General features: G+C 66.6%; 644 protein-coding genes, 7 tRNA genes, 3 rRNA genes, 1 other RNA gene, 3 pseudogenes and 1 riboswitch (1 of these 659 cut by a window edge). Of the genes and pseudogenes, 383 read left to right on the forward strand and 275 right to left on the reverse strand.

Annotated features, from left to right (window positions below):
* Positions 1-841, reverse strand: partial view of a LacI family DNA-binding transcriptional regulator gene (locus tag ASE16_RS01890; RefSeq protein ID WP_055889974.1) — the 5' portion only. 263 nt of this gene lie to the left of the window's left edge; only the first 841 of its 1,104 coding nucleotides appear in the window; it begins with the start codon at positions 839-841; the stop codon falls past the left edge of the window.
* An 82-nt stretch (positions 842-923) separates the two neighbouring features.
* On the opposite strand from ASE16_RS01890, the gene ASE16_RS01895 reads away from it, so the two are divergent.
* Positions 924-1,631: a PhzF family phenazine biosynthesis protein gene (locus tag ASE16_RS01895; RefSeq protein WP_055889976.1), complete on the forward strand. Its 708-nt coding sequence runs from the start codon at positions 924-926 to the stop codon at positions 1,629-1,631.
* Positions 1,628-2,524 (forward strand): hypothetical protein, encoded by an 897-nt coding sequence (locus tag ASE16_RS01900; protein WP_055889978.1) that lies wholly within the window; start codon positions 1,628-1,630, stop codon positions 2,522-2,524. The genes ASE16_RS01895 and ASE16_RS01900 overlap by 4 nt, the downstream gene beginning before the upstream one ends.
* Before the next feature lie 59 nt (positions 2,525-2,583).
* Here ASE16_RS01900 and ASE16_RS01905 read toward each other — a convergent pair whose 3' ends face one another.
* The 4 genes from ASE16_RS01905 to ASE16_RS01920 are packed head-to-tail and all read right to left on the reverse strand — an operon-like array spanning position 2,584 to position 6,945.
* Positions 2,584-4,077: a catalase gene (locus ASE16_RS01905; RefSeq protein ID WP_055889980.1), complete on the reverse strand. Its 1,494-nt coding sequence runs from the start codon at positions 4,075-4,077 to the stop codon at positions 2,584-2,586.
* A 13-nt stretch (positions 4,078-4,090) separates the two neighbouring features.
* The gene (locus tag ASE16_RS01910; protein WP_055889982.1) at positions 4,091-4,537 is read right to left on the reverse strand and encodes a Fur family transcriptional regulator; all 447 of its coding nucleotides are present in this window, start codon (positions 4,535-4,537) and stop codon (positions 4,091-4,093) included.
* A gap of 45 nt (positions 4,538-4,582) precedes the next feature.
* Positions 4,583-6,322, reverse strand: coding sequence for a cation:proton antiporter (locus tag ASE16_RS01915; protein WP_055889984.1), 1,740 nt, complete (start codon positions 6,320-6,322; stop codon positions 4,583-4,585).
* A gap of 59 nt (positions 6,323-6,381) precedes the next feature.
* Positions 6,382-6,945: a TetR/AcrR family transcriptional regulator gene (locus ASE16_RS01920; RefSeq protein ID WP_055889986.1), complete on the reverse strand. Its 564-nt coding sequence runs from the start codon at positions 6,943-6,945 to the stop codon at positions 6,382-6,384.
* A 138-nt stretch (positions 6,946-7,083) separates the two neighbouring features.
* Between ASE16_RS01920 and ASE16_RS01925 the strand changes: the two genes are divergently transcribed.
* The 3 genes from ASE16_RS01925 (at position 7,084) to ASE16_RS01935 (ending at position 9,802) form a co-directional block, all read left to right on the forward strand.
* Positions 7,084-8,541 (forward strand): MFS transporter, encoded by a 1,458-nt coding sequence (locus tag ASE16_RS01925; RefSeq protein WP_055889988.1) that lies wholly within the window; start codon positions 7,084-7,086, stop codon positions 8,539-8,541.
* Positions 8,542-8,628: 87 nt separating this feature from the next.
* A complete protein-coding gene (locus tag ASE16_RS20045) occupies positions 8,629-9,243 on the forward strand; it encodes a hypothetical protein (RefSeq protein ID WP_055889991.1) in 615 nt (204 codons plus the stop codon).
* Positions 9,244-9,271: 28 nt separating this feature from the next.
* Positions 9,272-9,802 (forward strand): hypothetical protein, encoded by a 531-nt coding sequence (locus ASE16_RS01935; protein WP_055889992.1) that lies wholly within the window; start codon positions 9,272-9,274, stop codon positions 9,800-9,802.
* Between the two features lie 15 nt (positions 9,803-9,817).
* On the opposite strand, the gene ASE16_RS01940 is transcribed toward ASE16_RS01935, so the two are convergent.
* Positions 9,818-11,077 carry an alpha-hydroxy acid oxidase gene (locus ASE16_RS01940; protein ID WP_055889994.1) on the reverse strand — a complete coding sequence of 420 codons (1,260 nt, stop codon included), beginning with the start codon at positions 11,075-11,077 and terminating at the stop codon, positions 9,818-9,820.
* 10 nt (positions 11,078-11,087) lie between these two features.
* On the reverse strand, positions 11,088-11,816 hold the full coding sequence (locus ASE16_RS01945) for a FadR/GntR family transcriptional regulator (protein ID WP_055889995.1): 729 nt from the start codon (positions 11,814-11,816) through the stop codon (positions 11,088-11,090).
* Between the two features lie 160 nt (positions 11,817-11,976).
* On the opposite strand from ASE16_RS01945, the gene ASE16_RS01950 reads away from it, so the two are divergent.
* The 5 genes from ASE16_RS01950 to ASE16_RS01970 all read left to right on the forward strand — a co-directional run bounded on the left by ASE16_RS01950 (position 11,977) and on the right by ASE16_RS01970 (position 16,386).
* Positions 11,977-12,975, forward strand: a complete 999-nt coding sequence (locus ASE16_RS01950) for an alpha/beta hydrolase (protein WP_235500252.1) — start codon at positions 11,977-11,979, stop codon at positions 12,973-12,975.
* Positions 12,976-13,061: 86 nt separating this feature from the next.
* The gene (locus ASE16_RS01955; protein ID WP_055889999.1) at positions 13,062-14,009 is read left to right on the forward strand and encodes a GlxA family transcriptional regulator; all 948 of its coding nucleotides are present in this window, start codon (positions 13,062-13,064) and stop codon (positions 14,007-14,009) included.
* Positions 14,010-14,167: 158 nt separating this feature from the next.
* On the forward strand, positions 14,168-15,163 hold the full coding sequence (gene gap, locus ASE16_RS01960) for a type I glyceraldehyde-3-phosphate dehydrogenase (protein WP_055890001.1): 996 nt from the start codon (positions 14,168-14,170) through the stop codon (positions 15,161-15,163).
* A 93-nt stretch (positions 15,164-15,256) separates the two neighbouring features.
* The gene (locus ASE16_RS01965) at positions 15,257-15,862 is read left to right on the forward strand and encodes an RNA polymerase sigma factor (protein ID WP_055890003.1); all 606 of its coding nucleotides are present in this window, start codon (positions 15,257-15,259) and stop codon (positions 15,860-15,862) included.
* Positions 15,859-16,386, forward strand: coding sequence for a hypothetical protein (locus ASE16_RS01970; protein ID WP_157479976.1), 528 nt, complete (start codon positions 15,859-15,861; stop codon positions 16,384-16,386). The genes ASE16_RS01965 and ASE16_RS01970 overlap by 4 nt, the downstream gene beginning before the upstream one ends.
* Positions 16,387-16,710: 324 nt before the next feature.
* On the opposite strand, the gene ASE16_RS01975 is transcribed toward ASE16_RS01970, so the two are convergent.
* Positions 16,711-17,526: an alpha/beta fold hydrolase gene (locus tag ASE16_RS01975; protein WP_055890007.1), complete on the reverse strand. Its 816-nt coding sequence runs from the start codon at positions 17,524-17,526 to the stop codon at positions 16,711-16,713.
* Positions 17,527-17,593: 67 nt separating this feature from the next.
* Entirely contained in the window at positions 17,594-18,256 is a 663-nt protein-coding gene (locus ASE16_RS01980) for a DUF4097 family beta strand repeat-containing protein (protein WP_055890009.1), read from the reverse strand.
* A gap of 250 nt (positions 18,257-18,506) precedes the next feature.
* Here ASE16_RS01980 and ASE16_RS01985 point away from each other — a divergent pair, with 250 nt between their 5' ends.
* Positions 18,507-19,238, forward strand: a complete 732-nt coding sequence (locus ASE16_RS01985; protein ID WP_055890011.1) for a MarR family transcriptional regulator — start codon at positions 18,507-18,509, stop codon at positions 19,236-19,238.
* A gap of 59 nt (positions 19,239-19,297) precedes the next feature.
* On the opposite strand, the gene ASE16_RS01990 is transcribed toward ASE16_RS01985, so the two are convergent.
* The 8 genes from ASE16_RS01990 to ASE16_RS02025 form a co-directional block, all read right to left on the reverse strand.
* A complete protein-coding gene (locus ASE16_RS01990; RefSeq protein WP_055890013.1) occupies positions 19,298-20,095 on the reverse strand; it encodes a tyrosine-protein phosphatase in 798 nt (265 codons plus the stop codon).
* A 257-nt stretch (positions 20,096-20,352) separates the two neighbouring features.
* Complete coding sequence (locus ASE16_RS01995) at positions 20,353-21,411, reverse strand: ATP-binding protein (RefSeq protein WP_055890015.1); 1,059 nt, start codon at positions 21,409-21,411, stop codon at positions 20,353-20,355.
* A gap of 39 nt (positions 21,412-21,450) precedes the next feature.
* Positions 21,451-22,134 carry a helicase HerA domain-containing protein gene (locus ASE16_RS02000; protein WP_055890017.1) on the reverse strand — a complete coding sequence of 228 codons (684 nt, stop codon included), beginning with the start codon at positions 22,132-22,134 and terminating at the stop codon, positions 21,451-21,453.
* The gene (locus ASE16_RS02005) at positions 22,131-23,315 is read right to left on the reverse strand and encodes a DNA double-strand break repair nuclease NurA (protein ID WP_162255949.1); all 1,185 of its coding nucleotides are present in this window, start codon (positions 23,313-23,315) and stop codon (positions 22,131-22,133) included. Before ASE16_RS02005 ends, ASE16_RS02000 begins: the two co-directional genes overlap by 4 nt.
* The gene (locus ASE16_RS02010) at positions 23,254-24,420 is read right to left on the reverse strand and encodes a HigA family addiction module antitoxin (protein ID WP_082581138.1); all 1,167 of its coding nucleotides are present in this window, start codon (positions 24,418-24,420) and stop codon (positions 23,254-23,256) included. Before ASE16_RS02010 ends, ASE16_RS02005 begins: the two co-directional genes overlap by 62 nt.
* 12 nt (positions 24,421-24,432) lie before the next feature.
* Entirely contained in the window at positions 24,433-24,759 is a 327-nt protein-coding gene (locus tag ASE16_RS02015; protein ID WP_055890022.1) for a hypothetical protein, read from the reverse strand.
* A 49-nt stretch (positions 24,760-24,808) separates the two neighbouring features.
* Positions 24,809-26,068 (reverse strand): Druantia anti-phage system protein DruA, encoded by a 1,260-nt coding sequence (locus tag ASE16_RS19225; protein ID WP_162255950.1) that lies wholly within the window; start codon positions 26,066-26,068, stop codon positions 24,809-24,811.
* Positions 26,069-26,412: 344 nt separating this feature from the next.
* Positions 26,413-27,462 (reverse strand): DUF4917 family protein, encoded by a 1,050-nt coding sequence (locus tag ASE16_RS02025; RefSeq protein ID WP_162255951.1) that lies wholly within the window; start codon positions 27,460-27,462, stop codon positions 26,413-26,415.
* A gap of 368 nt (positions 27,463-27,830) precedes the next feature.
* Between ASE16_RS02025 and ASE16_RS19555 the strand changes: the two genes are divergently transcribed.
* The gene (locus ASE16_RS19555) at positions 27,831-28,139 is read left to right on the forward strand and encodes a hypothetical protein (RefSeq protein ID WP_157479980.1); all 309 of its coding nucleotides are present in this window, start codon (positions 27,831-27,833) and stop codon (positions 28,137-28,139) included.
* A 39-nt stretch (positions 28,140-28,178) separates the two neighbouring features.
* Positions 28,179-29,951, forward strand: coding sequence for a hypothetical protein (locus ASE16_RS02030; RefSeq protein ID WP_055890028.1), 1,773 nt, complete (start codon positions 28,179-28,181; stop codon positions 29,949-29,951).
* Between the two features lie 33 nt (positions 29,952-29,984).
* On the opposite strand, the gene ASE16_RS02035 is transcribed toward ASE16_RS02030, so the two are convergent.
* Positions 29,985-30,542: a hypothetical protein gene (locus ASE16_RS02035; RefSeq protein WP_055890030.1), complete on the reverse strand. Its 558-nt coding sequence runs from the start codon at positions 30,540-30,542 to the stop codon at positions 29,985-29,987.
* Between the two features lie 420 nt (positions 30,543-30,962).
* On the opposite strand from ASE16_RS02035, the gene ASE16_RS02040 reads away from it, so the two are divergent.
* From ASE16_RS02040 to ASE16_RS02050, 3 genes are read left to right on the forward strand one after another with little or no spacing between them, the layout of a single operon-like run.
* Complete coding sequence (locus ASE16_RS02040; RefSeq protein ID WP_055890032.1) at positions 30,963-33,473, forward strand: protein kinase; 2,511 nt, start codon at positions 30,963-30,965, stop codon at positions 33,471-33,473.
* Positions 33,460-34,665: a hypothetical protein gene (locus ASE16_RS02045; protein WP_055890034.1), complete on the forward strand. Its 1,206-nt coding sequence runs from the start codon at positions 33,460-33,462 to the stop codon at positions 34,663-34,665. Before ASE16_RS02040 ends, ASE16_RS02045 begins: the two co-directional genes overlap by 14 nt.
* Positions 34,666-34,668: 3 nt before the next feature.
* Positions 34,669-35,946: a hypothetical protein gene (locus ASE16_RS02050; protein ID WP_055890036.1), complete on the forward strand. Its 1,278-nt coding sequence runs from the start codon at positions 34,669-34,671 to the stop codon at positions 35,944-35,946.
* Positions 35,947-35,982: 36 nt separating this feature from the next.
* On the opposite strand, the gene ASE16_RS02055 is transcribed toward ASE16_RS02050, so the two are convergent.
* The 7 genes from ASE16_RS02055 to ASE16_RS02075 form a co-directional block, all read right to left on the reverse strand.
* Complete coding sequence (locus ASE16_RS02055) at positions 35,983-36,444, reverse strand: GNAT family N-acetyltransferase (protein ID WP_082581141.1); 462 nt, start codon at positions 36,442-36,444, stop codon at positions 35,983-35,985.
* A gap of 132 nt (positions 36,445-36,576) precedes the next feature.
* Positions 36,577-36,942 (reverse strand): hypothetical protein, encoded by a 366-nt coding sequence (locus ASE16_RS19560; protein ID WP_157479985.1) that lies wholly within the window; start codon positions 36,940-36,942, stop codon positions 36,577-36,579.
* 80 nt (positions 36,943-37,022) lie between these two features.
* Complete coding sequence (locus ASE16_RS02060; RefSeq protein WP_157479987.1) at positions 37,023-37,892, reverse strand: hypothetical protein; 870 nt, start codon at positions 37,890-37,892, stop codon at positions 37,023-37,025.
* Between the two features lie 44 nt (positions 37,893-37,936).
* Positions 37,937-40,027: a zinc-ribbon domain-containing protein gene (locus tag ASE16_RS19230; protein ID WP_082581142.1), complete on the reverse strand. Its 2,091-nt coding sequence runs from the start codon at positions 40,025-40,027 to the stop codon at positions 37,937-37,939.
* Positions 40,014-41,129: a TniB family NTP-binding protein gene (locus ASE16_RS02065; protein ID WP_055890042.1), complete on the reverse strand. Its 1,116-nt coding sequence runs from the start codon at positions 41,127-41,129 to the stop codon at positions 40,014-40,016. The genes ASE16_RS19230 and ASE16_RS02065 overlap by 14 nt, the downstream gene beginning before the upstream one ends.
* Positions 41,126-43,138, reverse strand: a complete 2,013-nt coding sequence (locus ASE16_RS02070; protein ID WP_055890044.1) for a Mu transposase C-terminal domain-containing protein — start codon at positions 43,136-43,138, stop codon at positions 41,126-41,128. Before ASE16_RS02070 ends, ASE16_RS02065 begins: the two co-directional genes overlap by 4 nt.
* Before the next feature lie 2 nt (positions 43,139-43,140).
* Positions 43,141-43,890, reverse strand: coding sequence for a TnsA-like heteromeric transposase endonuclease subunit (locus ASE16_RS02075; protein ID WP_055890047.1), 750 nt, complete (start codon positions 43,888-43,890; stop codon positions 43,141-43,143).
* A gap of 855 nt (positions 43,891-44,745) precedes the next feature.
* On the opposite strand from ASE16_RS02075, the gene ASE16_RS19565 reads away from it, so the two are divergent.
* Positions 44,746-45,129, forward strand: a complete 384-nt coding sequence (locus tag ASE16_RS19565; protein WP_162255952.1) for a hypothetical protein — start codon at positions 44,746-44,748, stop codon at positions 45,127-45,129.
* Between the two features lie 471 nt (positions 45,130-45,600).
* Here the strand turns inward: ASE16_RS19565 and ASE16_RS02085 are convergent, their stop codons facing one another.
* The 4 genes from ASE16_RS02085 to ASE16_RS02100 all read right to left on the reverse strand — a co-directional run bounded on the left by ASE16_RS02085 (position 45,601) and on the right by ASE16_RS02100 (position 48,253).
* Positions 45,601-45,840, reverse strand: a complete 240-nt coding sequence (locus ASE16_RS02085; protein ID WP_055890051.1) for a hypothetical protein — start codon at positions 45,838-45,840, stop codon at positions 45,601-45,603.
* 102 nt (positions 45,841-45,942) lie between these two features.
* A complete protein-coding gene (locus ASE16_RS02090) occupies positions 45,943-46,935 on the reverse strand; it encodes an acetylxylan esterase (protein ID WP_055890054.1) in 993 nt (330 codons plus the stop codon).
* Positions 46,935-47,909, reverse strand: coding sequence for an aldo/keto reductase (locus ASE16_RS02095; protein WP_055890056.1), 975 nt, complete (start codon positions 47,907-47,909; stop codon positions 46,935-46,937). Before ASE16_RS02095 ends, ASE16_RS02090 begins: the two co-directional genes overlap by 1 nt.
* Positions 47,906-48,253, reverse strand: coding sequence for an L-rhamnose mutarotase (locus tag ASE16_RS02100; RefSeq protein ID WP_157479991.1), 348 nt, complete (start codon positions 48,251-48,253; stop codon positions 47,906-47,908). The genes ASE16_RS02095 and ASE16_RS02100 overlap by 4 nt, the downstream gene beginning before the upstream one ends.
* Positions 48,254-48,428: 175 nt before the next feature.
* On the opposite strand from ASE16_RS02100, the gene ASE16_RS02105 reads away from it, so the two are divergent.
* The 15 genes from ASE16_RS02105 to ASE16_RS19930 all read left to right on the forward strand — a co-directional run bounded on the left by ASE16_RS02105 (position 48,429) and on the right by ASE16_RS19930 (position 65,714).
* Positions 48,429-49,199, forward strand: a complete 771-nt coding sequence (locus tag ASE16_RS02105; protein ID WP_055890060.1) for a FadR/GntR family transcriptional regulator — start codon at positions 48,429-48,431, stop codon at positions 49,197-49,199.
* Positions 49,200-49,299: 100 nt separating this feature from the next.
* Positions 49,300-52,536 (forward strand): discoidin domain-containing protein, encoded by a 3,237-nt coding sequence (locus ASE16_RS02110; protein ID WP_200949531.1) that lies wholly within the window; start codon positions 49,300-49,302, stop codon positions 52,534-52,536.
* A gap of 46 nt (positions 52,537-52,582) precedes the next feature.
* The gene (locus ASE16_RS02115; RefSeq protein ID WP_055890065.1) at positions 52,583-53,680 is read left to right on the forward strand and encodes an enolase C-terminal domain-like protein; all 1,098 of its coding nucleotides are present in this window, start codon (positions 52,583-52,585) and stop codon (positions 53,678-53,680) included.
* A 53-nt stretch (positions 53,681-53,733) separates the two neighbouring features.
* Positions 53,734-55,098, forward strand: coding sequence for an ABC transporter substrate-binding protein (locus ASE16_RS02120; RefSeq protein WP_055890067.1), 1,365 nt, complete (start codon positions 53,734-53,736; stop codon positions 55,096-55,098).
* Entirely contained in the window at positions 55,095-56,045 is a 951-nt protein-coding gene (locus ASE16_RS02125) for a carbohydrate ABC transporter permease (protein WP_055890069.1), read from the forward strand. The genes ASE16_RS02120 and ASE16_RS02125 overlap by 4 nt, the downstream gene beginning before the upstream one ends.
* Positions 56,042-56,956 carry a carbohydrate ABC transporter permease gene (locus ASE16_RS02130; protein WP_055890071.1) on the forward strand — a complete coding sequence of 305 codons (915 nt, stop codon included), beginning with the start codon at positions 56,042-56,044 and terminating at the stop codon, positions 56,954-56,956. Before ASE16_RS02125 ends, ASE16_RS02130 begins: the two co-directional genes overlap by 4 nt.
* Before the next feature lie 25 nt (positions 56,957-56,981).
* On the forward strand, positions 56,982-57,797 hold the full coding sequence (locus ASE16_RS02135; RefSeq protein WP_055890073.1) for an amidohydrolase family protein: 816 nt from the start codon (positions 56,982-56,984) through the stop codon (positions 57,795-57,797).
* Complete coding sequence (locus ASE16_RS02140) at positions 57,794-58,648, forward strand: fumarylacetoacetate hydrolase family protein (RefSeq protein WP_055890075.1); 855 nt, start codon at positions 57,794-57,796, stop codon at positions 58,646-58,648. The genes ASE16_RS02135 and ASE16_RS02140 overlap by 4 nt, the downstream gene beginning before the upstream one ends.
* Positions 58,645-59,415, forward strand: coding sequence for an SDR family NAD(P)-dependent oxidoreductase (locus ASE16_RS02145; RefSeq protein WP_235500253.1), 771 nt, complete (start codon positions 58,645-58,647; stop codon positions 59,413-59,415). Before ASE16_RS02140 ends, ASE16_RS02145 begins: the two co-directional genes overlap by 4 nt.
* A 1,021-nt stretch (positions 59,416-60,436) precedes the next feature.
* The gene (locus tag ASE16_RS02150; protein WP_082581144.1) at positions 60,437-61,819 is read left to right on the forward strand and encodes an ABC transporter substrate-binding protein; all 1,383 of its coding nucleotides are present in this window, start codon (positions 60,437-60,439) and stop codon (positions 61,817-61,819) included.
* A gap of 53 nt (positions 61,820-61,872) precedes the next feature.
* Entirely contained in the window at positions 61,873-62,853 is a 981-nt protein-coding gene (locus ASE16_RS02155) for a carbohydrate ABC transporter permease (RefSeq protein ID WP_055890082.1), read from the forward strand.
* Between the two features lie 100 nt (positions 62,854-62,953).
* Entirely contained in the window at positions 62,954-63,766 is an 813-nt protein-coding gene (locus ASE16_RS02160; RefSeq protein WP_055890084.1) for a carbohydrate ABC transporter permease, read from the forward strand.
* Positions 63,763-64,620, forward strand: a complete 858-nt coding sequence (locus ASE16_RS02165; RefSeq protein ID WP_055890086.1) for a TolB family protein — start codon at positions 63,763-63,765, stop codon at positions 64,618-64,620. Before ASE16_RS02160 ends, ASE16_RS02165 begins: the two co-directional genes overlap by 4 nt.
* 50 nt (positions 64,621-64,670) lie before the next feature.
* Positions 64,671-64,916 carry a hypothetical protein gene (locus ASE16_RS19925; RefSeq protein WP_200949532.1) on the forward strand — a complete coding sequence of 82 codons (246 nt, stop codon included), beginning with the start codon at positions 64,671-64,673 and terminating at the stop codon, positions 64,914-64,916.
* Between the two features lie 588 nt (positions 64,917-65,504).
* Entirely contained in the window at positions 65,505-65,714 is a 210-nt protein-coding gene (locus ASE16_RS19930; RefSeq protein WP_200949533.1) for a hypothetical protein, read from the forward strand.
* Positions 65,715-65,769: 55 nt separating this feature from the next.
* Here ASE16_RS19930 and ASE16_RS02175 read toward each other — a convergent pair whose 3' ends face one another.
* Entirely contained in the window at positions 65,770-67,491 is a 1,722-nt protein-coding gene (locus ASE16_RS02175; protein ID WP_235500255.1) for a GMC oxidoreductase, read from the reverse strand.
* Positions 67,492-67,634: 143 nt separating this feature from the next.
* Between ASE16_RS02175 and ASE16_RS02180 the strand changes: the two genes are divergently transcribed.
* From ASE16_RS02180 to ASE16_RS19245, 3 genes are read left to right on the forward strand one after another with little or no spacing between them, the layout of a single operon-like run.
* Complete coding sequence (locus tag ASE16_RS02180) at positions 67,635-68,576, forward strand: sugar phosphate isomerase/epimerase family protein (protein ID WP_055890091.1); 942 nt, start codon at positions 67,635-67,637, stop codon at positions 68,574-68,576.
* Between the two features lie 59 nt (positions 68,577-68,635).
* The gene (locus ASE16_RS02185; RefSeq protein ID WP_055890093.1) at positions 68,636-69,409 is read left to right on the forward strand and encodes a TetR/AcrR family transcriptional regulator; all 774 of its coding nucleotides are present in this window, start codon (positions 68,636-68,638) and stop codon (positions 69,407-69,409) included.
* Complete coding sequence (locus ASE16_RS19245) at positions 69,406-70,845, forward strand: FGGY-family carbohydrate kinase (RefSeq protein WP_235500265.1); 1,440 nt, start codon at positions 69,406-69,408, stop codon at positions 70,843-70,845. The genes ASE16_RS02185 and ASE16_RS19245 overlap by 4 nt, the downstream gene beginning before the upstream one ends.
* Positions 70,846-70,944: 99 nt before the next feature.
* Here ASE16_RS19245 and ASE16_RS02190 read toward each other — a convergent pair whose 3' ends face one another.
* Both ASE16_RS02190 and ASE16_RS02195 read right to left on the reverse strand, forming a co-directional pair.
* Positions 70,945-71,955, reverse strand: coding sequence for an NAD(P)-dependent alcohol dehydrogenase (locus tag ASE16_RS02190; RefSeq protein WP_082581147.1), 1,011 nt, complete (start codon positions 71,953-71,955; stop codon positions 70,945-70,947).
* Positions 71,952-72,674: an orotidine 5'-phosphate decarboxylase / HUMPS family protein gene (locus tag ASE16_RS02195; RefSeq protein ID WP_055890095.1), complete on the reverse strand. Its 723-nt coding sequence runs from the start codon at positions 72,672-72,674 to the stop codon at positions 71,952-71,954. The genes ASE16_RS02190 and ASE16_RS02195 overlap by 4 nt, the downstream gene beginning before the upstream one ends.
* Positions 72,675-72,787: 113 nt before the next feature.
* On the opposite strand from ASE16_RS02195, the gene ASE16_RS02200 reads away from it, so the two are divergent.
* The 4 genes from ASE16_RS02200 (at position 72,788) to ASE16_RS02210 (ending at position 77,438) form a co-directional block, all read left to right on the forward strand.
* Complete coding sequence (locus ASE16_RS02200; RefSeq protein WP_055890097.1) at positions 72,788-73,729, forward strand: sugar phosphate isomerase/epimerase family protein; 942 nt, start codon at positions 72,788-72,790, stop codon at positions 73,727-73,729.
* A gap of 45 nt (positions 73,730-73,774) precedes the next feature.
* Positions 73,775-74,854, forward strand: coding sequence for a lactonase family protein (locus tag ASE16_RS02205; protein ID WP_055890099.1), 1,080 nt, complete (start codon positions 73,775-73,777; stop codon positions 74,852-74,854).
* Positions 74,851-75,786: a carbohydrate kinase family protein gene (locus ASE16_RS19250; RefSeq protein ID WP_162255955.1), complete on the forward strand. Its 936-nt coding sequence runs from the start codon at positions 74,851-74,853 to the stop codon at positions 75,784-75,786. The genes ASE16_RS02205 and ASE16_RS19250 overlap by 4 nt, the downstream gene beginning before the upstream one ends.
* A 665-nt stretch (positions 75,787-76,451) precedes the next feature.
* Positions 76,452-77,438, forward strand: coding sequence for a hydroxyacid dehydrogenase (locus tag ASE16_RS02210; protein WP_055890101.1), 987 nt, complete (start codon positions 76,452-76,454; stop codon positions 77,436-77,438).
* Here ASE16_RS02210 and ASE16_RS02215 read toward each other — a convergent pair.
* A complete protein-coding gene (locus tag ASE16_RS02215; protein WP_157479993.1) occupies positions 77,420-78,010 on the reverse strand; it encodes a hypothetical protein in 591 nt (196 codons plus the stop codon). The genes ASE16_RS02210 and ASE16_RS02215 overlap by 19 nt on opposite strands.
* Positions 78,011-78,221: 211 nt before the next feature.
* Between ASE16_RS02215 and ASE16_RS02220 the strand changes: the two genes are divergently transcribed.
* The 5 genes from ASE16_RS02220 to ASE16_RS02240 all read left to right on the forward strand — a co-directional run bounded on the left by ASE16_RS02220 (position 78,222) and on the right by ASE16_RS02240 (position 84,312).
* Positions 78,222-79,502: an extracellular solute-binding protein gene (locus ASE16_RS02220; protein ID WP_055890104.1), complete on the forward strand. Its 1,281-nt coding sequence runs from the start codon at positions 78,222-78,224 to the stop codon at positions 79,500-79,502.
* 259 nt (positions 79,503-79,761) lie between these two features.
* Positions 79,762-80,535 carry a carbohydrate ABC transporter permease gene (locus tag ASE16_RS02225; RefSeq protein ID WP_200949534.1) on the forward strand — a complete coding sequence of 258 codons (774 nt, stop codon included), beginning with the start codon at positions 79,762-79,764 and terminating at the stop codon, positions 80,533-80,535.
* Positions 80,535-81,476: a carbohydrate ABC transporter permease gene (locus ASE16_RS02230; RefSeq protein ID WP_082581150.1), complete on the forward strand. Its 942-nt coding sequence runs from the start codon at positions 80,535-80,537 to the stop codon at positions 81,474-81,476. Before ASE16_RS02225 ends, ASE16_RS02230 begins: the two co-directional genes overlap by 1 nt.
* Complete coding sequence (locus tag ASE16_RS02235) at positions 81,473-82,288, forward strand: sugar phosphate isomerase/epimerase family protein (RefSeq protein ID WP_055890108.1); 816 nt, start codon at positions 81,473-81,475, stop codon at positions 82,286-82,288. The genes ASE16_RS02230 and ASE16_RS02235 overlap by 4 nt, the downstream gene beginning before the upstream one ends.
* Positions 82,192-84,312, forward strand: a complete 2,121-nt coding sequence (locus ASE16_RS02240) for a DUF2264 domain-containing protein (protein WP_082581151.1) — start codon at positions 82,192-82,194, stop codon at positions 84,310-84,312. The genes ASE16_RS02235 and ASE16_RS02240 overlap by 97 nt, the downstream gene beginning before the upstream one ends.
* Here ASE16_RS02240 and ASE16_RS02245 read toward each other — a convergent pair.
* Positions 84,309-85,661 carry a mannitol dehydrogenase family protein gene (locus tag ASE16_RS02245; protein WP_055890113.1) on the reverse strand — a complete coding sequence of 451 codons (1,353 nt, stop codon included), beginning with the start codon at positions 85,659-85,661 and terminating at the stop codon, positions 84,309-84,311. The two genes, ASE16_RS02240 and ASE16_RS02245, sit on opposite strands and share 4 nt — an antisense overlap.
* Before the next feature lie 131 nt (positions 85,662-85,792).
* Positions 85,793-86,605 carry a DeoR/GlpR family DNA-binding transcription regulator gene (locus ASE16_RS02250; protein ID WP_055890115.1) on the reverse strand — a complete coding sequence of 271 codons (813 nt, stop codon included), beginning with the start codon at positions 86,603-86,605 and terminating at the stop codon, positions 85,793-85,795.
* A 65-nt stretch (positions 86,606-86,670) separates the two neighbouring features.
* Between ASE16_RS02250 and ASE16_RS02255 the strand changes: the two genes are divergently transcribed.
* Positions 86,671-87,714 carry a LacI family DNA-binding transcriptional regulator gene (locus ASE16_RS02255; RefSeq protein WP_055891455.1) on the forward strand — a complete coding sequence of 348 codons (1,044 nt, stop codon included), beginning with the start codon at positions 86,671-86,673 and terminating at the stop codon, positions 87,712-87,714.
* A gap of 85 nt (positions 87,715-87,799) precedes the next feature.
* Positions 87,800-90,259, forward strand: coding sequence for a glycoside hydrolase family 2 protein (locus ASE16_RS02260; RefSeq protein WP_055890117.1), 2,460 nt, complete (start codon positions 87,800-87,802; stop codon positions 90,257-90,259).
* A gap of 1,117 nt (positions 90,260-91,376) precedes the next feature.
* On the opposite strand, the gene ASE16_RS02265 is transcribed toward ASE16_RS02260, so the two are convergent.
* From ASE16_RS02265 to ASE16_RS02290, 6 genes are read right to left on the reverse strand one after another with little or no spacing between them, the layout of a single operon-like run.
* A complete protein-coding gene (locus ASE16_RS02265) occupies positions 91,377-92,162 on the reverse strand; it encodes a triose-phosphate isomerase family protein (protein WP_055890119.1) in 786 nt (261 codons plus the stop codon).
* Complete coding sequence (locus tag ASE16_RS02270) at positions 92,162-92,638, reverse strand: ribose-5-phosphate isomerase (protein ID WP_055890121.1); 477 nt, start codon at positions 92,636-92,638, stop codon at positions 92,162-92,164. The genes ASE16_RS02265 and ASE16_RS02270 overlap by 1 nt, the downstream gene beginning before the upstream one ends.
* Entirely contained in the window at positions 92,631-93,596 is a 966-nt protein-coding gene (locus ASE16_RS02275) for a ribose-phosphate diphosphokinase (RefSeq protein WP_157479997.1), read from the reverse strand. The genes ASE16_RS02270 and ASE16_RS02275 overlap by 8 nt, the downstream gene beginning before the upstream one ends.
* A 2-nt stretch (positions 93,597-93,598) precedes the next feature.
* A complete protein-coding gene (locus ASE16_RS02280) occupies positions 93,599-94,528 on the reverse strand; it encodes a 6-phosphogluconolactonase (protein WP_055890126.1) in 930 nt (309 codons plus the stop codon).
* Positions 94,529-94,542: 14 nt separating this feature from the next.
* On the reverse strand, positions 94,543-95,544 hold the full coding sequence (locus ASE16_RS02285; RefSeq protein ID WP_055890129.1) for a Gfo/Idh/MocA family protein: 1,002 nt from the start codon (positions 95,542-95,544) through the stop codon (positions 94,543-94,545).
* Positions 95,541-96,395 carry a PIG-L deacetylase family protein gene (locus ASE16_RS02290; RefSeq protein ID WP_055890130.1) on the reverse strand — a complete coding sequence of 285 codons (855 nt, stop codon included), beginning with the start codon at positions 96,393-96,395 and terminating at the stop codon, positions 95,541-95,543. The genes ASE16_RS02285 and ASE16_RS02290 overlap by 4 nt, the downstream gene beginning before the upstream one ends.
* Positions 96,396-96,707: 312 nt before the next feature.
* Here ASE16_RS02290 and ASE16_RS02295 point away from each other — a divergent pair, with 312 nt between their 5' ends.
* From ASE16_RS02295 to ASE16_RS02325, 7 genes are read left to right on the forward strand one after another with little or no spacing between them, the layout of a single operon-like run.
* A complete protein-coding gene (locus ASE16_RS02295; protein WP_200949535.1) occupies positions 96,708-97,757 on the forward strand; it encodes an ABC transporter permease in 1,050 nt (349 codons plus the stop codon).
* The gene (locus tag ASE16_RS02300) at positions 97,754-98,743 is read left to right on the forward strand and encodes a sugar ABC transporter substrate-binding protein (RefSeq protein ID WP_082581153.1); all 990 of its coding nucleotides are present in this window, start codon (positions 97,754-97,756) and stop codon (positions 98,741-98,743) included. Before ASE16_RS02295 ends, ASE16_RS02300 begins: the two co-directional genes overlap by 4 nt.
* Positions 98,740-99,516: an ATP-binding cassette domain-containing protein gene (locus ASE16_RS02305; protein ID WP_235500268.1), complete on the forward strand. Its 777-nt coding sequence runs from the start codon at positions 98,740-98,742 to the stop codon at positions 99,514-99,516. Before ASE16_RS02300 ends, ASE16_RS02305 begins: the two co-directional genes overlap by 4 nt.
* Before the next feature lie 47 nt (positions 99,517-99,563).
* Positions 99,564-101,081 (forward strand): xylulokinase, encoded by a 1,518-nt coding sequence (locus ASE16_RS02310; RefSeq protein WP_055890134.1) that lies wholly within the window; start codon positions 99,564-99,566, stop codon positions 101,079-101,081.
* Positions 101,081-102,538 (forward strand): NAD(P)/FAD-dependent oxidoreductase, encoded by a 1,458-nt coding sequence (locus ASE16_RS02315; RefSeq protein WP_055890136.1) that lies wholly within the window; start codon positions 101,081-101,083, stop codon positions 102,536-102,538. The genes ASE16_RS02310 and ASE16_RS02315 overlap by 1 nt, the downstream gene beginning before the upstream one ends.
* On the forward strand, positions 102,531-103,334 hold the full coding sequence (locus ASE16_RS02320; protein WP_162255957.1) for an FAD-dependent oxidoreductase: 804 nt from the start codon (positions 102,531-102,533) through the stop codon (positions 103,332-103,334). Before ASE16_RS02315 ends, ASE16_RS02320 begins: the two co-directional genes overlap by 8 nt.
* Positions 103,331-103,567: a hypothetical protein gene (locus ASE16_RS02325; RefSeq protein ID WP_055890139.1), complete on the forward strand. Its 237-nt coding sequence runs from the start codon at positions 103,331-103,333 to the stop codon at positions 103,565-103,567. Before ASE16_RS02320 ends, ASE16_RS02325 begins: the two co-directional genes overlap by 4 nt.
* Before the next feature lie 8 nt (positions 103,568-103,575).
* On the opposite strand, the gene ASE16_RS02330 is transcribed toward ASE16_RS02325, so the two are convergent.
* Positions 103,576-104,361 (reverse strand): DeoR/GlpR family DNA-binding transcription regulator, encoded by a 786-nt coding sequence (locus tag ASE16_RS02330; protein WP_157480002.1) that lies wholly within the window; start codon positions 104,359-104,361, stop codon positions 103,576-103,578.
* Positions 104,362-104,473: 112 nt separating this feature from the next.
* Between ASE16_RS02330 and ASE16_RS02335 the strand changes: the two genes are divergently transcribed.
* A complete protein-coding gene (locus ASE16_RS02335) occupies positions 104,474-104,839 on the forward strand; it encodes an ArsR/SmtB family transcription factor (protein WP_055890144.1) in 366 nt (121 codons plus the stop codon).
* The gene (locus ASE16_RS02340; RefSeq protein WP_055890146.1) at positions 104,836-106,488 is read left to right on the forward strand and encodes a SulP family inorganic anion transporter; all 1,653 of its coding nucleotides are present in this window, start codon (positions 104,836-104,838) and stop codon (positions 106,486-106,488) included. The genes ASE16_RS02335 and ASE16_RS02340 overlap by 4 nt, the downstream gene beginning before the upstream one ends.
* A 613-nt stretch (positions 106,489-107,101) precedes the next feature.
* Here ASE16_RS02340 and ASE16_RS02345 read toward each other — a convergent pair.
* Positions 107,102-107,434 (reverse strand): hypothetical protein, encoded by a 333-nt coding sequence (locus ASE16_RS02345; protein WP_055890148.1) that lies wholly within the window; start codon positions 107,432-107,434, stop codon positions 107,102-107,104.
* Positions 107,435-107,552: 118 nt separating this feature from the next.
* On the opposite strand from ASE16_RS02345, the gene ASE16_RS02350 reads away from it, so the two are divergent.
* The 3 genes from ASE16_RS02350 (at position 107,553) to ASE16_RS02360 (ending at position 110,168) form a co-directional block, all read left to right on the forward strand.
* The gene (locus ASE16_RS02350) at positions 107,553-108,509 is read left to right on the forward strand and encodes a lactate/malate family dehydrogenase (RefSeq protein ID WP_055890149.1); all 957 of its coding nucleotides are present in this window, start codon (positions 107,553-107,555) and stop codon (positions 108,507-108,509) included.
* A 98-nt stretch (positions 108,510-108,607) separates the two neighbouring features.
* The gene (locus tag ASE16_RS02355; protein ID WP_082581155.1) at positions 108,608-109,252 is read left to right on the forward strand and encodes a GntR family transcriptional regulator; all 645 of its coding nucleotides are present in this window, start codon (positions 108,608-108,610) and stop codon (positions 109,250-109,252) included.
* Positions 109,253-109,502: 250 nt separating this feature from the next.
* Positions 109,503-110,168, forward strand: coding sequence for an MFS transporter (locus ASE16_RS02360; protein ID WP_055890154.1), 666 nt, complete (start codon positions 109,503-109,505; stop codon positions 110,166-110,168).
* A 172-nt stretch (positions 110,169-110,340) separates the two neighbouring features.
* On the opposite strand, the gene ASE16_RS02365 is transcribed toward ASE16_RS02360, so the two are convergent.
* Complete coding sequence (locus tag ASE16_RS02365) at positions 110,341-110,952, reverse strand: TetR/AcrR family transcriptional regulator (protein ID WP_082581157.1); 612 nt, start codon at positions 110,950-110,952, stop codon at positions 110,341-110,343.
* A gap of 88 nt (positions 110,953-111,040) precedes the next feature.
* Here ASE16_RS02365 and ASE16_RS02370 point away from each other — a divergent pair, with 88 nt between their 5' ends.
* The 3 genes from ASE16_RS02370 (at position 111,041) to ASE16_RS02380 (ending at position 113,542) form a co-directional block, all read left to right on the forward strand.
* A complete protein-coding gene (locus tag ASE16_RS02370; RefSeq protein WP_055890157.1) occupies positions 111,041-111,856 on the forward strand; it encodes an SDR family NAD(P)-dependent oxidoreductase in 816 nt (271 codons plus the stop codon).
* Positions 111,857-111,886: 30 nt separating this feature from the next.
* On the forward strand, positions 111,887-112,720 hold the full coding sequence (locus tag ASE16_RS02375; RefSeq protein ID WP_055890159.1) for an SDR family NAD(P)-dependent oxidoreductase: 834 nt from the start codon (positions 111,887-111,889) through the stop codon (positions 112,718-112,720).
* A gap of 69 nt (positions 112,721-112,789) precedes the next feature.
* The gene (locus ASE16_RS02380; protein ID WP_055890160.1) at positions 112,790-113,542 is read left to right on the forward strand and encodes an SDR family NAD(P)-dependent oxidoreductase; all 753 of its coding nucleotides are present in this window, start codon (positions 112,790-112,792) and stop codon (positions 113,540-113,542) included.
* A gap of 58 nt (positions 113,543-113,600) precedes the next feature.
* On the opposite strand, the gene ASE16_RS02385 is transcribed toward ASE16_RS02380, so the two are convergent.
* The 11 genes from ASE16_RS02385 to ASE16_RS02440 all read right to left on the reverse strand — a co-directional run bounded on the left by ASE16_RS02385 (position 113,601) and on the right by ASE16_RS02440 (position 124,562).
* Positions 113,601-114,533, reverse strand: coding sequence for an HAD-IIB family hydrolase (locus ASE16_RS02385; protein ID WP_082581158.1), 933 nt, complete (start codon positions 114,531-114,533; stop codon positions 113,601-113,603).
* 49 nt (positions 114,534-114,582) lie between these two features.
* Positions 114,583-116,046 carry an amino acid permease gene (locus tag ASE16_RS02390; RefSeq protein WP_055890163.1) on the reverse strand — a complete coding sequence of 488 codons (1,464 nt, stop codon included), beginning with the start codon at positions 116,044-116,046 and terminating at the stop codon, positions 114,583-114,585.
* A gap of 399 nt (positions 116,047-116,445) precedes the next feature.
* Positions 116,446-117,147 carry a hypothetical protein gene (locus ASE16_RS02395; protein ID WP_055890166.1) on the reverse strand — a complete coding sequence of 234 codons (702 nt, stop codon included), beginning with the start codon at positions 117,145-117,147 and terminating at the stop codon, positions 116,446-116,448.
* Between the two features lie 47 nt (positions 117,148-117,194).
* Complete coding sequence (locus tag ASE16_RS19255) at positions 117,195-118,151, reverse strand: threonine/serine dehydratase (protein WP_082581160.1); 957 nt, start codon at positions 118,149-118,151, stop codon at positions 117,195-117,197.
* Complete coding sequence (locus tag ASE16_RS02410; RefSeq protein WP_055890172.1) at positions 118,148-118,960, reverse strand: cyclase family protein; 813 nt, start codon at positions 118,958-118,960, stop codon at positions 118,148-118,150. Before ASE16_RS02410 ends, ASE16_RS19255 begins: the two co-directional genes overlap by 4 nt.
* Positions 118,961-119,027: 67 nt before the next feature.
* Positions 119,028-120,521: an APC family permease gene (locus ASE16_RS02415; RefSeq protein WP_162255958.1), complete on the reverse strand. Its 1,494-nt coding sequence runs from the start codon at positions 120,519-120,521 to the stop codon at positions 119,028-119,030.
* Between the two features lie 97 nt (positions 120,522-120,618).
* Positions 120,619-121,299 carry a hypothetical protein gene (locus tag ASE16_RS02420; RefSeq protein WP_055890175.1) on the reverse strand — a complete coding sequence of 227 codons (681 nt, stop codon included), beginning with the start codon at positions 121,297-121,299 and terminating at the stop codon, positions 120,619-120,621.
* A 13-nt stretch (positions 121,300-121,312) separates the two neighbouring features.
* Positions 121,313-122,053, reverse strand: coding sequence for a cyclase family protein (locus tag ASE16_RS02425; protein ID WP_055890177.1), 741 nt, complete (start codon positions 122,051-122,053; stop codon positions 121,313-121,315).
* A gap of 3 nt (positions 122,054-122,056) precedes the next feature.
* Positions 122,057-123,052: a 4-hydroxythreonine-4-phosphate dehydrogenase PdxA gene (pdxA, locus tag ASE16_RS02430; protein ID WP_055890179.1), complete on the reverse strand. Its 996-nt coding sequence runs from the start codon at positions 123,050-123,052 to the stop codon at positions 122,057-122,059.
* On the reverse strand, positions 123,049-124,191 hold the full coding sequence (locus tag ASE16_RS02435) for a four-carbon acid sugar kinase family protein (RefSeq protein WP_055890182.1): 1,143 nt from the start codon (positions 124,189-124,191) through the stop codon (positions 123,049-123,051). The genes pdxA and ASE16_RS02435 overlap by 4 nt, the downstream gene beginning before the upstream one ends.
* Complete coding sequence (locus tag ASE16_RS02440) at positions 124,188-124,562, reverse strand: cupin domain-containing protein (RefSeq protein WP_200949536.1); 375 nt, start codon at positions 124,560-124,562, stop codon at positions 124,188-124,190. Before ASE16_RS02440 ends, ASE16_RS02435 begins: the two co-directional genes overlap by 4 nt.
* A 120-nt stretch (positions 124,563-124,682) precedes the next feature.
* Between ASE16_RS02440 and ASE16_RS02445 the strand changes: the two genes are divergently transcribed.
* From ASE16_RS02445 to ASE16_RS02450, 3 genes are all read left to right on the forward strand, one after another.
* Positions 124,683-125,564, forward strand: coding sequence for a LysR family transcriptional regulator (locus ASE16_RS02445; RefSeq protein ID WP_055890184.1), 882 nt, complete (start codon positions 124,683-124,685; stop codon positions 125,562-125,564).
* Positions 125,565-126,246: 682 nt separating this feature from the next.
* The gene (locus tag ASE16_RS19260; RefSeq protein ID WP_200949537.1) at positions 126,247-126,591 is read left to right on the forward strand and encodes an ArsR/SmtB family transcription factor; all 345 of its coding nucleotides are present in this window, start codon (positions 126,247-126,249) and stop codon (positions 126,589-126,591) included.
* A 266-nt stretch (positions 126,592-126,857) separates the two neighbouring features.
* A complete protein-coding gene (locus ASE16_RS02450; protein ID WP_157480004.1) occupies positions 126,858-127,217 on the forward strand; it encodes a hypothetical protein in 360 nt (119 codons plus the stop codon).
* 1,086 nt (positions 127,218-128,303) lie between these two features.
* Here the strand turns inward: ASE16_RS02450 and ASE16_RS02455 are convergent.
* Positions 128,304-128,651, reverse strand: coding sequence for a hypothetical protein (locus ASE16_RS02455; protein WP_055890189.1), 348 nt, complete (start codon positions 128,649-128,651; stop codon positions 128,304-128,306).
* 278 nt (positions 128,652-128,929) lie between these two features.
* On the opposite strand from ASE16_RS02455, the gene ASE16_RS02460 reads away from it, so the two are divergent.
* The 3 genes from ASE16_RS02460 to ASE16_RS02470 are packed head-to-tail and all read left to right on the forward strand — an operon-like array spanning position 128,930 to position 130,601.
* The gene (locus tag ASE16_RS02460) at positions 128,930-129,622 is read left to right on the forward strand and encodes a hypothetical protein (protein ID WP_055890192.1); all 693 of its coding nucleotides are present in this window, start codon (positions 128,930-128,932) and stop codon (positions 129,620-129,622) included.
* Positions 129,619-130,035 carry a phage holin family protein gene (locus ASE16_RS02465; protein ID WP_055890194.1) on the forward strand — a complete coding sequence of 139 codons (417 nt, stop codon included), beginning with the start codon at positions 129,619-129,621 and terminating at the stop codon, positions 130,033-130,035. The genes ASE16_RS02460 and ASE16_RS02465 overlap by 4 nt, the downstream gene beginning before the upstream one ends.
* Positions 130,032-130,601, forward strand: coding sequence for a DUF3618 domain-containing protein (locus tag ASE16_RS02470; protein WP_055890197.1), 570 nt, complete (start codon positions 130,032-130,034; stop codon positions 130,599-130,601). Before ASE16_RS02465 ends, ASE16_RS02470 begins: the two co-directional genes overlap by 4 nt.
* A 373-nt stretch (positions 130,602-130,974) precedes the next feature.
* Here the strand turns inward: ASE16_RS02470 and ASE16_RS02475 are convergent, their stop codons facing one another.
* Positions 130,975-131,700 (reverse strand): helix-turn-helix domain-containing protein, encoded by a 726-nt coding sequence (locus tag ASE16_RS02475; RefSeq protein ID WP_055890199.1) that lies wholly within the window; start codon positions 131,698-131,700, stop codon positions 130,975-130,977.
* A 138-nt stretch (positions 131,701-131,838) separates the two neighbouring features.
* On the opposite strand from ASE16_RS02475, the gene ASE16_RS02480 reads away from it, so the two are divergent.
* The 8 genes from ASE16_RS02480 (at position 131,839) to ASE16_RS02515 (ending at position 141,395) form a co-directional block, all read left to right on the forward strand.
* Positions 131,839-133,560: an ABC transporter transmembrane domain-containing protein gene (locus tag ASE16_RS02480; protein ID WP_055890201.1), complete on the forward strand. Its 1,722-nt coding sequence runs from the start codon at positions 131,839-131,841 to the stop codon at positions 133,558-133,560.
* Positions 133,557-135,356 (forward strand): ABC transporter ATP-binding protein, encoded by a 1,800-nt coding sequence (locus tag ASE16_RS02485; protein WP_055890204.1) that lies wholly within the window; start codon positions 133,557-133,559, stop codon positions 135,354-135,356. The genes ASE16_RS02480 and ASE16_RS02485 overlap by 4 nt, the downstream gene beginning before the upstream one ends.
* 119 nt (positions 135,357-135,475) lie before the next feature.
* Positions 135,476-136,540, forward strand: coding sequence for a FecCD family ABC transporter permease (locus tag ASE16_RS19935; RefSeq protein WP_055890206.1), 1,065 nt, complete (start codon positions 135,476-135,478; stop codon positions 136,538-136,540).
* The gene (locus ASE16_RS19940) at positions 136,537-137,649 is read left to right on the forward strand and encodes a FecCD family ABC transporter permease (RefSeq protein WP_235500269.1); all 1,113 of its coding nucleotides are present in this window, start codon (positions 136,537-136,539) and stop codon (positions 137,647-137,649) included. The genes ASE16_RS19935 and ASE16_RS19940 overlap by 4 nt, the downstream gene beginning before the upstream one ends.
* Positions 137,646-138,506: an ABC transporter ATP-binding protein gene (locus ASE16_RS02500; protein ID WP_082581164.1), complete on the forward strand. Its 861-nt coding sequence runs from the start codon at positions 137,646-137,648 to the stop codon at positions 138,504-138,506. Before ASE16_RS19940 ends, ASE16_RS02500 begins: the two co-directional genes overlap by 4 nt.
* The gene (locus ASE16_RS02505; RefSeq protein ID WP_055890209.1) at positions 138,503-139,513 is read left to right on the forward strand and encodes an ABC transporter substrate-binding protein; all 1,011 of its coding nucleotides are present in this window, start codon (positions 138,503-138,505) and stop codon (positions 139,511-139,513) included. Before ASE16_RS02500 ends, ASE16_RS02505 begins: the two co-directional genes overlap by 4 nt.
* An 82-nt stretch (positions 139,514-139,595) precedes the next feature.
* The gene (locus tag ASE16_RS02510) at positions 139,596-140,570 is read left to right on the forward strand and encodes an ABC transporter substrate-binding protein (RefSeq protein WP_055890211.1); all 975 of its coding nucleotides are present in this window, start codon (positions 139,596-139,598) and stop codon (positions 140,568-140,570) included.
* Between the two features lie 9 nt (positions 140,571-140,579).
* The gene (locus ASE16_RS02515) at positions 140,580-141,395 is read left to right on the forward strand and encodes a siderophore-interacting protein (RefSeq protein ID WP_055890213.1); all 816 of its coding nucleotides are present in this window, start codon (positions 140,580-140,582) and stop codon (positions 141,393-141,395) included.
* 628 nt (positions 141,396-142,023) lie between these two features.
* Here ASE16_RS02515 and ASE16_RS02520 read toward each other — a convergent pair.
* From ASE16_RS02520 to ASE16_RS02530, 3 genes are read right to left on the reverse strand one after another with little or no spacing between them, the layout of a single operon-like run.
* The gene (locus ASE16_RS02520) at positions 142,024-143,064 is read right to left on the reverse strand and encodes a class I mannose-6-phosphate isomerase (RefSeq protein ID WP_055890218.1); all 1,041 of its coding nucleotides are present in this window, start codon (positions 143,062-143,064) and stop codon (positions 142,024-142,026) included.
* A 17-nt stretch (positions 143,065-143,081) separates the two neighbouring features.
* The gene (locus tag ASE16_RS02525; protein WP_157480006.1) at positions 143,082-145,172 is read right to left on the reverse strand and encodes an alpha-amylase family protein; all 2,091 of its coding nucleotides are present in this window, start codon (positions 145,170-145,172) and stop codon (positions 143,082-143,084) included.
* 26 nt (positions 145,173-145,198) lie between these two features.
* Complete coding sequence (locus ASE16_RS02530; protein WP_055890223.1) at positions 145,199-146,212, reverse strand: LacI family DNA-binding transcriptional regulator; 1,014 nt, start codon at positions 146,210-146,212, stop codon at positions 145,199-145,201.
* A 381-nt stretch (positions 146,213-146,593) separates the two neighbouring features.
* Here ASE16_RS02530 and ASE16_RS02535 point away from each other — a divergent pair, with 381 nt between their 5' ends.
* From ASE16_RS02535 to ASE16_RS02565, 7 genes are all read left to right on the forward strand, one after another.
* A complete protein-coding gene (locus ASE16_RS02535; RefSeq protein WP_055890225.1) occupies positions 146,594-147,631 on the forward strand; it encodes an NAD(P)-dependent alcohol dehydrogenase in 1,038 nt (345 codons plus the stop codon).
* Between the two features lie 395 nt (positions 147,632-148,026).
* On the forward strand, positions 148,027-149,352 hold the full coding sequence (locus ASE16_RS02540) for an ABC transporter substrate-binding protein (RefSeq protein WP_082581166.1): 1,326 nt from the start codon (positions 148,027-148,029) through the stop codon (positions 149,350-149,352).
* Complete coding sequence (locus tag ASE16_RS02545; protein WP_055890227.1) at positions 149,353-150,255, forward strand: carbohydrate ABC transporter permease; 903 nt, start codon at positions 149,353-149,355, stop codon at positions 150,253-150,255. It begins immediately after the preceding gene.
* Complete coding sequence (locus tag ASE16_RS02550) at positions 150,255-151,157, forward strand: carbohydrate ABC transporter permease (RefSeq protein ID WP_414843022.1); 903 nt, start codon at positions 150,255-150,257, stop codon at positions 151,155-151,157. The genes ASE16_RS02545 and ASE16_RS02550 overlap by 1 nt, the downstream gene beginning before the upstream one ends.
* Positions 151,158-151,352: 195 nt before the next feature.
* Positions 151,353-152,039: a TetR/AcrR family transcriptional regulator gene (locus ASE16_RS02555; RefSeq protein WP_055890229.1), complete on the forward strand. Its 687-nt coding sequence runs from the start codon at positions 151,353-151,355 to the stop codon at positions 152,037-152,039.
* A gap of 96 nt (positions 152,040-152,135) precedes the next feature.
* On the forward strand, positions 152,136-152,876 hold the full coding sequence (locus tag ASE16_RS02560; RefSeq protein WP_055890232.1) for an SDR family oxidoreductase: 741 nt from the start codon (positions 152,136-152,138) through the stop codon (positions 152,874-152,876).
* Between the two features lie 2 nt (positions 152,877-152,878).
* Positions 152,879-153,775, forward strand: a complete 897-nt coding sequence (locus ASE16_RS02565) for an SDR family oxidoreductase (protein ID WP_055890235.1) — start codon at positions 152,879-152,881, stop codon at positions 153,773-153,775.
* 412 nt (positions 153,776-154,187) lie between these two features.
* On the opposite strand, the gene ASE16_RS02570 is transcribed toward ASE16_RS02565, so the two are convergent.
* Genes ASE16_RS02570 through ASE16_RS02595 form a run of 6 tightly spaced genes read right to left on the reverse strand, consistent with a single transcriptional unit; the run spans position 154,188 to position 160,809 of the window.
* Positions 154,188-154,931 (reverse strand): GolD/DthD family dehydrogenase, encoded by a 744-nt coding sequence (locus ASE16_RS02570; RefSeq protein ID WP_055890237.1) that lies wholly within the window; start codon positions 154,929-154,931, stop codon positions 154,188-154,190.
* A 2-nt stretch (positions 154,932-154,933) separates the two neighbouring features.
* Positions 154,934-155,395, reverse strand: a complete 462-nt coding sequence (locus tag ASE16_RS02575; protein WP_055890239.1) for a ribose-5-phosphate isomerase — start codon at positions 155,393-155,395, stop codon at positions 154,934-154,936.
* Positions 155,396-155,413: 18 nt separating this feature from the next.
* Entirely contained in the window at positions 155,414-157,126 is a 1,713-nt protein-coding gene (locus ASE16_RS02580) for a dihydroxyacetone kinase family protein (RefSeq protein ID WP_055890241.1), read from the reverse strand.
* An 8-nt stretch (positions 157,127-157,134) separates the two neighbouring features.
* Positions 157,135-158,184, reverse strand: coding sequence for a substrate-binding domain-containing protein (locus tag ASE16_RS02585; RefSeq protein WP_055890243.1), 1,050 nt, complete (start codon positions 158,182-158,184; stop codon positions 157,135-157,137).
* A gap of 58 nt (positions 158,185-158,242) precedes the next feature.
* Entirely contained in the window at positions 158,243-159,232 is a 990-nt protein-coding gene (locus ASE16_RS02590; RefSeq protein WP_055890246.1) for an ABC transporter permease, read from the reverse strand.
* Positions 159,229-160,809 (reverse strand): sugar ABC transporter ATP-binding protein, encoded by a 1,581-nt coding sequence (locus ASE16_RS02595; protein ID WP_235500270.1) that lies wholly within the window; start codon positions 160,807-160,809, stop codon positions 159,229-159,231. Before ASE16_RS02595 ends, ASE16_RS02590 begins: the two co-directional genes overlap by 4 nt.
* Positions 160,810-160,958: 149 nt before the next feature.
* Between ASE16_RS02595 and ASE16_RS02600 the strand changes: the two genes are divergently transcribed.
* Entirely contained in the window at positions 160,959-161,900 is a 942-nt protein-coding gene (locus ASE16_RS02600) for a sugar-binding transcriptional regulator (protein WP_055890249.1), read from the forward strand.
* A gap of 3 nt (positions 161,901-161,903) precedes the next feature.
* Positions 161,904-163,310, forward strand: a complete 1,407-nt coding sequence (locus ASE16_RS19270) for an FGGY family carbohydrate kinase (protein WP_082581168.1) — start codon at positions 161,904-161,906, stop codon at positions 163,308-163,310.
* Between the two features lie 118 nt (positions 163,311-163,428).
* Here the strand turns inward: ASE16_RS19270 and ASE16_RS19275 are convergent, their stop codons facing one another.
* A complete protein-coding gene (locus tag ASE16_RS19275) occupies positions 163,429-164,148 on the reverse strand; it encodes a GNAT family N-acetyltransferase (protein ID WP_200949538.1) in 720 nt (239 codons plus the stop codon).
* Between the two features lie 428 nt (positions 164,149-164,576).
* Here ASE16_RS19275 and ASE16_RS02605 point away from each other — a divergent pair, with 428 nt between their 5' ends.
* The 9 genes from ASE16_RS02605 (at position 164,577) to ASE16_RS02645 (ending at position 175,054) form a co-directional block, all read left to right on the forward strand.
* Positions 164,577-165,953: an ABC transporter substrate-binding protein gene (locus ASE16_RS02605; protein ID WP_082581170.1), complete on the forward strand. Its 1,377-nt coding sequence runs from the start codon at positions 164,577-164,579 to the stop codon at positions 165,951-165,953.
* Between the two features lie 75 nt (positions 165,954-166,028).
* Complete coding sequence (locus tag ASE16_RS02610) at positions 166,029-166,988, forward strand: carbohydrate ABC transporter permease (protein ID WP_082581171.1); 960 nt, start codon at positions 166,029-166,031, stop codon at positions 166,986-166,988.
* 1 nt (position 166,989) lies between these two features.
* On the forward strand, positions 166,990-167,817 hold the full coding sequence (locus tag ASE16_RS02615) for a carbohydrate ABC transporter permease (RefSeq protein WP_055890257.1): 828 nt from the start codon (positions 166,990-166,992) through the stop codon (positions 167,815-167,817).
* 84 nt (positions 167,818-167,901) lie between these two features.
* Positions 167,902-168,921, forward strand: coding sequence for an FAS1-like dehydratase domain-containing protein (locus ASE16_RS02620; RefSeq protein ID WP_055890260.1), 1,020 nt, complete (start codon positions 167,902-167,904; stop codon positions 168,919-168,921).
* A 28-nt stretch (positions 168,922-168,949) separates the two neighbouring features.
* A complete protein-coding gene (locus ASE16_RS02625; protein ID WP_055890263.1) occupies positions 168,950-170,653 on the forward strand; it encodes a thiamine pyrophosphate-binding protein in 1,704 nt (567 codons plus the stop codon).
* A gap of 6 nt (positions 170,654-170,659) precedes the next feature.
* On the forward strand, positions 170,660-171,853 hold the full coding sequence (locus ASE16_RS02630; protein ID WP_055890265.1) for a CaiB/BaiF CoA transferase family protein: 1,194 nt from the start codon (positions 170,660-170,662) through the stop codon (positions 171,851-171,853).
* Complete coding sequence (locus tag ASE16_RS19570) at positions 171,853-173,304, forward strand: xylulokinase (RefSeq protein ID WP_157480008.1); 1,452 nt, start codon at positions 171,853-171,855, stop codon at positions 173,302-173,304. The genes ASE16_RS02630 and ASE16_RS19570 overlap by 1 nt, the downstream gene beginning before the upstream one ends.
* Positions 173,305-173,330: 26 nt before the next feature.
* Positions 173,331-174,050, forward strand: a complete 720-nt coding sequence (locus tag ASE16_RS02640) for a GntR family transcriptional regulator (protein WP_055890270.1) — start codon at positions 173,331-173,333, stop codon at positions 174,048-174,050.
* Between the two features lie 11 nt (positions 174,051-174,061).
* Positions 174,062-175,054 (forward strand): MaoC/PaaZ C-terminal domain-containing protein, encoded by a 993-nt coding sequence (locus ASE16_RS02645; RefSeq protein WP_055890272.1) that lies wholly within the window; start codon positions 174,062-174,064, stop codon positions 175,052-175,054.
* 22 nt (positions 175,055-175,076) lie between these two features.
* On the opposite strand, the gene ASE16_RS02650 is transcribed toward ASE16_RS02645, so the two are convergent.
* Together ASE16_RS02650 and ASE16_RS02655 are read right to left on the reverse strand one after the other, a co-directional pair.
* Positions 175,077-175,874: an SDR family oxidoreductase gene (locus ASE16_RS02650; protein WP_162255959.1), complete on the reverse strand. Its 798-nt coding sequence runs from the start codon at positions 175,872-175,874 to the stop codon at positions 175,077-175,079.
* A 42-nt stretch (positions 175,875-175,916) separates the two neighbouring features.
* A complete protein-coding gene (locus tag ASE16_RS02655) occupies positions 175,917-176,744 on the reverse strand; it encodes a shikimate dehydrogenase family protein (RefSeq protein WP_055890277.1) in 828 nt (275 codons plus the stop codon).
* Between the two features lie 122 nt (positions 176,745-176,866).
* On the opposite strand from ASE16_RS02655, the gene ASE16_RS02660 reads away from it, so the two are divergent.
* The 9 genes from ASE16_RS02660 (at position 176,867) to ASE16_RS02700 (ending at position 183,707) form a co-directional block, all read left to right on the forward strand.
* Positions 176,867-177,928, forward strand: coding sequence for a Gfo/Idh/MocA family protein (locus ASE16_RS02660; RefSeq protein ID WP_055890280.1), 1,062 nt, complete (start codon positions 176,867-176,869; stop codon positions 177,926-177,928).
* A 26-nt stretch (positions 177,929-177,954) separates the two neighbouring features.
* On the forward strand, positions 177,955-178,695 hold the full coding sequence (locus ASE16_RS02665) for an SDR family NAD(P)-dependent oxidoreductase (RefSeq protein WP_162255960.1): 741 nt from the start codon (positions 177,955-177,957) through the stop codon (positions 178,693-178,695).
* Entirely contained in the window at positions 178,692-179,621 is a 930-nt protein-coding gene (locus ASE16_RS02670; protein ID WP_055890284.1) for a CoA transferase subunit A, read from the forward strand. Before ASE16_RS02665 ends, ASE16_RS02670 begins: the two co-directional genes overlap by 4 nt.
* Positions 179,615-180,397, forward strand: coding sequence for a CoA-transferase subunit beta (locus ASE16_RS02675; RefSeq protein ID WP_055890286.1), 783 nt, complete (start codon positions 179,615-179,617; stop codon positions 180,395-180,397). The genes ASE16_RS02670 and ASE16_RS02675 overlap by 7 nt, the downstream gene beginning before the upstream one ends.
* Entirely contained in the window at positions 180,394-181,032 is a 639-nt protein-coding gene (locus ASE16_RS02680) for a CoA transferase (protein ID WP_055890289.1), read from the forward strand. The genes ASE16_RS02675 and ASE16_RS02680 overlap by 4 nt, the downstream gene beginning before the upstream one ends.
* The gene (locus ASE16_RS02685) at positions 181,029-181,817 is read left to right on the forward strand and encodes an SDR family NAD(P)-dependent oxidoreductase (protein WP_055890291.1); all 789 of its coding nucleotides are present in this window, start codon (positions 181,029-181,031) and stop codon (positions 181,815-181,817) included. Before ASE16_RS02680 ends, ASE16_RS02685 begins: the two co-directional genes overlap by 4 nt.
* A complete protein-coding gene (locus tag ASE16_RS02690; RefSeq protein WP_055890294.1) occupies positions 181,801-182,274 on the forward strand; it encodes a MaoC family dehydratase in 474 nt (157 codons plus the stop codon). The genes ASE16_RS02685 and ASE16_RS02690 overlap by 17 nt, the downstream gene beginning before the upstream one ends.
* Entirely contained in the window at positions 182,271-182,993 is a 723-nt protein-coding gene (locus ASE16_RS02695) for an SDR family NAD(P)-dependent oxidoreductase (RefSeq protein ID WP_162255961.1), read from the forward strand. Before ASE16_RS02690 ends, ASE16_RS02695 begins: the two co-directional genes overlap by 4 nt.
* Positions 182,994-183,239: 246 nt before the next feature.
* Positions 183,240-183,707: a hypothetical protein gene (locus tag ASE16_RS02700; RefSeq protein WP_157480013.1), complete on the forward strand. Its 468-nt coding sequence runs from the start codon at positions 183,240-183,242 to the stop codon at positions 183,705-183,707.
* A 714-nt stretch (positions 183,708-184,421) separates the two neighbouring features.
* Here ASE16_RS02700 and ASE16_RS19575 read toward each other — a convergent pair.
* The 3 genes from ASE16_RS19575 to ASE16_RS20050 form a co-directional block, all read right to left on the reverse strand.
* Positions 184,422-185,021 carry a hypothetical protein gene (locus ASE16_RS19575; RefSeq protein ID WP_157480015.1) on the reverse strand — a complete coding sequence of 200 codons (600 nt, stop codon included), beginning with the start codon at positions 185,019-185,021 and terminating at the stop codon, positions 184,422-184,424.
* Between the two features lie 77 nt (positions 185,022-185,098).
* Complete coding sequence (locus tag ASE16_RS19580) at positions 185,099-185,440, reverse strand: hypothetical protein (protein WP_157480017.1); 342 nt, start codon at positions 185,438-185,440, stop codon at positions 185,099-185,101.
* A 281-nt stretch (positions 185,441-185,721) separates the two neighbouring features.
* Positions 185,722-186,375 carry a hypothetical protein gene (locus ASE16_RS20050; protein ID WP_157480019.1) on the reverse strand — a complete coding sequence of 218 codons (654 nt, stop codon included), beginning with the start codon at positions 186,373-186,375 and terminating at the stop codon, positions 185,722-185,724.
* 241 nt (positions 186,376-186,616) lie between these two features.
* On the opposite strand from ASE16_RS20050, the gene ASE16_RS02715 reads away from it, so the two are divergent.
* From ASE16_RS02715 to ASE16_RS02745, 6 genes are all read left to right on the forward strand, one after another.
* Positions 186,617-186,823 carry a helix-turn-helix transcriptional regulator gene (locus ASE16_RS02715; RefSeq protein ID WP_055890307.1) on the forward strand — a complete coding sequence of 69 codons (207 nt, stop codon included), beginning with the start codon at positions 186,617-186,619 and terminating at the stop codon, positions 186,821-186,823.
* Positions 186,824-187,270: 447 nt separating this feature from the next.
* Complete coding sequence (locus ASE16_RS19590) at positions 187,271-187,438, forward strand: hypothetical protein (protein WP_157480021.1); 168 nt, start codon at positions 187,271-187,273, stop codon at positions 187,436-187,438.
* Positions 187,439-187,658: 220 nt separating this feature from the next.
* Positions 187,659-188,477 carry a hypothetical protein gene (locus ASE16_RS19595; protein ID WP_157480023.1) on the forward strand — a complete coding sequence of 273 codons (819 nt, stop codon included), beginning with the start codon at positions 187,659-187,661 and terminating at the stop codon, positions 188,475-188,477.
* Positions 188,478-189,077: 600 nt separating this feature from the next.
* A complete protein-coding gene (locus ASE16_RS02735) occupies positions 189,078-189,524 on the forward strand; it encodes a MaoC family dehydratase N-terminal domain-containing protein (RefSeq protein WP_082581176.1) in 447 nt (148 codons plus the stop codon).
* Complete coding sequence (locus tag ASE16_RS02740) at positions 189,524-189,943, forward strand: MaoC family dehydratase (protein ID WP_055890317.1); 420 nt, start codon at positions 189,524-189,526, stop codon at positions 189,941-189,943. Before ASE16_RS02735 ends, ASE16_RS02740 begins: the two co-directional genes overlap by 1 nt.
* Entirely contained in the window at positions 189,943-191,133 is a 1,191-nt protein-coding gene (locus ASE16_RS02745; protein ID WP_082581177.1) for a UDP-N-acetylmuramate dehydrogenase, read from the forward strand. Before ASE16_RS02740 ends, ASE16_RS02745 begins: the two co-directional genes overlap by 1 nt.
* Positions 191,134-191,299: 166 nt before the next feature.
* On the opposite strand, the gene ASE16_RS02750 is transcribed toward ASE16_RS02745, so the two are convergent.
* The 5 genes from ASE16_RS02750 to ASE16_RS02770 all read right to left on the reverse strand — a co-directional run bounded on the left by ASE16_RS02750 (position 191,300) and on the right by ASE16_RS02770 (position 197,355).
* Positions 191,300-193,402 (reverse strand): RecQ family ATP-dependent DNA helicase, encoded by a 2,103-nt coding sequence (locus ASE16_RS02750; RefSeq protein ID WP_055890319.1) that lies wholly within the window; start codon positions 193,400-193,402, stop codon positions 191,300-191,302.
* A 111-nt stretch (positions 193,403-193,513) separates the two neighbouring features.
* Complete coding sequence (locus ASE16_RS02755) at positions 193,514-194,329, reverse strand: ABC transporter permease (RefSeq protein WP_055890322.1); 816 nt, start codon at positions 194,327-194,329, stop codon at positions 193,514-193,516.
* A complete protein-coding gene (locus tag ASE16_RS02760) occupies positions 194,326-195,246 on the reverse strand; it encodes an ABC transporter ATP-binding protein (RefSeq protein WP_055890325.1) in 921 nt (306 codons plus the stop codon). Before ASE16_RS02760 ends, ASE16_RS02755 begins: the two co-directional genes overlap by 4 nt.
* A gap of 7 nt (positions 195,247-195,253) precedes the next feature.
* Positions 195,254-195,583, reverse strand: a complete 330-nt coding sequence (locus tag ASE16_RS02765) for a hypothetical protein (RefSeq protein WP_055890327.1) — start codon at positions 195,581-195,583, stop codon at positions 195,254-195,256.
* A complete protein-coding gene (locus tag ASE16_RS02770; RefSeq protein ID WP_055890329.1) occupies positions 195,580-197,355 on the reverse strand; it encodes a PspC domain-containing protein in 1,776 nt (591 codons plus the stop codon). Before ASE16_RS02770 ends, ASE16_RS02765 begins: the two co-directional genes overlap by 4 nt.
* 114 nt (positions 197,356-197,469) lie before the next feature.
* Here ASE16_RS02770 and ASE16_RS02775 point away from each other — a divergent pair, with 114 nt between their 5' ends.
* A complete protein-coding gene (locus ASE16_RS02775) occupies positions 197,470-198,687 on the forward strand; it encodes an ATP-binding protein (RefSeq protein WP_235500271.1) in 1,218 nt (405 codons plus the stop codon).
* Positions 198,684-199,433: a LuxR C-terminal-related transcriptional regulator gene (locus ASE16_RS02780; RefSeq protein ID WP_235500272.1), complete on the forward strand. Its 750-nt coding sequence runs from the start codon at positions 198,684-198,686 to the stop codon at positions 199,431-199,433. The genes ASE16_RS02775 and ASE16_RS02780 overlap by 4 nt, the downstream gene beginning before the upstream one ends.
* Here the strand turns inward: ASE16_RS02780 and ASE16_RS02785 are convergent.
* Positions 199,430-200,644 carry a pyridoxal phosphate-dependent aminotransferase gene (locus tag ASE16_RS02785; protein ID WP_055890334.1) on the reverse strand — a complete coding sequence of 405 codons (1,215 nt, stop codon included), beginning with the start codon at positions 200,642-200,644 and terminating at the stop codon, positions 199,430-199,432. The two genes, ASE16_RS02780 and ASE16_RS02785, sit on opposite strands and share 4 nt — an antisense overlap.
* 194 nt (positions 200,645-200,838) lie before the next feature.
* Between ASE16_RS02785 and ASE16_RS02790 the strand changes: the two genes are divergently transcribed.
* From ASE16_RS02790 to ASE16_RS02820, 7 genes are all read left to right on the forward strand, one after another.
* A tRNA-Trp gene (locus ASE16_RS02790) sits at positions 200,839-200,911 on the forward strand.
* Positions 200,912-200,954: 43 nt separating this feature from the next.
* Complete coding sequence (gene secE, locus ASE16_RS02795) at positions 200,955-201,227, forward strand: preprotein translocase subunit SecE (RefSeq protein WP_055890336.1); 273 nt, start codon at positions 200,955-200,957, stop codon at positions 201,225-201,227.
* Positions 201,228-201,296: 69 nt separating this feature from the next.
* The gene (gene nusG / locus ASE16_RS02800; protein ID WP_055890338.1) at positions 201,297-202,217 is read left to right on the forward strand and encodes a transcription termination/antitermination protein NusG; all 921 of its coding nucleotides are present in this window, start codon (positions 201,297-201,299) and stop codon (positions 202,215-202,217) included.
* Between the two features lie 119 nt (positions 202,218-202,336).
* On the forward strand, positions 202,337-202,768 hold the full coding sequence (rplK, locus tag ASE16_RS02805) for a 50S ribosomal protein L11 (protein WP_055890341.1): 432 nt from the start codon (positions 202,337-202,339) through the stop codon (positions 202,766-202,768).
* A 74-nt stretch (positions 202,769-202,842) separates the two neighbouring features.
* Positions 202,843-203,532 carry a 50S ribosomal protein L1 gene (gene rplA / locus ASE16_RS02810; protein WP_055890344.1) on the forward strand — a complete coding sequence of 230 codons (690 nt, stop codon included), beginning with the start codon at positions 202,843-202,845 and terminating at the stop codon, positions 203,530-203,532.
* 208 nt (positions 203,533-203,740) lie between these two features.
* The gene (locus ASE16_RS02815) at positions 203,741-205,738 is read left to right on the forward strand and encodes a protease pro-enzyme activation domain-containing protein (protein WP_235500279.1); all 1,998 of its coding nucleotides are present in this window, start codon (positions 203,741-203,743) and stop codon (positions 205,736-205,738) included.
* A gap of 67 nt (positions 205,739-205,805) precedes the next feature.
* Positions 205,806-206,339 carry a GNAT family N-acetyltransferase gene (locus ASE16_RS02820; RefSeq protein WP_055890346.1) on the forward strand — a complete coding sequence of 178 codons (534 nt, stop codon included), beginning with the start codon at positions 205,806-205,808 and terminating at the stop codon, positions 206,337-206,339.
* Here ASE16_RS02820 and ASE16_RS02825 read toward each other — a convergent pair.
* A complete protein-coding gene (locus ASE16_RS02825) occupies positions 206,336-207,304 on the reverse strand; it encodes an NADP-dependent oxidoreductase (RefSeq protein ID WP_055890348.1) in 969 nt (322 codons plus the stop codon). The genes ASE16_RS02820 and ASE16_RS02825 overlap by 4 nt on opposite strands.
* 139 nt (positions 207,305-207,443) lie before the next feature.
* Between ASE16_RS02825 and ASE16_RS02830 the strand changes: the two genes are divergently transcribed.
* The gene (locus ASE16_RS02830; RefSeq protein WP_162255963.1) at positions 207,444-208,136 is read left to right on the forward strand and encodes a DUF998 domain-containing protein; all 693 of its coding nucleotides are present in this window, start codon (positions 207,444-207,446) and stop codon (positions 208,134-208,136) included.
* Between the two features lie 13 nt (positions 208,137-208,149).
* On the opposite strand, the gene ASE16_RS02835 is transcribed toward ASE16_RS02830, so the two are convergent.
* Positions 208,150-208,791 (reverse strand): YqaJ viral recombinase family protein, encoded by a 642-nt coding sequence (locus tag ASE16_RS02835; protein WP_055891500.1) that lies wholly within the window; start codon positions 208,789-208,791, stop codon positions 208,150-208,152.
* A gap of 94 nt (positions 208,792-208,885) precedes the next feature.
* Entirely contained in the window at positions 208,886-209,941 is a 1,056-nt protein-coding gene (locus ASE16_RS02840; RefSeq protein WP_055890353.1) for a Gfo/Idh/MocA family protein, read from the reverse strand.
* A gap of 116 nt (positions 209,942-210,057) precedes the next feature.
* Between ASE16_RS02840 and ASE16_RS02845 the strand changes: the two genes are divergently transcribed.
* Together ASE16_RS02845 and ASE16_RS02850 are read left to right on the forward strand one after the other, a co-directional pair.
* Positions 210,058-212,052, forward strand: coding sequence for a cell wall-binding repeat-containing protein (locus ASE16_RS02845; RefSeq protein WP_157480027.1), 1,995 nt, complete (start codon positions 210,058-210,060; stop codon positions 212,050-212,052).
* Positions 212,053-212,095: 43 nt separating this feature from the next.
* The gene (locus ASE16_RS02850) at positions 212,096-213,115 is read left to right on the forward strand and encodes a cell wall-binding repeat-containing protein (RefSeq protein WP_162255964.1); all 1,020 of its coding nucleotides are present in this window, start codon (positions 212,096-212,098) and stop codon (positions 213,113-213,115) included.
* A 62-nt stretch (positions 213,116-213,177) separates the two neighbouring features.
* Here the strand turns inward: ASE16_RS02850 and ASE16_RS02855 are convergent, their stop codons facing one another.
* The 3 genes from ASE16_RS02855 to ASE16_RS02865 all read right to left on the reverse strand — a co-directional run bounded on the left by ASE16_RS02855 (position 213,178) and on the right by ASE16_RS02865 (position 216,354).
* Positions 213,178-213,927 (reverse strand): ThuA domain-containing protein, encoded by a 750-nt coding sequence (locus ASE16_RS02855; protein ID WP_055890358.1) that lies wholly within the window; start codon positions 213,925-213,927, stop codon positions 213,178-213,180.
* Positions 213,924-215,033, reverse strand: coding sequence for a Gfo/Idh/MocA family protein (locus ASE16_RS02860; RefSeq protein WP_055890360.1), 1,110 nt, complete (start codon positions 215,031-215,033; stop codon positions 213,924-213,926). The genes ASE16_RS02855 and ASE16_RS02860 overlap by 4 nt, the downstream gene beginning before the upstream one ends.
* A 121-nt stretch (positions 215,034-215,154) precedes the next feature.
* Positions 215,155-216,354, reverse strand: coding sequence for an ROK family transcriptional regulator (locus ASE16_RS02865; RefSeq protein WP_055890363.1), 1,200 nt, complete (start codon positions 216,352-216,354; stop codon positions 215,155-215,157).
* Positions 216,355-216,495: 141 nt separating this feature from the next.
* On the opposite strand from ASE16_RS02865, the gene ASE16_RS02870 reads away from it, so the two are divergent.
* From ASE16_RS02870 to ASE16_RS02890, 5 genes are all read left to right on the forward strand, one after another.
* Complete coding sequence (locus ASE16_RS02870) at positions 216,496-217,239, forward strand: sugar phosphate isomerase/epimerase family protein (protein WP_235500287.1); 744 nt, start codon at positions 216,496-216,498, stop codon at positions 217,237-217,239.
* Complete coding sequence (locus ASE16_RS02875) at positions 217,236-218,342, forward strand: Gfo/Idh/MocA family protein (RefSeq protein WP_055890365.1); 1,107 nt, start codon at positions 217,236-217,238, stop codon at positions 218,340-218,342. Before ASE16_RS02870 ends, ASE16_RS02875 begins: the two co-directional genes overlap by 4 nt.
* On the forward strand, positions 218,343-219,443 hold the full coding sequence (locus ASE16_RS02880; RefSeq protein ID WP_055890367.1) for a Gfo/Idh/MocA family protein: 1,101 nt from the start codon (positions 218,343-218,345) through the stop codon (positions 219,441-219,443).
* Entirely contained in the window at positions 219,440-220,483 is a 1,044-nt protein-coding gene (locus tag ASE16_RS02885) for a sugar phosphate isomerase/epimerase family protein (RefSeq protein ID WP_055890369.1), read from the forward strand. Before ASE16_RS02880 ends, ASE16_RS02885 begins: the two co-directional genes overlap by 4 nt.
* Positions 220,484-220,551: 68 nt before the next feature.
* Entirely contained in the window at positions 220,552-221,172 is a 621-nt protein-coding gene (locus ASE16_RS02890) for a pentapeptide repeat-containing protein (RefSeq protein WP_055890371.1), read from the forward strand.
* A 1-nt stretch (position 221,173) separates the two neighbouring features.
* On the opposite strand, the gene ASE16_RS02895 is transcribed toward ASE16_RS02890, so the two are convergent.
* Together ASE16_RS02895 and ASE16_RS02900 are read right to left on the reverse strand one after the other, a co-directional pair.
* The gene (locus tag ASE16_RS02895; protein ID WP_055890373.1) at positions 221,174-221,845 is read right to left on the reverse strand and encodes an ABC transporter ATP-binding protein; all 672 of its coding nucleotides are present in this window, start codon (positions 221,843-221,845) and stop codon (positions 221,174-221,176) included.
* An 18-nt stretch (positions 221,846-221,863) separates the two neighbouring features.
* Positions 221,864-223,432: an ABC transporter permease gene (locus ASE16_RS02900; protein WP_055890375.1), complete on the reverse strand. Its 1,569-nt coding sequence runs from the start codon at positions 223,430-223,432 to the stop codon at positions 221,864-221,866.
* 176 nt (positions 223,433-223,608) lie between these two features.
* On the opposite strand from ASE16_RS02900, the gene ASE16_RS02905 reads away from it, so the two are divergent.
* From ASE16_RS02905 to ASE16_RS02940, 9 genes are all read left to right on the forward strand, one after another.
* Entirely contained in the window at positions 223,609-224,364 is a 756-nt protein-coding gene (locus ASE16_RS02905) for a response regulator transcription factor (RefSeq protein WP_235500366.1), read from the forward strand.
* Positions 224,361-225,941: a sensor histidine kinase gene (locus ASE16_RS02910; RefSeq protein ID WP_055890378.1), complete on the forward strand. Its 1,581-nt coding sequence runs from the start codon at positions 224,361-224,363 to the stop codon at positions 225,939-225,941. The genes ASE16_RS02905 and ASE16_RS02910 overlap by 4 nt, the downstream gene beginning before the upstream one ends.
* Complete coding sequence (locus ASE16_RS02915; protein ID WP_055890381.1) at positions 225,938-226,714, forward strand: alpha/beta fold hydrolase; 777 nt, start codon at positions 225,938-225,940, stop codon at positions 226,712-226,714. Before ASE16_RS02910 ends, ASE16_RS02915 begins: the two co-directional genes overlap by 4 nt.
* A gap of 234 nt (positions 226,715-226,948) precedes the next feature.
* Entirely contained in the window at positions 226,949-227,464 is a 516-nt protein-coding gene (rplJ, locus tag ASE16_RS02920) for a 50S ribosomal protein L10 (protein WP_055890383.1), read from the forward strand.
* Between the two features lie 61 nt (positions 227,465-227,525).
* On the forward strand, positions 227,526-227,912 hold the full coding sequence (gene rplL, locus ASE16_RS02925; protein WP_055890386.1) for a 50S ribosomal protein L7/L12: 387 nt from the start codon (positions 227,526-227,528) through the stop codon (positions 227,910-227,912).
* A 232-nt stretch (positions 227,913-228,144) separates the two neighbouring features.
* Positions 228,145-228,288: a hypothetical protein gene (locus tag ASE16_RS19600; protein ID WP_157480029.1), complete on the forward strand. Its 144-nt coding sequence runs from the start codon at positions 228,145-228,147 to the stop codon at positions 228,286-228,288.
* 67 nt (positions 228,289-228,355) lie between these two features.
* Entirely contained in the window at positions 228,356-228,997 is a 642-nt protein-coding gene (locus ASE16_RS02930) for a class I SAM-dependent DNA methyltransferase (RefSeq protein ID WP_055890387.1), read from the forward strand.
* A gap of 32 nt (positions 228,998-229,029) precedes the next feature.
* The gene (locus ASE16_RS02935) at positions 229,030-229,494 is read left to right on the forward strand and encodes a MarR family winged helix-turn-helix transcriptional regulator (protein ID WP_055890389.1); all 465 of its coding nucleotides are present in this window, start codon (positions 229,030-229,032) and stop codon (positions 229,492-229,494) included.
* Between the two features lie 44 nt (positions 229,495-229,538).
* Positions 229,539-230,777 carry an MFS transporter gene (locus ASE16_RS02940; protein WP_055890391.1) on the forward strand — a complete coding sequence of 413 codons (1,239 nt, stop codon included), beginning with the start codon at positions 229,539-229,541 and terminating at the stop codon, positions 230,775-230,777.
* 245 nt (positions 230,778-231,022) lie between these two features.
* Here ASE16_RS02940 and ASE16_RS02945 read toward each other — a convergent pair whose 3' ends face one another.
* From ASE16_RS02945 to ASE16_RS02965, 5 genes are all read right to left on the reverse strand, one after another.
* Positions 231,023-232,030: a LacI family DNA-binding transcriptional regulator gene (locus ASE16_RS02945; protein WP_055890393.1), complete on the reverse strand. Its 1,008-nt coding sequence runs from the start codon at positions 232,028-232,030 to the stop codon at positions 231,023-231,025.
* Between the two features lie 15 nt (positions 232,031-232,045).
* Positions 232,046-232,294 (reverse strand): hypothetical protein, encoded by a 249-nt coding sequence (locus ASE16_RS02950; protein WP_055890395.1) that lies wholly within the window; start codon positions 232,292-232,294, stop codon positions 232,046-232,048.
* A gap of 2 nt (positions 232,295-232,296) precedes the next feature.
* A complete protein-coding gene (locus tag ASE16_RS02955; RefSeq protein ID WP_055890397.1) occupies positions 232,297-233,211 on the reverse strand; it encodes a carbohydrate ABC transporter permease in 915 nt (304 codons plus the stop codon).
* Positions 233,211-234,245 (reverse strand): carbohydrate ABC transporter permease, encoded by a 1,035-nt coding sequence (locus ASE16_RS02960; protein WP_055890399.1) that lies wholly within the window; start codon positions 234,243-234,245, stop codon positions 233,211-233,213. Before ASE16_RS02960 ends, ASE16_RS02955 begins: the two co-directional genes overlap by 1 nt.
* An 83-nt stretch (positions 234,246-234,328) precedes the next feature.
* Positions 234,329-235,612: an ABC transporter substrate-binding protein gene (locus ASE16_RS02965; protein WP_055890401.1), complete on the reverse strand. Its 1,284-nt coding sequence runs from the start codon at positions 235,610-235,612 to the stop codon at positions 234,329-234,331.
* A 136-nt stretch (positions 235,613-235,748) separates the two neighbouring features.
* Between ASE16_RS02965 and ASE16_RS02970 the strand changes: the two genes are divergently transcribed.
* Both ASE16_RS02970 and ASE16_RS02975 read left to right on the forward strand, forming a co-directional pair.
* On the forward strand, positions 235,749-237,635 hold the full coding sequence (locus ASE16_RS02970; protein WP_055890403.1) for an ABC transporter ATP-binding protein: 1,887 nt from the start codon (positions 235,749-235,751) through the stop codon (positions 237,633-237,635).
* Positions 237,636-237,685: 50 nt separating this feature from the next.
* A complete protein-coding gene (locus tag ASE16_RS02975; protein WP_055890405.1) occupies positions 237,686-238,939 on the forward strand; it encodes an Nramp family divalent metal transporter in 1,254 nt (417 codons plus the stop codon).
* A 5-nt stretch (positions 238,940-238,944) separates the two neighbouring features.
* On the opposite strand, the gene ASE16_RS02980 is transcribed toward ASE16_RS02975, so the two are convergent.
* The gene (locus tag ASE16_RS02980; RefSeq protein ID WP_055890407.1) at positions 238,945-239,613 is read right to left on the reverse strand and encodes a metal-dependent transcriptional regulator; all 669 of its coding nucleotides are present in this window, start codon (positions 239,611-239,613) and stop codon (positions 238,945-238,947) included.
* Between the two features lie 49 nt (positions 239,614-239,662).
* Here ASE16_RS02980 and ASE16_RS02985 point away from each other — a divergent pair, with 49 nt between their 5' ends.
* The 11 genes from ASE16_RS02985 to ASE16_RS03035 all read left to right on the forward strand — a co-directional run bounded on the left by ASE16_RS02985 (position 239,663) and on the right by ASE16_RS03035 (position 252,514).
* On the forward strand, positions 239,663-241,027 hold the full coding sequence (locus ASE16_RS02985) for a cystathionine beta-synthase (RefSeq protein WP_055890408.1): 1,365 nt from the start codon (positions 239,663-239,665) through the stop codon (positions 241,025-241,027).
* Between the two features lie 20 nt (positions 241,028-241,047).
* Positions 241,048-242,187: a cystathionine gamma-synthase gene (locus tag ASE16_RS02990; protein WP_055890410.1), complete on the forward strand. Its 1,140-nt coding sequence runs from the start codon at positions 241,048-241,050 to the stop codon at positions 242,185-242,187.
* Between the two features lie 34 nt (positions 242,188-242,221).
* A complete protein-coding gene (locus ASE16_RS02995) occupies positions 242,222-242,908 on the forward strand; it encodes an alpha/beta fold hydrolase (protein ID WP_055890412.1) in 687 nt (228 codons plus the stop codon).
* Positions 242,909-243,202: 294 nt separating this feature from the next.
* The gene (locus tag ASE16_RS03000; protein WP_235500289.1) at positions 243,203-244,519 is read left to right on the forward strand and encodes a sodium:proton exchanger; all 1,317 of its coding nucleotides are present in this window, start codon (positions 243,203-243,205) and stop codon (positions 244,517-244,519) included.
* 7 nt (positions 244,520-244,526) lie between these two features.
* Positions 244,527-245,039, forward strand: a complete 513-nt coding sequence (locus tag ASE16_RS03005) for a GNAT family N-acetyltransferase (RefSeq protein ID WP_055890413.1) — start codon at positions 244,527-244,529, stop codon at positions 245,037-245,039.
* Positions 245,036-246,178, forward strand: coding sequence for a glutamate--cysteine ligase (locus ASE16_RS03010; RefSeq protein WP_055890415.1), 1,143 nt, complete (start codon positions 245,036-245,038; stop codon positions 246,176-246,178). The genes ASE16_RS03005 and ASE16_RS03010 overlap by 4 nt, the downstream gene beginning before the upstream one ends.
* 69 nt (positions 246,179-246,247) lie before the next feature.
* Positions 246,248-246,526 (forward strand): hypothetical protein, encoded by a 279-nt coding sequence (locus ASE16_RS03015; protein ID WP_055890417.1) that lies wholly within the window; start codon positions 246,248-246,250, stop codon positions 246,524-246,526.
* A gap of 92 nt (positions 246,527-246,618) precedes the next feature.
* Positions 246,619-247,920 carry a bifunctional glycosyltransferase family 2/GtrA family protein gene (locus ASE16_RS03020; RefSeq protein ID WP_055890419.1) on the forward strand — a complete coding sequence of 434 codons (1,302 nt, stop codon included), beginning with the start codon at positions 246,619-246,621 and terminating at the stop codon, positions 247,918-247,920.
* A complete protein-coding gene (locus tag ASE16_RS03025) occupies positions 247,917-250,022 on the forward strand; it encodes a glycosyltransferase family 39 protein (RefSeq protein WP_055890422.1) in 2,106 nt (701 codons plus the stop codon). The genes ASE16_RS03020 and ASE16_RS03025 overlap by 4 nt, the downstream gene beginning before the upstream one ends.
* A 49-nt stretch (positions 250,023-250,071) precedes the next feature.
* Positions 250,072-251,409, forward strand: a complete 1,338-nt coding sequence (locus ASE16_RS03030; protein WP_055890424.1) for an APC family permease — start codon at positions 250,072-250,074, stop codon at positions 251,407-251,409.
* Positions 251,410-251,533: 124 nt separating this feature from the next.
* Positions 251,534-252,514 (forward strand): LacI family DNA-binding transcriptional regulator, encoded by a 981-nt coding sequence (locus ASE16_RS03035; RefSeq protein ID WP_055890426.1) that lies wholly within the window; start codon positions 251,534-251,536, stop codon positions 252,512-252,514.
* Between the two features lie 4 nt (positions 252,515-252,518).
* On the opposite strand, the gene soxR is transcribed toward ASE16_RS03035, so the two are convergent.
* The gene (gene soxR, locus ASE16_RS03040; protein WP_055890428.1) at positions 252,519-252,968 is read right to left on the reverse strand and encodes a redox-sensitive transcriptional activator SoxR; all 450 of its coding nucleotides are present in this window, start codon (positions 252,966-252,968) and stop codon (positions 252,519-252,521) included.
* A gap of 36 nt (positions 252,969-253,004) precedes the next feature.
* On the opposite strand from soxR, the gene ASE16_RS03045 reads away from it, so the two are divergent.
* Both ASE16_RS03045 and ASE16_RS03050 read left to right on the forward strand, forming a co-directional pair.
* Complete coding sequence (locus ASE16_RS03045) at positions 253,005-254,474, forward strand: MFS transporter (protein ID WP_082581182.1); 1,470 nt, start codon at positions 253,005-253,007, stop codon at positions 254,472-254,474.
* Positions 254,475-254,658: 184 nt separating this feature from the next.
* Positions 254,659-255,078, forward strand: a complete 420-nt coding sequence (locus ASE16_RS03050; RefSeq protein ID WP_235500292.1) for a DUF5684 domain-containing protein — start codon at positions 254,659-254,661, stop codon at positions 255,076-255,078.
* Positions 255,079-255,157: 79 nt separating this feature from the next.
* On the opposite strand, the gene xylB is transcribed toward ASE16_RS03050, so the two are convergent.
* From xylB to ASE16_RS03070, 4 genes are all read right to left on the reverse strand, one after another.
* A complete protein-coding gene (gene xylB / locus ASE16_RS03055; RefSeq protein ID WP_055890430.1) occupies positions 255,158-256,597 on the reverse strand; it encodes a xylulokinase in 1,440 nt (479 codons plus the stop codon).
* A gap of 66 nt (positions 256,598-256,663) precedes the next feature.
* Positions 256,664-257,854, reverse strand: coding sequence for a xylose isomerase (gene xylA, locus ASE16_RS03060; RefSeq protein WP_055890432.1), 1,191 nt, complete (start codon positions 257,852-257,854; stop codon positions 256,664-256,666).
* 11 nt (positions 257,855-257,865) lie between these two features.
* Complete coding sequence (locus ASE16_RS03065) at positions 257,866-259,125, reverse strand: endo-1,4-beta-xylanase (protein WP_055890434.1); 1,260 nt, start codon at positions 259,123-259,125, stop codon at positions 257,866-257,868.
* A 76-nt stretch (positions 259,126-259,201) separates the two neighbouring features.
* Positions 259,202-260,230 carry a LacI family DNA-binding transcriptional regulator gene (locus tag ASE16_RS03070; RefSeq protein WP_055890436.1) on the reverse strand — a complete coding sequence of 343 codons (1,029 nt, stop codon included), beginning with the start codon at positions 260,228-260,230 and terminating at the stop codon, positions 259,202-259,204.
* Between the two features lie 167 nt (positions 260,231-260,397).
* Between ASE16_RS03070 and ASE16_RS03075 the strand changes: the two genes are divergently transcribed.
* From ASE16_RS03075 to ASE16_RS03090, 4 genes are all read left to right on the forward strand, one after another.
* A complete protein-coding gene (locus ASE16_RS03075; RefSeq protein WP_055890438.1) occupies positions 260,398-261,693 on the forward strand; it encodes an ABC transporter substrate-binding protein in 1,296 nt (431 codons plus the stop codon).
* Between the two features lie 8 nt (positions 261,694-261,701).
* On the forward strand, positions 261,702-262,724 hold the full coding sequence (locus tag ASE16_RS03080) for a carbohydrate ABC transporter permease (RefSeq protein WP_082581183.1): 1,023 nt from the start codon (positions 261,702-261,704) through the stop codon (positions 262,722-262,724).
* Between the two features lie 38 nt (positions 262,725-262,762).
* Positions 262,763-263,596 carry a carbohydrate ABC transporter permease gene (locus ASE16_RS03085; RefSeq protein ID WP_235500368.1) on the forward strand — a complete coding sequence of 278 codons (834 nt, stop codon included), beginning with the start codon at positions 262,763-262,765 and terminating at the stop codon, positions 263,594-263,596.
* Positions 263,597-263,697: 101 nt separating this feature from the next.
* Positions 263,698-266,109 (forward strand): glycoside hydrolase family 3 N-terminal domain-containing protein, encoded by a 2,412-nt coding sequence (locus ASE16_RS03090; protein WP_055890442.1) that lies wholly within the window; start codon positions 263,698-263,700, stop codon positions 266,107-266,109.
* Between the two features lie 4 nt (positions 266,110-266,113).
* On the opposite strand, the gene ASE16_RS03095 is transcribed toward ASE16_RS03090, so the two are convergent.
* Complete coding sequence (locus ASE16_RS03095) at positions 266,114-267,082, reverse strand: acetylxylan esterase (protein WP_055890444.1); 969 nt, start codon at positions 267,080-267,082, stop codon at positions 266,114-266,116.
* Positions 267,083-267,158: 76 nt separating this feature from the next.
* Here ASE16_RS03095 and ASE16_RS03100 point away from each other — a divergent pair, with 76 nt between their 5' ends.
* The 9 genes from ASE16_RS03100 to ASE16_RS03140 all read left to right on the forward strand — a co-directional run bounded on the left by ASE16_RS03100 (position 267,159) and on the right by ASE16_RS03140 (position 278,198).
* Entirely contained in the window at positions 267,159-268,166 is a 1,008-nt protein-coding gene (locus ASE16_RS03100) for a LacI family DNA-binding transcriptional regulator (protein WP_055890446.1), read from the forward strand.
* A gap of 106 nt (positions 268,167-268,272) precedes the next feature.
* Positions 268,273-269,487, forward strand: a complete 1,215-nt coding sequence (locus ASE16_RS03105) for a Gfo/Idh/MocA family protein (RefSeq protein WP_055890448.1) — start codon at positions 268,273-268,275, stop codon at positions 269,485-269,487.
* Complete coding sequence (locus ASE16_RS03110; protein ID WP_055890450.1) at positions 269,484-270,176, forward strand: ThuA domain-containing protein; 693 nt, start codon at positions 269,484-269,486, stop codon at positions 270,174-270,176. The genes ASE16_RS03105 and ASE16_RS03110 overlap by 4 nt, the downstream gene beginning before the upstream one ends.
* The gene (locus ASE16_RS03115; RefSeq protein WP_055890453.1) at positions 270,161-271,258 is read left to right on the forward strand and encodes a Gfo/Idh/MocA family protein; all 1,098 of its coding nucleotides are present in this window, start codon (positions 270,161-270,163) and stop codon (positions 271,256-271,258) included. The genes ASE16_RS03110 and ASE16_RS03115 overlap by 16 nt, the downstream gene beginning before the upstream one ends.
* 85 nt (positions 271,259-271,343) lie before the next feature.
* Positions 271,344-272,516 (forward strand): ROK family protein, encoded by a 1,173-nt coding sequence (locus ASE16_RS03120; protein ID WP_055890455.1) that lies wholly within the window; start codon positions 271,344-271,346, stop codon positions 272,514-272,516.
* 205 nt (positions 272,517-272,721) lie between these two features.
* Positions 272,722-273,951: a multidrug effflux MFS transporter gene (locus ASE16_RS03125; protein ID WP_055891522.1), complete on the forward strand. Its 1,230-nt coding sequence runs from the start codon at positions 272,722-272,724 to the stop codon at positions 273,949-273,951.
* Positions 273,952-274,087: 136 nt separating this feature from the next.
* The gene (locus tag ASE16_RS03130; protein WP_055890457.1) at positions 274,088-274,780 is read left to right on the forward strand and encodes a phosphatase PAP2 family protein; all 693 of its coding nucleotides are present in this window, start codon (positions 274,088-274,090) and stop codon (positions 274,778-274,780) included.
* A gap of 53 nt (positions 274,781-274,833) precedes the next feature.
* Positions 274,834-276,102, forward strand: coding sequence for a saccharopine dehydrogenase family protein (locus tag ASE16_RS03135; protein ID WP_055890459.1), 1,269 nt, complete (start codon positions 274,834-274,836; stop codon positions 276,100-276,102).
* Between the two features lie 119 nt (positions 276,103-276,221).
* On the forward strand, positions 276,222-278,198 hold the full coding sequence (locus tag ASE16_RS03140) for a helicase HerA-like domain-containing protein (protein ID WP_055890461.1): 1,977 nt from the start codon (positions 276,222-276,224) through the stop codon (positions 278,196-278,198).
* A 46-nt stretch (positions 278,199-278,244) separates the two neighbouring features.
* Here the strand turns inward: ASE16_RS03140 and ASE16_RS03145 are convergent, their stop codons facing one another.
* Both ASE16_RS03145 and ASE16_RS03150 read right to left on the reverse strand, forming a co-directional pair.
* Positions 278,245-279,108, reverse strand: coding sequence for an aminoglycoside phosphotransferase family protein (locus tag ASE16_RS03145; RefSeq protein WP_055890463.1), 864 nt, complete (start codon positions 279,106-279,108; stop codon positions 278,245-278,247).
* Positions 279,108-280,073: a helix-turn-helix domain-containing protein gene (locus tag ASE16_RS03150; protein ID WP_082581184.1), complete on the reverse strand. Its 966-nt coding sequence runs from the start codon at positions 280,071-280,073 to the stop codon at positions 279,108-279,110. The genes ASE16_RS03145 and ASE16_RS03150 overlap by 1 nt, the downstream gene beginning before the upstream one ends.
* Positions 280,074-280,090: 17 nt before the next feature.
* Between ASE16_RS03150 and ASE16_RS03155 the strand changes: the two genes are divergently transcribed.
* Positions 280,091-280,699 (forward strand): GNAT family N-acetyltransferase, encoded by a 609-nt coding sequence (locus ASE16_RS03155; RefSeq protein ID WP_055890466.1) that lies wholly within the window; start codon positions 280,091-280,093, stop codon positions 280,697-280,699.
* A 47-nt stretch (positions 280,700-280,746) separates the two neighbouring features.
* On the opposite strand, the gene ASE16_RS03160 is transcribed toward ASE16_RS03155, so the two are convergent.
* Both ASE16_RS03160 and ASE16_RS03165 read right to left on the reverse strand, forming a co-directional pair.
* The gene (locus tag ASE16_RS03160; RefSeq protein ID WP_235500294.1) at positions 280,747-281,283 is read right to left on the reverse strand and encodes a hypothetical protein; all 537 of its coding nucleotides are present in this window, start codon (positions 281,281-281,283) and stop codon (positions 280,747-280,749) included.
* Between the two features lie 50 nt (positions 281,284-281,333).
* On the reverse strand, positions 281,334-281,570 hold the full coding sequence (locus tag ASE16_RS03165) for a hypothetical protein (RefSeq protein ID WP_157480031.1): 237 nt from the start codon (positions 281,568-281,570) through the stop codon (positions 281,334-281,336).
* A 515-nt stretch (positions 281,571-282,085) separates the two neighbouring features.
* On the opposite strand from ASE16_RS03165, the gene ASE16_RS03170 reads away from it, so the two are divergent.
* A complete protein-coding gene (locus ASE16_RS03170; protein WP_055890471.1) occupies positions 282,086-282,592 on the forward strand; it encodes an FBP domain-containing protein in 507 nt (168 codons plus the stop codon).
* A 131-nt stretch (positions 282,593-282,723) separates the two neighbouring features.
* Here ASE16_RS03170 and ASE16_RS03175 read toward each other — a convergent pair whose 3' ends face one another.
* Positions 282,724-283,209 carry a carboxymuconolactone decarboxylase family protein gene (locus ASE16_RS03175; protein WP_235500296.1) on the reverse strand — a complete coding sequence of 162 codons (486 nt, stop codon included), beginning with the start codon at positions 283,207-283,209 and terminating at the stop codon, positions 282,724-282,726.
* Positions 283,210-283,313: 104 nt separating this feature from the next.
* The gene (locus tag ASE16_RS03180) at positions 283,314-284,237 is read right to left on the reverse strand and encodes a DUF5996 family protein (protein WP_055890473.1); all 924 of its coding nucleotides are present in this window, start codon (positions 284,235-284,237) and stop codon (positions 283,314-283,316) included.
* 560 nt (positions 284,238-284,797) lie between these two features.
* Here ASE16_RS03180 and ASE16_RS03185 point away from each other — a divergent pair.
* The 4 genes from ASE16_RS03185 to ASE16_RS03195 all read left to right on the forward strand — a co-directional run bounded on the left by ASE16_RS03185 (position 284,798) and on the right by ASE16_RS03195 (position 287,158).
* A complete protein-coding gene (locus ASE16_RS03185; RefSeq protein WP_055890476.1) occupies positions 284,798-285,232 on the forward strand; it encodes a hypothetical protein in 435 nt (144 codons plus the stop codon).
* Entirely contained in the window at positions 285,229-285,729 is a 501-nt protein-coding gene (locus ASE16_RS19605) for a hypothetical protein (RefSeq protein ID WP_157480035.1), read from the forward strand. Before ASE16_RS03185 ends, ASE16_RS19605 begins: the two co-directional genes overlap by 4 nt.
* A gap of 50 nt (positions 285,730-285,779) precedes the next feature.
* Positions 285,780-285,950: a hypothetical protein gene (locus ASE16_RS03190; protein ID WP_157480037.1), complete on the forward strand. Its 171-nt coding sequence runs from the start codon at positions 285,780-285,782 to the stop codon at positions 285,948-285,950.
* A 365-nt stretch (positions 285,951-286,315) separates the two neighbouring features.
* Positions 286,316-287,158: a hypothetical protein gene (locus tag ASE16_RS03195; protein WP_157480039.1), complete on the forward strand. Its 843-nt coding sequence runs from the start codon at positions 286,316-286,318 to the stop codon at positions 287,156-287,158.
* Between the two features lie 206 nt (positions 287,159-287,364).
* Here ASE16_RS03195 and ASE16_RS03200 read toward each other — a convergent pair whose 3' ends face one another.
* Together ASE16_RS03200 and ASE16_RS19610 are read right to left on the reverse strand one after the other, a co-directional pair.
* Positions 287,365-288,399 (reverse strand): PIN domain-containing protein, encoded by a 1,035-nt coding sequence (locus ASE16_RS03200; RefSeq protein ID WP_055890484.1) that lies wholly within the window; start codon positions 288,397-288,399, stop codon positions 287,365-287,367.
* A gap of 8 nt (positions 288,400-288,407) precedes the next feature.
* Positions 288,408-288,920 carry a hypothetical protein gene (locus ASE16_RS19610; protein WP_157480042.1) on the reverse strand — a complete coding sequence of 171 codons (513 nt, stop codon included), beginning with the start codon at positions 288,918-288,920 and terminating at the stop codon, positions 288,408-288,410.
* 295 nt (positions 288,921-289,215) lie between these two features.
* On the opposite strand from ASE16_RS19610, the gene ASE16_RS03210 reads away from it, so the two are divergent.
* Complete coding sequence (locus ASE16_RS03210) at positions 289,216-290,403, forward strand: site-specific integrase (RefSeq protein WP_055890489.1); 1,188 nt, start codon at positions 289,216-289,218, stop codon at positions 290,401-290,403.
* Between the two features lie 68 nt (positions 290,404-290,471).
* Here the strand turns inward: ASE16_RS03210 and ASE16_RS03215 are convergent.
* Positions 290,472-290,559, reverse strand: a tRNA-Ser gene (locus ASE16_RS03215).
* Positions 290,560-290,663: 104 nt separating this feature from the next.
* Here ASE16_RS03215 and ffs point away from each other — a divergent pair.
* From ffs to msuE, 28 genes are all read left to right on the forward strand, one after another.
* An RNA gene (gene ffs / locus ASE16_RS19285) (signal recognition particle sRNA small type) lies at positions 290,664-290,760 on the forward strand.
* A gap of 106 nt (positions 290,761-290,866) precedes the next feature.
* Positions 290,867-292,201, forward strand: coding sequence for a DUF1254 domain-containing protein (locus tag ASE16_RS03220; protein WP_055890491.1), 1,335 nt, complete (start codon positions 290,867-290,869; stop codon positions 292,199-292,201).
* Between the two features lie 3 nt (positions 292,202-292,204).
* The gene (gene pta / locus ASE16_RS03225) at positions 292,205-294,328 is read left to right on the forward strand and encodes a phosphate acetyltransferase (protein ID WP_055890494.1); all 2,124 of its coding nucleotides are present in this window, start codon (positions 292,205-292,207) and stop codon (positions 294,326-294,328) included.
* On the forward strand, positions 294,325-295,539 hold the full coding sequence (locus tag ASE16_RS03230; RefSeq protein WP_055890496.1) for an acetate/propionate family kinase: 1,215 nt from the start codon (positions 294,325-294,327) through the stop codon (positions 295,537-295,539). The genes pta and ASE16_RS03230 overlap by 4 nt, the downstream gene beginning before the upstream one ends.
* 24 nt (positions 295,540-295,563) lie before the next feature.
* On the forward strand, positions 295,564-296,928 hold the full coding sequence (locus ASE16_RS03235) for an acyl-CoA thioesterase/BAAT N-terminal domain-containing protein (protein WP_082581185.1): 1,365 nt from the start codon (positions 295,564-295,566) through the stop codon (positions 296,926-296,928).
* Positions 296,928-298,229, forward strand: coding sequence for an alpha/beta hydrolase family protein (locus ASE16_RS03240; protein WP_055890498.1), 1,302 nt, complete (start codon positions 296,928-296,930; stop codon positions 298,227-298,229). Before ASE16_RS03235 ends, ASE16_RS03240 begins: the two co-directional genes overlap by 1 nt.
* Positions 298,230-298,237: 8 nt before the next feature.
* Entirely contained in the window at positions 298,238-299,482 is a 1,245-nt protein-coding gene (locus tag ASE16_RS03245; RefSeq protein ID WP_235500304.1) for an acyl-CoA thioesterase/BAAT N-terminal domain-containing protein, read from the forward strand.
* A 70-nt stretch (positions 299,483-299,552) separates the two neighbouring features.
* Complete coding sequence (locus ASE16_RS03250) at positions 299,553-302,057, forward strand: DNA polymerase III subunit gamma and tau (protein WP_055890502.1); 2,505 nt, start codon at positions 299,553-299,555, stop codon at positions 302,055-302,057.
* A 3-nt stretch (positions 302,058-302,060) separates the two neighbouring features.
* Positions 302,061-302,657 (forward strand): recombination mediator RecR, encoded by a 597-nt coding sequence (recR, locus tag ASE16_RS03255; protein ID WP_055890505.1) that lies wholly within the window; start codon positions 302,061-302,063, stop codon positions 302,655-302,657.
* Between the two features lie 107 nt (positions 302,658-302,764).
* Entirely contained in the window at positions 302,765-304,051 is a 1,287-nt protein-coding gene (locus tag ASE16_RS03260) for an aspartate kinase (RefSeq protein WP_055890507.1), read from the forward strand.
* A 94-nt stretch (positions 304,052-304,145) separates the two neighbouring features.
* On the forward strand, positions 304,146-305,216 hold the full coding sequence (locus ASE16_RS03265) for an aspartate-semialdehyde dehydrogenase (RefSeq protein WP_055890508.1): 1,071 nt from the start codon (positions 304,146-304,148) through the stop codon (positions 305,214-305,216).
* 84 nt (positions 305,217-305,300) lie between these two features.
* Positions 305,301-306,776, forward strand: coding sequence for a malate:quinone oxidoreductase (locus ASE16_RS03270; protein ID WP_055890510.1), 1,476 nt, complete (start codon positions 305,301-305,303; stop codon positions 306,774-306,776).
* Between the two features lie 291 nt (positions 306,777-307,067).
* Complete coding sequence (locus ASE16_RS03275) at positions 307,068-308,780, forward strand: ABC-F family ATP-binding cassette domain-containing protein (protein ID WP_082581186.1); 1,713 nt, start codon at positions 307,068-307,070, stop codon at positions 308,778-308,780.
* A gap of 62 nt (positions 308,781-308,842) precedes the next feature.
* Positions 308,843-309,979, forward strand: a complete 1,137-nt coding sequence (locus ASE16_RS03280) for an Rv2578c family radical SAM protein (protein ID WP_055890512.1) — start codon at positions 308,843-308,845, stop codon at positions 309,977-309,979.
* A 109-nt stretch (positions 309,980-310,088) separates the two neighbouring features.
* Positions 310,089-311,453 (forward strand): sensor histidine kinase, encoded by a 1,365-nt coding sequence (locus ASE16_RS03285; protein WP_055890514.1) that lies wholly within the window; start codon positions 310,089-310,091, stop codon positions 311,451-311,453.
* On the forward strand, positions 311,450-312,664 hold the full coding sequence (locus ASE16_RS03290; protein WP_055890516.1) for a hypothetical protein: 1,215 nt from the start codon (positions 311,450-311,452) through the stop codon (positions 312,662-312,664). Before ASE16_RS03285 ends, ASE16_RS03290 begins: the two co-directional genes overlap by 4 nt.
* A complete protein-coding gene (locus ASE16_RS03295; protein WP_055890518.1) occupies positions 312,661-313,335 on the forward strand; it encodes a helix-turn-helix transcriptional regulator in 675 nt (224 codons plus the stop codon). Before ASE16_RS03290 ends, ASE16_RS03295 begins: the two co-directional genes overlap by 4 nt.
* A gap of 30 nt (positions 313,336-313,365) precedes the next feature.
* On the forward strand, positions 313,366-314,037 hold the full coding sequence (locus ASE16_RS03300; protein WP_055890520.1) for a thymidine kinase: 672 nt from the start codon (positions 313,366-313,368) through the stop codon (positions 314,035-314,037).
* Positions 314,038-314,079: 42 nt separating this feature from the next.
* Entirely contained in the window at positions 314,080-315,387 is a 1,308-nt protein-coding gene (locus ASE16_RS03305) for a UDP-glucose dehydrogenase family protein (RefSeq protein ID WP_055891539.1), read from the forward strand.
* Between the two features lie 77 nt (positions 315,388-315,464).
* Positions 315,465-317,321 (forward strand): DUF4012 domain-containing protein, encoded by a 1,857-nt coding sequence (locus ASE16_RS03310; RefSeq protein WP_055890522.1) that lies wholly within the window; start codon positions 315,465-315,467, stop codon positions 317,319-317,321.
* A 56-nt stretch (positions 317,322-317,377) separates the two neighbouring features.
* On the forward strand, positions 317,378-317,914 hold the full coding sequence (locus ASE16_RS03315; RefSeq protein WP_055890524.1) for a hypothetical protein: 537 nt from the start codon (positions 317,378-317,380) through the stop codon (positions 317,912-317,914).
* A 116-nt stretch (positions 317,915-318,030) separates the two neighbouring features.
* The gene (locus tag ASE16_RS03320) at positions 318,031-319,056 is read left to right on the forward strand and encodes an LLM class flavin-dependent oxidoreductase (protein WP_055890527.1); all 1,026 of its coding nucleotides are present in this window, start codon (positions 318,031-318,033) and stop codon (positions 319,054-319,056) included.
* A 143-nt stretch (positions 319,057-319,199) separates the two neighbouring features.
* Positions 319,200-320,837, forward strand: coding sequence for an ABC transporter substrate-binding protein (locus tag ASE16_RS03325; RefSeq protein ID WP_055890529.1), 1,638 nt, complete (start codon positions 319,200-319,202; stop codon positions 320,835-320,837).
* On the forward strand, positions 320,815-321,855 hold the full coding sequence (locus ASE16_RS03330; protein ID WP_055890531.1) for an ABC transporter permease: 1,041 nt from the start codon (positions 320,815-320,817) through the stop codon (positions 321,853-321,855). The genes ASE16_RS03325 and ASE16_RS03330 overlap by 23 nt, the downstream gene beginning before the upstream one ends.
* On the forward strand, positions 321,852-322,733 hold the full coding sequence (locus tag ASE16_RS03335) for an ABC transporter permease (protein ID WP_055890533.1): 882 nt from the start codon (positions 321,852-321,854) through the stop codon (positions 322,731-322,733). The genes ASE16_RS03330 and ASE16_RS03335 overlap by 4 nt, the downstream gene beginning before the upstream one ends.
* Positions 322,733-324,496, forward strand: a complete 1,764-nt coding sequence (locus tag ASE16_RS20305; protein ID WP_082581188.1) for a dipeptide ABC transporter ATP-binding protein — start codon at positions 322,733-322,735, stop codon at positions 324,494-324,496. The genes ASE16_RS03335 and ASE16_RS20305 overlap by 1 nt, the downstream gene beginning before the upstream one ends.
* Positions 324,497-324,500: 4 nt before the next feature.
* On the forward strand, positions 324,501-325,925 hold the full coding sequence (locus tag ASE16_RS03345) for an NtaA/DmoA family FMN-dependent monooxygenase (RefSeq protein ID WP_055890535.1): 1,425 nt from the start codon (positions 324,501-324,503) through the stop codon (positions 325,923-325,925).
* Positions 325,925-326,524, forward strand: a complete 600-nt coding sequence (msuE, locus tag ASE16_RS03350; protein WP_055890538.1) for an FMN reductase — start codon at positions 325,925-325,927, stop codon at positions 326,522-326,524. Before ASE16_RS03345 ends, msuE begins: the two co-directional genes overlap by 1 nt.
* 72 nt (positions 326,525-326,596) lie before the next feature.
* Here the strand turns inward: msuE and ASE16_RS03355 are convergent, their stop codons facing one another.
* Positions 326,597-327,289 carry an IclR family transcriptional regulator gene (locus ASE16_RS03355; protein ID WP_055890540.1) on the reverse strand — a complete coding sequence of 231 codons (693 nt, stop codon included), beginning with the start codon at positions 327,287-327,289 and terminating at the stop codon, positions 326,597-326,599.
* A gap of 178 nt (positions 327,290-327,467) precedes the next feature.
* Between ASE16_RS03355 and ASE16_RS03360 the strand changes: the two genes are divergently transcribed.
* Positions 327,468-329,366 (forward strand): FAD-dependent monooxygenase, encoded by a 1,899-nt coding sequence (locus ASE16_RS03360; RefSeq protein ID WP_055890542.1) that lies wholly within the window; start codon positions 327,468-327,470, stop codon positions 329,364-329,366.
* Positions 329,367-329,433: 67 nt separating this feature from the next.
* On the opposite strand, the gene ASE16_RS03365 is transcribed toward ASE16_RS03360, so the two are convergent.
* The 3 genes from ASE16_RS03365 to ASE16_RS03375 all read right to left on the reverse strand — a co-directional run bounded on the left by ASE16_RS03365 (position 329,434) and on the right by ASE16_RS03375 (position 333,092).
* A tRNA-Pro gene (locus ASE16_RS03365) sits at positions 329,434-329,507 on the reverse strand.
* Positions 329,508-329,562: 55 nt separating this feature from the next.
* Positions 329,563-330,546 (reverse strand): metallophosphoesterase, encoded by a 984-nt coding sequence (locus ASE16_RS03370; protein WP_082581189.1) that lies wholly within the window; start codon positions 330,544-330,546, stop codon positions 329,563-329,565.
* Positions 330,546-333,092: a transglycosylase domain-containing protein gene (locus tag ASE16_RS03375; protein ID WP_235500317.1), complete on the reverse strand. Its 2,547-nt coding sequence runs from the start codon at positions 333,090-333,092 to the stop codon at positions 330,546-330,548. Before ASE16_RS03375 ends, ASE16_RS03370 begins: the two co-directional genes overlap by 1 nt.
* 52 nt (positions 333,093-333,144) lie before the next feature.
* Here ASE16_RS03375 and ASE16_RS19945 point away from each other — a divergent pair, with 52 nt between their 5' ends.
* Positions 333,145-333,312, forward strand: coding sequence for a hypothetical protein (locus ASE16_RS19945; RefSeq protein WP_200949540.1), 168 nt, complete (start codon positions 333,145-333,147; stop codon positions 333,310-333,312).
* Positions 333,312-333,782: a RidA family protein gene (locus tag ASE16_RS03380; protein ID WP_055890547.1), complete on the forward strand. Its 471-nt coding sequence runs from the start codon at positions 333,312-333,314 to the stop codon at positions 333,780-333,782. Before ASE16_RS19945 ends, ASE16_RS03380 begins: the two co-directional genes overlap by 1 nt.
* Positions 333,783-333,852: 70 nt before the next feature.
* Here ASE16_RS03380 and acs read toward each other — a convergent pair whose 3' ends face one another.
* Positions 333,853-335,802 (reverse strand): acetate--CoA ligase, encoded by a 1,950-nt coding sequence (gene acs / locus ASE16_RS03385; RefSeq protein WP_055890549.1) that lies wholly within the window; start codon positions 335,800-335,802, stop codon positions 333,853-333,855.
* A gap of 353 nt (positions 335,803-336,155) precedes the next feature.
* On the opposite strand from acs, the gene ASE16_RS03390 reads away from it, so the two are divergent.
* The 5 genes from ASE16_RS03390 (at position 336,156) to ASE16_RS03410 (ending at position 339,283) form a co-directional block, all read left to right on the forward strand.
* On the forward strand, positions 336,156-337,166 hold the full coding sequence (locus ASE16_RS03390) for a TadA family conjugal transfer-associated ATPase (RefSeq protein WP_082581190.1): 1,011 nt from the start codon (positions 336,156-336,158) through the stop codon (positions 337,164-337,166).
* The gene (locus ASE16_RS03395; RefSeq protein ID WP_235500319.1) at positions 337,163-338,179 is read left to right on the forward strand and encodes a type II secretion system F family protein; all 1,017 of its coding nucleotides are present in this window, start codon (positions 337,163-337,165) and stop codon (positions 338,177-338,179) included. Before ASE16_RS03390 ends, ASE16_RS03395 begins: the two co-directional genes overlap by 4 nt.
* A 132-nt stretch (positions 338,180-338,311) precedes the next feature.
* Entirely contained in the window at positions 338,312-338,506 is a 195-nt protein-coding gene (locus ASE16_RS03400; RefSeq protein ID WP_055890550.1) for a DUF4244 domain-containing protein, read from the forward strand.
* A 16-nt stretch (positions 338,507-338,522) separates the two neighbouring features.
* Entirely contained in the window at positions 338,523-338,834 is a 312-nt protein-coding gene (locus ASE16_RS03405; protein WP_235500321.1) for a TadE family type IV pilus minor pilin, read from the forward strand.
* A 98-nt stretch (positions 338,835-338,932) separates the two neighbouring features.
* Positions 338,933-339,283 carry an Rv3654c family TadE-like protein gene (locus ASE16_RS03410; RefSeq protein WP_055890553.1) on the forward strand — a complete coding sequence of 117 codons (351 nt, stop codon included), beginning with the start codon at positions 338,933-338,935 and terminating at the stop codon, positions 339,281-339,283.
* Here the strand turns inward: ASE16_RS03410 and ASE16_RS03415 are convergent, their stop codons facing one another.
* Positions 339,284-339,529, reverse strand: coding sequence for a hypothetical protein (locus tag ASE16_RS03415; RefSeq protein ID WP_200949541.1), 246 nt, complete (start codon positions 339,527-339,529; stop codon positions 339,284-339,286).
* A 210-nt stretch (positions 339,530-339,739) separates the two neighbouring features.
* Here ASE16_RS03415 and topA point away from each other — a divergent pair, with 210 nt between their 5' ends.
* From topA to ASE16_RS03450, 7 genes are all read left to right on the forward strand, one after another.
* Complete coding sequence (gene topA, locus ASE16_RS03420; protein WP_055890555.1) at positions 339,740-342,592, forward strand: type I DNA topoisomerase; 2,853 nt, start codon at positions 339,740-339,742, stop codon at positions 342,590-342,592.
* Complete coding sequence (tmk, locus tag ASE16_RS03425; RefSeq protein ID WP_055890557.1) at positions 342,589-343,233, forward strand: dTMP kinase; 645 nt, start codon at positions 342,589-342,591, stop codon at positions 343,231-343,233. The genes topA and tmk overlap by 4 nt, the downstream gene beginning before the upstream one ends.
* Before the next feature lie 74 nt (positions 343,234-343,307).
* Positions 343,308-344,534, forward strand: coding sequence for a DNA polymerase III subunit delta' (locus ASE16_RS03430; RefSeq protein WP_055890560.1), 1,227 nt, complete (start codon positions 343,308-343,310; stop codon positions 344,532-344,534).
* Entirely contained in the window at positions 344,531-346,132 is a 1,602-nt protein-coding gene (locus ASE16_RS03435; RefSeq protein ID WP_082581192.1) for an alpha/beta hydrolase, read from the forward strand. Before ASE16_RS03430 ends, ASE16_RS03435 begins: the two co-directional genes overlap by 4 nt.
* 65 nt (positions 346,133-346,197) lie before the next feature.
* Positions 346,198-346,878: a TetR family transcriptional regulator gene (locus ASE16_RS03440; protein WP_055890563.1), complete on the forward strand. Its 681-nt coding sequence runs from the start codon at positions 346,198-346,200 to the stop codon at positions 346,876-346,878.
* 83 nt (positions 346,879-346,961) lie between these two features.
* Positions 346,962-347,037: transfer RNA gene (locus ASE16_RS03445), tRNA-Thr, on the forward strand.
* Between the two features lie 314 nt (positions 347,038-347,351).
* Entirely contained in the window at positions 347,352-348,578 is a 1,227-nt protein-coding gene (locus tag ASE16_RS03450; RefSeq protein WP_082581193.1) for an acyltransferase family protein, read from the forward strand.
* Positions 348,579-349,009: 431 nt separating this feature from the next.
* On the opposite strand, the gene ASE16_RS19615 is transcribed toward ASE16_RS03450, so the two are convergent.
* From ASE16_RS19615 to ASE16_RS03500, 12 genes are all read right to left on the reverse strand, one after another.
* The gene (locus tag ASE16_RS19615; protein ID WP_157480044.1) at positions 349,010-350,353 is read right to left on the reverse strand and encodes a PKD domain-containing protein; all 1,344 of its coding nucleotides are present in this window, start codon (positions 350,351-350,353) and stop codon (positions 349,010-349,012) included.
* A complete protein-coding gene (locus ASE16_RS19290; protein ID WP_082581194.1) occupies positions 350,341-352,173 on the reverse strand; it encodes a right-handed parallel beta-helix repeat-containing protein in 1,833 nt (610 codons plus the stop codon). Before ASE16_RS19290 ends, ASE16_RS19615 begins: the two co-directional genes overlap by 13 nt.
* A complete protein-coding gene (locus tag ASE16_RS19950; protein ID WP_200949542.1) occupies positions 352,170-352,973 on the reverse strand; it encodes a hypothetical protein in 804 nt (267 codons plus the stop codon). The genes ASE16_RS19290 and ASE16_RS19950 overlap by 4 nt, the downstream gene beginning before the upstream one ends.
* Positions 352,970-353,545 (reverse strand): hypothetical protein, encoded by a 576-nt coding sequence (locus tag ASE16_RS03465; RefSeq protein WP_055890573.1) that lies wholly within the window; start codon positions 353,543-353,545, stop codon positions 352,970-352,972. Before ASE16_RS03465 ends, ASE16_RS19950 begins: the two co-directional genes overlap by 4 nt.
* A gap of 168 nt (positions 353,546-353,713) precedes the next feature.
* On the reverse strand, positions 353,714-354,001 hold the full coding sequence (locus ASE16_RS03470) for a hypothetical protein (protein WP_055890575.1): 288 nt from the start codon (positions 353,999-354,001) through the stop codon (positions 353,714-353,716).
* Positions 353,998-354,387, reverse strand: coding sequence for a hypothetical protein (locus ASE16_RS03475; RefSeq protein WP_055890577.1), 390 nt, complete (start codon positions 354,385-354,387; stop codon positions 353,998-354,000). Before ASE16_RS03475 ends, ASE16_RS03470 begins: the two co-directional genes overlap by 4 nt.
* 4 nt (positions 354,388-354,391) lie before the next feature.
* Entirely contained in the window at positions 354,392-355,258 is an 867-nt protein-coding gene (locus ASE16_RS03480; RefSeq protein WP_055890580.1) for an N-acetylmuramoyl-L-alanine amidase, read from the reverse strand.
* A gap of 9 nt (positions 355,259-355,267) precedes the next feature.
* Positions 355,268-355,828 carry a hypothetical protein gene (locus tag ASE16_RS03485; protein WP_157480046.1) on the reverse strand — a complete coding sequence of 187 codons (561 nt, stop codon included), beginning with the start codon at positions 355,826-355,828 and terminating at the stop codon, positions 355,268-355,270.
* A gap of 18 nt (positions 355,829-355,846) precedes the next feature.
* Positions 355,847-356,701 carry a hypothetical protein gene (locus tag ASE16_RS19620; protein ID WP_157480048.1) on the reverse strand — a complete coding sequence of 285 codons (855 nt, stop codon included), beginning with the start codon at positions 356,699-356,701 and terminating at the stop codon, positions 355,847-355,849.
* Positions 356,701-357,810, reverse strand: coding sequence for a hypothetical protein (locus ASE16_RS03490; RefSeq protein ID WP_055890585.1), 1,110 nt, complete (start codon positions 357,808-357,810; stop codon positions 356,701-356,703). The genes ASE16_RS19620 and ASE16_RS03490 overlap by 1 nt, the downstream gene beginning before the upstream one ends.
* A 1-nt stretch (position 357,811) precedes the next feature.
* The gene (locus ASE16_RS03495; RefSeq protein ID WP_157480050.1) at positions 357,812-358,633 is read right to left on the reverse strand and encodes a hypothetical protein; all 822 of its coding nucleotides are present in this window, start codon (positions 358,631-358,633) and stop codon (positions 357,812-357,814) included.
* A gap of 607 nt (positions 358,634-359,240) precedes the next feature.
* On the reverse strand, positions 359,241-361,802 hold the full coding sequence (locus ASE16_RS03500; RefSeq protein WP_055890591.1) for a phage tail tape measure protein: 2,562 nt from the start codon (positions 361,800-361,802) through the stop codon (positions 359,241-359,243).
* A gap of 48 nt (positions 361,803-361,850) precedes the next feature.
* Between ASE16_RS03500 and ASE16_RS03505 the strand changes: the two genes are divergently transcribed.
* Positions 361,851-362,069 (forward strand): hypothetical protein, encoded by a 219-nt coding sequence (locus ASE16_RS03505; protein ID WP_055890593.1) that lies wholly within the window; start codon positions 361,851-361,853, stop codon positions 362,067-362,069.
* On the opposite strand, the gene ASE16_RS03510 is transcribed toward ASE16_RS03505, so the two are convergent.
* The 49 genes from ASE16_RS03510 to ASE16_RS19700 form a co-directional block, all read right to left on the reverse strand.
* Complete coding sequence (locus tag ASE16_RS03510; RefSeq protein WP_157480052.1) at positions 362,060-362,338, reverse strand: hypothetical protein; 279 nt, start codon at positions 362,336-362,338, stop codon at positions 362,060-362,062. The two genes, ASE16_RS03505 and ASE16_RS03510, sit on opposite strands and share 10 nt — an antisense overlap.
* A 92-nt stretch (positions 362,339-362,430) precedes the next feature.
* Positions 362,431-362,844, reverse strand: coding sequence for a hypothetical protein (locus tag ASE16_RS03515; protein WP_055890598.1), 414 nt, complete (start codon positions 362,842-362,844; stop codon positions 362,431-362,433).
* Positions 362,845-362,920: 76 nt separating this feature from the next.
* Positions 362,921-363,412: a hypothetical protein gene (locus ASE16_RS03520; RefSeq protein ID WP_157480054.1), complete on the reverse strand. Its 492-nt coding sequence runs from the start codon at positions 363,410-363,412 to the stop codon at positions 362,921-362,923.
* Positions 363,413-363,523: 111 nt separating this feature from the next.
* Entirely contained in the window at positions 363,524-363,961 is a 438-nt protein-coding gene (locus ASE16_RS19625) for a hypothetical protein (RefSeq protein WP_157480056.1), read from the reverse strand.
* Complete coding sequence (locus ASE16_RS03525) at positions 363,958-364,413, reverse strand: hypothetical protein (RefSeq protein ID WP_055890601.1); 456 nt, start codon at positions 364,411-364,413, stop codon at positions 363,958-363,960. The genes ASE16_RS19625 and ASE16_RS03525 overlap by 4 nt, the downstream gene beginning before the upstream one ends.
* Positions 364,410-364,826 carry a DUF6093 family protein gene (locus tag ASE16_RS20345; RefSeq protein WP_414843020.1) on the reverse strand — a complete coding sequence of 139 codons (417 nt, stop codon included), beginning with the start codon at positions 364,824-364,826 and terminating at the stop codon, positions 364,410-364,412. Before ASE16_RS20345 ends, ASE16_RS03525 begins: the two co-directional genes overlap by 4 nt.
* On the reverse strand, positions 364,802-365,227 hold the full coding sequence (locus ASE16_RS03535) for a Gp19/Gp15/Gp42 family protein (protein WP_055890605.1): 426 nt from the start codon (positions 365,225-365,227) through the stop codon (positions 364,802-364,804). The genes ASE16_RS20345 and ASE16_RS03535 overlap by 25 nt, the downstream gene beginning before the upstream one ends.
* A 24-nt stretch (positions 365,228-365,251) precedes the next feature.
* Positions 365,252-366,511 carry a phage major capsid protein gene (locus tag ASE16_RS03540; protein WP_082581195.1) on the reverse strand — a complete coding sequence of 420 codons (1,260 nt, stop codon included), beginning with the start codon at positions 366,509-366,511 and terminating at the stop codon, positions 365,252-365,254.
* A gap of 19 nt (positions 366,512-366,530) precedes the next feature.
* Entirely contained in the window at positions 366,531-367,007 is a 477-nt protein-coding gene (locus tag ASE16_RS19630; RefSeq protein WP_157480058.1) for a hypothetical protein, read from the reverse strand.
* 145 nt (positions 367,008-367,152) lie between these two features.
* Complete coding sequence (locus tag ASE16_RS19635; RefSeq protein WP_157480060.1) at positions 367,153-368,226, reverse strand: hypothetical protein; 1,074 nt, start codon at positions 368,224-368,226, stop codon at positions 367,153-367,155.
* Positions 368,186-369,607 carry a phage portal protein gene (locus ASE16_RS03555; RefSeq protein WP_055890613.1) on the reverse strand — a complete coding sequence of 474 codons (1,422 nt, stop codon included), beginning with the start codon at positions 369,605-369,607 and terminating at the stop codon, positions 368,186-368,188. Before ASE16_RS03555 ends, ASE16_RS19635 begins: the two co-directional genes overlap by 41 nt.
* 8 nt (positions 369,608-369,615) lie before the next feature.
* Positions 369,616-371,244 carry a terminase large subunit domain-containing protein gene (locus ASE16_RS03560; RefSeq protein WP_055890615.1) on the reverse strand — a complete coding sequence of 543 codons (1,629 nt, stop codon included), beginning with the start codon at positions 371,242-371,244 and terminating at the stop codon, positions 369,616-369,618.
* Entirely contained in the window at positions 371,241-371,657 is a 417-nt protein-coding gene (locus ASE16_RS19300) for a hypothetical protein (RefSeq protein ID WP_082581197.1), read from the reverse strand. Before ASE16_RS19300 ends, ASE16_RS03560 begins: the two co-directional genes overlap by 4 nt.
* Positions 371,658-371,791: 134 nt before the next feature.
* Complete coding sequence (locus ASE16_RS20350; RefSeq protein ID WP_082581198.1) at positions 371,792-372,532, reverse strand: HNH endonuclease; 741 nt, start codon at positions 372,530-372,532, stop codon at positions 371,792-371,794.
* Positions 372,533-373,040: 508 nt separating this feature from the next.
* Entirely contained in the window at positions 373,041-373,211 is a 171-nt protein-coding gene (locus ASE16_RS19640) for a hypothetical protein (RefSeq protein WP_157480062.1), read from the reverse strand.
* Entirely contained in the window at positions 373,208-373,699 is a 492-nt protein-coding gene (locus tag ASE16_RS19645) for a hypothetical protein (protein WP_157480064.1), read from the reverse strand. Before ASE16_RS19645 ends, ASE16_RS19640 begins: the two co-directional genes overlap by 4 nt.
* Before the next feature lie 535 nt (positions 373,700-374,234).
* Positions 374,235-374,507, reverse strand: a complete 273-nt coding sequence (locus tag ASE16_RS03565; protein WP_055890618.1) for a hypothetical protein — start codon at positions 374,505-374,507, stop codon at positions 374,235-374,237.
* A 215-nt stretch (positions 374,508-374,722) separates the two neighbouring features.
* Positions 374,723-374,971 (reverse strand): hypothetical protein, encoded by a 249-nt coding sequence (locus ASE16_RS19650; protein ID WP_157480066.1) that lies wholly within the window; start codon positions 374,969-374,971, stop codon positions 374,723-374,725.
* A gap of 346 nt (positions 374,972-375,317) precedes the next feature.
* Positions 375,318-375,443, reverse strand: coding sequence for a hypothetical protein (locus tag ASE16_RS20230; protein WP_268765778.1), 126 nt, complete (start codon positions 375,441-375,443; stop codon positions 375,318-375,320).
* A gap of 216 nt (positions 375,444-375,659) precedes the next feature.
* Entirely contained in the window at positions 375,660-375,869 is a 210-nt protein-coding gene (locus ASE16_RS19315; protein WP_082581199.1) for a hypothetical protein, read from the reverse strand.
* A gap of 270 nt (positions 375,870-376,139) precedes the next feature.
* Positions 376,140-376,400 (reverse strand): hypothetical protein, encoded by a 261-nt coding sequence (locus tag ASE16_RS19655; RefSeq protein ID WP_157480067.1) that lies wholly within the window; start codon positions 376,398-376,400, stop codon positions 376,140-376,142.
* Entirely contained in the window at positions 376,397-376,666 is a 270-nt protein-coding gene (locus tag ASE16_RS19660; protein ID WP_157480069.1) for a hypothetical protein, read from the reverse strand. Before ASE16_RS19660 ends, ASE16_RS19655 begins: the two co-directional genes overlap by 4 nt.
* A 549-nt stretch (positions 376,667-377,215) precedes the next feature.
* Entirely contained in the window at positions 377,216-377,341 is a 126-nt protein-coding gene (locus ASE16_RS20235) for a hypothetical protein (RefSeq protein WP_268765779.1), read from the reverse strand.
* 250 nt (positions 377,342-377,591) lie between these two features.
* Positions 377,592-377,837 carry a hypothetical protein gene (locus ASE16_RS19665; protein ID WP_157480071.1) on the reverse strand — a complete coding sequence of 82 codons (246 nt, stop codon included), beginning with the start codon at positions 377,835-377,837 and terminating at the stop codon, positions 377,592-377,594.
* 190 nt (positions 377,838-378,027) lie between these two features.
* The gene (locus ASE16_RS19320; RefSeq protein ID WP_200949543.1) at positions 378,028-378,294 is read right to left on the reverse strand and encodes a hypothetical protein; all 267 of its coding nucleotides are present in this window, start codon (positions 378,292-378,294) and stop codon (positions 378,028-378,030) included.
* 361 nt (positions 378,295-378,655) lie between these two features.
* On the reverse strand, positions 378,656-379,801 hold the full coding sequence (locus tag ASE16_RS03570; RefSeq protein WP_055890620.1) for a hypothetical protein: 1,146 nt from the start codon (positions 379,799-379,801) through the stop codon (positions 378,656-378,658).
* Complete coding sequence (locus ASE16_RS19670; RefSeq protein ID WP_157480072.1) at positions 379,788-380,018, reverse strand: hypothetical protein; 231 nt, start codon at positions 380,016-380,018, stop codon at positions 379,788-379,790. The genes ASE16_RS03570 and ASE16_RS19670 overlap by 14 nt, the downstream gene beginning before the upstream one ends.
* Positions 380,019-380,375: 357 nt before the next feature.
* Positions 380,376-380,525, reverse strand: a complete 150-nt coding sequence (locus ASE16_RS19675) for a hypothetical protein (protein WP_157480074.1) — start codon at positions 380,523-380,525, stop codon at positions 380,376-380,378.
* A 168-nt stretch (positions 380,526-380,693) separates the two neighbouring features.
* Positions 380,694-381,290 carry a hypothetical protein gene (locus tag ASE16_RS03575; RefSeq protein WP_055890622.1) on the reverse strand — a complete coding sequence of 199 codons (597 nt, stop codon included), beginning with the start codon at positions 381,288-381,290 and terminating at the stop codon, positions 380,694-380,696.
* Positions 381,287-381,979 carry a DNA cytosine methyltransferase gene (locus tag ASE16_RS19325; RefSeq protein WP_082581200.1) on the reverse strand — a complete coding sequence of 231 codons (693 nt, stop codon included), beginning with the start codon at positions 381,977-381,979 and terminating at the stop codon, positions 381,287-381,289. The genes ASE16_RS03575 and ASE16_RS19325 overlap by 4 nt, the downstream gene beginning before the upstream one ends.
* Positions 381,980-382,100: 121 nt before the next feature.
* A complete protein-coding gene (locus ASE16_RS03580) occupies positions 382,101-382,436 on the reverse strand; it encodes a hypothetical protein (RefSeq protein ID WP_055890623.1) in 336 nt (111 codons plus the stop codon).
* A 108-nt stretch (positions 382,437-382,544) separates the two neighbouring features.
* Complete coding sequence (locus ASE16_RS03585) at positions 382,545-382,922, reverse strand: hypothetical protein (protein WP_055890625.1); 378 nt, start codon at positions 382,920-382,922, stop codon at positions 382,545-382,547.
* Complete coding sequence (locus ASE16_RS19680; protein ID WP_157480076.1) at positions 382,919-383,659, reverse strand: hypothetical protein; 741 nt, start codon at positions 383,657-383,659, stop codon at positions 382,919-382,921. The genes ASE16_RS03585 and ASE16_RS19680 overlap by 4 nt, the downstream gene beginning before the upstream one ends.
* 128 nt (positions 383,660-383,787) lie before the next feature.
* Positions 383,788-384,147, reverse strand: coding sequence for a hypothetical protein (locus ASE16_RS03595; RefSeq protein ID WP_055890628.1), 360 nt, complete (start codon positions 384,145-384,147; stop codon positions 383,788-383,790).
* Positions 384,144-384,407: a WhiB family transcriptional regulator gene (locus tag ASE16_RS19330; RefSeq protein ID WP_082581201.1), complete on the reverse strand. Its 264-nt coding sequence runs from the start codon at positions 384,405-384,407 to the stop codon at positions 384,144-384,146. The genes ASE16_RS03595 and ASE16_RS19330 overlap by 4 nt, the downstream gene beginning before the upstream one ends.
* Complete coding sequence (locus tag ASE16_RS03600) at positions 384,404-384,955, reverse strand: hypothetical protein (protein WP_157480078.1); 552 nt, start codon at positions 384,953-384,955, stop codon at positions 384,404-384,406. Before ASE16_RS03600 ends, ASE16_RS19330 begins: the two co-directional genes overlap by 4 nt.
* A 259-nt stretch (positions 384,956-385,214) precedes the next feature.
* Positions 385,215-386,072, reverse strand: coding sequence for a PD-(D/E)XK nuclease-like domain-containing protein (locus ASE16_RS19335; RefSeq protein ID WP_082581202.1), 858 nt, complete (start codon positions 386,070-386,072; stop codon positions 385,215-385,217).
* Positions 386,056-386,532 (reverse strand): hypothetical protein, encoded by a 477-nt coding sequence (locus ASE16_RS03610; RefSeq protein ID WP_082581203.1) that lies wholly within the window; start codon positions 386,530-386,532, stop codon positions 386,056-386,058. Before ASE16_RS03610 ends, ASE16_RS19335 begins: the two co-directional genes overlap by 17 nt.
* Positions 386,533-386,602: 70 nt before the next feature.
* On the reverse strand, positions 386,603-386,767 hold the full coding sequence (locus tag ASE16_RS19685; protein ID WP_157480080.1) for a hypothetical protein: 165 nt from the start codon (positions 386,765-386,767) through the stop codon (positions 386,603-386,605).
* Entirely contained in the window at positions 386,760-386,960 is a 201-nt protein-coding gene (locus tag ASE16_RS19690) for a hypothetical protein (RefSeq protein WP_157480082.1), read from the reverse strand. The genes ASE16_RS19685 and ASE16_RS19690 overlap by 8 nt, the downstream gene beginning before the upstream one ends.
* Positions 386,957-387,472, reverse strand: a complete 516-nt coding sequence (locus ASE16_RS19340; RefSeq protein ID WP_082581204.1) for an NUMOD4 motif-containing HNH endonuclease — start codon at positions 387,470-387,472, stop codon at positions 386,957-386,959. The genes ASE16_RS19690 and ASE16_RS19340 overlap by 4 nt, the downstream gene beginning before the upstream one ends.
* Positions 387,469-387,870, reverse strand: a complete 402-nt coding sequence (locus ASE16_RS19345) for a RusA family crossover junction endodeoxyribonuclease (protein ID WP_082581205.1) — start codon at positions 387,868-387,870, stop codon at positions 387,469-387,471. Before ASE16_RS19345 ends, ASE16_RS19340 begins: the two co-directional genes overlap by 4 nt.
* Positions 387,867-388,058, reverse strand: coding sequence for a hypothetical protein (locus ASE16_RS19695; protein WP_157480084.1), 192 nt, complete (start codon positions 388,056-388,058; stop codon positions 387,867-387,869). The genes ASE16_RS19345 and ASE16_RS19695 overlap by 4 nt, the downstream gene beginning before the upstream one ends.
* Positions 388,059-388,530: 472 nt before the next feature.
* The gene (locus ASE16_RS20240; protein WP_268765780.1) at positions 388,531-388,653 is read right to left on the reverse strand and encodes a hypothetical protein; all 123 of its coding nucleotides are present in this window, start codon (positions 388,651-388,653) and stop codon (positions 388,531-388,533) included.
* A gap of 365 nt (positions 388,654-389,018) precedes the next feature.
* Positions 389,019-389,549: a hypothetical protein gene (locus ASE16_RS03615; RefSeq protein WP_055890636.1), complete on the reverse strand. Its 531-nt coding sequence runs from the start codon at positions 389,547-389,549 to the stop codon at positions 389,019-389,021.
* Between the two features lie 705 nt (positions 389,550-390,254).
* Positions 390,255-390,336, reverse strand: a tRNA-Leu gene (locus tag ASE16_RS03620).
* Positions 390,337-390,343: 7 nt separating this feature from the next.
* Positions 390,344-390,437: transfer RNA gene (locus ASE16_RS03625), tRNA-OTHER, on the reverse strand.
* A gap of 349 nt (positions 390,438-390,786) precedes the next feature.
* Positions 390,787-390,996, reverse strand: a complete 210-nt coding sequence (locus ASE16_RS03630; protein WP_055890638.1) for a hypothetical protein — start codon at positions 390,994-390,996, stop codon at positions 390,787-390,789.
* The gene (locus ASE16_RS19700; protein WP_157480086.1) at positions 390,993-391,226 is read right to left on the reverse strand and encodes a helix-turn-helix domain-containing protein; all 234 of its coding nucleotides are present in this window, start codon (positions 391,224-391,226) and stop codon (positions 390,993-390,995) included. The genes ASE16_RS03630 and ASE16_RS19700 overlap by 4 nt, the downstream gene beginning before the upstream one ends.
* A gap of 77 nt (positions 391,227-391,303) precedes the next feature.
* Here ASE16_RS19700 and ASE16_RS19350 point away from each other — a divergent pair, with 77 nt between their 5' ends.
* Positions 391,304-391,570, forward strand: a complete 267-nt coding sequence (locus ASE16_RS19350; protein WP_162255965.1) for a helix-turn-helix domain-containing protein — start codon at positions 391,304-391,306, stop codon at positions 391,568-391,570.
* A 404-nt stretch (positions 391,571-391,974) separates the two neighbouring features.
* On the opposite strand, the gene ASE16_RS19355 is transcribed toward ASE16_RS19350, so the two are convergent.
* Both ASE16_RS19355 and ASE16_RS19705 read right to left on the reverse strand, forming a co-directional pair.
* A complete protein-coding gene (locus ASE16_RS19355; RefSeq protein ID WP_082581207.1) occupies positions 391,975-393,222 on the reverse strand; it encodes a tyrosine-type recombinase/integrase in 1,248 nt (415 codons plus the stop codon).
* Entirely contained in the window at positions 393,215-393,430 is a 216-nt protein-coding gene (locus tag ASE16_RS19705) for a hypothetical protein (protein WP_157480090.1), read from the reverse strand. Before ASE16_RS19705 ends, ASE16_RS19355 begins: the two co-directional genes overlap by 8 nt.
* Before the next feature lie 838 nt (positions 393,431-394,268).
* Here ASE16_RS19705 and ASE16_RS03650 point away from each other — a divergent pair.
* From ASE16_RS03650 to ASE16_RS03710, 13 genes are all read left to right on the forward strand, one after another.
* Positions 394,269-396,824, forward strand: coding sequence for a PKD domain-containing protein (locus tag ASE16_RS03650; protein ID WP_055890644.1), 2,556 nt, complete (start codon positions 394,269-394,271; stop codon positions 396,822-396,824).
* 111 nt (positions 396,825-396,935) lie between these two features.
* Positions 396,936-398,210 (forward strand): acyltransferase family protein, encoded by a 1,275-nt coding sequence (locus ASE16_RS03655; RefSeq protein WP_268765785.1) that lies wholly within the window; start codon positions 396,936-396,938, stop codon positions 398,208-398,210.
* 9 nt (positions 398,211-398,219) lie between these two features.
* The gene (gene dacB / locus ASE16_RS03660) at positions 398,220-399,845 is read left to right on the forward strand and encodes a D-alanyl-D-alanine carboxypeptidase/D-alanyl-D-alanine-endopeptidase (protein ID WP_055890647.1); all 1,626 of its coding nucleotides are present in this window, start codon (positions 398,220-398,222) and stop codon (positions 399,843-399,845) included.
* An 11-nt stretch (positions 399,846-399,856) separates the two neighbouring features.
* The gene (locus ASE16_RS03665; RefSeq protein ID WP_055890649.1) at positions 399,857-400,438 is read left to right on the forward strand and encodes an isochorismatase family protein; all 582 of its coding nucleotides are present in this window, start codon (positions 399,857-399,859) and stop codon (positions 400,436-400,438) included.
* 132 nt (positions 400,439-400,570) lie between these two features.
* Positions 400,571-402,817: an MMPL family transporter gene (locus ASE16_RS03670; RefSeq protein WP_055890650.1), complete on the forward strand. Its 2,247-nt coding sequence runs from the start codon at positions 400,571-400,573 to the stop codon at positions 402,815-402,817.
* Positions 402,818-402,957: 140 nt separating this feature from the next.
* Positions 402,958-403,989 carry a thiamine pyrophosphate-dependent enzyme gene (locus ASE16_RS03675; protein WP_055890652.1) on the forward strand — a complete coding sequence of 344 codons (1,032 nt, stop codon included), beginning with the start codon at positions 402,958-402,960 and terminating at the stop codon, positions 403,987-403,989.
* Positions 403,982-404,986, forward strand: a complete 1,005-nt coding sequence (locus tag ASE16_RS03680; protein WP_055890654.1) for an alpha-ketoacid dehydrogenase subunit beta — start codon at positions 403,982-403,984, stop codon at positions 404,984-404,986. The genes ASE16_RS03675 and ASE16_RS03680 overlap by 8 nt, the downstream gene beginning before the upstream one ends.
* Positions 404,979-405,302 carry a biotin/lipoyl-containing protein gene (locus ASE16_RS03685; RefSeq protein ID WP_055890657.1) on the forward strand — a complete coding sequence of 108 codons (324 nt, stop codon included), beginning with the start codon at positions 404,979-404,981 and terminating at the stop codon, positions 405,300-405,302. The genes ASE16_RS03680 and ASE16_RS03685 overlap by 8 nt, the downstream gene beginning before the upstream one ends.
* A 4-nt stretch (positions 405,303-405,306) precedes the next feature.
* Complete coding sequence (locus tag ASE16_RS03690) at positions 405,307-406,068, forward strand: alpha/beta fold hydrolase (protein WP_235500327.1); 762 nt, start codon at positions 405,307-405,309, stop codon at positions 406,066-406,068.
* A gap of 49 nt (positions 406,069-406,117) precedes the next feature.
* Positions 406,118-406,606 (forward strand): Lrp/AsnC family transcriptional regulator, encoded by a 489-nt coding sequence (locus ASE16_RS03695; RefSeq protein WP_055890659.1) that lies wholly within the window; start codon positions 406,118-406,120, stop codon positions 406,604-406,606.
* A gap of 45 nt (positions 406,607-406,651) precedes the next feature.
* Entirely contained in the window at positions 406,652-408,118 is a 1,467-nt protein-coding gene (locus ASE16_RS03700) for an NAD-dependent succinate-semialdehyde dehydrogenase (protein ID WP_055891570.1), read from the forward strand.
* A 1-nt stretch (position 408,119) separates the two neighbouring features.
* Positions 408,120-409,307, forward strand: coding sequence for a thiolase family protein (locus ASE16_RS03705; RefSeq protein ID WP_055890661.1), 1,188 nt, complete (start codon positions 408,120-408,122; stop codon positions 409,305-409,307).
* Between the two features lie 26 nt (positions 409,308-409,333).
* A complete protein-coding gene (locus ASE16_RS03710) occupies positions 409,334-410,095 on the forward strand; it encodes a 3-hydroxyacyl-CoA dehydrogenase (RefSeq protein WP_055890663.1) in 762 nt (253 codons plus the stop codon).
* Positions 410,096-410,132: 37 nt separating this feature from the next.
* Here ASE16_RS03710 and ASE16_RS03715 read toward each other — a convergent pair whose 3' ends face one another.
* Complete coding sequence (locus tag ASE16_RS03715) at positions 410,133-411,575, reverse strand: helix-turn-helix transcriptional regulator (protein WP_055890665.1); 1,443 nt, start codon at positions 411,573-411,575, stop codon at positions 410,133-410,135.
* Positions 411,576-411,689: 114 nt separating this feature from the next.
* Between ASE16_RS03715 and ASE16_RS03720 the strand changes: the two genes are divergently transcribed.
* On the forward strand, positions 411,690-413,525 hold the full coding sequence (locus tag ASE16_RS03720; RefSeq protein WP_055890667.1) for a phosphoenolpyruvate carboxykinase (GTP): 1,836 nt from the start codon (positions 411,690-411,692) through the stop codon (positions 413,523-413,525).
* A gap of 112 nt (positions 413,526-413,637) precedes the next feature.
* Here ASE16_RS03720 and ASE16_RS03725 read toward each other — a convergent pair whose 3' ends face one another.
* Positions 413,638-415,608, reverse strand: coding sequence for an ABC transporter ATP-binding protein (locus ASE16_RS03725; protein ID WP_055890668.1), 1,971 nt, complete (start codon positions 415,606-415,608; stop codon positions 413,638-413,640).
* A gap of 249 nt (positions 415,609-415,857) precedes the next feature.
* On the opposite strand from ASE16_RS03725, the gene ASE16_RS03730 reads away from it, so the two are divergent.
* Genes ASE16_RS03730 through ASE16_RS03740 form a run of 3 tightly spaced genes read left to right on the forward strand, consistent with a single transcriptional unit; the run spans position 415,858 to position 418,471 of the window.
* A complete protein-coding gene (locus ASE16_RS03730) occupies positions 415,858-416,784 on the forward strand; it encodes an ABC transporter ATP-binding protein (protein ID WP_055890669.1) in 927 nt (308 codons plus the stop codon).
* On the forward strand, positions 416,781-417,623 hold the full coding sequence (locus ASE16_RS03735) for an ABC transporter permease (protein WP_055890671.1): 843 nt from the start codon (positions 416,781-416,783) through the stop codon (positions 417,621-417,623). Before ASE16_RS03730 ends, ASE16_RS03735 begins: the two co-directional genes overlap by 4 nt.
* A gap of 41 nt (positions 417,624-417,664) precedes the next feature.
* The gene (locus ASE16_RS03740) at positions 417,665-418,471 is read left to right on the forward strand and encodes an ABC transporter permease (protein ID WP_055891573.1); all 807 of its coding nucleotides are present in this window, start codon (positions 417,665-417,667) and stop codon (positions 418,469-418,471) included.
* Positions 418,472-418,543: 72 nt separating this feature from the next.
* On the opposite strand, the gene ASE16_RS03745 is transcribed toward ASE16_RS03740, so the two are convergent.
* Positions 418,544-419,941: an MFS transporter gene (locus tag ASE16_RS03745; RefSeq protein ID WP_055890673.1), complete on the reverse strand. Its 1,398-nt coding sequence runs from the start codon at positions 419,939-419,941 to the stop codon at positions 418,544-418,546.
* A 190-nt stretch (positions 419,942-420,131) separates the two neighbouring features.
* On the opposite strand from ASE16_RS03745, the gene ASE16_RS03750 reads away from it, so the two are divergent.
* Both ASE16_RS03750 and ASE16_RS03755 read left to right on the forward strand, forming a co-directional pair.
* A complete protein-coding gene (locus ASE16_RS03750) occupies positions 420,132-420,626 on the forward strand; it encodes a DUF2269 family protein (protein ID WP_055890674.1) in 495 nt (164 codons plus the stop codon).
* Positions 420,627-420,695: 69 nt separating this feature from the next.
* The gene (locus ASE16_RS03755) at positions 420,696-422,657 is read left to right on the forward strand and encodes a lectin-like domain-containing protein (protein WP_157480092.1); all 1,962 of its coding nucleotides are present in this window, start codon (positions 420,696-420,698) and stop codon (positions 422,655-422,657) included.
* Positions 422,658-422,679: 22 nt separating this feature from the next.
* Here the strand turns inward: ASE16_RS03755 and ribH are convergent, their stop codons facing one another.
* The 6 genes from ribH to ASE16_RS03785 form a co-directional block, all read right to left on the reverse strand.
* Entirely contained in the window at positions 422,680-423,156 is a 477-nt protein-coding gene (gene ribH, locus ASE16_RS03760; protein ID WP_055890677.1) for a 6,7-dimethyl-8-ribityllumazine synthase, read from the reverse strand.
* Positions 423,153-424,421 carry a GTP cyclohydrolase II gene (gene ribA / locus ASE16_RS03765; RefSeq protein ID WP_055890679.1) on the reverse strand — a complete coding sequence of 423 codons (1,269 nt, stop codon included), beginning with the start codon at positions 424,419-424,421 and terminating at the stop codon, positions 423,153-423,155. The genes ribH and ribA overlap by 4 nt, the downstream gene beginning before the upstream one ends.
* Positions 424,418-425,095 carry a riboflavin synthase gene (locus ASE16_RS03770; protein WP_055890681.1) on the reverse strand — a complete coding sequence of 226 codons (678 nt, stop codon included), beginning with the start codon at positions 425,093-425,095 and terminating at the stop codon, positions 424,418-424,420. The genes ribA and ASE16_RS03770 overlap by 4 nt, the downstream gene beginning before the upstream one ends.
* A gap of 2 nt (positions 425,096-425,097) precedes the next feature.
* The gene (gene ribD, locus ASE16_RS03775; protein ID WP_055890684.1) at positions 425,098-426,162 is read right to left on the reverse strand and encodes a bifunctional diaminohydroxyphosphoribosylaminopyrimidine deaminase/5-amino-6-(5-phosphoribosylamino)uracil reductase RibD; all 1,065 of its coding nucleotides are present in this window, start codon (positions 426,160-426,162) and stop codon (positions 425,098-425,100) included.
* A gap of 73 nt (positions 426,163-426,235) precedes the next feature.
* Positions 426,236-426,396: riboswitch (FMN riboswitch) on the reverse strand.
* Between the two features lie 52 nt (positions 426,397-426,448).
* On the reverse strand, positions 426,449-427,318 hold the full coding sequence (locus ASE16_RS03780; protein ID WP_055890685.1) for an SDR family NAD(P)-dependent oxidoreductase: 870 nt from the start codon (positions 427,316-427,318) through the stop codon (positions 426,449-426,451).
* A gap of 4 nt (positions 427,319-427,322) precedes the next feature.
* Positions 427,323-428,300 (reverse strand): sugar-binding transcriptional regulator, encoded by a 978-nt coding sequence (locus ASE16_RS03785; RefSeq protein ID WP_055890687.1) that lies wholly within the window; start codon positions 428,298-428,300, stop codon positions 427,323-427,325.
* 124 nt (positions 428,301-428,424) lie between these two features.
* On the opposite strand from ASE16_RS03785, the gene ASE16_RS03790 reads away from it, so the two are divergent.
* The 3 genes from ASE16_RS03790 (at position 428,425) to glpK (ending at position 432,665) form a co-directional block, all read left to right on the forward strand.
* Complete coding sequence (locus ASE16_RS03790) at positions 428,425-430,167, forward strand: glycerol-3-phosphate dehydrogenase/oxidase (RefSeq protein ID WP_055890689.1); 1,743 nt, start codon at positions 428,425-428,427, stop codon at positions 430,165-430,167.
* Positions 430,168-430,346: 179 nt separating this feature from the next.
* Positions 430,347-431,075, forward strand: coding sequence for an MIP/aquaporin family protein (locus tag ASE16_RS03795; protein ID WP_055891577.1), 729 nt, complete (start codon positions 430,347-430,349; stop codon positions 431,073-431,075).
* Positions 431,076-431,144: 69 nt separating this feature from the next.
* A complete protein-coding gene (glpK, locus tag ASE16_RS03800) occupies positions 431,145-432,665 on the forward strand; it encodes a glycerol kinase GlpK (RefSeq protein WP_055890691.1) in 1,521 nt (506 codons plus the stop codon).
* 60 nt (positions 432,666-432,725) lie between these two features.
* Here glpK and ASE16_RS03805 read toward each other — a convergent pair whose 3' ends face one another.
* The 11 genes from ASE16_RS03805 to ASE16_RS03855 form a co-directional block, all read right to left on the reverse strand.
* The gene (locus ASE16_RS03805; protein WP_055890694.1) at positions 432,726-433,457 is read right to left on the reverse strand and encodes an HAD family hydrolase; all 732 of its coding nucleotides are present in this window, start codon (positions 433,455-433,457) and stop codon (positions 432,726-432,728) included.
* Positions 433,454-434,068, reverse strand: a complete 615-nt coding sequence (locus ASE16_RS03810; protein WP_055890696.1) for a GNAT family N-acetyltransferase — start codon at positions 434,066-434,068, stop codon at positions 433,454-433,456. The genes ASE16_RS03805 and ASE16_RS03810 overlap by 4 nt, the downstream gene beginning before the upstream one ends.
* 9 nt (positions 434,069-434,077) lie before the next feature.
* Positions 434,078-435,088, reverse strand: coding sequence for a tryptophan--tRNA ligase (gene trpS / locus ASE16_RS03815; protein ID WP_082581211.1), 1,011 nt, complete (start codon positions 435,086-435,088; stop codon positions 434,078-434,080).
* A 37-nt stretch (positions 435,089-435,125) separates the two neighbouring features.
* A complete protein-coding gene (locus ASE16_RS03820) occupies positions 435,126-435,962 on the reverse strand; it encodes an exodeoxyribonuclease III (protein WP_055890697.1) in 837 nt (278 codons plus the stop codon).
* A gap of 9 nt (positions 435,963-435,971) precedes the next feature.
* Entirely contained in the window at positions 435,972-437,210 is a 1,239-nt protein-coding gene (locus ASE16_RS03825; RefSeq protein WP_055890700.1) for a YihY/virulence factor BrkB family protein, read from the reverse strand.
* 89 nt (positions 437,211-437,299) lie between these two features.
* Positions 437,300-438,061: a succinate dehydrogenase iron-sulfur subunit gene (locus tag ASE16_RS03830; protein WP_055890702.1), complete on the reverse strand. Its 762-nt coding sequence runs from the start codon at positions 438,059-438,061 to the stop codon at positions 437,300-437,302.
* A complete protein-coding gene (gene sdhA / locus ASE16_RS03835; protein ID WP_055890704.1) occupies positions 438,061-439,863 on the reverse strand; it encodes a succinate dehydrogenase flavoprotein subunit in 1,803 nt (600 codons plus the stop codon). The genes ASE16_RS03830 and sdhA overlap by 1 nt, the downstream gene beginning before the upstream one ends.
* Before the next feature lie 32 nt (positions 439,864-439,895).
* The gene (locus ASE16_RS03840; RefSeq protein WP_055890706.1) at positions 439,896-440,339 is read right to left on the reverse strand and encodes a succinate dehydrogenase hydrophobic membrane anchor subunit; all 444 of its coding nucleotides are present in this window, start codon (positions 440,337-440,339) and stop codon (positions 439,896-439,898) included.
* 2 nt (positions 440,340-440,341) lie between these two features.
* Entirely contained in the window at positions 440,342-440,680 is a 339-nt protein-coding gene (gene sdhC, locus ASE16_RS03845; RefSeq protein WP_055890708.1) for a succinate dehydrogenase, cytochrome b556 subunit, read from the reverse strand.
* Positions 440,681-440,887: 207 nt separating this feature from the next.
* A complete protein-coding gene (locus ASE16_RS03850) occupies positions 440,888-442,180 on the reverse strand; it encodes an alpha/beta hydrolase (RefSeq protein ID WP_055890710.1) in 1,293 nt (430 codons plus the stop codon).
* An 89-nt stretch (positions 442,181-442,269) separates the two neighbouring features.
* Complete coding sequence (locus ASE16_RS03855) at positions 442,270-443,394, reverse strand: mannose-1-phosphate guanylyltransferase (RefSeq protein ID WP_055890712.1); 1,125 nt, start codon at positions 443,392-443,394, stop codon at positions 442,270-442,272.
* Positions 443,395-443,468: 74 nt separating this feature from the next.
* Between ASE16_RS03855 and ASE16_RS03860 the strand changes: the two genes are divergently transcribed.
* From ASE16_RS03860 to ASE16_RS03910, 11 genes are all read left to right on the forward strand, one after another.
* Complete coding sequence (locus ASE16_RS03860) at positions 443,469-444,623, forward strand: glycosyltransferase family 4 protein (protein WP_055890714.1); 1,155 nt, start codon at positions 443,469-443,471, stop codon at positions 444,621-444,623.
* A gap of 54 nt (positions 444,624-444,677) precedes the next feature.
* Positions 444,678-445,814 carry a magnesium and cobalt transport protein CorA gene (locus tag ASE16_RS03865; RefSeq protein ID WP_082581212.1) on the forward strand — a complete coding sequence of 379 codons (1,137 nt, stop codon included), beginning with the start codon at positions 444,678-444,680 and terminating at the stop codon, positions 445,812-445,814.
* 175 nt (positions 445,815-445,989) lie between these two features.
* A complete protein-coding gene (locus ASE16_RS03870; protein WP_055891590.1) occupies positions 445,990-447,072 on the forward strand; it encodes a BMP family lipoprotein in 1,083 nt (360 codons plus the stop codon).
* 193 nt (positions 447,073-447,265) lie between these two features.
* Complete coding sequence (locus ASE16_RS03875; protein ID WP_055890715.1) at positions 447,266-448,786, forward strand: ABC transporter ATP-binding protein; 1,521 nt, start codon at positions 447,266-447,268, stop codon at positions 448,784-448,786.
* Positions 448,783-450,066 carry an ABC transporter permease gene (locus ASE16_RS03880; RefSeq protein WP_055890718.1) on the forward strand — a complete coding sequence of 428 codons (1,284 nt, stop codon included), beginning with the start codon at positions 448,783-448,785 and terminating at the stop codon, positions 450,064-450,066. Before ASE16_RS03875 ends, ASE16_RS03880 begins: the two co-directional genes overlap by 4 nt.
* On the forward strand, positions 450,063-451,385 hold the full coding sequence (locus tag ASE16_RS03885) for an ABC transporter permease (protein ID WP_082581213.1): 1,323 nt from the start codon (positions 450,063-450,065) through the stop codon (positions 451,383-451,385). Before ASE16_RS03880 ends, ASE16_RS03885 begins: the two co-directional genes overlap by 4 nt.
* Entirely contained in the window at positions 451,382-451,813 is a 432-nt protein-coding gene (locus ASE16_RS03890) for a cytidine deaminase (RefSeq protein WP_055890720.1), read from the forward strand. Before ASE16_RS03885 ends, ASE16_RS03890 begins: the two co-directional genes overlap by 4 nt.
* A gap of 38 nt (positions 451,814-451,851) precedes the next feature.
* Positions 451,852-453,162 carry a thymidine phosphorylase gene (locus tag ASE16_RS03895; protein WP_055890722.1) on the forward strand — a complete coding sequence of 437 codons (1,311 nt, stop codon included), beginning with the start codon at positions 451,852-451,854 and terminating at the stop codon, positions 453,160-453,162.
* Positions 453,163-453,263: 101 nt separating this feature from the next.
* Positions 453,264-454,385 (forward strand): adenosine deaminase, encoded by a 1,122-nt coding sequence (locus tag ASE16_RS03900; RefSeq protein WP_055890724.1) that lies wholly within the window; start codon positions 453,264-453,266, stop codon positions 454,383-454,385.
* 24 nt (positions 454,386-454,409) lie between these two features.
* The gene (locus ASE16_RS03905) at positions 454,410-454,868 is read left to right on the forward strand and encodes a PTS sugar transporter subunit IIA (RefSeq protein WP_055890727.1); all 459 of its coding nucleotides are present in this window, start codon (positions 454,410-454,412) and stop codon (positions 454,866-454,868) included.
* Positions 454,868-455,140 carry a PTS sugar transporter subunit IIB gene (locus tag ASE16_RS03910; RefSeq protein WP_055890728.1) on the forward strand — a complete coding sequence of 91 codons (273 nt, stop codon included), beginning with the start codon at positions 454,868-454,870 and terminating at the stop codon, positions 455,138-455,140. Before ASE16_RS03905 ends, ASE16_RS03910 begins: the two co-directional genes overlap by 1 nt.
* Here the strand turns inward: ASE16_RS03910 and ASE16_RS03915 are convergent.
* Complete coding sequence (locus tag ASE16_RS03915; RefSeq protein ID WP_235500331.1) at positions 455,137-455,502, reverse strand: ArsR/SmtB family transcription factor; 366 nt, start codon at positions 455,500-455,502, stop codon at positions 455,137-455,139. The genes ASE16_RS03910 and ASE16_RS03915 overlap by 4 nt on opposite strands.
* 58 nt (positions 455,503-455,560) lie before the next feature.
* Here ASE16_RS03915 and ASE16_RS03920 point away from each other — a divergent pair, with 58 nt between their 5' ends.
* Positions 455,561-456,790, forward strand: coding sequence for an MFS transporter (locus ASE16_RS03920; RefSeq protein ID WP_082581215.1), 1,230 nt, complete (start codon positions 455,561-455,563; stop codon positions 456,788-456,790).
* 21 nt (positions 456,791-456,811) lie between these two features.
* Here ASE16_RS03920 and ASE16_RS03925 read toward each other — a convergent pair whose 3' ends face one another.
* Both ASE16_RS03925 and ASE16_RS03930 read right to left on the reverse strand, forming a co-directional pair.
* Complete coding sequence (locus ASE16_RS03925) at positions 456,812-458,521, reverse strand: phospho-sugar mutase (protein ID WP_055890730.1); 1,710 nt, start codon at positions 458,519-458,521, stop codon at positions 456,812-456,814.
* Positions 458,518-459,351 (reverse strand): purine-nucleoside phosphorylase, encoded by an 834-nt coding sequence (locus ASE16_RS03930; protein ID WP_055890733.1) that lies wholly within the window; start codon positions 459,349-459,351, stop codon positions 458,518-458,520. Before ASE16_RS03930 ends, ASE16_RS03925 begins: the two co-directional genes overlap by 4 nt.
* 85 nt (positions 459,352-459,436) lie before the next feature.
* Between ASE16_RS03930 and ASE16_RS03935 the strand changes: the two genes are divergently transcribed.
* The 4 genes and pseudogenes from ASE16_RS03935 (at position 459,437) to ASE16_RS20055 (ending at position 463,739) form a co-directional block, all read left to right on the forward strand.
* The gene (locus tag ASE16_RS03935) at positions 459,437-460,873 is read left to right on the forward strand and encodes an NAD(P)H-quinone dehydrogenase (RefSeq protein ID WP_055890734.1); all 1,437 of its coding nucleotides are present in this window, start codon (positions 459,437-459,439) and stop codon (positions 460,871-460,873) included.
* A gap of 25 nt (positions 460,874-460,898) precedes the next feature.
* A complete protein-coding gene (locus ASE16_RS03940) occupies positions 460,899-462,560 on the forward strand; it encodes a cation:proton antiporter (RefSeq protein ID WP_055890736.1) in 1,662 nt (553 codons plus the stop codon).
* 216 nt (positions 462,561-462,776) lie between these two features.
* A pseudogene (locus ASE16_RS20355) lies at positions 462,777-462,908 on the forward strand (type IV toxin-antitoxin system AbiEi family antitoxin domain-containing protein); the annotation flags it as partial.
* A 399-nt stretch (positions 462,909-463,307) separates the two neighbouring features.
* A complete protein-coding gene (locus ASE16_RS20055) occupies positions 463,308-463,739 on the forward strand; it encodes an endonuclease domain-containing protein (RefSeq protein ID WP_235500333.1) in 432 nt (143 codons plus the stop codon).
* Positions 463,740-463,756: 17 nt separating this feature from the next.
* Here the strand turns inward: ASE16_RS20055 and ASE16_RS03950 are convergent, their stop codons facing one another.
* Both ASE16_RS03950 and ASE16_RS03955 read right to left on the reverse strand, forming a co-directional pair.
* Complete coding sequence (locus ASE16_RS03950) at positions 463,757-465,520, reverse strand: acetyl/propionyl/methylcrotonyl-CoA carboxylase subunit alpha (protein ID WP_055890740.1); 1,764 nt, start codon at positions 465,518-465,520, stop codon at positions 463,757-463,759.
* Between the two features lie 79 nt (positions 465,521-465,599).
* Entirely contained in the window at positions 465,600-466,238 is a 639-nt protein-coding gene (locus ASE16_RS03955; RefSeq protein WP_055890742.1) for a Maf family protein, read from the reverse strand.
* A 24-nt stretch (positions 466,239-466,262) separates the two neighbouring features.
* Between ASE16_RS03955 and ASE16_RS03960 the strand changes: the two genes are divergently transcribed.
* From ASE16_RS03960 to ASE16_RS03975, 4 genes are read left to right on the forward strand one after another with little or no spacing between them, the layout of a single operon-like run.
* Positions 466,263-467,522 carry a class I SAM-dependent RNA methyltransferase gene (locus tag ASE16_RS03960; RefSeq protein ID WP_055890743.1) on the forward strand — a complete coding sequence of 420 codons (1,260 nt, stop codon included), beginning with the start codon at positions 466,263-466,265 and terminating at the stop codon, positions 467,520-467,522.
* Between the two features lie 38 nt (positions 467,523-467,560).
* Positions 467,561-468,220, forward strand: coding sequence for a response regulator transcription factor (locus tag ASE16_RS03965; RefSeq protein WP_055890744.1), 660 nt, complete (start codon positions 467,561-467,563; stop codon positions 468,218-468,220).
* A complete protein-coding gene (locus tag ASE16_RS03970) occupies positions 468,207-469,457 on the forward strand; it encodes a sensor histidine kinase (RefSeq protein ID WP_055890746.1) in 1,251 nt (416 codons plus the stop codon). Before ASE16_RS03965 ends, ASE16_RS03970 begins: the two co-directional genes overlap by 14 nt.
* A complete protein-coding gene (locus tag ASE16_RS03975) occupies positions 469,454-470,482 on the forward strand; it encodes a hypothetical protein (protein WP_055890748.1) in 1,029 nt (342 codons plus the stop codon). The genes ASE16_RS03970 and ASE16_RS03975 overlap by 4 nt, the downstream gene beginning before the upstream one ends.
* Positions 470,483-470,854: 372 nt before the next feature.
* Here ASE16_RS03975 and ASE16_RS03980 read toward each other — a convergent pair whose 3' ends face one another.
* Both ASE16_RS03980 and ASE16_RS03985 read right to left on the reverse strand, forming a co-directional pair.
* Entirely contained in the window at positions 470,855-471,076 is a 222-nt protein-coding gene (locus ASE16_RS03980) for an acyl-CoA carboxylase epsilon subunit (protein ID WP_055890749.1), read from the reverse strand.
* The gene (locus ASE16_RS03985; RefSeq protein ID WP_402854281.1) at positions 471,073-472,686 is read right to left on the reverse strand and encodes an acyl-CoA carboxylase subunit beta; all 1,614 of its coding nucleotides are present in this window, start codon (positions 472,684-472,686) and stop codon (positions 471,073-471,075) included. Before ASE16_RS03985 ends, ASE16_RS03980 begins: the two co-directional genes overlap by 4 nt.
* A 76-nt stretch (positions 472,687-472,762) precedes the next feature.
* On the opposite strand from ASE16_RS03985, the gene ASE16_RS03990 reads away from it, so the two are divergent.
* Both ASE16_RS03990 and ASE16_RS03995 read left to right on the forward strand, forming a co-directional pair.
* The gene (locus tag ASE16_RS03990) at positions 472,763-473,524 is read left to right on the forward strand and encodes a biotin--[acetyl-CoA-carboxylase] ligase (RefSeq protein WP_055890750.1); all 762 of its coding nucleotides are present in this window, start codon (positions 472,763-472,765) and stop codon (positions 473,522-473,524) included.
* A gap of 6 nt (positions 473,525-473,530) precedes the next feature.
* Complete coding sequence (locus ASE16_RS03995; protein WP_235500335.1) at positions 473,531-474,085, forward strand: PH domain-containing protein; 555 nt, start codon at positions 473,531-473,533, stop codon at positions 474,083-474,085.
* Here the strand turns inward: ASE16_RS03995 and ASE16_RS04000 are convergent.
* Positions 474,047-474,604: a GtrA family protein gene (locus ASE16_RS04000; RefSeq protein ID WP_082581217.1), complete on the reverse strand. Its 558-nt coding sequence runs from the start codon at positions 474,602-474,604 to the stop codon at positions 474,047-474,049. The two genes, ASE16_RS03995 and ASE16_RS04000, sit on opposite strands and share 39 nt — an antisense overlap.
* Before the next feature lie 118 nt (positions 474,605-474,722).
* Between ASE16_RS04000 and ASE16_RS04005 the strand changes: the two genes are divergently transcribed.
* From ASE16_RS04005 to ASE16_RS04020, 4 genes are all read left to right on the forward strand, one after another.
* A complete protein-coding gene (locus ASE16_RS04005) occupies positions 474,723-475,862 on the forward strand; it encodes a 5-(carboxyamino)imidazole ribonucleotide synthase (RefSeq protein WP_055890753.1) in 1,140 nt (379 codons plus the stop codon).
* Positions 475,863-475,910: 48 nt separating this feature from the next.
* A complete protein-coding gene (gene purE, locus ASE16_RS04010; protein WP_402854291.1) occupies positions 475,911-476,426 on the forward strand; it encodes a 5-(carboxyamino)imidazole ribonucleotide mutase in 516 nt (171 codons plus the stop codon).
* On the forward strand, positions 476,423-477,781 hold the full coding sequence (locus ASE16_RS04015) for an LCP family protein (protein WP_055890755.1): 1,359 nt from the start codon (positions 476,423-476,425) through the stop codon (positions 477,779-477,781). The genes purE and ASE16_RS04015 overlap by 4 nt, the downstream gene beginning before the upstream one ends.
* A gap of 91 nt (positions 477,782-477,872) precedes the next feature.
* Positions 477,873-479,156, forward strand: a complete 1,284-nt coding sequence (locus tag ASE16_RS04020; RefSeq protein WP_235500336.1) for an acyltransferase family protein — start codon at positions 477,873-477,875, stop codon at positions 479,154-479,156.
* On the opposite strand, the gene ASE16_RS04025 is transcribed toward ASE16_RS04020, so the two are convergent.
* The 4 genes from ASE16_RS04025 to rfbB form a co-directional block, all read right to left on the reverse strand.
* Entirely contained in the window at positions 479,133-480,341 is a 1,209-nt protein-coding gene (locus tag ASE16_RS04025) for an acyltransferase family protein (protein ID WP_055890759.1), read from the reverse strand. The two genes, ASE16_RS04020 and ASE16_RS04025, sit on opposite strands and share 24 nt — an antisense overlap.
* Positions 480,342-480,413: 72 nt before the next feature.
* Complete coding sequence (locus ASE16_RS04030; RefSeq protein ID WP_055890763.1) at positions 480,414-481,559, reverse strand: glycosyltransferase family 4 protein; 1,146 nt, start codon at positions 481,557-481,559, stop codon at positions 480,414-480,416.
* Entirely contained in the window at positions 481,534-482,409 is an 876-nt protein-coding gene (rfbD, locus tag ASE16_RS04035) for a dTDP-4-dehydrorhamnose reductase (protein WP_055890768.1), read from the reverse strand. Before rfbD ends, ASE16_RS04030 begins: the two co-directional genes overlap by 26 nt.
* The gene (rfbB, locus tag ASE16_RS04040) at positions 482,409-483,398 is read right to left on the reverse strand and encodes a dTDP-glucose 4,6-dehydratase (RefSeq protein WP_055890771.1); all 990 of its coding nucleotides are present in this window, start codon (positions 483,396-483,398) and stop codon (positions 482,409-482,411) included. The genes rfbD and rfbB overlap by 1 nt, the downstream gene beginning before the upstream one ends.
* A gap of 161 nt (positions 483,399-483,559) precedes the next feature.
* Between rfbB and ASE16_RS04045 the strand changes: the two genes are divergently transcribed.
* From ASE16_RS04045 to ASE16_RS04065, 5 genes are all read left to right on the forward strand, one after another.
* Positions 483,560-485,413, forward strand: coding sequence for a cell wall-binding repeat-containing protein (locus tag ASE16_RS04045; RefSeq protein WP_055890774.1), 1,854 nt, complete (start codon positions 483,560-483,562; stop codon positions 485,411-485,413).
* A gap of 9 nt (positions 485,414-485,422) precedes the next feature.
* Entirely contained in the window at positions 485,423-486,034 is a 612-nt protein-coding gene (locus ASE16_RS04050) for a dTDP-4-dehydrorhamnose 3,5-epimerase family protein (protein ID WP_055890777.1), read from the forward strand.
* A 3-nt stretch (positions 486,035-486,037) separates the two neighbouring features.
* Positions 486,038-486,907, forward strand: coding sequence for a glucose-1-phosphate thymidylyltransferase RfbA (gene rfbA, locus ASE16_RS04055; protein ID WP_055890781.1), 870 nt, complete (start codon positions 486,038-486,040; stop codon positions 486,905-486,907).
* A gap of 172 nt (positions 486,908-487,079) precedes the next feature.
* A complete protein-coding gene (locus tag ASE16_RS04060) occupies positions 487,080-489,449 on the forward strand; it encodes a cell wall-binding repeat-containing protein (protein ID WP_082581218.1) in 2,370 nt (789 codons plus the stop codon).
* A 195-nt stretch (positions 489,450-489,644) separates the two neighbouring features.
* Positions 489,645-491,756: a cell wall-binding repeat-containing protein gene (locus ASE16_RS04065; RefSeq protein ID WP_162255966.1), complete on the forward strand. Its 2,112-nt coding sequence runs from the start codon at positions 489,645-489,647 to the stop codon at positions 491,754-491,756.
* A 19-nt stretch (positions 491,757-491,775) separates the two neighbouring features.
* Here the strand turns inward: ASE16_RS04065 and ASE16_RS04070 are convergent, their stop codons facing one another.
* The 6 genes from ASE16_RS04070 to ASE16_RS04095 form a co-directional block, all read right to left on the reverse strand.
* The gene (locus ASE16_RS04070; RefSeq protein WP_157480096.1) at positions 491,776-492,588 is read right to left on the reverse strand and encodes a hypothetical protein; all 813 of its coding nucleotides are present in this window, start codon (positions 492,586-492,588) and stop codon (positions 491,776-491,778) included.
* Entirely contained in the window at positions 492,573-493,415 is an 843-nt protein-coding gene (locus ASE16_RS04075; RefSeq protein ID WP_055890795.1) for a glycosyltransferase family 2 protein, read from the reverse strand. The genes ASE16_RS04070 and ASE16_RS04075 overlap by 16 nt, the downstream gene beginning before the upstream one ends.
* A 34-nt stretch (positions 493,416-493,449) precedes the next feature.
* A complete protein-coding gene (locus ASE16_RS04080) occupies positions 493,450-494,709 on the reverse strand; it encodes an ABC transporter ATP-binding protein (protein WP_055890798.1) in 1,260 nt (419 codons plus the stop codon).
* 2 nt (positions 494,710-494,711) lie between these two features.
* Positions 494,712-495,608, reverse strand: a complete 897-nt coding sequence (locus tag ASE16_RS04085) for an ABC transporter permease (RefSeq protein WP_055890801.1) — start codon at positions 495,606-495,608, stop codon at positions 494,712-494,714.
* Positions 495,609-495,655: 47 nt separating this feature from the next.
* Positions 495,656-497,062, reverse strand: coding sequence for a glycosyltransferase (locus ASE16_RS04090; RefSeq protein WP_082581219.1), 1,407 nt, complete (start codon positions 497,060-497,062; stop codon positions 495,656-495,658).
* A 162-nt stretch (positions 497,063-497,224) separates the two neighbouring features.
* Positions 497,225-498,310, reverse strand: a complete 1,086-nt coding sequence (locus tag ASE16_RS04095) for a glycosyltransferase family 2 protein (protein ID WP_235500339.1) — start codon at positions 498,308-498,310, stop codon at positions 497,225-497,227.
* 66 nt (positions 498,311-498,376) lie between these two features.
* Between ASE16_RS04095 and ASE16_RS04100 the strand changes: the two genes are divergently transcribed.
* Entirely contained in the window at positions 498,377-501,319 is a 2,943-nt protein-coding gene (locus ASE16_RS04100) for a glycosyltransferase (RefSeq protein WP_055890808.1), read from the forward strand.
* 86 nt (positions 501,320-501,405) lie between these two features.
* On the opposite strand, the gene ASE16_RS04105 is transcribed toward ASE16_RS04100, so the two are convergent.
* Both ASE16_RS04105 and ASE16_RS04110 read right to left on the reverse strand, forming a co-directional pair.
* The gene (locus ASE16_RS04105; protein WP_055890811.1) at positions 501,406-502,866 is read right to left on the reverse strand and encodes a DUF2142 domain-containing protein; all 1,461 of its coding nucleotides are present in this window, start codon (positions 502,864-502,866) and stop codon (positions 501,406-501,408) included.
* Positions 502,867-502,871: 5 nt separating this feature from the next.
* On the reverse strand, positions 502,872-504,155 hold the full coding sequence (locus ASE16_RS04110; RefSeq protein WP_055890815.1) for a hypothetical protein: 1,284 nt from the start codon (positions 504,153-504,155) through the stop codon (positions 502,872-502,874).
* A gap of 242 nt (positions 504,156-504,397) precedes the next feature.
* On the opposite strand from ASE16_RS04110, the gene ASE16_RS04115 reads away from it, so the two are divergent.
* Positions 504,398-506,875: a glycosyltransferase gene (locus ASE16_RS04115; protein WP_055890818.1), complete on the forward strand. Its 2,478-nt coding sequence runs from the start codon at positions 504,398-504,400 to the stop codon at positions 506,873-506,875.
* A gap of 2 nt (positions 506,876-506,877) precedes the next feature.
* Positions 506,878-507,867 (forward strand): glycosyltransferase family 2 protein, encoded by a 990-nt coding sequence (locus ASE16_RS04120; protein ID WP_055890821.1) that lies wholly within the window; start codon positions 506,878-506,880, stop codon positions 507,865-507,867.
* Here ASE16_RS04120 and ASE16_RS04125 read toward each other — a convergent pair.
* Genes ASE16_RS04125 through ASE16_RS04145 form a run of 5 tightly spaced genes read right to left on the reverse strand, consistent with a single transcriptional unit; the run spans position 507,842 to position 513,875 of the window.
* Positions 507,842-509,533, reverse strand: a complete 1,692-nt coding sequence (locus ASE16_RS04125; protein WP_055890824.1) for a DUF2142 domain-containing protein — start codon at positions 509,531-509,533, stop codon at positions 507,842-507,844. The genes ASE16_RS04120 and ASE16_RS04125 overlap by 26 nt on opposite strands.
* 25 nt (positions 509,534-509,558) lie before the next feature.
* Entirely contained in the window at positions 509,559-511,163 is a 1,605-nt protein-coding gene (locus ASE16_RS04130; RefSeq protein ID WP_055890827.1) for a DUF2142 domain-containing protein, read from the reverse strand.
* A 6-nt stretch (positions 511,164-511,169) separates the two neighbouring features.
* A complete protein-coding gene (locus ASE16_RS04135) occupies positions 511,170-511,547 on the reverse strand; it encodes a DUF2304 domain-containing protein (protein ID WP_055890832.1) in 378 nt (125 codons plus the stop codon).
* A gap of 2 nt (positions 511,548-511,549) precedes the next feature.
* A complete protein-coding gene (locus tag ASE16_RS04140) occupies positions 511,550-512,284 on the reverse strand; it encodes a glycosyltransferase family 2 protein (RefSeq protein ID WP_055890836.1) in 735 nt (244 codons plus the stop codon).
* A gap of 13 nt (positions 512,285-512,297) precedes the next feature.
* Complete coding sequence (locus ASE16_RS04145; protein WP_055890840.1) at positions 512,298-513,875, reverse strand: DUF2142 domain-containing protein; 1,578 nt, start codon at positions 513,873-513,875, stop codon at positions 512,298-512,300.
* A gap of 91 nt (positions 513,876-513,966) precedes the next feature.
* On the opposite strand from ASE16_RS04145, the gene ASE16_RS19710 reads away from it, so the two are divergent.
* Positions 513,967-515,838, forward strand: coding sequence for a hypothetical protein (locus tag ASE16_RS19710; RefSeq protein ID WP_162255967.1), 1,872 nt, complete (start codon positions 513,967-513,969; stop codon positions 515,836-515,838).
* Between the two features lie 15 nt (positions 515,839-515,853).
* On the opposite strand, the gene ASE16_RS04155 is transcribed toward ASE16_RS19710, so the two are convergent.
* The gene (locus tag ASE16_RS04155; RefSeq protein ID WP_055890850.1) at positions 515,854-516,741 is read right to left on the reverse strand and encodes a glycosyltransferase family 2 protein; all 888 of its coding nucleotides are present in this window, start codon (positions 516,739-516,741) and stop codon (positions 515,854-515,856) included.
* 79 nt (positions 516,742-516,820) lie between these two features.
* Here ASE16_RS04155 and ASE16_RS04160 point away from each other — a divergent pair, with 79 nt between their 5' ends.
* The gene (locus ASE16_RS04160) at positions 516,821-518,209 is read left to right on the forward strand and encodes a lipopolysaccharide biosynthesis protein (protein WP_235500341.1); all 1,389 of its coding nucleotides are present in this window, start codon (positions 516,821-516,823) and stop codon (positions 518,207-518,209) included.
* On the opposite strand, the gene ASE16_RS04165 is transcribed toward ASE16_RS04160, so the two are convergent.
* The 3 genes from ASE16_RS04165 to manA are packed head-to-tail and all read right to left on the reverse strand — an operon-like array spanning position 518,151 to position 522,022.
* Entirely contained in the window at positions 518,151-519,440 is a 1,290-nt protein-coding gene (locus tag ASE16_RS04165) for an exopolysaccharide production protein (protein ID WP_055890853.1), read from the reverse strand. The genes ASE16_RS04160 and ASE16_RS04165 overlap by 59 nt on opposite strands.
* A gap of 10 nt (positions 519,441-519,450) precedes the next feature.
* A complete protein-coding gene (locus tag ASE16_RS04170; protein WP_055890856.1) occupies positions 519,451-520,776 on the reverse strand; it encodes an O-antigen ligase family protein in 1,326 nt (441 codons plus the stop codon).
* A gap of 25 nt (positions 520,777-520,801) precedes the next feature.
* Positions 520,802-522,022, reverse strand: a complete 1,221-nt coding sequence (manA, locus tag ASE16_RS04175) for a mannose-6-phosphate isomerase, class I (RefSeq protein ID WP_055890859.1) — start codon at positions 522,020-522,022, stop codon at positions 520,802-520,804.
* Between the two features lie 139 nt (positions 522,023-522,161).
* Between manA and ASE16_RS04180 the strand changes: the two genes are divergently transcribed.
* The 5 genes from ASE16_RS04180 to ASE16_RS04200 all read left to right on the forward strand — a co-directional run bounded on the left by ASE16_RS04180 (position 522,162) and on the right by ASE16_RS04200 (position 529,780).
* Positions 522,162-523,340 carry an acyl-CoA dehydrogenase family protein gene (locus tag ASE16_RS04180; RefSeq protein ID WP_055890862.1) on the forward strand — a complete coding sequence of 393 codons (1,179 nt, stop codon included), beginning with the start codon at positions 522,162-522,164 and terminating at the stop codon, positions 523,338-523,340.
* A gap of 61 nt (positions 523,341-523,401) precedes the next feature.
* Entirely contained in the window at positions 523,402-524,364 is a 963-nt protein-coding gene (gene galE / locus ASE16_RS04185) for a UDP-glucose 4-epimerase GalE (RefSeq protein WP_055890867.1), read from the forward strand.
* A 194-nt stretch (positions 524,365-524,558) separates the two neighbouring features.
* A complete protein-coding gene (locus tag ASE16_RS04190; protein WP_082581223.1) occupies positions 524,559-524,879 on the forward strand; it encodes a WhiB family transcriptional regulator in 321 nt (106 codons plus the stop codon).
* Between the two features lie 151 nt (positions 524,880-525,030).
* On the forward strand, positions 525,031-528,357 hold the full coding sequence (locus tag ASE16_RS04195) for a glycosyltransferase family 2 protein (protein ID WP_055890871.1): 3,327 nt from the start codon (positions 525,031-525,033) through the stop codon (positions 528,355-528,357).
* Positions 528,350-529,780: a DUF5719 family protein gene (locus ASE16_RS04200; RefSeq protein ID WP_055890876.1), complete on the forward strand. Its 1,431-nt coding sequence runs from the start codon at positions 528,350-528,352 to the stop codon at positions 529,778-529,780. Before ASE16_RS04195 ends, ASE16_RS04200 begins: the two co-directional genes overlap by 8 nt.
* 32 nt (positions 529,781-529,812) lie before the next feature.
* Here ASE16_RS04200 and ASE16_RS04205 read toward each other — a convergent pair whose 3' ends face one another.
* Entirely contained in the window at positions 529,813-530,256 is a 444-nt protein-coding gene (locus ASE16_RS04205; RefSeq protein WP_055890879.1) for a metallopeptidase family protein, read from the reverse strand.
* Between the two features lie 42 nt (positions 530,257-530,298).
* Between ASE16_RS04205 and ASE16_RS04210 the strand changes: the two are divergent.
* From ASE16_RS04210 to ASE16_RS04225, 4 genes and pseudogenes are all read left to right on the forward strand, one after another.
* Positions 530,299-530,484, forward strand: a pseudogene (locus ASE16_RS04210) (DUF3499 family protein); the annotation flags it as partial.
* Positions 530,485-530,516: 32 nt separating this feature from the next.
* Positions 530,517-531,953, forward strand: coding sequence for a phosphomannomutase/phosphoglucomutase (locus tag ASE16_RS04215; protein ID WP_055890887.1), 1,437 nt, complete (start codon positions 530,517-530,519; stop codon positions 531,951-531,953).
* Between the two features lie 70 nt (positions 531,954-532,023).
* A complete protein-coding gene (gene ahcY / locus ASE16_RS04220) occupies positions 532,024-533,514 on the forward strand; it encodes an adenosylhomocysteinase (protein WP_055890889.1) in 1,491 nt (496 codons plus the stop codon).
* A complete protein-coding gene (locus tag ASE16_RS04225) occupies positions 533,514-534,065 on the forward strand; it encodes a GNAT family N-acetyltransferase (protein WP_055890893.1) in 552 nt (183 codons plus the stop codon). Before ahcY ends, ASE16_RS04225 begins: the two co-directional genes overlap by 1 nt.
* Before the next feature lie 31 nt (positions 534,066-534,096).
* On the opposite strand, the gene ASE16_RS04230 is transcribed toward ASE16_RS04225, so the two are convergent.
* The gene (locus tag ASE16_RS04230) at positions 534,097-535,008 is read right to left on the reverse strand and encodes a cyclase family protein (RefSeq protein ID WP_055890896.1); all 912 of its coding nucleotides are present in this window, start codon (positions 535,006-535,008) and stop codon (positions 534,097-534,099) included.
* A gap of 7 nt (positions 535,009-535,015) precedes the next feature.
* Positions 535,016-535,867, reverse strand: coding sequence for an RDD family protein (locus ASE16_RS04235; protein WP_055890900.1), 852 nt, complete (start codon positions 535,865-535,867; stop codon positions 535,016-535,018).
* 17 nt (positions 535,868-535,884) lie between these two features.
* On the opposite strand from ASE16_RS04235, the gene ASE16_RS04240 reads away from it, so the two are divergent.
* Positions 535,885-536,880 carry a stage II sporulation protein M gene (locus tag ASE16_RS04240; protein WP_055890904.1) on the forward strand — a complete coding sequence of 332 codons (996 nt, stop codon included), beginning with the start codon at positions 535,885-535,887 and terminating at the stop codon, positions 536,878-536,880.
* 56 nt (positions 536,881-536,936) lie between these two features.
* Here ASE16_RS04240 and ASE16_RS04245 read toward each other — a convergent pair whose 3' ends face one another.
* Genes ASE16_RS04245 through ASE16_RS04265 form a run of 5 tightly spaced genes read right to left on the reverse strand, consistent with a single transcriptional unit; the run spans position 536,937 to position 542,662 of the window.
* A complete protein-coding gene (locus ASE16_RS04245; protein ID WP_055890907.1) occupies positions 536,937-538,268 on the reverse strand; it encodes a DUF58 domain-containing protein in 1,332 nt (443 codons plus the stop codon).
* A gap of 8 nt (positions 538,269-538,276) precedes the next feature.
* A complete protein-coding gene (locus tag ASE16_RS04250; RefSeq protein WP_235500343.1) occupies positions 538,277-539,350 on the reverse strand; it encodes an AAA family ATPase in 1,074 nt (357 codons plus the stop codon).
* Entirely contained in the window at positions 539,347-540,639 is a 1,293-nt protein-coding gene (locus ASE16_RS04255; protein ID WP_200949544.1) for a DUF4350 domain-containing protein, read from the reverse strand. Before ASE16_RS04255 ends, ASE16_RS04250 begins: the two co-directional genes overlap by 4 nt.
* Entirely contained in the window at positions 540,636-541,319 is a 684-nt protein-coding gene (locus ASE16_RS04260; RefSeq protein WP_055890910.1) for a DUF4129 domain-containing protein, read from the reverse strand. The genes ASE16_RS04255 and ASE16_RS04260 overlap by 4 nt, the downstream gene beginning before the upstream one ends.
* Positions 541,316-542,662, reverse strand: coding sequence for a hypothetical protein (locus tag ASE16_RS04265; RefSeq protein ID WP_055890913.1), 1,347 nt, complete (start codon positions 542,660-542,662; stop codon positions 541,316-541,318). The genes ASE16_RS04260 and ASE16_RS04265 overlap by 4 nt, the downstream gene beginning before the upstream one ends.
* A gap of 202 nt (positions 542,663-542,864) precedes the next feature.
* Between ASE16_RS04265 and mtrA the strand changes: the two genes are divergently transcribed.
* The 6 genes from mtrA to secA all read left to right on the forward strand — a co-directional run bounded on the left by mtrA (position 542,865) and on the right by secA (position 551,734).
* Positions 542,865-543,548: an MtrAB system response regulator MtrA gene (mtrA, locus tag ASE16_RS04270; RefSeq protein ID WP_055890916.1), complete on the forward strand. Its 684-nt coding sequence runs from the start codon at positions 542,865-542,867 to the stop codon at positions 543,546-543,548.
* A gap of 36 nt (positions 543,549-543,584) precedes the next feature.
* Entirely contained in the window at positions 543,585-545,273 is a 1,689-nt protein-coding gene (gene mtrB, locus ASE16_RS04275; protein ID WP_235500349.1) for an MtrAB system histidine kinase MtrB, read from the forward strand.
* Complete coding sequence (locus tag ASE16_RS04280; protein ID WP_235500350.1) at positions 545,270-546,970, forward strand: GerMN domain-containing protein; 1,701 nt, start codon at positions 545,270-545,272, stop codon at positions 546,968-546,970. Before mtrB ends, ASE16_RS04280 begins: the two co-directional genes overlap by 4 nt.
* 113 nt (positions 546,971-547,083) lie before the next feature.
* On the forward strand, positions 547,084-547,848 hold the full coding sequence (locus ASE16_RS04285; protein ID WP_055890923.1) for a ComF family protein: 765 nt from the start codon (positions 547,084-547,086) through the stop codon (positions 547,846-547,848).
* Between the two features lie 149 nt (positions 547,849-547,997).
* A complete protein-coding gene (gene hpf / locus ASE16_RS04290) occupies positions 547,998-548,702 on the forward strand; it encodes a ribosome hibernation-promoting factor, HPF/YfiA family (RefSeq protein ID WP_055890928.1) in 705 nt (234 codons plus the stop codon).
* Between the two features lie 224 nt (positions 548,703-548,926).
* Complete coding sequence (gene secA / locus ASE16_RS04295) at positions 548,927-551,734, forward strand: preprotein translocase subunit SecA (protein ID WP_055890931.1); 2,808 nt, start codon at positions 548,927-548,929, stop codon at positions 551,732-551,734.
* 93 nt (positions 551,735-551,827) lie between these two features.
* Here the strand turns inward: secA and ASE16_RS04300 are convergent, their stop codons facing one another.
* A complete protein-coding gene (locus tag ASE16_RS04300) occupies positions 551,828-552,328 on the reverse strand; it encodes an Rv3235 family protein (protein WP_157480100.1) in 501 nt (166 codons plus the stop codon).
* Positions 552,329-552,516: 188 nt separating this feature from the next.
* On the opposite strand from ASE16_RS04300, the gene ASE16_RS04305 reads away from it, so the two are divergent.
* Positions 552,517-554,010 (forward strand): sensor histidine kinase, encoded by a 1,494-nt coding sequence (locus tag ASE16_RS04305; protein ID WP_055890937.1) that lies wholly within the window; start codon positions 552,517-552,519, stop codon positions 554,008-554,010.
* A 108-nt stretch (positions 554,011-554,118) separates the two neighbouring features.
* On the opposite strand, the gene ASE16_RS04310 is transcribed toward ASE16_RS04305, so the two are convergent.
* Positions 554,119-554,367, reverse strand: a complete 249-nt coding sequence (locus tag ASE16_RS04310) for a WhiB family transcriptional regulator (protein ID WP_055890939.1) — start codon at positions 554,365-554,367, stop codon at positions 554,119-554,121.
* A gap of 337 nt (positions 554,368-554,704) precedes the next feature.
* Between ASE16_RS04310 and ASE16_RS04315 the strand changes: the two genes are divergently transcribed.
* From ASE16_RS04315 to ASE16_RS04345, 7 genes are all read left to right on the forward strand, one after another.
* On the forward strand, positions 554,705-555,085 hold the full coding sequence (locus ASE16_RS04315; RefSeq protein ID WP_055890943.1) for a hypothetical protein: 381 nt from the start codon (positions 554,705-554,707) through the stop codon (positions 555,083-555,085).
* Between the two features lie 48 nt (positions 555,086-555,133).
* The gene (locus ASE16_RS04320) at positions 555,134-555,877 is read left to right on the forward strand and encodes a DUF1684 domain-containing protein (protein ID WP_321164216.1); all 744 of its coding nucleotides are present in this window, start codon (positions 555,134-555,136) and stop codon (positions 555,875-555,877) included.
* Between the two features lie 71 nt (positions 555,878-555,948).
* On the forward strand, positions 555,949-557,445 hold the full coding sequence (locus ASE16_RS04325; RefSeq protein ID WP_055890948.1) for an ABC transporter substrate-binding protein: 1,497 nt from the start codon (positions 555,949-555,951) through the stop codon (positions 557,443-557,445).
* Positions 557,446-557,519: 74 nt separating this feature from the next.
* Positions 557,520-558,482: an ABC transporter permease gene (locus ASE16_RS04330; RefSeq protein WP_055890951.1), complete on the forward strand. Its 963-nt coding sequence runs from the start codon at positions 557,520-557,522 to the stop codon at positions 558,480-558,482.
* A complete protein-coding gene (locus ASE16_RS04335) occupies positions 558,479-559,369 on the forward strand; it encodes an ABC transporter permease (protein WP_055890954.1) in 891 nt (296 codons plus the stop codon). Before ASE16_RS04330 ends, ASE16_RS04335 begins: the two co-directional genes overlap by 4 nt.
* A complete protein-coding gene (locus tag ASE16_RS04340) occupies positions 559,366-560,178 on the forward strand; it encodes an ATP-binding cassette domain-containing protein (RefSeq protein WP_055890956.1) in 813 nt (270 codons plus the stop codon). Before ASE16_RS04335 ends, ASE16_RS04340 begins: the two co-directional genes overlap by 4 nt.
* Positions 560,175-560,939 (forward strand): ABC transporter ATP-binding protein, encoded by a 765-nt coding sequence (locus tag ASE16_RS04345; RefSeq protein ID WP_055890959.1) that lies wholly within the window; start codon positions 560,175-560,177, stop codon positions 560,937-560,939. The genes ASE16_RS04340 and ASE16_RS04345 overlap by 4 nt, the downstream gene beginning before the upstream one ends.
* A gap of 13 nt (positions 560,940-560,952) precedes the next feature.
* Here the strand turns inward: ASE16_RS04345 and bcp are convergent, their stop codons facing one another.
* From bcp to aroA, 3 genes are read right to left on the reverse strand one after another with little or no spacing between them, the layout of a single operon-like run.
* The gene (gene bcp, locus ASE16_RS04350; RefSeq protein ID WP_055890962.1) at positions 560,953-561,426 is read right to left on the reverse strand and encodes a thioredoxin-dependent thiol peroxidase; all 474 of its coding nucleotides are present in this window, start codon (positions 561,424-561,426) and stop codon (positions 560,953-560,955) included.
* 33 nt (positions 561,427-561,459) lie between these two features.
* Positions 561,460-562,518 (reverse strand): ribosome small subunit-dependent GTPase A, encoded by a 1,059-nt coding sequence (rsgA, locus tag ASE16_RS04355; protein ID WP_055890966.1) that lies wholly within the window; start codon positions 562,516-562,518, stop codon positions 561,460-561,462.
* Positions 562,519-562,531: 13 nt separating this feature from the next.
* Complete coding sequence (gene aroA / locus ASE16_RS04360) at positions 562,532-563,899, reverse strand: 3-phosphoshikimate 1-carboxyvinyltransferase (RefSeq protein ID WP_055890969.1); 1,368 nt, start codon at positions 563,897-563,899, stop codon at positions 562,532-562,534.
* A 114-nt stretch (positions 563,900-564,013) separates the two neighbouring features.
* Here aroA and ASE16_RS04365 point away from each other — a divergent pair, with 114 nt between their 5' ends.
* Positions 564,014-564,607, forward strand: coding sequence for a sigma-70 family RNA polymerase sigma factor (locus ASE16_RS04365; protein ID WP_157480102.1), 594 nt, complete (start codon positions 564,014-564,016; stop codon positions 564,605-564,607).
* The gene (locus ASE16_RS04370; RefSeq protein WP_055890975.1) at positions 564,604-564,846 is read left to right on the forward strand and encodes a zf-HC2 domain-containing protein; all 243 of its coding nucleotides are present in this window, start codon (positions 564,604-564,606) and stop codon (positions 564,844-564,846) included. The genes ASE16_RS04365 and ASE16_RS04370 overlap by 4 nt, the downstream gene beginning before the upstream one ends.
* Positions 564,847-564,870: 24 nt before the next feature.
* Here the strand turns inward: ASE16_RS04370 and ASE16_RS04375 are convergent, their stop codons facing one another.
* Both ASE16_RS04375 and ASE16_RS04380 read right to left on the reverse strand, forming a co-directional pair.
* Positions 564,871-565,644 (reverse strand): VOC family protein, encoded by a 774-nt coding sequence (locus tag ASE16_RS04375; RefSeq protein ID WP_055890978.1) that lies wholly within the window; start codon positions 565,642-565,644, stop codon positions 564,871-564,873.
* Between the two features lie 84 nt (positions 565,645-565,728).
* The gene (locus ASE16_RS04380; protein ID WP_200949545.1) at positions 565,729-569,616 is read right to left on the reverse strand and encodes a multifunctional oxoglutarate decarboxylase/oxoglutarate dehydrogenase thiamine pyrophosphate-binding subunit/dihydrolipoyllysine-residue succinyltransferase subunit; all 3,888 of its coding nucleotides are present in this window, start codon (positions 569,614-569,616) and stop codon (positions 565,729-565,731) included.
* 136 nt (positions 569,617-569,752) lie between these two features.
* On the opposite strand from ASE16_RS04380, the gene ASE16_RS04385 reads away from it, so the two are divergent.
* Positions 569,753-571,192, forward strand: coding sequence for a GuaB1 family IMP dehydrogenase-related protein (locus ASE16_RS04385; RefSeq protein ID WP_055890984.1), 1,440 nt, complete (start codon positions 569,753-569,755; stop codon positions 571,190-571,192).
* A 19-nt stretch (positions 571,193-571,211) separates the two neighbouring features.
* Here ASE16_RS04385 and ASE16_RS04390 read toward each other — a convergent pair whose 3' ends face one another.
* Complete coding sequence (locus tag ASE16_RS04390; protein ID WP_055890986.1) at positions 571,212-571,652, reverse strand: hypothetical protein; 441 nt, start codon at positions 571,650-571,652, stop codon at positions 571,212-571,214.
* Between the two features lie 269 nt (positions 571,653-571,921).
* On the opposite strand from ASE16_RS04390, the gene ASE16_RS04395 reads away from it, so the two are divergent.
* The 4 genes from ASE16_RS04395 (at position 571,922) to ASE16_RS04410 (ending at position 575,992) form a co-directional block, all read left to right on the forward strand.
* Positions 571,922-573,232: a hemolysin family protein gene (locus ASE16_RS04395; RefSeq protein ID WP_055891629.1), complete on the forward strand. Its 1,311-nt coding sequence runs from the start codon at positions 571,922-571,924 to the stop codon at positions 573,230-573,232.
* The gene (locus tag ASE16_RS04400; RefSeq protein WP_055890989.1) at positions 573,225-574,262 is read left to right on the forward strand and encodes a hemolysin family protein; all 1,038 of its coding nucleotides are present in this window, start codon (positions 573,225-573,227) and stop codon (positions 574,260-574,262) included. Before ASE16_RS04395 ends, ASE16_RS04400 begins: the two co-directional genes overlap by 8 nt.
* Positions 574,259-575,065: a hypothetical protein gene (locus ASE16_RS04405; protein ID WP_235500351.1), complete on the forward strand. Its 807-nt coding sequence runs from the start codon at positions 574,259-574,261 to the stop codon at positions 575,063-575,065. The genes ASE16_RS04400 and ASE16_RS04405 overlap by 4 nt, the downstream gene beginning before the upstream one ends.
* 153 nt (positions 575,066-575,218) lie before the next feature.
* Positions 575,219-575,992, forward strand: coding sequence for a hypothetical protein (locus tag ASE16_RS04410; protein WP_055890992.1), 774 nt, complete (start codon positions 575,219-575,221; stop codon positions 575,990-575,992).
* Between the two features lie 49 nt (positions 575,993-576,041).
* On the opposite strand, the gene ASE16_RS04415 is transcribed toward ASE16_RS04410, so the two are convergent.
* The gene (locus ASE16_RS04415; RefSeq protein ID WP_055890995.1) at positions 576,042-577,127 is read right to left on the reverse strand and encodes an NADH:flavin oxidoreductase/NADH oxidase; all 1,086 of its coding nucleotides are present in this window, start codon (positions 577,125-577,127) and stop codon (positions 576,042-576,044) included.
* A 7-nt stretch (positions 577,128-577,134) separates the two neighbouring features.
* A complete protein-coding gene (locus tag ASE16_RS04420; RefSeq protein ID WP_055890998.1) occupies positions 577,135-577,752 on the reverse strand; it encodes an HAD family hydrolase in 618 nt (205 codons plus the stop codon).
* Positions 577,753-577,824: 72 nt separating this feature from the next.
* Here ASE16_RS04420 and ASE16_RS04425 point away from each other — a divergent pair, with 72 nt between their 5' ends.
* A complete protein-coding gene (locus ASE16_RS04425) occupies positions 577,825-578,697 on the forward strand; it encodes an NAD(P)H-hydrate dehydratase (protein WP_055891636.1) in 873 nt (290 codons plus the stop codon).
* A 4-nt stretch (positions 578,698-578,701) separates the two neighbouring features.
* On the opposite strand, the gene ASE16_RS04430 is transcribed toward ASE16_RS04425, so the two are convergent.
* Entirely contained in the window at positions 578,702-579,400 is a 699-nt protein-coding gene (locus tag ASE16_RS04430) for a YceI family protein (protein ID WP_055891639.1), read from the reverse strand.
* A 130-nt stretch (positions 579,401-579,530) separates the two neighbouring features.
* Here ASE16_RS04430 and ASE16_RS04435 point away from each other — a divergent pair, with 130 nt between their 5' ends.
* Genes ASE16_RS04435 through ASE16_RS04450 form a run of 4 tightly spaced genes read left to right on the forward strand, consistent with a single transcriptional unit; the run spans position 579,531 to position 582,785 of the window.
* Positions 579,531-580,859, forward strand: a complete 1,329-nt coding sequence (locus ASE16_RS04435) for a glycosyltransferase 87 family protein (RefSeq protein ID WP_055891001.1) — start codon at positions 579,531-579,533, stop codon at positions 580,857-580,859.
* 39 nt (positions 580,860-580,898) lie between these two features.
* Complete coding sequence (locus tag ASE16_RS04440; RefSeq protein ID WP_055891641.1) at positions 580,899-581,207, forward strand: MTH1187 family thiamine-binding protein; 309 nt, start codon at positions 580,899-580,901, stop codon at positions 581,205-581,207.
* Between the two features lie 4 nt (positions 581,208-581,211).
* On the forward strand, positions 581,212-581,457 hold the full coding sequence (locus ASE16_RS04445; protein WP_055891004.1) for a hypothetical protein: 246 nt from the start codon (positions 581,212-581,214) through the stop codon (positions 581,455-581,457).
* Between the two features lie 38 nt (positions 581,458-581,495).
* On the forward strand, positions 581,496-582,785 hold the full coding sequence (locus ASE16_RS04450) for an MFS transporter (RefSeq protein WP_055891006.1): 1,290 nt from the start codon (positions 581,496-581,498) through the stop codon (positions 582,783-582,785).
* Positions 582,786-582,900: 115 nt separating this feature from the next.
* On the opposite strand, the gene ASE16_RS04455 is transcribed toward ASE16_RS04450, so the two are convergent.
* The 6 genes from ASE16_RS04455 to ASE16_RS04480 are packed head-to-tail and all read right to left on the reverse strand — an operon-like array spanning position 582,901 to position 588,721.
* Positions 582,901-583,554 carry a response regulator gene (locus ASE16_RS04455; RefSeq protein WP_055891010.1) on the reverse strand — a complete coding sequence of 218 codons (654 nt, stop codon included), beginning with the start codon at positions 583,552-583,554 and terminating at the stop codon, positions 582,901-582,903.
* A gap of 43 nt (positions 583,555-583,597) precedes the next feature.
* Positions 583,598-584,803, reverse strand: coding sequence for a hypothetical protein (locus ASE16_RS04460; protein WP_055891013.1), 1,206 nt, complete (start codon positions 584,801-584,803; stop codon positions 583,598-583,600).
* The gene (locus ASE16_RS04465) at positions 584,800-585,966 is read right to left on the reverse strand and encodes a sensor histidine kinase (RefSeq protein ID WP_055891016.1); all 1,167 of its coding nucleotides are present in this window, start codon (positions 585,964-585,966) and stop codon (positions 584,800-584,802) included. The genes ASE16_RS04460 and ASE16_RS04465 overlap by 4 nt, the downstream gene beginning before the upstream one ends.
* A gap of 15 nt (positions 585,967-585,981) precedes the next feature.
* On the reverse strand, positions 585,982-587,187 hold the full coding sequence (metX, locus tag ASE16_RS04470) for a homoserine O-acetyltransferase MetX (RefSeq protein ID WP_055891019.1): 1,206 nt from the start codon (positions 587,185-587,187) through the stop codon (positions 585,982-585,984).
* Positions 587,188-587,235: 48 nt separating this feature from the next.
* On the reverse strand, positions 587,236-587,940 hold the full coding sequence (locus tag ASE16_RS04475) for a potassium channel family protein (RefSeq protein WP_055891022.1): 705 nt from the start codon (positions 587,938-587,940) through the stop codon (positions 587,236-587,238).
* Between the two features lies 1 nt (position 587,941).
* Positions 587,942-588,721 carry an SDR family oxidoreductase gene (locus tag ASE16_RS04480; RefSeq protein ID WP_055891024.1) on the reverse strand — a complete coding sequence of 260 codons (780 nt, stop codon included), beginning with the start codon at positions 588,719-588,721 and terminating at the stop codon, positions 587,942-587,944.
* 123 nt (positions 588,722-588,844) lie between these two features.
* Between ASE16_RS04480 and ASE16_RS04485 the strand changes: the two genes are divergently transcribed.
* Positions 588,845-590,167, forward strand: coding sequence for a bifunctional o-acetylhomoserine/o-acetylserine sulfhydrylase (locus tag ASE16_RS04485; protein WP_055891026.1), 1,323 nt, complete (start codon positions 588,845-588,847; stop codon positions 590,165-590,167).
* An 88-nt stretch (positions 590,168-590,255) separates the two neighbouring features.
* On the opposite strand, the gene ASE16_RS04490 is transcribed toward ASE16_RS04485, so the two are convergent.
* Together ASE16_RS04490 and ASE16_RS04495 are read right to left on the reverse strand one after the other, a co-directional pair.
* Positions 590,256-591,047, reverse strand: a complete 792-nt coding sequence (locus ASE16_RS04490) for an aminoglycoside adenylyltransferase domain-containing protein (RefSeq protein ID WP_055891029.1) — start codon at positions 591,045-591,047, stop codon at positions 590,256-590,258.
* A 1-nt stretch (position 591,048) separates the two neighbouring features.
* A complete protein-coding gene (locus tag ASE16_RS04495; protein WP_055891032.1) occupies positions 591,049-592,530 on the reverse strand; it encodes an MFS transporter in 1,482 nt (493 codons plus the stop codon).
* 114 nt (positions 592,531-592,644) lie between these two features.
* Between ASE16_RS04495 and ASE16_RS04500 the strand changes: the two genes are divergently transcribed.
* The 5 genes from ASE16_RS04500 to ASE16_RS04520 all read left to right on the forward strand — a co-directional run bounded on the left by ASE16_RS04500 (position 592,645) and on the right by ASE16_RS04520 (position 596,275).
* A complete protein-coding gene (locus ASE16_RS04500; RefSeq protein ID WP_055891645.1) occupies positions 592,645-593,163 on the forward strand; it encodes a phosphoribosyltransferase in 519 nt (172 codons plus the stop codon).
* Positions 593,164-593,186: 23 nt separating this feature from the next.
* Positions 593,187-593,879 (forward strand): uracil-DNA glycosylase, encoded by a 693-nt coding sequence (locus ASE16_RS04505; protein WP_200949546.1) that lies wholly within the window; start codon positions 593,187-593,189, stop codon positions 593,877-593,879.
* A gap of 34 nt (positions 593,880-593,913) precedes the next feature.
* A complete protein-coding gene (locus tag ASE16_RS04510) occupies positions 593,914-594,492 on the forward strand; it encodes a GNAT family N-acetyltransferase (protein WP_055891039.1) in 579 nt (192 codons plus the stop codon).
* Positions 594,493-594,582: 90 nt separating this feature from the next.
* Complete coding sequence (locus tag ASE16_RS04515; protein WP_055891043.1) at positions 594,583-595,662, forward strand: hypothetical protein; 1,080 nt, start codon at positions 594,583-594,585, stop codon at positions 595,660-595,662.
* 64 nt (positions 595,663-595,726) lie between these two features.
* Complete coding sequence (locus ASE16_RS04520; RefSeq protein WP_055891647.1) at positions 595,727-596,275, forward strand: DUF2781 domain-containing protein; 549 nt, start codon at positions 595,727-595,729, stop codon at positions 596,273-596,275.
* Here the strand turns inward: ASE16_RS04520 and ASE16_RS04525 are convergent.
* Positions 596,259-596,597 (reverse strand): DMT family transporter, encoded by a 339-nt coding sequence (locus tag ASE16_RS04525; protein WP_055891045.1) that lies wholly within the window; start codon positions 596,595-596,597, stop codon positions 596,259-596,261. The two genes, ASE16_RS04520 and ASE16_RS04525, sit on opposite strands and share 17 nt — an antisense overlap.
* A 64-nt stretch (positions 596,598-596,661) precedes the next feature.
* Between ASE16_RS04525 and ASE16_RS04530 the strand changes: the two genes are divergently transcribed.
* Complete coding sequence (locus ASE16_RS04530; protein ID WP_055891048.1) at positions 596,662-597,117, forward strand: VOC family protein; 456 nt, start codon at positions 596,662-596,664, stop codon at positions 597,115-597,117.
* A 35-nt stretch (positions 597,118-597,152) separates the two neighbouring features.
* Here ASE16_RS04530 and ASE16_RS04535 read toward each other — a convergent pair whose 3' ends face one another.
* Genes ASE16_RS04535 through ASE16_RS04545 form a run of 3 tightly spaced genes read right to left on the reverse strand, consistent with a single transcriptional unit; the run spans position 597,153 to position 599,202 of the window.
* Entirely contained in the window at positions 597,153-597,929 is a 777-nt protein-coding gene (locus ASE16_RS04535; RefSeq protein ID WP_055891051.1) for a hypothetical protein, read from the reverse strand.
* Positions 597,926-598,843, reverse strand: a complete 918-nt coding sequence (locus ASE16_RS04540; protein ID WP_055891054.1) for an ABC transporter ATP-binding protein — start codon at positions 598,841-598,843, stop codon at positions 597,926-597,928. The genes ASE16_RS04535 and ASE16_RS04540 overlap by 4 nt, the downstream gene beginning before the upstream one ends.
* Positions 598,840-599,202 (reverse strand): GntR family transcriptional regulator, encoded by a 363-nt coding sequence (locus ASE16_RS04545; RefSeq protein ID WP_055891057.1) that lies wholly within the window; start codon positions 599,200-599,202, stop codon positions 598,840-598,842. The genes ASE16_RS04540 and ASE16_RS04545 overlap by 4 nt, the downstream gene beginning before the upstream one ends.
* A 117-nt stretch (positions 599,203-599,319) precedes the next feature.
* Here ASE16_RS04545 and ASE16_RS04550 point away from each other — a divergent pair, with 117 nt between their 5' ends.
* Positions 599,320-600,747 (forward strand): amidase, encoded by a 1,428-nt coding sequence (locus ASE16_RS04550; RefSeq protein WP_055891061.1) that lies wholly within the window; start codon positions 599,320-599,322, stop codon positions 600,745-600,747.
* A 10-nt stretch (positions 600,748-600,757) separates the two neighbouring features.
* Complete coding sequence (locus ASE16_RS04555) at positions 600,758-602,146, forward strand: pyridoxal phosphate-dependent decarboxylase family protein (protein WP_055891065.1); 1,389 nt, start codon at positions 600,758-600,760, stop codon at positions 602,144-602,146.
* 71 nt (positions 602,147-602,217) lie between these two features.
* Here the strand turns inward: ASE16_RS04555 and ASE16_RS04560 are convergent, their stop codons facing one another.
* The gene (locus ASE16_RS04560) at positions 602,218-602,580 is read right to left on the reverse strand and encodes a DUF1844 domain-containing protein (RefSeq protein WP_055891069.1); all 363 of its coding nucleotides are present in this window, start codon (positions 602,578-602,580) and stop codon (positions 602,218-602,220) included.
* A 268-nt stretch (positions 602,581-602,848) separates the two neighbouring features.
* On the opposite strand from ASE16_RS04560, the gene infC reads away from it, so the two are divergent.
* The 4 genes from infC (at position 602,849) to ASE16_RS04580 (ending at position 605,092) form a co-directional block, all read left to right on the forward strand.
* Positions 602,849-603,505, forward strand: a complete 657-nt coding sequence (infC, locus tag ASE16_RS04565) for a translation initiation factor IF-3 (protein ID WP_082581227.1) — start codon at positions 602,849-602,851, stop codon at positions 603,503-603,505.
* On the forward strand, positions 603,505-603,699 hold the full coding sequence (rpmI, locus tag ASE16_RS04570; RefSeq protein WP_055891076.1) for a 50S ribosomal protein L35: 195 nt from the start codon (positions 603,505-603,507) through the stop codon (positions 603,697-603,699). The genes infC and rpmI overlap by 1 nt, the downstream gene beginning before the upstream one ends.
* 34 nt (positions 603,700-603,733) lie before the next feature.
* Positions 603,734-604,120 carry a 50S ribosomal protein L20 gene (rplT, locus tag ASE16_RS04575; RefSeq protein ID WP_055891081.1) on the forward strand — a complete coding sequence of 129 codons (387 nt, stop codon included), beginning with the start codon at positions 603,734-603,736 and terminating at the stop codon, positions 604,118-604,120.
* A 156-nt stretch (positions 604,121-604,276) separates the two neighbouring features.
* The gene (locus tag ASE16_RS04580) at positions 604,277-605,092 is read left to right on the forward strand and encodes a TrmH family RNA methyltransferase (protein WP_055891085.1); all 816 of its coding nucleotides are present in this window, start codon (positions 604,277-604,279) and stop codon (positions 605,090-605,092) included.
* Positions 605,093-605,175: 83 nt separating this feature from the next.
* On the opposite strand, the gene ASE16_RS04585 is transcribed toward ASE16_RS04580, so the two are convergent.
* Positions 605,176-606,684, reverse strand: a complete 1,509-nt coding sequence (locus ASE16_RS04585; RefSeq protein ID WP_235500353.1) for an MFS transporter — start codon at positions 606,682-606,684, stop codon at positions 605,176-605,178.
* Positions 606,685-606,756: 72 nt separating this feature from the next.
* On the opposite strand from ASE16_RS04585, the gene ASE16_RS04590 reads away from it, so the two are divergent.
* The 14 genes from ASE16_RS04590 to ASE16_RS04650 all read left to right on the forward strand — a co-directional run bounded on the left by ASE16_RS04590 (position 606,757) and on the right by ASE16_RS04650 (position 622,199).
* The gene (locus ASE16_RS04590; RefSeq protein ID WP_235500354.1) at positions 606,757-607,434 is read left to right on the forward strand and encodes a TetR/AcrR family transcriptional regulator; all 678 of its coding nucleotides are present in this window, start codon (positions 606,757-606,759) and stop codon (positions 607,432-607,434) included.
* A 365-nt stretch (positions 607,435-607,799) separates the two neighbouring features.
* Positions 607,800-608,177: a hypothetical protein gene (locus ASE16_RS04595; protein WP_157480104.1), complete on the forward strand. Its 378-nt coding sequence runs from the start codon at positions 607,800-607,802 to the stop codon at positions 608,175-608,177.
* Positions 608,174-609,406 (forward strand): hypothetical protein, encoded by a 1,233-nt coding sequence (locus tag ASE16_RS04600; protein WP_055891098.1) that lies wholly within the window; start codon positions 608,174-608,176, stop codon positions 609,404-609,406. The genes ASE16_RS04595 and ASE16_RS04600 overlap by 4 nt, the downstream gene beginning before the upstream one ends.
* Before the next feature lie 57 nt (positions 609,407-609,463).
* Positions 609,464-610,504: a phenylalanine--tRNA ligase subunit alpha gene (gene pheS / locus ASE16_RS04605; protein WP_055891102.1), complete on the forward strand. Its 1,041-nt coding sequence runs from the start codon at positions 609,464-609,466 to the stop codon at positions 610,502-610,504.
* Positions 610,504-613,047, forward strand: coding sequence for a phenylalanine--tRNA ligase subunit beta (pheT, locus tag ASE16_RS04610; protein ID WP_055891106.1), 2,544 nt, complete (start codon positions 610,504-610,506; stop codon positions 613,045-613,047). Before pheS ends, pheT begins: the two co-directional genes overlap by 1 nt.
* Before the next feature lie 330 nt (positions 613,048-613,377).
* Complete coding sequence (argC, locus tag ASE16_RS04615) at positions 613,378-614,436, forward strand: N-acetyl-gamma-glutamyl-phosphate reductase (protein WP_055891108.1); 1,059 nt, start codon at positions 613,378-613,380, stop codon at positions 614,434-614,436.
* Positions 614,433-615,602 carry a bifunctional glutamate N-acetyltransferase/amino-acid acetyltransferase ArgJ gene (argJ, locus tag ASE16_RS04620; protein WP_055891115.1) on the forward strand — a complete coding sequence of 390 codons (1,170 nt, stop codon included), beginning with the start codon at positions 614,433-614,435 and terminating at the stop codon, positions 615,600-615,602. Before argC ends, argJ begins: the two co-directional genes overlap by 4 nt.
* A 1-nt stretch (position 615,603) precedes the next feature.
* Positions 615,604-616,539: an acetylglutamate kinase gene (argB, locus tag ASE16_RS04625; RefSeq protein ID WP_055891118.1), complete on the forward strand. Its 936-nt coding sequence runs from the start codon at positions 615,604-615,606 to the stop codon at positions 616,537-616,539.
* Positions 616,536-617,750, forward strand: a complete 1,215-nt coding sequence (locus tag ASE16_RS04630; protein WP_082581229.1) for an acetylornithine transaminase — start codon at positions 616,536-616,538, stop codon at positions 617,748-617,750. Before argB ends, ASE16_RS04630 begins: the two co-directional genes overlap by 4 nt.
* Complete coding sequence (gene argF / locus ASE16_RS04635) at positions 617,747-618,676, forward strand: ornithine carbamoyltransferase (protein WP_055891123.1); 930 nt, start codon at positions 617,747-617,749, stop codon at positions 618,674-618,676. Before ASE16_RS04630 ends, argF begins: the two co-directional genes overlap by 4 nt.
* A gap of 46 nt (positions 618,677-618,722) precedes the next feature.
* Complete coding sequence (locus tag ASE16_RS04640) at positions 618,723-619,919, forward strand: argininosuccinate synthase (RefSeq protein WP_055891126.1); 1,197 nt, start codon at positions 618,723-618,725, stop codon at positions 619,917-619,919.
* 8 nt (positions 619,920-619,927) lie between these two features.
* The gene (argH, locus tag ASE16_RS04645) at positions 619,928-621,394 is read left to right on the forward strand and encodes an argininosuccinate lyase (RefSeq protein ID WP_055891129.1); all 1,467 of its coding nucleotides are present in this window, start codon (positions 619,928-619,930) and stop codon (positions 621,392-621,394) included.
* Entirely contained in the window at positions 621,394-621,525 is a 132-nt protein-coding gene (locus tag ASE16_RS20245; protein ID WP_268765781.1) for a hypothetical protein, read from the forward strand. Before argH ends, ASE16_RS20245 begins: the two co-directional genes overlap by 1 nt.
* Positions 621,526-621,539: 14 nt before the next feature.
* A complete protein-coding gene (locus ASE16_RS04650) occupies positions 621,540-622,199 on the forward strand; it encodes a DNA-3-methyladenine glycosylase (RefSeq protein WP_055891131.1) in 660 nt (219 codons plus the stop codon).
* Between the two features lie 30 nt (positions 622,200-622,229).
* Here ASE16_RS04650 and ASE16_RS04655 read toward each other — a convergent pair whose 3' ends face one another.
* Together ASE16_RS04655 and ASE16_RS04660 are read right to left on the reverse strand one after the other, a co-directional pair.
* Positions 622,230-622,826 (reverse strand): hypothetical protein, encoded by a 597-nt coding sequence (locus tag ASE16_RS04655; protein ID WP_235500355.1) that lies wholly within the window; start codon positions 622,824-622,826, stop codon positions 622,230-622,232.
* Complete coding sequence (locus ASE16_RS04660) at positions 622,823-623,458, reverse strand: hypothetical protein (protein ID WP_055891133.1); 636 nt, start codon at positions 623,456-623,458, stop codon at positions 622,823-622,825. The genes ASE16_RS04655 and ASE16_RS04660 overlap by 4 nt, the downstream gene beginning before the upstream one ends.
* Positions 623,459-623,596: 138 nt before the next feature.
* Here ASE16_RS04660 and tyrS point away from each other — a divergent pair, with 138 nt between their 5' ends.
* The gene (tyrS, locus tag ASE16_RS04665) at positions 623,597-624,898 is read left to right on the forward strand and encodes a tyrosine--tRNA ligase (RefSeq protein WP_055891137.1); all 1,302 of its coding nucleotides are present in this window, start codon (positions 623,597-623,599) and stop codon (positions 624,896-624,898) included.
* Here the strand turns inward: tyrS and ASE16_RS04670 are convergent, their stop codons facing one another.
* Positions 624,899-626,155: an acyl-CoA dehydrogenase family protein gene (locus ASE16_RS04670; protein ID WP_055891140.1), complete on the reverse strand. Its 1,257-nt coding sequence runs from the start codon at positions 626,153-626,155 to the stop codon at positions 624,899-624,901.
* A gap of 148 nt (positions 626,156-626,303) precedes the next feature.
* Between ASE16_RS04670 and ASE16_RS04675 the strand changes: the two genes are divergently transcribed.
* The 18 genes from ASE16_RS04675 (at position 626,304) to der (ending at position 645,217) form a co-directional block, all read left to right on the forward strand.
* Complete coding sequence (locus ASE16_RS04675) at positions 626,304-627,968, forward strand: ABC transporter substrate-binding protein (RefSeq protein WP_055891144.1); 1,665 nt, start codon at positions 626,304-626,306, stop codon at positions 627,966-627,968.
* Between the two features lie 2 nt (positions 627,969-627,970).
* On the forward strand, positions 627,971-628,984 hold the full coding sequence (locus tag ASE16_RS04680; RefSeq protein ID WP_082581231.1) for an ABC transporter permease: 1,014 nt from the start codon (positions 627,971-627,973) through the stop codon (positions 628,982-628,984).
* Complete coding sequence (locus tag ASE16_RS04685; RefSeq protein WP_082581232.1) at positions 628,981-629,898, forward strand: ABC transporter permease; 918 nt, start codon at positions 628,981-628,983, stop codon at positions 629,896-629,898. Before ASE16_RS04680 ends, ASE16_RS04685 begins: the two co-directional genes overlap by 4 nt.
* Entirely contained in the window at positions 629,891-631,549 is a 1,659-nt protein-coding gene (locus tag ASE16_RS04690) for an ATP-binding cassette domain-containing protein (protein WP_055891149.1), read from the forward strand. The genes ASE16_RS04685 and ASE16_RS04690 overlap by 8 nt, the downstream gene beginning before the upstream one ends.
* Before the next feature lie 4 nt (positions 631,550-631,553).
* Complete coding sequence (locus ASE16_RS19955; protein WP_200949547.1) at positions 631,554-631,703, forward strand: hypothetical protein; 150 nt, start codon at positions 631,554-631,556, stop codon at positions 631,701-631,703.
* Complete coding sequence (locus tag ASE16_RS04695; protein ID WP_055891155.1) at positions 631,696-632,493, forward strand: TlyA family RNA methyltransferase; 798 nt, start codon at positions 631,696-631,698, stop codon at positions 632,491-632,493. The genes ASE16_RS19955 and ASE16_RS04695 overlap by 8 nt, the downstream gene beginning before the upstream one ends.
* A gap of 133 nt (positions 632,494-632,626) precedes the next feature.
* Complete coding sequence (locus ASE16_RS20060; RefSeq protein ID WP_055891158.1) at positions 632,627-633,544, forward strand: NAD kinase; 918 nt, start codon at positions 632,627-632,629, stop codon at positions 633,542-633,544.
* Positions 633,537-635,261: a DNA repair protein RecN gene (gene recN, locus ASE16_RS04705; RefSeq protein ID WP_055891161.1), complete on the forward strand. Its 1,725-nt coding sequence runs from the start codon at positions 633,537-633,539 to the stop codon at positions 635,259-635,261. The genes ASE16_RS20060 and recN overlap by 8 nt, the downstream gene beginning before the upstream one ends.
* A 14-nt stretch (positions 635,262-635,275) precedes the next feature.
* Positions 635,276-636,982, forward strand: coding sequence for a CTP synthase (locus tag ASE16_RS04710; RefSeq protein ID WP_082581233.1), 1,707 nt, complete (start codon positions 635,276-635,278; stop codon positions 636,980-636,982).
* Positions 636,982-637,641: an NUDIX domain-containing protein gene (locus ASE16_RS04715; protein ID WP_055891164.1), complete on the forward strand. Its 660-nt coding sequence runs from the start codon at positions 636,982-636,984 to the stop codon at positions 637,639-637,641. The genes ASE16_RS04710 and ASE16_RS04715 overlap by 1 nt, the downstream gene beginning before the upstream one ends.
* A complete protein-coding gene (gene xerD / locus ASE16_RS04720) occupies positions 637,638-638,543 on the forward strand; it encodes a site-specific tyrosine recombinase XerD (RefSeq protein ID WP_055891167.1) in 906 nt (301 codons plus the stop codon). The genes ASE16_RS04715 and xerD overlap by 4 nt, the downstream gene beginning before the upstream one ends.
* Before the next feature lie 203 nt (positions 638,544-638,746).
* A complete protein-coding gene (locus ASE16_RS04725; RefSeq protein WP_200949573.1) occupies positions 638,747-639,607 on the forward strand; it encodes a ParA family protein in 861 nt (286 codons plus the stop codon).
* The gene (locus tag ASE16_RS04730; RefSeq protein WP_055891175.1) at positions 639,591-640,451 is read left to right on the forward strand and encodes a segregation and condensation protein A; all 861 of its coding nucleotides are present in this window, start codon (positions 639,591-639,593) and stop codon (positions 640,449-640,451) included. The genes ASE16_RS04725 and ASE16_RS04730 overlap by 17 nt, the downstream gene beginning before the upstream one ends.
* A 61-nt stretch (positions 640,452-640,512) precedes the next feature.
* A complete protein-coding gene (gene scpB / locus ASE16_RS04735; RefSeq protein ID WP_235500370.1) occupies positions 640,513-641,121 on the forward strand; it encodes an SMC-Scp complex subunit ScpB in 609 nt (202 codons plus the stop codon).
* Positions 641,111-641,905 (forward strand): pseudouridine synthase, encoded by a 795-nt coding sequence (locus tag ASE16_RS04740; RefSeq protein ID WP_055891179.1) that lies wholly within the window; start codon positions 641,111-641,113, stop codon positions 641,903-641,905. The genes scpB and ASE16_RS04740 overlap by 11 nt, the downstream gene beginning before the upstream one ends.
* Positions 641,902-642,990, forward strand: a complete 1,089-nt coding sequence (locus ASE16_RS04745; RefSeq protein WP_055891182.1) for a prephenate dehydrogenase — start codon at positions 641,902-641,904, stop codon at positions 642,988-642,990. Before ASE16_RS04740 ends, ASE16_RS04745 begins: the two co-directional genes overlap by 4 nt.
* Positions 642,987-643,703: a (d)CMP kinase gene (gene cmk / locus ASE16_RS04750; protein ID WP_055891192.1), complete on the forward strand. Its 717-nt coding sequence runs from the start codon at positions 642,987-642,989 to the stop codon at positions 643,701-643,703. Before ASE16_RS04745 ends, cmk begins: the two co-directional genes overlap by 4 nt.
* A gap of 5 nt (positions 643,704-643,708) precedes the next feature.
* Positions 643,709-645,217: a ribosome biogenesis GTPase Der gene (gene der, locus ASE16_RS04755; RefSeq protein ID WP_055891196.1), complete on the forward strand. Its 1,509-nt coding sequence runs from the start codon at positions 643,709-643,711 to the stop codon at positions 645,215-645,217.
* On the opposite strand, the gene ASE16_RS04760 is transcribed toward der, so the two are convergent.
* The gene (locus ASE16_RS04760) at positions 645,214-646,617 is read right to left on the reverse strand and encodes a DUF2252 domain-containing protein (protein ID WP_055891198.1); all 1,404 of its coding nucleotides are present in this window, start codon (positions 646,615-646,617) and stop codon (positions 645,214-645,216) included. The two genes, der and ASE16_RS04760, sit on opposite strands and share 4 nt — an antisense overlap.
* 164 nt (positions 646,618-646,781) lie before the next feature.
* Here ASE16_RS04760 and ASE16_RS04765 point away from each other — a divergent pair, with 164 nt between their 5' ends.
* The 9 genes from ASE16_RS04765 to ASE16_RS04805 all read left to right on the forward strand — a co-directional run bounded on the left by ASE16_RS04765 (position 646,782) and on the right by ASE16_RS04805 (position 658,370).
* Positions 646,782-649,088 carry a glycosyltransferase family 2 protein gene (locus ASE16_RS04765; RefSeq protein ID WP_082581234.1) on the forward strand — a complete coding sequence of 769 codons (2,307 nt, stop codon included), beginning with the start codon at positions 646,782-646,784 and terminating at the stop codon, positions 649,086-649,088.
* The gene (locus tag ASE16_RS04770; RefSeq protein ID WP_055891203.1) at positions 649,088-650,719 is read left to right on the forward strand and encodes a chitinase; all 1,632 of its coding nucleotides are present in this window, start codon (positions 649,088-649,090) and stop codon (positions 650,717-650,719) included. The genes ASE16_RS04765 and ASE16_RS04770 overlap by 1 nt, the downstream gene beginning before the upstream one ends.
* Before the next feature lie 258 nt (positions 650,720-650,977).
* Positions 650,978-651,982, forward strand: coding sequence for a LacI family DNA-binding transcriptional regulator (locus ASE16_RS04775; protein WP_055891206.1), 1,005 nt, complete (start codon positions 650,978-650,980; stop codon positions 651,980-651,982).
* A gap of 125 nt (positions 651,983-652,107) precedes the next feature.
* Positions 652,108-653,412, forward strand: a complete 1,305-nt coding sequence (locus ASE16_RS04780) for an ABC transporter substrate-binding protein (protein ID WP_055891208.1) — start codon at positions 652,108-652,110, stop codon at positions 653,410-653,412.
* Between the two features lie 105 nt (positions 653,413-653,517).
* Positions 653,518-654,516 (forward strand): carbohydrate ABC transporter permease, encoded by a 999-nt coding sequence (locus ASE16_RS04785; RefSeq protein ID WP_055891210.1) that lies wholly within the window; start codon positions 653,518-653,520, stop codon positions 654,514-654,516.
* Positions 654,509-655,348: a carbohydrate ABC transporter permease gene (locus ASE16_RS04790; RefSeq protein WP_055891215.1), complete on the forward strand. Its 840-nt coding sequence runs from the start codon at positions 654,509-654,511 to the stop codon at positions 655,346-655,348. Before ASE16_RS04785 ends, ASE16_RS04790 begins: the two co-directional genes overlap by 8 nt.
* 81 nt (positions 655,349-655,429) lie before the next feature.
* Positions 655,430-657,358: a cellulase family glycosylhydrolase gene (locus ASE16_RS04795; RefSeq protein WP_055891219.1), complete on the forward strand. Its 1,929-nt coding sequence runs from the start codon at positions 655,430-655,432 to the stop codon at positions 657,356-657,358.
* Between the two features lie 71 nt (positions 657,359-657,429).
* Positions 657,430-657,503: transfer RNA gene (locus ASE16_RS04800), tRNA-Pro, on the forward strand.
* Positions 657,504-657,656: 153 nt separating this feature from the next.
* The gene (locus tag ASE16_RS04805; RefSeq protein WP_055891223.1) at positions 657,657-658,370 is read left to right on the forward strand and encodes a hypothetical protein; all 714 of its coding nucleotides are present in this window, start codon (positions 657,657-657,659) and stop codon (positions 658,368-658,370) included.
* Here ASE16_RS04805 and ASE16_RS04810 read toward each other — a convergent pair.
* Positions 658,367-658,882 carry a hypothetical protein gene (locus ASE16_RS04810; RefSeq protein ID WP_055891227.1) on the reverse strand — a complete coding sequence of 172 codons (516 nt, stop codon included), beginning with the start codon at positions 658,880-658,882 and terminating at the stop codon, positions 658,367-658,369. The two genes, ASE16_RS04805 and ASE16_RS04810, sit on opposite strands and share 4 nt — an antisense overlap.
* Before the next feature lie 299 nt (positions 658,883-659,181).
* On the opposite strand from ASE16_RS04810, the gene ASE16_RS04815 reads away from it, so the two are divergent.
* Genes ASE16_RS04815 through ASE16_RS04825 form a run of 3 tightly spaced genes read left to right on the forward strand, consistent with a single transcriptional unit; the run spans position 659,182 to position 662,041 of the window.
* Positions 659,182-660,069: a sce7726 family protein gene (locus ASE16_RS04815; RefSeq protein WP_055891231.1), complete on the forward strand. Its 888-nt coding sequence runs from the start codon at positions 659,182-659,184 to the stop codon at positions 660,067-660,069.
* Between the two features lie 3 nt (positions 660,070-660,072).
* A complete protein-coding gene (locus ASE16_RS04820; RefSeq protein WP_055891234.1) occupies positions 660,073-661,020 on the forward strand; it encodes a sce7725 family protein in 948 nt (315 codons plus the stop codon).
* Positions 661,013-662,041 carry an RES family NAD+ phosphorylase gene (locus ASE16_RS04825; RefSeq protein ID WP_055891239.1) on the forward strand — a complete coding sequence of 343 codons (1,029 nt, stop codon included), beginning with the start codon at positions 661,013-661,015 and terminating at the stop codon, positions 662,039-662,041. The genes ASE16_RS04820 and ASE16_RS04825 overlap by 8 nt, the downstream gene beginning before the upstream one ends.
* Positions 662,042-662,305: 264 nt before the next feature.
* Here ASE16_RS04825 and ASE16_RS19960 read toward each other — a convergent pair whose 3' ends face one another.
* Positions 662,306-662,473 carry a hypothetical protein gene (locus ASE16_RS19960; protein WP_200949549.1) on the reverse strand — a complete coding sequence of 56 codons (168 nt, stop codon included), beginning with the start codon at positions 662,471-662,473 and terminating at the stop codon, positions 662,306-662,308.
* A gap of 36 nt (positions 662,474-662,509) precedes the next feature.
* Positions 662,510-663,079, reverse strand: a complete 570-nt coding sequence (locus ASE16_RS04830; RefSeq protein ID WP_055891243.1) for a dihydrofolate reductase family protein — start codon at positions 663,077-663,079, stop codon at positions 662,510-662,512.
* Between the two features lie 110 nt (positions 663,080-663,189).
* On the opposite strand from ASE16_RS04830, the gene ASE16_RS04835 reads away from it, so the two are divergent.
* Together ASE16_RS04835 and ASE16_RS04840 are read left to right on the forward strand one after the other, a co-directional pair.
* The gene (locus tag ASE16_RS04835) at positions 663,190-663,537 is read left to right on the forward strand and encodes a nuclear transport factor 2 family protein (protein WP_055891246.1); all 348 of its coding nucleotides are present in this window, start codon (positions 663,190-663,192) and stop codon (positions 663,535-663,537) included.
* Between the two features lie 88 nt (positions 663,538-663,625).
* A complete protein-coding gene (locus ASE16_RS04840; RefSeq protein WP_157480112.1) occupies positions 663,626-663,859 on the forward strand; it encodes a hypothetical protein in 234 nt (77 codons plus the stop codon).
* Positions 663,860-663,889: 30 nt separating this feature from the next.
* Here ASE16_RS04840 and ASE16_RS04845 read toward each other — a convergent pair whose 3' ends face one another.
* The 3 genes from ASE16_RS04845 to ASE16_RS04855 all read right to left on the reverse strand — a co-directional run bounded on the left by ASE16_RS04845 (position 663,890) and on the right by ASE16_RS04855 (position 667,387).
* Complete coding sequence (locus tag ASE16_RS04845; protein WP_235500356.1) at positions 663,890-664,933, reverse strand: diacylglycerol/lipid kinase family protein; 1,044 nt, start codon at positions 664,931-664,933, stop codon at positions 663,890-663,892.
* 66 nt (positions 664,934-664,999) lie between these two features.
* Positions 665,000-666,145, reverse strand: coding sequence for an ROK family protein (locus ASE16_RS04850; protein WP_055891254.1), 1,146 nt, complete (start codon positions 666,143-666,145; stop codon positions 665,000-665,002).
* A gap of 54 nt (positions 666,146-666,199) precedes the next feature.
* On the reverse strand, positions 666,200-667,387 hold the full coding sequence (locus ASE16_RS04855) for an ROK family protein (protein WP_235500357.1): 1,188 nt from the start codon (positions 667,385-667,387) through the stop codon (positions 666,200-666,202).
* A 115-nt stretch (positions 667,388-667,502) separates the two neighbouring features.
* On the opposite strand from ASE16_RS04855, the gene ASE16_RS04860 reads away from it, so the two are divergent.
* The 7 genes from ASE16_RS04860 to ASE16_RS04890 all read left to right on the forward strand — a co-directional run bounded on the left by ASE16_RS04860 (position 667,503) and on the right by ASE16_RS04890 (position 675,663).
* The gene (locus ASE16_RS04860) at positions 667,503-668,627 is read left to right on the forward strand and encodes a Gfo/Idh/MocA family protein (RefSeq protein WP_055891260.1); all 1,125 of its coding nucleotides are present in this window, start codon (positions 667,503-667,505) and stop codon (positions 668,625-668,627) included.
* A 116-nt stretch (positions 668,628-668,743) separates the two neighbouring features.
* On the forward strand, positions 668,744-670,240 hold the full coding sequence (locus ASE16_RS04865; protein ID WP_055891264.1) for a GMC oxidoreductase: 1,497 nt from the start codon (positions 668,744-668,746) through the stop codon (positions 670,238-670,240).
* Positions 670,241-670,301: 61 nt separating this feature from the next.
* Positions 670,302-671,609, forward strand: coding sequence for an extracellular solute-binding protein (locus ASE16_RS04870; protein WP_055891267.1), 1,308 nt, complete (start codon positions 670,302-670,304; stop codon positions 671,607-671,609).
* A gap of 5 nt (positions 671,610-671,614) precedes the next feature.
* On the forward strand, positions 671,615-672,565 hold the full coding sequence (locus tag ASE16_RS04875) for a carbohydrate ABC transporter permease (RefSeq protein ID WP_055891271.1): 951 nt from the start codon (positions 671,615-671,617) through the stop codon (positions 672,563-672,565).
* A complete protein-coding gene (locus ASE16_RS04880) occupies positions 672,562-673,392 on the forward strand; it encodes a carbohydrate ABC transporter permease (RefSeq protein ID WP_235500358.1) in 831 nt (276 codons plus the stop codon). The genes ASE16_RS04875 and ASE16_RS04880 overlap by 4 nt, the downstream gene beginning before the upstream one ends.
* A gap of 34 nt (positions 673,393-673,426) precedes the next feature.
* Positions 673,427-674,395: a sugar phosphate isomerase/epimerase family protein gene (locus ASE16_RS04885; RefSeq protein ID WP_055891274.1), complete on the forward strand. Its 969-nt coding sequence runs from the start codon at positions 673,427-673,429 to the stop codon at positions 674,393-674,395.
* Complete coding sequence (locus ASE16_RS04890) at positions 674,392-675,663, forward strand: MFS transporter (RefSeq protein ID WP_055891277.1); 1,272 nt, start codon at positions 674,392-674,394, stop codon at positions 675,661-675,663. Before ASE16_RS04885 ends, ASE16_RS04890 begins: the two co-directional genes overlap by 4 nt.
* A 12-nt stretch (positions 675,664-675,675) precedes the next feature.
* Here the strand turns inward: ASE16_RS04890 and ASE16_RS04895 are convergent.
* Positions 675,676-675,852: pseudogene (locus tag ASE16_RS04895) on the reverse strand (YegP family protein); the annotation flags it as partial.
* A 197-nt stretch (positions 675,853-676,049) separates the two neighbouring features.
* On the opposite strand from ASE16_RS04895, the gene ASE16_RS04900 reads away from it, so the two are divergent.
* Both ASE16_RS04900 and ASE16_RS04905 read left to right on the forward strand, forming a co-directional pair.
* Complete coding sequence (locus tag ASE16_RS04900) at positions 676,050-676,613, forward strand: PadR family transcriptional regulator (RefSeq protein WP_055891285.1); 564 nt, start codon at positions 676,050-676,052, stop codon at positions 676,611-676,613.
* A 5-nt stretch (positions 676,614-676,618) separates the two neighbouring features.
* Positions 676,619-678,343, forward strand: coding sequence for an ABC1 kinase family protein (locus ASE16_RS04905; RefSeq protein WP_055891288.1), 1,725 nt, complete (start codon positions 676,619-676,621; stop codon positions 678,341-678,343).
* Positions 678,344-678,416: 73 nt separating this feature from the next.
* Here ASE16_RS04905 and ASE16_RS04910 read toward each other — a convergent pair whose 3' ends face one another.
* The 4 genes from ASE16_RS04910 to ASE16_RS04925 all read right to left on the reverse strand — a co-directional run bounded on the left by ASE16_RS04910 (position 678,417) and on the right by ASE16_RS04925 (position 681,317).
* The gene (locus ASE16_RS04910; protein ID WP_235500359.1) at positions 678,417-679,334 is read right to left on the reverse strand and encodes a LysM domain-containing protein; all 918 of its coding nucleotides are present in this window, start codon (positions 679,332-679,334) and stop codon (positions 678,417-678,419) included.
* A gap of 80 nt (positions 679,335-679,414) precedes the next feature.
* A complete protein-coding gene (locus ASE16_RS04915; protein WP_157480154.1) occupies positions 679,415-680,392 on the reverse strand; it encodes a zinc-binding dehydrogenase in 978 nt (325 codons plus the stop codon).
* Between the two features lie 29 nt (positions 680,393-680,421).
* Entirely contained in the window at positions 680,422-680,844 is a 423-nt protein-coding gene (locus ASE16_RS04920; protein ID WP_055891293.1) for an organic hydroperoxide resistance protein, read from the reverse strand.
* A gap of 20 nt (positions 680,845-680,864) precedes the next feature.
* Positions 680,865-681,317: a MarR family winged helix-turn-helix transcriptional regulator gene (locus ASE16_RS04925; protein ID WP_200949550.1), complete on the reverse strand. Its 453-nt coding sequence runs from the start codon at positions 681,315-681,317 to the stop codon at positions 680,865-680,867.
* Positions 681,318-681,388: 71 nt separating this feature from the next.
* Here ASE16_RS04925 and ASE16_RS04930 point away from each other — a divergent pair, with 71 nt between their 5' ends.
* Positions 681,389-681,973 (forward strand): GNAT family N-acetyltransferase, encoded by a 585-nt coding sequence (locus tag ASE16_RS04930; RefSeq protein ID WP_235500360.1) that lies wholly within the window; start codon positions 681,389-681,391, stop codon positions 681,971-681,973.
* Positions 681,974-682,091: 118 nt separating this feature from the next.
* Positions 682,092-682,556, forward strand: coding sequence for a hypothetical protein (locus ASE16_RS04935; RefSeq protein WP_055891294.1), 465 nt, complete (start codon positions 682,092-682,094; stop codon positions 682,554-682,556).
* A 29-nt stretch (positions 682,557-682,585) separates the two neighbouring features.
* Here the strand turns inward: ASE16_RS04935 and ASE16_RS04940 are convergent, their stop codons facing one another.
* Positions 682,586-683,161, reverse strand: a complete 576-nt coding sequence (locus ASE16_RS04940) for a mismatch-specific DNA-glycosylase (RefSeq protein WP_055891296.1) — start codon at positions 683,159-683,161, stop codon at positions 682,586-682,588.
* The gene (locus ASE16_RS04945) at positions 683,158-683,538 is read right to left on the reverse strand and encodes a DUF488 domain-containing protein (protein ID WP_055891298.1); all 381 of its coding nucleotides are present in this window, start codon (positions 683,536-683,538) and stop codon (positions 683,158-683,160) included. The genes ASE16_RS04940 and ASE16_RS04945 overlap by 4 nt, the downstream gene beginning before the upstream one ends.
* A 204-nt stretch (positions 683,539-683,742) precedes the next feature.
* On the opposite strand from ASE16_RS04945, the gene ASE16_RS04950 reads away from it, so the two are divergent.
* The 4 genes from ASE16_RS04950 (at position 683,743) to rrf (ending at position 691,220) form a co-directional block, all read left to right on the forward strand.
* Entirely contained in the window at positions 683,743-685,170 is a 1,428-nt protein-coding gene (locus ASE16_RS04950) for an MFS transporter (RefSeq protein ID WP_055891302.1), read from the forward strand.
* Between the two features lie 708 nt (positions 685,171-685,878).
* Positions 685,879-687,402: ribosomal RNA gene (locus tag ASE16_RS04955) — 16S ribosomal RNA — on the forward strand.
* A gap of 448 nt (positions 687,403-687,850) precedes the next feature.
* Positions 687,851-690,967, forward strand: a 23S ribosomal RNA gene (locus ASE16_RS04960).
* Positions 690,968-691,103: 136 nt separating this feature from the next.
* Positions 691,104-691,220: ribosomal RNA gene (rrf, locus tag ASE16_RS04965) — 5S ribosomal RNA — on the forward strand.
* The 16S, 23S and 5S rRNA genes sit together here, the layout of an rRNA operon.
* The last annotated feature ends 92 nt before the right edge of the window (positions 691,221-691,312 follow it).

The raw sequence follows: 691,312 nt of genomic DNA on the forward strand, positions 1-691,312 counted from the left end.
CGTTCGCGCACACCACCGCGCGCGGCAGCACACCGCCTGCGAGCAGCTCACGGCCCACCCTGCGGCCGCCGTCGCGGGTGAAGTCGCCCCTGTGCTCCGGCGCGTCCGGCACGGGCAGCCCGCGCTCGGCGAGTGCGGCGCGGAAACCGGCCCAGCGCTCTGCGTCGTCGGGGGAGTCCAGGCTTCCTGCGACGTAGACGAGGTCGCGCACCCCGAGGTCGTCGACGAGGTGCCCGGCGAGGGTGCGCATCCCCTCGTCGTTGCTGACAGAGACGTGGTCGAGTTCGTCTCCGCTCCTGGCGCCGGCCATCACGACCACGGGGATGCGGCGGGCGAGCTGCGAGAGTTCCTCGTCGCTCGCGCTCCCCGCCAGCACCACCAGGCCGTCGACGCGCCCCGCCATCTCCCGCACGGTCTCCGTCGACGTGGCGCCCCTGCCCACTCCGACGAGCAGCACGAAGCCGTTGCGCCAGGCCTCCAGCTCGCTGCCGCGCAGCACCTCGTCGAAATAGAGATTCAGCTGGCGCGTGTCCGCTGCGCCGCCGACGTCGCGGATGATCGTGGTGCGACTGGCGGCGTCGTCCGGGGCGTCGAGCGGCACGTCGGAGATATCGTCCATCGCGTCGAGGCCGGGAAAGAACAGGCCGAGCACGCCGGTCTTGCGGGCGGCGAGGCCGCGGGCTGCTCCGCTCGGGACGTACCCGAGCGCATCCACCGATGCCTGCACGCGTTCGCGCGTCGCCTCTTTGACGGTCTCCGGGCGGCTGAACACGCGGGAGACCGTCGCAATCGACACACCGGCGTGTGTCGCGACGTCGTAGACGGTCGGATTCCGGCCCATGTATGCGCTTCCTTACTGCTTCGAGCATCCCCACTATACGCAGGCGCCTCCGCGGACGCCGGGTTCGTGGGAGGCTGGCAGCATGGACGAAACGATCGAAGTAGTGGTGGTCCGCGTCTTCACGGACGACCGTGGCGCGAACGGCAACGAGCTGGGCATCGTGCGCAGCTCCACGGCGACGGCCGGGCGGGAGCAGGCGATCGCCTCGGCGCTCGGATTCAGCGAGACGGTCTTCCTCGACGCGCTCAGCGAGGACGGCGAACTCGGGCGCGTCGCGACCATCCGCATCTTCACCCCCGCAGCAGAGCTGCCGTTCGCCGGGCACCCCAGCGTCGGCACGGCGTGGTGGCTGGCCGAGCAGGGCACACCGATCACGATGCTGCGCGAGAAGGCCGGCGTCGTCGACGTGACGTACGGCTCCGAGGACGAGCCGACCTGGATCACCGCGGAGGCCGAGTGGGCGCCGACGTTCCAGTGGCTGCCGCTCGAGTCTCCCGCCGACGTGGATGCGCTCGACCCGTTCGCGTTCACCGAGGGGCAGCACTACGCATACGCCTGGATCGACGAGTCGGTCGCCCACCTGCGCTCGCGCATGTTCGCCCCGGCGATGGGCATCGTCGAGGACGAGGCGACAGGGGCAGCGGCGATCGCCCTGACCGCGCGCCTCGGCCGCGACCTGCGGATCAGCCAGGGAGAGGGCTCCGAGCTGCTGACGGCCATCGAGGGCGACGACCGCATCGGGGTCGGCGGCCGCACGGTGTACGACCGCACGATCAGCGCGACCCTGTGACGGCGGCCGTGCGGATCGTCGAGCATCCCGTCGGGGAGCCGGGCGAAGGCCCGTACGGGGTCGCGGTCACCAGGGACGGCGGGGTGTGGTTCACCCTCGTGCACGGCGGTCGCGTCGGCAGGCTGTCGCCCGATGGCACCGTGGCATACCTGTCGCTCGGCGACGGCTCGCAGCCGTCGCTGCTCGCCGCCGCGACCGAGTCGACGGTGTGGGTGACCGACAGCACAGGCAACCGCCTCGTGCACCTCGGGCTGCGGGATGCGGCGATCGACCTGATCGGAGAGGTCGCCGTCCCGACGCCTGACGCCCAGCCGTTCGGGGTCGTCGCGCTCGACGACGGCACCGCCTGGTTCACCGAGCTCAACGCAGACGCGCTCGGCCGCATCGACATCCTCGGCAGGGTGGAGGAGTACCCGGTCGGCCGCGCCGGTTCGTTCGTTTCCATGATCGCGACCACCGGAGACAGCCTCTGGTTCACCCTCAACGCGGCCGGCCTGGTCGGTCACGTGCGCGGAGGGGATGCCGCCATCGCGTTCACCGAGCTGCCAGGCGACCCGTCCGGCCCCGTCGGCATCGCCGTCGCAGCGGACGGCGGCGTGTGGGTGGCGCAGATCCTCGGCGACGCGCTCGCGCACATCCACAGGGGGGTTGTCTCCGAGGTGCCGCTCGTGCAGGGCGCGAAGCCGCACGCGGTCGCCGCCGACAGCGACGGCGGCGTGTGGGCGACCCTCTGGGGGGCGAACCAGCTCGCGCACGCGACCGCCGATGGCGAGCTGACCCTGCACGATCTGCCGACGGCGGAGTCGGAGCCGCACGGCCTCGCGGTCGCGGCGGACGGCACGGTGTGGGTGGCACTGGAGTCCGGCGCGCTCGCCGAGGTCGCTCCGAGCTGACCGGCTTAACCAGGTGTGGTCCCCGGCCGAAGCCGGGGACCACACGATGGATGCTGGGACTAGCCGGCGACGCCGACGTACTCCGCCGACTCGTCCGGGGTGGACGTGCCGTCTGCGAGGTTGGCGCGGAGGGCGGCGCCGAGCGTCGCATCCACGCTGGTCCAGTACTGGATGGCGCGCTCGCGGATCTCGGCGTTCTTCACGCCGCCGACGGCTCCAGTGATCGTCTCGAGGAAGCGCTCCTTGGCCTCGGCGTCGTAGACGTCGCGGTAGAGCGTTCCGGCCTGGCCGAAGTCGGAGTCCTCTGCGTGCAGGGTCGCTGCCGAGCGCACGAGGGCGCCGTCCGACTCCCACGAGCCCTCGCCGGCGCGGGCGGCGTCTGCGACGGGCCCGCCCTTCGAGTTGGGCGCGTAGACAGGGGCCGAGGCCGGCTTGAAGCCGTGGCGGCCCGCGCCGTCCTGCGAGTAGTTGTGCACCGGAGCGTTCGGCGCGTTGACCGGCAGCTCGTTGTAGTTGGTGCCGACGCGGTACCGCTGGGCGTCCGGGTAGGAGAACACGCGGGCCATCAGCATCTTGTCCGGGCTGATGTCGATGCCGGGGACGGTGTTGGCGGGGGAGAACGCCGCCTGCTCGATCTGCGCGAAGAAGTTCTCCGGGTTCTTGTTCAGCGTGTGCACTCCGACCTCGATCAGCGGGTAGTCGCTGTGCGGCCAGACCTTGGTGAGGTCGAACGGGTTGAAGCGGTACGTCTTCGCATCCTCGTACGGCATGACCTGCACGGAGACCTTCCACGCCGGGAACTCGCCGCGCTCGATCGCCTCGTAGAGGTCGCGGCGGTAGTAGTCGGCGTCGGCGCCTGCGATGGCCTCCGCCTCCGCGCCGTGCATCTCCTCGTTGCCCTGGAAGGCGTGGAAATGGTACTTGACCCAGAACTTCTCACCTGCGCCGTTGATCCACTGGTAGGTGTGCGAGCCGTAGCCGGGCATGTGCCGCCACGATCGTGGGATACCGCGGTCGCCCATCAGGTAGGTGACCTGGTGTGCAGACTCCGGCGAGAGGGTCCAGAAGTCCCACTGCATGTCCGCATCCCGCAGGCCGGAGCCGGGGAGGCGCTTCTGCGAGTGGATGAAGTCCGGGAACTTGATGCCGTCGCGGATGAAGAACACCGGGGTGTTGTTGCCGACGATGTCGTAGTTGCCCTCGGAGGTGTAGAACTTCACCGAGAAGCCGCGGACGTCGCGCCAGGTGTCGGGGGAGCCCTGCTCGCCGGCGACCGACGAGAAGCGCTGCAGGGTCTCGGTGGTGGTGCCTGGCTGGAACATCGCGGCCTTCGTGTACTGCGACACGTTGCCGGTGACGACGAACGTGCCGAACGCGCCGCCGCCCTTGGCGTGGACGATCCGCTCCGGGATGCGCTCGCGGTTGAACTGCGCGAGCTTCTCCACCAGGTAGCGGTCGTGCAGCGCGGTGACGCCGTCCTCTCCTGCGGTCAGCGAGTGGGCGTCGCTGCCGACCGGGGTACCGGTCTGTGTGGTCGTGTAGTTCTCCGACATTCAGTCTCCTTCGTCACTCGACGCGCGACGGGGCTTTCGCCGCGCGCTCCTGGCAGGACGGGCACAGTCCCCAGAACGTCACCTCGGCCGTGTTCACCGAGAAGCCGGACGCGTCCGACGGGGTGATGCACGGCGCGTGGCCGACGACGCAGTCCACATCCGCCACGGCGCCGCACGAGGTGCAGACGACGTGGTGGTGGTTGTCGCCGATGCGCCGCTCGTACAGAGCGGGCGAGCCTGCCGGCTCGATGCGCCGCACGAGGCCGGCGCCGGTCAGATCGCCCAGGACGTTGTGCACGTTCTGGATCGAGGTGCCCGGCAGGGCTTCGAGCACGCTGCGGAAGACAGCGTCGGCGTTCGCGTGGGGATGCGTGGCAAGGGTCTCGAGCACCGCGACGCGGCCCGCCGTGACCCTGAGCCCTGCGGCGCGCAGTGCGCTTTCGAGCTGTGCCGTGTCCATGTCACGAGCCTAGTCTGTTTTGAATGATTCAAAAAATGCGGACGATCAGTGCCGCACATTGCGCGACTGCAGCCTGGTCTCCTCCAGGTCGAGCATCGACTCCGCTTCCTCCAGGATGCGCGATGGGTACGCTCCGCGCGTGCGCTCCTCCAGCAGGCGGTCGCGCTCCGCGTTGACCACCGCGAGGCGCAGCGTCCGGTAGAGCTGATGCGGCCTGCTGTCGGCCGGCACGTCGTTGAGCAGGATGCGCTCCCAGGCGGACTCCGCGCGCAGATAGGACGACTGGCGCACCCGCTCGACCACCTCGGGGTCGATGGGGTCGGAGACGCCGGCGGCGCCCTCCGGGTCGTCGAGCACGGCGAGGCCGTCGTTGCTGAGGTCGTCGAGCAGGTGGGCGAGCTGCTGCCTGTCCGACTTGGTGTCGATGCCCTCGATCTTGAGCACGCGGATCAGCCAGGGCAGCGTGCCGCCCTGCACCACGAGGCTGACCACCGCGACCGTGAAGGCGATGAGGATGAGCTGCGGACGGTACGGGATGCTGCCGTCGTCCGGCAGGGACTGGGCCGCGGCGAGCGTGACGACGCCGCGCATCCCCGACCAGCCGAGGACGACGCCGCCTCGCCAGTCGATGTCCTCCTGGCGGAGCTGCTCGAGGTCGGCGCGACGCCGCGCATACCTGGTCTCGAGGCGCTGCTTGCGGAACGCCTCGCGCCTGGTGCGGACCGGATGGTCGCGGAAGTAGCTGATCATCAGCCACTCCCGGAAGGTGGCGTTCTCCGCCAGCCGCGCGCGTTGCCGGAGGGCGAGCACGAGAGGGCCGATGAGGACGAACCGGATGATGACGAGCGCGAGCGTCGCCAGCAAGCCGATGCCCACCGCATCCCAGACGCTGAGGATCTCGGGGTGCTCGACGTCGGCGACGAGCGTGCGGATCTCCAGGCCGATCAGGAGGAAGACGCCGTTCTCGAGCAGGAACTGGATGGTGCGCCAGTTGATGCGGTCGGTGATCCTCGCCTGGGCGGTGAAGTGCTTCGGGGCGGCGTGCCCGGTGTAGAGGCCGGCGATCACGACGGCGAGCACGCCGGAACCGTGCGCCGCCTCTGTCGGCATGAACGCGGCGAACGGCACGGCGATCGACAGAGCCGTGTCGAGCACGGGGTCGTTCAGCTTCGAGCGCACCCAGACGGAGACGATGCCGGCCGCCAGTCCGATCCCGAGGGCGATCACCACTGCGTAGAAGAAGTCGAACACGCCTGCCCACGGCGTCGCGAGTGCCCCGACCGCCGCAGCGATGGCCGTGCGCAGCAGAACCAGGGCGGTCGCGTCGTTGACCAGGCCCTCTCCTTCGAGCACGGTCAGCAGGCGCGGAGGGAGTCCGAGCTTGCGGCCGATCGAGGTCGCGGCCACCGCATCCGGAGGGCTGATGATCGCGCCGAGGGCGACGGCTGCCGCCAGGTTGAGGTCCGGCAGGATCGTGAAGAGCAGGAAGCCGGAGGCGAACGCGGTGATGATCACGAGGATGACCGAGAGGCCGGCGATCGGGGCCAGGTTGCGACGGAAATCGGTGAGCGGGACGCTGATGGCCGCCGCGTAGAGGATGGGCGGCAGGAGGCCGTCGAGGATGATCTCGTGCGGGACCTCGATCTCCGGGACGCCGGGGAGATAGGAGAGACCGACCCCGACGAGGACCAGGATGATCGGCGCCGCGACACCGAGCTTTCGTGAGAACGCGGCCACGGCGACGATCACCGAGATGGCGATCACCGCGTAAAAACCGAGTTCCATATATCCAATCCTAGAGGGCTACGTGGTGGCGCGCGGTCGTGGGATGTCGCTCGACGGGGTCAGTGGGCGCGGAGTCCGTCCATCGCGATGGCGATCACGCGGTCCCGCTGGTCGTCGTCGTCGAACGCGACGCTGGCGATGCCGGAGAGCATGCGGACCACGTCCTGGATCTCCGCGTCCTCGCGCATCTCGCCGGCGGCCTTCGCCCTGTCGAGCAGCGGTTCGCCGGCGTCGTAGAGCGACGTGCGGCAGGTGAGGAGGACGGGAGAGTCCTTGTTGAGGCCGTCGACCAGCGCCTTCTTGGTGCCGATGTAGCTGACGAACCTGCGCACCCAGGTCTCGAATCCCGCCCACGGTTCGAGGGACTCGGCCGCCTCGGCCGCCCTGACCACCGCATCCACCTCGTCGACATATACCGCTTCGACGAGGGCGTCGCGGGTGGGGAAGTTGCGGTAGAGCGTGCCGATTCCCACTCCGGCACGGCGTGCGATGTCCTCCAGGGATGCACTGGTGCCGTTGGCCGCGAACGCCTCCCGCGCCGCGGCGAGCAGCGCGTCGAAGTTCCGTCTCGCGTCCGCCCTGTGCGGGCGGGTCGAGACGGCGGTCGGGGTGGTGCTGGCCAATTTCTCCTCCGGAAGGGGTTGCAAAGTGGAGGCACCCTCCGCTACTGTGGTGGAAGCGGAGGCAACCTCCGATCGGAGCCAGCCTCCATTCTAGCCGATATCTGCATCGGCCACACCCCTCGAGAACGGAAGAACTCAATGTCTCGAACCCGTCCGGGCCTCACCTTCGCCGTCCTGGCGCTGAGCGCAGGCTCCTTCGCCACTCTGCAATCCCTCGTCGTCCCCGTCCTCCCCGTCATCCAGACCGATCTCGGCACCACGACGGCCGGTGTCACCTGGACCATGACCGCGTGGCTCATCTCCGCCGCCGTCGCCACCCCGCTGCTCGGCCGCGTCGGCGACATGGTCGGCAAGCGACGCATCCTGGTGCTCGCCCTCCTCGCCGTCGCGCTCGGCAGTGTGGTCGCCGCCGTCGCGCCCACCATCGGCGTGCTGATCGGCGCCCGCATCATCCAGGGTCTCGGCGGCGCCATGTTCCCGCTCGCGTTCGGTATCATCCGAGACGAGTTCCCCGCGCACCGCCTGCCGTCCGCGATCGGCGCCATCGCGTCCATCATCGCCATCGGCAGCGGACTCGGCACGGTCCTCGCCGGGCCGCTCGCCGACGTGCTCAGCTGGCGCGGGCTGTTCCTCGTCCCCGCCGTGTTCACGGTCGCAGGCGCGGTGCTCGCACTGCTCTTCATCCCCGAATCGCCGACGCGCGCCGTCGGCGGGGTCAACCCGTGGTCGGCCGTGCTCCTCTCCGGCTGGCTCGTCGCCCTCCTGCTCCCGCTCAGCACGGGTGCGCAGTGGGGCTGGGGGTCGCCGGCCGTCGTCGGGCTGCTCGCGCTCTCCGCACTGCTGCTCGCCGCCTGGATCATCGTGGAGCTGCGCTCCCGCGCGCCGCTGGTCGACATGCGGCTGATGCGCGAGCCTGGTGTGTGGTCGATGAACGCGGCGGCGGTGTTCGTCGGAGCGTCGATGTTCGCGGTGTTCGCGTTCTTCCCGCGCTTCGTGCAGACGCCGGTCTCCACCGGGTACGGGCTCGGCGCATCCGTCGCCGAATCCGGGATGCTGATGCTCCCGATGCTCGTCACGATGGCCGTCACCGGCTTCCTCAGCGGACCACTCGCCCGCTGGATCAGCTTCCGCAGCCAGATCGTGCTCGCCGCAGCGCTGATGGCGCTCGCCGCGATCTCGCTCGGGCTGCTGCACGGCAGCCTCGTGGAGGTGGCCACCGCATCCGGAGTGTTCGGGATCGGCCTCGGCCTGGTCTACGCGGCCATCACCAGCGTGGTGGTGCAGAGCGTCCCTGCAACGCGGACCGGGGTGGCCAGCGGGATGAATGCCAACCTGCGCACGGTCGGCTCGGCGATCGGGGCGGCCGTGATGACGGCGCTCGTCACCGGCTCCACGGCCGCGGACGGGCTGCCGACGGAGGCGGGCTACAGCGAGGGCTTCGTGGTGGCAGGGCTGCTGTCGGCTGGAGCGCTCGTGGTGACGGTGGCGGCGATGGTGCTGATGCGGGCGCCGCGCGAGGCGGCGGTGGCCGAGGTGGCGGCGCTCACCCCCGAGGCGGAGGCGGAGACGGTCACGGAACTCGCACCGGTCGCCTGAGCTCGCCCGGCGTCGCCTGAGCTCGCCGGCGTCGCCCGGCCGACGGCCGCACGGTGCGAAACTGGATGCGGTGAGAGAGGGGCCAGGATGGGGATCTTCGGCCGCGGGCGTCGGTCGCGCAGGGCGGACATGCGCCCGTTCGACGGCGGCGCGCTTGACTCCCCGAAGCCGACCACGCTCGCGCACGCGCTCGACGAAGGCCTGCTGATCGCCGACTACGCCGTGCGCATGGCGGTGCGCAACCGGATGATGACCGAACTGCTCACCACGGACAGCGCCTTCGACGCCTCCCACTTCGCCGGGGTCGCGGCCGAGGTCGTGCTGCGACTGGCCGACGAGGCGGACGCGTCGGAGGCGCGTATCGTGCGCGAGCAGGCCTGGGCGGAAGTCCAGGACGGTCGCGCGGAGCACACCCACGACTACCGCACGGCGGACACGCTCAATCTCCGCCGTCGCGAGGCCCTCGCCAAGGCGACGGCGGCAGCCCTCCGGGAACGCGCGGCCGACACCGAGTACCTCGCCGGCATCGTCGAGGAGTCCAGGCTGGATGCCTGGCGGGAGCTGTCCGGCGTGGTGGAGGAGACGGTGCGCATCCAGTCGGTGGGGGTGGACGACACGGGCAAGCCGCAACGACTCGATGCGCTCCGTCGCGACCTCGCCGCCCTCCGCCGCGCCCGCACCGTGCGCAAGCGGCGCCGGTGACGGCGCTCGCCTGCCGGAGAATGGACGCATGACCTTCCACGCCTCCGACCGGCTCGTGCCTGTGACGGTGAACCGGATCGAGATCGAGGCCCACGTGCCGTTTGAGACGCTGCGGCGCGCGTTCGAGGCGGAGGTGCCGCTAGTGGATGCCGCCCGGTTCGAGAAGCTCGTCGCCGACGGGGCGGAATGGAAGCGGTTCGCGCAGGAGGCGGAGGGCAACGGCATCCACCGGTTCGTCGCATTCTGGCGGCACTACCCGACGCCGATCATGCGGGTGGGCGGGGCGGACATCCCCAGCGCGAGCTATCTGATCGGCGACTACGTGACCGCGTCCAGGGTGTTCCGGCACGATCCGGCGGCGATGCTCTACATGCCGACCAGGATCGAACTGCACGCGGGGCGCAACGGCGGCACCATCGTCACCGTCGACCAGCCGAGCTCCCAGCTCGTGAGCCTCGGGAACAACAAGATCACGCAGGCGGGCTACGAACTCGACCGGATGCTCGGCGACCTGCTCGAAGAGCTCGGCCTGCCGCGTCCGGCGGCGCTGCGGCGGTAGCCGCCTCGCAGCTCCTCAGACTGTGCGCGACGGCGCCTCCGCCTGGGCGACCGGCACCAGCCGCTGCAACTGCGTCACGTGCTTCGGGCTCAGCTCGTCCAGGCTCGCGACCTCCAGGAGTTGCATGGTGCGCACGATCTGGTCGCGCAGGATCTCGATCGTGCGGTCGACGCCCGCCCTGCCGCCCGCCATCAGGCCGTACAGGTATGCGCGTCCGATCAGCGTGAACTTCGCCCCGAGCGCGTACGCGGCCACGATGTCCGCGCCGTTCATGATGCCGGTGTCGATCGCGATCTCGGTGTCTGCACCGACCTCGCGCACCACCTGGGGGAGGAGGTGGAACGGGATCGGGGCGCGGTCGAGCTGGCGGCCGCCGTGGTTGGAGAGGACGATGCCGTCGACGCCGAGGTCGACCAGGCGGCGGGAGTCCTCGACGTTCTGGACGCCCTTCACCACGATCTTGCCGGGGAACAGGTCGCGGATGATGGCCAGGTCGTCGAAGCTGATCGACGGGTCCATCGCCGCGTTGAGAAGGTCGCCGACCGTGCCCCCTGTCGCGGAGAGCGACGCGAACTCGAGCTTCGGGGTGGTGAGGAAGTCGTACCACCACCACGGGCGGGGGATCGCGTTCACGATCGTGCCGAGCGTGAGCTGCGGCGGGATGGAGAAGCCGTTGCGCTTGTCGCGGAGCCTGGCTCCGGCGACCGGGGTGTCGACGGTGAAGAACAGTGTGTCGAAGCCGTTGGCCGCAGCGCGGCGGACCAGTTCGTACGAGATCTCGCGGTCGCGCATCACGTAAAGCTGGAACCAGTTGCGGCCGGTGGGGTTGGCGGCTTTCACATCCTCGATGGATGTGGTCCCCAGCGTCGACAGCGTGAACGGGATGCCCGCAGCCGCCGCAGCGCCGGCGCCGGCGGTCTCGCCCTCGGTCTGCATCAGCCGGGTGAACCCGGTCGGCGCGATGCCGAACGGCAGCGCCGACGGCCCGCCCCAGATCGAGCACGAGGTGTCGACGGTCGACACGTCGCGGAGGATCGACGGGTGGAACTCGATGTCCTCGAACGCCTGCCTGGCGCGGGCCAGCGAGAGCTCGCCCTCCGCCGCCCCCTCCGTGTAGTCGAACGCCGCTTTCGGGGTGCGGCGCTTGGCGATCCTGCGCAGATCGTCGATGGTGAGCGCGCCCTGGAGCCTGCGCTTCTTGGCGTCGAGCTCCGGCTTCTTGAACTTCATGAGCTCCAGGAGCTCGGCGGGCTTGGGAACCTGGCGAGTGACCATACTGTGATGCCTAACGCGTCTCGTGGTGAATGGTGGACGCCGCGGGGGAGGCGTCCCGGTAGTACCCGCTGATGTGGTCGTGGACGAGGGCCTGCGATCCTGCCGGGTCGCCTGCGCCGATCGCGGTGAGGATTCCGCGGTGCTCCTGCCGCAGCCGGTCCGCCATCGCCGGCCAGTCCGGGATGCGTTCCGCTCCGCCGATCACGTAGCTCTCGATCGAGCTGCGCAGCCCGGCCATCATCGCCGCCACAACGGTGTTGCCTGAGGCTTCGGCCAGCGCCAGGTGGAAGCGGGCGTCGAGCGCCAGGAACTCCTGCGGGGTGAGGCTCCGCGCATCCATCGCGTCGAGGAGCTGGGCCGCCTCCGCGAGGTCGACGTCGTCCGGCCGCTCTGCGAGGTCGACGGCCACGGAGGTCTCCAGCAGCAGGCGGGTGCGCACCACGTCGGCGACAGGGAACCCGCTGGCCGCGACCTGCAGCCGCATGAGGGCCTGCATCCCGCCGACCGGCCTGGCGACGATGATCGCGCCGGAGCTCGGCCCGGACCCGGTCTGCGTGCGGACGAGGCCCATCGCTTCGAGGACGCGGATCGCCTCGCGAACACTGGAGCGGGCGACGCCGAGGTCGGCCGCGAGCGCCCGCTCAGGCGGGAGGTGGTCGCCGAGCCGCAAGTCACCGTCGACGAGGCGGCCCTCGATCGACGCGAGCACACCCTCCCAGGCGCGGGGTTCGGTCGGCATCTCACTCCCTCGTGTGTGGTCTGACCATGTGGTCAGTCCACAGTAACCGTCTGACGCCGCGCTGTCCAGGCTCCCCGGGCAGACGGATGGTCCCACGGTCTGACACCCGTGGGACCGCCGCGCGATCCGCCCGCGCCATCGCCGCCCATAGCGTCGAAGCATGAGCAACAGCCCGACCGCATCCACGCCAGCAGCCGACAGCACGCCCCCACCCGGACGACGCATGAGGAAAGGGCTGAAAGTCACCCTGCTGTCCATCGCCGGCGTACTCGCCGTCGTGGTGGTCGGCCTGATCGGCACCACGACCGTCAATGCCATCGCCAGCGCCTCCGAGGCCGACGACATCGAACGGTACGGCCGGCTGGTCGACGTCGACGGCAAGAAGATGAACGTGGCTGTGCAGGGCGCAGGCGACCAGACGGTCGTGCTCCTGCCCGGGTTCGGTACCGCATCCCCCGTGCTCGACTTCGCCCCGCTGGTCGACGAGCTGAAGTCGCACTACCGGGTGGTCGTGGTCGAGCCGTTCGGCTACGGCCTGAGCGACGAGACCGAGAAGCCGCGGACGAGCGCGAACATCGCCGGGGAGGTGCACGAGGCGCTGCAGCAGCTGTCGATCGACAGGTATGCGCTGATGGGCCACTCGATCGCCGGCATCTACGGCCTGAAGTACGTGAACCTGTTCCGCGACGAGGTCACGGCGTTCGTCGGCATCGACAGCAGCGTTCCCACCCAGCCGGGAATGGATGCGGAGTTCCCGATCGACGCACTCCGCACGGCGAAGTCGCTCGGACTGGTCAGGGTGCTCAGCGCTGCGGCGGGCGATCCGTACGCCGGTCTCCCGTTCAGCGACGAGCAGAAGAAGCAGATGGGCATCCTGTCGTTGCGCAACGGCTTCACGGCGACGTATGCCGACGAGATGGAGCACTTCGCCTCTAACTTCCGGGATGCGCAGAGGCTGTCCTTCCCGAAGGAACTGCCGCTCCTGCTGTTCGTCCAGGACGACAACACGGACGTGCCTGGCTGGCTGGCCCTGCACGAGGAGCAGGCCGCCGCCTCCGACCGGAGCGAGCTCGTGCGGCTGAAGGCCGGGCACTACCTGCACCACACGAAGTCTCCGGAGATCGCAGCGGCCGCCGAGGCGTTCCTGGCTGCGGGATAGTGTCGTCCGTGGCAGGATGCTTGCGATAGGGCATCCTGCCGCCACGCATCCGATTGCCACGCATCCGATCGCTACAGGAGGTCGACGTGACCGACCGCAACCACCGCGTCGCCGTGCTCGTGCTCGACGGCGCTAAGCCGCTCGACGTCGGCATCCCTGCGCAAGTGTTCTCGCACCGCCCGAGCATGCCGTACGAGGTGCGGGTCTGCGGTGCGGCGCCCGGGCTCGTCACCGGAGGCGACGGCCTGTCGTACCACGTCGCCGGGGGGCTCCGCGCCCTCGAAGACGCGGACACCGTGTTCGTTCCCGGCTACCGGGAGCCGGCGACCACCGAACCCCCGGATGCGGTGGTCGCCGCCCTGCGCGCAGCCCACCAGCGCGGCGCACGGCTCGCCGCCATCTCCACCGGGGCGTTCGCGCTCGCCGCGGCCGGGCTCCTCGACGGGAAGAGGGCGACGACGCACTGGCACTACACCAGGGCGCTCGCGCGGCGTCATCCCCTGGTGCGGGTGGATGAGAACGTGCTGTTCGTCGACGAGGGAGACGTGCTGACCTCGGCCGGGGCCGCATCCGGGATCGACCTGTGCCTGCACCTGGTGCGCCGTGATCACGGCGTCGCACTCTCCAATCGCGTCGCCAGGCGGCTGGTCGCTGCGCCGTACCGCAGCGGAGGGCAGGCGCAGTATGTTCCGCGCAGCGTGCCGGAGCCGCTTGGCGACCTGTTCGCCGGGACGCGCGCGTGGGCGCTGGAACACCTCGCCGAACCGCTCACGCTGGAGCAGCTGGCGCGCAACGCCAACGTCTCGGCGCGGACGTTCTCTCGGCGCTTCGTGGAGGACACGGGGTACACGCCGATGCAGTGGGTGCTGCGCGCCAGGGTCGACCTGGCGCGCGAGCTGCTGGAACGCAGCGACCTCGGCGTCGAGCAGATCGCCGCGCGTGTCGGGCTGGGCAGCGGAGCGAACCTGCGGCTGCACTTCCAGCGCATCCTTGGCACGTCGCCGACCGAGTACCGGCACACGTTCTCGGCCTGACGCGGGCCGGGCGGCTGCGCGGGGATGCGCGTGGCGCGATCCTTGCGACCGGTGGCATTCAACGCGGCGAGATCCTTGCGCACCGTGTCCTCCACGCCACTGTTACTCGCCTCGTGGCGCTCGCAGCATGGGATGCGGAACGAAAGGAATCCCTCTCCATGACCCGCATCGCCATCAACGGCTTCGGCCGCATCGGACGCAACACCCTCCGCGCTCTCCTCGAGCGGGGAAGCGACCTGGAGGTCGTCGCCGTCAACGACCTCACCGCACCGGAGACGCTCGCGCACCTGCTGAAGTACGACAGCACCCTCGGCCGTCTCGGCCGCACCGTCGAGGTGGACGGGACCGATCTCGTGGTCGACGGCCGCCGCATCCGGGTGCTGGCCGAGCGTGAGCCTGCCGACCTGCCGTGGGCGGAGCTCGGCGTGGACATCGTGCTCGAATCCACGGGGCGCTTCACCTCGGCGGACGCCGCACGAGCGCACCTCCGCGCCGGTGCGAAGCGCGTGCTCGTCAGCGCGCCCTCCGACGGTGCCGACGTCACCCTGGCGTACGGGGTCAACACCGACGCGTACGACCCGGCGACCCATCTCATCGTCTCCAACGCCTCGTGCACCACCAACGCCCTCGCTCCGCTCGCCTCCGTGCTGGACGACCTGGCCGGAATCGAGCACGGCTTCATGACGACGGTGCACGCATACACGCAGGAGCAGAACCTGCAGGACGGCCCGCACCGCGACCTCCGCCGCGCCCGCGCCGCCGGCGTCAACATCGTGCCGACCACCACCGGCGCGGCCAAGGCGATCGGCCTGGTGCTTCCGAACCTCGACGGCAAACTCTCCGGCGATTCCATCCGCGTGCCTGTGCCTGTCGGCTCGATCGTCGAGCTGAACACGACGGTGTCGCGCGAGGTCACCCTCGACGAGGTGCTCTCCGCATACCGGGACGCGGCGGCCGGACCGCTGAACGGCGTTCTGCAGTACGCGGACGAGCCGCTGGTGTCCTCCGACATCACCGGCCAGCCGGCATCATCGATCTTCGACGCCGCCCTCACCAGGGTGAGCGGGAAGCACGTCAAGGTCGTCGCCTGGTACGACAACGAGTGGGGCTTCTCGAACCGCGTCGTCGACACGCTGGAGCTGCTCGCCTCCTGAGGCAGCAGCAGCGCTTCCAGCCGCAGCGCGCCCGCAGTGGCACGCCCTGTCTACCGCCCGTGTTAGTCTCGGCAGGTTCGAGAACGGAGCGGTATGGGGGACAGAGAGAGCGTCTCCGACTCTGTTCTGTGGCTGGAAGCGACCTCCGGAATGGAACGGTCGTTCGCCGCCCTGTTCGACCGGCATCGCGTGAGGATCTTCCGCAAGGCGTATGCGCAGGTGCGCTCCGTCGCCGACGCGGAGGACGTCGTGGCGCTCGTCTTCCTCGAGGCGTGGCGGAGCAGGCAGAAGGTCCGCATCGTCGACGGCTCGATCCTGCCGTGGCTGCTCACGGTCACCTCGTATGTGATCCTCAACCAGTCGCGCACCGCCCGTCGCTACACGCGTCTCCTCGCGGCGATGCCCGAGCCGGAGCGAGAGCCCGACCACGCGGAGGACGTGCTGGAGCGACTGGATCGCGACGCGCGCCTCGTCGCCGTCCGGGATGCGATGGCGCAGTTGAGCGCACACGAGCGGCAGATCATCGACCTGTGCATCATCGAAGAGCTGCCGATTGCAACCGTCGCGTCGGTGCTGGACATCCCCCTAGGAACGGTGAAGTCGAAACTGCACCGTGCAAAAGAGAAGATGCGCAAGCGGATGCCAGACGCCGACGCCGCCGTAGACCTCGCCGGCCGGCTGGACGGAGTGCAATCGTGACCCCCTTGTACGACGCGGACGACTTCCCCGCCATGACCGAGCGGCGCACCGATGCCATCCGGGATGCGCTCCTCACCCAGCTCAGGACCGAGAAGGAGCGGAAGCGCCGCACGCTCCGCCGTCGATTGGCGATCTGGGGCGGCATCGGCTGTCTCGTGGTCGGCGGCGCTGCTGTCGCCGGCACTGCCGTCGTGTCGTCGCGGCAGGTCACCAACCACGACAGCGTGTACTGCTTCGCCTCCGCCGAGCGCGGTGTGAACGGCGAGTACGACATGTCGGGCGCGACGATGTACAACCCGGACGGCGGAGGTGGCCGGGTCGAGAACGCCCTCGAACTGTGCACCACGATGTGGCGCCAGGGTGTTTTCAACCCGGACCACGACCCGCTCGCCGCCACAGCGGGAACCGGCACCGTGCCCGACCACCTGCAGGTGTGCGTGATGGACGACGGCGCGGCGGCGGTGGTGCCCGGACGGCCCGGCGTCTGCCAGGCCGTCGGGCTCTCCCCGGAGAAGACCGGCTGAGCGCTCTGCCCCGTCTGCACGGCTGAGGGGTGTGCGCGGCTGAGGAGTCGGCGGCTGGGCGCCGGTGGGAGCGATTGCGTCGGGAATCGGGAACCCGATCGCCCGGTCCGGACATTCCCCTGTAGTGACCAGCCTCAGGTGGTCCGCATCACGAACCTCGTAGCCCGAATCGACAGGGGGTCGACCGGTTACGAACGACGTGCACGGGAAGTTCCAGGGGGGAACGCTTCGCTTCGGCCATGTGCACGGCGAAGGCCGCACCCCGCGTCCGACACGACGCGGGGTGTGGCCTTTCTTCTTGGTGGTTTCGCTGTCGGTCCCTGGTCACTCCGCGCCGCCGAGTGCCGCAACCTCGAGCACTGCCGCCGCGACCGCTGCGTGGTCTTTCCGCAGGATCGCGCCGTGGTTGCTCGGCACCTTCGCGCTGATCGCGATGTGGGGGTTGCGGGCGACCACCTCGTCGAGACCGGCGCGGATGACCTCCTGCTCGTCGCCGCGGCTGCCGAGCGACGTGCCGGAGGCTACGACGTGCCTGGTCGGCACCACGATGCCGTCCAGCACAGGGCCGAGCTCGCTCGTGCTGCCGAGCCTGCCGAGCTCGATGTTGCTCTCCGCCTGCTGTGCTGCGCTCATCCGGGGCGTGAGCCCGGTCGGGCGCAGCAGCGGCGTGAACCAGCCCATCCGGCGGAACAGGGTGCGGATGCGCTCCTCCATCGCGTCGTCCAGCCAGTCGTACGGCTGGGCGCCGTCGACCAGGACGGCCCCGATCGTGCGGGAAGGGTTGCGGTTGGCCCAGTGCGCGGCGACATACGCGCCGTACGACCAGCCCACCACGAGCGCCCGGTCGACGCCGCGCGCCGCGAGCACCGCATCCACATCCCGTACGGCGGCCTCGAAGGAGTAGTCGGCGGAGGTGCCGGACTTCCTGCCGCGCGCACGCTCGTCGTAGGTGATGTGCCGCCAGGACGGCCCGAGGTCGGCGATCACCCTGCGCCAGTAACCCTGGGTGGCGAACTGCCCGTTGAGGTAGACGATGGGAGTGCCGGAGCCGCCGGTGTCGGTGACCGCGAGGGCGGTGTCATCGACCGGCACCATGCCGGTCCACGGTGCGCTGGTCGAGGTGGCGCTGCTGTTCGTCATGATCTTCTCCTGGTTCTGCTGGATCGTGGTGGGTTCTGGTGGGTTCTCGTGGGGGCAGCCGGTGCGGTCAGACGGTGTGTGCGTCGATGTCGCCGGATGCGGTGGTCGCGTGGATCTGCAGCACGGGTGCGCCGCCGCTGTTCGCGATCGTGTTGCTGATGCGGCCGAGCGGCGTCCCGGCGTCGAGTCCGGCTGTGATGCCGGATGGGACGCCGACCGACACGTCGCCGAGCTGCGTGCTGACGACCACGTCGCCACGGAGGGCCTCCGTGATCCGCACGTCGCCGCGAGCGGTGGTGATCTCGCCGGAACCGGTGAGCCGGCCGATGACGACGTCGCCGTCGATGGCGCTGATGCGAACGGTCGCCGCCTCGTCGAGCTTGATCGGCCCGAACGATCCGTCGACGGCCACGTCGCCGAGGCTGCCTGCCCCGCGCAGTTCCGCGCTGCCGTTCGCACGGATGCTCGACCCTGCCGGAAGCTGCACCGTCACCTCGACGGAGCCGCTCGGCCCGAAGGCCGCGTTCTTCTCCGGCGTCGCGATGCGAAGGACGCCGTCGGCGAATCCGACCGTCGTGCGTTCGGCTGCCTTGATGTCGCGCGCCTTGGAAGCGTCGAGGGGGTGGATCTCGACGCGGGTGTCCGTGCGTTCGGCTGCGATGAACCGAAGGTGACCGGCCGGAACGTCGATGACGGTGGTGACGGGGTTCGGGGTGTCGAAGGTCTGCATTGTGCTCAACTCCTGTGGTCGATGGGGCGATGGATGTTTCTGATAGTGGAAACGCTACGTTGCGTTCACATATAAAGCAACGACACAGTTGCGTTGTATAAGTAAAAAAGCTGGTCAAGCTGAACTAATCGTTGCACTGATTCAGAAACTAACGCAATCGCGAGGACTAAATGCGTTGCACTGACATGGCGCTGAACGCTACGCTCGTGCCGTTCACGACTCGTTCCATCCATCACGCGGAGGCCACCAGATGCCCGCAGGCAGGCTCACCAGGCAGGAGCGCCATCAGATCGCGCTCGGACTCGCCGACGACCTCGCGTACGCGGAGATCGCCCGCCGCCTCGACCGCCCGACGTCGACGGTCACCCGCGAGGTCATGCGCAACGGCGGCCCGGCCGGATACCGCGCCGATCTGGCTCAGAGGGCGACGGAGCAGCGCGCCCACCAGCGCCGCGCGACCGCCCCAGGTGCGCCCCGCGCCCAGCGCGCGGACGGGCGCGACTCACCGGCCGTGCGCGAATACGAGGAGACGTTCACCACCCTCTTCATGCAGTCCGGCCTTCCGCGCGTGGCGGCGGGCATCCTCACCAGCCTCTACACGACGGACGCCGGAAGTCTCACCGCGGCCGAGCTGGTCAGGCGGCTCGAGGTGAGCCCGGCATCCATCTCGAAGGCCATCGCGCTGCTGGAGGGCCAGGGCTTGGTCATCCGGGAGCGCGGCGACGGTCGCAGGGAGCGGTACATCGCCGACGCGGACGTCTGGTACCAGTCGATGATCGCCGCAGCAAGGTCCAACGCGCAGATCGCTGCGACGGCTCGCGACGGCGTGCGCCTCCTCGGCCAGGACAGCCCAGCGGGAGCCCGCCTCGAGAACATGGCCCGCTTCATGGACTTCGTCGGCGAGAGCATCGCCCGCGCCGCCGAGCAGGCGCGCGGGCTGCTGGGCAGCGGCGGAGAGGGGGACGCGCCGCGGGAGCGGTGACGGTCGACCGCCGCTTCGCCGCTGCCCGCAGGCCGCTCGCAGGCCGCTTGTCGGTCAGGTCAGGCGGCGAAGAGCTGCCGGAACCGTTCGATGTCGGATGCGGTCAGCCCGAGACCGTCCTGCGCGTACCGCTCGATCGTGCCGAACTGTTCGTTCAGCTGGGCGAAGGCCGCGTGCAGGTAGTTCTCCCTGACCCCGAGCACGGGCAGCAGCACGTCACGGCCGACACCGGCCGCCTCTGCCCTCTGGAGCACCGGTTCGAGCGCTGGCAACAGGTCGGTGTTGGTCTGCAGGTAGTCCTCGTAGACGGTCGTCTCGTCCACGCCGAGCAGGGTGAGGATGGACGCCGCCGCCCACCCGGTTCGATCTTTGCCGGTGGTGCAGTGGAAGAGCGCCGCGCCCTCACGGTTCTCGTCGAGGATCCCGAGGTACAGCTCGCGATACGACGCGAGCGCTGAGGGCAGCCGGACGATGTCGCGGTACGTCTCCTCGAACAACCGCTCCGCCTTGCCGTCGCCGAGCGTCGCGGCGAACCCCTGCGGGTCTGCTGAGAGGTCGCCAAGGCGGGCCGCGACGCTGAGCGAGCTGTCGGCCAGCACATCCAACTCGATGCTGCGCGTCCCCTCCGGCAGCCGGTCGGGAGAGGCGGCGACCTCGTCGGCGGTGCGCAGGTCGTACACCGTCTCGATGCCCAGCCCGGCGAACTGCGTGCGGTCGGCATCGCTCAGCGTGGCGAGGGTCGCGGAGCGGTAGACGAGACCGCGCCTGACCTGCCCGTTCCCCGCAGGAAGCCCACCGAGGTCGCGCAGGTTCGGAGCGGTCGGGATCGAGACCTTCCTGCCGTACTGGTCGCTCATTCGTTGCCTCTCTCGAACATCGTGGATGCGGGATGCGGTTCAGACGATCATGGCAGGTCGGGCGCGCCGCGCCGCGGGCCGAATTGACAGCCCTCACGCGAAATGAAACCAATCATGCATTTGACACCATGCAAATGCTGCGGCTCTCCAGCGGTCATCTCAGCTTCAGCTGCAGGAAAGGTGACACTAGTCCGGTCGCATCAGTTCACCGACTAATTTGGCCACCCGGAAATGATTTTACCGCAGCGGCGCTCCGCTTAACGTCCCGGGATTTGGTTCATCTGCCGGAACTCTTCCTCGTCCGTGTACACGTCGAGGAACACAGGCGCTGCGGTGAACGACAGTGGGCTGACAGGCCCGGAGATCATGAATGGGTAGCGCTTCTTTGATGTCGCTTGTGGGTTGGTGAACGACTTGTACAACTCCATTGCCGCGCCTGCGCCGATTTCATCCTTGAGCTTGTTCAAGTCGGTTCCTGAGATGAGCCCGTAGCCGAAGCATCGGATACCGAGTTGGGCGTAAATGCCGGGATGAAGCGAGCGGATCTCCTGAGTGATGAATGTCCACCCGAGTCCGGTCTTTCGTGTTTCGCGCACGTAATCGGACAGCTTCGATGCCAACGTCGCGACTTCGTCTGACTCTGGGTCTGGGTCTGGGTCTGCAGGAGCGTATCGGTGCGCCTCGTCGAAGATCACCGCGCAGTTGGCTAGATTCCCTCGTTCCTTCCATCGGAGTTCAGCAAGGCGGTTCAGCTCGCTTGAGATCTTCCGAATTAGGCGGGCTTTCATGTCTCGTCTGGCAAGCTCCGGAAGTCCGGTCGTATCGCTTAGGTTGATGACTACATAAGGCTTATCGTTGGACGTCGAGTCGATGACAGCGTCGATGATCGTGTGGAGCGGGTGTCTCTCCTTGCCTGATGGGGCGTTCGGCGCGAACAGGTTATGAATAGCCGCGAAAGCCGTTAGCGTTCGAGTGAACTCGGTGCCGTTGTCGAGTGCGCTGCGGATCGCGTCCTCGACCCGCTTGCGATTCGCCGGCGTGGAATAGACACGCTTGAGCGCCGACGAATTCGGGTCAACGAGTGCGTTGAGCACTGTTCGCAGGACTTCGGCTGCGTCCTGGTTGTACCAGCCCTTAGGAAGCAGCAGTTGAATCTCATCGGCCAGGAGCTCTGCGATGTTGCTCACTTTCACGGTGAGGCTCGTGAAGAATTTGGTTCGTTGGAGCAGTTCGGTTAGGAGCCCACCGTCTGCAGGTAGCCGGATCTGCTCTGAGATCGAGAGGTTCACGACCTTCCGGCCATACTGTGTCGCCATCCGCTTGAGGGAAAAAGGTAGCTTGTGTTCGTTGGTGAACTATCCCTGCGGATCGAAGACGAGGACTCCCATAGATCGGTGGCGAAGCTGCATGGCCACGAGGTGGCATGCGAATGCAGTCTTTCCGCTACCAGTGCGGCCGAAAACCCCTGTGTGGATGGCCCCGTCCGACCTCGGGTCGGTGAACTCCCGGACGTACATGGGGAGGTGGACGTCGTTACCGTGAATGTAGCCGAGGTAGACGACGTCTTCGCGGTTAGGTGCGATGAGAGCTTGGACTAGGCTGTCGCGGACTTGCTTGACAGGGCTTCCGGTAGTCGGGCTCATTCCGAGCGCGCCGCCTGATTCGATGGGCGCGGTGGTGAACGGAGGCTCACTGGAGTCGGTCTCGTAAACCGCCTGGATGCTGACTTCAGCCGATCGAACGTCGCCTTCGGCGGAAAGATGCGGCAGCGTGCCGTGCACACGGAGCACCCCTCGCATGTTGAGGTCCTCGTGCCAGCGGTTGCGGGTCTCGATCTCACCGATTGTCCCGAGAGCGAGGAGGTACTTGTGGTCACGCATTCGAACAGTCGAATAGACCAGAGTGCCGAGAAGGTTTTCGCCGCTGGCCTTCTCGACAATATCGATGGTTATTTGGGCGGTCGACGACGGAGAACCGATGATCCCAATTGTCTCGCCTTCGCTTGTGGGGGGAGCGAGGCGGTCTTGTTGGTCGGTCATAGCCCTTCCGTTCGGTAGGAGTGGATTAGCTGTGGCGCTAGGTCTGGTTGGGTGCGGGATAGGCGTAGGTGTGAGGCCGACTGCAGCGCGTCGAGTCCTAGTCCCACGCTTTTTGCCATGACGTCAGCGAGGTATTGCGGATACGGCTCACGGACGAACGGCGCGGCAATCTGCCTTTCGAGCGTTGCGATGAGTTCGCTGATGTCGCTGTCGCTGGCGGCAAGTTCAGGCTTCATCTCGATCCGGTAGGCGGACGAGCTCCCGGCCGGCTTCCAGTACATGTATGAAAGTTGGCATTGCCGTAGCGGCGTGAGGATCTCGTGGAGCCGTTGTACATACCGGTGCTCGCGCCGGGGTGCTTCGACGAATGCCTTGAGGTGCAATTGTGTCCATGCGCCGCCGGCGACGGCGACGGGTCGCGTGTGTTCGCCCTCTTCGAGGACGAGGGACATGACGAACTTGTCGTCGCCGGGGATCTCCTGTCCGATGCTCCGTGAAAGTCTTTTGGTCAGTTCGGTCGAGGAGTCGTACTTGGGCATCCCGATGATCTGCGGGACAGTCACGAATGCCTCAAGGGCGGTGTCGAGTTCGCACTCCCGCGACACCTCAAGAGCGAGGCGGCGCACTTGATCGCTTCTAGAGCTGTACGAGCTGTTGAGTTGAATCACGGCAGTCAGGTGGCTTCCGTCGAAGATTCGAACGTTGTGGGGCGCGTCGGCGATGACCGCCAGCTCGTTCGCCATCATTGCCGTGCGAGCGAGCCGTTCGTTGTCTACGTTGTGTAGCAGTACCTGGTTGAACGGGTGGTATTGGTTTTCCGACCAGGTCGGGCCGGACCCATCTTCGCTGAACCCTTCTACCCCTACGGCCAGCGCCATGACGATGTCGACGGCTACGGTCCGCTCGACGGCGAAGCCGCCATCAACAGCGCATAGAGTTGTCGGCCGGGCGTTGCTTGCTGTGGTGATGATGCCACCATCGAGGGCAGCTTGCCGAAGCTGCTCGCGTTGCTGCATCGCAGGTAGCAGCAGCGTTTCCACTTCGGCGCAGACCTGCTCCGCGTTATTCAGAATCTCGGCTAGCGCGTCGGCGGGGAGTCGAGCATAGCTTCGGTCTTCCTCAGCCATTGTCGTCGTCTCGCGTGCGTCGCTGAAGCCGGCCATTCTTGCGCGGTTGCTCACTCTCGTCCTCTTGAAGGAAGAGTGGACGTAGCAGCGTTGATCCTTGGGACCGGGTGAAAATCCCTTCGGCTTGCGCCCTGGAGATGACAATGTCGGCGCCCACACCGATCTCTTTGGAGAATTCGATCGCATCGTCAACTGTGCGAAGGCTCCAGAGGCGGTCCGTTGCTGTTGGCGGGATCAGTTGATCCTTCGAGAACGTTTCAGCCTGCTCCTCGGCGCCTACGGTGACATCGTCGTCTGTTTCTACGAACATGGCTTTACGCTCGTGAAGGAGAACGTGTCCAATCTCGTGAAACAGCGTTTCCCACATTCGATTTCGGGTCTTTCCACGGAGGCTCAATTGGATCACTGGTTCGGTGGCGCTCAACCATCGGGTGACCCCGTATGCTCGCGCCCCTTTGATCTCGGGAATGAAGACGATGCGCAATCCCGCTTCGGCGCCGAGCGCGGTGATGTCCGCGACGACGTCGGATGTTTCCTTTGCGGTTAGTCGTCGAAGACGTGGAAGTGACGCACGCAGTTTCCGCGCGGAGAACTCCGTCGCGGCAATCCTCTCGGCCTCGATCTCCCCGATCCGGAGCCACGCCGCGACTGCGTATCGGTCGATGTCGTATGCCCGCGATTGACGGAAAGCTGCGAGAGGCTGATCCCACATGCTTTCGAATGCGTTGACGGTCGCCACCCTGAAGAACGCAAGAAGCTGTAGGGCTCTTTCTCCGATGCTGTTTGCGGTTTCGGGTAGATGTCCTGAGCGGACTAGCTCTGCGACCGGGAGCGCGCGCACCCAGTCGGCAGCGTCGCTGAGGAAACCGATTTGAGCAAGCCGTGCTTGCTCAGATCGATAGTCCGCTTCCAGACGCGTCCACCAGGATGCGGACGTTCCAGTGACCAGCGCGAGCCGTTGCGCAACGTCCGCGCTGATGGACGCGGTTCCCTGCATCACTTGATTGATGTGCTTGGGTGTGAGGCCGGTGCGACGGGCAAGCTCCGCCTGGGACATCGCGAGCTCTTCGAGTTTGATTCGGAGTGATTCGCCTGGCGCGACCGAATAGTCAGGTGTGGCGGTGACCCGGTCGGGGTAGGCGCGTGATTTGGTCGTCATGGTGTTCACCTCCTAGTGATAGTCATCGATGGAGTCGACTACGACCGCGGTGACCTGTTCCCAGGCGAGGCTGCCGTCGGGGCGTTCCTGCCACGGGTCGGGAGCGATCAGCAGTCGGTATGGATGGTCAAGGTCGAGGGCGAGTAGACCGTCGAGGTCGCCGGTCAATTCGTGGCAGCGCCCGGCTTGTGTGCGGAGTTCGTGAAGGTTGTCCGCGATTTTCAGCTGCTGAAGCCGGGCTTGTAGACGTCGTGCGCGTTCGGCGCCGAGCTGACGTTGCATCTCACGGACCGACGTGCACAGCTTCGCCAACTTGGTGTTGGCATAGCTCACGTCCATGCATCTAGCCAATTATGAACCAAAATGGTTCATAATTGAGCGAGAACTATCAACCCTGTTCGGGGTACAGCCGCCAGCTTTCGCGATCAAACGACTGCCACCCGCTCCGCGACTCCGATCGCGGAATAGCCCACCGTTCTCGCCACCACTCACCGATAGCGGCGGCGGGCTCGGTCTGAAGGTGGAGTTCCGAGTCCTCCCCGCGAAGCCACGAGAATGTGTTCGTGGCGAGCGGAGCGAGGTAGATCTGGCGCTGTACTCCGTGAATGCGCATCGCTTTCGGATTGAGGTCAACCGCCTCGAGTGCGCGCTGGATCACTTCTCGACGATTTCGGAAGATCGTCGGTCCGCCCCACCGTGAGTGACGCTGAGTCTCTGCCGATCCAAGGTTCTTTCGCGCTAGTTCGACCATCAGGTCATAGATCGCTCCGGAGAAGTGGAAGTCGCCGGAGCCGTTGGTGAACCCGACTGGCCGCAGGACGAGCGAACCGTCCCTGCGGCGAACGCGATTGTAAATCGACGACCGCCCGAGCGCAGAGTTGGTCGTGATCATGGCCAATCGTGCGTCAGGGTCGCGCTGAGCGATGAGCGTCGTTCGATGCGCGTACTTTGCGTCGAACGCGTTTTGGACTTCGGCGGCGCTCAACAGCGACGCAATGAGCTTGCCGCCCAGAAGTTCGTTGTAGGGAGCCACTGCGCCGAGCACGAAAGCTTCCATCACATGGGACAACCGCTCGGCCCGCTGCTCGGATGTCCACCCAACCTCGCGGTCGCGGGCGCCAAGAGAAAAGACTGGGTCGGCCAGGCCGATCAATCCGATCACGGAGTCGTTGTGTGCTTCATCCACGACCAGGAACCGTAGTCGGCGCCCGTACCCGCTCGAAACGGGGATCGACCAATGCATCGAACACCAACGCCACAGCGCGCTGTTCGGCGAGCGGAAGTCCTCGATGTGGATCAGACGCGGCCGAATCCGTCGCGGTACGAGTTCGTCGCCGTTGGCCAATCGGAGCGTGAAAGCTCGATCATGCCGTTGTAGCGCCTTGCGTGCGCGTTCACGCTGGGAGACGACAGCCTCACCATGCAGAGACCGCCAAACGTCCTTATCGGATTCAACGGTCGATAAGACGCCGGCATCGGTCACCCGGAATCCCTGCGACTCGAGATGGGCAACGATCGCTTCGCGCCCGGCCGCGCGCTCGCTGTCGTTTAGTGCACTATTTGCAGGACGCTCTTCCTGTGTCGTCGAAGCCTCAGCCTGCGCAGGGCAAGCTCCCGCCTCAACTTGAGCGGCTGCTGTTGACGACACGTCTCTAGTATCTCCGAGACCGATGCGTCCACGTCCTCGATGTTCAGTGCTGGTTGCGTTCATGTGTTCCTCCCTCTGTTACCTATGCGCGGACACGGAGGGAAGCGCTGCAGCGGAGACCATGAACCTATGAGCCGCCCATCTGGCATCATAAGGCGACGGACGGTTCTCCCGTCGTCCCGCGCTCACCTAGGCAATTAGACTCTGCCGCTAATGGTGTGGGTGCTTAGCCGGCTATTGGGGGCTGGTAAGGGGGCGCTCATGCGCTCGCTCGCTGGCCGTGTTTAGCCGGCGAATACGATCCGACGGAGGTGGTTGACCCGTTCACGGTCGGCTCGTGGACGTTACCGCCAGACGTGTGCCGTGGCGGAATCGTAGAACCTCAGCCTCAGCGGGACGCCGTGTTCTCGGCGACGCCGTCTGATGTCGCGCGCTCGTTCGATGAGGAACTGGTTGTATCGCTTCTCCTGGTCGCCGTGGATTCCGACATAGAGAGATGAGATTTGGCTGTGCTTGTCGGAGATTGTGGAGAAGATGTGATCGTCGTTCGCTGACATCGAGACGCCGTGCACGAAAAGAGCACCTCGGAGGTTGGCGAAGGCGCTTAGAGCGAAGGTCAAATACCGACTTGTGGAAATCGTGTCTTCCTTCTCCTCGCGCGTGCCTTCGGTCACGATCAACGGGTACTCACCCTTAGCAAGAAGGGAACGGAGCTCCGGGATAAGCGGGCCATGATTCCAGTAGGAGAGCTTCTCGAGCCTTCTGCGCCGCCGAAAAAGGTGAAGTGCCCCGTGGAGAAAGTAGATTTGCTGGGATTGTCCCTGGCTCAATTTCCAGATGTGACGTGTCGTGTCAGTCGTGCTCGGCCATTGGAATCCGTCCCTTTGCGGAGTGCGCCAATCGGAGGCATCTGTGTGGTTGACAACCCAGTAGAGCAGCAGATCGTAGTTGAGCGTGAACACGTTCGCGAACTTCGACAGGAACGCCCGTGCGTGCTCAATCTCGTCGTCGCTTAGGTGTGAAGCTCGACTGGGATGGCGTTGCGCGAGGGCGTCGGCGAGCCCATTTCGAACGACATCCGCGTCGTCTCTCATCCTCCGAGCGAGTCGAGCCCCGGCAGGTCCGTGCCCCTGGCCGTACAATTTCGCGGCTCGCGCAGCGACACGAAGCTTCTCGACGATCACCTCAAAGTTGGAAGACTCAAACTCGTCAAACAAGACATCCTTGTCAACCGACAACGTGGCCAGCTTCGCTTCGGCCGCGAGAGAGGAGTACGCGAACCGTTCGTGGTCGTAGTCGATGCTGAACCCGTTGCCGAGCAGCAAATGTCGGCGCCCTCGGTGACGCGATTTCGCGTCCGCTATCGCGTCCTGGAACGAAAGCGGATTGATCACGGAAGCAGTGTGGCACATCGGACTTCTGGTCGCGTGGGGACGGGATTCTCAGAGGGGCCCGGACCTGGTTCGCAATGAGGCGATCCGGCCGCGCTGCTTGTCCCCTAAACAGGTGCCTTTTCCGGCAGCAATTGGGCCGCTTCCCACACTATGTCCCCGGATGGTGCCAATATGGGTGCGTGATCAGCACTTCGGTCGGCTGCTACGGGACTACCCGGTGACGCCGACGGTGACTCCTAGACGCCTCGAAGACGAGGTGTGTAAGCTGGCGAGTCCTTACAGTGCAGGTTATTCACGGCTGGTGCCTATTCTCATGTCGCGGGTGAGCTTCGTCCGCGACTGCCGCATTTAACCGAAGGGAGGCCGAAATGAAGAAGGACAAGACCGAAGCCGCAACACCAGGTGCGCGTTCGCGTGCTCGCATTGTTGTTCAGGCGGACGGAAAGCCGAGCCGAAGCGCGTTCACGACCTACCGCGTTATCCCGTCGGCGTCCTCGTCGGCGCAGCGGAAACGCAATGTGCGGCTAATCTTCGGCGCCGACGTGGTGGATGCTGTCGAGGCGTCGACGGCCGCATCGGAAGCTAAACGGCCAGAACGTGCCAAGCGGGGACGTCCCAAGAGCGAACAGCTGTCTAATGCTGCCCGCGTCTCCTCCGTTCGCCGGCGAACGGCATAAGCCCTACCACTCACGCAGTTCGCCGCTAGTCTGAACGGCGTGTGCGAATCGGTAACCATTGACGAGCAGGTCGGCGTCGCCGAAATCCTTGCGTTGTGCGACGACGCCGTCGATCATGTTCTCGACTATCTAGGCGATTCGCGCGAAGATTCGCTCGGGGGAGTAGGGCTTCTCGAAGCATTCTGCGCTACCGCGAAGACGCTGGTCATCGAACTGTTCTACTTCGACCTGGACATCAGGAGCGAACTTGCGTTGCAGCAGGAGACGGCGTTCACTCTGGTATCTCAGGATCCGAGCCGCCTTCACTTTTTCTCCGATGAGGCAACTCCCGGTGTGCGGGCGCGCGACTTTGTCGAACAAGCCAAGGACAGTTACCTCGGCTACTCGATAATCCGTCCAGAGCGGGTTGGCCGGTTCGGTCGCTCTATCGTCACCCCTCGGGTTACTCTTGGCGGCCGCGTACCCGTCGAAATCGGGGAGCGTCAAATTCGCACGGCGGTGACGGAAGTGGTCCAGCTGTTCGGGGTGCAGCTTCTCGCGGTCGGAGTGCCGTTCATGGAGCAGGACGGTGCTCTACTGAGATGCGCCCACGTGAGCGCGTGGATTTGCCACTACACGGCTGTCTTACGAGGAGCGGTTCCACGTCGAACCACCGGCTTCTTCCATTCGCGGTCTATTGGGCAGGGTTCTGTCGGACGTCCATATCCGTCAGACGGTTTGTCCACTCCGTCATTGAGCACAATGCTCAGCGAGGCCGACTTGCCGCCGCAGGTGGTCGACGAATACCTGCTCAGGCAGGACCGAGCATTGACGTGGGCGGATCGTCCGGAACTGATTAAGCAGGTAAGCAAGCCGAAGAAGTACTCCAAGGAATGGAAGCGCGCTTGGACGAGAGAGAACCTCGCGGACACGATCTGCCGATACCTCAACTCGGCGATCCCGGTAATCCTTACCCGAGATTCCATCAACCACACTCAGGTTGTCGTCGGTTACCTTCGTGAAGAAGACCTCGACAAGACATTGGGGGACAGCCGACAGAGCGACACGCACTCCGACATGGTCGCCTTCATCGTCGCGGACGACACCCGCGGACCATACGAAATCGTGTACCTCGACGACCTGGTCGCGGAAATCCTTAACGAATCCATCGCAGCCACCTCCATAGTCATTCCGCTCCCGCGTGCTCTCTGGATGACGGGCGACGCCGCCGAAAAGGTAGCGACCGAACGGTTCGCGGTGTACGCGCAGACCCGTCTGGAAGCGATCGACAAATGGCCCGCTGTAGCGGGAGACCACCAACTTGCGAAGAGCCTTCGCGTCGCGTTGACGCCGTTTGCGAAAGCGCTAGCGAAGCCAGGAAGCAATCAGTTCACGGTGCGGACATATGCAAGCCCCGGGACCGACTTCAAGTACAGCTTCGCAAAGCGAGTCGCCGATGAGGAACTCGTGCGGCAAGTCGGGTACACGTGGCTGCCAAAGTACGTTTGGGTCATTGAGATTCTGGACCGACATCTCCGAAGGCAAGGGCGTGAGGCGGTGGTTGCCACGATGGTGCTCGACAGTACAAAGGTTGTCTTCGAAGACGCCAACGAAACCTACCGGGACGTGTGGCCGTTGTTCATACATCTTCCCGGCCAAGCGCTCGCCGTTCCGCCATACTTCGGCTACTACGCGGAAACAGACCAGAACGAAGCCAGCTGGTTTGTCGCGCCCAGCGAGCCGTATTTCAGCGGCCGTTGGAGCCACAAAGTGCTCACTGACTATCCGTTGCAGAGGATCGCCGGGCTTGCCAAGACCGCGCTTGGATCGTAAACCAACCCGGGTGTCCGAGGGGTTCGGCGCTCTCTAGTGCGGGGCGGCGATCACGATCGCGGCGACGAACAGACCGACCGCAATGGACGTTGCCACGAACGCCAGCAGGATTGTCCCTGCCTTGAATGAGTTCGAGGAGTTGCCCCTGTCGAGCTGGTAGATGCGCGCCTGGAGAAGTTCGGTGTCAAGGTCGGGTGACGCGCCAGATTCGGCATCGTCGAGGAGAGCGGCGAGCCCTTGGTGTTCCGGTTCGGGTTGCCCACTTTTTTGACGGGGATAGCTGCGTTCGAACGTGGCATACCGAAGCGGTACTGCTGCGAGGACTGCCGCGACGACCGACACTGCCACGGCGATCAGTGCGATTACCAACACAGTTCTGACCGGTCCATCCGCGGTGTCCGCAGTGAATCCAAGCTGGGTTCGCAACGCGAAGTAGAGCGTCGCGATCGCAAGATTCGCGGTTATCAAGGAGAACGCGCGCGTCTCCAGGGACGTCTTGTGGGTGCCGACGGCAGTGAGTTCCGCTTCGACGATCATGGCCACCCGTGCGACCTCGCGAGCACGCTTCGCACGCTCGGCTGACTTAGCCACGGTCGGAGTCCTTCGTGGAAGTCTGGCGGTGACGCTCCCGGAACTTCTTCACGATGCGCTCCGTTGCGGTCTTGCGACGAAGATTGCCATCCTCGGCCGGGTCGGGCTCGCCTCGTCGTCGTTTTCGCGGACGAGGAGACTGCTCCTGCTTCGCCATCCGTTACCTCCGTTCCCGGCTGAGTGTAGCGACGATCGACCGTCCGCGCTCGGATCCGCATGACGAGCAGAACCACGCGAGACGGCGCTGTGCGCTAAAGAGCGTTCCAGACGTCGCCAAACCACTTGAGGCATGCTCATCAGTAGACATGGCTGTAGCCTTCCCTGATGGGGCGGCCAGCTACCCCCAAGACGAGGGGTTTTCGCGTTGAGGAGGTCAGAGGCGGACACAGCAGTCTTCGAACCCGGTTAGATAGAGAATCAATGGCTGAAGTCAACCGAAAACCGTCACCGCGCATCGACGACGACGTCCTGCGAATACTGAGCGACGCTCGCACGCTTGGCGACGCAATCCTCATCGGAAGGCGATACCAGCCCGTAAAGTTCGTAACCGCTGGCAGCCGCGGTGTGGTCTGGCAGGTGAAAGACGACTACGGCATTCTCTATGCCGCAAAGTTCACGAGAGCGGACGACTACACCGATCGCACGATCGACGCAGAGTTTCAGTTGCGAGCAGACCTTCGACCACCGCTGTTTACCCGTGCAACGGACTACGGGACGTGGACAACCCCGCTCCTCGACATCGAATTCCACGTGATGGTTGAGGAATGGGTGAAGGATTCCGAGACGCTCGACAGTTTTCTCAGTCGGCCCGAGCAGGTGTCGGTGCGGACGATCCTCGACTTCGTTGAGCAGATGGCGCTCGCTTTCGAAATGCTCGAGAACAAGGACCTCGCCCACGACGACCTCCACGCGAACAACATTCTCATCCGCCCGAGCGGTCCCGGCGATGCCGCTTATTCACGCAACGAGGACACCTACCAAGCTGTAATCGTTGACACTGGAAGCCTGAAACCGGTAAGCAAGACTGTCAAACACTGGGACGACGTACGTTACCTCGCACGCCACCTTGCCGTGATGCACAACATCGTCCACCAGCAACGTGACCTCACAATGGCGGACCGTCGGTTCCTCATCGAAATGCGGGAACTGCTCAAGCTCATGACCGACGACGACGCCAGCCGAGCGCTTCGGGGCGACGCGATCACAACACGGTTCCAGCAGGCGTACACCCGGGCCCAACGCGGGGGAACCGCCGACTCGAAGATGGGGCAACCGTTCGAGTTCATCAGCGCAGAACAGATCGGCAACGACGAACTCCTCCTGCAGTTGTTCGCCCGAACTGCATGGGTCGAAAGTGTTGTCAGCCCCGACCCGATGTTGATCACTGGGCCGCGGGGATGCGGAAAGAGCACGGTTCTCAGATGGATGAGCCTCCGGGCGCACGCGTCGCGGATTGACATGCCTGTTCCATTCGACCAGATCCCCGTCAGTGGAATCTACGTGTCCTGCACATCAGACTTTCAGAACCGGTTCTCCGAGTTCCGCGACGAAGCGTCGGTTGAGGCGCATCGCACCGAGATCGTCCACTACTTCAACCTCATCCATCTCCGGGAGCTGCTAGCAACGCTTATCGCGATCGCCGAACGGCCCGACCGCGAATCGGTTTTCGGGCTCGGGTTCGCCCAGGAAGGATCGATCGCCGATTTCGTGCGGAAATACGTTCCGCCAACCAACCACGCATACTTGTCCAACCATCCGCTGAACCGCGCCATTGACTCGGTCGATGGGGAGATATTCCGATCCCAGATGCGATTGCATGTCGGCGAACCGTCGGACAATCCCACCTCGTTGGCGTTCCTTGCCGATCTGACCGAGTTCCTAACTCGCACCATGCCGGTCTTTGAACAGCACCGTATCGCGTTCCTGCTCGACGACTTCAGCACCCACCGAATGTCAGAGGATGTGCAACGCGTGCTCCTCCCAATCATTTGGGAGCGTCGATCAAGCCACCTATTCAAGGTGAGCAGCGAAAAATATGGCATCGTCGACGACTACCAGGACGGCGAGCTCACGATCGACTTGGCGCGGGAACGTCTAGAGATCGATTGCGGGAAGGAGTTCCTCGATGAGCGGAACCGGGCGGCGAATGTCCGGTTCGCGACCGAACTGCTTGAAAACCGATTGCGAACGGCCGGATGGAGAGGGACGGCCGATCAGCTGATCGGGAAATCGATGGACCTGCGTCAGCTTGCCCGCACCCTACGCAAACCGGGCAGACCCGCTGCCGCCTATTACGGTATGGAAACCATCGCGAGTCTCTGTTCGGGGGACGTGTCGACACTCCTTCTCGTGTTCCGGAAGGTTCTCGCCGGCAGCGACGCGAATTCGACCAACATGGTTCCCCATCCCACCCAGGACCGCTCGATCACAGATGTGAGTCGCGCAATGCTCCGGGTCGTGATCCACCATCGCCCGCGAGGCAAAGACATGGCCCACATGGCGAATGCGTTCGGCAATTTTGTTAGCCGCATATTGCGTGCCGCACCGACCGGCCATTCCGACATCCCGGTGCAGATCCCGCGTATTGAAGTCGACGACGACGGGCAGGCGACTGCCATCCTCACGGAAAAGCAGCACGCGTTCGCCAGAGAGCTTCTCAGGAGGGCCGTTTTCATCGAACTGGACATTGGACGAAGCCGCCACGACCGGGTTTCCACCCTCCGATGGGACTTCCGCAGGATATATCTTCCAGCCTTCCGCGCTGGCCTCGGGAAAACCGAAGCTCTCAAACTGCGGCCTCTCCAGTTCCAGCAGCTCTTCGAAGAGCCGAAGACGTTTCTTGACGACCGTCTCGCTGCACGAATCCCGAATAACGAAGACGGCGACGCCACTCTCTTCGACGAGGTGGAGTTTCCATATGCAGATCACTGAAGTCACCGCCGCAGAGGTCATCGCGGAACTTCCACAACTTCAAGACGCCGAATGGACCACAACGTCCAGGATCGACATTCTGCTGTGCGCGAGCGGTTTTGAAGAGCGCTCGATCGCTGTACCTGAATGGCTTGTGGCGAACGCCGCGCGCATCCCCCACACGCTGGTGTTCTCCCACGCTACAAACGAGAACGACAACGCCGCACTCCGGCCCCGCCTGACCGAAGCCACCGCCGCCTTAGGCGGGCAGACGCACTGGCTTGAACCGGAGATTCATTCAGCGGAGGCTGCGGCCGCACTCCGGGCCGCTCTAACCGAGTTCAGCGACACCGGCCAAGTCCGAGTCGCAATCGACATCAGCGGCGCCAGCGGCCGCATGATCCTCCGGATGCTTCACGCTGTTTTTACCGCAGCGGAATCTCGGTCCATCCATCTCACCGTCTTCTACACCCAGGCAGAAACCTACGCGCCAACCCGAGAAGAAGCTGACGCGCGAATCAAACAGCAAGAGGATATCCAGGAAACCGGCACCGACGCCACACTCGGCCTGGACTTCGACGCAGGGGACGTGTTCTCCGTCATCGAGCGACCCGGGCAGCATACTGACCACGCACCGGATCGCGCGGTCGTAATCCTGGGCTTCAACGCCGACCGGATGCGCGCGTCACTCGACCGGATCGACACAGCGTTCAACATCGACACCCCGCACCGACGAGTCACCTACATTGCGGGTGTTCCGCCTCGCCCCGAAGACGCGTGGCGATTCAACGCGATGGTGAAAATCAACTCCACTATCGACGACCCGATCGACCCGAAAACAGCATCAACGCTCGACTACAAAGAGACTCTCAACCATCTTGAACGGATCTACGACGAGTCACGTGCGGCCTTCAAACTCACCGTCCTGCCTTTCGGTTCTAAAATGCAGACGATTGCCGTTGGGTTGTTCACCGAAACCCATCCCGACGTCCGTGTTCAGATGCTCGCGCCGTCTCACTACCGCGGACTCGAATACTCCACCGGTGTGCACAAGATTCACCAGCTCGAGCTCGGCGATGTCGACAAGCTCAACGGTCAGCTTCGGAGCATCGGCGCTCTCGTCCTCGCCGACGACGACACGCTGATTCCAAGAATGGCTGGGACCGACGTGTTGCGCCGGCCGCAACATCGGACGAACGACGGCGGGGAGTAGCGGATGTCGTTTTTCGCCGTACTAGACGGGGTGGAGCCCGATGATCGAACGGACTTCACCGTCACCCGACTGCATCTCAACCTGTGGTGCCTGGCCGCGATCGGCTTCCGTCGGCGTACGTTCGTCTTCGATGTGGGCGTCGAAGTCACGGCTGGCACGACGAAGGTAGACAAGCTCGTCGTTGCGTTGCCGTTCGACACCTACCGGGTGGAGAGCCTTTCCAAGAAGGTCCTCAACCTTACGACTGCCGCGGTCATCTTCGATACCGTCATCGACAGCATCAGTGAGAGCCAAAGCACGATCAGCTACGACGACCGGACGCTCCATGTCACTAGTGTGGCCACCAAGAAGGCGGAACGGGACGCGCAGTACTCGAAGCCAGGTCTGTTTACGTTGTTCCACCTGCCGCTGACTGAACCGATCGAGCCAGGCGAAACGTCGTATATTCGCGTCCGGTTTCCCATCGTAGGGACTGGCACGGCGTGGCAATGGACTCGCTCGCACCTGCGGAAGACTGCCGCCATCCTCGACTTCCGGATCTCCGATTTGCGCAGTTCGGAGCTGCTCGAAGGTGGATCCGAACTCATCCGACGAGTCAGACCGATTCAGTCGGTCGCCGCGTTCATCATGGCGCCTTCCTGGCTGCACGGACGCACGATCCATCCGGAACCGCGTTATATCCGTCTGCTCGAGGCACGCGTCTGGGCTCAATATCTCAACCGTGCACCTGAACGGTTGAGGCGATCCCGGCTGGTCGTCTATTACTGGAAGAACTCGGCAAAGAAACGCGTCGGTGATCCCGCTACTGATCCGACACCGGGCATCCCGGACGCGGCAAGCGCCGAAAGCACCGCCACGTCATCTGCGGCAGCGGCAACCGAAGCCAACACCAATGGCGAGGAGGCTGAACCACGTTCGCCGGAACGCCTCACCGACATCACCGTGCAAAACCCGATGCGAATCTACAGTGACCTCACCATCGACCAACGGCCGTCACGCGCAATCACAGCATTGATGAGTGCGGTCATCACCGCTGCCGTGTTCGCCCTTCTGTTCGACGTGCCCGATCGGCAATGGGTGAACGACTTCCTCACGTGGGTCGCGGACACTGCAAACACGTGGGCGGGAGCAATTACGGTCGTCGGTATCGTCGCGGTCCTTGGGGCGGTCTCACCGTTCGTGCCACCTCTGAGATGGTTGTGGTCCACGCTTCGACGCGGGCTTGTCCGCGCTGAGCAGTGGTTCTTCCAGGTGCTTCCCTGGCTTGGCTCAAGAGATTAGCCAGTTCGCGGAGAGTTGCGGATACTGTAGAGCGCGTTACGGGCGAACAAACACATCCTCGTCACGGCCTTCGCCGTATCGGTTCGGTTCGGTAGCGATGAGGCGGAATCCCGCGCGGCACAGAAGCGGGACAAGGTGTGCGCGCACCGTGGTCGCCCCGGTGATGTAAGTTTCCACGGCACCGTAGTTCTGTCCCGCGTCAAGCATCTCTATTAGCAGCTGGCTGCCCACGCCGCGCTTGCGGGCGTTGGGTGCGACGAACAAGGTCGAGATTTTGAAGCGCCCTGATGGTTTCATCACGCCAAGGCTGACACCCGCCAACTCGCCATCGACGCGGGCAATGCGGGCCACAGCCCGTCCCGTATTCACGTCGCGGGCACGACGGACAAGCCACTCGTCACCACCGGGGTAAAGCACGGGAAGAAAATCGAGAAGATCGCGAACTTCCTCGTAGCGAACATGTGTTTGTGGGACGGTTGCAGAAAGTGTGCTGGTCATGGTGCCTCGCTTCTGTCGGAACAGTCAAGCTGTCGTCATAGACACTGATGCGGCGGAAAGTTCGGACTTCGGTCACATGATGTTATCGGGTCTGGGCCCCGTATGGTACGCGCCGGCTGAGACATTTCGTCGTTAATATCCGTTTCCGATGGCAATCATCTTCTTTGCGATCTCTGTTGACAGGCGTGCCACGTTTTGTGGCGGATTGAATCCGAACATCGCTCGCATCATTGTCAACGGAATAGGTGTTGCCCACGTGACCGGATCTTCAACGTCTATTGCATGAAGCGTGGTCCGATCGCCGGCGTAGGAATCAAGTTCGGCGCGGCTGAGTAATGTGCGGTCTCCCCTGGAAGACCAGAGCGCGTCAGCCGTCATGCGTTGTACAGAACGCACGCGGACGTGCCCGACAACGGCGCGCTCCGGTGTCGACGAGTAGATCAGCATGATCGACCACGGTGCGGGAAGGAATCGGCGTCGAACCTCGGTCGTCTTCACCCCGGTGAGTAGACCTGCGGCGTAGCGTGGTTTGACCGATAGAAGCATCGTGCCGTCCAGTAGCGGACCCGTCTCACGTTTCAATCTTCTGCCGCCGCTGCTTCGAACACCACATTGAGCGCTCGGTCTCGTCTCCGCTTCCACTGTGCGCTAACGGTTGCAGGCGGCTCATAGTAGGTGACCAGTTCATCACCGAGAAGGATGCCTCCCGCGGCGACCATGAAGCTTGCTTGCGACACCAGAACTTTCGGTAGCGTGAAGCCTCCGTGGATCTCTGGGATGAACATTTGGACGCCGACTGACTCTCCGTGCGCTGCGGACGAGAGCTGTGAGTAACGCTGCCGTCCGCCGTTGCCCGGAGCGGCGTCCTCGATGAGTGTCGATGCCATTGAGGTTGCCGACGGGGCAGTAGCCGATTCGGCGCCAGCACTCCGCGCCATCGCCTCCAACCCTGCGATGTACCATTCCACGTCCAACTTCTTGCCGTCGCGTGTGGCGAACTCGGTGAGGCGAGCGAAACGGAATTCCGACTTCGTCAGCGCAACGTACCGCGACAGCAGGTCAGTGGGTTCGACGCTTCCGAGCAGGGAATATGCTCGCCCGAACGCTTCCAACGCTGCCCGTGCGAGGGTCCAGTTCGAAACCGTTGTCTGGCCGCCGAGGACATTCATGCCATACGCGCGTACGTGGTCGGCGCCGGCACGGGTTGCCGTGAACATCGCCGACTGCGCATCAGCCAAATGTGAGGTGCCTGTTGATGTTTCCATGTTGGCCGGCGAGCTCAGCGCCAACTGCGCTTTGGAGCCAGTTCCCGGCCTGGCTAACGACAGGTCACCGGTCAACCGTTCAAGCGCCGATGCGACAACCAGGACGCAACGACGGACTGTGTCCAACTCTGCGCTGCCGGCCGGAACCGAAAGCCACGACAGATCAAACGACGTTGCACTCATCTGAACCATTTTGGTGGCTTTTCATGGTCCGCGGAACGATTAGGTCACCACCAACCGGTTCCCTGCGAGTCGTCTTCGCGAATCGTTTTCGGCGTTTGAACGTATTGTTCGTCCGTGCCGTATGCGATGCGTTCGTCTTGTGGGCAGTCGGGGCAGCCATTGTTGTGTCTCCGTTGGTGAAGCGTCGATTGCCGGATGTGGCCCGCGCGAGCGCACCTGTACCAGTAGCGCGAGATGGCGTTCATCTGAATGCGCGCGATCGTGTTGCGGTCTTCGCAGAACTCGCTCGTAATGAGTGGGTACTTCTCGAGTAGCCCGTTGACCGATTCGGTCTTGATGACTCCACGGCACAGTCCGCATTCTTGACGGGACCGGTTGGCGGCGTCGCGTCTAGTGATGTGACCGCGCTCGCAGCGCCAGTTGTGGTCGACGTCCGTGCCGATAGCGTCATCGAAGCTGACCCCGCCGTTCAGATCTGGGTCCCACTGCGATCTGAGCTCTGGATACTTCGGGGCGATTGGCTCGCCGCGGCTGGCGCTAAGCGAGCACGACTTGCACCCGTGCCCCCTTCGACGGACGCTGATTTGCGATTGGACGGGCTTGTGCCCTGCCGCGCATTGAAACCAGATCTTCTCATTAGTGCGCAAGGTTAGCTGGAAAGGAGTCTTGTCATTCAGTGTGGGATGCCATTCCGCAGTCATAGCAGGATCAAGGTCGCCAACCGTGTTGAATCCGGCCAGCGGTTCCCGATGGTCGCAATACGGGCAAGGTGCGTCCCTTTCGCATTGACCCTTGATCTGATTCTTGTAGGAGTGACCAAGCGGACAGATCCACCAGAGGCTCCCTCGAGATCGAGCACTGACCTGCGTTGGAAGGAGGGGCGCGTTGCGTTCGAAGTCGAACATGAGCGCCCGTGCCGGGTGCGTCATCGTAATGTCGGTCTCGCCGGGATAAGCCCACCAACCGGAGCAGTAGGGGCAGATACTCGACTTGCGTTCTCCCACTTGTAGGACCGTCGTTATGTCGATACGGTGCCCGGCGGGGCACACGCCTGGACGTCGAGACTCCGCTCTCGCTGCCACGAAGGTTGCAGTGTGCCCCGCGCTTCGATGGGTCAAGAGCGACCGCCAATTGGCCGCAGTGATGTCGGAAGTCCCGGAAGCCTCCAAGTATCGCCGAAACGGCTCCAACGGCCCGACCGCGGGGCGGAGTTTGTGCGCAACATGTTCGGGAATCCGGAAGTCATGATCCCAGTGAGGCTTGTAACGGGTTGTCTCTTCGACCGCCTTTTCGATGAGCCATTCTCTGAGGTTGAGGGCCGTGAAGCGAAGATAGTGCCACACCCTCACCGCGAGCCCGTCGTCGCTGAATCCGATTCCGATCAGTTGAGCACGCAAGAATTCGAGTGCTTGAGCGTAGGTGAGCTGCGGATCAAAGAAGCTCAACATGAAATCCTCCGCCGCTAACAACGTCCACAGCCGGATTGTCGCTGGAAAAGGCTGGTGAGGGAGTCTCTGATGCTCCGCTTCATCCTGCAAGGTCGGGTCGATTACGTGGAGCAGTTCCCAGAGTGTATTCGCGTCCACGACGCCGCGTTCACGTAGCTTCTGGAACCCGATCTCTGCTTCGATGAACTCATCGCTGACTTCGAACTGCATGTCCGGTGCCACTCCGGAACCGACCCATGTTCGGTGCGCGACGCAGACCACGTATTCAAGGTGGGGCCGTAGACCAACGGGTTTCACCCCGGCGCACTGTTTGCACATCCATTGGTCGCCGGTGCCGACTCGGCAGGTTAGACAGGTCGTCCCGTCCCGGTGGCTGATTTCAGGACCATCATGGCCGACAAGCTCCTCGAGCGGCACCTGCCCTTTCGCTGCGATTACTTCCGCCCAGACCTGGTTCTTGTTCTTTTCGGGTCGAAGTCTCCGCGCAGCATCCCAGAGTCTCGTGCGATGGCTGGCGCTCTCACGGTTGGCGCCGAGAAGTCGTTCGGAGAAGGAGCCAATGGATTCCAGATGGCGCGGGAACACCCGGATAGCGTATGGACGGCAGACCTTGTCCCACGTCTCAAAGCCGGTGAGTGGTCGTCCACCCTTGTAGAGCCGTTTGACGGAGCTATCAGGCTGCGGCATCGGCCAGGTCCTTCGTTTGTTGACCTGACTTTCGTCTTCTCGAATTGCTGGCTTGGGCGATTACGGCTGCATCCGCAAGAAGCTCAGCCTCACGTGACGCAATGTCCGTCGCTGCGGAAGCGATCAGTTCGCCGGTGAGTCGCTCATTCTGCGGATCGTCCGCCCAGATGAGGTCGACGGTGATACGGGTCAGGAGTTTTCGCAGCGCACCGATACTGCCGTTGGTTCGTTTCATCAGCAGCGACCGGAATTGGAGGATCGAGTTGCGCTCCTGCGCCAGCAACGGGAGCTCGCGTTCGAAGCCGAGGAGGAGCTGCTGCCATTGCCTCTCTTGGTCCTGGTCGACCAGATTGAACGGTTCGATGGCGTGCTCGGTGAATCGGCTACGTAGTTGCCGGCCACGTGGGGTGTCGGTGAGGACTTTGCTTTTGGTCACTTCGATGCCCGAGATGACAAACGTAGCTTCAACTTCGTTGTGAAGGTTCTTGATGTAGTCGACGGTGTGACCGTTGCCGGTGTTGTTCGATGCGATGTTATGGAACTCGTCGATGCAGACCATGTGGGTTCCGGAGTCCTGCATGAGCCCGATGACACGGTCGATGATGTCGACGGTGGTTTCGTTACGCAGTGGAGTGGCACCGAAGAACGCCAGAAGAGATTTCGCGAGCGCCTTGCCGGAAGTGTCGGGTTTGGCGAGGACGTAAACGACCGGGACGTGGCCGCGATACTCCGGTAGGGGGAACTCGGCTTGGAATCGCCCGTAGAGCCATTCCATGAGAGCAGTGACGAGGGTCGTCTTTCCGAGGTGAGGTTCGGCGTTGACGATGAGGCCCTCACGGTTGGGTGCGTTGACGTTTGCTCGGAGCATGCTCTCGAACAACTTTTGGGCCCGGTCGGTGTTCTGGGTCGGGAGGCGAATCCCTCCCGAGACGTAACCGGCACGCGACGAGTTGTATGAGCGACGTTCGGTGGTGTCGAGGCGAACATATTCGTCGACCCCGAGAATCTCGGGTCGCTGCCAGGCGCGTTCGAGGACTGCTGCGAGCCCTTCCCAGGTGGTCATCCGCGGCTGTTTGCTGGTGCGAAAGAGTTCGCTGCTCATTTCCAGTTCCCTCCCTGGTACGGCTCGAGTTCGTCATCGACCTCGTCGAGGTCGTCGAGGTTGATCTGTGGTCTCCAGTCGCGTTCAAGTTCGAGCGTTCCTGGTTCGGGCAGGGGTGTCCCGCCGATGGCGGCCATCTTCTTGGCAGCCTTTTGTTGGCCGCGGATCTTATTGATGGTCACTGTCGCGTTCTCAGCGCCTTCGAGAATCTCGAGAGTGGTGAGACGTCGCTGCAGCGGAGTGAACTTGCTAGGGTATGCAGCGCGAATTCGGTTGGCTTCGTTCCACAACTTGGTCTGGTGCGGCTGATCAACGGAGGCGCGGTGTCGCCAAGGAACTTCGAGCCATTCGTTGTGTGGCGTGAGGACCCAGATTGCTCGGGGGTCATACGGGTTGGCGCGGAACTCCCAGCGATTGATGGGATTTCCTGAACCGTCCATTCGCGGGGCGACCGAACGGAGGGCCTGGAGCTCGACGGAGTCGTAGAACCGATTCTGGAACTGGATGCCCTGAGGCTGGATCATCCGGTGGTCCGCCGGCAACAGGGCGATGTAGTCGATGGTGTCCATCGGTACGGGTTGGGAAGGTGCTAAGGTCCATGTCGCCATATACATCTGGTTTGGGGTCATGGTCACGGACGGGCGGTATGGGTCGAAGAGGCCGTCGTGTGGCGAGTTCTGGTAGACGCGGGTGACCCACTCACCGAAGAGCTGGTCGAGCACGGCAAGGTCCAGTAGAGGTTCATCGTCCACGTCGCCGCGATGGCCTGGCGATCCGCCAGTGAAAGTCTTGAGGTGTTCGACGAACCCTTTGGCAGTGTTGAACGCTCGTTCGATGTGGTTCTTGTCTGTCGGCGTACCCGGAGCGGCGTAAAGAAGGTCGATTCCGTAGAGGTCGCAAGCTGCCTCGAACACGGTGCCGTGGTAATCGGTGCCCCAGTCGATGGTGATACTTCGTGGGCGGATGAACGGGAGTGTGTCGTCGAGGCTGTCGCGGTCATCCACATCAACGAGGTCAACCCACGGGAACCGCATCAGCACGTTCCGCCACGCTTTGTCGGAGTTCGGGCGCAGTCGACGCGGTGTGAGCGCCTGTGCGACCAGGAATGCGTGGTCAACGGCCTTTGCGGCGATGATCCGGAAGCTCCATGCGATGATGCTTCTGGTGCAAACGTCGATCATCATCGTGAGGATCGGTCGCCCGACATTACCGTCTTCGTCATAGACGAAGGCATCGAGGGTAGTCGAATCGATTTCGACGTACTGTCCCGGGAAGTACTTTCGAGTGTCACCGAATGAGCGCTTTGGTACGGCATCGAGCGACTTGCGGCTGTCCGCTGTGCCGGTAAGTCGTTTCCCGGTCGCGAGATAATTGAACCAGCGGTAAAGGGTTGCCTCGGACGGGATGGCCGTTCCCGGATGGTCGTCGAGAACTTCTTTGATTGCTTCGGCTATGTGGCCGAGCTTGGTCTTCGTCGACTTGCGTGCCGCGCCGTTCACCCGTTTCCGTAGGGCGTGGATGATACGTTCATCGGCTCCGTCGATCGGTGTTTCAGTGCGTAACTCTCGACCGTCGATGAGCGCAGTGACCCCACCCGCCGCGAACTTCTTCCGCTTCCTCAACACGGTGGATTTTGATGCAGGAACGCCAAGGGCGACGAGCTCATCAACCTTGTCTTTGATGCGCTCGTTGAGCGTTCGTTTCGGATCATAGGTCGGATTGAACGCAGAGTCGGCGGTCTTGTAGCCGGTGTCTAGCTCACGGAGGTGTTCAGCCCACAGCTTGGCATTGTCACTTTCACCTGCGTCGATGATGTCGAGCTGGCGGGGGTTCGCGGCGAATCGTGTGACAGGCTCCTTGAGCCGGCGGGGGATTTCCCACGCAGCGATGATGCGGTAATCGTCGGTGAGTGCGTTTCGGAGCCGATACAGCCCGCCTTGGATTTCGACGACGTAGTAGTCGCCGTCTGTCAGTGCCAGAAGCTCATTTATGTCGAAGGTGCGATCCATGATTAGTTGCTCCGAAGGATGGTGTAGTCCCCCAACGGGACGGTCAGGTCTGCGGTCAGATCTCCAACCCAGATCATGTGGTAGATCCGGCAAGTGGTGAGTGCCGTGGGTACGTCTTTGTCGACCTCGACGGCTTCACAGAAGGGCAACCGGTCGAACGCGCGCGCTAGCGCGTCGCGTTCGTTCTCAGGCGGTGCATACATTGGGTGGCGGTACATGGACAGGAGTTCCACGTTGCGCAGCACGATCGGATCGACCGTGCGAAACATCTCGTACGACCACCCGATGCGATGGCAGGCGTCCTGGGTGCGACGGAACTGGTTGAGCGTTGCTTCGTTGTCCAGCCCTGTGAAGTGCACATCGATGAGCGAGCGCCTGCCGTCCCCGTAGACGACGAAGTAGTCGGGGTAGTGGTGGGTGCCGTCGGTGTATTGGAGTAGGCAGGGTTGAGCGGTTACTGCGATGACGTCTGCGGTGAAGTCGAGGAACATCAGCGCCCACCGTTCCAGCATCGAGTCGTGCCAGATTGACTGTTCGATTTGGGAGACCCAGTACTTCCCGTTCCGGTGCTTCTGGCCCCTGTATGGCTTCTGCACGCGTGAACGCAGCGCCAGGTGAAGGGGCTCAGCGACAAGCGCCGGGCCGACAGGGGAACGGCGGATCTTGTTGGATTGGTCTTGCCAAAGCAGCAGATCGGTCGCGGATTTGATGGGTTTGATGGCTTTGGAGCTGAGTCCATTACGTCCGGGCATGCTTCTTCCTTTGTGATGGCATGTTCGAGTTCTCTATCTGGAGGAGTTGGCGGCGGCTGGGCGCTGCTTCGATTCGACGCAATAGCGCAAGAGTCGCTTTCGGGAGGGACACCCGAACGGAAGAGGCATGGAGACTTCTATCATCCCAATGGCGATTTGTATATACACCCATCGGATCGCGGGACTGAAATATCAATTTGCTTTGTCGCATTTGCTCGATTATGACCCGGGCGTCTCTGAGCTTCGACGTAGTTGGTGCCGGGATCGCAACACGGGAATTCGGCAGAACGGAATAGCAAGGTACTCATCCGACGTAGCTATCGGCAGGCAAGAATCCCGCGTTAGCCGACGCCAGATGAAACATCCGGGAGCCAATACAGTCGCCCCGGGCGAACGCAGCGCTATCGCTGGGCTCTCAAGGATCATGTCTCGGCGATGAGACCCATTCAGGAATGAGCTCCAGGCAGCGCCTCGAGTTGTCGGCTCCTAACACACATTGTGGGAGCCGATTTCAGGAAATGCGGCGGCCGCTGCGTCGCGTCCGCGCTTACCTGCAGTGACGTTGAAGTTCCTCGCGGCGAGAATGAACCGTGACCTACTCGGAAGACAATCCCCTTCTCGCTGAACTTTCGCCCGAACAGATAGAGATGCTTGACATTATCTGGCGGCCGATCGTCGAGGCGCGGCTGACCGAGCGCGAGCCTGAATGGCCGATCTGGGACCTTGTCGCAGGCTCTCTATCGGATTTCCCCGAAGCTTCAATCCGCCGAGAGAACGTACAGCAGCCTGCCGCGACTCTCCGCTGCCGCATGGACGGGCAAGGATTACGGTCTCGTCTGGGTAAGCGAAGTCACAATGTCCAGGGTAGAGCAGTGTGTCTTCGACTCGACCGGCGAACCGTGTTTTCGTCCCGGTCGACTGCAGACGCTCTTCCTTGATCGTTTTGATGATGGCGTCGATGAGACGAGAGTCAATGCCCTCGATTGGTTTTCGCTGTCTGGTCGTTCGTCCGTCGATGAGGCCGGCTTTGCCGTACTTTCCATAGCGTTCGATCCATCGTTCGAAGGTCCGGAAGGTGATTGGCTCCTTGTCGGAGGCTTTCGTTTGGTTGAGCTCCTCGGCCTTGCGTTGGATCTTGACGTTGAGGAACTGATCGGCACCCTATTCCGGCCGTGGGGTGCCGCCGCGGAGCGGTCGCCCGGTTGTCACCTCGAGGATGTGTGCTTCGCGTTCGAGTAGTGCCGGGTCGATGGCGTTCCGCTGGTGGTATGCGAGTTCGGCTGCACGTGTCGTGGAGCGGGGGACTGGTTCGTCGACGAGCGCGGCGAGTTCGGCCAGTTCAATGACGCGCGTTTCGGCGGTCGTCTCGTTGCGGAAGCGGTGTGCGCGCGGGCCGACTTCCACGAGTGCGTACATTTCGCCCCCCGAGGGAATAGGTCTTGCCCAGTTTTAGGCGGTTCATGGTCGGTTCCTTTCGAGGAGGGTGGAGTGGGTGAGCGGGCTACTGCCGTCGAAGAGAACTTCGCGTCGCCACATGAGGCGGTACAGGTGGTGGATGCGGGGGGTGTGCTCCCGAACGTTCAGAGAAGCGCTGCGGCTGCTTCAGCAGGGTGAGGATCTGCTGGCGTTCTTAGGCGGTGGGTAGGTACTGGGGGCACCGGTAGCTGGCGATCCATTCGAGGATGTGCCGTTGTGTTCTCGTCAGCTCGGTCAGCACTTCGTAGCCCCAACCGATGCGGTCGCACGCGGCGCGGGTGAGGTCGAACTTCTCGGCGACGGCACCCTGATCCGGTCGGAGGCTTTCAAGTCGTAGACGACGCGGCTGCCGTCGCCGTGCACGGCGAAGAAGTCTGGGGTGTGCTTGCTGCCGTCGTCGAAGCGGAGCTGGAATAGTTGAGAGCTGACGACTTCGAGGGCGTACTGATGGTCGAGGTTCATCAGTGCGGTCATTTCCTGCAGCGATTCGTACCAGTGGTGCTTGCGCGATCTCTCCCCCCCCCCCCCGAAAGTGATCCAGCGAGGCCAAAACTCCCTTCGGAGCGGTCCGCCCGTCTACAGCCCCGAACCTTTTCGCCATCGAGATATACGGCGCCACCGGCGCATTGCGGAGATCGCGAGGAGGTCGTCGTCAATCCCGCCGCCTTCGTGTCCGCTGTACCGCCACTTGTTGATTACCTTCTCTCCCGCGTATGCATTGAAGGCGGCGTAGACCGTCGACGGCGGGCAGACCTGGTCCATAAGTCCCACGCTGAACACGGCGGGCGCTGCGGCCCTTCGCGCGAACTGCACGCCGTCGAAGTAGCTCAGGGTGCGCAAAGTCGATTCCTCGCGATCGCGATAGACGGCGAGGTAGTCGGCCAATTCGCGATACGGATACGCGTCCGTGATCCGTATCGCGCGCGGTATATCACACAGGAACGGTACTCGAATGATAGCTCCGGATACGAGACCGGACAGCGCGGCGGCTGCCAGTGCGATCCCGCCCCCCTGGCTCGTTCCGAGCACGAAGACCTGATCGGTGTCGACGGAGGGGAGGTCGCGAAGGGACTCGATCGCGCGCACGGCGTCGGTGAACACTCGTCTGTAGTAGTAATCGTGGGGATCGGCGATGCCCTTCGTGAGCATTCCGGGCATATGAGCGTCTCCGCCGACTGGATCGGCTGTCGCACTACGCCATCCGGACCAGGACTGACCCCGCGTGTCCATCTCGAGGTGAGCGAATCCCGCACTGGCCCAGAGTAGATTCTGCTCCGACGTCCCTCGCCCGCGACCATAGCCGTCGTACTCGACCACGACCGGAAGCGGCCCACGTGCCCCCGCCGGGATGCGTAGCCAAGCAGCAATCGGCTGTCCCCCTGCTCCGTTGAATCGGACATCGAAAACGTCAACGGTTGTTAGCGCGGTCGCAGCGGGCGACCACTCGACGCCGAGCGGATGGATGCGCGCCTCCGCGAGCGTTCTCGTCCAGAAGTCGTCGAAGTCGGTGGGCTCTTGAAGCGTGGAGGTGTACGTGGCGAGTTCGGGCTCCGGCAGGTCTGCATGCATCAGCGGGCTTCCCCGAGCAGAGTGAGGAGGTGCCGACGTGGGATCAGGCCGAATGCCGCGACGTCCTGCCAGAAGGTCGGAGGTGGTGGTGCGAGAGCGAGTTCAGCGTCGAGCTGCACTTCCTCCGCGCTAGCGGCGCCGAGAGCGATCGCGTGGACGATCGGACTTCCTTGGGCGAATGCGATGGCTGCGGCCGGAAGCGTCGTGTTGTGGCGGTCGCAGAGATCAGCGAGACCGTGCGCGACAGCCAATAGGGAGGGGTCGGCTTGGCCGTACTCGAAGCGGGCGTCATCGTGCGGGCGCGGGGAAGCGAGAATGCCGCTGTTGAAGACTCCGACGTTGAGGACCGGCACACCCGCAGCGGTGCAGAGGGGGAACAGGACTCGATCGGCTTCCTGATCGAGGAGTGTGTAACGGCCGGCGGGCATGACGACGTCGAGTGTGCCTTCCTGCACTAGTCGAGCGAGCGCTTCGAGATCGCGAGTGCCTGCGCCGATCTTTCCGACGATGCCGTCTGAGCGCAGACGAGCCAGCGCGGGAGCTGCCTCCTGCACCGCCTCATTGAGATGCTCGCTGGGGTCGTGCAGCAGCACGATGTCGACGGTGTCGAGCCGGAGCCGCTCGAGGCTGTCCATCAGGGTCCGCTCGACACCGGCCGCGGAGAAGTCCCACACGCGTCTATGCGTCGCCGGTACGTCGAAGCCGTCGTCGTCCCGGCCGACCGCACCAGCCTGTTGTTCGAGTCGCCGTCCGACTTTCGTGCTGACGATGAATTCCGACCGTGGCTTGCGGGCCAGGAATGCTCCGAGTCGACTCTCCGAGAGTCCGAGACCGTAGTGGGGAGCGGTGTCGAACCAGCGAACGCCCGCCGTCCATGCGGCCTCGAGGATCGCCTCGGCTTCGTCGTCGGTGATCGCGTGGTAGAGGTTCCCCAGCGGAGCGCAGCCGAGGCCGAACGGAGCGGAGGAGCTCATCGCGTGGGCCAGGCGAAGTCCCAGATGAGGGCTCCCGCGTACTGAACAGCGGCCGGCTCCGCTCCGACCGCGAGGTAGGGCGCAACCTGTCGCTGCCATGAGACGTTGACGGGGTGAGGGTCGAGCTCGCGCGCGAGACGCGACGGCTGAAGTGTCTCGACGCGGTGTGTCAGGACGTCGCCGTTGCGATAGATCTGCCAGGCCAGGACGCCCGCTTCGCGCATCACGTCAGCGAGTTCGGTGTGGATCGCGCGATGGAACTCCTGATACGCCTCAGCCATACCGGGCTTTAGCCGGGTGCGGAACTCTAATTTCTCGGCGCCGACGCCGTCTTCCTGGGCCACCACGATCCTCCATCGATTCCATTGCGTTTCCGAAAGACTAGCAAGAACCAGATCTATTCTCGGCAATGCTGCAATATCGCGTGAATTGCGTCCAGTTCTCAAGAATAGATTGCATCTATTCGTCTATGTGTCATACTTATTCCCAACGCGGATCCATCGACTCGAGGAGGCATCAGTGGCGAGCATCGCCAAGAACGCCGTGAACGCTGCTGACAACTCGGAAGAGCGCTACCGTCCGGGCTACGAGCTCGTCGCGGAGCGACTCCTGCAGTACATCGCGCAGGAGAACCTGAAGCCGGGGGATCGGCTGCCGACCGAGCAGGGCTTGGCCGAGATTCTCGATGCGACGCGCAATGTCACTCGTGAGGCCGTGAAGGTCCTGGCCGCGATCGGGCGCCTCAGTGTCCGAAAAGGCGCAGGCATCTTCGTCGCGACGGCGTCCGCCGGGTTCGGGGAGAGCGAGCTCGCACACTTTCAGCCGACCGACATGGAGCAGGTGCTGATGCTGCTCGACTACCGTCGCCTGATCGAGACAGAGACAGCTCGGCGCGCCGCGACGCTTGCCAACCCGGTTCAAGTGCGCGCGATCCGGGATGCGGCTGCCGAGTCGGCACGGGCGGGCGCAGACAACTCCGTCGACGCGTTCGCGCACGCCGATGCCGTCTTCCACGACGCGGTCGCGATCGCCGCCCAGAACGTCTTCCTGCAGGCGAGCGTCTCGAACGTGCGCCGCTACGCCTCCCAGAGCGACGTGCTGCTCTTCCACGGAGACGTCCCTGGTTCGCTCGAGGTCGCTGGACAGCAGCACATCGGCATCGCGGACGCCATCGCCAACGGCGACATGGACCTCGCGACCACCCTCATGACCGACCACATCGACACGACTCAGCACCAATTCGAGCGCAAGATCCGCGACAGGATCTTCACTCTCAACAATCGCGCATAAACCCCCTCGCCTTTCGGACCGTAAAGGAAATTCAATGTCGAACATTCCGCGATACCCCCATCCCATTTTCCGGGCTGGAGCCATTGCCGCCGCGGCGATCGTGAGCGTAACAGCGCTGCTCATCCCTACCGCCGCGAACGCAGCGCCCGCCCCCGCCACGAGCATCAAGCTCCCCGCCGTCTCGATCTACGTCGCCCCCACTGGCAGCGGGGTGCAACTCGGCACGAAGGCACACCCCTTCCGATCGCTCACCGCCGCCCAGACCGCGGCGCGCGCGGTCAACCTGCTCGGCCTCACCGACGTGGATGTGGTCCTGGCCGACGGCACGTACACCATCGACAAGACGTTCTCGCTGACGAGCAGCGACTCTGGCCGCAACGGGCACATCATCAGTTACGAGGCCGCACCTGGCGCGCATCCGGTGATCAGCGGTGGTCAACCCGTGAAAGGATGGGCCGTCTCCGACGCCGCGCGCGGCATCTACAAGACGCACATCGGCAATGTGGACACCCGCCAGCTCTATGTGAACGGCGAGCTCGAGACGCGTGCACGCGGTGGGGAGAACCCCGGCGGCTTCAGCAAGACTGCCACCGGCTACACGATCACCGACACCAGCCTCGACGCGTACAAGAACCAGAAGAACATTGAGGTTGTCAGCCGCTGGGGCTGGATGATGTACCGCTGCCCAGTTGACTCGATCGTCGGAACAACAATGACGATGCAGCAGCCGTGCTGGCACAACGCGAACCTGCACGAAGGGCAGGAGATCCAGAACCCAACCTGGATCGAGAACGCATACGAACTGCTCGACACTCCGGGTGAGTGGTTTCTCGACAAGGCCGCCGGCGACCTCTACTACATGCCGAAGCCGGGGCAGAACCTCGCGACGGCGACCGTCATCGTGCCCAAGGTGCAAGACCTGGTCGACGTGAACGGCACCATCGACAAGCCCGTCAGCAACGTCTCCTTCGCGGGGATCACGTTCTCGTACTCGACCTGGCTGGCGCCCAGTTCGTCTGACGGAATGGTCGAAGGACAGGGCGGCTTCCGCATCACCGGGAGCGACTACCCGACATTCGACTCCTCGCGCCTCTACTGGCAGAAGACGCCAGGCGCGGTGAACGTCAGCTACGGGCACAACGTGTCGTTCAGCGGCAACACTTTCACGCACCTCGGCGCCGTCGGCCTCAATCTCAACACCGGAACTCAGGGCACGAAAATCGTCGGCAACATCTTCACGGATGTCGCCGCCACCGGCATCCAGATCGGAGGTACCGATGTCATCGACCATCACCCGACCGACAAGCGATCGGTGACCAAGGACACGCTCGTCAGCAACAACGTGGTGACCAAGGTCGCGAACGTCTACAACGGCTCGCTCGGCATCCTCGCCGGATACACCGACCACACCACCATCGAGCACAACCGGGTCTACGACCTCCCGTACAGCGGTATCTCCGTTGGCTGGGGCTGGGGCCTCACCGATAAGGGCGGTGACACGAACTATCCGGGCAACTCCGGCGTGCCGATCTACGACACCCCGACGACCAGCACGAACACGATCGTCCGCGACAACTGGATCAGCGACATCATGAAGCACCAGGCGGACGGCGGCGCCATCTACACGCTGAGCGCCAGCCCGAACAGCGAGGTCTCCGGCAACCTGATCACCGACGTTCCGGAACCCGCATACGGTGCGATCTACCAGGACGAAGGCAGCCGGTACTGGCACACCACGCAGAACGCGTTCTGCAACGTCGCCTACCAGTGGTTGCTGCTCAACCACGGGATGGACATCGTCGCGGACCGCAATTACACGACGAAGCCGCAGTACAGCGCACAGTTCAACAGCATCGGTGACACCATCGCGAACAACACGACCGTGCCCGACTGCGCCAGCCTTCCCGCCAGCATCGTGAAGAAGGCAGGCCTGGAGCCGAAGTACCAGTACCTCGACCCGACCCCGGCCCCGACGGACACGACCGCACCGACCGCGCCTGGCGCGGCGTCGGCGACGACGAGCTTCCCGACGGTCACCGAGCTGAGCTGGCCCGCCGCCACCGACAATGTCGGCGTCACCGGATACTCGGTGTACGCCAACGGCAGCCTGGTCAGCGCCAGCAAGGACCCGCACGTGCGCGTTACCGGTCTGACTGCCGCGACGAAGTACACGTTCACGATCACGGCACGCGACGCAGCCGGGAACGAGTCGAAAGCCGGCCCCGCCCTCGCAGTCACCACCGCATCCGGCAGCGACCTGGCCCTGAACAAGCCGGTCACCGCGTCGTCCGACTCCGAGACGAACTACCCGAAGAACGCCGTCGACGGCGACCTCTCCACCCGCTGGGCGCAGGGCCTCGGCCTACCCGATCCGTCGTGGATCCAGGTCGACCTCGGCAAGCCATACGCGATCACCGGAGCGATCACCACGTTCGAGAAGGCGTCCGGCTACAAATACAAGCTCGAAGCATCCAACGACGAACTGACTTGGGTGACAGTCGAAGACCACACCGGCGCGAACACCACCGAGGCAGCCAACTACTCGGTTCCGTCTGCTCCGGTCACCGGTCGGTATGTCCGACTTACGATTACCGGAACCAGCGGAAACGGCGGCAGCATCTACGAGTTGGAGGTCTACGGTCAGCCGGTCGCCCCAGGCGGAGACACCCAGGCTCCTTCAACTCCCGCTGCGCCGACGGCCACTGTGCAGCTACCAAGTCTGCTTGATCTGTCTTGGCCGGCTGCCACCGACAACGTGGCGGTCTCAGGGTATGCGGTCTACGACGGGACGAACCGAGTCGCCCTCACCGCATCGACTTCAGTCCGGCTCGGCGGCCTGACCCCCGGATCGGCGCACAGCTACACGGTTGTCGCCCGCGACGCAGCCGGCAACGAGTCGGCTCCGAGCGCTGCAACCGCGGTCACCCTCCCGGCGGATACCGACCTCGCGTTGGGTAAGCCGGTCACCGTCTCGTCGTACTCCGAACCGAATACCCCCGGGCTCGCTGTCGACGGCGACCTGTCCACCCGGTGGGCGCAGGGCCTCGGCCTGCCCGACCCGTCGTGGATCCAGGTCGACCTCGGTTCGGTGAAGAGCATCAAGAGCGCGGTGACGACGTTCGAGCTGCCAAGCGGGTACGAGTACCTCCTCGAATACTCCGCCGACGGCACGAACTGGTCGACGTTCGACGATCACACCGCCAGCCGCACGACCGACCGAGCAAACTACTCGTTCCTCGCCCAGCCCGTGGATTCCCGCTATGTACGCCTCACCGTCACCAACTCCAATTGGAACGGCGGCAGCATCTACGAGCTCCAGGTCTACGGCGGCTTCTAAGCCGCAGCAGACCACCGATCCGAATCACCGAACGAAGAAAGCAGTCATGAAGATCACGCACGTCGAATCCATCCGGGTTCATGTCCCCGCCGCCAACCCCCCGTTCAAATGGCGGGATGGCCTGGCCGGGAGTGCCCCCGCGGGCGACGGTGCTGTGCTGCGGATCGGGACGGACGAAGGCGCGGAAGGTATCGCGTTCTTCGCCCGCCCCGGCGCCGCGGTGACGCTCGATGACCTGGTTGAGCGGGTGTTCCGGCCGGAACTTGTCGGCCAGGACCCTCTGCAGCGGGAGTGGCTGTGGCATCGGATCTGGGAGTTGGACCGCATCCACGAGTTGCCGCTGCCGACGCTTGGTCTGGTCGACACCGCGCTGTGGGATCTGGCGGGCCGGATGCAGGGTCTGCCGACGTGGAAGGTGCTCGGCGGCTACCGAACGAGCCTGCCCGCGTACGCATCCACATCCACTTTTGCCAGCGTCGAAGAATTCCTCGACGTGGCCGACCAGTGTCTCGCCCTCGGCTACCAGGGCATCAAACTGCATGCCTGGGGGGATGCGCGTCGAGACGCGAAACTGGCCATCGCGCTCCGCGATCACGTCGGCGACGATGTCCCGCTGATGTACGACGGCTCGGCAGGGTTCGATCTGCCTGACGCGATCCACGTCGGGCGTGCGCTCGCCGACGCAGGCTACCTCTGGTACGAGGAACCGATGCGCGAGTTCAGCATCACCGCGTACGCCGGTCTCGCAAAGGCGGTCGACGTGCCCCTGCTTGTGGCAGAAACGTCCGACGGCGCGCACATGAACTCCGCCGACTTCATCGCCGCGGGCGCCGCCACCTTCGGGGTGCGGGCGAGCACGAACCTCCGCGGAGGCATCACCGGAGCCATGCGCACCGCCCACCTTGCAGACGCCTTCCGGCTCCGAGCGGAGGTCCACGGCTCGGACCTCCCGACCCACCATCTGTGCATGGCGATTCCCAACACGACCTACTACGAATCTCTCGTCACGGCGACAACGGTCGTCCGCGAGAAGTACGTCGATGAGAACGGCCTTCTCCACGCACCCACCGAGCCCGGCATCGCACTACCCGCCGGTCTCGACTACCCGGCGGCCCTCCACCCGTTCATCGGAACAGCCGCCTGAGTCCGCACCGCAATGAAGCCCAACCCAACCCCAGCATCAAGAAAGGCAAGACAATGAAGTCGCCACGACTTTATCGCCCCGGCCGCCGCGCCGTCGCGGCAACGCTCGCCATCGCCACAGCAGGCGTCCTCGCCGCCCTCACCGGATGTGCGAGCGCAGATCAATCCGACACCAGCGGCTCGGCCGCCTTCAAACCAGTGACGCAGGACAACTCGTCCCAGATAACCGTCTGGGCGGACTCGACCCGCCTGCCCGCGGTGCAGGCCTACCAGAAGTCGCACCCCGACGTGAAGATGGACATCGTCACCTACGACGGCAGCGCCGACGGGTCCACCTACCTCCAGACCAAGGTGCAGCTCTTCGACCGCACGAACAAGGGATGGCCGGATGTCGTGTTCGGTTCGCCCACGGACGTGACCTGGGCATCGCAGCCGACCGGTCCGAAGGCCGTTCCTTTCGCCGCGCCACTCGACGACGGACTGGTGAAGAAGGCAACGCTGGACAACTTCGCCAAGGGGTCGCTGACCCCCTGCGAGTTCGACGGTCACACGTACTGCCTCCGCAACGACATCGCCCAGGTGGTGCTTTGGTACAACAAGACGCTCATGGACCAGTGGGGCTACACCGTCCCCACTACGTGGGAGCAGTACGAAGCACTCGGCCTGAAGGTCGCGAAGGAGCACCCCGGATACATTGTCGGCGCCGTCGGCGACACAAACTCTCAGGAGAGCTACTTCTGGTCGAGCCAGTGCCCCGCCCAGCAGCTTCAGGATGACGGCAAGCTCCGCGTCGACCTGCAGGCCAAGGAGTGCACCAGGATGGCGTCGCTCCTCGATAACCTCATTCAGGCGAAGGCTGTGAGCACGCAGGGCTTCTTCAGCCAGGGCTTCGACGGCAGCAAGGTGCTGATGGCGAACGGCCCGTCCTGGTACGGCCAGTACCTCTTCAACTCGGCGTTCAAGACCCCAAAGGGTCAGATCGCCGCCGCGAATCCGATGAAGTGGGACGGCGAGTCGTCCGCATACACCGGTAACGTCGGAGGCGGCGTGTGGATGGTGTCGTCGCACTCGAAGAACCTGAAGGCGTCGACCGCTCTGACCGAGTGGCTCACCACCTCGGACGAGAACCTCAAATCGGCGCCTACCTACCCGGCCTACGTTCCTGGGGCGAAGACCTGGCTGGCGAACCCGGACAACGCGTCCTACTTCGCCGACGACATCGCCGGTCCGTTCCAGACGGCAGCCGATCAGGTGTGGAGCGGATGGTCGAACACGAAGTTCAGCGATGCGACCTCCTGGTCCAGCGTCGTGCTGCCGGCCCTCACAGCAGGTAAGACGCTGACCGAGACGCTCCCCGCGTGGCAGACCGCCATCGTCAACGAAGCCAAGTCGGTTGGATACACGGTCACCACAAAATGACAAGCATTGAAACCGAGCGCGTCCCCGCGCTCGTCAGCACCAAGCAGGCTCGCCGTCGCGGAGTTCCGCGGCGGCGGGCCGGCCGCTCCGGTGTATCCGGGTACCTTTTCGTCTCTGGATACACGCTCTTTCTGATCGCCTTCGGGATCATCCCAACCGGCTATGCGATCTACCTGGCGTTCACGAACGACCGGGGCCAGTTCACCGGTCTCGGCCAGTTCATCAAAGTGGTCCAGGACTACCGGTTCGGTCCGGCGTTCCTCAACATCGGCATCTACCTGGTCATGTGGCTCGTGCTCGTCATCGTGCTCACCACGGTCGTCGCTGTCATCCTCCGTGCCAGGATGCGCCCACGCACCGCCGCGGTCTTCCGCTTCCTCTACTACATCCCAGGCGCCCTCGCCGGGGTCGCGAGCGTTCTCGTCTGGCTGTTCATGCTCGACCCGGCGGTAAGCCCCGCATCAGGACTGCTGCGGGCGATGGGACTCGACTCGTTCGCCCAGGTCCTCGCGCCCGAGAACCTCCCGGTGATCCTCGTGCTCATCGCGTTCTGGACCGGCGCCGGCGGCTGGATCGTGGTGATGTACGGCGCGCTCAACAACATCCCCGACGAAGTGCTCGAAGCGGCACGGATGGACGGCGCCGGCCCCTGGCAGTCGGCCTGGCACATTCAGATTCCGATGATCCGCAAGTGGATCGTGTACCAGTCGATCCTCGCCTTCGCCGCCGGCACCCAGCTCTTCGTCGAGCCGCAGCTCCTGCAGACGGCGAGCCTCGGCCGGGTGAGTCCCACCTGGTCGCCCAACCAGCTCGCGTACGTGTATGCGTTCCAGCACGGCGACTTCAACGGCGCCGCCGCGATCTCCCTGTTCCTGCTCGCTCTCGGCCTGGTCGTCGCCGCCGTCCTGGTGACCCGCTCCGGCCTGTTCAAGGTAGACGACGAATGACCTCCACAACACTCGACCAGCGCACCGCGAACAGCGGTCGGCGCGTCTCCCGCTTCCTCTCCGTCGGGATCGTGGTGGTGATCCTCGCCCTGCTCGTCGTCTTCTTCGTGCTTCCGGTGATCTGGCTGCTGCTCGCGCCGACGAAGACCGCCGGCGACCTCATCCACCAGTTCCCGCTGTCGTTCGGATCGTTCGATCAGGTCGGCAAGGCCTGGCAGCATCTCGTTGCCTTCCAAGGTGGCGCGATCTTCGTCTGGCTGAAGAATTCCGCGATCTATTCGGTCGGTTCCCTCATCCTGACCCTCGCAACCAGCGTTCCCGCCGGCTACGCCTTGGCTCTGACCCGGTTCCGTGGCCGCAAGATCCTTCTGTCGATCACTCTCGTGGTGATGATCATGCCGTCCGCCGCCCTTGTGCTCCCGACTTTCCTCGAACTGAACCTGTTCGGGCTGATCGGCACCGTGTGGTCCATAATCCTGCCGTTCTCGTTCTACCCGTTCGGCGTGTACCTGGTGTACATCTACTTCGCCACGAGCCTTCCCCGCGATCTGCTCTCCGCGGCGCGCATCGACGGCTGCAACGAATGGCAGGTGTTCTGGCGGGTCGCGATGCCGCTGGCGAAACCGGTGGTCGGGCTAATCGCCTTCTTCAGCTTCGTGAACAACTGGAACAACTTCTTCCTGCCGTACCTTGTGCTGCCGAACAGTGACCAGTTCCCCATCCAGGTCGGCCTCAATCAGCTGCTGTCCTCGACGCCGTCGTTCAACCCGGTGGCGGGCAAGGGTCTCAACATCACGAGCCCCGAACTCGCGTTGGCGATCATCATCGCGATCCTCCCGGTGCTCGTTCTGTTCCTCTTCTCCCAACGCGCGCTCGTTTCGGGCATGCTCGCCGGCGCAACCAAGGAGTAGCTCGACGACGATGAACAGTCCACTTGTGGACACGCACGTGCACGTATGGGATCCGCGCCTGATGCGGTACCCGTGGCTCGATCGTGTCCCCACCCTTGATCGCACGGTGCTGCCCGGCTCGATCGACCGGGACGCGGCGGCGACGGCGATGATCTTCGTCCAAGCGGGCTGCCGTCCCGAACAGGCGGTCACAGAGGTTCGGTGGGTCGCTGGACTCGACTGGCCGGAGCTCTCGGGGATCGTCGCCGACGTCCGGCTCGATGCCGCCGACCTCCACGAACGAGTCGATGAACTTGTGCCTGAGCCCTTGGTAGTCGGAGTGCGACACACTTTCCAGGAGCTGCCGCCGAACGCGTTCACGACCACCGCGCACAGCGCAGGGTTGAACGTTGTCGCCGCCCACGGGCTCGTCTTCGATGCGACCGTTCGTGCCGATCAGCTGGCTGAGTTGGCGACCCTCCATGCCAGTGCGCCGTCCGCCGTACTTGTGGTCGATCACCTCGGTAATCCACCGGTGCACGCAGGGTGGCAGAGCGCGGATGCCGACGCGTGGCGTTCGGGCATGCGCGCCGTGGCCCATGAACCCAACGCCTACGTCAAGGTCTCCGGAGTGTCGTACAGCGAAAAGGCGAGGCCCTTCATTCACGAGGCACTCGATGCCTTCGGTTTCAGCCGAGCGATGCTCGGCAGTGACTTCCCGGTCACCGTTACCGGGGAGCGGCGGTGGGAGCAGGTGGCGGACACCTTCTCTCCCACCGCCGAATGCGTCGAGGCTCTGCGCTGGCGCACCGCCAACACCGTCTACGGGGTGCAACCCCGACCAGGAAGGAATCCCGAATGAAACTGCTCCGCGTAGGCGAGCCCGGCCGCGAAAAGCCGGCTGTCAGCGTCGACGGACTCACCCTGGACGTGTCGGAGATAGTTGCCGACTTCGATGCCTCGTTCTTCGAGTTCGGCGGTCTCGACGTGCTTCGCCGCCGACTGGCGGATGGGGCAGGCGGTCTTGCCGTCGTCGAATCGGGTACGCGCATCGGAGCTCCCATCGCGAGACCAGGACAGATCTGGTGCGTTGGCGTGAACTACGCAGACCACGCTGCGGAGTCGGATCTGACGGTGCCGGGTGAACCTCTCATCTTCGGGAAGGCGTCGCACACCGTCGTCGGTCCGAATGACGACGTGTATATCCCTCGGGAAAGCACGAAGACGGACTGGGAAGTCGAGCTCGGTGTCGTCATCGGGAAGACCGCTCGGTACCTCGGTGCGGACGAGAACCCGCTGGACTACGTCGCCGGGGTCACGATCTCACACGACGTATCCGAACGCGAATGGCAACTCGAACATGTCGGCCAATGGATCAAGGGCAAATCCTTCGAACGGTTCAACCCGCTGGGGCCGTGGCTTGTCACTCTTGATGAGGCAGGCGAACTGAACGCCCTCGGGCTGGAACTGGACATCAACGGAGTGCCACAGCAGCGCGGGAACACCAGCGCGATGGTCTTCGACGTCGCCGAGATCGTCCGCTACGTGAGCCAGTTCACCGTCCTGCACCCCGGAGATCTCATCAACACCGGCACCCCGGCGGGCGTGGGACTCGGCCAGCGACCCCCGCGCTATCTCTCCGCAGGCGACGAACTCGTCCTACGGATTGACGGTCTCGGCGAGCAGCGCCAGCGATTCATCCCCGCGCCATGAGCGTCGACGCGACCACACAGAACTCAGGAGAAACAATGAAACTCGATGGACTGTCAGCGCTCGTCACCGGAGCGGCAAGCGGTATCGGCGAGGAGGTCGTGCGGCGAATGCGCTCAGCGGGCGCGACCGTAGTCGGTCTCGACCGAACCCACCCCGCGGACGACGCCGACTTCCTCATCGCGGACGTGACGGACCGCAGCGCAGTCGAATCCGTCATCGCCGAAAGATTCAGCGGAGCAACGCTCGACATCGTGGTGAACTGCGCAGGGATCGGCGCATCGGGCACCATCGCGGACAACGGTGACGACGAATGGCGGAGAGTCCTCGACATCAACGTGACCGGCATCGCCCGCGTGACGGCAGCCGCGTTACCGCACCTCGAACGCTCCTCGAATGCGGCCATTGTCAACGTCAGTTCGATCGCCGCGTGGGCGGGACTGCCGCAGCGTGCGCTGTACAGCGCCAGCAAGGGGGCAGTGCACGCGCTCACCCTTGCCACCGCCGCCGACTTCGCCGGTCGAATCCGAGTGAATTGCGTCTGCCCTGGCACGGTCGACACGCCGTGGGTCGGTCGACTGTTGGACGCGTCTGACGATGCAGCCGCCGAAAAGGCACGACTCGAAGCCAGGCAGCCGATGGGCCGGCTCGCCACAGCAACCGAGGTCGCCCAGGCGATCATCTACCTGGCATCGCCTGAATCCTCGTTCACGACAGGCACCGCCCTCGCTGTTGACGGTGGAATGTTCGGGTTGCGTCTGGCTCGCTAGGCGACGCGGTCACTGGAGCACCAGTAACGAAGGCTGCACGTCCGAGTTAACAGCCGGTGTGTTCGGAGATGAAGATTCAAAGCACGAGGCCTTGCGCAGTGGCACGTCGCGCTCTGGGGTGCCCGATCGGCCGCGCAAAGAAGGCGATGACCTGCACCGTTTCGCTGCGCGATGTTGTCATGCTGCCCCGAAGGGATCGAGACCAATAGCGGAGAGAGTCTGGTCATGCATCGGGTCACTGTCGCTCACGAGGGCTCGCAGGGTCGACCTACAGCGCGCTAGGTGGATTGCCCGCTGTAACCTGCGCACAATGCGCATCGCGACAATATGGCGGACCCGGACCGGAGCCTTGCCGGTGCCTGGCAGACAAGATCCAAATACCGGCACTCCAGGCGAGTGCAGCCGACTCCGCAAGATCGACCCCAGCCTGGTTTGTTCGAACCGCGGTTGAATCTTCCAGCACGGGGGCTTCGGGTCGAAGACAACGTGCTTCCGCGCACATCAGCGGTCGTCACTGTGCCACGCAGTGTTGGGAGCGTCGGCGAATGCGCCGGTGCCGGCCTCGCGTCATGCGCCCGATCGCGACGCCTGCGTCACGCGGCCGCGGCGATAGTTAGCCGACTGAGCGCTAGTCCAGATTGAGCTGGCGCCGTGCCGTAATTCGATATGTTCTATCGCGGTTAGCGGGTGAGGCAAGTCCGACTGGATACGTACGCGACGCGCGCAATGCCAACGCCATGTCCTTCGAAGGCTCTCCGAGGGCATAACGATAACGAATAGTTATCGTGTATTGACTGTTGCCATGTGTGTACTTTACGCTGTGTCTTACCCGGCCGATCGTGATCGTTCGGGAGTGTCCTAGTAGAACCCGGCGACCTCAGTGAGGAGGGACATGACACACAAGAGCCGATTAGTGAGCGCAGGCACCGGTTCAAGTGGTCCCCGCCACCACGGGACGAACGTTCGCCGGTCAAAGCGACCGATGCTTTTCACATTCCATGTAGATCGGAGTTGATCATCCATGTCACATTCATCAAAGACGGTGCGGCATCTGTCCGCACTCACTGCGCTCGTCCTCGCCGGCGCGCTCGGCCTAGCAGGTTGTGCGTCTGACGAGCAGGCCGCGGGCAGCGGCAGCAGCGGCGGCGTCACATTCGACAAGAAGCTCGTCGACGCGGCCGTCGCCAAGGCCAAGTCGATCGTCGGCGACAAGAAGCTCTCGGGTTCGCTCTCTGTCATGGGCGATAACAGCGGCTCGGAAGGGGCGCTGCTGCAGGCCTTCTACAAGCCATTCACCGACGCCACCGGTGTCAAGGTGAACTACACCGGCTCGGGAGACAACCTCAACGTCGTCCAGTCGCGCGTCGCCGCGGGCAACCCGCCGGACCTCGTGACCACAGCTCCCGGGGTGATGCGTCAGTACAGCACTACGCACAAGCTACTGAACCTCTCGAGCTTCATGAGCGACGAGCTGAACGGGAGCTACACCAAGTCAGTGCTGGACACAGCCTCAATCGACGGCAAGGTTTACGGCGTCTACCAGGGGTTCAACAACATCGAGCTCTGGTACAACCCGGAGTCTTACACTGGACCCAAGGGCGACTCCGCCACCTGGCAGCAGGTGCAGGACTGGACCGAGAAGGAGGGGGCTGCGGGCAAGACCGCCTGGTGCAACGCGCAGGGCGGCGGAACCTCGAACGGCTACCCGGGCGAGCTCTTCATCGAGGCGTTGTTCGCCAAGAAGTACGGCGCACAGGCAACGGAAGACTGGGGAACCGGCAAGCTGTCGTGGACCTCACCCCAGGTCAAAGACGCCTTCCAGACGTTCGGCGCGATCGCCACGCACGACCAGTACGTGAATGGTGGGGTCAAGGGGTCGCTCTCGCAGGACACCGGCACCGGCTCGAACGGCCTCGTCGCCGAACCGCCGACCTGCCAGGCCGTGGTCTGGGGAAGCTGGACCGGCGGCCTGATCGCCGGCTCGGCCAAGGGTGTGGAACCCGGCAAGAACCTGGACTTCATGAAGATCCCGGCCTCCGAACCGCAGTACGCGAACACCGAGACATACTCTGCCGAGGTGACGTACGCGTTCAAGGACAGCCCCGAGACGCGTGCGTTCCTGCAGTACCTCGCCTCCGACCAGGCTCAGGCTCTTCTCGCGTCGGCCAACCACTGGCCCGTCTCGAACAAGAACGTCTCGCCGGACACGTACACCGACCCCATCCTGCAGAGCATCTCGAAGACTTACTTCGGCGCTGACACGCAGCTTGCCGCCGGCCCGGCTCTGCTCTCCAAGACCGCGGTAATCACCGGCGCGGCTAAGGGCGTCGTCCAGTACCTGCAGGATCCCTCCAGCCTGGACTCGGTGCTGCAGCAGATCCAAGACCTGGAAGACGGCAAGTAGCAGATGGGACAAGCGAGAGGGATGAGCATCCTCCCGACACGAAAGGACAACCGATGAACGCCGTCCTCACGAGCGTTCCCGCCCTGATCCTCATCGGGGCGATCGTGATACCCGTGCTGGTCTACCTCGTCCTCGGCGTCGGGGAGAAGATCCTCGGCGCCGTGGGCGGGCGCTTCGCCCGGCACGTCCGGCCGTGGTTCTGGTTGCTCGTCCCTCTCGCGCTCATGGGGGTGATCCTCGTGTACCCGATGGTGGAGACACTCATCTCCGCGTTCCAGAACGCCCAAGGCTCGTCGTGGGTCGGCCTCGACAACTTCGGCTGGGCCTTCACCGGAGAGATGGTGAACGTCCTCGGCAACAACCTGCTGTGGATCATCGTCTTCCCGATCGGGACGCTGCTGCTGGCGCTGATCGTCGCCGTGCTATTCGACCGTGTCAAATACGAGCGGTTCGCGATGACTCTGGTGGTGCTGCCGACGGCGATCTCGTTCGCTGCCGGCAGCATCATCTGGCGGCAGATCTATGAGTACCAGGCGCCGGGCGCACAGCAGACGGGCCTCCTCAATGCTCTGTGGACCCTCATCCCTGGCAACAAGCCCATCGCCTGGCTCCAGGCGGACGTGGTGAACAACTTCGCCCTGATATTCGTCGCTGTCTGGTCGGCGTTGGGGGTGGCCGCGCTGACCCTGTCCGCGGCGGTCAAGGCTGTGCCGCCGGAACTGGGCGAGGCCGCCCGGCTCGACGGCGCCGGAGAGTGGCGCATCTTCTTCTCGGTCACACTTCCGCAGATGCTTCCGTCGGTGCTCGTTGTCATCACGACCGAGGTGATCTTCGCCCTGAAGGTCTTCGACATTGTTTATGTGATGACCAACGGCAACTTCAACACGAACACCATCGCCAATCGGATGTACTTCGAGCTGTTCTCGAGCCAGAACCTCGGCCATGCCAGCGCCATCGCCGTGATCCTGCTGGTGGTCGCCGTTCCGATCGTGATCATCAACATCCGGCAGTTCCGCTCGGAAAGGACAAGCTGACATGACGCTGACGTCGAATCGGCGGCCGGAGGCCGCCGCCCCGGGCCGCGCAGGCGCGCCGGCACCCCGAATGAGGAGCAGGCGACGGTGGCCGCGACTGGTGCTCCACGCGATCGTGGTGCTCTTCATGGTCGTCTGGTTCACACCCGTTTTGGGATTGTTCGTGAACTCGTTCCGCACCCAGGGCGACATCGGCGACTCCGGCTGGTGGCACGCGATCGTCGCCCCCCTGTTCACCGGATACAACTACCAGCAGGCGCTGCAGGTCATCGGTCTCGGTCAAAGCCTCGGCACGTCGCTCGCGATCGCCGTTCCGACGACCGTGCTGACCACTGTCATTTCGGCGATCGGGGCTTTTGCCCTGACGCGGATGAACTTCGCCGGCCAGACGATCCTCTCCCTCGTGCTCGTTGCGCTCATGGTCACCCCGCCGCAGGTCACCCTGGTGCCGCTGCTCAAGCTCTTCTCCGTGACGGGCCTCTACGGGACGATCCCGGCGATGTGGGTCTACATGGTCGGATTCACGGTGCCGTTCGGCATCTTCCTGGTGCGCGGGTTCATCTCTTCGATCCCCGACGAACTGTTTGAGTCGGCGAGGCTCGACGGGGCTGCTGACCTGCGCATCTTCCGTTCACTAGTGCTGCCGCTCGCGGCGCCCGTTCTCGGGTCGCTGGCGATCATCCAGTTCCTCTGGGCGTGGAATGATCTGCTCACACCGCTCATCTTTCTCGGCGGGACGGCCGTCCCCCAGCCGCTGACGGTCAACGTGGCCGGCCTCGTGACGGCGACAGGCCAGGGCGAAGCCCAGCTCATGGCCGCGACCGTGATCTCGATCCTGCTGCCACTCATCGTTATCGTCTCGCTTCAGCGCTATTTCGTCCGGGGTGTTCTCGGCGGCGCCGTCAAGGGATGAGCAGCTCAGGCGAGTGGGTCAGCCAAGTCAGGATCCTCGATGTCGTCACCGGCCGCGACGAGGTCGTCCTGGAGAGCGGGCGGCAGTTGGAGGCGCCGAATTGGTCGATGGACGGCGAGAGCCTCATCCTGAACGCCGACGGCTCGCTTCTCCTGCTGCACATCGCCACCGGCATACTTGAGGACCTGCCACGTGCCGGAGTGCCGCGCGTGAACAACGACCACGTGATTGCGCCGGACGGGCGGACGCTTTACGTCTCGACGGAGGCCGGTAGCATCCACGCAATCGATCTGGCGCAGACGGGCTCCTCCCGGGCGGTGACGCAGGCGGCCGCACCGGATGCGCGCCGATATCTGCACGGAGTCTCACCCGACGGCCGCACCCTCGTCTACGTGCTCCTGGTCGAACGGGCCTCCCGCGTCTCGACCCGGATCGCGACGATGTCCGTCGACGGAGGGCCGGAGACGGTGCTCACCGGCGATGACGGGGGTCGGGACGACGGTCCGGAGTTCTCGCCGGACGGCCGGTGGATCCTCTTCAACTCCGAGCGCTCCACACCGGGCCAGGCGCAGCTGTATCGGATGCCCGCGGCCGGTGGCCCCGCCGAACAACTTACCTTCGACGACAGGGTCAACTGGTTCCCTCATCCCGCCCCCGACGGCAGCGGTGTGCTTTACCTGAGCTACCCACCGGGGACGGCTGGACACCCCGCGGATCGCGATGTCGCTCTGCGCCTGCTGAAAGCAGACGGGAGCGTGCGCGAGCTGCTCCGCCTTCGCGGGGGCCAGGGCACTATCAACGTGCCGAGCTGGCATCCAAACGGACACCGGTTCGCGTTCGTCGCCTTCGGCTAGGACGATTCTCCTTACGCGTCTGGCTGCGAGGACACGAGCATGATCTTTCCGTGGGTGTGTCGGCGGGCGTGTTGACGATCCGCGGCGAATTCGAGGCCCGCAGCATCGGCGGCGTCGCGTTGGTGACCCGACTGACCCCGATCACATTGGTCTCCACAACAGCCCGCACGGTCGCCGGACCGACCGTGGTCGGCGATCAGGCAGGCCGCCGCGGCCACGCTCGCGTCGTCGGTCAGTCGAGCGGCACACCGAACGCGTCGACCCCGCTCGCGCGCAGTCCCTCCACCGCTGCGTAGCGGCATTGCCGCTCGAGCGCGGCCACACCGATCCGCCGAACGGCGGCTCGGAGTCGTCCTGCTACACCGCACCACCCGCTTGATCGCCCTGACGGAGGCCGGGTCGGTTCTGCTGCTGGATGCCAGGCTCGCCCTCGACGCGGTCCAAGCCGCCGAGCGTCGCACCCGCCTGTCCTACGCTGGTGCTGGCTGCCAACGCCGGAGCATCCAAAGAACTGTTGTCGACGCTCCTGACCGCCTATGCCGCCGAGCCGCGCGCCACCGCCGTAGAGGTGGTCGTGTGCGGCCAGCCAGCCGGAGAACATGCTGCGCGACGGTCGTGCCGACGTCGTTCTGCCCCATCGGCCATACGACTCGGTCAGCGGATCCGACATCGAGGACCTCCGTACCGAGCCGCAGGCCGCTGTTCTGCCAGCGCTGCATCCCCTCACTGTGGCGCCCTCACCTGTCGATGTCCGAAATGAACTCGTTGACCGAGCTGCCCTGCTGCGCTGGCCTCGAATCGACCGGACCTATGCAGACTGCCCGGCAGATCCGCGACCACACCCGGCTGTTCCGCTGATCGCGGTCGGACGGGCTTGTGCGGTCGTGCCCGCGTCGCTTCAAGCCCAACTTCGCGACGACTACGCCGTCGTGCCCGTGTCGGACGCGCCGACCGTAGCGACAGTCGTCGCCTGGCCTCCGCACAGCCGCTCCGAAGCTGTGGCCGACCTCGTCCGCACGCCGACAGAACAGCTTCGCCAGGAGGGCCTCGGCGCTCCCGCCCCCGCCCCGAACACCGTGGCAAAGGCGGGTTGAGCGGAGAAGGCCCGGAACATGAGGTTCCGGGCCTCCTCCGCTCACTCACGGAGGCTCAGGCGGCAGCGGACTCCGACCGCGCGGCGAGGCGTCGGGCGATATCCCTGGCACCGACGACGGAGAGGGCAACGCTCGTGAGCGTTGGATTGCAGGCGGTCTCGGTCGGGATGACCCCGTTGCCAGCCACGTACAAACCAGAAACCCCCCAGACGCGGCAGGACGGGTCGCAGACCGAAGTGCCGTCGTCGACGGGTCCCATGCGCACGGTGCCCTGGTAGTGCAGCGAGCTGCCGGAGGGGAGGATCCACGGTTCCTCACCGTCGACAGGTTTGCCCAGCACAGCGCTCAGGCGCAGGAGCTCCGCCTTGCCGGTCTCGAGAGTCTCCCGATCGCGGTCGGAGAGGGTGTGATGGATGCGCATCGCGGGCATCCCAATCCAATCCTGCTCCCGATCGCTGAACTCGAGACGGTTCTCGGCGCGAACTTCCTGGGCGCCGAAGAAGTGCAGGGAGATCAACGGCTTGTTGCGGCTCTCGTCGACGGCCGACCGGGGGACGGTGTCCGGGTCAATCTGGGCGAGCATCCCGTGGAACGGGAAGGCGGTGCCCTCGTAGGGCACCCAGGTGACCCCGCTCGCCGCGACAGCCACGGCGGTCGAGTCCGACATGGCCGTTGCATTGCCCGTGGTCTCGGCGTGGTCTTCGTCGCGACCGATGCCGTCGACTTCGGCCATGATCGAGACCTGTGGGTGCTCGTTCAGATAGCGGCCCAAGGCGTTCGGGCGGATGCCGGAGGCGAAGAGCAGCTGTGGCGTGCGCAGGGCATCGCCCGCGGCCACGACGAAGTCGGCTCCGACGGTGTACACGGCGCCGGTCAGCCGGTTGCGCAGTTCGACACCGACGATCCGACCGTCGTCGACGAGCACGCGTTGGCACTGGGTGTTGGGGCGAAGTTCGAAGCCGTCGTCAGCGCCGTCGAGCAGGTCGCCGAGGATGACGTTTGGGCCCGCCCGATGCACGCCTTCCGGAGTGAGGCGTACCGCCATTGGCATGTACTGCACGACGCGGTCCGCCGCCCGGCCTGGGTTCAGCTCGGCACCGAGCACCCGCTGCACGTGGTCGGAGAAGTCAGACCCGGTGAACTGATCGGAGGCTACCCCGAGGAGCGCCTCGGCGACGTCGTACGCCTCGTCGAGAGCCTCCTCGGGCAGGTATGGCACGCGCTCCAACTCGCTTGGGCGCGGGCACGCCCCGAACCAGTGTGAACCCATCCCACCGACGTTGCTCGATTCCTGGGCGGCCGGGAAGCCGTCGCCGTGGATATCGCCAGTGCCGACCGAGAACAAGCCGGGTCGGGTGATGAGCGCGGTCTCCCTATCTACCCCGGCCGCGTTGTGGGCAGTCCCGGATGTCGCGGGGAGGGGGTACTCGTACTGGAACGGTCCCTGGGAGGCGATCTGCGCCGTCTTCCTGGCCTCCGGATCGTCGATGTTCGCCATGTGGAGCCCGGGCGGATCCGCGACGATCGGACCGGCTTCGACCAGCAGCACGCGTGTTCCTGGATGCTCTGAGCTGAGGACCCGCGCGTAGGTTGCGCCGGTTGGCCCGCTGCCTACGATCACGACGTCGGCTTGCTCGGTGAAGTCCTGCACTCTGTTCACTCCTCGGTGAGAGATCGAGCGGCCCGGGAGCGGGTTCCTGTAGGGTCCGACCGCGTCTCCGCCTAGCCGCAGCGGTTTGATGACTCGATCGTAAAGTAAACACGTGACAACAGTCAATAAATGACAACATTCTGAGCTTGACAGCTTCCGCGCGAGCTGGCTGTCTGCTAGCGTCTAATTGTTGACAGATAATTACTGTTTGTTGATATTCACTTTTGGCGCTCCGATGAGGGAGCGCAGTCTGATCGAAAGGTTCGCTCATGAGGTTTGGTGCTTCCGTCTGGCCGTGGCGCTGGGATGCGCCCTACGACAAGGCCATCGCCCGCATCGGCGACGCCGGCTTCCGCGCCACCGAGCTCATCGCGTGGAACAAGGACGTGCTGCGCGACTACTACACGCCGGAGACCATCCGCACCCTGACATCGGTGCTGGACGACAAGGGCATGGTCCTCTCCCAGTTCATCGTTGACAACCGTGGCATGGCCAGCGACGACCCAGCCGTGAAGGGCCCGGCGGTCGAGATGTTCAAGGCGGGCGTAGAGGTCGCGGCTGCACTAGGGTCGCCGATCATCAACACGGTCACCCATCTCCCGTTCGAGATCCACTTCCCCTTCATCACAGATCGCCCGCATGTACAGACGTTCTCGCACGAGATCCCGGCCGGACTCGATTGGAAGCGCAACTGGGAGGAGTACGTCGCCACTGTTCGAGAATGCGCCGATGTCGCTCAGGCTGCCGGGCTCAAGTACAGCCTCGAGCCGCACCCGTTCCGCTACGGCGCAAACATCGAGGGGCTGCTGCGGCTGATAGAGGCTGTCGACTCCCCGGCTCTCGGCGTCAACCTCGACCCGAGCCACCTGTTCCCCGTCGGCGATCTGCCGCACGTGGCGATCTACCGGCTCGCGCCGCACGTGCTGCACTGTCACTTCTCGGACAACGACGGAGAGACTAACGTCCACTGGCGTCCAGGCATGGGGAAGATCGACTGGAGGCACGTGCTTCGTGCGCTCAAGGAGACCGACTACACGGGCGTCATCTCACTCGAGTTCGAAGACGTCCCCGGAGTCTCGCGCGGAGTGGAAGACGTTCCCGGCGTCTACAAGGGAAACTCTGACGCGACGGAGGAATTCGTCGGGGAGTACAAGACCGCACTCGCTTACCTGACCGGACTTGCCACGGAAGTCGGGCTTGACGTCGAGTGAGCACACCCGTGCGGGCGGCTGCACTGCGCTGCGCCGTCCGCACGGCTCGATGCGAATCCGTGCACGAAAAGCTCTTAGGTGGTAACTTTTTGAAGGCGGCTGCCCACGCTGCCATCGAGGGGGAGGCGGAGATGATACCTACGAACATTGGGGAGACGCCCCGTGCACACGCAAATATCGCAGAAACGGTTGCCGGGGACGAGAAGATCGTACGCGGCCCATACAGGAACGGCATTCGCCGACGTCGGGAAATCATCGAGACGGCCACCCGAGTGTTCGCCACTCTCGGCTTCAACGGTGGGAGCCTGCGCCAGATCGCCGTTGAGGTGGGAGTAACCCCAGCCGCGCTCACGCGCCACTTCGACAGCAAGGAAGGGCTTCTCGCTGCGGTCCTGGAGAACTGGGACCAGGAGGCGGAAGCTCGAAATCCGGCCGACGTGCGCGGATTGGACTACTTCATCCTCCTCCGCGATGCCGTCAGCTATAACGCGAAGCACCGGGGCCTGATCGAGCTCTTCCTGACCTTGTCCGCTGAGGCATCCAACCCGTCCTACCCTGCCCGAGCTTTCATCCAGGAGCGCTATAGGCGGGTGGTTCACACCGGCGTCATCCACCTCTCGGAGGCACGCGACGGCGGCGACGTTTTGTGGATGGACGACCAAACGATCAGCCACGAGGTTCGAGCCCTCTACGCCATGATGGACGGCATCCAACTGCAGTGGTTGATCGATCCGTCACTCGATGTAGTCGCCATCTTCAGTGATGCGCTTGCTCGAGCACTCGAACGATGGACCGGTCGTGTCGATGCCCTCCCCCCGCTCACTGCCAAATGAGCGCCCCTCGCGTGGTGCTCGCGGTAGACATCAGCTCGAGCGGTGTTCGCGCCAGGGGTCATCGGGCAGATCTCACAGTCGCAAGCGAGGTCACAGTCGACCTGCCCCCGGTCCAGCGCGCTGATGGTGCATCTTTCCATGAGCTTGACGATGTGTACTCAGCCGTCGTCTCGGTAGTCCGTGAAGCATCCGCCGGTGCGGAGGTCGCCGCCATCGTGGCTTCCGGAACCGCATCCAGCCTCGTCGGCTACGAACTGCGCGACGGTGTCCCGGTGGCGCACACTGAGGCGATGCTCTGGTCGGACCTGCGCGCGCTTGCTTGGTTTGATTCCCTGCGCCCCAAGCTTGTCGAGGCCTATCCGCGAACTCTGTGTCCGCCGGATGTTAGCTATTGGCCCGCAAAGCTAGCCATGCTTGGAGCCAACGGTGTAGCAGCACCCTTGTATGGCGGTGTCAAGGACGCCATTTTTGCCGGCTTGACCGGACACACCTGGACAGATCCGATGAGCGCCGCCTCGTCCGGAGTCTTCGACTCAGCGGCATGGAGTTGGGACGAAGAACTCCTTGCTATCACAGCAGCCAACGAAGCTGCGCTGCCTGAGGTGCGCGCGGCGACCGCGTGGGCACCGCTTACTGCCGCTGCGTCGGAGCAGCTCGGACTCCCCGCAGGTACGCCCGTCGTCGTCGGCGGAATGGACGGTCCCCTCACCCAGCTCGGCGCGGCCGGAGGGGAGCACGACATTGCCTCCTGCACCGTTGGCACGAGCATTGCCTTCCGCACTTCCTCAGATGAGCGCAAGATCGACCCGACACTGCGCACCTGGTGCTATCCAGTCGAGCCCGATTTATGGGTCAGCGGCGGCGCAGGGAGCAACGGTGGGAATCTCCTCACCTGGCTTCAAGCGCAACTCGGTTTCGGATCGTCGGTCGGCGAGATCGTCAACGCCGCCTTCTCAGTCGAGCCCGACTCCGAACTTCTCTTTGTCCCATCGTTGTTCGGGGAGCGCGCGCCGCTGTGGCGAACCGAACTACGCGCGGCGCTCGTAGGTCTCGGACCACACCACGATAGAGCGAGCGTATCCCGCGCAGTGGTCGAGGGAGTGGCGGTATGTGCAATTGAGCTCGCCGAAGCTGTGCGAGCCGTTTCTGGCCCGCTGCGAACAGTTAGCTTCACCGGCGGGTTCCTACGTGAACCGCGCTGGGGGCAGCTCCTCACCGACGCCATCGGCACGCAGACGACAGTCCCAACCTCCGAGACAGCGACGTCTTCCGGAGCAGCGATGGTGGGTTGGGCAGCACTCGACAGCGGCAAGCTCAGCGCCCTGCCCGCCCCCAGGAGTGGCCCAAGCGCGCTCCCGCGACTCGTCGAGACTGTCCGCTTAGTTGCGTTGTCGAAGCGCACGGCGGCAATTCGCTCCACGCTCTGGCCAGAATAGTTGGGCTGATTGATTGGTCGGATGTGACGGAGGGTGGGGACGTTTCCCCCAAGCGGTTCCCACCCTCCCTCAGATCCGATGTCATCCGGGTTATGCCTCTCAGAGTTGGGGACGCACGATCGCTTTGAGAGTGGTTGCCTGCTCGGCTGACAGCAGCGCTTCACCGGCCTGCGCGAGTGAGTGCCGGGACGTAATGAGGGCGTCGAGGTCAACTGCTCCAGTTGCAACCAGCTCGATCGCGAGCGGCCAAGTGTTTGCATAGCGGAACACGCCCGTGACGACCAACTCGTTGTTCTGGATGCGCGAGACCGGCAGCATCGAATCATCTGCGCCCATGCCTACTAGGACGGCGCGTCCGGCCGGCCTCAGAGCCAAGATGCCAGCACGCACAGCTTGCGGAGCACCACTGGCATCGATGAACGCGTCTACCTCAGGTGATTCTTCACCGTCTAGAGGATTGAATGTGCGAGTGGCACCGAAACGTGCTGCGACAGCAAGCCGTTCGGGGGCGATATCGCTGACCACGATCTCGGTTGCCCCGAATGCCCGCGCGACCTGCGCAGCTACGATCCCAATCGGACCGGCGCCGCTAATTAGTACACGGGAGCCCGGACCCGTGCCGGCTTTCTGATTCGCCCAGATCCCGACCGAGAGCGGTTCGCATAATGCCGCTGCCTCGATTGACATAGCCTCCGGGATCGCGAATGCGAAATCGGACTGGATAACGGCGAACTCAGCGAATGCTCCATTGACCGGTGGAGTTGCGTAAAAACGAATCGCTGCGCACAGGTTATAGCGGCCGTGCTTACACTGATCGCACATGCGACACACGCGCTGCGGCTCAATCGATACACGTTCGCCGATGCGCGCGGGCGAGACGGTAGCGCCGACCTCGACGATCGTTCCCGCAGATTCATGGCCGAGGATGAGCGGCTCATTCACCACGTATGGTCCGATGCGACCTTCGCGGTAATAGTGCACGTCCGAACCGCACACCCCGACTGCTTCGATCTGTACGAGCACTTCGTCGGCCTGGGGTGTGGGGCGGGGGACGTTAGCGAGGACGATGTCGTTGGGGGCGTTCAGTAGTGCGGCGCGCATGACAGTCATTGGTGGTGGTCCTTTCCATTCGGGGTTGAGTTTGTGTGTTGGGCGAACGCGGCGAGGGCAGAGTCGGGATCGACTGCGTCGGCGATGGCCGAACCGACGACGAGCACGTCGAAGCCCGCGGCTAGGGCGGGGCCCTGATCGGCGGGAGACAATCGACCCGCGATGCCGACGGCGGCGAAGCCGGCGGCAGTTTCGCCGAGCTCAGCAATCAGATCAGCGAATGATGGCGAACCGGTCTTCGGCCGATGGATGCATAGTTCGGTCCGCACCGTCGGCGCTTCTGTTGCGGCCAATTCCGCGAAGTCTGCGAGCGACTTCGGATCGATCCGCGGTCCGATGGTGTCGAGGATTACGCCGGCAGAATATCCGTTGGATGCACGCTCGCGCGCGGCTCCCAGAATCCCGCGCCAGGTGGTGTGGTCGATCGCGGCGGCGACGGCTGTCACGATGTCGGCGCCTGCCGAGAATGCTGTGCGCGCGATCCGTTCTCCTGCGTCGCAGATTTTGACGTCGACGACGATCTCGGCTCCTGGAGCGATCGTGCGCAATTGACGCACGGCACTCAACCCGGCGGAGAGGACAAGGGGCGTGCCTATCTCGAGCCGACGCACGCGCTTGGCGACGAGTGTCGTTAGGACCGAGGCGTCTCCGAGGGAGACGAGGTCGAGCGCGAGCTGGATGTGATCCAGCGCGTCGCGCGGAGTCGGAGAGGATGTCATCGTTGGCTTTCCGTTCTTTTGCGGGCAGGGCTTGGGAGAATTGTAATCGCACTGCTACATTTAAACTGTAATAACCAAGTAACTATTTGTTCGCGACAGAGAGGTACGCGGAAATGCGATTCGGAGCATCGATCTGGCCCTGGAAATGGGACCCGCCCTACGCCGAGGCGATCAGGAGAATCGGCCGGGCAGGCTTCCGCGCAGTCGAGTTGATCGCCTGGGACGACGAAGCCTTCGATGAGTACTACACGCCGGGGGAAGTGCGCCGCCTACGCGGCGTCCTAGACGGAGAAGGGATGCAGCTTTCGCAGTTTGTTGTGAAGACAGCTGAACTAACGAGTCCCGAGTACGCCAAACGAGCTGAGGCCATCGAAACCTTCAAGCGTGGGGTCGAGACCGCGGTAGACCTCGGTACTGGAATCATCAACACCGTCGTGCATTACCCCTTCGCGATAGAAATGCCGGCGCTCACAGACCGACCGCATGTGCAGACATTCGGTAAGCGCCTCCCCGACGGCCTGGACTGGCAGCGCAACTGGGACGAATACATTGCCGGTCTTAGAGCCTGCGCTGCGATCGCCGAGGACGCAGGTATCAGATACAGCCTGGAGCCCCACCCGTTCCGATACGGCGCGACGACCGATGGTCTTCTACGGGTGCTGGATGCAGTTGACTCGCCAGCGCTTGGCGTAAACCTGGACCCGAGTCATCTATTTGCGGTCGGTGACCTGCCCAACATCGCTGTCCAGCGGCTCGGGAACAGGGTTTTCCACTGTCACTTCTCCGATAACGACGGTGAGACCAATGCTCACTGGCGACCGGGGATGGGCAAGATCGCCTGGCCTGACCTACTCACCGCTCTCGTTGAGGTCGGTTTCGACGGTGTCATCTCGCTCGAGTTCGAAGACGTCCCCGGAGTGTCGCGTGGCGTCGCGCACACTCAAGGCGCGTACAAGCCTCGTGTCGAGGCGGGCCCGGATTTCGAGGCGGAATACCGGATCGCGCTAGCGAATCTGACTGAACTCGCGATCAGCGCTGGTTTGGCCATCGATTAGCTCTGCAGATTTCACAGTCCACACAACAAGAAGGTAGCAAAACGCATGTCGGACCACTCCCAAAAACTCTTAATCGGCACCTACACCGAGAAGCTCGCACACGTTGACGGGCACGCCCGAGGAATCATGGCCTCGACGTTCACCAACGGTGAAGTGTCAAACCCACGCGCGGTAGCGGAAGTTCGGAACCCGTCATGGTTGACAACGACGGCGGATGGGCGATTTGTTTACGCAGTTGTTGAAACCGTTGAGTTCGACGGCGAGCCAGGCGGCGGCGCAGCGGCGTACGCGCGTGACACAGAATCCGGCGAGCTCACCCTCCTCAACGCTGTACCTTCACTAGGTGTCGAGCCGGCCCACATCGAGGTAGACCCTACGGAAAGATTCGTCCTCGTTGCCAACTATCGCACCGGCTCGGTCTCCGTCTTCGAGCGCGATCCTGACGGTAGCCTTGGCAGACTAACGGACCACGTGCAGCATGAAGGCTCAAGCGTGCACCCGATTCGCCAGACTGGCCCGCACGCACACCAGATCCTCTTCGACCCGCTAAACGGCGACGTATTCGTGCCCGACCTCGGGCTGGACACCGTGTTGGTCTACCGCCTTGATGAAGTAGGCAAACTCACGGAACGCCTAGACGCTCGCATCACGGTCGCGCCAGGAGCTGGCCCACGCCACTTGGCGTTTCACCGCGACTTAGTGCACCTCTTCTTGCTCAACGAACTCGACAGCACACTGGTCGTGCTCCGCCGCGAAGGCGGACGCTTCATCCACACGCACACCACTTCAACACTTCCGGCAGGGGTCACTGACCACAACCAGACAAGCGCAGTTCGCGTCTCTACGACGGGCCGCTCAGTCCTGGTTTCTAACCGTGGATACGACAGCATCGCGGTGTTCAGATTCGACCCGAGAAAGCACGCCGTGGAACTGCGCACCGTCGAGCCGACTCGCGGAAAAGAGCCGCGCGATTTCGTGCAGAGCCCGGACGGTGGCGCTATCGTCGTCGGCAACCAGGATTCCGACACGATCGTCACGTTTGAATTCGACGAGGAGGCCGCGCAGCTCACCTTCAGCGGACAAGTTGACGCGCCAACCCCAGTCTGCCTGCGATTCGTCTCGTGACCAGCCAGCGGGGAACCGCAGCCCGCGACGATCGTCTCCTCGTTGTCGGCGAAGCACTAGTCGACATAGTGCAGAGTGCCAGCGAAACGAGAAAGTCGCCAGGCGGTTCCCCCATGAACGTAGCCGTGGCAGCAGCACGACTTCGAATCGCAACCGACGCGTATCTGTCGGGTGTGGGCAGTGACGACGACGGGACACTGATCCGACAGCATCTGCAATCAGCGGGAGTCTCTCTCGTTGGCGCTTCAGAGACCATTTCGCCCACGTCATCGGCTCACGCCCGCATCCTGGCTGACGGATCTGCGAGCTACCAGTTCGATGTCTCCACGGAACTGCCACCGATGCGGTCGATTTCGCCGCCCGCGATACTCCATCTGGGCTCGATCGGCGCGTTCGTCGAGCCTGGTGCGAGCCAAGCGTTGTCGTTGTTGCGCGACCTGCCCGACGCTGTTGTGACGCTCGATCCGAATGTGCGCCCCGCCATAATGGGTGACCCCGAGAGAGCACGCCGGATCGTCAGCAACATTGTGGAGCGAGCGGACATCGTAAAACTGAGCGATGAAGATGCTTCCTGGCTTTACCCCGACATGACCCATGCGGCGCTAGCAAGCTTTCTGATCTCCGAAGGCGCTTCGTTGGTCGCAATCACCCGTGGGGCTCAGGGGTGTTCGCTCTACTCAACTCTGGGTCATCTCGATCTCAGGTCGCCTCGTGTAGCTGTGATTGACACCATAGGCGCTGGTGACACCTTCATGGCCGCTTTGCTCGCTCGGATAATTCACCGAGGGTGGATCGAGATCCTCCGATCGCGATCTCTTTCACTTGAAATGGTCAGGGATCTCGGAACTTTCGCAGCGCGTGGAGCCGCAATCACCGTGTCGCGGCAGGGATGCGATCCGCCAACCGCTGCCGAGATGGGTGAATGGTTCTGACTCTGCCGCAAGGCTGGCTGAACGTGTGCCTGGCCGCTCGGCACCGCTGTCAGTTCGGGTGCGTCCATTGTATTTAGAGGGTACAGATCCCGCTGCGTGCAATTGGGTGGGTATGGCTCCCAGCTGTCTGGGCTCCGTGGAACCCACCGGGCGCGGCCGCCTGACCTAGCTCGCGTCGGACGCGCAGTCGCCTCGACTGTCAGGTCGCTCTGCGGTAATGCGGCCGACGTCAAGGTAGCCCGAGCCTCGTCAACTGTCGCATCGAGTCGACACTGTGCCTTATGTCAATACGGGCGGCCTACGTTGGGCTCGAAGGTGCAATCGAGCCATCGAAACGAAGCTAAAGCCTCGGCGCTCGTGGACCAATTCCGCCGAGATGCGTTGCATATGAGCTGAGCCTCGCGCCGAAGGTACGGCCGATTCGTCTGGCGCGAACGCACCACACGGTCCGCTGCTTCAAGCGAATCGGACACGAAGCGTAGCCAAAGGTTGCAGGACTGTTTGCGTGATCAGTGAAGAATCGGCTCATGACCCCAGTTGATCGCCTTGCTCAATACGCTGCCGATTGCACGGGTCCGGACGCCTGCATACGCTAAGCGGGAATCGCTTTCCGAATACTGACCAGCTGTATTCGGGACGATGCCACTATGTGCGAAGGGGAACCAATGACGCGTCCGAGTCTGCTTCTCGATCTCAGTCCAGAGCTCGAGCACGATCTGTTCGATTCGGCCACGCTGGCCAGGCTCGATCGGGTGGCTGACGTCCAGCGGGCGTCGACCTCAAGGGTCCCTGAGCAGAAGCGTCTCGAGGCGGACATTCTGGTAACCGGTTGGGGGTCCGCGGCGCTGCCTGCAACGCTTGACAGAGGGGATCATCTCAAACTCGTTGCTCACAGTGCTGGTACGGTCAGGTGGTTGGTGCCGAAGACGCTCGTCGCCGACGGCGTGCGCGTCACGCAGGCCGCTGCCGGCATGGCCACGAGTGTCGCCGAGTTGGCCCTGTTCTTCACGCAATCACTGCTGCGCACGCTGTACGGGGTCGATCGAGCGATGGTGCGCGGCGATTGGGAAGGTGCGCTCGGATATGGCCTGGGGCGAACCGTTGCAGGCACCCGGATCGGTGTCATCGGAGCCAGCCGCGTCGGACGCTCATATATCGAACTCGTAACGGCCTTAGGCGCCGAGGTCGTCGTCTCCGATCCGTATTTGCATCCGTCTGAGGCGAGGGAGATGGGTGTGGAACTGATCGATCTCGATGATCTGCTTGCCACCTGCCCTGTCGTTGCGCTTCACGCTCCTGTCACCCATGAGACGCGGGGAATGCTCACCGCCGAGCGGTTCGCCCTCTTGTCCGATGGAGCAGTCTTCGTGAATACGGCGCGCTCAGCGATCATTGACTCGGCGGCGCTGGTGGCCGAGTTGCGCTCCGGGCGCATCAGCGCGGCGCTCGATGTGTTCGATGTCGAGCCGCTTCCTGCCGGTGATCCTTTGTGGTCTTTGCCCAACGTTATGTTGACGCCGCACATTGGCGCGGTTACGACCCATTCGCGGCGAACCCAGGGGGCCATTGTGGTCGAGGAGATCGAGCGGTTCGCTTCGGGGATTGGCCTGCGCTTCGAAGTGAACGAAGCGAACTATGACCGGTTGGCGTGATCCCCTGGAAGCGGCGAAACGCGGCGCTCGCACAGCGTCCACAAGACAATCGCGGCGGGTGCGAGCCCCGCTCCGATAATGAGCGCAGGTAGGAAGTAGGCAGCCAGAGCGAGCCAGGTCACGAACAGCACGAGGCCCCAGAGCACCCGACCTGATCTATGCAGGAGTGCCTCCGCCGCCATCCCCACCCATTTCCGCCACGCAGCGCGGTCGACAGTGCGTTCTGCGTCGGCCGCCCAGAGAAACGCCAGCCAGAAGGCAAGGCCCATCCCGGCCAGGCAGACAAGCATGATCATCGCGACCGTGCCGAGCCACGGGCCGGTCGAGTACCAGAACGGAATCCCGACCGCTAGACCCAGTGTGACCAGGGGGACCGCGAGTCCCACCGGCCACGCCGACCGCCATGCCGCAGCGAACTCGCGAGTGAACTGCCGCGCACCGGTCTTTCCGCCGCTGCGTAGGTCGCCGAGCTGACGCTGCAGCGCGATCGCAGCCGGCGCAGACGTTACGACGGGAATCGAATAGACAACGAAGAGCAGCTCGAGTATCAGTGCATTGCCGATGGTGTCCAACCAATTCAATACTCTCATCGGTCTCCGTTGATCGTCCGGACAGAAATATCCGTACCTACTCAACCATGACAAAAACAGCTTCGCTTCGAAACGGACTCCAACCGTGCATCCTCCGGATCCGAGTGTCCATTGCCGAACGCAATCAGTCCGGCTGGAATGTAGAAAGCGCTTACCCGCATGGGCGGGAAGGCTGACAAGGAGGTCACACAGCATGAAGAAGAGACTCGGCTTCACGGCTATCGCCGTAGCCGCCGCTCTCGCTCTGGCTGGATGCTCGGGAAATTCGAGTAACCCAGCTGCGACCGGCGACAAGAATCAGACCGGAACCATTCGTGTACTCGTCGCGAACTTCCCGGCGAACAATGTCGGTCAGTCGGTGTTCGGCAAGATCGTTGACATCTTTCACAAGTCGTACCCGAAGATCAAGGTTGAGTCGGACTTCGTGCCGTACGACAGCCTGAACCAGAAGATTTCCACATCACTCGCGTCTGGTCAGAACTACGACGTGATCAGCGCCGGCATCGGTTGGGTGCAACCGCTCGCCGATCTCGGCGCCATCCAGAGCCTCACCAAGCTCGGTGTCACCGAAGACACCCTGAAGAAGACGGTGTACCCCAGCTTCGTTGACCCGATGTTGTACGACAACGACGTTTACGCAGTGCCCGTCGTCGCCAATCCGCGCGTGCTCGCTTATAGCAAGAGCGCATTCGAGAAGGCGGGCCTTGATCCCAACAAGGCGCCGCAGACACTGGACGAATTGCGTTCCGATGCGAAGAAGCTCACCATCCGCGACGCTTCCGGTGCGATCACCCAGACCGGCTTCGACTTCTGGGCGCCGCCCAGCAACTACCGCCAGCAGTTCGTGGCCTTCATGGGTGCCTTGGGTGCTCAGGAGTTCACCAAAGGCAAGCCCACGTTCGCAGGAAGCGAGGGTCAGGATGCGCTCACGCTGATCCACGACATGGTGTCGGTCGACAAGTCCTCCACATACGGTTACCAGAACTCCGCGAAGACGGCGCTGGTTACGACGGGTGAGGCAGCGATGGGCTTCGCGGGCCCCTACGTGGACTGCGGCACCGGCGAGGGTGGCATCGGCGACAAGTGCAAGGACCTCGTCTACTTCAACCTCAAAGACAAGAAGGAGGTCGAATATGTGGGCGGTCGTATCGCGGCCATCGGCGAAGGATCGAAATACACGGATGCCGACCTCGCCATGCTGAAAGCGTTCCAGGACCCCACGATCCAGGAAGAGATCTCCAAGATCGATGTCGGTGTTCCCGTCAACAAGGATGCTGGGGACAGCGCCTTCGTGATGTCGAACCCCGCCTCATCGTTCGCGTTCGCGAACCTCGACAAGGGCGTCTTCGAATACGGTGGCCCAACGTTCCTCGACTTCCGAGCCAAGTTCGGACCTTCGCTCGACCAGGTCATCCTGGGCAAGGCTGATGCGAAGCCCACACTCGAAGCGCTCAAGAAGGTCGCTGAAGGCTAAGTCCCTACCCTAGTCGCGGGCGGCGCGGTTCTCCGGCCGCCCGCGGCACTGTTCTCATCGGACTCGAAGGAGAGATCACGTGACGACGACCATACCCACAGTGTCACTCACGGCGGGCAGCCGAGGGGGGCGCCCGCGATCACGAGCCCCGCACAAACTGTCCGGCGTCTCACGCGCGAAGGCCAGGGCCGGTTGGGTGCTCCTGATCCCCGCGCTCATCCACTCAGTAATCTTCATGGCCGTGCCGACCGTCATCGTCGTGGTGCTCGGGTTCACCGATGCGCGTGTCGTCGGCCGGGGCGACTGGGTGTGGCTCGGAAACTACATCAAGCTCTTCCAAGACGACACATTCCGAACAGCGCTCCTCAACACGTTCGCGTACACCCTCGTCGTCGTGCCCGTAGGCATGGCTGTAGCCCTGCTGATCGCGATCGGGCTGAATGTTCAGATCCGTGCGCGGGGTCTCTTCCGCACCCTGTTCTACATCCCCGTTGTGACCTCCGCTGTGGCCGTCTCCACGGTCTGGCTTTGGATCTACAACCCGTCCAGCGGCCTCGCGAACGAGGTGCTCGCATTCTTCGGCATCGGTCGCTCCGGCTGGCTCACCGACCCCGACATCGCCCTTCCCGCGCTGATGGTCATCGGAGTATGGCAAGGCCTAGGCGCAAAGATGATCATCTATCTTGCAGCGCTGCAAGGCGTCTCGCAGGAACTGATCGAAGCCGCCCGACTCGACGGCGCGAACAGGTGGCAGCTCTTCTGGAACGTGACATGGCCTGCGCTGCGGCCCGTGCAATTCTTCGTTCTCGTGACCTCGATCGCCGGTTCGTTTCAGGTGTTCGACCTCGTATATGTCATGACGCAGGGTGGCCCGGCCAATGCCACCAATGTCCTCACCTTCGACATCTTCACCAACGCATTCTCCCGTCTGCAGATCGGTTACGCCTCGGCGGAGACCGTCATCATGTTCGTCTTCGTCGGCATCATGATCTATCTCGGGCGTCTCACCCAGCGCGATCGCAAGGAGCTCTGATGACAACCGCCACGGCAACACCTGACCGCGTCACACCAACTACACCCCGGCGCGGCCCTGAACGCCACCGGACGAAGACACCGATCACGCCAGGACGGATCGTCCTCTACATAGTGTTGAGCATCGGCGGTCTGCTCATGGTCGTGCCGTTCTTCTGGATGATTCTGACGTCGTTGAAGTCACTCGACGAGGTGAACTCGTTCTCGTGGTTGCCGAAAGAGTTCCATTGGCAGAACTACCTCGACGCCTTCAACGCGGCACCGTTCCTGATGTACTTCCGCAACAGCCTGATCGTGGTGGTAGCGCAGACGATTCCGTTGCTGTTCATCTCCACGGCGGCCGGGTACGCTCTCGCTCAGCTTCCCATCCGTTTCAAGGGAGGCATACTCACCTACTTCATCCTGTTGCTCGGCGTGCCGTTCCAGGTTCTGATCGTGCCACTCTTCATCGTGGTGCGCTCCGTACCGTTCGCCGGGGGCAACGACTGGCTCGGCCACGGGGGTACCGGTTGGATCAACACCTGGTGGGCGCTCATCATCCCGTTCATCTCCGCGCCCCTGTACGTCTTCCTCGCACGTCAGTTCTTCGTGTCGCTGCCGGCAGACCTGGCGGACGCGGCCAGGATGGACGGACTTGGAGAGATCGCCATCTTCTTCCGGATCATGGCGCCCCTCGCCCGGCCTGCGTTCGTGACGATCGCGTTGTTCAACGTTGAGTCGGCGTGGAACGGCTTCATCTGGCCTCTCGTCGCCACCAGCTCCGAAGAGCTGAGACCGCTGCAGTTCGGCCTCGCCACGTTCGCCCAATCAACCTCCGGCCAGCCGCAATGGCCCTTCCTTATGGCCATCTCAACGCTCGCCGTCCTGCCGATGATCCTGTTGTTCATCTTCGGTCAGCGGTATTTCATCGCGGGCCTCGCCAACTCAGGGATCAAAGGATGACCCGCCGCCTTGGTTTCTCTACCCTCGGCAGCTCGGGTGCAGGAGTCGACCAGATCGTACGCATTGCTCTGGAGGGACGTGCCTTCGGCGTAGAGCTGCGCGCGGCCGACGATGAGGCGATCCACATTGACCTGGATGCGGCCGTCGCTGCTGAAATCGGCCGAGTGCTTGCCGATGCGGGGATCACCGTGCTCTGTGTCGCGTCGTATGTCTCCCTGTGTGCCCAAGGCGACAGTGACGTTCTCGAGCGTCATCTCGACCTCGCGCGCCAACTCGGCGCCGGAGGCGTCCGGGTCTTCATGAAAGACGACGATGCCGATCCCAGCGAGCAGCTCACCGCAGGGGAGGAGCGCGCCCTCAGCCGCCTCGACCGCGTCGTAGGGTCCGATGTATCTGTGCTGATCGAGACGCATGACTCGCATTCCTCCGCTCGCAGGCTTGCGCGCTTCCTTCGTGCCGCCGACAGTTCCGTGCCCGGGCACGCCGGGCGTGTGCTCTGGGACACCGCGCACAGCTGGTCGCATGGCGAAACGCTCGCAGAGTCGCTCGCTGAGTTGCGTCCGTGGCTCTCACACTTGCAAATCAAGGACGAACGCAGCATGGCCGATCCGGTACCGGTTGCACTCGGAGCCGGATCGTTCCCAGTCGCCGAACTCGCGGCGGCACTGGATGCCGAGTCCTGGTCGGGATGGCTTGCCTTGGAATGGGAACGAAAATGGCATCCGGCCCTCCCCTCCCTCAACGAGGCGCTCATGGCCGCGCACACCTGGGCTGCGCCGTTGCTCACCCCCGAAAGAGAAAGAACACAGTGACAGATCACGCCTTGGGCTCCATCGACCGATTCGCCGCCGCACTCACACGGGTCCATGTCCCAGACGAGGATCGCGAACGCAGTCCGTTCACTGGGCTCACCCGGGAACATTGGGTGGCAGCAGCCGACGATCTATTACTCTCCGCCGCGCGTTTTCGTTCGCCGCGCGGTTCCCGGCTCGACCTGCCAGGCAATCCATCGCAGCAGGGTATTCGCACCGACGGGATCGAGGGATTCGCTCGCACCTTCCTCCTCGCCGCGTTCCTTTACGTCGGCAATGAGGGACGGGACCCACATGGCCATCTCGCACGGTATGTTGCCGGCGTCGTGGAAGGAACGCGCACGGTGGGGGCCGACGACGAGGATTCCTGGCCCGTCATCGGGCACATCGGACGCGATGGACAACCCCACGTCGAGGCTGCGTCGATTGCGTTGAGCCTGCACCTCACCCGCGAAGCGTCCTGGGATGTGCTAGAGGAAGACGAGCAGGACCGCATCGCCGCGTGGCTCCGTCATGCCATCGATCAGGAGCCGTCGTCGAACAACTGGTACCTCTTCCCGTTCACCATTGCGAGCTTCCTCGAAGGCGTCGGCCGTGCCGACGACCAGACCGCATACGTGATCGAACGCGGCCTCGCTTTGATCGAAGGCTGGTATCGCGGAGAGGGCTGGTACAGCGACGGAGAAGGTGAGGCGTTCGACCATTACATCGGCTGGGCACTGCACTTCTACCCGGTCTGGCACGCACGACTTCGCGGTGACTCCGCACTGCTGGAACGACTCGGCCCACGCCTGGAGAAGTTCCTCGGATCGTTCTCCCGGACATTCGATCGCAACGGCGCCCCCACATACATGGGCCGATCCATGACGTACCGGATGGCAACGCTCGCCGCTGTGGCGGTGGGCGCGGTGACCGGCTACACCCCGTTGCGCCCCGGTCAGTCCCGCCGCATCCTGTCCGCCGACCTGCGGTATTTCCTCGAACGCGGCGCCACCTCCGACGGCATCCTCACCCTCGGCTGGCACGGACCACACGAACCGACCGTGCAGCGATACTCCGGTCCCGGATCGCCGTACTGGACCTCCAAGGGGTTCGCTGCCCTCCTGCTGCCGGCCGAGCATCCACTGTGGACGGCGACCGAGGAAGAGCTCGACGCCGACAGTGCTGACTATGTGCGCTCTCTCGTTCCCGCAGGTCAGCTCATCCAGGCCACCACGGCCGACGGATTGGTCCGCGTCCACAACCACGGTAGCGATCAGATCAAGCCGTTCGAGGCGGACGCGGGCGCACCCAATCCGCTCTACGCCCGATTCGGATATTCGACCCGCACCGGGCCGACCGCGCTGCACAACCCGAGCGACAACGACGTGCAGTTGCAGGTGCGCGGCGTCTGGAGCGTGCGTAGGCGCATTCACGCTGTCGGTGGCGGCGACGACTGGATCGCATCCTGGCATGCACCGCGATTCACAGTGTATTCGCCCTTCGACGCGAGCCCTGAAGCATCGAACGGGCCCGTACTCCCGTCGTGTCGCATCGAGAGCGTGACGGCCGCCCGCGGTGCCGTCGAGGTTCGCGTCCACCGGTTGGTCGGTGTGCCGCCACGAACTCCCGTACGGCTTGCAGGTTGGGCCGTCGCCGCCGAGACCCCCGAATCGCTCTCGATGCGCCTCGGATCGCGGCCCCCAACATCAATAGTGTCGGCGAACGCGGACAACTCAACGGGCGAGCCCCTCAGCTCGCAGCTGCGTGCAGTGACCGGGTGGACGGAGCCCCGTGCAGCCAGGGCCACCTACGGCACTGCCTTCGGACGGGTCGCCCTCGTGCCCGAGCTCTTCGGACAATCGGCAGACGGCGTGTTTCACGACACCGTGCTCGTTGCGCTCGCCTCCCTTGACGCCGGCGCTCCGCCGACCGACCTCAGCGCTGTGGTGGTGACGGTGGATGACGCCGTGGTCACGATCGGTTGGCCAACAGGCGAACCGACCTCGATCGACCTCGATGCGATCGACTGGCCCCGCCGCTAGTCCCGCGCAAGGAGAGCTCGGAGGGTGGCCTCCGCTCCGAGCTCTCTCATCGAGCGGACCGTCCGCGCCAACGCGTCCGTGACGCGCGCATCGTCGGCGAGGTCGCCGAGGACAGTCACGACATCGACAGAGTCCGGGCCCGTCGTCTGCTCTGTGTAGTACGACCAGCTCGCCACGACCGCAACGGCCAGGTCGATTGGGCCTCTGCCCTGCAGATTCGCGCGGATGACAGGAACGACAAATTTCTGAAGTCGATTCGACGCGTCCGTGGCAAGACGATCGAGTGTGTCCTGCACTTCGACACTCGCAAAACGATCGAGCAGACTGGACGCGTATTCATCCAGATCTACGCCGGGAACCGGCGGAACCGTCGGCATCGCCTCTCTGCACAGGTAGGCGAGCAGATAGTCCCGAACCAAAGGATCCGCTGCGGATTCGTGCGCATAGCGATAGCCGAGCAATAGGCCGAAGTACGCAATCGCTTGGTGGCCCGCGTTGAGCATCCGCAGTTTCATCAGCTCGTACGGTTCGACATCGTCCACGATCTGCACACCACTGTTCTCGAACGGCGGTCTGCCCGCGCTGAAGGAATCCTCGAGAACCCACTGGAAGAACGGTTCGCAACTGACTGGCCACGCGTCATCGATGCCAAGGCGTTCCTTCAGTGCGGCACGGTCCTCCGCTGTCGTCACCGGCGTGATCCGGTCGACCATCGAGTTCGGGAAGCGCACCTCGGTAGCGATCCAATCGGCGAGACTAGGATCTACCCGACGTGCGTAGTCGAGCACCACGGACCGAGCGACGTCGCCATTCTGGGGCACGTTGTCGCAGGACATCACCGTGAAGGGCGGAACACTGCGCTTTCGACGAAGGGCAAGAGCAGAGGTGATCAGCCGGAAAGCGGTAAGGGCGGACAGGTCGTTGGCATCGAAAACATAGCCGCCCTCAGTAATCGTCAGAGAGACAATGCGAATCGCCGGGTCGGCGAGCCTTTCGATGGTGGCGTCGGCATCGTCAGGTGCGAACACGTAGTCGACGATCGAGCCGATGACGCTCGTTTCGCGGATTCCGGCTGGCTGGCGAAGAGTAAGCGTGTACAGGTGGTCCTGAGCGGAAAGTGCGTCGCGCATCGCAACGTCCCCAGGCAACACGCCGATACCGAGGATTCCCCACCCGGTTGCCTCGCCCTGCCGCATCAGCGAGTCAAGGACGACCGCCTGGTGGGCGCGGTGGAAGTTCCCCACGCCAATGTGGGCAATTCCCGCCGAGCCAGGGCCGCGCCTGTACGGCGGAAGGCCCAATCCAGCTTGCGTCCACTGGGTGGCGACTGCGTCGCTACTACTAGACATCGTTAGCTTCCTCCAAAATGCTAGGCGCGGAACTCGCGCTCTGACAGGCTTGCATTGGGGGAGACGCGCGGCAATGCACGCTTCAGTCGATCGTCGCCACGGTTGAAGTGCGGTGTCGTCGGTCTTCGGGCTCAGACGCGCAACACCTTCGGGCCGAATTGGGCGAAGAGCTGGGCGCGGTGCGGGGATAGCTGCTCACCAGTCACAAGCTTTTCAAATTCGCCAATCTCCGCGAATCGGGAGAAACTCGCCACGCCGAACTTTGTGTGGGTGCCGATGAAAATACGGTGGCGCGACGCAGCGACCGCTGCTCGTTTGACGGCTGCCACAGCAGGATCGGGTGTGGTCAAACCGTGTTCGGTCGAGATCCCGTTCGCTCCGATGAAGGCCAGATCGATCACGAAGGAAGAGAGCATCGTGGTAGCCCAGTGGTCGACGGTGCCGAGCGTCGTTCCGCGGACCCGTCCTCCGAGAAGAAGCACTTCGAACTCCCGGCGCGCAGCGAGTTCATTGGCAACAGGTAGCGAAGCAGTCACGACGGTCAGAGCCTTCCCGTCGGGCAGCGCCCTTGCCACCAGCTGCGGAAGGAACCCCTCGTCGATGAAGATGGTCTGCGCGTGACCAAGCTGGGAGGCGGCAGCGTCCGCGATTCGCGATTTTTCCTCGCTGTTTGCGTTCTCTCGGAAGTCGAGTGGAGTTTCGAATCGACTGCTCTCCACCGGAAACGCTGCGCCATAACTGCGGCGGATCTGTCCGGCCCGTTCGAGTGCCCGCAGGTCGCGGCGAAGCGTTTCGGGTGTAATTCCGAGCCGAGCAGCTCCCGGTGCGACATCGATTCGGCCTTCCCGGCGCACGATTTCTAGGATTTCCGCGTGACGGATTTGAGCTGCGGCTGAGCGCGTTTCCGGGCGCTCAGCACCGCTGCCGGTGTCGGGTGCATCCATAGTGCTCACAGGCTACAGGTCCGTTTCGGCTCGGCCGTCCGGTCGACTGCCGGTACCCTGTGGTGATGCCCGCCAAGCGCAGCAGCCGTCCAACCATCGCCGACGTCGCGGCGCGCGCCGGTGTCTCGAAGATGGCTGTGTCCTTCGCCCTCAACGGGCGGCCAGGGGTATCCGAAGAGACCCGCAGCCGTGTCCAACGCGCGGCGGCCGACCTCGGTTGGCGGCCGAATTCGGCCGCGAGGTCGCTCTCTGGCAACCGGGCCGGTGCGATCGGTCTGGTGCTCGCCCGTTCGACGCAACAGCTGGCAATGGACACCTTTTACATGCAGTTGATCACCGGGATCGAGCAGCAGCTGGCGGCGAGCTCCACCGCGTTGCTGCTGCAGGTCGCCTCCAACGGCGACCATGAACTCTCCATCTACAGAACGCTCGCTGCGGAACGCCGCGTTGACGCTGTCGTGGTGACGGACCTTCTGGCGGACGATCCGCGCCTCCCTCTGCTGCGTCAGCTCGGCCTCCCCGCCGTTCTCCTCGGCGGTCCCGAACCTGGTTTCGCGTCGTTGCGCAGCGACGACGAGGGCAGCGTCGAACAGGTCGTCACGCACCTGCATGCTCTCGGACACAGGCGAATCGGCCGGGTCACCGGACCGATGAACCTGCGCTACACGGTCAACCGTGGTGAAGCGTTCACCGTCATGCTGGAGCGCAACGGAATGACGGGCATGGTCGAATCGACCGATGGGACTCTCGCGTCGGGCAGAGTTGCCGCTGAACACGCGCTTCGCTCGGCCGACCCGCCCACCGCGCTCGTTTTCGACACCGACCTGCTCGCCGTCGCGGGACTCGACGCGGCGCGAGAACTCGGCTTGAGGGTACCGGACAACGTCTCGCTTGTCGCGTGGGACGGCTCCATTCTGTGCGATATCGTTCGGCCTCGTCTCACATCCCTTCGACGGGATGTGGTAGCGCTCGGGCAAGCTGCGGCGCGTGCTGTGCTCGAAGGTGGGCTTGCGCCAGGCGTGACGGCAGAACCACTCATACTCGACGAACAGGACTCTTCGTCGCCGCGACTGGAACAGCGAGAGAGCTCGGGTTTCGCGCCCCGCTGATCGAGTCGGTGGACGGACAGTACGGCACATGTGCTTCACTTTACCGGTATAGTGACGAAGTCACCACTGCCGAAAGGGGTCATCGATGATCACTCGCACGCCACTCACCACCGGTTGGTCGCTCGACCTCGCCGCAACGACCCCCGACGTGCCGGTCCATATTCGCCAAGCGTTGCCGATCCCGGCGACCGTGCCCGGCACTGTTCACACCGATCTGCTTGCGGCCGGACTCATCCCTGATCCCTACATCGACCAGAACGAGCTCACGCTTGATTGGATCGGGCACGGTGAGTGGGTGTACCGCATGACGATCGAGCGGGAGCCCGTCTCAGGCGAGCAGCTCACCATCGCCTTCGACGGCCTGGACACGATTGCCACAGTGAGCATCAACGGCGCCGTTATCGCGCGCACCGAGAACATGCACCGCCGACACGAGGTGGACGTGACCGGAGCACTCTCCGGCAGTGACGTTCTGGAGGTTCGCTTCGCTTCCGCCTGGGACTTCGCAGAGGCTGAGCGTGAACGTATCGGAGCGTTGCCGAACGCGTACCCCGCACCCTTCAACCACCTGCGCAAAATGGCCTGCAACTTCGGCTGGGACTGGGGTCCGACGCTCGTAACGGCCGGAATCTGGCGTGACGTCACGCTCATCTCCGCCCAGTCCGCGCGGCTCGCATCGGTGAGTCCGCACGTGACAGTGGCGGGCCCAGTCGGAACTGCGCGTTTCGAGGTGAATCTCTCCGAGCCGGCCGAAAAGGGCTTCCAGGTGGTAGCGGAGGTCGGTGGGACGACTGCCGTGGTCGACGTCGAGGAGGGGGCGAGAAGCGTTCAGGTGGCAGCGATCGTCGACAACCCCGAGCTGTGGTGGCCGGTCGGATTGGGCAGTCAGCCTCTCTACACTGCCACCATTCAATTGCGTCACAACCAGCGGAGCCTCGATCTGTGGGAGTCGCGCGTCGGGTTCCGCAGCCTGCGGCTAGACACCTCCAACGACGAGATCGGGTCAGCATTCGTCTTCATCATCAATGAGGCGACCGTTCCGATCCGTGGCGCAAACTGGATTCCCGACGACTGTTTCCTGCCCCGAGTCACGGAAGCACGGCTTCGTGAGCGACTCACACAGGCCGTCGACGCAAACATCAATCTCTTGCGCGTATGGGGCGGCGGCGTTTACGAAAGCGAAACGTTCTACCGCATCTGTGACGAGCTCGGCATTCTCGTCTGGCAAGACTTCCTCTTCGCGTGCGCGGCATACCCCGAGGACGAGCGCCTGGCAGAGGAAGTAGTGGCAGAAGCCCGCGACAACGTCCAACGGCTGCTCCCGCATCCCAGTCTCGTTCTCTGGAATGGCAACAACGAGAACATCTGGGGTTGGTTCGATTGGGACTGGCAGCCGCAGATCGGCGACCGCAGCTGGGGTCTCGGCTACTACCTCGAATACCTTCCTGCAGTCGTCGCCGCCGAGGACCCGAATCGTCCGTACTGGGCGGGAAGCCCGTACTCGGGGACGATGGACGTCCATCCGAATGCCGACGAGCACGGCGTGAAACACGTCTGGGATGTCTGGAACGAGGCCGACTACACCGTCTACAAGGACTACGCGCCACGATTCGTGTCGGAATTCGGCTGGCAGGGCCCCGCAACGTACTCCACCATCGAGCGCGCAGTGAGTGACCGTCCGTTGACCTCGACTTCACCGGGGATGCTGCACCATCAGAAGGCGAACGACGGAAACGGGAAACTCGAGCGTGGACTGGCTCCGCACATTGTTGTGCCGCAGGAATTCGACGACTGGCACTTCGCGATGCAACTCAACCAAGCGCGTGCTGTCGCCTTCGGAATTGAGCACTACCGGTCCCTTCGCCCGCGCTGTTTCGGCACGATCGTCTGGCAGCTGAACGACTGCTGGCCGGTCACGTCGTGGGCGGCGATCGACGGTGACGGTCGAAAGAAGCCCCTCTGGTACGCGCTGAAATCGGCTTACGCGTCGCGGTTGTTGACCATCCAGCCCGGCAACGACGGGATTGATGTGGTCGGCGTCAATGATGGCGGAGACGCCTGGCGCGAACCGATCACTGTGCGACGAATGACGCTCGACGGACGAGTGCTCGCCACCTTCTCCGCCCGCCTCGTCGCAGACCGATTCGCAGCCGTTCGCCTACCATTGCCGCCGGAGGTCGTAGCAGTTGGGAACTCCACATCCGAGGTTCTGTTTGCCGAGACAGCCTCCGGAAGGACTGCGTGGCACTTTTTCGAGGAGGACAGAGACCTCGCCCTACCCGAACCGCGATATGACATCCGAATCGACCGGGACGGCGACGGAACGGACTTCTCAGTCATGGTGACGGCGCGGTCATTCGTGAGAAGCCTGTGCCTTTTTCCGGACCGAATCCACCCCGCCGCGGAAACCGACAGCGCAATGATCAACCTGCTACCCGAACAATCCCATACCTTCAAGGTCAGTTCTGTCGCGGACATCGATTCCAGGCTACTGAGAAGCGGACCAGTCCTCCGCTCGGCGAACGAACTTCTGCGCACGCACTAGCGCTTGAGGGTCCGACTCATTCGACGTGCTCGGGAAGAGTCTCGCTCGTTGCGCGTCCTACGCGTCGAAGGCTGTCCATCGCGAGCTGTTTCACATGGTTCATTGCTAAGGCCGTGGACGGAACGAGCTGCGCCGACGGCGCGACTCGCTGGTAGACAGGGATGGGCAAGCATGGCGACGGAGTGGCAGTTCGAGTGTCTCGGATGGCGGGCGTTCCAGGACCTGTGCGCAACTGTCCTTCGAACCGTATTCGGACAGTCAGTCCAGTAGTTTGAAGCTGGTGCGGACGCGGGACGTGATGGAGCTTTCCGAGGCCGGTGGCGAGATGGCCTAGAAGATGAAGGCCTAACCGGCAACTTCGTAATTCAGGCGAAGTTCACTTCTGTTCCTGGCGCGACGTTGAGCCTGTCCGATATTGCGTCGGAACTGGACAAAGTTGAGTCGCTGGTCAAACGAGGACTGTGCGACGTGTACATCCTGATGACAAACGCGAGAGTGACCGGGAGCGCCAACGAGAAAATCCGTGCAATTTGGACTGCGAAGAGCTGTGCTGCTAATCGATGCGCCGCGGCAAGATGGGACGCCGGGCCACTTTGCGCCAAACTGAGATCCCATTTGACTCCGCGCGGAAGATTCCGTGCCAAATGATGTCCCACGGCTTGGTTTCGTCATTGGCAATACAAAAGGGCGAACGTACGAGGTGAGTTCTTCCATCGGCAGCCAGTCGAGTAAGGACGTCGGACCTGAAATTGTGAAGTCAGGTCGAAATGTCTTCTGTCGATGCCGCGACGATAACTCAGCCTCATTCAGCGAAAGCCTGATCCGCAGCGGCGAGATCGCTGCGCGAGTCGGGTGGCCTCTCAGCACGTTGGGGAACGCGTTTGGGATAACCGCAGGGAGCGTTATGGCCAGACGAGTCGGAGCGGGGCGCGGAGGCGATGCCCTCGAACCACTATTCGGGGGCCTCTAACACCGTTCCCCACGAGTCCGATCGTTGTACAGATCCGCTGGGTGAGCAGTACTGTCTAATGAACTTCCGCTGCCAGCGGTGAATTGTCGGAATTGCCATGTCTGAGAGTCTGTAGCAATAAAGATTAGTTGAGTGTGGTCAGAACGGCTAAGTCGCGAGAGCGTCAATTTCGTTGAGTACAGACGTTAGCGTGCGAGGGTCGTGGGCGTAGCGACCGAGGAAGACGCCATCGACCGCGGAGGTCGTGTCGGCCAGTTCCGTGAGGGTTCCTGGACGGGCGCTTCCGCCGTACAGCAGTGTCGGGCGGTGTCCGGATTCCGCTCCCCAGAGCGCTAGGGCATCGAGAACCTGCGCGATATGCGCGGTAGAAGCTGGCTGCTGGCGCCCGATCGCCCAGTGCGGCTCGTAAGCCACGATCCACGGGCGCATCTCGCCCGGCGTGGCGCCGGCGAAAGCGGCGTCGATCTGCGTCACGACTTCCAGGGCGGCGAGGGGGGCTGATGTGTGCTCGGGCTCTCCAACGCACACGAGAGGTTGGAGCCCGTGACGTGCAGATGTCGCCGCTTTGGCGGCGACGATCTCATCGGTTTCCCCGAACAGTCGTCGCCGCTCGGCGTGACCGATCTCGACGACGGAGCAGCCGACCTCGACGAGCTGTCCGGCGCCGACCTCGCCGGTGAAGGCACCCGCGTCTTCCCAGAAGACATCCTGGGCGGCGAGTCGGATGCGGCTGCCCGTGAGAGCGCCCGCGACCGCGGGCAGTGCGGGGAAGGACGGCGCAACAAAAATATCGGTCGCCGCAGCGGCGGGGTGGTTCCGGGCGATTCGCGCCAGCGAAGCGGCCCACGATGCAGATTCTGCCACGCCCATGTAGAGCTTTAGGCTGATTCCGATCGTGAACTGCCTCTCGCCTCGTTCCGCCGCTGCGGACATCACAGGTCCGCCGTCGGGCGGTGCTCGAAGCGTTCGATGACCGCGACCTTTTCGGCGGAAGGGCTCTGCGGGTCGAATCGATAGTCTAGCCATTCGCGGACGAGGCGGCGCGCGAGCTCTAGGCCGACCACCCGTTCGCCGACGCAAAGAACCTGCGCATTGTTGGAAAGGACGGAGCGCTCAACGGAGAAAGAGTCGTGCGCTGTCACCGCGCGAATGCCCGGCACCTTGTTCGCCGAGATGGCGACGCCGAGGCCAGTGCCGCAGACCAGGAGGGCACGGTCAGCCTGACCGGAGGCGACGAGTTGGGCGGCTTCGATCGCGACGTCCGGGTACGGTGTGTGACCGTCGTGGCCCACACCGACGTCGGTGACCTCGGCCACCAGATCGCTGACGGCGAGGTCGGCTTTGAGGGCCTCCTTGTAGCGGAAGCCTGCGTCGTCGGAGCCGACGACGATTCGGAGTGGTTCAGGCATGGTCTCTCCTTTCCGAGAGGGAATCGTGGAACAGACTGCTGACGGATTCACCGCTGTGGATGCGGCGCACGGCCTCCGCGAAGGCGGGGGCGACGGAAATGACCGTCAGTCGGTCGTCTCCGTGCCGCGACGGAACGGTGTCCGTGGTCACCACCTCGCTCACCCTGCCGGTCGCCAGGATGCGCCCTAGCGCGTCGTTGGCGAACAGCCCGTGGGTGCAGGCCACCCTGATGCTCGCGGCGCCCCCGCGGTCGAGCAGGTCGATGACGGCGAGCACCGTGCTGCCGTTAGCGACCTCGTCGTCCAGAACGATCACGTCGCGTCCGTCCACTTCGCCGATCAGCGAGGTAATCTCCACTCGGTCGCCGTCGAGTCGCTGCTTGGCGCCTGCGGCGACCGGTGTGCCGAGCATGCGGGCGAACGTCGTCGCCGTCTTGGCATTGCCGAGGTCGGGCGAGACGACCGTCGTCGAACTCAGATCCCGCGTGTGGAAATGTTCGGCCAGCTCGCTGAGCGCGTGTAGCTGATCGGTCGGCACGCGGAAGAACGCGTGCACCTGGGGAGCGTGTAGGGACATTGTGAGCACCCTGTCGACGCCGGCGGTCGTCAGCAGGTCGGCGACCAGGCGACCCCCGATCGAGATCCTCGGGGCGTCCTTCTTATCGGACCTCGCATACGCGAAGTGCGGCATCACCGCTGTGACCCGCGCCGCGGAAGCGCCTTTGGCCGCGTCGACCATGAGGAGGAGCTCCATCAGGTTCTCCTGCACCGGCGCTACGAGCGGCTGCACGAGGTACACATCCCGCTCGCGGCAGTTCTCAAGGAGCTGAACCTGGAGACAATCGTTCGCGAACCGCGACAGGCGGCTCCGCCCGAGACGCACACCGAGTCGCTCGCACATCGCCTCGGCAAACCCCACACCGGCGCTACCTGCGAACACCTCTACCGAGCCGCGCACCTTCAGGCCATCGCGATCACGACATCGTCCGCGACGGAGCCGAGGAGCGTGTAGTCGGTGGGACGTAACTGCAGCAGTGTGCCAGGCACGAACTCGCTGACCGGGCCGAAGGCCACGAGCCTGGCGATGAAACGCTGCCACGATGCGCCGGCACCTAGGTCGCCGTCGAGCCAGAACGAGCGGTGCCGCGCGCCAAGAATCTCCCTGGGTCCGATGGTGTTAGCCTTCGGCGGCACCCACGACCAGTCGCTGGAAAAAGAGTGGAGCGCGTTCTGCATGATTGTCATCGGATGCAGTTCCACCAGGCGTGCGCCGGCCTGCTGGTAGGCATCCAGGTCGCCGGCGAACTCGTGTCCGAGCTGTGGCTCCCAGAACGCGATGTGACCGCCCCACCCGATGCCGCCGTAGCAGACGTCCGCTCCGCCGAGGCCGGCGATCGCGTCGCTGTAGCCGCCGATGGTGTCGGTGGTCGGGAAATGGATCTGCTCGATGGGCGGGCGCAGCTCGGGGTCGATCAGGTCGAAGAAGTTCGAGAACATCGCGGCCTGGAAGGATCCCGCCCAGGTGAGTGGTGCCGTGACGCCGTCCTCGTTCGCATACTCGTCCATGTTGAACGTGTGCACGTGGGTAAGCGAGATGCGTTCGCGGTTGATGCGCTCAGCGGCCATCGCGTAGTGGGGAACCGGTCCGCAGGGCAGGATGGCGACGTGGCGTCGGCCCTCGTCGCGGGCGGCGACGATCCTGTCGACGATGTCGTCGGCGAACCGGCGGTAGAAGGCAGTCCTGTCGTCTTCCACCGCGATCTGAAAGTCGGGGTTCGGGTGTGCGGTCAGGTCTTCGCGTCGGATGGCGCGGACGCGTTCGCACGCCTCGACGTCACGGAACTCGACGAAGGCGGCAGGGGAGTATTGGAATCCGGAATGGTCAGTCATGTCGATCCTGTCGATCAGCGCACCGCGAGGGCGGTGCTGTCGGCGGCTGAGCGGTGGGCGAGTTCCACCGCGCGCGTGATGAGGGCGCCGTGCCGGGCATCGGGCCCGACCGGCTTCCCGGAGAGGAGGCCCCGTGCCCAGGACCGAACCATCCAGGCTGCCATGCTCTGCTCCTCACCGTCGATCTCCTCGGGGAGGAGGCCGACGGTCGAGAAGCGCTTCGGCGAGGCCACGCGCACTCCCTGGTCGCTGTTGTCGATGCTGAACGAGCCGCGTGTGCCGGTGACGTCGACGCGGAAGTCGACGATCGACGGGCGTCCCTCCGGCAGCACCCACTCCGTGCGCAGATTCGCGATCGCCGACTCGCCGAGCTCGAACAGTGCGTGCACAGCATCCCAAGTGTCGACTCCACGCGAGGCGAGCTCGCCTCGGCGTCCGCGGGCCACGACCGACCGCGGCGCGGCGTCAGCGATCCACATCGCCAGATCCAGCACGTGCGGCATGAGGAACCATGCCGGTGAACTGGATGCGGCCCACGAGAGCATCTGCGTCGGCACGAAGTATGTGTTGGAGAGGACGGCCGTGACGGAGACGATGTCGCCGAGCTCGCCGGCCGCGACCGCGCGCCGGACCTTGCGGAAGACGGGATTCCAGCGGTTCTCGAACGCGACGAAACAGCTCACGCCGGCGGACTCGACCGCGGAGACGATCGCCGCCGCGTCCTCCGCAGAGGTGGCGATTGGCTTCTCGATCATGAGCTGGAGTCCGGCCGCCGCCGCGTCAACGGCGACGGCACGGTGCGCGAAGTCCGGAGTGGCGACGATCAGCGCATCCAGTCCGCTCGCGATGAGTTCGCCGTGACTCGACAGGATGGGCCCGTCGAAGACGGCCGCAGCGCGCTCGCGCGCTCCCGCAGAGGGGTCACACATTCCGACGAGCTCCACGCCGGGCTCGCCGGAGAGCGCCCTCGCGAAGAGTTGGCCGCGGATGCCGCAGCCTGCGATTCCGATCCTCATCGTCCGCTCCTGTCCTCACGTGTGTACGGGTGTGCCGTCAAGCCGCGTTCGTAGTCCTCGTCAATGAAGGAAACATCCGAAAGCGCCTCCGCCAGTGGGTCAGCGCCGGCTGTCCCGAATCCGATGTGCGAGTGCCTGCGCCAGCCTTCGGCAACGTCATATCGTCTTGACTGGCGGCCGACGGTGCGTGCGACCTCGTCCATTTCGGCCGTGAATGATCCGAAGCCCTGCGTATCGTCGAGCCACTGGGCCTGTGTGCGATGGCGGCTGAGCGCTTCGCGCTTGCGATCCTGGACGCTCGCGGTGTCCACGTAAAGACCGGGATAAACGAGGCGCCGCAGCATGTCGTGAAGGCCGTGCGGCTGCGCGTGATAGACGGTCACGTCGTCCAGGTACGCGGGAACCGGGGGCGTCGACTGGAAGTTGGGCATGTTGCGGTTGAACGCAGCGCTCGCAGTGACCCTGGACGTCTCGATGTGGTCGTCCATGTAGTCGTCGGGCGCCTGGGTCAGGATGACCGACGGGCGCACCTCGCGGAGTACCGCCGTGATCCGGCGCACCAGGTCGACCGAGTAGACAATCTCGATGTCGTTGACGACGCTCGGGTGCCAGACCGCGCCGAGCGACTCCGCTCCGGCACGCGCCTCGTCGGCGCGGAGCTGGACGATTTCCTCCATGCGGTGCGTCGTACTGCCAACGTAGCCGTTGGCGACGGTCATGTAATGGGTCTCCCAGCCGCGGTCGGCGAGGAGGGCGAGCGTGCCGCCCATCATGAACTCGATGTCGTCGGCGTGGGCGGCGATCGCGAACGCGACGGGCCGGACGTGCTGTTGGTTCAGGGGGTCTGCCATGCCAGTGTCCTCTCGGTCTTTGAAACAGAAGAGTACGTGAAAATCTCGAATCGCGTGTTAATTTCTGGTATCGGAAGTTAAAACCCAGATCAAGCGCCTAATTGCCGCCGATGAGCGAGAGAATTGTCTCGTGGAGCGGTGGGTGCACGCCCCAGAAAGGCGGGTCCCGATCCGCGTTCCAGGGGGAGACGAAACACAATCTTTACATTCGTCTTGTTGACTTATCAGCGCATTTGGTAGTTGTGTGTCCTTCAACCTCGCAAGCCTTCATCGCAGAAGGCTGGAGTTCCCCGCCCGAATCGAAGGATGGAAATGGCTACACACTCACCAGCGATGCGCGACCATCTCGCATCGGCAGCCGTTGGACAGGCCGCCGACCCGAGAAGGTTCCGCGCCTTCGTCTCGCGACATCGTCGCGACTTCGCCCTCCCCGCGGTCCTCCTGGCCGAGATCGTCCTCTGGTCGATCCTCGCGCCGTCGTTCCTCACGCAGGCGAATCTCATCAACATCATCCGAGCGTCGTCGACCGTCGGGATCATGGCGGTCGGCATGACGTTCGTCATCCTGACAGCGGGCATCGACCTCTCCGTCGGTAGCCTGGTCAGCTTCGTGGGGATGGCCTGCGCCACGACGCTCGCACTCGGGGGGAACGCGCTCGTCGTCATTCTGGTCGCTGTGGCCATCGGCGTGCTGTCGGGTCTCGTCAACGGCGTCTTCGTGGCGAAGTTCCACGTGCCTCCGCTGATCACGACACTCGGGATGATGTACGTGCTGATCGCGGCCGCCCAGCTGTGGAACAACGGCGGCCCGTTGCCGATGCACGATCCCTTCATCATCTGGCTCGGCTCCGGGTACCTGGGTCCCGTGCCGATCCCCGTCGTCGTTCTCGTCATCGTGCTCCTGATCGGGTACTGGATCCTCAACCAGACCCGCTTCGGTCGGCACGTGTACGCGGTCGGCGGCGGCCCGGAGGCCGCCAAGCTCTCCGGCATCCGGATCGATCGCGTGCTGATCGGCGTCTACGTGCTCTCCGGTGTGCTCGCCGCTGTCGCGTCCATCCTCTATACGGGTCGCCTCGCCACGGCCAGTCCGCTCACCGGTCAAGGCCTCGAGCTGCAGGTCATCGCCGCCGTCGTGGTCGGCGGAGCGAGTCTCTTCGGCGGCCGCGGCAATCTCCGCGACACGTTCCTCGGTGTGCTGATCCTCACCGTGCTCCAGACCGGTCTCAACTTGATCGGCATCTCCGGCTTCTGGCAGACGATGGCTCTCGGCATCGCCCTTCTCGTCGCCGTGCTCCTCTCCCCAGAAGCGTCATTCCAGAAGACGATCACATCCCTGTTCACCAGAAAGGTACCCCGATGAATACCCACAACACGTTCCACCGACCGCTCGCCGTGGCGAGCGTCGCCGTCGTCGCCGTCTTCGCTCTCTCCGCTTGTTCGGCGGGAGCAGGCTCATCCGGCGGCGGGGGCCTGACCATCGGCCACAGCTATCAGAATCTCGACAACCAGTTCTTCTCGGACGAACTGGCGGCTGAGAAGTCGCTCGGCAAGTCCCAGGGCGCGACGATCATCGACACGCAGGCGTCGGACAACCCGGCCACCCAACTCGACAACGTCAATACGCTCATCGCGCGCGGCGTCGACGTCCTCGCCATCGACGCTGTCGACCCTCAGGCGATCGTTCCGGCGCTCGACGCGGCGAAGGCGGCGAACATCCCCGTGATCAGCCTCATCGCGAAGCCTGCGTCCGGCGAGTACCGTTCGCTGGTCTACCTGGACAGCGTGAAGGACGGCTTCAACGCGTGCACCGCGCTGGGCAAGGCGCTGAACGGGAAGGGCAAGGTCATCAACCTGACCGGACCGCTGCAGATCCTCGCCGCCAAGCAGCGGGCCGAGGGATGTGGAGAAGCGCTCAAGAAGTTCCCCGGCATCACGGTGGTCGCGGAGGTCAACACCGACTACACGCTCCGCGACGCTGAGCAGAAGATGACGGACACCCTGCAGGCGAAGGGTGAAGTCGACGGCGTCTTCGGCGGCAATGACGATGTGGCGCTCGGAGCCATCCGGGCGATGGTCTCCGCGGGCCAGGACCCGACCAAGAAGGTCATCATCGGCGTGGACGGGACGGCTGCGGCGCTGCAGGCCATCTGCAAGGGCCAGATGTACCAGACGATGGCCACCTTCCCCAAGGCGGAGGCCGAAATCGTCCTCAAGACCGCCAAGGACATCAAAGCAGGCAAGGACGTGCCGAAGAACGTGCTGTTTCCCGCCGAGCCCGTCAACCGCGACAACCTCACGGACATGGCGAAGAAGGCCGGCGTCCCGCTGAGCGGCTGCGTCTCGTGAGCACCGCGACCGTGACCGGGAACGCACTCGAGGTCCGGGACGTCGTCAAGCGGTTCGGCGGCGTGGTGGCTCTGAACGGAGTCTCCATGACGGTGCCGCGTGGTCAGGTGACGGCGCTGGTCGGCGACAACGGCGCGGGGAAGTCGACGCTCGTTCGCTGCCTGTCCGGCGTGCACGAGCCGGACGAAGGAGAGATCCTCGTCAGCGGTGATCGTGCCGTCTTCGGCAGTCCCCTCGGTGCCAGGGCGTTCGGTATCGAGACGGTGTTCCAGGAACTCGCCCTCGCCGACAACCTCGACGTGTCCGCGAACATCTTCCTTGGAAGGGAACTGCGCCACGGCTGGGCCGGACTCTATCGGCTCAAGAAGAAGGAGATGGCGCGCCGATCGGAGGAGCTCCTGCAGCGGTATGCGATCAACATGCCGTCCGCCAACGCGCCCGTGCGACGCCTCTCCGGCGGTCAGCGTCAGGGGGTCGCGATCGCGCGGGCCGTGGGCACCGGCCACACTCACGCCGTGCTGATGGACGAGCCGACGGCCGCACTCGGTGTCCAGGAGACCGCGAAGGTTCTCGGGATCGTGCGCGCGCTTGCGGACTCCGGCCTCGGTGTGCTCCTGATCAGTCACAACATGCAGCAGGTCATCGACACCGCTGACCAGGTGTACGTGCTGAGGGGAGGCCGCATGGTGGCCGGCATGCGGACCGCCGACACCTCCACGCAGGAGCTCGTGCACTACATCACCACAGGTGTCGGCCTGCGCGAATCAAATTAACAAATAGTCTGTTACTCTCAACATACAAACTGTGAAAAGGAGTCGGGATGAGTGCATCCGGTGAAGCGGCGGTGATCGGGGTCGATCTCGGCACGAGCAGTACCAAGGGCGTGCTGATGACCGCGGATGGGCGTTCGCTCGGCGAAGCCCGCGCCGAGTACCGGATGCACTCGCCTCACTCCGGCTGGAACGAGAACGACCCCGACGACTGGCGCGCCGCGTTCAGGGAGGTCGTCTCCCGGCTCGCTGCAGAGGCGTCGGCACAGGGCCTGCGCGTGGCGGGCATCGGGCTCGTCGCCCAGCGCGACCCGTTCGTCCTGCTCGACGCGGACGGGCGGCCGCTGCGACGAGCCATCAGCTGGACGGACCAGCGCGCACGAGTGCAGACGCGCCGAATGAGAGAACGCCACGGCGACGCGCGCCTCCTGGAGATCACAGGCGCCAGGCCGATCGTCGGCCTCGGCCTCGGCAACCTCCTCTGGACCAAGGACGAGGAGCCGGACGTCTGGGCCGCGACCCGACGGGTCGTCTCGCCCAAGGACTACGTGCTCGGTGCGTTCGGATCGCGCACCGAGACCGATCTGACGACGCCGACAAGAGCACTCGCCTTCGACATCGCCGCAGGAGAGTGGAGCGACGAGCTCCTCGGCCCGGAGGGCGTCTCCGCCTCCCTCTTCGACAGCGCCACCCTCCGCCCCTGGGAGGAATGGGGGCAACTGAGCGCACGGGACGCCGAACTCCTCGGCGTGCCCACCGGCACAGTGCTGGCGGTGGGGGGCTCCGACGACCAGGCGGCGACTCTCGGCGGCGGCGCTGTCGCCCCCGGGGAGATCTGCCTCGGCACCGGCACCTGCAGCGACTGGCGGCTGGTTCTCCAGCAGTACACGCCGGACCTGAGCGGTATCGGCGACACGTCGCCCCACGTCGCGCCCGGCACGTTCGTGCGCGAGGTGACGATCGACAGCGCAGGTTCCGCTCTCCGCTGGTTCCGGAACACCATCGTCCCCGAACTCGGCTATCCCGAGATCGTCGACCTGGCCATGACCGCGCCGCGTGGAAGCGCCGGCGTGCGGTTCTACCCCTTCGTCGACGGAGGACAGCGCGCGCCGTACTACCTCGACGAAGCCTCGGGGGTGTTCTTCGGCATCACCAGCCACCACGGGCGCGAGCACCTCGCGCGTGCCGTGATCGAGGGCATCGCGTTCCTGTATCCGCGCACCTGGGAACTGCTGGTCGGTGGCCAGGACGTCGAGACGGCGGCGCCGCTCACGATCGTCGACGGCGAGGCGGGCAGTGCATCGTGGAACGCCGTCAAAGCGGACATCCTCGACCACCCGATCCGGGCGACCGAGGTGACCGAGGCTGCGGCCGTGGGCGGTGCCGTACTCGCAGCCGTCGCCATCGGTTGGTTTTCCACGCCCGCCGCGGCGGCGGCGAGCATGGTCCGCACGCTGCCAGCCGTGGAGCCGGATGCGGTTGCGGCGGCCGAATACGCGGGCATCCGCGAGGACTATCTCGCGACGTTCGACACGATCGCTGAAGCCTTCACGAAAGGAGAGCACTGATGAGCAGCAGGAGGGGCCGTGTCGAATACGCGGCAGTGGCGGGGGACACCTTCGACGTCGTCGTCGTCGGAGCGGGTGTCATCGGGACGGCGATCGCGTCCGCACTCGCCGCGACGAACGCGTCCGTGTGTGTGCTCGAGGCGGCGTCGGACGTCGCCGAGGGCGCGAGCAAGGCGAACGCCGGCATCACCAGCTCCTACTACTCGGCCAAGGGCACGCTCGACTGCGACCTGCTGAACGAGTCCAACGACGACTGGGAGGACCTGTGCGAGCGGCTGCGTGTGCCGTACGACCGGATCGGCGCCCTCACCGTCGCGCTGGATGAGGAGGGCTTCGCGGCCCTCGACGGCCTCGAGCGCGATGTGCGCGAGGCGGGAGTCAGGGTCGAGCGCCTCACCGGCGACCAGGCGCGAGAGCTCGAGCCCCTCCTCAGCGAGGCGTGCGTGGGTGCTGTGTTCTACCCGGACGAGGGGATCATCGACCCGATGCGGCTCACCTGGGCGTACGCCGAGCTGGCGGGCCTGAACGGCGCCGCCTTCGTCTTCGACGCGCCCGTGCTCGACTTCGAGAGGGACGCCGACGGCGCGCTCGCGGCCGCCGTCACCCCGCACGGCGCGGTCCGCGGCAGATACTTCGTCAACGCTGCGGGGATTCAGTCCGGCGCCATCAGTGAACTCGCAGGCGGTGAGAGCATCCGGATGTGGCCGAGGCGAGGGCAGTACTGGATCCTCGATCGCGACTTCGGCGAGACGGTTTCGCGCATCGTGCTGCCCATCCCGACGGCCACGACGCGCGGCATCGAGATCGCGCCGACGACCAACGGCAGCGTCCTGCTCGGCCCGGATGCGGTCGAGGGGGGAGCGCCAGGCGACACCGAGACGGACCGTCCTGGCCTGGCCACTGTCTTCGAGCTCACCAGGAAGCTCATCCCGACGGTCTCCCTCGACCGCGCGATCAAGTCGTACGCGGGGAACAGGCCGGCCTCCGACGAGCCCATCCGCGTGCGGCAGGACCGGCAGGTCCGCAACTTCGTCCACGCGGGAAACCGGTCAACAGGCGTCTCGACCTCTCCGGCGATCGCCCGGCGGATCACCGCCATCCTCGGGGCGCTCGGCCTCGATGTGCGGGAGCGATCGGATGCGCTCGACAGACTCGCGATACCGCCGCGGCTGCGCGAGCAACCGCATCCGGAGCTCCGGGAGCGGGACGACATCACCGAGGAGCTGGTCGTGTGCCTGTGCGAGCAGGTGACGGCGGCCGAGATCGATCACGCCGTGCACGCCTGCGTCCCCGCCGTCTCCGTCGAGGGAGTGCGCAAGCGCACTCGTGCGACGGGCGGCAGGTGCCAGGGCTCACTGTGCATGGCGGGGGTCATCTTCATGTGCGCCAATGCCAGGGATGTCGCTCCTGCGGCTGTCGGGATGGGCGCCGGTTCAGGGGTGGTCGGCGTTGAGTGAGCGTGTCGTGGTCGTCGGGGCCGGCCTCAGCGGGCTGATCGCCGCCGCATCCCGAGCTGCCCGCGGGGACTCGGTCATCCTCGTCGAACGTCTTCCCACTGTCGGCGGTGTGTGGGGATTCGACCACCCGGCCGTGATCGCGGCCGCGCAGGAGTGCAGGCGCCTCGGCGTGGAGTTCCTCCTCGGCAGCAGCGCGATCCGCTGGCGCGACCGACGACTCTTGGTGGTCGGGCCCGGCGCCGTGCGGTGGATCGAGGCGGACCGCCTCGTCTTCGCCGGCGGCAACCGTCCGCCCACGGCTGCCGAGCTCGGCATCGCAGGCGGCCGTCTGGCCGGGGTGTTCGCTTCCACAGTCGCCCACCACTTGCTGGACGCGGGTGTCGTCCTCGGGCACAGGCCCGTCGTGGTCGGCGGCACGGACGAAGCGGCGATCGTCCTTCCGCACCTGATGGAGCACGGACGAGTGACCGTCGTCGGAGGAACGCCTCCCGCCGGCGCGCTCGGTGAGCGCGTCGACTGGTGGCCCGGTTACAGCCCGCTGCGGCTGCACGGCACGGACAGGGTCGACCTGCTCGACATCGGGCATGGCTCGGCCACCGTCCAGCTCTACTGCGACGCGGTGATCCTCGCCGGCCCCCTGCTGCCGCTGCGCAACGTCGACGGCGCGGTTCGCGACCAGAGCGACGGCGTGGTCTTCGTGCAACCCCTCGACCCCGGTCTGGACGCGAGGGCACTCCGCCGCGTCGTCCAGGAAGCCGCTGCCCCAACCCGACCAGAAGGAGTTCTCGTCCCGTGATCATCAACTCGCCCGTCGGGCGCTTCCCATTCAGTGTCGACTCCGTGCGCATCCGTCGCCGCCGCATCCTGCTCCGAGGGAGCATGGGCACGTGGCCCGCGACCGTGGAGGCGACCGTGTCCGACATCCCGCCCGTGCTCGCCCGCATCTCCGGCGGGCTGACACTGCTGCTCGTGGGTGTTGCGCTGGTGCTGGTGGTCGTCGGAGTGGTGATCGGGGCTCTGCTCTTCTGAGGTGCCCGTCAGGGGACCGGTACCACCGTGACCTGTACCCCGCGGTCCATCACGTGAGTCAGCGCCTGGTCGTCCGCCCCGTCGTCGGTCAGCACCAGTTCGAAGTCCTCGACGGGTGCCAGCCGGTGCGTCGCGCGACGGCCGAGCTTGCTGTGGTCGGCCACCAGCACCCTCCGAGCGCTCGAGGTCATCATCGCACGCTTGGTCGCGACCATGTCCTCCTCCTGATGCAGGGCGAGACCGTCACTGATCGCGGAGGGGCAGAGGAAGAGCAGGTCTGCCCGGAGCTGACCGATCATGTCGGTCGCGAGGAGTCCGCCGAGGCTGTCGTAGTGGCGCCGGTAGCTCCCGCCGATCCCGACCAGATTGATGTCCCGCACTTGCGACAGCTCCGTGATCGCGGGAAGAAACGTCGTCATGACGGTCAGCGGTGCGCGCTCGTGGAGGCGCGAGATCAGGGGAAGGAGCGTCGTGCCATCGTCGATGATCAGCGACATCCCCGGTTCGACCATGCGCAGACAAGCATCGGAGAGAGCCGCCTTCTCCGCGCGGAAGACGTGGGAGCGGTATTCGAGGCTGCTCTCGAAGATCGAGGACGGTTGAGCGGTGATCCCGCCCCGAACACGGTGCACGATCCCGAGCTCCGCGAGCCGATCGGCATCGCGGTACGCCGTCATCTGACTCACCTTCAGCCGCTCGGCGAGCTCGGCGATGCTGAGCTGGCCCTCAGCGATGACGAGTTGCGCCATCTCCTGCTGACGGGTCGAAACGGACGTGCGGGGCGCATCAACCACGGCAAGCTCCTAACAGGCTGAATGGTGATTATATCGTCGAAAGTGGTGAACCGACGCGCGGATCTCGCATCATGCTGGTATTGTGAATTCATCAAATGATGGAAAGGCCACGATGGAGTTCACGGCTGAACGGCGACCGCTGTACGAGGTGAAGGCGAATCTGTTCAAGGGGTTGTCGCATCCGGTGCGGGTGCGGATTCTGGAGGTCGTGTCGGCGGCCCCCGAGGTGTCGGTGGCCGACCTTCTCGCCGATACCGGGATGGAGGCATCCCATCTGTCGCAGCATCTGGCCGTGTTGCGCCGTCACAATCTCGTCACCGCGGAACGACGTGGCTCGCTGGTGTTCTACCGGTTGGCGTATCCGCAGGTCGCGGATCTGCTCCGGGTCGCTCGGTCGTTGCTGGGGGAGATTCTGGCGACCACGCAGGAGCAGCTCGTGGAGACCGTGGGGCTGCCTGCCTTGACCGTCCAGCCATGACGGGGTGGGCCGCGGTTCGTGCGCTGTTGCCTGCGCGGGCGGACTACCGGGATCTTCGCCGCACCTGGCGGTCGGACCTTCTTGCCGGTCTCACGGTCGGGATCGTCGCGCTGCCGTTGGCGTTGGCCTTCGGAGTGAGTTCCGGCGCCGGAGCCGAGGCGGGTTTGGTGACGGCGATCATCGCGGGCGTCGTCGCCGCGGTCTTCGGCGGATCGAATGTCCAGGTGTCCGGGCCGACCGGGGCGATGGTCGTCGTGCTCGGCCCGATCATCGCGACCCACGGTGTCGGTATCCTCGGTGCGGTGTGCCTTCTGGCTGGACTCATCGTCGTCGTCGCCGGAGCCTTGCGATTGGGGCGGGCAGTGACGTTCATCCCGTGGCCGGTGATCGAGGGGTTCACCCTCGGGATCGCGGTGATCATCTTCCTCCAACAGGTGCCCGCTGCGCTCGGGACGAAGCCCGGACCGAGCAGCAATGCTTTCGTCGCCGCCGTCCAGTCGTTCGCCACGGCGGCGACCGGCGCCCTCTGGTGGTCGCTGGCGGTCGTGATCGTGGTCGCAGCGATCATGATCGGCGCGCCGTTGCTCCATAAGAGTCTGCCAGGGTCGATCATCGCCATCGTCGTCGTCAGTGCCGCCGCCGCTCTCGCGCACCTCCCCGTCGCCACGATCGGGGTCCTTCCCAGTACTCTGCCCGCCCCGCAGGTTCCGGCGCTCGACGGGGCGACCGTCGTCTCGCTGATCGGGCCCGCTTTCACCGTGGCGGCTCTGGCCGCGATCGAGTCCCTCCTCTCCGCCAGGGTCGCTGTGTCGATCTCCGACACCGGACCGTACGACGCGGACCGGGAACTCGTCGGCCAAGGCCTCGCTTCGGTCGCATCCGGGTTCTTCGGCGGAATGCCCGCGACCGGTGCGATCGCCCGCACGGCGGTCAATATCCGCTCCGGCGGGCGGACCAGGCTCGCCGCGATCATCCACGCGCTCGTCCTCCTGCTGGTGGTGTACGTGGCCAGTACGGTCGTCGCGGTCATCCCGCTGGCCGCACTCGCCGGCGTCCTGATGGTGACCGCAGCACGGATGATCTCGATCGGGACCGTGCGAACCGTCCTCCGCTCGACCAGATCCGACGCGCTCGTGTTCGTGATCACCGCTCTGATCACCGTCAGCTTCGACCTCATCTACGCGGTCGGGATCGGCATCGCGGTCGCGGCATTCTTCGCCCTCCGCGCGATCGCCGCCACCAGCGGGGTCCACAGGGAGGAACTCCCCGGTCCCGTACGACCAGGCGACGATCACATCGCCCTGTTCAGACTCGACGGAGCCCTCTTCTTCGGAGCAGCCGACCGGATCCTCGGGCGGGTGAGCGCGATCGAGAACGTCACCGTCGTTATCCTGCGGATGTCGCAACTGCAGATCCTCGACGCCACAGGCGCACAAGTCATCACCGAGCTGATCACCCGCCTCGAGCGACGCGGGATCACCGTGCTCATCAAGGGGATCCAGACGCGCCACGTGAGCGTCGCCACGCGCGTCGGCGTCATCTCCGCCCTCCGCCACCAGAACCACCTGTTCGACAGCCTCGACGCCGCTACCGCTCACGCACGCAGCCACATCATCCGGGCTGCGCCGGACACTGTTACGCCGGCCTGAGACAGTTCCCTGGATTGCGACTGACAGTGCGCCGGTGCGCGCAATCACGCGTCGACGTGACCACTTAGGACACCGGAGTTCCCGTGCTGGCCACTGGCTCGGAGCTTCCGGCCGCATCGCGCGCGGATTAGACGATGCGCAGAAGCGAGGCCCCAGGTCGTCGAGTCAAGTCTCGTTCGCGTCGACCTCGTCGAAACCTTTGGGCCGCCTACCGGATCGCCCAGCGCGGGCGAAGCGTCGGGCCTCTGCGTTGTCGATCTCACACTCGGTGCTGCCAACTACGGCCCACGTTTCGCCCCGTCACTTTTGCCAGTATCGTGTTCGACAGCTCCAGGCGGCTGGGCATGCGTCACCATCCCCGGCCCCCACAAGAACCCCGTCTTCGCTCTGTTCGACCGCGCAGAGCACACGGACTCGTCGTCGTCGGATCGCGGGGATCCGCTGAACGGCGACGTCCCCGTGCCCGACCTTGGACTGGCCGCCGTGCTCTTCTATCCCTTGGATGCCGAGGGCAAACGTACCGAGCGCCGTGGCGATGGGTGCTTACGACTTCGGCCCGCACGAATCGTGCGCGGGTCTGCGAACAGGATGCCCTATCCAGAGACGTTCCAGTTCAGTTCGGGCTGCTGACATAGCCGGTTGAAGAGGTGTCGGACTCGAGGAGGTAGCGGGCAGGCGTGTTTGAAGTGTTGACCCGGGACCAGGTGCGCTCGAAGCCCCGGCCGTTCGAGTCGTAGCGCATGATAATCCGGTCGTAAGGCTGACCGGCGTCAAGTCTTCCGACTAGCACGCGAGGGGAACCGAGGCCGGGCTGGGGGAGGGTGGCTACGAACTCATCTTCTGTCAGGTCTCGGGCTGGAAGAGCCGTCAGGAGCTGCTCGGCGGAGATTGTGGCCACGAGTTGCGGCTGGAACTCGGCGGTGACGCTTGCGGTGTGTGCGGTCATGGTGGTCTTCCTTTCGCTCGCGCCTCGAAATGGGGGCGATGAGCCTACTTTAGCGCATCTGGGATACAAGTGGTACTTTTGTCGTGTCCAAGTGGCGGGGATCGGAATGGAGAAGGAAATGAAGATCGGAGTCATCGGAGCCGGAACAGTAGGAGCCGCCACGGTAAGCGCGCTCGTGCGCAGAGGTGGCGTGGACCCGGACGTCGTCGTCGTTGACAAGGACGCGAAGAAGGCCGTCGGTCTCGCTGAGGATCTGTCTTATGCTGCCGCGCTGAGCTCGCTTTCGACGGTGAGCGCAGGGGAGTATGGCCGGCTAGCAGGTGCGGAACTGGTGATTATCACGGCTGGTGTAAATGAGAAGAAGGGTGGTGCGACGGATCGAAACGACCCGAAGGGGCGGCTTAATCTCATCCCGGTGAATGCGACGGCGTACCGCGAGATCATTCCCGCGGTTGTGGGTGCCGCGCCGGACGCGACCCTCCTGGTGGTCACCGACCCGCCGGAGCCGCTGGCTGACCTTACGCGAGCGCTCGCGCCCGCCAAGAATATTGTTTCCGCGGGCACAGTCATCGATTCGTTGCGCTTCCGGCACCAGATTGCGAAGGAGCTCGGCGTGCGTGCATGTGATGTGGATGCTTACGTCGTCGGCGAGCACGGCACGTCGAGTGTCTACCTGTGGTCTTCCGCTCGGGTCGGCGGCGAACGGGTTGTGGATCTCATCGCGCGCCGCGGGGACGACGTCGAGGAAGTAAAGTGGCGGATCCAAGCAGCGGTCACGTTCGGCAACCTTTCGATCATCGAGGGGATCGGTGCCAGCCAATACGGGATTGGCGCCGTTGTTGGCCGGCTCGCGGAGGCGATCGTCAGGGACGAGCGAGCGGTGTTCCCAGTTGCTTCCTTCCAGGAGAAGTACGGGGTGACGCTGGCGTCTCCATCGATCCTGGGAGCGACGGGCGTGATTCAGACACTCCTTCCCGCCCTAACGCCGGAAGAGAACGCTGGGCTCGAAGCCAGCGCAGCGGTGCTCCGTAGTGCAGCATCGATCGCTCTCGACTCGTACGCAGCGTCACGATGACAGCGCTCCGCGGTGGTCGGCGGTCCATGCTCGTCGCCAGCAGGACACAAGTTGCGTCCACGCGGTACATTAGCTGGCAAGAGTGAGGGGCGACGCGAGTGGGCGAGAAGGTAGCAAGCGCTTCTGAGCGCGCGCACACAGCCATCCGCGAAGCGATTGCGTCGGGTGAGTTCCGGCCGGGGACAATGCTCAGCGAGAACGAGCTGGCTAGCCGAATCGGTGTCAGCCGCACCCCGGTCCGCTCCGCCCTTCTCCGGCTGCAGGATGAGGGTTGGATCACTGTGTATCCGCAGCGTGGCGCCCTGGTGCGGGAGATTGGCGCGGATGAGGCGAACAATATTGCCGACGCCCGACACTTCTTAGAACTCACCGCGGTGAGGCGCGTGTCAGAAGGTGTTCGCGAGAGTTTGGCGTCGACGTTAGATGCCACGGTCGATGAGCAGGAGGCAAGGCTGGATGACGGGAGCCTCGATTCGTTCGTGGACCTCGACATCGACTTTCATCGTGAACTCGTCGCTGCAGCTGGCAACCCTGTCATCCTCGAGTTCTACGATCGGTTGCGGGACCGTCAGTCGCTCATGATTGCGCGGGGCCTGTCGACGACCGGTGATCGCGCCCGTCGAATCATCGACGAGCATCGTGGTCTGATACGACACATTCGTGATGGACAGTGGCGCGAGCTCGACGACGCTCTCCGCAGTCACCTTCTCGCCACCCACGGTGCGCTCTTCTCTGACCGTTGAGGCGTGCGCGGAAAAGATTGTCTATACGTAGGTTTAGACGCAACTTGCGGCTGCGGCCAGGGCTAAGGCTCCCGACCGCAGCCGCATTCGACGTCAGGGGTTATCGACTTCAATCCCGTCGAATGTTGTGTACGTCCCGTCGAGTTTGGTCAGGACGAGGGTATGCACGCCGGGTGTCAGAACGGTGCTGGAGAAATTGACAGGGTCGGCCTGACACGCACGGCACCAACTTGACGACATTCGAACGACTGTGGCCGGTGACGAGGGCCGGTCGGAAGTCAAAGAACTCCTCTCACCGGGGCTACGCAGAGCTCTCACCGTTGGGTTCTTCGTGTCCTTGTTCCAACAGGCCACAGGGATCAACGCTGTGTTCTATTACGCTCCCGAGATATTCAAGAGCGCTGGGCTACCAACGACTGACGCGCTCTCAAGCACCATGTTGATCGGAGTCGTGCTTGTCTTGGCGACGCTCGTTTCCATGTGGCTGATCGATCAGGTCGGGCGACGCACGTTGCTGATTGTCGGGGCGGCGGCAATGATGGTGCTGGAGGCTTCGATCGGGGCCGTGTTTCTCTCCGCGCATCCGAAGGGGGTAGCCCCTCTGGCCTTCGTTCTCGCCTATGTCGTCTTCTTCGCCGTCTCGTTCGGAACAGTCACCTACGTAGTCATCTCCGAGATCTTCCCCACACGTGTGCGCGGTGCTGCGGCATCGATTGCCGCGTTTGCGCTGTGGGGAGGAAACTACCTCATCTCGCAGTTCTTTCCGATTTTGGTCGCGGAGGTCGGTAGCGCCGTGACCTTCTTCGTCTTCGCCGGAGTCTGCGCCCTCGCCCTCATTTTCGTTCTGGTGATGGTGCCAGAGACGAAGGAGCGGACTTTGGAGGAGGACTGCATCGAACGATCGACAGCTAACTAACGAACCACGCCCATTCATGAGCCAGCTCCGGCGAACCGAATGCGAATGCCGACCGGGGCCCGCAGCAGGCGGCTGTTTTCGTGCCCAGACTCCTCAACCGACCGGGAGACGCGCTGACGCTCGGTGTCCACGTCCCGCTAGGTTTCTCAACTCGTTAGGAGTTGTGCACGCATCAGGTGGGTCCTACGACTGACATGGCGCGGTCAATGGAAGCGGCGAATCTTGTGGATTTTGGGGCAGCGAGCCAGGAATGCTGAGCCGCAATGAGGCATCCGAACGCGGCAGCAGCGATGGCGCGTGGTGCCGGGTCCTCGTCGGCGTATGGCTCGCCGGCGAGGACGGCTCGCTCACGGAGTGCCACAACGGCCGCGTCCTGCATCTTCTGGAGTTTCTCGAGGTATCGGGCCAGCAGATACGGCGTTTCGAAGACGATCCGCTGCATCGGCTCGGCAACTTCTGGCATTCCCGGCGCATCGACGTAAGGCACGAGCAAGTCGAAGCAGTGCCGGAGTGAGGTCCAGATCGGCTCGCCGCTCGGGCGTTCGCGGAGAAGGTTGAGCATCTTCTCGGCGACCAGGTCGAACTTTCCGACGACGATGTCTTCCTTCGTCGGAAAGTATCGAAAGACGCTCCGCGGCGAAATCCCGACAGCGTGGGCGATTTCGTCGATGGTCGTTTCCTCGTATCCGCGCTCCACGAAAAGTGCATTGGCTGCTTCCGTGATCTGCGTTCGCACAGCCTGTCGTGTGATCTCCCGAAGCCCAGGTGCCTGAGGTTGGCTCATAGAAACAGATTGTATCAATAACAGTCAAACTTGACAGCGACTGACAACTTAGGCATACACTGTCCAGTACTTAGTCGAAGGGATTCAGATGACAAGAACGTGGTTCATCACCGGTGCCGGTCGTGGCCTTGGCAACGAGTTCGCGAAGGCCGCCCTCGAACGTGGCGACAATGTCGCGGCGACCGCCCGCCAACTCGAATCGCTTACGGATCTCACCGACATCTACGGGCCCCGGCTCCTTCCTATCGGGCTCGACGTCACCCATCGCGATGCTGTCTTTGCGAGCGTCTCCCGCACCAAAGACGCCTTTGGTTCTATTGACGTCGTTGTCAACAACGCCGGTTACGGCTTGTTCGGTGCCGTCGAAGAACTGACGCCTGACGAACTCCAGGGGCAGCTCGAGGTCAACCTGTTCGGCCCCCTCCATGTCACACAGGCAGTCCTCCCGATCCTTCGAGAGCAAGGCGCCGGCCACATTATCCAGATCTCCACCGTGGGCGGTGTTGCCGCGTTCCCCATCCTCGGTGGCTATCACGCGTCGAAATGGGCACTGGAAGGGCTGACGGAATCTTTGGCGCAGGAGGTTGCCGGATTCGGGATCAAGGTGACCCTTGTCCAGCCTGCAGGCTACGCGACCGATTGGGGTGGGGCGAGCGCGAAGTGGGCGAAGCCCCTGCCTGAATACCAGGCGATCAAACAGACGGCTTTCGGACACGGTGGTGGGCTGAGCAACGACCCTTCTGCGGTGGGGTCAGCGATCCTTGCCGTCGCGGACGCGGCTGAGCCTCCGTTGCGGGTGTTCTTCGGAAGGCAGGGGCTGCAGATCGTCCAGCCGCTCTATGCACAGCGAATACGCACGTGGCAGAACAACCAAGACATCTCCATGCTCGCCGAAGGCAAGTAGCGAAGGTCATATCGATAAAGGAATCAAACCATGCCCAAAACCATCATTATTACCGGCGCGAGCGACGGTATCGGCGCAGCCGGTGCCCGCATTCTTCACAACCACGGTCACCGTGTCGTGATCGTGGGCCGCTCGCCGAAGAAGACGGAGTCTGTCGCCCGGCATTTGGGGGTCGACCACTTCGTCGCCGACTTCTCAAGGCTCGACGACGTCCGCAAACTCGCGGATGATCTTGACCACGCATATGCGCGAATTGACGTGCTCGCCAACAACGCCGGTGGGATCTTCGGGGACCGCACCAAGACGGCCGACGGTTTCGAGAAGACGTTTCAGATCAATCACCTCGCCCCGTTCCTGCTCAGCAGGCTGCTCATGGACAAGCTTGTCGCCAGCGAGGCAACAGTAATTCAGACTTCGAGTTCTGGTGCACGACTTTTCGGGAAGCTCGTGATCGACGACCTTGATCATGATCGCGACTTCACGCCTCAGTTGGCCTACGGCACGGTGAAGCTGGAGAACATTCTCTTCACCAAGGAGCTGCACCATCGTTACAACGCGCAGGGCATCTCGGCAGCGGCTTTCCACCCTGGCGCGGTTGCGACCAGCTTCGCCACCGACTCGGACAGTTTCATGAAGCGGATCTACAACAGCCGGATCGGTCGCGCGTTCATGCGCACGCCCGAGCAAGGTGCCGAACAGTTGGTCTGGTTGGCCGAAACACAACCCGGCAATGACTGGCAGTCGGGAACCTACTACGAGAAGCGACGTCCCGCCCGACGCAACAACCCACAGGCGCTCGACACGGATCTCGCCAGGCAGCTCTGGGATCGCTCAGAACAACTTCTCACCACAGCTGCCCGGTAGCAACAGCGCCGCTCCCGCCGTCAGGCGGACATAACCCAGTAACGAAGTACACGAGGTAAGGAGTATTCAATGAGCACCTTGGAAGGGAAAGTCGCCATCGTCACCGGCGCATCCAAAGGCATCGGCGCCGGCATCGCTAAGGAGCTTGCCGCGGCCGGCGCCGCTGTCGTTGTCGATTACAGTAGCGACATAGCAGGCGCCGAAGCAGTCGCCGGTCACATCAGGTCTCACGGCGGCCGCGCGATCGCCGTTCAAGCGGACGTTTCCAACCCGAAAGACGTCGAGCGGCTTTTCGATGCAGCGAAGGATGCATTCGGCCCCATCGACGTTCTGGTCAACAATGCTGCGACCTTCACGTTCGAGCCGGTCGAACAAGTCACGCCAGACCAGTTCCTCCGACATTATGCCGTCAATGTTCTCGGTGACTTGCTTACGATTCAGCAGGCCATTATCCATTTCGAGGGCAAGGGAGGCACCATTATCAACCTCACTTCGCAAGGCGCAACCAACCCGCCCTTGCATTCGGTCGCTTACTCTTCCACCAAGGGCGCCATCAACTCGCTCACGCTAGAACTTGCCCGTGAGTTGGGGCCGCGAGGTATCCGTGTGAACGCGCTCTCCTCCGGCGCCACGATCACCGAGGGGGCGGCCGGGCTTGGCGTTTACGAAGGTAGCCCGTACGCCGCCGAGTTTGAAGCGCTCACCCCACTTGGCAGGCTCGGAACGCCCAAGGATCTCGGGAAGGCGGCGGTCTTTCTCGCATCGGATGACTCCGGGTGGATCACGGGAGACATCATCAAAGCGTCGGGCGGGATGCTCTAGATCGGTCGGTGAGTCCGCGCCGTCTGAACACAGCGGAGCAGACTCACCACCGGCGGAGTCATTCCATCGAAGCTACTGCGGCGCGGTCTTGGGGCGCTTCCACCGCGCTGAACCGTTCCATGATCACGCGGGCAACGCCGTCATTGTCATTCGTATCGATGACGGTTGTGGCAGCTGCGACGGCCTCCGGCACCGCGTTGCAGGGGGCGAAACTAGTGTCGGCGGCAGCCATCATGCCCAGATCATTGTGGTTGTCGCCGAATGCGATCAACGCGTCGGCGCGCAGGGCCTTCCTCAGATACTCGGCACCGCTTGCCTTACCCGCGGCTGCACTCGCGATCTCCAAGCAGTTGCGATCTGTGTAGATGTTCCGGAACAGGAACGTCTGCACTGTGCCCAGTTCCGCAAGCGGCTTCTCGAGGGCGTCGAGCTGGGCGTCGCTGCCGATAACCGCAACATAAATGATGGTGCCCAGATCCGCCCAGCGTTCGGGGGATAGCCGGGTGAACTCGATTTGATGCGCCTGAGCCGCTTCGCTGTAGTACTGAGCGTGGTCGAGATCTTCATCACGAAGGTACGCCACGCTGAGCGTGCCAGCGCTCGTGATCGCGTACGCGAACGCGCCGGCGCTATTGGTGGTGATGAGGTCCGCCACCCGGCGTACGTCGTCCTCCGTGATCGGGTAATGGTGCGTGTAGGTGTTGGTCGTGAAGGAGTAGAGAGCTGCCCCATTCATCACGACACCAGGCAAGGTGAGGTTGACGGCGGCGAGCCGATCGATACAGCCATGCGCCATCCTCGCTGTTGCGATTGTGAACAGCCCGCCACCTTCAACGAAGCGGTTGATGGTTTCTGCGGTAAACGGAGTCACCTCCTTCTTGGCGTTGAAGAGTGTGCCGTCAAGATCGCTGATCAGTAGGGGCCGAAGTGCGGGCGCTGAATTGCTCGGCGCCACAGTACGGTCAGTATCTGGTTTGTGCGTGCTGGACATAGTTCTCCTTAGGTGAAAAGGTCAGAGACGGGGGTGCGGTGCGGCGCCGTTAGGGGATGGTGATCGAGTCCGTTCCTGTCGACTCCCTCTCGGCGGCGTTGCGAGCCACGTGCCGTCGCGCCACGAGCCAGCCGATGATGAGCGCAGGGATAAGCGCCAGCGACGACAGCACGGTTGTGCGGCCGATGCCGGTGGTATCGAAGAACATCAGCGCAATCACCACGGCGAAGAAGATGAGGGTTGCCCAGGCGGTCACGGGAGCCCCGGGCATCCGGAAAGGCGGCCGCGCGACCAGTCCGCGATTGGTCAAGGAGCGAAGCCGGATTTGGCAGACGATGATCGCGGTCCACGTGAGAAGCAGGATGATGGCGTCGACGTTCAAAGCAATCTCGAAGGCTTCGGAGGGGATCAGATAGTTCAGGAACGCGCCAGCAAGTCCTGCCCCAGCTGTCATCAACAGCCCACCCCAGGGCACGCCGGAGCGGGTCATCCGTACGGTGAATTTCGGGGCCGATCCTCTGGCAGCGAGCGAGCGCATGATCCGCCCAGTGGAGTACAGGCCGGCGTTGAGTGACGACAACGCGGCCGTGAGGACCACCATGTTCATGATCACGTCGGCGCCCTGGACGTTGATCGCGCCGAAGAACGACACAAACGCAGACGTGTGAGCCACATACGACTGATACGGCATAAGTAGCGACAGCAGAACGATGGAACCGATGTAGAAGACAGTGATCCGGACTACGACTGCGTTTACTGCTTTCGGCATGGTCTTTTCAGGGTTCTGAGCTTCTCCGGAGGCGGTACCGATGAGCTCAATCGATCCGAAGGCGAATACGACGCCTTGAATGAGGACGAGGGCTGGAACGATTCCCACGGGAAGGAATCCGCCGTTGTTCATCAGAAGACCGAAGCCAGGGGTATGCCCGTTGACCGGCACACCGAACACGATGACGAGGATTCCGACAACCATGAACGCAACCAGAGCGGCGACTTTGATCATGGAGAACCAGAACTCGAGTTCACCGAAAACCTTGACCGAGATGAGATTCAGCAGGACCACTACGGCGACGGTTCCGAGTGCGTAGAGCCATTGAGGTACGGTCGCCATCCACGGGATGTACTTCCCGAAGAACGTCAAGTAGAGAGCTACCGCCGTCGAATCAATGATGGTGACGACCACCCAGTTCAGCCAGTAGGTCCAACCGACTGTGAAGGCCCACTTCTCGCCGAAGAACTCCCGCGTGTAAGAGACGAAGGAGCCAGAAGAGGGCCGATGAGAAACGAGCTCCCCTAGAGCACGAAGAACGAAGAAGGCGAAGACGCCGCAAACCACGTATGAGATTGCCAGCGCCGGGCCGGCTTGGTGGAGGCGTCCACCGGATCCGAGGAAGAGCCCCGTTCCGATCGCGCCACCCATCCCGATCATGGCGATCTGGCGAGGCTTGAGGTGCCTCCGGTAGCCATGCTCATCGACTTTCGCCGCTTCCTGCACAACGTCGTGCTGAGACATCGTTTTCCTAACTGCGCGGTGTCGCGCGATGTGTTCCTGTTGATTGCTGCTCATCCCGGAACCGGACCGCCGACCCATGCGCGACTCCGCTTGCCGGTGCCTCTCGCGGGGAATCGATCGTGGCTGATGATGGCACCGATGCAATGGCTCTCCGCCTAGGAACTGTGAGTGTTTCTAACAGAATGCAGGTGCCTAAGTTGCGTCAACAAGCACAACTGGTTCAAGAATATATGAGTAAACCGCATAAACGAGTAGGGCAGGCTGCATGCCCAACCTGTCGGTCCCGCGGCGCGGGAACGCAACGATTCCTCAGGTCCGCGGGTCGTGTTCCGAACTGCTAGCGCAGTCGCTTGGCCAGTACACGCGGACCTGGAACGGTCGGTTGCCCGCGTTATGTTTCTAGCTCGCGTCGCGATGGTCGACGGTGTAGGAGGCTTTGATTCTGGACTTCTTGACGCGCAGGTCCGGGACGGCCATATTGTGCAGTTCGGCGAGGCTGGCGACGTGAGTGCCGCCGCACGGAACGGTGTGCAGGTTTCCGACTGAAACAGTTCGAGTACCATCGGCCATAAGGACGGCTGACGTTGGCAGGTCGGCGGCGATTGCGTCCCTGATGACCGTTCGCAGTTCCGCCGTGAGACGGGCGCGGCCGTCTTCCGTCACGAGGTTGCTGAAGTCGTCGGAGATGAATTCGACCCGCGACTGGCCAGGGAAGTGGTTGTTGCCAACTGTGCGCCATTGCCAAGGCTGCACGAGCGCCTCGATGAGGTGGCCGGCGGTGTGAAGTGCAGCGTTCCCGAGGCGTCGCGTTCGGTCGACGCTGGCGTGGGCGGAGGCACCGGGTTGGAGCGCCGGCAGTGGGTGGTCGGAATTTGCGGACACGATGACGAGCCCGCTTTCGTGGTCGCGTTTCGCGATGACCGGGACACCTTCGACGTAGCCGGTGTCGGCGGGTTGTCCGCCGCCTTGTGGGTGGAAGATGTTGCTCTTGAAGGCGATCCAAGCTCCATCCGGCGATGTCCCGCTGGCGACGACGTCGCTGTCGATCTCGAGCAGGTAGGTGTCTGTCAGATAGTAGTGATTCTGTACGGGGGCAGTCATCGGCGTTCTTTCAGCGAGGGCAAGGAGCGGGACGGTGGACTCGGTTGTCAGAAAATGGTGAGCGGATCGACGTTCCCACCGCTGAGGAGAATCAGAACTGGACCGTCTCCCGGGATACGGCAGGCGTGCAGAGCCGCGAGCGTGACCGCGGCCGAGGGTTCGATGAGTTGTTTCGTGCGCAGGACGGTATACCGGGCTGCGTCGAGGATCTCGTCGTCGCCCACAGTGGCCACCCCAGCGAGCCCGTATTGAAGGATGGCAAACGTCAATTCTCCCGGAGTGGGTGGGAGGAGTCCGTCGGCGATGCTGTGTGGTTCGTTAAGGACGATACGGTGTCGAGCTTCAAGGGAACGTCGTGTGTCATCCGCACCTATTGGTTCCACTCCGTAGACCAGGGGCGGAGAGTGTTGCGAACTGGCGGCGATCACCGCGCCTGATGCGAGGGCTCCGCCGCCGATCGGGACGACGATCGCCTCTACTGGCGGGGCATCTTCGAGCGCCTCGATCGTCGCTGTTGCTTGGCCGGCGACGATCAGCGGGTGATCGTAGGGCGGCACGTTGAGGAGTCCGTTCACCACGCTGAGCTCGCCGGCAAGGTCTTGAGTGCGTTCCGGTGCAGTGAGGATCGTTTCTGCGCCGTAACCCCGGATGGCAGCCAACTTGGCTTTGACGACGTTATCCGGCAGAACGATGATCGCCGAGATCCCCGCCCGTTGAGCGGCGCGGGCGACGCCAAGCCCGTGGTTGCCGCTGGAAGCGGCGATGACCCCGTTCTCCGGGATTAGTCCCCGTTCCGCGTGCGCACGAATGAAGTTGGTGCCGCCTCGGATTTTGTAAGCACCCGTTGTCTGAAGGTGTTCTGCCTTGAGGTAAACCCGTCGACCGCAATAGGTGTCGATGCTGGTGCTGGTGAGGATCGGCGTTCGCTTTACCGAGCCGGCAATACGTGAGGCGGCAAGTCGCACATCGTCGAGGGTCGGTGTTGCGTGCTCTAACGATGTCATTCCGGGGCTCCATTGGGATCGTTGAGAACGGCGAATGCGCGTCCCGGAGCTCCGGTTCCGCGGACAACGTTGAGCGGGGCGAATGTGAATGATGCCCCGAAAGGAGGCAACTGGTCGAGGTGAGTCAGCCCTTCGATGAACACAGCACCTCGGGAGAGGGCGGTGCGGTGAACGGGGGCGCCATCCTGGCAGGCGCCCATAGAGGGGGCGTCGATGCCGACGCATTTGACGCCGTGGTCTAGCAAGTAGGTCATCGTCTCAACGTCGGGCGCCGGCCAGCCGGCGTGCTTCTTCGTGACGAGCGGGTCATGGCTGTAACGAAGTCCAGCTTCACCGGGGAGGTAATGCCGATCCCAGCCGGTGTGGAAAAGGACGATGTCACCTTCGCAGAGGGGCCCGTATTGCGATTCGTGTTTTGTGAGGGTGTCGATGTCGATGATGGGGGAGGTTCCCGGGGCGCTCGTGTCGGTAAGGGCAGTTGCATCGATGACTATTGCCGGGCCGGTCAGCTGATCAAGCGGTACCTTTTCGACGGTAATGGAACCTGTGGGTGACTCGTTGTCCAGGCCACTTCCCTCCTGCGGCAGGAAATGGGCGGGTGCATCCAGGTGCGTTCCAGTGTGCTCATCGATCAGCATCCAGCGTGTCTGGTAGGCACCGACACCGGGGCGTGAAAGCAACGGCGCATCCTGGTCCGGGATATCGGCGAAGTAGTTGAAGGTTTTGTGCTGGAACGGCATGTGGGTGTTCCAGTAGCAAGGCAGTTCCTCAGCAATTTCGAGGGAGAGATCAATTGTACGAGTGGACATGTGTTGCCTCCAGGTGAGGCGGTGCCCGGAACCGCTAGCGGGGAGGTTCCGGGCACCGCGGTCCGTGCTACTCGGCGAGTGCAGGATCGCTGATGCGCGATCCGCTTTCGTCGCCGGGCAGTATGAGACCTTCGGATTCGGTCAAGCGTCGACCGGCGGCGCGGACTGCCTCCGGTCGGATGAGCACGCCGAGGATGGTCAGGACGACCGCACCGATGAAGATCCCTGGGCCCCACCATGCGGTTCCTTCGGGGAAGGGGTAGATGTTACGGAACATGGTGTAAATGAGGGTGATCATTGCCAGGGCGGGCACGATCAGTTCCCACTTGCGGATGGTCGAGCCCGGCGTGAAGAACAGGCGTGTGGAACCGGCGCAGGCGAGGAAATAGCACACGATGAGCATGAGCGTGCCGGCGGTTCCGGCGATCACGGCTTCATCGAACGGGCTGATGTTTGTCACTAGTCCGATCGCAAGGTAGATCAGGCTGAAGATGATGACAGCCGCTACCGCGCGGTGAGGCACGCCGTGCTTGCCGGACACCTTCGCAACCGATCGGGGGCCGGCCCCGTCACGGGACAACGCGAAGACGAGCCGGGAGGAACCGACTGTGCAGGCGAGCGCGCCGGAGAGGGCGCTGATTGCGGCTCCGAAGGTGATGACATGTCCGAGCCAGACGGACACGTACTGGTCGGACAGGTCGCCCAGCAGCGACGGTGACGCGACGAACGCGTCGATTTCCTTCGGACTTGTCCCGAATCCCATCACCTCAGCTGCGGTGACGATGACATAGAAGATTCCTCCGAAAAGGACGGTTCCCCAGATCGCACGAGGGACGTCCCGTCGCGGCGACTTTGTTTCCTCGCCGAGAGTCGCAGCGCCCTCGAACCCTCCGAAGGAGAGCAGACCGAAGACGACTCCGAGGAATACGCCGGAGATATCCGAGTTGGGTGCCGGGATGAAGACCGAGAGATCGAAGGTCTGTCCGTTCGGGGTGTCGCCCACGAGAAGTTTGGCGAAGATGATCGCCACAACGATGAGGATGAGGATGACGGTGAGGGCTTCTACGATCAGCATCAGCTGGGTTGCGCGACGGGCGGTTCGGGTCGCGAAGAACCAGACCACTCCGAGGGCGATGGCAGCGAACACATACCCAAGCCAATCCGGGGCGTGGGTCCAAACGCCGAGCGTGCGGACCTCACCGACGAGGAATTTGCCGGCAGCGACCGCGGTGAAGATGGCGTAGAACGCGTAAACGATGGCGAGAAGCCAGCCGCTGACGATGCCGGCGCGCGGTCCGAGTGTGGCTCCGACGAATCCGTAGACGGAGCCGGCGTGGCTGTAGCGCTGCGTGAGACGAACGAAGGAGTAGGCGATGAGGAACGCGCATACCGTCGCGATTGCGAACGAGAGTGGGACGGCACGGCCAACAACGCTGGCTGTTCCTTGCGGGTTGATGTTCGCCGCCATCGAAGGGGCCATGAGCGCAACGGAGAGGGCGATCGCTTCCCAGACGTTGAGGCTTCGACGGAGGGCAGGGTTTTCGGGGGTGGGGGTTTGCATCGGGTGGACCTTCCTTGTGACAGCGGTGTAACGAAGGTGGTGATAAGCCGGGGCCGCGAAGTGACGGCCCCGGCTTGTGCGCGGGGCGGTGGGGTTGTTACCGGTTGGCGGTTGCGGCTGCGTCGAGGATTTCGACGAGTTGGGATCGTAGGGATCCCTGCCGCGGGTCATACACGCCGGCGAATGCGGCCTGGCCGATCGTGAACCCGTCCGCACCCGCATCAGAGAGCGCGGCGATCTGTTCACGATTGACGATGCTTCCAGCGACGACGAGGTGACTCTCCGGTGCGGCGTTGCGGGCGGCGCGGACGAGGTCAAGCGGGTCGGCCTCGCTGGCGCGGTAGGCGAGCAGGTCGACCCCGGCGGCGCCAGCGCTGACGAACTGCCGGGTGTGGTCGGCGATGACTTCGGGACTGCCGCCGAGCACGGTGGGGTGGCCGACGGGGTTACCCGGGAACGGCAGGTACTGGGTGGCGGAGCCATCCAGTACCTGCAGAGTCTCTTCCACCCAGGTCCCACCCATCAGCCAATCGACGCCTAAGTCGCGGCCGACGCGTGCGGACTCGAGAGCTGCCTGCTTGGTGGTGCTCACGACCTCCAGGTAGGTGGTCGCATTCCGGGCTTTCAACTTGCGGTGGAGTGCTTGGAGGGTGGCGGTGTCCACCCCCACGTCTTTGAATCCGATGTGGGTGAGCGGGACCGATTCGATCTCGTCGGCGACCTGGAGTGCGTCAGCGACCGTCTGGTCGTCGCGGGTCAGCATGAAAATGAAATCCATTACAGCGTTCCTTCTAGTAGATGGCGAAAACCCGGGCGGGGAAGCCGGAGCCGTGGAGTGCTTTGGGCCAGGTGGCGACGATCAGTGCGCCGGTCGCTGGGACAAGCTCGAGGTTGGTGAGAAGTTCGATTTGGTAATGGTCGGTGCCCAGCACGTAACGTTCGAGTGACGAATCTCCTCGGCTGACCGCCGCGCCTGTGTCTGTGTCTGTGGTCTCGTGCCCGCAGGCGGTAATGCCGCGGTCCTCGAATAGGGTGCTCAGAACCTCTTGGCTCCAACCTGGGTAGTGGAATGCGCCGCTGGAGTCAGCGTTCATCATGCGCTGCTGGGACGGCCACCGCGTCGACCATCCTGTGCGAAGGGCGATGAACGATCCGGGCGGAATTCGTCCGTGTGTGCCTTCCCACGCCTCGAGGTCGGCGAGCGTGATGGCGTAGTCCGCATCCCCATCCACGTGGGACGTGATGTCCAAGACTGCGAGGGGCAGAATCATCTCGGTGACTGGGATCTCGTCCTGATGGCGCAGTCCCGGCACGAAATGCGAGGGCGGGTCGACATGTGTGCCCCACTGGCCGACGTGATGATACTCGTGGCTCAGGAAGCCGGTCGGGCGCCCATCCGGTCCACGTTCGATTGTCGACACCACGCTGCGAGATTCCGGTTGGAAGGCGGGGCTGTGCGGGATCCCTTCATGGAACGCGTGGGTGAGGTCCACCCAGGTGGCGGCATGAAGGGTAGCAAGAAGCTTTTCCATGAGCTATCCGTGAATACTCAGAGCTGGTTCGCCGATCATGGCGAGCGCCTGGTCGAGCGCGACGCGGAGACTGCGGTGGTCCGCGATGCCCTTCCCGACGATCTCGAATGCTGTTCCGTGGTCGACGCTGGTGCGCACGAACGGAAGACCGATCGTGACGTTGACGCCCTTCTCCAGCCCGAGGTACTTGAACGGGATCAGCCCCTGATCGTGGTATTGGGCGATGACCACGTCGAAGTCTCCCTTGCGTGCCCGCAGGAACACCGTGTCGGGAGGGAACGGTCCGTGTACGTCGATTCCCTCAGCGCGGGCCTTTTCTACGGCCGGGCCGATGATGTCGATCTCCTCCCGGCCGAGAAGGCCGTTTTCGCCAGCGTGCGGGTTGAGGCCGGCCACCCCGATCCGAGGAGACTTGTTCCCCGAACGGAGCAACGCATCGTTTGCGAGCCGAGTGACACGGAGGATCGACTCCTCGGTCACATTTTGGATGGCCTCGCGAAGCGGCTCATGGATGGTCACTAGGACCACACGCAGATCTTCGCTGGCCATCATCATGGTGAAGTCATCGGTCCCGCTGAGCTCCGCCAGGATTTCCGTGTGGCCGGGGTAGGGGAATCCAGCCAGACGCAGCGCCTCTTTGTTGAGCGGGGCGGTGACGATCGCGGCGACTTCGCCGCGCATGGCGTATTCGATCGCCGTGGCGACATAGTCGTATGCAGCCTGACCGGCGGCGGCGCTGACCTGGCCGACCGGGAGGTCGGTAGGAACCTTTCCGATCGTGAGCACTGGAAGTGACCCGACCGTGTTACGCGCTTCGACCGAGCCGGACACCTCCTGCACAGTGACAGGAATGTTGAGCGTCTCCGCAGTCTGGCGGAGGAGGTCCACGTCGCCGAATACGAGCAACGGTAAACGGTCACCGATTTCGGCGGCGACCTTGAGGACGATTTCCGGTCCGATTCCGGCGGGATCTCCCATCGTGATGGCGATTGGCTTCATGACAGCTCCTGAGGGTGTGATGTAGGGCGGAGGAGGGTGGCAAGTCGGGCGAGCGCATTGTTGTCGCCGAAGCCGCCCGCCTTGACGATCAGAGGGAACGGGGATCCGTCCGAGGTAACGAGCGCGACGATCCCGGGCTCGGGTTCATCGACAAGTTCAAGAGTTCGCGTGCGCAGGCTGTCAAGGATGGCTCGCGCCGTTGCGCCTCCCGTGGCGATCAGAGCGTCGAATCCCTCGCCGGCGTGAACCCCGTTGACGATGCTGGCAAGTCGTCGGCTCGCTTCTTCGGGGGTGATATCGGGGCTGCGATCGACCAGTCCCGCGATCCCGTCCGCGGCTAGCTGCCGCTGGATGGCGTCGATAGCGTGATCCGTCCCCACCCTTGCGTCGACGATCTGAGCGGGCTCCAGAAGACGGTCGAGTTGTGACCTGCTGGTTGGGTTTTGGCTACCTACTACTGTGAGGACCCGAGAGGCGGCAAGAGACACCGAGTGGGGTGTCGAGGGTGCCGTCACCGCGCGCGCGAGACCCGCCGCGATTCCCGGGGAGCCAACCCAAAGAACGTCGTCCATGAGGCCCACCTGGCTGACCAGAGTGTCAAGGTCGGCATCCGTCGACGCGTTCACCAGAACAATGCCGTCAGGGATCGGCTGCGCTCCCGGCTCCCAGACCACCGCAGTGGGAAAGATCACACGAAGGTCAGACTCTCGAGCTGGATGCGACACATCATTCGCGAATGACGTCTTGTCGACAGGCACGCCCCAGAGAAGCTGAACAGCCCCGACGGTTGTCCGGCCCTCGCTGGGGAAGGCGGGAGCGATCACCGCGGTGCGGCGTCCAGACGCGCTGAGAGCGGCGGTTACCTCGCTGTTGAGGTTGCCACGCAGCGTGGAGTCCACCGTCTTGTACAGGATCGGTGCGGAACGGACCGATCGGACCGCGACCGCCGTCCGAACGGCAGCAGCGGCGGCGACCATTCGTCGCGAATCGGTGTCGATCGAGACGACGCCTGGACGATCAGTGGTTTCCGCCACATCCAGTTCAATGCGGACGGGCAGACCCGCGTTGCGGAACGGCGCGGCGCCGTCTGCAGCGGAGGTGAGGTCGTCGGCGACAATGCCGACCGAGAGGTTGTTCACAGGTCTTCCAGGCGTTCCAGGTTGCGAACGGTTCGAGAGTCATCGCTGGCGGTGCCGGTGTTGACAGTGGTAGCTGATTCGAACAGCAGCACCTCGGCAGTGGGGAGCGCTACGGGTCGGTGCTCGACGCCCTTGGGAACGATGACGAATTCGCCAGGGTGCAACTCAACCTGGCCGTCTTCCAAGTCCACTCGCAGCCGGCCGGAGACCAGCAGGAACATCTCGTCCTCATTGGCGTGGTGATGCCAGGTGAATTCGCCTTCAAACTTGGCGACTTTCACTTGCATGTCGTTGATATCGCCGGCGACTTTGGGACTCCAGGTGTCAGTGAACCGGGAGAACGCATCGGCGAGGACGACTTTTTGCAACATCGGGGTCTACTCCATTCCGCTAGGTTTTCTAACCTTCCCTCGTCCAAACCCTTGCAACAAGGATCAAGGGCTCACCAACGTGTGAGAAAATCGCATATGGCTTGGAATGATTTGCCGCCGATGAACACGCTGATCCCTTTCGAGGCGACGATCCGGCTCGGCGGACTGATGCGTGCAGCGGAAGAGTTGCACGTCACTCACGGTGCTATCAGCCGGCAACTGCAAACCCTGGAAGGATCCCTCGGCGTAGAACTGTTTGAGCGGCAGGGTCGCAAACTCGTGCCGACGGACGCGGCACTCGTGCTCGGTAAGCAGGTGCAGGATGCTCTGGCGTTGATTGCCTCAGCTGTGCGGCAGACGCGACCGGTTGTTGCGCGGGGAGCGCTGGTGCTGTCCTGCGAACCGACACTGATGATGAAATGGCTTCTTCAGCGGCTACCGTCACTGAACGTTGCCCACCCTGAGCTTGAGTTGCATCTCTCGGCCGCCGGTGGTCCCGTTGATCTGCATCGAACAGGTATCGACGCTGCAATCAGGCGCACCGACTTCGACATTGCACCGTCTCTAGAGTCGACGGAGCTCTTCGCTGAGTGGGTCGGGCCGGTATGCAGCCCGGAGGTAGCCGCCGAGATTCACCAGCCGACCGATCTCGCCTATGCCCCACGACTTGTTTCAGCCACCCGCGCTGGCGCGTGGGCCACTTGGGCGAAACTCAGCGACGTCGAACTGCCCGAGGCGACGACGCAGCAGTTTGAACACTTCTATCTCAGTCTGGAAGCCGCCACCGCGGGCTTAGGTGTTGCGATCGGCCCGTACGCGCTCGTAAAGAACGACCTGGACGCTGGGCGTCTGGTTGCGCCGCTTGGTTTCATCCCGGATGGCACGTCATACGTGCTCCTCACATCCCGCGGCACAACTGACTCTCGGGTCGCCCAGCTGAGCGCTTGGCTATCTGCACAACGGGTTAGCTCGACGCCACCGCGGTCCTTTCGGCGAGCGTAACGCGGCAAGAATCCCAGCACGCGAGCTCCACCTTGTTGCCACCGGAACCCAATAGGAAGCGCGCCACCTGCCAGCTCGTGCGTGACAGTCGGCAGTCGCCCACTCGGCAGCAATGCAGTTCGTAAGCGACCGCGACTTGAATCGTTGCGCCTCGCGGCGAGGCTGAGGTAGGGCTGGCAGTCCGCGAAGTGTTGCGGAGGAGTCGAGGTCCGCAACGTGACGCAATCTTCGACTGTTGGCCGAGACGTAGATACTAGGTATCGCCACGTCGAACGAAGCGCAATTCACGTAGTGCCTAGCCCATCCAGGGAGCCCCCCAGTGTGAGCGCTCAAGCGCTTCCAAGCCATTGTCGGCTAGTAATCAGCCAGCGCAATCGGTTGCCTCCTTCCTGCGAGTGCACCGTTCGACAGGCGAGGTGGGCGCAGCTCGCGTTTCCCGGGTCCCTAAGGCTCATTTCTACAAGGGAATGTGCGCGCACGATTCCGGTGGACATGGTATTGCGTGTGAGGAGAGAGGCCGCGCGGTTGACATGAAACGTGTCGTATTTCGTCCCGCGTAGAGGCAGCCGCTCACGCCCCGAGCGTTAGCGCGGACGAATTCCGCGTTGCTGACCGATCCGTCGCGAGTCACGGGCGTCCCGCACGTGACTTTTAGTACAGCATGACCTGTACTATTCAAGGTATGATGTACGCTCCATCAACCGCCACGGTCACCCACACAGCAGCTCTGGCGCGATTCGGTCACGCGCTGTCAGATGCGACCCGCGTCGGCGTACTTCTCGCTTTACGTGAGGCGCCCGCATTCCCTTCCGATCTTGCCGAGGCGCTCGGAGTCTCCCGTCAGGTTATGTCGAATCAGCTCGCGTGCTTGCGGGGGTGCGGGCTCGTTGCGGCGGTCCCGGATGGCAGGCGGACTTGGTATCGGCTCGCCGACGGGCATATTGCGCCTGCGCTGGATGAACTGCTTCGTGTGACACTATTTGTCGAGCCGGGGTGCTGCGCCGGCGAGGAATGCCATTGCGCATGAACATGCGTGCTGCGCGACGATACCGTATCGATGCATCACCCCATTTGGTCCCTCCCATTTGATTGACGCCTTCACCCTCGCGAAAAACCTGATCTGAGCGGCCGTTGCGCAGGGACTTGAACGTAGCTTCCTCCGAGGGCTTGCGGTGGCAGGGACGATCGCCAGCGACTGATCGCGAGGTCCGGCCAGGGGACTATTGGCCCTGCGCGCGTGGTCTGGACGGGCGCTACGGGAACTCGTTTGCGCAATCGCCGCATGTTCTCAGTATGGACAAGTACACAAATGACAAAACCGGTTCGATCGAAACGCGACTTCGAGCGATTTCAGTAGCCGACTCGGAACTGCGCGAGCTGGTGTGGTCGACCGTGGTCTACTGGGTTCGGTCCAACGTCCCACACGCCCGCGCGCTCGTGATCCTCGAGAACGATCGCGGCTACGGATTGCATGCGGTCACTGACGAGAGAGCTCAGCCGGTGCCGATCGAGCTCCTGCCGGAATGGAGAAGCATCGACGACCTGGTCTACCGACACGGGCACAACCTGGTCGATCAAGACGACTACGAGTGGGACGACGAATTAGATAAGGTCTGGGACCTGCAGCTGGACGAACTCCCGCTTACCGACTGAAGGTCCCAGCAGCCGCTGGTGCTTGTCCCGCGGCTCGTCGCGCTGAGCGTATCGTTTCGGGCTGAAACCCAACGATCGGGACAGCGGGGTTTCCTCGTTTCCGCCTGGAGCGTCAGCAGGCTCATCGCATGCCCGAGACGGCCCCGCCCACGGGCGGGCGTCCATCCACTCAGCGACACCCCGCTCAGCTCTCGATGCGACCAGAATCAAAAATCAAAGAGATGCTCGACACCGTCCACTCGAACCGCAACGGCATTCAGATCCGCCACCCAGTTACCCCTATAAACAAGCTCAGCCACGAGGCGAGCATCCACAATCGGCGATGACGTTGCGTCAAACAAGTTCGACTCGATTGCGATGCGGCCATGTACCGGGTCGGTGGCACCGTCAGTGCTCGGACTGATCAAGATGACTGGTGAGCTTGACCGCCGGAACGTGTTTGCGCGGATCTCGACATCGTGGACCGGGCCGGATTCTAACCATTCGACCGCATCCGCGGAAATAAAACGCTGGGCATCGTGACCGCGTCGAAATCGTTGGATACGTGCCCTCGCCGAAGCGGTCGGCAGATACGAACTAACGGTCGCCGACGCTCGCGGAGAGGTCGTCGAGCGGCATGGTCGACCTGGCGGCGATTCACAAGCTCACAATACCGAGCGGTGGCCTTGCGACGCTCAGCCTAAACAATCGCAAACCAACCGCTGTTTCACGGCGCACAGTACATCGAAGGCAGGACACCGCACCGTGCATCACATGGCGTCGCGGCGGGTGGATGTTGGACACATGGCCGCCAAGTGGTTGTCGCCTGCCGACCTTTTGCGCTTCTACCGTACGAGTATTCGTGACGTGAGTTGATAACCGAGCCGGTTTATGGCTAGCCGAAGCTATCACCCGCAACGGGCAGGACCTTCAGCGGCGTCGAAAGCGCCCCGGCTCTCTGCCAGATAGCGAGGGTCGGGGCGCGGATTCGTCCGCGGGGCTGACCGGGGGATGGCAACTCCAGAGACTCCCGGTGGGGGACCGGTGCCAGCACTATATGCCTGGAGCTGGTGCGCTACTACCCTGCGAAGTGAGCGAGGGTTCGGCCTAGTTGACCTTCGTAAGCGCCCGCTTGGTAGCGTCCAGAGATTCGGCATCCGGTTCTGGACGAAGGTGCATCGTTCCCCGATCGGCGCTCATCATCAGAATTTCGGCCCACTCCCGGTTGATCTGAGGGGACTCGGACGTGGAATAGACGAATTCCAACTCCATTCCTGGGCTGATCCACGTGGTGCGCCGGCCTGCGGCTTCGCCGTCTTCTCCGCCGCTGATCCAAGACAACGCGAAAGGTTCTTGGCGACGCAGTTTTGAAAGGATCGCAATCTCGAGGTGCGCGAGCATCCGATCCTCGACGTCTATCGGTCGCCCATGCGTCCCGTACATCAACTTCCCCATGATGATCTCCTCCTCGACAGCATCACCCGAACGCGCGGCAGCGAGAAGGCTCGCCCCCGATGCGCGTCCCACTATTTCGCATTCAGGGACTGGGAATGCACTCCCATGCTCTCATCAACACCAATCGACGGCCAAGGGCCGAAAGGGAGTATCAGCCGAGCCTTCCTCCGCAACCGCTACATCCTCTCTTTCGGGTGGCGCGTCAATCGGCTACCGCAATCCGCTGCCGAGGGTTGAGTTGCGCCCACACGCCCCTCAACTCATTCAACGGAGAAGACATGTCTGACACAACGCATTACGGCGGGGAACCGCTCGACACTGGCACGCCTGACAATGGCAGCACCGCCGACGTGGCTCGCGAGCAGGCCGCGCATGTCGCAGACACCGCGGCCGACGAAGGTCAGCACGTCGTGGACGTCGTCAAGGAGGAAGCCGCCGGGGTCGCCGACGAGGCGAAGTCGCAGGCGAAGGACCTCTACCGGCAAGCGCAGACCGAGCTCAAGGAACAGGCGGCGGCGCAGCAGGAACGTGTCGCGACCGGTCTGCAGTCGATCAGCGACGAGCTGTCGCAGATGGCGGACGCCTCCGAGACGCACGGGGTCGCGAGCGAGCTCGCCAAGCAGGCCGCAGATCGGGCGAGCGGGATCGCGTCTTGGATCGGTCAGCGAGACCCAGGGTCGCTCCTGGGCGAGATCAAGTCGTACGCCAGGCGCAACCCCGGCACCTTCATTGCGGCGGCCGCCGTCGCCGGCGTGCTTGCCGGACGTCTGACCCGTTCGCTCACCAGCGGCGCTCCCGAGAGCGACACCACGAGCAGCACCAATGCGGAAGACGACAACTCCAACAGCGGAGCCACTCTTCCTGAGCAGCCGGTCACCCCGCGGGCCCCGATGCGCGCGCCAACGGCGACGATCATCCCGGCAGAGACAACTGACGTCGGCTACGATCCGCGGTTCGGGGGTCGGCCATGACAGACCAGCCCACGCCATCCGAGGCGAAGGCAGCATCAACCTCGCTCGGTGACCTCCTCGGTGAGGTGACGCGTGACCTGTCCACACTGATGCGGCAGGAACTCGACCTCGCCAAGGCCGAGCTGCGTCAATCCGCGACCCGGGCAGGCAAAGGGGCGGGGATGCTCGGCGGCGCCGGATACGCCGGGCTGATGGTCTTGTTCTTCCTGTCCGTCGCTCTGTGGTGGGGGCTCGGCTACCTGGTCGGCAACGCCTGGTCGGCGGTCATCGTCGCCGTGGTCTGGGCCGTCATCGGCCTGGTCCTGTTCCTCGTCGGGCGCCGTCAGTTGGCTGCTGTCAAGGGTGTGCCGCAGACCGTCGAGACGATCAAAGAAATGCCAGAGACTCTGAAACGAAATGGAGAGAACCGATGACTGACAACCCGGACGCGATCCGCGCCGACATCGAGAGCACTCGCCGAGAATTGAGCGGCAACGTGGACGCCCTGGCCGACAAGGTCACCCCGTCCAAGATCGCGCACCGCCAAACCGAAAAGGTGAAATCCGCCTTCCGCTCAGCCACCGAACGGGTGATGGGCTCCGCCGACTCAGCCGCGAACTCCGCCGGTTCGTCGATTGGCGACAACGTGACCGGCGCCGGACGGGCTGTCGCCGACAAGGCGGAGGGCAACCCACTCGCAGTCGGCCTGATCGCGTTCGGTGTCGGCTGGTTAGCCGCATCCCTCATCCCGGCGAGCACGAAGGAACGCGAGATCGCCGCAGGCGTCAAGGACGCAGCCCAGCCACTCCTGCACGAAGCGGCCGACGCGGCCAAGCAGGTCGCGAGCGACCTCAAAGAACCGGCCCAGGACGCGGCGAACGCAGTCGCCGACTCAGCCAAGGACGCCGTCGGTACCGTCAAGGACGAAGCGGCCGACTCGGCTCAGGTCGTCGCGGACGACGCGAGCGAAGCCCGCCACGTCCTCGGCGATAACGCCTAGCGATCGGCGACGCGAGGGGCGTAACCGCGCCAGTCAGCGCGGCTACGCCCCGAAGGCCGACGGCCCGTCAGCACGCGTCAAGCCGTCGCGGCGGTAAATAGAGACGCTTGACTATGGAGCCCCGGATGAGGATGTCACTGAGACCGTGTGCGACGTCCGTCGCATGCACCGATCTGGCTGGTGAACGGTCGAGGTCCGTGCGCACTGGGCGTCGAGGTACGGTAGCTGCTGATGCTGCCTCCGCCGAAAAACCGGTGGTTGCTATCGGGGCACTCACGGGGCAGACGGACAAATCGTTGGGTTCGTAGCCGGACATACCGGAGGACACAACTGGAGACTTCCGTCACGTCATTGCAATCTCTTCCAGATCACCTCATCGCCGAACGAATGCCCCTGGCGTCTGTCCCGTGGTGCGGCGGAACGCTGCGATGAACGCGCTCGGCGTGCTGTAGCCGACCTGGTATGCCGCCTGCGAGACCGTATGTCCTTCCGCGAGCATGCCGACAGCAGCCTGGAGTCTGGCGTGCGTCCGCCAGGTGCTGAACGGGAGACCAGTGTCGCTCAAGAATGTGCGGAGCAGCGTGCGGGAACTTGCGCCGACGTCACGGCCGTAGTCGGCGAGCGTTCGCTGGTCGGCGGGGTCGGTGAGAATGCGGCGGGCTACCGCCGCGGCCCGTTGGTCCGTCGGGAGGGGCACGATGATGGATGCGGTGCCCGCCGGCACGAGCACGTCCATAAGCACCGCTTCAGCGCGGTCGCGCTGAAGAGCTTCGAGGGGTTCGCGGAGATGGGCGATGAGCTGGCGGGCGAGTGGCGATATTCTCACCGCCGTCGGGTGGTCCCACCCGTTGGTCGCACTTCCAGCGTCGAGGTAGATGCCTTCCATCACAGAGTCGCGCAACGCGAGTGGGGAGTGGGGGACGCCGGCGGGCACCCAGAGCGCGAGTGTGGTCGGCAGCATCCAGTAACGGTTCTCGAGTTCTACGGCGAGGATCCCGTCGGGCGTCCAGATCAGCTGGTGGGCGTCGTGGGAGTGGGGATCGAACGCCTGGCCGCGCTGCATTGTGAACCGTTCGAGTTCGATCATCCGCGTGGACATCGGGGCTCCTTGTGGCTCGGCGGTTGGCGGATTCGCGCTATCCCTTGTCAGCCTAACGCTTAGCCGTCAAACGTATCCATCGCTAGCGTGAAAGCGATGGTCGAGAAGAGTCGCGTGCGCAGAGGGCGGAGTGGGTCCGTGATCCGTGCAGCGTTCAGCGCGCGTCGGGAGGACTTCGCGCTGGCCTGTCTGCTCTACACCACGCATCAGCTGGGGGAGTCAATGGTGCCCGTGCTCGTCGGAGCAACCATTGCCGGGGCTGTCGCGCAGGGGGCGGCCGTCTCCCTCGCGCTCTGGCTGCTGGTGCTCGCCGCCGACTTCGCTGTGCTGTCGTTGTCGTATCGTCTGGGCGCGCGGGCGAGCGCGCGGGCGAAGCAGCAGGCGGGGCATGTCGTCCGGCTCGCCGTCGTCGAGCGGGCGCTGCGGCAGGACGGCGGAGCGGATCTGGCACCCGGGGACCTGCTCTCGCGGGCATCCAGCGACGCGGATCGGGTCGGCGCACTCGTCGGAATCGTCGCATCCAGTGTGGCGGCCGTGGTCGCGCTGATCGCCGCGAGCACCTTCCTGATCGCCGCCTCCCCGCTGCTCGGCTGCATGATCGTGCTCGGGGCGCTTGTGGTCGTCATCGCCACGAGCGTCCTGTCGCGGCAAGTCGCCACGCGCGCCGGCGTCGAGCAAGTGGCCACGGCCGATGCGACCCTTGCGGCGGCCGACATCGTGCGAGGGCTGCGCACCCTCGCCGGGCTGGGCGCGGCAACGGCGTCGGCGGAACGTTACCGCTCGATCAGCCGTCGCGCGGTCCGATCGTCGGAGAGGGCGGTCTGGGCCGAGGCGGAGATCGGCGGCATCGCCGCACTGCTGAGCGGGGTGTACCTCACGCTCATCGCCGGCGCTGGCGGGTGGCTGGCACTCACCGGATCGCTCGGTCTTGGCAGCCTGGTGTCAGTGCTCGGTCTCGCAGTGTTCCTTACCGGGCCGTTGGGAACGCTGACCGGCCTGCCGGGGGTGGCGCAGCGGGCGATCGCGTCGGCTCGGCGGATCGGAGAGGTCCTCGAACGCCCGGGTGCCCTCGAGCGCGCCGGTGCGCTGGATGCGGGTGGCACGGCACCGCCGAGAGAACTCGCGCTCAGCATCACGGGTGACGGGATCGTCGTCGGCGCCGCAGAAGGCGAGCTGACCGGAGTCGTGTGCGTGCGACATGAGGACGCCGATAGGATCGCAGCCGCCGTCGCCCTCGAGAGCGTGACCTCCGGGCTGGTCGTCCGCGTCGGGGGAGCGGATGCGCGGACCGTCCGCATCGACGACTATGGTTCTCAGGTGCTGGTCGCGCCGCATGATTCCGCCGTGCTCGACGCGACGCTGCGGGAGAACCTGGACCCGCTCGCGGAGCCTGAGCTTGAGCCTCAGAAGGCGCAGGGCGCAGGCAACGCCCGGCTCGATGGCATCACGGACCGCGCCCGCCGTGGTGCATGGGCGGCGTTCGCCGACGAGATCGCGGAGTCGCTCCCCGACGGCTGGGACTCAGCCGCCGGCGAGTTCGGCCGGCGCCTGTCGGGAGGGCAGAGGCAGCGCCTCGCCCTGGCGCGCGCGCTCGCGGTCGACGCTCCCGTGCTGGTATTACAGGAGCCGACCACCGCCGTCGACCCGGCAACGGCGGAGGTCATCGCCGAACGCCTGCGCGACCTGCGCTCCGGTAGCACCACCGTCGTGATCACCACCTCCGCCGCGCTGCTCGCCCGGTGCGATACCGTCGTGCTGGTCGACGGCACGAGCGGCACGGACAGCGCGCGCTGCACCCGCGGCACCCATGACGAGCTGCTCGCCGGCGACACGGTCTACCGCGCGATGGTCGTCCGATGACCGGGGCCACCCCGCAGCGCCGACGCCTCCCCGTCGCCTCCGGTCGCAGGGTCGCCCGGCACACCAGGCACATGCTGCGGCGGCGGTGGCTGCCGCTCGCCGGGGCGAGCGTCGCCACGATCGTGCAGGCGGCGGCCGCACTCGGCGTGCCGGCGGTGATCGGCTGGATCACGCAGCTCGTGGTCGACCGTGCGGCGCCCGCGGCTCTGATCGCGCCCATCGTCGTGCTCGTCGTGTGCGCGGTGCTGAGTGCCGCATCCACCTGGCTGTCAGGGCGGCTACTGGCCAGCGCCGTGCTCCCGCCGCTCGGCGAACTGCGCGAGGAGGTGGTCTCCGCCGCCGTGCGGCTGCCGCTGGACACCGTCGAGGACGGCGGGGAGGGCGACCTCGTGTCGCGGGTCTCCGACGACGTCGAACAGGTGACGGAGGTGGCGCAGGGAACCCTGGGCAGCATGCTGTCGGCGGCGATCGCGATCGCCGTCACCTTGGTGGGGCTGGCAGGGCTCGACTGGCGTTTCGCGGTCGCAGGGCTGCTGGCCGTTCCCGTCCAGGGTTTCACGCTGCGCTGGTACCTGCGCGTCTCCGGTCCGCTCTACGCGGAGGGACGGGTCTCCGCCGGGCGACGAACCGCGCGGCTGCTCGAGTCGTTCAGTGCGTTGCCGACCATCCGGGCGTTCGGGCTGCGCGGCAGGCAGCAGCGGCTGGCCGCGGAGGCTTCGGCCGACACGGTCGCCTACGAGCTGAAGGCGACGCGCATGATGACGCGTTTCTACGGGCGCCTGAACCTCGCTGAGCTCATCGGCCTGAGCGCGATCCTGGTGGTCGCGTTCGCGCTCGTCGGCGCTGGCGAGGTGAGTGTGGGGGCGGCGACGGCCGCTGCGCTGTTCTTCGCAGGCCTCTTCAACCCCATCAACACGGTGCTCGGGGTCTTCGACGACCTGCAGCGTGCAGGGGCCGGTCTCGCGCGCCTCATCGGCGTGGTCGAGGCGGGTGCGGTCGCTGGTCAGGCGGTCGCCGCCGTGTCGCCCACGGACCGGCAGCCGGCACGGGAACAAGCGGCAGCACCCGCCCTCTCCGCCCGCGCCCTCACCTTCGGGTACACCGGCGGGGTCGACCTAATCCGGAACCTCGACCTCGCAGTGCGACCGGGCACCAGGGTCGCCGTCGTCGGCGCGAGCGGGAGTGGAAAGTCGACCCTCGCGAGCCTGCTGGCGGGAGTCCGCCATCCACGCGGGGGAGTCGTCGAGTACGGCGGGCTGCCGCTCGGAGGACTCGACGCCGACGCCCGCGGCCGCATCGTCGCCCTCGTCGCACAGGAGACCCACGTGTTTGCGGGGACGGTGGCCGACAACCTCCGGCTCGCCCGCCCGGCCGCGACCGATGACGAACTGCGGGATGCGCTCGCCGCCGTCGGTTCGCTGCCGTGGGTGGAGGCGCTCCCACACGGGATGGAGACACTGGTCGGCGCCGGAGGCCGCGCGCTGTCGCCGTTGCTCGGCCAGCACCTGGCGCTGGCTCGTGTGCATCTGCTCGATCCGGCGTTCGTGATCCTCGACGAAGCCACAGCCGACGCGGGAAGCGACGCTTCACGCTCCCTGGACGCGGCGGCCGAGGTGGTGCTCGCCGGACGGGGGGCGCTCGTGGTCGCGCACCGGCTGAGTCAGGCGGAGACCGCCGACCGCATCCTGGTGATGGATGCGGGCAACGTCGTGGAGAGCGGTAGGCACGACGAGCTGGTCGCGGCCGGCGGGCAGTATGCGCGGTTGTGGAACGCCTGGGCCACCGCCCAGGACTGACGCTTCGGCGACAGCATGTGTCCGATTCGCGATATGCACACGCGGGGTGCCTGACATACGCTGGTCGACGCAGCCGCTTTGGTTAGCCTTACCTAACTTCCTCCCCCAGAAGAGAATCCATGCCCGTCTCCGCCGTCGCGCCGCCCATCGGCGCGCAGACCGACGGACGCCGAGCGCCATCGACACGACCGGCGGCCATCCGGATCGGCGGCCTGATCGCAGCGCTCGCGCTTCTCGTCGCCTTGACGGCCGCCAGCATCGCTTTCGGCGCGAAGCCGATCCCGCCTGGAGACGTCATCCCCGCCCTCCTGCATCCGGACACCTCCGACGCCGATCTCGTGATCACGGGCCTCCGGGTTCCGCGCACCGTCCTCGGCCTGCTCGCAGGAGCGGCCCTGGGGGTGGCGGGCGCGCTCATTCAGGGGCTCACCCGCAATCCGCTGGCCGACCCGGGGATCCTCGGAGTGAACGCGGGAGCAGCGCTCGCCGTGACCGTCGGCATCGCGTTCCTCGGGATGAGGAGCATCTCCCAGTACCTCTGGCTCGCCTTTGCCGGCGCGATCATCGCGACCGGCGTCGTCGCCGTGATCGGGCGTTCGGGGAGGACGGGCGCTACCCCCGTGCGGATGACGCTCGCCGGTGTCGGCGTTGCGGCGGTGCTCGGCGGCATCGGGTCGGCGATCGTCCTGGCGCGTCCCGCCGCCTTCCAGAGCCTGCTGAGCTGGTCCACAGGCAGCCTGGTCGGGCCGCCGGTCGACACCTCCGCGCTGATCGCGCCGTTCATCGTCGTCGGGCTCCTGCTGGCGTTCGCGATCACCCGCGAGCTGAACGCTCTCGCTCTTGGCGACGACCTTGCCGCGTCGCTGGGCGGCCGCGCGGCGTTCACGCGCACCATCGCCGTGATCGCCGTCACCCTGCTCGCGGGTTCTGTGACCGCGGCGGCTGGGCCGATCGCGTTCGTCGGCCTGATGATCCCGCACGTCGCCCGCTGGATCACCGGCCCCGATCAGCGCTGGATCTTCGCGTACACCCTCGTCCTCGGACCGTGCCTGCTGCTCTGCGCCGACGTGCTCGGCCGCCTCGTCGCACAGCCCGCCGAACTGCCGGTGGGGCTCGTCACGGCGTTCGTCGGCGCGCCCGTGCTCATCCTGCTCGCGCGCCGGGCGAAGGCGACCGAGCTGTGAGCGCCGCCCCGGCAGGCAACGTGGATGCGGACACGCCCGCCACGCGCGACGGCGCCGGCCCTGACGACGAGATCGCGTTCGCCGACCCCCAGCTCGTCGTGCGCCGCCCCGGCTTCTCGTTCCGGCTCTCCCGCCGGTCGGTGGTCGTCATCGGAGCACTGGCCGTCATCGCCGTCTGCCTCGGCCTGCTCTCGCTCGCCACCGGCTCATACGCGCTCGACCTCGGTCAGGTGGTCGGAGCGCTCACCGGCCGCGAGTCCGGCATCGTGTCGACGATCGTGGTGGAGTGGCGGCTGCCGAGGGTGCTCGTCGCCGCGCTGTTCGGCCTCGCGCTCGGAGTCTCCGGTGCCATCTTCCAGTCGCTCACCCGCAACCCGCTCGGCAGCCCGGACATCATCGGCTTCGACACCGGCGCGTACACCGGAGCCCTCGTCGTGATGCTGGTCGTGCACGCGAGCGGTCCGTATGCGGTCACGATCGGAGCTCTGCTCGGCGGCCTGGCGACGGCCGCGGCGGTCTACCTCTTCGCATACCGGCGCGGGGTGCACGGCTTCCGGCTGATCATCGTCGGCATCGGCGTGACCGCGATGCTCACCTCCGTCAACACCTGGATGCTGCTCCACGCCCCGGAGCAGCAGGCCGTGAGCGCGGCGTTCTGGGGCGCGGGCTCGCTGGACAGCGCGGGATACCCGCAGCTTCTGGTCGCCGCTATCGCCTTCGCCGTGCTCTTCCCCTGCGTCGCACTGCTCTCGCGCGGTCTCCACCTGCTCGAACTCGGCGATGACGCGGGGCGGCAACTCGGAGTGCGCGCCGAGCGGGTCAGGCTCTCGGCGGTCATCGTCGGCGTCGCGCTGAGCGCTACCGTGACCGCGCTCGCCGGTCCGATCGCGTTCGTCGCGCTCTCCGCGCCGCAGATCGCCCGGCGGCTCACCCGGTCTCCCGGCATCGCGCTCGGCGCGGCGGCGGCGACGGGATGCGTCCTGCTGATGGCCTCGGACTGGATCGCCCAGCACGCGCTCCCGACCGTGGAGCCGGTCGGCTTGGTCACAGTGGTCCTCGGCGGAGGCTATTTCCTCTGGCTCCTCATCGTGGAAGGACGGCGCGCATGAGCGACCCCACCTCGCCCCTGCAGACGGCGGGAGCCACCCTCGGCTATGACGGCCGGGTCATCTCGGACGGCATCGACGTCGCCATCCCGGCCGGCTCCTTCACCGTCATCGTCGGACCGAACGCGGGCGGCAAGTCCACCCTGCTGCGCGGTCTCGCCCGGCTGCTCAAGCCGTCGTCCGGTCAGGTGCTGCTCGACGGCCGCGACATCCACGGGATGCGCACCAAGGAGGTGGCCCGCAGGCTCGGCCTCCTGCCGCAGACGTCGCTCGCGCCGGACGGCATCACCGTCGCCGACCTCGTCGCGCGGGGGAGGCATCCGCACCAGAGCACGTTCCAGCAGTGGACCCGCGCCGACCAGGACGCCGTCAGGGACGCCATGCTCGCCACCGGCATCACCGAGCTGTCCGCCCGGCGGGTAGACGAGCTCTCCGGCGGCCAGCGCCAGCGCGCCTGGGTGGCCCTCGCCCTGGCGCAGCAGACCGGGATCCTGCTGCTCGACGAGCCGACCACATTCCTCGACATCGCGCACCAGTTCGAGCTGCTCGAGCTGTTCCGCGGGCTCAACGAGGAGGGCAGGACGCTCGTCGCCGTGCTGCACGACCTCAATCAGGCCAGCCGGTACGCCAGCCACATCATCGCGATGAACGACGGGCGCGTGGTGGCCCAGGGCACGCCCGAGGAGGTCATCACGGCCGACCTGGTGCACGACGTCTTCGGACTTCCCGCCCACATCCTGCCCGACCCCGTAGCCGGGACGCCGCTCGTCGTCCCGCTCGGACCGCCCGGTCGCGTGTTCGAGCGGCGCCCGGCCACCCTCATCCCCGTCTCCCCCGAGAACCGACAGGAAACCGCATGATCACCGACCTCAGCACCCGCCGCCCCCTCATCGTCGACGACATCAGCCGCCGCACCATGCTCGGCGCACTCGGCATCGCAGGCGCGCTCATGCTCGCCGGCTGCACGCCGGCGCAGTCCGGAAGCGCGAAGGCCACCCGCACCGTGAAGACGCCCCAAGGCGAGTACGAGGTGCCCGCCGACCCGGAGCGCGTGGTCTGCATCGACTATTACTCCGGCATCTTCCTCACCGAGCTCGGGATGAAGCCGGTCGGCGGCATCGACTACTCCTGGGTGGACGCGTCGAGCATGTACGAGCCGTACGTGAAGCCTCTGAAGGCCATCCACTCGGTGGGCGAGATCACGTCGACGAACACCGAGAAGGTCGCGGCGTTGAACCCCGACCTTGTGCTCGGGCCGACCCCCGGCAGCTTGTACGACAACTCGCCGGGAGCCATGAAGAAGCTCGCTCAGGTCGCGGCCACCGCGACCATCGACTTCGGGAAGACCGGCGACTGGCGGCCGCCGTATGAGCAGGCGGCCGACGAAGTCAACCGGCTCGCCGAGCACGACGGACTGAAGAAGGAGTACGGCGACGCGGTCGCCACCCTGAAGGCGAAGCGCGCTGACGCCATCGCCGCGACGACGATCGCCTCCCTGAACTACTCCCAGGACGGCAACTTCAGCGTCGACCTCGCCCCGTCCAGCGCCGGCGTGGTCTACCAGGACCTCGGTCTCACGTTCGCCTCCGTCGCACGCGGCACTGACTCGAACGGCGTCTCGATCTCGACGGAGCGTCTCAGCGACCTGGCCGACGCGACGATGATCGTCTTCCGCGCTGACACGGCCGGTGCGCCGCAGAGCGGCCTGGCCGACGTCTTCGCCCTGCCCGCGTGGAAGGAGCTGCCGGCCGTCAAGGCGGGCAACGTCCTCCCGGTCACCTGGATCGACCTGTGCGGCTACCGCTGGGCCGGCCAGGCCGTGACCGAGCTGGATGCGCTGCTCGGCGCGCTCTCGCCCGTCGCCTGAGCGCATCCAGGACCGGGCTCGACCCCGCCGACCATCCCCATCCACCCATCCCGACCATCGCCCGAAAGGACCCGACGTCACCATGACACCGCCTCCCTCCTCCCGCCTGCGCCGCCTCGGCGCGCTCGCCGCCGCCGCGGCCGCCGCCGCGCTGCTGCTCGCAGGCTGCAGCGCCCCCGCCGCGGGGAACGACAGCTCCGCCGCCGCCACGCGCACGGTCTCGACCGCGGAAGGCTCGGTCACCGTGCCGACGCACCCGAAGCGCGTCGTCTCCATCCACTCGTGGACCACGGAGTCGCTCTACGACCTCGGCGTGAAGCCGGTCGCGGTCGAGGACAGTGGAGAGCAGTACGTGCCGACCCGCTACCTGGACGAGTGGAAACCGGCCGACAAGGTCGTGACAGGGGGAACCGTCGACTACGAGAAGATCGCAGCGCTCAAGCCGGACCTGATCGTCGGCGTCGACGTGCCGTACCTCAAGGACGCGTACAAGAAGCTCTCCGCCATCGCCCCGACCGCGTTCGCTCCGTTCAGCGAGACGGCGACCTGGCAGGACTACCCGAAGTACACCGCCGACTTCGTCGGCGCCGACGCGAAGCTGGCGACGCTGAAGAGCTCGTACGACTCCGCGATCGACGACACGAAGAAGGAGTACGCCGACCAGCTCGCTTCGGTGAAGTGGGACGTCATCCAGGGCGGCTTCGACGACGGCAACTACTGGATCTACAGCACGAGCTCGCCGGTGGGCGATGTGCTCACCCAGCTCGGCGCGCAGTTCGCGTCTGCGACCAAGGACACCAAGGCGGGCGGCAACACGTCGGTCTCGTACGAGCGCACCGACCTCCTGCAGGACGCTGACCAGCTCATCTACTACACGAACAACGACGGCAGCCCGGCCAACAACATCGACAAGCTGTTCGCGCTCGCCGGGTACAAGGACCTGCGGGCTGTGAAGGCCGGCCACGTTGTCGGAACCGCCGACTTCCTCCCCGGCTCGTACTCCGACGCGATGGGGCTGCTCGATGACATCCGCTCGGCCCTCAAGAAGCAGAGCTGAGGCGGGAGCATGGCGCGCACGAACGCCGAGCGGGTAAAGCCGGAGGTGTCCGAGCTGATCATCCTGCACGTGCTGCGGTCCGAGCGGATCTCTCCCACGTTCATCCGGATCACCCTCGGCGGCGGTGACATCGCGAAATTCCGTTCGCTCGGGTTCGATCAGTGGTTCCGTTTCTTCATCCCGACGACGGACGAGTTGGCGCTGACCAGGCTCCCGGCGAAGCTCGACACGTTCGCGTACGCCAGGTACCTGACAATGTCGAAGTCGTCCAGGCCCGTGCTACGCAACTACACGGTCAGCGCGTTCCGGCCGGAGGCGCAGGAGCTGGATGTCGACTTCGTCCTGCACGGCTCGGCGGACGACGGGACGAGCGGACCGGCGGCCACGTGGGCGCAGACCTGTGCGACAGGGGATGCGGTCGCGCTGCTCGACGAGGGCATCATGTTCGCGCCCGCCCCCGGGATCTTCGCGGTCCGGCTCGTCGCCGACGAGACGGGGCTCCCCGCCGTCGGCGGGATCCTCGCCTCCCTGGACGAGCGGATCAAAGGGACGGCGATTGTGGAGGTTCCGCATCCCGGCGACGTGCGCGACCTGCCGACGCGCTCTGGCGTCGAGCTCGTGTGGGTGGTGCGCGACGACCCGCACGCGGTGCCGGGCGCCGCTGCCGCACTGCGCGCCCGCGACCTCGGCGTCGGCGGCGTCCGCACCTACGGCTGGGTGGTCGGCGAATCTTCGATGGCGGTCAGTCTGCGCCGCCACTGGGTCGGCACCGGCCTGGCGAAAGGCGATGTGACCTTCTGTGGCTATTGGAAGAGGGCCCACTAGTTGCGCACAACTGATTAGAGCCGGCTGCGGAGGCGGGTCGCTATCCATCGGCTGCCTGTTCACCTGTCGAGCGAGCACCGGAGGCATACCGACCACGAGTAGACCATTGGCAGTACCGTTAGTTTCTTGAACGTCCATCTCCGGCGGCTCTGTCGACGGCCATCGGATCGTCTGACGAGTCGGGAGAGCCCGAATAGATTCAGCCCCAGCCGGAATCGTCCGCTCGGGTCTTCTTCGATGAACTTAGCCGCCGTGAGTGTCTGCATAGTTCGGTACGCGGTCGAGCGAGCAACCCCCAAGTTCTTTGGTGAGGTTGGCACCGGTGATTCGGAGCCGTCGCTCATCGAACATGTTGAGAATGTCGAGTGTTCGGTCTGCCGTTGTGCTTCTTCTCTCGATAGGAACTCCGGTTCCCGTATTCGCTTGAGCAGCGGCGGAGACTTTGCACGTTTTGGCTTCCACGGTGATATCGCGCTCGCTTGGTGTAGCTCAACGTGAGACCGAGGCGTTGCGTGCCGCCTTCGACTCTGCCCGGGCGAGCAACGTGAGGTTTGGTCGCAAGCTCTGCGACGCGCCCGACGCCGTCCGAAAGGTTGGGACGTACCGGCAGGCAGGGCGTCCGTTCGATCTAGGGCCGGGGCGGGCGGCATCGCAGAAGCGTGAAATCTCCGTGAGCGGTGAGTTCACCGACCCCGTGTGCGCTCAAAACGGTGGTTCCTCGAGAAACGGGGAGCCTACCGCCCGCGTATTCAATCGCTCCGCAACCGTCGAGCACAACGAGAATCGAGAAGCAGGCGTCTAATTCCTTGCGTCCAGCCACCTGAATTCGCTCGGCGGAGAAGAACGTGTCAGCTTCTCTAGGGAAAAGGGACTCATTTCCATCTGCACCGGCCGTCATCAATTGGCTGAGTGCGTCATGGTCGACTGCTGAGCGATTGAGCCCTTCAACGGCAGTCGATAGGTCGAGTCCAAGCAAAGCATCGTCGCTGGTCAGTCCGTTGTATCCGGAGTATTCGAGAAGTACGGATAGGTCTGTCGGCTGTTGGAGCTCCACGAGCGTCAGGCCCGGTCCGATTGCGTGGGGGAGTCCGGCAGGGACGAGGAGCGTGTCGCCGGCTGAGAGCTGAACGTGGTTCATGGCTCCGAGCATGTCGGGGGCGTCTTGTCCGTGAAACCAGTGTCGGACTTCCGTATTGGAGACGTTCCGGTTGAAGCCCAATGCCGCGTATCCGCTGCCAGGCTCGGCAACGTCAATTACGACCCACGCCTCCGTCTTGCCGAGGGGGCTGCCAAGGTGGAGCGCGGCGAACGCGTCGTCCGGGTGGTAGTGCACGAACAGCCGCTCTGCAGTGTCGAGGAGTTTGACCAGCAGCATCGTGCGGGCCCCGTAGCGGCGGACGTGGTCCTCGCCGAGGAAGCCGATCGGGTCGGCGATAACCGCATCTCTGAGGCTGCGGCCATCCGGGAGGATGGTGAGCCCGATGCCGCCGCCCGCGAAGATCTCGGTGGTGGAGGCGACGAAGTCTTCCGGGCTGTACGGGCTCGGCTGCGCGGTCCCGCGGAAGCGGGCGATGCCTGCTCCCCCGCGGTATGGGCGGTGGTCCGGCTGGTTTGGAGCGAGGATGAGCGGCGCATACGCCGAGCCTCGCGAGGTGTCGATGGTCGTCATGGTCTCACTCGCACCGTTCAGGAGAGGTGGACGATCGCGTACGTACCGATACGCGGGAGGACGACGCTCGCCACGCCGTCGACGACGTCCACCGGTATGACCGCGGGCTCGCCTCCCGGGGCGTGCAATACGGCCGTCGACACGGGATGCGTCACCCGCACCCCGACAGCTACGGCGAACCGCTCCCGAATGCTGTCGGTCACATCGTCGTAGTCGTAGTTGACCAGATGAAGAGCGGACGTGCCATCCGCGAGCGAGTGGATGCTCGCCGCCGCAAGCTCCCCGAGGTCGCCGATCACGTCCGCCGAGGTCAGCGTTGCCACCTGCTCGAGGGTTTTGGCCACCGAGGTGTTCGGGTGCTCCAGGAGTCGTGCGGCGTCATCGCTCTCGAGCTCTGTGCCGTATTCGCCGTTGACGATGATGTTTCCCCCTCGATCGACGAAGTCGACGAGTAACTCGTGCTGGCCGGCGCTCACGTTCCAGACGTCAGGCAAGACGACAGTGCTGTAGCGACCGAGGTCCGATGCGCCGACGTCGGTCGCGCGCAGCGCCTCATCGGGAAAGACGACCGTGTCGAACGTCCTGGTGCTGCGGCTGAGGAGTTCGATGGTCTCCCAGTAGGACGCTGGTCGCGCATCCCGGGCCTCGACGCGCTCGTACCAGCGGTTCTGGTCGAAGAATTGGTCGGAGTCGATGGTCGACCGCATGACGCTCGCCACCGAGTAGATCACCGCGGTGCTGTGCTCGGAGACGTTGGAGGTCACGGCGTCGATCGACTTCAGGAACCGGCCGACCTCGACCGCTAGCTTCCGCGGTACCCAGTACGAGTCCTTGACCTCCGTGCCGAGCCAGGAACCGTATGGAAGCGACATGTTCGCCCCCATCGCACTCGCCTCGAAGATCGTCAGACGGAACAGGTCGCGGGCGCGACCCTCCTGCAGCTTGGTGAGCAGTTCGTCCGTCACGCCGCCGTACGGATTCTCGACAGCGACGAGCGGCTTGCCACGGGAGAGACCGACCCCATGCCGGAAATACCAAGGCTGCTGGTACTTCGTCTCACGCATCTCAGTGACGAGCACATCCACGTCATCGACCATCGCGTCGTAGTAGGGCGCGCAGTCATAGAAGTTGCCGGCGATGCGGATCGGATGATTCTTCGAGGCGGCGTACTCGCGCACGTATGCGGTGATTTCACGGAAGGTTTCCGCGATCGAGAACTCCTGAAAGCGTGTGTAGTGCTCGTAGAGCGGGAAGGTCTGCGGTGCTACGCCTTTTTGGAAGCCCTGATCGCGCAGCCAGGTGCGGTAGTCGAATGTGGCGAGGTCGACCTCGGCGAGTTCGGCTGGCGTGTCGTCGAGGCCGAGGAGGTAGCGACGGAACCCCTTCATGCAGTCCTTGCAGAAGCAGCCACCGTAGCGGAGTGCCAGAAGTGGAACGTCCGTCTCATCGAGCTGAATACCAGGGGCCCCCGCGTCGATCTGGATGCGCACGATCGCTTTGAGGTACTCCCGCCAGACGGGGTTGTTGCGATCGGCCAAGTAGCAGACCTGGCCTTTGCCGTCGACCTCGACCCAGTGGGCGCGGAGCGGCTCGCCGTCGAGGTCGCGGGAGACCACCTCCTCCCAGAGGTCGGAGACTTGCTCCCCGTCGCTGTTCACGAGCCCGTCGGGGAAATAGTGACGGAACGGCTTCCAGGATGCGGGGCCCGTGTCGGCGGAGAAATCACGCAGACCGACGGTGCTGGCCGGGCCCGCACCGCGAAGCTGATTCTGAGCGAGGACCTCGCCGTCGACGACCTCTGCGGGAAACTCCCATGCCTGCGCCTCGAAGACGATGGCGAACAAATCGATGCCGCGGTCTTTCGCGTGGTGGATGAACTCCGAGTCGTTCACGTACCCGTGCTGGCGGAAACGGGCGGGCACCTGTCCGAACGCCTCCTCCTCAAGATAGGAGAGGCTGATGGAACCGCCGCCGAGACCGGCCCAGACGAGTATCGTTCCGCCCATGTCTTCCAGGTCGTCGATCATCGACAACCGGCGCGGCGGCATACTCGGGTGGTAGCAATGCTCGTTCGGATACCATCCGTCGAAGTAGATGCCACGTTCCATGATGTGTCGGAGCTCCATCTCCCCGGCTAGGCGGGGGTTCGTTGTTGTGCGGGGCGGGCGTGCCAAGGCCGAGCGCTCTTGCGGAGCATCAGCTCGGTGGCAAGTGTCAAGGACTGAATACTGGAGAAGTCGGGGGCGAGGACCATCCGGGTGGCCGCCTGACCCATCTGCCAGGCCGGCTGTGCGATGACCGTGACCGGCGGCTCGACCAGGTTCGCCCAGGGGACGTCGTCGAACATCACGACCGAGATATCGTCCGGCACCTTCAGGCCGCGGTCGCGGACGGCGTTCAGGGCTGCCTCGCCGAGGACGTTGTTACTGGCGACGAGAGCGGTCGGCGCTGCCGGTGCCTCGAGGAGGCGGAGTGCGCTGGCGTACGCAGTGTCACGGGTGAACCTTGTTCGCACCACAAGCTGTTCGTCGACCTCTAGGCCGATGTCGGCGTGGGCACGGCGGTAGCCCTCCTCGCGGAGGCGTCCGCTCGTCAGGTTGGATGGGCCGCCCAGATAGCCGACTCTGCGGTGGCCGAGCGCGAGAAGGTACTCGGTCAGAGCGCGCGAGCCGGCGAGGTTGTCGACGAGCACGGACGGCACGTCGATCTCGTCGACAGTGCGGTCGGCGAAGACCACGTTGATGCCGAGGGAGATGGCGCTGCGCCAGGCGTCGCGGTTCTCGCCCGTCGGGAAAGCAATGATTCCATCGACGCGCTGCTCGACCAGTAGGTCGATGTACTCGAGCTCCGTCTCCGGATCCTCACCGCTGGCGCAGAGGATGACATGCCGACCGAGGGTCTTGGCGGTCGCGAGCACCCCCTGGGCGAACTCGCCGTAGAAGTTGTTGGAGATATCGGTGACGATTAGGCCGATGTTGTTCGTGGTCATCCGCTTGAGTCCGCGGCCGAGCGCGCTGGGACGGTAATTCAGCTCCAGAGCGACCGCCTGGATGCGCTGCCGAGTGGCGTCGGCGACTTTGCCCTTGTTGGAAAAGACGCGCGAGACCGTGCCCAAGCCGACGCCGGCGGCCGCCGCGACGTCTTTCATCGTCGCCGGACGAGAGTTCCTATCGTCCGATCTGCTGTTCGGTGTTGTCACTAACGTCCTCCATCGCCTGGGCGCGACGCACTCACGCCGACTGATCCCGCTTGTCGCAGGATACTGACGAAGGCGCCCTGGTAAGCGTCGCTCATTGGGAAGTCACCTCATCGTGTCGATCGGCGGAGAAGAATCGTGGATACGTTTCCACTGTCGAGGCTAGTCACACGCGTCCTGATCTGTCAATGTCGCGTGTACCCCCGGAATAGCTGCCATTCCATCAACAACGGATACGCAGAGGTCTGCGTTGACAGACCTGATTCGATGAACAAGAGTGGAATCGGTTCCAAGTAGACAGACCGCATCGTTGCGGTTGGAAAGGAAACCCCAATGACAATGACCCCGCCGAGCACAATGAGGGCCAGCGTCCTCCACGCGGCAGGAGACGTCAGGACCGACACGGTCCCGGTCACGCCGTTGGGCGACGACCAGGTCCTCGTCCGCATCGCCGCCGTCGGCGTCTGCGGGTCGGACGTGCACTACTTCCACGAGGGCCGGATCGGTCCGTTCGTCGTCGAAGGTCCGCTCATCCTCGGCCATGAGTCGGCAGGGACGATCGTCGCCGTTGGTAGCTCCGTGTCCGCGTCCCGGGTCGGCGAACGCGTGTCCATCGAGCCGCAACGGGCATGCAGAACATGCGTGCAGTGCAAACGCGGTCGGTACAACCTGTGCTCACGGATGGAGTTCTACGCGACCCCACCCATCGATGGCGCGTTCGCCGAGTTCGCCGCGATCCAGGCCGACTACGCGTACCCCATCCCGGACACCATGAGCTTCGAGGCCGCCGCACTCTGTGAGCCGCTGTCGGTCGGCATCTGGAGCAACCAGAAGGCGGGGACGGCCCCGGGTTCGCGCATTCTGATCGCCGGCGCCGGTCCTATCGGCATTGTCGTCGCACAGGTGGCCAGAGCCTTCGGCGCCGCCGAGGTCATCGTCAGCGATCCCGTCGAGGAGCGGCGGGAGGTGGCTCTGAGGTTCGGCGCGACGCGCACCATCGATCCACTCGCGGACGACATCTCCGCCCTGAGCCTCGACGTGGACGCGTTTATCGACGCTTCCGGCGCCCAGCCGGCGATACGCTCCGGCATCCAGGCCGTTGCCCCCGCGGGGCGCGTGGTGCTGGTCGGGATGGGGGCGGACGACGTCGTGCTCCCGGTTTCGCGCATCCAGAGCCGGGAACTGATCGTGACCGGCGTGTTCCGCTACGCGAATACCTGGCCGCTCGCCATCGAGCTCGCGTCGTCGGGGAAGGTCGATCTGGACGCTCTCGTGACCGGCCACTACGGACTGGCCGACGTCGAGGCCGCTCTCAAGGCCGCCGGTCTGCCGTCCACCATGAAGGTCATTGTCACGCCGAACGCGGTGTGACGCCTGCTGCACCCGGCAGGATTCAACACTACCGGGTGCGCGGGTATGGAATCGCTTCCACTATTTCCACCCACGAAAGCCTCCGCGTCGAAGCTGCCTATTCGTCAATCTGGCCCAGATAATCCTTTGTTTGAAAGGGTAATGGCGAAATGTTGACACTCTCGAGATCGCGAGTTACTCTCGTGAGTGGAAACGTAACCACTGAGCTTCCGCTACGACACACAACGAGGTGAAGAACGTAATGAGCACTCGAACAGCGCCAGTCACGCGTTACCTCCCCGCCACGACGAACCCCCGTGGCGCCGTCGCATTCCGTCCGTCGCGACCCTCACCCTCCGTGCACCAGCACAGCGCTCACTTCGCGCCCGCAGCACACCGAGATTAGGAGAATCCGAATGAACCCCCTCACACGAGGCGCAAGCGGCACAGGCCGCAAACGCCGAGCCACACGCATCGTCGCCACGGTGGCCGCCGCCACAGCTCTCGCCCTCGGCCTCGCGGCCTGCGGCTCCGGCACCGGCACCGCAGCATCGGGCACCGTCACAGCCTGGGGCTCTACGGCCGACAGTGCCGTCATTACCCCATCGATCAAGGAGTTCAACGCCGCCAACCCGTCCTCCCAGATCAAGGTCAACCTGTTCGGCACCAACGACTACAAGGACAAGATCCGCACGGCTATCGGCTCCCCACAGGCACCCACCCTGGTCTACACCTGGGGCGGCGGCACGATGGCGCAGTACGTCAAGGCAGGTCTGATCAAAGACATCACCGGCGATCTGGACAGCTCGTACACCGACAAGCTCGTCCCCTCAGTGGCTGCGGGCGGCGTAAACGGTGGCAAGACCTACGCCGTCCCGATGACCGCGACCTCACCCGTCGTCTTCTACTACAACAACGACGTGCTCAAAAAAGCCGGAGTCGAGCAGCCCAAGACCTGGGATGAACTACTTGCCGCAGTCCCGAAGATCAAGGCAGCCGGGTTCGCGCCCATCGCCCTCGGCGGCGGAAGCAAATGGCCGTACCTGATGTGGATCGAGTACCTCGTCGACCGGATCGGCGGACCTCAGGTGTTCCAGAACATCCTGGACAACAAGCCGAACGCCTGGAGCGACCCCGCCGTCATCAAGGCGAACACCATGATCCAAGAGCTCGTGAAGGCCGGCGGCTTCGCCAGCGGCTTCGCCTCTGTCTCGGCGGACACCAATGCCGATCTCGCCCTGATGGTCACCGGCAAGGCCGCGATGCTGTTGCAGGGCGCATGGGCCTACTCCGGCATCTCGCAGATCGATCCAACCTTCGAGTCGAGTGGAAAACTCGGCTTCGGGCCATTCCCCGCAGTCACTGGAGGCAAGGGCGACCCGAAGAACATCGCGGGCAACCCGTCGTCATACTGGGCCATCTCGTCCAAAGCATCGGATGCGCAGACCAAGACCGCCCTCGACTACCTCACCAACACGGTGTGGAATGACAACTACACCAAGTCGATCATCGACGCGGGAAACATCCCACCCGTGAAAGGCGTCGGCGACCAGCTCAAGGGTGATTTCGCCAAGGGTCTCAACCAGATGATCGCGGATGCGCCGAACTTCCAGCAGTCCTGGGACCTGGCACTCTCCCCAGCTGCGTCCGCGGCGTTCTGGACACAGCTCGACCTCCTATTCAACGGCTCAGAGAACCCTCAGCAGTTTTCCGACAACATGAACAAGACCATCGGAAAGTAAATGAGTACGACACGGAACGGTGGGGCCGTCGCCCGCCTCTCGGCCCCGAGCGGATGGCTCGTTGTCCCTGCACTGGTCTTCTTCCTGGTGTTCGCGATCGCGCCCCTGCTCATAGCCCTCGGCCTGAGCTTCACGAGTTGGGACGGCCTCACCGCTCCGGTCTTCAACGGCATCGCCAACTGGGTCAACCAGCTCAGCGACCCAGTTACATACAACGCACTCTGGTTGAGCTTCCAGGTGATCGTGTTCTCCTGGATCGTGCAGACGCCGCTCAGTCTGCTGCTCGGCGTCTTCACGGCAGGCCGCCAGAAGTATCGGTCGGTACTGGCCGCGCTCTACTTCCTCCCCTTGATCCTCTCGTCGGCCGCAATCGCGATCGCCTACAAGGCACTGCTCGATCCCAACTACGGCATCGGTGCGGCCCTCGGCATTCCCTTCCTGTCGCAGGACTGGCTGGGGAACCCGGCGCTCGTCCTCTACGTAGTGATATTCGTGATCGCCTGGCAGTTCATCCCGTTCCACTCACTGCTCTACCAGGCGGGAGCGCGGCAGATCCCGGCGTCCCTATACGAGGCGGCGCAGATTGACGGCGCCGGGCGCGTGAAACAGTTCTTCTTCATCACGATCCCGCAGCTCAAGAACACGATAATCGCCTCCTCCACGCTGATGGTCGTCGGCTCACTCACCTACTTCGACATCGTCTACATCCTCACGCAGGGCGGCCCAGGCTACGCCACGCGGCTGCTGCCGCTCGACATGTACCTCACCGGGTTCTCAGCGAGCGACCTCGGCGGTGCGAGCGTCCTCGCCGTCATCCTGGTAGTGATCGGGCTGCTCCTCGCGGCCGGCCTCACCAAGTTCAGCGGGTTCAACCGCATGTCCAGCCAGCAGGACGGAGCCTGATCATGACGACGATGCAAGAACGCCCGGTGGACGCGCCAACCCAGGTGACGCCGCAGCAGAAGCCCCGCCGCGGCCGGTCCGCCGGGCGCCCCAAGCGCAATGTGATCGGCGGGCTGGCCGGCTACATCTGGCTGGCCGTCATCATCCTGCCGATCTACTACATCGTGATCGCGAGTATCAGCCAGCAGGGTGCCTTCTACACGCAGAACCCACTGCTCCCTCCCGCCCATCCGACCCTAGACAGCTATGCAACGGTGATCAACAGCGGCATCCTGTCATACTTCGCGAACAGCCTGATCGTCACTGTGGTGACAGTGGTCGTGGTCGCCGTGATTTGCTTGCTTGCCGCGTACACGATCGTGCGTTCCCGCGCCCGGTTCGTCCGCGCCACATACTCGCTGTTCCTCCTCGGACTCGCGATCCCGCTGCAGGCGACGATCGTGCCCCTGTTCTTCATGCTCGGGCAGGTCAAGCTGTACGACACCCTGTTCGCGATCATTCTCCCGTCGATCGCGTTCGCCATCCCGATCACCGTGCTGATCCTGGTGAACTTCCTCCGCGACATCCCCAACGAGCTGTTCGAATCGATGCGGGTCGAAGGAGCTGGTCAATGGACGATCCTCCGGCGCCTCGTCGTCCCGATGGCGAGACCGGCGATCGCCACCGTCGTCATCTATGACGCGCTGCAGGTATGGAACGGCTTCCTCCTTCCCCTGGTGTTGACGCAGAGCGAGAACATCCGCGTGCTCCCACTTGCGCTCTGGAACTTCCAAGGGCAGTTCAGCATCAACGTGCCTGCCACGCTCGCCGCGGTGGTGCTCTCTGCCCTTCCGATCCTCGTTCTCTACATCCTCGCCAGAAGGCAGCTCATCAGCGGCCTCACCGCCGGCGTCGGGAAGTAGAACCGACCGCGACTCCCTCGGTGTGAGCCCCCACCACCGAGGGAGTCGCACCTATTGCATCTCTTGACTTCCAACCAGGTCGGACTTATCCGGACCTGGTTGTTCAATTGCTTGGTGCCCACATGGAACTGCGATAGCTGGACAATCCCCAGATGGTGTTTGCGTTGATAACGGATTAGTGTTATCGTCGATTACATGAGCACGAGAACCACCATTATCGAAGCCACAGCTGCATTGCTGGCAGCGTCGCCGAGCGGCGACATTTCCACTCGCGCAATCTGTGACGCAGCTCATGTTCAACAACCCACTCTCTACCGCATCTTCGGAGACAAAGACGGCCTGCTCGCTGCGACAGCAGACTTTGGATTTGAGTCCTATTTGGCGGGCAAGCGTGCCGCGGTGCCGTCCGAGGATCCCGTCGCGGACCTGACCAGGGGATGGGACGCCCACACAGGCTTCGCATTGAGCCACCCAAACCTTTATCGACTCATTTTCGCGCCAGGATTGGGAACCGAGCCGAAGTCGGTCGCCGAAGCCCACGAGCTTCTCACCGAAATCCTTAAGAGGTGCGCGGAAGCGGGAAAGCTTGCCGTTCCCGTTAGCGCGGCGGCAAAGATGGTTCTGGCAGCCAACAGCGGCGTCGCGTTAGCGCTGATAACCAGACCCGAATTCTACGGGTCGGACGACGTTTCGGCTCGCGTTCGCGACGCAACAATCAAAGCGATCGTCGTAGACGGCTCTCTGCCGGCAGGCGAAGCCGCGACTTTGCAAACCGCAGCGGTGACCTTACGCGCGCTTCTCCGATCGGAAGAACCCGCGCCGTTGACGGAGGCTGAGCGGATGCTCCTCGCTGAATGGCTGGATCGCCTGGCGATTCGCTAGAAGTCCAACTCACATGATCTCGTGTCGGGCGATCGCCCGACACGCGCCCTGGCGCGCCCAAAAGCGCGCTGCTACCAACAAGGAAGGGACACTGTTGTGTCGCAAACAACTAACACTCGTGTCGCGCTAGTCACCGGCGCGTCCGGTGGAATCGGTCGAACTGTAGCCGAACGCCTCGCCGCCGATGGATTGGCAATCGCCGTTCACTACGCGGGAAACAAGGCGCGCGCCGAGGAGACGGTCAACGCGATCATGTCGAATGGCGGCCACGCATTCGCCGTTGGCGGCGACGTAGCTAACGAGAACGAGATGCAGGCAGCATTCGATACGGTCGAAGCCCAGTTCGGCGGAATTGACGTCGTCGTGAACACCGCAGGAATCATGCTCCTCGGCCCGCTTCAGCAGTTCGACCTTGACGCCCTTGACCGCATGCACCGCACCAACATTCGTGGAACGTTCGTTGTCGACCAGCAGGCAGCGCGACGGGTTCGCGCGGGTGGCGCCATCATCAACTTCTCCACCACAGTCACGAAGCTTGCAATCCCTGGCTACGCTGCGTACGCGGCAAGCAAGGGCGCTGTGGACGCGATCACCCTCATCCTCGCGAAGGAGCTTCGCGGGCGCGACGTTACAGTCAACGCAGTTGCACCCGGTCCGACCGCCACGCCCCTCTACTTTGAAGGCAAGGACGAGACAACGATCGCTGCCGCGTCCAAAGCCGCACCGCTGGAACGTCTTGGTCAGCCCTCCGACATTGCCGAGGCTGTTTCCTTCCTCGCCGGGCCCGCACGTTGGGTCAACGGACAGGTCATCTATGTCAACGGCGGGGTGATCTGAGCATGGCAAACATCATCGTCATCACGGGCGCCAGCAGCGGCTTCGGAGCACTGACGGCGCGCGCACTCGCAAGCGCAGGCGACACTGTTTACGCAGGAATGCGCGAGACCAAAGGGCGCAATGCGCCGCAGGTGGAAGCGGCCGCCCGGTTTGCAGCCGAGAACGGAGCCGACCTACGCGCGATCGAGCTCGATGTGAACAGCCAGGACTCCGTGGACGCAGCGCTTCGGAGTATCTTCGACACGCACGGCCGAGTTGATGTTGTCATCCACAACGCCGGACATATGGTCACCGGGCCAGCCGAGGCTTTCACGCCCGAGCAACTCGCTCAGCTGTTCGACGTCAATGTGCTCTCTACCCAGCGGGTGAACCGGGCCGCGCTTCCAATCCTTCGGAACCAGGGCCACGGCCTTGTGGTGTGGGTCTCGAGCAGTAGCGTGAAGGGAGGCACTCCGCCCTACCTCGCGCCGTACTTTGCCGCGAAGGCGGCGATGGACTCGCTGGCCGTCAGCTACGCTGCCGAGCTTGCACGATTCGGTGTCGAGACCAGCATCGTGGTTCCCGGCTCTTTCACCTCCGGAACGAACCACTTTGCCCACAGTGGGCGTCCGGCGGACACCGCCATCGAGACCGAATACGATGCGAAGTACCCGGGTCTCATGGAGCAAGTTGGTCAAAAACTGGCCGATCTCGCCCCGAAGGATGCGAACGCATCAATGGTCTCCGACGAGATCGCGCGGATCATCGCGCTGCCCGAAGGTACCCGCCCATACCGCGTTCACATCGATCCCGCGAACGACGGTTCAGAGGAAGTGAGTAACGTCGCAGACCGTATTCGGGGGGAGTTTCTCGAACGGGTAGGCCTCGGAGACCTTCTTCACGTGACGGAAAAGGCCTAACATGCCGCATCGTCGCCCGGCGACGCCTGAAAGCAATGATCACGCCCCGCTGACCAAACGTCAGCGGGGCGTGATCATTGGTATCGTCGCAATTCAGTTGGTAGTTGTTCTCGCTCTCGTCGTCGCAGTCGTTCGCGGCATGCCTGGGTGAGGCGCACTATGCACCGGGTTGAAGGGTTCCTTTGCCGCAGGAGCAGGCGGGAAGCCCGTAGGTCACGGACTCCCCGCCTTGGTTGAGAGCTACGTCCATTACTCTCCGTGGGGCGTCTACCAATCGCCCCGTTTCGGTCGCGCTACTTAGGTTTCGCGCGCCGAAGCTTTGCGGGAAGACGAGCGGGGGGAACAGCGCTCGTCTTCCCTCACCCGCGTGGGAAGGGCGTGGACTCCTTTTTTTCACACGGGTGGCTCGGCGTCAGACGGTTGTAAAACCGCCGTCGATTAGCACGTTCTCGCCGGTGATCATCGCGGCGTCCTTTCCGGCTAGGAATCCGATTAATGCCGCGACTTCTTCTGGCTGCGCAAACCGGCCAACCGGGATCGCAGCCTTCGCTTTTTCGCCCTTCTCCCCAGCCCATGCGGCTTTGCCGAGAGGGGTCTCGACGACGGTTGGGGACACGGCGTTGACCGTTACCCCACCGCGTGCCCATTCCAGCGAAAGGACGTGGGTCAGCCCAACAATTGCTGCCTTGCTGGCGCAGTACGCTGCGTGCTGATCAAGGCCGATGACCGCGGCTTGTGACGCGAGGTTGATGATCCTGCCATAGCCGGCTTCGAGCATCACGCGGCCTGCCGCCTGCGCCATGTAAAAGCTGCCACTCAAATTCACGTCGATGGTTGCTTGCCAACGGCTCGCGGGCACGTCGACAGCTGGGTCAAGCAGCGCAATCCCTGCAGAGTTGACCAGAATGGTGGGCGTGCCAACCACCGCGACAGCCTCAGCGATCGACTCGGATGCGGCCGCTGGGTCTGTGAGATTCTTGACGATTCCGTGATGCCCGCTTCCGGGCAGTTCGCTCATGAGCTCGATGACTCGCTCGCCCAGGTCAACCCCGACGACGCGAGCTCCTCGCTCCGCGAAGTGCCTGGCAACGGTGAGTCCGATCCCGCTGGCAGCGCCAGTCACGACGGCCACTGAATCTTTGAATGTCTGTTCCATTTCTATTCCTCATATTTCTTGATCGCGTCTACCTTTGCGGCTGACGGGCTCGAAGTGTCGAAGTGATATCCGAGCCATTCCTTGGCCAGACGTTTCGCGAGCTCGATGCCGACAACTCGCTGGCCCATGCACAGGACCTGCGCGTCGTTTGACAGGACACTGCGTTCGACGGAATACGAGTCATGTGCGGTCACAGCGCGGATGCCAGGCACCGTGTTGGCAGCGATCGCGACACCAAGACCTGTACCGCAGACGAGAAGGGCACGATCTGCATCGCCTGCGGCGACTTGGCGGGCGGCGGTGACAGCGATGTGCGGGTAGTCAGTGTGGCCGTCGGCCGTGACGCCTACGTCCACAACCGAAGCGACCCGCGGGTCCGATTCGAGCTCCTTCTTCAGAATCTCCTTGTAGGTGAATCCTGCGTCATCGCTACCGACGACGATTCGTAGTGGGGTGATAGTCATATTGAGGTTTCCTTCCAGCTAGCGGCCGGCACGGGACGGCGTGACGATGTGCGAGAGCGACTCGACGATCAGTGCCAGCGATGTTGCACCTGCGTCGGGCGTGCCAATGCTTTTCTCTGCGAGTGGTCGCGCCCTGCCCACCCGCGGTGTGAGCGCTGCAGTCGCTGCGGCGGCACGTGTCGCTTCGGTCGAAGCCAGCGCCCAGGCTTCGTCGAGCGGGCGCCCCTTCTCCACTTCGGTGCGCAGCACCGTGGCGAATGGTTCGAGGGCATCGACGAGGGTTTTGTCGCCTTTGCTTGCTCGTCCAAGGTCAACAATCGCGAGCGCGAACGCGTCGACGGCGTCGACGGCACTTTCGGCCGTGTAATGGTCGCGGGTGTCGGTCAGCGAGTCACCGGCTGCTTCCAGACCCGCTCCCCAGAGCACGCCTGAGGTTCCGCCTGCCTCGGCGGCCCAAGCGCGGCCAGCTCGTGCGAGTAACCACGCGGGCCCCCCGGAGCTTCCGGAAACAGCTCGGAGCGCGGCGTCGGCGCCTTTGACCATTCCACGGCCGTGGTCTCCATCCCCGGCAATGGCGTCGATGTGGCCGAGCTCGACTTCATGGGCGTGAATGGTTTCCGAGATGGTCTGCAGTGCGGCACGAATGAGAGCGCCGACCGCGGCGCCGGCCTCAGAGGTTGCAGGTGTCTGTTCGCTCTCGCCGGTCTCCGCTGCGACGTCTGCCCGGCGCAAGCGGCCGATTTTAGCGTTGTCTTTGCGGTATCCGGGTGCGTAAGCTTCCGCTCGCCACATGGTTTCGAGTTCGTCGCTCAACCACATCAGCGTGAGTGAGCAGCCACCCATATCCAGGCTGGTGACCAGTTCGCCGACTTCCACATCCACCGGCTCAAGACCAGCCTCGCGCAGAAGAGGGCCGATCGAGTTCCAGAGAAGGAACAGCTCCTCATACTTGGTGGTTCCCAGACCGTTCACGATCACGCCGACCCGTGAGGTGGGCGAGATAGGACCTGCGGCAAGTACTCCGTCGACCAGAATTCTGGCGAGGTCTTTTGCCGGCACGAGGGGCGCGTCGTGGATGCCGGGTTCTCCGTGAATCCCGAGCCCAACCCCCATGTGGCCTTCCGGCACCGTGAAGAGTGGCTCGTCGGATCCAGGCATCGTGCACCCGGAGAAGGCGACACCAAATGAACGCGTCGAGTTGTTTGCTTCACGTCCGACTCGTTCAACGTCGTCCAGAGTGTACCCAGCGGCCGCCGCAGCCCCCATCGCCTTGAATACGGTGAAGTCGCCGGCGATACCGCGCCTCTTTTCTTCCACCGGAGCAGACGCGACATCATCGGTCACTAGAACAATTCGGGTGTCGATTCCTTCGCGTCGGAGGCGTTCGGCGGCGATTCCGAAGTTCATGACGTCTCCGGCGTAGTTGCCGAAGGTTAGGATCACGCCACGTCCTTGATTGGCGGCCTTCGCGACTGAGTACACCTGAGCAGCGGACGGGGAAGTGAAGATGTTGCCGACGACAGCGCCGGAAGCGAAGCCGGGCCCGACCAGACCGCAAAATGCCGGGTAGTGGCCCGAACCGCCCCCTACAACGACCGCGACAATCGGCGTCGCTCCCCGGTGCGCCACTGCGCCGCCGGGCACGCCACGGAGTCGGTCCGAGTAGAGGTCGAGAAATCCAGCGAACTGGTCTTCAGCGAATTCGGCTGGGTCGTTGTAGAGGGTAGTCATTTTCTTTCCTATTTCTTCTGGCCCGGGAGGCCCTCGTACGCGATGCTTCCGGTTGTGAGGTTGTCGTTGACCAAAGCGGGAAGGTTCTTTAGGAACGCCTTCTGGTCGGTGACGACGTTCTTCAACGCGTCGTCGACGTTTGCTGATGTGATGGCGGGCATGACGTAGACGGGCTTGGTGTCGACCTTTTCTTTGCGGACGATTTTCGCCGCAACCGCGAGCCCAGTTGCGAGCTCGACGGTGCCGTGCTGCAAGGAAGTGCCGATCATGGTGCCGGACTTGACGGCATTCAGACCGTCTTCGATCCCATCGATGCCGACTACCTTGACGCCGCTCTGCCCGCCTTCGCGTAGGGCCTGGATGGCGCCTAGCGCCATGTCATCGTTCTGTGAGATGACTCCGTTGATTTGTCCGCCGAATGCGGATACCCAGTTGCTCATCTTGTTGACGGCTTCGTCGCGCTTCCAGTTGGCCGTGTCATGCGCGAGGACCTTGATGTCCGGGTGCTTTGCCAGGACGTTGGCGATTCCCTTTCCGCGGTTGATCTGCGGGGAGCTCCCGAGCGGTCCCTCGAGGATCACGACGTTTCCCTTACCACCAAGGGCATCGACCATTTGGTTCGCTTCCTGTTCGCCGGCAGCGACGTCGTCGGGCTGCACACTCGCGTCCAGAGCGGCGCCCGAGAGGGCTGTGTTCACATCGACGACAGGGATGTGCGCCGCCTTCGCGGCGGCAACCTGAGGCTGGAGTGAATCGGCTTGAACGGGGACGATGATGATGGCGTCGACGCCTCCGCTGACGTACTGATTCATCTGATTCGCCTGTGTTGCAACGTCGCCGCCGGCGGAGTTCCACTGCAGGTCGATGTCGTTGGCGGCGGCGTAGGCTTCCATGCCCTGTTTGCCCTGAGTAATGAACGACGACATGTCATACACCGTGACGCCGATGGTGATGCGTTTGCCGCCAGCGCTGGGATCTCCGGCGCCGCATCCGGTTAGGCCGAGTGCGACGGCGGTAATGATGGCAGCGCCTGCGACGCTGTGCTTGCGTTTGAACATATGCGTTCCTTCTCCTTTGAGGGATGTGATGCGTTGCGGACGTTGAGTGGGGAGTGATTTATCTGCGGCGGGAAGCCCAAACATCGACTCCGACGGCGGCGACGATGATCACGCCCTTGATGACGTTCTGCCAGTACGCAGGAACGAGGAGGAGGTCGAGGCCGTTATTGATCGTTTGGATGAGGAGGAGGCCGATGGCGGTGCCCCAAACTGTCCCTCGACCGCCCATCAGACTGGCCCCGCCAATCACGACAGCCGCGATTGCGTCCAGTTCGTATCCTTGACCAAGGTTTGGCGCGCCCGTGATTACTCGCGAGGAGAGCATCAGGCCGGAGATTCCAGCGAGCAGGCCGCTTATCGCGTAGACGCTGAAGAGCACTCCGCGTGAGCGGACGCCGGCGATTTCTGCCGCAAGGCGGTTGCCACCGAGTGCATAGATGCGGAGCCCGTAGCTAGTGCGCTTCATAATGAACGCGAACGCGAGGATTGCGACGATCATTAGAAGGACTGGGATAGTGACGCCGAGAACTTGCGTGTTGGCGAAGACCCCGAACGATGCAGGAAGCCCGTTGATGGGTGCGCCATTTCCGATTACGTAGGCGATTCCGGAGGCAAGAGTCAGCATTCCGAGTGTTGCAATGAACGGTGGCACGTTCAATCGGCTAACAACGAGGCCGTTGATGGCTCCGGCAACGATGCCGGTAACAAGTGCAGCAAGTAGCGGAATGACCGGATTGGAGCCGATGTTGGTGGCGGCCCACGCCGCCGCCATTGCGCTTGCGGCAATGACACTTCCCACCGACAGGTCAATACCGCCCGTCAGGATCACGAGGGTCTGACCAAGCGCGATCAGTGCGAACGGTGCGGCCGCGATGAGGATCGTTGTTAGGTTATCCGGGGTGGCGAATCGTGCGCTTCGGTAGGCGAAGAAGCCCACGATGACCAGCATGACTACGACCATGATGTGTCGGATCAAGAAGTTCCCGACCTTGGCGTTCCAGGGGCGCGCGGTCTGCGACGCTGCGGCGTCCGCGCTCATCGAGTTCATCGGTCAATCTCCTTGGTAATGGTGGTGGGGGTTGCTTGACTAGTCGCCCGGGTGTCTTGGCCCGACGCGAGGCGGAAGATGGTGTCCTGCACCGCCGCGTCCGACAGTTGATCGCGCGCGAGCTCTGCGACGACGGCGTGGTCTCGAAGAACTAGCGCCCTGTGCGAGAGGCTGAGAATTTCAGGCATGTCGCTAGAGGCCATGAGGACTGCCATGCCAGATGCGGACAGCTCGGTGATGATCCGATAGATCTCGCTTCGCGCTCCGATGTCGACTCCGCGGGTGGGTTCGTCGAGTAGCAGGGCGTCAACCTTGCCGGTAAGCCACCGCCCAAGCACGACCTTCTGTTGATTTCCGCCGGACAGGTTCTCAAGGTTTTGTCCGAGGCCATTGCTTTTGAGTCGCATCGAGCGCATTGCCGTTTCGATCGCTTGGCGACGAGATTTGCCGCGGAGGATTCCGAAGGCGGAGAACGCACCGATGCGGGGGAGGGTGGCATTGTCGAGCACACTCATGGAGAGGACAGCGCCAGCGCCCTTTCGATCTTCGGGAACAATTGCGATGTTGTTGTCGATCGAGGTACGTGGCCGACCATGTCTGAGCAGCCTGCCGTTGACGGTGACAGTCCCCGCAGCCGGCTTCCGGATGCCGTAAATGCATTCGATGAGTTCTGTGCGCCCTGCGCCGACTAGTCCAGCCAAGCCAACGATCTCTCCGCGACTAACCGTGAAACTGATGGGGGCGTCGCCGTGGGAGATGACGAGGTCCCTGACGGTTAGGACGATCGCATCGTCCGCTGGCGGCAGCTCCGGAAAGAGCATGTCAAGCTCGCGGCCGATCATCGCGGTAACGATGCCGTCGTCGGTGATCTCTGTCAGAGCCGCGTCGGCAACCAGAGTGCCGTCTCGAAGGATGACGACGCGATCCGCCATTGCGCGGATCTCCTCCATCTTGTGGGTAGTGAAGAGGATCGCGACGCCCTGGTCGCGCAATCGGCGTACGACTTCAATGAGTTGCGCCACTTCCCGCTCCGGAATGGCGCTTGTGGGCTCGTCCAGAAGCAGTACGCGTGCTCCGCGAGAGGTGGCCTTGACAATCTCGATGATCTGGCGGATACCGACCGGCAGCTTCCCCATGCGGACAGTCGGATCCAGATCGACCCCGAACTCCAGGAGGCTCTGACGCGCTTGACGAATCATCGCGCCTCTGTTCAATGTGCGCAGCGTGGTGCGTAGCTCCCGGCCGACAAAGAGATTTTCGTAGACAGTGAGTTCCGGGATCGATGCGAGCTCTTGCGGAACGATCGCGACACCGAGATCGCTCGCTGCCCGGATATTGCCTGCGGCGAGGGTTTCGCCTCGAACCTCGACGAGGCCCTCGTCCGGGCGGTACTGGCCTGAGGCGATCTTCATCAGGGTGGATTTGCCAGCGCCGTTCTCGCCTGCGAGCGCGGTGACGGTCCCCGGGAGCAGCGTCAGATCGACGCCTTTCAGAACGGGAACTCCGCCGAACGACATTCGGATGCTGGAGCAGGTGAGCATCGCGATTTCCGTATCGGCGTCGACTGCTGTGTGCAAGGCAAGCTCCTTTGCTTCAACCCGAGGCAAGGTGCGCGCTCGGTGGACACAGGTTACGACCCCATTTCTCAAAGATGCAAACAGTGTGCTCATGTGAGCAAAATTGACTTGTTGTTGAGGGTGTGCTCAAATGATCGACGGAGGATCCAATGGTGCAACCACCGGGCCCGACGAGGCAGGTGCAGATCGCGCATATCGCGACCGAGTACTACCTGCACGGTCGAACGCGAATCGAAATTGCCGAGTCGACCGGGTTAAGCCGATTTAAGGTGGGTCGACTGCTCGAAGAGGCAGTCGAGGTCGGGATCGTCCGATTCGAGATCGCGAGCCCGTCGGGCGTCCGACTTGACCTCTCTGTCCAGCTCCGAGAACGTTTCGGACTGGAACACGTGGTAGTCGTGGATGTGCCCATCGAGTCCCCGACGGCTATTCAAGAGTCGCTGGGTGGTGCCGCAGCCGAGCTCTTACAAGAAATTCTCGGTGAGGATGATGTTCTGGGCGTAACGTCGGGTCGCACGATTAACGCGATGGCACGTTCGCTTCAGTCGCTTCCGTGTCGGCGCGTCGTGCAGCTAGCGGGCGCAGCCGGTCCGATCTTGCAGAGCGGTTTAGAGGTCATGCGTCGGCTGAGCACGATCGGAGGGGTGCGACCGTCGCCGATCTATTCCTCACTTGTGATGAGCGACGCGCAGGCGGCGGAGGGAGTTCGTCGGCAACCCGATGTCCGTCAAACCTTCGATCAGTTCAGCCGAGTGACTGTGGCTATCGGAGCGATCGGATCATGGTTGCCCCGGAACTCACTCATGATTGAGAATCATGCTTTGACGGACACAGACCGCCAGTCGCTGCTCGACAAAGGCGTTGTCGCGGAGATCGCGGCGACCCTGGTCACCGATTCGGGAGATGTCATCAATGATCTGAATGATCGGTTCATCGCAATCACAGAGGAGCAGCTCCGTGCGATCCCGACGATCGTCGCAGTGGCTGGTGGCGCCTCGAAGACCCGCGCGATCCGCGCAGTGTTGAACGCAAAGCTCTTGACTGGGTTGGTCACGGACAGCGAGACTGCTGAGCGACTCATCGGAGGCTAGTCAATGGCGCGTCCCCTCCTGGTCGCCGGCGTGGATTCGTCGACCCAGAACAGCAAGTTGGTCGTCGTCGACGCGTCGGATGGCACTGTCGTCCGCACCTCAACTGCGCCCCACCCAGACGGCACCCAGATCCACCCGGAACATTGGTGGCGCGCCTTTATAGCCGCTGGCGCACCAACGGCTGACGTGGCAGCGCTGTCTGTGACCGCCCAGCAACATTCAGCGATCTTCCTCGATGAAGCGGGTGCGGCGGTTCGAGATGCCATCTTGTGGAACGATCTCACTTCTAGCGAATCCGGAAGAGCGCTCCAACGAGAGTGGGGTGTCGAGCGCTGGGTGGACGAGATAGGGCTGTTGCCCGCTGGTGCACACCCCGTTTCAAAGCTTCGCTGGATTCGCGACCATGAGCCCGAGAACGCAGCTCGCGTGAGTCGGGTCATGGTGCCGCATGACTGGCTCACATGGCGAATGCTCAGGTGCCCGGAAGAGGCGACCACAGATAGATCCGACGCGTCAGGTACTGGCTACCTGTCGATCGAAGCAGGCGCGTACCGAATGGATGTCATGAAGCTTGCGTTTGGGCGGACGCTGGAAGTGCCGCGCGTGCTTCACCCATCCGCTCGCGCGGGAATCACTGCTTCCGGAATCGTTCTTGGTGCCGGCTGCGGTGATAACCCAGCGACCGCGCTCGGGTTGATGGCTGTGCCAGGCGAGATCATCGTTTCAATTGGAACGAGCATGACCGCCACGACCGTGCTGGATGCGCCAGTTCGAGACCCGCTTGGGGTTGTCGACAGCATGGCCGACGCGACCGGACGCTTTCTGCCTATCGTTGCATCTCTGAATGGCGCGCGCGTTTTGCTTTCGACTGCTGCGTTGCTTGGTGTCGGTCTCGAAGAGTTGGATCATCTCGCGGCTAGCGGAACGCAAGATGCCGATGATTTAGTCTTTCTTCCCTTTCTAGACGGCGAACGCAACCCTCACTATTCCGATTCACAAGGGGCGCTCCTTGGACTGACCCGAACGTCAATGAAGCGCGAGAACATAGCGCGAGCTGCGGTGCTTGGGATCGCCGCCGCGGCTGCTACTTCCATCGGTCACCTGCAACGGATAGGAGTGCGGGCGGAGCGTATCGTCGTAGTCGGGGGCGGGGCGCGTTCTGATTCCCTGGCTCAAGCCCTCGCGGACCTCACGCAAATCATCGTCGATCGGCCGCCGCGGGGTGAGTATGCGGCTCTCGGTGCAGCCCGACAAGCGTTGTGGGCGCTGTCGGGCGACCTTCCAGCCTGGAATCGAGGACTCGCGTCCCGATCCGTTCCTCAGCCACACGCGCCGTGGATGACGCGCGTCCGCGAACGACACTATGAGTTGGGTGAGCGACTGTTCGCGCCACCTTTGACGGACGGATAGCACCCAAGGTGCTGCTCGGAATGGCTTCAGGCGTCGCACATCCAATGGGGATTTCGCCGGGAGTCGCTCGAAAGAGGTCCGCCCACCTCCGGCAGAGGCGCATCAATCGCGCAGGGCACTATACGGTTCCATCGATACTGGTTGCATCGCGGTGAAAGACTCGACGACAAGAGCCTGAAAGTACCATCACCACGCGGTTGTTCGACTCGCGCACCGTAAGAAAGCCCAGGCGCCTGGCCAACTTTATCGATCGAGTGTTCCCTGTGGCCATCTCCGCGCTGACGTACTGCACATCTAGTCGAGTGAAGGCGATCTCCAGCATGACGCTAGCGGCTTCTGTGGCGAACCCGTGGCCGCCGCAGGCCGGGCTGAGGACCCACCCGATTTCGGCATGCCGATCTCCCGACACGATACCGCGCAGGTGAAGCGATACGTCACCGATCAGCTCCCCATCACGCTCGATAGCCAGCACCAGAAAATCATCCTCCTGAGCCAACAGGGTGTGACGTGTCCGGTCGTGGAGATGGCGGCGTGACTGGCGGCGACTTCGCGTCGGCCACGAGAGATATTCCAGCACCGTTGGCTCGGATTGGAGCCTGTACCACGCTTCAGCGTCCGCTAGTCGGTGAGGCCGCAGTACCAGTCGATGAGTTTGGATTCTTCGCGCACGATACGGGGCTTTCAATCGTGGCCCCCGCATGAATCTAGGACGGCGAGGCCTCAACTGGGGGAGTCGTGAAAGCAGCCAGTCTCCGATGGGAGAAAGACCAGCATGGCGCTGACTGCGATCGCGACTCACGGTGCTCGCGACGAGCGGAGTTCTCGAGATGACTGCCATGCGGGGACACTATGCAACGCGTCGTTGCAATGGATTTGCCTTTTTATGAACCATCTGTGGAACGGCCAAGGAGTGGAGACGGCAGGATGCTAATTTGGCCGTCGGCTGGCGCGAGGGCGGTGCAACAGGGCTGCAGTACTCACAAGACGAGGTGTGTGTCTAAACCCGGAACGAGGGGCCGTTGTGTTTCAGTATCTCGAAGTCGAGCATGCGCACGATCTCGAGTGAGGTTGCGGCTGTGCGCCTATCCGTGACCTGGAAATTGCCCATTGGCATTTCTACGGGTTTATCGTACGATTTGTCTAGTCCTCTAGATGGGGATCAACCCGGCGCGACCGTAGCCTCCCACAAGAAGCGACGAGCGCAACACCGAGCACAGTCACACGGCAGTGGCTCTTGGGCAAGGACGCCACAAGAAAGGTGAAAGAGTGAACAAGCGCAATTTCCGGCGGGGAGGACTCGTTCTCGTCGCCGCAAGCGTCGTCGCCATGCTGGCGGCATGCAGTCCCGGGGCGGGAACCCCCAGCACGCCCCCCAAAGCAACAGATCTCCGAGGTCAGACCATCAAGGTGATGGTGAGTTCCGGGCATCAGCAATTCAACCCGGTGTGGGACACCGAGCTTCCCAAATGGGAAGCGAAGACCGGAATCAAGGTGGAGCTGGACAAGGTCAACACCACCGACATCTCAAGTACCTTCCTTCGGGACGTCACGGTCGGTGGGTGCACCATCGACAACGTCGAGATGCTCGATGGAGGAACAGCAGCCGCAGCATCGCACATGGCTGACCTTGGACAGTTCTTGAAGGCAGACGGTTCCAGCGCCGCCGAACTGCTGAAGGACCAGGTGCCCTTCGCGCAGAAGGCCTACTCATTCAACGGCAAGCTGGCCTTCTACCCCTTCTATTCGGGCGCGAAGGCCGTGGCCTACCGCAAGAGCTGGTTCGTCGACCCTGCGAACCAGTCCGCCTTCCAAGCCAAGTACGGCTACAAACTGCCCGACCCGCCGACCACAGCGCAGCAGGTCAAGGACGTAGCGGCGTTCTTCTCCACGCCCACCACAAAAGGGATCGTCTTCTCCGGCTCGGGCGACCCAGCGGAAACGACACTGGCCGACTTGATCTTCCGCAACGGCGTCGACGGGTACCAGGACGCGAAGGGCAACGCTCAATGGGGTCCCGCGCATCCGAACAATGAAAAGAAGGTTGTAGAGGCAGCGGACTACCTCTCCAGCTTCATCTCCGACGGTGACACCCCCGATTCGATCGGCGCCATGCAGTCGGCCGACACCACGTCAAACTTCCTCGCGGGCAACACCGCTATGGACTACGACCACGTCTATCTGTTCTGGAACCGGATGAAGGACGCGCAGTCGACCCTCGGCGACATCGGCACGTTCGAGTTCCCGAGCCTTGAAAAGGGCCAGGGCGGCATTTCCTTCTACTGGGGGCGCGGCATCCCGGAGTGCAGCAAGCACAAGGACGCGTCGTGGGAGTTCACAAAGTGGATCATGTCGCCAGAGATTCAGAAGCTCGCGCTCACCAAGGGTGTTGGTGTCTATGTCCCGACCGACAAGTCACTGCTGAGTTGGTCCGTCGACCAGGGAGTGATCCCGCAGGGAGTGGCGGACTCGGTGACTCACGCGAAGGCGTACAAGGTGACGCCGGTCACCAATCAACTCCGCCAATCCATTGACATTCCTCTCGTTGAGAAGCTCATCGGCAAGCAGCTCACTCCCCAGGAATACGCAGAAACATCGGGCACGCAGATGCAGGATGCCGCCAATGCGGCCGGTGTGGCCCACTGAGGCTGACCCCACTGCTCTGATACGTCGGGGTCGCGCCCATCGCGCGGCCCCGACGCGATCGAAAGGAGACGAGACGTGCCAAACGAAACGTTGACCAAGCGTCAAGACCGAGACGAGACCATCCCGATGCAGCACAAGCAATCGGCACAGAAACGGCAACGGAGTCGCCAAGGCTACTGGCCGTTTCTTGTCCCTGCCATGATCGGAGTGGTCGCACTTATCGCAGTGCCGATCGGCTTCACCTTCTATTACAGCCTCCGCAACTACAATCTGCAGATCGGTTCCGACCAGTTCAACGGAGTTGACAATTACATACGGCTCTTCACCGGTCAGAACGGCGACTTCATCGCCGCCACGCTGCGAACGTTCGGCTACGTGTTCGTGGTCATCGTTTTCGACTTTGTGCTCGCGATGGCGCAAGCGCTCCTCATCTTCAGCATGAAACAAGGCTGGGCGAAGTTTTGGCGGGCAGTCTTCATCCTGCCGATCCTGGTGATCCCCACCGCGAGCGCCGTCTTCTGGCGCAACGTCATGTACGCGCCGCATAACGGAGAGTTCCTAAAGGTGCTCGGCCTCGACGGAATCGTGAATCCGCCCCTCGGCGACCCGAAGCTTGCATTCTGGGCGATCATCGTTGTCGTGGTGTGGGCATGGTCACCGTGGGTGTTCATCCTGTTCTCGAGTGGGCTGGATCAGATCGACCGCAGTGTCATCGAAGCGTCAATGGTCGATGGTACGAGCTATTTTCAGCGACTCAGGACGATTATTTTCCCACTGATGCGACCCGTCATCTTTGTGACCCTTAGCTTCAAGGCCCTCGATTCGTTCTTATCGTTCCCCTTCGTCTGGGTGCTAACGCAGGGTGGACCGGGAGATTCCACGCACATTCTGAGCACGTTTATCTATCAACAGGCGTTCAACCTGCTGGATTACGGCAACGGCTCTGCGATGGCAATCGTGATGCTCGTGATCAGCGGAGTGATCTCGATTGCAGCGGTGCTGGGCTGGCAGCGGTTCTATGGAAAAGAGGCCTGAGATGAGAGCACTGAAGCTCGCAGCGCGAAAGGTTCCGCGCACCATCCTGCTGATTGTCATCCTTCTCTGGGTGCTCGTGCCGATCTATTTCCTTGTCGCCACTTCGCTCGTCCCCGAAGGTGTCACCCTGAACGGGCTCGAACTGCCGAAGGCAATCACGTTTTCCAACTACGCTGGCCTGTTCTCCGGGGCGAACTCAATCTGGATCCCCTTGATCAACTCCACAGTCGTAACCATCGCCTCCACGGGAATCGCGCTCCTGCTGGCAGTTCCCGCGGCCTATGCGCTGTCCCACTTGCGGCATCGACGAAGCGGGCGTGCTGCATACCTGTCGTTCTTCGTGCTTCGCGGCATCCCTCCGATCGCGCTCGTGATGCCCTTCTACCTGATCTTCGCGCGCGTCAACATGCTGAACTCGTTGCCAGGGATCATCATTGCGCTGGCGCCGCTCGCCCTTCCGTATTGCGTGTGGACGCTACGGGTCACGTTTGACCAGATCCCGCGCGAGGTCGAAGAGGCAGGAGCCGTGGATGGGGCGGGACGCCTGCGGATGTTCTTCTCTGTCGTCCTGCCGATAGCCGCGCCAGGTATTGCCGCGACAGGAGTGCTCTCTGCACTCTTTATTTACGTCGACTACATCATCGTGGCACCCCTTGCCGGCCCGCAGACGTACACGTTCCCCATCTACGTCACGAGCTTCTCGCAAGACTTCGTTCAGCTCGTCGGGCCGCTGTCCGCTGCGGCGATTGTCGGGGCGATCCCGATGGCGATCATGTTCATTGTCAGCCAGCGCTTTAGTCGACGACTCGCGAGCGCAGGAATCCACTGACTAATGACTTGACATGGCGGCGTATTCAATAGTTGTATAGACTACTAGATGACTACATATCCTGATGAAGGAGAACACACAGAAATGACCCAGGACTCAACGACGAGATCGTGGAGAGACCTCACGGACCCGCGCCGGATCGTCGACCTCGACGACATCGAGGACCGCGAAGCCGGGCGCAAGGAGCCCGAGTTCGAGAACCTCGACATTCCCGAGAACCTCGGCACCGTGCGCGAGCTGATTGACGACCACAAGATCAAGCGCTACGCGTTCACGCAGGACGAGTACGGGCCGTGGTACTTCGATAACAGTCCATTCGGTGGACGCATCGGCCAGGCCGCGCTCCTTTGCAATGATCTCGTGCAGATGTTCACCAACGTGTACGCCGCAAGTAAGGTCGTGGGCTTCCACACCGAGGAGCAGATGTGGTTCGACAGCCCGGCCAGGTTGGGCGAGGAAGTCACTCTGTCTGCGACATACACAGACTCCTACGTGCGGCGCGGCGAAGGCTACGTTGTCATGGACGCTCAGGTGACTGGCGAAGACGGTCGCAGCGTGATCCGTCATCGGGGCGTCGAGATCCTGAAAACCGTACCGGGCACCCTCGGCGGACGCGGAAGTGGGACGCCGGAGCGTCGGGTGACAGGGGACGTCCCTGACGACGCGCAGGTGGTGGCCGTCTTTGATGGGAATACCACGGTCGGCGATGTCCTCAAGCCAGTGACGAAAGAGGTCACCTTCGAGCAGGCGGCAGTGTTCTCTCGCATCGGTGAGTACGTGATCAACACGCACAACAATCTCCAGGCAGCGCGTGACGGCAAGCTGCGCCAGCCGATCGTGCAGGGTGCTCAGCAGTTCGGTCTGATCGCTGGCCGCCTGGTCGAAGCGTTCGGCCCTGCCTTCTTCACTACCGGCTGGATGCAGATCAAGTTCCTCGTCCCCGTGGAGGTGTTCGAGCCGATCACCATCACCGCTGTTGTCACCGACATCGTGCCCAGAGACGGCGGAGGATTCACCGCCGAACTCGACGTCTGGATCCGGCGGCCGGACGGCCGTCTGGTCACGGTCGGCTGGGCATCAGCCGCCCTCCCCACCAATAGCTGACCTCTACCCAACAAGAGAAAACGGACTCATGACTAATGCCAAGACCGGCGGCCAGATCGTCGTCGATATGCTCAAATCACTCGGAATCCGATACGTGTTCGGAGTCGTCGGCGGACAGACTCTTGCCATCACCGACGCGATTATCGACACGCCAGGAATCGAACTAATTCACACCCGCCACGAGAATGCCGCCGCTGTGATGATGGATGCATACGGCCGCCTCACCGGCGAACTCGCGGCGTGCATCTCCACCACCGGCCCAGGGGCGACCAACCTGCTGACCGGTGTTGGGGGCGCCTACCGCGACTCGAGCCCCGGCTTCGTCATTACATGCAACAACAATGGCGAGAACATCCACAAGGACGACGCGCAGAACGCCGATCATGTCGAGCTCTTCAAGCCGCTGACTAAATGGAGCCGGTTGGTCGCGCACTCTTCCTCGATCAAGCAGGCGATGGAGGAGGCGTACATCAATGCCATGTCGGGCAACCCCGGTCCCGTCCACCTCGATTTCGCTCGTGACACCATCGAAGGGACCGTCGCCGTCCCGCCGGAGATTCCGTCGGTGCACCCGTCACGCGGATGGGTTGCCCAGCGGCCGGCTCCGAACGCAATCGCGCTCGCCGAGGCGGTCGAGCGACTTCTCGCCGCCGAGCGCCCCGTGATCTGGCTCGGAAATGGCGGCAACCGAGGCCGGGCGTGCGATGCCGTCCTTGCTCTCGCTGAGGCGCTAAGCATCCCGGTCGTCACCACCTTCAACGGCATCGGCGCCATTCCCACCACGCACCCGCTCGCGTTCGGCGCCGTGAGCCGCATGGGAACGACCATCTCCACTAGGGTCATCGGCGATGCCGATCTGGTCTTGGCGCTCGGCAACAGCCTTAACGCGGTCTCCACCACGCGATGGAAGCGTCAGCTCCCTGCCGTCATTCAGGTGGATGTGGACCCCACCATGATCGGACGCTACTACTCCGACATCACCACTGGAATTGTGTCGGACATCAACTCGTTCATCGAGGCCGCGCTCGTGGCTGTGGGCGACAGGGCAGAGGCTGCTTCAGCGTCCAGGTCAGAGTGGATTGCGGACCTGCAGCAGGCTCGTGAGCTGTGGTGGACGAGTTCCGACGTGACCGCGGATGCTCACCCTGCACCGTTGTCGCCCGCGGACATCGTCCGTGAGCTGCGGAGGATCGCCCCCGATAACACGCTGCTGATCCCGGACGCTGGTAACCCTGGAGTCTGGTCCTTCCTATGGGAGGTCACGGAGCCAAACAGCTACATAAAGCCGGTGGGATTCGGGAACATGGGGTTCGCGTTGCCGTCGGCGATCGCAGCGGCCGCCATCGACCCGAACCGCCCAGTGCTGGCCCTCATCGGTGACGGCTCGCTCGGGATGAGCCTGGGTGAACTCGAAACGCTCGCTCGCGTTGGCGGTAGAGTCTGCATCGTGGTTCTCAACGACGCCAGCTACGGCAACATCCGCCAGGAGCAGGAGCTGCACTTCAACGGAAGAACGATCGGCGTCGATTTCGGCCCGGTGGACTTCGGCGAGGTCGCCAGGGGAATGGGTATCGACGGCGAGGTGGTCCACGACCTCGGGACCCTCTCACGCCGGGCCAAAGAAGCTCTGACGACCGGCATCGGCCCTGTGCTCCTCGACGTGCCGCTGGATCGCGAAGTCAATGCGTGGACCTACCACGCGTTTCTGCCGTTCGAGGCAAGCGAGGAGTAATGCTGTATGACGCGAGGTGACGGTCCGCTCAGCGGTATCAAGGTGCTGGATCTCTCGCGTTTCATCGCCGGGCCGCTGTGCGCTCAGGTACTCGGAGACTTCGGCGCCGAGGTCGTCAAGATCGAGCGGCCCGGCGGCGAAGACTCTCGGCATCACGGTCCGTATTATCGCGATGAGAGCGTCTACATGATGCTTTACCATCGCAACAAGTACGACGCGACGCTGGACACTCGACACAGTCGCGCGCTCGCGATTCTAGATCGTCTGATCACTTGGGCAGATGTTGTCATAGAGAACTTCCGCCCAGGGACGCTCGAGAAGATCGGAATCGGCTGGGCGCGTATGCAGCAGCTTAATCCCTCGGTGATCCTGGTCTCCATCTCAGGATTCGGGCAGACCGGTCCGGACTCGTCGAGGGCGCTATTCGACGCGATTTCGCAGGCCCAGTCAGGGCTCATGTACGCAACAGGAGACCCGGATGGCATGCCCACTCTTTCGGGAACGTACATCGCCGACTACACCACCGGGTATGTCGCAGCCATCGGCGCTCTCGGAGCGATCGTGCATCGAGAGAGAACAGGGGAAGGGCAGCTAGTCGACATAGCGTCTCTGGACTCCATGTTCGCGACGATGGGCATCCGACTTATCACTCAGTTGATGCTCGGTCAGGAGATACCTCGCAGCGGTTCGCGCGATCCCCTGACTGCGCCGGTAAACGTCTATCAGGCGGCGGACGGGCCGATCTACATTCAGGGCGGGACGCGGACGTTGTTCCGTGCATTGTTCACTGTGATCGGCCGTGACGATCTTGCCCAGGATGAGCGTTACCAGCACGCCGAGAACAGGATGACAGACCAGAGGATGTTGGAGGCCGCGGTGGGAGATTGGGCGCTGTCGCGCACTCGCGATGAGATCGCCGACGCGCTCCGAGGTGCAGGCGTGCCTTACGCTCCCGTCGCATCCATCGCGGAAGTGGCCGAGTCGCCGCAGATCGCCGCTAGAGGGATGGTGCAAGAAATTGACCATCCCACGCTCGGAACCCTGCGACTTCCTGGCTCCCCGATCAAGATGAGCGCGACACCACCCACAGTTAGGAAGGCCCCGCCGCTGGCGGGTGAGGACAATGACTACGTGTACGGCGCGATCCTTGGCTTGTCTGCCGACGAGATTGATCGACTCCGCCACGAAGGAGCAATCTGATGTCTCCGCCACGTGTTCTCGCTATTGACGTTGGCTCGTCGGGGGTGCGTGCCGCGGCCGTCGAGCCTGACGGTCGCGTCGTCGCGTCCGCGCGAGTGGATCGCCCCGATTCTCGTTCCGGAGTGGTGTTCAATCCCACGCTGCTGTGGGACCAAGTTGTCGAGGCTTGCCGGGAGCTCGACGCAACAGTCAGGGCGAGCATAGGCAGCCTCGCCGTCGCCGCTCACATCGGCACTGTCTTTTTGGACCGTGGGCTGGCTCCCATCGGCCCCGGGCGAGGATGGGCCGACGCGGACGGAGTCGACCTCATGCGCAATGTGCTCGGCACGCGAAATTCGGAACTGCTGCGTTCGGCGGGACGCCCTGCGGTCACGGGAGGGGCAGCCGCCGCCGCGCTCTGGCTCCGTTCTAAACATCCGGACGACTTTGCGCGAGTTGCTCACATCGTGTCTCCGAAGGATTATCTTGTGGCAGTCCTTGCCGGCGTCGTGGCGACAGACCACACGACTGCCGCGTACACAGGGCTTAGTCGAGTTGCAGCGCGGGAGTGGAATACAGACATCCTCGACATCCTCGAACTCGATGGGCGCGTCCTACCTCGCCAGATGTCCTCGACCGACGTCGTCGGTAACGTCGGTCGCGCTGCAGCGGAGTCCTTGGGTATACCTTCGGGAATACCGGTAGTCTCCGGCGGACCCGACGGCACTGTTGGTGCAGCCTTCGTAATCGGAGAGCGGTCCGGCCTCATCGCTGATGTGGCGGGGACGACAGATGTTGTCGTAGGTCTCGTTGGTGATCCGGAAGACGCTCCCGGAGAGGCTATGGTGAACCCTTACCCTCTCGGAGGGTTTAGTGCCGGCGGCGCGACCGGCATGACTGGTGGGGCGATGGCCCGTTGGGCGGACCTTCTCGGCTTCGCCGATTCACGAGAGGCGGTCGAGGCGCTCGGCCGAAACGACTCCGTCGAACCGGGCGCCGGCGGCCTAAGGATCATTCCAACCCTCTCGGGCGGAAGATTCCCGCGCTGGCGGCCAGACGAACGTGGCGCGGCGTGGGGACAGGGTGATGAGCATCGACGATTGCATTTCGTCCAGGCAGCCGCCGAGGGCGCAGCTTTCGTCGTCCGTGAGGGTATCGACCTTCTCGACGAGGGGTCAGGTCGGCGCTCGGTCATAGCCCTCGCCGGCGGCGCTGCGCGGTCGAAGTTCCTTGCGCAAATGCGAGCTGACGTCCTCAATCGAGAGGTGGTGCTGTGCGGAGAGGCTGACGTCAGCCTCCTCGGCGCGGCTCTATTGGCGTTGCGTGGGGCGAACATCACCCCAGCGGGAGGCTTCGACGTCGAAACTCGCGAATTCGAGAGAGTACTTCCCGACCCTGGTCGGGCTGAGGCATATGAAATCGTGTACCGCGAGTGGCAAAGTGGACTAGACGTCCAAACCACTATCCCATAGAATGTCAGCGAGGGCGAGGAGGCACCGTGGGCTCCGCTAATGGACCGATCTACCAGGTCATTGTGCGCGATATCACCGAGCAGATCAGCGGGGGATCGCTTCAGCCGGGCGACCGGTTGGAAAGTGAGCCCCGGCTGGCAGAGAAATACGGCGTCAGCCGCATGACGCTTCGACAGGCGCTCGGTGAACTCGAGTCCGGAGGACTCGTCGTGCGTCGACACGGGGCCGGCACCTTCGTCAGCCGTCCGCGGCCGATTCAGCGACATGGAAATCAGCTCGGCGCCTTTCATGAAGAGATGGGCCTCGACGCCGCAGAAATCGAAACCGAGCTACTTGTGCAAGACGTCGTGACCCCGCCGGGGGATGTGGCGGAAGACCTGCACCTGGGGCCGGGCCAGACCACATCGCATCTGATTCGACTGCGTAAACTGCACGGGGCGCCCATCGCGCTCCAGGAATCGTGGATCCCCTACCTCCTAGCGCCCGGCCTCGGCAGAGATGGGCTCATCGACGGCTCGCTCTATAAGACGATGAAAGAGCGTGGCGGTCTGGAAGTCCGCAGTGCCGAGCAAGCGGTTTCGGCGGCTGCGGCAGATCTCACGATTGCTTCGGCGCTCGCCGTCGCCGTCGGCGACCCGGTCATGAACATCCGGAGGGTGTCCTTGGACGTCTCGGGGAACCCGATCGAGGTCGCACAAAGTTTCACCAGCTCCGAACTTCCCCTTATTGTTCATCTCGAGCGCTGACGAAGGTTGCCATGACCCTGACTTCCCTCCCAACGGTCACGCACGCCGAGGCCCATGCGAACGGCAAGGACGCCGCATACGACGCAATCGTCATCCCCGAGCCGTTCCCGGGTGTGGATGTGACGCTCGACGCTGACCGGGTTCGCAGCTACGCCTTCGCCCAGGGGGACTACGGCTCGTGGTATTTCTACGATTCGCCGTTTGGTGGACCGATCGGGCACCCGCTGCAGCTCGCCAACGACCTGCTCTTCCTGTTCTATGAGACCTACAACGGGAACACGGCAGAGGGTCTTCAGACTCACGAACGCTTGCGCTGGCGCTCTCCATTGCGGCTGGGGGAGACGGTGCGAATCGAAGGCGGCTACGTCGAGCGGTACGAGAACAGAGGGCACGGCTACGTCGTCATGGAAGCCGATGCGCGAGCCGCTGATGGCCGTCAGATCCTCGAGCATCGGGGCACGGAGATTATGCGCACGCGCGCCGGAGAGGTGTCGGGGCGATCGAGGGCGACGCCGGCGAAGCGTCGAGTGGCCGCTGAGCCTGACCTATCGCTGCCCACATTGAGCTCGGCGAAGACGGGAGCGACAGTCGGCTCACCCGTTGCGGGGCTCTCCCGCCACTTCACCCAGGATCAGATGAACGTCTTCTCGTGGCTGTCCCGTGGATACCGAAACGTGCACACGGACATATCGCGCGCGAGGGACAGTGGTGTCGACCGCACGATAGTGCAGGCTCTGCAGCAGACCGGACTCATCGCCGAGGCGATGGTTGCCTATTTCGGGCCTACTTGGTTCACCAGTGGCGAGCTCGATCTTCGATACACACACCCGGCCTTCTGTGACGAACAGCTCAGCGTGAACGCGGTATTGGTCGGCGAGTCGGACGGCATCCAGGAACTGGAAGTCTGGATCGACTCCGACGGAGGGGCGCGGACGGCGCTCGGCTGGGCCAAGGCCCGGGTCACCGAGGATGTTCGACGACCCGAGCCCCTGATCCGGCTATAGCCGGATCAGGGTCCGATTGGCCTTAGTGGCGCGGTGGCTCCCGGTCGAGTGGCGGCTCAGCGCCTTCGGCAATTGCGAGGCGTTGCCGAGCGGCGTTGACCAGCCAAGCCTCGTCCGTGGTGATGACGTAACGGTCTTCCTTGATTCCCGCCAGCACGATCCGCGCCACCTCGTCGGGGCTGAGCCCGTGCTCGCGTGCGGCGAGCAGTCGCTCGCGGCCGACGTCGTCTGCGCTTCCCGCCTGCTCCAGGTGCGACACCAGCGAGGTTCGAACGGTCGTGGGGCAGATCATCGAAACACGAACAGGGCTTCCGATCTCGCGCAGCTCCCGCGACGCGGACTCTGTGAGTGCAAGCACAGCGTGCTTGGTGGATCCGTACGACCCCATGCGAGGCCCGGAGGACCACGAGGCAACGGACGCAGTATTGATGAGACGGCCGGAACCTCGGGCGATCATGTGCGGGAGAAAGGCGCGCATGCCGTGCAGCACGCCCCAATAGTTGATCCGCATTGCAAGTTCCCACTGGTCGAGGGAGCCCTCCCACACCGGTCCAACTGGTCCGATGATTCCCGCATTGTTGACGAGGATATCTGGCGATCCCCACGCGTCGACAACTGACGCTGCTAGAGCGTCGACGTCGCGAGCATCGGTAACGTCGGTGCGAATGGCCATCGGCTCGCTCCCCGACGTTTCGCGCGCGACCATGTCACGCGCGTCGGCGAGCGCTTCCTCGCGCACATCTGACATTGCCACTCGGTAGCCCGAGCCAGCGAATGCCTTAGAGAGGGCGAGACCGATGCCGCTGGCGGCGCCGGTCACGACAGCAGTCGGTCGCTGATCAGTCATATTGTCCTCGCTTTCCTATTGTATTGATCTGTCCTGAAGAAGCGTCTGTTGTGTGTCCTGAAGAAGCGCGAGCAAACGGTCCATCTGGGCTTTCTGCATACGCACACCGCTGTGGATGCGGTGACCGCGCCGCCGCGCACTCACGAGCAGTTCTGTCTCTTCAGGGTTGGCGATCACGTCGGCGACGACGGCGCCAGGCGCAATCAGTTCCGGACGCACGGGCAGCCCGGGATTTACCGCCGAGCCCACGCTCGTGGCGTTGATCACGAGGTCGGCGGTCCGGGCGTCATCAGTCGTCCCGGTCACGACCTCCACGTCGGCGAATTCGGCTGTGAGATCGCGAACCAGCGCGGATGCGCGGTCCTCCGAACGATTGACGATGCAGATCCTGGTGGGTGACTCTGCAGCAAGTGAGAACGCAATCGAGCGCGCGACACCGCCAGCGCCAAAGAGGGTGATGCGAGTCCCCGAGACGGCTAGTCCATCGCGGTGCAGGCTGGCGACGAATCCGTAGCCGTCGATCTGGTCGCCGATGAGTTTGCCGCTCTCCGTCCGGCGAACAACGTTGACCGCGCCGCTGGCCCGTGCTCGGTCGCTCAGTTCGTCCACCAAGTCGGCGATCGCAGCCTTGTGCGGCATCGTTACGACCAGGCCGGCGAGGTTGCTCCAGCCTCGCGCGGCGTATACGAACGACCCAAGTGCTTCTGGCGAGACACCGACGGGCACCGCGACAGCATCCAGTCCTATGGCACTGGCGGCGGCGTTGAGTGCCTGCGGCGCGCGAGCCGCGTCGATCGGATCGCCGATAACAGCCAGCACGCGCGTGCGCCCGGTGATCATCATTGCTCACTCTCTATCGCCGCTTCGATGCGACGCTTTCGTCCCGATGCTAGGCCGAGTTGGACTATATGTCTATACTGGTTTTGTCAGCCACGCAGTCGTGGTCGAAGAGCAAGGAGGCTCAAGTGACGCAGGACTCAACGGGAACGGTGCACTGGGGTGTGCTCGGTACCGCCAAGATCGTCGAGACGGGGCTTGGCCCGGCCATCGTCAGGGACCCGCGAAGCGAGCTCGTGGCCATCGCCAGTCGTTCCTCGGCGAAAGCGGGTGAGTTCGCTAGTCGTCTCGGCGCTGAGCGCGGGTACGGCGACTATCGCGAACTTCTCGCAGACGACAGCATCGATATTGTTTACGTTCCCCTCCCCAACGCGATGCATCGGGAGTGGGTAATCGCCGCTCTGGAAGCGGGAAAGCACGTGCTCGTCGAGAAACCTCTCGCTCTCACCGCGGCGGATGCGCGCGCTATGTTCGACGCGGCGAAGTCAGCGGATCGCCAGCTGATTGAGGGCTTCATGTGGCGCTATCACCCCCGGGTCGAGCGCGTCCAACAGCTCATCCGGGACGAGATCGGCCCGGTGCGCCTCGTCCGCATCGCGTATACCTATGACCTGACGGCAGGATATGGCGGCGACGCCTCCGCAGCCGCAATGGACATCCGCTATTCCGCTAGCAACGGGGGCGGAGCCTTGGGCGATGTCGGTTCGTACACTGTCAGCGGCCTCCGCACGTACGCGGGCGCGCATCCTGTCGAAGTCAGCGGTCGCCTGCTGGCGAGCGACCACGACGTTGACACGCGTTTCGCTGGCGAGATTCTCTTCGACTCGGGAGTCGTCGGACAGTTCTACGTCGGCATGGACCTCCCAGGCGGCGCTCTGCTCGACATTCAAGGTGACCGTGGCAGGTTGCGGATGGCGAACGCCTTCCGCACAGCCGAAGAATGGGGTGACCCGACCATCGAGGTACATCCGTACGCAGGAGAGTCCCGACGAGAGACCGTGCCGTTCGCCGATCAATTCGACCTGGAAGTCGCCGCAGTCGCATCAAGTCTGCTCGACGGAGTCGCGCCAGTGATCACGCCAGATGACTCGATTGAGAATGCCGAAACACTCGACGCAATTCGCCGCTCCTGGACCGAACATACTGTCAACATGCCCGCGCAAAGGGTGGAAAGGAACGCAATCCAATGATGAGCCTTGAAGGAAAACGCATCCTGGTGGTCGGCGCGGGAGGAGCGCAAGGGAGCGTTGGTGCGCAACTATTCGCCGCGCACGGTGCCAAGCTGATCGTCGCCGACGCGATGACCGAGTCGGCTGAGTCCGTCGCCGCGGACATCCGCGACGCAGGAGGGACAGCCGTAGCGGCGACGGGAGATGTGGCTGACGCGGCGTCCTGGGGTGAGATGGTACGACGCGCCGAAGACGCGTTCGGCGGTCTGGACGGCATGGTCAACTACGCAGCGATCCTCAGTCGTGCCGGCGCCGCAGACACCGAAATCGACGTGTGGGAAAAGACCATCCACGTGAATCTCACCGGGGCATGGTTCGGTGTGCGCGCTGTCATCCCCGCATTGCTCCGTGCCGGCGGCGGGTCGATCGTCACGATCGGGTCGGTCGACGGACTCGTCGGTCGGGGCGGCGGAGCCGCCTACCAGGCGTCAAAAGGCGGCGTTCGACTGCTAACTAAATCCGTCGCCACCGAGTTTGCCTCCCGCAATATTCGCGCGAACGCCGTACACCCCGGCCCGATGCAGACCCGCATGGCGATGGTCGTCGGACCGAAGGCCGACCCTGCGGGCGTTCACGCACTCGAGGAAAAGCTGCGCGCGCAAGTGCCGATGGCCAGGCTGGGACAGCCGATCGACATCGCGTACGCAGTTCGCTACCTGCTCTCCGATGAGTCGGCATTCGTCACTGGCGTCGACCTCCCGGTAGACGGGGGCCTGACAGCGCAATGAGCACGACAGTCACCAGCAAGGTCGTCGACCTTCAAACTGCTGTGTCGACGGTGCACCAGGGAGCGTCTCTGTCCTTCAGCGGATTCGGCCATTTCGGCCACCCATTGGCATTCGTACATGAGCTTCTCCGGGCGGGCACAGGCGACTTCACGCTTCACGCGATCGCCGAGTGCTGGCCCGCCGAATTGCTCACAGCAGCCGGACGCGTTCGACACATCAACCTGTCGAACCTCATGTTCGAAGGGCTCGGACGGGTTCGCGCGATCTGCCGAGCAGCCGAGAACGGCCAGATCACGACCGACGATCATAGCCACCTCGGCCTGAGCCTGCGGCTGCTCGCGGGAGGATGGGATGTACCGTTCCTGCCGATCAGGACGATGGCCGGTTCCGACCTCGAACACATACAGACAGGGCCCGAACGGAAATTCACCCGCATCCCGTCACCATTCTCCGACGAGAGTATCGGTGTCGTATCGGCGCTGAAACCGGATGTGGCGGTGATCCACGTTTCGGAAGCGGACGAGCAAGGCAACGGCATCCTCTACGGCCAGATCTCCGTTCTGGATGCCCAGGTCCGCGCCGCGCGCCACGTCATTCTCACCACGGAACGCCTGGTCTCCAGCGACGACATCGTGCGGAACAACCAATTGGTGTCTGTGCCTGGCATTCTCGTCGACCAGGTCGTGCATACCCCTTTCGGGGCATATCCCGGTGGAATGTACGGACTCTACGACGAGGACCTTGAGCTCATGGGGGAGTACTACGAGGCATCACGTGAGGTCGATTCGACTGCCGAGTATCTCGAGTCCTGGATATACGAAGTTCCGAACCACGACGCCTATCTCGATCGTATCGGCAGCAGACGCCTCAGCGAGGCGACGGTCGACCCCATACACAAACTTGCGAGAGGGCGAGGTGAATGGTGAGCGATTTCACGCGTGACGAGATGATGACCGTCGCAACAAGCCGGTTCATCCGTGACGGCTGGAACGCCTTCATCGGCACGGGCCTGCCGATGGTCGCGGCGTACCTGGCGAAGGCGACTCACGCGCCCAATGCGACTTTGATGTTCGAGTCTGGTGTGCTCGCCGCCGAACCACGCACCATCGCCAGAGCGGTCGGCGACCCGCGACTGCAGTCCACTGCGCGGAGGGTGAGTGGAATGCTCGACGCCCTGCTGCTGCTCCAGGGCGGCAATGTGGACTTCGGGGTGCTCGGCGGGGCGCAAGTCGACCGCTACGGCAACATCAACAGCACGACTATCGGCGGTGAGGGCTACAGTCGGCCCGCCACTCGGCTGGGTGGCAGTGGAGGGGCGAACGACATCGCGAGCGCCGCCGGTGAGTTCCTGATCGTGGTTCGTCACACTCGCCGCACATTCGTCGAACGCGTCGACCACCTCACGACTCCCGGATACATCACCGGACCCGGCGCCCGAGAGGCCGCGGGTCTGCGAGGACGGGGCCCGGTCGGTGTTGTGACGGATCTTGGCGTATTCGGCTTCGATGACGCGACCAAGACAATGACCACCGTCTCGCTGCATCCAGGAGTTGATTGGGACCAGGTCGCGGCCGCCACGGGTTTCGAGCTTGCCCGGCCGCAGTCCATTCCCGTTACCCCGGCACCAAGCGCGGAGGAGCTCCACCTGCTGCGCGACCGGATCGATCCAACCGGCGTCTATCTGAAAGCGGACCGACTATGAGCCACGACGAGCTGGAAACGGACGCGATCCGCGAGATCGCGGATGCGATCGAATCGATACCCGCTGGCGCTACCGTGGCCATCGCGGGACGGGAACGTGAACGTCGGCCGCTAGCGCTTCTCCGCGAGCTTGCTCGGCAAGGCCGGCGCCCCGCGCGACTGCTGGCGCGCACTCCGGGACCGGAGGGTGCGCTGCTCGACCTGCCGCTTGAGCTGGTGCCGCTCGCGAATCAGCTGATGGCCGACTTCGTGTTGCTCCACGCGGATGCTGCGAGCGTGCATGGCGATGTCCTGCTCGTAGACGATCCAGACAATTGGTATGCCGACCGTGAGCTGGCAGCAACAGGCAAGGTGATCGTCTCGGTCGAGCAGCTAGTCAGCCAGGACACGATCGTCGCGCGCCCCAGGGACAGGCTTGTGCCAGCTTCACGCGTCGAAGCGGTTGTGCACGCACCATTCGGGTCGCACCCGCTTGCCTTTCCCGGTCGATACCCCGCCGATCCGATGGCCGACCTCACTGGGCCACCGACAGAGGACCACTGGGCATATCTCGACGCCGTCGGGTTCGCCCGACTCAACAGGCGAGCGACCAACGAAGCGTATTCGGCGAATGAAGTGAAGGAGACAGAGCGATGACCGACTGGAACAACCCGACGCCTGCACTGGACCTGACGGGCAGAGTGATCGTAATCACCGGTGGCAGCCGAGGAATGGGGCTGTCGATGGTGAAGGCGGCGCAGTCCGCGGGCGCAGAGGTCGTCGTGGTGGCGCGCGATAAAGATCGGCTCGCCGGGGTCGTCGCCGATGCCTCCGCCGCTGGCGCGACCATCCGAGGCATTGCTGGTGATATCACGGACGACCGTGAACGGGACGCCCTATTTGAACAGATCGTCGCCCAGTACGGGAAGATCGACGGCCTCGTGAACAACGCAGGAATCACCAAGGTCGGTCCCAGCGTCGACTACGAACTCGCCGATCTGCGTCGAATTCTCGAGACCAACGTCACGGCGGTCTTCGCGTGCTCCCAAGCTGCTGCTCGAGTGATGCCCGACGGTGGATCCATCGTCAACACCGCATCACTCTCGTCGTTCATCGGCCAGCCCGAACGGGCCGCATACGTGGCCTCCAAGACCGCGGTGCTTGGGCTTACCCGCTCCCTTGCAGTGGAGTGGGGACCCATCGGCATTCGAGTCAATGCCATAGCCCCAGGCTATGTCGAGACTGATCTGACCGCCGACCTATTGCGCCGAGGCGTGCTCGACCGAAGCGTCATTGAGGGACGAACACCATTGCGACGATTCGGCGCGCCGAACGATGTCGTCGGGGCAACACTCTTCCTTCTCAGCGACCTTTCGTCATTTGTGACCGGGGCAACGCTGTCGATTGACGGAGGGTGGCTCGCGAATGGCTACATTCGCTGACGGACTCACGCTGGCGCAGTTGCCCGGTTTGGTCGGAGTGATGCTTGGGCCGACGGGGCCCGTGACGCTCACCCAAGAACGAATTGATCGCTTCGCGAAGGTAACGGACGACTTTCAATGGATACACACGGATCCTAACCGAGCAGCCACAGGTCCATTCGGTGGAACCGTCGCACACGGATTCCTCACCCTCTCCCTGCTTTCTAGGCTCCTCGGTGAGCTGATCGACGTTCGCGACGCGCCGACGGCGCTCAACTACGGGCTCAACCGGGTGCGCTTCCCCCGGCCGGCACGCGCGGGAAGTGTCGTACGCGCGACCGCTGAGATCCTTGATGCGCATCAGGACTCTCGCGGCTTGATGCTGGAGGCACGTGTAGTAATGACAGCCGATGACAACCCCAAGCCCGTGTGCGTGGCAGAGAGCGTGACCTTCTATCCGGCCGGAGAGCTGACTTGAACGCCCCCGTCGCTGTAGTCTTCGGTGGCAGCTCTGGCATCGGCCTCGGCATCGCCGATCGGTTCGCCGCGGAAGGGATGACCGTTCTGGTTAGCTCACGTCGCGGTGGCACGGTCCAACGCGCGGACGGATCCGAGCATCGAGTCGTACGTTGCGACGTCGGGGAGGAAACGGACGTTCGAGCGGTCGTCGACGAGATTAGAGACACGCATGGGCGATTGGACATTGTCGTGAACAGCGCCGGCGCGACGAAGTTCGTTGATTTCGCTGACCTGGACGGGATTGAGGTCGCGGATTGGCACCATATTCTCAACGTCAATGTGGTGGGAGCGTGGAACACGGTGAAGGCCGCCGCCGGCCTCCTGGAGAGCTCGCCCATCGGCGCCGTCGTCAACGTGGCATCGTCTGCCGGAGTGCGGGTGGCGGGAAGCTCCCTTCCGTACTCAGTGTCAAAGGCCGCCCTCATCCAACTGACCCGAACGCTGGCGAGAGGACTTGGACCGCGCGGCATCCGCGTCAATGCGGTCGCTCCCGGATTTATCGAATCGCCCTGGACTGCCGGCTACGGGGAGCGAGGACAAGAGGTTGCCCGGATAGCGCCCCTGAACCGTGTCGGCACGCCCGCTGACGTGGCGGAGGTCGCCCTCATGCTGATTCGTTCTAGCTACGTGACAGGGGAGGTTGTGCTCGTCGATGGTGGACTCGCGCTCGTTGACTGAAGCAAGCGATGTCCACATGGCGTCACGTACTAAAGCGGTCCGCACAACACAGCGACTATTCGAGCTCGGCAACCTCGGCGCGCTCTTTGTAGACGCCGCTGACGACCAGGAGGACCACCAGCTTTCGGCGACTAAAGCGACAAACACAAGGGATGAACCGATTCCTGCCGAGGCCGCTGGCAAGCCGAAGATCAGGACCATCTGCGCCACCCACCCAGTTTTTGTCAGCCCCGTTTGTCGCCGGGCGTGAAGATCACGGATGTGGTTGTCGCGAATTCGCGCATTGTGATGTCGGCAGTTGTGGTCCTCTCGGCAACCATGTCGATGACGGTTCTGTGGCGCCGCGACGTCATCGACGCGAAGCTGTTCGCATACAGGACTCTCGTCAACGTTGCACTCCCGGTGATCGGCATTTTCAACGCTGTCTGGGCTGTCAACCCTCTATGGCATGAAGACTTGCTTCGGGGAATGCAGTCGAAGCTCGCCGGCCAGCCTGTGGCAGGGTTCAATTCCCTTGAGGCGCTCCCGTTCCTCGCGCTGCAGCTTCTTGGGGAGATCGTAACGGTCGTGACGTTACTGACGGCGATCGCGTTCTCGATGGCTGCGGTGTCAGCGATCTACATCAAGCAGAACGCGGCCGGACCCTGGTTCTGGAAGTTCTGGTTCTGGACGTCGAAATGGTCGGTGAAGACGGTTGTTTCGTGCTCATTCTGATTTTCGGTGCCTTCTCGCTTACGCTCACCGGTGGTTTGGCATACGAGTGGATTCTTTCCACGAAGTTTTAGCAAGAACTCGTCACCGAACACGATGGCGACTGGAAGCAGGATCGCCAACGGCAGCCCGATGGCGATAGTGAGCGGATGCATAATTGCCCTTTCGAAGGTGTCGACGGGTAGATGCGGCAATATCCCGCTGACGAGCTGGAGTGGACGCTCATCTACCGACGGTTTCTACGGGTGCGGAGCAAACCGGCAGGCTTGGCGGGTATTTCCATGCTCAACTGGCGGATCCGAAGCACCAACGTCGTTGTCCGTCTGGTGCACCAATTGCCGGATTGTCGCAGTGTTCTTGGGTGTGCGCGATCAACACAACACGGGCGCGAGTGTCAGTCCGTTCAGCGAATGTCTCAACAGGCTGAGTAGCTCGTCGGCCTAGCTGCCACCCATCTTCAGCCCAGCCGAATAGAGTGAGCACCTGGTTGAAGTGCCGCGCATAAGGAAGGCAGGCGACCCGGCCACTATCCGGGTTTGGGGTGATCCCAAGCTCTCCGGACCTGCGATTTGACACGGCGGTCGCTGTAAACCCTTCAGGAGGCGACGAGCAGCCGATGGTTAGCGAAACGTGCAGGGGCGGCGCGCGCTCGCGCCACATGGTAGTCGCAGATCCGCCGAGGGTCCGCTGAACAACGTACGGTTCTGGCGTCCACCCTCAACCGATCGACTCTTCTTCGCTGAGCTGGCGGATCGACAGCACCCACGTCGTCGTCCTGCGAGTGAACAGCATCTCCGGCCCGCCTAGCGATTCAATGTCGAAGATCCCTGGCTTTCCCAGCTCGAGTTGAACGACGCGAAGCAGTCGTACCCAGCCTCGGTCGTGATCCCTAAGCTTTGACGGGAACGCGACCTCAGGGCCGGGTTTTAGCGTGCCCCTGATCCTGCGCAGAAGTTCGCGGTCGAGATCCAAGTAGTACTTGCTGGCCTCGGTAACGACTTCCCATCGTCCGCTCGTCGGTGCAGTGTCACTTGACTTTGGCTCTGTCAGCACCGCGAATACAGGGACCGGACGGATGTCGTCGTCGGCAGCACGGCCACCGAGCTCAGGCGGTAAGCCGGCGCTTCGGTGCTCATCGGTTGTTGTATCCGGCGCGCCATCGGCCCCCTGCTCGGGCTTGGATCTCTCCCGTTCGACGTGCTCGTTCTCCACCGCGGGGCTCAGCGGTTCAGCTCCCCAGGCGTTGAGACGTTCGCCGGCGTGGGCCGCAACCGACTTAGACCATCCTTCAACTGAGTTGCCGCTCCAGTTGATCATCTTCGTACTCCCTTCTATTGATTGCTACCGTCGCCATGCCCGGGCGGCCCCGCTAATGGAGTAGACGTGAAATCCATCTACTCAGATAACGGCCCTTTGCCGTCGCCTGCCGCGGTGCCTGCGTCCTGGCACCGCTTGATTCCGACCACCACCGACGACCACTGCCACACCTCGGACGCGTCGGTATAACCACCGCTGAGGTTCCGCATCCACCACCGACCAGGCTGCCCTACACGAACCGTGACAATGCTGCGCAGGGGCTGCAGGGTGTCTGCCGGTGCGGCGTGTAGTCGCGGTTCGCCTCCGACACGTTCGACGGTGCGCATGTCGAGGTCGAACCGATAGACGGATCCGCTGGAGGTAGTGACGAGCCAGATACCGGTGTCGTCAACGGTGAGCTCGTTTCGAGTGTCAGCCATCGCCCTGGCACCCCGAGGGCTCACCACGCCACTTCGCGCGGGCGCGAGCTTCCTCTTCATCCGCTTCTCGTTGGGTGAGCGAGTACCAAACGGGCTCGCACAGCTCGGCGTAAGTCCAAGTTTCGAAGTCCTCGGTGAGGAACCTGACCCAGGAGTACGTCCTCCTATACGTGTCCGGGCCGGTCTTGACCCAGGAGTCAGGCTGTAGCCCCGGGCTGGCGTGGGTGAATACCTCACCGACCGGCATCGACCGCAGGAATGCAGGCACATCCATCTGGCCGTCAGTAACCATCGGATCCGTCCTCAAACGCGCTTAGGACCTTGTAGTGCCTGGCTTGAACCGCGCGGCACCCGTCGCAGACGCCGTGGTGGGCCTCGTTGTTGGCGCTCCTGCCACAGTGTTTGCAGAGATGGCGCGTGGCGGCTCCGAGCACTACAGCTAGTGCCGGGACATGGCTGTCGTCCCCTTCGATGAAATCGAGGGCCATATGATCTTCGCGATCGGTGATCAGATAGTCAGCGGATGGGGAAGCGCCGCCGAGGTTCTGGATGGTGTCACGCACCGGGCGTGCCCAGCCTGCAGGCACCCGCAAGTCTGTCTCGTAGGCGAGGAGGGTCTCGGCTTCCGCCGCATCGTCAATGAGAGGAAGGCGGGGGTCGAACGCGATTTCGACGCTGACCAGAGTGCTTCCACGCAGGCTTTCGTAGACGTCACAGCGGGCGCCCGGTCGCTTATGGCGAGACTTCGCCGGTCTGGCGCAGAGTTCGCACGTCCGGGATGCAGTGGTGTTGACCCAACGACTGGTCGGGGATTCTGTCGGGTCGTGGCCGTCGAGAATTGTTCCGCCTGTTGCGTTGAACCGAAGCGTTCCGCCGCACCTTTCCATTCGGAGCGCGCAGACTGGTCGCCGCGCCATCACATACGTTGCGAGCATCAATCCGACAGGAGCCCACCCGAGCGGAAGTCGCGATTCGACACCGGGGAGACCGCGGAGCGCCATCCAAGCCACCACAGCTTCCGGGAGAGGGCGGAGTCTCGCCGCCCTCGGGTAGTCATTCATCTCTTCTCCGTGTTCTGAGCCGAACGATGTCAGGATAGTGTAGATATATATAGACAGTAAAGACTGTTTTACCTGGTTATTTTTGAAGGGATCTCGTCATGCACGGTTCGCCCGGGTGAGCGACGACAACATTCAGGATGTGACCGAACAGCTCATCCGAAATGTCAACAATGCGATCGGAGACGCCAGCCTTACCGAGATCTCAGAACGGGCTGGGCTAAGCGAAAGGAGGCTCGCAGCGATCCTCGAACGGAGGCAGACGCCTGACCTGGCGGACATCCGGGCGCTCGAGAATGCTCTAGACACAGATCTCTGGCCGTGAAGCGCCTCACAAGCAGCCGAGAGCCGACCCGCTAACCTCGACATATGCCTCGGGAGCGAACCGGACCGAACCCGGTCACTGGCGCTGGGCGCCCAGCCCGGCAACCCCCGAACCACGGCGCAGGCGCAGACTGGCTAGCTGAACCCATCGATGACCCGATTCAGGAAGCAGCGCGCCAGTTCGCACTGAACCTGCAACGCGGTATCACCAAGAAGTGGGGCAACGTCAGCGGACGCCGGTCAGCCGAGCTGCTCGGGGTCGATCACAACACACTCCGCAAAGTTCTCCTCGGAATGACCTACCCAGACCTCCCATTCATCGTGACAGTGGAGTCGCATCTAGGTCGACGACTCTGGCCAACCCGAATGCGTTGAACCCGCGTCCGATGTCTTCGATATTGTCGTAGACAAGTCGCAGGAAAACGCATCGACAAAGGGGGATCGCCAAATGGCGACGTTCAAGATCACGACGGGCACCAAATCACACATTGATGTAGACGCCAACGAATACCGAATCGGTGATCAGTTCATCAACTTCTACGACGACAGAGGAGCCCAGGTTTACACCATCGGCGCCCAGTACGTTTACTCCATCCGGCGGGAAGACTCGAAATAAGCCACGGTGAGCTCTCTTGCCAAATGGCGGACAAGCAAACGCATCTAAATTCGGAACCCGTCTGACCAGCGACAAGGCCGCCGGAGAACAAGACAACCGGCAGGAACCAACGAATAGACGCGCAAGGTTCCTCGTTGCCGCAGCCATCGGCGTACTAGGTTTTGCGCTTCTGTTCGTGTCGTGGGCTCTAAGAGAGCTAGACCCGTGGACAAGCTCGACGTTGAGTAACGTCGCAGTCGCTGTAATCCTTCTGAGCCCCGCCGAGCTAACCATCGCCTGGATACGCAACGGATTCCGCCGAATAGAATCGGCGGCGCAAGACGCACTTGCCACGGCCGACGAAGCTAAGCAGACCGCCAACGCCACCGCTCAGAGCCTGGCGGACGTTCGGAACTTACTAGTCCAACGCCAAGAAGACGACCTCGAAGAAATCAAAGACAAGTATCGGAAGCTCGCCGCCAACTCGTCACGGGACACCCTCATCGATGCACTCCGATCCGCCACCTCGGACAGATTGATCACCGCAGCAGGTGTACGTTCACCGATCTGGGAAACCAACCTCCACTACAGATACGTCATCGACGGAGACGGTGGCGAGCTTGAAGTGCGCATTGAAGAAGACGACGGGACGATTGTCTCCAAGCACGTATGGGACAGCGGTGAAGAAGCAGCAGAGTTCTACCAGCGCCTGGTTCTCGCAGTTCGAGACACGGGCGAAGATCGCGGAACCGGACTCAACCTCCCAACGCATTCAGTCGAAGAGCTGTCCAAAATCCTCGTCGACGTTGTGCACCTACGGTCACAGGAACCAATGGGACATCGGAGCTCCCTGCAAAAGATCATCGAGAGGGTCGACGGTTGGTACTTTACAGAACGCTACGTCATCGCAGCAGAGCAGCTCAGCTACACCATCCGCATAGAAGACCTGCATCGAATGGACTGGGAAGAGCACCTTCGAAACAGAGGGTGGTACGACGCGGCGATCGCGATCCCTTTCGCGCGACGGCTCTACGGAATAACGAAGCAGGGATCGCGGTGAGAAATGGGCGCCAGACGACGACACGCCGGCATGCGCGGCGACACGCCGAAGAGCCGTTCGCCCCCCATTGAACCAGGGCTCACACAAAGCTGGTCAAACGGCGGAGAAACCTAGTGTCACCAAGCTGATTGCCGCGCGTATGTGCCGGTCGGATGCGAGAAATGTCACCAAGGGTGATTGGAATGTCAGGGCCGATGCGAGCCGACACGAATGTCGGTGGTTCCGCATAAAATCCGGGTATCACCAAAAAAGTTTGAAAACACTACATGTAGTGGAATGACAATCGTGTCATTCGGGTTATATAGTGGGTGAACACCGCAAGACGCGGAGTGCAACGAGACTTCTAGGGGAGGCCATCATGGACTACGAAAGCGACAGTGTTGGCGGCTACTCGGTTCCCGTCGACCCCATGGACCTGCTGCAGTGCGACAGCTGCCAGTAGGCAGCAGCACCAGCACGAGAACCCCGGTGGCTTCGGCCGCCGGGGTTCTTCTTTGTGTGGGGGACGTCCCGCCGAGCAGGCGCGGCCGAACGGCTCTGTCGAGCTGCGCCGCGAAGCGGGCGACCGGCCGGTTCTGCGGGCATCCGTAGAATGGGCGGGTGGCAGTGAACCCAGAGTTGCAGGGGCGGACGTTCGCCCCGACCAGTCCCTATCTCGTCGGGCGGGAGAAGATCCGCGAATTCGCGCGGGCCGTTCTCGCCACCAACCCGATCAGTTTCGACGTCGAGGCTGCGCACGCGGCCGGACACGCCGACCTGGTCGCACCGCCGACGTTCCCGGTGGTGGTTCAGGAGCAGACACTCGCGCAACTGCTGGCCGAACCGGATGCGGGCATCGACTTCAGCCGTGTGGTGCACGGCGACCAGCGGTTCAGCTACACGCGCCCCGTCGTCGCGGGTGACGAGCTGACCGCGACCCTCACCGTCACCAGCGTCAAATCACTCGGCGCGCACGCGATGGTCACGGCCGAGTCCGTCATCGTCGACGCGGACGGCGAGCATGTCGTCACCGCCGTATCCACCCTGGTCGTTCGAGGAGACGAGTGATGCCCGAGTTCGACACCCTCGCCGTCGGTGACGTCGTCGCCGAGCAGAGCTACCACCTCACGCGCGACACCCTCGTGCGCTACGCCGGTGCATCCGGCGACTTCAACCCCATCCACTACCGCGACGACATCGCGACGTCCGTCGGTCTCCCCGGCGTCATCGCTCACGGGATGCTCACGATGGGTCTCGCTGTGCAGCCGGTCGTCGACTGGGCGGGCGACCCCGCACGCGTCGCCGACTATCAGGTGCGCTTCACCAGGCCGGTGGTCGTCGACCCCGCGAACGGCGCGGACGTCTCGGTCGTCGCCAAGGTCGGCCAGCTGGATGCGGATGCCCGCGCCGCCCGCATCGACCTCACCGTGACCTTCGCCGACGCGACGGTGCTCGGCAAGGCGCAGGTCCGCGTCACGTTCGCCTGATGCCCGACCACGCTCCCCAGAATCCAGCCCAGGCGGCGTCCGGCGCGCAGGCGCCAACGCCGACTCCGGCGCTGTCGACGCTGACCACGATGCAGGTGGGCGGCGTTCCGGAGCGCCTGCTCGAACCGCTCACGCTGGGCGACCTGGTCGAGACCGCGCGCGACGTGTGGGACGAGGGAGGGGAGTGGGCACTCCTCGGCGGAGGGTCGAACACTATCGCGAGCGACGACGGGTTCGACGGAACGATCATCCACGTCGTCACCCGAGGCATCGAACGCCTCGACGCGCCGGCCGGACGCATCCGGTTGCGCGTGCAGGCGGGAGAGCCGTGGGACGCGCTCGTCGCCCACACCGTCCGCAACGGCTGGTCGGGCATCGAGGCGCTGTCCGGCATCCCCGGCTCGACGGGCGCGGCCCCGGTGCAGAACATCGGCGCGTACGGGCAGGAGCTGGAGTCGGCGCTGCTCGGAGTCGAGTTCCTCGACGCTGCCGCGGGGGAGTTGCGCACAATGACGCGCGCCGACCTGCGCCTCGGCTATCGCACCTCCGTGCTCAAGCAGGGGATGCGCGGCGTCGTGCTGTCGGTGGACCTCGAACTCGTGGACGGCAACCAGCCCGGCGGTTTGGGGGCGCCGCTCAGCGCACCCATCGCCTACGCGCAGCTCGCTGACACGCTCGGCGTCGCCCTCGGATCCCGGGTTCCTGTCGCCGAACTGCGTCGCGCGGTGCTCGCCCTGCGTGCGTCGAAGGGAATGGTGCTCGACCCCAACGACCAGGACTCCGTGAGCGCCGGCTCGTTCTTCACCAACCCGATCGTCTCCGAGAACTTCGCCCGCTCACTCCCCGCCACCGCGCCGCGCTGGCCGGTGACCCCGCCTGAGCCCGACCGCGTGCTCGGCCTTGAGGCCGGTGGCGTGTGGCCCGGCGACATCCCGAGCCTGGCGGGAGGCCCGTACTCGGTGAAGCTCAGCGCCGCCTGGCTGATCGAGCAATCCGGCATCCGCCGCGGCTTCTCCCTGCCGGGTTCCCGCGCTGCGATCTCGGACAAGCACACCCTCGCGATCACGAACCGCGGCGGAGCGACGGCCGCCGATGTGACCCAGCTCGCCTCCTACGTTCAGGCCCGCGTCCAGTCCGAGTTCGGCGTCATCCTCCATCCGGAGCCGGTACTGCTCGGCGTCGCTCTCTGACGGCCTTCGGCAGGAGGCCCTGCGCGCCACGCCCGCGCGTTCTCCGTCCGAACGGAGAATAGCCGCGAACATGGCGCACCCTCCTGCGGTGCCACCGGGACGGTGAAAGGTCCTGCCGGGCTGTCCGGCCGCCGCGCCCGGACGCGCGCGCTGTTCGCCCGCCGCGTCACGCGCGCAGCGCCGCCGCGAACGGCAGCACTGCGGAGGCGCCGGCTTTGCGCAGCGTGCGCCCGGCGACCGTGATCGTCCAGCGACTGTCGACCAGGTCGTCCACGAGCAGCACCGGCACGCCCTGCGGGATGTCGAGCCCGTCGGCGGAGAAGCGGTTCCAGACGGAGGACAGCCGGAACGCGCTGTTCCCTCCCGCCTCGCCGGACGGTCCGCCGTCGAGCAGGTCGAGCGTGCCGATGAACGGGAGACGACCGGCGTCGGCGAACCCGCGGGCGAGCGTCTGGACGAACTGCGGGCGACGACGAGACGGCATCGCGACCACCGCGGCAGGGCGCTCAGCCCAGTTCCAGTCGGCGAGCACCCGGATGCACGCGGCCAGCAGCGCGGGAGGGCACGGCTGGTCATCCGCGCCGGTGCCGAGAAGCTCACGCAGTGGACCGCCCCAGCCGAGGTCGGTGAGCCGCGCGAGCGCTCGGCCGGGTTCGAGCTGCTCGTCCGGCCCGATCTTGCCCTTCACTGCGACGCCGAGCCGGTCGGCGCCTGTGGGCCACAGCTTGCGCGGCTCGATCTCGACGCCGACCCTGTCGAGGGCCGTCGCCACCGAGGAGCTGGCCGCCTCGGCGATCGCGGCCGGATACCAGGGGCCGGCGCAGTTGTCGCAGCGACCGCACGGCTGCGCATCCTGGTCATCGAGCGCGCGCTGGAGGAACATCATGCGGCACTGGTCCGTGGACTCGTAGTCGAGCATCGACTGCTGCTCTGCCGTGCGGGCGGCGGCGATTCGTTCGTAGCGTTCGCGGTCGTACGTCCACGGCGTGCCGGTGCTGATCCAGCCCTTGGCGACGCGCTTGACCGCGCCGTCGACATCGAGCACCTTCAGCAGCAGTTCGAGCGTCGATGGCTTGAGGTCCACCTGGCTCTCCAGGGCGCGCGTCGACTGCGGCTCGGAGTGCAGGGCGCCGAGCACCGCATCCGCCTTCACTTCGGACGGCATGGATGCGGTGGCGAAATAATCCCAGATCGCCCTGTCCTCCTGCCCTGGCAGCAGCAGAACGTCGGCGTTGTCGGTGGCGCGCCCCGCGCGCCCCACCTGCTGGTAGTAGGCCACCGGCGACGACGGCGCGCCCAGGTGCACGACGAATCCGAGGTCCGGCTTGTCGAAGCCCATCCCCAGCGCGCTCGTCGCCACCAGCGCCTTCACCTCGTTGCGTTTCAGCCGGCCCTCGAGGTCTTCGCGCTCCGCCGTGTCGGTCTGCCCCGTGTACGCATACGTCTCGTGCCCGGCCTGGCGCAGCAGCCGGGCGGTGTCCTCCGCCGCCGACACCGTGAGCGCGTAGACGATGCCGCTGCCGGGCAACTGCGCGAGGTTGCTGACCAGCCAGGCCAGTCGAGCGCCCGCGTCGGGCAGCGTGAGCACGCCGAGCCGGAGCGACCGCCTGGCGAGGGGCCCGCGGATGGTGAGCACCGCTTCGTGGCTGCCCGTGCCCATCTGCTCCGCGACGTCGGCGACCACCCGCTCGTTGGCGGTCGCCGTGGTCGCCAGCACAGGCACGCCGTCCGGCATCGTGGCGATCAAGTCGCGGAGCCTCCGGTAATCGGGGCGGAAATCGTGACCCCAGTCGGAGATGCAGTGAGCCTCGTCGATCACCAGCAGGCCGCTGCGCGCGATCAGGTCGGGCAGGAACTCGTCGCGGAACTGCGGGTTGTTGAGGCGCTCGGGGGAGACGAGCAATGCATCCACGGTGTCGTCGCGGAGGCGTTGCGAGACGTCGTCCCACTCGTGACGATTCGCGGAGTTGAGCGTGACCGCGCGCACGCCGGCGCGCTCCGCCGCCGCCACCTGGTCGCGCATGAGGGCGAGCAGCGGGGAGACCAGGATGGTCGGCCCCGCTCCGCGCGACCGCAGCACCATCGTGGCGACGAAGTACACCGCGGATTTGCCCCACCCCGTTCGTTGCACCACCAGCGCCCGCCTGCGGTCGTCGACGAGCGCGGAGATCGCCTCGAACTGCCCGTCGTGGAACTCGGCCTGGGGGTCGCCGACGAGAGCGCGGAGCGTGTCGACGGCCTGGTCTCGTGTGGTGCTGGTGGTGCTCATGGACTCATCGTTCCAGAGAGGACCGACGCCGACGGCCCTCCGGTCGAGATCAGTGGAGAACTCGCGGGTGTGGACAACGCCCGCACATCCAGCCGGCCGCGCACAGTGCGGTCAGGCTCCGTCCTTCCGAATCCACCGGAACGTCAGCCGGCACGCCACCAGCCCGGCCACCAGCCAGATCAGCAGCACAACGGCCATCCAGCCGAGCTGCCAGCTCCCGCTCGGCTCCTGCGACTCGAACCCGGCCGGCAGGAACACGCTCCGCATCCCCTGCGCGATCCACTTCAGCGGGAAGATGCTCGCAATGTTGCGCAGCCACTCCGGCAGCAGGTTGAACGCCAGATACACGCCGGAGATGAACTGCAGCACGAGCACGATCGGGATGATCACCGCCGTCGCGCTCTTGCCCGTCCGCGGCACGGCGGACAGAGCGATGCCCAGCACGGCCGACGTCACGATGCCGAGTGCATAGATCCACGCGAACCGCAGCCACAGCGCTGGGTCGGTCGGCAGGGCGACCCCGAACAGCAAGCGGGCCATCAGGAGCAGCAGTGCCACCTGCAGGATGCTCGTGACGATCACCTGCCCCATCTTCCCGATGAAATAGGACACGACCGGAAGGGGAGTGCCGCCGAGGCGCTTCAGGGTGCCGTCGCTCTTCTCCACCGCGATATCGACGGCGAGGTTCTGCACACCGCTCAGCAGGATGCCCGCCGCGATCATCCCCGGCAGGTAGTAGGCGGCCTGCGTGATGCCTCCCGAACCGTCCGGCGCAGCGCCGACCTTGCCGAGACCCTGGAACGCGACGGAGAAGATGCCGAGCATGACGACGGGGAAGAGGAAGGTGAAGAAGATCGTGTCCGCCTGCCGGAAATAGGTGAGCACCTCGTACCTGATGCGGACGAAGCCGAGCGGGAGAGTCCTCATGCTGCCGACTCCCCGGACGCAGCGCCGGCGCTCGCCGACTCCGATGCCGTTGCGGCCTCCGCCGCCTGCACCAGCCCCAGGTAGACGTCCTCCAGGCTCGGCCGGATCACCTCCAGGTCGCGCGGCTCGCCCCCGGCCTCCGCCGTCAGCCGTGCGACCACGGCGGCGGGCGTCTCTGTCCGCTCCTCGCGCACCTGCCCGCCGGCATCCCGCCAGCGGACGATCGGGATGCGCGCCGCCCTGTCGCCGATGGTGTCCACCGCCCCGATGTCGATCAGCTCTCCGCGCGCGATCACCGCGACCCTGTCGCTGAGCTGCGCGGCCTCGTCGAGGTAGTGCGTGGTGAGGAGGATCGTCGTCCCCTCGCGTTTCAGCTCGCGGATGAGCTGCCAGAACTCGCGCCGCGCCTCAGGGTCGAAGCCGGTCGTCGGCTCGTCGAGGAACAGCAGCTCCGGCCGTCCGATCACTCCGAGTGCCACATCCAGCCGTCTGCGCTGACCACCGGACAGGTTCCGGATGCGCACCTTCGCCTTCTCCGCCAGGCCCACCGCCGCGATCAGCTCGTCCACATCCCGCCGTTCGGGGTAGAAGCGGGCGAAGTGCGCCACCTGCTCCCGCACGGTCACGTCTGCCGCCTCGCTGCCGGACTGCAGCACGATCCCGAGCCGTGCCTTCCAGGCAGACCCTCCCCGGTGCGGGTCGATGCCGAGGACGGTGACGTCGCCTCCGCTGCGATCCCGATATCCCTCGAGGATCTCGATCGTGGTGCTCTTCCCTGCGCCGTTGGGGCCGAGCAGGGCGAAGGTCTCGCCATGCTCGATGTCGAAACTCACGCCGCGGACGGCCTCGAACGAGCCGTACGACTTCCGCAGGTCGCGCACGACGACGGCGGCGCCGCCGGAGGGGCTGGAGCTCATGCCCCCATCATGCCCGTCGGCGGCGCTGCGCGCTCCTCACTCCGCCGAGAACGGCGAGCACGACGATGATCCCGCCTGCCACCGCGAGACCGAGCGCCCAGGCGCTCGCCGGCGTCAGGGATGCGAACCACAGCTGCGCGGCGATCAGCCGGTCGCGGGCGGAGAGCACGGCGAGCGTGCCCGCGGCGAACGCAATGAGGATGACGCCCCACACCACGCCGCCCCAGCGGATCTGTGCGCTGCCGCGGGATGCGGACGGTCGCGGCTGCGCGCCGGCGCCCGTTCCCGTGTCGAAGACGAGGGTGGGCTGGTCGTCCTGGTTCCTGGTGTCGCTCATCGTCCGTCCTCCGTTGTGCTGTTCTGCTGAGCGCTGGTGTCGGAGACGACGCTCACCTGGCTGGATTGGTCGACCCGCACGATCGCATCCGCCGTGGTCGACGGGCCGACGACCGTGCTCACGGTGCAGCGGCCGTCGCTGCCAGGAGTGCAGGCGTGCGCGATCGTGTTGCCGTCCCGGCCCGTGACGTTGACGCCCGTGCCGTCCGTCACGGCCACGATTTTGACGGTCACATCGCCCACGAGGTTGACGTGCGTCTCTCCGCTGCCCTTCACCAGGTCGATCACCGGGGTGCCTCTGCCGGAGAGGACCGTGTCGTCGACGCTGATCGTCGTGTCGCCGTACGCCTGGGCGTACTGGCTGCTGCTGGTCGGCACCAGGAACGCCCCGTCGAAGACGAGCTGCCTGTCGCGCGGCACCCAGGCTGAAACGAGGGTGACGACGGCGAGCAGGATGCCGAGGAAGATGAAGAAGCCGCTCCTGCGACGCGCGAGCCCCGCGATGAGCACGGCGACGCCGAACACGAACGTCGCGGCGGCGAAGGCGGCGGTCACGCCGTAACCGGACAAGCCGGTCGTCGGCTCCCATACGGCGGAGACGATCGCGGCGGCCACGAGTGCGAGGCCGATCGTCGCCCAGCCGAACGCTGCGCCGATCCGCGGGTTCGCCGCGCGGTACGCCCTGCGCTGCGCTGCAGCCTCAGCGGTGGCGACGGAGGCCTGGGCGCGCAGCTCGGCCGCACGCTGCCGCTTGACGGCGCGCATGTCCTCGTCGAGCCTGGCCTTCCACTGCGCGTGCTCCGCCTGCCAGGCGGCGTGCCTGGCCCGCCAGTCTGCGACGTCCTGCGATGAGGCACCGAGCGTCGGCGCCGGCGGTTCGGACGGTTCGGCGGTGACGTCCAGGGTCGGTTTGGCCGCCGCGGGGTCGGCGCTCGCCGCCGGGTCGAGGGGGACGATGTCTGCCGCATCCGGCGCCGCGGCGGTGCTCGGCGTGGCGTTCGTGCTGTCTGTCGAACGCTCCTGCTGCGTGGATGCTCCCGTCGCGTCTGCCGTCCAGACGCCAGGGCCGGGGGCGCCTGCCGCAGCGCCGGCTCCCGTGGCTGCTCCTGCATCGGAGACCGTGGAGGCAGCGCCGTCTGAGACGGTCGTTGTGGAAGGGCCGGCGGCGGAGGTGGAGCCGGCGGAGGAGGAGGCGAAGGTGGATCCGTTCTGCCCGGTGCCCGCTCCACGGTTCGTCCCCCACGCATCCCGCCCCCAGTTGCCGCGCACGGCCCAGACGATCAGGCCGGCGATCAGGGCGAGCACGATCAGCGTCCAGATCACCCGCCCGATCACGTCGCCGAGCGACGGAGAGCCCCAGAAGCCGCCGTTCGCCCACCAGATCCCCGGCGCCCACGGCAGGAGCGCCAGAAGCGCGAGCACGCCGATGCCGACGATGGCGGGCTGGAAGTCGCCGTCGAACAGCCGCTGCAGGTGGATGCGGTTCTCCCTGTCCGGAAGGAGCGCCCACGCCGCGGCGTAGATGAGCAGCATCGGGGCGCCGAGGATCGCGGCGACGACCACGATGCCGCGGACGATCAGCGGGTCGATGCCGATGCGGTGGGCGACGCCGGCGCAGACGCCGCCGAGCCAGCCGTCTGAACGCGTGATGCCGAGGCCGCGCATCCAGGTGAAGAAGGTGGTGCCGCGTCCGGCGAGGCCGCTGGCAGGGCCGCCGTAAGGCGCGCCTGGCGTTCCTGGAGAGGGCGGGGTGGTCGAGTCGTGCTGTGACATGCTTCGATCCTGGCGCGGCCCGGATGGGCGCCGGTATCGGGTATCACCCTGAGTCGTCCCTGATTCGCGGCGCCCGGGGTGTCGGGGATGAGCGGAGTCTGCTTGGATTTCACCGTGACCGACACGTTCGCGCCTGGAAGCGCTCCAGCCGCCCGCCCTCCGCGGGTGCCGCTGGCGCGCCCGCGGATATGCGAGCTGAGCGGGGTGAGCGTCGCGCTCGCCGACCACCTGGGTTGGCCGGTCACGATGGTGCGCTGGCTGTTCGTGGCCCTCGGTCTCGTCGGCGGAGCGGGCGCGCTCCTCTATCTGTGGCTGTGGGCGCTCACCCCGCTGCGCCCTGCGACAGCGGCCGACCCGCAGGAGCAGGTGGTGCGTCGCATCCCCGTTTCCTGGCTGCTGCTCGGGGCCTCGGGGGTCGCCGGAGTCGCGGCGGTGGCGCTCGCCGCTGTCGGATCGTCTCCGTTCGGGCTGCTCGCGGCGATCGGTGCGAGCATCCTGTTCGCAGTGGCCTGCGTCGCCTGGGACCAGCTCGTCGACATCGGGGACGTCGCCCGCGGCCCTGCCACCTCGCGCACGCTGCGCATTGCGGCCGGCGCGTTCCTGGTGGTGATCGCCGTCGCGCTGAGCTCGCTTGTCGACAGGGCGGGCACCGGCTGGCTGTGGCTCGGGATCATCGCGTCCACATTCGCGGGAGCCGCCGTACTTGTCGGACCGTGGGCGCTCCGGCTGTGGCGTGAGCTGATCGCCGAACGAACGGCGCGCATCAAGGAGGAGCAGCGCGCGGAGATCGCGGCGCACCTCCACGACTCCGTGCTGCAGACGCTCGCGCTCATCCAGAACAGGGCAGGTGCGTCGAGCGAGGTCGCCCGCATCGCCCGCGCCCAGGAGCGCGAACTGCGCGAGTGGCTGTACGCGGACGCAGGCGACGACAGGGATGCGCAGGTCCGCGACCTCGCCTCCGACCTGCGGGCCGCGGCCGCTTCCCTCGAGATCGACCACGCCGTGCACTTCGACGTCGTCGCCGTCGGCGAGCCGGTCGAGCACGCGCCGTCCGAGCTCGCCGCCGCTGCCAGGGAGGCCATGCTGAACGCGGCTCGCCACGCAGGAGGCGAGGTCTCCGTCTACGTCGAGAGTCGCGCAGGCGGGGTGGACGTGTTCGTCAGAGACCGCGGCCACGGCTTCGACGTCGACGCGCTGCCGGAGGGCAGGCTTGGCGTTCGGGAGTCGATCATCGGCCGGATGCGCAGGGCGGGCGGACACGCGACCGTCACCTCGCGCGAGACAGGCACGGAAGTCCAGCTCAGCATCGAGTACGCGAACGAGGCACCATGACAGACCACCAGAACGACGCACAGGATGCCGCATCCACCGCACCCGCAGCGGATGCCGCGGCCGACCGATCGGACGCACCCACCGCATCCACCCCGGCCCCGATCACCGTCGTGATCGTCGACGATCACTCCATCTTTCGGTCCGGCCTGCGCGCCGACCTCGACCACAGACTCACCGTGGTCGGCGAGGCCGCCGACGTGGATGCGGCGGTCGCGGTCATCCTGGCCACCCGCCCCTCCGTCGTCCTCCTCGACGTTCACCTGCCTGGCGGCGCGGGCGGCGGGGGAGCCGAAGTGGTTCGGAAGACCATCGCCGAGTGCCAGGACACCCGTTTCCTCGCCCTGAGCGTCTCCGACGCTGCAGAGGACGTGGTCGGCGTCATCCGGGCCGGCGCCCGCGGTTACCTCACCAAGGGAAGCTCCGGCGGCCAGGTGAGCGACGCCGTGGTCGGCGTCGCGGGAGGGGACGCCGTGTTCTCACCGCGCCTGGCCGGTTTCGTGCTCGACGCCTTCGGGGCGGCAGCCGGGGAGCAGGCGGAGTCCACGGACGAACTCGACAGACTGTCTGCGCGCGAGCGCGAGGTGATGCGCCTCATCGCCCGCGGGTACTCGTACAAGGAGGTCGCTGCCGACCTGTTCATCTCGATCAAGACCGTCGAGACCCACGTCTCCGCTGTGCTGCGCAAGCTGCAGCTCTCGTCCCGCCACGAGCTCACGGCGTGGGCACTGGAGCGGAAGCTGCTCTAGGCACCGTCCGGCGAGGCGAACAGGCGCTGCATCCTGCGCACGCCTTCGAGCAGTTCGTCGTCGCCGAGGGCGTACGACAGCCGTAGGTAGCCGGACGGCCCGAACGCCTCGCCCGGCACCGTCGCGACCTCCGCCTGCTCCAGGATGAGGTCGGCCAGCTCGAGGGATGTGGTCGGCGTAACGCCGCCCCAGGTGCGACCGAGCAGCCCGGAGACGTCAGGGTAGACGTAGAAGGCGCCCTGCGGGGTCGGGGTGACGATGCCGTCGATCGCATTCAACTCCGCCACGATCGTGCGGCGGCGACGGTCGAACGCAAGCCGCATCTGCTCCTCCGGCTCCTGCGTGCCCGTGAGGGCTTCGAGGGCGGCGCGCTGCGAGATGTTGGAGACGTTCGATGACAGGTGCGACTGCAGGTTGGCCGCTGCGGCGATGATGTCGGATGGGCCGACCATCCAGCCCACCCGCCAGCCGGTCATCGCGTACGTCTTGGCGACGCCGTTGACCAGGATCGTGCGGTCCGCGAGCGATGGGACGGCCTCGACGATCGAGACGGCCTTCACGCCGTCGTACGTGAGGTTCTGGTAGATTTCGTCCGCGATCACGAACAGGCCGTTCTCGTCGGCCCAGCGCCCGATCTCCTCGACCTGCTCCGGCGAGTACACGGCGCCCGTCGGGTTGGACGGGGAGACGAAGAGCAGCACTTTGGTGCGGTCGGTGCGGGCGGCCTCGAGCTGGTCGACGGTCACGAGGTAGCCCTGGTCCGCCCCGGCGAAGACGTCCACCTGCACGCCCCCCGCGAGTTTGATGGCCTCTGGGTACGTGGTCCAGTACGGGGTCGGGACGAGCACCTCGTCGCCGGGGTCGAGCAGCGTGGCGAAGGCCTGGTAGACGGCCTGCTTCCCTCCGTTGGTGACGACGACACGGGATGCGGGCACCTCCAGCCCGGAGTCCCGCCGCGTCTTCTCCGCGATGGCCTCGCGCAGCTCGGGGAGACCCGCCGCCGGCGTGTACCGGTAGTTGCGGGGATCGTTCACAGCCGCGACGGCCGCGTCCACGATGTTCTGCGGCGTGACGAAGTCCGGCTCTCCCGCTGCGTAGCTGATCACGGGGCGGCCCTGCGCCTTGAGTGCCTTCGCCTTCGCATCCACCTTGAGCGTCGCCGATTCGGCGATGGATGCGATCCGTCTGGAAATGCGCTGCTGTGCGGTCACGGGGCCCAACTTTACAGTGCGGTCCACGTCACATACACTTGGTCGCGGTAGTTGAAATCTGCCAAGCTTTTTTGCGCCCTTTTTCACTTGAGGACGGTCGGCGGAACTGCCTCGCTCGCTGAGGAATCTCCGAGCGTGATCGGCTAGCCTTGGTCGAGAAGGTGCGCGGGAAGGCTACGCGATTTCGCTTTCATAGGGCGGTGGCTCAATTGGTAGAGCAGCGGTCTCCAAAACCGCAGGTTGCAGGTTCGAGTCCTGTCCGCCCTGCAAGTCGTCGCTTCAGGTGGCGACCCACGAAAGGTGTAACAAGGTGGCCCGAAAAGTTATCGACGAGCCGAGCGAGGAAATCGTCGCCAACGCGAAGAAGGACCGCGCCGCAAAGCGTGGACCCTTCGCACGGATCGCTCTGTTCATCCGCCAGGTCATCGGCGAACTGAAGAAGGTCGTCACCCCGACGCGCAAGGAACTCCTGAGCTACACCGGAGTCGTGCTCGTCTTCGTGGTGATCATGATGGCGCTCGTGTCCCTGCTCGACTGGATCTTCGGACTCGGTGTCGTCTGGGTCTTCGGAAACCCGTCCTGAACCCTCGCCGACGTCACGGCCTTCCCGAGAGCCGCGTGACCGGCTACCGACAGAAATGGAATGAATTCAGTGTCTGAGACAAATCGCGACGACGTGGACTGGGCGACCGCAGCCGAGCAGTCCTCCGAAGACGATGAGGCGCAGACCGGCAACGTTCTGGCCAGCGAAGAGGAGTCGGTCGACGCAGCGGAGCACGAAGCCCTGCACGTCGTCGCAGAGGACGGAACCGAGATCGACCTGGATGCGGTCCTCGACGCGATGGCGGAGGCCGTCGACCCCGAGGCCGACCGCGCCGTGGACGAGGCCCTCGAGGTCGACGACGACCAGGAGGCGGAAGCCGCCGTCGAGGCCGTCGAAGACGAGGACGAGGCAGCGACGGACCCGTACGAGGAGTTCCGCGCCGAGCTGCGCAGCAAGATCGGCAAGTGGTACGTCATCCACTCGTACGCCGGTTTCGAGCGCCGCGTGAAGTCGAACATCGAGAACCGCATGGTCTCCATGAACATGGAGGACTTCATCTTCGAGGTCCAGGTTCCGATGGAAGACGTGGTCGAGATCAAGAACGGCCAGCGCAAGATGGTCAACCGCGTGCGCATCCCCGGCTACGTGCTCGTGCGCATGGACCTCAACGAGGACAGCTGGTCCGTCGTGCGGCACACGCCCGGCGTCACCGGCTTCGTCGGCAACGCGCACAACCCGACGCCCCTGCGCTTCGAAGAAGCATTCTCGATGCTGAAGAGCCTCGTGCAGATCGAGGCGGCTCCGGCGAAGGGCGCGGCGAAGGGCCAGAAGGCCGCTCAGCGCGTCATCCCCGCAGAGGTCGACTTCGAGATCGGCGAGACCATCACGATCAAGGAAGGCTCGTTCGCGGGCCTGCCCGGTTCGATCAGCGAGATCAAGCCGGAGAGCGGCAAGCTCACCGTCCTCGTCTCCCTGTTCGAGCGCGAGACCCCGGTCGAGCTCAGCTTCGACCAGGTCACCAAGCTCTGATCGACGAGAGCCCCAAGCACCCAGTTTTCTAGAACACCGGATCTCGGAAAGGCCGAGAAACCGGGAGAGCCGTTCAGGATCGCATCCCGAACGCTCGAATACACAAAGAAGGAAGAAACATGGCACCGAAGAAAAAGGTCACTGGTCTGATCAAGCTTCAGATCAACGCCGGCGCCGCCAACCCCGCACCGCCGATCGGTCCGGCGCTGGGTCAGCACGGCGTCAACATCATGGAGTTCTGCAAGGCGTACAACGCGGCGACCGAGTCGCAGCGTGGCAACGTCATCCCGGTGGAGATCACCGTCTACGAGGACCGTTCGTTCACGTTCGTCCTCAAGACGCCGCCGGCCGCTGAGCTCATCAAGAAGGCCGCAGGCGTCCCCAAGGGCTCCGGCGTCCCGCACACCACCAAGGTCGGCAAGCTGACCCAGGAGCAGGTGCGCGCGATCGCCGAGCAGAAGATGGTCGACCTGAACGCGAACGACATCGACGCAGCGTCGAAGATCATCGCAGGCACCGCCCGTTCGATGGGCATCACGGTCGAGGCGTAAGCCCTCGTCCTTCACAGACACATCCGTGGCAGAGCCGGCCAGGCTCGCACCACATTCTCGACAGGAGAAACCACATGGCACAGAAGTCAAAGGCCTACCGGGCCGCGGCCGAGAAGATCGAGGCCGGAAAGTTCTACACCCCCACCGAGGCCGTCACGCTGGCGCGTGAGACCGGCTCGAGCAAGTTCAACTCGACCGTCGAGGTCGCGCTGAAGCTCGGCGTCGACCCGCGCAAGGCGGACCAGATGGTCCGCGGTACCGTCATTCTTCCTCACGGTACCGGCAAGACCGCGCGCGTCATCGTGTTCGCGACGGGTCCGGCCGCCGAGGCTGCGATCGCCGCAGGCGCTGACGAGGTCGGCGGCGCCGAGCTCATCGAGAAGGTCGCCGGTGGATACACCGACTTCGACTCGGCCGTCTCCACCCCGGAGCTCATGGGCCAGGTCGGCCGTCTCGGTAAGGTGCTCGGCCCGCGTGGCCTCATGCCGAACCCTAAGACCGGCACGGTGACCCCGGACGTGGCCAAGGCCGTTTCCGACATCAAGGGTGGAAAGATCGAGTTCCGCGTCGACAAGCACGCCAACGTGCACTTCGTCGTGGGCAAGGCGGCCTTCACCGCGGAGCAGCTCGACGAGAACATCAAGGCTGCGCTCGAGGAGATCATGCGTCTCAAGCCGTCCTCCTCGAAGGGCCGTTACGTGCAGAAGGGCGCCGTGTCGACCACGTTCGGCCCCGGCATCCCGCTGGACGTCAACGCCATCTAAGCAGGCTCGTTTTGTTCGAAAAGGTCGTCTCCGGTTTCCGGAGGCGGCCTTTTCTGCGTGCGCGAGCTGTTCTGCGCTGAGAATTCTTCAGTCGTGTAAAAGAATGCAACAGAACTGTCTACCCCTCTTGTGGCGGTAGAACTGTGGGGTCTACTCTCGCGATTGGCGCGCGTCGCGCGCCGCTCACTGTCGAGTAAGGATCAACTTCATGACAACTCGCACCACCAGACGCGTCCTTCACAAAAGGACCGTCGGAATCATCGCCACCGCGGCCGCCGCGGTGGCTTTGTCGATGGCGGGGACCGGAGCAGCGAACGCGGCCGACAGGGTCACCTTCGCCGACTCCGTGCCGAGCTGGGCGACTGCAGCAAACGATGCAGGAGCCGCCCCGACGGACGAGACAGTCCAGGGCGAGATCTATCTCCCCCTGCGCGACCAGAACGGCGCAGAAGCGCTCGCGAAGGCCGTCTCGAATCCGGTCACCTCAGGCTTCCGCAAGGCGCTGAGCCCGAGCCAGTGGATCAACAGGTTCTCGCCGACGCAGGCGGACGCGGATGCTGTCGTCAGCTTCCTGAAGACCGCCGGCCTCACGATCACCGCCGTCCCTGCGAGCAGGCAGTACGTGGTCTTCCGCGGAACGCCCGACCAGCTCGGTTCGATCTTCGGAACGTCGCTGCACTCGTTCGACTACGCGGGCAAGAAGCTCGTCGCGCCGACCTCCGCACCGTCGCTCCCCGCAGCGGTCGGCACGAAGGTGTCCGGCATCAGCATCGAGCAGTCGCGCACGCTGACCAAGCCGGACTCGATCAAGCAGGGTGACCTCGGCGCATCCGGCACCCCGCAGCTCAGCCGCAAGGCGGCAGCTGCCCCGGTGGTCGCGACGCCGTGCTCCCACTACATCGGCGAGCACGTCGTGACCGTTCCTGCGAGCTACAACGGCCAGACGCAGTACAGCACGTTCAACTGCGGCTACACCCCGTCGCAGCTGCGTACGGCGTACGGCCTCGACAAGCTCAACAAGAGCGGCGTCAACGGTTCCGGCCAGACGGTCGCGATCATCGACGCGTACGCGAGCCCGAGCATCGTGAAGGACGTCAACTCATACTCGCAGCAGAACGGCGAGCCCGGCCTGAACAACTCGAACTACCAGCAGCTGGTCCCGAAGCCGAGTGACTTCACCGACCAGGAGCTGTGCCAGCAGCCGAGCGGATGGCAGGGCGAGCAGACGCTCGACGTCGAATCCGTGCACGGCATCGCACCTGGTGCGCGCATCCTGTACGTGGGTGGCACGGACTGCAGCGGTGGCCTCGACGTCGCCATGTCGAAGATCCTCGACAACAAGCTGGCCACGATCGTCAGCAACAGCTACGGAAACGTCGGAGAGGCTGTCCCGGCCGATGTGATCCAGGGCGAGGTCAACCTGCAGCTCCAGGCGGCAGGCGAGGGCATCGGCCTGTACTTCTCGAGCGGTGACAACGGCGACGAGGTCGCGAACCTCGGATACCCGTCGCCCGACTTCCCGGCTTCCTCCCCGTGGGTGACCTCGGTGGGCGGCACGAGTCTCGGCATCGACAAGAACAGCAAGATCTCGTTCGAGACCGGCTGGGGCGACACCGTCGACCAGATCGTCAAGAACCCGGACGGTTCGCTCGCATACGCTGAGCCGCTGCCTGGCACGCGGTTCGTCGGCGGAGCTGGCGGTGGAGTGAGCGCTGTGTTCGCTCAGCCCGACTACCAGAAGAACGCCGTCCCCGCCGCGCTGGCGAACGGTCACCGCGTCTCTCCTGATGTGGCCGCCCTCGCAGACCCCTACACCGGGTTCTCGATCGGCATCCGTCCGATCATCGACGACAGCACCCTGGAGACGGGCGACTACGTGAACGAGACGTACGGCGGAACCTCGCTGGCCACTCCGATCGTGGCGGCCCAGATCGCGATCGTGCAGCAGGCGACGCACGCGCAGATCGGGTTCGCGAACCCGACCCTGTACGGCATCAAGCGCATCCTGCCGAACGCCTTCCGCGACGTGCTGCCGCAGAACCCGACGCAGGCCGTGGCATACACCAGCGCAACCAGCGGCAACAGCTACCTGGTCTCCTTCGATCAGGACACCACGCTGAAGACCGCCAAGGGATACGACGACGTCACCGGCCTCGGCGGTGTGTCGTTCAACCTGCTCTCCCTGGTCGCAGCGGGACGCCACTAGCGTCCAGCGCACCGAAACGGCCGGTCGTCCCTTCTGGGGCGGCCGGCCGTTTCAGTATGGTGGTCTGGTGACCGTCATCATCCGCTCCGCAGAGGCACGGGATGCGCGGGGGCTCGCCGCCGTCGCCGCCGTGACCTTCCCGCTCGCCTGCCCTCCGCACACCACAGAGGAGGCGAAGGCGGCGTTCGTCGCGACGATGCTCTCCGAGGAGAAGTTCGGCGAATACCTCGCAGACGACGCCCGCGTGCTGCTGATCGCGGAGAGCGAGGACGGCGAAGCCGTCGGATACACGATGGTGAACCTCGGCGAGCCGGCGGACTCCGACGTGAGTGCCGCCATCCGCATCCGCCCGTCCAGCGAGCTGAGCAAGTGCTACGTGATGCCGGGCCACCACGGGGCAGGGGTGGCGAGCGGGCTCATGGAGGCGAGTCTCGCGGCGGCGGCGCAGGCCGGTGCATCCGGGATCTGGCTGGGGGTCAACGAGGAGAACGCCAGGGCGCAGCGGTTCTACGCCAAGAACGGGTTCGAGCGGGTCGGCTCCAAGCAGTTCCTGGTGGGCGACCGGCTGGAGGACGACTGGGTGATGGAGCGGGCGCTCTAGCCTTCCGCCACCTTCAGCACGATCTTGCCGCGCGTGTGGCCGGATTCGATCGCTCGGTGGGCCTCCGCGATCTGTTCGAGCGCGAAGATCTGATCGACGTGCACGCGTACGTTGCCTGACTCCAGCAGACGGGAGATCACGGCGAGCGTGTTGCCGTCCGGCGCAACCTTGAAGTCTGTGCCGCGGACTCCCGCTGCCGCCGTCTCCTCCTCGAAGGTCGGCCAGCTCCCGGTTGGCGCGTTGACGATGAGTCCGCCGGGGCGGAGCACCCGCAGGGAGCGAGTGCCCGTGTCGTCGTGAACGTTCCCGATCAGATCGATGACAACATCCACTTCGCCGGCGACGTCCTCGAACCTGGTGGTCGCGTAGTCGATGACCGACGACGCCCCGAGCGTGCGCAGCCACGAGGCGTTCGACCCGGATGCGGTGGCCGTCACCTGCGCGCCGAAATACGACGCGAACTGGACCGCGAAATGGCCGACGCCTCCGCTGCCGGCGTGGATGAGCATCCGCTGCCCCTCGTGCGCCTTCGCAACCTCCACCACCATGCCCCACGCGGTGAGCGCGGCCAGCGGCGCGCCGGCGGCCTCGATGTGCGAGAGCGTCGACGGTTTGCGCACCACGCTGAGACTCGGCACAGACACGTATTCGGCGTATGTTCCGCTGAACCGGGGGACCATCACCATCCCGAACACCTCGTCGCCCGGCTTGATCGGATGCGCGCGGTACGGCGACTCGACGACCACCCCGCTGAAGTCATGGCCGAGCACGGCAGGCAGGTTCCTGATGGCGCCGAAGACCCCACGGCCAGCCCTGGTCTTGGCGTCGATCGGATTCACGCTCGCCGCGACCACCTTGACCAGGAACTCCGCGTTCACCCGGTCCGGCGTCGCGATCTCGCCGATCCTCAGCGCGTCGGCGTCGCCCGGCTGGGCGAGAAGCGCGGCTCGCATCGTCTTCTGCATTCGTCGTCCCCTCATCGGCTGGTTCTCAGTCAATCCCGCCAATGCTTCAGGGGTGTTTCGGTCGCGTCACCGCTGATGAACAATGCGTTTCGGATACCCCCAGGACGTTTCCAGGGGCGGTCTGGTTAGGATGCTCCTCGTGAGCAGAGTGCTGCGTGTGGTGCGCCAACCGTTCGCGGCACCCATGCTCGCGCGCGGCTGGCAGCGCGCTGTGCCCGTGCTGCTGGCGCTCGGGACGATCGCGGTGCTCGGAGGCCTGACCATCATCTGGGCCGCGCGGCTGACCGTGCCGTACCCGGTCTACGTGAGCGAGCTCGGCGCCCAGGGCGCGCCGACCGCGACGCCGTTCGCCATCGCGCTGCTCTGCATCGCGGCCGGCGGGTTCTCGATCGCGCTGGCGAGCGGGCACATCCGGTCGTCGGCCAGGCTGCTGAACCGGTGGGCGCCGGCCGTCACGCTCGGGTTCGCGGCGATCTGCTTCGTGGTCGCGTCGCAGGTCACCTGCACTGCTGCGTGCCCCGTTCCGATCGCAGACCCGCGGTCGACGGTGCAGGACCTCGTGCACACGACGACGGCCGTGCTGGGCTTTGCGGCGGCGTGCTATGCGATGCTGCAGGTGGCGTTCGCCGGCACGGTGCCTCGGGTGGCCAGGTTCTCACTGGTGAGCTGCTTCGCGGTCGCCGCCATCACCATCGTCGGCGGACTGCTCGCGCTCGTGCATGTGGCGACCGACGTCGGGGCGTGGCTCGAATTGATCGGCACGACCGTTGCCATCGCGTGGCTGGCGATCTACTCGCTCACCTTGGTGCGCGTTCCCGTCGTCGCGGACTAGGCGACGAGGACGCCTAGGACGACTGCGGGCTGGTGGCGCGACGCAGCGCGTCGATGAGGTCGCCGGCCAGCGCCACGAGCTTCGCGATCTCGTTCTCGTCGCGGTCGACCCAGCGGCACTCCGGCTCGTCGTGCAGCGGCACGAACCCGGAGTGCTGCTCCCAGACGAACAGGGTGCGCTCCGCCCCGAGCACGTATTGCTGCCACCAAATCTGCCTCAGGTAGTTGCGCGGGACACTGCGGAACGGCTTGTTCGTGGTCTTGATCTCCGCAAGCTCGATGCTGCCGCTCGCGCGGACGGTCAGGCCGTCCGGTGTCGCGAGATGACGCCTGTCCCGCTCGGCGTGATAAAGCGCATCCGACGGCTGGATGCCGTGGGTGGCGGCCACCCACGCCGCGATCTCCGGTTCGCGTGAGCGGCCGTGCTGCGTGTACACGTTGCCGGAGAACCCGGTGCCGTGCAGCTTGTCGTACGCAGCGGACTGCACGGAACGCGGCGTGGAGAGCTTGGCGACGTCTGTCGCGGTGATGCCGCGGCTGCGGGCACGCAGCCAGCCGACCCTGTCGCTGGAGTGCGCGACGACCCTGGTGAGGTGCCCGCGGAGGACGCGGTCCGCATCCGGTGCTTCGAGCTGGAACTCGAGCTCGGCCTGCACGCGCTCCGCCTGCACGACCTCCGCCGGCCGAAGGTCGACGAGGGAGGCTGGGCGGGTCAGAACAGGATCGAGCACCCGTCCATTCTCTCTCGCATCAGCCGGCTGTGGCGGACCCCACGCCTGTCACGCCGAGCTGGCGGCGGGCCTCGTCGATCGTCTCGATCGTCTGCACAGCCTCGGCCAGTGGATGCACGGGCGAGTCGGTGCGACCTTCCGTCACGAAGCGCGCGAGGGCTGCCGCCTCGTACGACATGCCCTCACGATGCGGGCGGCCGTACGGGTCGTTCCAGTCGAGCACGGGCGCATCCCCGCCCTGCACCAGGCGTAGGCCGCTCGCCGACCAGAACGGGCTGCCGGTCTCGACGCGCGCCTCTGAGCCGCAGATCGTCGCGAGCGACGGCGTCGCGGCGCGCAGCCCGGTGCTGAGCAGCGCCTGCGCCCCGCTCAGCGACGAGAGGATGAGCGACACCTGCTCGTCGACACCCGTGGGCGCGAGCGTTCCTGCCGCGATCACTCCTGCCGGTCGGCCGATGGCGAACGACGCCCAGGACACGACGTACACGCCGAGGTCGAGCAGCGCGCCTCCGCCGAGCGCAGGATCGAAGAGACGACTGGTCGGATCGAAGCGCGCATTTCCGCCGAAATCCGCTGTGACGATGCGCACGTCGCCGAGCACGCCGTCGTTCAGGAGCTGCCGGATGATGTCGGTCTGCGGCAGATAGCGCGTCCACATCGCCTCCATCGCGAACACCCCTGCGGCTTTCGCGGCGCGCTCGATCCGACGGGCGTCCTCCGCGTCGGCGGCGAGCGGCTTCTCGACCAGCACACTCTTGCCTGCTGCGATGGCGAGGAGGGCGTGCTCAGCGTGCTGGGTGTGCGGCGACGCCACGTAGACGACGTCCACCCCCGGATCCTCGACCAGCTCCACGTACGAGCCGTACGAGCGCTCCACGCCGTGCGCGGCGGCGAACGCGGCGGCGCGCTCCGCCGATCGGGACCCGGCTGCCACCACCCGCTGCGTCGTGTGCTTGTGCAGCGCATCCGTGAAGTCGGCGGCGATCCCGCCTGGCGCGAGCACGCCCCAGCGGAGCGGAGGCGCGTCCGTCGGGTCGGGGTGACGCGGGTCGGGGAGTGAGGTGATTCGGACCATGGGAACAGTCTGGCGCAATCGCCCAGCGTCGCTCCACACGAGAGAGAAAAACTCCTGTTATTAAAACATATCAATACTAGAACTGCGTATTTGTACCTATTAGCCTGAAGTTTCTGTTGAAACGGCTGGGTGCGGAGGGTCGCGCCCGCTCTTGTGAAAGGACTCGGATGCGTAAGCCCCTGTATGTGCGGCGATGGACGACGGGTGCCGCAGCCGCCGCCACGCTTGTGTTGTCGGCGTGTATCGGAGTCGCTCCAGCCGGAGCCGTGGGCGCTCCGGTCCCACCGACTGACTTCATGACCTATGACTTCGACACGGGCGAACGGATTGCGGACACTCCATACGATGGGGCCACGGGAAACAGCGGCTTCGTGACCGAAGTAGCCGACAACGCATTCCGCTTCACCGTGAAGATCGCAGCGGCGGCACGGGCTGAGCAGTACCGTCCGGTTCTGCAAGCGGTCGCCAACGAACTGCGGGCAGCAGGGGTCGCCGATCTGACCATTGCTCCCGGGCAGTTTTCACTCAGTCCCGAACCAAGCGCGACGGTGCCCCGGCACGAGATCCATTTCTTCACCTTGCCGTCCGGCCCGTGTGGGGCGGGTTTTGCCGGGTGCGCCATCGCTTATCAGCAGGGCAGAGCGAGCGGCAAAGACTTCGACAACCTCGTGACGGCCGCGAAGAACTGGATCTACCCCGTCGTCGACGGCTATTCGCCTCAGAACAAGCATCACGTGGTCGCACACGAGATCGGCCACGCGCTCGGGCTGAAGCATTACGACGCGCCGTTCCAGGGTGTGAATCAGGTGATGCATCCGTCGAAGTACGACTCGTCGACGTTCCAGAACGGTGATCGGGCAGGCCTCGCCTACCTGGGACGCGATGAGCGGCCCATCGGGACGCTCGAGCCGGTGACGTTCCCGTCGTCAGGGAAGATTCGTGCGACGGGATGGGCGTTCGACCCGGATCAGTGGAAGGCTGCGACGGTCAGGATCACAGTGGACGGCGGGATCGTCAAACAGTTCGACACGAGTGTCAATCGGCCGGATGTCAACGCGGCGTACCGGCTGCCCAGCTTCGCGCCGCGTGGGTTCGATGTGACGTTCGATGTCTCGGCGGCTTCACACGTGGTCTGCATGACAGTGCTGAATTATCCGCGTGACACATATACTCCCGCCGGTTCGTGTCAGACCGTCACCTCGAAGGGTGCTTTGACGTCGACACGCATTCAGGGCGGCGACCGCTATGAGTCCGCTGCAGCGGTGTCGCGCACGGCCTTCCCCACGTCTGCCCCTGTCGTGGTGGTCGCCAGTGGAGAGGCCTTCCCGGACGCGCTGGCGTCCGGACCGGTCGCTGCAAAGCTGGGCGGCCCGTTGCTCTTGACGCAGGGAACCGCGCTCACTGCGCCGACGAAAGCTGAGATCGCCCGACTCAAGCCGAGCAAGATCATCGTCTCCGGCGGCACTGCGTCGATCAACGACGCCGTCGTGAACGAGCTGAAGAAGCTGGCCGGGTCGGTCGTTCGTGTGTCGGGCGCCGACCGTTATGAAACGTCTCGGAAGCTTGCGTCGTATGCGTTCTCGAGCGCATCGGTCGCTTTCGTCGCTTCCGGGGACACGTTCCCTGACGGACTCTCCGCTGGTGCGGGCGCTGCGGGCAGGGGTGCTCCCCTGCTGCTGGTGAGCTCAGGTCCGACCGCCGCGGACGCGGCGACGGGGAGCCTGGTGAAGTCGCTCAAGGCGACAGCGGTCAGGGTGGTCGGCGGCACGGCCGTCGTGTCCGCGAGCACGCTGAACACGGTGAAGGCATCCGTCGCCGACACACAGCGGGTGGCAGGCGCCGACCGGTTCCTGACGTCGGTCGCGGTCGCGAAGAACTACTTCCCCACGGCCACTTCGCAGGTGTTCGTCGTGAACGGACTGAACTTCCCGGACGGGCTGGTCTCCGCCCCACTCGCCGCGGTGAAGAAGGCGCCCGTATTCCTCTCGCCCGGCCACTGCCTCAATCGCGAAGTACTGACCCAGATGGACAGGCTCGGCGCCTCTCAGCTCACTCTGATCGGCGGCACGACGTCGCTCAACGCTGATGTCGCTGCCGGACGGATCTGCTGATTCGACAGGGCCCGTCCGGAACACAATCGATAAGAAATAGATGATGCGTAAAACACCACTCACCGTAGCGACGATCGTGGGTGCTTTCGCCCTCGCATTCGCCGCCCCCGCCGCGAACGCTACGCCGACGGAGGCACCGCGCGTCACGGAGCGGCTGGCAGGCGCCGATCGTTTCGCGACCGCTGTCGCCGTCTCGGCGAGCGCGTATCCCGATTCGGCGCCGGTCGTCTATCTGACCAGCGGCGTCAACTTCCCCGACGCGCTGTCAGCCGGGCCGGTCGCCGCCACTCAGGGCGGTCCTGTGCTGCTGACCAAGTGGGACCAGGTTCCCGCCGTGACGACAGCCGAACTCAAGCGACTCTCACCGAAGAAGATCGTCCTCGTCGGCGGGACATCCGCGCTCGCGCCCAGCGTCGAGAAGAAGATGATGTCACTCGCACCCCAGGTCGTGCGCGTCGCAGGGGCCGACCGATACGACACGTCACGGCGACTGGCAGAGGCCACCTTCACCAGCCCGGTTTCGACCGTCTATCTCGCCACGGGCAAGGACTACCCGGATGCGCTTTCCGCTGGTGCCGCCGCAGGAACAGTGGGCGGCCCCGTCCTTCTGGTCGACGGCGACGCCGATCGGCTTGACGCCGCCACGCAGGCGACCGTGAAGAAGCTCGCGCCGGGGAAGCTTGTGGTCGCCGGTGGCCCGACGGCCGTCTCGGACGGCGTCCTCGCAAACGCGATGTCCATCGTTCCTGTCGCGTCCCGCGTTGCAGGATCGGACCGTTTCGAGACGTCGGCTGCGATCGGCAGCACATTCGGCAGCGCGACGCACGCCTACCTCGCCTCCGGCTGGAATTACCCGGACGCGCTCGTCGGATCCGCTCTCGCCGGCAAGAACGGTCAACCTCTGTACGTCATCATGCCCACGTGCCAACCAGCCGGCATGGTCCTCGGCGAACGCGAGCTGGGAATCACCGAGCTGACCATCATCGGCGGAACGCACACAATCAGGGACACCGCGATATCGACCCACGACGGCTGCAGCGTTCCCGGCCCTGCCATCCCCTGACCAACGACCGTGGGGGCCTGCGCTCATCGCCTCGACGAGCGCAGGCCCCCACGGCGCGCGACCTACCTCGGCCAGACGCCCGCATCCGGGTTGGAGACCTCCGGCGCCGTGCGTGCGCCGGCCACGGGAGCCGCCCAGCGCACGCCGTTGGCGAGCACTCTGCGCACCTGAGGGTGGAAGTACACCGGGTACTCCTGGTCGCCTGGGCTGAAGTAGAAGATCTTGCCGCGGCCGCGCGTGAACGTCACGCCGGAGCGGAAGACCTCTCCGCCGGTGAACGAGCTGATGAACACCAGGTCGTCCGGGGTCGGGATGTCGAAGAACTCCCCGTACATCTCCTGCGCCTCGATCACGATCGGCTGCTCGACGCCCTCGGCGATCGGATGCGTCGGGTTGACGTTCCAGACCAGCTCGCGCTCTCCGCCCTCCGGATTGCGCCAGGCGAGCGAACAGGTCGTGCCGAGCATCCGGATGAAGATCTTCGAGAAGTGCCCGGAGTGCAGCACGATGAGGCCCATGCCGCCGAGGACGTGCTGGCGAACGCGCTCAACGACCTCGTCTGCGACCTGGTCGTGGGCGATGTGCCCCCACCAGAGCAGCACGTCCGTGTCGTCGAGAACCTCCTCGGTGAGGCCGTGCTCGTCGTCGGCGAGGGTGGCGGTGCGCACCGCCACGTCGGAGCCGAGCACCTCGCTCAGCCCTTCGGCGATGGCGCCGTGGATGCCCGCGGGATAGATCGCGGCGATGTCCGGTTGGGTGGCCTCGTGGACACCCTCGTTCCACACGGTGACGCGCAGTGCTGACATGCTCATGCTCCCTTCGTGGCCGGCTCGAGCACGACTTCGGCGTTGCGGCGCGCCGACTCGTACGCCGCGTCGATGACGCGGGCGCGGTCGAGGGCGCGCGAACCGTCGTACTGCGACCAGTTGGCCTGATCCGCGACGTGCTCGAGGAAGGTCTCGACCACGGCCAGGTGGCCGCGGCCGGGGTCGGCGGCGACGCGCACGTCCGAGGTCGCCTCTCCTTCTCCGGTGAAGATCGTCAGCTCTCCGGCAGGCGCGTAGTCGACGACGCGCAGATCGGCGCCGCCCTCCGTGCCGTACAGCGTGATGCCGAACTCGTCGCCGGCCGGACGGTATGCCGCCCAGCTCGTCTCGAGCACGATCGAGCCGCCGCCTTCGAGGCGCAGCAGCAGGCTGGCGAGATCCTCGACCTCGTATGCGGAGCCGACGTCCTGCTTGTTGCCTGCAGCGCCGCCTCGGCCGCGGGAGCCGAGCTCCGAGTGCGTCACAGCGGAGACCGCGGTCACCTTCGGCTCGCCGAACAGGTGCAGCGCGTAGTCGAGCACGTGAACGCCGATGTCGATGAGCGGTCCTCCGCCCGCCATCTCGCGGTTGGTGAACCAGCTGCCGAGAGCCGGGATGCCCGCCCTGCGCAGCCAGATCGCACGCGCGTGGTACGGGCGGCCGATCTGGCCGGCGTCGATCGCGGCCTTCAGCGCCTCGATGTCGCCGCGGCGGCGGTGGTTGAACGCGACCTCGAGCACGCGGTCTGCGGTGTGCGCCGCATCCACCATCGCCTGCGCCTCGTGGGCGGTCCTGGCGATCGGCTTCTCGCTGAGCACGTGGATGCCGGCCTCCAGAGCGCCGACGGCGATCGGGGCGTGCAGGAAGGTCGGGACGGCGACGCTCACCACGTCGATCCCTCCGTCCTCGACGAGCTCGTGCCAGTCGCGGTAGAGGCGGGTGACGCCGTACTTCTCGCCGAGCTCGGCGCGCGGCCCGTCCTCCATGCCCGCGATGGCGACGAGTTCGACCCCTGGCAGGGTCGCGTACGCATCCATGTGCTGCTGGCCTGCCCAGCCGAGTCCGATGACGGCGGCTTTGATGGTCTCGCCGGGTTTCGTCGCAGTGGTCACGACTGTCCTTCCGTTCTGTGTTCCGTGTGGTGGTCGATGGGTTGTCGAAACGATTCGATTTCGCGGGGGTGGGGGCGGATGCGGGTGCTGGGGGACGGGCGCTGAGGCGGAGGTTCCTGGCTCAGCGGCCCAGGGGTCTCGCGTATCTCTGGTTGTCCTCGACGGGGTCGAGGGCGTGCTGGATCACCATGATCGCGGCGCCGATCACGCCGCCGGTTTCGCCGGAGCGCGACTGGGTGATCGTGAGGTGCTGCGTCGCCAGCGGTGTCGACCGCTGGTAGACGACCTCGCGGATGCCGGCGAGGAGTTGCTCGCCGACCCGGGAGAGACTGCCGCCGACGATGACGAGCGAGGGGTTGAGGAGGTTGACCGATGTCGCGATGACCTCGCCGAGGTCGCGGCCGGCCTGGCGGATCGTCTGGAGCACGGTCGGGTTGCCTGTGCGGGCCAGGTCGACCACATCGTCGCTCGTGCGTGCCGGGATGCCGAGCGCTGTCAGCGTGCGCGCGATCGCCGGGCCGGACGCGAGCGCTTCGAGGTCGGCGTCCTGGGCTCCGTGGCTTGGGGTGTCCGCCCCGAACGGCACGCGTACGTGACCGAGGTCGCCTGCCGAGCCCTGCGCGCCACGCTGCAGCCTGCCGCCGTTGATGATGCCGGCGCCGATGCCGGTCGCCACCTTCACGAAGAGGAGGTCGGACTGGTCGGGCCACATGAGGGCGTGCTCGCCGAGCGCGAGCAGGTTGACGTCGTTGTCCACGAGCACGGGGACGTCGAACGTCCTGCTGACGTACGCGGGGATGTCGAAGCGGTCCCAGCCCGGCATGATCGGCGGATTGACGGGCAGACCCGTCGAGTGCTCGACGGGGCCGGGCACGCCGATGCCGACTCCGACCAGCTCGCTCAGCGGGCGGCCGGAGGCGGAGAACAGCCGCTCTGCGGTCCCGAGAGCCCAGTCGAGGATCGGCTCCGGTCCATCGGTGATCAGGATGCGCTGCGACTCGCTGGTCAGGATGTTCCCCGCCAGGTCGGCGAGAGCGACGACTCCGTGCGTCGCACCGAGGTCGATCGCGATGACGACTCGCGACTCCGGGTTGAAGCGGATGCGGGCAGGCGGTCGTCCGCCCGTCGAAACGTCGTCGCCGGCAGGCGCGACGAGACCGGATGCGGTCAGGCTGTCGATCCGCACCGCGACCGTCGAGCGGGCGAGCCCTGTCAGCTCCGCCAGCTGGGCGCGCGTGCGAGGGACGCCGTCGCGCAGGATCGCCAGCAGGCCGGCGGCGTCCGGGGCGACAAGCGGCTGCTCGCGCACGCTGTCGGTCATGAGGGTATTGAACCACACGGTTCCTGGAGCGAACAAAGTCTGATTTCTCTCACGCGACTTTTGATTGACATTCGGCAGAAGTCTGGATTGAATGGGTACCGTCGCCATCAGGCGCGCCCCATCCACTCGACGAGGAGAAAAGTGTCGAAGTCCAACCTCTCCGTGCAGCTCTACACCGTTCGTGAGCTCCTGACCGACGACACGGTCGGCACCCTCAAGCGCATCGCAGACCTCGGGTTCACCCAGGTCGAGCCGTTCGCGTTCCTCGAATTCGGCGACGACCTGCGTCGCGGTCTCGAGGAGACGGGCCTGACTGCGCCCACCACCCACCAGGGATTCATCGGCGGCGACCTCGAGCCCGTCTTCGAGGCGGCCAAGGCCCTCGGCATCCCCACCGTCATCGACCCGTTCGTCGCGCCGGAGCGCTGGCAGACGGCGGAGAGCGTCGACGAGATCGCCGCTCAGCTCAACGAGGCGGCCGAGGTCGCGGCCCGCTACGGCGTCCGCGTCGGCTACCACAACCACGCCCACGAGCTCGAGAGCACGATCGACGGCGTGACAGCTCTGGAGAACTTCGCGAGCAAGCTCGCACCCGAGGTCGTCCTCGAGGTCGACACGTACTGGGTGGCCGTCGGCGGCCACGACCCCGTCGAACTCCTCGGCAAGCTGGGCGACCGCGTCGTCGCGCTGCACATCAAGGACGGCCCGGGCACCACGGAGACCAAGGACCAGGTCGCCGTCGGCAAGGGTTCGCTGCCGATCGAGCAGATCATCGCAGCGGCTCCGAACGCGCTCCGCGTGATCGAGCTCGACGACTCCCGCGGCGACCGGTTCGAGGCTGTCGCAGACAGCATCGAGTTCCTCACCGCCAAGGGCCTCGCGTGAGCGGCGGAAAGGTCGGCGTCGGCGTCATCGGCGCCGGCGTCATCAGCACCGAGTACCTGACCAACCTCACCACTTTCCCGGATCTCGACGTGCGCTTCGTCGCCGACATCGACGAGCCGCGTGCCAAGGCGCAGGCCGAGAAGTTCGGCATCGCAGGATCGGGCTCTGTCGCCGACCTTCTCGCCGACGACCAGATCGAGATCGTCGTGAACCTCACGCTTCCCCGCGTGCACGTCGAGGTGGCGCTGCAGATCCTGGATGCGGGCAAGCACGTCTGGAGCGAGAAGCCGTTCGCGCTCGACCGCGTCAGCGGCACCGAGCTGCTCACGGCTGCGCACGAGAAGGGGCTGCGCGTCGCGACGGCGCCCGACACCTTCCTCGGCGCCGGCATCCAGTCGGCTCGTCGTCTGGTCGAGAACGGCCAGATCGGCGCCCCGCTCACCGCCCTGACCCTCATGCAGAGCCCCGGCCCGGAGTCCTGGCACCCGAACCCCGACTTCCTGTTCCAGGAGGGCGCGGGCCCGCTGTTCGACATCGGCCCGTACTACCTCACCGCTCTCGTCCAGCTCTTCGGCCCAGTCGCGCGCGTCAGCGCGGTCGCGTCGAAGGCCAAGGAGTCGCGCGTCATCGGCTCCGGACCCCGCGCCGGAGAGGAGTTCGCCGTGACGGTGCCGACCCACGTCAGTGCGCTCTACGAGTTCGAGAGCGGGCAGACGGCGCAGAGCATCTTCAGCTTCGACTCCAAGCTCGGCCGCACGCAGTTCGAGGTGGCGGGTGTCGAGGGCACGCTGGTCGTCCCCGACCCCAACACGTTCGTCGGCGACCTTCTCGTCCACGGCGCCGACGGTGTCGAGACGTTCCCGTCGACCGGATCGACCTCGAGCAGGGGGACGGGCGTCGTCGAGCTGGCCCGCGCGATCCGCGCTGGGGTGCCGGAGCGCGCATCCGGTGAGCAGGCGTACCACGTGCTCGACGTCATGGTGTCGACCATCGAGGCCGGGCTCGCGGGTGCTCCCGTCGAGGTGCAGAGCACCGTCACGGTCGCACCTGCCCTGCCGGAGGATTGGGACCCGCGCGCTGCCACCCTCGGGCAGGATGGCTGAATGACGGAGAAGACGGCAGGACCGCGGCCGAGAGTCGCCATCGTCGGCGGCGGATTCATGGCGCAGGTGCACTCCAGGGCCGCCCGCAACGCGCGGGCGGAACTGGCGGGCATCGTCTCGTCCAGTCCGCAGAAGTCCGCCGCTGCTGCGGCCGACCTCGGCATCGCCAGGGCGTACGACTCGCTCGACCAGGTGCTCGCCGACGACACGATCGACGTTGTGCACGTCTGCACGCCGAACGCGCTGCACGCAGGGCAGGCCGCCGCGGTGCTCGCCGCAGGCAAGCACGTCGTCTGCGAGAAGCCGCTCACCACCACGGTCCGGGATGCGGAGGCGCTCGTCGCCGCCGTCGGCGACCGCACCGCGACGGTGCCGTTCGCCTATCGCTTCCACCCGATGGTCCGAGAGGCCCGTGACCGGTTCGCATCCGGTGCGGCAGGCCGGGTGCTCACCGTGAACGCGTCGTACCTGCAGGACTGGCTCCTCGGCGCCGACGACGACAACTGGCGGGTGGATGCGGCGTCAGGCGGCCGCTCCCGGGCGTTCGCCGACATCGGCTCCCACCTGGTCGACCTGGTCGAGTTCGTCAGCGGCGACAGGGTCTCCCGCGTCTCCGCCACCAAGAAGACCTACTTCTCCGACAGGGCGGCGCACTCCGGCATCACCACGGAGGACGCGGTCGCCGTCGTCATCGAGACGCGTTCAGGCGGCATCGGAACGCTCCTGGTTTCGCAGGTCGCCCCCGGCAGGAAGAACCGTCTGCTGCTCGAGATCGCCGGGAGCGCAGAGAGCGTCGAGTTCGACCAGGAGCAGCCGGAGACGCTGTGGGTCGGCAAGCGGAAGGGCAGTCTGCTCATCCCGCGCGACGCCGATCAGCTCAGCGCGGACGCCGCACGCCTGTGCGTCGTGCCGTCCGGGCATCCACAGGGCTACCAGGATGCGTTCAACGCGTTCGTGGCAGACACATACGCGGCCATCGGCGGGGCTGACCCCGACGGGCTGCCGCGCTTCACCGACGGGCTGCGCGCCGTTCGGGTCACCGAGGCCGTGCTCGACTCAGCGGAGTCCGGCACATGGATCGAGATGGGAACAGAGGAATGACAGACAACGCGAACACCGGCAAGGAGCTCGCCAGCACGCATCCGGTGACGCTGTTCACCGGGCAGTGGGCCGACCTCACGCTCGAAGAGGTCGCCCAGTACGCGAGCGAGTGGGGCTACGACGGCCTGGAGATCGCCTGTTCAGGCGAACACCTCGACGTGTGGAGGGCGGCGGAGGACGACGCGTATCTGCAGGGCCGCCTCGACATCCTGAATAAGTACGGACTCAAGGTCTGGGCCATCTCCAACCACCTCAAGGGTCAGGCTGTCTGCGACGACCCGATCGACTTCCGCCACCAGGCGATCGTCGGCTCGAAGGTCTGGGGAGACGGCGAGCCGGAGGGTGTGCGCCAGCGCGCCGCCGAGGAGCTGAAGCTCACCGCGAAGGTCGCCCGCAAGCTCGGCGTCGACACGGTGGTCGGGTTCACCGGCTCCAAGATCTGGCCGTACGTCGCCCAGTTCCCGCCCGTACCCGCCGACGTGATCGACGCCGGATACCAGGACTTCGCCGACCGGTGGAACCCCATCCTGGATGTGTTCGACGGCGAGGGCGTCCGCTTCGCCCACGAGGTGCACCCCTCCGAGATCGCCTACGACTACTGGTCCAGTGTCCGGTCGCTCGAAGCGATCGACCACCGCGAAGCGTTCGGCTTCAACTGGGACCCGAGCCACATGATGTGGCAGGACATCGACCCTGTCGGGTTCATCGTCGACTTCAAGGACCGCATCTACCACGTGGACTGCAAGGACACGCGGCTGCGCCCGAAGAACGGCCGGGCCGGTGTGCTCGGCTCGCACCTGCCGTGGGGCGACCCGCGTCGCGGTTGGGACTTCGTCTCGACCGGGCACGGCGACGTGCCGTGGGAGGACTCCTTCCGTGCGCTCACCTCGATCGGCTACGACGGCCCCATCTCGATCGAGTGGGAGGATGCAGGCATGGACAGGCTGCACGGCGCCAAGGAAGCGGTCGGCTACATCCGCTCGCTGCTCTGGAAGCAGCCCACCGCGTCGTTCGACGCCGCGTTCAGCAACCAGGACTGAGTCAGACCGAACGATCCGGCACCGGCCGTCGGCGCGCAGGCGTCGGCGGCCGGTGCTTGGATGGGGTCATGACGGACAGTGGACGACGCAGCAGAATGCCCGTGACCGAGACGACGGTTCGCGGTGAGGACTGGTACGGCCGTGACCTCGACGGGGACGAGTTCGAGCGGGTCGAGTTCATCGACGTCGACATGACGGAGCTGACCAGTTCCGGCGCCGTCTTCACCGAGTGCACCTTCCTCAACGTCAAGTTCAACGTCAGCAGCCACACAGAGTCGGCGTTCGTGAACTGCACGTTCACCCGCTGCAACTTCTTCGACACCAGCTTCACCCGCTGCAAGCTCACCGGCAGCCAGTTCGACGGCTGCGAGTTCGGCCTGCTGAAGGTCGTCGGAGGCAACTGGTCGTTCACGAGCTTTCAGAAGGCCGAGCTGCGCGGCGCCGACTTCACCGGCGTCCGGCTGCGCGAAGCCGATCTGGGCTATGCACGCTGCCAGGAGGCCACCTTCGCCGGGTGCGACCTCTCGGCGTCCTGGTTCGAGGGAGCCGACTTCAGCGGGGCGACGCTGCGGGGGAGCGACCTCACCGGCCTCGACCCCCGCAACACCACTCTCAGGGGCGCCGTCATCGACGACCGCCAGGCGGTGGCGATCGTCGAGGCGCTCGGGCTGGTGGTTCTGCCGGCCTGAGTCAGGCCACGTCCTTCACCTGGCCGTGTTTGATGTGCAGGCGACGCTGCGCACGCTTCGCGACCGCGGAGTCGTGCGTGACGATCACCAACGTCAGACCGCGGTCGCGCCAGAGCCCTTCGAGCAGGTCCATGATCTCGTCACGGGTCTCCTCGTCCAGGTTGCCCGTCGGCTCGTCCGCGAGCAGCACGTTCGGGTTCTTCACCAGAGCGCGCGCGATGGCGACGCGCTGCTGCTGACCGCCTGACAGCTCGCTCGGCAGGTGGCTGCCGCGGTCGGCGAGGCCGACGGAGGCGAGCGCTTCCGCCGCGCGCCTCTTCCGCTCATCGCTGCTCACCTTGAGCGGTGCGAGAGCGGTCTCGACGTTCTCCTGGGCTGTGAGCGTCGGGATGAGGTTGAATCCCTGGAAGACGAACCCGATCTCGTTGGCCCTGATGGCGGTGAGCTTGCCGTCGCCGAGCCCGGACAGGCTGGACTTCTCCAGCTCCACCGATCCCGTCGTCGGTCGGTCCAGTGCACCGAGCATCTGCAGCAGAGTGGACTTGCCGCCACCGGTCGGCCCCTGGATGGCGACGAGCTGGCCGTCCGGGATGTGCAGGGTCACGTCGTTGAGGGCGACGACCTCGCGCTTCGACTGCGAGTACTTCTTCGTGACGTTGGTGAGCGTGTACACGTTCTCTCCTTGGGTGGGTCAGGCGACCGAGCGCAGGGCTGCGGCAGGACGGAGACGGGATGCGCGCCATCCGCCGATGGCGCCGGCGAGGAGGCCGCCGAGGACGGCGAGGCCGACGGCGATGACGATCACCCAGACGGTGACGGGGGCGTGCAGGGCGATGTCCGTCGTGGCGTTGGCCGCTGCGCTGCGCACTCCGGCGAATCCGCCCGTGCCGCCGCCGAAGCCTCCGCCGCCGAAGCCGCCTTCCGCGCTGCCCGTGCCGGCGCCTCCGCCCGTTCCCGTGCCTGTCCGTGCCGCCGCTTCGACGGTGCTGCCGCCGACGCGGCCGGAGAGGGTCGGGGAGATCACGTTGACGATGAGAACGCCGACGAGGCCGACCGCGACGCCGATGACGCCGCCGATCAGACCCTGCACCACCGACTCGCCTGCCACCTGACCGACGATCCGGCCGTTGGACCAGCCGATCGCCTTGAGTGTGCCGAACTCCCTGGTGCGGCGGGTGACGCCGGAGATGGTGAACAGGATCGCGATGAGGAACGCGGCGGCGAGCACGATGATCGACAGCCAGGTGCCGAGGTTGGCGATCAGGTCGCCTGCCGTGCCGAGCGAGCCGGAGACACTGGATGCGAGGTCTGCCTGGGTGCTGATGGTCGCCTTCGGCAGGGCCTTGGTGAGGTCGGACTTGATCTGGTCGATGTCGCTGGCGGACGCCGCGGTCACGTAGACCGAGCTGACCTTGTCGGTCTGGCCGGACAGCTTCTGGGCGACGTCGAGCGGGATGTACGCGTTGGCTGCCGTAGTGGAGTCGCTGCCCGTCGCCGCCACGATGCCGACGACCTTGAAGTCCGTGCCGCCGATCGTGACAGTGTCTCCCACGGCCTTGCTGCCGGTCTTGGCATACGCCTGGTCGAGGACCACCACGTCCTTGCCCGCGTCGGACGCCGCGAACGCGCGCCCGCTGGAGAGGGTGACCGAGGAGAGCGGCCCGACAGACTTGCCCGCTGGGTCGAGGCCGAGGACGGAGAAGGAGTCGACGCTGAACGAGCTTCCGCCTGCGCCGTCCGAGCCGCCGGTCGGCGCCGGGTTCGGCACGGTGGCTTCTCCGCCCGTCCCGCCCGCCTGGCGCTGCTCGCGCAGCTGCTGGAAGTTGGGGAGGGTGCCGGAGAAGCTGGTGTTGGTCAGCGAGAGCACGGAAGCGGCAGCGGAGACGTTGTCCACCTTCTTGACCGTGGCGAGGGTGGTCGCATCCATCACCGTCGCGCCGCGGGTGGGCTCGAGGCGGGACGTGTTCACCGAGCGGCCTGCGCCGGTGTCCGTGCCGGCGTTCGCCCCGAAGTCGAAGCGCGGGCCGCCGCCCTGCGCCTGGTTGGTGGTGGCGCTCTGCGCGGTCGCCGGCTCGCTCACGGTGATGTCGGTGCCGACGCCGTAGACCGACTGGAGGACACTCGCCTGTGCTGCTTTCACCCCCGCGGAGACGGAATTGACGATGATGACGAGTGCGATCGCGAGGGCCATGCCCACCGCGATGATCACTGTCTGCTTGCGGCGATTGAGGAGTTCGCGCCGCAGATAAGTCCCGAACATGCTGTTTCCGTATCTCTGGGGTCGGCTAGGGGCGATCTGGACGTTAGGAGCGCGGAATTTGGGAGGACTATGGCGCGGCTATGTTTTGGCTGTGTGCGGGGTCGAAGGCTCACAGAATTCCCATAGCTTTCGCATAGCCCTCATCAAGAGCACTCCTCATAATGAGAAAGGTGACCATGAACTCGCGTGCCGCCTCCGGCACCTCCACCCAGCCCCGTAGCCTGTTGCGCCGCGCAGACGGCACCGCGATCCGCGTGCTCGTCGTCGACGACGAGTCCACGCTCACCGACCTGCTCTCGATGGCGCTGCACTACGAGGACTGGGATGTGAAGACCGCATCCAACGGCCAGCAGGCGCTGCAGCTGTCCCGCGAGTTCAAGCCGGACGTGGTCGTGCTCGACATCATGCTGCCCGACATCGACGGACTCCAGGTGCTGTCCAGGATGCGCGCCGACGGCAACGAGGCCCCCGTCCTCTTCCTCACCGCGAAGGACTCGCTCGACGACCGCATTGCCGGTCTCACGGCGGGCGGAGACGACTACGTCACCAAGCCGTTCAGCCTGGAGGAGCTGGTCGCCCGCCTGCGCGGACTGCTGCGCCGGTCCCGTGCCGCCGTCGCAGACGAGAGCGACCCGGTGCTGATCGTCGGCGACCTCGTCCTCGACGAGGACAGCTACGAGGTGCACCGCGACGGCCAGCAGATCCAGCTCACCGCCACCGAGTTCGAGCTGCTGCGCTTCCTGATGCGCAACCCCCGCCGGGTGCTCAGCAAGACGCAGATCCTCGACCGCGTCTGGAGCTACGACTTCGGTGGATCGTCCAGCGTGGTCGAGCTGTACATCTCTTACCTGCGCAAGAAGATCGACTCCGGCCGCGCCCCGATGATCCACACCGTGCGCGGCGCCGGTTACATGGTCAAGGCGGCACAATGACGACAGCCCGCGCGACGGGCACACCGACCGACACCCCGGCAGGCACGCGCGGGATGCGCGGCCTGGTCAAGCGCATCCGGCCGTTCCGCTCGTGGACGCTCCGCAGCCGCGTCGTCCTCGTGGTCGTCGCGATGCTCGCCGTGCTCGGCGCGGTGATCGGGACGGTCAGCGTCGTGGCGTTGCAGGGCTACCTCATCAGCAGGCTCGACGGCCAGCTCACCAGTGCGCTCGTCCGCGGCCAGCACGCGGCCGACCGCATCAACGCGGGCGGCCCGACCAGCCCGCAGGCGGCGGGCGTCGTGCAGACGCCCGGTCAGCCGACGGGCACTCTCGGCGCGGTGCGCAGCGCGAGCGGAGGGCTCCTCTTCCCGCCCGTGGTGCTCGCGGATCAGCCCACCACCACGAACCAGCCGCTCGAGCCGAAGCAGGTCACGATCAACGGGCTCGCCCTGCTGACGGTCCCCTCCGACGAGAAACCGCACACCGTCGATCTCGGCGAGGCGCTCGGCTCGTACCGCATCGCCGCGGCGCGCCTCGACAACGGCGACAGCGTCATCATCGGCCTGCCCCTGAGCGATGTGAACGCCACCGTCTCCCAGCTCACCCTCGTGATCGTGCTGGTCACGCTGGCCGGGCTGATCTTCGCCTTCCTGATCGCGAGCTTCGTCGTGCGGCTGGCGATGCGCCCGCTCGCCCGCGTCGCGGGCACGGCGCAGCAGGTGGCGGAGATGCCGCTCGACCGCGGCGACGTCGCGCTGTCCGTGCGCGTCCCGGAGGCGGACACCGACCCGCACACCGAGGTCGGCACGGTGGGTGCCGCTCTCAACCGGATGCTCGGCCACGTCGCCTCCGCGCTGACCGCCCGCCAGGCGAGCGAGCAGAAGGTGCGGCAGTTCGTCGCGGACGCCAGCCACGAACTGCGGACCCCGCTCGCCTCCATCCGGGGGTACGCCGAGCTGACCAGGCGCTCGCCGCACGAGTTGCCGACGGACGTGACGCGGTCGCTCGGCCGGATCGAGTCGGAGGCGACGAGGATGACCTCGCTCGTCGAGGACCTGCTGCTTCTCGCCAGGCTCGACGAGGGCCGCGAGCTCGACCGCGACCCCGTCGACCTCTCCATGCTGCTGATCGACGCGTTGAGCGACGCGCACGCCGCCGGCCCGGATCACAGCTGGTCGATCGTCCTGCCCGAGGAGCCTGTCGAAGTGATCGGCGACCAGCCGCGCCTCCATCAGGTGGTCACCAACCTGCTGGCGAACGCCCGCGTGCACACCCCGGAGGGCACGAAGGTCGTCGCCGAGCTCGCGGTCGACGCGGAGAACCATCGCGCCGTCATCTCGGTGAAGGACAACGGCCCAGGCATCCCGGACGAGGTGCGTTCAACGCTGTTCGAGCGGTTCGCCAGGGGAGACAGCTCCCGCAACCGCGCGACGGGCTCGACCGGGCTCGGCCTCGCGATCGTCAGCGCGGTCGTGGAGGCCCACGGGGGAGAGCTCACGGTGGAGAGCGAGCCGGGCGAGACCGTCTTCGCGGTGTCGCTGCCGCTGGAGGACCGCGAAGGCGAGGCGGAGGAATGACGCCAGACATCCTCGCCACGGCCCACTACGGCGATGCTGACGCCGAGCCGCTGCTGTTCATCCGCGCCCTCCCCGCCGAGGTCGACAACCCGCGTGGGGTCGACCGCCTCATCGAGCGGCTGATCGTACGCGGACCGGCCAGGGTCAACCGCGTGCACGCCGTCGGGCGTCCCGCCTACCTTCCGACCGACTTCGACATGTCGGAGATCGCGGACATCTACGGGCGGTATGTGCGCGAGCACTTCGACCGTCCCGTGGCCCTGATGGGGCTGTCGACGGGGGCGAGCGTCGCGCTGCAGCTCGCCGCCGACCAGCCGGACCTCGTGAAGTCGCTCGTCGTCGCCGCCGGCTCAGGCCGGCTCGGCTCACGCGGCCGGGCGATCCAGCGCAGGTACGTCTCCCTCCTCGCCGCCGGCGACCGCCGCGCGTATGCCGAGCTGGCGAGCGCGACCATGAACTCGAAGCACTTCGACCCGATCGTGCGGCTGGCCAGCCGTCTCGCCCCGAAACCGGACGACCCGGAGAGCCTGATCGCGCTCGTCCGCGCGGAGGACCGCTTCGACGTCTTCGACAGGGTGGACCGCATCACGGCTCCGACCCTGATCCTCTCTGGTGAGCGCGACGTCTTCTACCCGCCGGAGCTCGGTCGTGAAACGGCGAAGCGAATCCGGCACGCCAGCCACATCGTCTATCGCGGCCGCGCCCACGGCGGCGTCCCGCTGCACCCGCACTTCGCGCAGGACATCGCCGGGTTCCTGGCCGCCAGTGCCTGATTTGCGCCTGCCGCCCTCATCCCGTACGCTGTACGAAGCCAAAGACCGCTGGTTGTCGTGCTCGCATGACAAGAAGATCCACTCAGGTGGGCGCCCGCGCAGGTGTATGAAGCAGTTCTCGCAGGTTCTCCTGCGTCGCCAGCTCCGTGCCTCTGCGCCGGAGCTTTTTTCATGCCGGCGGTCTGGGCGCACATCGCTCCCGCGGTGTGCGACGTAGATATAGAGGAGTAGGCCATGGCGAACAAGGAAGCCACGGTTGCCGAACTCGAGAACCTGTTCACGAGCTCGACCGCCGTTCTGCTGACCGAGTACCGCGGTCTCACTGTTGCTCAGCTCAAGACGCTGCGCAAGTCCATCAGTGAGCACGCGACGTACGCCGTGGTGAAGAACACGCTGACCAAGATCGCTGCCAACAAGGCCGGGATCTCGTCGTTCGATGAGGAGCTCGTCGGCCCCTCCGCGATCGCTTTCGTTCACGGTGACCCTGTCGCCGTCGCGAAGTCGCTGCGTGACTTCACCAAGGCAAACCCTCTCCTGGTGGTCAAGGGTGGTTACTTCGACGGTAACCCGCTGACCGCAGAAGAGGTAGGCAAGCTCGCCGACCTCGAGTCCCGTGAGGTTCTGCTGGCCAAGCTGGCCGGCGCCTTCAAGGCCTCGCTGTTCGGAGCCGCATATCTGTTCAACGCACCGCTGTCGAAGGCCGTTCGCACGGTCGACGCGCTGCGTGAGAAGCAGGAGTCCGCTGCGTAGTCCATCCCTCGGGATGCACTTCCAGCGGTGAGTAAACGAGAAAGAATCTAAGGAGAAAATCATGGCAAAGCTGTCGACTGACGAGCTGCTCGAGGCGTTCAAGGAGCTCACGCTCATCGAGCTGAGCGAGTTCGTGAAGAAGTTCGAGGAGACCTTCGAGGTCACCGCCGCCGCCCCCGTCGCCGTTGCTGCGGCCGGTGCTGGCGCTGCCGCTCCCGCGGAAGAGGTCGAGGAGAAGGACTCCTTCGACGTCGTCCTCGAGGCTGCCGGTGACAAGAAGATCCAGGTCATCAAGGAGGTGCGCGCACTCACCAGCCTCGGCCTCGGTGAGGCGAAGGCCCTCGTTGACGGCGCTCCGAGCACCGTGCTCGAAGGCGCCAACAAGGAGACCGCAGAGAAGGCAAAGGCTCAGCTCGAAGAGGCTGGCGCCACCATCACCCTCAAGTAGTCTGCGCCCCATCGGGGCTCTTTCTACCGCAGGTTGACTGCCGGAACGCGACGCGGACTCCTCGCAAGACGAGTATCCGCGTTGTGAAGGGCGTCGCCCCCGCAACGGGGCGACGCCCTTCGTGCGTTTAACGACGCCGATCGACGTGGATGCTCGACCACCCACCGCGTCCGATCGCGCCCGCCTGCGTGCATCGGTGTGCAAGGACGCACAACCGTAAGGAAGAACCACGATGAACCGATCCAGGTGGCGTGCATACGCCGCATACTGGCGCGACCTGACCGTCGCGACCCTCGCGGGCGAGACCAGGGAGAGCTCTGCTCACCCGCCGGATCTGTACCGCAGCATCGCTCTGTACGAGCGATTCCTGCGGTAGCCCCCGACCCGTGAGAACGCCCCCAGTCGGTAGCTGGGGGCGTTTCCTCTTTCTCTAGACTGCTGGCATGACCGAGCATCCCGATGTCGTCGCCACCAGAGCGGCTTACGACGCCGTCGCCGTCGACTATGCGGCGCTGCTGCGCGACGAGCTGGCGGGGAAGGCGCTCGACAGGGCGATGCTCGCGGCGTTCGCCGAGCACGTGCAGACGGCAGGTGGGGGAGAGGTGGCCGACCTGGGCTGCGGACCAGGGCGGGTGACCGTGCACCTGGCGGGGCTGGGGCTGGACGCGTTCGGCGTCGACCTGTCGCCCGCGATGGTGGAGGTGGCACGCGAGACATACCCGGAGCTGCTGTTCGAGGTCGGCACGATGGCCGCGCTCGAGCTTCCCGATGCCGCCCTCGCCGGGGCTGTGGCCTGGTACTCGATCATCCACACTCCTCGAGAGCGGCAGCACATCCTGTTCGCGGAGTTCGCGCGGGTGGTGCGCCCAGGGGGCTGGCTGTTGCTGGCGTTCCAGGTGGGCGACGACGTCGTGAGCCTGCGGCACGCGTACGGCCACGATCTGGAACTGGATGCGTACCGCCAAGACCCCGACCGCATCCACGAACTGCTGGCGGCGTCCGGTTTCACCGAGCATGCACGGCTCGTGCGCGAGCCCGTCGCGCCGGAGAAGGTGCAGCAGGCGTACGTGCTCGCGCGCCATTGATTTATATAGCAAAGCTATATATAATTGTCAGCATGACACACAGCACCCCCAGTGATCTCCGGAACACGATCGGCGACCTCGTGGTCGCCAGTCACCGGCTGACACGTCTCGCCGTCCGCGTCACGGGCAACACGGAATCGCCGGCCGTCTGGCGCACCCTCAGCGTCCTGCAGGCCTCCGGCCCCATGCGCCTCGGCGAACTCGCCGCGCAGAGCAGGGTCTCTCAGCCCACCATGACCAAACTCGTCCGCAATCTCGTCGAGTCCGAGTGGGTCAAGCGCATCGCGGACACCGACGATGCGCGGGCCTGGCAGATCGCTGCCACCGCCAAGGGTGAGACCGCGCTGCAGAACTGGCGCGACGAGCTGTCCGGGGCCCTCGTGCCGATGTTCGAGGACCTCACAGAAGACGAAGTGGCCGCCCTGCGTGCCACCGTGCGCATCCTCGGGTCCCGCGTCGGCCTCTCCGCCCCGGCGGAGCCCGTGATCGCGCACTGACGAAAGCACCACCCACCACCGAACCATCGGAGCCCATCACCTCTATGTCTCACGACAAACCAAGCAACCTCCTCAAGCAGCCGACCGCCGTCTGGGCCGTCGCCTTCGCCTCCGTCATCGCCTTCATGGGCATCGGACTGGTCGACCCCATCCTCCCCGCGATCGCGAAGAGTCTGCAGGCCACCCCGACCGAGACCGAGATGCTGTTCACCAGCTACCTGCTGATCACCGGCATCGCGATGTTCTTCAGCAGCTGGATCTCTAGCCGCATCGGAGCGAAGAAGACCCTGCTCATCGGACTGGCGCTGATCGTCGTGTTCGCCCTCGCGGCAGGGCTGTCCCAGAACGTCGAGTCCATCATCGGCTTCCGCGCAGGCTGGGGACTCGGCAACGCGCTCTTCATCTCCACCGCTCTCGCCACGATCGTGGGAGCGGCTGCGGGAGGAACGTCGTCGGCGATCGTCCTCTACGAGGCCGCGCTCGGTCTCGGCATCGCGATCGGCCCCCTGCTCGGCGGCCTGCTCGGCAGCTGGAGCTGGCGCGGACCGTTCTTCGGCACGGCCACCCTCATGGCGGTCGGCTTCATCGCCATCGTCCTGATGCTCAAGAAGTCGCCGGAGAAGCCGCAGCCGACCAGCCTGGGCGCGCCGTTCAAGGCTCTGGCGAAGCCGGCGCTCGGCTTCCTCGCCGCCGCGGCCCTGTTCTACAACATCGGCTTCTTCGTGCTCCTGGCGTACACGCCGTTCGCCCTCGTTCCGCTCGGCGTCGAGGACGCGATCTCGCTCGGCCTCATCTTCTTCGGGTGGGGCGTCGCGCTCGCGATCACGTCGGTCTGGGGTGCGCCGCTCCTCACCAGGCGGCTGCCGCGCACCAGGGTGCTCTGGATCGTGATGCCGCTGCTCGCCATCGACCTGCTCGCCGCCGGCCTGCTGATCGGCTCGCTCGTCGGACTCATCGTCTGCGTCATCGTCGGCGGCCTGCTGCTCGGCGTGCTGAACACCGTGCTCACCGAGTGCGTGATGGAGGCCACCGACCTGCCTCGGTCCGTCGCATCCAGTGCGTACTCCGGTGTCCGGTTCCTCGGCGGAGCCATCGCACCGCCGGCGGCGACGCTGCTGGCCGACACGATTTCGCCCGCGACGCCGTTCTTCGCAGGAGCCGTCTCGGTGCTGGTCGCGGTCATCCTGATCGTGGCCGGGCACCGCTACCTCAAGCGGGTCGACGGCGTCGAGGAGTCGGGGGTCGAGGAGGCGGAAGCCGTGTCCGTCGGCGACGCAGTCTGACGCCGAAGCGCGCGCAGCCTCGGTCGCAGCGTCCGCGAATTCGAAGAGCCGCCCTGTTCCTAGGCAGGGCGGCTCTTCCCGTTCGCGAGTTAGGAGCTCACGAACGGGCGACATCGACAGCAGTTGATCGCGCCTACCCGAAAGGCACGATCAGCCGGACGTTCGCTCGGCTATTCTTTCAGATCGGTAAGCACTGCACCTATCAGGCAGGCCGCCGCGCGTGTCGGGACGCGAATGAGCGAGGCTCAGGGCCGTGGCGCCGTCGACCCGCGGAGCGTGAGTTTCGCGCTCGAGCGGACGGACCGGCTGCGCGGTTCTCCGCCTGCCAGCTCGTCCAGCAGGATGCGGGCGGCCACCGCCCCCTGATCGAACGGGTCCTGCGACATCGTCGTGAGCTGGAACGACTCCGCGAAATCGTGGTTGTCGATCCCGATCACGGACAGGTCGTCCGGCACGGAGAGACCGTGATCGGCCGCAGCGAGCATCGCGCCCATCGCCATCTCGTCCGACGCGGCGAAGACGGCGGTCGGGCGCGGACCAGGCCGGTCGAGCAGGGCGTTCATCGCCGCGCGCCCGAGCGGGAGGGAGAACCCGCCGGGGACCACCCACTCCGGCCGCACGGGGAGTCCGGCGTCGCGCATCGCCTGCTGGAAGCCGTGCAGGCGTCCGACAGGGACCTGCTTGTTCAGGCCCTCTTCGTCCTCGCCGCCGATATGCGCAATGTCCGTGTGTCCCAGCCCGATCAGGTGCTCCGTGGCGATGCGCGCGGTGGCCTTCTCGTCGATGCCGACGCTACGCAGTCCCTTCACCGGCCCGCCGACGACGATGGTCGGGTGGCCGAGCGAGGCGAGCTGGTGCCGTTCATCCGCCGTGAAGTCGAGGCACAGCGCGAGCAGAGCGTCCGTCCTCTTGCGCAGGATGCTGCGGTGGAAGACCCGCTCTCTGTCGCCGCGGTGCCCTCCCAGATTGAACAGGATCATGTCGTAGCTGGCGGCGCGCAGCTCGGCGTCGACGCCCTCCAGGACCGACGTGTAGAACCAGCGGCTCACCGAAGGGACGACGACGCCCATCGCGAGCGTCCGGCCGCTCGCCAGCCCGGAGGCGCTCGATGAGGCGACGTAGCCGAGCTCGTCCGCCGCACGCCGCACGGCAGCGCGTGTCTTGTCCGACACGTTCGGCAGCCCGCGAAGCGCCCTGGACACGGTCGCCGTCGAGACGCCCGTCGCGCGCGCGACCTCGTCGATCCCTGCCATGCTCGTCCCTCGTCGTCAGGAGCCCTGGTGGGGCATGGTGACGCGTTCGTCGTCCCCCTCCGGCCGACGCGACGCCGCGATGCGGAGCCGCGCCTGCCAGAGGAGCACGAGGATGAGAACGAGAGCCAACAGTGTCAATGCCCAGCCGAGGGCATCGGCGCCCGTGAGCTCGCTCACGATCGTAACGATCAGGAACGCGAACGCGAAGAACCCGACGATGCCGATGCCGACGTCGACCACTTCCAGCGAATCGTCCCAGCGCATGATCAGCCCTTCACACCACCGGCGGTGAGCCCGGCGACGATGCGGCGCTGGAAGATCAGCACCAGGATGACCAGAGGAACCGTCACGATCGTGCCGGCCGCCATGACGGCGGTGTACGGCTCCTGGTGCGGCTGGCTGCCGGCGAAGGAGGCGATGGCGACGGTGACGGGCTGCGTGGCGTCACTCGACAGCTGACTGGAGATCAGGTACTCGTTCCAGGAGGAGATGAACGCCAGGATCGCCGTCGTGAACACCGCGGGAGCGGCGAGCGGCAGGATGATCTTCCGGAAGGCCTGCGCCTGCGTGCATCCGTCGATTCGTGCCGCCTCCTCCAGGTCCCACGGCATCTCGCGGAAGAACGAGGTGAGCGTGTAGACCGTCAGCGGGAGCACGAACGAGATGCTCGGGATGATCAGGGCCTGGTACGTGCCCATCCAGCCGATGTTCGTGAAGAGCTGGAACAGCGGCGTGATGAGGGCGACGCCGGGGAACATCGACGCACCGAGGATGAGCCCGAGCACGATGCCCTTGAACTTGAATTCGAGGCGGGCGAGCGCGTACGCGGCGAACGTGCCGACCAGGAGGGCGATGATCGTGACGCAGGCTCCGATGAACAGCGAGTTCAGGAGCGCCTGGCCGAGATGGTTGCCGAGCTTGGTGGAGAACGCCGTCGCGTAGTTGTCCCAGGTGAAGTGGGTGAACCACGGCGTGGTGTCGAAGGTGTACCCGACATCGCGGAACGAGGTCACGACCATCCAGTAGAACGGCAGCAGGCACCAGAGCACGATGATGATCGCGCTGATCCCGGTGCGGATGCCCGCGTTGCGCTGGCGCGACTTCGTCTTGGACTTCTGCTTGGTGCGGGGGAGGGCGTTCGCTTCGGCGGTGGCAGCTGCCGGCCCGGCGACGGTGGTCATCACTTCGCTCCCTTCTGCTGGGCTTCCTGGGTTCTGACGACGTTGGTCCCGAGGAACCTGACGAAGATGAACGCCACGAGGAAGATGAGGATGAACGTGATCGTCGACAGGGCGGAGGCGCTGTTGAAGCCCTGCCTGATCTGATCGACCACGAGGATGGAGAGGGTGGTCGTGGCATTACCGGTGCCACCACCTCCGCCGGTGAGGATCGCTGGCAGGTCGTAGATGCGGAGGGCGTCGAGCACGCGGAACAGCACGGCGACGAGCAGAGCCGGTTTCACCAGCGGCATCGTCACCCGCCAGAACCGCTGCCAGGTGGTGGCGCCGTCGACCTTGGCGGCCTCGTACACCTCCTCCGGGATGATCTGCAGCCCGGCCAGGATGAGCAGGGCCATGAACGGCGTCGTCTTCCAGGTGTCGGCGATGATCACCGCGAACCTGGATGCCCACTCATCACTCGTCCAGAGGATGTGCGCGCCGAGCACGGCGTTGGCGATACCGGCGACCGAGAAGATGAAGTACCAGAGCTTCGCGGTGACGGCGGTCGGGATGGCCCACGGCACCAGGATGGCGGCGCGGACGAGGCCGCGGCCGCGGAAGGTGCGGTTCATGATGAAGGCGAACCACATCCCGAGCACGGTCTCCAGGACCACGGTGGTGACGGTGAAGAAGAACGTGACGAAGACGGCGTTCCAGAACTGCGAGCCCAGGTTGCCGGGCGGGCAGGTGATGCTCTCGCCGTTGGGGCCTGCGCACTGCTGGAACAGCCAGTGCGCGTAGTTCTGGAATCCGGCGAAGCCGCCCTGCACGAACAGGCCGGTGGCCGGGTCGAGTCCGGCGTCCTTCTGGAAGGACATGATGATCGCGCTGACGACCGGGTAACCGATGACGACAGCGAGGAGGACCAGGGTGGGGAGGATGAGATAGAGCGCCCAGCGACCTTGCTGACGGCGGTTCTTCTTCACCCCGGCGCGCAGTTGCGGCGACTTGGGGTTCTGGGTTCCTGGCGGGGCGACGACGTTCGACGTTGACATGTGAGGCCTCCGAGACGGGGTTCAGGGGAAGGGGACCGGGCGGCGGGAGAGTTCCCGCCGCCCGGTGGCCGCATCCGGTCGGGTTATCCGGCGCTCGCGGTCTTGATGGCCGCAGCCATGTCCTTCAGCGCCTGGTCGACCGACTTGTCACCCTTCAGCGCTGCGTAGGAGTTGTCCTGCACCGCCTTCGTGATGGCCGGGTAGAACGGCGACACGGGACGCGGGACGGCGTTCTCGATCGACGTCTTCAGGGTCGACAGGTACGGCAGCTGCGTGTTCAGGCTCGCGTCGTCGTACAGCGACGACAGCACGGGAGCCAGCGAGCCCTGGGTCACGAAGAACTTCTGGGTCTCTTCGCTCTGCAGGAACTTGAGGAACGCGAACGCTGTCGCCTTGTGCTTCGAGTAGACGCTGATCGCCGCGTTGTGACCACCGAGGCTGGAGACGCCCGGCTTGTCGGCGGTGACGCCGGGAAGCGGTGCGATTCCGAAGGTGTCCTTCACGGTCGAGCTGCCGTCCGTCTTGGCCAGGTTGTACACGTACGGCCAGTTGCGCAGGAACAGGAGCTTGCCTGCCTCGAACGCCTGGCGTCCCTGCTCCTCCTGGTATGTGATGGCCTCAGCCGGGATCTGCCCGTTCTTGAAGCCATCGGTCAGGCGGGTGAGTCCGGCGTTGGCCTCGGAGCTGTCCACGGTGACGGTCTTGCCGTCGTCGCCGACGATGGTGCCTCCGTTGGTGTTGATGGCCTCAGCCACGTTCACCGTCAGACCCTCGTACTTGGCGAACTGGCCTGCGTAGCAGCCGATGCCCTTCGCCTTGGCGATGTCGCAGTCCTTGAGCATTTCGTCCCAGGTCTTCGGCGGCGTCGGAACGAGGTCCTTGCGGTAGTAGAGGATGCCGCCGTCCGAGGTCTGCGGCGCCGCGTACTGGGTGCCGTTGTACGTGCCGGACTTGACGGTCGGTGCCAGAAGCGCCGAGTTGTCCATCTTGAGGTCGCCGGTCAGCGGCTGCAGCCAGCCCTTGGCGGCGAACTCGCCTGTCCACACGACGTCGACGTCGACGACGTCGTAGCCGGAGTCCTTGGCCTGGAAGTGCTGGACGAGGTCGTCGTGCTGCTGGTCCGCCTGGTCGGACTGCTCCTTGAAGGTGACCTTCTCATCCGGGTGGGCCGCGTTCCACTTGTCGACGAGCGGGCGGACGACGTTCGAGTTGTCCTTGCCCTGAACGTAGGTGATCGGGCCTTTCGACGTGAGGTTGGCGCTGGCGTCCCCGCCCCCGCTGCCCCCTGAACCACCACCGGTGCATCCCGCCAGCGCGAGGCCGACGACGGCCACTCCGGCGATCACCGAGAGACGTGCTGCTTTCATTTCACTCCTCGTTGAGCTCTTGGTGCAGGCGCGGGTGCGCCCTGCACGGACGCTACCCCCGTGTGCGGGTGCAATGCAAGCGTTTACGTCAAGCGCTTGCATCACGGTTGTGTCACGCCGGGTCTACGCTGAAACCATGAGCGGGATGCGCGGCATGGCCGGCGGTGGAGGCGGCGGTCGCGGCCGGGTGAGCGGCGGAGACGCGGAGGCGCAGAAAGCGCTGAACGCGACGGCGCCCAAGATCCCGCACCTGTTCCGGCGCATCACGACGCTCTTCGCCCCCCACAAGACCGCGATCATCGTCACGATGGTGCTCGTGCTCATCGGAGCGGCCCTGTCGGTGGTGCCCCCGTTGCTCACCCAGCGGGCGTTCGACGATGGGCTGTTCCCGAAGAGCGGCAAGCCGGACATGGAGGCGCTGATCACGATCGTCGTCGTGATGATCGTGGTGTTCGTCGGGTCGGCGCTGCTCGGCGTGTGGCAGACCTATCTGACCTCGTCGGTGGGCAACAAGGTGATGGGCGCGCTGCGGGTCCGGCTGTTCTCGCACCTGCAGTCGATGGAGCTGAGCTTCTTCACCAAGACGAAGACGGGCATCATCCAGTCCAGGCTGCAGAACGACGTCGGCGGTGTGGCCAACGTCCTCACCAACACGATGTCGAGCATCCTGGGCAACACTGTGACGGTGATCGCGGCGTTCGTCGCGATGATCCTGCTCAACTGGCAGCTCACCATCGTGGCCGTCATCCTGATGCCGATCCTGGTCATCGCGCAGCGCAGGGTCGGCCAGGTGCGCGCGCGGATCGCGACGAAGACGCAGGAGTCGCTGTCCGATATGACGGCGATCACGCAGGAGACGCTGAGCGTGTCCGGCATCCTGCTCTCGAAGAGCTTCAACAGGCAGGCCGCCGAGGTCGGCCGGTATTCCGACGAGAACGAGAACCAGATCCGGCTGCAGGTGTCGCAGTCGATGAGCGGTCAGTGGTTCTTCGCGATGGTGAACATCTTCCTGTCGTCCATCCCCGCCATCGTCTATCTGGTGTCCGGCTGGCTCGTGCTCGGCGGCGCCACCGACATCACAGCGGGCACGATCGTGGCGTTCACCACCGTGCAGGCCAGGCTCCTGTTCCCGCTGCTCGCCCTGATGCGGGTGGCGCTCGACCTGCAGACCTCCGGCGCGCTGTTCGCCCGCATCTTCGAATACCTCGACCTGAAGCCGGCCATCTCCGACCGTCAGGATGCGACCCCCGTCGACCCGGAGCGGGACCTCGGCCGCGTCGAATTCGACCACGTCGTGTTCCGCTACCCCGATGCGCGCGAGGGGGAGAGGAACACCCTCGACGACGTCTCCTTCGTGATCGAGCCCGGCGAATTCGCCGCGTTCGTCGGCCCGTCCGGTGCAGGCAAGACGACCGTCTCGTACCTCATCCCGCGGTTCTACGACGCGACGAGCGGACGCATCCTGTTCGGCGACACGGACATCAGGTCGCTGCAGCAGGACTCCCTGGTCTCGCACATCGGCATCGTGAGTCAGGAGACATACCTCTTCCACGCCACGATCGCGGAGAACCTTCGATACGCCAGGCCGGATGCGACGCAGGCGGAGATCGAGGAGGCCACCAGGAAGGCGAATATCCACGAGACGATCGCGAGCTTCCCCGACGGCTACGACACGCTCGTCGGAGAGCGTGGCTACCGGCTCTCCGGTGGGGAGAAGCAGCGCATCGCGATCGCCAGGGTGCTGCTCAAAGACCCGGAGGTGCTGATCCTCGACGAGGCGACCAGCGCCCTCGACTCCATCTCGGAGCGGGTGGTGCAGCAGGCGCTCGACACCGCATCCAGGGGCAGGACCACCATCGCGATCGCCCACCGGCTGTCCACGATCGTCGCGGCCGACGTCATCTTCGTGATCGACCACGGGCAGCTCGTCGAGCACGGAACGCACAGGGAACTGCTGGAGCGCGGCGGCGTGTACGCGGGCCTCTACCGCGAGCAGACGGAGGGCGCGCTGCTCGACGACTGAGTGTTAGGCTAGCCTAACAATTCAGTTAGGGGCTTGCGATGGCGGATGCGATGACGGCGAAGGAGCAGCGCTCCTCCCGCGCGCGCCGCCCGTCCACCCGCCTCTGGTTCCTGCTCGGGCCGGCGTTCGTGGCCGCAATCGCCTACGTCGACCCCGGGAACGTCGCCGCCAACCTCACCGCGGGCGCGCAGTACGGCTACCTGCTCGTCTGGGTGCTGGTCGCAGCCAACGTGATCGCTGTCTTCGTGCAGTACCAGTCGGCGAAGCTCGGGATCGTCACGGGCCGCAGCCTTCCGGAACTGCTCGGCGCACGCCTCGGCACCGGGGGCAGGCGGGCGTTCTGGGTGCAGGCGGAGCTGGTCGCCGCCGCGACCGACCTGGCGGAGGTGATCGGCGGAGCCATCGCGCTCAATCTGCTGTTCGGCCTCCCGCTTCCGCTCGGCGGCCTGGTCGTCGGCGTTGTCGCGATCGGCATCCTCGCCATCCAGTCGCGCAGGGGGCAGCGGCCGTTCGAGGCGGTCATCCTCGGGCTGCTCGGCGTGATCTCGATCGGCTTCCTCGCCGGCCTGTTCGTGAGCCCAGTCGACTGGGGCGCGGCGGCAGGCGGACTCGTTCCCCGGTTCGACGGCGCCCCGACCGTCCTGCTCGCGGCGAGCATGCTTGGCGCCACGGTGATGCCGCACGCGATCTACCTGCACTCCGCCCTCGCCCGCGACAGGCACGGCCACGCCACCACTCCGGATGCGCGTCGCAGGCTGCTGCGGGCCACCCGCGTCGACGTCGTGGCCGCCCTCGTGCTCGCCGGGGCCGTGAACATCGCCATGCTGCTGCTCGCCGCAGCCTCCCTCGGCGGTGCCGCAGGGACGGACACGATCGAGGGGGCGCACGCCGCGATCACGGCAGCCCTCGGCCCCGTGGTGGGGATCGCGTTCGCAGTCGGCCTGCTCGCGTCAGGGCTCGCATCCACCTCGGTCGGCAGCTATGCGGGGGCGACGATCATGGCGGGGCTGCTGACGGTGCGCATCCCGTTGCTGACGCGCAGGGTGGTGACGCTCATCCCCGCCATCGCGATCCTCGCGCTCGGCGTCGAACCGACCTGGGCGCTCGTCGTCAGCCAGGTGTTCCTGAGCCTCGGCATCCCGTTCGCGATGATCCCGCTCCTGAGGCTCACCGGGTCGAAGGCCGTGATGGGAGACAGGGCGGACAGCGTCTGGATGCGCGTGGCAGGGGTCGGGATCGCGGCCCTCGTGGTGGTGCTCAACATCGCGCTGGTGGTGCTGACAGTGGGGGAGTGGGTCGGCTGACGAGGTCAGTCGCCCGCCACCCACACCGCGCCGGCTGCCGTCTGGCCGAGCACGATCTCCGCGTCGCCCAGCCGCACGGTGACGTCGCCGGCGAACTCGCGGTGCTCGTCGACGCTCAGCTCGGCGTCCGGCACGATGCCGCGCTCGGCGAGGTAACGCAGGATGGCCGGCTCGGCGTCGGAGATGCGCGACACCGTCAGCCGCACGCCGGTGCGGGCGGCGAGCAGGGGCGTCGCGTCCGGCCGGTGGGCCGTGCCGTCCGCGGTCGGGATGGGGTCGCCGTGCGGGTCGCGGGACGGGAAGCCGAGCCTGCGGTCGATGCGGTCGATCAGCCCGTCGGAGACCGCGTGCTCGAGCACCTCCGCCTCGTCGTGCACCTCGTCCCAGCCGTAGCCGAGCTCCTCCACCAGGAACGTCTCCAGCAGCCGGTGCCTGCGCACCATCGCGACGGCGTGGTGGCGGCCGGTCTCGGTCAGCTCGATTCCGCCGTACGGCTCGTGCACGAGCATCCCCTGGTCGACGAGGCGGCGGATGCCGTCGGAGATGGTGGCTGCGCGCACGCCCAGGCGCTCTGCGAGCTGCTTGACGGTGATCGGGGTCTCCGACCATTCGGTCGCCGACCAGATCACTTTGAGGTAATCCTGGGCCACGGTCGAGAGGTCGGACACTGGCATGACGTAATTCTACGGGCGGTCCGCACGCGGCACTGTTACGGTTGGTCGCGTGAATTACGCAGAGACCATCATCGACTTGGTCGGCGACACTCCGCTCGTGAAGCTCAACAGGCTGACCGACGGAATCGCGGCGACGGTGCTCGTCAAACTCGAGTACCTGAACCCCGGAGGTTCGTCGAAGGACCGCATTGCAACCCGCATCATCGACGCTGCGGAGAAGGAAGGGCTGCTGAAGCCAGGCGGGACGATCGTCGAACCGACGAGCGGCAACACCGGCGTCGGGCTCGCGCTCGTCGCCCAGCAGCGCGGATACAAGTGCGTGTTCGTGCTTCCGGACAAGGTGGGTGAGGACAAGCGCAACGTCCTCACCGCATACGGGGCGGAGATCGTGGTGACGCCGACCTCGGTGGCGCCGGAGCATCCTGATTCCTACTACAGCGTCTCCGACAGGCTCGCGGCGGAGATCCCCGGCGCGTTCAAGCCCAACCAGTACTTCAACCCGAACGGGCCGCGCAGCCACTACGAGACCACGGGTCCAGAGATCTGGCGCGACACCGACCAGAAGGTGACGCACGTCGTCATCGGCGTCGGAACTGGCGGCACCATCAGCGGCACAGGCCGCTTCCTCAAGGAGGCGTCGGACGGCGCGGTGCGTGTGATCGGCGCCGACCCAGAGGGGTCCGTCTACTCCGGCGGCACGGGGCGGCCGTACCTGGTCGAGGGCGTCGGAGAGGACTTCTGGCCAGGCGCGTACGACCCCACTGTGGTGGATGAGGTCATCGCCATCTCCGACGCAGAGTCGTTCCACGTCACGCGTCGGCTGGCGCGCGAGGAGGGCATCCTGGTCGGCGGCTCCAGCGGCATGGCAGTCGCCGCGGCGCTCCGCGCGGCGAAGGACCTCACCGCTGACGACATCGTCGTGGTGATCCTGCCGGACGGCGGACGCGGCTACCTCGCCAAGATCTTCAACGACAAGTGGATGCGGTCGTACGGCTTCAGCGACGTGCCGGACGAGGCCACGGTGCACGACGTCATCAAGACCAAGCGCGGCGACCTGCCCGACCTGGTGCACACGCATCCATCGGAGACCGTGCGCGACGCCATCCAGATCATGAACAAATACGGCGTATCGCAGTTGCCGGTGCTCACCGCAGAACCGCCCGTGGTGATGGGCGAGGTGGCAGGGGCGCTCGACGAGACCTCACTGGTGGATGCCGTGTTCAGCGGCCGTGCAGCGATGACGGACGACGTCGGCGCTCACGTGGGCGACCCGTTCCAGCTGATCGGCGTCAACGAGTCGGTCAGCGCGGCCCGCACGGCTCTCGCGACCGAGAACGCCCTGCTGGTGACGGAGGACGGCAAGCCCGTCGCCGTGCTCACCAGGCAGGACCTCCTCAACTTCCTCAGCGAATAGAAAGAACAGCAGACAGAACCATGAAGTTCGCAACACAGGCCATCCACGTCGGCCAGGAGTTCGACCCCACGACCGGCGCGATCATCCCGCCGATCTACCAGACCTCGACCTTCGTGCAGGACGGCGTCGGCGGCCTCCGCGGCGGCTACGAGTACAGCAGGGGCGGCAACCCCACCCGCACCTCGCTCGAGACGCTGCTCGCCGCCCTCGAAGGCGGCACGAGCGCGCTGTCGTTCGCGTCCGGCCTCGCCGCCGAGGACGCCCTGCTCCGTGCCGTGCTCCAGCCGGGCGACCACGTGGTGCTCGGCAACGACGTGTACGGCGGGACGCACAGGCTGATCAACCGCATCCACGGCGCGTGGGACATCCGCAACACCACGGTGGACCTCACCGACCTGGATGCGGTGCGCACCGCTCTGCAGACCGACCGCACCCGCGTGCTCTGGATCGAGACGCCGAGCAACCCGCTGATGAAGATCAGCGACATCGCGGCGCTGGCGGAGCTCGGCCACGCGGTCGGCGCGCTGGTCGTCGTGGACAACACGTTCGCATCCCCTGCGCTGCAGCAGCCGCTGTCGCTCGGCGCGGACGTGGTGGCGCACTCGACCACCAAGTACCTCGGCGGCCACTCCGACGTGCTCGGCGGCGCCCTCGTCTTCTCCGACGAGGAGCTGGCGAGCAAGGTGCAGTTCATCCAGTTCGCCGCCGGTGCCGTGTCTGCGCCGATGGATGCCTGGCTCACCACGCGCGGCATCAAGACGCTCGCCGTGCGGATGCAGCGTCACACCGAGAACGCGCAAGCCATCGCGGAGACCCTGGTCGGCCGCGCGGGGATCGACGCCGTCTACTACCCCGGCCTGCCGACCCACCCTGGCCACGAGCTGGCCGCCCGCCAGATGAGCGGCTTCGGCGGAATGCTGTCCGTCGCGCTCAGCGGAGGGGCCGACGCTGCGCGCCGGTTCGCGGAGTCGACAGAGGTGTTCCAGCTCGCCGAGTCCCTGGGAGGGGTCGAGTCGCTGATCGGCTACCCGAGCGAGATGACGCACGCCTCCGTTCGCGGCACGGAACTCGAGGTTCCAGACAACGTCATCCGCCTCTCCGTCGGCATCGAGGACGTCTCCGACCTCCTCGCGGACATCGACCAGGCGCTCTCGCGCTAGGACCCACCATCGCAGAGGGGACGCTGACCAGCTGATGCGGTACATCCTGCTTCCCGGCGCAGGCGGCGCCGGATACGTCTGGCACCGCGTCGCCGAGCAGCTCAGCGCTCGCGGGCTGGATGCGGTCGCCGTCGACTTCGAGACAGGAGACGGCCACGCGCTCGCCGAGTACACGGCGGCGGCGGTCGCTGCCGCGGACGGCGCGGACGATGTGGTGATCGTCGCGCAGTCGATGGGCGGCTTCACGGCCGCACTCGCGGCGCAGGTGCTCCCGGTGAGCCGCATCGTGTTCCTCAACGCGATGATCCCCGTGCCGGGTGAGTCGGCGGAAGGCTGGTGGGAGGCGGTCGGTCACGGCCCCGCCATGCGGGAGAACGACATCGCAGAGGGGCGCGACCCCGACGCCGAGTTCGACCTCGACCTCTACTTCCTCCACGATCTTCCGCAGGAGGAGCGCGACGGCCTCGAGCAGCAGGAGGGCGAGCCGGACTCGGCGGAGATGTTCGCAGAGGCGTGCGACTTCCCCGGCTGGCCGGACGTGCCCATCACGGTGATCGTCGGCGAGGACGACCGGCTGTTCCCCGCCGCCTTCCAGGAGCGGGTCGCGCGCGAGCGACTTGGCGTGGATGCGCACCGCGTGCCTGGCGGGCACCTCGCCGCCCTGGCGCATCCGGAGCAGATCGTGGAGCTTCTCTTGCCGGGCGGCCGAACGGCGGAATGAGCCTGACCTGAGTCGCCGTGTCAGCCTGGCCTAAACGCTGGGAAGGTGCCCAGCCGGTTCACAGGATCGCGCGCATCCGGGCAGGATGGAAGGCATCGAAGGGGAGTAGTTCCCACCGCCGCGAGACGGCGAAGCGGTGCGTCGACATACTGGCGGGTCACGGTGACCTGCCCGGCGCCCCACCCGAACGGCATGGTCCGTGCGGGCGAACGAGACCTTCGGTCGGCCATTCACGGCGACCGAGTCACCCCTGCACTCTTCTCGGTCGCTGCCTGTGATCGAAAGGGTCTCCCCGTGTCGAATACTCACCGTCCCGCACCGCCAGGAACAGCGCAGGCGCCCGCATCAACCTGGCGCCGCCTCGTCATCCCGCTCGGGATCGTCGCGCTGATCGCCGCCCAGGGCGTCGCCCTGCGGCTGACCGGCGTTCACGTCCCGCCGCTCCTCGGGGTGCTCGCGTTCGGCGTCGCGATCGTCGCAGCCGCCTTCGCCCTCGCGTGGGCGGGGGAGGCCGCCGAGGTCGACATCTCCGGAGGCCTCGCGGTGGGGCTGCTGGCGATCATCGCGATCCTGCCCGAATACGCCATCGACCTGTACTTCGCGTTCACCGCGGGCTCCGACCCGTCGCAGGCGCAGTATGCGGCGGCGAACATGACAGGCTCCAACCGGCTGCTGCTCGGCTTCGGCTGGCCGTTCATCCTGCTGATCGCGTTCCTCGCCTTCCGCGCAGCGCGGCGCCGTCGCACGCCTGTCGATCCGGACGTGCAGGCCACGCCGTTCGCCATCGTGCTGCCGCGCGACAACCGCGTGGAGCTCGGCCTCCTGCTGGTCGCCTCCGTCCTCACCCTGCTGATCCCGCTCACCGGACAGATCCACGTCGTGCTCGGGGTGCTGCTGCTCGCCCTGTTCGCGTACTACCTGTGGCGGGTGTCGACCGGGGAGAGCGACGAGCCGGAGCTGGTCGGCGTCGCGCACAGCATCGGCACACTGCCCACCCGCGCCCGCCGGACGACCGTCATCGCGATCTTCGTGCTCGCCGCCGTGATCATCCTGCTGCTCGCCGAACCGTTCGCGAACAGCCTCGTCGAGGGCGGCCGGTCGCTCGGCATCGACGACTTCCTGCTGGTGCAGTGGCTGGCGCCGCTTGCGTCCGAAGCCCCCGAGTTCGTGATCGCGGTGATCTTCGCCCTGCGCGGCAAGGCGGCGATGGGCATCGGCATCCTGCTCGCCAGCAAGGTCAACCAGTGGACGGCGCTGGTCGGCACCCTCCCGATCGCGCACCTCATCGGCGGCGGAGGTCTCGCCCTTCCGATGGATGGGCGCCAGGTCGAGGAGTTCACCCTGACGGCGACGCAGACCATCCTGGGCGTGGCCATGCTGCTCACCCTCCGGTTCAGCGGGCGCTGGGCCGTCGCCCTGTTCGTCCTGTTCGCCGCGACGTTCGTGTTTACCACGACCGAGGCGCGCCTGATCGTGTCCGCCGTGTATGCAGTGCTCGCCGTCACCCTGTTCGTCCTGCGCAGGCGCACGCTGCTGCCGACGCTCGCGGCGCCGTTCCGGTTCGGGAAACGGGAAGCGCCTGCCGTGCTGGAGGAGGAGCGCGCGGGATGATCGAGGGATGACGACGACCATCCGCCCCGCCACCGCAGCCGATGCCACGGCGGTCCTCCGCCTCTTCGACGACGCCATCGCCTGGTTCGTCAGCATCGGGAACACCCGGCAGTGGGGCACCGAACCGTTCTCCACCCAGCAGAAGCAGGTGGACAGGGTGACCGGCTGGGTCGCGGAGCCGGGCGCGTGGGTGGCCGAGCATCCGGATGCGGGGGTCGTCGGGGCGCTGATCCTCGGCGATGCGACCGACTATGTCCCTGCGGCGACAGAGCCGGAGCTCTACGTGAAAGTGCTGATCGGCTCCCGCGACCCGCGAGCGAAGGGCACGGGCAGGGCGCTCCTCGCGTTCGCCGACGAGCAGGCGAAAGCGGCGGGCGTCCGGATGCTGCGCGTCGACTGCTACGCGGGAGCCACGGGCGACCTGGTGAGGTTCTATGAGTCGTGCGGTTACGTCACGACAGACACGTTCCTGGTGGGGGACTGGCCAGGGCAGGTGCTGGCGCGGATAGTTGGTGCATGAGGACTTTCGGGGTGGAGGAAGAGCTGCTGCTCGTCGACGAGCACACCGGCGCCCCGCGAGCCGTCGCACCCCAGGCGCTCGCCGCGGCGGCGGGCGACGACGAGCCGGGGCGCGGCCAGGGAGAGGCCGCCCCGGAAGTGGCCGCGGAGATCCACCAGGAGATGCTCGAGACGCAGACCAGGCCGCTGACCTCCACCGGCGACCTCCTGGCCGACATCGTGGCAGGCAGGGAGCGCGCGGACCAGCTGGTCCGCCCGCTCGGCGTGCGCGCGGCGGCGCTGGCGATGTCTCCGCTGCCCGTCCAGCCGCATCCCACGGAGAAGGAGCGCTACGGCGAGATGATGCGGAGGTACGGGGCCACCGCTCACAAGACGCTCGTCTGCGGCTGCCACGTGCACGTCGGCATCGCGTCGCGCGAGGAGGGCGTCGCGGTGCTCGACCGCATCCGCACCTGGCTGCCCGTGATCCTCGCGCTGAGCGCCAACTCGCCGTTCGCGGACGGCGCGGACACCGGGTACGCGAGCTTCCGCTTCCTCACCTGGCACCAGTGGCAGAGCGCAGGGCCCACGGAGGTGTTCGGCTCCGTCGAGGAGTACGACCGGTTCGAACGGGTGCTCGTCGACACCGGCGTCATCCTCGACTACGGAATGGTCTACCTCGACGCCCGGCTGTCGCACAAGCAGCCGACGGTCGAAGTGCGCATCGCGGACGTCTGCCTGGATGCGCGGGATGCCGTCGTCCTCGCCGCCATCGTCCGCGCGCTGGTCGACACGGCGGCGGAGGAGTGGCACGCGGGTGTGCAACCCTCCGATCTGCCGTCCGCTGCGCTGCGGCTGGCCGGGTGGCAGGCGGCGCTGACCGGCACGCAGGGCAGGCTGCCGCATCCACAGCACGGGGCCGGCGCATCCATCGCTGACGCGCTGGACGCCTTGCTCGCCCACATCGGAGCCGCCCTCGAGGCGAACGGCGACCTGGAGCTGGTGCGCGACGGGCTCGAGCGCATCGTCGCTGCAGGCGGAGGGGCCGGCAGGCAGCGGGCGGCGTTCGCCGTGCGCGGGAGTCTGGAGGACGTGGTCTCCGCAGCGGTGGATGCGACGCACGAGCTGAGCAGGTCGGGCGACGATCTGTCCGTGCTCTGATCCGCGGTCGGCGCAATACGGCTCAACACCCGCTATCGCACCGCGGTGTTTGCGAATACTCTGCCGGACATGACCGGGAAGCAGCTCGACCACCAGCACGCGGTCTACAGCTACGGCACGACGCCGCTCACACTCATGTACAGCCCGACGGCGACCGCGGCGTGGGAGGTCTACTACGGCGGGGAGTACCTCGGCCTGATCGAGGAGGTGCACCTCGACGGCGAGGCGTGGCCGCGGTTCGTTGCGCGACTCCCCGGCGAGGAGGAGGGCACAGAGGTGGGCGACGGCGTTCCGGCGTCGGACTGGCGGCTCGCAGTGGAGGTGCTCGCGGCGCACGCAGGACTCTGACCGGCGGCGCATAGCGACCGCGGAGGAGATGCATTCACCCCGCATAGGGTCAGCAAAGGTCACAGGAATGTAACGACGTGAGGGTTGTCCTCATGTCGCACACACTCTCACCCCTGTCGCTCGACATCGTCGTGCCCGTCTACAACGAGCAGGCGACGCTCGAACAGTCCATCCGTCAGCTCAACGCCTACCTGACCCGCGAAATCGACCAGACCTGGCGCATCACGATCGCCGACAACGCGAGTACGGACGCGACCGCACAGATCGCCGACGCGCTCGCGGGCGAACTCCCCGGCGTCGTCGCGGTGCACCTCCCGCAGAAGGGCCGGGGTCGCGCGCTCAAGCTGGTGTGGGGCTCGTCGCCGGCCGACGTGCTCGTCTACCTCGACGAAGACCTCTCCACCGACCTCGCCGCCCTGCCACCGCTCGTCGCTCCGCTGCTCTCCGGCCACTCCGACCTCGCCATCGGCACCAGGCTCGGCCGAAGCGCGCGGGTCACCCGCGGCGGCAAGCGCGAGTTCATCTCCCGCAGCTACAACCTGCTGCTGCGCCGCACGATGGCGGTCGGCTTCAGCGACGCACAGTGCGGGTTCAAGGCCATCAGGCGGGAGGTGGCGCACCGGCTCCTCCCGCTGGTCGAGGACGACGCGTGGTTCTTCGACACCGAACTGCTGATCCTGGCCGAGCGGGCCGGGCTGCGCATCCACGAGATCCCCGTCGACTGGGTGGACGATCCGGACAGCTCTGTCGACATCGTGTCGACGGCGCGAGCAGACCTCAAGGGGATGCTCAGGGTCGGCAGCAACATCGCGCGCGGCCGCATCCCGCTCGAGTCCGTGTACGCGGAGCTCGGGAGGCGGCCGTTCGACCCGCCGAGACCGCCGAGCTTCTTCGGGCAGGTGGTGCGCTTCGGCGTCGTCGGCGTGCTGTCGACCGCCGCGTACGCGGTGCTGTATCTGCTGCTGCAGGGGCTGATCCCCGCGCAACTCGCGAACTTCGCCGCGCTGCTGATCACCACGATCGCGAACACCGGGGCGAACAGGAGGTTCACGTTCGGGGTCAGGGGCAGGAGCGGTGCCGTGCGGCACCAGTTCCAGGGGCTGATCGTCTTCGGGGTCGCCTGGGGGATGACCGCAGGATCGCTCGCCGTGCTGCACCTGTCGGCGCCGGGTGCAGGAGCCAGGGCGGAGCTGATCGTGCTCACGGTCGCGAACCTCGTGGCGACCCTCGTGCGGTTCGTGCTCCTGCGGCTCTGGGTGTTCCGAGCATCCCGTCGCCCGGCTCCCAGCGCCGCACCGCCAGCAGTGGACGCGGCCCCTCCCATCCCGATCGAGTCGATGCGGGACCACGCACTGCACACCACCGACCTCCGACAGGAAGCGAACGGATCATGACCACCACGACGCAGGACCACCCGGCGGTGACGTACCCCGCCTCCGAACAACCGACAGCCGGAGGGCGGCTCAGAGCGGCCGGACGCTGGCTCATCCGAGGAAGGGCGGGGAGCGCCGCCTGGGAGCGCCCAGCTCTGCTCGGCCTGCTCGGCGTCGCAGCGCTCCTCTACCTGTGGGATCTGGCGGCGAGCGGCTACGCGAACTCGTTCTACTCGGCGGCCGTGCAGGCGGGGAGCGTCAACTGGGAGGCGTTCTTCTACGGCTCGAGCGACGCCGCCAACTCGATCACGGTCGACAAGCCGCCGGCGAGCCTGTGGATCATGGCGCTCTCGGTGCGGCTGTTCGGCCTGAGCTCGTGGAGCATCCTGGTGCCGGAAGCGCTGATGGGCGTCGCGACCGTCGCCATCGTCTACTGCATCGTACGGAGGCACTACTCGGCGCAGACCGCGCTGCTCGCGGGCGGTGTGCTGGCGATCACACCGGTCGCCGTTCTGATGTTCCGGTTCAACAACCCGGATGCGCTGCTGGTGCTCCTGCTGACCGCATCCGTCTACTTCACTCTCCGCGCCATCGAGTCCGGCCGGATGCGCTGGCTGCTGCTGGCAGGGGTGGCGGTCGGATTCGGCTTCCTGACGAAGCAACTGCAGGCGTTCCTCATCCTCCCCGTGCTGGCCGGTGCGTACCTGGCCGTGGCGCCGGTCTCCTGGAAGAAGCGGTTCGGTCACCTGTTCGCCGCCCTCGGCGCGGTGATCGTGTCTGCGGGCTGGTGGGTCGCCGTCGTCGAGCTGGTGCCTGCGTCCATGCGCCCGTACATCGGCGGATCGCAGACCAACAGCTTCCTGGAGCTGACGTTCGGCTACAACGGGCTCGGTCGCCTCACCGGCGACGAGACCGGCAGTGTCACCGGTGGCGGCGGGACGACCGCCGGCGGAGGGATGTGGGGAGCCACCGGCATCCTGCGTCTGTTCGAGAACGAGATCGGCGGCCAGATCGCCTGGCTGCTGCCCGCCGCCCTGGTGCTGTTCGTGCTCGCGCTGGTGCTCGGCCGGGCGGCGAAGCGGACGGACGCGCGCAGGGCGACGCTGCTGCTCTTCGGCGGGTGGCTCATCGTCACGGCCCTTGCGTTCAGCTTCATGGCCGGGATCTTCCACGCCTACTACACCGTCGCTCTCGCCCCGGCACTGGCGGGGACCGTCGCCATCGGGGCCGCTGCGGCCTGGTCGGCGAGGGAGAAGCTGTGGGTGCGCATCCTGTCGGCGGTGACGCTGATCGGCACGGCGGTGTGGGCGTGCGTGCTGCTCGACAGGGCGGCGGACTGGCTGCCCTGGCTGAAGGCGGTGGTGCTGGTGCTGGCGATCGTCGGGGCGATGCTGCTCGTGCTGCCTCCGCGCGGTCGGATGTTCGCGGGAGCCACCATCGCCACCACGCTCGTCGCCGCACTGCTCGCCCCCGCCGCGTACTCGGTGGAGACCGTGGCGACGCCCCACACCGGCTCGATCGTGACCGCAGGCCCGACAGTCTCCGGGTCGATGGGCGGCCCTGGCGGAGGTGCGGGCCGCGGCGGCTTCGGCGGGGCGCAGGGAGGCGCGGGAGGACCAGGCGCGGCTCCCGGAGGGACGGGGGCGGCAGGAGGAACGGGCGGCACCGGTGGTGCAGGCGGCGGGTTCGCGCCTCCCGGCGGGACCGGAACGACGCAGGGCGGCGCAGGGACCACCACCGGCGGCACCGCTCAGGGCGGCGGGATGGGCGGCCTCCTCGGCTCCTCGGCCGTCAGCTCGCAACTCAGCGCTCTGCTGAAGTCCGACGCGTCGTCGTACACCTGGGTCGCGGCGGCGATCGGCTCCAACTCGGCGGCCGGATACCAGCTCGCGACGCAGGAGGCGGTCATGCCCATCGGCGGCTTCAACGGCTCCGACCCGTCGCCGACGCTCGCGCAGTTCATGGCGTACGTCGCCGCGGGGAAGATCCACTACTTCATCGCGGGCGGCGTCGGGCAGGCGAACGGAGGGAGCAGCGCATCCAGTGCCATCGCGAGCTGGGTGGAGCAGAACTTCACGGCGACGACGGTCGGGAGCACGACGGTCTACGACCTCACCAGGTAGACCAGCGGCCGCAATAGGCGATGTCGGGGGTCCGCGCCATCATGGAGACATGACGGAAAGCGGGCCCTCGATCGCGCGCGCCCGGGGCGACCACGACGATGGCCGACCGGGGGATACCGCCGAACCGCACGGGCACCTTGGTGTCGCCGGCGGCACGGCGCTGTACGTCGCCGCCGTCCTCGGCACAGGCATCCTCGTGCTTCCGGCGCTCGCCGCGTCGGTGGCCGGGCCGGGGTCGATCATCGCGGTCGCCGCCCTCGCCGTCATCTCCATTCCGCTGGCCGCCACGTTCGCGGCGCTCGCGCGCCGGCATCCGGATGCCGGCGGCGTCGCGACCTTCGCCAGACGCGCCTTCGGCCCGACCGCCGCCCGCGTCATCAGCTACTGGTTCTTCTTCGGAACGCCGATCGGGGCGCCGATCGCCGCACTGATGACGGCCAGGTATGTGGTCGCGGTCATCGGCGGGGATGCGCCGACCACCACGCTCATCGCCATCGGTCTCATGGTCATCCCGGTCATCGTGACGGCGTTCGGCGTGCGGTTCGCCGGGTGGCTGCAGCTGGTGCTGTCGGCCGCACTGGTCGCCGTGCTCGTCTTCGTGCTCGCCGCCGCCGTCCCGCACGCGAACCCGGCCAACCTGCAGCCGCTGCTGCCGCACGGCTGGGAGGGCGTCGGCCTCGCGATGAACCTCTACATCTGGGCGTTCGCCGGATGGGAGGCCGTGGCGGGGATCGGTGGGGAGTTCCGCAACCCGAAGCGGGACATCCCGCGGGCGACGGCGCTGGCGCTCGTGATCGTCTCCGTCGCGTACCTGGCGATTCAGACGGTGACGGTCCTGGTGCTCGGCGGACGCGCATCCACCAGTGCCGTGCCTCTGCTCGACCTGGTGGTGGTGTCGTCCGGCAGGGGAGGCGGGATCGTGGTGGCGGTCATCGCTGCCATCGTGGTCACAGGGGTGTTCAACGCGTACCTGGCGGCGTTCAGCAAGCTGGGCGCCGCGATGGGGCGCGACGGCGACCTGCCGCGCTGGTTCGGGCGCGGTGCGGAGAACGGCGGCATCGCGCGTCGCGGCCTGCTGCTGTCCGCCGTGATCATGGCGGCGTACTCCGCGGTGGTGCTCGCCAGCGGCGACCTGCAGCCGTTCATCCTCGTGCACACGAGCATCGCCGCGGCGGTCTATGCGCTCGGCGTCGCTTCGGCGCTCGTGCTGCTGCCGCGCCGGTCGGTCGGCTGGTGGATGTCGCTCGCGTCCTGCGTCTTCGCGGCCGGTCTCCTCCTCCTCGCCGGCTGGCACCTCGTCTTCCCGCTCGCCCTCGCGATGGCTGCCGTCCTCATCCGCCCCCGCCGTCACTCCCGTCCCGCCCCCACCCCCTCCGCTCCCCGATGATCGAGTCCGAACCTGTTCAGGCGACGCGCCGGGGCTGGCCTGAACAACTCCGGACTCGAACGCGTGGTGCGGCACGCATAATTGGGGGGTGACGCACGAGGAAGGCGCGGGCAGGGCCGCCAGTATGCGCGACGTCGCGCGCGTCGCCGGAGTATCGCACCAGACTGTATCGCGCGTGCTCAACGGGCACCCGAGCATCCGGGCGTCGACGCGCGAGAGGGTCGTGCAGGCGATGGATGCGCTGCACTACCGGCCCAACCGCGCGGCGAGAGCGCTGGTCACCGCCAGGTCGAACACGATCGGGGTGCTCACCTCCTCCGCCGCCGCGCTGTACGGCCCGGTGTCGAGCATGGGCGCGATCCAGAACGCCGGACGCGAAGCTGGGTACTACGTCACCGTCGCGCAGCTCGCCGACCTCAGCGCGGAGAGCATCGCGGACGGGATCGACCACCTGCTCGCGCAGGCGGTGGAAGGCGTCGTCGTGATCGCCCCGCAGGAACGGGTGCTCGACCAGATCGCCACCAGCCTCGACGTTCCGTACGTGACGCTGCAGGCGGGTGCGCAATACGCGGAGAAGGAGCTGTCGGTCGACCAGATCGCCGGAGCCCGCGCCGCCACCCGCCACCTGATCGACCTCGGGCACCGCAGGATCGCCCACGTCTCCGGGCCCCTCGGCTGGATCGAAGCGCAGGCCAGGGTGCGCGGTTTCGAGGAGGAGCTGCGCTCGGCCGGGCTCGATGCTCTCCCGCCGATCCGCGGCGACTGGTCTGCGCAGTCCGGCTACGTCGCCGGTCTGGAACTGCTCGCCGACCTGACCATCACGGCCGTGTTCGCCTCCAACGACCAGCTCGCCCTCGGGGTCATGCACGCTGCGCGCGACCTCGGCAGGGACATCCCCGGCGACCTCAGCATCGTCGGCTTCGACGACATCCCGGAGTCTGCGCACTTCTGTCCGCCGCTCACGACGGTCAGGCAGGACTTCGCCGAGCTGGGCCGCCGCTGCGTCGCCAGGCTGGTCGCCGAGATCGAGTCGACAGAGGAGCCGCACCCCGGCAACGTGCAACCGGCGCTCATCGTGCGCGCCTCCACCGCCGCGCCGCGCTGACCGGTCAGTCGTCGTCCATCCATCTGCGCGGTCCTGGTCCGCTGCCGCCGAGCTCGTCCGACGGGTTCTGCAGCGCGCAGGTGCGCAGGCTGAGGCACCCGCATCCCATGCAGCCGGTGAGGTCGTCGCGCAGGTGCTCGAGATCCCGGATGCGCTCGTCGAGTGCATCCCGCCACAGCCGCGAGAGACGCGCCCAGTCCTTCTTGGTCGGCGTCCTCCCCTCCGGTAGCGAATCGAGCGCGATCCGGATCTCGGCGAGCGGCACGCCCACCCGCTGCGAGACCCGGATGAACGCCACCCGACGCAGCACGTCCCTCCGATAGCGCCGCTGGTTGCCCGCCGTGCGTTCGCTGTTGATGAGGCCCTGCCGCTCGTAGAAGTGCAGGGCGGACACGGCGACGCCGCTCCGCGCGGCCAGGTCGCCGACGCTGAGGATGGGTTCGGACGGGTTCATTGACCTCAACCGTAGTTGAGGTCATAGGCTCGCACCATGACCAGTGACGACATCGACCGCACGGGCGCGCCAGCGCAGCCGGGCGCGGCCGTTCAGCCCGATGCGCCGGAACGGCGGGTTGCGCCGGAACAGCAGGGCGCCGCAGTCGCCGATCTCTCTCCGCCAGGGGGTGTGCTGAGCCAGCAGTACCGCTGGGTGAGCATCGGGATGTGCGCCCTCATCATGCTGGCGGCGTTCGAAGCGCTCGCCGTCACCACGATCATGCCCACCGTGAGCCGCGAGCTCCACGGTGCGAGCCTGTACGCGTTCGCGTTCGCCGGCCCGCTCGCCGTCAGCGTGGTCGGCATGGTGCTCGCGGGTGCATGGTGCGACAGGGGCAGCCCGAGGAACGCGCTGTTCGCCTCCGTCGGGATGTTCGTGGCCGGGCTGCTCGTGGTGGGGACCGCCCAGAACATGGGCGTCTTCGTGGCGGGCAGGCTCATCCACGGCTTCGGGGGAGGGGCGCTGACGGTGGCGCTGTATGTGATCGTCGCCCGCGTCTATCCCGCGTCGCTGCACGCCAAGATCTTCGCCGGGTTCGCGGCGGCCTGGGTCATCCCGTCGCTGATCGGACCGCTGATCGCGGGGGCGCTCGCCGAGTCGGTCGGGTGGCGCTGGGTGTTCCTCGGCGTCGTCGCCCTGGTGGTGCTCGCGATGCTGATGGTGGTGCCCGCGATGCGCGGGGTGCACCGGCCGGCCGACGGCGAGGAGCGTCCACCGCTCGACCTGCGGCGCATCGGCTGGGCCGTGCTCGTCGCTGTCGCGGTGCTCGCGCTCAACCTGACGGCGGAGGCGCGCGGCCCCGTGCAGTGGATCGCGCCCGTGTTCGCCGTGGCCGTCGCGCTGTTCGCCATCCGTCCGCTGCTGCCTGCACGGGCGCTCCGCGCGGCCCGCGGCCTGCCGAGCGTGATCCTGGTGCGCGCGATCGTCGCGGGGACGTTCTTCGCCGCCGAGGTCTACGTCCCGCTGCTGCTGGTGACGGAGTTCGGTTTCACGGCGGCCCTCTCCGGCCTCGCTCTGACCGCTGCAGGCGTGAGCTGGGCGGCGGCGTCATGGGTGCAGGGCAGGTTCCCCGCGATCCGCAACAGCACGGCGGCGATGCTCGGCTCCGCCGGACTCAGCATCGCGGTCGGTTCGCTGCTGCTGACGGCGCTCTTCCACCTCCCGCCGGTGATCGTGGTGGTCGGCTGGGCGTTCGCGGGGGCAGGCATGGGCATCCTGTACCCGAGGCTGGGCGTGCTCACGCTGGAGTACTCGACGATCGAGAACCAGGGCTTCAACAGCTCGGCGCTGTCCATCGCGGACGCGATCGGCTCGTCGATCTCGCTCGCGGCGACCGCGATCGTCTTCGCGGCGCTCGCCGGACTGGGCGGCGCGTGGCCGTTCGTGGGAGCGTTCGCCTTCACGGGCATCCTGTGCCTGGCGTCGTGGGCGGCAGGCCCGCGCATCCTGGTGTCGCGCCGCTGACGCGGCACCCATCCAGACTCGTCGCGGCGGCAGCCGGACGGCTCCCGAACCGCGGGGCCGAGCGACAGCCGTCCGCCGCCGCGACGATACTCCGAGGTCACACGACGACACGCCCGGTTCACCTCGCGTCCCCCTGTTGAAACCCTGAGTGGATACTGTCATTCCGTTCACAGAGAGGACACCCATGTTCCCCATCGCCTTGGCCGCCGACGGCCTGATCGCCACCGAGACCACCGCATACAACCCTGTGCCGTCCGTCATCGGCGGACTCATCGGATACATCCTTGTCGTCATCGCCCTGTGGCCCGTGTTCACCAAGGCGGGCAAGCCGGGCTGGGGCGCACTCATCCCGATCTACAACACCTACCTGCTGGTGAAGATCGGCGGATTCCACGGCGCGCTCGTGATCCTGTACTTCATCCCGATCGTCAACATCATCGTCGCGATCATCGTGGCCCTCGGTGTCGGCCGTGCGTTCGGCAAGGGTGCTGCGTTCAGCATCTTCCTGCTCTGGCTGCTCGCGATCATCGGGTACTTCATCGTCGGCTACGGCAGCTCGCAGTACGTCGGTCCAGGCGGCAGGCGCGAGGCCGTCACGGCGTAGTCACCGCCAGTCACGCAGAAGGGTGCGGCCGGGAATCTCCCGGCCGCACCCTTTCGCGTTCGCGTCTGCGTACTCCTGCTCAGGCGCTCGCGCTCGCCGTCGCACGCGCGTACTGCTCGCGGATGACCTGCCTGGTGTCCACGGCCAGCGCGGGGGCCGCATCCACCGTCCAGGACGGGCGGGTGCCGGTGAGCGCCCATGCCGCCTGAACCGCCGCGCCGTCCGCGACGTACTCGCCGGGGGACGGCACCACGACGGGCGCGTCGAAGACCTGCGCCGCGATGGCAGCGACCGCACGGTTCTGCGCCGCACCGCCGATCAGGAGCACGCGCTTCTCGCGCACGCCGACCGCGCGCACAGCGTCGAGACCGTCTGCGAGGCCGCAGAGCATCCCCTCGATCGCGGCGCGTGCGAAGGTCGCCGGCCGGGTGCTCGCGATGGTGAGCCCGTGGATGCTCGCGGTCGCGTCCGGCAGGTTCGGCGTGCGCTCTCCCTCGAAGTACGGGACCAGCACCACGCCCTCTGCGCCGGGCTCGGCGGACAGTGCGAGCTCGGCGAGCGCGTCGAAGTCGACGGAGAGCAGGTCGGCGATGGAGCTGAGCACGCGGGCGGCGTTGAGGGTGGCGATGAGGGGCAGGCTGAGCCCGCTCGCGTCGGCGAAGCCGGCGACGGTTCCGCTCTCGTCGGCGACGGGAGCGTCCGTGACCGCGAACACCGTTCCGCTGGTGCCGATGGACACGACCACGTCGCCGTCCGCGGCGCCGAGCCCGAGTGCAGCGCCCGCGTTGTCTCCCGCCCCTGGCCCGACCAGTACGCCGGACGGGGTGCGCCCGGCCGGCTCCGCCGGCCCGAGCACGCGGGGGAGCACGACGCCGTCGCCCTCGGCGCCGGCCTCGCGGGCGCCGCGGCCGAATGCCTGGGAGAACAGGTCGAGGTCGTACGCACCGGACGCGGCACCCCAGTACGCCGTGCCGCTCGCGTCGGAGCGGTCGGTGGTCAGGGCGTCGAGGTCGGGGCCCAGCTCGCTCTCGCCCTCCGGGCCGTAGCCGAGCAGGCGCCAGGTGAGCCAGTCGTGCGGGAGTGCGACGGCCGCGACGCGCGCGGCGTTCTCCGGCTCGGCATCCCGGAGCCAGCGCAGCTTGGTGGCCGTGAACGACGCGACGGGCACGACGCCGACGCGTGCGGCGTACTCCGCGGCGCCGACCTCTGCGATCAGGTCGCGGGCAGCCTGCGCGGAGCGGGTGTCGTTCCAGAGCAGGGCGTCGCGGACGACGCGGCCCTGTGCATCCAGTGCAACCATCCCGTGCTGTTGTCCGGCGATGGAGACGGCGGCGACGTCGTCGAGTCCTCCGGCCTCCGCGATGGCCTGCTGCAGCGCAGTCCACCACGCGGCGGGGTCGACCTCCGTGCCGTCCGGGTGCGCGGCACGGCCGAACCGCACGACGGCTCCCGACTCCACGTCGCGCACGACGACCTTGCAGCTCTGGGTGGATGAGTCGACTCCGGCGACCAGGGTCATCCGCTCTGTCCTTTCAACGGGGGAGAGGGGCGCCCCGGTCGGAGCGCCCCTCAGGAGTGGGTCGGTTCAGCGTGCGCCGAGCAGGTGCTCGAGCGCCAGCTGCTGCAGCCGGACGAAGCCGAAGCCCTTGCCGCCGAAGTACGCGTCGGCGTCGAATTCCTCGAATGCCGAGCGGTCGGCGAGCAGGTCGTCGTAGCTCTCGCCGTCGGCGATGGTCGGCTGTGCGAGCTGGGTGACGCGCGACGCCTCCAGGGCCTCCTGCACCTCGGGGTCGGCGCGGAACGCCTGCGCGCGCTCCTTGAGCAGGAGGTAGGTGCGCATGTTGGCGGCCGCGGAGTCCCAGACGCCGGTGATGTCCTCCGTGCGCGACGGCTTGTAGTCGAAGTGGCGGGGGCCGTCGTACGACGGGCCGCCGTTCGGGCCGCCGTTCTCGAGCAGGTCGACGAGCGCGAACGCGTTCTGCAGGTCGCCGTGACCGAAGACCAGGTCCTGGTCGTACTTGATGCCGCGCTGGCCGTTGAGGTCGATGTGGAAGAGCTTGCCCTGGTACAGCGCCTGGGCGATGCCGGCGGCGAAGTTCAGTCCGGCCATCTGCTCGTGGCCGACCTCGGGGTTGACGCCGACGAGCTCAGGGCGCTCCAGGGTCTCGATGAACGCCATGGCGTGGCCGACGGTCGGCAGGAGGATGTCGCCGCGGGGCTCGTTCGGCTTCGGCTCGATGGCGAAGCGGATGTCGTATCCCTTGTCGGTGACGTACTGGCCGAGCAGGTTGACGGCCTCGCGGTAGCGCTCGAGCGCCGACCGGATGTCCTTGGCTGCGTCGTACTCCGCACCCTCGCGGCCGCCCCACATGACGAACGTCTTGGCGCCGAGCTCTGCCGCCAGGTCGAGGTTGCGGAGCACTTTGCGCAGCGCGAAGCGGCGCACGGCGCGGTCGTTGGAGGTGAAGCCGCCGTCTTTGAAGACCGGTGCGCTGAACAGGTTGGTGGTCACCATCGGCACGATGACGCCGGTGTCGGAGAGGGCGCCCTTGAGGCGGTCGATCTGCTTCTGACGCTCTGCGTCGGTGGAGCCGAACGCGAACAGGTCGTCGTCGTGGAAGGTGAGGCCGTACGCGCCGAGCTCGTTGAGCTTGGTGACGGCCTCGACGACGTCGAGCTGCGGGCGGGTCGGGCCGCCGAACGGGTCTGTGCCGTTGTATCCGATGGTCCAGAGGCCGAACGAGAACTTGTCTTCGCGGGTGGGTGTTGCGGTCATGGGAGTTTCCTTCAGGTGTTCGATGGGATGGAGATCGGAATGCGATCGGTGGTGGGGTCGATGGTGAATGCGGTGGCGCCGTCGCCGACGCGCGCCAGGTAGTCGCCGCTGAAACCGGAGACGGCGACGCGACCGTGCTCGTCGGTGATGGTGTTGGTGGGGGAGAGCCACCAGTCCTCCTTCACCAGGCGGCGCAGCGCGTCGTACGAGGGTTTGGGCGTGCCGTCGGCGCGGACGAGCCCGATCGGCGCTCCGAGCCAGGCGTCCGCGTCGGTGATGCCCCAGTACGTGATGGCCTCGACGGCGGGATGAGCGACGAGCGAGCGGTAGTGCCGCACGAGTTCGTCGGCCTGGCGCTCTTCGCCGTCCGGCGTGGACGGCCACGACGGGATGCGGTAGTCGTTGAGGTCGACGATGTCGGCGGGCATCAGGTGCCCGGAGACCAGCGATGTCTCCGTCAGGTGCAGAGGGAGGCCGTAGCGGGCGAACCGGTCGACCGTCGCGAGCATCGCATCCTCTCCCCAGTAGCCCTGGTGCATGTGCGTCTGCAGGCCGATGGCGTCGATCGGGATGCCGGCCTCCAGCACGCCCTCGATCAGGCACTCGTATGCGGTGGACAGGTCGAAGTCGTTGAGCAGCAGCTTCACCCGCGGGTTGGCCGCTCGCGCTTCCTCGAACGCCATCCGGATCATCTGGATGCGGCCTCTGGCGCGGGCGAGCGGGCTGATCGCGTTCTCGCCGTTGTCGAACACCGGCATGATGACGACCTCGTTGATTGCGTCCCAGGTGTCGATCAGGCCGTCGAAGTCGCGCACGTCGCGGTGGATGCGCTCGCGCTGCAGGCGCTCGACCTCGTCGAGCGGCAGGCCGAGCAGCCAGTCGGGCTGCACCGTGTGCCAGACCAGAGGGTGACCCTTCAGCGCGACGCCTCTCTCGCGGAACCAACGCGCCGTGCGCTGCAGCCGCAGCGTGTCCGGTTCTCCGCGGCGCTGCTCGAACCTGCCCCAGTAGAACGGCAGCGTCGCCGTGTTGAAGACGTCGGTGTACAGCGCGGCGAGGCGCTCGTCCGCGTTGCTCGTGCTCTCGCCGTTGGCGATGCCGATGAAGTCGAAGCCGATGTTGCCGAACGTGAAGGCGTGCCTGGTCTGTTCGACCGTGACCTCGACGCCCGCGAGCGGCTCTCCCCGTGTATCCAGAACCGTCACGACGGCCTCGTGGATGCGGTGGGCCTGCGCCGTGCTCGACGGTGCGGCTGCGGAATAGATCGACACTGATTCACTCTCGGAGGGGAATTGTTGTTTCTAAGAACATATCAGCGAGAGCGGCCGATGGGAAATGGAATTTTCGTCAGGCGGTCGGCGCAGGCCCCGTGCTGGCGCGGACGACGAGTTCCGCCGGCAGGTGGACCCCGCTGGACACGGGCTGGTCGTCCAGCAGGGCGAGCAGCATCTGCAGCGCGCGCTCGCCGAGTTCGTGCAGAGGTTGCGCGACGGTGGTGAGCGGGGGCGTGGCGTTCGCCGCATCCGGGATGTCGTCGAAGCCGACCACCGACAGATCCTCCGGGATGCGTAGCCCGAGCTCGCGAGCCACCGACACGACGCCGAGTGCCGAGGTGTCGTTCGCGGCGAACACCGCCGTCGGCCGGTCTGGGCGGCTCAGCAGCTCCCTGGCGACCGTGGCCGACTGCGCGGCCGAGTACTCGCCGAAGAGCACGAGCTCCTGGTCGAACGGGATGCCCGCCTCTTCGAGTGCTGTGCGGTAGCCGTCCTCGCGGAGCTGGGCGGATGCGAGGTCCCTGCGGCCGCGGATGTGCGCGATCCTGGTGTGACCGAGCTCGATGAGGTGGCGCACGGCGACGAGCGCGCCGCCGACGTTGTCGGAGTCGATCGTCGCCGGGCCGCCCTGCCCGGTGTGCGGGTCGATCGCGACGACAGGGATGGACGTGCTCGGGATGAGCGTGGTCGGCGTCACGATGATCGCGCCGTCGATGAGCGTCCCCGCCAGGCGGGAGAGCGACTTGCGCTCCCAGCCGACGCTGCTCTCGCCGGAGACGAGCCCGGTGTACGCGAGTAGCTCGTACCCGGTGCCGGTCGCGGCGACGGATATGCCCTTGAGGAGTTCCACTGAGAACGGCTCGAACTCCGCGACCAGGATGCCGATGACGTTCGTGCTGCGCCTGCGCAGGCTGCTCGCCACCAGGGACGTCTCGTAGCCGAGCTCGTTCACGACCTCCATCACGCGGCGAGAGGTGGTCGGTGCGACGCCGTATCGTTCGTTGACGACCTTCGAGACGGTGGACACCGAGACGCCGGCCGCCCGAGCGACGTCGTTGATCGTCACCCTGCCGAAAGAGGATGGATCGAGTTCGGTGGACATAGTGGACACAGTACCGTGCGCCCAGCGGTTTTCCGGGTTGCCGACAGCAATCTCGATAACGATATCGAAAACGTTATCGACAACGTTTGACAAAGCGCGCGATCGAATGCGAAGCTCTCCGCGGCGGACGATTGTGCGTCAATGAGGACAACCAAGGAGTTTCCACAATGAAGAGGCAATTTCGGGTCGCGGGTATTCTCGCGGTCGTTGCGGGCACAGCGCTGCTCGCGACGGGCTGTTCTGGCAACAGCAACAGCAGTTCGAGTGACGGCAAAGTCTCGATGACTTTCTGGACCAACGCGACCACCGGTCCTGGCCAGACCTTCTGGAAGAAGACCATCGCGGACTTCGAGAAGGCCAACCCCAACGTCACGATCAAGATGCAGACCATCCAGAACGAGGACCTCGACGGAAAGCTGCAGACCGCGCTCAACTCGGGCGACGCTCCCGACATCTTCCTGCAGCGCGGCGGCGGCAAGATGGCCGCCATGGCGGACGCGGGCCAGCTCATGGACATCAGCGACTCGATCGACGCAGACGTCAAGAGCGCTGTCAGCGACGGAGCGTTCAAGGGCGAGTCGTACCAGGGCAAGGTCTATGCCATGCCGATCGACGTGCAGCCGGAGGGCATCTACTACAGCCAGGACCTGTTCAAGGCAGCGGGCATCGACACCCCGCCGACCACGATGGACGAGCTGAACGCCGACATCGTCAAGCTCAAGGCGACCGGCGTCGCACCCGTCGCCGTGGGCGCGAAGGACGCATGGCCGGCAGCGCACTGGTACTACAACTTCGCACTCCGCGAGTGCAGCGAGTCGACGCTCGACAAGACGGCGTCGACCCTCAAGTTCGACGACTCGTGCTGGACTAAGGCCGGAGACGACCTGAAGGCGTTCAACGACACCAAGCCGTTCAACGACGGGTTCCTCACCACCGCAGCCCAGCAGGGCGCAGGCAGCTCGGCCGGTCTCGTCGCGAACCACAAGGCGGCCATGGAACTCATGGGCGCCTGGGACCCGGGAGTGATCGCATCGCTCACGCCCGACGAGAAGCCGCTGCCCGACCTGGCGTGGTTCCCGTTCCCCGCGACCTCCAGCGGTAAGGGAGACCCCGCATCCATGATGGGCGGCCTCGACGGATACTCCTGCTCGGCCAAGGCGCCGAAGAAGGAGTGCACCGCGTTCCTCAACTACACCGCCACCAAGGACGTCCAGGAGGCGTACGCCACCGCGTTCAACACCATCCCGGTGAACAAGGACGCTCAGGGCGGCATCGAGGGCGCGTACATCAAGCCGGTCCTCGAGGCGTACAACAAGGCGCCGTTCGTCTCCCAGTACCTCGACACCCTCTACGGCCAGAGCGTCGGCAACGCGCTCAACACCGGTGTCGTCAACCTGCTGGCAGGTCAGGGTTCCGTCGCCGACATCATCAGCGGCGTCAACCAGGCCGCCGCTAAGGGGTAATCAGAACCATGAGCAGTTCCCTGGATGCGAAGTCGGAGATCGACACGCAGCCGAGCGGGGACGTGCAGACGGTCGGGGGCGGCGCACAGCGTGCGTCGTCCCCGGCCGGGGCGCGGCCCAAGCGGAAGGAAGATCGTCGCAAGGGCCTGGAGATCGCGATTCTCGCCGGGCCAGCGATCATCATCTTCGTCGGCTTCGTGATCCTGCCGGTCATCATGGCCGCCTACTACGGCTTCTTCAAATGGAAGGGCTACGGCGCCCCCACCGACTTCGTCGGAATCAACAACTACCTCATCATCTTCACGGACAGCGCGTTCCACCAGGCGCTGCTCCACAACGGCATCATCGTGGTGCTGTCCCTCGTCATGCAGGGCCCGGTCGCGATCATCCTGGCCCTCCTGCTCAACCAGAAGATCCGCGGGCGCTCGATCATCCGCGTGCTGATCTTCGTCCCGTACGTGATCTCCGAGGTGATCGTCGGAACCGGCTGGAGCCTCATGCTCCAGACCTCCGGCGCGATCAACGACCTGCTGGAGCACATCGGGCTCGGCGCGTTCAAGGCCAACTGGCTGTCCGATCCGAAGATCGCCATCTGGACCCTGATGATCATCATCTCGTGGAAGTACATCGGCTTCGCCGTCATCCTCTTCCTCGCCGGCCTGCAGAGCATCCCGGAGGAGCTCTTCGAGGCCGCGCAGATCGACGGGGCGAGCTACTGGCAGATCCAGCGCAGGATCACCCTGCCGCTGCTCGGGCCGACCGTACGCATCTGGGCGTTCCTCTCGATCATCGGGTCGCTGCAGTTGTTCGACCTGGTGTACATCATCTGGGGCCAGTACGTCGCATCCACGGCGGGCACATCGACCATGGCGACCTACATGGTGGCCAACGGGCGCAACTCGGGGAACTACGGGTTCGGCAACGCCGTCGCCGTCGTGATCTTCGTCATCTCGCTCGTCATCGCACTGATCTACCAGCGCTTCGTGTTGCGACGTGACATGGCCGGCGCGATCACGGAGAAGGAAAAGTGACCACCACAGCACTCCGCACGGCGGCCAGGAAGGAGTCGGTGTCGTTCGGCACCCGCTTCCGTCGCGCCAAGCCGTTCACCTACCTCGTCGCACTCGTGTTCATCGCGGTGTGCCTCGCCCCCGTCCTCTACATCGTCGTCGGCGGCTTCCGCACCAATTCGCAGATCACGAACGCGCCCTCCGCGTGGCCGAACCCGTGGCAGTTCGACAACTACCTCAACGTGCTGGTCAGCTCGACGTTCTGGCAGGAGGTCGGGAACTCGGCCATCGCCGGGCTCGCGACCACGCTCGGCGTCGTCGTCCTCGGCGTGATGGTGAGCTACGTGCTCGCCCGCTACGACTTCGTCGGCCGCGGTGCGATGTACGCCCTGTTCGCGGCCGGCCTGATGTTCCCGATGACCGTGGCCATCACCCCGCTGTACCTGCTGGTGAAAGACCTCGGCCTCACGAACAACCTCGCGGGCGTCATCCTGCCGCAGATCGCGTTCGGGCTGCCCACCACGGTCATCATCATGGTGCCGTTCCTCAAAGCGATCCCGATGGAGATCGAGGAGGCGGCATCCATCGACGGTGCGAGCAGGCTCGGCTTCTTCTGGCGCATGGTGATCCCGCTGTCGCTGCCCGGGGTCGTCACCGTCGGCATCCTGGCGTTCATCGGCAGCTGGAACAGCTACATGCTTCCCCTGTTCATCCTGAACGACCAGTCGACGTTCACGCTGCCGCTCGGCGTCCAGGCGTTCTCGTCGCAGTACTCGGTGGACACGGCCAAGGTGCTGGCGTTCACCTCGCTGTCGATGATCCCGGCGCTGATCTTCTTCTCGCTGTTCGAGCGCCGCATCGTCGGCGGCCTGACCGGCGCGGTCAAGGGCTGACCGCGGCTCCCGCCCGTTTCCCTCTCCCCGCATTCAGCTCTCTTTTGTGATTGGTTCCTGTGAAGAAAAGCACTGAGTCCGCGACCGTTCCTCCCGCGGCCATGCCAGACGTCTCGGAGCGCGTCCGCGCGCTGCACGCCCGGATGACCCTCGAAGAGAAGCTCGCGCAGATCGTCGGATACTGGCTCGACCAGAACGGCCTCGTCGCCCCCATGCAGGGCGAGATGGCCGCGGGTCAGGAGACGAAGGGCAGCCTCGCCGACGTGACCCGTCACGGGATCGGGCACTACACCAGGGTCTACGGCACCCGGCCGGTCGATCCTGCGGAGCGTGCAGCCTGGCTCTGGCAGGAGCAGCGCAGGCTGAAGCGAGAGACCAGGCTGGGCATCCCAGCCCTGGTGCACGAGGAGTGCCTGACCGGGCTCGCCACCTGGAAAGCCGCGACCTTCCCGACGCCGCTGGCCTGGGGTGCGTCTTTCGACCCTGAGCTGGTGCAGCAGGTGGCCCGCTCGATCGGCGACGCGATGAAGCAGCTCGGCATCCACCAGGGTCTCGCCCCCGTGCTCGACGTGGTGCGCGACCCCCGCTGGGGTCGCGTTGACGAGTGCATCGGCGAGGACCCATACCTCGTCGGCACCGTCGGCACCGCGTATGTGCGGGGCCTGCAGGATGCGGGGGTGCACGCAACGCTCAAGCACTTCCTGGGATACTCGGCGTCCCGTGCCGGCCGCAACCACGCGCCGGTGCACGCGGGGCCGCGCGAGATCGCCGATGTCTTCCTCCCACCGTTCGAGATGGCCATCCTGGACGGCGGCGCCCGCTCGGTGATGAACTCGTACACCGAGATCGACGGCGTCCCGGTGGCCGCCGACCCGGATCTGCTCACCGGGACGCTGCGGGAGAAGCTCGGCTTCGACGGCGTCGTCGTCGCCGACTACTTCGCCGTCGCCTTCCTGGAGGTCATGCACGCCGTCGCCGCCGACCGCGGAGAGGCGGCAGCGCTCGCGCTGGAGGCCGGCATCGACATCGAGCTGCCGACAGGAGACGCCTACCTGCAGCCGCTGGCCGACCGCATCCGAGCCGGTGCGTTCGACGAGGCGTATGTCGACCGCGCCGTGCTCCGTGCGCTCGCGCAGAAGGAGGAGCTCGGACTGCTCGACGCCGACGCGTTCGAGGACGAGCCGCCTGCGGTGGTCGACCTCGACTCGCCGCGGCACCGTGAGCTGGCCAGACGCCTCGCGGAGGAGTCGGTCGTGCTGCTCAGGAACGACGGCGTCCTCCCGCTCGGCGCACGCCGGACCCCGGTCTCGACGGTGGCGGTGATCGGCCCGAACGCCGACAGGGCAGAGGCGCTGCAGGGCTGCTACTCCTTCGCCAACCACGTCCTGCCAGCGCACCCCGGCCTCCCGCTCGGATTCGAGATCCCGACCGTGCTGGAGTCGCTGCCAGGCGCGTTCGCGGACGCGGGGCTCCCCGTCCCCGAGTTCGTCCACGCCGAGGGCTGTGCTGTTGAAGGCGACGACGAGTCCGGTTTCCAGGCGGCGGTGGATGCGGCGACCGGGGCCGACCTCGCCGTCGTCGTCGTCGGCGACCAGGCGGGTCTGTTCGGCCGCGGCACGGTCGGTGAGGGCAACGACTCAGAGTCGCTCGAGCTGCCCGGCGCCCAGCGCCGCCTCGTCGAGGCCGTCATCGCGACGGGCACGCCGGTCGTGATGGTCCTGCTCACCGGCCGCCCGTACGCGATCGACTGGGCGCTCCACAGCGAGGCGGCCCCTGGCGCCGTGCTCCAGGCCTTCTTCCCCGGCGAAGGCGGAGGACCCGCCATCGCCGACATCCTGACCGGACGCGTGAACCCGTCCGGCCGCCTCCCCGTCTCGATGCCGCGCTCGGCAGGAGCACAGCCGTACTCCTACCTGCACCCGATCCTCGGCGGCCCGTCCGACGTGACGGCGACCGACTCCACTCCGGTGCTCCCGTTCGGCTTCGGTCTGTCGTACAGCTCGTTCGCGTACTCCGACCTCGCGGTCGACCTGACCGCATCCACCGACGGGTCGTTCGCAGCGACGCTGACGGTGACCAACACCGGCTCCGTGCGCGGAGCGGACACCGTGCAGCTGTACGGCCGCGACGTCGCAGCGACCGTCACCCGCCCGGTGGCGCAGCTGCTCGGCTACGCCAGAGTCACCCTCGACGCCGGTGAATCGGTGCGCGTGACCTTCGATGTGCCTGCCACCCGGTTCGCGTTCAGCGATCGCGGGATGGTCAGGGTCGTCGAGCCGGGAGACGTGGAGGTGTGGGCGGCGACGCACGCGGCCGCATCCACGGGTCTCCGCGGCGACGAGGTCACCGGCGGCGCCATCGTCAACGAGAAGCAGGCGGATGTGCGGGACATCCCTGGTGCGGCGACGCCGCGGGCGACGCTGACGCTGACCGGCGCCGTGCACCAGGTGACGTCCGCGGACAGACGGACCGTGCGGGTGCTGCTCTCGGAGCGCGTGCCGGAGACGGTCTAGACCGCTAGAGGCGCGTCGCCAGCCAGCGCGCCTGCTTCTGCCACTGCACGGCGGACCCGCCCTCGTGGTCGTTGAACGGGTACACCTCGAGCGTCGTGTCCTCCGCCGCGAGGTGGTTGTACGCGGCCACCGTGGTCGACGGCGGGACGACGCTGTCCATGAGCGCCACCGAGAACAGCGACGGGGCGTGGATGCGGCGGGCGAAGTTCACGCCGTCGAAGTACGAGAGGGTGCGGAACACGGCATCCACCTCGTCGCGGTGCACGGCCAGGTAGGTGGCGAGTTCCAGGTACGGGCCGCCGACCGCGACCTCGGCGCCGCGGCGGAAGGCGCAGAGGAACGCGACGTCGGGGAGCACGGCGCGCACGCCGTCGGCGAGAGCCGCCGCGGCGATGGCGATGCCGCCGCCCTGACTTCCGCCCGTCACGGCGATGCGGCCGGCGTCGACGAACGGGAAGGCGCGTGTCGCATCCACGGCCCGCACCGCGTCGGTGAAGACGCGGCGGTAGTAGTACGCGGACGGGTCGTGGATGCCGCGGGTCATGTATCCGGGAGTCGCAGGGCCGGAGCCGTGCGGGTCGGGGGTGTCGCCTCCCGTGCCCCAGTTGCTGCCCTGGCCGCGGGTGTCCACGAACACGTGAACGTAACCGGCGAGCGCCCAGAGCACGTTCTCGCCTGGCAGGCCCCGCCCTCCGCCGTAGCCCTGGAACTGCACGACGGCGGGCAGGGGACCCTCCGCATCCCGTGGCCGGGAGACCCAGGCGCGCACCGGCTCGCCGTTGAAACCGGGGAAGGTCAGGTCTTCGACGACGAGCTGCGTGATCGGGGTGTCCGCCGGGGTGAGGGTGGTCTCGCCTCCGGCTGCGCGCGCTTCGGCGAGCGTCTCCGTCCAGAACGCGTCGAAGTCGGCCGGCTCGTCCACCTCGGGGCGGAAGGCGAGCAGTTCGGCGGGGGAGAGGTCGGTGAAAGCCATCTCTGAGCGAGTCCTCCTGGGAAGTTTTCGCCGGATCGGGCGAAAGGGATGGGCCACATTGTGGCACAGTGTGTGCATGTCCGATCACAACCGGCCGACACTGGAGGCGATAGCGCGGCAGGCGTCCGTCTCGCTGTCGACCGCGTCCAAGGTGCTGAACGGTCGGCCGGGGGTGTCCGCATCCACTCGCCAGCGGGTCGAGGAGCTGCTGCGGGACTCCGGCTACGCCAGGCGCGGCCTCGATCCAGAGCGCGGCGGGCTGGTCGAGCTGGTGGTCGAGGATCTGCTGAGCGAGTGGTCGGTGGAGATCATCCGCGGCGTCGAGCGGATCACGCGCGAGGCCGGGTTCGTGCTCGCCCTCTCCGCACTCGGCGACCACCACAAGCCGCGGGACGAGTGGATGACCGGGGTGCTGCAGCGCAAGCCCGTCGCGGTCATCCTGCAGTTCTCCGACCTCACCGTGGCGCACCGCAGGCAACTGCGCACCAGGAACATCCCCTTCGTCGTGGTGGACCCGGCAGGCGACCCTCCAGCGGACGTCCCCGCCGTCGGTACCACCAACTGGGCGGGCGGCGTCGCGGCGACCAGGCACCTGATCGGCCTCGGCCACACCAGGATCGGCGTCATCTCCGGCCCGGCGGACCTGATGTGCTCGCGGGCGAGGGTGGCGGGATACCAGTCCGCTCTGGCCGAGGCCGGCATCCCGTTCGTGGAGGAGCTTGCGGGCTCCGGCTCGTTCGGGCAGCGCGACGGTGAGCGGGAGGGGCGGCGGCTGCTCGGCCTCCGCGACCGGCCCACCGCGATCTTCGCCGGCAACGACCAGCAGGCGCTCGGCGTGTACGACGCTGCGGCGGCTCTGGGGCTGGAGGTGCCACGGGATGTCTCCGTCGTCGGCTTCGACGACGTGCGGCCTGCGCTGTGGGCGCGGCCGCCGCTGACGACCGTGCGCCAGCCGCTGCAGGAGATGGCGGAGGAAGCGACCAGGATGGCGCTGCGGCTGCGTTCCGGCGAGGTCGACAACGCGCGTCTCGAGCTGGCCACGTCGCTCGTGGTGCGGCAGTCGACGGCGGCTCCCACATCCTGAATCGGCGCGGTTCGCGCGAAAGTTTTCCAATGCCCGCTCGAAACTTGTGGCCTCGGTTGAGCCGGCAATAGCGTCGAACGGCGGGACGACGCGAAGGAGCGAGACGATGACGGATGCGGCCACCGAGCTGCGCGTGGCGATGGTCGGCTACGGGTTCATGGGCGCCGCCCACTCCCAGGGCTGGCGGGTCGCCCCGCGGTTCTTCCCCCTCGATGCGCAGCCGGTGATGCACACCATCGTCGGCCGCGACAGGGTGGAGGCGGCGAGGGAGCGCTTCGGCTGGCAGTACGCGGAGACCGACTGGCGCCGCGTCGTCGACGACCCCGCCATCGACATCGTCGACATCTGCTCGCCTGGCGCATCGCACGCCGAGATCGCCATCGCGGCCCTGGATGCTGGCAAGCACGTCCTCTGCGAGAAGCCGCTGGCCAACACGGTGGAGGAGGCGGAGGCGATGGTCGCCGCCGCCGAGCGCGCCGCCGCCCGCGGAGTGCGGTCGATGGTCGGCTTCAGCTACCGCCGCGTGCCCGCCATCGGCTTCGCCAAGCGGCTCGTGGAGGAGGGCAGGCTGGGCACGATCCGCCAGGTGCGGGCGCTCTACCTGCAGGACTGGCTGACCGACGAGAACGGCCCGATGACCTGGCGGCTCGACAAGGACGCGGCAGGCTCCGGCTCGCTCGGCGACATCGGCGCGCACGCGATCGACCTGGTCGAGCACATCACGGGCTCCCGCCTCGACAGCGTCTCCGGCACCCTGGCGACCTTCGTCGAGGAGCGCCCACTGCTCGGAGAGACGGTCGGCCTGTCAGGCACGGCGTCGACGGAGCGCGGCAGGGTGACCGTGGACGACGCCGCCTGGTTCACGGCGCGGCTCGGCGGAGGAGGAGCAGCATCCGGAGCCATCGGCGCGTTCGAGGCCACCCGCTACGCCACCGGCCGAAAGAATGCGCTGCGGATCGAGCTGAGCGGTTCGCTCGGCGCCATCGCCTTCGATCTGGAGGCGATGAACGAGCTCCAGTACTACGACGCGACCGCCCCGGCGGGGGAGCAGGGCTTCACGCGCATCATCGTGACGGAGCCCGAGCATCCATACATGGCCAACTGGTGGCCGACCGGGCACGCGATCGGTTACGAGCACGCCTTCAGCCACCAGATCAAGGACTTCGTCGACGACATCACGCGCGGCCGCGATCCGCAGCCGTCGTTCGCAGACGGGCTGCACGTGCAGCGCGTGCTGGCCGCCGTGGAACGCAGCGCGGCCACCGGCAGCGCGTGGACGTCGACCGCCGTACAGGCAGAACAGACAGGACAGGAAGCATGACCAGGAACGCACTCGTCGTCCGCGGCGGCTGGGACGGGCACATGCCCGTCGAGACCACCGACCTCTTCATCCCGTATCTCGAAGCGAACGGCTTCGACGTGCGCGTCGAGGACGGCCCGGCGATCTACACCGACGAGGCCTACCTGGACACGGTGGACCTGGTGCTCCAGATCAACACGATGAGCACCATCTCCAAAGAGGAGTTCGCCGGCCTGCAGCGCGCCGTCCTCAACGGGACCGGCCTCGCCGGCTGGCACGGCGGCATCGCGGACGCCTACCGCGACAACGCCGACTACCTGCACATGATCGGCGGCCAGTTCGCCCATCACGCCGGCATCGACCCCGCAGACCGCACCGGCGAGCAGTCGGACAACTACATCCCGTACACGGTGCACATCACCGACTACGGCCGCACGCACCCCATCACAGAGGGCATCGACGACTTCGACCTGGTCAGCGAGCAGTACTGGGTCCTGAGCGACGAATACAACGACGTCCTCGCCACCACGACGCAGGCTGTGCGCCCGTGGGATGCGTGGAACCGCCCCGTCACGGCGCCCGCCATCTGGACGCGCCAGTGGGGCAAGGGCCGGATCTTCGTCTCCGCACCCGGCCACCGGCTGGAGATCGTGGAGAGCCAGCCCGTCCGCACCATCATCGAGAGGGGGCTGCTGTGGGCAGCACGTTGAATGTCGGCGTCGTCGGGGTCGGCAACATCAGCCGCCAGTACTTCGAACGGTTCCCGCAGCTGCCGAACCTGTCGCTGACGGCGGTCGCCGACCTGGACCTCGGCCGCGCATCCGCCGTCGCCGCCGAGCAGGGCGTCGAGGCGCTGACCGTGGATGCGCTGATCGCCGACCCGCGGATCGACGCCGTCCTCAACCTCACCATCCCCGCCGCGCACACCGAGATCGCGCTCGCGGCACTGGATGCTGGCAAGCACGTCTACGGCGAGAAGCCGCTCGCGCTCGCCACGGCCGACGCCGTCCCCGTGCTGGAGCGCGCCGCAGAGAAGGGGCTGCGCGTCGGGAGCGCGCCGGACACGGTGCTCGGTACGGGCATCCAGACCGCTCGCGCACTGCTCGACGACGGGCGGATCGGGCGACCGGTGGGAGCGGCGGTGTCGTGGACGGCGCCAGGACACGAGCTGTGGCATCCAGCGCCAGCGTTCTACTACCAGCCGGGCGGCGGACCGCTGTTCGACATGGGGCCGTACTACCTGACCAGCCTGGTCACGTTCTTCGGCCCGGTCGTTCGGGTGTCCGGCGCTGTCGGCCGCTCAGAGCGAGCGCGCACGGTGGCGACGGGACCGCTCGCCGGAACGGTCATCCCCGTCGACGTCGACACGCATGTCACGGCGATCCTGGAGCACGCCGACGGCGTCATCTCCACCGTGACGGTGTCGTTCGAGGTGTGGGAGTCCCGCATCCCGCTGTTCGAGGTCTACGGCACGGGAGGCACCGTCGCGGTGCCGGACCCGAACGCGTTCTCGCAGACCGCATCCATCGCCACCGCCGACGACCGCACCTGGCGCGAGGTTCCGGATGCGGCAGGGTACGTCGACGCCGGACGTGGCGTCGGGCTCGCCGACCTCGCCCGCGCGGTGGAGACCGGGAGGCCCCACCGCGCATCCGGAGAGCTGGCGTTCCACGTGCTGGACATCATGGAGTCGATCATCGCTGCCGGGCACAGCCACGAGGTCGTCACGCTGCGCTCGACGGTGGAGCGGCCGGAACCGGTGCCGCTCGGTGCGCGCCCAGAGAGCTGGTGAGGCGCAGAGGACCGCTGACAGGGCGCCGTCTGCTGGTGCTGATGCGCCGACCCGTGTGGCGCGAAACGGTACAGTACACAGGACCATGAACACGACCGGCACCAACCTCGACACCGTGCGCCGGAACAACCTCGCCACGGTGCTCGGGCTCGTGCACCGCGGCGGCCCGGCCGCCCGCTCATCGCTCACGCACGCCACGGGGCTGAACCGGTCGACGGTCGGCGCGCTCGTGGCAGAGCTGGTCGAGCTGGGGCTCGTCACAGAGCGAGAGCCGGGGACGAGCAACAGGGTCGGGCGTCCGTCACCCGTGGTCGTCGCGGACGGCCGCGTGGTCGCGCTCGCGGTGAACCCCGAGATCGACGCGGTCACCGTCGGCGTCGTCGGCCTCGACGGCGCCGTGCACCGGCGCGTGCGGTTCCCGCTGGACCACGTCCCGGGAGCGGAGGAGGCGGCAGCGGTCGCCGCCGCGGTCATCGACGGACTGCGCCCAGACCTCTCCGCGGCGAGCAGGGTGGTCGGCATCGGCGTGGCCGTGCCAGGGCTGGTGCGCGAGGGCGACGGCGTCGTGCGGCTCGCGCCGCACCTGGAATGGCGCGACGAACCGTTCGCCTCCGAGCTCGCCGCTGCGACAGGGCTCACCGTCAGCGCGGCCAACGACGCCAACCTCGGCGCGAACGCCGAACGGCTCTTCGGCGCAGGACGGGGAGCGAGCGACCTGGTCTACCTCAACGGCGGCGCATCCGGTATCGGAGCAGGCGTCATCGTCGGCGGCGTATCGCTCACGGGCGTCTCCGGCTACGCGGGGGAGCTCGGCCACACGCTCGTCAACTCCAACGGCGTGCGCTGTCACTGCGGCGCCATCGGCTGCCTGGAGACCGAAGTGAGCCAGCGGGCGCTCCTGGCGGCCATCGGGCTGGAGGCGGCCGACAGCGAGGAACTGGATCGCGCGCTCGCCGCGGCGGTCGCAGCAGGGGATGCGAGGGTGGGCGCCGAGATCGAGCGGCAGCTCGGCTTCCTCGCCATCGCACTGCGCAACGCGACCAACGTATTCAACCCGGAGCTGGTGGTGCTCGGCGGGTTCCTCGGCTCGCTGTTCGCCGTCGCGCCGGAGCGGCTCGCGGCGCTCGTCGCCGAGCAGGCGATGGCGGCGTCGGGGGAGCACCTGCGGATCGCGCGCGCGGAGCTCGGGGCGAACATCCTGATGATCGGCGCGGCTGAGCTCGCGTTCGCACCGCTCCTCGCTGCTCCGGCCGACTGAGCGCATCCCCTGTCGGATTCCCCCCGAACTCGGGGATGTGCACGGTAACATTCGCGCCCGGTATCCGATAGGATTGTCGAGCAACGACGGTCGAATCGATTCGAACGAGCGAGTAGCACCACCGCCGGAATCCCGGCAGCACCCCTCCCACCCACGCACCGCGGCTTCCCCCGCGGTGTTCGTCTTCCCAGTCAAGGACCCCTTCGTGACCACCGTCGTGCATCCAGGAGACTCGCTCTCCGGTCGCCAGCGCCTCGCATACATCCTGATCCTCGGTGCGCTCACCGCGCTCGGGCCGTTCACCATCGACACGTACCTCCCCGCGCTGCCGACGCTGCAGGCCGACTTCAACGTCTCGACGGCGGCGATCCAGCTCACGCTCACGGCCACGACGATCGGGTTCGGCGTCGGCCAGCTGCTCGTGGGTCCGTGGAGCGACAAGATCGGGCGCCGCCTGCCGCTCATCCTGTCGACCATCGTGCACATCCTGGCCTGCCTCGGCGCCGCCGCAGCCCCGAACGTCGAGCTGCTCGGGCTCGCCCGCGCCATGCAGGGCATCGGCGCCGCGGCGGGCGGTGTCGTCGCGATGGCGATGGTGCGCGACCTGTTCGGCGGACGGCCGCTGGTCAGGATGCTTAGCCGCCTCGCGCTCGTCAACGGCCTCGCGCCCGTGCTCGCGCCGGTGATCGGCTCGTGGCTGCTGCTGGTCATGCCGTGGCGCGGCATCTTCGTCGTGCTCGCCTGCTACGGGCTGTTCGTCGTCATCTGCGTCTCGCTCTGGATCGTCGAGACCCTACCGAAGGCCCGTCGTCACGACGCAGGCCACTCCACCATGCGGCAGCGGTACAAGGCCGTGCTGAGCGACCGGATCTTCGTCGGCATCGCCATCGTCGGCGCCGCCAACTTCACCGGCCTGTTCTCCTATCTCTCGTCGAGCTCGTTCGTGTTCCAGGAGATCTACAAGTTCAACGCGCAGGAATACGGCCTGCTGTTCGCGGTCAACTCCATCGGCATCATCATCGGCGTGCAGTCGGCGGCGCGGATCACGAAGTACGTCGGCCCGCAATGGATCCTCGCCGTGTCGACGGTCGTGATGTTCGTCTCCAGCGTGCTCATCGTCATCCTCGACCAGGCGCACGTCGGACTCTGGGGAACGGCCATCCCGCTGTGGTTCTTCATCGCGGCGTGCGGGTTCGGGTTCCCCTGCGTGCAGGTGCTCGCGTTGAACGGTCACGGGCACGAAGCGGGGACCGCCGCCTCCCTCCTCGGCGCGCTGAACTTCGGCATCGCGGGCATCGTCTCCCCGATCGTCGGCATCCTGGGCGTCGGAAGCGCCACCCCGATGGGCTTCGTCATGGCCATCTGCGCCCTCGTCTCCATCGCCGCGCTCTGGTTCATCGTGCGCCCCCGCACCGTCCCCGCCCTAGCCCAGTAGCTCCCCCCTCCGCTCCCCCCTCCGCTCCCGCTCCCCGATCATCGAGTCCGGAGTTGTTCATGCGCCACGCCGATGCTGGCTGTGAACAACTCAGGACTCGATAGTTCTCCAGCAGGGGATGAGTACGTTGGTCGACATGGGATCGGCACACGAGGACATCCAGCAGGCCGCGAAGGTGAGCAGGAGGTGGCCGGTGATCTCCGCGTCCGTCGCCGTGGGGCTCGTCGTGGTCCTCGGCGTCATCATCGCCTTCCGCCCGAAGGAGCCGTTCGCGCTCGACCTCGAGTGGATGGGCGAGATCGTCGAGCATCGTTCGCCGATCTGGCTGGGGCCCGCGCTGTTCTTCAACTACGCGGGCGGCGGCATCGTCGGGTCGATCGTCATTCCCGTCGTGATCTTCCTTCTGCTGCTCGCGTTCCGCAGGCCGTGGGGTGCGACGTTCTTCGCCGTCGCGAGCATCCTGTCGGTTGCGGCCGTTCAGCTGCTCAAGCACACGGTCGGCCGTGCCCGCCCGACCGAGATCCTGGTGCAGTCGGACACCGGCTCATTCCCGTCAGGGCATACAGCCAACGCCGCGACGATGGTCGTGGTGCTCGCGATCATCTTCCCGCGCGTCTGGGTGTGGGTCCTCGGCGCCGTCTGGGCGATCCTGATGGCGGTCAGCCGCACCTACCTGGGGGCGCACTGGCTCAGCGACACGGTCGGCGGTCTGCTTCTCGGGGCGGCCGTCGCGGTGATCGTGTGGGCGCCGCTCGCGCTCCGGCTGGTCAGGGAGCGGCAGCAACCCCATCCGTTCGTACTCGCGGGCGGCAGGCGCGCGCCAGGGTGAGCTATAGCCGAACTCATCGACCGCGGGCGTCCCATGCGCGCTAGCGTTGCGCCATGAGAATTCTGCTCGTGGGCGCCGGCGGGGTCGGCGACGCCATCGCGAAGATCACCGCACGCCGTTCCTTCTACGACGTCATCGTCGTCAGCGACTACGACATCGGCAGGGCCGAGAAGACCATAGGCTGGATTCGAGGGAAGCACGGTGACGACGTCGCGTCGCGCTTCGTCGCCGCCGCGATCGACGCGTCCGACCCGGATGCGGTGGCCGCCGTCGCCAGGGAGCACGGCGCGACCCACGTCATGAACGCCGTGGAGCCGAAGTTCGTCCCCACCATCTTCGCCGGAGCCCTCGCAGCAGGCGCCGACTATCTGGACATGGCGATGAGCCTGTCGGAACCGCATCCCACCGACCCGTACGCGAAGACAGGCGTGAAGCTGGGCGACGACCAGTTCGCGCTCCGCGGCGACTGGGAGACGGCGGGCAGGCTCGCGCTCGTCGGCATGGGCGTCGAGCCGGGGCTGAGCGACGTGTTCGCCCGCTACGCGTCCGACACACTGTTCTCGCGCATCGAGGAACTCGGAACGCGCGACGGGGCGAACCTCGTGGTGCGCGACAGCGACGGCAACGAGATCTTCGCGCCGTCGTTCAGCATCTGGACCACGATCGAGGAGTGCCTGAACCCGCCGGTGATCTTCGAGAAGGACGCTGGCTGGTACACGACGCCGCCGTTCAGCGAGCCGGAGGTGTTCGACTTCCCTGAGGGCATCGGCCCGGTGGAGTGCGTCAACGTGGAGCACGAGGAAGTGCTGCTGATGCCGCGCTGGATCGACGCCGAGCGGGTGACGTTCAAGTACGGGCTGGGCGAGGAGTTCATCGGCATCCTGCGCACGCTGCACCAGCTCGGATTGGACTCGACGACGCCCATCAGGGTGCGCAGCCAGAACGGTCCTGTCGAGGTTGCGCCGCGCGATGTGGTCGCCGCCGCCCTGCCTGACCCTGCAACGATCGGGCCGCGTATGACCGGCAAGACGTGTGCGGGCGTGTGGGTGAAGGGCACCGGTGTGGATGGGAACCCGCGTGAGGTGTACCTGTACCACGTGAGCGACAACGAGTGGACGATGGCCGAGTACGAGTCGCAGTGCGTCGTCTGGCAGACCGCGATGAACCCGGTGATCGCGCTTGAACTTCTCGCGAGCGGAGCGTGGGAGGGCACGGGAGTGCTCGGCCCAGAAGCGTTCGACGCCGCCCCGTTCCTCGAGCTGATGGCGCGCCCGGTCGACGAGGGAGGCTACGGCCAGCCCTGGGGGCTCCGCGAGCAGTAACCAGACGTTTCCCGCGGCAATCGAGTCCGAAGTTGTTCACCTCTCCGTGCGGCGTGTCGGGCGAACAACTTCGGACTCGATTGCTGCGAGCGGGCAGACCGCACCTTTAGAGTGAGCGCATGAGTGACGCGGATGCACTTGCCCAAGCCCAGGCCGACGCGAAAGCCGCCGCGGAGAACGCGGCCAGACTGCAGGCGGAAGCGGCCGAGGCGCTGAAACGGGCACAGGATGCTGCTGCGGAGGCACAGGCGCAGGCCGACGCGGCACAGGCGCGAGCCGAGGCAGTGCAGGCTCAGGCTGTTGCGGCGCAGACGGCCGTCGCAGCCTCGGATGCGGCGACCGCCGCCAGCGCAGCGGCGACGGAGGTCGCGCCGCCCGCGCCCGCCGCGACCGCGGCGACGGAGGTCGCGCCGCCCGCGCCCGCCACGCCGACCGGCGCCCCGACCCCTGCAGCGAGCGGCCAGCTCACCGAGCAGGAGGTGGACGCCGTCCGCGCCGGCTACGCCTTCACCGGGGCGGCCTTGGAAATGGGCGCCCTGGTCAACGGGGAGGCGCGCGCCGACGTTCCTGTGCGCATCCCGTTGTCGATGACGAACCGGCACGGCCTGGTGGCAGGGGCGACGGGCACGGGCAAGACCAAGACGCTGCAGGTGCTCGCCGAGCAGCTTGCCGCGAACGGCGTCCCCGTTTTCGCTGCCGACATCAAGGGAGACTTGTCGGGCATCGCGACAGCCGGGGAGTCGAACGACAAACTCCTCGAGCGCACACGCGGCATCGGCCAGGACTGGGCCCCGCACGCCACCACCACCGAGTTCTTCTCCCTCGGCGGCATCGGGAAGGGCATCCCGATCAGGGCCACCGTCGCCGGATTCGGGCCGCTGCTGCTGTCGAAAGTGCTCGGGCTGAACGACACGCAGGAGTCCAGCCTCGGGCTCGTGTTCCACTACGCCGACAAGGCAGGGCTCCCGCTGCTCGACCTCAGCGACCTGCGCGCGGTCCTCACCTACCTGAACAGCGCGGACGGGAAAGCGGAGCTCGCCGACCTCGGCGGCCTGTCGAGCTCCACGGTCGGCGTGATCCTGCGTGAGCTCATCACCTTCGCCGACCAGGGAGCAGACGCGTTCTTCGGCGAGCCGGAGATCGACACGGCCGAGTTCATCCGGCTCGCCCCGGACGGCACAGGCGTCGTCAGCCTGCTCGAAGTTCCCGGTGTGCAGGACAAGCCTGCCCTGTTCTCCACCTTCCTGATGTGGCTGCTCGCCGACCTGTTCAACGACCTGCCGGAGGTCGGCGACCTCGACAAGCCCAAGCTGGTGTTCTTCTTCGACGAGGCCCACTTGCTGTTCAAGGACGCATCCAAGGACTTCCTCGCCTCCATCACCCAGACCGTGCGGCTGATCAGGTCGAAGGGCGTCGGCATCTTCTTCGTCACCCAGACGCCGAAGGATGTGCCATCCGAGGTGCTCGCGCAGCTCGGCTCGCGCGTGCAGCACCAGCTCCGCGCGTTCACCCCTGACGACGCGAAAGCGCTCAAAGCGACGGTGTCCACCTATCCGAAGTCCGGCTACGACCTGGCCGAGGTGCTGCAGCAGCTCGGCACCGGCGAGGCCGTCGTCACGGTCATGGGCGAGAAAGGCGCGCCGACGCCGGTCGCGTGGACACGGCTGCGCGCACCGCAGGGCTCCATGTCACCCGCGCCGGAGGCGCAGATCGACGCGACCATCGCCGCATCCCCACTGCTCGCGAAATACGGGACGGCCATCGACCGCGACTCCGCCCGCGAAATGCTCACCCGCAAGCTGGATGCGGCAGCCGCAGCCGCAGCGGAGCAGGAGCGCGTGATCGAGCAGGCCAAGGCGGCAGTGGATGCGCAGAAGGCGGCGGACAAGGCCGCCGCGGCGCAGGCGAAAGCGCAGAAGGCGGCCGACGCGGAGTACGAGCGGCTGCTGAAGTCGACGGGGCCGACGACGCGCGGCAGGCGCACGACCTCGAAGCCGCAGCCGAACATCCTGGAGCAGGTGCTCGGCTCGAAGGCGACGGCGTCGATCCTCACGGGCGTGGTGGAGGGGATCTTCGGCACGAGGAAGCGGCGCTAGAAGCGGCGCCGGCGGAGCGAAGGCCCGCGTGCGCGGCGGTTCCGCCTCAGCCAACCGCATCCGGTAGCAGCGATCGCGCCAGCCTGGCCACCTGCACGGTGTGCCCGGCGTCGTCGCCTCCGCGCTCCGACCAGCAGGAGGAGAGGGCTGCCCACGCGAACGCCCAGCGCAGCATCCGCGCTGGCGCGACGCCGGTTGACGCGCAGATGACCCCGAGTTGCCGCTCGAAGCGTCCTGCGGCGAGAGCGGTCCGCGCATCCGGGTTGCACAGGATGTTGGCGTAGTCGAATCCGGGGTCGCCGGCGACGTGCTTCGGGTCGATCGCCAGCCAGCCGTCCGCTCCGAAGTCGAGGACGTTGCCGTGGTGGAGGTCGCCGTGCAGCACCAGGTCGGCGACGGGATGTGCGATCAGCTCCCCGGCGACGGTTGCGGCGTGCGCGTACAGGCCGTCGTGCGCATCCGGGTGGTCGGCCGCCTCCTCGAACAGCTCCCGGAACCAGACGGCCAGCCCCACGAGACCGGCCGGTCTGGGCCGGTCGTCGACGGCGTGCAGGCGGTCGGCCGTACTGCACAGGATGCGCGTCGCCGCGTCGTCGCCGTCCTGCCCCGATCCCGCGATGGTCACCAGATCGCGGTCGCCTGTGGCGCGCTCGATGAGGATCGCGTCGCCGTCCGCCGCGTAGACCGGCGCGGCTCCCCGGCCATCCCACCAGGCCAGCAGGCGCGACCCTGCGGCCTCCTCCGCGACCGTCGCCAGCTTGAGGAACGCGGGGCGCCCGCGCCACTCCACCGGTTGCAGCACGCTCGACGGGGTGGCGAACGCGTCCCCGGCCGGGGTGAGCTGCCAGCGGTCGCGCCAGGGCGCGAGGGCGGCGTCCGGGGCGGCGCGTGACGGATGGCGTCCAGCCATCAGACGGATTCCGTCAGTGGGCGCGCGCCGTCTCGCCCGCGCGTCGTCTCGGCCAGGTACGTGCCGGGCGTCGACCCGATCACCGCTTTGAACTCGCGGCCGAAGTGGGCCTGGTCGGCGTAGCCGAGCTCGGCGGCGAGCTCGGCGAGCTGCGGCGGAGCGGGGGAGCGCAGTGCGGCAGCCGCCTCCTGCAGCCGATAGCGCTGGATGAGCCATTTCGGCCCGAAGCCGATGTGCCCCGCAACGAGCCGCTGCAGATGCCGGACGCCGAGACCGAACCGGTCGGCGAGCTGTTCGACGCGCGTGATGGTTCTGTCGGTCTCCACCGCAGCAACGATGGCGTCGACCATCCGCGCCTCGGCACCGGGAGCAGGCAGCGTCGCCGTCCACTCCTCGAACGCCTCGACGGCAGCGCGGTCGTCGCCCCGCCGCATGGCATCGTGGATGCGCCCCTTCAGCGCATCCACGCCGGGAAGCAGCAGTGCGTGATGCTGGTAGCCGCCGGCCGCGTCTGCGACGCCCACGCCGTCTGCGACGCCCGCTCCGTCTGCGAGCGGGACGGCCGATGGCAGGCTGCGGACGCTCACTCCGGCGAGGCCGCGCGCCACGCCGGGGCGGAGCATCGCCCCGAACGCCCAACCGTCGCCGCGCAGGGTTTTCACGCTGAGGCCGCGTCGCGCCAGGTGGAGCGCCGTCGTGTGCTGCTCGAAGACCAGGTTCGCCGTCGGGTACTCGAGCACCTGCTGACGGAGCGACGCTCCGGGGACGAGTCGCCAGCGCGGGGTCCAGTAGTGGCGGACGAACACGGCGGCGCCCTCACCCGGCCAGAGCCGCTCGATGGTCACGGGTGCCGACGCGCTCTCGTTGAGGTGCCCGTGACTCACCGGCTGAGCGTCGCGATCGGCGCCGGAGCGTGCGCCGGAGCGGGCGGCGGAGTCGGGGACGGCAGCGGCGGAGGGGCTCACGCTGACATACTTTCACGGTGAGCTCGATCCGTCCCTACCAGCCCGGCGACCGCGACGACGTGTACACGGTGTGCATCCGAACGGGAGCGAGCGGGGGTGACGCGACGGGGACGTACAGGGACGACGATCTCATTCCGGACGTATTCGCGGGCCCGTACGTGACGTACCAGCCCGACCTCGCGTTCGTGGTCGACACCGGGGAGCACGTCGCGGGGTATGTGATCGCGGTCGCGGACAGCGCAGCGTTCGTCGACTGGTACGCCGCCGAGTGGCTGCCGTCGTTCGCCGCCAAGTACCCTCTCGACACGGCGCGCGACGACAAGGAGCGCGAAGCCATCACGTTCGGTCTCGACCTGCAGGGGATGCTCGTCCCCGAGCTCGCTGCGTACCCGGCGCACCTGCACATCGACCTGCTCCCCGAACTGCAGGGGCAGGGCTTCGGCCGCGCACTGATCCGGACGCTCCTCGCCGCCCTCCGGGAGCGCGGAGTGCCAGGCGTGTACCTGCGGATGTCGCCGACGAACCACGGTGCGCGCGCGTTCTACGAGAAGCTCGGCTTCCGCGAGCTGCCGTCGAGCACGCCGGACGGCCCGGTGTACGCGATCGCGACCGACGCCGTTCTGTAGCCGACGCCGTGCTGTAGTCCGCGCCGTTCTGTAGCCGGCGCCGCAGGTCAGCGACCGAACCGCGGCAAACGCTCGAACCAGTACAGCAACCCCGGGGATGCGCGCCGCAGCTCAGAGAGCGTCATCGAGTCCGCGCGTCTGGTGACGGGCACGTCGAGTTCTTCCGCCACCCGCTCCATGTCTTCGAGCGCCCAGAACTGCCCGCGCATGCGGATCAGCAGCCGGCCGTCCGTGCCGGTGATGAAGAGCTGCGGCTGGGTGTCGAGGGTGCTGCCCTCGTACAGGTTGACCAGGATGACCTGGCCGACCGAGCCGGGAAGCACATCCACTGTCCTGCCGAAGAAGCCGCGTTCGCGCACGACGTCGCGGCTGAGCTGGATGGTCGTGCTGAAGAACGCGAGGACGGCGAGCGTCGTGCCCGCGATCACCACGATGTGGACGCCGAGCACGAGAGGCCAGACGCCGTCCGGGATGGTCAGCCAGTAGAGGACGGCGAAGACCGGAGTGGTGAGGGCGAGGATGGCGATGATTCCGCGCGCGAAAAGGTGGGCGTGCGGGCGCAGAACCACTGTCTGCTGCACCACGCCCGTCTCCTGTCTCAGCTCCCGCCGACCCTCCATCCTTCGAGGATCGCCTATCGCGCAGACCTTTCGGTAGCGGCATTTTGGGGGACACGGGCGTCCGGTTTTCGAGCGGCGGCCTGCTCGCGCATCCGGATGTTGCGCACCCGGAACGCGCTCAGAACGGTGATCAGGACACACACCCCGAAGACGACCGCCATGCCCAGGTCGTGCATGTTGCGCCCGATGAGCAGCGTGATGGCGCCGAGCAGCACGGTCGTGCAGAGCTGGGCGAAGACCTTCTTGCTCACGGAGCCACCTTCCGACGGGCCGGAGTCCATCGTAGTGTCGGTGTCAGGGCGACTGCCCGGCCGCCGTAACGGAAAGGACACGACCGTGACGAACAAGACGCCGCGCGAAGAAGCCATCCAGAAGGAGCAGGAGCGCAAGGACGACGAGAAGGAGCGCCTCGAAGAAGAGGAGGAGCGCCGCCTGAAGTAGCAGCGCCGTTCTGTTGAGCGGGCGGGGGAGCCGGCGGTGGAGGCCGCCGCGGGCGTTTGTTACACTCCCAAGGTGTCTTCCCCGCTCATCCCCGTGCTGCCCTCCGGGCGTCAGGAGGTCGTCGGCGTTCTGAACGCCGGCGCGAGATAGCGTCGTCTTCCCCTGCCTTCCACCCTCGTTTTCGCGCGAGGGATGCGGTGATCGACCCCGTGCATCCAGCTGTGGTGCCTGTCGTCCCGCGCAGATTTCGACGCACGACACGGCGCTTCCGCCCGTGCGCTCTCTCCGGCCGTCGCGGCCGCACTCCGATTGGTGACACACCCTCATGCTCCCTCTAACCGAGCAACAGCTCCGCTCCTCGTTCGTCAACGCCTCCCGCAAGGAGGTGAGCGACCTGACCCTGCCCGCCGACTTCCAGACCATCGACTGGGATGCGCTCGACTACCTCGGCTGGCGCGACCGCAAGCAGCCGAAGCGCGCGTACGCCGTCGTGATCCTCGACGACGCGCCCGTCGGGCTGCTCCTGCGCCAGGCTGAGGCGTCAGCGCTCAGCCGCCCGCAGTGCTCTTGGTGCCAGGACGTCAACCTGACCAACGACGTCGCCTTCTACAGCGCCAAGCGCGCCGGGCAGGCCGGAAAGAACGGCGACACCGTCGGCACGCTGGTCTGCACCGACTTCGGATGCTCTGCAAATGTCCGCAAGCGCCCGCCGCTCGCCTACGTGGGCTTCGACGTGGACGCGGCCAGGCTCGAACGCATGGCGAGCCTGCGCGAGCGCGCGGCGAGCTTCGCGGTTTCGGTGCTGCACGGGACGGCCCGCACACCGGCCTAGCCCTCCGGCTGCGCATCCACAGCCGCCTCCACAGGCGGCGCTGCGCGGAACGACGAGATGCCGGTAACTGCTCGGAATCCAAGGGGAGCCGCTGCAGTTACCGGCATCTCGTCAGCGGACTGCGACCCGCGTCAGCGCAGGGGACGGCCCTCCGCGTCGCGGGCCTGTACCCGGTGTTCGCTGAGGATCGAGATGCGGTTGAACGCGTTGATCGTCACGGCGATCCACTCGGCGGCGACGTACGCGGATTCGCCGAGCACGGTGTGCGCTCCGACGAGGTCGGCGCGGGAGTCCTCCGTCAGCGGCAGGAGCGTCGCCGCCTCGGCGATCGCGAGCACGGCCTCATCCCTTTCGCTGTACAGCTCGGCGTCGCGCCACGCGGGCAGCATGTCGAGCTTCTGCTGGGGGACCCCCGCTTTGCGTGCCTCGCGGGAGTGCAGATCGAGGCAGAAAGCGCACGCGTTCAACTGGGATGCTCGCACTTTGATGAGCTCCGCCTCCTGCGGGCTCAGACCGCTGCGGAGCGCAGCTTCTGCGACGACGGCGGACAGCTCTCGCGCGGCATGCCAGACGTCGGGCAGCGCTTTGTCGAGGTAGGGGCGCACGACGTTCGTCACCTCCGCGGGAGGCACGGTAGGCCTGCCGGGCCGCTCGGCGGGATGTTCGTGTCGATCCCGTCGGTCATCGTCCGCTCCGCTCCGTCATCGTCCGCTCCGCTCCGTCATCGTCCGCTCCGCTCTCTGCTCGATCCGGTCGTCAGGCCGGCGGGCCACTCGCCGAGGCGCGCGGCCGCGTCGTACGTGGCGTCGAAGAACGCCAGCACCGTCCCGTCGGGGTCGGACGACGTCCTGACCGCCTCGTAAGGCAGGAGGAATTCGCCGTACTCCGCGCTGAACGATGCTCCCTCGGGCAGGTCCGCCTCCGCGTAACCGTCCGGTGCGGGATAGGCGTACGAGTAGAACGCGCCTTCGCCTCCGCCGCCCGGCCAGAATCCGGCACTGCTGAGCTCGTGCGAGTACGCCTCGCGCATCACACTCGGCGGGCAGTTCGGTGCGCCGCCTGGGTGCGTCGGGGCGGTGCGCCCGGAGAACCTGGTGACCGCGAGGTCCATGGAGCCCCGGAAGAAGTGCACGGGGCTGGCCTTGCCGACGAAACCGGAGCGGAACCGCGCGAGGACCCGATCTGCCTGGATCAGCTGCCGCCAGAATGCGCCGGCGTGCTCTGGCAAGTAGGTGTCGTGGATGGTGTCCTCGGCGAACGGGATGGCGACCTCGACCTCGTTCGGGGTCGGGTGGATCACCACGTCGATCCCCAGCTCGCGAAGCGCTTCGAAGACGCGGGCGTAGAACTCCGCGACAGAGTGACCGGGGAGCGGAAACGAGACCGACCCACCATCGCTCGTTCGCGCGACGAGCGCGTAGTCGACGAAATCGAACGCGATCTCCAGCGTGCGTGCGCCGACGGGGATTCCGCCCGTGGTGAGCCCGCGGGCATCGACGAGCAGTGTCACGTGCCACCAGTGGTTGATCGGTGCGGCCAGCGCCATCTTGATCTTCCCGACGATCTGCGTCCACATGTGGAGCGTCTCGCGGGTGGGGGTCCAGGTGTCCACCGCGAGCATCGGCCAAGTTGTCTCGTCCGCCATCTGCGCCCCCTTCGCCTCGTCGCAGGTCCGATCGTCAGGGCACTCACTCTAGCCTTCGCGGGCGACGGACGGATCACGCGTGGCTGCCGCATCCAGGTGCCGATGTCGCTTCCCGATGACAACGTGGTGTTCGGTTCGCGGACGCCGGAGGGGAAGACCGGCCTCGCGGCCCCGAGACGTATGCCACGACTCAGGTGAGACCTATGTCGCGACTCATCACATTGGCGGAGAATGGGGGATTCGAATCCCCATCGAGGTGCCCTAACGCCTTGAATAGAGGACGACTCCCGCGGAATTCCGCGGAAGTGGCATCTCCTGATATCTCACTAAATTAGGTGGATCTCAGAATTTTGTGGGCAAAGTGTGGGCACGGGATCTGGCGAGAAGCATCGCGCGAAGCATCGGGTATGCGCGCAGCGGCGGTATTGGGGTATTTCAGCTCGCCTTCATTGTTCTCCGCGTGCTTTACGGGCGGGGAATCGAGCCCGAAGCGGCCTCTCATATGTCGTGAGCCATTGGATGCGCGCCAGTAATCGGATAGGAGGTTCGACAAATATCCCGTGCACCGGCTGGAGACTGCTAGCTTTTCAGGCGTGCGAAGTGCTGACGTTGAATGGACCCTTTGGGGCGTCCACTGGGACGGCACGTTCGCGGCCGCGGTCGTGGCCGGCGTGATTGCCTTGATCACGTTGGCGTGGACCATCACTTCATGCTTGATCGGGCGCTCCGACGCGAGATCCTTGAGTCATGAGCAGATCGAAGCGAGCAAAGCTAATGTCAAGGCCGAACTAGATGCCCGGATTCCGCTCGACAACCGCGCGCAGTTTCTTGAACGCTTCAAATGGGGGCTGCAGTTGGTAAGAAGCAAGAATTCAACCGAGCGTTTCACGGGCGCAGTGCTCTTGAAAGATCTGACATTGGATCCGTTCGTCACCGTGAAGGATCAGCAGCTCGCGCTAAGCGTGGTGACTAAGCTTGGACCAGGTGGAGCATGACAGTTACTTGGGATGAAGCAAACCAGGCCGTCGCGGAGTTGCGCGCCCAGCTAGAGGCCGCCCTGGGGGTTTCCGTCTTAGTGGAGAGCGCAGAGGAGACAGGCGTCGAGTCTTCGCTCAATGATGGCGAGATGGACGGGCGGCTAGCGGGCAGTGCCGTGGAACTTGCTCTGGCCAACGCGCGTATAGCCAAGTTGTCGAATGAATTGCGCAAAGAACGTGAAGAGATTCGCCAGCTCCGCGTCAAGCTCGCCCACCACGAAACGGGCAGTGGCTTGTCGAAGGCTGTCCGTCGGGCAGTCACGTCGCGAAATGGCTTTCGGACACGTATCCCGAGAGGCAAAGGGGTTGAGATCACCGTGAATGGAACGAGCTTCAGGCTAAAGCCTGGCGCTGATCTCAATATTGAAGGCGTGAAACTGGAACAGGTCAGACTCCGTTCGGCCGGAAAGTTGCGACCATTAACGACTGAAAGCGGCGAGGCGAAATCTAAATAATCGTCACAGCCGACGAGCACAAGACCGCGTGGTCGGTGATCCTGTCGTGCGTGCCAGAGATCGGCGGATTTCGGGAGGTCGTCGAGATGATCAACGGCGACGCCGACACTATCGCAGCGAGACTTCACATCCATCCCGGCTCGGCACGGGCGCGGGTCGCGACCGCGAAGCGATTGCTGATGATCGACCGTACCGTCCTGGAGCACGAGGTGGCGGCGTGATCGGCGCCGGCATGGCTGCAGCTCATGCTGTGTCGCATCCGAAGACGACCCGGAACCTACTGATCGTCGCGGCGGTCATCAAAACCTGATCGTTCCTGTCGTGCTCGTCGCCGTTCCGGTGTCGCTCGTCCTCGTAATGGGCACGAGCGGCTTCGGTGGTGGTGGTGGTGGTGGTGGGGGAGTGTGCGGCGGATCCGCCCCGTCGGTCGAGGCCGGCCAGAACGTGGACGGGTATGGACCAGACCAGTTGAAGATCGCGGCGACAATTATCACCGTCGGCCAGCAGACGAGCGTGCCCCTGAATGGCCAGACTCTCGCGTTGATGGTCGCCATCGGCGAGTCCGGGCTACGGAACCTCGATCACGGTGACGCCGTTGACAACACCACCATCGGCGTCTTCCCAGCAGGGCGCCGGCTACGGCACTCCGGCGCAGCGGATGGACCCGGCGACCGCGGCCGCCGCCTTCTACACCCGCATGCTGCACATCGCGGACTGGCAGACGCTCGCGCCCACCCTGGTCGCCCACGCGGTCCAGATCAACGCCGACCCGAACCACTACGCCCCGTTCTGGGCATCGGCCGAGCACGTCTTGGCGGCTCTGACCGGCGCGAGTGCGGGCACCTGTCGGGTGCCAGCGGACGCGCGCGCCGCCGCCGCGGTCCTGGTTGGTGCGATCCAGGTGAAGAAGCTGAACTTCCTTGAGCTCCGCTACCAGCAGCAGGTCATCGACATGGCCGACGGGACGGCGACACCCGCCTGCACGATCGACGCGCACGTTCTCCAGTTGATCGTCGTCGCCGTCCGGTCGTTCCAACAGGTCGGCGTCAGCGACCTGAACCGGCGCTGCACGGGCATGACCCCGGCGCAGGCGCTGCGTCGGCGCATTGGAAGGGCAAAGCGGTGGATTTCTACGCGATCAACCGGCAGTCCCTCATCGGTCGCTGACCGCCGACCGGCTGGGCCTCACGGTCTTCGCGCCCGTCGGACGGCGGAGGCGGCCGCCCTGGGGGAGTGCGCCATCAGGGCGGCCCGCGGTCGCCCACGCTACTCGACAAGGAGCCCGGGAGCTTCAGGGCCTGCGGTGTATGCCACCGCCCCGCTCCGCCCTCACGGCGGAGCTTTCCCTCCTACTCCGCATTTATTCCGCACATTGAAACCAATCGGGCGCGATCCCAATCCGCTCTGCGCAACCGAAGTCCGCGGATAATCAACCAAAAGCATCCTGTGCGACCTACGCGATCTACTGGAGCCTAGTCGTCGTGCCGTTCGTTCGAGTTTGGCTCTGGTAGTGGCTAAGCGGCGTCAGATTGGTGACCTCGGTGAGGCGCCCGAACGAGGATTCATGAAATCGAGGGCGGGTTTTCAATCATCATCGATTGAGCTGATTGCACAAAGATCCAGTCTCGTATCTATTCATTCGAGCGGCTCGGCTCGGATGTCGACGATATTGGGAACGCCCAAAGGAGCCTCGTAGCCTGGGGTTTCAAGAACTCCGGACACAAACAACGGCATCTCCAAGCGGCCTTCATCAATGAACGATCCGCCCGTCGCGTCAACCACCGTCCTTGCTGCCAGCTCAGCTTCCACTCGGATCACAAACGTGATTCGCAAACCCGCATTGTCGTAGTACTGCTGGACCGTGAGGTCCTGGGTCGTCGCGTCCTCAAGGTCGAGGACCAGAACGTCGGCAATAGAGTCAGCAAGCCCGAGACGTCGTGGGTCGACGTCGAGGTCATTCGTTCGAAGGTAGTCGAGGATGTGTGCGGCTATCTCGGCTTTCCCCACCCAAAGCGCTCGTCCGTCCACAGCCTCCATGAACTGCCCAGGCACCGGCACGTCCCGAAGGCTTGTGAACCAGCGGATCCACGGATAACCGGCGTCGTACTTTTCTAGATCGCCTTTAAGGTCTGGGTGGAATCCTGCTTCTCCGTCTTGTTCGTTTGGACCGCCAAACGCCCGACGGTCGGCGGACACAAAGAAGATGTCGTGCCCCTCATAGAGCTCGTCGACGATCCCCAAGAACGCATACCAATGAAGCGTGTCTCGGTAGCCGTCTCCGTTGTCGTCGAATGGGCGTCTGCGGGCAATCGCTCTCCCTGCCACGATGTCGTGATTGACCTTCGGTGTCGGTACGACCTCCACGCCTCGGGCTTTGAGGGCGGCCTTCAAATGCTTCGGATATCGAGCTCCCTCGTCGCGAGCCTCCTCCATCGCAGTCTCCAAGCTCGCCTTGACGTTCTTGGAGGTATATCGAGATACCTTCTTGATTTCGAGGGCGGTTGCCTGCCGCTTCCGTTGATATGTAGCCACGGCTTCGTCAACAGCCAGCCGGGGTGTCAGAACTCGGATTCGGCCCGCTTGTTGAGCTTCTTTGATTGACTCCCAGGTCGAGTCGCGGAGAAGCGGGTCAGACACCAGAACATTGGCGTCAATCATGATGATGAGCATTGTCGGATTCAGCCCCGAATGAACGCCCAGGAGAATGGAAGCGTGACTGCGTAAACGCCAGCGGCCAAGAGACTTGACACGATCCGGTTTACTCCGGACAGAAGGCGCCAGCTCTCGGAGTCCGCGCTGACCAGGTCGTAGACGCGCACTGCGATCCAGGCCAACGAGACGGCTCCGACAAGCAGCCAGGCAATCCAACTACCAACTTCAATGGTCGCGGCGACGCCGAGCATTGCAGATGACGCTCCGCGGCCGCCGAAGTATGCGGTTATCAGTCCGAGACCCATGAAAGCAATTGCGGCCACGACTACGACGTCGGACCGTTCAACGAGCCAGCGGTGTGCATTTTGCAGCGCAGGCTGAACAATTCCAACTCCGCCCCAGCCTGCCGCGCCAGAGAGAGTCAGCAGGGGAGTCGTCTTGAGGATAAGCCCGATCGCGCCAGCGAGGACCAAGACAGATGCGGCGAAGCCGTACGGCGCATCCCAACTGACCTTGAGTAGGTCGAGAAAACTTGTCAATGCACCCCCCTGCGTTGCACACACGCTAGCGCAAGCACACGACATTGGATGTAGCTGGTGCGGCTTCACGACGGCACGCCGACCAACGCTGCCAAGGGCGCATGCCTCGATCCTGGCGCGCCGTACCCTGCGGCCACGATGCGATTCGGGCGGCCGAGCTCGCATGTTCGTTCCAAATGCGCGTGTGCGGCGCATCGGTTCGTGGTTAGTGCGCGGGACATCACGCCGAAGGTGCGGAGCGTCACTGCGCGCCAGTTCGGCCACTATTCCGGAACGTGTAAGCGAGGAGGGCGTCATGGGAACCGTTACCCCCTACGAAACGAGCGCCGGCCGTCGTTGGCGCGTTCGATATCGCACGCCAGAGCACCGTCAGACTGACAAGCGTGGTTTCAAGACCAAGCGCGACGCTGAGCTGTATCTGGCGAATGTCGAAGTCTCGAAGGCCGTGGGGTCGTACGTAGATCCACAAGCGGCACGAATAACAGTGGGGGAGCTCGCTCCGGGTTGGCTCGCGAACAAACGTCAGGCGATGAAGCCCTCGAGCTTCCACTCGATCGAGACGTCATGGCGCGTTTACGTCGAACCGCGATGGTCAACCGCCGCTGTAGGGGCTATCCGACCAAGCGCTGTCGCGCAGTGGATCCGAGAGATGGGCCAGGGCACGGCTGTGTCGAATGCGCGAGCCGCGTGGACCGCTGACCTATCGAGACCGCGCTCGGCGACCGTCGTCCTCCGAGCTCTCGGCATCCTCGCCGGCATCCTCGACGTGGCGCTGAAGGATGGTCGAATCACTAAGAACGTTGCCCGCGGCGCAGATGGTTCACCACGAAAGCACTCGAATAGGGCTCGTCGATACCTCAGTCACGAGGAAGTGATCCGCTTCGCGGAGGCTGCGGACACCGACATGCAGGCCACTCTTTTGATGGTACTTGCGTACCGTGGGCTGCGCTGGGCGGAGGTGACAGGCCTCCGCGTCCGCGACCTTTCGATGAAGCGGCGTCGGCTGGAGATCAACCACACCGCCACCGAGGTCGACGGCAGCGTCGTCGAGGGCGTGCCCAAGTCCTGGGAGCGTCGCTCGGTGCCGTTTCCCGACTTCCTGTCCGAGCCTCTAGCTCGGTTGTGCACGGACAAGGGGCTAGACGATCTCGTCTTCGCCGACCGGTATGGCGGCTTCCTCCGCCGCCCGAGCGCTAGCAAGAACAAGCGGTCCTGGTTCCTAATCGCGCTCGCCGTAGCCGACCTCGAACGCCTCACGCCGCACGACCTCCGACACACGGCCGCGAGCCTCGCCGTCAGCTCCGGAGCGAACGTCAAAGCCATCCAGCGCCTGCTTGGTCACAAGTCCGCCGCCATGACCCTCGACACCTACGCCGACCTCTTTGACGACGACCTCGACGAGGTCGCGATGCGCCTCAATGAGGGAGGTCAGCAAAAAAGTGTGGGCAAAGTGTGGGCACGGCGGACCGAATCGGCTGGCTGAGGACAGAGCAAAGGCCCCGGCTTCCGCGTAATCACGCGGATCTCGGAGCCATCATTCACAAGGCAAAATGGCGGAGAATGGGGGATTCGAACCCCCGAGGGCTTGCACCCAACACGCTTTCCAAGCGTGCGCCATAGGCCACTAGGCGAATTCTCCTGAGGCGGTGTCGCTCCCGCAGGAGCAACGGCCACGAAGTATCCTACCGGGTCTTCGGGGGTGCTCGGTGCCACGAGCTCTCAGTCTGACCCGCTACACTGGTTTCCGGCTCCTCACGTGGCGCCATCCAGGCCAACTCCCCCAGGGCGGAAACGCAGCAAGGGTAACCGGGCTCTGGCGGGTGCGTGAGGGGTCTTTTTCTTTGCTGCCGGTCAGGGTGTTCCGCGTACAGTTGGGAAGAGCACAGCCGCTCTTCTACACTCTGTAGAAGAGCGGATCGAGATCCGCCGATGGAGTGAGGTGCTGGATGACCGGGCAATTGAGCGAACTGGCCTCTGAAGCGTATGTCTTCGGGTTTCCGCTCGTCTTCAACGGTGAGCAGATTCTGCGGCTCACCACGAGCGGGATCGGCACTCTGCCTTCCGCCTCGTTCAACTCGTTCTCTCACGCACGCGCGCTGGCGAGCCCGCGCGACACCTTCGTCTCCATCAACAACGACACCGTCTATTCCATCGCCCCCGTGGACCTGAGCGTCGGGCCCGTCCTGCTGAGCGTCCCGGAAGCGGGCGACCGCTACTACGTGCTGCAGTTCGTGGATGCGTGGACCAACAACTTCGCGTACGTCGGCACCAGGGCGACGGGCAATCGCCGCGGCGACTTCCTGCTCGTGCCCCCGGAGTGGGAGGGCGGCCCTGAGGCGGAGGGCGTGACCGTCATCCGGTTCCCAACGCGGATCGCCGTGATCGTCGGACGCTGGGCGTGCGACGGCGAGGAGGATCTGCCCGCCGTCGAGGAGTTGCAGAACTCGCTGACGCTGACGCCCATCCGGAAGTCGCTGACCCCGCCGCAGGGCGTCCCCGTCGTCGCCGGAGGGCTGAGCGAGGCGCTCGACTTCTTCGAGCGGCTCAGGGTCTGGGCGCTCGCCTTCCCTCCCGCGGAACGCGACAGGGCGGCCCTCGACTCGTACGGCGAGCTCGGTCTGACCAGTGCGTACACCGTCGCGGAGGCGCCGGCCGAGGTGCGCGAAGCTCTCGAGGTCGGCTACGCGGCAGGAAAGCAGGCACTCCAGATGGCCGTGCGCTCCGGCGACGGCCCGTACGTCAACAACTGGCTGGTCAACCTGCACATGTTCGACTACAACCTGGACTTCTTCGAGGTCGGGACGCTCGACGACCCTGCCTGGAAGCACGCTGACCCGAAGACCAGGTACGCCACCAGGGCCGCCGCCGCGCTCGCCGGGCTGTGGGGCAACCACGGCTACGAGGCCGCGTATTTCTTCACCTACCTGGATGCGGCGGGGGATGCGCTCACCGGAGAGCACACGTACGCCCTGCGCCTGCATCCGACGCCGCCCGTCGGCGCATTCTGGTCCATCACCATGTACGACCTCCCGAACTTCTACCTCGTCGAGAACCAGGCGGCGCGGTATTCGATCGGGGACAGGACGCGAGGGATCGTGTACGACGACGACGGAGGCTTGACCATCACCATGAGCGCGACCAGACCGGCCGACGAGAAGGCGGCTGCCAACTGGCTGCCGGCGCCGCAGGGCGAGTTCCGCCCCATCCTGCGCCTGTACGCTCCGAAGCAGGAGCTGGTCGACGGCACGTATGAGGTCCCGGCGATCGAGCGGGTCGTCTGAGTCGTGGCGAGATCTCTCTACATCACGTCCGCTGAGGGTCACACCGGCAAGTCCACCGTCGCTCTCGGGGTGCTCGAGGCGCTTCGCCGCGCTGTGGGAAGGGTCGGCGTCTTCCGTCCCATCGCGCGGTCGACCTCCGAGCGCGACTACGTTCTCGAACTGCTGCTGCAGCGCGAGACGGCCGACATCGCGTACGAGGAGGCCATCGGCGTCACCTACGACGACGTCCACCTGGATGCGGAAGCCGCCCTCTCCGAGATCGTCCGCCGCTTCCGGGCGGTCGAGTCGCGCTGCGACACGGTCGTCATCCTCGGCTCCGACTACACCGACGTCGGCAGCCCGACCGAGCTGCGGTTCAACGCGCGGATCGCCGCGAATCTCGGGGCTCCCGTGCTGCTCGTCCTCGGCGGCCGCATCGGTCAGGGCCTCGGAGAGCGTCTCGGCCAGGCTGAGCCGCGCACGGCGGAGGACATGAAGCAGCTCACCGAGCTGGCCGTCGCCGAGCTGCGCGACGAGCACGTCGCTCTGCTCGGCGTCGTCGCGAACCGTGCGGACCCCGACGACCTGGATCAGGTCGTCAGCGCCGTGCAGCAGGCCGTCGGGGTGTCGCCGAGCGGCGACAGGGCGCCCGTGTGGGCGATCCCGGAGGACCCGTTCCTCGTCGCTCCGAGCATGCGCTCGATCATGGAGGCGACAGGGTCCACTCTGATCGCGGGCGACGAAGCGCTGCTGGCGCGCGAGGCGCTGGGCGTCGTGGTCGCCGGCATGTCGATGAACAACGTCCTGCCGCGGCTGATCGAGGGCTCCGTCGTCGTCGTCCCTGCCGACCGCACGGAGGTGCTGCTCGCCGTGCTGCTGGCGAACGCCTCCGGCACGTTCCCCTCCATCGCCGGAATCGTGCTCAACGGAGGGTTCGAGCTGCCAGAGCCGATCGAGCGGCTGCTCTCCGGGCTCCGGTCTCCGCTGCCGATCGTGGAGACCGACCTCGGCACTTACGACACCGTGGTGCGGATCACGCACGCCCGCGGCAGGCTCGCCGCCGACTCGCAGCGCAAGTACGACACCGCGCAGGCGCTGTTCGAACGCCACGTGGATGCGGATGCGCTGCTCAAGCGGCTCGACGTGAGCCCGCGGGATGTCGTCACCCCGCTGATGTTCGAGTACGACCTGTTGGAGCGTGCTCGCGCCGCGGACAAGCACATCGTCCTGCCGGAGGGCGAGGACGACCGCATCCTGCGCGCCGCGGCGACGTTGCTCGCCCGCGGAGTCGCAAGGCTCACCATCCTCGGCGAGTCGTTCGAGGTGCGCGCGAGGGCCATCGAGCTCGGCGTCGACATCTCCGGCGCCGAGGTGCTCAGCCCGTTCGACGACGTGCTGCGGCTGCGCTTCGCCCAGGAGTATGCCCGGCTCAGAGCGCACAAGGGCATCACGCTCGAACAGGCGTCGGACACGGTCACGGACCCCTCGTACTTCGGCACGATGATGGTCCACCTCGGTCTCGCCGACGGCATGGTGTCCGGTGCAGCGCACACCACGGCTCACACGATCCGTCCGGCGTTCGAGATCATCAAGACCCGCCCCGAGGTGTCCGTGGTGTCGAGCGTCTTCCTGATGGCGCTCGCCGACCGGGTGCTCGTCTACGGGGACTGCGCCGTCATCCCCGATCCGACGGCGGAGCAGCTGGCGGACATCGCGATCTCGTCGGCGGAGACGGCGGAGCAGTTCGGCATCGAGCCGCGGGTCGCGATGCTGTCGTACTCCACGGGCGAGTCGGGCACGGGCGCCGACGTCGACAAGGTGCGGGCGGCCACTGCCCTCGTGCACGAGAGAGCGCCTCAGTTAGCGGTGGACGGTCCCATCCAGTACGACGCGGCGGCGGATGCGGCGGTCGGTGCCGCGAAACTGCCTGGCTCGCAGGTGGCAGGACGGGCGACGGTGTTCATCTTCCCCGACCTCAACACCGGCAACAACACATATAAGGCAGTGCAGCGCAGCGCCGGCGCCGTGGCGATCGGGCCTGTGCTGCAGGGACTGCGCAAGCCGATCAACGACCTGTCCAGGGGCGCCCTCGTCGACGACATCGTCAACACGGTCGCCATCACCGCGATCCAGGCGGGTCTCGCATGAGCGCCGTCCTCGTGATCAACAGCGGATCGTCGTCGTTCAAGTACCAGCTCATCGACCTCGACACCGAGCAGCCGCTGGCGAGCGGGCTCGTGGAGCGCATCGGTGAGCGGTCGGGACACACCACCCATCGCGGCCCGAACGGCACGAGCGAGCGCAGCCTGGAGATCCCCGACCACACCGCGGGGTTCCAGGCGATGATCGAGGCGTTCGAGGCCGACGGGCCGAGCCTCGCCGAGTATCCGCCCGTCGCCGTCGGCCACAGGGTGGTGCACGGAGGCAAACGGTTCTTCGAGCCCACCATCGTGACTCCGCTGGTCGAGATCAACATCGAAGACCTCGCCGACCTTGCCCCGCTGCACAACCCGGCCAATCTGCAGGGCATCCGAGCGGCGGAGAAGGCGTTCCCCGACGTTCCGCACGTCGCGGTGTTCGACACCGCCTTCCACCAGACGCTGCCGCCGGAGGCGTACACGTACGCGATCGATGCTGAGCTCGCCGAGCGTCACCGGGTGCGCAGGTACGGCTTCCACGGCACATCGCACAAGTACGTGTCAGAGACGGCTGCCGCGTTCCTCGGCCGTCCGCTCGGGGAGTTGAAGCAGATCGTGCTTCACCTCGGCAACGGGGCGTCGGCGTGCGCGATCGACGGCGGCCGCTCCATCGACACTTCGATGGGCATGACTCCGCTCGAAGGGCTCGTGATGGGCACCAGGTCGGGCGACCTCGACCCTGCTGTCCTCATCCACCTGGCCAGGCGGGCGAACCTCGACATCGACGGCCTCGACGAACTCCTCAACCGCAAGAGCGGTCTGCTCGGGTTGTCCGGCACGGGCGACATGCGGGATGTGCGCCGCGCGGCGAACGACGGCGACGAGGCGGCGCAGCTCGCCCTGGCGACCACCGTGCATCGGCTGAAGCACTACATCGGCGCGTACACGGCGCTCCTCGGTGGCCTCGATGTGCTCACCTTCACGGCGGGCGTCGGCGAGAACGACGCCGCGCTGCGAGCGGATGCACTGGAGGGATTGGAATCGTTCGGCATCGTGCTCGACAGGGAGCGGAACGCGAGCCGGTCGTCGGAGGCGCGGATCATCTCCACCGACGACTCGCCGGTGACCGTCCTCGTCGTTCCCACCGACGAGGAACTGGAGATCGCCCGCCAGACCGTGCAGGCGATCGCCGGGACACCGGGGGCCTCAGCCGCCGGGTGACCGGCGACCGGCGGCGGTGATGTCATGCGCGCGCGGAGCGGCACGGTGCGACGGCGGTTCGCAGCTGCGCGTGTCGCTCGCGCCGCGCACGCAGCAGTCGCCGTCCTCGCGCTCGTCGCGGTCGCAGCACTCTCCGGATGCACGTCGACCGCCGTGTCGGCAGGTCCGCGGTTCGTCACGCCGCCACTGATCAGGTACACCTCCGTGCTCTGGCCGGTTCCCCTCCAGCTCGTCGGGGCAGAGCCGGGCAGCCGGGTGCGGCTGGAGGCGAGGATGAGCACAGCGCGCGGCGTCTGGAGTTCGACGGCGACATATACGGTCCCGGCCTCCGGCGCCCTCGACCTCGCCGCCGCCAAGCCGCAGCTGTCCCGGTTCTCCGAGCCGGACTCTGCCGGGCTGTTCTGGTCGCTGCGCGGTCCGCAGCTCGGGCAGCAGGCGCTCGCCCAGCAGTGGATGCGCGAGGTGTCTCCCGTCACCGTCACGGCCTTCGACGGCAGCCGTGCCATCGCATCGCGCACGTTCCGTCTGCAGGGGATCGGCGCCGACGTGCGCACCAGGACGGTGTTCACCCGCGATCTGCTGGCGGCGACGGCCGCGAGGTCGGGAGGGACCGCCCCGCGCATCCCGACCCAGACCCACGAGGATGTGCAGGTCGGCACCTTCTACAGTGCGCGCTCGATCGAGCGGCCGCGCACCCCGGCCGTGGTGGTCTTCGACGACCCGGCCCCTGGCGCATCCGGTGACTTCGTCGCTCCGTTGCTGTCGTTGTTCGGCGCGTCCGTGTTCGTCGTGCCCATGAGCCGCTCGGCGGACGGCGTGCGTCTCAGCTCGATCGTCGACGCCGACACGATCGGCGGGGTGCTCGACTGGCTCGACGAGCGGCCGGATGTCGACGCTCGGCAGGTGTTCGCATTCGGGACCAGCCAGTCCGAGCAGCTCGCGCTGTGGTCTGCCGCACGTTTCCCGGACCGGCTGACCGGCGTGTTCGCGGCCGGGGGAGCGACGGCACTGCTCTGTCTCCCGTCCAGCCCGGTCGGTCCGGTGTTCGACGGAGGGGTGCCGGAAGGCTGCATGATCGACCCGCTGCTCGTGAACGATGCTGCAACGCCTCCGCTCTCCGTCCTGCGCGGCTCGATCGTGATCGGCTGCTCCGTGCACGACGAGACGCTGCCGACGGCGTGCGACTGGCTCGACGCGGCGATGGCGACCAGGGGCACGCGCGCCGGCGACGTCATCCTGCGCGACAGCGCGGCGACGCACGACACGATGGTGCCGCCCGGGCTCCCGATCGCCGTCCAGGACGGGCAGAGGGGCGAGGCGACGGAGCACGCACGGATCGCGTTCTGGGACGCCGTGCTGAACGTGCTGCTGCGGTCGGGGAGGGCCTGATGCGCGCGCGGAGGCCGCGGGTCCCGTTGATGGTCGCCGCTGTCGTGCTCTCCGTCGCCGCCCTCGCGGGATGCGGTGGTCCTCCGCGCTCGATCGGCCCCCGGTTCACGGTCGACCTGCTCCACTCCGGGGTGTCGGACCCCGTCATCCTCTCTGTGGTCGGGCTGCAGCCAGGAGGGGACGCTGTGCTCTCGGCGACGGCGCACACCGCATCCGGAGTGTGGTCGGCGAAGGCGGTGTACGCGGTGCCGCCGAACGGGGTCATCGACCTGTGGAAGGCGAAGCCGCTGCTCGCCCCGTACGCCGCTGCCGACCCCGCCGCCCTGCTGTGGAGCATGTCAGGACCGTCGCTCAGCCAGAGCGCGCTCGAGCAGACCTGGGCCGGCGGCGACGTCGACATCCGGCTGGCGGCGCAGCAGGACGGCCGAGAGGTCGCGTCCCAGGTCGTCCACCGCACCGGCTATCGCAGCGCGAGCTCGACACGCGACATCTTCGCGAGAGACCTGCTGAGCGGCACGGACAGGGAGGAGGACATCGGAGGGACGGTGTTCGACAGGCGGATCGGCACGTACGTCGCTCCCGACCCTCCGACGGAGCAGTCGCGCCCAGCAGTGATCGTCATCGACGGAGACGATGGCGGAGCGTCTGGCGCGTTCGTGGCAGGACAGCTCGCCGCCAACGGATTCCCCGCGTTCGTACTGCCGTCGTTCGGACCGACGGGGCAGATCCCTGGATCGTCCGCCCTCAGCGTGGAGTCCTTCGACACGGCGCGCACCTGGCTGGCCGAGCAGACGGAGGTGGATGCGTCCCGCATCTTCGTCTGGGGAAGCTGGCGGGCGGCGCCGCTCGCCCTCTGGTTCGCCGCCGCCGAGCCGTACGCCGTGTACGGCGCCATCGCCGCGAGCGGGCCGACCGCCCTGCTCTGCACAGCCTCGGGCGGAGCATCTCCGCTCACCAGCGACGGGGATCCTGTGCCGTGCGAGAGCCAGGTGCGCACGATCGCGGACACGCCGTCGCTCCGCCTGGACCGCATCCCCGGCCCCGTGGTGCTGGCGTGCGGCACGAAGGACGAGATCCTGTCGAACGCATGCGACTGGATGACAGCGGGGGAGCAGGCCAGGGGCGTTCGGGCGGACGACCAGTTCCTCCGCGCCGTCGGCAGCGGGCACACGATCAGCACGCCGCCGATCGTGCCGGTGGGGCTGTCGGACCTCGCTCCGACGCTCGCGCAGGCGACGGAGCGTGCACGGAGCGCGTTCTGGGTGGCTGCGCTCTCCGCGTTGCAGGGGGCGGTGGAATGATGGCACGTGTGAGGTTCGCCGCCGTGGTCGCCGTGCTGGCCGGCGTCGCTGCGCTCGCCGGCTGCGCGCAGCCGTCTGGAGCCCAGCACCAGGACGGCCCGCGGTTCGTGGTGAGTCAGAACCCGAGCCCGGTCTGGCAGCCGGTCGGCATCACGCTGGCATCGCTCCCTCCCGGCCAGCGGGTGACGATCACGGCCACCGTGCGCGACGGCGCCGTCTGGTCGTCGCACGCCGACTACCTCGTCCCCGCGAATGGCGCCGTCGACCTCGACAGCCAGGCGCCCATCGATGCCCCGTTCTCCGGTGTCGACGGGATGGGGCTGCTCTGGTCGCTGCGCAGCGGGTCCGGTGCTCCTGCGTCGTCCGCTGAGATGTGGGGCGCAGCCACTCTCCGGGTGGGGCTGGCCGCTGTCGCGGGCGGTCGCCGCGTCGCCCAGACCACCGTCGTGCGGGTCGGGCTCTCCTCTGCGTCGGAGTCGAGCGCCGTCTTCGACGACGGCATCAGCGGCGACTACTTCCAGCCGAAGACTCAGGACGTCGCCCTCCGCCCCGCCGTGATCGTCTTCGACGGAACGGACGACGGGACGCCGACCGGCGTCATCGCCGCCTCCCAGCTGGCCGCCAACGGCTATCCGGCCCTCGCGCTCTCCACGTTCGGATCGGCCGGCCAGCTCGATCCGTCGCACACCTTCCCTGCAGAGCGCTTCCTGTCCGCCGTCGCCTGGCTGCGATCGCAGCCGGGCGTCGACCGGCAGCGGATCTTCACGTTCGGCACCTCCAGGGGCGCGCAGCTCGCCCTGTGGACGGCGGTGGCGTACCCGCAGCTCGTCTACGGGGCCATCGCGCCGGGCGGCACGACAGGGCTGATCTGCAACTCGCCCGTGCCCGACCCTGCGGTGACGGTCGGCGGGAGCTGGGTGCCGTGCGCGTCAGGCACGCGCGACACCAGCGGCCCGAACGTGCTCGACCTCTCCCGCATCCCTGGGCCGATCGTGCTCGGCTGCGCAGGACGCGACGAGCAGCTGGACAACGGATGCGCGTGGATGTCCGCCGGAATCGCCAAACGGGGTGCGCGGGTCGGCGACGTGTACGTGCGTGCGGCGAACGCGACGCATCTCTTCTACGCTCCGCCGTACACCCCGCTCTACCTGCCGGCTGCGCCGTATGCGCAGCCGACGGAGGACGCGCGGGTGCAGCTCTGGAACGGCATCCTGGAAGCGCTCTCCGAGCCGTCCAGCGTCCCAGGGCACTGAGGCGGGACGCCGCTCTGATCCGATCCGGTCCTCACGACCGAATGTCGGCGGCGGCAAGTACCATGAGTGGGTGGTTACCGCACTGTATCGCCGCTATCGGCCAGACACCTTCGCCGAGATGATCGGGCAGTCGCAGGTGACCGAGCCGCTGATGACGGCCCTGCGCACCAACCGGGTCAATCACGCCTACCTGTTCAGCGGTCCGCGCGGCTGCGGCAAGACCACATCCGCCCGCATCCTGGCCCGCTGCCTCAACTGCGCCGAGGGTCCGACGGACACCCCGTGCGGGAAGTGCTCGAGCTGCATCGAGCTGAGCCGGGACGGCAGCGGATCGCTCGACGTCGTCGAGATCGACGCCGCCAGCCACAACGGCGTCGACGACGCCCGCGACATCCGGGAGCGCGCCATCTTCGCCCCCGCCCGCGACCGATACAAGATCTTCATCCTCGACGAGGCGCACATGGTCACGCCGCAGGGCTTCAACGCTCTGCTCAAGATCGTGGAGGAGCCGCCGGAGCACGTGAAGTTCATCTTCGCGACCACGGAACCGGAGAAGGTGATCGGCACCATCCGGTCCCGCACCCATCACTACCCGTTCCGGCTCGTCCCTCCCGCGCAGATGCTCGAATACGTTCAGACGCTCTGCGACGCAGAGGGCGTGCAGGTCGCTCCTGGCGTGCTCCCGCTCGTGGTGCGCGCCGGCGGCGGCTCCCCGCGTGACACGCTCTCGCTCCTCGACCAGCTGATGGCGGGCTCCGACGGCACGTCCGTCGAATACGAGCGAGCGGTCGCGCTGCTCGGCTACACGCACGCCGCCCTGCTCGATGAAGTGGTCGACGCCATCGCGGCGCGGGATGCGGCTGGAGCGTTCGGCGCCGTCGACCGCGTCGTGCAGACCGGCCAGGACCCACGGCGCTTCGTCGAAGACCTGCTCGAACGACTCCGCGACCTCATCGTCGTCTCCGCCACCAGCGCGGAAGGCGCAGCCGCCGTGCTCCGCGGCGTTCCCCAGGACGAACTCGACAGGATGAGCGTGCAGGCGATGAAGTTCGGCGCGGCCGAGCTGTCCCGCTCTGCGGACATCGTGAATGCGGCGCTCACCGAGATGACGGGGGCCACCTCGCCCCGACTGCACCTCGAGCTGATGATCGCGCGGGTGCTCGTCCCGTCGAGCGACGCGAGCGAGCGCGGGGCACTTGCCCGCGTGGAGCGACTGGAGCGCCGGGTCGGCGTGAGCGACGCGACGGGTGGGGCAGGAGCGACGGGCGGGGTTGCGGCTCCGGCTTCGGCTTCGGTCGAGCCCGCTCCCGCGGCTCCGCAGGTCGCGCCGCGACCCGTTGCGGCGCCGGTGGCGACTGCAGCTACGGCGGATTCGGCCTCGGGTGTGACGGCCGAGGCGCCGGCTGCTTCGGCAGCGCAACGTGGTGCCGCTGCTCCTGCACCTGCACCTGCGCAGGCCGACGAGACCGCCACTGCTGCTGCCACCACTTCTGCTTCCCCCGCTTCGCAGGCCGCAGCACGGTCCGCAGCGCCTGTCGCGCCTCCCGCGGCGACTCCAGCACCTGCACCGGTCGGTCCCGTGACGACGCAGCAGGTCAAAGACACCTGGCCGCAGATCCTCGACGCCGTTCAACGGGCGAAGCGCAGCGCGTGGATGGTCGTGTTCACGGCCCAGGTCCGCTCGCTCAACGACGACGTCCTCACGCTGTCGTTCCCGAGCGACAACGACGTGGCCAGCTTCAAACAGCAGCAGGGCTCGGACACCAAGGGCGTGAGCGAGTACCTTCGCCAGGCCATCGTCGACCTCCTCGGTATCCGCGTGAAATTCATCGCGCGCGCAGACGGAGCGCAGAGCGGCGGCGCCGGTCCGTCCGGCGGCGTTCGTCCTGCGCCTGGCGGTCCAGGAGCGGGTGCTCCTGGTGCCGGTGGTGGGGCCGCTGGGTCTGCTCCGTCATCCGCGCCTGCGGCTCCTGCACCGTCGACCTCCGCGCCTGCGGCTCCTGCGGCGTCCGCATCTTCCGCGGCCGCGACGTCGGCTCCCGCGACGTCCGCCCCGCCCGCGGCCGCTGCTCCGTCCGCGCCCGCCGTCACCACGGAGTGGGCCGTCGTCAGCATCCCCGGCGGCGCATCGAGCCCCGGAGAAGCGACCTCCGCAGCGACAGTGGGGGCGCCCGTGGCGGCGCCCGCGCCGGCCGCATCCGCTCCGTCCGCGGTCGCGACGCTCGAGCGCGAAGACTACCCGCACGACGACGTCCCGCCGCCCGAGATCGAGCCGCCGTACGAGCCGCCGCTCCCCCCGGAGCCGGAAGGCGAGTGGGCGGTCAGCGCCCCCGACGAACCCTCCATGCCGGACTCGGCGCCCACGGCGCCCTCCGGGGCTGCCCAGCAGCGTGCATCCACTGGTCCAGCATCCAGCGGCCGGGTCGAGGAGCGTCCGGCGCGCACCTCGCAGGCGGCCGGTGCGCGCACGCCAACGTTCCAGCAGCCGCAGCGGTACGGCGAAGCGGTGGTGCGCGAGATCCTCGGCGCCACCTTCATCGAAGAGCAGGCAGCCCCGCCTGCCGGGTCGAGGTAACGCGTGTACGAAGGTATTGTCCAGGAACTGATCGACGAACTCGGACGGCTTCCCGGCATCGGGCCCAAGTCGGCCCAGCGCATTGCGTTCCACATCCTGCAGACGGAGACGTTCGACGTCACCCGGCTCGCCGAGGTGCTGCTCGAAGTGCGCGACAAGGTGCGGTTCTGCGAGATCTGCGGCAACGTCTCCGAGCAGGAGACCTGCACCATCTGCCGCGACCCGCGACGCAACCCCGAGCTGATCTGCGTGGTCGAGGAGGCGAAGGACGTCGTCGCGATCGAGCGCACCAGGGAGTTCCGCGGGCTCTACCACGTGCTCGGCGGTGCGATCAGCCCGATCGACGGCGTCGGACCGGACGACCTGCGCATCCGGCAGCTCATGCAGCGTCTCGCGGACGGCACCGTGCAGGAGGTCATCATCGCCACCGACCCCAACCTCGAGGGCGAAGCGACGGCCACCTACCTCAGCAGGCTGCTGACCACCCTCGAGATCAGGGTGACCAGGCTCGCCTCCGGGCTCCCGGTCGGCGGCGACCTCGAATACGCCGACGAGGTCACCCTCGGGCGCGCGTTCGAGGGCAGGCGCCTGATCTCCTGAGCGTGCGCAGACCCCATCCCTGACGGTCGACGGCAGGGGCGTCATATGGGATTCCGCGTATGTGATCGCGGCTAGGATGGGGTTTCCGGCTTATCCCAGGAGTATCAGTGGCCCTCATTGTGCAGAAATTCGGCGGATCGTCCGTCGCAGACGCAGAGAGCATCAAGCGCGTCGCGAAGCGCATCGTCGAGACCCGCAAAGGCGGGAACGAGGTGGTCGTCGCCGTCTCGGCGATGGGCGACACGACGGACGAGCTGCTCGACCTCGCCCACGACGTCACCCCCATTCCCGCCCCTCGTGAGCTCGACATGCTGCTCACCGCGGGCGAGCGCATCTCGATGGCGCTGCTCGCCATGGCGATTCGCAGCATGGGATACGACGCGCGCTCCTTCACCGGCAGCCAGGCCGGCATGATCACCGACGCGCAGCACGGTGCGGCCCGCATCGTCGACGTGACGCCCGGCCGCATCCGGGATGCGCTCGACGAGGGCGCCATCGCGATCGTCGCGGGCTTCCAAGGCTTCAACCGCGACACCAAAGACATCACGACGCTCGGCCGCGGTGGCTCGGACACCACCGCCGTCGCCCTCGCCGCCGCGCTCGGCGCCGAAGTCTGCGAGATCTACACCGACGTCGACGGCGTGTTCACCTCCGACCCACGCGTCGTCCCGAACGCGCGCAAGATCGACCGCATCACCAGCGAAGAGATGCTCGAACTGGCCGCGGCCGGTGCGAAAGTCCTCTATATTCGCGCGGTGGAATATGCCCGTCGCCACAACGTGACCCTGCACGTCCGCTCATCGTTCAACAACAACGACGGAACGCTCGTGCTCAACGAAGCAGCGGTCGAGGCCGCGAAGAAGAAGGACGGAACCGTGGAAGAGCCGATCATCGCCGGAATCGCCACCGACCTGAGCGAGGCCAAGATCACCGTCGTCGGGGTGCCGGACGTTCCAGGCAAGGCGGCGCAGATCTTCAAGATCGTCGCGAAGACCGAAGCCAACGTCGACATGATCGTCCAGAACGTGTCCGCTGCGGCCACCGGCCTCACCGACATCTCCTTCACCCTGCCGAAGTCGGAGGGCCAGCGCGTGCTCACCGCCCTCAAGGCGGAGCAGCCGGAGGTCGGCTTCCAGTCGCTCCAGTACGACGACCAGATCGGCAAGCTCGCGCTCGTCGGGGCTGGGATGCGCACCAACACCGGTGTCTCCGCCCAGCTGTTCGCCGCCCTGTTCGACGCCGGCATCAACATCGAGATGATCTCCACCAGCGAGATCCGCATCTCGGTCGTCACCCGCGCCGACACGGTCAACGAGGCCGCCCGCGTCGTCCACAAGGCCTTCGGCCTCGACGGAGACGACAAGGCGATCGTCTACGCGGGCACGGGTCGCTGACCCCGGTTCCACGAGCCCGATTCACCACTGGCGGGAATGCGCACAGCGCGACCGCCGTTCGACCTCACAACACGAGACCCGAAGGGGCCACACCATGAGCGAGACAAAAGAACTCACCGTCGCCGTCGTCGGAGCGACCGGCCAGGTCGGCAGCGTCATGCGCCGCCTGCTGGAGGAGCGCGACTTCCCGGTGGGGCGCATCCGCTTCTTCGCGTCCGCCCGTTCGGCAGGCACGACCCTGCCGTTCAAGGGTGAGGACGTCGTGGTCGAGGACGCGGCGACCGCCGACGTCTCCGGCATCGACATCGCCCTCTTCTCGGCAGGGGCCACCGGCTCCAAGGCGCAGGCTCCACGGTTCGCCGAGGCCGGCGCCATCGTGATCGACAACTCCAGCGGCTGGCGCATGGACCCGGATGTTCCGCTCGTCGTCAGCGAGGTCAATCCAGAGGCCATCGCGGATGCGCGCAAGGGCATCATCGCCAACCCCAACTGCACCACCATGGCCGCAATGCCCGTGCTCAAGGTCCTGCACGAGGAGGCGGGCCTCGAGCGCCTGATCGTCAGCACGTACCAGGCCGTCTCCGGCTCCGGCCTCGCCGGCGCCGAGGAGCTGGCCGGCCAGATCCGCACGGCCGTCGCGGACGAGAACCTGCTGCAGCTCGTGCACGACGGTTCCGCCGTCGCGATGCCGGATCCCGTCAAGTACGTCCGGCCGATCGCGTTCGACGTGATCCCGCTCGCCGGTTCCATCGTCGACGACGGCGAGAACGAGACGGACGAGGAGAAGAAGCTCCGCAACGAGAGCAGGAAGATCCTCGGCCTGCCGGAACTGCTGGTCAGCGGCACCTGCGTGCGCGTGCCCGTCTTCACCGGCCACTCGCTCTCCATCAACGCCGAGTTCGCGAAGCCGATCAGCCCTGAGCGTGCGGAGGAACTCCTCGCCAAGGCCCCCGGCGTGGTTCTCACCGACGTGCCGACGCCCCTCGAAGCCGCGGGCAAGGACCCGAGCTTCGTCGGACGCATCCGCAGGGACGAAGGGGCGCCGGCCGGTCGCGGACTCGCGCTGTTCATCAGCAACGACAACCTCCGCAAGGGCGCAGCGCTCAACGCTGTGCAGATCGCGGAGATCGTCGCAGAGCGCCTCACGACGCCCGTCACCGCCTGACGCAGGATCCCGTCCGCGCCGTGACAGGCGAGGTCGTCGGCCGCCGCGGACGAAGGGACGCGCCCGGCACCGTAGGATTGACGGGTGAGTAATTCTCCCATCGACGTCGTCCTCATCGGCGGTGGCATCATGAGTGCCACGCTCGGAGCCCTCATCCAGAGGGTGCAGCCGGATTGGACCATCCGGCTGTACGAGAACCTGGGCGAGGTGGCGCAGGAGAGTTCCAACCCGTGGAACAACGCGGGAACCGGCCACGCAGCCCTCTGCGAGCTCAACTACATGCCAGAGGCGTCCGACGGCACGGTCGACCCTGCGAAGGCCATCGCGATCAACGAGCAGTTCCAGCTCAGCCGCCAGTTCTGGGCGAGCCTGGTGACGTCAGGCGACCTCCCTGAGCCGTCCACGTTCATCAACTCCACGCCGCACATGACGTTCGTGCACGGCCGCGACAACGTCACGTACCTGCGCAAGCGCTACGAGGCGCTCAAAGACCAGCCGCTGTTCGCCGGCATGGAGTACACGGAGGACCCGGCCGTGCTGGCCGAGTGGACCCCGCTGCTCACCAAGAAGCGCAACCCGAGGCAGCGCGTCGCCGCGACCAGGGTGCCGGCAGGAACCGACGTCGACTTCGGCGCGCTCACCAAGGCGCTCGTGGACGACCTCCAGCGCCGCGGCGCAGACGTCGCCCTCAACCACAAGGTGCGCAGCATCAAGCGCACCAGAGACGGCCTCTGGAAGCTCAAGGTGCGCCACCAGGTCGGTCACACCCCGCACGAGGTCACCGCGCGCTTCGTGTTCGTCGGTGCAGGAGGCGGCGCGCTGCACCTGCTGCAGAAGTCGGGCATCCCCGAGATCAACGGCTTCGGCGGGTTCCCGATCTCCGGGCAGTTCCTGCGCACGAGCGACCCGAAGATCGTCGCCCAGCACCAGGCCAAGGTCTACGGCAAGGCCGCCGTCGGCGCTCCGCCGATGTCGGTGCCGCACCTCGACACGCGCGTGGTCGACGGCCAGACGTCTCTGCTGTTCGGCCCGTACGCGGGATTCAGCCCCAAGTTCCTCAAGACCGGCACGTGGTGGGACCTGCCAGGTTCTGTCCGGCCGGGCAACCTCATCCCGATGCTCGCGGTCGCGAAGGACAACTTCGACCTCATCAAGTACCTCGTCGGCGAACTGCTCGCCAACCGGGCCAAGAAGATGAAGGCGCTGCAGGAGTTCATGCCGACCGCCAAGAGCGAGGACTGGGAGCTCATCACCGCCGGCCAGCGCGTCCAGGTGATGAAGAAGGACGCGAAGAAGGGCGGCGTGCTGCAGTTCGGCACGGAGGTCATCGCATCGGAGGACGGCTCGATCGCCGGTCTCCTCGGTGCTTCGCCGGGCGCATCCACCGCGGTGCCGATCATGCTCGACCTGCTCAAGCGCTGCTTCCCCGACCGCTACAACGCCTGGCTGCCGACGCTCACGGAGCTCGTCCCCACCATTGGGACGACCCTGAACGACCGGCCTGCCGAGGCAGAGCGCGTCACCGCCGCGACGGCCGACATCCTCCACATCTCGCGCTGACCCAGGCGCACTCCTCGTGCGGAGAGTGCGGTCGGCGCAGTTCCGACCGCACCTTCTGCACGAATCGTGCCTGGACAAAACGCGCGCGACGTTGGTAGAGTCGTCGGCGCTATGAAGTAGGAATCTCCTTTCGTCCCGCGCCTGAGGCTTTCGCCCTCGCGATGCTGTGCATCGTGGCGCCGTCGACATAGCCGGATGACATCGTCATCACTATTCAGCGCTCCGGCGCGGCTATCGGCGGGAACACCCGGCGGGAATCGGCTCCACGGAGCGCTCGAAAAGGCGGATTCCATGCCAGTAAACCTTCCAACGACGATCCCGACCGCAGCCACGGACGCCGCGGCACCTGCTGCCCCGGCTCACCCGGCCCACCCGGCTCATGCCGCGGTCGCCGACCACCTCAAGGCGGACGGCGTCTCGCAGAGCTACGGCGATCACCGGGTGCTCACCGACGTGTCCATCACGGTCGCGCCCGGCGCACGTCTCGGCCTGATCGGCGAGAACGGCGTCGGCAAGTCGACGCTCCTGCGCATCCTGGGCGGCGCGGAGACTCCGGACGGGGGAACGCTCGTGCGTCCCGCGCGCACCGGCATCCTCTGGCAGGAGGTCCGCTTCGCGCCGGAGGACACGCTCGCGGCCCTCATCGAGAGCTCGCTGGCGGAGGTGCGCGCCGTCGAGCGCGAGCTCGAGGCGTCCGCGTCCGCGCTCGGCGGTGACGACCAGGACGCGGACGCGCGCTACGCCAACGCCCTGGATGCGGCGGAGAACGCCGACGTCTGGAGCGTGGATGCGCGCCGTGACGAACTCCTCGACGGCCTCGGTGTCGGGTCCATCCCGCTGCACAGGCGGCTGTCCGAGGTGTCAGGCGGCCAGCGCAGCAGGTTCGCCATCGCGGCGCTCCTGCTGTCCAGGCCGGATGCGCTCCTCCTCGACGAGCCCACGAACCATCTCGACGACGACGCTGCCCGCTTCCTCGAACGGCAGCTCATCGCCTGGCGGGGACCCGTGGTGTTCGCCAGCCACGACCGCGCCTTCCTGGACGCGGTCGCGACGGGCCTGCTCGACCTCGACCCTTCTCGTTCAGGCACGACAGTGTTCGGCGGCAACTACTCCGCGTACCTCGCCGCGAAAGCGGACGAGAGGCAGCGCTGGGAGAAGCAGTTCGCCGACGAACAGGACGAGCTGAAGGCGCTGAAGTTCGCGGTCGACGTGACCGCTCGCGGCATCGCCTGGTCGGGCAAAGTGCGCGACAACGACAAGTTCGCGAAGTCGTTCAAGGGCGGCGCGCTCGACAAGCAGATCAGCCGTCGCATCAAGAACGCGTCCGGCAGGCTCGACGAGCTTCGGGAGACCCAGGTGCGCAAGCCACCGGCGATCCTGAGCTTCGCCGGCATCCCGACCGGTTCGCAGGCGCTGAACGAGGAGGCAGGCACGCTTGTGCAGGTGTCGGATGCGCGCATCCCCGACCGGCTCGACATCGCGTCGTTCCGGGTGGAACCGCAGTCTCGCATCCTGATCACCGGACACAATGGCGCAGGCAAGTCGACCCTGCTGTCGGCGCTGGCCGGGCTGCAGCAGGTGGAGACGGGCGCGGTGACGAGGCGGAAGGGGCTGCGCGTCGGCCTCCTCGAACAGGATGTGCGCTTCGCCGACCCGGCGGCCAGCTCTCGCCGCATCTACGAGGAACGCCTCGGGGAGCGGCGGGCGGAAGCCGTGCCGCTGACCGGCCTCGGTCTCGTCGCGCCCCGCGATGTCGACCGTCCGGTCGGCACGCTCTCGATCGGGCAGCAGCGCAGGCTCGCACTGGCGCTGATCCTCGCGAAACCGCCGCACGTGTTCCTGCTCGACGAACCCACCAACCACCTCTCGCTGTCGCTCGCGACCGAGCTGGAGGAGGCACTCGGGGCGTACCCGGGGGCCGTGGTGGTGGCGAGCCACGACCGCTGGCTGCGCGCGGCGTGGACGGGCGAGCGGGTGGAGATGGCCGGCGGGCGGATCGTGTGACGCGCGGCGGCTCGCGCGTTGAGGCGCTTGCTTAACCTTCGAACATATGTTCGAATGAACGCATGAGATGGAGCGGGCAAGAACTCACGGCGGAGGAGCCGTCGACGCTGCCGGGGTTGGCGCGGCTCAACAACCTGGTGCGCTCGGTGCGCACGCCCGACTTCGCGGGCATCACGTTTCACGAGGTGCTCGCGAAGTCGGCGCTCAACAAGATCCCCGGCGGGGGAGGGCCGATGCCGTTCGGCTGGACCATCAACCCGTACCGCGGATGCTCGCACGCGTGCGTCTATTGCTTCGCCAGGCCGACGCACTCCTATCTCGAACTCGACTCGGGCAAAGACTTCGATCAGGAGATCATCGTCAAGGTCAATGTGGCCGATGTCCTCCGCAAGGAGCTGAGCAAGCCCAGCTGGGGGCACCACCCGGTGGCGCTCGGCACCAACACCGACCCGTACCAGCGGGCGGAGGGGCGCTACGCGCTGATGCCGGGGATCATCGACGCCCTCGCCGACACGGGCACGCCGTTCAGCATCCTCACCAAGGGGTCGTTGCTCCGGCGCGACCTGGACCAGCTGGCGGATGCGGCCCGCCGGGTCCCCGTCGACCTGGCGATGTCCATCGCGGTGTACGACGACGACCTGCAGCAGTCCGTCGAGCCTGGCACCCCCAGCACCAAGGCGCGCCTGGCGACGGTCACGGCCGTCCGAGAGCACGGGCTCGACTGCGCGGTGTTCCTGATGCCGATCCTCCCGTACTTGACCGACACCAGGGCGCACCTCGACGAGGCGTTGCGGCAGGCGAAGGAGGCGGGGGCGACGTCGGTGCTCTACACCGCGCTCCACCTCAAGCCGGGCGTGAAGGAGTGGTACTACCTCTGGCTCGGGCGCGAGCATCCCGACCTGCTCCCGCAGTACCGACGAATGTACGGAGGCGGCGCGCACGCGCCCAAGGAGTACCGGCGGTGGCTCGCGGCCAAGATCAAGCCGCTGATCGCCGCGCACGGTCTGGAGCGCGGAGAGGAAGACCCTGTCACTGGAGGCGTGCGGTCGACGGCGCTCGGCATGCTGCGCGACGGCGAGGGGGAACGGCGCGTGACGGCTGCCGCCTCCGGGGTGCGCCGCACGCGGGTGATACCGGAGGAGGCGGATGCGGAGGCGAACGGGCTCACCGTGCTGGGGGTGCAGCCGACGCTGTTCTGATCGAGCCACGTTTCCGGGGTACACGGGGTGAAGATCGGGGTACGCAGGGGGTGAGAGTGATGGCATAATCCATCTGAGGCGCACGGACGCCGTACACGAGGGGGTGGCGATGTCGCTCGGGCTACCGAGTCATCTGTCGCGTGTCGCCAACTCGCGGGCACTGGCCGCCGCTGCGCGGTGGGCTGCACTGGTGTGCCTGGGGTCCGCCTTCGTCAATGTGGCGGTCGCAGGGTTCGGGTCGGCGGGGGCGTACTCCTGGATCGGACTGCTGGTGCTGCTGCCGATGGTCGGGCTGCTGGTGCTGCTGTCGCGCGGGAGGACCGTCATCTTGACAGTGGCCTACCTCGTGGTCGGCGCCTTCTCGACGTACTTCTACGTGCTGATCCTGCTCGACTTCAACCCCGGATACGCGGACACCAACCTGTTCGTCATCGCACTGCCGGTGGTCGCGATGACTCTTGTCGGCGGCGCAGGCACAGGGTCGCTCTACGGCATCCTGTGGTCGACGCTCGGGTTCGCGCTCGCCGAGACGGCGGTCGTGCTGGCCGCGCTCACGGCGGGGCGGGGGTTCCGGCCGGATGCGATCTCGCTCGGCGCCTACCTCCTGTTCGTCGGGATCTTCGCGTTCGACGGGCTGACCAGAGGCTCCAGAAGCCGTCCGCAATCGGCCATCCACCGATCGGTTCGGGATGCGCGGCTCATCGACCTGCGCCGCGACGTGATCGCGGAGTACGCAGCCGACCTTCACGACACGGTGCTCAGCGATCTGCTCGCGCTTGCCGCCGCGCGGCCAGGGCAGCTCCCGCCGAAGCTGCGAGAGCGCATCGAGGCCGACCTGCTGAGCCTCGGGGCGTCGGTGGCAGGCCGACAGCATGGCACCGCCGGCGAGGCGGGCGGCGCTGATGGGGCGGGCGCCGCAGGAACCGCGGCTGAATCAGGGCGTGCTCACGACGCCGACTGGTCTTCGTCACGTCCGGCCCGGCCGCCCTCCGATCCCGCCTGGCCACCGTCAGGTCCCGTGCGGCAGGGAATGCCGCATCCACTGGGCGACGACGGACCAGGGGAAGCATGGTTCGACAGCGAACTCCACCAGGCCATCGAGCAGGCGCGCGACGAAGGGTTGGCGGTCAGCGTATCCGGCGACAGGGATGTGCTCGCCACGCTCTCACCGGACAGGAGGCGGGCCGTCGGGCTCGCCGTGCGGCAGTGCCTCGTCAACGTCGTCAGGCACTCCGGGAGTGCGACGGCGGAGGTCACGCTGTCGTCGTCAGGGGGCTCCGTCTCCGTCATGGTCGTGGACGAAGGGCGCGGGTTCGTGCCGTCCGCGGCCGCGAGCGACAGACTCGGGCTGCGGCAGTCCGTGCACGACAGGATCGAGCGCGTCGGCGGGATCGTGACCGTCTACTCGAGCGAAGACGTCGGCACCACCGTGCTCATCGTCGTCCCGTCATACGACGAGGAGGCCGCAGGATGACCAAGCTCGACGACGCCACCATCGTGCGGCTGCGGTCGACGCCGTTCGAACGCACGCCGCAGCGGCTCGACCCGCTCGGCGTCCAGTCAGCGTGGCTGATCGTGCCGCTGCTGAGCGTCCTCGCCGTCGGATACGCCGTCTACTCCACCATCCAGCACAGCGATCAGCTGCGCGACCCCGCCCTCGCGTACTCCGCCATCGTGCTGCTGCTCCTCGCGGGCATCGCGTTCTCGGCGCGCGCCCACCCCGCCCTCGCACCGTTCGGGCGAGGGGCGCACCTCTCGATCATGGCCGTGACCATCGTCGCCGCTCTCGCGTTCACGGCGGCGGTGTGGGGGCGCAATGTGCGCATCCAGGACGACTGGGGGCAGATCGCCATCGCCCTGTTCCTGATCGCGATGCCGCTGTACCGGCCGATCTCCGAGGTCCTGATCGTAGCCGTCGTCTCCGCTTTCGCGCTGGGGGTCTCCTCCGCCATGCAGGCGGCATCCCTGTCCATCGTCACCAGCCCCGTCGTCTACTTCACCGTCTCGGCCACCCCGATCATCGCGCTCGCCTGCGGCGGCTGCGGCTACGCCTGGACGATGACAGGACAGACACTGGCCTGGCGTCAGGTCGCCAAACGCGGTCAGGCGGAGCTCGATGCGGAACTGCGCGAGACCGCCCGCAGGATGGTCGGCCAGGAGCAGATGTCGACCCTCAACGAAGCGACAGTGCCCTTCCTCGCCGACCTGCTGCGGCGCGGCGAAGTGACAGCGGCCGACACCGAACGCGCCATGGAGCTCGCCGTCCAGCTCCGCGACGGAACGGTCACCGCGGTCGACCGCACCTGGCTGGGCGAACGGCTCGCACAGGCGCTCGCGCTTCGCGGACTCGACCCGCGAGCCACCCACTCCGCGCGGATGGTCGATGATCCCGACCGCCTGGACCGCGCGCTCAGCGACGAGCAGCGGGCGCTCGTGGGCGCCATCATCGCCACGACCGCTGCCCTCCCCGGCCTCGACCCCGGCTCGGTGCGCATCGTCGCCAGCAACCCGGAGCATCCCGAGTTCGAACTGACCGCGACGGTGGCGCAGGCGCCGCGCGACATCAGACACGCGCTGTCCGCCCTGCTCAGCTCGTTGCGCTCCGTCGCGATGGACGCGAACCTGCGCATCCACGGGCAGCACATCACCATCCGATTCGCCTACCCGGAAGGGGAGAACAGGTGAACACCGCATCAACCGCGCCGCCGATCAGGCTGGCGCTCCTCGACGACCACGAGCTCCTGCTCGATAGCCTGTCGTCGTGGATAGAGAAGCACGCCCCCGACCTCGACCTCGTTCTGAGGGCGAGCAGCTGGCTCGAACTCGTCCACAGCGACCAGTTCCCGACCGACCTCGTCATCATGGACCTGCAGCTGCGCGAGACCATCTCCATCGGCGCCAGGGTGCGCACCTGCCGGGCAGCAGGAGCCAAGGTCATCGTGCTCAGTGCCGTCGACACAGCAGAAGACCGGGACGCGGCGCTCGCCGCTGGTGCTGTGGCCTACCTCAGCAAGACCCAGCCGATGACAGACGTGCTCGACGCAGCGCTCGACGCGATGGGACGCGGCAAGGGAGGCGACACGGCGAAGGAGCCGCAGTCCGAGCCGACCTGGCGACCGAAGCCGAGCATCCCGGAGTCGGCACGGCCGCGGCTGAGCGACGGAGAGCGGCAGGCCCTGACTCTGTACGCGGACGGCAGGACGACCTCGGAGGTGGCCAAGGCGATGAACGTCCAATACGAGACCGCGAAGACCTACCTGCGCAGAGTGCGAGAGAAGTACGGCAAGGCTGGACGCCCGACGAGCTCCCGAGCCGATCTGATCCGGCGCGCCGCGGAGGACGGCTATCTCACCTGACCATCGGGTGGCACCCCATAGGATCGGTGCGTGGCAAAACTGTATTTCCGCTACGGCGCGATGAACAGCGGTAAGAGCACGGCGATGCTCCAGGCGGCCTACAACTACGAGGAGCGCGGGCATCGCGTGCTGCTCGCGAAGCCGTCGATCGACACCAAAGGCGACATGGGCATCCTGTCGCGGCTCGGCGTCACCCGCGAGGTCGACTACCTGATCACGCCGGAGACAGACGCGTACGGCAGGTTCCAGCAGCACAGAGAGCGCACGGTCAAGCGATACGACCGCGACGTCAGCGCCCTCCTCGTCGACGAGGCCCAGTTCCTCACAGAGGCCCAGATCGACGACCTGCTCAGGATCGCGCTGCTCGAGAACATCCCGGTGCTCGCGTACGGCATCCGCACCGACTTCCAGACCGTCGCGTTCCCCGGCAGCAGGCGCCTGCTCGAGATCGCGCACACCCTCGAGGAGCTGAAGACCATCTGCCGCTGCGGCAGGAAAGCGATCTTCAACGCCCGCAAGATCGACGGGATCTTCGTGTTCGACGGGGATCAGGTCGCCATCGACGGCGCGTCCGTCAGCTACGAATCGTTGTGCGGCGCCTGCTATCTGCAGGAGAGCCAGGGCGTCCTCAACAACGGCCGCAGGCACTGGCCGCTCGACGCAGCCGCGTACACTGACGAACCCGACCCAGACTTCACCTGACCCTCGGAGCGCGTGCGCTCCCCGGAAGAATCGACATTCAGCATGAGAATCTCCGTGATCGGCTGCGGTTATCTCGGAGCGGTGCACGCCGCATCCATGGCGCACCTCGGACACGACGTCGTCGGCATCGACGTCGACGAGCGCAAGATCGCGCTGCTGTCCTCCGGCCAGGCGCCGTTCTTCGAGCCAGGTCTTCCCGACGTCCTCGCCTCCTCCATCGCCTCCGGCCGGTTGCGGTTCACCACCGATTTCGCCGCGGCGGCAGACGCGGACGTGCACTTCGTCGCGGTCGGGACGCCGCAGGTCGCAGACGGGGACGCGGCAGACATGCGCTACGTGGATGCGGCGTTCAGCACCCTCCTGAAGCACGTGAAGGCGGGGGACGTGCTGGTCGGCAAGAGTACCGTTCCCGTCGGCACGGCCGCGCGGCTCGCCGAGCAGGTCGAGTCGACGGTCGACGGCGCGACGCTGGCCTGGAACCCCGAGTTCCTCCGCGAGGGATTCGCGGTGAAGGACACGATCAGCCCGGACCGGCTTGTCTACGGCGTGCCGGCTGGTGACGCAGGACAGCGCGCCGCCCGCATCCTGGACGAGGTCTACGCGGCGGCCGTAGCGACAGGGACGCCGGTGATCGTCACCGATTACGCCACGGCTGAGCTCGTGAAGGTGTCGGCGAACGCGTTCCTCGCGACCAAGATCAGCTTCATCAACGCGATGGCGGAGGTCGCGGAGGCGACCGGCGCGGACGTGACGCAGCTCGCGGATGCGATCGGCCACGACGCCAGGATCGGCCGCCGCTTCCTCAACGCGGGCGTCGGTTTCGGCGGCGGCTGCCTGCCGAAGGACATCCGGGCGTTCAGCGCTCGCGCCAAGGAGCTGGGCAAGGGCGAGGCGCTGGCGTTCCTCTCCGAGGTCGACAAGATCAACCTGCGCCGCCGCGACCGCGTCGTCGACCTGGTGCGCGAGGAGGTCGGAGAGCTCGCCGGCGCGCGCGTCGCGATGCTCGGGCTGGCGTTCAAGCCGCACTCGGACGACATCAGGGACTCCCCGGCGCTCGACGTCGCCATGCGACTGGCCGAGGCGGGTGCGCGCGTGATCGCGACGGACCCTGAAGCGGTCGAGAGCGCATCCCGCCGGGCGCCGCAGCTCGAATACGCCGCGTCGGCGGAGGAGGCGGTGCGGGATGCGGACGTCGTCGTGCTGCTGACAGAGTGGCCGCAGTTCACCGGGCTCGACCCGGCGGTGGTCGGGGAGCTGGTAGCCGGCCGCAGCATCATCGACGGAAGGAACTGTCTCGACCCCGTCGCCTGGCGGGCGGCAGGGTGGACGTACCGCGGACTCGGGCGCTGACCGCCCGCTGAAGATACCCCCGCTACTGGGTGGGATAAAACCCTCCGCAAAAAGTGAGGAATTGTTAGATTAGTCGTATGGCGACGTCTGGCACTCCTTCCCCCACCCCACCAGGGGCGTCAGCTCGCCCTGCTCCCGACCCGGCGAGACGCCGCCTGATCCTCTGGATCGTGGCCGCCGTGGTGTTCGTGCTGCTGCTCGTCGGCGCCTGGGTGGGCATCCGCGGGCTGCTGGCGAAGAACGAGCTGGAGTCCGCCCTCCCTGCGGCGAAGCAGGTGCAGACCGCCGTCGTCGCCGGAGACCTCGCAACGGCGAAGTCGGCGGCGACCACCCTGCGGAAGCACGCCGCCGCCGCCGCGTCCCTCACAGGCGACCCTGTCTGGCGCGTCGCCGAGTTCTTCCCTCTGCTCGGCTCCAACCTCACGGCCGTGCGGGTCGCCGCTGCGTCCACGGACCGGCTCGCGTCCGAGGTGATCGACCCGCTCGTCGGCGTTGCAGACCAGGTCGACCCTCGGGCGATCAGGCCGGTCGACAAGAAGATCGACCTCGCGCCCATCGAGGCGGCGAAGCCCGTGGTGGTGAAGGCGCAGGCCGCCTTCCACACCGCCAAGAGCGATGTCGACGGAATCGACACCGAGGGCACCCTCCCGCAGGTGACCAGCGCCGTCGATCGTCTGCAGACCCAGCTCCGCAAGGCGACGACGGTGGTGGATGCGGTGGGCAACAGCGTCCGACTCCTCCCGCCCATGCTCGGTGCCGACGGACCGCGCACCTACCTCGTCCTCGTCCAGAACCCCGCGGAGCTCCGTGCGACCGGCGGCCTCGTCGGCGCCCTCGCCCTGATCAAGGCCGACCACGGCGCCATCACGCTCGAAGCGCAGTCCTCCGGCACGAGCATCGGGCCGTGGCCTGCGCCGGTGAGCGCCATCCCCGCATCCACGCAGGGGCTGTACGGCCCGCTGCTCGGCCGGTTCATCCAGGACGTGAACCTCACCCCGCATTTCCCGCTCGCGGCGACGACGGCGGCCACCATGTGGAAGGAGACGCACGGCGGCACAGTCGACGGCGTCCTCACGATCGACCCGGTCGTGCTGACCGGTTTGCTCAAGGCGACGGGGCCGGTCGCGCTGCCGACCGGCGACATGCTGACCTCGGCCAACGCCATTCCGCTGCTGCTGAGCGAGAGCTACAAGAAGTTCGCCCTGCCGGAGGAGCAGGACGCGTACTTCGCGTCCGCGGCGACGGCGGTCTTCGACAGCGTGGCCTCCGGCAAGGCGGACGGCGCCGAACTCGTCAAGGCGCTCGCCAACGCGGGAGCCGACAGGCGCCTGCTGGTCTGGAGCGCGCATCCAGAGGAGCAGAAGGTGCTCGCGCCGACGACGCTCGCCGGCGGGCTCCCCGCATCCACGTCGTCGACGGCCGGGCTCGGCGTGTACTTCAACGATGCGACCGGCGCCAAGATGGACTACTACCTCAGGGCGAAGATCGAGGCGGGGACGGCGATCTGCCGGGTGGACGGCAAGCCGACCAGCCGCGTCACCGTCACGCTGACCAACACCGCGCCGGCGGATGCGGGAACAACGCTGCCGGACTACGTGACGGGTGCGGGGACGTACGGCGTCCCTCCCGGCAATATCCGCACCAGGGTCGCCGTGTATGGAGCGACGGATGGCCTGCTCGTGTCGACGACGAGCGACGGCGCTCCGTATGCGACGATCTCCGGCACGGACGCGAAGCGGCCGGTAAGCGTCTTCACGGTCGAGCTGGCGCCCGGTCAGTCGAAGACGGTGAGCGTCGATCTGCTTGATGTGAAGCAGACGGCGCCGGGAATGGACGTGTTCGTCACTCCGACCCTCCCCAGGACGACCCCCGATGTGGGGGCATCGGGAAGGGTGTCGGTCGTTGCCCTCGACTGCAGCACGACGGTAAAGTGAGAAAACGTCATTTAGACGAACCCGCGCACCACCGGCCTCCCCGAAAGGCTCCCCGAATGTCCAAGAAGTTCCTGGCAGCGCTGATCATCGGCGCAGCGATCGCCCTCGCGGCACCCGCCGCGGCCAACGCCGTCCCATACACGCACGGCGGAGACTGCAGCATCAGCCCGTCGACCGTCGCAGCAGGCGGCACGAGCACGATGACCTGCGCACCTGGCACGTTCAAGCCATCGGAGGGCGTCCAGTACGTCGTCTCCGGCAAGGACGCATCCAAGGCAACGCTGAGCGCAGACCCGACCGCGACCACCGCGGGTGGATCGCAGGTCCAGGTCACCGTCCCGCAGGACGCGACCGGCGCATACACGGTCACCGCGACCGGCGCATCGAGCCAGGCGGCCTCCGCCGTCACGGTCACGGTGCTCCCGGCCGATGTCCCCGCGTCGACCAGCAGCAGCGGCAGCTCGACCGGTCTCGCATCCACCGGTTCGACGATCGGCTGGTCCATCGCCTGGATCGGCGGAGCCCTCGTTGTCCTCGGACTGATCGTGCTCTCGCTCATCGCGGCGGCACGGAGGCGGGCACACCAGTCCTGATCACGGGATGAACACAGCACCCAGGGGTGCGGCTCACAACGGAGTGAGCCGCACCCTTTTCCCGCGCCTGCGACAGGTGCGGGAATCGACCGGCTGCGGCGGCGGTTGCACCTGAGGTGACCACGCCGAACGCCATCCCGCTCAATGTCCTCGACCTCGCCAACCGCCCGTACGGCGGCACCAACGCCGATGCGGTGGCCGGGTCGGTGCGACTGGCGCAGGCGGCGGAGGAACTGGGCTACCAGCGGTTCTGGGTCGCGGAGCATCACGGGATGCCGGGGATCGCCTCAAGCGCCCCTGCCGTGCTCATCGCCGGTATCGCTGCCGCGACCTCGCGCATCCGCGTCGGCAGCGGCGGCGTGATGCTGCCGAACCACGCCCCGCTCGTCGTCGCCGAGCAGTTCGGCACGCTGCGCGCACTCTACGGCGACCGCATCGACCTCGGGATCGGCCGTGCTCCAGGCACGGACGGCGCGACGGCGATGGCGCTGCGCCGCAGCACCGAAGGGCTCGGCGTCGACGACTTCCCGCAGCAGCTCCTCGACCTGCTCGGCTTCTTCCACGGCGGCATGAGCGACGCGAACCCGCTGCACACCATCACCGCCGTCCCCGGCCTCGGAGACGCACCGCAGGTGTGGCTGCTCGGGTCGAGCGGGTTCAGTGCTCAGGTGGCCGCCGCGCTCGGCCTGCCGTTCGCCTTCGCCCACCACTTCGCGGGCGACCACACCGAGGAAGCGCTCGACCTCTACCGCTCGCGCTTCGAGCCGAGTGAGACCCTGCGAGAGCCGCACACGATGATCGGGGTGAACGTCGTCTCGGACGAGGACCCTGAGGTGGTCAGGGCGCTCTCGCTGCCAGGTCAGCTCTCCTTCCTGCGGATGCGGATGGGCGCGAAACCGCAGCCGGTCAGCATCGAGGAAGCGCTGGCATACGAGTTCACCCCGCTGGAGGAGGAGTTCATCGCCGCCAGGAACGCGCGGCAGGCGATCGGTACTCCGGCCGAGGTGTCGTCCAGGCTCGAAGCGTTGCTCGCATCCACCGGGGCTGATGAGCTCATGATCACGTCGGGTGCAGCGACCGTGGATGGGCGCATCCGGTCGCTGGAGATCGTCCGCGACGTGCTCGGAGCGCCGGCAGGGTAGCGTCCCCCAGCGCCCCGGCGCCAGCACATGTCGACGAATGACAGAGTGTTGCGCTATCCGTCGCGCACGTTGCTGCGCATCCCGTTCCTCCTCCCTAGCGTTGTCGGACACCACCCGTCCTGCATCCCCCGAGGAGATCCCCCATGCGTTCGCGCACCCTCCGCACCGTCATCGCCGCCACAGCAATCGCGCTCTCCAGTGCGATGGCGCTGACCGCGTGCGCCGGATCGTCCACCGCATCGAGCGGTGAGAAGGTCACAGGCGGCACCATCGTCTACGCCCACCAGCAAGAACCGGCCTGCGTGTTCGGCGGCTGGATCGAGCAGGCGTACCTCTCGTACCAGGTCCTCGACAACCTCACCTCGCTGGATGCGGACCACAAGGTGGTCCCGTGGCTCGCCACCGCCTGGAAGCAGACGGACGACGGACTCACCTGGACCTTCACGCTCAAGAAGGGCGTGAAGTTCACCGACGGCACCCCGGTGACCGCCGCCGCCGTCGCGTACAACTTCGACTACTGGGTCAAGGGCGGAAACAGCACTGCCAAGGTCTGGTTGGACGGCTACTACAAGGACGCCAAGGCGGTCGACGACCAGACCCTTCAGGTGGACCTGTCCAAGCCGTACCCTCGCCTGGCGGACAACCTCAGCCAGGGCTACTTCGGCATCCAGTCGCAGCACGCGCTGGAGACCCGCACGAAGGAGCAGAACTGCGAGGCGCCGATCGGCTCCGGAGCGTTCATCGTGAAGAAGTGGAACCGCGGCCAGGACATCGTCCTCACCCGCAACGCGAACTACACGTCGTGGCCCGCCAACGCCAAGCACACCGGCCCCGCGTACGTCGACGAGGTCGACTGGAAGTTCGTCGCAGACCCGACCACCCGCGTCGCCGCGCTGCAGAGCGGCCAGGTGGATGCGATCTACGACGTGCCCGCCATCCAGTGGAAGACGCTGAAGGACGGCGGGTACCAGCTGGAGAAGTACGTCACCCCCGGCCGGCCGCAGCAGATCTCGTTCAACACGCAGAAGGGCCCGTTCACCGACGAGAAGGTGCGTCAGGCGTTCGCGTACAGCCTCGACCGCAAGCAGATCGTCGACACCATCGGCCAGGGCGTCATCCCTGTCGAGGGCAACGGCGGTGTCAGCCAGGCGACCCCCGGCTACAGCGAGAAGGCCGCGAACTGGTACGACTACGACACGAAGAAGGCGAACGCGCTGCTGGATGCGGCCGGCTGGTCGCAGAAGAACGACAAGGGCGTGCGCGAGAAGGACGGCAAGACGCTCAGCGTGATCCTGCCGTACGGCGCAGGCTCGATCATCAACTCCGACGGCGCCGCGATTCTGCAGGGCGTGAAGGAGCAGGCATCCAAGGTGGGTTTCGACGTGCAGCTCATCCCTGTGCCGCAGAGCGAGTTCTTCGCCGGCAAGTACTCGACACCGGACGACCACGACCTGAGCGTCGGATACTGGACGGCCGTCACCGCTGGCATCCTCTACATCAACTGGCGCCCGTCCACCGCAGACGACCCCAACTACGCCAACTCCGCGTTCTACAACGACCCGACGCTGGCGCAGTACATCCTCGACGGCAACTCCGCAGCCACCGTGGATGCGCAGAACGCGTCGTACCAGAAGGCGCAGGACTACATCGCACAGCACGCGCTCTCCATCGGCGTCTACGACCGCCTCAGCACCCTGGCGGTCTCGACGAAGCTGAAGGGCGTGTGGCAGGAGCACGCACAGGGAGGACCGACGTTCTATGACGCATACCTCACCAAGTAGCGAGACCGTCGCGGTCTCCGCGCCCGCCGCAGGCTCCGCCCCCATCGGGGCGGAGCCGCGGCGGCCGCGCCGCACCAGGCGCGTGCTGCTCACGATCGGGCGCAAGGTCGTGTCGGCCGTCATCGTGCTCTGGGGCGCGGCCACCGTCGCGTTCTTCGCTCAGCTCGCGCTCCCTGGCGACAGGGCGACAGCCATCCTGAACATCCGGGCCGGTCAGGCGCAGCAGCGCACCCCGGCCGAGCTCGCCCAGATCAACGAGCAGTACGGCCTGCACCGCCCGGTGATCGTTCAGTATTTCGACTACCTCCGAGGTCTCGTGGTCGGCGACTTCGGTTCGTCGTACCAGCAGTACCGCCCCGTCACCGCGATCATCGGCGAGCAGCTGGGCGCCACCGTGACGCTGTCCCTGACGGCGATCGTGTTCGCCTGGGTGCTGATGATCGTGTGGGTGACCATCACGGCTGGCCGGGGCCCGCGCGTCGGCGCCCTTGGCTCGACCGTGGACGTGGTCGCCGCCGGGCTTCCCGCATACTGGCTGGGCATCATCCTGCTGCTCGTGTTCGGCCTCGGGCTGCGCTGGTTCCCGATCATCGGGGGGACGGGCGTGAACGGCCTGATCCTGCCCGCGCTGACGCTCGCCATCCCGCTCGCCGGGTTCATGGCGCAGAGCACCAGGGCCGAGTTCGAGCGCGCACTGGAGCAGCCGTTCGTGCTGTCCGCCAGGATGCGCGGGATGGGCGAATGGGGCATCCGGCTGCGGCACGTGCTCCGGCACGCCGTCATCCCCGCCATCACGCTCTCCGGCTGGGCACTCGGCGCGACCCTCTCCGGCGCCGTGATCGTGGAGTCGATCTTCTCGCGGCCCGGCATCGGCTCGGTGCTCGTCGGAGCGGTGAACAACCAGGATCTGCCCGTCGTCGTCGGCATCGTCACGCTGGTGGCCGTGGTCTACGTGATCGCGAACCTGCTGGTCGACATCGTGTACACCATCATCGATCCCCGCTTGGACCTGTCATGACAGCACTCGGCTCTCCGTCCGTCGGCAGCGGCACCCGCCCGTCCAGGGCAGGCGCGGCGGCCGCCTCGCTCGCCCGCCGGCCGTGGGGGCTCTACCTCGCCGTCGCGTTCGCGCTGCTCCTGGCCGTCGCCGCGTTCGCGCCGCAGGCGCTCACGGTCCACGCGCCGACGGCGATCGACTACGGCGCTGCCCTCAAGCCGCCGTCGTTCGCGCACTGGTTCGGCACGGACGAGTCAGGCCGCGACCTCTACACGCGGGTCGTCTGGGGTGCGAGGGAGTCGCTGCTGATCGGTCTCGGCGCCGCGGCCGTCGGGGTCATCACCGCGCTGATCCTCGGCTCGATCTCCGCGCTCGGGCCGAAGCCCGCCGCCGTGGTGGTCGACCGGTTCGTCGAGGTCATGTTCGCCTTCCCCGCCCTCCTGCTCGCGCTGCTCCTCATCGCCATCGCCGGACCATCCGCCGCCACCGAGATCTTCGCGGTCGGCCTCGGCACGGCACCCGGATACGCGCGCATGATCCGCGGCCAGATCCTCGGGGCGAAGAACTCCGGCTACGTCGAAGCGGCGACCGCCCTTGGTCACTCCCGCTGGCGGATCATCCGCGCGCACATCCTGCCGAACGCGCTCCGTCCGCTCGTCGCCGTCTTCGCGCTCTCGGTCGGCCAGTCGATCGTCTGGGCGTCCAGCCTGTCGTTCCTCGGGCTCGGCGTCGCCCCGCCGTCGTCGGAGTGGGGCGCCCTGCTCGACGCCGGGAGGGCATACATCACCCAGGCCTGGTGGCTCGTGGTGGTGCCGGGACTGGTCATCGTCGCCGTCGCCCTCGCGGCGACCACGATCGGCCGTCACCTGCAGATCCGCCTCGAGAAGGGAGAGCGCTGATGAGCGTCACCCAGGAGAGCCAGGCGACCGCCGAGAGCGTCGTCGACGAACTGGACTGGCCGGCCACCCGGCTGCGCGTCCAGAACCTCAGCACGGCGTTCCGCGTCGACGGCGCCGTGCGCCAGGTGGTGTCGGGCGTCTCGTTCGACCTGCTGCCTGGCCAGTGCGTCGCCATCGTCGGGGAGTCGGGCTCCGGCAAGAGCGTCACGGCCAGATCCATCGTCGGTCTCGCCGGCCGCAACGCCATCGTCGAAGCGGACGTGCTGGAGATCCATCACGAGGACGTCCGCACCTTCACCCCGCGCCAGTGGAGGCGCATCCGGGGTCGCGACCTCGGCTTCGTACTGCAGGATGCGCTGGTCTCCCTCGACCCGCTGCGCCCGGTCGGCACGGAGATCGCCGAAGCGCTGCGACTGCACGGCTGGGGCGATCGCGCAGCCAGGAAGCAGCGCGTGCTCGACCTGTTGGAGCGGGTCGGTGTGCCGTTCCCCGCTCTGCGTGCGCGCCAGCGGCCGGACCAGCTCTCCGGCGGCCTGCGCCAGCGCGCGCTGATCGCTTCCGCCATCGCGCTCGACCCTGACATCGTGATCGCCGACGAGCCGACCACCGCCCTCGACGTCACGGTGCAGTCGCAGGTGCTCGCCCAGCTCGAGCGGATGAAGGCGCGCGGCGCTTCCGTCATCCTGATCAGCCACGACCTCTCCGTTGTGGCCAGGCTGGCCGACCACATCCTGGTGATGCGCGGCGGCGAAGTGCTCGAACAGGGCAGCATCGCCTCGGTGCTCGGCGCCCCCCAGCACGAATACACGAAGGCGCTCATCGCGGCCGTGCCGAGCGAGGCGACCCGCGGCACCCCACTGAGCCCGTCGTCCGCTCCGTTCCCCGAGGTGCGGCAACGGGATGCGGCAGCGAGCGCGACTCAAGATGCGGCGCGGGACGTCCCTGTGATCGAGGCCACCGACCTCGTCAAGCGCTTCCACACCGCGGACGGCACCGTCACGCGCGCCGTCGACGGTGTCTCGTTCACGCTCGCGGCGGGGGAGACGCTCGGCATCGTGGGGGAGTCCGGCTCTGGCAAGAGCACGACCGCGCGGCTCGCCCTCGGCCTCGAAAGCCTCGACGGAGGAGACGTCCGGTTGCTCGGGCACGCCTGGTCCAGCCTCTCCGAACGCAAGCGGCGCTCGCTGCGCCCCCGCATCTCTGTGGTCTACCAGGACCCGCTGAGCTCGTTCGATCCGCGCTGGAACGTCGAGCGCATCCTGCTGGACGCGCTGCGCGGAGAACGCTTCGCCGACGCCACGGCCAGGAAGGCGCGCGTTGTCGAACTGCTCGGGCAGGTCGGGCTCTCTCCCGACGTGCTCGGCCGGTTCCCGCTCCGCCTCTCCGGCGGCCAGCGGCAGAGGGTCGCCATCGCCCGCGCGCTGGCTCCTCGCCCGGCGGTGATCGTGCTCGACGAGGCCGTTTCAGCGCTCGACGTCACCATCCAGGCCCAGATCCTCGACCTGCTCGTCGCCCTCCAGCGTGAGTCAGGCGTCGCGTACCTGTTCATCTCCCACGACCTCGGCGTGATCAGCCATCTGAGCGACCGTGTGCTGGTGATGAAGGACGGCGTCGTGGTCGAGGAGGGGAAACCTGACGACATATTCCTCCGCCCTCAGCACCCGTACACGCGAGACTTGATCGCAGCGATCCCCGAATTCGACCCGGCCTCGTTCGCCGGGCATCAGAACCACAGCGCGCCAGCCGCGCAGGAAGGCGCCTGAGCACATGACAGAGCGCAAACAGCTTTTCCTCAACTTGTTCGAGATGGCCTGCGTGAGCCACATCACGCACGGCCTCTGGCCGCTGCCAGGCAACAACAGGGAACGCTTCGCCGATCTCGACTATTGGACCGAGCTCGCCCAGATCCTCGAGCACGGCGGCTTCGACGGCGTGTTCCTCGCGGACGTGATCGGCGCGTACGACGTGTTCCGCGGCGGCCCGGAGACGGCGCTCCGCGAGGGACTGCAGAGTCCGAACATCGACCCGCTGCTCGTGATCCCCGCGATGGCCGCGGTGACCAAGCGCCTCGGCTTCGGCGTCACCTTCTCCACCACATACGAACCGCCGTTCGCGTTCGCCAGGCGCATGTCCACCCTCGACCACCTGACCAAGGGCCGTGTCGGCTGGAACGTCGTCACCTCGTACCTGCCCAACGCCGCCCACAACTTCGGGCTGGACGGAGAGGTGCCGCACGACCTGCGCTACCAGTACGCCGACGAATACGTGGACGTGCTCTACAAGCTCTGGGAGGGCTCCTGGGACGACGACGCGGTGATCGCCGACCGGGAGCGCCGCATCTTCACCGATCCGTCCAAGGTGCGCTACATCGACCACGTCGGCGACCGGTTCAAGGTCGCTGGACCGCACATCGTGCATCCATCGCCCCAGCGCACGCCCGTCATGTTCCAGGCGACAGGCTCGCCGGCGGGCATCGAGTTCGCCGGCCGCCACGCGGAGGTCGTCTTCACCGGAGGCCGCACCAGCGAGGAGTTCCGCCGCAACGCCGACGGGATGCGCGACGCGGCAGAGCGCCACGGCCGCGGCAGGGACGCGGTGAAGTTCATCGCGATGGCCGGAGTGATCGTCGGCCGCACGGAGGAGGAGGCCGCGGACAAGTGGCGCCTCTACCAGCAGCACTCGAGTCTCGACGGCATCCTCGCCCACAGCAGCCTGCCCGTCGACCTCACCGCCTTCCCACGGGGCATCACGGTGCGCGAGGCCCTGCTGCGCGCGGAGTTCCCCGCTGAGCGCGTGCCGTTCCTCCCGCTGGACAGGACCGTCGGCCAAGCCCTCGACTTCATCGGCGGCAACCGGGACGACCGCTTCCTCGTCGTCGGCACGGCGAAGACGGTAGCGGACGAGATCGAGCGCTGGCTCGACGAGGACGGTCTGGACGGCATCAACCTGCGCCAGTACCACTCGTTCGACACCGCCCGCGACTTCGCGGAGCTGGTCGTGCCGGAGCTCAGGAAGCGCGGCCGGCTGCCGGAGGAGGGATCGCATCCAGGGACGCTGCGCGAGCGCCTGTTCGGCGCTGGTCACAACCGCCTGCCGGACGAGCACATCGGCGCCCGCTACCGCGGGGGAGCGAACCTCGACAACCCCGTCGCCCCGCTCCAGCTCGCCAAGGCGGACGTGGGATCGTTCTGATGGCGGAGAAGCGCAGGATCTCGGTCGTCGGTGTCAGCGGCAGCCCCACGCATCCCTCGCGCACGACAGTTCTCGTGCGCGAGGTGACGGAAGCGTTCGCGGCGGCGGTCGGTGGAACGGCCACCACGGTCGAACTCGCACCGCTGCTCGGCCAGCTCAGCCTCGGCCCGTTCCGCAACAGCCTGGGCCCGGACGCGGTCGCCGCCCTCGAAGCGGTCGAGGCGGCCGATATCGTGGTGGTCGGCTCTCCCGCGTACCGCGCGACGTACACCGGGTTGTTCAAGCTGTTCTTCGACCATGTCGGTCAGTACGCGCTGGTCGACAAGCCGATCGTCCTCACGGCGACGGGAGGCAGCGAACGCCACGCGCTGCTGGTCGAGCACCAGATGAGGCCCCTGTTCGGCTTCTTCCAGTCGCTCACGCTGCCCCTCGGCATCTACGCGAGCGAGCGGGACTTCACCGACTACCAGGTGTCGTCGGACGACCTGCGCGCCAGGATCGACACCTCCATCGGCCGCACGCTGCCGTACATCCGCACTCACATCGACCCGCAGGCGCAGGATGCACCTGTCGAGTTCGCGAGGCCGGACGCGTTCTAGGAGGGCGTCGCGTTTGAGGAAAGCGTCGCGTTTGAGGAGGGCGTCGCCTTCTCTCGGCCCATCGCGCTCCCGCTACCGGAACGCGGCGTCGATTCGCCTCGCCGCGGCGACGAGCACGTCGGCCACATGCTCCTCGTCCAGGGGATGCGGGAGGTACAGCACCGCGATGGCCGCTGCCCTGCCGTGCGGCAGCGCGAGCGGAACAGCGATGGAGTAGAGCCCGGGCAGCACCTCGTCGTGGCTGCGCTCGAACCGCTGCGGCGGGTACTGCTCGGGGCTGAGCAGCGAGCGGATGACCCGTCCCGGCGCTCCCTGCCCGATCGCGTGGCGGCTTCCCGGCCGCTGGGCGACCGTGGTCTCCGCGTGCCGAGGCTCGGCGCTGGTCAGGGTCACCGCGACCTCGCCGTCGTAACCGACCAGGAACGCCGTCATGCCCAGCTCGTCCGCCACGGCGGCCAGCTCAGGCGAGGCGGCCGTCTGCAGGCTCCTGGCGGCTCCGCGGGCCAGAGAGGCGAGCCGTGCCCCCAGCTCGAGCTCGCCGGACGGCGACCGCTCGACGAATCCGTGCTGTTCGAGCGTCTTCACCAATCGGTAGGCCATCGAGCGATGGATACCCAGCCGACCGGCCAGCTCTGGCACGCTCAGGGAGGCGCCGTCCTCGCCGATCATGGCGAGCGCGCTGAGCCCACGGGCGAGGGTCTGCGATCCGCCGTCGGCGCGGTTCTCGGCGGATCGGCCTGCCTGACCGCCCACGGTGTTCGTCATCCGGGCTCCCTCGTTCTGCGCGTGCTCCCGCGGTCCACGCCGCCGTCGACCCCGCACTGGTTGCAGGGCGCTCTCTTGCGACGCGCAACGGCGGCAACTAGCATCGTATCTATAGTTGGAACCATGTCGCAACTATAGATACACCAACGATCGATGCGTTCAATGAGGAGCCACAGAGATGCAGATCCACCACCGCGGTTACGTCGCCACCGACCCGCGCATCAAACCGGCGGCAGGCTACGGGATCGACAGGGCGGCGGACATCCCGGACCAGCTGGATGTGCTCATCGTCGGCACAGGACCTGCGGCCGTCGCTGTCACGGCTCAGCTTTCCCGCTTTCCGTCCATCGATGCACGCGCCATCGAGCGGCGGCCCGGCCGGCTCGCTGTCGGGCAGGCGGACGGCATCCAGGCCCGATCGGTCGAGACCTTCCAGGCGTTCGGCTTCGCGAACGAGGTGATCGACGAGGCGTACCGCAACGTCGAGATGTGCTTCTGGAAGCCGGACGCCGATGACCCCTCCCGCATCGTCCGGGTGTCCCGCGCACCGGACGACGCGACCGGGATCAGCGAGTTCCCGCACATCTACGTCAACCAGGCCCGCATCCTGGACTACTTCCTGCGCGACGCGGAGCGCGCCCCCGGCCGCATCGTCCCCGACTACGGAGTGGAGTTCCTCGACCTCTCGATCGACCGCGACGCCGAATACCCTGTCGCCGCGCGCATCCGCTACGTCGCCGGCGAGCGCGCGGGGGAGGAGCGCACGGTGCGTGCGAAGTACCTCGTCGGCGGGGACGGCGCCAGGAGCTCGGTACGCGCATCCCTCGGCCACCGGCTGCACGGGGAGGCCGCGATGCACGCCTGGGGCGTGCTCGACGTGCTGGCGAACACCGACTTCCCCGACATCCAGCTCAAGTGCTCCATCCAGTCGCACGACGCGGGCAGCATCCTCCTCATCCCCCGAGAGGGCGGCTACCTCGTGCGCATGTACGTGGACCTCGGCGAGGTCGACGGCGCGGACGCCGGTGCGATCAGGTCCACCCCCGTGGATGCGATGATCGCGCGGGTGAACCGCATCATCGCGCCGTACTCGCTGGACGTCAAGCAGGTCGCCTGGTCGTCGGTGTACGAGGTCGCCCACCGGATCACGGACGGCTTCGATGACGTGCCGGCCGAACGTCGCGGCGAGCGTGCTCCGCGCGCGTTCATCATGGGCGACGCCTGCCACACCCACTCCGCCAAGGCGGGGCAGGGGATGAACGTCTCGATCCAGGACGGCTTCAATCTCGGCTGGAAGCTCGCCGCTGTTCTCGAGGGCCGCGCCCCGGAGTCCCTGCTGTCGACCTATGAGGACGAGCGGAAAGTGGTCGCGCAGAACCTCATCGACTTCGACAAGGAGTGGTCGGACATGCTCGCCCGTCCCGCCGACTCGTGGGAGGACCCAGGCGAGCTGGAGCGATACTACGTCTCGACGTTCGAGTTCCCCGCCGGCTTCATGACGCAGTACGCCCCGTCGATGATCACGGCGGGCGACGCCCACCAGGCGCTGGCTCCCGGTTTCCCGATCGGCAAGCGCTTCAAGTCCGCCGAAGTGATCCGTCGCGCAGACAACCGCTGGCGCCACCTGGGTCACCTGCACGAGGCGGACGGTCGCTGGCGCGTCTACGTCTTCGCCGACGCCGCGGCGCCAGCGCTGAGCGGCACCCCGACCGCCGAATTCGCCGAGTGGTGGCGCACCGACCCTGCATCCCCGTGGAGCCGCTTCACACCGGAGGGCGGAGACGACGACGCGACTTTCGACACGAAGGTCGTCTACCAGCAGGACTACACGCTCGTCGAGCCCGGCGACGTGCCGGACGCGTTCAAGCCGCTGAAGGTCCCGTTCGGCCTGATCGACCTGAACCAGATCTTCGCCTCCGGCCACGGCCGCGACATCTTCCGCGACCGTGAACTCAGCCGCGATGGCGCGATCGTGGTCGTTCGCCCCGACCAGTACGTGGCCGGGATCTTCCCGGTCTACGCCCACGCCGAGCTGGCGGCGTTCTTCGACGGGAACATGCTGCCTGGCGCACGCTAGCCCGCCGGAGCGCTCGTGGGCGGGAAACAGAAATGCCGGAGCATGTTCATGCTCCGGCATTTTTCTGTCGGGGTGACAGGATTTGAACCTGCGACCTCTTCGTCCCGAACGAAGCGCGCTACCAAGCTGCGCCACACCCCGATTGGCCCGTAGGCCTCAATAAGAATACACGAGCTTGGGGGGTGCTGGTGACCACTCAGGCCGATGCGGTCAGCGTCACCAGCGTCGCTTCCGGGCGGCACGCGAAGCGCACCGGGGCGTAGATCGACGTGCCGAGACCTGCCGACACGTTGAGGAACGCCGAGCGGAACGCGTGGCGCCAGATGCTCAGTCCCTTGACCTGGCTGCGCGGGATATCGCAGTTCGTGACCAGCGCGCCGAATCCGGGAACACAGACCTGCCCACCGTGCGTGTGCCCGGCGAAGATCATCGCGGCACCGTAGGTGACGAACGCGTCGAGGACCCGCCGGTACGGCGAGTGGGTGACGCCGATGGTGACCGTCGGGCGGTCGGCCCGCGGCGCATCCTGTGGCCACAGCGCGTCCTCGGCGTACGGGTCGTTCTCGCGCAGCTCGTCCAGGGCGCCGGGAATCGCCTCAACCCTGTCGAAGTGGATGTGCGGGTCGTTGACGCCGAAGAACTCCAGGTGGGTGCCCCGCACATCCACGGCCCCCGCCGCGTTGTTGAGGTCGAGCCAGCCGAGGCTGCGGAAGTAGGCCGTGAGCGCCGCGTTGTCGAGGCGCGGAGCCGTCGACGGCTTCTTGGTGGACGGACCGACGAAGTACTTGAGCGGGTTCTTGAGCTGAGGGCCGAAGTAGTCGTTCGAGCCGTGTGCGAAGACGCCCGGGATGCCCTGGAAGCGTTCGAACGCCCGCTCGATCCCGGTGAGGCCGTCGGCGTGGCCGAGGTTGTCGCCGGTGTCGACGATCAGGTCGGGCTTGAGGTCGGCGAGCGACCTGACCCACTCCTGCTTGTCGCTCTGCCACGGAGCCAAGTGCAGGTCGGAGAGGTGCAGGACGCGGATCGACTCGGCGCCGGCGGGAAGCACGGGGACGGTGACCCTGCGGAGCGTGAACAGCCGGCGTTCGACCAGCGTGCCCCACGCGAACGCGGCCGCGCCTGCCGCGGCGAGCACACCGAGTGCTGTGCCAGCCGCGTGCAGGCCGGACCGGCGTGCCACTACTTTCCCACTCCAGGGCTCGGAGCGGCCGCGGCGACCTTCAGGGTCACGGCGGAGCCGGGTTTGACCGGGGTGCCCGCGCCGGGGTCCATCGCCTCGACGATTGCGTCCTTGTTGTTTCCCCCTGACACCTTCACGTCGAACTGGCTCAGCGCCTTCTGCGCATCCGACAGCTTCTGCCCGACCACATTCGGCAGCGGCACCAGAGCGCCGTTGCTGGTGTAGATCGTCACGCCGTTGCCCTTGGTGACGGATGTGCCGGCGGCAGGATCGGTCCCAGCGACGGTGCCGGCGGGAGCGGCCGAGTCAACGGCGGTTCCGTCGATGCCGTCGAGGCCGAGCCCGTTCAGGATGGACTTGGCGTCGGCGGGCGACTTGCCCGCCAGATCGGGGATGGTGACCTGGGCGCCCTGCAGCAGCTTGGTGTCCGGGCGGGCGAAGTCGTCGCCGCCGTATTTGTTGACGGCAGTGGTCATCATCGCGTTCATCACCCTGGTTCGAGCGCTCGCGGGGGAGATGCCGTGTGTCGGATAGATCTTTCGCATATCCGTGTCGCCGACGATGTTGCCGACCCAGTACGCGCCGGCGACCTTCGTCGTGGCTGCGATCAGCCAGAGCTGCTTGTTGTCGTCGGTCGTACCCGTCTTACCGAGCATGTCGACACCGGTCGAGTTCGTTCCCGCTGCCGTGCCGCCCTGAATCGGGCCCTTGAGTGCGTATGCCATTGCCTTCGCAACCGCCGGATCCACCGACTGCGTGCACTTCGTGGCAGGAGGAGCGATCTCCTTGCCGTCGCCGCGGATGATCTTGTCGATCGCGACCGGGGTGCAGGTGAGGCCGTTGTTCGCGATGCCTGCGAACGCCGTGGCCATGGTGATCGGCGAGACATTGTTCGTTCCGAGCACCGACGCCGGGTTGCTCTTCAACGGCACGCCGGCGGCGTCGTGGACTCCGAACGCCTCGGCGTCCTTCTTGATCTCGCACAGGTCGAGCTGCGACGCCATCGCGACGAACGCCGTGTTGATCGAGAGGGTGGTCGCGCTCTGGGCGGTGCGGTATCCCTCTTCCCCTGGCGAGTCGTTGGTCGGGCGCCAGGTGCCTCCGCCGACGTCCACGCACGAGTTCTTGAACTGCGACAGGTTGTATGTGCGCACGTTCGCATTCACCGACTCGTAGAGCGAGTGGCCCTGCTTCAGCCATTCAGCCAGCGTGAACACCTTGTACGTCGACCCCACCTGGAAGCCGTTCGAGCCGCCGTAGTCGAGGTCCGTGCTGTAGTTCACGGAGGTGTACTCGTTGCTGGAATTGAGCACATCCGCATCCCCGCTGTACAGCTTGTTCTGCGCCATGTACAGCACACGCCCCGTGCCCGGCTGGACACCGACCAGCGACGCGCCGAGTTGCACGTCGCCGTAGGAACGCGGCACGTAGCTCGCCATCGTCTCCTCAGCGGTCTGCTGCAGGGTCAGGTCGAGCGAGGTGTAGATCTTGTAGCCGCCGCGGAGGAAGTTCGCCGAGCGGGTGTCATCGTCTGCGCCGAACGACGGGTCGTTCAGGATGATGCGCTGCACATAGTCGCAGAAGTACGCCGAGCCGCCGGCGGTCTGGCAACCGCGCGTAGACGGCGTGATCGCCGGGGTGACCGGAGTCTTCACCGCCTCGTCGTACTGCGCCTTGGTGAGCTTCTTGTACTGGTACATCTTCTGCAGGATGTAGTCGCGGCGCTCTTTGTTCTTCGCGTACCCGTTGGCGGCGCCGTTGGTCTTGCTCTCCGGATCGTCGATCTTGAGCGTCGTCGGCTCGTTCACGATCGCGATCAGGCTCGCGGCCTGCGCAGGCGTGAGGGCGGCAGCGGTGGTGTTGAAGTAGTACTTCGCGGCCGCCTCGACGCCGTACACCGAGCCGCCGAAACCGGCGATGTTCAGATAACCGGTGAGGATGACGTCCTTCGAGTACTTCTTCTCGATACCGATCGCGTACTTCATCTCCTTCACCTTGCGGTCGGGCGAGACGCCCGTGGAGTCGTCGACGCAGGTCTGGTACTTGGCCTTCTGCTCCTTGGTCTTGACCGGCATCGCCTCGCACTTCTGCAGCAGCACGTTTTTCACGTACTGCTGCGTAATGGAGGAGCCGCCCTGCACGTCGTGGCCGACGACGGTCGACAGCACGCCGCGCACCGTTCCCTGGATGTCGACGCCGCCGTGGGAGTAGAACCGTGGGTCCTCTCCGGCGATGGCTGCATCTTTCGCGGCCTGGGAGATCTGGCTGAAGGCGACGGGCAGACGGTTCTGCGAGTAGAAGGTCGCGAGCTTGACGTCCGCGTCGCCGTTCTTCGCGTAAATGGTGGTCGGCTGGGCGAGCTGGCCGACGTCGAGGTACTCGGGAAGGCCCTCGAAGACGCCGATGCTGTCGTTGGCGGCCATCCCCGTGACCGCGATCGCGGGGGTCACGGCGGCCGTGACCAGGAGGCCTGCGACGGCACTCATGCCGACGAAAGCGCCGACGGCGCCGAGCACACCTCTAGCCCGTGGTTTTGTGGCAGACATAGGATCAGAGTAGGTGATAAACCTGATAAACCCCCCGAACGCAAGGAGCACAATGCCGCGCTGGGAATACCTCACGACGCCTCTGATCGTCCACAACACCGCCGCGATCCTCAACAACTGGGGCTCGGAGGGGTGGGAGCTGGTGCAGGTCGTCACCGGTCCGGAAGGCGGCCTCGTCGCCTACCTGAAGCGTCCCGTCGTCGACGGAGAGGACGCCTGATGGCCGCCGTCGAAGCTCGCCTCGCCGAGCTCGGGATCGTGCTTCCCGACGTGGTTCCGCCCGTCGCGGCATACACTCCTGCCGTCGTCGACGGCACCCACGTCTACACCTCCGGCCAGCTTCCGATGGTGTCAGGCGCGCTCCCCGCCACGGGCAAGGTGGGCGACGGTCACGGCCTGGTTCCCGCCGACGACGCGAAGGAGTACGCCCGCACCTGCGCGCTGAACGCCCTCGCCGCCGCGAAGAGCGTCATCGGCTCGCTCGACAGGGTCACCCGCATCGTCAAGGTCGTCGGCTTCGTCGCCTCCGACCCGTCGTTCACCGGTCAGCCCGGCGTCATCAACGGGGCGTCCGAGGTGCTCGGCGAGATCTTCGGCGACGCAGGGGTGCACGCGCGCTCTGCCGTCGGAGTCTCCGTGCTCCCGCTGGACTCGCCCGTCGAGGTCGAGCTCATCCTGTCGTTCGAGTAGCGCGCATCCCGAATTGCCGAAGGGCCCGCATCCACAGTGGATGCGGGCCCTTCGGCGTGCACGGGACGCGCTAGGAGAGCTTGCTCTGGATCGAGCTCATCACCGCGGTGTCTGCGAGCGTCGTGGTGTCGCCGACCTCTCGGCCCTCCGCCACGTCGCGCAGCAGGCGGCGCATGATCTTGCCGGAGCGCGTCTTCGGAAGCTCGTTCACGATGAAGATCTCGCGCGGGCGGGCGATGGCGCCGATCTGCTCCGTGACGTGCTTGCGCAGCTCGGCTGCCACATCCATCGCCTCGGCGTTCTCGAGCTGGTTCTGCTTGATGATGACGAACGCCACGACGGCCTGGCCAGTGGTCTCGTCGGCCGCACCCACGACGGCAGCCTCCGCCGTCAGGGGATGCGCGACGAGGGCCGACTCGATCTCCGCCGTCGAGAGGCGGTGGCCTGAGACGTTCATCACGTCGTCCACGCGGCCCATCAGCCAGATCTCGCCGTCCATGTCGTAGCGGGCACCGTCGCCGGCGAAGTACTTGTCGCCGAACTTCTCCCAGTACGTCTCCTTGAACCGCTCGGGGTCGCCCCAGATGCCGCGCAGCATGCTCGGCCACGGCTCGGCGACCACCAGCAGGCCGCCCTGGTCCTTGCCGACGGGAACCCCGGCCTCGTCCAGGATCTCGATCGAGATCCCGGGCAGAGGCACCTGCGCGGAGCCGGGCTTCAGCGTGGTGACGCCTGGGAGGGCGGAGACCATGATGGCGCCGGTCTCCGTCTGCCACCAGGTGTCGACGATGGGAGTGGTGTTGCCGCCGATCACGTCGCGGTACCACATCCACGCTTCCGGGTTGATGGGCTCTCCGACCGATCCGAGCACTCGCAGGCTCGACAGGTCGAACTTCTGCGGGTGCTGGCGGCCGATCTTCATGAACGAGCGGATGGCGGTCGGCGCCGTGTAGAAGATGGAGACCTTGTACTTCTCGATGATCTCCCACCAGCGGCCGGGGTGCGGCGTCTCCGGGGTGCCCTCGTAGAGCACCTGGGTGGCGCCGTTGGCGAGTGGGCCGTAGACGACGTAGCTGTGGCCGGTGATCCAGCCGATGTCGGCCGTGCACCAGTAGACATCGGACTCCGGGTGGAGGTCGAAGACGTTCTTGTGGGTGAACGCGGCTTGTGTCAGGTAGCCGCCCGAGGTGTGCAGGATGCCCTTCGGCTTGCCCGTGGTCCCGGAGGTGTAGAGGATGAACAGCGGCTGCTCCGCCTCGAACGACGTGGCGACGTGGTCAGCGTCCACCTGGGCGATCTCGTCGTGCCACCACAGGTCGCGCCCGCTCGTCCACTCGACGTCGTTCTCGCCGCGCTTGACCACGAGCACGTGCTCGACGGTCGTCTCGCCGGACGCGAGTGCCGCATCCACGGCGTTCTTGAGAGGGAAGACCTTCCCCTTGCGCCAGCCGCCGTCCGCAGTGATGACGAGCTTGGCAGCCGCGTCGTCGATGCGCGAGCGCAGGCTCTCCGCGCTGAAGCCGCCGAACACGACGGAGTGGACGGCGCCGATGCGCGCGACCGCCAGCATGGCGATGACGGCCTCCGGGATCATCGGCAGGTAGATCGCGACCCTGTCGCCCGCGGCGATGCCGAGGCTGGTCAGCAGATTGGCCGCCTTCTTGACCTCCGCGGTGAGCTCTGCGTACGTGATGGAGCGGCTGTCGCCAGGCTCGCCCTCCCAGTGGATGGCGACGCGGTCGCCGTTGCCGGCGATGACGTGCCTGTCGAGGCAGTTGTACGCCACGTTCAGCTCGCCGTCGTCGAACCACTTCGCGAAGGGCGGGTTGGTCCAGTCCAGGGTGCGCGTGAACGGCTTGTGCCAGTGGACGAGCTCACGGGCCTGGTCGGCCCAGAACCCGAGACGGTCTTCCGCGGCACGTTCGTAGAGCTCGGCGGTCGCTACCGCGTTGGCCGCGAACTCCTCGCTGGGGGCAAAGCGGCGTGCTTCGTGCAGCAGATTGTCGATTGTGTTGCTCATGGGGAGTCTGTTCGCTCCTTTGCGATGCTGAATGGTCAAGTCGTGGCGCGACAATGGTCGACTCTACAACCTGGCGGTGACCTCCTCGATGAAGACTTGCGTTTGCATTGATTCTGCGTAAACTGTCTCTCGGCCGAATATTAATTCTGGCGTGCGGCGCAAACGATTCCCCCCAATCATGCGCCGCAGTGGCCGCACCTGTTCCCCCCAATAGGTGCGGCCCCCCTTTTTTTAACCGGGCCGACGCGCTGCAGCTGGTCTGGTGCCTCTCCACACGCCGCGCGTTTCGGGAGTTCTCCACGGGTTTCCGGGTGCGACAGCGGTGGATGCGGCGTGCTTCGTAGCGTTCCTGCATGAGGACGACATCGAGAGAACTCCGTGCGAGTGGGCAGCCTGAGGATGCGACGCCGTCCGCATCGACGTTCGAGCGGGCTGGCCTGTGGCAGACGTTCGGGCCGCTCGCGCCCTACCTGCTGCACGACGACGTCACAGACCTCTTCATCACGGCGGGAGGCGAGCTCTGGGCCGACGGCGGCGAACGCGGTCTCCGGCGCATCGACGGCTGGTGCTCGGACGAGCGCACGACGCGAGACCTCGCGGTCCGTCTGGTGGCGAGCGGGGGCAGACACCTCGACGAGGCGACGCCGTTCGTCGACGTCCGCCTTCTGAACGGGATACGGGTGCATGCGGTGCTCCCTCCCGTCTCAACGGGAGGAACGCTGCTGTCGGTTCGGATACCGAGCGGCAGGGTGCTGGGACTGCCCGACCTTCTCGCCGACCGTGCGATCACCCGGCGGCAGGCGGACATACTGCTGCGCGCGATAGCGCAGCGCACCAACCTTCTCATCACCGGCGCGGGCGGTGCGGGCAAGACCACGCTCCTCGGCGCCGTCCTCTCCCACGCGCCGCCGGACGAGCGGATCGTCACCATCGAGGACGTCGCGGAACTCCGCATCGCGCACCCGCACGTGGTCGGCCTCCAGACCAGGCAGCCGAACCTGGAGGGCGCGGGCGGCGTCGGCCTCAGGAGACTCCTGCGCGAGGCGCTTCGGATGCGTCCTGACCGACTCGTCCTCGGCGAGTGCAGAGGAGAGGAGATCACCGATCTTCTGTCCGCGCTGAACACCGGCCACGACGGAGGGGCCGGAACGCTCCACGCCAACTCGATCGGCGACGTCCCCGCCCGCATCGAGGCACTCGGCGCTCTGGCAGGGCTGAACGAGCGCGCCGTCGCCAGACAGGCGGTGAGCGCCATCGGGATGCTCGTCCACGTCGAGCGCGTCGGAGGCGCGCGCAGCGTCGCCGGCTTCGGGCGGTTGGAACTGGCGGAGGACGGTCGGCTCGGCGTGGTGAGCACGTCGTGAAACCGACGAGAGCGAGTACCTGGGTTCGCCGGCGTGAAAAGCGCGAGCGGGCGGGAGAAGAAGCAGAGCGGGTCGCAGAGCTGGTCGAGGAGCTGGTCGCCCTCATGGAGGCGGGGGTGACGGCGGAGGCGGCGTGGGGGTACCTGCGGGAGTTCTCCGCGCATCCACTGGCCGGGCTGGTGGGAGCTGGTATCGCGGCGGGGGAGCGGACAGCCGACGCTGTGGCGCGGGCTGCGGGTGCCTGGGCGGTCGAGCGAAGATCGGGGGCGACGGCGCGATCGCGATCTCCCGCAGACGTCTCCCCGGCGGCGGATGCCTCGTGGACGGTGTTGACCGCAATCTGGCGGGTCGCGGACGTCGCTGGAGCGCCGATGGCTCCGACGCTGCGTCGCCTCGCTGACGCTCTGCGCGACCGCGCGGAGGCGGAGCGCGACGTGCACGTGGCGCTGGCAGGGCCGCGGGCGACAGCGCAGCTCGTGTCGTGGCTGCCTGTCGTCGGAATGGTGCTGGCCGTTGTGATGGGCGTCGACCTTGTCGGCACGCTCACTGGTTCGGCCGTCGGCTGGGCACTGCTCGGCGCCGGTGTGCTCCTGCTGGTCGTCGGGAGGCGATGGATGCGCACCCTCCTGCTGCGGGCACACCCCGGTCTCGACGTTCCCGGTCTGCGTCACGACCTGATCGCGACGGCGCTGAGCGGCGGGGTCGGGGTGCCGAGCGCTCTGGCGATGTGCGACGAGGCGTGTTCGGCGCTCGAGGTGCTCGGCGACGATCGAGCGGAGGTCGCGCGCATTCTGAGCCTGGCGCAGCGCGCCGGCGCCCCGGCGGCGGACCTGCTCAGGAGTGGGGCGGCTCGGGCCAGACGGCAGCGCCGGATGCAGGGCAGAACGACCGCTGCGGCGCTCGCGGTCCGGTCGATGCTTCCTCTCGGCGCGTGCGTGCTTCCGAGCTTCATGCTGCTGGGCGTCGCTCCTGTGGTGCTGTCGATCATCTCCTCCACAGTCGCCGCGTTCTGACGGTTCTCCACCGATCGGGAATCGCTGTGGTCAGCGGGAGACGCACACCGGAGGGTGGAAAGACGGCCACAACGAGCGGCCGGAGCGAACGACGAAGAAACGAACAACGGAACGAACAACGAGGAGAGGCACATGAGAAGAGGAACGACGAGTGGATTCGTCAGGCGGGTCATCCGCGAAGAACGAGGTTCGGCGACGGCCGAGTACGCGGTCGCGACGATGGGAGCAGTCGGATTCGCCGGGTTGCTGGTGGTCCTGCTCCGCGGCGACGAGGTCAAAGCGATCCTCACCGATCTGGTCACGCGTGCTCTCACCACGGGCGGATGACGGAGAGCGGGGGAGCGTGACCGCCGAATTCGCGGTGGCGCTCCCCGCCGTGCTCGCCTGCCTCGCGCTGTGCCTCGGCGCCGTTCAGGTGGCGACACAGCAGGCACGACTCGTGGATGCGGCAGCCCAGTCAGCACGGATGCTCGCCCGTGGCGATGACCCGGCCCGCATTGCGCGCGAGGCCGATGCGGAACTGACCGTCGACAGAGAAGGAGGAATGGTGTGTGTGAAAGCGACGGGTGCGAACCAGGAGACTGCGCTGGGGGTCCTGGGGCTGCGCGCATCCGCCAGGGCGTGTGCGCCGGACGAAGGTCACCCAGATGGCTGAGCCGTGGCGTCCCCTGCATGCGCGCGACTGCGGGCGGACCGGGCGGTCGGCGTGGTCGTGGGGTCGGGCTGGGCGGTTGGCGCGATCGTGCGGGCGCGATGGGCGCGCGCATTCTGTGCGAGCGCGGCGCAGCCGGGGTTCTCGCGGTGGCGCTGATCGGGGTGCTCGTGTGTGCGACGGCAGCGGCCGTGGCGGTGGCAGGGGCGTACGGGGCGCGGCGCGTGTCCGGTGCCGCGGCGGACGGGGCGGCGCTCGCCGCGGCGGATGTCGCGTCAGGGTTGCGGCCGGGGTCACCGTGTCAGGAGGCGGAGCGGGTCGCATCTGCGAACGGTGCGCGACTGGTGTCGTGTGAGCTCGATGGCGTCATCGCCGTCGTGCTCACCTCCGTCACCTACCTGGGGCTTCCTGCGCGCGCCGCGGCGCGCGCAGGTCCGCCTGGAACGCCGTGATCAGTCGAAGATCGCCTCCAGATACCGGTACTCCACGGCGCTGGGGCGGCGGTCGAGGGCGTCGTCTGACGCGAACTCGATCGCGGAGGAGCGGATATAGAGGTAGCGCTTGCCTGCGGTGGAGGAGGGGATCTCGAGACGAGGGCGGGGTTCGCCCGTTCCGAGGTATTCGGTCGCGATGGTCTTCCCCTCGAGGGGGCCGTCGGTCAGTTTGGCGGTATACGTCGTCGTTGAAGTGATAGCCATACCTTCATCTTCCTCCCGCCCCGGGCCACCGCAAGGTCTGCGCCCTCGGCGAACGAAGATCCACCGATTAGGCAGACAAGCGGCTCAGGTGTGTATGGTTTGCCTGTCGGGGCCGTGCGGCCCACGCTCGCCGCAGGGGTGCGGCGCCGGGGGAGCGCGCTACGAACGTCTCGCTGTTGCAGAACAGCGCGTATATATAAGAGGAGTCAGGTGTCTGACACGAAGAAACTCGTCATCGTCGAGTCACCGAACAAGGTGAAGTCGATCGCCCAGTATCTGGGCGACGGCTACGAGGTGATGGCGTCCGTCGGGCACATCCGCGACCTCATCGAGCCCAAGAACCTGCCGCCGGAGCTCAAGAAGGGCTCGCTCGGCAAGTTCTCCGTCGACGTCGAGAAGGGCTTCGAGCCCTACTACGTGGTCTCCGACCAGAAGAAGAAGACGGTCGCCGATCTCAAGAGAGCGCTCAAGAACGCCGACGAACTCCTCCTCGCAACGGATGAGGACCGCGAAGGAGAGGCCATTGCCTGGCACCTCATCGAGGTGCTCCAGCCGAAGGTCCCCGTGAAGCGCATGGTGTTCCACGAGATCACCAAGGAAGCCATCGAGAAGGCGCGCGACAACACCAGGGAGATCGACACCGCACTGGTCGACGCCCAGGAGACCAGGCGCATCCTGGACCGGCTGTACGGCTACGAAGTGTCGCCCGTGCTGTGGCGCAAGGTGGGGCCAGGCCTGTCCGCCGGTCGCGTTCAGTCGGCGGCGACCCGACTCGTGGTCGACAGGGAGCGCGAGCGTCTTGCGTTCGTGCCCGCCTCGTACTGGGGGCTGACGGCGCGGTTCACCCCGGAGGACGCCAATGGCTTCGAGGCCAGGCTGGCCAGGCTCTCCGGAGAGCGCGTCGCCACCGGTCGCGACTTCGACGACCACGGAAAGCTCACATCGTCCGCCCGCACGCTCGACGAGCAGACGGCGACCACGCTCGCCGCCGCGATCTCCCGGCCGAGCACCGTGGTGACGGTGAGCAAGGTCGACTCCAAGCCGTACTCGCGTCGCCCTGCTGCCCCGTTCACCACGTCGACCATGCAGCAGGAGGCCGCCCGCAAGCTGCGGTTCTCCGCCAAGCAGACGATGAGCGTCGCGCAGTCCCTCTACGAGAGCGGCTACATCACCTATATGCGAACCGACTCCGCGTCGCTCTCGCAGCAGGCCACCAATGCCGCCCGCACCCAGGCCGCGAAGCTGTACGGACCGGAGACGGTGCCGGACAAGCCGCGCACATACGCGTCGAAGAGCAAGAACGCCCAGGAGGCGCACGAGGCGATCCGGCCGTCCGGCGAGGTCTTCCGCACGCCGTCCGAGCTCGAGAAGGTGCTTCGCGGCAACGAGTTCCGACTCTACGACCTGATCTGGAAGCGGACCGTCGCATCGCAGATGGCCGACGCCAAGGGCCAGACGGCCTCCGTGACCGTCGAGACCACGATCACGGAAGGCGAGCACGCCGGCACGATCGGCGAGTTCACCGCGAGCGGCACGGTCATCACGTTCCGCGGATTCCTCAACGCATACGAGGAGAGCAAGGACGAGGAGCGCAACTCCTCCGACGCGGCGGACGCGAAACTCCCGCCGCTGCAACCCGGTCAGGGGCTGAGCGTCGAAGACGTCGAGGCGGACGGCCACGAGACGACCCCTCCGCCGCGCTACACGGAGGCCAGCCTGGTCAAGGCCCTCGAAGAGCTGGGCATCGGCCGGCCGTCGACGTTCGCGAGCATCATCTCCACGATCGTCGACCGCGGGTACGTCACGCCGCGAGGGCAGGCGCTGGTTCCGAGCTGGGTGGCGTTCTCGGTCGTCCGGTTGCTCGAGGACTACTTCGGCGACCTGGTGCAGTACGACTTCACCGCGGAGATGGAAGACGACCTCGACCGGATCGCAGATGGAGAGGCGGAGCGCGTCGACTGGCTCAACAGCTTCTACTTCGGCAGCGACAAGCACACCGGTCTGCGCCGCGTCATCGACAACCTCGGTGAGATCGACGCGCGCAGCATCAACTCGATCGCCATCGACGACGACGTGACGCTGCGCATCGGCAAGTACGGCCCGTACCTCGAAGTCGCGGAAGATGGCGCGGCAGAGGGAGCGACGCCGCGCAGGGTCAACATCCCGCCGGAGCTCGCTCCGGACGAGCTCACGCCGGCGAAGGCGCACGAGCTCATCGACGCGCCGGTGCTCACCGACCGGGTCCTCGGCGTCAACCCGGAGAACGGCAAGAACATCGTGGCGAAGGACGGCCGTTTCGGACCGTACGTCACCGAGGTCGACCAGGAAGAGCCGGCGGCGGAGAGCGTCGACCAGGCCACAGGAGAAGTAGTCTCGGCGCCCGCCAAGAAGACGACGAAGAAGGCAGCCGCCGTCAAGCCGCGCACCGCGTCCCTCTTCAAGTCGATGGACCTCGCTTCGCTCGACCTCGGCACAGCGCTGCAACTGCTCGACCTGCCGCGCACGGTCGGACTCGACCCGGAGAGCGGCGAGGAGATCCAGGCGCAGAACGGGCGATACGGTCCATACCTCAAGAAGGGCACGGACACCCGCTCGCTCCCCAGCGAAGACGACATCTTCGCGATGGACCTGGCCGGAGCCCTCGAACTGTTCGCGCAGCCGAAGTACGGCAACCGCCGCGCGTCGAGCGCACTCAAAGAGTTCGACGCCGACCCTGTCAGCGGCAAGCCGATCAAGGTCAAGGACGGCCGATTCGGTCCGTACGTGACCGACGGAGAGACCAACGCCACCATCCCGCGCGGCGAGACGGTCGAGGAGGTCGACTTCGAGCGCGCCGTGCAACTGCTGGCTGACAAGCGGGCGAAGGGACCAGCGAAGAAGGCCCCGGCCAAGAAGGCGCCCGCGAAGAAGGCTCCGGCCAAGAAGTCGCCGGCGAAGACGACGGCGGCGAAGACCACCGCGGCGAAGACCACCGCGGCGAAGAAGACGACCACGGCAAAGACCACCGCGGCCAAGACGACCACCACGCGCAAGGCGGCGGCGACAAAGTCGGCAGTGGAGTGAGCGGGAACGACACGAATCCGGAACGTCGCGGGCTCTTCATCACGATCGAGGGCGGCGACGGGACGGGCAAGTCCACCCAGGCGAAGCTGATCGAGGAGTGGCTGGCGGAGCGAGGGCGAACGGTCGTGCGCACCCGCGAACCCGGCGGAACCGAGGTCGGCGTCGAGATCCGCGAGATCGTCTTGCACCACAGAGGCGACATCGCAGCGAGGGCCGAGGCGCTGCTGTACGCCGCCGACCGCGCGCACCACATCGAGACGTTCGTGCGTCCCGCGCTGGAACGCGGCGAGGTCGTCCTGCAGGATCGCTACCTCGACTCGTCCGTGGCATACCAGGGCGCTGGGCGGGTGCTCGACCCCGTCGAGATCCGCAACCTGTCGCTGTGGGCGGCGCAGGGACTCCTACCGGACCTGACCATCCTCCTCGACCTCGACGAGACCGCCGCACGGGCGCGGCTCGACACCTCGCGCACCCGCTACGACAGGCTGGAAGCAGAGAAGTCCGACTTCCACGCACGCGTGCGCGCCGCCTATCTCGGGCTGGCAGAGGCGGAGCCAGAGCGCTTCCTGGTGGTGGATGCGTCGCGTCCCGTCGACGAGATCGCCGCGGACATCCGCACCAGGCTCGAACCGTATGTCTGATCGGGCCGCGACTCCGCCTGCGCGCGTCGCCGGCGCATTCGGCGGTGTCGGTGGCGACCGCTAGCCTGGGAGGCATGGCAGTGTGGGATGACCTGACGGGTCAGGACGACGCCATCGCCATCTTCAAAGCCGCAGCCGCCGGTGGATCGGCGCCGAGCGCATCCACTGATTCCGGCGCCCCCTCCGGGTCGGCCACCGGGTCGGCCACCGGCCGCAGCATGACGCACTCGTGGCTCATCACCGGCCCCCCAGGCTCCGGCCGGTCGAACCTCGCGTTCGCCTTCGCCACCGCTCTGCTCAGTCCGGGAACGCCGGAGGGCGACCTCGCCACGCAGCGCCAGGTGGAGGCGCGCACCCACCCCGACCTCGCCGTGCTCAGCACCGAACGCGTCATCATCTCCATCGAGGAGGTGCGCACGCTCGTCGCCAGCTCGCAGTTCTCCCCGTCTGTCGGCCGGTACCGCGTGATGATCATCGAAGACGCCGACCGGATGAGCGAGCGCACCTCCAATGTGCTCCTCAAAGCGCTCGAAGAGCCGCCGGAGCGAACCGTCTGGATCCTCTGCGCTCCGAGTGACGCCGATCTCATCCCGACCATCCGATCGCGCGTCCGCACGGTGCGGCTGCGCGTCCCGAGCGTTTCCGACGTCGCCGCCCTGATCGGCCGGCGCGACGGGGTCGACGAGGCGACGGCCGAACGCGCGGCCAGGCACGCGCAGAGCCACATCGGCATGGCGCACAGGCTCGCGACCAACGACGAAGCCAGGCGCAGACGCGAGGAGACCCTGCAGCTGGTGCTGCGGATGCGGTCGGTGTCCGACGCCGTGCTCACCGCGGCGAGCCTGCTGGAGATCGCAGGGGCCGACGCCAAGGCCATCACAGAGGAACGGGACGCGGAGGAGCGCGAGCACGCCCTGCGCTCGCTCGGCGTGGAGCCGGGCGGCACCATCCCGCCCGCCCTCCGCTCACAGCTGCGTCAGCTCGAGGAGGACCAGAAGCGCCGCGCGACCCGCAGCCTCCGCGACGGCATCGACCGCATCCTGGTGGATCTGCTGTCGCTCTACCGCGATGTGATGATGCTGCAGCTCGGCAGTGCGAGCGAGCTGGTGAACCTGGAACTCCAGGACAGCCTCGACGCTCTCAGCACTCACACGACTCCCGCAGCTACGCTCGCCGCGATGGATGCGATCGCCACCGCCCGTCAGCGGATCGACGGGAACGTCGCTCCCGCGCTGGCGATCGAGGCCATGCTCACCACCATCCTGCGCGGCGGTGCCGCTCGAAAGGGGAACGACCAGTGACCACCCGCCACGGCCACTCCGACGCGCGCGGTCGCTCAGCTGCCCGCACCACCGGTTCCCGACGAGGAGGGCGCCGCAGCGCGCGCACCGCACTCGTCGCGGTCGCGGCGATCGTGGCTTTGACGCTCACCGGGTGCGTCACCTGGTTCATCCCGCCGAAGACGGCGCAGACGTCGACGCCGGTCGCCGAGCAGGTGGCAGCCGACCTGCAGCCGTTCTACAGCCAGGTGCTCACCTGGAAGAGCTGCGCATCCGGCAAGCAGTGCGCCACCGCGAAGGCGCCGCTCGACTGGAAGAACCCGTCGTCGGGCGAGATCGAGCTGGCTCTCATCCGGCAGACGGCCAAGGGCACCAAGCAGGGCTCGCTCCTGGTCAACCCCGGCGGTCCTGGTGGATCGGGCTACGACTTCGTGCGCGACTCCGTCGACTACGCGACGGACAGCACCCTGCAGCAGCACTTCGACGTCGTCGGCTTCGACCCTCGCGGCGTCGGCCACTCCACGGCGGTGAAGTGCTATGACGCCAAGCAGATGGACGGCTACCTCTACGACATCACGCCTGGTACGCGCGGGTCGGACGCGTGGATCGCCGAGAACACCAGCGTGTCCAAGGACTTCGGCTCGGCGTGCGCGACCAACACCGGAGCGTTGCTCGAACACGTCGACACGGTCAGTGCCGCTCGCGACCTCGACCTGCTCCGCGCCGTCCTCGGCGACAAGAAGCTCAACTACCTCGGATACTCGTACGGCACGTACCTCGGTGCGGTGTACGCCGACCTCTACCCCGGCAAGACCGGCCGTCTCGTCCTCGACGGCGCGCTCGACCCTGCCGCGAGCAACTTCGATGTGACGAAGGTGCAGGCGCAGGGCTTCGAGAGCGCGCTCCGCGCATACCTCAAGGACTGCCTCGCCCAGAAGGGCTGCCCGTTCAGCGGATCGGTCGACGACGCGATGAAGACGATCAGCGACCTGCTCGCCTCGGTCGAGCGGAGCCCCATCCGCAACTCGGACGGCAGGGAGCTCGGCGCGAACACCCTGGTCACCGCGATCATCTATCCGCTCTACGACGCGACGGCCTGGTCGTACCTGACCGACATGTTCACCTCGGTGATGAAGGGGAGCGCATCCACTGCTTTCACCCTCGCCGACGCGTACAACAACCGGCAGAGCGACGGCACGTACGGAGACAACTCGACGGAAGCGTTTATGGCGATCAACTGCCTGGACTACACGTACGACGCCGACCCGGCCACGATGCGCGCGCAGGCCGCCGAGCTGTCGAAGGACGCCCCGGTGATCGGCCCGTACATGTCGTACGGCGACATCGGATGCGCGAACTGGCCGTACACCTCCACCGTCGAACGCGGTCCGATCGCCGCGAAGGGCTCCGCGCCCATCCTCGTGGTCGGCACGACGAACGACCCTGCAACGCCCTACGTGTGGGCGAAGAACCTCGCTGGCGAGCTGGAGAACGGTCACCTGCTCACCTACAAGGGCGAGGGCCACACGGCGTACAACAAGTCCAACTCGTGCGTGAACGGCGCGGTCGACGATTTCCTCGTGAAGGGCACCATCCCGGAGGCAGGCAAAACCTGTTGAGGATGACCTCCTGATTCGGACCCCACGGAGTGGTGCAATTTTGCAGACAATGAAATAATCGTCGAATGAGCATGGTGCAGGAAGAACTCGGGCTGCGGGAGCGGAAGCGTCTCGCGACCAGACGCGCGATTCAGCTGGCAGCGCTCGAACTCGCCAGCGAGCGCGGCTTCGACCGGGTGACGATCGACGAGATCAGTCACGCGGCGAACGTGTCTCCGCGAACGTTCTTCAACTACTTCCCGTCCAAGGAGTCCGCCATCATCGGCGAACTGCCGGAACTCCCGGACGAAGAGCGCATCGAACGCTTCATCGACGCGGGGCCGGAGGAGCCGATCCTCGACGGCATCAGCGAACTCCTCATCGCCGCGATCGACACGGTCGAGATGACCGGCGACGAGCACGGCGGAGAACTGGATGCGACACGGAGTGTCCACGAACTCCACACCCTGCGACGCGCGCTCCTCAAAGACAACCCCGAACTCTTCGCGCAGCGGATGGCGAGCATGCACCAGTTCGAGGACGCCCTGAGCGCCATCGTGCAGCGTCGACTCGCCCACGACGACCCTGCGCTCGCCACCGACCAGGAAACGCTGCACCAGCGCGCCAGGCTCGTCACATACGTGTCGTTCGCCGGGATGCGCCACGCCTGGTCGTGCTGGGCGGACCACGGCGGCGTCGAACCGCTCGCCGACCGTCTCCGCAGTTCGTTCGCCCAACTCCAGGCGCTCGGCAACCAGGTGCGCTGAGCCGCAATCTCAGATGGTCAGTAGCACCCTCGAAGATCGGGTAAGCTATCTGACTGTGCGTAACGCCCTCGGGCGAGACCCACGCCGCCCTAGCTCAGTCGGCAGAGCATCTCACTCGTAATGAGAAGGTCAAGGGTTCGATTCCCTTGGGCGGCTCCATATAAACACTGGTATCCCAGGTCATCCCGCAAATCCTGGTATAGCCCAACTCACAGCCATTCCCCAAAAATGGGGGCAACCACGGATACCCTTGACCGTGCCGCCACGTCGAACGTATGTTCGAAACATGGTGAATACGCGTCGTAATGAGGATGGGTTCAGGGGTGAGTATCCGAAGCCGAGTACGGCCGGCGACGATCTGTATCGGGAGTATGGCCTGACCCCACCATGGGAAATCGAGTACGAGGATGGAAAGGCTCTACCCCCGAATAGGGTAGAACGCCCGGATTAATCTGGGCGTATGCTCAGGTTTCATGAGGAACACTCAACATCGGTACGCATCACTCGACGGACTACGCGGCGTCGCAGCGTTATCCGTCGTTCTGTACCATGCACTGTTGGTCGTGCCGGCCGTCTCCGTGTTGTACGTCGAGAAGGCCGATGCAAGCCCGCTAAGCCCTGAGTGGTGGCTGTTTCGTACACCGCTGCGGCTCATAATGCCTGGACATGAAGCGGTGCTGATCTTCTTCGTGCTGTCCGGATTCGTTCTCACCCTACCGCTGCTTACCCACAAGCAAACGGTGCGCAGTGTTCTCGCCTACTACGGTCGCCGAATCCTCCGCCTGTACATTCCCGTCTGGGGTGCAGTTGCATTCGCACTGCTCTTGGCCGTGGTGATTCCTCGCGACCCGACGATGGGTTCCAGCTGGATGGCAACACATGTACCGCCAACAGTTTCCGCCGTGTGGCACGATCTTGTGCTGGTGCTCGGCACCTCCAACCTGGACAGCCCGCTGTGGTCGCTGACATGGGAGGTGTGGTTCTCTCTACTCCTGCCGGTCATGTTCGTCTTGTTGAAGGTCGCCCGAGTGCATGACTGGTGGTTGGGTGGCATCGCGTTGATGATCGCGCTATCTGCCATCTCGAGGTTCCCGGCTGTTCTTGACGCGCTGCCGCAGGCGTGGCTGACCGGCGGAATGCTTCAATACTTGCCCGTGTTCGGCATCGGAATGATTCTTGCATCACGGCGCGACACGATCGCAGAATTGGCCCAACGCGTCCGGGCCTGGTGGCCTGTCGTTGCAGCCACTCTACTGTTGCTCATTTCACCAAGCCTCATCCCCACCGGTCCCACATACACGCCTGTAGCAGCATTGCTCGCAGCCGTGAGCTTGGTAGGGGTTGGGGGAGTTGTGGTACTCGCGCTTGAATCGCCGCTGGCGAAGCGGTTGCAGTCCAAACCGGTCCAATGGGCGGGCACGCGCTCGTTCAGCATCTACCTCATCCACGAACCAATTCTTGTGGCCGCAGCGCTACTGACACGGGCCAACGGCTGGTTGCCGTGGCTGTTCGTTGCCCTGGCTGCTATCCCCGTGATCCTGGTCGCTGCGGAAGGCTTCTACCGAGCAGTCGAGCGCCCGTCCATGCTTCTGTCGCAGCGCGTAGGACGTGCCATAAACGCAAAGAAGACCCCCTCAACCACACTTGGTGTGGTTGAGGGGGAAACGTCAGTACGCGCCAACCCATCCGCCGCCCGGTGAACGGGTCCAACGGGTTTGTGGTAGCACGGTGATCTGAAACGAGTACGTCGATGATGTTGACGTGCCGTTCGTAGCTGACACGGTGAATGTCATTGTCTTCTCGGGAGGCATCACCGATGGGGGCTTGATGATGCACGACGAACCAGCAGGGGTAATAGTCGCGGTAGGGCCTCCCGTCTGGGTCCACGTCCACGAGGTTGGTGTCGGCGAACCGACACCAACCTTCGCGGTAACCGTCAGGCCAACCGGTTCCACTCGTGCATCTGCTGGTGGCGTCAAGAACAACTGAACCGTACCGGAGGCACGGATAGCGGTTGTTCGAGACTGGGGCGCGGTGACAAGAGTGCCTGACACCCGAATGGCAGTCGTTCGGGAGATGGGTGCAGAGACGCTACCTGTCGCCCGGATCGCGGTCGTCCGGGATGCAACCACTAGAGAACCGCCACCTCAGAAATGTGGAGCGCGCCCCAATCGGTGATGGTGCCGATCTCGGTACCGTTCAGGGTGGTGGTGACCGTCGAAGCTGAACCGGTGTAAGCCAGCGAAGCTTCCTTGATCAGCGTGGTACCCGAGTAGAGCCTAGTCAGGGAAGTGTGCGAACCGACGGCCGTCAGGAACCCGTCCATGTCCCACGAGAACGTGGTGCGCGCCGCCATAGGAACGAGGCGCCACTTCCGCTCCGACGCGGTTGACGTCATCGCCGGCGAGTCGACACCAGTTGCGGAGTTCCCATCATTCAACGCGTCCCCTTGAGTGGCAGATCCGCCGACAATCGTCCACCCGGTCGCGCCGCTACCGGCCCATCCGGGGAGGATGCTCACCGTGCCAGACGTTGCTGGCACACGAACCTCAACGGTTCCTGTCGTGCTTGCGCCACCGTTGTCAGTGGCGGCGTACTGAAGCACGTAGAGAGAGCCGGCAGAACCGGCCGTGAATGTGACCGTTGCTGTAGACGCTCCCGAAAGGGTGGGACCACCCGATGCGGGGTAGGTCATAGTCCACGCACGTGATGCGATCGTTCCATCACTGTCGGAGTCGGTCGCTGTCAGAGACACAGACGCAGACGCGGCGACCGTCTGGTTCGCGGGCATCGTAACCGACGGCGGAATGTTCGCGTACGGCCCTGGAAGGCCGGTCGAATCAATGCCCGTACGAATCAGCAGGTCATCGACTCGGGTGCCGCCCGAGTAGTTACCCGAACCCCACTGTCCGATAACAACGTCACCGAAACCGCCAGACGGTGCCATCGTGCCGGTGGTGGTTGAGAACGATTGCACGGCGGTGGTCGAGTCCCCGAGGAAGTACGACATCTCAAGGGTGGCCGTCCCGGTGCCTGTAATGAGGTGGTATTCAACCCGCAATGCTGTGTCTACCGGTGCGTCAGCAGTCGACGCGAAGATGTCCGTTCCCGTCGAATCGGTCAGGCGGATCTTCCTGTTCGATGAGCTGGAACCCACGCGGATGCGGAACGCTAATGCTCCACCGGTTTGAGCTGTTGCGCGCAACAGTGTGTATTCGGCTGAGTTGGAGCCCGAGACGGAGAAATCAATGCGCCCGTCGATCTGGGTCGCACCGGCTAGGTTCCATTTGACCGACTGATCCGAACCGGAACCGCCGGCGATCTGCATCCCCTTCGCGCCATGGAACGCAGCCGCGGCTGCGTATGTTGGCGTACCCGCCACTGTCACGAAGGCATTGCCCGACGTCGCCGAGTTGCTGGTCGTGACAGTGGCACCCTCCGTACCCGAGTCGAAGTTATTGGTCAGGATAGCCACAGGAAGTCTCCAATCCAGGCACCCACCTGTGGGGTGGTGTGACCGACGAGTGCTGCAATATCGATGGGAATCGGTTGCGGATTGTCCAACGCAAGCGAGGACGATTTGAGCGTGCGATCAGGGTTGAATGCGTCCGACCCGTCGACAAACACGGATTGTGAGTCCTTGCCCGTCGCGGTTTTCCATGACGGCAGGTTGAAGTACGAGATCGTGCTTGATCCTGCGGTTGGTGATGGGAACCCCCACATTCGTGAAGTTCCTGCGCGACGGTTGAACACGTTGCCATCACCGGTGTAGCCGAACGCTGACGCTGGACGTGTCCATCCGGTTGTGGAATCTCGAACCACCAGAATGCCCGTCCCCGCTGAACCAGTGTGCGAGAACGCGTTGTTGTAGTTCTCGATGGAATCGATGAGCCAGTCCATGCCCGTGGGGTCCGGGTACGACTGGCGCGTGTCCCGTCCAACGGAGTTTGACTGCATGGGTGCACGGTCATCTGCGTTGAAGTTGAGATCTGTCTCAACGTTGTCCATGAACGTGTTGTTCCACACGCGCGGGTGGTCGCAGTTGATGAAGTACCCGCCGATGGCACCATTCGAGAACACCACGTTGTTTGTGAACAGCGCAGTGCCGGACAATTCGGCTATGAACCCGTGCTTGACGTTTCCGTAGATGGCGTTGCCGTACGCCTTGATGTTGTATACAGACTCGTCACACCAAATGCCTGACGCCTGATTATTGCGGACGATGTTTCGCCTGAACGTGACGCCCCGAAGCCGGGTAACTTTGATGCCTGCGGCGGCGGGCGCGATGTTGAAGTTCTCCCGATTGTTGCCCTCGAGAAGGTTGTCCTCAATCATGAGGTTGTCGGCCTGGTTGGCGTGAACCCCGGTGAATCCGTTGTTCTGGACGGAGACATGACGGACAGTCGAGTTCGCGCGAATCATTGACATGCCGTACGTGGCGGACTCGGAGATGACACAGTTCTCCATGACGGAGCCCTCTTTGTAGAGACGCACCATGCCGAAGTCGCAGACAGCCGCAGCGTACCGGCGAACACCGATTCCGCGCATGGTTGTCACGCCGGTCGCGGTGACGGCCTGGTTGAGGTCGGAAACACGCACCTGTGAACCCGTTGGGTCGGCGCCGAGGTACAGGTAGGTGGGTGTGAACCGGTACCGGGTTGTGCCCGAAACTGATGGAGTGGTGGTGCCGCCTGAATAGGTGCCTTCCACGTAGAACTTGCCAGCAGTTACATCGGCGAGCGCCCCAACCTGCGTAAGGCGCACGCCATCAACCCAAACCTGATCCGGCCATGCCGAGTAGGGGTAGGCGGCATTGATGTAGCCCCAACCAGGGGTCGGGTTGTCATCCACGCCGCGATCCGCGGTGGGCGACCTGTCTAGAACGACAGTGTACGGAGCGCGCCATTTGCCTGACGCGCTCGTAAAGCCCGTGAGAACAGAGGTGCCATCCATCCACACGGCCTCGCCGGGGTAGTTCTGAATAGTGACATCGCGGGAGCAGGAGACGTTCTCGTGATACGTACCGCCGCGCATAACAACAGTGCCACCGGTGGGAACAATATCAAGCGCGTGCTGCAACGTCTTCACCGGACGGTCGACAGCACCCGAAGCCGAATCCGACCCGAACGCAGACGACACGTAGGTTACGTTCGCGGATGGGATATCGTACGCTGCCGTGCCGATTGTCAGGGCACCCGGCGCGACGAAAGATGGCAGGGGGTCACGTCCCGGCGCGTACCACCACGACGGGTCCGAAGACTTCCGCGCGTAGGTTACGTTCGGGACGATCGTCATGTCAGCTCCGCATACGTGTAAAGGTCAAGGACGCCAGCCCAAGTGGGGCCGGAGTACTGGATGGGGCCGTAAAACTGGCGCACCTGTACACCACCAGGGGCCGAAGCGGGCTGGGTTGGGTAGGTGCCGCCGGAATACATGACCGTGTAAACGCCACCAACCGAAGTAATGGCCGAATCCACGTACGACTTGTTCGCCGCTGACGTCCCCGATGTCGGGGTTGGAACAACAGGCTCGCTTGAGAAAGTCTTTACTCCGGCGACCGTTTCGGCGCCCGTCTTGTGAACCGCTGCCGAGTCGTCAGCTTTCGTCGCCACATACGCGTTCACGACAGCAGCATCGGCGGCAGTACCAGATGTTGTACCGATAGCCACACTTGACGTGCCAGCACCGATCGCGGAACGAACAGCAGCAGCGTCCGCAGCGGTAAGGACGGATCGCCCAATACTTGTCGAGTCGCTGATATTCGCAGCAGCAGGCTGGTAGTCGCCAGCCTTGGCTGTGCTTGACGTCGTGCCGATGGCAACAGAACTGGTGCCAGCTCCGATGGCGGTGCGAACGGCCGCAGCATCAGCAGCCGTCAGAACGGTTCGACCAATCGTAGAAGAGTCCGACACCTGTGACGCGGTGAAGGACTTGGCCGAGTCCGCCGTGTTGTTGACGTTCCCCAACCCCAGGTCGGCTTTTGTCAGCGTGACAAGGCCGGTACCGTCTGGGCTGATCCCGTTGATAACGGTCACGGTTCCAGCGCCGCCCCCGCCACCACCAGAAAGCTGGGCGAGCAGAATCACAGAGGTCATGGGGTGGTCCTCCACAGTTTGTTGTCAGGGGTTAGCAGAAGGTCCACGCCAACCCGGTACCCGTTCGGGAACGGTTCGGCAGTTGTGGCGACTGGGTACACGAGTGCCTGCAACACGCCGGGCACCGGGTTTTGGGTGATGACCTGCGCGAGGCTGATGTCATCGCCTGGGGCGCCGGTGAACGATCGTTGGAACGTCTGCCAGTTTTGGGGTGCAACCGGCGCGAATTTCGCCGTCCATGTCCACCCGGTGTAGTTGAGCGAGTTCTGCTGCGGCGCAATCAGTTGCACCTCTGTGGGTGCGCCCGGGTCTGGGTCCGCGCTTACACCGTCAGAGGGTGGGACCAGGCGCCCGTCGCTGTTCAGCGTGCATTTGATTGTCTGCGGGAAAATGAACATGTCGTCTGCTACGGACGTCAATACGTCCACACCGGAAAGGTTCGGGGTGAACGTAATCGTCGCCAGCGCTGTCACCTGGTCGGGCGCCTCACCAACATCGTTCGAGTCCGCCAGCGCGAGCACGCCGCGACCGGTGACGGTCAGGTGCCCGATTGAACCGGGAAGATCAGCCATCAGTATTCCTTACGTGCAGCGGCAGAAGTCGCAGGTGGCGTAGCAGTAACAGGTCAGCGCGTAGCAGTGGTGCCTGCATTTGCAGGTGCGTTGGCTACTGGCAGGATTCGCAGTTGAATGCGTCCATCGGGTCGACGGGTACGTAGTATTCGTCGTTGGGGTCACCGGTCACTCGCCGGACTCCTGGTCGATCGCGGACGGAAGGTACGCGTTCGGCAGCCCGTTGACGAGGATGTTCCCGGCGGACTTGCCCGCCGCGATCAGGCCGGTGAGCGCGATGGCGCCGACACCGTAACCGAGCGCAGCCCAGTCAAGGTTCGCGAGCCCTGCGGCGGATAGAACGAAACCGGAGCCGCCGATGACGACAGTTGAACCGGTGACGGCCTGCCAGAACGTGCGAATGAAAGCAATCTTCGCGGCCTGACGATTGGCAGGCGGGAAAAGGGTGGAACTCATAGGTCCTCTTTCTTAGCGAAACGGCCCTGCGCGTCACGGGCCTGAAGTTCGATGATTCGGGTGTTGTCGTTCGCTAACTTGGCTTGAACGTCAGCGAGGACTTCACCGTGACGGTCGACGGCATCCCGGAGGGAGCCGCCGTTGTTCGGCAGCACCTCGTGTTTGATCGACGCCAAGGATGCGTCCTGCGCCTTCAACGTGTCCTTGGTTTTGTCGATGAATTCAGGGAGGTCGGCAAGGGAATTGATGGTGGTGACGAACCGGGACACGAAACGCCACGCACTAGGAATGACTTTGATCGCGCCACCGATGAACGCGACCACGGCTGCAACGGCAAGAACCCATTGCAGCCACGGCCACGCGTCCCCAAACTCGAGGCTCGGCACCGGCTTACTTGGCGAGTTTGTTCGTGAACGCCGAATCCTTGTGGAGGGCGAAGTTCACAAGCTTCTGCAACTGGTCGGGCGAAACGGCGGCAGCCTTCGCCTGCTCTACAGTGTCAGCGGTCTGGTAGTAGACGTCCTTCCAGTTACGCGCCTGGGACTCGCCATCGTTCGCATACAGAACGTTGTCCTGATCGCGGTCCCAGAAGATCGCCACGAACTGCGGCAGACCAGCAGGGGGTGTCGCGCAGTAGTACAGGCGTGCCCGGTCCTCACGTCGAATCGCGGCAATGATTTCGTCTTTAGCAGCCAAGAGTTCGGCCTCCTCATCGTTTACGGCCCCGCCACCAGCAGCAAGGATCTGATTGGCGCGGGCAACAACCCGGTCCACGTCCATACCGCCAGGACACGCAGTCGCGTAACTGGCGGAGAAGAATTCGTACAGTTCTCGGTGTCCGAGCACGGTCGACCCGGCGCCGTTACGCACCAGCGGGAACCCGTACCGGCGGGACACGTCAGCACACATGCGGGCGATTGACTCGTATGAAGCGTCCGAGATCGTCCACCCGTTGGTTGACAAGTTCGCGCACTCAAACGTGATCGAACGCCTGTCGAAAGCGGCACCCCGGCCACCATCGTCGGAAGAACCGGACGTCCATGCCCGGTCACCCTCATCGACAACCCCGATGATCCGGCCGTCGTTCGCGATCACATAATTCGCAGACACCTGACGGGCACCAGAAACCATCATCGAAACCACACCATCCGCGTCTGTTGACGCGCAGTGATGCAGGATGATGTGGTCAATGGCCGCGCCATCTCGAGACGACCGTTGGCTGGACGTTGCGACCTGATTAGTAAGCGGACTGAACATCCGACCTCCTTAGATTGACCAGGTGATCCCACCGAGCCAGATGGATGTGGTGCCGGTCACGTTCACATAAGACGCGACAATCTGACCGTTCGTGTTGATCGTGTAATAGACGAACCCGGTAGATCCGCCCGTGGTCGACGCGCCCACCCGCACGATCTGGCGCGAGGGACGGAACCCAGCAGGGAGAGTGCCAACCACGTCATTCGAATTGATCGCCGACGTCTTCAAAAACTGCGCATCAATGGTCACCAACTTGCCCTGCTTAGTCAGCGACGAACCAGTACCCAGCGACCAGGCCGAACCATTCGGAGTGATCGTCCCCGCGATAGGTACACCACCCGAAAGCTGCCACCCGGACTGGTAGATGTAAACGTTCCCCGACGCGTCCACCCATGTCAGCCCGTTCCACAGCGGCTTACCGTTCACTGCTGTTGGTGTGGTGAACGACACCAGAGTGTTACCAACCAGCGCCGCATAGTCAGAAACCAGCCCAGGGTCCACGTCGATCGCGGGTGCGCCACCACTAGCGAAGTACGGCTGACCTTTGGTGCCGGAAGATTCCGAAGCCATAAGAGAATGTCCTTGTCGTTAGTGGGTGCCCCGGAAACGGAGCGCACCAGAAAGACGGTCGGCTTGTGTGCCAGACCATTGGTTGTCGCCGTTCCCGGAGGACACGGCAATACCGCCACCAGCGGCGAGAGCGGCAACGAAACTGAGCGGCAGCGCCACCCAGCCGCCGCGAGGGTCCAACGGGATCGCCCCGTTGATGCCCGTGTACGAACCAGGCATCGTCGGTGAACCGTGCGTGCCCACATTGCAGACACCCAACGCCTGACGCAACGGCAAATAGATCTCGATCGAAGTAACGGTCGCACCAGCAAGCGCAGCTGAAACGCGGCCGTTGTAGAACCAGGCACCTGATACTGAGTCGGAGGCGCGCACATCGTTCGACTGCCACCTGGACCGGAACTGCCCAGAGTCCGACGCCAATACCGGATCGAATGACAGCGGCGTGGGTGCCGCCCCAGGGTTTGGGTCAGCGCTTCCCGACGGCGCCACCGTTACGGCACCCTGAATAATGCCGGTAGCCCAGTTGATCTCCACAGAGTTGCCGATGGTTGGCGTGTACGACGACCTGTAGCCGAGCACATAATCGGTGCCATCGACCGTCACAGTCGCGTAAGGCGACCCACCAGCTTTGATAGTCCCAATAGGGTTCAACGCAACCGCCGGACCTAAAACCACCCACTGCCCATTGCGTCGCTCGAGCTGCACCACGATTCCGGGAACGGGCGGGGTAAATCCGACGCACGGAACCGTGATCGTCGTGTTCCCTACGTTGACCACAGCGAACCCGTTAGACAACCCGACAAATGTGCCCGTCCGCCGAGCCACATCGGGGATGCCATTCAGCTTCTTGACGATGAACGCTTCCGCATCCATCAGAACGTCCTCTGAACTTCCAGGGTCACGTTCATCAGCGCGGAGTCCGACAGGGACAACTTGTTCGCTCGGCCGGTGATCGGTTTGCTGTAGCCGGTCACGTCGAGGACGTCACCCATTTCGTACAGTGGGTTGAAGATGCACTGCACGGGAATCTCGTAGGTAAGCCCACCAATTTGCGACTTTAGATAAGCCTCGGTTTCGGTCGCGAGCTGCGCCTGGGTGGTAGCTGTCTGCGAGTCGTAGTACGCCGTGTTCTCCCCGTACAAGCCGGCTGGGTCAAGCCACCCCGTCGCAATAGCCGGATAGAAGAGAGGCTTACGATCTGGGCCTTCGGCAGTGCCAACAACCACATTGATAACCGGGTCCGTATCCACCGAATAGCCAACATCCGTTACCGTCCCCAGCGCACCCAAAGGCAACTGCCCAACCGAAGAACCAAACGTATTCGGAACCACAGTCCACGCACCCGATGAGTCAACAACACCGACACCACCAAGCAGGGTGAACAAGTCCTGCACACCCTTCAACCGGCCGCCCTCATTGGTTTCGTACACCAACGCCTTCGGGATCACCTTGTCCGGCAACGACGACACCACCGGCATCCCCGTAATCCGACGCAGCTCCGTATACACAGACGACGTATCCGGGATCTGCTCAGGCGACCTGAACCCACGCCGGCGAACGTTCTCGTCAAGGGAACGGAACTCCAACTTCACCGTAGACGCCGTAACCACACGACCCTGCGGGGTGTCCACGTACGAGTCGTCAGCAGACGGGATACCCGTGATACGGAACCACCCGAGCACGATCTTCTCCGAGAAGCCGTCGTCGGTGTAAACCTCCACCGTCAACAACAGCCGAGACTTGAACGGCGACAGAACACCGTCCATCCCATCCGGCGTCCACGACTCACCCGCGACCGACTGATGCACGACAGTCGCAGAACCGGACGCCTTGACCTGAGCTGACAGGTCATAGTCGACCTGCCATTCAGTGAGCGGCACATCCTGCGCCTGCCGTTCCGAACCCTGAAACACATCCGCCCACAGGCGCCGACTGAACGAACCGGTGAGCACGCTTGTCAGGTCTGTGGTGGATGGTCTCATGTCAGCTCCCGTTTCCGGCTAGGTCGTATCTGCGGTTCACCGCCAAGCGGCTTGCGTTGTCCGCGTTCAACGCGGCCCGGGTCGGGTAGTAGGCGTTCAGGTCGGCGCGGGTCAGCAACGGCACCACCAGAGCTGGGGTCGGCGGGTCCACTTCTGAACCGGTCATGCCGACAGTCACCAGGTCGCCGCCGATGTTGTAGTTCATGTCTCGTTCGTCAAGCGTGAGAACCCCGGCGAACAGTGGGCGCGGCAAACGAACCCTGTCCCGCGAGCCGATGCGGAAACAGATCACCGGTGTGGTGCGTTCCCCATACGAACCGAACATGGCCTGCAACTTGTCCGCGTTGTCAATGTCCGCACGCACATCAAGCACCACATCTTGGATGCCACGACGTTGCCCAGACACAACTACACCAACCGTGCGACCCTGAGGCCACACAATGTCACCCTCGAACGGGCGTTGGATGCTCCGAGCGGCACCATCATCGAACGCGACCACGGCAGAACCCCACGGGTCCAACGGGTTATGCACCCAGGTTTCCTGAACGTCCAGGTTCACGGTGGTCGCCGACGAATACCCCATCGACGCTCCCGACGAATTGAACATCTGCACTCGATACGACGCGTCGATTCCGAACGGAACCTCGAAGTCAATGCGGGTCAGTGCGCTGTCCACAATCGCATTCAGCGCACCACGCACCGGCATCTCACGGCCACCAGCAGACCGAAACACCGTAACCGTTGACGCGTTCGGGTGAATGTCGGTCACCACAATCTCAACCCGCGGGCACGGCGCACTATCCAACGAAGGAATGATGCTCACAGTCGGCGCGTAATACCTGCTGGGGGATGCGTTAGCCGCACCTTCCCACAATGACCAAGCGTTGATGTCGGGGTCGAAATAGTTGAGGACCACGGAACCGGACTCGAACATGAGACACGAGACGTCCAGTCGGTCCCCGTCGGACAACGTCCCCGTTGTGGCACGCATCCGATGAATGACTCGCGCGCGCGTCGCCCCGATAGGTGCCGCCGCCGTAACCGAGTAGCGGCCCCACCCAGAAACGACCGCATCAGTATTCTGGGCAGGCGAAGGCATCGCCGTCCCGCTGCCGTCAATCCACTGAATGTACGAGTCAATCACCACTGCGGCAGTCGTTGTCGTACGAACGTAACCGTCGAAGACGACTGTTTCCCCACCAGTAACCACGTTTACGCCGGCGCCGTAGTGTGACACATCCACGTACGTGGGTGAGCCGACAACCGTTGCCCGCGCCCACGTAGCTACCACGGATAGTGGGCCGCCGACGCCTCCCGCACCAGCGACACGCGTGAGGGCTGGGGTGCCAGATGACTGCGACGCTGACCAGTTGGTCAGATCGATAGCGACTTTGGGGTTGGTTACCCGGTTGCGTCGGAACGTCATCCGGTCACCCCATCTTCAAACGGCGAGCTTTCGCCTGATCGTTCTGCTGAATGGAAACATCCACATACTTGAGCAGGTCAACACCGCCCTTCTGCGCCAACGTCACAGTGATGGGGCCGACGCCGCCCGAACCCGCATCCCCAACGCCAAGACGCCGGCCGGCCTCGACCCAAACCTTTCGGTTGCGCGCCTCTTGGCCAGGCTTGCCCGAAATGAACGCTTCCCAACGCGTCTCCGGTTCAGCGAACTTGTACAAAGGCGCGCCGCCCGAATAGATCCCCGGAGCGAAGCCACCCGAATCGAACGCCTGCGCAACACCACCGCTGTACAGATTCCCGTTCGCAGACGTACCCAAACGACCATTGCCCGACACCGCCCCATTCAGATCCGACAGATTCGAACGGGTGATGATGGTGACGATCTTCTGATCCGGGATACTCGCAAGGAACGCCTTGAAGTCCGCTATGCTCGCACGCGCTTGCGCGTCCTGAGTGGTAATCAACGTGTTGACGGTCGGTGGAATCTTCCCCAAATGCTCATTCACATACGCGTCCGCAGCGGCCCCAGTGAGACCCATCTGCGCCGCAACGCTGGCAAGCTCAGCGCGCCCCTGCTGCCACGCGGCAGTCGTCTGATACTGCGACTGCGTAGTAGCCTGCGTCGCATCGATAACAGCCTTCTGGGTGTCAGCAACCTTGTCCAACGCGATCTTGTTAGCCTGACCAGCAGCCGTCGACTGATCGAAAGACGCACCATTCGCAGCGATAGCCGCGTTCGCAGCAGACGTGGCCGAAGCCAAATCATCCTGCGCAGTCTTCAGCTTCCCCATCGCCTTCGCGGTGTCAGCCTGATCCTTCTGCGACTGGGCAAGCGAACCCGACGTGAGCCCGATCTTCGAAGCAAGGTTCTGCCACTCAATCGAGTGCTGAGTCAACTCCGCCTGCGTGTGCTTACCCGACGACTGCCACTTCTGTTCCTGCGCCACGATCTCCGCAACAGCATCCTTGTTCCCAAGAGATGCCTGCGTGACAAGATCAAGCGACACGCCAAGCTTGTTAGCCACCGCGATCGCCCCGTTGTCCCGGAGCTGCTTCACGGCAACCGCTTTGGTGTTCTCGGTGATAGCACCAGTATTCGCATCAAGGGAACTGGTGAACTCGTCCACCTTCGCCTGCGTCTCCGCAACGCTAGCCAGAAAACCACCAGCCAACGCCGTCGCGCCGATGCCAAGCGCGATGCCCCACGGCCCAGTCAGGAACGACGTGATACCGGTAAGAGCCGCGCCCATGCGGGCATGACCAACCGTTTCCATCGCACCAGCGAGAGCAACCACCTTGGGCACGGCCAGGAGTGCCCCGCCACCGAAGAGTCCGATCGCCGCCGTTCCCGCCGTGAGCGCCAGAGCCGTCTGCTGCACGGGCTGCGGCAGGTCACCGAAGACCTTCAGAAGCCCGGTCACTGTCTGCGCGATCGTACGCAACGGCCCGTTGGCGGCAGACCCGGTGCGGATCAGATCGGACTCGAACGCGGCGCTCAGCTTCTTCAGGTCGCCATTCAGGTTGTCCATTTTGCCGGCAGCCTGCTGCGCGGCGAACCCCTGGTCGTTGACAGCCTTAGTCCACTTATTGACTCCCGCCGCACCATCCTTCAACAGGATGTTCGCTGCGGTGATCTGCTGGTTTCCGAAGATCTGCCCCAACGCATAGGAACGCTCGGCCTGCGTCAAACCGCCAAGTTTGTCATGCAACTGCCCAGCAGCACCAGCCAGGCCGATGAACTTGCCCTGCGAGTCAAAAAGGGTGATGTTGTATTTGTCCATCACCTTCTGCGCCACCTGCGATGGGGACGTAAGCGACGACAACATTCCACGCAGGGACGTACCAGCCTGATCCGCGAGAATTCCATTCGACGCGAACTCGGCAAGTACGCCGACGGTTTCATCAAGCGAAACACCCAACGAGGCCGCGACCGGACCTGCATACTTCAACGCCGTGCCAAGATCCGAAACCCCACCAAGCGCCTTATCTGCGCCCGCAGCCAACAGGTCCGCGATATGGGTAACATCCTTGCCGTGAAGACCAAACTGCACCATCGCAGATGACGCGATCTCTGTAGCCTGACCGACGTCAATCTGCCCAGCTGCGGCCAGGTCGAGGGCGCCCTTCAGGGCGCCGCCCATGATGTCCTTCACGGACACGCCAGCCTTGACCAGCTCGGTTTCCGCGTCAGCAACCTCGTTGGCCGAGAACCCGATCGCCTGACCCATAGTGAGGGCGGCGTTCGACAACTCAGACATCTCGCTCGCTGTCGCGTGCGAGAGCGTCTTCACCTGCGCCATCTGCGCGTCGAAATCAGCAAACGACTTGATCGCCAACGCTGTAGCGGCAGCAGCAACGGCGCCGATAGCGAGAAGCGGACGCCCCAGCGAACCGAGGGCGTCCTTCTGGGCGGCCAACTTCTGAGCCGAATTCCCCAGCTCGTTGGTTTTCCGCGCCGCCTGCTCCATCCCGGCGATATAGCCAGCCACGGAAGCGGTCAGATTCACTTTTACGGTGCGGTCACCCATGCAGGTTCTCCTATTGAGTTTCCCTCACCAGACAGCTAAAATTCGCGCATGGTATATCAGGGGGTTCCGGACAAGCAACGCAGCCGCGAAGGATGGGCGACAGCTCTCGGGTGGGCGTGCGGCATCGGCATCGTCGGCGTTCTCGCGCTAGGCATCGGCCTTGTTTTCGCGCTACCAATCGCGATCCAAATCGGGTTCGCCGTACTAACGGTCGCGGCAGTAGTCGCACTAGCCGGCGGGTACCAGTTCTTCCTCAATCACGACTGATCGGCGCGCGACACCGACCACACATGGCCATTGCGCGACGAATCCTTGTTCGCTTCGTAGAACGAGTCCTTCCGGTCCTCAACCGCTTTGACCGCCCAGTTCGTGGATGGACTCCACGACGGCACGTACGCGAACTGATTCTTCGGGTCCATCGCTTCAGACACGGGAATCCCGTACGGCCCCATATCCTCTTCGATCGACTGGAACGCCAACATCTGCACGCGGTCTTGAACGCGGAACTCTGGTTCGCGACGCGTGATCGTTCGCATCAGACGGTCGCCCTCGTACACGTACTCGGTGACCTCACGCGGTTCCCAACCCCGAAGCCGGCGGAGCGACACGCCCCACCGGGCGGCGACTCTTAGCTCGGCTGCGACGCGTCCGTGAATGCTTTTTTTGCCGCCTCCACCGCCTCCAGCGGTGCAATCTGGTTCAGTCGGAAGATTGCGTCAGTAACCAACTGCATCTGCCCACCGGGTAGCGCCTTCAGCAGAGACCGCCACTGGTCCTCCGAAAGGGTGATCACATCCCTGCCGTCAACCCTTTTGCCGCTCAACGGTGCAGCAATGTGAGTAAGCTCGCGCATGTTGTAGCCGAAATAGTTGTCGGTGCGAACCTTGGGTCGAGGTGGCGCCTGATCGCAGGCATTACCCCAATCAGTCGGGTCCATCTGCGTGAACCGGAAAGTGTAGGGTTTTCCGTTCAACGAAACCGTCACATCTTCTGTCGGCCGCTCAGCCTCAAACTCGGCTTTCAGATCGTCTTCAAAACTCATAATCTCTTCTCCGTTTTCCCCGTTGAGAAGAAGACCTGCCGGGTGACACGGAGGAAACCACCCGGCAGGAACCTAACTAAGCGACCAGCGCAACATCCGACTGGGTGACACCTGTCACGAACAGGGTCTGCGTCACCGTCTGCACGCCGTTCTCAACCGGGGCATCCTTGCGCTGCTTGCCGCACTGGATCGTCACGATGTCGACCAGCTGGCCGACCGTCCACGCGGTTGCGTTGTCGATCGAATACCGGAGAACGATCTGACCCTTCGTGCCCTCGACCAGGGTCGAATAGGCCGTGTCTGTGGTCGGGTCGCCGAAGACGTACTGGATCTCAATCGTCTGCGAAGACTTACCCGGCTGTGTCAGCTTCTGCTTCAGGGTCAGACGCGGGTCGTCGATCGTTTCCTCAGTAATCTGGGAATCGAACTTCTTCAAGCTGTACGTCAGATCCTTCACGGGGTTAGCCGCAAGGATCGCAACAGACTTCGCGCTCGAACCAGACGGAACAAACGCAATACGGAGGTTGCCGTCAAAAGCAACACTCAGGGGCACGGCTTCTGCGGCCATTACATCTCCTTGACTAAGACGCCCGAGGGCGCACCAAAATGCCGCAGGGTTGCGGCGCTGCTCCGACTCGGGCCGGAAACACGAAAGGCCCGCACAATGGCGGGCCGGAACCTAAAGAACTTGCGAGTCGAACCCGCACTCAGCGACGTGGTAACAGGTCGGCGGCTGAATATTCGAATCAACCTGCACGGGAATGGGCGACGAATACCAGACCGGTTTCGGGTGCTCCCCGGCGATGCTGGGCACAATGCCGCGACCATTCACGATCAACGCATTCCGCAGATTCTCGGCCGCAATGCCAGCCTGATCCGCGTCACGCCCAACCGAATGCACCGTGAACCTTGGGTGGCGAGTCACCACCGGGCCGGTCACCCGATCCGACGTATCCTTCCCGTCAGCGGGGTGAATAACCCAATACGGGTAGGACAGTTTCTCGTCAGGTTGCTCCGGGTACACGGCGCGCGAAACGAAAACCTGCGAACGGCCATCTTTGATCCCACCAGGCAGCGACTCGATAACCCCCCGCAGCCAAGCGGTATGAACCCTCATAGGCCCGCCTTCCGCTCGGCGTCAGATACGGCCTTCTCAAGCCCCTTCTGGAAATCGCCCTCGTTCTCATGCAAGGCATTCACCAGGTCATTCGACGGCGCCGTGTCCTTACCGGGGGCGCCAAACTCGCGAATGTTCCCAAGCGGACCACCAGCCTTGCCCTTGTTGTAACCGACCTCCGCCGATATTTCCGACGACAACGCAGAACCGGACAACACACCAGCGATAGCAGAACCCAACGAGCTGCCGCCCACACCGATCGCGTAGTCGATCGCGGCCGCCGCAGCAGACCAGCGACCCTTACCAACCGACTTCGCGGCATCCTTCTTGACCCGGGTAGCCGTGAACTGCAACGCCGAATTCAGATTCGGGCCAACATTCTTCGGAACCCGACCAATATCAGCGGCCAACTTCGTCACTTCGGTGAAGTCAAACGAAAACCCATCGCTCACGACACCACCTCCACTGGCAACCTGCGCGCAGTCGCATGAGTCTCAAAGAACGGACCCTTCACCCGCAACTGGGCGCCCACCATTCCCGCATCCAACGGAGACACCGTGATGAACACCACATCACCAGTCCGGATCGCCTCAGTCCCCACAATCGGAACCGACACAATCCCACGCTGCGTCGACAACGACTGAGCCGCCACATCCTGATCAGACGGACGCACAAACGGAAACCGGAACCTGCAAGGCCCCGACCACACATCCGAATACACCGGCTCATCAACACCAGACTCCGGGTCACGAGTCACACCAACAGCCCGCTTCACCTCACACGCAGATTCCATCAACGACTCAGCCAAAGCCCGCGCAGCAAGAGTCGCCGAATCAGCGCTCACCCCAACCCCCACGGCCACCACTGGTTAGACGGAGCCGAAAACGGTTCAGGAACAGCACGAATAGTGAACGCCGCGTCCGAAACTGAATCCCCACGACCCAACAGGTCACGTTCGACCTCAGTCAGATACAGGGCGCCGGACGACACGGCCGAATCGAAACGAACCGAATAATCATCGACCGCTTCCTCAAGCTTCCCGTTCGGGTTGTTCAGAACACGCAACACCATCGCGCACTCAACCTGAACAACCAGGTTCGAGAACGCAATATCGACATCAACGCGCGCCGCAATCGTCGGGATCTCGGTATTCAGGATCGTCCACGCGTCACCGAGCAGCGTCGCACCGACGCTGATCTCCTGCGCGGAAAGGGTGCGCAACGACCTAGAAACCAGGTCATCACTACTAGCCGGGTTGATCGCCATCGCGCACCCCTTCCATATTCAGATTTAGAACGCAGCCGAACCCTTGGTGTACAGAACGAACGCGTCGTTGGAGCCCACCACGAAGCCGTAGTACGCCTCAACGAGCAGCAGAGTCAGGTTCTCCTGGAACGCGGAGTGCCAGGTCGTCCCGTCGAAGTAGTTAGCCTCGTTCGAGATCTTCACGCTGATGTCCATACCAACGCCGTACGCAGCCTGCGACCAGTCGCCACCAACACCACGGATCAGCGAGTCAGTTCCGCCGGCGCCCGAAGCGGCAACAGTCGCCTTCGCGGTAGCAGAGGTGCCACCAGTCAGGTTCCGCTGGTCAACAGTGAACGGAGCAGCAACAGCGGCAACGTTCGAGCTGATCGCGGGGAACGTGATCGTGTACGGGCCGCCAGCGGAACCAGCAACCGTGACAGTGGCGTAAACGCCACCCCACGCCTGAATCGCGGTCTGCACGGTCGTGTTCGCAGCGTTGTAAGCCAGGTCAGCAGAGTTACCACCAGACGACAGCTTGAACGTGCCACCGGTCGGGGTCCCATTGATGGTGACGGTCTGAACCGAGTCACCTGCACGCCAGTACCTACCCGAAACGCCCTTACCGAACGACGTCGGGTAACCAGCCAGCGAACCGGCGATACCCGCGTTAGCGGCCTGGTCGTTACCGAGGAACAGCGGGCGCCCGGTCGTGTCAGTCGCGAGCTGCGCGTCAACACGGAACCGCGGGTCGGCGACAATGCCGGTGAAGTCGTAGTTCTTGTCCACGACCTTGCCGACACCGTTCACGATGTCGGCGTACAGGCCACCGTTCGCCTGCGACGCCGTACCCAGCGCAACCGTGTTGGTCGCGTTGGACAGGTTGTCCAGGAACGGGCCAGCGGAACCGGTCTTCAGGTCCTTGCCTGTGATCGCCGCGTAGTCGAACGCGCGAGCAATCGCGGTGGGCAGATCCTGCTGAAGCTGGTCGTACAGACCGGCCGGGTTCGACAGAACAACCTCATCGGAGACAGGAACAAGAAGAGCAACCTTCTTACCCGTCATGATCTTGACGCCGATGCCACCCTGAGCGGCCGGCTTGACGCCACCCTCAGAAACCCACCCAGCGGTAGGGACATCCATCGGCACCGGAATGGCGGTAGCGGCCGAAACCGACAGCGGCACCCGGCGCGCCTGCGACATGATCGCAGACGACTCGACGGCCTTATTGAAAATGGGACCAGTGATGGTCGGGGGAAGCAGAGTCGAGTTGACATTCGACAGTGCGTTAGCGTTGATAGCCATGACAGCTCTTTCTGCGGCTTTAAGCGCCGCGTTTAGCTCGAATGATGTCCGCGAATTCCTCAGCAGGACCGCGTGTTCCCACAGCCGCCTTCGCGCCCTGAGAAGGGTCAGCGGCAGGGTTCTTCGGGGCAGGTTTCCCCAGATCGATCAGGAGCTGATCGGCGTCAGCAGCAAGCTCCTCAGGCGTCGAACCAACAAGACGTTTCGCCTGCGCCGCCGTGAGTCCCTTTTCGAGAGCCACAATCGCGCGGTTCGCGTCAAGCTCGAGAGCTGCTGCGCGGCTTTCCGCCTGCGCTGCACGTTCCTCAAGCCTCTGCTGTTCCGACTTCTGCGCATCCTCAAGAGCCTTGAGCGACGCCGCAGCGAGCTTGTTTTCCTTCGCCAGCTTCTCCCACTTACGCGCTTCGGCTTTCCAATCCGTTTCAGCCTGTGCAGGCTCACTCGGTTCGGCAGATTCCACGATTTCGGGCTCCACTGGGTCGACTTCTTCTGACATTCCTGCTCCTTCTCCCATGCGGGATCACCGCGAAACGGCCATGCGGCCTGCGATGTGTTTGCGAAACCCCGATCCCGTGCGGGCGGGGAGTTTCGGGCACAAAAAAAGACCCCGCAACAGCGAGGCCTTCCCATGTGAAAACTAGTTAGTCCATATACCCGTAACGGGTCAGCAGCTCACGCAACCGGTTCACATCCGAACCAGCCATCTGAATCAACTGCTCAGGCATCAAACGGATCGTCGTAGAACGCCGGTAGCGGCCCTCTTTGACCGCCTCACCACCACGTGCACGCTCCGACTTATAGAACGCGCCACGCGCCGACGTCCCCTCACCGGTCGCGTAAACACGCAACGGGGTACCGTCCGCTTTCACACCAATCTGGATCGGCTTCAACACGCTCCTGGTACCAACAGGTACCGGTGCGTGATAGTGGCCCGAATATCCGATCCCATACGCACCACGACGCGCGTTCACCACACTTACCGGGTTCGCGCCAGCACGAATCGCCTCAGCACCAGCCTTCGTGAACGCGTGATCCTGCTCCACCTTCGACAACGAATCGAAAAACGCTTCCGGCGAATCATGAAACCCGCGAGGAATGTTCGGAACACCACCACGCGACACCAACACCGGCATCGCCTGACACTGACACCCCGTATGACGCAGAAACGCCTTCTCCGACGACGCAGCACCAGCAAGAATGCCGCACCGAGAACACGCACCAGCACCCACCACACGCACATACCTCGTGTACGCGCGCGCACGACCCAACGTGATATCCGCCTGACGGCCCATATCCTGCAACGCCGCCTGAGCAACCACAGCCAACGCGTTCGCACCGGCCAGAAACGCGTTCGGCGGGGCAATACCCGCACCAATCGCTTCCTTTGTCGTCGTCACCGCCGAGAACAGGGCCGGACCAACCTCACGGCCGTCCAACATCACACCCGAGAACGCCTCCGGCACCAACGAGCCCCCGGACGGTTTACGACCGTACGAACGGTCAACCGCATCCATGAACGGTGTCGCCTGAGCTGCCGCAGCAGTCTGCCCGGACGTGACCGCCTGCACAATCCGCGGCGCCAAAGCATCCCACGAACCATCCAGGTCGGACACGTTGCCGAACGACCACAACTGCCGCACCTGGCGAACCAGATCCTGCCCTAATGCAACACGGTCACTTCTGTGCTGGAACGCTATCTGCGACTGGTTCGACATTGTTACCGTCCATCGCCCCATTCACAGCAGCCTGCACACCAAAACCGGCCGCAAGATCAGCATCCGACTGACGCCGCTGCTTCATCCGCTGAATCGTCTCCGGCGAACGGCCCAGGTTCTCCTGAGCCGTCTCCCAATCCGTCAAACCGACCTGGTATTCCTTCACAACCGCGTCAGTCACCTGCGCGATCGTCGGCGTACCAGCATCACGCCACAGCGTCTCCATGCGGCGGGCATCGTCGTTCCACTCACCGTCACGGAAACGGAACACAAGACGGTTCACGGCCTCCCACGAGTTACCAAACGACGTCTGCTTCCGCTCCGCCTTCTTGATAAGCCGCGTCTCACCCGCACGCTGCCCCTCAGCCGACGGAGCATTCTGCGTGTTCAAACCGAAATACTCAATCGGCAGACCAGACACACCCGAACCAAGCCGCGAGTACATGTTGATCGCCGTCTCAAAGTTCGACAGGTTGCCCCCGTCGAACTGACCTACCTTCGCGTCGGCGTTTCCGTTCGCCCAGACCGATCCGAAATACGCCTGCCACGCCGGAAGCGGGTTGCCATCGCCGTCCACAAAATCGCCCTTGGACATGCCAAGAACCCATTTCTGCGGAACGGCGATAGTTTCCGTCGCCAACTGCGCATTCGTAATCGCACGCGACGCCGAATCCGCAATCGGGATAATGTCCTCCATCTCGGACACACCCTCAGTAATCGAATGCGTCACCCTGGTCACACGATTCCGGTTCACAAACGGCACCACCGGAACAACACCAAGACCATGCTCGTCAGGGTCGATCTCATCAACCCACTCACCGTCAACACGCACAAGCCAACGAGTCACATTCGGCAGATACAACGTCGCCCGGTCATCCTGCAACTCAGACGAACCCGGAGTCAACGGACCAGACCCATACAAGCGCAAAGCAGCAGTAACAGCACGAGTCCGCTGATCCCGCTCAACAATCATCTCCAACGGAGACTCAACCGACACCAATGGATACTCAGAATCAACATCATTCGTACCAACACACACATACGAACGCGCCAAAGCCAACGCATCCAAATGCGCAAACTGCGACTGCTCATCCATGTTGTTGTACTGCCACACATCCCACAAAGCAGAATCAGCAGAATCAACACCAGGCATCCGAAACCCAGTCACATCCAGGCGCTGCTCAACCGCATCAACCACCACACGCGGCCAATTCACACACACCGTAAACCGCTTCAACTCCGGCGGAATCGCCAGACCAAGCTGCTCAAGACGGTGCATGCCCTCGTAATAATCGTTATGCAGCCGAGTGCGCACCCGCGACACGTTCAACGCGTTCGACAGGCGAATAAACAGAGACTGCTCGTCGTCGGACAGGGCCATACGAACTCCTATCTGAAAACGAACATTCGAGAATCGGTGTTATTACCCCAACCGTCTTTGATCGCATCAGCTCGTGCTTCATACGCGAGCGTTGCGCCAACAACGGAGTCAATCTTGCGATCGCTGTAAGGGTTCTCTTTCCGAACAAGTCGGTGTGGACCGCGCATGTTTACATACGCGTTGCGAAAATGCTCCATCAGCACGGGGTCACCCGAATGCCAAACCTGAGCAGCCTTTAGATCGATGTGTAGGCGGTCAAGGGCTGCAGCCATCGCCACATACCTTGAGGTGGGCCACCCAATGACACGCTCATCACCCAACGCCTGCGCCAAATCATCAATATCTGTACGCCATTCGTGTGGGTCGGCATACATCCGGGTCACCCTGTAGCGCTCGAACGTCTCCTTGACCGTCGCGATAACGTCAGCTCGAGGCACCTCCCACCAGTTGCCGGCAGGGCCAGTCGGTTTAGACCAAATCTTGATTGGGAAAATGAACCCATCCGACATGCGGGAAGCAATCAGGACCGTCGAGTCGTCATTCAACGAACCATCGAAGCCCAGCGCAATCCACTCATTTGGCGCGATGACAGCATCCGGGCGTTCCCGGTCATCCTCGTTCGATCGAGCAACAGTGGCATCCTGGCGCTCAATAACAGCGGCCGGAATCCATGCGTCCTGAGACGAAAGCGGGCGGTTCAAGTAGTACCGGGCCGCCGTTTCCTCGTCAGGACAAATGCGAGGGTCGTTCATGTCGCGCCACTTGCGCTCCATGTCCTGCCACGCTGCCGAGTCTCCATAGGTAAACCGCAACTGAGCAATCGTGTGATCATGGTCGGTGATATCGATCTTGCCCTTGGCCTCGCGATGATCAACCAAAACCCGCGGAGACAACTCCTTCTTGCGCCAAGCAGTAAGCGTGTCCTCGAACACTGAGGACTCACCCGGGCGATAAGCAGTAGACGTCTGAAGCATCCAAGGCTCGGCAATCTTTCGCTTCGACAAGTTGCGCGACACCGTTGAATACATCTGCTTCAGCTCTTTGAGCACATACAGGTGCGTCTCATCAGCAACAGCGAACGTCTCCTTGCCGCCATCCTTGGACGCGGCCCCAGAAGTAGTTGCCCGAATCTCCCCGCCGTTAGGCAAATAGATAGCAGTGGCCGACTGATATTGACGCACGCCTGTCGAGCCGCCGTAAATTTCGGGGAAATGCTCCTTGCCCCACTCCACGATGAACGCGACGTTCTCGAACGTGTTGCCAGCCTGCGACTCTTCAGTTGCCATGCACTTGATCAGCGGAGTAACAACCTGGCGGCCGACGGGCTGCCCGTTCTCGTCCCAATGATCAAATCGGCACGCACCATACGCCTCAAACACCGCGATGAAGCCTGCAATCTCAGACTTCGCGCGGCCTTTCGCGCGAGAAAGAACACCCTCGTCATACTCACGCCGACCCGTATCCGGGTTCAGCCGGTAACACTCAATGATGAAGTCGCTCATCTCGGCGTCATTGTTCAGGTCAATCGGTTCGCCCTGAACGTCACCGGGCCCATGAACCATGTAGTCCTGAATGAAATCGATAGCCGCATACCCAAGAGAAGGAACTTGCCCCTCAAAAAGGGGCTGAAAGTTCACTTCGCGGCTCGAGCCCGTGCCGCGTCAAGGCTGGAAACCTTCGCAGCACCGGCCGCAGTGGGGGAGTACGAACCACGCCCACCCCCGCGCTGCTGCGGGCGCTTACCAACGGCAGCATCGGGAAGCCGAAGTGACGCCAAAAGCTGCTTCAACAGGTTCGCGGTTGCGTTGGCAGATCCCAGGGCCTGATCAACCTTCAATTCGTAATCCTCGGTTTGCAGACGATGTGAAAGTCGCAACCACACGTCGATGTCACCACGCAACAGGCCATCCAGCTTGTCTAGGCGGTCCTTCGCCCGGCAAGCTTCGGTAAGGGTAACCTCCTGCAAGGCATCCAACTCGTGGGCCTTGGACACCGATTCCCACAACCTCAACCCGCCATCTGCGAGCCCAACAGGGGCGGAAGAAACCATGTCGGTACCTCCAACGAGATTCGAAGATATGTTCGAAACAGGGGTCGAAAACAACATTTCAGGTCCTTGGACTGCGAGTCACCTCCCCGGCGGTCCGGGTGCAGTACCTGCTGGGTGGATGTCCCCGGGGTGTGTCAGGCGGAGGGTCGAAGGTTTGTTCGATAGGTCAAGTGCTTGTACCGACTGTCTGTAGCACGCCACGTGGTGTGCACAGTGGGCAGGTGGCGTCGTGCCCTGTCCCGTTCCCACTCGTGTAGCAGCAGGTCGCGCTTGTCGCTGTTGCATGGACCGCATGATGGGAGCAGGTTGGTGAGGTTGTTCGCGCCACCGCGGCTGAGTGGGTACACGTGCTCGGCCTGTATGTCTGCGAGTTGGGTTGCCTTTCGACAGTAAGCGCACGTCTTGTCGAAGGCCAGCCACAGCCTCGTCAGTTCGGCCCACGAGTATGTGCCGGTAGCGCCATGCTCAAGCCCGCGGCGGCGCGCCTTGCCACCCTTGCGCTTGCAGCCACGTGTACAGTACTTGGCGCTGTCTCGTGTTGTGGTGATGGTATGTCCGCACCATTCGCAATCGAAGGTGCGTGCCGTCCGTGGTGGTTTCCATTCGCATGTTGCGTTGACCCATCGAACGATGTGGTCGGCGGGCAACTTCGTTGACCATTCGCCAAACCGTACCCATTGCCTGCATAGTTCACTGCAGTAGTTGGTTGCCCATGCGTGACCGGATACTTGCTTGAGGTAGACGCCGCAGCAGCCGGTGCACTGCATCCGCGTCGCTTTGTGGCGCCCTTCACCAAGTGCACGGTTGTAGTGGGTGGAGCATAGCCCTCGTGCGCGGTGGGCTTTGTCGCATCCGTCGATGGTGCATGTCTTCATTGACTTCTCCTGAGGAAAGCGAAAGCCCCAACGCTCAGGACGTTGGGGCTTTCTGTCACGGGTAATTAGTCCGTGAGTTCTATCGGTGTGAGGCTCTGCCTCCTGCGCTGTTGTTGCAGCGTGTGTGTGATGGGCCGAGGTAGCTTGCTCGGTCGTCTGTGTGGTCGAGTGCCCACGTTTCGGTGGGGCTGATGGGTTGTGCGCAGCGTGCGCATGGGATGGTGCCGGTTGCTACTCGTGATGCCCATTGGGTTCGGAGCTTGTCGTGGGCTTTGTCGTATCCGCGCGCTTGTCGACGGCCTCGTGCCCGGTCTGCTGCGACCCTGTGCTGTGCGCATCTGCTGCCCTCAGTGCGGCGGTAGATAGCGGGACAGCCTGGTGTGCTGCATACGCGCACGTTAGCGCCGGTCTATGACATGGAGTATGCCCATTGTCGCGGCGACGCTCAGGGGCGTAACGATGATGAAGATGAGAAGGATAGTCAGCATGTCTTCGAGTTCCTCCGCTTTCAGGCCGCGATGTAGGTGACGATGATGTGGGCCAGTCGTTGTCCGCTCTGGATGTGCACAACGCCGTTGCGGTCAAGGAATACGGCGGCTAGTTCGCCGTCGTCACCTACGCCTACTATGAGCATCGGGGTGGCTGGTGCCGGAAGGACGTCGTCGTTTTGGACGATCATGCCCGGTCTACCCAGTGGAAGTCGTAAAAGATTTGGGCGAGGTCGCCAGGTGTTACAGCACCGGGTGGGCGCCTATCCCTGAAGAGGTGAATGCCGGCGTGAGTGTATGCACTGTCGGCCAGAGCCGAACACACCCAGGTCTTCTCGTTGTTGATGCGTTTCTCGAGCCATCGTGGTGTTGCCCAGCGTGTGATGCGGCTGATTCCGATCCACACGAATGTGAGTCGTCCGTAGGGTTTGTGGACTTGGTTGAGTGCGAAGGCGACGATTTGGCGGCGTTCGAGCGCATCCAACGGGAACTGTGACCACACCGCATTCGGGAAGTGCGTTGTCGGGAGTATGGCTACACCTGAAGTTTCGGCAGACACCACATACTTCGAGTTGAAGCGAAGGATCACGTGGTTGTAATGCGACTTCGTTACGAGGCGGATGAGCCAGCTTGAGAACCCGACTGTGCGCACAAGTCCGAGCTGGCCGACGTCGCTCATCGTTGGCTCCTGGCGTTTGTTAGCTGTACCTGGCAGGACGGCACCGTTTTGTCAGGTGTAGGTGGCAGCACACGTGCGAATAGCCCCAGCACATGGCCAGGGCTATTCGTTGTATTGCGTTTAAACCGTTGTTGGGTGCGCAGTATTGTGGTTTACGCGGCTAAACCGGTAGTAACGACGTGGTTACTTGTACCAGTGGGATGTGTACGGTGTGCGTGCCTGTTCGAGCGCATCAGTGAGCCGTGTCTTGTTCCGCTCGGATGCCAGTAGGTGTTCGGTTTCGTCTGCGGCAGCCTGGATGACACGAACATCCTCAGCGGCCGTGAGCTGCTGCCAATACCGTCTCAGCGTCAGGTCAATCACGATTTCACCTCGTGTGGTTTGTTGTGCTTCTGTTCGCATCCACGGGCCAGAGACGGTACAGGCCAGGGCATTCCGCAGACCTCGCATTTGCGCGGGTCTAACGGGTCGAGGTCATATCTAGGCATCCCATACCGGCGTTCTTGTGAGCAGGTCAACTAGTTCGGGTACGGCGTCATCGTCGCCCGCGTGCACGGCGTCTCCTGTGGCTATCGCGCTCAAGAATGGACGCCTGCGCGTATTCGAGCCCCGTTCGGAAGATCCGCACCTCAGGCGCCACGTGCTCCGGGAACAAATCGATGAATCTATCCTGCGCCTCGCGGATTGCGTCATACTCGGTGCGATTGTCTCGGCCGCCCCACAGGAACGTGTTCCCGTCCGTGATGCGCCAAGCCCAGTTGCCGGCCACCTGCTCGTAGTGGACCCAAATTTCGTCATTCGTCGTCATCTGAGTACACCGATTCGCGGTCTGCTTGCAACGCAACATCTAACAGGCCGCGTGTGTGGTCACGAACGATTGGCCTTCTTTGACGAGCAGGCCAACCATTGGTTGACTGCGGCGCTGAGTTTGTCGAACGCTGCAACATCATCCTGGTCGCATGATGATTCGCGTTCGAGTTCGGGGGTCATTTTGTGGGTTGCGAGTACCTCATGCCAACCGCCTTACTTGACTATTTCAGCTTCACCTTCGGTGCGCGTGACCAGGCGTCGGATAACGACACCGTCAATGCCTGCGCGTGCCAGCTCTTTGCGGATGGAGTCGGCCTCTAGGCCGTCGTACATGTCAATGGCGCGAATACCGAGCTTGGGTAACGCGGGCGTCCATGAACCGTCCGACCCGTTGTCTTCGGCCCAAACGTCCCCAGTTGGTTCGGTGCGGAACCCGTATTCATACCATTCGACTGTTTGCATGTCAGATATTCTCTCTCGCCACGCCGCACCAGCATTGAACCCGGCCCCCTCATCGCTCATGGCGTGAGGGCCTTTCCCTGCTCCACTACGGCAACACCGTCAACGAATTTGACACCCTCGCGTCGCATCGCCCACTTAAGATCAAACGTCGCATGTCGAGATATGCGCTTGCCGCCCCAGCCAACGTACGAAACCTCAGATGTCGTTGGCATCCCATTGGCCATGTTCACCCGTTCTTCTTGAGCATTGTTCGCGACGGAAGCCAATTTGCAACGGGGTCCGCGCCCAACCATCCAGCGCGCTAGCTTCCGTTCTTACCTCGATGTCTAGGCGACCGTGAACCGAATCAGCCGTGGTGCTCGTCCATATGCTCGAAAAGTCGCTGCTCCGCCTCGTCCCTGGTGTACTCAAGTTCGACCAGAAGACAGGATTCGCACATCCACTCATACGCAACCATGCTGTTGATGCTCAACGAACCCTCCTTGGGTAAAGCGTGCGCAACGGCTTCCGCGGGGGTAGCACATAGGGTTCTGGACCAAACAGTGCACCATTCAGCAGGGCTTCGTGAGTTGCGCAGAGCGTACCGACTGTCCACTGGCCGCAAATCTTGATAAGCGTCCCACCGTCAACCTCGTCCGGGACTGTCTTGACAACAAACTGACAATTCATGGGTTGCTCCCGTGTCTGTTCATGCGGAAACGTCCAGTTTGGCGTTGATGCGGTCGCGGTAGTCGGCGAAGATCGCACCACCAGCAACCAGACGCGCCTCATGCTGCGCGAAATGGTGACCGCACATGTCAAGGGTTGATAGTGCGTCTGCGTTGATCCACACGCGCACGTACGCTTGCGCGCCACACCGGTCGCAACGATCGGCTGATGTCATGTCGAGGGCGGACATCAGCCGTCTTCACCATCTCGCGGGTAACCGTACTGTTGCAGATCCGTCATAAGCCGGTCCTGTTCAGACTTAGCCCACGCAACAATCTCCGCTACAGCGCCGCTCTCGCAACGTCGGCACGGGATGTGACGTTTATGGACGCGGCACACCAACTCGGCGCCATCATCAGTGGGCACTGTTGCATGGTCGTGCCCGCACGCACAGTCAACAATTTCAGGCACCATGGCACAACCTCGCTTGTTTGGGAGGGGTTATCGAAAGCGATAACAGCTAAATGCTGTACACGGCCATAAGCCGTTCAAGCACACGATCCTGTTTCCGCTGCTCCAACGCTTCCGGAGACAAATACGCGACAACCCGGCAATGATCCGGTTCATGCCACTGCTGCGCAATGTCGATCAGGTAGTCGTCACCGAACGACGACCCGTACTTGAACACGGTGAACGGTCCATGGTTGGGATGGTCGGAGTCAACAAACTTTGAGCCGGGTGTGAACGGTGCAGGCGCAGGGTAAATCCCTAACGGTTTCATGTGCCCTGCTTTATTGTTTTCACCGCATTGTGCATAACCACGGGTCCGTCGACGTCGGGCGCGCACATGCACCCGACCGTGCGTGAGTGCTTATACGCTTCGCCTGCTGGAATCAAATGTAGTCGATAATTTCCGGCATCACGCATGCGGCCTTCGATGCGTTCGCGTTTCTCGGCGGACGCATGCAGCCACGACACGAGCCAGTCACAGATACCTGGATCCTGATACGTGTTGAACAAGCCTTTTACAACGTCTTCGTCAATCATTCGAGGCCATTAGTTTGAGGTCCCCGCCTGCCAGCTCTTTTCTAAGAGATCTTGCGCCCATTTGAATTCATCGAATGCCCGATTAAGTCGAGATAGATCTGCATCTGATATCTCGCGCGTTGACTCGCCCGCCCACCAAGTCGCATTTTGGTGATGGCTGTACACGGGATACCACTCATCACGATCGATCCTGATACGCATCATGCCTGCTCTCGTTCGGATCGGGTAACGGCCATATGAAATTGTGGGTCGCTAGTTGACTGTTTGCACCGCATCAACTTGACCGTTTACCGGAGGCGCCCCGTAGCAGCCCGGGACAACGGCATGTATAAGACGAAGGCTTACGACAACGCCCGGGTCAACCGGGGCTTTCGTCTGTTTGTAAAACGCCCATCAGTCCCGGAGGACGATGAGCAGTTGGACCGGTGACAGCCCCGAATGTCGGGAACTCTGCCAACGGCGCATCCACACACACCGCAATGTGGTGGTTTGTCGCGGCATCCAGTTGCCGCTGTTCACCGACATCAACACCGAAGTGTTAGCCGGGAGCTATTCGAACAGGCCGGGATGTTCCGGCGTGCCCAACAGGAAATCGTTATGCTCATCATCCACAAACCGGGCATTCGAGATGACGATCGGCTGGGACGGGTCCAAAGGTTCAAGCTTGATAGTCATTCGATTTCCCCTTCCGCGAGATCACGCGTCGCGTTGGCCGCTTCCCAGCCGGCGTTGAAGCCGGTCCGAGCTAGGTGTGAAATTCGTTCGGGCATTCCCTTCCGCCACTCCCTGTAAGCGCGATCCCGGTCGGAACGAACCCGGGATAGTTCGATGCGGCGCGTATGGGTTCCGGGTCGCGCGCTACCTGGATCACACATCTGGTTCGGTGCGGCGCCACAGACTGGGCACTTCACGTCGGTGCCGCCCATCACAGTGCCTCGCCGATGCTGCGGATCGCGTCGACAGCATCGGCGACGCCGTCGTTATACGCGGCCTCCTGGTAATCAGACGGCGATGAGACAACCTGCGAAGAAGCTGCCAACTCGGCTTCTCGGAGCGCTTCACGACGCGCCCACTCCGCAACCACCTGCATGAATGCTTTCGGTGCATCTGGAACCGGTGCCGCGTAACTCGCCGCCCACCCGGCTTCGAGCACATCATCTGGGATGTTCATTACGTCTGCTCTCCGTTGGCAGTCGATCATGGCCATGTTCAGTTATCAGATCACCACCGCGTTCGGGCCTAATACGATCGAACACACCAACCCACCAACGGACACTGTAAAGGGCTGACACGGCCAACCACACCAACGGTTCAAGACGCCGGCTCGACGTCACAACACGCAACTGATTGCCCATGTCCAGTCACCCTTGACCGAACGACAGCATGGGTTCATCCGAACGCACAACCTCGTGCGACTTCTTCGAGCACAGCCCGTACGCGTCAAGGGCGATGACCCGTTGTCCGCAGAGTCGACATGTCGGGGAGTTCGCTTGCGCCGCGTCAATCACTGCGAGCGCTTCTTGCACTTCGCGTGCGTTCCTCGGCTCACACTCCGGGTGGATGTGCCAACCAGTGTTGCCGTCGAACCACCAACCGCCATCCGGATATTCGTCCGCGTCGTCTTTCATGTGCAACCTCCAATGGCCGCAACCGTGAAGAGTGTCTTTCCCTAACAGCTTTAACCGCGCCGCCCCGGAGGGTCCCAACGCTTCGGGTCTTGGTGGTCTACGCCCACCGCAAGCATCCTGGTTTGGAAGACTGCTACTACGATGCTTTGTTCGCCTTACAGAGATCCGGTACATGCGATCACTCGCCACACTTTGCGTCTCGGCTCGAAGCCCTAATGACTATTTTTCTGTGGGTGGCAGTGCCGGAAGATTATGGGTGCGGCCAGGCGTACTGCGTTGTCGTTTGAGGACACCTGAAACTAGGCTTATCCCCTGGCCGCTGTGACCGGTGCGCGTTCCCTGCGAACAGGGCCGGTCAAACTTAGAGAATGGTCAGGCTCGACAGGTCGAACCCTTCATCGTTGATCTCGAACACCAACAGGCCCGGGTCGGAATCGTCACCAGACTTGTTCCGATACCAGTCGCTGCCGTTATCCAGTGTGGGTGCCTGCAACCACCACTTCGACTTCCCCGTGCGCTGTGAACGCCCAGTAGGAAGAACCCGCAGATGATGGTAGTGCCCCGTGAGAAGGATGTCCGCGTCGGCGGTTGCTTGGGCGCCGTGCTGTTGCCCTGCCCACCATTTCGGCATCTGGTCACACGCCGACTGATGGCCGTGGTGAACACCCAACTTGGTGCCGCGAACATCCAACGCAACCGACTCATCCCAATCACCAGGACGGTGGAACGTGACAGGCAGACCAACAAGACCAGCCTGATACTCGAGGCGGGCTTGAATGGCGAGCCCCCAATCATCGGACGGACGTCCGAGGGACTGCTTACCGGACCGCCATGCGCCATGGTTCGACGGGATCGCAACAGCATCCACACGACCGTTGTTCGCCAGCAGTGCGAGCGTCTTCCACATTTCAACAGCGGAAAGGTCAATCTGTTGCGGCAACGAAAGGTCGTTGGTGAACATCTGCGAAGCAACGTTCTCGAAACCCTCGATCGCGTCACCCACATCCACGAACACAAACCGTGACAGTTTGCGCGCTTTGATGTGAGCCGCGAGCGCTACACGCTTCTGTTCAAGGCGACGCACAAGGTCGGCGGTGTCACCGCGTAGCCCTACTTTGCCCACCTGAGTGTCAGCCCACGCAACCACCAGTGTCGAACCACCAGCAGCCTTCCCAGGCTTCACCTTCGTACGACGAACCTCCGCATACAACGCCGGCAGGTCAATCGCCGCAGCCTTACGCCGAAACAACGCACGGTACGAATACAGGTTCACAACATCACGGTCACCATCGTTGGTGCGTTTCGACTGCTGCCAGTTCGACATGCGAACCGTGTCACCGACAACCTCGAACACGTCCGGGTCCAAGTTGAACCGGCGGAACATGTCCGACCAGTCAGTGACCGGCTCCGTCGTTTGTACGTCCACGAACTCGCCACCATCAGGGGTGGTATCCGCACGCCCAGTCAGCGGCACCGGTTTATCGGCCGCTTTGTCAACGAGAGACACTGTTTGCCCTCCGCCATGCGCCGACCGTTTCCTTGCCGACATGGAATCCTTCGTCGGCGAAGTCTGTGATGATCGCGCTTTGCGGCCACAGGTGCGGGGTGTTGAGCATGTGTAATGCTGCGTCCCGTTCGGATGGTTCGAGGGTTTCGAGCCATACGTCGATGGGGTTGCGTTTCGGAGCGAGCTTTCTCGCTTTTGCTTTCTCGGCCAGGGACATTCGATGTACCACCTTAACGAAAAAGGCGGACCTTCAACCCGTTTCCGGGCATGAAAAATCCGCGTACTTCAATTATGAACTACAAACGTGTTGTTGTCAAGCTCCATTCGTGCGCGGGGTGACACTAGCCATCAGTTTCGATACCTTGTCTCGTTGTACAGGTTCGGTTGTCCCGCGCGGAGCTTCTGCAACTCTGCATATCGCAACTGGTTGTGGTGGACGATTGCCTGGTATTCGATCGACTGGGGAATTACCCAAGCCGGTCGCGGGCCGCTGTAGTCAATATGGCTCGATATTGGGAGAAAGGATTCGCGTTCCCCGGGAATGTCTGGGTCATCATTACATCGCGGGGAGACGCTAGCCACGGGCAACCACCGTAACGTCAGCGAGGATTTCAATATCGTCCCGCGACCGCCCGGACCATTTCTCGATACCGATCTGGATCGCCACCCGATCCTCGTACGGCAGGCGAACGGTGATGTAGCCCTGGCCGCTGATGTCAGGCACCTACGCCTCCTGCTCGAACAGGTGACCCTTGCGGGGGCGGAGCTCGACTAAACTCGCGCCTCGAAGGGCATTCGCCTCTAGGATTTTTGCGCCCATGTGAATTCCTCGAACGAATAGACCGGGTACCATTCCGTTACTTCAACGTAGATCGTTGCCATGTCGGTGATCCTAACTCTCGGTCTTCTGTTCGATTGCGTACGCCAGTTCGCGCACACTCCATTTGCGCCCGCACGCACGACACTCAGCAGACCCAGCCTCCACCGACTCACCCGGACGGTAAAACACCACCAAAGGTCTAAGCCCACCCTCATGCTGGTTCTTCCACCATTTCGTCGCCTCACAGTCCGGGCATGCGTCCGGAAGATCCTTCTGCCTTGGCGGGTCCAATAGCGCCACGATCGCGTCAGCCCAATTGTCGAGCTGCCTGGTCGCGAACTCAGGGTTGAAATCGGTTGCCAATGTCGACACATACCAGACCCGCAAATTCTTCGCCGTGTCACGCACGACCGGGCACTGACGGATACGACACCAATCCGCAACCTGATGACTGATCTGCATCAACTTCATCAACGCCGCCGAATTCACAATCGAACCCTCAAACGCTGTCGAACCACCCGACGACGTACCACCCATCGAAGAACGCACGGCAGCATCCAACTGGTCCAACAGTGACGGCAACACCACGGTCACCAGTTGAGTGTCCTGCATTTGCTTCAACCGTTGCGGGACAGTCAGACGGTCAACCGCATCCAACAAGTCACTCATGCTGCCTCCAACGTCAAAGAACGAATCAGTTGTCCGCCAATGAACTCCGTGTACGCAGGCGGGATGGCTTGCGCGAGCTCGTGCTCGTTCATCTTCCAGTCAATGCCAAGGAGCGCAGCGCGAACGGAGAGCGCAGGCGTGTATCCGCCCAACCGGTTCGGGTTGTCTCTGTGAACTGGTGTGCGGTGGCGTCCGGCCGTGTATGAACCGGCAACCTGAATATTCGGGTCATGCTCGCACCCGCCGGCACCCATCAGCCACACGTTCGATTCAAACAACCGGTGGCGCCGCAGCGCGAGAGGTAGCCCGTCAACATCCGGCGCCATTAGACCGAACTCTGAACCGCATAACGTCAGCGGTGCAATCAGCGGTGCTCCTTCGACGTTTTCGATCACGTACGGCAGTCCGGTCGCTTCGAGCTCGACACGAGTTGGTGCGAGCAGGTCCGGGTGTTCGTTGTCGTGAAGGTGTGCGGTCTTGCTGTACACCTGGCATGGTGGTGATGCGTGGATGGCGTCGAACTCGTGGCCGTGGTCCCGCAAATACTTGAGCGCGTCTGCCTGGTGGAACTCGAACGGGTAACGCGGTTGCGGGTCAATATCGACCCCTACAACGTCGAAGCCGGCACGAGCGTACCCGGTGCCGGCTCCTCCTGCGCAACAGAACAGGTCGAGTAGTCTCGGTTTCATTCGGTCCTCCTTTGGCACTCGCAGGTGCAGTCTCCCCACCACTCGTTCGGCCCGTCACATGGTGCATGCTGGCCGCGCGAGCACGGACCGCAGACTCGGGCGATCGTGCTGGATTCGTACATCAAAAAGGCGTTTCGTCGTTGTTGGTTGGTGCCGCCCACTGTTCCTCAACCGGCGCCTTCGGATACCCATCCAATTTCGGGTTGTTCACCGACAGCTCCACTGACACCCGCTGGTTGCCGTCACGGTCCTCCCACGGCTCCCCCACCTTCGCGCCCAGGAACCCATCAACAGACACCACATCACCCTCAGACAGCCCGTGCGGTTCCTTGAACCAGAGCGTGTACTGGGTTTTGTACCTTTTCCCGTTCGACTCGTTCGACTCGGTAACTTTCACCCCGTACCCTTTCGAGTTCACACGGGTCACGGTTGCATCCTTGATCTTCACAATGGCCATGGTTAGCTCGCTTTCAGTTGTTCGTACCGGTGATGCCGGTAAAGGTTCTTCTCGTACTCGGACAGGTCATCCACGGTCACCGTGGCAAGGAACATTTCAAACGCCGTGTCACAGGGCAGCACGTCCGGTGATCTCATTCGTGTACCTCCGCTCAGCCCGCGCCTGTTCCAACGCCACACGGGTGAGCCGGTCGAACTCTGCCCGGTCCAGGGTGATCTTCGGCGGTTCAATCTGCCTCGGATTCGCAACCCGCTCATCCCGTTCGCGCTGCCGTCGAATGCGTGCCACGTTCGCCACAATGTGGCCGGCCTGCAAGTACTCGGTCGACTCACGTCGATGCATGACCACGGCTTCGAGCGCGTCTTGGTAGTCGAGGTGGCCGATCTCTTGATGCCATTCGCGGAGGACGATGCCTTTTGAGTCGATTTCCCGGTTGTCGCCGATCTTGATCTTCGCGAGAACCGCAGCAGTCTCCTGAATATTCATGCGATTGATTTCCGTTCGTCTTGTTCAGCCAACATGCGTCCCTGTTCGAGCACGTCCACGATCTGGTCCTCCTTCGACCGGCGCGGCTGAGTCTTCTCGGCACGCTCCTGATCGGACAGCAACCAGTTCTTCCACGTGCGAACCCAATCAATGCGGGTCGCGTTCTTGGTCGCCGACGTGTAGTGGTTGACGAACTTGTCCGTGGATCGTTTCCCGTTCACCAGCGGCGTGTTTTCTCTGGCCCAAATCACCATGTCGGGTGTGACCTCGAAGTTGTCTGGTATCCGGGTGCCGCGGTTAGCAGCTCTAACACCTTTAGGTGTTAGGTCGGGACTGGGATGGGACTGGGATGGGGTTACCCGAACTTCTTCCGAAGTTCCGTCGATGTTCAGGCGAACGTTCGGCGTAACACCTTTCTTCGCCGCACGCACCTTCCGCATCCGCTCCTGAGCAGCGGCGCGCTCTGCCTCTACCGCTGTTTTCAAGGGCTGGTAGTCTTCCCAATCCTTGAACTGGTAGCCGGCCGGAGCATCCAACCAGAGGTCCGCGGACACCAATTCTTGTGCGTGGCGGGTGTCTCCGCCGAGGCGTGACACCGTTTTGGCGGGCACGTAGCCGTCGGTTAGATATTTGGCGCACCACGACCCGCAGAGCGCCCATAGGCCTACGGCGGTTAGCGACAGTTCGACTACTTTCGGATGGCCGTGGAATCCGTCATCCACCTTGAACCAGGGCACTCATGTCACCTCCTTCAGTGTTCGTTCGAGGACGTCCCATTCGGCTTGTTCGGCTGGTGCGAGTGGTTCGTATGTGCCGTCCGCGTTTTGGAGTACCCAGCCGAGTGTTGGATGGCGTATGGGTGTTGTCATAGCCGCATCCTTTTCCGGTCGTACTCGGCCTCCCCGGACGCGACGAACGCTGCAGTGATTGTTGGGCGCCGGTATTGTCGCGCCATCCGCATCACCACTTCTGGTGAACGTTCCACGAGCTGCGGAACGATCAGCGGTGATTCGCCCTGGTCCAGTAGGAACTGGATTTCGTCTAGGAGTTCGTCGCCACGTAATGGCAGTTCGATGTGTCTTAGTGACGTGCCGACGTGTTGTTTGGTGGTTCCGTCTGCGTATTCGATGACGTATTTGCCGCGAATGTATCCGGTGATTACGGCTTCGCGGGGGTCGTATCGGTAGTAGACGGGCGCTCCGAGCGCGAACCTGTCGTGGTTCATGCTGCACCTGCACGTCGGAGGCGTGATCGTTGCTTTTCGTCTAGCCCGCCGAGTACGCCGAAGTCTTCACTGTCGGAGTATTGGAGAGCGTCTGTCAGGCATTGGCGTTTCACTGGGCAGGTCGCGCAGACTCGTTTCGCTTTCTCGGTTTCGGATGTGCCGAGTGGTTGGAAGAACAGTTCGGTGTCCCTGTTTTTGCAGGCTGCGTGTTCTTCCCAGTTCGTTTCGTCGCGTACCAGCAGGTCGAGTGCGGTTTTCATGCGAGTTCGGCTTTCTTCCGGTCTTTCGCGGCAACGATTTCGGGGATGGTTGCGACGCCGGATTGTTTGGCGTCGTCCCATGCGGCAGCGAGTTGGGCGATCGTGGTTGCTGCGTCGAACACGTCAACCCATTCCTGCACGTCAACAGACGGTGCTGATGGTGCGGCGGCGAGAGGTTCGACCGTGTACGGGGCGCGTTTGCCACGAGTCACCGTCAGCGGCATCGTCAACGGCTTGTCAATGTGTGACATGTGCGAGATCCTGATCCCGCCGGTCACGTCCTTGCCGAACCGGATTGACGTGTCGTTGTACAGGGTGAGCTGCCGGCCGATGTATACCGAAGCTTCCGGTCCCCAAGCGTGCACCAGGACCCTTCTCATCGACTTACCGGGCCTGTACGTACGGCCCGGGAACTCGGTGACGTGTAGGAACACGGGCTGCTCGGACGTTCCGGCTTCCACGTTGGTGATGGTGACGGTGACCGGGGTGACGAGATCGTCTGCGTTCACCTGCTGGCTGTTCGGCTGGATCGTTGTTGAAATGTCCAATTTGATCAGCCCCTTTCTGGTGGATAGGTCAGGTCATAGATCATCAGTGCGTCCAACGTCCAGTTGGCACCAGTGAGCGCGGCGGCTATATGTCTTCCGCAAGCGAAATACCGGATGATCGGAGCAAGCCGCTCGGGGTGATCGTCCTCAAACTCGCCTATCGACCAACGTGCGAACGCATCACAGCGGTCGCATTTGGGGTAGTAGGGGTTCGGGTCGTCCACAGATGACCACGCCCACGGGGGTTTTCGGTCATTCATCAGATCCTGATCTCTTCTTCGTATCGTGCTTCGTGGTCGTAAACCATCCATGCGGGCGGGTCGAGGAACTGCACGTCGGTGTCGTACCCGGGCCACACGCCTGTCTCTACGCATTCGCGGTAGATGCGTCGTGCTTCGGCCGCTTTCGTGCGACCCATTTCGACCCACAGTTCGGGGAGACGGTGCACAGCCACCTCGTACGGGGCGGACTTCTCGACAACGATGAAGTAGAAGGCGCCAAGTGGTACACCGGTTGCTGCGTCGTGTACGTCGTCATACCAAGCTTCCTGCACGTCGTAACCCCACTTGGCAACCGACTTAGCAAACCCGGACGGTGTTGCATCGTCGGTTGTTTTCAGGTCAACCGCGGCGCCATCACTCGAGAGTGCGTCGAACCGTGCGCGAACCGGCACACCATCAATCTCGGCGAACACGGACACTTCACGTCCGGTCGCCCATTCGAGGATCGGGCCGGCAGTCGGGTGTTTGAGGACAGCTTCGGCCATCCCGTCAACCCTGCGCGCGTCTGCTGCACCGATGGGTACGAGCCCGTTCGCGCGTTGCTCCTGCTCCCATGCGACCGTCTCCTTCTTCGTGGAAACTGCGCCAGATGGTGTCAGGTGTTCTTTCGGGTAGATGACGATTCGTGAACCGATGCCCAGAACTTTCGAGTGCGTCGCCGTTCCAATATCAAAAGCAACGGTGTCGCGGCGGTGTGTTTGCGCGTACTGGAACTTCCTTGGTGAACCCTTGTACTCAGGTAGCAGCATCCGTGCACCCGTAGACGACAAAGCCGGATGCGCATGGTACTCAGCATCCGGCAGATCGTGGACAACACCCTCAAGGTTTGGCGGCATCGTCCACCCCCGCGTCGTAGCTGTTGCGACGCCCAGATGCCCGGTACGCCAACGTCTGAATTACGCCCTGAGGAAGCGGTTCGGGGTAGCGGTTGATTGTCGCTTTTCTCCGCACCTCAACCGTTCCGTTCTCGTGAATCCACCAAAGACCAGCACCGTAAACAGGGGGGCGCTCAAGTAGCCCAGCGGGGACCGCGTACACGAACCGATGAGTCACCAGCGCCCACGGCCGGACCTTTGCCCACGATTCGCGCCGAGCATCGGCGACGGACACCTTGACTTCGATAGCGGTACGTTGCAGCGTCTCGAACATGAGGGCATCGATCCTGCGCGTGCTCGGTTCCCTAACCTCGGGATCGAGGGAGGAAATGGCCGTTTCGTCTTTGATCGTCAGCTCGGTGACCATCGCAGCATTTCGATGTGCGACCCGCAATGCCGCGATTACCTCGGAGGACAGCATCGGTCCTCCTTATCGTCTGCCGCGTTGATGTACCGTTCACCGGTCGCATCTGTGTCCAACGGCTCATCAGTCATGGTCGTTCTCCTTCGTGGAATGCGATCAGGTCGTGAACTTCACCGATCGTGTCGCCGAACAACTTGGCCGAGTTCTTTACGGCCACGAACTGGTGGTGGTAGTAGGCGTGCTGGTCGTCGTCCCAGTTCGTCGGACGCACCCGCCAACGCGTATCAGACATCCTTCAGCCCGGTCAGCTTGATGGAGACGGCCTCAGCGCGGTCGCGTATCTTCCACGCCTGATCCTCGGTGGCGATGTAATAGAGAAGGTCACTAAGTTCGTCCGCGAATTCGAAGATGGCGTTCACTTCCGTTCCGTGCGGGTTGAGTTTGAGTAACGCCGCTGCGGCGTGAATGCTTCGTGCCTGGGTCATGCGAGTCTCCGGATCTTGATGTCAACGCCAGACGCCTTTGCCTTGTTCTCGCTGGCGCGCAGTCGGTTACATGTCCGGCATTTTCGGCCGGCGTTGTAGTAGGTGTTTTGAGGGGTGTAGTCGTGCCCGGATGGGCACTGCTTTTTCCTGGCGTTCTCGTGCGTGCCGTGGGATAGTGCGTCCCGGGCATTCGCGGCATGCGTGTCCCACCGCAAGTTCTCGATGCGGTTGTCTGCGGGGTCGCCGTTGTTGTGGCAGCCCTCGGTACCGGCTGGTGGCGCGCCGACGAAAGCCAGGAGCACGAGCCTGTGTACTAGCCAGGTGGTCTCGGAACCATCGACACATATCTGGACTCTCATGTGCCCGCTGCGGGACGGCCGGGCGGCCAGCGTCCGACCAGGTCGGATCTTCTCGGAGTTCTTCCAGGCGCGGGACACTGACCTGATCCGCCCGGCGGAACTTGCTTCGTAGTACCCCTCGAGCCCGGGGATCGCTCGCCATTCTTCGTTCACGCTAGCCGCCTTACCTTTACGTCGACCCCCGCGCCTTCATCCGCATATTTCTTGACTGCATGCAGCGACAAAACCAGGCTGTCATCAGTCCAAACCCTTGCCGCAGTCAACGCATCCAGGACAGCGCGGGAGAGCTTGTCCACATCGGGCCGGGTGGTTGGGTGCACACGTTTCACCGTTTTGGGTCGTGGTAGCCAGAAGTCGAGTAGCACGTACACGGCCTCATCGAAACCTTCGCGACCGGATAACGCGTCAACAGCGGCGGCGGTGACCGTTTTGCGCCACGGTGCCAACTTCTTGTTCGACTCGTAGATGCGGCCGAAACGCGACACGGCATGCGAACCCTGCGGTACCGGTGTGCCCTCGACCGTGAAGTAGAGGGTTTCCAGGTCGTTCATGATGCGTCTGCTTTGTGTGACAGGACCGCACCAACCGCGACCAGGATCAGCGCCGTCACACCCGCACCACTACTACCCGACACTGCTGCCGCACCGAAAAGGATGATGGCTGCAACCCATGCGGTCACAGCCATCCGGCCCAACAGTTGCGTATGCGACAAATGATGCCGCGGGGTGTGAATGGTCATCCCTCTACCTCCCGTGCATAGAACCGCAGATGTGAGTAATGTGCGGACAACGCTTCAACAATGTCGTCAGCGTCAGCGTCGTTCGATGCCCACGCGATAGGCAGATCGCCTTGATAGATGGCCCAGTTCACGTGTAGTCCTCCCATTCGATGTCGTATCCGTCTTGTTCAAACTCGCCACGATGCACCCACCCACAACTCGGGCATATCCACGTCAACGGCAACACAAGTTCCGGGTTGTCAGTGAACTCGGCATCACCATCGAACGGACACACAGTGCACGAGAAAACGGCAATTTCAGTCATGGGGCGCCTGCGCGTCCAGCCCCAGCCGATCCCGGCACCACTTACAGTCAGGATCAACGTCGCTCCGCAGATCCCACGTCACCCGGTATCCGCAATACGACCAGGGCAGGTTCGAGTCGGGCCGGATCGCATGACGTCTGCCGCGCATTGCCGCCTTAGCCGTCTCTGTCATGCGACGTGTCCCATGAGTCCGGCGATCAACACCAGCAAACCGGCACCCAAAACCAGGGTGATGATCAGCGACGGCACACGCGACTTCCGCGAGCCGTAATCCTGCTCATCCGGGGTCATGAGCGCATCTCTCCGAAGAGCATTGCCCGGAGCATGCCCAGTTCGGCGGGGCTGCCAGCGAACCGCACAACCTGCCGGTCAGCAGCACCAGCCGCGATCCGTGCAGCTTCACGATCCTGCTCAACTTGCGACGGTGACAGTGTTGCACCAGCCAAATCAGTTGCCTCGATATACACGAACGGTCCCTTCCCGATATTTGCGCAACGTTTCGATGATCAAAGCCCGCGGGTACAACGCCGGATGTCCGGCGAGCTGAAACAGGGCAGCGTCAATGGCTTCCTCGGCCGCATCAAGCCGGACGCGCGCAGGCACCCAATACTCATGACGGCTCGCGTAGTACTCACAAACTCGGCACGGATCAGCCATCAGAGGTTCTCTCCAATCTCAGGTGGGAACTCAGCCAACATGTCGTCAAACGTGTTGAACATGGGAACATCCGGATAGTTGTGCGCCACCAACGCGGTACGGTCACGGTCCGCGATCTTCACCTCGGAAATGCACAAGGCGACAATTCGTGCCAGGGACGCGCGGAACCCGCGCGTCCCCAACATGACCTCTTTGCCCCAACCCTCAATCACCCCGGACACGCGGCCCGGATAGTGGTAGTCGTCGCTGGCTTCCGCGTATGCATAGAAACCGTGACGGCACACGTCCATGCCGTGCCCCTCGGGCAGGTGGTGGTATTCGGGTTGCGTGTACGGCGGCAGGTAGAAGGACGCTGGGGGTGGTTGGTGACGGCACTCCGCCACATTCACTCCCGGAGTCCACACCTGCTTGAAGACCACTCCCGTCAGGAACCCGTTCTGGTTGATGAGGAAGGATCTTGCCCCACGGAACACGCCGGCCACGAACCCGCGACTATCGAACTGTTCCGGAATGGAACTCTGCGATGCCATGTCTTCACGCCGGTACTGGTTCTTCGGCGGGAACGGTCGACGGAATCTCGACGGGCTCCGACTCGACGATCTTCTTTTCCTCGCCGATGTCGCCAGCCCGGGGTGCGGTGAGCGTGTACATGATGACTCCTTTACAGTTCGATAAATTTGATGTCGGATGATGGGAAGAACGATCCGCATGCGCCACATAACGCAAGTGGCATCATGCGGTGCACAAGCGCCCGCCCATGACAGAGGAGGAACGGTGGGCAGCCGCACGGCGACACTAGAAGCCACCGGGCAGGGCCACCATCGTGACCTTCTGTGCCCGCGGGGTGTTCGCTTCCCTCACACGCGGGTTCTTTGTTCAGGTCGACGTCGAGGATGATGTCAACCAGTTCGTCAGTCGATGCGGCCATGAGCTGCGCACCCCTCCAAAGACTGTTCGATACGGGCAACCTCACCGATGCGCCACGACTCCGTGTGCATGGTGTCTGAGTGACCAACCTGTAGGTGGTCGAGTGCGGCGGCGTCCATGATTGGTTCCTTTCTGTTGGTGGCCCTGACCCGAGTTCGAACGGGTAGGCGTCTCCGCCCGCATTTGATTGCTGCCATGCCCTGGCAAGAGCCGTACAGAACGGACGCCGGGTGAGCGAGAGATGGGGAGCAAGCCGCAAGGTCGCCCAGATTCCACCCTGTGGCCCGGTTCGCCGACGCCCGTTCTTGTGGCCGCCGAGGGGTTCGAACCCTCACGCCTTACGGCACGTGATTTTGAATCACGCGTGTATACCTGTTCCACCAGGCGGCCTCCGGAGTGGATCGGGGAGGATTCGAACCTCCGACCAGGGATACAGCCCGCTTACGCGGCCCGGGGTGCTGCCCTTTGCTCTGCCACTGAGCTACCGACCCATTTGGCCCTTCAACGCTGGGGTGCAAGACCCGCTTACGACGTTCCATCAGGCCGCTCGTCAACGATGGGACCCCGTGACACATGGTCACCACGCCCACTTACACGCTCCCTAGAGCCTTCCCGCTCATAGCGGGGACAATCCGACCAGCCGATCAGGCGCCAACTCACGACGCCCGCTAAGCCAATCCAGCTGAATCTCTGTGGAGTTATGACCGTTCCCCTTGAGCGCCGCGAGTCAACGGGGCAGGAAACGGAGCTGTTTAGTTGCGACGCCCCGAAAATGGGCGCAGTGATCCACCCCGGCAACGAACCGGGCATGACCGATGTGTGGACCTTGGAGCGGGTCGCCTAGTGGGGCGGCTCGTAGGGGAGTGAGTTCAGCCACGCTTCAATGTCGGTGGCGAGGATGACCGGTTTACGGTTCGCGTACCTGCGGGTCAAATCACCGCGCGCGCACAGGTCGTTGATGACCCGTTCCGAGTATCCGGTGGCTTCGGCGGCGCCTGCGATCGAGTATGCGAGAGGCTGCGGCCGTGGGGTCAGGTTGGGGGTGTTCATGCGTGGGCCTCAACTCTGTCGAGGAAGTCCTGCATGGGCAGTTCAAGGAAGACAACAATGTCTTGGAGTTCTTCTGCGAGGAACGGTTTTTCGCCGGCGAGTCTCCGCGTCAACGTGTAAGGGCTGATACCCGTCGCTTCAGCGAGAGACTTTTTGGTCTTTCGTTGGCGTGCGAGTTCAGCCCTTACCTCCGCTGCGATAGCGGTTCTTCTGCCGGTGTGCCGTTCCATATGGAAATCATGACACTGAAATGGAACGGACGCAAGCATAATTGCGAAATTCGTTCTATATGTGTGAAAATTGTTCCATGCCAGGAGCTAGCAAGGCTGAACCGGGGGCGCTCACACGGGAGCTTGCGGCCATTTTGCGCGCCAAAATTGCGCGCGACAACGTGTCAGTAACGAATTTGGCGGCGTCGGTGAATGTGTCCCGACCGCAGATGTCGAAACTGTTATCGGGTCAGAAACAGTTCGATTTGGAGTTGCTGGACGATATTTGTCAGGCGCTGGGGCTGAGCTTCATTGACACGCTTGTTGAAGCGGACGCTGAGTCCACGGCCCGCAAGTTGGGTTGAGCCTGCCAGCACGGCCATTCGAGCAGCCATGCTTCGAGGTCCGGTTTGAGGATGACCGCTTTGTCGCGGATGACGCGCGAGGTTAGTTCGCCGGAGCTGATTGCCTTCACGATGTCGTCCTCGTTGACGCATGTTGCCTCTGCGGCTTGTTTGATTGTGAAGGCCAGTCTCGCCATTACCACCCCTATGTTGCTGTGAACTGATACAGGGATAGTAAGGCGGGGGTAGGACAGTCGCTACACCTCTTGATGTCGAGATACCAGCGGACAGGGTTCGTACTTCCGCGTGTTTTCAACGTTTTCTGAATAGTTGAGGGTTCTCTCAACGAAACACGCCCCCATAATTGGGGGCGTGTCAGGTTTGAAACGTGCAAACTTTCGACCGGTTTCGTACCGGCGGTACGGTTACTCCTCCAACTCGAACCGTGCAGACAGGTCTTCCATCGCCCGCGACAGTTGCGCCTTATCCACGTGCTGATACTTCATGGTGACGGCGTACGAGTTGTGTCCGAGGATCTCCATGATGACCCGTTCGGGAACGCCTGCCTTTAAAAGGAGTGACGCGGTTGTGTGGCGTGCGTCGTGGAGGCGTGCGTCGGGTACGCCGGCGCGGGCGAGGACAGCATGCCAGGCTTTGTTGTCGTGGCTGGGTTGGATGGGTGCACCGTCGAGGGGGAGCAGGTTGCCGCGTTTGTCGCGTTTGGGGTCGGCGGTCCATACAAGCCCGTGTGGGTTGGGTTCGGTGACTGCTGTGCTGATGCGCAGTTCGATGAATGACCGCAACGGTTCGACCAGGGGGATGATCCGCCACCCGCTGTCCGATTTGGGGCGGGTCAACCAGATCGACCCTTGCAGGTGCCGGTATTCGAAGTCGTCGGGGAAGTCCATGAGTCGGTCGGGGCATTCGGATGCGCGTTTCCTGCCGCATTTTCCGCCGCATCCGTGGTCCCAGGTGAGTTGCTGCAACTGCCACGACAGGTCGAGTGTGTCGGTGACGCGTTCGATTTCGAGGCCGATCGTTTCACCTTGTCGGGCGCCGGTGAGTAGGGCGGCAGCCCACCGTGACCCTAGCCGGTCGTCCTGCACCGTTTGGAGTACTTTCAGGCCGTGTGCGGCTGACAGTACGGTGAGCGAGGGTCGGCCCTTCCGGGGGGCGTCTGTGAGTGTTGCGACGTTCCTGCCGATGAGTCCTTCACGTACGGCGTCTCGGAGAGCGACCGACAGGATGCGGTGTGCGAGCAGCGCGGTGGATGGCGCTAACCCCTTGGCGCGCACATCATCATTTAGCCGTCGCACATCAGCCGGTGTGAGCTTCTCGAGACGCGCCTTGCCGATGGCGGGGATGATGTGGTTGCGGATCATGCCAGCCCAGTTCTTCGCCGGTTTCGGGCGCAGCGTTTTCACTTTCTCGGTGAACCATTTGTTCAACCACGCTTCGACGGAGAGTGTGTTGGTTGCGATGGTTCCGTTTTGTTCGAGTTCGCGGCGCATCTCTTTGAGTTTCGCGACCGCTTCTTTCTCGGTTTTCGCGGTGCGTACGGGGCGTGAACGTCCGGAGGGGGTGGCGATACTGATGCTTGCACACCAACGCTGGTCAGACTCGCGGAAGTAGACAGAACCACTACCCTTCGTACGCGGGGTGACACTAGCCATTGGTCTTGCCGATGACTTCGGAAACCCAGGCCCACGACCTCTTGCCCGATGCTGTCACAAGGTAGACGACCGGTGCGGATTGGGGACGATTGTCCTGATCGAAGGCAACCATCCTGCCGAATGATTCGATCCGCTGCGGGACGCGGCGGCCTCGGACAACGACCCAATCATCAACATTGACATCTTCAAACGCTACCGGGATGCGCATGTTGGTGATCCTAACTCTCGATGTAGGCGCCGTAACCGACGCGCGTTGTGTTCCGTTTGCATGGGGAGAGCCCCGTCCGGCCGCGCCGAACAGGGCTCTCACTCATCCGCTTTCCCAACCCCATTGTCTTGATCCCTTCATCATTGAAGAAGTCTTCTGGCATGGGCTGACCAGAGGTCGCCCGCGATAACTCCGACATGGGTGTGGTTACGTCTTCTTCGGTATGGGCGAGTAAACTCGTTCACGTTCCTTCTCCTTCTGCATAAGGGGGTGGAGCTGGGCTTCGGATTTAGACCATCCGGAGCCCTCTTTCTTTTGGCACTATAGCCATTTTGTTAGCCCTGCGCATGTCCTTGCATGCGCTGGCATGCAACTTGACTTCCGCGTGTTGCTGCGGATGTCCCGTTCCATAAGGAAAATATAGCACGAGTTAGGAACGACTTCTCACTCGTAATGAGAAGGTCAAGGGTTCGATTCCCTTGGGCGGCTCCACCAGCCCCGTCTCCGGACGGGGCTTTTTCCGTGCCAGACTGTGCAAGAAATCCGTGCCAGCACGGGGTCGACTGCCCTGTCTCCGGCGTACTCTGGTCAGAAGTTGAGCATCATTCAGGTTCGGCAGGACTGTTGTCAGCCGGACTCGTGGACGGAATCCGCGACCGCCGTGTGCGGGAGCGGGCCGCAGCGCGAACCCGAAACTCCACACGCGCCAGAGGCCTGTGACGCACAGCACCCGCAGTCCGGGATCCGAGTCCGGGACAGGGAACGGGAACCGGAACCGCACAGCCGCAGGGGCGCATCCCGCACCACACCAGGTGCCCACTCGCCTGTCGAGGTTGTCATGAGCTTGTTCCGCACATCCACGTACCGTGGGGTCGGCGTCGCCGCGTCCATCGCGACGGCCATCGGTCTCGTCTTCGGCGGGCTGGCCATCGCCGGCCCCGCCAGCGCAGACACCATGCCGCCGAATCCAGCCAACCCGGCCACTCCGCCGACGGTCAGCGCGCAGGCGCTGCCCACCACGCAGATCGACGGTGTCGCGTGGGCGCAGGTCGTCGTAGGGAACACGGTCTACGTGGCAGGCAAGTTCACCACGGCACGTCCAGCCGGGGCGCCGGCCGGGTCCAACACGACGCCGCGCAGCAATCTGCTCGCGTACAACGTCGCCACCGGCGCCCTCATCTCCACCTTCAACGTTCCGCTGAATGCTCAGGCGCTGGCGATCGCGGCCACGCCGGACGGCTCCCGCGTGTACGTCGGAGGCGATTTCACCACGGCAGGCGGTGGAAACTACTACCGCATCGTCGCCATCAGCACCGCAACGGGCCAGATCGTCAGCTCGTTCCGGCCGATCATGGAGAGCCAGGTGCGCGCCCTCGCCGCGACCAACACCGCCGTCTACGCCGGCGGGACGTTCTCGAGCGTCAACGGCGCCTCCCGTGGCTACATCGCCGAGATCAACGCATCCAACGGGGCATTGATGACGACGTTCGCCGCGAGCGCAGACTACGTCGTGGATGCGCTCGCCGTCAGCCCGGACGGCACCAAGCTGTACGCGGGCGGCCGGTTCCAGAACATGAACGGCAGCTCCCACTACGGCCTCGCCATGCTGAACGGCACGACCGGCGCGAACCTGCCGTTCCCCGCCAACTCCGTGGTGCGGGATGCGGGCACCCAGGCGGGCATCACCACTCTCGTCGCCACCTCGGACAGGGTGTACGGCGCCGGCTACGTGTTCGGATCGGGCGGCAACCTGGAGGGCAGCTTCGCCGCTGACGCGAACACCGGAGCGTTGATCTGGCTGGAGGACTGCCACGGCGACACGTACAACGTCTATCCGCTCGGCGACGCATTGTACGCGGTGGGTCACCCCCACGACTGCCGCAACGTCGGCGGCTTCCCCGAGACCAACCCGCGCACCTTCCACCACTCCATCGCGTTCTCGAAGGCGCGGACGGGCACGCTCACGAACGACGGCAACCGCAGCTACTTCAACTTCTCAGGGCAGCCGTCCCCGTCGCAGCTCAACTGGTTCCCCGACTACGTGACGGGGTCGTTCACCGGCCAGGGCCAGGCCGCGTGGAGCCTGGCGGGCAACAGTCAGTATCTCGTCGTCGGCGGCGAGTTCCCGTTCGTGAACGGCGTCGCGCAGTACGGCCTCACCCGTTTCGCCTTCGACAGCGTCGTGCGCAGCAACGTCGGACCGAACAACAACACGGCACTCGCGCCGAACGCGACCTCGCCGACGGCCGGGCAGGCCAAGGTCACCTGGACGTCGACCTACGACCAGGACAACACCAACCTGAACTACAAGCTGGTCCGCGATGGCAACACCGCCAGCCCGGTCTACCAGGCCAATCAGCTCTCGACCTTCTGGAACCGGCCGGCCATGAGCTTCACCGACACCGGGCTCGCGGGCGGCAGCCAGCACACTTACACCCTGTATGTGACCGACCCGGACGGCAACCAGATCAACCGAGCGGGCAACACCGTCACCATCGCCGGCGGAGGAGCGAACCAGAACCCGGTAGCTTCGTTCGTGGCGACACCGGATGGGCTGTCCGTGTCCGTCGACGGGAGCGCATCCAGTGATCCTGACGGCTCGGTCGCCGCGTGGGCCTGGACGTTCGGCGACGGAGGAACAGCGACGGGCGCGACCGCCGGGCACACATATGCCGCAGCGGGCACGTACACGATCACGCTGAAAGTCACCGACAACCGCGGTGGCCAGGCCACCACATCCAAGCCGGTCACCGTGACGGCGACCGCCAGCACCACGGTGGCCAGGGATGCGTTCGAACGGTCGGTCGCGACCGGCTGGGGATCCGCGGAGGTCGGCGGGACGTGGGCGGGAGCCGGTGATGCGTCTGCATACGCGGTCGGCTCTGGCACCGGCCAGATGGTCGATCCCGCCGGCGTCACCAAGACGGAGACGCTGAACGCGGTGTCGTCGAACCGCACAGACACCGCGGTCACGTTCACCACCGACGTCGCGTCGTCCGGCGGCGGGATCTTCGTCTCGGCCATCGGGCGGCAGGTGGGATCCATCGGCTACGAGGGTCGAGCGTGGATCAGCGGGAGCGGGGCCGTGCAGGTGCAACTGCTGCAGGGTGGGAACACGCTCCAGGCCGTGCCTGTCAGCGGCCTCACATATACGGCGGGGCAGCAGCTCACCCTACGTGTGCAGGTGTTCGGCACATCGCCGACCACCGTGCGGGCCAAGCTGTGGCCTGCCATCCAGGCCGAACCGGCCGCATGGCAGGCGAGCGTGACCGACACGACGGCCACCCTCCAGGCCACCGGTTCCGTCGGGCTGCGCACCTACCTGTCCGGCGCGGCGACGCTCACGCCGGTGAGGGCGAAGTTCGACAACTATCTGGTGTCCGTCGTGCCGTAACCGACACGGCGTCTGCGGCGGAGGGGACCGGCAGAGCAGAGGCACCGCACGCAGCCCCGGCACAGGCAGATGGACTGACGGGCGTGGAGGGCGCACAGAATGCACGAGACGATGTCGGGAGAAGGCACTGATCGGAGTGGGTCGGCGGGGGCGCATGGACGCCGCTACCGATCGCTCGACGGGCTGCGAGGTGTGGCGGCGCTGTCCGTCGTGCTGTACCACTCGCTGCTCGTCGTGCCCGCTGTCTCCGTGCTCTACGTCGAGAGGACGGACCCGGCGCCGCTGACGCCGGAGTGGTGGCTGTTCCGCACGCCGTTCCGCCTGATGATGCCGGGGCACGAGGCCGTGCTGATCTTCTTCGTGCTGTCCGGATTCGTCCTCACCCTCCCGCTGCTCACGCACCGGCAGAATCCGCGTAGCATCCTGGCGTACTACGCGCGACGCATCCTCCGGCTCTACATCCCGGTGTGGGGAGCGGTGGCGTTCGCTCTCCTGCTCGCCGTCGCCGTGCCGCGCGACCCGTCGACGGGCGGTAGCTGGTTGGCCACACACGTCGCTCCGACGTTCTCCGCCGTCTGGCACGACCTCGTGCTGGTGCTCGGCACCTCCAACCTGGACAGCCCGCTGTGGTCGCTGACGTGGGAGGTGTGGTTCTCGCTGCTCCTGCCGGTCATGTATCTGCTGCTCAGGGTCGCCCGGGTGCACGACTGGTGGCTCGGCGGCATCGCGCTCCTGATCGCTCTGTCGGCGATCGCGCGCTTCCCCGCGGTGATCGACGCGCTGCCGCAATCGTGGCTGACCGGCGGGATGCTGCAGTACCTGCCCGTGTTCGGCATCGGGATGATCATCGCGACACGACGGGACACGATCGCAGACCTCGCCGCGCGCATCCGGAGCTGGTGGCCGTGGATCGCCGGCGCGTTGCTGCTGCTGATCGCACCCAGCCTGGTGCCGACGGGTCCCGCATACACACCCGTAGCGGCGGCGCTCGCCGCTGTGAGCCTCGTCGGTGTCGCCGGGGTGGTGGTCGTCGCCCTGGAATCGCCTGCGCGGAGGGCGCTGGAGACGCGGCCCGTGCAGTGGGCGGGCACGCGCTCATTCAGCATCTACCTCATCCACGAGCCGATCCTGGTGGCCGCCGCCCTGCTCACCGGAGCCGACGCGTGGGTGCCGTGGCTGTTCCTGGCGCTCGCCGCCGTTCCGCTGATCCTGGTTGCGGCAGAGGGCTTCTATCGCGCGATCGAACGACCGTCGATGCTGCTGTCGCAGCGGGTCGGCAGGGCGATCGCGACGTCCCCTCCTGCGCGGCCGGCGCATGGGGCGCAGGAAGCGCCGATCCGGGATGCGACGACCGAGCCCGTTCGCGCTCCCAGAAAACGCAGGTAATATACCCGGATGCGCGAATCGGACACGCCCGATACTGGCATGTCGAACGGCTCTGAGCCTGACTCGACCGACACCCCCGCCACCATCGTCCCCCAGACGGACTCCCTCGACACGAGCGAGCCCGCGACCTCGTCGACCCGCGCCGCGCGCCGGTCGGAGGAGCGAAAAGGGGCTGGTGCAGGAGCAGGCGCCGCACTCGGCGCCGGGCTCGGAGGCGTCCTGACGGCCATCAGGAGGCACCCGAAGGCGTGGATCATCGCCGGCGCCTCCGCGGCGTTCGTCATCCTCGGTGCAGGCTCGGTCGCTCTTGGCGCGACCGTCGGCTCGCCCGCCGAGGCAGCAGCGGTTCCGACCCACAGCGCCAGCGCGACACCGACGCCGACGCCCACCAAGACCGCGGACCCCGTGCGCCCCGTCCCGGCCAACCAGCCGGCAGCCGCCAGGGTGCGCACCTGCTCCGTCGCCGGCCTGTCGCAGGACGGCCGGCTCGGGAACCTCGAAGCCCAAGTGGTGGATGCGCGCACCGGCGAGGTCCTGTTCGACCGCAACGGCGGCAAGCCAGGCCCTACCGCGAGCGTGCTCAAGACCCTCACCTCCGCCGCAGCCCTGCAGGTGCTCGGCCCTGACTACCGGGTGTCGACCACGGTGGTGAAGGGGAGCGTGCCCGGCCAGATCGTGATCGTCGGAGGCGGGGACGTCACGCTTTCGCGCCTCCCGGACGGCCAGGCATCCTTCTACACCGGCGCCCCGAAGATCCAGGATCTCGCGAACCAGGTGACGCAGGCGATGGGCGGCCAGCCGATCACGTCGATCGTCACGGACACGTCGCTGTTCGGCGGCCCGGTCTGGCAGCCGAGCTGGGACGAGCAGGAGGAGCGCGTTGTCGAGGGTTCGACGTCGTACATCACCGCCCTGCAGGTCGACGGCGACCGCGACGACCCGACCGCTGTCGAGTCTCCGCGCAGCACCGACCCCGTCGGGCGTGCCGTGCAGTACTTCCAGCAGTACCTCGGCACCAACGTCCCCGTGACGGCAGGCACGGCCCCCGCAGGCGCGCAGCAGATCGCGGCGGTGCAGTCGCAGCCGGTCACGACGCTGATCGACCAGGCGATGCGCGTCTCCGACAACACGATCATGGAGGAGCTCGCCAGACTCGTCGCGATCAAGACGGGCGCGGGCAACACCTTCGATGCGGAGAACGCGGGGGTGCTCGCCGCTTTGAAGCCGTACGGGATCGACACCACGGGCATCCACATCGCGGACGGATCCGGTCTGAGCGCGGACAACGCCGTACCGCCGTCCTACCTCACGCAGCTCTTCATCAAGGTGCTCAACAAGCAGAACGGCCTCGGCGTCGTCTACGACGGCCTGCCCGTCGCCGGCCAGTCGGGAACGCTTGGGCCCGGCTACAACCGGTTCACCGGTGCGAACGCGGCCGCCCGCGGAGCCGTGCTCGCGAAGACGGGCTGGATCGACAACGGGTACACCCTGTCCGGGATCGTGAACGCGGCGGACGGCACCCCGCTGACCTTCGCCGTGTTCGCTCTCGGCAATGTGGGAGACAATGCCAAGCAGGCGATCGACACGCTCGTCACCGGCTTCTACACGTGCGGCGGCAATCTCTCCAACCAGTAACGGAGGCGACCATGGGCAAGGCCCTGTTCATCATCGACGTGCAGAACGACTTCACAGAGGGCGGGGCACTCGGAGTCGAGGGGGGAGCAGCGGTCGCCGCCGGCATCAGCGGCTACCTCGCCGCTCACTCCGGCGAGTATGCGGCGATCTTCGCGAGCCGTGACTGGCACGACGCAGACAACGACAACGGCGGACACTTCGCCACGGACGCGGCCCCCGACTTCGTGCACACCTGGCCGCGGCACTGCGTCGCTGGCACCACAGGGGCCGACTACCACCCGGCCCTCGACACGTCGGCGGTGACCTTCCACATCCGCAAGGGCCAGGGTGTACCGGCGTACTCGATCTTCGAAGGCCGCACCGAGGCCGGTTCGAGCGTGCACAACCTGCTCGACGAGCACGGCATCGACCAGATCGACGTGGTCGGCATCGCGACCGACTACTGCGTGCGCGCGTCTGCATTGGATGCGCTGGGTCACGGTCAGCGCGTCCGCGTCATCACCGACCTGGTGGCGGGGGTCGCGCCGGAGTCGTCGGAGACGGCGCTGGCAGAGCTGGCGCACGCTGGCGCGGAGCTGATCGTCTCCCGCTGACCGGGCGGCGGGAACGCGGACACGACGGGCAGCGGTGCACCTGCGCGGCGCGGCATCCGCAGGCGCTGGCGCTCCTCCCGATATGCGCGCTAAGCTGATTACTACCTTGGCTAGCTAATCTCGGAGGCGCAGATGAAAACCCGATCCGACTGGACTCCGGCCCGCTGGCTACGGATCGTGCTGCCCGCCGTCGTCATCGTGATCTGGCTGATCGCCGCCGGTGTCGGCGGCCCGACCTTCGGCAAGCTCTCCTCGGTGTCCGAGAACGGCCAGGCCGCCTTCCTGCCCGCCAGCGCAGAGTCCACCGAGGTGCAGGACTGGCAGAAGAAGTTCACCGACTCGAACGCGATCCCCGCCATCGTCGTCGTGCAGTCGGACACCAGCATCCCGTCGTCGTCGCTCCAGGACTACGCCGCCCTCGGAGTGAAGCTCGGCCAGGTCGACGGCGTGCAGCAACCGGAGGGGGATGCGCAGACCAGCGTCGCGGGACCGATCCCCTCGGAGGACGGCAAGGCTGTCGAGTTCATCGTGCCGATCGCGGACTCGGACAACGTCAAGACGGTCGTCGCGGAGTTGCGAACCGTCGTCGCGGACAATCTCCCGGACGGCACCCAGGGCTGGGTGACGGGCCCCGCCGGTCTCACGGCCGATCTGGTCAACGCCTTCGGAGGCATCGACGGCATCCTGCTGCTGGTGGCCGTCGGTGCGGTGTTCGTGATCCTGCTGCTGGTCTACCGGTCGCTGGTTCTGCCGTTCCTGGTGCTGTTCACGTCGATCTTCGCGCTGTGCGCGGCGATCCTGGTCGTCTACCTGTTCGCGCTGTGGGGCTGGATCAAGCTCAGCGGGCAGAGCCAGGGCATCCTCTCGATCCTGGTGATCGGCGCGGCCACCGACTACTCGCTGCTGCTCGTCGCCAGGTACCGGGAGTCGCTCGAGCACGTCGAGTCCCGGTGGGCGGCCATCGGACGCGCCTGGCGCGCCGCGTGGGAGCCGATCGCCGCTTCCGGCGCGACGGTGATCCTGGCGCTGCTGTGCCTGCTGTTCTCCGACCTCAACTCGAACAAGAGCCTCGGCCCCATCGCAGCCATCGGCATCGTGTTCTCGCTGCTGTCCGCGCTCACACTGCTGCCGATGCTGCTCGCCGCGTTCGGCCGCGCGGCGTTCTGGCCGTTCCGTCCGAAGTTCGTCGGTGAGCGGCCGGCCGAGCACAAGCACGCCGATGGCGTGCGCATCGCGGGGCTCGAAGGCATCGGCGGCCTCTGGCGCAGGGTCGGCACGCTCATCGCGCGTCGGCCGAGGGCGACCTGGATCGTGGCGCTCGTGCTGCTGGCCGCGTGCGCGGCAGGAGTGACGCAGCTCAAGGCGAACGGGGTGCAGCAGTCCGACCTGGTGCTCACGCAGTCGGACGCCGCGGACGGGCAGAAGATCGTGGCGAAGCACTTCGACGCCGGCTCCGGCAGCCCTGTCCTCGTGGTCGCGAAGGAGAGCGAAAAGGACGCAGTGCTCTCGGCGGTGCAGGGGACCGACGGCATCGCGACGGCGTCCTTCTACACCGGGAACGTGCGACCTGCCGCGGTCACAGGGCCGGACCAGCCGGCGCAGACCGGCCCTGCGCCTGACCCGATCGTCAAGGACGGCCGCATCCTCATCAATGCGACCCTCTCGTCGGAGGCCGATTCCACCGCCGCTGAGCAGACGGTCCGCGACCTCCGCGAGACCCTCCCGAAGACCGACCCGTCCGTGCTGGTCGGCGGCGTGACGGCCATCGCCATCGACACCAACGACACCGCCCAGAGCGACCTGGCCAAGATCATCCCCATCGTGCTCGCCGTGATCCTGGTGATCCTGATGCTGCTGCTCCGCTCGATCCTCGCGCCGCTGCTGCTCATCGCGAGCGTGGTGCTGTCGTACGCGGCCGCGCTCGGCGTCTCGGCGCTCGTGTTCAACAACGTGTTCCACTTCCCCGGGGCGGATGCGGCCGTCCCGCTGTTCGGGTTCGTCTTCCTCGTGGCGCTCGGGGTGGACTACAACATCTTCCTGATGACGCGCGTGCGGGAGGAGTCCCTGCGCATCGGAACGCGCCCGGGCATCCTCCGCGGCCTCGGTGTGACCGGCAGCGTCATCACCTCGGCCGGCGTCGTGCTCGCGGCGACGTTCGCGGCGCTCGGCGTGATCCCGATCCTGTTCCTGGCGCAGATCGCCTTCATCGTGGCGTTCGGCGTGCTGCTCGACACGGTGATCGTGCGCTCCCTGCTGGTGCCGGCGGCGGCGTACGACATCGGGCGCGCGATCTGGTGGCCGTCGAAGCTCTGGCGGGATGCGTCGCACGAGGAACGACGGGGCGGGGAAAAGGAGCTGCCGGCAACGCGACGGGACTGACGCGCAATCCGCCGCCCGCGTCGCGCTGGGACTGGACAGAATGCGCAGCAGATAGGCTGTATCCACCGTCGGAATGGACAGGATGAGCAGCGCACGTTGTGCGTGTTGCCCACCGTATCCGCCCCTGCGAGAGTGGCGGCATGACCTTGACCACTCCCGAGAGCGCCGTGGGCGCGCGCGGCGACGATGCCGCGCTTCTTCGGCGGCTGTATCGCACGATGGTAACCGTGCGGCGGCTCGACCTCGATGGCGTCGCCATGCAGCGGCAGGGCATCGTGCCCGGCTACGCGCCGATGCGCGGGCAGGAGGCCGCCCAGGTGGGCAGCGCCGCCGCCCTCGATCTGGCGCGCGACTTCGCCTTTCCCACCTACCGTGAGCTGGGCGTCGCGGTGACGATGGGCGTCGACCCCGTCGCATACCTCGCTTCGCACCAGGGGGCGTGGCACGGCGGCATGTGGGATGCGGCCGCCGCGCGGCTCGCGCCGATCAACGCCGTGGTCGGCGGGGCCGTCACGCACGCCGTCGGGTGGGCGCTCGGCGCGAAACTGGACCGCAACGGTGGATGCGCTATCGCCTACTTCGGCGACGGCGCCAGCTCGCAGGGCGATATCCACGAGGCCATGAACACCGCGGGCGTCTCGCAGCTGCCCGTCGTCTTCTTCTGTCAGAACAACGGCTGGGCGATCTCCGTGCCGACCAGCAAGCAGGTCGCGGGCGGCTCTGTCGCAGCGCGCGCGGCCGGCTACGGGATGCACGGGGTGCGCATCGACGGAAACGACGTCGTCGCCGTGTACGAAGCCACCCGCGACGCCCTGGACCGCGCCCGTGATGGCGGAGGCCCGACCGTGATCGAGGCGATGACCTACCGGCTCGGCCCGCACTCCACCTCCGACGACCCAGGCCGCTATCGCAGCCTGGACGAGGAGCAGAGCTGGCTCGCCCGCGACCCTCTCTCGCTCTGCGAGGAGCGGCTGCGCGCGACAGGAACCGTCGGCGACGACTTCTTCGCCGAGGTGTCCGACACCGCCAACGCGCTCACCGAGCGGGTGCGCGCGGACGTCGCAGCGCTCGGTGGCCGGCCGGGCGAGGAGATGTTCGATTTCGTGTTCGCCGACGCGCCTGCTGCGCTGCTCGGGCAGAAGAGGGCGTGGGAGGAGTCACGACATGGCTGAGGTCATCGCTCAGGTCAGCACGATGCAGCGGGCGCTGAACCGCGCACTGGACGACGCCCTGGCAGCCGACGACCGCACGCTCGTCTTCGGCGAGGACGTCGGAAAGCTGGGCGGGGTGTTCCGCGTCACGGACGGTCTGAACGCCAAGTACGGCGACGACCGCGTCTTCGACACCACGCTCGCCGAGTCCGGGATCATGGGCATGGCGGTCGGCCTCGCGATGGCGGGCTGGCGTCCCGTGCCGGAGATCCAGTTCGACGGGTTCTCGTACCCGGCCATCGACCAGATCGTCAACCAGGTGGCCAGGATGCACTACCGCAGCCGTGGCGCGTTCAAGATGCCGATCACGCTCCGGCTGCCCAGCTTCGGCGGCATCCGAGCGCCAGAGCACCACGGAGAGAGCCTGGAGGCGCTGTTCGCGCACGTTCCAGGGCTCAAGGTGGTGTCGCCATCGACGCCGGCAGAGGCGTACACGCTGCTCCGCCAGGCCATCGACGATCCAGACCCCGTGATCTTCCTCGAACCGAAGTCGCGCTACTGGCACAAGGCCGCAATGGACGAGGCCGAGCTGTCCGAGCGGCTGCCGGTCGGCGCATCCAGGGTGGTCAGGCAGGGCAAGCACGTGACGCTCGTGGCGTGGGGCGCGATGGTCGCCCGCTGCCTGCAGGCGGCAGAGCTCGGCGCGGAGGACGGTGTGGAGATCGAGGTGGTCGACCTGCGCTGGCTGAAGCCGATCGACGCGGACGGGCTCGCGGCCTCCGTCGCCAGAACCAGGCGCGCTGTGGTCGTGCACGAGGCTCCGCTCACGGCCGGGCTCGGCGCGGAAGTCAGCACGCTGATCACCGAACGCTGCTTCGACGACCTGCGCGCGCCCGTGCAGCGGGTCACGGGATGGGACGTCCCGTACCCGTCTCCCGTGCTCGAAGACGAGTACCTGCCGAGCATCGACCGCATCCTGGAAGCCGTTCAGAAGACCTTGGAGTACCGCCGTGGCTGAGATCACGTTCGCCCTTCCCGATCTGGGTGAGGGCCTGCAGGAGGCGACCGTGCTGGAGTGGCTGGTCGCCGAGGGGGACTTCGTCGAGCGGAACGCTCCTCTGGTCGAGGTCGAGACGACGAAGTCGGCGGTCGAGCTGCCGTCGCCGCAGGCGGGGACTGTCGCCCGGTTCCACGCGGCAGAGGGGGAGTCGCTGGAGGTGGGGGCATCACTCATCACGTTCACGGTCGACGACGACACCGCGGGTATCGTCGGAACCGTGCCCGTCGAGGAGGCGCCAGCGCGCCGCGTGCGCCTGCAACTGCCGGAGGACTGACCGCATGAGCACCGCCCGCACCGCCATCACCGCCGACGGGATGCGCATCGCATACGAGCGCCACGCTGGCGACGACCCCGTGCTCCTCGTCCACGGCTTCGCCACCACGGGCGCCCTCACCTGGGAGGCGACGGGATGGATCCGCGCTCTCGCCGAAGCCGGCCGCGGCGCCATCGTCCCCGACCTGCGCGGGCACGGCGGCAGCTCGGCGCCGCACGAGCCATCCGCGTACTCTCCGCAGCTCCTGGCAGGCGACCTGCTCGCCGTCCTGGATGCGGAGGGCCTGGACCGTGTGGACGTGGTCGGATACTCGATGGGGAGCTGGGTGACGCTCGCACTCGTCGGGATCGAACCGGAGCGCATCCACCGGGTGGTCGTCGGCGGCATCGGCACGGTCGAGCAGTTCGCCCGCTGGGGGGTGGATGCGGTCCGCTCCGCCCTGCTCGACGGTGCGGAGTCCGTGCCGCCTGAGTCGCCGCTCGCCCCGCTCCTGTCGTCGCTGCGGCAGGCGCCGGGCGTGGACACCACGGCGCTTGCCGCGTGCGTGGCCGGGATGGCCGCGCATCCCCTGCCGTTGGCGTCGAGCGTCCCGACGATGCTGGTCGTCGGAGACGTCGATCCTGTGACAGAAGGGCGGGAAGAGGCGGCGGCAGCGCTCGGCGCCGAACTGGTCGTGCTGCCGCGCAGAAACCACGTCACGACGCTGAGCGCGCGCGCCTTCAAGCAGGCTGCTCTGCCCTTCCTGGGAGCCGTCGTCAGCGTGTAGGTGTTCGCGCATCCTGGTCGTACGATGTGCGAGGACCGAAGGAGGCCGGATGTCGATCGACAAGCTGGATGCCGAGCTGATCGCACTGCTCACCGATGAGCCACGGCTCGGCGTCTTCGAGGCATCAAGGCGGCTCGGCGTCGCCCGCGGCACGGTGCAGGCGCGGCTGGACAGGCTGCAGCGCTCCGGCGTGGTCAAGGACTTCGCGCCGACCATCGACAGTGAGCGGCTCGGCTATCCGGTGACGGCGTTCGTGACGGCGGAGATCGCGCAGGGCGACAGGGACGTGACCGTCGTCGCCCACCTGAGCGAGATCCCCGAGGTGCTCGAGGTTCACACCATCACGGGCGCAGGCGACCTGATGATCCGCGCGGTCGCGCGATCCAACGCCGACCTGCAACGGGTGATCGACCGGATCGTCAGCGACCCGGGGATCACGCGCACCTCGACGGTGATCGCGCTGGCGACGAAGATCGACCATCGCGCCGTGCCGCTCGTGCTGGCGGCGGTGGACGAGCGGGAGACGGCCGCGGAGTGAGCATCGAAGCGGAATGAGGACCGAGACGACATGGGAGACGCGAACATGAACGAGCAGGAACTGCTGGCGAAGGTGCCGGGAACGCTGTACATCGGCGGCGAGTGGGTGGATGGGACATCGGGGAGGACCATCGCGGTCACCGACCCTGCAACCGGGGACACCATCAAGACCATCGCGGACGCCTCGGAGGAGGACGGCGCGGCAGCACTGGATGCGGCGGTCGCTGCCGCGGACGCATGGGCGGCGACCGCGCCTCGGGTGCGGGGCGAGATCCTGCGGAAGGCGTTCGACCTGCTGCAGGAGCGCCGCGACGAGTTCGCGCTGCTGATGACGCTGGAGATGGGCAAGCCGCTGGCCGAGGCGAGCGGCGAAGTGACGTACGGCGGGGAGTTCCTGCGCTGGTTCAGCGAGGAGGCCGTGCGCATCTCCGGCCGGTACGCCACCAGCCCGGAAGGCACCGGGCGGATGATCGTCTCGCAGCATCCGGTCGGCCCGTGCTTCCTCATCACGCCGTGGAACTTCCCGCTGGCGATGGCGACCCGCAAGATCGCCCCCGCTCTGGCCGCGGGATGCACGGTGGTGGTCAAGCCCGCCGCCCTCACGCCGCTGACCACGCTGTACTTCGCGAAGCTCCTGGAGGACGCCGGGCTGCCAGGCGGAGTGGTGAACGTGATCACCACCTCCACGTCAGGGAAGGTGTCCGGCCCGATCATCGCCGACCCCCGGCTGCGGAAGCTGTCGTTCACCGGGTCGACGGAGGTCGGCCGGTCTCTGCTGAAGCAGTCGGCGCAGAACGTGCTGCGCACCTCGATGGAGCTCGGCGGCAACGCGCCGTTCGTCGTCTTCGAGGACGCCGACCTCGACAAGGCCGTCGACGGTGCGATGCTCGCCAAGTTCCGCAACATCGGCGAGGCGTGCACGGCGGCCAACCGGTTCATCGTGCACGAGTCGGTCGCAGACGAGTTCGCGTCGCGCGTCGCGGAGCGGGTGCGCGGGATGCGCGTCGGCCGCGGCACGGAGGAGGGCGTCACGATCGGGCCGCTGATCGACCAGAATGCGGTCGACAAGGCCGCGACGCTGCTCGAGGATGCGGTCTCCCGTGGCGCGACGGTGCTCGCCGGCGGTTCGCGCATCCCGGGTGCCGGCACGTTCTTCGAGCCGACCGTGGTCACCGATGTCGCCGCAGGAAGCGACATCCTGCGCGAGGAGATCTTCGGGCCCGTGCTGTCGATCGTGCGCTTCCGCGACGAGGACGAGGCGGTGCGGATCGCGAACGACACGGAGTTCGGGCTGGTCTCCTACGTCTTCACGAAGGACCTCGCGCGCGGGCAGCGGATGATCGAGCGGCTGCAGACGGGGATGATGGGCCTCAACGTCGGCGTCGTCTCCAACGCGGCTGCGCCGTTCGGCGGGGTGAAGCAGTCCGGGCTCGGCCGCGAGGGAGGGCTGGAGGGCATCCACGAGTACCTCTCCACGAAGTACACGCTCACCCCCGACCCGTTCGGAGCCTGACATGGCGACAGAGGCGGTCATCGTCGATGTGATCCGCACCCCGTCAGGGCGCGGGAAGCCGGGCGGAGCGCTGTCGGACATCCACCCGGCCGACCTGCTCGCCGGGGTGCTGGCCGAGCTGGTGCACCGCATCGGGCTCGACCCTGCTCTCGTCGACGATGTGATCGGCGGATGCGTCACCCAGGCGGGCGAGCAGGCGGGCAACACCGCCAGGACGGCCGTGCTGAGTGCCGGCTTCCCGGAGAGCGTGCCCGCCGTGACGATCGACCGGCAATGCGGGTCGAGCCAGCAGGCGGCGGCGTTCGCAGCGCAGGGCGTCATCTCCGGTGCGTACGACATCGCGATCGCCTGCGGGGTGGAGTCGATGAGCCGCGCGCCGATGGGCTCGAACGTCGGGGGCGCATCCATCGGGGGAGCGCTGCTCACGCGGCGATACCCGGACGGGCTGGTGAACCAGGGGGTGGCAGCGGAACTTATCGCCGAGCAGTGGGGCTTCGAGCGGAGCGAGCTCGACGACTTCGCGGCGCGATCGCACGCTCTCGCCGCCGAGGCCGCCTCCTCTGGAGCGTTCGACGGCGAGCTTGTGGCCGTTCCGACGCCGGACAGCGGAAGCGTCACGGCGGACGAGACGATCAGGGCGGCGACGACCGCAGAGGCGCTCGCCAACTTGAAGCCGTCGTTCCGGACGGACGCGCTCGCCTCGCGCTTCCCGCAGCTCGACTGGCGGATCACGCCGGGGAACTCCTCCCCGCTCACCGACGGAGCGTCGGCGGCGCTGATCATGAGCGCCGAAGCCGCAGCGCGCCTCGGCCTGCGGGCGCGGGCACGGTTCCACAGCTTCGCAGTCGCGGGGAGCGACCCGCTGCTGATGCTGACCGGGGTGCTTCCCGCCACGCGGAAGGTGCTCGACCGCAGCGGCCTGCGTCTGGACGAGATCGACGCGTACGAGGTCAATGAGGCGTTCGCGCCCATCCCGTTGCTCTGGCAGCGCGAGTTCGACACAGAGCCGGCCAAGCTCAACCCGCACGGCGGCGCCATCGCGCTCGGGCACGCGCTCGGCTCGTCAGGCACCCGGCTGCTCGCCACGCTGCTGAGCGAACTCGAAGCATCGGGGGGCCGCTACGGCCTGCAGACCATGTGCGAAGGCGGAGGAACCGCCAACGCGACCATCATCGAAGTCCTCCGCTGAACGCGGCTTTCGGAAAGGGAATTACCATGCAGATCGACGGATGCTCCGCCATCGTCACCGGCGCAGCGAGCGGTCTCGGGAACGCCACCGCCCGTGCCCTCACCGAGGCGGGAGCGCACGTGGTCGTGCTCGACCTGCCCAGCTCGGAGGGCGAGAAGGCGGCGATCGCGCTCGGCCCGACGGCACGGTTCGTCGCGGCCGACGTGGCGAACGAGGACCAGGTGCAGGCGGCGGTCGACGTCGCCGCCTCGCTCGGCCCGCTGCGCGTGGTGGTCAACTGCGCGGGGATCGCGACAGCGGCCAAGGTGCTCGGGCGCGACGGCGTGCTGCCGCTGGAGCAGTTCGAGCGGGTGATCAGGGTCAACCTGATCGGCACGTTCAACGTCGTGCGGCTGGCCGGCGCTGCGATGGTGCAGACCGAGGCGGTGGGGGAGGAGCGGGGCGTGATCGTGAACACCGCCTCCGTCGCCGCGTTCGACGGGCAGATCGGCCAGTCGGCGTACTCGGCGTCGAAGGGCGGGGTCGCGGCCATGACGCTCCCGCTCGCCCGCGAGTTCGCCCGCGACCTCATCCGGGTGGTCACCATCGCGCCCGGCATCTTCGAGACGCCGATGATGGCCGGGCTCCCGCAGCCGGCTCAGGACTCGCTCGCCGCGCAGGTGCCGCATCCCTCCCGCCTCGGCAAGCCGTCCGAGTACGCCGCACTCGCCCTCCACATCGTCCAGAACCCCATGCTGAACGGCGAGACCATCCGCCTCGACGGAGCCATCCGCATGCAGCCCCGCTGACCAGCTCCGTCCTGTCCCCGTCTCTCCCGGGACGGGGTCAGGAGGCGGAGTGGGTTTCGAGGAAGGTGTAGACGTCGGAGTCGTCGACGCCCGGGAACGAGCCGGAGGGGAGCGGCGACAGGATGTGCGCGTGGAGTCGCGCGCTCGGCCAGGCCTGGCCCGCCCAGCGGCTCTCCAACGCTGCGGGCGGGCGCTTGCAGCACGACTCGTCCGGGCAGTGCGACTCCGCCCGTGCCGCCGTCTCGCGGCCGCGGAACCACTTGGCCTGGTCGAACGGCACCCCGACGCTGATCGAGAAGCCGCCGGCCGAGGTCGTGCCGGTCTGGGTCGCGCACCAGTACGTGCCGGCCGGAGTGTCGGTGTACTGGTACAGCTCCGTCGTGCGGTTGGTGTGCGTGAACGCCGAGCGGGCGCCCCACTTCCTGCAGACGATCTGGCCCTCGATCGACCCCGTCACATCCGTCGGCAGCGGCAGGCCGTCGTTCTCGTAGCCCTTGTACAGCGCGCCGTCGTCGCCGACGCGCAGGAAGTGCAGCGTCATGTCCAGGTGCGTGGTCGCCAGGTTGGTCAGCCGCAGCGCCGCCGCCTCGTGGGTGACGCCGAACGCATCCCGGAAGTCTTCTACCGCGATGTCCTTGTCCTGCTTGGCCTGCGCGAGGAAGCCGACGGCCGCATCCCTGGGCATCAGGCAACTCGCGGCGAAGTAGTTGATCTCCAGTCGCTGCCGCAGGAAGTCGGCATAGCTCTGCGGGCGTTCGTGGTCGAGCAGCCGGTGCGCCATCGCCTGCAGCGCCATCGAGCGCAGACCGTGCCCGCCAGGGATGCTCGCCGGCGGCAGGTAGATGCGTCCGTTCGCGAGGTCGGTGATGGAGCGGGCGGAGTGCGGAAGGTCGTTGACGTAGATCAGGTCGAAGCCGAGCTGCTCGGCCATGATGCTCACTTCGCGGTGCGTGAGCGCGCCGTGCGTGTGCCCTGAGGCGCGCACCCGTTCCTCCGCCAACGCCTCGATCTCCGGGATGTAGTTGTTCTGCGCGCGCATCCGCTCGCGCAGTTCCGTGTTGGCGCGGCGGGCCTCCTCCGGCGTGGCGATGGCTTCCGATGCGCGCCTGCTGAGCTCCCTGTGCATCCCGACCAGCGCGGCGAGGGTCTCGGTCGGCGTGCCCTTCGTCGGCTTGACGGCCGGGAGCCCGAGCGAGCCGTACAGACTGCCGCGCTGCGCCCTGGCGAGTTCGATCTCGAGCGCGGCGCGCGCATCCGGTGGCTCGGCGGAGAGCAGATCGGCGAGCTGCACGCCGAGCGCCGTCGCGAGGGTGGTCAGCAGCGTGATGCGGGGCTCGCGCTTGCCGTTCTCGATCAAGGAGAGCTGGCTCGCGGCGACCCCGGCGGCTGCGCCGAGCTCGTCGAGCGTGAGGCCGCGCTGGCTGCGGAAGTGCCGGATGCGGTGGCCGAGGGTCGCTACGTCGGCGGTGGGCTGATCCATCTGTTCACGATAGCGAAAGAATCGGGATTCTTTCCAGCACTTTTCGAGAGATTAACCCCGAAAACTCTCGGATGCTTGATTCAAGCCCAAACTTTCTACCGAGAGGACTCCGGAATGACACTCGCCGAGCTCCCGCTCTCCGACCTCGATGACCAGCCTGACGGCCTCGACGCGCTGCGCGCCTGGGTCGCCGACATCGCCGCCATCACCCAGCCGGACGACGTCGTCTGGTGCGACGGCTCCCTCGCCGAATCCGACAGGCTCACCAAGCAGCTCGTCGCAGAGGGCAAGCTCATCCGCCTCAATCCGGAGTGGCGTCCCAACAGCTTCCTGGCCCGCACCGACCCCGGCGATGTCGCCCGCGTCGAGGACCGCACCTTCATCTGCTCCGTCGACGAGACGGACGCAGGGCCCACCAACAACTGGCGCGAGCCGGAGGCGATGCGCGCAGAGCTGCGCGAGGTCTTCACCGGCAGCATGCGCGGCCGCACGATGTACGTCGTCCCGTTCTCGATGGGCCCGGTCGGCGGTCCGATCTCCCAGGTCGGCGTCCAGCTCACGGACTCCGCCTACGTCGCCGTCAGCCTCGGGATGATGACCCGCGTCACCCCGACGGTCCTCACCCTGATCGAGGCCGGCCAGCCGTGGGTCGCCACCGTGCACAGCGTCGGGGCGCCCCTGGTGGATGCGCACGGCGTCCGGCACGACGACGTCGCCTGGCCGTGCAACGAGACCAAGTACATCGTGCAGTTCCCGGAGACCAGGGAGATCTGGTCGTACGGCTCCGGCTACGGCGGAAACGCGATCCTCGCCAAGAAGTGCTTCGCACTGCGCATCGCCTCGGTGATGGCGCGCGACGAGGGCTGGCTGGCCGAGCACATGCTCATCGTCAAGGTCACGTCCCCCGAGGGGCGCGCGTTCCACATCGCTGCGGCGTTCCCGTCCGCGTGCGGCAAGACGAACCTCGCGATGCTGCGCCCGAGCATCCCCGGCTGGACGGTGGAGACGGTCGGCGACGACATCGCCTGGCTCCGTCAGGGACCGGACGGGCGCCTGCGCGCGATCAACCCGGAGGCCGGGTTCTTCGGCGTCGCACCCGGCACGGGTCCAGGCACGAACGCCACGGCGGTCGACACGCTGTGGGGCAACACGATCTTCACGAACGTCGCGCTGCGCGACGACGGCGACGTGTGGTGGGAGGGCCTGACAGAGGAGCCGCCTGCGCACCTCATCGACTGGCGCGGCGAGGACTGGACGCCGCAGAGCGGACGTCCGGCCGCGCATCCGAACTCCCGGTTCACGGTTTCCGCCGCGCAGTGCCCCGCGATCGCGGACGACTGGGACGCCTTCGACGGCGTGCCGATCGACGCGATCCTGTTCGGTGGACGCCGTGCGACGAACGTGCCGCTGGTCGCGCAGTCCCGCGACTGGAACCACGGCGTCTTCCTCGGCGCGACCATCTCGTCCGAGCAGACCGCCGCTGCGGAGGGGACGGTCGGCGAACTGCGCCGCGACCCGTTCGCGATGCTGCCGTTCTGCGGATACAACATGGCCGACTACTGGGGCCACTGGCTGAAGATGGGCGAGAAGCTCGGGGCGAACGCTCCGGCCATCTTCCAGGTCAACTGGTTCCGCAAGGGCGAAGGCGGCCGGTTCCTCTGGCCGGGCTTCAGCGAGAACGCGCGCGTGATCGAGTGGATCGTCCGACGCGTCGAAGGCAGCGCGGGAGCAGTGGATGCGCCGATCGGCCGGCTGCCGATCCCCGCGGAGCTCGACCTGGACGGCCTCGACCTCCCCGACGCCGACGTGGATGCGCTCTTCGACGTCGACCGCGAGTCCTGGCTGGCCGAGTGCGATCTCACCGAAGAGTTCTTCTCCCGCTTCGGCGACCGCGTCCCCGCCGCGCTGCGCGCCGAGCTCGCGTCGCTCCGCTACCACCTGCGCGACTGACCGCCTCCGGCCCGCCCCACGACCCCCGCGCCTGACCGCGGGTACCCATCGAGTCCGGACCTCTTCACACCGCTCCCCGGCGTGTCTCGTGAAGAAGTCCGGACTCGATTCTTTAGACGAGGAGCTGGTGCTTGGCGAGGTCGCGGTAGAGGGGCGTGGAGACGACCAGCTCGGAGTGCGTGCCTGTGTTGAGGACGCGGCCGTGGTCGAGCACGACGATCTGGTCGGAGTCGACGACCGTCGAGAGCCGGTGGGCGATGACGATGAGCGTCCTGTCCTCTGCGACGGCGTCGATCGCTTCGCGCATCAGCTGCTCGTTGCGGCCGTCGAGGCTCGACGTCGACTCGTCCAGCAGCAGCACGGGAGGGGCGGCCAGCAGCGCGCGGCCGATGGCGAGACGCTGGCGCTCGCCTCCCGACAGCATGATGCCGTCTTCGCCGACCGGCGCATCCAGGCCACTGTCGTCGCGCTCGAGCACCTCGGTGAGGTTGACGGCGTGCAGCACCTCGATGCACTCGGCGTCCGTCGCATCCGGTGCGGCGAGTTTGAGGTTGTCGCGCAGCGAGCCGGCGAGCACCGGCGCGTCCTGCTCCACGTAGCCGATCTGGCCGCGCAGCGCCGCGCGGTCGAGCGTGCGGACGTCGAGGCCGCCGAAGCGCACCTCGCCGCCTGTCGGGTCGTAGAACCGCTCGATCAGGGCCAGGATGGTCGACTTGCCGGCGCCGGACGGGCCGACCAGCGCGGTGCGCTTGCCTCGGGGAGCGGCGAAGCTGACCCCGTGGAGCACCCCGGCCTGCCGGTGCCTGCCTGCGCCGTCGCTCTCCGCATCGCCGCGACCGGCAGCGACCTCAGCCTCCGCGACGATGTCCGTGCCTCCCATCGCCTCGAACGCGAGCCGTTCCATGCTCGCCTCGCCGGCGTCCGGCGTCGGCTCGGCCTTCACGGAGGAGTCCGGATAAGAGAACTGCACGTTCGCGAACTCGATCGCCGGCGCATCCGGTGCCAGCCCCTCGTTGGCCGCGCCGATGGTCATGGCGAGCGGCGCGATCTCGCGGTCGTGCTCGTCCTCCGACGGCAGGTCGATGATCTCCTGGATGCGCCCGAGCGCTCCGAGCGCGGAGTTGACGGCCGTGACGGCGCCGAACGCCTGACCGAGCGGCAGGATCATCATGAACAGGAACAGGATGAACGCCACCAGGTTCGCCACCGTGATCGCGCCGCTCGCAACGCGGAAACCGCCGACGCCCAGCACGACCAGGAACGACACCTGCATCGCGATGCCGGCGACGGGGACGACGAGCGCCGAGATCTTCGCGACCTTGATGCCCATCTTCCACGCGCCGGTTGCGTCGGCGTCGATCGCCGCGATCTCGCGCTCTGTCGCGTTGGCGGCACGGATCGTCCGCACGGAGCTGATCGCCCGCTCGACAGACGCGGCGAGGTCGCCAACCTTGGTCTGCGCCTGCTGGCTGGCCACCCGGATGCGGCCGGACAGCAGGGTTACCACCACGATGGACACCGCGATCACCAGCACCGTCAGCCCGAGCAGTACGGGGTCGATGATGAGCATGGCGATGAGCGCGCCGATGAACGTGAGCGCGCCGCCGATGGCCTCGACGAGGCCCTGTGTCAGCACAGCGCGCAGCAGGGTGGTGTCCGAGCCGACCCGCGACACCAGGTCGCCGGTACGCCTGGTGTCGAACTCGCTGATCGGGAGGTTGAGCATCCTGGCCACCAGGCGGCGGCGCGAGGAGAGCACGACGCCCTCGCCCGTGCGCTGCAGCAGGTAGTGCTGGTAGCCGGAGATCAGAGCGGAGACGACCACCAGGACCACCAGCAGCCAGACCAGGCCGCCGAGTGGCTGCTGCTTGCCGACGATGTCGATCACCTGGCTGACCAGCAGCGGCTGGGCCAGGCTCGCGGCCGCGCCGAGCACGCTGAGCACGATGACGACGCTCAGCACCGCCTTGTGCTCGAACAGGTACGGCAGAAGCTGGCTGAACTTCGCGCGAGGGCCATCGTCCCCGTCTTTGCCCGGTCGGCCGAAGCGTCGGCGCGGTTGGCTGGTCTGTTCGGTGGTCATGACAGTCTCGTTCGTCTTCTCGGGGTTGATGGGGCTTCTCGGGGTTGGTGGGGCGCTGCCGCTGCTCGGGATGCGCGGACGCGGGATGCGCCGACTCGGAATGCTACTTCGACCGTACTTCCTGCGGACTGCGTGTTCACCCAGATCTGGTATCTCGCCCGACCGATCGGCAGTACCGATCGATCCGCGGTGCGGGCCGATCGGCGGCACAGGCGACGATGTCGGAGGATCGGTCTACTCTGATGAACTATGCCAGCGCCTGTCATCACCGCGAACAACCTTGTCAAGAAGTACAAGGAGTTCGCCGCCGTCAACGGGATCAGCTTCGAGGTGGCTCCCGGGGAGTCGTTCGGGCTGCTCGGTCCGAACGGCGCAGGCAAGTCGACGACGATGCGGATGGTCGGCGCCGTGTCAACGCGCACGGGCGGCGAGCTGAGCATCCTGGGCCTCGATCCGAACAGCCACGGACCGGAGATCCGCTCGCAGCTGGGCGTCGTGCCGCAGGCCGACAACCTCGACACCGAACTGCGCGTGCGCGACAACCTGATCGTCTACGGCCGCTACTTCGGGCTGCCGGGCTCGCGGGTGCGGAAGCGGGCGGACGAGCTGCTGGCCTTCGCACAGCTCGAGGACAAGGCGAAGGCCAAGGTGGACGACCTCTCCGGCGGCATGAAACGCCGCCTCACCATCGCCCGCGCCCTCATCAACGACCCGCGCATCCTGCTGCTCGACGAGCCGACCACCGGGCTCGACCCGCAGGCCAGGCACATCCTCTGGGACCGGCTGTTCCGGCTCAAGGAGCAGGGCACAACGTTGGTGCTCACCACCCACTACATGGATGAGGCCGAGCAGCTCTGCGACCGCCTGGTCGTCGTCGACAAAGGCACGATCATGGCGGAGGGATCGCCTGCGGCGCTCATCAGGGAGTACTCGTCCCGTGAGGTGCTCGAGGTGCGGTTCGGCTCCGAGCGCAACAGCGAGGTAGCCCAACGGCTCGACGGCATCGGCGAACGCATCGAGGTGCTGCCCGATCGCATCCTGGTCTACAGCGACGACGGAGAGGCGGAGCTGGTGCGCATCGCAGAGCGCGGTCTGCACCCCATCACGAGTCTCGTGCGCCGCTCCAGTCTGGAGGACGTCTTCCTCCGGCTCACCGGCAGGAGTCTGATCGAATGAGCGCAACAGACACGGCTCCGGATGCGCAGGTCGCCATCGCCGCGGCGGTCCGGCCACGCAGGTTCGGGGCATGGTACGTCGCGGAGCACCGCTTCCGGGTGATGCGCTCCTACCTGCAGACGGTGCTGATGACCGCGCTGGGGTACCCGCTGCTCTACCTGTTCGCGATGGGCGTCGGCCTCGGCAGCCTGGTCAGCCGCAACCTGGGGGACCAGGGCGTCGATGGCGTCAGCTACCTCGCGTTCGTCGCCCCGGCGCTGCTCTGCACAGCGGCGGTGACCATCGCCAGCGAGGAGTTCACCTATCCGGTGATGCTCGGGTTCAAGTGGAACCCGACCTTCTACGGCATGAACGCCGCGCCGATCTCGGCCGGGCAGATCATCGACGGCCTGGTGATCTCGGTGGTCGCGCGGCTGCTCACGGCCAGCATCATCTACTACGTGGTGATGCTGCTGTTCGGTGCGGTTCCGCTGGCCACAGGGTTCCTGGCCATCCCTGTCGCCGTTCTCGCCGGCGTCGCGTTCGGCGTGCCGGTGATGACCTACGTGGCGACCCTGGAGCAGGACACCGGTCAGCTCGCCCTCGTGATGCGCTTCGTGCTGCTGCCGATGACGCTGTTCTCCGGCACGTTCTTCCCCCTCACCGCGATGCCGTGGTTCCTGCAGTGGATCGGCTGGCTGTCCCCGCTGTGGCACGCGTCGGAGCTGGCGCGCGTGTTCACCTACGGCATGCCGGAGCCGCTCTGGCTGACGATCACCCACGTGCTCTATCTGGCTGCGCTGTTCGTCGTGTTCTGGATGTGGACGCGCCGGATCGCCGCGAGGAGGCTGAACAAGTGAGCGGCGCAGACCAGACCCAGACCCAGACCGACGAGCGTCTCATCGCGACCGTCTCGCACAGCAGGCCGCTGCGCGCGCTCTACGCGGGGAACGCATCCAGTGTCATGCAGCGCGGCTGGCTCGCCACCCGCAGCACCAACTGGCTTGTCGTCGTCTCCGGCTTCTTCGAGCCGATCTTCTATCTGCTGTCCCTCGGCGTCGGGCTCGGGAAGATGGTCGGGGACGTCGCAACCTCGTCCGGCCAGGAGGTGTCGTACGCGGCATTCATCGCTCCGGCCCTGCTGGCGACAGCCGCGATGAACGGCGCGGTCTACGACTCCACCTGGAACGTGTTCTTCAAGATGCACTTCGCGAAGCTCTACGAGGGGATGCTGTCGACCTCGCTCGGGCCGCTCGACGTGGCGCTGGGGGAGATCCTGCTCGCCCTGGCACGCGGAGCGCTCTACGCCATCGGCTTCATGCTGGTGATGCAGGCGCTCGGGCTCAACCTGTCGTGGTGGGCCATCCTCGCACTGCCGGCCGTGCTGCTGATCGCGTTCGGGTTCGCCAGCTTCGGGATGGGCATCACCAGCTACATGAAGACCTTCCAGCAGATGGACTGGATCAACTTCGTCATGCTGCCGATGTTCCTGCTGTCCGCCACGTTCTACCCGCTGAGCGTCTACCCACCGGCCATCCAGGTGGTCATCCAGGCGCTCCCGCTCTGGCACGGCGTCGAGCTCGTCCGCGACCTGACCACGGGGGCGGTGGATGCGGGGCTCCTCTGGCACGTGCTGTACTTCGCCGTGATGATCGTGCTCGGCCTCATCCTGACGACCAGGCGGCTGCGCGCGCTGTTCCTCGACTAGCGCGCGCATCCACTCGTGCGAAAGGCGCGGCCCGGGCATCCCGGACCGCGCCTTCTGCACGAGTCGAGCCCGCTAGGAGACGTTCTCGTTGAAATCGATGTCCTTCGTCTCCTTGCTGAGGAAGAGCGCGATGAGCGTGAGGACGCCGGCGCCGGACAGGTAGATGCCGACCCAGAGCGTCGAGCCGTGCGCGACGGTCCACAGCCAGACCGCAATGGTCGGGGCGACGGCCGCGCCGAGCACGCTGGACAGGTTGTAGCTGATCGCGGAGCCGGTGTATCGCACGTTGGTCGGGAACAGCTCAGGCAGTTCGGCGCCCATCGGCCCGAAGGTCAGCCCCATCAGCGTGAAGCCGACGATGAGCAGCGCCATCGTGCCCACGAACCCTCCGCCGAACAGCGGCACGAACAGCAGACCGAAGACGATGATGCCGAGCGTCACCCAGATCAGCGTCTTGCGGCGGCCGTAGCGCTCGGCGAGCGGTCCGGCGACCAGCGTGAAGACGCCGAAGAACACCACGCCGACGATGAGCATGATGAGGAACTCGTTGCGGGTGTACCCGAGCCCCGGCACGAACGTGCTCGGGTCGAACGCCTTGCCCGTCTTCTCGGCTGCCGCGCGGGCCGTGGCCTCGGTGGCGGCGGTGGTGCCGTAGGTGAGGGTGAACGCGGTCATCAGGTAGAACAGCACGTAGGTGGCCAGCATGATGAACGTGCCGAGGATGATCTGGTACCAGCTGGTCTTGAATACCCGCGCCAGGGGAAGCTTGGCCACCTCGCCGGTGTCGACGACCTTCTGGAACGCCGGGGTCTCGACCAGCTTGAGCCGCACGTACAGCCCGACGATCACCAGGATGGCGCTGAGCAGGAACGGCACGCGCCAGCCCCACGCGCTGAACGCCTCGGGGCTCATCGACAGGTTGAGCGCCAGGAACAGCAGGTTGGCGATGATGAAGCCGATCGGTGCGCCGAGCTGCGGGAACGTCCCGTAGATCGCGCGCTTTCCTGCCGGGGCGTTCTCCGTCGCCAGCAGCGCCGCGCCGCTCCACTCTCCGCCGAGCCCGAGGCCCTGGCAGAACCGCATCACGACGAGGAGGAACGGCGCCCAGAACTCCCAGCCTGGCACCTGTGCGGTGGGCAGGCAGCCGATGAGGACCGTCGCGATGCCCATCGTGAGCAGCGAGCCGACGAGGGTGCCCTTGCGGCCGATGCGGTCGCCGAAGTGGCCGAACAGGATCGAGCCGACCGGGCGGGCGATGAACGCGACGCCGAAGACCGCGAACGACGCGAGGAGCGCCGTCGTGGGGTCTTCGTTCGTGAAGAACAGCGCGGGGAACACCAGCACGGCCGCGGTCGCGTATACGTAGAAGTCGTAGAACTCGATCGAGGTGCCGATGAGGCTGGCGAGGATGACGCGGCCGCGCGTGTTCGCTGGTGCGGCTGGTGGGGTGACGGAGGCCGTCGAAGACATGGAGGTGCTACTTCCGGGTTGCGTGACGAACAGAGAACGATGCTGGTGGATGCGGGCGTCGGTCGGGCGTCTCGCGAACTCGTGAGCAGAAGTGGTGTGGTTGGGGCGCTTGTGGCGCCCCTCCACCATACGTCGGCGGCGCGGCAGGCTCGAATCCGGCGCGGATGGGACCGGTCGCTACGCTGGAGGCATGGATACTCTGTTCGCAGTTCTGCACGTCGTGTCGGCCGTCTTCATCGTCGGTCCGATGGCCATCCTGCCGATGACCGCGATGCGCGCCGTCCGCGCGGGCAACGCCGCCCAGGTGGCCACGCTGGCGAAGTCGACCAACCTCTTCTCGCTGCTCTCGCTGCTCGTGATCGTGTTCGGCTTCGGTGTGATGGGGATGTCCGATCCGAAGTACAAGACCACCGTGACGACGCCGTGGATCCTCTGGTCGATCATCGCCTACGTGATCGCCCTCGGCCTGACGCTGTTCGTCGTGGTGCCCGCGATGAAGAAGGCTGCGGAGGCGCTGGAGACGCGCAGCGCATCCGGTGCCCCGGCCGCCGTCGCGGCAGGACAGACCCCGGCAGGCGAGGCCGCCGACCTGTCCTCGCGCGGCTACCCGGCCATCGCCGCAGGCTCAGGAGTCGCGTCGCTGCTGCTGGTGCTCGTGGTGGTGCTGATGGTCTGGAAGCCGTAGCGGCCGCAGCTCGTACTGCCCGCCGCGGCGGCCCTGGCGCTGGGAGAACAGCGCGAGTATGGTGTGCGCATGACCGCGGGGAAGGGTCACGGTGGGGTTCGTCGAGCGGGGCGTCTGGGCGTCGTGCTGGCGGTGCTCGTCGTGATCGGCCTCGCGGGAGGTGTCTCGCCCGTTCACGCTCAGGCGACGGGGCCGACACTTCTGGATGAGGACTTCCGTGGCGCGACCGCCGTTCCGTCGTTCGTCGGCTACGGCTCCGCCTGCCTGACCGGTGCGCCGGCGGGAGCTGCGCCTGCGCCAGGGGAGCACCCGCTCGCCGGCTGTCCCGTCTCGACCGGACCGACGCCGCCGAGCGGGGGAGCGCCGGACGGGTTCCTGCAGCTCACCGACGCATCCAACGACCAGGCGGGCGCCGTGCTCTACACGCAGCCGTTGCCGGCGACCAGCGGGGTGGAGATCTCGTTCGAGCAGTGGCAGTACGGCGGAACGCAGACGCCGTCGCCTGCGGACGGCATCGCGTTCTTCCTCGTGGACGGCGCGGCCACTCTGGATGCGCCTGGCGCGTTCGGCGGGAGCCTCGGCTACGCGCAGAAGCTTCCGGACGACAATCCGGCGAATACGCTCATCCCCGGCGTCAACCACGGCTACCTCGGCATCGGTCTGGATGTGCTCGGCAACTACTTCGGCGACTGGGAGAAGCGCGGCCAGAACTGCCAGGCAGGATCGCCGGCGGGGACTCCGTTCCGCATCCCTGGGCCAGGTGCGAACATGGTGACCGTGCGAGGGCCCGGCGACGGCGCGAACGGCTACTGCTTCCTCACGGCGACGACCACGAACTTCAGCAGCACGGCGCCGTGGCCGTCGACCCTCCCCGACCAACTGCACGGCCCGCTGACCACGATCCCGCCAGGGACCAGCGCAGCGGACGCCGCCGCGCTGCTCGAGCCGTCGAAGCGGGTCGTGACCGTCGTCATCTCCCCGGCGCCCAACCCGCAAGTGACGGTGTCCGTCGACTTCGGCGTTGGACCGCAGCAGGTGCTGTCGTTCGCCGCGCCCCAGCCGGTGCCGTCCACGTATCAGTTCGGTTTCGCCGCATCCACCGGGCTGTTCACCGATGTCCACCTGATCCGTACGGTGAGAGTCCAGGCGCTCGATCCGCTGCCCGCTCTCGACCTGGTCAAGCAGGTGGCGACCGCGGCCGGTCCGACCCCGGCCTACGGCGTCGGTGACACAATCCCGTACGAGTTCGTCGTGACCAACAGCGGGGGAGCGACTCTGACCGGTCTGGCCATCGACGATCCGCTGGTGGTCGGAGCCGTCTGCCCTGCCACGACCTTGCCGGTCGGCGAGTCGACGACCTGCACGGGCGGCTACGTCGTCACGCAGGCCGACGTGACGCGTGGCTACGTCGAGAACACCGCGACCGCGACCGCCACGGGTCCCGGTGGCGTCGTCGAGTCTCCGCCGTCCGGCACGTCGACCCCGCTCGGTGGTCCAGTCTCGCTCGCGCTGCAGAAGAACGTCGACGACAGCGCACCGTACGACGTCGGCGACACGGTCGACTACGAATACGTGGTGACCAACGAGTCCGCCACGCCGGTGGCGGACATCACCGTGACCGACGACCGCCTGACCGGGATCGTCTGCGACGCCGACACCCTGCAACCGGCCGATCAGCCTGGTTCGAGCACGGTCTGCCGGGGCAGCTATACGGTGACGGCCGCCGACGCGGACGCCGGCTCCGTCACGAACACGGCCACCGCCTCCGGCAACGCAGGTTCCGTGACCTCACCGCCAGCCGAGGCGACGATCACCGTGAACGCCGTGACACCCACGCCCACGCCGACGCCGACGCCGACACCCACGGTCACCCCGACGACCGCTCCGACGCCCCCAGCGACTCCTGGCACCGGCCAGGCCGAACTCGCCGATAGCGGCAGCGATGCCACCTGGCCCATCGTGGCTGGGTCCGCCCTGCTGCTGGTCGGCGTGGCGCTCGCCGTCCGACGGCGCGCGGCCAGAGGCCGGTAACGCCGCCGAACGCCGACCGGTCTCAGCCGCGCAGCGCGCGCAGCGTGACCGCCGTGCTCAGCGCAGCGTGCGCCGCCTCTGCGCCCTTGTCCTCTCGCGAGCCCGGCAGGCCGGCCCTGTCGATGCCCTGGGCTTCGTCGTCGAGGGTCAGCACGCCGAAGCCGACGGGCTTGCCGGTGTCGATGGCGACGCGGGTGAGCCCATCGGTCGCCGCGGAAGAGACGTACTCGAAGTGAGGCGTCCCTCCGCGGATGATGACGCCGAGGGCGACCACCGCATCCGCACCGGCCTCGAGGGCGGCCTTGCTCACCACGGGGAGTTCGAAGCTGCCAGGCACGCGCACCAGAGAGAACGTCGCTCCTGAGGCCTCCAGCGTGCGCTGCGCGCCCGCGATCAGACCATCGGTGATCTCGTCGTGCCAGGTGCCGGCGACGATCACGACGTTCAGGCCGGTTCCGTCGACGTTCTCCAGGGCGTTCGGGGCTCCCGCTCCGCTCATCGTGCTGTCCTTTCCGCTGTCTGCTCAGCAGGGGTGAAGAGGTGACCCATGCGGTCACGCTTGGTTTCCAGGTAGCCCTCGTTGAAGGTGCCGACGCCGACGACGAGCGGCACGCGCTCCTCCACGCCGATGCCGTGCTCTTCGAGCTGGCGCACCTTCTCCGGATTGTTGGTCAGCAGGCGCACCGACTCGATGCCGAGCTCCTGCAGGATGGCCGTCGCCGCCCCGTAGTCGCGGGCGTCGATCGGGAGGCCGAGGGCGAGGTTCGCGTCGAGCGTGTCCAGGCCCTCCTCCTGCAGCTTGTATGCGCGGAGCTTGTTGATCAGCCCGATGCCGCGGCCCTCGTGGCCGCGGAGGTAGACGACGACGCCGCCCTCGCGCTGGATCGTGTCGAGCGCCGCATCCAGCTGCGGGCCGCACTCGCACTTGAGCGAGCCGAACGCCTCACCGGTCAGGCACTCCGAGTGCACCCGGACGAGGGTACCGGATGCGCTGGGCTTGCCAGACACGATGGCCACGTGGTCCGCTCCGGTCATCCGGTCGCGGTATGCGCGCATCTTGAACGAGCCGTGCGTGGTCGGGACCGTGGTCTCGACCTCGAAGATCACCCGGGAGGTCTCCGGGATGGGCGTGACCGTCTCCAGCTGCTGGTCGCAGTGGAACTCCTGCAGGTAGGCGATCAACGCCTCGATCGTGATGACGAGCACGCCCTCGCGCTCGCCGAGGTCGATCAGGCCGGGGAGGCGCATCATCTCGCCGTCGTCGGCGACGATCTCGGCGATGGCGCCCACCGGGGTGAGCCCGGCCAGCTTCAGCAGGTCGACGGCGGCCTCCGTGTGCCCGTCGCGCTCGCGCACGCCGCCGTCGACGGCGCGCAACGGCAGGATGTGTCCTGGCCTGTGCAGGCTGGACGGCACGGAGTCGAGGTCGGCGAGCACGCGCAGCGTGTGGGCGCGGTCGGCGGCGCTGATGCCGGTGCTGAGCCGGTCGGCCGCATCCACGCTCACCGTGTAGTTGGTGCCGCGCGCGTCCTCGTTGGTGGCGACCATGACGGGGAGGTCGAGCCGGTCGGCGATCTCGTTGGTCATCGGTGCGCAGATGAAGCCGGAGGAGTTCTTGACCGTCCAGGCGATCCACTCCTGGCTGGCCAGCTCTGCGGCGAGGATGACGTCGCCCTCGTTCTCGCGGCTCTCGTTGTCCGCGACGATCACCGGCCGTCCGGCGCGGAGCTCGCTGAGGGCCTGGGGGATGGTGGCGAGGCTCATGATGCGCTCCGTTCCGGTTCTGCGGTCGATGGGTCTGAAATGGAGGACGGGAGCACGCTCTCGCGCCCCGCGTAGCCGAGGCCGAGCATTCGCTCGACGTGCCTGGCCAGGATGTCGGTCTCGATGTTGACGAGGTCGCCGACGGCGCGCTCGCCCAGGGTCGTGGCCGCGAGGGTCTCCGGGATGAGGGAAACTTCGAACCAGCCGTCGTCGATGGTGCCGCCGACCTCGCTCACCGTGAGCGAGACGCCGTCGATGGCGATGGAGCCCTTGCGCGCGACGAGGGGCGCGTGCTCAGGGTCGAGGCTCAGCCGCACGACGCGCCAAGCGCTGCCGTCCGTGATGGAGAGCACACGGGCGGTGCCGTCGATGTGGCCCTGCACGATGTGGCCGCCGAGGCGGTCGCCCACCTGGGCGGCGCGCTCGAGGTTCACCGTGCGGCCGGGCTGGACGCCGTCGAGCGTGCTCATGGCGAGCGTCTCGGCCATCACGTCGGCGGTGAACGTCTCCGCATCCTGGCCGATGACGGTGAGGCAGACGCCGCTGACCGAGATCGAGTCGCCGTGTTTCGCGTCGCTGACCGCGAGCGGGCCGCGCACCGTGATGCGGGCGGCGTCGTCCGTGAGGTCGACGGCGACGATCTCGCCGAGCTCTTCGATGATTCCGGTGAACATGCTCAGTTGCCTTCTCTCTGTGACTGCTCTGTGTTCTGCGACGGCTGCGACGACTCCCGCGACGGCTCCGGCACGGCGCGGACCAGCAGGTCGGCCCCCAACTGCTCGACCGACTGGATGCGCAGCAGCCGCTGCTCAGCGATGGTCCCGACCCCGATGTCCCCCAGCGCGAGCCTGCCGCCGCCGAGCAGGGTGGGCGCGAGGTAGATCGCGAACTCGTCGACGAGGCCGGCCTCGACGAACGCGCTGGCGAGCGTCGGCCCTCCCTCGACGTAGACGCGCCGGAAGCCGCGCTGGTGAAGGTCGGCGACCACCTCGTGCACATCGTGCGTCCCCTCGAAGATGACGGGGTTGGGGTGGCGGAAGATCGCCGCATCCTTGGGCACGCCGCGCATCCCCACCACCACAGGCGTCGGCTGGGTGCGCATCAGCTCGCCTGCGTCGCCGCGGGCCGTGAGGCTGGGGTCGTCGGCGAGCACTGTGCCTGTGCCGACCACGATGGCGTCGGAGGCTTCGCGCTGCTCGTGAACGCGCTGCCTGGCCGCTGCGCCGGTGATCCAGGTGCTCGTGCCGTCGTCCGCGGCAGCACGGCCGTCGAGGCTGCTCGCCCACTTGACGGTGATGTGGGGGCGGCCGAGCCGCGCGGCGGTGAGCCAGTCGTCGAGGAAGGACTCGACCTCGTCGGCCAGCACGCCGCCGATCACCTCGACTCCGGCTTCGCGCAGCCGTTCCGCGCCTCCGCCGGAGGAGTGGCCGGGGTCGGACACCGCGTAGACGACGCGGGAGACGCCCGCCTCGATCAGGGCCTCCGAGCACGGACCGGTGTGACCCCAGTGGTTGCACGGCTCGAGCGTGACGACGGCGGTCGCGCCGCGCGCGGCTCCCTCGCCGAGCTTGGACAGCGCGTCCACCTCCGCGTGCGCCGTTCCGACGCCGCGGTGCCAGCCCTCGGAGATGGTCGCGCCGTCGGCGTCGACGATCACGCAGCCCACCCGCGGGTTCACGCCGGTGGCCGGCCCGTTGTGAGCGAGTTCGATGGCGGTTCTCATCGCCGCGTCCCACGTCATCCCAGATCGGTCCTGTCTCTTTGAATCGAGACGTGTGCCGGGGTCGCGTGGCGAGCGGTCGCACGCGACCGCCACCCGTGCTGCCTCCCATCCGGACTGAGTTGCCAGGCGTTGCCTGACCCCATTACCGTCGGTGCCGGAATTTCACCGGCTCAACAGTGCTGCGCTCTCACGCAGCCCCGCTCGCGGACTGTCACCGCCGGTTCGGACTTTCACCGACCCCGGAGCACGTTTATCTTCTGAGTCTAGTCAACGCGCGGGTCCGCCGAGTATTCCCGTCGCACTGTTACGCGGTCGGCTGCCTGATCCAGCCGGCCGTGACGCCCTGGACGACCGAGCCGTCGAGGTCTGCGAGCTTCACCCCGGCGAACCGGCGCGCTGCCTCCGACGGCTGCACGCGGGCTGCGGGATGCTCGTCCGCCAGCACGGAGACGATCACCTCCGCGACGCCGTCTGGCGTCTGCGCGTTGGCCGGATCGAACGCGGCGGCGGTGCGCGCGAGGTACGCGTCGAACAGCGGCCGGTACGGCGAGTCGTCCGCAGGAGCCGAGCCGGCCGCTCCGACGTTCGCCACGAACTCGGTGGAGACGGCGCCAGGCTCGATGACCGTCACCCGCACGCCGAGCGCGGCGGCCACCGGTGTCAGAGACTCCAGGAAGCCTTCGACGGCGAACTTCGCCGCACAGTACGCCTCGTTGAACGGCTGACCGACCACCCCGCCGACGCTGGAGACGGTCAGCAGCCTGCCGCCGCTCTCGCGCAGCAGGGGCAGCGCCGCCTTGGTGACGGCGACGACGCCGAAGAAGTTGACCTCCATCACGTCGCGAACGGCCTGAACGGACTCGTCCTCGATCGTGCCGACGTGACCGGCGCCCGCATTGTTGAGCAGCGCGTCCAGTCGTCCGTGCGCCGACCGGATGTGCGCGAAGCACGCCTCGATGGATGCGGGGCTCGTCACATCCAGAGCCTGCACGTCGAGCGATACTCCCGCCTCGCGCGCGGCGGCGTCGAGGGGCCCGCGCTTGCCGAGATCGCGCATCGTCGCGACGACGGTGTGACCTGCGCGGGCGGCGGCGATGGCGGCGGCCCGGCCGATGCCGGTCGACGTTCCGGTGATGAGGAGGACGGAGGCGGAGCCGGTCGCGGAGGCGGTCATGCGCTCAGTCTCGCAGCGACACCAGTGCGCGCGCTGTGCCCTCGTCCACGATCAGGTCGGTGATGAGCTCGGCGGAGAGGGCGCCGCGGAGGCTGTGCACCTTGGAGGGGCCGGACACCACGCAGACCCGGCGCGGCACCCGTTTGATGAGGTCGATGTCCGGGCCGCTCGCCCGCTCGTTGAGCGGGATGCCGTGGTGACTGCCGTCCTCGCGGAAGAACACCGTGGCGACGTCGCCGACCACACCGGACACGTCCAGGGATGCGTAGTCGGCCTGGTCGAGGTAACCGCCGGCGTACACGTGGGAGCGCACCTCGGAGAAGGGCGAGCCGAGGCCGAAGATCGCCACGTCCATCCGCTCCTGGATGTCGAGGATGCGCCTGGTGCTGCGCTCGCGCCACATCGCCTTCTTGGTCTGCGGGTCGTCGAACAGGGCGGGGACGGGGAACTCCTGGATGGTGCCGGAGAAGGTGTCGCCGAACCTGCGCAGGATCTCCGAGGCGTAGAGCACACCCGTCGTGTACGTGTTGCCCGCACCGTTGAGCTGCACGAATTCGAGGTTGTGCAGATCCTTCGGGATGAGGTGCCTGCTGAGGGCGCTCATCGTGGACCCCCAGGCGATGCCGACGGTCTGATTGGAGTCGATGAACCTGTCGAGAATTCGTGCAGCCGAGATGGCTACGCGCTCCAGTCTGTCCACGTCGCTGATGGCGCTCGGCATGGGGACGATGTGCGCCGCGATGCCGTACCGGTCATGGATGTCCTGCTGGATGCGCGTCGCGCCCTCGTGCGGTGTCGCGATCTGGATGGTGACCAGTCCGGAGGCCCGCGCATAGCTGAGCAGGCGGGAAACGCTGGACCGCGAGGTGTGCATCTCGTGGGCGATGGCCTCCATCGTCAGGTCCTGCATGTAATAGAGGTGACCTGCTTTGAGCGCGTCGCGCGTCTTCTCCGGCAGGTTCTCGGTCTCTGGGCTGGGCATCGGGTGTCGTCTTCTCTCGTCGAGCTACGGCTGCACGTATGTGCAGCCAGCTTGAACAAAGTGTCCGGGCATCGAAAACTATAGCTGCCAGACACCCGCACCGACAGAACCACAGGAGAAAGCCGTGACGACGAAGTCGAACGCAGCCCGCAGCGAGGTCGAACGCCTCCGTGACCGCCCGAACGCCCGCGTGCTCGTCATCGGCGGCGGCATCAACGGCATCGGCACCTTCCGCGACCTCGCGTTGCAGGGCATCGACGTCGTGCTGGTCGAGCGCAACGACTTCGTCTCCGGAGCGTCCGCTGCGTCGAGCCACATGATCCACGGCGGTGTCCGTTACCTGGAGAACGGCGAGTTCCGCCTCGTCAAGGAGTCGGTCACCGAGCGCAACGGCCTGCTGAAGATCGCGCCGCACTACGTCAAGCCGCTGCAGACCACCATCCCGATCTTCTCCACCTTCTCCGGAATCCTGGCCGCCCCGCTGCGCTTCCTCACCCACAAGCAGGGCAAGCCGAAGGAGCGCGGTGCGTTCCTGATCAAGACCGGCCTCACGATCTACGACTCGTTCTCCCGCGACGGCGGCAGCGTTCCGCGCCACCAGTTCTCCGGCAAGAAGAAGTCCCTGGAGACCCAACCGGAGCTGAACCCCGGCATCAAGTACACGGCCACATACTTCGACGCCAGCGTCCACGACCCGGAGCGCCTGGCGCTGGATGTGCTCGCCGACGGTCTCGCGGCCGGTCCGCACGCCCGCGCGGCCAACTACGTCGAGGCGATCGGCGTCCGCGACGGCGGCGTGCTCGTCCGCGACCGCGAGACGGGCGAGGAGTTCTCGATCGTCGCCGACGTCGTCGTCAACGCGTCAGGACCGTGGACCGACCTCACCAACGCCGCGCTCGGCCGCAGCACCGAGTTCATGGGCGGCACGAAGGGCTCGCACATCGTCCTCGACAACCAGGAGCTGCTTGAGGCGTGCAAGGGCCGCGAGATGTTCTTCGAGAACAACGACGGCCGCATCGTGCTCATCTACCCGCTCAAGGGCAGGGTCATGGTCGGCACCACGGACCTCGAAGCGGACATGTCGGAGCGCGCCGTGTGCACCGAGGACGAGATCGACTACTTCATCGAACTGGTCTCGCACGTTTTCCCAACGATCCCTGTGACCCGCTCGCAGATCGTCTACAGCTTCTCCGGGGTCCGCCCTCTGCCGCACCACGACGACACAGCGCCTGGGTTCGTGTCCCGCGACTACCGCATCGTGCCAGGCAGCATCGACGGCCTCGGCGACACGAAGATCCTCAGCCTGGTCGGCGGCAAGTGGACGACGTTCCGTGCGCTGAGCGAGCACCTGGCCAACGAGACGCTGGATGCGCTCGGCGCCACCCGCACTGTCTCCACCGCCGGTCTCGCCATCGGAGGAGGCGTCGGCTTCCCTGCCACCCCGGCGGCGGAGCGCGACTGGATCGCCAGGTACGGCGCCGACGTGGGAAGCGAGCGCGCATCCCAGCTGCTGCACCGCTACGGCACCAAGGCGACGTTCGTGATCGACGCCGTCGCCGGCAGCGACGACGACGACACTCGCCTCGCCAACGCGAGCGAGTACTCCCGCACCGAGATCGACTACCTCGTGCGCACCGAGCACGTCGTGCACCTCTCCGACGTGTTCCTGCGCCGCACGAGCATCGCGTTCGTCGGCGGAATCAGCGGCGCGCTGGTGCGCGAGGTCGGCGAAATCGTGGCGAACGCACTCGGATGGTCGCCAAACCGGCGGTCCGAGGAGGAAGATGCATTCATAGCGGAACTCGCCGACGCCCACCGGGTGCACCTCGAGTCGGAGGACGGCAGCGAAGCCGCAGCGCTCCGATGATGCACGAACGTGCATAGCACGGTTCTTGTCACGGTGGGCTGGCGCGAATAGCGTTCAATTGCCCACCCTGACGAGAACCACACCACATCGCACAACAGGGTGCGGGTCAACTGAACAACTGGAAGGTCAACGTGGACAATATCGGTGTAGATTTCCTGTCGGAGTTGGTGGGCACGGCGATGCTCGTCCTCCTCGGTACTGGCGTTGTGGCGAACGTCGCTCTCATCAAGAACAAGGGCTTCAACGGCGGGTTCCTGATGGTGAACATCGGCTGGGGCCTCGCGGTCTTCGCTGGTGTGATCGTCTCCTACAACTCCGGCGCTCATCTGAACCCTGCTGTGACGCTCGGACTTGTCGCCAACGGCGCCAAGGCGTTCGGCTCCGCAGCCGCGCACACGCTTGTTCCGGTGAACTTCGGTGTCGTGGCCTTGTACATCCTGGCTCAGCTGATCGGTGCCATCATCGGCGCCGTCCTCACCTGGCTGGCGTACAAGAAGCACTTCGACGAGGAGCCGGAGCCCGCGAACAAGCTCGGTGTCTTCTCGACCGGCCCTGCCATCCGCAGCTACGCGTGGAACCTCGTGACGGAGATCATCGGCACGTTCGTGCTGGTGTTCGTGGTCATCGCGTTCGGCCACCAGCCGGGAACCGCTGCCGGTCTCGCCGCCCTCGGCGCTCTGCCCGTCGCCCTCCTGGTTATCGGCATCGGCGCCAGCCTCGGTGGTCCGACGGGGTACGCCATCAACCCTGCCCGTGACCTCGGCCCGCGCATCGCGCACGCCATCCTGCCGATCAAGGGCAAGGGTTCGAGCGACTGGTCGTACGCCTGGGTTCCCGTCGTCGGCCCGATCATCGGTGGTCTGCTCGCCGGTTGGCTCGCCATCATCCTGCTCCCCATCCTCAAGTAGCACCCGCGGGCCGGTCCGGAATCGGACCGGCCCGCATCAGTCCCACCCCCCAAAACAAAGGAGTTACCTATGGCCGACTACGTTGTCGCCATCGACCAGGGCACGACCAGTACCCGAGCGATCATCTTCGACAAGTCCGGGTCGATCGTGTCGACCGGTCAGTTGGAGCACGAGCAGATCTTCCCGAAGGCCGGTTGGGTGGAGCACAACCCGGTGGAGATCTGGAACAACACCCGCGAGGTGATCGGTCAGGCGCTCTCCAAGGCAGACCTGACCCGTCACGACATCGCGGCCGTCGGCATCACGAACCAGCGCGAGACCGCGGTGGTCTGGGACAAGAACACCGGCGAGCCCGTCTACAACGCCATCGTCTGGCAGGACACCCGCACTCAGCCGATCGTCGACCGCCTCGCGGCCGACGGGGGCGTCGAGCGGTTCAAGCAGATCGTCGGCCTTCCGCTGGCGACCTACTTCTCGGGCACCAAGATCGTCTGGATCCTGGAGAACGTCGAGGGAGCTCGTGAGCGCGCGGAGGCCGGGGACCTGCTCTTCGGCACCACGGACTCGTGGGTGCTCTGGAACCTGACAGGCGGCCCGGACGGCGGCGTGCACGCCACCGACGTGACCAACGCCTCCCGCACCCTGTTCATGGACCTGGAGACGCTGACCTGGCGCGACGACATCCTCGAGGTGTTCGGCGTTCCGAAGTCGATGCTCCCGGAGATCAAGAGCTCGTCGGAGGTCTACGGCGAGGTCGAGCCGTCCAGCCTTCTCCGCGAGGTGCCTGTCGCTGGCATCCTCGGCGACCAGCAGGCGGCGACGTTCGGCCAGGCCGCGTTCGACACCGGCGAGTCGAAGAACACCTACGGCACGGGCAACTTCCTCATCTTCAACACGGGTGAGGAGATCGTCCACTCGAAGAACGGTCTGCTGACGACGCTGGGCTACAAGCTCGGCGACGCGAAGCCGCACTACGCCCTCGAGGGTTCCATCGCCGTCACCGGTTCGCTGGTGCAGTGGCTCCGCGACAACCTGGGCATCATCTCGAGCGCCCCGGAGATCGAGGAGCTCGCCAAGACGGTCGAGGACAACGGCGGCGCGTACTTCGTGCCCGCGTTCTCCGGTCTGTTCGCGCCGTACTGGCGGTCGGATGCGCGCGGTGCGCTCGTCGGCCTCACCCGGTACGTCAACAAGGGGCACATCGCCCGCGCCGCCCTGGAGGCCACGGCATTCCAGACCCGCGAGGTGCTGGATGCGGTCAACGCCGACTCCGGCGTCGACCTCACCGAGCTGAAGGTGGACGGCGGCATGATCGCCAACAACACCCTGATGCAGTTCCAGGCCGACATCCTCGGCGTCCCCGTCATCCGCCCGGTCGTCGCAGAGACGACCGCTCTGGGTGCCGCGTACGCCGCCGGTCTGGCGGTGGGCTTCTGGGAGAACCTGGACGACCTCCGCAAGAACTGGCAGGAGGACAGCCGCTGGGAGCCGAAGATGGACGACGACGAGCGCGACCGTCAGCTCCGCCTCTGGAAGAAGGCCGTCACCAAGACCTTCGACTGGGTCGACGAAGACGTGCAGAACGCCTGATCGTCACGCACGCGCGAACGCCGCTCGGCTCCCGCCGGGCGGCGTTCGCGCGTTTCCCGCTTACGCGAGCAGGGAGGGCAGCTCGGCGAGCGACCGGATGCGCAGCACACCGGCCGCCGCGGCGTCGGCCGCGTCCTCCTGCGCAGGCGTCTCTCCTGTGCGGTCCAGCCAGACGCCGGTGAGCCCGGCGCGGGCAGCGCCGATCGCGTCGGTGCGCAGCCGGTCGCCGATGTACGCCGCGTCGCCGGGCGTGACGCCGAACACCTCGCAGGCGTGCAGGAAGATCGCCGGGTCCGGCTTCACGATGCCCAGCTCTCCGGACGCGATCACGTGCTCGACCCGCTGGTCGAGGGCCACGGTCGTCACCTTGCGCGTCTGGAACGCCAGGTCGCCGTTCGTGATGAGACCGAAGCGCACGCCGGGGATGCGCTCGGTCAGCGCATCCAGGCACGGCAGCGCGTCGTCGTGCAGGGCCCAGCTCTCCACGTAGCGCTCGAAGTACGTCGCGAACCACACGCTCGCCGCCGCGTCGTCGAGGGCGACCCCGTGCCTGGCGGCGAAGTCGCGGGCGCGCGCCTGGCGCTGCCCCTCGAAGTCCAGACGGCCGGCGAGGTACGAGTGGTAGTGCGTCTCCTCCAGGTCGTGCCAGAAGGAGACCGTCGTGGCGGCGTCCAGGGCGCCGTATGGCGCGCCGAGCGTCGACACGTGCTTCTGGATGCCGGCGGCCACGGCGGCCCGGTGGGCGAACAGGGTGTCGTCCAGGTCGAACAGCACGACAGTGGGCGTTGTCATGCGTCCGCTTGCACGTAGGTCGCGTCCGGCCAGTCGCCCGCCTGCTCCCGCGGATCGGACGGCAGCAGCGCAGCCTGCCAGTCGTCCAGGCGAGCGCCGCGCTGAACTCCTCCCGCGCGCCTGGTGCCCTCGAATCGGAAGCCTGCGCGGCGGGCGACGGATGCGCTGGCCGCGTTGCCGACGAACGCCCGCCAGACCAGGCGCTCGAGTCCGAGGCCGGACGGCTCCGGCGCGAACGCGTGGTCGATCGCGAGCGCGACGGCCGCCGTCATCAGGCCACGGCCCCGTGCCTCCGGCGCCAGCCAGAAGCCGATCTCCGCTTCGCCGTCGCGGATGCCGTCGAGGCCGATCATGCCGATCAGCTCGCCGTCTTCCGATTCGCGGATCGCCCAGGTGCGCGACGCGCCGCTCGTCCAGGCGGCTGGCACGATATCGAGCACGAACGTCTCCGCGTTCTCTCGGACATACGGGGACGGCACCGTCGTCCAGCGCGCGATCGCGGGCTCGGCGCACAGCTCGGTCACCCGGTCGATGTCGGCTGCTCCCGGCACGGAGAGCACGACGCGTGAGCCCGTCAGGACGATGGGCTCACGCGTCGATTCCGCTGTCATGCTGCGACCTCAGCGCACGCGGCGCAGGAAGCCGACGCGGTCGTAGACCGTCGCGAGCGTCGCCTCGGCGATCTCCTCCGCGCGAGCGGCGTTCCTGGCGAGGATGCGATCGAGCTCCGCCGGGTCGTCGAGCAGGTCGAGCGCGCGCTGGCGCACGGGCGCGAAGGTCTCCACGACCACCTCGGCGAGGCCCTTCTTGAAGTCGCCGTAGCCTTTGCCGTCGTACTCCAGCTCGATCGACTCGACGCTGCGGCCGGAGAGCGACGCGTAGATCGACAGCAGGTTGGAGATGCCCGGCTTGCCTTCTCGATCGAACGACACGACGCCGTCGGTGTCGGTCACGGCGCGCATGATCTTCTTCTGAGTGACCTTCGGCTCGTCGAGCAGCCACACCACGCCAGCGTGCGACTCCGCCGACTTCGACATCTTGGCCGCGGGGTTCTGCAGGTCGTAGATGCGGGCGCTCTCCTTGAGGATCATCGCCTGCGGCACCACGAACGTCTCGCCGAATCGGCTGTTGAAGCGCTCAGCCAGGTCGCGGGTCAGCTCGACGTGCTGGCGCTGGTCGTCGCCGACCGGCACGACCTCCGCGCCGTAGAGCAGGATGTCCGCCGCCATCAGCACGGGATAGGCGAACAGGCCGACAGAGGTCGCCTCGGCGCCCTGCTTGGCCGACTTGTCCTTGAACTGCGTCATGCGCGACGCTTCGCCGAACCCGGTGATCGTGTTCAGCACCCAGGCGAGCTCGGCGTGAGCGGGGACGTGCGACTGCACGTACAGGGTGGATGCCGACGGGTCGATCCCGGCCGCGATGTACTGCGCCGCCGTCCTGCGCGTCTTCTCGCGCAGTTCGGCCGGCTCCTGGGCGACCGTGATCGCGTGCATGTCGACCACGGAGAAGAACGCGTCGTGGGTGGTCTGCAGCTCTTTCCACTGCAGCAGCGCTCCGATGTAGTTGCCGAGCTGCAGGGAGTCTGCCGATGGTTGCATGCCCGAATAGAGGCGGGGGAGAGTGGTCATGGGATGTCCTTGAAAGTCTGAAGAGTGGAGAAGCGGGTCAGATGGCGTAGTCGACGACCACGGGAGTGTGGTCCGACCATCGCTCGTCGTAGGCTTCCGCCCGATCGACCGCGTAGTGCTTCACCGTCGCCGCGAGCGCGGGGGTCGCGAGCTGGTAGTCGATGCGCCATCCTGTGTCGTTGTCGAACGCCTGTCCGCGCCACGACCACCAGGTGTACGGGCCGTCGACCTCTCCTGCCCACTTGCGCCCGACGTCGACCCAGCCGAGACCGCCGCCCGCGTTGTAGTCGTCGTCGCCCTCCGCGCCGACGAAGCGGTCGAAGTACGCCCGCTCGTCCGGCAGGAAGCCGGCACGCTTGACGTTGCCCTTCCAGTTGCGGATGTCGAGCGTGCGGTGCCCGACGTTCAGGTCGCCGAGCACGACCGCGTACTCGCTGTGCTTCTGGAGTTCCGGCAGGCGGGCCTCCATCGCATCCAAGAAGGTGTACTTCTCGACCTGCTTGGGGGAGTCGGCCTCTCCGGAGTGCACGTAGGTGCTCACCACGGTGATGACCTTGCCGCCAACCTCGTAGTCGGCCTCCAGCCAGCGCCCTGCGCTGTCGAACTCCTCTGGCCCAAGCTCCACCCGGTGGATGGACGCGCGGTGCCTGCTCGCGATGGCCACCCCTGCCCGCCCCTTGGCCGTGGCCGGGTCGTGCAGGATGTCCCACTCCTCACCGAGCAGCGACTGGATGTCCTCCGTGGATGCGCGGACCTCCTGAATGGCGAGGATGTCCACATCCCGGGTGTCGAGCCACGCGCCCATGCCCTTGCGGAAGGCGGCGCGGATGCCGTTGGTGTTGATCGTGGCGATACGCACGGGCTTCGAAGGCATGCATCAAGCCTACCGGGGACGACCGACGGTCCCCTCGTCGAGCACGTCGTTGAGGTTGTTCTGGGCGCGCTCGACGGAACGCTGCGCTCGCAGTCTGCCGAGCCAGCGGGCAGAGGCCAGCGCATCCTTGGCCCGTTCGAGCTCCGCCTTGGCCACGACGACGCGGGCCTGGTGCTCTGCCGCCGCCTTCTCCGCGGCCGCCTGCTCGGGCGTGACCAGGCGTGGGGAGAGCCCGCGGTCGAACATCCCGACGGCGATCCAGGAGGCGGAGAGCAGGATCACCCGCGAGACGAAGTTGAACCAGATCAGCAGACCGATGAAGACGGCGAACGTTGCCAGCAGCGGGTTCTTGGTCGCCCCGCCGAGGAAGACACCGGCCAGGGTGCTCAGCCCGGCGAGGGTGAGGCTGCCGAGCAGCGTACCGAAGAAGAGGTTCCGCCACGGCACGGCGACGCGCGCGAGCACGCGGAACATGGCGCCGAGCGTGACGATGTTGAGGAGCACGGAGACGAACAGGCCGGACACCCGCGCGACCACACTGGTCCAGAACGAGTCGCCCAGTCCGATCAGATCGAGCACGAAAGTGAGCGCCTCGGTGCTGACGATGGTGAGCACCGCCGAGATCAGCAGCACGATGCCGAACAGCATGGCCAGGCCGAGGTCGCGGATCTTCTGCAGGACGTAGTTGGTGGTGTCCCTGGTGAGCCCGAACACCGCGCGGACGGCCTGCCTGGTGTAGTAGAGCCAGCCGATCGCCGTCCAGATCAGGCCGACCGCGGCGATGATGCCGGTCCAGCCGAAGGATGTGGCGCTCTCGAGCTGCGACAACTGGATGGCGCCCGGCTGAGTGTCCGTCGCGATGAGCCCGGGGACCGCTCGGTTGATGAGGTCCGTGAGCGCCCCCAGTACCTCCTGGTTGCCTGTCAGCCAGAGGCCCGCCACCGAGAACGCCACCCAGATCGCGGCGAAGATCGCGAACAGGGCCTGGTAGCCCATCCCGGCGGCGCGAAGGTTGCCGTCGCTGTACGAGAAGTTCATGTACACGCGATACGGCCGGAGGGCCTTGACCCACTTGGCCCAGATGGTGACCCGCGCGACCGGCTTCTCCAGCCGTTCGCGCAGCGGCTCCGTCGCCTCGGTGATCTTGTCCTTCAGCGACTCGGAGTCCGGGTCGATCGTGCCCTCAGCGCGCTGCAACGCCGGATCGGGACGCACGGGTGCGACGTCCTGTCTCGACTTCTTGGCCACGGCCCCAGCCTATCCACCGCCAGATACCGGAAACTGCGCGATTTCCGTCGGAAATCGCGCAGTCACGGGTAACTCGTGAAGAGCTCGGCTCAGCGCTTGCCGCGCATGATGGCCTGCTTGACCTCGGCGATGGCCTGCGTCACCTGGATGCCGCGGGGGCACGCGTCGGTGCAGTTGAAGGTGGTGCGGCAGCGCCACACGCCTTCCTTGTCGTTGAGGATGTCGAGGCGCACCTGCGAGTTGTCGTCGCGGGAGTCGAAGATGAAGCGGTGCGCGTTGACGATAGCCGCCGGGCCGAAGTACTGCCCGTCCGTCCAGAACACCGGGCACGACGAGGTGCACGCCGCGCACAGGATGCACTTGGTGGTGTCGTCGAAGCGGGCGCGGTCTGCGACCGACTGGATGCGCTCCTTGTCCTTCGGCGGAGCGCTGTTCGCGACGAGGAAGGGCTGAACCTCGCGGTAGGAGGCGAAGAACGGCTCCATGTCCACGATGAGGTCCTTCTCCAGCGGCAGGCCCTTGATGGCCTCGACGTAGATCGGCTTCGAGATGTCGAGGTCCTTGATCAGCGTCTTGCAGGCGAGACGGTTGCGGCCGTTGATCCGCATGGCGTCCGAACCGCAGATGCCGTGCGCGCAGGAGCGGCGGAAGGTCAGCGAGCCGTCCTGCTCCCACTTGATCTTGTGCAGCGCGTCCAGGATGCGGTCGGTCGGGAACATCTCGACGTCGAAGTCCTGCCAGCGCGGCTCCGTGTCCACATCCGGGTCGAAACGCCGGATGATCAGGGTCACGGTGAACGACTGGATCGGCGCCTCGGGTGCGGGCGGAGTCTCGAGCACGGCGTTCGACATCAGTACTTCCTCTCCATCGGCTGGTAGTTGGTCACGACGACCGGCTTCCAGTCGAGTCGAATGTGGTCGGCGGCGTCGGACGAGTGCGGGTCGCCCGAGAGGTACGCCATGGTGTGCTTCATGAAGTTCTCGTCGTCGCGCTTGGGGTAGTCGTCGCGCATGTGGCCGCCGCGGCTCTCCTGGCGGTTGCGCGCCGAGTACACCACGACCTCGGCGAGGTCGAGCAGGAAGCCGAGCTCCACAGCCTCGAGGAGGTCCGTGTTGAAGCGCTTGCCCTTGTCCTGCACGACGATGTTGCGGTACCGGTCGCGGAGCTCGTGGATGGTCGTGGTGACCTTCGCGAGCGACTCGTCCGTGCGGAACACCTGGGCGTTCTTGTCCATCTCGTCCTGCAGTTCTTTGCGGATGGCAGCGATGCGCTCGGTGCCCGTTCCGTTGCGGAGCCCGTCGATCATCTCGCGGACGGCCTTCGCCGGGTCGTCCGGCAGCGGGACGGCGGTCGCCGTCTTGACGTACTCGACCGCGTTGTTGCCTGCACGCTTGCCGAACACGTTGATGTCGAGCAGCGAGTTGGTGCCGAGACGGTTGGAGCCGTGCACGGAGACGCAGGCGCACTCGCCCGCGGCGTAGAGGCCGGGAACGACCGTGGTGTTGTCGCGCAGCACCTCGGCGGCCGTGTTGGTCGGGATGCCGCCCATCGCGTAGTGCGCTGTCGGCATCACGGGCACGGGCTCGACCACGGGGTCGACGCCGAGGTAGGTGCGGGCGAACTCGGTGATGTCCGGCAGCTTGGTCTCCAGGACCTCGGCGCCCAGGTGGGTGCAGTCGAGCAGCACGTAGTCCTTGTGCGGACCGGCGCCGCGGCCTTCCGCGACCTCCTGGACCATGCAGCGGGCGACGATGTCGCGCGGCGCGAGGTCTTTGATGGTGGGGGCGTAGCGCTCCATGAAGCGCTCACCGCTCGCGTTGCGGAGGATCGCGCCCTCACCGCGGGCGCCCTCGGTGAGCAGGATGCCCAGCCCGGCGAGGCCGGTCGGGTGGAACTGGAAGAACTCCATGTCCTCGAGCGGGAGCTTCTTGCGCCAGATGATGCCGACGCCGTCACCGGTGAGGGTGTGGGCGTTGGAGGTGGTCTTGTAGATCTTGCCGAAGCCGCCCGTCGCGAAGATGATCGCCTTCGAGTGGAAGACGTGCAGCTCGCCGGTGGCCAGCTCGTAGGCGACGACGCCGGCGGGCTGGTCGACCCCGTCCACCTCGTTCATGATCACGTCGAGGACGTAGTACTCGTTGAAGAAGTTGATGCCGAGCTTGACGCAGTTCTGGAACAGCGTCTGGAGGATCATGTGGCCGGTGCGGTCCGCTGCATAGCAGGCGCGGCGCACAGGCGCCTTGCCGTGGTCGCGGGTGTGACCGCCGAAGCGGCGCTGGTCGATCTTGCCCTCTGGCGTGCGGTTGAACGGCAGGCCCATGTTCTCGAGGTCGATGACGGCGTCGATGGCTTCCTTGGCGAGGATCTCGGCGGCGTCCTGGTCGACGAGGTAGTCGCCGCCCTTGACGGTGTCGAAGGTGTGCCACTCCCAGTTGTCCTCTTCCACGTTCGCCAGCGCCGCGGCCATGCCGCCCTGCGCGGCTCCCGTGTGGGAGCGGGTGGGGTAGAGCTTCGAGATCACCGCGGTCTTGGCGTGCGGACCGGCTTCGATCGCAGCGCGCATCCCTGCGCCGCCTGCGCCGACGATGACGATGTCGAACTCGTGGTAGTGGACGCCGTCGATGACGGTCGATTCAGAGGTTTCAGTTGTCACAGCGTTTTCCGTAGTCGTTGGCTACTAGGTGATTACTTGACCGGGCAGAACGACGGCAGAAGATCGGCCGGAGCGCCTGCTGGGCAGGGTTCGAAGGTGAAGATCACGAGCGTGCCGAGGACCACGAGCACGACGACGGCGGCGAGGATCGCGCCCTTCAGGATGCGGTTGACCACCTTGTTGTACGAGTAGTCGTTGACCAGGGTGCGCATCCCGTTGCCGCCGTGGATCATGGCGAGCCAGAGCATCAGCAGATCCCAGATCTGCCAGAACGGCGTTGCGTACTTGCCGCCGATGAAGGCGAAGTCGATCTGCTTGACGCCCTCGCCCATGACGAGGTTGACGAACAGGTGGCCGAAGATGAGGACGATCAGCAGCACGCCGGACGCGCGCATGTAGATCCAGCCCCACTTCTCCCAGTTGACGCCCTTGCGGGCAGGGCGGGACGGGGTGCGAGGCGCTTCGATGGTGGTCATGGTCAGTGCCCCTCTCCGAAGATGTGGATGAGCTGCACGGGAACGAAGCCGGCCATGAGCACGACCCAGATCACGATGACGATGTAGAACATGACCTTCTGGTACTTGACGCCCTTGCTCCAGAAGTCGATGAGGATGATCCGGATGCCGTTGAAGGCGTGGAAAATGATGGCGCCGACGAGGGCGATCTCACCGAGTCCCATGATGGGGTTCTTGTACGTCCCGATCACCGCGTTGTACGCCTCTGGGCTGACCCGGACGAGCGAGGTGTCGAGGATGTGAACGAGAAGGAAGAAGAAGATGGCGACGCCGGTGATGCGGTGCAGCACCCACGACCACATTCCCTCTCGGCCCCGGTACAGTGTCCCGCCCGGCCTGTTCTTGGTCGGCTGCAGGGTTCCTGCCGCTTGATCTGGCACGAACAACCCTCCCTGGTTGTGGTCGCTTGCTGACGCGCTTGAGCGCCGTACCAGTCTATGCCGCACGGCTGTTTCACGCTGCTTAGGCAGGCCTAAGTATCTCGACGTCGAGACAAATCAGGTCGGCGGTCAGGAGGGCGCCGACAGGCCGAGAACAGGGTAGAGGACGCGGAAGCCCTCCTGCAGGCCGCCGGTGAGCGCCTTCTGCACGTGCCCGCCGTTCGGCACCTCGTGATAGTCGACGTTCATCCCCACCTGGCGGGCCGCCGCCGCGACCCGGAGGGCGACGGGGCGGTACATCGCGTCGTCGGAGCCGACGGTGAAGACAGCCGTGGTGTGCCGGAAGTCCTTTCCGTGCATGATGCGGAGCGGCTTCTGGTTCTCGTACGCGTCCTTGTCTCCGCCGAACACGTCGTGGAGCACGGCCGCCTCGTGGTCGGAGCCCGGGAACTCCTCTCCCGAGATGTCGATGAGGTTGGAGAACAGGTCGGGCCGTTTGACCGCGATCGACAGGGCGCACTGCCCGCCGTTGGAGTATCCGGCGATCGTCCAGAACCGGCGGTCGTGGGTGATGTTGAGGTGCTTCTGCGCCCAGTCGATGACGTCGCCGGTGAGGAAGGTCTGCGCGTTCCCGAACCGCTTCGTGTCGAGGCAGAGCGGGTCCCTGAGCGGGTCGCCGAGCTGGTCGGCGACGATGACGATCGGGGCGAGGCCTCCGTGCTTGGCGGCGATCGGGTCGAGCACCGCCGCTGCCTGATACGGGTCGGGGTTGCCTGGCTGACCCATCAGCATCACCACGAGGGGAAGGGGCGGAGGGTGCTCGACGAGGGCGGCGGGAGGCAGGTAGATCCCCGCAGGCCGCGAGGAGAAGCCCGACCCGCCGTTCGGGATCACCTGGCTGCCCGTCCTGCCGTGCTCCGGGAGGTCGGCAGGCGGCTTCCAGTGCTTCCAGAGCTGCGTGTCGTATCCGGATGCTGCCGTCGGCGGCGTGAGTCTGATCGGCTTGTCTGTCGAGATGGAGAGCAGGTTGCCGAGCGTGCGGTTGATTCCGTACGTCGCGTTCACAGCGAGCGTGCCTGCCGCGATGAACACCGGGATGCACGCCACCGCGACGATCTTCCGCCAGCGGGGAGACCGCCACAGGTTCACCACGGCGAGCGCCACCGCGCAGCAGGTCGCGGTGATCCACGCGTAGTTCACGAGGCCGAGCGAGGTTCCGAAGAGGTCGAGCCAGCGCACGGCGACCAACCAGATGCCCACGGAGACCACGAGACCGGCCGCGACAGCGGACAGCGCGGTCACCAGCCAGCGCAGGCTGGGCCGCCGCGCCAGCAGGAACGCGGCAGCGACGGCCGCGACGGCCAGCACCGTCACGATCACCGGGCCATCGACGACATCGGTCGTCAGCAGCGCGTCGAACATGCGTATTCCACCCCCAGGCTGGCTGCCGGGAGTTCGGGTGCGCGGCAGGCGCCGGACGGAACGCTAGCGCATCAGGATGGCTGAATTCCCTACAACACGTCGCTGGAGCCCGTGAGCTTCAGCGCATCCACGACCGCCTTCACCCGCTGGGCGTTCTCGCTGGTCGTGACGAGGAGCGCATCCGGGGTGTCGACCACCACGATGTCCTTCACGCCGATGAGGCTGATCACGCGGCCGGACTGACTGACCACGATGCCGCTGGAGGCATCGGAGAGGACGCGGGCGTTCTCGCCGAGGATGGCCAGGTCGGACTTACGGCCGCCCGAGTTGAGCTTGGCGAGCGAGGCGAAGTCTCCGACATCGTCCCAGTCGAAATATCCGGGAATGACAGAGAGCGCGCCCCTGCTCGCTGCCGGCTCCGCCACGGCGTAGTCGATCGCGATCTTCTCCAGCCCTGGCCAGATGCGGTCGACGGCGGGGCCGCGCGTCGCGGGGTCGTCCCAGGCCTCCGCCAGCTCGAGCAGCCCGGCGTGGAGTTCGGGCTTCGAGCGGCCGATCTCCTCCAGCAGGCGGTCGGCGCGGGAGATGAACATGCTCGCGTTCCAGAGGTACGCGCCGCTGGCCAGGTAGCCCTCCGCCGTCTCCAGATCCGGCTTCTCGACGAACTCGGTCACCGAGAGCGCGCTCGGCGCCCCGTCGATGCCCAGCCCTTCGCCGGTCCGGATGTAGCCGAAGCCGACCGAAGGCTCCGTCGGCCGGATGCCGATGGTCGTGATGTACCCGGCGTCTGCGGAGGCGACGGCCTCGCGGACCGCTGCGCCGAACAGGGGGAGGTTCTTGATGACGTGGTCGGCGGCGAACGACCCGATGATCACGCCGGGCTCCCTGCGCTCCAGGATCGCGGCGGCCAGGCCGATGGCGGCGGTGGAGTCGCGCGGCTCCGACTCCAGGACGACGTTCTGATCGGCCAGCGTCGGCAGCTGCGCCTCGACGGCGGCGCGGTGGGCGCGGCCGGTGACGACCATGATCCGCTGCTCGCCGGAGAGTGGAGCGAGCCTGTCCCAGGTGTCGCGAAGCAGGGTCTGTCCAGAGCCCGTGAGATCGTGCAGGAACTTGGGCGCGTCGGCGCGGGAGAGCGGCCAGAGCCGCGAGCCGATCCCGCCGGCCGGGATCACGGCGTAGAAGCGGTCGAGCGCGCTGGAGGTGTGTGCCATGTCGAAAGGATACCGAGCGCTCCCGGACACCGGCCGTTCACACCGGGGTCACCGCGGCTGCCTAGCCTGGCGGCATGCGCGTAGCGGTGGTCAGCGAGAGCTTCCTCCCCACAGTCAACGGGGTCACCACCAGTGTCTGCCGGGTGCTGGAGCACCTGGCGGCCGAGGGCCACGAAGCGATCGTGGTGTGCCCGGACGCAGGAGCTCCCGCCGAGTACTCCGGCTTCCGGGTGCATCAGGTGCCGTCCGTGGCGTACCGGCAGTTCCCCGTCGGGCTCCCCAGCCCGCAGGTGCAGCGCATCCTGAGCAGGTTCGAGCCCGACGTGCTGCATGCCGCGTCCCCTTTCCTCCTCGGGGCGCAGGGGATCGCTGCCGCCAATCGGCTCGGCGTGCCGTCCGTGGCCATCTACCAGACGGATGTCGCAGGGTACGCCAGGCGCAACGGGCTCGGGATGACGTCGGCCATCGCGTGGAAGTACGTGCGCTGGGTGCACGACGGCGCCGACCTCACGCTCGTGCCGTCCGCCGCGTCGGAGTACGACCTGCGCACCGCGGGCGTCCGCTCGCTCGCGCGCTGGGGCAGAGGGGTCGACCTGGAGCGCTACCACCCCAACAACCGCAGGACGCCTGCCGCCATCGCGCTCCGCGATCAGCTGTCGCCGGACGGCGAGCTCGTCGTCGGGTACGTCGGCCGCATCGCGCCGGAGAAGCAGGTGGAGCGCCTCCGCGCGCTGCGCGGCATCCCCGGCCTCCAGCTCGCCATCGTCGGGGACGGCCCGTCGCGCGCCTCCGTCGCCGTCGAGCTGCGCGGGATGCCGGTGACCTGGCTCGGCCGGCTGGGCGGCTCCGACCTCGCTGCGGCGTATGCGAGTTTCGACATGTTCGTGCACACCGGCACGGAGGAGACCTTCGGCCAGACCGTTCAGGAGGCCCACGCGTCTGGCATACCGGTGGTCGCGCCGCGTGCTGGAGGGCCGATCGACCTGGTCGCGCACGGCGTCGACGGACTGCTGGTGCAGCCGTCGGACGACAGGGCGCTGCGCGCCGCTGTGAAGATGCTCGCCGCAGACGCACCGCTGCGCCTCAGGATGGGCGAGGCGGGCAGACGTGCAGTGCTCGGCCGCAGCTGGGAGGCGATCTGCACCGAGCTCGTCGGACACTACGAGAGCGTGCTCGGCGGCGCACGAAAGCGGGTCCAGCGCACCGGCAGACAGCGCGCGTACAGTTAGGTGGCCGTGCGAGCACGGCCGGTCCACTCGTACGCAGCACCCCGGAGGTGACTCATGGCTTTGAACACCAACCGACGCGGCATCCCGATGCCCTTCGTCTCCCGCACGCGCCGAGTCGATCCTCCGTCAGAGACCTCGTCGTCCGAGCAGAACCAGCCGCGCGAGCCGCGGCCCAGCATGGTCGACTCCGCCATCTACTCCGACGGCCACCGCGTCGCGTCGCCCCGCAGCCTCGCAGAGACGTACCGAGCGCTGGACGCGACGAAGGACGGCGTCGCCTGGATCGGCCTCTACCGGCCGAGCGCCGATGAGCTGATGTCCCTCGCCGACGAGTTCGGCCTGCACCAGCTGGCCATCGAGGACGCGATCGTCGCGCACCAGCGGCCCAAGCTGGAGCGCTACGACACCGTTCTCTTCGTGGTGCTCAAAGCGGCCAACTACCTGGATGTGCCTGAAGAGGTCGACTTCGGCGAGCTGCACCTCTTCGTCGGCCCGAACTTCGTCATCACCGTTCGGCACAGCGAGTCGCCCGACCTCTCTCATGTCCGGCAGAGGATGGAGAGGGAGCCGGAGCTGCTCGCCCTCGGCACCCAGGCCATTCTCTACGCGATCATCGACGCTGTGGTGGATGCGTACAGCCCGGTCGTCGCCGGTCTCGCCAACGACATCGACGAGATCGAGACGCAGGTGTTCGGCGGGGACGCGCTGGTGTCCAGGCGCATCTACGAGCTGTCGCGCGAGGTCATCGACTTCCAGAGGGCGACGCATCCACTGACCGCTGTGATGGATGCGCTCGAGCACGGCTCGTCCAAGTACGGCGTCACCCAGGAGTTGCAGCGTGGACTGCGCGACGTCGCCGACCACCTCACGGTCGTGAACGAGCGGGTCGACGGGTTCCGTCAGCTCCTGCGCGACATCCTCACGGTGAACTCCACGCTCGTCTCCGAGCGCAGGAATGAGGAGATGGAGCGGCTGGCGCACTCGACGCACAGGCAGGGCGAGGAGGTCAAGCGCATCTCGTCCTGGGCGGCGATCCTGTTCGCTCCGTCGCTCGTCGCCGGCGTCTACGGGATGAACTTCACCCATATGCCGGAGCTGGACTGGACCTTCGGGTATCCGCTGGCCGTCCTGGCCATGCTCGGGCTGAGCGGTCTCCTCTACTTCGTGTTCAAGAAGCGCGGGTGGCTGTAGGGGGCAGACGCGGGGGACAAGATGCTCAAATGAGCAGGTGCCAAACAGGCGTGCATTTGTAACGCTTGCATGAAGAAGCCGGATTTTCGAACGGAGCGGTTCGTCACATTCGGTAACGTGAACAGCAAATGGCCTCCCTTCACCCGAGGAGGCCTGCATCTTGGAGGACACCACCTTGACAATCACAGCCCGTAAGGCCGGAGTGCTCGGCCTGGTAGCGGTCGGCGTCATGTCGATGCTGGCCGCGTGTTCGGCTGCCCCGTCGGACAACTCGACCACGGGAGCCGCGAAGAGCGACTTCCTGCCCTGCATGGTCTCCGACGCCGGCGGATTCGACGACAAGTCGTTCAACGAGACCAGCTACAACGGCATGGTCAGCGCGACGAAGAGCCTCGGCATCAGCTACAAGAAGGCCGAGTCGAAGAACGCGAACGACTACAGCCCGAACATCCAGAGCATGGTCGACCAGAACTGCAACCTGATCATCTCGGTCGGGTTCAACCTGAAGGACGCCACCGAGAAGGCCGCCAAGGCCAACCCGGACATCGACTTCGCCACGGTCGACGACAACGAGATCACGGCGGACAACGTCCGCCCGATCATCTTCGACACTGCTCAGGCCGCCTTCCTCGGCGGATACGCTGCTGCGAGCTACTCGAAGTCCGGCGTCGTCGGCACCTTCGGCGGCATGCAGTTCCCGACCGTCACCATCTTCATGGACGGCTTCGCGGACGGCGTCGCGTACTACAACCAGCAGAAGGGCAAGGACGTCAAGGTCGTCGGCTGGGACGTCAAGGCTCAGAACGGTGCGTTCACCGGTGGCTTCGACGCCAACGACACGGCCAAGACCACGGCTCAGGGCATCATCGACCAGGGTGCTGACGTGATCATGCCCGTCGGCGGCCCGATCTACCAGTCGGCAGCGCAGGCGATCAAGGACTCCGGCAAGGACATCGCGATGGTCGGCGTCGACACCGACGTCTTCATCTCGGACCCGAGCGTCAAGGACATCCTGCTCACCTCGGTGATGAAGGGTCTCGACACCGCGACCGCGTCCGTCGTCAAGGACGCCGCGAACGGCAAGTTCACCAACACGCCGTACGTCGGAACGCTGAAGAACGACGGCGTCGGCCTGGCACCGTTCCACAACTTCGAGTCGAAGGTGGACAAGGGCCTGCAGGGAGAGCTGGACAAGATCAAGGCCGGCATCATCGACGGTTCGATCACGGTCGAGTCTCCGTCGTCGCCCAAGGCGTAACAGCACGATCGCACTACACGGGGAGGTCAGCGGATGCTGGCCTCCCCGGTCTTTTGGCCCTTGTCACGACTGCTCAACTGAGCACACACTGACATATGTGCAAAAAGGTAGGGTGAAGACGCGCATCGAGGCCATCCTCCTTTCCCGCGCGTCATCGCTCCACCCGGGCGAGTAGAGAAGGAACCCCACCCGAATGAAGCTCGAACTTCGCGGCATCACCAAACGGTTCGGTGCCCTGGTCGCCAACGACCACATCGACCTCACGGTCGAACCAGGCGAGATCCACTGCCTGCTCGGCGAGAACGGCGCAGGCAAGTCCACCCTCATGAACGTTCTGTACGGCCTCTACCAGGCCGACGAGGGCGAGATCCTGCTCGACGACGTCGTCCAGCAGTTCTCCGGCCCCGGCGACGCGATGAAGGCCGGAATCGGCATGGTGCACCAGCACTTCATGCTCATCCCCGTCTTCACGGTCGCGGAGAACGTCATGCTCGGACACGAGGAGACCGGGTTCGCCGGACGCCTCGACCTGAACGCCGCTCGCAAGCGGGTGCGCGAGATCTCCGACCGCTTCGGCTTCGACGTCGACCCGGATGCGCTGATCGAGGACCTGCCCGTCGGCGTCCAGCAGCGCGTGGAGATCATCAAGGCGCTGTCCCAGAACGCGAAGGTGCTCGTGTTCGACGAGCCGACCGCCGTGCTCACCCCGCAGGAGACCGACGAGCTGATGGCGATCATGCGCCAGCTCAAGGAGCAGGGCACCGCCATCGTCTTCATCACCCACAAGCTGCGCGAGGTGCGCGAAGTGGCGGACCGCATCACCGTCATCCGCCTCGGCAAGGTCGTCGGCGAGACGGAGCCGACCGCCACGAACACCGAGATGGCGTCGATGATGGTCGGCCGCGCGGTCGAGCTGACCGTGCACAAGGAGCCGGCGCACCCCGGTGCCCCCGCGCTGATCGTGCGCGATCTGTCTGTGATCGACCCGATCGGGCAGCTCGTCGTCAACAACGTCAGCTTCGACGTCAAGGCGGGCGAGATCCTCGCGATCGCCGGAGTCCAGGGCAACGGCCAGACCGAGCTCACCGAGGCGATCCTCGGGCTCCAGCCGCGCGTCGAGGGCACGATCGAGCTGGACGGCAAGCACATCCAGGGCCACAGCGTGCGCAGGGTGCTCGACGCCGGTGTCGGCTTCGTGCCTGAGGACCGCAACGAGGACGGCCTGGTCGGCGAGTTCACCATCGCGGAGAACCTGATGCTCGACCGCTCGAGCGGTGAGCCGTTCGTCAAGGCGGGCAACCTGCAGCTCTCCTACCGCGCGGAGTTCGCCGAGGAGAAGATCAAGGAGTTCGACGTGCGCGCCCAGGGCGTCGACACGAAGGTCGGCAAGCTGTCGGGCGGCAACGCCCAGAAGGTCGTGCTCGCCCGCGAGCTGAGCCGCGACCTCAGCCTGTTCGTCGCAGCGCAGCCGACGCGCGGTCTCGACGTCGGCTCGATCGAGTTCGTGCACAAGCGCATCGTCGCGACCAGGGATGCCGGCATCCCCGTCATCGTCGTCTCCACGGAGCTCGACGAGGTAGCCGCCCTCGCAGACAGGATCGCGGTCATGTACCGCGGCGGAATCGTAGGAATCGTGCCGGGCAACACCTCGCGTGCTGTGCTCGGTCTGATGATGGCCGGCGAGCTGCCGGCGGATGTGGAAGTCGCAGCATGAGCCAGACCGCCCAGGCCCCTGAGCCGACGAAGGGGCCGGAGCCGACCAAGGCCCCCGGCGTCGAGCCGCCGTCGCGCTGGCAGGTCGCCATGCGCGACATCGCCGGCGGCAGCGTCGTCATCTCGATCCTCGCCGTCGTGATCGCCCTGGTGATCGGCGCCATCCTGATCGCCATCACCGACCCGACCGTGCAGAAGGCGTCCGGCTACTTCTTCGCCAGGCCGGGCGACACGTTCCAGGCCATCTGGAACTCCGTGTCGAGCGCATACGTCTCGCTGTTCCAGGGCTCGATCTACAACTTCCGTCGTCCGTCCTTCTCCGCGGGCATCCGGCCGCTGACCGAGACGCTGACGTTCGCCACGCCGCTGATCGCCGGTGGTCTCGGCGTCGCCCTCGCGTTCAGGGTCGGCATGTTCAACATCGGTGGCCGCGGCCAGATGCTGATCGCCGCCGGTGCAGCGGGCTGGGTCGGCTGGTCGTTCAACCTGCCTCCCGTGCTGCACCTGCTGCTCGCGATCGTCGCCGGCATCGCCGGTGGTGCGATCTGGGGCGGCATCGCCGGTCTGCTGAAGGCTCGGACGGGCGCGCACGAGGTGATCGTCACGATCATGCTCAACTACATCGCCTTCTATCTGCTGGCGTACTTCCTGCGCACGCCCGGCCTCTTCCAGATGGCGGGGTCGAGCAACCCGAAGTCGCCCCCGGTGAAGCCGAACGCGATCCTGCCTCCGCTGTTCGGAGACCAGTACAACCTCACCTGGGCGTTCGTCATCGTCATCGCGCTGACCGTGTACGTGTGGTGGCTGCTCAACCGCTCGGCGATGGGCTTCCGGTTCAAGGCGGTCGGCGAGAACCCGAACGCAGCACGCGTCGCCGGAATAGACGTCAAGAACGTCTACTTCGTCGCCATGCTGATCGCCGGTGGCCTCGTCGGGTTCGCCGGTGTGAACCAGGCGCTCGGCACCTTCCCGCAGGGCATCACCTCCGACCTGGATGCCGGCATCGGCTTCGACGCGATCACGGTCGCGCTGCTCGGTCGATCGCGGCCGTGGGGCACCTTCATCGCGGGTCTGCTGTTCGGCGCTCTCAAGGCGGGAAGCTTCGCCATGCAGGCGGCCAACGACATCCCGATCGACATCGTGCTCGTCGTGCAGTCCCTCATCGTGCTGTTCATCGCAGCGCCGCCGCTCGTGCGGGCGATCTTCCGCCTGCCGACCCCCGGCGTCGCATCCAAGAAGTCCACCCTTCCCATCGTCAGCAAGGAGGTGGCAGCCAAGTGAGCACCGTCACCGAGACCCAGCCGGGCATCCCGTCGAGCGACCAGATCGTCCTGGAGCGCACTCAGATCAAGAGCTGGAAGGCGCCGATCGCGCTGGGCGTCTTCGCCCTGCTCGCCATCGTGCTGTTCGTGTTCCTGCCCAGGCAGGGCGACAGCAGCTTCCGCTTCGCCGATCCTGGCGACTTCTTCGCCATCCCGCTGCTGACCGTCCCCACCCAGGCGACGAGCGTCATCTGCGCGATCCTGTGCGTGCTCCTCGCTGTCGGCGCGTACTTCTACATCGCCTCGGGCCGCAAGGTGCCGATCTGGTACGCGATCGTGTTCGCGCTGGTGTTCATGTTCGGCTTCCTCACCTGGGCGGCCGCCGGCCACACCGTGCCGTTCACCGGCCTGCTGCTCGGCAGCGTGAGCCTGTCGGTCCCGCTCGTATTCGGTGCCCTCGGCGGTGTCATCTCCGAGCGCGCGGGTGTCGTGAACGTCGCCATCGAGGGTCAGCTGCTCGCCGGTGCGTTCGTCTCGGCGTTCATCGCATCCGTCGCGCAGCACGTCTGGCACCTTCCGGTCGTCGCAGCGCTCATCATCGGGATGCTGTCGGCGATGATCGCCGGCGTCCTGGTGTCGTTCGTGCTGGCCGCGTTCGCGATCAAGTACCTGGTCGAGCAGGTGATCGTCGGTGTCGTGCTCAACGTGCTCGTCACCGGTCTGACGAGCTTCCTGTTCTCCACGGTGCTGTCGAACGACATCCCCGTGCTGAACAACCCTCCGCGCTTCGAGCGGCTGCCGATCCCGCTGCTCAGCGAGATCCCGGTCATCGGCCCGGTGCTGTTCAAACAGACGATCATCGTCTACCTGATGTACATCGCCGTGTTCCTGGTCTGGTTCGGCCTGTTCAAGACCCGCTGGGGCCTGCGCGTCCGCGCAGTCGGCGAGCACCCGAAGGCAGCGGACACCGTCGGCATCAACGTCAATGGCACCCGGTTCTGGAACGTCTCGCTGGCGGGAGCGGTCGCCGGTCTCGGTGGAGCGTACTTCACGCTCGCCTCGGTCGGAGCGTTCGGCAAAGAGATGACCAACGGCGCCGGCTTCATCGCCCTCGCCGCCGTCATCTTCGGACGCTGGGACCCGATCAGGGCCACCCTGGCCGCTCTGCTGTTCGGCTTCGCGTCGTACCTGCAGACCACGCTCGGGATCATCGGCGCCCCCGTGCCGAGCGAGTTCATGCTGATGCTGCCGTACGTCGTGACGATCTTCGCGGTCGCAGGGCTCGTCGGGATCTCGCGGGCACCCGCCGCAGACGGCAAGCCGTACATCAAATCATGAGCGAGGCAATGGCGACGGACGCCGTCGACTGGGAGGCGCTGCGCGCAGCGGCCCGCGAGGCCATGACGCACGCGTACATCCCGTACTCGAAGTTCGCCGTCGGCGCCGCGGCGCTCGTCGACGACGGCAGGATCGTCTCGGGCTGCAACGTCGAGAACGCCAGCTACGGCGTCACGCTGTGCGCGGAGTGCGGACTCGTCTCGGCACTGCACATGTCGGGTGGCGGCCACCTGGTGGCCTTCACCTGCGTGGACGGCGACGGCAACGTCCTGATGCCGTGCGGTCGCTGCCGCCAGCTGCTGTATGAGCACTCGGCGGAGGGCATGGTGCTGGAGACGGTGTCCGGCTTCCGCACCATCGACGAGGTGCTGCCGGACGCGTTCGGCCCGCGCCAGCTGACCGAGTACGCCGCACGGCACGACGCCTGAGCTCACACCCTGAGCGCACGACGACACAGAAAGCAGATATGAGCGACACCGCAGGGACGGTCGAGGCCTTCGACGCCGTCGACCTCATCCACACCAAGCGTGACAGCGGAGAGCTGTCGACGCCGCAGATCGACTGGCTGATCGACGCGTACACGCGCGGCTACGTCGGCGACGAGCAGATGGCCGCGATGACGATGGCGATCTTCCTCAACGGGATGACCCGCCGCGAGATCAAGGACCTCACGATGGCGATGATCGCCTCAGGTGAGCGGATGAGCTTCGACGGCCTCGGCAAGCCGACGACGGACAAGCACTCCACGGGCGGCGTCGGCGACAAGATCACGCTGCCGCTGATGCCGCTCGTCGCGACGTTCGGCGCGGCCGTGCCGCAGCTCTCCGGGCGCGGGCTCGGCCACACGGGAGGGACGCTCGACAAGCTGGAGAGCATCCCCGGCTGGCGGGCCAACCTGACCAACCAGGAGATGTTCGACCAGCTGCGGGATGTCGGCGGCGTGATCTGCGCGGCGGGCTCCGGCCTCGCTCCGGCGGACGGCAAGCTCTACGCGCTGCGCGATATCACAGGAACGGTCGAGGCCATCCCGCTGATCGCCTCCTCGATCATGAGCAAGAAGATCGCGGAAGGCACCGGCGCGCTCGTACTCGACGTGAAGTTCGGCTCCGGCGCGTTCCTCAAAGACATCGAGAAGTCGCGCGAGCTGGCCCGCACGATGGTCGACCTCGGCCGCGACGCCGGCGTCGCCACCTCCGCTCTGCTCACCAACATGAACGTGCCGCTCGGCCTCGCCATCGGCAACGCCAACGAGGTGCGCGAGTCCGTCGAGGTGCTGGCGGGTGGCGGACCGGCGGATGTCGTCGAGCTGACCATCGAGCTGGCGCGCGAGATGCTCGCCCTCGCGGGCAAGACGGACGTGGATGTGGAGGCCGCCCTGAAGGACGGCCGCGCGATGGACAAATGGCGGGAGACCATCCGCGCCCAGGGCGGAGACCCCGACGCGCCGCTGCCGGTCGCGAAGGAGACGCACACCGTCGTCGCCGACCGCGACGGCGTGCTGGTCGAGCAGCAGGCACTGCCGTTCGGCATCGCCGCCTGGCGGCTCGGCGCAGGGCGCGCCCGCAAGCAGGACCCCGTGCAGCACGCCGCGGGCGTCGACCTGCACGCCAAGCCGGGAGACACGGTGCGAGCAGGCGATCCGCTCTTCACCCTCTCCGCCGACGAGCCTGCCCGCTTCGAGCGCGCGCTCGAGGCCCTCGAGGGTGCATACCGCATCGGCGACCAAGGAGACCCCGTCCTCACCGGCGGCCCCCTCATCGCCGACCGCATCTCCTGAACAATCGACTCCGGACTTGTTCAGGCGACACGCCGGCGTCTCGACTGAACAACTCCGGACTCGATAGCTGCGGCGCGCGACCGAACGATAGATTGAAGGACATGAGTAAAGAAGCAGACGGCGGGTACAGGCTCAGCGACGGCACGAGCATCCGGGAGTTGCCGAAGGTGTCGTTGCACGACCACCTCGACGGCGGCCTGCGACCGGCGACGGTGATCGAGCTCGGCGCGGAGATCGGCCTCGACCTCCCCACCACGGACGCCGTGGAGCTGGCGAGCTGGTTCGGCGAGAAGTCCAACTCCGGCTCGCTGGTCGAATACCTCAAGACGTTCGACCTCACCACCGCCGTCATGCAGACGAAGGAGGGGCTCAGCCGCGTCGCGCGCGAGTTCGTCCAGGACCTCGGCGAGGACGGCGTCGTGTACGGCGAGATCCGCTGGGCCCCCGAGCAGCACCTCTCCCGCGGCCTCAGCCTCGACGACACAGTGGATGCGGTGCAGGACGGCATCGAGCAGGGCATCGACGATGTGCGCGCCACCGGCAAGCGCATCCGGGTCGGCCAGCTGGTCACCGCCATGCGCCACGCCGACCGTGGGCTGGAGATCGCCGAGCTCGCCGTTCGCCACCGCGACAACGGCGTCGTCGGGTTCGACATCGCCGGAGCAGAGGCAGGCTTCCTCCCGTCGCGCCACCGCACGGCGTTCGACTACCTCGCCGCGCAGTTCTTCCCCACGACCGTGCACGCCGGAGAGGCGGACGGGCTGGAGAGCATCAGGAGCGCACTCATCGACGGCCGCGCGCTGCGCCTCGGCCACGGTGTGCGCATCGCGGAGGACATCACGATCGAGCGCCAGGACGACGAGAACACCTACGTGACAATCGGCACGCTCGCCCAGTGGGTGAAGGACCGCGAGATCGCGCTCGAGACGAGCCCGACCTCCAACCTGCAGACGGGCGCCATCGCCGCGTGGGGCGACGACATCCTCGACCACCCGTTCGACCTGCTCTACCAGCTCGGGTTCCGGGTGACTGTGAACACCGACAACCGCCTGATGAGCGGAACGTCCCTGACGCGGGAGCTGAGCATCCTGGCGGACGCGTTCGCGTACGACCGCACCGACCTCGAGGTGTTCCAGCTCAACGCGGCCGGTTCCGCGTTCCTCCCGCTGGAAGAACGCGAAGAGCTGGCGGACATCATCACAGCAGGTTTCGAGGGTTCGTAACCCGCCGGGAGATACGCTTGAGCCATGCCTCTGCCACCGTTGCCCGATTCCGCCATCACCATCGGAGCTCACGCCTCCGACTGGCGTGACGCGGTCGAGCTGGCAGGGGCGGCTCTCGCGGCCTCCGGGGCCACGGAGCCCAGCTACGCCGAGCGGATGATCCAGGTCATCGACGAGTTCGGGGCGTACATCGTCATCGCGCCGGGGCTCGCCCTCGCACACGCCCGCCCGGGCCCCGACGTGCTGGCGGACGGACTCTCCGTCGTCACGCTGGCCGACCCCGTCGTCTTCGGCCACCCGCACAACGACCCGGTCTCCGTGGTCATCGGCCTCGCCGTCTCGTCGCCGGAGGGTCACGTGACCTCGGTCGCCGAGCTGGCGAACGTGTTCAACGACCCGGAGGCGATCCCCGCTCTCGCCGCCGCCCAGGATGCGGCAGCCGTGCAGCGGATCATGGCCGCGAGCGAGCAGGGCGCGGTCTGATGAAGATCGTCGCGATCTGCGGTGCAGGCATCGGCACGTCCGGAATCCTCAAGGTCAACGCCGAGCGCGTGCTGAAGCGTCTCGACATCGACGCGGACGTGACAGCCTCGGATCTGGCGAGTCTGGCGACGGCCGCCTCGAACGCGCAGGTCATCCTGACCTCTCCGGAGCTGGTCGACAAGATCGGGCAGACCAACGCCGACATCGTCGTGGTAGACAACTACTTCGACCTGGATGAGCTGGAACAGAAGCTCGACGAGGCGCTCGGCTAGCGCTGCCCGCTGTCGCTGTCGCTGTCGCTGTCGCTGTCGCTCTCGGCTCCGCTGTCATCTGCGGCGAGGAGCGCATCCACCAGCCCGGGGAAGCGCTGGTCCAGCTCTGCCCTGCGGAGCTGGATGGCGTGGGTGCGCCCGTCCACGATCGTGAGGGTCACCCCGGCCTCGCGAAGCGCCTTGAAGTGGTGCGAGAGCGTCGACTTCTGCACGTCGAAGCCCCACTCCGTCGCCGACTTGGCGTGCGGTTCACCGTCGGCGAGCACCCGCACGATCTGCAACCGGATGGGGTCGGCCACGGCGCGCAGGACGTCGACGAGCGTGACCGTCTCGATGGCGGGGGCCGGGTAGTCAGCCGACACGTGCATCCCCTCGAAAAATAGTTTGACAATCATCGAACAATGGTCGTATCTTGACCGTATGACGTTCGTCGAACAATCATACCGCAGGGCCACCCCGGCGCTGCTGATCCTCGCCCTTTCCCTGTTCGTGGTCGCGACCAACGCGTTCGTGATCGCCGGGCTCCTACCGCAGATCGCGGACACCCTGGGGGCGACGCCCACCCAGGTGAGCTACTCCATCACCTCGTACTCGCTCGTCGTCGCCGTCGCGGCGCCCGCCGTCTCGATCCTCCTCCCGCGCGTCCCGCGCACCGTCCTCATGGCGGGCGGGCTGGCCTTCTTCGCGGTCGGCGCCGCCATCGCGGCCGCCGCGCCGGACATCGCCGTCTTCATCACGGGGCGCACGCTCTCCGGGCTCGGCGGAGCCGCCCTGGTGCCGACGGCGACCGCGGCCGCGGCCTCCCTCGCACGGCCGGAGCAGCGCGGACGGGCCCTGGCCATCGTCGGTGCCGGCTTCACCCTGGCGACGGCCGTCGGATCCCCGCTCGGGACGGCCCTCGGCGGCATCGCAGGCTGGCGGCTCCCGCTCTGGTGCCTGGTCGGCCTCGGCGTCCTGCTGTCCGTCGCGATCCCGTTCGTGGTGCGCGGCGTGCCGCTGCCGCCGCCCGTCTCGCTGCGGCGCAGGCTGGCTCCGCTCGGCGACCGCCGCATCCTGGCCCCGCTCGGCACGACACTGCTGATGGTGGCCGGCTTCAACATCGTCTACATCTTCTCCGCGGCCGTCACGCACGCATCCACAGGAGGCTCCGGCGCCCTGCTTGCGGTGCTGCTGCTCGCGTACGGAGCAGCGGGCGTGCTCGGCAACGTGGTCGCCGGACCGCTCACCGACCGGTTCGGCAGCAAGGTGGTCGCGATCGTCGCGCTCGCCGCTCAGGCGCTCGCCCTGCTCGCGCTGACGTTCGTCGAAGCGTCCTTCGCCGCATCCATCGTCGTGTTCGCGCTGTGGGGCGTCGCCTCCTTCGCCGTCGCCATCCCGGTGCAGCACAGGCTGGTGCATATCGACCCGGCGGCGTCCGCCCTCGCCCTGTCCTGGTACTCGACGGCGATGTACGTCGGGATCGCGATCGCGCCGCTGATCGGGACGGCGGCACTGAGCATCGGCGGCGCCGTTGCGGTCCCTGTCGCCGGGGCCGTCGTCTCCGTGCTCGCTCTCGCGCTGTTCCTGCTCGGCTACGCCAGGAACGCCACAGCACGCAGAACAGGGGGCGTCGCCGGAGACGCGGAAAGGGCGCTCCGGCCGTCGGCCTGAGCGCCCTTCCTGTAGCGGCGGCTACGCGGCCGTGAGCGCGCGCATCGCCGCCGCGAGGGCGCCGACGCGGGCGGTCGCGGTGGCACGGCGCTCGTCGACGCTGCCCTGGTCGCTCGACGCGTCGATGTAGATCTTGAGCTTCGGCTCCGTGCCGGACGGGCGTACCATGACGCGGGACCCATCGGCGAGCAGGATGCGCAGCACATCGCTCGGCGGGAGGTTGCCGAAGCCATCCTTCAGGTCGTCGATCTGCTGCACCCGCACATCTCCGAGGGATGCGGGCGGAGTCGCGCGCAGGCTCGCCATGATGCGGTCGATCTGCGACAGGTCGGTGACCCGGATGGAGATCTGGTCCGAGGCGAAGAAGCCGAACGTCTCCGCGAACGCGTCCAGGTGATCCGCGATGGTCTTCCCATCGGCCGCGAGGCTGTTGGCGAGATCGAGGAACGCGGTCGCGGCGGAGATGCCGTCCTTGTCGCGCACGGTCTCCGGGTTCACCAGGTAGCCGAGCGCCTCCTCGTAGCCGTACACGAGGCCGGGAGCGCGGGAGACCCACTTGAAGCCGGTCAGCGTGTTCGCGAAGTCGAGATGGTACTTCTCCGCCACGGCAGCGAGCGCCGGCGAGGACACGATCGAGCAGGCCAGGGCGCCGAACGCGCCCTGGTCGGGGCCGGCCGCCGCCTCCGCGAGCCTGGCAGCCCGCCAGCCGAGGATGGCGCCGACCTCGTTGCCGCTCAGGCGGCGGTAGCCGGCCTCGCTCGACGCATCCGGGATCGCGACGGCGAGACGGTCGGCGTCCGGGTCGTTGGCGATCACCAGGTCGGCGTCGGACGCGCGTGCCGCCTCGAACGACAGATCCATCGCGCCGGGTTCCTCCGGGTTGGGGAACGCGACGGTCGGGAAGGCGGGATCGGGGTCGATCTGCGCCGCGACGACCGTCGGCTCCGCGAATCCCGCCGCAGCGAAGACGTCGCGGGCGGTGCGCCAGCCGACGCCGTGCATGGCGGTGTAGACGTAGGAGACCGCATCCCGAGCCGCCGTCGTGGAGGCGACAGCGGCCGTCGCGGCGATGTACGCACGCTCGATGTCCTCCGCGCCGACCTCGTAGGTCTCGGCGCGCGGGAGATCGAGGACGCTTCCTGCCGCGACCTCCAGGATGCGCGACTCGATCTCCGCATCCACAGGGGACACGATCTGCGAGCCGTGGTTCTCTCCGCCCAGGTACACCTTGTAGCCGTTGTCGTTCGGCGGGTTGTGGCTGGCGGTGACCATGACACCGGCGCTCACGTCGAGGTGGCGCACCGCGAACGCGAGCACGGGGGTCGGCAGCAGGCGGGGGAGCAGGACGGCGCGCACGCCGGCGCCCGCCATCAGCTCAGCGGTGTCCCTGGCGAAGACGTCGGAGTTCTTGCGGCCGTCGTAGCCGATCACGACGGACGGCGTCGTGCCGTCCGCGTGGTCGAGCAGGTAGCGCGCGAATCCGGCGGCGGCCTGGGCGACGAGCACCCTGTTCATCCGGTTGGGGCCGGCGGCGATCTCGCCGCGCAGGCCTGCGGTGCCGAACGCGAGCCGCGCGTCGAAGCGGGAGTGCAGGTCGGCGACGGCCTCGGCCGAACCCGACTGCGCCGCGACGATCAGGTCATTCAGCTCGTCGCGCGTCTCCTGGTCGGGATCCTGGGCGACCCAGGCCTGCGCCCGCTCGATCAGGTCGTCCGTCTGCTCCTCGCTCACAGGGCCTCCACGATCTGGGCGAGGAGGGCGCTGATCACGGGCTCCGCCTCGCGTCCCGCCTCGATGACCTCCTGGTGGCTGAGCGGCGTCTTCTGGATGCCGGCGGCCAGGTTGGTGATGAGCGACATGCCGAGGATCTCCATCCCGGACTGGCGGGCCGCGATGGCCTCCAGCGCGGTGGACATGCCGACGATGTGACCGCCGATGGTCTTCGCCATCTGCACCTCGGCCGGCGTTTCGTAGTGCGGGCCGCGGAACTGCGTGTACACGCCCTCGTCCAGGCTCGGCTCGATGGTCTTGGCCAGCTCGCGCAGCCGCTTCGAGTAGAGGTCGGTGAGGTCGATGAAGGTCGCGCCCTCCAGCGGCGAGTCCGCCGTGAGGTTGATGTGGTCGCTGATCAGCACGGGCGTTCCCGGCTTCCAGTGCTCCTTGATTCCGCCAGCGCCGTTGGTGAGGATCATCGTCTTCACACCGGCCGCCGCCGCGGTGCGCACGCTGTGCACGACCCTGCGGACGCCGTGGCCCTCGTAGTAGTGCGTGCGCGCGCCGATGACCAGCGCGCGCTTGCCGTTCGGCAGCAGCACGGAACGCAGCGTTCCGACGTGACCCTCCAGCGCCGGCTTGCCGAAGCCGACGATCTCTGTGGCCGGGATGGTGGCGGTCGTCTCGCCGATGAGATCGGCCGCTTTGCCCCAGCCGCTGCCCAGGGTCAGCGCGATGTCGTGCTGTGCGACGCCGGTCTTCTCTGCAAGCTGCTCAGCGGCCAGCCTGGCGACCTCGAAAGGGTCGGTGGCCGGGTCGTCGAGCGGGTTCGTGATGGTATCAGGCATGAGCCAACTCTACTGAGCGAGCCCCCGGCGCACAGGCTCGGCAGGGATGCGCATCCGTGCGCCAGGATACGAGAGAATAGAGGTCATGGCCTATGAATTCGAGCGCAAGCAGAGGATCGCTGTACTCGGGGGTGGGCCTGGCGGGTACGAAGCAGCCCTCGCCGGTGCCCAGCTCGGCGCGGACGTGACCCTGGTGGAGCGCACGGGGGTCGGCGGCTCCGCCGTGATCACCGACGTCGTGCCGTCCAAGAGCCTGATCGCGACCGCAGAGGCGGCGAACGCCATCGGAGAGGCTGCCGACCTCGGCGTGCAGTTCTTCACCAGGGGAGAGACGGGCAAGCCAGTGCGGCCGGAGGTCGCCGTGAACCTCGCCGCCGTCAACAAGCGCCTGGTCGGGCTCGCCCGCCAGCAGTCGGAGGACATGCGCGCCGAGCTCGTGCGTGCCGGCGTCCGCATCGTCACTGGAGAAGGACGCCTCGACGGGTCGAGCGCCATCATCGTGTCGACCGCCGCGGGAGACACCGGCACCGACTTCGACAGGATCGAGGCCGACACGTTCGTCGTCTCCGTCGGCGCGAGCCCGCGCATCCTGCCGTCCGCAGTGCCGGACGGTGAGCGCATCCTGACCTGGACGCAGCTCTACAGCCTCGACCGCATCCCTGAGCACCTGATCGTGGTCGGCTCCGGTGTGACGGGCGCCGAGTTCGCCTCCGCGTACACCGCGCTCGGCTCCAAGGTCACGCTCATCTCCAGCCGCGACCAGGTGCTGCCAGGCGAGGACGCCGACGCGGCCAAGGTGATCGAGAACGTCTTCAAACGCAACGGGATGCAGGTGCTCTCGAAGTCCCGCGCCGAGTCGATCGTGCGCACGGAGAACGGCGTCGTCGCCACGCTTTCCGACGGCAGGACCGTCGAGGGAAGCCACTGCCTGATGGCGGTCGGCTCCGTGCCGAACACCCGCGGGATCGGGCTGGAGGAGGCCGGCGTGCAGCTCACCGACTCCGGGCACATCCGCGTGAACCGCGTGGCGCGCACGTCCATCCCGAACATCTACGCGGCGGGCGACTGCTCCGACCTGCTCCCGCTCGCCTCCGTCGCATCCATGCAGGGGCGCACGGCGGTCTTCCACGCGATGGGGGATGCGGTCAACCCGTTCGAGCTGCGCAACGTGACCTCCAACATCTTCACCCAGCCGGAGATCGCGACGGTCGGCTGGAACCAGAAGCAGATCGAGGAGGGCATCGCGCAGGGCGACATCTACAAGCTCCCGCTCAAGTCGAACCCGCGCGCCAAGATGCTCGGCATCAAGGACGGCTTCGTGAAGCTGTTCGCCCGTACCGGCTCCGGCACGGTCATCGGCGGCGTGATCGTGGCTCCCCGCGCCTCCGAGCTGATCTTCCCGCTCGCGCTCGCCGTCGAGCACCGTCTGACGGTCGACCAGGTGGCGCGCGCGTTCACGGTCTACCCGTCGCTGTCCGGCTCGATCTCCGACGCGGCGAGGGCGATGCACATCGTGCTGTAACGCCCGATCGCGGTAGGGTCGCGGGGTGGAAATCCTCCTCGTGATCGTCCTGGTGCTGCTGGCCATCGCCGGCGCGACCACGCTCGGGCCGAAGCTCGGCGTCGCCGCACCGCTGGTGCTCGTCGTGCTGGGCATCGGGGTCAGTTTCCTGCCCTTCGTGCCTCCGCTGACCATCGAGCCGGAGTGGATCATCGCCGGGGTCCTTCCCCCGCTGCTGTACTCGGCGTCCGTGTCGATGCCCGCGATGGAGTTCCGGCGCGAGTTCGGCGCGATCGGCGGGCTGTCCGTGCTGCTCGTGATCGTGAGCGCTGTCATCCTCGGACTGTTCTTCGCCTGGGTCATCCCCGGCCTCGGCATCGCGTGGGGCATCGCCCTCGGCGCGATCGTGAGCCCGACGGATGCGGTCGCGACGTCGATCGTCAAACGCTCAGGGGTCTCTCCCCGCGTCGTGGCGATCCTCGAAGGCGAGAGCCTGCTCAACGACGCGAGCGCGCTCGTGCTGCTGCGCACGGCCATCGCTGCCGCTGCTGCGTCGTTCTCGCTCGGCGGGTTCATCGGGTCGTTCGCGTACTCGGTCGCGGTGGCGCTGGTGCTCGGTTGGGCGGTCGGGCGGCTGAACCTGATCGTGCGCGCCAGGGTGACGGACGCGACGGTCAACACCGTGCTGTCGTTCACCGTGCCGTTCCTGGCGTCCATCCCTGCCGAGGCGCTCGGCGCATCCGGGCTGGTGGCCGCTGTGGTGGCCGGGCTGATCACCGGACGGAGGGCGCCGCGCGTCCTCTCCCCGCAGCACAGGCTGTCGGATGCGCAGAACTGGCGGACGGTCGAGCTGGTGCTCGAAGGACTGGTCTTCCTCGTGATGGGGCTGGAGCTGTTCGGCATCGTCACCGATGTGCAGAACGATCACGCCGGCTTCGTGCCTGCGCTGCTCGTCGGGGCGGGGGCGCTGCTGCTGACCATCCTGGTGCGGGCGGCGTACGTCGGCCCCCTGCTGGCCGTCCTGTCGCGCAGGGCGAAACGCGGCGAGCAGATGCGCCCGCGCATCGAGAGCATCCAGGGCCGTCTGGACGACCCAGAGTCGGCGGGCACGGCGCTGGTCCGCACGGGCGGTCCGGGCAGCCGTCGTCAGGTGACGGCAGCCGACATCGGCCGGTTCGCCACCAGGCTGCGCCGCACGATCGCCGACATCGACTACTTCAAGGCGGCCCCGCTCGGCTGGCGGGAGGGCTCGATCGTGGTCTGGGCCGGGATGCGCGGAGCCGTGACCGTCGCTGCGGCGCAGACCCTGCCGCACGAGGGGACGCCCAGCCGCTCCCTGCTGGTGCTCATCGCGTTCATCGTCGCGGCGGCGTCGCTCCTCATCCAGGGCGGAACGCTCGGCTGGGTAGTGCGCCTGGTGAAACCTGCTCCCGTCGACGCCGAGCTGGAGCGGGACGAGGAGGTCCGGCTGATGACGCTGCTCAGGGACGCGGCGGAGACGGTGCCGCTGCCCGCCCCGACGGACCGCACGCCGGAGGCCTTCATGGAGCAGAAGCGCGCGCGACTGGCCCGCATCGAGGCGCAACGCAACGCCCTGCTCGACGCCCGCGACGACGGCACTTTCAGCGCAGACCTCCTCCTCAACGCCCTCACCAACCTCGACGCCGACCAGATCGCAATCGAGCTCAAAGGCGACCCGATCGCCTGACCCGCCCCACCCCTGCCCTCGCCCTGCCCCACACACATCACCCCACGTCGCGAACTCCTTCCGGACGGACATAGCGGCTCCGCCGCTCGAAAACTCCGTCGTTACGGAGACACAGACGGCGTGTCACGCGAGAACTCCTGTTGTACACATGTCGGCCTTCTCCACAGATTTCGGGATGCGGTCCCGGCCTCCTGGGCGTATGGCCAAGCTCGCTGTATGCACACCTGGAATCTCGACGACTTCGGCGGTATCGCCTCCCGATCTCAGCTCGCTGCCGCGGGCGCGACACCGCGCGAGCTGGCCACAGCCGTACGTGACGGAGCCCTCGTGCGCGTCAGACGCGGAGTGTATGCGCTCCCCGCGGTGCGTGGGCCAGCGTGCGACGCCGCGCGGATGGGCGGGCGCCTCAGTTGCGTGTCCGCAGCCAGGAGCTACGGATGGTGGGGAGGGATGGATGCGCGCACGCATGTGCGGGTGCCGCCGACGGCTCGCGGCGTCCGGCGCGAGACGAGCGTCGTCGTTCACTGGACGGCGTCGGAAGACTGCGCCGATGTCTGGCGGGTGTCGCGCGCGGACTGCCTCAGGAGCGTCGTGCGGTGCGCGGACGCGGAGACGGCCGTCGCGGTGCTCGACACTGCGCTGTCCAGCGAGGATGTGCGGCTGCAGGAGCTGCCAGACATCTTCTCCGGCGAGCCTCGGCGTTCGCGAGCGGTCGCGCGTCTCGCTCGGCCAGGCTCGGATTCCGGGGTGGAGTCGATCGTTCGTCAGCGGTTGGCCGCTGCCGGTTTCGCGGTCGAGCAGCAGGTGGCGGTGCCGGGCGTCGGCCGGGTGGATCTGCGCGTGGACGGCTGGCTGTACATCGAGCTCGACGGGTTTCGATTTCACGGCGGCAGGGATGCGTTCGAGCGCGATCGTGCACGCGACCTCGGCCTCGCGCTGCGCGGCGGCGGGAGGCTGAGGTTCTCGGCCGCGCAGGTGCTGAACGAGTGGCAGACGGTGCTGGACAGCATCCACGCGGTCGTTCGGCAGGAGGAATCACGCGACACGCTGCCGATTTCTCCGTTCGGAAGGAGTATCGGGCGCGCGGGTGCAGGTTCTCCGTCGAAACGGAGCCGGGGCGCGGCGGCAACCGGTGGGATGGTGAGAGCGCTGGGCGCGACGGCCGGGAGCCGGTCGTGACCGGCGCCAGCCTCACGTCAGACGATGTTGAGGAGCAGGTGGCCGGAGGAGACCGTTTCGCCCACGGCGGCGTTGATGCCGGCGACCGTGCCGTCCTTGTGGGCGGTGAGCGGCTGTTCCATCTTCATGGCCTCGAGCACGAGCACGAGGTCGCCCTTGACGACCTCGTCTCCGTCGGAGACCGCCAGCTTGACGACGGTGGCCTGCATCGGGGCCGTCACCGAGTCTCCGGTGGCGGTGTCGACGGCGTGCGCTCCGCCACGTCGGCGAGGTGCTGGGGCGGATGCGCTGGTGTCGGCGCCGCCGGTGAGGAGCCTCGCGGGGAGGGAGACCTCGATGCGCTTGCCCTCCACCTCGACGACCACGCTGTTGCGGCGTTCGGCCGTGGCGGCGTCGCCGAGCTCGCCGGACCAGGGGGCGATGTCGCCCTGCCAGTCCGTCTCGATCCAGCGGGTGTAGATGGAGAACGGCTCGCCGTCCTGAGGGGCGAAGGCAGGGTCGCGGACGATGGCGCGGTGGAACGGGAGCACGGTCGGGAGACCGGCGACCTCGAACTCGTCCAGGGCGCGGCGGGAGCGCTCGAGCGCCTCTTCGCGATTCGCGCCCGTGACGATCAGCTTGGCCAGCATCGAGTCGAACGATCCGCTGATCACGTCGCCGGCCTGGATGCCGCTGTCGACGCGGACACCGGGGCCGCCCGGCGCCTTGAAGACGTGCACAGGACCGGGGGAGGGGATGAAGCCGCGGCCGGCGTCCTCGCCGTTGATGCGGAATTCGAACGAGTGCCCGGTGGCGACGGGGTCCGCGTAGTCGAGCTCGCCGCCCTCGGCGAGACGGAACTGCTCGCGCACCAGGTCGATGCCGGTGACCTCCTCGGACACCGGGTGCTCCACCTGGAGGCGCGTGTTGACCTCGAGGAAGGAGACGGTGCCGTCCTTGCCGATCAGGAACTCACAGGTGCCAGCGCCCTGGTAGCCGACCTCCCTGAGGATGGCCTTGGATGCGGAGTAGAGCTGGTCGGTCTGCTCCTGCGTGAGGAACGGTGCAGGAGCCTCCTCGACGAGCTTCTGGTGCCTGCGCTGCAGAGAGCAGTCGCGGGTGGAGACGACGACCACGTTGCCGTACGCGTCCGCGAGGCACTGGGTCTCGACGTGGCGCGGCTGATCCAGGTACTTCTCGACGAAGCACTCGCCGCGGCCGAACGCAGCGATGGCCTCGCGGGTGGCCGACTCGAACAGCTCGGGGACCTCGTCGCGGGTGCGGGCGACCTTGAGGCCGCGCCCTCCGCCGCCGAACGCCGCCTTGATGGCGACAGGCAGGCCGTGGATGTCCACGAAGTCGAGCACCTCGGAGGCGTCGGCGACCGGGTTGAGCGTTCCTGGGGCGAGCGGTGCGCCCACCTTCTCCGCCACGTGGCGCGCGGAGACCTTGTCTCCGAGGCGCTCGATCGCGTCGGCGGACGGGCCGATCCAGGTCAGGCCGGCGCCGATGACGGCGCGGGCGAAGTCGGCGTTCTCCGCGAGGAAGCCGTATCCGGGGTGCACGGCGTCTGCGCCGGACCTGCGTGCGATGGAGAGCAGCTTGTCGATGACCAGGTAGGTCTCCGCGCTCGTCGTGCCGTCGAGCGCGTACGCCTCATCGGCGAGGCGGACGTGCATGGCGTCTCTATCCTGGTCGGCGTAGACCGCGACGGACGCGATACCGCTGTCTTTCGCTGCGCGGACGACCCGGACGGCGATCTCGCCCCGGTTGGCGATGAGGACCTTGGTGATACGTGGCACAGTTTCCTAGCCTATTGCGCTGGCGGGGGAGGCTTTTGGGCGATCCCCACAAAAATGGTCGGGTCGGACGTGAGGGTGACTACAGTCGCCGGTTCCAGAGGTCGGGCCAGTTCACGCCCAGTTCGACGAACAGCTCTCTCAGGGTGGAGAGGGAGAGACCCACCACGGTACTCGGGTCTCCGTCGACCCGTGTGATGAACGGGCCGCCGAGGCTGTCGATCGTGAATGCGCCGGCGACCTCGAGGGGCTCGCCGGTGGCGACGTACGCGTCGATCTCGTCCTCGGACACATCCGCGAAGGAGACGGACGCCACCGCCGTCCGTCCGACGGCCTGGTTCTCGATGCCGTTCCTGTGGTCGATCAGCCAGTGGCCGGAGTGCAGCTGTCCCGTGCGGCCGCGCTGCGCGAGCCAGCGCGAGCGTGCCGTCTCCGGCAGGTGCGGCTTGCCGTGGATCTCGCCGTCGAGTTCGAACGCGGAGTCGCCGCCGAGGATGAAGCCGTCGATGGGCTCGCCGTTCAGGTCCCCGCGCACGGCCTCGGCCTTCAGCCTGGCGAGCAGCTGCACCATCGCGGAGGCGGACAGCGGGCCGTGCTCGGCTTCCGCCGCGAGGACGGCGGCCGGCTCGTCCACGTGGGAGGGGACGACGATCGGCTCGATCCCCGCGGCGCGGAGCAGTGCGAGCCTGGCTGGTGACGTTGATGCCAAGTAGAGGCGCATGGGTTCCTGTGGGATGCTCGACGGATGCCCCAGTTCGATGAGGTCGACCTCGACATTACCAACGTCGCCCACGGCGGCGTCTTCGTCGCACGCCACGAAGGCCGCGTCGTCTTCGTGCCCGACACCCTGCCGGGAGAGCGCATCCGGGCCAGGATCACCGATCAGAAGCACGACAGCTTCTGGCGCGCGGAGACCCTGGAGGTGCTCGAAGCCGCTCCGGAGCGGCAGGAGCACGTCTGGGAGGCGGCGTCCATCCACCGGGACCCTGGCACCAGGGCTGGCGGCGCCGAGTTCGGCCACATCCGCCTCTCCCACCAGCGCGAGCTCAAGCGTCAGGTGATCGCGGACGCGATGCAGCGCATGGCGAAACTGGACACTGATGTACAGGTCGAGCCCGTCGCCGGCGAGACCGCAGACGGCACGGGATGGCGCACACGCGTTCGGCTGCAGGTCGACAGGTCGGGAGCGGTCGGCCCGTACGCCGCACGCTCGCACACCGTCGTCCCCGTGACGAACCTGCCGCTCGCGACGGAGCTCGTCGACGAGACGGCGCCGTTCGGACAGACCTTCCCCGGCGCAGAGTCCGTCGACGTGGTCGCAACGGCCACGGGTGCAGCGCACCTCCTCGTGAACGAAGCCCCCGTCAAGCGCGGCAGGAAGCTCGTCCGACCGCGGCAGCGGCCTGTGCCGATCCGCGAGATCGTCGGCGACCGCGAGTTCCAGTTGGACGCACGCGGCTTCTGGCAGGTGCACCGTGCAGCAGCGGCCACGCTCACCGAGGCCGTCCAGTCCGCGGTGGATGAGGCCCTGTTCGACCCGCGCGCGGCGAACCTCGACCTCTACGGCGGCGTCGGACTCCTAGCCGCGGCGCTCGGCGACCGCTTCGGGTCGACGCTGCGCATCACCTCGGTGGAGAGCGACGAGGCTGCAACGGACAATGCGGCGGAGAACCTGGCCGACTGGCTCGGCGCAGCCACCGTCACCGACAGAGTCGAGCGGTTCGTCCAGCAACTCGCTGGGGAGGCGTCCGCCGTCGAGCGGGCCAGACTGCGTGCCGCGACCGTCGTCCTCGACCCTCCGCGCTCCGGGGCGGGTCGCGCCGTCGTCGACGCCATCGCGTCGCTCGCACCCGCGCAGATCGTCTACGTCGCCTGCGATCCCGTGGCACTCGCCCGCGACGTCGCCCTCTTCGCCGAGCGGGGCTATCCGCTGCGCACGCTGCGCGCCTTCGACCTGTTCCCAAACACCCACCACGTCGAGGCAGTCGCCACGCTGGCGCCGTGAGCACGTCAGCGTCGCGTCGCCCCACTACGATGGTCAGCATGGTGCGGGTGGCAATCGTCGATGATCACGAGTCCGTGCGTCTTGGGCTGAAAGCGGCCTGTCAGGACGCGGGCTACGAGGTGCTCGTCACCGCGCCCACCGTCGACGAGTTCGTCACGCTGCTCGGCGCGCAGGAGTGCGACGTCGTCGTCCTCGACCTCTCCCTCGGAGACGGCTCGAAGGTCACGGACAACGTCAAGCGCGCCCAGGCGACCGGCGCCGCCGTGCTCGTGCACAGCATCGCCGACAGGGTCGCCAGCGTCCGCGAGGCGCTCGCCGCGGGCGCGGCGGGCGTCATCCCCAAGTCGTCGCCGACCACAACGGTCATGAACGCGATCAAGACGGTGGCGAGCGGCGACGTGCTCAACAACCTCGAGTGGGCGACGGCGATCGACGCTGACAGCGACTTCGCCAAAGCCCAGCTCGGACGCCGCGAACGGGATGTGCTGCACCTGTACGCCTCCGGCCTGCCGCTCAAGGCGGTCGCCGCCCAGCTCGGCATCGCCAACTCGACCGCCCGCGAATATCTCGACCGCATCCGGGTGAAGTACGTCGAGGTCGGCCGCCCCGCCCCGACCAAGGTCGACCTGCTCCGCCGTGCCGTCGAAGACGGAATCCTGCCCGGGCTCGACCCCGACACGGGCAATGAGCGCAACTAGCGCGCCACCGCGGACCGCCCCTCCCGAGGCGTCCCAACCGCGCAACCCGATCAGCCGCGAGCGGTTCGAGCGCATCGCGGGTCGGAGCGTTTCGGCCTTCGGCCTGGTGTTCGGCCTGCAGACGATCCCGACCGCTCTCGGTCAGCTTCCTGGGCTCCGCTCACCGTGGGGCCTGATCGAGATCGTCGTGGTGTTCGGCGGTCTGGCCGCCATCGTCCTGCTCGCGATCGTGCAGCGGTTCGTGAAGGCCGCGATGGCCACCTTGTCCGTCATCTACTTCGCCGCCATCGTCACCTGGCCGCTGATCGCGCTCGACTCGCACTCGTTCGCGGCAGACAAACCGTGGGTGTGGTTCCTCTGCTCCGTGTTCACCGCGTTCGCGGCCGTCGCCCTGCCGCTCTGGCTGGCGACCGCGTACACGTTCATCACCCCGATCGCGTACGGCGTGGTCAGGGCGCTTCCCGCCGGCGGCGGCGTCGGCGCCGAGCTGGCCGGCCTCGACGCGCTGTACGCGATCATCCTCGGCGGGGTGATCCTGGTGATCATCGCGATGCTGCGGCAGGCCGCATCCACCGTCGACACCGCGCAGAGCCAGGCGCTCGCCAAGTACGCAAACGCCGTGCGTCAGCACGCGACGGAGGTGGAGCGCGTCCAGGTGGATGCGATCGTGCACGACAGCGTGCTGACCACCCTGCTGTCCGCGGCCAGCGCCCGCACGCCGGAGGCCAAGGAGCTCGCGGCGCGCATGGCGTCCGATGCGATCGGCCACCTGCACGCAGCGGAGGCGTCGAGCCCGGAGGACCAGTCGCTGGTGGGGCTCGACCGGCTGAGTGAGCGGATCTTCACCGCGGCCAACGCGTTCTCGTCCCCGTTCGAGCTGGATGTGCGGGACGTCGAGGTGCACGTTCTGCCCGTGAACGTCGCCGAGGCCGTCTACTCCGCGACCGTGCAGGCGATGGTGAACAGCATGCAGCACGCGGGCAACAAGGATGTGCGCCGCACGCTCTCGATCCGCGGCGGAAGCCCGCAGGCGACGGTGCACATCGTCGTGGCGGACACGGGTCGCGGATTCTCGGCAGCGGATGTGCCTGCGGAGCGGCTCGGGTTGCGGGTGAGCATCCGGGAGCGGTTGTCGAAGGTGGGCGGTCACGCCAGGATCGAGTCCGCGCCCGGCGAGGGCACGACGGTGACCATTCTCTGGCCGTCGTCTGAGAGTGACGCGGAGGTGCGGTCGTGATCACCCTGCCCCGGTTCCTCTTCCTCGGCCTCGGAGCGCTGTTCTCCGCTTACCACCTGTTCCTCGCGCTGTCGTCGCTGTCGACGCCGGTGAACCCCGGGCCGCCGATCGCCGCGATGATCCTGTATGCGGTCGCCACGGTGATCAGCCTGTGGCCGACCAGCCCGACCAAGATGCCGCTCTGGCTCGCCGCGTTCGACCTTGCTGTCTGCGTCGCCATCCCGATCCTGGTCACCAGCCAGCTCGATCCGGCGAAGGACAACGGGTACGCCACCTGGTACGTCGCGGCCGTCGGAACGCTGATGACGATCGTCGCCGTGCGCCGGCAGCAGTTCGCGGCCTGGGTGGGTGTCGGCTACCTGGCCGTGCAGACCATCGTCTGGGCAGGGGTTCCCGCGCTCGCCGGGCTCGGCGTGATCGGCTCCGTGGTGTGGGTGGGCGTCGCGGTGGTCATCTCCGGCTCGCTCGCGAAGGCCGGAAGGGACGCGTTGCAGTTCGCCAGAGCGGAACGTGAGGCCACCGAGTGGCAGGCCGCTCAGGAGGCGCATGTCATGGAGCGTCAGCTGCGCCTCAGGCAGACCTACCGGGTGGCAGCTCCGATGCTCGCGGAGATCGTGCGCCGCGGCGGCGATCTGACAGAGGCGGAGCGGCGGGAGTGCCGCTATCTCGAGGGGGCCATCCGCGACGAGATCCGCGGCCGCCGCCTGCTCAACGACGACGTGCGCCGCCAGGTGATGGATGCGCGTCGCCGGGGCGTCGTCGTCAGCCTCCTCGACGAGGGCGGCATCGACGACCTCGACCAGCGCGCCCTGGACGGCGTGTTGCGCCGCTTGGCGGACGCGATCCGCGGCACCACGACGGACAAGCTCATCGTGCGCACGGTGCCGCGTTCCTCGAAGACGGCGGTGACGGTCGTGGGGCTGCGCATGTCCGACGACGGAAACGCCAACGCGCTGGGCGCGGACACCGAGGACGACGAGGTCGACCTCTGGCTGGAGATCCCGCGCCCGATCCACGAGGCGTAACGCACTCGTTCGACCGCACCAACTGACCTACACCGCGTATCCGCGGCAGGCTGCGTATCTGCAACAGAAAAGGAGAAAGGGGCCGACACCCGAATTGTCGGCCCCTTTTCAAACCCCGAGTCAGGGCGACAACCCGAATATCGCCCTGACTCGCCCCCAAAACACTCGCCCGCTTACCCTAGTCGGCGAGTGATTGGCGGTGTGACTCACGAGGAGAGACACCTAGCACTGTCTATAGTGCCGATGATCCCAAGAGATAAAAAGTCGTCATTTTGGAGGACATGGGGGACAATCCGCCCCACGCGGCCCTCCGCCCCCGCGAAAAGCGGCTTGTCCCGCACTCGGGGGCCGCTGATCGTGGGGTACAGCCGGTCAGCCGGTGAACGAGCGCCATGCTCCGACCCCGGGAGTGAGCGGTGTGCGCAGGGAGCGCTGGCTCCGTGCCCAGGCGTCAGGGCCGGTCTCGGGGCGCGCATCCCGTGCGGCAGCTTCTGCCTCGGCCATGGCGGCCGTCAGCACGGCGGTCACCGCGGCGACCTCCTCCGGCGTCACGCCGCGCGTGACGATCCGGATGTTCTCGGCGTCAGAACTCACAGCGGGATGTTCCCGTGCTTCTTCGGCGGCATCGACGCGCGCTTGGTGCGCAGCGCCCTCAGTGCTTTGATCACGGACACACGCGTCGCGGCGGGCTCGATCACGCCGTCGAGCTCCCCGCGCTCCGCGGCGAGGAACGGGCTGGCGACGTTGTATGTGTACTCGTTGGCGAGCTTCGTGCGGACGGCGGCGACGTCCTCGCCGGCCTCCTCCGCGCGCTTGATCTCGCCGCGGTACAGGATGTTCACGGCGCCCTGCCCGCCCATGACGGCGATCTCGGCTGTCGGCCATGCCAGGTTGATGTCCGCCCCGAGCTGCTTGGAGCCCATGACGATGTATGCGCCGCCGTACGCCTTGCGGGTGATGATCGTCACCAGCGGAACGGTGGCCTCCGCGTACGCGTAGAGCAGCTTGGCACCGCGGCGGATCACGCCGGTCCACTCCTGGTCGGTGCCCGGAAGGTAACCGGGCACATCCACCAGCGTGAGGATCGGGATGCTGAACGCGTCGCAGAAGCGCACGAACCTGGACGCCTTCTCGCCGGCGTCGATGTTGAGGGTTCCCGCCATGGCACTCGGCTGGTTGGCCACGATGCCGACGGAGCGGCCCTCGACCCTGGCGAAGCCGATGACGATGTTCGGGGCGAACAGTGGCTGGATCTCGAGGAACTCACCGTCGTCGACGACGCCCTCGATGATCGACTTCACGTCGTACGGCTGGTTGGGCGAGTCGGGGATGATCGTGTTGAGCTTGCGGTCGGCGTCCGTCAGCTCCAGCTCCGGCTCCGCACCGAACACCGGCAGCTCCGCCAGGTTGTTCTGCGGCAGGTAGCTGAGCAGGGTGCGTGCGTAGTCGAGGGCATCCTCTTCGTCGCTCGCCAGGTAGTGCGAGACGCCGGAGATCTTGTTGTGGGTGAGCGCGCCGCCGAGCTCCTCGAAGCCGACGTCCTCACCGGTGACCGTCTTGATCACGTCTGGGCCCGTCACGAACATGTGGCTCGACTTGTCGACCATGATGACGAAGTCGGTCAGCGCCGGGGAGTACACGGCGCCGCCTGCTGCCGGCCCCATGACGATCGAGATCTGCGGGATGACACCGGACGCGGCCGTGTTGCGGCGGAAGATCTCGCCGTACTTGCCGAGCGCGACGACACCCTCCTGGATGCGCGCGCCGCCGGAGTCGAGGATGCCGATCATCGGAACGCCGGTCTTGAGCGCGTGATCCATCACCTTGATGATCTTCTCGCCCGCGACCTCGCCGAGCGAGCCGCCGAAGATGGTGAAGTCCTGGCTGAACACGGCGACGTTGCGCCCGTGGATCGTGCCGACGCCGGTGACGACCGCGTCGCCGTACGGCCGCTTGTTCTCCATGCCGAAGGCGTGCGTGCGGTGGCGGACGAACTCGTCGAACTCCACGAACGAGCCCTGGTCGAGCAGCAGGTCGATGCGCTCGCGCGCTGTGAGCTTGCCTTTGGCGTGCTGCTTCTCGATGGCCGACTGGCCGCTCGCCGTCACGGCCTCGTGGAAGCGCTCCTTGAGGTCGGCGAGCTTGCCTGCTGTGGTGTGGAGATCGGCAGTCTGTCCAGGTTCTGTGTCGGTCACGCCGTTCACTCTACCTGCCAGCAGTTAGCCGGTGCCGTTGAGGAATCCCTACAAATTCCTCACCCGTCGCTGGCAGACTGGAGCAATGGAGCTCCGCCGCAGTCGCGCAATCGTCCCCGTGATCGACTTCCTCGCCGAGGCGGGATCGACCAACGACGTCGTCGTCGCTCGCGCGGCAGAGCTGCCGGACCTCGCGGTCGTCGTCACCGACAACCAGACGGGAGGCCGGGGGCGCCTCGGCCGGGTGTGGGTGTCGCCTCCCGGCACGGCCATCGCGGTCTCGGTGCTGGTCAAGCCCTCCGGCCTGCCCGTCCCGTCGTACGGCTGGTTTCCGCTGATCGCCGGGCTCGCGATGAGCAGAGCGCTGAACCCGCTGGTGCCGGGCGAGGTCGAGGTCAAGTGGCCGAACGACGTGCTGATCGACGGGGACAAGGTCTGCGGTATCCTCACCGAGCTCCTGCCCGATCTCTCCGGTCTGGTCATCGGCTCCGGTGTCAACCTGACCCAGACGCGCGATGAGCTGCCGACGGAGACCTCCACCTCGCTGCTGGTGGCCGGAGCACAGGACATCGATGTGGATGCGGTGCTCTCCTCCTACCTCACCCATCTCACCACCCTCTACCGCGAGTTCCAGACAGCAGGGGGCGATCCCGTGACGAGCGCCATCCGCGACGAGGTGGCTGAGGCCTGCCACACCATCGGCCGGAGCGTCCGCGTGCTGCTGCCAGCGGGGGACGACCTGCTCGGAACGGCCATCGGCATCGACGAGGACGGACGCCTGCTCGTCGAGTCGGATGCCGGGATCACGGCTGTCGCGGCGGGCGACGTCACGCACCTGAGGTATTAATTGACCATGAGCAACACGCCCAACGATTCAGGAGCGCAGGCCGCGCCTCCCGAGCGCATCGTGGCGCGTCTGCGCTCCAACGCGAGAGCCATGTTCTGGCCGAGCATCGTCCTGATCGCCGCGTGCGGCGCCCTCGGCTACTTCGCGGGGCGGTTCGACGAGGTGTGGGAGATCGTCCTGCTGTGGTCGGCCGCGGCCGCCGTCATCCTGCTGCTGTTCCTGCTTCCGCTCGCCTCGTGGCTGAGCAGGAGGTACACCATCACGACCAGGCGGATCATCCTGCGTCACGGGTTCTTCGTGCGGGTGCGCCAGGAACTGCTGCACAGCCGCGGCTACGACGTCACCGTCAAGCGAAACTGGCTGCAGAGTGCGTTCCGGTCGGGGGATGTGCGCATCAACTCCGGGCTGGAGCGCCCCGTCGTGCTCAAGGACGTCCCGAAGGCCGACACTGTGCAGCGGGCGCTGAACGACCTGATGGAGCACGCGCAGACCGTCGTCGCCGTGCGGCGTCAGCAGTCGGAGTCAGTCTCGGACGAGACCACCGTCTGGGGCTCCAGGTAGCGTCGCCGCCGGCAGGGATGCGGACGTGAGCACGGACTCCGTCGTCGCCCGCGCTGCGGTGGTGCGATCGCCGCGGTGCGGGGAGAACACCCACCAGCGGTAGAACGCGAACCGGAACACCGTGCCGAGCGCGAGGCCGACCACGTTGTTGGCGATGTTGTCGGACAGGCGGCTGTCGAAGCCGAGCACGAAGCGCGACACGTAGACGCAGAGCACGGGGATGACGAGGCCGCAGATGCTCACGATGAGGAACTCGACGCCCTCGCGTGCGACGTTCGCTCTGCGCTCCTTCGCGAACGCCCAGTACCGGTTGCCGACGTAGTTCGTGGCGATGGCCACGGCGTTGGCGATCACGGTCGCGATCAGGGCGCCCCAGTGCGAGGCGGACATCGGCGTGAGCAGCAAGGCGTTGAACACCGCGAGGTTGACGAGAACGCCGACGGCGCCGACGGCGCCGAATTTCGCCAGCTGCGGCAGGAGCCGCGACTGCCGGCTTTCCGGCTGTTTCTCGATCGTCATACGTCCTACCCGATGTGCGCGAAGATAGATGAGGGCGCTCGCGAGCATACGCGCGAACGATATCCCCAATCTGAGAGTTGCCCCCGTCCACCCTGAAGAGTATCGAGGAGAACATCCGATGGCCAAGAACACGGTCGGCGTGATCGGCGGAGGGCAGCTCGCTCGCATGATGGTCCCGCCCGCTGTCGAGCTCGGAATCGACATCCGCGTCCTCGAGGAGGCGGAGGGCATGAGCGCCGAGATCGCAGCGACCGGCGTCGGAGACTACCGCGACCTCGACACCGTCCTGGCCTTCGCCGAGACCGTGGATGTGGTCACCTTCGACCACGAGCACGTCCCGCCTGCGATCCTCCGCGAGCTGGTGTCGCGTGGCATCGAGGTGCATCCTGGGCCGGACGCCCTGCTCTACGCGCAGGACAAGCTGCAGATGCGCGCCAAGCTCAGCGAGCTCGGGCTTCCCGTGCCGGACTGGGCGGCTGTCGAGTCCGCCGACGAGCTCGGCGCGTTCCTCGACGACCACGGCGGCCGTGCTGTGGTCAAGACGGCGCGCGGCGGCTACGACGGCAAGGGCGTCCGCGTCGTCACGGAGGCCGCAGGGGCGGACGACTGGTTCCTCGCGCTCGCCGAGGACGGCAGGGGAGGCGCGCTGCTCGTCGAGGAGCTGGTCTCGTTCAGCAGGGAGCTGGCGCAGCTCGTCGCCCGCAGGCCGTTCGGCGAGATGGCCGTCTGGCCGGTGGTGGAGACCGTGCAGCGCGACGGCGTCTGCGCCGAGGTCATCGCGCCCGCTCCTGGTTCCACGGGTCGTGCGGCAGAGCTCGCAGCGGACATCGCCAGGACGATCGCAGACGGGCTCGGCGTGACCGGCGTGCTCGCCGTGGAGCTGTTCGAGACGACGGACGGCCGCATCCTGGTCAACGAGCTCGCGATGCGCCCGCACAACAGCGGGCACTGGTCCATCGAGGGCGCGGTGACCAGCCAGTTCGAGCAGCACCTGCGCGCGGTGCTCGACCTTCCGCTCGGGTCGACGGCGACGAGGGACGACTGGTCGGTGATGATCAACATCCTGGGCGGCCCTGCTGAGGGCTCGCTGCAGGACAGATACCCTGCCGCGCTCGCCGCGCATCCCGAGGCCAAGTTCCACGGCTACGGGAAAGACCCGCGCCCCGGCCGCAAGGTCGGCCACGTCACCGTCGGCGGAGACGACCTCGACGACGTCGTGTACCAGGCACGGGCCGCAGCCGCCTTCTTCACCGACTGACGCCGCGCGGGGCGTGCCGTCCCAGTCGCCGGGCGGAGCGCATCTAGCATGGTGGTCATGCCCGCAGCCTCCACCAGCCCGCTCGTCTCCGTGGTGATGGGGTCGGACTCCGATTGGTCGGTGATGCAGGATGCGTCACGGCTGCTCGCCGAGTTCGGCGTCGACCACGAGGTCGAGGTCGTCTCCGCACACCGCACCCCGGAGAAGATGATCGACTTCGGCAAGCGCGCCGCCTCCCGCGGCGTGAAGGTGATCATCGCCGGCGCTGGTGGCGCCGCCCACCTGCCGGGGATGCTCGCGGCGGTCACGACGTTGCCCGTCGTCGGCGTCCCCGTCCCGCTCGCCAGGCTCGACGGCCTGGACTCGCTGCTCTCGATCGTGCAGATGCCCGCTGGCGTCCCCGTGGCGACCGTCTCGATCGGGGGAGCGCGGAACGCCGGGCTCCTCGCCGTGAAGATCCTCGCCACCTCCGACGGCGCGCTGCAGACGGCCCTGGAGACGTTCGCCGCCGACCTCGAGGCCAGCGTCGAAGAGAAGAACCGGGCCCTCCAAGCAAAGCTATGAGCATCGCGACCCCACTGCGACACCCGGATGTGTCGTCCGCTCCGATCATGACGAAGCGGGCGTGGTGGCTCGTCGGCCTGAACGTGCTTCTGCCGGGCTCCGCCCAGATCGTCGCCGGCAGCAAGAAGCTCGGCCGTGTCGGCATCGTCGCCACGCTGCTGCTCTGGCTGCTGGCGATCGTCACGCTCGTCGTCTACCTGATCTCCCCATCGTCGATCTACACGCTGTTCACACAGACCGGCGGCCTGCTGGTGCTGCAGATCCTCCTGGTCGCGTACGCGGTGCTGTGGATCGTTCTCACCCTGGACACGCTGCGCCTGGTGCGGCTCGTCAAGGCGAAGCCGAACGCACGCGGCTGGATCGCGGCGTTCTCCGTGATCGTGCTGGTCGGGCTCACCTGCACGGCGGGGTACGCCTCTGTCGTCGCAGGGTCGGCGCGCGGCGCCCTCGGCAACATCTTCTCGGCAGGCCCGTCGCAGCCGCCCGTCGACGGCCGGTACAACATCATGCTTCTCGGCGGCGACGCCGGCCCTGATCGCGACGGCCTGCGCCCGGACAGCATGTCCGTGGTCAGCATCGACGCGAACACCGGTCAGGCGGTCACGATCGGTCTCCCGCGCGACCTCGACCCTGTTCCGTTCTCCGCGAAGTCGCCGCTGCGCACCATCTATCCAGACGGCTACGGCTACGAGGACCGCTGCGACGTTGACGTCTGCCAGCTCAACTCGATCTACACGGAGGTCGAGCTCTACAAGCCGGAGCTGTATCCGAACGCGAAGAAGAACCACAGTGAGCCGGGCATCGAGGCGATGCGGGATGCGCTGGAGGGCGCGACCGGCCTGACCATCCAGTACTACGTGCTGATCGACATGCAGGGCTTCTCCGATCTGGTCGACGCGCTCGGCGGCGTCGACATCAACGTGACGGAGCGCGTCCCGATCGGCGGCGACGAGAACCTCAACGGCGTCGCGGAGTGGATCGAGCCCGGGATGCACCACATGGACGGCTATCACGCCCAGTGGTACGCCAGGGCGCGGCACGGGTCGACCGACTACGACCGCATGGCCAGGCAGCGTCAGCTCCAGGATGCGATCCTCAAGCAGGTGAACCCCGTCAACGTCGTGAGCAAGTTCCAGGAAATCGCCTCGGCGGGGGCCCAGGTGATGAAGACCGACATCCCGCAGTCGATGCTCGGCTACTTCGTCGACCTCGGCATGAAGACCAAGTCCCTCCCGGTGAAGCAGCTCGAGCTGGTGCCCCCGACGATCGACCCTGAACACCCCGACTACGCGCAGATTCACGGTCTCGTGACGCAGGCTCTCGCCCCTACCACTCCGACGCCGTCTGGCAAATAGGAGCCCGCACGCTCTCAGGCGACCCCTAAACAGGTCACAGTAACCCCAGAGGCGCAACGGGTAGCGTGTCACGCCTATGTCGAGTACTGGTGTGAATGTGACGAAAAAGACGAGCGAACGACTGGCTTCCCTCGACGGCCTTCGAGGGGCGGCGGCGCTGATCGTGCTGCTGCATCACGCCATGTACACGAACCCGAACTTCCCTGGCACCCCCGGCTCCGGAGTGGCCCCGACCGGCTCGCCGATGTGGTGGATCAGCTACACGCCGCTGAAGCTGTTCACGGCGGGCTGGGAGTCCGTGATCGTCTTCTTCGTCCTCTCCGGTCTGGTCGTCACCCTGCCGGTGGTCCGCAAGCGCGGCTTCGACTGGATCGCATACTTCCCCCGCCGCGCCGTGCGGCTGATGGTGCCGGTGATGGCCTCCGTGCTGCTTGCAGCAGGTTTCGTGGCCGCCATCCCGCAGATCACCACCCAGCCCAAGGGCACCTGGCTCAGCGACTCGTCGACGCCCAACTTCAGCTGGGAGTACATCGTCAAGGCGTGGGATCTGCTCGGCGGAGACGGCCAGATCAACAACCCGCTCTGGTCGCTGCGCTGGGAGCTGATCTTCTCGCTCGCGCTCCCTGTCTTCGCCATCGCCGCGATCGCGGTGCGCCGCTGGTGGCTGGGCGGCCTGGCCGCCGCCGTGCTGCTGACCTGGCTCGGCGTCCGCACGGACGCCGGCGCGCTGTCCTACCTGCCTGCGTTCTTCGTCGGGGCGGTCATCGCCGTCCGTCTGGACTCGGTGCGGATCTTCGCCGAGCGGATGAACGCCCGTCGCATCCGGCACCTCGCCTGGGCCGGGATGACGATCGGAAGCGGTGCGCTGATGATCGCGCCGTGGCTCTTCGGCCCTGGCGTCGCCGACCTGCCGGAGTTCGTCGCCGTGCTCAAGGGCCTGATGCCGCTGGCCGCGGCCGGGCTCGTGGTGGCGGCAATAGGCTGGAAGCCGTTGCGCGCCCTGTTCGAGTCCCGCGCTCTGCAGTTCGCGGGGACCATCTCGTTCAGCCTGTACCTGGTGCATGTGCCGATCCTGATCTTCAGCACGTACCTGTTCGCCGGACAGGCCTGGTATGTGCCGCTGCTGTTCGCGATCCCCGTTGCGATGCTGGTGGCGGTCGGCTTCACCTGGCTGATCGAGAAGCGCAGCCACGGCTGGTCGCGCGCGGTCGGCGCCTGGGCATCCGGACGCTACAGCGCCTGGTTCGGGCCGGAGGAAGCGTCGACGCAGGAGAAGGCGTCGACGCAGGAGAAGGCGTCGACGCAGGAGAAGGCGTCCGAGACAGGCTCCGCCCGCAAGGCCGCAGTGGAGTCAGGCACGCGGGTCGGGCGCTAGTTCGCGCGGCTCCGCCTGGGCAGGGGCGGCCTTCGCATCGTCTCCGCCACGGGTGGCGAAGGCGTGGGCGACGACTGCTCCGGTGAGCTTCGACAGGGTGTGCGATCGCTTCTCGACCAGCCAGTAGAACCCGGCAGCCACGGCGATGGCGGTCGCCACCGCGAGCACAGCGACGACGGGGAGTGAGAGCGTCGGGAAGAGGTAGTAGAACGTGATGATGATCGGCACGTGCACCAGGTAAAGGCTGAACGAGACCGTGCCGGCCCAGCGCAGCGGCCCGACCGACAGCAGCCAGGCCAGCGGTCCCCATTCCAGGCAGCAGATCAGGATGATGAGCGCCGCGATGGGCTGGAAGCCCGCGAGGAACATGGCGGGGATGGGGGTCAGCGCCGGGAACAGCCAGGTGCCGATCAGCAGCATCGACGCCGCCACGAGGACGACCGCCCAGACCAGATGCCCTATCCGCCACGACGAGATGGTCTCGCCCAGCGTGCGGATGCGGGGGAACATCGCTGCCGCGAGGGTGCCGACGAAGAACGCGGGCAGGTACCGGAAGCTCTGCGCTTGCGAGTCGATTCCGAAGAAGGTGGAGACGACGACCAGCGCCAGGATGAGCGGCCAGAACCGCTTGAGCGCCACCGCGAGCCCGACGAACAGCGCCAGCGCCATCGAGAACGCCATCTCCCAGAAGATGGACCACAGCGGGTTGTTGAGCGACACATCCGTCATCAGGGGGTCGATGTTGACGAGGAACCGCTCGATGCTCAGGGGATGCACGCTCGTCGAGGCGACCCACGCGCTGGTCCCGAACCGCGGGATCTGCGGCACGAGGAGCGCGAGCGCCGCCGCGAACACGAGAGAGCAGAGCACGGGCAGCCCGATACGCACCACGCGTCGAGGGAAGTACGCCATCCAGTCGAACTCCCGCGGACGGAGCACGGGCAGACTCAGCACGAACCCGCTGAGCACGAAGAAGATGATGACCGCCTCCGGCCCAGCCGTCAGGAGCTTCAGCGGCGAGTGGCTGAACCACCAGGTGAGCGAGCCCTCCGCGGGAAGGTCCCCTCCCATGTAGGTGGCCGCGAACGGCTGGTACAGCAGGCTCACGTGGTGCGCGACCACGATCAGCGCGGCGACACCGCGGAGACCGTCGAGGGACGTGAGGCGACGGGGGGAGGAAGACATGACCGGGACAGGATAGCAATCCGCGGCTGAGCGGGCTCTCGGAGCGCGCCGTGGGCGAGGACAGGTCGCCGACTACAGGTCGGCGTGCAGCTGCCAGACCCGCTCGGCGGAGTCGCGCCAGCTGAACGCGCGGGCGCGGTCTGCGGCGAGGATGCCGAGTCTCGTGCGCAGTTCGTCGTCGTTCAGCACCCGGCCGATGGCGCCGGCGAGCCGCTCGGAGTATGCGGGGTCGTCAGGGGTCTCCGGCCGCTCGACCACGAGACCCGCGCCGGCGGCGACCTCCACGAGAGCCGGATCGTCGGAGTGGATGACCGGCAGCCCGAACTTGAACGCCTCGACGATCGGCAGGCCGAAGCCCTCCGCGAGGCTCGGGAAGACGAAGACCGTCGCACGGTCGAGGGCGACGGCGAGGTCGGCGTCGTCGAGGTGGCCGAGAGCGCGCACCCTGTCCTCCGGCAGCCCGGCAGCAGCGGCGACGCCGGTGGCCGACCCGTCGCCGAACCTGTCCGGCCCGGCGATGATGAGCGGGATGTCCTGAGCATCCGGCAGGGCGACCGCCCGGATGAGCGGCGCGATGCCCTTGCGCGGCATGATCGAGCCGAGGGTGAGGGCGTACCGCTCCGGCAGGCCCAGTCGCTCGGCGCGCTCGTCCGCATCCGCGGGGAGCCGCAGGGTCGTGGCAGGTGCGCCGCCGATGACGCGCACCCTGTCGCCGAAGTCGATGAACTCGCCGAGCTGGTCGGCGATGGCGTGCGTCGGGACGACGATGGCGTCCGCGTGCTTTCGCGCGCGCTTGGCCATAGCCTTGTGCCAGAGGGCGTTCGCGGAGCCGAGCGACTCCGGATGCAGCCACGGAAGCACGTCGTGGATGGTCACGGCGATCTGGTCGCCGTCGTTCACCCTGTCGTGCTTGCGCAGGGGAGCCAGCAGGCTGGGCGCGTGCACCATTCCGGACACCCCACCGAGCTTGAGGCCGGACTGCCACGCCATGACGAGCTCGCGCCTGCCCATCGGCAGCTTCGTGATCGCTGCGATGCCCGGCAGGCGCATCCGGAGGTCGTCGATGACCTCGTCGGGGACGTTCGGGACGATGCCCTCCACCTGGCAGCCGGAGGGCGCCGTGGCGATGAGCTGCCTGGTCAGTTCCTCGGTGTATCTGCGCGCCCCGCCAGGAGCGTCGCCGATGAGCTCATCAACGACCACTCTCAGGGTTGTCATGCTGCTCCAGAACTCCGTGTCGCGCTGCGTCCGCCAGTGCTTCATCCCATGCGCGCATGGGCTCGAGGCCGGCAGCGCGCCACGCCTCGTGACCGAGCACCGAGTACGAGGGCCGAGGTGCGGGGCGGACGAACGCGGAGCTGTCGGTCGGTGTGACCCTATCAGGGTTCAAACCGGCCTCGCTGAACACCGCCTTCGCGAATCCGTACCAGCTCGTCTGGCCAGCGTTCGTGCCGTGATAGACGCCGGCAGGCGCTTCGGCGTCGAGCAGCGCGACGATCTGCGCCGCGAGGTCGACGGTCCACGTCGGCTGGCCGAGCTGGTCCTCCACGACGCTCACGGTCTCGTGGCTGCCTGCTAGTTTCACCATCGTCTTGGCGAAGTTCGCTCCGCCTGCTCCGTAGAGCCAGGCGGTGCGAACGACGTACGTCCCGTCGGGATGCGCGGCGAGCGCCAGCTCCTCGCCTGCGGCCTTCGTGCGGCCGTAGGCGTTGATCGGGTCGCGTTGGGCGTCCTCGGCGTACGGCGCGGTGCCGTTGCCGTCGAACACGTAGTCGGTGGAGACGGTGACGAGCTTGGCGCCGTGCTGCTTCGCGGCGATGGCGAGGTTCTGCGGGCCCGTCGCGTTGATCGCGTACGCCTCGTCTTCGTGCGTCTCGGCGTTGTCCACGTTGGTGTACGCGGCCGCGTTGATGACCACGTCGTGGCCAGCGACGGCGGCGAGCACCGCATCCAGGTCGGCCACGTCGAGGTCGGCACGACGCAGCGCGGTGACCTCACGGTCGGCGAGAGCCAGCTGCAGGTCGAGGCCGAGCTGGCCTGCTGCTCCCGTGATGAGGTAGCGCGTCATCAGTTGTCCAGCGCGGCGCGGGCCTTGAGCGGCTCCCACCAGCTGCGGTTGTCGCGGTACCACTGCACCACGTCGGCGAGACCCTGCTGGAACGGTACCTGCGGCTCGTAGCCGAGCTCGGCGCGGATCTTGGAGATGTCGACCGAATACCGCAGGTCGTGCCCGAGGCGGTCGGCGACGCGGTCGACGTACGACCAGTCCTTGCCGGTCGCATCCAGCAGAAGCTGGGTGAGCTCCTTGTTGGTGAGCTCTGTCCCTCCGCCGATGTTGTAGATCTCGCCGGCGCGGCCGTTCACGAGCACCATCGCGATGCCGCGCGTGTGGTCGTCGACGTGCAGCCAGTCGCGGATGTTGTTGCCCTCGCCGTACAGCGGGACGTGCTTGTCGTCGATCAGGTTGGTGACGAACAGCGGGATGACCTTCTCGGGGAAGTGGTACGGCCCGTAGTTGTTCGAGCAGCGCGTGATCGAGACGTTGAGTCCGTGCGTGCGGTAGTAGCTGCGGGCGAGCAGGTCGCTGCCGGCCTTCGACGCCGAGTACGGCGAGTTCGGCTCGAGCGGGCGCTCCTCGTCCCACGAGCCATCGGCGATGGAGCCGTAGACCTCGTCGGTGGAGACGTGGACGAAGCGCTTGACGTCGTTGCGGAGCGCGGCGTCGAGGAGCTGCTGGGTTCCGAGCACGTTGGTCTCGACGAAGATGGATGCGTCGCGCACCGAGCGGTCGACGTGCGACTCCGCGGCGAAGTGCACCACGGCGTCGATGTCCGGGAACAGCTCGTCGAGCAGGCCGCCGTTGCGGATGTCGCCCTTGATGAAGGTGTAGCGGGGAGAGTCTGCGACCGGCGCCAGGTTCTCGAGGTTGCCGGAGTACGTCAGTGCGTCGAGCACCACGACCTCAGCGCCTTCGAGCCCGGGGTATGCGTCCTGCAGCGTGCGCCGGACGAAGTTGGAGCCGATGAAACCGGCGCCGCCGGTGACGAGAATTTTCATGGAAGTTACGACCTGCCTCACGGATTCTGGACTGCCGCAGAGATTCTACCGGGTCGCTTCCTGAGAGCCTTCATCGATAGGTATCGCGGATATTGCACGACTGCACGGTTCCGCCTAGGCTCGCGCTCGTGACTAACTCGGGGGAGCGCACAGGTGCGCGAATGACACTGTTCGGAATGATCGCGGCGGGGGCCACGGCGATCGCACTCTTGTCGGCGCCCGTGGCGGCGAACGCCGACACGGCGGACGATCAGAAGGCGGCTCAGTACTACGCGCAGGTGCAGGCGGCCGCTGCGGGGACGGAGACGTCGCAGGAGGCAGAGCAGCAGAACGTCGTCAACGGGATCGGCGAGTTCCAGACGGCGGGCGCCGCCGACGCGGTGCCGTCGAAGTTCGTCGCAGGCGATCTGGCCAGCGATGCCGTGTTCTACAAGGGCAACGCGTGGAGCGCCGCGACCATCCAGTCCTTCCTGAACACCAAGGGCTCCGGATGCACGACCGCGGCTGCGCCGGGGTGCCTCAAGAACTTCAAACAGACCACGCCCACCAAGGCAGCCGACCCGATGTGCGCCGCGTACACGGGTGCTGCGGGGGAGACGGCGGCGACGATCATCGCGAAGGTCGGCGTCGCGTGCGGCATCAACCCCGTCGCGCTCCTCACCATGATCCAGAAGGAGCAGGGTCTCGTCTCTACGACGGCGCCGACCCAGTGGATGTACGACCACGCGACAGGGTGGAACTGCCCGGACACCGCCATCGGCTGCAGCACGAGCGCATCCTCGACCGGCTTCTTCAACCAGGTCTACGGCGCGGCGTGGCAGTTCAAGCGCTACGCCAACCCTGCAGGCACGAGCAACTACTTCACCTGGATCCCCGTCGGGAAGGTCAAGGCCGTCCAGTACAACCTCGACGCATCCTGCGGCACCAAGCAGGTCGCGATCTTCAACAAGGCGACCGCCGCTCTGTATTACTACACGCCGTACACCCCGAACGACGCATCGCTCGCCAGCTACCCCGGCGAGGGCGACGGCTGCTCCGCATACGGCATCCGCAACTTCTGGATGCTGTTCAACGCCTGGTACGGATCGTCCACCGCCGGCTCCGTCCCCGCCATGGCGCGGCTCTCCGGCAGCGACAGGTTCGAGACGTCCGCCGCCATCTCGCGCGCCGCATATCCGACGCCCGGCGCCGGCGTGGCGTCGGCATACATCGCCAGCGGCATGAACTTCCCCGACGCGCTCGCCGCCGCCCCGGCAGCCGCGAAACTCGGCGGCCCTCTGCTGCTCGTGCAGACGACCGCGGTTCCATCGCCGATCATGACGGAGCTGCGCAGGCTCAAGCCGAAGACGATCTACGTGGCCGGCGGCGTCGCCTCGGTGACGGACGGCGTCCTGGCGCAGCTGCGAACCGTCACTCCGACGGTCAAGCGCGTCGCCGACTACGACCGCTTCGCCACGGCGAGGGCCATCGCGAACCAGGCGTTCGGGTCGGGCGTCGACACCGCGTACGTCACGTCTGGCATGAACTTCCCCGACGCGCTCTCCGCCGGGGGAGCGGCCGGGGCGCAGGGCAAGCCGGTGCTGCTGGTCAACGGTGCGCTCGGCGCCCCGGACAGCCTCACCGTCGCGGAGCTGCGCTCGCTCAAGGTCACGAAGGTCAACGTCGTCGGCGGCCCTGCCAGCGTCTCGGCCGGCTTCGCCAACGGGCTGCAGAAGGCTGGCTTCGCCGTGACGAGGCTCGCCGGCAGCGACAGGTTCGCCACCAGCGTCGCCGTCAACGCCGCCGCGTTCCCCGGAGCGACGTCGACGGCGCTGCTGGCCTCCGGCGCGGCGTTCCCCGACGCGCTCTCCGGCGCAGCGTACGCCGCGACCGCGAAGAGCCCGCTGCAGGTCACACCCCAGGGATGCGTCTACCCGCAGGCCGCCGTGCAGACCCTCAGGGCGCCGACGTACAAGCTCCTCGGCGGCACGACGGCGCTCAGCGATCTCGTGGGGAAGCTCAGCGTCTGCCAGTAGACTCCTCGGGTGCAGATTCGCGAACTGAGTATTCCTGACGCTTACGAGATCACTCCGAAGCAGCACGCGGACGACCGCGGACTGTTCCTGGAGTGGTACAGGTTCGACCGTCTGGAGGAGACCGTCGGCCACGCGCTGAACCTCCGTCAGGGCAACACCTCCGTCTCGAAGCGCGGTTCGGTGCGCGGCATCCACTTCGCCGACATCCCGGTCGGACAGGCCAAGTACGTCACGGCCACGCACGGCGCCGTGCTCGACTTCGCCATCGACATCCGGGTGGGCTCCCCGACATACGGTCAGTGGGACACGGTCCTGCTCGACGACAAGGACCGCAAGGCGATCTACGTCTCCGAGGCGCTCGGGCACTGCTTCGTCTCGCTGACCGACGAAGCGACCGTCAGCTACCTCGTCACCGACGTGTACAACCCCACCAGGGAGCACGGGATCAACCCGCTCGACGCCGAGATCGGGCTCCGCTTCCCCGAGGAGGCAGGCGAACTGCTGCTCTCCCCGAAAGACACAGAGGCCCCCGGCCTCGCCGAGGCCGCAGCGGCCGGGCTGCTCCCCACCTGGGAGGCCGCCCGCGCGTTCTACGCCTCGCTCGACAACGGAGGTAACTGACCGATGCGCGGAATCATCCTGGCCGGCGGCTCAGGCACGCGACTGTGGCCGATCACCAAGGGCATCTCCAAGCAGCTGATGCCGATCTACGACAAGCCGATGATCTACTACCCGCTGTCCACGCTGATGATGGCGGGGATCAACGAGATCCTGATCATCACGACCCCGGAGTACAACCAGCAGTTCAAGGCGCTGCTCGGCGACGGCTCCGAGCTCGGCATCCGGCTCGAGTACGCGGTGCAGCCGTCCCCGGACGGCCTGGCGCAGGCGTTCATCATCGGTGAGGAGTTCATCGGGGACGAGTCCGTCGCGCTGGTGCTCGGCGACAACATCTTCCACGGCGCCGGCCTCGGCTCGTCGCTGCGCAACCACAGCGAGGTCGACGGAGCGCTGATCTTCGCCTACCACGTGAGCAACCCGACCGCGTACGGCGTCGTCGAGTTCGACGAGACCTTCACCGCCGTCTCCATCGAGGAGAAGCCGGTCAAGCCGAAGAGCAACTACGCCGTCCCCGGCCTCTACTTCTACGACAACTCCGTCGTGGAGATCGCCAAGACGATCGAGCCGAGTGCACGAGGGGAACTCGAGATCTCGACCGTCAACGAGCGCTACCTGGATGCGGGAACCCTGCAGGTCCAGGTGCTCGACCGCGGAACGGCGTGGCTCGACACCGGGACATTCGAGTCGATGATGCAGGCGTCGGAGTACGTGCGCGTTATCGAGGACCGGCAGGGCTTCAAGGTGGGCTGCATCGAGGAGATCGCCTGGCGCGCCGGCTGGATCGACGACGACCAGCTCGCCACGCTCGCCGCACCGCTTGTCAAGAGCGGGTACGGACGCTACCTCAACGGGCTGCTGGCCGTCGAGGCCTGAGCGCTACGCGCATCCACTGCTGACGAAGCTCCCGCCGTGCGACGGCGGGAGCTTCGTCGTTTCGTCGGCGTGGCGAGCCTGCACCGAACGGTTCGGCGTCGAATAGGGTGGCTGTGGCGCCCGACCGCGCTGTCTACCGGCTCGCCCGGCACACCGGCTACGAGGAGCAGCAATGTCCAACCTCCGTATGGGTACGGCGAACGTCGCCGCCGTCAGCGCGATCGTCGCCCTGGGGATCGGGGGTCCCGCCATCGCCGCTCCCGCTCCAGGAGCCGCCGCGAGCAGCGTCAGGCAGGCCGCGGATCCGGCGCCGTCGGCCCCACCGGCTGCGGCCCCACCGGCTGCGACGCCGAAGAAGATGGGAGAGTACGCTCCCGAGCAGTTCACAGCGGCGGCGGAGGAGCTTCCCGCCGACCTGACCGACGCCGTCGCACGCGACCTCGGGCTGACCCCTGAGCAGTACCTGAGCGACGCAGCGGCCGCCACGGATGCCGCCGGCGTCGTCACCTCGCTCAAGAGGGACGGCGTCGACGTCGTCGCCTCGCGCATCGACGGCACGGAGCTGCACGTCACGGTCGCGTCGCAGGCGGATGTCGCGCCGGCGGAAGCGTCAGGGGCGACGGTGACGGTCGGCACAGCGGCGCCGGCCCCGAGCGAGCTGACACTCAACGCAGCAGCCTCTCCGCTCCTCGGCGGCACGGCCTGGGGATACCTCACCAACGCCACCACCGGCGAAGGGGAGCGCTGCTCGATCGGCTTCAACGGCACGAACGCCGCCAATCAGCCGCAGTTCGTGACGGCAGGTCACTGCGTCCAGGGCACGCCGCAGTCGTCGATCATGCAGATCGTGCAGAGCAGGCCGAGCGACCCTGCGGCCCAGTTCGGAGCGTCGATCGGCGCACCGCTGGCGGGAAGCTTCCGCTTCGGCGGAGGGTTCGACTCCGGGATCGTCTCCGTCACCAGCACGGGATTCGCGCCGCAGGCGGCCATCTCGACCTGGGGAGGAGCGCAGGGAGCGCCGACCGCGAGCTCGCTCGCGATCAAGGGCGACACCACGGCCGTCGTCGGCGCGGCGATGTGCAAGTCAGGGTCGAGCAGCGGCTGGACCTGCGGCAAGATCCTCTACGTCGACGACCTCGTCAACGTCGACGACCAGCAGGTCAACGAGATCATCAGCGACGCGTGCGTGCTGAAGGGCGACAGCGGCGGTTCCGCGGTGGTCGGCGCGTACGCCCTCGGTGTCACGAGCGCCAGCTCGCAGTCGACCACCTGCGGCTCGGGGCAGCTCGGCGCGTTCTTCCCGCTCCGGTCGGCGACGGCCAACAGCGTCGCGGCGCAGCAGCCGGGCTGGAAGCTCTCGGTGGCGGTCGCCGCCCCCGTCCCCACGGTGCACAACGGGTCGACCGTTTTCACGCCAGGCTCGTTCACCGGCTCCGTCGCCGGCGGCAACGCGCAGACGACCGTGTCGGTCTACTACGACGGGCGCACGGACGCCGCCGGCGCGAACGCCACGGCGACGGTCTCGTCGGCCGGCGCGTGGAGCGTCCCGCTGCCGACGACGCCGGGCGCGCACACCTACCGCCTCGTCTCCCGCTGGGGCACGACCTCCACCGCGACGACCACGGGTTCGATCAGGACCGTCGCGAAGCCGGCCGTCGCCCGCCTCTCCGGCAGCGACCGGTTCGACACGGCCGTGCAGATCTCGAAGGCAGGATTCCCCGGCACGGCGGCGACCGTCGTCGTCGCCTCCGGAGTCGACTTCCCCGACGCCCTGTCCGCCGCCCCCGCCGCCGTCAAGCTCGGTGGCCCGCTGCTGCTGACCATGCCGGGCGCGCTGCCCGCATCCATCGCTGCGGAGATCGCCAGGCTCAAGCCGAAGAACATCGTCGTGGTCGGGGGCGTGAACGCCGTCTCTCCCGCCGTCGCCACCGCGCTCGGCCGGTACGGCAAGGTGACGCGTCTGGCGGGAGGCGACCGCTACGAGACGTCCAGGCTGGTCACCTCCTACGCGTTCGGCTCCGCGAAGCGCGTCTACATCGCCACGGGGACCTCGTTCCCCGATGCGCTCTCTGCTGGTGCCGCCGCGGGGTCGTTCGCCAACCCCGTCGTCCTGATGCCCGGATACGCGACGGGCGTGGACGCGGGAACCTCGGCGCTCATCACCAAGCTCGGCGCCACCTCGATCGCTGTGGTCGGCGGGCCGGTCAGCGTCTCCACAGCGCTCGCCGCCTCGCTCGGTCGCATCGCCCCTGTCACGCGGCTGGGCGGCAGCGACCGCTTCGAGACGGCGCAGGTTGTCAATACGAACGCGTTCGCCACGGACTCCGCGCTGTTCGTCGCCTCGGGTGTCACCTTCCCCGACGCGCTGGCCGGCTCTGCGCTCGCCGGCGCGAAGGGCGCTCCGCTCTACGTGGTGCCCAACGGATGCGTGGCACAGAGCACCGTCGCGGAGGTCGGCCGTCTCGGCGCGTCGGCGATGACCGTACTCGGCGGCACGTCGGCGCTCTCGTCGGGCATCTCGTCGCTGAGCGTGTGCCCCTGACCCGGCCGGGACGGGGACCGCGTCTCGACCACCCCCGAACAGGGTTCGTCAAAACTGAGGCAAATTCAATAAATCAGCGTTCGGCGCACAATACGTGCAATTCTTTTGCGTCGGAGGGCACGAACGCTGCGTATCCTGGCTAGGCTCGACGATGTGTTGACCCGCCAGACTCACGCGCGCCTTCTCGCAGCGCTCATGACGACCATCGCCGTGACGCTCGGAGGCGCCATTCTCGGCGCGCCGGCACAGGCCACCGAGGTGGCTGTCGCAGCCCCTGCTGTGTCCGCGGAGGCATCGGCCTCCGCATCCCGCGCCGCATCCGTCGAGAGCGTCCTCGGCCCGGTCAAGACGGCCGTCGGCTCCGACTTCAAGCCCGGCTACATCATCAGCGACTACAACTTCTACAACGGCTCAGCGCTCGACGCCGGCAGCATCCAGAGCTTCCTCAACTCCCAGGTCTCCTCCTGCCGAGCCGGATACACCTGCCTGAAGGACTACCGCCAGAACACGTACAGCAGGGCGGGGGATGCGCTCTGCGCGGCGTACACGGGCGGCGCCAACGAGACGGCGGCGACGATCATCGCCAAGGTCGGGGCGGCATGCGGCATCAGCCAGAAGGTCATCCTCGTGCTCCTGCAGAAGGAGCAGAGCCTGGTCACGGACGACTGGCCGACGACCGGCCAGTACAACAAGGCCACCGGATACGCCTGCCCGGACACCTCCGCATGCGACACCCAGTACTACGGCTTCTACAACCAGGTCTACATGGCGGCCTGGCAGTTCAAGCGCTACGGCAACCCGCCGGGGACGAGCAACTCGTTCACCTGGTTCCCTGTCGGCCAGGTCAGCGCCATCCGCTGGAGTCCCGTCGCGTCCTGCGGGGCAGGCAACGTGCTCATCCAGAACGCGGCGACCGCTGCGCTCTACTACTACACGCCGTACCAGCCGAACGCCGCGGCGCTCGCCAACATGTACGGCACGGGCGACAGCTGCTCCGCGTACGGCAACCGCAACTTCTGGCGGCTGTACACCGACTGGTTCGGCCCGACCAACGGAGGCGCAGCTCCGATCGGCAACTACGAGTCGGCCACGGTCGGCGGCTCGACGTTCGCCATCGCGGGCTGGGCGATCGACCAGACGATGATGCGCGCCGTCGTGAACGTGCAGATCACCTGGAACACCCCGTCCGGTGTCACCACCCAGACCGTAGCGGCCAACGGCAACAGGCCGGACGTCGGGAACGCGTATCCGTTCGCCGGAGCCAACCACGGTTTCACCGCGAGCATCCCGCGCTCTGGCGACGGGCAGTACTCCGCCTGCGTGACGGCCATCGCCACGACAGGCAACACCGCAGGCAACTCGGCCTTCGGCTGCCGCACGGTGCTGTTCTCGTCCGGCATCAACGGCAGCCCGTCCTCGAGCAGGGTGCAGGGAGCCGACCGCTTCGACACCTCGGTCGCCGTCTCCAAGGCTGCGTACCCGGCAGCGGGCGTTCCCGTGGTCTACATCGCTTCCGGCGCGAACTTCGCGGACGCCATCAGCGCAGGACCGGCCGCGGCCGCCCAGAAGGGCCCGCTGCTGCTCGCCAACGTCGGCTTCGTCCCCGCGTCCGTGCTGGCAGAGATCAAGCGGCTCTCGCCCGCGAAGATCGTGGTGGTCGGCGGAGCGGCGGCGATCGGCGACTCGGTCGTCGCAACCCTGAAGACCGTCCAGCCGAACACGGTCAGGGTCGCAGGCTACGACCGCTTCGAGACCTCGAGGCAGCTCGCCAGGTACGCCTTCCCCGCCGCGACGGGCGCGTACTTCGCGTCCGGCGTGAACTTCCCGGATGCGCTCTCTGCGGCCGCGGCAGCCGCTGTCGCCGCCCAGCCGATGCTGCTCGTCACGGGCTCCGCTGCGGTGGATGCGCCGACAGCGGCCTACCTCGCAGGGTCGAAGGTGAAGACGGCCACCGTCATCGGCGGACCGAGTGCGGTGGGCACGGGCTTCGAGAGCTCCCTCCAGAGCAGGGGAGTGGCGGCGACGAGAATCGGCGGAAGCGACAGGTTCGACACGAGCCACCTGATCAACGCGGCGAAGTTCCCCCTTGCATCCACGGTCTACATCGCGGCGGGCACGACGTTCCCCGATGCGCTGTCCGGCTCGACGCTGGCAGGCGCGACCCGCAGCCCGCTGTTCGTGACGCCAGGCTGGTGCGTGCCCCGCGCGATCGGCAACGACATCGCGAAGATGAAGGCGACCAGGGTCGTCTTCATCGGTGGCCCGTCTGTGCTGTCGGGAGACGCGACGGCGTTCAAGCCGTGCTGACGGGCGCCGCCGGTACGACTTACGCCGCGCTGTCGTCCAGCTGCAGGTAACGGTAGAACTCCGCCTTCAACTCCGCGAGCGAGTGGTGCTGGTTCGTCTCGTCGAGGACGAACTCGATCGGGGTGTCGACCTTGCGCAGGCGCCAGCCGCGTTTGCGGGCGTAGCCGCACATCCACACGTCCTCGAGGAACGCGAAGTAGCGAGGGAGGTCGGTGAAGAACGACGTGTCCGCCACGATGTCGATGTCGCAGGCGCAGCCGCCCGTGCCGACGTAGCTGACTCTGTCGCCCGGCTCGGCGGGGCGGCGTGCCCAGTAGTCGCCGTCCATCGTCCAGGCCCAGAAACCGGCGATCGTGTGCGGGCCGGAGACCGCGAGCAGGTCGGTGACGAGGTGGTCGCTGACGTCCTGGTCGTCGTCGAGCATCAGGAAAGCGCCGCGATAGCCCTCCTGGTGCAGTTTGCGAGCGACGAAGAAGCGGCCGAGACCTCCGACGTTCACCCTGCTCGTGAACAGGCTCACCTCGGCGATGGCGCCGTGCGGACGGTACGCGGCGATGTGCTCGCGGTAGTACGCGGCGTCGGCAGGGCGGTTGTTCCAGAACAGGAGGCGGATGCGGGTGTCCCGCTGCGCATCCAGCTGGGTGAGGACCGCGTCGATGCGCTCCCTGCGATTCCAGAGGCAGACGATGATCGCGATCTCGCCGCCCTGTGCTTCCCCGAGGAGACGTTTCGGCTGGAACCGTCCTGCGCGATAGCGCGCCATCGCCCAGCGCCAGCGCGCGGCGGACACGGCCCGGCGCGCGAACGACGACGCACTCACCTGGAGACCCACCAGAGTCTGCCCCAGAGGCCGAAGCGGACGGCCAGGCGCAGCGGGGCGAAGTACCAACCGGCGTACTTGCGCGACAGGTAGCGGTATGCGCTGTCGTGGTGCGCCTTCTCCATCGTGTGCGCGTCGCGCGAGGTGGAGTGGGCGCCGGTGTGCGTGACCACCGCCTCCGGGATGTACATGTTGCGCCAGCCGGCCCTGCCGAGGCGCGCGCCGAGGTCGACGTCCTCGAAGTACATGAAGTATCCGGGGTCGAAGCCGCCGAGCTCGCGGTACGCCTCAGAGCGCACGAGCACGCACGCGCCGGACAGCCAGCCTGCGGCGCGGCGGCTCTCGGTCTCGCGCTCTGCGCGGTAGCGCACCGTCCACGGGTTGGCAGGCCAGATGCGGCCGAAGAGCGCGTGGGCGACCCCCGTGCGCAGGGAGGGGAGGCGGCGGGCGGACGGGTAGACCGTGCCGTCCGCATCCAGGATCTTGGGGCCGAGGGATCCTGCGCCCGGCAGCTCGGCGGCGGCGTCCGCGAGCACGTCGATGGCGCCTGGCTGGAAGATCACGTCGGGGTTGGCCACGAGGATGAGGTCAGGGTTCGACGTCGCGGCCTCGACGCCGGCGCGCACGCCGCCGCCGTAGCCCTCGTTCTTCGGCAGCTCCAGGAAGGTGTACCCGGCCGCGCGCACCAGCTCGCCGGTCTCCGCGGCGCCGTCCGACGCGTTGTCGACCACGATGACCTCCGTGACGCTCGACCCTGCCGACGGCAGCGACGACAGGAACGGGCGCATGGCCTCTGTCGAGTTGTACGTCACCGTGACGACGAGAACGGAAGGAGTCATGCGTGCTTTCTTGTGCGGCCTGCTGGCGGGGTGGTCAGGAGGAGAGGTCGACGACCTCCGGCACCGCGTGGATGACACCCACCGCGAGCGGGTAGTACGGCACGTCGAACGAGCACGCCTGCGGCATGTCGGAGAGGTGACGGCCTGCGCTGTCCATCAGCGACGCGTTCACGAAGTACTTGCCTGCGCCGAACTGCGCATCCTTCAGCACGATGGCGAACGTGCGGCGCGCCCTGAGCCTGGACAGGTCGGCGCCGATGCGGGCCGTGGTGGTGCCGTAGACCGGCAGGCCCATCGTGTTGTCGATCTGGATGGCGCACATCCAGTCGTCGATGCCGGTGTCGTGCTCCAGCGTGACCTCGATGCGCACGTCGTCGCCCGGCTGCACAGGCTCGCCCGGCTCGCGGCCGACCGCGAACACGCGGGCGTCGATCACCCGGCCGTGCTCTGCGACGGAACCGGGGTGCTTGTTCGCCTGAACGGCGGCCTCGGCCTCTGCCTCGACCACGCGGCGGTCTTCGAGGATGTTGCGGAACTCGGTGACCGCCTCGCCTGGATCGCCGTCGAAGACGACGGCGCCGCGGTTGAGGAGGACGGCACGGTCGGCGAGCTCTGTGACCTGGTTGAGGTTGTGCGTCACGAGGATGATCGTGCGCCCCTCCTCCTGGAAGGAGCGGATCTTGTCGAGGCACTTGCGCTGGAACGCTTCGTCGCCGACCGCCAGCACCTCGTCGACCAGGAGCAGGTCGGGGTCGGTGTGCACGGCAACGGCGAACGCCAGGCGCACGTACATGCCGGACGAGTAGAACTTGACCTGCGTGTCGATGAAGTCGCCGATGCCGGAGAAGCTCAGGATCTCGTCGAACCTCTCCTCCGTCTGCTCCCGGCTGAGGCCGAGGATGGAGGCGTTGAGGTAGACGTTCTCCCGGCCGGTGAGGTCGGGGTGGAAGCCGGCGCCCAACTCCAGCAGCGCGGCGATGCGGCCGCGGCGCGAGACGCTGCCGGAGGTCGGGTCGATGATGCCGCCGATGACCTTGAGCAGGGTGGACTTGCCGGACCCGTTGTGGCCGATGAGGGCGACGGTCGTGCCGGCACGCATCGTGATGCTGACGTCTTTGAGCGCCCAGAACTCCTCGCGGTGCTCACGGCCGCGCCCGAAGGCCACCAGGCGCTCCTTGAGCGAGTTGTCCTTCCGGATGACGAAGCGCTTGGAGACGTCGGTGACGCGCACGACCTCTGGAGCTTCGCCCCCAGCGCCCGTCGCGGTCCCGTTCTCGGTGAGATTGGTCGTCATCGTCACACCACCTGCGCGAAGTTGCCCTGCAGACGGGAGAACACCCGCTGGAAAACGAAGAGGAGGACGACGCCGATCGCGAACGCGATGCCCATGCGCATCAGCAGCAGGTCAGGGTACTCCGCGACGCCCTGGCCGCCGACCCACATCGCCTTCTGGAAGCCGAGGACGGCGAGGGTGATCGGGTTGTCGGTGTAGATGTCGAGCGCGAGCGAGTGACCGAGCGCATCCCTGACCATGGTCCAGGAGTAGACGATCGGCGATGCCCAGAGCAGGAGCAGCAGCACGACCTCCACGAGGTACTGCACGTCGCGCAGATACACGTTGACCGCCGACAGCAGCAGGCCGAACGCCGTGCCGAACACCAGCAGCAGCAGCACGGACGGGATGAGGTACCACGTCTCCGCGTGCAGCGGCGGCTTGCCGATCACCAGGGTGGCCACCAGCAGGATCACGAACTGGATCAGGAAGTTGAAGATGGCGGAGCCGACGCTCGCCAGCGGGAAGATCTCGCGCGGCAGGTAGATCTTCTTGATCAGCCCGGAGTTGCCGACGATGGATGCGGTGGTGCCGCTGATGATCTCGGAGAACAGCGAGTAGACCGTCAGGCCGGTGAAGACGTAGATCGCGAAGTCCGGGATGTTCCTGGCGGCGCCGAGCACCTGGCCGATCACGATCGCGTAGATGAGGAGCTGCGTGAGCGGGCGCACCAGCGTCCAGACGAAGCCGAGCACGCTGTCTTTGTAGCGCGACTTGAGGTCGCGGCGGACGAGGAGGGAGAGGAGCTCGCGGTGGCGGAAGATCTCGCGCAGCGAGTGCCACGATCCGGATTTGCTGTCGCCTCCGACCGTCACCATCCGCTCTTGGGAGAGCGCAAGGTATCGATCCTGTGCAGTCATTCAGTCGTCAATCTGTGTCGGGGTGTTGTCGGCGAGCGCTCGATGGATTATAGCTCGGGGCGTCGCCCGGTCAGGCGTTCCGCCACCGCGCGCAGCGGCTTGGTGAGCCGCCACGACGAGCTGTTCTCGAGTCCGGCGATGCGCTTGTGCAGGTCGTTGTTGATCCTGGTGCGCTCCGAGACGATGCCCTGGATGCGGTCGGGCGCCGGGGTCGGGTTCTTGCAGAACTCGATGAGCGGCGTGAGCGAGGTGGCCCAGGTCATCCCGGCGGCGAAGCGCTCGACGTTGCCGGCGATGCGGGCGCGCTCGTCCGCGTCGAAGAGGAGCTCCTCGATGGCGGAGGCAAGCGCATCCACGTCTTCCGGGGGGACGACGCGGCCGAGCTCGTTGTCGCGGATCAACTCCGCGAAGGTGTCGCCGTCCGTGCTGATGATCGGCAGTGAGGCCCACAGGTAGTCCAGGATGCGCGTGCGGAAGCTGAACGCGGTCTCCAGGTGGTCGTAGTGGGTGCTCACGCCGAGGTCGGCGTCGAGCAGGAAGTCGGCGCGCTCCGTGTACGGCACCCAGGCGTCGTTGAAGAACACGACGCTGCCGGTGAGGCCGAGCTCTTCCGCGCGCTTGCGGGCTTCGACCGCCATCCGCATGGTCGGGATGTTCGGGTTCGGGTGGCTCGCGCCGAGGAAGTAGAGCCGCAGGTCGGGGTGGGCCTTTGCCGCGATCGCGACGGCCTCGATGAGGGTCAGCGGGTCGAACCAGTTGTAGATGCCTCCGCCCCAGATGATCACCTTGTCGTCCGCGGCGATGCCGGGGACGGTGCCCTTGATGCCGTGCGCCCGCTGGACGGGTGCGTCGTTCTCGACGCCGAACGGGGCGACATCCAGGAGAGAGCGCAGGCTCGGGTCCCTGTCGTAGGTCGCCGGGTTGATCCTGGCGAGCCCGGCGAGCTGTCCGAGCCAGAAGTCGCGCTGCTTCTCCGATGCGCAGACCATGAAGTCGGCGCGTTCGAGCTGGTCGTTGAGCACCTCGACGGTGTCGATGGCGACGGCGAGGCGATCGGCGGCGCCCAGGTCTTTGCCCTGCTCCAGCTGCTCCAGGTGCATCGGGTCGTAGATGTCGGCCACGATGATCGTGTCGGTGTCCTTGATCCACTGGTGGGTGCGCAGGATGTGCCCCTGGAAGACGAGCACCTCCGCCCACTCGACGTGCGAGTGCAGGCTGGAGTCGTCTGCGAAGTGCACGGGGAAGGCATCGGAGTGGATCTCGGCCTTGTTGGTCGAGACGAGGCGCACGTCGGCGAACGCGGAGAGCGCCTTCGCGATCTCCCACGCCCGGATCGCCGGGCCGGCCATCAGCACGCCGAGGGTGTCGGGGGTGACGACCAGGATGCGGCGCCTGCTGCCCGCTTCCCCTGGTGCGGTTCCGGTCTGCGACGGTTGCGACGGTGTGGACGTCATGGAATAAGAGTCTCCTGCTTGCACGTGATGGTGCGCCAGGGCATTCTGGCGTCGGATGACGTGCTTCTCGCCCGCGTCGGGCACGCCCAGCACGAAAAGCCGTCGGCAGGCTACCACTGCAATCGGGGAAGTCGGTGTGATCCCGTCAGCTCAGCGGGGGGCTCAGCGGCGTCCGCGGCCGAGCATCCTTGCAGCGCCGTCCGCGATGCGCACGATGCGGCGGGAGGTGAGGCGGTCTATGAACTCTCGCAGGGCGCGATTCTCCTCGCGCAATGTGTCGACCTCGCGCTCCAGCCCTGTCGCCTGCGCGTCGGCGGCGGAGACGCGCCTGTCCAGGTCGGCGATGGCCAGGCCGATCGCCCGCGCCTCTGCGACGGCCGCGTCGTCGACCGGCACGTCGGCCACGGGGGAGGCGACCGAGTCGGCGATGCGGGTGTCCGGCACGTACTCTCCGGAGGCGATCCCCGCTGCGAGCTCTGCGTCGTCAGGGTGGCGGCAGAGATAGAGGGGGAAGAGCACGCCGTCGAGCAGGCGCCGGTAGTCGCGCATCCCGTGGTGGTTGGGGCTGGGGGTGAGGTCGGGCGAGTTCTCGTACGCGCTTCCTGCGTTCCGCACCTTGCGGCTGTACTGCTCCCAGGAGCGCCACGGGAAGTGCAGCACCTCGACCTCGAAGCCTTCTGGAACCTGCCCGCGGTTCTCCAGGCTGACGAAGTGGTTGCCCTGCACGACCTCGACCTCTGCGTCGCCGATGTGGGCCGCGTCGTGGGTGGCGTGGGCTTTGAGGCCGACGCGCTGAAGGGCATCCACCGAACGCAGGTCGCGGTACGCGAGACGCTGCAGGCCGGAACCGGCGATGGCGGCGGGGCCGATCATGTCGTGCACGGGCACGTCGAACGCCTGGATCTCCACCGGGATGTTCTCGAACGCCTCCTTGAGCGTGATGCCGTCGCGAACGGGCAGCCAGAACTCGTCGGCGTCGGCGTTGATCACCCAGTCCGCGCCGTGCACGGTCTTGGCCTCGCGGGCCATGCGGGTGACGGTGACGCCCTGCTGCTTCTGGTGCACAGGATCGCTGCGCAGGTCGACGACGCCGCGCTCCGCATAGCCCTGCAACAGCTCGTATGTGCCGTCGACGGAGCCGTTGTCGGTCACGATGATCACGTCGACGCCCTGCCGGAGGTGGTGATCGAGCATCGCACCGACGATGTCGACTTCGTCGCGCACCATCAGGGTCATCGCCAACTTCACTCGCTGCCTCCTCGCCGCACAGTCTAGATGACCGGCCGCCTCTACTCCGCCGCTAGACTTGCCCGGATGAACACCTGGAAGGACAGTGCCGGACGCGCGTTCCGATCGATGCTTCCGCCCGAATCCGCACCTCGTCGTGTTCTCCGCGCAACCCGTGGCGCGGCCCGCAGTTTCCGCGACACGCTCAGCGCGCCGCAGGCGGAGGTCGGCCACGAGGGGCCGGGGCTCACCGACTACGCGCAGTGGCGCGCGGAGCAGCCGGCCCTCGAACCGCTGCCGAGCGACCAGCAGGAGACGACCTTCGTCGTCGTGGTCGAGACGAGCGCGCATCCGGATGAGCGGGAGACCAGCGCGGTCGACGCGACGGTCGCGAGCGTCGAGGCTCAGCGCACCGTCACGGCCCGCATTGTGGTCGCCGTCTCCGGCACACCGCTCGCCGAACTGCTCGACGGAGCGGACGAGCACTTCGCCCTGTTCCTCACCTCCGGCTCCGTGCTCGACCCTGCAGCGCTCGAACAGGTCGCGAAGGAGCACAGAGTCGACCCCGTGCGCCGCGTCATCGCGTTCGACACGGACCAGGTGACGAGCACGGGCGAGCGCGTCTCTCCGCGGTTCAGGCCCACCTGGTCGCCGGAGATCATGCTCGGCGTCAACTACCTCGGGCGCGCGTTCGCCATCCGCACGTCAGCGGCCAGCGCCGACGACAGCGCGACCCTCGACTCGCACGGCATCTGGAAGCTGCTGCTCGGCACAGAGCTGTCGGATGCGGTGGTCGGCCTCATCCCGCACATCCTGCTGTCGACGCCCGCCGGTCCGATCCGCGGCGCGACGGAGGCGGACGCCGCCATGGTGCAGCGTTCCCTGCGCGAACGGGGAGAAGCCGCGACCGCCCAGGTCAGCAACGGGATCGTGCGGGTCGCGTTCGAGCTGGAGACCTGGCCGAGCGTGTCCATCGTCATTCCCACCAAGCACTCGACGGCGAACCTGGAGCGGCTGCTGCCCAGCCTGGCGAGCACCGACTACCCCTCCTTCGACGTCACCATCGTGGACAACGGGGGAGAGACGGAGGAGCACGAGTCCTGGTACGCGGCGCTCGACGCCGGAATCCCGGTGCGCCACGTCTGGTGGGACGAGGAGCCGTTCAACTACTCCCGCGTGAACACCGTCACGGCCGCATCCACCGATGGCGACGTGCTGGTGTTCCTCAACGACGACACCGAGATCGTCGACCCTGACTGGCTGCGCGAAATGGTGGGGATGCTGCACCGCGAAGGTGTCGGCACGGTGGGCTACCAGCACAGGACGGCCGACGGGCTGGTGCAGCACGGCGGTGTGATGCTCGGCCCAGGCGGGTTCGCCGCCAACCTGTTCGCCGGGATGCGCCCGGACGACGACAGCCTGCTCGGCCCTGTCCGCTGGTACCGCAACACGCTCGCGGTCACCGCCGCCTGCGTCGCGATCCGTCGCGAGCTGTTCGACGCGGTCGGCGGGTTCGACGAACGCTTCCAGCTCACCGGCAGCGACGTGGTGCTCGGCCTCGACCAGATCATCAGAGGCAGGCGCAACGTCGTCATCCCGTTCGACGCCGTCCGCCACTTCGAGTCGCTGACCCGCGGCGCCCACGCCCCGCGCGCTGACTCGTTCGCGAGCTACTGGCGCTACCACCCGTGGCTCGCCGCGGGCGACCCGTACTCGTCGCCCAACCTGTGCAGGCTCACCGAGGTCCCGCGCTTCGCCGCGGCGGACGACCCGTCTCCGCTGCAGCTCGCGATGGCCGGACTCGGCCGCGAGTTCGCCTCCGACGCGCAGAAGTCGACCATCTCCGAGGACGCGACGGCGCTCATGTCGCTCGCGACCATCTCGGCTGAGGAGGTCGCCGCCGTCGTCTCGACGCACGCATCCACCACAGGGCACCGTGAGGTGCGCACGATCAACTGGCTGCTGCCCGGCTTCGACATGCCGTTCTTCGGCGGGGTCAACACCACGCTGCGCATCGCGGACAAGCTCGCCCGCGAGCACGGCGTCGTCAACCGCTTCCTGGTCAACGGGCACCCGAACAACGAGTTCTACGAGTCGGCGATCGTCGCCGCCTTCCCCGGCCTGGCCGGCTCGGAGGTGGGCAACTACTACGGAGACGACGACGGAATCGCGGCCGTCCCTCCCGCCGATGTCGCCATCGCGACGTTCTGGCTGACGGCTGTGGATGTGGCCAAGACGCCTGGCACACCGCGCAAGTTCTACCTCATCCAGGACTACGAGCCGTCGTTCTACCCGGCGAGCACGCTGTTCGCGATGACGGAGCAGACATACAAGCTCGGTCTGTACGGCATCTGCAACACCGAGAGCATGCACGACATCTACGCCGGAGGGTACGGCGGCACGGCCACCTACTTCACGCCGGCGGTGGACAGAGGCATCTACCACCCGGTCGGCCGCCGCGAACGCGGTGACGACGAGCCGGTGACGATCTTCGCATACGCCCGCGACCACTTCCGCAACTGCTGGGAGCTGGTGTTCGCCGCGCTCAGCGAGATCAAGCGCAGGCACGGCGACCGGGTGCGGATCATCGCCGCCGGCGCCAAGTATCTGCCGCCGAGCGCCGACTTCATCGACCTCGGTCTGCTCGACTACCGTGCGACGGGCCGGCTGTACCGCGAGACGGACATCGGCGTCACGATGCAGATCTCCCGGCACCCGTCCTACCTGCCGCTCGAACTGATGGCGAGCGGCGTGGCGATGGTCGCTCCTGACTCCGACTGGTTCCGCTGGCTGTTCCACCCGGACGAGAACGCGCGCACCACGATGATGACCTACGACGATGTCGTGGCCGGGATCGACGAGCTGGTGCAGGATGCGCAGAAGCGTCGCGCCATCCAGGCCGCGGGCATCCAGACCATCGACGTCGCCCACTCCGACTGGGATGCGGCGCTCGACCACCTCTACGACTACCTCTGCGACCCGGAGGCCAACGCCATCCCTTCCTCCGCCCCTCGCACCGTCGCCCCCTGACCCGGCCCTGCCGCCCAACCTCGACCATCGAGTCGGGACTTGTGCACGCCGTCAGCGGCGTGTCGCCTTCATAACTCCCGGCTCGATTATCGGGGGACGGGAGTCAGGAGGCGGGGGAGGGCGCGGTAGGTGGCGACGACGAAGAAGGTGAGGGCGAGGAGGACGGCGAGCGTGAGGGGGATGACTCCGCCAGGGGGCTGCCAGGTGGGGGTGAAGAAGGCCGCGGTCCAGGAGGTGGAGCCGGCAGCGTAGCGGCGGAGCGTGAACGCGAACGCGGCGAGCTGACCGAGCGCGAGCACGACAGCCGCCGCACGCAGCGACGCGACCGTGTTGCGCGAGCCGACGCCGATCTCCGCATTGTCGAGCGCCATACCGCCCCAGATCGCCAGCACGAGCACGATCGCCAGCATGTAACGTCCCTGCCAGACGTCGCCCACCTGCCGCCACAGCGCGACCTGCACGATGACGGGGATGATGACGAGGGCGACGGAGAAGCCGAGCGCGATCCAGCGCTCCCTGCCGCGTCCGAGCACGATCGGCAGCAGCACCAGCAGGCCGAGCAGTCCGAACCAGACCGCGATCACCCCGTCCGGCGCAGGAACATCGACCGTGCCGAACAGCCCGATCAGCTGCTTCGCGTACGAGAAGGTGTTCTCCAGTACCGTCTGCGCCACGGTGAACAGGCTGCCGGGCGTCGGCTCGATCTGCGCCTTCACCTGGTTCTCCGGACGAGTGAACCAGAACAGCTGGCCGGCTCCGACGACGGCCAGCAGCGCCAGCACGACCCAGGTGGATGCGCGCCGAACCAGATACCGCCAGTCCGCCCCGCGCATGGCGAGCACGACCGACACGGCGATGAGGAGGAGCCACAGCATCCCGAGGCTGCGGCCGCCGGTCACGAGGGCGGCCGAGACGATGGCGGTGACGGACGACAGCCAGAGCAGCCACCCGGCAGGGCGGTGCCTGGCGATGGTGAGCAGGGACACCAGGAGCGCGCCGGCGGACGCCAGCTCGACGCCGTTCGGGTTGATGGCACCGCCGAGGAAGAACACCATCGGGGTCAGCGCGCCGACGGGGAGCAGCAGCGCCCAGCGCGCGCCTGGCCAGCAGCGCACCAGCGCGGCGAGCACGGCGAGAAGCGCTGCGACGATGGCGCCGGAGAAGATGCGCATGGCGTGGATGGCCGTCTCGCCGGAGAACACCAGGGACGGGAGACCGACCACCACGTAGTAGACGGGGCTGTTCGTGTATGCGGTGGTGATCAGGCGCTTCTGCTCGCCAGGGGAGGCGTTCGAGCTGCCGACGCAGGCGGGCGTGACGGTCGGCTGCCCGGCGAAGCAGCTGCCCGCGCCGGGGATGTAGAGGTAGGCAGGGGCCTCGAAGTACTTGTTGTCGCCAACGATCTCGCCGCGCGCGGCCGTTGTCGCCCGCACCGTGTGCGACGCCTCGTCCGGCACCGAGTAGATCGGCGTCGCGAGAGACCAGGCGGTGAGCAGCACGAACAGGGTGCAGAAGACCGCAGCGAACAGTCTCAGAGGGAACCGCATCCCCGTCACCCCTGCGGGATGAACAGGGATGCGAGGAACACGAACGCGCCGACGCCCGCCATGATCCAGCGCGGCACGGGCCGCTTCGCCAGCAGCAGGGCTGCACAGGCGAGGAAGAACGGGATGAGCGAGATGCCGTAGCGCGCGGGCGGCGGGTCAGGGTAGGTGCCGAGGGCTGCATACGTCACGATCGACAGCAGCGGCGCCGAGATGACGGCTGCAGCGAAGGTCGCCCACGCGACAGCGGCGCGGCGGCCGCCCCAGCGCGCGACCATGAGCAGGCCGATGACCCCGGCGATGGTGACCCAGGCGACCGCGTAGTTCGAGATGAGCCCAGGGCCCTTGAGGAACGTGGTGGTGTCCCCGACACCACGTGCTGAGCCGTCGATGAAGAGACCGGACTGCAGGATGAGGGAGGTGATCCCGAGCGGCCGGACCTTGCCCATGTCCGGTGCCGGTCCGACCGCCGTGACCGACGAGTAGACGGTCCAGGCGAGCTGCAGCACCATCGAGACGACAACGGAGACGATGCCGGTGATGGTCCGCCCGTCGGCGAACGTCCGGCCGATCCAGCCGGCCTTGGAGGTGCGGTTGCGGTAGGCGTCGATGGCGGCGCGGATGATCAGGAAGAACACGGCGGCGGCGACGGCCGCGAGGTTCTGCACCTTCAGCATGGTCACGAACGCCGCGCCTGCCGCGAACCACACGTACCCTCTGCGGCGATCGGCGACGGTGGCGAGATAGAGCATGAGCCCGCCGGCGAACAGGGCGGTCGCATCCGTGCTGATGTAGGTGTTCGACCAGTACGCGGGCAGCGAGCCGATCATCAGCAGGCCGACGCCCGTCGCGGCGACCGGATGCACTTTCAGCCGTCGCAGCGCGAGGTACAGGAACAGGGCGGCGGCGGCCAGCCAGATCGCGCCGACGAACCGGCCGGCATCCACCAGGTCGACGCCGAGCCAGACCAGTGGCTCGGCGATCACCCGGGTGATGCCGAAGTAGAGCGGGGTGTAGATGTACGCCGAGGTCGCGCCGTGGAACGGGAACAGCTCGGCGTTCTTGGCGTTCGAGAGGTCGCAGCGGGCATCGGGAGACGGGGCGAGCAGGCGCAGACCGCGGCAGCCCAGCTGCTGACGGGCGTACGTGCCCGTCGGCTCCCCGCGGTGAACGGTGAACTCGTGCCCCATCTTGGCGAAGTAGTCGATGTAGACGTACTCGTCGACGGGCGAGACGCCGCGGTGGCCAGGGACCTGGACGATGCCGACCAGCAGGGAGGCGATGATGAGCACGGCGGGCGCGATGGCGCTCCGCGAGAACAGGCGCGCGAAGAACCCGCGTCGCCCCGCAGGGGCTTCGGACTCGATGTCGATGCTGATGATGCGGCCTTACGCTCGTGGGTCTCACCGGTGGATCGCACCGGGCGGCGAACTGCGCCAGCTTAGCAATCAGTCGCTGGGAGGCACGGGCGACGCGGCCGCCACAGCCCACCTTGGTAAGCTGGCGGGCGCACACGCCCATGCGAAAGGACCGTATGCCTGCAACGCGACCAGGGGTCGTCTCGGTCGTCCTCGTCAATTTCCGGGGAACAGACGACACGCTCACCGCCATCGAACACCTCGGCCGCCTCGACTGGCCGGCCGACCGGCTCGAGATCGTGGTGGTCGAGAACGCCTCAGGCGACGACAGCGCCGCGCGCATCCGGGCTGCGGCGCCGCACGTGCTGCTGATCGAGTCGAAGTCGAACCTCGGGTTCGCCGGGGGATGCAACCTGGGCGTCAAGGAGGCGAGCGGCGAGTACGTCGCCTTCCTCAACAACGACGCCAAGCCGGATGCAGCGTGGGTGCGCGCCGCCGTCGAGCGCTTCGAGTCCAGCCCGTCGGTCGGCGCCGTCGCCAGCCGCGTGCTCGACTGGGAGGGGCAGAACGTCGACTTCATCGGGTCGGCGATGACCTGGTTCGGCCAGGGGTACAAGCCGCTCACCGCACAGCCGGTGCCGAGCACGCCTGACGTGCCGCACGACGTGCTGTTCGGCACGGGTTCCGCGATGTTCGTCCGCCGCTCGGTGTACGAGCAGCTCGGCGGGTTCGACGAGCGCTATTTCATGTTCTTCGAGGACGTCGACCTCGGCTGGCGGCTCAACCTGATGGGCCACCGGTACGTCTACGAGCCCGCCTCGCTGGCGTATCACAAGCACCACGCATCCATGTCGTCGTTCGGCGCCTTCAAGGAGACCTACCTCCTGGAGCGGAACGCGCTGTTCACGCAGTACAAGAACCTGGGCGACGAGGCGCTCGCCAACGCCCTGCCGGCGACGCTCGCGCTCACCGTGCGCCGTGGCGTGGCGAAGGGCGAGCTCGACTCGACCTCGTTCGACCTGCGCAAGGGCGCATCCAACGACCCGACGATGGAGATCTCGAAGGAGACCGTCGCCGCCGTCTACGCGATCGACCAGTTCGTGGAGCACCTGCCGTCGCTGGTCGAGTCGCGCGAGCAGATCCAGCGCACCAGGGTCGTCTCCGACAGCCGCATCTGGTCGCTGTTCGGCGAGACCGACGCCCCGTCGTACACGGCGGAGCACTATCTCGAGGGATACGACAAGCTCGTCACGGCGTTCCCCGTCACGGAGAGCCCGGATGTCACCCGCGTGCTGATCATCACGGGCGACCCGATCGGCGTCAAGATGGCCGGTCCGGCGATCCGCGCCTGGAGCATGGCGGAGGCGCTCGCGAAGGACAATCTGGTGACCCTGGTGTCGCTGTCCGGCGTCGAGCCGGTGTCCGCGCCGTTCGACATCGTGCACATCCGCCCGGGCGATGACCGGTCGATGCGCAAGCTCGAACGCGAGAGCGACGTGATCGTCTTCCAGGGGCTCGCGATGGCGCTGTTCGACAGCCTGCGCAAGACCGACAGGATCATCGTCGCCGACGTCTACGACCCGATGCACCTCGAACAGCTCGAACAGGGCAAGGAGCTCGGCCGCGAACAGTGGGACAAGCAGGTCGGCGACGCGACCGACGTGCTCAACGAGCAGCTCGAACGCGGCGACTTCTTCCTCTGCGCCTCCGAACGTCAGCGCCACTTCTACCTCGGTCAGCTCGCCGCCCTCGGCCGCATCAACCCGGCCAACTACGCGGACGACCCCGACCTCGACCACCTCATCGACGTGGTGCCGTTCGGACTCTCCGAGACGCCGCCCGCGCACGAGCGGGATGTGCTGAAGGGGGTCCTTCCCGGCATCGGCGCAGACGACAAGCTCCTGCTCTGGAGCGGCGGCCTCTACAACTGGTTCGACCCGAAGTCGCTGATCAGCGCTGTCGCGAAGCTGTCGGAGACCCACGACGACGTCCGCCTGTTCTTCCAGGGCACCAAGCACCCGCATCCCGGTGTGCCGGAGATGGCGATCGTCGCAGAGTCGCGCGGGCTCGCCCGTGACCTCGGAGTGCTCGACAGGTCCGTCTTCTTCAACAGCTCCTGGGTCGACTACGCCGACAGGCAGAACTACCTCACCGAGGCGGACGCCGGCGTCAGCACCCACTTCTCGCACGTCGAGACGACGTTCTCGTTCCGCACGCGCATCCTGGACTACCTCTGGGCAGGGCTGCCGATGGTGGTCACAGCCGGCGACCACTTCGCGCAGCTGGTCGAGGAGGAGAAACTCGGCGTCGTCGTCCCGTCCGGCGACGTGGATGCGCTCGCAGCGGCCCTCGAGACCGTGCTGTACGACGAGAAGTTCATCGCGTCGGCCAAGCGCAACATCCAGCGGGTGCGGAAGCGCTACTTCTGGAACGTGGTGCTCGCTCCGCTGGTCGACTTCGTCGCAGACCCCCGGCATGCGGCCGACCTGGTCGCGAAGGGCGTCGTCGGCGCAGGCGGCGCACCGCGCAAGACGACGACCAGGCGCAAGAAGCACGGCATCCGTCACGACGTCGGCCTGTTCTTCCACTACATGAAGAACGGCGGGCCGGCCGTGGTGGCCAAGAAGGTGCGGAGCAGGCTGGGGAGACGCTGACCGTGGCGCGCACGATCTCCGTCGCGCTCTGCACGTTCAACGGCGCCAGGTACATCCGCAGGCAGCTCGCGAGCGTGCTCGCGCAGACGGTTCCCCCGACGCAGCTCGTCGTCTCCGACGACGGCTCGACGGACGCGACGATCGCGATGCTGGAGGAGGAGCTGCGGGCGCACGAGGCGGCCACGGGATGGAACCCGGAGGTCGTCGTGCTGCGCAACGAGGCGCCGCTGGGAGTCACGGCGAACTTCGAGCAGGCGCTGCGCGCATCCACCGGCGAGCTGATCGCGCTGTGCGACCAGGACGACGAGTGGGAGCCGCGCAAGCTGGAGAAGCTGGCCGGGATGTTCGACGCGCGGCCGGGGCTCGGCTTCCTGCACACGGACGCCACCCTGATCGACGACGACGGCGCCCCGACGGGAGGAACGATCTTCGGAGCGCTGGAGGTGTCGGACGAGGATCGGCAGGCCGTCCACTCCGGCCGGGCTTTCTCCGTCTTCGTCCGCCGCAACATCGCGACGGGCGCGACGGCGATGGTGCACCGCGACCTCGTGGCGGCGTGCGGACCGTTCCCCGCCGCGTGGGTGCACGACGAGTGGCTGGCGATCCAGGCCGCCGCGCGCGACAGGCTCGACCTCAGCGAGGAGCCGCTGACTCGTTACCGGCGGCACGCGGCCAACCAGATCGGCGCCGGCGACCCGACCATCGGTCACAAGATCCGCCGCGTGCTCGGGGCGCGAGGCGACCGCAACAGGATGCTCGCCGAGCGGTCGCGCATCCTGGCCGACAGCCTGCTGGGAGCGGACGGCGTCGACTCTTCCAAGGCCGCGCTCGCCGAGCGCAAAGCGGAGTTCGAGGCGACGCGCGCTGCTCTTCCCGCCAACCGGCTGCGGCGGTTCGTCCCTGTGCTGCGGCTCGCGACGGCCGGCGACTACCCGCGGCTGGCAAGCCAGGGGTGGATGGACGTGGTCAGAGACCTGTTCCAGCCGGCGTGAGGCTCGGCTGGGGTTCCTGCTGCGCCTCCGGCTGCTGAAGCGCCTCGTCCTGACGTCGCGGCTGTTCCTCCTCGAGCGCCGGGGACGCCGCGACAGCATCCACGACCTCCTCCGGCTGCCGCGACCACGCGGAAACGTGCAGCAGAAGCGCAGCTGCCGCAACGAGCAGCACGGCGAAGACGGCCAGCCAGAGCCAGACCCCGCCGGGAGGAGCCCACGCCGGCTGCCCGAACAGGTAGGTGCGCATCGAGCCGTTGGACCCCACCGCGTAGCGGCGGAGCGTCGCCTCGAACGCCCAGAACTGCGCGCCGGCAGCGCCGACCACCACGATCACGGCGATGCGCCGCCAGGCGTACGACGCGCGCACGAACGCGGTGTCGCCGAGCAGCGCGGCCAGGCCGACGACGAGACAGAGGAACAGTGGCAGGTTGTACCGTCCCTGCCAGATCATCCCTCCGCCGTGGATGTACGCGGCCTGCACCAGCGCAGGGCAGAGCAGGAAGGCGGCGACGAGCAGCCACGCGACGAGCAGGCGGCGGCGCCGGAGCACGACCACCGCGCCGACCGCGATGGCGCCGATGGCGAGCCCCCACAGGTAGAGCACGACGTCCGGTGCGGGGGTGTCGAGCCAGCCGAACAGGCCGACGAGGCCCTGGCTGTATCCGATCGTGCCGATGAAGACCTTCTGGAAGCCGACGAGCGGCGACGAGCCGATGCCGGGGAAGGAGAGCGCCTGGTCGGGATGCTCGATGGCGTTCGCGAGCGAGTTGGTGCCGACCGTCCACAGGCCGGCAGCGATGGTGCCGGCTGCGACGACGGCGATCAGCACGATGACGGCGCGTCGCCTGAGCAGGGCGACCAGCGCATCCCGATCGGTGAGCAGCAGCAGCGGGATCACGAGGGCGAGCGCCACCCACAGCGGCGAGAGGCCGCGGGAGTTGACGGCCACGACCGCTCCGGCCATCACCACGACCGCCCGGCCGGTGAGACGGGCCGGATCGGGGGAGAGGGTGATCGCGAGCATCCCGCAGAACACGGCGAGCGTGGCCGTCGCCTCGACGGCGCTCGGGTTGACCGAGCCGCCGAGGAACAGGAGCATCGGAGTGACCGCAACCGCGAACGCGAGCAACGGCATCCGGCGATTGCGCATCGTGAACACGATGGCGAACGCGAGCGCGGCGAACAGGGTCGTCAGCAGGGCGCTCAGGATGCGCATGGCGTAGATTCCGCCCGCGTCGTGGAAGACCAGGGACGGGAGCCCGACGACGGCGTAGTAGAGGGGGTTGTACAGGCCGGCGGTGGTCGGCGCCTCGACGCTCGGCCACGGGTCGGCGCTCGGCGTGAAGGCGCAGTTCGCGGTGACGGCGGGATTGAACGCGAAACAGGTGACGGCGTGCGACTCGGCGATGTAGCGCGGGACGGTCACGATGTGGCCGCTCTGCGACGGCGTGCCGACGAGCTCTCCGCGGACGACGCTGGCCGCGCGAACGATGTGGGCCGGTTCGTCCGGCGACGCGGAGGGAGGGGTCGCGAACACCCACGCTGTCATCAGCGCGAACAGCACGGCCCAGGCCCCGAAGAACGCGGTCAGCGGGATGGAGCGGCGCCTGCGGGCCGGATGGGCGGTCGGCGCGACCGTGTCGCCGCCCGCCTGTGGGTTTCCCATGAGGCAAAGATATCCGACCGGAGGGTCAGATCGCGGCAGGCGGCTCCACCGGCGTGACCGGCTTGTCGGCGTCTCCGACCCTTCGCACAGCGCGGAGCGCCAGCCAGCACGCAACGACGACCAGCGCCGCGAACACCAGCAGCGACAGCAGGTTCCCGCCGGGCGGAGCCCACGGCGGGGTGCCGAACAGGAACTGCTTCAGCGAGCCGATCGGCGTCACAGAGTATCGACGCAGCGTGTTCTCGAAGGCGTAGAGCTGCCCGAAGGCGAGCACGATGACCACGAGCCAGGCGAAGCGCCTCCACGTCGCGGTCGCCCAGTCGGCGGGGATGCGCGTGGCCAGCACGACGGCGAGGCCGACGATCAGGCAGAGGAACAGCGGCATGTTGTACCTGCCCTGCCAGATCACGCCGCCGCCGGTGATGTACGCGGCCTGGATGACGGGCGGAAGCAGGATGAACGCGCCGAAGAGCACCCAGGCGAAGACGAGCATCCTGGATCGCAGCAGCACGAGCGCGGCGACGAGCACGATGCCGATCATGGCGGCCCAGATGAAGTAGACCTCCGGAGGGGCGGGGGTGTCGAGCCAGCCGAAGATGCCGATCAGGCCGTGGCCGTACTCCGCGGTGCGCACGAGGGTGATGAAGAAACCGCTGAGAGGGTTGGTGCCGACGCCGATGAAGCTCTGCGGGGTCTGGTCGGGGTTGTCGACGGCGTTGTGCAGGGAGTTCGTGCCGACCGTCCAGGCCAGCGCAGCGATCGTGGCGAGCACGACGCCGACCGCCGCGGCGATCACCGCCGGCTTCCTCAGCAGCGCGAGCACGGTCCGCCACGGCACGAGCACGAACGGGATGAGGATGGCCAGCAGCACCCAGAGCGGCGAGAGTCCGCGGGTGTTCACCGCGACCGCCCCGCTTGCCAGCACGATCATGGCGCGCGACAGTAACCGGGAGCGGTCGGGATCGAGCACCACAGCGAGGATTCCGGCGAACACGGCGAGAGTGGCCGTCGCCTCCACACCGTTCGGGTTGACGGAGCCGCCCAGGAACAGCAGCATCGGCGTCACGGCGACGGCGAAGCCGAGCACCGGGATGGCTCGCCGTCGCAGTCCCCAGAGCACGGCGAACGCGAGCGCCGCGAACAGTGCTGTGACGATGCCGCTGACGATGCGCATCGCGTAGATGCCCGAGGTGTCGTGCAGCAGGAGCGTCGGCCAGCCGACCAGCAGGTAGTACACCGGGTTGTACAGGCCGGCGGTCGTGTACGACGTGGTGAGCGCGCCAGGGTCGGTGAGCGGGGCGAGTCCGCACGCGGCAGGTCGCTCCTGATGGAAGGCGAAGCAGGTGTCGTCCTGGGTGCGCGCCACGTAGGCGGGGACGGTGACCCTGTGGCCGTCGGCGGACGGGGTGCCGATGAACTGGCCGCGCGCGACGCTCGCCGCCTTCACGATGTGCGCAGGCTCGTCCGGCGACGCACCGATCGGCGTGGCGACGGCCCAGCTGGCGCAGAGGGCGGACAGCAGCACCCAGACGACGAGGAACGCGCGCCAGACCCTCGGCCGTTCGCTTGTGCTCTGTTCCTGGGGGGTCGAAAGCGAGCCGGCGGACGGCGTGGTGTCGGTGGTGCTCACCGGGTGTTACTCCTTTTCGTCGCTGAGTGCGGCGATGCGCTGCTCCAGCTCGGCGATCCGCAGCTCGTGCAGCGCGCTGCGCTCTGCGAGGGTGCGGGTCTTGCTCTCGAGGGTGGTCAGTTCCGAGCTGTGCTGGATGCAGACCAGGAACAGCACGGCGATGCTCACGAAGAACACCAGGTTGACGGGCGCTCCGACGCCGATCAGGCCGGCCAGCCAGTCCAGGATGGTCGGGAAGACGCCGATGATGAGGGCGAGGACACCGGCGATCAGCCACCAGATCGCGTGGCGTTCGCGCATCCGGCCGCGGCGCAGCATCTCGATGACGACCGCGAGGGTGAGCAGGGCGGCGAGGATTCCGAAGATGTAGCTGGTGATCGACATGGTCAGGCTGTTGCCGTTTCCTTGATGGCGGTGCGGGGGCGCATGAGCGCGACGACGAGGGCGATGAAGGCGCGGGCCAGATAGACGGCCGCCTTGATCGGGTTGTGCGACGGCTGACCGCCGGCTCTCGGCCGCATCGAGGTGGGCACCTGAGCGACCCGCAGTCCGCCGCGAGCGGCGATCACCAGCGCCTCGACCGTGTCTCCGAGGTATTCGGCGGGGAAGGAGTGCGCGAACAGGTCGATCGCGCGGGGGCCGTTGGCCTTGAAGCCGCTGGTGGTGTCGTTGAGGCGCGTGTTCACGACGCGGCTGAGCACCGTCGAGAGCACGTTCATGGCCCAACGGCGAGGACCCCGGACCTCGTAGTCGCCCTGCCCGGAGAACCGGGCGCCGATCACCAGGTCGGCATCGTCGAGGGCGGCGAGCAGCGACGGGACGTTGCCAGGGTCGTGCTGGCCGTCCGCGTCGATCTGCACGGCGACGGAGAAGCCGTTGTCGCGGGCGAACTGGAAACCGAGGCGCATCGCGCCGCCGACCCCCATGTTGAACGGCATGGATGCGACGAGTGCCCCTGCCTCTTTGGCGATGCGCGCAGTCTCGTCCGTCGAGCCGTCGTCGACGACGAGGCAGGTCACGCCTGGCAGTTTGGCGTAGACCTCGGTGACGACGTCTGCGACGGATGCCTCCTCGTTGAAGGCGGGCATCACGATCAGCGTCTGAGAGAGATCGAAGGGCATGGAAGTCAACGTACTAGATCGGTGTGGGCGTCAGAGGGGGTGCGCTCGGCCGGTCGGGAAGGACGGCCTCTGTCGGTTCCCCATTGTCGCATGTCCTGCTGAGCGTCCTGATCAGGAGCCACACCGCCAGTCCCGTCGTGATCGCGAAGACGACGGTGACGAGGAGCCACCCGCCTGGCGGCTGCCACTGCGGCGCCCTGAGCATGTCGATCCAGGTGAGGTTCTGCTGCAGCCCGGTGACGTAGCGGCGCAGCATCCAGAGGAACGCTGCGAGCTGGGCGATGCCGAGCAGCACGACGGCCACCCGCATCACGGCGGTCAGCCGCTTGTCCGCTGCCGGGAGTGCGTGGTCGAGGCCGATCCCCGCGAGCACCGCGAGGAGCACGGCGGGCGCGATGGTGTACCTGCCCTGCCAGATGTATCCGGCGTCGTGGATGACAGCGGCCTGCGAGAACGGCGGAACGAATACGATCGCCAGTCCGAGCAGCAGGGCGCCGATCTTCACGGTGCGGGGACCGAGCGTGGAGCCGAGCAGGATCACCATGCCGCCGACCGTCGCCCACACGGCCACCGTGAGCGCCGGGGCCGGGATCTCCATCCAGCCGAACTGCGCGATCCAGCCGATCATGAAGCTGAACGTGCCGTCGAGCGTGTTCGAGAAGCCTTGCCACCAACTGCTCCCGGCCCCCACGGGCGCATAGCCGGGGGTCAGAGAGCGCGGACGCAGATAGAACACCGCTGCGGCGACAGCGACGGCGCCGATCACGACGATGCCCACCCAGGTCAGCCACGACCGGAACACGGTGCGCAGTACCTCCCGCTTGCCGAGCAGCAGCGCGATCACGAACGCGAGCGCCAGCCACAGCATCGCGATGCTCCTGGTGTTCACCAGCAGCAGGCTCACCGCCACGATGCCCAGGATGCGCAGCACCAGCCGGCCGCCGGCAGCCGGCGTCCCGAAGGTCAGCAGCAGGAGCGCGAACGCGGCCGCGGACGCGGCGACCTCGATCCCGTTCGGGTTGAGCGTTCCGGAAAGGAAGAGCACCATCGGCGTGACGCCGACCGCGAGCCCGGCCAGCGCCCAGCGGGAGCGGGGGAGCGCGCGGAGGGCGGTGAACGCGAGAGCGAGCAGGGCGGAGCAGAGCAGCGCGTTGACCAGCCGCATCCCGTACAGGCCCTTCGCGCCGTCGAGGAAGGCGGTCGGCCAGCCGACGAGGACGTAGAAGACAGGGGTGTTGACCGTGGTGGAGGTGTGGCCGGTGGTCGGCGCATCCTGGTTCTCGACGGGGGCGACGCAGGACGGGGTGACCGCCACGTTCCTCTTGAAGCACGGCATGTGCGACTCGAGCTTGGCGAAGTATGTGGACACGGTCTGGTCGATGGTGCCGGGGATGCTCGCCGAGTCCGGGCCGAAGAGCTCGCCGTGCGCTGCGGCGTACGCGCGAATGGCATGCGCAGGCTCGTCAGGGCTCGCGCCCTGCGGGGTGGCGACGGAGAAACTCGCCATCAGGAGGAACAGCAGGCCGAAGGCGATGCCGAACACGGTGATCGGGCGGCGGGCGGGCCGGACGTGCCCGTCGTGCTTGGTCATGCACCGTCCTGTCGTCGTTCGGATGGCCGACGGCCCGGCGCGTGAGGTAGGTTCGGATCTCGGACAACCGGGTTCCATCGGAGAGGAACAAGTGGACGATATCACCCGTCGCCCCGCTTCCCGCTGGTGGGTGGTGGGCGTGCTGCTCATCGCCGTTGCCGCGGGCCTGGTGGCCGTCGGCGCCGGCTGGACGGTGTGGATCCTGGCCGCGGCGGCCGCGCTGTGCCTGGCGACGGGGGTCGCAGCCTTCGGCGGCTGGAGCCTCGGCGTCGTGTCGGCGATCGCCGTCCCGCTCGCTGTCGAGGCGTTCGCGATCAGGGTCTTCCACCGGATCGGACTCGGCGTCTTCACCGGCAATCTGCTCGTCTTCGTCCTCATCGCCCTGGCCGGGCTGGTGCTCGTCGCCGCCGGCGGCGACCGGCTGCGGCTGCCTGGCCGGAGGATCTGGTGGGGAGTCCTTCCCGCTGCCGTGATCCCGGCCGCGGTCGGGGCGGTGTTCGCGATCCTCCCCGCGCTGCGCGACGGCAACGCGCTCTCCTGGGCGATGCGCAGCGACGCGGTGTGGAACCTGGTGTCCGCGAGATTCCTGCTCGACGACCGCGGTCTCATCCCGTCGCTTCACCCGAACTCGTCCCCGATGACCGCGATCCTGCTCGCAGCAGGCATGGCGCCCGGACGGGCCGGGATCGCAATGACCGACCTGTTCAAGCACGACATCGCTGCGATGGCAGAGACGTTCGCGCTGGCGACGGTGATCACCAGCCTGCTCGCCGGTCTCGTGATCGCGCAGCTGATCCGGCCGGAGCATCCGGTGTTCCGGGCGATCGGGGCCGTCCTCGGCTCCGCGCTGATCGCATCCTGGTTCGTCGCTGGGTTCTCGTTCGAGTTCGGGTTCTACAACGTGATGCCCACCGTCGCCTGCCTGCTGGGAAGCTGGCTCGCCTGGCGGGCAGCGCCCCGTGCCCCGGTGATCGCCGTGGCGCTGCTGTTCGCGATGACGACAGCTCTGCTCGCCCTCTGGGCCTTCCTCGCCATCGTGCCGCTCGCGCTCGCCGCTGTGCCGGCCGTGCGCCACATCCTGCGCAGCCCGCGCTCGCTCGGGTGGCTGTCCTGGACGATCCTCGGGGTCGCGGCGGTGCAACTGCTCGCATACGGGGTGCTCGTCTCGCTGCGGGACCTGCGCCGCGACCAGGGCGCGCTCGCGCAGGGCGGCTCGATGGCGCCGGTGACGCCGGCGCTGCTCTTCATCATGATCGGCCTCTGCGTCGCCATCGCCGCTGTCTCTGCGCGGACGGCGGGAACGCGCGCCGACCTCGTCGGAGTGGTCACGGTGTCCGTCTCCTTCGCCGGGCTGTACGCCTACCTCGGCACGCAGGTGCAGGCGGCCGCGTACTGGTGGGGCTACTACCCGGCCAAGCTGGTCTGGTTCGGCGGCATCCTGCTCCTCGTCGTCGCGATCGGTCTCGCGCTGGAAGGCCTGTCGCGGGTCGACCTCGCGGTCTGGCCCAGAGTGGCGGCGACGGCAGGGGTGCTCGTCGCGATCGTGTCGGTGGCTGCGAGCGTCCTCCCCAAACCGCCGACCGTCGGCTCCCTGCTCCCGTACGCCGACATCCTCGCGGGAGAGGGGGTCGCGTCCGGCGACGATGTCCTCCCGACGATGTTCGCCCTGGACGACCCGGCCGACGCGAAGAACATGCTCGTCGGATACTTCGACTGGAAAGCGGACGGCTTCGCCAACCTCTGGCTCCTCGGCGCATCGGCGACCAGCGGCACCGACCCGATCCGCCCGTACTCCTACTACCTCGACACGACGTCGGTGAAAGACGTGTGCTCGGCCGTCAAGGCCTGGGGCGATGGCGTGACCATTCACACCAGGAGCGAGTCGCTGCCGGCGAAGCTCGCGCTGACCTGCCCGGATGTGGACGTGACGGTGCTGGTGGGACAGGTACCGACGGCGGGGTGATCGCGCGCGGCGCGGTCACCACCCGAGGAACATGTGCCTCAGCAGCGACCGCATCCCTGCGCCGTCGCGCTTCGCCAGCGCGGACGGAAGCTTCGTCGCCGCGTTGAGCCGTGACGACCAGTGCGCGGACGACACGCGCGCCGCCCTGCGCCAGCCGTGCTTCTTCAGCACCGCCGCCGCGGTGAGGAAGAACGCGCGCTCCTCGTCGAAGCGGCTGCCGTCCTGCGCCGTCCAGGAGGAGACGCTGCCCGAGTGCCTGCGGTAGCGGAACTCGTGGTCGGGCAGCAGCAAGAGGCTGCCGCCGTCGAGGACGATGTCGAGCTGCAGGTTGAGGTCGAGGACCACGTCGAACTCGGGGTCGAAGCCGTGGCGGCGGACAGCGTCCGTTCGCCAGCAGATCGACGGGAAGTACGTCCAGTTGCCGCGCAGCAGGCTCACCGCCAGCTTCTCGCCGCTCAGCTCGACCGGCGTGCTGTGCGACGGCCGGTACCAGGATTTCACCCGGTCGGCGAGGGGGAGCGTCTGCGTGCCGTCGTCGCCGATCACGGTCACCGCCGGCTGGAAGTACGCGCCGGTGGGATGCGCGGCGATCGCGGCGCGCATCCTGGCCACGTAGCCGGGTTCGAGCAGGTCGTCGCATCCCATCAGCACGAAGTGCTCGCTGGTGACCAGCTCCACCGACTTGGTGAAGTTGCCGCTCACGCCCAGGTTGGTCTCGTTGCGCAGATAGTGGATGCGCGCATCGCCGAGACCGCTCACCCACTCGCCAGGCTCCGTGTCGGGGTAGACGTCGTCGATCACGACGAGTCGCCAGTCCTGGTCGGTCTGGGCGATGACGCTGCGCACGGCGTCGCGGAACAGTTCTGGGTCGCCGTAGTACGGCATCATGATGTCGATGGTCACGGTGGAGGGTTTCGTCCGCTCGGAGCTTTTCGTCGTAGGGTTGGCCTGCCGCGCCTAGCGGCAGAGCATCCATCCTGTCATGCCACCCCTGGAGTCTCCCATCACCAGCTACGAGCCGCTCAACGAGCCGATCCCCGACGAGTGGGAGTCTCAGCCGGCCGGGTCGGGCGGGCGCTCGTCCGTCGCTCTGATCCTCGGAGCGACGGTCGTCTCCGGGCTCGCTGGGTATGTGGTCACCTGGCGGGTGTTCACCTCCGTCGGCGCAGCGGGATACGGCGTGTTCTCGGTGTTCTGGTCCGCCCTGTTCCTGGTGATCGGCATCCTCTTCGGCTTGCAGCAGGAGTCCACGAGGGCGGTGGCCCAGACCGCCATGCAGGCGCAGGCCGACGTGGATGCGCGCACCGGGTCAGCAGTCCGCGCCGCCTCCGCCTCCCGCCGCACCTCGATGTGGCGGTTCGCCGCGATGGTCGCCGTCGTGGTCGTGCTCGCCGTGCTGGCGACCAGCCTGCTCTGGGCGACGCCGAGCCTGGGAGCGCAGAACGCCGGCCTCGCCTGGTTCGTCGCGGTCGGCGCGGGCCTCAACTGCCTGGTGGCCGCCGCATCCGGTGTCATGGCCGGCGCAGGCATGTGGCGGCAGCTCGCGGCCATCGTCGCGCTCGACGGTGTGCTGCGCGTCATCGGCGTCGTCGCCGTGCTGGCGTTCACCGACGACCTGGTCGCTCTCGCCATCGCCGTCATCCTGCCGTTCCCGGTCTCGCTGGCGATCGTCTTCGCCTCCGCGCCGAAGGCGCTCGTCGCCAACGCGCGCGTCACCATCGGCGTCTCCACCCTCATCGCCAACACGGGGCGCACGATGCTGGCGGCGTCGGCGACCGCCATCCTGATCAACGGCTTCCCGCTGGTGCTGTCGTTCTTCTCCGGGCCGCAGAACCACGCGGACCTCGGATCGCTGGTGCTCGCCGTCACGCTGACGCGCGCGCCCATCCTGGTGCCGCTGATGGCGTTGTCGAGCTTCCTGGTCAGTCAGTTCTCGCACCATCCGGAGCGGGCCACGCGCACCATGCTCACGATCATCGCCGGCATCGCCGCTGTGATCGTCGTGCTGTGCCTCGCCGCCTGGCTGTGGGGCGTGCCCGTGATGCATTTCGTGTTCGGCGAGCAGTTCGACCTGGGTGCAGGGGTTCTCGTCGCCCTGATCGCGTCGTCCGGCCTGATCGGCGCGCTCTGCGTCAGCGGCTCCGCCGTGCTCGCCAAGGGGCTGCACGGCGGATATGCGACGGGCTGGGTGGTGGCGTCGCTCGTCTCGCTCGCCGTGCTGTTCATTCCGATCGACCTGCCGATCCGGGCAGCGCTCGCCCTCGCGTCGGGGCCGGCGGTCGGCCTCGCGGTGCACCTGGTCTGGCTGCGGGTCAGCTCTGGTCGTGCCGTGCCAGCCGAAGCCGCCAGCTCATCCCCTGCGAGGCCTTGACCGCGCAGATCACGAGGAGCAGCCAGCCGGCCTCCACGAGGATCGAGCTCTCGAACACGCTGGTGACGAGCAGCGCCACCAGCACGAGCGGGGCCCAGGCGTAGACGACGCTGCGCTTGTTGGATGCGAGCAGCCAGGAGCGCCCGAACGCGAGGGCGAGCAGCGCGACGAAGAGCAGCAGCCCGATGATGCCGACCTGCAGATAGACGTCGAGATACGCGTTGAGGCCGTCTGCGTGGTAGACGCCCGTGGCCGCCTGGATGGCCGTGAACGGGTACAGCTCGGTCGGCCAGCTTCCCACCCAGCCCCATCCGACCGTCTGCTCCACCGGGATCAGCTCCCAGATCTGGATCCACAGCTGGTAGCGCACCTGGAAGTCGGCCCTGGCGTTCAGCAGGTCGATCACTCTGGTGCGGTAGATCCACGCCGACACGAGTACGGCGATGGTCAGGACCGCGAGGCCCCACTGGTAGTACGGCCGCTGGTGGGCCGGCACTTTGCGCAGCGCGAACAGCGCGAGCGTCGCGAGGCCGACGACGACCGCCACCGCCGCGATCACGGGGGAGTGGGCGAAGAGCAGACAGAGCACGGCGAGCGAGATGGAGACCGCGGCCAGCGGCGCGCGCACGGAGCGGGTGCGGAGCTCCACCAGGAACGTCACGAACGCGATCAGCGCCACGATGCTGAGCGCATTGCGCGAGCCGAACAATCCCTGGATTGGCCCCCCGAGCGCGATGTTGCCCTGGATGCCGAGGAACCGGATCGGCAGGTCGAGCAGGATGCCGCTCAGCACCTCCAACGCGAGGGATGCGGTCAGCAGCACCCGCAGCACGTCGCCGACCACTCGCACGATCTGAATCGCATCCCGCACCAGGGCGATGTAGACGGCCAGGAAGGCGAAGCTGAGCTGATAGAGCACCCCGGCGAGCGTCGCCCACTGGTACGTGCTCCAGAAGATCGAGACGGCGCACCAGCCGACGAATAGCAGGATGGAGATCGGCAGCAGCCCGTGCCACTCGATCAGCTTCCGCTGCGCGATAAACGACAGCGCGGCGAGCACCACGACGACGGCGAGAGCGCCGATGAGGCCAGGCCAGCCGATGACCGCGCGGATCGCGTGCGTGGAGAATCCGACGCCGACGGCCACGAGCGACAGGGCGGAGTTGAACCGCGCAGAACCCAGGAACTCGGTCACCGCGACGGGGACCAGGGTTCGACGGGTCGCGGCCATGAACGCAATCCTACGGTGTGGTCTGCTTCGTCTTCACGGAGAGCACGACGAGCATCGCCCAGCCCGCTTCGATCAGGATGCGGCTCTCCGCGGCGCTCTGCGCGATGAGGGCGGCGATCAGCAGCAGCGGCAGCAGACCGAGCGCGGTGTACGGCTGGGTGTCCGCGACGGTGGTGCGCGGCCGGTCGACGGCGAAGAACCAGGAGCGGCCGAGCGTTGTCGCGACCAGGAGGATGAAGACGATCAGCCCGACGATGCCCAGCTGCAGCCACACATCCAACCAGGCGTTGTGCGCCTGCAGATACTGCACGTGGTTGCGGACGGCGAGGCCCTTGAACGGCTCGACCCACGGCGCCCAGTAGCTCACCCAGCCCCAGCCGAACGCCGGGCGCTCCTGCGCGAGCCCGATCACGGCGTGCCAGATGTCCAGCCGGCCCGTCAGGTCCTCGCTCTTGCCGAACAGGGCCGGGATGCGCGACGCGAACGCGATCAGCAGCCCGCCGACGACCACGACGAGCGCCGCTGCGGTGAGGTAGACGGGACGCCGCCGGTCGGGGCCGACCCTGCGCATCCACATCGCGAAGGCGAAGACGACAGCGGTGGCGAGGCCGGCGACGATGACGGTGGAGGAGCGGGTGAGGCCGAGCGTCAGCACGGCGATCACCAGCCAGGTGATGCCTGCTCCGCGCCGGACGGTGCGGTCGGCGAGCTGGATGGCGAACACGATCACGGCGAGCAGCGCCACCATCGCGAGAAGGTTGCTGTTGCCCTGGATGCCCTGGATCTGCCCGCCGTGGAACAGCAGCCCTCTGCTCCAGTAGAACGCGGCAGGCAGCTTGCCGGAGGGGTACTCCGCCCAGAACGGCAGCACGGGGTGCCGCACGAACGCGGCCACGATGAACTCGAACAGCAGCGACAGGCCGAGGATCCAGCGGAACGCGTTCGACAGCACGCGTAGCAGCTGCGACCAGTCGAGGCAGAGGGCGAGGAACACCGCACCCGCTGTCGTCGCGTACTGGGCGAACACACCGAGAGCGCTCGCGCCGGGGTATGCCGACCACGCGATCGAGACCGTCGCCAGCAGCAGGAACAGCACGAGCATCCTGGGCAGCCTGCGCCAGTGGAAGGTGGGGCGGCTGCGCACCAGGATCACGATGCTGCCGGCGGCGAGGAGCCCGGCGAGCACGAAGTAGGCCGGCCAGCTGATCAGGTTCCGCCAAAAGTCGCCCGCGAACAGCGTGAACAGCAGCAGGGTCGCGAACGCCGCGACGCCCGTGCCGGACGCGGCGGCGGCGACGCGTGCTCTGACGGACGAAGCGGTGGGAGCGGAGGTCACGTTGGGAAGACTAGCGGACGGGAATTCAGGCGTTCGGTGTGGCGACGAACACCGTTCCGTCTCCGGAGACGGTGACCGCGGCCTCGTCCGGCGTGATGAAGACGGACTCGCCGCGCGCGAGCGTCAGGCCGTCGTGCTCTCCCGCGAGCTGCACAGAGCCTGCGGTGCAGATCGCGATGCCTGCGCCAGGCAGGGGGATGCGCGTCGACGGCGTCGCCGCCCCGACCGTCACATGGTCGAGGGCGAAGTCCGGCACGTCCGGCCGGAACACGTCGACCCCTGGTGCAGGGTGCTCCGCGGCCATCGGCGTCGCGACGATCGGGCGGAAGTCGAGGATGCTCATCAGCTCGGGAACGTCGATCCGCTTCGGCGTCAGGCCGCCGCGCAGCACGTTGTCCGAGGCGGCCATGAGCTCGATGCCGAGCCCGCGCAGGTACGCGTGGATGTTCCCTGCCGGGAGGTAGAGCACCTCGCCAGGGCGCAGCGTCGCCCGGTTGAGCAGCAGAGCGAGCACGATTCCGGGGTCGCCGGGGAAGGCCTCGGCGAGCATCCGGACGGTGTCGGCGGCGACAGCGAGGTCGTCGCCGGCAGGGTCTGGCTCGATCGCGATGGCCGTGGCAACGACCGCGCCGACGAGTTCTCCGACTGAGTGGTCGCCGCCGAGCAGCCACTCGGTGGCGGCGCGGAGCACGGCGGTCGGCTCGCCGGTCAGCGTCGCAGCGAAGGCGGAGATGACGGCCTGCTCGCCATCCGCCGCCGTCTCCGCCAGTGCGGAGAAGATGGCGGCGCTCCTGGCGACGTCGCGGAACCCGCAGAGCGCGTCGAAGGTGTCGCTGAGCGCGTAGATGAGTTCGGGCTTGTGGAACGGGTCCTTGTAGTTGCGCTCTGGGGAGTCGAGCGGGATGCCGGCGGCGTTCTCCCGAGCGAACCCTTCCGCTGCCTGGGCGGACGACGGGTGGGCCTGCAGGGAGAGCGGACCGGCGGCGGCCAGCACCTTCAGCAGGTACGGGAGGTGCGCATCCGGCTGCCCGAGGGATGTCTGAGGGTCGGCTGCTGTCCAGGCGGCGAGGTCGGCGGCGCCCCCGGTCTGCGACGGGTCGGCGATCACCGACGGCGATCCTGGATGCGCGCCCAGCCACAGCTCGGCCTCCGGCTTGCCGCTCGGCGTGGTGCCGAGAAGCCCGGCGATGGCGGTGGTGGAACCCCAGGCGTAGTCGCGGGGGGTATTGCCGATGCGCACAAACATCCGTCGTGGTCCCTTTCGATTCGTTAGACCAAACTACCAATCGCTTTTGCGCGCCGATTCCCCGTCTCTAGGCTGACGCTGGTCGCCTGCCTCGCGCCGGCGGACCCGTCATCCCGCCGAACGACGCAATGGAGCAGCAATGTCCTTCGAGACCCTCGCCAGCGATTTCTACGGATATGAGGACCTTCTCAGCACCAGGGAGAAGGAATTCCTCGCGGACCTCAGGGTCTACCTCGAGACCGAGGTGAAGCCGATCGTGAACGAGCACTGGGAGCGCGCGGAGTTCCCGCACCAGATCATCGAGGGTCTGCACAAGACGGGCACCATCGGGCTCGGCTTCCCCGAGACGGCGCAGTTCGAGAACTCGGCCGTGTTCCGCGGCTGGGTCGCGCTCGAACTCGCCAGGGTGGATGCGTCCGTCAGCACGTACGTCGGGGTGCAGAACGGTCTCGCGCTCGGCGCCATCGGCGTCTGCGGCTCCGATGAGCAGAAGGCGGAGTGGCTGCCGAAGCTCGCCAGCGGCGACGTGCTCGGCGCGTTCGGCCTCACGGAGCCGCTGTCCGGCTCCGACTCCGCGCAGGGCCTCCGCACGATCGCCACGCGCGACGGCGACAACTGGGTGCTCAACGGCTCGAAGCGCTGGATCGGGAACGCCACCTTCAGCGACATCACGATCATCTGGGCGAAGAGCGCCGAGGACGGCCAGGTGAAGGGCTTCATCGTCCCGACCTCGACGCCCGGGTACACGGCGACCAAGATCGAGGGCAAGCAGTCCCTCCGCATGGTCCAGAACGCGGACATCACCCTCGAGAACGTGGTCGTGCCGGAGTCGCTGCGCCTGCAGAACGCCAACTCGTTCAAGGACACGGCGGCCGTGCTCCGCCTCACCCGTGCCGAGGTCGCCTGGGCGGCCGTCGGCGTCGCGATCGGCGCGTACGAGGCGGCGGTGGCCTACGCCAAGGAGCGCGTGCAGTTCGGCAAGCCCCTGGGAGCACACCAGCTCATCCAGGATCTGCTGGTCAAGTCGCTCGGCAACATCACCGCGTCCATCGCCCTCTGCACCCGCGTCTCCGAGATGCTCGACGCCGGTCAGCAGCGCGACGAGCACTCCGCGCTCGCCAAGGCGTTCACCACCTCCCGGATGCGCGAGACCGTCGCCTGGTGCCGCGAGATCCTGGGCGGGAACGGCATCGTGATCGACTACGACGTCGCCCGCTTCTTCGCCGACGCCGAGGCGCTGTACTCCTACGAGGGCACCCGCGAGATGAACACCCTGATCGTCGGCCGCTCCATCACCGGCCAGGCCGCGTTCGTCTAGGAGCGGTCACCGCGCGCCGCTAGGCTGGGCCTTCCGCAGTCGAGCGAAAGAGGAGGACCGCGTGGCGTGGTTGGTGACCGGAGGAGCTGGGTACATCGGCTCGCACATCGTGCGGGCGTTCCGTTCGGAGGGCATCGACGTCGTCGTGGTCGACGACCTGTCGAGCGGGCATGAGGAGTTCGTGCCTGCCGAGGTCCCCTTCTACCGGGGGACCATCCTCGACGGCGCGCTGCTCGAGAAGGTGTTCTCCGAGAACAGCGTGTCCGGCGTCGTGCACGTCGCTGGTTTCAAGTACGCCGGCGTCTCCGTGCAGCGCCCGCTGCACACCTACGAGCAGAACGTGACGGCGACGGCCGTGCTGCTGGCCGCGATGCAGGAGGCAGGCGTCGACGCGATGGTGTTCTCCTCGTCCGCCGCCGTCTACGGCACGCCGGACACGGACCTCGTCACGGAGGAGACCCCCAAGAGCCCCGAGTCGCCGTACGGCGAGTCGAAGCTGATCGGCGAGTGGCTGCTGCGCGACCAGGGCGTCGCCGCCGGCCTCCGCCACACCAGCCTGCGCTACTTCAACGTGGTCGGCTCCGGCGATCCCTCGCTGCGCGACACCAGCCCGCACAACCTGTTCCCTCTGGTGTTCGACGCGCTGGTGGACGGCCGGACTCCGCGGATCAACGGCACCGACTACCCGACCCAGGACGGCACCTGCGTGCGCGACTACATCCACGTCGCCGACCTGGCCGTCTCGCATGTCGCGGCGGCCAAGCGGCTGGATGCGGGCGAGAGCATCGAGCCGGTCTACAACCTCGGCAGCGGCGACGGGGTCTCCGTCGGCGAGATCATGTCGACCGTGTCGAGCGTGACCGGCATCGACTTCACCCCAGAAGTGGGGCCGCGCCGAGCCGGAGATCCTGCAAGGATCGTCGCATCCGGTGAACTCGCCGCCCGGGATCTGGACTGGAAGATGCGCCACACCCTGGACGAGATGGTCCGGAGCGCCTGGGAAGCACGTCAAGCGGCGTCCTGACGCTTCCCCGGGCCGCTCGACGGGGGTAGAACGGCCGGGCGTGTCGGGATTGTTGTCGACCGTCGGCGCGTCGCGAAGTCTCGACCTGGACTTAAGGCTTTACGATTTGCGACTTGACTCTGGCGAATGACAACGGTGTAATTATTCCAACACGTTGTCTTGCGTGCTTAGCAGTTAATGGGTGGGAGTCCGATATGACAGTTCCTGAATATCGCTCTGGAGTACCCGACGACTGGTTCATCGACCCGGTCAAACTGGGGGTTCCGGGTGTCCGGCCGAATGTCGACGACGACAATCCGCTTGCCTGGCAGTCCGACTCGCTCTGCGCACAGACCGACCCAGAAGCCTTCTTCCCGGAAAAGGGCGGGTCGACCCGCGACGCGAAGCGGATCTGCACCTCGTGCGAGGTGCGGACGCAGTGCCTCGAATACGCTCTCGCGAACGACGAGCGATTCGGCATCTGGGGCGGCCTCTCCGAGCGCGAGCGTCGCAAGCTCCGCAAGCGCGCCAGCTGACGTCGATCCACCACGGTCCGACACGCGTCCGACCCGTTCTTCTGCCTGCGATCAGCTCGAACTCACCCGACTCCCAGGGCCGATCGTGAATTCGCGCCGCGCCCGATCTGCCTCCACGGATCGACGCGACGCCAACCTAGGCTGACTCCCGATGTATCCGAGAGTCACTGCCATCGTCGTCGCCCAGAGTGGCGGTCCCCACCTTCAGCGCACTCTCGACGCCATCGCGGCACAGACGAGACAACCGGACGCCGTGATCGCCGTCGACTGTGCGTCGACAGACGACGCCGCCAAGCTGCTCGCCGACTTCCGCCCGACCCAGCTGCTCTCCGTGCAGGAGAAGCTGCCGTTCGGCGCCGCCGTCGCCACCGGCGTGCGCGTCACGGCTCCTCCGTCGTCCGATCACGAGTGGCTGTGGCTGCTCGCGCAGGACACAGCGCCGGAGCCCGGCGCTCTCGAAGCGCTCCTCGGCGCGGTCGAGGTCTCTCCGTCGGTCGCCGTCGCCGGGCCAAAGCTGGTCGACTGGGAGGACGCGGCGTTCATCCGCGAGTTCGGTGTGGCGATGACGCCGCTCGGGGCAGCGGTTCCCCTCGTCGAGAACGAGATGGACCAGGCCCAGCACGACGGCCTCAGCGATGTGCTGGGCGTCTCGTCGGCCGGGATGATCGTCCGCCAGACCGTGTGGGATGCGCTCGGCGGGTTCGATCCTGGCCTCCCGACCGCAGACGACGGTCTCGACTTCTGCACCAGGGTGCGCCTGGCCGGATACCGCGTCTCGCTCGTGGCGCAGGCCAGAGTGGCCATCGCAGGCGACGGCGTCGCCGGCCCCAACCTCTCGCGCAAGTGGACGGTGCGCCGCCGCCTCACCAAGGAGCGTCGCGCAGCACAGCTCCACCGCCGGATGGTCTACGCGCCGGCAGCTGCCGTCCCGTTCCACTGGCTCAGCCTTGTGCCGCTCGCGATCCTGCGCTCCATCGGGCGCATCCTGCGCAAGGAGCCAGGCTCCGTCGGCGGTGAGCTCGCGGCCGCCTTCCGCGTCGCGTTCTCCGGGATGAAGGTGAGCAACGCCCGCCGCGTGCTCGCCACGAACAAGACCGTCGGCTGGGCCGCCGTCGCGCCTCTGCGCATCCCGTTCGACGAGGTGCGTCGTGCGCGCGCGCTGAAACGCGAGGCCGCGCTGGTCGGCCAGCAGGGCGAACGCCAGGAGCTGGACTTCTTCGGGACGGGTGGCGGCTGGACGGTGCTCGCCGCTCTCGTCGTGGGCGTCGCGCTGTTCTTCCCGCTGTTCGGCAGCAGCGCACTGACCGGGGGAGGGCTGCTCCCGCTGACCTCCTCTGTCGGCCAGCTCTGGGCGAACCTCGGTTACGGCTGGCGGGATGTCGGCCTCGGCTTCACCGGCGCCGCCGACCCGTTCTCCGCCGTGCTGGCGGTGCTCGGCACGTTGACGTTCTGGCAGCCGTCCGTCGCGATGGTCGGGCTGTACTTCCTCGCGATCCCGCTCGCCGCCCTCGGCGCCTGGCTCGCCGCTGCGCGACTCACCGCGAAGACGACGCTGCGCGTCTTCGCCGGTCTCGCGTACGCGCTCGCGCCGACGCTGCTCGTCGCGCTCCAGGGCGGCCGGCCGGCCGCCGTGCTCGCGCACGTCCTGCTTCCGTGGCTGTTCTTCGCCGGCCTCGCCGCGCGCCGTTCCTGGGCGGCCAGCGCTGTCACGGCTCTGCTGGCGGCTGCGACGGCGGCGTGCGCCCCCGTGCTGATCCCCGCGCTGCTGGTGGCCTGGATCGCGGCGATCGCGTTCAGCGGGCGTCGTGCTGGACGCATCGCGTTCATCCCGCTGCCCGCGGTGGTGCTGTTCGCGCCGCTCGTCTGGCAGCAGGCCACCCGCGGCGCGTGGCTGTCGATCTTCGCCGATCCAGGGGTGGCCCTGGATGCGCGTCAGACGCCCGCCTGGCAACTCGCCCTCGGCTTCCCGGACGGGACGCTCGGCGGCTGGCACGACCTGGGCGCAGCGCTCGGCTCGAGCTTCGCCCTCCCAGAGGCCGCGCCGAACGTCATCGTCCCGATCCTGCTCGCCCCGCTCGGCGTTCTCGCCATCCTCGCTCTGTTCCTCAAAGGATCGAGCAGGGCGATCGTCGCGCTGGTCGTCGCGCTGGTCGGCTTCCTCTCCGCCGTCACGGCCCTGCACGTCCAGGTCGCGGTCGCAGGCTCGACCGTCGTTCCGATCTGGCCCGGCAGTGCGCTCAGCCTCTACTGGCTCGGGCTGATCGGCGCCGCCGTGCTCGCCCTGTCCGCCATCGGGCGCGCCGCGGTGTACCCCGCCTGGGTCGCGATCCTCACCATCGCCATCGCTGCGGTCCCATCGGCCATCGCCATGCACGACGGCCAGTCCGACGTCGTCGCGAGCGACGGACGCACGATGCCGGCGGTCGTCACGGCCAAGGCGGCCACCCAGCCGCGAACGGGCACCCTGCGGATCACACCGCAGCCGGACGGCAGCATCTCCGCCGAACTCGTCCGCGGAGCAGGCCAGACCCTGGATGTGCAGACCACGCTGAGCTCCACGGAACGCACGCTCAGCTCCGGCCAGAAGGACCTGGCGACGCTTGCGGGCAACCTGTCGTCGCAGAGCGGCTACGACGGTTCTGCCACGATGAAGCGCCTCGGCATCGACTTCGTGCTGCTCGCGCCGGCCGCGGTGGAGCTCAACCAGACGTCGAACACGCCTCGGCCGGTCAGTGAGCCTGCGAAGGTCAGCGGGACGCGGGCATCCACTGCCCTGGACGCGAACCCGCTGCTCGCGCCGGTCGGAGCGACGGTGAGCGGCCAGCTCTGGGCGTTCGATCGCGGGACCTCCGTCGAGCCGAAGGCCGCGATCGTCCCTGCGGACGCCGGCGGAATCTGGCGCCTGATCGTGCTGCTGGTGCAGGGCATCGTCATCGGCATCACGCTGCTGATGGCCATCCCGACCACCCGCTCGGCCGACCGGGTCGCCGAGCTGAACGCCCGCCGCCCGAAGCGCCGCCACGGCGGAGAGGACGACGGCGTCGTGACGCCGGACGACGAGCCGGAGGCTCCGAAGGACGGCGAGGAGGCCGTCGCAGACGAGACGCTGTCCGAGTACGAGGCAGAACCGGACGACGAGGCCTCCGTGGAGTCTGCCGAGGAGGAGACGGAGCCGGAGCGCGAGCCGCAGGCGGAGCCGGCCCAGGAGCCGGAGCCGCAGCCGCAGGTGGAACCGGTTCAGGAGCCGGAACCAGAGCAGGAGCCGGAACCGGACCCGGACCCCGAGCCCGAACCGGAGCGTGACGCCGAACCTCAGCCCGAGACCACGGCAGAACCAGAGCCGGAGCCGGAATCGAAGCCAGCTGCCACCGACGACGCGCTCGTCACAACGCCCACCACCCCCACAACGCTCGAGGAAGGTCTCGAGGAGACGATCATCCGCCCGCGTCGCGCAACGGAAGGAGGCGACCGTGGCTGACAAGCGAGGTATCGCCAGGGTGAGCATCCGGGTCGTCAGCGGTGTCATCGGTCTCGGCGTCGCCGGCATCGCCATCGCGGGCGCGTCGCTGCTGCCGCTCCCGTCGTTCCAGATCTCCGCACCCGTCTCCACCGTGAAGCCGGTGCCGGCCGACCAGCAGCGCGTCTGCCCCGGCCCGCTGCTCGCCCTCGCGGCCGACGCCGGAGCGGCGACCACCGCCTCCCCGTTCGGTCCGGCCAGCTCCACATACGGCGCGGACGGCGGGAGCATCGAGACCAGGTCGCTGAAGGCGGACTCGGACGGCGGGAGCCGCTCTGAGGCACCGCAGACGCTCACCATCGCCACGCCGCAGGGTGCGAGCACGCCGCCGCTCCTCGCCGGCGCCCAGTCCCAGAACGCCACGACCGACGACCTCGCAGGCGTCGCTGCTGCCGCGTGCGGCGAAGCGAGCGCGGACAGCTGGCTCGTCGCCGGTTCGACCTCTCTCGGTCAGACAAGCCTGGTCATGCTCTCCAACCCGACCTCCGTGCAGGCGACCGTCAACCTCACGATCTTCGCCGAGACCGGGGCCATTGCCGCACCGGGCGCCGCCGGCATCGTCGTCCCAGCCGGGGCGCAGAAGGTGATCCCGCTCGCCGGCCTCGCGCCCTCCGTCGCCGCTCCCGTCGTCCACGTGCAGAGCACGGGCGGGCAGGTGCTCGCGTCGCTGCAGCAGAGCTTCGAGCAGGGGATCGACCCGCGTGGCGTCGAGCTGTCAGGCGCGACAGGCTCTCCGTCGCGCGTACAGGTGATCTCCGGCATGACGATCGCGAACCTTGCGGCCATCGAGGGCGCGCAGTCCGGCGAGAGCTACGGCGCCGACCTCCCCGCCGTCCGCGTGTTCGTGCCCGGCGATCAGGATGCGGACATCACCGTCGGCGCCGTCGGCGAGAACGGAACGGCCGTCGGCAACTCGTACGCGCAGACGGTGAAGGCCGGCGTCGTCGCCGAGATCCCGCTCGACCACCTGAAGGACGGCAACTACACCGTCACCGTCCGCTCGTCCGTGCCTGTCGTCGCCGCAGCGCGCACCTCGGTGGCGGGGTCCAAGTCGCAGGACTTCACCTGGTTCACGTCGTCGCAGCCGATGGGGGACACCTTCCTCGCCGCTGTGCCGCCGGCACCGACCCCGATGATGCACTTCGCCAACCCGGGCGAGAAGGACCAGAAGGTCACCATCGAGGGCCGCACGGGCAAGCCTGCCACGCTCACCATCCCCGCTGAGGGAGCGGCGAACGTCAAGGTGGGCGCTGGGATGTACACGGTCACCGGCGGCGACGGCCTCTACGTGAGCGTCAGCTTCGCCGCGGACGGTCTCGCCAGCTCGTTCGCGCTCAACCCGCCTGGCCCGCTGGCCGCACCGATCGAGGTCTACCCGCGGTAGCGGAGACCGACGCGTGCTCTCCCTCGCAAGCGTCAGAAGTGCCGGTAGCGATCCGGCGCCAGGTCCCACGGGTCTTTGCCAAGCAACTCGGCGACCGCGCGGAACACGCAGCCCTCGACGTACATCCTGCGGTGCAGGTCGTCGTTGCGGTGCAACTTGGTGAGGCGCTGGATGGGCACGCGGTAGAGCACGATGCGGCGCTGGGCGTGGTCGACGTGCCAGCGGTCGACGCCGTCGCTTCCCGTGTTGCCGATCGGGGTCGCAGCGACCTCGAAGTGCACGTCGGCGAGCTCGTTCGGCCAGACGCCCTTGAGGTAGTCGGCCGTGGATGCGACGGTCATGTCGAAGAGGTCGATGCGGTTGTTCAGCATCGGCAGGTGCGGGCCCGTCACCGGCCCCCGCGCTCCCCGCCCGTGCCTGCTGCGCCACCGGGAGGTGGCAGGCGGCTGGCTGCTCGAGCGGCGGTTCCGGGGCATGTCGCCATCCTACGACGCGCAGGCTCGGGTATTCTGAGCCCGATGTTGAGCCGACCATGTTCCCGCGTGGCGTGTCCACGCGATGCCGTGGCCACGCTCACGTACGTGTACGCGGACTCGATGGCTGTCCTCGGCCCGCTGAGCCTGAGCCACGAGCCGCACTCGTACGATCTGTGCGCCATCCACGCCGAGCGACTGTCCGCGCCGCAGGGCTGGCAGATTGTGCGACACGAGGTGTTCGGTGAAGTAGGTTATGGGGCGTGAGCAGCAACCGTGATGTCCCCAGCAACTCCTCGCTCGACGCCGTGGTCAAGACCTACGACATCCGTGGTCTCGTCGGCAAGGATCTGACGGAGGAGGTCGTCACCGCCATCGCCGCCGGATTCGTCGACGAGGTCGGCGCGGCTGGCAAGGACGTCATCGTCGGCCACGACATGCGCGACTCATCGCCGACGTTCGCCGCGGCGTTCGCGCGCGGAGCGCAGGCCAGGGGCGCCAACGTGGTGTCGATCGGGCTGTGCTCGACGGACGAGTCGTACTACGCGTCCGGTGCTCTGGCCGCTGACGCGGCCATGTTCACCGCCAGCCACAACCCCGCGACGTACAACGGCATCAAGCTCTCCAGGGCGGGGGCGCAGGGTCTCAGCATGAACACCGGGCTCGCCGGTGTGCGCGACCGCGCAGCCGTCTACCTGCACGACGGCGTCGACGCTGTCGCAGAGCCAGGCGGCTTCCGCGAGCAGGACGTCATCGCCGACTACGCCGCATACCTGCGGTCCTTGGTCGACCTGTCCGGCATCCGGCCGATCACCGTGGTGGTGGATGCAGGCAACGGCATGGGTGGGCTGACCGTGCCGGCGGTGCTCGGCGAGGCGGCGGGGCTTCCCGCCCTTCCGCTCACGATCGTCCCGATGTACTTCGAGCTCGACGGATCGTTCCCCAACCACGAGGCCAACCCGCTCGACCCGAAGAACCTGGTCGACCTGCAGCGCGCGGTGGTCGAGCATGGGGCCGACCTCGGGCTCGCCTTCGACGGGGACGCCGACCGCTGCTTCGTGGTGGACGAGAACGGCGACGCCGTCACGCCGTCCGCCGTCGCGGCGATCGTCGCGCTGCGCGAGATCGCCCGGGCGCGCCGCGAGGACCCTGACGCCGACATCACGGTGATCCACAACCTGATCACGTCCAACGTCGTCCCGGAGACCATCGAGGCCGCGGGCGCCACCCCGCTGCGCACGCGCGTCGGCCACACGCTGATCAAGGACGCGATGCGCGAGTCCGGTGCGATCTTCGGCGGAGAGCACTCCGCGCACTACTACTTCCGCGACTTCTGGAGTGCGGACAACGGGATGCTCGCGGCCATGCACCTGCTCGCCGAGTTCGGCGGCCAGGACGAGCCGCTGTCGGCGCTGTCCGCCCGGTTCACGCCGTACCCGATGTCCGGCGAGATCAACTCGACCGTCGACGACGTGCCTGCCGCGTTCACGCGCATCGTCGAGGAGTTCACCGGACGCGCGGAATTCGACGAGTTCGACGGCCTGACCGTGACCGGATTCGTTGGAGGCGACGAGCCGTTCTGGTGGTTCTCCGTCCGTCCGTCGAACACCGAGCCGCTACTCAGGCTCAACGTCGAGGCGGCCGACCTCCCGACGATGGAACGCATCCGCGACGAGGTGCTGGCGCTCATCCGCGCCTGACCACGCGCCGCAGGCACACGCGCTCGTCACACGACTGTGCGAGTCGGGCACCGGATGCGACAATGGGGCAATGGCCACAACCACCGTCGCTGAATCCACCTCCACTCTTCCGTTCAAGGTCGCCGATCTCTCCCTCGCTGAGGCAGGGCGCCACCAGATCCGTCTGGCAGAGAACGAGATGCCAGGTCTCATGTCCCTCCGCGAGGAGTTCGGGGCGTCGAAGCCGCTCGCCGGCGCCCGCATCGCCGGTTCGCTGCACATGACCGTGCAGACCGCCGTGCTGATCGAGACCCTCGTCGCACTCGGCGCGCAGGTGCGCTGGGCGAGCTGCAACATCTTCTCCACCCAGGACGACGCCGCTGCCGCCATCGCGGTCGGCCCGACCGGCACGGTGGACGCACCGGCCGGGGTCCCCGTGTTCGCCTGGAAGGGCGAATCGCTGGAGGAGTACTGGTGGTGCACCCAGCAGATCTTCGACTGGACGACCGAGGCCGAGAAGGAGGGAGCCGACTGGATCGGCCCCAACCTGATCCTCGACGACGGCGGCGACGCGACCCTCCTGGTGCACAAGGGCCGCGAGTTCGAGCTCGCCGGCGCTGTTCCAGACGACGCGGCAGGGGACAGCCACGAGTACCGCGTGATCCTGGCGGCGCTCCGCGCATCCATCGCTGAGTCCGCGGACCGCTGGACGCGGGTCGCCGCCGACATCCTCGGCGTGACGGAGGAGACCACCACCGGTGTCCACCGCCTGTACGAGCTCGCCCGCGACGGCCAGCTCCTCTTCCCGGCCATCAACGTCAACGACTCGGTGACCAAGAGCAAGTTCGACAACAAGTACGGCATCCGCCACTCGCTGCCGGACGGCCTCAACCGCGCTACCGACGTGCTCATCGGCGGCAAGGTCGCGTTCGTCGCCGGCTACGGGGATGTCGGCAAGGGCGCGGCGGAAGCGCTGCGTGGCCAGGGCGCCCGCGTGATCGTCAGCGAGGTCGACCCGATCAACGCGCTGCAGGCGGCGATGGACGGCTACCAGGTGGCCCGCATCGAATCCGTCGTCGACCAGGTCGACATCTTCATCTCCGGCACGGGCAACCTGAACGTGATCACCCTGGACCACATCCTGGCGATGAAGCACCAGGCCATCGTCGCCAACGTCGGCCACTTCGACAACGAGATCGACATGGCCGGCCTCGAAGCGCTCGAAGGCGCTGTGAAGGTCGAGATCAAGCCGCAGGTGCACGAGTGGCGCCTGCCGAGCGGTCGCAGCGTGCTCGTGCTCTCCGAGGGCCGCCTGATGAACCTCGGGAACGCCACAGGTCACCCGAGCTTCGTGATGAGCAACTCGTTCACCAACCAGGTGCTCGCGCAGCTCGAGCTGTACGTCTCGACGGAGAACTACCCGATCGGTGTGTACGTGCTGCCGAAGCACCTCGACGAGAAGGTCGCCCGCCTCCACCTGGATGCGCTCGGCGTCGAGCTGACCACCCTCACCCCCGAGCAGGCCGCATACATCGGCGTGAGCGTCGACGGCCCGTACAAGGTCGACCACTACCGATACTGATGCCACTCACCTTCACCGACCGCGAGCTGCCGGGCGGCCTCATCCTGCGCGTGCGCAGGCCTGAGGACGCCCCGGCGCTCGCGGCAGCATACGTCGCCAACCGCGGACACCTCGCGCCGTGGGAACCCACCCGCACGGAGGAGTTCTTCACGCCGGAGGGCCAGCTCAAGCGCACCACGGAGCTCCTCGCCCTGTATGAGGCCAGCACGGCCGTCCCGCTGCTCATCCTGGACGGAGACGCCGTCGCAGGCGGCTTCGACCTGAGCAGCATCGTGCGCGGCGCGTTCGAGAGCGCCATGATCGGCTACTGGCTCGACCGCGCGCACACCAAGCAGGGACTCGCCTCCGCCGCCCTCGCCGCCATCGTGGAGGCGGCGCGCGACGACTTCGGCCTGCACCGCATCCAGGCCGCGACGCTGCTGCACAACCAGGCGTCGCAGTCCGTCCTCACCCGCTCCGGATTCGAGCGCATCGGGGTGGCCCCGAACTACCTGAAGATCGCCGGTCGCTGGCAGGACCACGTGCTGTTCCAGCGCATCCTGCACGACTGACGCTGCGTCGCCGGTCCGGTCGGCCGCTGCGCTAGACCTCCGCGTACGCCCGCACGGGGAAGGTTCCGAACCCCTCGACGGCGGGCGGCGCGGCGGTGAACCGTGCGCCGCGCGCGGGAACCTCGCCGAGATTCGTCAGGTGTTCCACCACGTGGATGCCGGCGCCCAGCAGCAGTGTGTGCGCAGGTCGCTCACCACCAGACTCCGTGTCGTCGATGTTGAGCGAGTCGATGCCGACCAGGGTCACCCCGGCATCCACCAGGTGACGTGCACCGTCTTCGGTGAGGAACGGCGCACCCGTGGCGTACTCCGGCTGTCCGAAGTGCCCATCCCAGCCGGTGTGCAGCAGCACGGCCGTGCCTGCCAGCTCGCGGTCGTGGAAGACGGTGGCCGGAATGCCACGCGAACCGAGGTCGGTGAGGTGGAAGACCTCGGCGGGGAGCCCGACCAGCGTCGAGAGATCGAGGGACGCGAGGTCGCCGCCGTCCGCGTAGCGGTGGAACGGACTGTCGAGATACGTGCCCGTATTGCCGATCATCGTGATGATGTCCATCGCGAACTGCGTGCCGGGGGCATACGTCGCCACCGAGGCCTCGCGGGTCAGGTGCGGCGTGATCGTCGGCGCGGGCAGACCGGGGTAGGTGACGAGCCCCGCCCGGATGCGGTGGCTCAGGTCGACCACGCGCGCTTTATCCGGCACGGGCACGCGAGCGAGCTCCGGGCTGATCCCTCTGCTGCCCCTGTGCTGCTCCTCGACGATGCGGAGCGCGTTCAGCCGCACCTCGCCGACCAGCGCGAGCCCGAGGTGCCGCACGAACAGCTCGGCGATCTGCTCCTCGGACAGCTCGGCGTCCGGCAGGTCGAGCCGGAACCCGTTCGTCTGCAGGCTTCCGCCGTTGACGAACGTCACGGTGGCGTCGAAGTGGGCGCGATACTCGGTCACTGGTCTCCTAGCGGTCTGGGAAGGCGTGGGGGAGTCCGTCGAGCACCGGCTCGAGGCGCTGCAGGCGCTCCTGCTCGATGGCGAGCCCAGCCGCATCGCGCTGACGGCGGAGGAGGGCGACGGCCACGAGGAACGTCTCGGCGTCCACAGGAGGAAGCGGGGACACGTACGCCGACGCCTCGGCGGCGAGTTCGGCGCTGAGGCCGGCACGCGCTGCCTGCGTGAGCTGCGGCGCCTGACGCACGAACTGGGCGATGCGACGCGACAGCCTGTCCGGGAGCTTCGCCACGTCGGCCGTCTGCGCCCAGCCGGTCAGGTGCGGGGCGAGGTAGAGCGGGAGCGGCGTCGCCTGCGGCGCACGCTCGTACTGGCTGTAGGTGCCGGCCAGCAGGTCGCCGAGGCGCTTGGAGCGGGCATTGAGGAGGCCGGTGAGCGCTGCGACGCCTCCGATGGTCATGAAGATCTCCAGCACGCCGACGAGCGCCCGGATGAACGCGTGCCGGAAGCCGATCGCGCCGCCGTCGTCCCTGACGATGCGCGCGCCGACCGCGAGCTTCCCGAGCGACTTTCCCCTGGTCGCGAGTTCGACCGTGGTGGGGAGCACGACCATCCCGAACACCAGGATGAGGACGACGAGCGCCCTCCCTGCCGCCGCATCCAGGCCGCCGCCTGTTGCGACGAGCAGCAGGATGCAGCCGAACATCACCAGCATGTACACCAGCCAGTCGATGGCGGCGCCCGCCGCCCGCAGGATGTAGCTCGCCGGTTTGACGTCGAGGGTGACCGCCTCGCCCGTGACGAGTTCGCGCTCGCCCCGGGATGGGGGTGGCGCTGCGACTGTCTGGCCAGGTGCCGTCATGGCTATCATTCAAGCAGATGGATCTCGACGCATATACGGCAGCGCGCAGCGCAGACTGGGACAGACTGGCCCAGCTCGCCAAACGACGCCGCCTCGACGGCAGGGAAGCCGACGAGCTCATCGACCTCTACCAGTCCGGTGCGTCCGATCTGTCCGCGATCAAGACCATCGCGGGGTCGACGGCCACCGGGGACAGGCTCTCCCTCGCGCTCGCCTCCGCGCGCCTGCGGTTCACCGGCGCCGGCGCGAACGTGTTCTCCATGCTGCCCCGGTTCTTCGTCTACCAGCTCCCCGCAGCGCTGTACCGCATCCGGTGGGTGGTGCTGGCGGTCGCGGCCGCCACCGTCGTGGTGGCGACGCTCTACGCGATCTGGATCACCGGCAATCCGGAGGTGCTCCGCAACTTCGGCACCGATGCGCAGCTGCGGCAGTACGTCGACCACTCGTTCATCGACTACTACTCGAACAACCCCGCCGCGTCGTTCTCCGGCCAGGTCTGGACGAACAACGCCTGGATCGCAGCGCAGTGCATCGCGTTCGGCATCACCGGCGTCTACGTGCCGTTCGTGCTGCTGCAGAACGCCATCGGCGTCGGCACGGCGGCCGGTGTGATGTTCGCGTACGGGCGCGGCGACGTGATGTTCTCGTACATCCTGCCGCACGGGATGCTCGAGCTCACCAGCGTCTTCGTCGCCGCTGCTGCGGGCCTGCGGATCTTCTGGGCCTGGATCGCGCCGGGCGCCCGCACCCGCGCTCAAGCGCTCGCCGAGGACGGCCGCGCCTTGTTCACCGTCGCGGTGGGGTGCGCGATCTCACTGTTCGTCTCCGGCCTGATCGAGGGCTTCGTGACGCCGTCCGAGCTTCCGGTCTGGGCGAAGATCACGATCGGCGCTCTCGCGCTCGCGGCGTTCCTCGCGTACATGCTGGTGCTCGGCCGTCGCGCGGTGCGCCTCGGCGAGACGGGCGACCTGACGGAGTACGAGTCAGGCTCGCGCCGCGTCGTGGCCGGCTGACGCCCGGCCATCGTGCGCCAGTAGGCAGACAGCAGTAGGCAGCTACCGGGAGGCGCCTACAGCCGACCGGCCGCCTTCAGCGCCAGGTAGACGTCGCTCAGTGCGGGTGGCAGGTCCTCCGGCGATCCGGTCACCACATCCGCCCCCAGCCGCTGGATCCCGGCCGTCACCCGGCTCACATCCAGCAGCGAGCGTTCCGCCGCGGCCGCGCGGTACACCTCCTCGCGGTTCTTCCGCTGGCCTGCCGCCTGGATCGTCTCTGGGTCGGTCACCGACGCGACCACCACGATGTGCTTCTTCGTGAGCTGCGGCAGCACGGACAGCAGCCCACGGGATGCGCCGGGCGACTCCACGGAGGTCAGCAGCACGACCAGAGAGCGCTGGCTCGTGATCGCCGACACCTGCGCGGGGACCGCCGACCAGTCCATCTCGATCAGCGCTGGCTCGATGCCCGCCATCGCGTCGACCATCCTGGACAGCAGCTCCGGACCTGTGGCTCCCTGCACCCGTCCCCGCACCGCGCGGTCGTATGCGAGCAGATCGACTCTGTCTCCCGCTCGTGTCGCCAGCGCGGCGAGCAGCAGGGAGGCCTCGAACGCCGTGTCGATGCGCGGTTCGTCGCCGATCCGCGCGGCAGAGGTGCGCGCCGTGTCGATGACGATGACCACGCGTCTGTCCCGCTCAGGCCGCCAGGTGCGCACCATCACGCGGGCTCCGCGGCCGCTGTTCGGGTCGTGGCGGCGTGCGGTCGCACGCCAATCGATGGAGCGCACGTCGTCTCCGCGCACGTACTCGCGCAGCGAGTCGAACTCTGTGCCCTGCCCGCGCAGCATCACGCTGGTGGTCCCGTCCAGCTCACGCAGCCGCGCCAGCCGCGAGGGGAGGTGCTTGCGGGACGTGAACGGCGGCAGCACCCTGATGCGCCCCGGCGCTTCGAGCGTCGCCTGTCGTGCCCAGAGGTGCAGCGGCCCCCACGACCGGATGGTCACCTGGGACACCCGGCGCTCTCCCCGTCGCCACGGGGTCAGCGTCGCCGTGATCCGTCTGCGCTCCCCTGCGGGGATGGAGACGCTCGTGCGCGACCTGTCGAGGCCCGCCGACGGCTCCCAGGCATCCCTGACCGTGCCGCGGATGGCCCTGCCGCCCGTGTTCGTCACGAGCAGCTCGCTCGACGCCTCCGTTCCGAGACGCACTCTGGCCGGGAGCGAGCGCTCCAACGCGACGCGGCGCGGCGACCCAGCGAACACGAGATCGAGCAGGCCGAGGAGCACGCAGAGCAGCACCCAGGCGCCGAGCGCGAGATACGAGGCGCCCTCTGCCCCGCCGAACAGCACGACGGGGATCGCCCCGAGCGCGAGCAGGGCGACGAAACGTCCGGATACGGTCACGCGGCGGCCTAGATCGGAACCTGGACCTGCTGCACGATCGACCGCAGGATGGCATCGACCCCGACGCCCTCCAGCTCCGCCTCCGGCCGCAGCTGCACCCTGTGCCTCCAGACCGGCACCAGCATCGCCTGCACGTGGTCGGGGGTGATCGAGTCGTAGCCGGACAGCCACGCCCACGCCTTGGCCGCTGCGAGCAGCGCCGTCGTGCCGCGCGGACTCACGCCGAGCTTCACAGACGGGCTGGTGCGCGTGGCTCGCGCCAGGTCGACGATGTACGCGAGCACGTCGCCCGTCGCTCCGACGGATGCGGCTGCGGCGCGTGCTGCGTGCAGCTCTGCGGCGCTGAGCGCAGGCGTGACGCCGGCCGCCGCGAGGTCGCGCGGGTTGAAACCGGCCGCGTGACGGCGCAGCACCTCCACCTCGGTGTCGCGCGGTGGCACATCCAGGGTCAGCTTGAGCAGGAAGCGGTCGAGCTGCGCCTCTGGCAGCGAGTACGTGCCTTCGTATTCGATCGGGTTCTGCGTCGCCGCCACGATGAACGGGTCGGGCAGCTGGCGGCTGACGCCGTCGACGCTGACCTGGCGCTCCTCCATCGCCTCCAGCAGAGCAGACTGCGTCTTCGGTGGCGTCCTGTTGATCTCGTCGGCGAGCAGGATGTTCGTGAACACGGGGCCCTCGCGGAACTCGAAGCCGCCCGTCCGGCCGTCGTAGACCAGCGACCCCGTCACGTCCCCTGGCATGAGGTCCGGCGTGAACTGGATGCGCTTGGTGTCCAGGCTGAGCGCCTCGCTCAGCGATCGCACCAGCAGGGTCTTCGCGACGCCCGGCACGCCCTCCAGCAGCACGTGACCGCGGGCGAGCAGCGCGATGATCAGCCCGGTGACGGCGCCATCCTGCCCGACGACCGCCTTGCCGACCTCGGTGCGCACGCGGGCGAGCGCGTGACGCAGGGCTGTCGAGTCCGTCGTGCCGGCCTGCGGCTGCTGCTGTGCAGCGTGCTGCGGTGCGGAGGGCGGCGTCGCCTGCGCGGGGTTCTGGCTGTGGATGGGGGCTCCGCTCGATCCTGTCGTGACGTCGGTCATGCATCCATTCTTCCGGTCGGCCCCGGCGGTGCGGGGGTGGCTGCTGCTGCGGTGGCTCGTTCGAGCTCTGCCAGATCGTCTGACAGGGCGATCAGGTCGGCGTCCGTGCGGGGCACGGCGTCGATCAGGGTTCTGTGCACGGCCGCTCTGTCCCGCCCTGTCGCCGCTGCGACGGCGTCCGCGATCTCGACGGCGGTCGCCGCGCGCGGCAGGCCGGTCGCGGAGGCCAGGCGTCCGACAGCGCCGATGCGCAGCGCATCCGCGGCACGCAGACGGGCGGACGAGCGCTGGTACAGCCGGGCGCGGCCTTCGCGCGTCTCGCCTGCGCGGACGACGATCGGCAGGTTCTCGACCACCAGAGGGCCGAAGCGCCGCCCACGCCAGAACGCCGCTGCGATGAAGACGAGCACGAGCAGGATCACGACCGGCGTCACCCAGCCGGGCGTGAGCGCGCCGATGTCCGGTGGCCCGGTGACCGGCCGGTCGTCGATGCTCGGCAGGTACCAGACGAGCGTGCGGTGCTGTCCGAGGACGCTGAGCGCGAGCGCGGCGTTGCCTGCCCGGTCGACACCGTCGTTCATCAGGATGCTCGCCGAGCCGATCAGGTCGATCGTGCGGCCGTCCGACCTGGTCGTCACGAACGAGTACCTGTCGGTCCCCGTGCGGAAGCAGCCGAGCGCGTCCCCTCCGTCGACGCGGAACGAACCAGCGAAACTGACGTCTTTCGTGGTCTCTGTCGGCGTCGGGTCGATGGTCTCCGCCCGGACGGCGGCCGGCACGGAGCAGCCGGAGGCGATCGGGGTCGCGGCGGAGACCGCCCCTGCCGCCGACACGTGCGGAGCGAGCCTGTTCAGCGCGTCGAAGTCGGGCTCGACGACCACGATCGTGCTCGCGACCGAGGTGAGTCGGTCGTATCCGCTCGAATCGAGGTTGCCGGCGGGGTCGAAGACGAGGACGGTCGTGTCGTCGGTGGCGGCATCCTCCACCTGGCTCAGGGTGGTCGCGCTGTGCACGGCGACGCCCTGGCCCCTGAGTACCTGGGCGACCGCCTTCGCGCCGATGGGGCCGGCGTTCGCAGCATCCATCGGGACGCCGACGCGCGCGCCGCCTCCCGTGAGCAGAACGCCCAGAAGCGCGACGAACACCGCGATCGCCGCCAGCACGATCCACGGGATGCTCTTCCTCCCGACCTGACGGAGGCCGGGGGAGACGGCGGCAGCCTCTGACGGCCCGCTCGGCGCAGCCCCTGTATCGCGCTCGAGCGTCTGCGCGGTGCCCTGTGCCGTCATCGGGCCGCCTCGGCGCGCATCGGTGACGGCAGTCGCGCATCCTGCAGGCTCTGGTCGAGGGCGACGAGCTGCTGGTACTGCGCCTCCGTCCCCTGACGTTCCAGGTAGCGGACATCGTCGAACGCGCGGGCCGCGGCGAGCAGACGCTCCCGTTCAGCAGGCACGGCGCTCGCAGCGCGGTGAGCGAACTCGTTCGCGGTCGTCCCGGGGCTCACCGTCACGATGGTGCGCTCGTCCAGGCCCTGCGCGACGGCGCGGAACTGCTCCTCGATCGCCTGGACCCAGTCGCCCGCCGACGCGGCGGCCGCGGCGGAACGCCTGAGCTGCGCCGCCGTTCGCGTATCGTCGTCGCCGAACAGGGAGCGGCGGCCGTCCGCCGTCCTCCTGTTGATGCGCGGGCGCCCGAAGATGAAGAACGCCGCGACGATCAGCCCCGCGATCACCAGCACCACCGCGAGCAGCAGCACAGGGCCGGCGGAGCCGCCAGGCCCCTGGAACAGAGACGCGATCCAGTCCTGGACGGCCTTGGACGCCAGGTCGAACCACGTCGGCTTCGCCGTCTGGTACTCGGGCTTGGCGAGCTCGTCGCCGATCCACTGGCGGGCGTCTGGCGAGCTCGGGTCGACGGGGACGTCCGCGCGCACCCAGGCGACGAATGCGGAGAGGAGGCCGACCGTCATGCGCCAGGCGGGGGAGGAGGCCAGGAGCCTGGAGGCGGATACGACCCCGGCGCAGGCGGATACGACGCAGCAGGCGGAACGAACACCGGACCGGCGAGGTATGGATCCTGCGCATCCTGACCGGTCTGCCGTGCCTCAACGAAGCGCACGAGCTGCAGGTCCAGGCCCTCCTTGCGCATCCGGAGGTCGATGTAGATGAGCGCGACGACGGAGGTCTGCACGACGCCCATGATCGCGCCGACGATCGCGCCGACGACGCTCGCCAGCAGGTTGACGCCGATCTGGCTGGTCAGCACCTGGCTGAAGCTCGCCGAGTCAGGGGACGAGAGCGACGTCGGGGCGAAGATGCCTCCGACGATTCCGCCGACGACGCCGAACGGGATCGAGATGATCTGCGCCACCGCGTAGACGATCACGGCGATCAGGGCGACCGTGCCGAAAGTCTTCCAGAAGTATCCGCTGGTGAGCCCCCAGGAGCGGGCCATCGCCCTGCGGATCGGAAGCCGCTCGAGCACGATGGCGCTCGGCACGAGCACGAGCTTGGTGTTCAGCCAGATGGCGAGGACGACGAGGCCGAGGAAACCGAAGATGAGCACGAGCACACCGCCGATCACTCCGGCGGGACCGAGAGCGAACAGCACGGCGGCCACGACGATGACGAGCGCAGCGGCGACGATCCACGCCAGGGCGACCAGGAACGTCCAGCCGATCAGCGCGCCGACGCGACCCCGCACGAGCTGCCAGATGCCGCGGAAGGTCAGCTTCTCACCGACGGTTCCGCGGGCGACCTCTCCGACGATGACGCCCTGCAGCAGCGCACTGGAGATGCCGTCGATCACGGCGGAGAGCAGGCCGAGCACGATCGTCCCGCCCGCTGCTCCCGCCAGGAGCGCGCTGCGGTCGTCCGCTGTCGCGTTGGCCGCCCTGTCCAACAGCAGATAGATGCCGAAGAAGATGAGCACGCTCGCGATGATCGACGGGATGCCCCGCAGCAGCAGGGCGGCGCCGACCGTGATCTTGGGATTGCGCCGAAGGGTCTGGAACGGCGCGCCGATGAGGGTGCCGAAGCCGAGCGGCCGCAGCGGGATGAGGCCGGGCTTCGGCGGGGGAGTCCAGCCTGGCTGCTGCGGGAACCCCTGGCCAGGCCGGCCGTACGCGAAGCCGGGAGGAGGATAGCCGGGGCCAGGCTGCTGCTGGCCCTGCTGCTGGCCGTAGCCCTGAGGCTGGCCATTGTCCGGCGCGTACTCGCCGTAGCGCGGCGCAGGCGGCACTGGCGCCTGCTCGTGGCCGGCTCCCGCGTCTGCTTGAGACCCCGGTGCCTGCCAGTTCTGCTCGTCGGTCACGCGGTGCCCCTCTTTCCCGTGCGTCTTCCGCACCCCATGCTGGCACATCCGCGCCACGAGCACTGCCCCACCCACAGGGCACGTTCGGCTGGCTTTCACGGGTGGCGCAGGAGTCTCCACTACGCTTGCACAGAGACTTCAGCGGTCATCGGGGCCTCAGTGGTAACCGGCCGCCCGAGAATGGTTGTGGGAAACTTCGGACATGAACAGTCGCATCCTGGTGGTCGACGACGACACCGCCCTCGCCGAGATGATCGGCATCGTGCTGCGCACCGAGGGATTCGACCCCGTCTTCTGCGAGGACGGCGCGCTCGCCGTCGATATCTTCCGCTCCTCGAAGCCCGACCTCGTCCTGCTCGACCTCATGCTCCCCGGTCTCGACGGCATCGAGGTGTGCAGCCGCATCAGAGCGGAGTCGGGAACGCCCGTCATCATGCTCACCGCCAAGTCGGACACCGCCGATGTCGTCAAGGGCCTCGAGTCCGGCGCGGACGACTACATGGTCAAGCCGTTCAACCCGAAAGAGCTCGTCGCGCGGATCAAGACCAGGCTGCGGCCTGCATCCACTGTGCCGGCAGCCGAACAGCTCCGCATCGGCGACCTGGTCGTCGACGTCGCGGGCCACGAGGTCAAGCGCGGCGACGCCCGCATCAACCTCACGCCTCTCGAGTTCGACCTGCTGCTCGCGCTCGCCTCGAAGCCGCAGCAGGTGTTCACCCGCGAGATGCTGCTCGAGCAGGTCTGGGGTTACCACTACAAGGCGGACACCCGCCTGGTGAACGTGCACGTGCAGCGGCTGCGCGCCAAGGTCGAGCAGGACCCGGACAACCCCAAGATCGTGATGACCGTGCGCGGGGTCGGCTACCGCGCCGGCGCCGTCACGTAGCACGCCGGACGCGGCGGCCCGATGCGGTACAGGTGGATGGACGGGCGATGGTGGCGGCAGCTTCCCTCGCAGCTCGTGGGCGTCTGGCGGCGCTCGCTGCAGGTCCGCACCGTCGCGATCACCCTGCTGCTGACCGGCATCGCCATCCTGGTGACGGGCATCTACATGGCCCTCAGCATCAGCAACGATCTCTATCAGTCGCGCCTCGACCAGGCGCTCCGCGACTCCAGCAGGGCGACCACCTCCGCGCAGTCGACCCTGAACGCCTCGGACGTCTCCGCCTCCGACTCCGGTAAGAACCTCCTCAACTCCACGCTGCAGACCGTGCAGGGCGCGACATCGAGCAGACTCATCGCCGCGTACCGCGTGCCAGGCCAGGACGTCTCCATCCCCGCCCCGCCTGACAGGGCGAGCCCAGGGCTGAACGGCGTGATCTCCGACGAGCTGCGTCAGCAGGTGCAGAACGGAGGGACCAAGCAGTTCTACCAGTCCGTCGCGTTGCCTGCGGGGAACGGGACGACCGACCCCGGCATCGTCGTCGGCACGCAGCTCACGCTCCCGAGCTTCGGGCACTACGAGCTCTACATCGGCTACAACCTCCGCGACTCGGAGAACACGCTGCTGTTCGTGCAGGGCACGCTGCTGCTCGCCGGGTTCGCGCTCATCCTGCTGATCGGGGCGATCACCTGGGTGATCGTGCGGTTCGCCGTCCAGCCGATCAGGGTCGCTGCCGAGACCAGCGAGCGCCTCGCCGCCGGCGACCTGGCCGTGCGCATCCCGGAGCACGGCGAGGACGTGTTCGCGTCGCTCGCCCGCTCGTTCAACGGGATGGCGGACAGTCTGCAGAGCCAGATCAACCAGCTCGCGACGCTGTCGCAGCTGCAGCAGCGGTTCGTCTCCGACGTCTCGCACGAGCTGCGAACACCGCTCACGACCATCCGGCTGGCAGGCGACGTGATCTACGACCAGCGCGAGTCGTTCCCGCCAGCCACCGAGCGCACCGCAGAGCTGCTGCACACCCAGATCGAGCGCTTCGACCGGCTGCTCTCCGACCTGCTCGAGATCAGCAGGTACGACGCCGGTTCCGTCGCCCTCGACCCGGAGCCGACCAACCTGGTGCGGCTCGCCGACGACGTGGTGGACGAGCTGCGCACCCTCGCGGAGCAGAACGGCTCGGAGCTGCGACTGGATGCGCCAGGCGGCTACTTCGACGTCGGCATGGACCCGAGGCGCATCCGGCGCGTGGTGCGCAACCTCATCGGCAACGCCATCGAGCACGGAGACGGCAAGCCGGTCGTCGTCACGGTCGACAGCAACGAGAGCGCCGTCGCGCTCACCGTGCGCGACTACGGGATCGGGATGAGCCAGCAGGAGGTCAACCACGTGTTCGACCGGTTCTGGAGGGCCGACCCTTCGCGCAAGCGCACCATCGGCGGCACGGGCCTCGGGCTCGCGATCTCGCTGGAGGACGCGACGCTGCACTCCGGCTGGCTGCAGGTCTGGTCCGCGCCTGGCGCAGGCTCGTGCTTCCGGCTGACGCTGCCGCGGGTCTCCGGCAAGGAGATCGCGTCGTCGCCGCTTCCGCTGCCGCCGACGGACGCAGGAGCCACGGATGCAGCGGCGACCGGTGCGGCGGCGACCGATACCGCGGTCACCGATGGGGGCGCGCGGGTGCACGGTCACGCCGCAGACCAGCAGTTCACCGACAGAGGAGCCAGAGCATGACCGCCCGCCGCCCGTTGCGCCGCGCCGTCGCCGGCGTGGTCGCTGTGGCCGTGCTGGTCGTCCTCGCCGCGTGCGCGAGCATCCCGAGCTCAGGGCCGGTGCGCCAGGGCGGCCCTGTCGCCCAGGTGAACGACCCGCTCGACCTCGACTTCAACCCGTCTCCTCCGGAGAAGGGCGCGACCCAGCAGCGCATCGTGCAGGGCTTCATCGACGCGGCGTCGAGCCCGAAGAACAACTTCGACATCGCCAGGAAGTACCTCACCAGGTCGATGTCCGCCAAGTGGAACCCGGACGAGTCCGTGACCGTCGACGACGGCAGGAACCGCTCGTTCGACCACGACGACAACCAGTGGAGCGTATCGGTCAACCCCGTCGCCAACGTCGACAGTGCGGGTGCGTACCACCCCGTCACGAGCACGGCTCCCGTCGGGCTCCGCTACGAACTCGAGAAGCAGGACGGCGAGTGGCGGATCGCCGTCGCCCCGAACGGCGTCGTCATCGACGACCCGACGTTCCGCTCCGTCTACTCGCAGCAGCCGATCTACTTCTTCAGTCCCGACTACGCGTACCTGGTCCCGGATGCGCGGTGGTTCCCCGCCCGCGTCGCCACGGCGGCGACGAGGGTGGCGAGCGCGATCCTGGCCGGCCCATCCAAGTGGCTGACCGGGGCGGTGACCAGCGCCTTCCCGCAGGGCACCCAGCTCGCGCTGCCGTCGGTGACGACCTCGGGAGGCGTCGCCAGGGTCGATCTCAGCTCGGAGGCCGGCCAGGCGGACACGATGGCGTTGCAGCGGATGCAGCTCGAACTCGAACAGAGCCTCGGCAGCCTCGCGCAGTCGGTCGAAATCTCCATCGAGGGCAACCAGCAGCAGATCCCTCCGCTCAGCGACGCGAACGCCCCGGCGCAGGACCCTCCCGTCGACTCGCACGCCATCGTCTACCGTCAGAACACGTTCGGCCTGCTGAGCGGGTCGAGCGTCACCGAGCTCAGCGGGATGAGCGACAAGATCATCGCCCTGCAGCCGACCGCCGTCGCACTGAACGCCGCACGGGACGAGGCCGCGGTGCAGTCCCACGGGGCTGCGTACTTCGTGCGCAAGAGCGCAGAGCCGGCCAAGGTGGATGCGCGACCCGGCCTGATCGCGCCGGTCATCGACACCAGCGGCTGGGTCTGGTCGGTTCCGCAGGCGAGCCCTGGAGCCCTGCAGGCGTACAGCCCGGACGGGCAGGCCCACGCCATCAAGACCGAGTGGCCGTCGGCGACCGCCATCGTGTCGATCGCCGTCTCGCGGGATGGAACGCGCATCGTGGCACTGCTGAAGAACGGCGCGCAGTCGCTGCTCGTGGCCGCGGGGATCGTGCGAGGGGAGGCCGGTGTTCCCACCGGTCTCACGGAGCCGGTCGAGCTGGCGGTCGGCGCCGGGACGCCGCGTTCCGTCGCATGGACAGGCGAACTCACCGTCGCTGTGCTCAGCAACACGACGGGGGATGCGACCTCCATCACAGAGCAGACGATCGGAGGGACGTCGACGACCACGGCAGGGCCGGGCGGCGGGACGACGATCGTCGGCGCAGGCGGCCTCTCGCGGTACCTGGTGCTGACCTCGGACGGCTCGCTGCAGGCGCCGACGGGCACGGGCTGGCAGGCGCAGACCGACAAGGTGGGGGCCGTCGCCGTGCAGCTCGGCCAGCCGTGACCTGCGCACCGGGCTGCTGAGCAGGATCCCTCCACAACCAGCGCTCTGCCCACGTTCTCCACTGGTCCGTCGACGCCCCGCCACGCTGACCGCTGAGCGCGCAGGCTCGAACCATGACGACGACGAACCAGCTCAGAACGAACAAGCTCAGAGAATCCATCCTCGACGCGGCCGCGGCGCTGCAACCCGTGCAGTGCAGCGGCTGCGGCGAAGAAGACAGAGCGGTGTGCGCCGCGTGCTCCGCCGCGCTCCTGCCTGGCATGATCGCGGCGGAGGGCGCAGCTCCGCCCCTGTTCGCAGCCCTCGCATACGACGGCGTCGTTCGCCGTGTGCTGCTGGCGTACAAGGACTCCGGTCGCACGGACGCCGCTTCCGCGCTCGCCGTCGCGCTGCGTGCCGCGATCGTGACGGCGCAGTCTCAGGCCGGCCCGGGGGCCGACTCGGGGGCCGGGTCGCGGGCCAGGACGCGGGCCGGGCTCCAGCCGCATCCGCCGGTGGATGCGCGGCACGCGCTGCTCCCCGTCGTCATCCCGTCCACGCGCGCAGCGTTCCGCCGCAGGGGATACCATCCGACGGCGCTCCTCCTGCGGAGGTCGCGCATCCTGGTCCCTCCGTTGTGGCGTGCTCTGCGCCTCACCAGGCAGACAGAGGACCAGGCAGGGCTGACCGCGCAGCAGCGGACGCGCAACAGAGCGGGCAGCATGGTCGCGTCCCGCCGGCTGCGGGGAAGGGACTGCGTGATCGTCGACGACATCGTCACGACCGGGGCGACGGTGCGCGAAGCTGCACGGGCGATCACCGCCGTCGGGGGCAGGGTCGTGTTCGCGGTAGCAGTCGCACGCACGCCGTTGCGAGGCGGCTCGCCGGTCGTCGCGTGACCCTCGGGGAGTGCACGGGAAAGGTTCGGCAGATAGTCCGGTTCTCCCTGTTCACTTCCGAGGCAGACGGCACTACGGTGGTCGAAAAGGTGTGGACGACCCGCCCTTCGTGATCCGGGCGGACGGCACGCCGGAACAGGGAGGTCTCCATGGACATCAACATCATCGGACGCAACCTGGGCATCACCGATCGTTTCCGTGAATACGCGACTGAGAAGGCGGAAAAGGTCTCGCACCTCGCCGAACGCGCGATCTCTTTCGAGATCAAGGTCAGCCGCCACAACGAGAAGGTCGGCTCCCAGAACGGCGATGATCGCGTCGAACTGACTCTCGTCGGCCCGAAGGCCGTCGTGAGGTCGGAAGCGACCGGGACCGACAAGTACGCGGCGTTCGACATCGCCCTCGGGAAGCTCCTCGAACGGGTGCGCAGGGCGAAGGATCGTCGCAAGGTGCATCGCGGCCAGCACAGGCCGACATCGCTCCGAGAGGCGAGCACGGACGGTTTCAGCACCGTCGGACTCGCTGCGGCTCCTGTCGCGGTACTCGATCAGGTGAGGACGGGAAGCGTTCCCGTCGTCTCCGATGATGCGGAGGCCGCCGCGGAGGCGGAGGACGACTACTGCCCCGTCGTCATCCGCAAGAAGGTCTTCGCCTCCGTCCCGATGACAGTCGACGACGCCCTGTATTACATGGAACTCGTCGGCCACGACTTCTACCTCTTCATCGACCAGGAGAACCAGCGCCCGAGCGTCGTCTACCGACGCAAGGGCTGGGACTACGGCGTGATCGCCCTGGACGACGAAGCAGACGAACTCCAGGAGGTCGCGACGGCGAGCCGCAAGCTCGGCAGCTGAGCCGACTGCGCTCCTGCAGCGCCGATTCCGCGCCGATGGTGGCGGCCCAGGCGGCCGTCGCCATCGGCGCTTCGCTTTCCGGAGCGCCCTCACAGGAACTACCCTCCGAACGCAATGGCGGAACAAGTACGATATGTCTAGCGTCGGCCCAGGTCGGCGGTTCGACGTGCGCCCGACTGGGCGACAGGCGATACCAGCCTGAACAAACAAAGTGGAGTGCATAAGTGGCCTCAGTACTGGAAAAGGTCCTCCGTGTCGGTGAGGGTCGCACCCTCCGCCGCCTGGAGGCGTACGCCAAAGCGGTGAACGCGCTCGAAGACGACTTCAGCGAGCTCACCGACGAAGAGCTGATGCACGAGACCGTCGAACTGCGGGAGCGCTACAGCAACGGAGAGTCGCTCGACGACCTCCTGCCTGAGGCGTTCGCCGCCGTCCGCGAGGCGGCCAAGCGCACGCTCGGGATGCGTCACTTCGACGTGCAGATCATGGGCGGCGCCGCCCTGCACCTCGGCAACATCGCCGAGATGAAGACGGGTGAAGGCAAGACCCTCGTGGCGACGACGGCCGCGTACCTCAACGCGATCTCCAGCCGCGGCGTCCACGTCATCACGGTCAACGACTACCTGGCCAGCTACCAGTCGGAGCTCATGGGCCGCGTCTTCCGCGCGCTCGGCATGACCACCGGCGTGATCCTCGCGGGCCAGACGCCGGAGGAGCGCCGCGAGCAGTACGCGGCCGACATCACATACGGCACCAACAACGAGTTCGGCTTCGACTACCTGCGCGACAACATGGCGTGGCAGGCGAGCGACATGGTGCAGCGCGGCCACTTCTTCGCAATCGTCGACGAGGTGGACTCGATCCTCATCGACGAGGCGCGCACCCCGCTGATCATCTCCGGGCCGTCGTCCGGCGAAGCGAACCGCTGGTTCAACGAGTTCGCCAACCTCGCCAAGCGACTCGAGCCGGAGGTCGACTACGAGATCGACGAGAAGAAGCGCACCGTCGGCGTGCTCGAACCTGGCATCGAGAAGGTCGAGGACTACCTCGGCATCGACAACCTGTACGAGTCGGCCAACACGCCCCTCATCTCGTTCCTGAACAACGCGATCAAGGCGAACGCCCTGTTCAAGCGCGACAAGGACTACGTCGTGATGAACGGCGAGGTGCTGATCGTCGACGAGCACACCGGCCGCATCCTGATGGGCCGCAGGTACAACGAGGGCATCCACCAGGCCATCGAGGCCAAGGAGGGCGTCGAGGTCAAGGCCGAGAACCAGACCCTCGCCACCGTGACCCTGCAGAACTATTTCCGCCTGTACAAGAAGCTGTCCGGCATGACCGGTACCGCCGAGACAGAGGCGGCCGAGTTCATGAGCACGTACAAGCTCGGCGTCGTCCCCATCCCGACCAACAAGCCGATGCAGAGGATCGACCAGTCCGACCTCGTCTACAAGAACGAACAGGCGAAGTTCGCCCAGGTCGTCGAAGACATCGCCAAGCGCCACGAGAAGGGGCAGCCCGTCCTCGTCGGAACGACCAGCGTCGAGAAGAGCGAGTACCTGTCGCGTCTGCTCGCGAAGAAGGGCGTGCGTCACGAGGTCCTGAACGCCAAGAACCACGCCCGTGAGGCTGCGATCGTCGCGCAGGCAGGCCGCCTCGGCGCCGTGACCGTCGCGACCAACATGGCGGGACGTGGAACGGACATCATGCTCGGCGGAAACGCCGAGTTCATCGCCGTCGCCGAGATGAACTCCCGCGGACTGTCGCCTGTCGACACCCCGGAGGAGTACGAGGCGGCGTGGGACGAGGTCTTCAGCTCCGTCAAGGAGAAGGTGCAGACCGAGGCGGACAAGGTCGTCGAGGCCGGCGGTCTCTACGTACTCGGCACCGAGCGCCACGAGTCGCGCCGCATCGACAACCAGCTCCGCGGTCGCTCCGGCCGTCAGGGTGACCCCGGCGAGAGCCGCTTCTACCTGTCGCTGACCGACGACCTGATGCGCCTCTTCAACGCGGGCGCCGCCGAGACGCTGATGGGCAGGGGCAACGTCCCCGACGACCTCGCCATCGAGTCCAAGGTTGTCAGCAGGGCCATCCGCAGCGCGCAGTCGCAGGTCGAGGCGCGGAACGCCGAGATCCGCAAGAACGTCCTCAAGTACGACGATGTCCTCAACCGCCAGCGCGAAGCGATCTACGGCGACCGCAGGCACATCCTCGAGGGCGACGACCTGCACGAGCGCACCCAGCAGTTCCTGACCGAGGTGATCGACGACATCCTCGACCAGCACACCGGCGAGGGCAACGGAGACGACTGGGACTTCGACGCCCTATGGGCCGAGCTCAAGACCCTCTACCCGGTGGGCGTGACGATCGACGAGGTCATCACCGAGGCGGGCAACAAGGGCAAGATCAACCGCGACTTCATGCGTCGCGAGATCCTGTCGGATGCGCGGATCGCTTACCAGAAGCGCGAAGAATCGCTCGGTTCCCCCGCGATGCGCGAACTGGAGCGCCGGGTGGTGCTGTCGGTGATCGACCGCCGCTGGAGAGACCACCTCTACGAGATGGACTACCTCAAGGACGGCATCGGCCTGCGCGCCATGGCGCAGCGCGACCCGCTGGTCGAGTACCAGCGCGAGGGCTACGCGATGTTCCAGCAGATGATGGGGTCGATCCGCGAGGAGACCGTCGGCTTCCTGTTCAACCTGGAGGTGGAGGTCAACGAGGCGCCAGGCGAGGTCGAGGCTCCGAGCGTCGCTGCCAAGGGGCTCGGCCGTGGCGAAGGCGAGGCCCGCCTCAGCTACTCCGCCCCGAGCGACGCCGGCGGCGTCGAGGTGCGCAACCAGCGTGGACAGATCGAGCAGAGCGCGACGGCGCGCGCGCAGCGCACCCAGCAGCAGCTCAACGAGGCGTCGGCACCGCCTGCGCAGGGTGCGACGCAGCGCGGCGCATTCGGTCAGCGCGTCAGCGACAACGACGCGCCGGCTCCCGCCAACCGTGCGGAGCGTCGCGCACAGGGCAAGAAGGGCTGACCAGCCCCGATCACGTGATGGCCGTCCCGATCGGGGCGGCCATTCGCGTCTCACCCCGCGGTCGAGCGGCCGTGAGCAGGGCAGCCCTCACGGTCACAGCACGCTGATCGCGCTCGCCCGCCAGCGCTCCCCGACGGCGTCGAGCCGGATGGCGACAGCCCTGGACCTGTTCGGCTGGTGCACGAGCACCACCGCCTCGACGACGCCGTCCAGTGGCCGCGCAACGACAGGGTCGCCGACCAGCAGACGCGGCCGTTGCACGGTGGCCCCTGTGAGCCGTCTGGTGCGCGCCGCAATCGCGGAGCGGCGCAGCAGATGGATGAAGACGTCGTCACTCACCCAGCGGCTGAGCTGGTCGATGTTCCTCGCCCCCGCGAGAATCTCCACAACGCAGAGCGCGAGGTTGGCGACCAGGGGTGCTGGGTCGGGGAAGCCGCTGTCGTCGGTGACGATCGGCAGCTCCACCACGGGATGCGGTGCGCGGCGGGCCTCGCCCCCTCGTGCAGCGGCTCCCGCCCGCCCGGCACGGCCAGGGTGCGGCGGCAGGCCCACCGGCCTGTAGCGGTCATGGTTGTGATCGAGCACGGTGCTCACAGGAGAATCCCCTCAAACGTGGCCGCTGCTGCGCGGCGACTTTCATCGGCTGCGGCGGCGGAAGCCGTCCCACTTCGGCCGTCGCGTGGGAGCCACTCAAGCAGGCGCATCCCCTGGGCGTCCAGGGCTCTAACACGGGCTGTGGATAACATCCGTGATCATTTCGATGATCTGCCTAGACTAGGGGCGTGTCGACGCTCAGTGATCTCGTGCAAGCCCATGGCCGTTCCTCGGAGGAGGATGTCGATTGGCTCCACGGCCTCGTCGGCGACTGGCAGCTCCTCGCCGACCTCGCCTTCGCCGACATCGTGCTCTGGGTGCCGACGACGGACGACGACTTCGTCGCGGTGGCCCACGCTCGACCGTCGAGCGCTGCGACGCTGTTCTACCGCGACTTCGTCGGGCAGCGGATCAAGCCGGAGTGGCGCCAGCAGGTCACCGATGCGTTCGAGACCAAACAGATCATCGACACCAACGCGCCGGACTGGTTCGAGGAGACGCCGACCCGCGTGCTCGCCGTGCCGGTCATCCGCAGGCTGAGCGTCAATTCCCCGCAGACCGCCGAGCAGCCCGTCGCCGTCATCACGCGGCACTCCAACCTCAGTGAGGCGCGAACACCGGGGCGTCAGGAGCTCACGTTCAACGCCTGCGCGAACGACCTGTTCAACATGATCGCGACGGGGGACTTCCCCGATCTCGGGGCGCCGAGCGGTCCTCGACGCGGTGCGCCCCGCGCATCCGATGGCCTGATCAGACTCGACGTGGACGGCATCACCACCTTCGCGAGCCCCAACGCCCTCAGCGCGTTCAACAGGATGGGCTTCACGGAGGAGCTCGAGGGCGAGTCGCTCGCGACGGTCACCACGCGCCTGCTCTCCGGCAGGATGACCGTCGACGAGTCCCTGCCGCTCGTCGTCACGGGGCGCGCGCCCTGGCGCACGGACATCGAGGCGCGCGGCGTCACCGTGTCTCTCCGGGCCATCCCGATCCGCAACAGGGGGGAGAGGGTCGGTGCGATCGTGCTCTGCCGCGATGTGACGGAGCTGCGCCACCAGGAGCGCGAGCTCATCACCAAGGACGCGACCATCCGCGAGATCCACCACAGGGTCAAGAACAACCTGCAGACCGTCGCATCCCTGCTGCGCATCCAGGCGCGTCGCACGCACTCCGAGGAGGCGCGGGAGGCCCTCAGCCAGGCGATGCGCCGGGTGGCTGCCATCGCGGTCGTGCACGACACGCTCTCCACCGGCCTCAACCAGATCGTCGACTTCGACGACGTGTTCGCCCGCGTGCTGCTGCTCGTGGCGGAGGTGGCGTCGAGCCACAACACCACCGTGCATCCCAAGTCGTCCGGCAGTTTCGGCTCACTGCCCAGCGAGTACGCGACCCCGCTCGCGCTCGCGCTGACCGAACTCGTCACGAACGCTGTCGAGCACGGTCTCGCCGGCCGCGAAGGTCAGGTCGAGATCATCGCGAACCGTTCGGAGGATTCGCTCACGGTCAAAGTCGTCGACAACGGCTCCGGCCTGCCGGAGGGCAAGGTCGGCAGCGGGCTCGGCACGCAGATCGTGCGCACCCTCATCCAGGGCGAGCTCGGCGGCACGATCGACTGGCACACCATGATGGGCCAGGGCACAGAGGTGACCATCGAGGTGCCGTTGCGCTACCTCACCAAGTCGTAGCGTCCGGTTGTCCGGCCGGTTGCGCGCGGACAAACGAAAGCCGAGGCCGCTCCCTCTTCTGCTAGGTGTGTGAGGGAGCGCCTCGGCGTGCGCGGGTGATGTTGCGGGTCAGGAAGCGCGGCGGGCGCGTGCTGCGCGGCGCTTGAGAGCGCGGCGCTCGTCCTCGGAGAGACCGCCCCAGACGCCGGAGTCCTGGCCGGTCTCCAGCGCGTACTGCAGGCAGATCTCCGTCACGGTGCAGCGTGCGCACACGGACTTGGCCTTGTCGATCTGGTCGACTGCGGGCCCGGTGTTGCCGACGGGGAAGAAGAGTTCGGGGTCCGCGGTGAGGCAGGCAGCTTTGTCGCGCCAGTCCATGAAAATGTGCTCCTTGTTTGCTGATTGTTCCCCGGCCACGACGGCCTAGGATGCATGTTAAGCAGTCGAGCTACAGGGTGAATGATCCGTGGGGGATAGACCTGCCCACGACCCTGTGAGCGCTAACTCGACCTCGAATATGCTCCCATAGCGCATAATCCGAATCAATAGTTTTGTATGAGATAACGCTGTGAACACAAGCGAGAAATGAATGAGTGCTAGAGTTCCGCCCCCGGATGGGGACCAGTCCAACCGTTCCACGGACCCAGTCGGCGACGCCGTGAGCGACCGCGTCGGCGGCACTGGAGCCGGCCAAGGCGCCGCTCGGCGGCCCCCCATGCTCATCGCGCTCTCCGTCCTGCTCTTCCTCGAGGCCGCCCTCGTCGCGGGAGCGGCCGTCTGGCTGCTCGTCGAGCTGCTCACGCAGCGGCCGGAGTCGTTCGCGACGGCCGTCGCCATCGTCGTGCTCGTCGTGCTCGCCGCGATCTGGGTCGTCGCGACGGCGATCGGGGCGCTACGCGCGCAGAATTGGTCGCGAGCGTCGGCGGTGACCATCCAGATCCTGCAGATCGCGGTCGCTGTCGGCTCGTTCCAAGGCCTGTACGCTCGTCCGGATCTGGGCTGGGCGCTGCTCGTCCCCGCCGTGGTCGGCATCGTCCTCGCCGTCTCTCCGCAGGTCGTGAAGGCGACGACGCGCAACACTCCGCAACACGAATAGGGCGGAAGCGGGAACAAGTCGCACACTCGGATGGTTATGCCCGACATCGTGACTGAAACATCCTCCGCCCCGCTCGCCTCCGCATCCACCATCGACGAAGCCCGCGCCGGCCATCAGGCGTGGCGCGACGCCCGCCTCTCCTCCGTCGTATCCGCAACGGGGAACCTCAGCCTCATCGAGACCCGCTGGCTGCAGCCCGGCGACGAGACGACGGCTCAGGATGCGCTGGCCGGTCAGCCGGAGACGGTCACCGCCACCGAGCTCACCCGCACGAACCTCGACACAGGGCAGCCGGAGCGCGGCATCCGACTCTGGGATGCGAACTCACCGGCGATCCAGGCGTTCGAGACCGTCACCGCCTTCCCGTTCGACCCGGACTGGGTCATCGAGGCGACCTTCACGCCGGTCGACGGCGCCCGCACGGTGCCGTTCGAGCACATCCGCGACAACGGTGGAACGCGCGATCTCGTCGTGCCGGGCGACATCACCTTCAGCAAGGACGGCGTCTCGTACTCGCTCAGCGCGTTCGACGACGACGGCACCCTCCTGCTCGTGTTCGGCGACCCGACCAACGGCGCCGACGGAGAGAACGGCACGTACGGCTCAGGCCGCTTCCTGTTCGTGCAGCACGACGGCGAGAAGGCCATCCTCGACTTCAACCGCGCGTTCGTGCCGCCGTGCGGTTTCTCCGACCAGTACAACTGCCCGCTCCCTCCGCGCAACAACCGCTTCGACATCCCCGTCGAAGCAGGCGAGAAGATCGTCGTGTTCCGCGACGGCGCAGCGCACTAGTACAGCGCACCAGCACCACAGCACACGCTTCACAGCACAGCAACCCCCTCACCCCCACCAGGAGAACTCCGTTGAGAAAGAAGTCCATTCTCGTCGTGCTCGCCACGGCCGTCGCCACCACGCTGGCGCTCGCCGGCTGCTCGGGCGCATCGTCGTCGTCGAGCGGCGCTGACGCATCCATCGCCATCGGCTCGCTGTACGAGCCGGTCAACCTCGACAACACCGCAGGCGGAGGGCAGGGCGTCACAGAAGCCCTGAACGGCAACGTCTACGAAGGCCTGTTCAAGCTCACCGACGACGGCAAGGTCGAGCCGCTGCTCGCCACGAAATACACCGCGAGCGAGGACGGCCTCACATACACGTTCACCCTGCGCGACGGCGTGAAGTTCCACTCAGGCAAGCCGCTGACCAGCGCGGACGTCAAGAGCAGCATCGAGCGGGTGACCGCCGCGGACTCGCAGTCGGCGCGCAAGTCGCAGCTCGCCGTCATCTCCGGAATCGCCACGCCGGACGACAAGACCGTCGTCATCTCGCTGAAGTCGCGCTCGATCTCGCTGCCGTACAACCTCAGCTACATCTGGATCTACGGCCCTGGCACCAAGAACTACAAGACGGCGGAGGACGGCACCGGCCCGTACACGCTCGGCACCTGGAAGCGCGGCAGCTCGCTCAGCCTGGAGCGCAACAGCGAATACTGGGGCAGCAAGGCGAAGAACAAGGAAGTCGTCTACGACTACTTCACTGACGCCACCGCGCTCTCCAACGCCCTCCTCACCAACCAGGTGGATGTGGTCACCAGCATCCAGAGCCCGGATGCGCTGACCCAGTTCGACGGCAACAAGGACTACACGATCACCAACGGCAAGTCGACCACGAAGGAGCTCCTGGCCTTCAACGACAAGGTCGCGCCGTTCGACAAGGCCGAGGTCCGCAAGGCCGTGTACTCCGCCATCGACACCAAGAAGCTGCTGAGCTCCATCTGGGGCAAGTACGGCACGCTGATCGGCTCGATGGTCCCGCCGAGCGACCCCTGGTACGAAGACCTCACCAAGGTCAACCCGTACGACGTGACCCTCGCCAAGAAGGAGCTGGCAGAGGCCGGCCTCCCGAACGGCTTCACGTTCACTCTCGACACCCCGACCTACGACCCGCACCCCGCGGTCGCCGAGTTCCTGAAGAGCGAGCTGGCCAAGGTCGGCATCACGGTCAACATCAACTCCATCTCGGCAGACGAGTGGTACACGAAGGTGTTCAAGAACCACGACTTCGCCGCAACGCTGCAGGAGCACGTCAACGACCGCGACGTGGTCTGGTACGGAAACCCCGACTTCTACTGGGGCTACGACAACCCGCAGGTCACCCAGTGGGTGAACGAGGCAGAGCAGGCGACGAGCACCGCGGAGCAGACCGCCAAGCTGAAGCTCGTCAACGAGCAGATCGCGAAGGACGCCGCCAGCGCCTGGCTGTACCTCTACCCGCAGATCGTCGTCGCGTCGAGTGACGTCAGCGGGTACCCGGTCAACGGGCTGAACTCGCAGTTCTACGCGTACGACATCGTCAAGAAGTAGACAGGGGCGAGTCATCCACAGGATGCTCGGGGGGCCGTTCACCGGCTCCCCGAGCATTTACTCTTGAGAACGTCATGGCCGTCTATCTTCTGCGTCGCTTCGCCTTCCTGGTGGTGTCGTTGCTGCTCGCCATGGTGGTGCTGTTCCTCCTGCTGAGGGTGCTGCCCGGCGACCCGTCGAACGCGCTGCTGTCCGTCAATGCCACCCCGGAGCAGATCAAAGCCGCGCAGGAGCAGGTCGGCAGCGACCAGCCGCTGCTGCAGCAGTTCGTCACCTGGTTCGGGCAGATGCTGACGCTGAACCTGGGGGCGTCGTTCATCACGTCGCTTCCCGTCGGGCCTGAGATCGCTTCGCGGCTGGCCGTGACGATCCCGCTGACCCTCATCTCGTTCGTCATCGCGCTGGCGCTCGCGCTCGTGATCGGGTTCGTCGCCGCCTGGAAATCGGACACCTGGTACGGCATCGCGCTGTCCGCCATCTCGCAGCTCGGGATCGCCGTGCCGGTGTTCTGGGTCGGCATCCTGCTGGTGAGCGCGTTCTCGATCAACCTCCGCTGGTTCCCGTCCGGCGGCTTCCCGCGCGATGACTGGGCAGACCCGGCCGCCGCCCTCAACTCGCTCGCGCTTCCCGTGATCACGATCGCGGTCGTGATGAGCGCATCCATTGCGCGGTACGTGCGCAGCGCGACCCTGGATGTGATCGGCAGCGACTACCTGCGCAACTCGCGTGCGCTCGGCTCCAGCTTCGGCCAGGCGATGTGGCGGCACGGCCTGCGCAACGGGGCGGTGCCGGTCATCTCGATCCTGGGCATCGAGCTGGCGACCACCTTCCTGGGGGCGGTCGTGGTCGAGAGCGTCTTCACGCTGCCCGGCCTCGGGAGCATGCTGTTGCGCGCGATCCAGCAGCACGACTACCCGAACATCCAGGGCATCCTGTTCGTGAGCACCCTTGCCGTGCTGCTGATCGGCTTCGCGGCCGACCTGGTGCAGCGTCTCGTCGACCCGCGACTGCGGCTGAGCATTTCGGGCAACCGATGAGCGCGATCGTGGACGAGGCGGCCGGGCACGCCGGCGAGAGCGGACAGGAGGCTCAGCCGCCGGAGCGCACCCGTCGCCGTCGTTCGGTGACGCTCACCATCGGGATCGTGCTGGTCGGGCTCGTCGTGGTGGTGGCCGTCGTCTCGTTCTTCTGGCTGCCGTTCGCGCCGAGCGACACCTCGGGCGGCCGGCTCGAGCATCCGGATGCGACGCACTGGCTCGGCACGGACAAGCTCGGCCGCGACCTCACGACGCAGCTCATGATCGGTGCACGGATCGCGCTCGCGGTCGGCATCGGCTCCGTCGCCATCGGCGCCCTGATCGGCATCACCCTCGGCCTGCTGGCGGCGTTCGCCACCACCTGGCTGGACGACACGATCTCGGCAGCGCTCGACATCCTCATCGCGTTCCCGACGCTGCTGCTCGCGATGCTCATCGTCGCCGCCCAGGGGGCATCCCTCGGCACGGCGATCCTCGCGATCGGCCTCGCGATGTCGGCGGTCGTCGCCAGGCTCACCCGCGTTCTGGCGAAGCGGGTGCTCTCCCAGCAGTACGTCACCGCGGCGCGTACCTCGGGGACGAGCTGGCTCGGTGTTGTCGGCAAGCACATCCTGCCCAACATCTGGCCGACGCTCGGCGTGAACCTCGCCCTGCAGTTCGGCGTCGCCGTGCTGGCGGAGGCGAGCCTGTCGTACCTCGGTCTCGGCGCTCCGCCGCCGAATGCGTCGTGGGGCCGGCTGCTGCAGGAGGCGCAGGGCACCGTCGCGACGGCTCCTGTCGGGGCGATCGCCCCTGGCATCGCTCTCGTGGTGCTGGTGATCGGCGTGAATCTCGTGGCGGACGGTCTCCGCGATGTCGCAGACCCGACGAGGAGGCGGTCACGATGAGTGCGGATGCGCAGAGCGCTGTGTTGCTGGAGGTCAGGGATCTCGGGGTCGTTTCGGCGACGGGCGCCCCGCTGGTCCGGGATGTGTCGTTCAGCATCGCGGCGGGGGAGCGGCTCAGCCTCATCGGCGAGTCCGGCTCTGGCAAGTCGCTCACCTCGTTCGCGGTGACAGGGCTGCTTCCCGCAGGACTCGTCGCATCGGGGAGCGCCGTTCTCGGCGGCGTCGAGGTGGTCGGCGCGAAGGAGCGCGACCTGGTCGCGCTGCGCGGACGTGTCGCCTCCGTCGTCTTCCAGGAGCCTCTGACGGCGCTCGATCCCCTGATGCGCCTCGGCAAGCAGGTCGCGGAGCCGCTGCGACGGCATCTCGGGCTGCGCGGCGACGCCCTCAAGCGCGCGGTGCTCGACGCGCTCGCCGAGGTGCGGCTGCCGGAGCCGGAGCGGATCGCCAGGGCGTACCCGCACGAGATCTCGGGAGGGCAGCGTCAGCGCGTCGCCATCGCCGCCGCGCTCGCCTGCGCACCGCAGCTCCTCATCGCCGACGAGCCGACCACGGCGCTCGACGTGACCGTGCAGGCGGAGATCCTGTCGCTCATCGACGCACTCGTCGCCGAGCGCGGCATGGCGCTGCTGTTCGTCAGCCACGACCTCGCCGTCGTCTCCCGGATGACGGAGCGCGCTCTCGTCCTCCGTGCGGGACGCGTGGTCGAGTCAGGCACCATCGAAAACCTGCTCGCGGCTCCCAGCGACCCGTACACGGTCGAACTCGTCGCGAGCGCACGCGAGCTCGACCGAGCCCTGGAGGTGTCGTGAGCGCCATCCTGGAGCTTCGTGAGGCGGGTTTCCGCTATCGTCGCGCATCCACTGCCGCGCTGGAGGGCGTCTCGCTGGCTGTCGAGCCTGGACGCAACGTCGGCCTGGTCGGCGAGTCGGGCGCAGGCAAGACCACCGCGCTGTCGATCCTGCTCGGCCTGAGCAGCCCGACCAGCGGCGAACTGCTGTTCGACGGCGTTCGGCTCGACCGGCGGGACCGCGCCAGGATGCGCGAGTTCCGCCGCAGCGTGCAGACGGTGTTTCAAGACCCGTACTCGTCGCTCGACCCTCGGCAGAGCGTCGGGCGCATCATCGCCGAGCCGCTGACGAGCCTCAGGGTCGCCTCCGGTCAGGATGCGCGCGACAGGGTGGCGGAGGCGCTGGCGGCAGTCGGGCTCCCCGGGGATGCGGCTGGCAGGTATCCGCACGAGTTCTCCGGAGGACAGCGGCAGCGCATCGCCATCGCGCGCGCCGTGGTGTCCCGGCCGAGGGTGCTGCTCGCCGACGAGCCGGTGAGCGCGCTCGACGTGACGACGCGCATCCAGATCATCGACCTCCTCTCCGAGCTGAGCAGGCGCGAGGGAATGACGGTGGTGATGGTGTCGCACGACCTCGGGGTCGTCGCTTCGCTGTGCGAGCAGACCGTGGTGCTCCGCGGCGGCAGGGTGGTCGAGCAGGGGGAGACGCGCTCCGTGCTGGGGAACCCTCAGGACGCGTACACGCAGCGCCTGCTCGCGTCCGTGCCGCGGCTGCCCGCCTGATCCGGCGCTCTGCTCAGTCGATGCCGAGCTTCTTGCGCAGCATGGCGACGTGTCCCGTCGCCTTCACGTTGTACAGCGGGAGGCGCACGCTGCCGTCAGGGTCGACGACGAAGGTCGAGCGGATGACGCCGGTGACCGTCTTGCCGTAGAGCTTCTTCTCTCCGTATGCGCCGTACGCCTGGTGCACGGCGAGGTCCTCATCGCTCAGCAGCGGGAAGTTGAGGCCCTCCTGCTCCTGGAACTGCTTGTTCTTCGCGGGGGCGTCCTTGGAGATGCCGATGACCTGATAGCCGGACGACGCCAGCGAGTTCAGGTTGTCGCGGAAGTCGCACGCTTCCTTCGTGCAGCCCGGCGTCATCGCCGCAGGGTAGAAGTACACGATCACGTTCTTGCCCGCGTAGTCGCCGAGCGAGACGGCAGCGCCGTCCTGGTCCTTCAGAGTGAACGCCGGTGCGGCGTCTCCCGCTTCGAGTCGCACATCAGTCATGCACTCATTCTGACGCACGCGTGCGAGCGGCGCTCAGGCGAACGTCGCGAGCAGCCGCTGCAGCGAGTCCAGTCGTGCCCGCCCGGCATCGCCGAGCGCTCCGGCCTCGACGGCTTCGATGATCGCGCAGTCCGGCGCGTCAGGGAGGTGCGTGCATCCGCGGGGGCAGTCCTCCGCCAGCTCTGCGAGGTCGGTGAACGACTTGAGGATGCTGTCGGTGTTGATGTGCCCGAGCCCGAACGAGCGGACGCCGGGGGTGTCGATCACCCAGCCGTGGCCCTCGGCGTTCTCGACGCGCAGTGACACGGTGGACGACGACGTGTGCCTGCCGCGGCCGGTCACCACGTTGACGTGGCCCGTCGCGCGCAGCGCGCCAGGCACGATCTCGTTCACGAGGGTCGACTTGCCGACTCCGGAGTGACCGACGACCACCGTGTCGTGACCGACAAGGGCGGCCGTGATCGCGTCGACGGGGATGTGGTCCTCGCGGCTCGTGAACACCGGGAGGTCGAGCCCGGCGAAGTTCTCCAGGAACGGACCCGGATCGGCGAGGTCGATCTTGGTCACGCACAGCATCGGCGTGATCCCCGCGTCGTATGCGGCGACCAGGTAGCGGTCCACCAGGCGCGTGCGCGGTTCCGGGTTCGCAGCCGCCACCACGATCAGCATCTGATCGGCGTTGGCGACGATCACCCGCTCCACTTCGTCGGTGTCGTCGGCGCTCCTGCGCAGCAGGGTGGTGCGCGGCTCGATGCGCACGATCCGGCCGAGCGTGCCGTCCTCGCCCGTCGTGTCGCCGACGATGGCCACCCTGTCGCCGGTCACGATGGCCTGCTTGCGCAGCTCGCTGGCGCGGGCCGCCGTCATCTGCCGTTCGTCAGCGGTGTCCTCGTCGAGGAGCACGGTGTACCTGCCGCGGTCTACGCCGAGCACCCTGGCGATCTGCGCGTCCCCGTGCTCCGGCCGGGTCTTGGTGCGCGGCCGGTTGCCCTTCGGGTTGGGGCGGCTCCGGATGCGCGACTCGTCGAACTCCGAGTACTCCTCGTCATCGTCGTCGCCGTCGTCCCACCACGACCCTGTCTGCTCCGTCACGCTGCGTTCTCCGTCACGCTGGGGCGGTGCCTTCCTCGACCAGGCGCGTCCAGAGCTGTGTGAACTGGGGGAGTGTCTTGGCAGTCGTCGCGACGTTCTCGATCTCGACGCCGGGGACCACCAGTCCGATGATCGCGCCCGCCGTCGCCATCCTGTGGTCCTCGTAGCTGCGCCACACGCCGCCGGTGAGCGGCCGCGGTTCGATCCGCAGCCCGTCCTCGAGCTCGGTGACCGCGCCGCCGAGGCCGTTGATCTCCGCGACGAGAGCGGCGAGCCGATCGGTCTCGTGGTGGCGGATGTGTCCGATGCCGGTGATCTCGCTCGGGCCGTCCGCGAGGGCTGCGATGGCCACCAGCGCCGGTGCGAGCTCGCCGCCCGTGGTCAAGTCGAGCTCCACACCGGGGATGCTCTCGCCTCCTGTGACGGTGAGCCGGTCGCCGTCGCGCGTGACCGTCGCTCCGAACAGGGGGAGCAGCTCGGCCAGGTCGGCTCCGACCTGCGTCGTGCGCTCCGGCCAGCCGGTGAAGGTGACAGAGCCGCCGGTGACCACGGCGGCCGCCAGGAACGGCGCAGCATTGGAGAGGTCGGGCTCGATGTCCACGTCCCGCGCCGCGATGGCGCCGGGGGAGACGATCCATCGGCCGACCTCCGGCGACTCGACCGTGACGCCGCGCGCCGCGAGGGTGTCGATGGTCATCTCGATGTGCGGCAGGCTCGGGAGGCGCTCGCCGGAGTGCCGGAGGTCGAGGCCGTCCTCGAAGCGGCTCGCCGAGAGCAGCAGCGCGCTGACGAACTGGCTGGACGACGAGGCGTCGATGGTGATCGCGCCGCCGCGCACGGTGCCCGTGCCGTGGACGGTGAACGGCAGCGATCCCCTGCCGTCGTCGTTGACGTCGACGCCGAGGTCGCGCAGCGAGGAGATGATCGACGACATCGGGCGTCCGCGCGCGGAGTCGTCCGCGTCGAACATCGTCGGCCCGAGGGCGAGACCGGCGATCGGCGGCACGAACCGCATGACCGTTCCCGCCTGACCGCACTCGATGGTGGTGCTGCCGAGCAGTTCCTCCGCCGGCGTCACAAGGAGGTCGTCTCCGAACTCGCTCGCGCCCTTCTTCGCCTCGATGGACACTCCGAGGGCACGCAGTGCCTCGACCATGTTCTCGCTGTCGCGCGAGTGCAGCGGCGCGCGCAGCAGCGACGGGCCGTCTGCCAGAGCGGAGAGCACCAGCTCGCGCGCTGTCAGCGATTTCGAGCCAGGCAACGACACGGATGCGTTCAGCGGGCCCCTGGCGACGGGCGCTGGCCACAGCGTGTTCGGCTCGTCGGCGCGGTTGTCGCCGTACGGATCGAACTCTGGCGCGGAATATTTCGAGATCAGCATCGTTGTCAAGGGTATCCGCGTTTTCGATCGAAGGAAGGAAAGTCTGTGACCCTCACGAGCACCGTCCTCGACTCTCCGCGCGTGCACACACGCGCGGAACTAGACTTGCCCGTGATGACCACCGCAACTGACGACCTCGGTCCGCTCTTCGAAGAGCAGGCGCTGCAGTACATGGACCAGCTGTACGCAGCGGCTCTCCGCATGACCAGAAACCCTGCAGACGCGCAGGATCTGGTGCAGGAGACCTTCGTCAAGGCGTACGCGGCGTTCAACCAGTTCCAGCAGGGCACCAACCTGAAGGCCTGGCTGTACCGCATCCTCACGAACACCTTCATCAACACGTACCGCAAGAAGCAGCGCGAGCCGTACCAGGGCACCATCGACGAGCTCGAGGACTGGCAGCTCGGCGGCGCGGAGTCGACCACCGCATCCTCGAGCCGTTCGGCAGAGGCAGAGGCGATCGACCACCTGCCGGACAGCGCGGTCAAAGACGCGCTGCAGGCCATCCCGGAGGACTTCAGGATGGCTGTGTACTTCGCTGATGTCGAGGGGTTCTCCTACCAGGAGATCGCCGACATCATGAAGACCCCGATCGGCACCGTGATGAGCCGCCTCCACCGCGGCCGCCGGATGCTGAGGGAGCTTCTCACCGACTACGCGCACGAGCGGGGACTGTCCGCCGTGCAGACACCCAGGAGCACGAAATGACCGACTGCGGCTGCGACAAGGCCAAACAAGACCTCGAGGAATACCTGCGCAACGAGCTCTGCAGCGAAGATGCCGCAGACATCCGCGAGCACCTCGCCACCTGCAATGGATGCGCGGACGAAGCGCACCTGAGCGTCGTGCTCACCGAGGTGGTTCAGCGGGCGTGCAAGGAGACGGCGCCGGAGACGCTCCGCGCCGAGGTGCTGCTGCGCATCAGGGGCTTCCAGGCGACGCACTGACGGGCAGGCGCGCCAGAGCGCGCGCTACTGCTGCCGCACCTGGTGCAGCAGGAACAGTCCGCCGAGCGGGTCCGTGACCTGAGCGAACCGGCCGAACTCGCTGTCCCACGGGTCGCGGATCACGGTGCCGCCGAGCTCGACCACGCGGGCGCACGACTCCTCCGCGTCCGCGACGCCGAAGTAGACCACCCAGTGCGACGGGACGCCCTCAGGGAGCATCTTGTCCGCGTCGTACACGCCGCCGGCCGGTGCCCCATCCGGCCCGAACGTGGAGTAGCGGAAGTCTGCGGTGTCGCCGAGCACCTGCGTCTGCCAATTGAAGACCTTCGTGTAGAAGTCCACCTGCGCCGCGAAACTGCGCGCGTACAGCTCATGCCAGGCTGGGCCGCCGATCTCCGCCGTCAGCTCGAAGCCGCGGTGCGCGCCGGGCTCCCAGAGGCCGACCACCGCTCCGCCAGGGTCGGCGACCACGGCCATCCTGCCCTGATCGCCGACCGTCATCGCGGGCGCGTACACCTGGGCTCCTGCATCCGTTGCGGCCTTCTCCGACGCATCCACGTCTTCGACGAGCAGGTAGGTGAGCCAGCTGTTCGGCTTCTCGTCGCCCATCACCGCGCCGAGTCCGGCCACGGCGTGGCCGTCCCTGCGGAAGGTGATGTATCCGCCGTACTCCCCGCCGCCCTCGTCGGCCGTCCAGCCGAACAGAGCGGTGTAGAAGTCACGGGCCCTGGGAACGTCTGAGCTCGCGTAGTCGACCCAGCAGGGCTCTCCGAGGCGGTGCGTCGTCACGACAGTCATGTCGTCACCATACGCGCGGCCGCCGCAAACGGCGAGGGGCGCCTCGCGCTGACGCGAGACGCCCCTCGCCGGGCACGGATGCGGTTACAGCGTGAGCGCCCGCTGGATCAGAATGCTCTGCTCCTGAGCGTGACGCTTGGCCGAGCCGGCCGCCGGCGATGCAGACGCTGCGCGCGAGATGACACCCAGCGGGCGCGGGCCCAGCTTGGAGGTCTCGAGGATCATGTACGGCCAGGCTCCCTGGTTCTCCGGCTCGTCCTGAACCCACACCAGCTCGGCGTTGGGGTAGGAGTCGACGACCGCCTTGAGCTCAGCGGCGGGCAGCGGGTAGTACTGCTCGACGCGGACCAGCGCGATCTCCGGGTTGGGGTTCTTCTGGAGTTCGTTGAGCAGGTCGTAGTACAGCTTGCCCGCCATCAGCAGCACGCGCTTGACGGCGCCCTTGTCGCTGATCCTGGCGTCGTCGATCACCGGCTCGAACTTGCCCTGGGTGAAGTCGCTGACATCACTGGATGCTCCGCGCAGTCGCAGCATCGCCTTCGGGGTGAAGACGACGAGCGGGCGGCGCGGGCGGGCATACGCCTGGCGGCGCAGCAGGTGGAAGTACGACGCGGGGGTCGACGGGCGTGCGACGGTCATGTTGTTCTCTGCGCACAGCTGCAGGTAGCGCTCGATGCGGGCGCTGGAGTGGTCGGGTCCCTGACCCTCGTAGCCGTGCGGGAGCAGCAGCACGAGCGACGAGCGCTGGCCCCACTTCTGCTCGGCCGACGACACGAACTCGTCGATGATCGTCTGGGCGCCGTTGGCGAAGTCGCCGAACTGCGCCTCCCACAGCACCAGTGCGTCAGGGCGCTCGACCGAGTACCCGTACTCGAAGCCCATGGCCGCGTACTCGCTGAGCAGCGAGTCGTAGATCCAGAACTTGGCCTGGTTGTCGCTGAGGTTGGCCAGCGGCAGCCACTCCTGGCCGTTCGTGCGGTCGTGGAAGACGGCGTGACGCTGCACGAAGGTGCCGCGACGGGTGTCCTGCCCTGCCATGCGCACCGGGGTGCCTTCGAGCAGCAGGGAGCCGAGGGCGAGGAGCTCGCCGAAGCCCCAGTCGATTCCGCCGTTGCGGCTCATCTCTCCGCGCTTGGTGAGGAGCTGCTGCAGCTTCGGGTGCACGGAGAATCCGGCGGGCGGGTTGTTGAACGCGTCGCCGATGAGCTGGATGACCTGGTCGGTGACCGCCGTGGTCTCCGGCTCTCCGACGTTGTCCTCCTGCTGCGCCGCCGGCAGCTCGAGGTCGGCGACGGCGCCCTCGCCCGTGACGACGGGCACCGAGTTGGTCTGCGCAGCGTGCGTCTCCATGAAGGCGCGCTCCAGGCGATCCTGGAAGTCGCGGTGCGCCTGCTCGTACTCCTCTTCCGTGATGTCGCCGCGGCCGACGAGGGCCTCGGTGTACAGACGGCGGACGGAGCGCTTCGCCTCGATGAGGTTGTACATCAGCGGCTGGGTCATCGAGGGGTCGTCTCCCTCGTTGTGACCGCGGCGGCGGTAGCAGATGAGGTCGATGACCACGTCGCGCTTGAACTCCTGGCGGTATTCGAACGCCAGCTGGGCGACGCGCACGACGGCCTCGGGGTCGTCGCCGTTCACGTGGAAGATCGGCGCCTGGATGGTCTTGGCGACGTCCGTCGAGTACACCGACGAGCGGGACTCTGTCGGCGGCGTGGTGAAGCCGACCTGGTTGTTGATGTTCACATGGATGGTGCCGCCCGTGCGGTATGCGCGCAGCTGCGACATCTGCAGCGTCTCGACCACGATGCCCTGGCCCGCCATCGCGGCGTCGCCGTGGATGAGGACGGGCAGCGTGAGGAACGTCATCGGGGGGCGGCGGTCCTGCTTGGCGCGGACGATGCCCTCCATGACGCCGTCGACGGCTTCCAGGTGCGAGGGGTTCGCCGCGAGGTAGACCGGGATCTCCTCGCCGTTGGCGCCGCGGAACGTGCCCTCTGTTCCGAGGTGGTACTTGACGTCGCCGGAGCCCTGGACGGTCCGGGGATCCTGCGTGCCCTCGAACTCGCGGAAGATCTGGCCGTAGGTCTTGCCTGCGATGTTGGTGAGGACGTTGAGGCGGCCGCGGTGCGCCATGCCGATGGCGACCTCGTCGAGGTTCTCCTTCGCGGCTCCCTCGAGGATCGCATCCAGCAGGGCGATCGTGGACTCGCCTCCTTCGAGGCTGAACCGCTTCTGGCCGACGTACTTGGTCTGCAGGAAGGTCTCGAACGCCTCTGCCTCGTTCAGCTTGCCGAGGATGCGGAGCTGCTCGTCGTGGGACGGCTTCTCGTAGCCGCGCTCGACCTTGTTCTGGATCCACTTGCGCTGGGCAGGGTCCTGGATGTGCATGTACTCGATGCCGACCGTGCGGCAGTACGAGTCACGCAGGACGCCGAGGATGTCGCGGAGCAGCATCTTGCGCTTGTCGCCGCCGAACTGGCCGGTGACGAACTCGCGGTCGAGGTCCCAGAAGGTGAGGCCGTGGCTGGCGATGTCGAGGTCGGGGTGCGTGCGCTGCACGTACTCGAGAGGGTCGATGTCCGCCATCAGGTGGCCGCGGACGCGGAACGCGTTGATGAGCTCCTGCACGCGGGCCGTCTTGTCGACGGCGCTCGCGAGGTCGACGCTGATGTCCGGCGCCCAGCGGATGGGCTCGTACGGAATGCGCAGCGCGGCGAAGATGTCCTCGTAGAAGCTGCGCTTGCCGATCAGCATCTCGTGCACGATCTTCAGGAACTCGCCGGAGCCTGCGCCCTGGATGACGCGGTGGTCGTACGTGCTGGTGAGCGTGATCGTCTTGCCGATCGCGAGGCCGGCGAGCGTCTTCTCGCTCGAGCCCTGGAACTCGGCCGGGTATTCGAGCGCACCGGCGCCGATGATCGCTCCCTGGCCCTTCATCAGGCGGGGCACGGAGTGCACGGTGCCGATGCCGCCCGGGTTGGTGAGCGAGATGGTGGTGCCGGCGAAGTCGCCTGCGCCCAGCTTGTTGTTGCGGGCCCGCGTGACGAGGTCTTCGTACGCGGCGAGGTACTCGCCGAAGCCCATCGTGTCTGCGCGCTTGATGCTCGGCACGAGGAGGGCACGGGTGCCGTCCGGCTTCGGCAGGTCGATGGCGATGCCGAGGTTGACGTGCGCTGGGGCGACGACGGACGGCTTGCCGTCCACCTCGTCGTAGAACACGTTCTGGCTCGGGAACTCCTTGAGCGCCTGGATGAGCGCCCAGCCGATGAGGTGCGTGAAGGAGACCTTGCCGCCGCGGGCGCGCTTGAGGTGGTTGTTGATGACGATGCGGTTGTCGATCATCAGCTTGGCCGGGATGGTGCGGACGCTCGTGGCTGTGGGGACCGTGAGCGACGCATCCATGTTGGTGGCGAGCGTCTTCGACATGCCGCGGAGCGGGGTGACCTTGTCCTGCGGCTCAGGGGTGCCGTCTTCCGCGAGCACCGTCTGCGGGGCGGTGACGGGGGCGTCTGCGGGGACGGGCTGCGGCTTCGGGGCGATCGAGGTGGTGCGCGCGACGGGCTGCGCGCCGATGACAGGGATGGGGGCGGTGACGGGGTGAGCGTCTCCTGCGGGCGTCGACGGCTCCGCCGGGGAGGGAGCGTTCGGCTCCGTGGGGCTCGGGGCCGTCGGCTCCGTCGGGGTGGGAACGGTGGGTTCGGCCGGGGTGGGGGCCGGGGTCTCGCTGGGGGCTGGGGTGGAGGCCTGCTCGGTGGAGGCCTGCTCGGTGGAGGCCTGCTCGGTGGAGGTCGATGCCTGGCCGTCGTCCTTCACGGTCGGCTGGTAACTCTCCAGGATCGGCCACCACGACTTGTCGACCGAATTCTTGTCGACGATGAACTGCTCGTACAGCTCGTCGACGAGCCACTCATTGGCTCCGAATTCGCCCGACGATCCGTCGTCGGTTCCCACACCTGTCAGTTGGCTCGACACAGCCGCTCGCCCACTCTCTCCATTGATTTTTGTTGCACAGGCAGCACGGTCACCGCCCGTTTCCATCCAGTCGTCAAGCCTAATCCCTTCCAGCGGCGGGTGCGGGCGTTCACCGGGGAGGGATACCGTTATTCCCATGCAGTTCTATGGAACGACCCCGCGCCACGATCTCACATACTCCGACGTGTTCCTGGTGCCGTCGAGATCCGATGTCACGAGCCGCCTCGACGTGTCGCTCGCGCCGGACGACGGCACGGGAGCGACCATCCCGATCGTGTCGGCCAACATGAACTCGGTGACGGGAAAACGCCTCGCAGCGACCCTCGCCCGCCGCGGAGGTCTCGGCGTCCTGCCGCAGGACATGCACCTGCAAGACCTGGACGACGCGATCCGCTGGGTCAAGGAGCAGCCGGTCGCCTTCGACACCCCGTACACCGCATCGCCGGAGGAGACGGTCGCGGACGCTCTGCGGCGGCTGCCGGCCGTCGAGGGGCACGGCATCGTGATCCACGGAGCTGACGGCGCATACCTCGGCTGCCTCGCGGCGACGCAGCTCGGCTCCGCCCTTCCGGATGCGCGCCTCGGCGACCTGCTGCACGGCGCGCTCACGTCGCTCGACGCGGAAGATCTGCCAGACGCCAGGGCAGCCTTCGACGTGATGAGCGCCGCCGGCCTCGAGTTCGCCCCCGTGCTCGACCACGGCCGCGTCGTCGGCACCCTCAGCAGGAAGAGCGCGATGCGCTCCACCATCTACCGGCCGGCGCTCGACGCGCACGGCAGGCTGCGCGTGGCAGCGGCGGTCGGCATCAACGGAGATGTCGCGAGCAAGGCCAAGGCGCTCGCCGCCGCAGGGGTCGACGTTCTGGTCATCGACACGGCGCACGGCGACCAGGACGGGATGCGGCGCGCCATCCACACGGTCAAGGGGCTCGGCCTCGGACTGCCGATCGTGGCGGGCAACGTCGTCACGGAGCAGGCCGTCCGCGACCTCGTCGCCGCAGGCGCGGACATCCTCAAGGTCGGCGTCGGGCCCGGCGCGATGTGCACCACTCGCATGATGACCGCCGTCGGTCGCCCGCAGTTCTCCGCTGTGCTCGAGACGTCGCAGGCCGCGCGGGAGCTCGGCGCCCACGTCTGGGCGGACGGCGGGGTCCGCTACCCGCGCGACGTCGCCCTCGCGCTCGCCGCCGGTGGCGCATCCGTGATGATCGGCTCCTGGTTCGCCGGGACGATCGAAGCGCCAGGACTGCTCGACAGGGACGCGAACGGAGCGCTGTTCAAGGAGAGCTGGGGCATGGCGAGCACCAAGGCGGTCACGGGGCGTTTCGAGCGCCTGGACGCATACGAACTCGCCAGGAAGACGCTCTTCGCCGAGGGGATCTCCAGCTCGCGCATCTACCTCGACCCTCAGCGGGCGTCCGTTGAAGACCTGCTCGACATGATCACCACCGGCGTGCGCAGCTCGTTCACCTACGCTGGTGCGCGCTCTGTGGCGGAGTTCCACGAGAGGGCGCTGGTGGGCATCCAGTCGGCGGCGGGGTACGAGGAGGGCAAGGCGCTGCCGGTCTCCTGGTAGGTACGCTCAGGCGCGAGGCTCAGCCGTTGTTCTGCGTCTGCCCGCCTGTTCCGCCGTTCTGACCTGTTCCGCCGTTCTGGCCGAAGCCGCCGTTGCCGCCGAACTGACGCGGCTGGAAGTTCTGCCCCGTGCCGATGCCGGCACGTCCGTGGTCGACGGCGTTCGCCGTGAAGAAGCCGGCAAAGAACACCACGACGAGCACGGCGACCGCGCCGACGATCACCGCGGTGTTCTGAGCCCAGCGCGGCCAGCGGTGCAGCACGTATCCGGCTGGCGCCGGTGTCGCGGCGGCCGATGGATGAGGTGCCCGCTGCGCCTGCGGGTACGGCGGCTGCGGAGGCACGGGAGGCTGCTGCGGCGGCACCGGCCCCTGGTACGGCGGCTGCTGGGGCGGAACGGGAGGGCCGGGCTGCCATGGCTGTCCGTTCGGTGCTCCGTATTCCGGGCTGGTGGAGGTCATCGTGCTGTCCTTCTCTTCGTGCTGGGTGAGCGATGCGAGTGTGACCGGCGGCGCTCAGCGACCGCTATGAACGGATTACGGACTTGCTGGGAGTGCCGAGGAACCGCGGATGCACACATCCTTTTCCCGGAAACTCCGCCGGTATACTGAGCGGGAAATGGACGACCCTCCTTCTGCTAGCCCATTCGCCCTGGCGAGTTCTACGACCTCGCCGCCCACCCGCGGTCTGAGACCGGAGCGGGGTGACCGCCGTGCTCTATGAGTGGATCATGCTCGGCGTCGGCCTGCTGCTGACCATCGGGACCGGCCTCTTCGTCGCAAGCGAGTTCGCGCTGGTCAACCTCGACCGCGGAGACCTCGAGGCGCGCCGCGAGCGGGGTGAGTCCCGGCTGACGATGACCATCGCCGCGCTCAAGATCACGTCAACGCACCTCTCGAGCGCCCAGCTCGGAATCACCCTCACCACGCTGCTCACCGGTTACACGATGGAGCCGGCGATCAGCACGCTGCTGAACGGGCCGCTGACCTCGATCGGGATTCCGGAGGCGGTGGTCGCCCCGATCGCGACGACCGTCGCCATCGTGGTCGCCACGCTGCTGTCGATGATCCTCGGCGAGCTGGTGCCGAAGAACTTCGCCCTTGCGCTCCCGCTGGCCACCGCCAAGCTCGTCATCCCGTTCCAGACGGTGTTCACCGCGATCTTCCGGCCGTTCATCGTCGTGCTCAACGGCACGGCGAACGGCGTGCTCAGGATGCTCGGGGTCGAGCCAAAGGAGGAGCTGTCCGGCGCGCGCACGGCCGAGGAGCTGTCGTCGCTCGTGCGGCGCTCGGCCAGCGCCGGGCTGCTCGAAGCTGACACGGCGACGTTGCTCAGCCGCACCCTCGCGTTCTCCAACCACACGGCGTCGGACGTGATGACGCCGAGGCCGCGCATCGCGACCGTGCAGCGCAGCGAGCCTGCGCAAGCCGTGCTCGACCTGGCCAGATCCACGGGGTACTCGCGCTTCCCCGTGGTCGACGACGACATCGACGACGTGGTGGGCTTCGTCCACGTGAAGCAGGCCGTCGCCGTTCCCCGGCCGCGCAGAGCGAAGGTCCCTGTCTCCGCCCTGCAGACGGACGCGCTGCGGGTGCCGGAGACGATGAATCTCGACACGCTGCTCGGCGAGCTCCGCGGACGCGGCTACCAGATGGCCGTCGTCGTGGACGAGTACGGAGGCACCTCCGGTATCGCCACGCTCGAAGACCTGGTGGAGGAGATCGTCGGCGAGGTGGCTGACGAGCACGACCGCACCCGCGCCGGAGTCGTCCGCGGCAGGGACTCGCTGACCTTCCCCGGCATCCTGCGGCCGGACGAACTGCTCGAACGCGCAGGCGTGACGGTCCCGGAGGACGGCCCGTACGAGACCGTCGCCGGTTTCGTGATGAACGAGCTCGGCCGCCTGCCGAAGGTCGGCGACGAGGTGCTGATCGACGGAGGGACCCTGCGGGTCGAGCGACTGGAGGGGCGACGGGTGGACCGCATTCGGTACACGCCGGATCCTGTACTGCCGGGCGAGGAGGTGAACGGCCATGAGTGATTGGGCCGGAATCGCCTGGCTGGTGGTGCTGCTGATGGTCAACGCGTTCTTCGTCGGCGCCGAGTTCGCCGTCATCTCCGCGCGCAGGTCGCAGATCGAGCCGCTCGCAGAGCGCGGGAAGCGGAGCGCCAAGACGGCGCTCTACGCGATGGAACACGCGACGCTGATGCTCGCGACCACTCAGCTCGGCATCACCGTCTGCTCTCTGCTGATCCTGAACGTCTCCGAACCGGCGATCCACCACCTCCTCGAAGTGCCGCTGCACGCGACGGGATGGTCGGACGACGTCATCGGGACGGTCGCGTTCATCGTGACCCTGGTGCTCGTGTCGTTCCTGCACGTGGTGTTCGGCGAGATGGTGCCGAAGAACATCTCGTTCTCGATGCCGGACAAGGCCGCCCTGCTCCTCGCACCCCCGCTCGTGGCCATCGGCCGCGTTGTGAAGCCGATCATCGTCGCCCTCAACGCCACGGCGAACAGCGTGCTGCGCCTGTTCGGGGTGGAGCCGAAGGACGAGGCCGCGAGCACGTTCACGCTCGAAGAGGTGGCGAACATCGTCAACCAGTCGACGAGGGAGGGTGTGCTCACCGACCGGACGGGCGCACTGACCGCCGCGTTCGAGTTCACGGAGAAGAAGGTGCGCGATGTCGCACTCGGCCTCGACAAGCTCGTGGCGCTTCCCGCTCAGCCCACGCCCGCCGACGTGGAGAAGGCCGTGTCGAAGAACGGCTTCTCCCGCTACGTGGTTTTGGACGAGTCCGGCGAGCCGACAGGCTACCTGCACCTCAAGGACGTGCTCGACCTGGAGGAGACCGGCTTCGAACTGCCGGTGCCCGCCAAGCGCATCCGGAGACTGGTGACGGTGTTCGCGGAGAGCGACCTGGAGGACGCCCTGGCGACCATGCGTCGCTCGGGGAGCCACCTGGCGCGCGTGGTGGATGCGGAAGGCCGAACGGTCGGGGTGCTCTTCCTGGAGGACATCATCGAAGAGCTCGTCGGTGAGGTTCAGGACGCGACGAGGCGTTCGTGAGCCGCGATGTGACCGCGGGACCGCAGCCGCCGTCCGACGATGTCCTGGCGGCGTTCGGTGCGTCGGGAACACCGGTGCTGCTGCCGGGCGGCCGCGGCCTGACCTGGCGCGCGGGCGACGTCGTCCTGCGCCCTGCGGAGCCGTCGGAGGAGACGGAGTGGAAGTCGAGCGTGCTGGCGGCGCTCGCCGAGTCTGACGAGTTCACTGTCCCACGACCGCTCCGCGACGATAGAGGCCGGTGGATGCGCGGCGGCTGGGAAGCCCTCGCCTGGGTCCCAGGAGCGGCGGACCCGACGCGCGTCGAGGACGTGGTGCGCGCCGGCCTGGCCTTCCAGCGTGCCGTCGCCGCGCATCCGGAGCCGCCGTTCATCGCGGAGACGGATCACGCGTGGGCGAGAGCCGACCGCGTGGCCTGGGGTGAGGAGCCGGCGCCGGACGATCCGCTGATCGCCGCCCTGACTGCGGAGTTCCGGCCGGTGGATGCGCCGAGTCAGGTCATCCACGCCGACCTGCTCGGGAACGTCCTGTTCGTCGAGGGCGGGCCGCCTGCGGTGATCGACTGGGCGCCGTACTGGCGGCCGGCCGGCTTGGCCGCCGCGATCGCCGTCGCAGACGCGGTCTGCTGGCACGGCTACCCCGTCGAGCGGCTGGGCGAGGACTATGACATCCCGTCGTGGCGGCAGCTGCTGCTGCGCGCGCTGGTGTTCCGGATGGCCACGCTGCACCTGCTCGGGCTGTGGGACGACGAGCACACGCGGCGGCACACTCCCGTGGTGCACGCCGTGATCGCGCTCGCCCGCTAGCGGTCGCCGCTGCTAGTCTCGACGGAGACCGGACGAGCGAAAGAGGAGGTGGTACCCGTGAACGAATCGACGTGGGTGCTCCTTCCTGGGGTCACGGTCGGGCGATAGGTCGCTCGGGAGCGCCCATCAGGAGCACTCTCGAAAGGCACGACCATGCACCTTCATTTCACCTCTGAACAGCGCCTCGACGGCGACGGCAGCGCCACCGATACCGCTGCCGATGCCGGCGTCAGCGAGCGCGCATTCACCCTGGGCGATATCCCCGGCGTCCTCTGGACGCCCGCCTCCGCCACCGCCTCGGCTCCAGCGCCGCTGATTCTGCTCGGCCACCCCGGCGGCCTCGGCATGATGCACACCCGGCTGGCCGGGCGGGCGAGGAGCGCCGCAGCCAGCGGTTTCGCTTCGGCCACCATCGAACTGCCAGGCAGCGGCGACCGGCCGCGATCGGCGGATGCCGAGCAGGCCCGGGCCGACCTGCACAGGGCGCTCGCCGCTGGAGAGCCGGTGGACGAGATCGTCGACAGGCTGGTCCTCCCGCTGGTCGAGCGGGCCGTACCGGAGTGGCAGGCGACACTGGATGCGCTGCTCGCGCTCCCTGAGATCGGCGGTCCCGTCGGCTTCTCCGGGGGAGTGACCGCCATCGCCATCAAACTGGCGGCCGTCGACCAGCGGATCGCGGCGGCCGGTCTCTTCGCCGGCAGCTACGTCCCGCGCGCGATGTTCGACGACGCCAGGCAGCTCACGATCCCCGTGCACATGCTGCTGCAGTGGGACGACGAGGGGAACGACCGTCAGCTCGCCCTCGACCTGTTCGACGCCATCGGCTCCACGGAGAAGACGCTGCAAGCCAACATGGGCGGCCACCGAGGCGTGCCGTCCTACGCAGGAGACGACGCAGGCCGGTTCTTCGATCGCCACCTCCGATGAGCCGCCGCCGCGGCGGTGTACGCGCCGCCGCGCTACCGGCGCCGCCGCGCTACCGGCGCCATTGGGCACGCAGGTACTGCGGCGGCCAGAAGTCGACGTCGTAGCCGAGCTCGTGCGCGGCCCGCAGCGGGAAGTGCGGGTCGCGCAGCATCTCGCGCGCCAGCATCACGGCGTCCGCCCTGCCGCCCTCCACGATGTCCGCCGCCTGCTCCGGGGTGGTGATGAGCCCGACGGCGCTCACCTCGACCTCGGCCGACGACCGGACGTGCGCGGCGAACGGCACCTGATATCCGGGCTCCAACGGGATGCGGATGCCGCTCTGGATGCCGCCGCTGGAGATGTCGAAGAAGTCGGCTCCCGCATCCTGCGCCCAGCCGGCGACCGTCGCGGTCTGCTGCTCGTCCCATCCTCCCGGCGTCCAGTCGCTGCCGGAGAACCGGACGAACAGCGGAACATCGTCGCCGACCTCGGCGCGGACCGCCTCCACGATGCGCAGGAGAAGGCGGGCTCTGTTCTCGAGGCTGCCGCCGTATTCGTCCGTGCGCTGGTTGGCGATGGGGGAGAGGAACTGGTGCAGGAGGTAACCGTGCGCCGCGTGCAGTTCGAGCACCTGGAACCCGGCGTCGACGGCGCGGCGGGCCGCTGACCGGAAGTCGTCGACGATCGCGTCGATGCCCGCAGGGTAGAGCTCTGCAGGCACCGCCAGGTCGCCGAACGCCACAGGCGACGGCGCGACCGTCGGCCAGCCGCCCTCCTCAGGAGGAACGCTGCCGGTGCGATCCTCGTAACCCCAGGCCGGCCAGCTCGACGCTTTGCGTCCAGCGTGGCCGAGCTGCATCCCCGGCACAGCACCGTGCTCGGCGATGAACGCGGCGATCGGCTTCCACGCGTCGCGCTGCTCGTCGTTCCAGATGCCGGTGTCGCGCGGGGAGATGCGCGCCTCAGGGTTCACCGCGGTCGCCTCGGTGAACACGATGCCGCTGCCGCCTGTGGCGAAGGAGCCCAGGTGGACGAGGTGCCAGGGCTGCGGGACGCCGGACTCGTCGATGACGGAGTACTGGCACATCGGAGAGGTCCAGATGCGGTTGCGGACCGTGACGCCGCGCAGGGTCAGGGGGTCGAAGAGTGTTGCCATGCTGGTTCTAAGCCGCCAATGCTTCGAGATATGCCCGCAGATCGGACGCCGTGGTGAAGACATGCCCAGCGATGCCGAGGTCTTCCGCCCCTCGCACGTTGATCTCCTTGTTGTCGATGAAGACCATCTCTGCCGGGCCGATGCCGAGCTCGCGCATCACGTGCTCGAAGATGTCGGCGCTCGGCTTGATGGTGCCGAGCTCGCCGCTCACGAACACCTGCTCGAACAGATCGCCCAGGGTGCCGTGCCGGAAGTACGAGCCGAAGTCGCGCCCGGCGTTGGAGAGCAGCGCCATGCGGGTGCCTCCGTCGTGCAGGTCGACCAGCACATCCAGGGTGTCGTGGTCGATGCTCAGCCAGCTGCGGAAGTCGGCCAGCCAGAGCCGGTGGATCTTCGCATCCCCCCACTGCTCGCCCAGCTCGCGTTCGATGCCCCTCCAGTACTGCTGGATGCTCATCGTGCCCTGATCGAGCGCGTCGCGATGCCGCCAGTATGCGGGCCAGAACACCTCGGCGTCCCCGCCGGCGAGACCCGCGAGCTGCTCGCGATCCGCTTCGGACGGCGTGGTCGAGATGACCTCGCCGTAGTCGAACACGATGACCCTGCCCGGGATGCTGATACCCATGAAACCGACCTCTTTCCTCGCCTATGAACCTATCGTGGAGTGAGCGAGCGCTCGGTGGCGGACGGAGGAACGGTGGACAACTGGCAGAGCTGGGGAGCTGTGGAGAGTGCGCGCTGGATCGCAGTGCCTGGCGTGGCGAGCGACAAGTACACGCGCGGCGTGCTCGGCGTCGTCACCGGCTCCGACCTCTACCCCGGCGCGGCCGTCCTCGGGGTGGAGGCCGCGGCCCGCACGGGGCTCGGGATGATCAGATACCTCGGCGCGAAGGGCGCGGCGGCGGAGGTCCTGCGCAGACGCCCTGAGGCGGTCACGGCGCCGGGCAGGGTGCAGGCGTGGCTGGTCGGCTCCGGCATGGACGCGTCCCAGCGACCGGCAGACGACGCGCACCGTCTTCACGCGGCTCTTGCGGACGGGGTCCCCACGGTCGTCGACGCTGGAGCTCTCGACCTCGTCGGCCGCGCCACCGGCGCCGTCGTCATCACTCCGCACTACCGCGAGCTGGCCGGGGTGCTCGCAGGAGCGGCGGACGACGACCCGGATGCGGTGACCGCAGACGACATCGCCGCCGACCCTGGAGCCTGGGCGGCGCGGGCGAGCGAGAGCCTCGGCGTGACCGTGCTGCTCAAGGGGCACACCACATACGTCGCAGCGCCGGGCGGGGCGCGCTACGCGGTGACGGCGGGGCCGGCCTGGCTCGCCACCGCAGGCAGCGGGGACGTGCTGGGCGGTGTGCTCGGTGCCCTCGTCGCCACGCACGCCGACGAGATCGCGGAAGCGCCGGCATCCACTGTCGCCGCGCTCGCTGCCACGGCGGCGTACCTGCACGGAAGGGCGGGCGAGCTGGCGTCCCGGGGAGGGCCGATCGTCGCGCTCGACATCGCCGAAGCGCTTCCGGATGCGGTCAGGGAACTGCTCACGAGCCGCACGGAGGCGGAGAAGGGCTGAGCGATCAGCCCTTCTGCAGGTTCAGCAGGAACTCGACGGTTCCGGTCTTCTCCACCGTCACGAATCCGAGGCTCGGAGCCTCCACGCCGAAGTCGGCGAAGGCGATCGGGATGCTCCCCGTCAGCTTTCCGCCGTCGCCGTTCAGCGCCACCTGCAGATCGGCCGTCACCGTCCTGGTGACCCCGTGCAGCGTGAGCGCTCCTGTCGCCTTCAGAGACTGGACAGCCCCGGCTGTCGGGGTCCCATCCGCCTTCACCAGCTCGGTGAGCGTGAAGGTGGCATCGGGGAACGTGCCGGTCTCGAGCGCCGTCGAGCGGAAGTAGCTGTCGCGCGCCGGTTCGTCGGTGGCGATGCTCGCGACGTCCACGGTCACTTTCGCGGCGGTCAGGGTGAGGCCGTCGACCGTCAGGTCTCCTGTCACCTTCTTCGTGCGGCCGGTGACCGTCACATCCACGCCGTTCAGGACCTCCTTGACGCGGTACCCGGCGAACGACGAATCGCCGACCGTCCACCTGCCGCTCAGGTCGGAGGTGTCGATGGTGGTCTCCGCCTCCGGATCGGCGGTGAGCGCGATGGTCGGAACGGCAGCAGGAGGGCCGGAGATCAGGTCGCGGTAGACGTACGGCCCAGCGACGGCCGCTGCCACGCCGAGCACGACGACTCCTGCGGCGACGCCGATCCACACTTTCGACGAGGTCTTCAACGGTGACATGTCATCGAGATTAGGGAGCGGGCATGTCCTCTTCCTGAGAGAGTCCGATGGTGTTGCTGAGCGATCGGCGGTGCACCCCGCCGTTCATCTTCGGGAGGTCGCCGCCCGCTACGATGACCGCATGGGGATCGAGGCAGCACAGGCTCCGGCTCCGGCGTCCCCCAGTTCGGTCCGCCGCGTCGCAGCCAACCCGTTGACCCTCTGGATCGCGTTCCTGGTCGTGCATCTCGTGCTCGGCTGGCTCGCCATGCACGGCGACGGGATGGGCCTCGGCGACGTGTACCTGGTCTACAAGCCGTGGGCGCAACTGGCGGCGCAGGGCACCTCCATCGTCGGCGTGCAGGCGGACTGGGTGTACCCGTTCGCCGCTCTCGTGCCGATCATGCTCCCTCTGCTCGCCGGAGCCGACAACTACGTCGGCGGCTGGCTCACGCTGGTGCTGCTGCTCGACGCCGCAGCGTTCGCCGTGCTGATCGGCGGCAGGGAGCGTCGCCGCATCGCCGCGGCGTGGTGGTGGCTCGCGTTCCTGCTGCTGCTCGGCCCGATCGCGGTCGGCAGGCTCGACGCCGTCTCCGTCTCGCTCGCCATCGTCGGGATGCTCTGGCTGATGCTGCACGAGCGCGCTGCGGTCGTCACGCTCACCATCGCCACCTGGATCAAGGTGTGGCCTGCCGCGCTCATCGTCGCGGCGGTCATCGCCCTGCGCAGCCGGTGGCGCATCCTGGTCACCGGAGTCGTGACCAGCCTGCTGATCGTGATCGTCCCGCTCATCTTCGGTGCGGGGATGCACGTGTTCAGCTTCATCACCGCGCAGACCGGCCGTGGGTTGCAGATCGAGGCGCCGGTCAGCACCATCTGGATGTGGCAGGCCGCGCTCCACGTGCCGGATGCGCTGGTGTACTACGACAGGGACATCCTCACCTTCCAGGTGACCGGCGCAGGGAGCGTCACGGCGGCCTCCCTGATGAACCCGCTGCTCGCCGTCTGCGCCGTCGTCGTCGCACTGATCGGCGTGCGGGCTGTGCGGAGGGGGACGCCGGTGACGCGCATCCTGCCGGAGCTGTCGCTCGCCCTGGTCAGCGCGTTCATCGCGTTCAACAAGGTCGGCTCCCCGCAATACGTGGCCTGGCTGGCGGTGCCTGTGGTGATCGGGCTGGTCTACCAGGGGCGCGGATTCCGCACCCCGGCCATCCTGGTCGGCATCACGGCCGCGCTCACCCAGGTCATCTACCCGTACCTCTACGGCTGGCTTCTTGCGGTGGACACCGGGATGGTCGCGGTGCTGACGGTGCGCAACCTGCTGTACTTCGTGGTGCTCGGCTGGGCGATCGCGGCGCTCTGGCGCGGGAAGCGCGGCGCCGAAGCGGACGGGGACGTGCTGCCGGAGCACGCGTGGCCGTTCCGTGCTCCGAAGCAGGAGCCCTCCGGCAGCCCGGTGGCTAGGCTGTAGGTGCGGTCGGAGGTCAACGCAGCCGCGCGAGGAGGAAACATGCTGGTCGCGTTCTCTGTCGCACCGAGTGGGGGAGAAGGGGCTGACGCCTCCGTGCACGACGCCGTCGCCGCGGCGGTGCGGATCGTGCGGGAGTCCGGACTGCCGAACCACACGGATGCGATGTTCACCACCATCGAGGGCGAGTGGGATGAAGTCTTCGACGTCGTCAAGCGCGCGACGGAGGCGGTCGGCGCGTTCGGCACCAGGGTCTCCCTCGTGCTGAAAGCGGACATCCGGCCAGGGCACACGGGAGAGCTGACCGGCAAGGTCGAACGGCTCGAAGCCGCTCTGGACCTCGGGGTCTGACACCGTGGCGGCGTCGGACTGGGTCCTGCCGATCTTTGTGGCGTTCGTACTGTACTGGCCGGTGTTCGCGGTCGTCGCCATCCTGATTCTCGGCCCGCTGCTCGGGTTCGTGATCGTGGGCGTGATCGGGGCGATCCGCGCCGGTGTGTCCGGGAAGGGCGACGGTGACGAGTCGGACGACGACGACCCGGACGACCTCTTCAGTGAGCTCGTCCAGGCGAGCACCACCGGTCGAAACGATTCGATATAGGCTTACTGGGTGAACCCCACCCCTCTCGGAACCCGCGCGTGAGCGCCGCCGAAACCGCTGCGACCGTCACCGCCCGCCTGACCCCTGCGCGCACCCGTCTCGCCCTGCTCGCGCTCGCCCTCGGCGGGTTCGGCATCGGCTCGACGGAGTTCGTCGCGATGGGCCTGCTGCCCAACATCGCGCACGACCTGCTGCCCGCCGTCTACGCCGCGTCGCCGTCCGAAGCGAACGCGCAAGCAGGCTGGGCGATCTCCGCGTACGCGCTCGGCGTCGTGGTCGGTGCGCCGACGATCGCGGCGTTCGCCGCAAGGCTCCCGCGCAAGCAGCTGCTGCTCTGGCTGCTCGTCGCGTTCACCCTCGGCACGGTCGCCTCCGCGCTCGCGCCGACGTTCCAGCTCGTGCTGCTCGCGCGCTTCGTCAGCGCTCTGCCCCACGGGGCGTACTTCGGGATCGCATCGCTCGTCGCCGCATCCCTGATGGGTCCGGGCAAACGCGGTCAGGGCGTCGCGTTCGTGCTCTCCGGGCTGACCATCGCGAACGTCATCGGCGTGCCGCTCATCACCTGGCTGGGGCAGACGCACGGCTGGCGTGCCGCCTACCTCGTCGTCGCGGCGATCTTCGCGCTCACTTTCGCCGCCGTTGCTGCGCTTGTGCCATGGCAGCCCGGCAACCCCAAAGCCACGATGGCCAACGAGCTGAAGGCGTTCAGCCGCCTGCAGGTGTGGCTTGCCCTCCTGATCGGCGCGATCGGCTTCGGCGGGTTCTTCGCCGTGTACACATACGTCGCCCCGATGGTCACCACGATCACCGGGCTCAGCGAGTCCGCTGTGCCGCTGGTGCTCATCCTGATCGGCCTCGGCATGACGGTCGGCAACCTCGTCGGCGGACGGGTCGCCGACCGCGCCCTCAAGCCGGGGATGCTCGCCTTCTTCGTGATCCTGCTCCTCGGCCTCGGCGCGCTGTACTTCACCGCGTCGAACGTGGTCGGACTGCTGATCTCGCTGTTCGTGATCTCGGCCGCCTGCTGCGCGATGTCGCCGACCATCCAGACCAGGCTGATGGATGTGGCGCACGAGAGCCAGTCGATCGCCGCCGCCCTCAACCACTCGGCTCTCAACATCGCCAACGCGGCGGGCGCCTACCTCGGCGGCCTCACGATCGCGGCGGGGTTCGGCTACCTGTCGCCCGTCGTGGTCGGCGCGATCCTCTGTGTGGCCGGCATCGCACTGGCCCTCGTCTCGTTCTCGATCGACCGCTCCCGCGAACGCCGCGGCGTCGACACCGGCGTCGTGCACGCCCAGCGCCCAGCGCCCCTCCCGATCGACTGAGGCGCGCTCGCGCCCGCGCCCGCGAGAACGCGCGCGACATGACTGCGGTTGCTCCGTTCGGACGGAGGAACCGCGTCCACTGGCCGATATCTCCGTCCGGACGGAGAAACGCTGGCTAGTCGTTCTGGAGCAGGATGCCGTCCTGGATGGCGCGCTTGCGGAGCGCCACCTTGGTGCCGACGTCGTAGCCGGCGACGCGATACTTCTCGCGGATGCGCTTGAGGTAGCTCTTCGCCGTCTCGTCCGAGATGCCGAGCTGGAAGGCGACCGCCTTCACCGGCTCGCCTGCGCCGTACAGCGCCATCACGCGGCGCTCCTGCGCGCTCAGCTTCGGCGCACCGCCGACCTCGCCCGAGTTGAGGGCCAGATCGAGCTCCGCCGAGATGAACGACTCTCCCTTGCGGGCCGCGCGGATCGCCTCGACGATCATCTCGGCGTCCTCGCTCTTCACCAGGTAGCCGAGCGCACCGGCCGCAATGGCCTCGCGGACGACGGCCGGCTCGGAGTACGTCCTCATCAGCACCGTGCGGACACCCGTGGTCTTGAGAGTCGACAGCTTCAGCGACACCGGGATGTTGTCTTTCAGGTCCAGGTCGAGCAGGACGACGTCCACCGGGAACTCGGGATGCGTGAGCAGCTCGGGCCAGCTGGCCACCGCTGCGACCATCCGGATGTCGTCCGCGGCGTTGCGGATCCATTCGGTCAGGGCGCCGAGCAGCATCTTGTGATCGTCGACGATCGCGATTCTGATGGGAGGTGCCTCGGTCACGGGCTGCCTTTCTTCACGGTAGAGGGAGCCGACAGGGCTGGTGTCAGGCAAGATCTGCTGAGCTGTCGCTCACGCTGGTGATCTCGATGCGCAGTGTCGATCCCGCGAAGGTCTCGGCGTAGCGGCCCACTTTACGGATAGCTTGCCACGCTGCGGGGTCCACCCCGTTTCGCGGCACACCGGTGGTCGATATCACGATCGATATTCTGGCACCCGGATTGGGGTCGCCACGCTCTGGCGCGCTGGGACGCGCCAGGTCGAGCGTCAAACTGCGCGGCTGGGATGCGCCCTGGCGGACGGGATCGCTGATCAGGAGCCACACGGCGGTGAGCAGCCCGTCGCGCTGGTCGCGGGTCAGCGCGGCGGCGAGCCCTTCGCTGTCGGTGAGCGTGACGGCGGGACCGAGCAGTGCGGACTCCGTGACGGCGTGGTAGAGCCACGTCTCTTTGCGGCCCTGGATGAGGTGCAGGCGCAGCTCGGTGGCGATGCTCGCCGCCGCAGAAGCCGTCTCCTCGTCCAGCGGGAGGGAGGTGCGACCGCTCGCCACGCCGTCGAGGAGCCGTTCGGCGGCGAGGTCGAGGCGGGCGAGCTCTTCCGACGCGAGCATCCCGACCGCGTAGCCGGGGGAAGACACCGTGCTCTGCACCTGCACCAGGTCGAGCTCCAGCTGGATGAGGGTGCGCAGCGACCGCACGATCTGCACGCCGAGCAGCGGAGGGGCGACGCTCAGCGCGATGGTGACGAACGCCGGTCCGAGCGCCGCGAGGTCGTGCTGGCCGCGGAGCGCGAACGCGGCGGCGAGGACGACGCCGAGGGCGATGGATGCGATCACGATGTCCGACGGCGGGCGCGCGGCCACGCAGAGCAGCAGGGCGGAGCCGACGGCGACGGCCGCTGTGGGCTGCGCCCCTGTGTCGCCCGGCCCCCAGATGCCGACGATGTCGAGCAGCACGACCGCAGCCCAGATCCCGATGGCCGTGTAGAACATCCAGGAGGGGAGTTCGTCTGGCAGCCTGGGGCGCACGACGATGGCGGCGACCAGGGTGATCAGGAGCCCCGTCCACGCGATCAGGGTGAGCGGGAGCGCGGCGTATCTGCCGAGGTTCATCAGCATCACGGCGAACTGGAACGCGATGAGCGCGAACGCGGCGACGTTGAAGCCGATGTCGAGTCTGGCGCGGCCGAGCGCATCCCGTTCGCTGTCGCTTCCGATGCGGCGGGGCACGGTCTGTTCTGTCACGTGGCTCATTTCGGCACCTCGAGGACGACGGTGGTCCCGCTGCCAGGGGAGGAGAACAGGCGCGCGTTGCCTCCGACGTCGCGCAGCCTGGCCACGATCGACTCGGTGAAGCCGAGCCTGCCGTGCTCGATGGTGCTCACGTCGAAGCCCTTGCCGGCGTCGGTGACCATCGCGCGCACGGTCGTCTCGTCGTCGGTGATCGTGACGTGGGCCTCGTTGACGCCGGAGTGCCTGCGCACGTTCTCCAGGCACTCGCCGAGGGCGAGCAGGAACGCGTCGAGGATGTCGCTCGGCAGGAGCACCTGCCCTGAGCCGTGCCAGTTGACCTCCAGGCCCATCCTGCGGAAGCGCTGCTTGACCGATTCGAGCGTGTTGCCGAGGGTCGACTCCTCGACCGGCTTGAGCTTGTAGTCGCCGGAGCGCGTCGGGTCAGGGGTGAAGCCGAGGCGCAGCTGCCGCAACAGCGCGGCGTCCTCGCCCGCCTGCTCGCGGAGGGCGCCGGCGCTGACGCCGACGCCGGAGTGAGCGAGCAGGGTGAGCGTGGCGAGCACCGTGTCGTGCAGCAGCCGCGCTCCCTGACGGCGCCGCGCCTCCGTCTCCGATGCCTGGCGTTCCACCCGGTATGCGCGACTCATCGTCGAGATGCGCGTCAGGGTGCGGGGGACGGTGCGCGAGAGCCACACGCCCGTCGCGGTGAGGGCGACCCAGCCTGCGACCGTGAACAGCAGAGGTTCGGCGAGCTGCGAACCGCTCAGGATGAGGGTGGCGGACTCCGCGGCGAGCGTGATGACGGACGCGCAGATCAGCAACCCGACGCGACCGCGCGACGTCACCGTGGGGATCGCGACGCTGGCCACGGATGCGCCCCCGACCATCCCGACCGCACTCAGCGCCGATGCGCCGAGCGGCGTGGCGGGAAGGAGATTGAGCAGGATGATGGCAGCGCCCGCGACGACGATCACCGCCACCCACACAGTCGTGTGCGTCAGCGACGTGAGCTGGAACTGCGCGTACGCGAGGCAGGCGAGCAGCACGACCGCCGCCAGGTACAGCGGAAGCGGAAGCGTGCCGGGAATGCTCAGGCAGAGCAGGGTCGTCGCGGTCGCCGTGAGGCCGACGTTCCTCGCCGTGACGGTGAGGAGTCGATCACGCTCCTTCTGGATGCGCGACATTCTCCTCCGTTCGGCTCAGGCGGCGAAGAGCCTGCGCAGCTGCTCGCTCACGGCATCGTCCTCGATGAGGAAACCGTCATGCCCGAAATCCGACTCTATTACGACGGGCTCTGATCCGTCGATGGTCGTGGGGAGGCGCGCCGCGATCTTCTCCTGGCCCTCGACGGGGAACAGCCGGTCGCTGTCGATGCCGACCACCAGGGTGCGCGCCGTGACACGCGCCAGGGCGGCGTCGAGACCTCCGCGCCCACGTCCGACGTCGTGCGAGTTCATCGCCTGCACCAGCACGATGTAGCTGTTCGCGTCGAACCGCCTGGTGAACTTGTTGCCGTGGAAGTCGAGGTACGACTCGACGGCGAACCGCCCGTTGTCGCCGAGCGGGCTGATCTCGCTCTGCCAGGTGCGCTCGAACCTCTCGTTGAGCTCCGAGGGACTGCGGTAGTTGATGAGCGCCATCCGCCGGGCGAGTGCGAGCCCCTGGTGCGGGCCGTTCCCGTCTCCTGCGTCGTAGTAGAGGCCGCCGCGGAACAGCGGGTCGGTACGCACGGCCTCGATCTGCACGGAGTTGAGGGCGATCTGGTCGGCCGTCGAATACGGCGGGGCGGCGATGACCGCGAGCCTGGCCACACGCTCCGGGTAGCTGACCGCCCACTCGAGCGCCTGCATCCCTCCCATCGAGCCGCCGACGACGCCTGCCCAGCGCTCGATGCCGAGCACGTCGGCGAAGGCGGCCTGCGCGTTCACCTGATCCCGGATGCTCGTGAACGGGAACCGGGGGCCCCACTCCGTGCCGTCCGGGGCGATGGATGCCGGCCCCGTCGTTCCCTGGCAGCCTCCGAGCATGTTCGGCACGACCACGAAGAACCGGTCGGTGTCGATCGCCTTGCCAGGGCCGATGATCCCCTGCCACCAGCCTGCGGTCGGGTGTCCTGGCCCCGCGGTGCCGACGGCGTGGCTGTCGCCGGTGAGCGCGTGCAGCACCAGGACGGCGTTGTCGTGCTCAGCGGAGAGCGTTCCCCACGTCTCGTACGCCACCCGCACGTACGGGATGCGTTCCCCGCTCTCGAAGTCGAAGGCGCCGATCCCCGCGAAGGACCGCGACCCAGCGGGGTCGGACTCCTTCCAGGCCCCGCTCGCCGGAGGCTTGCCGAGGAGCGACCTCGCTTGGGCGTCCGTGATGAAACTCGACGGGGCCGTGTCGGCGGATGTCTGCCACTCCATGTCTCCATACTGTCTGACCGCGCGGGGGAGGGTGGCTGTGTTACGCGCTCAGCGGTCGCCTTCCCGGTCATCGTGCTCGTCGCGGTCCTCGCGGTCGTGGCCGTGGTCGTCGTGCGGCCGGAGGCGCTGGGTCTGCTCGGTGATGTAGGAGACGATCGTCGCGCTCGCGGTACCGACGATCGCGATGCCGCCCATCATCAGGATGACCGCCAGGATGCGGCCAGGCACGGTCACCGGGACGTAGTCGCCGTAGCCGACGGTCGCCATCGTGACGCAGGCCCACCAGACCGAGTCCCCGAAGCTCAGGATCGTGGCCCCAGGTGCATACCGCTCCTGCTGATAGACCGCGAGCGAGATGACGTACACGAACATCACCACGGTCGACGCGGCGACGATCAGCACCCTCCTGCGCACGTGCGCAGGAGACCGGCCGCGCAGCAACGGGATGCGATGCAGCTCCCGCAGCAGCCGGAACGGCCGCGCGACGGGGAACAGCACAGACGCCAGGTCGATCAGGTTCTTCCTGACGAACAGCCACTTCTTCGCGCTCAGGCTCAACCGCACGACGTAGTCGACGAAGAACGCCGCCCACACCGCGAACAGCACAGCGGTGAGCAGCGCACCGAACCACGCCGGACGCGACGGCTGCAGGATCGACCACGAGTACGCGATCAGGAACAGCACACTGGCGACGAGCAGCGGCCACGCCGTCTTGTCCTCCCAAGCGGTGCGCCTGCTGTCGTCGCCGGTCATGTCAGTCGCCGCTCACCCGCAGCTCGCCCTTGTGGAACCGGTACGGCGCCGCCTGCGCGACCGGCTTGATCACGATCAGATCGAGGTCGACGTGTCTCGGACGCTCCAGCGCATCCACGATCGTCGCCGCGACGTCCTCCGCCGTCAGCGGCTCAGGGACGTCCTGGTAGACCGCATCCCGCTTCTCTTTGTCTCCGCCGAACCTGACCAGCGAGAACTCCTCGGTCGCGACCATGCCTGGCGCGACCTCGATCACCCGGATGGGCTCGCCGTTCAGTTCCAGCCGCAGCACCTCGGTGAGGGCGTGCTCGGCGAACTTGGCCGCGTTGTATCCGCCTCCGCCGACGTATGCGGTGTGCCCGGCGATCGAGGTGATGTTCAGGATGTCCGCGTGGCCGGACTCCGCCGCGCCTGACCGCAGCAGGGGCAGCAGCGCGCTGATGACCCGCTTGGTCGCGATCACGTTGATCTCGTACATCCACACCCAGTCGTCGATGCTCGATTTCTCCACGGAGTCGAGCCCGAGCGCGCCGCCGGCGTTGTTGACGAGAGCGTGGATGGGGCCGGTCGCCTCCAGGTGCGCGCGCAGCGCATCCACGTCCTCCTGCTTGGTGAGGTCGGCGGCGAAGACGTCCGCCCCGGTCTCCTCGGCGAGGCCGGCCAGCCGGTCGGCGCGACGCGCCACCCCGACCACCTCCCAGCCGTTCGACCGGAACAACCGCACAGCGGCCGCCCCGATCCCCGAACTCGCACCCGTCACGACGACCCGTCTCACGCTCATGCGCCTATTCTTCACGGATTACGGCATGTTGCGCGCGCGTTGCCCGCGTTGCCCGGCGCGTCTAGCCTGCTTGTAACGGCGGTGGGGAACCGCTCGACACGCATCCACCCGAAGGAGTGAGCCATGACCGACGCCGCCGACTGGCAGTTCGAGACCAAGCAGATCCACACCGGAGCCGCACCAGACCCGGTGACCAACGCCCGCGCGACGCCGATCTACCAGACCACCTCGTACGTGTTCAACAACGCTGAGCACGCCAAGAACCTGTTCGCGCTCGCCGAATTCGGCAACATCTACACGCGCATCCAGAACCCGACGCAGGCCGTCGTCGAGGAGCGCGTCGCAGCGCTCGAAGGCGGAACGGGCGCCCTGCTCGTCGCCTCCGGCCAGGCAGCGGAGACCTTCGCCGTCCTGAACATCGCCCAGGCAGGCGACCACATCGTCTCCTCCAGCTCGATCTACGGCGGAACGTACAACCTCTTCAAGTACACGCTCGCCAAGCTCGGCATCGAGACCACGTTCGTCGAGAACCAGGACGACGCGGACGAGTGGCGCCGCGCTGTCCGCCCGAACACCAAGCTCTTCTTCGCCGAGACCATCGGAAACCCGAAGATCAACATCCTGGACATCGCGCTCGTCGCCGACGTCGCCCACGAGGCCGGTGTGCCGCTGATCGTCGACAACACGATCGCGACTCCGTACCTCATCCGTCCGTTCGAGTTCGGCGCGGACATCGTCGTGCACTCGGCCACCAAGTTCCTCGGCGGTCACGGCACGGTGATCGGCGGCGTGGTCGTCGACGGCGGAAAGTTCGAGTGGTCGAAGAACGTCGAGAAGTTCCCCGGCCTCACCGAGCCTGACCCGTCGTACCACGGCGCCAGCTACACGGCGGCGGTCGGCGACGGTCTCGCGTACATCATCAAGGCGCGCGTGCAGCTCCTCCGCGACCTCGGCTCCGCCATCGCCCCCGCGAGCGCCTGGCAGCTCATCCAGGGCATCGAGACACTGTCGCTCCGCGTCGAGCGTCACGTGCAGAACGCGCAGGAGATCGCAGAGTTCCTGGAGAACCACCCGGACGTCGCCAGCGTCAACTACTCCGGCCTGCCCACCAGCCCCTGGTACGCAGCTGCCAACAAGTACGCCCCCAAGGGCGTCGGCGCCGTCCTGTCCTTCGAGCTCAAGGGAGGGGTGGATGCCGGCCGCGCCCTCGTCGACAACCTCGCCCTGTTCAGCCACCTCGCCAACATCGGCGACGTGCGCAGCCTGGTCATCCACCCTGCGTCGACCACGCACTCGCAGCTCACTCCCGAGCAGCAGCTCACCGCCGGCGTCACGCCCGGCCTGGTGCGCCTCTCGGTCGGCCTCGAGAACATCGACGACCTGAAGGCGGATCTGACGGCCGGTCTGACCGCCGCCCGCTCTGTCGTGGAGGCAGCGCGCGCTTAAGCACGGCGTTCGTCACGGAAACGAGTGGTCCAGGATCATCCCGGGGCACTCGTTTCCGTGTGGTGCCCGGGAGGGCTGTTCGTGAGGCTCAGGAGCGCGCGACCGCGACGCAGGCGCGCAGCAGCTCGACCGCCTGGAGCGCGTCGGCGACGACGAAGCGCTGGCGGTCGCCTGCGCGGTCGAGTACCGCCCTGCGCAGCAGGTCGGCGTGCTCCGGCCAGCGGTCTGCGGCGAACGCGGCGGCCTCCGACTTGGAGATGATCGCGCCCGTCTCCACCGTGGCGACCAGGCGCGCCGGGCCGAGCGCCACCCAGCGCACGGTCTCCGAACGCACGGGGGCGTCCTGCGCGCGGCCCGCCAGTTCGGCGACCACCCGCTCGCCGAACGGCTCCCAGTAGTCGACGAGATTGGCGCGAGAGAACGCGACAGCCCCTGCCGCCGCATCCGGATGCCGGTCGGCGACAGGGGACCAGATCACGTCGCCGCCGTCAGGGACGCCCTGAACGCCGGACTCGAGCTCGCGCCAGGTGACCCAGGAGAGCTGCGCGCCGGGCTGCGCGGACACGAGAACCCCCTCGATCACCTGCGGGGCGGTCTGCAGCGCGTCAGGTCCCATGGCGATCTCGGTCTCGGTGAGGTAGACGCCGTCGATGTGCGGCTGGGATGCGGCGTGCAGCCCAGCGAGCAGGTCCAGTTCGGCCAGCGGGTCGCGGGTGACGACGAACACCACGTCGATGTCGCTCACCCCGTCGTGCCAGTCGTCGGTGACGGCCGACCCTGTGACGATTGCGCGGCTCACCAGCCCTGGCGCGATCCGCGCCTGTTCGAGGAGGAAGCCGGTGAGGGCGTCCGAGACGGCAGGGGGGAGGTGTGCATCCATGTCAGACCACCGGGGACTCCGCGGCGATCGTCTCTGGCGCTGCCTCCGCGTCCGTGTCGGCGAAGGCGAGCTTGGGGACGAAGAAGAGCAGCACGGCCGCGACGATGGCGCCGACTCCGCAGATCGTCCACACGAGCATGTATCCGAACAGGCTGGCGGCCGTCGCGGTGACGGTCGCGGCGCCGGTGAGCAGCACGACCCCGAAGACGGCGGACGCGAACGAGCCTCCGATGGTCTTCGTGGTGTTGGTGAGCGCGGTGGCGATGCCGGTCTGCCCGCGCGGAGCAGCGGCAGCGGCCGCGGCGGGCAGCGCCCCGACGAGCGCGCCGGAGCCGATGCCGGCGATCGCCATGTTGGTGAAAACCTGCCAGGTCTCGAAGTGGAACGGCAGGAACAGCAGGTAGCCGATGCCCACCAGGAATGCAGCGACGATGAGCGTGACCCGCGGGCTCAGCCACGAGGAGACGATCGGGAACAGCACGGCGCCGACGATCATCGAGATGAGGTACGCGCCGATCAGGATGCTGCGCTGCCCGGCAGAGAGCCCCAGCCCGTAGCCGTTGACAGGGTCGGTGCCGGCGAACGTGCTGAGCGGAGCCTGCGCGCCGAGGAGGCTGATGCCGATGAGCCCCGCCGTGAGCTGCACCGGCCACATGTTCGGGCGGCGCAGCACGCGCAGGTCGATGGCGGGGTCGTCCTGCTTGAGCTCCCAGCGGCCGAACGGGATGAAGGTGAGCACGCCGACCACGATCAGCGCCCAGACCCACCAGGTGCCGACGCCGTTGATGCGCAGGAAGGTGAGGCCGGACGTGATGAGCAGGAGGCCGAGCGTCAGGATGGTGAAGCCCACCGCATCCAGCCGGCGTCCAGGGACCGGCTCCGACTCCGGCACGCCGAACAGGATGGCGAAGAAAACCAGCGTGACGGCGATCGCCGGGACGATGAGGGTGAGCGTGACGTTGCTGCCGAGCGCTTCGAACAGCAGCCCTGCGCCGATCGCGCCGACGATCGCGCCGGCCTCCAGCGCGACGACGAGCAGGCCGGCGGCCTTGCGGGTCTGCGACGCCGCTGTGCCCGTCCGGCGACCACGGTCGAAGATGAGTGCCACCTCGAGAGGGAGCCAGACGACGTAGAAGCCCTGCAGAGCGAAGGCGATGAGGAACGTGGTGAAGTTGCTGGAGAAGGCGAGGGCCCACGTCGCCAGCGCGGTCAGCACCGTGGCGATCAACAGGATGCGCTTGTGCCCGAACATGTCGCCGAGCTTCGCGAGCACGGGAACCACCAGCGCAGACAGCAGCAACTGCGCGGCCTCGAACCAGTTGTAGTCGGCGTCGTGGATGCCCAGATGCTTGACGATGTCGGAGATCAGAGGGACGTAGTACCCCTGCAGAATCCCGCTCGTCACCTCGACGAACGCCAGCCACCCGATCAGCCCGGCCGTCACGCCGAGCGCGACCCTGGACCGTGTCCTCCCTGACTCCATTTCTGGATGCTAACAGCCGGTCGGCGAGTTGGATGCAACAGGCTCGAAACCGCGGAGCGCGCGTGCCGTCACCGCCGTATCGCGGGGAGGAGGGCTGGCCGGTACGGTAGGAGGATGGCAGGTGAACTCGACGACTCAGGATCAGCCGTTCTCCAGGAGACGGAGCGAGAGGTTCTCGGCTGGCTCGAGTTCGGCGAAGCCGCCAGGCATCTCGCCGGGGAGGTCGTGGAGTCCGGCTTCGAGCCCGATCTGGTGGTCGCCATCGCGCGCGGCGGCCTGCTGCTCGCCGGAGCGATGTCGTACGCGCTCGGCATCAAGTCCTGCGGCGCCCTCAACGTGGAGTTCTACACCGGGGTCGACGAGCGCCTGCCAGAGCCCGTCGTGCTCCCTCCGATGCTCGACCAGAGCGCGCTGAACGCCAAGCGCGTCCTGCTCGTCGACGATGTGTCCGACTCCGGGCGCACCCTGGCGATGGTCGTGGACTTGATCGCCGCATCCGGCGCCGATGTGCGCACCGTCTGCCTGTACTCGAAGCCGCGCACCGCGCTGGAGCCCGACTTCGTCTGGCGCCGCACCGACAGGTGGATCACGTTCCCGTGGTCCGCACTGCCTCCCGTGACGGCCGGCGCCTGAACACCGCCGCATCAGGGAGCGACGTGCCGAAGTCTCTCGCCGAGCTGGCCGCCGACGGGTCGATGGACCCCGGCTGGGCCGCCGCGCTGGAACCCGTCGCCGACCGCATCGCCGCGATGGGCGAGTTCCTGCGCGCGGAGGTCGCCGCAGGCCGGCCATACCTTCCAGCAGGCGAGAACGTGCTGCGCGCCTTCCGTGCTCCGCTGGCGGAGGTGCGGGTGCTGATCGTCGGACAGGACCCGTATCCGACCCCGGGACACCCGATCGGGCTGTCGTTCGCCGTCGAACGACACGTGCGTCCCGTGCCGCGCAGCCTGCAGAACATCTACCGCGAACTCCGCGACGACCTCGGCGTCACACCGCCACCGCACGGCGACCTGAGCGCGTGGTCGCGGCACGGTGTCATGCTGCTCAACCGCGTGCTCACCGTGCGCCCCGGCGAGCCGGCGTCGCACCGCGGCAAGGGGTGGGAGGCGGTCACCGACCACGCCATCCGGTGCCTGGTGAAGCGCGGCACGCCGTTCGTGTCGATCCTCTGGGGCAGGGATGCGTCCACCCTGAAACCCCTGCTCGGCGGCAATCCGTCGATCGAGTCCGCGCATCCGAGCCCGCTGTCAGCATCCCGTGGCTTCTTCGGGTCGAAGCCGTTCTCCCTGGCCAACGAGGAGCTGCGGCAGCGCGGCCTGCAGCCGGTGGACTGGTCCCTGGAACCGTAACCTCCACGAAACGGCGGGCGCGTAGGCTTGTGCCGTGCTTGAAGAGGAATACCAGCCGCGCAGGGAGCTGCCCCGGCACCTGAGGAAGACGGAGCCGGCAGAGGCGCCGTTCGAGTACTCGATCCGGGATGCGGTCCCCGCCGACCTGCCCTGGGTGCGCGAGATCTACAACCACTACGTCGCCAACAGCACCGTCACGTTCGACGAGGACGCGATGACGTTGCGCGAGTGGAAGAGCAAGTTCGCCTACCTGCACAAGCTGAACATGCCGTTCATCGTCGCCGTGTCGCCGAGCGGGCAGATCCTCGGCTACGCGCTCGTCTCGCCGTGGAAGCAGAAGCGCGCATACCGCTTCACGGTGGAGAACTCTATCTATCTGGGCGCCGCATCCACCGGCAAGGGTCTCGGCCCCGTGTTGATGCAGGCACTGATCGACAAGTCAAAGGAGGCGGGCCTCAAGGAGATGATCGCGGTCATCGCCGACAAGGGCGCTGAGGCGTCGATCAAGATGCACGAGAACTTCGGCTTCACCGAGATCGGTCGGATGGGCAGGGTCGGCTACAAGTTCGACCGCTGGCTCGGCACCGTGCTGATGCAGCGGTCGCTCAAGTAACGGTTTCGCATCCCCAGGATCGCGGTGCAGGGTCGCGCTGTATTCTGAGCGCACACGCGTCGCCACGCCGACATACTCCGGGGGGAATATATGAAGAAGACGTCTGCATCCGTGGCAGTTCTCGCCGCTGTCGCGGTGGTGCTGGCACTGGCGGGATGCGCGGGGGCCGCTCCGGCCGAACCGCCGACCACGTCCGCGTCGCCGACGCCCGCACCGACCGCCACACAGGCTGCCGCGCCGACCGTTCGCGTGGCGACGACCTGCGACGCGCTCGCATCGCAAGCGCAGATCGACCAAGCGGGTGGAACGCATCTGCCGGCGTCGACGGCCGCGGTGACGCCCAACCCGCCCGGCTACGGCAACCAGCGGATGGGGGTGCTCACCTGCGTGTGGGCGACGTCCGATCCCAACACGGGTGCGGGTCCTGCGGTGCAGATCTCGGTCGTCCCTGACGCGACCAGGGCCGGGTTCGAGGCGTACCGCACGGGCGAGGCCGTGGCTTCCAGCGATACGCCGTCCTCCGTGGGGCCGGACGCGTACACGTACTGCGCAGGAGAGCCAGTGGTCCTCTGCGGCTTCCACGCCCTGCTGCCCCACTACGGCATCGTCGGAACGGTCTTCGGCGGTGGGAGCACCCTCGGGGATGGCGCGCGCTCCGCCATCGACGCGATGCTCGCGCAGACGTACGGGGTGGTCTCCGGGCTGGCGGCGCCCGCCACGGTCTGGCAGCCGCCTGCGCCGGCGCTCCAGGGGGCATCGGACTGCGACGCGATCGTGACGTCGGAGCAGTTGACGGCGGCGACCGGTGTCGGCCCGGCTCACGCGGCGAAGTCGGACGACGGAGAGTATTCGACCTCCCTGTTCAATGTCGCCCACCAGGTCGGAGCCTTCTGGTGCGGCTGGGTGGAAGACGACGGAGGGACGAGCTTCACCATCGGCGTGCTGCCCGGCGGTGCGACGTACCTGGAGCATCTGCGCGGCAGCGACGCGGAAGAGCAGCCCGGCGTCGGCGACGCAGCGTTCTGGGCGCCGGACGGCGACCTGAACGTCGTCGCCGACTCCGGCTGGTTGCAGGTGCGCGCTGTGCCGGGGGAGGGCAAGACGGCCCCGACGCACGACCAGCTCGCTGCGCTCGCGAAGCAGATCATCGCCAACCTCGGCACGACGTGACACGCGGGAGGCGCGATCCGTCGCCTCGCGCCGCTCGCCGCGACGGGTGACTAAGGTGGCGTTCGTGACCACCGTGACTCCGGACAACGGCCGCGTCGCCTCCGCCGCCCCCGCGACGCCCGCGAACCTGCCGCTGCGCAAACGCCCTGTCGACATCTTCTTCATCGTGATGTTCTCGCTGTTCATCGTGACGTGCATCATCAGCGACGCCATCCCGACGCTCGGCATCCCGCAGACGTCGACGACCACGAACCTGTTCGCGCAGTGGAACTACACGTACTCGTCGCAGTACGACCCGCTCTACCAGAACCCGCCGATCTGGCTGCGTTTCATCACGGGCACCTCGGCGTTCATCTACCTGCCGTTCTACGTGCTGCTCGTGATCTGCCTGTCGAAGGGCTACAACTGGATCCAGCTATATGCGGTGATCTACGCCACGATGATCATCAGCCTCACGGGCATCCCGATCTTCGGCGTCGAGTTCTTCGGCGACGCCGCCCAGCGCACCCCGCAGCCGATCATGTTCCTGCTCTACAACGGCCCGTATGTGCTGGTGCCGTTGCTGCTGCTGATCCGGATGCGCAAGCCGCTGCCGTTCACGCGGCGGTTCTAGCCCCCCCGAGCTCGAGCAGTCCGACGCCGCCGATCACGAGCACGATGCCGGCGATCTGCACCCAGGTGAGGGATTCTTTGAAGAACACCCACGAGATGATCACGATCGCCACCACGCCGACCGCCGACCAGATCGCGTACGCGATGCCGAGGGGTACGCCGCGACCGAGCGAGAGGGACAGGGCGGCGAACGAGGCGACGTAGCCGACCACCACGATCAGGTACGCCCACCATTTGGGGTTGTCTCCCGAGGTGAATTTGAGGAACGTGGTCGCGATCACCTCGGTGGCGATGGCGATGCCGAGGAAGAGGTAGCCGAGCACTGCTGTTGCTCCTGTCAGACGGCCGGATGCCGGTCAGTACACAAACTAGCGGGAGGACCACACGATGGACCAGGACGACCAGCAGCCCCAGCACCCCGACGAGCACCAGAGGCAGAAGCCACGAGTCCGCCAGCTCAGGATCGTGGTCGAGGCGGACGACTACGACGAAGCGCTCGCGTTCTTCCGCGACGTGCTCGGCCTCGACGAGCAGGAGTCGTACTCCGGCGACGGGGGAGCGGAGGTGGCCATCCTGGATGCGGGCCGCGCCACCCTGGAGATCGCGAACCCAGCCCAGAAGGCCATGATCGACGACGTCGAGGTGGGCAGGCAGGTGGCTCCGCACATCCGGTTGGCGTTCGAGGTGGACGACAGTGCCGCAGTCACCGCCGAGCTGGTGGATGCGGGCGCCGAGCTTATCGCGCCGCCCACCCGCACGCCGTGGAACTCGCTCAACGCACGACTCGCGGCCCCTGCCGGGCTGCAGCTCACCGTGTTCCAGGAACTCGGCGACCGCGCCTGACAGGGGCCGCGATGGGGTCGACAGCGGAGCGAGCGTCAGCTCTTCGGCGTGGCCCTGCTGATCACGAAGTATCCGCTGACCGCCGCGAGTGCCGTCGGGACCAGCAGCCACGCCACCACTCCGACAGGGCCCATCGTTGCGAACCATTCGCCCACCGCGTGCCAGCTCGACGTGAACGTGATCAGGGCGACGGCTCCGACGATGATCAGCACGAGCGCCGCTCCTGCGACGAGCACGCCGTTCATCCGCCAGCGCATGTACAGCGTGCCGCTGACCGAGCCGACGAAGAAGAAGAACAGCATCGCCACGAACACGATAAACAGGCGGGCGAAGAACCCGCCTCCACCGAAGTAGATCGACGTGAACAGGTGGCCGCCGAGGCCCCAGCCGCCCGTCGCCTCCTCCAGCGCGGAGAGGATCGTGAAGCCGATGGCGTACCCGGCCGCCAGCATCACGAAGGTCAGGGCGGAGCCGAGGTAGAAGTCGCGCCTGGTCACGCTGTAGCCGAGCGCGAACGGGAACGTCATCGAGATCACCTGGATGCCGACCACCAGCATGTAGACGAAGATGTAGAACCCACCGCCGCTCCACTGGGTGCCCTCGAAGGCGTGGGCGCGGTCGGCGGGCGCCGTCGCGGCCCAGATGATCCACCAGATCAGGTAGTTCACCAGCCAGATGAAGCCCATGATCATCATCGGCACCCAGATGGTGGTCCACTTGTTGACCAGGTTCAGTCTCACCACCCGCCAGATGCGGTGGGCGGACGCTGGCGTTGTGCGGAGGTTCACGGCCTCCGGCGTGATGGCGGTCATGCGCTCTGCTCGAATTCTGTCGCTCGGACGTTGGTCTTGCGGACGATGAGTTGCTGGAGGGAGACCGGGCTGAGTTCGAGCCCGGCCGCGACGGCCTGCGCCCTGTCGCCCTGCGACAGACCCGAGACCGTGACGGAGGCGAGACCGCCGACGCCGTCGCGGTGGATGACGTCACGGCCGGCGACGAACTGCTCGACCGCTCCGCGCTGCCCGACCACGGTGGTCGCTGAACCGCGCATCTCCTCCGCGTCCTCGTCGATCAGGATGCGTCCCTGGTCGATCACGATGACGTGTTCGAGCAGGTTGGCGACCTCGTCGATGAGGTGGGTGGAGAGGATGATCGTGCGCGGGTGCTCCGCGTAGTCCTCGAGGAGGCGGTCGTAGAAGATCTGCCTGGCGACCGCATCCAACCCGAGGTACGGCTCGTCGAAGAAGGTCAGCGGCGCGCGGGAGGCGAGGCCGACGATCACGCCGACGGCCGAGAGCTGTCCGCGGGAGAGCTTCTTGATGCGCCGGTCGACCGGGAGGCGGAAGTCGGCGATCAGCTGCTCGGCGAACTCCGCATCCCAGTTCTCGAAGAACCAGGGTGCGCTGCGGAAGACGTGCTTCGGCTGGAAGTCGTCCGGGTAGCGCTGGCTCTCCTTGATGAAGCAGAGGTTCTGCAGCACGCGGGCGTTCTCCACCGGGCTCTCCCCGAACACCTGGACGTCACCTGCGGTGGCGAAGACCTGGCCGGTGAGGAGCTGCATGATCGTGGTCTTGCCCGCGCCGTTGCGGCCGAGGAGGCCGTAGATCTTGTTCGGCTTGACGGTGAAGCTGATGTCGTCGATCGCGGTGAACGATCCGAAGCGCTTGGTGAGGCCGTCGACGTGGACGGCAGGCGCGATCGAGGTGGGTGTCGCTGTGGCGGTCATGCGCTCACTCCTTCCGTGGTGATCATTTCGGTGAGTTGCTGGGGGCCGATCCCGAGCTTCGCCGCTTCGGCGAGCAGGGGGCGGAGGTATTCGTCGCGGAACGCGTCGCGCCGCTTGGCCATGAGGCGCTCGCGGGCGCCGTCGGCAACGAACATGCCGATTCCTCTCTTCTTGTAGAGAATCCCGTCGTCCACCAGGATGTTGACGCCCTTTCCTGCTGTGGCGGGGTTGATGCGGTAGAAGGCCGCGAACTCGTTCGTCGACGGCACCTGGGTCTCTGGGGGATACACGCCGTCGATGATGTCGTTCTCGATCTGTTCGGCGATCTGAACGAAGATCGGCTTTCCCTCTTCGATCATCGGTACCTCCGGCTCTCTAACCTCATGGGTTAGTTACTGATGTAACTAACCAACCAGGTTGACGACGATCTGTCAAGACATTTCTCGGCGGGGGATCGGCGGGGATAGCCTCGGAGCATGGCCGAACTCCACGAGCTCACCGCTCTCGCCCTCTGGCAGGAACTGCAGGCGGGCAGGGTCTCACCCAGGGAACTCGCCTCCCACTACCTCGACCGGATCGACAGGCTCAACCCGCAGCTCGGCGCCTTCGTCACGGTCACCAGGGAGAACGCGCTGGCGCGCGCCGACCGGCTCGCCTCCGAGGTGCCGAAGACCGCACCGCTCTGGGGCCTGCCGTCGGGCGACAAAGACCTGTGGATGCGCGCAGGAGTCCGCACGGGGTTCGGCTCGCGGCTGCTGGCCGATTTCGTCCCTGACACCTCGGACGAGATCGTCGAGACGCTGGATGCGGCGGGCGCAGTCAGCCTCGGCAAGACGAACGCCCCCGAATTCGGCCTCCCCGCATACACCGAGTCGCTCGCGGCCCCTCCCGCCAGGAACCCGTGGGACCCGTCGCTCGGCTCCGGCGGTTCCAGCGGAGGGGCGGCCGTCGCCGTCGCCAGCGGGATGCTCCCGTTCGCGCCAGGCTCCGACGGCGGCGGTTCGGTGCGCATCCCCGCCGCCGCCTGCGGCCTGGTCGGTCTGAAGCCGACGCGCGGGCTCGTCCCAGCAGGCAGCGGCATCGACTCGCTCGCCGGCCTGGTGGTCGACGGCCCGCTCGCACGCACCACGGCCGATGCAGCCCTCCTCCTCGACGGGATGATCGCCAAGCGCGACGGCCGCATCGACCACCACTACACGCTGCGCGCCCCGTACGACGACGACGGCCCCTTCCTCGGCACAGCCGTGCGCGGGGAGGGCCGCTTCCAGCTCGGCGTCATGACGACCTCGGCCTGGGACGACGCATACGAGATCGTCATCGCCCAGGAGGCCAGGGCGGCGCTCGACGCAGCAGTGGATGCGTTCACCGCGATGGGCCACGGAATAGAGGAGACCGCGCTCGTCTCCGACCCGACGTACGCGCCGGCGTTCCGCACGATCTGGCAGGCGGGCGCAGCGCGCATCCCGGCGGAGGGCGAAGCGGAGAACCTGCTCGAACCGCTCACGAAGTGGCTGCTCGGCAAGGGGAGGGCGATCAGCGCGAGGGAGCTGAGCGAAGCGCTCTCGGCACTCACCGCGTACGAGCGCTCCCTCATCCGGCAGCTCTCGTCGTTCGACGCCGTGCTCACCCCGGCGATGGCCATGACCCCGCGCCCCGTCGGCTGGTACGACCAGGAGGACGGCGAGCGGAACTTCGAGCAGCAGGTGCAGTACACCCCGTTCACGTCGATGCTGAACGTCTCCGGGCTCCCGGCGATCGTGCTGCCCATCCTGCAGACCGACGACGGCCTGCCGATGGGCGTGCAGCTCATCGGCCGTCCAGGCGGGGAACGCACCCTGCTGTCGCTCGCCGCCCAGCTCGAACGGAAAGTGCGCTGGCAGCTCCGATACCCGCCGGTCTGGTGACCGGCGTACGATGACCGGCGTGAGCGTGGACGACTCGTTCGGTCCTGCACTCGGCGAAGCGTCGCGGCTCGCCGAGCGGTGGCTCGACGGCGTCCGCGACGGCAGCATCCCGGCCACGGCGACCATCGACCAGGTCAAGGATGCGCTCGGCAGGAGCATCCAGGATCGCGGAGACGACGCGACGACGGTGCTGCGCCGGATGGGCGACGCCATCGAGCCCGGGCTGCTCAGGATGCACTCTCCGCGCTTCCACGGCTGGGTGATCGGGGGTGCGCATCCCGTCGCGCTCGCCGCCGACTGGCTGGTGTCCGCCTGGGACCAGAACGCGACGCTGCGCACGGTGACGCCCGGAGTGGTCGCGGCGGAGGAGCTGGCGGGGGAGTGGATCGTCGAGCTGCTCGGTCTCCCGCCCGCCGCGGAGGCCGGATTCGTGACAGGCGCGACGATGGCGAACTTCGTCGGGATCGTCACGGCCCGCGACCACGTGCTGCGCGAGGCGGGATGGGACGTCGCTGCGGACGGCCTCTCCGGTGGTCCGCGCGTGCGGTTCGTCGCCGGTGCGGAACGGCATGGCTCCCTTGACGAGGCCGGCCGGTTCGCCGGGCTCGGCGCAGCGCAGCTCGTGGACGCCGACGACGAGGGCAGGATGCGGGTGGATGCGCTGCGCGAGACGCTCGCGGAAGGCGACGGGCCGACCATCGTCTGCCTGCAGGCAGGCAACGTCCACTCCGGTGCGTTCGACCCCATCGCCGACGCCGTGGAGGTCGCGCACGCCGCCGGTGCCTGGGTGCACATCGACGGGGCGTTCGGGCTGTGGGCCGCAGCGTCGCCGCGGCTGCGTCACCTGACGGAGGGGATGGCGGCGGCCGACTCCTGGGCGACGGACGCGCACAAGACACTCAACGTGCCGTACGACTGCGGCATCGCGATCGTCGCGCATCCCGAGCTGCTGCACGCGTCGTTCGCGCAGCACGCCGCGTACCTGACGGCGACGGAGGTGGGCTCCGATCCGAACGACAGGGTGCCGGAGCTGTCCAGGCGCGCCCGCGGGGTGCCGGCGTACGCGGCGCTCGCCCAGCTCGGGCGGCACGGGGTGGCCGAACTGGTGGAGCGGTTGGCGGACGCGGCCGACGAGCTCCGGGCGCGGCTCTCCGAGCTGCCGGAGGTGCGCATCCTGAACGACGTGGTGTTCACGCAGGTCTGCGCGACGTTCGGCAGCGACGAGCGCACGCGCGCCGTGACCGGCGAGCTGGCGCGCGACGGCGTCGCCTTCGGCTCTCCGTCGCACTGGCACGGGCGCGACGTGCTGCGCTTCTCGGTGAGCAACTGGCTCACCGACCGCGCGGAGGCCCGGCGCACCGCTGCCGCCGTCGCCGACGCCCTCACGCGCATCCCGTAGCCTGGCGGCCGGATGCCGGCGGGGGATGCCGGCGGGGATGCCGGCGGGCGATGTCTGGGGTGGTGCCGGAGCTAGTTGACCGGCCCTGTGTACTTCTCGCCTGGACCCTTGCCGAGCTCATCGGGGATGGGGGACGCCTCGCGGAAGGCGAGCTGCAGGGAGCGCAGGCCGTCGCGGAGGCTGCGGGCGTGCTGGTCGCCGAGGTGCGCCGCGCTCGCGGTGACCAGGCCGGCGAGGGCGTCGATGAGCTTGCGGGCCTCGTCGAGGTCGGTCTGCGCATCCGGGTCGTCGGCGAGGCCGCACTTGACCGCGGCGGCGCTCATCAGGTGCACCGCGGTGGTCGTGATGACCTCGACGGCGGGGACTTCGGAGATGTCGCGGGTGGCCGCGCTGACGTCGTCGGAGTCGTCGAAGACGTGGGATGTGTCGCTCACTGCTTTCCTCTGTTAGAATCGTTCGGGCTCCGGGACTTCTGTCTCGGTACGAAAGTGGAGATTCCTCCCACCCGCGCTTGACCGCTTGACTAGGTTACCGGGTTGTTGCACTCCGCCAACGCGCGCAAGCGCGGGGGTAGACAGGGTGCTGTACCAGGCCTGCGAGAAATCGCAGGAATGCGTTGGTGCGTGGAAAATCCTCTTTCGCCGGTGTCGTCACCCGACGAGATCGCGGCCGCGAAGTATCGCTTGATCAGAGGAGAAAAGCATCAGCGATCCCCGTACCAATGACCGTATCCGCGTCCCGGAAGTTCGACTTGTCGGCCCCAGCGGAGAGCAGGTCGGCGTCGTCAAAATCGAGGTCGCCCTCCGTCTCGCGCAGGAAGCAGACCTGGATCTGGTTGAGGTTGCTCCCAACTCCAAGCCGCCTGTCGCGAAGATCATGGACTACGGCAAGTTCAAGTACGAGGCTGCGCAGAAGGCGAAGGAAGCCCGGCGCAACCAGGCGAACACCATCCTCAAAGAGGTGCGGTTCCGCCTCAAGATCGACAAGCACGACTACGAGACGAAGCGCAAGCGCGCCGAAGGCTTCCTGAAGGCCGGCGACAAGGTGAAGGCGATGATCCTGTTCCGGGGTCGCGAGCAGTCGCGACCCGACCAGGGCGTCCGTCTCCTCCAGCGTTTCGCAGAAGATGTCGCCGAGTTCGGCTCGGTGGAATCCAACCCGACCATCGACGGTCGAAACATGGTCATGGTCATCGGCCCTCTGAAGAACAAGTCAGAGGCCAAGGCCGAGGCCAACGCACAACGTGCCGCCACGAAAGCGCGGGCCCAGGGCCGCGACACCGAGGTGGTTGCTGACGCAGACGACTCTGCTCAGTCCGAAGAGAGTTCGCCCGCCGAGGCGACGAACGAGGAGAAATAATGCCCAAGCAGAAGACCCACTCCGGGGCCAAGAAGCGCTTCAAGATCACCGGCAGCGGCAAGGTCATGAAGCAGCAGGCCGGTATGCGCCACAACCTGGAGGTCAAGTCCAGCGACCGCAAGCGTCGCCTCAACCAGGAGCAGGTCGTTCCCGAGGTGGATGCCAAGGTCATCCGCCGCATGCTCGGCAAGTAACCCCACCCGACTTTTTTAAGGAAGTAAAGAAGACATGGCAAGAGTAAAAAGGGCGGTCAACGCTCACAAGAAGCGTCGGGTCATCCTCGAGCGTGCCGAGGGCTACCGCGGACAGCGTTCGCGCCTCTACCGCAAGGCCAAGGAGCAGGTCACTCACTCGCTGGTCTACAGCTACCGTGACCGCCGTGCGCGCAAGGGCGACTTCCGTCGTCTGTGGATCCAGCGCATCAACGCCGCGAGCCGCGCCAACGGCCTCACCTACAACCGTCTGATCCAGGGTCTGGGTCTCGCGGGCGTCGAGGTCGACCGTCGCATCCTCGCCGAGCTGGCCGTCAACGAGCCCGCCACCTTCGCGGCTCTGGTGCAGACCGCCAAGAAGGCCCTCCCCGCCGACACCTCGGCGCCGAAGGCTGCTGCGTAACCCGCACTCACCACCGTCAGAACCCGGTCGACCTCGCGTCGGCCGGGTTCTTGCGTTTCCGCGCCGTCGAGTCCGAAGTTGTTCACACCAGGCAGCGGCGTGTCGCCTGAACAACTTCAGGCTCGATGATGCGGGGACGGGCCCTAAGCTGGGGACATGCTTGACAACCCGCGCTCACCGCGCGTTCGGGCCGTTGCCAAACTCGCGAAGCGCGCCGCCAGGGCCGAGACAGGGCTGTTCCTCCTCGAAGGACCGCAGGCGGTGGCAGAAGCGCTGTCGTTCCGCCCCGAGCTCGTGGTCGAGCTCTACGCGACGCCGACGGCGCTCGAACGATACAGCGACATCGCCCAGACAGCCGTCGACGCCGGTGTCGACGTAGAGTTCGTCACCGAGCAGGTGCTGGATGCGATGGCCGACACGGTCACGCCGCAGGGCTTCGTCTCCGTGTGCCGTCAGTTCCCCACCTCGGTGAAGGACATCTTCGCCGACCGGCCTCGGCTGGTCGCGATCCTCGAAGAGGTGCGCGACCCTGGCAACGCGGGAACGATCATCCGCGCCGCCGACTCCGCGGGGGCCGATGCCGTCGTGCTGACCGGGCGCACGGTCGACCTCTACAACCCGAAGGTGGTCCGCTCGACCACCGGCTCGCTCTTCCACGTCCCCGTCGCGGTCGGCGCCAGTCTCGACGACGTCGTGCAGCGCGCCCACGGCGCCGGTCTGCAGGTGCTCGCGGCCGACATCAAGGGAGAGGACCTGCTCGCAGCGCGCACGGACGGGCAGCTCGCCCAGCCCACCGTGTGGGTGTTCGGAAACGAGGCGCGCGGTCTGGCGGACGACCTGCTGCATTTGGTCGACCGCGTCGTGACGGTGCCGATCTACGGCCGCGCAGAGTCGATGAACCTGGCCACCGCAGCGAGCGTGTGCCTCTACGAGTCCGCGTTCGCGCAGCGTTCGGCCGACATCCTGGACTGAGCCGACTGGATCGAGCTGACTGGGCTGAGCCGTCTCGGCCCAGCCGGCCCAGCCGGCCCGGCCGACCGCCGCGCGAGCGGCCGTCAGTGCGCGATGACCGGCTCGTTCGGCTCCTGCGCATCCGCGGAGACGGGGGCGCCTCCGGGGTTCCCGAGCGACGCTCCGTTCCCGCGGCGGCGGTAGAGCAGGCCGGAGAGGATCGCTCCGAAGACGAAGAACCCTGCTCCCCACCAGTACGCGGTGGCGTAGCTGTGCACGGCGGCCTCTGCTGCGACGGACGCGGTCGGCGGCAGGTGCGACGCCACGTAGTTCGTGGCCGCCGTCGCGGCGAGCGTGTTGAGCAGTGCAGTGCCGATCGAGCCGCCGACCTGCTGGCTGGTGTTCACCATCGCCGACGCGACACCGGCGAAGTGCCTGTCGACGCCGAGGGTCGCGGTCTGGATGGCCGCAGGCATGATCGAGCCCATGCCGGTGCCGAGGATCATCAGAGCGGGCAGCACGTCGGACGCGTAGTTCGCCGTGACGCCGAGGTGGGTGAGGTAGACCATCCCGACCGCGGCGATGGTCATGCCGATCGGCACCATCACCTTCGGCCCGAACCTGGGCACGAAGATGTTGGTCGAGAGCTGAGCGGCGATCACCAGCATCACGATCATCGGCAGGAAGCCGAGCCCGGTCTGGATCGGGGTGAACCTGAGCGTGGTCTGCAGGTAGTAGGTGACGAACAGGAAGATGCCGAACATCCCTGCGCCGGCGATCAGGATCGACGAGTACGACGCCCCTCGGTTGCGGTCGAGCACGATCGACAGCGGCAGCAGGGGATGCGCGGCCCTGCGCTGCCAGAGCACGAACGCGATCAGCAGCACGGCCGAGGTGGCGAGCAGGCCCCAGCTCTGCGGGGAGTCCCAGCCGTCCGTCTCCGCGTTGGAGAAGCCGTAGACGAGGCTGAACAGCGCGCCGGAGACCAGGATCGTGCCTGGCACGTCGAGCTTCGGCCGAGGGCCGGAGCGGGCGACGCTGCTCACGAAGATGCTGGCGCCGATGACGGCGACGATCGCGATGACGACGTTGATGTAGAGGTTCCAGCGCCAGTCGAGCTGTTCGGTGAGGAATCCGCCGAGGAGCAGGCCGACCGCGCCGCCGGCTCCCGCGATGGCGCCGAAGATGCCGAACGCGCGCGCACGCTCCTTGGGGATCGTGAACGTCGTGGTGAGCACGGCGAGGGCGGTCGGGGCGAGGAGTGCGCCGAACGCGCCCTGCAGCGCCCTGGCTCCCACGAGCATCCCGAAGGTGCCTGCCGCGCCGCCGAGAGCCGACGCCCCTGCGAAGCCGATGAGGCCGATGATGAAGGCGCGTTTGCGGCCGATGAGGTCGGAGAGCCTGCCGCCGAACAGCAGGAGGCTGCCGAAGGCGAGGGAGTATGCGGTGACGATCCACTGGCGGTCGGCGTTGCTGAAGCCGAGGTCGGCCTGTGCCGACGGGAGGGCGATGTTCACGACCGTGGAGTCGAGGACGACCATGAGCTGCGCGAGGGCGACGGTGACGAGCGTCCACCAGCGGCGGGTCGAAACGGGAGGGGGATTCTGCGACATGGAGGTCAGCATATACGAAACTAACGAGTTCCGGATCTCCCGAGTTCTAAAATTAACCTTACAATGGTCTGGATGCACAGCCACAACACGAAGGGAGCCGCAATGACGCAGCTCGACACCGTTGACGAAACGCGGACGGCGCCCGCGAAGCTGGGCCGCAAACGCGACCACACCCGCGACCCGGAGATCATGGCGGCCGCCCTCGATGTCCTGGCGGAGACCGGATACGAGCGGATGACCATGGACATGGTCGCCGCACGGGCCAAGGCGGGGAAGGCGACCGTCTACCGCAGGTGGGGGTCGAAGGCCGAGCTGGTCATCGAGGCCGTCGCCTGCATGAAGAAGGTCGACATCGACCCGGAGACCCTGCCGGACACCGGCACGCTGCGCGGCGACATGCTCGCGATGATCAAACCGCACAGCCTCGAAGACGCGGAGAAGAAGCTGCGCGTGATGGCCGGGCTGATCTCGATGCTCGCACAGGACCCCGATCTCGCGGAAGCGGTGAACGCCGCGATCGTCGAGCCCCGCGCATCCGTCAACAGGTTCTTCATGCGCAGGGCGATCGAGCGGGGCGAGATCGCGGCGGACTGCGACGTCGAAACGCTCTCGCTCGTGACGCCGTCGATGGCGTCGTACCGCACGCTCATCCTGCACAAGCCGGTGGACAGGGAGTTCCTCATCTCGCTGATCGACGGAGTGCTGCTGCCTGCGGTCGGGCTGGCCGAGCAGCAGGGGAGCGCTCGCTAGGCGTCGTGCTCGGCTAGCCGGGTCGAGGGCGGTCGGTTCCGGATGGGGACGTGGGGCCCACGGTGCTTGTGGGTCACGCCGGTTCCGTGAAGAGCGCACTCGCGTGTCCCCAGAACCCGGCCGCGGCCGCGGGGGATCTCTTGCGGGCGATACCTGCTCGTCGGCCCCGAACTGATCCGTGACAGGAGCAGCTTCACGCTTCCGGGGTCGGGATTCCGTATCTGACAGTGTCACGTTTGATATAATGGCGTGTCTATGGTGACCGGGATCAGTCCGTCATGCCGTGGGTTCGGGTTCGGGTTCGGGTTCGGGTTCGTCGGCGGGCGTGGCGGGAGCGGAGAGATGTGCGAGTAGTCGGACGAGTGGTGAGCGCTGCCCTGCTGGGCGTCGCGCTGATTGCAGGTCTGTCCTCTTGTTCGTTGATTGGAGATCGCCTAATGCCACCAGATCCTCCCGTTCGGGACCAGCAGCGCGCGTCCGCGCTCTATTTCCGTGACGAGTACCAACCGAACGTCGAAGAGGTCCGGTTCACCCAGGACGGCAGTCGTGGGGGACTCGGTGCGTCGTGGAGTGTGAACGCGATCGCAACAATCGAGGGCCGTGAGTACTACGTGATCATCAGCCCCGACCTCGGCCCCGCGTTCGTAGGCGGCACCGGTACGCCTCCTGAAGCGCCGACGCCTGCTCCGCATCTTCCTTTGACGGTGGTCTATAGCGATGGAACGTCGGAGGTGATCGAGTGACGACGGCCGAGCAGTACAGGGACCTTGCCAACGAGGTATACCGAGTGGATCGTTTGATCCGAGACCCTCCGCTGGCCGTCGGTGAGGAGTTCCGCGTCGGCAGCGGCGACCACACGCAGAAGTATCGGGTGATCGATACCGAGGATCATGCGGCGAATGGTTTTCAGGCGATGGCAGTTGTTCCCGTGGTGGGTGGAGTGCCGGACATGTCGCAGATTGTGGTGTCGTTTGCGGGCACGAATCCGGATCATCGAGCTGATGTTTTGGCGGATGTCGAGACGATTGTCGGGGGTGCGCAGGGTCCTATGTCGCAGGTGCTTGACGCGCAGTTCTTCGCCGATCGGGTGAGTGATTCGTATCCGGGATCGTCGGTGTCGACGGTGGGGCATTCGCTGGGTGGGTTCCTGGCGTTGCTGGTGGCGGCGGAGCGCGACTGGGGCGCGATGACGTTCAACGGGCCGGACCCATGGGAGTTTCTGTCTCCCACGGCGAAGAAGCGGTTGGAGGCCGACCAGAAAGCGGGCCGGTTGCGGGTGCGCAACTACGTGAACGAGTGGGATCTCATCGGCAACCTCTACGGCAACCGGACCGGCGCGGCCGTTTTCGTGTCCGACACGCGGGGCCGGTCGACGTTGAAGTATCACGACATCGGCGAGGATGGCGCGTTCAAGTTCAACCCGGATGGTTCGATCAAGCGTGCTGGGGCGACAGGCAAACAGTTCGAACACATTCTCGCGAACGTCGTCGATACGCTCCTTCCCGGCGCGTCGACAGTGGTGTCTCCCGCCCTGCTGATGCTGGCCGGGATCGCCCGCAGCCCGGTGGCGATGAGATCGTTGGCGAAGAACACGTCCGGGGCTCTCGTGGCGGTCAACACGGTTGCCGCTCTCGGCCTCGCGGCGAGTATCGGCGGCATGGTGAGCGCGCTGACCCAGATCACGCAGGCCAACGGTCGCATCATTCCCCGGATGGAGGCGGAATTGCTCGCGGCGAAGAACGCCGCCGCCCTCCTACCCACGATCACCGCGTACGACATCGAACGCTGCATCGACAAGCACCGCCTGCACGTCCACCAGAACGTCGACGTGGACGCCGTGAGCGAGGTCGACGAACGGGTCGACCGCCACATCGTGCGGGTCGCACAACTCAGCCACGGCATCACCCAAGCTGTGCGCCACACCATGGAACAGGATGCGCACTGGGCGATGACCTTCGGACTCGACCGGTAGACGAAGCGTCTCATCCCGGGGAACCACGGCAAGCGCGGCCCACTAAACTTGGGTCTCGTGTCTGAAACCTCCGAAATCTCCGAAGCCTCCGTCGAGGCGGCGGTCGCGTCGGCTCTCGCGGCGATCGACGCCGCGGCCGACTCGGCGGCTCTCAAGGTCGTGCGCGCAGAGCACACGGCCGAAGGATCGCCGCTCGCTCGCCTGAACGCCGCCATCCGCTCCGTCCCGAACGACCAGAAGGCCTCGGCCGGAAAGCTGGTCGGGCAGGCGAGAGGCACGGTCAACCAGGCATTCGCGGCCAAGGAGGCCGAGATCGAGCGCGCGGAGAACGAGGCCCGTCTGGCCGATGAGGCGCTCGACGTCACCGCTCTCCCGTCGCGCTGGACGCCGGGAGCCCGCCACCCGCTGTCGCTGCTGCAGGAGCGCATCGCCGACGTGTTCGTCGGCATGGGCTGGGAACTCGCGGAGGGCCCTGAGCTCGAGAGCGAGTGGTACAACTTCGACGCGCTCAACTTCGACGAGGACCACCCCGCGCGCGCCATGCAGGACACCTTCTTCGTCGAGCCGACGAACGCGCACCTCGTGATGCGCACGCACACCTCTCCCGTGCAGCTGCGCGCGCTTCTCGGAAACGACCTTCCGGTGTACCGCATCGCGCCAGGCCGCGTGTTCCGCACCGACGAGTTCGACGCGACGCACCTGCCCGTCTTCCACCAGACCGAGGGCATCGCCGTCGACAAGGGACTGACGATGGCGCACCTGCGCGGCACGCTCGACCACTTCGTCAAGACGCTGTTCGGCGACGAGGCGAAGGTGCGCCTGCGCCCCAACTACTTCCCGTTCACCGAGCCGAGCGCCGAGCTCGACCTCTGGCACCCCACCTTCAAGGGCGGAGCGCGCTGGATCGAGTGGGGCGGCTGCGGCATGGTCAACCCCAACGTGCTGCGCTCCGCGGGGATCGACCCTGAGGTGTACTCGGGCTTCGCGTTCGGGATGGGCGTCGAGCGGGCGCTGATGTTCCGCAACGACGTCAAAGACATGCGTGACATGGCCGAGGGCGATGTCCGGTTCTCTCAGCAGTTCGGAATGGTGGTCTGATGCGCGTCCCCCTGAGTTGGCTCGGCGAGTACGTCGACCTCGAGCCGGGAACAACGCCGGAAGAGGTCCACGCGGCCCTCGTCTCCGTCGGTCTCGAAGAGGAAGAGATCCATTCGTTCGAGATCTCCGGTCCCGTCGTGGTCGGCGAGGTGCTCGACTTCATCGAGGAGCCGCAGACCAACGGCAAGACCATCCGTTGGTGCCAGGTGCGGGTCGCGCCAGACGGTGAGAAGGCGGCGGACGGCGGGGACGCCGTGCACGGCATCGTCTGCGGCGCCCGCAACTTCTTCCCCGGCGACAAAGTGGTGGTGACTCTGCCTGGCTCCGTCCTGCCAGGCCCGTTCCCGATCGCCGCTCGCAAGACCTACGGCCACGTCTCGGACGGCATGATCGCCTCCGCCCGCGAGCTCGGGCTCGGCGACGAGCACGACGGCATCCTGCGCCTGGCCACGCTCGGGCTCGACCCGGAGGTCGGCGCCGACGCGATCTCCCTGCTCGGTCTCGACGACACCGCCGTCGAGGTCAACGTGACGCCCGACCGTGGATACGCGTTCTCGATCCGCGGCATCGCGCGCGAGTACTCGCACGCCACAGGAGCAGCGTTCCGCGACCCCGCCGACGCGGCCGGCGTCCTGCCCACCGGCGCGCACGCGCACGGGTTCAGCGTCGCCATCGACGACCGCGCCCCGATCCGCGGCCGCTCCGGCGCGACGGTGTTCGTGACCCGCGTCGTCCGCGACGTCGAAGGCTCGCGCCCGACGCCGGCGTGGATGATCGCCAGGCTCAAGCTCGCCGGCATCCGCTCCATCTCGCTCGTCGTCGACATCACCAACTACGTGATGCTCGAACTCGGCCAGCCCATCCACGGCTACGACCTCGACAAGCTGCGCGGCGGCATCGTCGTGCGCAGGGCGCACGCCGGCGAGACCCTGGTGACGCTGGACGACCAGACGCGCACGCTGGACGAGGAAGACCTCGTGATCACCGACGACTCAGGGCCGATCGGCCTCGCGGGCGTGATGGGCGGCGCATCCACTGAGATCGGCGCGGACACCAGCAACGTGCTGGTCGAGGCCGCCAACTTCGACCCGGTGTCGATCGCCCGCACGGCGCGCAGGCACAAGCTGCCGAGCGAGGCGTCCAAGCGCTTCGAGCGCGGCGTCGACCCGCGCGTCGCCGTCGCGGCGGCGGGCCGCGTCGTGCAGCTCCTCGAACAGCTCGCCGGCGGCCATGCCGACGAGCTCGGCTCTGTGCTCGACGCCGCGGAGGCGCCCGAGGCCATCCGCCTGCCAGGCACGTACATCGCCTCGCTCGTCGGCGTCGCGTTCACCGACGACGAGGTGCGCGGAGCGCTCGCCGAGATCGGCGGAGCCGTGTCGGAGGACGGAGCCGACCTGCTCGTGGTCCCTCCGACCTGGCGCCCCGACCTGCGCGACAAGTCCGACCTCGCGGAGGAGGTGGCGCGCATCGTCGGCTACGACCGCATCCCGTCGGTGCTGCCCGTCGCGCCTCCCGGCCGGGGGCTGACCCGCGAGCAGAAGCTGCGTCGCGCCGTGGTGCAGACGCTGGCCGACAACGGGGCGACGGAGATCCTCGCGTTCCCGTTCGTCAGCGAGAAGGCGAACGACCTGTTCGGTTCGCCCGTCGCCGGCGGCGTTCCGGCGGTCAAGCTGGCGAATGCCCTGGATGCGACGGCCCCGTACCTGCGCACCGCTCTGCTCCCCGGCCTGGTCGACGTTGCGAAGCGCAACCTCGCCCGCGGCCTGGTCGACCTGAGCATCTACGAGCTCGGCACGGTCTTCCGTCCGTCCGGCGACGCCATCGGCAGCGAGACGCTCCCGCTCGGGGCGGCACTTCCGTCCGATGAGGTCCTCGCAGGGCTCAACGCCGGCATCCCCGCCCAGCCGAGGCACCTCGCCGGTCTCGTGCTCGGCCACGCCGTGCTCAAGCAGCCCGGTCAGGATGCCATCGCGGCCGGTATCGCGGACGCACTCACCATGGTCGCGCAGACGGCAGCAGCGCTCGGCCTGGAGGTCGAGCCCGTGCAGAGCACGCACCAGGCGATGCACCCCGGTCGCACGGCTCAGCTCGTCGCCAGGGGCGCGGACGGCGTCGGCGTGCCTGTCGGCTACGCGGGCGAGCTGCTTCCCTCCCTGGCGGAAGAACTCGACCTGCCGCGCGTGGTGGCCGTGTTCGAGCTCGACCTGGATGCGCTGATCGCTGTCGCTCCCGCCGACATCGTCGCAGGCACGATCGCCGGATTCCCGGCCGCCACCCAGGACCTCTCGCTCGTCGTTCAGCAGGTGATCCCGGCCGGCGACGTGAAGCGAGCTGTGCAGGACGGCGCTGGGCCGCTGCTGGAGCACATCCGGCTGGTCGACGACTACCGCGGCCAGGGCATCCCGACCGGAAGCAAGAGCCTGACCTTCGCGCTGCGCTTCCGCGCAGAGGACCGCACGCTCACCGCAGCGGAGGCCACAGAGGCCAAGCTGGCCGGTGCCGCACGTGCGGGCGAGCTGTTCGGAGCCCACATCCGCGAGTGAAAAGCGGCGCGCTCCTCGTGCGAAAAGCGCGGTCCCACTCGTTGGGGCCGCGCTTTTTGCACGAATCGTGCGCCAGAGCGCCTGCCGGCGGGGACGGCGAGGAGGAAGGGCGTGCGGGCGATTGGTGGGGCGCGGGCGCGGGACGATAGGGTTGCCCCATGCTTTCAGTTCGGTGCAGTGAGGACACGCGCTCGGCTTCTGCCGCCCGCGCCATGCGCCGACGCCTCCGCGACCGCCGAATCTAGGCGGCGCTGGCGCGACCCTTGTGCGAGGGGACCGTGGGTGCCGCCTTCATCGAGGCCCCTGTCGTCCACTCAATAAGGTAGAAGCATGACTTTCCAGGTAGCCGTAGCCGGAGCATCCGGTTATGCGGGCGGAGAGCTCCTGCGGATTCTCGCCGGTCACCCCGACTTCGAGATCCGCACCGTCACGGCGCATCAGAACGCCGGACAGCCGCTCATCGCCCACCAGCCCCATCTCCGTTCCCTCAGCCACCTCACGCTCGTCGAGTCGACCGCGGAGAACCTCTCCGGTCACGACGTGGTGTTCCTCGCCCTCCCGCACGGCAAGTCCGGCGAGATCGCCGCCCAGCTCCCCGCCGACACGCTCGTCGTCGACTGCGGCGCGGACCATCGGCTCGAGAGCCCAGAGTCGTGGGCGGCGTTCTACGGCGGCGAGTACTTCGGCTCGTGGGCGTACGGCGTCCCCGAACTGCCGCTCGGCACTGCGCAGGACGGGTTCGGCAAGCAGCGGGATGCGCTGGCCGGGGCCACCAGGATCGCCGCCCCCGGCTGCAACGCCAGCGCCGTCTCGCTCGCCCTCGCGCCCGGCATCGCTGCCGGGCTGATCGAGGAGGAGGACATCGTCGCCGTCCTCGCAGTCGGCCCGTCCGGCGCTGGCAAGAGCCTCAAGCCGATGTACCTGGCGAGCGAGATCCTCGGCTCGGCCAACCCGTACGCGGTCGGTGGAACGCACAGGCACATCCCGGAGATCCAGCAGAACCTGCGGAAGGCCGGGGCCGCGCATCCCACGGTGTCGTTCACGCCGGTGCTCGTGCCGATGTCGCGGGGCATCCTGGCCACGTCGACCGCGCGCCTCAAGCCGGGAGTAACGGCCGAGCAGGTGCAGCAGGCGTGGGAGGCGGCGTACGCGGGCGAGACCTTCGTGCAGGTGCTTCCAGCGGGAACCGTTCCGCGCACCGCTGACGTGCTCGGCGCGAACACCGCGCTGATCGGCGTCGCAGTCGACCACGAGGCCGGTCGTGTCGTCACGGTCCTTGCTCTCGACAATCTCTACAAGGGGACGGCCGGAGCGGCCATCCAGTCGGCCAACATCGCCCTGGGTCTCGACGAGACCGCGGGCCTGACCGTGAACGGAGTGGCACCGTGAGCGTCACAGCAGCATCCGGATTCGCCGCAGCGGGAGTCGCCGCCGGCCTCAAGGCCAGCGGGAAGCGCGACGTCGCGCTCGTGCAGAACCTCGGCCCGCTCAACGCGGCGGCCACGGTGTTCACCACCAACAGGTGCCAGGCCAACCCTGTGATCTGGAGCAGGGAGGTCATCAAGGACGGCGTTGTCTCCGCGATCGTCCTCAACTCCGGTGGCGCCAACTGCTACACCGGCGCACAGGGCTTCCAGACCACGCACGCCACGGCCGAGGCCGTCGGCGAGCGGCTCGGCGTCTCGGCCGGAGACGTCCTCGTCTGCTCGACCGGCCTGATCGGCGACCAGCTCGACCTCGGCAAGCTCACCGCCGGGGTCGCAGCGGCCAGCGCAGCGCTCGCTGCGGATGCCGGCTCTGCAGACGCGGGGCTCGCCGCCGCTGAGGCCATCATGACAACCGACACCATCCCGAAGCAGGCGGAGCACCGCTCACCTGCAGGGTGGACGGTCGGCGGCATGGCGAAGGGAGCCGGGATGCTCGCGCCCGGCCTCGCCACGATGCTCGTCGTCATCACGACGGACGCCGTGCTCGACTCCGCCCAGCTGGATGCGGCGCTCAGGACGGCGACCCGCGTCACCTTCGACAGGCTCGACTCCGACGGCTGCATGTCGACGAACGACACGGTCGCGCTGCTCGGCTCCGGCGCGAGCGGCGTCGCAGCGGACGAGAGCGAGTTCGCGGCAGCACTCACCGAGGTGTGCCGCAGCCTGGCAGAGCAGTTGCAGGCCGACGCCGAGGGCGCATCCCACGACATCGCCATCGAGGTGGTCAACGCGGCCAGCGAGGACGACGCCGTGACGGTCGGACGGGCCGTCTCCCGCAGCAACCTGTTCAAGGCCGCGATCTTCGGCAACGACCCCAACTGGGGCCGTGTGCTCGCTGCGGTGGGCACGACCGATGCCGAGTTCGACCCGTACGGCATCGACGTGGCGATCAACGGCATCCAGATCTGCACGGCGGGGGAGCCTGACCAGCCGCGCGAGCTCGTCGACCTCACGCCGCGCGCCGTGCACATCCTGATCGACCTGCACGCAGGCGACCAGGCGGCGACGATCCTGACCAACGACCTCACGCACGACTACGTGCACGAGAACAGTGCGTACGCGAGCTGACATGAGCGACGAGACGACCGCACCAGACGCCGCAGAGACGGGCGCCGCAGAGACCGCAGAGCGGCGCGACGCCACCGCGAAAGCCGAGACCCTCATCGAGTCGCTTCCCTGGCTGAAGCGCTTCCACGATCAGATCATCGTCGTGAAGTTCGGCGGGAACGCGATGGTCAGCGAGGAGTTGCAGCACGCGTTCGCCGAGGACATGGTCTACCTGCGCTACGCGGGCATCCGCCCTGTCGTCGTGCACGGAGGAGGGCCGCAGATCTCCGCGATGCTCGACAGGCTCGGCATCGAGTCGGAGTTCCGCGGCGGCTACCGGGTGACGACGCCGGAGGCGATGGATGTGGTGCGCATGGTGCTCACCGGCCAGATCAACCGGGAGCTCGTCAGCAGCATCAACAAGCACGGGCCGCTCGCGGCTGGGATCTCCGGTGAGGACGCCGGGCTGTTCCAGGGGCGCAAGCGCGGCACGGTCGTCGACGGCGTCGAGGTCGACCTCGGACTCGTCGGCGACGTGATCGGCGTGAACCCCGAGGCGGTGCACGCCCAGCTCGACGCCGGGCGCATCCCTGTGGTGTCGTCGATCGCGCCGGACATCGACGATCCAGGGCACTCGCTCAACGTCAACGCGGATGCGGCTGCCGCAGCGCTCGCCGTCGCGCTCGGCGCCGCGAAGCTCGTCATCCTGACCGACGTCGCCGGCCTGTACAGCGACTGGCCGAACCGCGACTCGCTGCTGTCCAAGATCGACGCATCCGAGCTGCGTGCCCTGCTGCCGTCGCTCGAGTCCGGCATGATCCCGAAGATGTCCGCCTGCCTGGATGCCGTCGACGGCGGCGTCGCGAAGGCCGCGATCATCGACGGGCGCATCCCGCACTCGATCCTGCTCGAAGTCTTCACCCAATCGGGGATCGGAACGGAGGTGGTGCCATCGTGAGCACCAGCACGACCACGGACTGGACCGACCGGTTCGGCCACACCATGATGCGCACCCTCGCAACGCCCAAGCTGATGCTGGCGCGCGGGGACGGCTGCCGCGTCTGGGACGTCGACGGCAACGAGTACCTCGACTTCCTCGCGGGGATCGCCGTCAACTCGCTCGGCCACGCGCATCCCATGCTGGTGGATGCGGTCAGCCGCCAGATCGCGACCCTCGCGCACGTCTCCAACTACTTCGCGACCCCGCCGCAGCTCGAGCTCGCCGAGCGGCTCACCAGGATCACCGGCGCGGGCGACGCAGGCCGCGTGTACTTCTGCAACTCGGGAGCAGAGGCGAACGAAGCGGCGTTCAAGCTGGCGCGGCTGAACAGGTCGGGCGGGCACCGCACCCGCGTGCTCGCGCTGAACAACGCGTTCCACGGCCGCACGATGGGGTCGCTCGCGCTCACCGGCAAGCCGCCGATGCGCGAGGCGTTCGAGCCGCTTCCTGCCGGAGTCGAGCACATCGACACGACGATCGAGGCGCTGGAAGCCGCGATCGACGACAGGGTGGCCGCGCTCTTCATCGAGCCGATCAAGGGCGAGGCAGGGGTCATCGACCTGCCTGCCGGGTTCTTGAAGCGTGCAAGGGAGCTGACGGAGCAGCACGGCGTGCTGCTCGTCATCGACGAGATCCAGACCGGGGTCGGCCGCACGGGACGCTGGTTCGCGTACGAGCACGCCGGCATCCTCCCGGACGCCGTCACGGTCGCCAAGGGCATCGCGGGTGGCGTGCCGATCGGCGCCCTGGTCACGTTCGGCTGGGCCTCCGAGCTGTTCTCGCAGGGTCAGCACGGCTCGACCTTCGGCGGAAACCCGCTCGCGACAGCGGCGGGCAACGCCGTGCTCGGCGAGATCGAGCGCGCCGACCTGGTCGGCAACGCCGAGCGCCGAGGCGAGGAGCTGCGCGCGATCATCCGCGCATACGACTCCCCGCTGATCGGCGAGGTGCGCGGCCAGGGGCTGTTGATCGGCATCGGCCTGACGGAGGGGGATGCGCACCGCCTGTCGGATGCGGCACTCGCCAACGGCCTGATCATCAACGCCCCCAACGAGTCCAGCATCCGGCTGGCCCCTCCGCTGATCGTCGGCGACGAGGAGGTCGCAGAGTTCCGCGAGCGATTCGGCCGAGCCCTCGCTTCCATCCACACCACAGGAAAGAAATCATGACCAGGCACTTTCTGCGCGACGACGACATCACCCCCGCCGAGCAGGCCGAGATCCTCGAGCTCGCGGCCCAGCTCAAGAAGGACCGCTTCTCCGCCAAGCCGCTCGCCGGCCCGCAGACGGTCGCGGTGATCTTCGACAAGTCGTCGACCCGCACCCGCGTCTCGTTCGCCGTCGGCATCGCGGATCTCGGCGGCAGCCCGCTGATCATCTCGACCGCGAACAGCCAGCTCGGCGGCAAGGAGACCCCGTCGGACACGGCGCGGGTGCTGGAGCGCATGGTGTCTGCCATCGTCTGGCGCACATACGCCCAGTCCGGACTGGAGGAGATGGCGAAGGGCACCACCGTCCCCGTCGTCAACGCGCTCTCCGACGAATTCCACCCGTGCCAGATCCTGGCCGACCTGCTCACCATCCAGGAGAAGCGCGGCTCGCTCGCCGGGCTCACGCTCACCTTCTTCGGCGACGGCGCCAGCAACATGGGTCAGTCGTACGTGCTCGCCGGGGTGACGGCAGGGATGCACGTGCGCATCGCATCCCCGGCCGACTACGCACCGTCGGAAGCGGTGATCGCGGACGCGAACGCCATCGCGGCGCAGACCGGCGGCTCCGTCACGCTGTTCACCGACCCGCACGAGGCGGCAGCCGGCACCGATGTGATGATCACCGACACCTGGGTGTCGATGGGCAAAGAGGACGAGAAGGCGGAGCGCATCGCCGTCTTCGGCGGCTACCGCGTGGACGCCGCCCTCATGGCGCTCGCCGAGCCGGACGCCCTGTTCATGCACTGTCTTCCCGCCGACCGTGGTTACGAGGTCACGGCCGACGTCATCGACGGCCCTCAGTCGGTCATCTGGGACGAGGCGGAGAACCGCCTGCACGCCCAGAAGGCTCTGCTGGTCTGGCTGCTCGCGAAGAACGCCGCCTAGCGGCACTCCCTAGAATCTTTTACGAACCACAAGCTGAAGGAGAATCATGGCGGAACGTGTTGTTCTCGCGTACTCGGGCGGTCTCGACACCTCGGTCGGCATCGGCTGGTTGAAGGACGCGACCGGTAAAGAGGTCGTGGCCCTGGCGGTCGACGTCGGACAGGGCGGAGAGGACATGGAGGCCATCCGTCAGCGCGCGCTCGACTGCGGCGCCGCCGAGTCCGTCGTCGTGGATGCGAAGGACGAGTTCGCCGACGACTACATCATGCCGGCGCTCAAGGCCAATGCCCTCTACCAGAAGCGCTACCCCCTGGTCTCGGCGCTCAGCCGCCCGGTGATCGCCAAGCACCTCGCGCAGACCGCCAAGGCGCTCGGCGCGGACAGTGTGGCCCACGGATGCACGGGCAAGGGCAACGACCAGGTGCGGTTCGAGGCTGCGGTCGCCGCTCTCGCCCCCGAGCTCACCTCGCTGGCCCCGGTCCGCGACTTCGCCCTCACCCGCGACAAGGCCATCGTCTACGCAGCGGAGCACAACCTCCCCATCGAGCAGTCGAAGAAGTCGCCGTACTCGATCGACCAGAACGTCTGGGGTCGCGCCGTCGAGACCGGCTTCCTCGAAGACCCGTGGAACGCCCCCATCGAAGACCTGTACACGTACACGCAGGACCCGGCCGTGACGCGCGAGCCCACCGAGGTCGTCATCTCGTTCCGCGAGGGCATCCCCGTGGCGATCGACGGCAAGCCGGTCACCCCGCTCGAGGCCGTTCAGCTGATGAACACGGTCGCCGGCGGCCAGGGCGTCGGCCGCATCGACATCGTCGAGGACCGCCTGGTCGGCATCAAGAGCCGCGAGGTCTACGAGTCGCCGGCCGGCATCGCGCTGATCGCGGCCCACGAGGAGCTTGAGAACATGACCGTCGAGCGCGACGTCGCCCGCTACAAGCGCACCGTCGAGGCCAAGTGGTCGGAGCTCGTCTACGACGGCCTCTGGTTCTCCGGCCTGAAGCGCGCACTCGACGTGTTCATCGACGAGACCCAGAAGTATGTGAACGGCGACATCCGCCTGAAGCTGCACGCGGGCTCCGCGGTGGTCACCGGCCGTCGCAGCGACACCAGCCTGTACGACTTCAACCTGGCGACCTACGACACCGGCGACACGTTCGACCAGTCGCTCGCCAAGGGCTTCATCGAGCTGTGGTCGCTGCCGAGCAAGATCTCGGCCCGTCGCGACCAGGCGCAGTAGGGAGTACGGTGTCTGATCAGAACGATCAGCCGGCCGCAGGCAGTCGCGCCGGCGAGGCGGGCGCCCTCTGGGGCGGCCGGTTCGCCGGCGGGCCGTCGCCGGAGCTCGCCGCGCTGAGCAAGTCCACCCAGTTCGACTGGCAGCTCGCGGCGTACGACATCGCCGGTTCCCGAGCGCACGCCCGCGCCCTCGCGGCCGCAGGCTACCTCGCGCCGGACGAACTCGACGGGATGCTCGGGGCGCTCGACCTGCTCGACGCCGACGTCGCCTCCGGCGCGTTCGCGGCGCTCGAGACCGACGAGGACGTGCACTCCGCACTGGAGCGCGGCCTGATCGAGCGGGCGGGGACGGGGCTCGGCGGCAAGCTGCGCGCCGGTCGCAGTCGCAACGACCAGATCGCCACCCTGGTGCGGCTGTACCTGCGCGACCACGCCGGGGTCATCGCCGAGCGGCTGATCGCCCTGATCGACGCCATCGCGGCTCAGGCGGACGCGCATCCGACGGCCATCCTGCCTGGACGGACGCACCTGCAGCACGCGCAGCCCGTGCTGCTGGCGCACCATCTGCTCGCGCACTGCTGGCCGCTGGTGCGCGACCTGGAGCGCCTGGCCGACTGGGACAAGCGGGCGAACGTCTCCCCGTACGGCTCGGGAGCCCTCGCCGGTTCCACCCTGGGGCTCGACCCGCTGCTGGTCGCCCGCGACCTCGGATTCGCCGCCAGCTCGGAGAACTCGATCGACGGAACGGCGGCGCGGGACGTCGTCGCAGAGTTCGCGTTCGTCTGCGCCCAGATCGGCGTCGACCTGTCGCGGTTCGCGGAGGAGATCATCCTCTGGAACACGCGCGAGTTCGGCTTCGTCACGCTCGACGACTCGTACTCCACCGGCTCATCGATCATGCCGCAGAAGAAGAACCCGGACATCGCGGAGCTCACCCGCGGCAAGGCCGGGCGCCTGATCGGCAACCTGACTGGGCTGCTCACCACGCTGAAAGGCCTCCCGCTCGCGTACAACCGCGATCTGCAGGAGGACAAGGAGCCGGTCTTCGACTCCGTCACGACCCTCGAAGTCGTGCTGCCGGCGTTCACCGGCATGGTGGCGACGCTGCGCTTCCACACCGACAGGATGGCGGAGCTCGCGCCCCAGGGCTTCTCGCTCGCGACCGACGTCGCGGAGTGGCTGGTCAAGCGTCGCGTGCCGTTCCGCGACGCGCACGAGATCACGGGCAACCTGGTCAAGTTCGCGGAGGAGCGCGACCTGGAGCTGAGCGACGTCGACGACGAGGGTCTCGCATCCGTGTCGCCGCTGCTGACCCCGGAGGTGCGTGAGGTGCTGACCATCGACGGTTCTGTCGCCAGCCGGGACAACGTCGGAGGGACGGCCCCTGTGCGCGTCGCCGAGCAGCTCGCGGCGCTCACCGAGCGGGTGCGGGTGCTGACCTCGGCGTTCGTGGCGGCTAGAAGGGACCTCGCCTGATGAGCGGTTCCCGGCCGGACAAGAAGTCGCCGAAGTATCCGTGGATCATCCCGGCGATCGTGGTGGTGGCGAGCCTGGTGATCGTGATCGGGCTGATCGTCACGGTCGTCGTCGGCGGCCGGATCTTCTAGCGGAGCGGTCGGCGATGACGGACGACGACCGGGACGGACCGGCGGCCGGGCTCTTCCTGCCCAGCCGCGAGTTCTTCCTGGCGTCGTCCATCGACGTCGCCCCGCGCCTGCTCGGCGGCATCCTCCGGCACGAGTCGCCGGAGGGCGCCGTCTCGCTCCGCATCACCGAGGTCGAGGCGTACATCGGCGACGGCCTGGACCCCGGCTCGCACGCCTTCCGAGGCCGCACCAAGCGCAACGCGGTCATGTACGGGGAGCCAGGCCACCTCTACGCGTACTTCACCTACGGGATGCACGTCTGCGCCAACGTGGTCTGCTCGCCGCCAGGAGAGGCCTCCGCCGTGCTGCTGCGCGGTGCGGAGGTCGTCGAGGGCGAAGAGCTGGCGACGCTGCGCCGCTCCGGGCCCACCGGACGCGTCGTGCCGCGGCGCGACCTCGGCAGGGGACCGGCGCGCCTCGTCGTCGCCGCCGGCATCACCCTCGCCGACGACGGCGCCGACCTCTACGCTCCGCCGTTCTCGCTGCGGCTGCCGCGCATCCCGCTGCCGCACGAGACCGGCCGGCGTACCGGGGTCTCCGGCGCCGGCGGGGGAGCGGCGTTCCCGTGGCGGTACTGGCTGCCGGGGGAGAGCTCGGTGTCGCCGTACAAGCGGCACCCGAAGTCGCACGACTAGGGCGGAGGCTCCGCGCCGTCGATCGTCCAGCTAGCCTGCGGCGATCCGGAACAGGGCGGCGCAGACGCACGCCCAGACGAGGCTGGTCAGCGTGCCGATGATGAACCGCTCGCGCGCCTCTGCCGCGTCCAGCTCGGTGAAGCGGCCGACGCCCTTGATGGCGACGAGCACGGCGATCGCCTCCGGGAACCCGGCGATGATCGCGCCGGTGGTCGCGAAGCGCTCCAGGAAGCCGATCGTCGTGCCGCCGCGCAGCACCTCGCGGGTGCCGTCGTGGCCGTCGACGCGGTCGTGCACGACGATGCCGCCGTTGGCTCCTGCGACTGTGGCTCTGGAGGCCAGGGCGAGCACCACCTGCGATGCCGGCCCTCCTCCCGCGACGCTCAGAGCGATGGCGACGATGCCGATGAGCACCTGGAACACCAGGGGTGCGTGCTGGCCGGGCAGGATCACCAGCACGACGGCGATGGCGAGCAGCCCGGACGCGACGTAGACCAGGGGGCGGCGAGGCGACCGGAGGGTGGCGACCATGCAGCACAGGGACGCGATGGAGAGCAGGAGGGCGAACGACCAGGCCACGATCGGCCCGATCACTCCGAACAGCGAGTGGATGGGGATGGTGGTCACGCTCTCTCCGTTCGCGGCTCTGCAACTGCGTGCCCGTCTCCGTCATCGGCACGCGCCACCAGCCTAGTCAGAGCAGGCACGGCGGCCAGCTCGACACGGAGGTTCGCCGCGCGGGCCCTGTCGTTGGCGGACTGCGGTGTGATGCCGAGGCGCGCCCCTGCCTCCGCCTGGGTGAGGCCGGTCACGATCAGGTCGTAGAGCTCCCAGCCCGCCTCGGACCGGCCGGCGCGGATGGTGAGGAGGAGGTTCAGCAGCGCTTCCGCATCGGCGGCGGCCTGCGCGGAGTCCAGAGCCTCCGCTGCGAAGCGGGTGGGGGCGCGCTTGGCCCTGGTGACGGCCTCCCTGGCGGCGATGAACGCATCCCCTGCTGCCTCGCGGGTCTCCTTCGGCAGCGGGGTGCGCACGGCTCCGATGCCGAGGCCGACGCTCCACGCGTCGTGCCTGGTGAGCTCGAGCGCGAGGTCGACGGCGGCGTCGGGGTGCGCGGTGAGCGCCTGGACCTCGTCGCCGGCATTGCGGTCGACGGGGAGGGCGAGGCGGCCGGAGTATCGGCGGTTGAGGTCGTCGACGGTTTCGGCGACGATGTCTGGCCGACTTCTGCTGTCGACCTGATCTGCGGTGATGACGTACACGCGAGCGCTCCCTTCATCAGGTCTGAGGACCTGATTCGGATCATATCAGGTCTACAGGCCTGATTCCAGTGCGATCAGGGCTGTAGGCCTGATCTGCGGAGGCGCGGCGCCGCGCGATCCCGCTGATAATCTGAGTGCGTGTCCGACTCCGAAACGCTCAACGCACAGGCCAACGATCCGTCCTTCGACGACGTCTGGGATGAGCTGGTGTGGCGCGGGCTCATCCAGGTCTCCACGGATGAAGCAGCGCTCAAACAGCTCCTCGCCGGCGAGCCGGTCACCTATTACTGCGGCTTCGACCCCACCGCGGCGAGCCTGCACCTCGGCAACCTGGTGCAGCTCCTCACCATGCGCAGGCTGCAGCTCGCCGGCCACAAGCCGCTCGGCCTCGTCGGCGGCTCCACCGGCCTGATCGGCGACCCCCGGCCGAGCGCCGAGCGCACCCTAAACACCAAGGAGACGGTCTCCACCTGGGTCGGCTACCTGCAGGGCCAGGTCTCGCGCTTCCTCAGCTCCGATGGTGACAACGCGGTGCGCCTCGTCAACAACCTGGACTGGACGGCTCCGCTGTCGGCCATCGACTTCCTCCGCGACATCGGCAAGCACTTCCGCGTCGGAACCATGCTCAAGAAGGACGCGGTCGCCGCGCGCCTCAACTCGGACGAGGGCATCAGCTACACCGAGTTCAGCTACCAGATCCTGCAGGGGATGGACTTCCTGGAGCTGTACCGCGCATACGGCTGCGTGCTGCAGACGGGCGGGAGCGACCAGTGGGGCAACCTCACCAGCGGAACCGACCTGGTGCGCCGCGTCGAGCACGTCTCCGTGCACGCCATCGGAACCCCGCTCATCACCAACAGCGACGGCACTAAGTTCGGCAAGAGCGAGGGCAACGCCATCTGGCTGGATGCGACGCTCACCAGCCCGTACGCCATGTACCAGTTCTGGGTGAACACCGACGACGCGGACGTGATCGACCGCCTCAAGGTGTTCACGTTCCTCACCAGGGCCGAGATCGAGCGCCTTGAACAGGCCGTCGCCGACGAGCCGTTCAAGCGCGAGGCGCAGCGCAGGCTCGCCTACGAGGTCACCAGCCTGGTGCACGGCGCGGAGGCGACGGATGCGGCGATCGCCGCCGCCCAGGCGCTGTTCGGCCAGGGCGAGCTCACGGCACTGGATGCGTCGACGCTCGAAGCCGCGCTGCGCGAACTGCCGAACACCACCACGGCTCCGACCGCGACCATCACCCAGTCGCTGGTCGACACCGGCCTCACGTCGAGCCTCGGCGAGGCGCGTCGTGCCATCGCACAGGGCGGCGTCTACGTGAACAACACCAAGGTGGACGACGGCGACGCCGCGGTGGGCGAGCTGGTGCTCCCCGGCGGCCTCATCGTGCTCCGCCGCGGCAAGAAGACGCTTGCAGGACTGTTCGTGGAGTAGTCAGGCGCCGGGGGCGGTGGCGGCCGATGCCGCTGCCGCCCCTGTCGGCGTGTGCTCACGGCCCCAGGTCGCGAAGGTGCCGTTCAGCTCGTACTCGCCGATGCTGCGTTCGCGCTGCCTCGCCGGGTTGTGCGACGCGAGCGTGCGCGCGTTGCGCCAGTGCCTGTCGAGTCCGTAGCCGAGGCCGACGGCGCTCGCCCCTCCCACCTCGAACAGCTCCGTGGTCGCGTCGAGGACGATCCTCGGCAGGATCTGCTGCACCCGGAAGACGCCGAGTGCCGCCTCCCGGTATGCCGCGCTCTTGTCCTCGCGCGTACGCAGCGTGTCGAGCTCGCGCGCGGCGGAGAGCACCAGTCTGCTCGCCGCATCCGCTGCGCTGCTGACCCGGCCGACGACCTGCTGCACGAGCGCATCGTGGCGGGGGAGCGCTTCGCCGGCGAAGCCGAAGATGCGTCGCCGGGGACGCACGAAGGCGACGGTGTCGCGGAGCGCCGCGGCAGCGATGCCCGCCTGCACGGCGAGCAGCGTGAGCTGGAAGACCGCGGCGACGTACTCGCCTGCGCCGTCGTCCTCGTCGCTCCAGGAGATCACATCGGCCGTCTCGATCGGCACGGACGTGAAGACCGTCGTGCCGCTGCCGGTGAGCGGCTGGCCGAAGCCGTCCCAATCGTCCACGGACGACACACCGGGATGCGACGCGTCGGCGACCACGTTCACCCTGTCGTCCCCGAGCCGGGCGGTGAGGAGGATCCAGTCGGAGTAGATGCTGCCGGTGGTGTAGTACTTGGTGCCGGACAGCCGCAGCCCGTCGGCGGTCGGCTCGACCACGGCAGCCACCTCCGCCGTGTCGCTGCGCTCCGACTGGGCATTCCCGACGAGGATCCCGGAGGCGGAGCGCGCCAGCCACGCATCCGCCCACGCTCGGTTGCCGTCGATGACGAGCCCGTCGACGAAGCCGATGTGACCGCGGAACACGTGGGCGAGGTTCGGGTCGATGGCCGCGAGGTGGATGAGGCGTTCGAACAGGTCCTCCAGCGAGCCGCCGAGGCCGCCGTGCTCGACCGGGACGCGCAGCGCGCCGAATCCGGCGCCGAGCAGTCTGCGCACCGGCTCGTGCAGCAGGACGCGGTCGCGCTCGCGCTCTCTGGTCGTGTCGGTGAGCTCGGCGGAGAGCTCGTCGATCGCCAGATCGAGCCCGTCGAATCGGCGGGAGAAGCGGACGCTGGGCGGGGCGGAGAGGGTCGTAGATGCAGCCATGGTCGGCGAGGTTACGCACGCTGCGCGCCGCCCGTCACCCTCCGTCGTCACGGAGCGTAAGGAACGTCACATTCCGCAATCTGGCTCGTTCGTGGCTCCTGCCCGCCGCGATAGTCGTCGCTCGAACCCCTCCCTGAAAGGACGACCGATGGCATCATCGCCCCTCGATACTCTCGGCGCACGAGCGCTGAGCCGACGCAACTTCCTGGCGGCCACCGCCATCGGAATCGCGAGCGCGACGATCCTCGCAGGCTGCGCAGCAGACGGAACGCCCGTCGCCGCCACCGGCACGCGCGGCGGGACGCTGACCTACCTCGACCCGGAGATCCCGACCTCTGCGCAGGTGCAGGAGTCCGGGACCTGGCAGACCAGGGACCTCATCCAGAACCTGGCCGACCGGCTGATCAACCGCAACCCGAAGACGTTCGAGCTGGAGCCGTGGATCGCGGAGAGCTGGACGACCTCACCGGACGGACACGACTACACGTTCGTGATCCGAGAGGGCGTCACGTACTCGGACGGCACGCCGCTCGACGTCGCCAGCGTCAAGAAGAACCTGGAGTGGCAGGTGAACGGCGACAGCGCGAACGGCATCTCGGCGAACAGCCAGTTCCCGCGCGCCATCTCGGTCACCACCGATGTCGTCAAGCGCGAGGTGCACGTTCACCTGGACACCCCGTATGCGCCGTTCCTCAACGTGCTGACATCGTGGAGCTCCGGTCTCGTCGCCAACGCGACCATCGACGCATCCCACGACCAGCAGGTGAAGTACACCAAGCTCATCGGCAGCGGTCCGTTCCGGGTGTCGTCGGAGACCTACGGCAAGCAGTACGTGCTCGAACGCCGTGCCGACTACGCCTGGGCTCCGGCGAGCGCCAAGAACCAGGGCGAGTCGAAGCTCGACAAGATCGTCTGGATCCCGACCGAGGACGACGCGGTGCGGCTCGGCGCCGTGAAATCCGGTCAGGCCGGGATCCTGCGCTACGTCGAGCCGAAGGACGAGATCGCTCTCGCCAAGCAGAAGTTCACGATCGTCGCCAAGACGGGTGTCGGTCTGTCGAACCAGTGGTTCCTGCGCACGACGACCCCGCCGCTCGACGACATCCGCGTGCGGCAGGCGCTCTCGCACGCCATCGACCGCGAGCAGATCCTGAAGGACATCTACACCAGCAGCTGGACAGCCGCCACCAGTGTCCTCTCGCCGCACACCTTCGGCTACAAGGACGTCTCGGATGCGTTCGCCTACGACGCGAGCGCGGCGGAGAAGCTGCTCAGCGAAGCGGGCTGGACGGGCAAGGACTCGGCAGGCTACCGCACCAAGAACGGCACGAGGCTGCACCTCAAGACGTACATCGACGTGTACGACAACACCGGCAACGCGCTGTTCCAGGCCGTGCAGTCCCAGTTCAAGCAGCTCGGCATCGAGCTGGAGCTGAACAAGCTCGACTACTCGAGCTACTGGGCCAAGGCGTTCGCGGACAAGGAGGTCGGCTTCCTGCGGGTCGGCTGGCCGCATCCGGACCCCACCGTCGGCCTGGTCGAGTACTACAGCAAGGCAGGGTCGGACCTGCTCGGGCTGAAGGGCTCGGACGCCACCCTGGAGAAGCTGCTCGCCGACCAGCTCACGGCCGTCGACGACGCCCAGCGATCGAGCCTCCTGCAGCAGACGCAGGACTACCTGGTCACGGAGAAGGCGTACGTGATCCCCATCCTGAACGACAGCCAGGTGTTCGTCGTCCGGCCGGGCATCACCGGGTTCGAACTGTCGGACGGGGCGCTTCCGCTGTTCTCGAACGTGAGCGTGCCGAGCTGATCATGCCGTCGTTCGGATACGTTCTCCGACGGGTCGGGCAGTCCCTCGTCGTGATCTTCATCGTGTACGCGATCACGTTCATCGCGCTGTTCGTGCTGCCGGGTGATCCGATCGACAACAAGATCAACAATCCGGTGAGCCCGCTGCCGCAGTCGACCGCGGACGGCCTGCGGGCGTACTACAACACCGACAAGCCGGCGATCGTGCAGTTCTTCCTGTCGCTCACCCGGCTGGCGCGCGGCGACCTCGGGTTCTCGCTCACCAACGGCAAGTCGGTCGCAGACCTGATCGGGCAGGCGCTCGGCCAGACGCTGCCGCTCGCCGCCCTCGCTCTGCTGTTCACGGTGGTGCTGTCTCTCGCCATCGCCCTGGCGGCGACGTTCGCGCCGTGGAAGCCGGTGCGGGATGCGGCGCGCGCCGTGCCCGTGCTGTCCATCTCATCGCCGAGCTTCCTCGTCGGCTACGTGCTGATCGTCGTGTTCTCGTTCCAGCTCGGCTGGGTGTCGTCGATCACCGATCAGGGATTCGTCTCGCTCGTCCTCCCCGCGATCACGCTGGCGTTCGCGTCGAGCGGCGCGCTCAGCCAGGTGCTCATCCAGGGCCTGGGGGATGCGGCGAGCCAGCCGTTCGTGACCGTGCTGACCGCGAAGGGGGTGTCGCAGGGCGGGATCGTCCTCCGGCACGTCCTGAAGAACGGGGCCATCCCGTCGATCACGCTGCTCGCGCTGATCGTCGGAGACGTGCTCGCGGGCTCGGTGATCGTGGAGACGGTGTTCAATCGCACCGGCCTCGGCTACTTCACGTACACGAGCGTGCGCGATCAGGACACCCCCACCATCGAGGCGATCGTGCTCATCGTCTCGGCGGTGTACCTGTCGATCAACCTGATCACCGACCTCGTCTACCCTGCGCTCGACCCGCGGATCACGCAGGGCGGCGCCGGCGGTTCTGATCGAGCGGGCGGCTCCGGCGCGGAGCGTCGCAGGGCGCAGAAGAAGACGGAGGTGCCGGCATGACCGCGGAAGCGACGCTCAGGCAGGAACAGGGTGCCCGGAACACGGACCGTCGGGGCCAGGGCGACGGGAGCGGACGGCGCGCGGCGATCGCGGCGAGTCTCGCCGGGCTCGCGCGCCGCCTCGGCTGGGTCGACTGGATCGCCGTCGCCCTTTTGCTCCTGCTGCTCGCCGCGCTGGTCGCGCCGGGACTGCTCGCCCACGACGACCCGCTCACGGGCGACCAGGCGAACGTGCTCGCCGCCCCGAGTGCGCAGCACTGGCTCGGTACGGACTACCTCGGCCGCGATCTGTGGTCGCGCATCGTGTTCGGCACGGGCAGGACCCTCCTCGGCTCGGCGGTCGCGGTGATCGTCGGGCTCGGCGTCGGCACGCTGCTCGGACTGATCGCGGCATCGGCCGGGGGATTCACGGACGCGGTGATCAGCCGCATCGTCGACGCGCTGCTGTCCATCCCCGGGCTGCTGCTGGCGATGGTGGTGGTGGTCTCGCTCGGCTTCGGCAGCCTGAACGCCGCCATCGCGGTCGGAGTCTCCTCCGTCGCCACCTTCACCAGGGTGATGCGGTCGCAGGTGCTGACAGTGAAGAACCTGCCGTTCGTCGAGGCGTCCGGCCACATCGGCGGCCGGCCGGGCTATGTGCTCTGGCGGCACGTGTTCCCCAACTCGTTCTCCGCCGTGCTCTCGCTCGCGGCGCTGCAGTTCGGCACGGCCATCCTGTGGATCTCCGCGCTCAGTTTCCTCGGCTACGGCGCCCCACCGCCCGAGCCGGAGTGGGGTCTGCTCGTCTCGGAGGGACGCCAGTACATCACCTCGTCCCCGTGGCTCGTGGTGTTCCCCAGCATCGCCATCGCACTGACCGTGTGGGCGATCAACCAGCTCAGCAACACCGCGAGGAACGGACGGAACCGTGACTGAACACGACGCAGCACCCCTGCTCCAGGTCACCGACCTGCGCATCGCATACCGGAGCGGCCGCGCGGAGACCGAGGTCGTCCACGGCGTCGGCTTCGACCTCGCCCGCGGCGAGACCCTGGCCCTCGTCGGCCAGTCCGGCTCTGGAAAGACCACCATCGCCCGCGCCGTCTCCGGCCTCCTGCCCGACGCGGGACGGGTCACAGCGGGGCGCGTCGTGCTGGACGGCACGGACGTCACCGCGTTCCGTCCGAAGGATTGGCGACCGCTGCGAGGCACCACGATCGGCTACGTGCCACAGGACCCGCTCAGCTCGCTCGACCCCCTGCAGCGCATCGGCGGCCAGCTCGCGGAGGCGATCAGGGTCGGTAGGCACGGCATCGCCCGCGCCGAGGTCAGGACGCGGGCGGTCGACCTGCTCGACCGCGTCGGCATCCCGAACCCGGAGGAACGTCTCTCGTCGTACCCGCACGAGCTGTCAGGCGGCCAGTTGCAGCGCGTCCTGATCGCCATCGCCATCGCGGCCGATCCCGCCTTCCTGATCGCGGACGAGCCGACCAGTGCGCTCGACGTCACGGTGCAGAAGCGCATCCTCGACCTCATCGACGAGCTCCGCGCCGAGCGCGGCCTCGGTGTGCTCTTCATCACGCACGACCTGGCGCTCGCCTCGGAGCGCAGCGACCATGTCGCCGTGCTGAACGGCGGCGACCTGCTGGAACACCGCAGGGTGGAGCACCTGCTGACCGGGGCGCAGCACGAGTACACCCAGCGGCTGTTCTCCGATGTGCCGGCCGCGACGCCAGGCAAGTACACGCACCTGCGGCTGGTCGGCAGGGACGAGCAGCCACCCGTCGTCAGCCTGCGCGAGCTCGGCAAAGTGTTCCCTTCCCGTTCGGCGAAGGGCGACGGGGTCACGGCGCTCGACGGGGTGACGCTCGATGTCGCAGCAGGAGCCGTGCACGCGATCGTGGGGGAGTCCGGCTCCGGCAAGACGACGCTCGCGCGGATCGTCGCCGGGATCACGCCGTACACCTCCGGCACGGTCACGGTGCACGGCCACGAACGGCCCAGGGAGGCGTCCGCCTTCAACGAGCGGCCGGAGGACCTGCTCCTCGTCTACCAGAACGCGCTCGCCGCTGTGGACCCGCGGTTCACGGTCGAGCAGATCATCGCCGAACCGCTCAGGATCGGCGGGAAAGGGAACGGTGGCTCGTCCCGCGCGCGGCGCTCCAGGGTCATCGACGCCCTCGACTCCGTCGCGCTACCGCAGACCGTTCTCGGCCGCAGGGCGAGCGAGCTGTCCGGCGGCCAGCGGCAGCGCGTCGCCCTCGCCCGCAGCCTCGTGGTGGCCCCGCGCATCCTGGTGCTGGACGAACCGACATCGGCGCTTGACGTGACGGTGCAGTCGCAGATCATCGACCTGCTGTTCGACCTCAGGACGGCGCACGATCTCACCTACCTCTTCATCTCGCACGACCTCGGCCTGGTGGAGCAGATCGCCGACCACGTCTCCGTGCTCAGCCGCGGCGTACTGGTCGAGTCAGGGCCGGCCGGGGACCTGCTGGCGAACCCGCAGCACCCGTACACGCAGGAGCTGCTGGCGGCCGTGCCGGGGAGGGAGCTCTTCGAACGGAGCACAGTCGCGTACCGTTGACGGCATGGAAGCGACAGACAGGGGTGAGGACGGGCTCGTCTCCCGCCTCACCGTGATCGAGGAGCAGGCGCTCGACGCGCGGGCGGAAGCGTACGCGCAGGTGCACGACGAACTGCGCGAACAGCTCGAGGGCGGCGACGTGCAGCGTGGCTGAATCCCGGCTGGATGTTGCACTCGCCGCCCGAGGTCTCGCCCGCTCGCGCACGCACGCGGCGACGGTCATCTCCGAAGGTCTGGTGACGGTGGACGGCGTTCCTGTGACGCGTGCATCGCACAAGGTGAGAGACGAGCAGGTCGTCGAGGTCGCCGGCGCCGACCACTACGTGAGCCGTGGCGCCCACAAGCTCGTCGGGGCACTGGATGCGTTCGGCATCGACGTCGCAGGACGGGTCGCGCTGGACGCCGGCGCATCCACGGGCGGGTTCAGCCAGGTGCTGCTGGAGCGCGGTGCCGCCAGGGTGATCGCCGTCGATGTCGGCCACGGCCAGCTCTCCCCGCTGATCGCGGGCGACGAGCGACTGGCGTCGTTCGAGGGCGTCAACGTGCGCACGCTCACCGCGAGCAGCCTCGCCGGGTTGCTCGGCGAGGACGTGCGGCCGGACCTCGTGGTCGGCGACCTCTCGTTCATCTCCCTGACGCAGGTGCTCCCCGCTCTCGCAGAGACGGCGGCGGACGGCGCCGACTTCGTGCTGCTGGTCAAGCCGCAGTTCGAGGTGGGACGCACGGGCATCAAAGAGGGGATCGTGCGCGACGCCGGACTCCGCTCCGACGCCGTGACCGGCGTGCTCTGGGCCGCGCACGACCTCGGACTCGGCACGAAGGGCTTCGTCGCTTCGCCGATCGCCGGCAGCCAGGGCAACCGCGAGTACCTGGTCTGGCTGAGCGCGTCAGGGACCAACCCGACCGAGTGGCTGGCCGAGGTGCAGTCGGCATCGACGCACTGACCGGCCGGCTCGATCGGCACGGCTCTCCACAGCCTGAGAGCTTTCCCCAACCTGTCGCGCGCTCACACAGACGTGCGGAAAACCGACAGAATGGGAAGACCGGATTCCACCACCAGAACGGAGCGTGACGCCAATGGATGCACCCGCCAGGTACATCCTCGTCGTCGCGCACACCGGTCGCCAAGATTCCCTCGAAGCAGGAGTGCAGGTCTGCACTCAGCTCATCGCGGCTGGTGTCGTGCCCGTGCTCAGCGAGGACGAACGGCGCGACGTGCTGGCCGCCAACCCGAGCTTCGACGACGTGGCCGTGCTCGGCGTCGACGTGCAGCCGAACGAGCTGGAGCTCGTCATCGTGCTGGGCGGCGACGGCACCATCCTGCGCGCGGCAGAGCTGATCAGGGGATGCTCCGCTCCGCTGCTCGGCATCAATCTCGGCCACGTCGGTTTCCTCGCCGAGAGCGAGCGGGACGACCTGGCCCTCGCCGTCGCCCGTGGACTGGCCAAGGACTACGAGGTCGAGGAGCGCATGACGCTCTCCGCGCGGGTCAAGCTCGGCAAGGAAGTCGTCTACGAGAGCTGGGCGCTCAACGAGGCGACGGTCGAGAAGGCGAGCCGCGAGCGGATGCTCGAAGTGGTGATCGAGGTGGACGGCCGTCCGATGTCGAGCTTCGGCTGCGACGGCGTCGTGATGTCGACGCCGACCGGATCGACGGCATACTCCTTCTCCGCAGGCGGTCCCGTGGTCTGGCCTGGCGTCGCCGCTCTGCTGCTCGTGCCGCTCAGCGCGCACGCCCTGTTCGCGCGCCCCCTGGTGGTCGACGCAGACTCGTCGCTCGCCGTCGAGCTGCTCGACCGAACCGGTGGCGCTGGCATCCTCTGGTGCGATGGCCGCCGCGCGTTCGACCTTCCGCCCGGCGCGCGCGTCGTGGTGCGCAGGTCGCCCATCCCTGTGCGCCTCGCCCGCCTGCATCCCGGTCCGTTCACCGACCGGCTCGTGCACAAGTTCAACCTTCCCGTCACCGGATGGAGGGGACCGGCCGACCGTGACTGAGAACCGTGGTGGGATCGAGGAGATCTCGATCAAAGACCTGGGAGTGATCGCCGACGCCTCCCTGCCGCTCGGCCCCGGATTCACGGCGATCACCGGTGAGACGGGCGCAGGCAAGACGATGGTCGTCTCCGCGCTCGGGCTGCTGCTCGGGGAGCGCGCCGACACCGGAGCCGTGCGGCTCGGCAGCGCGCAGGCCTGGGTGGAGGGCCGCTGGCGCATAGCGGAGTCGAGCGACGTGGTCGAGCGGGTGCGCGACGCAGGGGGAGACGTCGACCCCCTCGGCGGCGGAGGTGCTGAGCTGGTGCTCACGCGCTCCGTGTCGGCGGAGGGGCGATCGCGCGCGGTCGTCGGCGGACGCAGCGCCCCGGTGAGCGTGCTCACCGAGCTCGGCGGGCAACTCGTCGTGGTGCACGGTCAGTCCGATCAGATCCGGCTGCGGTCGGCCGTCGCCCAGCGGGAGGCCCTCGACCGGTTCGCCGGGCCGGACTTCGCCGCCGCCGTCGAGGCGTACGCGCAGGTCTTCCACCGCTGGCGCGACAACCGCTCGGAGCTCGACGAGCTGGTGGCCGACCAGGACAGGCGTGCCAGGGAAGCGGAGGATCTGCGCATCGCGATGGCGGAGATCGAGGCCGTCGCTCCTCAGCCAGGCGAGGACGACGAACTGGCCGAGCGCGCAGAACGTCTGTCGAACCTCGAAGAGCTGCGCCTGGCGGCGGCCAGCGCCCGGGAACTGCTCTCGGCCGAGGAGTCGGAGGGCGCGGACGCCCTCGGCCTCCTCGACAGCGCGAGGCGGCACTTGGAGCGCGTCTCCGAGCACGACCACGCGCTCGGCACGGTGGCGGAGGCCGTCGCGAACGCCAACTACCTGATCTCCGATGTCGCCGCCCAGCTCTCCACCTACCTCGCGACGCTCGACACGGACGGCGCACGCGAGCTCGAACTGGTGCAGGACAGGCGCGCAGAGCTCGCCACCCTCGTGCGCAAGTACGGCCCGACGCTCGACGATGTGATCGGCGCGCTCGACTCCGGCAGCTCCCGGCTGCTCGAACTCGACGGCGACTCCGACAGGATCGAGGAGCTGCGCGCGGAGGTCGAGGCGGACGCCGCGCTCGCCACCGAACTCGCAGAGGGGCTGAGCGCACAGCGGCGGTCGGCGGCCGAGCGGCTGAGCACGGCCGTCTCCGACGAGCTGACCGCCCTCGCGATGGCGGATGCGCGCGTCGTGGTCGAGGTCATCCAGCGCGAGGAGTTCACGGCGGCAGGACGCGACCAGGTGTCGATCCTGCTCCAGCCGCACTCCGGCGCAGAGCCACGGCCGCTCGGCAAGGGCGCGTCCGGGGGAGAGCTCTCCAGGGTGATGCTCGCGATCGAGGTCGTCATCGCGGGAACCGACCCCGTTCCCACCTTCATCTTCGACGAGATCGACGCGGGCGTCGGCGGCGCCGCCGCCATCGAGATCGGCCGCAGGCTCGCCAAACTCGCGGAGAGCTCGCAGGTGATCGTCGTGACGCACCTCGCGCAGGTCGCCGCGTTCGCGGGCAACCACCTCACGGTGGTGAAGGGCAGCGACGGCTCTGTGACCGCATCCAGTGTGCGGCAGCTGGGCGGAGACGAGCGGATCGCCGAGATGGCCAGGCTGCTCTCCGGCCTGCCGGACTCGGAGAGCGGGCTGGCGCACGCGCGCGAGTTGGTGGAGATGGCCGGGTCCGCAGGGTGATAGGATAAAAGCCCGTGGTGGATAAATCAGACGCGGGCATTTCGAACGGCATTACCAAGCACATTTTCGTGACGGGTGGTGTCGTTTCTTCGTTGGGCAAGGGTCTTACAGCGGCCAGCCTCGGCAACCTTCTCACTGCTCGCGGCCTCCGTGTCGTGATGCAGAAACTCGATCCGTACCTCAACGTCGACCCTGGAACGATGAACCCGTTCCAGCACGGCGAGGTCTTCGTCACGGATGACGGCGCTGAGACGGACCTCGACATCGGTCACTACGAGCGCTTCCTCGACATCAACCTCGGCCAGTCGGCCAACGTGACGACGGGGCAGATCTACTCGAACGTCATCGCCAAGGAGCGCAGGGGCGAGTACCTCGGTGACACGGTGCAGGTCATCCCGCACATCACCGACGAGATCAAGCGCAGGATGCGCCTGCAGGCCCAGCCTGGGCCGGACGGCGAGCCGGCGCCGGACGTCATCATCACCGAGATCGGCGGAACGGTCGGAGACATCGAGTCGCAGCCGTTCATCGAGTCGGCCAGGCAGGTGCGCCACGAGCTCGGCCGCAAGAACTGCTTCTTCGTCCACGTCTCGCTCGTGCCGTTCATGAACGCCTCCGGCGAGCAGAAGACCAAGCCGACCCAGCACTCCGTCGCCGCCCTGCGCTCCATCGGCATCCAGCCGGACGCGCTGGTGCTCCGCAGCGACCGCCCGGTCTCCGAGTCCAACAAGCGCAAGATCGCGCTGATGTGCGACGTGGACGAGTCCGCCGTGGTCAACGCGGTCGACGTTCCGAGCATCTACGACATCCCCACGATGCTGCACGACCAGGGCCTCGACGCATACATCATCGACCAGCTCGGCCTCGACAAGGCGGACGACGTCAACTGGGACGGCTGGAGCGAACTGCTCGACGCCGTGCACGACCCCAAGCACGAGGTCACGATCGGCCTGGTCGGCAAGTACATCGACCTTCCGGATGCGTACCTCTCGGTCACCGAGGCGCTGCGCGCCGGCGGTTTCGCGCACAACACCAAGGTGCACCTCAAATGGATCGCCTCGGACGAGTGCCAGACCCCGGAGGGCGCGGCAGCCCAGCTCGCCGACGTCGACGCGATCTGCGTGCCTGGCGGCTTCGGCGTCCGCGGCATCGAGGGCAAGCTCGGCGCGCTGCGGCTCGCCCGTGAGAACGGCATCCCCGCCCTCGGCCTGTGCCTCGGGCTCCAGTGCATGGTGATCGAGTACGCCCGCAACGAGGCCGGTCTCGCGGGAGCGTCGTCGTCGGAGTTCGACCCGGACACCGAGTTCCCGGTCATCGCCACGATGGCGGAGCAGGTGGAGATCATCGCGGGCGGCGACCTCGGCGGCACCATGCGACTCGGCCTCTACCCTGCGCTCCTCGCAGAGGGCTCGATCGTGTCCGAGCTCTACGGCGCCCCCGAGGCGTCCGAGCGCCACCGCCACCGCTACGAGGTGAACAACAACTACCGCGAGCAGATCGCGGACGCAGGGCTCTGGTTCTCCGGAACATCGCCGGACGGCCACCTGGTCGAGTACGTCGAGCTGCCTCGCGACGTGCACCCGTTCTATGTCGGCACCCAGGCGCACCCAGAGCTGCGGTCGCGCCCGAACCGCGCGCACCCGCTGTTCCGCGGGCTCGTCGGCGCCGCCCTCGACCGGCAGAAGGCCAGCATGCTGTTCGAAGTGGCCGCGGACGCCTGATGGCGGCCGAGGCGCAGTCTGCAGAGGTCCCGTCGACGGACGAGCTCACCGACGACCCGTTCTCTCCCGAGATCGTGTCGTCGGAGACGGTGTTCACCGGCCGCGTCTGGGACGTGCGCCACGAGACGTTCCGCTACAACGGCGATGTGATCGGCCGTGACTTCGTGGACCACACCGGCGCGGTCGCCGTGCTCGCGCTGGACGACGAGGACAGGGTGCTGCTGATCAAGCAGTACCGGCATCCCGTGCGGTATCGCGACTGGGAGATCCCAGCCGGACTGCTCGACGTACGCGGAGAGCGTCCCCTGGATGCGGCCAAGCGCGAGCTGGCGGAGGAAGCAGACGTCGAGGCCGACGAGTGGAACGTGCTGTCCGAGTTCTACACGAGCCCAGGAGGCAGCGACGAGGCGATCAGGATCTACCTCGCCCGCGGGCTGCGACCCACCGCAACGGCGTTCGACCGTTTCGACGAGGAGGCGGACATCGAGGTGCGCTGGGTGCCGCTCGACGACGCAGTGGATGCGGTGCTCGACCGGCGCATCCAGAACCCGTCGCTGACCATCGGCGTGCTGGCGGCGCAGCTCGGCAGGCAGAGCGGCTGGGCGAAGCTCGGCGCGGCGGACCTGCCGTGGCCGCGGCACCCGAAGCTCGGCGCATGACGGTCGAGACGGTCGCGGATTCGTACCTGCGGCACGTCTCGATCGAGCGCGGCCTGTCGGCGAACACGGTCGCAGCGTACCGCCGCGACCTCGGCGTGTACGCGGAGTGGCTGACCTCCCGCGACGTTACGGACCCCGCGGACATCACCACACCGATGATCTCCGAGTTCACCGTGCACCTCGGCTCGCGTGCCGAGTCGCCCCTGACCTCGTCGTCGCTCGCCAGGATGCTCTCCACGGTGCGCGGCTTCCACCGCTTCCTGCTCGACGAGGGGGTGGTCGAGGTGGATGTCGCACACGAGGTGAAGCCGCCGAAGCTCGCCAGCCGCCTGCCGAAGGCGATCAGTGTCGACCAGGTGTCCGCCCTGCTCGCGGCGACGGACGGCGACGACATCGCGGCGCTGCGCGACAAGGCGCTGCTCGAACTGCTCTACGCGACGGGCGCACGCGTCAGCGAGGCGGTGAACCTCAACGTGGACGACGTGATCGACGACGACATCGTGCGTCTCACCGGCAAGGGAAGCAAGCAGCGCATCGTCCCGCTCGGCAGCTACGCCAGGGCGGCCATCGACACCTACCTGGTGCGTGCGCGCCCTGCGCTCTCGCTGAAGGGCAGGGCGACCCCTGCACTGTTCCTCGGGATGCGCGGGGCCAGGCTGTCGCGCCAGAATGCATGGCTGATCATCCGGGCAGCGGCCGAGCGCGCCCAGCTCGGCGTCGAGGTCTCTCCGCACACGCTGCGGCACTCCTTCGCCACGCACCTGCTCGCGGGCGGCGCGGACGTGAGGGTCGTGCAGGAACTGCTCGGCCACTCGTCGGTCGCGACCACGCAGATCTACACGCTCGTCACCGCCGACACCCTGCGCGACGTGTACACGTCCGCGCATCCGCGTGCCCGCTGACCGCACGAGTCGTGCGAAACGCGCGGTCCCGACGCGCTGTACCGCACGTTCTGCACGAACCGAGAGGCTGCTGACAGCGGCGGTGCGCCCCGCGACATGGGGGTTGCGTCGGTAGGATGGGCAACTGACGTAAGTCAGCGACAAAAGGGACGAGGAACACGCAGGTGACGCGCAACGACGAGGTCAGAACCCAGCTTCCGGGCATGGATGACGCATCCCTCGCCGTGCCGCTCGGCCCGACGGGCCGCCCGCTGCGGTCGTTCCCCGTTCCCGCTCCGCTCAAGGGTCACGGGCCAGCGCGCATCATCGCGCTGTGCAACCAGAAGGGCGGCGTCGGCAAGACGACGACCAGCATCAACCTGGGCGCCACCCTCGCCGAGTACGGCCGCCGCGTGCTGGCCGTCGACTTCGACCCGCAGGGCGCGCTGTCCGCGGGGCTCGGAGCGCAAACGCACGACGTCACCACCATCTACGACCTGCTGCTGTCGCGTTCGAAGGACCCGGCGGACGCGATCCAGAAGACCGGCGTTCCCGGGCTCGACATCATCCCGGCCAACATCGACCTGTCCGCAGCGGAGGTGCACCTCGTCAACGAGGTCGCCCGCGAGCAGATCCTGGCCAGCGTGCTGCGCAAGGTGAGCGGCGACTACGACGTGATCCTGATCGACTGCCAGCCGTCGCTCGGCATCCTCACGGTGAACGCGCTGACCGCGGCGCACGGCGTTCTCATCCCGCTGGAGTGCGAGTACTTCGCGCTGCGCGGCGTCGCCCTGCTGATCGAGACGATCGACAAGGTGCGCGAGCGCTTGAACCCGGCGATCGAGCTCGACGGCATCCTCGCCACCATGTACGACTCCCGCACGCTGCACTCCCGCGAGGTCCTGGAGCGGGTCGTCGACGCCTTCGGCGACCGGGTGCTCGAGACGGTCATCTCGCGCACGGTCAAGTTCCCGGACGCATCCGTCGCCGCCACCCCGATCACGCAGTTCGCGCCGGAGCACTCCGCGGCGGAGGCGTACCGCCAGCTGGCGAGGGAACTGATCGCGCGTGGCGCCGTCGCCTAGCGCCACCGGGAGCGAGGACGCCGCAGACGGTCAGGTGGCTGAAGCCCAGGAGGCCGTCCAGCCCGCGACGTTCCGCGTCGCCCTCGGCGCGTTCGAGGGTCCGTTCGACCTGCTGCTGTCGCTGATCACCAAGCACGAGCTCGACATCACCGAGATCTCGCTGAGCCGGGTCACGGACGAGTTCATCGCCTACCTCCGCGCGCTCGACTCCGAGGACAGCCTCGACGAGGCGAGCGAGTTCCTGCTCGTCGCCGCCACCCTGCTCGACCTCAAGGTGGCCGGGCTCCTCCCGCAGGGAGAACTGGTGGATGCGGAGGACGTCGCGCTGCTCGAAGCCCGCGACCTGCTGTTCGCGCGGCTGCTGCAGTACCGCGCCTTCAAGGAGGCATCGTCGTGGTTCCAGGCGGGCATGGAGGCGGAGGCCACCAGGCACACGCGCACCGTGCGGCTGGAGGACAAGTACCGGCAGCGCACGCCGGAGCTGGTCTGGACCCTGACCGCAGACGACTTCGCAGCCATCGCCACCCTCGCGCTCACTCCGCGGGAGATCCCCGTCGTCGGGCTCGACCACCTGCACGCTCCGCTGGTGAGCATCAGGGAGCAGGCAGCCCTCGTGGTGGGGATGCTGCGCTCGGGGGAGACCGTGACGTTCCGGCAGCTCGTTGCGGGGGCAGACCTCAAGGGCGTCGTGATCGCGCGGTTCCTCGCCGTGCTGGAGCTGTACCGGCACGCGGCGATCGCGTTCGAGCAGCTCGAACCTCTCGGTGAGCTGACGCTCCGCTGGACGGCGGAGCACTGGTCGGAGGAGAATCTGTCGAATTTGGGAGCGGACTATGACGGTTGAGAATGACGTGGCTGCCCGGGAGGCATTGACGTCGCAGGAGGCTGTGACGTCGCAGGAGGCTATGACGGCGCAGGATGCTGCGGCACCCGAGGAAGCGCGCCCCGGCCTGCCGGACGGCGTCGCCGTCGAGCGCGCCCTCGAAGCCATCCTGATGGTCGCGGACGAACCGATGAGCGTCGTCTCCCTCGCCACGGCGGTCGGCGCTCCTGTGAAGCGCGTCCGCGCGGCAGTGGATGCGCTGGTCGCCGATTTCGACGGAGCGGACGGCGGCGTGCGCCGCGGCTTCGAGCTGCGCGAGGTGGGCGGCGGCTGGCGCATCTATGTGCGCCCGGAGTTCGACCCCGTCGTGGCCGACTATGTGCTGGCCCAGAACCCGACCAAACTGTCGCAGGCCGCGCTGGAGACCCTCGCCGTGATCGCGTACAAGCAGCCGATCAGCCGCGGCGCCATTGCATCCATCCGCGCTGTCAACGTCGACTCCGTGGTGCGCACCCTGCTCGGCCGTGGCCTCATCACGGAAATGTTCACGGACAGCGAGACCGGAGCCATCAACTACGGCACCACCGATCTCCTGCTCACTCAGCTCGGCATCAACTCGATCGACGAGCTGCCGAAGATCTCCCCGCTGCTGGCGGACGGAATGGATGGATTCGACGGCGATGTCCGCTAGAGACAGTAAGAACGCACACGCGCAGCAGGCGGACGGCAGCCCAGAGGGGGAGCGGCTGCAGAAGGTCATGGCAGCAGCAGGGGTCGCATCCCGACGGGTGTCGGAGGACCTGATCTCGGCGGGCAGGGTGACCGTGAACGGTGAGGTGGTCACCGAGCTCGGCCGCAGGATCGACCCGCTCACCGACCTGGTCGCCGTCGACGGCTCGGCCGTGCAGCTTGACACCTCGCGCCGCTACGTGATGCTGAACAAGCCGGTCGGCGTCGTCAGCTCCATGCGCGACGAGCAGGGCAGGCCGGACCTGTCCAGGTTCACCTCCGACTACCCCGAGCGCCTGTTCAACGTCGGGCGTCTGGATGCGGAGACCTCCGGACTGCTCATCCTCACCAACGACGGCGAGCTCGCCCACGTGCTCGCGCACCCCAGCTTCGGCGTCACCAAGACGTACATCGCCCGTGTGCGCGGGGTCGTCACCCCGCAGACCATCGCAACGCTCACCCGCGGGGTGGAGCTGGAGGACGGCCCGATCGCCGCCGACAAGGCCAGGCTGCTCGAGCGCAGCTCGTCGGCCAAGGACAGCCTCGTCGAGCTGGCGCTGCACTCCGGCCGCAACCGGATCGTGCGCCGCATGATGGCCGAGGTGGGGCATCCGGTGATCGAGCTGGTCAGGCGCCAGTTCGGCCCGCTGCACCTCGGCACCCTCAGGGTGGGCCAGATGCGCGACCTGACTAAGGTGGAACTCGGCCAGCTCCTGACGATCTCCCGCCAGAAAGACACCAAGTGAACGACACAGCCTCCCGGCTCACCGCGCCCGTCCGCGTGGTCGGTGCAGGGCTCCTCGGCGCCTCCGTCGGGCTGGGCCTGCGCGCCAACGGCGTGGATGTGCTGCTCGCCGACGCGTCGCCTGCGCACCTCAGGCTCGCCGCGGACTACGGCGCAGGCAGGGCGGACGACGGCACGACATCTCCTGCGCTGATCGTGGTGGCCGTGCCGCCTGACCTCGTGGCGCAGGTGGTGCTGGCGGAGCTCGCCGCACATCCGGACGCCGTGGTCACCGACGTCGCGAGCGTGAAGGTCGCTCCGCTGTCCGAGCTCGAGGCGGCCGGCGCCGACCTCTCGCGGTACGTGGGATCGCATCCACTGGCCGGCCGGGAGCGTGGAGGGCCGAGCTCTGCCCGCGCCGATCTGTTCGTCGGCCGCCCGTGGGTGGTCTGCGCACGGCAGGAGAACGATCGTGCGGCGGTCTCGCTGGTGGAGGCGTTGATCCTCGACCTCGGCGCGACGCCGGTCGAGATGGGCACCACGGAGCACGACGCAGCGGTCGCGCTGGTGTCGCACACCCCGCAGATCGTCGCGAGCCTGATGGCCAAGCGTCTCGCGGGTTCGACGGACGCCGCGCTCGCGCTCGCCGGTCAGGGCCTGCGCGACGTGACCCGCATCGCCGGAAGCGAGCCGGAGCTGTGGGTGCAGATCCTCGGAGCGAACGCCCCGGCGATCGTCGAGATCCTGCACGCGTACCGCGACGACCTCGACAGGATGCTCGGAGCGCTCGGCGACGTCGACGCCTCCGGGGCGCGGCGCACCATCGCGGAGGAGATCGCGGGCGGCAACGTCGGCGTCTCCCGGCTGCCCGGCAAGCACGGGCAGGACAAGCGGTACGCGTCCATCGTCGTCATGGTCGACGACCGGCCGGGCGAGCTGGCGCGGCTGCTCGCGGAGCTGGGCGAGATCGGCGTGAACCTCGAAGACCTGCGGCTGGAGCACTCGCCGGGCGCGCAGGTGGGCCTCGCCGAGATCGTGGTGCTCCCTGAGGTGCTGCAGCGCACGATCGACGACCTGACGGACAGAGGATGGAGGATCGCCGGATGACAGCGACCGAACAGCACGACCGGACCGGCAGGGGCGAGCAGCTTCCGACGGTCGTCGCGGTCGACGGCCCAGCGGGAAGCGGCAAGTCGAGCGTGAGCAAGGCGGCCGCCCGCGCCCTCGGCTTCGCCTACCTCGACACCGGCGCCGCATACCGCGCGCTGAGCTGGTTCGTGGTCGCGCGCACCATCGACCCGACCGACTCCGGCGCCGTCGTGGATGCGCTGCCCGACTTCGACTACCGCATCGGAACCGACCCTGACACCTACCACGTGTTCGTCGGAGACCACGACGTGACGGACGCCATCCGGGAGCCGGAGGTGACCGCCGTCGTCAGCGCCATCGCTCGCGTGCCGGAGGTGCGGACCTTCCTCACCGAGCTGTTCCGGAGCATCATGCGGCACACCGAGAAGCCGGGCATCGTGGTCGAGGGCAGGGACATCACGACGGTGGTCGCGCCCGATGCTCCCGTGCGCATCCTGCTCACTGCCAGCGAAGCGGCTAGAATAGCCAGGCGTTCCGCGGAACTCGTCGGCCACTCCGCCGCCCATGTCGGTGAGCAGCTGCACCGCCGCGACCTGGCTGACTCCCGGGTCGTCGACTTCATGAACGCCGCCGACGGTGTGACCACCGTCGATTCAACCGATCTCGACTTCGAGCAGACCGTCGCCGCGGTCATCGACGTCGTACAGACCGAAATCCGGAAAGGCGCCTGACGCGCATGTCTGACAAAGAACTTGAGGAGCCCCAGGGCGCCGACGACCTCGTCGAGCGACTGTCCGGGCTCGACGAGGAGCTGGCCGCGCAGCGCGCAGCCGCCCTCCGCAGCGGGCTGGACGACTACGAGCTGGACGAGGCCGACCTCGACATCCTCGAGACCGTCAGCGAAGACCCCGACGCGATCACCTACCTGCCTGCTCTGCCCGTGCTCGCCATCGTCGGGCGCCCCAACGTGGGCAAGTCGGCGCTGGTCAACCGCATCCTCGGCCGTCGAGAGGCCGTCGTCGAGGACACCCCCGGTGTGACCCGCGACCGCGTCTCGTACCAGGCGGAGTGGAACGGCCGCCGGTTCACCATCGTGGACACCGGAGGCTGGGAGCCGGACGCCAAGGGCATCGACGCATCCGTCGCCGCCCAGGCCGAGATCGCGATCGACCTCGCGGACGCCGTGCTGTTCGTGGTCGACGCCAACGTCGGAGCAACTGCGACAGACGAGCACGTCGTGCGGATGCTGCGCAAGACCAAGAAGCCCGTCTTCCTCGCCGCCAACAAGGTGGACGACCTGCGCCAGGAGCCGCACGCGACCGAACTGTGGTCGCTCGGCCTCGGCGAGCCCCGGCCCGTCTCCGCCCTGCACGGGCGCGGCGTCGCCGACCTGCTCGACGACATCCTGAAGAAGCTGCCGGAGGTCTCCGCTGTCGCCAAGCAGGAGGTCGGCGGTCCTCGGCGCGTCGCGATCGTCGGACGCCCGAACGTCGGCAAGTCGTCACTGCTCAACAAGGCGGCGGGCGAAGAGCGCGTCGTCGTCAACGAGCTCGCCGGCACCACCCGCGACCCGGTCGACGAGCAGGTCGAGATCGCCGGCAAGGTGTGGCGGTTCGTCGACACCGCCGGCATCCGCCGTCGCGTGCACCTGCAGCAGGGCGCAGACTTCTACGCGTCGCTGCGCACCTCCACCGCGCTGGAGAAGGCGGAGGTCGCCGTCGTCGTGCTCGACGTCTCGGAGCCGATCAGCGAGCAGGATGTGCGCATCATCGACCTCGTGCTCGAGTCCGGCCGCGCGCTGGTGCTCGCGTTCAACAAGTGGGACCTCCTCGACGACGACCGCCGCCGCTACCTGGAGCGCGAGATCGAGCAGGACCTGGCCCACGTGTCCTGGGCTCCGCGGGTGAACATCTCCGCGCGCACCGGACGCCACCTGGAGAAGCTGGTGCCGGCGCTGGAGCTCGCGCTCGAGTCGTGGGACACCCGCATCCCGACCGGAAAGTTCAACGCGTTCCTGGCCGAGCTCACGGCAGCGCACCCGCACCCCGTGCGCGGAGGAAAGCAGCCGCGCATCCTGTTCGGCACGCAGGCGGCGAGCCGCCCGCCGACGTTCGTGGTGTTCACGACCGGCTTCCTCGACCCCGGCTACCGCCGATACATCGTGCGCAGGCTGCGCGAGATCTACGGCTTCGAGGGAACGCCGATCACGCTCAACATGCGCGTCCGCGAGAAGCGCAAGCGCTAGAGCACATCGCTCACGGCGAAGCGGCCGGCCTCGGCCGCTTCGCCGAGCGCGTGGAAGTCGGCGAGCGACTGGTCGGCGTACGCCAGCGACCACTCCGTCACGGCGTGGGGGAGCGCGTCTCCGCTGCCGATGTATCCGGCGATGGATGCGGCAAGCGGGCTGCGCGAGTGCGCCCTGGCGAGGATCGTGGCGCAGGTGCGCACGTAGTCGGCGAACGGCTCGTCCGGCATCCCAGGGATGTCGAACGACACGTTCCTGTCGCGGAACTGCCGCACGTAGAAGCCGTAGCCCTCGAAGCTCACGTAGCCGAGGAACGGGTCGGACACCGCCTGCAGGATGCGCTGGTTGGCCGTGACCCGGTAGCCGTGGTGCTCGGCGAGCGTCGCGCGGTCGATGCCGGCGATGTCCTCGGACGGCACGCCGCCGAACTCGTGCATCACCGACTCCGTCGCCTCCTTCACCTGGAGCACGAGCGGTTCGCCGCGCGGACCCGTCAGCACCACGATGAAGCAGCGGGTGCCGACGCTGCCGACGCCGACGACGCGGCGGGCGATGTCCGTGACCGTGTGCTGGTCGAGGAGCAGCGCGATGTCGGGGGAGACCGTGCGGCTGTACCGTGCGAGCACCTCGCCGATGCTGGCCTCGATCTCCGCTGGAACGTGGGTGAGTCTCGGCGGGTTCTCGACGATGCGGCGCGAGCCGTCGTCCGCCAGCTCCGTGATGCGCGACACGACGTGCGCCGATGTGCGCTTCTCCGAGGCGGCGACGGTCTTCTTCACCAGGCGCTGCGTCGCCTTGCCGTACTGGCGGCCTCCGTGGATGACGGCCGCCTCGAAGAAGCGCTGGGTCACGTCGAGTCCGACGGAGACGCGCAGCCCATCGCGGTATGCCGCGGCAGAGAGCAGCGCGACTTCCTCGGCCGCGGTCTCCGATGCTCCTCGGGCTCTGGCGGCGATGACCACGCTCGTCACGAGGCGCTTGAGGTCCCACTCCCACGGCGCGACGGTCGCCTCGTCGAAGTCGTTCAGGTCGAAGACCATGCGCCGCTCCGGTGACGCGAAGATGCCGAAGTTGGCGATGTGCGCATCCCCGCAGGCCACCACGTTCGCGCCGGTCACCGCGCCGCCGGCCAGATCGGCCGCTTGCAGCGCCGCCGTGCCCCGGTAGAACGCGAACGGGTCCTGCAGCATCCTCGCCGTGCGCAACGGCACCAGGCTGGGCAGGCGGCTCGCGTTCTGCTTCTCGAGGATCGCGAGCGGGTCGCGCCGCGCATCCGGAACATAGTCGGCGTGCGCCGACCGGGGGATGCGCTTCCTGGCGCCCTTGCCGAACTCGTACTGCTCCCGGTCGCTGGCGACCGGCTCGTGGTCGTAACGCAGGCGACCCGCGACGCTGTCCATGGCGCAACCCTAGCGCTCGCCATGCCGTCGGGCCACCGATCGGTGACATGACCACAAAGGGGGGTTTGTACCCCGGCTTGTCCTCACTATTGTGGACAGTGAGAGCTACCCGACCGCGCGACCCGAAAGCGCGGGCTCTCTATCTCAAGGACGCATACCCGATCATGAGTTCTACAAGTTCATACACCCCTGCCCGAAAACGCCAACTCGGCGCTGAGAAGCGCACAGAGCCGCTTCCCACCGTCCACCCGAAGCCCTCCGACCGCAAGGTCACCTGGAGCCGCGTCGCCATCGTCGCGACCGTGCTCTTCTGGGCGATCTACGTCGTCACCACGATCATCCGCCAGTTCCTCGTGCTCGGCACGCAGGACTTCCGGTTCACGATGGAGGCGATCGGCTACCTGATCGTCGTCACCTTCCTGACGTTCTCCGCGCTGATGTACCTGGTCGCCCGTCAGGGCGCTCTGCAGCGGTTCCAGAAGCACGTGCGGGTTCCCCGCGCGGAGCTGGATCGCCACTTCGCGGAGAACCAGCCCTCCATCACCGTCCTCGTCCCGTCGTACGCCGAGGAGCCGGAGGTCGTGCGGATGACCCTGCTGTCCGCCGCCCTGCAGGAGTTCCCGTCGATGCGCGTCGTGCTGCTGCTCGACGACAACCCCAACCCGACCGACCAGGCCGTGGCGGAGCGGCTGAACGCCACCCGTGCCCTCGGCGCGGACATCGCCGCCCTGCTGGCGGAGCCGCGGACCCGCTTCGGCGACGCGCTGATGCACTACGAGCTGTCCGAGAACGGCGCGTTCGCGACGGAGTCGGACGCCACCGAGCTGGCGGCGCACTACACCTGGGCGGCCGAGTGGCTGTATCGCCAGGCGGATGCGCACGGCGTCGAAGACCACGTCGACCTGTTCTTCGCCGACCAGGTGCTCCGCGCCCTGGGCGACGAGCTCGTGCTCACCGCCCAGGCGATCGAGGCGGCCGTCGAGGAGGGCGCATCGCTCTCAACCGAGCGCGTCGCGCAGCTCTACCGTCGCCTGGCGTGGACGTTCGACGCCGAGCTCGACGTGTTCGAGCGCAAGCAGTGGGCGTCGCTGTCGCACGAAGCCAACAAGGCGATGAACCTGAACGCGTACATCGGCCTGATGGGCGGGACCTACCGCGTCGAGGAGACGCCGGACGGCCCCATCCTGAACCCGGTCAGCTCGCGTCGCCCTGGCGACATCGTCATCCCGGACAGCGACTTCCTGCTCACGCTCGACGCCGACTCGATCCTGCTCCGCGAGTACTGCCTCCGACTCACCTACCTGCTGCAGCAGCCGGACAACGCGCGCGTCGCTGTCACGCAGACGCCGTACTCGTCCTTCCGCGGCGCCGGCACCCGCATCGAGCGTCTCGCCGGCGCGACCACCGACATCCAGCACATCCTGCACCAGGGGATGAGCTTCTACGGCGCCACCTTCTGGGTGGGTGCGAACGCGGTCATCCGCAAGCGCGCCATCGAGGACATCGTGGAGACCGAATTCGTCGGCGGTTTCGAGGTGCGTCGCTACGTGCAGGACCGCACGGTCATCGAGGACACCGAGTCGAGCATCGACCTCGGCACCCACGGCTGGACGCTCGTCAACTACCCTGAGCGCCTCAGCTACTCCGCCACCCCGCCCGACTTCGGCTCGCTCATCGTGCAGCGCCGCCGCTGGGCGAACGGCGGACTCCTGATCCTGCCGAAGCTGTGGCGTCAGGTGCGCGAGCGCAAGCGTCGCGGCGAGGTCATCTCCCGCACGGAGCTCCTGCTGCGCGTGAACTACATGGCGTCGATCGCCTGGGCGAGCTTCGGCCTGATCTTCCTGCTGGCGTACCCGTACGACGGCCGCCTGCTCAGCCCCGTGGTGCTGCTCGCCGCCCTGCCGTACTTCATCGCGATGGCCAGCGACCTGCGCTACGCCGGATACAAGGCGACGGATGTGCTCCGCATCTACGGCTTCAACCTGATCCTGCTCCCGGTGAACCTTGCCGGTGTGCTCAAGTCGATCCAGCAGTCGCTGACCGGCAAGAAGATCCCGTTCGTCCGCACCCCGAAGGTGAAGAACCGCACGGCCTCTCCGCTGCTCTACGTCGTCACCCCGTTCCTCATCGTCGCGTTCTCCGCGTTCACGCTGTGGCGTGACGTCAACGCGCAGAACTGGGGCAACGCCGCGTTCGCGCTCTTCAATGCGACCCTCGCCATCTGGGCGATCGTCTCCTACATCGGCGTCGGCAACTCCATCGTCGACATCTGGCTCGGGCTCACCCGCCCGCTGTACGTCGAGAAGAACCGGAAGGCAGCATCGAGCACGACGGCTCCCGCCGCGGACGTCATCGACTGGCGTTCTGTGCTCTACCACGGCCACAGCGGAGGCGACCTCCCGCACGTCGAGCGCGTCGCGCTCCCCGTCCGCGACGGCGACCTGACCGAGTCAGAGAAGCAGGCCGCCTGATGGGCAGGAAGCAGAGCCCGAAAGCTCAGGCCCCTGACGCCCAGTCTCGTGACGCGCAGGCGCCGGCAGGCGGAAACGCAGACAGCGGCCGCCGCCTCTCGCCCCTCCGCGTGATCGGCGCAGCGCTCGTCGCCGCGGTGGTCGTCAGCGTCGGCGTCGTCGGCTTCCAGTGGTGGACGGCGAAGGCGGCCGTCGAGGCCCAGCCGTGGTTCGCGTCGTACGTCGACGTGACCGCCACCCCGCGGTTCGCGTTCGAGAACCTCGGCACCACGAAGAACAAGGACGCCGTCCTCTCGTTCATCGTGGCCGACTCCGCCTCGGCGTGCACGCCGTCGTGGGGCAACGCGTACACGCTCGACGAGGCCCGCGGCTCCCTCGACCTCGACCGCCGCATCGCCAGGCTGCAGCAGCAGGGCGGAACGGTCGCCGTGTCGTTCGGCGGCCAGCTGAACGACGAGCTCGCCGTGGCCTGCACCGACCCGGAGAAGCTGAAGGCCGCGTACGCGTCCGTCGTCGACCGGTACAAGATCGGCACGATCGACCTCGATCTGGAGGGCGCAGGACTGGCGGACGCCGACGCGAACGCGCGCCGCGCATCCACCATCGCCGCGCTGCAGAAGGAGCGCAGGGCGGAGGGCAAGAGCCTCGCCGTCTGGCTGACGCTTCCTGTGTCTCCGACCGGGCTCACCAGCCAGGGCACGGATGCGGTCGCCGCGATGCTGAAGGCCAAGGTCGACATCGCAGGCGTCAACGTCATGACGATGGACTTCGGCGACGCCAAGGCGGCCAAGCAGTCCATGTCCGACGCCGCTCAGGATGCGCTCACCGCGACCAAGCGCCAGCTCGGCATCCTCTACGACCGCGCCAAGCTGCACCAGTCCGACCCGAGCCTGTGGTCCAAGCTGGGCGCGACGCCGATGATCGGCCAGAACGACGTCGAGAAGGAGGTCTTCTCGCTCGCCGACGCCAAGGCACTGAACGCGTGGGCGGTCTCCACCGGCATCGGCCGGATGTCGATGTGGTCGGCGAACCGCGACAAGACCTGCGGGTCGAACTACGTGGACACGACGGTCGTCTCCGATGCCTGCAGCGGCGTGAAGCAGGGCAAGCAGACCTTCGCCGGTGTGCTCTCCGCCGGCTTCGCCGGCCACATCTCGCTCGGTGAGTCCGCCGTCACCACCCCGGAGCCGACGTCGACCGTCACCAAGGACGACCCCGCCAGCTCGCCGTACGCGATCTGGACCACCACCAACTCGTACCTCAAAGGCACGAAGGTGGTCTGGCACCACAACGTCTACGTCGCCAAATGGTGGACGAAGGGCGATGTCCCCGACGACCCCGTGCTGAACGCGTGGGAGACGCCGTGGGACCTGGTCGGCCCCGTGCTGCCGGGCGAGACGCCCATCCCGCAGCCGACGCTCCCCGCGGGGACGTACCCGGAGTGGACGGGCACCGCCCAGTTCGACAAGGGCGCCCGCGTGCTCTTCGACGGGGTGCCGTTCGAGGCCAAGTGGTGGACGCAGGGCGACAGCCCCGAGGCCGCCAGCGCCAACCCCGACGCGTCGCCGTGGGCCCCGCTCACCCAGGACGAGATCAACACCATTCTGAGCGGCGGCACCGCAGCTCAGTGAGACTCGGCGGCGGGATGCAGATTCCCCCCTGAACGCATCCCGTCGCCGACCAGACCCGGACACCCGCTGCGGGGCGGAGGTTCTGGGCATCCAGTGGATGCGGCACACTGTCGGGTCGCATCCACTGGCACGCGTGCCGGCGAGTACCGGGCGGACTTTCGGGTAGCGAGCCCGTGAGTGCTCGTCGGCACGTTCGCATACCGCCTGTGAGTTTCGCATACCGCCTGTGAGTACTGTTGACTCGACAAGGAGGGTGACGTGACGCGTGTGACGATCGCCGGGCTCGCTGCCCAGCTGAAGCTGTCCAAGGCGTCCGTCTCGTACGCGCTGAACGGCCAGCCGGGCGTGAGCGACGAGACCCGTCGCCGGGTGCTCGACCTCGCGGCCGACCTCGGCTGGCACCCGAGCGCGAGCGCAAGAGCACTGTCCCGTTCCCGCACGGACGCGATCGGCATCGTGCTGCGGCGCGACCCGAGCCTGCTGGGCGCTGAGCCGTTCTACATGAGCCTGCTCGCCGGGGTGGAGAGCGTGCTGGCGGAGACCGACCAAGCGTTGATGCTCCGGATGGTCGGCACCGGCGTCGGCCAGGATCTCGACACCTATCGCCGCTGGAGCGCTCAGGGCAGGGTCGACGGTGTGATGCTGTTCGACATCAGTGTGAACGATCCGCGCCCTGCCCTCCTCGACCAGCTCGGCCTCGACTTCGTGGTGCACGGCAACCGGGCGCAGGTCGCCCCCGGCCGGGTGCTGCTCTACGACGCGCGCGGAGACTCCGCTCTGATCATCGGCGACCTCGCCAGGCTCGGTCACCGGAGGGTGCTGCACATCACGGGGCCGCTGGAGTTCGAGCACGAGGACGACAGGCGGGCGGCGATCGAGGGGGAGGCGTTCGCCCGGGGCATCAGCACGGTGTTCGCGGCGTCGGACTACTCGTCGGATGCGGGGGAGCGGATCGTCGTCGAGACCCTGGCCGCGGACACCGCCATCACCGCCGTCGTCACCTCGAACGACATGCTCGCGCTCGGCGCCGCCGCAGGCTTCGACAGGCTCGGCCGCAGGGACGTCGCCCTGGTGAGCTGGGACGACTCCCTGGTCTGCCGCCTCGGTTCCCGGCCGATCACCGCACTCGCCCGGTTCCCCGAGGAGCAGGGCAGGCGCAGCACCAGGATGCTGCTGGATGCGCTGGCCGGCGTGCCCTCCGAGGTCACCACCGCGAAGCCGAGCGAGCTCGTCGTGCGCTCCACGAGCATCCCGGCTCCGTAGGCGCCGCCCCCGCCCGCTCCCGAACAGGGGAAGTATTTCTGGTCCACCCCCTTGACAACTGAACCGGTTCAGTTAGCGTAGAGGTCGTGGTGTGTGCGCCACGACCAAGAGACAAGGGAGTCACTATGAAGAAACGCGCCATTCTCGCGGGCGCCATCGCCGCCGCGGTCGCGCTCGTCGCAGCAGGCTGCAGCAGCTCCGGATCGGGAAGTTCGGCCAGTGGATCGACCATCACGTACTGGGCGAGCAACCAGGGGACCAGCCTCGACAACGACAAGCAGGTCCTCACTCCAGTCCTCGACGACTTCACCAAGAAGACAGGCATCAAGGTGAAGCTTGAAGTGATCGGCTGGAACGATCTCCAGACGCGCATCCAGACCGCCGTCACCAGCGGCCAGGGTCCGGATGTGCTCAACATCGGCAACACCTGGGCGGCGTCCCTGCAGGCGACCGGCGCGTTCCTGCCGTTCGACGACGCCAACATGAAGGCCATCGGCGGGTCTGACAAGTTCGTCAAGACCGCGCTCGAGACCGGTGGCGCACCTGGCAAGACGGTCACCAGCGTCCCGCTCTACGGCCTCGCATACGGGCTGTACTACAACAAGTCGATGTTCACCGCTGCGGGCGTCCAGCCGCCCACCAACTGGGAAGACCTCGTCACCGACGCCAAGAAGCTGACCAGCGGCTCCACCTACGGCTTCTCGCTCGCGGCCGGCAGCTACACAGAGAACGCGCACTTCGCGTTCATCACGGCGGCGCAGAACGGCGCGGAGTTCTTCGACTCCAAGGGCAACCCCACCTTCACCTCCACCGGAGCGGTCGACGGCATCAAGCGCTACCTCGACCTGATGCAGACCGACAAGGTCGTCAACACCTCCAACGCCCAGTACGACAACGGCGTGCAGGCGGTGAACGACTTCGCGACGGGCAAGGTCGCGATGATCCTCAGCCAGAACAACGCCGACTCGTCGATCAACGCCAACGGCATGAAGACCGACGCATACGGTGTCGTTCCGTTCCCCGCCCCCGCTGGCGGTAAGGATGTGGCGAGCCACGTCGCCGGTATCAACCTCTCCATCATGAAGAACACCAAGAACAAGGATGCGGCCCTCCAGTTCGTCAAGTACATGACGAGCGAGAGCACCCAGACCACCCTGGGCAAGCCGTACGCCACGCTCCCGGTGCTCAACGGCGCCAAGGCCAACTTCACCGACAACGCTGAAGAGGCCGCCACCTTCCAGAAGATCTACAACACCATGTCCAAGCCGCTTCCTCTGGTTCCGGCGGAAGACCAGTTCGAGAACACGGTCGGCAAGGCCATGAACGACATGTTCGCGAAGATCGCCACAGGAGGCACCGTCTCCGACAGCGACATCAAGTCCGCGCTGCAATCGGCGCAAGACCAGGTCAAGCAGTCCATGGGCGGCTGACGCCGCCGGCGCCGGGTGCGGGATGCACGTTCTTCGCCGCGCATCCCGCACCTGGCGCACCCCCCAGCATCCACAGACCATCCTCCTGACCAGACAGAGGTCACCATGTCGACGACGACATCAGCAGACACTCCGCGCGGCACGGGCGTGCTCGGCACGGCGACGGCCGCCCCGGCGCCGGCGCCGCCGCGCAAACGCAAGAGGCAGAAGGGCTGGTGGATCCCGCTCGCCCTGCTCGCGCCCGCCATCATCTTCGAGATCCTCATCCACGTCATCCCGATGCTCACCGGCATCTGGATCAGCTTCGTGCAGCTCACGAAGTTCTACATCGCCAACTGGTCGGAGGCGCCGTTCGTCGGCTTCAAGAACTACGCGGTCGCCCTCGACTTCAACGGTTCGGTCGGTGCGGCGCTGCTGCAGTCGTTCCTGATCACCTGCGGGTTCACCATCCTCGTGGTCGGCATCTCCTGGTCGCTCGGGATGTCCGCCGCCGTCGCCCTGCAGCGCAAGTTCTGGGGTCGCGGCTTCTTCCGCACCCTGTTCCTCGTGCCGTACGCGCTGCCGATGTACGCGGGCATCATCGCCTGGAAGTTCATGCTGCAGAAGGACACCGGCGCGGTGAACCACTTCCTGTTCGACAACCTGAACCTCCCGGGGGACAAACCGTTCTGGCTGATCGGCGGCAACGCGTTCTGGTCCATCGTCATCGTCGCCATCTGGCGGCTGTGGCCGTTCGCGTTCCTGATGCTGATGGCCGGTCTGCAGTCCATCCCCGAGGAGGTCTACGAGGCGTCGGCGGTCGACGGCGCGAAGCCGGCCAGGCAGTGGGGTGCGATCACACTGCCGATGCTGCGCCCGGTCAACACCGTGCTGCTGCTGGTGATGTTCTTATGGACGTTCAACGACTTCAACACCCCGTTCGTGCTGTTCGGCAACGCCCAACCTGCGGCAGGTGACCTGATCTCCTTCCACATCTACAACGCGTCGTTCCTCACCTGGAACTTCGGCTCCGGGGCCGCGATGAGCGTCCTGCTCCTGATCTTCCTGCTGATCGTGACGGGCATCTACCTGCTCGTGCTGAACCGGAGGTCCCGTCGTGCGTGAGACCGTCTCTTCCAAAGCCTTCCGCTGGGTGGTGCTCGTCATCCTGACGATCTTCACCGCCGTCCCGATCTACGTGATGGTCACCTCCTCGATGAAGTCGCTGGCGGATGTGCAGGGCGCCTTCACCTGGTGGCCGACGCAGATCACGTTCCAGCCGTTCATCGACATGTGGTCGACGGTGCCGCTGGCGTCGTACTTCGTGAACAGCCTCATCGTCGCGGGCTCTGCGACCATCCTGAGTCTGGTCATCGCGGTGTTCGCCGCGTACGCCGTCTCGCGCTACCGGTTCAAGGGCCGCAGCGTGTTCACCACCACGGTGCTGTCCACGCAGATGTTCCCCGGCGTGCTGTTCCTGCTGCCGCTGTTCCTCATCTTCGTGAACATCAACCAGGCGGTGGGCATCCAGCTCGTCGGCACGCGGTTCGGCCTCGTGATCACCTACCTGACGTTCGCGCTGCCGTTCTCGATCTGGATGCTCGCCGGTTACTTCGACGGCATCCCGCGCGACCTCGACGAGGCGGCGATGGTCGACGGGAGCGGGCCGATGGGCGCGCTCTGGCACGTCGTGCTTCCCGCCGCGCGCCCCGGGCTGATCGCCGTCGCCATCTACTCGTTCATGACCAGTTGGGGCGAGGTGCTGTTCGCATCCGTGATGACGACGGACGAGAACAGAACGCTCGCGGTCGGCCTGCAGCTCTACTCCACCCAGACGAACGTGTACTGGAACCAGATCATGGCCGCTTCGCTCGTGGTGAGCATCCCGGTGGTCGTGGCGTTCCTGCTGCTGCAGCGCTCGTTCGTCGCCGGGCTGACGGCGGGTGCGGTGAAGTAGCAGCTTCCCCGCCGCCCGCACGCCCGTTCGGTCGCTCGACTGTTCGACTTCTTGCGACTTCGCGTCGTTTCGAAAGGAATCATGGAACGCCATTCCCCCCTGCTCGCCGTCGACGGCGCGCCCGCCATCTGGCTCGGGGCCAATTTCTGGTCCCGGTCGGGAGGTCCGCTGATGTGGACCAGCTACGACCAGGAGGTCGTCCGCTCCGAGCTCGCCGTCCTGGCGGAGCACGGCCTCAACATGACCAGATCGTTCTTCTACTGGCCGGACTTCCACCCCACCCCTGACACGCTCGACGAGCAGTGCATCGCCAACTTCCACGACTTCCTCGACGCCCACCTGGACGCCGGCATGACGACGGTGCCGACGTTCCTCGTCGGGCACATGTCCGGCGAGAACTGGGACCCGGCCTGGCGGGACGGCCGCGACCTGTACAGCGACATCTGGTTCGTCGGACGCCAGGCCTGGTACGTCCGCGAGCTGACCGCGCGCTTCGCCGAGCATCCCGCCGTCGCCGGCTGGCTGCTCACCAACGAGGTCCCGATCTACGGCGGGGAGGCGCCGCGCCCGATCGTGGACGCGTGGGCGTCGCTGCTGGTGGATGCGGTGCGCGCCGGGGGAGGGACCCAGCCGGTCTCCGTCGGCGACGGGGCGTGGGGCATCGAGACGACGGGCCACGACAACGGCTTCTCCACCACCGACCTGGCCGCGTTCACCGACTTCGTCGGCCCGCACGTCTACCGGATGGAGTCCGACCAGACCCGTCAGCACCTCAAGGCCGCGTACATCGCGGAACTCTGCCACATCGCCGGCCTCCCGGTGATCATGGAGGAGTTCGGCCTGACCAGCGACTTCGTGTCCCCATCCGGTGCTGCCTCGTACTACCGCCAGCTGCTCTACAACACGCTCCTGGCCGGGGCGACCGGCTGGATCGCCTGGAACAACACCGACTACGACGACCTGATCGCCCAGCGCCCGTACTCGCACCACCCGTTCGAGATGCACTTCGGCATCACGGACGCGACGGGAGCCCCCAAGCCCCCGCTGCTGGAGCTGGCCCGTTTCGCCGGGGACCTCGCATCCATCGACGTCGCCGCTGTCACGCGCTCCCCGGTGGATGCGGCGATCGTCGTGCCCTCCCACCTCGCCGCCGACTACCCGTTCACCCAGGAGCCCGAGCGGGCGCTAATCGTGGCGACGGGGGAGCAGGCGTACGTCGCCGCTCACGAGGCGCACGTGCCGGTGGCCGTGGTGCGCGAGGCGGAGGACGGCGGCATCCCCGCCGGCTACGGCCTCTACCTGCTGCCGTCGGTCAAGCAGCTCTGCGGCCCCACCTGGAAGCAGCTCATCGACCTCGCCTCCGACGGCGCCACCGTCTACGCCTCGTACTGCGTCGGCGACATCGGCGTGCAGCGTGGTCCATGGTGGGCGTACACGGAGGAGATCTTCGGCGTGCAACGCGAGTCGGCATACGGCCTGGTGCCTCCGGTCTCCGACGACACGGTGACGGTGCGCTTCCTCACCTCCTTCGGCGGTCTGGCCGAGGGCACGGTCCTCTCGTTCGCGGCCGCGGGCAACGAGCACTCGCGCTCCTACCTCCCGGTGACCGCGACCACCGGAACGGTGATCGCCGTGGATGCGCACGACCGCCCCGTCATCGTCTCCCAGTCCCACGGCTCCGGACGCGCCGTGCTCTCCACCTACCCGCTCGAATACTTCGCCTCCCAGCTCCCCGGCGTGAACCCCGAAGACACCTGGCGCCTCTACGACGCCCTCGCCGAGGTGGCCGACGTGGAACGAGACATCCGCCTCGACGACCCGCAGGTCTTCACCGACACGCTGGTCCACGCCGACGGCCGCCGCTTCGTCTTCTTCGTCTCCCAGCACCCCACGCCGGTCACGGTCACGCCCCGCGCGGCAGGTGCCCTGCGGACCCTGAACGGAGACGACGTCAGCTCGGTGACCCTCGACCCGTACGGCGTGGAGGTGCGCGAGCTGGTCTTCGAGTAGGTGGCACTGGCACCCGCCCGGACACGCTAGTATGGACAAGTTGCTTTGGGGCTCCACCCTCAAAGCGACTTCGGGCTGTGGCGCAGCTTGGTAGCGCACTTGACTGGGGGTCAAGGGGTCGCAGGTTCAAATCCTGTCAGCCCGACAGAAGAAGCCCCGGTAGAGCTCAGTTTCTACCGGGGCTTTTGTTTGCTTGTAGAGTGGCAACCCCTCCAAAACCCCTCGCCTGGTCGAAAATGGGTCTGTGAGCGAGCGCATAGATTCTTTGTTCCGGAACAGCAGTCCAGAGCCTCTGCCTGTGCTGACCATCCCAGAATTGCGCATACAGCTACAGCGGCAGGCAAATCTCATCGTCGAGACAGGCACCGGCGGTCGTGGGTTCGCAACCGTTGAGCCCGAGTACCAAGAAACCGACGAGGTCCTTGTCGCGAACTTCGCCAGATTCGGACTCGAACCGCCGTTTCCTTGGCGTTCGCTATGGGAATGGTACGGGTTCTATTCGCAGAATCTCGGTACCTATCGCGAGCGGCGGGAGCATCTGGCAGCCTTGACTCGCGCGGCGTTGGAAGAGTTGCGAAAGGTGGAGGCTATTGGCGAAGTCCACGATCCAACTCCGGATGACGACTCTCCTACGTGGGAGAAGGTCAATCCGCGTGTCGCGGCCCTAATCAAGGAATATGGTTCTGCGCGAGATCGAGACACCTGGCAAGATGTTGGCCGCCGAAGTCGCGAGATTCTCATTGACCTCGGCAAGTTGATCGCCGATCCGGCCCTGGTGCCGGAGGGCCAGGAAGCGCCAAAGGGAGCTGACGCGCGCGCCTGGTTCGACCTGCTTCTGGCTACTCGTGCCGCGGGCAAGGACAAAGCTGAGCTACGGTCGATGATGCGTTCGACGTGGGATCTTGCTCAGAAGGTAACCCACGGAGACATCGACGATGTGGATGCTTTCGCGTCCGCCCAGGCCACCGTTCTGCTTGTACGTACGACTCAAAAACTCCTGGAATCCGACTAGGACAGGGTGCGTCGCCAAACCCGCTGTTCGGAGCTATCCGGGTATCCCCAGGTGACGAGCAAGGTTGTAGACGCGGGGCTTGCGAAAGTCTTCGAATAGTCGAAGTACAGCGATTCACCCGGATGAAGTTGGTCCACTGGCTGCTCCTGGAACAGAGTGATGTCGTTGCTGTCGCCGGGCTCGGTGATGGAGACGGCCCAGAGCGTTTCCTCGCCAGTGTTGCGAAGCTCGTACTTGTTTTTGGTCTGTTGCACGAGAGTCCAGGGATCCTTCGGCAATGACTTCCGCGCGATGTCGTTGGCTTCTTCGAGGGCCGAGGCGGAGCGGGTGGCTGCTGAGGCAGACTGGGTCGCTGCGTCGAGCGCGGACTTCTCGTGCTGTTTTGCTGCGTCGCGGGCACCTTCGGCTGCGATGCGGTCAGCACGGGCCTCCTTCGCCTGCAGGATAGCGACGACGACGCCGATCGCAGTGACCAAGAGTAATCCAAGATTGATGATGTTCGAAGCGTCCACAGCCGTACAGTAGCGGTCCTAGCGCTCGGCCACACGGAGCTCAAGAGGAGGGCCGACGCGGACACCCGGCGCTCCGATGCCCGTATTCACTGAGGATGATTCTCGCGTTCCGGGCGTGTTGGTTAGCGACGAAAGTGACGGGGCGCGATCGGTCGACGGGGTATCGTGCGAAGGGAGTAGGGTCACCAACCCTCAGCAGTCCGGCAAGCACATGTTCGGTTCGCGCCGCACGGGCGGCCGCTCGGCTAGACTCGGTGCGCGGCTCAACCGCGAAGATCGAGGAGCGGCAGGGTGAGGCGATGAGCGCAAGCAAGGGCGAACTTGCCGCGTTGACCCGTATGTTCTCGTCCACGGTCGTTCGTGAACTCGGTAGGCAAGGTAAGTCAGGACTTCTCGCTCGACTGCTGCACCAGTCGGGAGCGGCCCAGGCCTTAAAGTCCGAGGCAACCGTGGGCGACGCGTTCGATCACGCCTTTCACGTCCTGCGCTCGCTCGGGAATCGAGACGAGTATGTATACCGCTCCGCGATCACCCAGAAGATCCTGCTTGGCCAGCACAGCCTCCGCACGGCGTCTATGTTGGGCGAGGCGCGAGTCGGAGCCTCGAAGGCGGACGTAGTCGTCTTCAACGGCACATCGACCGCTTACGAGATCAAATCCGAGCGGGACTCCCTGGCCCGCTTGCGGAGTCAGGTGCTGGCCTACTCTCAGGTGTTCGCCGTAGTCAACGTGGTCACGAGTCCCTCGCATGTAGTGCACGTGCTTCGGCAAGTCCCCGAGTATGTCGGGGTGCTCGTCCTCACCGATCGATTCACACTGAGGATGGAGCGGCGCGCAATAGGTGACTCCTCTCGCACCGAACCACTCGCGATACTCGACTTTGTTCGCCTCGATGAGGCGTTTGCCATTCTGCGAGAGGTCGGAATCGAGCCTCCTCGTGTTCCGAACACGCAGATACGTGGCGCCCTGAACGAACTGTTTGCCGACCTTGAGTCAACACGCGTGCACGACCTAATGGTGTCAACGCTGAAATCGTCCCGCTCTCAAAGTTCCGCTGAGAACTACATCAAATCCATCCCAATGTCCCTGCGTGCTGCCATGCTTACGTTAAAGATGAATGACGCGTCCGAGCAGAGGCTCCGCGACGCGACACGCTTGCCCATAGGTGCCGCACTCGCTTGGAGATAGCTCATGTACTACCCATACTTCCGAGGAAAGCAGTTCGAACTCCTCGCGCTCCGTGAGAGCGCAGAAGTGCTAGCCGAAGCTTCTTTCGTTCCCATCATCGAACCGGTGCGGGAGTCGCTCAACGGCCTCGAGCGAGCACTTGCAGCAATCGGCGATGCGGGCGGTCGGGCAATCGTGATTGTGAACCCGCGTCATGGCGACCACAAAGATGACGGGGCGAACATCAGCGCGTTCCTGAGCGACAACTACAGGGGAAACGATGCCATTTCCGCTGGAGTCCTACTCCTCAGCACCACGAGCTTCGACGAAGCCGAGGCACTCATATCGAGCCATGCTCAACATAGCCCGGCCATCGTCCACTCCGGCTTCACAGCGGCGCGCGACGTCGCGGAGTTTCTCCGCGACCGTGAGATTGAGGCGACCAATGTATTCAGCGAGGCTCATGCGAGCATGCTCTATCGGAAGCACTTCGGAAGCGGAAACCGAGTATTGGTCCGCGATGGCTTCGAGCAAAAGAAGAACGCGGACTACGAACCGTCCGCGTTCTTCTCCGATCTCCACGTCACGTTCGAGGACCTCAACATGCAGGGCTACGGCGACTTCCTCACGGTGGGGGATCGGTACACCGAAGGTGGCGGTCCGGCATACGCCGTTGCAATCCATCTGACTTACATCGACCCCACGCAAGACAACGCTATGTACGTATATCACTTCAAGTCCGATTCGAACGACACGCCCACAGACCCGGCGAACAAGTTCGCTGAGGCTCTCGCGAAGCTCATCGCGAAGCTCGATAGTGTGGACTCCAAGCTCCTAGCGACATCGGCCACGGAGGAGTTCCGTCGGCTTTACGAAGCGGGCCACTTCCCGGGCCTTGGCTACATAAAGAAGCTATCGATCCGGCATCACATCGAGACGCTCGCGGACTATCACCGCAACGTGGATGGCTGAGCGCCTGTGCTGCGCTGAATGCTTCAATGACAGTTTCCTGCGCGAATTCATCTCCGACAAGCTCAATTCTAAATTGGGGGTGTGCGGCTACTGCCGCGTCGCTAACGTCGCCCTGGTGGAGCCATCTGTCCTCCGTGAGTCATTCGAGAATCTGCTCGCGATATACGAGACAAACCCGGACGGACTACCGCTACCCGCGCTACTTCGGCGTGATTGGGGGCTTTTCTCCGGCCCGGTGATGCGGGACGACCCAGCGGCCAAAGAGCTTCTCGCGGACATTTTCGACGATGGCGAGATCGTGAGAAAGCGCTACTTGGCATCGGGCAAGCACAGCGCTACCAGCTTGGCCCGCTGGGATGAGCTGCGCGTTGAGATGATGCACGGCAATCGGTGGTTCCTTGAACAGAAGATTGACTACGACCGGCTTCGGGAGCTTCTCGATTACCTAATCGTTGACCCGACGACCCTGAGCCCAAGCTGGCACCGGGCTCGTATCGTCAGTGATGATCCGTTTCCACTTGACAGGATGGGCGCTCCGCCGTCGAAGAAGGCGGGGCACGGGCGCGCGAATCCAGCAGGCATTCCATACCTGTACCTTGGGTCGACCCCGACCACAGCGGTATCGGAAATGCGGCCACACACGGGCGAGCTCGCGTGCGTCGCCGAATTCGAGATACCCAGCATGAAGACCGTCGACCTCCGGGCTCCACGCGCGCGCATATCGCCCTTCGAGCTCAACGACGACGAAGTCGGTCAGATGCACGCGGATCTGCCGCTTCTTGAGCGTCTCGGGGACGAGCTCACGCGACCAGTGCTACCTCAAGGCGCGCCGTTTGAGTACGTCCCGAGCCAGCATCTATGCGAGTTCATCAAGAGCTGTGGATTCGATGGCGTGGTCTATCGAAGCTCGGTCAGCGACGGTATCAACCTGGCGCTGTTTCACCCAGATCAAGCGACTGGGGTCAGCGTAGACCAGTACAACGTCACCAAGGTCGAGGTGTACGTCTCCGCCAAAGAATAATGCGCCGACTGCTTCTGCGCTTGTCTGGGGCTCGGGAGGCAAAGTGACAGCGGCAACCTGCGCCGAAATGGTCTCAAGGTCGCACCCCGAGTGGTGGTACGACCCGCCGGATAGTTTCGTGGGTCCGAGTTGCTGTAACGACGGTGTCCGATCGGACTTTGGTGTGCGCTATCGGGACCAGATTGCCGACGGACGCAAGCCATTTGGCGTGAGAGTATGGCCTTGGCGAGCACCTAACGTTGGCAGCAACGTTGGGGGATCTCCCTACTTCGCCTTCCCCGAGTTCGCCGCCCGCCGCACGAACCCGATGATCAGCGTCGCGATCACCAGCACGATCCCGATGATGCCCAACCACAGCAGCCCCTTGATCGCGAACCCCACGATCGCCAGGATGACCCACAACACGACGAGAACGATCACCAAGATGAGCATGTGCCCACCGTACGCCTGCTTTGGCGCACCATCGACCTAGCTCGCGCGCCTCGTTTCGTACCTGCTCATCAGCACACCGCCTGGCAGCGTGCGTGTCTCCACCAGGTCGAGGTTCACCCAGCTGTCCAGCGCGGAGAAGAACGGCAGTCCGCCGCCCACCAGCACTGGATGCGTGACCACGGTGTACTCGTCGATCAGCCCTGCGCGCATGGCCGTGCGGGCGAGGGTCGCGCCGCCCACCCGCATCCGCCCGTCGTCCTCGGCTTTGAGGCGGGTGATCTCCGCGAGCGCGTCGCCGGTGAACAGGCGGGCGTTCCAGTCGACCGTCGACATCGTGGAGGAGAACACCACCTTCGGCGTGTCCCGCCAGTTGCGCGCGAAGGCGATTTCCGCTGGCGTTGCGTTGGGCTGCCGGTCGCCGGTCGGCCAGTACGAGCTCATGGATTCCCAGAGCTTGCGGCCGTAGAGGAACAGGTCGATCGCCTGCTCTTCCTCGAGCCACCATTCGAACAGTTCGTCGCTCGGCGCGCTCCACCCGATGTCGTCGCCCGGGGCGGCGATGTAGCCGTCCAGCGTCACGTTCATCCCGTAGACCAGTTTTCGCATAGCGTCATGCCCTCCGTCAGCCGATCCCGGAAGTTTAGAGCGCCCCTCCCGGCAGGGGGAAGCAACATGATGCAGGGAATGCGACGCGATCCGAGGGTGTAGACAGAAGCGTGACCACCTTCGAGGAACTCCTCCACCGCAACCTGCTCGACGTCTTCAACGAGCGCGATGAGGCGCTGCGACGCCCGGTGCTCTCCGAGCTGTACGCACCGGATGCACGCTTCGCCGACCACGACGGCGTGGCTGTCGGGCCGGACGCCATCAACGAGAAGATCCGCGAGCTGCACGCCAGGACGCCTGGCTTCGCGTTCGTGCCGGGACGGTTCTACGAAGTGCAGGATCTCGCCACCGTCGAGTGGTCGTACGGGCCGGCGGGAGCCGAACCCGTCGTGCACGGGACGGACGTCGCGCTGATCCGCGACGGGCGCATTTCCGCGCTCTACGTCTACCTCAGATAGGCCGCGACCCGTCAGCCGGGGAGCCGGCATGCGGCGCGGGGCGGACCGTTCGCCACCGCCGCCGCCAAAAGGGGCGTACCGTCAGCACATGGAACACTTATATACGGCGCAGATGCGAATGCCGAGCGGTACGACCGTTGTCGCGGTGGCCGAGACCATCAACGGAGAGCCACAGCCCCGCGTCCGGTTCGAGACGAAGACGCTCGGCGCGACGACGAGCGGCTGGGCCGTTCCCCTCACGGAGCAGGCGAACTGGCCGTCGAGCTGCCAGTACCGGGCAATGACGCCCGCCGAGATCACCCTCGACAACGCCGCCCTCTGACGACGCGCAGCGTGGCGCGCCCCGGTCGGATCACCGGGCGGCGCCCGCTGCCACAGCCCGTCCCTGACCTCGCCCCCTGCCGCGACGACGCGGCGTCCGCACCCGCATCCCCAGTGCCCCTGGCTCGACCGTCAGCGTCACAGACACGACGCTCCCGTTCGGGTCGCCGTCCAGCTGGATTTCCTGCTCCTCCTCGAAGCGCACGCGCATCTGCTTCGCCTGCGCATACCGGATCGCCCGAGCCTGGGGCGTGATGCGTCCGACGAACCTGCCGAAGCCCGTCCGGTGGAGCAGCCGGTTGAAGGTGAGCCGGTAGCCGATGTTCGTCCAGCCGCCTCCGCCGCGCGGCCGGAGCACCACAGCGTCGAGGAGGCCGTCGTCGACCGTCGCGTCCGGGATCAGGAGAAGCCCTGCGGTGAGGCTGCCGGAGTTGCCGACGATGACCGTGTGTGCGCGCAGCGCGATCTCCGGGGCGTCGTCGAGCTGGTAGACCATGTCGAACTGTTTGTTGCCGAGGATGCTGCGCGCGATCGGGTCCGAGTACGCCAGCCAGCCGATGCGCTTCTTGAGGCGCTGGTTCGTGTGGGCGGCCATGTGCGCATCCAGGCCGATGCCGGCCATCACCAGGAACGCGCGACGCTCCTCCGAGCCGTCGGCCCTGACCAGCACAGCGTGTCCGAGGTCGACCAGCCTGGTCTCGCCGGTGAACGCGGTCTCCACGGCGGCGGACAAGTTGTTGATCGGGAGGCGCAGCTCCCGTGCGAACAGGTTCCCCGTTCCCGCAGGCACCAGACCGATCGGGATGCGCGTCCCCGCGAGCACGTCCGCTGCCGCCCGCAGCGTCCCGTCTCCTCCGACGATCACGATCAGGTCCGGCTGCGTCGCCGCCGCGTCCTGCGCGGCCGCGCGGCCGTCGTCGTCCGCGCTCGTCTCGAACCATTGGGATGCGGCCCATCCGCCCCGCGACTCCTGTGCGGCCACGCGCGCGCGCAGCACGGAGACATCCACCTTGGTGGGGTTGAGCACGAACGCTGCGCGACGTGCCGGAGTGTGGTGGTCCGGTTGTGCGCTCATCCGCCAAGGATATGTCGGCCGGCGGTCCCGATCAGACCGGCGACCCCGATCTGACCAACACGAGAGTTAGGCCGTCGCGGACGGCTCGTGCGGGAAGAGCCGGTCGAAGCCCATCACCAGCGCGCCGCGCACCGCCGCGTCCTCCGCATCACGGATGGACTCGATGCGAAGCCGGGAGGTGGTTGCGGGCAGGGCGCGCGAGTACAGCGTCTCCCGCAGCCCGGTCATCAGGTGGTCGCCCAGCCCGACCACCCGTCCGCCCATCACGAGCACGTCGGGGGCGATGGCCGTGACGAGGCCGATCATCGCCTCGCCGATGTCGCGGCCCGCCTGGCGCAGGGTCGCGATCGCGATCTGGTTGCCCGCGGCCACGAGCGGCTGGAGTTCGTCGAGGGACGCGACGTCGAGTCCGTCGTTGCGCACCTGGTTCAGGATCGCCGGAGCCGAGGCGACCTCGCCGACGCAGCCGTAGTTGCCGCAGTTGCACGGGATGCCGTCGCCGTGCGCGACAGGGATGTGCCCCAGCTCTCCCGCGAGACCGCGCAGGCCGCGGTGCAGCCGGCCGTCGATGATGAGCCCTGCGCCGATCCCCGTCGCCACCTTGACGAAGACGAGGGAGCGGCTCTGCGCATCCAGGGTGGGGAGCAGGCCGAGCGCCATGAGGTTGGCGTCGTTCTCCACGACCACGGGAATGCCCAGGGCGCGCTCGAACGAGGCTCCGTCGACGGTGAGGTCGGCGTACATCGGCATGCTCTTGTTGTCCTCGACGGGGCCGGTCACCCCGACCACCGCGATCCGGATCAGCTCGGCTGACACGCCCGCCTCGGCCACCAGTTCGTCGCGGAGCCGCGCCGCATCCGCAGGTCCGTCCGATCCTGCCGCGCCCAGCGAGTACCCGTCGATCACGCTGCGGGCGAGCACCGCTCCGCCGATGGTCGCGATGGTCGCGGTCACCTGGTCTTTGCCGAAGCTCGCGACGAACACCAGGATGTTGTCCTCGTTGAGCCGGAAGAGTGCGCTCGGCCGGCCGCGGCCCGAGAGCTGGTCGCCTGACTCCACGATCCAGCCGCCGGCGAGGAGGTCGTCCAGGCGGCTGCTCACCGTGTTGCGCGCCCAGCCGAGGGTGCGGCCGAGGTCGGCGCGGGACTGCTCGGCGCCGGAGAGCGCACGGATGATGCTGAGGTGGTCGTGGCGCAGCTCGGCAGCAGTCATGTGACTAGACAATCACAGCTCGGCCACCGTCGAGGCCGCATCCCGTCCGCGCCGTCAGACTGCCAGCATTTCGTCGATCCGCCTGGGGGAGAGGAGTTCGTCGATCGCGAGAGAGCTCGCGCCGAGCACGGCGGCCTCGTCGCCCGCGCGGGACTGGCTGATCGTCAGATGCTCGCTCGCCAGCGGCAGGGCGCGGGCGTAGACCACCTCGCGGATGCCGGCGAGCAGATGCTCGCCTGCGCTGGCCAGTGAGCCTCCGACCGCGATCAGCGACGGGTTCATCAAGCTGACGCATCCCGCCAGCACCTCGCCGATGTCCCGTCCTGCCTGGCGCACGGCCTGCGCGGCAGGGATGGAGCCGCGCGTCGCCAGGCTGACGACGTCGTGTCCTGTCCGCACCTCCACACCGGATGCGCGCAGTGCGCTCGCGATGGCCGGTCCGGATGCGATCGCCTCCAGGCAGCCCGTGTTGCCGCAGCGGCACTCGATGTCGGAGGCGCGGGCGATCGAGATGTGGCCGATGTCTCCCGCGGTGCCCTGTGCTCCTCGTTGCAGCCGGCCTCCGGCGATCACTCCCGCCCCGATGCCCGTGCCGATCTTCACGAACAGCAGGTTCTCGCGGGCGCGCGGGTTGGCTGCGCGCTCGCCGAGGGCCATCAGATTGACGTCGTTGTCGACGAGGACGGGCACGTCGAACTCGCGGCCGACCCAGGCGGGGATGTCGAAGCCGTCCCAGCCGGGCATGATCGGCGGGTTGCTCGGCCGGCCTGCAGGGAACTCCACAGGACCAGGCACGCCGATCCCGATGCCGAGCAGGTCGGACTCCTGGCGTCCGAGCTCGGTCAGCATCGACCGGCAGACCGCGGTGAGCCAGCCGAGCACCTCGGCAGGGCCGGTGTCGATCGCGACGGGTTCGCTGCGCCGCGTGAGGATGTCTCCGGCGAGGTCGGTGAGGGCGATGGTTCCGTGGCTCGCACCGAGGTCGGCTCCCAGGACGACGCCGGCGCGGGGGTTCAGGGCGATCTGCGACGGAGGGCGGCCTCCGCTGGAGACGGCGTCGCCGACCGTGGCGAGGAGGCCGAGATCGAGGAGGTCGCCGACACGCGAGACGATCGTGGAGCGGGACAGTCCGGTGAGGACCGACAGCTGGGCGCGGGTGCGGGGGCGGCCGTCGCGGAAGAGCTGGAAGAGCTCTCCTGCTCGTCTCCCTGTCGCTTCGCGCACTTCTTCGCTGTCTTGCACGTCGGTAGTCAAGCATGAGCACTTTTGCGTTTACAAGAGCAAAAGAAAAGTGTCTTTGAACTAATTCTGCTTTTGAAGTAGCGAAACCAAACTGATTCATGTCAATATTCCGCACATGGCACTCACCGTCGAGATGAAAACGAGGACGCTCCGCACCGCATTCGTGGGCGGTGGCTTCATGGCGGCCGTCCACTCCAGGGCGGCACGCGCCGCTGGTGCGACGATCGCCGGTGTCGCATCCTCGACCGCAGAGGGCGCAGAGCGCGCAGCGACAGCGATCGGCGCCGACCGCTCATACGCGAGCGTCGACGACCTCCTCGCGGCAGACGTGGACGTCGTCCACATCTGCACCCCGAACAGTACGCACGCGGAGTTCGCGTTGGCCGCGCTCGCCGCTGGGAAGCACGTCGTCTGCGAGAAGCCGCTCGCCACCGGTCTCGGCCAGGCGCTCCTGCTGGCCGACAGGGCGGAGGCCGGCAGCCTCGTCGCCACCGTCCCGTTCGCCTACCGCTTCCACCCGATGGTCAGAGAGGCCAGGGCGCGGGTCGCCGCCGGTCGCCTCGGCCGGATCCTCACCATACAGGGCCACTATCTGCAGGACTGGCTCTCCAGCAGCTCCGACAGCGACTGGCGGGTGGATGCGCGGCTGGGCGGACCGTCCAGAGCCTTCGCCGACATCGGCTCGCACCTGGTCGACCTCGTCGAGTTCGTCGCGGGGGAGCGCATCACGAGGCTCGAGGCCATGACGCGCACGGTCCACGCCGAACGCGAAGGGATCGCGAACGTCGCGACAGAGGACCTCGCCGCCCTCCTCGTCGAACTCGACGGCGGTGCGGTGGGAACCCTTCTCGTCTCGCAGGTCGCTCCCGGCCGCAAGAACAGTCTCGTCATCGAGCTCTCGGGCGACCTCGAATCCCTGCGATTCGACCAGGAGTCGCCGGAGACGGTGTGGCTCGGCCGCACGGACAGGTCATCCGTCCTGCACAGGGATGCGTCCACCCTCTCTCCCGATGCTGCCCGTCTCTCGCTCGTGCCCTCCGGGCACCCGATGGGTTACCAGGACGCCTTCAACGCCTTCGTCTCCGACACGTACCGCGCCATCGCCGGGGAGTTCCCGGAGGGCCTTCCGACCTTCCGCGACGGAGCGCGTGCCGTCCGCCTCACCGAGGCCGTCCTGGCGTCTGCGGCCGGCGGCGGGTGGCAGGACGTCTCCGCCGAGGCGGTCGCCGTCCCCGCCTGAGCCCGCCCCCCGCCGCATCAGGTCCCGCCCCACCATTCGGCCGCGTCCACGGCCGGCCCCGACCCGCATCCGATCCCCGCAAAGCAGAGACCAACCCCGAGGAAGACACAGAACAGATGACCACGCTCACCCACCCGCTGCCCGCCCGCTTCGACCTGATCGTCGTCGGCAGCGGCCCCAACGGAACCATCGTCGCGAACGAGGTGTACCGGCGCCGCACGGACGTGTCGATCCTCGTCGTCGAGACGGGCCCCGAGATCAGCGCCAACGCCGGCGAGCACCTGATCGAGTCGCCGGACAAGGAAGCGCGTCAGGCTTACGAGCGCCTGATGCGCCTGGCCAAGCAGATCGAGTACGTACAGGGCTCCGCGGCCGACCGTCAGCTCACCGAGACGCTCTGGTCCAAGGAGGAGGTGGGCATCGTCCCCGCTGCATACCTCGGCAACGACATGCGCGAGTTCCCCGGCGCCGCGATGGCCTGGAACATCGGCGGGATGGGCGTGCACTGGACGGCGGCCTGCCCGCGGCCGTTCGGCCCTGAGATCCCGCCGGCGGGCGACGGCGACTGGGACGCCGACCTGCGGACGGCGCAGCGCCTGCTCCGCGTCGACCAGACGGTGTTCGCCGCCAACCCGTTCGCGCATCCCGTGCTGGATGCACTGCGTTCCGCCCTCCCGGCAGCCTCCGCCGACCGGTCGGCCCAGCCGATGCCGATCGCGGGCGTGCCGGGGCCGACGGGCAAGGTGCGTCGCACGGGCCCGCGCGACATCTTCCCCGAGCTCTTCTCCGACGACGACCGTGCCCGCCTGGTGACCGGCGCGCTCTGCACGACGATCCTGCACCACGACGGGGTGGCCACCGGCGTCGTCCTCCGCGATGTGCAGAGCGGCCAGGAGGTCGAGATCGCGGCAGGAGCCGTCGTGGTGGCTGCTGATGCGCTGCGCACCCCGCAGCTGCTCTGGGCCTCCGGCATCCGGCCGGACGCGCTCGGCGTGCGGCTCAACGAGCACGCGTCCATCGACGGCGGCGTCGTGGTCGACCCCGTGCGGATCGGGGCCACGGGGATGCGCATCCCGGAGCATCCACTGGACGAGCCGTTCATCGGCGCGTACTGGAGCCCGTCGAACGGCGCCGACCAGCCGACGCAGGGCCAGCTCATGGAGCAGAAAAGCGCAGAGACCGGCCACACCATCGGGATGGGCTGGTACGTCTCCACGGAGATCCGGCCGGAGAACCGGCTCGAGTTCTCCGAGCACGCGACGGACGCTGTCGGCCTGCCGCGCATCACCGCGCGCTTCTCGTACTCCGATCGCGATCTGGAACGCATCGAGTTCGCCCGTGGCATCCAGCGGGCAGCAGCGAACGCCGTCGGCGACTTCGATCAGGAGGCCGCCGTCCTCCTGCCGGCTGGAGCCTCGCTGCACTACACCGGCACCGTGCGGATGGGCGCGGCCGAGGACGGCACGAGCGTGTGCGACCTCCGCGGCGCCGTGTGGGGCTTCGACAACCTGTTCGTCGCCGGAAACGGCGTCATCCCCACCGCGCTCACCTGCAACGCAACCCTGACCAGCGCTTCTCTGTCGGTTCGCACCGCCAGAAGCGTCCTGGCGTGAGCATCAGTCACGCACCCGAGTAAACCCCCTGCAGTCCATTCGAGAAAGGAACGTGAGAACAATGACCCGTTCTCCACGAAGGATCCATCGCTCGCTCATCACCGCAGCCGTCCCCCTCGTCGCGGCAGCACTGGTGCTGACCGGATGCGGGCGGGGCTCCGGCTCCGCCCCCGCAGCGTCGACGCTCCAGATCGACGACAAACCGGCGACGGGCACGATCAACATCTGGGCGGACGGCGCCGACGGCGCCGACCTGCCCAAACTGCTCGCGCCGTTCGAGAAGGACAACCCGAAGGTGAAGGTGTCCATCACCCAGATCCCCGAGGGCGACTTCTCCGCCAAGCTCACCGCGGCCATCGCGTCGGGAACGGTCCCCGACCTCGTCTACCTGTACTCGCAGGACCAGCCGACCCTGTTGGCCACCAACGGCTTCGCACCGGTGCCGGACGGCCTTGTCGACCCGTCGTCGTTCTTCCCCGCGATGCAGAAGGCGGCCGAGGTGGATGGGGTCGCATACGCCGTGCCGTGGTACACGTACGCGAACGTCTTCATGTACCGCAAGGATCTGGCGGAGAAGGCAGGAGCCAGCGCGCCGCAGAACTGGGACGAACTGGTGACCTTCGCCAAGAAGCTCAAGGCGGACGGCGTCGCCAACCCGCTCGGCCTGTCCATCTCCTACGACGGATACTCCGCACAGGAGCTCACTGCGTACGCCAAGCAGAACGGCGGCAGCCTGATCAGCTCCGACCTGAAGAAGTGGACGATCAACGACCCGAAGAACATCGAGGCACTGGAGTTCTGGGGCTCGCTGATCACAGACGGCTACGCCTCCGCGGACTCGCCGACCTTCCTCGACACCGTGCCGTTCCTCAGCTCCGGGAAGATCGCGGGCATCACCAACGGACCCTGGCTGCCGGGCTGGCTCGAAGACGCCAACGGGCCAACCTGGATCGACAGCCACCTCGCGGTGGTCGAACCGCCTGCCGGCCCGGACGGTTCCCGTGCGGCATCCATCGGCGGAGGAAGCCTCGCCGTCCTGAAGGACGCGAAGAACCCGACCGCCGCGTGGAAGCTGACCCGCTGGATGGCGCAGCCGGACACGCAGGTCGCCTGGTACAAGATCTTCAAGAATCTGCCGGCCGTCGAGAAGGGCTGGGACGACGAGTCCATCGCGGGCAACGCCATGCTCAAGCCGGTCAGGGATGCGATCGCGCACGGTGTCTCCATCCCGACCGTCCCCGGCTGGGGTCAGGTGGGAAAGATCGTCGGCCAGCAGATGGAGCGCGTCGCCCGCGGCACGGCGACCGCCAAGCAGGCGCTCGACGACGCCCAGCAGCAGGCAGAGGCCATCGGCACGGGAGTCAAGTAGCAGCCATGACCTCCGTCATCAGCAAGACCAGAGGGGCGGCCTCGAGTCGCCCCTCTGTGGCCCGGCGCAGGGCGACAGCCCCCGGCGTCGCCAAACAGCGCGGCGTCGCCTGGTTGTTCGTCGCGCCGTTCCTCATCCTGTTCGTCGTCCTCACCGCGATCCCGGTGCTCGGCGCGCTCGGGATGAGCTTCACCGACATCACCGCCGCCGACATCAGGAACCCGTTCTCCGTCGACTTCGTCGGATTCTCCAACTTCGTCAATGTGCTCACGAACGCGACCTTCCTCCGCAGTGTGGCGAACACGGCGCTCTTCGTCGTCGTGTGCGTGCCGCTCAGCATGGGCATCGGGTTCGCGCTCGCGGTCATCCTGAACACCGGGATCGCGCGGCTGCGCACATTCTTCCGCGCGGCCATCTACTTGCCGGTCATCACGAACATCGTGGCCGCGGCCGTCATCTGGCAGTACGCGTTCACGATCAACGGTCCGGTCAACTCCGGGCTCGCCACGCTCGGGATCACCGGACCGAACTGGCTGGGCGACCCGTCCTGGGCGCCGCCGACGGTCATCATCCTGGGCGTCTGGCGCAACATCGGAACCTGCATGGTCCTGTTCCTCGCTGGGCTGCAGGCCGTGCCGGAAGAGGTGTACGAAGCCGCATCCATCGACGGCGCCGGGCACTGGAGGCGGCTCACGAACATGACCCTGCCGCTCCTTCGACCGACGACGCTGCTGGTCAGCGTGCTCATGACCGTCTCGTTCCTCAACATCTTCGACGAGCCGTACCTGCTCACCAAGGGCGGTCCGCTCGGCTCGACGGAGTCGATCGCGCTCTGGGTGTACGAGCAGTTCGGGTTCGGGAACGTGGCCGCTTCGATGGCCGGGTCGTTCATCCTGCTCATCCTCGTGGCGGTCGTCGCCGTCGTCCAGTTCAGATTGCTGAGGCCGAAACAGTGAGACAGCCATCCATCGCCCGCAGCGCGGGCATGTACCTCCTGCTCGTCGGCGTCGTGCTCCTGATGCTCCTGCCGTTCGCGTGGGTGCTCTTCGGGTCCTTCAAGACGCAGAACGAGTTCATCTCCGACCCGGGCGCCTGGCTCCCCGAGACCTTCGCGAACTTCTCGAACTATCTCGTCCTGTTCACGGAGAAGTCGTTCGGGCTCTACTTCGCCAACAGCGCCATCGTGTCCATCGTCGCCGTGCTCGGCAACGTGTTCTTCAGCTCGATGGCCGGGTATGCGCTCGCCAAGATCGACTTCAGTGGTCGCCGCTGGGTGTTCCTCGCCGTCGTGGGCTCCATGACCATCCCGTACGTGGCCGTCTTCGTGCCGCAGTTCCTGGTGATCGTGCAGTTCGGGCTGGTGAACACGCTGACCGGCATCGTCGTCCCGATCCTGGTGATGCCGCTGTCCATCTTCATCATGCGGCAGTTCGCGATGTCCGTGCCGGACGAGCTGCTGGAGGCGGCCAGAGTGGATGGGGCGGGGGAGTTCCGCATCTTCTTCCGCGTCTTCCTCCCTCTGGTCGGTCCCGCGATCGCCACGGTGAGCATCCTCACGTTCCTCAACTCGTGGAACTACTTCCTCTGGCCGCTCATCGTCGCCCAGTCGCAGGGCACGTACACGCTTCCCGTCGGCCTCGCCGTCGCCTCGCAGGCGTCGAACACCACAGCGTTCGGCATTTTGCTCGCCGGAGCGGTCGTTGTGCTGCTGCCGGTGCTCATCCTGTTCGTCTTCCTCCAGCGCTACTTCATCCAGGGCGTCGCGACAGCGGGCCTCAAGTAGTTCGACAACCAGTGGACCTCTAGAAAGGAATCCCATGACCATCAGCCGTGACCAGATCGCTCTCAACGCCATCCAGTGGATCAACGTGAAGGCCGATCCGTCCGACCCCACCAGCGAAGACCTGTGGCTCTACCGCGAGCCCAGCTTCCTGGCCGACTATCCGAACGTGCTCAAGCAGGTCAAGGATGCGGGCTTCGACGCAGTGATGATGGAGGTCCTGGACACCCAGACCCTCCAGAACTACGCGTCGATGATCGCGGACTCCGGGCTGAAGCTCGCGCCAGGCTACTGCCAGATCGCGCTGCCGGAGGAGCACGGCGTGACCCTCGAGCGCGGCAGCGCCGAGTGGGTCCGCTGGTTCGACAGCGTGCGTCGCAAGGCCGAGGAGTCCAACTACTTCGGCCTGAAGACGATCTTCTTGGCGCCGGAGGTGCACTGGCTCGACAGCAGCACCCGCACCCTGCGCGCCGCAGCGGTCGGTGCCGACTTCGACCAGAGCAGACTCGAGCGGGTGACCGAGTACCTGAACGACGCGGCAGAGGTGCTGCGGGAAGAGGGCATCCGTCCCGGACTGCACAACCACGTCGGCACCTGGGTGGAGACCAGGGAGGAGATCGACTATGTCCTCGGGCAGATCGACGCGTCCGTCCTCGGCGCGTCCTTCGACATCGGGCACCTGGAGTGGGCGGGCATCGACGCGAAGGAGATGCTCGCGGCGTACGCCGATCGTCTTGTCGACCTCCACTTCAAAGACCTGGACCTGTCGGTCGCCGCGTCGAGCAGGCGGGAGCCCGCCTCGTACCGGGCGACCTCCGATCGCGGGCTCTTCCTCGAGCCGGGGCTCGGCGACATCGACCTCGACGGTGTGCTCCGCGCCCTGCCGGACGGCTTCGGCGGCTGGATCATCATCGAGGTCGACAAGGCGTCGATGGACCCATGGGAGAGCGCGCTGGTCACCAGCCGCTGGCTCACCGAGCACGTTCAGGAGCACGCCACGGCATGAGTGAAGCGGATGCCGGCGGCCGCCCGACGACGTGGAACCGCCCGTTCGCCCGTCTCGCCCGCGAGGCAGGATGGACGTACTACGCGGTCGCCGTCGTCGGGCGGCTGCCATTCGCGATGGCGGTGGTCGGTGTCGTCGGCTTCCTCGTCATCAGCACGGGCTCGTACGAGCTCTCCGGCTGGTGCTCAGCGCTGATCGGCGTCGGAGCCGCCGTCGGTGGACCGCTCCTCGGCCGCGCCGTCGACCGGTGGGGACAGCGCAGGGTGCTCCTGCCGTACATCGCGGTCTACGTGCTCGCCCTGCTCTGCCTGATCTGGCTGGTGACCGTCGGCGCCCAGGAAGCTGCTGTGCTCGCGACCGCCGCTGTGATCGGGCTTGCATCGCCCCAGGTATCGCCGATGTCGCGCAGCAGATTGGCCGCGATGGCGGAGCAGACGCTGCCGCACAGCCAGGTCACCCCCGCGACGAGGACGATGCTGGGGGTCGAGTCATTCATCGACGAGATCACCTTCGTCATCGGCCCCGCGGCCGTCGGGGTGGTGAGCCTGGCGTTCGGAACCGCGGTGCCGATCATCGCCGCAGCCGCCCTGACCGCGGTGGCCGGGGTGGCGTTCGCCTGCCACCCGACCGCGCGATTCGTGCGCGGAGCGGCGCGCCGGCCTGGCGAAGGGCACGCAGCGGCGAAGGGCGCGAGGTGGGCGTGGGCGCATCCACGCATCCTGGTGCTCGCACTGTCTCTCCTGGCCATCGGTGGGTTCTTCGGCTCTACGCTCATCGATGTCACGCGCTTCGCCGGCGCCAGCGGAGTCCCGCAGCTGGCGGGGCTGGTCTACGCGGGCACTGGCGTCGGCTCTGCGGTGTTCGCCCTACTGGTCACGTTCCTGCCTGACCGGTTCTCGCTGGAGGCGCGGTCGATCGTGTTCGCCACGATCACCGCCTGCGCCGCCCTCGCCATCGCGTTCGTCTCATCGCTTCCAGCGATGGCGATCGTCCTGGCGGCCGCCGGCGCGGGAATCGGCCCGGCGCTCGTGACGACGTTCAGCGCCGCCGCAGCCCGGTCGAGCGCCGCGGACCGCACCACGGTGATGACGCTGCTCGGCGCCGGCCTCATCCTCGGGCAGTCGCTCGGTTCCGCCATCGCAGGCGCGCTCGTGCAGGCGAACATCCCGTCGGGGGCAGCGACCGTGGCGGCCGCGTCGGCGGTCCTGCTGCTGCTGCTCTCTCTCGGGAACTTCGCCCTGTTCCGCTCGCGACCGGCAGCCGCCTAGAGCCGGCTACTCCGTCAGGTCGTCCACGGTGGCGCCTGGCGCGTTGTTCTGAACGGACTCGATGCCGTTCTTCGCCGACGCCTTGGATGTGTAGCCTTCCGACGTGGCAATGATCTCGCCGTTGCCCGCCTTCAACCGGAAGCGGTATTCGCCGTTGCTGGACTGGTAGATCTCGAACTTCCCGGCCATCGTTCGTCTCCTTCGTCGCTGCAGCCTGGTTGCTGCCAGACGAGCACACACTATCGGCGAGGGCGATCCGCGTCGAGAGGTGCGTTCCTCTCGCTGGGAGAGCGTCGCTGCCCGGGTGATCGACGCCCATCTGCTCTACCGCCGCGGGGCGTAACGATATATCGTTAACTATCGTTGCGATCCTCACGGAGGTCATCATGAACACGTCATTCCCCGGAACATCCGGCCCGTTCGGTGCAGGAGTCGGCGGCGGCGCCACCGCAGAGAACATGTGGCAGGCGTTCGAGCAGCTCCGCTCCACCTTCGAGAAGCGCGTGAACACACGGATGGGTCGCGGCGACGTCCGCGCCGCCGTCCTCGCGCTGCTCGCCGAGAAGCCCATGCACGGCTACCAGATCATCCGCGAGATCGAGGAGCGCAGCGGCGGCTCCTGGAAGCCGAGCGCAGGATCGGTGTACCCGACGTTGCAGCTCCTCGCCGACGAAGGGCTCATCGTCTCCGAGGAGTCCAACGGACGCAAGACGTACGCGCTCACCGACAGCGGCCGCGCAGAGGCGGAGGCTGCCGGCCCCGCCCCGTGGGAGTCTACGGGCGCAGGCAGCGACGGCCCGGGCGTCGGCGCCCTGCCGAAGGCCGCGTTCGAGCTCGCCCAGGCGGCGGCGCAGGTGCGAAGGACCGGCACGCCTGAGCAGGTCGATCAGGCGGCGACCGTGCTCGACGACGCACGTCGCAAGCTGTACGCGATCCTCGCGCAGGACTGACGCGGGTGTCGTCGGTTCGTCCCGATCGCGCAGGCACGCAGGGCGCGGGGTCGACGCGCGCCCGCTATCGCCGCATCCTGCGGTTCGCCGGCTGGAATCTGGCCGTCACCTGGTGGTATGAGCTGTTCCTTCCGCGCATCGGCCTGCAGAATGTCGCCGAGCGCACCAGGTCGAAGCGGATGCGGCGCTTCGCCCAGCGTTTCCACGGGCTTGCGGTGGAGCTCGGCGGCCTGATGATCAAGGTCGGCCAGTTCATGTCGTCCAGGCTCGATGTGCTCCCCCCGGAGATCACCACCGAGCTGGAAGGGCTGCAGGACGAGGTCCCTCCGGTGCCATTCGCCGCGATCCGCGCTCTCGCGGAGGCCGAGCTGGGCATCCCGCTCGGCAGGGCGTTCGCGCAGGTCGACGAGACGCCGGTGGCTGCCGCATCCCTCGGCCAGGCGCACCGGGCGCGGCTCGCGCCGACCGACGCGGCCGACACCGGGCTCGACGGCGTCGTCATCAAGGTGCAGCGACCGGGGATCGGAGCGATCGTCGATGTCGACCTGGCCGCGCTGCGCAAGGTGGGCGGCTGGCTGAGCAGGGTGCGGCTGGTGTCGGACAGGGTCGACATGCCCGCGCTGGTTGAGGAGTTCGCGCACACCAGCCTGGAGGAGATCGACTACCTGCACGAGGCGGAGAACGCCGAACGGTTCGCCGAGCAGTTCGCCGGTGATGCCAGGGTGGCCGTGCCGGAGGTGGTCTGGGAGCGCACGACCAGGCGCGTCCTCACGCTCGAAGACGTCACCGCGATCAAGATCACGGACACCGCCTCTCTAGAGGCGGCAGGGATCGACCCTGCGCAGGTCGCGCCGGTCTTCGCCTCGGTCATGTTCGACCAGTTGTTCACGAACGGCTTCTTCCACGCCGACCCGCATCCCGGCAACATCTTCGTCACGCCCGTCGCACCAAGCGCACCCGGCGCAATCGCCGCCGAACATCCGTGGAAGCTCACCTTCATCGACTTCGGCATGATGGGCGAGGTCCCTGCCACCACCCGCAGCGGCCTCCGCAAACTCTTGATCGCGGCGGCCTCCCGCGACGGGCGCGGCCTGGTGGATGCGATGCGCGACGTCGGCGTGCTCCTCCCGACCGCCGAGACCACCGAACTCGAGAAGGCGATGACGCACCTGTTCGCCCGGTTCGGCGGCATGGGGTTCGCCGAGCTGAGGGAGGTGGACCCGCGCGAGTTCCGCGACTTCGCCGCGCAGTTCGGCGACGTGGTTCGCTCGCTGCCGTTCCAGCTCCCCGAGAACTTCCTGCTCATCATCCGGGCGATGTCCCTGACCTCCGGGGTGTGCAGCGCGCTCGACCCGCAGTTCAATCTCTGGGACTCCGTCGAGCCGTACGCGGCGCAGCTGCTCAGGGACGAGCGCGGCAATGTCGTTCAGGACATCGCGAAGCAGGCAGTCGAGATCGCCGGGATCGCGCTACGCCTGCCGAAACGTGTGGATGCGCTCCTCGACCGCGTCGAGGACGGCACGGTCGAGGTACGTTCCCCGCGCCTGGAGCAGCGGGTGGCGGCGCTCGACCGAACAGCACGACGACTCATCTCCGCCGTCCTGTTCGGCGCCCTGCTGATCGCGGGCGCTGTGCTTCGCGCGGGCGACGCGGTCTTCGGCACTGTCCTGATGGCCGTGTCCGTGCTGCCGCTGCTGCACGCGCTGTTCTCGGGCTGGCGCCGCCGCTGAGCGCGAGCCGCCGCCGCTGAACCCACCGCAGAGCCGCCGCCGAGCAGGCCGCCGCCCCTGAGCCGCCCGGCGCTCAGAGGCTGTCCGGGTCCAGGTTCAGCGACGTGGATGCGTACAGGAACTGATTGCCGCCATCCCCAGGGAGGTCGGGGTTCAGCCAGAGAAGGTACTCCGTCGGAATCCCGAACCGCGCCGCCACATCCGTCGGGTTGTCGCCCTGCGCGATCGCGTAGCGTTTCGGTGCCCCGCTCGCCGTCGTCGCCGTGACCGAACCGTTCGCGCCTGGCCGTGCACCGCCGTCGACGGGGTGCACGTTCGACGGCCGCACCGGCACCGACCAGTGGATGCTCTCGACCGCAAGCACCTTGTCCGGCCCGAGCTCCACGGGTACGCCGTCGGCGGAGGGCGCAGAGGAGTACGTCACGAGGGTGCCGAGGTAGGAGGGCTGCCCGACGTCGCCGAGCAACGCGGTCGATGCGGTGGCGGCGTTCGTCGGGCCGCCGAGCGGGTGGTCGCCCACACCGTGGAAGGTGAGACCGTCGCCGACGCTCGGCGGGATCTCGAGCAGGGTCACCGACACCGGCACAGGCACCGTCGAGGTGAAGCCCGAGTACTCGGCCGTATACGTGTTGTTGCCGTTGGAGACCATCCGGTAATGGAAGTGGATGCTCCCCTTGGGCGAGGCCACGTCGCCCTCTGCGACGACCGTGCCCTGCGGAACCGGGGTCAGCGTCGCGGGTGGGACGGGCGCCGCGGACGGCGTGGCCGTGCCGATCGCGCCGGTGGCGGTGGTCGATGTCGGCGTCCTGGTTGCCTTCGGCGTCGCGTGCTTCGTGTGCGACGGCATCGCTGCCGGACCGCCGCCGAACAGCGCGCATCCGGTGAGGAGCGCAGGCACGACGAGCGCTGCGCCGGAAACGGCCAGCACCCGGCGCGCGAACCTCGATGTTCCGGCCGCGTCGGCGCGGCCCGTCTTCCCCCTGCGAAACATGCTTCTCCCCGTGTGGCTCCGTCGAGCCTAGCCGGGAGGCGGGCGGAAGCGACAGAGGGTCGCGACCGCCCGCTGGGATCTCATGGGCGCAGCAGCACCTTCCCGACACGTCCTGGCGAGTCGCTCGCCGCGACGGCCGCTCCGATCTCGTCGAGACCGAACGTGCCGGCGACCGGGAGCGTCAGGGTGCCGTCGCTCACGCGCGCGATCAGCTCGCCGAAGAGGACTGCGCGGACGTCGGCGGCCATCTCCTTGCTGACGACGCTGCCCCAGAAGCCCTTCACTGTCGCCTGCTTGAAGATCACGTCTCCGGAGGCGAGCTCGAGCGTGGGCGACGCCATCGCGCCGAACACCACGAGTGTTCCGTTCACCGCCAGCGTCGACAGGACGTCTCCCGCGGAGGAGCCGCCGACCGAGTCGATGCCGACCGTGATGGGCGCGCCGCCGGTGATGGCGGCGAGTTCGTCGCGCCAGCCGTCGCCGTCCGTCGCGATGACCCGTTCGATCCCTTGCGCGCGCAACTCGTCCACGCCGGCAGCGCGGCGCACCAGTCCGACCACGTTGATCCCGCGAGCGGCGCCGAGTTGCGCGACCATCCGCCCGACGGCGCCGTTGGCCGCGTTCTGGATCAGCCAGTCGCCCTCGTTCAGGTCCAGGGAATGCAGCAGGCTCAGAGCGCTGAACGGCATGGACACGAGCTGAGCGGCTGCTTCGTCCGGCAGAGCGTCCGGCACGGGGATGAGCCCGGCCGCGTTCGCGACGAAGTACTCCGCCCACACGCCGAAGGTGCCGCCGGTGACGACACGCTGGCCGATTGCCAGCGTGTCGACGCCGTCGCCGAGCGCATCCACCACTCCGAGCGCTTCGGTGCCCGCCGGTGCAGGCAGCGATGGTTTGAAACCGTAGGTGCCGCGCACGGTCCACAGGTCGTGGTTGTGGATGGGGGAGAGCAGCGTCCGCACCCGCACCTGGCCTGCGCCTGGATCCGGGAGGGGACGCTCCTCGACCGCGAGCACGGCGGCGGGGTCGCCGAAGGCGGGGTGGATGAGTGCGCGCATCGTTCCTGCGCCCTTGTCAGCGGTCATGGTCAGTCCTCCGAGACGGTGATGGTGACATCGATGTTGCCGCGGGTCGCGTTCGAGTACGGGCACACCTGGTGTGCCGCATCCGCGAGGGCCTGCGCCTGCTCGGGCTCGATGCCGGGAAGGACGACCTCGAGGAGAACGGCGAGCTGGTATCCGCCTTCGCCATTCGGGCCGATCTGGACGCGGCCACCGACCGAGGAGTCCTCCAGCTTCACCTTCTGGCTGCGGGCGACAGCCTGCAGCGCGGAGTGGAAGCAGGCGGCGTATCCGGCGGCGAACAGCTGTTCGGGGTTCGTGCCGGCACCGGAGCCGCCCATGTCCTTGGGGACGGCGAGATCGAGGGCGAACGAGCCGTCGCTGGTGGCGACCCGCCCGTCTCGTCCTGCTCCTGTCGAGAGTGCTTCTGCGGTGTAGAGGACGTTCATTCTTGCCTTTCTCGTGCTTGTCAGTGCTGCTCGACCGGACGCTGCGCGCTCACGGCGTGCATCGTCTCGGTGAGATGGTGGAGTGTTCCGATGAGGGCGGCGGCAGCCTGCTGGTCCGGCAGGCCCATGCCGGCGGCGATCCTGGCCGGGATGTGGGCGAGCTCGGTTCTCAGCTCGCGGCCGCGGTCGCCGATCGTGATGGTGACCACGCGTTCGTCCGGCAGACGCCGCTCGCGTGAAACGAGCCCGGCCTGTTCCATCCGGCGCAGCAGCGGGGACAGGGTCCCTGAGTCGAGCTGCAAGTGGTCGCCGAGGGAGGAGACCGTCTGGTCGCCCTCGATCCACAGCGTCACGAGCACGAGGTACTGCGGGTATGTGATGCCCCACGGCTCGAGCAGGGTGCGGTAGGCCTGGGTCGTCGCGCGGGTGGCTGCGTACAGCGAGAAGCACACCATCTCATCGGTCACGGGCATGCAACCATGGTTGCACGCAATCGAGTTGTACACAACCTATCGACCCCATGTGCGAGCTAGGCTGTCGGACCGTGACCGAGTCGCTCCCCACTGTCGACACGACCCTGCTCGCGAAGGTCAATACTCTGAGCGGCCCGCGCGTCCGGTTGGAGCCGCTCGGCCCGCAACATCTGGACGCCATCTGGCCGGGCCTCCAGGACCACGAGACCATGCGACTGACGGGCACGCGCACACACTTCGAGGTTGATGCGGTCGCCCGCCACCTCGCGGCGGTTCCGTCCGCCCCGGACCGGGCCGATTGGGCAATCGTCGAGTCGGCGTCGGGAGAATACCTCGGCGAGATCGTCCTGAACGAGCTGGACGAAACGGACGCGTCGATGAACTTCCGGATCGCGCTCGCGCCCGGCGCTCCGGGTCGCGGTTTCGGAACGGAGGCGGCGACCGTCGTGCTCGACCACGCGTTCGGCGAGCTGGGGCTGCACCGCGTCTACCTCGACGTCTTCTCCTTCAATCCGCGCGCCCAGCGGTCATACGAGAAGGTCGGGTTCGTGGCAGAGGGGCGCCAGCGGCACACCCTGTTCTGGGACGGCGAGTGGGTCGACTCGATTCTGATGTCGGTGCTGAGTTCGGACCCACGCCCGACCTTCCTCGGCTGACCCCCGGGCGTGTCGCCCGAACTGGGGTACAAAGACGTGTCCTCCATTTGACCCACAGACGGTCCATTCTGGCTAGGCTCTGACCGAAACGCAGTCACGTCAACCCGAAGGACACGCTGTGAACCCGAACACCATTTCCTACAACCATGCCCACGACGAGGCGCGACGACAGCTCCGCCGTCACGAGCGCGATCTGCAGTGGGCGAAGGACCGCCGACGCCAGCAGGAGCGCGAGCTCGCTGAAGCACGGGCGCTGCTCGCCGCGAGCCCGGCGACCCTCGTCTGGGCGCCGCTGGCCATCGCCGCCTTCCTCATCGTCGGCGACGCCGTCATGGTCTGGGGCGTGCTGAATTCCAGCCTCCTCGGCACCAGCGGCTTCATCGTCGCGTGGGCGGGAGTCGTCGTCGGCGCGGTGGTGCTCATCCAGCTCGCCGTGTCGCTCACCAAGCTGAACGCCCGCCGTCGCGCCGCCCAGCAGCTGGTGCAGCTCAGGGACGCGCGACTCTCGCACACCCAGTTCCACATCGAGGAGAGCCTCGGCTCCTTCATCGACGGTCACCAGGTCGCGCGCGCCACTCGCTGAGCAGCGTCGACCCCTGTCGGCGAGCGAACCTAACGCTCGTCCACCTCGATCCCGGCGGCCACCGCAGCCTCACGGTATGCGGCGGCCAGCTGGGCGAGCGAGTAGTGCGCGTTGAGGCCGCTCGGACTCGGCACCACCCAGACAGTGGATGCGCCGAGCGACTGCTGCTGTCGCCCAGGCACTGCGCGCGGTTCCTCGAAAGCGGTGCGGTACGCGGTCACTCCGAGCAGCGCGATCACGCGCGGCCGGTGGGTCTCCGCGGTCCGCTCCAGTGCGGAGCGCCCCGCGATGAGCTGCGCGTCGGTCAGCTCCGACGCCTTCGCCGTCGCGTAGTTCACCAGCGTCGTCAGTCCTACCCGGCGGTGTGCGAGGTCGGCCAGGTCACGCGGATCGAATCCGGCCGACGAGTCGATGATGCGGTCGGTGATCCCCGCCAGGTGCAGCGCAGGCCAGAACCGGTTGCCTCGATTGGCGAAGCTCGCCCCGATGGCGGCGCTGCGCAGGCCGGGATTGATGCCGCAGAAGAGGAGCTCCACCCCGTCGCTGAGCACATCGGGCAGGGATGCGCCCGTGTACGACAGCAGCTCGGCCCTGGTGAAGCTCACGGTGCGACCTCCCGTCGCTCGCGGATCAACCGCGCGAGCACCGCTGCCTCGCTGATCTCCGGGTCCCTCGTCGCGGTGAGCAGGGTGAGCGTGCCGGACTCCGCGATCGACCGCAGTCGGTCGAGCGCCGCTGCCCGCTCCGGTTCGGCGAGCTCGGCCGTGTACTGCGTCTCGAACGCGCCGAAGCGATCCGGGATGTGCGCATACCAGCTTCGCAGCTCGGTCGACGGCGCGATCTCCTTGCACCACTCGTCGAGGTGCGCGCGTTCTTTGCTCACCCCGCGCGGCCAGAGCCGATCGACCAGCACCCTGGTGCCGTCCGCTGCGTCTGGCTGCTCGTAGACGCGGCGCACCCGGACATCCGGTGTCGTTGCCATCGGCCGTTCCTCCCTTGTAGCGTCGCCGTTCCCTGTGAACAGCATCCTCGCATCCGGCGCTCACGCACCCTCTGGTTCCCCTGGGCATCGGCTAGAATCGTCGGTGCCTGATTCATTGATCAGGGCGGTCGGTTCCCGTGCTCGGGGGTCGGTCCGAGGCTTGAAACCTCCGGCATCCCTTATACGATCCCCGGAGGTTTCTCCATGTCTGCACCCGTGCGCGCCCGCAATCGCTGGCTAGCTCTCGTCGTCCTGTCGCTGACCCAACTCGTCGTGGTCCTCGACGGCACCATCGTCAACATCGCTCTTCCCCAGGCTCAACGGGAACTCGGCCTCAGCGATCCGCAGCGTCAGTGGGTCGTCACCGCGTACGCCCTCGCGTTCGGTGCGCTCCTGCTCCTCGGCGGGCGAGTGGCGGACTACGGGGGGAGGCGACGCGCCTTCTTCGTCGGCATGATCGGCTTCGGCGCGGCTTCCCTCTACGGAGGGCTCGCGCAGAACGGCACGGAACTGATCATCGCGCGTGGACTGCAGGGGGTGTTCGCCGCTCTTCTCGCGCCGGCGGCTCTCGCCCTGCTCACGGTGACCTTCCCGAGCGGGAAGGAACGCAACACCGCCTTCGCCGTGTTCGGAACGATCGCGGGAGCAGGTGCTGCCGTCGGCATGGTGCTCGGCGGCGTGCTGACCGAGTTCGCCGACTGGCGCTGGTGTCTCCTGGTCAACCTGTTCTTCGTCGTGGCGGGAGTGGTCGGGGGAGTGCTGTTCCTCACCGAGAGCAAGGCGGAGGGACGCAACACTTACGACGTGTTGGGCGCGATCACCGTCACGCTGGGGCTCGGCTCCCTCGTCTACGGGTTCAGCCTGGCCGAGAACGGCTGGGCGCGCGCGGACACCATCCTGTTCATCGTCGCCGGCGTCGTCCTGCTCGCGCTCTTCGTCTGGATCGAGGCCAGGTCCAGCCATCCCCTCCTGCCGCTGCGCGTCGTTCTCGATCGAGCGAGGGGCGGAGCGTTCCTCATCCAGGCCGTCGCGGGCAGCGTGATGATCGGCGCGACCCTCTATCTGACCTTCCATCTGCAGATCGTGCTGGGGATGGCACCGCTGGAAGCGGGCCTCGCGAGCCTGCCGCTTCCGCTGGCGATCATGGTGACGGCGCCGATCGCCACCAAGCTGCTCCCGGCGATCGGTCCTCGCCCACTGATGACGGGTGGCCCGATCATCGTGGCGGCCGGGCTGCTCCTGCTCAGCAGGATCACCTTCGATGGCGCATACGTCGTGCAGGTGCTTCCCGCGTTGCTGGTGATGGGCGTCGGGATGGCGTTCGTCTTCGTCCCCCTGCAGAACGTCGCGCTCTCCGGGGTCGAGCCGCACGACGCAGGCGCCGCGTCCGCCACGGCGAACTCGGCGATGCAGATCGGCGGGTCCATCGGCCTCTCGGTGTTCACGGCTGTCTACGTCGCCGCTGTCGGCGACGACGGGCGGTCGCTGCCGGCCCTCACCTCTGGATACTCGACCGTGTTCATCGGCGCCGCGATCGGGATGGTCGTGGCGGCCATCATCGCCGCCACCCTGATCGGCGGCAAGACCAGGCACGCTCGCGGCACGCGCGAAGCGACGGCGTCGCTGCACTGACACACGTCGCCCAGCGGCCTGACCCGGCGTGAAAGCCGCCGGATCAGGCCGTTTTCCGTACACGGATCGAGTGCCAGGTTCGCGACGCGCCCGGGATGCAACCTTGATTTGCGAGCATTCGCGGTAGTGCGTAAAGTACTTACTTGTCACCCCAAAGGTGCGGGAGAGCGGAACTGCTCCCCGGCCTCAAGCGGGACCACATCCCCGGTTTTCTTCTCGATTGTCCGAGGGTGGTTATCCTCCACTTGCTGAGCTGATTGTCGTGCTCGGTCGTGTGATCGGCTGCCTTTCTCAGGCGGCCAGGTTGCGACCGGCTGATTTGACAAGGAAGCTTCGGGTGGTAGGGTTGACAGGTTGCCCCATTTTGACCGTGTGATGCGGGATGGTGGGAGCGTCCGATCCTTGAGAACTCAACAGCGTGCACAATGTCAAATGCCAAAAACNGGTTGACAGGTTGCCCCATTTTGACCGTGTGATGCGGGATGGTGGGAGCGTCCGATCCTTGAGAACTCAACAGCGTGCACAATGTCAAATGCCAAAAACCTCGTGTTCAGCTTCGGCTGGGCAAGAGATTCCTTTGGATTAGATACAGAATGTCAGTAGATATTCGAAACTAGTCAGATCAACTCGCGGGGAGAATGGGCCTATTCCGGTCCGCTTCTCGCACAGTGTTTCCCTTCCGCTTTCGGGTGGTTGTGGAGCTAAACATTTACGGAGAGTTTGATCCTGGCTCAGGACGAACGCTGGCGGCGTGCTTAACACATGCAAGTCGAACGATGAACCTGGAGCTTGCTCTGGGGGATTAGTGGCGAACGGGTGAGTAACACGTGAGTAACCTGCCCTTGACTCTGGGATAACCTCCGGAAACGGAAGCTAATACCGGATATGACGTACGGAGGCATCTCCTGTGCGTGGAAAGAATTTCGGTCAAGGATGGACTCGCGGCCTATCAGGTAGTTGGTGAGGTAACGGCTCACCAAGCCTACGACGGGTAGCCGGCCTGAGAGGGTGACCGGCCACACTGGGACTGAGACACGGCCCAGACTCCTACGGGAGGCAGCAGTGGGGAATATTGCACAATGGGCGCAAGCCTGATGCAGCAACGCCGCGTGAGGGACGACGGCCTTCGGGTTGTAAACCTCTTTTAGTAGGGAAGAAGCGAAAGTGACGGTACCTGCAGAAAAAGCACCGGCTAACTACGTGCCAGCAGCCGCGGTAATACGTAGGGTGCAAGCGTTGTCCGGAATTATTGGGCGTAAAGAGCTCGTAGGCGGTTTGTCGCGTCTGCTGTGAAAACCCGAGGCTCAACCTCGGGCCTGCAGTGGGTACGGGCAGACTAGAGTGCGGTAGGGGAGAATGGAATTCCTGGTGTAGCGGTGGAATGCGCAGATATCAGGAGGAACACCGATGGCGAAGGCAGTTCTCTGGGCCGTAACTGACGCTGAGGAGCGAAAGCGTGGGGAGCGAACAGGATTAGATACCCTGGTAGTCCACGCCGTAAACGTTGGGCGCTAGATGTGGGGACCATTCCACGGTTTCCGTGTCGCAGCTAACGCATTAAGCGCCCCGCCTGGGGAGTACGGCCGCAAGGCTAAAACTCAAAGGAATTGACGGGGGCCCGCACAAGCGGCGGAGCATGCGGATTAATTCGATGCAACGCGAAGAACCTTACCAAGGCTTGACATATACGAGAACGGGCCAGAAATGGTCAACTCTTTGGACACTCGTAAACAGGTGGTGCATGGTTGTCGTCAGCTCGTGTCGTGAGATGTTGGGTTAAGTCCCGCAACGAGCGCAACCCTCGTTCTATGTTGCCAGCACGTAATGGTGGGAACTCATAGGAGACTGCCGGGGTCAACTCGGAGGAAGGTGGGGATGACGTCAAATCATCATGCCCCTTATGTCTTGGGCTTCACGCATGCTACAATGGCCGGTACAAAGGGCTGCAATACCGTAAGGTGGAGCGAATCCCAAAAAGCCGGTCTCAGTTCGGATTGAGGTCTGCAACTCGACCTCATGAAGTCGGAGTCGCTAGTAATCGCAGATCAGCAACGCTGCGGTGAATACGTTCCCGGGCCTTGTACACACCGCCCGTCAAGTCATGAAAGTCGGTAACACCCGAAGCCGGTGGCCTAACCCTTGTGGAAGGAGCCGTCGAAGGTGGGATCGGTGATTAGGACTAAGTCGTAACAAGGTAGCCGTACCGGAAGGTGCGGCTGGATCACCTCCTTTCTAAGGAGCATCTGGCACCTGGTGTCGTTAGACGCTTGGTGTCCAGGCGCCAGATCGAGACGAATGTTCTCGCTGGTAGCTCATGGGTGGAACATTGACATTGGTGCAGAGCTGATCGGTTTGATCCAAGTACGCTTCTTCGGGAGTTGGAACGGTTCGGGCTGGGAGGGTTTGCACGTGCACGCTGTTGGGTCCTGAGGGACCGGGCCTCGTCCGAAATGGGCGGGAAACGAACCTCTGGACCTTTTCTTGTTGGCCATGACTGGGCCGCGGGAAGGGTACCGCCCGTACTTTGAGAACTACACAGTGGACGCGAGCATCTTAGATTCGAGACGTTGTCTCGGATCACAAGATCAAACAACATTCCCTTCGGGGGGTGTTGGTAGATCATTGGTCAATCTGATCCGCCCTTTTGGGGGTGGGTCGATCGATTCTAAAACTCATGTGATTTCAAGTTTCTAAGAGCAAACGGTGGATGCCTTGGCATCTGGAGCCGAAGAAGGACGTAGTAATCTGCGATAAGCCTCGGGGAGTTGATAAACGAACTTTGATCCGAGGATTTCCGAATGGGGAAACCCCGCTGGGCCCGTTAGGTGACCCAGTGACTCCCGCCTGAATATATAGGGCGGGTAGAGGGAACGTGGGGAAGTGAAACATCTCAGTACCCACAGGAAGAGAAAGCAAAAGCGATTCCGTTAGTAGTGGCGAGCGAAACCGGATCAGGCTAAACCGATCATGTGTGATAGCCGGCAGGCGTTGCATGGTCGGGGTTGTGGGACTTTTCTGCTGCTTCTGCCGAACAGCGAACGTTACAGAGGAATATAGGCGAATGGTTTTGAAAGGCCAGTCATAGAGGGTGCCAACCCCGTAGCCGAAATGTTCTGATGGCGTGAAGAGTATCCCAAGTAGCACGGGGCCCGAGAAATCCCGTGTGAATCTGTCAGGACCACCTGATAAGCCTAAATACTCCCAGATGACCGATAGCGGACAAGTACCGTGAGGGAAAGGTGAAAAGTACCCCGGGAGGGGAGTGAAATAGTACCTGAAACCGTTTGCTTACAAACCGTTGGAGCCTCCTTGTAGGGGTGACAGCGTGCCTTTTGAAGAATGAGCCTGCGAGTTAGCGATATGTGGCGAGGTTAACCCGTGAGGGGTAGCCGTAGCGAAAGCGAGTCTGAATAGGGCGATTCAGTCGCATGTCCTAGACCCGAAGCGAAGTGATCTATCCATGGCCAGGTTGAAGCGACGGTAAGACGTCGTGGAGGACCGAACCCACTTAGGTTGAAAACTGAGGGGATGAGCTGTGGATAGGGGTGAAAGGCCAATCAAACTTCGTGATAGCTGGTTCTCTCCGAAATGCATTTAGGTGCAGCGTTGCGTGTTTCTTGCCGGAGGTAGAGCTACTGGATGGCCGATGGGCCCCAAAAGGTTACTGACGTCAGCCAAACTCCGAATGCCGGTAAGTGAGAGCGCAGCAGTGAGACGGTGGGGGATAAGCTTCATCGTCGAGAGGGAAACAACCCAGACCACCAACTAAGGTCCCTAAGCGCGTGCTAAGTGGGAAAGGATGTGGAGTTGCACAGACAACCAGGAGGTTGGCTTAGAAGCAGCCACCCTTGAAAGAGTGCGTAATAGCTCACTGGTCAAGTGATTCCGCGCCGACAATGTAACGGGGCTCAAGCACGCCACCGAAGTTGTGGCATTGACATTAGTGGTAGGCCTTCGTGGTCCAGCCGTGTTGATGGGTAGGAGAGCGTCGTGTGGCGAGTGAAGCGGCGGTGTGAACCAGCCGTGGACGCTACACGAGTGAGAATGCAGGCATGAGTAGCGAAAGACGGGTGAGAAACCCGTCCTCCGAAAGACCAAGGGTTCCAGGGCCAGGCTAATCCGCCCTGGGTAAGTCGGGACCTAAGGCGAGGCCGACAGGCGTAGTCGATGGACAACGGGTTGATATTCCCGTACCGGCGAAGAACCGCCCAAGCTAATCCAGTAATGCTAAGTGTCTGAATCCCCGTGATCGAGGCCTTCGGGCTGAGACGTGTGGGCCTAGCACACGACCCTATGCTGGTGCGGCTAGCGTATTAACAGGTGTGACGCAGGAAGGTAGCCGAGCCGGGCGATGGTTGTCCCGGTCTAAGTGTGTAACCCGAGAGATAGGCAAATCCGTCTCTCATGAAGGGCCAGGCACGATGGGTAGTCTTAAGTGACGAAATCGGTGATCCTATGCTGCCAAGAAAAGCATCGACGCGAGGTTCCAGCCGCCCGTACCCCAAACCGACTCAGGTGGTCAGGTAGAGAATACCAAGGAGATCGAGAGAATCGTGGTTAAGGAACTCGGCAAAATGCCCCCGTAACTTCGGGAGAAGGGGGGCCTGAGGCGTGAACGGACTTGCTCCGGGAGCGTTTGACGGCCGCAGAGACCAGTGGGAAGCGACTGTTTACTAAAAACACAGGTCCGTGCTAAGTCGCAAGACGATGTATACGGACTGACGCCTGCCCGGTGCTGGAAGGTTAAGAGGAACGGTTAGCCGCAAGGCGAAGCTGAGAATTTAAGCCCCAGTAAACGGCGGTGGTAACTATAACCATCCTAAGGTAGCGAAATTCCTTGTCGGGTAAGTTCCGACCTGCACGAATGGCGTAACGACTTCCCAGCTGTCTCAACCGCGAACTCGGCGAAATTGCACTACGAGTAAAGATGCTCGTTACGCGCAGCAGGACGGAAAGACCCCGTGACCTTTACTACAGCTTGGTATTGGTGTTCGGTGTGGCTTGTGTAGGATAGGTGGGAGACTGTGAAGCTTGGACGCTAGTTCAGGTGGAGTCATTGTTGAAATACCACTCTGGTCACTCTGGATATCTAACTTCGAACCGTAATCCGGTTCAGGGACAGTGCCTGGTGGGTAGTTTAACTGGGGCGGTTGCCTCCCAAAAAGTAACGGAGGCGCCCAAAGGTTCCCTCAACCTGGTTGGCAATCAGGTGTCGAGTGTAAGTGCACAAGGGAGCTTGACTGTGAGACTGACAAGTCGAGCAGGGACGAAAGTCGGGACTAGTGATCCGGCAGTGGCTTGTGGAAGCGCTGTCGCTCAACGGATAAAAGGTACCTCGGGGATAACAGGCTGATCTTGCCCAAGAGTCCATATCGACGGCATGGTTTGGCACCTCGATGTCGGCTCGTCGCATCCTGGGGCTGGAGTAGGTCCCAAGGGTTGGGCTGTTCGCCCATTAAAGCGGTACGCGAGCTGGGTTTAGAACGTCGTGAGACAGTTCGGTCCCTATCCGCTGCGCGCGTAGGAAATTTGAAAGGATCTGACCCTAGTACGAGAGGACCGGGTTGGACGAACCTCTGGTGTGTCAGTTGTTCCGCCAGGAGCACCGCTGATTAGCTACGTTCGGGATGGATAACCGCTGAAAGCATCTAAGCGGGAAGCCGGCCTTGAGATGAGATTTCCATGCCTTCGGGCGAGAGGCTCCCAGCTAGACTACTGGGTTGATAGGCCGGATGTGGAAGTGGGGACTAAAGACCCATGGAGCTGACCGGTACTAATAAGCCGATAACTTGATGATCACTACTCACACACATGTTGTAAGGCTGGTGTGTGAGGCCAAAGATTGCTTGCGTCCACTATGTGGTTCTCGATGTACGGTCGAGAACCGAACCAATCAGCTGATTGGTCCGTTCACTTTGATACATCAATAGTGTTTCGGCGGCCATAGCGAGAGGGAAACGCCCGGTCACATTCCGAACCCGGAAGCTAAGACTCTCTGCGCCGATGGTACTGCAGGGGGGACCCTGTGGGAGAGTAGGACACCGCCGGACTTCTTTTCACGAAATGGCCACCCACCGGGTGGCCATTTCGCATTTAACAACCAACATCACAACACAACAGGGCGTCGGGAACGACGTAGGCC

The organism is Leifsonia sp. Root227 (assembly GCF_001428745.1).
Classification (GTDB): Bacteria; Actinomycetota; Actinomycetes; order Actinomycetales; family Microbacteriaceae; genus Leifsonia.

Excerpts from the sequence above, each read along its gene's own strand:
- ASE16_RS04000 (WP_082581217.1), bottom strand. The coding sequence starts at position 474,604 with ATGACGATCGAGAAACAGCCGGAAAGCCGGCAGTCGCGGCTCCTGCCG.
- ASE16_RS03770 (WP_055890681.1), bottom strand. The coding sequence starts at position 425,095 with ATGTTCACCGGAATCATCGAAGAGCTCGGCGAGATCGTCGCCGTCGAC.
- ASE16_RS04950 (WP_055891302.1), top strand. The coding sequence starts at position 683,743 with ATGTCTGCACCCGTGCGCGCCCGCAATCGCTGGCTAGCTCTCGTCGTC.
- ASE16_RS04590 (WP_235500354.1), top strand. The coding sequence starts at position 606,757 with ATGCACAGCCACAACACGAAGGGAGCCGCAATGACGCAGCTCGACACC.
- ASE16_RS03095 (WP_055890444.1), bottom strand. The coding sequence starts at position 267,082 with ATGGCTTTCACCGACCTCTCCCCCGCCGAACTGCTCGCCTTCCGCCCC.
- ASE16_RS04555 (WP_055891065.1), top strand. The coding sequence starts at position 600,758 with ATGACCGGCGTGAGCGTGGACGACTCGTTCGGTCCTGCACTCGGCGAA.
- ASE16_RS19580 (WP_157480017.1), bottom strand. The coding sequence starts at position 185,440 with ATGGCTGACACTCGAAACGAGCTCACCGTTGACGACACCGGTATCTGG.
- ASE16_RS03310 (WP_055890522.1), top strand. The coding sequence starts at position 315,465 with ATGGCGACGTCTGGCACTCCTTCCCCCACCCCACCAGGGGCGTCAGCT.
- xerD (WP_055891167.1), top strand. The coding sequence starts at position 637,638 with ATGACGGTCGAGACGGTCGCGGATTCGTACCTGCGGCACGTCTCGATC.
- ASE16_RS01895 (WP_055889976.1), top strand. The coding sequence starts at position 924 with ATGGACGAAACGATCGAAGTAGTGGTGGTCCGCGTCTTCACGGACGAC.
- ASE16_RS02285 (WP_055890129.1), bottom strand. The coding sequence starts at position 95,544 with ATGAGGATCGGAATCGCAGGCTGCGGCATCCGCGGCCAACTCTTCGCG.
- ASE16_RS19705 (WP_157480090.1), bottom strand. The coding sequence starts at position 393,430 with ATGCGCATCCCGGTAGCGTTTGAAGATGTCAATGTTGATGATTGGGTC.
- ASE16_RS03670 (WP_055890650.1), top strand. The coding sequence starts at position 400,571 with ATGAAAACCCGATCCGACTGGACTCCGGCCCGCTGGCTACGGATCGTG.
- ASE16_RS19330 (WP_082581201.1), bottom strand. The coding sequence starts at position 384,407 with ATGAAAACCGCACTCGACCTGCTGGTACGCGACGAAACGAACTGGGAA.
- ASE16_RS04255 (WP_200949544.1), bottom strand. The coding sequence starts at position 540,639 with ATGACGGCACAGGGCACCGCGCAGACGCTCGAGCGCGATACAGGGGCT.
- ASE16_RS02335 (WP_055890144.1), top strand. The coding sequence starts at position 104,474 with ATGGAGTTCACGGCTGAACGGCGACCGCTGTACGAGGTGAAGGCGAAT.
- ASE16_RS02975 (WP_055890405.1), top strand. The coding sequence starts at position 237,686 with ATGACGGCGAAGGAGCAGCGCTCCTCCCGCGCGCGCCGCCCGTCCACC.
- ASE16_RS04465 (WP_055891016.1), bottom strand. The coding sequence starts at position 585,966 with ATGTCGCGCATCCAGAAGGAGCGTGATCGACTCCTCACCGTCACGGCG.
- ASE16_RS02070 (WP_055890044.1), bottom strand. The coding sequence starts at position 43,138 with ATGGATCGCACCTTCGACATAAATGAGCTTCTGGCACTGACAGACGGC.
- ASE16_RS04075 (WP_055890795.1), bottom strand. The coding sequence starts at position 493,415 with ATGACTCCTTCCGTTCTCGTCGTCACGGTGACGTACAACTCGACAGAG.
- ASE16_RS04640 (WP_055891126.1), top strand. The coding sequence starts at position 618,723 with ATGGCGGAACGTGTTGTTCTCGCGTACTCGGGCGGTCTCGACACCTCG.
- ASE16_RS03210 (WP_055890489.1), top strand. The coding sequence starts at position 289,216 with ATGGGAACCGTTACCCCCTACGAAACGAGCGCCGGCCGTCGTTGGCGC.
- ASE16_RS19605 (WP_157480035.1), top strand. The coding sequence starts at position 285,229 with ATGACAGTTACTTGGGATGAAGCAAACCAGGCCGTCGCGGAGTTGCGC.
- ASE16_RS02380 (WP_055890160.1), top strand. The coding sequence starts at position 112,790 with ATGAGCACCTTGGAAGGGAAAGTCGCCATCGTCACCGGCGCATCCAAA.
- ASE16_RS02130 (WP_055890071.1), top strand. The coding sequence starts at position 56,042 with ATGACCTCCACAACACTCGACCAGCGCACCGCGAACAGCGGTCGGCGC.
- ASE16_RS03045 (WP_082581182.1), top strand. The coding sequence starts at position 253,005 with ATGACCAGTGACGACATCGACCGCACGGGCGCGCCAGCGCAGCCGGGC.
- ASE16_RS04870 (WP_055891267.1), top strand. The coding sequence starts at position 670,302 with ATGACCCGTTCTCCACGAAGGATCCATCGCTCGCTCATCACCGCAGCC.
- ASE16_RS02930 (WP_055890387.1), top strand. The coding sequence starts at position 228,356 with ATGACCGAGCATCCCGATGTCGTCGCCACCAGAGCGGCTTACGACGCC.
- ASE16_RS03305 (WP_055891539.1), top strand. The coding sequence starts at position 314,080 with ATGAGAATCTCCGTGATCGGCTGCGGTTATCTCGGAGCGGTGCACGCC.
- ASE16_RS04395 (WP_055891629.1), top strand. The coding sequence starts at position 571,922 with ATGCTCGGCGTCGGCCTGCTGCTGACCATCGGGACCGGCCTCTTCGTC.
- ASE16_RS03170 (WP_055890471.1), top strand. The coding sequence starts at position 282,086 with ATGCTCCCTCTAACCGAGCAACAGCTCCGCTCCTCGTTCGTCAACGCC.
- ASE16_RS01995 (WP_055890015.1), bottom strand. The coding sequence starts at position 21,411 with ATGGCGACACAGTATGGCCGGAAGGTCGTGAACCTCTCGATCTCAGAG.
- ASE16_RS19335 (WP_082581202.1), bottom strand. The coding sequence starts at position 386,072 with ATGCCGCCAAACCTTGAGGGTGTTGTCCACGATCTGCCGGATGCTGAG.
- ASE16_RS04420 (WP_055890998.1), bottom strand. The coding sequence starts at position 577,752 with ATGGGTATCAGCATCCCGGGCAGGGTCATCGTGTTCGACTACGGCGAG.
- ASE16_RS03830 (WP_055890702.1), bottom strand. The coding sequence starts at position 438,061 with ATGTCGAACGCCGTGCTCGAGACTCCGCCCGCACCCGAGGCGCCGATC.
- ASE16_RS03220 (WP_055890491.1), top strand. The coding sequence starts at position 290,867 with ATGACCGGGCAATTGAGCGAACTGGCCTCTGAAGCGTATGTCTTCGGG.
- ASE16_RS02345 (WP_055890148.1), bottom strand. The coding sequence starts at position 107,434 with ATGACCGCACACACCGCAAGCGTCACCGCCGAGTTCCAGCCGCAACTC.
- glpK (WP_055890691.1), top strand. The coding sequence starts at position 431,145 with ATGGCCGACTACGTTGTCGCCATCGACCAGGGCACGACCAGTACCCGA.
- ASE16_RS02460 (WP_055890192.1), top strand. The coding sequence starts at position 128,930 with ATGTCTGACACAACGCATTACGGCGGGGAACCGCTCGACACTGGCACG.
- ASE16_RS02150 (WP_082581144.1), top strand. The coding sequence starts at position 60,437 with ATGTCACATTCATCAAAGACGGTGCGGCATCTGTCCGCACTCACTGCG.
- ASE16_RS03905 (WP_055890727.1), top strand. The coding sequence starts at position 454,410 with ATGCCTCTGCCACCGTTGCCCGATTCCGCCATCACCATCGGAGCTCAC.
- ASE16_RS04670 (WP_055891140.1), bottom strand. The coding sequence starts at position 626,155 with ATGGCTGCATCTACGACCCTCTCCGCCCCGCCCAGCGTCCGCTTCTCC.
- ASE16_RS01910 (WP_055889982.1), bottom strand. The coding sequence starts at position 4,537 with ATGGACACGGCACAGCTCGAAAGCGCACTGCGCGCCGCAGGGCTCAGG.
- ASE16_RS04760 (WP_055891198.1), bottom strand. The coding sequence starts at position 646,617 with ATGGACAGCGTCGCGGGTCGCCTGCGTTACGACCACGAGCCGGTCGCC.
- ASE16_RS04435 (WP_055891001.1), top strand. The coding sequence starts at position 579,531 with ATGGGGATCGAGGCAGCACAGGCTCCGGCTCCGGCGTCCCCCAGTTCG.
- ASE16_RS02630 (WP_055890265.1), top strand. The coding sequence starts at position 170,660 with ATGACGCGAGGTGACGGTCCGCTCAGCGGTATCAAGGTGCTGGATCTC.
- ASE16_RS04145 (WP_055890840.1), bottom strand. The coding sequence starts at position 513,875 with ATGACCAAGCACGACGGGCACGTCCGGCCCGCCCGCCGCCCGATCACC.
- ASE16_RS02455 (WP_055890189.1), bottom strand. The coding sequence starts at position 128,651 with ATGGGGAAGTTGATGTACGGGACGCATGGGCGACCGATAGACGTCGAG.
- ASE16_RS03505 (WP_055890593.1), top strand. The coding sequence starts at position 361,851 with ATGGTATATCAGGGGGTTCCGGACAAGCAACGCAGCCGCGAAGGATGG.
- ASE16_RS02530 (WP_055890223.1), bottom strand. The coding sequence starts at position 146,212 with ATGAAAGACGTCGCGGCGGCCGCCGGCGTCGGCTTGGGCACGGTCTCG.
- cmk (WP_055891192.1), top strand. The coding sequence starts at position 642,987 with ATGACAGCGACCGAACAGCACGACCGGACCGGCAGGGGCGAGCAGCTT.
- ASE16_RS03730 (WP_055890669.1), top strand. The coding sequence starts at position 415,858 with ATGCCAGCGCCTGTCATCACCGCGAACAACCTTGTCAAGAAGTACAAG.
- ASE16_RS02120 (WP_055890067.1), top strand. The coding sequence starts at position 53,734 with ATGAAGTCGCCACGACTTTATCGCCCCGGCCGCCGCGCCGTCGCGGCA.
- xylA (WP_055890432.1), bottom strand. The coding sequence starts at position 257,854 with ATGACCGCAACACCCACCCGCGAAGACAAGTTCTCGTTCGGCCTCTGG.
- ASE16_RS19325 (WP_082581200.1), bottom strand. The coding sequence starts at position 381,979 with ATGAAACCGAGACTACTCGACCTGTTCTGTTGCGCAGGAGGAGCCGGC.
- ASE16_RS19655 (WP_157480067.1), bottom strand. The coding sequence starts at position 376,400 with ATGAAACCGTTAGGGATTTACCCTGCGCCTGCACCGTTCACACCCGGC.
- ASE16_RS02465 (WP_055890194.1), top strand. The coding sequence starts at position 129,619 with ATGACAGACCAGCCCACGCCATCCGAGGCGAAGGCAGCATCAACCTCG.
- ASE16_RS02590 (WP_055890246.1), bottom strand. The coding sequence starts at position 159,232 with ATGAACTCGATGAGCGCGGACGCCGCAGCGTCGCAGACCGCGCGCCCC.
- ASE16_RS04125 (WP_055890824.1), bottom strand. The coding sequence starts at position 509,533 with ATGGGAAACCCACAGGCGGGCGGCGACACGGTCGCGCCGACCGCCCAT.
- ASE16_RS03865 (WP_082581212.1), top strand. The coding sequence starts at position 444,678 with ATGGCTTTGAACACCAACCGACGCGGCATCCCGATGCCCTTCGTCTCC.
- ASE16_RS19645 (WP_157480064.1), bottom strand. The coding sequence starts at position 373,699 with ATGAGCGACGTCGGCCAGCTCGGACTTGTGCGCACAGTCGGGTTCTCA.
- ASE16_RS03075 (WP_055890438.1), top strand. The coding sequence starts at position 260,398 with ATGAAGAGGCAATTTCGGGTCGCGGGTATTCTCGCGGTCGTTGCGGGC.
- ASE16_RS20050 (WP_157480019.1), bottom strand. The coding sequence starts at position 186,375 with ATGCTCGCAACGTATGTGATGGCGCGGCGACCAGTCTGCGCGCTCCGA.
- ASE16_RS04500 (WP_055891645.1), top strand. The coding sequence starts at position 592,645 with ATGGCAGGTGAACTCGACGACTCAGGATCAGCCGTTCTCCAGGAGACG.
- ASE16_RS02575 (WP_055890239.1), bottom strand. The coding sequence starts at position 155,395 with ATGACTATCACCCCACTACGAATCGTCGTCGGTAGCGATGACGCAGGA.
- trpS (WP_082581211.1), bottom strand. The coding sequence starts at position 435,088 with ATGACCACTCTCCCCCGCCTCTATTCGGGCATGCAACCATCGGCAGAC.
- ASE16_RS20350 (WP_082581198.1), bottom strand. The coding sequence starts at position 372,532 with ATGAAGACATGCACCATCGACGGATGCGACAAAGCCCACCGCGCACGA.
- ASE16_RS03725 (WP_055890668.1), bottom strand. The coding sequence starts at position 415,608 with ATGACCACCGAACAGACCAGCCAACCGCGCCGACGCTTCGGCCGACCG.
- ASE16_RS03535 (WP_055890605.1), bottom strand. The coding sequence starts at position 365,227 with ATGGCGATCAACCCGGCTAGTAGTGATGACCTGGTTTCTAGGTCGTTG.
- ASE16_RS02905 (WP_235500366.1), top strand. The coding sequence starts at position 223,609 with ATGAACTCGCGTGCCGCCTCCGGCACCTCCACCCAGCCCCGTAGCCTG.
- ASE16_RS04685 (WP_082581232.1), top strand. The coding sequence starts at position 628,981 with ATGACCGCGGAAGCGACGCTCAGGCAGGAACAGGGTGCCCGGAACACG.
- ASE16_RS03615 (WP_055890636.1), bottom strand. The coding sequence starts at position 389,549 with ATGGCATCGCAGAGTTCCATTCCGGAACAGTTCGATAGTCGCGGGTTC.
- ASE16_RS03890 (WP_055890720.1), top strand. The coding sequence starts at position 451,382 with ATGAGCGAGGCAATGGCGACGGACGCCGTCGACTGGGAGGCGCTGCGC.
- ASE16_RS02840 (WP_055890353.1), bottom strand. The coding sequence starts at position 209,941 with ATGGTCCGAATCACCTCACTCCCCGACCCGCGTCACCCCGACCCGACG.
- rfbB (WP_055890771.1), bottom strand. The coding sequence starts at position 483,398 with ATGAAAATTCTCGTCACCGGCGGCGCCGGTTTCATCGGCTCCAACTTC.
- ASE16_RS03240 (WP_055890498.1), top strand. The coding sequence starts at position 296,928 with ATGCGCGCGCGGAGGCCGCGGGTCCCGTTGATGGTCGCCGCTGTCGTG.
- ASE16_RS02445 (WP_055890184.1), top strand. The coding sequence starts at position 124,683 with ATGAACACGCTGATCCCTTTCGAGGCGACGATCCGGCTCGGCGGACTG.
- ASE16_RS04515 (WP_055891043.1), top strand. The coding sequence starts at position 594,583 with ATGAAGAAGACGTCTGCATCCGTGGCAGTTCTCGCCGCTGTCGCGGTG.
- ASE16_RS04080 (WP_055890798.1), bottom strand. The coding sequence starts at position 494,709 with ATGACGACCAATCTCACCGAGAACGGGACCGCGACGGGCGCTGGGGGC.
- ASE16_RS03325 (WP_055890529.1), top strand. The coding sequence starts at position 319,200 with ATGCGTTCGCGCACCCTCCGCACCGTCATCGCCGCCACAGCAATCGCG.
- ASE16_RS02190 (WP_082581147.1), bottom strand. The coding sequence starts at position 71,955 with ATGACTGTCATGCGCGCCGCACTACTGAACGCCCCCAACGACATCGTC.
- ASE16_RS03595 (WP_055890628.1), bottom strand. The coding sequence starts at position 384,147 with ATGAACCACGACAGGTTCGCGCTCGGAGCGCCCGTCTACTACCGATAC.
- ASE16_RS04490 (WP_055891029.1), bottom strand. The coding sequence starts at position 591,047 with ATGGATGCACACCTCCCCCCTGCCGTCTCGGACGCCCTCACCGGCTTC.
- ASE16_RS03090 (WP_055890442.1), top strand. The coding sequence starts at position 263,698 with ATGCCAGACGTCTCGGAGCGCGTCCGCGCGCTGCACGCCCGGATGACC.
- rplT (WP_055891081.1), top strand. The coding sequence starts at position 603,734 with ATGGCAAGAGTAAAAAGGGCGGTCAACGCTCACAAGAAGCGTCGGGTC.
- ASE16_RS03555 (WP_055890613.1), bottom strand. The coding sequence starts at position 369,607 with ATGGCCCTGTCCGACGACGAGCAGTCTCTGTTTATTCGCCTGTCGAAC.
- ASE16_RS02815 (WP_235500279.1), top strand. The coding sequence starts at position 203,741 with ATGACAACTCGCACCACCAGACGCGTCCTTCACAAAAGGACCGTCGGA.
- ASE16_RS03285 (WP_055890514.1), top strand. The coding sequence starts at position 310,089 with ATGTCGCTCGGGCTACCGAGTCATCTGTCGCGTGTCGCCAACTCGCGG.
- ASE16_RS04770 (WP_055891203.1), top strand. The coding sequence starts at position 649,088 with ATGGGCAGGAAGCAGAGCCCGAAAGCTCAGGCCCCTGACGCCCAGTCT.
- ASE16_RS03410 (WP_055890553.1), top strand. The coding sequence starts at position 338,933 with ATGGGCGCGCGCATTCTGTGCGAGCGCGGCGCAGCCGGGGTTCTCGCG.
- ASE16_RS02425 (WP_055890177.1), bottom strand. The coding sequence starts at position 122,053 with ATGGAAAAGCTTCTTGCTACCCTTCATGCCGCCACCTGGGTGGACCTC.
- ASE16_RS02670 (WP_055890284.1), top strand. The coding sequence starts at position 178,692 with ATGAGCACGACAGTCACCAGCAAGGTCGTCGACCTTCAAACTGCTGTG.
- ahcY (WP_055890889.1), top strand. The coding sequence starts at position 532,024 with ATGGCCACAACCACCGTCGCTGAATCCACCTCCACTCTTCCGTTCAAG.
- der (WP_055891196.1), top strand. The coding sequence starts at position 643,709 with ATGTCTGACAAAGAACTTGAGGAGCCCCAGGGCGCCGACGACCTCGTC.
- ASE16_RS03520 (WP_157480054.1), bottom strand. The coding sequence starts at position 363,412 with ATGGCCGCAGAAGCCGTGCCCCTGAGTGTTGCTTTTGACGGCAACCTC.
- ASE16_RS03080 (WP_082581183.1), top strand. The coding sequence starts at position 261,702 with ATGAGCAGTTCCCTGGATGCGAAGTCGGAGATCGACACGCAGCCGAGC.
- ASE16_RS03880 (WP_055890718.1), top strand. The coding sequence starts at position 448,783 with ATGAGCCAGACCGCCCAGGCCCCTGAGCCGACGAAGGGGCCGGAGCCG.
- ASE16_RS04060 (WP_082581218.1), top strand. The coding sequence starts at position 487,080 with ATGTCCAACCTCCGTATGGGTACGGCGAACGTCGCCGCCGTCAGCGCG.
- ASE16_RS04945 (WP_055891298.1), bottom strand. The coding sequence starts at position 683,538 with ATGGCAACGACACCGGATGTCCGGGTGCGCCGCGTCTACGAGCAGCCA.
- ASE16_RS03930 (WP_055890733.1), bottom strand. The coding sequence starts at position 459,351 with ATGCCTGATACCATCACGAACCCGCTCGACGACCCGGCCACCGACCCT.
- pheT (WP_055891106.1), top strand. The coding sequence starts at position 610,504 with ATGCGCGTCCCCCTGAGTTGGCTCGGCGAGTACGTCGACCTCGAGCCG.
- ASE16_RS03955 (WP_055890742.1), bottom strand. The coding sequence starts at position 466,238 with ATGCGCCTCTACTTGGCATCAACGTCACCAGCCAGGCTCGCACTGCTC.
- ASE16_RS02485 (WP_055890204.1), top strand. The coding sequence starts at position 133,557 with ATGACCGGGGCCACCCCGCAGCGCCGACGCCTCCCCGTCGCCTCCGGT.
- ASE16_RS19245 (WP_235500265.1), top strand. The coding sequence starts at position 69,406 with ATGAGCGCCCCTCGCGTGGTGCTCGCGGTAGACATCAGCTCGAGCGGT.
- ASE16_RS03910 (WP_055890728.1), top strand. The coding sequence starts at position 454,868 with ATGAAGATCGTCGCGATCTGCGGTGCAGGCATCGGCACGTCCGGAATC.
- ASE16_RS03895 (WP_055890722.1), top strand. The coding sequence starts at position 451,852 with ATGAGCGACACCGCAGGGACGGTCGAGGCCTTCGACGCCGTCGACCTC.
- gap (WP_055890001.1), top strand. The coding sequence starts at position 14,168 with ATGACCCGCATCGCCATCAACGGCTTCGGCCGCATCGGACGCAACACC.
- ASE16_RS04180 (WP_055890862.1), top strand. The coding sequence starts at position 522,162 with ATGTCCTTCGAGACCCTCGCCAGCGATTTCTACGGATATGAGGACCTT.
- ASE16_RS03855 (WP_055890712.1), bottom strand. The coding sequence starts at position 443,394 with ATGGCACACACCTCCAGCGCGCTCGACCGCTTCTACGCCGTGATCCCG.
- rfbA (WP_055890781.1), top strand. The coding sequence starts at position 486,038 with ATGCGCGGAATCATCCTGGCCGGCGGCTCAGGCACGCGACTGTGGCCG.
- ASE16_RS03705 (WP_055890661.1), top strand. The coding sequence starts at position 408,120 with ATGGCGACAGAGGCGGTCATCGTCGATGTGATCCGCACCCCGTCAGGG.
- ASE16_RS04475 (WP_055891022.1), bottom strand. The coding sequence starts at position 587,940 with ATGACCGGCGACGACAGCAGGCGCACCGCTTGGGAGGACAAGACGGCG.
- ASE16_RS03015 (WP_055890417.1), top strand. The coding sequence starts at position 246,248 with ATGACCGGGAAGCAGCTCGACCACCAGCACGCGGTCTACAGCTACGGC.
- ASE16_RS03820 (WP_055890697.1), bottom strand. The coding sequence starts at position 435,962 with ATGCCTTCGAAGCCCGTGCGTATCGCCACGATCAACACCAACGGCATC.
- ASE16_RS03375 (WP_235500317.1), bottom strand. The coding sequence starts at position 333,092 with ATGTCTGCCACAAAACCACGGGCTAGAGGTGTGCTCGGCGCCGTCGGC.
- ASE16_RS03100 (WP_055890446.1), top strand. The coding sequence starts at position 267,159 with ATGTCCGATCACAACCGGCCGACACTGGAGGCGATAGCGCGGCAGGCG.
- mtrB (WP_235500349.1), top strand. The coding sequence starts at position 543,585 with ATGGACGGGCGATGGTGGCGGCAGCTTCCCTCGCAGCTCGTGGGCGTC.
- rpmI (WP_055891076.1), top strand. The coding sequence starts at position 603,505 with ATGCCCAAGCAGAAGACCCACTCCGGGGCCAAGAAGCGCTTCAAGATC.
- ASE16_RS02385 (WP_082581158.1), bottom strand. The coding sequence starts at position 114,533 with ATGTCCAGCACGCACAAACCAGATACTGACCGTACTGTGGCGCCGAGC.
- ASE16_RS04920 (WP_055891293.1), bottom strand. The coding sequence starts at position 680,844 with ATGAACGTCCTCTACACCGCAGAAGCACTCTCGACAGGAGCAGGACGA.
- ASE16_RS03110 (WP_055890450.1), top strand. The coding sequence starts at position 269,484 with ATGACCAGGAACGCACTCGTCGTCCGCGGCGGCTGGGACGGGCACATG.
- ASE16_RS03290 (WP_055890516.1), top strand. The coding sequence starts at position 311,450 with ATGACCAAGCTCGACGACGCCACCATCGTGCGGCTGCGGTCGACGCCG.
- ASE16_RS04165 (WP_055890853.1), bottom strand. The coding sequence starts at position 519,440 with ATGGCCGCGACCCGTCGAACCCTGGTCCCCGTCGCGGTGACCGAGTTC.
- ASE16_RS04910 (WP_235500359.1), bottom strand. The coding sequence starts at position 679,334 with ATGTTTCGCAGGGGGAAGACGGGCCGCGCCGACGCGGCCGGAACATCG.
- ASE16_RS02075 (WP_055890047.1), bottom strand. The coding sequence starts at position 43,890 with ATGCCCGGACGTAATGGACTCAGCTCCAAAGCCATCAAACCCATCAAA.
- ribD (WP_055890684.1), bottom strand. The coding sequence starts at position 426,162 with ATGACGTGGGACGCGGCGATGAGAACCGCCATCGAACTCGCTCACAAC.
- ASE16_RS04115 (WP_055890818.1), top strand. The coding sequence starts at position 504,398 with ATGCCTGCAACGCGACCAGGGGTCGTCTCGGTCGTCCTCGTCAATTTC.
- ASE16_RS02155 (WP_055890082.1), top strand. The coding sequence starts at position 61,873 with ATGAACGCCGTCCTCACGAGCGTTCCCGCCCTGATCCTCATCGGGGCG.
- hpf (WP_055890928.1), top strand. The coding sequence starts at position 547,998 with ATGGACATCAACATCATCGGACGCAACCTGGGCATCACCGATCGTTTC.
- ASE16_RS02990 (WP_055890410.1), top strand. The coding sequence starts at position 241,048 with ATGAAGTTCGCAACACAGGCCATCCACGTCGGCCAGGAGTTCGACCCC.
- ASE16_RS02615 (WP_055890257.1), top strand. The coding sequence starts at position 166,990 with ATGAGAGCACTGAAGCTCGCAGCGCGAAAGGTTCCGCGCACCATCCTG.
- ASE16_RS01945 (WP_055889995.1), bottom strand. The coding sequence starts at position 11,816 with ATGCCGACCGAACCCCGCGCCTGGGAGGGTGTGCTCGCGTCGATCGAG.
- ASE16_RS04485 (WP_055891026.1), top strand. The coding sequence starts at position 588,845 with ATGACCGACGCCGCCGACTGGCAGTTCGAGACCAAGCAGATCCACACC.
- rplJ (WP_055890383.1), top strand. The coding sequence starts at position 226,949 with ATGGCGAACAAGGAAGCCACGGTTGCCGAACTCGAGAACCTGTTCACG.
- ASE16_RS02910 (WP_055890378.1), top strand. The coding sequence starts at position 224,361 with ATGACGACAGCCCGCGCGACGGGCACACCGACCGACACCCCGGCAGGC.
- ASE16_RS02245 (WP_055890113.1), bottom strand. The coding sequence starts at position 85,661 with ATGTCTAGTAGTAGCGACGCAGTCGCCACCCAGTGGACGCAAGCTGGA.
- ASE16_RS19230 (WP_082581142.1), bottom strand. The coding sequence starts at position 40,027 with ATGCCGCAGCCTGATAGCTCCGTCAAACGGCTCTACAAGGGTGGACGA.
- ASE16_RS02060 (WP_157479987.1), bottom strand. The coding sequence starts at position 37,892 with ATGAGTGCAACGTCGTTTGATCTGTCGTGGCTTTCGGTTCCGGCCGGC.
- ASE16_RS02535 (WP_055890225.1), top strand. The coding sequence starts at position 146,594 with ATGACAATGACCCCGCCGAGCACAATGAGGGCCAGCGTCCTCCACGCG.
- ASE16_RS19960 (WP_200949549.1), bottom strand. The coding sequence starts at position 662,473 with ATGCTCATCTTGGTGATCGTTCTCGTCGTGTTGTGGGTCATCCTGGCG.
- ASE16_RS04885 (WP_055891274.1), top strand. The coding sequence starts at position 673,427 with ATGACCATCAGCCGTGACCAGATCGCTCTCAACGCCATCCAGTGGATC.
- ASE16_RS20045 (WP_055889991.1), top strand. The coding sequence starts at position 8,629 with ATGGGGATCTTCGGCCGCGGGCGTCGGTCGCGCAGGGCGGACATGCGC.
- ASE16_RS03565 (WP_055890618.1), bottom strand. The coding sequence starts at position 374,507 with ATGACGACGAATGACGAAATTTGGGTCCACTACGAGCAGGTGGCCGGC.
- ASE16_RS02980 (WP_055890407.1), bottom strand. The coding sequence starts at position 239,613 with ATGCCAGTGTCCGACCTCTCGACCGTGGCCCAGGATTACCTCAAAGTG.
- ASE16_RS03400 (WP_055890550.1), top strand. The coding sequence starts at position 338,312 with ATGAGAAGAGGAACGACGAGTGGATTCGTCAGGCGGGTCATCCGCGAA.
- ASE16_RS04815 (WP_055891231.1), top strand. The coding sequence starts at position 659,182 with ATGAGCGCAAGCAAGGGCGAACTTGCCGCGTTGACCCGTATGTTCTCG.
- ASE16_RS02950 (WP_055890395.1), bottom strand. The coding sequence starts at position 232,294 with ATGCGCTGGGACGATTCGCTGGAAGTGGTCGACGTCGGCATCGGCATC.
- ASE16_RS02580 (WP_055890241.1), bottom strand. The coding sequence starts at position 157,126 with ATGACTACCCTCTACAACGACCCAGCCGAATTCGCTGAAGACCAGTTC.
- ASE16_RS03805 (WP_055890694.1), bottom strand. The coding sequence starts at position 433,457 with ATGACAACGCCCACTGTCGTGCTGTTCGACCTGGACGACACCCTGTTC.
- ASE16_RS02440 (WP_200949536.1), bottom strand. The coding sequence starts at position 124,562 with ATGTTGCAAAAAGTCGTCCTCGCCGATGCGTTCTCCCGGTTCACTGAC.
- ASE16_RS03130 (WP_055890457.1), top strand. The coding sequence starts at position 274,088 with ATGGGATCGGCACACGAGGACATCCAGCAGGCCGCGAAGGTGAGCAGG.
- ASE16_RS03960 (WP_055890743.1), top strand. The coding sequence starts at position 466,263 with ATGCCCCAGTTCGATGAGGTCGACCTCGACATTACCAACGTCGCCCAC.
- ASE16_RS03860 (WP_055890714.1), top strand. The coding sequence starts at position 443,469 with ATGCGCGTAGCGGTGGTCAGCGAGAGCTTCCTCCCCACAGTCAACGGG.
- ASE16_RS02685 (WP_055890291.1), top strand. The coding sequence starts at position 181,029 with ATGACCGACTGGAACAACCCGACGCCTGCACTGGACCTGACGGGCAGA.
- ASE16_RS19700 (WP_157480086.1), bottom strand. The coding sequence starts at position 391,226 with ATGGAACGGCACACCGGCAGAAGAACCGCTATCGCAGCGGAGGTAAGG.
- ASE16_RS03440 (WP_055890563.1), top strand. The coding sequence starts at position 346,198 with ATGAGCATGGTGCAGGAAGAACTCGGGCTGCGGGAGCGGAAGCGTCTC.
- ASE16_RS02220 (WP_055890104.1), top strand. The coding sequence starts at position 78,222 with ATGAAGAAGAGACTCGGCTTCACGGCTATCGCCGTAGCCGCCGCTCTC.
- ASE16_RS03050 (WP_235500292.1), top strand. The coding sequence starts at position 254,659 with ATGTTCCCCATCGCCTTGGCCGCCGACGGCCTGATCGCCACCGAGACC.
- ASE16_RS19260 (WP_200949537.1), top strand. The coding sequence starts at position 126,247 with ATGATGTACGCTCCATCAACCGCCACGGTCACCCACACAGCAGCTCTG.
- ASE16_RS03470 (WP_055890575.1), bottom strand. The coding sequence starts at position 354,001 with ATGAGTTCCACCCTTTTCCCGCCTGCCAATCGTCAGGCCGCGAAGATT.
- ASE16_RS02855 (WP_055890358.1), bottom strand. The coding sequence starts at position 213,927 with ATGAGCATGTCAGCACTGCGCGTCACCGTGTGGAACGAGGGTGTCCAC.
- ASE16_RS01980 (WP_055890009.1), bottom strand. The coding sequence starts at position 18,256 with ATGCAGACCTTCGACACCCCGAACCCCGTCACCACCGTCATCGACGTT.
- ASE16_RS03700 (WP_055891570.1), top strand. The coding sequence starts at position 406,652 with ATGAACGAGCAGGAACTGCTGGCGAAGGTGCCGGGAACGCTGTACATC.
- ASE16_RS02395 (WP_055890166.1), bottom strand. The coding sequence starts at position 117,147 with ATGACTGCCCCCGTACAGAATCACTACTATCTGACAGACACCTACCTG.
- ASE16_RS04675 (WP_055891144.1), top strand. The coding sequence starts at position 626,304 with ATGGCATCATCGCCCCTCGATACTCTCGGCGCACGAGCGCTGAGCCGA.
- ASE16_RS03580 (WP_055890623.1), bottom strand. The coding sequence starts at position 382,436 with ATGGCCATTGTGAAGATCAAGGATGCAACCGTGACCCGTGTGAACTCG.
- ASE16_RS02200 (WP_055890097.1), top strand. The coding sequence starts at position 72,788 with ATGCGATTCGGAGCATCGATCTGGCCCTGGAAATGGGACCCGCCCTAC.
- ASE16_RS04725 (WP_200949573.1), top strand. The coding sequence starts at position 638,747 with ATGGATGACGCATCCCTCGCCGTGCCGCTCGGCCCGACGGGCCGCCCG.
- ASE16_RS19955 (WP_200949547.1), top strand. The coding sequence starts at position 631,554 with ATGGAAGCGACAGACAGGGGTGAGGACGGGCTCGTCTCCCGCCTCACC.
- ASE16_RS04370 (WP_055890975.1), top strand. The coding sequence starts at position 564,604 with ATGACCGACTGCGGCTGCGACAAGGCCAAACAAGACCTCGAGGAATAC.
- ASE16_RS04140 (WP_055890836.1), bottom strand. The coding sequence starts at position 512,284 with ATGCCCTTCGATCTCTCTCAGACGCTGATCGTGATGCCCGCCTTCAAC.
- rplK (WP_055890341.1), top strand. The coding sequence starts at position 202,337 with ATGGCACCGAAGAAAAAGGTCACTGGTCTGATCAAGCTTCAGATCAAC.
- ASE16_RS03355 (WP_055890540.1), bottom strand. The coding sequence starts at position 327,289 with ATGACGAACACCGTGGGCGGTCAGGCAGGCCGATCCGCCGAGAACCGC.
- ASE16_RS03990 (WP_055890750.1), top strand. The coding sequence starts at position 472,763 with ATGGAGCTCCGCCGCAGTCGCGCAATCGTCCCCGTGATCGACTTCCTC.
- ASE16_RS02915 (WP_055890381.1), top strand. The coding sequence starts at position 225,938 with ATGACGCCAGACATCCTCGCCACGGCCCACTACGGCGATGCTGACGCC.
- ASE16_RS19270 (WP_082581168.1), top strand. The coding sequence starts at position 161,904 with ATGGCGCGTCCCCTCCTGGTCGCCGGCGTGGATTCGTCGACCCAGAAC.
- purE (WP_402854291.1), top strand. The coding sequence starts at position 475,911 with ATGGTGGTCATGCCCGCAGCCTCCACCAGCCCGCTCGTCTCCGTGGTG.
- ASE16_RS02850 (WP_162255964.1), top strand. The coding sequence starts at position 212,096 with ATGCGTAAAACACCACTCACCGTAGCGACGATCGTGGGTGCTTTCGCC.
- ASE16_RS19625 (WP_157480056.1), bottom strand. The coding sequence starts at position 363,961 with ATGAGGGTTCATACCGCTTGGCTGCGGGGGGTTATCGAGTCGCTGCCT.
- ASE16_RS02180 (WP_055890091.1), top strand. The coding sequence starts at position 67,635 with ATGAGGTTTGGTGCTTCCGTCTGGCCGTGGCGCTGGGATGCGCCCTAC.
- ASE16_RS01915 (WP_055889984.1), bottom strand. The coding sequence starts at position 6,322 with ATGGAACTCGGTTTTTACGCGGTGATCGCCATCTCGGTGATCGTCGCC.
- ASE16_RS02505 (WP_055890209.1), top strand. The coding sequence starts at position 138,503 with ATGATCACCGACCTCAGCACCCGCCGCCCCCTCATCGTCGACGACATC.
- ASE16_RS03695 (WP_055890659.1), top strand. The coding sequence starts at position 406,118 with ATGTCGATCGACAAGCTGGATGCCGAGCTGATCGCACTGCTCACCGAT.
- ASE16_RS04365 (WP_157480102.1), top strand. The coding sequence starts at position 564,014 with ATGACCACCGCAACTGACGACCTCGGTCCGCTCTTCGAAGAGCAGGCG.
- ASE16_RS04105 (WP_055890811.1), bottom strand. The coding sequence starts at position 502,866 with ATGCGGTTCCCTCTGAGACTGTTCGCTGCGGTCTTCTGCACCCTGTTC.
- ASE16_RS20245 (WP_268765781.1), top strand. The coding sequence starts at position 621,394 with ATGAGCGGTTCCCGGCCGGACAAGAAGTCGCCGAAGTATCCGTGGATC.
- ASE16_RS19630 (WP_157480058.1), bottom strand. The coding sequence starts at position 367,007 with ATGTCAGAAGAAGTCGACCCAGTGGAGCCCGAAATCGTGGAATCTGCC.
- ASE16_RS03345 (WP_055890535.1), top strand. The coding sequence starts at position 324,501 with ATGACAGAGCGCAAACAGCTTTTCCTCAACTTGTTCGAGATGGCCTGC.
- ASE16_RS02140 (WP_055890075.1), top strand. The coding sequence starts at position 57,794 with ATGAAACTGCTCCGCGTAGGCGAGCCCGGCCGCGAAAAGCCGGCTGTC.
- ASE16_RS04065 (WP_162255966.1), top strand. The coding sequence starts at position 489,645 with ATGACGACCATCGCCGTGACGCTCGGAGGCGCCATTCTCGGCGCGCCG.
- bcp (WP_055890962.1), bottom strand. The coding sequence starts at position 561,426 with ATGACTGATGTGCGACTCGAAGCGGGAGACGCCGCACCGGCGTTCACT.
- ASE16_RS19565 (WP_162255952.1), top strand. The coding sequence starts at position 44,746 with ATGTCCAGGGTAGAGCAGTGTGTCTTCGACTCGACCGGCGAACCGTGT.
- ASE16_RS04375 (WP_055890978.1), bottom strand. The coding sequence starts at position 565,644 with ATGACTGTCGTGACGACGCACCGCCTCGGAGAGCCCTGCTGGGTCGAC.
- ASE16_RS02470 (WP_055890197.1), top strand. The coding sequence starts at position 130,032 with ATGACTGACAACCCGGACGCGATCCGCGCCGACATCGAGAGCACTCGC.
- ASE16_RS19665 (WP_157480071.1), bottom strand. The coding sequence starts at position 377,837 with ATGAACATCCCAGATGATGTGCTCGAAGCCGGGTGGGCGGCGAGTTAC.
- ASE16_RS02525 (WP_157480006.1), bottom strand. The coding sequence starts at position 145,172 with ATGGAACGTGGCATCTACTTCGACGGATGGTATCCGAACGAGCATTGC.
- ASE16_RS01965 (WP_055890003.1), top strand. The coding sequence starts at position 15,257 with ATGGGGGACAGAGAGAGCGTCTCCGACTCTGTTCTGTGGCTGGAAGCG.
- ribA (WP_055890679.1), bottom strand. The coding sequence starts at position 424,421 with ATGAGCCTCGCCACCATCCCCCAGGCCCTCAGCGAGCTCCGCGCCGGA.
- ASE16_RS02475 (WP_055890199.1), bottom strand. The coding sequence starts at position 131,700 with ATGTCCACGCGGATGATCGAACTCGAACGGTTCACAATGCAGCGCGGC.
- ASE16_RS04385 (WP_055890984.1), top strand. The coding sequence starts at position 569,753 with ATGCAGTTCTATGGAACGACCCCGCGCCACGATCTCACATACTCCGAC.
- ASE16_RS19695 (WP_157480084.1), bottom strand. The coding sequence starts at position 388,058 with ATGACCATTCACACCCCGCGGCATCATTTGTCGCATACGCAACTGTTG.
- ASE16_RS02960 (WP_055890399.1), bottom strand. The coding sequence starts at position 234,245 with ATGTCAACGTCGAACGTCGTCGCCCCGCCAGGAACCCAGAACCCCAAG.
- ASE16_RS03200 (WP_055890484.1), bottom strand. The coding sequence starts at position 288,399 with ATGCTCATCATCATGATTGACGCCAATGTTCTGGTGTCTGACCCGCTT.
- ASE16_RS02280 (WP_055890126.1), bottom strand. The coding sequence starts at position 94,528 with ATGACTGACCATTCCGGATTCCAATACTCCCCTGCCGCCTTCGTCGAG.
- ASE16_RS19600 (WP_157480029.1), top strand. The coding sequence starts at position 228,145 with ATGAACCGATCCAGGTGGCGTGCATACGCCGCATACTGGCGCGACCTG.
- ASE16_RS02540 (WP_082581166.1), top strand. The coding sequence starts at position 148,027 with ATGAACCCCCTCACACGAGGCGCAAGCGGCACAGGCCGCAAACGCCGA.
- ASE16_RS03145 (WP_055890463.1), bottom strand. The coding sequence starts at position 279,108 with ATGGCTGGACGCCATCCGTCACGCGCCGCCCCGGACGCCGCCCTCGCG.
- ASE16_RS04585 (WP_235500353.1), bottom strand. The coding sequence starts at position 606,684 with ATGTCGCAGAATCCCCCTCCCGTTTCGACCCGCCGCTGGTGGACGCTC.
- ASE16_RS01950 (WP_235500252.1), top strand. The coding sequence starts at position 11,977 with ATGAGCAACAGCCCGACCGCATCCACGCCAGCAGCCGACAGCACGCCC.
- ASE16_RS04310 (WP_055890939.1), bottom strand. The coding sequence starts at position 554,367 with ATGGACTGGCGCGACAAAGCTGCCTGCCTCACCGCGGACCCCGAACTC.
- ASE16_RS03020 (WP_055890419.1), top strand. The coding sequence starts at position 246,619 with ATGTCGCACACACTCTCACCCCTGTCGCTCGACATCGTCGTGCCCGTC.
- rplA (WP_055890344.1), top strand. The coding sequence starts at position 202,843 with ATGGCACAGAAGTCAAAGGCCTACCGGGCCGCGGCCGAGAAGATCGAG.
- ASE16_RS02270 (WP_055890121.1), bottom strand. The coding sequence starts at position 92,638 with ATGCCTGAACCACTCCGAATCGTCGTCGGCTCCGACGACGCAGGCTTC.
- ASE16_RS03710 (WP_055890663.1), top strand. The coding sequence starts at position 409,334 with ATGCAGATCGACGGATGCTCCGCCATCGTCACCGGCGCAGCGAGCGGT.
- ASE16_RS02350 (WP_055890149.1), top strand. The coding sequence starts at position 107,553 with ATGAAGATCGGAGTCATCGGAGCCGGAACAGTAGGAGCCGCCACGGTA.
- ASE16_RS04330 (WP_055890951.1), top strand. The coding sequence starts at position 557,520 with ATGGCCGTCTATCTTCTGCGTCGCTTCGCCTTCCTGGTGGTGTCGTTG.
- ASE16_RS04225 (WP_055890893.1), top strand. The coding sequence starts at position 533,514 with ATGCCACTCACCTTCACCGACCGCGAGCTGCCGGGCGGCCTCATCCTG.
- ASE16_RS02295 (WP_200949535.1), top strand. The coding sequence starts at position 96,708 with ATGGCTACACACTCACCAGCGATGCGCGACCATCTCGCATCGGCAGCC.
- ASE16_RS02675 (WP_055890286.1), top strand. The coding sequence starts at position 179,615 with ATGGTGAGCGATTTCACGCGTGACGAGATGATGACCGTCGCAACAAGC.
- ASE16_RS04915 (WP_157480154.1), bottom strand. The coding sequence starts at position 680,392 with ATGCGCGCACTCATCCACCCCGCCTTCGGCGACCCCGCCGCCGTGCTC.
- ASE16_RS04680 (WP_082581231.1), top strand. The coding sequence starts at position 627,971 with ATGCCGTCGTTCGGATACGTTCTCCGACGGGTCGGGCAGTCCCTCGTC.
- ASE16_RS04090 (WP_082581219.1), bottom strand. The coding sequence starts at position 497,062 with ATGACGTCCACACCGTCGCAACCGTCGCAGACCGGAACCGCACCAGGG.
- ASE16_RS02520 (WP_055890218.1), bottom strand. The coding sequence starts at position 143,064 with ATGACGACCATCGACACCTCGCGAGGCTCGGCGTATGCGCCGCTCATC.
- ASE16_RS03720 (WP_055890667.1), top strand. The coding sequence starts at position 411,690 with ATGACACTCGCCGAGCTCCCGCTCTCCGACCTCGATGACCAGCCTGAC.
- ASE16_RS03715 (WP_055890665.1), bottom strand. The coding sequence starts at position 411,575 with ATGGATCAGCCCACCGCCGACGTAGCGACCCTCGGCCACCGCATCCGG.
- ASE16_RS04580 (WP_055891085.1), top strand. The coding sequence starts at position 604,277 with ATGCTTGACAACCCGCGCTCACCGCGCGTTCGGGCCGTTGCCAAACTC.
- ASE16_RS04340 (WP_055890956.1), top strand. The coding sequence starts at position 559,366 with ATGAGTGCGGATGCGCAGAGCGCTGTGTTGCTGGAGGTCAGGGATCTC.
- ASE16_RS04250 (WP_235500343.1), bottom strand. The coding sequence starts at position 539,350 with ATGACCGACGTCACGACAGGATCGAGCGGAGCCCCCATCCACAGCCAG.
- ASE16_RS03630 (WP_055890638.1), bottom strand. The coding sequence starts at position 390,996 with ATGAACACCCCCAACCTGACCCCACGGCCGCAGCCTCTCGCATACTCG.
- ASE16_RS04045 (WP_055890774.1), top strand. The coding sequence starts at position 483,560 with ATGACACTGTTCGGAATGATCGCGGCGGGGGCCACGGCGATCGCACTC.
- ASE16_RS19660 (WP_157480069.1), bottom strand. The coding sequence starts at position 376,666 with ATGATTGACGAAGACGTTGTAAAAGGCTTGTTCAACACGTATCAGGAT.
- ASE16_RS04205 (WP_055890879.1), bottom strand. The coding sequence starts at position 530,256 with ATGCCCCGGAACCGCCGCTCGAGCAGCCAGCCGCCTGCCACCTCCCGG.
- ASE16_RS02065 (WP_055890042.1), bottom strand. The coding sequence starts at position 41,129 with ATGAGCAGCGAACTCTTTCGCACCAGCAAACAGCCGCGGATGACCACC.
- ASE16_RS03330 (WP_055890531.1), top strand. The coding sequence starts at position 320,815 with ATGACGCATACCTCACCAAGTAGCGAGACCGTCGCGGTCTCCGCGCCC.
- ASE16_RS02415 (WP_162255958.1), bottom strand. The coding sequence starts at position 120,521 with ATGCAAACCCCCACCCCCGAAAACCCTGCCCTCCGTCGAAGCCTCAAC.
- ASE16_RS04235 (WP_055890900.1), bottom strand. The coding sequence starts at position 535,867 with ATGACGGCACCTGGCCAGACAGTCGCAGCGCCACCCCCATCCCGGGGC.
- argF (WP_055891123.1), top strand. The coding sequence starts at position 617,747 with ATGACCAGGCACTTTCTGCGCGACGACGACATCACCCCCGCCGAGCAG.
- ASE16_RS04875 (WP_055891271.1), top strand. The coding sequence starts at position 671,615 with ATGACCTCCGTCATCAGCAAGACCAGAGGGGCGGCCTCGAGTCGCCCC.
- ASE16_RS19640 (WP_157480062.1), bottom strand. The coding sequence starts at position 373,211 with ATGATCGTCCAAAACGACGACGTCCTTCCGGCACCAGCCACCCCGATG.
- ASE16_RS02555 (WP_055890229.1), top strand. The coding sequence starts at position 151,353 with ATGAGCACGAGAACCACCATTATCGAAGCCACAGCTGCATTGCTGGCA.
- ASE16_RS03235 (WP_082581185.1), top strand. The coding sequence starts at position 295,564 with ATGCGCGCGCGGAGCGGCACGGTGCGACGGCGGTTCGCAGCTGCGCGT.
- ASE16_RS02900 (WP_055890375.1), bottom strand. The coding sequence starts at position 223,432 with ATGTTCGGGACTTATCTGCGGCGCGAACTCCTCAATCGCCGCAAGCAG.
- ASE16_RS02620 (WP_055890260.1), top strand. The coding sequence starts at position 167,902 with ATGACCCAGGACTCAACGACGAGATCGTGGAGAGACCTCACGGACCCG.
- aroA (WP_055890969.1), bottom strand. The coding sequence starts at position 563,899 with ATGCTGATCTCGAAATATTCCGCGCCAGAGTTCGATCCGTACGGCGAC.
- ASE16_RS04285 (WP_055890923.1), top strand. The coding sequence starts at position 547,084 with ATGACGACGACGAACCAGCTCAGAACGAACAAGCTCAGAGAATCCATC.
- ASE16_RS04315 (WP_055890943.1), top strand. The coding sequence starts at position 554,705 with ATGCTCATCGCGCTCTCCGTCCTGCTCTTCCTCGAGGCCGCCCTCGTC.
- ASE16_RS02450 (WP_157480004.1), top strand. The coding sequence starts at position 126,858 with ATGGACAAGTACACAAATGACAAAACCGGTTCGATCGAAACGCGACTT.
- ASE16_RS02420 (WP_055890175.1), bottom strand. The coding sequence starts at position 121,299 with ATGGATTTCATTTTCATGCTGACCCGCGACGACCAGACGGTCGCTGAC.
- ASE16_RS03900 (WP_055890724.1), top strand. The coding sequence starts at position 453,264 with ATGAGTAAAGAAGCAGACGGCGGGTACAGGCTCAGCGACGGCACGAGC.
- ASE16_RS04190 (WP_082581223.1), top strand. The coding sequence starts at position 524,559 with ATGACAGTTCCTGAATATCGCTCTGGAGTACCCGACGACTGGTTCATC.
- ASE16_RS19670 (WP_157480072.1), bottom strand. The coding sequence starts at position 380,018 with ATGTCCCTGGCCGAGAAAGCAAAAGCGAGAAAGCTCGCTCCGAAACGC.
- ASE16_RS04530 (WP_055891048.1), top strand. The coding sequence starts at position 596,662 with ATGGACCAGGACGACCAGCAGCCCCAGCACCCCGACGAGCACCAGAGG.
- ASE16_RS02040 (WP_055890032.1), top strand. The coding sequence starts at position 30,963 with ATGGCTGAAGTCAACCGAAAACCGTCACCGCGCATCGACGACGACGTC.
- ASE16_RS04715 (WP_055891164.1), top strand. The coding sequence starts at position 636,982 with ATGGCGGCCGAGGCGCAGTCTGCAGAGGTCCCGTCGACGGACGAGCTC.
- ASE16_RS04280 (WP_235500350.1), top strand. The coding sequence starts at position 545,270 with ATGACCGCCCGCCGCCCGTTGCGCCGCGCCGTCGCCGGCGTGGTCGCT.
- ASE16_RS04085 (WP_055890801.1), bottom strand. The coding sequence starts at position 495,608 with ATGACTGCACAGGATCGATACCTTGCGCTCTCCCAAGAGCGGATGGTG.
- ASE16_RS03795 (WP_055891577.1), top strand. The coding sequence starts at position 430,347 with ATGCTCGTCCTCCTCGGTACTGGCGTTGTGGCGAACGTCGCTCTCATC.
- ASE16_RS19320 (WP_200949543.1), bottom strand. The coding sequence starts at position 378,294 with ATGAAAGACGACGCGGACGAATATCCGGATGGCGGTTGGTGGTTCGAC.
- ASE16_RS19685 (WP_157480080.1), bottom strand. The coding sequence starts at position 386,767 with ATGTCTGATACGCGTTGGCGGGTGCGTCCGACGAACTGGGACGACGAC.
- ASE16_RS03970 (WP_055890746.1), top strand. The coding sequence starts at position 468,207 with ATGAGCGCAACTAGCGCGCCACCGCGGACCGCCCCTCCCGAGGCGTCC.
- ASE16_RS04195 (WP_055890871.1), top strand. The coding sequence starts at position 525,031 with ATGTATCCGAGAGTCACTGCCATCGTCGTCGCCCAGAGTGGCGGTCCC.
- ASE16_RS03665 (WP_055890649.1), top strand. The coding sequence starts at position 399,857 with ATGGGCAAGGCCCTGTTCATCATCGACGTGCAGAACGACTTCACAGAG.
- ASE16_RS04890 (WP_055891277.1), top strand. The coding sequence starts at position 674,392 with ATGAGTGAAGCGGATGCCGGCGGCCGCCCGACGACGTGGAACCGCCCG.
- ASE16_RS03005 (WP_055890413.1), top strand. The coding sequence starts at position 244,527 with ATGACGACGACCATCCGCCCCGCCACCGCAGCCGATGCCACGGCGGTC.
- ASE16_RS01935 (WP_055889992.1), top strand. The coding sequence starts at position 9,272 with ATGACCTTCCACGCCTCCGACCGGCTCGTGCCTGTGACGGTGAACCGG.
- ASE16_RS03105 (WP_055890448.1), top strand. The coding sequence starts at position 268,273 with ATGACGGATGCGGCCACCGAGCTGCGCGTGGCGATGGTCGGCTACGGG.
- ASE16_RS02145 (WP_235500253.1), top strand. The coding sequence starts at position 58,645 with ATGAGCGTCGACGCGACCACACAGAACTCAGGAGAAACAATGAAACTC.
- ASE16_RS03070 (WP_055890436.1), bottom strand. The coding sequence starts at position 260,230 with ATGTCCACCGAACTCGATCCATCCTCTTTCGGCAGGGTGACGATCAAC.
- ASE16_RS02390 (WP_055890163.1), bottom strand. The coding sequence starts at position 116,046 with ATGTCTCAGCACGACGTTGTGCAGGAAGCGGCGAAAGTCGATGAGCAT.
- ASE16_RS03680 (WP_055890654.1), top strand. The coding sequence starts at position 403,982 with ATGGCTGAGGTCATCGCTCAGGTCAGCACGATGCAGCGGGCGCTGAAC.
- ASE16_RS04415 (WP_055890995.1), bottom strand. The coding sequence starts at position 577,127 with ATGGCAACACTCTTCGACCCCCTGACCCTGCGCGGCGTCACGGTCCGC.
- ASE16_RS02565 (WP_055890235.1), top strand. The coding sequence starts at position 152,879 with ATGGCAAACATCATCGTCATCACGGGCGCCAGCAGCGGCTTCGGAGCA.
- ASE16_RS19350 (WP_162255965.1), top strand. The coding sequence starts at position 391,304 with ATGCCAGGAGCTAGCAAGGCTGAACCGGGGGCGCTCACACGGGAGCTT.
- ASE16_RS03120 (WP_055890455.1), top strand. The coding sequence starts at position 271,344 with ATGAACACGACCGGCACCAACCTCGACACCGTGCGCCGGAACAACCTC.
- ASE16_RS03335 (WP_055890533.1), top strand. The coding sequence starts at position 321,852 with ATGACAGCACTCGGCTCTCCGTCCGTCGGCAGCGGCACCCGCCCGTCC.
- ASE16_RS03515 (WP_055890598.1), bottom strand. The coding sequence starts at position 362,844 with ATGAGTTTTGAAGACGATCTGAAAGCCGAGTTTGAGGCTGAGCGGCCG.
- dacB (WP_055890647.1), top strand. The coding sequence starts at position 398,220 with ATGCGCGAATCGGACACGCCCGATACTGGCATGTCGAACGGCTCTGAG.
- ASE16_RS02890 (WP_055890371.1), top strand. The coding sequence starts at position 220,552 with ATGACGGACAGTGGACGACGCAGCAGAATGCCCGTGACCGAGACGACG.
- mtrA (WP_055890916.1), top strand. The coding sequence starts at position 542,865 with ATGAACAGTCGCATCCTGGTGGTCGACGACGACACCGCCCTCGCCGAG.
- ASE16_RS03380 (WP_055890547.1), top strand. The coding sequence starts at position 333,312 with ATGGCCGCCGTCGAAGCTCGCCTCGCCGAGCTCGGGATCGTGCTTCCC.
- scpB (WP_235500370.1), top strand. The coding sequence starts at position 640,513 with ATGACGGCGCAGGATGCTGCGGCACCCGAGGAAGCGCGCCCCGGCCTG.
- ASE16_RS04240 (WP_055890904.1), top strand. The coding sequence starts at position 535,885 with ATGGATCTCGACGCATATACGGCAGCGCGCAGCGCAGACTGGGACAGA.
- ASE16_RS19945 (WP_200949540.1), top strand. The coding sequence starts at position 333,145 with ATGCCGCGCTGGGAATACCTCACGACGCCTCTGATCGTCCACAACACC.
- ASE16_RS02125 (WP_055890069.1), top strand. The coding sequence starts at position 55,095 with ATGACAAGCATTGAAACCGAGCGCGTCCCCGCGCTCGTCAGCACCAAG.
- ASE16_RS03585 (WP_055890625.1), bottom strand. The coding sequence starts at position 382,922 with ATGAATATTCAGGAGACTGCTGCGGTTCTCGCGAAGATCAAGATCGGC.
- ASE16_RS04400 (WP_055890989.1), top strand. The coding sequence starts at position 573,225 with ATGAGTGATTGGGCCGGAATCGCCTGGCTGGTGGTGCTGCTGATGGTC.
- ASE16_RS03965 (WP_055890744.1), top strand. The coding sequence starts at position 467,561 with ATGGTGCGGGTGGCAATCGTCGATGATCACGAGTCCGTGCGTCTTGGG.
- ASE16_RS04535 (WP_055891051.1), bottom strand. The coding sequence starts at position 597,929 with ATGACCGCCATCACGCCGGAGGCCGTGAACCTCCGCACAACGCCAGCG.
- ASE16_RS02740 (WP_055890317.1), top strand. The coding sequence starts at position 189,524 with ATGCCCGAGTTCGACACCCTCGCCGTCGGTGACGTCGTCGCCGAGCAG.
- ribH (WP_055890677.1), bottom strand. The coding sequence starts at position 423,156 with ATGAGCGGAGCGGGAGCCCCGAACGCCCTGGAGAACGTCGACGGAACC.
- ASE16_RS03785 (WP_055890687.1), bottom strand. The coding sequence starts at position 428,300 with ATGCCCAGCCCAGAGACCGAGAACCTGCCGGAGAAGACGCGCGACGCG.
- ASE16_RS03265 (WP_055890508.1), top strand. The coding sequence starts at position 304,146 with ATGAGCGAGACAAAAGAACTCACCGTCGCCGTCGTCGGAGCGACCGGC.
- ASE16_RS04460 (WP_055891013.1), bottom strand. The coding sequence starts at position 584,803 with ATGAGCCACGTGACAGAACAGACCGTGCCCCGCCGCATCGGAAGCGAC.
- ASE16_RS02585 (WP_055890243.1), bottom strand. The coding sequence starts at position 158,184 with ATGTTCAAACGCAAGCACAGCGTCGCAGGCGCTGCCATCATTACCGCC.
- ASE16_RS02680 (WP_055890289.1), top strand. The coding sequence starts at position 180,394 with ATGAGCCACGACGAGCTGGAAACGGACGCGATCCGCGAGATCGCGGAT.
- ASE16_RS04550 (WP_055891061.1), top strand. The coding sequence starts at position 599,320 with ATGGCCGAACTCCACGAGCTCACCGCTCTCGCCCTCTGGCAGGAACTG.
- ASE16_RS02690 (WP_055890294.1), top strand. The coding sequence starts at position 181,801 with ATGGCTACATTCGCTGACGGACTCACGCTGGCGCAGTTGCCCGGTTTG.
- ASE16_RS19935 (WP_055890206.1), top strand. The coding sequence starts at position 135,476 with ATGCCCGTCTCCGCCGTCGCGCCGCCCATCGGCGCGCAGACCGACGGA.
- ASE16_RS04795 (WP_055891219.1), top strand. The coding sequence starts at position 655,430 with ATGGAACGCCATTCCCCCCTGCTCGCCGTCGACGGCGCGCCCGCCATC.
- ASE16_RS04830 (WP_055891243.1), bottom strand. The coding sequence starts at position 663,079 with ATGCGAAAACTGGTCTACGGGATGAACGTGACGCTGGACGGCTACATC.
- ASE16_RS02240 (WP_082581151.1), top strand. The coding sequence starts at position 82,192 with ATGGCATCCGGCCCTCCCCTCCCTCAACGAGGCGCTCATGGCCGCGCA.
- ASE16_RS02250 (WP_055890115.1), bottom strand. The coding sequence starts at position 86,605 with ATGGATGCACCCGACACCGGCAGCGGTGCTGAGCGCCCGGAAACGCGC.
- ASE16_RS02205 (WP_055890099.1), top strand. The coding sequence starts at position 73,775 with ATGTCGGACCACTCCCAAAAACTCTTAATCGGCACCTACACCGAGAAG.
- ASE16_RS03575 (WP_055890622.1), bottom strand. The coding sequence starts at position 381,290 with ATGAGTGACTTGTTGGATGCGGTTGACCGTCTGACTGTCCCGCAACGG.
- ASE16_RS04160 (WP_235500341.1), top strand. The coding sequence starts at position 516,821 with ATGCCACCCCTGGAGTCTCCCATCACCAGCTACGAGCCGCTCAACGAG.
- ASE16_RS19355 (WP_082581207.1), bottom strand. The coding sequence starts at position 393,222 with ATGGCTAGTGTCACCCCGCGTACGAAGGGTAGTGGTTCTGTCTACTTC.
- ASE16_RS04900 (WP_055891285.1), top strand. The coding sequence starts at position 676,050 with ATGAACACGTCATTCCCCGGAACATCCGGCCCGTTCGGTGCAGGAGTC.
- ASE16_RS20305 (WP_082581188.1), top strand. The coding sequence starts at position 322,733 with ATGAGCGTCACCCAGGAGAGCCAGGCGACCGCCGAGAGCGTCGTCGAC.
- ASE16_RS02945 (WP_055890393.1), bottom strand. The coding sequence starts at position 232,030 with ATGGCAGGGATCGACGAGGTCGCGCGCGCGACGGGCGTCTCGACGGCG.
- ASE16_RS02885 (WP_055890369.1), top strand. The coding sequence starts at position 219,440 with ATGACAGACAACGCGAACACCGGCAAGGAGCTCGCCAGCACGCATCCG.
- ASE16_RS02165 (WP_055890086.1), top strand. The coding sequence starts at position 63,763 with ATGAGCAGCTCAGGCGAGTGGGTCAGCCAAGTCAGGATCCTCGATGTC.
- ASE16_RS03755 (WP_157480092.1), top strand. The coding sequence starts at position 420,696 with ATGACCGCGGGGAAGGGTCACGGTGGGGTTCGTCGAGCGGGGCGTCTG.
- ASE16_RS03135 (WP_055890459.1), top strand. The coding sequence starts at position 274,834 with ATGAGAATTCTGCTCGTGGGCGCCGGCGGGGTCGGCGACGCCATCGCG.
- argB (WP_055891118.1), top strand. The coding sequence starts at position 615,604 with ATGAGCGACGAGACGACCGCACCAGACGCCGCAGAGACGGGCGCCGCA.
- ASE16_RS04840 (WP_157480112.1), top strand. The coding sequence starts at position 663,626 with ATGGAACACTTATATACGGCGCAGATGCGAATGCCGAGCGGTACGACC.
- ASE16_RS02965 (WP_055890401.1), bottom strand. The coding sequence starts at position 235,612 with ATGAAAGCAGCACGTCTCTCGGTGATCGCCGGAGTGGCCGTCGTCGGC.
- ASE16_RS19275 (WP_200949538.1), bottom strand. The coding sequence starts at position 164,148 with ATGGCAGTCATCTCGAGAACTCCGCTCGTCGCGAGCACCGTGAGTCGC.
- ASE16_RS01975 (WP_055890007.1), bottom strand. The coding sequence starts at position 17,526 with ATGACGAACAGCAGCGCCACCTCGACCAGCGCACCGTGGACCGGCATG.
- ASE16_RS04005 (WP_055890753.1), top strand. The coding sequence starts at position 474,723 with ATGGCCAAGAACACGGTCGGCGTGATCGGCGGAGGGCAGCTCGCTCGC.
- ASE16_RS04545 (WP_055891057.1), bottom strand. The coding sequence starts at position 599,202 with ATGATCGAAGAGGGAAAGCCGATCTTCGTTCAGATCGCCGAACAGATC.
- ASE16_RS02300 (WP_082581153.1), top strand. The coding sequence starts at position 97,754 with ATGAATACCCACAACACGTTCCACCGACCGCTCGCCGTGGCGAGCGTC.
- ASE16_RS03850 (WP_055890710.1), bottom strand. The coding sequence starts at position 442,180 with ATGTTCGACGCGCTGCTGACGACCGATGTCGTCGATGGCCCGGTGATC.
- ASE16_RS04865 (WP_055891264.1), top strand. The coding sequence starts at position 668,744 with ATGACCACGCTCACCCACCCGCTGCCCGCCCGCTTCGACCTGATCGTC.
- ASE16_RS04825 (WP_055891239.1), top strand. The coding sequence starts at position 661,013 with ATGGCTGAGCGCCTGTGCTGCGCTGAATGCTTCAATGACAGTTTCCTG.
- ASE16_RS03390 (WP_082581190.1), top strand. The coding sequence starts at position 336,156 with ATGAGGACGACATCGAGAGAACTCCGTGCGAGTGGGCAGCCTGAGGAT.
- sdhC (WP_055890708.1), bottom strand. The coding sequence starts at position 440,680 with ATGTGGTCGTGGGTGCTGCACCGCATCACCGGCGTCGCCATCTTCTTC.
- ASE16_RS03840 (WP_055890706.1), bottom strand. The coding sequence starts at position 440,339 with ATGACCACCATCGAAGCGCCTCGCACCCCGTCCCGCCCTGCCCGCAAG.
- ASE16_RS02500 (WP_082581164.1), top strand. The coding sequence starts at position 137,646 with ATGAGCGACCCCACCTCGCCCCTGCAGACGGCGGGAGCCACCCTCGGC.
- ASE16_RS03690 (WP_235500327.1), top strand. The coding sequence starts at position 405,307 with ATGAGCACCGCCCGCACCGCCATCACCGCCGACGGGATGCGCATCGCA.
- ASE16_RS19570 (WP_157480008.1), top strand. The coding sequence starts at position 171,853 with ATGTCTCCGCCACGTGTTCTCGCTATTGACGTTGGCTCGTCGGGGGTG.
- ASE16_RS02780 (WP_235500272.1), top strand. The coding sequence starts at position 198,684 with ATGACAGACCACCAGAACGACGCACAGGATGCCGCATCCACCGCACCC.
- ASE16_RS03230 (WP_055890496.1), top strand. The coding sequence starts at position 294,325 with ATGAGCGCCGTCCTCGTGATCAACAGCGGATCGTCGTCGTTCAAGTAC.
- ASE16_RS04785 (WP_055891210.1), top strand. The coding sequence starts at position 653,518 with ATGTCGACGACGACATCAGCAGACACTCCGCGCGGCACGGGCGTGCTC.
- ASE16_RS02050 (WP_055890036.1), top strand. The coding sequence starts at position 34,669 with ATGTCGTTTTTCGCCGTACTAGACGGGGTGGAGCCCGATGATCGAACG.
- ASE16_RS04410 (WP_055890992.1), top strand. The coding sequence starts at position 575,219 with ATGCACCTTCATTTCACCTCTGAACAGCGCCTCGACGGCGACGGCAGC.
- ASE16_RS19590 (WP_157480021.1), top strand. The coding sequence starts at position 187,271 with ATGGCGACGTTCAAGATCACGACGGGCACCAAATCACACATTGATGTA.
- ASE16_RS02000 (WP_055890017.1), bottom strand. The coding sequence starts at position 22,134 with ATGACCGACCAACAAGACCGCCTCGCTCCCCCCACAAGCGAAGGCGAG.
- ASE16_RS02545 (WP_055890227.1), top strand. The coding sequence starts at position 149,353 with ATGAGTACGACACGGAACGGTGGGGCCGTCGCCCGCCTCTCGGCCCCG.
- ASE16_RS02760 (WP_055890325.1), bottom strand. The coding sequence starts at position 195,246 with ATGAGCTCCAGCCCCTCCGGCGGCGCCGCCGTCGTCGTGCGCGACCTG.
- ASE16_RS03415 (WP_200949541.1), bottom strand. The coding sequence starts at position 339,529 with ATGGCTATCACTTCAACGACGACGTATACCGCCAAACTGACCGACGGC.
- ASE16_RS03025 (WP_055890422.1), top strand. The coding sequence starts at position 247,917 with ATGACCACCACGACGCAGGACCACCCGGCGGTGACGTACCCCGCCTCC.
- ASE16_RS02515 (WP_055890213.1), top strand. The coding sequence starts at position 140,580 with ATGGCGCGCACGAACGCCGAGCGGGTAAAGCCGGAGGTGTCCGAGCTG.
- ASE16_RS02015 (WP_055890022.1), bottom strand. The coding sequence starts at position 24,759 with ATGGACGTGAGCTATGCCAACACCAAGTTGGCGAAGCTGTGCACGTCG.
- ASE16_RS04850 (WP_055891254.1), bottom strand. The coding sequence starts at position 666,145 with ATGACTGCTGCCGAGCTGCGCCACGACCACCTCAGCATCATCCGTGCG.
- ASE16_RS02995 (WP_055890412.1), top strand. The coding sequence starts at position 242,222 with ATGCGGTACATCCTGCTTCCCGGCGCAGGCGGCGCCGGATACGTCTGG.
- ASE16_RS03610 (WP_082581203.1), bottom strand. The coding sequence starts at position 386,532 with ATGCTGTCCTCCGAGGTAATCGCGGCATTGCGGGTCGCACATCGAAAT.
- ASE16_RS01905 (WP_055889980.1), bottom strand. The coding sequence starts at position 4,077 with ATGTCGGAGAACTACACGACCACACAGACCGGTACCCCGGTCGGCAGC.
- ASE16_RS04100 (WP_055890808.1), top strand. The coding sequence starts at position 498,377 with ATGAACACCTGGAAGGACAGTGCCGGACGCGCGTTCCGATCGATGCTT.
- manA (WP_055890859.1), bottom strand. The coding sequence starts at position 522,022 with ATGTTTGTGCGCATCGGCAATACCCCCCGCGACTACGCCTGGGGTTCC.
- ASE16_RS04860 (WP_055891260.1), top strand. The coding sequence starts at position 667,503 with ATGGCACTCACCGTCGAGATGAAAACGAGGACGCTCCGCACCGCATTC.
- ASE16_RS19345 (WP_082581205.1), bottom strand. The coding sequence starts at position 387,870 with ATGAACGACCTGGAAACCCTCTACTTCACGGTCGAGGGCACACCGGTA.
- ASE16_RS19950 (WP_200949542.1), bottom strand. The coding sequence starts at position 352,973 with ATGACCTCTGTGATTCTGCTCGCCCAGCTTTCTGGTGGTGGCGGGGGC.
- ASE16_RS04390 (WP_055890986.1), bottom strand. The coding sequence starts at position 571,652 with ATGACCTCCACCAGCCCGGAATACGGAGCACCGAACGGACAGCCATGG.
- ASE16_RS19635 (WP_157480060.1), bottom strand. The coding sequence starts at position 368,226 with ATGTCGAACCAGTCGCAGATAGCGTTCCAGCACAGAAGTGACCGTGTT.
- ASE16_RS02880 (WP_055890367.1), top strand. The coding sequence starts at position 218,343 with ATGACGGAGAAGACGGCAGGACCGCGGCCGAGAGTCGCCATCGTCGGC.
- ASE16_RS02645 (WP_055890272.1), top strand. The coding sequence starts at position 174,062 with ATGACCCTGACTTCCCTCCCAACGGTCACGCACGCCGAGGCCCATGCG.
- ASE16_RS01940 (WP_055889994.1), bottom strand. The coding sequence starts at position 11,077 with ATGGTCACTCGCCAGGTTCCCAAGCCCGCCGAGCTCCTGGAGCTCATG.
- ASE16_RS02570 (WP_055890237.1), bottom strand. The coding sequence starts at position 154,931 with ATGGAACAGACATTCAAAGATTCAGTGGCCGTCGTGACTGGCGCTGCC.
- ASE16_RS03465 (WP_055890573.1), bottom strand. The coding sequence starts at position 353,545 with ATGGCTGATCTTCCCGGTTCAATCGGGCACCTGACCGTCACCGGTCGC.
- xylB (WP_055890430.1), bottom strand. The coding sequence starts at position 256,597 with ATGACCCTGGTCGCCGGAGTCGACTCATCCACCCAGAGCTGCAAGGTC.
- ASE16_RS03480 (WP_055890580.1), bottom strand. The coding sequence starts at position 355,258 with ATGTTCAGTCCGCTTACTAATCAGGTCGCAACGTCCAGCCAACGGTCG.
- ASE16_RS02340 (WP_055890146.1), top strand. The coding sequence starts at position 104,836 with ATGACGGGGTGGGCCGCGGTTCGTGCGCTGTTGCCTGCGCGGGCGGAC.
- ASE16_RS04260 (WP_055890910.1), bottom strand. The coding sequence starts at position 541,319 with ATGACGGTCGGCCTCCTCTCCGCATTCGTCGCCTGGGTGCGCGCGGAC.
- ASE16_RS03280 (WP_055890512.1), top strand. The coding sequence starts at position 308,843 with ATGAGATGGAGCGGGCAAGAACTCACGGCGGAGGAGCCGTCGACGCTG.
- ASE16_RS03510 (WP_157480052.1), bottom strand. The coding sequence starts at position 362,338 with ATGCGAACGATCACGCGTCGCGAACCAGAGTTCCGCGTTCAAGACCGC.
- ASE16_RS02195 (WP_055890095.1), bottom strand. The coding sequence starts at position 72,674 with ATGACATCCTCTCCGACTCCGCGCGACGCGCTGGATCACATCCAGCTC.
- ASE16_RS02010 (WP_082581138.1), bottom strand. The coding sequence starts at position 24,420 with ATGACGACCAAATCACGCGCCTACCCCGACCGGGTCACCGCCACACCT.
- ASE16_RS03935 (WP_055890734.1), top strand. The coding sequence starts at position 459,437 with ATGGCCTATGAATTCGAGCGCAAGCAGAGGATCGCTGTACTCGGGGGT.
- ASE16_RS19620 (WP_157480048.1), bottom strand. The coding sequence starts at position 356,701 with ATGGATGCGGAAGCGTTCATCGTCAAGAAGCTGAATGGCATCCCCGAT.
- ASE16_RS04025 (WP_055890759.1), bottom strand. The coding sequence starts at position 480,341 with ATGTCTTCCTCCCCCCGTCGCCTCACGTCCCTCGACGGTCTCCGCGGT.
- ASE16_RS03735 (WP_055890671.1), top strand. The coding sequence starts at position 416,781 with ATGAGCGCAACAGACACGGCTCCGGATGCGCAGGTCGCCATCGCCGCG.
- ASE16_RS04440 (WP_055891641.1), top strand. The coding sequence starts at position 580,899 with ATGCTGGTCGCGTTCTCTGTCGCACCGAGTGGGGGAGAAGGGGCTGAC.
- ASE16_RS19290 (WP_082581194.1), bottom strand. The coding sequence starts at position 352,173 with ATGACGATCGTCCCGAACGTAACCTACGCGCGGAAGTCTTCGGACCCG.
- ASE16_RS02770 (WP_055890329.1), bottom strand. The coding sequence starts at position 197,355 with ATGTCACAGCACGACTCGACCACCCCGCCCTCTCCAGGAACGCCAGGC.
- ASE16_RS04650 (WP_055891131.1), top strand. The coding sequence starts at position 621,540 with ATGACGGACGACGACCGGGACGGACCGGCGGCCGGGCTCTTCCTGCCC.
- ASE16_RS04765 (WP_082581234.1), top strand. The coding sequence starts at position 646,782 with ATGAGTTCTACAAGTTCATACACCCCTGCCCGAAAACGCCAACTCGGC.
- ASE16_RS02375 (WP_055890159.1), top strand. The coding sequence starts at position 111,887 with ATGCCCAAAACCATCATTATTACCGGCGCGAGCGACGGTATCGGCGCA.
- ASE16_RS03315 (WP_055890524.1), top strand. The coding sequence starts at position 317,378 with ATGTCCAAGAAGTTCCTGGCAGCGCTGATCATCGGCGCAGCGATCGCC.
- ASE16_RS02265 (WP_055890119.1), bottom strand. The coding sequence starts at position 92,162 with ATGTCCGCAGCGGCGGAACGAGGCGAGAGGCAGTTCACGATCGGAATC.
- ASE16_RS04480 (WP_055891024.1), bottom strand. The coding sequence starts at position 588,721 with ATGAGCGTGAGACGGGTCGTCGTGACGGGTGCGAGTTCGGGGATCGGG.
- ASE16_RS20060 (WP_055891158.1), top strand. The coding sequence starts at position 632,627 with ATGGATGCACCCGCCAGGTACATCCTCGTCGTCGCGCACACCGGTCGC.
- ASE16_RS02370 (WP_055890157.1), top strand. The coding sequence starts at position 111,041 with ATGACAAGAACGTGGTTCATCACCGGTGCCGGTCGTGGCCTTGGCAAC.
- ASE16_RS03010 (WP_055890415.1), top strand. The coding sequence starts at position 245,036 with ATGAGGACTTTCGGGGTGGAGGAAGAGCTGCTGCTCGTCGACGAGCAC.
- ASE16_RS04030 (WP_055890763.1), bottom strand. The coding sequence starts at position 481,559 with ATGACAACCCTGAGAGTGGTCGTTGATGAGCTCATCGGCGACGCTCCT.
- ASE16_RS02210 (WP_055890101.1), top strand. The coding sequence starts at position 76,452 with ATGACGCGTCCGAGTCTGCTTCTCGATCTCAGTCCAGAGCTCGAGCAC.
- ASE16_RS03500 (WP_055890591.1), bottom strand. The coding sequence starts at position 361,802 with ATGGGTGACCGCACCGTAAAAGTGAATCTGACCGCTTCCGTGGCTGGC.
- ASE16_RS03995 (WP_235500335.1), top strand. The coding sequence starts at position 473,531 with ATGAGCAACACGCCCAACGATTCAGGAGCGCAGGCCGCGCCTCCCGAG.
- ASE16_RS03035 (WP_055890426.1), top strand. The coding sequence starts at position 251,534 with ATGCGCGACGTCGCGCGCGTCGCCGGAGTATCGCACCAGACTGTATCG.
- ASE16_RS02940 (WP_055890391.1), top strand. The coding sequence starts at position 229,539 with ATGTCTCACGACAAACCAAGCAACCTCCTCAAGCAGCCGACCGCCGTC.
- ASE16_RS20240 (WP_268765780.1), bottom strand. The coding sequence starts at position 388,653 with ATGACCCCGGATGAGCAGGATTACGGCTCGCGGAAGTCGCGTGTGCCG.
- ASE16_RS01985 (WP_055890011.1), top strand. The coding sequence starts at position 18,507 with ATGCCCGCAGGCAGGCTCACCAGGCAGGAGCGCCATCAGATCGCGCTC.
- ASE16_RS03430 (WP_055890560.1), top strand. The coding sequence starts at position 343,308 with ATGGCAGTGTGGGATGACCTGACGGGTCAGGACGACGCCATCGCCATC.
- ASE16_RS19555 (WP_157479980.1), top strand. The coding sequence starts at position 27,831 with ATGAAGAAGGACAAGACCGAAGCCGCAACACCAGGTGCGCGTTCGCGT.
- ASE16_RS02115 (WP_055890065.1), top strand. The coding sequence starts at position 52,583 with ATGAAGATCACGCACGTCGAATCCATCCGGGTTCATGTCCCCGCCGCC.
- ASE16_RS04135 (WP_055890832.1), bottom strand. The coding sequence starts at position 511,547 with ATGTCGATCACCAGCTACATCTTCGGAATCCTCGCCGCCCTGCTCACC.
- ASE16_RS04925 (WP_200949550.1), bottom strand. The coding sequence starts at position 681,317 with ATGCCCGTGACCGATGAGATGGTGTGCTTCTCGCTGTACGCAGCCACC.
- ASE16_RS04740 (WP_055891179.1), top strand. The coding sequence starts at position 641,111 with ATGTCCGCTAGAGACAGTAAGAACGCACACGCGCAGCAGGCGGACGGC.
- ASE16_RS04335 (WP_055890954.1), top strand. The coding sequence starts at position 558,479 with ATGAGCGCGATCGTGGACGAGGCGGCCGGGCACGCCGGCGAGAGCGGA.
- ASE16_RS03810 (WP_055890696.1), bottom strand. The coding sequence starts at position 434,068 with ATGACAGCGGAATCGACGCGTGAGCCCATCGTCCTGACGGGCTCACGC.
- ASE16_RS03360 (WP_055890542.1), top strand. The coding sequence starts at position 327,468 with ATGCAGATCCACCACCGCGGTTACGTCGCCACCGACCCGCGCATCAAA.
- ASE16_RS03485 (WP_157480046.1), bottom strand. The coding sequence starts at position 355,828 with ATGGCTTCGGAATCTTCCGGCACCAAAGGTCAGCCGTACTTCGCTAGT.
- ASE16_RS02255 (WP_055891455.1), top strand. The coding sequence starts at position 86,671 with ATGCCCGCCAAGCGCAGCAGCCGTCCAACCATCGCCGACGTCGCGGCG.
- ASE16_RS02510 (WP_055890211.1), top strand. The coding sequence starts at position 139,596 with ATGACACCGCCTCCCTCCTCCCGCCTGCGCCGCCTCGGCGCGCTCGCC.
- ASE16_RS02045 (WP_055890034.1), top strand. The coding sequence starts at position 33,460 with ATGCAGATCACTGAAGTCACCGCCGCAGAGGTCATCGCGGAACTTCCA.
- ASE16_RS02315 (WP_055890136.1), top strand. The coding sequence starts at position 101,081 with ATGAGCAGCAGGAGGGGCCGTGTCGAATACGCGGCAGTGGCGGGGGAC.
- ASE16_RS03275 (WP_082581186.1), top strand. The coding sequence starts at position 307,068 with ATGCCAGTAAACCTTCCAACGACGATCCCGACCGCAGCCACGGACGCC.
- ASE16_RS02600 (WP_055890249.1), top strand. The coding sequence starts at position 160,959 with ATGGTGCAACCACCGGGCCCGACGAGGCAGGTGCAGATCGCGCATATC.
- ASE16_RS02765 (WP_055890327.1), bottom strand. The coding sequence starts at position 195,583 with ATGAGCGACACCAGGAACCAGGACGACCAGCCCACCCTCGTCTTCGAC.
- ASE16_RS03650 (WP_055890644.1), top strand. The coding sequence starts at position 394,269 with ATGAGCTTGTTCCGCACATCCACGTACCGTGGGGTCGGCGTCGCCGCG.
- ASE16_RS02310 (WP_055890134.1), top strand. The coding sequence starts at position 99,564 with ATGAGTGCATCCGGTGAAGCGGCGGTGATCGGGGTCGATCTCGGCACG.
- ASE16_RS19300 (WP_082581197.1), bottom strand. The coding sequence starts at position 371,657 with ATGGTTTCTTCCGCCCCTGTTGGGCTCGCAGATGGCGGGTTGAGGTTG.
- ASE16_RS03745 (WP_055890673.1), bottom strand. The coding sequence starts at position 419,941 with ATGTCTTCGACGGCCTCCGTCACCCCACCAGCCGCACCAGCGAACACG.
- ASE16_RS19690 (WP_157480082.1), bottom strand. The coding sequence starts at position 386,960 with ATGACCCAGGCACGAAGCATTCACGCCGCAGCGGCGTTACTCAAACTC.
- metX (WP_055891019.1), bottom strand. The coding sequence starts at position 587,187 with ATGGAGTGGCAGACATCCGCCGACACGGCCCCGTCGAGTTTCATCACG.
- ASE16_RS03780 (WP_055890685.1), bottom strand. The coding sequence starts at position 427,318 with ATGACCGCCTCCGCGACCGGCTCCGCCTCCGTCCTCCTCATCACCGGA.
- ASE16_RS02825 (WP_055890348.1), bottom strand. The coding sequence starts at position 207,304 with ATGCAGAAGACGATGCGAGCCGCGCTTCTCGCCCAGCCGGGCGACGCC.
- ASE16_RS19575 (WP_157480015.1), bottom strand. The coding sequence starts at position 185,021 with ATGATCAACTGGAGCGGCAACTCAGTTGAAGGATGGTCTAAGTCGGTT.
- ASE16_RS02085 (WP_055890051.1), bottom strand. The coding sequence starts at position 45,840 with ATGACCGCACTGATGAACCTCGACCATCAGTACGCCCTCGAAGTCGTC.
- ASE16_RS02090 (WP_055890054.1), bottom strand. The coding sequence starts at position 46,935 with ATGCATGCAGACCTGCCGGAGCCCGAACTCGCCACGTACACCTCCACG.
- argC (WP_055891108.1), top strand. The coding sequence starts at position 613,378 with ATGACTTTCCAGGTAGCCGTAGCCGGAGCATCCGGTTATGCGGGCGGA.
- acs (WP_055890549.1), bottom strand. The coding sequence starts at position 335,802 with ATGAGCAACACAATCGACAATCTGCTGCACGAAGCACGCCGCTTTGCC.
- ASE16_RS04780 (WP_055891208.1), top strand. The coding sequence starts at position 652,108 with ATGAAGAAACGCGCCATTCTCGCGGGCGCCATCGCCGCCGCGGTCGCG.
- ASE16_RS02365 (WP_082581157.1), bottom strand. The coding sequence starts at position 110,952 with ATGAGCCAACCTCAGGCACCTGGGCTTCGGGAGATCACACGACAGGCT.
- ASE16_RS03875 (WP_055890715.1), top strand. The coding sequence starts at position 447,266 with ATGAAGCTCGAACTTCGCGGCATCACCAAACGGTTCGGTGCCCTGGTC.
- ASE16_RS02055 (WP_082581141.1), bottom strand. The coding sequence starts at position 36,444 with ATGACCAGCACACTTTCTGCAACCGTCCCACAAACACATGTTCGCTAC.
- ASE16_RS04820 (WP_055891234.1), top strand. The coding sequence starts at position 660,073 with ATGTACTACCCATACTTCCGAGGAAAGCAGTTCGAACTCCTCGCGCTC.
- ASE16_RS20235 (WP_268765779.1), bottom strand. The coding sequence starts at position 377,341 with ATGACTATCAAGCTTGAACCTTTGGACCCGTCCCAGCCGATCGTCATC.
- rplL (WP_055890386.1), top strand. The coding sequence starts at position 227,526 with ATGGCAAAGCTGTCGACTGACGAGCTGCTCGAGGCGTTCAAGGAGCTC.
- ASE16_RS04845 (WP_235500356.1), bottom strand. The coding sequence starts at position 664,933 with ATGAGCGCACAACCGGACCACCACACTCCGGCACGTCGCGCAGCGTTC.
- ASE16_RS04495 (WP_055891032.1), bottom strand. The coding sequence starts at position 592,530 with ATGGAGTCAGGGAGGACACGGTCCAGGGTCGCGCTCGGCGTGACGGCC.
- ASE16_RS01925 (WP_055889988.1), top strand. The coding sequence starts at position 7,084 with ATGTCTCGAACCCGTCCGGGCCTCACCTTCGCCGTCCTGGCGCTGAGC.
- ASE16_RS02095 (WP_055890056.1), bottom strand. The coding sequence starts at position 47,909 with ATGAGCTCCTCCGCTCCGTTCGGCCTCGGCTGCGCTCCGCTGGGGAAC.
- ASE16_RS02865 (WP_055890363.1), bottom strand. The coding sequence starts at position 216,354 with ATGACCGACAGCGTGCGCGAGCAGCCGCTTGTCGCCCCGGACGCCGCC.
- pdxA (WP_055890179.1), bottom strand. The coding sequence starts at position 123,052 with ATGAAGCCAATCGCCATCACGATGGGAGATCCCGCCGGAATCGGACCG.
- ASE16_RS02970 (WP_055890403.1), top strand. The coding sequence starts at position 235,749 with ATGAGCGGGATGCGCGGCATGGCCGGCGGTGGAGGCGGCGGTCGCGGC.
- rfbD (WP_055890768.1), bottom strand. The coding sequence starts at position 482,409 with ATGACGCGCTACCTCATCACGGGAGCAGCAGGCCAGCTCGGCCTCGAC.
- ASE16_RS03450 (WP_082581193.1), top strand. The coding sequence starts at position 347,352 with ATGAGGAACACTCAACATCGGTACGCATCACTCGACGGACTACGCGGC.
- ASE16_RS03180 (WP_055890473.1), bottom strand. The coding sequence starts at position 284,237 with ATGGCGGACGAGACAACTTGGCCGATGCTCGCGGTGGACACCTGGACC.
- ASE16_RS02260 (WP_055890117.1), top strand. The coding sequence starts at position 87,800 with ATGATCACTCGCACGCCACTCACCACCGGTTGGTCGCTCGACCTCGCC.
- ASE16_RS02935 (WP_055890389.1), top strand. The coding sequence starts at position 229,030 with ATGACACACAGCACCCCCAGTGATCTCCGGAACACGATCGGCGACCTC.
- ASE16_RS02755 (WP_055890322.1), bottom strand. The coding sequence starts at position 194,329 with ATGAGGACTCTCCCGCTCGGCTTCGTCCGCATCAGGTACGAGGTGCTC.
- ASE16_RS04540 (WP_055891054.1), bottom strand. The coding sequence starts at position 598,843 with ATGACCGCCACAGCGACACCCACCTCGATCGCGCCTGCCGTCCACGTC.
- ASE16_RS19650 (WP_157480066.1), bottom strand. The coding sequence starts at position 374,971 with ATGCAAACAGTCGAATGGTATGAATACGGGTTCCGCACCGAACCAACT.
- ASE16_RS02235 (WP_055890108.1), top strand. The coding sequence starts at position 81,473 with ATGACCCGCCGCCTTGGTTTCTCTACCCTCGGCAGCTCGGGTGCAGGA.
- ASE16_RS02750 (WP_055890319.1), bottom strand. The coding sequence starts at position 193,402 with ATGAGCACCACCAGCACCACACGAGACCAGGCCGTCGACACGCTCCGC.
- ASE16_RS04015 (WP_055890755.1), top strand. The coding sequence starts at position 476,423 with ATGAGCATCGCGACCCCACTGCGACACCCGGATGTGTCGTCCGCTCCG.
- ASE16_RS02955 (WP_055890397.1), bottom strand. The coding sequence starts at position 233,211 with ATGACCACCGTCGCCGGGCCGGCAGCTGCCACCGCCGAAGCGAACGCC.
- ASE16_RS19315 (WP_082581199.1), bottom strand. The coding sequence starts at position 375,869 with ATGTCCGCCCTCGACATGACATCAGCCGATCGTTGCGACCGGTGTGGC.
- ASE16_RS02745 (WP_082581177.1), top strand. The coding sequence starts at position 189,943 with ATGCCCGACCACGCTCCCCAGAATCCAGCCCAGGCGGCGTCCGGCGCG.
- ASE16_RS03750 (WP_055890674.1), top strand. The coding sequence starts at position 420,132 with ATGGATACTCTGTTCGCAGTTCTGCACGTCGTGTCGGCCGTCTTCATC.
- ASE16_RS03655 (WP_268765785.1), top strand. The coding sequence starts at position 396,936 with ATGTCGGGAGAAGGCACTGATCGGAGTGGGTCGGCGGGGGCGCATGGA.
- ASE16_RS19255 (WP_082581160.1), bottom strand. The coding sequence starts at position 118,151 with ATGACATCGTTAGAGCACGCAACACCGACCCTCGACGATGTGCGACTT.
- ASE16_RS02290 (WP_055890130.1), bottom strand. The coding sequence starts at position 96,395 with ATGGCAGACCCCCTGAACCAACAGCACGTCCGGCCCGTCGCGTTCGCG.
- ASE16_RS02625 (WP_055890263.1), top strand. The coding sequence starts at position 168,950 with ATGACTAATGCCAAGACCGGCGGCCAGATCGTCGTCGATATGCTCAAA.
- ASE16_RS01990 (WP_055890013.1), bottom strand. The coding sequence starts at position 20,095 with ATGAGCGACCAGTACGGCAGGAAGGTCTCGATCCCGACCGCTCCGAAC.
- ASE16_RS02655 (WP_055890277.1), bottom strand. The coding sequence starts at position 176,744 with ATGATGATCACCGGGCGCACGCGCGTGCTGGCTGTTATCGGCGATCCG.
- ASE16_RS03540 (WP_082581195.1), bottom strand. The coding sequence starts at position 366,511 with ATGGCTATCAACGCTAACGCACTGTCGAATGTCAACTCGACTCTGCTT.
- ASE16_RS03920 (WP_082581215.1), top strand. The coding sequence starts at position 455,561 with ATGACGTTCGTCGAACAATCATACCGCAGGGCCACCCCGGCGCTGCTG.
- ASE16_RS02230 (WP_082581150.1), top strand. The coding sequence starts at position 80,535 with ATGACAACCGCCACGGCAACACCTGACCGCGTCACACCAACTACACCC.
- ASE16_RS02410 (WP_055890172.1), bottom strand. The coding sequence starts at position 118,960 with ATGTCCACTCGTACAATTGATCTCTCCCTCGAAATTGCTGAGGAACTG.
- ASE16_RS03030 (WP_055890424.1), top strand. The coding sequence starts at position 250,072 with ATGACGGAAAGCGGGCCCTCGATCGCGCGCGCCCGGGGCGACCACGAC.
- soxR (WP_055890428.1), bottom strand. The coding sequence starts at position 252,968 with ATGAACCCGTCCGAACCCATCCTCAGCGTCGGCGACCTGGCCGCGCGG.
- ASE16_RS03675 (WP_055890652.1), top strand. The coding sequence starts at position 402,958 with ATGACCTTGACCACTCCCGAGAGCGCCGTGGGCGCGCGCGGCGACGAT.
- ASE16_RS03490 (WP_055890585.1), bottom strand. The coding sequence starts at position 357,810 with ATGAGACCATCCACCACAGACCTGACAAGCGTGCTCACCGGTTCGTTC.
- ASE16_RS03140 (WP_055890461.1), top strand. The coding sequence starts at position 276,222 with ATGAGTGACGCGGATGCACTTGCCCAAGCCCAGGCCGACGCGAAAGCC.
- msuE (WP_055890538.1), top strand. The coding sequence starts at position 325,925 with ATGGCGGAGAAGCGCAGGATCTCGGTCGTCGGTGTCAGCGGCAGCCCC.